Raw genomic sequence first — 901,690 nt, forward strand, 5'->3', positions numbered from 1 at the left:
GGCGGCGCGCTCCGGGGCGATGTCGTTGATGAACACACCCATCCCGGACTCGGAGCCCGCCAGGTACTTCAGCTTGTCCGTGGCGCGCCGGATGCTGAACAGCTGCAGGTGCAGGTGGGCCAGCTCCCGGTCGATCCGCACCGGCGCCTGGTGCCACGCCGAGATGTACGGCATCGGCATGTCGAACAGGCCGTCGAAGCGGCGCAGCAGGTCCAGGTAGAGCGGCCCGAAGGCGTCCCGCTCGCCGTCGCGGAGCGCCGGGATGTCCGGCACCACGCGACGCGGTGCGACGTGCACCTCGAACGGCCAGCGGGCAGCGGCCGGGACGAACGCCGTCCAGTGTTCGTTCTCGGCGACCACCCGCTCACCGGCGGCGCGTTCGGCGGCCAGCACGTCCGCGTACAGGTTGCCCCCGCCGGTTCGCTCGGCGTGCCGGCGGGCCGCGGCCAGCAGCGCGCGGGTGCGCGGCGTCACGAAGGGGTACGCGTAGATCTGTCCGTGCGGGTGGTGCAGGGTGACGCCGATCTCGACGCCCCGGTTCTCGAAGCAGAAGACCTGTTCCACGCCGGGCAGTTCACCGAGCACCTCGGTGCGGTCGGCGAGCGCGTCCAGCACGGTGCGCACCCGACGCGGCGGCAGGCTGGCGAAGGAGGCGTTGTGGTCCGAGGTGAAACACACGACCTCGCACCGCCCGAGGCCCGGCCGGACGGACGTGAACGGGGTGATCGCCCCGGGTTCGTCGGCGACCCGGCCGCTGAGCGACGGGAACCGGTTCTCGAAGACCACCACGTCGTAGTCGGGGGCGGGAATCTCGGTCAGCCGGTCGCCCACCGACGGGTCGAGCGGGCACTCGTTCGCCGGCGGCAGGAAGATGCGGGTCTGCCGGTGTACGGCGACGGCCACCCACTCGTCGGTCAGCGGGTCGTAGCGCAGCTGCGACGCGGGGGGCGGTGGTGGCAGATCGCGGCGGTCCGGCTGGTCACGGACGGCGTCGTCGCGCTCGTCGAAGTAGATCAGCTCCCGGCCGTCGGCCAGGTCGATGGAGGTGCGCTTCACGACGCCGTCCCCTCACTCGTCGGCGTGCGCGTCGCGCGGCCCGCCCCTGTCGCCTTCACCATGATCAATTCGCCCACCTGTTCGCCGAGTACCCGTCGAGCGGGTGGTGGCAACCGGTCGTCGCTGACCAGTACGTGTGCTGCGGCCAGCTCGACGATCGAGGAGATGCCCACGGTGCCCCACTTGGTGTGGTCGGCGAGCACCACCAGTCGGTCCGCCGCGGCCACGAGTGCCCGGTCGGTCTCCGCCTCCATGAGGTTCGGGGTGGTGAAGCCGGCCCGCTCGGTGATGCCGTGGACGCCCAGGAAGAGCAGGTCGAGGTGCAGCGACCGGACCGCCCCGACCGCGAGGGGGCCGACCAACGCGTCCGACGGGGTACGGACGCCCCCGGTGAGCACCACAGTCTGGTCCGGTCGACCTCCGGCGTGCAGGATCTCGGCCACCGGCAACGAGTTGGTCACCACGGTCAGGCCGGGCACGTCCACCAGCCTGCGGGCCAACTCGGCGGTGGTGGTGCCGGCGGAGAGGGCGACCGCCGCGCCCGGACGGACCAGTTGGGCGGCGTGGTCCGCGATGGCGGCCTTCTCCGGCAACTGACGGACCGACTTGGCGTGGAAGCCCGGCTCGTCGGTGGAGCTCGGTTCGGCCGTCGTGGCGCCGCCGTGCACCTTGGCGAGCAGGCCGCGTTCGTGCAGCGCCTCCAGGTCGCGGCGGATGGTCATGTCGGAGACGCCGAACTCGCCGGCCAGATCGCTGACCCGGACGCCGCCGGTCGCCCGGACCCGCTCCAGGATGGCCGCCTGCCGCTGCTGAGCGAGCATTGCCGTGCCTCCCGGGGGTCACCGTACTCTCACGCGGTCAAACGTGTTCCAACAAGAATGAACACTAGCGCGTAGCGGGCAACGGTGGAAGGAACGGGGTACGACGGACGCCTCAGGCAGACGCGATCTTCAACTCCACCCAGCCGGTCTCGGTCAGGTGATGAAGGACCGCCTGCACCGCGTCCGCCACGGTCAGGTCGGTGGTGTCGAGCACCAGGTCGGCGTCGGTCGGCTCCTCGTACGGGTCGTCGATGCCGGTCATCCCGGTGAGCAGGCCCGCGCGTGCCCTCGCGTACAGGCCCTTGCGGTCCCGGCGCTCGCACACCTCGAGCGGGGTGGCCACGTGCACCAGCACGAAACCCGCCCCGGCGGCCAGAGCCATCTCCCGGGCCGTGGCGCGGGCGGCAGCGTACGGGGCGATCGGGCAACAGATGCCCACCCCCCGGTGCCGGGCGATCTCGGCGGCCACCCAACCGATCCGTCGGACGTTGAGATCCCGGTCGGCCTTGCTGAAGCCCAACCCGGCGGAGAGTTCCCGGCGCACCACGTCCCCGTCGAGCAGGGTCACCGTGCGGTCGCCGCTCTCCCGCAGAGCGTCCGCCAGCCCTCGGGCGACGGTCGACTTGCCCGAACCGGAGAGACCGGTCAGGAAGACCACCAGCCCCCGGTGCCGGCGCGGCGGTCGGGCCCGGGCCAGCTCCCGCGCCACGGCCGGAGGCGTGTGCCACTCCGGCAGCGGGAAGCCCCGGTCGAGCAGGTCGTCGATCTCCTGCTGGGTCAGGGCGAGCCGACGGTTACGCGGTGGGATGTCCTCGCGCCAGCGCCACTGCCCGTCCCGGTTGTCGTACGCGAGTTCGCGGGGCACCAGCACCCGCAGCCCGGCGCCGGAGAGCATCTCCCCGGTGGAGAGCAGGTGGGTCACCCCGTACGAGGCGGAGACCCGGGCGCGCAGCAGCGCGTCGCTGATCTCCTCCCGCCGGTGCGACAGGGGCACCGCGACCACCGTTGCCGGTGGCATCCGGTCCCGGGCGGCGAAGATGGTGCGGACCAGCGCCTCCGGCGGGAGCCCACCGACGCCGCCCTCACCGACGGGGATCATCACCAGCAGGTGCGCGGCCAGGGTGCGGGCGGCATGAGCGATCTGGGCGAGCTGCGGCCGGTGCAGCGGCCGATCGGCGATGACCCCGAGCACCCGGCCCGGAGGCAGCAGCGCCCGGACCTCCTCCGGGTTGCGGCGCAGCCGCTGGAACGGGCCATGGCCACCGTCGCCCAACCGCCGGACCGGGCCACCGACCCCGGCGATGCCGTCGCGCACCTGCCAGACGTCCGCCACGTCCAGGGCAGCCGCCGGGGCGCCCTCGCCGTCGGTGAGCACCAGCGCCCGACGGGCCGGGTCACGCGGATCGAAGCTCTGCGCCAGGGAGGTCGGCACCTGCAACGTCACCGCGACCTGCCACGGCGCGCCGTCGGCGAGTCGGCCGCGTCGACTGACCGAGACCAGGTCGGCGCGGGTCATGAAACCGGTCAGAGGGGCGTACGCGCCGGTCAGCAGCAGCTCAAGATCCGCGAGCTCACCCGGACGCGGCGTGTACGCCGGTGCGTCGCGCAGCACCTCGTCGGGCAGCACCCAACCGTTGCTCATCCACACCCCCCACTCGCTGACCGGCACACAGTTTCGCAGCCGACCGCCGATCGGTCGAGAGCGCCACTCCACGAGCCCGACGGACAGGAACGACGCCGGATCCGCCCGCACCCGTGCGTGCCCTCGGTCGTCCGCCCGTTCGTCGGCTCGCGCCGTCGTCGGCACCGACGGATTGCTGCCCACTGAACGGAAGATGAATCGTCCCACCCTCCGACGGGCTTTTCCGCAACGGGGTCGTGGACCGGCGGAAGCGTCCGGCCGGCCGGACAGCGGGACCTTAAGGGTCAGCCACCCAAGGATCAGGGAAGCGCCGGGGGCGTGCCGGTGTCTGCGCCGGGCGTCCACTCCCTACCCTGGGCACCGTGACACTGATCGCGACCCAGTCGCTCACCAAGACGTACGGAGGTCGGGTCACCGCGCTCGCCGACCTCACCGTCGCCGTCGAGCCCGGGATCATCGGCCTGGTGGGCGCGAACGGCGCCGGCAAATCCACGCTGATCAAGATTCTGCTCGGCCTGATCCCACCGACCAGTGGTCAGGTGTCGGTGCTCGGCATCGACCCGACCGCGGACCCGGCGCAGGTCCGCGCCCGGGTGGGCTACATGCCCGAGCACGACTGCCTCCCACCGGACCTCTCCGCCGCCGAGTTGGTCACCCACCTCGGCCGGATGAGCGGCCTGCCCCGCACCGCCGCCCGCGAGCGGGCGTCGGAGGCGCTGCGGCACGTCGGCCTCTACGAGGAGCGCTACCGCCCGGTCGGTGGCTACTCGACCGGCATGAAGCAACGCGTCAAGCTCGCCCAGGCGCTGGTGCACGACCCCGACCTGCTGCTGCTCGACGAGCCGACCAACGGCCTGGACCCGGCCGGTCGGGACGCCATGCTGGCCCTGGTGCACCGGATCGGCACCGAGTTCGGCATCTCCGTGCTGGTCTGCTCGCACCTGCTCGGCGAGGTGGAGCGGATCTGCGACACCCTGATCGCCATCGACGGCGGGCGGCTGCTGCGCGCCGACAACATCTCCGCGATGACCTCGGCCACGGACGTGCTCGCCGTGGAGGTGAGCGAGGGCACCGAGGAACTCGCCGCCCGGCTGGCCGAGTTGAAGCTGCCGGTCGCGCGGGACGGGCGACTGCTGCTCGTACCACTCGCCGACGACGGCACCTACGACCTGATCCTCGGCGCGGTCGCCGAGCTGGACCTGCCACTGCACCGACTGGACCAGCGCCGGCACCGGGTGGCCGAACTCTTCGCCACGAGGGAGCTCACCCATGCCTGAGTCGTCTTCCGCCGCGCTGCGGTCCACGCCGACCGGCGTCATCCACGACATCGGCTACCAACGGTACGCAGGCCCGAGGCTGGGTCGGCGGCAGGTCTTCGGGGCGCTCTACGTGCACGGCCTGCGCACCACCTTCGGCTTCGGGCGCAGCGCCAAAGCCAAGATCTTCCCGTGGTTGGTGATCGGCATCGTCACCCTGGTCGCGGCGGCGCTGACCGCGATCCGTAGCCAGATCGGCGAGCCGGTCGCCACGTACGCCCAGTTCGCCGACTCGATGAGCTGGCTGGTCCTCTTCTTCGTCGCGGTGGCCGCGCCGGAACTGGTCTCGCGGGACCTGCGCAGCGGCGTCCTGCCGCTCTACTTCTCCCGGCCGCTGCCGCGTGGTGACTACGCGTTGGCCAAGCTGCTGGCCCTGGTCACGGGGCTCTGGCTGCTGCTCGGCGGCCCGCAGGTGCTGATGTTCCTGGGTGCCGCGTTCACCACCAAGCAGGGCCTGCGCGGGGTCTGGAACGAGCTGCTCGACCTGCTGCCCGGCCTGCTCTACGCGGGGCTGTGGGCGGTGGTCTTCGCCTCGGTCGGTCTGCTGATCGCGTCGCTGACCGGCAAGCGCGCCTTCGCCGCCGGTGGGGTGGTCGCCGTCTTCCTGATGACCACGCCGATCGTGGGGGTGCTGAGCATCCTGCCGTCGCGTAGCGCCAACGAGCTGGCCGGTCTCGCCTCGCCCTCCACCCTGGTGCAGGGAGTGGGCATCTGGTCGCTCGGCGACCTGCTGGTGGAGGACGGTCAGGAGGGCATCGGGGTCGGCGGCTTCGGTCCGGTCTACGCCCTGGCCGCGGTGCTGCTGGTCGCCGGTGCCACCGCCCTCCTGCTGGCCCGCTACCGGAAGGTTGCCTCCTGATGAGCACGCTGAGCCTGACCGGGGTGTCCCGGTGGTACGGCAACGTGGTCGCGGTCAACGACATCAGCATGGCCCTGGGGCCGGGCGTGACCGGGCTGCTCGGCCCGAACGGCGCCGGCAAGACCACGCTGCTGCACATGATGGCCGGGTTCCTCGCCCCGTCGCGCGGCACCGTCACGCTCGACGACGAGCCGACCTGGCGCAACCCCGACGTCTACCGGCGGTTGGGGCTGGTCAGCGAACGGGAGGCGGTGCAGAGCTACCTCACCGCGCACGAGTTCGTGCTGGCCAGCGCGAAGCTGCACCGGCTGGCCGATCCCGCGGCGGCTGCCCGGCGGGCGATCGAGCTGGTCGAGCTGGAGTCGGCGCAGGACCGGCGGATCGGCACGTACTCCAAGGGCATGCGGCAGCGGGCCCGGGTGGCCGCCGCGCTGGTGCACGAACCGCAGGTGCTGCTGCTCGACGAGCCGTTCAACGGGATGGACCCGCGGCAGCGGCTGCACATGATGGACCTGCTGCACAAACTGGGCGACTCCGGTCGGACGATCCTGTTCAGTTCGCACATCCTGGAGGAGGTCGAGCAGGTCTCCGGGACGGTGCAGGTGATGGTGGCCGGCCGGTTGGCCGCCTCCGGCGACTTCCGGACCATCCGACGGCTGATGACCAACCGTCCACACGTCTTCGCGGTGCGCTCCACCGACGACCGGGCGCTGGCCGTCGCGCTGATCGCCGAGTCGTCGGTCACCGGGGTCGAGCTGGAACCCACCGGTCTGACCGTGCGCGCCGGTGACTACGGCGCCTTCACCCGGGCGCTACCCCGGATCGCGCTCGACCACGGCATCCGGGTGCGCCAACTGGTGCCGTCCGACGAGTCCCTGGAAAGCGTCTTCTCCTACCTCGTGGAGGCCTGACCGGTGAGTGCGAGGAGTGAACGAGCGCAGCGAGTGAGCCCCGCAGTCACGAACGAAGGAAGATGACATGTCCACGATTACCTGGATCACCGCCCGTGGGCTGTTCGGCCGCCGCCGGTTCCTGCTGCTGCTCCCGCTGCCGTTGGTCCTGCTCGGGCTGGCCGTGCTGTGCCGGTCCCTGGGCGTCGACCCCCGCCAGTGGGGGCCTCCGGTGCTGGTCGGCCTCGGGTTGGCAGTGGTGCTGCCGGTGGTCGCGCTGATCATCGGCACCGGCGTGCTGGGTGCCGAGATCGACGACGGCACCGTGGTGCACATCCTGACCAAACCGCTTCCGCGGTGGCAGATCGTGCTGCCGAAGCTCGCGGTGGCCGCCGGGATCACCGCCGTCACCGTCGCGGTGCCGCTCTACGTCGCGGGCGTGCTGGCCGCCTCGGTACGCCTCGGACTGGCGTTGGCGGTCGCGGCGGCGCTCGGCGCGCTGGCGTACTCGGCGTTCTTCCTCGCGCTCAGCCTGGTGACCCGGCGGCCGGTGCTGCTCGGCCTGGTCTACGTGTTGATCTGGGAGGGCCTGCTGGGCAACTTCGTCAGCGGCACCAAGGTGCTCTCCATCCAGCAGTACGTGATCGCGCTCGCCGACCGGATCGCCCCCAGCGGGCTGCTGGAGACCAGCGTGTCGGTGCCGGTGGCGTCGGTGATGACCGCGCTGGTGAGCGTCGGCTTCACGGTGCTGGCCATCGACCGTCTGCGCTCGTTCAGCGTGGCCGGCGAGACGAGCTGACACCGGTGCGAAACGCCGTTCCGGTCAGCCCCCGCCCGGCGGTAGGGCTGGCCGGATGGACCGGGCGGGCCACTCCGGGCCAGGCTGTCGGGTGTGAGCGTCGAAGCGGAGCAGACGTCGTTGACTGAGCCGTACTCCCGGAGCAGCCGTGCGTGGCTGACCAGCCTGGCCGTCGCCGGGTTGGCCTGTGCCACGGTCGCCACGGCGGCCCAGGGCAGCGGCCAGTTCCACTGGTGGGCCGTGTTCATCCTGATCCCGGCCGCGTTGATCGCGGCCGGCGGCGGGCCGTTGCTCGCCCGGGGCGGCGGCCGGGCCTTCGCCGGGTATTTGCTCGCCTGCGTCGGCGCGATCGTCTTCGCGGTCGGCGCGCTGCTCATGTTCGGCGTGATGGGCCGGGGTTGGCCGTTGCTGATCGTGCTGCCCTGCCTGGCGGTCGCCGGCACGTACGGGTGGCGGGCGGCACACCCCCTGGTCCGTGGTCTGCACCGGGCGGTGGCCCTGCTCGCGCTGACCGGCGCGCTGCTCGGCCTGACCCTGCAACTGATCCGGGTGGACCTGATCCACCTCAGGACCGGCTGGTGGGGTGCGTTCCTGATGCTGGCCGGTGCCATCGTCCTCGGCAACGCGGGCGAGCTGACCCGGCACCGGATGCCGTACCGCCTCCAGGCGATCACCCTGCTGGTCGGGCCCTCGGTGGTCGCGTTCCTGCTCGGGCTGCGCTTCCTGCGCGGCTGGTGACCACACGTCCGCCGCCGCGCGAGGGGGGCGGCGGCGGACGTGTGGTCAGAAGGCGCAGGCGATGACCAGCTCCGGAGTGCGGTCGGGAAGCAGGTCGAGCTTGGCGATCCGACCGGCCGACCGCAGGTCGACGGCGACCAGTGTGAGTTGCTCCAGGAGCGCCGCCGGGCCCAGCGCCTCGGCCAGCGGCACCTCCGCCTTCATCGACAGCTTCCGCTCCGACTTGGCCCGCCGGACCTGGCTCAACGCGTCGCCGGCGAGCCGCAGCAGCGCCGGCTCACCCGACCCCTCGATCGTCCGTTCCACCTCGTACGTGGTCGGCCACGGCGCGCGGTGCACCGAGCCGTACCGCCACCACGACCAGATCTCCTCGGTCACGTACGGCAGCACCGGGGCGAACAGTCGGAGCTGCACCGAGAGCGCCGACGCGAGCGCCGCCCGTGCTGAGTCGGCTGCCGCGTCGGTGCCGTACGCGCGTTCCTTGACCAGCTCGATGTAGTCGTCGCAGAACCGCCAGAAGAACGCCTCGGTCGCCTGCAACGCGGCCGTGTGGTCGTACGAGTCGAAGGCGGTGCTCGCGACGCTGACCACGCTGGCCAGTTCGGCGAGCATGGCCCGGTCCAGTGGAGTCGTCGCCGGAGCGCGCAGCGCTTCCGCCGCGCCCAGCCCGAGCGCGAACTTGGAGGCGTTGAGCAGCTTGGTGGCCAACCGCCGACCGATCTTGATCTGCGCGGGGTCGAAGGCCAGGTCGGTGCCGGGTTTGCCGCTGGCCGCCCAGTAGCGCACCGCGTCCGAGCCGTGCTGCTCCAACAGGGCTAGGGGGGTGACCACGTTGCCCTTGGACTTGGCCATTTTCTTCCGGTCCGGGTCGAGGATCCATCCCGAGAGCACGGTGTCCCGCCAGGGGAGCACCCCGTGCTCGAAGTGCGAGCGGACCACTGTGTCGAACAGCCAGGTCCGGATGATCTCCTGCCCCTGGGGCCGCAGGTCCATCGGGAAGATCTGGGCGAACAGGTCCGGGTCGGTCTCCCAACCACCGACGATCTGCGGGGTCAACGACGACGTGGCCCAGGTGTCCAGCACGTCCGGATCACCGATGAAGCCGCCCGGATAACCGCGCTGGGATTCGTCGTAGCCGGGCGCCGGGTCGCTGGACGGGTCGACCGGCAGCGCGGACTCGTCCGGCGTGAGAGGGTGGGACCAGTCCGGCTCGCCAGCGTCGTCGAGCCGGTACCAGACCGGCACCGGCACGCCGAAGAATCGCTGCCTGCTGACCAGCCAGTCACCGGTCAGGCCGCCCACCCAGTTGTCGTAGCGGTGCCTCATGTGCGCCGGCACCCAGTGCAGCTCACCGCCCCGGGCCAGCAGCGTCGCCCGCAGCTCGGCGTCCCGGCCACCGTTGCGCAGATACCACTGGCGGGTCGAGACGATCTCCAGTGGCCGGTCGCCCCGCTCGTAGAACTTCACCGGGTGCGTGATCTGGCGCGGCTCACCGATCAGGGCACCCGCGTCGGCCAGCAGGCCGACGATCTCCCGTCGGGCGCCGTTGACGGTCTGCCCGGCCAGCGCCGCGTACGGCTGCGCCGGCACCCCGTCCGGCGGCTCGGGGAGCAGTCGCCCGTCCCGCCCGATCACCACCCGCGTGGCCAACCCCAGCTCACGCCACCAGGTCACGTCGGTCAGATCGCCGAACGTGCAGACCATCGCCACGCCGGTGCCCTTGGCGGGGTCGGCGAGCGGGTGGGCGTGCACCGGCACCTCGACGTCGAACAACGGGCTGCGGGCGGTGCCGCCCACCAGGTCGGCATACCGCTCGTCGTCGGGGTGGCAGACCAGCGCCACGCAGGCCGGCAGCAGCTCGGGACGGGTGGTGTCGATGAGCACCTCACGCCCGCCGGGGGCGATGAACCGCAGCCGGTGGTAGGCGCCGGGGCGCTCCCGGTCCTCCAACTCGGCCTGGGCGACAGCGGTGGCGAAGCCGACGTCCCACAGCGTCGGCGCGTCCGCCTGGTACGCCTCACCACGGCGCACGTTGCGCACGAATGCCCGCTGGCTGGTGGCCCGGGCGATCCGGCCGATCGTCGTGTACGTCAACGACCAGTCCACGGAGAGCCCCAGCCGCCGCCACAGCGCCTCGAAGGCCTGCTCGTCGGTGACCGTCAGCCGCTCGCACAGCTCGATGAAGTTGCGCCGGGAGATCGGGGTGGGGTTTCGGCGGGCCGCGTCGCCCACCGGGGCCGCCGGTGGCCGCCACACGGGGTCGTACGCCAACGCCGGGTCGCACCGCACCCCGTACACGTTCTGCACGCGACGCTCGGTGGGCAGACCGTTGTCGTCCCAGCCCATCGGGTAGAAGACGGCCTTGCCGCGCATCCGCTGGTAGCGCGCCACGGTGTCGGTGTGCGTGTACGAGAAGACGTGCCCCATGTGCAACTCGCCCGATACGGTCGGCGGAGGGGTGTCGATGGAGTACACGTCGCCCCGCTGCTTGGAGCGGTCGAACGCGTACGTGCCCTCCTCCTGCCAGCGGCGTGCCCAGCTCTCCTCGAGCCCGTCCAGGGTCGGACGCTCGGGAACGCCGGCGCGGGCTGTCCTCGCCGTATCGGTCATCCTGAGATGGTAGGCACCACCAGGGGTTCGGACCACGCAGTTACGCATCGCCGGGTCAGATCAGCGAGTCGCGCCACTGCCGGTGCAGGGCCGCGTACCGGCCGTCGGCCTCGGCCAGCTCGGCGGGTGGGCCGTCCTCGACGACGGTGCCGCCGTCGAGGACGAGCACCCGGTCGGCGGTCTCCACGGTGGAGAGTCGGTGCGCGATCACCAGGGCGGTACGGTCGCGCAGGATGGTGCCGAGCGCCCGCTGCACCAGCCGCTCGGTCGGCACGTCCAGCGACGACGTCGCCTCGTCCAGGATCAGCACCGTCGGGTCGGCCAGGAACGCCCGCGCGAACGCGACGAGCTGCCGCTGCCCGGCGGAGAGCCGACCGCCGCGCCGGTGCACCTGGGTGGCGTACCCCTCGGGTAGCGCGGCGATGAAGTCGTGCGCGCCGATCGCCCGCGCGGCGGCCTGGACCTCGGTGTCGTCGGCGCCCGGGCGGCCGAACCGGATGTTGTCCGCGACGGTCCCGCTGAACAGGTGGTTCTCCTGCGTCACCAGCACCACGGCCCGGCGCAGGTCGGTGTCGGTCACCTCGCGCAGGTCCACCCCGTCGAGTCGGACCGTGCCGGTGTCCGGGTCGTGGAAGCGGGCCACCAGCTTGGCGATCGTCGACTTTCCCGCGCCGGTCGGGCCGATCAGCGCCACGGTCTGCCCGGCCGACACGGTCAGCTCCAACCCGCCGAGGATCGGGGTGTCCGCCCGGTAGCCGAAGGAGACCGCCCGGAAGGTCACCTCGCCGCGTCCGGGTCCGGTCGGCAACGGGGTGGGCCGGGTCGGTTCGGCGACGGCCGGCCGCTCGTCGAGCACCCCGGCCAGTTTCTCCAGCGCGGCGGTGGCCGACTGGAGCGAGTTGTAGAACTGGCTGAGCTCCTGCATCGGCTCGAAGAAGCGGCGCAGGTAGAGCAGGAACGCGGCGAGCACACCGATCTCGGTCTGCCCGCCGAGCACCCGCCAGCCGCCGTAGCAGAGCACCACGGCGACGGTGACGTTGCCGATCAGTTTGATCGCGGGCGAGTACGTGGCGATCAGTCGGAACGCGTGCAGGCTGGTGCGCCGGTAGTCGTCGCCCAGCGCCACGAAGATCCGTTGGTTGCGCGGTTCCCGGCGGAACGCCTGCACCGCCCGGATGCCCCGCATCGACTCCACGAAGTGCACGATGACCAGCGCGACAGCGTCCCGGGTCCGTCGGTACGCGCTGGCCGACGACCGGGCGAACCAGCGGGAGAGCCAGAACAGGAACGGGAAGGCGAACAGCGTCACGGCGGCCAGTGGCAGGTCCAGCCAGAGCAGGATGGCGGCCACCGACAGGATCGACAGCCCGGCCAGCACGAGGCTGTCGATGCCACCGTCGACCAGCTCGGCGATGGAGTCCAGGTCGCTGGTGAGCCGGGAGACCATCCGGCCCGAGGTGTACCGCTCGTGGAAGCCCACCGACAGCCGGAGGAAGTGCCCGAACACCCGCTGTCGGAGGTCCAGCAGGACGGCCTGGCCGATCCGCGAGGAGAGGGTGAGGAAGCCCCGGCGGGCCGCGTACTCCGTCACCGAGGCCACCGCGAACGCCCCGGCGACGGCGATCAGTGGGCCGGGGTCGCCGCCGCGCAGCGGCGTGATGGCCCGGTCGATGCCGATCATGACCAGGTACGGGCCGGCCATCGAAGCGGCGTTCTGGATCAGCAACAGGCCGACGGCGGCGGTGAGTCGCCTGCGGTGTGGGCGGATCAGGTCGGCCAGCAGGGCCCGGCTCAGCCCGCGCAGTCGGGCCACCGCCTCGGGTGCCGTGTCCTCGGCGCGACTCCGGTCGGCCTCCGGGTCGGTGGCGGTGCCGCGCCAGCGGGTCAGCTCCGGCTCCTCCTCCGGTGGGGGGTCGGCCTGCGTCGGCACTGTCACGAGTGCACCAACCCCCAACCGTCGGAAGCGGACGGGCTGGACCCGGCGGCGCCGGAGGGCGGTGGCTGCCCGGCGGGCGGCTCGGCGGCGAGCAGCGCCCGGTACGCGGGCACGCTGGCGAGCAGGTCGGAGTGCCGCCCGGTCGCCGTGATCCGCCCGTCCTCGAGCAGGGCGACCCGGTCGGCCAGCGCGATGGTCGACGGCCGGTGCACCACCAGCAGCGCGGTGGTGTCCCGCAGGACCCGGCGTAGCGCCGCCTCGACCAGCGCTTCGGTGTGCACGTCGAGCGCGGACAACGGATCGTCCAACACCAGCAGCGCCGGCCGGCCGAGCACCGCCCGCGCCAACGCGAGCCGTTGCCGTTGCCCGCCGGAGAGGGACAGCCCCTGCTCGCCCACGCGGGTCGCCAACCCCCACGGCAGGTCGTACGCGAAGTCGGCCTGGGCCAGCGCCAGGGCTGCCCGGACGTCGTGGTCGCCGGCGTCCGGGTGACCCAGGGTGAGGTTCTCCCGGACCGACATGGAGAACAGCGTGGGCTCCTCGAACGCGACCCCGACGAGCCGGCGGAGCGACGCCAGCCGAAGCTCGCGCAGGTCGTGCCCGTCCACTGTGATCCGGCCGGCGGTGACGTCGTGCAGCCGGGGGACCAGCGACAGCAGCGTGCTCTTGCCGGAGCCGGTGGCACCGACCAGGGCCAGCGTCTCGCCCGGCTCGATGGTCAGGTCGATCTCGCGCAGCACCGGCGCGGTGGCGCCCGGATAGCTGAACGCGACCCGTTCGAAGCGGAGCTGACCGTGGACCGCGTCGCGGGGCAGCGCGAGCGCGCCGGGGCGGTCCACGATCCGGGGTGGGGTGTCCAGCACCTCCTGGATCCGGTCGGCGGCGGTGGCGGCCTCCTGGCCGTTGGCGATGATCCATCCCAGCGACTGCACCGGCCAGATGAGCATCAGTTGGAGGCTGACGAACGCGACCAGTTCGCCGATGGTGAGCACGCCCTCCGCGGCGGCGGCCGCCCCGGCCACCAGCACCACGCCCAGCGTCACGTTGGGCACCAGGTCGAGCAGCGCCGAGGTGTTGGCCAGCAGCCGTCCCTTGCCGACGCCGGTGTCGTGCAACCGCCGGGCGGCGCCGGCGAAGCGGGCGGCCAGTTCGGGCCCCCGGCCGTACGCCTTCATGGTGCGCAGACCCTGCGCGGTCTCCTCGACCAGGGTCGCCACGTCGCCCTGCTGGTCCTGCATCCGTCGGGACGCGGCGTGGTAGTGCCGCCCGAACCGGCGGCTGATCAGCAGCAGCGGCACCGCGCTGGCCGCCACCAGCGCCCCCAGCGCCGGGTGCAGCCTGATCAGCAGCACCACCACGACCACGTAGGTGGTCAGGTTGAGCACCAGGAAGAACACGCCGAAGGAGAGGAACCGGCGGATCACCGAGAGGTCGCTGGTGATCCGGGAGAGTAGCTGACCGGACTGCCAGCGGTCGTGGAAACTCGTCGGCAACCGTTGCAGGTGGGCGTAGACGTCGGCGCGCAGCGCCGCCTCCATGCCGACGGCCGAGGAGGACTGCACCCACCGGCGGATGAAGATGAGCACCGCCTCGACCACGCCGAGCAGCAGTGCCAGAGCACCGAGTTGGAGCAACCCGCCGGGTTCGTGCCGGGCCACCGGGCCGTCCACCACCCGCTGCACGACCAGCGGTACGGCGATCCCGGCCGCCGTGCCGGCGAGCCCGGCGAGGAGCAACCAGGCGAACTCGGCCGCGTACGGGCGCAGGTAGGGGCGCAGCCGCCAGAGGTTGTGCACGGGGTTGGCGCCGGCAGCGACCCGCGCGGCCGGGTCGCCGTCGCTCTCCACAGGCACTACCAGACGGTAGCGTCTAACAGGTGTCGATGCCTCTGTCAGCTTGCTGTCAAGCGCCGCTCATGACCGAGAAGCCACGTCTTGACGTCCAGCCCCCAGCGGTAGCCACCGAGCGACCCGTCGGTGCGGAGCACCCGGTGGCAGGGCACGAACAGCGCGACGGCGTTGCGGGCGCAGGCCGCCGCGGCGGCTCGCACCGCCGGTGGCCGGCCGGCCAGCGCCGCGTACCCGGTGTAGGTGACCGGGGTGCCGGGCGGCACCGCACGCAGCACCTGCCAGGCGTGCGCCATGAACTCCCCGCCGGTGACCTGACGGACCGGCACCGCGTCGATCGCGGCGAGGTCGCCGTCCAGGTAGGACGTCACGGCGGCGCTCACCGGGCCGAGGTCGCCCCGCTGGCGCAGCGGCGCTCGCAGGGTCGGGTGGACCAGGGGCAGCAGCGCCGCGGGGTCACTGGTGAAGCCGGCGGCCCGTACGTCGCCGTCCGGGCCGACGAGGATGCTCAACGGGCCGGTCGGTGTGGTCAGGACGGTGCTGTCGATGCTCATGCGGCTCTCCAGAGTCTGATCGTGGCGTAGGACCGCCAGGGACGCCACCGCTCGGCGTACCCGTCGAGGGTCTTCGGGGTGTCGGGCAGGCCGAGCGCGGCGGCGCCGCGTCGGACCGCGAGGTCGGTGCTGAGTAGGATGTCCGGGTCGCCGAGGGCGCGCATGGCCAGGTAGTTGGCGGTCCACGGGCCGATGCCGGGCAGCGCGAGCAGCCGCCGCACGGCCTCCTCGCGATCCACCCCAGGAGCAAGGTCCAGATCCCCACCCACGACGGCCCGAGCCACTCCCCGCAGGGTCTCCCGCCGCGCCGAAGGCATCCCGAACCGCGAGTCCGGCAGACCCAGAAGTTCCTCCGCGCTCAAAAACCCCCGCAGCACCCCCACCCCCACCCCCACCCCCGCCGAACCCGGTTGATCATGAGGTTGGCCTGGACTTCGATCTCCGTCGACCCCGGCAACCTCATGATCAACCGGGTGGGTCAGAAGGAGGCGGGTGAGGGTTTTCCTTGCCGCACTCACCGAGACCTGTTGGCCGACGACGGCGCGCACTGCCATCTCGAAGCCGTCCACCGCACGGGGGAGTCGGACCCCGGGTTCGGTGGCGACCGCCCGCGCCAGCGCCGGGTCCGCCGCCAGGGTGGCGTCGATCGCCGCCGGGTCCGCGTCCAGGTCGAGCAGCCGACGGCACCGGGCCACCGCGGGCGCCAGGTCGCGCAGGTCGGTCAGCCGCAGCGTCGCCGCCACGTGCCCGTTTGCCGGGGTCAGCGCCACCTCGCCGGTGCCGTGCGGCAACCGCAGACCCCTGCGGTACGTCCCGTCGCGGACCTCGTCCACCCCGGGCAACGCCCGCACCGCGAGGAAGTCCAGCAGCGCCCGGGCGTGCAACGGCGGGCGGTACGCCAACCGCAGGGTGATGGTCCCCGCCCCGGTCGCCGCCGGCTGGCGACCACGGGCCGTCCGCAGGTCCGACGGCGCGCTCGCGTACACCTCGCGGAGCGTGTCGTTGAACTGCCGCACGCTGCCGAAGCCCGCGGCGAACGCGATCTCGGCCATCCCGAGGTCGGTCGTCTCGATCAGGATCCGGGCGGTCTGCGCCCGTTGCGCCCGGGCCAGAGCGAGCGGGCCGGCGCCCATCTCGGCGCTCAGCATCCGGTGCAGGTGCCGCTCGGTGTAGCCGAGGCGCGAGGCCAGCCCCGGTACGCCGGCGCGGTCGACCACCCCGTCGGCGATCAGCCGCATCGCTCGGCCGACCACGTCCGCGCGGATGTCCCACTGGGGTGAGCCGGGAGCGGCGTCCGGCCGGCAGCGGCGGCAGGCGCGCAACCCGGCGCCCTGCGCGGCCGCGGCCGACGGGAAGAACCGGACGTTCTGCCGCTTGGGCGTGATCGCGGGGCAGGACGGTCGGCAGTAGATGCCGGTGGACGTCACGCCGGTGTAGAACCAGCCGTCGAACCGCTGGTCACGGCTGTCCACGGCCCGGTAACACCGCTCGAAGTCCATCTCCATGTCCCCGATGATGCCCCGCCCGGCGGACCAGCGGCTGGCGGGAATCGGACCTGGGCGTGCCGGTGGCCAGGGCCGCCGTCAACGGGGGCGACGACGGCGCCGATGCGGCTGGCCGGATCCGGCGGGCTGGGCGGAGCGGGTCGGCCGGGCGGCGCGTTGCGGTTGGCCGGTCAGCAGGGCCGGGCGGAACACGCCGTCCGGGTCGTACCGCTTCCACAGCCGCCGCACCCGGGCTCCGGTCTCGCCCGGGTAGATCCGGGCGAACGCGTCCGGGCCGGGCCGACTCTCGAAGTTGACGTACGCCCCGTCGGCGCGCGCGCCGACCGCCCGCCAGGCGGCGTCCAACGCCCCCGCGCCCTGCGGAGGGAACACCGAGGCGACCACCATCGTGTGCTGGTGGCGATGGGGGTACGCGGTCGCGTCGGGAGCGACGTCGTTGATCGCCCCGCCCAACGAGCGGAGCTGGACCACCGCCCGACCCGGCTCGGTCACCGCGCGCATCACGGCACGAGCACCGGCGTCGTCCAGGTCGCGGAACAGACCGTTGGTGGTCGTACCGCGCTGCTGCCCGACGTTCGGGTGCAGGTGCGCGGTCGGGACCAGGGCCGGGTAGGGCAGCAGGTCGGTCCGGTGTTCGAGCACCCTGCCGATGGCGAGCAGCGGCTCCACCGCGGGTCGGGCCCGGCGCAGGCTCTCGGCGGCCACCACGGCGGTGATGGACATGAGTGCCGAGCGGCCCTCGGCGTACACCACGGCCGCTGCGGACAGCTCCCGTGGAGCCTGCGTGAGGTAACTGGTCCACTCGCTGACCGTGCGCCCGTCCGGCCGCGCCTCGACGACCACCTGCGCCACGCCGACGTTGCGCTGCTCCGCGGCCTCGATCTCGAAGGCCACCACGATCCCCGCGCCCGCTCCCGCGCCCCGGACCAGCCAGAACAGCTCCGGCTCGTGGTCGGCGTCCGCGCGTACCAGCGTCCCGTCGGCGAGGACCACCTCGACCGCCCGGACGCGGTCGACGGTGAGGCCGTGCGCGCGGACCAACCAGCCCACACCTCCGCCGGTGGCCAGGCCGCCGACGCCGACACCGCCGTGGTCGCCCGAGCTGACCACCAGGCCGTACGGGGCCAGTGTCTTCGCCACGTTCGCCCAGCGGGCGCCCGCCTCGATCCGGACCAGCCCGGCCCGCTCGTCGAGCACCTGCACCCGGTTGAGCATGGACAGGTCGATGACCACCCCGCCGTTGTTGGAGGAGGCGCCGGAGAAGCCGTGCCCGCCGCTGCGGACGGCGATGGGCAGCCGCTGCTCCCGCGCGTAACGGAGGGCGTCGACGACCTGAGCGGTGGTCTTCGGCAGCAGGACGGCGGCCGGCGACGCCGAGGTGGTGTACGTCGAGCGCAGCTGCGCGTACCGGCGGTCGCCGGGCGTGACGATCTGTCCCCGCAGGGAGTCGGGCACCCGGGCCATCGCGGCGGTCATCGGTGCCTCCGCAGCTCGCACCTCGGCTGTCCGGGATCGGTCATGGCCCCAAGGATGAGCGGGCGCACCGGCACCGACAAATTCGGCGGACCGGTTCGTCCTGTTCGTGGCTCCCCGTGCGGGAGTGCCCGCGGGAAGGTGACAGGGGTCTCCCGCCCGGAAGTGTCGGTAGTGGCGGGTACCGTCCGGCCACCAACTCAAGAAGGGGTGCGGCGGATGGCGAGCGTGGCGGGTTGGGCGGCGGCGTCGACATCGGGTGCGTTCCCGTCGTTGCCCCGCGCTGTGGTGCAGGCCTTCTACCGGCGGATGCGGGCGGTCGCGCCGGCCGCCGTGGGCGCCATCGAACGGGACCGGGCGGCCGACCCCGACCAGGCCTTCTCCGACACCGCCTGTGGCCGGTTGGCCGGTTCCCTCGACGACGCGGGTCTGCGGGCGCTCGGGATGTGGACACACCACTGGTGCATGCGCTTCTACGACGACGACACCCGGGTCGGCCGGCGGCTGGTTCGCGAGATCGCCGGCCGGTCGGGGCTGGGCTGGACGGCCGACGAGGTGCGGTGGATGCTGCGCGAGTCGTTCTCGGCAGGTCCGGCCGCCGCCGACCGGTTCACCCTGCCCCGAGCCGCCGCAGGGCAGCTGCCCCCGGCCGACCGGCCGTCCCTCGGCTGCTGGCCCGAGGTCGAGGTGCCCCGCCAGCGGCGACCGGAGGGGTCCCGGTGACCGTCGAGCCTGCTCGGTGCGTCGGCTGAGGCAGGATGGGCACGGCAACGCCCCGACGGAAGGACGCCCCGATGCCCGCCAGCGAGCCGACCATCATCGCCACCAGCATGGGCTTCTCCCGGGGTGACCGAGGGCCCTACGACATGCGGCCCAGCCCGGTCTTCGACCTGGCTGCCGAGCTGGCCGAGGCTGGTCCGCACCCACGGGTCTGCTACCTCGGGCAGGCCGTCGGCGACCAGCCCACCTCGCTGACCGCCGTCTACAGCGCGTTCGCCGCCACCCGGTTCCGGCTGTCGCACCTCGCCCTGTTCCCCATGCCGAACGTCGAGGACGTCCGCGCCCACCTGCTCGCCCAGGACGTGATCTGGGTCGGCGGCGGCAGCGTGGCCAACCTGGTCGCCATCTGGCGGGTGCACGGGCTCGACGAGATCCTGCACGAGTGCTGGCAGGCCGGCGTGGTGCTGGCCGGTGTCTCCGCCGGCTCGATCTGCTGGCACGTCGGCGGTGCCACCGACAGCTTCGGCCCCCGGCTGCGGGGCTTCACCGAGGGCCTCGGCTGGCTGCCGTACGGCAACGGGGTGCACTACGACAGCGAGGGCCAACGCCGCCCGCTCATGCACGAGCTGGTCGGTGACGAGACGCTCCCGACCAGCCACTGCACCGACGACGGGGTCGGGCTGGTCTACCGGGGCACCCGGCTGGTCGAGGCAGTCGCGGACCGTGCGGGTGTCTCGGCGTACGAGGTCAGCCGCGGTGTGGACGGCAGCGTCCGGGAGGCGGTCATCGCCCCACGCCTGCTCGGCTGAGCGGCGGTGGTCGGGCCGAGTCGGAGCCGCGTGGGTCGGCCCGGTCGGCACCCGCGTAAGCTGGCTGGTCGTGAGTCTCTCCATCGGCATCGTCGGCCTGCCCAACGTCGGCAAGAGCACGCTTTTCAACGCGTTGACCAAGAACGACGTGCTGGCGGCGAACTACCCGTTCGCCACCATCGAGCCCAACGTCGGCGTGGTCGGGCTTCCCGACGAACGGCTGGGCAAGCTGGCCGAGATCTTCTCCTCGCAGAAGGTGCTGCCGGCCCCGGTGTCGTTCGTCGACATCGCCGGCCTGGTCCGCGGCGCGTCGAAGGGGCAGGGCCGGGGCAACGCCTTCCTGGCGAACATCCGGGACGCCTCGGCGATCTGCCAGGTCGTCCGGGCCTTCTCCGACCCGAACGTGGTGCACGTCGACGGCAAGATCTCCCCGGCCGACGACATCGAGACGATCAACACCGAGCTGATCCTCGCCGACCTGCAGACCCTGGACAAGGCGCTGCCCCGGTTGGAGAAGGAGGCCAAGCTCCGCAAGGACCGGGCCGTCGCCGTGGCCGCCGCGAAGGCCGCCATCGAGGTGCTCGACGGCGGCACCACGCTCTACTCCGGGGCCGCTGCCGCCAAGATCGAGCTGGAGCACCTGCGCGAGCTGCACCTGCTCACCACCAAGCCCTTCCTGTACGTCTTCAACGTCGACGAGGCCGAGCTGGCCAACGAGGCGTTCCTCGACGAACTGCGTGCCCTGGTCGCCCCCGCCGAGGCCGTCTTCATGGACGCCAAGATCGAATCTGAGCTGGTGGACCTGCCCGAGGAGGAGGCCCGCGAGCTGCTGGAGTCGATCGGCCAGAACGAGCCGGGCCTCAACCAGCTCGTCCGGGTCGGCTTCCGCACCCTCGGCCTCCAGACGTACCTCACGGCCGGTCCCAAGGAGGCACGCGCCTGGACCGTCCCGGTCGGCGCCACCGCGCCGGAGGCCGCGGGCGTCATCCACAGCGACTTCCAGCGCGGCTTCATCAAGGCCGAGGTGGTCTCGTACCACGACCTGGTCGAGCACGGCTCGATGGCGTCGGCCAAGGCGGCGGGCAAGGTCCGCATCGAGGGCAAGGAGTACGTCATGCAGGACGGCGACGTCGTGGAGTTCCGCTTCAACGTCTGACCCCCGGCCGGTTCCGCCGGTCAGACGTTTGACTCCTTCGCTTCGGGGCACAACCTGACGCCTCGTACCCCAGCCGTTCGGCGACCACGATGACCGACTCACTCCCACCGCCGAAGACCCGGGTGGGTCGGGCATTCACCCCGGGTCTTCGGCTGTTGACGGGGTCGCCAGATCCTGGCGGCGGCGTTGATCAGTTGGGCGAGGGCCGTCAGAGTGGGTCGAGGCGGCTCTTGAGCAGGCAGAACTCGTTGCCTTCCGGATCAGCGAGGACATGCCAGGACGCGTCCGCGGGCTGACCGATGTCGACGAGTTCGGCCCCGGCGGCCAGGAGGCGCTCCAGCTCGGCGTCCTGATCGCGGTCGGTGGGGTTGACGTCGATGTGCAGCCTCGCAGGCCCGTTCCTCGGCTCGTCGTCGCGGATGATGAAGATCGTCGGCTGCGGGCCGCCGAACCCTCCACGCGGGCCTACCTCGATGTAGATCCCCTCTTCGCGATCGAGCTCTACGAAGTCCAGAACCTCGCACCAGAACCGCGCCAACACCTCGGGGTCGCGGCACTTGAGCACGAGCTCACCGATACGGCATGCCATTGACGTGACCTACTCTCAGCATGGGAACTGCCGGGGCGGCCGGACGTGGATCTCATGGGCTCCCCGGAGTGACAACAGGCTCGCGACCATACCGGGTGAGGCGAGCGGGGCGGTGACTGGCTAGCGCAGCCCACGTTGTGGCGGCTGCTCTACTGGCGGGTAGAGGGCTGGCGGGCTGGCATCCTGTGTGGATGCGACAGGTCACCGTGCTCGGCAGTTGCGGTGCCTTTCCCGAACCGGTCCGCGCCGGTAGCGGTTTCGCCGTGGACTGGGACGGCTACCGCCTGGTGCTCGACCTCGGCTACGCCACGCTTCCGCGGCTGCTCGCGCTCTGGCCGGATGGTGCACTGGACGCTGTCGTCATCACCCACGAGAGGAGGCCGCCGTTCGGTGGGCGCTCGACGTCGCGCCCGGCCGGCGCGTGCTCGACCTTGGTGCCGGCACCGGCAAGCTGTCCGCCACACTGCTCGGGTGGGCGTCGACGTCGTCGCGGTCGAGCCCGACCCGGCGATGCTCGCCGAGCTGCGCCGCGCGTTGCCGGCCGTTCGTGCCCTGCCGGGCAGCGCCGAGGTCATCCCGCCGGCCACCGTGCGACGGCGGCCTACCGCTCGGCCCAGACGCCCAGCTCGTTGCCGCTCGGGTCGGTGAAGTGGAACCGCCGGCCACCGGGGAAGTCGTACGGCCCGTCGACCACCTGACCGCCGGCGTCCTTGACCGCCTGCACCGACGTGTCGAGGTCGGTCGAGAAGAGCAGCACCAGCGGACCGCCGGCCCGCACTGTCTCGTCCAGGCGCAGACCACCGACCTCGGAGTCACCCTGCGGGTTGCGGATGCCCGCGTAGCCCGGACCGTAGTCGTTGAACTGCCAGCCGAACGCCTCGGTGTAGAAGCGCCTGGCCTCGGCGAGGTCGGTCACCGTGAACTCGACGTAGTCGATGGCGTGGTGCTGGTGCGGAGTCGTCTCAGACATGCCCGGCATTGTCCGACCCGGGTACGACGATCCCGAGACGTGCGACCGGCGGCGGGGCCGCCGCAGGGTTCGCGCGCTCCGTCGTGAGATCGCGAACCCCGCGGCGACCAGCCCGAGGGCCACGATCGCGACCGCGCAGAGCAGCAGCGTCGGGCGTGCGCCGATGGCGCCCACCAGCGGCCCGCCCAGCATGGTGCCCAGGGGTACGGCCAGCACGAGGATGGCACCGTTCGCGGCGAGCACCGCCGGCAGTTGCGCGGTCGACGTGCTGCGCTGGAACAGCGCCATCGACGTGGAGCGGTACGGCGGGCCGGCGGATCAAGGGAGGCTGCCGTCAGCAGAATCCGCCGAGCGCGGAAGGCCGACCCCGGCTCCGTCGGGAACCGGAGTCGACCAACCGCCGCTACTCCGCCCGGTAGACGGAGATGTGCGAACTACTGTCGGCCTGGAACGGTCGCCGTTGCCAGTCGGCGTACCGCTCGGTCAACCGGAGACCCGCCTGCTGCGCCATCGCGTCGATCTGGTGCGGCCAGGCGTACCGCATGGCGAACGGCTTCAGGTGTACGCCGTCACTGTCGAAGGTGATGGTCTGCCTGATGAACCGCTGCGCCGGCCGGTCGTACCTGTGCAGTCGGATCGTCGCGGAGTCCTCGGTCACGTCCCACACCCGCACCTGCTCGTCGGAGTCGAAGCTGCGCGGGTCGGGCACGAACGTCTCGATGACGAACGCGCCACCGGGCGACAGCACCCGGGCGACGTTGCGGAAGCAGTCCGCCTGCCGCTCCGCGTCGACCAGGTTGAACAGCGTGTTGAAGACCAGGTACGCGAGCCGGAACTCACCGTGCACCGGCACGTCGGCCATGTCGGCGATGACCACCGGGATCCGGTCGCCGCCGGGCTTGGCCCGCAGGTGCGCCACCATCTCCTCGGACGCCTCGACGCCGTGCACGGTCAGACCCCGCTCGGCCAGGGGAAGAGCGACCCGGCCGGTGCCGATCGCCAGTTCGAGAACCGGACCACCGTCGGCCAGATCGGCCAGGAAGTCCACCGCCGGCATCGGGTCGGGGTTGCCCGGGCCGTCGTACTCGGCGGCCCACAGCCGGCCGAAGAGGCCGGGATCGTCGAAGACCGACATCAGCGGCCTCCGCGGTTGGTGTCAGTGGCGCGTAGCGGCGCCATGGTCGGGGGAACAGATCTGCTCACGAAGTCTCGATTCCTCGGTGCGATTGACGTCGGGTCGGAGGCACTTCGTCGTAGCGGTCATGGCGCTGCTCCCTTCGCGTGACTGTCGGCCGAGGACACCAGAGACGGCGCGGGCCCGGCAAGGCAATTACGCCGGCCGGGCCCGCAGCGGGACGTCAGGTCAGGAGATGTTGTGCAGGATCACGTTGTGCACGTGGTGGCTCTTCTGCGCACCACGGAACTCCACCTCGTAGGTGTGCGTGCCGACGTGGATCGCGATGGCGCCGGTGGAGAAGAACGACCCACCCCAGGATTTGTTGCTGACCACGCTCACGCTGGTGATCTTCGAGTACGGGATGCTGGTGATCGCGTACCGCTTCCCGACGAAGGAACGGTCCTGGATGATCACGCGGCGGTCGGTCAGCCCGATGAACCCGGTGCCCGTGCCGACGGCGTCGTAGACGGCGATGATCTGCTCACCGTCGAGGAGGCCGCTCTCGATCTGCTGGACCTGCTCTTTGCGGTCGTACGCGATGTTCGCCATGCGTCCCAGGTTAGAAACCCGGTGCCACAGTGCCCGCCCGGGCGAGGACCACGAACTCGCCGTCGCCGTGGCCGACGGGCTCCTGGCGCCAGCCGCCGTAGACACGATCGACCGCGAAGTCCGCCCTGGTCAGGGAGGCGCGCAGCTCGGCCTCGGTGCGGAAGCGCAGGGTCGCCGAGCTGACCGACCGCTCGCCGTCGGCGAAGTGGTAGTGGTGGTGAAGTCGACCACTCCGTCGCGTACCCCGGTGACGGCTGTCCACGCGCGGACCTCGCCGTCGCCCGGCAGGATGATCCGGCGCTACCGGCGCTCCGCGTCGTGGACCTCTACCGGGCGGGGATGCTGGAACTCGCCGTGCCTCACGGCGCGTTCGCGTCGGTCGCGGCGCGCACGAACTCGCGTACCCGGGTGGTGGTGTTGCTGGGCAGCCAGATTGGCCCGCGTTCGATCGGTGGCGCGTCGTGGATGGGCACGTACGCCACGTCGGGGCGGGGGTAGTAGCGGCGCGTGTGCTCACCCACCGGCAGGACGCCCCGCCCGAGCGCGACCAGCGACAGCATCTCGGAGAAGGTGTTCCCGGCGGGCCCCTTCGGAATGGGCCGGCCGGTCGGGGTGCACTCCGGGGTGCGGACGTCAGGACTCCGTGACCGCCCGGTAGGCGTCCTCGATCCGGGCGGCCAGCAGAACCTCACCCTCGGTCAAGGGCTCGCCGTTGCCGTGCCCGACCCGGATCTGGGTGCTGTCGGACCGTCGGCTGATCTCCGGGCGCAGGTGCAGCGCATCGGCGACGACCTTGACTCGTTCAGTTAGCGCCGCGTGTTGGGTATCGTCGATCACGAGCGTCCGTCGGATCTGCTCTCCCTCGCGTGTCCAACCAGATAGCAAGGTCAACGCGTCGGCAAGGTAGTCGTGCTTTGACCTGCTGCTGAACAGCACCCGCATCACCGCACCCCCCAAGCGCCGTTGCCGGCTTGTGGCCAAATCGTCGCCATCCCGTGTCTTGTCGGTGTCCCCTAGTCTCTCCCCACGCGGGAGGGGTGTCCACGACCACACTTCCGTTTCTACTGGCCTAGCGGACGGTTCCGGTACCCAAACCGCCGATTGATCTGGCACCCTGGACGCCCGTGCGGACCGAACGGGCGAATGATGGCGGGCAGGCCGAACGACGGGACCTGAAGGTGATCGTCGGCGCGGCGATAATCCGGGACGGGCGGGTGCTCGCCTGCGCGCGCTCCGCCCCGCCCGAGGTGGCCGGGATGTGGGAGTTCCCCGGCGGGAAGGTCGAGCCGGGCGAGGCCGAGGTCGACGCGCTGATCCGGGAGTGCGTCGAGGAGTTGGCCGTACGCGTCGAGATCGGTGATCGGGTCGGCCGCGACGTCCGGATGGCACACGGCCGTTCGGTGCTCAAGGTGTACGCCGCCCGTCTGCTCGACGGGGACGAGCCGCAGGCGCTGGAACACGAGGCGCTGCGGTGGCTGACCGCCGACGAACTGGACTCCGTCACCTGGCTTCCCGCCGACGCCCCCATCGTCGCCGCACTCCGCCCCATCCTGAAGAACCCCTGACCCCACCCCCACCCCCACCCCCCGGGCCCGGCCCCCGACCTGCTCCCCGGTGATCAAGAGGTTTCGGTCAGGATCCGGCCTCCTGGTGACCGAAACGTCTTGATCACCGGGGTGGGGTGGGGTGGGAGGGGGAACGGGACGGGGGCCGCGGCGGTAGCCGCGGCCCCCGTCTGGTTCGGGTCGTCAGTGCTTGTCCTGGTCCGGGTGCGCGAAGTTGAGGTGCTCCGGAGGCAGCGGGAAGGTCACGTCGTCACCGAACGGCGATGGTGCGGCCGGCCGGTCGAAGGTGAGCTCGGTCAGCGGCAGCTTGCCCCGGTCGTCCACCGCCGGAGCGGTCGGGTGGGGCACCTCCCGGTCCCAGTTGACGCCGCTCTGCGCCTGCGCCTCGGCCCGGGAGTCGTGGGAACCACCCGCGTGCGAGTGCAGCCCACCGTGGGCTGAACCCGACGTCGCCGAGCCCTGACGGGCGGTGGTCACGCTGGTCTGGGGCGTCTCGCCCCGGCGGAAGATCTTGCTACCAAGCCACACAAGGGGATCGTACCTGCGGTCGACGACCCGTTCCTTCATGGGGATGATCCCGTTATCAGTGATCTTGATGTGCTCGGGGCAGACCTCGGTGCAGCACTTGGTGATGTTGCAGAAACCGAGGCCCTGTTCGGCCTGCGCGTACTCCTTGCGGTCGGTCCGGGTGTCCAGCGGGTGCATGTCCAGCTCGGCCGCCCGGATGAAGTACCGGGGCCCGGAGAACGCCTGCTTGTTCTCGTCGTGGTCGCGGATGACGTGGCAGACCGTCTGGCACAGGAAGCACTCGATGCACTTGCGGAACTCCTGCGAGCGCTCCACGTCGACCTGCTGCATCCGGTAGTCACCCGGCGCGACGTCGGCCGGCGGGGCGAACGCCGGTGTCTCCCGTGCCTTCTCGTAGTTGAACGAGACGTCGGTGACCAGGTCCCGGATGACCGGGAAGGTCCGCAGCGGGGTGACAGTGACCGTCTCGTCGTCGCCGAAGGTCGACATCCGGGTCATGCAGCCCAGCCGCGGCTTGCCGTTGATCTCCATGGAGCAGGAGCCACACTTGCCGGCCTTGCAGTTCCAGCGGCAGGCCAGGTCGGGCGCGTCGGTGGCCTGGAGGCGGTGGATGACGTCGAGGACGACCTCGCCCTCGTTCACCTCCACCATGTAGTCCTGCAGGTCCCCGCCGGTCTCGTCGCCCCGCCAGATCCGGAACTGACGCTTCGCGCTCATCGGTTGTCCGCCTCTCCAGCGTCGGCGACGAGGGCGTCGAAGTCGGCCAGCTCCTCGTCGGTGAGGTACTTGGCCAGCTCCGCACGATCGAACAGGCCGATCAGCTCCGGTCGCATCTTCGGCAGCGGCTTACGGGTCAGCCGCACGGTGTCGCCGTCCAGCGAGCAGACCAGGTTCACCTGCCGCCACTTCGGCTCCATCGCCGGGTAGTCCTCCCGGGTGTGCCCGCCGCGCGACTCCTGCCGCTCCAGCGCCGCCTTCGCGGTGCACTCCGAGACCACCAGCATGTTGCGCAGGTCCAGGGCCAGGTGCCAGCCCGGGTTGTAGCGCCGTCCACCGGCCGCGCTCACCTTGGCCACCCGCTCGCGCAGTTCGGCGAGGCGCACCAGCGCGTCGGCCAGCTCACCCTCCCGGCGGATGATGCCGACCAGATCCCCCATGACCGCCTGAAGGTCCTGCTGGAGGGTGTACGGGCTCTCGCCGGTGTCACGCTGCAGCGGAGCGAGCGCGGTCTCCACGGCGGCCTCGACGGCGTCCACCGCCACCTTCGGCCGGGCGGTCAGCCCGTCGGCGTAACTGGCCGCGTGGCCGCCCGCCCGCTTGCCGAAGACCAGCAGGTCGGACAGCGAGTTGCCGCCCAGCCGGTTGGAGCCGTGCATGCCGCCCGACACCTCACCGGCGGCGAACAGGCCGCGTACGTGGCCGAAGGCCGCACCCGAGTCCGGGTCGACCTCGACGCCGCCCATCACGTAGTGGCAGGTCGGCCCGACCTCCATCGCCTCGGAGGTGATGTCGACGTCCGCCAGCTCCTTGAACTGGTGGTACATCGACGGCAGCCGCCGCCGGATCTCGTCGGCCGAACGCCGGCTCGCGATGTCCAGGAAGACGCCACCGGCGGGGGAGCCCCGACCGGCCTTGACCTCGCTGTTGATCGCACGGGCCACCTCGTCACGGGGCAGCAGCTCCGGCGGACGCCGGTTGTTGTCCGGGTCGGTGTACCAGCGGTCCGCCTCCTCCTCGGTCTCCGCGTACTGCTTGCGGAAGACGTCGGGGACGTAGTCGAACATGAACCGCTTGCCCTCGGAGTTCTTCAGGACACCACCGTCGCCACGCACCGACTCGGTGACCAGGATGCCCTTCACCGAGGGCGGCCAGACCATGCCGGTCGGGTGGAACTGGAGGAACTCCATGTTGATCAGCGTCGCCCCGGCGCGCAGCGCCAACGCGTGCCCGTCCCCGGTGTACTCCCACGAGTTCGAGGTGACCTTGTAGGAGCGCCCGACACCGCCGGTCGCCAGCACCACGGCCGGCGCCTCGAAGAGGATGAACTCGCCCGACTCGCGGTAGTAGCCGAACGCGCCGGCGACCCGGTCACCGTCGAGCAGCAGCTCGGTGATGGTGGTCTCGGAGAAGACCTTGATCCGGGCGTCGTACGAGCCGAACTCCCGGTGGTCGTCCTGCTGGAGCGAGACGATCTTCTGCTGGAGGGTGCGGATCAGCTCCAGGCCGGTCCGGTCGCCCACGTGCGCCAGGCGCGGGTACTCGTGGCCACCGAAGTTGCGCTGCGAGATCTTGCCGTCCTTGGTGCGGTCGAAGAGCGCACCGTACGTCTCCAGCTCCCAGATCCGCTGCGGCGACTCCTTCGCGTGCAGCTCGGCCATCCGGAAGTTGTTCAGGAACTTGCCGCCGCGCATGGTGTCGCGGAAGTGCACCTGCCAGTTGTCCCGGCTGTTCACGTTGCCCATCGCGGCCGCCGCGCCGCCCTCGGCCATCACCGTGTGCGCCTTGCCGAACAGCGACTTGGAGATGATCGCGGTCTTCTTGCCGGCGAGCCGGGCCTCGATGGCGGCACGCAGACCGGCGCCGCCGGCCCCGATGACGACGACGTCGTAGTGGTGTCGTTCGATGCGAGTGGTAGTGGTCATGTCAGGGGCCCTTTAGTTGATGAACCGCAGGTCGGAGAACCAGCCGGCAGCGAGCGCCATGATGTAGAAGTCCGCCAGCGCCAGGGTGCCGAGGGTGATCCAGGCGAGCTGCATGTGCCGGACGTTCAACGCCGAGACGAACGTCCAGGCCTTGTACCGCACCGGGTGCTTGGAGAAGTGCTTCAACCGGCCGCCGATGATGTGCCGGCAGGAGTGGCAGGAGATGGTGTACGCCCAGAGCATCACCACGTTGAGCACCAGGATGACGTTGCCGAGCCCGAAGCCGAAGCCCTTGGGGGAGTGGAAGGCGAGGATCGCGTCCCAGGTGTTGATCAGCGAGATGATCGCGGCGGCGTAGAAGAAGTAACGGTGCAGGTTCTGACCGAGCAGCGGGAAACGGGTCTCACCGCCGTACTCCTTGTGGCCGTCCGGCACGGCGCAGGCCGGCGGCGACAGCCAGAACGACCGGTAGTACGCCTTGCGGTAGTAGTAGCAGGTGAGCCGGAACAACAACAGGAACGGCAGGGTCAGCGCGGCGTCCGGGATGATCCACCAGCCGGGCAGGAACCGCCCGAAGTGCGAGGCCGCCTCGACACACCTGTCGGTCACACACGGGGAGTAGAACGGGGTCAGGTAGTGGTAGTCGTCGACCCAGTAGTTGTCGTGCTGGAAGACCCGGACCGTCGCGTACACGACCCAGGCGCTGAGCCCGATCACGGTGATCAGCGGGGCGAACCACCATCGGTCGGTACGCAACGTCTTCGCCGCGATGGCGGCGCGCGCCCGCGCTCCCCGCGGCCTCGTTGCCGTTGAAGTCATTCGAGTCGTCTCCTCGACGGGCCCGTACAGGCGGGCTGGGCTTTCACCGGTCGGCACGCGGACCGGAGAACCGCACCCGCTGCCACGTCCTGCGCACACAACGACCACGCCGGATCGACCGACGCAGCTAAGTGACACACGTTACGCCGATCTCTGCGGGCCGTCCGCGCAAGGGACCGTCCCGTGTGTCTGGCCTGCGGAAAAGCCGCCTTCTGGATGGCTCAGCCGGAGGCGCCTCCGGTGAAGTGCCAGGACGCCAGCCGCAGCGAGGGCGCCGTCCACCACGCACCGTCCACCCGATCCGGTTGGCGCACCGGCCGCGCACCCAACCCGAGCACCGCCCCCGGCCCGAGCGCCCGGGGGTACGACTCGGTGAACCGCAGGTCGCGTACCGCCCGCACCACAGTGCCGTCCTCGATCAACCAGACACCGTTGCGGGTCAACCCGGTGACGACGAGGCTCTTCGGGTCGAGCACCCGCGTATACCACAGATCGCTGACCAGCAGCCCTCGTTCCACACCGCTGACCAGCGCGGCCGTGTCCGCGTCGACGACCGCCCCGGCCGCCGCGCCGGTGGTGCTCCGGCCGCTGGCGCTGGCCGGCCCCGCGGTCGCGCCGGACAGCCGCATGGTGCGGGCCATCGGACCCCACGTGGCACCACCCGCGACCGCGTGCCCGGTGGACTGCGTACCCGCCTCGGCGGCCGTCCGCCGGTCATGCGCCACCGCCCGGGTGGTGCCCGCCTCGACCAGTGTCACCGCCCGACGCGCGGTGCCCTCCGCGTCGAACGGCAGGCCCGACGCGCCCAGCGGGTCGTCCACCAGGGTCACCGCCCTGTCGAACTGGGCGACCCCCGGCTCGGCGAACGACTGCCGTTCGGCGTACCGCTTGCCGTTGAAGCCGTACCAGGACAGGTTCTGCAACAGGTCCGCCACCGCGGCCGGCTCGAACACCACCTCGTAGTGCCCCGGCGGCAACTCGACCGGGTCCGCCGCGGCCCGCGCCTTCGCCGCGGCGTGCGCACCCAGCTCCGCGCCGTCGAGGTCGGAGAGCCGGTCCGCGCAGCGCCGGGCCACCCCGTCCGCGCCGTCGCGGCGGGCGATGCCGTCCATCGCCGCCTCCGCCGAACGGCCCGACGCGGTGTGCCCGGCCGAGTTCGCGAACGCCGACGAGCGATGCGCGGTGCGGCAGTAACCCGCCGTGCTCAAGCCCCCGGCGGCGGCCACGAACGCGCCCACCCGGTCGGCCCGCTGGTCCGGCTCGGCGTACGCGGTGGCCTCGTCCACGGGCGGCGCGTCCGGCGTGGGCGTCGGCGCGGTCAGCCCCGGCCAGCCCGGGTCGGGTGGGCAGAGACGCGCCGCGGCCACGGTCCGCTCCACCAGCGCGCGCAGCCCGTCGGTGGTGACCACGCTGCCACTGCCGGCGGCGGTCCGACCGTCCAGGTGCAGCCGCAGCCGGACCCCGACCGTCGACTCCGCGACGTTCTGGTGGATGGCCGAATTGGCGAAGCGGGTCAGCGCCAGATCCGCCCGCGTCACCACCGCGTCGGCCTGCGCGGCCGGACCGCCGAGCTGACGGACCAGCTCGACAACCTGCCCCGCCAGCTCCAGCTCGGTAGGCCCACTCACGCCGACACCCCCACGCGGACGTTGCGGAACCGGGCCGGCGCGGCCGGGTGGCCGGTGTGGCCGATCTGGCCGGGCTGACCCTTGCCGCAGTTGGGCGTGCCCCAGGAGATCGTCTCGTTGGAGAGCATGTCCATCGAGCGCCAGAAGAGTGGGCCGATCCCCGTGTACGTGGGGTTGCGCAGCATCCGCCCCCGCCGCCCCTTCTTGATCTCCCAGCCGACCTCACAGCCGAACTGGAAGTTGAGCCGCTTGTCGTCGATCGACCAGGACCGGTTGAGGTCCATCAGAACGCCGTCGTCGGTGGCCGCGATGATCTCCTCCAGGGTGTGCGGGCCGGGCTCCAGGCCGACGTTCGTCATCCGCACCATCGGCAGCCGGGCCCACCCGTCGGCCCGTACGCTGCCGCCGTAGTCGAGGCTGGCCATGGCGGCCGAGTCCCGACCGGCGAGCACACCGACCCAGCGCCCGTCCCGAACGGCGTCCCGCTTGACCGCCGGCGAGCCCTCGTCGTCGAACCCGAAGCTGCCCAGCGCACCGGGGATCGTCGGGTCGATGGTGATGTTCATCAGCTCCGAGCCGTAGCGCAGCGAGCCGAGCTGGGCCAGGTCCAGCCAGGACGTGCCGGCGAACGCCGCCTCCCAGCCGAGGATCCGGTCCAGTTCGATGGCGTGCCCGACCGACTCGTGGATCTGGAGGGCCAACTGTTCGCCGCCGAGGATCAGATCCGTCTCACCGGCCGGGCACTGCGGCGCGGTGAGCAGCGCCCGGGACTCGTCGGCGATCTCCGCGGCGTGCGCGACCAGGTCGAGCGACTCGACCAGCTCCCACCCGGTGGTGCCGTACTGCCCCCGGTAGCTCGGCCAGGACCGGCGCTGCGTCTCGCCGTCACCGATCGAGGTGGCCGAGATGCCGCCGCCGCACTCGCGGATCCGCTGGTCGATGCGGTGGCCCTCGCTGGAGACGAACCATTTCGCGGTGTCCCAGATCTGGTACAGGCCCTCGGCCAGATCCGCGCCGTGCTCGACCATCGCGCGGGTCGCGTCGACCAGCAGGTCGCCCTTGCTCGACAGGGGCACCCCGAGCGGGTCGATCTGGCAACCGGAGGCCCAGCTCGCGGTGACCGCCTCAGCGGGCACCAGGTCGACCGGCGGGCCCGGCACCCGCGCGCTCGCCATGGCGGTACGCGTAGCGCGCCGGCCGGCGTCGCGGGCGGCGGCGTCGGAGAGATCGGGTACGGCGTAGAAGCCCCAACTCGCACCGACGAGCGCCCGGACACCGAGCCCGATGCTCTCGTCCTGGGCCAGCTCCTCCACGTCGCCGTTGCGCGCGGTCATCGACTCGTAGCGGCGATGCATCACCCGTGCGTCGGCGTACCGCGCTCCCGCGTCGAGGGCGGCCTGGACGGCGGCGGTGGCCGCGTCGAACTCGGTCATGCGACGACCCTAGGGCAGTCGACCGACACCCGTCAGGGAAGAAGTTCCTCCGGTCGGATGGTGGCCTTCACCGGCTCGGTCAGCTCCAACACCTCGCCGGGTCTGGTCACGGACTGCTCGGTGTAGTGACCGCCCCGCCGCCGGTACAGATGCACAGTGCCGCTGTCCTGCTCGACCAGGAGATACCACTCGATCCCGGCGGCGGCGTAGTAGTGCATCTTGAGGACTTTGTCGGTGGACGCGTTGCTCGGCGAGATGATTTCGCATACCAGCCGCACGTCACTCGCCTCGACGTTCAGCTCGTCGAAGTCGATCGGGCTGGTGATGACGAGATCGGGGATCGGAATCCGTCCCGGCCTGAGCCGGACGTTCACCGCTTCCAGAACGTGCAGGCCGGCTTCGAGGACCGGGCCTCGTAGAACCGCGCGTAGTTCGCCCGAGATGTTTTGGTGCCGGGGGGTGGGGGCTGGGGTCACGTGAAGGCTCCCGTCGAAGAGTTCGACGCGTTGCTGCGTCTCGCCGAGGGCGAGGAACTCCTCTTCGGTCCACGGACCTTCGTGATCGAACACCGCCGCGGTCATGGGTCACCTCCACCTCGTGCCACGGGCATCCTCTGCTGGCTGCTCTTGTCATGGTCGCACCTGAGGTGCGGTTTCTGCAGGAACAGGCGTCGATGGCGAGGTGACGGGGGTGCGGGGCCGATGCTGACTCGTTACGCTCGGGCCCGCTGACACGTGCCGACTTTGTAGCTTATTTTCACCCTCGGGACTTTGTTGTAAGTTCTCTTCGTCACTGAGGGAGGTTGCCGTGGACAGCTCCGATCCGGCGCCGTCCGGAAAGCCGGACGACCATCCCGCCGTGCCGACGCAGCGCGGCAACGAGGACGCCTACCTGCGGGTGCGTGACCTGCGGGTCCGGTTCGACACCGAGGACGGCGTGGTGCGCGCTGTCGACGGGGTGTCGTTCGCCGTCGAGCGGGGCCGCACCCTGGGCATCGTCGGTGAGTCCGGCTCCGGCAAGAGCGTCACCTCGCTGGCCATTCTCGGCCTGCACGATCCCAAGCGGGCGACCATCACCGGCGAGATCTCCGTGGGCGGCCGGCAGGTGGTCGGCCTGCCCGACGAGGAGGTACGCCGGCTGCGCGGCCGGGACATGGCGATGATCTTTCAGGATCCGCTGTCGGCGTTGCATCCGTACTACACGGTGGGCCGACAGATCGCCGAGGCGTACCGGGTGCACCACCCGAGGGCCAACCGCCGCGAGGCCCGGCAGCGGGCCGTCGACATGCTGGACCGGGTGGGCATCCCACAGCCGGCCCGCCGCTTCGACCAGTACCCGCACGAGTTCTCCGGCGGCATGCGGCAACGGGCGATGATCGCGATGTCGCTGGTCAACGACCCGGCGCTGCTGATCGCCGACGAGCCGACCACCGCCCTGGACGTCACGGTGCAGGCGCAGATCCTGGACCTGTTGGCCGACCTCCAGGCCGAGTTCCACTCCGCGATCATCCTGATCACCCACGACCTCGGCGTGGTCGGCCAGGTCGCCGACGACGTGCTGGTCATGTACGGCGGTCGCGCCGTCGAGCGGGGCAGCGTCGAGCAGGTGCTCCGCTCGCCGCAGCATCCGTACACCTGGGGGTTGCTCTCCAGCGTGCCGTCGCTGCACGGCGACGCGGACGCGGACCTGGTGCCGATCCCCGGCAACCCGCCGAGTCTGATCAACCTGCCGTCCGGCTGCGCGTTCCACCCGCGCTGCCGGTACGCGGACCGCGCCGGCGGCCGCTCCCGCACCGACGTGCCCGAACTACTGGCGGCCGGGGACGGTCACCTCGTCGCCTGTCACCTGAGCGCCGAGGAGCGCGCCGCTTTCTACACCGAGGACGTCGCATCCGTGGGGGTCGCCCGATGACCGACGAACCGCTGTTGCGGGTACGCGGCCTGACCAAGCATTTCCCGGTACGCCAGGGGCTGCGCGCCACCGGACTGGTGCGGGCGGTGGACGGGCTCGACTTCGACGTACGCCCCGGCGAGACGCTCGGGCTGGTGGGGGAGTCGGGCTGCGGCAAGACCACCACCGGTCGGATGCTGGTGCGGCTGCTGGAGCCGACGAGCGGCAGCATCGAGTTCGACGGGCGGGACATCACCCACGCCGGCCGCCGGGAGCTGCGCCCGCTGCGTCAGGAACTCCAGATCATCTTCCAGGACCCGTACGCGTCGCTGAACCCCCGGCACACCGTCGGGCGGATCGTGGCGATGCCGTTGCAGGTCAACGGGATCAGGCCGCCGGGCGGGATCAAGGCGCGGGTGCAGGAGTTACTGGAGCTTGTCGGGTTGAACCCGGAGCACTACAACAGGTACCCGCACGAGTTCTCCGGCGGTCAGCGCCAGCGCATCGGCATCGCCCGGGCGCTGGCCCTGCGGCCCAAGCTGATCGTCGCGGACGAGCCGGTGAGCGCGCTGGACGTCTCGATCCAGGCGCAGGTCGTCAACCTGCTGCGTGACCTGCAACGGGAGCTCAATCTGGCGTTCGTGTTCATCGCACACGACCTGGCCGTGGTCCGGCACTTCTGCCAGCGGGTCGCCGTCATGTACCTGGGTCGGATCGTGGAGATCGGTGATCGGGAGGACATCTACGAGCGCCCGCAGCACCCGTACACCCGGGCTCTGCTCTCGGCGATCCCGGACGTCACCCAGCTCGGCCCGGCGGGCCGCATCCGGCTGACCGGTGACGTGCCCACGCCGCTCGACCCGCCGTCGGGCTGCCGGTTCCGGACCCGGTGCTGGAAGGCGCAGGACGTCTGCGCGACCGAGGAGCCGGCGCTGGTGCCGCGGGACGGCGGCAACCAGGCCACCGCGTGTCACTTCCCCGAAGGGGAACCAGCCGGCACGAGCCCCGAAGGGGAGTCGGGCGGCACGAGCCCCGAAGGGGAACCAGCCGGCACGAGCCCCGAAGGGGAGTCGGGCGGCACGAGCCCGGAGTCGGCCGAGGTGGCTGCCCAGGTCGACGAGGAGGTGTCGTCGTGAGCCTCTCCCCGGTGGAGGGTGTGGCGCTGGCCGAGATCGAGTCCGGCACCCACGAGGGCGGGCCCGCCGGAAAGGGCGTCGTCGGTCGCTCGCCCGGTCAGCTCGCCTGGATGCGGCTGCGCCGTGACCGTACGGCGGTGGTCAGCGGCGTACTCCTGGTGTTCTTCATGGTGTTGGGTCTGTCCGCCCCGCTGATCGAGATGGTCTACGGCATCGGGCCGCGGGAGCAGTTCCAGAACCTGCTGGACGGCTTCGGGATGCCGCTCGGCTACGCGGGTGGGGTCACCGGGGAGCACTGGTTCGGTCTGGAGCCCGGGCTGGGGCGGGACATCTTCATCCGGCTGATCTACGGGCTGCGGACGTCGCTGTTCATCGCGTTCGCGGCAGCCCTGATCACGGCGACGATCGGGGTCGTGCTGGGCGCGCTCGCTGGCTACCTCGGCGGCTGGCTCGACGCGGTGATCAACTGGATCACCGACCTGACCCTGGCCATGCCGTTCCTGATCATCGCGTTGGCGCTCACTCCCACCGTCACGCTGCGGTTCTACGGTGAGCGGGGGCAGGTGTCGTCCGCGTTCGGGGTGGGGGTGCTGATCGCCGTCTTCGCCATCTTCGGCTGGACCAGCACCGCCCGACTGGTACGGGGGCAGGTGATCGCGCTGCGCGAGCGGGAGTTCGTGGAGGCGGCCAAGGCCAGCGGCGCCGGTTTGGGGCACATGCTCTTCCGGCAACTGCTGCCGAACATCTGGGCGCCGATCCTGGTGTCGTTCTCCCTGGCAGTGCCACAGTTCATCACCAGCGAGGCGGCGCTCTCGTTCATCGGCGTCGGCCTCAGCGACGAGACGCCGAGCTTCGGGCGGATGATCTACCGCAGTCTGGACTTCCTCCAGACCGACCCGGCGTACGTGTTCTTCCCGGGCATCACGATCTTCGCGCTGGTGTTCGCCTTCAACCTCTTCGGCGACGCGTTGCGGGACGCGCTCGACCCGAAGTCGTCCCGGTAGGGGGGTACCCCATGGCGCGATTTCTGATCAAGCGACTCTTCTCCGCCGCGCTGACCCTGTTCGCGGTGAGTGTGCTGACCTTCCTGATGTTCTTCGCCCTGCCGCGCGACCCGGTCAGCAGCATCTGCTCGAAGAACTGCAACCCGGAGCGGTTGGAGCGGGTCCGCGACGACCTGGGCCTGAACGACCCGTTGATCAGCCAGTACGCCGGTTACATGAAGGGCATCGTGACCGGTCGGGACCTGGGCAGCGCCCAGGGTGGCCGCTGCGACGCGCCCTGCCTGGGCTGGTCGTACGTCACCAACGAGGCCGTCTCGGACACCATCGCCCGGGTGCTGCCGGTGACGCTGAGCATCGTGATCCCGGCGGCGATCCTGTGGTTGCTGCTCGGCGTCGGTCTCGGCATGGTGTCCGCGTTGCGGCGGGGCACCTGGCTGGACCGGGCCGCCATCGGCTTCTCGCTGACCGGCGCCTCGTTGCAGCTCTACTTCGTGGGTGCGGTGCTGCTGCTGGTGTTCGTCTACAACCTGCGGTGGCTGCCGGTGCCCAGCTACACGTCCCTCTTCGACAACCCGGCGAAGTGGGCCAGTGGGCTGGTGCTCGCCTGGGTGGCGCTGGCCTTCCTCTTCTCGGCCATCTACGCCCGGTTGTCGCGGGCGCAGATGTTGGAGACGCTCTCCGAGGACTTCGTCCGGACCGCGCGGGCCAAGGGCCTGGCCAAACCGAAGGTGTACGGGCGACACGCGCTGCGCGCGGCGATCACCCCGGTGGTGACCATCGCGGGGCTGGACGTGGGCGGAGCGCTGGGCGGCACGGTGATCACCGAGACGACGTTCGGCATTCAGGGGCTGGGGCGTACGGCGGTGGACGCGGTGCGCTCCGGTGACCTGCCCACCATCATGGCCACTGTGCTGATCGCCGCGGTCTTCGTGGTGTTGGCGAACGTGCTGGTGGACCTGCTCTACGCGACCATCGACCCCCGGGTGCGGCTGCGCTGAGCCGTCGGACCAGGCCGCCGCCGGTGGCGGAATTTATCGACAACTGCTACACAACTCGTAGGTTTTCTTCCTTACGATCCTCGGGACGTCGGCGGTTCTCGCCCCGACGAAACCGCACGACACATGGCTGAAGGGGGTACTTCATGCGACCACGCGTGGCGGTTGCCGCAGGCGGCGCGATCGCTCTGGTTGTGGCACTGGGTGCGTGCTCGAAGAACACGGGCGAGGGCACGACGGTGGACACCGACCGGAAGCAGACCGGGGTCATCGCGACCGACCCCAAGGATTCGCAGGGGCCCGCCGCCGAGGTGAGCGGCGCCGCGAAGGGCGGCGTCTTCTCCGTCATCCGGGAGTCGCCGATCTCCCACCTCGACCCGCAGCGGACGTACTCGTTCGCCGGTCTGATGGCCAACCCGCTCTGGTCCCGCTACCTGACCACCTGGAAGGACGACGGCAAGGGCGGCCTGGTCCTGGTCGGTGACCTGGCCGAGACTCCGGGCAGGAACGTCAACAACGACTGCAAGGTCTGGGAGTTCACCGTCAAGGACGGGGTGAAGTTCGAGGACGGCCGGCCGATCACCTCCAAGGAGATCGCGTACGGCATCGCGCGCTCCTTCGACCCCGACCTGTCCGGCGGCCCGACCTACATCCAGGAGTGGCTGGCCGACACCGCGCAGTTCGACACCAAGTGGGACTTCAAGAAGAACAAGACGTCGCTGCCGCCGGGCCTGAGCACGCCGGACGCCAAGACGCTGCGCTTCGAATTCGCCAAGCCCCGCTGCGACCTGCCGTTCGCCGCCTCGCTGCCGACCACCGCGCCGCTGCCCGCCGACAAGGACACCGGCATCGACGTGGACAAGCAGCCGTTCTCGTCCGGCCCGTACAAGGTCGCCAAGAACCAGGTCGGCGTCCAGCTCACCCTGGACCGCAACCCCAACTGGGATCCCAACACCGACCCGGTGCGGCACCAGTACCCGGACCAGTTCGTCTGGACCTTCGGCCCCACCGCGGACGCCGCCAACAACCGGGTGATCGCCGACAACGGCGCCGACCAGAGCGCGCTCGCCTTCAACACCGTGCCCGCCTCGCTGGTCGCCAAGGTGGCCGGTGACGCCACGCTGAAGTCCCGGACGCTTCTCTCGCCGACGCCGAGCGCCAACCAGCTCGTCATCAACAACCAGCGGGTCACCGACCTGAAGGTCCGGCAGGCGCTCAACTACGCCATCGACCGCGAAGGCATGATCAAGGCGCTCGGCGGACAGACCGTCGCCGCGCCGCTGACCACGCTGATGCCGTCGGCCACGATCGGCTACCAGGCGTACGAGGCGTACCCGGCGGGTGCCAACGGCAACGTCGACAAGGCCAAGGAACTGCTCGGCGGGAAGACGCCGGAGCTGGTCCTCGGCGTGGCCGACAACTCCACCGAGCAGCAGCAGGGCGCTCAGCTGAAGGCCAACCTGGAACGGGCCGGCTTCAAGATCACGCTGCGGAACATCTCCGACGACGCCAAGCTCGACGAGATCAAGAAGAAGGACAACCCCTGGGACCTGTACATCGGTAACTGGGCGGCGGACTGGCCCAGCGGGGCGTCGATCCTGCCGGTGCTCTACGACGGCCGCACCATCAAGGCCGAGGGCAACAGCAACCAGTCCTACTTCAACGACCCGGCCATCAACGCCGAGATGGACCGCATCCTGGCGCTCGCCCCGGCCGACCAGGGTCCGGAGTGGGCGAAGCTCGACGAGCGGATCATGAAGGAGCACGCTCCGGTGGTGCCGCTCTACGTCGACGTGGCCTACAACGTGCACGGGTCCAAGGCCGGCGGCGTCTTCATCTCCAGCGTCTTCGGCTACCCGTCGTTCGTGAACGCGCACGTCAAGCCGTAGTCACACCGCAGGCAGACCGGGCCCCCTTCCGACAGCGTCGTCGGGAGGAGGCCCTTGCCGTCTGCCCTTCGAGCGGGAGCGCTGGTCGGCCAGCCGGGGATGGGTGGTCCTGCGTGCTTCCTTTGGAGCTGATGTCGTAGACGATTCAGCCGTTGGCGCATCCTCGACCCGGCCTGCCGACAGCCCTGGCCTCAGGCCTGCACCTCGCAGTGCGGCCCGGACCCTACGCGCGCCGGTCGACCGGAACATTCGTCCAAGCCAGCGGCACCGCAGGGCAGCGACAGTGACGTCATGACGGCATCGCCAGCCCCCGGCAAAGAACAGTTCGACGAGGCCGACCCGCGCGCCTCCGACCAGCAGCCGCGTCGACGTCGTGCCCGCCGCCGGCGGCGCGTCATCGCCTCGACGGCGCTGCTCACGGTCGTCGGACTGCTCCTGGCCAACGCGGCATCGGTGAACTGGCAGTCCGCCCCTGCCACCGGAAACTCGATAGTGCATCTCGACGGCGGCGACATCAACGTCCGCCAGGACGGACCCCGCGACGCCCCGGCACTCGTGCTGGTCCACGGGCTCGGTGCCTCGACCGAGTGGTGGACGTCGATTATCCCGACGCTGGCAACGTCCCATCGTGTCATCCGAATCGACCTGCTCGGACATGGCCGATCCGCGAAACCGACCGGCGGCGGCTATGACATCCCGCAGCAAGGCCGCCGAGTCGGGCAGGCACTGGACCAGCTCGGCATCGAACAGGCGATGGTGATCGGCCACTCCACCGGCGGCTACGTCGCCACCGCGCTCGCCGAACACCGTGGCGACCTGGTGATCGCGCTGGCGCTCATCAACACCGGACCGCGCCTGGATGCCTTCATCTCGGACGGGCCGGTGGGCAAGCTCGTCTTCGTTCCCGTGCTGGGTCAACTTCTGTGGCGGCTTCGGACCGACGGGATTCTGCGCCGGGGCCTGAGCACCGCGTTCGCGCCAGGCTTCCACGTTCCGCAGCAGCTCGTGGACGACACGCGCGGCATGACCTACCACTCGCTCACGGCGACATCGCGGGCGTCCGACGACTACCTGACCCAGCGACAACTTCCGGACCGGCTCACGATTGTCGGCAAGCCACTGCTGGTCATCTTCGGTGAGCGCGACCAGAGGTGGCGATCCTCATCGGCGACCGCGTACCGCCGCGTTGCTGGTGTGACAGTCGAATTGATCCCCGGTGTCGGTCATTCACCCATGCTCGAAGATCCCGCGCAGACGGCCGGGCTTCTCCTCAGCTTCTTCGGCTCCGTGGCGGGCGGTCGGTGAGTCGAGACCACCTCTGGCTGTGTGGGGTGCCCTGGTGCTCGTGGACCCATGCGATCGGCCGCGCGCGTCTTCAGGGGTCGGGCGACCGGATCGGTCCACGTCGTTCGTATCCGTCGGGGACCTGGCGCGGAAGGCTGGTGCGCATAGGGTCGTCCCGACACGGTGACGTTCGCGAGACCAGGACGGGGCAGGACATGCGTCACGGCACCCGGAACGAGATGCTCGCCCGGCTGGCTGAGGCGGTCGGGTCCGTCACTCGTGCCCACCCGGTACGGGTTGCCGTCGACGGCCCGCCCGCCGCCGGCAAGACGACCCTCGCCGACGAGTTGGCCGTCGTCCTGCGTGAACACGGTCGCGACGTCGTCCGCGCGACCATCGACGACTTCCTCTTTCCACGGGCGCGGCGGTATCCGCGCGGCGAGTACTCGGCCGAAGGCTGCTACGACGACGCCCACGACTACGGCGCGTTGAACCGGGTTCTGCTGGATCCGCTCGGCCCTGGTGGAGACCGGCGCTTCCAACCCACGGTCTACGACAGCACCACGGACACTGTGCTGTCCCCGCCGATCCTGACCGCTCCCGCCGACGCCGTGCTGGTGTTCGACGGCGTCTTCCTCATGCGCCCGGAACTTCTCGACCGCTGGGACCTGCGCGTCTTCGTGTCCACCGCGCCCGAGACGACAGTGGATCGTGCCGTGGCCCGAGAGCGGCAGGTGTCATCCCGCGCCGACGTCGAACGGCGCTGGCGTGAGCGTTACCTCCCCTCCCAGCAGCTCTACCTCGCCAGGGCGCGCCCGACCGACCACGCCGACGTCGTCGTGCACAATGACGTGCCCGAGCAGCCGGTCTGGGAGAGCCGTACACGTTGAGGTCGGTGACGATGTCTTGTTCGTTCGGAGGCGGGGGATGACGACGCTGTTCCTGACGGTGGGGCTTCCGTGCACCGGTAAGACCACTGCTGCTCGGCGTATCGAGGTCGAGCGCAGGGCTCTTCGTCTGACGAAGGACGAGTGGGTGAAGGCCCTCTACGGGCGGGAGAATCCACCGTCGGCTCAAAGCGTGATCGAGGGACGGCTCATCGAGATCGGGCTGCGGGCCCTGGAACTCGGCACCAACGTCGTGATCGACTACGGCCTCTGGAGTCGGGACGAGCGCACTGCCCTGCGGCAGGCGGCAGCGGACCTCGGCGCGACGGTGGAGTTGCACTACTTCGCGCTCACCCCCGCCGAGCAGCGTCGACGGCGCGATCAGCGCCAAGCCGAAGCGCCGCACACGACGTGGCCGATGTCCGACGACGAACTCGCCGAGTGGGCGGCGACCTTCGAGGTCCCGACGCCGGGCGAACTCGACGGCACCGAACCCCTCGACGAACCACCGGCTGGATTCGCGAGCTGGGACGAGTGGCGTACGCACCGCTGGCCGCCCGCGGTCTCCTGACACCGGCGACCCTCGTCGCGCTGCCGCCATGGTGGCATCGGCGGAACTACAGGAGTTGACTCCCCGTCCACTCGTCGGCGCTCCGCCTGTCACGCCGACCGCAACCGTGGAGTCGTGCCGGTTGGTCACCCGCGCCATGCTGGACGAGCATGTGGTTCATGACTGAGCGGGTGGACCACAACGGGCTGACCGAGCACAGCGACAGGTGGCTGCTGCCGGTCGGCGACGGTGTCGTGACGCAGTTGCGGATCGACTTCGCGTTCACGCTCGTGATCGAGGCGTGGCTCGAGATCCGCGTCGAGACCGAGTTCTCCTACGGCGTACCCGGTGCCGAGTGCCGGATCGACCCCTGCGTGTCGGCTGGTCTGGGACCTCTGCTCGACCGGCACCAAGCGGAGGTCACGGCCGTCGAGGTCGGTAAGGACGGTCGGCTGAGGGTGACGTTCGCCGACGATGCGGTCCTGCTCGTCGAGCCGCACGATCAGTACGAGGCGTTCACCGTCGCGGGCACGCCGCCGTCGACGTCACGGCGGTTCCTCTTCGTCGCCGTACCCGGTGGCGGCCTCGCTGTCTGGTAGCGCCTGCTGCCCTGGTCGGTGACCGTGATCCGTCAGCGACCAGGCAGGGCACACCGCGAGGGCCTGCCAGGTCGTGCCGGACTGTCACTGGTGCAGGTTAGGGTCCGCGTCGTGGACGACACCTCGATGGCCCGGCAGACCGCCCACGCCTACGTCGATCTTCTGGAGCGTCGCGACTGGTCCGGGTTGGCTGCCCTGCTCACCGACGATGTGGTCTACGAGATGCCGCAGACTCGGGAGCGCATCCGCGGCAGGGACGCGTTCCTGCGGTTCAACACCGACTATCCCGGCGAGTGGCACCTCCGACCGCGACGGGTGATCGCCGACGGTCGCCTCGCTGCCCTGTTGCTCGACGTCCGCGTCGGCGCCGAGCAGGCGGAGGCGTGCGTGTGGCTGGAGATGTCCGAGCGCGGGCTGATCAGCAAGGTCATCGACTACTGGCCCGAGCCGTACGATCCGCCGCCGGGCCGGGAGCACCTCGTGGAGCGGTGGTGATCGTCAGCCTGTCGCCGCAGCAGCCCAGGCGCGGCAGGCAACGTCTCTACGTGACGCTTTCCAGGGGTGCCTCGGCGCTGACCGGGTGCGGCAACACCACCGCCTGAGCGGCGATGACGCGTTCGCCGTCGAAGGTCAGCGCCGGCGACCCGTGCAGCCGATAGCCCTGATCGAGAAGGGCGCTGACGCGGGCGCAGAAATCAGCGTCGTCGGGCCCGGTGATGAGGCGGTAGCCGAGCGGTTTCGTGAAGTCCGACACCGCTGCATTGTCTCTGCCCGGATGCTGGCGCGGGCTCGCGATCCCACGCTGCTCACAACAGGTGGGTACGGAGGAACTCCAGCTCCAGGGGGAGCAGGCGCTCGGCGGTGCCGTTCGCGGCCATGTGCGTCGCGCCGGTCAGCGGCAGCACGGCGTGCGGGCGGCCGGTGCTCAGCAGCGCCGCCGACAGCCGGAGCGTGTGCGCGGCCACCACGTTGTCGTCGGCCAGGCCGTGCACCAGCAGCAACGGGCGGGCCTGGTCGGGGGCGGTGACCGGCTCGGCGGCCAACTCGACGAGCGAATGGTGCGCGTAGACGTCCTGGCCGTCCTCCGGCGACCCCAGATAACGCTCGGTGTACGCGGTGTCGTACAGCGCCCAGTCGGTCACCGGCGCACCGGCGATGCCGCACTTGAACAACTCCGGGTGACGCAGCACCGCCAACCCGGCCAGCCACCCGCCGAACGACCAGCCGCGCACCCCCACCCGGCTCAGATCCAGGTCGGGATGCTTGCCGGCCAGTGCCGTCAACGCGTCGATCTGGTCGGTGAGGATCACGTCGGCCACCCGGCGGTGGATCGCCTTCTCGAACGAGGGCGCCACTCCCGGCGTACCCCGGTTGTCGATGGTGACCACCGCGAACCCCGCGTCGGCCCACCACTGCCGCTCCAACCACGCGGCCCGCGCCGCCACGACCTCCTGGTGCCCCGGCCCGCCGTAGATGTCCAGCAGCACCGGCAACCGTCGACCCGTCACGTGGTTGTCCGGGTAGAGCACCGCCGCCGGCAACCGCCGGTCGGTCACCCGTTCCAGCAGCGGCAGCGGAGAATACGGCGGGTTGGCGGCGAACGACCGCAGCTCGGCCAGCTCCTGGTCGCCGCGGCGCACGGTCCACCGCACCCCGGCGTGGTCCAGCGACGCGACACCCACCGCCAGCACGTCCCCGCCCACCGCGGCGGTGTACCAGCCGGAGTCGGTGGTGAGCCGCCGCGCGTCCACCCCACCGCCGATGGTGGTGCGGATCCGGAAGAGGTGCCGCTCGCTCGGCTCGCCGTCGCTCGCCTCGACCAGCAGGTCGGCCGGACCGGACGCGGCCGGCAGTCGACCCACCACCCGGCGTACGTACAGCGACGGAGGGGTGAGCAGGGTGCCGTCGGCGAACAGGCACCTCGCGTCGTACCCGTCGTGGGCCAACTCCCCGCCGACCAGCACGCGGCCGTCCGGGAGGTGCGCCGGGGTGCCGGCGATCGGCTCGACCCAACGCGGGTCGGCCAGTTCGGCGTGCACCTGAGTCTCGCCGGTGCGGGGGTCCACCGCCAGCACCAGCCCGTGCTGCTGCGAGCGGCGCAGCACGGTGATCAACGGGCTGCCCTCGACCCAGCTGACCCCGGTCAGGTACGGGTAGGTCTCCCGGTCCCAGTGCACGTCCACCCAGCCGTCGTCCAGGTCGAGCAGGTGCAGGCTGACCTCGGCGTTCGGCCCACCGGCCCGGGGGTACGCGACGGCGGTCGGCGGGCTCGCCGGCTGGGCCGGGTCGTGCAGGTGCCAGCGTTCCAAGCGGGACTCGTCGACCCGGGCGGCGAGCACCATCCGGCCGTCCGGAGCCCACCAGTAACCCCGGTACCGACCGAACTCCTCAGCCGCGATGTGTTCGGCCAGTCCCCAGCTCACACCGGCGTCCTCGCCGGCCAGCAGGGTGTCGGTGCCGTCCGCCTCGATCACCCGCAGCTCGCCCCGGCGCACCCCCTCGGCCGCGTCCGTCACGTACGCCAGCCGCTGCCCGGTCGGGTCCGGACGCGGGTCCAGCACCGGACCGACGGCCGCCACCTCCACCACGTCGCCGTGCACCAGATCGGCCCGGAACAACCGCCCGGCCAGTGCGAACACCGCGACCCGACCGGCGGCGTCCAACGCGTACGAGCCGATGCCGGCGGCGCTGAGCCGCAGCCGCTCCCGCAGCGCGCGCTCACCGGGGGAGAGGGACCTGACGTCCCCGTCCTCGCCGAGCAGGGTTTCCGGATCGGCGACCAGGCGCTCCTCGGCGGTCGCCACGTCCAGCAGCCAGAGCGCGTCCGCCGGGTCCTCCGGACCGGCGGAGCGCAGGAAGATCACCCGGGAGCCGTCCTCGGCCACGGAGACAGCGCGTGGCGCGCCGTGGCTGAACCGGTGGGTGCGGGCGGCCAGCTCCGGAAAGTCCACACGCCAAATCGTAGAGCCGGACCGGAGGTGATGTGGCCGACCTGGGCGGACGCGTCGACGTCGGCAGGGAGGAACCGCCGGTTAGAGTGACCGTCGTGACGATGTTGCCCGACCGCCGCCTGCTGCTGGTCCACGCGCACCCCGACGACGAGTCGATCGGCACCGGCTCGACGATGGCCCACTACGCCGCGCAGGGCGCGCACGTCACGCTGGTGACCTGCACCCTCGGCGAGGAGGGCGAGGTGCACGTCCCCGCGCTGTCCCAGCTCGTCGCCGCCGAGGCCGACCAGCTCGGCGGGTACCGGATCGCCGAACTGGCCGCCGCGTGCGCCGCGCTCGGCGTCGGCGACCACCGCTTCCTCGGCGGCGCCGGCCGCTACCGCGACTCGGGGATGATGGGGCTCGCCACCAACGAGCACCCCCGGGCCTTCTGGCAGGCCGACCTCGACGAGGCCGCCGGGCACCTGGTCGAGATCATGCGGGAGGTACGCCCGCAGGTGCTCGTCACGTACGACCCGAACGGCTTCTACGGGCACCCCGACCACATCCAGGCGCACCGGGTGGCGATGCGCGCCGTCGAGGTGGCCGCCGCCGAGGGGTGCGCCCCGCTCAAGGTCTACTGGACGGCGATGCCGCTCAGCGTGCTGGAGGCCGGGATGACCCAGTTCGCGGAATCCTCCGACAACCCGTTCGGCGGCATCGAGGACATCGCCGACCTGCCCTTCGGCACCCCGGACGCGGACATCGCCGCCCAGATCGACGGCACCGACCAGCACCTGGCCAAGGAAGCCGCGATGCGGGCGCACGCCACCCAGATTCCGGCCAACTCCTGGCTCTACGCGATCGCCGGGAACTTCGGCGGCGAGTTCATGGGCGTGGAGTACTTCACCCTCGCCGTGGGCGAGAAGGGCCCGGGCGCCGGGCCGTACGGCTGGGAGGACGACCTCTTCGCCGGGCTGCCCGAGGAGACCGGCCCGGACCGGTCTCCGGTCGCGGCGGCCGGTCTCCGGTGACCTCGCCCACCGCGTCGATGACGGTCGTGGACGACCAGACCGCCCCGCCTCCGGCGGGGTCGCCGCCGCGCCTGCTGGACCTCGGCGTGCGGGTGGCCGGCGCGATCATCGTGGTGGTCGCCGGGGTGCTGACCGGGGTGCTGGAGCTGTTGCTCGCCACGGTCCGTGTCGGCGGCTACCTGATCGGGGTCTCGGCACTCATCGCCGTCGGCGCCAACATCGCGCTGAGCTGGTTCGCGTACGAGGCGGTCGGCCGCAGGTGGGCGGTGGCGTTGCCGGCGGTGCCCTGGTTCGCGCTGATGGCGGTGGCCGCTGTCCGGACCAGCGAGGGTGACCTGCTGCTGGCCGGGGACAACTGGGTCGGCCTGGCGCTGATCGTGGCCGGCGCGATGACCTTCGCGGTGATGGGTTTCCGGCAGATCCTCGCCCCGGCACAGACGCTCGGCCGCTGATGACGTCACCCAGGTAGGGGTGGTAGATATTCCTGCCAGAGATGGGGCCCCGCGACGGGGCGTACGGCGGGAGGTCCGGCGATGGACAAGCGGTGGCGTGACATCGGGGTGCTCGTGGCGGCCCTGTTCGCGGTGAACGTGATCGCCCGGCTGATCATCCGGTTCGGCTTCGAGGGTGACGACACCGCTGCCGACCGGGTGTCGTTGGCGATGTTCGCGGTGATCGGGCTGATCCTGGCGGTGGTCGCCTTCCGTTGGGGTCGTCGTCGGCCGGTGGCGGGCTGGGCGGCCGACATGGCCCTCGTGGTGCCGGTGGCGATGGTGCTGACCGTGCTGGTCGGGCCCCTGCTGATCGGTCACAACCCCTTCGCCGGCGGCGCGCCGACGTTCTTCGCCCAGATCTGGCTCTACCTGCTCGCCACCGGCGCCGGGTTGCTGGTCGGCTACCTGGTGCTCACCGCGCTCGGGCGCGACTACCGCTCGCAGCAGCTCAAGCGGTACGCCGAGGTGTCGGCCGCCAAGCCCCGCCGGGTCGTCCGCCGCTGACCCGCCCGCCCTGCGCGCTGGCGTTCACGCGCGCCTCGGCCTGCGCGCTGGCGCGCACGCCCCGCCCTGCGTGCGCGCTGACCGCCCTGCGTGCGCGCTGACCGCCCTGCGTGCCCGCTGACCGCCCTGCGTGCGCGCTGACCCGCCCCGCGTGCGCGCTGACCCGCCCCGCGTGCGTGCTGACCCGCCCCGCGTGCGCGCTGACCCGCCCTGCGTGCGCGCTGACCCGCCCCGCGTGCGCCAGCCCGCACCGACCGCGTGCTGCGGCGGTGATCGACTCGGATTTCAGGAAGTCGCGGGGTCAGGCTGCATCGGATGGTCCGGTTTCCGTGAACGCGAGTGGATCACCGCCCGGGACCGGGCGCCGGGCGGGGGTGGATCGGCTCAGCGTGGGGCGACCCGGGTCAGGTAGGTGTGGTGGGTGGTGAAGCCGAGCCGCCGGTAGAGCGTGACCGCCGCCGTGTTGTGCTGCTCCACCTGGAGGAACGCGTGTGTCGCTCCGGACGACACGCCCCAGGCGGTCAGTTCGTGGATGACCTGACGGGCCAGCCCTCGCCGGCGGGCCTCGGGCAGCACCTCGATCAGGCTGAGGCCCAACCAGCGCCCCTGGCCGGTCACCGTGCCCCGGCCGACGGCCACCAGCGCGCCGTCGACGTACACGTGGGCGAAGCGGACCTGGTCCACGGCGGTGAGCACGTGCCGCGCGGCCCCGGGTAGGCCGCCCTTGCGTCCGGCGGCGACGGCCAGCCACTGCTCGCTCGGCGCGGCGGCCAGCTCGACGACCGCGCCGCGCCACGCGCCGGGGGCACCGGGGGACACCTCGCCGGCGGCGCCGGTGCCCACCTCGGCGACCGCGTCGGTGCCCGGCTCGGCGACCGCGTCGGTGGCCGGCTCGGTGACCGCGCCACGCCACGTGCCGGCGACGTCGGAGGTGGCGCTGACCGCGTCGCCCTGGCGCGGGGCCGGCCGGCCCTCGGCCGGCAGGGGGAGTGGGGCGGTCTGCACCAGTGTCGGCGGTCGGGCGGTCCAGCCGCGGGCGTCCAGTTCCGTGCCGACCGGCGCGGCGAGCGGCAGCGGCGTGTTGATCATCGCGGGCTGGCCCTGCTCGGCGTACCAGCGCTCGACAGCGTCCACGGCGGCGGGCAGCGGCCGGTCCGGGTCGCCGATCGGCAACGCCGAGTTGGCCCGCCCGGTCCAGCCGTCCGCGGACCGGAGCAGCCAGTCGCCGAGCCGGCCGCGCGTCGGCGCCGGCCAGGCCTCGTCGGCGGCCCGCTCCAGCGCCACCACGGCCGCCGCGGTCGGTCGACGGGTCGCCGGCACGCGCTTGGCGCGGTGCACCTGTGCCACCGGCACCCGTAGCGGTCCTTTCGCGGTGGCCAGCGTGAGATGAGTCTCGCTCAGCTCCACCAGCTCACCGAGGGCATCGGAGAACAGTGGGCGGCCTTCGCGAATCCCCACAATCCAGCGGACCACGATCCGGTGTCCCACATCCTGCTGTCGGAGCACGATCGACCCCCTCCCCGGCGAGATACTAGGCTCTTACCGTCGCGGGAGATCGCGACGTGTCTGCGGAGGAGAAGACCGGTGACCTACATCATCGCCGAGCCGTGCGTGGATGTGCTCGACAAGGCATGCATCGAGGAGTGCCCGGTCGACTGCATTTACGAGGGCAACCGGATGCTCTACATCCACCCCGACGAGTGCGTCGACTGTGGTGCCTGTGAGCCCGTCTGCCCGGTGGAGGCGATCTTCTACGAGGACGACGTCCCGGAGCAGTGGAAGGACTACACCGGCGCCAACTACGAGTTCTTCGAGGATCTGGGCTCGCCCGGTGGTGCCTCGAAGGTCGGCAAGGTGGAGAAGGACGCCACCTTCGTCGCCGCGCAGCCGCCGCGCGGCGAGGGCCACTGAACCGGTCCGCGCCGGTCTCGTCACGGCTGCCCGAGTTCACCTGGGACACCCTGGACGCCGCGGCCACCCTGGCCGCGGCGCACCCGGAGGGCCTGATCAACCTCTCCATGGGTACGCCGGTCGACCCGGTGCCCGAGGTGATCCGTCGGGCCCTGGCTGACGCGTCCGACGCTCCCGGTTACCCGCTGACCGCCGGCACGCCGGCGTTGCGCGCCGCGATCGCGGCATGGGTGTCGAGGGCCTGCGGCGCGGGTGTCGACGGTCTCGGAGTGTTGCCGACGATCGGCTCGAAGGAGCTGGTCGCGTGGCTGCCCACCCTGCTCGGCATCGGTCCGGGTGACGTGGTGGTGGTGCCGTCGATCGCATACCCCACGTACGAGGACGGTGCCCGGCTGGCCGGTGCCACTGTCGTGCGTACCGACTCGCTCACCTCGGTCGGGCCGACCTCGCGGGTCCGGCTGGTCTGGGTCAACTCGCCCGGCAACCCGACCGGGCGGGTGCTGCCCGCAGCGCACCTCCGCAAGGTGGTCGACTGGGCCCGGGAGCGCGGCGCGGTGGTCGCCAGCGATGAGTGCTACCTGCCTCTGGGCTGGTCGGCGGAGCCGGTCTCCGTGCTGTCCCCGCAGGTCAGCGGTGGCAGCTACGACGGGGTGCTGGCTCTGCACTCGCTGTCCAAGCGGTCCAACCTGGCGGGCTACCGGGCCGGGTTCGTCGCCGGTGACCCGGCGCTCGTCGCCGAGCTGCTCAAGGTACGCAAGCACGCGGGCATGATCGTGCCCGCGCCCGTGCAGGCGGCGATGGTGGCCGCGCTGGACGACGAGCGACACGCCGAGGAGCAGCGGGAGCGCTACCGTGCCCGGCGTGAGGTGCTCCGGGCCGCGTTCACCGAGGCCGGGTTCACCGTCGAGCACTCCGAGGCGGGTCTCTACCTGTGGCTCACCCGCGGTGAGGACTGCTGGGAGACAGTCGACTGGCTGGCCCGTCGAGGCATCCTGGTGGCTGCCGGAGTGTTCTACGGCCCCACCGCCGGGCAGTACGTCCGGGTCGCGCTGACCGAGTCCGACGAGCACGTCGCGGCGGTCGCCGGCCGGCTGCGGGCCTGACCCCGGGCGCCCGGCGATGACCGACGGCACGACCGGGCGGTACGCCGGGGTACGCGCGGCCGTGATCGGCACCGGCCTGATCGGCGGCTCCGTGCTGCTGCGCCTGGCCGAGGTCGGCCTGGACGTCGCCGGATGGGATCCGGACCCGGCCACCCGTGAACGGGCGCAACTCCGGGGCGTGCTCGCCCCGGCCACTGTCGAGCAGGCCGTGGCCGGTCGGGACGTGGTCTTCCTCTGCGGTCCGCTGCCCACACTCGCGCACACCCTAGCCCGGGTGGCCGAGCTGACCGCACCCGGCTGCGTGCTCACCGACGTGGGCAGCACCAAGGTCGAGGTGACCGAGGCGGCCGATCGACTCGGGCTGGCCGACCGGTTCGTTCCCGGGCACCCGATGGCCGGTGCGGAGTCCGCCGGCCTGACCGCCGCCTCGCCGACGCTGCTGACCGGTGCCGCCTGGGTGCTCTGCCCGGCCCCGGGCACCGCGACGGCGGCCTTCCGCTGGCTGACCGGGCTGCTGGTGGAGGTGTTCGCCGCCCGCGTCGTACCGATGTCGGCGTCGGCGCACGACTCGGCGGCGGCGCTCGCCTCGCACGTGCCGCACCTGCTGGCCGGGGCGCTGGCCGGTGCGACGCAGCGGGCGCCGCTGCGCGACGCCGTGCTGACGCTGGCCGCCGGCAGTTTCTCCGACGGCACACGGGTGGCCGGCACGCCGGCCGAGCGGACCGCGAACATGCTGCTCGGCAACCGCGACCGGGTCCTGCACGAGCTGGACGAGGTCCGCGCCTTCCTGGACGGGCTGGCCGCCGCCCTGCGGGCCGACGACGCACCGGCGCTCATCGCCCGGTACGCGGAGGCCAGGGCTGCCCGCTGCGCGTTGGCGGACCGGCGATTCACCGGTGCGATCCGGGAGTTCCCGGTCGACGGCGACGGTGCCGCCGAGGTGGCCTGGTTGCGCGGGCTGGGCGAGGTCGGCGGGCACCTGACCGGGTGTCAGGTCGACTCCGAGGCGGTTTCCTACACCGCACGGCTCCCGGTGGCTGACTAGGCTGAGGGGCATGGCGACGGACGGGCCGGTGGTGCAGGTGCGCGGCGAGGCGTACCGGGAAGTGCCGCCCGAGCTGGCCCGGTTCGCGGTCACCGCGACAGCGCGTGACCGGGACCGGGAGGCGACGCTGACCCGGTTGGCCGAGCGGGCTGCCGCCGTCCGGGTGCTGCTCGACGGCTCTGGTCCCACTGTGGCTCGGCGGGAGACCGGCGACCTGCGGGTGCGGCCGGAGACCCGGCGTTCGGGCGAGCGGGTGGTCGCGTGGCACGGCAGCGTGACGACCACCGTCACCGTCACCGACTTCACCGCTCTGGGTGAGCTGATGCTCCGGTTGGCCGACCAGGACCAGGTCGAGGTGGCCGGGCCCTGGTGGGAGCTTCGCCCGGACAGCCCCGCGCACCGGGAGGCCCGACACGCCGCAATCGGCGACGCGTTGCTGCGCGCCCGGGAGTACGCGGAGGCGCTCGGTGCCCGGGTCACCGCCCTGATCGAGTTGGCCGACGCCGGCCCTGCCGACCGGCCGATGTTCGCCCGCGCGGCGTTCGCCGGGGGTGGCGCGGGTGGTCGTGCGCCGGAGCTTGAGCTGGACCCGCAGCCGCAGACGGTGCAGGCGGCGGTGCAGGCGCGGTTCACCATCAGCGACCCGGTCCTCGACTGATGCCACCGGCCCAGGTGCTGTCCGTCGACGAGCTGGTCGAACGGGCGCTGGTGTTGGCCGAGGCCGGGCCCCGACAGCTGCTCGGCATCGCCGGCGCGCCGGGTGCTGGGAAGTCCACGCTGGCCGAGTTGATCGTCGCCGAGGTCGGGCCGACCGCCCGGCTGGTGCCGATGGACGGCTTCCACCTGGCCCAGTCGCAACTGGTCCGACTGGGCCGCGCGGACCGCAAGGGCGCGGCGGACACCTTCGACGCCAACGGGTACGTCTCGATGCTGCGCCGGTTGCGTCGCCTGGAGCCGACCTCGGTCTACGCCCCGGAGTTCCGGCGGGAGCTGGAGGAGCCGGTCGCCGGGGCGATCGAGGTGCAGCCGTCGGTACGACTGGTGGTGACCGAGGGCAACTATCTGCTGCTGCACGACGACCCGTGGTGGGAGATCCCGCCGCTGCTGCACGAGACGTGGTTCCTGGACCTGGACGCGGAGATCCGCCACCGGCGGCTGACCGCCCGGCACGAGGCGTTCGGGCGGTCGCCGGAGCAGGCCCGCGAGTGGGCGCTGGGCAGTGACGAGGCCAACGCGGCGCTGATCACCCCCACCGCCGAGCGGGCCGACCTGGTGGTCCGCCTTCCCGAGCCACCGGCGGCCTGACCGGTTCGTCGAGTCCGGCGGGCGTCAGTGCCACCGGCGGCCTGACCGGTTCGTCGAGTCCGGCGGGCGTCAGTGCCACCGGCGGCCTGACCGGCCCGTCGAGGGCGGCGGGCGTCAGCCCAGTTCGCGGACCGCTCGGGCGGGGTTGCCGACGGCGACCACGTTGGGCGGCAGGTCCCGGGTGACCACAGCGCCCGCGCCGACGACGGTGTTCGCACCGATCGTCACGCCGGCGAGCACGATGGCACCGCCGCCGAGCCACACGTTGTCCTCGATGGTGATCGGCTTGGCGGCCTCCCACTTGTCGCGGCGCGGACCGGGCTCCACCGGATGTGTCGGGGTCAGGAGCTGCACGTTCGGTCCGATCTGGACGTCGGCACCGATGACGATCGGCGCGACGTCGAGGAATACGCACTGGTAGTTGACGAAGCTGCGTGGCCCGATCCGGATCTGCCAGCCGTAGTCACAGTGGAACGGCGGGCGGATCCATGTGCCCTCGCCCAGTTCGCCGAGCAGGTCGCGGAGCGCCTCGAGGCGGGCTCGCGGATCGGTTGCGGCGCTGGTGTTGAAGCGTTCCATCAGCAGGGCGGCGCGGTCCAGGTCAGCGATGATCTCGGGATCGTCGGCGAGGTAGGGCTCGCCGGCGAGCATGCGGTCCTTCATGGAGGTCACCTGGTCGATGATCCCTGCCAGCCCGCTCGGGGGTTGGCAGGTCCGTCATATTTTCGACCCCTTTTCTGCATACCGGGTATGCAATACTGACTCCGGTCTATGGAACCCCGTCATCGGTATCGACGCTCCACCGAGGAGGATCCGTTGCATCGACGCAGAAGAACGACAACAGCCGTCACCGCGGTCGCAGCCCTCGTCCTGGGCACTCCAGCGCTCGCCGTGGCCAGCCCACCCACCAGCACCGCACCCGACGCCACCCCACGTGCCGCGGCCGGCGTCTCCACCACGAAGACCGTCACCCTGCTCACGGGTGACCAGGTCACCGTCACCCCGTCCGGGTCGGCCGCCGTCCGGCCCGGGCCGGGCCGGGCTCACCTGCGCTTCGTCACCACCCGTGACCGCGGTCAGGTCACCGTGCTGCCGCAGGACGCCGTGCCGCTCGTCCGGTCCGGTCGGGTCGACCGGCGACTGTTCAATGTGACCGGGCTGATCGCCGCCGGTTACGACGACTCCCGTCGGGACAACCTTCCGGTGCTCGTCGCCGGCGGGGCGGGTGCTCGGCAGCGGGCCACCGCGCCCACCGGGCTGACCGTCACCGCGCAGTTGCCCGCGATCGGCGGGGTCGCCGCCACGGCGGACAAGAAGCAGGTCGCGACGGTCTGGGCAGCGCTCACCGGCGCGAACGCCCGGGTCGGCACGGCGGGGGGTGCCGACCGAATCTGGCTCGACGGCCGCCGACACGTCACGCTGGACCACAGCGTGCCGCAGATCGGCGCGCCGGCCGCGCACCAGGCAGGCTTCACCGGTCAGGGGGTACGCGTCGCGGTGCTGGACACCGGCATCGACGCCGACCACCCCGACCTGGCGGGTCGGGTCGCCGAGTCGCACAACTTCACCGAGGCCACCGACGCCGGTGACACAGTGGGCCACGGCACCCACGTCGCCTCGATCATCGCCGGCAGTGGCGCTGCCTCGGGCGGTAAGTACCGGGGCGTCGCGCCGGACGCCACGCTGCTCAACGGCAAGGTCTGCGAGGACTTCGGCTGCCCGGACTCGGCGATCCTGGCCGGCATGCAGTGGGCCGCCGTCGACCAGGACGCCGACGTGATCAACATGAGTCTGGGCGGTACGGACACGCCCGACGTCGACCCGCTGGAGGCGGCCGTCGAGTCGTTGACCGCGCAGACCGGCGCGCTCTTCGTGATCTCCTCCGGCAACGACGGCACCGACGGCTCGGTCAGCTCGCCGAGCACGGCTGACGCCGCGCTGTCGGTGGGCGCGGTGGACCGGGACGACGCCCTGGCCGACTTCTCCAGCCGAGGCCCCCGGGTGGGCGACGGCGGGTTGAAGCCGGACCTGACGGCTCCCGGCGTCGACATCGTCGCCGCCCGGGGCGAGGGAACGCTGCTCGGCGACCCGGTGGGCGACTCCTACGTCACCATCTCCGGCACCTCGATGGCCGCCCCGCACGTGACCGGCGCGGTGGCGCTGATCGCCCAACAGCACAGTGGCTGGGCGGCGGCCCAGCTCAAGGCGACACTGATGGCGTCGGCGAAGCCGCACCCGGAGCAGACCTCCTTCCAGCAGGGTGCCGGCCGGGTCGACGTGGCCCGGGCGATCACCCAGCGGGTGGTCAGCGACCCGGTCAGCGTCGGCTTCGGGCAACCGGCCTGGCCGCACGACGACGACACCCCGGTCACCCGGACCGTCGACTGGCGCAACGACGGGCCGGACCCGATCACTCTGGACCTCACCCTCGAGGTGACCGGCCCGGAGGGCCAGCCGGCACCGGCGGGCCTGTTCAGCCTGGCGGCGGCCCAGGTCACCGTGCCCGCGGGCGGCACCGCCGGCACCACTGTCACCGCGGACACCCGGGTCGGCACCGACGGCTACTGGACCGGGCGGATCGTGGCCCGCTCCGGGGAGACCGTCGCGGTCACCCCGATCGCCGTGCACCGGGAGGTGGAGAGCTACCAGCTCACGGTGCGCCACCTGGATTCCACCGGAGCGCCCGCGACCGACCACATCACCACATTGGTCGACCTGGACACCTTCCGGACCTACGACCTGTACGACCCGGACGGCACCGTCGACGTCCGGTTGCCCAAGGGCCGTTACGGGCTCGCCAGCATCCTCTTCTTCGAGGACGGGGCCACCCAGTTCGCCCAACCGGAGCTGGTCGTGGACGCCGACACCGCGGTGACCGTCGACAACCGGAAGGCCCGGCCGGTGCGGACGGCGGTCCCGGAGCCCACGGCCGTGCCGGCGCTCGTGGACATCACGGCGCTGTTCCTGGAGGGCGACAACGGATTCGGGTTCGGCCTGCTTGCGTTCGACTTCACCGGATTGGCCACCGGGCACCTCGGCCGGGCGGCGTCCGCCGAACGGTTCGTCTCGACGATCAGCAGTCAGTGGGCGACAGCGGAGCTGGAGAACAGCCCCTACCTGTACGCGCTCGCCGAGACGATTCCCGGCCGGATGCCGACGGGCTTCGACAAGACCTACCGGAGCCGGGACCTGGCGAGCGTCACCCACCAGTTCCGGGGCGGCTATCCGGGCCTGGTCGCCGAGCGGGTGGTGTTCCCACACCTCGAACCCGACGCGGGTGGCTGGGCGATCGGCCTGCCCACCACGGTGCCGGGGCAGCGGGTCGAGCACTACAGCACCAACGCGGTGCGGTGGTCCCCGGAGCTGATGTTCGGGGTCGTCACCGAGGAGGGTTGGATCGACCTGAAGGTGAATCTGGCCTCCGACCCGAGGGCGTACCAGCCCGGGCGGCACGCCCGGGAGAGCTGGAACAGCGCGCCGTACGGGCCGTCCTTCCCGGCGCCGCGCTGGCCCGGTCAGAGCATCAGTCGACTCGGTGACGAGATCCAGGTGGGAGTTCCGGTGCACGGCGACGCCGACGGGCACGCCGGATTCTCGGTCACCGACGAAGGCCGGACCGCCCTCTACCGCGACGGCAAACTGGTCGGTGAGTCGGCGGAGCCGGGATTCGGGCAGTTCACCGTGCCGCCCGGTAACGCCCGTTACCGGTTGGAGGTGTCGGCCAAGCGGAGCTTCACCGACCTCAGCACCGAGGTCAGCACGGCGTGGACGTTCCGCTCCCGGCACGTCGGCGGGGACGACTACCGTCAACTACCGGTGTCGGCCGTCCGGTTCACGCCACCGCTGAGCGTGGACAACGCGGCTCCCGCCGGGCGGAGTCTGGTCATCCCGGTGCAGGTGCAGCGTCAACCCGGTGCTGCCGCGTCACGGGTGACCAAGCTGACCGTGGACGTCTCCTACGACGGGGGCAAGACCTGGCAGTCCGCCCGGGTGCGGCACGGCGGGCAGGGCTGGACGGCTACTGTCCGGCATCCCGCCGGGCCCGGCCACGCGTCCCTGCGGGCCACCGCCACTGACGCCGCCGGCAACACGGTGACCGTGAAGATCATCCAGGCGTACCGGTTGCGCTGAGGCGTACCCCCGACGGGTCCGCGGCCGAGCGCCGCGGACCCGGCGGGGACGTCAGTCGTTGGCGTGCAGGGCGGCGTTCAGCTCGATGCCCCGGCCGGTGCGCGGCTTCGCCTCCAGCGCGCCGGTCACCGAGTTGCGCCAGAACAGCAGCCCGTCGACGCCGGACAGCTCGCGGGCCTTGACCACCCGACCGTCCGGCAGGGTGACCTTCGACGCGGCGGTGACGTAGCAGCCGGCCTCGACCACGCAGTCGTCGCCGAGGGTGATGCCGACGCCGGCGTTCGCGCCGACCAGGCTCCGCTCGCCGATGCTGATCTTCTCGGTGCCGCCGCCGGAGAGGGTGCCCATGATCGAGGCGCCACCGCCGATGTCGGAGCCGTCGCCGACGAGCACACCCTGCACGATCCGGCCCTCGACCATCGAGGTGCCGACGGTGCCGGCGTTGAAGTTGACGAAGCCCTCGTGCATCACCGTGGTGCCGGCGGCCAGGTGGGCGCCGAGGCGGACCCGGTCGGCGTCGGCGATTCGCACACCGGAGGGCACCACGTAGTCGGTCATCCGGGGGAACTTGTCCACCCCGTACACCGACAGGTGCCGGCCCGCCGCCCGCTCGATGACCCGCAGCTCGTCGACCCGCTCCGGCGGGCACGGCCCGGCGGACGTCCAGGCCACGTTGGCCAGCTTGCCGAAGATGCCGTCCAGGTTGAGCTGATTGGGTCGCACCAGGCGGTGCGAGAGCAGGTGCAAACGGAGGTACGCGTCGGACGCGTCCTTGATCGGGTCGGCCAGCGAGCCGATCACGGTGACCACCTGGACGGTACGCAGACCGGGCAGCGACCGGTCGCCGAGCGCGGCCGGCGGCAGGTCGAGCACGTCCGCCTTGTCCTCGCCGGAGACCAGCGGCAGCTCACCCAGGCCCAGCTTGCCGGTCGGGTACCAGGTGTCGAGCACCTGCTCGTCTGCGGTGACCGTGGCCAGGCCGATGCCCCAGGCCGAATCTGCGGACGTCACTGTTACACCTCTCGGTAGCGGCCGGCTGGCCTCAGCTCACTGCTCACGCTGACAGCCCTGAAGGTACCGTGCGATTCATGGAGAACCCGCTGACCCCCGAGGTCCTCGCCGATCCGGTGCAGCTGACCCGCGCTCTGGTCGACATAGAGTCCGTGTCCCTCAACGAGAAGGCGATCGCCGACTGCGTCGAAGAGGTCCTGCGAGGTGTGCCGCACCTGAGCACCCACCGGCACGGCAACACCGTGATGGCGCGCACCGACCTCGGTCGGTCGCAGCGCGTCGTGCTGGCCGGGCACCTGGACACGGTGCCGCTGAACAACAACTTCCCGTCGACCATGCGTGGCGACCTGATGTACGGCTGCGGCACCTCCGACATGAAGTCCGGCACCGCGTACGCGCTGCACCTCGCGGTGACCCTGCCCGACCCGCGCTACGACGTGACGTACTTCTTCTACGAGGCCGAGGAGATCGAGTCCCGGTACAACGGGCTGAACCTGGTCGCCCAGGCGTACCCGGAGTGGCTGGAGGCGGACTTCGCGGTGCTGCTGGAGCCGACGTACGGCATCGTCGAGGCGGGCTGCCAGGGCACCATGCGCTCGGTGGTCACCACCACCGGGGTACGCGCGCACTCGGCGCGCTCCTGGCACGGGGTGAACGCCATCCACGCCGCCGGTGAGGTGCTGCGCCGCCTCCAGACGTACGAGGCGCGTCGGGTCACCATCGACGGCTGCGACTACCGCGAGGGCATGAACGCGGTGCGGATCGGCGGTGGGGTGGCCGGCAACGTGGTCCCCGACCACTGTGAGATCGAGGTCAACTACCGGTTCGCCCCGGATCGCAGCCCCGCCGAGGCGGAGGCGCACCTGCGGGAGGTGTTCGCTGGTTTCGAGGTGAAGGTGACCGACATCGCGCCGGGCGCGGCCCCCGGGCTGGAGGCGGCTCCGGCGAAGGAGTTCCTGGCCGCGGTGGGCGCCGCGCCGATCGGGAAGCTGGGCTGGACGGACGTCGCGCGCTTCGCGGCCATGGGCATCCCCGCGCTGAACTTCGGCCCCGGTGACCCCAACCTCGCCCACCACCCCGACGAGCACGTCGAGATCAGCAAGATCCGGGACGGCGCGGCGACCCTGCACCGCTGGCTGGCCCCGGCCTGACCGGCCGGGCCCCCGGGGCGGGGCGCTCGCCCCGGTGATCAAGAGGTTTGCGTCAGCCTGGCCCGTTGTCGGCGACGCAAACCTCTTGATCGGATCCGGTTGGCGCGGAGGAGGCGGGGGAGAGGTTCAGGTCCCGGGTGCGGCGACGTTCCGCCACGACGTCTCGGATCCGTCGCTGCATCTGGCGACGGATGCGGACCATCTCGCTGTTACTGATCACGCTGTCTCCTCCCCCGAAGGCGCGCGCCGGGGCATACCCGGTATGCGAATAGTAAGACGTATGGGAGAGCCGAATAGTTGCCCTTGATCGCGAACTATTTCTCGGCGTCCCCGCCCCGCGCACCCGGCGGGTGCTGCTCCACTACGGTTGCCCCATGAGCCAGAGCAACGGGCGGGAGGCCGGTCGCGGTCCCGGACAGGAGCGACACCGCGGCGCGGTCACGCTGCGCAGAGGCGCGATCCCGAGCAGCACCGCCGACCAGCGGTTGCTGGATTCACGGGGTCGGGGCGACTGGAAGACCAAGGACGCCTGGCGTGCGCTGCGCATCCTCTCCGAGTTCGTCGAGGGTTTCGACACCCTCGCCGACCTGCCGCCGGCCGTCAGCGTCTTCGGCTCCGCGCGCAGCGGACCGGACAGCGCCGAGTGTCAGCTGGCCGAGCAGTTGGGCGGCGCGCTCGCCCGGGCCGGCTACGCGGTGATCACCGGTGGCGGGCCCGGTGTGATGGAGGCCGCCAACCGTGGTGCCAGCGAGGCCGGCGGGCTTTCCGTCGGGCTCGGCATCGAGCTCCCGTTCGAGCAGGGCATCAACGAGTGGGTCGACCTGGCCATCGACTTCCGCTACTTCTTCGCCCGCAAGACCATGTTCGTCAAGTACGCCCAGGCGTTCGTCGTGCTGCCCGGCGGTTTCGGCACCATGGACGAGCTGTTCGAGGCGCTCACCCTGGTGCAGACCGGCAAGGTCACCCGGTTCCCGGTGGTGCTGATGGGCGTCGCGTACTGGCAGGGGCTGCTGGACTGGCTGCGCGACACGATGGCGGCCGACGGCAAGATCGGCCCGGTCGACCTGGAGCTGATCTGTCTCACCGACGACGTCAACGCGGCGGTCCGGCACATCGTCGAGGCCGAGGCCGCACTGTCCGCCGAGCAGGAGGCGGTCCGCGACGAGGTCGTCGCCCGTACCGGGGCGGATCAGCAGGCCGCAGCCGTTCAGGCCGCCGAGCAGCCGCGGGACATCTGATGGCGGCGATCTGCGTCTTCTGCGCCTCGTCCCGCACCCTGGACCGACGCTGGTTGGACCTGGCCACCGAGACCGGCGCCGAGCTGGCCCGGCGCGGGCACACAGTGGTCAGCGGTGGCGGCTGCGTCGGCATGATGGGAGCGCTCGCGGACGGCGCGCGGTCCGCCGGCGGGCGCACCCTCGGGGTGATCCCCCAGTCGCTCGTCGACCTGGAGGTCGCCGACCTGGCCTCGGACGAACTGCTGGTCACCGACTCGATGGCCGACCGCAAGACCCTGATGATCGAGAAGTCGGACGCCTTCCTCACCCTGCCCGGTGGGCTGGGCACCCTGGATGAGCTGTTCGAGGTCTGGACCACCGCGACCCTCGCCCTGCACGCCAAGCCCATGGTGCTGATCGACACCGACGGGTTCTTCCGCCCCCTGCTGGACTGGCTCGACAGCCTCGCCGAGCAGAACTTCCTGAAGACCGCCGGCCGCGACCTCCTCACGGTGACCACCACCGTCCCGGAAGCCCTGGACGAACTGGAATCCCGCCTAACCTGACCCACCCCACCCCCCACCCCCCACCCCCCGCCCCCCGCCCCCCGCCGCCCCGCCGCCTCGCCCGTTGATCATGACGTTGGCGGTGCCGCTGTCGGCGTGTCGCGCCGCCAACGTCATGATCGACGGGGCTGGATGGGGTGGGGTGGGGTGTGGGCCGGGTGGGGTGGGCTGGGTGGGGTGTGGGGGTGGGGTGGGGTCTGGGTGGGTGTCGTACGGGTTTGATGGGATGAGCTGATGCAGGCGTACCGGTTGGTGCGGCGGTCTGGTGGGCCGGCGCGGGAGGGCGACGGCGGGCCTGGTGGCAGCACCGTGGCCGCCGGCGGCACCGTGCTTCCCGACCATGACACCCCGGTTGCCGGTGGCAGCGGGTTGAGCGACCGCCCTGGTGAGCCGGTCGCCGCACCCGGCCGACGGGTCGACCCCGTGCAGGCCGAGGTGGTCGGGCACACCGACGGGCCGATGCTCGTGCTCGGCGGCCCGGGCACCGGCAAGACCAGCACCCTGGTCGAGGCCGTCGCCGCCCGGGTGGCCGACGGCGTCGACCCGGAACGCATCCTGGTGCTGACCTTCGGCCGTCGTGGCGCCACCGCGCTGCGGCAGCGCATCGAGGCCCGCATCGCGCAGGACGGCCACCGCGTGTTGCGCGAGCCGCTGGTGCGCACCTTCCCGGCGTACGCCTTCGGGTTGCTCCGCCGGGCCGCCGCCGAGCGGGGTGAGCCGTCTCCGCGGCTGCTCACCGGCCCGGAGCAGGATCTGATCATCCGCGAGCTGCTGGACGTGGTGGGCGAGGAGCCCGAGGACGACCCCGTCGGCTGGCCGAGCGACCTGCGCCCCGCGTTGCGTACCCGGGCGTTCGCCGGTCAGCTGCGCGACCTGCTGATGCGCGCCGCCGAACGGGGCGTGGGCCCGGTCGACCTGGCCCGGCTGGGCGAGAAGCTCGGCCGCGACGACTGGCCGGCCGCCGCCCGCTTCCTCCGGGAGTACGTGTCGGTGCTCGCGCTGCGCGACGTCAGCAACCGGGGCTCCATCGCGTACGACCCGGCCGAGCTGGTCCGGGCGGCCACCGGGCTGCTCCGCGACGACGAGGAGTTGCTGGCCGCCGAGCGCCGCCGCCTCGCCCACGTCTACCTCGACGAGTTGGCCGACACCGACCCCGCCCAACTGGAGCTGCTCTCGGTGATTGCCGGTGGAGGCACGTCACTCGTCGCGTTCGCCGATCCGGACTCCTCCACGTACGCCTTCCGGGGCGCCGACCCGACCGGGGTCGCCACGTTCCCGCACCGCTTCCGCACCGCCTCCGGGGCGCCGGCCGCGCAGGTGCTGCTGACCACGTCGTACCGGGCCGGGCCGGATCTGCTCGCGGCCGTCGCTCGGCTGGGCCGCCGGCTGCGCGGCCCGGCGGCGCACCGCCGGCTGCACCCGTTGCCGGACGCGCCGCCCGGGACGGTCGAGGTCCACACGTTCCGCTCCGCGACCAGTGAGGCCGCGTGGCTGGCCCACTCGCTGCGCTCGGCGCACCTGCTCGACGGTGTGCCCTGGTCGCGGATGGCGGTGCTGGTGCGGTCCACCGCGTTGCAGCTGCCCACGTTGCGACGGGCGCTGCACGCGGCCGGCGTACCCACTGTGGTGCACGGCGAGGATCTGCCCCTGCACCTGCAACCGGCGGTCGCGCCGCTGCTCCTGCTGTTGCGGTGCGCGCTCGAACCGGACCGGCTGGACGAGGAGGCGGCGGTCGCGCTGCTGCACTCACCGCTGGGCGGCGCCGACCCGCTGGCCGAGCGGCGGCTGCGGCAGGGCCTGCGCGCGCTCGCGCTGGCCGGCGGTGACCGACGCCCCTCCGGGGAGCTGATCGTCGAGGCGCTGCGCGATCCCGCCGAGCTGGCCGACATCGACCGGCACTGGGCCGAGCCGGCGCAGGCGGTGGCCGGGCTGCTGGCCTGCGCGCGGGACGCCGCCGCCCGACCCGGGTCGACCGCCGAAGACGTGCTCTGGGCGGTCTGGCACGCCAGTAACCTCGCCGAGCGCTGGGCGGGCGCGATCATCCAGGGTCGACCGGCGGCCGGTGAGGGCGACCTGGCCCGGCGACGGCGGGCCGAGGCGGCCGACCGTGACCTGGACGCCGTGCTGGTGCTCTTCGACGCGGCGGCCCGGTTCACCGACCGACTACCCGGTGCCCGCACCGAGGTCTTCCTCGACCACGTGCTCGCCCAGGACCTGCCGGCCGACACCATCGCGCCGACCGCCGACCGGGGCGCGGCGGTACGCCTGCTCACCGCGCACGCCGCGAAGGGCCTGGAGTGGGACCTGGTCGCGGTGGCCGGCGTACAGGAGGGCATCTGGCCCGACCTTCGACTGCGCGGCAGCCTGCTCGGTTCCGAGCGGCTGGTCGACGTGCTGGCCGGTCGGTCCGTCGACGGGGCGACCGCGGCGAACGTGGTGGGTCAGACCTCCGCTCTGCTGGACGAGGAGCGCCGCCTCTTCCACGTCGCCATCAGCCGGGCCCGGCACCGGTTGCTGGTCAGCGCCGTCGCGTCGGCCGCCGTCGGCGGCGACGACCACGAGGAACAGCCGAGCCGGTTCCTGCACGAGTTGGTCCCCCACACGCCGCCCCGACCGCCGGACGGCACCGGACCGGCCGACCCGACCGCACCGCCCGGCCCGCGCAACGGTCCGCAGCGCGGAGGTGCAACCGGCGGTGTGCCCGGTGGTACGTCCTCAGCCGCCGGAACCCACGCCGACGGCGGCAGGACCGACGGCAGGACCGACGACGGCACGCCCTCCGCCGACGGCGGGACCGGCGTCGGGGCCGGCGGCGACGTGAATGACGGCGACGGCGAGGCGGATCGGCCCGGGGCGCTGCCGGTGACCCGTCCACCCCGGGCGCTCACCCTGCCGGCACTCGTCGCGGAGCTGCGTACCGCCATCACCGACCCGGCCGCTCCGGCGGGCCGGCGGCGCGCGGCGGCGGCCGAGCTGGCGCGCCTCGCCGTCGCCGGGGTGCCCGGCGCGCACCCCGACGACTGGTGGGGGTTGCGCGCGCTCTCCGACGACCGGCCGCTGGTGGACGAGGGTGAGCCGGTGCGGGTCACCCCGTCGGCGATGGAGAGCGCACTGCGGTGCAGCCTGCGGTGGTTGCTGGAACGGCACGGCGGTAGCGGCCCGACCAGTACGGCGCAGGGTGTGGGCAACCTGGTCCACGCCGCCGCGATGCTCGCCGAGGACGCCAGCGCCGACCGGGGCGCTCTGCTCGACTACGTGGCCGCCCGGTTCGACGCGATCGAGTTGGCCGCCCGGTGGATGGCCGGGCCGGAGCGCGAGCGCGCCGAGGCGATGGTCGACAAGCTGCTGCGCTGGTTGGCCACCAACCCGCGGCGGCTGCTCGCCATCGAGCACGAGTTCGCCGTCCGCCTGGACGACCCGAACCGGCCGGTGGACCTGGCCGGGCGGGTCGACCGGTTGGAGATCGACGAGGCCGGTCGGCTCGTGGTGATCGACCTGAAGACCGGCAAGTCCACCGCCGTCACCGGTGCCGAGTTGGCCGAACATCCGCAGCTCGGCGCGTACCAGGCGGCGGTGGAGGCGGGGGCGTTCGCCGAGTTCGGGGACGAGTCGGGGGGCGCCGCGCTGGTGCAGCTCGGCACCTCGGCGAAGGACGCCCGGGAGCAGAACCAGCCGGCGGCGGGCGAAGGGCCGGCGGCCGGCTGGGCGACGGCACTGGTCCGGCGCACCGCCGATACGATGGCAGCCGCCACGTTCGCCGCGGTGGCCAACTCGAAGTGCCGGGTCTGCCCGGTGCGGACCAGCTGCCCGGTCTCCGGGCAGGGACGCCAGGTGGTCGAGCCGCCGACCGCCCGTCCTTCGGATAATCCGTGAGCCCGGAGTCCCGAACTGAGATGACACAGTGACCCAGCCCACCCTGTTCGGCGCCGGCCCCGCGCCGACGCCCCGGCGGGCCGACTCCGGCCCCCGGTACACGCCGACGGAGCTGGCCAAGCTGCTGCGGTTGCCGGCACCCACCCGGGAGCAGGCCGCGATCATCGCCGCACCGGTGCAGCCGCTGCTGGTGGTCGCGGGCGCCGGGTCGGGCAAGACCGAGACGATGGCCGCGCGGGTGGTCTGGTTGGTGGCCAACTCGTACGTGCGCCCGGAGCAGATCCTCGGGCTGACCTTCACCCGCAAGGCGGCCGGCGAACTGGCCCACCGGGTCCGTACCCGGCTCGATCAACTGATCCGCAGGGTCGGCCGGCAGGGCCGGGACCCGCTGGACGACCCGCTCGCCGGTGAGCCTACGGTCTCCACGTACCACTCGTACGCCGGACGGATCGTCACCGAGCACGGGCTGCGGGCCGGTTACGAGCCGTCCACCCGGCTGCTCACCGAGGCCTCCCGGTGGCAGTTGGTCGACCTGCTGGTGCGCAACTACGACGGCGACATGTCCGAGGTGGACCGGATGCCGAGCACCATCACCGACGCGGTGCTGGCGCTCGCCGGCGAGTTGGACGAGCACCTGGTGGCACCGGACCAGCTGGCGGCCTGGACGGGACGATTCTTCGCCGAGGTGCAGTCCCGGCCGGGTCGCGTGTACGCCGACGTGCGCAAGGCGCTCGCCCTGCAACAGACCCGGCTGCGCCTGCTGCCGCTGGTGCGGGCGTACGCCCGGCGCAAGGAGGACTTCGAGGCGATGGACTTCGCCGACCAGCTCGCCCGGGCGGCCCGGGTGGCCCGGGACCACCCGGCGGTCGGCCAGATCGAGCGGGATCGTTTCCGGGTGGTGTTGCTCGACGAGTACCAGGACACCAGCCACGCCCAGGTGGTGCTGCTCAACGCGCTGTTCGGCGGCGGCCACCCGGTGACCGCGGTGGGCGACCCGTGTCAGTCCATCTACGGCTGGCGGGGGGCCAGCGCCGGCACCCTGGATCGGTTCCCCACCGAGTTCGCCCGTGTCGACGGTCGACCCGCCGAGGCGCTCGGCCTCACCACGAGTTGGCGGAACCGCCCGGAGATCCTCCGGGTGGCGAACGCGCTGTCCACTCCACTGCGTGCGGCGGGCGCCCGGGTGCCGGAGCTGCGCTCGGCGTTGACCGTCCGGGAGCCGATCCCGCACCGCAGCCCCGGTGGGGCGGCCGGGGGCACCGTGCACTGCGCGTTGCTGTCGACGTACGCCGACGAGGCCGACTGGATCGCGGACAGCGTGCTCGCCGCCTGGCGCGGTGCGGCCCGGATGCCGGGCGCGGCTCCTGAGCACATCCCGGTGGCGCAGCGTCCGACGACGGCCGTGCTGGTCCGGGTACGCAGTCAGATCCCGGCGATCGAGTCGGCGTTGCGCGAGCGCGGCCTTCCGGTGGAGGTGGTCGGGCTGGGCGGTCTGCTGGACACTCCCGAGGTCCGTGACGTGGTCTGCACGTTGCGGGTGCTGGCCGATCCGACCGACGGTGCCGCGCTGTTGCGGTTGCTCACCGGGGCCCGGTGGCGGATCGGGCCACGGGACCTGGTGGCGCTGCACCGGCGGGCGCGGGGCATCGCGAAGGCCCGCCAACAGGTGGCCGTCGACGAGGACTCGGACATCAGTCCGGACCTGCTGGACGAGGCGACCCTGGTGGAGGCGTTGGCCGATCTCGGCCCGGCGCAGGCGTACTCGGCGGAGGGGTTCGCGCGGTTGCGCGCGTACGGGCTGGAGTTGGCGCTGCTGCGCTACCGCCTGGACCAGGCCCTGCCGGATCTGATCGCGGACATCGAGCGGACCATCGGCCTGGACGTGGAGGTCGCGGTGCGGGCCGGCCGGGACGGCGCCGGCGACGCGGGTCTGGCCCGGGGGCACCTGGACGCGTTGGGGGACGTGGCGGCCCGCTTCAGTGGGGAGACCCCGGGCGCGACGCTCTCCGGCTTCCTGTCGTACCTGGCCGCCGCCGAGGACGAGGAGCGCGGCCTGGCGCCGGGCGAGGTCGAGGTGGTGGAGGGCGCGGTGCAGGTGGTCACCGCGCACGCCGCCAAGGGCCTGGAGTGGGACGTGGTGGCGGTGGCCGGGCTGAGCCGTGGGTTGTGGCCGGGCCCGGCCCGCAACTCCGATCACTGGCTGGGCGGGTTGGGTGTGCTGCCGTTCCCGCTGCGCGGTGACGCGGACGGGTTGCCCGAGCTGGCGCTCGACGAGGCGGCCGACCAGCGCGCTGTCGCTCGGGCGGTGACTGATTTCACCGACGCGTGGCGGGCCCACGACGAGCGGGAGGAGCGCCGGCTGACGTACGTGGCGGTCACCCGGCCGCGCCGGCTGCTGCTCTGCTCCGGCTACTGGTGGGGGGAGGGCGCCAAGCGACCGCGAGGTCCGTCGGTCTTCCTCCGCGAGGTGTACGACGCGTGCCTCGACGGTGGGCCGGGGCACCTGATCGACGTGTGGGCGCCGGAGCCGACTCCGGATGCGACGAACCCCACGGCCGAGGTGGTGCTCCGCGCGGAGTGGCCGGCCGATCCGCTGGGTGACCGTCGGCCGGCGCTGGCGGAGGCGGCTGCGCTGGTGCGCCGACTGATGACCGACGGTCCGAGCGCGGTGGTCCCCGGGCCGGTGGGGCCGGTGCTGCCCGGATCAGCCGGGCCGGTGCTCTCCGGATCAGTGCGGCCCGTGCTCTCCGGGGCGCCGGAGTCGATCGAGCCGGAGCCGGAGCAGGGCCCGGGCCCGGAGCCGGACCCGGAGGTGGCGCGCTGGCAGCGCGAGGCGGATCTGCTGCTCGCCGAGCGGGCCGAGCTGACCAGGCTCTCCGGTGCGGTCGAGGTGGCCCTGCCCGGGCAGTTGAGCGTCACCCAGCTGGTGGCGTTGCGGCGTGACCCGGCGGGGTTGGCCCGTACGCTGCGGCGTCCCGTTCCGACCGCACCCAACCCGTACGCCCGTCGAGGCACCGCCTTCCACGCCTGGTTGGAGCAGCGCTTCGGTGCTGACCGCCTGCTGGACCTGGACGAGTTGCCGGGTGCGGCCGACGCGGATGCCGCACCCGACGAGGCGCTGGTCGAGCTCCAGGAGCGGTTCCTGGCCAGCGAGTGGGCCGACCGGTCGCCGGTGGAGGTGGAGGTGCCGTTCGCCACGGTGATCGCCGGGGTCGTGGTGCGGGGGCGGATGGACGCGGTCTTCGCCCGGCCGGGTGGGCGGTTCGACGTGGTCGACTGGAAGACCGGCGCGCAGCCGACCGGGCCGGCGGCGGACGTGGCCGCCGTGCAGTTGGCCGTGTACCGGTTGGCCTGGGCGGAGTTGGCCGGTGTGCCGGTCGACCGGGTGGGTGCCGCGTTCCACTACGTCCGGCACGGCGTGACGGTCCGGCCTGCCGATCTGCTGGACGTGGCGGGGCTCACGGCCATGATCGCCCAGTTGCCCGAAGATTCCGCCCACCATTGACCATGGCGGCGAAATCCGTGGTAGGTTGACCGAGTTGCAGTTTTGGTTACCAGAGACTCTGTGTGCGCCTGGCGGGATTGTGGCCCCAGGCGCTCTTTGTTGTGTCCGGAGTTCTCCGGGCGGGGCGACCAGAAGCGACAGGCGATTCGCGCATCCCCGCGCGGAGCGCTCCTCTTCGGGCACGCAACAAGTGCGGGTCCGACGTTCCGTCAAGGAGACGAAACACATGGCTATTGGCACCGTGAAGTGGTTCAACGCTGACAAGGGCTTCGGCTTCATCACCCCGGACGGCGGCGGCGCTGACGTCTTCGCCCACTTCTCGGCGATCCAGTCCTCCGGCTACCGGAGCCTGGACGAGAACCAGCGGGTCGAGTTCGAGGTGACCCAGGGCCAGAAGGGCCCGCAGGCGGAGAACATCCGCCCGCTCTGATCTTCGGATCGGTCAGCATTACCTGTCGCGCCCTCCGGGTGTGACGGTGACGGGACCGGCCCGCCTCGCCGCCGCCTGCCGACGCAGGCGGCGGCCCGGTGGCGGGCCGGCCCGTACTCCAATCGGTTCGTGCTTGTGAGTCCTGGCTGCCTTCCTGCCGCCGGTGACAGCGCCGACGTCGGCGCCCTCCCTCGACACGTGCCGCGTCGAGGAAGGCTTCCGCATGACCACAGCTGTTTCTTCTTTCGCACATACCGGCCTGGCTCCGGCGTTGCTCACCGCGTTGACCGCGCAGGGCATCACCGAGCCGTTCCCGATCCAGTCGGCGACGCTGCCCGACTCGCTCGCCGGCCGGGACGTGCTGGGCCGGGGTCGTACCGGCTCCGGCAAGACCCTCGCCTTCGGGCTTCCGCTGCTGTCGCGCACCGCCGGTCGTAAGGCCCGTCCGGGCCGCCCGCTCGCCCTGGTGCTGGTGCCGACCCGCGAACTGGCCCAGCAGGTCACCACGGCGCTCGCCCCGTACGCGCGTGCCGTCGGGCTGCGGTGCGCCACCGTCGTCGGCGGGCTGTCGTTGCAGCGGCAGGCGGACGCCCTGCGTGCCGGCGCCGAGGTTGTCGTCGCCACCCCTGGCCGGCTGCACGACCTGATCAACCGCGGCGACGCCCGGCTCGACCAGGTCGAGATCACCGTGCTGGACGAGGCCGACCAGATGGCCGACATGGGCTTCCTGCCGCAGGTCACCAAGCTGTTGGAGCAGGTCGCGCCGCAGGGGCAGCGGATGCTCTTCTCGGCCACCCTGGACGGTGGCGTCGACCGGCTGGTCCGTCGCTTCCTGAGCAACCCGGTCACCCACTCGGTCGACCCGGGCACCGCCACCGTCACCGCGATGACCCACCACGTGTTGCACGTCGACGCGCTGGACAAGCCCGACGCGCTGACCCGGATCGCCGCCCGCGAGGGCCGCACCATCCTGTTCATGGGCACCAAGCACCGCGCCGACCGCCTGGCCCGCCAGTTGCTGTCCAAGGGGGTACGCGCGGCCGCGCTGCACGGTGGCAAGTCGCAGCCGCAGCGCACCCGGATCCTGGAGCAGTTCCGCAACGGCCAGGTGACCGCGCTGGTCGCCACCGACGTGGCGGCCCGGGGCATCCACGTGGACGGCCTGGACATGGTGGTCAACGTGGACCCGCCGACCGAGGCGAAGGACTACCTGCACCGCGGTGGTCGTACCGCCCGGGCCGGTGAGTCCGGCACTGTGGTCACGCTGGTCCTGCCCGAGCAGCGCCGGGACGTGTCCCGGTTGATGGCCACCGCCGGCATCCGGCCCGAGTCGGTCCAGGTGCGCGCCGACGGTGAGGCGTTGGCCCGGGTGACCGGTGCCCGCGAGCCGTCCGGTGTGCCGGTGACCATCGCCGCCCCGCCGGCGCAGACCGCCCGGGCCCGCACCTCAGGTGGCTCGGCCGCCGACGGTGGTGCCCGCCCGGCGCACCGGACGTCGGGTCGGTCCCGCCGCCCGCGCCGTCCCCGTACCGCCTGATCTTCCGCGCCTCGACCGACCCGCCCCGCTTCGGCTGGGCGGGTCGGTCGCGTTGGTGGGTCCGGCCGATGCTGCGGGACGCCGGTCCCGCCGTGGTGGTGAGGTGGCCGATCGGCCGCGCTGTCCGACCGCTCGTCTGAGTCGGTAATCAGCCTCGCCTTGGTCGGCTGGCCGACTGTGTGCCGGCTGTGAGTGGTCGAGGCTGACCACCGGGGGATGTCGGGCGGGGGGCCCGGCAGGGAGGGGTGGCCATGGCGGGCGAAGCCGGCTCGGGCGCACTGCGGGAACTGATCCTGGTGGTCGCGGTCGCGCTCGCCGGGCTGCTGCTCGCCATGGTCGCGGCCTTCGCGCCCTGGCACGCCACCTCGGCGGGTAACGCTCCCGCGGGTCTGGTGGAGCTGCGCGGCCCCGGTGACCAGGGCCCCGGCTCGGCTGTCGCACACGTGGGTTGAGCAGCGACCGGCCGACCGGCGCCGGCGGAGGGGCAGGCCCGGTCAGGATCGGTACGAGGTGTGGTCGGGTCGGCGGGGCACCGACCCGACCACACCGCCTTCCTGGCTCACGTGGTCGTGGGAGCGTGGGTGAGCAGGTCGGCCAGGCTGGTGCTGTCGACCACTGTGGCGATCGCCCCGTGCACCGCCAACCAGACGTCGGTCAGGCCGGCGGCCACCCCGTGGTAGCCGGCGCGCTCGGCTGGCAGACCGCGCACCGTGGTGAGCGACCCGCCGACCGCCCGTAACACGTCCCCGACCGTGATCTCGTCCGGTGGACGGGTCAACGCGTAACCGCCGTCGGCGCCGCGATGACTGTGCAGCAGTCCGGCCCGACGCAGGTCGAGCAGGATGCCCTGAAGGAAGCTGAGCGGGATGTCCTGCGCCTCGGCCAGGCCGGCGGCCTTCACCAGCTCGCCGTCCTCGCCGTCGCCGACACGAGCGGCGGCGACGGCGAGCATCGCCCGGAGCGCGTAGTCGCTGCGCGCGGAGACGTACACGGGTTCAGTTGCCCGCCTGGTCGAGCACGCCCCAGCGCCGCCGGATCGCCGTGTCGGCCGCGCCGAAGGCGGCGTCCACCCCGAGACCGAGCACCAGGATGACGATCATCGTGGAGAGCAGCCAGGGCGCGTCGGACAACTCTCTGGAGTAGGTCAGCTGTGCGCCGAGCGAGGTCTGCGAGATGCCGACCACGATCAGCTCACCGGCCATCAGGCTGCGCCAGGAGAACGCCCACCCCTGCTTGAGCCCGGCGACGATCGCCGGCAGGGCGGCCGGCGCGATGACGTACCGGTACAGGTTGAGCCCTCGGGCGCCCAGGTTGCGACCGGCACGCAGCAGCAGCGGCGGCACGTAGTCCACACCGGAGATCACCCCGTTGGCGATGGACGGCGCGGCGCCGAGCACCACCACGAAGAAGATCGCCTTCTCGCTCAGCTCGAACAGCAGGATGGCCAGTGGGAACCAGGCGATCGACGGCATGGTCTGCAACGCGGTGATCATCGAGCCGATGGCGGCGCGGAGCACCTTCGAGCGGGCCACCGCCAACCCCAGCAGCAGGCCGACGGCGACCGAGAAGACGTAGCCGACGGCAGCCCGCCGCAGGGTGGTGAGCAGACCCTCCCAGAGCTGCGGGCCCTGGGCCTGGGCGACCAGCTCACGGCCGACCTCCAGCGGCCCGGGCAGGGAGTACGGCGGCTTCCAGCCCGACCAGACCACCACCTGCCAGGCGGCGACGGCGATGGCCAGCGCCGCCAACTTCGGCCAGGTGGCCGCCCAGATCCGGGCACCTCGGGTGACCTCCGTGTCCCGCCCGGCGATCTCCAGCGCGTCCAGGCCGGAGATCTGCGCGTCGGTACGCGCGGCACTGGTCAGCGTGTCATTGGCCATGGCGGCCCACCTCCGTACGGAGCCGCTCGGTGACCTCGGCGGCGATGGCGGCGACCTCGGGGGAGTCGATCCGTCGGGGGCGCGGGATGTCCACCTCGGTGGAGTAGATGATCCGGCCGGGGCGGCTGGAGAGCAGGATGATGCGGTCGGCCAGCCGGGCGGCCTCGCGGACGTTGTGCGTCACGAAGAGCACCGAGAGCTTGCGTTCGGACCAGATGCGTTCCAGCTCGTCGTGCAGGATGTCCCGGGTCATCGCGTCCAACGCGCCGAACGGCTCGTCCATCAACAGCACCGGGGTGTCCAGGGCCAACGTGCGGGCCAGCGCGACGCGTTGGCGCATTCCGCCGGAGAGCTCGTGGGGGCGCTTGCGGCCGAAGTCGGCCAGGTGCACCGTACGCAGCAGTTCGGCGACCCGCTCGCGCCGCGCGGCCCGGGGCAGTCGGCGCAGCTTCAGCGGCACCTCCACGTTGCCGTCGACGGTCAGCCAGGGGAAGAGCGCCGGCTCCTGGAACATCAGCCCCGGGTTGGTGTCACCGTCGAGCGTGATCTGCCCGCCGCTGGGCCGGTCCAGCCCGGCGACCAGGTTCAGCAGGGTGCTCTTGCCGCAGCCGGAGGCACCGACCAGGCAGACGAACTCGCCGGGCGCGACGTCCAGCGACACACCGTCGAGGGCCAGTACGGCGTTCGCGCCGCGCCCGTACACCTTGGTCACGCCGGAGAGCGCGACCGCTGTGGTCGCGCTCTGCGGCGTCGTCGTGGTCGACGTCATGGCTGGACGACCTCGGGCTTGCCGGCGGCCTTGAGCGCGTTGTTGAGGTATTTCAGGTCGTACAGACCGTCGAGGTCGACCGGTTCGGTCAGCTTGACGTCGACGGCGTGGTCGAGGCCGGCCTTGAGCGAGGTCGCGATCGGGTCGTTGGTGAACTCCAACGTCGGCCATGCCTGCTTGATGAGCTTCAGGTCCAGCGGCTTCCCGGTGATCTTCCCGATCGCGTCGGAGATGGCCTGCTGGGCCTCCTCGGGCTTGCTGTTGACGAACTCGTTCGCGGCGACCTGGCCGTCGACCAGCTTCTGCACGACGTCCGGGTGCGCCTTGAGGAACTTCGTGCTGACCAGCAGGTTGGTGATGACGAACTTCCTGTCCGGCCACAGGTCGCGCTCGTCGACGAGCACCTTGCCACCGGCGTTGACCAGGCGGGAGACGAACGGTTCGGGCACCCAGGCGCCGTCGATCGCGCCGCTGTTGAACGTCTCGATCGTCTGGGCGTTCTCCTGCGGCACGATCTTGACATCGCCGCCACCCTCCTTCGTGGTGGTCAGCCCCTGCTGCTTGAGCCAGTAGCGGATCGCGACGTCCTGGGTGTTGCCCAGCTGCGGGGTGGCGATCTTCTTGCCCTTCAGGTCCGGTACGCCGTTGATGGCGGGCTTGACCACCAGGGCGACACCGCCGGAGGCCGCGCCGGAGACGACCCGGACGGCCTCACCCTTGGACTTGGAGAAGGCGTTCACCGTCGGGTTCGGACCGATGTAGGTGGCGTCCAGCGCGCCGGAGAAGACGGCCTCGATGGCGGCCGGCCCGGCGTTGAAGGTCTTCGGGTCCAGCTTGACGTTCGCGCCGAGCTTCTCGGCGAAGATGCCCTTCTCCACGCCGACGACCGCCGGCGCGTGGGTGATGTTGGGGAAGTAGCCGAGGCGCAGCGTCACCGGGCCGGAGCTTCCGCTCGCGCCGTTGCCGTCGTCGTCGCCGCACGCGGCAGTGCTGCCCAGGGTCGCCGCGCCGACCACGGTGAGGGTGGCCAGAGTGACCATCCGGCGCAGGGGGGACCGTCTCATCGTCCATCCAATCCGCAGTATTCCTACTTAGTTGGTAGGAAGACTGGGCCAGGCTTCGGTCAGCGTCAAGGCCCATCCACATGACGGGATTCGCGTCTCGGTCATGTCGGTATTTCCTACCAGTTTGCTAGGGTGTCCAGCGCGCGGTGATCGACCGGAGAGGCACCTCCGCGACGACCTCCACTGGTTCCTGGCGAGGGCATCGAGGTGCTCCACCGCGCCGGGGCCGGTCGGCCCTTCGACGTCGCCGGAGCCGCCACCGCGTCGACGGCGGTGGCCTGGCCACCCCGGTCGCGGCGGCTCCGGGGAGGTCGCAGGTGGTGAGGGTGCCGACGCGCTAGGGTCGATCCCGTGGCGCGGAGATCCAGAATTCCAGCGACGAAGTATCCGGTCGAGCGGTTCACCCTCGACAACGGCCTGCGGGTGGTGCTCACCCCTGATCGCAGTGCCCCGGTGATCGGGGTGGCGGTGGTCTACGACGTCGGCATCCGCTCCGAGCCGGAGGGCCGCACCGGCTTCGCCCACCTCTTCGAACACCTGATGTTCCAGGGCTCGGAGAACCTGGAGAAGCTGGCCCACTTCCGGCACGTGCAGGGAGCCGGCGGCACCTTCAACGGGTCCACCCACCTGGACTACACCGACTACTTCGAGACGCTGCCGAGCAACGCGCTGGAACGCGCGCTGTTCCTGGAGGCGGACCGGATGCGCGGCCCCCGGCTGACCGAGGAGAACCTGCGCAACCAGGTCGACGTGGTCAAGGAGGAGATCCGGGTCAACGTCCTCAACCGGCCGTACGGCGGCTTCCCCTGGCTGACCCTCCCACCGGTCATGTTCGACACGTTCCCGAACGCGCACGACGGCTACGGCTCCTTCGACGACCTGGAGTCGGCGACCGTCGCCGACGCCGCGGACTTCTTCCGCCGCTACTACGCCAGCGGCAACGCGGTCCTGGCCGTCAGCGGCGACATCGACGTGGCCGAGGCGACCGAGCTCGTCACCAGGCACTTCGGGGACGTGCCGGCCCGGCTGGCGCCGAAACGACCCGACTTCACCGAGCCCGACCTGACCGCGGAGCGGCGCACCTCATACACCGATGCCCTGGCTCCGCTGCCGGCGGTGGCCGGCGCCTGGCGGGTGCCCGACCCGATCAGCGACTTCGCCGGCTACCTGCCGTACGTGGTGCTGGCCGAGGTGCTCACCGACGGCGACGCCTCGCGGCTGGTCGAACGACTCGTGCAGCGCGACCGCATGGTGACCAGCCTCGGTGGATACCTCGGCTTCATGGGCGACCCGTTCGACGTCCGTGACCCCACCGCCCTGCTGTTGCAGGCGCACCTGCCGCCCGGAGGCGACGTGGACAAGGTGCTGCGCACCATCGACGAGGAGCTGGACCGCCTCGCCACCGACGGGCTGACCGACGGTGAGCTGGCCCGCACTCAGGCCCGCATGGCGACGCACCTGCTGCGCGACACCGACGCGGTGCTCGGCCGCGCGCTGCGGATGGCCGTGCTGGAACAGCAGCGCGGCGAACCGGGCCTGCTCAACGAGCTGCCACGGTTGGTCGGTGAGGTCACCGAGGAGCAGGTCCGGGCCGCCGCCGCCACCCTGCGGCCGGAGCGTCGGGCCGCGATCGAGGTCATCGCCGGAGGTGCCCGATGACCGGGACTGTCGCCGCCGCGCCGCGCACGTTGCCCCCGCTGGGGCCGACCCGCAAGCTCAAGGTGCCCAAGCAGGCCGAGCGCACGCTGCGCAACGGCCTCACCGTGATCGCCGTACGCCGGCCCGCCGTGCCCCTGGTCGAGATGCGGCTCTGGGTGCCGTTCGGGCGGGTCCACCTGGCCCGGGGCGCGATGCTCTCGCAGACGATGCTCTCCGGCACCGAGTCGATGACGAGCGTGCAGCTCGCCGCCGAGTTGCAGAAGGTGGGCGGTGGGCTCTCCGCGGGCGTCGACCCGGACCGGCTGATGCTCTCCGGCGCCGGGCTGGTCACCGGCCTGGACCGGATGCTGGAGCTGCTGGCCGACGTGCTGACCAGCGCCAACTACCCGAGCGACGAGGTCGCCACCGAACGGGACCGCCTGGTCGACCGGATCCAGGTGGCACAGAGTCAGCCGGCGCACCTGGCCCGGGAGGCGCTGCTGAAGCGGATCTACGGCCGTCACCCGTACGCGACGCAGACCCCGGAGCCGGGCCAGATCCGCGCCGTCCGACCGGCGGCGCTGCGCACCCTGCACGCCGAACGGGTCCACCCGGCCGGCGCGCAGTTGGTGCTGGTCGGCGACGTGCAGCCGGAGAAGGCACTGGACGCCGCCGAGCGGGCGCTCGGCGGTTGGGTCGGCGCCGGACGGGTCGCCGACCTGCCGGCCACCCCACCGCTGGAGCCGGGGCCGCTGCTGCTCGTCGACCGGCCCGGCTCGGTGCAGTCGTCGCTGCGGATCGCGCTCCCGGCGGTGTCCCGCACCGACCCGGACCACGCGCCGCTGCAACTGGCCAACCTGATCTTCGGCGGCTACTTCTCCTCCCGCTGGGTGGAGAACATCCGCGAGGACAAGGGCTACACGTACGGCCCGCACTCCGGCATCGAGCACTCCGTCGCCGGGTCGGTGCTGGTCGCCTCCGCCGAGGTGGCCACCGAGGTCACCGGCCCGGCCCTGCTGGAGACCACGTACGAGTTGGGTCGGTTGGCGTCACTGCCGCCCAAGCCCGAGGAGTTGGAGCAGGCCCGGCAGTACGCCCTGGGCACCCTCCAGCTCGGCATGTCCACGCAGGCCGGGTTGGCGGCGCTGACCAGCGCGTACGCGGGCAACGGGCTGCGCCTGGACTTCCTCGCCGAGTACGCGGCGAGGTTGGCGAAGGCGAGCATCGACGACGTCGCGCGGGTGGCCGCCCGGTACCTGGCCCCGACCCGGGCGGCGGTGGTGGTGCTCGGTGACGCGGAGCGGGTGACCCCGGGGCTGGCCGCGCTGACCACTGTCCACACCGAGCCAGCAGCGTGAGCGAGCGACCGATCGGGCCCGGCAGCGGAGCGCCGGCGTGAGTGGGGAGGCGGCCCCGCCGTTGGCGCGGTCCACGCTGGATCGGGCGGCACACCGGCGGGGTGACGCGCAGTGGCTGACCGAGGCGTGGCTGCGTGCCCGGGTGTTGCTGCTCGACTCGACCGACGGCGGTCGGACGTTGGCCCGCACCGACACGTCGCCTCCGACGTTGGTGCTGTTCGGTGCGTCCGACGCGCCGGCCGGTTCCGAGTCGACGGCGATGTTCCTCGGTGTCGAGCCGGACGGGGTTCCGGTCTTCGCCCTCGACGCGCCACTGCCGGCGGTACCGGGGACCCGGAAGGTCAACCTGCGCGAGGTGGGTCACCTGCTGGCCGACCGCGAGGCGGGCATCTTCACCACCGCGTTGGCGCTGCTCAACTGGCACACCCGGCACGGCTACTCGGCGAGCACCGGTGCGCCGACCGCGATGGACGAGGCCGGTTGGTCGCGGGTGGACCGCAACGGCGGGCGGATCTGGCCGCGTACCGACCCGGCGATGATCGTCCTGGTGCACGACGACGTGACCGGCCCGGACGGGCGTTGTCTGCTCGGCAACAACGCCAGTTGGCCGGGCACTCCCGGCGGCCGGCGTTACTCCTGCCTGGCCGGTTACGTGGAGCCGGGCGAGTCGGCCGAGGCCGCCGTCCTGCGCGAGGTCCGCGAGGAGGTGGGCGTCGGGGTCGGGCGCATCGGGTACGTGGGCAGCCAGGCATGGCCGTTCCCGGGCTCACTGATGCTGGGTTTCCTGGCCACCGCCAACCCGGACGACCCGGTGCGGGTCGATCCGTCCGAGATCGCGTACGCCAGGTGGTTCTCGCGTCGCGAGGTCGGGGCGGCCCTGGCCGGGAAGACGGTCGACGTGGGCGACGGAGCGCAGTTGATCCTGCCGCCGCCGTCGTCCATCGCGTTGTTCCTCATCCACCGCTGGCTGGACGGTTGGGTGGACGCCGACAGGTGAGGCGCGGTCCCGACCCGTGGCCGCCGTTGCCGCGACGGTCACGGGCCGGGAACACGTGCCGTCGTGGTCGGTGGGTGCGAGAAACGCGGCGGGGGAGCCGGTCCGACCACGACGGACGTCTTGTCGAGTCAGGTGCCGGTGGGCCCGGGTCTGTGTCGGAAGGCGGCTCGGGGTTCGGCCAGCGGCAGAACCTTGACCCGTTGCTTACCGGCGCGGACCGCGCCGACCGTGGCGAGGGCGCGGGCCAGCAGGAGCGCGGCGTCCCGGTCCTCGGCGTGCACGATCTGCCGTCGCGGCTCGGGCGCGGTCGTCTCGTCGCGAAGGCGGTGGCCATCTGCCCAGGCAGCGGCGATGTCCCCGTCGGCGACGGCGCGGATGTCGGTGCGAACGATCAGGAACCGCATGAGGGTCTCCGGATGAACCGCGACGAGTGAGATTCGGTGGAAGTTCCACGTACCCGAGGGCCATGTTACGCCCCGTGTTCGTCCCAGCAACTGAAACGCGCCTATCAGTTCCGAGCGTCGTCCGATCGGCGGATGCTGCTCAGCGGGGTCGGTGGGCCGGTACGACGACGGGGCCGCCGGCAGCACGCCGACGGCCCCGCACCAGTCACCGGATCAGTTCAGGTCGAACTGTCCCTTCTTGGCACCGCTGATGAAACCGAGCCATCCCGCGCGGTTGAACAGCAGCACCGGACCGCCGCGGTCCTTGCTGTCCCGCAGCGCGACGGCCGACGGGCCGGTGCCGAGCGGGGCGACCTCCACGCAGTTTGAGGTCTGGCTGCGCGTGCTGGTACGCCACGGGGCATCCGCCAACGAGTGGGCGGAGACGGACGGCGTGTTGTGGATGTCGTTCATGGTTCTGCTCCTGATGTGAAGCGATCCGATGGGACGAGTGGTGCCGCACGTCCCGACGGAGGGTCCCCCGTGGATCACCGGTCCGTCAGCCGCCCCGAATCCCGGCGGCGTTGGGTCGGCGCCGTTGCCGGCCCGAACGCCACTGTGGATGGGGGCACCGCCTCGGTCAGCCGTCCCGTCGCCTCGATCAGCCAGGAGAGGGTGTCCGAGGCGTTTAGTGCCGCCGTGCATAGCCACTCGAACACCACTTTATAGCGATTTAGCGTGATTGCCTCGGTCGACATGACATCGGTGAAGCCACCTTCGATCGCGAGCGTCTCCGGATCGAGGGGATCGGCGAACCGGTAGACCGAGAACGCGGTCGGCGGGAGGTACCAGTTGCCGATCTGGGTGTCCCGCAGCAGCACGTGCAGCGTGACGTTGGGCAGCAGGGCCAACTCGCAGAGCTGGAGCAACTGCTCGTGCAGCACCTCGGGTGGCCCGGCGCGACGGCCGAGCGCCGCCTCCTCCAGCACGGCCGTGTAGCGGGGCGCGTACGGCTCACGGGTCAGCAGCGACTGGCGGGCCAGCCGCGCCTGCACCTCGGTGTCCGGCTCGTCGTCGGGCTCCGGTTCGCCCGCGCCCTCGCCCACCTGCCGGGCCGAGACGATCCGGACCTGCGCATAGCCCGGGGTCTGCAGCAGGCCGGGCACCAACGTGGGGTTGTACTCGGAGATCTCCGCGCAGCCCGCCTCCAACTCGGCCCAGCTGCGCTGCTGCTGCGTCATCACCGGGAAGTTCTTCAGCCAGCCGCGCATGTCGCCGGCCTCGCTGGTGATGCCGAGCAACTCGTCGTGCACCGCCTGGTCGGCGCCGTAGAGATCAAGCAGGTCGCCGACGTCCTGCGGGTCCGGTCGGCTGCGGCCATTCTCCAGTCGCGACAATTTGGACGCGGAGGCCCAACCGATACGCTCGATTACCTGGTCACCGGTCAGGCCCGCAGCTTCCCGCAGGCGACGCAACTCGACGCCCAACCGGCGACGACGCAGGATCGGGCTGGGTGCGGCAGGAGGCACAGTGTCCTCTTTCCCGTCGACCGCCGCAGACGCGACGGTAACTGTATGAAATTCGCCCCCCACGGTCAGTATGGACGGCGCGGCCGACGTCGGAGGTTCCCGGCGGGGGCGTGTCTTACGAAAATCGGACCACGGGAATGCCAGATGACGACGGACCCGCGGTCGCGGCCCGTCGACCTCGCCCACAGTGGGCACGCCATCCCGCCGGAGGGACCCCATGCGCACCGTCCTGCGCCGCCCCGACTTCCGTCTGCTCTTCGGCGGCCTGCTGGCCAGCATGACCGCCGAGTCGATCCTGCTGCTCGCGCTCGCCATCTGGGTCAAGGATCTGACCGGTTCGAACGGGCTGGCCGGCGCGACCATCTTCGCCGTCATCGCGCCGATGATGCTGGCGCCGCTGATCGGCTGGTTCGTCGACAGGTACCCGCGCCGGCCGTTCTTCGTGGCCGCGAACGTGGTCACCGCCGCCCTGCTCACCCCCCTGTTCACCGTCCGGGACGCGGGGGACGTCTGGGTCGTCTACCTGGTGGCTGCCCTGTACGGACTGTCGTCCATCACGCTCGGTGCGGCGCTCAGCGGACTCATCCGGGAGTTGGTGCCGGTCGAGCTGCTGGCCGAGGCGAACGGCCTGTTGCAGACCGTACGCCAGGGGATGCGGTTGATCGGCCCACTGGCCGGCGCGGCGCTCTACGCGGCGCTCGGCGGGTGGGCGTTGGCCGGGATCGGGGTCGTCGGATTTCTGACCGCCGCGGTGGTGGTCACCGCCCTGCCCGCTCCCCGGCAGGTGCCGCCGACCGTGCGGCTGCGCTGGCCGGCCGAGATGGGCGCCGGTCTGCGGCACCTGGCCGGCGAGCCGGCCCTGCGTCGGGCCCTGCTCGGGTATGGGCTGGGCTCACTGGTGATGGGCTTCAGCGAGTCGCTCATCTTCGCCTACGTCGACCAGGGGCTGAACCGGGACGCCGCGTTCGTCGGCGTGCTGGTCACCGTGCAGGGCGTGGGCGGGCTGCTCGGCGGGCTCTGCTCACCGGCGCTGATCCGTAGGCTCGGCGAGGTCGGCACACTGGCCGCCGGGGTCGCCTTCTTCTCCCCGGCCGCGCTGGCGCTCGCGTACCCCGACATCCGGCTCGGCTTCGCGGCCGTGCTGCTGGCCGGCGTCTCGATCCCGCTGACGATGGTCGGCCTGCACACGCTGATCCAGCGTCGGACCCCGCCCACGCTCGTCGGTCGGGTCGCCGCGGCCACCCAGGCGGTGGTCAGCGGGCCACAGGCGTTCTCCATCGGGGCGGGCGCCCTGCTGGTCGGGTTCCTTGACTACCGGGTGCTGTTCGCGCTGGTCGGGCTGGCCACCCTGGTCGCCGGCACCTACCTCTGGCGGGGCCGGCACCTGAGCACCCCGGCCGGCGCCCGCCGGCCGAAGCCGACCCGTCCGGTGCTCCCGACGCCCCGCCGACCGGCCGAGGACGCCGCCGGTCGGTCCGGCGCCCACCGGCCCTCGCCACGCTGAACCGTCCGGACACCCGACGAGCGGCCGCCCCGGGTTGGGGGCGACCGCTCGTCGACGTGGCGTGACCGGTCAGGCGGAGAGGGACTCGAGGTGCTGCTTGACCTGGTTGATCGAGGGATTCGTCAGGGCGCTGCCGTCGTCGAAGCGCAGGGTCGGCACCGTCTGGTTGCCGCCGTTGACGCTCATCACGAACTCCGCGGCCTTCGGGTCCTGCTCGATGTCGACCACCTCGTAACCGATGCCCTCCCGGTCGAGCTGCGACTTCAGCCGGTGGCAGTAGCCGCACCAGGGGGTGGAATACATCGTCAACATCGTCGGATCCTCCAACTCCTCCAGCCGCGGCTTGCCGATCAAGCCGAGGCTGTTCGCTGCAACGCTGCGGGTAGCTGAGATGATTCCTGGTTGTGGTGGTTCACTCAGCGTCGGAACAGGTGCTCGCCGGGCTGGACCCGGAGCAACGCTCCGCCGTGACCGCTCCCGCCGGCCCGGTCTGCATCCTGGCCGGCGCGGGCACCGGCAAGACCCGGGCGATCACCTCCCGGATCGCCCACCGGGCGCTCAGCGGGCAGATATCCCCCCGGCATGTCCTCGCGGTCACCTTCACCGCCCGCGCCGCCGCCGAGATGCGACACCGACTCACTCTGCTCGGGGCGCAGGGTGTCCAGGCGCGGACGTTCCACGCGGCCGCGTTGCGGCAGGTGCGGTACTTCGCGCCCCGACTACTGGCCGGTCGCGCCATGCCCGAGCTGCTGGACAGCAAGGTGCGGCTCGTCACCCTCGCCGCGGCCCGGGTCGGCCTGCGGGCCGACCGTGCCGCCGCCCGCGACCTGGCCGGCGAGATCGAGTGGGCGAAGTCGTCGCTGGTCGAGCCGGCGGACTACGTGGTGTCCGCCGCCCGGGCGTTGCGCGACACCCCGCACGAGCCGGCGAAGGTGGCCGACGTGTTCACCGCGTACGAGCAGCTCAAGCGGTCGAACGGGGTGATCGACTTCGAGGACATGCTGCGGGCCGCGGTGTGGGGCATCGAGGAGCACCCGGACGTCGGCGAGCAGGTCCGTGGCCAGTACCGGCACTTCGTCGTCGACGAGTACCAGGACGTCAACCCACTCCAGCAGCGGCTGCTCGACGCCTGGCTCGGCGGCCGCGACGACCTGACGGTGGTCGGCGACGCCAGCCAGACGATCTACTCGTTCACCGGGGCGACCTCGGCGTACCTGGTCGACTTCCCGCGCCGGCACCGCAACGCCACAGTGGTCCGGCTGGTCCGCGACTACCGCTCCACCCCGCAGGTGGTCGGGCTGGCCAACGCGGTGATCTCCCAGGCGCGGGGCACCGAGGCGCGGCTGCGCCTGGAGTTGAGCGGGCAGCGCCCACCCGGCCCCGAACCGGACCTGCGGATCTTCACCGACGAGCCGGCCGAGGCCAACGCCGTGGCCGCCCGCTGCCGGGCGCTGATCGACGCGGGCACCCCGGCGAAGGAGATCGCCGTGCTGTTCCGGGTCAACGCGCAGTCCGAGGCGTACGAGAAGGCGCTCACCGAGGCCTCGGTGCCGTATGTCGTACAGGGCGCGGAGCGGTTCTTCGAGCGGGCCGAGGTGCGCCAGGCGATGGTCGCGTTGCGCGCCGCCACCCGTTCCATCCCCGGCGAGACGCCGCTGCCGGCCGCCGTCGTCGAGGCGCTCACCGCGGTCGGCTGGTCCCCGGACGCGCCCCCGGCCGGCGGCGCCGCCCGCGAACGCTGGGAGGCGCTGTCCGCGCTGGTCCAGCTCTCCGAGGAGTACGCGGCCACCCCCGAGGTGGTGCCGATCGGCGAGGCCGCGTCGGTGGAACGCCCCGTCACCCTCTTCGACTTCACCGAGGAGCTGGCCCGCCGCGCGGCCCAGCAGCACGTGCCGACCGTGGACGGGGTGACCCTCGCGTCGCTGCACTCGGCCAAGGGGCTGGAATGGGACGCCGTGTTCCTGATCGGTCTCGCCGAGGGCACCCTGCCCACCACGTACGCCAAGACCGTCGAGCAGGTCGAGGAGGAGCGCCGGCTGCTCTACGTCGGGATCACCCGCGCGCGGGAGTGGCTCTGGCTGTCGTACGCCGCGGCACGCTCGCCGGGCGGACGGGCCCGGCGGCCGTCGCGGTTCCTGCCCCAGTTGGACCGCTCCGGCGGCACCGAGCGGGCGGCGGGCGGCACCGGTCCGGCCCGCCGCGCCGAACGGCGGCGGACCCAGATCGTCTCCTGCCGGATCTGTGGCGCCACCCTGCTCGCCGGCCCGGACCGCAAGCTGGGTCGGTGCCCCACCTGCCCGTCCGACATCGACGACGAGCTGCACGAACGGCTGCGCGAGTGGCGGCAGCGGGTGGCCGCGGCGCAGAAGGTACCCGCGTACGTGGTCTTCACCGACGCGACGCTGATCGCGCTGGCCGAGCGGCGGCCCGGGCGGTCCGAGGAGCTGATCGCCATCGCCGGCATCGGCCCCCGCAAGCTGGGCCTTTACGGAGATTCGGTGCTGGCGCTGGTGGGAGGCGCGGGGGTGGACGACGTCTGCCCGGAGAAAACTTTCGAAATCTCGTCGTAAATTCGTTTGCCCTCGCCCCGGCGCGAGGAATAGCCTCAGGACACACCACGCGAGCGGCGCCATTCCGGCTGCTCACGGGGGTTGGTTCAGTCGAGTCGAGGAACGTGAGGGAGGTGGCACCCGTGAAGATCTTCACCTATGAGCGTCTGTCGGCGATGCCGTCTGTCCACGCTCCGCTGTCGGCTGTCCGGGTGGCCCTCACGGCCACCGCACGACCGTCGGTTCCGCAGGTGCACCAGGTTCAGGCCGAGCTGACCCTGACCGTCGCGCCCGTCGGAATCGAGGGGACCAGTGGCTTCACGGGCAATGGCATCCAGGTCGCCAAGAAGCGCATGGATGTCCGCGGCGTTCCACCTCGAGGTAAACCGGTCTGACCATCAGACACCGGCTCACCTCGAGGCCGCGGAACCCGTAACCGGGATCCGCGGCCTCAATTTTTTGCCCGCCGTAGCACGTCGGAATGCGATCCACGAGATCGAAGTGAGAGAGAGGTGACCGGGAGATGAGTCTGGCGTTGGCCCCCCTCGACATGAGCGTCGAGCTGGAGGCGAACCTGCCCTGCCGGAAGTTCGACCCCGACCTGTGGTTCTCCGACTCGCCCACCGAACTCGAGCTGGCCAAGTCGCTCTGCGGGGACTGCCCGCTGCGCGTCGAGTGCCTGGCTGGAGCCGTTGAGCGAGCGGAGCCCTGGGGCGTCTGGGGCGGCGAGATCTTCGAGCGTGGCGCGGTCGTCCCGCGCAAGCGGCCCCGTGGCCGTCCGCGTAAGGAGGACGTCGCCCGTGACGCCGAGCTTCGGGTCGAGGCCGAGGCGCGACTGGCGGCCAGTGGGCTGTCCGACGTGCGTAGCGCGGTCCGGTTGGCAGCCTGACATGTTCCCGATCCGTACCAACGACGCCGGTGTCACACCGGCAGTGAGAGAGAAGACGATGTTCAACGTCCCGAGTGGAGCCTTCGAGATGCAACTACTCAACGAAGCGTTGTCCCGGGCTCGAATGCGCCGGCCTCAGGCCGGTCGTACCACCACGAGCACTGAGGCAACCCGATCCGCCCGTACCGTCGCCATGAACAGCCGCAACCAGACGGCACGCGACCTGGGCGTTCTCTAGTACCACTCCACGCAGAAGGGCGGGTGCCGACCGGCACCCGCCCTTCGTCACGTCGTCAGGCGACCGGCGCGAAGCCGGGCAGCCAGCGTTCCAGGATGCTGCGGTACGGGGCCTTCGCCTCCAACTGGCACAGCACACCGATCGACCCGAGCGTCACCCGGTGGATCAGCAGGTACGACGGGGGCAGGTTGAGCTGCCTGCTGAGCTGGTACGTGGGGGAGCGAGGGCTGGCCAGCCGGCCCGCTTCGGCCCGCAGCCAGGCCCGGGTGAAGCGGAACCCGTCCGCCGCGATGGGCTCCAGCATCGGACGGATGAAGTCGAGGACGCCCTCGGCGTCGATCTCCTCGGCGGAGCCGATGAAGCCCTCCGAACGAAGCCCCGCCACCACCTCGTCGGCGTCCCCGCGCAGGGCCGTCGCGGCGATGCGGCCGATCGGCTCCGGTGTGCCCTCCGGCATCCGGGCCACCGCACCGAAGTCGATCACCCCGAGTCGGCCGTCGGGCAGCAGCCGGAAGTTGCCCGGGTGCGGGTCGGCGTGCAGCAGCCCGGCCCGCTGCGGCGCGGAGAGGTGCAGGGTGGCCATCAACCGGCCCGCCTCGTCCCGCTCCTCCTCGGTGCCCTCCCGGATGATGTCGGCCAGCGGGGTGCCCGTCACCCATTCGGTGACCAGCACCCGGGGGGCGGAGTTGACCACCTCCGGGATGTAGATCTCCGGGTCGTCGGCGTACGCGGCGGCGAAGGCGCGCTGCGACTCGGCCTCCAACTCGTAGTCCAACTCCTCGGTGATCCGCTCGCGCAGCTCGGTGAGGAGCGGCTTGACGTCCAGGCCGGGCTGGATGGCCCGGAACATCCCGCCGAGTCGGGAGAGCTGCTTGAGGTCGGCGAGCAGGGCGTCGCCGGCACCCGGATATTGGATCTTGACGGCGACGTCGCGGCTGTTCGGCGCACCGGTCTCGTCGAAGCCCGGCTCTCGCCACCGCGCCCGGTGCACCTGGCCGATGCTGGCGGCGGCGGCGGGAGTGTCGTTGAACTCGACGAACAGGTCCCGCCAGTCGGGGCCGAGCTGCTCGGCGAGCACCTTGTGCACGCTGGCCGCCGGCAGCGGTGGCGCCGCCTCCTGGAGCTTCGTGAGCGCCTGGCGGTAGGGCGCGGCGATCTCCTCCGGCAGCGCCGCCTCGAAGACCGACAGCGCCTGACCGAACTTCATCGCCCCGCCCTTGAGCTGGCCCAACACGCTGAACAGCTGCTCGGCGGTGCGTTGCTGGATCTCTGCGGAGATCACGTCGGAGGCGAGCCCGGTGACGCGCTTTCCCATGCCGAGGACCGTCCGGCCGGCGAAGCCGAGCGGTAGGGCGGCGAGCTTGGCGGTGCGGGACACGGCGCGGCGCGGGATGTCGGTCACACGGTCATTGTTACCGACCGGAGGGCTCCGCTGCTGGTCTGCGGCCGGGCTGGTGCGGACACCCGGCCCCGCGAGCACTCACAGGCCGGATGTGGCGGCCACCCTCGGCGACGGAAACCGCCCGCGCCGGTGATCTCCAGGGCGCCACCCAGCGTCTCGGGCTCACCGCCGTCGAGCTGCGTCAGCGCCTCGGCCAGCGCGTACCCGACGGCGGTGAACACCGTGCTGGTCGCGCCGGCGGCGACCGGATCGGTGGCGGCGAGCTGGGCGGCGAGCCGCGGCCAGTCCGGGTCGCGGTCGGCCCGGTGCAGCTCGACGCAGTGCAGGCAGGGCCCGGCGGGTGGGCGGACCAGCGGCCCGATGACCGGTACGCCCTCGCGGAGGGTGACCAGCAGGTGTGGCTGCCGCCGCTGGGCGTGGCCGGCGGCGAGCAGCCCGGGTGGCCGGTCCGTGCCGAGGTGGACAACCAGGTCCACCCGACCGCCCCGGACCGGACGGGTGCCGGTGCCCGGCGCGACGCGGCCGACAGCGTCGCGTACGGCAGGTGTCAGCGGGTGGCCCAGCTCGCCGGCGGGGATGCCGGTGCCGACCAGGTCGACGGGGCGTACCGGGCCGGTGAGCTGGGGGATGACCTGTCCGACGCCGGCCTGGGCCAGCGCCACCGCCAACGGCGCACCGAGCGCCCCGGCACCGGTGAGCGTGACCCGGGCGGCCCGCCGCCGCCGCAGGACCTGTGCGGGGGTGCCCGGCAGTCGGGCAGCGGTCAGGGCCAGGGCTCCGGCCTCCGCCGTCAGCCGGGCACGAACCGGGCCGGCGAGGTCACGGGGGAGCAGGCTGTGCGCGGGCACCAGCAGGCCGGCCGTCCGCAGGGCGTCGAGCAGCGTACGCGCCTCGTGGGCGGTGACCTGGACGGTGGCTGCCTGCGCCAGCACGGTGCGCTCGCTGCGGGTGCCGTCGATCAGGTCGAGCAGGTGGGCGGCTCGGGGGTTGGCCAGCTCCAGCAGCACGGCAAGCCCCGGCCCGACGCCGAGTTGGAGGGTGTGCCGGTCCCGCCAGAGCCGGTTGAGGCCGGGCAGCAGTGTGGGGCGGGGCAGTGGGATGCGACTCATGGTCGCTGATCGTGACCGTACCTTCGCGTTCGGTCGATCGTTGTCCACAGGTGCCCGGCCCTCTGTCCAGGGTTATCCACAGGCTTCGGCGGGTTTTCCACAGCCCGCCGGGACGCCTGTCAGTCACCCGACATCCCAACGCACCCCCGGACGGCGACGGGGCGGGGTGGCCGTCGGCCACCCCGCCCCCGTCAGCGGTACGGGTCAGACCTTGGCCTTGCCCAGGATGCGGTTCACTGTTGTCCCGCACACCGGACACTTGCCCTTGGCCATGTTCATTCCGGTCTTCGAGACCTCGACGTGTCCCTCGAAGTCCCGCTTCTCCTTGCACTTCACGCAGTAACCGTTGTAGGTCGTCTGGGCCTGGTCGGCCACGGTGCCCTCCTCGTCTCGTCCGCCGGTCGATGCCGTCCCGGCGGGGGTGCCCGGCGGCGGGCCACACGGGGCGCCGGCGCTGGGTTTCACTCCGCGGCCACCTTCGTGACCGCTGGTCCGCGGACCCTACCCAGGTCTGGGCAGTTCCATGTCAGCTGTGCATCGACACTGTGAGCAAGTCGACGTCGAGAGTGTGCACGGCGAAATAGGTCGGATAAGTCAGTTTGGCGGGGACACGCCGACCAAACCCTCACAGCCACCCGTGCGGGTGCCCCCCGAGGCCGCATCCAGGACGGTGATCACCTACGGTGAGAAGGCGTCGCGTAAGGCCGCCATCGGCGTTCACGAAGGGTGACGAGATGGCTCGACGACGTCGCTGTCAAGAAATTTTCCGGACTCCTGGCGACCAATCACCACTTTCTGGGCGCGTGTCGCACGGTTGACTCTTGCGGACCCCTGGTCAGTACGCATTAGCTTTCCTTCGTGACACGTAGCCGAGGCTGCGCGGGCCAGTGATGGCGGGGACGCGCAAGCCGGTCGTCGAAGTGCGGCGCAGCCAGCGCCGACGACGTACGGTGTCCGCGTACCGTGACGGTGAGCGGGTGGTCGTCCTCATCCCGGACCAGTTCTCCCGCGCCGAGGAGAGCGAGTGGGTCGACCGGATGCTCGCCCGGCTCGCCGCCCGGGAGGGACGCCTCGCCCGCTCCGACACCGAGCTGCTGGCCCGGGCCACCCGGCTGATCGACCTCCACCTCGCCGAGTACGCCTCGAAGGCCGTGCCGGCCAGCGTCCGCTGGGTGACCAACCAGAACGGCCGATGGGGGTCCTGCACTCCCGCCGACCGCAGCATCCGGATCTCGCACCGGGTCCAGGAGATGCCCGACTGGGTGATCGACTACGTGCTGCTGCACGAGTTGGCGCACCTCATCGTGCCCAGCCACAATGCCCGCTTCTGGGCCCTGGTCGGCCGCTACCCCAGGGCGGAGCGCGCGCGGGGCTACCTCGAAGGTGTGGCGGCCGCCTCCTGTGCTCCGGTCTCCACCTGATCTGGCCCTCGCCGAACCCTCGGGGCTCCCCGTCGACCTGAGCGCCTCGATCCACTCGTGTTCCTGAATACCGCGCTGTCGACGGCTCTCGGACACCGCGACGTCAATGACGTCGAGTCGATCATGCGGGCCTGTGGTGTCAGGGCGCTCCTGGCCGGGTCGATGGTCTGGGCCGATGGTCTGTGCCGATGGTCTGTGCCGATGGTGTGGGCCGATGGTCTCGGCCGATGGTCTGGGCCGATGGTCAGGCGGGTTGGGGCGGGTTCTGCCAGGTGGGCCGGACCGGATGGGGTGACACTGCGGGGCGGGGCGCTAGGGTCGGTGGGTGGCACGACGGGTGGTAGTGGCGTTGCTCGGGCCGGTCCAGTGGTCGCCGCCGGGCGTCGACCCGGCGGAGTGGCGGGCAGCGCTCGCGGAAGACGTCATCGACCTGCTCGCCACGCTCAACGAGGTGGAGATCGCGGTCGCGGTCACCCCGGCCGACCGGGCCCTGGCCGACGCGGTGGTCTGGCCCGGCACCGCTGTGTACGAGGTGGCCGAGCCGACGCCGAACGCGGTGTTCGCCGCACTGGAGGGCTACGACCAGGCGGCGGTGCTGGTCGGCGACGTGCCGGACCTGCCCGCGCTGACCGTCGGCAAGCTGCTGCGCCCGCTCACCACCCGACCCGTTGCGGTGGCCCCGGTCGACGGCGGTGGCGCGGGTCTGCTCGGTGTGGCGGTACGGCTGCCCGTGCCGGGCTGGGTGCCCCCACTGGACCTGGACACGGCGACGCCGGCGGAGGTGCGGTCCGGTGCCCCCCGACCCGGGGACGTCGCCGTCACCACCGGTTGGCGACGGCTGCGCGGCCCGGCCGACCTGGCCACGCTGGACCCGGCCTTCGAAGGGTGGGAGGCGACCCGCGCCCTGCTCTCCGGCACGGGCCGCCCCGCCTGACACCAACCAACCAGCCGGCCCTGGCCAGCCAGTCCTCGGCCAGCAGGCTCTCGGCCAGCTTGGACGAGTGGGTCCGCACCCAGGACGAGGCTGGCCCGCCGGCTCGACGTGCGGTGAGCGGTATACCGGTCATTCCCCGTCCGTCCCGACGGAGGTCGATGACAACCCCGCCGGCCCTGGTTGTGTTGTTCAGACGTCGAAGGCGACGTGTGCACCGGGCGCCCGCGACACACGCGGACGCCCGGGTTCGACGCTCAGGCGTCAGGGCCCAGGCTCACGCCTTGGTGTCGCCGTCGCCGTCGGTCTCGTCGGGCTTGCCGGGGGCCTTCTCCTCGACCCCACCGGGTGCGGTGAAGTCGAAGCTGTCCAGCTCGCTCAGATCCATGTCGTTCATGGCGAAGGCGACCGGATCGGCGAAGTCGTCGTCCGAGGGGAGCAGGTCCGGGTGCCCCCAGACGGCGTCGCGACCCTCGATGCCGCGGTGCTGGGTGAGCGCGGCCCAGAGCGCGGCGGCCTCGCGGAGCCGGCGCGGGCGCAACTCCAGGCCGACGAGCGCCGCGAAGGTCTGCTCGGCGGGCCCGCCGGCGGCCCGGCGACGGCGGAAGGCCTCGCCCAGCCGGACGACGTTGGGCAGCCGGTCGCTGGCGGCGCTGTCGACGACGTGGCACACCCAGCCCTCGACCAGGGCGAGCGCGGTCTCCAGTCGGGCCAGCGAGGCCTTCTGGGCGGGGCTGTCCTCCGGAGTGAAGATGCCCTCCAGGGCGATCGCCTGCATCGACTCCGGGTCGGTCGGGTCGACCCGGCCCATCGCCTCCTCGATCGCCTCCCGGTTGACCCGGATGCCCGAGGCGTACATCTCGACAGCGCTGAGCACGTGCCCGCGCAGCCACGGGACGTGCTGGAAGAGCCGCTGGTGGGCGGCCTCACGCAACGCCACGTAGAGGCGGACCTCGTCCTCGGGAAGCTCCAGGCCCTCGCCGTACGCCCGGATGTTGGCCGGGATCAGCGCGGCCGTGCCGGCCGGGCCGAGCGGCAGCCCGATGTCGCCGGCGGAGAGAACCTCCGCGGCGAGCGAACCGAGGGCCTGGCCGAGCTGGCCGCCGAAGAGCGCGCCACCGAGGGTGGCCACCATCGACTGCATCGGGCCGAGCTGGGCACGGGCCTCGGGCGGCACCAGGTCGCCCATCGCGCCGACCATCCGGCTGGCGACCGGGTCGCAGAGCTTGCGCCACACGTCCAGCGTCTTGAAGATCCACTCGTTGCGGTTCCAGGCGACCGGCGACTGGATGCCCGACGGCCACGCCGAGGCCGGCTCCAACCACAGGTCGGCCAGGCGCAACGCCTCCTCGACCGCGTTGCGCTCATACGGTGACACCGCCGGGTCGCCGGCGGCCGCGAGCTGGCTGGCCGCTACCTGCCGGGCCAGGTCCCAGTTGACCGGCCCGCTGCCCGGCGAGGAGAGCAGGTGCTGCATCTGCGACATGAACTGCTGCATCTGCGCGGGATCGTTGGGGTCTGGTGGTTGCCCACCCGGGAGCGCGAAACCGAACGGAATATCAGGCACGACGTCTACGGTACGCGGGCCGCGCCCCTGGTAGCCGCCGCTGGCGTTGCGCTGAGGGCGAAGTCGCGTGGCGCATCCGGCGGGCGGCGTCCGGCCGGTCGGTACGCTCTGCGGCATGAGACGTCGCGGCCTGACGGTCCTGCTCGGTGCCCTGTTCACCGCCCTGCTGAGCATCGGGGTGCTCCGGGTTCCGATCCCGTACGTGGTGCTCGGGCCCGGTCCGACGGTCAACACCCTGGGCACGGCCGACGGCAAGGAGGTCATCCAGATCTCCGGGCGGGAGACCTCGACCTCGGCCGGGCAGCTGCGGCTGACCACGGTGGGTGTGCAGCCCACGGTGCGGCTGCGGGGAGCGATCGCGGGGTGGTTCTCCGACGACGAGGCGGTGGTGCCGCGGGAGCTGGTCTACCCGCCCGGGGAGTCGACGGAGCAGGTCGAGCAGCGTAACGCCGAGGACTTCAAGGCGTCGCAGACCAGCGCGGAGACCGCCGCGCTACGGGAGCTGGGCTTCCCGGTGCAGGTGGTCATCAAGACGGTGTCCGGGGACGGCCCGGCCGCCGGGGCGCTGAAGGCCGGCGACGTGATCACCTCGGTCGACGGTCAGCCGGTGCCGGTGGCCGCGAAGGTCACCGAGCTGGTCCGGGCCAAGCCCGTCGGCACGGCGTTGACCATCGGCTACACCCGCGACGGCGTACCGGCCACCGTCTCGGTGACGAGTCGCGAGCAGGACGGCCGACCGCGCATCGGTGTCGAGATCGACCAGCAGCAGCCGCACCCGTTCACGCTCGGCATCGACCTGGAGGACATCGGCGGCCCGAGCGCCGGTCTCATGTTCGCTCTGGGGATCGTGGACAAGCTGACCCCGGCGGATCTCACCGGTGGGCAGATCATCGCCGGCACCGGCACCATCGACGACGAGGGCGCTGTCGGCCCCATCGGTGGGATCGCCCAGAAGCTGGTCGGCGCGAAGCGCGCCGGGGCGAAGGTGTTCCTGGTTCCGGCGGACAACTGTGCCGAGGCGGTCCGCAATCCCCAGCCGGATCTGCCGCTGTTGCGGGTGGGCTCGTTGGACGAGGCATTGACCGCTCTGGAGACGTTGCGCGGGGGCGGTCAGCCGACCCGTTGCTGACCGACGTGACCGTGCCCCGACACGTTCAGGATCACCCCGTACTCTGGGTGCCTGGTCGGAGCCGATCACATCGAGCGTGCGGAGCCAACAGTGGTCATGCGTAGCAGCAGCCCCCTTCCGAGGATGAGCCGGCGCGGGCGCGTCACCATCGCCGTCCTGGTCGGGGTGTTCGTGCTCTTCACCCTGCTCGGGTGGGGTGTCCAGGCGTGGACCGACTGGCTGTGGTTCGACGAGGTCCGCTACACCGAGGTCTTCACCGGAGTCCTGCTCACCCGGCTGGTGCTGTTCCTCGCCGTCGGGCTCGGCATGGCGGTGATCGTCGGCGGCAACCTGTGGCTGGCCCACCGGTTGCGTCCGCGGCTGCGCCCGCACTCGGTGGAGCAGGCCACCCTGGAGCGCTACCGGATGGTGCTCAGCCCGCGACTCGGCACCTGGATCGCGTTGACCGCCGCGGTGGTCGGTCTCTTCGCCGGTCTCTCCGCGCAGAACCGGTGGAACCAGTGGATGCTCTTCCGCAACGGCGGTGACTTCGGGATCAAGGACCCGGAGTTCGGGGTGGACATCGGCTTCTACGTCTTCCAGTTGCCGTTCTGGCGTTACCTGCTCGGCGTCGCCTTCACCGCTGTGGTGCTGGCGGTCATCGGCGCGCTGGCGGTGCACTACCTGTTCGGCGGGGTTCGCCTCCAGGGTGTCGGGGACCGGATGAGCAACGCCGCCCGCGCGCACCTGAGCAGCCTGGTCGCTGTCTTCGTGTTGCTGAAGGCCATCGCGTACGTGTTGGACCGGCGGGCGATGCTGCTGGAGTACAACGAGGGCGTCAAGCTGTACGGCGCCGGCTACGCCGACGTCAACGCGCTGCTGCCGGCGAAGGAGATCCTGGCCTACATCTCGATCGTGGTGGCGATCGCGATCATCGTCTTCTCCAACGCCTGGATGCGGAACCTGGTCTGGCCGGGCATCTCGCTGGCGCTGCTCGGCGTCTCCGCGGTGGCCATCGGCGGCATCTACCCCTGGGCGGTGCAGACCTTCGAGGTCAAGCCGAGCGCGAAGGACAAGGAAGCGCCGTACATCCAGCGCAGCATCGACGCGACGCGGGCGGCGTTCGGGCTGGGAGCCACGCAGACCACCCCGTACGCGGCGAACAACCTCACCCCACCGGCGAGCCTGGTCACCGACACGTCGGTGGTGCCCAACGTGCGGCTGCTCGACCCGCAGTTGGTCAGCGAGACGTACACCCAGCTCCAGCAGGTGCGTGGCTTCTACGACTTCGGCCCCAAGCTGGACATCGACAGGTACGGGGTGAACGGCAAGGTCTCCGACTACGTGGTCGGCGTCCGGGAGATCAACTACGGCGAGTTGACCGACCAGCAGAACACCTGGATCAACCGGCACACCGTCTACACCCACGGGTATGGGCTGGTGGCCGCCCCCGCCAACCAGGTGGTCTGCGGCGGGCAGCCGTTCTTCGTCTCCGGCTTCCTCGGCGAGAAGACCCAGGAGGCGTGCTCCTCGCAGACCGAGCAGATTCCGGCCAAGCAGCCGCGGATCTACTACGGCGAGCGGATGGCGGCGGACGACTACGCGATCGTCGGGCAGTCCGACCCGAACAAGAAGGCCGAGTTCGACAGGCCGGTCGGTGAGGGTGGCGGCGAGTCCTACACCTACACCGGCGAGGGTGGCGTCGAGATCGGCTCGTTCACCCGGCGCCTGCTGTACGCCATCAAGGAGCAGGAGTCGAACTTCCTGCTCTCCGAGGCGGTCAACAAGGACTCCAAGCTGCTCTACGTGCGCAATCCCCGGGACCGGGTGGAGAAGGTCGCGCCGTTCCTCACCCTGGACGGCGACCCGTACCCGGCGGTGGTGGACGGTCGGGTGCAGTGGATCGTCGACGGCTACACGACGGCGGCCAGCTACCCGTACGCCGAGCGGGTCAACCTGCAGACCGAGACGACCGACGAGTTGACCAACCGGGGCACGTTCCAGCTGGCCCGGGAGAACGTCAACTACATGCGCAACTCGGTGAAGGCGACTGTCGACGCGTACGACGGCACCGTGACGCTCTACGAGTACGACGACACCGACCCGGTGCTCAAGGCCTGGAACAAGGCGTTCGGCGGTGACCTGATCCAGCCGAAGGCGGACATCCCGGTGGAGCTGAACGAGCACTTCCGCTACCCGGCGGACATGTTCAAGGTGCAGCGCAACCTGCTCACCAAGTTCCACGTGACCAACCCGGGCGACTTCTACTCCGCACAGGACTTCTGGCAGGTGCCCAACGTGCCGGACGCTCCGGACAGCGGCCAGAAGCAGCCTCCGTACTACCTCTTCACCCAGTTCCCGGGCCAGGACAGCCCTCGGTTCCAGCTCACCTCGGCGGTCACCCCGAACGGCCGGCAGAACCTCGCCGCGCTGATCTCCGGGTCGTACGTCGACGGGAAGCCTCGGCTGGAGGTGCTGGAGTTGCCGGACCAGACCCGGATCTCCGGCCCCGTCCAGGTGCACCAGCAGATGACCAACAACGCGAACATCCGTCAGCAACTCAACCTGCTGTCCAGCAACCAGGCACAGGTGCAGTACGGCAACCTGCTCTCGTTGCCCTTCGCCGACGGCATGCTCTACGTCGAGCCGGTCTACGTGAAGAGCAACCAGCAGGACGCGTACCCGCTGTTGCAGAAGGTGCTGCTCTCGTACGGTGACGGTGGCTCCTTCGTGGCGCTCGCCGACAACATCAACGACGGCATCAAGCAGTTGGTCGAGCAGGGTAAGAAGGCCGGGCAGGGCGCGCCGCCGACTCCGCCGCCCGGGGGCAACCCGACGAGCCCGACGCCGACGCCCACGCCGAGCGGGTCCGCCACGCCGACGCCCACGCCGAGCGCCGGCGCCAGCACGCCGCCGCCGACCGGTGACCTGGCTGCCGCCGCGGACCGGGTGCAGACCGCGATCACCGAGGTGCGGGCCGCGCAGGCGTCCGGCGACTTCGAGCGGTACGGGCGCGCGCTCAAGACGTTGGACGAGGCGCTGACCGCGTTCCAGCAGGCGCAGCAGGCCGCCAACCCGAGTGGCAGCCCGAGCGCCGGCGGCTGATCCACCACCGGGAGTCGTCTCGGAGCCCCCGTCGTCGGACCGCAACGGTCCGCACGGCGGGGGCTCCGCCGTATCCGCGGACGCGCCCCGCCTGTCACCTCGCCGACACCTGCCGCAGGCCCGCAACCTGGGACAACGTTCCACCGTCCTCATGTGCAACGGGGTGGGGACGGAGGGGGAGCAGCCGTGAGGGACGCGCAGAGCTTCGACGACTTCTACCGCAGCACCGCGCGGCGGATGATGCGGTACGGCTACGCGGTCGCCGGTGACCACAACGAGGCGCAGGATCTGGTGCAGGAGGCGTACACCCGGGCCTGGCGACAGTGGGGGCGGTTGTCCGAGCATCCCGCGCCGGAGGCCTGGCTGCGGCTGGTGGTGGCCCGGTTGGCGACCGATCGGTGGCGGCGGCTGCGCAGCCTGCGCTGCGCGCTGCGGACCGCCGGGCCCCCACAGCCGGTCGCGCCGCCCAACGAGGACAGCGTCTTGCTGGTCCAGGCGCTGCGTCAGGTGCCGGCGACCCACCGGCAGGCGTTGGCTCTGCACTACCTGTTCGACATGCCGGTCGACGAGATCGCTCGTGAGGTGGGCGTACCCGTCGGCACTGTGAAGTCCTGGCTCTCCCGCGGCCGGTCCCGACTCGCCGCCCTGCTGCCCGATCTCGCCGACGTGGAACTGGAGGCCAGCGATGTCGCGTGAACTGTCAGAGATGTACCGGTCCCTCGCCGCCGACGCGGACACCCGTGCGCTGGCCGTCCCGGACGTGCTCCGGCACCAGGCCGACCGTCGGGCCCGTCTGCGTGCGACAGGCGGCGCCCTGGCCGTGGCGTTGGTCGCGGGCGGCGTGGCGGTCGGTAGCCAGGTGGTTGCCGTCCCGGCGACGACGACCGTACCCCCGCCGGCCGGCACGCCCACGTTCCCGTCACCGCCGGTGTCACCGACGCCGGACACGACAGCCGCGCCACCGTCGCCGCCGGTCCCGCCCACGACGCCGGGCCGCTCCCCGGGTACGGCGTCGGCGTTGCCGAGGGCCACCAGCGCGCCACCCCGTACGCCGACCAGCATTCCGGATCGGGCGTTCTTCGCGCTCGCGCCGGCCAACCAGACCGGCATCGCGCCGGAGTTCCGGGACCTGGAGACGCTTCCGGGCCTGTGCGGTGCACGTCTTGCGAGCGAGGCGGTGGTGCAGCGCCGAACCCGGCTCCTGATCTACAAGCTGCCGCAGAACCCCGGTGAGGGGTACGTCCCGGACGGCACCTACGCGCACTCCATCACCATCTATCGGGCCGGGCGCGCCGACGACGTGCTGGACGAGCTGCGGGAGGCGGTGCGCGACTGTCCGGTGCAGAAGCGGCCGGGCAGCGACACGCCGTTGCGGAGCACGCAGCGGCTGCTCGCCGACAGCGGGTACGGCGACGAGTCGGTGCTGTTCGAGGTGCGCAGCCCAGGTCAGGACGTCAACGGCGATCCGACCGGCGTGGAGGACGTACGGCTGGTCCGGGCGATCCGGATCGGCGACGTGGTGACGATTCTCTGGGAGCAGGGTTGGGAGAACACCTCCAGCCAGCGGGCCCAGGTCGACGCGGACAGTCGCCGCGCGGTCGCCGCCATCCGGGCCTGGCTCGACTGACGTCGGCGTGGCCGGTAGCTCCCCCGGGCGGATTCCGATGTCGTTTTGCGGGGCCCGGGGGTGGTGCGCTACGGTTATCGAGCCGACGCGGGGTGGAGCAGCTCGGTAGCTCGCTGGGCTCATAACCCAGAGGTCGCAGGTTCAAATCCTGTCCCCGCTACGAACGAAAGCCCGTCTCCGGTTCGCCGGAGGCGGGCTTTCACCGTTGCGGGCATCGCCCGGAGGCGCTCGGTGACCCCCGCTGATCATCGTCGGCGCGGATGGGCTAGTCTTAACGGGCCGACGCGGGGTGGAGCAGCTCGGTAGCTCGCTGGGCTCATAACCCAGAGGTCGCAGGTTCAAATCCTGTCCCCGCTACAACTGAGAAAAGCCCGACCCCATCTGTGGGGTCGGGCTTTTTGGTGCCGCCGTGCCGGCACTACCGCGCGGGGGCCGGTGCCGCGTGTCCGGTCGCCCGTGATCAGCGTGACCGTGACAGGTGCGCGGTGCCGGTGGCGGTGGCGGCGGGTGTCGCCGGTGGCGGTGGGGCGCCGTGCGCCGCCGTCGGGGTGAGGAGAGCGGCGACGAGAGTGACGTTGCGGAGACGTTGCCCACGATCTCGGTCCCGTGATTCGGCGTGGACCGACGTGCCGAGGTTGCGCCCTTCGGCGAGGATGGGCACATGTCTTCCTTCGGTAAGTGGTGGGGCCGGCTCAGCGCGGTCCTCGGTGGGGCCGTGCTGGCGGTCTTCGTGCCCGTCGCGGCCTGGGCGTCCACGGGCACCGGCGAGCTGGTGGTGGAGGCGGCCCGGCGACGCGGCCGCAGCGGCTTCGGGATCCTCCCGCTGCTCTGCTGCCTGGTGGTGATCGCGATCATCGTGTTCCTGGTGCTGCGTCTCATGCGCAACCGCCGGGGCGGTCCGCCCCGCTGACCCACCCGCCTCGGGCGACGCCAGGCTGGGCGGCCGGCCCCGCGAGCCGGCCGCCGGTGCTCACACCGCGAGCCGGCCGCCGGTGCTCACACCGCGAGGGCCGCGATGGCCCCGGACAGGAATCGCGCGGTGGCCTCCCGGGTGCCGTCCCGCTTGACGCGGATGCGCTCGGCGGCGGTGACCAGCAGGGTCCGCACCTTGGCGTGCCCCTGAGGCGGTGGCGCCGGCGCCGGCCCGAGCAGGTCGGCGATGCTGGCGCCGAACGCGGCGGCGCGTCGCTGGGCCGGGTCCGTGATGCTGCCCTCGGCGTAGCTGCGGACGGCGAGGCTGGCGTTCAGCCCACGCTCGTGGCCCAGCACGGTGCCGGCCTCGCCGTTCGTGGTCAAGAAATTGATCACGTCGATGACGGCGTCCGGGTGGCGGGTGCCGCGGAACGCGGCCCAGTACATCGACGCCCGCGCCCACTGTGCGCCCGGTGCCCCCGGTAGGCCGGTCAGGCCCAGCTCGGCGTCGGTGAGTCGCTGAAGCTCCGGCAGCTGATGGGACCAGGCGAAGGACGCGGCGGTCAGCCCGGTGACCACCGGTTGCCGACCCGGCTCCGCGCTGTCCGCCTGCTCGACCAACGCCCCGCCCGGTGTGGCCCGTCCGGCGCGGGCCCGCTGCCACAACTCGAACCACGCGATCAGTTCGTCCGCGCCGAAACCGATCTGGTTGCCCCGGTAGAACTCACCGCCCTGCGACCGCAGCCAGAGCCAGAGCGCCCGGTAGTCGCCCGACGCGTCCATCGTGCCGGCCACCCGGCCGTCGCTGGCGTCGGTGACCTGCTCCGCCCAGGAGAAGTACTCGGCCCAGGTCATCCCGCCGCGTGGCTCCGGCACCTTCAGATCCCGCAGCAGGTCCCGGTTGAAGACCACGCCCACGTGGGTCTGCCCGCTGGCCACCGCCATCGTGCGCCCGTCGACAGTGCCGTAGCGGATCAGCCCCTCCGGCAGGCTCCGCAGGTCGAGGTGGTTGTCGGCGACCCGGTCGCTGAGATCGAGGATGATCCGGCGCTGGGCGTACTCGGTCAGCATCGCGTCGTCGATCTGGATCAGGTCGGGTACGTTCCCACCCGCCGCCTGGGTGGCCAGGCGGTCGTAGTAGCCCTCGGCGCCCTGCCAGGTGACCCGGAAGGTGACCCGGGGGTTGCGTTCCGAGTAGAGCCGCAGCACCTTCTCGGTGATCTCGGCCCGCTTGGCGGTGCCCCACCAGAAGACCGACAGCTCGACCGGCCCCGTCTCGGTCGAGGTGGTGGCGCCGTCGCTGCATCCGGCGAGCCCACCTGACATGAGCAGGGGTGCACCGAGCAGCGCGCCGAGCAGTCGGCGTCGGCCCGGGTCGGCGCCGAGGCGGTCGATCGGGGGTCGTACAACGGGCACGGGGGTCTCCTGGACCTGCGAGGGCAGCGGTCGGACCATTCACGCAGGCAGCGCACGAGGGTGTCAACGTCCGTCCGGTCACCCCGTCGCGCTGGTGGTCGAATCGGGCTGACCGACGTCGCATGGTGTACTAGGGCGCGTGGAACTTCTGCACTCGGGCAAGGTCCGGGACGTCTACGCCGACGGCGACGACCTGATCCTGGTGGCCTCGGACCGCATCTCGATCTACGACGTGGCGCTGCCGACGCCGATCCCGGACAAGGGTCGCCTGCTCACCGCCCTTTCGCTCTGGTGGTTCGAGCAGCTCGCCGACCTGGTGCCGAACCACGTCATCTCGGCCACCGACGTGCCCGCCGAGTTCGCCGGGCGGGCGATCCGCTGCCAGCGGCTGGACATGGTCCCGGTCGAGTGCGTCGCCCGCGGCTACCTCACCGGCGGCGGGCTACGGGAGTACGAGCAGACCGGCGCGGTCTCCGGCGTACGCCTCCCGCGCGGGCTCGCCGAGGCGTCGATCCTGCCCGAGCCGATCTTCACGCCGTCGAGCAAGGCGCCGGCGGGGGAGCACGACGAGCCGATCACGTACGACGACGTGGTGGCGAAGGTGGGCGAGGCCACCGCCGAGCGACTGCGGCAGATCACCCTCGACATCTACCGGCGCGGCGCCGAGCTGGCCGCCGACCGGGGCATCCTGATCGCCGACACCAAGATCGAGCTGGGCTGGGCGCCGGACGGCACCCTGGTCCTCGCCGACGAGCTGCTCACCTCCGACTCGTCGCGGTTCTGGCCGGCCGAGTCGTACCAGCCGGGCCGGGTGCAGTTCTCCTACGACAAGCAGTACGTGCGGGACTGGGCCACCGGCAGCGGCTGGGACAAGCAGCCCCCGGCCCCGGACGTGCCGGCCGAGGTGGTCGAGGCGACCCGGGCCCGCTACGTCGACGTCTACGAGAAGCTCACCGGCAACCGCTGGGAGTGACCGGGACACCGCGCTTTCGCCGTACCTGCTGGACCTGACCGACGTCACCGTCGAGGATGGACCCATCACTCTTCGTGGGGTCTGGGGCGGTCGGATGAACGGCGACATGTGGATCAGGGCGCTCAAGGCGGCCCGGGCCGGTGCGTGCGTCTCGCAGGAGGCTCTGGCGGAGCTGATCAGGTGGAATCCGTCCACCATCGCGGCGATCGAGACCGGGCGGCGGCGGCCGACCCCGCAGTTCGCCGAGGCGGCGGACACGGCGCTGGAGACCGGCGGGCTGCTGGCCGAGTTGCTGGCGGTGGCGGCCCGGCAGGAGTCGCCGGCCTGGTTCGCGCCGTGGCCGGCGATCGAGGCAGAGGCTGTCGCTCTCCGCACCGTTCAACCATCGCTGGTGCCGGGCCTGCTCCAGACCGAGGCATACGCGCACGCGGTGCTCAGCGCCCAGGGCACCCACACCCCGGAGCGAGTCGCCCAACTGGTCGCCGGCCGGCTGGCCCGGCAGGAGCTGCTGACCGGCCCGGCCCCGAAGCGGTTCACCGCGATCGTCGACGAGGCCGCGCTGCGCCGCGTGGTCGGCGATCGGGACGTCCAGCTCGCCCAGTTGGAACGGCTGGCCGAGCTGGCCGCCCTGCCCCATATCCGGCTCTACGTGATCCCCGCCGGGGTGGGCGCGCACGCCGGGCTGGCCGGCGGCTTCGTGCTGGCCGCGCTGCCCGACGGCGACGAGGTGACCTACGTCGACGGGGTCTTCGGTCAGATCGTCGACCGGCCCGACACCGTTGATACCATCAGGACGATGTGGGACGCGCTGCTGGGCGAGGCCCTGCCGGCGGGCGTGTCCGTCGAGCTGATCGGAAAGCTGGTGAACGAGCTGTGAACTCCGCCCCCACCCCTCGGTGGCGCGTGTCGACCCGATCCGGCAATGGCGGCGACACCTGCGTCGAGGTGGCCGACAATCTGCCCGGCCAGGTGCTGGTCCGTGACTCCACCGACCGCGCCGGTGCCGTCCTGACCTTCGCGCCGACGGCCTGGCGCGCGTTCGTGGCGGGAGTCCGCACCGGCCGCTGAGGTCAGTCCACCCAGTTCAGGGTGCGCTGTACGGCCTTGTGCCACTGGCGCAGCTCCTGCTCGCGCAGCTCCGGGGCCATCGCCGGCTCCCACTGCGCGTCGGAGCGCCACTGTGCCCGCAGGGTGGCCAGGTCCGGCCAGAAACCGACCGCCAGCCCGGCCGCGTAAGCCGCACCCAGGCAGGTGGTCTCGGTGATCCGGGAACGGACCACCGGCACGTCGAGCACGTCCGCCAGGAACTGCATGAGCAGCCCGTTGGCGGTCATGCCACCGTCCACCCGCAGCCGGCGCAGCGCCACATCCGAGTCAGCGTTCATGGCGTCGACCACCTCGCGGGTCTGCCACGCCGACGCCTCCAGCACCGCCCGCGCCAGGTGCCCCTTGGTGATGTAGCCGGTCAGGCCGGCGATCACCCCGCGGGCGTCGCTGCGCCAGTGCGGGGCGAACAGCCCGGAGAACGCCGGCACCACGTAGCAACCGCCGTTGTCGTCCACGGTGCGCGCCAGCTCCTCCACCTCGGCGGCGGTGGAGATCAGCCCGAGGTTGTCCCGCAGCCACTGCACCAGCGAGCCGGTGACGGCGATAGCGCCCTCCAGGGCGTACGCCGGGGGTTGGTCCTTGATCCGGTAGGCGACCGTGGTGAGCAGGCCGTGCGACGACGGGACCGGGCTGGCACCGGTGTTGAGCAGCAGGAAGCTGCCGGTGCCGTAGGTGCACTTCGCCTCGCCCGGCTGGAAGCAGGTCTGCCCGAACAGGGCGGCCTGCTGGTCGCCGAGCGCGCTGGCCACCGGCACCCCGGCGAGTACGCCGGTGGCGTGGCCGTACACCTCGGCGGAGCAGCGGATCTCGGGCAGCATCGCCGCCGGGACCCCCATCGCGTCCAGGAGGTCCGGGGCCCAGTCGAGGGTGGTGAGGTCCATCAGCATCGTCCGGCTGGCGTTCGTCACGTCGGTGACGTGCTCGCCGGTCAGCTTCCAGATCAGCCAGCTGTCCATGGTGCCGAAGAGGACCTCGCCGCGCTCGGCGCGCTCGCGCAGACCGTCGACCTCGTCCAGCAGCCACCGCAGCTTCGGCCCGGCGAAGTAGGTCGCCAGCGGCAGGCCGGTGCGGGCCCGGAATCGCTCCTCGCCGTACGCCGAGGCCAGCTCGCGCAGCAGCGGCCCGGTGCGGGTGTCCTGCCAGACGATGGCGTTGGCCACCGGGCGGCCGGTGGACCGGTCCCAGACGACGGTGGTCTCCCGCTGGTTGGTGATGCCGACGGCAGCCAGGCCGGCCGCGTCGGTGCCGGCGGCCCGCAGCGCCTCGGAGACGACCTGCTGGACGTTGTCCCAGATCTCCTCGGCGTCGTGCTCCACCCAGCCGGGCCGGGGAAAGATCTGCCGGTGTTCGCGCTGCGCGACGGCGACGATCTCCCCGGCGTGGTCGAAGACGATGCACCGTGAGGAGGTGGTGCCCTGGTCGATGGCGGCGACGTACTGGGGGGTCACCGCAGCACCGTACCCGGACCGACGGTGCGGTGCGAGCTGCGTCACGTCCGGTTGCGGCCCGCTGTCGTCCGCCGAGCTCCTCGTCCCCTACGATGTGCGAACGTGCGCGACATCGCCGTTTTCAGTGGAACTGCCCATCCCGACCTGGCTGCCGAGATCTGCGCCCACCTGGGGGTGCCGCTGCATCCGGTGCGGGTCTCCCGGTTCGCGAACGACTGCCTGGAAGTGCAGCTGCAGGCCAACTGCCGCGAGCGGGACGTCTTCCTGATCCAGCCGCTGGTGCCGCCGGTGCAGGAGAACCTGGTCGAGTTGCTGCTGATGATCGACGCGGCGCGGGGCGCCTCCGCCGGCCGGATCACCGTGGTGCTGCCGCACTACGCGTACGCGCGCTCGGACAAGAAGGACGCGCCGCGGATCTCGATCGGCGCCCGGTTGGTCGCCGACCTGCTCACGTCGGCCGGGGCGGACCGGGTGCTCGCGATGACGCTGCACTCGCCGCAGGTGCACGGCTTCTTCAGTGTCCCCGTGGACCACCTGCACGCGCTGCGTGAGCTGGCCACCCACTTCCAGCGCTACGACCTGAGCAACACCGTGGTGGTCTCACCCGACCTGGGCAACGCCAAGGAGGCCGCGGCCTTCGCCCGGCTGCTCGGCACGCCGGTCGCGGCCGGGGCGAAGCAGCGGTTCAGCGACGACCTGGTCAAGATCAGCGCGGTGATCGGCGAGGTGACCGACCGGGACGTCATCGTGCTGGACGACGAGATCGCCAAGGGCAGCACCGTGGTCGAGCTGATGGAGCACCTGCGTGGCCTGAAGGTCAGGTCGATCCGGCTCGCCTGCACGCACGGACTCTTCTCCGACGACGCCCTGCGGCGGCTCAGCGAACAGGACGGCGTCCTGGAGATCGTATGCACCAACACGGTGCCCATCCCGGCCGCCAAGCGGGTGCCGGAGTTGCAGGTCCTGTCGGTGGCGCCCGCCCTGGCCGAGGCCATGCGTCGGATCCACAACGGGGAGTCCGTCTCCGCGCTCTTCGGCTGAGCCGTGCCACGCGGCACCGTTGCGCGGATCAGTATGTGGTGCGGTCGGGGCTGACGAGACCGGTGCTGACGCGGACAGTGGTGCCGGCGGTGCTGGTGACCACCTCCATGGCGTCGGTCAGCTCGCGGGCCAGCCAGAGACCCCAGCCGCCGGCGGTGTCCGGGGCCGGCCGACTGCGGTCGCCCAGCCGCTGCGGGCTGATCCCGTGCCCGTGGTCGGCCACCTCGCAGATCAGCGCGTCGGCCTCGTGCCAGAGCCGCAACCATCCGCGCCCGCCACCGTGCCGGACCGCGTTGGTGATCAACTCGTTGATCGCGAGCACGAAGTCGTCCAGCCGTTGGCCGGTGAGCCCGGAGGCATGCGCGCAGGAGGTGACCGAGTGGCGAATCTCGGTCACCTGGGCCTGGTCGAAGGCGTCGGCGATCAGGAGGGCAGGTTCGATGGGCACAACCGTACGCGGTGCGTGTGGATCTGCGTTGGTCATGGGCCCGTCCCGGCGGCGGATCTCGGAGTACTTCGCGGCATTTCCACCGTACGTCAGGGTTTCCCGAACCGCACTCGCCGCCCGCCGTGGGGGCGGACGAGGTGTGGCATCCTGACCGCCATGCCGTCGCCGCCGGGTGGATTCGAGGTGCCGCTGTGGCGTGCGCTCACCGTGTTCCGGATGGCGTCCCTGGCGTACGTCTGCGTGCTCGCGGTGCGCGACGTCGACCAGTACGCCCACCCGTACGCCGTCGGTGCCCTGATCCTGCTGATGGCGGCCTGGACCGGGGTGACCGCGATCGGGTACGCCCGACCGGCCTGGCGGCGCTGGCCACTGTTACTGGCCGACCTCGCAGTGGTGCTGGTCGTCGTGCTGTCCACCCCGTGGGTGGTCGGTCGGGCGGCGCTCGCCGGCGGCGTACCCACCATGGGGGTTGCCTGGATGGCCGGCCCGGTGCTGGCCTGGGCGGTCTCCGGCGGGCGGCGGCGGGGCACGATCGCCGCGCTGCTGGTGGCCGGCGCGGACCTGGCCACCCGGGAGCGCATCGGCCAGTCCTCGTTCACCGGGGTGATCCTGATGCTGCTCGCCGGAGTGGTGGTGGGGCACGTGGCCCGGCTCGCGGTGGGCGCCGAGGAGCGGCTGCAACGCGCTGTGGAGTTGGAGGCTGCCACCCGGGAGCGGGAGAGGCTGGCGCGGGACATCCACGACTCGGTGCTCCAGGTGCTGGCGCTGGTGCAGCGGCGGGGCGCCGACCTGCCCGGCGAGGCCGGCGAGCTGGCCCGGCTGGCGGGTGAGCAGGAGGCCGCGTTGCGGGCGTTGATCGCCGGCACCGACCCGACCGCCGCCGCGCTGCCGGACGGCGCCGAGGCGGCGGCGGTGGACCTGCGGACCCTGCTCGGTCGGTACGCCTCGACGGCGGTGGCGCTCTCCGCGCCGGCCACCCCGGTGCCGCTGCCCCGGCGGGTGGCCGGTGAGCTGGCCGCCGCGACCGGCGCGGCCCTGGACAACGTGGGGCGGCACGCCGGCGGGAGAGCCTGGGTGTTGATCGAGGACGAGGGGGCGACGGTGACCGTGTCGATCCGCGACGAAGGGCCGGGCATTCCGGCCGGCCGGCTGGCCGAGGCCGCCGCGCAGGGCCGCCTCGGCGTGACCCAGTCGATCCAGGGTCGGGTGGCCGACGTGGGCGGGACGGTACGGATCATGTCCGTTCCCGATGCCGGCACCGAGATCGAGTTGACGGTGCCGAGGGCGCAGCGGTGACCCCGACGAGGGTGATGGTGGTCGACGACCATCCGATGTGGCGGGAAGGCGTCGCCCGTGACCTCACCGAGGCGGGCTTCCTGGTGGTGGCGACGAGCGGCGAGGGGCGACAGGCCGTCCGGGTGGCCGCCGCCGCCCGACCCGACGTGGTCGTCCTCGACCTGCAACTACCGGACATCTCGGGCGTCGAGGTGATCCTGGGGCTACGCGCGGCAGTACCCGACGTGCGGGTGTTGATGCTCAGCGCCAGCGGCGAACAGCAGAGCGTGCTGGACGCCGTCAAGGCGGGGGCCACCGGCTACCTGGTGAAGTCGACAGCGCCCGCCGAGTTCCTCGAAGCGGTCCGCCGCACCGCGGCCGGCGACACCGTCTTCACCCCCGGCCTGGCCGGGCTCGTCCTCGGCGAATACCGCCGGCTGGCCGCCAGCCCGGGGCAGACGGCCGACCCGAGCGGCGACGCGGAGCCCGCCACGCCCCGGCTCACCGACCGGGAGACGGAGGTGCTGCGGTTGGTGGCGAAGGGGTTGTCGTACAAGCAGATCGCACAGCGGCTCGGGTTGTCGCACCGCACCGTGCAGAACCACGTGCAGAACACCCTGGGCAAGCTGCAACTGCACAACCGGGTCGAGTTGACCCGTTACGCCATCGAACGCGGCCTGGACGACTGACGGCGGGCTCTCGACGAATGACGTCAGACCGAGCGCGGTGGCTCGGTCTCGTGGATGGCCAACTCCTCGGCGGTCGCCCCGCCACCGGCCGAGCCCGCGTCGTACGCCACCGAGTCGGTCTCCTGGTCGGTGTGCGACCCCTCGTCCGGCTCCACCAGCCGGCCCACGGTGGCGTCAGCGACCGTGCCCAGCTGACCGTGGTCGTAGAGGGAGACCGGTGAGTTCGGGTCCGAGGTCGGCCCGGGATCCATCACGTCGGCGTCCAACTGGGCCTCCGCTGCGGCCTCCAGGTTGTCCGCCTCGAAGGCGATCTTCGGGTCGATCGTCCCGGCCAACGGGTCGTCCGCCGGACGCTCGTAGACCTCTCGTCCGAGCTTGTAGTCCAGCGACTCCCCGTCGAGCTGCTCCTCGGCGGTCGTCCCGAACCGGTCCACCGCCACCGGTGTCCGGTCGCCGGGCAACTGGGCCGGGTCCGGGCCGTCCGCCTCGCGCCCGGTGAGCACGTCGTCGTTGGCGGTCGAGTCGTCATCGGCGGTGTCGGGCAGGCCTTGCGCCTCGGTGTCGGACACGGGGGTCGGGTACTCGTTGTCGCGCATGTCTGATCACTACCCGCTGCCCTCCCGCCGTAACCGGAGCACGGCAGACCGTGCGGTGGCGAAACCGGCACCCGGGACGGAACACCCCGTCAGTCGCGGTGGGCGATCTCGTCGTCCGGGTGCAGAACGCACCAGACGACCTTGCCGTCCCCTGCGGGGCTGCTGCCCCAGCGGCGGGCGACCGTGTCGATCAGCAGCAGGCCCCGGCCACCGGCCCGGTCCGGCGGGGACAGGCCCGCGAACGTGGGCAGGTGCGACGAGTGGTCCCGGACGGCCAGGTGCAGGCTGCTGTCCCGGGGCGCGAGCCGGACCGTCATCTGGGTCCGGGCGTGCGCCACCACGTTGTTGACCATTTCGGTGATCGCGATGCACGCCGGGTCGATCAACATCGGCACGCCCCAGCGGCGGCAACCGGCGACGACCAGCTCGCGGGCCTGCCGGGCAGCTCCCACCGCAGGGGCCAGGTCGGCGGTGAGCACCGCCGCCAGTGGCGTCGCCGCGACCGCTGCCAGCGCGTCGTCCACCGTCGGCCAGGCCGGCACCCCGGCCACCGTCGCGGCCCCGGCTACTGTCGCGGCCCCGGCTACTGTCGCGGCCCCGGCCACCGTGCCGGACCCGGCCACCGGTGTCGGCGCGGCCGGTTCCCCGGCCGGCGCGGCCGGCGGCGTCGTGTCCGTGCGATCGGACGGCACGACCGCCGGATCACACAGCAGCAGATCCGCTGCCGGCCAGTCGGCGACCTCCCGGCGAACCTCGGCGAAGACGCCCCGCACGGTCGGATCGACCACCCGCAGCCCGGTCACGTCGGCCACCACCGGACCGGGCCGGTCGGCGAGCCGGGAGAGCAACGCGAGACGTACCGCCTCGGCGCCGTCGGCGTCGAGCACACCCGTCAACCGGACCACCGCCGACGACTCGTCGGCCTCCACGCGGCAGTTCGCCGTGATCGCCGCACCGGGCGCGCCGGTCACCGCTCGCGCGTTCGGACGCTCAGTCGCGGTCATCAGCGCCCCAACCGCGACCGGCGGTTGATCGCCGCCATCGTGCCGACCGCCGTCCCGGCCGCGGCCAGGCCGAACGCCGCGGTCATCCGCACCAACTGACGCCGTCGGCCCTGCCAGCCGCCGTCCCGGCGGGCGCCGGCGTCAGCGTGGAACACGTTGCCGGTGCTGTCCACCCGAGCCCCCGGACCGAACTGGGTGCGGTGGGCGTACCAGCCGAGGGTGCGCTCCACCAGCGCCGGCGCCAGCCGCCACTGGAGGCCGAGCAGCCGGGCCGCGCCACCGGCGTACGCCTCCCGGCGCGGTCGACGGAGCAGCCGGACGATGGTCTCGGCCACCACCTCCGGCGGGTAGATCGGAGGAGGTGGCACCAGTTCGCGGCCGGTGTGGTTGGCCGCGTGCCGGAAGAACGGGGTGTCGATGGTGGCCGGCAGCACGGTGCAGACCGAGATCTGACCGCGACCGGTGACGCGCAGCTCCTGCCGGACCGTGTCGGCCAACCCCCGGATGCCGTGCTTGGTGGCGTTGTACGCCGACTGGTACGGCATCGCCACCTCGGCCAACACCGAGGCGTTGTTGACCAGCACGCCTCCGCCGGCCGCCTCCAGGTAGGGCAGGGCGGCCTTGATGCCGTGCACCGTGCCGAGCAGGTTGACCTCCAGCACCCGGCGGAACTCCGCGACCGGGATCTCGTCGAACAGTCCGACCGCGCTCACCGCGGCGTTGTTCACCCAGGCGTCGATCCGGCCGAACTCGGCCGCCGCCCGATCGGCCAACCGTCGCACCGACTCCAGATCGGTGACATCGGTCGGTACGACCAGCGCCCGGCCGCCCAACTCCCAGCACTGGTGTGCGACCTGTCGCAGGGCCGACTCGCTGCGGGCGGCCAGGACGACGGCGGCGCCCCGGCGGGCCAACGCGTACGCGGTCGCCGTGCCGATCCCGCTGGACGCGCCGGTGATCACCACGGTCGAATCGTCGAGGGTGCGGGTCAGCGGCATTCCTGGGCGGTACCCCCGCCCGGGCCTGGTCATACCACCGAACAGTTGTCGATCATCGTCGAACTGTCACCGGGGTGCCACCTGTGCTTGCTGTGGCGCAAGTGTCGGCGGCACTCGTCGTGACTCTTCCTGATCTGCCAGGTTTCGGCTCGGGGTACGGGGGTTAATGGGACGCTCTGACCGGGAGGACCACCGCCGAGGAAAAGATCGCAGGGAGGTGACCCATGCGCGTCGGCCTCGTCTGCGCGCACGCCAGCTCGTACCGCCACGCCGACGGCCCACCGGTCGGCACCCGCCAGCACATCGCGCGGGTCGCCGCCGAGTTGGCCGAACGGGGCCACGACGTCCGGCTCTACGACCGCACTGACGATCCAGGACTGCCGGCGACGACCGACGTCGACGGCTACCAGGTACACCGGGTGCCCGCGGGCCCACCCACCCCCCTCTCCACCGCCGAGCTGATCCCCCACGTGACGGAGTTCGGCCGCTGGTTGACCGACGAGTGGTCCGGCGCCTGGCGACCCGAGGTGGTGCACGGGCACTACTGGGTCGGCGGCCTCGCCGCCGCGCACGCCGTCCGGGAGACCGACATCCCGGTGGTGCAGACGTTCCACTCGCTCGGCGTCGAACAACTACGGCACCTGGGCGGCCACTACGACGGGCCGGGGGAGCGGATCACCCTGGAACGGGCGCTGACCCGGGCTGTCGACATCGCGGTCGCCCAGTCGAACGACGAGGTCGACGAGCTGACCCGGATGGGTCTGCAACGCAGCTCCGTCGCGTTGGTGCCGGCCGGTGTCGACATCGAACAGTTCCACCCCGACGGCGAGGCAGCTCCCCGCGAACAACGGGCCCGCATCCTCTCGGTGGGCTCACTCTCCGCCGGGCACGGCCAGGAGGACCTGATCCGGGCGATGCGGCTGGTCGGCGACGCCGAACTGGTGATCGCCGGTGGGCCGCCCACCGACCAACTCGCCAACCACGCCGAGGCGCGACGGCTGCGGGAGCTCGCCGAGCAGGTGGGCGTCGCCGACCAGGTGCGGCTCGTCGGTGCGGTCCCGCACGACCAGATGGCCACCTGGTACAGGTCGGCGGACGTGGTCGCCTGCACGCCGCACTACTCCTCAGCCGGGCGGGTCTCGTTGGAGGCGATGGCCTGCGGCGTACCGGTGATCGGCTACGCCATGGGCGGCCTGGCGGACGCGGTCGTCGACGAGGTCACCGGCCGGCTGGTACCCCCCGGCGACGTGCGGGCGCTCGGTATCTCGCTGCGTCGGCTGCTCGCCGACAACGCCGGCCGGTTCGCGTACGGGCACGCGGCGGTGGACCGGGTCCGCAGCAGCTACACGTGGGAGCGGACCGCCGGCGCGTTGGAGCGGCTCTACGAGCGGGTGGTGAGCCGCCGCAAGCCGGTCGAAGCCTAGAACGTCGGAGCCGCCCGCGTCGGGCCGCGCCGCGTCGGGCCCTGCGTGCGCGGGGCGCGGGGCGCGGGTCAGCCGGAGCGGGTGGCGATGGCCATGGCCCGGTCCCGGCGGGGTGGCACCGAGCGCTGCTGCTGCGGCTCCGCGTACCGGGTCAGGCCGATCACCGCGGCCAGGGTGACCAGGAATCCGACGGCCGCCAGCCACTCCCGGCCCGGCCAGATCTTGTCGTTGAGCAGCAGCAGGCCGACGATCGCGGCCGGCACCGCGCCGGCGGCGTCCATCGCGGCGACCGCCGCCGTCGTCGAGCCGCGCTGCATGGCCAGGCCGAGCAGCAGTTGACCGACGACCGAGTGAACGATCAGCAGGTAGAACAGCGGGTCGGTGAGGAACGCCTCGGCCGACGGCGCGGATGCCAGCGGCCGGGCGGCGACCGCGGCCGAGCTGAACGCCAACCCGGCCAGCGAGCCGAGGGCCACCGACCCCGGCGCCCCGTGCAGCCGGACGGCGAAGACGCCGAGCACCGCGATGACGCCGAGGGCCACCAGCAGGGCGATCGAGCCGGCCGTGCCGAGCTGCCGCGACGGCGCCGGGCGGGCGGACAGCACCAACGCGGTGATCCCGGCGAAGAGCAGCGCGAGCAGCACCACCTCCGCCGCCGGCAGTCGCCACTTCAGCACCAGCACGCCGAGGATCGCGGTCACCCCGAGCCCGGCCGCCACGCTGGCCTGCACGAGGAACAGCGGGAGATCCCGCCGGGCCAGGAAGGCGAACACGAAGCCCGCGATCTGGCAGCCCAGGCCGACCAGGTAGGTCCGGTGTCCGGCGAGGCGCAGCAGCAGGCCCGGATCGAAGGTGTGGTGGACCGTGGTGCGGGCTGCGGCCACCGACTGGAGGAGGTTGGCGAAGCCGTACGCGACGATCATCGTCGCGAGGAAGCACCAACCGGAGGAGACCACCTGGCGAGGATAGAGGTTGCCGGGTGTCAGCGCTCGGCTGGCCGATCGAGCCGGGCGAGGATGTCGGCGTGCAGCACACCGTTGGTGGCCACCACACTGCTGTCGGTGCCGGGGTCGCCGGACGGGGACGGCCGACCGTCCAGATCCGTGACCGTGCCACCCGCCTCGGTGATGATCGGCACCAGCGCCGCCACGTCCCACAGCGACAACTCCGGCTCGACCATCACGTCCAGTGCTCCCTCGGCCAGCAGCATGTAGCCGTAGAAGTCGCCGTACGCCCGGCTGCGCCAACCGTCGCGCATCAGGTCGAGCATCGCGTCGAGCAGCCCGGCGCGTTCCCAGCCGGTCAGGGAGGAGTAGCAGACGCTGGCGTCGGCCACCGCACGTACCGCCGACACGCCGATCCGCTCGCCGTCGGTCGCGCCCGATCCGGCGTACGCGCCCGCGCCGGCACTCGCCCACCAGCGTCGCCCCAGCGCCGGCGCGGACACCACACCGACCGCCGGCCGGTCACCGTCGTAGAGGGCGATCAGGGTGGCCCAGACCGGCACACCGCGGACGAAGTTCTTGGTGCCGTCGATCGGGTCGATGATCCATCGGCGGCCGGCCGGGTCGGTCGACGGCCCGGCGCCGTACTCCTCACCCAGCAACCCGTCCGTCGGCCGGTGCTCGGTCAGCAGGGCGCGGATCTCCCGCTCCACTGCGGTGTCCGCGTCGGAGACCGGTGTCAGGTCGGGTTTCGCCTCGACGCGCAGGTCGAGTGCCCGGAACCGGGCCGTGGAGATGGCGTCGGCCCGGTCGGCGAGCTGGTGGGCGAGGGCGAGGTCGTCGGCGTACCCGGTCATCCCGGCAACCTAGCCGACGCCCGCCGGCTCACTCGTCGGGCCCGCGCCGGTCACCCTCGCCCGGCCCGCGCTGGTCGCTCTCACCGCGCGCGTCGCCCTCGCCGGCGCGCGAGGCCAGCAGCCGGCGGTACGACGCCAGCCGGCGTGGGTCGGCCTTGCCGGAGGCCACCCAGGCGTCGAGCGCGCAGTCGGTCTCGTCGGCCGTGTGCTGGCAGTTGGGCGGGCAGTCGACGGTGCCCTCGACCAGGTCGGGGAAGCCGTGCAGCAGGCTGTCGGCGGACACGTGGGCCAACCCGAAGCTGCGGATGCCGGGGGTGTCGATGATCCAGCCCGGGTCGGTGTCGACCCCGGGCACCGGTGGCAGTCGCAGCGCCACCGCGCTGGTGGAGGTGTGCCGTCCGCGGCCGATGGCGCTCACCACGCCGACCGCGCGGGCGGCGTCCGGGACGAGGCGGTTGACGAGCGTCGACTTGCCCACGCCGGAGTGCCCGACCAGCACCGACACCTTGCCGCTGAGCAGCGCGCGGAGCGCGTCGAGGTCGGAGTCCGGGCGGTTCAGCACGTACGGCAGCTCCAGCTCGGTGTAGTAGCCGAGCACCTCCTCCGGCCCGGCCAGGTCGGCCTTGGTGAGGCAGAGCAGCGGCTCGACGTCCGCGTCGTACGCGGCCACCAGGCAGCGGTCGATGAACCCGGTACGCGGCGGTGGGTCGGCCAACGCGCTGACGATCACCAACTGGTCGGCGTTGGCCACCACCACCCGTTCCAACCGGCCCTCTGCGGTGGTCTCGTCGTCATCGGCGGTGCGGCGCAGGACCGAGCGGCGGTCGGCGATCCGGACGATGCGGGCCAGCGCGCCCTCCGTGCCGGACGTGTCCCCGACCAGGCTGACCCGGTCGCCCACCACCACCGACTTGCGGCCCAGCTCACGGGCGCGCATCGCGGTCACCGTGGGCAGTTCGGCCCCGACGACGCCGCGTTCGGCACCGGACAGCACGCAGGTGTAGCGCCCCCGGTCGACGGCGATGACGAAGCCGTCCACGGCGTCGGAGTGCCGAGGTCGGGTGCGCGTACGTGGACGTGACGACTTTCCGGGCCTGACCCGTACGTCGTCCTCGTCGTACTCCCGCCGTTTGGTCGCCAGGACCTGTCCTCTTCTCGCGTCAGCTCACTTGCCGGTCACCATCGCTGACCATAGTGCCGGGAACTCGGGCATCGTCTTGGAGGTACACCCCACGTCGTCCAGCTCGATGCCGGGAACGGCGAGCCCGGTGACCGCGGCGGCGTGCGCCATGCGGTGATCCTGGTAGGTGCGGAAGGTCCCACCGCGCAGGGGGCGGGGCCGGATCTCCAACCCGTCCGGGGTCTCGGTGATGTCCGCCCCGAGCCCGCTGAACTCCCGCGCCAGCGCGGCGAGCCGGTCGGTTTCGTGGCCGCGGATGTGCCCGACGCCGGTGAAGACCGACGGCGAGTCGGCCAGCATGGCCAGCGCGGTCAGCACCAGGGTCAGCTCGCCGACGTCGGACAGGTCGGCGGTCAGGCCGTGCACCACGCCGGTGCCCCGCACGGTCAGGCCGTCGGTGGACAGGGTGACCTCCCCGCCCATCCGTTGCAGCAGCGAGCGGAGCTGCTCGACCGGTTGCGCGCTGCTGTGCGGCCAGCCCTGGAGGGTCACCTCACCTCCGGTGACCAGGGCAGCGGCGAAGAACGGCACCGCGCCGGAGAGGTCCGGCTCGATCTCCCAGGCGCGCCCGGTGAGCGGGCCGGGCTCGACGGCCCAGACGTCGGGGGTGCTGTCGTCGACCGCCGCGCCCGCGGCCCGCAGCATCTGCACGGTCATCCGCAGGTGCGGCGCGGACGGCACCGGCGGGCCGACGTGGCGCACCACGACCCCCCGGTCGAAGCGCGGGGCGGCCAGCAGCAACCCGGAGACCAGTTGGCTGGAGGCGGACGCGTCGATCACCACCTCACCGCCGGTGATCCGGCCGGTGCCGAGCACGGTCAACGGCAGGCTGCCGCTGCCGGTGACGTCGATCCGGACGCCCAGCGAGCGCAGCGCGGCGATCAGCGGGCCGAGGGGGCGGGTGCGGACGTAGGGGTCGCCGTCGAAGGTGACCTGCCCGTCGGCCAGGCCCGCCACGGGCGGCACGAACCGCATCACGGTGCCGGCCAGCCCCACGTCGACGTGGGCGGGGCCGACCAGCGGGTGCGGCCGGACCAGCCAGCGCTCGTCGTCGCTGATCGACACGTGCGCGCCCATTCCGCGCAGGCCGGCGGCCATCAACTCGGTGTCGCGGGCGCGCAGCGGCCGGGCCAGCGTCGACGGGCCGGCAGCCAGCGCGCTGAGCACCAGGGCGCGCGCGGTCATCGACTTGGAACCGGGCAGGCGCAGCGTCGCCGTCACCGGGTCGGACGCGGTCGGTGCGGTCCACGGCTGCGACGGCCGGGTCGCGGTTAGATTCCCCACGGTTACATTCTGCCGTGTCGGCTGCTGGGCGGCGGGGGCCGGCGGTCGTACTCCCGGTTGGCGGGACAGCCGAAAGGGCCTCCGACGCGTTAGCGTGTGCCCCATGTGCGGCAGGTACGCGACGACCCGGAGCTCCGGCGAGCTCAGCGCGCTGTTCGAGGCGTCCGACGACACCGACGGCCTGCTCCGACCGGATCACAACGTCGCGCCGACCGATCGGGTGCCGCTGGTCCGGGTCAGCCCGGAGGGGCATCGCAGTCTCTGCGTGGGCCGCTGGGGCCTGCTGCCGCACTGGTCCCGGTCCGCCGCCGGGGCCGCCCGCATGATCAACGCGCGGGCGGAGACGGTGGCCACCAGCCGGGCGTACGCCGGGTCGTTCTCCCGCCGCCGTTGCCTGGTTCCGGCCGACGGCTGGTACGAGTGGGTCCGTCGGCCGGACGGCGGGCGGCAGCCCTACTACATGACGCCCACGGACGGCTCGGTGCTCGCCCTGGCCGGCATCTGGTCGGTCTGGGAGTCCGGCGCCGACTCCCGACTCACCTTCAGCGTGCTGACCACCGCCGCGCTCGGCGACCTGGCCGAGGTCCATGACCGGATGCCGGTGCTGCTGCCGCCCGGGTCGTGGTCGTCGTGGCTCGCGCCGACGGACGAGCCGGAGCGGTTGCTCGTCCCGGCGTCGGCCGAGCAGTCGGCGGGTTTGGAGATCCGCCCGGTGGGGCCCGCGGTGGGCGACGTCCGTAACGACGGCCCGCACCTGATCGACCGGGTGACGGTCGCGCCGGTGGTAACGCCACAGGAGTTGACGCTGTTCTGAGGTGCCGGCATATCGTCGGGCACCGATTTGACAGCATTGTGCGCGATTCGTCTCCCGACTATTCAGTCATGTTCCCGGCAGACCCTTGTCCCGGTGTTGCGAAGTGCGATAGAACACAGCGCCGGTAGTGGCTGTCGATTCGCACGGGGCGGACGACGTCCACCGATCTTGCCGGTCCCACGGGGGAGGTGGGTGGATGACACGGGCGCGTATGCCCCGGCCGCACGAGGTGGCAGCGGCGCGGCGAGATCCGCGACTGCTGCGGGCATTGCGGGAACGACGACAAGACGACGCGTGGCGCACCAGAGGCACCTGTCAGAGCGTCGATCCGGAGACATTCTTTCCGGCGCCGAACGAGCCAGCGGACGCTGCCGTCGCGCTGTGCCGCAGTTGTGATGTGCAAGGGTCCTGCCTGGCCTGGGCCCTGGACGTCGGTGACTGCCACGGCGTCTGGGGGGCGACCACGCCGCGCGAGCGGCGGGCGATGCTGGTGGCCTGGCGGGGCGAGGTCGAACCTGACCCGGACGCCGTCGACGACGCCGGTCCGCCGGTGCGGGACCGGCTACTCACCCTGGTGCCGCTCAGCTGACAGCGGCCCGGTCCACCACCGGGCGTCCCGGACGCGGCGCAGAATGGGCCGGTGCCGACCAGCGACCAGATAGACACCCCGCGCGGTCCGGCGGGGATCACCACCGACCTGCCGACCCGCCCGGCGACCGCGCTGCTCGTGCTCGGTCACGGGGCGGGCGGCAGCGTCGACGCACCCGACCTGCTCGCGGTCTCCGACGCGTCGGTCGCGGCCGGCCTGGCGGTGGTCCGGGTGACCCAGCCCTACCGGGTCGCCGGTCGACGTGCGCCCGCGCCCGCGGGTCACCTCGACGAGGCCTGGACGGCGGTGCTCGCCGTGTTGCGCGATCGGCACGCCGACGCGCCGACGGTGCTGGTCGGAGGTCGTTCCAGCGGTGCCCGGGTGGCCTGTCGGACGGCGCGTGCGGTGGGCGCGGCCGGCGTGGTCGCGTTGGCCTTCCCGCTGCACCCGCCCGGACGGCCGGAGCGTTCGCGCGCCGCCGAACTGGCCACCGGCCTGCCGACGCTCGTCGTCAACGGTGACCGGGATCCGTTCGGTACGCCGGAGCCGACGCAGGGCGTGCAGGTGGTGAGCCGTCCGGGGGAGACGCACGACCTGCGGCGCGATCCGGCGGGCACGGCGACCGTCGTGCGGGACTGGCTGCGGGCCCAGGGCTGGGCGGCCGACTGAGCGGCTCGGCCCGGCGACCGTTTCCGCTGCCGGGCTGTGCGGCTGTGCCCGGCGACCGAGGTGCCGGGCTGTGCCACTGTGCCGGCGACCGTTTCGCTGCAGGGCTGTGCGGCTGTGCCGGCGACCGTTTCCGGTGCCGGGCAAGGGTCGTTGCATCGGATGGTGCCACCGGGCCGGTTCGAGCCGGAGGCGCCAGTCCTCCCAGGCCCTTCCTGGTCCCAGCGCCGGCCGCCGTCGGGGCCGGGACCAGGAACGGGAAGGCCCGGACGGAATGCCCCAGTGGTCATCTCGCGTTACAGACCCCGGACGACTTTTCTGCGAGGGGGGTGACCGGTGCCGACCGAGACACGGAGCCTGAAACGGGACGAGCGGGACGCCCGGCAGCTGAAGCGGCTGCTGGATGGACCGGAATGGCCTGCGACGGCGGGACCGGGCGGGGCTGGCGTGGTGAGCACGGGCACACCAGCCGGAAGTGAATCTGCGGGCAGGTCCGTACGCGTATCCTCGGCGGGAAAGCATCCGACGCGAGGGGATGTGCGGTTGACCACCGAGAAGACGGACGAGCGCAGGGCCCGATTCGAGCGGGACGCGATGCCATTCGTCGATCAGCTCTACGCTGCTGGGCTGCGGATGACACGCAACCCGGCGGATGCCGAGGACCTGGTCCAGGAGACGTACCTGAAGGCGTACGCGGCCTTCCACCAGTTCGAGCAGGGCACGAACCTGAAGGCCTGGCTCTACCGGATCCTGACCAACACCTACATCAACTCCTACCGCAAGCGGCAGCGCCAACCGATCCAGGCGCCGACCGAGGAGATCACCGACTGGCAGCTCGCCGAGGCCGAGTCGCACACCTCCAGCGGGTTGCGTTCGGCGGAGACCGAGGCACTGGACCGGCTCCCGGACAGCGACGTGAAGGAGGCCCTCCAGCAGTTGCCGGAGGAGTTCCGCCTGGCCGTCTACCTGACCGATGTCGAGGGCTTCTCGTACAAGGAGGTCGCGGACATCATGGGCACGCCGATCGGCACCGTGATGTCGCGTCTGCACCGGGGCCGTCGTAATCTGCGCAAGCTGCTTGAGCGCTACGCCGGGGAGCGGGGCTTCAGTGCCGCCCGCTCGTCCAAGGGCTCCAGCACCGCCGCTGCCGGCCAGGAGGTGTGACGTGAGCTGTGGGGAGCCGCACGAGACAGACTGCCGCGAGGTGCTCGCGGAGGTCTACCTCTACCTGGATCTGGAGTGCGCCGACGAGCGGCGCTCCCTGATCCGGCACCACCTCGACGAGTGCGGGCCCTGCCTGCGTGAGTACGGGCTGGAGCAGGAGGTGCGGGCGCTGGTGGCGCGTTGCTGCGGCAACGAGACCGCGCCGGACGAGCTGCGCGAACGGCTTCGGGTCAAGCTCACCGAGTTGGTGGTCTTCGAGACCAGTGACTCCCGCGAGCTGGCCGACTGAGCGTCAGCACATCTGACGGACCAACACCGGTGGCCCGGGTCGACGTGGACCCGGGCCACCGGTGTGCCCGGCGTCCGCCGGGTGGGGCTGATCGGTGACGGGCCGCCGGCCCGTCGACCCGGTCAGGAGTTGGGACGCTTGCCGTGGTTCGCGGCGCTCTTCTTACGGGCCTTCTTCTTGCGGGACTTCTTCGCCATGCTGACCTCCTCGTGATGGGTCGGATCCGTCCTGCGCACGACCTCGGCGCGGGTGCACCCACCGGCCGTCCGGCGTCGGGTCCGACCCGCTGATGGTAGTGCTGTCGACACCCGTCGCCTTCCCCAGGGCGGATGTGGCATCCGGCTGTGCCGCTGTCCGCTCACCGCCGTCCGGCGCATGATTGGATACGACGGCAGACACATCGCGAAGAGGGAGGGCCCGGACATGGCCGAGGAGATCCGCGCCGAGATGGTGGCGAACGTCTGGAAGGTCGTCGCCACGGCTGGTGACACGGTGGCCGAGGGCGACACCCTGGTGATCCTCGAGTCGATGAAGATGGAGATCCCGGTCGTCGCCGAGTCCGAGGGTGTGATCCAGCAGCTCGCCGTGCACGAGGGCGACGTCGTGCAGGACGGCGACCTGATCGCGGTGATTGCTTGACCGGGCTGCGGGTCCGTCCTGCCGAGCCGGCCGACTTCCCGGCGGTGGCCCGGCTGACGGTGGCCGCGTACGAGGCGGACGGTCAGCTCAAGGGCGAGCACGGGTACGGCGCGGTGCTGGCCGACGTGTCGACCCGGGCCGACAGTGGCGAGGTGCTGGTCGCCGTTGACGAGGCGACCGACGCGGTGCTCGGCTCGGTGACCTTCGTGCTGCCGGGCACCCGCTTCGCGGAGCTGTCCGGGCCGGGTGAGGCGGAGTTCCGGATGCTCGCGGTCGACCCGGGCGCCCAGGGGCGGGGCGTGGGCGCCGCGCTGGCGCGGGCGTGCGTCGCGCGCGCGAGCGAGTTGGGCTGCGTGGCGGTGGTGATCTGTGTCCGCGCCGGGATGGCTCTCCCGGCCCACCGGCTCTATTCGCGGCTCGGGTTCGCCCGCGCGCCGGGGAAGGACTGGTCGCCGGCGCCGGGGGTGGATCTGCTCGGTCTGCGGTTGGACCTCACGCGCGGCTGACCGCCCGGCGGATCAGCCCGGGCCGGGCGCGTCCTGGTGCGGAGTCGCGCTCGGATCGGCCGGCGGGGCGTGCTCTGTGCCGATGGCGGCCAGCAGCTCGTCGGCGACCTCCAGGGCGAGCTTGCGGCGTTCGTCGTCGCTGATGTGCGGGGCGCGGAGCGCGAACCAGCTGCCGTGCACCGCGAACAGGGACAGGGTGGCGCGCAGTTGGGCGGCGGGGGAGTCGTCGCCCCGGCACAGCGCGTCGGCGAGCGTCATCATCCGGCCGCGCATCTGCTGGCCGGCGGCGAGACTCTTCAGCACGGTCTGGTTCTGCTCGAAGAACCGCATCACCGACGGCATCTCGCCGCTGAACATCGTGTCGGCGTAGCGGGAGACGAGCTCGCGCCGGGTGTCCAGGGTCGCGGGCTGCGACGCGGCCCAGGCGGTCAGCGCGTCGATCTGCACCAGCCGGTCCTCGACGAAGCTGGCGACGATGTCGTCCTTGCTCTTGAAGTGGTAGTAGAGCGCGGCCTTGGTGACGTTGAGGCGCTCGGCGATCTCCCGCAGCGAGGTCTTCTCGTACCCCTGCTCGGTGAAGAGCTCGAGCGCGACGGCCTTGATCCGCTCCCGCGTGCCGCCTGTGCTCTCCCTCACCCACGCCCCCCAATTGGCTTGACCGCTCGTTGGTGCCAACTTACCGTGCGGCTAGTAAGGTGACTAGCCGGGCGGCAAGTAAGTGTGGCAATCCTCGGGGGGAGCTTACCCATGACACAGGCAACCCAGGCCGGCGCACGACCCAACAACATCCGGGTCGTGCTGTTCGGGCTGATGATCGCGATGATGCTCGCGATGCTCGACAACATGATCGTCAGCACCGCGTTACCGCGGATCGTCGGCGAGTTCGGCGGCCTCAACCACTTCACCTGGGTGGTCACCGCGTACGTCCTGGGCACCACCGTCTCCACCCCCATCTGGGGCAAGCTCGGTGACCTCTACGGCCGCAAGTCGGTCTTCCTGACCTCGGTCGTCATCTTCCTCGTCGGCTCCGCCCTCTGCGGTATGGCCGGTTCCGGGATGCTCGGCGGCCCGCAGGACGGCATGATGCAGCTGATCGCCTTCCGGGCCGTGCAGGGTCTCGGTGCCGGCGGCCTCATGGTCGGCGTGATGGCGATCATCGGGGACCTGGTCCCGCCCCGCGAGCGCGGGCGTTACCAGGGCATGATCGCCGGCATCATGGCGATCGCCATGGTCGCCGGCCCACTGGTCGGCGGCTTCATCACCGACCACCTCTCCTGGCGCTGGGCGTTCTACGTGAACCTGCCGCTGGGCGGCGTCGCGCTGCTCGTGCTGATCACCACCATGCACCTGCCGAAGTACCGCACCGAGCACCGGATCGACTGGCTCGGCGCGGGTCTGCTCTCGGTCGGCATCACCGCGATCGTGCTCATCACCACCTGGGGTGGCAACGAGTACGACTGGACGTCCCCGCAGATCTTCGGCCTGGCCGTTCTGGCCGTGCTCGCGTTGGTGGCGTTCGGCCTGGTGGAGCGTCGGGTCCAGGAGCCGATCCTGCCGTTGGGGCTCTTCGCCAACCGCAACTTCGCGTTGATCTCGGTGATTGGGTTCCTGCTCGGCTTCGCGATGTTCGGCGCGATGAACTTCCTGCCGCTCTACCAGCAGACGGTGCAGGGCGCGTCGGCGACCAACAGCGGTCTGCTGCTGCTGCCCCTGATGTTCGGCATGCTCGTCGTCTCGCTGGTCATCGGTCGGGCGATCACCAAGAACGGCAGGTACCGGGCGTACCCGATCATCGGTGGTGTGGTGATGGCCGCCGGCATGGCCCTGCTGTCCATGCTCGACACCGACACCAGCAAGCTGACCTCCTCGCTCTACATGATCGTGCTCGGTGTCGGCATGGGCTTCCTCATGCAGACGTCGATGCTGATCGCGCAGAACAGCGTGGAGCAGAAGGACCTCGGCGCGGCCAGCGGCGCGGCGACGTTCTTCCGGTCGATCGGCGGCTCGTTCGGCATCTCGCTGTTCGGCGCGATCTTCGCCAACCGGCTGGCCAGCTCGGAGGGTGGCCGGGCCTTCGGTGGCGGCGAGGCCGGGGCCGGCATGGACCTGGCGAAGCTCAAGGAACTGCCCGCCCAGGCACGCGAGTTGGTGCTCGGCGGTCTCTCCGACGCGATCTCGCACGTGTTCCTGTGGGCGGTGCTGTTCACCGTCGTGATCCCGGTGCTCGCCTGGTTCATCAAGGAGATCCCGCTGCGGACCGCCAACGAGGCGCCGCCGCAGGCCACCCCGGAGGAGGAGGCCGAGGTCGCTCTCGGCAAGGCCCCCGTCGCCTGATCCGATATCCGCATCGCGCGCCGCGTCGTCCCGTCCGGGGCGGCGCGGCGTGTGTTCTCCGCCGAAGCGCGGTTACCGGTGGCGCAGGCGTTGCCAGAGGCGGCGTAGCGGATTGCGAGGTCGGGGAACCCGGTCGGAACGCCTGCCGAGCAGGTCGGTGGCGAGCGCCGCGGTGGCCGGATCCACCTCCGGGGCGGCAAGCGCCAGATGGGCCAGTGAACCGGCGATCGGGACCGGCCGGGTCCGCGCCACGTCGGCCACGTCGGCGAGCCGCTCCGCCACCACCCGCGCCACGTCCGCGCGCACCGCGGGGTCCACCCAGGCGGCGGTCACCAGGGCGAACAGCGCCGCCTCGGTGACCCAGTCCTCGACCCCCCAGATCAGGTCGAGCAGCACCCGGCGGCGGGTCGAACCCTCCCACGGCTCGTCGGTGCGGTGGTGCAGCAGACCCAGGCAGGCCCACACCTGCACACCCCGGACCCAGACCGACGGGTCGTGGGCGGCCAGTAGCCGACCCACCGCGTTGGCCGGTGCCGCGGGCGGGTGCACCAGCAGGCCGAGCAGGTCGGCCACGTCGAGACCGGCCAGGCTCACCGCCGCGTCGTAGGCCGCGGGCGGGTGTGGCCACGCCGGGTGCGCGATCTGTCCGATCCGTTCGACAGCCGTCGCCGAGGGGGTCGGCAGGGCCGGCGTGGGTACGTCGTCGGCGTACCGCCACAGCTGGTGGGCGGACGCCCGTCGCGGCTCGCGCGGGTCCGGTTCCAGCGGGCTCCCGACGACGTCGATCCGCAGCCCGGGGGCTGTCGACGCCGCCGTCCGGACAGCGCTCGGCGGGGCCGGGGCGGTCAGGTGTACGACGCTGCCGAGGCCGTTGTCGTCGTCGGCCACCGCCTGGCGCACCGCGTCGGGCAGCGGGCCGTCGGCCGGGGTCAGCTGACCGAGCCAGGGCCGGGCCCGGCAGCACTGGGCCAGATCGCCGTGCTCGTGGGTGTCGTCGGGGTGATCCCGGACGAAGTCGGCGAGCGCGACCAGGTGGGCCAGGTCGCCGTCGCGCAGGTGCCGCAGACGGTGTGCGGTGTGCACCGCGCAGTCGAACGACGGGTCGCGCGCCAGCGCCCGCTCGGTCCACTCCAGCGCCTCGTCGAGCCGGCCGATGTCGGCCAGGGTGCCGGCGATGTCCGCGTAGATCGCCAGGTCGTCGGGGTCCAGCTCGACGGCCCGACCGAGAGCCGCGAGGCCGTCGCGGGTCCGACCCGCGCTGCGGTACGCGTACCCGAGCCAGACCTCGCCCATCTTCGACTGCTGTGCGCGTACCCCCCGGGCGGCCCAGCGGACCGCCTGGGCGGCTTCGCCGACGCGCCGGGCCAGCGCGGACGCCGCTCCCAGCAGCAGGCTGTGCTCGGGGTGCACGGTGACCGCGTTGCGGGCCAGTGTCAGGTACGGCGTGAGGGCGGCGCGGCCGACCCGTGGCACCGGGTCGGGCAGGGCGGCGCACACCTGCATGAGGACGCGGGCGATGTGTTCGGGGTCCAGTCGTTCGGCCAGCTCGGGTGCGGTGACCCAGGGCACCTCGGCCCACGGGGCGCCGGGCGCGTACGTGGTGGCCGCGGCCAGCAGTTCCAGCCCTTCGGCCGGGCGACCGGCGGTGGCGAGCAGGTGGGCGCGGGCGACGACGGCGCCCACGAACGTGTGGTGGTTGATCGGGAAGAGGTCGAGGCCACCGTCGCTCACCGCGGCGAGTCGGGCCAGCGTCTCGTGCACCTCGGGCAGGGTGGGCGCCCGCGCCATCGCGCCGGCGAGGTGACCGGCGGCGTGGTGCAGGTCGCCCTCGTCCAGTGCCAGCCGGGCCAGCGCCAGCTCCTCCGTGGCGGAGAGCGCGGCATCGTCCGTTCCCTCGGGCACGTCGTCCTCTCGTCGCAGACTCAACCGTGTGTGCAGCGGGCCAAGCGTAGTTGATATTGGGATCATTCGGTGATCATCTGCGCACTCCTGCTCGTTAAATTGCTCGAATATGGGGAATGGTGCAAGACTGAGCAGGAAACGCGCGGGAACCGCGCAGGGGAGGAGTGTCCGTGACACGCGCAGGGGCTGGCATGGCCGCCGACATCGACGAGCAGCCGGCCGGCTACGCACGGCTGCTCTCCGCCGCCAACGCCGCCGAGATCGCCCGGGTGGCGGCGGTCATCGCCGAACGCCGTCCGCGGCACGTGGTCTTCACCGCCCGGGGCACCTCCGACCACGCGGCCCTCTACGGCGCGTACCTGACCGAGATCCGGCTCGGCCTGCCCGCCGGGCTCGCCTCACCCAGCGTGGTCACCCTGTTCGGGGCCCGACCCGACCTGTCCGGCGCGCTCGTCGTCGGGGTCAGTCAGAGCGGCGGTTCCCCCGACCTGGCCGAGGTGCTGCGTGCCGCCCGCGCCTCCGGTGCGCTGACCCTCGCGGTGACCAACGCCCCCGACTCTCCGCTGGTCGACGTGGCCGAGCTGAGCGTCGACATCGCCGCCGGGCACGAGCGGGCGGTGGCCGCCACCAAGACGTACACCGCCGAGCTGCTCGCCCTGCTGATGCTGGTGGAGGGGGTCCGAGCCGGCGACGGCGTGCTCCCGGCCGCCGAGCGGCAGGCGCTCGACGCGCTGCCCGAACTGGCCGCCCGCACCCTCGCCGACGACACTCCGGCCCGACTCGCGCCGCGCTACCGGTTCGCCCGGCAACTGGTCACCACCGGTCGGGGGTACGCGTACCCGACCGCCCGGGAGGCCGCGCTGAAGCTGATGGAGACCTCCTACCTGCCGGCGCTCGCGTTCTCCGGCGCCGACCTGCTGCACGGTCCGCTCGCGATGACCGACCCGGAGGTCCCGGTGCTCGCCGTGGTCGGCTCCGGCCCGGGTGGACGGTCGATGGGTGAGGTGCTGCCCCGCCTCGGTGAACGCCGCGCCGACGTGGTGGTGGTCGGCTCCGCCGAGGTGCCGGGGGCCACCCGGCTGGCCGTTCCCGAGGTCGACGAGCGGTACGCCCCACTGCTGGACATCCTGCCGTTGCAGCGGTTGGCCCTGGCCCTGGCCCTCACCCGGGGTGAGGACCCGGACGCGCCACGCGGGTTGAAGAAGGTCACCGCGACGATGTGAGGCGCGGCGTGGCACCCTGGTCACCGTGTCCACGCTGCGCGACCTCGCCGAGGAGCACACCCATCTCCGTCCGGCCGACATCGACCACCTGCACCGCATCGCCGGCGACTGGCAACTGCTCTCCGATCTGTCCTTCGCCGACCTGCTGCTCTGGGTGCCGGTCGACGCCGACGGCACGTTCCTCTGCGTCGCCCAGGTCCGCCCGACGACCGCCCCCACCGCGTACCAGGACGACCAGGTGGGGCGCATCGTCGGCGGGCCGGAGGTGGCCCACCTGGGCGTCGCGTACTCCCAGGGCCGGATCTGGCGCGAGGGTGACCCGGTCTGGTACGGCGACGTGCCGGCCCGGCACGAGGCGATCCCGGTCCGGCTGCGCACCGCCGAGGGGGAGGCCGGTGAGGTGATCGCCGTGGTGGGGCGGGACACCAACCTCTCCACCGCGCGTACGCCGAGTCAGCTGGAACTCAACTACCTGACCACAGCGGACGACCTGGCGCAGATGATCGCGGACGGCACCTTCCCGCCGCCCCGGCATCCCGGCGAGACCACCTCCGCGCCCCGGGTCGGCGACGGCCTCGTCCGGCTCGACGCCGGGGGGAAGGTCACCTACGCCAGCCCGAACGCCCAGTCCGCGTACCGCCGACTGGGCTACGCCTCCCATCTGGTGGGTGAGGACCTGGCCGCGCTGCACCGCCGGCTGGCCGGCGATCCGTTGGAGGGCACCGAGGCGGCGAACGGCATCCTGGCCGCGCTGCGCGGCGAGGGGCCGCCGCGACGGGAGATCGACGCCCGCGGGGCCACGATGCTCACCCGGGCGTTGCCGCTGATGCCCGCCGGGGTGCCGATCGGCGCGCTGGTGCTGGTCCGGGACATCACCGAGGTCCGGCGTCGCGACCGGGCGCTGATCACCAAGGACGCCACCATCCGGGAGATCCACCACCGGGTGAAGAACAACCTCCAGACCGTGGCCGCGCTGCTGCGGTTGCAGGCCCGCCGGGTGGCCATGCCGGAAGCGCGGGTCGCGCTGGAGGAGTCGGTACGCCGGGTCGCGTCGATCGCCCTGGTGCACGAGACGCTCTCCATGTCCAGCGACGAGGCGGTCGAGTTCGACGGCATCGTCGACCGGGTCTCCAGCGCGGCGACCGAGGTCGCGGCGACCGAGGTGAGCGTCGGCATGCGACGGCGGGGCAGTTTCGGCGTGCTGCCGGCGGAGATCGCCACCTCGTTGGTGATGGTCCTCAACGAGTTGCTGCTCAACGCCGTCGAGCACGGCTTTCCGCCGAGCGACGAGGAGGCCGAGCCCCGGACCGCCGCCGCCTCCGGAATGGTGCCGGTCGCGGTGCCCGAGGTCGACCCGGAGCTGCGACCCGAGGTGGTGGTCTCGGCGCACCGGTTCCGCAAGATGCTGCACGTCTCGGTGGCCGACAACGGGCGCGGCCTGCCGCCGGACTTCGACGCCGAACGTGCCAGTCGGCTCGGCCTCCAGATCGTCCGGGCCCTGGTCACCGGGGAGTTGCGCGGCACCATCGAGCTGCGCGCCGGAGCCAACGGCGGCACCGAGGCGGTGCTGGTCGTCCCGCTGGCGCGTAACGCCCCGGACGGTCGCTCACAGGCCTGAAGCGCACGCCTGGCGTTCCGGTCGTGTCATAAATATGACTCAGAGGTATATCGCCTTCTCGGAGGTACATCGCCTTGAGGAAGACGCCGCCGCCGGCGCCGGCTCAGTTGGCGGGGCGGGTCAGCAGGGCGACGGCCAGGCCGGGGCGCTGCCAAACCTGGGTGACGGTGAACTGCGCGCGGAGCGCGTCCCCCTTGGCGCCGGGCACGGCGGCCGCCGGATCGGTGTGCCGGCCGCTGACGACCAGCCACACCCGGTGCGTGCCGGCCAGGCACTGCGCCGGTTGGGGGCACTCGGCGGCCCACAGGTCCCCCCGGCGGGCCTCGTCCTCGGTGACCAGCACATCGCGGGGCGGGTCGTGGAGGTGGTATTCGATGCCGAGGTCGAGGAAGAGCCAGCTGTGGCGGGGTGAGTAGACCACCGCGTCGCCCGGCCGCTGACCGTCACCGATCACCCGTGCCGCGCCCGCGTAGTCCACCGGCGCGTTGCGCGGCCACTCGTGGGTCCGCCGCAGCGCGGCCTGGTCGGGGAGGCCGAGCAGCCCGGCCAGGAGCACCACGGCGAGCGCGGCCGGTGCGGCCACCGCGGCCAGGGCCGCGCCCGCCAACAGGCACGCGAAGGGCACCACGAAGACCAGGTACCGGGGCACCCACAGGGGTACGACAGCGCCGGCAGCGAAGAGCAGCAGCACCGGCAGCAGCACCGCGCTCACCGGCAGCAGCGCCCGACGTCCGAGCCGTGCCGCGCCCAACGCGGCCACCCCGAGCAGCAGACCGCCCACCACACTGCTCTGGGCCACGCCGCCGGGCAGCGCGGTCAGGTCGTCCAGCCGGGACAGACCGACCCAGTTCAGCTGCCGAGACTGCTGGGTCCGGGCCTTGACCAGCAACGGACCGGCGAGCAGCACCACCGGCACCACGGCGACGACCCACCGCCACACCCGCCGGTCCCGCGCCTCCTTGCGATCGCCCGGCACGGTGGTGCCCGAGGCGGCGAGTCCGCGCCACCAGGCGAGCACGACGACCAGCGCGTGCGCGGCGAGCAGCGTCAGCGCGATCAGGTGGACGAGTCCGAGAGCGGTGACCGCGACGGCGTACCCGGCCCAACGGGCCCAGCTCGGCCGTCGCAGCGCGGTCACCAGGAGCACCGTGGCGAGCACCGCGAGCATGGTGGCCAGCGCGTACGGGCGGGCCTCCTGGCCGTAGCGCGACGTGCCGGGGAGCACCGCGAACAGCAGGCCGGCGAAGAGGCCGGTGCGCCGGTCGACGAGCCGCGCGCCGAGCACGGCGAGCAGCCCGGCGGCCACTGTCATCGCCAGCACGGCCGGCACGCGCAGGGCGATGGTGGAGTCGCCGGCGATCCTGGTCCAGACGTGCATCAGCAGGTAGTACGGCCCGGTGGCGGCGTCGATGGTGTCGGCCAGGCGGGCCAGGTCGGTGGGTGACCGGGTGGCCGCGCTCCAGGTGGCCAGCTCGTCGCGCCAGAGTTGGGCGGAGCCCAGCCCGGTCACCGTCACCGCCAGGGTCACCAGCGCCGGGGGGAGCCATACCGGTGGGCGGCGCAGGTGGTCCCACGCCGCCCCGCTCGACTTCTCGGACAATCCGCCCACGGTTCGAGCCTGCCACGGCACTGCCGCCCGTGGGTGTCAGCCGGCGGCAGGCGGTGGCCGCCAGGCCGGCATCACGTCGTTCGGGCGGGCGGTCTTCGCCGGGTCACGCTCGACGAGGTCACCGAGCAGCGCGTCGATCCGTGCGGTCAGCTCGTCGTCCAGCCGTACCGCGGTGGCCGCCGCCGTCTCGGCGAGCTGCTCGGGTCGGGACGCGCCGACGATCGCCCCGGCCACTGTCGGCCGGTGCAGCACCCACGCCACCGCCAACTGGGCCATCGTGCAGCCGGCGGCCTCCGCGATCGACCGGAGTTCGCGTACCCGGGAGAGCAGCAGGTCCGACGAGTACCGGGCGATGAACGACCCGCCGAAGCCGTCGGTCGCCCGGGAGCCGGCGGGCGGACGTCGGCCGGGCCGGTAACGACCGGTCAGTACGCCCATCGCGAGCGGCGCCCAGGCCAGCTGACCGAGGCCGAACTCGGCGCAGGTGGGCACCACCTCGGCCTCCACCACCCGCCACAGCATCGAGTACTGCGGCTGGTTGGCGATGAACGGCACCCGCAGTTCGGCGGCGAGCCGCAGGCCCTCCCGCAACTGCGGGGCGGTCCACTCGGAGACGCCGACGTAGAGCACCTTGCCCTGGCGGACCAGGTCCGCGAAGGCGAGCATCGTCTCCTCCAGCGGCACCGTGTCGTCGTACCGGTGCGCCTGGTAGAGGTCGACGTAGTCGGTGCCCAGCCGGTTCAGCGAGGCGTGGCAGCCCTCGATGATGTGCTTGCGGGACAGCCCGGCGTCGTTGGCCCCCGGCCCGACCGGCAGGCACACCTTCGTGCACAGCTCGACCGAGCTGCGCCGGACGCCGCTCAGGGCCCTGCCCAGCGCCTCCTCGGCCCGACCCTGGGCGTACCGGTCGGCGGTGTCGAAGGTGGTGATGCCCGCGTCCAGGGCGGCGGCCACGCACGCGGCCGCCGCATCGTCGTCGAGTTGGTTTCCGTGGGTGACCCAGTTGCCGTACGCGACCGCGCTGACGCGCAGGCCGGAACGGCCCAGTTGCCGGTACTCCATATGAGGATCCTCGGGTCGCTGGGAACTGTCGCCGAAGCGTTCGAACGTGGTCGAATCCGTCGGTGATCGAGGTTCGGTTCTCACCCGAGGACCTGAGTCGGGTCCGGTTCGTGCACTCGCCCCTGGCCGAGCTGGTGGCCAGTTCCTGGGCGCTGCGCAAGCCGGCGAAGTACTGGATGCACCGTCCGTGGCGGGAGCGTGCCGAGCGACTGCTACCGGATGCCGGCCTGGAGCCGTTGTTGGCGGTGCTCAGGTCGTCCAACGGCTATGTGCCGGACTTCCTCACTCCGATCGGAGGGGCACCGAATCTGGCGGCCGAGTTGCGGGCGGTCGCCGGCACCGACCCGAGAGTGGTGCGACGGCAGCTGGAACGCGCCGGAGCGCCGGTGTTGTCGGCGGACGAGCTGGTCGCGCAGCTCCACAGGTACTTCACAGTGCTGATCGCGCCGGACTGGCCCCGGCTGCGGGCACTGGCGCTGGCCGACGTCCGGCGGCGGACGCTGCTCGCCGCCGAGCAGGGCGGGCGCACCCTGCTGCACGAGGTGCACCCGTTGATCCGGTGGGACGGTGCGGCGCTGCGGGTTGCCGTCGGCACGGCCCTGCCGGCCGACCGGGACGGACGCCCGTGGACGCTGTTGCCCACCGCGTTCTCCGGGCCGACGGTGCACGCGATCCTGGAAGGTGACGCCGGGCCCGCCCTCTGCTATCCGCCGGTCGGGTTGGGTGGGCTGTGGGACTCGCCGCCGCCGAGCGCCGCGCTGGGCGCTCTGCTCGGTGGTACGCGGGCGGCGGTGCTGTCCCTGCTCGACACACCGCTGAGCACCGGCGAGCTGGCCGCGATGTTGCGGCTCGCGCCGGCGACCGCGTCGCACCACCTCACCACGCTGCGGGACAACGGCCTGATCGCTGGCGTACGACAGGGGCGGGTGGTGCGTTATGCCCGAACTGTCCTCGGTGACCAGCTGGTCGGCTGACCGCCGGCCCGTGATGTGGGATCCCGCACGCGGACATTGGCCGGCCCCCTTGGGGTGTGGCAGCATGGGCGCATGACCGCCGCAGTCGTTCGCCGCTTCGTGGCCCGTCGCCACGTCGATTACGGCCGCGTGCGCAGCGCGATCTGTCCGGCCGACTGACGACGCCCGACCAATCCGTCTCGGGCGCGCTCCGCGCCGGCTGTCACTGACACCGTTGTCCCGCCCGCTCACGCGGGCCGGCCGCCGCGCCCCGCGTACCCCGAGGCACAGCAGACAACGGAGGACGCCGCGATGGCGGTCAGCAGCATCCCGGCCCGTTCCGAGGACCCGACGGCTCGTCCGACCCGCGCGCCGCGCCGGCCACGGGGTGAGGGTCAGTGGGCGCTCGGCCACCGCGAACCGCTCAACCCCAACGAGCGGATCAAGAAGGACGACGACCCGCTCAACGTCCGGGCCCGCATCGAGACGATCTACGCGCACCGCGGCTTCGCCTCCATCGACCCGCAGGACCTGCGCGGCCGGTTCCGCTGGTGGGGCCTCTACACCCAGCGCAAGGCGGGCATCGACGGCGGGCGCACCGCCGTGCTGGAGCCGCACGAGCTGGAGGACGAGTTCTTCATGCTCCGGGTCCGCATCGACGGTGGTCAGCTCAGCCTGGCCCAGTTGCGGGTGATCGCGGACATCTCCCGGGAGTTCGCACGGGACACCGCCGACATCACCGACCGACAGAACATCCAATACCACTGGATCCGCGTCGAGGACATGCCGGAGATCTGGCGTCGGCTGGAGTCGGTCGGCCTGCAGACCACCGAGGCCTGCGGCGACTGCCCTCGGATCGTGCTGGGCAGCCCGGTCGCCGGGGTGGCCCGCGACGAGCTGCTCGACCCGACCCCGGCGATCGACGAGATCGTCGCACGGTACGTCGGCGACAAGCAGTTCTCCAACCTGCCCCGCAAGTTCAAGACGTCGATCTCCTGGCTGGTCGACACCCCGTACGAGTCGAACGACATCGCGTTCCTCGGTGTCGACCACCCCGAGCACGGCCCCGGCTTCGACGTCTGGGTCGGCGGTGGCCTCTCCACCAACCCGATGCTCGCCCAACGGCTCGGCGTCTGGGTGCCGCTGGCCGAGGTGCCGGACGTGTGGGCCGGTGTCGTCGGCATCTTCCGCGACTACGGCTACCGCCGGCTGCGCAACCGGGCCCGGCTGAAGTTCCTGGTGGCCGACTGGGGTGTGGAGCGCTTCCGGGAGGTCCTGGAGAAGGACTACCTCGGCCGCACGTTGCTGGACGGTCCGGCGCCGACCCTGCCGTCGAAGCCGATCGACCACGTGGGCGTGCACGAGCAGGCCGACGGGCGGCACTACGTGGGCGCCGCCCCGGTGGTCGGGCGGGTCTCCGGCGCGCAGCTCAGCCGGCTGGCCGACGTGGTCGAGGCGCACGGCAGCGACCGGGTGCGCCTCACCGCGTACCAGAAGCTGCTGGTGCTCGACGTGCCGTCGGAGCGGACGGAGTCGCTCGTCGACGCGCTGCGCGGGATCGGTCTGGAGGCCCGTCCCTCGGCGTGGCGGCGCGGCACGATGGCGTGCACCGGCATCGAGTACTGCAAGCTCGCGATCGTCGAGACGAAGGCCCGCGGCGAGGAGTTGGTGGCCCGGCTGGAGCAGCGGTTGCGCGACTTCGACGCGGACATCTCGATCCACATCAACGGCTGCCCGAACGCCTGCGCGCGCACCCAGGTCGCCGACATCGGGCTCAAGGGTCAGCTGGTGGTCGGCCCGGACGGTCGGCAGGTGGAGGGCTTCCAGGTGCACCTGGGCGGCGGGCTGGGCATGGCCCAGGGGCAGACCGCCGGGTTCGGGCGCAAGCTGCGCGGCCTGAAGACCACCGCGGAGGAGCTTCCGGAGTACGTGGAACGGCTGGCCCGTCGTTACCTGGCCGGTCGGAGCGAGGGCGAGACGTTCGCCAACTGGGTGATCAGAGTCGACGAGGAGGACCTGCGGTGAGCAGCGAGAACCGAGCGGCACCCCTGTACTGCCCGTACTGCGGCGAGGAGGACCTGCGGCCGCACGAGGCGGGGCACGGCGCGTGGGAGTGCCACGCCTGCACCCGCGTGTTCTCGGTGAAGTTCACCGGCCTGCTCTCCCGGGCGGTGACCCGATGAGTCTCGTCTCCGCCGCGAGTCTGCGCCTGGTCGGTCCGGGTGGCCCGACGCCGACCGACCCGACCCGGCGCGACCCGGACGAGCTGCGCGCCCTGGCCGAGCAGGCCGCCCGGGACCTGGAGGGCGCACCGGCCCTGGAGATCGCCCGCTGGGCGGCGCAGACCTTCGGCGACCGGTTCTGCGTCACCAGTTCGATGGCCGACGCCGTGCTGGCCCACCTGGTGTCCCGGGTGGCACCGGGCGTGGACGTGGTCTTCCTCGACACCGGTCTGCACTTCCCCGAGACGTTGCGGGTGCGCGACGAGGTCGCCCGGACGCTCCCGGTGAACGTGCGGTCGATCCGGCCGCGGCTCACCGTCGGTCAGCAGGACGGCCAGTACGGCCCCCGGCTGTTCAACAAGTCGCCGGACGACTGCTGCCAGCTGCGCAAGGTGGAGCCGCTGGAGCGGGCGTTGACCGGGTACGACGCCTGGGCCGCGGGCCTGCGCAGGGACGAGTCACCGACCCGGGCCAACACGCCGGTGGTGACGTTCGACGCGCGGCGCGGCAAGGTCAAGGTCAACCCGATCGCGGCGTGGTCGCAGCGGGACGTGGACGCCTACATCGCCCGCTTCAACGTCCCGGTCAACGAACTGTTCAAGCAGGGCTACGGGTCGATCGGCTGCTGGCCGTGCACCCGCCGCACCAAGGCCGGCGAGGACGCGCGGGCCGGCCGGTGGGCCATGTTCGAGAAGACCGAGTGCGGCCTGCACGTCTGACCTCACCGGCGTCGACCCCGACCGGCCCCGGTGCGGCCGGCGGGGCCGACCCGGTGGTGCTGGTCGCGCACGGCAGCCGCGATCCGCGAGCGGCCGAAGCCACCGAGGCGCTGGCCCGGGCGGTGTCGGCGGCCCGTCCGGGCACGCCGGTGTGGGCGAGCTGGCTGGACCACACCGAGCCGGGGCCGACAGCGGTGTTGCGTGGCCTGGCCGCAGCCGGTCACCGGCGGGCGGTGCTGGTGCCGCTGCTGCTGACTGCCGCGTACCACCATCGGGTGGACATCCCGGCGGCGGTCGCCGCGGCGGCGCAGCCCGGACCACCGCTGGCGGTGCGGGTGACCGACGTGCTCGGTCCGGCGGACGGGACGGTCGACGCGGGGCTGCTGGGCGGGTTGCGTCGCCGGCTCGACGAGGCGGGTCCGGGCCGCTTCGACGCGCTGGTGCTGGCGGCGGCGGGCACCCGTGACGCGCGGGCGCGCTGTTCGGTGGGTCGGGTCGCGGACGCGCTCGCCGCCGAGTTCCGGGTGCCCTGCCGGGTGGCGTACGCCTCGGCGGCCCCGCCGTCGGCCGGCGTGGCGGTGTCCCGGCTCCGGGCTGCCGGCGCGCGGCGGGTCGCGGTGTGCGCGTACTTCCTGGCGCCGGGCCTGTTCCACGACGCGGTGGCTGAGGCGGCCCGCGCGGCCGGCGCGGTCTCGGTCGCCGCGCCGCTGACCGACGCGCCGGAGTTGGTCGAGTTGGTGTTGCGGCGGGTCGACGACCGGCCGGTGCCGACGGGCTGATCCGTGCCGGGCCGCTGGTCGGGGCCGGACAGCAGAACGCCCCGGTGGGCGAACCCACCGGGGCGTACCGCTGTGTCGTTGGGGGATCAGGCGGAGTGAGCGCGCAGCACCCGGAGGCCGCCACGCCGCTTCACGGCGCGCCGCTCCTCCTCGCTCATCCCGCCCCAGACGCCGGCGTCCTGACCGGACTCGAGCGCCCACTGCAGGCACTGATCGGTCACGGAGCAGCGCCGGCAGACGGCCTTGGCCTGCTCGACCTGCAGGAGAGCCGGCCCGGACGTCCCGATCGGGAAGAACAGCTCCGGGTCCTCGTCGCGGCAGACAGCATGGTGACGCCAGTCCATGGCGGCAACACTCCTCATTCTGGATGGGTGGCAAACAATTGCTTGTCGTGCTTTTCCTATATGCATCCGCAGTGCCGGTGGTGACAGTTAGCGTCCGACCATTCGGCAGTGCGTGAGCAGGCGGTCAGCGCCGGGGACCTGCTGGAACAGCTCAACCTGACGAGCATATCCAGGCAATGTCCCGGTAACTCAAGTTCGCTTGTGAATACTTTCACGAACGCTCGTGATGTCAAGGGTGACGCTCGGAAAAACTCCGGGCGGTGAGCAAGCCCACAACCCGTTTGTCCGGATTCCAGTGCTTTCCTGGTTACCCGCCGTGCCACAGTCGAGGATCAATATAGTACAGTCCGCGTGACATTGCTGACATTTCCGGCACCTGCCCCTCGGTGTGGCGGCGACCGGCCGATGCGGTTGTGGCCGCCGCGCCGACCAAGGGCAGTACCCGAGACCTAGCAGATTACTCTCAGTGCGGCGGGAACGGAGGTGAATCTGACTTTCTCCCGCTCGCCGAGATAGTCGCCGTCCAGCTGGAACGCCTGCGGACGGCTGGAGACCAGCGTGAACTCCGGCGTGTCATGGAGTCGTAACACCTGACGACCTCGTGGATCCGGCCGCCGGGACAGGAACTGCGTCACTGTACGTGTTGTGCTAGCCACCCGGAGCTGACGCAGTGCCAGCACATCCAGCCCGAGATCGAACGACGCCGCCGGGTTCGGGTTGACCTCCCGGTCGCCCAGGTACGTCCAGGGAGCGGTGTTCTGGATGATGACGGTGGCCAACTCGGCCTCCGCCTGCTCGCCCGGACGCTCCAGGCTGATCGCGGGGTGCCGCCGGTCCGAGGCGAGGAAGTACTGGTTCATGATCGAGCGCAGGTACAGCGTCGGCGTGGACACCCGTCCCTTGCGCCGCGCCTGCTCCACCCGGTGGATCACCGCGGCATCCAGGCCGAACCCGGCGCAGAACGTGAAGTAGCGGTCGTCGGCGCGGCCCAGCCCCACCGTCCGGCTCCGGCCCAGCCGCAGCCCTTCGAGGATCATGCTGGTCGCCTCCGGCCACTCCCGGGGCAGGCCCACCGCGCGGGCGAACACGTTCGTGCTGCCACCCGGAACGGCCGCCAGCGCGGGCAGCCGCTCGGCCATCGAGGCGTCGTCGCCGAGTTTCGGCGGATCGGCCGTCATCAGACCGTTCACCACCTCGTTCACCGTGCCGTCGCCACCCAGGGTGACGACGAGGTCGACTCCCTCCGCGGCGGCCTCCCGGGCCAGCGCCACGGCGTGCCCGCGCCGACGGGTGTAGCGCACGCTGAGGTCGACTTCGCTGCGCAGCGCCCGGACAAGCACGTCCCGGCTGCGTTCGCTGGTGGTGGTGGCCTTTGGATTGACCACCAGGACGGCCCGCATGGGCGGCACTGTACCTCCCGGCCGCCCGGGTATCGTGGCGCGCGTGACCATCGACTCGGCCCCGATTCCCGTCACGCTCCGCTGGGCGGTGCGGCTGCTGTGGGCGGAGGCGGCCGTCGTCGGGCTGATCGCGCTGTGGCTCATCTGGGCCGACCTCACGGCCACCACCACCGACCTCCTGTCGGCGTTGCTGGTGACCGTGTTCGCCATCGGGGCGGCGGTGGCGCTCTGGGCGCTGGGCCGGGCGCTGCTACGCCGTCAGGCGGGCGCACGGGCCCCCGCGATAGTGCTCCAGCTGATGCTGCTGCCGATCGGGTGGTTCATGATCCAGGGTGGCCTGGGTTGGCTGGGCGTGCCGTTGATGGCGCTCGGCCTGGGCGTGGGCTGGCTGCTGGTCAGTCCTCCGACGACCAAGGCCCTCGGCTTCGAGTGACGGTGCAGGTTCCAGTGACCGCGCCGGCTCCGGCGGGCACCGGGCCGCCCAGCGGCAGTGCCGGGCCGCTCAGCGGCAGTGCCGCCGGGCCGCTCAGCGGCAGTGCCGCCGGGCCGGGCAGCGGCAGTGCCGCCGGTCAGTAACCGCCGGAGCGGCGGGTGAGCAGCGCGATCGTCGCCCGGCCGTCGGCGGCCGTGGCGGACGCCGAGGTGGTCAGCGCGGTCAGCACCTTCCAGGCGAACGACGACTCGGCGGGCAGCGTGGCACCCCGCACGGTCGGCACCGTCACCTCGACGGTCAGTGCGTCCTCGGTGACGGCGAAGCGGCACTCCAACTCGGCGTCGCGGGTGGCGATGGCGAGCAGCATGGCGCACGCCTCGTCGACGGCGATCCGCAGATCCTCGATCTCGTCGAGGGCGAACTGCAACCGGGCCGCCAGCCCGGCGGTGGCGGTGCGGAGCACGCCGAGGTAACCGCCGTCGGCGGGCACCGTGAGGTGCACCACGTCGTCGTCGGTCGCTGGTTGGCCAGTCAGTTGAGTCACGCCTCATCCCCCCGGTCGGGGACTCTACCCGGTCAGTCGCCCCTACGCGTGCCGACGGTGGCGGCCTGGGTGGCCAACTCGCGCAGGGCGTCGCCACTGAGCCGGTAGGGCACCCACTCGCTCATCTGCTCCGCGCCGATCGAGGCGTAGAAGCCGGCGGCCGGGTTCCAGTCGATCATCCACCACTCCAGCCGCCGGTAGCCGCGTCGTACGCAGATGTCGGCCAGGGTGGCGAGCAGCATCCGGCCAGCGCCGGTGCCCCGCGCGGACGGGCGGACGTACAGGTCTTCCAGGTAGATGCCGTGCACGCCGGCCCAGGTGGAGAAGTTGAGGAACCACAGCGCGAAGCCGACCGGTTCGTCGCGCTCGTCGACCGCGACGTGACCGAAGAGCGCCGGGGCGCTCGGCTCGTCCGACGCCGCGCCAGCACCGAACAGGGCCGAGGTCAGCTGCTCGGTGGTGAGGTGGCACTGCTCGGGGGCGCGTTCGTACTCCGCCAGCTCGTGCACCATGGCGACGACGGCCGGCACGTCCTCGGGACGTGCCGGCCGGATCGTCGGTATGACCGACGAGGTCATGCCTTCTTGGTCTCCCAGAAGATCTTCGAGATCTCGTCGATCTTCGCGAGCAGCTTGTCGGCGGTGGCCGGGTCCAGGCTGCCCTTGACGCCGCCCGCGCCGGCGAGCTTGGTGGCCTCGTTGAACAGGCTGTGCAGGTTCGGGTACTTCTCGAAGTGCGGCGGCTTGAAGTAGTCGGTCCACAGCACCCACAGGTGGTGCTTGACCAGCTCGGCGCGCTGCTCCTTGATGATGACGGCCCGGGTGCGGAACTCCGGGTCGGTGTTCGCCTGGTACTTCTCGCAGATCATTTTGACCGACTCGGCCTCGATCCGGGCCTGAGCCGGGTCGTAGACACCGCACGGCAGGTCGCAGTGAGCGCTCGCGGTGACGCGGGGCGCAAGGATGCGCGGAAGTCGCATCGGGATCCTCCATGGGAAGTTTGCGATGATCAAAGGCGACATTACTCCTGGGAATGCTCCCCGAACCGGGTGGAGGTGAAACCAGTGCAGGCCGATCACCCGGCTGAGGCGGCCCGGTTGCGCGGGCCGCTGACCGCCGTCCTGGTGACCGGTCCGTCCATGGCGCCGACGCTGCGGCACGGCGACGCGGTGCTGGTGCGCCCCGGCGGTCGTCCGATCCGACCCGGGGACGTGGTGGTCGCGGTCTTCCGGACCCGTCCCGACCTGCTGGTGGTGAAGCGGGCGGTCCGGCCGCAGGACGGCGGCTGGTGGCTGCGCGGGGACAACGACCTGATCACCGACGACTCCCGGGCGTACGGGGTGGCCGACGTGCGGGGGAGGGTCGTGGCCCGCTACTGGCCACGTCCCGGGCGGGTGCCTCCCCGGCCGATATGACCCTGCTCACACCCGAGGGGTAGTGCCGACACTATGCTCGGAAAGTGCCGGGTGACCCCCCGCGCCGCGTGCCACCGCTCGCCGCCCACCTCGCGGCCGGGCCCGCCGCCTCACATCTGCTCGACAGATCCTGGAGTCACCGCCATGTCTTCGTCCACCGTGGACCCCGTTGATCCCGTCTTCCTGCTGCACCGCGGCGGCAAGATGGCCGTCGCCTCGACCGTGCCGCTCACCAGCCGGGAGGACCTCTCCCTGGCGTACACCCCGGGGGTGGCTCGGGTGTGTGAGGCGATCGCCGCCGACCCCGACCTGGCCGACGACTACACCTGGGCGGCGCACACCGTCGCGGTGGTCACCGACGGCACGGCGGTGCTCGGGCTCGGCAACATCGGCCCGCGCGCCGCGCTGCCGGTGATGGAGGGCAAGGCGGTGCTGTTCAAGCAGTTCGCCGGGGTGGACGCGGTGCCGATCTGCCTGGACACGCAGGACGTCGACGAGATCGTCGCGGCGGTGCGGGCGCTGGCGCCGTCGTTCGGCGGCATCAACCTGGAGGACATCAGCGCGCCGCGCTGCTTCGAGGTGGAACGTCGCCTCGACGAGGCGCTGGACATCCCGGTCTTCCACGACGACCAGCACGGCACCGCGATCGTGGTGCTGGCCGCCCTGCGCAACGCCGCCGACCTGCTCGACCGCAAGCTCGGCGACCTGCGGGTGGCGGTGAGTGGCGCGGGCGCGGCCGGGGTGGCCGTGACGAAGATGCTGATCGCCGGGGGAGTGGACCCCGACCAGGTGGTGGTCTGCGACTCCAAGGGGATCATCGGTCGGCACCGCACCGACCTGACCGGCAGCAAGGCCGAGCTGGCGGCGAGCACCAACGCCGACGGTCGCCAGGGCGACATCACCGAGGCCCTGCGCGACGCGGACGTCCTGATCGGGGTCTCCGGAGGCCAGATCCCGGAGACCGCGGTGGCCGGGATGGCCCCCGACGGGATCGTGTTCGCACTGGCCAACCCGACGCCGGAGGTGCACCCGGAGGTCGCTGCTCGACACGTGGCGGTGGTGGCCACCGGTCGCAGCGACTACCCGAACCAGATCAACAACGTGCTGGCCTTCCCCGGGGTGTTCCGCGGCGCACTGGATGTCGGCGCCACCCGGATCACCGAGGCGATGAAGGTCGCCGCCGCCGACGCCATCGCCGGTGTGGTGGCCGAGTCGCTGACCGCCGACGCGATCGTCCCGTCCCCGCTCGACCCGCGCGTCGCGCCGGCCGTGGCCGAGGCGGTCGCCGAGGCGGCCCGCCGCGACGGCGTCGCCCGCCGCTAGCCCAGGTGGGCCGGCGGCGGCCGGCACAGCCGAACCCGCCGGCCCACACCCGGGAGCCTTCTTAACGAGCGCTCAGCTTGTTACCGTGCCGATCATGCGTGCTGCCTTCGCCTCCCGCTTCGACGACGCCGACCCGCTCGCCGCCCTCACCGTCGGCGAGCGGCCCGAGCCGACGCCACCGGCCGACGACTGGGTGACCGTGCAGGTGCGGGCCACCTCGCTCAACCACCACGACCTCTGGTCGCTGCGCGGGGTCGGGCTCACCGCCGCCCAACTGCCGATGATCCTCGGCTGCGACGCGGTCGGGGTGGACCCGGACGGCCGCCCGGTGGTCGTGTACCCGGTGGTCGTCACACCGGGTGACCCGCGTGGGGTCTCCATCCTCTCCGAGCACTTCCCCGGGACGTTCGCCGAGCGGGTGGCCGTACCCCGGTCGAACCTGATCCCGCTGCCCGACGGCATGGCGGCGACCGACGCGGCGTGCCTGCCCACGGCCTGGCTGACCGCGTGGCGGATGCTGACCACCAAGGGCCGCGTCGCGGACGCCGACAGCGTGCTGGTCCAGGGCGCGGGCGGTGGCGTGGCCACCGCGGCCGTCGCGCTGGCCGTCGCAATGGGCAAGCGGGTGTACGCGACCAGCCGCGACGCCGCCAAACGCGACCGGATCTCGGCCCTCGGCGCCACCGCCGTGGAGCCCGGCGCCCGGCTGCCGGAACGGGTCGACGTGGTGATCGAGACGGTCGGCGCGGCCACCTTCGACCACTCGCTGAAGTCGGCAGCGCCGATGGCCCGGATCGTGGTCTCCGGGGCGACCGCCGGGCACGAGCCGTCGGTCAACCTGCGCCGGGTCTTCGCGATGCAGTTGGAGATCCTGGGCACCTCGATGGGCACGCCCGGCGAGCTGTACGAGCTGCTGGAGTTCTGCTCCGAGAACGAGGTGCGTCCGGTGGTGGACAGCGTCATCCCGTTCAGCCGGGTCGAGGACGCCTTCGCCCGACTGCACTCCGGCGACGCCTTCGGCAAGGTCGTCATCGACCACGAGGCCTGACACCTCGGCTCTCGCCTGCGCGTGACGCGGCTCGGCGCCCGGTGCGCCTACCCGCCTCCAAGATCGCGCAACATCATGGAAGTAGGGGTCTCGCGCGACGTCGAGGCCCCTACTTCCCGGATACAGCGCGATCTTGGGCGCGGCCAGGTCGTTGCGCTGACCTTGCGCGCGGGGCGCCGGGCGTCGAGGTCAGAGGTGGTCGTCGAAGGTGGCCAGGTCGCCGCGCGTGGCGTCGGTGGAGATGCGCTTCTTGGCCTCCGGGTCTCCGTAGAGCGACCAGCGGAGGAACTCGACGGACGTGTCCGAGACCAGCCGCAGTGTCGCGCTGTCGCCGAGCAGGGCCCGCCCGTGGTCGCCCTTGGGCAGGCTGAGCATGGCCTTCGGCCAGGGCACCTTGTCGTAGGCGGCCTTGCCCGCCGCGTACTCGACCACCTCGTCCAACTCGCCGTGCACGAACAGTTGCGGCGCTGCCGCACCGGCGAACGCCGTACCCACCCCCAGCGCCGTGCCGGCGAACACCACACCCGCGTCCAGCCGATCGTCCCGACCGGTGGTGAAGAGACCGATGGTGGTCACCCCTCCCGCCGAGTGCCCGGCCGCGGCCACCCGCTCGCCGTCCAACCGGCCGCGCAGCGCGTCGCCGGCAGCGCTGTCCAGCGCCAACACCTGGTCGAGTGCGTACGACACGTCGGCCGGCTGGTTGAGCACGTCCAGGACGTTGTTGTCGGCACCCTTGGAGGTGTGCGGGAACGTCGGCGCGGCCACCACGAAACCGGCCGCCGCCCACCGGGTCAGCAGCTTCGCGTAGTCGTCGGGCCGCCCACCCAGCCCGTGACTGAACATCACCACCGGGAACCGGCCCTCCGCCACGGTCGCGGACCGCTTGGCCGCGCCGCCGGACTGCCCGGCCGCCGGGTACCACAGCGTCGTCGGCAGCGCCCGGCCGTCCCGGTTGAGCTTCAGTTGGCGTACGCCGACCGCGAAGGTGTTCTTCGGGGCGGACCCGGCGGCCACCTGCGGCGTCGGCGTGGCGACGGTTGTCGGCTCGGGCGGCGGGGTCTGCCCGCCGGTGGTCGGGCGGGTGTCCGCCGAGCAGCCGATCAGGCCGGCGATGAGCACGGTGCTGGCCATCAGTGCGGGAGTCACGCGACGGGGCATGACCTCAATTGTGCCCTGTCCGGCGGTGCCGCCCGGACGGCTCGGGCGGGAGTGTGCCCTCCGCAGCGCCACCGACGCGTCACCAGCCTGAGCGCCGGTTACACGATCTGAGCTGCCACCGAGATCGTCGGCACGCTGAGCGCGCCGATCCGACCGGGTGCGGGGGCGGTCCGCCCACCGAGCTCCGGCGGCCTCATGGGGCCGGCCGGGACTCGTAGCGGGTCAGGGGGGAGCGGGCGCCGGCGGGCAGCCGCGCACCGGCGGCCCGGTCGCCGTAGAGGGTCCACCGGAGGAAGTCGGTGGTGGTGGCGACGACAGTGGCGAACCCTGGGTGGCCCGGCGTCAGGTACGCCCCGTGGTCCTGCCCCAGCAGGCTGAGGAACGCGGCCGGCCCTCGGGTGCGCCGGTACGCGGCCCGGCCGACAGCCAGTGGCACCACCGCGTCGGCGGTGCCGTGCACGAAGAGCACCGGCGCGGCCAGCCCCGCGAAGCTGCCGGGCAGCCCACCGCCGGCGATGACGATCCCGGCGCGCAACCGGGCCGGGTGCCCCTCGCTGAACATCCCGGAGGTGGTGAAGCCACCCGCCGAGTGCCCGGCGGCGGCGACCGCCGTCAGGTCCAGGTGCCCGGCGAGCGGGTCGTCGCGACGCCGGTCGAGACGGCCCAGGTGCCGGACCAACCGCCAGGCGTCGGCGGGCTGGTTGCGGACGTCGGCCCTGCTGAACTGGGCGGAACCCTGCCGGGTGTGCGGGTACGCGGGCGCGGCGACCACGAACCCGGCCGCCGCCCAGCGGGTGGTCAGCGCGGCGTGCAGATCGGGTCGGCTGTGCAGCCCGTGGCTGTAGATCACCACCGGGAACCGTCCGGCCGCCACCCCGTCGGTCGACGCCGGGTACCAGATCGTCACCGGCAGTGGGCGCGCCGAGCGCGGATCGAGGGTGAGCGTACGCACGCCGACGGCGTACGACCCCTCGGGCGCTCGACGTGCTGACGCTGGCGCGTCGCCCTGGTCGGCCTCGGGTGTCGCCGACGCGCAACCCGCCACCAACGCCGTCATCAGCACGGCGATCAGCCGCCCCGCCCCCATCGCTTCACGGTAGGTGCCCGGGTGGGCGTAGCCACCCCACCGTCCGGCCCGGCTGTACCCGCCACCCGGTCGGGTCACGTCGACCGGCCGGGTCCGGCTTGGGACGACGCGCACCGGGGACGGTGCGGCGTGACCAGCTTCGCTAGGGTCACCGGCATGGCTGAGAACTACACCGACCCCAGCGGCAACACCGAGGCGTTCCGTGCCTTCTCCCAGACGCCGGAGGCCGCAGCGCCGACGGACGCCCCGTCCCGGCTTCCCCTGATCGTCGGTGCGGTGGTCGTCGTGCTGGTGGTGGCCGTCGTCGCCTGGTTCGCGCTGAGCTGACCGAAACACAACTGACCTGGTCAGTTGCCCTCCACCACGCCCCGGGTCTGCCGGGCGATCTCCCGCTCCTCGTCGGTGCGGATGACGCAGACGCTCACCTCGGCCCCGGCCGGTGAGATCACCCGGTCGCCCTCGCCGTCGTTGCGGGTGTCGTCGACGCTGATGCCGAGCCGTTCCAGACCGGCCAGCGCGGCGGCCCGCACCGGCGCGGCGTGCTCGCCCACTCCGGCGGTGAAGGCGATCGCGTCGACGCGACCGAGCAGGGCGTAGTACGCGCCGACGTAGCCGGTGATGCGCCGGCAGTACACGTCGAAGGCCAACGTCGCCGCCGGGTCACCGGCCGCCCGGCGTTGGAGCACTTCGCGCATGTCGTTGACGCCGGTCAGCCCGAGCAGGCCGCTGCGGTGGTTGAGCAGGTCGTCGATGTCGTCGACCGACAACCCACCCTCCCGGCGCAGGTGGAAGATCACGGTCGGGTCCAGGTCGCCGCTGCGGGTGCCCATCACCAGCCCTTCGAGGGGTGACATGCCCATCGAGGTGGCGACGCTGCGACCGTTCGCCACCGCGCAGGCGCTGGCCCCGTTGCCCAGGTGCAGGGTGATGGTGTTCAGCTGCTCGTACGGGCGGCCGAGCAGTTCGGCGGTGCGGCGGGACACGTACGCATGCGAGGTGCCGTGGAAGCCGTAGCGGCGGATGTCGTACCGCTCGGCGACGTCCCGGTCGATCGCGTACGTCGCGACGGCCTCCGGCAGGGTGTGGTGGAACGCGGTGTCGAAGACGGCGACCTGCGGGACGTCCGGCAGCGCCGCCCGGGCCACCTCGATGCCCGCCAGGTTCGCCGGGTTGTGCAGCGGGGCGAGCGGCACCAGGTCCCTGATCGCGGCCAGGACCGCGTCGTCGACCAGCACCGGGGCGCTGAACATCCGGCCGCCGTGCACCACCCGGTGCCCCACCGCGGCCAGCCCGCCGAGGTCGAGGCCGTCGAGGATCTGCCGGACGGCGGTGGCGTGGTCCGCCGGGCCGCCACCGGGTTCACCGACCCGCTCGACGGTGCCGTGGTCGAGGGTCCGGTCACCGTCGTAGCGTCGCCACTTGACCGACGACGACCCGCAGTTGAGCACCAGCACCTGACTCACGACGCCTCCTCGGTGGCCGCCTGGATGGCCGTGATCGCCACCGTGTTGACGATGTCCGGCACTCCCGCGCCCCGGGACAGGTCGTTGACGGGCCGCCGCAGGCCCTGCATCACCGGGCCCACGGCGACCGCCCCGGCGGAGCGCTGCACGGCCTTGTAGGTGTTGTTGCCGGTGTTCAGGTCCGGGAAGATGAAGACCGTCGCGTGACCGGCGACCGGGCTGCCCGGCAGCTTCGTGGCCGCCACCGCCGGGTCGATCGCCGCGTCGTACTGGATCGGTCCCTCGACCAGCAGGTCGGGTCGACGTTCCCGGACCAGGGCGGTCGCGGCGGCGACCTTCTCCACGTCCTCGCCGGCGCCGGAGCTGCCGGTGGAGTACGACAGCATGGCCACCCGGGGTTCGATGCCGAACCGGGCGGCGGTGTCGGCCGACGAGATCGCGATGTCGGCGAGCTGCGCGGCGTCCGGGTCGCGGTTGACGGCACAGTCGCCGTAGACCAGCACCCGGTCCGCGAGCAGCATGAAGAAGACGCTGGAGGCCACCGAGACCTCCGGCACGGTGCGGATGATCTCGAACGCCGGTCGGATGGTGGCGGCGGTGGTGTGGGTGGCGCCGGAGACCATTCCGTCGGCGCGTCCGGTCGCCACCATCAGCGTGCCGAAGTAGTTGGGTTGCGCCACGATGTCGTGCGCCAACTCGGCGGTCACGCCCCGGTGGGCGCGCAGCCGCGCGTACTCGACGGCGAAGTCGTCCCGCCAGCCGCTGGTGACGGGGTCGACCACGTTCGCGTCGCCGAGGTCGACGCCCAGCTCACGGGTCCGGCGGGCGATGTCGTCCGGCCGGCCCAGCAGGGTCAGCTCGGCCACTCCACGCCGCAGCAGGATCTCCGCGGCCCGCAGGATCCGGTCCTCGGCGCCCTCCGGCAGCACCAGGTGCCGACGGTGCGAACGGGCCCGGTCGATCAGCTCGTTCTCGAACATCAGCGGGGTGACCCGCGCCGAGCGGCTGACCCGCAGGCGGCGGGCCAGGTCGTCGGTGTCCACGCAGCGCTCGAACGCGCCCAGCGCCGCCTCCACCTTGCGGGGGTTGGCCGCGCTGGGCCGACCCTCGATCCGGCTGGACGCGGCCACCGTGTCGTAGCTGTCGCTGCCCACGGAGAGCACCGCCAGCCCGGTGTTCAGGCCCTCCACCAGCCGCATGACCCGGGGGTCGGGCTGCTCGCCGAGGGTGAGCACCAGCCCGGCAACCGACACCTGCCCGGCCACGTGCGCGGCGCTCGCGGCGACGAGCAGGTCGGCCCGGTCCCCGGGGGTGATCACCAGGGCGCCGTCGGTGAGGTGGTCCAGCAGGGTCGGCACGTGCGCGGCGCCGACCACGAAGTCCAGCACGTCCCGGCTGAGCGCGGCGTCGTCCCCGGCGAGCAGCTTGGCGCCGAGCGCTGCCGCCACCTCGGCCACCGTCGGCGCCGACACGCTCGGCACCTCCGGGATGGCGTACGCGGGCACCGGCAGGTCCGGCAGCGTCATCGGCTCGGTCACCCGGTTGGCGATGACCGCGAGCACCGTCGCGCCGAGGTCGGCCAGATCGTGGTACGCCCCGCGTACCGCCGCCGCGACCGCGGCCGGCTCCTGGCCGAAGCCGTCCACCACCGGCACCACGACACTGCCGAACTCGATGGCCAGCCGGGCGTTGAAGGCCAGCTCCCGAGGGTGGGCCGGGTCGCCCGGGTCGTCGAAGTCGCTGCCCACCACGACGACCGCCGGGCACTGCCGCTCGACCGCCCGGTACCGCTCGACGACCGCGGAGATCAGTTCCTCCCGTCGGCCGTCGGCGACCAGCGTCGCCGCCTCGGCGTACGTGGCCCCGGCCAGGTCGGCGAGGGGCACCTCGACCCGGTACCGCTCGCTGAGCAGGGCGAGAATCGGGTCCGCGCCGCTGGAGGCCACCAGCGGCCGAAAGACGCCGATCCGCCCCACCTGCCGCGACAACAGTTCGGCCAACCCGAGCGCGACAGTCGACTTGCCCCCACCAGAACCCACGCTGGTCAGATAAACGCTCCGAGCCACAGCCCCCACCCCGCCCTCGGTGATCAAGACGTTCGCGTCAGTTCCGGCCCCCATGGTGACCGAAAGCTCTTGATCACCGGGGGTGGAACGGAATCATGCGTCGTCGTCGTCGGGGTCGTCCAGGCGGGCCAGGTACGTGGCCAGCCGCTCGATGGGGGTTTCGAAGTCGGGGTTGAGGTCGACGAAGTCGCGCAGGCGTTCGCCCAGCCACTCCAGGGTCACCTGCTCGTCGCCCCGACGCTCGACCAGTTCCTCGATGCCACGGTCGGTGAAGTACATCGCGTGCGTCCTCGTGTTCGGCCCGGCGGGTTTCCGGGCGGGTGGACCGACGCGAGCCGGGGCAGGACCGTGGAAACGGCCCTGCCCCGGCTCGCGTGGTGCGGTCAGGTCACGGGCGGGGGAGAGCCGCCTCGATCAGCGCGGTCTGCTCGACCTCGTGGGTCTTGGCCGAGCCGACCGCCGGGGCGGCCGCGGCCGGGCGGGAGATCCGCCGCAGGCGCACGTCGGTCAGGTGCTCCAGCAGGTTGAGCGCGACGAACGACCAGGCGCCCTGGTTGGCCGGCTCCTCCTGCACCCAGGCGAAGTCCTCCGCGTTCGGGTACTGCGCCAGGGCGGCCCGGATCTCCTCCACCGGCAGCGGGTACAGCTGCTCGAGCCGGAGGATCGCCGTGTCGGTGACGCCGCGCTCCTGCCGGGCCTGGAACAGGTCGTAGTAGACCTTGCCCGAGCAGAGCAGCACCCGCTTCACCGCCTCCGGCGCCGGAGCGGCGGTGTCGCGCAGCACCGGCTGGAAGGTGCCGGTGGTGAAGTCCTCCACCGAGGAGACGCAGAGCTTGTGCCGCAGCAGCGACTTCGGGGTGAACACCACCAGCGGCTTGCGCTTGGGCGACAGGGCCTGGCGGCGCAGCAGGTGGAAGTAGTTCGCCGGGGTCGTCGGGATGGCCACCCGCATGTTGTCCTCGGCGCACATCTGCAGGAACCGCTCCGGCCGCCCGGAGGTGTGGTCCGGGCCCTGGCCCTCGTGGCCGTGCGGCAGCAGCAGGGTGACAGCGGAGCGCTGGCCCCACTTCACCTCACCCGAGGAGATGAACTCGTCGATCACCGACTGGGCGCCGTTGACGAAGTCGCCGAACTGGGCCTCCCAGGCGACCAGGGCGTTGATGTTCTCCACCGAGTAGCCGTACTCGAAGCCCATCGCCGCGTACTCGCTGAGCAGCGAGTCGTGCACGAAGAACCGGGAGCGCTCGCCGTCGGCGGTGAGCGACTTCAGTGGCAGGTAGTCGTCCCCGGTGCGGGAGTCGACCACCGAGGCGTGCCGCTGGACGAACGTGCCGCGACGCGAGTCCTGACCGGCGAGCCGGACGGTGACCCCGTCGTGCAGCAGCGACCCGAACGCGATGATCTCGCCGTAGCCCCAGTCGATGTTGCCCTCGACGGACATCTTGGCCCGCCGGTCGAGCAGCTGCTGGATCCGCTTGTGCGGGGTGAAGCCCTCGGGCAGGTTGACGTGCGCCTCGCCGATCGCCTTGATCACGGAGGCGTCGGTGGCGGTGTCGACCTGCGGCTCCGGCTCCTCCTCGCGGCGCGGCCGGTTGAGCTGGCGCGGTGCCGAGGCGGCGTCCCGGGTGGCCTTGAAGACCTTCTCCAGCTGCGCCTGGTAGTCGCGGAGCAGCTCTTCCGCGTCTTCCACGGTGATGTCGCCGCGACCGATCAGCTCCTCGGTGTAGAGCTTGCGGACCGACCGCTTCGAGTCAATGATCTTGTACATCTGTGGGTTGGACATCGACGGGTCGTCGCCCTCGTTGTGCCCGCGCCGGCGGTAGCAGACCATGTCGATCACGACGTCCTTGTTGAACGTCTGCCGGTATTCGAACGCCAGCCGGGCGACCCGGACCACGGCCTCGGGGTCGTCGCCGTTGACGTGGAAGATCGGCGCCTGGATCATCCGGGCCACGTCGGTGCTGTAGAGGCTGGACCGGCTGTACTCCGGGGCGGTGGTGAAGCCGACCTGGTTGTTGACCACCACGTGCACCGTGCCACCGGTGCGGTAACCGCGCAGCTGCGACAGGTTGAGGGTCTCGGCGACCACACCCTGCCCGGCGAACGCGGCGTCACCGTGCACCGCCAGCGGCAGCACCGTGTAGCCCTCCAGCTTGAGGTCGATCCGGTCCTGCTTGGCCCGGACGATGCCCTCCAGCACCGGGTCGACGGCCTCCAGGTGCGACGGGTTGGCCACCACCGACACCTTGACCGCGTGCTCGCCGTCCGGGGTGGTGAACTTGCCGTTCTGGCCCAGGTGGTATTTCACGTCGCCGGAGCCCTGCGTCGAGCGCGGGTCCAGGTGACCCTCGAACTCCGAGAAGATCTTCTCGTACGGCTTGCCGACGATGTTGGCCAGCACGTTGAGTCGACCCCGGTGGGCCATGCCGATGACGACCTCGTCCAGGCCGCTCTCGGCGGAGGACTCCAGCACCTCCCCGAGCAGCGGGATCAGCGACTCGCCGCCCTCCAGCGAGAAGCGCTTCTGGCCCACGTACTTGGTCTGCAGGAAGGTCTCGAACGCCTCGGCGGCGTTGAGCCGGTTGAGCACGTGCTTCTGCTCGTCTGCCGACGGCTTCTCGTACTTGCGCTCGATACGCTCCTGGACCCAGCGCCGCTCCTCCGGGTCCTGGATGTGCATGTACTCGATGCCGACCCGGCGGCAGTACGAGTCGCGCAGCACCCCGAGGATCTCGCGCAGCTTCATCCGCTGGCGGCCGGCGAAGCCGTTGACCGGGAACTCCCGGTCCAGGTCCCACAGGGTCAGCCCGTGCTGGAGGACGTCCAGGTCGGGGTGCTTGCGGATCTTGAACTCGAGTGGGTCGGTGTCGGCCATCAGGTGACCGCGCACCCGGTACGCGTGGATCAGCTCGTGCACCCGGGCGGTCTTGTTGATCTGGCCCTCGGAGCTGACCGCCACGTCGCGCATCCAGCGCACCGGCTCGTACGGGATGCGCAGCGCGGTGAAGATCTGGTCGTAGAAGCCGTGCTCACCCAGGATCAGCTCGTGCATGACCTTGAGGAACTCGCCGGACTGCGCGCCCTGGATGATCCGGTGGTCGTACGTGCTGGTCAGCGTGATGATCTTGCTGACCGCCAGCTCGGCCAGGGTGGCCTCGGACATGCCCTGGTAGGGGGCCGGGTACTCCATCGCGCCCACGCCGATGATCGCGCTCTGCCCCTGCATGAGCCGCGGCATCGAGTGCACGGTGCCGATGCCGCCCGGGTTGGTCAGCGAGATCGTGGTGCCGGAGTAGTCCTCCATGGTCAGCTCGTTGCGCCGCGCCCGTCGGACCACGTCCTCGTACGCCTGCCAGAACTGCCGGAAGTCCATCTGCTCGCAGCCCTTGATGGAGGGGACCACCAGGTTGCGGCTGCCGTCGGGCTTGGCCAGGTCGATCGCGATGCCGAGGTTGACGTGCGCCGGGCGGACCACCGCCGGCTTGCCGTTGGCCTCGGCGAAGGAGTTGTTCATCTCCGGGTGCGCCACCAGCGCCCGGACCATCGCGTAGCCCACCAGGTGGGTGAAGCTGACCTTGCCACCGCGCCCTCGGGCGAGGTGGTTGTTGATCACGATGCGGTTGTCGACCAGCAGCTTCGCCGGGACCGCGCGGACACTGGTCGCGGTGGGCACGCTCAGCGAGGCGTCCATGTTCTGGACGATCTTCGCGGCGACGCCACGCAGCGGCGTGGTCTGCGGACCGTCAGCGGTCGGCGCGGCGGCCTTGGCGGCCGGCTTGGCCTTCTCCGTCGCGGCCTTGGGCGCGGCCGGAGCAGCGGCGGCGGGCTTGGCCGGTGCCGACTGGGCGGCGGCCGGCTTCGCGTCGGCCGGCGCGATCGCCGGCTTCGCCGGGGCGCTCGGCTGGCCGACCTTGGCGACCGCCTCGGGCTGACCGTCCGGCTCGGGGGCGGCGGCCGGCTTGTCCGACGACTCGGCCCCACGCGGGGTGGCCGCTCCGGGCGCCGGGCGGTAGTCGGCGAAGAAGTCGTGCCAGGCCGAATCGACGCTCGTTGGGTCGGCGAGGTAACGCTGGTACATCTCCTCGACGATCCACTCATTCGGGCCGAAACCCGCTAGTGGGTTCTCCTGCGAAGTCTGCTGGGTCGACACGGCCGGTAATCGCCTCTTTCACGCGGGTTCGAGTGGCACGCGGTGCGTCCCTCGCGCCCGGTAGGGGAGCGCGAACTGGACGGTTCCCAGGCTACGCCGTGCCGATCCCGCAGGCATTTCCGCCTCGGTCCCGTGGCCGGTTTCACAGAAGATGCCAGAAGTTCACCAACCGCTGCGTGGTCGGCCGCCAACTGCTAGGCGGGCCGTCGGGAGCGTAACGGCAGGCAACTGAGTACGGATGCCGATGTCTCCGTGCCGCGAGTCCGGTGAGGATCCTTCGCATGGATCACAACGGGGTACGGGGGCGCTACGGCCGGAGTGTGGCGGTGGCGTCCGGTTGGTACGTGACTGTCGGCGCGGCCGTGGCGGTGGGCCTGGCGAGTGTGCCGAGCCCACCCCGGACGGACTGCTCGGCCTGGTTCAGTTGCCTGTCGCCGGGGGAGTCCCTGGCGCTGGTCATGCTGGTGTGGGGTGGGCCGGTGCTGGCCGGGTTGCTCGTCGTGACGGCGCTGGTGACCGCGCTGGTCGTCCGGCTGGTGCCCTCGGCGGTGCTCGCCGGCACCCTGTCCGCCCTGGTCACCGTCACGATCTGCGCGGCCGTGTACGCGGGGCGCTCGTGAGGCGGCTCGGCCTCGGAGGTCTCTTCTTCGTCTGGTTGTACGGGGTGCCGTTCCTGCTCGTGGTGGGCCTGATCCGGCGCACCTCGCAGCCGTACGCGCCGACCCACGAGGCGGCGCAGGCGTTCGGCGCCGGCACGGACGCCGTGCTGATCGCCGCTCTCCTGCTCAACGCGCTGCCGATCGTCGGGCTGTGGCTGGCCGGCGAGGCGGACTGGCACCGGCACTTCCGCTGGGCGGTCGGCGGGATGGTGGTGGTGTATCTGCTGGTCGTCCTGGTCGGCCGGATGGCCACCGGCGTCCTGATCGGCCACACGCCCGCCGACGACGAGCCCGCCCCGGCGGTCACCCAGTGCATACCGCGCAGCGGCGGCCGGGGCTGCCCCGGCGGGTGAGCCGGGCCGGCGTTCCGGGGTGACGGCGGCGCTGCCGTCACCCCGGCACCGGTCAGGAGATGTCGCGTCGACGCATCAGCAGGGTGCCGACCACGCCGGTCACCACCGCGTACCCGATCAGGACGGCGGCCCCGGCCCAGCGCGGCGGGTTGCCCGGGATGTCGGCCCCGGTGACCATCAGCGACGAGGCCAGTGACGGCACCAGCAACTGAAGGTTGTTGATCCAGTCACCCCACCGGTCGGCCAGGATGGCGATCACGAAGATGGCGCCGATCGAGCCGCCCAGGTAGAGCAGGATGCCGGTCACCGTGGCACCGATCTGGCTGCGCAGCAGCACGCCGATGCCGACTCCGAACACCGCCCAGAGCAGGTAGGCGAGCAGGTTCAACCCGATCGCCCGCCACGCGGCCTCGTTGCCCAGTTGTGAGTCGAGCCCGATGGCGTTCAGCACCGCCGAACCGGCAACCAGGTTGAACGCGGTGGTCACCAGCCAGAACAGCAGCGCCAGCACGCCCGCCGCGACCAGCTTGGCGCTCATCACGGCGGTGCGGTGCGGGTTGGTGAGGAACGTGGTGGTGACCGTCTGGTGGAAGAACTCGCTGGTCACCACGATGATGCCGAGCAGCATCACGATCAGCAGGCCGAAGAACTGCCCGGTGGTGAACAGGTTCGAGGAGAGCGCGTCCGCGCTGGACGCCGCCGCCAGGGTGTCGGCCTGGTCGGCCGGCACCTCGCCGAGGTTGCCGTTGGTCAGGGTGTCGGCCTGCAACCAGTTGATCAGCAGGGTGAGCGCCCAGAGCGGCAGCGAGATGAGCGCGAAGATCCACCAGGTGTTGGTGGTGCGGATCTTGAGCAGCTCGGATCGGACCAGGTTCATCGGATGCCCGCCTTTCCGGCCGTCAGCTCCAGGAAGACCCGTTCCAGGTCGGGCCGTTCGGTGGTCAGTTCGTGCAGTTCCACGCCGGCCGCGAGGGCGGCGCGGCCGATGGTCGGCGCGTCCACCCCGCTGACCAGGAGCACGCCCTGCTCGTCGACGTTCACTGTCGCCGACTGCGCCTTGAGCGCTGTGGTCAGCGCCTCCGCCTGCGGCGTACGCACGCGGACCTGCGCGCCCTGCGCCATCGACCCGAGCACCTGGTCGACCGGGCCCTGCCGGATCAACTGGCCGGCAGCGATGATCACCACGTCGTCGGCGAGCAGCTGCATCTCGGACAGCAGGTGGCTGGAGACCAGCACCGTACGACCCTCGTGGGCGAGGTTCTTGAGGAACCCACGCATCCACCGGATGCCCTCCGGGTCCAGCCCGTTGGCCGGCTCGTCCAGGATCAGTACCCGGGGGTCACCGAGCATCGCCGCGGCGATGCCGAGCCGCTGCTTCATGCCCAGCGAGTAACCCTTGAACTTGCGCTTCGCCGCCGGGGTCAACCCGACCAGTTCCAGCACCTCGTCGGCCCGCCGCTTGGGCAGCCCGGCCGCCGCGCAGATGACCCGAAGGTGGTTGATGCCGGTGCGACCCTTGTGCGCGCTGGACGCCTCCAGCACCGCGCCGACGTGCCGCAGCGGGTCGGCGAGGTCCGCGTACCGACTGCCGCTGATGGTGGCCGTGCCGGCGGTCGGCGTGACCAGGTTCAGCAACATGCGCAGCGTGGTGGTCTTTCCAGCGCCGTTCGGGCCGAGGAAGCCGGTCACCCGCCCCGGCGCCACGGTGAAGGACAGGTTGTTCACCGCCCGGACGTTCTTGTACTGCTTCGTCAGACCGGACACCGCGATCTGACCGTCGCTGGTGGGGCTTCTCTGCCCGTCAGTCATCGTTCTCCTCCCGTGCGTGGCGTCGAGGTACGCCGTGGCACAGCGTGACGGCCCAATGCAACAAGGTCAATCAGGCGCGGTCCGTATGTCCCGCTCCGTCTCAGGGTGGAGGTGGGTCCTCCCTGGGGTTGACGACCGGGATCAGCGGGCGATCCAGGTCGCCCGTGCCGCGCCCAGCAGCGCGCCGTCCGGGCGGTACAGGCTGGTGTGCACCGTTGCCTTGCGCCCGTCGACGCCGAGCAGCGCCCCGGTCACCACGCACTCGTCGCCCGGCGCCGGCAGCGCCGCGACCACGGCGGCGATCCGGCCCAGCAGGTACGGGCGTCCCGGCGCGAGCACCGTCCACCCGCCGGGACAGTCCAACGCCGCCCAGACCGTGGCCTCGCTGACCTGCTCGGGTGCCCGGAACGGCGCGGCGGTCCGCCCGTCCGGCAGCCGACCGGGGAAGATCCGCAGCCCGTCGGCCCGCTGCGGCCCACAGACGTAACAGCCGGGGAACGGATGCTCGACCAGCCCCGGGTAGCGGGTCGCGGCGGCCACCGCGGTCTCCAGGTCGACCGGGGGTACGACCGCGTCGACCGCGTCGACCCGGCGTACCTCGGCCACGAGTTCCCCCGCCGGGTCCCGGACCTCGCCGTCGACCAGCCGCAGCTCGGTCTCCAGTGGCGGTGGCCGGCGCAGTGTCACCTCGACCGGTCCGGTGCCGCCCGCCGCTGCGGCGAACACCCCCGCGCTCCATCCGCCGTTGCCGGAGCCGGTAGGCCCGTTGTAGCGGGACTCGATGCGCATCGTCGACCTCCAGGTGCGTACCGGCGTCCTCGCCGGCCGTCCCGGCAGCCTCGCACGGGCGGAACCCTGTGGTGCTCGCGGTCTCGCCTGCCGGCGTTCATCCGATCGACACCGGTGGTCCCCGTGAATGGCAACCCGGGCACCTACACAGATCCCATGGCCGTTCTGCATGCCGCTGGCGCACCCCTGAAGACCAGCGGATACACCCTGCTGATCGCCGACGACCCCACCCAGGTCGCGGCCGCGCAACGCCTGCGCCACGAGGTGTTCGCCACCGAGCTCGGCGCCACCCTCCGTCCCGGCCAGGCCGGGCTGGACGTGGACCCCTTCGACGCGTACTGCGACCACCTGATCGTCCGTGAGGACAGCACCGGCGCGGTGGTCGGCACCTACCGGCTGCTGCCGCCCGGCCGGACCCCCCGCCGGTACGCCGAGGGCGAGTTCGACCTCACCGCGCTCGACTCCCTGCGCGACGACCTGGTGGAGACAGGCCGGTCCTGTGTGCATCCGGACCACCGCTCCGGCGCGGTGATCAACCTGATGTGGGCGGGCCTCACCCGCTACCTGCACCTGCGCGGCTCCCGCTGGCTCGGCGGCTGCGCCTCGGTGCCGGTGGACGACGGCGGACGGACGGTCACCGAGGTCTGGGCCCAGGCCCAGGCCCGGCACCTGTCGCCGCCGCCGCTGCGGGTCCGTCCCCTCCGACCCTGGTTCGCCGAGCCGGCCGCCGCCACTCCGGTGACCGCCGCCGAGCCGGCCGGGCGCGTCGTGGTGCCGCCGCTGCTGCGGGGCTACCTCCGGCTCGGCGCGTGGATCTGCGGTGCACCCGCGTACGACAGTGACTTCGGGTGCGCGGACTTCTACGTGCTCTTCTCACTGGACCGGATGAACCCGCGGTACCTGCGGCACTTCCTGGGCGGGGAGCAGCGGTGACCGCCGTGGCGCACGACCTGTGGCGGCCCTCCTCGGGCTGCGGCGACGACTGCCTGCCGGCGGCCGGCGAGGTGCCCACCGTGCCGGTGGCCCGTCGGGTGCTGCGACTGGCGGCGGCGGCCGGCATGCTGGTCGCCGGGGTCGGCCTGGTGCTGCTGCTGCCGGTGCTTCCGACCCGGGAACGGCAGGCCGCGGTACGCGGCTGGGCCCGGGCCACCACTCGCGCCTTCGGCGTCCGGCTGGTGATCCGGGGCCGGCTGCCCCGACGGCGGGCGCTGCTGGTCGCCAACCATGTCTCGTGGCTGGACATCCTCGCGGTGCTGGCCGTCGCGCCCACCCGGATGGTCGCCAAACGGGAGATCCGTTCCTGGCCGGTGGTCGGCCTGCTGGCAGCGGCGGTGGGCACGGTCTTCGTGGACCGGTCCCGCCCGACGGCGCTGCCGAACACCGTCGGCCGGGTCGCCGACGCGTTGCGTGCCGGGCGGTCGGTGGCGGTCTTCCCGGAGGGTACGACCTGGTGTGCCGGTGACGGTGCCGCCGACTGCCGCCCCGGTGGGGGTTTCCGGCCCGCCACGTTCCAGGCGGCCATCGACGCGGGCAGCCCGGTGGTGCCGCTCCGGCTCGCCTACCGCTGTGCGGCGACCGGCTCCGGGACCACGGCGACCGCCTTCCTCGGCGCGGACACCCTGCTGCGGTCGGTGGCCCGGGTGGTCGCGGCGCGGGAGATCGTGGTCTCGGTGACGATCGCCGCCGCGCTGCACCCCGCCCGTGACGCCGACCGACGGTTGCTGGCCCGGGCCGCCGAGTCGGCCGTACACCTGCTGCCCGCATCGGACGCGGCGACGCGGACGCGGTTGCGTGCGGTTCCCACAGTGACCCCGGCGGTCCCCGTTCCGACGCCGGTCACAGGTCACGAACTGGACCTGGCGGCCTGAGCCCGCCCCGCCCCCGCGCGCCCCGCCCCTGCCCGCCGCAGGGTCACCGCCCAAGATCCGCGCGGATCTTGGCGCGGGGTGCGGTGGGCAGGCGCGCTCGCGACCTATCTTGTGGTGTCGCGATGTATCGCGTTACTGTCTCCTGGTGTGGCGCGCGTGGGCGCGTCCCATCGTCGAGAGGGGGGACGCCATGGCCGGATGGACTGTCGAGAGCCCGCAGCGGCTCACCGTGGACGGTCCGGTCACCCGGCTGGACGTCCGGCTGGTGAGCGGACGGCTCAACGTGGTCGCCACCGACGGCCCGACCCGGATCGACGTCACCCACGTCGGCCGCCGGCCGGTCCTGATCGACCACTCCGACGGCCGGCTCAGCATCCGCCAGGAACGCGGCCGGGGCTGGTCGGACGTCCTGCGGTGGTTTCGGATGATCCACCGCTACCCGCGGGTGGACGTCTCCGTCGCCGTGCCCGCCGACGCCCTCGCCGATCTGGGTCTGGTCGCGGGCTCGCTGGTCGCCTCCGGCCTGCGCCGACAGACCACTGTGCACGTCGTCTCCGGCCAGATCACCCTGATGGGCCTGCGGGGCAACACCTCCGCGACGATCACGTCCGGCCCGGTGGAGGCGCTCGGCATCCGTGGCGACCTCTCCATGGAGACGGTCTCCGGCGAGGTGATCCTCGCCGACAGCGCCGCCGACCGGGTGCGGGCGCAGACCGTCTCCGGCGCGATCACCTGCGACCTGGTCGAGAACCCTCGACGCAGCGAGATCCGGCTGACCACCATCTCGGGCGGCATCACCGTGCGGGTCCGCGAGGACAGCGACCTCGCCGTGCAACTGCAGACCGCCTCGGGCCGGATCACCAGTGCCTTTCCGCAGATCCGCACCTCGACGTTCCCACTGCGCAGCAGCGAGGGAGTGCTCGGCGCGGGCGACGGTAAGCTCTGGGCTTCCGCGACCTCGGGGAGCATCGCCCTGCTCGCCCGAGCCGTCGACGACGATTCCGAGGAGCTGCCGTGACCGCCGTGTTCAGCCACGGACGGCTCCGGCTCTACCTGCTCAAGCTCCTCGACGACGGCCCGAAGCACGGGTACGAGCTGATCCGCCTTCTGGAGGACCGGTTCCTCGGCCTCTACGCGCCCAGCGCCGGCACCATCTACCCTCGCCTCCAACGGTTGGAAGCCGAGGGCCTGGTCGCCCACACCGCAGCCGGCGGCCGCAAGACGTACGACATCACCGATGCCGGTCGTGCCGAGCTGCGCCAGCGGGCCGGTGAGTTGACCGAGCTGGAAGCGGACATCGCCGCTTCGGTGGCCGACCTCTCCAGCCTGGCCGGGGAGATCCGCAGCGAGGTACGCGGGTCGGTGCGCGACCTCAAACGGGAGCTGAGCGAGGCCACCCGGCAGACCCGGCGTACGCGCTGGGAGGTGCCCGCACCGCCGCCACCCCGGCCGGCGTCGGCCTCCGGGCCGCACGCCGCGCTGCTCGACGAGTTCGACAAGCGGCTGGCCGCGTTCACGTCCGAGGTGGGTCAACTCGTGCGCGCCCGGCGGTTCAGCGAGACGCAGCTCCGCACCGCGATCAGGTTGCTCGACGGCGCTATGGAGGGGCTGCGCCGCCTGTTGCGCTGAGTCGGAGAATCAGTCGGCCGCGACTCACAGGGTTTTTGCAGGAACCGTCCAGCGCTGACGCAGTGACGTCCCCGATGATGGGCCCATGCCCGCTACCCAGACCGAGGCGCGACTCCTCGTGGTCGAGGACGACCCCAACATCCTCGAACTGCTCTCCGCGAGCCTGCGGTTCGCGGGCTTCGACGTGGCCACCGCGACAAGTGGGAGCGCGGCGCTCAACGCCGCCAAGGACCACCGGCCCGACCTGGTGGTGCTCGACGTGATGTTGCCGGACCTGGACGGGTTCGAGGTCATCCGCATGCTCCGCGAGGGCGGCACGCGTACCCCGGTGGTCTTCCTGACCGCCCGGGACGCCACCGACGACAAGATCCGTGGCCTGACCCTGGGCGGCGACGACTACGTCACGAAGCCGTTCAGCCTGGAGGAGTTGACCGCCCGCATCCGCGCTGTGCTGCGCCGCACCACGACCGGCGAGCAGGCGCCCTCCCGGCTCACCTTCGCCGATCTGGAGTTGGACGAGGAGACCCACGAGGTGCACCGGGCCGGGCAACGCGTGCAGCTCTCGCCGACCGAGTTCAAGCTGCTGCGGTACCTGATGCTCAACGCCAACCGGGTGCTGTCCAAGGCGCAGATCCTCGACCACGTCTGGAACTACGACTTCCGTGGTGACGACAACATCGTCGAGTCCTACATCTCGTACCTGCGGCGCAAGGTCGACACCACCCAGCCTCGGCTGATCCACACCCTCCGTGGCGTCGGGTACGTCCTGCGCAAGCCGGCGGCGTGAACCCGGTCGAGCAGGCGAAGGGGCGAGTGCGCGGCGTTCCACTGCGGATCAAGCTGGTCACCTCGGTGCTGGCGCTGGTCGCCGTCGCGCTGCTGGTGATCAGCGTTTCGACCGCGTACTTCCTGCACAACTACCTGGTCGACCAGATCGACCTGGAGCTACGTGGATCCGCCAAGGGGATCCAGTCCCTCCCGCCGCAGACAAACAGCGTCTCGCTGCCCAGCGACTACGTCGTCGTGCTGACCAACCCGCTCACCGGCAAGGCACAGAACCCTCTGTACGACTCGTCCCGCTTCCGGGTGGAGGATCTGCCTCCGGTGCCGACCGACTCGAGCGGTTTCGAGGCGGAGGAGCAGGCCCGCGACGGTGTTCCGTTCACCGTTCGGGCCCGGGACAGCTCCGTGCGTTGGCGGATGCTCTACACCGAGCTGCCCAACGGCCAGGTCGCCGCGATCGGCCAGCACCTGACCGACGTGGACCTGGCCGTCAAACGACTCGCCTGGATCGATCTGCTGGTCGGCGGAGCAGTGCTGATCATGCTGGCCTCGGTCGGCGCGGCGATCGTCCGCGCCAGCCTCAAACCGCTGGTGGAGATCGAACGCACCGCCGCCGCCATCGCCGGGGGTGACCTGACCCGTCGGGTCCCCGATCCGGAGCAGGGGCAGGAGCATCCCACCTCCGAGCTGGGGCGGCTCTCCCGCGCGCTCAACGCGATGCTCACCCAGATCGAGGTGGCCTTCACCGCCCGGGCCGCCTCGGAGAGCGCGGCGAGGTGGGCGGAGAGCGCCGCCCGGGACGCGGCGGCCTCCGCCCAGGCGTCCGAGGCGCGGGCCCGGCGCTCGGAGGAACGCATGCGGCAGTTCGTCGCGGACGCCTCGCACGAGCTGCGGACCCCGCTGACCACCATTCGCGGTTTCGCCGAGCTGTACCGGCAGGGTGCGGCCCGTGCGCCGGAGCAGACCGCCGGCCTGCTGCGCCGCATCGAGGACGAGGCGGCCCGGATGGGGCTGCTGGTGGAGGACCTGCTGCTGCTCGCCCGGCTGGACCGGGAACGGCCGCTCTCGCTGACTCCGGTGGAGCTGCCGGTGCTCGCCTCCGACGCGGTGCACGCGGCCCGGGCGATCGCCCCGGATCGGCGCATCGAGCTGGAGATCGCACTCGATGCGGGCCCGCTCGTGGTCTCCGCCGACGACGCGCGGCTGCGCCAGGTGATCGGCAACCTGGTCACCAACGCGTTGACCCACACCCCGACCGACGCCGAGATCCGTGTGCGGTTGCACAGCGAACCGGGCGGCTTCGCCGTGGTGGAGGTGGCCGACACCGGCCCGGGCCTCTCCCCGGAGCAGGCCGAACGGGTCTTCGAGCGGTTCTACCGGGCGGACGCGGCACGAACCCGGCGGGCTGACGGCAACACCGGCACCGGCCTCGGCCTGGCCATCGTGGCGGCGTTGGTCGCGGCTCACCACGGTTCGGTCGAGGTGGCCGAGACGCCCGGTGGCGGGGCGACCTTCCGGGTCCGGCTTCCGCTGCTGCCCGAGGTGGACGACGACCCCGGTGAGTGACTTTCAGCCAACTTCCAGGACGGTTCCAGCTTGATCGCAGAGCTGGGGGGGAAGGTAGTGCCATGACCGAGTTCGAGTCCGACCCGCAGCGCCGGCCGGCCCCCACCGACGCCGAGCCGTCGCACCCCACCGCCGAGCTGCCGCGCGACGAGCGCGCGCAGTCCGACTCCCCGACCACTCCCATCGAGGTCGTCTCCACCGGTGGTGACGACCCGACGAGCGCCGTGACCCCGGCCGCGTCGCCCGCGCCGGCCGGCTCCTCCGCGCCCGCCCACCAGCCGACCGGGTACGAGCCGCCGACCGCCTACCAGCCCTCGGCCGCCACCCCGTCCGCGCCGCCATACCCGGTCTCCGGCTACCCGGCGCACGGCCAGTCCGGCTACCCGCAGCAGAGCGCCGGTCAGTACCCCGGTGCCCCCTGGTACCAGGGTCAGCAGTCCGGCTGGGCCGGCGGGGGCCAGCCGGGCATGGCGTACCCGGGTCAGCACCAGCAGCACCCCGGGCAGCACCCCCAGCACCCGGGCCAGCCGGTTCCGCCGTGGGGTCCGCAGGTCGCGCCGCCTGGTAGCGGCCCTCGGCCGGGGCGGATCGCCAAGTTCGCCGGGGCCGGCGTCGCGGTGTTCGCCCTGATGCTCGGGTCGGGCGTCGCCGGCGGCGCGCTCGCCCTGGCCCTCGACGGTGACGGCGGCGGTGTCACCCGCACCTACTCGGCGGCACCGGTGATCAACGGCGCGGACCTGCCGAAGATCGCCGCGTCCGTGCAGGACAGCGTCGTCTCGATCACGACCGACAGCGGTGAGGGTTCCGGGGTGGTGCTCAGCGCCGACGGGTACATCCTGACCAACAACCACGTGGTCGCCTCCGCCGCCGGCGGTAACGTGCTGGTGATCTTCGCCGACGGCAAGAAGGCCGAGGCGAAGGTCATCGGCACCGACCCGAAGACCGACCTGGCCGTGGTCAAGGCCAACGGCGTGAGCGACCTCAAGGCCGCCACGTTCGGTGACAGCGACGCCATGCAGGTCGGTGACCAGGTGCTGGCGCTGGGCAGCCCGCTCGGCCTGCAAGGTTCGGTGACCTCGGGCATCCTCAGCGCCCGGGACCGCACCATCCGGGCCGGTGAGGGTCAGCCACAGGACCCGACCCAGCAGCCGAGCCGGACCGTCAGCTCGATCTCCGGCCTGCTCCAGACCGACGCGCCGATCAACCCCGGCAACTCCGGCGGCGCGCTGGTCAACACCCGGGGCGAGGTGATCGGCGTGAACACCGCCATCGCGACCTCCGGCCAAAGCACCGGCAACATCGGCGTGGGCTTCGCCATCCCCAGCAACAAGGCCAAGGACGTCGCCGGCAAGCTCCAGCGCGGCGAGAAGGTCAGCCACCCGTCGCTCGGGGTCGGCGTCAACCAGGCCGAGGGCGGCGGCGCGCTCGTCGCGTCGGTCACGCCGGGCAGCCCGGCCGAGCAGGCCGGCCTGCAGCGCGGTGACGTCGTCACCCGGTTCGGCGACAAGCCGGTCAACGACTCGGACGACCTGGTCGGCGCGGTGCAGGCCGGCAAGGTCGGCGACCGGGTCGAGGTGACGTTCAAGCGCAACGGCGTGGAGAAGACGGTGACCGTGACGCTCGCCGAGACGCCGTGACACACATCTGAACCTGCCTCCCTCCGGCGGCGGGTGGCGGAGCCGAGGGGGTCGGCTCCGCCACCCGCCGCTTTTTCCGTCCGGACGGCGGTTCACCCGATCCAGGTGAACCGCCGTCACCCGGCTCTCCGGCAGGTTCGGGGGCGACGAGTCTCGGCGACCGGAACCGGGGGTGGGTGTCGTGACCGACGTGGTGGATGTCCGCGACGACCAGCGGATCCAACGCGACGTCCTGGCGCAGCTCGCCTGGGACGCCCAGCTGCAACCGAACGAGATCGGGGTGAGCGTCGACGAGGGTGTGGTCACGCTGACCGGCTTCGTGGACGGTGCGGCCCGCAGTTGGGCGGCGATCCGGTGCGCGCAGCGGGTTCGCGGTGTCCGGGCGGTGGCCGACGAGATCGAGGTGCGGCTGCCGGGCACACCGGGGCGTACCGACGGTGAGGTCGCCATCGCCGCCGCCCGCGCGCTGGAGTGGGACAGTTTCGTGCCGGCCGAGCGGCTGGACGTGACGGTGGCCAACGGGTGGCTGATGCTCCGCGGTGAGGTCGAGTTCGGGTGGCAGCGGCGTGCCGCCGAGGGGGCGGTGCGCCGGCTCGACGGCGTACGGGGGATCACCAACCTGATCGAGGTGCGACCGCCGGCGGCCCCGGCCGAGCTGCTGCGTCGGGACGTGCAGCGGGCGCTGGCGCGCACCATCGGGGCCGAGCGGGTGACCGTCGAGGTCGACGGCGACACGCTCGTCCTGGCCGGGGTGGTCCGGTCGTGGTGGGAACGCGACCAGGTCGAGCGGGTGGCCTGGTCCGCGCCCGGCGTACGGGTGGTGCACGACCAACTCCTGGTCGGCGGGTGATCGTCCGGCTTGTCCGGTTTACCCGGGGGATCCCTGGGAACTCGCCGCCGACCGTTCCGACCGCCGGTGGCGCCGCACCGGGGACCAACGGGGAGGACTCGTGGCCCTGATCCACCCGCCCGCGGACCGGCCGACAGGGCGGTCGTTGCGCATCGCGATGGTGGTCCCGCCATGGTTGTCAGTGCCGCCTCCCGGCTACGGCGGCCTCGAACAGGTCGTCGCCGCCCTGGTGGACGCCCTCAGCGTGCAGGGGCACGCGGTCACGCTGTTCGGCGCCGGTAGCGACCACGGCACGGCGGCCGACGGCTTCGTCTCCACGGTTCCCGAGGTCCAGTACGAGCGGCTCGGCGAGTCACTGCCGGAACTGGCCCACCTGGCCCGGGTGAACCGGCTGATCACGGCCGCCGACTTCGACGTGATCCACGACCACACCACGATCGGCCCGCTGGTCGCCGGCCGCCGGGCGGTGCCGACGGTCGCGACCGTGCACGGCAACCCCGTGGGGGAGTACGGCGACGTGCTGAGCGACGTCGACCAGGGCGTCGCCCTGGTGGCGATCTCGCACACCCAACGTCGGTTGAACACCGACCTGCCCTGGGCCGGCACCGTGCACAACGCACTGGACATCCGTGGTTTCCCGCGTAAGGACGAGCCCGGCCGGGGGCCGGTGCTGTGGTTGGCCCGGTTCAGCCCGGACAAGGGCCCGGAGGTCGCCATCCGGGCCTGCCGGGAGGCCGGGCTGCCCCTGCTGCTGGCCGGCAAGTGCAACGAGCCGGCCGAGCGCCGCTACTACGAGCAGGTCGTCGCGCCGCTGGTCGACGAGAACGTGACTGTCGTGCTCAACGCCGACCGCGCGGAGACGCTGCGGATGCTCGTCGACGCCCGCTGTCTGATCATGCCGATCCAGTGGGACGAGCCGTTCGGCATGGTGATGCTGGAAGCGATGGCGACCGGCACACCTGTGGTGGCGCTCAACCGGGGCGCAGTGCCGGAGCTGGTGCGCCCCGGACTGACCGGGCTGGTGTGTGAACGGCCGGAGGAGCTGCCCGCCGCGGTGCTCGCCGTCGAGCAGCTCGACCCGGAGGACTGCGTGGCGCACGTCGCAGAGAACTTCTCGGTCGAGCGGATGGCGAACGACTACGTCGAGGTCTATCGACGGTTCGCCGCCGACCGGTACGACATCCGCGAATCGGCCCGGGTCTCGGCCCGCTGACCTGCCCCGATCAGACCCGGGCTGCCCCCAGGTCGGCGATGGCGGCGTCGAGCTGGGACGCGTACCCCGGACTGATGCCACCCTCGCCGAGGCGCACCGCGACCTTTTTCCGCAGCCTGGCCACCGGTGGTGCCAGCTCGTCGCGGCCGGAACTGACCGCGGCGGTCAGGTTGCGCAGCTCGTTGCGCAGGTCGAGACCCACGTCGTCACGGATCTCGCCGGCGCTCAGGCCGGCGGTGATCAGCCCGTCGACCCGGCTGGCGGCCTCGACCAGGCTTTCCGGACGCGACGTGGGCGTGCTGCCGGTGCTCGGCGTCGTCGGCGAGGGCGTGGTCGGCTCGGACGACGGCGGGACCGGCGGGTCGCTCGGCGAGGTCGTCGTCGGGCCCACCGAGGGCTGCGTGCGGGGCGTCGGCCGCTGCTCGGGCAGCAGGGCCACACCGGCCAGTGCCACACCGACGGCCAGGACGAGCAGCAGCGCCAGCCGTCGTCGGGACCAACCGGGGTCGGCCGTAGCCCCTTCGAGCCCTGCCCCTTCGGACGTCTTTCCTTCGGCGGTCGGCGGGAGGTCGACCGGCTGCGGAGGCAGAACCTGGGTGGGCACCCGGATGGTCGCGGCCGGGGGATCGGGCGGCAGCAGATGGCCGCGCAGCACGGTGGCGACCTGTCGGGCAGTCGGCCGCTCGGCCGGATCCCGGGCGAGGCTGCGCAGGCAGATCCGGGCCACCGGCGGGGGCAGCTCCGGCAGCTCGGCGAGCGTCGGTGGCGGGCCGTCGGCCAGTGCGGCGCTGAGCTGCTCCCAGGTGTCGGCCGGGTACGGAACCCGACCGGTCAACGCCTCGTACAGCAGCACGCCGAGTGAGTACACGTCGGTGGACGGCTGGGCCGGCGCGCCGTCGAGGCGTTCCGGTGCGACGTACGCGGGCGTGCCGAAGGTCTCGCCGTCCTCGTCCTCGTCCGGTGCGCCGATCCGGGTGGCGATGCCGAAGTCGAGCACCTTGACGCCCGTCCCGGTCATCATCACGTTGGCCGGGGTGATGTCCCGGTGCACGATGCCGAGCCGGTGCGCCGCGGCCAGTGCGTCCGCGACCTGCGCACCCACCTGGACCGCCTCGGCCCACGGCAGCGGCCCCTCGGTGAGGCGCAGCTCCAACTCCTCGCCGTCGAGCAGCTCCATCACCACGAACGAGGTGATCGAGCCGTCCGGATCGACAGTCTCGCCGTAGTCGTGCACCGAGGTCAGGTGTGGGTGCACCAACTGGGCGGCGGCCCGGGCCTCCTCGCGCACCATTCCCCGAAAACGCGCGTCGGCGGCCAGCGAGGGAGCGAGGACCTTGAGGGCGACCAGTCGGTCCAACACCTCGTCCCGGGCACGCCAGATGACCGACATGCCGCCGGCGCCGATCTGGTCGAGAAGTCGATATCTGCGGGCCAGCAACCGGCCCGGATGCAGTGCTGCCTTCACAGATCGCACCTGCCTCAGGGGTGGGAGCGGTATCAGGTTGCGCGAATGCATCATGCCTGTCAACGGCGTCGCCGCCCCGGTCGGCGGGCGGTGCCTGGTGTGCGCCGACCGCGCGACCACGGTGGCCGGCCGGTCGGCTGCGCGCCCGTGCCAGGATGAGGGGCATGGCGCGGGGACCTGTGGCATTCGTGCTCGGCGGTGGGGGCGTGCTCGGCGCGGTCGAGGTGGGCATGTTGCGCGCGTTGTTCCGCGCCGGCATCAAACCCGACATGGTGCTCGGCACCTCGATCGGCGCGGTGAACGGCGCGCTGGTCGCCGCCGACCCGTCGGAGGCGGTGACCGACCGGTTGGTCCGGCTCTGGGCCTCGCCGGAGGCGAGCGAGGTGTACGGGGACTCCGTCGCCCGGCAGTTGCGCCGCTTCGCCGCCCGTACCCACCTGCACTCACCTCGACCGCTGCGCCGGTTGCTGGAGACCGAACTGGGGGTCGACACCACCTTCGCCGACCTGAAGGTGCCGTTCCGCTGCTGCGCCGCGCACATCGAGCGGGCGGCCGAGCACTGGTTCGACAGCGGTCCGGTGGTGCCGGCGGTGCTGGCGTCGGCCTCGGTGCCCGGTCTGCTCCCGCCCATGCAGATCGACGGCGCGCACTACGTGGACGGGGGCATCGTCAACTCCATCCCGATCGGCGAGGCGGTGGCCGTCGGCGCGCGCCGGATCTACGTCCTCCAGGTGGGCCGCATCGAGCGGGAGTTGACCCCGCCCCGACGGCCGTGGGAGATCGCCCAGGTCGCGTTCGAGATCTCCCGCCGGCACCGGTTCTTCCGCGAGTTGGCGGCGCTGCCCGAGGGGGTGGAGGTGCACGTCCTGCCGACCGGAGGGCTCAACCCCCGCGACGACACACCGTGGGCGTACCGGGACATGGCGGCCGTGGGGCGGCGGATCAGCCGGGCGTACACCGCCTCCCGCCGCTACCTCGCCACCCACCAGGAGCGATGATGCCGCTGCCCCCCAGGTGGCTGCGCCGGTTGCTGTTCGCCCCCGCCGTGGTGGCGCTGGCGTTCGTGCTGGTCACCACCCTGCCGATCTGGGCTCTGCTCGCCGCCGCCGCGTCTCCGCTGGTCCCGGGTCGGTTGCGACCGTTGCGGCTGCTCTGGATCGGGTGCGTCTACCTGGTCTGGGACGCCGCCGCGCTGATCGCGCTGTTCCTGCTCTGGGTCGCCTCCGGCTTCGGCTGGCGGACCCGGTCCCCGACCTTCCAACGCGCGCACTACGTGCTGGCCGGCTGGTTCCTGCGGGTGCTGTTCTGGCAGGCACGGTGGACGCTGCGGCTGCGCATCGACGTGGTGGGCACCGACCCGGACACCGCGCTGCCCGGCCGGCCCGAGGTGGTGCTGTGCCGGCACGCCGGGCCCGGTGACTCGTTCATCCTGATCCACGGGCTGGTCAACTGGTTCAAACGGGAGCCACGCATCGTCCTCAAGGACAGCCTCCAGTGGGACCCGGCGATCGACGTGCTGCTCAACCGGCTGCCCAACCGGTTCATCGCGCCGACGCCGGAGCGCGGCGAGGAGACGGTACGCCAGGTCGGACACCTGGCTGCGGGCCTGGACGACAACGACGCGTTCGTGATCTTCCCGGAGGGCGGCAACTTCACCCCCAAACGACGGCTGCGTGCCATCGCCCGGCTGCGCTCTCTCGGGCTGGAACGGATGGCACTGCGCGCCGAGCGGATGCGTCACGTCCTCGCCCCGCAGCCCGGCGGAATGCTGGCCGCGCTGGACGCCGCCCCGGACGCCGGGGTCATCTTCGTCGCCCACACAGGGTTGGACCGGATGCTCACAGTGGCCGACGTCTGGCGGGAACTGCCGATGGACAAGCGGATCGTGATGCGGTTCTGGTCCGTGCCGCCGGAGGACATCCCGGTCGGGCGGCAGCAACGCATCGACTGGCTGTTCGACTGGTGGGCGCAGATCGACACCTGGATCGCCGCCAATCGGTAGGCCCGCGGCGGAACGACAGGCGCTCTCGGTGAGTGCGGTGACACGGAGCGTGGCGGTCGGGGGCGAAAGGCGGGCTCGGTGGCGTCGTGCCGCGTAGGGTGCGGGCGTGGAGCAGATCTGCGTCGTGACGACTGTGGTGGATGCGCGTTCGGTCGCGGACGTGCTGGCGGCCGCGGCCGTCGCCGGCAGGCTCGCCGCCTGCGCCCAGGTGGGTGGTCAGGTGGACAGCACCTACTGGTGGAGGTCCGGAGTGGAGACCAGCACCGAGTGGTCGGTGCAGTTCAAGACCGCACCGGACCGGCTGACCGCGTTGGTGGACCAGATCCGGGTCAGCCACCCGTACGAGGTGCCGGAGATCCTGGTGTCCACCGTGGAGAGCGGTGACCCGGCGTACGCCGCCTGGGTGCACGAGCACACCCGGCCCTGAGTACGCGCACTCTGGGCCGCGCCCCTGTCGCCTCTGAATGATGGCCGGGTGGACGACACCCGCTATCCCTGCCCCGCGTGCGGCGCACCGGCCGACCTGAGCGCCGGCTGCCCCGGCTGTCGGCGTGCCCCCGATCCCGTCGCCGCCGAGGTGGTCAGCCTGGGTCGGCAGATCGCCCGGTTGGAGCCGGAGGTGGAGCGGGCCCGCCACACGTACACCGAGCTGGCCGGTCGCCTGTCGGCCCTGTCGCGGCGGCGGGCCGAGTTGGCGGCGGTCGTCCGGGCGGGGTTGGCGGTGCCCACCGTGGCAGGGCCGTTGCCTGCTCACAGCCCGGCCCCGGTCGCCACCGTGAGTGCGGCGCCGGGTGCGGCCGAGGCGTCGACCCGGACGGTCCAGGGGGTGCTCTTCGTCCTCGGTGGACTTCTGCTGGGCACCGCGGCGATCGTGTTCACGGCGGTGGCCTGGGCGGCGGTGGGGGTCGCCGGGCGGGCGTTGATCCTGGCCGCGTTCACCGCGCTCGCGCTGGCCGTTCCGCTGCTGGCGGTTCGCCGGGGGTTGCGTGGCACGGCGGAGACCTTCGCCGCGGTGGGGTTGCTGCTGGTGGTGCTGGACGGTTACGCGGCCTGGTCGGTCGACCTGGCCGGGGTGGCCGGCTGGCCGGGTAGCCGGTACGCCGCGCTGGTCGGGGGGGCCAGCGCGGCGGTCGCCGCGGCGTACGGCCGGTGGAGCGGGTTGACCGGGCCGTGGTTCGCCGCGCTGGTGGCCGCGCAGCCGGTGCTGCCGTTGCTCGCCGCCGGGTTCGAACCGGGCCCGGCCGGTTGGACGCTGGTCCTGCTCGGGGTGGCGCTGGGGAATCTGGTGGTGCTGGTCGGGCTGCGCGGCCGGGACGGGTCGGCACCTGTCGTCGGCCGGGTGTTGGTGGGGACCGGACACGTCGGCGCGCTCGTCGCCGCCGCCGCATCCGCGCTGGTGCCGCTGGCCGTCGGGCGGGCGGGCGGTTCGCCACTGCTGGCCGGAGGGCCGCTGCTGCTGGTCGCGTTGACGGGTCTCGGCGCGGCCTGGCTGGTCGGCGGGCGGGTGCTGCGGGGGGTGGCCGGCGGGCTGCTGGTGCCGGTACTCGCTCTCGCCCTGCTGCGCCCGGTGGCCGAGCTGCGGCCGTCGATGCTGCTGCTCGCGGCGGCTGCGGTGGCGCTCGCGCTGGCGGTCGCGGTGTGGAGGCTGCCGGTCCCGACCGACGGGCAGGCGGCCGGTGTCGGCGGTTGGCGGACCGGCCCGCGCGTGGGGGCGTTGCTGGTCGCGGGCGGAATGGCGCAGGTGGGCGTACTGGCCACCGCAGTGTTGGCGGTCGCCGCCGTGGGCCGCTCGCTGCCACCGTGGGGCGGCGCGGGGCGGGGACCAGACCTGGACTGGGGCTGGCAGTTGGCGCCGGCCGTGGCGTTGACGGTCGCCGGGACGGCGGTGCTGCTGCCCGGGAAGGCACGAACCGTCCTCGCCACGGCCGGCGCGACGGCGGTGCTGCTCGCCCTGCCCGCCGGTTGGGCGGTCGCCTGGCCGGCGGTGGTGGCCGTCGACCTGGTCGGCGGGGTTGCACTGCTGGCCGTCGTACTGGTCCGTCCGGCGACCCGTCCGGCCGTCCTGCTCACCTGCGCGCTGGGCGGTGCCGTCCTGCTCGGGCACGGGCTGCTGGTCGCTCTGGCCGCCCCGGTCGGTGTCCTGGTGGCACTCGGCGTGATCGTCGCGGTCGGGCTGGCGCTCGTCGTCCGGCGGGGCACCGGGGCGTACCGCCGGGTGGCCGGGACGGGCCTGCTGGTCGCGCAGCTCGCACTGCCCGGTGCCGCCGTGGTGGCGCTGTTCGCCGGGGGCGCGCCGACGTGGTGGCAGGCGCGGCTCGCGCTGGTGGCCGCCGGGCTCGCGCTGGTCGCGGTGCTCGCGGCGCGTCGCCACCGGGTGGAGCTGACCGGGTACGCGGTGACCGGCGCCGTGGTCGCCGTCATCGTGCCCGGGCTGGCGCCACTGTTCGTGGCAGGCGACGAGCCGACCGCGCTGTACGCGGCCCTGGCGGCGCTGGGCGTGGCGCTGGTCGCCCGGTGGGATCGGCCGGAGTCGGTCGCCGGCGCGCCGGCTGAGACGGACGAGCCGGCGGCCGGAGAGCCGGCGGCCGGAGAGTCGCTGGTCGACAAGCCGGCGGCCGACAACCCGGCGGCCGACAAGCCGTCGGTCGGGGGGCTGCCGGTCGGGGGGCCGGCGGTTGTGGGGCTGCCGGTCGGGGGGCCGGCGGTCGGGGGGTCGTCGGCGGTCGGGGGGCCGCCGGCGATCCCCCGGTCGGGCCCGGTGCTGGTGGTGGGTGGCGCGCTCGGCCTGGTCGCCGCCCTGGCGGCCCTGCCGAGGGTGGTGACCGCGCTCGTGCTGCCGTACGACGGTCCGGCACGGGTCTGGTCGGGGGTACCCACCGTCGTCGCCGATCCGGCGTCGTTGCCCGTCGGGTTGGCGCTGGTCGTGCTGGCGGTGGCCGCGGTGCTCGCCAGTCATCGGGGGGTCCGACCGTCGGCGCTGCTGCGTGGGGCTGCGGCGCTGCCCGCGGTGCCGTTCGCCGCTGCGGCGCTGCCGGTGTTGCTCGGCGCGGTCGGCACGCCGTGGCCGGTGCTGCCGGCCGCTGTCCTGCTCGCCGGGTTGGCCGCGGTGCTCCTCGCCGCTCTGGCCGGGCCTCGCCCGACGCTCGCACCGGTCGTCGTACCCCCGGGCGTGGTGCTGGTCGCCTCCGGGGTCGCGGGGCTGCTGGCCACCCGGGCCGGGTCGCTCGCCGCCCAGGGAACGCTGCTGGTCGCGGCCGTGGTCGTCGCCGCCGGGGGACGCGCTGTCGGGGTACGCGTCGCCGGTTGCCTCGCGGCGGTGGGTGCGGCGTCCACGCTGGCGGTGACCGCCTCACTGGTCGCCGGGCTGCCGTTGCGGGAGGCCGCGTACCCACTGTTGGCGGTGGCCGTGCTGGTGCTGGCCGTCGCCGCCGTGGCGACGCCCACGCGCGCGCTGGTCGGTCGGGTGCTGGACGCTGCCGCGCAGGCGGTGGCGCTGGTGGCGGCGATACTCGCCGTCGAGGTGGCACGACACCTCGCCACGATCTGCGTGCTCTGGGGTGTCGCTGTCGCGGTGCGGCTGCTGCGTCGGGGCGAGTCGACCGGCCGGCGGTGGGCGTTCGCCGGCGTCGCCGCCGGCAGCGAGTTGATCGGCGCGTGGGTGCTGTTGGCCGCCGGCGGGGTGACGGTGCTGGAGGCGTACACGGTGCCGGCGGCGGCGCTCGCCTTCGGCGCAGGCCTGCTGGCGCTGCGGGCCCGACCCGGGCTGACCAGCTGGCCGGCCCTCGGCCCGGGGCTGGTCGCGGCGCTCGCGCCGAGCCTCGTGTCGGTGTTGATCGGGCCGGACCCGCAGCCGTGGCGGCGACTGCTCCTCGGCGCGGCGGCGCTCGGCGCGGTGCTGGCCGGAGCGACCCGCCGCTGGCAGGCGCCGGTGCTGCTCGGCGGCGGGGTGCTGGCGCTGGTGGCGCTGCACGAGTTGGCCCGAGGTTGGGATCTGCTGCCCCGGTGGATCTACCTGGGTGTCGGTGGGCTCGCCCTGGTCGCGTTGGCCGCCACCTACGAGCGGCGGCGGCGTGACCTGGCGCGACTGCGGGCCGCGGTGGGCCGGCTGAGCTGACCCGAACCCCTACGGGTAGGGCCTGCCCTACCCCGCATTCGGGGGCTGTCGGGGTTACTCAGCGCTACCTCGATCGGAAGACTTGCCGGTGAGCCCGAGCCACCGTGGAGCGGGCGACGGCTGATCGGGGGCAGGGATGGCACTCGGAGCGGTGGCGGAACCGCCGGTACGGCGGCGAGGCAGTGACTACGCACAGTTGTCGCGACGGATCAGTCAGGCGGGGCTGCTGGAGCGTCGCCCCGGCTGGTACGCGGCCCGCATCGTGCTGACCCTCGGCGCTTTCGTGGCCGGCTGGGTGGCCGTGTTCCTGCTCGGTGACTCCTGGTGGCAACTGCCGCTCGCGGCGGTGATGGCGGTGGCCACCACCCAGGTCGCGTTCCTCGGTCACGACGCCGGGCACCGGCAGATGTTCCGTCGGCGCGGGCCCAGCGAGATGGTCGGGCTGTTCGCGGGCAACCTGGCGGTGGGGCTCAGCTACGGCTGGTGGGTCGACAAGCACAACCGTCACCACGCCAACCCGAACCACGAGGACGAGGACCCGGACGTCGGCGCGGGCGCCCTGGTGTGGACTCCCGAGCAGGCGCTGGGGACCCGTGGGTTCGGCCGGTGGTTGGCGAAGCGGCAGGCGTACCTCTTCTTCCCGATGCTCCTGCTGGAGGGTCTCAACCTGCACGTGTCGAGCATCCGGGCGATCGTCGGGCGGGAGCCGGACGGTCGGTTCAGCACCCCGATGCGACACCGGGCGGTCGAGGGGCTGCTGCTCGTCGCGCACACCGTCGGCTACGCGGCGCTGCTGTTGGCGGTCATGTCGCCGGTCAAGGCGTTGCTGTTCGCCGTCGTGCACCAGGCGTTGTGGGGCCTCTACATGGGCTGCTCGTTCGCACCGAACCACAAGGGCATGCCGATGCCGACCGCCGAGGACGAGCTGGACTTCCTGCGTAAGCAGGTGCTGACCTCCCGCAACGTGCGGGGCGGCCGGTTCGTCGACACCGCGCTGGGCGGGCTCAACTACCAGATCGAGCACCACCTCTTCCCGAACATGCCCCGGGCCAACCTGCGCCGGGCCCAGCCGATCGTCCGCGCCTACTGCGTGGAGCAGGGCATCCCGTACGCGGAGACCGGGCTGGTCGAGTCGTACCGGCAGGCGCTCGGTCACCTGCACGAGGTGGGCCGGCCGCTGCGCGGCTGAACGGGGGCGGCCACTGCGCGGCTGATGCGAGGACTGAGCGGTGGGGCGGGCATCTGATGATGCCCGCCCCACCGCCGTGTACCGGGACCACGGTTCGCGGCGGCCGACAGCCGCCGCCGAACTAACCAATCTTAATGTCCATATTGGGTCGTTGTTTCTGGCCTTAGGGCCAAAATTGCCCTGGGTAAATAGTTGCTGCGATCAATTACCGGTTGCTAGTTTCACTGGTGACGCCGGAGAGTCGACCGCGAAGATCGTGGCGACCGACGGACACCCGTTCTGGGTGGCCGACGAGGAACGGTGGATCGAGGCCGGGCAACTTCTCGTCGGCGACCAGGTGGCAACGCCGGACGGCCAGGCCCTGACGGTCGTTGAGACTCGGCACTGGACGCAGAGCGTCGCGGTCTACAACCTCACCGTCGAGGACATCCACACGTACTATGTGCTGGCCGGCACAACTGCGGCATCGGTCGGCAGTTGATCGGTGACGAGAGGTCAGACCACATCCTTGATGGTCACACATTTCCGGGGGCGCCTGGCAAGGATCCTTTCCCAAGGGATTGGTCTGACGATGATATCCTCGACTCTGTCGCGGACGTGGTGACAAGCCCCAATAGTCAAAGGACCTGGTACAAAGGTTCGGCTGTGCATGCCGAGAGGACCTTGAAGACCAGGAAGGGAGAACCTGCGGTCCAGAATGTGGTTGGATCCGTCCGAGGGGTGGACATCCTGGTGCGTTACGAACCACTCACCGGCAAGGTTCTCACGGCGTTCCCCCAATGAAAAGTCGATCGGTTTGCTTGGATGCGCGACCCTCGGTGATTGGGGGACCATGGAGGCGGAAGCTGATCTGATGGCAATGCTGCGTCGGCTCGATGATCCCGAGTGGTTGGAGTCTCCGGCTGGCTACAGTTCAGCCGATGCTGCGGCCTCCTTTGACAATTTGCTTTCACAGATTAGTTCTCGCTTCTTGGAGCTTGGCGAGATTGATCGAGACATTCAGGACTCCGCGCAGTACGGGCGAATCGAGGTGTCGGGGAAAGCCACCGTCTGCGGGACGCGAGTTGTTGTTCTAGTAAGCAGGTTCAAACCGCTCGCCATGGTGGCGGCAGATAACCCCGGTGCGTTCTTGGGTACTGACGAAGCACGCGCCGAGGGTGAACTGGACGTTGGTGACCTTGAGAAAGTTGAGCATGCTCTCGCTGTGTCGGGGTACCTCGCGATTCCTGAAGAGATTCTTACGAACCGCTATGACGGAGTTGCCCGCCTACGTTTTCATGGTTCCGGAGAACCGAGTTGGTGGGATCGGTTCTTTGGTTCCTTTTAAGTGAACTAGTTGGAGGGCGCCGCAACCTTGGCTCTACGTTGCCGTATCGGCCTCCCTGGCCGGTCGGTGAAGTACGAGTAGTGGGCATTGGCCCCGCCGGGCGCAGCTTGGCGGGGCCAATCTTTTGTCTACTGGCAGCGGCCACCCCAAGACACGCTGGTGGGATGCGGCTCTGGGGGCCTAGTACCAACGCCGTTCGGTTAGGGCGGTAGCTGGTTCGTCAAGCAAGGAAACGATCCGATCAGGGGTGCTCGCGACTGGGGGCCAGGAGACTGTGGATGCTACCCTGCGTCTCGCATTTACATCACCGGCGGCCACCACCGGACGGCCGAGATTGCGAGAAGGGTGAGGGCGGGAGACATGTCACCGGATACCTTGATCGAGTTCGTTATTTCGCCGCCGTGATGACGTCCTACAAATTTCTGATCAGTGGTGAGCAGCGGTTCTTCGCCGTAGTTATAGCTGGTGAGACCGCTGCCCCCACTCGATTGTGGGTATGCGTGGCGCCGGATGGCTTAGCCTCTGGAGGTGGTTGGGTCGGCTGCTGGAGTAGTGGCGTCGAGGAAGTGGTAACGGCGTCCGCTCTCCGGCGTCTACTCGACGAGCTCAAGGCGGAAGTGGCGCGTGTGGGACGGGTGAGGCTGTTTGGCCCGTACCTGGACGACCATCTTTTCTTTGACGGATGGGATGCTTGGGGGAGCGGAATCCCAGCACCGATAGCCAACCATGCTGCTGTAGATGTGCTGGCGGGCGCGGAAAGTTGCCGGTCGAGCGATGATCTGGTGAGTAAAATGCTCGGCCCGGAGCGGCGACCTGCCGATTCTGACTTGTAGTTGGTTAGATTTGCGTGAGCTGGGCGGTGTCTCGCTGAGACGCCGCCCAGCCTCTGTGTGACCTCAGGCCGGCGACCACGCTCTGTCAATGCGACTGCTGGCTTGCGCAGGTGTACGAGATGCGGTCGGTCGATTCGTGGGGAGTGTCCGTGAGCAGCTCCGCGACGTCGTTCGACCTCGCGTCACCGGTCGGCCCCTGGGTGGTGGTCGCGCGGGCTGGCGACCTCGTGCCCCACGAGAAAGTGGCGGCGCTTGCACCCGGCGGAGTCGTCCGGCGGCTGGACTCTCGGAGGATGGTCGATGCCGCTGGCCTCTTCGCTGAGTTTGCGGAGAAGCTGGAGTTCCCCTCGTACTTCGGCACAACTGGTATGCGCTCGTGGATTGTCTCGATGACCTCCACGGCAGCTGGCACGGTAAGCGCGCGGTGGTCATTGTTGTGGAGGAGGCTGACGTACTTGTGGGAAAGGATTTCTTTCCGCTGTTCATCTCCCTGCTCTGCGAGGCTGCCGAACGAGCCAACCTTTCTCTCGATGCGGATGGCCTGCCCCGGAGCCGCCCACCGTTCCCTCTCCACTTCGTGTTCTTTCTGGCGCGTTGTGAGGTTCGAGAGGTAGCCAGGGAACTGAGTTCGCGAGACGACATGTTGGTTCGCGAAGCTGACGGCCGTCTTCTGGTGTGGTCCCAACCCGAGTGATCAAGGCGGCATAGCTCCGCCCATACGAGCAAGGCACTGGACGGTTGACGGGAGGTGGCGCGTCCGGCTCGCCGGACGCGCCACCGGTAGGGTCTGCTCATGGCAGACCTGCTCACCGCGGACGCGGTGCGAGAAGAGCTGGGCCGGTTGCCCGACTGGTCGGGTGACCCGACCGGCATCGGTCGTACGGCCCAGCTCGGCAGTTTCCCGGCCGCTATCGCTGTGGTGGACCGGGTGGCGGTGGTGGCCGAGGAGTTCGACCACCATCCCGACATCGACATCCGATGGCGGACCCTGACCTTCCGCTGCGTCACGCACTCGGCCGGTGGGGTCACCCACCGGGACTTCGAGCTGGCCCGGCGCATTGACGACATCGTCCGGAGTGCGGCATGAGATTCGAGATCAGCAAGGTCCTGGACGCCATCGAGGGACGGGTCTGCACCGACCCGTCGCTGGCCCGAGCGGTGCTCGACCTGGCCGAGGTGATCCGCTACCAGGACATCGACGGCGGCCGGCCGGCCAGCCTGTTGCGCCTCGGCATGGTCATCGACGCCCTGTCCCGCGAGCTGGAAGAGGACAGCGTCCAGGTCTACGCGGTGGTGCACCGGGCGCTGCTCTCCGACGCCGACCTCACCTCCAACGAGCGGATGGTGGTCCGCCGCTGGGCCGACGACGGGCTTGTCGAGGTGCTCGACAACCCGGGCGACCGGATGTTGGAGGTCGCCGACCTGCTCGGGTTGCCGGTGCTCAGCCGGGTCCGCTTCGACGGGCTGCGCGGGCGGTTCCCGTGGCTGGTCGAGCAGCCCGGTCGGGTGGTGGCCCCGGTGCCGGGCGCTGGTGGGCCGGCGTTCATCGCGCACGTCGGCGGCGGCCACGCGCCGGTCGCCGGCAAGCGTTCGCCGACCGGCGCGAAGCTGTTGGCCCGCCAGTGGCGGTGCCCGGAGTCAGGCTGCGCGCTGTTCGGCGGTGGCGGCGGTGGCGGCGCGTTCGCCGATCTGGCCGGGGGTGCCGACCGCAGCCCCGCCGCGCAGCCGCCGCCCGCGCTGCGCAACGGCGTGCCGACCTGCCCCCGACACGGGGCGCGCCTCGGTGACGGCGGCCCGCGTCCGCGTAGCGAGGTGCTCGCGGTGCGCGTCGGTGGCCTGGTCCGGCGGCGGTTCGTGCTGACCGAGGAGCAGCCGATCGTGGCCGGTCGGGCTCCCGAACAGGACGGCGGGATCATGCTCGGGCAGTGGCTCAACGACGAGGCCCGGCGGTGGATCAGCCGTGGTCACGTTCAGTTCGAGCTGCGGGTCGGTGAGGTGATCGTAACCGACATCAGCACCAACGGGTCCGGCATCCGTCCGGCCGGTTCGATGACCGAGTCGGACCGCATTCCGCTGGCCCCGCAGCAGTCCCGGGTGCTCGGCGAGAACGACATGATCGAGCTGTACCCAGGGGTCCAGATCGGCCGGGCGGAGGAACTGCCCACCGGCGCCCCGTTCACCCCCACCTCGGTGATGGCCGAGGCCCCGACGATGGCGATGCGCCTACCCCGCCCCTGACGCGCCCGCTGCGCACCGCCGCGGGCGCTGCGCACCGCCGCGGGCGCGGGCGCGGCGCGGGCGCGGCAAGATCCGCACAAGAACAGGGAAAGTGCTGCCTCAGATGGTGTCGAGGCAGCACTTTCCCTGTCGTTGCGCAGATCTTGGCCGGTGCGGTCGGTCAGGCGGTGAGCACCTCTGCCAGCGCGGCCACCGCCAGGTCGATCTCCTCCTCGGTGATCACCAGCGGCGGGGCGAGCCGGATCGTGGAGCCGTGGGTGTCCTTGGCGAGGATGCCGCGCTCCATCAGGCGCTCGCACGCCTCGCGACCGCTCATCAGCGCCGGGTCGATGTCCACGCCGGCCCACAGGCCACGGACGCGCACCTCGACCAGACCCTTGCCGACCAGCCCTTCCAGGCCGGCCCGCAACCGCTCGCCCAGTTCCGCGGAGCGGCGCTGGAACTCGCCGGTCGCCAGCAGCCGCACCACCTCGACGGCCACCGCGCAGGCGAGCGGGTTGCCGCCGAAGGTCGAGCCGTGCTGGCCGGGCTTGAGCACGCCGAGCACGTCGGCGTTCGCGGCCACCGCGGAGACCGGCACGATGCCGCCGCCGAGGGCCTTGCCGAGCAGGTACATGTCCGGCACGACGCCCTCGTGGTCACAGGCGAACGTCTTGCCGGTACGCCCCAGACCCGACTGGATCTCGTCGGCGATGAAGAGCACGTCGCGCTCGGTGCAGACCTGTCGTACCCCCGGCAGGTAGCCCTCCGGCGGCACCACCACGCCCTGCTCGCCCTGGATCGGCTCCAACAGCACGGCCACGGTGTTCTCGTCGATCGCGGCGGTCAGCGCGTCCAGGTCGCCGTACGGCACGATCGTGAAGCCCGGGGTGTACGGCCCGAAGTCGGCGCGGGCGTCCTCGTCGGTGGAGAAGCTCACGATGGTGGTGGTACGGCCGTGGAAGTTGCCGTCGGCGACCACGATGGTGGCCTGACCGGCGGGCACGCCCTTGACCTGGTAGCCCCACTTGCGGGCCACCTTGATGCCGGTCTCGACGGCCTCGGCGCCGGTGTTCATCGGCAGCACCAGGTCCTTGCCGCACAGCTCGGCCAGCTCCCGGCAGAAGTCGGCGAACTGGTCGTGGATGAACGCGCGGCTGGTCAGCGTGAGCCGGTCCAGTTGCGCGTGCGCGGCGGCGATCAGCTGCGGGTGCCGGTGGCCGAAGTTCAGCGCGGAGTAGCCGGCCAGGCAGTCCAGGTAGCGCTTACCGTCCACGTCGGTGAGCCAGGCGCCCTCGGCGGACGAGATCACCACCGGCAGCGGGTGGTAGTTGTGCGCCGTCCAGCGCTCGGCGTCCCGGACCGCTCCCGGCGTACGCAGCATGTCATCGATCACTTGCTTGCCTTTCCCTGACGGAGTCGCAGCGTGCAGCACTTCGGTCCGCCGCCGGCCTTACGGAGTTCGGACAGGTCGACACCGATGGTCTCGTAGCCCCGGTCACGCAGCTTGGCGGCCAGGTCGGTGGCCTGGGCCGGCAGCACCACGTGCCGGCCGTCGCTCACCGCGTTGAGGCCCAGCACCTCGGCGTCGGCCATGGTGGCGTGCACGGCGTCGGGGAAGAGCCGGCGCAGCACGGCCTGGCTGCCGGGGGAGAACGCCTCCGGCAGGTACGCCACGGTCTGCTCGTCGAGCACTGTCAGCGCGGTGTCCAGGTGGTAGAAGCGCGGGTCGACGAGCTGCATGGTGATCACCGGGTAGCCGAAGACCTCCTGCAACTGGGCGTGCGACGCGTGCGCCGTGCGGAAGCCGGTGCCGGCCAGCAGGTGGTCACCCGCCAGCAGGACGTCGCCCTCACCCTCGTTGACGTGCTTCGGGTCGTACATCTCGAAGCCGGCGTCCTCGAACCAGGCCCGGTAGGCGGGTGCCTCGTCGGCGCGCTGCGGGTCGCGGAACTGCACGGCCATCGCCTTGCCGTCGATCACCGTGCCGCCGTTGGCGGCGAAGACCATGTCGGGCAGGCCGGGCACCGGAGTGATCTCCTCGACGGTGTGTCCCAGGTCGCGGTACGTCTGTCGCAGCTGCTCCCACTGCCGGATGGCCAGCGCGGGATCGACCGGCGCCGTCGGGTCCATCCAGGGGTTGATCGCGTAGTCGACGGCGAAGTACGTCGGCCGGCACATCAAGAGGCGCTGGCTGGTGGCGTCCATCGTCATTGTCCTGCTCCCAGGGGTCGGGCGCGCCCGGCCACCGTGGCCCACGGGCTGGCGCCGTTGCTCAACGTTATGCGGCGGCAGTGGCAGGATCCACCGCTGAGAGTTGCGCAGACCGAAGATTCATTGCGTCTAGGCGGCAGTAGGGAGTGATTCGTTGCGTGCATGCGGTCGCCCTCGGCGAACGAGCCGTGACTGGGGTTCACCGGCCGTGGTCGGGGTGGACGGCCGTGGTCGGGGTGGACGGCCGTGGTCGGGGTGGACGGCCGTGGTCGGGGTGCGCGGCCGTGGTCGGGGTGGACGGCCGTGGTCGGGGTGCGGGACCTCGTGATCGACTCGGGTTTCCGGGAAAGTGCGGTATCGAAGCGACCGGGACACCCCGACTTCGCCGAAGTCGAGTCGATCACGTCCATAGAACGCCGAAGTCGAGTCGATCACGTCCATAGAACGCCGAAGTCGAGTCGATCACGCCCGGAGAACGCCGAAGTCGAGTCGATCACGCCCGGAGAACACTGAAGCCGGGTCGATCACGCCCAGGAAACACTTCAGGGGCGGCGAACCGCCGCCCCTGAAAGGGTGTCTGCCCGGCCGGTGAACCACCGGGTCGTTCGGGCTGCCGGCGAACCGCCGGCGTGTGCCGGTGCATCACCGGCGAGCGGAACAGTGCCCGCTAGAAACGATCGACAAACTGTGAGTCAAGCCACTCGCGGAAGCGCTGCACCCAGTCGCCGTCGGTGGTCGGCCAGTCGAACTGGCCGGTCATCGCGAGCACCCCGATCACCACCGCGGCCAGTCCGATGAGGACGCCGAACAGCGCGTCGGTAGTGCCGGCGACGTGCCGACGGCGGGTGGCCATCAGGCCGAACACCGCGAGCACCGCGCCGAACGCGCCGAGCCCGATGCCGTACCCGGCAAGGGTCCCGGTCAGCACGAACAGCGCACCGGCGACGGAGACGATCAGGCCGAGGGTGGCCAGCAGGCTGGCCCGCGGCTTCGGGCCACGCGTCACCGGCGCCTCGGGCGCGGTCGGGCTGGCGGTCGGGTCGGCCGGGCGGTCGGTGGTGACCCGGTCCGTGGTGTCGGTTCGCCGGGTCGTGCTGTCGAGGTCCGCGTCCCGCTCGGCGGTGCGCGCCGTGGTCGGCGCGACGGTGGGCCGGGATTCGGTCTCCACCGTGTGGGCGGTGCCGGTGCGCGGCTCGGGCGTGACCGGGCGGGCCGCGCCGTTCAGGGGTTCGGGCGCGACGGGGCGGGCCGCGCCGTTCACGGGTTCAGGCGTGACCGGGCGGGCGGTGCCCCGCGGCTCGGTCTCCGCCGGTCGCGCGGTGGCGGCTCGGGCCACCGCCGCCCGCTCGTTGGCCCGCCGCTCGGCCTCGCTGGTCTGGCCACCGGTCGCGCCGGCGCTGCGGTACGTCGTCTGGTCGGCGTCCCGGTCGGTGACCACCGGGCGACCGGCGCTGTCGTCGGACCGACCGGTCTCGGTGACTCGGGTGTCGCGGCCGTCCACGCGGCCGTCGAGGTTCTCGTCCCGCGTCGGTGCCGGCTCGGACCGGCGGGACAGCGAAGGAATCCTGACCACTACACACCTCCTGATACATGCGTGGTGGCCGTCGGAAGAGGGTGGCACCCACGCGGTACAGCCCCTGAAGTACCCCGCTGCACGTTTCCTGACACCAATTCCGGGTACGCGCCGAAATCGGCCTTGATCGACTCGGTTTCTTGGAAGTCGGGGTGTCCCGCCTACGTAGACACCCCGGTTTCCTTGAACGCGAGTCGATCAGCGGCGGACCGGGTCGACTTGCCCGGCGTGGCCGCGCTGACCGACGCCGACCTGTCCGGTGTGGGCGACTTGCCGGGTGCGGGTGCGCTGCGGGGGGCCCGGGTGCGGGGTGCGGGCGTGAGCGCCGGCGCGGCGCGCAGCACCCGCAGCCCGGCCTGTTGCACGAACACCTCGCGCTTGTCGACGGCCAGGCCCTTGTCGTTCAGGACGTAGCCGGTCAGCCATACCCATCCCTGGTACGTCGGGCGCGGGTCGACACTCACCAGGCGGAGGCGCAGCTCCCGGTCGTCGGCGAACTGCACCGAGCACGCCGCGCCGATCAGCAGCAGGTCGCCGGGCTTCAGCTCGGTCATGTGGGCCAGTGCCCACGGCTGATCGGGAGGCGGTGACGGGCCCGGCAGGGCAGGTCGTCGCCGCACCGGCACACCGTGCGCCAGCGCGCCCAGCTCCACACCGGCCGGTGTCGACGGGCGAGGGTCAGCGCGGTGACCAAGAGGTATTCGTTGTACGACACGCGCATGCTGGCGTTCCTTCCGAGGAAAAGCGCGAGCCGTGCTGCGGGCGCGCTATTGCCGGCGCCATTTCCGACGTCACATTCGGGCTCCCCTGACACGTGACAGCGTGTTCCATGCTGGCCACCTTGTGCAATCTCCCGACCCGCCCTAATCTCAGCCCGGAATGACGCACGAGGAATGCAATGGAAATGCGCGCGTGGTGAAACATTCCGTGTTGCACGAGGAGAGCGGTGATGTTGCATGACGGATGAAACAAGCGGGTCCACAGTGCCCCGACGGCAGCTCGGGAGGCTGCTCACGCAGCTCCGTGAGGAAGCCTCGGTGACGCTGGACGCCGCAGCGGAGGCACTGGACTGCTCGCGGCAGAAGGTGTGGCGCATCGAGAAAGGGCTGGTTCCGGTGCGGGTGGTGGACGCCCGCGCGATGTGTGCCCTCTACCGTGTGCCGGCCGCGATGGGGGAGATTGTCGCCGGCCTCGCGAAGGAGACCCGCGCCAAAGGTTGGTGGCACTCGTACGGCGATGTGGTGCCGTCGTGGTTCTCGCTCTACGTCGGCCTGGAATCGTCCGCGTCCGGCCTGCGTCAATACGACGCGGAGCTGATTCCCGGCCTTCTGCAAACCCGCGAGTACGCCGCCGAACTGTTCCGCCGGAAGAATCCGACGATGACCGCCGACGAGCGGGAGAAGTTGGTGGAGGTGCGGTTGCAGCGGCAGGGCATCCTCGTCCGCCGGCTGCCCACCGCGCCCACCCTGCGGGTCGTCCTGAGCGAGGCCGTGCTGCGGCGCACCATCCCCGACCGTCGGGCGATGACCCAGCAGTTGCGACACCTGCTGGACGTGGCCGCGCTGCCGACGGTGAGTCTGCGGGTGCTGCCGCTGGCCGCCGGCCCGCCGCTGGCCAGCGAGACCGGCACCTTCGTCCTGCTGGATTTCCCGCAGGCGTTCGGCCGGGCGTCGACCGAGCCGACCACCGTCTACCTGGAGAACATCACCGGCGCGCTGTACCTGGACAAGCCGACCGAGGTCGCCGCCTTCGAACATGTCTGGTCGGACCTGGAGACGCTCGCGTCAGGTGAGGCAGAATCAGAGAAAATGATCACTTCGATCATCGAGGAGCATCATGACTGACCTTGCCGGTGCCACCTGGCGCAAGAGCACCCGCAGCGGCGGGAGTGGCGGCAACTGCGTCGAGGTGGCCGACAACCTGCCCGGCGTCGTGGGCGTACGGGACAGCAAGGACCCGACCGGGGCCGCGCTGGTCTTCGCCACCGCCACCTGGGCCGCGTTCGTCGACGGCGTGAAGGAGCAGCGCCAGCGCTGACCGCGTCGCCCTCTGCCCCTCGGGGTGGCTGGCTATCCTTGGTACCCGTGCCAGAGGGACACACGATCCACCGCCTTGCGGCCCGGCACGCCGAGCTGTTCGCCGGGGACAAGCTGCACGCCGCCAGCCCACAGGGCCGCTTCGCCGAGGGTGCGGCCCGGCTCTCCGGGACCGTTCTGGAGGGCACCGAGGCGTACGGCAAGCACCTGCTGCACCACTACGCCGGCGAGCTGACGCTGCACGTACACCTCGGGTTGTACGGCAAGTTCAGCGACGGGCCGGGAGAGCCGCCCGAGCCGGTCGGTCAGGTGCGGCTGCGGCTGGCCAGCGACCGGCATTGGCTGGACCTGCGCGGGCCCACCGCCTGCGACCTGCTCACCCCACCCGAGGTGGCCGCCCTGCGGGACCGCCTCGGGCCGGACCCGCTGCGCGGCGACGCCGACCCCGAGCGGGCGTACACCCGGATCTCCCGCAGCCCGACGCCGCTGGCCGCCCTGCTGTTGGACCAGTCGGTGGTGGCCGGCACCGGGCTCATCTTCGTGACCGAGGCGCTGTTCCGGGCCGGGCTGCCACCGAGGATGCCCGGCCGAGCGCTGAGCCGCGCCGACTGGGACGCGCTCTGGGCGGACCTGGTCGGGCTGATGCGGCTCGCGGTTGCGCACGGCCGGATCGACACCGTGCGCGACGTGCACCTGCCGGAGGCGATGGGTCGGCCGGCGCGCGTGGATCGGCACGGCGGCGAGGTGTACGTCTACCGCCGCCCCGGCGCGCCCTGCCACGTCTGCGGCACCGAGGTCAGCCGCGGCGAACTGGCCGGCCGCAACCTCTACTGGTGTCGTACCTGCCAGCCGGGCTGATCCTGCGCGCGTGATCGACGCCAGGTCGGCGATAGGGCGGTGTCGTCGACGCAGGATGACACCACCTCACCGATATGGCGTCGATCATGGTCAGCTCCGCCACCCGTCGAGCAGCCAGCGGACCACCTCGATCTGGTGCGGGAAGACGCTGTCGTCGGTGAGGCTCCAGGCCAGCGTGTGCCCGATGGTCCAGCCCCGGACCCGCTCCCGGTCCAGGTTCAGCTCGGCGGTCAGCTGGTCCAACCGGCGCCGGACGGCCCCCGGTGAGTGGCCGAGTTCCGGACCACGCACCAGCGGTACTACCGAAAACTCGCGCTCGCCGGTCAGCGGCTTCGGGTCGATCACCAGCCAGGGTTCGCGGTCGGCGGCGAGGACGTTGCCGGCGTGCAGGTCCTGGTTGACCAGCACCTGCTCGCCCTGGCTCGACACCAGGTCGGTGAGCAGGGCGAGGGCGGCGTCCAACAGCCGTCGCTCGTACGGGCGGCCGTGCGCCGCCCACCTGCGGGGCATCCGGTCGATCCAGCCGGCGGCCTCCTCGGCGAGCGGGGTGAACGGCCCGCCGGCCGGTCGCCAGAGCCGGGGCAGCAGCCCGGTCATCGCGTCCAGTGCCCGGTCGCCCGGCAGTTCGTACAACGGAGTGCCGGGTCGGCAGCGCTCCACCAGCAGGGCGCGTCGCTCCGGGTCGTGGGCGAGCAGACGGATCGCCCCGTCACCGTCCCAGTGGGTCAGCGCGTCGGCCTCGTGGCGGCTGTCCTCGTCGGGGTACTGGAGCTTGAGCACGGCCGCCGTGCCGTCGGGCAGATCGGCGGGGAGCGCCAGTGAGGCGTACGCCTGCCGGAACGGTGGGCCGAGGCGCAGCGACCACTGCTCGGCGCACTCCGCCAGCCACGTCGGGAGGGTGGCCAGCCAACTCCGGCCGGTCGCCGTTCCGCGTACCCAGTCGAGTCCTTCGGGCAGCATCATGCCGCCATCCTGCCTGGCGGTCGGATCTTGAACATGCCCCCGGACATGAAGGATCCTGTGCTGATGCGATCAGCGCCGTTCCTGCTGGACCGACTGGCGCAAGCCGGGATGCGCGATGTCGTCACGGTCGAGCCCGCCACGGGTGGGCTCGCGGCGCTCGCGGGCATAGCTACCCGCCGAGAGGCGCCGTCGGTGTTCGTGAAGGCCTTCGCCGAAGCTCCGGACGACGACGTGTTCGTGGCGGAGGTCGAAGGGCTGGCCGCGCTGCGTGAGCTGGGCGGCGTGGTGACACCCGAGGTGATCCTGGTCGACCGGGAGCTGCTCGTGTTGTCCGTGCTGCGACCGAGACCGCGCAGCGAGGCCTTCTGGGAGCGGTTCGCGCACATGCTCGCTCGTCTGCACCTGAGCACGACGCATCCGCGCTTCGGTTGGCACCGGGACAACTGGCTGGGTCGCCGCCGACAGACCAACGGGTGGCACGACGACGGCTTCACGTTCTTCGCCCAGCACCGGCTGCTCCGGTGGCTCGGGGAGCCCCGGGTCGAGGCGGCGCTCGACCGGAGCGATCGGGCGGCGCTGGAGCGGCTCTGCGACCGGCTGCCCGACCTGCTGCCGGACCGGCCGGCCTGCCTCACGCACGGTGACCTGTGGGCGCAGAACGTTCTCGCCACCGCGGACGGGCAGCCCGCGTTGATCGACCCTGCGGTGTCCTACCTGTGGGCCGAGGTGGACCTCGCCCACGTGTGGTCGACAGCGCCCCCGCCCGAGGCGCAACGGTTCTTCGCGGTCTACGCGGAGCTGACCTCCCTCGACGGCGACTGGCAGGCCCGGATGCCGATCGTCCAACTGCGACAACACCTCGCTGTGCTGGCCCAGTTCGACGACGACTGGGGTGCGGCCGACCAGATCCGTGCCACGCTCGCCCCGTTCCGGACGCGATCCTGACCGGAGGCCAGGCGGTCGGGATGGTTCGCCGTCCCGCCGTCGAGGACGCCAGGAACCCGCCCGGCACGGACACCGCCATCAGGCGCGGCGCGAACACGGCTGGCCGGCGCGGCGCGAACCTGGCTGGCCGGCGCGGCACGGGCACGGCTGCCCAGCCCGGCGCGGACACGGCTGCCCGGCCCGGTGTGACGCAAGCGGAATTGACAGTTGACCTGCCGCCGGAGCAGGGTTGCAGAGTGACAACGATGTCAACGGACAGAGAGGGAGGAATCCTCCTTCCGCCTGCGCAACCGGCACGGCCAGCTGGTTCGTGGTGTCCTGTTGACGGTTTTCCGGCGCGGACCCGGTCCGCCCGCCGATCCTGGCCGTATGTCCCTTCCCTACCCGACGGTGACCAGCTGAGATGACCGACCTGCCCCGCCCCGACGCCGCCCCGACCCCCGCTCCCGCCGGGTCACCCGAACTGCCCGACCTGGACGAGTTCCTCGCCGACCAGACCCGCACACTGCTCGACACCGCCGGCCGGTCGGTCCGGCCCGAGGGCGGCTTCTGGTGGCTCACCGACGACCGCACCCCGGACCGGGGCGAACCCGTGTTCACCTGGATCACCTGCCGGATGACCCACGTGGCCGCCCTCGCCCACCGCGCCGGCGACCCGGACGCCGCCGCCCTCGTCGACCACGGGGTCGCCGCGCTCAGCACACTGCTGCGCGACGACCGGTACGGCGGCTGGTTCAGCGCTGTCGACCAGCAGGGCGCACCCGTCGACGACCGGAAGGCCGGCTACGACCACGCGTTCGTGCTGCTCGCCGCGTCCAGCGCCGCGCGTGCCGGCCGGCCGGGCGCGGACCAGTTGCTCGCCGACGCGTTGGCAGTGGTGCGGGACCGGTTCTGGGACGACGAGGTCGGCGCGGTCCGCGAGTCGTGGAACCGGGACTGGACGGTCACCGAGGACTACCGGGGCGCCAACAGCAGCATGCACATGGTCGAGGCGTTCCTCGCGGCCACCGCCGCGACCGGCGACGCGAGCTGGGCCGACCGGGCCCTGCGGATCGCCACCCACCTGGTGCACGGCGAGGCCGCACGGCACGACTGGCGGCTCCCCGAGCACTTCACCGCCGACTGGACGCCGCTGCCCGACTACAACTCCGACCAGCCCGCCGACCCGTTCCGCCCGTACGGCTCCACCATCGGCCACTGGCTCGAATGGGCCCGTCTGCTGCTGGAGCTGGAGGCTGTGCTCCCGCAGCCACCACGCTGGCTGCTCAGCGACGCCCGCGCCCTGTTCGCCGCGTCCGTACGGCGCGGATGGGCGGTCGACGGGGCCGACGGCTTCGTCTACACGATCGACTGGGACGACCGGCCGGTGGTCCGCTCCCGGATGCACTGGGTGCTCGCCGAGGCGGTCGGTGCGGCCATCACCCTGCACCGGCGCACCGGCGACGAGGTCTACGCCGACTGGTACCGGGTCTTCTGGGCGTATGCCCGTCGCAACCTCATCGACGGCACCGGGTGGCGGCACGAGCTGGACGCGCAGAACCTGCCCTCCGACACGGTATGGCACGGCCGACCGGACGTCTACCACGCGTACCAGGCGGTGCTGCTGTCCCGTTCTGCGGAAGGGCTCGGCGGCGCCGGCCCGCTCGCACCGGGGGAGGTGACCGCGTGATCGTGGTCGCGGGCGAGGCGTTGATCGACCTGGTGGTCACTCCCGACGGTGAACGGGCCGTGCCGGGTGGCTCCCCGGCGAACGTGGCGGTCACCCTGGCCCGGCTCGACCAGCCGGTACGTCTGCTGGCCCGGCTCGGCACCGACGACTACGGCCGGCAGGTCGCCGAGCACCTGAGGACCAACCAGGTGGACCTGGAGTGGGCGGTCCGCGCCGAGGAACCCACCTCGGTGGCGGTGGCCACGGTGAACGCCACCGGGCAGGCCAGCTACGAGTTCCGGCTGACCGGCGCGGCGGACTGGCAGTGGACGCCGCAGGAGCTGCCCGAGCTGGCCGGGTCGTCGGCTGTCGCGTTCCACACCGGGTCGCTCGCGCTCGCGCTGGCCCCCGGCGCGCAGGTGTTGGAGGACCTGCTCGCCCGCGAACGCCGCCGGGACGGGCTCACCCTCTCGATCGACCTCAACCTGCGGCCGAGCATCGTCACCGACCGGGAGGCGGAGCAGGCCCGGGTACGCCGACAGGTGCCCCTCGCGCACCTGGTCAAGGCGAGCGACGAGGACCTGGCCTGGCTGTATCCGGACCGGTCGGTGGCCGACGTGATGGCCGAGTGGCGTGAGGTCGGGGTGTCCTGCGCGGTGGTGACCCGGGGTGGTGAGGGTGCCTGGCTGCTGGCCCCGGACGGCACCCTGCACGAGGCGGCGGCGGTACGCACCACGGTTGTCGACACCGTCGGTGCCGGCGACTCGTTCACCGGTGGCCTGCTCGCCGCGCTGGCCGACCTCGACGCGCTCGGGGACCGACCGGCCGACCGCCTCGCCGCGGTGACCGAGCAGCAGTGGGACGCGGTGCTCCGGCAGGCCGCCACGGTGGCCGCGCTGACCTGTGGTCGCCGAGGTGCCGACCCGCCCCACCGCAACGAGCTCAACGCCCTCCTGACCCCGCAGGCCTGACGAACCCGGTCGACCTGACGAACCCGGTCGACCTGACGAACCCCGTCGACCTGACGAACCCGGTCGATCATGGAGTTGTGGTGCCCCACATATGCCGCGGATCACCGTCAAACGGCCACCACAACTCCATGATCGACCGAAGAGAGGGGCGGGGACGCGGGGTTGGGGAGCGCGGGAGGGCGGGGTTGGTCAGGCCAGGCCTCGGGGGCGCAGGTGGGTGGGGAGGACTGTGGTGGCGGGCGGTGAATCGTCGCCGGCTATCCGGCTGAACAGCCGCTCGGTGGCGACCCGGGCCAGCTCCCGGGTGTCGTACGCGACGACGGTCAGCGGCCGGGGCATCAGGTGGGCCAGCTCGAAGTCGTCGAAGCCGACCAGCGCCGCGTCACTGCCCCGCCGGTGCAACTCCTGAAGCGCACCGACGGTCAGCCGGTTGTTGGCGCAGAAGAACGCGGTGGGCGGATCCGCCAGGTCGAGCAGTTCACCGACCGCCCGCCCGGCCTCCTCCGGCGCGATCAGCCTCTCGCGGACCAGCGACTCGTCCGCCTCGACCCCGGCGGCGTCCAACGCCGCCCGCGCCCCGGTCAACCGCTCGCGCATCGTGGGCACGCTCGGCGCACCCAGCAGGAGGCCCACCCGGCGGTGCCCCTCGTCGAGCAGCGCGCCCACCCCGGCGTGGCTGCCGCCCCGGTTGTCCAGCAGCACCGCGTCGGCCTGTAGGCCCTGCGGCGGCCGGTCCAGGAACACCACGGGCATCCCCAGTTCGACCTCGCGGCGCAGGAACGAATGGTCCAGGCCCGCCGGCACCACCAGGAGCCCGTCCACCCGGCGCTGGGTGAAGTCCTGGAGAAGGGCGCGTTCCCGCTCCGGGTCCTCCTCGGACGAGGCGGTGATCAGCATGGTGCCGTGGGCGGCGGCGATCTCGGCGGCGACGCTGGCGATCGTCGCGTAGAACGGGTTGGCGATCTCCTCGATGAGCAACCCGACGGTGGCGTTGAGCTGCCGGGAGCGCAGGTTGCGCGCGATGTCGTTGCGCCGGAAGCCCAGCTCGGCGATGGCGGCCAGCACCCGGCTGACCAGTTCCTGCCCCACCGGCTCGTCGTTGACCACACGGGAGACCGTCTTCAGGCTGACGTCGGCACGTCGTGCCACGTCGACCATCGTCGGGCGTCGGCGCGCCGACGCTCGGGTCGGGGTCTGGGTCACGGGATGGTCCTCCACGGCGAACGCGGGTCAGCGGTCGAGCGCGGAGAGCGCATCGACCGCTTTTCGGGCGGCGATGAGCACCGGATCCCACACCGGCGCGTACGGCGGAGCGTAGCCCAGGTCCAGTGCCGTCATATCGTCCACCGTCATGCCGTTCCACAGTGCCACGGCAAGAGCGTCGATCCGTTTCGCCGCCTCCGACCAGCCGACGATCTGCGCGCCGAGCAGCCGACCGTTGGGACGCTCGGCGATCAGCTTCACCGTCATGGGGCGGGCACCCGGGTAGTAGCCGGCCCGGTTGGTCGACTCGGCGATCACCGAGACGAAGTCGAACCCGGCCGCCTCGGCCTCGCCCTCGCGCAGGCCCGTCCGGCCGACCTCCAGGTCACAGACCTTGGTCACCGCCGTGCCGATCACGCCGGCGAACGTGGCGTACCCGCCGCCGATGTTGATCCCGGCCACCCGGCCCTGCTTGTTGGCGTGCGTGCCCAGCGGCACGTGCACGGGCATCCCGCTGACCCGGTGCAGCGTCTCCACGCAGTCGCCGGCCGCCCAGATGCCGGGCATCCCCGGCACCCGCATCCGGCGGTCCACCCGGACCCCACCGGTCGTGCCGATCGGCAGCCCGGCAGCCGCGGCGAGCGCGGAGTTGGGGCGTACACCCAGGCCCAGGACCACGACGTCGGTCGGCATCGGCCCCTCGGCCGTGACCACCGCGGACACCCGGCCGTCCCGCTCCTCCAGGCCGGTCACCGGCAGGCCGGCGCGGATCGTGATGCCCAGGCCGCGCATGGCCTCGGCCACCAGCTCGCCCATGTCGGGATCCACCGTCGACATGGGCTGCGTGCCCGCCTCGACCAGGGTCACCGAGAGGCCGCGCTGGATCAGGGCCTCGGCGATCTCGACGCCGATGTAGCCGCCACCGACCACCACGGCCCGGCGCGGTCGCGGCTCGGCGTCCAGCCACTCGCGCAGCGCGGCCCCGTCGTCCAGGGTCTGCATGCCGAACACGCCACCCGCGTCGGTGGCCGCCCAACCTGGCTTCACCGGCACCGCGCCGGTGGCGTACATCAGCTCGTCGAAGCGCTCGCGGACCTCGCCGCCGCCGTCCAGGTCCCGGGCCACCACCTCCCGGCGCTCCAGGTCGATGGTCGTGACCTCGTGCCGCATCCGCACGTCCATCGCGTACTCGGTGCGGAACGTCTCCGGATCCCGGGCGATCAGCGCCTCCGGGCCGGACACCAGGCCGCTGATCCAGTACGGGATGCCGCACGCCGAGTAGGACGTGAAATGGCCGCGTTCGAAGACCGTGATCTCCAGGTCGTCACGACCACGGCGGCGACGGGCCTGGGACGCCGCCGACATGCCGGCGGCGTCCCCGCCGATGACGATCAACCGTTGCGCCACGGGATCATCCTGTCACGAGGTGTTCAGCCGCGGGTCTGCCGCGCGACGTCCTGCACCACGTCGGTGAGTCGGCCGGTGCGCGCGTACACCGCGCGTTGCCGCGCCGCCCCGCTGCCGTGCCGGCGCAACCCGCCCAGCAGGTGGGTCACCTCGTCCCAGTCGCCGTGCTGTTCCAGCGCCGGCCGCAGCCGCTCCACGAACCGGTCCAACAGCTCCCAGGTGGAGCTCAGCTCACCGGTGGTGACGTCGACGGCCTCGCCCTCCAGGCCGTCGTGGGCGGCCCGCCAGTGCGCCCCGACCAGCAGATGATGGTCGGTCCGCAGCGCCGGTCGGCCGGCCTCGACGTCCGACATCGCGGTGGACACCAGGGCCCGGACCAGCGCGGCGACCAGCACCGCGTCGTCCACCGACGGGCAGACGTCACCGATGCGCAGCTCCACCGTCGGGTACTTCGCCGACAGGCGGGCGTACCAGTAGAGCATCCCCTCGTCGAGCATCACCCCGCTGGCGATCAACTGACGGATCAGCCGCTGGTAGTGCTCGTGCGACTCCAGGAACGGCGTCGGGGCCACCGACGGCCAGCGCTCCCACTCCACCGACCGCCAACTGGCGTAGCCGGTGTCCGCGCCACGGGCGAACGGCGAGTTGGTGGTCATCGCGTGCAGCAGCGGCAGCCACGGCCGGACGTGGTTGAGCACCTGCACGCCGGTCTCCGGGTCGGGCACACCGACGTGTACGTGCATGCCGTTGTTGCCCGGCCCGGGAACGAGCAGTTGGAACCGCTCGATCATCCGGTCGAACCGGGGCTTGTCCACCACCGGCGGCACCGGGCCGTCCACCGGGCCGGTGCCGATGGCGAGCAGGCGTACGCCGGCCCGCTCGGCGGCGTCGGCGAGCGCCCGACGCAGGACGCCGAGGGAGTGCCGGATCGACGAGAGTTCCAGACCGGGTGGGCTGCCGATCTCGATCTGGCTGGTCTGGAACTCCCGCTCGACCTGCCCGCGCAACTCCGCCGGCACCTGCTCCATGACCAGGTCGACGGCCGGGACCGCAGCCCCGGTGTGCGGGTCGACGAGCAGGAACTCCTCCTCGACGCCCACGGTGAGCAATCCGGTCGCCGCAGCCGTTCCGCTGGGCGCCTCCGCCACCTGGCCGGTCATCGACACCACCGTCCGTTCCTACCGTTCGCGGTCCGTCCGCGTCGGTCCGTCGTTTGGTTACCCAACGTGGCGACGCCGGGAAACGTGGTGGCGGTACCTCTTACCCGCGTGCCGGCGATCCGGCCGGACGACGTGACACGGCGTCCTATGCTGAGCCCGTGCCGGTGCCGCTGGGATTCCTCGGGTTCGCGTGGGCGTACGCGTTCGCCCAGCTCACCCTTCTCGCGGACCGGCCGGTCGACCTGCTCGCGGGCGCCGCGCTGACCGCGTTGGTGCTGCTCGCCGTGATGCTGGCGGCACGGGTACGCGACCGCTCGGGCGCACCTGGCGTCGGACCTCGTTGGGCCGGCCTGCGGGCCCGTTCCCGTGGTCGTCGGATGCCCCGGCAGATCGACCCGGACGCCGCCGGTCGACCCCGTCCCCGCGCTCCCGGGCACCCCTCGGCCGCGTAGCGCAACGCCGCCGCGCGGCCGATCCCGCCGTCACCGGTCCCCCTGCTGAGCGGACGCCGCCGGAGGGGAGGACCTCACCGGAATCGGACCGAGGGGTTTCCCATGCTTGCCTTCGCACCACTGCACGACGCTGTCGGCGCTGCTGGCACCGCACTGTCCTGGCTCACCGATCTGCTCGAACCGCTGGCCGGCGGCATGGCGACCGCCGCCGCCATCGTGCTCTTCACCATCGCCATCCGCCTGCTGATCTCGCCCCTCACCGTGGTGCAGGTCCGCGGGGAGCGACGCCGCGCGGCCCTCGCACCGCAGGTGCGTGAGCTCCAGCAGCGGTACGCCGACGACCCGGCCACGCTTCAGCGCGAGGTGTTCGCGTTGTATCGGGAGGCGGGGGCGAACCCGATCGCCGGCTGCCTGCCGTTGCTGCTCCAGGCGCCGTTCCTGCTGGTCCTGTACCGGCTGTTCACCACCAGCGAGGGTGGCACCGGGCTGCTGGAGGAGCGCCTTGCGGGGGTGCCCCTGGGTCACCATCTCACCGACGGGCTGACCGGGGCGGCGGGTCCGCTCTTCGCCGTGTTGCTGGCGGTGTTGTTGGCGGTGGCCTGGTGGTCGTCGCGGCGGGCCCGTCGGGCGTCGGCGGCGGTCGGCACGGTGGCCGGTACGCCCACCGAGGGACCGGGGGCGGCCGTGCTCGGTCGGCTGCTGCCCCTGCTGCCGTTCACGACTGTGCTGGTGGCGCTGGTGCTGCCGCTCGCCGCGGTGATCTACCTGGTGACCACGAGTGTGTGGTCGGCGGCCGAGCAGGCGGTGCTCCGTCGGCCGCAGGCGGTGCCGGCGAACGCCGAGTAGATCGGTGCCCTCCGCGTCGACAGCTGGACAGAAACAATTAACTGTCTTAATAATAAGCGGAACGTCGACGTCCATGGATGCCCGAGCCGGGCGCGGAGGGCCGCATGAAACGCTCCAGATCACTTGTCCTGTCCCTGGTCACCGCGCTCGCCGCCACGCTCGGCGCGGCCTGGGTGGCGCTGCCCGCGTACGCCGCCGGGCCCACCGCCAGCTTCGTCAAGACCGCCGACTGGGGCTCCGGTTGGGAGGGGAAGTACACCATCACCAACGGTGGCACCTCGACCATCAACGGCTGGAGCCTCGCCTTCGACCTGCCGTCGGGCACCACCCTCGGCAGCTACTGGGACGCGCTGCTCACCTCCGCCGGCCAGCGGCACACCTTCACCAACCGGTCCTGGAACGGCGCCATCGCCCCGGGCGCCTCGGTCTCCTTCGGCTTCCTGGCCAGCGGCTCCGGCTCGCCCAGCGGCTGCCAGCTCAACGGCGCGTCGTGCGGCGGCGGCACCCCGCCCACCACGCCGCCGCCCACGACACCGCCGCCGACGACCCCACCGCCGACCACGCCGCCGCCGACGGACCCGCCCACCGGTGACCTGCCCAGGCACCTGCTCACCGGTTACTGGCACAACTTCGACAACCCGGCCGTCGAGCTACGGCTGCGCGACGTCCCCACCGAGTACGACCTGGTGGCCGTCGCCTTCGCCGAGGCCACCTCGACACCCGGCGCGCTCACCTTCGGCATCGACCCCGGGCTCGCCGCGTCGCTCGGCGGTTACACCGACGCGGACTTCACCAACGACGTACGCACCCTGCACAGCCGGGGCAAGAAGGTGATCCTCTCGGTCGGCGGCGAGACCGGCCGGGTCACCGTCAACGACGCCGCGTCGGCCACCGTGTTCGCCGACACGGCCGCCGCGCTGATCGCCCGCTACGGATTCGACGGCATCGACATCGACCTGGAGAACGGCCTCAACCCGACCTACATGGCGCAGGCGCTCCGCGCGCTGCGGGCCAAGATCGGGTCGAGCCTGATCATCGCGATGGCGCCGCAGACGATCGACATGCAGAACCCGGCCGGCGGCTACTTCAAGCTGGCGCTCGACATCAAGGACATCCTCACCGTCGTCAACACCCAGTTCTACAACTCCGGTGCGATGCTCGGCTGCGACCAGAACGCCGCGTACGGCCAGGGCACCGTGAACTTCATCGTCGCGCTGGCCTGCATCCAACTGGAAGCCGGGCTCCGCCCCGACCAGGTCGGCCTCGGTCTGCCCGCCGGACCGGGGGCGGCCGGCGGTGGCATCGTCGCGCCCAGCGTGGTCAACGCCGCACTGGACTGCCTGGCCCGGGGCACCAACTGCGGCAGCTTCCGCCCGCCGCGCACCTACCCCGGCATCCGCGGCGCGATGACCTGGTCGGTGAACTGGGACGTCAGCAACGGCAACACCTTCGCCCGCACGGTGGCCCCGCACCTGGACACCCTGCCCTGACGGTCCTGGCCGGCGTCCGTGCAGGGTGCCGGCGGTAACCGATAGCGCGGATCAGCGACCGGCGGTCACCGACCGCCGGTCGTCGCGCTCCCGGCGTCGCCGGACCTTGCGGACCACCCAGACGGCCACCATCACCACGAAGACCGCGACGATCGCGTAGTTGAACCAGTCGCTGTAGCGCTCGACGTCCTGCCACCGGCTACCCAGCGCGTAACCGGCCCCCACGACGAGGCCGTTCCACACCCCACTGCCGATCGTGGTGAACAGGATGAACTCGCCCAGCGGCATCCGGTTCGCGCCGGCCGGCACGGAGACCAGACTGCGGACCACCGGCACCACCCGGCCGATCAGCACGGCCCACCGGCCGTGCCGCTCGAACCAGCGGTCGGCCCTCTCCAGGTCGTCGCTGTCCACCAGCGGAATGCGGTCCAGCCAGCGCTTGAGTCGCTCCTCGCCGAGCGCCGCGCCGAGCCAGTAGAGCACCAGCGCCCCGACGAGCGAACCGACAGTCGCGGCCACCACCACGACCACCAGGTTGAACTGGCCCTCGTGAGCCAGGAAACCGGCCATCGCCAACACGATCTCGCTGGGGATGGGCGGGACGATGCTCTCCAACGCCACCAGCAGCGCCACGCCGACCGGGCCCATCGCCTCGATCACGGTGGCCACCCACCCGGTCAGCCCGGTGAACTCGGACGGGTCGCCGCTCTGGGCGTACGCCATGGTCGTCCTTCCGCGTCGGTGCTCGGGGGATCAGACGGCGATACCCCGAGCGGGCGGTCGCTACACCTCCGGGTGCAGCGCGGTGTCCGCCGGCCCCCGTCGCCAACCGGTGAACACCACGGTCAAACCGGCGCGGGTCGGCGCGCAGCAGAACGGACCGGCGACCGCCTCCACCGTCGGGTCCAGCGGGGTGAGCCGGACCAGTCGCCACGGCTCGTCGCCGGCGCGGGCCCGGACGGTCAGCGCGTCGCCGGCGCGGCTGACCCGCACCGTCACCTCCCGGCCCGACCACTGTGGCACCGGTGCCACCGACCAGTCGGAGAACTCCCGGGTCACCACCGCGCCGAGTTGCGACTCGCCGTCACTCATCTCGACACCGGCCTTGGTCCAGGTCCGCTCGTCGACCCGGACGAGCACGCCGGCCTGGTCGAACTGGGCGGAGAAGTCGAGCCGGAAGCTCACCTCCATCGCCTCGCCCACCGCAAGAGGCGCCAGCAGCGCCGGAGCGTCGTCGTGGACGAATCCGTAACTGGTCCGCCGCCACAGGTCGCTCCCGGCGGCCGGTTCGACGACCAGCTCACCGGCCGGACCCTCCTCGACGCGTACCGGTGGGTGCAGCCACCTGCCCTCGGACCAGTCCATCGGTGCGGTCGGCGGCACGAGGTCGTTTCCCATGACCGGCACGATAACCAAGGGTTTGCCGCGCTGATCGTTCGGAGATGTTCCTCCGGCATGGGTGACCGTTGGTATTCCGAAGCCGTCGTCTACTGCCTCGACATCGACACGTACGCCGACTCCGACGGCGACGGTGTCGGTGACATCCGCGGGCTGATCGGGAGACTGGACTATCTGGCCCGTCTCGGGGTGACCTGCCTGTGGCTGCACCCCATCCACCCGTCGCCCAACCGTGACGACGGCTACGACGTCACCGACTTCTACAACGTGGACCCGCGCTTCGGCACCCTGGGCGACTTCGCCGAGCTGCTGCACCAGGCGCAGAACCGGGGCATCCGCGTGATCATCGACCTGGTGGTCAACCACACCTCCGACGAGCACCCGTGGTTCCAGTCCGCCCGCTCCTCGCCGGACTCGCCGTACCGGGACTGGTACGTCTGGTCCGACACCGAGCCGGACGACCGGCACCAGGGCATGGTGTTCCCCGGCGAGCAGGACGAGACCTGGAGTTACGACCGGACCGCCAAGGCCTGGTTCTACCACCGGTTCTACCGGTTCCAGCCGGACCTCAACTTCGCCAACCCGGAGGTCCGGGCCGAGGTCAAGAAGATCATGTCGTTCTGGCTCCAGCTCGGCGTCTCCGGCTTCCGGATGGACGCGGTGCCGTTCATCATCGAGCTGACCGAGCCGGGCAACCCGAACTCGCCGAAGGACTTCGAGTTCCTCACCGAGATGCGCCAACACGTGCAGTGGCGTCGCGGCGACGCCGTCCTGCTGGCCGAGGCGAACGTCGAGCCGGACCAGCTACCGACGTTCTTCGGCGACGCCAGTGGCTCCGGCAACCGGATCCACATGCTGTTCGACTTCATGCTCAACGGTCGGCTCATGCTCGCGCTGGCCCGCGAGGACCCGGAGTCCCTGATCGAGGCGCTGCGGGACACCCCGAAGCTGCCGGTCGGCGGGCAGTGGGCCACCTTCCTGCGCAACCACGACGAGATCGACCTGTCCCGGCTCACCACCGAACAACGCAACCAGGTGTACGCGCAGTTCGGCCCGGACGAGACCATGCGCATCTACGACCGGGGAATCCGTCGCCGGTTCGCCCCGATGCTCGGCAACGACCGCCGGCACCTGGAGTTGGCGTACGCCCTGCAGTTCTCGATGCGCGGTACGCCGGTGCTGCGCTACGGCGAGGAGATCGGGATGGGCGAGGACCTGTCGCTGCCCGGTCGGGAGGCGATCCGTACCCCGATGCAGTGGTCGTACCAGCCGAACGCCGGCTTCTCCACCGCGGACCCGGAGAAGCTGGTCCGTCCGGTGATCGACAAGGGTGAGTTCGGTTACCAGAACGTCAACGTCACCGCCCAGCGCAGCGACTCCAAGTCGCTGCTCGCCTGGTTCGAGCGCATGATCCGTACGCTGCGCGAGGCCCCCGAGATCGGCTCCGGCTCGACCACCCACATCGACGTGGCGATGCCGGCCGGCGTGCTCGCGCACCGGGCGGACGGGCCGACCGGGACCATGGTGTTCCTGCACAACCTGGGCACCGACGACGTCGAGGTGGACCTGAGCAGCCTCGAACCGGAGGCCGACCTGCCGATCGACGTGCTCAGCGACCGTGGCTACGGCGAGTTGGGCAAGCTCGGCGCGGTGAAGGTGTCCGGCCACGGATACCGGTGGATTCGCCTATGCCGGGGTCGGGGGTTCTGACGCTAAGCTCCTCCGATCACCCCAAGTTACTCGGAGGTAGTCATGTCGGAGGAGCCCCGCGTCGCCATCGTCACCGGAGCCGCGCGCGGTATCGGCGCGGCCACCGCCCGGCGGTTGGCCGCTGACGGGATGGCCGTCGCCGTGGTCGACATCGAGGAGTCGGCCACCAAGGAGACGGTGGACGCCATCGCGGCCGACGGCGGGCGGGCGCTCGGCGTGGGCGCCGACGTGTCCGACCGGGACCAGGTGGAGGCAGCCGTGGAACGGATCGCCGCCGAGTTGGGCGCACCCACCGTCCTGGTCAACAACGCCGGCGTCCTGCGCGACAACCTGCTCTTCAAGATGACCAGCGCCGACTGGGACACCGTGATGGGCGTGCACCTGCGGGGCGCGTTCCTGTTCAGCCAGGCCGCGCAGAAGCACATGGTGGAGCGCAGGTGGGGGCGGATCGTCAACCTCTCCAGCACCTCCGCCCTGGGCAACCGGGGCCAGGCGAACTACGCCGCCGCCAAGGCCGGCCTCCAGGGCTTCACCAAGACGCTCGCCATCGAGCTGGGACCGTTCGGGGTGACTGTCAACGCTGTCGCGCCCGGCTTCATCGTCACCGACATGACGGCGGCCACCGCCGCGCGCATGAAGGTCGACTTCGAGGACTTCAAGAAGCACGCGTCGGCCGAGATCCCGGTGCGCCGCCCAGGGTTCCCGGAGGACGTCGCGCACACCATCTCGTTCCTGACCAGCGAGGGCGCCGGTTTCGTCTCCGGTCAGGTCATCTACGTGGCCGGCGGCCCACGGGACTGACCCGTACCCCGGGTGGGGCGTTCCCTCGCGCGGGGGGCGCCCCGCTGTCGGGTCAGGCGGGGTCGCGGCGGGTGCGCCAGAGCCAGATCAGGCCGAGCACCGGCAGCACCAGCGGGATGTAGCCGTACCCGCTGCCGAACTGCGACCAGACCGTCTCGTCCGGGAACAGCTCCTTGTCGACCAGGCTCAGGATGCCGACCGCGACCACACCGACCAGCTCCACGGAGCAGCAGGCCAACGCCACCCGTCGGCCGGTGTGCCCGGCCCGGGCCAGCCCCACCGCCGCCACGATGTAGATGAGCGCGGCCAGCGCGGACAGCAGGTACGCCACCGGGGCCTCGTCGAACCTGGTGGCGATCTGCAAGCCGGCCCGGCTCGTCGCGGCGATGGCGAAGAGCAGGTAGACCGCGATCAGCAGCCGCCCTGGGCCGGAGTTCGTGCGACGCCGGACCGGTCCGGTCTCAACCACCGAGCACCTCCCAGGTCTGCTGCAGCCGAACCACCACCACCGGGGTCACCAGGCAGACCGCACACACGATGGCCGAACCCCACCGGGTCGGCTCCATCCGGGCCAGCACCCAGGCCAGCGGCGGCAGGCAGACCAGCGTGACCAGGTAACCGAAGAAGGCGCCGGGCTCGCCGGGCCGATCCCCGCCGCCCACCGCGACGAGCGCCAGCACGCCCAGCACGAGCAACGACACCTCAAGCACGGCCAGGCCGACGAACTGGGCCCGATCCGGCGGTCGCTGGCGTACCGCCACGACCAGCGCCCACGCCGCGACGAGCAGCGACAGCACGATCGACACCGTCGCGACGATCCCGTCCACCGGCGAGTCGGTGCTCACGCTGGTCACCGGCCCCACCCGGTCGTTGCCTCGGTCACCGGCACAGCCTACTAACCGTCGTAGTAAACGGGGGAACCCGCCTCGGCTCGCGTCCGCCGAGCGGTGCCTCGGACAGCAGTCAGTCGCTGCCCTGCAACCAGTAGACGGAGACGGCGAGGAGCGGGTCCGGTCCGTCGTTCCGGATCTGGTGCGGCACCCTGCTGTCGAACGCCGCCACGTCCCCGGCCCGCAGCACGCTCGTCTGGTCGCCGAAGGTCAGGGTTCCGATGCCGGACACGATGATCCACACTTCGCGGGAGCGGTGGACATCGAGGTCGTTGGAGGTGTTCGGCGCCACCGACCAGCGAGCAACCTCGAACGGCGCGGGCGCGCTCGCCGGGAACGGCAGCAGGCCTCGGTGCACGGGCCCGCCCTCGGCGAAGTCGTACCAGTGGGCGAAGGCGACCGGACCGCTGGTCGATGGTGAGTTCGTGTTGGGCATGCCGTCGAGGCTGTCGCGCCGACCCCGGTGTGTCTGGCGGCGAACGGACCTGGCGTTGGGGCCCTGGAAAAAGGGGAGTGGGCCGCTTCGATTGGTCGAACCCGCCGCCGTTGTGGCTGGTGGGACGACTAGCGTGGATCACGTCCGTGGCGTCGCCACGGCGGGGGGAAAAGCGGAGGCACACGTGTTGCGGTTCGGTTTGTTCGGCACCGGTCACTGGGCGATCGAGACGCACGGGAAGGCGTTGCACGCCCACCCGGACGCGGAGTTGGTCGGGGTGTGGGGTCGCAACCCGGAGCGGGCCTCCGCGCTGGCCGAGCGGTACGGGGTGCCCGCCTTTGCCGACGTCGACGCGCTCATCGAGCAGTGCGAGGCGGTCGCCGTCGCCCTGCCGCCGGACGTCCAGGCCGACATCGCGGTCCGGGCCGCCTCCGCGGGGCGGCACCTGCTGCTGGACAAGCCATTGGCGCTCAGCGTGGCCGACGCCGACCGGGTGGTGGCCGCCGCCGAGGAGTCCGGGGTCGCCTCGGTCGTCTTCTTCACCCAGCGCTTCCAGCCGAACGTGACGGCGTTCCTCGCCGCCACCGCCGCCGCCGGGGGTTGGCAGCACGGCCGGACCACCGCGTTCGCCTCGATCTTCCAGGACGGCAGCCCGTACGGCGGGTCGTTGTGGCGTCGGGAGCACGGCGCGCTCTGGGACATCGCCCCGCACGCGCTCTCGATCCTCCTGCCCGTGCTGGGTCGGGTGACCCGGGTGGCGGCGATGGACGGGCCGACCGGCATGGTGCACCTGCTGCTCACCCACGAGGGCGGTGCCACGAGCAGCGCCTCGCTCTCCCTGGACGCCCCGACCGAGTCGATGACCCGGGAGTTCGTGTTCTACGGCGAGAACGGCATCGAGAACGTGCCGTTCGGCGAGAACGACGCGGCCACGGCGTTCGGTGTCGCCATCGACCAACTGGTCGAGCAGGTGCGGGCCGGTACGCGGGACCACCGCTGCGACGTCCGCTTCGGCCGCGAGGTCGTCGAGATCATCGCCGCCGCCGAAACCGCCCGCACCGAATCCCGCACCGTCCCCCTCCCCGCCTAACAGTCCCCCTCCCACCCCAACGCCCTGGTGGTCACCCCAGGCCCGCGCCACGATCATGCTCGATCATTGAGGTAGTGGTGTCGGCGCCGCCCGTGCCGGGGTGGGCGGCACGATTCAGTGATCAAGAGGTTTGCGTCATGCGACCGGCGTGTCGTGACGCAAACCTCTTGATCACCGAGGGAGAGGGTGTGCGCCTCCCCGCCCCCCGGGGGGCGGTTTGTCGGTGTGGCGGTCGGGTAGCCGCTGGCATGCTGGTTCAGCGGCTCGGCGCGCCGAGCGATTTCGACCCGTTGCTGGAGCGCGTCCGGGACGCCCGGGTGGTGATGATCGGCGAGTCCACCCACGGCAGTTACGACTACTACCGGTTGCGCGAGCAGCTCACCCGTCGGTTGATCGCCGAGTGCGGCTTCTCCTTCGTCGCGGTCGAGGGTGACTGGCCGGACTGCGACCGGGTGCACCGCTCGGTGACCGCCGCGCCCGGTGGCGCACTCGAACCGCAGCGCGCTCTCGACCAGTTCGAGCGCTGGCCGACCTGGATGTGGGCCAACGCCGAGGTTGCCCGGTTCACCCGTTGGTTGCGGGCCTGGAACGTGGAGCGGCCGGAGGACGAACGGGCCGGGTTCCACGGGCTCGACGTGTACAGCCTCTGGGAGTCGATGCAGGCGATCTTCGACTACCTGGGGGAGGAGGACCCGACGTCGTTGGAGGCGGCGCAGGACGCCTACCGCTGCTTCGAGCCGTACGGCAAAAGGGTCGAGGAGTACGGCGCGGCCTCCAGGTTCGTCTCCGCCCGGTGTGAGGAGGAGGTGGTCCGGCTCCTCGCCCGGATCCGCGAGCACGCCCTCTCCGACGGTCCGGACCGGTTCTCGGCCTGGCAGAACGCGGAGGTCGTGGCCGGCGCGGAGCGGTACTACCGGGCGATGGTGGCCGGTGGGCCGGACTCGTGGAACATCCGCGACACGCACATGCAGGACACCCTGGACCGGCTGCTGGACCGGTACGGGCCGGACGCCCGGGGGATCGTCTGGGCGCACAACACGCACGTCGGGGATGCCCGGGCCACCGACATGGCCGCCGACGGGATGGTCAACATCGGCCAGTTGGCCCGGGAACGGCACGGCGATGATGACGTGGCGTTGATCGGCTTCGGTAGCTACCGGGGCACGGTGATCGCCGCTCCGCGTTGGGGTTCACCGCCCGAGGCGCTGGTGGTGCCACCGGCCCGGGAGGGATCGATCGAGCGGCGGTTGCACGAGTTGATGCCGGAGCGGGCGGTGCTGATCTTCGGTGGTGACGACCAGCCGGGCTGGGTCACCGACACGACCGACCATCGGGCGATCGGGGTCGTCTACGACCCGTCGTTCGAGTCCTGGGGCAACTACGTTCCGACCCGCCTGGGTGACCGTTACGACGCCTTCATCTGGTGCGACGAGACGACGGCCCTGCACCCGCTACCGGTGCCGGCAACCCCCGGCGAGATGGAGACGTACCCGGCAGGCGTCTGAGTCGCGTCGATCATGGAGTTGTGGTGCTGGACGAAGGCCACCAACCGGGGCGCGACGGTCACCACAACTCCATGATCGACAGCGTGGGGACGGGGTTAGACGGGGGTGGGGGTTCGGTCCTGGAGTTCGGTGCGCAGGCCTTCGCCTTCGATGTCGACGTTCGGCAGGGCGCGGTTGAGCCAGCGCGGCAGCCACCAGGCGCGGTCGCCGAGCAGCGACATCACCGCCGGGACGATGGTCATCCGGACCACGAACGCGTCGATGGCGACGCCGATGGCGAGCGCGAAGCCCATCGACTTGATCACCGGGTCCTCCAGGAAGACGAAGCCCCCGAAGACCGAGATCATGATCAGCGCGGCGGCGGTGACGACCCGTGCCCCGTGCCCCATGCCGCTGATGGTGGCCTGGCGGGCCGACTCACCGTGGACGAAGTCCTCCCGCATCCGGGACACCAGGAAGACCTCGTAGTCCATCGCGAGCCCGAACAGGATGCCGATGAGCAGGATCGGCAGGAAGCTGATCAGCGGGCCGGGCGTGTCCAGGCCGACCAGGTCGGCGAGGTGCCCCTGCTGGAACACGGCCACCGTGATGCCGAACGTGGCGGCGACGGTGAGCAGGAAGCCCAGCGCCGCCTTGACCGGCACCAGCAGCGAGCGGAACACCAGCATCAGCAGCAGCACCGAGAGCCCGACCACCAGCAACAGGTAGACCGGCAGGGCGTCGGAGAGCTTCTCGGACACGTCGATGCCGATGGCGGTGACGCCGGTGAGCAGCACGTCGACGTCGCGGATCCCGCTCACCGAGTCGCGGATGTCGTGCACCAGGGTCTCGGTGGCCTCGTCGGTCGGGCCGGTCTTGGGTACCACGCCGAGCAGCGCCGTCCGACCGTCCGGGCTGAGCTGAGGTGGGGCCACCGCGAGGACGTTCTCGGTGCGCTGCAGCAGCGCGGTCACCTGCGGCACGGCGCCCGAGGTGGCCTCGGGCGTGTCACCGGCGACGACCACCGCGAGTCGGCCGGTGAAACCCGGTCCGAAGCCCTCGACGGTCAGGTCGTTCGCCACCCGGGCGGGTGAGCCGACGGCGGCCGTCGCGGCGCCCGGCAGGGCCAGCCGCATGTCCGGCGTGGGCAGCGCGAGCAGGCCCAGGCCGAGCAGGCCGACCAGGATGACGGGTACGCGGAACCGGGTGACCATCCGTGCCCAGCGGAAGCCGAACGCGGACCGGTCCTCGACGGCGGCCGGTCGGTCGGTGACGTCCGAGTCGGTTTCCACCGTGTCGTCGGTGGCCGTGGCACCGTCGGTGGCGACCGTCCGCAGCCGGCGGGGGAGTACCCGACGACCGGCGAAGCCGAGCAGTGCCGGCTGGAGGGTGATCGCGACGAGGACCGCGACGGTGACCGTGCCGGCGGCGGCGAGACCCATCACGGTGAGGAACGGGATGTTCACCACGGCGAGCCCGGCCAGCGCGATGACGACAGTGGCACCGGCGAAGACCACCGCGGAGCCGGCGGTGCCCACGGCGCGGCCGACCGCCTCCTCCGGAGAGAGGCCTTCGAGCAGGTTCTGTCGGTGCCGGGAGGTGATGAACAGCGAGTAGTCGATGCCGACCGCGAGGCCGAGCATCAGCGCCAGGATCGGGGCGGTGCTGGTCAACTCGATGACGCCGCTGAGTGCGAACAGGCCGGCCATCCCGACGCCCACACCGATCAACGCGTTGAGCATGGTCATGCCGGCCGCGACCAGGGAGCCGAACGTGATGATCAGGACGATCGCGGCGACCAGGACGCCGAGCGCCTCGGTGGAGCCGATCTCAGGCTCACCGCCGAGCACCTCGCCGCCCGGGGCCACCTGCCAACCCTTGGCCTTCGCCGCCGCGCCCACCTGCTCGTACGCGGTGCGCTGCTCGTCGGTCACCTCGTCCCCGCCGGTCGCGAACTGGACCTGGACCAGCGCGTACCGGCCGTTGGGGGTGACCGCGCCGACCTGGAACGGGTCGACGGCGCCGACCACGCCGGGCAGTGTGGACGCCTGCTGGACCAGCTCCCGGACCACGGTCTGTCCCTCCGGCGTGGCCAGTTGGCCGTCGGCCGGTGCCTTGACCGTGATGGTGCCGGTGGCGCCGCTGGCGGCGGGGAACTGCTCGGCGAGCAGGTCGAGCGCGCGTTGGCTCTCGGTGCCGGGCATGGTGAAGTTGCTCGCCGTCGGGCCGCGCAGGGTCGCCGCGGCCAGGCCGGCGACGACGAGTACGACGAGCCAGAGCGCGACGACGAGCCGTCGCCGGCGCAACGCGCCCCGGCCGAGCCGGTAGAGCAGGGTGGCCATCAGGAGTCCTTGTCCTCGGTCGTGGGTGGTTGGGGCAGGGGAACGGCGACGGGCTCGACGGCCCGTCGGACGAGGGTGAGCAGGGCGGACCGCAGTTCGTCGTCGGGGATGTCCGCGAACTCGGCGCACGCCTCGGAGATTCCGGCGAGCAGCACCAACGCGGCGATCCGGGCACTCGGCCGGTCGGAGTGACCGGCCAGCGCGTCGCGCAGCCGGTCGGAGATCTCCTGGATGTGCGCGAAGGCCGGCTGGCACAGCAGTTCGGGGAACTCGCCGCGGAGCACCGCGATCTCCCGCCGGAACCGGACCGCGAGGTCGACGAAGCCCTGCGCGGCGACCTCCTGGGCCGCCGCTCCGGTCAGGCCGGTGAGCCGGTCGTCGAGGTCCCGCAGCACGCCGATCGCCGGGGCCATCAGCTCGGCGAGCAGGGCTTCCTTGTTGGCGAAGTGGTAGAGGACAGTGGCCTTGGAGCAGCCCACCTCACGGGCGATGTCCTGCAACGAGGTGCCCCGGTAACCGGTCACCGCGAACCGCCGCGCCGCCGCGGCGAGGATCTCGCCGTGCGTCTCGGACACCGCTCTGGCCATCACCGGTCCACCTCCGCAGACCAGCATGCCTGACCGATCGGTCAGACCCTGACCGATCGGTCAGAATGAAGCGGTGGCGTTCGCCACACCCCGGGCGCGTTTGTCAGGCGTGTTCGGCGTCGTACCTGGTCCGCGCCTCGGCGATGGCCCGGCGGTGCCGCTCGGCCCAGCTGGTGAGCGCCACCAGTGCCTCCCTCTGCTCCGGCTGACGGTCACAGGCGATGACCTCGGCAACAAATGGTGCGCCGAGGAGGACCGTCGCGAAACGTGTCGTCCCACCCCGCTGGCCGGCACTGTCCGATCCGGGTGACCCTTGCGGTGTCCGGACCCACATTGCGGGTGATCCTGGAGATTCCGAGCTACCTCGCGGGCCGCTGGTCACCGCGGTCGTCCGCCATCTTGGCGGGCGGCGGGTGTGGTGCGGCGGAGTCCAGTGCGGCCAAGCGACGGGTCAGCAACCGGTGTAGCTCTTCGGGGCTCTGGACACCGGAAACCGGGGGCTGGCCGCCGATCACCAGCGACGGAACGCCTGTCACGCCGTACTTCGCGGCCCGGCGTTCATCGGCTCGCACCTGCTCGGCGTAGCCGATCGGCAGGTCCGGTTGACCGGCGGCACCGGGGCCGGGAGGGTGGTCGGGTGACCACAGCTGACGAGACCCGGGACGGCGTGGCCCTGACCAACCTGGACCAGCCGCTGTCCGACCGCGACGACGCGACGAAGCGTGACCTGGTCGACTACCTCGACGCCGTCCACGACCGCATCCTTGCGCACCTGCGGGGCCGGCCGCTGTCGGTGATCCGGGTCCGCCCCGGTCAGCCACCGTTCATGCAGAAGAACCTGCCCCGCTACACCCCCGACTGGGTGCGTCGGGCACCGGTGTGGGCGGAGGCGTCCCACCGGGAGATCTCGTACGCCCTCTGCGACGACCGGCGCACCCTGCTCTGGTTCGCCAACCAGCGGGCGGTGGAGTACCACCCGACGCTGGCGACCTCGGCCGACCTGCACCGCCCGACCCACCTGGTGCTCGACCTGGACCCGCCGGAGGGCGACGGGTTCCGCGCGGCCGTCGGCGCGGCCCTGCTGGTCCGCCAGGCGCTCGCCGACGCCGGCCTGGCCGGCGCGGTCAAGACCAGCGGAGCCAAGGGCGTGCACGTCTTCGTCCCGGTGACCGACGAACCCACGGCGGAGGAGCTGGCCGCCGCCACCCGGGCGCTCGCCGTCCGCGCCGAGCGGCTCGACCCGGCGCTGGCCACCACGGCGTACATCAAGGAGGACCGGGGCGGTCGGGTCTTCGTCGACGCCACCCGCGCGGGCGGTGCGACGGTGGCCGCCGCGTACAGCCCCCGGCTGCGGCCCGGGATGCCGGTCTCGTTCCCGGTCGACTGGGCCGACCTGACCGCTGTGACCCCCGCCGACTTCACCATCCGGACCGCGCCGGCGCTGCTCGCCGACGGCGACCCGTGGGCCGCGCTGATGCCGGCCCCGCAGTCGCTCCCCGCCGACCTGATCGCCGAGGGCCGGACCATCCCGGTGGCCCGGGTGCAGGCCATGCACGAGGGAAAGCGCCGCGCCCGCGCCCGGCGCGAGGCCGGCTGACCGGGATCGTCGGCCCCCGCTCGGGCCGTCGGGGCGGCTGATTGTCGGTGGGTTGTGGCACGATTTCGCAGGTGAGCAGCAAACCCGACGCGACGCAGCGTCTCGCCGACCTGGCACGGCTGCGGCGGGTCCGCGACCGGATCGACAGGGAGTACGCGTCTCCCCTGGACGTCGAGGCGCTCGCCCGGGGCGCGCACATGTCGGCGGGGCACCTCAGCCGCGAGTTCCGGCTCGCCTACGGCGAATCCCCCTACAGCTACCTCATGACCCGCCGCATCGAGCGGGCGATGGCCCTGCTGCGCCGTGGCGACCTGAGCGTCACCGAGGTCTGTTTCACCGTCGGGTGTTCGTCGCTGGGCACTTTCAGCACCCGCTTCGCGGAGCTGGTGGGCGTGCCGCCGAGCGTCTACCGGCGGCAGGCGGCGCAGGCGGCGGCGGGGATGCCGTCGTGCGTGGAGAAGCAGGTGACCAGACCGGTCAGGAATCGAGAAGCGCCGGTCACGGCCCCGCAACTAGCGTGATCGCCATGGACATCACCATTCACTCGAGCTTCCTCCCGCACACCGATCCGGAGGCCTCGCTGGCCTTCTACCGCGACACCCTCGGCTTCGAGGTGCGCCTCGACGTCGGATACGAGGGCATGCGCTGGATCACGGTCGGGCCGGTCGGCCAGCCCAGCACCGCCATCGTCCTGCACCCGCCGGCCGCCAACCCGGGCATCACCGACGACGAGCGGCAGACCATCCTCGAACTGATGGCCAAGGGCAGCTACTTCGGCGTCAACCTCGCCACCACCGACCTCGACGCCACCTTCGCCAAGCTGGAGGGCAGCGACGCCGAGGTCGTCCAGGAGCCGACCGAGCAGCCGTACGGCGTCCGCGACTGCGCCTTCCGGGACCCGGCGGGCAACATGATCCGCATCCAGGAAGTGCGCTGAGCAGTCCCGATCCGACAGATGGAGACACGATGAGCACGGCCCCCCAGCCGTCCCCGCCACACGTTGCCGACAGCCACGACCTGATCCGTGTGCAGGGCGCCCGGGTGAACAACCTCAGGGACGTCAGCGTCGAGATCCCGAAGCGGCGGCTGACGGTGTTCACCGGTGTCTCCGGCTCCGGCAAGAGCTCGCTGGTGTTCGGCACCATCGCCGCCGAGTCGCAGCGGATGATCAACGAGACCTACAGCGCGTTCGTGCAGGGCTTCATGCCGACGCTGGCACGCCCCGAGGTCGACCTGCTGGCCGGTCTGACGACGGCGATCATCGTGGACCAGGAGCGGATGGGGGCCAACTCCCGGTCCACGGTGGGCACCGCCACCGACGCCAACGCGATGCTGCGCATCCTGTTCAGTCGACTTGGGCAGCCGCACATCGGCTCGCCCAACGCGTACTCCTTCAATGTCCCCTCGGTGAAGGCCACCGGTGCGATCACCGTCGAGCGCGGCGCCGGCAAGACGAAGACCGAGAAGGCGACCTTCACCCGGCTCGGCGGCATGTGCCCGCGGTGCGAGGGCATGGGCGCGGTCACCGACATCGACCTGTCCGCGCTGTACGACGACAGCCTCTCGCTCAACGAGGGCGCGATCACGATCCCGGGCTACAGCATGGAGGGCTGGTACGGCCGCATCTTCCGTGGCTGCGGCTACTTCGACCCGGACAAGCCGATCGGCAAGTTCACCAAGCGGGAGCTGCACGACCTGCTCCACCGCGAGCCCACCAAAATCAAGATCGACGGCATCAACCTGACGTACGCCGGTCTCATCCCGTCGATCCAGAAGTCCTTCCTCTCCAAGGACATCGACGCGTTGCAGCCGCACATCCGCGCCTTCGTGGAGCGGGCGGTGACGTTCACGACCTGCCCCGAGTGCGCCGGCACCCGGCTCAGCCAGGAGGCCAGGTCGTCGAAGATCCAGGGAAAGAACATCGCCGACGCGTGTGCGATGCAGATCAGCGACCTCGCCGCCTGGGTGCGCGGCATCGACGAGCCGTCGGTGGCCCCGCTGCTGGCCGGGCTGCAACACCTCCTCGACTCGTTCGAGGAGATCGGGCTGGGCTACCTCTCGCTGGACCGGCCCTCGGGCACCCTCTCCGGCGGCGAGGCGCAGCGCACCAAGATGATCCGCCACCTCGGCTCGTCGCTCACCGACGTCACCTACGTCTTCGACGAGCCGACGATCGGGCTGCACCCGCACGACATCCAGCGCACGAACGAGCTGCTGCTCCAACTGCGCGACAAGGGCAACACCGTGCTCGTCGTGGAGCACAAGCCGGAGGCCATCGCCATCGCCGACCACGTCGTCGACCTCGGGCCCGGTGCCGGCACCGACGGCGGCACCGTCTGCTACGAGGGCAGCCTGGAGGGCCTACGCGCCAGCGGCACCATCACCGGCCGCCACCTCGACGACCGGGCAGCCCTCAAGGAGAAGGTCCGCACGCCCACCGGCAAGCTGGAGATCCGTGGCGCGACTGCCAACAACCTCCGGAACGTCGACGTCGACGTACCCCTCGGAGTGCTCGTCGTCGTGACCGGTGTCGCCGGCTCCGGCAAGAGCTCGCTGGTGCACGGGTCCATCCCTCCCGGCGCGGGTGTGGTGTCGATCGACCAGGGCGCGATCCGTGGCTCGCGGCGCAGCAACCCGGCCACGTACACCGGGCTGCTGGACCCGATCCGCAAGGCGTTCGCGAAGGCCAACGGCGTGAAGCCGGCGCTGTTCAGCGCCAACTCCGAGGGAGCCTGCCCGAGCTGCAACGGCGCCGGTGTCATCTACACCGACCTGGGGATGATGGCCGGCGTCGCCGCCCCCTGCGAGGACTGTGAGGGCAAGCGGTTCCAGGCGTCGGTGCTGGAATACCGCCTCGGCGGTCGCGACATCAGCGAGGTGCTCGCGATGTCCGTGACGGAGGCGGAGAAGTTCTTCGGCGCCGGTGACGCCCGTACGCCGGCCGCGCACGCCATCCTCGACCGGCTCGCCGACGTCGGGCTCGGCTACCTCAGCCTGGGTCAACCGCTCACCACCCTGTCCGGCGGCGAGCGGCAACGACTCAAGCTGGCCACCCACATGGCCGAGAAGGGCGGCGTCTACGTCCTCGACGAGCCGACCACCGGCCTGCACCTGGCCGACGTCGAGCAACTGCTCGGTCTGCTGGACCGCCTCGTCGACTCGGGCAAGTCGGTGATCGTCATCGAGCACCACCAGGCGGTCATGGCGCACGCCGACTGGATCATCGACCTCGGCCCCGGTGCCGGCCACGACGGTGGTCAGATCGTCTTCGAGGGCACCCCCGCCGACCTCGTCGCCGACCGCTCCACCCTCACCGGCGAGCACCTGGCGGCGTACGTCGGCGGCTGACGATCTGGTCCGGGCCCGTCGTCCGTTCCGGCACTGCGCCTGACGGTCGCCGGGCCCGGCCCGGGGCGACGGTCTCCGGGTCAGGTGACCGGCGGTCGGGTCTGTTTGGCCGTCGTGGCCGCGAAGGCTGCGCAGATCACGGTGATCAGCCCGAGGGCGACAGTGGCCGGGGTGACGTACCCGGGCACCGATGAGGTGACGTACGACCCGCCGCCGGTGAGGTGGAACTCGAAGTGCACCGGAAAGAGGCTGACGCCGTACCCGTCGACCATGCTCGCCACCTGCGGCCCGACCTCCCGGCAGGGCTCGATCGGGGAGGCGCCGGTGCCGCCGTTCTCCGCCTGCATCACCGCGTAGCCGAGGTGGAGCAGACCCCACGCGTACACGGCGACGGCCCCCGCGCCGACGAGGAGCGCTGCGGCCCGCAGCCGCCCCGGCTGCCTCCGGACCATCGCTCTGAACCCACCGACGGCGAGGATCGTCGCGGCGACGGCACCGCCAAGTGCGGCGAGGATCAGCCCGAGAAACAGCACGACGACAGCTTGATCTTGCCGGGTCGCAGACGCAAGACCCCGGGACCGGCGCCCCTTCACGAGGGCAGCCGCCACGGCCGGACACACGAGTAAGGCCCCTGACCGGGTTTCCCCTGGTCAAGGGCCTTCTGGTGCTGGTTGCTGGTTTCTTAGCAAGTGTGCCCCCGGCAGGATTCGAACCTGCGCCCCCGCCTCCGGAGGGCGGTGCTCTATCCCCTGAGCTACGGGGGCTCAGCGACTGGAGAAGACTAGCAAACCTCCCCTCCGTACGCCGAATCGGTATCGGGTGAGCCGATCGTGTCGACGACCGGCCCACCTGGCGGACAGGCCGCTACCGCTCGGCGTTCAGGCCGCTACCGCCCGGCCGGCCCACCTGGCGGTCAGGCCGCTACCGCTCGGCGTTCAGGCCGCTACCGCTCGGCCGCAACTGGGCAGCGGGTGCAGGACGATCCGGCGCGGGAGCCGGCGCGGCCACTCGTTGCGCGGCCAGGAGCCGTCCACGATCAGATGCACGGTGCGCTGCTCCTCGCCGCTGAGCCGCAGCACGAAGTCGCGGGGGAGCGGCGGGTCCACCGTCGGCGTGGTGATCATGAAGCGCACCCGACCGCGGGACGAGACCGCCGAGATCACATCGGCGGCCGGCATCGTGCCGCGCAGCCGGACCCGACCGATCCAGTAGACCTCCGCGAGGTGCTCCTGGGCGGCCCGGGTGATCGCCGGGTACTCGCTGCGAACCCAGCGCTCCACCGCACTGACGCAGAGCCCGCAGGCGCGCTCGCGTGGCTCGCGCGGACCCAACCCCCAGGCCCGCAGGTACGCCCCGACGGCGCCGGCCTCCAGTGGCAGGTCGAAGCGCCGCTGGATGAGCGTGGTGAGGCTCTGCCTCGTCCACAGCTCCTCGTCCAGGCCGAACTCGTCCGGGTGGACGCCCCGTAGCGTGTCGATCAGTTCGAGTTCCTGTTCGCGGCTGAGCATTCCCGGCTCGCCCTGCCGCTGTCCGCGACGGACGGCTGCCACCGCCCCGTCACCACCGATGGTGTGGCGTCGGCACCAACTGGTGACCGAACGCCGTGCGTCTCTGAGTGCAACCCCCACGTCTTGGGCAACGAGCCCGAATCGCAACTGGTCACGATATGTGTGGAGAAAACTCTCTAAGCAACGTAATCGCCTGGACCGCTCGAAAGCACCAGAAGGTACATATGCGTACATGAGGGGATGAGTGGTGCGTGGCGTGCGCCTTGATCGACTCGTCTTCCTGGCAAACGGGGGTGTTCCGTCGCGGTGACAGGCCGGTTTACTGAAACGCGAGTCGATCACCGGCCCGGTGTCCGATGCCCATGCCCCGTGCTCGGTGCTTGGCCTAAGAGTGGATGCGGATCATTGGACCGGACCTTGGTCGACTCGGGTTCCTGAAAGTCGGGGCGTCCCGTCGCGTTGATGCCCCGCTTTCCTGAAAGTCGAGTCGATCACCAGGCCAGGCGGGAACGGCCGGGTCAGGCGGGAACGGCCGGGTCAGGCGGGAACGGCCGGGTCAGGCGGGAACGGCCGGGTCAGGCGGGAACGGCCGGGTCAGGCGGGAACGGCCGGGCCAATTCGGGGTCAGGCGGGAATGGGCGGCCCACGCAGGCCGTGCCTCGGTCGGTCGGATCAGCCCTTGGCTGCCTGTGCCTGGAGCTGCCGGAGGTTGTTCAACTCGGACTGCTGGGTGGCCTTCATGGTCTTGGCCACCCGCAGCACCTCGTCGTTGTCGGTCTCGCCGAGTGCCGCGTCGATCATGTGGATGCCGCCGAGGTGGTGGGCGTACATCAGGGTGAGGAACTGCCTGTCGACCTCGATGCCCTGGGCGTCGCGCAGGGCGGTCATCTGCGCCGGTGTGGCCATGCCCGGCATCAGGCCGTCCTTGACGGTGGCGCCGTCGGACATCCACGACATCGGCGGCTGCGAGCCGGTGGGGCTCAAGTCCCACTCGCGGAGCCAGGTCTGCATGGCGCCGATCTCACCCTGCTGGCCGGTGGCGATGTCGACGGCGATCTGCCGCACCTCGGGGAGGGTGGCCGACCGGTACGCGATCAGGCTCATCTCCACCGCCTGCGCGTGGTGGGACGTCATGTCCCGGGCGAAGCCCGCTTCGACCGAGGCGTCACCGGGCCGGGTGAGTCGGGGGGTGAGCAGGCCGCCCGCGTACCCGAGGAGGAGCCCCACCACCACCATGACGGCGAGCGCCAGCACGCCGTAACGCGCCGGCTGGGCCCGGCCGCCCTCGTCCGGGACGGCCGGGGTGTCGTCGTATTCGCTGTCGGTGGTGGTGGGGGCGGTCATCGGGGTCCTTACTGGGTGGGCTGCTGCTGCTGTTGGAGCTCACGCGGGGTGGTGCCGGTGGCGGTGATGCCGGTGTTGCAGAGCGCCGTCGGGCCCTCGACCGAGGCGTTGACCCGCAGGTCCTTGATGAACTCGTCGATCCGCGAGTCGTCGGCGTTGTCGAGCTTGAGCTGGTAGCCCCACGCCTGAAGCGAGATCGGCTTGTCCAGACCCTCGTACGGGCTCATGAAGGTCTTCTCGACGCCGCGCACCTTGCCGGCGAGCTTCTCGACCTGGTCCTGCGGCAGGTCGGGGCGGTAGGTGATCCATACCGCGCCGTGCTCCAGGCTGTGCACCGCGTGCTCGTTGGCGATCGGGGCGTCGTAGACGTCGCCCATGCAGTTCTGCCAGGCAGCGTTGTGCACGCCGCCCACCGGCGGCGAGTAGTTCCAGGTCAGCGGACCCGACTTGTGTGACTCGTACTTGAGGCTGTCGGGGTCGGACTTGCGGATGTTGGCGATGCCCTCGATGGCGTTGGCCCGCTTGTCCCACGGCTTCGAGCCCTGGAACGACGCCCAGGCGCCGTACCCGATGATGCCGGCTGCCAGCACGCCGACCGCGACGAACAGCGCGATCGGGCCCCAGGCGCGGCCCTGGGTCACCTTGACCGGGGTGACCGGCTTGCGGGGGCCCTTGCCGCCGGCCCGGGGGGAGCCCGCCGGCTTGCCCGTCGGCTTGCCGGAACCGGCCTTGGCGCCGGACGCAGGCCGGCCCGCTGCCGGCTTCTTGCCGGTGCTGACCACGGTCGGGCGGCGCTCCGGGCCACCCGGGGTGCTGATGCTCATCGTGCCTCGTCAAGTCGGTCGGTCAGGGGAATGGCGGGCCGGATGACGCGCAGGGGAGCCGCCGAGTGCCCGAGTCTACCCCCGATAACATGGTTGGGTGACTCCTGCAGAACTAGCCTCGGTCGTCCTTGCCGCCGCCCACGCCGTCTTCGAGCAGCGCGGGCTCGACCGCGCCGCGTTGCCGGCGAGCACCGTGGTGGAGCGACCGCGCAACCCCGAGCACGGCGACTACGCCTCGACGCTCGCGCTGCAGTTGAGCAAGAAGGTGGGCGTTCCGCCCCGGGAGCTGGCGACGGCCCTGGCCGACGAGCTGGGCCGGGCAGCGGGTGTCAAATCGGTGGAGATCGCCGGGCCGGGCTTCCTGAACATCCGGCTCGACGCGGCCGCCGCCGGGCAGCTCGCCCGACTGATCGTCGAGGCCGGCGCGGAGTACGGCCGCAGCGACCGCCTGGCCGGCGAGAAGATCAACCTTGAGTTCGTCTCGGCCAACCCGACCGGGCCGGTGCACATCGGCGGGGTGCGGTGGGCGGCCGTCGGTGACGCGCTGAGCCGGCTGCTGCGGGCCACCGGTGCCGACGTCGGCACGGAGTACTACTTCAACGACGCCGGTTCGCAGATCGACAGGTTCGCCCGGTCGCTGCTGGCCGCCGCCAAGGGTGAGCCGGCGCCGGAGGACGGCTACGGCGGGGCGTACATCGCGGAGATCGCCACCGCGGTGCAGGCCCGTCGGCCGGAGGTGCGCTCGCTCGACGACGACGCCGCCCAGGAGGTCTTCCGGGTCGAGGGCGTCGCGCTGATGTTCGACGAGATCCGGTCCTCGCTGCGCGACTTCGGGGTGGAGTTCGACACCTACTTCAACGAGAAGGACCTGCACGACCGGGGTGAGCTGGACCTGGCGCTGAACCGGCTGCGCGCGCAGGGGCACCTCTACGAGTCCGAGGGCGCGACCTGGTTGCGCACCACCGACTTCGGTGACGACAAGGACCGGGTGCTGCGCAAGTCCAACGGCGAGTGGACGTACTTCGCCGCGGACTGCGCCTACTACCTGGACAAGCGCGAGCGCGGCTTCGAGCGGGTCGTGATCATGCTGGGCGCCGACCACCACGGCTACATCGGCCGGATGAAGGCCATGGCCGCGTGTTTCGGCGACGACCCGGAGCGCAACCTGGAGATCCTCATCGGGCAGCTGGTCAACCTGCTGCGCGACGGCGCCCCGATGCGGATGAGCAAGCGGGCCGGCACGGTGATCACCCTGGAGGACCTGGTCGAGGCGATCGGCGTGGACGCCGCCCGGTACGCCCTGGCCCGCTACTCCAGCGACTCCCCGATCGACATCGACATCGAGCTGTGGACGCGGGCGACCCGCGACAACCCGGTCTACTACGTGCAGTACGTGGCCGCCCGGACGGCGGGCGTGGCCCGTAACGCCGCCGAGGTGGGGCTGGTCCCGGGTGACGCCGACGCGTTCCGCCCCGAGCTGCTCGACCACGAGAAGGAGAACGAGCTGCTCAAGGCGCTCGCCGAGTTCCCGGCGGTGGTGGCGACCGCCGCCGAGCTGCGCGAGCCGCACCGGGTGGCCCGTTACCTGGAGGAGAGCGTCGCCGCCTCCTACCACCGGTTCTACGACAACTGCCGGGTGCTGCCGTTGGGCGACGAGGAGGTCACCGACCTGCACCGGGCCCGGCTCTGGCTGAACAACGCCACCCGCACGGTGATCGCCAACGGGCTGCACCTGCTCGGCGTGTCCGCCCCGGAGAGGATGTAGCCCGATGCGCGCTCACGAGGCCGGTGCGCTGCACGCGGACATCAGCAACCGGGGGCCGGCGTGGCTGCGTACCCCGGAGGACGTCAACGCCCTGCTGCCGACGCTGTGGCCGCGCAGCGTGACGCGCGGCGCGGACGGCGCGGTCGCCGTCGCGGGCCTGAGCGTCCGCGACATCGCGGCCGAGTTCGGCACCCCGGTGTACGTCCTCGACGAGGACGACCTGCGGTCGCGCTGCCGCGACTTCCGGGCGGCCTTCCCGACCGAGGACGTCTTCTACGCGGGCAAGGCGTTCCTCTGCCGGGCGGTGGTCCGGATGATCGCCGAGGAGGGCCTGCACCTGGACGTCTGCAGCGGTGGTGAGCTGGCCACCGCGCTCTCGGCCGGGATGCCGCCGGAGCGGATCGGCTTCCACGGCAACAACAAGTCGGTCGCCGAGCTGGGCCGGGCGTTGGACGCCGGAGTGGGCCGGATCATCGTCGACTCGTTCACCGAGATCGACAGGCTCACCGCGCTGGCCCGCGAGCGCGGGGTGCGGCCCCGGGTGCTGGTTCGGGTGACGGTGGGGGTCGAGGCGCACACCCACGAGTTCATCGCCACCGCCCACGAGGACCAGAAGTTCGGCTTCTCCCTCGCTGGCGGCGCCGCCGCGAACGCCGCCTTCAAGATCCTCGACGAGGGTGTGCTGGAGCTGCGCGGCCTGCACTCGCACATCGGCTCGCAGATCTTCGACGCCAGCGGCTTCGAGGTCTCCGCCCGCCGGGTGCTCGCCCTCCAGGCGCAGATCCGCGACGCGCGCGGGGTGGAGCTGCCCGAGCTGGACCTCGGCGGCGGCTTCGGCATCGCGTACACCACGCAGGACGACCCGGCCACCCCGCAGGACCTGGCCAAGCGGCTGCGCAAGATCGTCGACTCGGAGTGCGCGGCGGAGAACCTGGCCGTGCCCCACCTGTCGATCGAGCCGGGTCGGGCCATCGTCGGGCCGGCCGTGTTCACCCTCTACGAGGTCGGCACGGTCAAGACCCTCGACGGCATCCGGACGTACGTCAGCGTCGACGGCGGGATGAGCGACAACATCCGTACCGCGCTCTACGACGCGTCGTACTCCGCGACGCTGGCCTCGCGGGCCTCGACCGCGCAGCCGTTGCTCGCCCGCGTGGTGGGAAAGCACTGTGAGTCCGGGGACATCGTGGTGAAGGATGAATTCCTGCCCGCCGACGTGCAGCCCGGAGATCTTGTCGCCGTGCCCGGCACCGGTGCGTACTGCCGCAGCATGGCCAGCAACTACAACCATGTGCCGCGTCCACCGGTGATCGCCGTACGCGACGGCCAGGCACGCCTGATCGTCCGGCGGGAAACCGAAGAGGACCTGCTCGCATTGGATGTTGGATGACGTCACCTGTGCGCTTGGCGCTGCTCGGCTGCGGCACTGTCGGCCAGGAGGTGGTCCGCCTGCTGCACGAGCAGTCGGCCGACCTGGCCGCCCGGGTCGGCGCTCCGCTGGAGATCGCCGGCATCGCCGTGCGGCGGCTCGGCCGCGACCGGGGTGACCTGCCGGTCGACGAGAGCCTGTTCACCACCGACGCGCTCGGGCTGATCAAGCGCGACGACGTGGACGTGGTGGTCGAGGTGGTCGGCGGCATCGAGCCGGCCCGAGGCTGGCTGGTCGAGGCGCTGCGCGCCGGCAAGAGCGTGGTCACCGCCAACAAGGCGCTGCTCGCCGAGGACGGCGTGGCCCTGCACGAGGCGGCGGCCGAGGGCGGCGGCGACCTCTACTACGAGGCGTCCGTGGCCGGTGCCATCCCGCTGCTGCGCCCACTGCGCGAGTCGCTGCACGGCGACCGGATCAACCGGGTCACCGGCATCGTCAACGGCACCACCAACTTCATCCTCTCCGCGATGGACGCGACCGGCGCCGGCTTCGCCGAGGCACTGGAAGAGGCAACCGCACTGGGGTACGCGGAGGCCGACCCGACCGCCGACGTCGAGGGCTTCGACGCGGCGGCGAAGGCGGCGATCCTCGCGTCGCTGGCGTTCCACACCCGGGTCGGCGCGGCGGACGTGCACCGCGAGGGCATCACCGAGGTGACCGCCGCGGACATGGCCAGCGCGCAGGCGATGGGCTGCACGATCAAGCTGCTCTGCATCGCGGCCCGGGGTGTCGACGCAGGCGGCCGGGAGACCGTCAGCGTCCGGGTGCACCCGGCGATGATCCCGCGCAGCCACCCGCTGGCCAGCGTCGGTGACGCGTTCAACGCGGTCTTCGTCGAGGCGGACGCCGCCGGGCAGTTGATGTTCTACGGCCGGGGGGCCGGGGGCGCGCCGACCGCGAGCGCGGTGCTCGGCGACGTGGTCGCGGTGTCCCGCAACCGGCTCGCCGGGGTGCGCGCGGCCAGCGAGAGCGCGTACGCGGACCTGTCGGTGCGGCCGATGGGCGAGGCGTTGACCCGTTACCACGTCAGCCTCGACGTGGCCGACCGTCCGGGTGTGCTGGCCGCGGTGGCGGGCGTGTTCGCCCGGCACGACGTGTCGATCGCGACGGTGCGGCAGGGCTCCGCGGGTGGGGCTCCCGGCCGGGACGGCGACGCGGAGCTGGTCATCGTCACCCACGTGGCACCGGACGCCGCGCTCGCCGCGACGGTGGGTGAGCTGCGCGGTCTGGACATCGTCCGGTCGGTGACGAGTGTGCTGCGGGTCGAGGGCGGCGCCTGAGTCGTTGGGCCATCGACGGGGCTGCTCGCGCGTCCCGCCAGGTGGGTTAGCCCGGGTCTGCCCTCGACAGCTCGGGCAACGTGGTCCAAGGTGGCCCCGACGAGGTCGGCGCACGGTGCCAGAGGCGAGGAGAGCGACATGTGGCGGGGTCTGATCGAGGCGTACCGGGATCGGCTGCCGGTCACCGAGGCCACGCCGGTCGTCACGCTGCACGAGGGGAACACCCCGCTGTTGCCCGCCCCGGTGCTGTCCGCCCGCATCGGCTGCGACGTGCACCTGAAGGTGGAGGGCGCCAACCCGACCGGTTCGTTCAAGGACCGGGGCATGACCGTGGCGGTGTCCAAGGCGGTCGAGGCCGGCAACAAGGCGATCATCTGCGCCTCCACCGGCAACACCAGCGCCTCCGCCGCGGCGTACGCGGCGCGGGCCGGGCTGACCTGCGCGGTGCTGGTGCCGCAGGGCAAGATCGCCCTGGGCAAGCTCGCCCAGGCGCTGGTGCACGGCGCGAAGCTCCTCCAGGTGAGTGGCAACTTCGACGACTGCCTCTCGCTCGCCGCGAAGCTGGCCCAGGACCACCCGGTCGCCCTGGTCAACTCGGTCAACATCGACCGGCTCCACGGCCAGAAGACCGCCGCCTTCGAGATCGTCGAGGCGCTCGGCGACGCGCCCGACATCCACTGCCTGCCGGTCGGCAACGCCGGCAACATCTCCGCCTACTGGATGGGATATTCCGAGGAGCGGGCCGCCGGCACCACCACCCGCACGCCGAAGATGTACGGCTTCCAGGCCGCCGGGGCGGCCCCGATCGTGACCGGCGAGGTGGTGCCGGAGCCGTCGACCATCGCCACGGCGATCCGGATCGGCAACCCGGCGAGCTGGACCAAGGCGCTGGACGCCCGGGACACCTCCGGTGGGTTGATCGCGTCGGTGACCGACCGGGAGATCCTGTCGGCGTACCGGCTGCTCGCCAGGGAGGTCGGGGTCTTCGTCGAGCTGGGCAGCGCGGCGAGCGTCGCCGGCCTGCTCCAGCAGGCCGCGGCGGGCGCGGTGCCGCCCGGTTCGACTGTCGTCTGCACCGTCACCGGCCACGGTCTGAAGGACCCGGAGTGGGCGATCTCCACGGCGCCGGCCCCGTTGACCATCGCGAACGACCCGATGGCGGCGGCCCGGGCTCTCGACCTGGCCTGAGCACGCCAGCGGCGACGGTGGGCCGCCCCCGGGGGCGGCGGGGGTTCCGGTGATCGAGTCCGGCACACTTTCACGTATCCCCGCCCGCATTCTCGTTCAGGAGTGAACCAGGCCGATGTCGCTGCTCGCCAGATTCAGCCTCGCCAACCGAGGGCTGATCGCCCTCATCGCGGTGGTGACCACGGTGTTCGGAGCGTTCGCCGTGCCGTCGCTGAAGCAGCAACTGCTGCCGTCGCTCGAGTTCCCGGCCGCGTTCATCGTGGCCGCCTACCCCGGTGCCGGTCCCGAGATCGTCGAGTCGCAGGTGACCGAGCCGATCGAGAACGCCCTCCAGGGCATCCCGGGGCTCGACAAGATCACCTCCACGTCCCGTGAGGGGTCGGCCACCGTCCAGGTGACGTACGAGTTCGGCACCGACCTGGACGACGTGGTCAACAAGATGCAGACCGCGTTGAGCCGGATCGACGCCCAGCTGCCGGAGAGCGTCGACCCGCAGGTCATCGCGGGTAGCACCGACGACCTCCCGGCCGTGGTGCTGGCCGCCGCCGGCACTGCCGACGGGCGCGCGCTCGCCGAGAAGCTGCGCGCGACGGTCGTGCCCGAGCTGGAAAGCATCGAGGGGGTACGCACCGTCGAGGTGACTGGCACCCGCGACGACGTCGTGGTGGTCACCCCGGACCCGGCGAAGCTGGCCGCCGCGAAGATCCAGCCGACGGCGATCGGCGCGGCGTTGAAGACCAACGGCGTGGCGGTTCCGGCCGGCGCGGTGACCAGTGGGGCGTTGGCGCTCCCGGTCCAGGTCGGCGCACCGATCGGCACCATCGAGGACCTGCGTGGCATCGTGGTCGCCCCGGGCGCGGCACCTGTCCGTCTCGGCGACGTGGCGACTGTCGAGCAGCAGCTCGCCCCGGCCACCGCGATCACCCGTACCAACGGCAAGGACAGCCTCGGCATCGCCGTCACCGCCTCGCCGGACGGCAACGCCGTGCAGATCTCGCACGAGATCCGCGACCGGCTGGCCGACCTGAAGGACGCCTCCGGCGCGGAGCTGACAGTCGTCTTCGACCAGGCGCCGTTCGTCGAGAAGTCGATCGAGTCGCTGACCACCGAGGGCCTGCTGGGCCTGGTGATGGCGGTCATCGTCATCCTGGTCTTCCTGCTGTCGGTGCGCTCGACGGTGGTCACCGCCGTCTCCATCCCGCTCTCCGTGCTGGTGGCGCTGATCGTCCTGTGGATCGGTGACTACTCGCTCAACCTGCTCACCCTCGGCGCGTTGACCATCGCGGTGGGCCGGGTGGTGGACGACTCGATCGTGGTGTTGGAGAACATCAAACGCCATCTGGAGTACGGCGAGGAGAAGCGGCACGCCATCATCACCGGCGTCCGCGAGGTGGCCGGCGCGGTGACCGCGTCCACCCTCACCACGGTGGCGGTGTTCGCGCCGATCGCGCTGGTCGGCGGGTTCGTGGGTCAGCTCTTCGCGCCGTTCGCGATCACCGTGACGGTGGCCCTGCTCGCGTCGCTGCTGGTGTCGCTGACCGTGATCCCGGTGCTCGCGTACTGGTTCCTCAAGCCGCGCGGCGGCACCGCGGACGACGAGGCGGTGCGGCGCGACGCGGAGGAGAAGGAGTTGCGCAGCCCGTTGCAGCGGGCGTACCTGCCGGTGATCGGCTTCGCCACCCGCAAGCGGTCGACCCGCTGGATCACCGTCGGGCTCGGTCTGCTGGTGCTCTTCGGCACGTTCGGGCTGGCGCAGAAGCTGGAGACCAACTTCCTGGACGACTCCGGCCAGGACACCCTGAACATCAGCCAGGAGTTGCCGGCCGGCAGTGGGCTGGCGGCCACCGACGCGGCGGCCAAGCAGGTCGAGTCGGTGCTGTCCCGCACGGACGGCGTCGAGACGTACCAGGTGACCGCCGGCGCCGGGGACAACCCCTGGGCGGGCGGCGGCGGCAACAACGTCGCGAACTGGTCCCTCGCTCTCGACGGTGACACCGACGCCAAGCAGATGCGTGAGGTGCTGCGTAAGGAGTTCGACAAGCTCGGCACGAGCGTGGGTGAGATCAGCTTCGGTGGTGGGCAGGAGGCGTCGACCAGTCGGCTCGAGGTCATCGTTCAGGCCTCCGACCCGGAGGTGCTGACCCGGGCGGCCGAGGAGGCGCGGGCGGCGATGGCCGGTGTGCCGGACGTCGAGGACGTCTCCACCAGCCTGGCCGAGCGGGTGCCGAGGGTCGACGTGACTGTCGACCGGGTCGCCGCCGGTCGGGTCGGGCTCACCGAGGCCGCTGTCGGGCAGTTGGTGTCGCAGGCGTTCCGGGGTGCGCCGCTCGGGCAGGTCGCGCTCGACGGCCAGCAGCAGAACGTGGTGCTGCGGCTGGGCACGCAGCCGCCGGTGACAGTGGAGGAACTGCGGGCGTTGCCGGTGGGTCCGGTCAAGCTGGACGACATCGCGGACGTCACGCAGGGCGAGGGGCCGCAGCAGGTCACCCGGATCGACGGCGAGCGCAGCGTGTCGGTGAGCGGCACGGCGACCGGGTCGAACCTGGGCGCGACGAGCAAGGAGTTGCAGAAGCGCCTGGACGGCATCGACGTCCCCGGTGCCAGCTTCACCATCGGTGGCGTCAGCGCGGATCAGGCCGACGCGTTCGGTGACCTGGGCCTGGCGGTGCTGGCCGCCATCGCGATCGTCTTCCTGATCATGGTGGCCACGTTCCGTAGCCTCACCCAGTCACTGATCCTGCTGATCTCCATCCCGTTCGCGTCGACCGGCGCGATCGGTTTGCTGCTGATCACCGGGACGCCGCTCGGCGTACCGGCGTTGATCGGTGTGCTGATGCTGGTCGGCATCGTGGTGACGAACGCGATCGTCCTGCTCGACCTGATCAACCAGTACCGTGCGCAGGGCATGGGGGTCCGGGAGGCGGTGGTCGAGGGCGGCCGACGCCGGCTGCGTCCCATCCTGATGACCGCGGTGGCGACCATCTTCGCGCTGCTGCCGATGGCGCTCGGGTTGACCGGCGAGGGCGGCTTCATCTCGCAGCCGCTGGCGGTCGTGGTGATCGGTGGTCTGCTCAGCTCGACGTTGCTCACGCTGATCCTGGTGCCGACGCTGTACACGATGGTGGAGCACACCAAGGAGTCGCTGCGGAACCGGCGTGATCGGCGGCGCTCCGGCGAGCCGGTGGTGGACGGAGCGGAGGCCGACGAGGCAGCAGCCCCGAACCAGGTCGCGGTGCCCAGCGGCGCGCCCGCCCCGGCGGCGACCGAGGGTACGCCGCAGGCGGCCCCGCGTCCCGCCCCGTCGGGCGCGTTGGTGGAGGGCACGGACCAGTTCGAGGTGCTGCGGCTGCCCCGTAGTCGTACCTCGCCGCTGCCTCCGTCGGAGCCGACCGAGTAGGTCCGACCCCAGCACGGAACGCCCCCGGCAGGGAGCTGCCGGGGGCGTTTCCGGCTTCGCCGGCCACGACACTCCGATCCGACCGCGCCTGCACGGCCTGTCACTTCTTGCATACTCCAGGTAAACACGTGGAGGGTGCGAGTGACGCAGGACGGGCGGACGGCCGAGGGTGCGCGCGGGTGGGGGCGGCGCGACCTGCTGCGCCGCAGCGTCCTGGTCGTCGGTGGCGGGGCGGTCGGCGCGGGGGCCTCCGAACTGTGGTGGACCACCCACCGACGGGCGTCACTCGCCAGCGGCCCCGCCGGCGCGACCTCCGGCAACCGGCACCAGGACGTCGGCGCCGGCAGGGTGGAGGTGTTCTGGTCGGGGCCGACCCGGGAGCGACTGGTGGCCCTCACCTTCGACGACGGCCCCGCACCACAATGGACGCCGATGGTGCTCGACACCCTCGCCCGACACCGGGTTCCGGCCACCTTCTTCCTGGTCGGAGCGCAGGTCCGGCGGCATGCCGGCGTCATCCGTGACCGGCTCGGCGGGCACGAGGTGGGCAACCACAGCTGGGACCACCGGGACCTGGCCACGCTGGACACCACCGAGGCGTACGACGATCTGCGCCGCAGCCACGACGCCATCGCCGACGTGACAGGCACGCCACCCCGTCTGCTCCGCCCTCCGTACGGCCACCTGGGCGGGGCGGTGCTGCACGCGGCTGCCCGGCTGGACTACCGGCTGGTGCTCTGGACGCTGCAGATGGTGGAGCGTGAGTTCCCCCACGATCCCGCCGGCCACGCCCGACGCATCGTGGACGACGTCCGACCGGGAACGATCGTGCTCGGTCACGATGTCGGCGCGTCCCGGCGGCTGGTCGCACTGCGTGGCCTGGCCGACATGATCAACGGGCTGCGGGCGCGCGGCTACACCTTCGTCACCGTCTCTGCCCTGCTGGGAGCAGGCGTGCCGCCCACCCCGACCGGGTAGGGTGCCGCTCCGTGGCGTCCACCCTCTCGGTTCTGACCGGCAATCGGAGCTTCCGCAATCTCTTCCTCGCCGAGTTGGTGGTCTTCGGCGCCGACTGGTTCGTCATGGTGCCGCTGCTGGTCCTGCTGCCGCACCTGACCGGCAGCGGAGTCTGGGGCGCACTGGTGTTGGCGGTGGACACCGGCATCGTGGCGCTGCTGCTGCCGTACACCGGCACGATCGCCGACCGCTTCGACCGGCGGAAGATCATGATCGCGGCGAATGTGGCCGCGCTCGCGGGCGTACTGCTGCTGCTCGGCGTCCGGGGCGCGGGCACCGCGTGGCTGGCGCTCGTCGCGATCGGTGTGGTGGCGGTCGCCAAGGCGTTCTACTCGCCGGCCGCGCAGGCCGCGCTGCCCAACGTGCTGGAGCCGGACGAGTTGGCCGCCGGTAACGCCGTGGCCGGTTCCGCCTGGGGCACCATGACAGTTGTCGGCGCGTCACTCGGTGGGGTGCTCAGCACTGTCGCCGGCCCGTACGCCTGCTTCTGGGTGGCGGCGGTGGGCCTGGTGATGGCCGCGGGCCTCGCCACCCGGATCCGCCGGCCCCTCCAGGCGCCCCGGGACGCCGACCGGCCGGCCCAGCGGACCTGGGCGGCGGTCCGCGAGGCGCTCGGCTACATCGGGCATCGGCCTCGGGTGCTTGCGCTGGTCACCGTGAAGTCGGCCGTCGGACTGGGCAACGGCGTGCTGACCGTGTTCCCGCTGCTGGCCGGCGTGTACGGCGTGGGCCCGCTCGGCGCCGGCCTGCTCTTCGCCGTACGCGGAGCAGGGGCGTTGGTGGGCCCGATCCTGATGCGTCGGGTGCTGACCAGGCGCGCCTGGCTGCTGCCCGGGCTCGCGCTGTCCATGTCGTTCTACGGCCTGTCCTACCTGGGCGCATCCGTGGCCCGATGGTTCCCGCTGGTGCTGCTGCTGGTCTTCGTGGCGCACTTCGCGGGCGGCAGCAACTGGGTGATCTCCAACTTCGCCCTCCAGGGTGAGGTCCCGGACCACCTGCGTGGGCGCGTCTTCGCCACCGACATGATGCTCGCGACGCTGGCGATCTCGGTGAGCCAACTGGCGGTGGCCATGGTGGTCGACGTGGTGGACGAGCGGGTCGTGCTCGCCGGCTGCGGGCTGATCACCGTCGTCTACGCCGTCGGCTGGCGGATCGCCACCCGTCGGCTCTCGCTCACCGACCCGGCCACCGACCCGGTCGCGGGCGCCGCCGGCTGAACCCGGCAGGCCCCGCGGGTTCCCAGGCTGCGGACGGGCGCCCGGACCGTCGGTGCCGGGCCCTAGCATGAGCGCGTGCCGACGAACTTCACCGCCGGGCCGGTCCGTGTCCGGGTCCCCGCGACCAGCGCCAACCTGGGCCCGGGCTTCGACGCGTTGGGTCTCGCCCTCGGGCTCTACGACGACCTGGCCGCCGAGGTCACGTCGGGTGGGGTCCGGGTGACGGTGACCGGGCAGGGTGCCGGCGAGCTGCCCGACGACGACCAGCACCTGGTGGTGCGGGCCATGCGTGCCGGCTTCGACGCGCTCGGCGTCCAGCCCGACGGGTTGAGCGTGGAGTGCGTCAACCGGATCCCCCAGGCGCGCGGGCTCGGCTCCTCGTCCGCCGCGATCGTCGCCGGGGTGTTGCTGGCCCGCGCGCTCGTCACCGACGGGGATCACCGGCTGGACCAGGCCGGTGTGCTCCGGCTGGCAGCCGAGATCGAGGGTCACCCCGACAACGTCGCGCCCTGCCTGCTCGGGGGCTTCACCGTGGCCTGGTCCGAGTCGACAGGTGCCCGGGCGGTGTCAGTGCCGGTCGCCGAGGGGGTGCGGCCGGTCGTCTTCGTGCCGGCGGAACGCGGGTTGACCGCCACCGCACGGGCCGCGTTGCCGGCATCCGTCCCGCACGGCGACGCCGCGTTGACCGCCGGACGGGCCGCGTTGCTGGTGCACGCGCTCACCACCGACCCGGCCCTGCTGCTGCCCGCCACCGTCGACCGGCTCCACCAGGATTACCGTGCAGCCGCAATGCCGGCCACGTCTTCACTGGTCAGCGCGTTGCGAGCGGCAGGCGTGGCGGCTGTGGTCAGTGGGGCCGGCCCGACTGTGCTGGCGCTCAGCGAGCCTCCGGCGAGCGTTCAGACGGGAACAGACTGGGAGATCTGGCAGTTACCGATAGACGTCAGCGGCGCTCGGGTTGCTCGGGGTAGACTGGGACACGCCGAGCGGGACCCTGTTGCCGCAGGTCGGAAGAGTTGATTACGCTCTAGACCTAGCACAGCCGCGAAGCACGCGATCTCCTGCGGGGCGGCGCACCCCCGAAGCTCTCGGCGGTCAGTCCGTCAACCCCTGCCAAGGCCCACGCCGCGCCGCAGTTTCCACAGGTCGCCGCAGACGGCGAGACCTGCTCACCGACGTTGGTGAGTCGGGATACCACCGGCTGCTGTGTCACAGACTCCCGCGACGCGTCCTTGCGAGGCGGGTGCACCGAGGCCGCCCGGCCACCTAAGTTCCGACTCCGGGCAGTCCCGGCCTTATCGAGGGAAGGAATCCATTGAGCGACACCACCGACGTGACGTCGGATGTTTCCAACGTCGCTGGCGATGCCACCGCAGCCGCTCCCGCCCGTCGTCGGCGTAGCGGCACCGGTCTGTCGGCGATGCTGCTGCCAGAGCTGCAGAGCCTGGCTGCGTCGCTCGGCATCTCCGGCACGGCTCGCATGCGCAAGGGCGAGCTGATCGCCGCGATCTCCGAGCGGCAGGGCGGCAACGCCGCCGGGACCCCTCGACCGCGGGCCGAGGTCGCGGCCGCAGCCGCTCCCACCCGTGAGGGTGTCCGCGCCGAGGTGCGGGAGACCGCCGACCGGCCGGCAGCCGAAGGGCGTGGCGCCGAGCAGGCGTCGGCCGAGCCGGCAGCCGAGACCGAGGGCCGTGGTCGCACCCGGCGGACCCGGGCCGCAGCGGCCGAGTCGCGCGCGGCTGAGTCGCGTCCGACCGAGTCGCGTGCGGCCGAGTCCCGTGCGGCGGAGTCGCGTCCGACCGAGTCGCGTACCGACGAGGCGGAGGCCACCGAGCGGACCGACCGTGGCGAGACCCGCCGCGAGCGTGCCGAGCGTCCGGAGCGTGGCGAGCGTGCCGATCGTGGCGAGCGTGCCGATCGTGGCGAGCGTGCCGACCGTGGTGACCGTGCGGACCGTGGTGAGCGGGGCGAGCGGGGCGAGCGGGGCGAGCGGGCCGACCGTGGTGAGCGGGGCGAGCGCAACGATCGTGGTGAGCGTGCGGACCGTGGTGAGCGGGCCGACCGCAACGACCGCAACGACCGTTCGGACCGGGGCGACCGCAACGACCGTAACGACCGCGGCCAGCGTGCCGAGCGGGACAGTGACGACGACGACGGCGAGGGCGGTGGCCGGCGTGGCCGGCGCAGCCGTTTCCGGGACCGTCGCCGGGGACGCGGCGACCGCGCCGAGGCCGGTGCTGACACCGGTGGGCGTGAGCCGCAGGTCGGCGAGGACGACGTGCTCGTCCCGGTGGCCGGCATCATCGACGTGCTCGACAACTACGCCTTCGTACGGACGACCGGTTACCTCGCCGGCCCGAACGACGTGTACGTCTCGATGTCCCAGATCAAGAAGTACGGCCTGCGCCGCGGTGACGCGATCACCGGTGCGGTGCGGGCGGCCCGCGAGGGCGGCAACAGCGGCGACCAGCGGCGGGACAAGTACAACCCGCTGATGCGGCTGGACACGATCAACGGGATGGAGCCGGATGAGGCCCGGCGCCGGCCGGAGTTCTACAAGCTCACCCCGCTCTACCCGCAGGAGCGCCTGCGTCTGGAGACCGAGCCGCACATCCTGACCACCCGGGTCATCGACCTGGTCATGCCGATCGGCAAGGGCCAGCGGGCACTCATCCAGTCGCCGCCGAAGGCGGGTAAGACGATGGTGCTGCAGGCGATCGCCAACGCGATCACCCGCAACAACCCGGAGTGCCACCTGATGGTGGTGCTGGTCGACGAGCGGCCCGAAGAGGTCACCGACATGCAGCGGTCGATCAAGGGCGAGGTCATCGCGGCCACGTTCGACCGTCCGCCGCAGGACCACACCACGGTGGCCGAGCTGGCCATCGAGCGGGCCAAGCGCCTGGTCGAGCTCGGGCACGACGTGGTCGTGCTGCTCGACTCGGTGACCCGGCTCGGTCGGTCGTACAACCTGGCGGCTCCGGCCAGTGGCCGGATCATGTCGGGTGGTATCGACTCCACCGCGCTCTACCCGCCGAAGCGCTTCCTCGGCGCGGCCCGCAACATCGAGAACGGCGGGTCGTTGACCATCATCGCCACGGCGCTGGTGGAGACCGGGTCCATGGCGGACACGGTCATCTTCGAGGAGTTCAAGGGCACCGGTAACGCGGAGCTGAAGCTGGACCGGAAGATCGCCGACAAGCGGACCTTCCCGGCCATCGACATCAACCCGTCCGGTACGCGTAAGGAAGAGGTCCTGCTCGCACCCGAAGAGCTGGCCATCATCCACAAGCTCCGGAAGGTGTTGCACTCGCTGGACTCGCAGGCCGCCATGGACCTGCTGCTGGACCGGCTCAAGCAGTCCCGCACCAACATCGAGTTCCTGATGCAGATCGCGAAGTCGACGCCGGGGGAGTAGCCATCCCCGCGTGACCGACGACGAAAGGGCACGGCCGTCATGGCCGTGCCCTTTCGTCATGTGCCTGCCGCATGTCGATCGGCCGTCGAGCGGCCTGACCCCACCAGGCCTCCCACGCATCCTTTGCTCTGCCTATGCGGAGGCGCCAGTGTGGACCGTGGGGTGGTGCGCCCGCATCAGCAGAGCAAAGGCGGGCCGCAGGATGGTCGGCCCCCCGGCGGCCTCGGCCGGGGGCAGCGCGAGGCATGCCCGGACGGCGGGTCGCGGGAGCCGCACCGCGGAGCACGGGCAGGGGCAGGGTGACCAGGTCGTCAGGCTGTGGCGAGGCAGCCGCGTGCAGAGGCCCGCACGGCAACCTCAGAAGTCGCCGTCGGCCACCTGGAAGACGGTGAGGCCGAGGGCCCGCCACATCTGGACCACCTGGACGCGGTCGTCGAAGACGCCGGCCACCCGGTAGGTGTCCCGGATCTCCCGGTCGTAGATCTCCCGCTTGACGATCGAGTCCTTCCGCGTGTCGCCGACTGCCCGCATGTACAGGCCGAGGTGGGGGACCCGGACGTGCCGGGCCAGCCACGCCTCGGTGGCCGCGCGTACGGAGTCGTCCCTCCCCGAGCAGAAGACCACCCCGTACCCGGCGGCGTGCATCGCCCGGACCGCCGCGATCACCGCCGTGTTCGGCTCGTCCTCGCCGACCCGGGTCATGTCGTACGGGCTGCGGGACACCGCCAGCGCGACGGTGCCGTCGATGTCCACCAGGACGATCTCCGCTGGCTCGGTCGACGGCGGATGGACCACGGCGGGGCGTCCGGTGCGGGCCTGCGGCACCGGCAACGGCAGCGCCCGCCCCTCCAGGTAGCGCTCGTGCAGCCGGCGAATCGCCTCCTCGCCGACCTGGTCGGCTGCCGGGCGTGCGGCGTCCCGGCGCAGGCACTCGGCCAACGGCACGTCGGTGAAGTCGTGCACCTCGAAGTCCGCGCCGTGGCGGGCGGCCAGATCGGCCCAGCCCCGCAGGGCCCGCGCGCGCAGGTTGGTGTCGTCCACGCAGACGTCCGCGCGGGCCCGCAGCAGCGCCTCGACCTGAGCCCGTTGGACGACTGTCACCTGGGCCTCGGCCCACTGGGTGAGGAGCCGCTCGCCGTGCAGCATCCGGCGCAGGTCGTCCCGGTTGACCCGGACGACGGACGGCTGGAGGGTGCGGGCGAACGTCGTCTTACCCGAGGCGGGCAGCCCTCGGGTGGCGATCAGGCGCGTCATCGGCGAACCTCCGGCTCGGCGGGCGTACCCCGTTCGGGGTACCCGGCGGCGCTCCGCCGGGTGGGCGAATGCCGCGCCGGGCGGCGGGAATGCGGATGGGGAGGCACGTGTTGACGATGCCGGACGAGGTGTGCGGCCCGATTACCGGGTCGGCGCAGGCCCATGGCACACTGGTCAATCGGCCACCGGTTCCGGTTCACGCCCGAGCCCGTCGCGTACGGCGCGACGAGCGATGACGGCGACCCGGCGACCACCAACGAGAGGACCGAGGCGAGATGAAGGCAAACATCCACCCGGAGTACACGACCACCGAGGTCAGCTGCTCCTGTGGCAACACGTTCACGACCCGCAGCACCGCCAAGGGCGGGGCGATCCACGTCGAGACCTGCAGCGCCTGCCACCCGTTCTACACCGGTAAGCAGCGCGTTCTCGACACCGCCGGCCGGGTCGCGAAGTTCCAGCAGAAGTACGCCAAGGTTCAGGCCAAGAAGGCCAAGTAACTCTTCGTTCGGCGCCCGTGTCCGGTTTCCCGCCGGACACGGGCGCCGTCCGTGTTTCACCCAGTTTCCGCCCGGCCGCCGGCCAGTCCGGCCCGCCGCGCGCCCTCGAAGGAGCATCCGCAGCATGAGCAGCGAGCGTCTGGCCGGCCTCCTCGACGAGTACGCGGAGCTGGAGAAGCGGCTGGCCGATCCGGCGATCCACGCCGACCAGGCCACCGCCCGCAGGGTCGGCCGCCGGTACGCCGAGTTGGTGCCGCTGCACAAGGCCGCCGGTGAGCTGGAACAGGCTCGCGCCGACCTGGTGGCGGCTCGCGAGCTGGCCGCCGAGGACGCCTCCTTCGCGGCTGAGGCGGAGTCCATCGCCGCGTCCCTGCCGGTGCTGGAGGAACGCCTCGCCGAGCTGCTCATTCCCCGCGACCCGCATGACGCCAAGGACGTGATCGTCGAGATCAAGGCCGGCGAGGGCGGTGAGGAGTCGGCGCTGTTCGCCGGTGACCTGCTCCGGATGTACACCCGCTACGCCGAGCGGCACGGCTGGGTCACCGAGGTCATCGACGCACAGGACTCCGACCTCGGCGGGGTTAAGGACGTCTCCCTGGCGATCAAGACCAAGGGGGTGCCGGACGGCGGCAACGGGGTGTGGTCGCGGCTCAAGTGGGAGGGCGGCGTGCACCGGGTGCAGCGCGTCCCGGTGACCGAGTCGCAGGGCCGCATCCACACCAGCGCGGCCGGCGTGCTGGTGCTGCCCGAGGCCGAGGACGTCGACGTCACGATCGACCAGAACGACCTGCGCATCGACGTGTTCCGTTCGTCCGGCCCGGGCGGCCAGTCGGTGAACACCACCGACTCGGCGGTGCGGATCACCCACCTGCCGACCGGCATCGTCGTCTCCTGCCAGAACGAGAAGTCCCAGTTGCAGAACCGGGAGCAGGCGATGCGGATCCTGCGGGCCCGACTGCTCGCCAACGCCCAGGAGCAGGCCGACGCCGCCGCCTCGGACGCCCGCAAGGCGCAGGTGCGCACGGTGGACCGCTCGGAGCGGATCCGCACCTACAACTTCCCGCAGAACCGGATCACCGACCACCGGATCGGCTACACGGCGTACAACCTGGATCTGGCACTCGCCGGTGAACTGGACGGGGTGCTGGACGCTCTCACCGAGGCCGACCGCGCCGCCCGGCTCGCCGGCGACACCGAGCTGATCCGTCGCTGACCGCGACCGAGCTGACTCGTCGCTGACCGCGACCGAGCTGACTCGTCGCTGACCGCGACACCGCGCGGACCGCGCGGGTGATCAGCTCGCCCGTGGGCGGGACTTGGCGCGGAGCATCTCCCGGTCGGCCAGCTCGAAGGCGACGCTGAGCGCGTCGCGTAACCCGCTGCCGCCGGAGACCTCCGCGAAGCCGATGCTCACCCCGACCGGCGTCCCCGGCACCAGCGACTCCCAGTCCTCCAGTCGGACCGCGGCCTCGATGCGGCGGGCCACCTCGGCGGCCTCGGCCATGTTGGTGTCCGGCAGCACCACCACGAACTCGTCACCGCCGTAGCGGGCGACGAAGTCGCCCCGGCGCATGACCCTGTTGATGACGCCGGCGATGCGTTGCAGCACCAGATCGCCGGAGTGGTGCCCGTGCCGGGTGTTGACCGCCTTGAAGCCGTCCAGGTCGCAGACCCCGATGACCACCCGCTCGCCCCGGGTGACCACGGCGGTGATGTACCGCTCCAGCCGACGTCGGTTGGGCAGCCCGGTCAGCGGGTCGGTCAAGGCCTCACCCTCGAAGCGGGCCGCCTCGCGGCGCATCTCCTCGTGGTCGATCCGCGCGGCGATGCCGTCGATGTAGACGTCCCGCAGCCGGTCGTTGCGCTGGGCGGCGAGCCGGAACGACAGACGGTCGGCCCGGTGCGCCGCCACGTGGTCGCCGGCCCGGGTCAGCGCGATGCTGCGCAGCCGTGCCGGCTCGGCTGCCCCGAGCGTCTCGTTGGACACCCGGACGGTGTCCAACCGGGTGACGGCCTCGATCGGCCGTCCGTCGGCCACCGCGAGGCACACCTGGCCGAGTTGTCGCATGTCGCGTGCGCGGGCGCTGTCCCCACCGTGGCTGAGCAACCGGGCCGGCTGGGCGTCGCCGCTGGTCTCCACGTGGTCGCCGAGCGCCGCCTGCCGAGCCGCCGCGTAGCCGTACGCGGCGAGGCTGCTGGGGCGGAGCTGGCCGGCCCGCCCGGTGCGGACGAATCGGGCCAGGTCGGAGGCCACGTCCCGGAGCACCCGGAGGCAGCCGTCGCTGTCGCCGTTGTGGTCCAGTGCCACCGCGTTGCGCAACCGGATGCCCGGCGCGGCGAACGTCTCCTCCGGGATCCCGGCGGTCACCCCGAGCTGCCGGGCCCGCTCGATGGCCCCCAGGGCGTACCCGTGGAAACTGAGGTAGCTGTAGGCCATGGCCAGGTCGTGCCAGCCCCACGCGGTGTCCCGGTCCGGGTCCTCCACCGCGCCGAGGGCGCGGGCGGCGCGGACGAGGTGCATGACGCAGCGGTCCAGTGCGCCCTGGTGGTGGGCGGCGAGAGCGGCCAGCGCGTTGAGGTGCCCGTGCAGGTACGGCTCGGCGAGGTCGCGGACCGCCGAGGACGCCTCCTCGATGGCACGGGTGAACTCCGCGGTTCGACCGAGATTGATCAGCGCGGAGAGGCGCTGCACCATGGCGTCCGCTCGTGCCGCCGGGTCGGAGGTGGTGCGGATCACACGCTCCAGGAGGACGTACGCCTCCGCCGAACGGCTGGCCTCCTGCAACGCCCGGGCGCGCGTGAGCGCGTCAACCTGGTCCTCGACCCGGTCGAGCCAACCCACCCGCCAACCTCCTGCCGTGCGCCAGTGGCGCACCCGTTCGTCACGTCGCCCGCGACGCTTCATGATTATGTCGTGAGTACTTTGCCGCAACACCCCCCCGAAGGGACAGGTCCCGTCCGGCCGTCCGCCGCGGTGGCCCGGGCGGCCCGGGTGCTCGCCGCCGCCGGGATCGGCTCGGCGCGGGCGGAGGCGGAGTTGCTGGCCGCGTACGTGCTCGGGGTGCCCCGGGGGCGGCTGGCGCTCGCCGACGATCTCGACGTCGACCAGGTGGCGCGGCTCGACGAGTTGACGCGTCGGCGGGCCGGGCGGGAGCCGTTGCAGCATCTGACCGGCCGGGCCGGGTTCCGGCATCTCGAACTGTCGGTCGGTCCGGGTGTCTTCGTGCCCCGGCCGGAGACCGAGTTGCTGGCCGGGTGGGGCGTCGAGCAGGCGCGAGGGATGCCCGACCCGGTGGTGGTCGACCTGTGCAGCGGCTCGGGCGCGATCGCCCTGGCGGTGGCCCAGGAGCTGCCGGAGGCGCGGGTGGTCGCGGTGGAGCGGTCCCCGGCGGCGTTGGTCTGGTTGCGGCGCAACGCGGCGGAGCGGGCGAGGGCGGGGGACCGGCCGATCGAGGTGGTCGAGGCCGACGTGACCGCTCCGGATCTGTTGGCGGACCTGGTGGGCCGGGTGGACGTGCTGCTCTGCAATCCGCCGTACGTGCCGGACGCCGTGGTGGTTCCGCCGGAGGTGGCCGGACACGATCCGGCGGAGGCGGTCTTCGGGGGCGCGGACGGTCTGTCGGTGATCCGGCCGGTCGTCACCCGGGCGGCGGCGTTGCTGCGCCCCGGTGGCGCGTTTGGTGTCGAACACGACGACACGCACGGTTCGGCGGTGCCCGGGCTGCTCGCCGAGGACGGCGGGTTCAGTGCTGTGACCGAGCACCGGGACCTCGTCGGGCGGCCCCGTTTCGCCACCGCGTCCCGACGGGCGGACGGCCAGGACGCCCCGATCGGGGCGGCGTGGCAGACTGACTCCTCGTGATGCTCTACGACTGCCGGTCGCCCGCCGACCGGGACCGCGGCATCGCTGCGGCGATCGAGGCGGTCAAGAACGGCGAGCTGGTCGTCCTCCCGACCGACACCGTCTACGGGATCGGCGCGGACGCGTTCACCCCGTACGCGGTCAAGGCGCTGCTCGATGCCAAGGGCCGGGGCCGGCAGATGCCGCCGCCGGTGCTGATCGGCTCGCGGCACACCCTGGACGGGTTGGTCTTCTCGCTGCCCACGGCCGCCCGTGATCTCGTCGAGGCCTTCTGGCCGGGTGCGCTGACGATCGTGATCGAGCACTCGCCGAGCCTGCAGTGGGACCTGGGCGACAAGACGGGCACGGTGGCGGTGCGGATGCCGCTGCACCCGGTGGCGCTGGAGGTGCTGCGCGAGACCGGTCCGATGGCGGTGTCGTCGGCCAACAAGACCGGGCAGCCCGCCGCGGTGACCGCCGAGGAGGCGCGTGACCAGCTCAGCTACTCGGTGCGGGCCTACCTGGAGGCGGGGCCCTGCCCGGACCCGGTGCCCAGCACGATCGTGGACCTGACCGGTGAGGTGCCCCAGTTGCTGCGGGCGGGGGCGATTCCGTTGGAGAAGCTGCGGGACGTGGTGCCGGATCTCGTCGATGGTCGGGGGGTCTGAGTGCCCCCGTTCACGGTTCTGCACGTCTGCATGGGCAACATCTGCCGCTCGCCGATGGCGGAGCGGCTGCTCGCTCTGGCGGTGCGGGAGCGTCTGACGCGGCGTGCGGAGGATCCGGCCCAGGCCGAGGAGATGGTGCACAGCCACAGCGCGGGGACGGGTGGTTGGCACGCGGGTGAGGAGATGAACCCGCCGGCGGCACGACAGGTGACCGGCCGTGGTGGTGACGTCGAGGGGTTCGCGGCCCGCAAGTTGCGCTCGGACCACATCGACGCCGCCGACCTGGTCCTGACCGCGACCGCCGACCAGCAGGAGTACGTGGTGGCGCTGCGTCCGGACGCGGCGGCCCGCACGTTCGTGCTGGGTGAGTTCGGCCGGCTGTTGGCCGCTGTGGACACCACCGCGTTGCCGTCGGCCGAGGCGACCCCGGAGGCGGTGTACGCCCGGGGTGTGGCGTTGGTGGCTGCGGCCCACGATGCCCGGTTGGGGGCGTCGGCGCTGCCCACTGACGATCTGGACGATCCGTGGGGTCGGGGCGACCAGTGCTTCAGCCGGGTCGCCGACGAGATCGAGGAGACGGTCCACCCGCTGGCCGGCGCGCTGCTGCCCTGAGCGGGGTGCGAGTTTCCTCCGGGTTTGGGGAAAACCAGGGGCTAAAGGGGCATTCCGGGTCATTCTGAACGGGTCCTAGCGTGACCGGCTCCTGCGGGGAGAGCTGATGATCCGGGCCCATCTCGACAAACTGCTGACCGTGGTGATCGCCGGAGTGCTGGCCGGGTTGGTACTGGCCGCAGCCGCCCTCCCGGCGGCCCTGGTCTTCGGGATCGGCTTCAGCAACCTGTCCACGCCGTACTCGGAGCTGCCGAACACGCTCCGCACGCCGCCGACGGCGCAGCGCTCCAACCTCTACGCCAACGACGGCACCACCCTGATCACCTCCTTCTACCAGGAGGACCGGGTGGACGTGCCGCTGCACGAGGTGGCCCCGGTGATGCGCCAGGCGATCATCGCCGCCGAGGACGTCCGGTTCTACCAGCACAGCGGCGTCGACCTGCGGGGCGTGGTACGCGCCTTCACCGCCAACAGGAGCGGCGGCCGGACCGTGCAGGGCGCGAGCACGCTCACCATGCAGTACGTCCGCAACGTGCTCAGCAGTGATCCACGGCTGACCGAGGCGCAGCGGGTGGCCGCCACCGAGGTCACCACGGTGCGGAAGCTCCAGGAGATGCGGTACGCGCTCGCGCTGGAACGGGAACTCGACAAGGAGGAGATCCTCACCCGCTACCTCAACATCGCGTACTTCGGTGCCGGGGCGTACGGCATCGCGGCGGCCAGCAAGCGCTACTTCTCCCGGTCTCCGGCGGACCTGACCCTGGCCCAGGCGGCGCTGCTGGCCGGCCTGGTGCGGTCGCCGGACAGCGACGACCCGATCAACGGCGACGCCGACAGCGCGTTGGAGCGGCGGGCGTACGTGTTGGAGCGGCTGGTGGAGTCGGGTCAGGTGCCGGTGGACGTGGCGGCGGCGGCACGGGACGAGCCGTTGCAGCTGCAACCCAGCGAGACCCCGAACGACTGCACGGGGGTGCCCGAGACGCACAACGACTGGGGTTTCTTCTGCGACTGGTTCACCCGATGGTGGAGCAGCCAGGCCGCGTTCGGGGCGAGCGCCGACGAGCGCCAGCGCACGCTGCGCCGGGGCGGGTTCTCCATCGTGTCGTCGCTGGACCCGGTGGTGCAGCAGGCCACCACCGAGCAGGTGCTGAAGATCTACCGACCGGCGGACGCGGAGGCCGTGCCGACCGCCGTGGTGCAACCGGGCACGGGACGGGTGCTGGCCATGTCGGTGAACCGCGCCTACAGCGTGCAGGACAACCCGGTCGGGCAGAAGAACCGTCCGAACACCGTCAACCAGTTGGTGGCCGGTGGTGGGGCGATCGAGGGGTACCAGGGCGGCTCGACGTTCAAGCTCTTCACCATGCTGGCCGCGTTGGAGTCCGGTCTGCCGTTGTCGACCGAGTTCGTGGCGCCCACCCAACTGCTCACCCGGTTCCCGGTGACCGGGCAGGGGAGCTGCGACGGTCGCTGGTGTCCGTCGAACGCGAGTCCGTCGTCGATGGACGGCCCCCGCACCATGTGGAGCGCGTTCGGCCGTTCGGTGAACACGTACTTCGCGTGGCTGACCGAGAAGGTCGGCGCCGACCGGGTGGTGGAGATGGCCGAGCGGCTCGGCATCGTGCTGCGGGCCGACTCCGACGCCAACCTGGCCCGGTACGGCGCGAAGAACTGGGGTCCGTTCACCCTGGGCGTGGCCGCCACCACCCCGCTGGACCTGGCCACCGCGTACGCCACGGTGGCGGCCGAGGGGACCTGGTGCGCCCCGCTGCCGGTGGTCTCGATCACCGACTCGGGCGGTCGCCCGGTCGACGCCGCCAAGCCGGACTGCCGGCAGGTGCTCGACGCCGACGTGGCCAGGGCGGCCACCGACGCGGCGCGCTGCCCGGTCGGCGACCAGTCGATGTACGGGCGATGCGACGGCGCGACAGCGCCCCGACTGCGCGCGCAGGTCGGCCGTCCGGTGGCGGGCAAGACCGGAAGCTCGGAGCGGTACGAGGCGGAGACGGTGGTGGCGTTCACGCCGCAGTTGGCGGTCGCCTCGATGGCCGCGAACCCGGACGACCCCCGGGACGCGGTCGGTCAGGCGGTGCAGGCCCGGATGGTGGACGCGGTCGGCAAGGTGCTCGTCGTCGGCCTGCGCGACCAGCCGGTACGCGACTTCGTCCCGCCCAGCGAACGAACCGCCCTCCAACTCACCGGCCCCCGCACCGGCAACTGACCCGGGTCGGGTCAGGGGGATTGTTCGGCGTTGCGGGCTATGTTGCGGGCCATTCCGCCGAAGACCACCGCGTGGAACGGGGCCACCGACCCCCAGTAGGCGTGTCCGGCCAGGCCCCGGGGCAGGAAGACGGCACGTTGCTGGTACCGGCTGTGGCCGTCGTCGGCCGGCAGCACCCGCATCTCCAGCCAGGCCCGGCCGGGCAGCCGCATCTCGGCGCGCAGTCGCAGCAGCTCGCCCGGGACGATCTCCTCGACCCGCCAGAAGTCCAACGCCTCGCCGACCTGTAGGCGGTGCGGGTCGCGTCGGCCCCGACGCAGCCCGACCCCGCCGACCAGGCGGTCCAGCCAGCCCCGGACGGACCAGGCGAGCGGGAACGAGTACCAGCCGTGTTCGCCGCCCACACCTTCGACGACGCGCCAGAGCGCCGCCGGCGACGCGTCCACCGCCCGCTCCCGCACGTCGGTGTACGCGGTGCCACCGGACCATTCCGGGTCGCTGGGCAGCGGCTCCGCGGGGGCGTCCGGGCCGCTCGCCGTCGACCAGCGGGTCTCCACCTGGGCGTCGCGCACCTTGGCCAGGGCCAGCGCCACCGCCTCGTCGAAACCGGTCAGCCCGTCGGGTGGGTCGGGAACGTACCTGGCGATGTCGTGTTCGTGGGCGACCGCCTCGTGGATCAGGCTCTCCACCAGGGGACGGGCGATCGCGTTCGGCACCGGGGTGATCAGGCCGACCCAGTGCGAGGAGAGCGACGGGGTGAGCGGGCGGACCGGCAGGATGATCCGTCGGCGCAACCCGGCCACCCGGGCGTAGCGCTGCATCATGTCGAGGAAGGTCAGCACGTCCGGCCCACCGACGTCGAAGGCCCGGTTGACCTCCGACGGCAGCTCGACGCAGCCGGCCAGGTAGTGCAGCACGTCACCCACCGCGATCGGTTGGATCCGGTTGCGGACCCAGCGCGGGGTGATCATCGCGGGCAGCCGCTCGGTCAGGTACCGCAGCATCTCGAACGACGCCGAGCCGGACCCGATGATCACCGCGGCGCGCAGCACCGCTGTGGGCACCCCGCTGGACAGCAGGATCCGGCCCACCTCGGCCCGGGAGCGCAGGTGCGGGGAGGGGACCTCCGCGTCGGCGGCGGGCTCCGGCCCACCCAGGTACACGATCCGGCGTACGCCGGCAGCGCGGGCCGCCGTCGCGAAGTTGGTCGCCGCGGTCCGGTCGACCTCCTCGAAGTCGGGCCTACCCAGCGAGTGGACCAGGAAGTAGGCGACGTCCACGTCGGCGAACGCGGCCGGAAGGGTCTCCGGTCTGCTGAGGTCGCCCTCGACGATCTCGGCCGCGCCGGCCCAGGGCACGTCCCGCAGCCGCACGGCCTTACGGGCGAGGCAGCGTACGGTGTGCCCGTTCGCGAGCAGCAGGGGCGTCAGCCGCCCGCCGATGTATCCGGTGGCTCCGGTGACGAGGCATCTCACGGGTCCCAGTCTGCGGCCCCCCAGGGCCCGCTGCACAAGAACTGGCCGGCCTGCGGCGGGTCCGGACGACGCCCGGCGGCGTTGCGGTCACGTCCGGATACAACGCCGGTATCCGGACGTGACCGCGCCTTGCCGAATCGCCGCCCGGACTCCGCCTCGGCTCGGCCGCCCTTGTGCAACAGGCCCTAGACTCCTTCGCTGTGGAGACCGAGACGAGCACCTTCTGGGGGCCGGATTTCGCGCAGCTCAGGGCCACCGATCCGGAGATCGCCGGGGTGGTCCTCGGTGAGCTGGAGCGGTTGCGGGGCGGCCTGCAGCTGATCGCCAGCGAGAACCTGACCTCGCCGGCGGTGCTGGCCGCGCTCGGGTCGACCCTGACGAACAAGTACGCCGAGGGCTACCCGGGCCGGCGCTACTACGGCGGCTGCGCCGAGGTGGACCGGGCGGAGGAGATCGGCATCGCCCGCGCCAAGGAGCTCTTCGGGGCGGAGCACGCCAACCTCCAGCCGCACTCCGGGGCGAGCGCCAACCTGGCCGCGTACGCCGCGCTGGTGCAGCCGGGCGACACGGTGCTGGCGATGGACCTGCCGCACGGCGGGCACCTGACCCACGGCAGCCGGGTGAACTTCTCCGGCAAGTGGTTCCACCCGGTCGGTTACCCGGTCCGGCCGGACACCGAGCTGATCGACTACGACGAGGTCCGGGACCTGGCTCGGGCACATCGGCCCAAGCTGATCATCTGTGGTGCCACCGCGTACCCCCGCCTGATCGACTTCGCCCGGTTCCGGGAGATCGCCGACGAGGTCGGCGCGTACCTGATGGTGGACGCCGCGCACTTCATCGGCCTGGTCGCCGGCCGGGCGATCCCGTCCCCGGTGCCGTACGCCGACGTCGTCTGCGCCACCACCCACAAGGTGCTGCGCGGCCCGCGCGGCGGCATGATCCTGTGCCGCGAGGCGCTGGCCCAGCGGATCGACAAGGCGGTCTTCCCGTTCACCCAGGGTGGCCCGCTGATGCACGCCGTCGCGGCGAAGGCGGTCGCGCTGCGCGAGGCCGCCCAGCCGGAGTTCCAGGCGTACGCCGGCCAGGTCGTCCGCAACGCCCAGGCGCTCGCCGCCGGGCTGGCCGACGAGGGGATGCGCCCGGTGTCCGGTGGCACCGACACCCATCTCGCGCTGATCGACCTGCGCGAGCTGGGGGTGACCGGCGCGGACGCCGAGCGACGCTGCGACGCCGCGTCGATCACCCTGAACAAGAACGCCATCCCGTACGACCCGCAGCCGCCGATGGTGGCCTCCGGCATCCGGGTGGGCACGCCGAGCGTCACCACCCAGGGGATGCGCGAGGGGGAGCTGCGGCAGGTGGCCACGTTGATCGCGCGGGCGGTACGCACCGATCCCGGGGCACCGGGCGGCACCGACGAGCTGACCCGGCTGGGTGCCGAGGTTGCCGAGCTGGTCGCGGCGTTTCCGGCGTACCCCCGTGGCTGAGCCCGGGGTGGTCGAGCCGGACAGCGACCGGCGGTGGCGGCTGCGGCACCTGCCGGTGTTGTTGGGCGCGTCGGTGGCGCTCGCCGTGGTCGCCGCGGTCGTCGGCGCGGTGGCCGGCGGTGCGACGGCGGCGGTCGGCGCGGCGGTCGGGGTGGGCGTCACGGTGCTCAGCTACACGCTGACCACGGTGGTGCTGGCCCGGGCCGACCAGGTCAACCCGCAGTTGCTGCTCCCGCTCGGCGTGGGCCTGTACGTGCTGAAGTTCAGCCTGCTGGGTGGGGTGCTGGTGGCGGTGGCGTCCACCGGTTGGGCGGGGTTGATCCCGCTCTGCCTCGGCATCGTCGCCGGGGTGGCAGTGTGGACGGCGGTGCACATCTGGTGGCTGACGACCGTGCACGCTCGCCGGGCGCACCGCTGACCCGGCGGGTCGTCCCATTTATTGGACGCGCCGCAATGTGTCGGCCTCCGGTCATTTTCCGACGGGCGGAAGGGGAGTAGCGTGCCCACAGACGACGGCGCCCACGAGAAGCCCACACAACGACGGTTGTGCGGGGGGTGAGGCACAGCCTCGTCTTCCCGGCTGATATCGTTCGCCCCGTCATGGCTGGTGACCAAACCCCCCGTCCCGCCGGTGAACCGGACGATTATCCGTCCGGCGCCGGTCAGGGTTGGACCGCGCTCAGCTACCTCATCGGAGGGATGCTCGTGTGGGGCTTCATCGGCTGGCTGGTTGACCAATGGCTCGACACCGGTGGCGTCGCCACCGGCATCGGAGTCGTGCTCGGTATGGCCGGGGGGATCATCCTGGTCGTTCGCCGGCTCGGCACGCCTACTTAGGAAGGGACGCGGTGTTCGGACAGGCGAACGTTCTGGCAGCGGGCCAGGCGGCATTCCCACCCAGCGTGGAGGACTTCTACCTGCCCAGCATCCTGCCCTGGGGTGCACACGACTCCTACTGGTTCACCAAGATCACGGCAATGGTCTGGATCGCGGTCGGCGTCCTGATCATCTTCTTCCTGGCGACCTATCGGAACCCGCAACTGGTGCCGACCAAGAAGCAGTGGCTCGCCGAGTCGATCTACGGCTTCGTGCGCAACAACATCTCGGTCGACATGATCGGGCACCAGGGTGTGCGGTTCGCGCCCTACTTCACGACGCTGTTCTGCTTCGTGCTGCTGACGAACTTCTTCGCGATCGTGCCGTTCTTCCAGATCTCGCCGAACTCGCACATCGCCTTCCCGGCGTTCCTGGCGATCATCAGCTACGTGCTGTTCAACTACGTCGGCATCAAGAAGCACGGCTTCGTCAAGTACTTCAAGAACTCTCTGGTTCCGCCGGCGCCCTGGTTCATCCTGCCGCTGCTGATCCCGATCGAGTTGTTCTCGACCTTCATCGTCCGGCCGTTCTCGCTGGCCGTCCGTCTCTTCGCGAACATGTTCGCGGGGCACATGCTCCTGCTGGTCTTCACGCTCGGCGGCTTCGCGATGCTGAGCGCCAACGCCTGGCTGGCGCCGGTCTCGGTGCTCTCCTGGGTGATGACCATCGCGCTCACCTTCCTCGAGTTCCTGGTGATCTGCCTGCAGGCCTACGTCTTCACCGTCCTGACCGCGAGCTACGTGCAGGGCGCGCTCGCCGACGAGCACTGATCCACCGCACCAACCGTTGTCGTCCCGCGTGAGAGACACGCGTGATAACCAGGAGGAACCACTAATGGATTACGTCGCCGCCGCAGAAGGTGTCGTTGGCAGCACCGCCGCCATCGGCTACGGCCTCGCGGCCATCGGTCCGGGTATCGGCGTCGGCCTGGTCTTCGCCGCCTACATCCAGTCGACCGCCCGCCAGCCGGAGTCGTCGCGGATGACCCTGCCGTACGTCTGGATCGGCTTCGCCGTCATCGAGGCGCTGGCGCTGCTGGGCATCGCCTTCGGCTTCATCTGGCAGGGCCAGCTCTAATCCCGCTCGTCGACCGGGAGGTCACTCATGTACTTCCTTGCCGCTGAGGGTGGTGAGGCCCACAACCCGATCATCCCGCTCTGGCAGGAGATCGTGGTCGGGTCGGTCGCCTTCATCGTCCTCTGCTTCGTGCTGATGAAGTTCGTCTTCCCGCGCATGGAGCAGACGTTCCAGGCTCGGGTCGACGCGATCGAGGGCGGCATCAAGCGCGCCGAGGCCGCCCAGGCCGAGGCGAACCAGCTGCTCGAGCAGTACCGTGCCCAGCTCGCCGAGGCCCGGACCGACGCCGCCAAGATCCGTGACGACGCTCGGGCCGACGCCGAGGGCATCCGGCAGGACATCCTCGCCAAGGCGCGGGAGGAGTCCGACCGGGTCATCCAGGCGGGCAAGGACGCGCTCGCCGCCGAGCGCGCCACCATCGTGCGCGAGCTGCGCGCGGAGGTCGGCACCATCGCGGTGGACCTGGCCAGCAAGATCGTCGGCGAGTCGCTGGCCGACGAGGCACGGCGCAAGGGCACCGTTGACCGGTTCCTGAGCGGTCTCGAGAGCACGGGGGCCCGCTGATGCAGGCCGCCAGCCGGGAGTCGTACAAGATCGCGGCCGAGCGCCTCGACGCGTACGTCCGCGGCGCGGAGCCGTCGGCGGTGGCCTCCACCGCCGACGCCATCCTCTCCGTGGCTGCCCTGCTGCGGCGCGAGCCGCGGCTGCGTCGGGCGCTGTCCGAGCCGGCCCGTTCCGGCGAGGACCGCGGCGCGCTGCTCGGCGACATGCTGGGTGGGCGGATCGGCGCCGACGCGCTCGACCTGCTCGTCACGCTGGTCTCCGGCCGTTGGTCGGCACCGTCGGAGTTGCTCGACGGCGCCGAGCGGCTGGGCGTGGAGGCGCTGCTCGCCAGCGCCGACAAGGCCGGCGAGCTGGGCGAGGTCGAGGACGAGCTGTTCCGCTTCGGTCAGGTCGTGGCCGGTCAGCCGGCGCTGAGCAACGCGCTCGCCGACCCGGTCGCCCCGGTCGAGCAGCGGGCCACCCTGGCCCGCGAGCTGCTCGCCGACAAGGCCCGTCCGGTCACCGTCCGCCTCGTCGAGGCGGCGCTCGGCGGGTTCGGGGGACGCTCCTTCAGCGGGGCGCTCACCCGGCTGGTCGAGCTGGCCGCCGACCGCCGTGACCGGCAGGTGGCGTACGTGACCGTCGCGGCCCCGTTGAGTGACGAGGACGAGCGTCGGCTGGGTGCGAGCCTCACCGCGATATACGGTCGAGAGGTGTCCGTCAAGCAGACGGTCGACCCCGCCGTTCTCGGTGGCGTGAGCGTCCGGGTCGGTTCCGACCTGTACGACGGCACCATCCTGCGCCGCCTCAACGAGACCCGCAACGCGCTCGCGAAGCGCTGAGCGCTCCGCCGCCCAGTCGCTGGGTGGCTTCGCCGCCCAGCGTCGGTGCGGTTGTGTCGCCCAGCATCCGGGCGGCTCCGCCGCCCAGCGCCCGGATTGACAGACGCCATTCGGACCGGTTGGTACTAGGTATCCCGGGCCCCTGAATTTTAAGGAAGCAGAGGATGGCCGAGCTGACCATCTCGACGGAGGAGATTCGCGGCGCCCTGGAGCGCTACGTCTCCTCCTACTCGTCCGACGTCTCCCGCGAGGAGGTCGGCACCGTCTCCGACACCGGTGACGGTATCGCCCACGTCGAGGGCCTGCCCTCGACCAAGACCAACGAGCTCCTGGAGTTCGAGGACGGCACGCTCGGCGTGGCGTTGAACCTCGACGTGCGGGAGATCGGCGTCGTCGTCCTCGGTGACTCCGCCAAGCTGGAGGAGGGGCAGCGGGTCAAGCGCACCGACCGCGTGCTCTCGGTTCCGGTTGGTGACGCCTTCCTCGGCCGCGTGGTCAACGCGCTCGGCCAGCCGATCGACGGCCTCGGCGACATCGCCGAAGAGGGCTACCGCGAGCTGGAGCTGCAGGCTCCGAACGTGATGGCCCGGCAGTCGGTCTTCGAGCCGCTGCAGACCGGCATCAAGGCCATCGACGCCATGACCCCGATCGGTCGGGGCCAGCGGCAGCTGATCATCGGTGACCGGAAGACCGGCAAGACCACCGTCGCGCTGGACGCCATCCTCAACCAGCGGGACAACTGGCGCACCGGCGACCCGAAGAAGCAGGTCCGCTGCATCTACGTCGCCATCGGCCAGAAGGCCTCCACCATCGCCTCGATCAAGGGGCAGCTGGAGGAGGCGGGCGCGCTGGAGTACACGACCATCGTCGCCTCGCCGGCGTCCGACCCGGCCGGCTTCAAGTACCTGGCCCCGTACACCGGCTCGTCCATCGGGCAGCACTGGATGTACGGCGGCAAGCACGTCCTGATCGTCTTCGACGACCTGAGCAAGCAGGCCGAGGCGTACCGCGCCGTGTCGCTGCTGCTGCGTCGCCCGCCGGGCCGTGAGGCGTACCCGGGTGACGTCTTCTACCTGCACTCGCGTCTGCTGGAGCGCTGCGCGAAGCTCTCCGACGAGCTGGGTGGCGGCTCGATGACCGGTCTGCCGATCATCGAGACGAAGGCCAACGACATCTCGGCCTTCATCCCGACCAACGTCATCTCGATCACCGACGGCCAGATCTTCCTGGAGACCGACCTGTTCAACCAGGGCGTTCGTCCGGCGATCAACGTCGGCACCTCGGTCTCCCGGGTCGGCGGCGCCGCGCAGGTGAAGCCGATGCGCAAGGTCGCCGGTTCGCTGCGGCTCAACCTGGCCCAGTACCGCGAGCTGGAGGCGTTCGCCGCCTTCGCCTCCGACCTGGACAAGGCGTCGCGGGCCCAGCTGGAGCGTGGTGTCCGGCTGGTCGAGCTGCTCAAGCAGCCGAACTACTCGCCGTACCCGGTGCAGGAAGAGGTCGTCTCGGTCTGGGCCGGCACCGAGGGCAAGCTGGACGACATCCCGGTGGGTGACATCCGGCGCTTCGAGGCCGAGTTCCTCCAGTACCTGCGGCACAAGCACGAGGGTGTGCTGGCCGGGATCGCCGACAACCAGTGGGGCGACGACATCGTCAACTCGCTGGACACGGCGATCACCGAGTTCAAGCAGGTCTTCCTCAACAAGGACGACGAGCGCAAGGTCAACGACGCGCCGGCCGCTCCGCTCGAGGGTGACGAGAACCGCGAGACGGTGACCCGCTTCCGCGACGGCGCGACCGACCGCCCGGCCGAGAGCTGATCTGATGGCGGCCCAGGTACGCGTTCTTCGTCAACGAATCCGCTCGGCGAAGTCGATGAAGAAGATCACCAAGGCGATGGAGCTCGTGGCGACGAGCCGGATCGCCAAGGCTCAGGCCCGGGTGCAGGCGTCCCTGCCGTACGCCCAGGCCATCACCGGTGTGCTCACGGCGCTGGCGTCCAACGCGCGGATCGACCACCCGTTGCTCACCCCGCGTGAGCGGGTGCGGCGGGCGGGCGTCCTGTTGGTCACCAGCGACCGTGGCCTGGCCGGCGGCTACAGCTCCAACGCGATCAGGATGGCCGAGTCGCTGATCGCGCGCCTCAAGGCGGACGGCAAGGAGCCGGTGCTCTACGTCATCGGACGTAAGGGTGTCGGGTTCTACCGCTTCCGCGACCGGCCGATCGAGGCGAACTGGACCGGGTTCAGCGAGCAGCCGTCGTTCGAGGACGCCCGTGCCGTGGGTGAGACGCTGATCAAGGCGTTCACGGCCGGTGCGGACGACATCGACGGCGGTCCCGGCGCGGACGGGGTGCTCGGCGTCGACGAGTTGCACATCGTCTACACCGAGTTCCACTCGCTGATGACGCAGAACCCGGTCACCAAGGTCATCGGTCCGATGCAGGTGGAGGACCGGCCGCGCTCCGAGGGGCTGCTGCCGGCGTACGAGTTCGAGCCGGAGGCGGAGGCGCTGCTCGACGCGCTCCTGCCGAGGTACATCAACACGCGGATCTACGCGGCGTTGCTCGAGTCGGCGGCGAGTGAGTCGGCGGCACGGCGGCGGGCGATGAAGAGCGCCACCGACAACGCCGAAGAGATGATCGAGAAGTACACGCGTGAGATGAACTCGGCCCGTCAGGCCGGGATCACCCAGGAGATCAGCGAGATCGTCGGCGGCGCCAACGCGCTGGCCGCGTCGGGAAGTGAAGTGTGATGACTGCACCAGTAGAGACCAAGACGGCCACGGGTCGCGTGGTCCGGGTCATCGGCCCGGTCGTCGACGCCGAGTTCCCGCGCGACGCCATGCCGGCCCTGTTCAACGCCCTGAACGTCACCGTGAGCCTGTCCGGCGGTGAGAAGACGCTGACCCTGGAGGTCGCCCAGCACCTGGGTGACAACCTGGTCCGCGCGATCTCGATGCAGCCGACGGACGGTCTGGTTCGCGGCGCGGAGGTTCGTGACTCCGGTTCGCCGATCACCGTTCCGGTGGGCGACGCGGTCAAGGGCCACGTGTTCAACGCGATCGGCGAGGTGCTCAACCTCAAGGAGGGCGAGACCCTCAACCCGGACGACCACTGGGGTATCCACCGCAAGGCCCCGGCCTTCGCGGACCTGGAGCCGAAGACCGAGATGCTGGAGACCGGCATCAAGGTCATCGACCTGCTCGCCCCGTACGTCAAGGGCGGCAAGATCGGCCTGTTCGGTGGCGCGGGCGTGGGCAAGACGGTGCTCATCCAGGAGATGATCACCCGTGTCGCCCGTAACTTCGGTGGTACCTCGGTCTTCGCCGGCGTGGGTGAGCGCACCCGTGAGGGCAACGACCTCATCGCCGAGATGACCGAGTCCGGCGTCATCGACAAGACCGCGCTGGTCTACGGCCAGATGGACGAGCCGCCGGGCACCCGTCTGCGGGTGGCGCTCTCCGCGCTGACCATGGCGGAGTACTTCCGGGACGTGAAGAAGCAGGAGGTGCTGCTCTTCATCGACAACATCTTCCGCTTCACCCAGGCCGGTTCGGAGGTCTCCACCCTGCTCGGCCGTATGCCGAGCGCCGTGGGTTACCAGCCGACCCTGGCCGACGAGATGGGCGAGCTCCAGGAGCGGATCACCTCCGTCCGGGGCCAGGCCATCACCTCGATGCAGGCGATCTACGTGCCGGCGGACGACTACACCGACCCCGCTCCGGCCACCACGTTCGCCCACCTGGACGCGACCACCAACCTGGAGCGGTCGATCTCCGACAAGGGCATCTACCCGGCCGTGGACCCGCTGGCGTCCTCGTCCCGGATCCTCGCCCCGGAGTTCGTCGGCCAGGATCACTTCCAGGTCGCCACCGAGGTGAAGCGGATCCTGCAGCGCTACAAGGACCTGCAGGACATCATCGCCATCCTCGGTATCGAGGAGCTCTCCGAGGAAGACAAGATCACCGTGGCCCGGGCCCGGCGGATCGAGCGCTTCCTGTCGCAGAACACGTACGCCGCGGAGCAGTTCACCGGTGTGCCGGGCTCGACGGTTCCGATCAAGGAGACCATCGAGGCGTTCCGTAAGATCAGCGAGGGTGAGTACGATCACTTCCCCGAGCAGGCGTTCTTCATGTGCGGCGGTCTCGACGACCTGGAGAAGAAGGCTGAGGAGCTGATGAAGGGCTGACCAGCCCGATCAGATCCGTAACAAAAAGACTGCCCCGGCAACGCCGGGGCAGTCTTTTGTTCATGTTCGCGTTCTATCGTCGTCGCGGTCCGTTAGCGGTGGTCGTTGGTTCCCCGGCACCCGAGATACGGTCGTTCCGCGCTCACCCGAACGAGCGTTGATCCTTGCAACCTTTCGGCGACGTGCGCCCGTCTTTAACCCGTGGGCGTAACGAACGGAGATGCTCGTGGGTAAGGCCGGCAAGAGTGGCCGCAGGTCGTCCGTATGGCGGGGTGTGCCGCGTTGGGCCAAGATCTGCACGGTGTTCGGCACCGTGCTGACGGTGCTCAGTGGGGCCGTCCTGGTCGGCACCGAGGTGCTCATGGCGCGCTACGAGGGTGCCGTCGGCAAGGCGGACCTGTTCGGCGACCAGGCGGCGGGTGCCCAGGCGAAGAAGAGCGAGATCAAGGGACCGCTCAACATCCTGCTGGTCGGCATCGACCCGCGTTCGCCGACGGCGGCGCCACTGGCAGACTCGATCATGGTGCTGCACGTGCCGGCGTCGATGGACCGCGCCTACCTGTTCTCGGTGCCTCGGGACCTCTACGTGCGCATCCCGCCGTTCAAGAAGGCCGAGTTCCTGGGCGAGACCACGAAGATCAACGCTGCCATGTCGCACGGCAGCAAGGTCCCGGGGGCGAACCCCGACGCGGCCCGGGGCTTCGAGTTGCTGGCGACCACCGTGCAGAACGTGACGGGCATCAAGCGCTTCGACGCCGGCGCGATCATCAACTTCAGCGGTTTTCAGAAGATCGTCGACGCCATGGGCGGCGTCACCATGTACATCGAGCGGGACGTGCGGTCGGAGCACAAGCAGCCGGACGGCACGGCGCGCCCCGGCAACCCCCGCGGTGAGGGCTACATCGGCCCGCAGGCGCTCTACAAGAAGGGCAACCAGCACCTGAGTGGCTGGCAGGCGCTGGACTACGTGCGGCAGCGTTACCCGAAGAACGGCGTTCCCGACTCGGACTACGGCCGGCAGCGTCACCAGCAGCAGTTCGTCAAGGCGATGGTCGGCCAGGCGTTCAGCGCCGACGTGGTGTCCAACCCGGTCAAGCTGGACAAGGTGCTCCGCGCCGCCGGTCAGTCGTTGATCTTCAACGGTCGGGGCAACAGCGTGGTCGACTTCGGGCTCGCCCTGAAGGACATCCGCCCGAACACCATCGAGATGATCAAGCTTCCGGGTGGTGGGGTGTACGACGGCAAGAGGTACCTGGGGGAGCAGTTCCAGGAGGGGGTCCCGGACTTCTTCACCGCGCTGCACAACGAGCAGCTCGATCCGTTCCTGCTGGAGCACCCCGAATTCGTGAACAAGGCGAAGTAGTCGTGACGCCGATGTCCCCCACCCGCGTGGGGCGCGCCCCAGCGTCAGGCTAGACTTTTGGCAATCCGTAGCCGCAGCAAGGAGACAGCGTGGCACAGCAGCTTCACGTCGAGCTCGTCGCCGTCGAGGAGAAGGTCTGGTCGGGTGAGGCCGAGATGGTCGTCGCCCGGACGACCGAGGGCGAGCTCGGTGTCCTGCCGGGCCACGCACCGCTGCTCGGCCAGCTCGCCGAGCCCGGCCAGGTGCGCATCAAGCTCGCTGGTGGCGAGCAGGTCTCCTACGAGGTTGCCGGCGGTTTCCTCTCGGTGAGCGCCGACGGTGTCACCGTGCTGGCCGAGAGCGCAACCCCGGTTTCCGCGCAGAGCCGCTGAGTCAGACCGGGGATGGAGATCGTCGAGGGATTCGGGATCGGCGTTGTCGTCATCCTCGTCGCGCTTCTGATCCTCTTCGTCCGGCGAGCTCTGGTCACCCGTAGCGGTGGCATCATCCGGCTCAGCGTCCGGGTCACCACCGTACTCGACGGTCGCGGCTGGTCGCCCGGTTTCGGCCGCTTCGTCGGTGACGAGCTGCGGTGGTACCGGATGTTCAGCTTCGCGATCCGCCCCAAGCGGGTGCTGTCGCGCAAAGGGTTGGCGGTGGAGCGTCGACGGTTGCCCGAAGGTCAGGAACGGCTCTCCATGCCGGCCGACTGGGTGATCCTCCGCTGTACCAGTCACCACGCACCGGTGGAGATCGCCATGGCGCGATCGACGGTTACCGGCTTTCTCTCCTGGCTCGAGGCCGCCCCTCCGGGGGCGGTCTCGCCGCGTATGGCCTCCCAGGACTGGCCGGCCGCCTGAGGCCGTCCAAGTCGCTCTCCAGGCCCACCCGTGGTCTGTGATCGCGCTACGGGTCTCCCGGGGGAACCCACCCGGCTCCGGCCGGTCAGGCGTGATCCCTCCGCCGAACGACGAACAGCGCCCCCGGAAACCCTCCGGGGGCGCGGTTCGTCGTTCCGGCGCGTTTCCCGCCGACCACGTGGGCTGACCTCGTAGATCTTGGACAGTTTCCGTCTCGCCGAGACGGAAACTGTCCAAGATCTGCATCGGTGCGGTGCGTGAAGGCGGGGTCTCAGCGAAAGGACGCGTGGCGGCCCCGAGATTGGGAACCCACACCTCGACGTGGTGCGCAGCGCCGACGTTCAGCGCTTGCCGCCCGGCACCCATAGCACGTCTCCAGCCGGATTTGCCGTTCTTGACAGGATAAAGAGCAGATCGGAGAGCCGGTTGAGATACTTTGCCGGGAGCGTGCTGGTCCGATCCGGATCGTGGCTGACCAGCGCCCAGGCCGCCCGTTCGGCTCGCCGGGCGATGGTCCGTGCCACGTGCAGCAGTGCCGCGCCGGCGGTGCCGCCCGGGAGGATGAAGGAGTCGAGCTTGCTCAGGCGTGCGTTGTACTCGTCGCACCAGCCCTCCAGGCGCTCGACGTACTCCTCGGTCACCCGCAGCGGTGGGTACTTCGGCTCCGGCTCGACGGGGGTGGACAGGTCGGCGCCGACGTCGAACAGGTCGTTCTGCACCGACGCCAGTACGCCCCGCAGTTCCTCGTCGAGGTGGCCCAGCGCGATCGCGACGCCGATCGCCGCGTTGCACTCGTCGACATCCGCGTACGCGGCGATGCGCGGATCGGTCTTCGGCACCTGCTCGTTGTTGCTCAGCCTGGTCATGCCGGCGTCGCCGGCCTTGGTGTAGATGCGCGTGAGGTGGACGGCCATGACGCACAGCCTACGGATTCCCGACCTGACAATCCCGGCGCGGCCGGACAACAGTCCCAGTTGGCCGGTGGTGGTGGGCCCCGGCGACGCGGGCGACCCGGCGGTCAACGACGTCGACGTCATCCGGGTGCACGGTAACGCCCGGTTGGCCGGCACCGTGCACGTCGTCGGCGCCAAGAACTCGGCGTTGAAGCTGATGGCCGCCGCGCTGCTCGCGCCCGGCCGCAGCGTGATCACGAACGTGCCGCGGATCACCGACATCGCGATCATGGGGGAGGTGCTGCGTCGGCTGGGCTGTGGCGTCCAGTTCGACGCGGACGACCCGGTCGATCCGATGGTCGCGCAGGGTGGGATCGCCCGGTCCCGTTCGGTGACCATCGACGTGCCCGAGCAGCCGGGCGCCGACGCCGACTACGACCTGGTCCGGCGGTTGCGTGCGTCGATCTGCGTGCTCGGGCCGCTGCTGGCCCGTCGGGGGTACGTGCGGGTGGCGCACCCCGGCGGGGACGCCATCGGGTCCCGTGGGCTGGACATGCACATCTCCGGTCTGACCCGGATGGGCGCGGAGATCTCCGGTGAGCACGGGTTCGTCATCGCGTCCGCTCCGCACGGGTTGCGCGGTGCGGACATCGTGTTGGACTTCCCCAGCGTCGGCGCGACCGAGAACCTGGTGATGGCGGCCGTGCTGGCCCAGGGCACCACGATGATCGACAACGCGGCCCGGGAGCCGGAGATCGTCGACATCTGCACGATGCTCAACCAGATGGGCGCGCGGATCGCCGGTGCGGGCACGTCCACGTTGCGGATCACCGGTGTTCCCGGTCTACGTCCGGTCCGACACGCCACGGTGGGGGATCGGATCGTCGCGGGCACCTGGGCGTTCGGGGCGGCGATGACCCGGGGGGACGTGACGGTGACCGGGCTGGACCCGGCGTACCTGGAGGTCGCGCTGGACAAGGTGGTGGCGGCCGGCGGCCTGGTGGAGACCCGGGGGGACGGCTTCCGGGTACGGATGGACGACCGGCCCCGCGCTGTGGACGTGGTGACCCTGCCGTACCCCGGCTTCGCCACCGACCTGCTGCCGATGGCGATCGGGCTGGCGGCGGTCAGCGACGGCGCCTCCCTGATCACCGAGAACATCTTCGACGGCCGGTTCATGTTCGCCAACGAGATGATGCGGCTCGGTGCGGACATCAAGACCGACGGGCACCACGCTGTGGTCCGTGGGCGGGACCGTCTCTCCGGCGCCCCGGTACGGGCCACCGACATCCGCGCCGGCGCCGGGCTGATCATCGCCGGTCTCTGCGCTGAGGGGGTCACCGAGGTCTCGCACGTGCACCACGTCGACAGGGGCTACCCGGACTTCGTGGCCGACCTGCGCGCGCTCGGGGTGGCGGTCGAACGGGGCACCACGCCGGAAGAGCCGTCGCTGGAGATCTGACGCCGCCCCACCACGCCACTTAGCCATCGTTCAGGCTCGCGGACTAGGGTGCAGTGAGGCACTCAATCGCAGCGAGGGAGAAGTAGATGGCGGGTCGACTCGCGGTCGTCGGGGCTGGGCTGATGGGTTCCGGCATCGCCCAGGTGGCGGCGCAGGCGGGCTGGCAGGTGACGCTGCGCGACCTGGACGACGCGGCCACCACCCGAGGGCTCGGCGGCATCCGGAAGTCGTTGGAGAAGTTCGCCGAGAAGGGCAGGATCGAGGCGTCCGAGGTCGAGGCGACCCTGGCCCGGATCACCCCGACCACCGACCTGGAGGCGGCGGCCGACGCGGACATCGTGGTCGAGGCGGTCTTCGAGCGGCTGGAGATCAAGCACGAGGTGTTCCGCGCCCTGGACAAGATCTGCAAGTCGGACGCGGTGCTCGCCACCAACACGTCGGCCATCCCGGTGACCCAGATCGCCGCGGTGACCGAGCGTCCCGAGGCGGTCGTCGGCACCCACTTCTTCTCCCCGGTGCCGATGATGCAGCTCTGCGAGCTGGTCCGCGGTTACAAGACCAGCGACGCCACGCTGGACACCGCACGGGCCTTCGCCGAGGAGATCGGCAAGACGGTCGTGGTGGTCAACCGGGACATCGCCGGCTTCGTCACCACCCGGTTGATCTCCGCGCTGGTGATGGAGGCCGTCAAGCTGGTGGAGTCCGGCGTGGTGTCGGCGGAGGACCTGGACACGGCCTGCCGCCTGGGCTTCGGGCACGCGATGGGCCCGCTCGCCACCACCGACCTGACCGGCGTGGACGTGCTGCTGCACGCCTCGAAGAACATCTACACCGACACGGCCGACGAGAAGTTCTTCCCGCCGGAGCTGCTCCAGCGGATGGTCACGGCCGGCGACCTGGGCCGCAAGACCGGCAAGGGTTTCTACACGTACTGAGAGGTGGCGCGACCGGGGCGGGCGTCCGCCCCGGTCGGCCGCTCAGCCATCGCGTTTGGTGGTCCAGCGGAAGGTGGTCAGGCAGAGCACCACGCCGATCACGCACCACAGGGCCAGCACCAGCGCGACCCGTCCCAGCTCGAACGAGCCGCCCGGCTCCTGCGCGCCGAAGCTCTCCGGCAGGAAGACCGCGCGCAGCCCCTGGCACATCCACTTGAGCGGGAACAGCGCCGCGACCTGCTGCATCCAGGTGGGCAGGTCGGTGAAGACGAAGAACACCCCGGAGATGAACTGGAGCACCAGGGCGACCGGGGTGACCACGGCGGAACCGCTGCGCGCGGTGCGGGCCAGCGACGAGATGGCGATGCCGCACAGGGTGCACGCCGTCACGCCGAGCACGGCGACCCAACCGAAGGTGAACCACCTGCCGGCGGTGCCCGGCAGGTCGAGGTCGAACAGCGCCACCGCGACGGCCAGCAGCAGCACGGTCTCGGCGATGCCGATCGCCACCACCATGATCACCTTGCCGGCGAACCAGACCCACTTCGGCATCGGCGTGCCCCGGTACCGCTTGAGCACCCCCCGGTCCCGCTCGATCGGGATCCAGATGCCGAGGTTCTGGAAGCTCACCGTCATCAGGCCGGTCGCGATCATGCCGGTGATGAAGTACTGGGTGAACTTGACCCCGCCGCCGATCGTCCCGTCGAAGATCGACGCGAAGATCAGGATCATGATGATGGGGAAGCCCATCGTGAAGACCACGGACTCCCGGCTGCGCAGGAACTGGGTGATCTCCAGCCGGCCCTGGCGCACTGCGAGCGCGCCGGCGCTGGGCCGTCGGCCGGGGGTCGCGGCGACCGGCGCCGCCGGCTTCGTCGTGGTCGTCATCGTCCGTGTCCGATCATGGTGAGGTAGACGTCCTCCAGGGTCGGCCGGGTCACGGTGAGCCCGGGGACCTCGCCGCCGTGACGCGCGGCCAGGTCGGCGACCACTGCCGTCGGCGTCGCGCTCTGCACGCTCTCCAGCGCCCCGTCGGGGGTACGCCAGGAGACCGTCGCGAGGGCCTCCTGCCGGTTGCCGAGCTGGTTCGGGGCGGCCACCTCGACCACCCGCCCGCCGGCGATCACACCGACCCGGTCGGCGAGTGCCTCCGCCTCGTCCAGGTAGTGCGTGGTGAGCACGATGGTGGTGCCGGCGGCGGCGAGGTCGCGGATCAGGTCCCAGAACTCGCGCCGGGCCTCCGGGTCGAAGCCCGTGGTCGGCTCGTCGAGGAAGAGCAGTTCGGGGCGGCCGATGATGCCGAGCGCCACGTCCAGGCGGCGCTTCTGCCCGCCGGAGAGGGTGTGCGTACGGGCGGTGGCCTTGCCGGCCAGCCCGACCCGCTCGATCACCTTGTCCGGGTCGTCGGCGCCCGGGTAGAAGCCCGAGAAGTGCCGGACGACCTCGGCCACGGTCAGCTCGTCGAACTCGCCGGTGCCCTGGAGCACGATGCCGACGCGGGAGCGCCAACTCGCGTCGGGGTTCGCCGGGTCCGCGCCGAGCACGGAGACCTCGCCGGCGTCCCGCCGCCGGTAACCCTCCAGGATCTCCACCGTGGTGGTCTTGCCGGCGCCGTTCGGGCCGAGCAACGCGAACACCTCGCCGCGGTGCACGTCGAGGTCCACGCCCGCCACCGCCACGTTGTCGCCGTAGGCCTTGCGTAACCCTCGGACGGAGATGGCCAGCTCGTCATCCATGCCGTCCAGTGTGCGTCCTGACCCGGCCGAGGTCGTGCCCGGGGTGTGGCGATCCGCGCCACTGCGGGTACTTCGCGCCCGGACGTCCCCGACATGGACCTGTGTGGTTTTCCACAGCCCTTTTTACTGGTCGGTAACTTAAACTCCGGCCATGGACGAGACGGCATTTCCGGGGCGACTGCCCGAGCGGGACCGCCCGTGGGTGATGCGCACCTACGCCGGCCACTCGTCGGCGACCGCGACCAACGCCCTCTTCCGCCGCAACCTGGCGAAGGGGCAGACCGGCCTCTCGGTCGCCTTCGACCTGCCCACCCAGACCGGGTACGACCCGGACCACGAACTCGCCTCCGGCGAGGTCGGGCGGGTCGGCGTGCCGGTGGCCCACCTCGACGACATGCGGGCGCTGTTCGACGGCATCCCGCTCGCCGAGATGAACACCTCGATGACCATCAACGCCCCGGCGATGTGGTTGCTCGCCCTCTACGCCGGTGTGGCGTCGGAGCAGGACGCCGAGTTGACCCGCTGCGCGGGCACCACACAGAACGACATCATCAAGGAGTACCTGTCCCGGGGGACGTACATCTTCCCGCCGGCCGCGTCGCTGCGGCTCACCGCCGACGTGGTGGCGTACACGCTGCGGGAGATGCCGCGCTGGAACCCGGTCAACATCTGCTCGTACCACCTCCAGGAGGCCGGCGCCACGCCCGTGCAGGAGGTCGGCTTCGCGCTGGCCACCGCGGTCGCCGTGCTCGACGCGGTCCGCGACGCAGGTCAGGTGCCCGCCGAACGGATGGGCGACGTCGTGCAGCGGGTGTCGTTCTTCGTCAACGCCGGGGTGCGTTTCGTCGAGGAGATCGCCAAGATGCGCGCGTTCGGCGTGCTCTGGGACGAGATCACCCGGGACCGGTACGGGGTCAGCGAGGCCCGCCAACGGCGGTTCCGCTACGGGGTGCAGGTCAACTCGCTCGGCCTCACCGAGGCGCAGCCGGAGAACAACATCCAGCGCATCGTGCTGGAGATGCTCGGCGTCACGATGTCCCGCGACGCGCGGGCCCGCGCCGTGCAACTGCCCGCCTGGAACGAGGCGCTCGGCCTGCCCCGCCCGTGGGACCAGCAGTGGTCGCTACGGATGCAGCAGGTCCTGGCGTACGAGTCGGACCTGCTCGAATACCCCGACCTCTTCGCCGGCTCGCACGTGATGACCGCCCTGGTCGACGAGATCGTCACCGGGGCGCGGGTCGAGCTGGACAAGGTCCTCGAACTGGGTGGCGTGGTCGCCGCCGTGGAGACCGGCTACCTCAAGAGCGCCCTGGTCGCCTCGCTGGCCTCGCGCCGCCGCCGGATGGAGTCCGGCGCCGACGTGGTGGTCGGGGTCAACCGCTACGCCGAGACCGAACCGTCCCCGCTCACCGCCGCCGGCGCGGACGCCGTCGAGCAGGTCGACCCGGCCGTCGAGGCAGCCGCCGTCGACCGCGTACGCCGATGGCGTGCCGATCGGGACGGCGCGGCCGTGGACGCGGCGCTCGCCCGGCTCCGCGCGGACGCCGCGAGCACCGCCAACCTGATGCCGGCGACCCTGGACTGTGTGCGGGCCGGGGTGACCACCGGCGAGTGGGCCGGCGCGCTGCGTCAGGTCTTCGGCGAGTACCGCGCACCGACCGGCCTGGCCGGCGCCGCCGGCAGCGGCGGCGACCCGGGGCTCGCGGCAGTCCGGGAGCGGGTCACCGCCACCGCCCGCGAGCTGGGCAGCGGCCGGTTGCGGCTGCTGGTCGGCAAACCCGGCCTGGACGGGCACTCCAACGGCGCGGAGCAGATCGCGGTACGCGCCCGCGACGCCGGTTTCGAGGTCGTCTACCAGGGCATCCGGCTGACCGCCGCGCAGATCGTCGCCGCCGCCGTCGAGGAGGACGTCGACCTGGTCGGGCTGTCGGTGCTCTCCGGGTCGCACCTGGCCGCCGTGCCCGCGGTGCTCGACGGGCTGCGCGCCGCCGGCCGGGCGGACCTGCCGGTGGTGGTGGGCGGCATCATCCCGGCCGGCGACGCGGACACCCTCCGGGCCGCCGGGGTGGCCCGGGTGTTCACCCCGAAGGACTTCGCCCTCACCGACATCATCGACGACCTGGTGACGGTCATCCGTCGCGCCAACGACCTGCCCTGACCGGCCGCGCCCGGGACGTCAGACGCGGAACCCGGCGGCGCGGGCCGCGTCCCGTTCCCGTCGGCGACCGGAGCGCCGGCGGAAGAACCAGTAGACGAAGAACGCCAGGCCGACCAGGAAGACGAGCACCAACACCGGCAGGAGGACCGCCGCCAGGGAGACCACCACGCTCGTCGCGTCCTCGGCGGTGCTCGCCACCGGGGCGCCGAAGCCGGCGGTGGTGGCGTTGACGACGGGTCGCGCCGCGGACTTGAGCAGGTGCACGCCCAGCGCCAGCAGGACGCCGGTGACGACCGGCACCCACTGGTGGGTCGAGAAGAAGCTTCCCGGGTCGCTGACCGTCACCGTCTCGGACGAGGAGCCGGCGCCGAAGGCCAGGCCGCCGGCTGTCGGGCGGACCACCGTCTGCACCACGTCGTTGACGTGGTCGACGACGGGCACCTTGTCCGCCACCATCTCCACTGCCAGCAGCACGGCCATGATGAGGATGACCCAGCCGTTGCCGAGCCAGGTCCAGCCGCTGGGCAGGTCGATCAGGTCGGTGTAGCGGCCGAGGAGACCGAGGATGAGCAGGGGTATGTAGGCGTTCAGCCCTGCCGAGGCGGCGAGACCGGTGCCGGTGAGAACTTCGAACACGGTCTCAGCATCGCATCGACGCGCCAGTGCCGCTCGCTGGCGACCGGCGGGTGCTCGGCTACCCTCGTCGGGTGCGGTTGGTCATTGCGAAGTGCTCGGTGGACTACGTCGGACGGCTCTCGGCTCACCTGCCGCCGGCCACCCGGTTGCTGATGGTGAAGGCGGACGGGTCGGTGTCGATCCATGCCGACGACCGGGCGTACAAGCCGTTGAACTGGATGAGCCCGCCGTGCCGGTTGGAGGAGGCCCCCGGTGTGTGGCGGGTCGTCAACAAGGCCGGCGAGGAGTTGCGGATCACCCTGGAGGAGATCTTCCAGGACACCTCGTACGAGCTGGGTGTGGACCCGGGCCTGCGCAAGGACGGGGTGGAGGCGCACCTGCAGGAGCTGTTGGCCGCCAACCCCGAAACGCTGGGGGAGGGGTTCACGCTGGTCCGCCGCGAGTACATGACGGCGATCGGCCCGGTCGACCTGCTGTGCCGGGATGCCAACTCCGGTGCCGTCGCCGTCGAGGTCAAGCGGCGCGGCGACATCGACGGCGTGGAGCAGTTGACCCGCTATCTCGAGTTGATGAACCGTGACCCGCTGCTCAGCCCGGTCGCCGGGGTCTTCGCCGCGCAGGAGATCAAGCCGCAGGCCCGGGTGCTCGCCACCGACCGGGGCATCCGGTGCGTGGTCGTGGACTACGACAAGCTGCGGGGCATCGAGAAGGACGAGCTGACGCTGTTCTGATCGGCTGCTCAGCTGCCGGTGCGCACCGCGATCAGCGACTTGGGCAGGCCGAAGACCCGCTCGACGAGCATCGTCGAGTCGGGGAAGTAGTGGCGCATCTGCGAGCGGTCCAGCAACTCGGTCCAGAGCACCTGGTGGATGGCGGCGTCGTGGCTGGGCGTCGGCTTGTGCCCCAGCGGCCAGCGTCGGGCGAGCGCGGTGCGCAGTCGTACCGGTAGGAACTGCATTCCCGGCGCGATCCAGTGTGGCTCGATGGGGAAGTAGCGGTACGGCGTCTGCACCCAGTGCCGGTCGGCCAGCGAGCGGACGGAGGCGGCGAACCGCAACCGGCGTTCGTGCCCGCCCACGTGCTCCAGCACCGAGTTCGAGAAGACCATGTCGTAGCTGCCCCTGGTGACGTGCTCCGGCAGGTCGCAGGCGTCGGCCTGTTCGACGTGGGCCCAGTCCGGAACCACGGACGGGGGCTGCTCCAGGTTGACGACCGTCACCCGGGCCGGCCGGACGGTGGCGCGTTGCCAGGTGCCGAGCCGGCCGCCGAGATCGACGACGTGCATGTCCCCGAGGTCGGGGAAGGTGCGGGCCAGCCAGTCGGAGCGGTGCCGACGGCGACGGGCGCTCCACGACTGGTCACTGTCGACAAGGCGGTAGCGCAATCGATTGGGGCCCATTTAACGCAATGTACCGCCGTAGCCACGCCTCATAAACATGTGGATACGCCGATCTTCGCTGAAGATCGGTTATCCGACAATCACCTGCCGTACATCACCTTGATCGCCTTGACGAGTCGGGCCATGTCCGTCGGCGTCCGTTCGAAGGTCATCGACGGCAGCAGCGACCGGGCGCGACGTCGGGTGATCGCCTTGGCCCGGCCGAACTCGCGCAGCCCGTCCTCGCCGTGGATCCGCCCGAAGCCGGAGTCACCCACCCCGCCGAACGGCAGGGTGGACATGCCCGCGAAGGTCAGGGTGGAGTTGACCGAGGCCATTCCGGAGCGCAGCCGCCGCGCGATGGCCACCGCGCGCCGTCGGCCGAAGACCGAACCACCCAGGCCGTACGGCAGGGCGTTGGCGCGTGTGACGGCCTCGTCGGCGTCGCGGACCCGGTTGATGGTCAACGTGGGGCCGAAGGTCTCCTCCTGGACGGCGGCGGAATCCTCCGGGACGTCCACGAGCACTGTCGGGTGGACGTACGGCGGCTGCACCGCGGTCGGACCGCCGAGTGCGGCACGCCCGCCGGAGGCGATGGCGGAGTCGATGTGCCGGCGGATCACGTCGATCTGCTTCGGCATCGTGATCGGGCCGATGTCGGCGCCCTCTCCTCCGACGGTCAGCCGACCGGCGCGGGTCACCACCTTGTCGACGAAGGTGTCGAAGACGGAGTCGACCGCGTACACCCGCTCGATGCCGATGCAGGTCTGCCCCGCGTTGGTCATGCCGCCCCAGACGCACGCCTCGGCGGCGGCGTCCAGGTCGGCGTCGCCGTCGACGATCATGGCGTCCTTGCCGCCGCCCTCGATCAGCACCGGGGTCAGCGTCTCGGCGCAGGCGGCCATGACCTTCCGGGCGGTCGCGGTGGACCCGGTGAAGGCCAGCTTGTCGACCCGGGAGCGGCACAGCGCGGCACCGACGTCGCCGAGACCGTGCACGGCGGTGAACACCGGCTGCTCGGGCACCACCTCGGCGAAGCTGTCCACCAGCCACTGGCCGACGACGGGCGTGTACTCGCTCGGCTTGAGCACCACCGCGTTGCCGGCCGCGAGGGCGTACGCGGCGGAGCCGATCGGCGTGAAGACGGGATAGTTCCACGGCCCGATCACGCCGATGACGCCGTGCGGCTGGTATTCCAGGTGCCCGGAGAACTCGGCGAGGATGAGCCGGGAGCGCACCCGGCGCGGGCCGAGCACACGGGCGGCGTTGCGGGCGGCCCAGTCGATGTGCTCGATCGCGGTGACGATCTCGACGATCGCGTCGGCGACCGGCTTGCCGCCCTCGACATGTACGATCTCGGCCAACTGCTCGATCCGCTTGGCGAGCAGGGCACGCCACCGCAGCAGCCGGTCGCGGCGGCCGGTGAAGCCGAGCCCGGCCCACCACTCGCCGGCGACGCGGGCGCGGTCGACGGCCTGGCGCACGTCGGCGTCGGTGGCGACGGGGAGGCGACCGGCCTCGACGCCGGTGGCCGGGCTGGTCGACACCAGTTGACCCGCCTCGATGATCGGGATGCCCGGGACATGCACAGCCGTCATGTGCGGCAGTCTAGACCCGAAAATTACTCGCTGGTAGCTGGCGATTCGAGGAGTCCCGACGGGAGTCGCGCAGCCCGGACCGATCGTTGATCAGTGCAGGTCAGGGCAGTGGTGTCGAAAACCTTTCGCCCGAATCGTCGAACGGCAGGTGGCCGGGAGGTGACGAGAGGCTGACCGGCCGGTCGGTATTGACGATTACCGTCTGGTGGCAGGCTGACGCGCGGAGTAACGGTGTGGGGTGGAGGGCTGACTGTCCATGGAGGAACATCCGGAACTGATGCCGCTGTTGACGGTCGCGGGTGGGCCGATGCGCGGGGCGAGCTTCCGAGTGCGAACCGAACCGCAGGTGATCGGTCGCGCGCCGACCGGTCACGTGGTCATCAACGACCCGCACCTGAGTCGCCGCCACGCCGAGGTGTGGCTGGCCCCGGAGGGCCTGTCCCTGCGGGACCTGGGTTCGACCAACGGCACCTGGCTCAACGACCGTCGGATCACCCAGGTGGAGTTGCTCTCCGACGGCGACGTGATCCGGTTGGGCCGTACCGAGCTGCGCCTGTTCGATCCCGGAGTGGCGCTCACCGATCCGGTGGGTCTCAGCTTCGGCCCGTCCCGGCGCGACGTCCGACCGACGCTGCCGCTGCCGTTGGCGACGCCGCCGGGCACGCGACGGTAAGCGCCGCCCACACCCGGGGCGCTCCCCGGATGGTTGTCGGACACCTGGATCGTCGGGGTCGAGCGTGGCAGCATGCCGCGGATGGAGACCGAGCAGCGGATCGTGACGGCGAACGGCATCACCCAGGCGGTACGCGTGGCCGGCCCGACCGACGGCACTCCGGTGCTGCTGATCCACGGCAACTGCTCGTCCGCGCTGTTCTGGGAACCGCTGGTCCGCCGCCTGCCACCGACGCAGCGGGTGGTCGCCCCCGACCTGCGCGGGTACGGCGACTCCGCGACCGCCCCGGTGGACGCCACCCGGGGCCTGCGGGACTTCACCGACGACGTGGCCGCTCTGCTGGACGACAGAACGCTCTTCGCGGCCGACGCCCGCCCGGTGGTGGTCGGGCACTCCCTCGGTGGCGGAGTGGCGATGCGCCTGCTGGTCGACCATCCGCACCGGGTGGGCGCGCTGCTGCTCGCAGCGCCCGTCTCCCCGTACGGGTTCGGCGGCACCCGTGACCTGATCGGCACGCCGACCACCCCCGACTTCGCCGGCACCGGCGCCGGCACCGCCAATCAGGACTTCGTCGCCCGGCTCGCGGCCGGCGACCGGGGCGTGGACGCGCCGGCCAGCCCCCGCGGCGTGCTGCGAGCCACCTATGTGGCCGATCCCGCCTCGCTCGGCGCTGACGAGGACCTGCTGCTGGACACCGTGCTCTCCACCGCCACCGGGGACGACAACTACCCGGGCACGGCGGTGCCCTCGGACAACTGGCCCGGCACCGCGCCGGGGGAGCGTGGCGTGCTCAACGCGCTCGCGCCGACCTGGTTCCGGGTCGCCGACGACCTGGTGGCCGTCGCCGAGAAACCCCCGATCGCCTGGGTACGCGGAGACGCCGACGTCATCGTCTCGGACACCTCACTGTTCGACCTGGCGTACCTGGGTTCGCTGGGTGTGGTGCCCGGCTGGCCGGGCGAGGAGGTCTGTCCTCCGCAGCCGATGGTCGGACAGACCCGCGCGGTGCTGGAGCGGTACGCGGCGGAAGGTGGGGCGTACCACGAGGTGGTGTTGCCCGGCTGTGGGCACAGCCCGCACCTGGAACGTCCGACGGAGTTCGTCGCGGAGCTGCTCGCCCTGACCAGCACGGCGACCACCTAGGCGGGCGGCTGCGCCGTGGGTGAAATATGCCACGGCGTCTCGACAACCCATCGTCACGTGGCAGACTCGCGCGCATAACCTTAGCGGCCGTTCAGTGGCCGTGCGGAGTCTCTGGGGAGGCCGGTCGTGGCGCGCGATTTCAGCACCGTGGGCGTGGTGGGGCTGGGCACCATGGGTGCCGGCATCGTCGAGGTCTTCGCCCGCAACGGCATCGACGTCGTGGCCGTGGAGATCTCCGAGCCGGCGCTGGAGCGCGGCCGGGCCACCCTCACCGGCTCCACCGACCGGGCGGTGGCCAAGGGCAAGCTCGCCGCGGCGGACCGCGACGCCCTGCACGAGCGGGTGCACTTCGCGGTCGGGCTGAACGCCCTGCACTCCGTCGACCTGGTCATCGAGGCGGTGCCCGAGCACCTGGACCTCAAGCAGCGGATCTTCGCGGAGCTGGACCGGGTCTGTCGGCCGGAGACCATCCTCGCCACCAACACCTCCTCGCTGAGCGTCACCGAGATCTCGGTGGCCACCAGCCGGCCCAACCAGGTGATCGGCATCCACTTCTTCAACCCGGCGCCGGTGATGAAGCTGGTCGAGGTGGTCCGCACCGTCGTCACCTCGCCCGAGGTGGTCGCCGACGTCGAGGCGCTCTGCGCCCGGCTCGGCAAGGTCGACGTCACCATCAACGACCGGGCCGGCTTCATCGCGAACGCGCTGCTCTTCGGTTACCTCAACCACGCGGTCGGCATGGTCGAGTCGCACTACGCGACGCGGGAGGACATCGACGCCGCCATGAAGCTCGGCTGCGGCCTGCCGATGGGCCCGCTGGCGCTGATGGACCTGATCGGTCTGGACACCGCGTACGAGATCCTGGACACCATGTACCGGCGCGGTGGCCGGGACCGCCGACACGCCCCGGTGCCACTGCTCAAGCAGATGGTGACGGCAGGGCTGCTCGGCCGGAAGTCGGGTCGGGGTTTCTACACCTACGAGCGGCCCGGCTCGCCGAAGGTCGTACCCGATGAGACGACGCCGCTGGCCACGGACACCGCGGTCGCCGGCGGCACGCGCGCCATCACCAAGATCGGCATTGTGGGTTCCGGGACGATGGCCACCGGGATCATCGAGGTCTTCGCGAAGGCCGGCTACGAGGTCGTCTCGGTGACCCGTGGCGTGGAGAAGTCCGCGACGGTCTGCGAGGCCGTGAAGACCTCGCTGAACAAGGGCGTGGTGCGGGGCAGGCTCACCGAGGACGACCGGGACGCCGCGCTCGGCCGGATCACCTGGTCGGCCACGCTGGACCACCTCGCCGACGTCGACCTGGTGGTCGAGGCGGTGGTCGAGGAGTTGAGCGTCAAGAAGGCCCTCTTCGCGAGCCTCGACGAGATCTGCAAGCCGGGCGTCGTGCTGGCGACCACCACCTCCTCGCTGCCGGTGATCGACGTGGCGATGGCCACCCAGCGGCCGGCCGACGTGGTGGGGCTGCACTTCTTCAACCCGGCGCCGGTCATGCCGCTGGTCGAGGTGGTCCGCACCATCCGCACCTCACCGGAGACCACCGCCACCGCCCGCGCGGTCTGCGCCGCGCTCGGCAAGACCGGCGTGGTCTGCGGCGACCGGTCCGGGTTCATCGTCAACGCGCTGCTCTTCCCGTACCTGAACGACGCGGTGAAGATGTTGGAGGCCAGCTACTCGACGGCCGACGACATCGACCACGCCATGAAGCTGGGCTGCGGCTACCCGATGGGCCCGTTCGAGCTGCTCGACGTGGTCGGGTTGGACGTTTCGCTGGCCATCCAGCGCGAGCTTTACCTGGAGCTGCGCGAGCCCGGCTTCGCGCCCGCGCCGCTGTTGGAACACCTGGTCACCGCCGGCTACCTGGGCCGCAAGACCCGCCGAGGCTTCCGCGACCACTCGCACCGCTGACCGGTCAACGCCGGAGGGTGCCGACGGCGTCTGCAGGGTGTGACCTTCGAGGAGTACGTCAGCAGCCGGGGCCCGGCGCTGGTCCGGCTCGCCCGGTTGCTGACCGGTGACGCCCACCGGGCCGAGGACCTCACCCAGGAGGTGCTGTCCCAGGCGTACGTGCAGTGGCGCCGGATCGCCCGCGCCGACCGGCCCGACGTGTACGTGCGCCGCATGCTGGTCAACGCCAACAACTCCTGGTGGCGTCGCCGGTCGAGCCGTGAGCTGGTCGTCGACACCTTCGCCGACCGGCCGCACCGTGGCGACCTCGGCGGCGAGGCGGCGGACCGGGACGAGATGTGGCGGCTGATCCTCGACCTGCCCGACCGCCAGCGCGCGGTGCTGGTGCTGCGCTACTACGAGGACCTCGACGACACGACGATCGCCCAGATCCTGGACTGCTCGCCGGTCACCGTCCGCACCCACGCGATGCGGGCGCTCGCCAACCTGCGGGAGCGCTGCGGTGCCCCGACCACGAACGGGAGCCGACCATGACAGACCTCGACGAGCGGATCGTCCTGACGCTGCGGGAACACGCCGAGGGGCCGGTGGACGGGGACCGACTGCTGGTCGGCTCGGTGCGCCGGGGGCGTACCCGGGTCCGTCGGCGACGGGTCGCCGCCGGTTGCACACTGGGTGTGGTCGCGCTGCTCGGTGCCGGTGTGGCCGTCGGGCCGACCGGTCGCCTGCCCGGCCTCGGTCACACTGTCACTCCCGGCCTGGCCGAGACCACTGTCGCCTTCCTGCCGCCGTCGGTCGACGGCGCTCCGGGTGCGGCGGCACGGCCCGACCGGATCGGCAGGGACCCCGCCCTGCTGCACATCGGCCTCACCTCGGGCGGCCCCCGGTTCCTGGAGTGGAACGTCGGCGGCGGCAAGGAGACCGCCAAGATCGACATTGGTGGCCGGACGGTCACCGTCGAACTGACCTCGGCCGACGTGCTGCGATCCACCGGTGCCTGGAACATGCCGTCGTTGGACGGCCCCGCCGCCAACCTCTACGACGGCACAGTGGTCCGCGCCGTCGGGCCGGACAACGTGCCGATCTGGCGACGTTATTGGCAACCGGCCCCCGGGGTGTACGCCGGCGCCAGCGTGCCCGGCACGGACGAGGGCCCGCTGCACGAGGCCGCCGCCGCGTTGCGGCTCGATCAGGCGTACCGGTGCGCCGGTCCGGTCCGGTTGACCGACCTGCCGACCGGTGCCGAGACCTTCGCCTGTTCGAGTTTCGTGGGCACCTTCCCGGCGGCGTACGCGGTGGTGCTGCGCGTCACCGACAACCAGCTCAGAGGGATGTCTGTCGAGTTCCAGTACGCCGGCACCGCGCTGACGGCCAAGCCACCGGCGAACCGGAGCATCGGCGGCAGACCGGCCTACTACGATCCCTCCTTCGATCCGTCCGGCGCACGGCTGGAACTTCTGGACATCCCGCAGGCCCAACTGTTCGCGGCGTTCAACCACGAACGGAGCTTCAGCGAGGCGGAGGCGACGACGGTGCTCCTCGGGGCGCAGGTCGCCGAACACCTCGACCAGCCCGACACCTGGTGACCGCCCCGGGCCGTCGCGCCGAACGGACCGTACGCTTGGTGACTGTGAGCCCCCGTCGCAATCGCCCTCGCCGGGACGAGAACGCCAACCTGGACGCCGATCGGGTCCGGCAGGGCGTCGCCTCGGTGCAGCAGTGGACCGACGGCGCCTGGCAGGTACGCGGGATCGGCGCGGGCGCGTCGGTCAAGACGTACCGTTGCCCCGGCTGTGACCAGGAGATCCGACCCGGGGTGGCGCACCTGGTGGCCTGGCCGGCGGACGGCCTGGGTGACCTGACCGACCGGCGGCACTGGCACAGCGGTTGCTGGCGCGCCCGGGAGCGGCGCGGCCCGGCGGTGCAGCGCGGCCGGGGCACGCCGCGCTACTGACCGATCCACTGAGCGACCTGGATCACCCTGTTCGTGCCTGGGTGGGCGGCGGCGGCGGTTTCGCGACAGACTTGGGCGGTGAGCACAGCGATCCGCGCCTCGTCGATCCTGCCCGGCCGCCGGGAGAACATCGAGCTGCACACCGCCGACGGTCTGCGGCTGGTCGGCGAGTTGGCGCTGCCGGCCGACCGGCCGCCGGTGGCCACCCTGGTCTGCCTGCACCCGCTGCCCACCCACGGCGGGATGATGGACAGCCACGTCTTCCGCAAGGCGGCCTGGCGGTTGCCCGCGCTGGCCGACCTGGCGGTGCTGCGGTTCAACACCCGGGGCACCAGCAGCCTGCGCGGCACCAGCGAGGGCGAGTTCGACCGTGCGGTGGGCGAGCGGTACGACGTGGCCGCCGCCATCGAGTACGCCGAGTTCGCCGAGCTGCCCGACATCTGGCTCGTCGGCTGGTCGTTCGGCACCGACCTGGCCCTCAAGTACGGTTGCGACCCGGCGATCGCCGGGGCGATCCTGCTCTCCCCGCCGCTGCGCTTCTCGACCCCGGAGGACCTGGCCACCTGGGCCGCCTCGGAGCGGCCGTTGACGGCGCTCGTGCCGGAGTTCGACGACTACCTGCGGCCGACCGAGGCGCGGGAGCGGTTCGGTGCGGTGCCGCACGCCGAGGTGGTCGGGGTGCCCGGCGCCAAGCACCTCTGGGTCGGTGACGCGGAGACGGTGCTCGACGAGATCGTCCGGCGGGTCAACCCCGCCGTCGAGGTGCCACTGCCGAGGACCTGGGACGGCCCGATGGAGGCCGGCGACGTCAGCGCGTACGCCGACCGGACGGTCGCGTCGTTCGCGGACACGCCGGTGCCGCAGCCGGGCGACTGACGGTCACCCTCTCTCCTGGCGGGGCAGCACCACCTCGCGCAGGATCAGTTGCAGCGCGGCCACCGTGGGGATGGCGATCAGCGCGCCCACCACACCCAGCAGCGCCACTCCGAGCAGCGCGGCGAGCAGGGCCGCCACCTCGTTGACCTCGACCGAGCGCCGCATCACCTTCGGGTAGATCAGGTAGTTCTCGGCCTGCTGGTAGACGAGGAAGAACACCGCGCAGGCGATGCCGGTGGGCAGGTCGGCGGCGAAGCCGACCAGGCTCACGATCACCGCGCCCAGGGTCGCGCCGATCTGCGGGATCAGGTCGGTCACCGCGACCACCACCGCCAACGCGAACGGGTACGGCAGCCCGACGATCAGCGCGAACACGAAGGTGATCGCCCCGGCCAGGACCGCGATGCTCAACGCGCCGACCATGTAGGCGCCCACCTTGGCCAGGATCTCGTCGCCGATCAGCTGCACCCGCTCCCGTCGCGAGCGGGGCACCAGCGCGTAGCCCAGGGCGCGCAGCTTGTTGAAGTAGGCCAGGAAGTAGATTGTCAGCACCAGCACGGTGAGCGTCCGGAACACCGTGCCGAAGATCAGTTGGGCCCCACCGAGCACCCCGCCCAGCGCCCGGCCGACAGTCTCCGCGTTGGCCGCGCCCTGCACGCGCTCCACCACGTCGTACCGCTCCACCAGATCGTTGACCGTCGGATTGCGGCGCAGCTCGTCGAGCAGGCTGGGAATCTGGTCGATGAACTGCCCCGACTGGGTGACGATCGGCGGGACCAGCGCGACGACGCCGCCGCAGAGCAGCAGCACCACCGTCAACGCCACGAACGCCACCGCCAGGCCGTGCGGCACACCCCAGCGGCGCAGTCGGACCACCGCCGGGTTGAGACCGACCGCCAGGAAGAGCGCGATCACCACCAGCACCAGGATGCCGCCGGCATTGCGAATCCCCAGATACAGGGTGTACGCCAGCAGCACGCCCAGCGCACCCGTGAAGCCGATCAGGAAGCTGCTGCGACGTAACGGGCGCCCCGGGGTGCCGAACTTCCCGGACGGGACAGCCGGTGGCTCGTCCGGGTCGATCCCCGGCGCGGGGACCGGCACCGGAGGCGGCACCTCGGCCGGCGCGGTCGGCGGGGGATCGGCCGGTGTGTCCGGGGGGCCGGTCGGCTTGTCTGTCGGCCCTTCCGGCTTGTCCGGGTCACCGGCTGACGGGCCTCGCTGCGGCACCAGGACCTCCCGGGTCAGGCGGTGGGTCGACCGGCGACGGCGACGAACGCCCGCCAGGCGGCTGGCGCGAAGACCAGGACCGGGCCGTCCGGGTCCTTGCTGTCCCGCACGCCCACCACCCCGGGCAGATTGTCCGCCACCTCGACGCACTCCCCGTTGCCGCTTCGGCTCGACGTACGCCAGTCTGCGCCGGTCAGGTCCATTCCGTCACAACTTCCTTCATCAGGTCGATCGACTGGCGGCGGGAGAGAGCGCGATTTCTGATCATCTCCCAGCGCGCCAGCAGCGTAGCCACCTCATGGTCACCATCGACCACGAGACCGTCAATCTGGTGCTCCATGTGCCCCACCCAACCACCGTCGGCGCCTCTGGCCAGATTGAACGGTCCCGACAGGCCGACGTGCAGCCCCGTCTCTGCCGGAATGACGTGCAGGCTGATGTGTGGGCGTTCCACGCTGGCGATGAGGTGGGTGATCTGCTCGGCCATCAGCGCTTGGACGTCCTCACCGTCGCGTCGGAGCACCAGCTCGTCGACGACCGCGACGAACTGCGGAGGTTCCGGCTGGACCAGCAGCGACTGGCGGTCGAGGCGGGCGTGGACCCTTCGTTCCACCTCGTCGTCGCTGAGAAGGTCATCGCAGCGGATCACCGCGCGGGCGTAGTTCTCCGTCTGAAGCAGACCGGGGATGAGCGTGGGCTGGAAGCAGCGCAGTTGGCGGGCGCTGCGCTCGGCGTCCAGCCAGGGTCGGAACCAGCTCGGCTGGCCGTCGCGCTCGGCGAGCTTGAGCAGGTAGACGAGCAGACCACCGGTGGTCAGCACCTCGTCGGCGCGGGCCAGGAAGAGGCGGTCCAGTGGACGCTGCCCCAGCTCCAGGGCGGACACCATCGAGCCGGAGTAGTGCACCAGCCGACCGAAGTCCTCCTGGCTCATCCCGGCGGCGGTCCGTAGCCGGCGCAACTGGGCACGGATCATGTCGGCTGTCGGCGCGGCGTCGCCTTCCACAGTGCCTCCGCAGTTCGGGGGTCGCCTCCACCGGTCGGCCCGGCGGGTCACGTCGTCACCGCAGTCGCCCCACCGGAGCCGTCGATGCCTTCCGACCGTAGCGGTGTCATCAGCAGACTGTCACGTACCGGCTCGTCCCGGACCGCTCCGGTTTCCACCGCGCAGGCCCGCCGCCCTCACCTCGGCGCGACCGCGCCCCAGTCGAGGAGGCAACCCCATGCTCACGCCCACGTCTCGCTCTGTCGGCCGGTCGCTGCCCGCCACCGTCATGTCGCCCACGTGGAGGTCCACCGGCTGCGCGCCGCCCGGTCCGCACGTGGGTGGCAGAGCGCGTACCCCGGTGTGGCGGTTGTCCACCGGCTGCACGCCGCCGGGTCCGCATTCGGGTGGCAGGGCGCGTACCCCGGTGTCGGGGCTGCCCCAGCCGCGGCTCGGGCCGTACCCCCAGTTTCCCCGACCCTGCGGCGCGCGGACGCCGCACACCCCGCTGCGACCCATGTGGTGCTGCCGGGCCGACGGCCTGCCGTGGCCCTGCGCGGACGCCCGGCTGCTGCTCAAGGCGGAGTTCGACAGCGATCCGGCGGCGTTGACCATCTATCTCGCCGGGCTCTACCACGAGGCGGCGCACGACCTGTACCAGCTCAATCCCTACGACGGGCCGGCACCCCGGGAGCTGTTCGAACGCTTCGTGGCGTGGGGCCCGTTCCGCCGCCCGGTCATCGACCCGGACGGACCCTAGGCGCCGCACCACGCGCAGATCTTGGACAGTATCCGTTGCGCGTGGACGGCAACTGTCCAAGATCTGGTGGAGTGGCGGCCTTCCGGCGTGAAGGCTGTTCGGATGTTGCCTGCCGACGACGCCGACGCACTCGACTGGCTTGCCTTCGAGCAGGCGGGCGTGCTCACGACCGCACAGGTCTCCAGTTTGCTCAGCGAGGGGACGGTACGTGGGCGGATCCGCTCCGGTCGGTGGCGGTCGATCTGCCGCGGCGTCGTTTCGACCGGGAACGGTCGACTGAGCCGCGACCAGCAACTCTGGGTGGCGGTGCTGGCAGCCGGACCAGGGGCGATGTTGGCCGGGGCAACTGCCGCCACCGAAGCGGGGGTACGCGGGCTGCGCCGCGAACCGCTGCACGTGCTGGTGCCGGCCGTCCGCCGTGCCGCGCGGACCTCCCTGCGCCGGCTCCCGATCGACATGCCCGCAGTGCTCGTGCATCGCACGTCGGTGCTGCCGGACTCGCACCGTCAACTCGCCCGTCCGCCGCGCACCACGACGGCCAGGGCGCTCATCGACGCGGCGGGATGGGCGGTCAGCGTGGACGAGGCGCAGGGGGTGCTGGCGGCCGGTTGTCAGCAGCGTCGCGTCCTCCCCGAGGAGTTGCAGGCGGCGCTCGACGTCCTGCCCCGAGCGCCCCGCCGACGCCTGATCCAACAGACGGTCCGTGATATCGCCGGTGGTGCGGAGGCGCTCTCCGAGATCGACTTCCTGCGCCTCTGCCGGCGGCATCGCCTGCCCCTACCCGACCTACAGGAGCGGCGGGTCGACGCGGCGGGCCGCAACCGCTGGCTGGACGCCTACTGGCGACAGTGGCGTGTGCAGGTCGAGATCGACGGCGCTCACCACATGGACGCCCGGCAGTGGGCGGACGACATGCGTCGGCAGAACGACGTGTGGACCAGCGGCGACCGGATTCTGCGCTTTCCGGCCTGGCTGGTCCGAGCCCGCCCCGACGAGGTCGCCGACACCGTGCGGCGCGCGCTCGTCGTAGCCGGCTGGACCCCCACCCCAGACCTGCGCAAGCCGACCCACATATGAATCTTGGACAGTTTCCGTCATCGCGTAACGGAAACTGTCCAAGATCTCGAAGCTCGCGCCCTGGGTCAGTCCTTCTCGATGGTGACCTTGCTGGGCTTGGCGCTGCGCTCGTCGGTGGTCGGCTTGGTGGGACGCTTGCCGTTCTCACCGGTGCTGGTGATCTTGGTGGGCTTGGCGTCCCGGCCACCCACCCCCGGGACGGCGGCGACTGTCGGTTCGCCGTCCACCCCGGCGCTGGCCGTGCCCCCGTCGACAGTGGTCACCGGTTCGGCCACCGGACGAGCCGCCGGTTGGCCGGCGTCCTCCGCGTTGGCGTTCACCGGCTGCCTGGTGTCGGCGGGCTCGGCCTTGAGGCCGGTGGCCGCACCCGACCCGGCCGGCGTGCCGGAGACGGTGACGCCGTCGTCGTCGCCGGTTGCGCTGCCGCTCGCGGAGTCCCCGGCCGTCGGCGCGGTCGGACCGTCGATCGGGCCGGCGACGTTCTGCAACCGCACCTCGGCCATCTGCCGCTGGAGGTCGTCGGACTCCTGCCGGGCCTTCCAGGTCTCCTGCCGCAGGTCCGCGAGTTGCTGCTGGGCCTGGGCGATGTCCAGCATCACCTGGGCGAGCTGCTGCCGACCTGCCGCCGCCTCCTGCTGGGTGGCTGCCAGGTGCTGCTGCGTGGTGGCCAGGTGCTGCTGGGTGGTGGCCGCGTACTCCTCGAACTGCCGACGTGAGGACGCGACATGCTCGTCGGCCTCGCGGCGCTTGTCGTCGGCCTCGGTCCGGGCCCGGCTCAGCAACTCGGTGGCCTCCGCCTCGGCCCGCTGGCGCAGAGCCGCCGCGTCCTGCTCGGCCGCCTGGAGGACCCCGGCCGCGCCCTGCTCGATCTCGTTCTTGCGGGCCGTGTACTCGGTCTCCAGCTCGTCCCGACGAGCGGTGTACGCGGTCTCCAGCTCGTTCTTACGGCCGGTGTACTCGGTCTCCAACTCGTCGCGGCGGCCGGTGAAGCCCGCCTCCAGCTCCTGCTGGCGGGACGTGAAGCCCGCCTCCAGCTCCTGCTGGCGGGACGTGTGCTGCTTGTCCAGCTCGTCGCGGTGCCTGGCGTACTCCTGCTCGGCGGCGGTCCGCCGCTGCTCCAGCTCCCGGTCGGCAGCCTCCCGCCGGGAGTTGACCTCCTGCTCCACCCCGGCCCGCCACGCGCCCAGTTCCTGCTGGGTCTGCTCCCGGGTGTGCTTGACGTACGCCTCGGTCTCGGCGCGCATCCGCTGCACGTACGCCTCGGTCTCGGCGCGGTTGCGCTTGGCCGACTCGGACGCCTGCGTGGTCAGCCGCTCCGCCTCCTGCTGCGCCTTGGCGCGGGTGGCCCGGCCCGCCATCGACGCGTCGTCGATGATCTGCTTGGCCTCCTGCTGCGCCTTGGCGTGCGTGGCCCGGCCCGCCTCGGTGGCGGTGTCGGTGAGGCGCTTGGCCTCCTGGAGTGCCTTGGCGTGCACCTCCTTGGCCGCGTCGCGTAGGTCGCTGGCCTCCTGCCGGGCGTTGGCCAGCGTCTCGCGAGCCGTCTCGCGCAGCTTGGTCGACTCCTGCTGGGCCCGGGTGTGGATCTCCTTGGCGGTGTCCCGGAGTTGGGTGGCCTCCTGCTGGGCCTTGGCCAGCGCGTCCTGTGCCGTCTTGCGCAGCTGCGCCGACTCGTCCCGGGCCGACCGCAGGGTCTGTTCCGCCTCGGCCCGCTGTGCGGCGCTGTGCCGCTCCTCCTCCGCGCGCCGCGCGGCGAGGGCGATCTCGAAGTCCTTCAGTGCCCGGTCGGCCTGCTCGCGGGCCTCGTCGATGATGTGCTCGGCAGCGGCGCGACGGGCCTCGATCTCCACGTTGGCGTCGGCGACGATCTGCTCGGCCAACTCCTCGGCCTGGCTGAGGATCGAGTCGACGAGCGGCCCGAGGTGCTTGAACGAGGCCTTGTCCACCACGTTCATCTGCTTGCGCACCTGGGTCAGGTCACGTTGGAGCACCTCGACCTGGCCGGCGAGCTTGTGGATCTGTGTGTACGCCTGTTCTCGCTCGGCGGTGAGGGTCTCGATCTCGTGCTCGGCACGTGCGACATAGCGCGCGACCTGTTTCCGGTCATATCCCCGCAGGGCGGACTCGAAGCTGGGCTCCGTCGTCACGTCCCCGCCGAGAGCGAACAGTTCCTCGCCGTGCGACATGCCCCCATCCTCACACGCATCGGACCCTGCTGGGGCGATACGGACGGGCCTTGTGCGAGCTACTTCACTCCGTTTCGAGCGACGCGGTCCACGAACTGGGAAACGCATACGGCGCGAGGTGCAACCGGTCACCCGGTGTCACCTCGCGCCGTCGATGCCCCACCTACGCCACGCGTCAGCCAGCGGTCTCCGCGGGAACCCGGTCCTGACCGCCGTCGGTCTTCTTGGCCTCCGGCTTGGCCGCCGGAGCCGCCGCAGCCGGCACTCCCGGAACGATGCCGGCGAGCCCGGAGAGCATCTGACCCAGCTGCGAGGTGACCGCGTCCTTCTGCCGGGTGAGGTCCTCGACCTCGCGGCGGGCGGCCTGCGTGGTCAGCTCTGCCTCCGTGCGGGCCTCGGTGAGCAGGCGCTGCGACTCGGCCTTGGCCTCGTTGAGCGTCTTCTCCGAGTGCGCCTTGGCCTTGTCCACCGTCTCGGCGGCGTTGCGCTCCGACTCGACCCGGCGAGCCTCGGCGCGCTGCTCGATCTCCTTGGCGCGCTCCTGCGCGGCCCGGGCCCGCTGCTCGGCCTCGCTGACCAGCTTCTGGGTCTGCGCGACCTGGGCGGCGTGGCGCTCGGACTCCTCGCGCTCGGCCTTTTCGCGCCGCTCGGCGAGCTGGAGCTCCAGAGCCTGGAGGTCCTTGTCGCGCTTGTCCCGTGCGTCGGTCAGCAGCTTGGTCGCCTCGGCGCGCTTCTCCTCAGCCTCGCGGGCGGCCTTCGCCCGCTGCTGGGTGATCTCGCGCTCGGCGGTGGCCCGGAGGGTGGCCACCTCCCGCTCGACAGTCGACTTCAGCTCGGCCACCTCGTGCGCGGTGACGGTACGCAGCTGCTTGGTCTCGCGGTCGGCGTCCGCGCGCAGCGTGTCGGCCTCACGACGGGCCTGCACCCGAACCTCGGCGGCCTCGCGCTCGGCGGCCGTCCGCAGGTTGCCCGCCTCACGCTCGGCGCTCGCCTTCATGGCGGCGGCCTCGGCGCGTGCCTTGTCGGTGATCTCGCGAGCCTCGAGGCGGGCGGCGGAGAGGATGCCCTCGGACTCGCGCTTGGCCTCGTTGCGGTGGTCGTTGGCCTGCTCCTCGGCGAGCCGGAGGATCTGCTCGACGCGGGTGCCGAGCCCGGAGAGGGTGGGCCGGTTGTTCTCTTCGAGCTGCTTGTTCGTGTCGGTGAGCTTCTGCTCCAGCGCGCTCATGCGCTGCTCTGCCTGGCGGAGCCGACGCTGGGCGTCGTTCATCCGCTGCTCGGCCTCGGCACGGGCCTGCTCGGACTGGGTGAGCGCGGCGGTCATCCGGCCGAGGAAGTCATCGACCTGGTGAGTGTTGTATCCGCGCAGGCCCACGGTGAAATCTGGCTGCGAGTTCGCGTTATCGAAGAACGCGAGAGGGGAGGACTGCTGCTGGGGCATTGGGACATACTGGCAGACGCCCCAGGGTGGTTCGCAAGAGCGGTGCGGAGCTTTCATGCCCTCTTTGCATGGTCAACTTCCGCGTTGGGCAGGGCCGGGCCAACCGGCGATCTTGGCAGGTCCCGGGCGGCGCGGACGCCACGCGGTGTGATCCGGAAAAGGGCCCCGAGGTAACCCCGCGGCCCTTTCTTCGGTCCCAGGCCGGCCCTGCGCTAATGGGATGGAAGAACAATGCCGAGCACCACAATGGCCACCCGGTGCTCATCCGTCCGGCCGGTGACCAGGTCACCGCCGTCCAGTCGGCGGCGTCGGCTCAGTGCCCCCGGAATCGGTTGATCGCGTCCTCGTGCTGCGCGCGCAGTTCCCCGTCGCGTACGCCCAGCCCGTCGGTGGGCGCGAGGCACCGCACCCCGACCTTGCCCTGGTGGGCGTTGCGGTGCACCTCGTACGCGGCCTGGCCGGTGCGCTCCAGCGGATAGGTGCGGGAGACCGTCGGGTGCACCTTGCCGAGCGCGATGAGACGGTTGGCCTGCCACGCCTCGTGGTAGTTGGCGAAGTGGCTGCCGACGATCCGCTTGAGGTGCATCCACAGGTATCGGTTGTCGTACTGGTGCTGGAAGCCGCTGGTGGACGCGCAGGTGACGATGGTCCCGCCGCGCCGGGCCACGAAGACGCTGGCGCCGAACGTCTCCCGACCCGGGTGCTCGAAGACGATGTCCGGGTCCTCGCCGCCGGTCAGCTCGCGGATCCGCTCGCCGAAGCGCCGCCACTCGTCCGGGTCCTGGGTCTCCTCGTCCTTCCAGAAGCAGAAACCCTCGGCGGCCCGGTCGATGACCAGCTCCGCGCCCATCCGGCGGCACAGCTCGGCCTTCTCCGGCGAGGAGACGACGCAGACCGGGATCGCGCCGCCGTTGAGCGCCATCTGGGTGGCGTAGCCGCCGAGGCCACCGGAGGCGCCCCAGATCAGCACCACGTCACCCTGCTTCATGTTGGCCCCGTGGTGCGAGACGAGCTGCCGGTACGCGGTGGAGTTGACCAGCCCGGGGCTGGCCGCCTCCTCCCAGCTCAGGTGCCGGGGCTTCGGCATCAGCTGGTTGGCCTTGACCACGGCCATCTCGGCCAGCCCACCGAAGTTGGTCTCGAACCCCCAGATCCGCTGCTGCGGGTCGAGCATGGTGTCGTCGTGCCCGGCCGCGTCCTCCAGCTCGACGGAGAGGCAGTGCGCGACCACCTCGTCGCCGGGTGCCCAGCGGGTCACCCCGGGCCCGACGCGCAGCACCACGCCGGCAGCGTCCGAGCCGACCACGTGGTACGGCAGGTCGTGCCGACGGGTCAGCTCGGAGACCCGGCCGTAGCGCTGGAGGAACCTGAACGTGGGCAGCGGCTCGAAGATACTGGTCCACACGGTGTTGTAGTTGATCGCGCTGGCCATCACCGCGACCAGCGCCTCGCCCGGCCCCAGCTCCGGCGTCGGCACCTCCTGCACGTGCAGCGCCTTGCGGGGGTCCTTGTCGCGGGTGGCCATGCCGTCGAACATCCGGGACTCCTCGGCGCGGACCACCACGCCCCGGTAGCTCTCCGGTACGGGCAGCCCGGCGACGCCGGCGAGCTCGCGGTCCGGATCGTTCGATTCCTCCGCCGCCATGATCGCTTCGAGGATGTCCTGCACGGTGACCTCCGGTTCATCCGCACCCGCACGGGCCCGGGTGCTGCCATCGTCGGCGCCGGTGGACACGACCGCCATGTCGGCATTCGACACATCCCGCACCAGTCGCGCTCCGGTGGGGCCGGACGTTACTGAACGGTAGCTAGGCCCGGAAGTCCTCTGTGAAAAACTGCATCCGCCGATGCGTGAAGGTGTCCGACCAGCGCGCCAACCGCGCACTGACGTGCGCGCGAACCCCGATCCGCGCCACCCGCACCCACGGCTCCCGCCCTCGCAGAGGCAGCACGTTCGGGGGTGTTGCTGCCTCCGACGCGCTTGAGGCAGCAACATCCCCGACGTTGTGCGGGGTGCGGGGTGCGGGGTGGGGCGTGGGGGGTGCGGGCGGGGCGATGGGTGTGGAGGATCGTGGGGGCGTGGGGGGTCAGTGGGGGGTCGGGGCGGGCTCCACCAGTTCGACGAGGACGCCGCCGGCGTCCTTCGGGTGGACGAAGTTGATCCGGCTGTCCGCGGTGCCGCGGCGCGGGGTCTCGAAGAGGAGTCGCATCCCCCGCTCGCGCAGCGCCGCGCAGGCCGCGTCGACGTCTACCACGGTGTACGCGACCTGCTGGACGCCCGGCCCGCTCCGGTCCAGGAACTTGGCGATCGTCGACTCCGGGGTCAGCGGTGCGAGCAGCTGCACGCAGCCGCCGTCGGTGGTCGGGCCGACGGACAGCATCGCCTCGCGGACGCCCTGCTCCTCGTTCGTCTCGACGTGTACGCAGCGCATCCCGAACGTCCGCTGGTAGAAGTCGATCGCGGCGTCCAGGTCGGCCACGGCGATCCCGACGTGGTCAATCTTGCGAAGCCCGATGTCTGTGACGTAGTCCGCACCGGGCTCGGCGGGGGAGTTCTCAGCCATGGCGTTAGTCTGACCGAATAATCGTTAAGGCGTACAGCTCGGCACCCCCCTTGAACAGTTCGGCACCCCCTTCGGAGGCAGGCATGGCTTCGGTGATCGTCAGCGGCGCGCGGACCCCGATGGGGCGCCTGCTGGGCAACCTCAAGGACCTCCCGGCCACCAAGCTCGGCGGTGTCGCCATCAAGGCGGCGTTGGAGCGGGCCGGCGTCAGCCCGGACCAGGTCCAGTACGTGATCATGGGGCAGGTGTTGCAGGCCGGGGCCGGTCAGATCCCGGCGCGGCAGGCCGCGGTGGAGGCCGGCGTGCCGATGTCGGTGCCGGCGCTGACCATCAACAAGGTCTGCCTCTCCGGCCTGGACGCCATCGCCCTGGCCGACCAGCTGATCCGCGCCGGCGAGTTCGACATCGTGGTGGCCGGCGGCATGGAGTCGATGACCAACGCCCCGCACCTGCTGATGGGCCAGCGCACCGGCTACAAGTACGGCGACGTGGTGGTCAAGGACCACATGGCGCACGACGGGCTCAGCGACGCCTGGGACTGCTGCTCGATGGGCGAGTCCACCGAGCGGCTCGGCGGCAAGCACGGCATCACTCGCGAGGAGCAGGACGCCTTCGCGGCAGCCAGCCACCAGCGGGCCGCCGCCGCACAGAAGAACGGCCACTTCGCCGACGAGATCACCCCGGTGGTGATCCCGCAGCGCAAGGGTGACCCGCTGGTGATCAGCGAGGACGAGGGCATCCGCCCGGACACCACAGTCGAGACGCTGGCCAAGCTGCGTCCGGCCTTCGCCAAGGACGGCACGATCACCGCCGGCAGCTCGTCGCCGATCTCCGACGGCGCGGCCGCCGTCCTCGTGATGAGCAAGGCCAAGGCCACCGAGCTGGGGCTGACCTGGTTGGCCGAGATCGGCGCGCACGGCAACGTGGCGGGCCCGGACAACTCCCTGCACTCGCAGCCGTCGAACGCGATCAACCACGCCCTGAAGAAGGGTGGCCTGAGCGTCGCGGACCTGGACCTCGTCGAGATCAACGAGGCGTTCGCCCAGGTCGGCATCCAGTCCACCCGTGACCTGGGCATCAGCCCGGACAAGGTCAACGTCAACGGCGGCGCGATCGCGCTCGGGCACCCGATCGGCATGTCCGGCGCTCGTCTCGTCCTCACGCTGGCCCTGGAGCTCAGGCGGCGCGGTGGTGGCACCGGTGCGGCGGCCCTCTGCGGGGGCGGTGGCCAGGGCGACGCGCTGATCATCCACGTGCCGGGCCAGTGAGCGGAGCGGCCGAGCCCGTCCCGGCGGCGGGCACCACGTCGGTGCGCCGCAGTCGGGACGTACCGCTGCTGGTGGAACGGGCCCGCGCGGGTGACCCCCGCGCGGTGGCCCGTCTGATCACGTTGGTGGAGAACGGCGACACGCTGCTGCCGGAGATCGCCGCGGCGCTCGCACCGTACGCCGGGCAGGCCCAGGTGGTCGGGTTGACCGGCTCGCCCGGGGTGGGTAAGTCGACCACCACGAACGAGCTGGTCCGGGCGCTGCGGGCGCGCGGGCACCGGGTCGGCGTGCTGGCGGTCGACCCGTCCAGCCCGTTCACCGGCGGCGCGATCCTCGGTGACCGGGTGCGCATGCAGGACCACGCCACCGATCCGGGCGTCTACATCCGGTCCATGTCCAGCCGGGGTCACCTCGGTGGGCTGGCCGCGGCGACGCCACAGGCGGTCCGGGTGCTGGAGGGCGCCGGCTGCGACGTGGTGCTGGTGGAGACCGTCGGTGTCGGGCAGGCCGAGGTGGAGGTCGCCTCGCTGGCCGACACCACGCTGGTGCTGCTCGCGCCGGGGATGGGTGACGCGATCCAGGCGGTCAAGGCCGGCATCCTGGAGATCGCCGACGTCTTCGTGGTCAACAAGGCCGACCGGGACGGCGTCGACGCCACCGTCCGCGACATCCAGGGCATGATCGCCCTCGGGGAGCGCGGTCCCGGGCAGTGGCGACCGCAGGTGGTCCGCTCGATCGCCGCGCGCGGCGAGGGCATCGACGACATCGCCGCCGCCATCGACAAGCACCGCGGCTGGCTGGTCGAGCACGGCGAGCTGCGCCGCCGCCAGGAGGCGCGGGCCGCCGCCGAGATCGAGGCCATCGCGCTCGGCATCCTGCGTGCCCGGATCGGCTCACTGCGCGACGGTACGGAGTTGGCCACGCTCGCGACCAAGGTCGCCGAGGGTGCGACGGACCCGTACACGGCGGCGGACGACCTGCTCGCCCAGCTCGCCCGCTGAACCGGTAGCGCGACGGGGCCGACGCCGATCACCAGCGACGGCCCCGTGTCAGCTGGGTCTAGCCGCAGTGGCCCCAGGGGCTGGTCCACACGGTGCCCCGGCTGAGTCCGCCGAACTGGACGCACTTTCCGGCGGCTGCCGCCCGCACCGGGCCCGCGTAGTACTTGTAGGGGTCCTCGTCGAAGGCGCCAAGATCGTTCGACAGGATCAGGTACGCGCCGACCATGGTGGCCTTGCCCCGGTCCGCGGTCTTGATGGTGACCACGCAGTTGTAGCCGGTGGACTTGTAGAGCAGGTACACCGTCGCGCCGGGCAGCCCGTGACTGTCGATGACGTAGTACCCGGAGCCGCAGAGGGCGCTGGGCGACTCGGCCGCCTGGGCCGGGCCGGCCGCGCCGAGCAGCGCGCCGACCGACAGGGTGACTGCCGTGGCGAAACTCAACAACTTCCTGCGCATTTAACAGACCTCAATCATGGCGCCTAGGGGTGTCCAACGTGGACATGCTGATCGGCAGCCTAGTCCCCAAGATCAGTCTGTGTGGTCCCTCGGCGGTGTGCCGCGCGCCCGGAGGCGAAGGTCGCTCCGATTTTAGTAGGCTCGCGGCGCGTGGCCGGCAGCGAGGCTGGCCCGCGGCGGGCTGACAAGACGGTCGGTCCACAATGGGTCGCCCCAGGGGAGATGTGATCATGACGGACGCGGTGGAGAACGCCGGTACGGTGCCGCCCGCGACGGGTGCGGCGCGGGGCGTCACGACGGTTTCCGACGAGGTCGTGGAGAAGATCGCCGGAACCGCCGCTCGTGCGGTGCCCGGTGTCGCCGATCTCGGTGGTGACGTGGCCCGGTTCTTCAACAGTGTGCTGGACAAGGTCGGCCTGGACGAGGTGGGTGACGCCAGCCGGGGTGTCTCGGCCGAGGTGAAGGGTGGATCGGCCGTCATCAACGTGGTCCTGGTGATCGACGCCGGGCACGTCGTCGCGGACGTGACCGAGGCCGTGCGGGCCGCCGTGATCGAGGCGGTGGAGAAGTACGGCCTGACGGTCACCCAGGTCAACGTCACTGTCGACGACATCGAGCTGAACCAGCCCGGGGCCGCCGGAGCCTGAGGTGTAGCGGCTGGGCGGTGTCTCGGCGCGGTGACGCGAGGAAGGGGAGCGGTGGTGGACCACGAGGTGACGCAGGAACTGACCACGGCGTCGACGACGGTCGGCGGAACGACGAAGGTCGCGGACGAGGTGGTCGAGAAGATCGCCGTCGCGGCGGCCAGGGCGGTGCCCGGCGTGGTCGAGTTGGGCGGGGACGTCGCCCGGTTCTTCAACGCGGTGTTCGACCGGGTCGGGCTGGACCAGTTGGGCGACGCCCGGCGGGGCTGCTCCGCCTATGTGACCGGGGACGCCGCCGTGATCAACCTGGTGCTGGTGATCGAGGGCGGTCGCCCGGTGCCGGAGATCACCGGCGAGGTGCGCGCCCAGGTGACGGCGGCGGTCGAGGCGTACGGGTTGCGGGTCGACGAGGTCAACATCCGGGTCGACGACGTGGCGATGGGCGGCTCCACCACGTAGGCGGCAGCCGATTACCCGCCGGTAGGCGGTGACTTAGCGATCGTTCAGGTGAGGGCTCTACACTCGACGTGCAGTCGAGGACCCGAGGAGGAGCCCTGCTCATGGACGCCGACGAGATCGACGCCGGACGGGCGCGCTGGCAGGCCCGTTACGACGCCGCGCGCAAGCGGGACGCCGACTTCACCACGCTCTCCGGGATGCCGGTGGACCCGGTCTACGGGCCGCCGGAAGGCGCCACCTACCCGGGCTTCGAGCGGATCGGCTGGCCGGGCGAGTACCCGTACACCCGGGGTCTTCATCCGACCGGCTATCGCGGACGGACCTGGACGATCCGGCAGTTCGCCGGCTTCGGCAACGCCCAGCAGACCAACGAGCGCTACAAGATGATCCTCGGCGCGGGCGGCGGCGGCCTCTCGGTCGCGTTCGACATGCCCACGCTGATGGGCCGCGACTCGGACGACCCGCAGGCGCTCGGCGAGGTCGGGCACTGCGGCGTCGCCATCGACACCGCCACCGACATGGAGGCGCTCTTCGACGGCATCGACCTGGCCGGCGTCACCACCTCGATGACGATCTCCGGCCCGGCCGTGCCGGTGTTCTGCATGTACCTGGTCGCCGCCGAACGGCAGGGCGCCGACCTGTCCGCGCTGGACGGCACGCTGCAGACCGACATCTTCAAGGAGTACATCGCGCAGAAGGAGTGGCTCTTCGACCCCGAGCCGCACCTGCGCCTGATCGGCGACCTGATGGAATACTGCGCCGCCGAAATCCCGCGCTACAAGCCGCTGTCGGTCTCCGGCTACCACATCCGCGAGGCCGGCTCGACCGCCGCGCAGGAGTTGGCGTACACCCTGGCCGACGGTTTCGGCTACGTGGAGCTGGGTCTCTCGCGCGGGCTGGACGTCAACGTGTTCGCGCCGGGGCTGAGCTTCTTCTTCGACTCGCACGTCGACTTCTTCGAGGAGATCGCCAAGTTCCGCGCCGCCCGCCGGATCTGGGCCCGGTGGCTGCGCGACGTCTACGGCGCGACCAGCGAGAAGGCGCTCTGGCTGCGGTTCCACACGCAGACCGCCGGCGTGTCGCTGACCGCGCAGCAGCCGGTCAACAACGTCGTACGGACCGCGGTCGAGGCTCTCGCGGCGGTGCTCGGCGGCACCAACTCGCTGCACACCAACGCGCTGGACGAGACGCTGGCGCTGCCCACCGACGAGTCCGCCGAGATCGCCCTGCGTACGCAGCAGGTGCTGATGGAGGAGACCGGTGTGGTCAACGTGGCCGACCCGCTGGGCGGCTCCTGGTACGTCGAGGCGCTGACCGACAAGATCGAGGCCGAGGCGGAGGAGATCTTCGCCCGGATCCGGCAGCTCGGCGGGGACGGGCCGCACCAGATCGGCCCGATGACCTCGGGCATCCTGCGCGGCATCGAGGACGGCTGGTTCACCGGGCACATCGCCGAGTCGGCCTTCGCCTACCAGCAGGCCCTGGAGAAGGGCGACAAGAGGATCGTCGGCGTCAACTGCCACACCGGCACCGTCGCCAAGGAGCTGGAGATCCTGCGCATCTCGCACGAGGTGGAGCTGGAGCAGCGCCGGGTGCTCGCCGAACGCAAGAGCGCCCGGGACGAGTCGGCGGTCCGCGCGGCGGTGGCCCGGATGGTCGAGGTCAGCCGCACCGACGGGAACATGATCCCCGCGATGCTCGACGCGGTTCGCGCCGAGGCGACCCTGGGCGAGATCTGCGACGCGCTCCGCGCCGAGTGGGGCACCTACCGCGAGCCGGCCCGCTTCTGACCGACACCCTTCGTCGATCGTGCGTCTCGGGTGGGATGAATACGGCGAACGGCGCGTATTCCCCTCGCGAGATGCACGATCGCGGGGATGTGCGGCGGGGCGTGAGAGTTGCAACGTCGGGGTTGCGGGTGAGCTGAGAATTCGGGCTCACGTGCGAGACTAGGTAACCATGAGCGACCCACGGATCACCTCGTCGATCTTCACCCGCGGCGCGGTCGACCTCAGCACACTGCGCGGCCCCGCACCAGCCAGCTCCCGCCCCGGCACGCCCCCGCAGGGCGGCCCGTCCAACGGCGCACCCGCCGCCGGCGGCCACACCGCCATCGTGGACGTCACCGAGGCGACCATCCAGTCCGACGTGCTCGAACGGTCGATGGCCATGCCCGTCGTCGTGTTCTTCGGCGCCGCCGGCTTCCCGGAGAGCGACGAGTTCGCCCCGGTGTTGGAGCGACTGAACGCCGAGGGTGGCGGCAGTTGGGTGCTGGCACGGGTCGACGTGCAGGAAAATCCGCGCATCGCCCAGATGTTCCGGGTCCAGGGCATCCCCATGGTCTACGCGGTCGTCGGCGGCCAGCCGGTCGACGCCTTCTCCGGGGTCGTGCCCGAGGCGCAACTGCGGCAGTGGCTCCAGGCCGTCCTCAAGGCCGGCGGTGTGACGGTTGCCGAACCGGAGGACCCCCGCCTCGACGAGGCCGACGACGCGCTGATGAGCGGTGACCTCGACGCCGCCGAGCAGGCGTACCGCAAGATCCTGGCCGACGCCCCGGCGGACGCGGCGGCGACGGCGGGGCTGGCCCAGGTCGGGGTGGCCCGCCGGGTGGCCGGGGCGGATCCGGCCACCGCGTTGGCCGCCGCCGAGAGTGCCCCCGACGACGTGGCCGCGCAACTGCTCGCCGCCGACATCGAGGTGCTCAGCGGGCTGGCCGAGCAGGCATACTCCCGGCTCGTCGGTCTGGTCCGGCGCACCGCCGGTGAGGACCGCGAGACGGTACGCCAGCACCTGGTCTCGCTCTTCTCCATCGCCGGCCCGGACGATCCGGCGGTCGCCACGGCGCGTCGGGCCCTGGCCAGCGCCCTGTTCTGAGTTCTAGCACGCCAGCGCGGGCCGGCGTTCCGGCCGGCCCGCCCGACCACCGAGGACGGGAGCTCATGATGCGCCGGATCGCCGTCCTCGACGCGCCGACAAACCTCGGCCTGCGGCCGCCGACGTCCACGTCCGTCCCCGGCTGCGCCAAGGCGCCCGGGGCGCTGCGCGACCACGACCTGCTGCCCCGGCTACGGGCCCGCGACGCCGGCTGCGTCACCCCACCCCGATACGACCCGGGCGACTGGCGGCCCGGCGACGGGGTCTGCCACGCCCGGGAGATCGCCGACTACTCGCTGGCGCTCGCCGAGCGGATCGGCGCGATCATCGACCGGGGAGAGTTCCCGGTGGTGCTGGGTGGCGACTGCTCGGTGCTGCTCGGCTCGGCGTTGGCCATGCACCGCCTCGGTGAGGCCGTCGGCGGGCGGATCGGGCTGGTCTTCGTCGACGGGCACTCCGACTTCCGGCATCCCGGCAACGCCTCCTACGTCGGTGCCGCCGCCGGCGAGGACCTCGCCCTCGTCACCGGGCGGGGGCAGGCCGACCTGGCCGCACTGGAGGGGCGCCGGCCCTACTTCCGCGACATCGACGTGGTGGTGCTCGGCATCCGCGCCCAGGACGAGTACCGGCTCGACCTCCAGGCCGCCGGGATCACCACCCGCCCGGTGCCCGCGCTACGGGCCGAAGGCGCCGCCCGCACGGCCCAGTGGGCGCACGAGCAGCTCGCCGACTGCGCGGGCTACTGGGTGCACATCGACGTGGACGTGCTCGACCCCGCGGTGATGCCCGCGGTGGACGCCCCCGACCCGGGCGGTATCGCCTTCGCCGAGCTGGAGATCCTCCTCGCCGGCCTGGTCGACACCCCGCACTGCCTCGGCGTCGAGCTGACCGTCTTCGACCCCGACTACGACCCGGACGGCTCGTACGCCGCCGAGATCGTCAACACGGTGGTCGCCGGCCTGGCCCCGGTCACCGCCCCGGAGGCGGTGCCACCCCGGCTGCTGTCGGCCCGACCGACGCCGGCTGCTCGGCGTGGCGGTTCCGCCGACCGCGTGGAGCGGTCCGCCGGGGTCGATCGGCTCGACGCGGGACGGTCGGGTGGGGTGAACGGGCTCGACGCTCTGGGTCTTGCCGGCGTGGACGGCTCCGGTGGCGGGATCGCTGCTGCCGACCGGGACGGCGCGGTCGAGGCGGGGCAGTCGGGCATTGCCGGCCCTGCCTACGCCGAGCCGTCCGGGGTGGCCGCCGCGCTCGAGCGCGAACCGGTCGGCCCGCCCGCTTCGGCGGGCCCGGGACTGCTCCGGCGGACCTCGCCGCCCGCTCAGGACTCGTCAGACCCGAAACCCGCCGACGAAAACGGCGCAGATCTACACAAGGTCGACACCGCCTGACCCGCTTGCGGTCCGCAGGTCGCTGATCGACTCGCGTTCATTGGCGTCGGGGTGTCCGATCGCCTCGGTCAGCGCGGTTTCACCGAACGCGAGTCGATCAACGCGCCCGGTGCCGCGGCGGGTCGCGGTCGAGGTCAGCCAGCCGGCAGGGCGCGGAGGAAGCGCTCGGCGATCGGGACGGCCGAGGCAGTGCTGGCGCCGCCCTTCTCCACGAACACGGCGAAGGCCACATCGCCCCGCCATCCGACGAACCACGCGTGGGTGTGGGCCGGGTTGTTGTCGTACTCGGCGGTGCCGGTCTTGCCGTAGACCTCGCCCGGCACGTCCTTGAGGGCGCTGCCCGTGCCGGACGTGACGACCTCGCGCATCATCGACTTCAGCGCGGTGACCGATTCCGGCTTGAGCGGCTCGCCGGCCGGGGCGGGCGTGGCCGGCGCCGGGTCGAGCACCAGCTTCGGCTGCTCGAATCGGCCTCGGGCGACGGCCGCGGTGGCACCGGCCATGGCCAGCGGGCTGACCAGCGTGGTGCCCTGCCCGAACGAGGCAGCGGCCTGCTCGGCGAGGCTGCCGCCGGTCGACACCTTGCCGGTGAAGGCGTCCGCGCCGAGGTCCCACCGACCCTCCAGGCCCAGCGAGCGGCCGGCGGCGGCCAGCCCGTCGCCGCCGAGCTTCGGGGCGAGCGAGGCGAACGCGGTGTTACAGGACTTGGCGAAGTCGGTGCGGAACGGCACCGAGCCGAGCTCGAAGTTGTCGGAGTTCTTGAAGGACCGACCGTCGACGGTGAAGGTCTTCGGGCACGCCACCGGCCCGTCCAGGGTGACCGCGCCCCGATCCAGCAGGCCCAGTGTGCTGACCATCTTGAACGTGGAGCCCGGCGGAACCTGGGCGTTGAAGGCGAGGTTCTCGCCGGCCGGCCCGGGGCCGTTCGCCGCGGCGAGCACCGCGCCGTCGCTGATCCGGACGGCCACCAGAGCGGAACGGCGGGACTCGGCACGCAGGGAACCGTCGGCCGCGTTCTGGACGGCGGTGTCCAGCGTGGTCTTCAGCGGCTGGCCGGGCTGCGGCTCCCGACGGAACAGCTCCGCGCCGGTCGGCTCCAGCTTGCCGCCCTCGATGGGACGCTCGACGATGACGGTCAGCCCGGGGCCGCCGCGCAGCCGCTCGTCGTATCGACCCTGCAACCCGCCGTGCCCGACCAGGTCACCGGCGACGTACCGGTCCGGGTGCGCGGCGAGGTCGTCCGCCTGCGCCGGGTCGACGGTGCCGAGCACCGCCCGGGCGAACTCCCGGGTCGGCGCCAGGTCGACCTTGCCGGAGATGAACTTGGTGCCGGGCAGGTCGTAGATCCGGGGCTTGATCTGCCGGTACGCCTCCTCGCGCAGCGACACCACCTCGACGAAGGCCCCCGGCTCGGCCTCGGCCACCCGCTTGGGCACGTCTGTCAGGTCGACGGCGGGGACCAACGCCGGACGGATCGCCTTGAACGCGGCGTCGAGCTCCTTGACGAGGACCTTGATGTCGGCGACCTCGTTGGGTTGCACACCGACCCGCACCACCGGGCGGGGAGTCACGATCGGGTTGCCGGCGCTGTCCAGCACACCGGCCCGGGCACTGGCGTCGCGGCGCAACGCCATCCGGTCACCCTTGGTGAGCTGCTCGTGCAGCACCCGTGGCTCCCAGATCACCTGCCACTGGTCGCCGTCGCCCTGGGCGAGGCGTACCTCCCGGTCGTACGTCCAGCGGGTGTCACCCGGCAGGGTCCACTCCACCTGGACGGTAGTGGTCGCGATGTCCGCCGTGACCTTCGGCTCGCCGCGACGCGTCAGTTTCGGCGGGGTGGCCGCCAACTCGCCGGAGAGCTCCTTGATCTCGCGTGTCACGTCGGCCGACGGCAGCTTGCTGCCGGTCGGGTCGATCAGGCCGACCGCCTGGAGGTCACCGCTGCGCCAGCCCGAGAGGAACGCGTCGACGGTGCGCTCCGGCCCGTCGTCACCCGAGCAGCCGGCCAGAACGCCGGCCGTGAGCGCCGCCGCGGTGAGGGCGGCGGTCAGGCGGCGGGCGTGGTTCGGCCGGTGGGGCCGGGGGTACGACAATGGCATGGAGCTGGTCCTTCCGATCTCAGAGTGCCCCCGCACGGTAATACGCGAGCGGCGTCCCCAACGTCCCGCAGGAGCGCGGGCGCGGCCAAAGACGGGCCGCACCCGTGTGATGAACATCGCGTGGCGGGGTATCCCGCAGCCGGCCAACCTCGGACCCGCAACGGGTGAAAGGACAAAGTCCCGATCCGGACGTCTGGCTAGTGGTCCGCCGACGAAGGCGCAGAACGGCAGGGCCTAGGCTGGGCGGCAGAGTGACCCACAACGCGGTGGGTCGAGGGGAGTGGCACCGATGGACCGGCGTCCGGCGATCAAACCGGAACCCGACCTCCGGCAGGATGACTCCGGCCGGGACGACGACAGCTTCGATTCGGCGACCGACGGGGACGGCTACGGCCGCCTCGACGTGGGAGTGACCGGGCTGACCGGGTCGAGCATCGACACCATCTACGATCTGGGCCTGCCGACTGAGGTGTTGGCCGACGACGTGGAGGACGCCGAGCTCGACGAGCCCGTTCCCAACGCGGAGCGCCTGGTGGCGCAGGCTGTCGCGCTCGCGGGGGACGATCACGACGCGGCGACACTTGTCGGCCGTTTCTGGCGGTTCGCGCCAGATGAGGAGTTGGTCGGTTTCACGGCCGAGGAGATGCTCGACGCGGCCCGGGCGCACCGGGACCTCGCCCAGCAGCGGGTTCCGGGCGAGTTGAAACTGCGGATCCACGAACCGCACGCCGACCAGCACCACACCGTCGTCGAGATCGTCACCGACGACATGCCGTTCCTGGTCGACTCGGTGACCGCGCTACTCAACTCGTACCACCTCGACGTGCACCTGCTGGTGCACCCGCTCGTGGTGGTCCGGCGTGAGCCGCTGGGCCGACTCACCGAGGTCTCCGCGGACGTGGAGCCGGACGACGCGATCGACGGCGACATCATCGAGAGCTGGATGCGGATCGAGATCGACCCGGTCCGGGACGCGGCCGAGCGGGACCGGCTGCGCCGCGAGCTGCAGCGGGTGCTCACCGACGTGCGGGAGGCGGTGGAGGACTGGCCGAAGATGCGTCAGCGGGCCCTCGCGCTCGCCGACGAGCTGGCGTCGACCCGCACCTCCGACAACCGTCCGCCGGTGCCGGAGAAAGACATCACCGACTCGGTGGAGCTGCTGCGGTGGCTCGCCCACGACCACTTCACCTTCCTCGGCTACCGCGAGTACCGGCTGGTGGACGCCCCCGGTGGGGACACGACCGACCCGGTCGACGGCAAGGCGCTGGAGGCGGTGCTCGGCACCGGCCTGGGCATCCTGCGCTCCGATTCGCCGGACGCGCGGTCGCTGTCGTCGATGACGCCCGAGGCGCACGAGAAGGTGCTGGAGAAGCGCCTGCTCATCATCACCAAGGCCAACTCGCGGGCGACCGTGCACCGGTCGGCCTACCTCGACTACATCGGCTTCAAGATCTTCAACGCGGCCGGCGAGGTGATCGGCGAGCGACGTTTCCTGGGCCTGTTCTCCACGGCCGCGTACCGGACCAGCGTCCGGGAACTGCCGGTGGTCCGCCGCAAGGTGGCCGAGGTGCTGGACCGCTCCGGCCTCAGCCAGCGCAGCCACTCCGGCAAGGATCTGATCCAGATCCTGGAGACGTACCCGCGCGACGAGCTGTTCCAGATCAAGACCGACGACCTGTACCACGCGGTGATCGGCGTGCTGCGCATGGCCGGGCGCCGGCAGTTGCGGGTCTTCCTGCGTCGGGACGCGTACGGGCGGTTCATCTCCTGCCTGATCTACCTGCCCCGGGACCGGTTCACCACCCAGAACCGGCTGCGCATGCAGGACATCCTCCTGCGCGAGCTGAACGGCGTCGGGGTGGACTACACCACCCGGGTCACCGAGTCGATGCTCGCTCGGGTGCACTTCATCGTCCGCACCGACCCGACCCGGCCGCCCGGCGACATCGACGCCGACCTGCTGGCCGAGGAGTTGGCCGACGCGACCCGTCTCTGGGACGACGACTACCGGTTGGTGCTGGAGCGCAAGCTCGGCGACGAGCAGGCCAAGCACCTGTTCACCCGGTACGCCGACGCGTTCCCGGAGGGTTACAAGGACGGGCACACGCCGTACGAGGCGATGAAGGACCTGGCGAAGCTGGAGCTGCTGGAGGAGCCCGGCCAGCTGGAGATGCACCTGTTCCGCAAGCAGCTCGCGCCCCGACCGGGCACGCGGGTGCCCGGTGCGGACCTCGTCGAGGCGATGGACGTCCGGTTCAAGGTCTACCGGTACGGCGAGCCGATGATGCTCTCCGCCGTGCTGCCGGTGCTGCACTCGCTCGGCGTACGGGTCGTCGACGAGCACCCGTACGAGGTGGACCGGATCGACGGTCGGGTCTACCTGTACGACTTCGGCCTCATGCTGCCCGAGGGGCACCACGAGCTGGCCGAGGTGCGCCCGCACGTGGAGAACGCGTTCGCGGCGGCCTGGCGGGGCGAGGCCGAGGTGGACCGGTTCAACGAGCTGGTGCTGCGCGGCGGTCTGACCTGGCGGCAGGTGGTGGTGCTGCGGGCGTACGCGAAGTACCTGCGGCAGGCCGGCACGGTCTTCTCGCAGGACTACATGGAGCAGACCTTCATCGCGTACCCGAAGCTCGCCGCATTGCTGGTGGAGCTGTTCGAGACCCGGTTCGCGCCGGGCGAGCAGACCCACGAGCAGCGGCAGCAGCGCAGCGGTGAGCTGGTGGAGACGATCCGGGGCGCGCTGGACGACGTGGCCAGCCTCGACCAGGACCGGATCCTGCGCTCGTACCTGACGTTGATCGAGGCGACCCTGCGGACCAGCTTCTACCAGAAGCGCGCCGACGGGCGGCCCAAGGCGTACGTGGCGTTCAAGCTGGACCCGCAGGCCATTCCGGACCTGCCGGCGCCGCGACCGAAGTTCGAGATCTTCGTCTACTCGCCGCGGTTCGAGGGCGTGCACCTGCGGTTCGGGCCGGTGGCCCGGGGCGGGTTGCGCTGGTCGGACCGTCGGGAGGACTTCCGGACCGAGGTGCTCGGCCTGGTCAAGGCGCAGATGGTGAAGAACACCGTGATCGTGCCGGTGGGCGCCAAGGGCGGCTTCGTGTTGAAGCAGAAGCCGGGTGACCGGGACGAGGCGGTCGCCTGCTACCAGGAGTTCGTCGGCGCGATGCTGGACGTCACCGACAACATCGTCAGCGGGCAGATCGTGCCTCCCGAGGACGTGGTGCGGCACGACGGCGACGACCCGTACCTGGTGGTGGCGGCCGACAAGGGCACCGCGACGTTCTCCGACATCGCCAACGAGATCTCCAAGACCCACAACTTCTGGATGGGCGACGCGTTCGCCTCCGGCGGTTCGGCCGGCTACGACCACAAGAAGATGGGCATCACCGCCCGGGGCGCCTGGGAGTCGGTCAAGCGGCACTTCCGGGAGCTGGGCCTGGACACCCAGACCCAGGACTTCACTGTGGTCGGTGTCGGCGACATGTCCGGCGACGTGTTCGGCAACGGGATGCTGCTCTCCGAGCACATCCGGCTGGTGGCCGCCTTCGACCACCGGCACATCTTCCTCGACCCGGAGCCGGACGCGGCCACCTCGTACGCGGAGCGGCGGCGACTGTTCGACCTGCCCCGGTCCTCGTGGGAGGACTACAACCCGGAGCTGATTTCGGCCGGTGGCGGCATCTTCCCGCGTACCGCGAAGTCCATCCCGATCACGCCGCAGGTCCGGGCGGCGATCGGCCTGGACGACGACGTGACGCAGATGTCGCCGCAGGACCTGATGAAGGCGATCGTCACCGCCCCGGTGGATCTCTTCTGGAACGGCGGCATCGGCACCTACGTCAAGGCGTCCAGCCAGACCAACGCCGAGGTGGGCGACAAGTCCAACGACGCGATCCGGGTGGACGGGCGCGACCTGCGCTGCCGGGTGGCGGGCGAGGGCGGAAACCTGGGCTGGACCCAGCTCGGCCGGATCGAGTACGCGTTGACCGGTGGCCGGATCTACACGGACTTCATCGACAACGCGGCCGGGGTGGACACCTCCGACCACGAGGTGAACATCAAGATCCTGCTGAACACCGCCGTGGCCGACGGCGAGTTGACCATGGCCGACCGGGACGAGCTGCTCGCCGGGATGACCGACGAGGTCGCGGAGCTGGTGCTGCGGGACAACTACGACCAGGCTCGGGCGATCAACAACGCCCAGGCCCAGGCCGCCTCGCTGCTCCCGGTGCACCGCCGGATGATCAACGAGTTGGAGCGTTCGGGTGGGTTGGACCGGGCGCTGGAGGCACTGCCGCCGGACGAGGAGCTGGCGGTACGCAGCGAGTCCGGGCTGACCGCGCCGGAGTTCGCGGTGCTGCTCGCGTACGTGAAGATCGTCCTGGAACGGGAGATCCTCACCGAAGGGCTGGCGGACGAGGAGTGGACGACCGATGTCCTGGTCAACTACTTCCCGACGCCGATGCGCGAGCGGTTCGCCGAGCGGATGGGCCAACACCGGCTGCGCCGGGACATCGTGACCACGGTGCTCGTCAACGAGGCGATCAACCGGGGTGGCATCTCGTTCATCTTCCGGGTGGTCGAGGAGACCGCGGCCAGCGCCGCCGACGTGATCCGGGCCTACGTGGTGGTCAGCGAGGTGTTCGGCCTGCGCGACCTGTGGGACGCGGTCGAGGCGTTGGACAACAAGGTCGCGCCCGAGTTGCAGACGAGCGTCTACCTGGACACCCGTCGACTGCTCGACCGTGCGGTGCGGTGGCTGGTCTCCAACCGGCGCTCGCCGATCGACGTGCCGGCCGAGATCGCCCGGCTGCGCGACGGCGTCACGCGGCTGTTGCCGGGGCTCGAGGAGCTGTTCTACGGCAACGAGCGGCAGGGCATCGCCGCGCACATGGACTCGATGACCGAGCGTGGGCTGCCCCGCGAGCTGGCTGAGCGGGCGACCCGGTTGATGTACAGCTTCGGTCTGATGGACGTGGTGGAGACCGCCAACTCCAGCGGACGGGACGTCAGCGAGGTGGCCTCGGTCTACTTCGTGCTGTCCGACCTCTTCCGGGTGGACTCCCTGCTGTCGAAGATCTCCCTGCTGCCTCGGGAGGACCGCTGGCAGACGCTCGCCCGGATGGCGCTGCGCTACGACCTGTACGCCGCGCTGGCCGCGCTCACCGCGGAGGTGCTCGACTCCACCCCGGACGACCTGCCGCCGCACGAGCGGGTGCAGCAGTGGGAGCAGTCGAACGCGACCTCGATCCACCGCGCCCGCCGCGCGATGGGGGAGTTCGACGAGTCGCGGGCGGATCTCGCCGCCCTCTCGGTGCTGCTGCGTCAGATCCGCACCCTGGTGCGGACCTCCGCAGCCGCCTGAGTCAGGGAACGCCGGACGCGGTCCGGCCGATCGGGTCGCCCCGATCGGCCGGACCGCTCTCGTCTGTCGCGGGTCACGCCGCCAGGGTGGCGAAGACGACGATGTTGTCCGGGTAGCTCTTGGCGACCTCGTCGAACTGACCACCGCAGGTGACCACCCGCAGGCTGGGCCGGTCGCTCGGTCCGTACACCAACTCGGTGGGGAAGGCCGTCTTCGGGTACGACGACACCGAGTCCACGGTGAAGGTGGCGGGCACGCCGTCGGTCCGTCGCACCGTGATGGTGTCGCCCGGGACGAGAGCGCCCAGGTCGAAGAAGACGGCCGGGCCGAGCACCGCCGAGTCCACGTGTCCGACGATCACCGCGTTACCCGTCTCGCCCGGGCTGGCGCCCGGCTCGTACCAACCGGCCTTGTCGGCCTGGTCCAGCGGGGGGACCTGGACGGTGCCGTCCGGGTTGGTGCCCAACGGCATGATCGTCGCGGCGACGCCGATCCGGGGAATCTCGATGGTGGTCGGCGCGGAACGCGCCAGCCCGGCCGGGGCGTTGTCGACCGGCTGCCCGTCGGGCACGGCGTCGACCGGGGTGCTCGCCGGTCGGGAGGCCTCGGGGCCGGCCTGGGCGAGCGGCTGCGGCGGTCGGGGAGCGGGCGTGGTCTTCAGGGAAGCGCCGATCATGCCGGCACCGATCATGGCCATGGTGACGACGACGGCCGCGCCGGCGGCACGCCACGGTCTCCCGTGACGGCCGCCGGCCCGTGTCGTCGTCACGTCAGACGAGCGAACCATCGGTCCGCCGACGACGCATCAGCACGATCCCGCCCAGCGCGGCGGCGCCGAGCAGGCCCGCCCCGCCGGTGGCCAGGCCACGGTCGGTGCCGGTGCTGGCGCCACCGTCACCACCGTCGACACCGCCGTGCGGCAGCACGACGAGCTCGCCCTCGCCGCACGAGCCCTTGAGCTCGTAGCGACCCGGCTTGGCGTCCTTGTCGACCTTGGCCTCGCCGTAGTAGACGAACTCGCGCTCCCTGTCCCAGCTGCGCTCGTCCGAGCCGCGGCCCTCGGAGTCCCAGCCCTTGTCCGAGCCGCGCTCGTCGGAGCCGTAGCTGCCGCGCTCGTCGGAGCCGTACTCGTCGGAGCCGTGGCCCTTGTTCTCCCAGCCCTTGTCCGAGCCGTACTCGTCGGAGCCGTACTCGTCGGAGCCGTAGCTGCCGCGCTCGTCGGAGCCGTACTCGTCGGAGCCGTGGCCCTTGTTCTCCCAGCCCTTGTCCGAGCCGCGCTCGTCGGAGCCGTAGCTGCCGCGCTCGTCGGAGCCGTACTCGTCCGAGCCGTGGCCGTTGGACTCCCAGTCCTTCTTGCCTTCGTCCTTGGACTCCCAGTCCTTCTTGTCGCGGCTGTCGTCCGCGTCCTGGCCGTGCTCCTCGCCCTTCCAGTCCTTGCCACCCTCGTCGCCGAGAGCGTCGGCGGCAGCGCCGCCACCCTGGCCGCCGGACTGCGACTTGTCCTTGCCGTTCTCGTCCTTGCCCTCGTGGTCCTTGCCCTTGTCGTCCTTGCCCTTGTCGTCCTTGCCGTGCTCGTCCTTGCCGTTGTCGTCCTTGCCCTCGTGGTCCTTGCCCTTGTCGTCCTTGCCGTGTTCGTCCTTGCCGTTGTCGTGGTCGCGGGAGTCTTCCTCCTCGCTCCACTCGCGGTCCTCGCCCCGGTCGTCACGCACCGGCTTGAGATTGACCTTGCCGGTGACCTTGGACCACACGTACGCGTGCTCCTGCCGATCCGGGCAGATCTCGAGGAGCTTGACCTCTTCGCCGGCCTTGACCACGTGCGGCTTGGCGTAGACCTTGCCGTCGCGGTCGTGGCCGCCGTCGTGGTGACCGTCGGCGAACGCGATCCCCGGCGCGAACACCAGGAGCGACGCGCCGCCGAGCGCGGCGCCCGCTACGACCTTCCCGAGCATCTTCTTAGCCATGACCTGCGTCACTCCATCCCTGTTGTCCTGAGCCCGGCGACAACCGAGCTAAGACCGACGTTAGACCGTTTCATGACTTATGAAGTGAAAGATTCGCGTTTTGCCTTTTGCTCCAAGTAGGTGCTGAACAAGAGGTAAGCGGCCTTCGCCGTTCTGAGTGCCGCCTCAGGCCCTGCACGTCGGTCCCGGGCCCGGCGCGGCGTCTGCGGTTCGGAGTGACCCACCGACGCCTGGCGTCCGGTACGGCCGGAGACCGTCCCGTCAGGTGTCGACCGGGAAGGTCCGGGGGTATCGTCCGAAACAGTGACAGCGGGTGATCTCCGCCGCAACGCATCGAGCCATTGCCATGGAAGCGCTCCCATGCAAGAATCGGCGAACGCGGTTCGGAGAGCCACACCGCGCAGGCAGGGAGTCGAGGGCACCGGTTCGCCGGGCGACGTCCCGCCGAAGGATCGGCCGCTGCACCGGTCGGTCACGCACCACCACCACCCTCGCCCGTCCGGGCCGGGCACCCCCCGAAATCCCGTTGGCGCCGGCGGCCGTCCGTCACAGGACGCTCACCGGGCCGTCTCGCCGGGCCGTACCAGAGCCCGGTCTCGCCCAAGGAGATCAGTGGCATGAATGTGTGGAGAAGGCTGACCGGCCCACGCCGGGCCCTTGCGCTCGCGGGCGCGGGCGCCCTGGTCGCCGGTGGGCTGGTGACGATTCCGGTTACCGCGGCGCAGGCCGCGACGCAGTGCGACATCGCGTACACGACCAACGACTGGCAGGGCGGCTTCACCGCGAACATCACCATCAAGAACCTCGGCGACCCGGTCAACGGCTGGACCCTGGGCTGGACCTTCCCCAACTCCAGCCAGCGGGTACAGCAGGGCTGGTCGGCCACCTACACCCAGTCCGGCAGCCAGGTCACCGCCCGGAGCATGTCCTACAACGGCAACCTCGGCACCGGCGCGTCGACGACCCTGGGCTTCAACGGCGCGTGGAGCGGCAGCAACCCGAAGCCGACCTCGTTCACCCTGAACGGTGTGGTCTGCAACGGTGGCACCACCACTCCGCCGACCACGACGCCCCCGCCGACCGACCCGCCGCCCACCGACCCGCCGCCGACCGACCCGCCGCCCACGACCAACCCGCCGCCCGGCACCAAGGTCGACAACCCCTACGCCGGGGTGCGCGGCTACGTGAACCCGGAGTGGAAGGCCAAGGCGGACGCCGAGGCCGGCGGCAGCCGGATCTCCAACAACCCGACGGCCGTTTGGCTGGACCGGATCGCCGCGATCAACGGCACGCCGAACAGCAGCTCCAACGGCGCCTTCGGGGTGAAGGACCACCTGGACGAGGCGCTGCGTCAGGGCGCCGGCTACATCCAGTTCGTGATCTACAACCTGCCCGGCCGGGACTGCTCGGCGCTCGCCTCCAACGGTGAGCTGGGCCCGGACGAGCTGCCGAAGTACAAGGCCCAGTACATCGACCCGATCGCCGCGATCCAGGGCGACCCGAAGTACAGCAGCATCCGGATCATCAACATCATCGAGATCGACTCGCTGCCGAACCTGGTGACCAACACCTCCGGCCAGCCCGGTGGCACGGTCATGTGCGACACCGTCAAGGCCAACGGCGCCTACGTCAACGGCGTCGGCTACGCCCTGGCCAAGCTGGGCTCGATCGGCAACGTCTACAACTACATCGACGCCGGGCACCACGGCTGGCTCGGGTGGGACAGCAACTTCAACCCGTCCGCCGAGATCCTGAAGACCGCGGCGGTGGCCTCCGGCAGCACCGTCAACAACGTGCACGGCTTCATCACCAACACCGCCAACTACTCGGCGCTGCAGGAGCCGTACTTCAAGGTCACCGACAACGTGAACGGCCAGACGGTGCGGCAGTCGAAGTGGGTCGACTGGAACTACTACGTCGACGAGCTGTCGTTCGCCCAGGCGTTCCGGAGCAAGCTGGTCTCGTTGGGCTTCAACTCCAACATCGGCATGCTCATCGACACCTCCCGCAACGGTTGGGGCGGCTCCGCCCGGCCCACCGGCCCGGGTGCGACGACGAGCGTCGACACGTACGTCAACGGTGGCCGCGTCGACCGTCGGCTGCACCTCGGCAACTGGTGCAACCAGGCCGGCGCCGGTCTCGGCGAGCGGCCCCGGGTGGCCCCGGCCACGGGTATCGACGCCTACGTCTGGGTGAAGCCTCCGGGTGAGTCGGACGGCTCCAGCAAGGAGATCCCGAACAACGAGGGCAAGGGCTTCGACCGGATGTGCGACCCGACGTACGGCGGTAACGCCCGCAACGGCAACAACCCGTCCGGTGCCCTGGGAGACGCGCCGATCTCCGGTGCGTGGTTCTCGGCCCAGTTCCAGGAGCTCATGCGCAACGCGTACCCGGCTCTCTGACCGGAACGCTTCCACACCAACCCGCCACCGGCAGTAGGTGAGGCACTGCCGGCGGCTGGTTCCCCCCGGGTCCCCGGCCCGACCGCTCTGGTCGGGTCGGGGACCCGCCCTTCGTGCCCAGGTCAGGGCACGGTGCGCTCGATCGCCGCCTGGCCCTGCTCGGCCAGGTCGCGGCGCGCCCTGTCCAGGTTCTCCGGGGTGAGGTCCTGTCCTCGGGCCAGCACCAGGTCCTCCGGCTCCCACTGTTGCTCCGCCCCGGTGCGGATGTTGTCCCCGCCGGCGCCGGTGCCCGTCCCGGTCGCCCCGGTGCCGGCAGCGTACGGGTCGCCGATCAGGTCGTCGGTGTCCGGCGCGAGGTCGTCCGGCCGGCCGTGGGGTTCGGCGAAGGCCGGGTTGTCCCGGTCCGGGCCGCCGCCGGTCCGCAGCTGCGTGACGGTGCTGTCGTCGTCCACCGCCGAGGCCACCTCCGGGCTCTCCTCCAACGGCGGTTGGCGATCGCGATCGGTCATGGTGCTGCCTCCTGTGTCCGACACGGTGCCTGATTCCCTCGCGTACCCCCTCGTGCCGCCCTCATGCCGCCCCGGCCCGGCGGTCAGCTGCCGGGCTGCTGCCCGTTGGGGGCCGGCGGCTCCGCCGGGCGCAGCCACTGCCAGAGCAGCATGAGCAGGCCGAACGCGAGCATCGCGAGCCCGGCCCACAGGTTGATCCGCACGCCTTCGGCCTTGTCGATCTCGGCCCGGCTGTCGAAGATGCCGATCAGTGTCACGATCACCCCGTACGCGACGAACAGGCCACCGATCACCCGGCGGATGTCGAACAGTCGGGCGGCTGCGGAGCGCCGCTGTTCCGCCTGCGTCTCGTCGATCAGCGGGTCCTTCGCCGGCTGGCCGTCGTTGCTCATCAGCCCAACCCCTTTCCTAGAAGACCGGGATGTAGAAGAGGGCGGCCAGCGCGACCGCGATCACGCCGAGGAGCACCGGGGAGCGGTACCAGGCGGCGTCCCCGGCGAGCACGTCACCCTTCAGGTCGACGCCGCCCAAGCCGTACACCAGCCCGCGCAGTTCCTCGTCGCGCTTCGGGGCGGTGAGCGGGGTGATGATCGCCGCGACCACCACCGCCGTGACGAACGCGAGACCGGCGCCCCAGAAGCTCTCCTCCAGGTCCGAGTTGAAGTGGATCACTCCACCCTTGTAGAGCAGGTAGAGGCTGAGCGACACCAGAGTGCCCAGCAGCAGCGACCAGAAGCCGGCCAACGCGGTCATCCGCTTCCAGAACATGCCGATGATGAACGTGGCGAACAGCGGCGCGTTGAAGACGGAGAAGAGCGCCTGGATGTAGTTCATGATGTTGCTGAACCCGGCCGCGATGAACGCGGTGCCGATGCCGATCACCACGGCGGCGACCGTCGCCCACCGGCCGACCCGCAGGTAGTACTCGTCCGAACGGTCCCGACGGATGTACGCCTGCCAGATGTCGTAGGTGAAGACGGTGTTGAATCCGCTCACGTTGGCCGCCATGCCGGCCATGAACGAGGCGAGCAGGCCGGTGACCGCGACCCCGAGCACGCCGTTGGGGAGCAGGTCGCGCATCAGCAGCGGGATGGCGTTGTTGTACTGCAGGTCGCCGCTCTCCGCGCCGAGCCCCTTCACCGTGACCAGAGCCACCAGGCCGGGGATCACCGTGACCAGGGGGATGAACAGCTTCGGGTACGCGGCGATGATCGGCGTACGCCGGGCGGCGCTCATGTTCTTCGCCGAGAGGGCCCGTTGCACCTCGGCGAAGTTCGTCGTCCAGTAGCCGAACGACAGCACGAAGCCGAGGCCGAAGACGATGCCGATCCAGTGCGCGCCCAGCGGGTTGGCCGTGCTGCCGGTGTCCTGCCACGCGTGCAGCCCCGCCTCACCGAGCTTGGAGTCACCGACCGCGTCCATCAGGCCGTTCCACCCGCCGACCTTGACCAGGCCGATCACGGTGACCGGGATGAGGCCGGCGAGGATGACGAAGAACTGGAGCACCTCGTTGTAGATCGCCCCGGACAGACCGCCGATGGTGATGTACGCCAGCACGATCGCCGCGCCGACCACGATCGCCGTCCAGAGCGGCCAGCCGAGCAGCGCCTGCATGACCAGGGCCAGCGCGTAGAGGTTCACCCCGGCGATCAGCACCTGGGCGACGGCGAAGCTGAGCGCGTTCAGCAGGTGGGTGGGGCGGTTGAACCGCAACCGCAGGTACTCCGGGACGCTGCGGACCTTCGAGCCGTAGTAGAAGGGCATCATCACGATGCCCAGGAAGACCATCGCCGGCACCGCGCCGATCCAGTAGTAGTGGACCGTCATCACGCCGTACTGGGCGCCGTTCGCCGCCATGCCGATGATCTCCAGCGCGCCCAGGTTCGCCGAGACGAAGGCGAGACCGGTCACCCAGGCCGGGAGGGACCGACCGGAGAGGAAGAAGTCGACGCTGGTCCGGATCGCCCGGCGGGCGGCGAAGCCGACGCCGAGGACGGTCACGAAGTACAGGGCGAGGATCAAGTAGTCCAGCCCGTTCATGTTCAGCCGAAGGCCGTCGCCGTCCATGCCGTCACCCCTCGTCCCGACCTCCGCGCCGATTGACCGCGCGGCCTATTACCCCGGGCGCGCGGATTCACACCCGGTGGACGGATCTGGCGAGTTACGGCGTGAACGGGCGCTCTGGGAACACGGGGGCGCCCCGGCCCGGATCCGGCCGAGGCGCCCCCGTTGGTCGTCTGGATCAGCGGCCCAGTACGCGGTCCAGGAAGTCCCGGTAGTTGCGCACCGCCACCCGCAGTTGTTCGGTGTCGGCCGAGCCGGCGTCCTGCCACCCGCCCAGCGTGGTCTTCTGCGCGGCCAGCGCCGAGGAGAGAGCCTGGATGGCCTCCTCCACCAGCGCCTGCGCCTCGCCGGCCGCCGCGTGCGGGTCGTCGACGAAACGCAACTGCACGTCGCGCCAGCGGTCCCGGAAGCCCTGGGCGGTGTCCGTGTCCAACAGCGTGGCCGCCGCGGTCGCGACTGTCGACCCGGCGGGGCGCGACGTCCCGGCGGATTCCAGTGAGGTGCCGTTGTCCTCGGTGTGGACCGTTTCGCCGTCCGCGTCGGGGTCGACCATCTCCGGTGTCGCACTGCCGTAGCCGGCCGCGTCCGCGTCGGCCCGCGCGTCGTCGACGTCGGTGTGGCGGCGGTGCAACTCGGCGGTCGGGTCGGCGCGCAGACCCTCCCGCTCGCCGTCCTCGGCGCCGTCGCCGGGCTGGGCCGTCCGCTCCGCGCGGGGATCCGGCTGGTCCTGGGGGCGCGGGCTGGCCAGCGCGGACGCGGCCACCGCGTCGGCCACCGTGGTCGCGCCGAACGTCGTCGGCAGCGGCCCCGGCTCGTGGAACTCTTCCGCGTCGCCGGGCTGGCCGTCGCGCCGGTGGCGTGGATCCCGTCCGTCGCCGGCCAGATCGTCAGCGGCGTCCCGTTCGGCACCGTTCGTCCGCTGCGCGTCGGTGGTCCGGTCGCCGTCGGTGGTCGGGTCGTGGTCGGTGGTCCGGTCGTCGAAGGTGCCCCGCTCGTCGAGGGCGTCCTCCGGGACGTCGGAGCGGCCGTCCCGAGCACCGGCCGGGGGTACCGGCACGGGCGCGGAGCGAACCGCCTCCGGGTGGTCGTTGCTCACCTGCTGCTCTTCCTGGCGCATCGGTGGCCTCCTCAGCGGCTTGTGGCGTCGTGGTCCGGGTGGTGGCGCTGTTCGGGCGTACGGTGGCCGAGCGGCTCCTCGCCGAGCAGATCGGCGAAGAGTGCCCGGTAGTGCACGACCGCCTGCCGAAGCTCCTCGGTGCTCGCCTCGCCCCGGGTGTTGCGCAGGTGGATGTCGTGCGCGTCCCGGTAGTTGGTCAGTGTGCGCGCGTGCTCGACGGAGAGGTGCGCGATCTGGTCGGAGAAGTCCCCGGTCGGGTAGCCCCGCTCCTCGATGAGCCGGGTGACCAGTTCGTCGGCGTCGCCGACCGTCTCGCCGGGCGAGTCGATGAAGCGGACCTGGAGTTCCTCCCAGGCGGCGCTGTAGCGGGCCCGGGACTCCGGGCTGAGCGGGGTGAGTGAGAGCTCGGCGTGTCGGCGTTCCCGATCGCGCAGTTCGCGCTCCGCGGCGGACCGGCTGTCCTGCTCGGCCACCACCCGGTCGTACTCCGGTCCGAAACGGTCGCGCAACGCGCGGCGGCGGCCCAGCGACCGGACGGCCACGGCCAGCGCCGCGACGACCACCAGCACGACGAGCACGATGACGATTACCTGAGTGGGCGACATGGGCTCCTCCTTCGTCATCTGGTATTCCCTCCGCACACTGATCGCCAATCCCGATCCGGGACACTTTCCTGACGAGGGACGCAGCTCGCCCCCTCCCGAGGAGGGACGCCCCGCCGCGCCGCTGAAACTTGACTGGTTCCAGAAAAGGCGCTTTGGTGGGGTGATGCACCCACCGGCCAGCAAGCCGACCCTGACCACCCGGCAGGGCCACCCCGTGCACAACAACCAGCAGCAGCGGACGGTCGGCTCGCGAGGGCCCGCGACGCTGGAGAACTACCACTTCCTGGAGAAGATCAGCCACTTCGACCGGGAGCGGATCCCCGAGCGGGTCGTGCACGCGCGTGGTTTCGTCGCGCACGGCGAGTTCGAGGCGTACGGGACCATCGGTGACGAGCCGGCAGCGACCTACACCCGGGCCAAGCTGTTCCAGACCAGAGGCAAGAAGACCCCGGTCACCGTCCGCTTCTCCACGGTCATCGGCGGACGGGACTCCTCCGAGGCCGCCCGCGACCCGCGCGGTTTCGCCGTCAAGTTCCGCACCGAGGACGGCAACTGGGACCTGGTCGGCAACAACCTGCCGGTCTTCTTCATCCGGGACGCGGTCAAGTTCCCCGACGTCATCCACGCGCTGAAGCCGGACCCGGTGACCTTCCGCCAGGAACCGAACCGCATCTTCGACCTCATGTCCAACACCCCCGAGTCGATGCACATGCTGACCTGGCTGTTCAGCCCGCGTGGCATCCCCGCCAACTACCGCACCCAGGACGGCTTCGGCGTCAACACGTACCGGATGGTCAACGCCGCCGGCGAGGGCGTGCTGGTCAAGTACCACTGGACGTCGCAGCAGGGCATCGAGTCGCTGACCGAGGAGCAGGCCGCCGCCATCCAGGCGTACGAGATGGGGCACGCCTCCAAGGACCTCTACGAGGCGATCGAGCGGGGCGAGCACCCGCGGTGGGAGCTGAACGTCCAGATCATGAGCGACGAGGAGCACCCGGAGCTGAACTTCGACCCCCTGGACGACACCAAGACCTGGCCGGAGGGCGCCTTTCCCCTGCGCCCGGTCGGCATGATGACGTTGCGCCGCAACATCGGCAACTTCCACAACGAGAACGAGCAGATCGCGTTCGGCACCGGCGTCCTGGTCGACGGGCTGGACTTCTCCGACGACAAGATGCTGGTCGGGCGCACGTTCTCCTACTCGGACACGCAGCGCTACCGGGTCGGCCCGAACTACCTCCAGTTGCCGATCAACGCGCCCCGGGAGGACGTCCAGGTCAACACCAACCAGGACGGCGGCCCGATGGCGTACGCAGTGGACGGTCGGGGCGGCAACCCGCACATCAACTTCGAGCCGTCCTCGGTGGCCGGTCTCCAACAGGCCGACGAGTCGTACCGGGAGTACCGCCCGTTCGTCTCGGGTCGGGTCATGCGGGCGCCGATCGAGCGGCAGAACAACTACGGCCAGGCCGGTGAGCGCTTCCGGACCATGCCGCAGTGGGAACGCGACGACCTGGTGAAGAACCTGACCAACCTGTTGGCTCAGTGCGACAAACAGGTCCAGGAGAAGATGGTCTGGCACCTCAGCCAGTGCGACGACGCCTACGGCCGGAGGGTCGCCGAAGGGCTGGGCATCGCCGACAACGCCTGATCCGGTCCGCAGCACGACGACGCCCCGCCGGCCCGCAGCGGGGCGTTCGCCGCTGCCCGGTCGGCCGTATCTCGGAGCGTCGATGTCGGTGCGACGGGCGGTAGTGCAAAGGCCCTCGATTACGTATCCTGCCCAAGGCGCCCGCGCCGGTGCCCGGCTTCGACGCCGGGCAACGCAGCCGGCCGGCGCGTTGCCCGGCGGTGCCGGCGCCCCTCCTGCCACCCCTGCACGGGCGAGGTCTGATGAGAACCCGCGACTGGCCGATCCGCTCCAAGCTGACCGCACTGGTCGTCGCGCCGGTGACCGCGCTGCTGGCCCTGTGGATCTTCGCTACGACGTTGACCTTCGGTCCCGCGCTGAACCTGCTCTCCGCCCGCACGCTGCTGTACGACCTGGGTCGTCCCGGCGAAGCGGTGGTCACCGAGCTGCAACGCGAACGCCGGCTGTCGGTGGTGCAGCTCGCCGGGACCACCGAACTGCCGGCGCTGACCGAGCAGCGTCAGCGCACCGATCGGGCGATCGCCGAGCTGCGCCGCCGGGTCGACGGGGAGGCGCTGCGTGACGCCGCCGACGACCTGTTGGAGGACCGGGTCGATCGGCTGGTCACCGCCCTGTCGGCGCTGCCGACCGGGCGCGGCTTCATCGACGGCCGCTTGATGGACCGCACCGGCGTGGTCGGGCTCTACAGCGGGATGGTCTCCGCGGCCTTCCAGGCGTTCTCCGCGCTCGCGAACCTGAGCGATCCCGCCATCAACAGGCAGGCTCTGGCGCTCACCGCGTTGGGCCGGTCCCGAGAGCTGCTCGGACAGACCGACGCCCTGCTGGCCGGGGTGCTGACCACCGGCCGGTTCGCCGCGGGTGAGCACGCCCAGCTCGTACAGATGATCGGCAACCAGCGGTGGCTCACCGACAGCGCGGTGGCCGACCTGCCCGAGACGGGGCGCGCGGCATACCAGCGGCTGAGCGAGAGTCCGGACTTCACCAGCGTGCGCGCCATGCAGGACGCGTTGATCGGGGCCAACAGGTCTGGTCGACCGCCGGTGGACGCGGCGAGTTGGCAGGCCGGTCACGACGCGGTCCAACAGCAGCTCCGCGACTTCGAGCTGGACGAGGCCGACAACCTCGCCGACCGCTCGGTGCCGATGGCGGTCGGGATCCTGGCCCGGCTGGCCGCGGCCGGGGTGCTCGGGCTCGTCGCCGTGGTGGTCTCGGTGCTGGTGGCGTTGCGGGTCGGTCGCACGCTGGTCCGGCGGCTCAGCAGCGTCCGCACCGCCGCGCTCGACCTGGCCGAGCACCGTCTGCCGGACGTGGTGGCCCGGCTGCGCCGTGGTGAGCAGGTGGACGTCGCCCGGGAGGCGCCACCCCTGGAGTACGGCCACGACGAGATCGGCGAGGTCGGGCGCGCCTTCACCGAGGTGCAGCGCACCGCCGTCCAGGCCGCGGTGGACGAGGTCACCCTGCGTCGCGGGCTCAACGAGGTCTTCCTCAACATCGCCCGGCGCAGTCAGGGCCTGGTCCATCGCCAGCTGCACCTGCTGGACCGGATGGAGCGCCGCGCGGAGGACCCGGACGAGTTGGCCCAGCTGTTCCAGGTCGACCACCTGGCGACCCGACTCCGTCGGCACGCCGAGGACCTGGTCATCCTCGCCGGCTCCGCGCCCGGCCGCGGTTGGCGGAACCCGGTGGCGATGGTCGACCTGATCCGCGGCGCGATCTCCGAGGTCGAGGCGTACGACCGGGTGGACATCGCCGCCGTGCAACCGGCCGGAGTGCTGGGCCGGGCGGTCGGCGACATCATCCACCTGCTCGCCGAGCTGGTCGAGAACGCCACCGCCTTCTCCCCGCCGGACACCCGCGTCACTGTCGTCGGGGAACAGGTGGCCAACGGGTACGCCCTGGAGATCACCGATCAGGGGCTGGGCATGTCCGTCGCGGCGCTGGAGACCGCCAACACCCGGCTGGCCAGCTCACCGGAGTTCGACCCGGCGCAGAGCGCACGCCTCGGTCTGTTCGTGGTGGCCCGGCTCGCGGCCCGGCACAACGTCCGGGTGCGGCTGCGCCCCTCCGGCGACGGCGGGGTGACCGCCGTGGTGCTGATCCCCAACGACCTCATCACCACTGAACCGCCCGCCGGCCCCGACCGTGCCACGCTGGACGCCGCCTCGGCCGACGCCGGCCGACGGGTGGCTCGCCCGGCACGACGGGACACCGTGCCCCGCGCCCGCACCCGCCCACCAGCTGCCCTGTCCGCTGTCGCGGCTCCGTCGGCTGTCGGGGCTCCGCCGGCTTCGGCCGCTGTCGCCGCGCGTCCGGCGTCCGGGGCCGGAGTGTCGACCTCGGACACGTCGCCTGCGAACGGGCGCGGTGGAGCCGGGTCGACGACGCCCGGCGAGACGGTCGACGACGACCTGGACGGCCTTCCGCGCCGGGTACGACGCCGCACTCCCACCGCGCAACCCCGGTCGACAGTCACGGACACGCCGTCACCCCGGTCCCCGGAGGAGGTCCGCCGAGTGATGGCCGCCCTCCAGGCCGGCACCGCGCGCGGACGGGCCACCGTGATCACTCCGACGGCGCCGGTCACTCCGGCGGCGCCGGTCACCCCTACGGCGCCGGCGGCACCGGCAGGTCCCGCGAGCCCGGCTGCGCCAGCTGATCCCCAGCCCGCCCCCGAACACCCGACCGCGACTGAGAGGGACGCCTAGTGCAGCATTCGACGAAGCAGAGCGCCGGCCTCGACTGGCTGCTCGACGAACTGGTGCAGCGGGTTCCGGCCGCCCGGGAGGCGGTGGTGCTCTCCGCCGACGGCCTGCTCCTCGGCTGCTCGGCCGAGTTGGAGCGTTCCGACGCCGAGCACCTGTGTGCACTCGCCGCTGGTTTCTCCAGCCTGGCCCGGGGCGCCAGCCGGCACGTGGACGGCGGTCCGGTCCGACAGACCGTGGTGGAGATGGAGTCCGCGTACCTCTTCGTCACCGCCGCCGGCCAGGGTGCCTGCCTGGCGGTGGTCAGCGACGCCGACGCGGACATCGGGCTGGTCGCGTACGAGATGGCGATGCTCGTCATCCGGGTGGGGGAGAGCCTCTCCGCGCCGGCCCGATCGTCGGCGGGAGCCGGTGATGCGGACTGAGCCGCCCGGGCCGCAGCACGAGTGGCTGGACGGCGATGCCGGACCGGTAGTGCGCCCGTACACCCTCACCAGGGGGCGGGTACGCTCCGCCGTCGACGGTTTCAACCTGGTCGCGTTCGTGCTGGCCGGATCGGACGTCGACGCGGCGAGTCACCCGCACCTGCTTCCGGAGCATCGACGGCTGGTCGCGTTGTCCCGCCGGCCGGTGTCGGTGGCCGAGTTGGCAGCCGAGCTGGACCTCGCTGTCGGTGTGGTCCGCGTCCTGCTCGGTGATCTCCTGGCCGAGGGCCTGGTAGCGGTGCACGAGCCGCCGGCCGCCGGCATCCTTCCCAACGACGACATTCTCAAGGCGGTGGTCAGTGGACTCCGTGCGCTATGACCATATGGGCACCAGCACCACCATCCCGCTGGCCCTGAAGATCCTCATCGCGGGAGGCTTCGGAGCTGGCAAGACGACGTTGGTGAGCGCCCTGAGCGAGGTCCGTCCGTTGCAGACCGAGGAGGTGTTGACCGACGCCGGGATCGGCACCGACGACATCTCCGGAGTGGAGGGCAAGTCGACCACCACGGTGGCGATGGACTTCGGCCGGATCACCATCAACGACGACCTTCAGGTGTATCTGTTCGGCACCCCGGGTCAGGACCGGTTCTGGTTCCTCTGGGACGAGTTGGCCTTCGGGGCCCTCGGCGCGGTGGTGCTCGCCGACACCCGGCGGCTGGCCGACTGCTTCCCCTCCATCGACTACTTCGAGCAGCGGGGCATCCCGTTCGTGGTGGGCGTGAACTGCTTCGACGACTCGCGACGCTTCAACCTGGAGACCGTACGCCGAGCCCTCGACCTGGACCCGGACGTGCCGATGGTGCTCTGCGACGCCCGGGACCGGCAGTCCGGGAAGATGGTGTTGATCTCACTGGTGGAGCACGTGGCCCGGCAACGCGGGGAGCCGGTGCCGACGGCCTGAGAACCGGGCCGGAAAGCCGGTTAACGGCACGGCTTCGCGGGCAGCCTCTGGTTGGATCAGTGGAGGACGCCAGCGGAGGAGTCGGACGTGAGTGGTCAGGATGAGGTTGTCCACATCGGGGGCTACACCGCGCAGAGCGGTGGCCGGGGCAGCGGCATCGTCGCGGCACGCCGCGACCCGACGACCGGGGCGCTGACCCCGCTCGGCACGGTCGCGGTCACCGCGTCGCCGTCCTTCCTGGCACGGCACCCCACCCAACCGGTGCTCTACGCGGTCAACGAGGTGACGGACGGCGAGATCAGCGCCTGGCGGATCGGGTCGGAGGGGGCGCTGGCCCCGCTCGGCAGTCGGTCCACCGGTGGCGCCGAGCCGTGCCACCTGGCGGTGCTTCCCGACGGCGGCCACCTGCTGGCGGCCAACTACGGCAGCGGCAGCGTCGCGGTCTTCCCGCTGGACGCGCAGGGCGTGCCGGGCGAGCGCACCGACCTGGTGGTGCACGAGGGGCGCGGCCCCGACCCGGATCGTCAGGAGCACGCCCACGCCCACATGGTCTCCCCGGGTGCGGGTCGTGGGCCGATCTTCGCGGTCGACCTCGGCACCGACTCGGTCTACCGCTACGACCTGGACGACGCGACGGGACGGCTGGTGCCCCGCGCGCCGCGGATCCGCACGGCGGCTGGCACCGGGCCCCGGCACCTCGCCCGCCACGCGGACGGACGGCGCTGCTTCCTCGTCGGTGAGCTGGACGCCTCGGTCACCGCGTACGAGCTGACCGACGACGGCGCGTTGCACCAGCACGGTCGGGTCGAGGCGAGCGGGCGGTCCGGTCATGTCCAGCCGTCGGAGGTCGCGGTCTCCCCGGACGGGCGCTTCCTCTATGTCGGCAATCGCGGGGTGGGGACGGTTGCGGTCTTCGCCCTGGCCGGGGCCCTGCCCGAGTTGGTGGCCGAGGTGGACACCGGTGGTGAGTGGCCCCGGCACTTCGCGCTGATCGGGGAGCACCTCTATGTCGCTGACGAGCGGGCGGACATGGTGCGGGTCTTCCGGCGTGACGCCGACACCGGTGTTCCGGAGGCGGTCGGCGAGCCGGTGCCGGTGCCGAGCCCGACCTGTGTGCTGCCGTGAGCGACAGCGCCGCGATGTGAGGGCGGCACAGCTTCGGCAACGCCACGGGGCTGCTGCGTCACTCTGTGTTGCTAAAAAGTGGTGAACTGTTTCTCCTCCGTAACTTTAGTCCGAACGGATGTGGCAGAGAGGGCACCTTGTACGCAAGATGGTCACCGTGTCAGCAGGCCGCCATCGCATGCGTTCGAAACTCCACCTAGCAGCCGCCGCCGCGACGGCGGGTGTGCTCGTCGTGACGACGGGCGCGTGGTTCGGCTACCAGGAGTTGATCAAACCGAGCTGCTCAGGGGAGATCCGCCTCGCCGTGGCGGTCGCCTCCGAGCTCGCGCCAGCGGTGGACGCCGCCGCCTCCCAGTGGGTCAAGGACGGCGCGGCGGTCGGCCCGACCTGCATTCGGGTCGACGTCTCGGCATCCGACCCGGTCGACGTGGCTGCCGTGGTGGCGGCGAAGCACGGAGCGGTCCTGGCCGGCGTGGGGCAGGCCAGCGGCACCGCCGTCAGCCCCGACGTGTGGGTGCCCGACTCCTCGACCTGGCTGCTGCGGTTGAAGAAGGACGCCACGGCGTTCGCCCCGACCAACGGCGCGTCCATCGCGCGCAGCCCGATCGTCGTCGCGATGCCCGAGCCGATCGCCATGCGACTGGGCTGGCCGGACAAGAAGTTCAACTGGACCGACCTGCTCAAGCAGGTCAACAACTCCAGCGCGCCGCTGCGGACCGGGATCGTCGAGCCGACCCGCGACGCGGCGGGGCTGTCCGGGCTGCTCTCGCTGACCGCGGCGGCCAACGGCGCCGGCGGGGATGCCCAGCGCAACACCGTCGGCGCGCTTCGGGCGCTGGCCACCGGCCGCTCGTCGCTGCGCAACGACCTGCTGGCCCGTTTCCCGACCGCCAACGACGCGACGACCATCGCCAGCGGTCTCGGTGCGGCGGCCCTGTCCGAAGAAGACGTGATCGCGTACAACAGCAAGAAGCCGCCGGTGTCGCTCGCCGCGCTCTACATGGAGCCGGCGCCGATGCCGCTGGACTACCCGTACGCGGTGCTGCCCGGTATCGAGCCGAGCAAGGCGTCGGCCGCCCGGGTGCTGTTCGAGCTGCTCACCAGCCCTTCGTTCCGCGACCGGCTCGCGGCGCAGTCACTGCGCGGGCCGGACGGCAACTGGGGGGACGGCTTCAAGGCGCCACAGGGTGCCCCGAGCCCGTCCGGCGGTGCGCCCACCGCACCGGCGAACGGCGGTAGCGCGGCTGGCGGCCTGGACCCGGCCGCCATCCAGCGGGTCGTCTCCAGCTGGTCGATCGCCACCCAGTCCGGTCGGATGCTGGCCGTCATCGACGTGTCCGGCTCGATGAAGGACCCGGTGCCGAGCGCCAACAACCGGAGCCGGGAGGAGGTGACCGTGGACGCGGCACGCCGTGGCCTCGGCCTCTTCGACGACTCCTGGTCGATCGGCCTGTGGACCTTCTCCACGAAGCTGGTCGGCAGTCGGGACTACCGACAGTTGGTGCCCATCGGGCCGCTGTCCTCTCAACGGGCCCAGTTGGAGGGCGCGCTCGCCACCGTCAAGCCGTCCAGCGGTGACACCGGCCTCTACGACACCATGCTCGCCGCGTACCAGGCCGTGCAGGAGGACTGGCAGCCCGGCCGGGTCAACTCGATCGTGCTGTTCACCGACGGCAAGAACGAGGACGACGAGGGCGTCAACCAGCAGCAGTTGCTCGCCAAGCTCAAGCAGCTCGCCGACCCGGACCGGCCGGTCCAGGTCATCATGATCGGTATCGGCGAGGGCGTCAGCAAGGCCGAGCTGGAGTCGATCACGAAGGTGACCGGTGGCGACGTCTTCGTCACCAAGGACCCGAGCGAGATCGGCAGCATCTTCCTCAGCGCCATCGCCCGGCGCCCACCGGCACCGCGCTGATCCGACGCTCAGACGCCAAGGGGCCTGCCGTACCGGCAATCGGTGTGGCAGGCCCTTTTTGGCCGCCGGGTTGAAGAAAAGTGACGGCAATACGTCGGAAGCAATCGGCAGTCATAGTTGTCAAGGCAGGATGTCGACTGTTCCGGCACGGTCGGTCCGCCCCCGGTCCGACCCGTCAGCCGGGGCCATCCTGAACAGAGTGGGAGGGCCGGTGAGCGCGGCGACACTGTTGACCCCCGCCACGTCGGCGGAGTCGGACGGCCGTCCTGCCGGGCTGGTGGCCCGGGCCGACGAACGGTCCTACATCCGGGTTCTGGTTGTCCTGGACACCACCATCATCATCCTTGCGCTGCTCATCGGGTACGTCACCCGATTCGGTGACGACGAGCCGACCGGCTCGGAGGTCCCGTACGTGTTGGTCGCCCCCGGGCTGGTGCTGGCCTGGCTGATCTCGCTCAAGGCACTCGGTTGCTACGACGACCGGGTGATCGGCTACGGGGCGGACGAGTACCGGCGGGTCAGCTCGGCCAGTCTGCGGCTGGCCGGTGCGATCGCCATCGTCGGCTACATCGCCGACGTCGGCGTCTCCCGGGGCTTCCTCGGCATCACCTTCGCAGTGGGCACCGTCGGGCTGGAGGTGGCCCGGTTCGCCGCCCGTAAGCGCCTGCACCGCGCTCGTTCGCTGGGCGCCGGCTGGTCGCGGAAGGTGCTGGTCGTCGGCGACACCGCGCACGTGCTGGAGTTGGTGCACACGCTGCGCCGCGAGCCGTACGCCGGATACCAGGTGGTGGGCGCGTGCATTCCGGACGCCCTGCTCGCGCCGGTGGCGCAGCGGCTGGGTGACGTGCCGGTGGTGGGGTCCTTCCGGGGTATTCCGGAGGCTGCCACCGCCATCGGCGCGGACACCGTCGCGGTGACCGCCTCCGGTGAGCTGACCGCGACCCGGCTGCGTCGTCTCGGCTGGCAACTGGAGGGCACCGGTGTCGACCTGGTCGTGGCGCCCGCGCTGACCGACGTCGCCGGCCCGCGGATCCACACCCGCCCGGTCGCCGGGCTGCCGCTGATCCACGTCGAGGCCCCCGAGTTCCGCGGCGCGCGCAAGTTGGTGAAGGGTCTCGTCGACCGATCCGCCTCGTCGTTGGCGTTGGCGCTGCTGCTGCCGTTGATCGCGTTCGTCGCCCTGGCCATCAAACTGGACAGTCGGGGGCCGGTGCTGTTCCGACAGGTCCGCGTCGGTCGGGGCGGGCAGGAGTTCGACGTGTTCAAGTTCCGCACCATGGTGGTGAACGCCGACGCCATGCTCGCCGAGCTGACCACCCGCAACGAGACCGACGGGCTGATGTTCAAGATGCGCCGGGACCCCCGGGTCACCCGGGTCGGGCGGGTGCTGCGCAAGTGGTCGCTGGACGAGCTGCCGCAACTGGTCAACGTTCTGCTGGGGCAGATGAGCCTGGTCGGGCCCCGCCCACCGCTGCCCTCGGAGGTGGCCCGCTACGACGGCGACGTGGCCCGACGGCTGTTGGTCAAGCCCGGGATGACCGGCCTCTGGCAGGTCAGCGGCCGGTCCGACCTGAGCTGGGAGGACGGCATCCGCCTCGATCTCTACTACGTGGAGAACTGGTCGCTCGCCGCCGACCTCACCATTCTCTGGAAGACCGTCGGGGCGGTCCTGAACGGCCGCGGCGCGTACTGAGCCCGCCGGTCACGGTTGCGGGCCGGTCCAGTCCAGGCAGACGACCACAGCGTCGTCGACCAGGTCACCGGCCACGAACGCACGAAGGTCACCGATCAGCGACCGGACGGCGTCCAGTGGCTCCATCGACCCCGTCCGGCGCAGGAACCGGTCCAGTGCCGTCTCGCCGTAGCGCGTGTGCTGCCCGGTGGCCTCCAGCACCCCGTCGCCGACGACGAAGATCCGGTCGCCGACCTCCAGGGGGAACGTCTGCTCGTGGTAGTCGGTCGCCTCGAACATGCCGAGCGGGAACTGCGCCTCCAGGGGCTGCTCGATGACCTTCCCGTCGCGCAGGATGACCAGCCGGGGCGAGCCCGCGTCGACCACCGTCATCATCCCGGAACGCAGATCCAGTTGCATCAGCAGTGCGGAGAGGTGCTGCTCGCCCCGGTACAGGTCGTAGAGGGCCTGGTCGGCGAGGGCGGCCTGGTCGGCAAGGCTCAGCCCGGCGCGGCGCGCGTTGCGCAGCGCGTGGGTGGCCAACGAGGTGAGCAGGGACGCGGCGACGCCCTCGCCGCTGCCGTTGACGGTGGACAGCCAGAGCCGCTGCCCGTCGTCGGACCAGTCGAAGCTGTCCCCGCGCACCGCGTACGCCGGTTCCAACTGCCCGGCCAGGCTGAACGACGGTCGGATCCGGCTGCGCCCGGGGAGGAGGTCCCACTGCATCTCGGCGGCCAGGGTGAGACGCTGGGCCCGCCGCGCCGCCCGGTAGACGTCGGTGCCGGCGGAGACCGCCGCCAACTCGTGCGCGAGGGCTGTGGCGATGTCGGCCAGCGCGGCGACGACGTCCGGGTCGTCCGGAACGGGCGACAGACGCAGGACGCCCCGGCGCTCCCCCCGCATCGAGACCGGGATCCAGGCGCTGCCGTCGGAGAGCGTCGGTGACTGGTGGTCGAAGGCGCGCCAGGCCGGGTGCCCCGGGCTGGTGATCGGGTCTCCGTCGGTGAGCGGAAGCAGCTCGGCGAGGCGGTAGTCGACCTGGTACAGCTCGACGTCGGTGATCCCGTACGACCGGGCCAGCACGTCCCCGACACCACCCACGATCCGGTCGGCCGGCGTCGTGATCAGTGCGTGTCGTGCCTGATTGACCGGTTCGCTCATGCTGGCTCCCTCGCTAAAGCTCGACCACCTGTGGGTTCGGAGTAGTCTCGGGCCACCATGGCCGAACTGAACGGTCCGACGGACCCCGAGACGAGTATGGCTGCCGCGCTGGACGCGGCGGCCGCTTCCCTGCTGGGCATCTGGGAATCCGCCCGGGAGGGGACCTCCCACCGTGTCTCCGGTGCGCAGCTACGGGCGGTGATGGTGGTGGAGCAGGTCGACGGCATCAACCTGCGCCGGCTCGCCACCCGGCTCGACATGCTGCTCAGCTCCGCCAGCCGGCTCTGCGACCGGCTGGTCGCCGCCGGCATGCTGGAACGTGAGCCGGGCCGCTTCGACCGGCGGGAGATCTCGCTGCACCTCACCCCGGAGGCCCGTCGGCTCCTCGCCGAGCTGCGGGCCGACCGTCAGGCACAGCTCGCCGCCGTGCTGGCCGGGATGAGCCCGGAGGGTCGCGACGCGCTGCTGCACGGGATGCGGGAGTTCGACGCTGTCGCTCGCCGGCAGCAGGTGGACACCACACTGGCGGGCGAGTCGGTGGAGGAAAAGGACTGGCCGGGCGACCCGGACGGGCCGGGTGGGCCGGGCGGGCCGCCGGACCGGAGCGGGCAGACCCGCACGCGGTGGACCGATGCGTCGGGCGCCCCGGAGCGGTCGGTCGGCACCACCCGGGAGTGGCCGACCGGGGGGCCGGTGGCGCGGACCGCCTGATCGAGCGGTGCCGGCTCGTCGTCACCGTCCGCGGTGCCGCCGCTACCCCGTAGCCGCCGATCACGTCGGCGCCGAGGCGCGGATGGCCAGCATCGCGACGTCGTCGTGGGCCTGCCCGTCCCGCCAGTCGTCGACCGCCCGGAGCACCCGGTCGATCAGCGCCGCGGGCGGCTGCCCGGCCGCCGACGCCAGCGCGGCGCGTAGTCGGGCCTCGCCGAACGACTCCGCGTCGCGCGGTCCGTGCGCCTCGGTGACCCCATCGGTGTACGCGAGAAGCACGTCGCCGGGGTCGAGGTGAACCCGGGTCTCGGCGAACCGTGCGGTGGTCAGCGCCCCGACCGCCGTGCCGCCCACCGGGACGGCGGTGACCGTGCCGTCGGCGGTGACCAGGAGGGGCGACGGGTGGCCTCCTCCGGCGATCCGGATGTCCACCCCGGCGGGGCCGTGGTCCAGGGAGCCCAGCAGCAGCGTGGTGAACTGGCTGCGCCGGGCCGCGTCCGGGGCGTCGAACAACGCCCGGTTGAGCAGGTGGATCAGCTCCAGTGGGCGTTGCTCGACGAGCCGCAGCGTCTGCAGGCACTGGCGGACCCGGCCGGTCAGCACCGCCGCGCTCACGCCCCGGCCGCACACGTCGCCGAGCGCGAACAGGGCCCCGCGTGGGTGCGGGAACACCTCGTAGAAGTCGCCGCCGATGCGCAGGGTGTCCCCGGCGGCCCGGTAGCCGCCGGCCACTGTCACGCCGGGCACCGTGGGCAGCTCGGGCGGGAGCAGGCTGGCCTGGAGCACCCGGGCCAGGTGGGCCTGCCCGTCGTGGAGATCCGCGGTCGCCAGCGCGGCGCCCGCCCGGGCGGCGAACTCCCGGGCGAGCTCGATCTCGCGCTCGTCGAAGCCGGGCCGCCCGGTGCGCCGGACGAGCAGCAGTGCACCGGCCGGGCCGTCGGCGCCGGGCATCGGGCAGACCAGCACGGTGCCCGGCGAGCCGAACCCGGGCGGCAGCATGGCGGCCAGGTCGGTGAGCTCGGTGCCCGGGCAGGGGATCGGGTCGGCGAGGTCGCCGGCCAGCGCTTCGGCCAGCACGGGTGCGGTGCTGGTCAGCGTCAGCGGGGCCAGCCCGTCGGTCGGGGCCGGCTCGCCGTCGGCGTACCGGAGCCACCGGGCGTGCGGCTCGGCCGGCGCGACCGGTCGGGGCAGCGCCACGGCGGCATCGGCCAGGTACGGTACGGCGAGTGTGGTGGTGGACCGGAGCACCTGTTCCCGGTGCAGGGACACCCCGAGTTGGCTGCCCGCCTCGGCGAGGAACGCGGTGCGGGATCGTTCGGCGCGGAGCGCGTCGGCGCGGTCGTGCTCCTCGGTGACGTCGCGGACGTACCACGCGAAACGGGGACCGGCGAGTTGCCGCCGGGCACCGCGCAGCCGTCGGCCGTGATGGTCGGCGTCGAAGCGGTCGGCGTCCGTGGTGACCGCGTGGGCGACTGCCGCCACCGGGCATCGGGACAGCTCGGTGCCGACGGTGATCTCCGGGAGCAGCCGCGCCGCCATGGCGTTGAGCAGGGTGACCCGGCCGGTCTCGTCGGTGGTCAGGACCGCTTCGGCGAGCCCGTCGAGCAGCTCGCGGGCCAACGACGCGTCGGCGGGCAGCGGGGTGTCGCTGGGTTGCCGGGTCGCGGTCACCGCCGGACGCCGGTTCGCGACTGGCGACTCCTGCGCATGCTGCTTCTCGACTCCTCACCCGGCATCGTTGCTGTGGGGCAAGAATAGCGACCCCCGGCGACAGGCACCCACAGCGTGGCCGGGTCAGCTGGAGCGGGCCAGCCAACCGGCGGGTTGGGCGACGATCCGGCGGACGACCGAGCCGGCGGCGCCTACCGCCGCGGCCTCCGCGCCGAGCGTGGACGGCCGGACCGTGACCGGTGACCAGGCGGCGGTCAGCACCCGGTCGGCGATCTCGGCGAGCACCGGAGGACACAGCCAGGGCGCCAGGGCCGCGTAACCGCCGCCGAGCACCACGGTGTCCAGGTCGAGCAGGTTGACGACGCCGGCCACCGCCACGCCGAGCGCCGTCCCGGCGTCGCGCAGCGCCCGCAGCGCGTCGGGGTCGCCGGCCTCGGCCAGCTCGGCGAGCCGTGCCGTCGCGATGTCCGCCGGAAGCTCCGCCCGCGCCAGCCCGGCGGCGGTCACGATCGCCTCCTGGCCGGCGTACTGCTCCAGGCAGCCCTGCCCGCCGCAGCGGCACGGACGCCCCTCGGGGTGCACCGGGAGGTGCCCGATCTCGCCGCTCCACCCGCGGACGCCGCGGAACAGCGCGCCGTCCAGCACGATGCCCGCGCCGATGCCCACCTCTCCGGAGATGTGCAGGAAGCTGGCCGGGGCGGGTGGTCGGGAGTGCAGCTCGCCGAGCGCGGCGAGGTTGGCCTCGTTGTCGACCACCAGGCCGGGCACGCCGGGCACCTGCTCGACCAGCGGAGGGTGCTCGGCGAGCAGGGCGGGCACCGGCACGTCGTGCCAGCCGAGGTTCGGCGCGAGCCGGACCAGACCGGCGTCGTCCACCAGGCCGGGCACCGCGAGCGCGGCCCCGATCAGTGTGAGGCCCTGGTCGGCGGCGTCGTCGCGGGCGGCCCCGGCCATCTCGACCAGCTGTGCCAGCGCGTCGGCGGGGGCCACCGGACGCAGGTCGGCCCGGTGTACGGTGCGGTGCCGGACCTCACCCGCGAGGTCCACCACGCAGACCGCCAGGTAGTCGACGTTGACCTCCAGACCGAGCCCGGCCGGCCCCTGGTCGGCCAGGACCAGCCCGCGGGCCGGACGGCCGGCGCCGGAGCGGGGAGCCGGGTCGGATTCGCTGACCAGATGGCCGGCGAGCAGGTCCTCGACCACCGCGGACACTGTTGCTCTGGTGAGGCCGGTCGCGGTGGCCAGGTCGGCTCGGGACGGGGGGCGTTCGGCTGCGGCGATGCGGCCGAGCACCAGGGCGAGGTTGAGCTCGCGCAGACTGCCCTGACGGACTGCGCCGGCCGGGGCGTGGGTGAGGCTCACCCCTTGACAGTGCCATAGGGCGGGCAAATAATTCAATGGCTGAACAAATAGCCGACAAACCACCCCGGAGGTTGCTCATGGCACCCCGTCCCACTCCCGCCGACAAGTTCTCCTTCGGGCTCTGGACCGTGGGTTGGCAGGCCCGCGACCCGTTCGGTGACGCCACGCGCCCCGAGCTCGACGCGGTCGAGGCAGTGCACCGGCTCGCCGAGCTGGGCGCGTACGGCATCACCTTCCACGACGACGACCTGATCCCGTTCGGCGTCGACGCCGCGACCCGCGACCAGCACATCGCGCGGTTCCGCAAGGCCCTCGACGAGACCGGCCTGGTGGTGCCGATGGTGACCACCAACCTGTTCACCCACCCGATCTTCAAGGACGGCGGCTTCACCAGCAACGACCGCGACGTCCGCCGCTACGCGCTGCGCAAGGTGCTGCGGCAGGTCGACCTGGCCGCCGAGCTCGGCGCCAGCACCTTCGTCATGTGGGGTGGCCGCGAGGGCTCCGAGTACGACCTCGCCAAGGACGTCCGCGCCGCCCTGGACCGCTACCGCGAGGCGGTCAACCTGCTCACCCAGTACTCCATCGACAAGGGCTACCACCTGCGGTTCGCCCTGGAGCCCAAGCCCAACGAGCCGCGCGGTGACATCCTGCTGCCCACCATCGGGCACGCGCTCGGGTTCATCTCGCAGTTGGAGCACCCGGAGCTGGTCGGCCTCAACCCGGAGGTCGGGCACGAGCAGATGGCCGGGCTCAACTACGCGCACGGCATCGCCCAGGCGCTCTGGCAGGGCAAGCTGTTCCACCTCGACCTCAACGGTCAGCGCGGCATCAAGTACGACCAGGACCTGGTCTTCGGCCACGGCGACCTGATGAACGCGTTCGCCCTGGTGGACCTCCTGGAGAACGGCGGCCCGAACGGCGGGCCGGCCTACGACGGGCCCCGGCACTTCGACTACAAGCCCTCCCGCACCGAGGACATGGACGGCGTCTGGGCCTCCGCGGCGGCCAACATGAGCACCTACCTGCTGCTCAAGGAGCGCGCCGCGGCGTTCCGGGCCGACCCCGAGGTGGTCGAGGCGCTCGCCGCCAGCAAGGTCGGCGACCTGAACACGCCGACGCTCAACGACGGTGAGGGTTACCAGGAGTTCCTGGCCGACCGGTCCGCGTTCGAGGACGTCGACGTGGACGCGGTGGCCGCCCGGGGCTTCGCCTTCGTCCGGCTCAACCAGCTCGCCGTCGAGCACCTGCTCGGCGCCCGCTGAGGCCCCGCCATGCCGTTGGTCGCGGGCGTCGACTCGTCCACCCAGTCCTGCAAGGTGGTCATCCGGGACGCGGAGACCGGTGCCCTGCTCCGGCAGGGTCGCGCCGCGCACCCGGATGGCACCGAGGTCGACCCGGAAGCCTGGTGGCAGGCGCTGCGTAACGCCGCCGACCAGGCCGGCGGGTTGGCCGACGTGGCCGCGATCTCCGTCGCCGGCCAGCAACACGGCATGGTGTGCCTCGACGAGGACGGCCAGGTGGTCCGCCCGGCCCTGCTGTGGAACGACACCCGGTCCGCCGACGCCGCCGCCGACCTCGTCGAAGAGGCCGGCGGCGGTGCGGCCGGGCGTCGGTTCTGGGCGGAGGCCACCGGCAGCGTGCCGGTGGCCAGCTTCACCCTCACGAAGCTGCGCTGGCTGGCCCGGCACGAGCCGGAGCAGGCCGCCCGGGTGGCCGCCGTGTGCCTGCCCCACGACTGGCTGACCTGGCGGTTGGCCGGCGCGCCGGGGTTGGGTGCGCTGCGTACCGACCGGGGGGATGCGAGCGGCACCAGCTACTGGTCGCCGTCCACCGGCGAATACCGGCTGGACCTGTTGGAGCAGGGCTTCGGGCGGCGACTGATCGTCCCGGAGGTGCTCGGCCCGGCGGACTCGGCGGGGAAGCTCGCCGACGAGCTGGGTGGGGGTGCGTTGCTCGGTGCGGGCACCGGCGACAACGCCGCCGCCGCGCTCGGCGTCGGCGCCGGTCCGGGTGACGTGATCGTCTCCATCGGCACCTCCGGCACGGTGTTCAGCGTCGCCGACGTGCCGGCCGGCGACGAGAGCGGCGCGGTGGCGGGCTTCGCCGACGCGTCCGGTCGTTTCCTTCCGCTGGTCGCCACGCTCAACGCGGCCCGGGTGCTGGACGCGGCCGCCGCGATGCTCGGCGTCAGCCTGGACGAACTGGCCGACCTGGCGCTCTCCGCGCCGGCCGGTGCGGACGGGCTGGTCATGGTGCCCTACCTGGAGGGTGAGCGGACCCCCAACCGTCCGCTCGCCACCGGGGCGGTGCACGGTCTGACCCTGCGCACGTCGACCCCGGCGCACCTGGCCCGGGCCGCCGTGGAGGGCATGCTCTGCGCGCTCGCCGACGGTCTGGACGCGCTGACCGCGCAGGGCGCCACCGCCCGCCGGGTCATCCTGGTCGGCGGCGGGGCCCGGTCGGCCGCGGTGCGTCGGATCGCTCCGCAGGTCTTCGGCTGCCCGGTCGTCGTCCCGCCGGCGGGAGAGTACGTCGCCGACGGGGCCGCCCGGCAGGCCGCCTGGGTCGCCCTGGGTGGTGCCACGCCGCCGGTCTGGGCGGTCGAGGGCACCGAGGAGTACGCGGCCGAGCCCGTCCCCGCCGTCCGTGAGCAGTACGCGGCGGCCCGTGGACTGGTTCTCGACCGCCGCTGACCGTCGGGATCGACGCGGGTGGGTGCCCGGGAACGCCGGCCGGCACCCACCCGCGTGACGACCTCGTCAGCCGCGTCTGGTTGGCTGCCGGTCATGACGGTGACCAGTGGCGGGCCGGGTCGGGGCGGGCGGCAGCCCGGCCGACGCCCGCACGCCCGGGGCGGCGGCCCGGCGCACCGGCTGTACAGCGTCGTGGTGTTCGTGCTGCTCGCCTCACTGGACAACGTGGCGATCGGGCTGGTCCCGCCGCTGTACGGCCCGATCTCCGACGCCTTCGACGTGTCGGGGCGGCTGCTCGGTCTGGTCACCGCCGTCAGCTTCCTGGTCAGCGCGGTGGCAGCGGTCGGCTGGGCGTACGTCGGCGACCGGACCAACCGTAAGCCGCTGCTCATGGTGGGCACCCTGTTGTGGGCGGCGGGCACCGGCGGTAGCGCGCTCGCCGGCGGTTACCTGACGTTCTTCGCGGGGCAGCTGGTCGCCGCGGTCGGCCTCGGTGCGGTCGGCTCGGTCGGTTTCTCGGTGGTCACCGACCTGATCTCACCGACCCGGCGCGGGCTGGTGATGAGCTTCTGGGGGCTCTCCCAGGGGGTCGGCACCCTGGCGGGCACCCTCGTCGGAGGGCTGCTCGGCGCTACGGACTGGCGGCGACCGTTCCTGATCCTGACCGGCGTCGGCCTGGTCGCCACGGTGGCCTACCTGTTCACGTACGACATCCGGCGTGGCCAGAGCGAACCGGAGTTGGCCGACCGGCTGGACGCCGGCGCCGAGTACGACTACCGGATCAGCCGCGCCGACCTGCCGCGCATCCTGGCCCGACGCACCAACCGGTGGCTGATCCTGCAGGGCCTCACCGCGCAGGCCGCCTTCGGGTCCCTGGTGTGGTTGCCGGTGCTCTTCGCCGAACGGGCCGAGGCCCAGGGCTACTCGTCGTCCACGGCGGTGGTGGTGGGCAGCGTCTTCGCCACGCTGTTCCAGCTCGGCGGGGTGCTCTCCATCGTCGGTGGGCTGGTCGGCGACGCGTTGCAACGGCGTACGCCGAGAGGCCGCGCCCTGGTCGCCGCGGTCGGCATCCTCGCCGCGTTGCCGTTCTACCTGGTGTTGTTCTTCGTCCCGGTGACCATCGACGTGCCGGACGGCGCGAGCGGCGGCGCGGTGGTCGGCGCGGTGCTGTCCAGCGTCTTCACCGAGCCGTCGGTGGGGCTGAGCCTGCTCACCGCGATCGTGGCGCTCGCACTGACCTCGGCCAACTCGCCGAACTGGTTCGCGCTGATCGCCGACGTCAATCCGCCGGAGCACCGGGGCACTGTCTACAGCCTGGGCAACCTGGTCAACGGGGTCGGTCGGGCGGCCGGCAACGGGCTGGTCGGGGTGGCGTTCCAGGGGCTGCGCGCGGCATTCCCGCCGCCGTTGAACTTCGCCGTCGGGCTGGCCGCCTTCCAGCTCTTCTTCATTCCCACGGGTGTCATGTACTGGCTGGCGTCGCGAACCTCACCGGCGGACATCGAGAACGTGCACGACCTGCTGCACGCCCGAGCCGACCGCCTCTGACCCCACGTGCCCGTCCCGCGGACGCCGGCACGCCGCACGCCGCGCCCGGCCGCCGCGCCCGCCCCGCCCGGCCCGCCCGGCCCGCCCCGCCCCGCCCGCCCCGCCGCGCCCGGCCCGCCCCGCCCCGCCCAAGATCGCACTACTTCCAGGTCGTAGTGGCCTCCTGTCGCGTCGACACCACTACATCCTGGAAATAGCACGATCTTGGCGGGGCGCAGGCGTCGGGGCATTGGGCGCTTGGGGTGTTGGTGTGGGATGTGGGGTGCATGGGGTGTGGGGCGCGTATGGCGCGCGCGGGGTGTGGGGCGCCTGGGGCGCCGTGGCACGGGTGGCTGCTGATTCGTTTGCGGCATCAGCTCCACAGCGCGCCCGACCGACCCGCCCTGGGAGCGTCGCTCGCCGGGGCGGGTCGGTCGGTGGTGGGTCAGGCGGTGCGCAGCCAGACGGTCACGTCGGTGGGGACCGCGCCGTCGTCGTCGAGCGGGGCGCTGCTCGCCAGCACCTCGGCACCGGTCGGGACCGGCACCGGAGTCTTGCCGAAGTTGGTCAGCACGGTCAGCTCACCGTTGCGGAAGGTCAGCACCTCGTCGCCGGAGGACAGCCATTCGAGGGTGCCGCGACCCAGCCCGTGGGCGCGGCGCAGCCGCAGCGCCGTGCGGTACAGCTCGTACGTCGAACCGGGCACGTCGCGCTGGCGGTCCAGCGCGTACTCCGCCCAGAGCGACGGCTGCGGCAGCCAGCTCGCGTCGGTGGGCCCGAAGCCGTACGACGGCGCGTCGGCCTCCCACGGGATCGGCACCCGGCAGCCGTCCCGGCCGCGCTGGGTGTGCCCGGTGCGTGCCCAGGTCGGGTCCTGCCGGGCCTCGTCCGGCAGCGTGGTGTGCTCGGGGAGACCCAGCTCCTCGCCCTGGTAGAGGTACGCGGAGCCGGGCAGGGCGAGCATCAGCAGCGTGGCCGCCCGGGCCCGGCGCAGGCCGAGCGCGGCGTCCGGCTGCGGGTCGCCGATGCCGATGCCGTTGGGGCGGCCACCGCCGACCGTCAGGCCGAGGCGGGACGCGTGCCGCACCACGTCGTGGTTGGACAGCACCCAGGTGGTCGGCGCGCCGACCGAGTTGGTCGCCTCCAACGAGCGGGTGATCACCGCGTACTGGGCCGGTGCGGTCCACGCGGCGAGCAGGTACTCGAAGTTGAACGCCTGGTGCATCTCGTCCGACCGCACGTAGCGGGCCAGCCGCTCGGCCGGCTCCACCCACGCCTCGGCGACCAGCACCCGCTCGCCCGGGTAGCTGTCCAGGACCTGCCGCCACTGCCGGTAGATCTCGTGCACACCCTCCTGGTCCCACATCGGCGGGCGCGGCTTGTCGATCTCGTTGCCGGAGAGGATCTCCTGCGGTTCCTGCCAGTCGGCCAGGTCGGCCTGCTTGACCAGGCCGTGCGCCACGTCGACCCGGAAGCCGTCCACCCCACGGTCCAACCAGAACCGCAGCACGTCCAGGAACTCCGCGTGCACCTCCGGGTTGTCCCAGTTGAGGTCCGGCTGGCCGGTGTCGAACAGGTGCAGGTACCACTGGCCGGGCTGCCCGTCCGGGTCCACAGTGCGGGTCCAGGCGGGGCCGCCGAAGACGCTCTGCCAGTCGTTCGGCGGCTGCTCGCCATCGGGGCCGAGACCGTCGCGGAAGATGTACCGGGACCGTTCCGGGCTGCCGGGCGGGGTGGGCAGGGCCTCCTGGAACCAGCGGTGCGCCGAGGAGGTGTGGTTCGGCACCAGGTCCACGATCACCCGCAGGCCGCGGGACCGGGCCTCGGCGATCAGCTTGTCCGCGTCGGCGAGGCTCCCGAACAGCGGGTCGACGTCGCGGTAGTCGGCCACGTCGTAGCCGGCGTCGGCCTGCGGCGACGGATAGAACGGGGAGAGCCACACCGCGTCCACGCCCAGCTCGACCAGGTGGTCGAGGCGGGCGGTGATGCCGGGAAGGTCACCGATGCCGTCGCCGTCGGAGTCGGCGAACGAGCGGGGATAGATCTGGTAGATGGTCGCCTCGGTCCACCAGCCGGTGACCGGGTGACCGGAGGGGGTCTGCTGCGTCGGATCGGTATTCAGAGTCTTCTCCCGTGTCGCGCTGTGGTCAGGTTTTCAGTGTGCCCCGGGTGGTGCTGTCGACTCCCGCACCACCAGTCGAGTGGGCAGGATCACCGATGTCTCGCAGTCGGCGTTCTGCTGGCCCGGGATGGGCCCCGGGGGCTTGGCTTCGAGCGGGTCGAGCAGCATCCGGGCCGCCAGTCGGCCCTGCTCGGCGGCGGGCTGGGCGATGGTGCTGAGCCCGAGCATGCCGGCCAGGTCATGGTCGTCGATGCCGATGACGCTGACGTCCTGTGGCACCCGCAGTCCGGCGTCGCGCAGCGCCGTCATCGCGCCCATCGCCATCTCGTCGCACGCGGCGACGATGGCGGTCGGCGGGTCACCGCGGGCCAGCAACTCGGCGGTGGCCCGGGTGCCGCCGTCGATGGTGAAGGTGGACTCGACGTCGAGGCTCGGATCGGGCCGCAGGCCGGCGGCCCGCAACTCCGCCTGGTAGCCGCGGCGGCGGTCGAGGTGGGTGGTGAACGCCAACTCGTCGTCCGGGTCACCGGAGATGTGCGCGATCCGGTGGTGGCCGAGGTCGATGAGGTGTCGGGTGGCGGCCCGCGCGGCGGCCACGTCGTCGATGCGTACGCACGGCCAGTTGGGCACCCTGCTTCCCGAGCTGATGGTCACCCCGGGTAGTTCCAGGGCGGCCAGCGCGGTCAGGTCGGCCGGCCGCAGCGGGGTGGCCACCAGCATGATGGCGTCCACCCGCTTGTGCAGGTTGGCGGTCCGCAGGACCCGCTGGCGGACCTGCTCCCGACCACCCAGGTTGTAGAGCAGCAGGTCGTAGCCGGACTGGTGGAGGTACTCCTCGACCGCCTCCACGATGGTGCTGAAGAACCAGCGGGTGATCCGGGGTACCACCACGGCGACGGTGCCGGTCCGGCCACCGGCGAGCCTGGACGCGCTCGGCGACACCTCGTAGTCGAGCTGCTCGGCGGCGGCGAGCACCCGGCGTCGGGTGGCGGCCGAGACCGTCGGCAACCCACGCAGGGCCCGCGAGACGGTGGCCGTGGACACGCCGGCCAGCCGGGCCACATCATCAATCTTCGTCACGGTTTCCCCCGCTCGGTGCCCGGCGCGCCCGCCGCCGCCCGAGGGGCCAGGCGGCGGCGGGCAAGCGGGTCAGCCCTTGACGCTGCCGGCGAGCAGACCTCGCACGAAGAAGCGCTGCAGGGACAGGAAGACGATGAGCGGTACGACGATGGAGACGAACGCGCCGGCGGTGAGTCGCTGCCACTCGTTGCCCCGGGTGCCGGCCATCTCGGCCAGCCGGACGGTGAGCGGGGCGGTCTCGTTGCCGCCACCGGCGAAGATCAGCGCCACCAGCAGGTCGTTCCAGACCCAGAGGAACTGGAAGATGCCGAACGCCGCCAGCGCCGGGGTGATCAGCGGCAGCACGATGGTCCGGAAGATCTTCGGGTGGGTGGCGCCGTCGACGCGGGCCGCCTCCATCAGGTCCCCGGGCAGTTGCGAGACGAAGTTGTGCAGCAGGAAGACGGCGAACGGGAGCGCGAAGCAGGTGTGCGCGAACCACACCTGGGCGAACTTCTGTTCGTCGACCAGGTCCCAGGCCGGCATCAGTGTGATGCCGCCGACGCTGACACCGGTGGAGAAGAACTTCAGCAACGGCACCAGGGCCATCTGCAACGGGACGATCTGCAGGGCGAAGATCGCGATGTAGAGCCAGTCCCGGCCGCGGAAGTTGATCCATGCCAGCGCGTACGCGGCGAGGGCCGCGAACGCGAGCGGGAAGAGCACCGACGGGATGGTGATGGCCAGCGAGTTGATGAAGTAGCTGGCGAGCTGCCCGGAGGACGACGAGCGTCCGAAGAGGACCTGCTCGTAGTTCTCCAGCGTGAACTGCGGGTTGGTGAACGCTGTCCACCAGCCGGTCGTCTTGATCTCGTCCTCGGGCCGGAGGGAGGAGATGAACAGCCCGAAGGTCGGGACGGTCCAGACCACCGCGATGACGATGGAGACGAGCGTCGCGGTGCGGCTGTTGAGCCGCTTGCGGACCCGGCCGGCCGTGGTGGACGGGGTGCCGGCGGTCTTCTGTGTGCCGGCGGCGACGGTGGGCGTTGCGGTGGTCATCTCAGCCCTCCCGCTGCTGACGGAGGTTGCGGATCTGGTAGATCACGACCGGGATGACCAGGATGAACAGGAAGACCGCCAGTGCGGAACCCTGCCCGTTCTGGCCGTACCGGAACGCCTGGTTGTACATCTCGCTGGCGATCACGCTGGTGTCGTAGTTGCCGTTGGTCGAGGTCCGGACGATATCGAAGACCTTGAGCGTGGCGATCGTCAGGGTCACCACCACGACGATCAGGGCCGGCCGGATGCTCGGCATGGTGATCTGCCAGAACATCTGCCACGGGCTGACCCCGTCGAGGCGGGCGGCCTCCACGATGTCGCCGGGGATCGCCTTGATCGCGGCGGACAGCACCACCATGGCGAAACCGGCCTGGATCCAGACCATGATGACGATGAGCAGGAGCGTGTTCAGCGGTGATTCGAGCAGCCACTGCTTCGGCTCACCACCGACGCTGACCACGATCTGGTTGAGCAGACCGATCTGGTCGCCCTCACCGCGGTAGGCGTAGACGAACTTCCAGATGATGCTGGCGCCGACGAAGGAGATGGCCATCGGCAGGAAGATCAGTGACTTGGCCACGGCCTCGAACCGGGCCTTGTCCACCATCACGGCGTAGAGCAGGCCGAAGCCGGTCGCGACCAGGGGGACGAGGAGCACCCAGACCAGGGTGTTGATCAGGACTCGGACGATCGAGTCGTCGGAGAACATCCAGCCGTAGTTGCGCAGCCCCACCCAGTTGGTGCTGCTCCCGTCCATCAGGGAGAGCAGCATGGTGCGGATGGCCGGCACGACCAGGCCGATGAGGAGCAGTAACAGCGTCGGCAGCAGGAAGAAGAGGGCGAAGAGGCCCTCCCGCGGCTTGGTCCGGCGGGGGAGCGGAGCCCCACTCGCCGAGGCGGCGACGAGCTGCGCCTCCCGTCTCCGGGCGAACCAGGCCGGCACGACGTCGAGCAGCAGGAGCAGACCGCCCACCACCACCACGAAGGCGACCAGCCCGTACATCAGCATGAGGAGCTTCGGCTGCTCATCGGCGAAGTCGAACCCCATCAACCCTCCCTCTCGGGTCCACCTCGGCCGGTGGCCCGGCCCGCGTTCGCGGGCCGGGCCACCGCCGGGATCACTTAGGCCAGCTGGTTTCGATGCCCTGGAGCACCGGAGCGGTCTGCTTGCCGTTCAGCCAGTCGACCATGCCCTTCCAGAACGTTCCCGCGCCGACGGCGGCCGGCATCAGGTCGGATCCGTCGAAGCGGAAGGTGCCGGTCTTGTCCTGCAGGATCTGGACGGAGAGCTTGTCGATCGGGCTGGCCACGTTGGCGATGTCCAGCTTGTTGTTCGCCGTGACCCAGTTGCCGAGCTTCGCGCGGCTGTTGACGTACTCGGCGGAGGCGAGGTAGGTCTGCACCGCCTGGACCTCGGGACGGTCGGCGTACGCGACGACGAACTCGCCCGCGCCGAGCACCGGCTTGCCCTTGGCCGGGTCGATGGCCGGGAAGTAGAAGGCGAACGCGTCGCCGTCCTCGGCGACCTTGGTGCCCTCGGGGAACTGGTTGGCGTAGAACGACGCCTGCCGGTGCATCGCGCACTTGCCGGTGGTCACCGGCACGCCCGCCTCCTGGAAGGAGGTGGTGGTGATGCTCTTGACGCCGCCGAAGCCGCCGTTGACGTACTTCTCGTTCTTGAGGATGCTGCCGGCGCGGTCGACCGCGTCGATGATCTTCGGGTCGTTGAACGGGATGGCGTGGGTGGTCCACTGGTCGTAGACCTCGGGGCCCTGCGTCCGCAGGATCACGTCCTCGATCCAGTCGGTGGCCGGCCAGCCGGTGGCGTCACCGGACTCGACGCCCACGCACCACGGCTTCATGCCGCTGGCGGCGATCTTGTCGCTCAGGGCGATGAGCTGGTCCCAGGTGGTCGGAGGCTCCCAGCCCTTCTCCTTGAAGGTCTTCGGCGAGTACCAGACGAAGGACTTCACGTTGGCGCCGAGCGGCACGCCGTAGAGCGTTCCGTTGACGGTGCCGTACTTCAGCCAGTCGGCCGGCAGGTTCTGCTCGGCGAGGGCCTTGGTGTCGGCGCTCAGGGACTTCAGCTTGCCGGCGTCCGCGAACCGCTTCACGAGGCCGGGCTGCGGCACGAAGGCGATGTCGGGCGCGTTGCCACCGTCGACCCGGACGGGGAGCTGCGCTTCGAACTCGCCGCTGCCCTCGTACGCGATCTCGATGCCGGTGCAGTCGGTGAACTGCGACCAGGAGCGCTCCAGCAGGTCGGCCTCGGCGTCGCGGATGGACGCGTAGATCGAGACCTTCTTGCCGTCGTGACCCTCGTACTTCTCGTATGCCGCGCACTCCGCGGAGCCCGCGTTGCTGCTCTTCTTGTCGTCGCCGGTGCCGCAGGCGGTGGCGCTGAACGCCAGCCCGAGTACGCCGGCGATCACGAAGGCCTGGCGTGGTCTGGTAAAGACCGCCATGCCGTCCTCCTTCCTAGCCGGCGCGGTCGTGCTGGTGACCCGTCGCCGGTCCGATTGGGCGTGCACACATGTAAGCGCTTGCATCCGGCGCGGTCCACCCCCTGTCAGACACGAGCGAGTAACAATCCGGAAACCTGCGGGTTGCCTGGTGGGCGCGCTCCCGGCAGGCGTCCGGGGCTCTTTCGAAGATTGACGATATCTGTCAGGCTGAGCGCACCTCATCGAAGGTTTTCGACATAGGAGGAGCTGTATGCGAAAGCGGTGGATCAGCCTGCTGGTGACGGGTCTGCTCGTCGGAGGCGTGTTGACGCCGGCGAGCCCGGCGCTGGCCGCACCGACCTTCAAGGTGCCGTTCCCGTGCGGCCAGTCCTGGTCCGGGCAGACCAGGACGGGCCACAGCCCGGCGTACGCCGTCGACTTCAACCGCACCGACGACCAGGGCGACCCGGTGGTCGCCAGCGCCCCCGGCACCGTCGACCGGGTGACCGACCTCGGCGGCACCAGTTACGGCAAATATGTCCGAATCAACCACGGGGGCGGTTACAGCACGTACTACGCGCACCTCAGCGGCTTCAACGTCTCGGTCGGCCAGAGCGTCGGCTACGGCAAGGTGATCGGCTGGGTCGGTAGCACCGGTGGCTCGACCGGCCCGCACCTGCACTACGAGCAGCGCCTCAACGGTGCCGACATCCAGGTGCGGTTCAACGGCACCCTGGCCCTGTACTGGGGCACCAAGACCTACACCAGTGGCAACGGGTGCTCCTCGGGCAGCGGCAACGCCACCGTCGACACCAGCGGAACCCCGCTGACCGTCCGCTCCGGCCCCGGCACCGGGTACGCCTCGGTGGGCACCGTTGCCGACGGCACCCGGGTGACCATCGCCTGCCAGACCAGTGGCACCACGGTCACCGGCACGTACGGCACCAGCTCGATCTGGGACCGGATCGGCTCCGGCAGGTTCATCGCCGACGCGTACGTGTACACCGGTCACGACGGCTACATCCCGGGCGTTCCCCGCTGCTGAGCGCGACGCGACGACGGTCTCCGGCGGGCGCACCGCCCGTCGGAGACCCGCGGATCAGGAGTTCAGCTGCCAGATCGACAGGTTCAACGCGGCGGCGAAGGTGACCCAGGCCCAGTAGGGCAGCAGCAGGGCCGCCGCGACCCGGGACACCCGGGCGAACAGCACCACGGTGAGGCCGATCGCCAACCACATCAGCACGATCTCGGCGAACGCCAGCCCGTACTGTCCCGCGCCGAAGAACAGCGGGGTCCAGATGGCGTTGAGCACCAGTTGGGCGGTCCACGCCCAGAGGGCGGGGGAGAAGCCCACCCGCCGCCACACCAGCCAGCCAGCCACCGCGATCAGGGCGTACAGCAGTGACCAGACCGGGCCGAACAGCCACGAGGGCGGTGCCCAGTCGGGCTGCCGCAGGCTCGCGTACTCGTCGGTGGTGCCCTGAACGCCCAGCCCGCCGATCGCCGCCGCGACGAAGACGGCCGCCGCGAAGCCCGCCAGGACCCACCACTGTCGCCGGCCCGAGGCCGTTGGAGCCTCCCGAGATATCTCCATAGTCAAGATGTTTCCAGCATCGCGGCAGATCAAACCGCCCAGACGAGAAAGCGCCGGGATCGCCGCAGCCGGTGCTCCTGTCGGGAGGACGGAGCTCCGGTCGCGGCGACCCCGGCGGGTCCCGGTGTGCGGAAGTGGTGCGGAAAAGGCGCGTCAATTGAAGATGCTGACACCACCCGGGCCGACCAACAGCCCGACAATGATGAGGACGATGCCCCACAGGATCTGCCGGCGGAACAGCGCGAGGATGCCGGCGACCACGAGTACGACTGCGAGAATCCAGAGAATCAGCTCCATGACCTCTGAATACCCGACTGGCCGATCGGGGAAACCTGGTCGGTGTCAAGTTGATCGCCGACGTGGAAGACGCTGTACGCCTGCTTGATCACCGGGTGCGCGACGTTGCGGACGCGTACCCCACCGGGGGTCGTGCCGCGCTCGGTGCCGGCGTGCGCGTGCCCGTGCAGGGCCAACGCCGTCGGGGCCGAGTCGATCGCCTGCCCCAACTGGTACGACCCCAGGAACGGGTAGATCTCCAGCGGTTCGCCGACCAGCGTGTCCGGTACCGGTGAGTAGTGGGTGAGCGCGACGAGCATGTCGCAGTCCAGCGAACGGAGCGCCGCGCCGAGGCTCTCGGCGCTCTCGTTGGTGGTCCGGACGAACGCCTTCATCTCCGGCTCGCCGAAGTCGCTCGCGCACCGCCCGGCGAACCCGCCGCCGAAGCCCTTCACACCGGCGATGCCGAGCCGGCCGCCGGCGCAGTCCAGCACGACGCCGTTGCCCTCCAGCACGGTGATGCCCGCATCCTCCAGCACCTTGACCACCTGCGGCACCTGGTCGCACTGGTGGTCGTGGTTGCCGAGCACGGTCACCACCGGCACCGCCAGGCCGCCGAACTCCTCCGCCACGCAGCGCGCCTCGGCCTCGGTGCCGTGCCGGGTCAGGTCACCGGCCAGCAGCAGCACGTCGGCGCAGTCCGGCAGCTCCTCCAGCGCGGGGCGGAACCGTCCGACCACGTCCTCGTCCAGATGTACGTCGCCCACGGCGGCGATCCGGATCACCATGGAACCTCCCTCAGGGCAGTTGCTCGATCTCCGTGGGCGCGTGCGTGCGGATCACACCGATGTCGCTGGTGATCGGCACGTCCGGGAAACGCTCGGACACCCGGCGCAGGATCTCCTCCCGCCGGTGCGGGCTCTCCACCTCGCCGTTCAGCACGATGGCGCCTTCCCGGCGGACCACGGTGATCCCTTGTTCGGCGACGGCGGGGTCCTCGGCGAGGAGCCGTTGGATCTCCGCTTCGACGTACTCGTCCGGTGGCCCGGCGTCGATGTCGCGATGGTGGGTCACGATGTCCCCTCTCCGGTCGTGGTGCCGGTGCCCGGCACCACCTCCAGCCGGTCCAGCAGCACGAGGAACGCCTCGGCGTACGGCGAGTGCTGCGTCTCCTTGCGTACCCGTTCCCAGTCGATCTGTTCCCGCAGCGACCGGGCCAGCGGCAGGCCACGGGCGAAGTCGCAGTAGTGCTGGGAGAAGCTGAGCAGCTTGTGCACCATCAGTTGGGTGGCGGACAGGACCGGCATGTGGATCGCGTCCACCGGCCGGATGACCGTGTCGGCGAACGTCTCCTCGGTCACCGGCGTCTCGATCGGCCGGTGGATCAGGTCCACCATGCGGCCGTCGTCGAAGACCTTGACCAACCAGTCCTCCGGCGGGCGCTCGGCCACGAAGCCGGCGGCCACCAGGGCATCCAACGCCTGTTCCACGTCGGTCTCCCGGATCAGGAAGTCGACGTCGTGATCGCTGGAGTGACCTCCGTGGGCGTAGACGGCGAAGCTGCCGCCGAGGGCGAACGGAATCTCGGACTGCTTGAGCACGGCGGCGACCTTTTTCAGGGTGTGCACCAGACTCTCGTCCCCGCGCTCAGCCATCTGGTTCTCCCGTCGTCGTATAGGTGGACCGGCGGTTGGATTTCGAACTCCGGTACCCGGCATTCCGGTCGGCCACACCTGCTGGTGTCGCGGTCAGGCGTCAACAGGGATGAACCACCACAAACCTCGCGGCCTCGGTGCGTGGGTCGGATAACCTGTGGAAGGTGGCCAGATCATCGGGGACGCGTCGACGCAGGGCCCGGCTGCGCACCGTCGCCCTGATCGGGATCGACGGCTCCGGCAAGACCACCCAGGCGCACCGACTGGCCGACGCGCTGACCGCGGCCGGCCGCCCGGCGACCTACCGGCGCAACGCCAGCGGGCGGCGATGGCTCGGCCGGCTCGCCCAGCGGCTCGGACGTCCCGACGCCCAGCGGCTCGTCGGACGCGACGGCGTACTGGCGGTGGAGTCCGTGCTGCGCTGGCTCGCGATCGCCGTCGCTCTGATCAGTTGCCTGCTCACCGGCCGGACAGCGGTGATGGACCGCTACTCGGCCTGCCAGTACGCGAGCATCCGCGCACACGGCGGGCAACGCTGGGAGCGGCTGGCGCGGGCCGGTTACCGGCTCTTCCCCACGCCACAGGTGACCTTCCTGCTGGCGGTGGACCCGGCGGAGGCGTACCGGCGGATCGAGGAACGCGGCACCGACCACGAGACGATGGGCTGGCTGACCGCCGCCGACACCGCCTACCGGGCCCTCCCCGAGTACCCGAGTTTCGTGCTCGTGGACGCGGGCCGCCCCGCCGAGGAGGTGAGCGAGCAGATCCAGGCGCACCTGGAGACCTGGCTGCCGCCCTCCTCCGACCAGCCGCGCGACGTGGGCCCGCTGGCGACTCAGGCCCGCCCGTAGACCGGCACCGTGGCTCCGCTGGTCGGGGCGGACTCCGCCGACGCGAGGAAACGGATCACCGGGGCGATCTCCGCCGGCGTCACCCAGCGCGAGTGGTCGGCGTCGGGCTGGGCGGCCCGGTTGGCCGGGGTGTCGATGACGCTGGGCAGCACGGTGTTGCAGCGCACCCCACGGTGCCGGTACTCCACCGCCACCGCGTTGGCGAAGGCCAGCACCGCCGCCTTGGCCGTCACGTAGCCGGCTGCTCCCGGGAACGGGGCGACCGCCGCGCGGGCCGAGACGCAGACCACCGCGCCCGCGCCGCTGGACATCAGGTGCGGCAGCGCGGCCTGGGTGACCAGGTAGGTCGGCCGCAGGTTGACGGTGAGCATCCGCTCGAAGACCTCGACCGGCGTCTCGTGCACCAGGCCACCGCTGGCGTACCCGCCGACCAGGTTGACCACGGCGCGCAGCGGCGCCGTCGGTTCACCGGCGGCGACCTCGATCGCCCGCGTCACGTCCGCCGGCTCACTCAGGTCCGCGACCAGCCGGACCACACCGGCCGCCGGCGCCGACCCGGGTCGGGCTTCCCGCTCCGGTACGACCACCCGCCAGCCCGCCTCGACGAACGCGGCGACGACCGCCCCGCCCAGCCCGCCGCTCCCCCCGGTCACCAACACACTGCCCCGCACCATTCCCCCACGCTAACCCTCCTGCCCCCTCCCCGATGCCCCCTCCCCGCGCGGCCCCCGGCCCCTCCGTCGATCATGGGGTTGACGAGCCGACGCGCCGATCCGAGCCACGGCAACGTCATGATCACCGCCGAGGGCCGGCTCACGGTCTGCTGTGGGCAGACTGGTTGGGTCGTTCGGCGGTCGGGGGCGCAGGATCGGCGGATGCGGATTCTGATTCTCGGTGGCACCCGGTTCCTCGGTCGGGCTCTGGCCCGACTCGCCGTCGAGCAGGGGCACGAGGTGACCTGCGCCGCTCGTGGTGTGTCCGGCGCCGTTCCGGCCGGGGCCAGGTTGGTGCCGGTCGACCGGGACGACCCGGACGCGCTGGTGCCGCTCGCCGGCGACGGCTTCGACGCCGTGGTCGACGTGGCCCGTCAGGTCAGCCACGCGCGGCACGCGCTCGCCGCGCTCGCCGACCACGTCGGTCACTGGTCGTTCGTCTCGACGATCTCGGTGTACGCCGACAACACCACCCCGGACCAGACCGCTGTCGACGCGCCGGTGCTGGCAGCGGCCCCACCGGACGTGGACGGACCGGTCGGCCCGGACCACCGCTGGTACGGCGAGTGCAAGGTGAGTATCGAGCAGGCGGTTCGGCAGCGGGTGGGCGTCGACCGGTCGTTCATCTGCCGGGCGGGGCTGATCGTCGGCGTCGAGGACCCGAGCGACCGCTTCCCGTACTGGGTGCGGCGGCTGGCGGCCGGTGGGGAGATCCTCGCGCCCGGACGCCCGACCGACAGCGTGCAGTTCGTGGACGTCGCCGATCTGGCGAGCTGGCTGCTGCACGCCGCCGGCACCCGCCTCGGCGGCACGTACGACGGCGTCGGGCCGGCGATGACCCGGGCCGACTTCCTGGCCGGGGTGGCCGCCGGGCTGGACGTGGCCGACCCCGCCCTGACCTGGGTCGATCAGGACTTCCTGGCCTCCCACGACGTACGCGAGTGGTCGGGGGAGCGGGCCCTGCCGCTCTGGGTGCGACTGCCGGAGTCCGGTGGCCTGATGACCCGCGACGCTCGGCCGGCTCTGGCGGCGGGGTTGGCGGTCCGTCCGTTGTCCGACACCGTTCGGGCGACCGCGTCCTGGATGGCAGCACAGCCGGACGCCGTACGGCAGGGTGGTCTCGACCCGGCGGATGAGGCGGCGGTGCTGCGGGAGTGGCAGGCTGTGCGGGACCGGTGATCCCGGCTGCCGACACTTTCCCCCACCCGGACAGTCATAGTTGACGCTCACGCCTGGTGAAAGTAAGTTTCATCCGTGGCGAAGAGTCCGAAGATTTCTGCGAGTCAGGAGCCCGGTGGGCTCATCGTCCACATCAGCGGGCTGTTGCCGTCGCTGTCGCCCGCCGAGCAGCGGGTTGCCCGGCTGGTCGTGTCCGACCCGGCTGCCGCCGCGCGGCGGACCATCACCGACCTCGCCACCGCAGCGGAGACATCCGAGGCGACAGTCATCCGATTCTGCCGTTCGGTCGGCATGGACGGTTACCCCCAGCTGCGCATCCGCCTCGCCGCCGAGGCCGCCCGCCGGATCGAGCCGCCGGACGCCCGGGTGGTCGGCGGTGACATCCCGCCCGGTGCCGACCTCGCCCAGATCATCGCCACCATCGCGTTCAACGACGCCCGAGCGGTCGAGGAGACCGCCGAGCAGCTCGACCCCGCCGTCTGCGAGCAGGTCGTCGAGGCGATCAGCGGCGCCGGTCGGATCGACATCTACGGCGCCGGCGCCAGCGGGTTCGTCGCCTCGGACTTCCAGCAGAAACTGCACCGCATCGGCCGGATCGCCTTCTACTTCCCGGACGTGCACACCGCGCTGACCTCCGCGGCCCTCCTCGGCCGGGGAGACGTGGCGATCGGCATCTCGCACACCGGCACCACCTCCGACGTGATCGAGGTGCTGGAGCAGGCCCGCACCCGGGGTGCCGCGACAGTGGCCCTGACCAACTTCCCGCGCTCGCCGATCGCCGACGTGGCGGACTTCGTGCTGACCACGGCGGCCCGGGAGACCACCTACCGCTCCGGCGCGACGGCCAGCCGGCTGGCCCAGCTCACCGTTGTCGACTGCCTCTTCGTCGGGGTGGCCGCCCGCAACCGTGCCCGGGCCCGCAAGGCCCTGGAGGCGACCGCCGAGGCGGTCCAGTCGCACCGGGTCGGTGCCAACCGGAGGCGGGCATGACGGCCGGCGCGGTGGAGCCGGACAAGGACATGCCAGCGCCACCCGCCCGCCCCGCCGTCCGGGTGGGCGCCCCCACCGAGCGGCGCAACCCCCTCAGCGTCGACCTCGACCTGATGTCGACCCGCGACGTCCTCACCGTGATCAACGAGGCGGACCGGCGGGTGCCGGCGGCGGTCACCGCGGTGCTCGACGAGATCGCCGCCACCGTCGACCTGGCCGTCGCGGCCCTGCGCGGCGGTCACCGGGTGCACTACTTCGGGGCCGGCACCTCCGGCCGCCTCGGGGTGCTCGACGCCGCCGAACTCGCCCCCACCTTCAACTCGCCCCGGCACTGGTTCTGCGCCCACCTCGCCGGTGGCCCGGACGCCATGTGGCGGGCCGTCGAGGACGCCGAGGACGACGACCGGGGCGGAGCGGTCGAGGCCGCCAGTTGCGTACGCGCCGGTGACCTCGCCGTCGGCCTGGCGGCCAGCGGACGCACCCCGTACGTCCTCGGGGCGCTCGCCGCAGCCCGCGCCAAGGGTGCTTCGACGGTGCTGCTCTGCGCCAATCCGGAGGCCGAGGCCGCCCGGTCGGTCGACGTGTTCATCGGGGTGGACACCGGACCCGAGGTGGTCACCGGGTCGACCCGGATGAAGGCGGGCACGGCGCAGAAGTTGGCGCTCAACGCGTTCTCGACAGCCGTCATGGTGCGACTGGGGCGGGTCTACTCGAACCTCATGATCGATATGGTCGCTACCAACGCGAAGCTCCGCGGACGATTGATCTCGATTCTGGTCGAGGCCACCGGCTGCTCCGAGGAGGTCTCCCAGAAGGCCCTCGCGGAGGCCGGCGGTGACCTGAAGACGGCGCTCGTCTCCCTGGTCTCCGGAGCCGAGGTCGACGCCGCCCGGGCCGCGCTGGCCCGATCCGCCCACCAGGTCCGCGGCGCCCTCGCCCTGCTCGCCCGCTGACGCCCGCTCCCGGGAACGGGAAGCGAACGGCCCCCCGGATTGTTCATCTGGCCGGGGGGTAATAACACTCCCGATGGATGAACCGACCGGTCCGCCGCTGCGTATCTGCCAGTGACCAGGATCGCAGCGTGGTGGTGACCCGGGTCGCTGTGTCCCCACGGCTGGCGGTGTTGCCATGGTGCGGTGACCCGTGCGTGGTGCCCAACGGAGAGCCGCCCGACGGGGTGCTGACAGCAAATATGGACCGCGCTCTCAGCTAGTACTCAGGCATTCGTGACACTTTCGACTCACGAGACGGAATCCCCGACACGTCTCATCTGTTGTGTAGGTGTCAGCACCGCTGGGCACAGCAGAAGTTACCAGGGGTTGACGGACGTGGGGAATGGCAAGGAACCGGGCAACCGGCGCGAGCGAGGGGACCGTGGGCAACGTGGACAAGAACATCGGCATGCGAACCGACGAGGTTGCCGAGGAGCGCGACCTGGTCGGCGTCTACCTGCACGAGATCTCCCGGACGCCACTGCTGGACGCCGCCAAGGAGGTCGATCTCTCCAAGGCGATCGAGGCCGGCCTCTACGCCGAGCACCTGCTCGGTGAGGATGCCGTTCCCGCCGGTGTCGACCGGGCCGACCTGGAGTGGCTGGTCGTCGAGGGGGAGCGCGCGAAGGATCTCTTCATCCGCGCCAACCTGCGACTGGTCGTGTCGATCGCCCGCCGTTACGTGCGTTCGGGCATGCCCATGCTGGATCTGATCCAGGAGGGCAACACCGGCCTGGTCCGGGCGGTCGAGAAGTTCGACTACGAGCGCGGCTACAAGTTCTCCACCTACGCGACGTGGTGGATCCGCCAGGCGATCAGCCGGGCGATCGCCCAGCAGGAGCGCACCGTCCGTCTGCCGGTTCACCTGGTGGAGGACGTCAACCGGATGCGCAACGTGGCCCGGCAGTTGACCCGTGAGCTGGGCAGCGACCCGGAGCCGGAGCAGATCGCGGCAGCGCTCGGCGTCACCGTCGAGCGGGTCAACGAGTTGCGCCGCTGGTCGCAGGACACCGTCTCGCTGGACACCCCGGTGGGCGACGACGGCGACACGAACCTCGGTGACCTGGTCGCCGACAGTGACGCCCCGTCGCCGGAGGACATCGTCCTCAGCGGTCTGGAGCGGCAGCGCATCGAGGGGCTGCTCAACCACCTCGACGACCGGTCCGCCGGCATCATGCGGGCCCGCTACGGGCTGGAGGACGGCCGGGAGCACTCGCTCACCGAGGTCGCCTCCCGGTTCTCGCTCTCCCGCGAGCGCATTCGACAGCTGGAGATCCAGGCGCTCGGCCGGCTGCGTGAGCTGGCCCGGGCAGAGGGGCTACAGGCAGCCTGACCTGGTAGTAATGACGGCGAACGGCCGGCGTCCGATAGGGGGACGCCGGCCGTTCACCGTCTCCGGACGTCTAGCGGACCCGACCGTAGCCCTGAATGGGCATCATGTTCATGCCCCGCTTGAGCACGTTGCGGCCGGCGCTCGGCGCGTCGATCACCTGACCGTCGCCCACGTACAGGGCGACGTGCCCCAGCCCGCTGTAGAACACCAGGTCACCCGGCCGTAGGTCACCTCGACCGATGTGGGCGACCGCGCTCCACTGCATCCGCGTGTTGTGCGGCAGCGACCGTCCGGCCGCCCGCCAGGCCGCTGAGGTGAGCCCGGAACAGTCGTAGCCGTTCGGCCCGTCGCCGGCCCACACGTACGGCTTGCCGAGCGCGCCGAACGCGTAGCGCACCGCGGCGCCGGCGTCACCGGCCACCGCGGGCACGTTCTTGGCCTCGGCCGCCGGGGCCCGGGGTTCGGGTCGCTCGGTGGCTGCCCCGTACGCCTGGCGACGCATCTCGTACAGCTTGGCCAGATCCTGCTCGATCTGCTTCCTGGCCGTCGCGAGCTGGCGGGCCTGCGCGGCCTGCTTGGTCAGTGTGGCGTCCAGCCGGGCCTTCTCGTCCAGCAGCCGTCGCTGGTCGGCCGTGTAGCCGGAGATGCGCTCCTGCCGCTGGCGGGTCAGCTGGTCGAGGGTGCCGAGGCGGTCCAGCAGAGCCGTGGCGCCCTCGGAACCCAGCAGGGCGTCGGCGGTCCGCAGACCGCCGCTCTTGTACGCGGTGCTGGCCAACTCGGCCACGTCAGCCTGGCTCTGCCTGGCCTGCTGTTCCAGCGGGCCGATGCGGGCCTGTAATCGGGCCACCGCGGCTTCGTTTGTCTTGATCTCCTCACGCAGTTTGTTGTACGACTCGACGACCCGCTCCAGCTCGGTCGAGGACGCCTCGATCCGGCGGGTCAGGTCGGCGGGGGACGGCTCGGCGTAGGCCACCACCGTCGGGGCGATCAGCGCGGCCGACATGCCGGCCAGCGCCATGGTGCGCAGCAGGTTTTTCAGGGATGACAAGAGCGGAAGGCCCCTCTCCCACGGCCGCCGGAGCTGCTGACGCCCTCGGCGACACCGGCCGGGGCCACCCGGGCGGACGGCACTGGGCCGGACCGGCTCGCCCAACCTAACCCGGGACGGCTGTCGCTCGCAGTTGAAGCAGGGGCGAATGTTGGCGAAGTGGCGGGGTGTATCCCTGCGTCGGATGGCGTCATCGTGACTGATGACGCGTGAAAAGAAGGGTGAATGGTCCGTTCGGCGAGGTATTGACAGATACACGACTTTCGTCGTTCCGGGCGTATGCCGCCGGATATCTGGTCGCCATAACCGATAAAACCTGAAATGGATGCTGTTTCTCGGCGATGTCGCCGGTTGGGGGAACGATCGAGAGTCGACAAATACACAGGTCAGCTAGCGGCGCCGCAACACAATGAACGGAGCCGGGAATCCCGTCGACAGGTAGCGGTGCCTGCCCGGGTCCACCTCGGTCAACCGTCCCCCGCGGGAGGAACCGTGGAACGTGAAGGCGCGGGAACACGGCCGTCGCGAACGGCGCCGGGCGCCCGGTCGACCCTGCTGTACGCGCGGCCCGGCATCATCGTGACCGTCGACCGGTTCACGGCCGGCCGAACCAGCTACCAGGTGGCCGACCTGACCCACCTGCGTACCACCCGAGGCCCGCACGACCGGATCGCCGTCCGGGCCGTCGTCGTCACCACCTGCATGCTCGGCGGTGTCGGCCTGCTCCTCGGCTTCACCGGTGGTCTGTACCGCCTGACCGCCGGGGCGTACCTCATTCTCGGCGCGGTCTTCCTGCTCCCCGCCGTGCTGGCGATGGTCGGTGATCGCTGGCGTCCACCGCCCCACGAACTGTGGGGGTGGTACCGGGGCGCCGAGGTGCTGCTGTTCAGCGCCGACGACGAGCGGCAGTTCGGCCAGGTCACGCGAGCCCTGCTGCGGGCCCGGGAGGTCAACCGGTACGGCGGGTGGGTCGACCCCCTCGCCTCGGCCGAACCGTGGCGGCCGAACCGTTGACCCGACGGCGGTGGGCCGTCGCCGAACCGGCGTCGGCCCACCGGCCGCTCAGCTCGCGACCGGCTCCGGCGACCGCTGCTCCTGCGGCGCGGCCACCCAGGCGCTGACCCGGCGCTCGGCGTAGAAGGAGACGAACGGCACGGTGCCGGCCAGCATCACCAGCAGCATCCGCTTCAGCGGCCAGTCGGCACGACGGCTCAGGTCGAACGCGGCCACCAGGTAGACCATGTAGAGGAAGCCGTGCGCCGGCCCGATCGTCTCGACCACGACCGGGTTGTCGAACGCGTACTTGAGCGGCATGCCGATCACGACCAGCAGGATCAGGACCACGCCCACGATCCAGGCGATCACGCGGTACCGGGTAAGGGCAGCGCCCACCTTCGTCCGTCCTTCCGAGCCCGGCTCAGCCGGGATAGTCACCGGGCCGGGCGCCCGGATTGGCGTTCAACCATGACAGGTAGTGGTTGTAGGCGGCCAGGTCGGTGTCCTCGACGGCGTCGCCGTCGGCCCGTGCCCGGGACACCCGCACCGGTCGACGGACCGCCGGTCGAGCGCCGGCGTCGGCCGTCGGTGTCGGCTCGACGGTCGGGTCCGGCGACGGCGCTTCGGCCTCCGCCCCCCGGCGGCGGGCGAGCTTCACCTCGCGCCACCAGACGTAGACCACGAAGCCGGCGAAGATCGGCCACTCGACCGCGTACCCCCAGCTCAGGGTGTTGCCGGCCGCGGCCCGGCTGACCTGCCACCAGCCCAGCCCCAGGAAGCCCACGGTCAGCACGACCATGGCCACGTGGCGCGCGATCCACGCCGGGGTCCAGAGCCGCCTCATGGCATCGAGGGTACCGGGGGCGGCTCCGGTCTCCGACACCGTGTCGTAGTTGTCGCGTCGCAGCCGTGGTTTGGTCGCCCGACGCCTGGGCAATCGTCTAGACGCCAGCCCAAACGAGATCAAGGGGGGCGATCATGACCGGATCGGTACGTGAGGACGGCTACGCGTCCAGCGGCAACACCGAGATGAGCCCGGAGCAGCGGATGCCCGAGTGGGGCGGCGACGACCTGGCCGACCCGGCCGGCACCGCGGGCCTCGACGGCGATCTGCCCGGCGTCGACCCGACGGAGCTGACCGACGAGGATCTGATCCGCGAGATGCACAGCCTGCACCGCACCCGCCTCGACACCCTGCGGCACGCGGCGGATTCCGCGCTCGCCAACCACCTGCGGCGTACCGCGGAACTGGAGACCGAATACCTGGCCCGCCACCCGGGCCGGGAGGTCGACCCCAGCCGCCTGCGGGACGCCTGATGCCGGCGCGCGCCGTGCGCGGCATGTCCGCGCCACCCGAGGTGGTCTTCAACACGGCCACCGACCCGGACCGCGCCTCGTCCTGGCTGCCGGAGCCGCTGCGCGGCGACGGGAGCCCCGCCGCCGAGATCGACGGCGAGGAACTGCGCGCGCGCTGGGGCGACGGCGACGACTGGTCCGCCGAGATCCGGGTGGAGCCGGCCGATGCCGGCGGCGCCCGGATCCAGCTCGACCTGGCCGACGGGTCGGGCGACCCCGGCCCGGACCAGCTGGCCGACGAGGCACTCACCAACCTGGCACGCGAGGTTGCCGACAACCTCCAGGCCGGCTGAGCGGGCCAGGCGGGACGCCCGGTCCCGCACCACCACGACATGGGAGGAGAACGGGTGAGCGACACCGGCCTGCGAGACAAGGCGGCGCGGTTGCGGCGGGCGTACGCGCCGCACGAACACCGGCCGCTCGGCGGCTACCTGGTGGCGATGGGCGCCTACGCCGGGGTGACCGGCGCGCTCGCCGGCCTGGTCAAGGTGACCGGCCGGCCGGTGCCGGAGCGTCCCGCGCCGTCCGACGTGGTGCTGCTCTCCATCGCCACCCACAAGCTGAGTCGGCTGCTGTCCAAGGACGCGGTGACGAGCCCTCTACGGGCGCCGTTCACCCGTTACGACCGCCCGATCGGCAGCGGCGAGGTGATGGAGCAGGTCCGTGACTCGGGCAGTCCCACCCGGCACGCCATCGGCGAGTTGCTGAGCTGTCCGTTCTGCCTGGCGGTCTGGGTGGCCACGGGGCTGACCGGCGGTCTGGTGCTCGCGCCCCGGCTGACCCGGCTGGTGGCCACCGCCCTGACCGCTGTCGCCGCGTCCGACTTCCTCCAGATGGCGTACGCGACGGCGCAGCAGGCGGCCGAGGGCGGGCACGACGACGACTGACGTCCAGAGACGGAAGGGGCCGGCGCTGCCGCCGGCCCCTTCCGTCGTCCCTGGGTCTCAGCGCTGCATGCCGGACCAGCCGTGCGGCGACTCCGGCTCGCGTTCGTCCTCGTCCGCGCCGGTGATGATGTCCCGGTCCACCGCCGTCTTGTCGTGCTCGTTGGCGAAGTCCGGCTCGGGGGTGGTGTCCATGCCCTTCGGCGGTTGACCGAGCGCCGGAACCTTCTCGTCGTGGTCCTCGTGGTGGGTCATGTCGCTGTCCCTTCTACGGTCGCTCACGCGACGGAGCCGCCGAGCAGGTCGCTGGCCTCGTCCACCGAGTACTCGCCCTCCGGCAGTGCGTCGACTCGGGCGAGCAGGTCCGCTGGAAGCTCGGCAGCCACCGCCCGGCGGTAGATCTCGCCCTGGTCGACCCGCTCCTGCGCCCGGAAGACGTCGTCGAGCAGGTCGTCGAGGGCCCGGGTGTCCGGCTCGCCGGACACTGATGCGTCGTCGGTCACCTCGATCAGCTACCCGGGCCGGAATCGGTCAAACGTCACGCCAGTGGGCCGCCTGCGCCGCCGGTCGATGACCTCCTGCGCCGCCTTTGCTCTGCACCCACCGGTGCGACGCACACGGTCCGTAACCGGTGCGCGGGTGGGTGCAGAGCAAAGGCGGTGGCGGATGCTGCGGGGCTTGGTCGCGCTCCGTCGCGCTCGTCGCCGCGTCCGCCGGGCCCGCCGCGCGTCCGCCGGGCCCGCCGCGCGTCCGCCGGGCCCGCCGCGCGTCCGCCGGGCCCGCCGCGCGTCCGCCGGGCCCGCCGCGCGTCCGCCGGGCCCGCCGCGCGTCCGTCGGGCCTGCCGCGTCCGCCGGGCCCGCGGGTGCGTCGCGTCCGGGTGGGCCGTCGCGGTGGTCGCGGCTCCGGTCTGGTTGCGGCTCGGCCGATACAGACAGCGCCGCCCCCGGCCCACAAGGCCGGGGGCGGCGCTGGTGTCGGTGTGCAGGTCGCCTCTCGGCGAGTGGCGCGACGCGGCTCCAGCCGGACGGTATTCCGCGAAGGCTATTTAGGTGAGGCCCGGGGACACTGGGCACACCGACACCCCAGTCAACGAGCCGACCCCCACTCGTGTTCCGTGCCGTCCGGTGTCAGCCGTCACACCGTCGTCGGGAGGGTGGCCCGTCGCGCCCGCACGGCAGAGGCCAGGTGATCGAGCACCTCGGCGGTGTCGTCCCAGCCGAGGCAGGCGTCGGTGACCGAACGGCCGTACTCCAGCTCCCGGGTCGGGTCGAGATCCTGCCGGCCGGGCAGGAGGAACGACTCCAGCATCACGCCGGTGATCCCACGCTGCCCGGCAGCCATCTGGGCGGCCACGTCCGCGGCGACCAGCGGCTGGTTACGGTGGTCCTTGCCGCTGTTGGCGTGGCTGGCGTCGATCACCAGGCGCTCCGGCAGCCCGGCCGCGCGGAGCAGGTCGATCGCGCCGGCGACCGACTCCGCGTCGTAGTTGGGCCGCCCGCCCCCGCCGCGCAGCACCAGGTGCCCGTCCGTGTTGCCGCGGGTGTGCATGATCGCCGGAGTGCCGGAGAAGTCGATGCCGGGGAAGACATGCGGCACTCCGGCGGCGCGGATCGCGTCCACGGCGGTGCCGATGCTGCCATCGGGGCGGTTCTTCATGCCGATCGGCATGGACAGGCCGGAGGCGAGCTGCCGGTGCACCTGGCTCTCCACGGTGCGGGCGCCGATCGCACCCCAGGCCACCGTGTCCGCGATGTACTGCGGGGTGATCGGGTCGAGGAACTCACAACCCACCGGCAGACCGAGGCGCAGCACGTCGAGAAGCAGCGCCCGGGCCAGCCGCAGGCCGGTGTTGACGTCCCCGCTGCCGTCCAGGCCCGGGTCGTTGATCAGGCCCTTCCAGCCGACCGTGGAACGGGGCTTCTCGAAGTAGACCCGCATGACGATCAGAAGGTCGTCGGCCAGCCGGTCGGCGGTGCCGCGCAGACGCTCGGCGTATTCGAGGGCGGCGGCCGGGTCGTGCACCGAGCAGGGGCCGACCACCACCAGCAGGCGGTCGTCCTCGCGGTCGAGCACGCGACCGACGGCGCGGCGGCCGTTCAGCACGGCCGAGGCGAGGGATGCGTCCAGGGGTAACTCGTGATGCAGCAGGGCGGGCGTGGTCAGCGGCACGACGCGGTCGATCCGCTGATCGCTGACCCGATCGGTCTCCGGGGTCGTCACGGTGGGGAATCCTTCCGCCGACCGCGCCCGGGGCCGGTGCCCGGGTCGAGCCGGCTGCTCGTACACAAAAGGGCAGGAACGAAAGCTCCTGCCCAGCCGGCTCGGTCTGCGGTGACGTCAGATCACGGTGAAGTCACCGGCGTGCGAGCCGGCTGCCTAAACCATCGATACGAACGCGTCACGTCGCCCAGCGTACCCGACCCGATGCGCAAGCCCACCGCGTCGTCCCAAGATGCGGAGTGACCATCGCGTGTCACGGTCCACGGCGGGGTAACAGGGGTGCCATGACTGACGAACAGAGCGATCACGACCGGGTGGAGTCCCGAGCCCACCACCTCCTGCCCGAGGAGGAGGCCGTGGGCAGCGACGACCCGGAGGCGCAGGCGGAGGCCATCCTCGCCGAGTCGGACCTCCGCGAGGAGGACCAGAACGCGGCACCGGACACGGTGCTGGAACGGCGCACCTCGGATCAGACGGTGGTCGCTGTCGAACCCCCGGACTGAGCGTCCGCGCCGCGAGCCCGGCGTGACCCCCGGTAGGTCTGCTCCCGCAGCCAGCCCAGAGGGCCGGCCACCCGCAGGTCGGGTGGCAGGTTGCGCACCGGGTCGAACGCGAGCGCGGCATCCTCCTCGGCGTCGAGCTGGGCGCCGATGCTGATCTCCCCAACCGGCCGCCACGGCCCCACGGCGGACGCGACAGCGAGCACCAGTCGCGGCGTGTCCGTCCGGGTCGCGGCGGCCACCGCGCTCAGGCCGCGGCCGAGGCCGACCGAGTCAGGGTCGGCCAGCGCGGCCAGCCAGATCCGGCGTGGGCCCACGCGGTAACCCATGATCGAGGTGTACGTCCCGGTGAAGTCGCGCCGGGGCAGCGGCAGGTTACGCAGCAGCGGGGCCGCGCCACTGGAACTGACCAGCAGGTCGAACGGATGGCCGCCGTCGCGGTGCAGGCGTACCGCGAGGCCGAGCACGTCCGGCCAACTGCCGGGCGTCGGGGTGCCCTTGGAGAGCCGGACGGTCGCCCGGTACCGGCCGGGGTCGTCCAGCAGACCGGCCCCGGTGGGTGGTCCGGGCGTACCCCAGATCATCATCTCGCCGGTGAAGGAGCGACCGGCCGGATGCAGCAACCGGCCGCGGCGTCGGCTGAGCGCGGCGGCGGCGCGTTCGACGGCGGTGGCGAGCCGGGACGGGGGCGGGGTGACGGTCATTGCCCTCCGATACCCCGGGCGGCCTCTCTGATGCGACGGGTCGGCTCGCCGACCGGCCGCACGTCACCTTTCCGCCCGGGAGATCGGATAGCGTCGGGGCATGCCCGACAGTGGTTACCCCTGGCCCATCGAGACGTCCCGACTGGACAACGGCCTGCGCGTGGTGGTGAGTGAGGACCGCACCGCGCCGGCGGTGGCGGTCAACCTCTGGTATGACGTCGGCTCCCGGCACGAGCCGGCCGGGCAGACCGGCTTCGCCCACCTCTTCGAGCACCTGATGTTCGAGGGCTCGGTCAACGTCGCCAAGACCGAGCACATGAAGTTGATCCAGGGCTCCGGCGGCTCGCTGAACGCCACCACCAACCCGGACCGGACCAACTACTTCGAGACGGTCCCGGCCGAGCACCTGGAGTTGGCGCTCTGGTTGGAGGCCGACCGGATGGGCGGCCTGGTCCCGGCGCTCACCCAGGAGACGCTGGACAACCAGCGCGAGGTGGTGAAGAACGAGCGCCGGCAACGCTACGAGAACGTTCCGTACGGGGACGCCTGGCTGCGGTTGCTGCCGCTGCTCTACCCGCCGGGGCACCCCTACCATCACGCGACGATCGGCTCGATGGCTGACTTGAACGCCGCCGACCTTGCCACTTTCCAGGCGTTCCACCAGACCTACTACGCGCCCAACAACTCGGTCCTCACAGTGGTCGGCGACGCCACCGCCTCGGACGTGTTCGCGTTGGCCGACAAGTACTTCGGGGCGCTGCCCCCGCGCGACGACATCCCGCCGGCCCCGGACGGGCGCAGTGTCCCGGCCACCGGGCAGACGGCGGTCGAGTCGGTGAGCGCGGACGTGCCGGCGCCCCGGGTGTACATCGCCCACCGCAGCTACCCGTTCGGCAGCGCGGAATACAACGTGATCACCGTGCTCGCCACAGTCCTCGGCAGTGGCCGGGGCAGCCGGCTCTACCAGCGGCTCGCCGACGGTGAGCGGATCGCCCAGCCGGACCTGGTCGGGGCGTACGGGGTGGACCTCGCGCACGCCCCGGCACCGCTGATCGCCACCGCCACCGCCCGCCCCGGGGTGAGCGGCGAGCGGCTGGCCGAAGGGCTGGCCGAGGTCGTCGACGAGTTGGCCACCGTGCCGGTCACCGCCGCCGAACTTGACCGGGCCAAGGCGCTGCTGAGCACCGGGTGGTGGCGGCAGCTGTCCACGGTGGACGGCCGGGCGGACCTGCTCGGCCGGTACGCCACCCAGTTCGGTGACCCGGCCCGCGTCGCCGACCAGTTGCCGGGCCTGCTCGCGGTGACCGCCGAGCAGATCGCCGAGGCCGCCGCCGAGGTGCTCACCACCGACCGGGTCATCCTGACCTACCTGCCCGAGGAGACCTCATGACGTTGATCGCCGACCGTCCCGGCCCGGGCGCCGCCCGCCCGTACCGGTTCCCGGCGGTGGTCCGCCGCTCCGTGGCCGGTGGTCAGGTCGTGGCCGCGCACCTGCCGGGGCAGAACCTCGCCGTGGCCCTGCTGCTGCTCGACGTGGGAGCGGGCCGGGAGCCGGTCGGCAAGGAGGGTCTGTCCGGTGTGCTGGCCAAGGCTCTCGAAGAGGGGACCGCGCAGCGGGACGCCGCCGCGTACGCGCTCGCTGTCGAAGGGCTCGGTACCGCGTTGACGACCGGGCTGGACTGGGACTCGTTCCAGGCCAGCGTGGTGATCCCGGTGGACCGGCTCAGCGCGGCCGTGGAACTGCTCGCCGAGGCCGTCCGGACGCCCCGACTGGACCCCGCCGACGTGCGCCGGGTCCGCGACGACGAGGCGACCGCGTTGCGGATGGACTGGGCCAACCCGGGACCGCGCGCCGACGCGGCGTTGCGCGCCGACCTGTTCGGCGCGGAGAACCGCTGGGGACGTCCCCTGCACGGCGACCCGGAATCGGTCGCCGGGTTGGACGTGGAGGACGTCACGGTCTTCCACTCCGAGTGGTTCCTGCGCCCCGGCACCCTTGTCGTCGCCGGGGACCTGGACCGGATCGACCTGGACGCGCTCGCCGCCGCGGCGTTCGCCGGCACGGGAGGCGGGCCGGCCGACCGGGGCGGCCCGATCGAGGTGCCGCTGCACACCGGCCGGCGGATCATCCTGGTGGACAGGCCCGGTTCGGTGCAGTCCACGCTGCGACTCGGCCACCCGTCGCCGTACCGGGCGCACCCCGACCACGTGCCGATGACGCTCGCCGGCACGGTGCTCGGCGGGGCGTTCACGTCCCGGCTCAACCACCTGCTCCGCGAGGTGCACGGCTACACGTACGGCATCCGGGGTGAATTCGCGTCGTCCCGGCGGTTCGGGCGGTTCGCCGTCAGCTCCGGCGTGCAGACGGCCGTCACCGCGCCGGCCCTGGTGGAGGCGGTGGGTGAGATCACCCGTACCCAGGCCACCGGGGTCACCGAGGACGAGTTGGAGGTGGCCCGGTCCTGGCGGGCGGGGCAGCTCTCGGTCGAGTTGCAGAGCCCTCGGGCGATCGCCTCCGCGTTGACCACGCTCGTCGTACACGATCTGCCGGACGACTATCACGCCCGGCTGCGGGAGTCGCTGCTGGCGGCGGACGTCGACCAGGTCTCCGCAGCGGCGGCCACCCACCTGCACCCGGAGGCGTTGACCCTGGTCGTCGAAGGTGACGCCGCCGTCATCCGCGACGACCTGACGGCAGCGAACCTGGGCGACCTGATCGCCTGACCCCGATCTGCTCTCCTTTGTTGATCATGAGGTTGTCGTCACCCGCCATGGCGTGTCGCGGCGACAACCTCATGATCAACGGGGGAGGGCGGCTCTGGCGGGTGTGATGCGGGACCCGGGGGGTGGGAAAGGGCTCCCGGTTTCCGGGGCGGGATGGGTAGCCTCCGGGCATGAGGATCGGCATTGTGGGGTCCACCGGCCAGGTCGGTGGCGTGATGCGGCAGGTGCTGGCGGAGCGGGAGTTCCCGGCGGAGCAGGTGCGGTTGTTCGCCTCGGCGCGGTCCGCCGGGCGTACGCTGCCGTGGCGCGACGGCGAGGTGACCGTGGAGGACGCCGCGACAGCGGACTACTCCGGGCTGGACATCGTGCTCTTCTCGGCCGGTAAGGGCACGGCACGGGAGTTGGCCCCCCGGGTCGCCGAGGCCGGCGCCGTGGTGATCGACAACTCGTCGGCGTTCCGCATGGACCCGCAGGTGCCGCTCGTGGTCGCCGAGGTCAACCCGCACGCGGCCCTCGACCGCCCGAAGGGCATCATCGCCAACCCGAACTGCACCACGATGGCCGCGATGCCGGTGTTGCGTCCGCTACACGCCGAGGCGGGCCTGGTCAGCCTCGTCGTCTCCACCTACCAGGCGGTCTCCGGCGCCGGGCTGGCCGGCGTTGCCGAGCTGGACGAGCAGGTCCGCAAGGTCGCCGAGCACGCCGCCGGGTTGGCGTTCGACGGGTCGGCGGTGGAGTTCCCCGCCCCGCGGTCGTTCGCCGAGCCGATCGCCTTCAACGTCCTCCCGCTCGCCGGCTCGATCGTCGACGACGGTTCGTTCGAGACCGACGAGGAGCAGAAGCTCCGCAACGAGAGCCGCAAGATCCTGGAGATCCCCGACCTGAAGGTGTCCGGGACCTGCGTCCGGGTGCCGGTCTTCACCGGCCACTCACTGCAGATCAACGCCCGGTTCGCCCGGCCGCTCACCCCGCACCGCGCGCACGAGCTGCTGGCCGACGCGCCCGGCGTGGCACTGACCGACGTCCCGACGCCGTTGCAGGCCGCCGGTCAGGACCCGACCTACGTCGGGCGGATCCGCGTCGACGAGACCGTGGAGTACGGGCTCGCCCTGTTCTGCTCCAACGACAACCTGCGCAAGGGTGCCGCACTCAACGCGGTGCAGCTCGCCGAGCTGGTCGCCGCCGAGCGCTGCTGACCGTCGCGTCACCCCGAGCCCTCGCCGGTCACCGGCGGGGGCTCGGTCGCGTTTCGGGCGGTGACCGGCCGGGCATGCTTGGATGGACGGAGCCGACGTCCACCTGGAGGAAACCGTGCCGGACGACCGCACCCAGCAGGCGTTGACCGACCTGATCGCCGGCCGCTCGATGGGCGTGCTGGCGACGATCAAGCGGGACGGGCGGCCACAGATGTCCACAGTGGTCTACTCGTTCGACCGGGACGCCGGGCTGATCCGGGTCTCCGTCACCGAGGGGCGGGCCAAGACCGCCAACCTGCGCCGGGACCCGCGGGCCAGCTTCCACGTCAGCAGCGAGGACGGCTGGGCGTACGCGGTGGTCGAGGGACGCGCCGAGCTGACCCCGCCCGGCACCGAGCCCGACGATGCCACCGTCGAGGAACTGGTGGGTCTCTACCGGGCACTGCGCGGCGAACACCCCGACTGGGCCGAATACCGGCAGGCCATGGTCGACGAGGGGCGGCTGGTGCTGCGTCTGCACGTGGAGCGCGTCTACGGGATGCCGCCCCGGGGCTGACGCGCCCGCCATCCGGTTGGTACACCCCACCCGGCCGAAGCCGACCCGCGTCCGCGTCGGCCGGGTGTCGCGGTGGCCGACGGGTATACCGCCCTCTACGAGCTGCGGCGACTGCGACACCCGCACGGATAGCCCGGCGAGCAGTGCGCGTTACCCCCTCCCGGGCGGCGGGTAGACGGGCCGTGCCGACACCGAGAGGGGAGCACCATGACAACGGTCGGAGAGTTCATGACGACCCGGTTGGTGACGATGGACGGCAACGACACGCTCACCGCAGCCGCGCAGGAGATGCGCGACAGCGCGATCGGTGACGTGGTGGTGACCGACGGAGACAGCGTGGTCGGCATCGTCACGGACCGGGACATCACGGTCCGGGGTGTCGCGGAGAACATGGACGCGGGCTCGACCCGGCTGAACCAGATCACCACCCGTGACGTGATCACGGTGAGTCAGTACGACGACGCGGTGGCCGCCGCGGACCTGATGCGTACGTACGCCGTACGCCGGCTGCCGGTCATCGACGACGGGCGTCTGGTCGGCCTGGTCTCGATGGGTGACCTCGCTGTCGAACGCGAACCGCAGTCGGTGCTCGCGGACATCAGCGCCGACGACCCGAACAACTAAGCGTCCGCCGCGGGCACGCCGGCCCTTCCCCCTGGGGGAAGGGCCGGCGCTGCGCTGCCCCCGGGGCGCTGCCCCCACCCTGCGCTGGTGATCAAGAGGTTTGCGTCGGCCCTTCCGGCGTGTCGTGACGCAAACCTCTTGATCACCGGGAGAGAGGGGGGAGGGGGCCGGGGTGGGGGAGGGGCCGGGGTGGGGGTGGGGGTGGGGTCACCCTTTTTGGGCGAGGTTGGGTGGGGGGCGTGCGGGGACCCGTGCGGGGACGTTCGACGCCGGCCGTCCGCGCGAGGTGAGCGCGGTGGGTGGGATCCCGGGCCCGGCAACTGGGAGGAGTGGACCCGATGGTGGACGCGACCACGAGGTTCTTCGAGGACCTGGACCGGCGGGGGTACGAACCTCTGCTGGCGAAGACCTCCGGGACAGTGCGTATCGACCTGCACGAGGGGGCGCAGACCCGGCACTGGCTGCTGAGGATCGACCACGGCCGGTTGAACGTGAGCCAGGAGGATCAGGAGGCCGACACCGTCATCGGTGCCGATCCAATCCTGTTCGACGACATCGCCGCCGGGCGTGAGCACGGCCTGGCCGCGTTGTTGCGCGGGGACATGACGGTGTCGGGTGACGCTCGCCTGGTCGTGCAGGTCGAGCGGATCTTCCCGGGGTCGCCGGACGCCCGTGGGCCCCGTCGCCGCTTCGTCGGGGAGGTGCGCTGATGGGGCAGAGCAACACGATCCGGATCCTGGACGGCAACACGTTCGTCGTCTGCGAGGACACCGGTGACATCGAGGCGACGCCGAGCGAGCCGACCGGACTCTTCTCCATCGACACCCGGTTCCTGTCGACGTGGGTGCTGACCGTCAACGGCGAGCGGCTCAACTCGCTCTCCTTCGACGACCTGCAGTACTTCGAGTCGCGGTTCTTCCTGGTGCCGGGCATGGCCACGCACTACGTGGACGCGAAGCTGTCGATCATCCGGGAACGCGCGGTGGGAAGCAGCTTCCGGGAGCAGATCACCATCCTCAACCACGACGAGAAGCCGGTCGACCTGGAAGTACGGCTGGACGCGGCGTCGGACTTCGCCGACCTGTTCCAGGTGAAGGACGAGATCCTGAACAAGAAGGGCGAGATTTACACCGAGGTCGAGTCGGACCGGCTGCGGCTGGGGTACCGGCGGGGCAACTTCCGGCGGGAGACCATCATCTCCTCGTCGATGTCGCCCCGGTACGACAGCAAGGGGCTCGCGTACACCGTGCACCTGGAGCCCAACGAGCAGTGGGAGGCCTCGATCCACGTCGAGACGCACGCGGTCGGGCCCGGTGGTCGGGATCTGCGTCTGGGTCTGCGCATGCGCGACACCGAGCGGCTCGCCCTCCAGCACGACCTGGAGCAGTGGATCGCCGACGCCCCGAAGGTCAACAGTGAGCACGGTCGGGTGGCCAGCACGTACCGGCGCAGCCTGATCGACCTGGCCGCGCTGCGCTTCTCGCCGCTGTCGCTGGGTGGGGCCACCCTGCCGGCCGCCGGTCTGCCCTGGTTCATGACCATGTTCGGCCGGGACAGCATCCTGACCTGCCTCCAGACGCTGCCGTTCACCCCGCAGCTGTCGAAGACGACCCTGCGCATCCTGGCCTCGTTGCAGGGCAGCCGGTTCGACGACTTCCGGGACGAGGACCCGGGTCGCATCCTGCACGAGATGCGTTACGGCGAGACGGCGGCGTTCGAGGAGCAGCCGCACTCGCCGTACTACGGCTCGGTGGACGCGACGCCGCTGTTCGTCATCCTGCTCGACGAGTACGAGCGGTGGAGTGGGGACGTCGCGCTGGTCAAGGAGTTGGAGCAGGAGTCCCGGGCGGCGCTGAAGTGGATCGACAACTACGCCGACCTGGTGGGCAACGGCTACATCTGGTACGAGCGGCGCAACACCGAGACCGGTCTGGAGAACCAGTGCTGGAAGGACTCCTGGGACTCGATCTCCTATTCCGACGGCACCCTTCCGCCGTTTCCGCGCGCCACCTGCGAGGTGCAGGGGTACGCGTACGACGCGAAGATCCGCGGGGCACGGTTGGCCCGCGAGTTCTGGGGTGACCCGGAGTTCGCCGACCAGTTGGAGCGGGAGGCGGCAGAGCTGAAGGAGCGGTTCAACCGGGACTGGTGGGTGGAGGACGGCGGGTACTTCGCCCTGGCCCTGGACCCGGACGGCCGCCAGTGCGACATCCTCAGCTCCAACATCGGTCACCTGCTGTGGAGCGGGATCGTGGACGCCGAGCGGGCGGAGAAACTCGCCGAGCACCTGGTGGGGGCGCGGCTGTTCTCCGGTTGGGGCGTACGGACCCTGGCCGAGGGGGAGACCAGGTACAACCCGATCGGCTACCACAACGGCACAATCTGGCCGTTCGACAACTCCTTCATCGCCTGGGGTCTGCGCCGGTACGGCTTCGCCGAGGAGGCCGCCACCATCGCCAACGGCATCCTGGACGCGGCCACGTACTTCGACGGCCGGCTGCCGGAGGCGTTCGGCGGCTACCCGAGGGAGCTGACGAAGTTCCCGGTGGAGTATCCGACGGCGTGCAGCCCGCAGGCCTGGTCCACCGGCACGCCGCTGCTGCTGCTGCGCACCATGCTCGGTCTGGAGCCGCACGAGGGGCACCTGGCGGTCGAGCCACGGCTGCCGGTGGGCATGGGACGGATCGAGGTGCTGGACATTCCGGGTCGGTGGGGTCGGGTGGACGCGTTCGCCCGGGGCCGACTGGACCTGGACAACCTCGACGGCTGAGGAACCGACCGACGAACCGGCGGTGGCACGCGGGTCGGGTCGCCGCCGGTTCGCCACCGAGCCGGACCGCAGCCGGTCAGGGTAGATTCTGCGAATGCCGGAGCTCGTGTACCCGCCCGTTATCGCCACCGCCAAGACGATGTTCCGTCTCCTCGACCTGAAGATCACCATCGAGGGCGCCCACCACGTACCCCGCACGGGCGGGGCGGTGTTGGCCAGCAACCACGTCAGCTACCTCGACTTCATCTTCGCCGGTCTGGGCGCGAACGCGTCGGGTCGGCTGGTCCGGTTCATGGCCAAGGAGTCGGTCTTCGCGCACCGGATCTCCGGCCCGCTGATGCGCGGCATGCGGCACATCCCGGTGGACCGGCAGGCCGGCGCGGCCTCGTTCCGCGCCGCCGTGACCGCGCTCAAGCAGGGGGAGGTCGTCGGCGTCTTCCCGGAGGCGACGATCAGCCGGTCGTTCACCGTCAAGGAACTCAAGAGCGGAACGGTCCGGATGGCCCGCTCGGCGAAGGTGCCGGTGTTGCCGGTCGCGCTCTGGGGCACCCAGCGGCTGTGGACGAAGGGTCGGCCCCGCACGCTGACCCGCCGGCACACGCCGATCACCATCCTGATCGGTGAGCCGATCAACCCGGCGGACTTCCCGGACCCGAATGTGCTGGCCGCCGAGCTGACCACCCGGCTCAGCGCTCTCGTCGACCGGGCCCAGCGGGACTACCCGGAGAAGCCGGCCGGCCCGGAGGACTCCTGGTGGCAGCCGGCGCACCTGGGCGGCACCGCGCCCACGCCGGAGGAGGCCGCCGCCCTGGACGACGCCGCCGAGCACAGCGCTCCCAGCGCCTGACGCCGACGTGGCCGGATCGTTCCGCACCTGGACGCGATGGTGTCTCCCGGTGTGCTCGTCATCCGGTCAGGATCGTCAGTCATGAGCAGAACAGCACTCGTCGTGATCGACGTCCAGGAGTCCTTCCGTCAGCGCCCGATCTGGGCGTACGGCTCGAACCCCGACCTGGTCCGGCAGGTCGAACGGCTGGTCGCCGCCGCCCGGGAGCGCGGCGACCTGGTGATCTGGGTCCTGCACTCCGAGCCCGGCACGGGTGGCCTGTTCGACCCCGACCTCGGGCACGTGCGGCTGATCGACGGGCTCTCCCCGGCAGACGGTGAGCCGACACTGGTCAAGACCGCGCACAACGCGTTCACCACCACCAACCTTCAGCAGGTGCTCACCCAGGCCGGCATCCACGACCTCACCGTCTGCGGCATCCGCACCGAGCAGTGCGTGGAGACCACCACCCGGGTCGGCGCGGACCTCGGCTACCGGATGACCTTCGTCACCGACGCCACGATGACCTTCCCCATCCCACACCGGGACGTCCCGGAGACCGCCACGGTCGCGGAGATCCTCGCCGACCCGCGCACCCTGACCAACGAGGAGATCGTCACCCGCACCGAGTACGCGCTGGCTGGCCGCTTCGCGACCATCCGCACCGTGGACGAGGTGACCGGCGCGACCCTCGCCGGCACCCGGGGCTGACGCGATGACCCGGGTCGTCTTCCTGCTGGTCCCGCAGCTGCACCTCCTGGACCTCGCCGGGCCGGCCCAGGTCTTCTCCAGCGCCGCCGACCTCGGGTTCGACTACCGACTGCACTACGTGGCTGAGCGGGAGCAGGTGCCCACCGTGCAGGGCGTACCCCTGGTCGCCGAGACCCGGTGGCCCGAGCTGACCCCGGACGACCTGGTGATCGTGCCGGGTTGGCGGCCGGCGGCGCACGGGCCGGAGGGGCCGGTGTCGCCCGCGGACCTGCGGCGGCTGGCCGACCACCACGCGGCCGGTGGCACTGTTGCCAGTGTCTGCGCCGGGGCGTATGCCCTCGGGCGCGCCGGGCTGCTCGACGGCCGACGGTGCACCACCCACCACGAGGTGCAGGACGACCTGGCCCGCCGTCACCCGGCGGCCCAGGTGGTCCGCGACGTGCTGTACGTGGTCGACGACCGGGTGGTCACCTCGGCCGGTATCGCCAGTGGCATCGACGTGGCGCTGCACCTGGTCGCCACCCGGCACGGGCCCGGGGCCGCCGCGAAGATCGCCCGCACGCTCGTCGTGTACGCCCGTCGCCACGGGCACGAGCAGCAGGCCAGCGCGATGATGCGGCACCGCTCCCACCTGTCCGATTCGGTGCACCGCGTGCAGGACCTGATCGACAGCCGCTACGCCGAGACCCTGCCACTGGCCGACCTGGCCGCCGCCGGAGGTCTCGCGGAGCGGACACTGACCCGGCTGTTCCGGGCGGCCACCGGGCTCACTCCGCTCGGCTACCAGCAACTGCTGCGGGTGGAACGCGCCGAGCACCTCATCGGGCACGGCGCGACGGTGGAGGCCGCAGCGCGGACCGTCGGCTTCAGCGATGCCCGGATGCTGCGCCGCCTGCGAGCCCGTCCCACGAGGTCGGCTCCGGCCCCGAACGGTAGTAGTCGTCGCGGGAGTGGAACTCCACCGGCAGCGAGCCGGGCAGCGTGACCCGGTTTTCCCCGGCGAGGAGGGCGGGGCCGGCCCGGAGCAGCAGCACGTCGCGCTCCTGCGCCGAGAGGTCGACCAGTTGGGGATGGGTGAGCCGGAACATGGCCACCGCCCGCCGGATCTGCTGAGCCAGCGCCGTGACCTCGGCCGGTGGCCCACCGAGAGCCAATGCCGGCTGTTGGATGGTGCGCAACGCGTCGCAGACGATCAGCAACTGCGCGGGTGTGCCCTGCTCGGCCGCCGGCAGCTCCAACCGGGACGGCCACTGCCAGCGGATCTGGCCGCTCATCAGGCCGTTGGGTCGGGCGGGCGGCCGTGCCCGGGTCGTGTCGGCCACCACCAGCGACAGGTGCGATCCGCTGCCCACCCAGCAGATCCGCTGGTCGGTGATGGTCACCGCGACCGGCTCGGGTAGCTGCCACCGGCGCCGCGCCTCGCTCGGCCCGAGCAGGTAACCCGCCACCAACAGGCGGTGGTGGCCGAGGACCCGCTCACCGGGGACCGGGCGCAGGCGGTAACGGCGATCCAGGATCGGCCCCACATCGTCGTCGGGCGCGTCGAACCGGTGGGGACCGATGAAAAAGGGGGACGCGTCGGCGTGCATCGTCACGACCTCCCGTTCGGCTGACTGTGAAGAGAAGCCTGTCGGATCGGAGGCCCGCTGTCATGACGCCTGTTAGGGGGTCGGCCGGTCGTGCGTCGCGTGTGACCGGTAGATGCCGATCTCCTCCGGGCGGACGAGGCCGTCCTCGATCGCGCGGGCGAGTAGTGCCGCCTTTGTGGCGGCTGGCCGCCCCGCCCGGGTGTACTTGATCCGCGCACGGTCCACGTACTGCTTCACCGTGTGCTCGCTGATCTGCATCCGGCGGGCCACCGACGCCTTGGACATCGACTGGAACCAGAGCAGCAGCGCCTCCCGTTCCTTGTCGGACAGCATCGGCCGATCCGGCCGTGGGTCACCGACCATCGCCCCGGCCAACGCCGGTGGCACGTACGGCCGGTCGCTCGCGGCGGCCAGCACGGTCGCCACGCAGTGCTCCCGTCCCTCGTGCTTGGCCAGGAACGCCGCCGCCCCGGCGTCCAGCGCGGCGAGCATGGTCTGCGGGTCGGTGTGCTCCGAGTAGACCACCACCCGCCGCCCGGCGGCGCTCAGCTCGGCCAACTTGTCCAACGCCATCCGCCCGTGCAGCCGCAGGTCGAGCAGGACGACGTCGGCGTCCGGCGCGGCCCGCAGCACCTCGTCCGGGTCGTCGCCGGTGGCCAGCACGGTCAGCCGTGGTTCGGTGGCGAGCCAGGCCCGGACGCCCTCGACCACGACCGGGTGGTCGTCGACGATCGCCACCCCGATCGGCCGTTCGCCGGTCATCGCCGCCACCGGGTCTGCGCCCATCTGATGTCCCCGTCCCGTTCGTAGAGGTGCTCCACCGGCCCACCGTCGTGTTCCGCGAGCGGTGGCCCGGTCGCCTCCGGCCCCTCCCGGTCCGGGGTGACCAGGCTGACCACCACCTCGTCCGGGCCGGAGACCACTGTCAGCCGGGCCCAGCCGTGGGCGTCGGCGAGGGTGGCGGTGAGCGGGTCGGCCAGCCGACGTCGGATCTCCACCGGCAGCGGCGGCGGGTTTCCGATGGTGACCAGGTCGATCGGTAGGCCGTTGCGTTCGGCCAGGTCGGCGGCGGCCCGCAACTCGTGCAGCAGCGGGTCGGGCACGTCGTCGGACTCGGCGATCAGACGGCGTAGCCGGGCGGCAGCCAGCACGCTGCGGCGTTGCACCTCCGGGTCGTTCGGATCGGCCGTACCGGAGGCCAACTCCCCGAGCACCCGCCCGGCTGCCGAGCTGACCAGCGCGAGCCGGTCCCGGCGGTCCTGGCGGCCACGTTCCGCGGCGTCGCGCTCCGCCGCCAGCGCGTGGCCGGCAGCCGAGACGGCGGCCCGTTCCCGGGCCAGGGCGACGATCGCGGTGCTGCCCACGAACACCGCCACCGGCAGGGAGAACGTGCCGTAGACGTACATCACGTAGCGGGCGATGTCGGTCGGGTCGGCCCCGTGCCCGAGGACGGCCACCAACGCGATCACGGCGTGCGTGCTCAGCAACGCGATCAGCCCGACGACCCGCCGTCCCCACACGGCCAGCACGAAGAACCAGCCGAGCGTGCCCCACACCCAGTTGGCGGCGGTGAACAACTGTCCCTCGCCGGCGGCGGCGAAGACAGCCGCGTCGACGACGAGGAAGAAGCCGGCCAACGGCCACGACGGCAGCGGCGTGCCGCGCAGCAGGCGCACCCCGGCCACCGCGCCGACGACCGCGACCAGCACCCACGCGCCCACCACCACGGCCGGCGCGGCGAACTCCGAACGGGCGGCCGACACCGCCGGCAGCCCGATCGCGACGTGCCACACCAGCGCGATGGCGACGGCGGCGATCCGGGCACCCCGGTCGGACGCGCGCGCGACGGCCGCGGGCGCGGCGAGCCCTTCGGCGGCGACCGGCTCCCGGGGCACCGGCACACTGGTCCGGTCCCGTGCCTCCGGTGCGCCGGCGGTCTGCGGCGGCGCGCCGAGGTCAGCCGACACCGGGCCACTCCAGTCGGATCCGGGTGCCCGCGCCGGGTGTCGAGTGCACGTCGGCCCGCCCGCCGATCGCCGCCATCCGACCGCGGATCGACTCGCGTAACCCGTACCGGTGAGGTGGGACGGTGGCCGGGTCGAAGCCGGGACCGTCGTCGACGACCTCGACCACGACGCCCACCGCGTCCCGGCTCATCGCCACCGTGACCTGCGCGCCTGGCGCGTGACGGACCACGTTGGACAGCGCGGCGTAGGCGCTCTCGCTGATCGCGTCGGCAACCCCCGCCGGGACCGCGTGCGACTCCAGGGCCAGGCGCACCGGAAGCTCGGGCAGGCGGTCGAGGACCGCCCGCAGCCGGCCGTCGAGCGGCACCGGGCCGTCGCCGGCCACCGGACTGGCGTCGGTGTGCGCGACGAGGGTACGCAGGTCGGCGGCACACCGTTCACGGAAGGCGGCCGAGGGACCGGAGACCGCGCCGAGCCCCACCATGGTCAACGTGCCGAGCACCGTGTCGTGCAGGTCGCGGTTCTGCCGGCGTTCGGTGTCCCGGGCGGCCCGCGCGACCACCGCCTCCCGGGTCAACAGCTGGTGCTCGACGAAGGCGCGGTCCGCACGGTCGATCCGTCGGCGCATCACCCCCGCCATCATGGCGGTGCAGAGGGTCTGCATCAGCAGGGTGGCGGCGTGCGCCCGGGCCTCGGTCGGATTGCCGGCCGCCTGCGCGCCCGTGACGTACGTGGCGACGACGAGCAGCCCGGCCGGGATGGACCAGCGCGCCGGGGCGGTGGCCTGTGTGTTGATCACCGTGGTGCTGGCCAGCACGGCGACCCAACTGCCCTCGCCGGGCAGAACGCCGGGTGCCACCAGGACGGGGATGAAGAGGCAGGTCAGCGCGGTGACGGCGACGTCACCGGCGATCAGGTTCGGCCCGATGCCGTGGCGTAGCGCGCGGTGCGCGTACCAGATCGACCAGCCGGTCAGCGCGGCCACGGCGGGCAGCAGCACGGCCGGCTCGACCGGCGGGGTCCGCACCGAGAGGGCCACCGCCGCGCCGACCAGCCCGCAGCTCAGCCGCAGGATCGCCGGCAACGTGGTGAAGATGAGGCCGAGCGCCCCGCCGGCCGGGTTGTCCAGCGTGGTCGGCGGCACGGAAGAGGTGGCAGTGCCCGGCATCGGGAAGTGTCCTTCCGACAACGACCCGGTCCGGGTCCGCGCGGGCGGAGATCGACATCGGACAATAGCATGCTTTACTGCGAGCGCCGACCACTTGAGTGCATAGTGTCGCTAATGTGTCACTCTGTGCTGCGGGGTTCGAGCAGGTCCCACCGGTTGCCGTAGAGATCGACGAAAACCGCTACGGATCCGTACGCCTCATGGCGCGGCTCCTCCAGGAAGCGCACCCCGGCGGCCACCATCCGGGCGTGGTCCCGGGCGAAGTCCTCGGTGTGGAGGAACAGCCCGACCCGGCCGCCGGTCTGATCGCCGACCCGGGCCTGCTGTTCGGCGGTGCTCGCCCGGGCCAGCAGCAACGCCGTCTCCCGGGCACCTGCCGGGCGGACCACCACCCACCGCGAGCCGTCCGGTCGGGCGGTGTCCTCCACTAACTCGAAACCGAGGCCGCCGACGTAGAAGTCGATCGCCTCGTCGTAATCAGTGACCAGCAGCGCGACAAGTCCCAGATGTGCCATTCGGCCATCATGATGGCGGGCGTCGCGAGCCCGACCGGCGGCATGCCCGTCGGTCGCCCGCGTCACGCTGCCGGTCGGCCGCGCTCGCCCGCGTCACGCTGCCGGTCGGCCGCGCTCGCCCGTGTCACGCTGCCGGTCGTGCGCGCTCGCCCGTGTCACGCTGCCGGTCGGCCGCGCTCGCCCGTGTCACGCTGCCGGTCGGCCGCGCTCGCCCGTGTCACGCTGCCGGTCGGCCGCGCTCGCCCGTGTCACGCTGCCGGTCGGCCGCGCTCGCCCGTGTCACGCTGCCGGTCGCTCAGGCGAACCCGATCGGGGTGGACCGGATGAACCAGTTGACGTGCCGCTGACGCTCGTCCATGGCGTTGCCGTAGTCGATGGCCGCGTACTGACGCCCGGTCTCGGGCATCGTGAAGCTCGCCTGCTTCTCGATCCCTGTGCCCGCGACGATGCGCACCACATGCTCACCCGGAGCGACCCGCACCGGGAACAGGACCCAGTTGTGCTGATGCTCGACCGCGAAGAGCCGATCGACGATCGTCGTGCCGTCGATGCTGACCGTGAGGGCGACCAGGTCATCGGTGAACGACTGGTTGCTCACCCAGAGGTGCAGGTCCGCCTGGTCCGTCTCCACGAGGCGCACGGCCGGGACGTCCGGGCTCAGCGACACGGCGGGGCTCGGCGGCGGCGGGGGAGCGTCGCCCTCGGTGCACCCCGCCGTGGCGAGGAGCGCCGTCACGGTGAGGGTCGCGGCACGCAGTCGGTCCATTCCGCTGTGACGCCCGACAGCTGCTGTCGGTTCCGTTGATTGTCGGCGGAACCGGGCGTGCCCGTCGGCCGTCCCATTCCCGGGTGGAGAGGTGGTGAGCCGGATGCGCTCGTCCCGGACGGCACTGGCGGTCGCGCTGCTCGGCGTGGCCCTGGCTGGCTGCGTCGACACGACAGGGGGGCCGAGGGTGGAGATGGAGCTCGGCCCGGCCGAGATCGTCGACGCGTGGACCTCCTGCGCCGAGGCGGCACCGCGCGCCGGCGAGGTGATCACCGTGCCAGATCCGCAGACGTCGGCACCGGCCGTGCCCGAGCCGAGAATCGGGCGCATCGACCCGGCGTTCACACCGGTCGCCGTGGTGCTCTGCGGGCGGGAGATCCGGCCGCGCCCCAACGGGGGGCAGGAACAGACCGCCACCGAGCGGCGCGCCGAGGACATCGGCGCGCTGCTCGCCGCGCTACGGCTGCCCGACCAGCAGGCCGACGGGCAGGTCGCCTGCACCCTCGACATGGTCATTCCGCCCTGGTTGGCCCTCGTCGACGAGCAGGGCCGCTGGCTGCGCCCGTACCTGCCGACGGACTCCTGCCGCAAACCGCGTACCGAGGTGACCTCCGCGCTGGCCGGGCTGCAGTGGAAGACGGTGGCCACCCGTACCGTCGGGCAGGTCGAATCCCCGGCGGCCGAAGCCGCCGGATGCGCGCAGCGGTGGTCGGACATGGTGTGGGTCGAGACCCGCCACGGCGGCCCCAGGCCGCCCGCGTCGGCCGTGTCACCGGCCGCCGGGCCGCTGCGCCTCTGCGTCTACGAGGTGCCCGCGTCGGAACAGGGCGGCGACAAACCGGCGGGAGATTTCGTGTACGGCGGGCCGCTGCCTGCCGAGCGTCAGGCGGGCGTGCTCCGGGGCCTGTCCAACCGTCGGGCGGTGGCCGACTGTGCCACCCCGGCGTCCCGGTTCGCGGTGCTGCGCCCGCTCGACGAAACCACCGCCGGACCCGAGCGGTACGTGGAACTCGACGGCTGCCACCGTTTCCTGGTCACGTCGCCGGGCGGTGGGGCGCAACTCGGTCAGGGCGACGATGCGCTGGCCAAGCTGCTGGGGCCGGTCTGAGGGTCGGGGGGTCGGGCTAGCGTCCCGTTCATGGCAGCGCGAATCTCCCTGACCCTCGACGCGACCGACGCCCGGGTGCTCGCCGCGTTCTGGAAGACCGCCCTGGGCTACATCGACGAGCCACCACCACCGCCCTCCGCCACGCGCGAGGAGGGGCCGGCGCAGTACGAGCTACCCGAGGACGACGTACCCGAGGACGGCGCGTGGCTGTGCGACCCGGACGGTGTCGGCCCGTACCTCTCCATCCTCACCGTCCCGGAGCCCAAGACCGCGAAGAACCGCCTGCACATCGACATCCGGGTGCCGGGGCGCGGCAGCCCCGACGAGCGGTGGGCGCGGATCAGAGCCGAGGCCGCTCGTCTGGTGCGGGCCGGCGGGACCGTCCTGGTCGAGGTCGACCACCAGCACGTGGTGATGGCCGACCCGGAGGGCAACGAGTTCTGCGTGGCGGCAGCCTCAGCCTGAGGCTCTTACGCGCGTGCCAGGCCCTCTCACGCGCCACCGCTGGCAATCTTGGACAGTTTCCGTTCCGTCAGAACGGAAACTGTCCAAGATCTACCCCGCCAGCTCTCTTTCGCGCCCGGACGAGCGTCGCTGGCACGATCGGACCCGGCAGGCGTGCCAACATCTGCTGGGTCTCCGAGGGGGCGTCACCAGGTGTCTGGGCGGTCGACGTCTCCGGTCGGTTGGTAACCGCCGAGGATCGTCAGGCCCTCCGCCTCGGTGTAGCCGCTGCCCCGCCCCTTGCGGAACGCCTCGACGACGCAGTGTTCGACGGCCATCTCCAGCACGTCGCTGCCCTGCCGACGGGCCCGGTAGGGGCCCGCGACGAGGTCACCGGATCGGGCTTTGTAGCCGTCCGGCGCGCGCTGCGCCCGTACTGTCAACCAGCGACCGGTGTCGTCACCGACCACGAGTGAACCGTCCACGAAGCGACTGTCCCGCGAGCGGCCGAGCGTGACCGAGCATCCGAGCAACCGTCCACCGGGCGGCACCGATCCCAGGCGGAACGGCACGACGCAGCGGTGGGCACTGTCGAACCGGACCCTGGCCGCGGTGCCGGTCGCCTCATCCGGGGTGGTCGCGTAGATGTCCAGCTGGGCCCAGAGCCCGTCGGCGGGTTGCCACCGCACGAACCACAGTTTCCGGTCACCGGACGGGTCGAACCAGGCGACCCCCGAGCGGTCGCCGACCCGCGCCTCGGTGCGTGGCTGCGGTCGCCCGGCCGAGGACAACGTCTGCTGCAACCCGTCCAACGCCGCTGCGCTGCGCGCCAACGCGAAACGGGCCTGGCCCTTCGGGCCCCGGAACTCGACGCTCTCGGTGCCACGACCGGCGCTCCACGTCGCCCACTCGGCGCCGTCGACCAGGGCCTCGGTCGAGAAGTGCACGGTCGCCGGATCGGCGCCGACGTCCTCGGGGCGTGCGATGGCACCGCTCTGCCCCGACGCCTCCGGCAGCAGGAGCGCCGCCGCCGGCATGATCGGATCGTCGCTGCCCCGGCCGGTCGGGAACGCCAGGACGACCGAGGTGACGGCGACACACGCCGCCGCCACGCCCCCGGCGATCAGCCCACGACGACGCAGCCTGAGCCGGCGACCGCGATGACGGGCCCGCTCCACGATCGGCGTCGGGTCGACATCGCCGCCCGCGCGGTGCTGGAGAGTGGCGGTGAGCTGCTGATCGAGATCGCTGAACATCAGAACTCTCCTGTCCGTGCGGGGGTCAGTGCTTCCTGCCGCCTTCGCAGCGTCGCCAGGGCACGCTTCGCGTGTGTGCGAACGGTGCCCGCCGAACAGGCGAGGATCTCCGCGATCGAGGTGTCGTCGAGATCCTCGTAGTAGCGCAGAACGATCACCGTGCGCTGGCTCCTCGGCAGCTCACGGACGAGCCGCCACAACGCGTCGCGCTCGGCCACCACCGTCGCCTCGTCCGCCGCGCCGGCCCGGTCGGTCACCGCCGCGACCGAGACCTCGCGACTGCTCCGCCGCCGCCACCACGAGTGGTGGGCGTTGACGAGCATCCGACGGACGTACGCGTCGGGCCGGTCCGTCCGGGAGATCCGCCCCCAGCGGGCGTACGCCTTGGCGAGGACCTCCTGGACCAGGTCCTCGGCTCGATGCTCGTCATCGGTCAGCAGTCGGGCGAGCCGCACCAGCGCCGAAGTGCGAGCGAACGCGTACTCCTCGAATGTCACGCCCTATTAACGCCGTAGGCCGGCCAACCCGTAGACACCGGTTGGGCGGTTCCTGCCTCAGCCGCCGCCGTCGGGCTGGACGGACGTCGAGCAGTTGGCCTGTCTACTTGTCGCTGACGTAGCTGCCCCGCTGCGGCACGGTCATCACCAGGCCGCGCTCACGCAGGAGGCGCACTGCCGCGCGCACCGTGCCGCGAGCGACGCCGTACTCCTGCTGAAGGGTCGATTCACTCGGAATGGGTCGGCGAGGTTGCAGCTCCCCGGCCTCGATCCGCTTGGCGATCACGTCTGCGAGCTGAACGTACATCGGCGTCGGAGACAGTGGATCGATCATGGACGCAACCTAGGGCACGTACATGTACGTTCAGATCGTCGGTATGTCTATAGACGTACAGGGACGTACAGAGCTACGGTCAACGCGGAAAGGGTCACGGACTGTAGGAGGCTGGATGCGAAGGGTCCGCTACGACGAATACCTGCTGTCAGTGGCGCTGACCCTTGCGCGGCGACACCGTCCATGTTGGAGCTGGTCGCAATGGCGCTACGTGTGCCGCTGTGGCGCGCAGCTTCCCTGTCGATCCCGTCATCGCATCCCGATCAATCGGGGGCACTGGCCCGGTGAAGACCAATGACGCGGCACGGGCCGGTTCTGCCGATCTGGCTGTGTGAGGCGTGCGACCGGCCGTGGCCCTGCCGTTCGCGGCGCGATGAATTGCTGGGCGAGTATACCGATGCTTCATCCTTGCTGACCATCTACATGGGTACGTGCCTGGTGTCCGCTCGGCAGGACATGAGCTGGGCTCCGCACGACACCCTCCGGCTCCGCTTCCTCGGGTGGATCCCGTGACCACACTCAAGTCCGGCGACGTCGTGCTGATCGGGTCGGCGTGTTCGGCGCAGTTCAGCGGTGAGCGGGCGCTACGCATCCGGCTCGTGTCGATCGGCGACGTCGACCCGTACCACGGATGGGTGTGGCTGACGGGCTACGTGCTCGACGCGAAGGAGGCGGCTACGGATCGGAGGGAGGTCTACGTCAAGCGAGCAGGAATCGTGGTCGAGCAGAGACGGCCGCGTTTGCCGCAAGTAAGTCGGAGCGGAGTACCAAGCTTGACCCAGGCTCGTTTGATTCGAGAACGGGATGGGCTTGCCCGCAGAGTGGGTTAGCTTGCGGTGCGCGGCTACTGCCGAGCGATGCGTGCAGACGATGCCGTCAGAGCTGCTGGACGATCTGAATCGGATTGCCGTCCGGGTCAGCCACCCAGGCGATCAGCAGGCGATCGAGCCACCGGTGGGGTGCGGCCAGGGCAGGGACGCCGTTCGCCGTGAGTTCGGCGTACGCGGCGGCGGTGTCGTCGGTCCAGAGGATCACCGCAGCCCGTTGACCCTGGGGTACGGGGTCGAGCCCGTGGTCGTCCCGGGTGGAGGCAACCGAGGCTATGCCGATCTTGTAGCTGTCGAGTACGAGATCGACGTGAATGGGCTCGCCTTCGGTTGGCACCCGGAAGGTCTCGGCGAAGCCGAGGCCCGTGTAGAACTCGGAGGTGCGCGAGACGTCCTTGCTGAAGAGGATCACCTGAGGATCACGAAACATCGACACCGCCTGACGTTATCAACGAGGCGACTTTCCGAGCGGGGGACCACTGCCGAGCAGCAGGCAGCTACGCGCCCGGGGAGGGGAACGAAGGACGCTTGAACTGATGAAGCGAATTATGTTCATCATTGCATGATGCTGGCACGCTGCGTAGGTTGTCGTGACGCGTTCGCGGGGCGTTACTTGTTGACATGAAGTCCACTCGTTTTCGAAGGACTGGTGAAAGGCGCTATGGGTCGTTTTGTGGTATGGGCGAAGGATCCAGTCGTTGTGTCGGTGGTTAGCGTAATTGCTGGCCTGTGCACCTTTGTTGGTGTGCTTGTTGCGGTGGCCTCACTCACTCGAGACGAGATGCGCGACTCTGGCCCCGCAGCGGCTTTCTCTCAGAAGCCAACTCCCTCCCTCCCTCCCGAACCCGTTTTGAAGCCTTCCGCGTCAGAGTCCTTGAGCGAAGAGGCAAGCAGGCAGTCGCCGTCGACCGAAGGCCTCTCAGGCGAACCAGTTGTCCCGGAAAGCGGGCCCGTGGAGACTATCCCAGGGCCTTCTCTCGCTGCCAAAGACCTGAGCGAGCATTTAGAAGAAACTGACTGTTGCCCTGACCGTAACGGAGGTTTTGAGAAGTTTGCTTCGGTGGTGATGGGTGGGAAGCCCTACCAGCAGTCTGTTCAGTTCACCTGTCGCGGCAAGAATACATACTTCGTAATACCGGTAGGCGGTTTCAAGGCGCTCAGATTTTGGCTCGGACTCGACGACAAGACGCCCTACGCATCCGGGCGTGCGGCAGATGTGACATTCTACTCGAATTCGGGCCAGCAGATCGGTGTCAAAAAGACCGCGGCGCTTGGGAAGCCTTCGGCGGTGGAAGTTAATCTACAAGGTGTTGTCCAACTTAAGGTTCGTTGCGCTGGCCGAGACCAGCAGACTAGCGAGCAGCGTGACGTTGAGCATGTAGCGTTCGGGCAAGCTGTGCTGATCAATGAATAGGGCGGTCGATACTACGAGTCTGCAGCGGGCAGTGTTGTGTCGTGGCTGAGGGGACGCAACGGGGACTAGCCAACTTGCCGCTGTCGTCCAGCCCGGTCTGCCGTGGGGTTAACTCAGATTGAGCAGGTACCTGTGTGCCCGGCAAGATTCGCACCTGCGGCCTTGGGATTAGAATTTCCCGTGGATTTTTAGGGCCTGTCTGACGGGCCGCAAGCTCCGCCGCTTGGGAGCGGCCGCCATCGCGCTGCCGCCGTCACGCTTGAGGCACGGCGGCTGGTGCGGGAGGCCCAGAAGGTAGCCACGAAACGACGGGCCGTTGGTAATAGGCTTTCCGCAGCAGCAACGCTCCATCGAGAATCGGTGGTAGGAGTTAGTCGAGCGCGGCCTGTGTGCGTGGGTCGCGCCGCTCGTCCACTTGGGCCAGCAGGCGGGTGCGTGCCTTCTCGGCTTCCTTCGCGGCAGCGCGGCCGGAGTGATGACCTCGCTGAGGTAGTGCCGCTTGCCGCTGATCGGGTCGACGCCGGCATAGACCTTGACCCGCAGTGACCCGCTGGGCAGGGGTTCGATCTCGCCGCGCTGGTGCTTGGTGCGCCGTTCGAGCTGTCACGAGGCCGCCGCAGCGGGCTTGCACCACGAATAGCCCCAAGCAGGCCGGTCAGATTGAGGAAGTACCTGTGCGCCCGGCAGGATTCGAACCTGCGGCCTTGGGATTAGAAGTCCCCTGCTCTATCCGCTGAGCTACGGGCGCGTGTGGCGTGGGTGTCGCGCCCAGAGGGTACCGCCGTCCGGCTTCCCGGCGGCGTAAAGGGTGCCCGCGTCCACGTTGCCGAGCAGGGTCTCACGTCGGCCGTGCGGCGGGCATCCGGGTTACCCGGAACCGACGTGACCTTGACCCGTACCGTTGCCTGGTGTTGCTGGATTCCGACGCCGAGAGCGACGTCGCCTACGAGCTGTGCCAGGTCGTCGGCCGCGCCATCCTGCCGTACCGCTCGGGCGACGCCTTCGGCACCGCCTTCTTCTTCCGGGACGGCGACGACCCGGTGGGGGAGTCGCTGCTGACGGCGGCCGACCTGGTGGGCGCCTCGGGTGGTGAGCTGGGGTTGCGGGCGAGCGTCACCGAGCCGGCGGGGGTCGCCCCGGCGGTCGTGTCCGAGGCCGAGATCGTGCCTGGTTGGGCCCGTTTTCCGGGTGACGGGGTCGCGGTGTTGCCGACCGGCGGCCTGCACCGCTACGCCGGCGACGGCGGCTGGCGCTGGCGCGTCCAGCCGGTGCCGGCGGGGATCGCCGCCGGGCCCGAGGTCGTCGCCCGCCTCGGCGCCGACGCCGGTTCCGCTTTCGTGCTGGCCCTTGGGGTACGCGAAGACGGCTCCCGGCCGCTTGAGGTCGCGATCGAGCGCGTCGTCCGCGACGCCGACGCCGTGCGGATCACTACCGAACTGCCACCGGGGTACGTCGGCGCGCCGGTCTTCGTCGTCCAGCCCGACGCGACGGGCGAGGTCTCGCCGTACTGCCTCGGGCTGGTGCTACACGGCGTCGGCGGTCACCCGGTGGCGACGTTCGACCGGATCCGCGCGGTTCTTCCGGTGACGCCCGGCGACGTCTGAGCCGCGTCGCCTCCCGGCAGGTCAGCCGCCGGGCGTCGCCGCATCCGCCGCGTCGGCGGCGGCCCGTCGGCTCTCGGGCGGTCCGGCTGTGCCGACGGTCGAGTCGACGTCGGTCGGGCTTTGGGCGGTCAGTCCCGGGCTGGCCGGCGCAGGACCAGCCGGGGTGATGTGTGCAGCGGTGTCCGGGTCAGCGGTGGCCGGGGCGGTGGGGCCGGCGGCGAGGAACGCCTCGGCCCAGCGGCCCACCTCGTCGAAGACCTTCTTCCGTACGGCGGGGCCGGAGAGGGTGAGGTCGTGCAGCCCGCCGTCGAAGCGGGCGAGGGTGACGTGGCGGCCGAGGCGCGGCGCGTACCGGACCATGTGTTCGACGTCGAGCACGGCGTCGGCCAGGGTCGCGTTGTCGTGCCAGCGGGTGCCCCGGAAGGAGCGGGTCGAGCAGGCCAGCAGCACCGGCACCTGGATGTCCAGTCCGGCGCGCAGGCGGCGTTGACCGGTGCGGATCGCGTTCAGCCAGCCGGCCCGGACCGGGAACCCCGCGAGGGGCTTCCACGCCAGGTCATAGGTCCACTCGCCGCGGTGGTCGGCGTGGAGGCTCTCGCCGTACACCGTGCCGAGCCCGAACGGAAGGATGCGGTGCGGCGCCCTGCGGCCCAGCCGGGCGACGGCGGCCGCGAGGGGTCGGCGGACCGCCCAGGGTGCGTTCAGGTCGAAGAAGGGGCTGTTGAGCACCAGGCCGTCGACGGTGCCGGAGTCGCGGCGGGCGTCCGCCCAGAGCGAGAGGATCAGGCCGCCGGTGGAGTGGCCCATCGCCAACAGGGTGTCGTGGCCGTCGTCCTTGCGGATGATCTCGGCGGCGGCGTCCAGCTCGGGGAAGTAGTCGCTGATGTCGCGGCAGAAGTTCGGAGTCTGTCCCGGGAGCAGACTGCGGCCGTACTTGCGCAGGTCGAGCGCGTAGAAATCCCAGCCGCGTTCGGCGAAGAAGTCAGCCAGGTGGGTCTGGAAGAAGTAGTCGACGAACCCGTGCACGTAGAGCACGGCCCGTCCGGTGGGGCGTTCGGCCCGCCGCCGGACCACTGTCGCGACGACCGGGCCCTCGTCGTCGGTGCCCAGGTCGATCGTCTGCCGCTCGTACGGCGGCCCCAACACGTCCGGTTCCACGAACGCGACGCTACGCCGCCAACCTACCCAGCGGTAGCCCTCGCACCAGCCGCCCCCTGCCCGGTCGCCAGCCGTCCCCTGCCCGGTCGCCCGCCGCCCCCTGCCCGGTCGCCAGCCGTCCCCTGCCCGGTCGCCCGCCGCCCCCTGCCCGGTCGCCCGCCGTCCCCTGCCCGGTCGCCCGCCGCCCCCTGCCCGGTCGATCATGGAGTTGTGGTGGCCCCAAAAAAGGGTGATTGCGGATGTAGTGCCCACCACAAGTCCATGATCGACCCGGAGGGGTGAAGGTCAGACTGTTTCCGCGTCGGCGCGGCTCGGGTCGGCGGCGGGGATCTGCTCCTCGTCGTCGGCCGGGTTCAGCTCACTCTGCGGCTGCGGGATGTCGCGCAGGTGCTTGTTGTGCCGGGGTTCCTGCCGGGTCTTCGCGTCGTTGAGCCGGCGGCGCAGGTCGTCGCGGACGTCGTTGAGCGCGGCGTGCAGGTCCTCCTCGGCGGAGGTGGTGACGATCTTCTGTCGGCCGGCGATCCAGCACTCCAGGGTGACCTTCTGGCCACGGACCTCCCGGTCCTTGACCGACACCTCCAGCTCGGTGGCGTCAGCGTGGAAACTGGCCAGCCGGGCGTCGAGGGTGACGAACTGCTCGGCGATCCAGTTGCGGTCGCCCTGCGAGAACCCGGCACCCACCCGCAGGCACTCGGCCACGGTGGCGGGGTTGGCCACGGCGCTCATCGCCGCGCCTCGGAAGCGTTCGCGGAGCCGATGGTAGTGATCATCATGGCGCTGACCTCTCGTCGACGTGGAGCTGTCGGTGGTGCGTTGATCAAATCCATACCCAGATCGGGCAGTCCCGGAAACCGCCGACGCTCAGTCGAGCGAAGTCGGCCGTACCACATCCGGCCATGATCAGGGCTTTGTCCACAGGTGGGTTCGTTGTCCACAGGTCGCGGATGTGCGCTGGCGGTGGCCGTCCCGAGCGCACAGGCTCGGTGTCGAGTCGACTCGCGCTGGCAGGCCCCGATCCCCCTGGAGGGACGATGTTCGACACCTATGTAACTATCGTCGGTAATGTGCTGACCGTGCCCGAATGGCGGCGCACGACCCAGAGCAACACCCTGGTGGCCAACTTCAAGGTCGCCTCGACCGCCCGACGGCTCGACCGCGACACCGGCCGGTGGGTCGACGGCAATTCGCTGCGCGTCCGCGTCAACTGCTGGCGCAGACTCGCCGAAGGGGTGGCCGCCTCGGTCATGGTCGGCGATCCGGTGGTGGTCTGCGGCCGGCTCTACACCCGCGACTGGACCGACGACGCCGGCAATCACCGCACGCTCTACGAATTGGAGGCGGTCGCCGTCGGCCACGACCTGTCCCGGGGCCGCGCCCGGTTCCTGCGCAACCGGGCCAGCGTCACGACCAGCACCGTGGACGACGCGGAGGCCGAGAGCCGGGTGCACGGCGAACCGACCGAGCCGGTTCCGGCCGAGCAGGCACCCGTGCTGCCCGACGACCGTGCGCTGGACGACGAGTTCGAGCTTCCCGACTACGTCGCGGTGCGCACCAGCCCGTTCCTCGACGCCGATGTCGCCGTGACCAGCGGCCAGATCGGGCAGGCCAGCATCCCGCCGGACCTCGACGACGAGTTCGCCCCTGCGCCAGGAGAGGACGACGACCACACCGACGACGACTCGGACGACGAGCTGGGCTCGGCGCCCGACGAGGGCCAGCTGGAGCAGACGCCGACCGGTCGGGGGCGGCGTGGCCGAGGTCGGGTGCCGCAGCCGGCCTGACCGGCTGGCGGCGGGCGGCACGACGGGGGCGGGGTGGCGGCGCGATCGGCGTCGTCACCCCGCGTGGCGGCAGCCGCGAGGCTGATCCGGCGTCGTCACCCCGCGTGGCGGCAGCCGGGGAGCTGAGCCGGCTTTCGGCGCGGCACGGGCCGCTCAGGGTGGTGAAGCACCGCGGGCCGGGCTGGTTCACGGAGTGCTCGTCTAGGCTGGCCGGCCGGAGGTGGTGCGGGTGCGACGGACAGCGCCGGTGGCGAACGCGGTGGGGCTGGTGGCCGGCTACGCGCTGGACCGGCTGCTCGGTGACCCGCGCCGGTGGCACCCGGTGGCCGGCTTCGGTCAGGCTGCCAGCGCCCTGGAGCGTCGCCTCTACCGACCGGACCGGACGGCGGGTACGGCGTTCACCGCGCTGGCCGTCGGTGCTCCGGTTCTGCTCGGTGCCGCTGCTGTGGTGGCCACCCGGCATCGGCCGGTGGCCCGCGCGGTGCTCGTGGCCGCCGGCACCTGGAGCGTGTTGGGTGGGCGCACGCTGCGCCACGAAGCCACCGTCATGGGTCGGACGCTGCGCGCCGGTGACCTGCCCGCCGCACGCCGACGTCTCGGCCACCTCTGCGGACGCGACCCGTCGACGCTGGACGAGTCCGAGCTGGCCCGCGCCACCGTCGAGTCGGTCGCCGAGAACACCTCCGACGCCGTCGTCGCCCCGCTGCTCTGGGGTGCGGTCGCCGGCCTACCTGGGCTGCTGGGCTACCGCGCGGCGAACACCCTCGACGCGATGGTCGGGCACCGGTCGGCGCGCTACGCGCGGTTCGGCACCCCGGCCGCGCGCCTGGACGACGCGCTCAACATGGTGCCGTCCCGGCTGACCGGGCTGCTCACCATCGCCGTCGCGCCCGTCGCACACGGGGATCGGCAGCGGGCCTGGCGGGTGTGGCGGCGTGACCGCAACGACCACCCGAGTCCCAACGCCGGCCAGTGCGAGGCGGCGATGGCCGGAGCGCTCGGCGTCCGCCTCGGTGGCCGCAACGTCTACTTCGGGCGCTCCGAGGTGCGGCCGTTCCTCGGTGACGGCCCCCGCCCGGAGGCGCGACATCTGAAGCGCGCCGCCCGGATCTCCGGCGCGGTCGGGCTGGCGGCGGTCGGGCTGGCCGCCGCGTACCCGGTGACCGTCGGCCGTCTGACCGCAGCGCTGGGCCGGCACGGGCTTCGAGCCGTGCGCCGGCACGGTTTCGCTGTCGCGGGTCGACGCGGGCCGGGTGCCGTGGCCGATCACGGGAGCGGGCGGTGAACGGCGGCCTGCTGGTCGCCGGCACGACCTCCGACGCCGGCAAGAGCGTGCTCACCGCCGGGATCTGCCGCTGGCTGCACCGGCAAGGTGTCAAGGTCGCCCCGTACAAGGCGCAGAACATGTCGAACAACTCGGCAGTGGTCGTCGGACCGGACGGACGCGGCGGCGAGATCGGGCGCGCCCAGGCCATGCAGGCCGCAGCCTGCGGGCTCGCACCCGACCTGCGGTTCAACCCGGTGCTGCTCAAGCCGGGCAGTGACCTGGCCAGTCAGGTGGTGCTCCTCGGCGAAGCCGTCGACACCATCACCGCCGGCACGTTCCGGCACCTGCGTCCCCGCCTCGCCGAGACCGCGTACGCGGCGCTGGCCGAGCTACGGGACACGTACGACGTGGTGATCTGCGAGGGCGCCGGCAGCCCCGCCGAGATCAACCTGCGGGCCGGTGACTACGTCAACATGGGGCTGGCCCGGCACGCCAACCTGCCCACCATCGTGGTCGGCGACATCGATCGCGGCGGTGTCTTCGCCTCGATGTTCGGCACCGTGGCACTGCTCGACCCCGCCGACCAGGCGCTCGTCGCCGGGTTCGTGATCAACAAGTTCCGGGGTGACCTCGGGCTGCTCCAGCCCGGGCTGGACATGCTGCGGAACGTCACCGGCCGACCCACGTACGGGGTGGTGCCCTGGGCACTGGACCTGTGGCTCGACGCGGAGGACTCCCTCGCCTACGGCCGGGTGCTCGGCCGTCCCGCCGCGCCCCACGGCACCGACTGGCTGGACGTGGCCGTCGTCCGACTGCCCCGGATCAGCAACGCCACCGACGTGGAGGCGCTGGCCACCGAGCCGGGCGTCCGCGTACGCCTCACCATCGAACCAGCCGAACTCGCCGCCGCCGACCTGGTCGTCCTGCCCGGCTCCAAGTCCACCGTCGCCGACCTCGCCTGGCTGCGGGAGACCGGCCTCGCCGACGCGGTGACCGCGCACGTGGCGGCCGGCAAACCGGTGCTCGGCCTGTGCGGCGGCTTCCAGATGCTCGGCCGGGCCATCCACGACCAGGTGGAGAGCCGGCGGGGCAGTGTGCCGGGGCTCGGTCTGCTGCCCATCGAGATCACCTTCGATCCGCGCAAGACCGTCCGGCAGTCCGTGGGCACCGCGCACGGCGGCCTCCCGGTGCGCGGCTACGAGATCCACCACGGGTACGTCTCGCAGACCGACCCCGCCCTCACCCCGCTACTGACCGGCGACGACGGTGTCGGCGAAGGTGCCGTGCTCGGCACGGTGCACGGCACACACTGGCACGGGGCGTTCGAGTCCGACGGGTTCCGCCGGTGGTTCCTCACCGAGGCGGCCCGCCTGGCTGGCCGCACCGGGTTCCGGGTCGCACCGACAACCAGCTTCGCCGCCGCCCGGGAACGCTCACTCGACCTGCTCGGTGACCTGGTCGAGGAACACCTGGACACCGAGGCGCTCTGGCGCCTCATCGAGACCGGCCCACCCGCAGGTCTCCCGTTCATCCCACCCGGCCCGCCACCGACCTGACGGCCCGCTGTCCTGCCCGGCCACGGTCTTGTGGGCACCCGCCCCGCCCGGTCGTGCGCTGTCTCGCCCGGTCGTGCGCTGCCCCGCTCGGTCGTGCACCGTCCTCACGGCCTGCTGTCCTGTCCGGTTTACCGCCGTCCTGGTGGCGCTCCGTCCGATGGGGAGTGTGTGGCGGGGCAGCGAGTCATGATCGTGCTCGATCCTTGATGTAGTGGCCTCGTCGGCAGCGCGAGGGGACTCTTTCCTGGATCGAGCACGATCCTGACCCGGTCGCCCGCTGGATGAGCCTGAGTAGGTCGGCGACAGGACTTCGAATCGGCCGCCACCGGACCGAGCGGACGCGACCCTGCCCGACCTGTCCAGTTCGTCCCAGCGCAACGCCACCCCCGTGGCGCGTTCGGCCGGTGCGGCCGACAAGAGGGGCAAGATCTGCACACTTTCCCCCGAAGTTGCTGCCTCCATCGGTCGTGAGGCGGCAACTTCGGGGCGAGTGTGCGGCGCGACGTGCGGCGGCAGGGCCGGCTCCGGTCGTGAGGCGGCAACTTCGGGGCGAGTGTGCAGCGCGACGTGCGGCGGCAGGGCCGGACGTTGACTCGCTGGGGCCGGGCACTCACCGGGGCAGGGTGGTGGGGCTTCGCCCGCCGACCGCGCCGCCCTGCCGCCGCCGCCGTGGGTCCGACCGGCTGGGCGCGGAGTGGAATCAGGGGCGGACGTCGGCGGGGCGGTCGGTCGTCGGCAGGCCGGCGGCGAGCCAGGCGTCCACGCCGCCGATCATGTCGGTGGCGCGGCGTAGCCCGAGGGTCTGCAGGCTGGCGGCGGCCAGGCTGGAGCTGTAGCCCTGCCGGCACACCAGCACGATCTCCCGGTCGTAGCCGGTGGCCTCGGGGATCCGCCAGGCGCTGGCGGGATCGAGTCGCCATTCCAACACGGTCCGGTCGATGACGACCGCGCCCGGCAGGTCGCCCTGTTCACGGCGCTGCACTTCGGTGCGGGTGTCGACCAGCAGCGCGCCGCCGCGGACCGCCTCGACGGTCTGCTGCGGAGTCAGTCGGTGCAGCCCGGCTCGGGCCTGTTCGAGCAGGGCGTCGATACCGGGGCTCATCACGTCTCGGAGCACCACCCGATGATGCCGATTCGGTAGCGGCCACGACGGCGAACGGGCCGCCCGTCACCCGTCGCCGCCCCAATTCCCCCGGACGTGAGGGTGGCCGGTCAGGGGCGGTCAGCCGGACGTGTCGGTCCGGCGCGCGGGCCCCCGGACACCGCATGATCCACTCGGATTCACGGACATCGCGGTGTTCTGGCGAAAGGGATGCCGCGACATCAATGATCCGGAGTCGATCAGCCTGCCCAACGGCCGTGGCGGCATACTGCGCTCATGCACCAGGCGACGCTGCACGACCCAGGGCTGCGTCAGGCGACGCTGCGTCAGGCGACGCTGCACGACCCAGGGCTGCGCCACGCGAGGCTGCGCTGAACCCGGAAACCGGTCGGTCGACCGTGGCGGTTGTCGAGGCGTACGCCGAACTGGCTCGTCGGGTTGTCGCGGGCCCGGCGCGGTTGGGGCGGACCCGGCTGGTCGCTGTCGACGGGCCGAGTGGCGCGGGCAAGAGCCGGTTCGCCGCGCGCCTCGCGGATGCCCTGGCGGTGCTGCCCGGCGGCCGGCCGCCGGTGGTGCACACGGACGACCTGCTCGACGGGTGGGACGACCAGGTCACCTTCTGGCCCCGGCTCGACGAGTGGGTGCTGTCCCCGCTGCGGGCGGGTAGGTCGGGGGCCTACCAGCGGTACAGCTGGGTGCGGCAATGTTTCCTGCCCCGGCCGGTTCCGGTTCCGGTGGCACCGGTGCTGGTGCTGGAAGGGGTCAGCGCCGCGCGGGCGGTGATCGGGCCGGAGCTGACCCTGGCCGTCTTCGTCACCGCGCCCGCGCCGTTGCGGCTGGGTCGCGCGGTCGCCCGGGACGGGCCGGAGATCCTGCCCGAGCTACGTCGGTGGCACGCTGGGGAGCGGGCGCACTTCGCCGCCGACGACACGGCTTCCCGGGCGGACCTGCTGGTGGACGGCGCGCCGGCGTTGCCGCACGACGCGGACCGGTACTACGTACGTGTTCGGTGAGCGGGCATGGACGTCCGCCGTCGGCTACGGCACGATGCGAGATGGCCGCCATCGGCTCGGCACGGCCCGGTGGGCGCGGCGCGGGAACACCCAGGGCACGGCGATCGGGGGACTCATCATGTCGGCAACGGACACGCCCGCGCGGCGCCGGATCACACTCACCGGCATCAGCTCGCGGGCCTGGGAGCATCCCGCCGACCGGGGCGCGCTGGTCGCGTTGCGGGAGTTGCGCGGCTTCGACGACGTGCTGCGGTCGTTCTTCGGCATGTGGAACGAGCGGGGCTTCCGGCTGTCCGTGCTGGCAGCGGGGATCCGGGTCGACCACCGGCAGTACCCGGCGGTGTGGCAGCGCTACACCGAGGCCGCGGCGGCGTTGGACGTGGCCGAGCTGCCCGAGCTGTACGTGACCCAGTCGCCCTGGTTGGGTGCCGAGGCGGTCGGCCTGGAACGGCCGTTCATCGTGCTGAACTCCGCGTGCGTGCAGCAGCTCGACGAGGACGAGCTGCGCTGCCTGCTCGGCCACGAGCTGGGGCACGTGGGCAGCGGGCACGCGGTCTACAAGACGATGCTCATGATCCTCACCCGGTGGGCGGCCAACCTGAGCTGGTTGCCGGTGGGCGCGATCGCGTTGCGGGCGATCATCGCGGCGATGTTGGAGTGGTGGCGCAAGGCGGAGCTGTCCGCCGACCGGGCCGGCCTGCTCGCCGGGCAGGACCCGGCCGCCGCGCTGCGGCTGCTGATGAAGCTCGCCGGCGGCGGTGACCTGTCCCAGGTCGACACGACAGCGTTCCTGGAGCAGGCCGCCGAGTACGCCGGCGGCGGCGACCTGCGCGACAGCCTGCACAAGATTCGGATGACGGCGTGGAGCACCCACCCGGTGCCGGTGGCCCGGGCGGCGCAGCTGCGGCAGTGGATCGACTCCGGGGCGTACGGGCGGGTGCTGGCCGGGGACTATCCGCGCCGTGACGACGACGACTCGACACGGCTCACCGAGGAGATCAAGGCGGCTGCCGAGTCGTACCGGGAGGAGTTCAGCCGATCCACCGACCCGCTGGTCGGCTTGCTGCGCCGGCTCGGCGACGGCGCCAGCGACGTCGGGGAGTGGGTGGGCGGCACCGCCGGGCGGGCCCGCTCGTGGATGGACGCCGCCACCGAGGCCGCCGGCCGCGCACACCGCGCCGGCCGGGCCGCCCCCGGCGCGCGGGCCGGCACCGGAACGACAGGCGGCGGTGACGGTACGGGCTCCGGCGGCACACCTCGGTAAGGTCGGCATACGATGCCGGTCATGACCTCACCGATCATGTCCGAGTCCGAGGTGCGGGCCGCCGTCGAGCGGGAGATGCCCGGGGTACGCGCCGACCTGGAACGCCTCGTCCGCATTCCCAGCATCGCCTTCGAGGGTTTCGACCACTCGCACGTGGAACGTTCCGCCGAGGCGGTCGCCGAGTTGCTGCGCGGCTGCGGCCTGGACGTCGAGATCGTGCGTTCCGGCGGCCAGCCCGCCGTGATCGGCCGTCGCGCGGCCCCGCCCGGTGCGCCCACCGTCCTGCTCTACGCCCACCACGACGTGCAGCCGGTCGGCGACCGGTCGCTGTGGGAGTCCGACCCGTTCGAGCCGGTGGAGCGCGACGGCCGGCTCTACGGCCGGGGCGCGGCCGACGACAAGGCCGGCATCATGGCGCACGTCGCCGCGCTGCGGGCGTACGGGGACGCGCTGCCGGTCGGCGTGGTGCTCTTCATCGAGGGTGAGGAGGAGTACGGCTCCGACTCGCTGGAGCAACTGTTGGTCGATCACCGCGACGAGATCGCGTCGGACGTCATCGTGATCGCCGACTCCGGCAACTGGGACATCGGCGTACCGGCGTTGACCACCTCGCTGCGCGGCATCGTCAACTGCTTCGTCGAGGTACGCACGCTGGACCACGCCGTGCACAGCGGCATGTTCGGCGGTGCCGTGCCGGACGCGCTCACCGCGTTGGTCCGGCTCCTGGCGACCCTGCACGACGACGCCGGTGACGTGGCCGTGGAAGGGCTGGTCGCCAAGGTGGGCGCCACCGTCGACTACCCCGAGGACCGGGTGCGCGCCGAGGCCGGGCTGGCCGACGGCGTGCAGTTCATCGGCACCGGCCGGATCACCGACCGGATCTGGACCAAGCCCGCGCTGGCGGTGCTCGGCATCGACGCGCCGTCCACCGGTGAGGCGCCGAACGCCCTGGTGCCGGCCGCGAAGGCGAAGCTCAGCATCCGCCTGGCCCCGGGTGACGACCCCAAGCGGGCGTACGCGGCGGTGCGCGCGCACCTGGAGAAGCACGCGCCGTGGGGCGCCCAGGTGACGGTCAGCTTCGAACACGACGGCAACCCGTGTGTGATCGACGCGTCCGGGCCGATGTTCGACGCCGCCCGTTCGGCCTTCCGGACCGCCTGGGACGGCACCGACCCGGTGGACATCGGCATCGGCGGTTCGATCCCGTTCATCGCCACCTTCCAGGAGATGTTCCCGAACGCGGCGATCCTGGTGACCGGTGTGGAGGACCCGCACGCCCGCGCACACGGTCCGAACGAGAGCCTGCACCTGGGGGAGTTCGCCCGGGTCTGCCTCGCCGAGGCCCTGCTGCTGGGCAACGTCGCCGCTGCGGGAGTCGCGGGCCGTTAGGCCGGCACTCCCCACCCGGCCCCATCCCACGCCGTCCACCGACCCGCCACCCGGCGCCATCCCGCGCCGGTCACCCGGTTCCGCCCCGCGCCGGTCACCCCGGCGCCGCCCCGCGCCGTTCACCCGGCGCCGCCCACCCACCCGGCCCCGATGCCAAGATCCGCGCAACATCCTGGATGGTGCTGCCTCCGACAAGCGGGAGGCACCAACAACAGTGATACTGCGCGGATCTTGGCGGCGGGGCGGGGCGCGGCAGGGCGGGGCGGGGCGGGGCGGGGCAGGGTGAGGTCGCGGCGGGGCAGGGCGCGGTGGGGCAGGGCGCGGCGGGGCAGGGCGCGGTGGGGTAGGGCAGGGCGCTTCGCCCGGGTGGGTCGGTCGGCTCGTCGCTTGGGCAGTTGGGTGCCGACACGGCAATTTTGCGCCTGATCTGGCGCTTTACGGCGTGTCGGACGGCCATCTGGTATAGGTTTTCGAACATGAGTACGAACGAGGTGATGGCCCGGTTGGGGGCCGCTGTCAGCGCGCTGGGGGACGTCGACGTCTCCGCATGGTCCGAGGACACGCTCAACGAGCAGCTCGGTGAGCTCTCCGCCGCACTGGTCGCCCTCGACTCGGTGCTCTCCCGCGTCGCCGGCGAGGTCCGCGCCCGGGGGTTGCGCATCGAGGAGCCCGTCTCCGCATAGCACCTGTTTCACGAGGGCGGGCCGGCCTGCGGCGGGCCCGGACGACGAGCCGGCCGGCCTGCGGCGGGCCCGGACGACGACCGGGCTGGCCTGCGGCGGGCCCGGACGACGAGCGGCGGCGCGGGACCGCGCCGTGTCGGTTCGCCGACCGGACTCCGCCTCGGCTCGATCGTCCTCATGACAACAGGCCCTGATCGTCGTCCGCGTGGGCGGGCGGCACCCTCCCGACACCGCCCGGGCACGGCAATGCCCGGGCGGTGTCGGAGGTGACTGGCAGGATGAGCTGCGTGCGGTTCCTCGACCTGGCAGCCACCTCCGCCGCCGTCGCCGCCACCGGTGGCCGGCGCGCCAAGGTGGAGCTGCTCGCTGATGCGCTGCGCCGGCTCGACCCGGGTGAGGTCGAGCCCGGTGCCGGCTATCTCGCCGGTGAGCTGCGCCAACGGCAGACCGGGGTGGGCTACGCGAGCCTGCGTGACCTGCCGACGCCGGCCGCCGAGCCGACGTTGACGGTGGCGGGCGTGGACGCGGCGATCGAGCAGATCTCCGCCGCGCGGGGCGCGGGTTCGCAGTCCCGGCGGCGGGCGCTGCTCGGTGCTCTCTACGCGGCGGCGACCGCCGACGAGCAGCGACTGCTCACCGGTCTGTTCAGCGGTGAGCTGCGCCAGGGCGCCCAGGCAGGGCTGCTCGCCGACGCGGTGGCCCGGGCCGCCGAGGTGCCGGTGGCGACCGTCCGGCGGGCCCTGCTGCTCGCCGGTGACCTGCGCGTCGTCGCGGTGGCCGCACTCACCGGAGGAGCCGCCGAGTTGGCCGCTTTCGGCCTCCAGGTCGGCCGTCCGCTGGCACCGATGCTCGCGCAGAGCGCCTCCACGGTCGACGAGGCGGTCGCCGCGACCGGCACGCCGGCGGTGGTCGACGTGAAGCTCGACGGCATCCGCATCCAGGTGCACCGCTCCGGCGCCGACATCGCTGTCTTCACCCGTAGCCTCGACGAGATCACCGCCCGGGTGCCCGAGGTGGTCGCCGCGGTCCGTGCCCTGCCGGGCCGCGAGTTGGTGCTCGACGGCGAGGCGATCGGCCTGGACGAGACGGGCCGGCCACTGCCGTTCCAGCAGACGTCGAGCCGGGCCGCCCGACGCACCACCCCCAGCACCACCGGGCGCACACCGGTCGCCCCGGCGGTGCTCGCGGCAGCCGCCACCACCGGCGCGACGGTGCTCACTCCGTACTTCTTCGACCTGCTGCACCTCGACGGCGAGGATCTGATCGACCTGCCCGGTCGGGAGCGGTGGGCTGCCCTCGCCGGGGCGGTGGACTCGTCGCTGCTGGTCGGCCGGATGGAGGTCGACGGCCCTGAGCAGGCTGCCGCCGCGTTCGCCGCGGCCCTCGACGCCGGGCAGGAGGGCATTGTGGTCAAGGCCCCGGACGCCCCCTACGACGCGGGTCGGCGTGGTGCCGCCTGGGTCAAGGTCAAGCCCCGGCACACCCTCGACCTGGTGGTGCTCGCCGTCGAGTGGGGCAGCGGCCGGCGCAAGGGGTGGTTGTCCAACCTGCACCTGGGCGCACGCGACCCGCAGAGCGGCGGCTTCGTCATGCTCGGCAAGACGTTCAAGGGGCTCACCGACGAGGTGTTGCGCTGGCAGACCGAGCGCTTCCTCGACCTGGCCGTGGAGCGCGGCGACTGGGTGGTGCGGGTCCGACCCGAGCAGGTTGTGGAGATCGCCTTCGACGGGGTGCAGACCAGCTCCCGCTATCCGGGTGGAGTGGCGCTGCGTTTCGCCCGGGTGGTGCGCTACCGCGACGACAAGTCCGCCGCCGAGGCGGACACCATCGACGCCGTCCGGGCCATCCACGCCGGCCGTCCCAGCGACTGACCAGCGGTCCCGACCCGGTTCACCTCACGGAGAGCGACCTCGCGTAGTTCACCTGGTTGTTCAGGTGCTGCACCTGCGTCTGGTCGCTGACCGGGATCCGCGCGACGTACTGCTGCGCGCCGTTGGTGACCGTCACCTGCACCGTGCCGTGGTGCCGGGTCTCCTTGACCAGCAGGAACAGGAGACTGAAGAAGGCCAGGCAGAAGAAGCCGACGATGGCGCAGACCAGCGCCCAGGTCGCCACCTTCTCCTCGCGCTGCCAGTAGTCGGCCACGTGCCAGGTGGCACCGGCCAGCGGCAGCACCCCAGTCGGCGTACGGATGATCGGTGGGCACACGGCGATCTCGGCGATCTGCACCGCCACCACCTCCGGCCCGCCCGGGTAGCCGGCGAGGGCCGGGTTCGGGGCCATCGGGGTCGGTGGGTACGGCCCGGCCGCCGGCCACGCCCCAGCCGGCTGCGCGGGCAGCCCGGAGAACGGCGCAGGAGGGCTGGAGAACGGCGCGGGCGGCCCGGAGAACGGCGCGGGCGGCCCGGAGAACGGCGCGGGCGGCCCGGACAGTGGTGCGGCGGGGAACGGCGTGGTGGGCGGTGGCGTGGCGAACGGCGCGGTCGGCTGCTCGGCGGCCCACGGGTCGGTCGGCGGCTGCGTCTGGTGACCCGGAACCGGCTCGGGTAGCGGTGCCGTGGGATCCACGCTCATCGGCACCCCCAACGTGACGCGATCACCCGGCGGAGACTACCGGCTGCCGTGGTGTCCCGGGTGCCCCGGAGTGCGCGGGGCCGGTCAGACGGACGCGCTCGGGGCGGGCTCGGCCGCCCGGTCCAGCGGTGCCTCGGGAGCGCCGACACCGGCGGCTCGCCGTGCCTCGCGGCGGGCCACCCAGCCGTAGCCGAACAGGGCCATCACCGCGAAGAGCCACCACTGCACGACGTAGCCGAAGTTCTGCCAGTTGTTGGCGTGCCCGACCGGCACCGCCTTGAACACCGGGTCGGCCGCCGGGGTCTGCTCGTCCAGCAGCAGGTACGCGCCGTAGACCGGGTAGGGCAGCTCGTCGGCCAGCCGGGACACCCCGATCCGCCGGATCTCCAGCCGCCCGTCACGCCGTTCGGCGGCGCGGGCCCCGCTCTCCGTCTCGTGCACCCGGCCGACCACCGTCACGTCGCCGGTCGGCACCGCCGGCACCGTCGGCTGGGTGGTGGCCGCCCCACCCGGCGCCGGGGGGATCCAGCCCTGGTTCACCAGCAGCGCCGTGCCGTCGGCGAGCACCAGCGGGGTGAGCACCTCGAAGCCGACCCGGCTGTCCACCGTCCGGCCACGGACCAGCACGGTGTTCGCGGGGTCGTACCTGCCGGTGACGGTGACCCGGGTCCAGACCTTCTCCTCGGCGGGGGCCGGGCCGACCGTCCCCGCGCCGCCGCTGGGGGCGGTCAGCGCGTCGGCCAGCGGCACCGGTGCCATCCGCTGGCCCGCGTCGATCCGCTCGTTGACCTCGGTACGCCCCCGGTAGCGGTCCAGCTGCCAGTTGCCGAGGAACACCATGACGGCGGCCGCGACCAGGGTCAGCGCGAGAGCGCCCAGCCAGCGTGGGCTCAGCAGGAACCGGTACACGGCACCGAGGCTACCCGTATGACGGGCGCCACCTGACCTGGACCGGGCCGGCTCGACGGCACGGTCGGATCGCCGGCCCCCGGTTGGCGGTGCTCGCGTCCGCAGCCGGGCGGGTATCGTCACGCCGACGGATCGGCCCCGGTCGTCCCGTCGCGTACCCGCCGCCGCTCGCGAGGAGTCGATGATGACTGTCGTGCCGCGCCTGGTGCTCAGCGCGCCGTCCTCCGGGCACGGTAAGAACGCGCTGGCGATCGGGCTGCTCGCCGCACTGGCCGAGCGGGGGGTCGACGTCGCCGGGTTCAAGCTCGGGCCGGACCCCGTCGACGCCGCGTACCTCGGTCTCGCCGCCGGACGCCCGGGTCGGGTGATCGACCCCCGGCTGGTCGGCGTGGACCGACTCGCCCCGCTGGTGGCGCACGGCGCCGCCGGTGCCGGGCTCGCCGTGGTCCAGGGCAGCATGGGGTTGTACGACGCGGTCGGCGGTCGCCCCGAGCAGGAGTCCACCGCCGCTGCCGCCGCCGCGCTGCGCAGCCCGGTCGTGCTCGTCGTCGACGTGGCCGCCATGGGTCAGTCGGTGGCGGCCCTGGTGCACGGTTTCCGCTCGTACGACGAGCAGCTGTGGCTCGGCGGGGTGATCCTCAACCGGGTGGCGTCGTCACGGCACGAAGCGTTGTTGCGTGAGGCGTTGGACGACGTGGGAGTGCCCGTCTACGGGGCGTTGCGCCGTCAGGACCTGCCGGCGGTGTTGCCGTCGCGTCGGCACGGTGTGGCGCCGGTGGTGGACGGGTCCGCCGATGCCGCTCGTGCGGTCCGTCGGCTGGGCGAGGCGGTCGCCGCCACCGTCGACCTGGAACGTCTGCTCGGGCTGGCCCGGTCCGCTCCGCCGCTGCCCGCCCCGGCCTGGTCGCCCGAGGTGGCACTCGGTGCGTTCACCGCCCCGGTGGATCGCCCGCTGGTGGCGGTGGCCGGTGGACCGGGGGGAAGCTTCAGCCACCCGGAGACCGCCGAGTTGCTGCGGGCTGCCGGCGCCGAGGTCGTCGTCGTCGATCCGCTGCGCGACGAGGCGCTGCCGGTCGGCACCCGCGCGCTGGTCGTCGGTGGCGCGCTTCCCGAGGCGTACGCCGAGCAGTTGTCGGCCAACCGGCGGCTCTGCATCGCGGTGGCCGAGTTGGCGCGGACCGGGCGGCCGGTGGTCGCCGAGGGCGCCGGGCTGCTGTGGCTGGCCCGGGAGCTGGACGGGTTGCCGATGTGCGGCGTCCTGGACGCGGTGGGCGTGAGCCGGGACGGCCTGGTGGCCGGCTACCGGGAGGCCACCGCCCAGACCGACAGCGTGGTCGCCGCCCAGGGCACGGTGCTGGTGGGTCACAAGGCGCACCGGGCGGTCCTCACCCCGCGCGCCGGTCAGCGCCCGGCGTGGAGTTGGGACGGCGGCACGCCCGAGGGGTTCGTCTGGCGCAACGTGCACGCCTCACAGCTCACCCTGCACTGGGCGGGTCACCCGGCGACGGCGGCCCGGTTGGTCGCCGCCGCGGCGGCCGATCCGACGGCCGAGGCGGTGCCCGCGCAACCCGGGGTGCCGGTGTGATCGGTCAGGTGGCGGTACGCCGCTTTCCGGCGTTGACCGTCTCCACGCCCCGTACGGAGGTGCGTGGGCTGACCGCGGCGGACGCCGAGGCGGCGGGGGAGATCTTCGCCGACAAGCTGACCCGGCGGTGGCTGCCGCTGCCGGACGACTCCGGCCCCATCGACGGGCACGCCTGGTGCACCGAGCTGGCCCGGCAACGGCGGGACAGCGGCGAGGGGGACCACTACGCGGTGGTCCGCCGTGAGGACGACCAGATGGTGGGCTCGCTGTGGACGCGGCGTACCGACTGGGGTGCCCGTCTCACCGAGATCTCCTACGCGATGGCGCCGCACGCGCGAGGCTTCGGCTTCGCCGTCGAGGCCGTCGACGCGGTGGCCATCGCCCTGATCCTGGAGCACGGGTTCCAGCGGGTCGAGCTGCGGGTGGCGCCCGGCAACCTGGCCTCGCGTCGGGTCGCCGAGAAGGCCGGGTTCAGCTACGAGGGTCTGCTGCGGAACGCGGGGCTGGTCGGCGGCAGCCGCGTGGACCTCGAACTCTGGTCGTTCGTCGCCGCCGACCTGCGCTGACTCGGTCTGACCCGCGTACGGGACCTGCGCCGGGTTGAGCCGACCTGCGCCGGGTTGAGCCGACCTGCGCCGGGTTGAGCCGACCTGCGCCGGGCTGAGCCGACCTGCGCCGGCCCGCGCGGGGTCAGCCGACGATCGCGTCCGATGGTGGGGTGAACTGACGGGTCGGTGTGCCCTTCAGGCCGTCGCGCAGGGTCTCGGCGACCGCCGCGATGGGGATCTGGGACTGACCGTCACCGACCGCGTTGAACGGGTTGTCCGGGTCGGAGATGAAGCTCGCCGCCGCCAACTCCGGGGTGTAGCCGACGAACCAGGCGGACCGGGTGCTGTCCGTGGTACCGGTCTTGCCGGCCACCGGGCGTCCGACGGTGCCCCGGACGCTGTCGGCGGTGGACCAGCCGCCGCAGCTTCCGCGCGCCGGGGTGTCCCCGGTGGGGCAGCGGGCCGCGTCGGTGGCCGCCCGGGCGGCGTCCGCGCTGACCACCTGCCGGCAGCGTGGCTTGGCCACCTCCCGGTGGATGCCGCCGGGTGTGGCGTACGTGGCCGGTGTGCCGTCCCGGTTCATGATCGCCGAGACGGGGATGGCCTCGCAGTATCTGCCGTCGGCCGCGATGGCGGCGTACGCGTTCGCCATCTCCAGCGGTGTGGCGTCGGAGACGCCCAGGGTGAACGCGCCCCACTTCTTCGCCTTGTCCGGGGACGCGTGGTCCCGGTCCACGTCGGTACGCCAGCGCAGCCCGAGCTGCTCGGCCAACCGGACCGCCCGGTCCGCGCCGACCTTCTCCTCCAGCCACACGAAGTACGTGTTGACCGACTTGCCGAAGCCGGACCACATGGTCTGCTGGCCGCTCATCGCGCCACTGGCGTTCGACGGCGACCACCCGTCGTAGACCTCGGACCGGTAGCGGTGCGGGGCGTTGAACGTGGTCGACAGCGGCATTCCGGCGTCGAGCGCGGCGAGCATCGGGAACATCTTGAACGTCGAGCCTGCCTGGTAGCCCGCCAGGTCACCGCCGCCGAGCAGCGGGGCCACCGTGTTCGGGTAGTTGGCCTTCACCTTGGGCCCGGCCTCGGGGTTGGAGCTGGGTGGGTTCTCGGCCAGGTCCAGTGAGTACGTCCGGTTCACCGCCATCGCCTTGACCCGCCCGGTGCCCGGCTCGGAGACCACGATCCCGTTGGCGAACGGGCTGCCGGTGGCCTCCTTGGCGCCGACGTTCTTCTCCGCCGCCGCCTGGATCTTCGGGTCGAGGCTGAGCACGATCCGGTAGCCACCCCGACGTAGCTTGTCCATCCGTTCCAGCCGGTTCGCCCCGAACGCGGGCTGCGCGCTCCACCAGTTCTTCAGGTAGTCGCAGGCGAAGCCCCAGCTGTTGTACTTCTCCGACACGGCCGCGCAGTCGTGCGGCGGGGTCGTCAGCTTCAGCCGGATGGGTTCGGACTTGGCGGCGGCGGCCGAGTCGGGGGAGAGGTACCCGAGTTGGCTCATCTTGTCCAGCACGTAGTTGCGTCGCCCGGTGGCCTCCTTCTGGTCGGAGTCGGCCGGGTCGTACTCGGACGGGGACTTGACCAGGCCGGCGAGGGTGGCGGCCTCGACCGGGGTGAGGTTCTTCGGGGTCTTGGAGAAGAAGATCTCGCTGGCGGCGTAGATGCCGTACGCCCGGTGCCCGAAGTACGCCGAGTTCAGGTAGCGCTCCAGGATCTGGTCCTTGCTCATCTCCTTCTCCAGGTCCAGCGCCATCCGCATCTCCTTGACCTTGCGCAGGCTGGTCTGCTGGGTGGCCTCCTGGACCTCCTTGGGGGTGGTCGCGCTGTCGCGCAGGGCCATCCGGACGTACTGCATGGTCAGGGTCGACGCGCCCTGGGAGACGCCGCTGGACCGGGCGTTCGCCACGAAGGCGCGGGCGACGCCCTTGGGGTCGACGCCGTGGTGCTGGTAGAAGCGGTTGTCCTCGGCGGCGACGATCGCCTGGAGGATGTTCGGCGACATGTCCGACAGCTTGGTGTACTGCCGGTACTCCTCGTAGAACATGGTCAGCACGGTCTTGCCGTCCGGCGCGTAGACGTAGGAGGTCTCGGCGGGCAGGGCGGTGGTCAGGATCTTGGTCTTCTGCTCCACGGCGTGCGCGGTGGCCTTCGCGCCGAGCCCGGTGAGGGCGACCAGTGGGTACGCGGCGGCGGCGATCACGATTCCGGCGATCAGTCCGGCGCGCAGGAGAGGGACGAGTCGACCAGCGGCAGTAAGGGGTCGGTTACTCACATGGCCAAGTTATGACATTTCCGATTCGTACCTGAGAAGAACTCATAAACCGACGAGTGGTGACGTGGCTTACGCCGAGATCGTCTGTCCCACCGGCCGCCTTCCCGGAAGGATCGCGGTCATGCCCGAGCCGATCGCCGCCTCCGAGCCCGACCTGGCGCACCACGGTGACGTCGAGGTCGGCGACGGCCTGATCGACCTCGCCGTCAACGTCCGCCAGGCACGTCCGCCCGCCTGGCTGTCCGACCCGATCGCCGCCACCCTGTCCGACCTGGCCCACTACCCGGACCCGGCGCCGGCCCGGGCCGCGGTCGCCGCCCGACACCGCCGTCACCCGAACGAGGTGCTGCTCACCGCCGGTGCCGCCGAGGGCTTCGTGTTGATCGCGCAGGCACTTCGCGGCGTGCGCCGGCCGGTGGTGGTGCACCCCCAGTTCACCGAACCGGAGGCGGCACTACGGGCCGCCGGGCACCCGGTCGAGCGCGTCCTGCTGGACCCCGCCGACGACTTCCGGCTCGACCCGTCCCGGGTGCCCGCCGACGCGGACCTGGTGATGATCGGCAACCCGACGAACCCGACCTCGGTGCTGCATCCCGCGCGGACCCTGGCCGCGCTGACCCGGCCCGGCCGGGTGCTGGTGGTCGACGAGGCGTTCGCCGACACCACGATCGCACCCGGGCACCCGGGCGAACCGGAGTCGTTGGCCGAGCGGCGCGACCTGCCGGGGCTGCTCGTGCTGCGCAGCCTCACCAAGACGTGGGGCCTGGCCGGTCTCCGGATCGGCTACCTGCTCGGCGCTCCGGAGCTGCTGACCCGACTGGCCGCCGTCCAACCGCTCTGGGCCGTCTCCACACCGGCGTTGGCCGCCGCGTCGGCCTGCGCCACCACCGTCGCGGTCCAGGCCGAACGCGCGATCGCCGCCGACCTCGCCGCCGACCGCGACCACCTGGTCGCCCGCCTGCAAGACCTGCCTGGTGTACGCGTCGTCGGCCGTCCCGCCAGCGCGTTCGTCCTGCTGCACCTGCCGGGCGCGAGCGCGATCCGAGTCGCCCTGCGCGAGCGCGGCTGGGCGGTCCGCCGGGGTGACACGTTCCCCGGTCTCGGGCCGGACTGGCTGCGGGTGGCGGTACGCGACCGTAACACCACCGACGCTTTCCTCACGGTGCTGCGCGAGATCATGGAGGCATGATGTTGGAGACCACGATCGCGGCGATCCGCCCGGCTGACGAGACGGCCATGGCCGCCGCCCGTGAGCTGCACGGCCGGCTCACCAAACCGGCGGGCTCGCTGGGGGCGTTGGAGGACCTCTCGGTACGCCTCGCCGGCCTGGCCGGAGCCTGCCCACCGCCGCTGCCCGAGCCGGCCGCGGTGGCGATCTTCGCCGGTGACCACGGGGTGCACGCCCAGGGGGTCAGCCCGTGGCCGCAGGAGGTCACCGCGCAGATGATCGGCAACTTCCTGGCCGGCGGCGCGGTGGTCAACGCGTTCGCCCGGCAGGCCGGCGCGTCGGTCACAGTGGTCGACGTCGGGGTGGCCACCCCGCTGTCCGCCGGACCGGTGCCGGCTTCGGCCGTGCCGGATGCCGCTGCGCCCGCTCAGGCTGTGCTGGACCCGGCCGTGCCCCGATTGGTCGTCGCGTCGGTCCGCCGGGGCACCCGCGACCTCGCGGTGACCGCGGCGCTGACCCGGGACGAGGCGCTGGCGGCGGTACAGACCGGCATCCGGGTCGCGGACGAGCTGATCGACGCGGGTGCCCGGATCCTGCTCACCGGTGACATGGGGATCGGCAACACCACCCCGGCCGCCGCCCTGATCGCCGCGTTCACCGGTGTCGACGCGCTGGACGCCACCGGCCGGGGCACCGGGGTCGACGACCCGACGTACGCCCACAAGGTGGGAGTGGTGCGCGCGGCATTGGCCCGACACGCACCCGACCCGACGGACCCGCTCGGTGTGCTGGCCGCCGTCGGGGGCCTGGAGCACGCCGCCCTGGCCGGGCTGATCCTGGGTGCGGCGGCCCGCCGTACCCCGGTGCTGTTGGACGGCGTGATCGCCGTGTCCGCCGCGCTGGCCGCCGCCGCGTTCGCCCCGGACGCGGTCGGCGCCATGGTCGCCGGCCACCGGTCGGCCGAGCCGGGTGCGACAGTCGCACTGCGGCACCTGGGCCTCGAACCGCTCGTCGACCTGGGGCTGCGCCTCGGCGAGGGCACCGGAGCGCTACTGGCGCTGCCGGTGGTCACCGGTGCCGTCCGGGTGCTGCACGAGGTCGCCACCTTCGACTCCGCCGGTGTGGCCGAGAAGTGACGACGCGCAGCGACCGAGCCGTCCGCCTCGGCGGTGCGGCGTGACGTCCAACCCGTACCCCCTCGGTCTGCGGCTCGACGGGCGGCGGGTGGTCGTGGTGGGTGGTGGCGCGGTCGCCACCCGGCGCGTACCCGCGCTGCTGGACGCCGGTGCCGACGTCCTGCTGGTGGCCCCGGAGCTGACCCCGGCGCTGCGCGCCCGGGTCGACGCGGGTCGGCTGCACTGGGTGCCGCGCCGGTTCGCGCCCGAGGACCTGGACGGTGCCTGGCTGGTCCAGGTCGCCATCGACGATCCGATCGCGGCGGCCTCGGTGAGCGCCCTCGCCGCCGAGCGGCGGATCTTCTGCGTCCGGGCCGACGACCGGTCGGCCGCCACCGCCTGGACCCCGGCGGTGACCCGGCACGGCCCGGTCACGGTGGCGGTGCTCGGCGGGGGAGACCCCCGACGGGCGATGACCGTCCGGGACGCTATCCGCGACCTGCTCGCCTCCCGCCTGACACCCGCCGCCGCCACCCCGACGCCCGACAGGGCCGCTGCCTCGACGCCCGACGGACCGGGCACCATCCTGACGCCGGACGGGCCTGGTGCCGGCCGGACGTCTGTCGGGCCTGGTGCCGGCCGGACGTCTGTCGGGCCTGGTGCCGTCCTGACGTCTGTCGGGCCTGGTGCCGTCCGGACGCCGGACGAGCCCGGCACTGGCCGGACGCCCGACGGGTCCGGCACGGAGGCGACGACCGGCGACACGGACGCCTCGGCGACGACCGTTACCTCTGGTGGGCGGATCGGGCGGGTGGCGCTGGTCGGGTCGGGGCCGGGTGATCCAGAGTTGATCACCGTTCGGGGCTGGCGGCTGCTCACCGAGGCCGACGTGGTGGTCGCCGACCGGCTGGTGCCCGGCCTGCTGCTGGACGAGTTGCGCCCCGACGTCGAGCTGGTGGATGCCTCGAAGATTCCCTATGGGCCGTCCCGGGCGCAGGAGGAGATCAACCAGATCCTGGTCGACCGGGCCCTGGCGGGCGCCTCCGTGGTGCGGCTCAAGGGCGGCGACCCGTACGTCTTCGGTCGCGGCGGTGAGGAGCTGTTGGCCTGCGCGGCGGCCGGTGTGCCGGTGACAGTGGTCCCCGGTGTGACCAGCTCGATCGCCGCCCCCGCAGCGGCCGGGATCCCGGTCACCCATCGCGGGGTGGCGCACGAGTTCACAGTGGTCTCCGGGCACCTGGCACCCGACGCGCCGGCCTCGCTGGTGCGCTGGGACGCCCTGGCCGGTCTACGCGGCACGCTGGTGATCCTGATGGGGCTGAAGAACCTCGCCGCGATCACGGCCACCCTGATCGCCCACGGCCGGTCGCCGGAGACGCCAGCGGCCGTGGTGCAGGAGGCCACGACGGGCACCCAGCGGGTGCTGCGGTCCACGTTGGCTGCGGTCGCCGCCGACGTGCTCGCGGCTGGTCTCCGACCGCCCGCTGTCGTCGTGGTGGGCGACGTGGTGCACGCCCTCGACGGCTGACAGCGGCGGCGTTGGTACGGCCGCCGGCCTGACCCGCGCCGACAACGCCGTGGGCGAGCCAGCAGTGGAGATCTTGGACAGTTTCCGTTCCGCGCGAACGGAAACTGTCCAAGATTGCCGGCCATGGCGGAGAAGCCGGCCTGGGTTGCGGCACCCACTACGCATTTCGCCACCTCGGACATGGCCGTGTTCGCGTGCGAGGATCTGCGGTCATGGGCCTCGCGGATGCTCTCACCGAGTGGACGGACGTGGACGGCGCCCAGTACGAGTCGGGCAGGTCGATGGGCCTGTTCACGGATCGCACGTTTTTGCAGGCCAAGTGGGTTTTTTGGTCCAGTGATCCGCTCGGTCAGGCTCTGTTCGACATGCTGCACACCCTCGACGAGGGCCCGCGTCCCCCATGATCAAGTGATGAAAAGTAGTTACCTGGGCAGATCCTGAGCTACTTCTCATCACTTGATCATCGGGTGTGCGACGGGACATGACAGAGGGGCTGGAGCGCTCGCGCTCCAGCCCCTCTGTCATGGCGAACTACTGCTTGAGCATGTTGTCCAGCAGCAGGGCACAGCGGATCAGACCGAGGTGGCTGTACGCCTGCGGGTGGTTGCCCAGGCCGCGCTCGGCGAGCGGGTCGTACTGCTCGGGGAGCAGCCCGGTCGGGCCGGCGGTGAGCACCATCTGCGCGAACAGCTCCTCGGCGTCGGTGCGGCGGCCGGTGCGCAGGTACGCCTCGATCAGCCACGCCGTGCAGATGTGGAAGCCGCCCTCGCGGCCGGGCAGGCCGTCGTCCCAGTGGTAGCGGTAGACGACCGGGCCGCTGCGCAGGTCCGCCTCGATCCGTAGGACCGTGGACAGGAAGCGCGGGTCGTCACCCGGGAGCAGGCCGGAGAGCCCGATCCAGAGCGACGAGGCGTCCATGTCCTCGTCCCCGTACGCGACGCTGTACGCCTCGACGTCGGAGTGCCAGCCGTGCTCCAGCACGTTGGCGCCGATCCGGTCGCGCAGGTCCTTCCACTCGGGACGGTCCTCGCCGCCGTGCTGGCGCATCACGTGCAGCGCGCGGTCGACCGTCATCCAGCACATCACCTTGGAGAAGACGTGGTGCCGGGGAGGCAGTCGGGCCTCCCAGATGCCGTGGTCGGGTTCGTGCCAACGCCGACGGACCGCCTCGACCATGTTCTCCAGGACGCGCCACTCGTCGTCGCGTACCGAGCCGCGAGCGTCGGCGACGGCCGCGATCAGGTCGGCGATCGGGCCGAAGACGTCCAGTTGGAGTTGGTGGTTGGCGAGGTTGCCGACCCGGACGGGCCGGGAGCCGGCGTACCCGGGCAGCGTGTCGATGACCGCTTCGGCACCCAGCTCGTACCCGTCGATGGTGTAGAGCGGGTGCAGCCGTTCGGGGTGACCGCCGGTGCGCTCGATGCAGCCGTCCACCCAGCGCAGGAACGCCTCGGCCTCCTCGATGGAGCCCAGGTCGACGAGCGACCGGGCGGTCAGCGCGGCGTCGCGCAGCCAGCAGTAGCGGTAGTCCCAGTTGCGGACGCCACCCAGCTCCTCGGGGAGCGAGGTGGTCGCCGCGGCCAGGATGGAGCCGGTGGCTTCGTGGCACAGCCCGCGCAGGGTGAGGGCGCTGCGCGCGACCAGGTCGCGGGAGGTGGACGGCAGCCGCAGCGAGGCCACCCAGTCCTTCCAGGGCTGTTCGGCGGCGGCCTGCCGCTCGTGGATCGGCACCCGGTGGTGCTCCAGGCTGTGCGTGCCGAAGCGCAGCTCCAGCACGACCTGCCCGCCGGCGGCGGAGAGGTCGACGACCGCCTTGGCGGTCTCGTACCCACCGTCGTTGCGGACCTCCCACTGCAGGCCGGGAGCGTAGAGCGCGACCGGTTCGTTGGAGCCGAGCACCAGCAGGCCGTCGCCGAGCGGCTGCAACTGCACGGCGACCTGGCCGAACTCGGGCCGGGGCGCGAACTCGACCAGGGCCTTGCCGCTGCCGGTGAGCACCCGGACCAGTGTCGAGTCGCCGGTGACCACGTTCGGGCCGTCCGGGGTGGTCTCCCGGGCCGGCTTGTCCAGCCAGTCGGTGACGGTGAGCCCGGACCACCGGGTCTCCACCGTCATCGTGCCGGAGCGGTAGCGCTGGCCCAGCGGGATGCCGCCGCGTTCCGGGGCGATGCTGAAGTGACCGGCCGGGCTGCCGCCGACCAGGTCGGCGAAGATCGCCGCCGAGTCCGGCTTGGGGTGGCAGAGCCAGCTCACCTTGGCCTCGGGGGTGAGCAGAGCGACGGTACGACCGTTGGACAGCATGGAGTGCCGTTCGATCGGCACCGCCCGCTCCCCGAACAGCCAGTGCCGTCGGGTCTCCAACAGCAACGCCAACGCGCGCGCGGCCTCCAGCGGGTCGGCGACCCGGTAGCCGGCCTGGGTGTCCCCGGGGCCGATCTTGATGCCGAGGTCGGGGCCGTGCAGGTGGCCGAACGCGTTCTCGTCGGTGATGTCGTCACCGATGAAGAGCACCGCGCTGGCGGCGAGCTGGGTGCGCAGCTGGTCGACGGCGGTGCCCTTGTGGGTGGCCACGACGGAGAGCTCGATGACCTCCTTGCCCTGGGTCACCGTGACACCGTCGAAGGTGGCCGGGCCGTTGCGGACGGCCTCGATGGCGGCGGCGGCCACCTCCGGGTCGATCCCGCGGGTGTGCATCGCGACGCTCGCCGGCTTGCGTTCCAGCCGGATGCCCGGGTGGTCGGCGGCGATGTCGCGCAGCGCGTTGCGCACGCGGGTGCGGACCGCGACGAGCTCGGGGGAGAGCCGCTCGACGAAGCCGATGTCGAACTCGGAGCCGTGGCTGCCGACGAGGTGCACCTCGCTGGGCAGCCGGGAGAGCGCGGCCAGGTCGCGCAGCGCCCGGCCGGAGACCACCGCCACGGTGGTCTGCGGCAGCGCCGCCAGCGCGCGGACGGCGGCGACCGCCTCGGGCAGGGGGACGGCGGTGCTCGGGTCCTCCACGATCGGCGCGAGTGTGCCGTCGTAGTCGCAGGCGACCAGGAGTTGGGGGACCCGGGCGATCCGGCCGATGGCGGCGCGCAGCTCGGGGTCCATCACCCCGGTGGCGGTGGCCGCCCCATCGTTGACGGTCGTGTTCACTCGGCCTCCGCCTCCGGAACTCCAAGCTCGGAGAGGAAGGACTTGGCCCAGTGGCCCACGTCGTGGGTACGCAGGTGACGTTGCATTGTCCGCATCCGGCGGCGTGCCTCGGTTTTCTCCACGTGCACTGCCCGGAGCAGGGCGTCTTTGACCGCGTCCGGGTCGTGCGGGTTGCACAAAAATGCCTGGCGAAGCTCGGTGGCGGCACCGGCGAACTCACTGAGCACGAGCGCGCCACCTTGGTCGGCACGTGATGCTACGTATTCCTTCGCCACCAGGTTCATCCCGTCTCGCAGCGGGGTCACCATCATGACGTCGGCGGCAACATACATCGCGGCCAGTTCACTGCGACTGTACGACTGATGCAGATAATGCACCGCCGGCACGCCGACCCTGCCGAATTCGCCATTAATCCGACCAACCTCGCGCTCCACCTTGACGCGAAGTGCCTGGTAGTGCTCCACGCGCTCACGGCTGGGGGTGGCCACCTGCACCATGACCGCGTCGGGGACTGTCAGCTTTCCGTCAGCCAGCAACTCGCGGAAGGCCTTGAGTCGCAACTCGATGCCCTTGGTGTAATCCAGTCGGTCCACCCCGAGGATGATCGTCTTCGGGTCGCCCAGCTCGGCGCGGATCTGCTTGGCCCGCGCCTGGATGGCCGGGTCGGCGGCCATCCGCTCCATCTCCTGGGTGTCGATCGAGATGGGGAAGGCACCGGCCTTCACCTGCCGACCGTCGACCTGGATCATCTGCCCCTCGTAGCGCAGCCCGAGCAGATGCCGGGCCAGCCGGACGAAGTTCTGCGCGGCCAACCGCTGCTGAAAGCCGACCAGGTCGGCGCCGAGCAGACCGCGCAGGATCTCGGTGCGGAACGGCATCTGCATGAACAGCTCGATCGGCGGGAACGGGATGTGCAGGAAGAACCCGATCCGCAGGTCCGGACGCAGCTCACGCAGCATCGCCGGGACCAGTTGCAGCTGGTAGTCCTGCACCCAGACCGTCGCGCCCTCGGCCGCGACGTCCGCCGCGGCCTCCGCGAAGCGGGCGTTGACCAGGCGGTACGCCTCCCGCCAACGGCGCTTGTAGGCCGGTGTCTCCACCGCGTCGTGGTAGAGCGGCCAGATCGTCGCGTTGGACTGGCCCTCGTAGTAGCGCTCCAGCTCCTCCGCGCTGAGCGGAACCGGGTGCAGCCGGATCCCCTCCAGGTCGAACGGGTCGGGAGCCGGGCCGGTGCCGCCGGCCCAGCCGACCCAGGTGCCCTGGTGCTCGGCGAGTACGGGATGCAGGGCGGTGACCAGCCCACCAGGGCTACGCCGCCACTGCCGTCCCTCGGGTGTGCTCACCTCGTCGACCGGCAGACGGTTCGCCACTACGACAAAGGAGCTACGGACGGTCACGATCGGCCACCTCCAGGTACTGACGGGTCCACCGCGATGAGCGTACTGAGCGTAGCTGCGGCGTCTTGTGCCTAGTGCCGGAGTCTCCTACCCGCCTCGGCCGGACCGAACCCCGAAGGTGATCTTCTCGACAGCCGTGCTGGTCAGAGGTCGATGATCGGCCATTCCTTGGGCAGCACCTCGCCCAGCAGCTCCCGCCGATCCGTCATGATCGGTACGAGAGGGTGGGCTGCGGCGTCGACGGCGAGCTGGGCCAGGTCCATCCGACCCTCCATGCGGCGTGACCAGCCCCCAAGGTAGCCGCAGATGTTCGCCTCGACGGAGGTGACCCGCACGTGCGGCAGTGCGACGAGCAGTTCGAGCATCTCCCACTGAGCGGGTGCGACGCGCTCGTGTGCGTGCGCGAGACACAAGGCGGGCACGAGCACCTCTTGGCCGTAGTCGGCGGCCTCGGCGATTCTTTTGCCGACATTCTTGGTGCCGGAGGCGTAGGACAGCAGTGCAGCAGTGTCCAGCGCCAGGCCGAAGGGGATCACCCGAGCACCGTGGCGCGTGTGACGCGTGCACCGGCGCGTGCCGCCAGCACCTCGGCCTGCAACCGGGCGGCCTGCTCACGCAGCTCCGGAGTGATCCGGGCCCTGAGTTGCTCCATCTCCGCGTGGGCCTCAGCGATGTCCTCATCGGTGATCACGAAGCCCGCGCTGGCGAGCATCTCCCGTGTCTTCTCGCCCGCCATCTGGCGCCGCACCGCCCGCGCCACGAATGCGGAGACGTTCGGCTCCAGCGACAGGCGGTCGGCGACGTCGTCCGGCAGGCTGACAGCGATCTTCTTGGTCATACGAAAACGCTAGCGAGTCATACCGGCCTCGGCAACGCGGCTTGCCGGCGTACTCCTGTGGCGGGGTGATGTGGGCGAAGCGCGCCGTACCTGTCAGGATTGACGATGGCGTGCGCGCGGCCGGCTCCCGGCCGGCGGCGGCGGGCGGTCCTCGCAGCCCGCGCCGCGCCGCCGATCAGCGACAGCAACCGACGGAGGTAGCCCGCACCGTGGCCCAGTACATCTACGTCCTGGAAAAGGCGCGCAAGGCGCACGGCGACAAGGTCGTGCTCGACAACGTGACGTTGAGCTTCCTGCCGGGGGCCAAGATCGGTGTGCTCGGTCCGAACGGCGCCGGTAAGTCCAGCCTTCTCAAGATCATGGCAGGGTTGGACAAGCCGAGCAACGGAGAGGCCCGGCTCATGCCCGGCTACACCGTCGGCATGCTCGCCCAGGAGCCCCCGCTCAACGAGGCCAAGACCGTTCTCGGCAACGTCGAGGAGGCGGTCGCCGAGACCAAGGCCAAGCTGGAGCGGTTCAACAAGATCGCCGAGCAGATGGCGACCGACTACTCCGACGAGCTGATGGAGGAGATGGGCAAGCTCCAGGAGGAGCTCGACCACCTCGACGCCTGGGACATCGACTCCAAGCTCGAACTGGCCATGGACGCCCTGCGCTGCCCGCCGCCGGACGCCGACGTGACCCAGCTCTCCGGTGGTGAGCGGCGCCGGGTCGCGCTCTGCAAGCTGCTGCTGGAGGCGCCCGACCTGCTGCTGCTCGACGAGCCCACCAACCACCTGGACGCGGAGAGCGTCTCCTGGTTGGAGCAGCACCTGGCCAAGTACGCCGGCACCGTCATGGCGATCACCCACGACCGGTACTTCCTCGACAACGTGGCCAACTGGATCCTCGAGCTGGACCGTGGCCGGACCTACCCGTACGAGGGCAACTACTCCACCTACCTGGAGAAGAAGGCCGCCCGACTGGCCGTCGAGGGCCGCCGCGACGCCAAGATGAAGAAGCGCCTCACCGAGGAGCTGGAGTGGGTCCGCTCCAACGCCAAGGCCCGGCAGACCAAGTCGAAGGCCCGCCTGGACCGGTACGACGAGATGGCCACCGAGGCGGAGAAGACCCGCAAGCTCGACTTCGAGGAGATCCAGATCCCGCCGGGCCCGCGCCTGGGCAACACGGTGATCGAGGCGAACAAGCTCAGCAAGGGCTTCGGTGACCGGCTGCTGATCGACAATCTGTCGTTCTCGCTGCCGCGCAACGGCATCGTCGGCATCATCGGCCCGAACGGCGTCGGCAAGACCACCCTGTTCAAGACCATCGTCGGGCTGGAGGAGCCGACCGCCGGGTCGGTCCGGGTCGGCGAGACGGTCTCCCTGTCGTACGTCGACCAGAACCGGGAGGGCCTCAACGGCGACAAGACCGTCTGGGAGGTCGTCTCCGACGGGCTGGACTACCTGATGGTGGGCAAGGTCGAGATGCCGTCGCGGGCGTACATCGCCGCGTTCGGCTTCAAGGGCCCGGACCAGCAGAAGCCGACCAAGGTGCTCTCCGGCGGTGAGCGCAACCGGCTCAACCTGGCGCTGACCCTGAAGATCGGCGGCAACGTGATCCTGCTCGACGAGCCGACCAACGACCTGGACGTGGAGACGCTGTCCAGCCTGGAGAACGCCCTGCTGGAGTTCCCCGGCTGCGCCGTGGTCATCTCCCACGACCGGATGTTCCTGGACCGGGTCGCCACGCACATCCTGGCCTGGGAGGGCGACGACCAGAACCCGTCCAAGTGGTTCTGGTTCGAGGGCAACTTCGAGGCGTACGAGAAGAACAAGATCGACCGCCTCGGCGCGGAGGCCGCCCGGCCGCACCGGGTGACCTACCGCAAGCTGACCCGCGACTGACCGGCGCAGACGGTGTCTGACCGGTTCGTCTACCACTGCACCCTGCGCTGGTCCGACCTGGACGCGTACGGCCACGTCAACAACTCGCGCTTCCTCACCCTCTACGAGGAGGCGCGGGTGGCGTTGATGTTCGCCGGCGGCCGGGCCTGGGGGGTCGGCTCGTTCGCCGACGGGGTGGTGATCCGCCGGCACGAGGTCGACTACCTGCGCCCGGTCGACTACGCGTTGGGTCGGGCCACCGCCGAGGCCGCGCCGACCGTCCGAATCGAGTTGTGGGTGGAGGAGATCCGGGCCTCCCGGTTCACCGTCGCCTACGAGTTGTACGACGGCGACGTGCTGGCCAGCCGTGCCCGCTCGGTGCTGGTGCCGTTCGACCTGACCCGACAGGTGCCCCGGCGGATCACTGCGGAGGAGCGGGACTTCCTGCTCACGTACGCCCCGCAGGGCGGAGGTGTGGTGTGACCCGGCCGGGCACGGCGGAGCCGGGGCGGGCGGCGGTGACTCCGACACACGGCCTCGCCGGGGTGGCGGACGCCGGCGCCTTCCTGGCCCGTCTGGTCCGGCTGGATCCGCTCGCACCGGTCCGGCTGCGGCCGGCCGGTGGCCCGGACCGGGTCGCCCTCTGGGCCCGGCTGCCCTGGCAGGTCCTGGTGGTCCGCACGGTGGCCGGCGGGCCGGCCGAGGACGTCACGGTGACCGCCGCCGAGTTGCTGGCCGAATTGGAACGTGGTGGCGCGGCCCTGCCGACGCGTCGGGACGCGCAGTGGCGGTGGCCGCTGCCCCCGGCGCGGAGCAGGCAGGTGGAGGTGCTGCCCGTCGGCGAGCTGCGCCGGATCGCGCAGGCGGCGGCGGGCACCCTGCGGACGGCCAGTGAGCAGGGGGTCGCGGGCCGCGCGGTGGGCCAGCGTGCTCTGCGCGACGCGCTGCTCGACCACGTGGCGGTGCTGGTCACTCCGGAAGATGCGCCCGCCGTCCCGGTGGAGGTGTCGCAGCGGTTGGTGCAGGCGGTGGTCCGGATGGGCTTCCTCGGTGCCGCTGACGGTCCGTCCGCCGGCCCCGGTGAGCCCAGCGTTCAGGTGCGGGTGGCGGGTCGCTGGGTCGGCCTGGTGGGACCATACGGAGCCGCATGGTCGCAGAAGGCCACGGATCTTGCCGTAACACCCCTGAGTACTCGTCCGAACGGATGACCCCCGGTCATTCTTCTGGACTGGGGCGGTCGTTGGGGGGGTGTCTCAACTCGGCTGTCCGGGTACCGTCCATCCTCGGATCCAACGCACCGTAGGCGGCTGGATCCGCTGGGGAGTGAGGTGCGCGAGCGATGCCGTGGTGGTCATGGCGCCCCGGTCCCGCCGACGGCGGCGATCCGGAAACCCGAAGCGGGATCACGATGGAGAGCGCGGTCCGAATCGGGCCGCCCAGCCCTCGCCAACCGGGCGACGACTGCCCGGCCAACGAGCGGCCCAAACTGACCGAGATGCCCGCCACCGTCGAGCCGGTGAGTCTCCGCCGGGTCTGCGACGCACTCGACCTGCTCGACGTGCGCTATCTGGCCGACGGCGACGGCAACCTGCTGGCCATGTGGGAGCGGCACGCCGTGCTGGTCACCCTCGAAGGGCCGGAGGACGAGATCCTGGTCATGCGGGCACGTCCGCATGCCACGGTGCCGCCGGACTGGGCCGACCGGGCGTACCGGGTGGTGAACGAGTGGAACCACACCCGCCGGTTCTGCAAGGCGTACATCGGCGACCCGACCGAGCGGGGGCAGCTGCCGATCTACGCCGAGCTCCAGGTTCCGCTCGGTGCCGGCACCCACGACGCGCTGTTGGTCGAGATGCTCGACTGCGGCGCGGCGGTGGCCACCAGCTTCGTGGACTGGCTGCACGACGAGGGCGCGCTGCTCTGACGGAGCAGGCGCGCCGGCCAGGTCAGTGGCCGTCGGCCGGGTCGTCCTCGACGTTGACCATGAAGTACGCGGCCCGCTCCAGGTAGTCCCAGAGCGTGACGGCGATCTCCGGCTCCAGGTCGAGCCGGTCCACCGCGCGGCGCATGTTCCGCAACCAGGCGTCCCGCTCGGCCGCGCCGATCCGGAAGGGCGCGTGCCGCATCCGCAACCGCGGGTGGCCGCGCTGTGCGGAGTACGTGTTGGGGCCGCCCCAGTACTGCATCAGGAACAGGGTCATTCGATCCGCGGCCGGCCCCAGGTCTTCCTCCGGGTACATGGGCCGCAGCAGGGGATCGGTGGCGATACCGGCGTAGAACTCGTCGACCAGCCTGCGGAAGGTGGGTTCGCCGCCGACCGCTTCGAAGAGGGTCATCGACGCACCGGGACGGTCGGATTCACCTGCGGGGTTCACCGTTCCATCCTGCCAGGTGCGCTCCGAGCCGACCCGACCCGCACGGCGTGCGTCCGATCACGCCGGGTCGACGGACCCGGATGCCCGGGACTGCCGATCCGGCCGGCTGACGTCGGCCCGGCGAATCAGGTGACCGCGTGGCGGCGGTGTCCGTCGTCGGAACGCGGCTCGGGAGCGCCGGCCGTGCCACCCTTGCCGGGGCGCCCCGTACTGTGCGGTGCTTCGGTGTTGGCCGCCGACGCCTCGGCGATCGCGTCGTCCACGGTCTGCCGGTCCGGCCACCTCAGCGTGGCCACCGCCATGAGCACGACGCCGGCCGCACTCCAGAGCCCGACCACCACCGGGATGGGGAACCGATCGGCGAGCAGCCCGGTGACCAGCACCGCGAAACCTTGGATGACCTGCACGCCGGTGGCCATCACACCGAAGGCACGGGCGCGGAAGCCATTGGGCAGTGCCTGGACGAACAGCCCGTTGGCCATCGGCAGCATGCCGGCGACCGCGAAGCCGCAGAGGGCGGCCAGCAACGCCACCACCAGCGGTGGCGGGTTCAACAACGCCGGCACCAGCGCCAGCGGGGCGAAGACCGCGAGCGGCCGCATCAGCTTCATCCGGCGTGTCGGCCCGAAGAGCCGGCTCACCAGCAACCCGCCGAGGATGAAACCGACCGGGTTGGCCACCATGATCACCGCTTGGGCCGCACCCGTGCTCAGGCCACCCTTGGCGCCCTCGTTGGCCCAGGCCGCGGCGAGGCCCTCGGGAACGATCGAGAAGAGCATGGCGCTGAACACCAGCACCGCGATCGACCGCAGCACCGGAGTGCCGAACACGATGGTGAAACCCTGGCGGGTCTCCCGCAGCAGATGGGTGCGGTGTGCGGGGGCCATGGACGCCGGCCGGTCCCGTACGCCCAGGCGCACCAGCAGCGCCGACAGGGCGAACGTCGCCGCGTTGAACAGCAACGCGACCTCCGGGTCGATCGAGGCGACGGCGGCGCCGAACACGTACCCGACGACCTGGGCGGCCTGCCCGATGCTGCTGTTGAGGGACAACCCGAGCACCAGCCGGTCACCGCTGAGCATCTGCGGCATCAGGGCGGACTTCGCCGCCTGGCTCGGCGGATTGGCCAACGTCGCCGCGAAGATCAGCGCCAGCACCACCTGGTAGGGCAGGGCGGGGATGGCGATGAGCAGCATCAACGCCATCCGGATGAGGTCACACGTCACCATCACCCGTCGGTATGGGTACCGCTCCGCGAGCGCGGCGAGCACGGGACCACCGAGCAACCAGGGCAGGAAACTGACGGCGAAGGCGGTCGCGGAGAGCGCGACGGACCGGGTCTGCTGGTAGACCAGCAGGGTGACCGCCGCCTTCGCGACGTAGTCACCGACCCAGGAGAGCGCGCCAGCAACGAAGACGGCCCGGAACTCGTGCTGGGCGAACACCTCGCGAAATGTGGCGGGGCCTTCCGCGGAAGGTCGCTCGTCGGGCACCGTCGCCTCCATCGGCCCCGGTTGGCCGCTCGTGGCAGCCCGGCCGGAAGCACTCGTCAGATCTGCGGATCAGCGAGGATGTGATCACACTCGGGCGGGAACGCGTGCCCCGGATTCTGCCCGATCGTCTGACAACTAGCTAGGGCGAATGGATCGATCGTCGCTTCCCCGACTGAACGAACGGACGATACCTGAGGGGCCAGGCGGCTCGCGACCCCTGCATCGGCGGCCAGTGCCGCCTGGGTCAGGTAGCGCCGCCCTGACCGGTCTCGTTGTCCGACAGCGGCCGGGGTGGCAGGCCGGGAAAGATGCGGGCGGCGGCGATCTGCGCGGTGATCCCCGAGTTCTCCAGCGCCTCCGCGAGCCGCCGACGCAGCTCCCGGCCCACCGCGAACTGCCCGTCCGCCGTCGTCTTCACCACCGTCCGGATCACCGCCCCGTCGACAGTCACCTGCTCGACACCCAGCACCTCCGGCGCCTCGACGATCTCCGGCGAGAGCTCCGGGTCCACCGCGACGGAGGCGGCGGCGGTCCGCAGGACGGCGGTGGCCTCCTCGGTGCTGTTGAACCCGATCGGCAGGTCCACCACCACCAGGGCCCAGCCCTGGCTCTTGTTGCCCACCCGGATGATCTCCCCGTTGCGGATGTACCAGAGCACCCCGCGACTGTCGCGGACGGTGGTGACGCGCAGACCGACCGCCTCGACCACGCCCATCGCCTCACCCAGGTCGACGTTGTCGCCCACGCCGTACTGGTCCTCGATCAGCATGAAGAGGCCGGCGATCAGATCCTTGACCAGGCTCTGCGCGCCGAAGCCCAGTGCCACGCCGGCGATCCCCGCGCTGGCCAGCAACGGAGCCAGGTCGAAGCTGAACTCGCGCAGGATCATCAACAGGGCGATGCCGAAGACGAACGCGGTGGTCAGACTGCGCAGCACGGATCCGATCGCCTCGGCCCGCTGCCGTCGCCGTTCGGGCACGAACTCGGCGGGGTCGACCGCCGCGCTGGGCACCCGTTCGCGCAGGGGGCGCAGCATCGTCGGCACCGCGCCGTCGGTGGTCGTCCGGACCAGCCGGTTGATCGTCCGGTGCACCGCCCAGCGGGCCACCATCGCCAGCGCCAGGATCAGCAGCACCCGTAGCGGCTTGAGCAGGATCCAGTAACTGCCCTCGGCGAACCAGGCCGACCTGGTGATGCTGTAGATCCACTCACAGGAGGTGCTGCCCTGGCAGCTCACCGATTCGGCGGTGGACAGGGCAAGGGGCGTCACGCTGGCGGCACTCACCCTGTCTTCGTACCGCAAGGGGCCGGAGGGTCCGCCGCCGACCCACCGGCCGGGTGACCTGTCGGCGCGGCACGGCGGCAGCTGTCGCGAACGCCGGGTTTCCGCCAGGTGGTGAGTGGTCGGTGACGGCCGCGCGTGGGTGCGGTGCCACGGAGGTTCGCCACGGTCGCGACCAGTGCCCGGCAACGCCGGACTTCTCCCAGGTCGGCACGGCGATCGGGTTCAACGCGGATGATCCTCATACCTCATGCGGGATTAGTACGTGCAATCCGGGGTCCGATCAGGGACTATTGGCGCAACGGACGTCGGTGATCGGCCCGACGTCGACCGGTTGGGCCGTCGTGTCCTGTCCCGGTCGGCGGCGGTTTCCAGCAGCCGCTGAACCGGGAGGGTGATCGCGATGCCTGACATACGACCCACGGTGGGCTCCGGCGCGTTGGTCCTCAACGCCACCTACGAGCCGCTGTGTGTCGTGTCGGTGCGCCGCGCCGCGATCCTCGTCCTCTCCGCCAAGGCGGTCTGCGTCGCCGACGGCGACGGCATCCTGCACAGCGCCCGCGACGCGCTGCCGGTGCCGTCGGTGGTCCGGTTGACGCGCTTCGTCCGAGTGCCCTACCGAACACACGTCGGGCTGTCGCGACGTGCGATCTTCGCCCGGGACGGGTGGCGGTGCGCCTACTGCCGAGGTCCGGCCGAGACCATCGACCACGTCTTCCCGCGCAGCCGGGGTGGCCGGCACGCCTGGGAGAACGTGGTCGCCGCGTGCGCCCGTTGCAACCACACCAAGGGCGACAAGACCCCGGCCGAGATGGGGTGGCGGTTACCCGCGTCGCCGGCCGCGCCGAAGGGCACCGCCTGGCGGGTCCTCGGGCACCGCGCCCCCGACCCCCGCTGGGCCGACTGGCTCGACCTGCGCGAGCCCGAAGCCGCCGCCTGATCCCTCGTCGCGGCCCGGATCGAAGCGAATACCCACCGGTTCACTCCGGCTGGTCGGCTGTCCGGCGTGCCGCGCGCTCGTGCCGCTCTGTCGCGCGGGCGTGCGCGATGGCGAGCAGCCGGTCGATCTCGGGCAGCATCTGCGGGCCGGGCATGACGACGCTGCCGAAGGCGTACAGGGCATAGCACGGGTGCGGCAGGAGGGTGTCCAGCCGGGCGAAGTCGAATGCGTCCCGATGGTCCTCGAACGCCTTGGGCGGAAAGCCGAACAGCCGCTCGAACTCGGCTCGGCCCAGGTCCAGGTTGAGGCGGAAGACCCCGGGTCGGTCCAGCTGGGAGGCCTCGTCGAAGCCGGGCACGTCGTGCTCGACGATGGTGGCGAACGGCTGACGTCGATCATGGCCGACGTGGAAGAACCGGTCGCCCCAGGCGCCCTCCGGCGAGCCGTTCTCCTCGCTCGCCACCACCTGCTCGACGCCGGGGAGCGCGAGGATGCGAGCGGCGAGCACAGTCGGGTCGACGCCGGTCGGGATGTGCAGAACGGCGTCGGCGTTCTCGACGGTGGCCTGATCCAGTGGGAAGTACCGGTAGTCGTGCTCCCGCCGTTCCGCTGGGCCGATGTCGGAGGCTCGGACATAGCCGGGGCGGCTGACCGTCTGTTGGAGTCTGCCCTCGTAGGTCGACGCGGCGGGTGCCGCGATGTCGAGCGCGGGGCTCACGCCGAGGCTGCCGACGATCACCGTGTACCGGTCACCCAGCAGCGACGCGACGATCGCCCCGGCACCCGCCCACGACATCTCCGTTCCGCCCATCGTCATCGTGCTCCCGTGACGCTGGAGGTGCGTGTTGTGCGCGAAGGCCAGCGTCGGCCCACGGTCTGCCTCGGCCGCCCGGATCGCGAGCAGGTTCTCGGCCATCAGCGCGTCCCGCACCCCGGCCAGGCGGGCGAAGCGCTCCTCCGGCGGCAGTAGCGCGGCAGCGGCGGCGTGGTAGCGCAGCAGGGCGACAGCGGACGTGGCGTGGACGAACGCCGCCTGCCAGCCCTCGGCTCGCCGGGGCGCCTGGAGGTACAGCTCGGTCAGCAGGTCGTCGGCGATCACCCGCAGGCGCTGGGCGCCTGTCGAGCGCCCGACCGACCTGCCCGGCTCCCAGATGGCGGCGGTGTCGCTCCACCGCGCCTCGTCCCCGACCAGGGCATCGATCTCCGTTTCCCGGTCGATGCCGAGGAAGTGGCACACCCGGGTTAGGTGGCGCCGCGGACTCGGGGCGCCCTCGATCTCCAGCGGGGCGTCGAAGCCGTGGAACCTCAGGCGCTCGCGGTCCGGCCGCCCGGCGTTCCACTCGCGCATGCGCAGCAGCAGGTCACGGTTGGCCGGGGCGCTGCCGAACCCGTGGCTGAAACCCTCGGTGAGCGCGCGGTCGAGCGGCACGGCCGCGCCCTGGACGAACTCGTCCGCGACCAGTCCCGCCGCCCGGTCGCTCTCCAGCGCGATCGACCGGTAGCCATGCTCCGCCAGCGTCAGGAAGGCCTCGTTGCGGAGTTGAAGGAAGGCGGACTCGCCGTGCGTCGGTTCGCCGAGCGCCAGCAGGGACGGTGACCCGACGAGCAGGTCGAGAAGGGTGGTCATTGCATCAACCGTATCGTTGAACCACCCGTGTAAGCTTTTCAGCGAAGGAGCGCGGTGGAGGCTGCCAAACCCTCAAACGGCAGGATGTACCGGCCGGTCGACTTGGCGCGTCGGCACGGACTCTCCGCGCAGGCGGTCCGCAACTACGAGCGGGAGGGTGTCCTGCCGCCCGCCGAACGCACCCCGAGCGGCTACCGTCGGTTCACCGAGGTGCACGCCAGGGCGTTGAGCGCCTACCTGGCGCTGATCGTGGGCCACGGCCATGCGGCGAGCGGCGACATCATGCGCGCCGTCAACCGGGGCGAGATCGACACGGCTCTGCGCGCGATCGACCAGAGTCATGGCCTGCTGCACCGCGACCGGGAGACCCTGGACGCGGTCGAGACGGCGGTCGTGACGCTCGTCGGGGCAGAGCCCCCTCCGCAGGGTCGAGCTGCCGTACCGATCAGCGTGGTGGCACACCGGCTCGGTCTGCGACCCGCGACCCTGCGCAAGTGGGAGCTGGCCGGCGTTCTGCGCCCGCAGCGCGACCCCGGAACCCGGCACCGCGTCTACGCGCCCGACGACGTCCGGGACGCGGAACTCGCCCACCTGCTCCGCAGGGGCGGCTACCGGCTCGACCACATCGCCACCGTGCTGCGTCGGGTACGCGACGCCGGCGGCGCCGAGGCACTCGCCGGATCGCTGAGCCAGTGGCGGACACGGCTCACCGAGCGCGGTCAGGCCATGCTCACCGGGGCCGGACGGCTCGCCGAGTACCTCGACGGCAGGCCTCAGCCATTGCGTGCCTTGACCAGCGACGCGAAGACCACCACGTTGTCCGAGTAGCCGGTCTCACCGCCCACCCACTGACCGCCGCAGGTGATCAGCCGCAGGCTCGGGCGGCTGAAGTCGCCGTACACCTCGTCCACCGGCAGCTGCCCCTTGTCGAACCGTTCCACCGAGTCCACCTCGAAGACCGCCACGCTCCGGTCGGTGCGGGTGACCTCGATCTGGTCACCGGAGCGCAGCTCGCGGAGTTGGTGGAAGACCGCCGGCCCGCTGGTGGTGTCGACGTGTCCGACGATCACCGCCGGGCCGTACTGCCCAGGGGTGGGCCCCTGGTCGTACCAGCCGGCCTCCTGGGCGCGGGTCGCGTCCGGCACGGCGATGGTGCCGTCCGGGGCGATGCCCACGTCGTGCACCGGCGCCCGCAGGTCGATCTTCTCGATGGCGAGGCTGGTCGGACGGCTCGACGACAGCACCGGGAACTTCTTCGGCGGCTGGCGCAGGCCGGCGCTGATCCGGTCCGGCAACAGATGCATGCCGGTCACCCGCTCGACCCCGAGCATCGCCACGATCAGCACCATCAGCGTGGCGACGGCCAGCACCGGCAGTCCCGGGCTCGTACCGAAGCGGCGTCGGGTCGACGGCGACGGTGTCCCGGCCGGACGCCTCGGTAGCGGCTGGGCGGCCGGATCGGTGGTGGTGACGCTGGCCAACCCGGCCTGCCCGGCGACCTGGCGCAACCGGCGGGAGGCACGGGCCACCAGCCGGCCGGACGCGCGCAGCGCCGGCCCGGCCCGGAGGCGGGCGCGGCGGTCCGGCCGCGCACGCGCGGATCTGCGGGTCATGGGTCGTCCGGCTCAGGAGCCGGCTCCGGTCCGACGCCGACCGCCGGCCATGCCGAGCGCGACGGCGGTGCCCACCAGTGCCACGCCGCCGAGCACCAGCAGCGAGCCGGTGCCGCGACCGCCGGCTGTCCCGCCGCCACCGGTCGCCGGCCCCTTGCTGGGCGAGGCCATGTTCAGCACGGTCAGCGTGGTCGAGGCCGTCTGCCCGTTCTCGCAGCGCAGCTCGACTGGGTAGTCACCGGCCTGCTTGTCCCGCGGGATGGAGGCCTGCGCGGTCAGGAAGCCCTTGTCCGGCCTGAGCGTGACCGACCCGAACGCGTCGGAGTGGACGCTGGACTGCCGGCTGTTGTTGTCGTTGTCGCAGTTCGCCCGGACGGAGACCCGATTGCCGGCCTGGGCGCTGTTCGGTGTCACCTCGACGAAGGTGTTCTCGCCGGCACGTGCGGGGGCAGCCGACATCAGGACGAACGCCCCGATCAGCCCCACCAGTGTCAGTACTGACGAGAGCGCGCGGTGGACAGTGCGGATTCCCTGCATGATTACCCCCCAACCGGCGACGACCGCCGGAACCCTCCCCTGGGCACGCGCGCTGCTTTCCCGCTGGCGCGGGGGCAAACCCGCAGGCGGGCAGGGGGTGGGGTGGGGTCAGCGCTGGCGCGGGGTGGCCGGGGCCGAGGGGAGCGGGGTGATCGGCTGCCAGCCCAGCGGGGAGGAGAGGACCATCGTGCTCGACGGCTGGCCGTACGGGGCGAGCCGGTCGATCACCTTCTCGAACGCGCCGATCGACCCGGCGGCCACCTTCAGCACGCTGCACGCGTCCCCGGTGATCCGGTGGATCTCCAGGATCTCCGGCCAGCCCGCGACCGACGAGTCGTGCAGGATGCACCGCGCGCCGTAGCAGGACATCCGGATCAGGGCGACCACAGTGCGACCGGCCCGGCTCAGGTCGACGTGGGCGTGGTAGCCGGTGATGACGCCGGACTCCTCCAGCCGGCGGACCCGCTCCGCGACCGACGGTGGCGACAGGTGCACCCGCCGGGACAGCTCGCTGAAGGAGAGCCGCGCGTCGGCCTGCAACTCGCGCAGCAGCGCCCAGTCCATGTCGTCCACGCTCAGACCTTACTTTCGTGAACCGACTTCGCCTAGTTGCCTTTGGTTCGCCAGGAGATGACGGCGAGAGCCGTTGATTCGGCATTCCACAGGCCGTTCCGACCGCGGGATCATGACGTCGGCCAGTCCGGGGGAGGGAGACGAGATGGTGGATCAGACGGAGCGGCGGGCGCCGAACCGCCGCGCCACGGTGCGACCGGTGACCCCGGGGCAGCGGGCCGCCCAGGCGGAGCGCACCGGTGGTGAGCCGACGCTGGAGTTCGCTGACATGGTGCCGTACGACGCGTACGTGCAGGCCAGCGCCCTGCACCAGATGCAGCACCCGCTCAGCAACGACCCGGGCGAGATGTCCTTCCTCATGGTCAGTCAGATCATGGAGCTGTACTTCGGGTTGACCTGCCACGAGCTGCGGGAGACCCAACGGTTGATCCGTGCCGACCAGATCTGGGAGTCGTTGGCCCCGTTGCGGCGGGCCAAGCTGCACCTGGAGGGGCTCAACGCCGCCTGGCAGGGCCTGCGCTGGATGAGCCCGGCCGACTTCAACAGGTTCCGCAACCTGCTCGGCGAGGCCTCCGGCTTCCAGTCGGCCATGTACCGGCAGTTGGAGTTCCTCCTCGGGCTGCGCGACCCGACGCTGATCCGACCGTTCCGCCGGCAGACCGAGGTGTACGCCGCGTTGACCACCGCGCTGGCCGCCCCGAGCCTGTGGGACGACGTGGTCGCGCTGCTCGCCCGCCGTGGCTTCGACCTCCCCGCCGACCTGCTGGAGCGGGACGTGACCGTCGAACACGATCCCCAGCCGTCGGTCGAGGCGGCCTGGGTGCGGATCTACGACGACGCCGCCCCGGACAACCACCTGCGGATGCTCGGCGAGGCGCTGAGCGCGGTGGCCGAGGAGTTCGGCGACTGGCGCTGGAACCACGTCAAGGCGGTGCAGCGGACGATGGGTGCGAAGGTCGGCAGCGGAGGCTCCGCCGGCCTGGCATGGCTGCAACGCAGCATGGCCCGGGTGGTCTTCCCGGAGCTGTGGTCGGCCCGTACCGCGATGTGACCGGAGAGCGAGACATGCACACCCCTGCACAAGAAGCACACCGCCTGGACGAGGCCGACCCGGGCCACCGGCACCTGTTCCACGTGCCGCCCGCCGACGGCGGCGACCACAGCGAGGCGGCCTACCTCGCCGGCAACTCGCTCGGCCTGCAACCCCGGGCCACCCGCGACGAACTCCTCGCCGACCTGGACGCCTGGGGGCGGCTCGGTGTCGAGGGGCACGTGGAGGCGGAGCGCGCCTGGTTGCCGTACCACGAGCTGTTGACAGCGCCGGCCGCGCGACTGGTCGGCGGCCGGCCCGCGGAGACGGTGGTGATGAACTCGCTCACCGTCAACCTGCACCTGCTGATGGTCAGCTTCTACCGCCCGGCCGGCGCGCGCACCCGCATCGTCATCGAGGACAGCGCCTTCCCCTCGGACAGTTACGCCGTGCGCAGCCAGGCGCGGTTCCACGGCCTGGACCCGGACGACACAGTGGTCCGGCTGCGCCCGCGCGACGGCGAGACGTCGCTGCGCACCGAGGACGTGACCGACTACCTGGCCGCCGAGGGCGACCGGGTGGCACTGGTGCTGCTCGGCGGGGTCAACTACCTCACCGGTGAGCTGCTGGACATCCCGGCGATCACGGCGGCCGGGCGGGCCGCCGGCGCGGTGGTCGGGTGGGACCTGGCCCACGCGGTCGGGAACGTGCCGTTGGCCCTGCACGACTGGGACGTCGACTTCGCCGCCTGGTGCTCCTACAAGTACCTGAACTCCGGCCCGGGCGCCCTGGCCGGTGTCTTCGTGCACGAGCGGCACCTCGGCGATCCGGACCTGCCCCGCTTCGAGGGTTGGTGGAGCACCGCTGCGGCCACCCGGTTCGAGATGACGCCGGTCTCCCGGCCACCGGCCACTGTGGAGGCCTGGCAGATCTCCAACCCGCCGATCTTCGCGATGGGCCCGGTGCGTACCTCGCTGGAGCTGTTCGACACCGTCGGCATGCCGGCGCTGCGGGCCCGCAGCCTGCGGCTCACCGGCTGGTTGGAGTCGCTGCTCGACGAGGTCGTCGTCGACCGGCCGCTGCGCGTGGTCACCCCGCGCGACCCGGCCCGGCGTGGCTGCCAACTCTCGGTGCGCATCGGCGCCGGCAGCGCCGCCGAGCTGACCAAACGCCTGCGGTACGAGCACGGCGTCATCGCCGACGCCCGCGAACCGGACATCGTCCGGTTCGCCCCGGTACCGCTCTACTCCACGTACCTCGACTGCTGGCGGGCGGCTGCCGCGTTGGCGGCGACGGTCGGGCAGGAGTTCTCATGACCGCGCGACGCGACGAGGTCGCGATCATCGGTGCTGGGTTGGCCGGCTCTCTGGCCGCCTGCTTCCTGGCCCGACGGGGCTATCCGGTGGCCCTCTACGAGCGCCGCTCCGACCCACGCGGCGGCGCTGCCGAGCGCGGGCGCTCGATCAACCTGGCGCTCTCCGAGCGCGGCCTGGACGCGTTGCGCCGGATCGGGCTCGCCGAGCAGGTCATGACCGACGCGCTGCCGATGCGCGGCCGGATGATCCACCCGGTCGAGGGGGAGCAGCAGTTCCAGTCGTACAGCGCGGCCGGCGACCGGGCGATCAACTCGATCAGCCGGGGCGCGTTGAACAACGCCCTGCTGGACGAGGCCGCCGCGCTGCCCGGCGTGCGGGTCGTCTTCGACCATCGGCTCGTCGGGCTCGACCCGACCGACGGCTCGCTGAGCTTCGACACCCCGCAGGGCACCGTCGCGGCCAAGGCGTCGGTGGTGCTGGGCGCCGACGGGGCCGGCTCCGCGGTGCGGGGGCAGTTGCTCGCGTACGGGTTGCTGGACGAGCGCGTGGACTTCCTCGACTACGGCTACAAGGAGTTGACGATCCCGCCGCTGGGCGGCGACTTCGCGCTGGATCCCGACGCCCTGCACATCTGGCCGCGGGGCACCTCGATGATGATCGCGCTGCCCAACCCGGACCGCTCCTTCACCTGCACGCTGTTCTGGCCCAACGACGGCGTCGGCAGCTTCGCCTCGCTGACCGGCCCGGCGGAGATCGAACGGCACTTCGCCGAGCACTACCCGGACGTCGTCCCGCTGGCCCCGAACCTGGTCGACGACTACCAGCAGAACCCGGTGGGCGTCCTCGGCACGGTCCGCTGCACGCCCTGGCAGGTCAACGGGACCGTTGGTCTGCTCGGAGACGCGGCGCACGCGATCGTGCCCTTCTACGGTCAGGGCGCCAACTGCGCGTTCGAGGACGTGGTCGAGCTGGACCGCTGCCTGGACGAGTGCGCCGACGACTGGGCGGCGGCGCTGCCGCTGTTCCAGCGACGCCGGCAGGAGAACGCCGAGGCCATCGCGACGATGGCGCTGACCAACTTCGTGGAGATGCGGGACAAGGTCGCCTCGCCGGTCTTCCAGGCCCGGCGGCGGGTGGAGCACGCGTTGGAACGGGCCCTGCCCGGCCGGTACGTTTCGCAGTACGAACTGGTGTCGTTCTCCACCACCCCGTACGCCCAGGTGCGCCGCCGGGTGCGCCGACAGCACCGGGTGCTGGGCGCTGTCGTCGGCGGAGCCGCGGTGCTGTTGGTCGGCGCGATCGGCGCGGCACTGAGTCGAGGGAGGCGAGCATGACCGGCAACTGGGATCCGCGACTGATGACCGGCCACGGGCACGGTGACCCGCAGCGGCTGCGCAACTTCGTCGCCGGTGAGTTCGTCGACGGGGGGCCGACGTTCGCGAAGGCCAGCCCGGTGACCGGCGAGCAGGTCTTCGAGGTGGTCGAGGCGTCGAGGTCCACCGTCGACGACGCGGTGGCCGCCGCCCGGGCGGCGCTGCGCGGGCCGTGGGGCCGGATGGGCGAACGGGAACGCGCCGAGGTGCTGCGCCGGGTCGCCGACGAGCTGGAGCGCCGCTTCGACGACCTGGTCATCGCCGAGGTCGCCGACACCGGCAAGTCCATCTCGCAGGCCCGCACGCTGGACATCCCCCGTGGTGCGGCGAACTTCCGGGCGTTCGCGGAGATCGTGGCGACCGCGCCCACCGAGTCGTTCACGACTGTCACCCCGACCGGCGGCCGGGCGCTCAACTACGCGCTGCGCAAGCCGGTCGGCGTGGTCGCCGTCATCGTGCCGTGGAACCTGCCGCTGCTGCTGCTCACCTGGAAGGTCGCGCCCGCGTTGGCGTGCGGCAACGCCGTGGTGGTCAAGCCCAGCGAGGAGACGCCCGCCTCGGCGACGGTGCTCGCCGAGGTGATGGCCGCCGCCGGTGTGCCCGAGGGCGTGTTCAACCTGGTGCACGGCTTCGGACCGGACTCGGCCGGGGAGTTCCTCACCCGCCACCCGGGCGTGGACGCGATCACCTTCACCGGCGAGTCGGCCACCGGCGGCGCGATCATGCGGGCCGCCTCCGACGGGGTGAAGGCGGTCAGCTTCGAGTTGGGCGGCAAGAACGCCGGCCTGGTGTTCGCCGACGCCGACCTGGACGCCGCGGTGGCCGGCTCGGTGCGGTCCAGCTTCACCAATGGCGGGCAGGTGTGCCTCTGCACCGAGCGCATCTACGTGCAGCGCCCGGTCTTCGAGGAGTTCACCGCCCGACTGGCGAAGCGGGCCGGCGAGCTGGCGTACGGCTGGCCGACCGACGAGGCGACCGCCACCATGCCGCTGATCTCCCACCAGCACCGGGCGAAGGTGCTCGGCGCGTACGACCTGGCCCGGGCCGAGGGCGCCGAGGTGCTGGCCGGCGGCGGCTCGCCCACCTTCGGCGACGCGCGGGACGGCGGGTCGTACGTGCAGCCGACGGTGCTCACCGGGCTCGGCCCGGACGCCCGCACCAACCGCGAGGAGATCTTCGGCCCGGTGGTGCACGTCGCGCCGTTCGACACCGAGGACGAGGCGTACGCCCTCGCGAACGGCACCGAGTACGGCCTCGCGGCGACCGTGTGGACCCGGGACGTGGGTGTCGCGCACCGGGCCGGTGCCCGGCTGGACGCCGGCATCGTCTGGGTCAACACCTGGTTCCTGCGTGACCTGCGGACCCCGTTCGGCGGGGTGAAGGCGTCCGGCATCGGTCGGGAGGGCGGCGTGCACTCGCTGAACTTCTACTCCGAACTCACGAACGTCTGCGTGGACCTGTCGTGAGCCGTAGCGAGGGAGCAGGCATGGAAGCTGACATCGAGGCCGCCAACCGGGAGTTGGCCGACGCCCGCAGCACCGGCAAGCCCTGCCCGCCACTGCGCGGGCGGCTGCTGCCAGAGGGCGACATCGAGGCCGCGTACCGCGTGCAGCAACTCCAGGCGCGGGCCTGGCAGGGCCGGGGCGAACGCCGGGTCGGCGCGAAGATCGGGCTGACGTCCCGGGCGGTGCAGGAGACCTTCGGGGTGTTCCAACCGGACTTCGGCATGCTGACCGACGCCATGGCGGTCGGCGACGGGGTCGAGGTGCCCATCGACCGGCTGCTCCAGCCCCGGGTCGAGGCGGAGATCGCGTTCGTGCTCGACCGGGACCTCCCGGACCCGCAGATGACCACTGTCGACCTGATCCGCGCTGTCGACCACGTGCTGCCGGCGATCGAGATCGTCGACTCGCGGATCGCCGGCTGGGACATCTCCATCGTGGACACCGTCGCCGACAACGCCTCCAGCGGGCTCTTCGTGCTCGGCACCACCCCGCGCCGGCTCGCCGACCTCGACCTGCGGTTGTGCGGCATGGTGCTGGAGCACGCCGGTGAGCCGGTCTCGGTCGGCGCGGGCGCGGCCTGCCTCGGCAATCCGCTGCACGCGCTGCTCTGGCTGGCCGACACCCTCGCCCGCGCCGGTGACCCGCTGCGGGCCGGGGACGTGGTGCTCTCCGGGGCGCTCGGCCCGATGGTGCCGGTCACCCCCGGTGCCGCGTACGAGGCCCGGATCTCCGGGCTCGGCTCGGTGCGCACCTGCTTCAGCAAGGAGGTCTCCGCGTGACCACCGGAGTGGCGGTGCTCGGGTCCGGCAACATCGGCACCGACCTGATGATCAAGGTGTTGCGGCTGAGCGACAGCCTGCGGATGGTGGCGATGGCCGGCATCGACCCGGCCTCCGACGGCCTGGCGCGGGCCCGCCGCCTCGGCGTCGCCACCACCGCCGACGGCGTGGACGGGCTCGTCGCGATGCCCGAGTTCGCCGACGTCGAGCTGGTCTTCGACGCCACCTCGGCCGGCGCACACCGACGTCACGACGAGGTGCTGCGGGCACACGGCCGCACCGTTGTCGACCTGACCCCGGCCGCGCTGGGCCCGTACGTGGTGCCGCCGGTCAACCTCGACGAGCACCTGCACGAACCGAACGTCAACATGGTGACCTGCGGCGGACAGGCCACCGTGCCGATCGTCGCCGCCGTCCGCCGGGTCACCCCGGTGGCGTACGGGGAGATCGTCGCCTCGATCTCGTCCCGCTCGGCCGGGCCGGGCACCCGGGCCAACATCGACGAGTTCACCGAGACCACGGCCCGGGCCATCGAGGTGGTCGGCGGTGCCGAGCGGGGCAAGGCGATCATCGTGCTGAACCCGGCGGACCCGCCGCTGCTCATGCGGGACACCGTCTACTGCCTCTGCCCGGACGCCGACGCCGACACCGACGCCATCGCCGCCTCGGTGGCGGACATGGTGGCGACGGTGCAGGAGTACGTCCCCGGTTACCGGCTCAAGCAGGACGTGCAGTTCGACCGGGTCGAGGCGTACCTGCCGACGCTGGGGCGTCAGCTCACCGCCCTTCAGGTGTCGGTCTTCCTGGAGGTCTCCGGCGCCGGGCACTACCTGCCCGCGTACGCCGGCAACCTGGACATCATGACCTCCGCCGCGCTGCGTACCGCGGAGCGGCTGGTCGCCCTGCGGTCGACGGGAGCGGTGGCATGACCGACCTGTACATCCAGGACGTGACGTTGCGCGACGGCATGCACGCCATCGCCCACCGGTACACGGTCGACCAGGTGCGCACGATCGCCGCCGCGCTGGACGCCGCCGGGGTGGCCGCCATCGAGGTGGCGCACGGCGACGGGCTCGCCGGTTCCAGCGTCAACTACGGCCACGGCGCGGCCAGCGACGCCGAGTGGATCTCCGCCGCCGCCGAGGTGCTGACCACGGCGAAGCTGACCACCCTGCTGCTGCCCGGCATCGGCACGATCGCCGACCTGAAGGCGGCGAAGGCGCTCGGGGTGACCAGTGTGCGCATCGCCACGCACTGCACCGAGGCGGACATCAGCGCCCAGCACATCTCCTGGGCCCGGGAGAACGGCATGGACGTCGCCGGGTTCCTGATGATGTCGCATATGAACGACCCGGCCGGGTTGGCCGGGCAGGCCAAGCTGATGGAGTCGTACGGGGCGCACTGCGTCTACGTCACCGACTCCGGTGGTCGGCTGCTGATGTCCGACGTGGCGCAGCGGGTCGACGCGTACCGGCAGGTCCTCGCCCCGGAGACGCAGATCGGCATCCACGCGCACCACAACCTGTCCCTCGGGGTGGCCAACAGCGTGCTCGCCGTCGAACACGGCCGGGTCACCGGCTCCGCGCCGGTCGGTCCCGACGCACCGAACGGCCGGACCGTCCGCGTCGACGCGTCCCTCGCCGGCATGGGCGCGGGCGCCGGCAACGCGCCACTGGAGGTCTTCGTCGCGGTCGCCGAGCTGCACGGCTGGAAGCACGGCTGCGACGTGTTCGCGCTGATGGACGCGGCCGACGACATCGTCCGCCCGTTGCAGGACCGGCCGGTCCAGGTGGACCGGGAGACGCTCTCCCTGGGGTACGCGGGTGTCTACTCCAGCTTCCTGCGGCACGCCGAGCGGGCCTCCGCGAAGTACGGCGTGGACGTCCGGTCGATCCTGGTCGAGCTGGGCCGGCGTCGGATGGTCGGCGGCCAGGAGGACATGATCGTGGACGTGGCACTCGACCTGGCCGGTACGGAGCGTTCGCGTGACCCGCGGTCGCGGACGGAGGATGACGCAGCATGATCGGACCGGACATCGTGGGGATCGCCGAGACGTTGGGGGCGGCGGCCGACACGGCCACCGCGATCCCGCAGCTCGCCGCCGAGACCGGCCTGGACGTGGACGCCGCGTACGCCGTGCAGGCCGCGCTGCTCCAGCGCCGTGTCGACGCCGGTGAGCGGCTGGTCGGTCTCAAGATGGGGCTGACCAGCCGGGCGAAGATGGCCCAGGTCGGCGTGGACGAGGTGATCTGGGGGCGGCTCACCGACGCGATGCGGGTGCCCGACGGTGGCGTGGTGGACCCGGCCGCGTACATCCATCCCCGGGTCGAGCCGGAGGTGGCGTTCCTGCTGGACCGGCTGCCCGAGCCGGGCGAACCGGTCGGCGACTTCGCCGACGCCGTCCGCGCGGTCGCCCCGGCCATCGAGCTGATCGACTCCCGGTACGCGGACTTCCGCTTCTCGCTGCCGGACGTGATCGCCGACAACACCTCCGCCGCCGCGTACGTGATCGGGCCGTGGTCCCCGGTGCCGGCGGGCCTGGACAACCTGGGCGTGCTGCTGGAGGTCGACGGCCGGGTGGCGCAGGTCGGCTCGACGGCCGCGATCCTCGGTGACCCGCGCCGGGCGCTCGACGAGGGCATCCGGCTGGCCGGGCGGCACGGGGTGCGGTTGGAGTCCGGCTGGGTCTTCCTGGCCGGCGCCGCGACCGCAGCCGTTCCGCTGCGCCCCGGCGCACACGTCCGCGCCGTCGTCGAGAAGCTCGGCACCGCGTCGCTGCGGGCGTCGTCGTGACCGCGCGGGTCGTCGCGGGGAAGGCCGTCCCCCGCGGGGCCTTCCCGCACGTCAAGGTGGCGGGCGGGTTCGTCTTCGTCTCGGGTACGTCGTCGCGGCGGCCGGACAACAGTTTCGCCGGTGTCGAGGTGGACGATCTCGGCACCACCAACCTGGACATCCGGGCCCAGACGCGGGCGGTCATCGAGAACATCCGGGACCTGCTGCGCTCGGTCGGCGCGGACCTCACCGACCTTGTCCAGGTGACGTCGTACCTGGTCAACATGAACGACTTCGGTGGTTACAACGAGGTCTGGGCGGAGTTCTTCGACGCGTCCGGCCCGACCCGTACGACAGTCGCGGTGCACCAGTTGCCGCACCCGCACCTGCTCATCGAGATCCAGGCCGTGGCCCTTCTTCCCTCCGGAGGTCAGTCGTGAGTGAGATCGCCGAACCGTTCAGCTTTCCGGGCTGGATCGCCGACAACCAGCACCTGTTGAAGCCGCCGGTGGGTAACAAGGAGATGTTCCCCGGCGGGGACGACTTCATCGTGATGGTGGTGGGCGGGCCCAACCAGCGCACCGACTTCCACGTGGACCCGTACGAGGAGTTCTTCTACCAGGTCAAGGGCAACATGCACATCAACCTGATGACCCCGCAGGGGCCGCGTACGGTGCACGTGCGCGAGGGTCAGATGTGGATGCTGCCGCGCAACACCCCGCACTCCCCGCAGCGGCCGGAGGCCGGCTCGATCGGTGTCGTGGTCGAGCGGGTCCGTGAGGAGGGCACGCTGGAGACCTTCCAGTGGTACTGCCCGGAGTGCGGCAACAAGGTGCACGAGGTGGAGTTGCAGGTCCGCGACATCGCCGCCGACCTCCCGCCGGTGTTCCAGGCGTTCTACGCCGACGAGGCGGCGCGTACCTGCGCCGACTGCGGCACCCTGCACCCGGGCAAGGGCTGATGCCCGCAGGTGTCGTCGACGTGCACACGCACGTCGTACCGAAGGGGTGGCCGGACCTCGGCGCGGCGTGCGGTGGGTCCGACTGGCCGTGGTTGCGGGTGGACTCCGAACGCGCCGCCATGATCATGGTGGGGGAGACGGAGTTCCGCCCGGTCGGCGCCGAGTGCTGGGACGCGTCGCGGCGACTGGCCGACATGGACGCCGACGGCGTGGCCGTGCAGGTGGTCTCGCCGACCCCGGTCTTCTTCAGCTACGACCGCCCGGCCGACCAGGCGGTGAAGGTCGCCCGGATCTTCAACGACCTGACCCTGGAGGTCACCGCCGCCGGTGGCGACCGGCTGGTGCCGTTCTGTCAGGTGCCGCTCCAGGACCCGGACGCCGCCTGCGCCGAGTTGGATCGCAGCCTCGCCGCCGGCCACGTGGGTGTGGAGATCGGCAACCACGTCGGCGACCGGGATCTGGACGACGCTGGTGTGGTCACCTTCCTCCAGCACTGCGCCGAGGTGGGGGCGCCCGTCTTCGTCCACCCGTGGGACATGCCCGACGGCCCCCGGCTGAACCGCTGGATGGCCCGCTGGCTCACCGGGATGCCCGCCGAGACGCACCTGTCGGTGCTGGCGATGATCCTGGGCGGCGTCTTCGACCGGGTGCCCGAAACGTTGCGGATCTGCTTCGCGCACGGCGGCGGCAGCTTCCCGTTCTGGCTGGGCCGCGCCGACAACGCCTGGCACCGCCGGGGCGACCTGGTGCGGGGCGCGTCCGTCGCCCCGCCCAGCAGCTACGTCGACCGGTTCAGCGTCGACTCGGTGGTCTTCGCGGCGCCCGCGCTGCGGCTGCTGGTCGACACGATGGGGGAGGACCGGGTGCTGGTGGGCAGCGACTACCCGTACCCGCTGGGCGAACGGCCGGTCGGCGCTGTGGTCCGCGACGCGGACTTCCTCACCGACGCCCAACGCGACAAGCTCCGATCCGCAAACGCCCTGCGTTTCCTGCACGGCTGAAGGGCTACCGCGCCCCTGGCGTGAGCAGATCTTGGACAGTTTCCGTTCTCGCGTAACGGAAACTGTCCAAGATCTGCGAGGAGAGCTGTCCCGAGGTCCGGTTGGTCCGATTTCGGCAGGCAGCGCGTGTCGGCTGCGCCGAGGGCCGGCGACCGGCAGGATGGCCTGATGGCCGAGCCGCACGACCTGACCGCGTTGGAGCAGGCCGCCGCGATCGCGAGCGGTGAGCTGTCCAGCGTCGAGCTGGTCGAGCATTGCCTGGGCCGGGTGGCCGCGCTCGGCGACATCGTCGGGGCGTTCGTCACCGTCACCGAAGACCTCGCCCGGCAGGCCGCCCGCGCCGCCGACGCAGTGCCGGTCGAGGCGCGTGGCCCGCTGCACGGTGTGCCGACCGCCATCAAGGACCTGACCCTCACCGCCGGGGTCCGCACCACCTTCGGTTCGGCGGCCTTCGTCGACTTCGTCCCGCCGGTCGACGCCGACGTGGTCCGGTTCATCAAGGCCGCCGGCCTGGTCAGTCTGGGCAAGACGACGACCTCCGAGCTGGGTTGTTCGCTCTACTCGGAGGGTCGGGTCGCTCCGCCCGCCCGCAACCCGTGGCAGCTGGCGTACACCGCCGGTGGGTCCAGCGGTGGCGCCGCGGCGGCGGTGGCGGCCGGGCTGGTCCCGGTCGCCCAGGGCTCCGACGGCGGCGGCTCGCTGCGCATCCCGGCGGCGCTCTGCGGCCTGGTCGGCTACAAGCCCAGTCGTGGCCTGGTCTCCGGCGGGCCGGTCGGCTCCGGCGCGTTCGGCCTGCCCACCGGTGGCCCGCTCGGACGGACCGTCACCGACGTCGCCGCGCTGCTCGACGTCATGGCCGTGCCGGTGCCCGGCGAGCCCTACCTGCCGCCGCCCGCGCCGCCGGAGGGCTATCTGGGCGTGGCACGCCGGGCCGAGCCCGGCCCGCTGCGGATCGGCCGGTTCACCGCGCCGATGCTCGCCGACGAGCCGGTGCACCCCGACTGCGTGGCCGCCGTGGACTCCGCCGCCGCGCTGCTCGCCGCGGCCGGGCACGAGGTGGTCGAGGTGCCGCCGCCGCTCACGCCGACGGTGTGGCCGCTCTTCGAGATCCTCTGGTACGTGTTGGCGCTCGCCCCGGTGCCGCCGCAACGGGAGGCGGAGCTGCTGCCGTTGACGCGGCTGATGCGCGCCCGGGGCGCCGAGATCAGCGCCGGCACGCTCGCCGCCACCCTGGGGGAGTTGCAGGCGCAGGTCCGCCTCGGCACCCGCCGCACGGCCGGGGTCGATCTGCTGCTCTGTCCCACCCTGGCGGCCCCGCAGGCACCGGTGGGCTGGTTCACCGCCGATGGTGACCCGGCGGCCGACTTCGACAGGCAACGCCGATTCTCGCCCTACTGCGCCGTCTTCAACGTCACCGGCGACCCCTCCGTCTCCCTGCCGGTGGGTAGCACGACCGACGGACTGCCCGTCGGGGTGCTGCTCACGGGCCGGTACGGTGACGACGCGCGGCTGATCGCGACCGCTGCGCAACTGGAGAACTCCAGTGACGGATGGGATCGGCACCCCGCAATCTGGCGGGCCGCCGACTCCGCTAACGTGAATGGTGACGGCGTCGAGTGGCCGGCATCATGATCGTCCATTCGACCCGACTGTTCGAGGTCGTCCTACTTCCGCCTGGGGGCGTTGGGATTGTCTGTCACCGAGACGTTGCTGGTCTTCGTCGGCATCCCGCTGGCCGCGGTGCTGGTCATCACCGGTCTCACCTACGCCGGCAGCCGTGGTGGTGCCACCACCGGCGGGGGTGGCACCAAGCGCTACCGCCCGGGCCGGCCCTTCGACTTCACTCCGGTCTGGTTCCTGGGCCGCCCGGAGCAGCTGGCCGACTCGGCCGGCACCGCGCTGACGGCGGGGGCGCAGGCGCCCGCGCTGACCAGCCGCAAGCTTGAGCAGGCCAGCGTCGAGGCGCCGGCCGGTGGAACCGGAGGCGCAAGTGACCGTTGGTGAGAAGCAGACCGGGTCGGAGAATCCGCCCGAGGTGCTGGACGGGCCCTTCTCGACCCGCCAGTTGCTGCGCATCGACGAGGCGTTGCGCCTCGCCGACCAGGGCACCGGCCTGGTCTTCTCGGTCTTCGTCGGTGGTCTCGACGAGCCCGTCCGGGAGCACGCCCAGCGGCTGCACCGTCAGCTCGCCGACCCCGACAAGTCGGTGCTGATCGCGGTGTCTCCCAACCAGCGTCAGCTGGAGATCATCACCGGGCGGTACGCCCGCAAGCGCATCCCGGACACGTACGCGAAGCTGGCCGCGCTCTCCATGGCCGGCGCGTTCAGCGGGGGCGACCTGGCCGGCGGCATCATCAACGGCCTCGACCAGCTCGCCAGCCACGCCGGCAAGGGCTGATCCCTCCCACATACGACGAAGCCCGGCCCGCTGGAAAGCGGGCCGGGCTTCTCGCGTTCAGCGAGGCCAGGCGGAGGGGTCGAGCTTCATCGGCCACGGCTCATCCACGTTCACCGGGTCGTCCGGGCCCAGGGTGCCCAACAGCTCGTAGTGTTCACCCTCGCCAAGCCGATAGCGGTAGACCACCGGGCCGAAGTTACCCCGTTCCACCCGCCAGTAGTGCGGGATGCGTGCCTCGGCGTAGAGGGCGGGCTTGGTGAAGCGATCGTGCCGACGGCTTGCCGCCGACTCGACCTCCACGACGAGCCCGATGTCCACCGGTTCGGCCCACATTCGCCCGCGCGGCGCGCCTGGACGCAGCGCCGTCAGGTCGGGGATGAGATTGCCGCCAGAGACGTGTACCCCGATCTCCCGGATCACCCGCCATCCTGCGGGGGCCGCCTGGCGAAGGGCCATCCGGATCTCGTCGGCCAGTTCATGGTGTTCGGGACTGGCCGGTGGCGTCACGTGCAGGCTCCCGTCGATGATCTCATAGCGGTTCCCGTTCTCAGGCAGGTCGGACAGGTCCTGCTCGCGCCAGCCCCGCTCCGGGGGCTGCCACTGGTGAGTCGGTTGTGCCATCACGTCCACCTCCTTCCGCAACCATAATGGCCCGTGGCCGGCACGGGCTCCCGCCCACGCCGGCCACGGGCCGCGTACTCGCTGGTCAGACGCTCTGGGCATCCTTCGCGCGGGCCTTCAACGCCCGCACCACACCGTCGCGACCCTCCGCGACCAACCGGCGCAGCGGGCCCGGGTGCCCGTCGCCGGCCAGCCACGCGTCGGTGGCCGCCACCGTGTCGTCCTCCACCAGGTAGGTCGGGTACGCCAACTGCGCGAACTCCTGCGCCGGCTCGCTGTCCCGAGTGGCCCACACCTGTGCGACGGTCGCGAAGTACCGCTCCCGGTACGGGGCGACCAGCTCCACCTGCGTCGGGTGCGCGAAGCCCTGCAACAGCGCCCGGTGCCGCCAGTTCGGCAACGCGTCCGGGCCGGTCAGCAGAGCCCACAGGGCGGCCTTGTTCTCCGCCGTCGGCACCAGAGCCTGGGCGTACGCGGCCTCCCGCTCGCCGCTGGCGGTGCGGTCGCCGGCCAGCTCCGCCTCGATCTCGGCGGCACCCGCCGCGCCGTTCGCCACCAGAGCGGCGAGGACCGACCACCGCAACTCGGTGTCCACGGTCAGCCCGGCCGGGATGCCGGTGCCGTCCAACCAACCCCGCAAGGTGGCCAGATCCTCCTCGGAGCGCGCCGCCGAGGTGAACGCGCGAGCCCAGGCGATCTGGAAACCGCTGCCCGGCTCGGCGTTGGCGAGCGCGTCCCGGGCGGTCCGGGCCAGGTCGGCCCAGCCGGTCGGCGCCCACGTCGGGTCGGCGTACACGGTGAGCGTGGTGGTCGCCTGCCGCAGGGTGGCGGTGACCAGGTTGATGTCGGTCTCGGCGGGCAGCCCGCTCAGCGTCAGCGCCACGTAGTCGCGGGCGGACAGCTCCGCGTCGCGGGTCATGTCCCACGCGGCGGTCCAGCACAGCGCCCGGGCCAGCGACGACTCGAAGCCACCGATGTGCTGCACGACCGTCGCCATCGAGCGCTCGTCGAGGCGCAGCTTGGTGTAGCTCAGGTCGTCGTCGTTGAGCAGCAGCACGTCGGCGGCGCGCAGACCGCGCAGCTCGGCGAGGTCGGTCCGCTCGCCGGTCACGTCCACCTCGTACCGCTCACGACGGACCAGCCGCCCGTCGGCCAGGTCGTAGAGGCCCACGCCGATCCGGTGCGTCCGCAGCGTCGGGTACGCCGTCGGCGCCTCCTGCAGGACCGCCACCTGCTCGTACGTGCCGTCCGCGCCGATGGTCACCTCGGGGCGCAACGTGTTGACCTGCGCGGTCTCCAGCCACTGCGCCGCGAACTTGCGCAGCTCCCGACCGGAGGCCGCCTCCAACTCGGTGAGCAGGTCGTCGAAGGTGGCGTTGCCCCAGGCGTGCTTGCCGAAGTAGGCCCGCAGCCCGGCGACGAACGGCTCCTCACCCACGTACGCGACGAGCTGCTTGAGCACGCTCGCGCCCTTGGCGTACGTGATGCCGTCGAAGTTGACCTCGACGGCCTCCATGTCCGGCATCTCGGTGTAGACCGGGTGCGTGGAGGAGAGCTGGTCCTGCCGGTAGCCCCAGTTCTTCCGGATGGACAGGAACGTCGTCCACGCCTCGGTGAACCGGGTGGCGTTGGTGTTGCACCAGTGGCTGGCCCACTCGGCGAACGACTCGTTGAGCCACAGGTCGTTCCACCACCGCATGGTGACCAGGTCACCGAACCACATGTGGGCCAGCTCGTGCAGGATCGTGTTGGCCCGCTGCTCGTACTCGAAGTCGGTGACCTGGGAGCGGAACAGGTAGTGCGACTCGGCGTGCGTGACGCAGCCGAAGTTCTCCATGGCGCCGGCGTTGAAGTCGGGCACCCAGAGCTGGTCGTACTTCGGCAGCGGGTAGCGCACGCCGAACTTCTCGTGGAAGAAGTCGAAGCCCTGCTTGGTGATCAGGAACAGGTCGTCGGAGTCGAGGTAGCGCGCCATCGACGCGCGGCAGAACACCCCCAGGTCGATGCCGTCGTGGCTGTCCCGCACCTCGTGGTACGGCCCGGCGCACATGGCCGTGATGTAGGTGCTCATCCGCGGCGACTCGGCGAAGTGCAGCGTCTTGAGCGCCTCACCCGCGGGCTCCTCCCGCTGCACCGGCATGTTGGACACCGCCCGCCAGTGCGCCGGCACGGTGGCGTGCCAGGTGTAGACGCTCTTCAGGTCGGGCTGGTCGAAGCAGGCGAACACCCGCTGCGCGTCGGCGGTCTCGAACTGGCTGTAGAGGTACGTCTCGCCGTCCACCGGGTCGACGGTGCGGTGCAACCCCTGGCCACTGTTCGAGTACGCGAAGTCGGCGTCGACCACCAGCGTGTTGTCGCTGTCCAATCCGGACAGCACCAGGCCCTTCTCGGCCGACCACTCGGAGAGGTCGACCGGGGTGCCGTTCAGCGTCGCGGACCGCACCGAGTCGGCGGCCAACTCGATGAACGTGCTCGCCCCCGGTTCTGAACAGCGGAAGCGAACCTCGGTGACGGACCGAAACGTACGGCCGTCCGCCGCCAGCACGGCGCTCGACAGGTCCAGCCTGATGTCGTACCCCGTCACGTCGAGCAGGCGGGCCCGCTCGGTCGCCTCGACCTGCGTCAGGTTGCGCACTCCCGGCACTGTTCGTCTCCATCCCACATCACGCCGACGCCCGGCGGCGTCCGTCTCCCAGCCACTCGTGGCGGCTGACCCGATTCGAGTCTTCCACGTACGGGCAGCCCGCGGTGGCCGAGGTCACGCTCTCATTCGGGTGCCGCTCGACGCGCCGTGGGGTGAAGATTCCGGTGAGACGCCGGAGCGCCGGCGCCCCTGTTGAGAAGGGACCTCACCGTGACCGATCGCGTCACCGCCGACATGTGGTTCGACCCGGCCTGCCCGTGGGCGTGGATCACGTCCCGCTGGCTTCTCGAGGTCGAGCAGGTCCGGGACGTGGACATCCGTTTCCACGTGATGAGCCTCGCTGTGCTCAACGACGGTCGGGACGAGCTGCCCGAGGAGTACAAGTCGTTCCTCCGCACCGCCTGGGGCCCGGTCCGGGTCTGCATCGCCGCCGAGCAGCGGTACGGCAACGACGTCCTGCGCCCGCTCTACACCGCGCTCGGCACCCGGATCCACCTCGGCAAGGAGGAGCGGCAGCGGGAGCTCTACGTCGCCGCGCTGACCGACGCCGGCCTGGACCCGGCCCTGGCCGACGCCGCCGACAGCACCGACTTCGACGAGGCGTTGCGGGCCAGCCACGAGGCGGGCATGCGCCCGGTCGGCCAGGACGTCGGCACCCCGGTCGTGCACGCGCCCGGCCCCGACGGCAGCCCTGTCGCGTTCTTCGGTCCGGTGATCACCCCGGCCCCGAAGGGGGAGGCCGCCGGTCGGCTCTGGGACGGCGTCCTGCTGGTCGCCGGCACGCCCGGCTTCTATGAGCTGAAGCGCACCCGCGAGCAGGGTCCGATCTTCGACTGAGCGGTGCGGAAGGGCCCCGGCGCGGACCGGGGCCCTTCCGCGTACGCGGCGGCGTGTCCGGTCGCGGCCCTGCCCGTGCCGTCACCGGGAGACCGCTGCGCTCGTTGGCCTGCATGTCCGCCGCAGCGACCCGCAGGGTCGCAAGCCGCAGTCCGTGGAGGCAAGCCCGATGGCCAAGCACCGTGCGTCCGGTGACGATCAGCTGACCCGGCCGGGGGTGATCGACAATTCCGGACCGGCCTACTGGTCGGTCGACGACTCCCGCTGGCCGGCGGTCCGTCCGGACCTGCCCGCCCACCTGGTCGATCTGCTCGCGCCGCCCATCGTGGTGGGCGTGGCCCGGGTGCCGGTGACCTCCCGGCTCACACCGCCCGCCCCGGCCGACCGGCTGCCGACGGCCGCCGACCCGGTGCCGGATCTGCTGGATCTGCCGGCACTGGCGGCGCCGGCGGAACCCGCGCCTCCACCCCCGGCGCCGGCCGCGCCGCGCCCGGTGCCGACGCCGCCGCTGAACCCGCGGCCCGTCCCGTCGCCGCCCCCGGAGCGTCCCGTGCCGGGGCCGCCCGCCGCACCCCGCCGCAGCGTGAACAGCGGCCCCGTCGGAACCGTCCGACGGGGCAACAACGGGCCGGTGAGCGCGGGTCGACACCGTCGGGGCGTGTCCGACCGCGCCGGCTGACCGCCGCGCCGGGCCTGGTGCTTTCATCTGGTGGACGCCCTGCGGGTCCCCGTCGGCGGCGACATCGTCGCCGGTAGCGTCACGGGTATGACGGTCGTGCATCCGATCACCCGGGCGTGGGTCACCACTGGTGGCACCGGCGCGCAGAACTACGACGAGTTCGCCGACGACGCGGAGATCACCGCGATCATCGAGTCGAACCCGCACAGTGCCCTCGGCATCGAGATGCCGCACCGCGCTCCGCAGAGCCTGGGTAAGCCGTTCCTCGACGCGCTGCCGGACGCGGTCGCCCGCCTCGCCGAGGCCAAGGCGGACGGCAGCTACACCCCCGCCGAGCAGGTGGTGGTGCTCTACCGCATCACCGCAGCGGGCGAGGTGCCGGCCTACGGGCTCTTCGCCATGGTGGACACCGACCAGATCTCCACCCGGGCCGACGAGCCGGGCCTGGTCATCCGCAACGAGGACGTCTTCATCGCCAAGGTGCGCGAGCGGGTGGCGCTGGCCGAGGCGTTGGGTCACCTGCTCTCACCCGTACTCCTGCTGCAGACCGGGCGTGGCGACGAGCTGCACGCCGCGCTCGCGACGGCGACCGAGACGGCCGGCGCGCCCGCCGCGACGGACACCGACCAGGCCGGGCGCACGCACGCCATCTGGTTGCTCGGGCCCGGCCCCGAGCAGACCGCGCTGACCGACCTCGCCGGTGGCGGGGAGCTGGTCGTCGCCGACGGCAACCACCGCAGCCTGGCCGCCCAGACCGGCGGGTTGTCCCGCTTCCTGGCGGTGGTCACCACCCCCGCGTCGGTGGCCATTCAGCCATACAACCGGCTGGTCAGCGAGCTGACCACGACCCCGGCCGAGCTGCTCGACCGGCTGCGGGCCGCGGGTGCCGCCGTCGAGCCGATCGACGGCCCGGTCGAGGTCCCGACGGGCGGCGGCACCGTGCACCTCCGCCTCGACGGCCAGGGGTACGCGGTGCGCCTGCCGGCCACGGCCTCCGCCCGTCTGGAGAACCTGGACCACGCCCTGGTCGAGCGGCTGCTGCTGCGCGACGCGCTCGGTCTGGACCCGGGCGACAAGCGGATCACCTACGTCGGCGGTGACTACCCGGCGAGCTGGCTCACCGGTGAGGTCGACGCCGGCCGGGCCGAGCTGGCCATCCTGATCGCGCCCGTCACCGTGGAGGACTTCGTCGCGGTGAACCTGGCCCGGGAGAAGATGCCCCGCAAGAGCACCTGGTTCACCCCGAAGGCGCGCGGCGGTCTGGTCGTCGCCGAGCTGCCCCACTGAGTGGTCCACCGCACGACCGTGTGACGAACCCGGCTCTCCGACGCCGCCGCTGCGACGTCGGAGAGCGCGGCCTGACAGACTGCCCGGTATGCGCGTCTACCTGGGATCCGATCACGCCGGTTTCGAGCTGAAGGTGCACCTGGCCAATCACCTGGCCAAGCAGGGGTACGAGGTGGTCGACGTCGGCCCGCACGCCTACGACCCGGACGACGACTACCCGACGTTCTGCCTGCACACGGGCACCCAGGTGGTGGCCGACGAGACGGGCCTCGGAGTGGTCATCGGCGGGTCCGGCAACGGTGAGCAGATCGCCGCGAACAAGGTCGCCGGGGTCCGGGCCGCGCTGGCCTGGAGCGTGGAGACCGCTCAGCTGGCCCGCCAGCACAACGACGCCAACGTGGTGGCGGTCGGCGCCCGGCAGCACACGCTGGACGAGGCCACCGGCATCGTCGAGGCGTTCCTGAACATGCCGTTCTCCGGCAACGAGCGGCACGCCCGTCGGATCGCCCAGATGGCCGAGTACGAGCAGACCCGGAAGCTGCCCGACCTGCCCTGAGTCGGGCGGTCAGCGCGGCGAGCGGGGCAACTCCTCGCGGGGCACCCAGTTACGTCGGACGACCACCACCCGGGCCTCCGCCTCGGCCAGGTCGTCCTCGGTCGGTCGGGCCGCGTCCCGGGCTCGCAGGGCGGCGCTCAGCCCCACCTGGGACGAGCCGGAACCGACCAGCCCGCGGAGCCCCCGCTCGCCGTCACGGTCGTCGCCGCCCGGGCTCCTGCGGCGCGGCGGCGGGTCGTCCCCGTCGTGCACCCCGGCGGTGCTTGCCGTCGGGGTGTCGGCGCCGCGTCCGGCGGTGTCGGAGTCGGGGTGGTGGCGTAGCCGTCGCCGCCGTCGGTCCGGTTCACCCATCAGCCGACCGTACCCTGCCCGCTGCGGGATCCGGCACCGTCGGACCGTCCCGTGTCTCGGGCGGGGTCGGCGACCGATTTGCCGGGTGGCTACCCTCGGAATCAGGCGGTGGCGATGCCGTCGGTCAGGGGGAGGACAAGATGGCAGACCAGACGCAGCCATGGGCGGAGCGGACCGTGGAGGTGCCGCCGCAGGCCGGCGTCGGGGTGCCGCCGCAGCGGGACGGGTTCCGCCGCGGCGTGGCGCCGGTCGGTCAGCCGCGCACCCCGCGCACCGAGCCGTTCCCGGTGGTCGAGCAGGAACCGACCGGCACCGGCTGGCCCGGCGGGCCGGTTCCCCGCCAGTCGCTGAGCTCCCGGATGGCGCAGCTGCGTCGCGGCGGTGAGTGGAGTGCGGCGGGCGGGCTCTTCGCGTTCGTCTGCTGGGGGATCTGGGCGCTCTCCGGTCAGGGCGACCTCAGCGGCCCGCTGCTGGTGCTGGTGCTCAGCGGGCTGGTGGCGGTCGGTCTGTTCTCCCTGTCCCGGTTGGTCGGCCGGGTGGTGCTGGAACGGCAGATGGGTCGGGTCCGGCGTAGCGCCCGAGGCGCGCACCTGGCGACTGCGGTGTTCCTCGCCGGCCTCGGTGTGGCCTGGCTCCAGCAGACCGCGTGGGTCGTGTCCGCCTGGAACTGGATCTCCTCGAACTGATCCGGAGCGCGTACGGGCGGATCGACCCCGGGGCCGACCCGCCCGTACGCCCGGTCGCGGCACTCCGCGACACCGGTCGTCTCCCCACCAGGCACTGTCGCTGCTTACCCGGCCGGCCACGGTTCATCCGTGGCCGGCCGGTCCGTCTGGTGCCCCGTTCGGGCCGCCCGCCGGTGTTGTGCGGTCAGTGGGTGCCGCCGTGCCCCTCGGCGGCGGCGTAGTCGCGGGCCACCCGCACCAACTCGACCAGCCCGCCCGCGTACTCCTGCGACTCGCCGTGCGCCTCGTCGAACGGCGGCTGGAAGCCGACGCCCTCCCACTGGCCGGTGGTCGGGTTCCACCGGTCGTTGCCGACCTCGAAGTCCCAGGCGAAGATGCCCAGCTCGTAGTAGAGCTGGTCGGCTGGGTTGCCGGCGGCCCGGTACGCCCCCGGCGGCCACATGAAGTACCCGCCGTAGGGGTGCACGTTCATCGCGAACGTGATGTTCGGGTGGTCCTGCGCGAGCGCGATCACGTTGCGGCTCTCCGCCTCGGACAGCTCGGCAGTGCCCGCGTAGTTGCCGGACAGACAGGTGGCGCTGAGCCGGCGAAGAACGGACCGACCGCGTAGTTACGGTTGATGTCGACGCCCCACGACGTGCGGTTCCTCGGGTCGCGGGTCGGTCCGGGCGTTGGCCAGCATCCGCTCGGCGAACTCCAACGTCACCAGCGGGGTGGCCCACTCCAGGGCATGCTCCTGGGGTCGACGGTACGCACCTGCACACCGTTCATACCCTGGTCGCCGAAGCGCACCGAGTCCACGGCCACGGCGGCGACCGCCGGGTCACCGAGATACGCGGCGGCGGTGCGTCGGTACCCCTGGGTCTTGTTCGGCAGGTCGATCACGTCGACCAGGTCCCGGTACTGGCGGGCCAGCCGGTTCCTGGATCGACACCTGTCAAGGTGGTACGCGCCGTCCCCCAGGCGCGACCCCGCTCCGAGCCGCTGAACGCGGCAGTCGGTCGTTGACCCCCCTGAAACGAGTGCGAGTTCTGGAGCAACCCGCTGCGCCCGACCCCGCGTGACTACCTCGAAACGGGGATCGGAGGCCTGAATGAGTGAGCGCGACACGGCGTTCGCCGAGTACTTCGCGGCACGGTCCGGTGCCATGCGCGGCACCGCGTACCTGCTGTGCGGCGACTGGCACCGTGCCGAGGACCTGGTCCAGACCGCGTTCGTCAAGCTCTACCGGGTCTGGAACCGGGTCGCCCGGCACGAGGTGCTCGACAGCTACGTGCGCCAGATCCTGATCCGCACATTCCTCGACGAGCGACGGCGTGGCTGGTGGCGGCGCGAACGGGTGGGAGGCGAGGACACCGAGCAGGTGGCCCCACCGGACTCACCGGAGAGCCGGTTGCTGCTGCTCCAGGCGTTGGCGCGGGTGGCACCACGCCAACGCGCCGTGCTGGTCCTCCGCTACTGGGAGGACCTGTCGGTCGAGGATGTCGCGGCGTTGCTGGAGTGCTCTCCAGGAACGGTGAAGAGTCAGGCCGCACGCGGGCTCGACACGTTGCGTGGCCTCCTGGCACCCACCTACAACGAGATCGGTATGGGGGAGCGATGAACGAAGACGAGTTGCGTGCGGGGTTGCGGGACGAGATGGCGAGTCTCACCCCGCCACCACCGTCGAGTGCGGCGGCCACGCTCGGCCTGGCCCGGCGGGCGAACGTCCGCCACCGCGCGGCGTGGGCGTCGGCCGGGACCGCGGCCGTCGTGTTGGCGGTCACCGGGTTCACCGCCGTCGCCACTCCGGACGGCCGTGTCCACCAACCTGCGGGTCCTGGTCCGCAGGTCGCACCGGGTGCGTCGGGCGACACCGCGAAGCCGTGGCCGACCGGCCCCGACGGGCGACCGCAGGAGGACCGGACGGCGCGGGCCGGCACCAGGTACGACCAGGGGGCCAGCCTGCTCCGCGATGTCCTCGCGATCGTGCCCACCGGCTACAGCACCCCGGACGACCCGCCGAACACGCCCTACGACCAGCGGACCGTGCGGACCCACCAGGCGCAGTTCGAGGACACTGTGGACGGCGTCGACAGGTGGAGTTACCTGACCTCGGTGGCTGTGGCGCAGGGCAAGGGCACCGGGCGTGTCATTGTCGAGGTGCACGAGGCGGGCACCCGCGAACTGCCCACCGAACCGTGCGCCCTGGCCCAGACGTTCTGGGGCATGGAGGGCGAATGTCAGGTCGAGACAGTGGGAGCGGCGCAGGTCGGCGTGGTGGTTCGACCCGGCAGGGACGAGCGGCTGGACCAGTGGTCGGCGTACCGGCACCCGGACGGGGTGGTGGTCTACGTGGCGCAGGGCAAGAAGCTCGACGAGCTTCGGCCGGAGCTGACGAAGCTGCCGTTCTCCGTGCCGCAACTGGCGGCCCTCGCGATCGACGAGCGGTTCCACCTGAAGTGACAGGGTGACCCGGCCGCCCCGGGCGGGCCCAGGTGCCGCGATCATGCGGTCCACCTGGGCCCTCTTGACGGGCACCCGTTCGTGGCCCACCGGCACTAGGCTCAGCCGCACCGAGCCGAAGGAGGGCCAGTGCGGCATCGACTGCGAGGCGTCGCGACGGTGCTGCTCGGCGCGGTGCTGCTGGGCACGGCGGGCCTCGCCCTCGGCTCCTGGTACGGCGGCCGGGGCGCCGTGCCGCTCAGCTTCGACAGTGCGACAGATATCGCGGCGGAGCTTCTCCCGCAGGCCGAGTTGGCCGGTTACAGGTTCGAACGCGGCTTCGGGTACGGCGTCTTCCTCGCCCCGGACGACTTCGGCTCGTCCCGCGCGACATTCCAGTACGGCACCCCCCGCGCCGACTGCGCGCTCTCCGATCAGCTGCGCCGCAACGCCGTGTCGAAGGGGTGGCCGACCCCGCACCCCGTCCCGGGCGGTCCGTGCGACGGCTGGCGCACCGAGGAAGACGGACTGGACATCACGCTTAGCCATCGCGACACCGTCTCGACGCTGACCATCGCCCCGGCCGCGCCGGACGGTTTCCTCGCCACCACCGTCATCGGTGCCCTGCTCGGCGCAACCGCCGGCGCGGTGGTGTTCCGGTGGGTGGCGCGACGACGTCCCCCCGTACCCCGGGTGACGCGCGCACTGCTGACCGTCGCCCTGCTGCCGGGCACTCTGCTCACCTGGCAGGGCCTCGCCTCGGACGGGCTCGCCGACCCGGTATGGCCTCTCTGGCGGGCACTTGCGCCCCTGCTGTGGCCGCTGTCGCTCGGGACTGTGCTGGCCGTGTCGATCATCTGGGTGCGACGCCGCGGACAGCCGGACACGAAGGCCCCGTCGGCAGCTGCCCCGGGCGGGGTCGGCACACCCGTGAGCACCGGGTGACAGGGGAGTGGTCAGCCGGGCCCCAGGGGCCGGGGATGAAGCCTCCGACCTGGGCCGGAGGCCGTTGGAGCGGGCGACGAGAATCGAACTCGCGTAGTCAGTTTGGAAGACTGAAGCTCTACCATTGAGCTACGCCCGCGTGCGCCCCGTCGGAACGAGGTGCGCCCACAGCTTACCCAATGTCGACGCCCGACGCGTAACCGCGCCACCGCCTCGCGGTGCCCGGGCACGTCGTGAGGCCCGCCCATCGGCGACGGCGCCGTCTTGATCCACTCGGGTTCGCCGATATCGCGGTATCCGAGCGCCCGGGATACCCCGACTTCGCCGAAACGGAGTGGATCAACCCGCAGCGCGGCAGCGTGCGGTTCACAAGTGGGCGGTCTGCGCCCTTTCGGGAGATGTGTCCGGGTGGCGGATGCCCCGGCACCGCCTGGGGCGCGACGACGGCATAGACTGCTCGTCGCCACGGGGTGTGGCGCAGCTTGGTAGCGCACTCGCTTTGGGAGCGAGGGGCCGTGGGTTCAAATCCCGCCACCCCGACTGTCGTCCGCGGCCGGGCCGACCCGGGTGCCGCCCAGTGCGGTCCCCGGGCGATGCCGGAGCGTCAGGCCGGCTCGCCTACACTCGATGGGCTGAATCACGCCCAGACTCAACTGAGATCCGTCAAGGAGTACGCCTGTGAAGAGCACCGTCGAGACTCTGAGCCCGACGCGCGTGCGGCTCGCCATCGAGGTGCCGTTCGTCGAGCTCGAGCCGAGCCTCAAGAAGGCGTACCGGGAGATCGGTTCGCAGGTCCAGGTTCCGGGCTTCCGCCGGGGCAAGGTGCCGACCGCCGTGATCGACCAGCGGGTCGGCCGGGGCACCGTTCTCAACGAGGCGGTCCAGGAGGCCATCCCGGAGAACATCCTCGCCGCGGTGCGCGAGCACGACCTCAAGACGCTGGGGCGCCCGGAGGTCGAGATCACCGAGTTCAACGACGGTGACTCGCTGAACTTCACCGCCGAGGTCGACGTCCGCCCGGAGATCACCATCCCGGACGCGTCGACCATCGAGGTGGTCGTCGACGAGCTGCAGATCGACGAGAGCGAGATCGACGAGCAGGTGAAGAACCTGCGCGAGCGTTTCGCCACCCTCAAGACCGTCGAGCGCGCCGCCGCCGAGGGTGACTACGTCCAGATCGACCTCAACGCCACCGTCGACGGCGAGGACGTGCCGGGCGGCCAGGCCAGCAACATCTCCCACGAGGTGGGCAGCAAGCAGCTCCTCCCGGGCCTGGACGAGGCCGTCGTCGGTCTCGCCGCCGGCGAGGACACCACCTTCACCACCCAGCTGGTCGGCGGCGACTTCGCCGGTCGGGACGCCGAGGTGGCGGTGACCGTGCGCACGGTCAAGGAGAAGGAGCTGCCCGAGCTGAACGACGAGTTCGCCCAGATGGCGAGCGAGTTCGACACGATCGAGGAGCTGCGCGGCGACCTGCGTTCGCGGGTCACCCAGGGCAAGCAGGTCGAGCAGATCTACGCCGCTCGGGACAAGGCCCTCGCGCAGCTGGTCGAGGCCGCCGAGATCCCGGCTCCGGAGGGTGTCGTCCGCGAGGAGGTCGAGAGCCGCAAGCAGGCGATGGTCGACCAGCTGGAGCGGATCGGCGCCTCCATGGAGGAGTACCTCGCGGCCGAGGACAAGACCGAGGAGCAGATCGACGCCGAGCTGACCGAGGCGGCGACCGAGGGCGTCAAGGTCCAGCTCCTGCTGGACACCCTGGCCGACGCCGAGGACGTGCAGGTCTCCGACGACGAGTTCGGGCACGAGATCGTGCACCGGGCGCAGCGCGCCGGCATGGCCCCGCAGCAGTACTACGACCAGCTGGTGCGCTCCGGCGCGGCCGCCGCCGTCTTCGGCGACGTGCGGCGGGGCAAGGCGCTCGCCGCGGTCATGGAGCGGATCACGATCAAGGACGCGGCCGGCAACGGCATCACCCTTGACGCGCTGCGCGCCGCCAACGAGGCCGAGCACAACCACCAGCACTGATCGTCGGGTGCGGCCGCCGTCCGTCGCTGTGCGGTGGACGGCGGCCGAATCCTTTCCCCGGGTACGCCGGGAGCCCGCGCCGCGGGTGTGCCCGACACAGCTGCGCTGAGAGCGAACAGTGCCCCGACCGGGACTCTGCCGCCCCGCACACCGGTTAGTGTCGGGAAAGACGGTACGGAGAGCGAAGGGCTGCCATGACCGACATGCACATCCCCAAGAAGTCGCTCCGGGCGATTGACGCGCGCGGGGGCGACTCCATTGGCAACCTCGACGACTCGGTCTACAACCGGTTGCTCAAGGAACGCATCATCTTCCTGGGCAGTGAGGTGACCGACCAGGTCGCCAACCGCATCTGCGCGCAGCTGCTGCTGCTCGCCGCGGAGGACCCGGACCGCGACATCAACCTGTGGATCAACTCGCCGGGTGGCTCGGTCTACTCCGGCATGGCGATCTACGACACCATGCAGTTCATCGACAACGACGTGTCGACCGTGGCGATGGGCATGGCGGCCTCGATGGGTCAGCTGCTGCTCTGCGCGGGCACCAAGGGCAAGCGTTACGCCCTGCCGCACGCCCGGATCATGATGCACCAGCCGTCCGGCGGCCTGGGCGGCACGGCGTCCGACATCGCCATCCAGGCGGAGCAGATGCTCTACACGAAGCGGATGTTCCAGGAGCGGGTCGCGCACCACACCGGCCAAGACCAGTCGCAGATCGAGGCGGACTCGGACCGGGACCGTTGGTTCACCGCCCAGGAGGCCATGGACTACGGCTTCATCGACAAGGTGATCATCGGGGCCGCTCAGGTTCCGGATGGCGCCGGGACCCTGAGCTGAGGAGCTGACGATGACTGATCTGAGCCTGCCGCCCCAGTTCGCGGCCGTGCACAACCGTTACGTGTTGCCGTCGTTCGTGGAGCGCACGTCGTACGGGGTCAAGGAGTCCAACCCGTACAACAAGCTCTTCGAGGACCGGATCATCTTCCTCGGCGTCCAGGTGGACGACGCGTCGGCCAACGACGTGATGGCCCAGCTGCTGACGCTTGAGGGCACCGACCCGGACCGCGACATCATCATGTACATCAACTCGCCGGGTGGCTCGTTCACCGCGATGACGGCGATCTACGACACCATGCAGTACGTCCGTCCGGACATCCAGACGGTCTGCCTCGGGCAGGCCGCCAGCGCGGCGGCGGTGCTGCTGTCGGCGGGCACTCCGGGTAAGCGGATGGCGCTTCCGAACTCGCGGATCATCATCCACCAGCCGGCCACCGAGGGCGGCTACGGGCAGGGCTCGGACATCGAGATCCAGGCTCGGGAGATCCTGCGGATGCGGACGCAGCTGGAGGACATGCTGTCCCGCCACTGCAACCGGCCGATCGAGCAGGTTCGCAAGGACATCGACCGTGACAAGATCATGACGGCCGAGGAGTCCAAGGAGTACGGGCTGGTCGACACGATCCTGACCAGCCGCAAGAAGGGCTTGCTGGCCGCTCAGGCCGCCAGCTGAGCAGTGCCGGGTCAGAGGTTGGCCGGGGCGTGAAGTTCCCGGCCGACCTCTGACACACCCGTTTTGGGGGTCGGAGATTGCCCCGGCAGCGGGTAACGTCGGGTCCGTACCGCTTCGCCGGTCGGGCCGGTGGGGTGTGAACCAGCCGGGCGGCGCGCAGCGTCAGCAGGTCAGGGCCGGGGTTCCGGCCGATGAGTGCAGGGAGAACGTAGGTGGCACGGATCGGTGACGGCGGCGACCTACTGAAATGCTCCTTCTGCGGCAAGTCGCAGAAGCAGGTCAAGAAGCTCATCGCGGGCCCAGGGGTCTACATCTGCGACGAGTGCATCGATCTCTGCAACGAGATCATCGAAGAGGAGCTGGCCGAGTCCGGCGAGGTGAAGTGGGAAGAGCTTCCCAAGCCGATGGAGATCTGCCAGTTCCTCGACAACTACGTCGTGGGGCAGGATCAGGCCAAGAAGGCCCTCGCGGTGGCGGTCTACAACCACTACAAGCGGATCCAGGCCGAGGCGGCCAACGCTCCCGGCTCCGGCAGTGATGCCGTCGAGCTGGCCAAGTCCAACATCCTGCTGCTCGGCCCGACCGGGTGCGGCAAGACCCACCTGGCGCAGACACTGGCCCGGATGTTGAACGTCCCGTTCGCCATCGCTGACGCCACGGCGCTGACCGAGGCGGGCTACGTGGGCGAGGACGTCGAGAACATCCTCCTCAAGCTGATCCAGGCCGCGGACTACGACATCAAGCGCGCCGAGACCGGCATCATCTACATCGACGAGGTCGACAAGATCGCCCGCAAGTCGGAGAACCCGTCGATCACGCGCGACGTCTCCGGTGAGGGCGTGCAGCAGGCGCTGCTCAAGATGCTCGAGGGCACTGTGGCGAACGTGCCACCGCAGGGTGGGCGTAAGCACCCGCACCAGGAGTTCATCCAGATCGACACGACGAACGTGCTGTTCATCTGCGGTGGTGCGTTCGCCGGTCTGGATCAGATCATCGAGTCCCGCACCGGGCAGGGCGGCACCGGCTTCGGTGCCCGGCTCCGGTCGGTGTCCGAGCGGTCGACCGATGACATCTTCAGCCAGGTCATGCCGGAAGACATGCTCAAGTTCGGGTTGATCCCGGAGTTCGTCGGCCGGCTCCCGGTGATCACCAACGTGCGCAGCCTGGACCGCAGCGCCCTGGTGCGCATCCTCACCGAGCCGCGCAACGCGCTCGTCCGGCAATACCAGCGGCTGTTCGAGCTGGACGGGGTCGAGCTGGAGTTCGACGAGCCGGCGTTGGAGGCGATCGCCGACCAGGCCATGCTGCGGGGCACCGGTGCCCGTGGTCTGCGGGCCATCATCGAAGAGGTCCTGCTCTCCGCGATGTACGAGGTGCCGAGCAACCCGGACGCCGCCCGGGTGCTGATCACCCGCGAGGTGGTCCTGGAAAACGTCAACCCGACGATCGTGCCGCGCGAGTTCACCGGGCGACGGGCCCGGCGCGAGCGCGAGGAGAAGTCGGCCTGATCCTCCCCGCCACACGCCGGCCGCTCAGTCCTGACGCGGCCGGCGTGATCGCGTTCGGCGGTCCCACTCGCCCGACGGGGTGACGGTCACCATCATCAGCCGAGCCGGTTCGGTGGTGTCGTTGCGGTAGCCGTGTTCCCGGTCGGCGTGGAACTCGATGGTCTCCCCGGCCCGTACGCCGTGGTCCTGCCCGTCGACGCGGACGACCACAGTGCCGGTGAGGACGTGCAGCACCTCCCGCGTGCCGCGCGGGTGGTCGGCGGACCGGTGATCCTCGCCCGGCGCGAGCTGCCAGTCCCACAGTTCGACGAGGTCCGGTTCGCCCAGGCCGCTCAGCAGGCGGGCCGTGCCGCCATGCTCACCCTGCCAGAGCACCGGCGCCTGCGCCGCTGGGGTGATCTTCACGGCCTGTTCCTCGGCCGGTTCCAGGAGTTGGGCGATGTTGACGCCGAACGCGTCCGCGACCCGGCACAGCGTGCCGACGCTCGGGTTGGTGCGTGCGCCCTCGATCTGCACGAGCATTCCCTTGCTCACGCCGGACCGGCCGGCCAACTCCTCGAAGGACCAGCCTCGGGCGGCCCGTAGGTCACGCACCTGTCGGGCCACCGCGGCGGTCACCGCGCCCACCCGATCCGCTCCCGCCTCGGTCATTAAACTATCCCTCACGGTCACTATTATGGTACGACAGTGGCATGCTCCCCATTGTCCTGGCAACGGTGGCCGCCGTCGCGTTCGGCATCGCCGACTTCTCCGGCGGCAAGGCGTCCCGTCGTGCCAATCCGATCGCCGTGACCGTCGTCTCCCAACTCCTGAGCGTTCCACTGCTGGTCGTACTCGTGATGGCGGTGCCCGGCACCCCGACCGTCGGTGACATCGCCTGGGGCCTGCTCGCCGGGGTGGCTGGCGCCGGCGGCGTCATGCTGCTCTACCGGGCCCTCGCCGGCGGAATGATGGCCGTCGTGGCGCCGGTCACCGCCATCACCGCCGCAGTGGTGCCGATCATCGCCGGCCTGTTCACCGCGTCCTTCCCCGGTGCCCTGGCGCTCACCGGCGCGGGCCTCGCGGTGCTGGCGATCGCCCTGGTCAGCCTGGGGGAGAGTGGCGAGCGAACGGGCGTACCGTCCCGGCTCGTCGGGCTCGCCCTCGCCGCTGGCGCGCTCTTCGGCGTCTTCTTCACCCTCCTCGGCCAGGCCGACGAGAGCGCCGGCATGTGGCCGGTGGCGGCGGTACGCGCCAGCTCGATCGCTGTCGGCCTCGCGCTGGCCGCCGGCACCGGCGTGCGCCTGCGACTGGAACGGCGGGTGCTGGGCTGGGCGGCGGTTGCCGGTCTGCTGGACAGTGCCGCCAACGGGCTCTTCCTGGCCGCGGCTGCCCGTGGCCACCTGAGCGTCATCGCGGCGATCGCTGCGCTCTACCCGGCCAGCACCGTCCTGCTGGCGTTGGCCGTCGACCGGGAGCGGCTGCGCCCGGTCCAGGTCGCCGGGCTCGGGTTCGCGGCCGGGGCCCTGGTGTTGGCCAGCCTCTGACGCTGTCCACGCCGGCCCCTCCGGTCGTACCCTGTGGTCATGCGTGTCGCCGTCTGCCAGCTGAACGCCCGGGACGACCGCAAGGCCAACCTGGCCGCCGCGGAGGTCCTGCTGGAACGCGCGGCGGCGGGTGGCGCGGACCTGGCCGTCCTCCCCGAGTACGTCGACTACCTCGGCCCGGCCGCCGGGCTGCCCGACCCGGAACCGGTGGACGGGGAGGTCGGCAGCTTCTTCGCCGAGGTCGCCCGCCGGCTCGGGATCTGGTTGGTCGCCGGCTCGTTCCACGAGGCCGGTCCGGACCCGGAGCACACCTGGAACACGTCGCTGGTCTTCGACCGCAGCGGCAGCCTGGCCGCGAGCTACCGAAAGATCCATCTGTACGACGTGGAGATCCCCGGTCGGGTCTCCTATCTGGAGTCCGCATCCGTCGCGCCCGGGGTCCAACCGGTGGTGGTGGACGTCGAGGGCCTTCGGGTCGGCCTGTCGATCTGCTACGACCTGCGCTTCCCGGAGCTGTACCGGCTGCTCGCCACCGACGGGGGCGCACACCTGCTGGTGGTGCCGGCGGCCTTCATGATGCACACCGGGCGGGACCACTGGGAGGTCCTGCTTCGGGCCCGGGCCATCGAGAACCAGTGCTTCGTGGCGGCGGCGGGCCAAACCGGCGACCACGAGCCGGGCCGTACCTGCTTCGGTCGCAGCATGGTGGTCGACCCGTGGGGGACGGTCCTCACCCAGCTACCGGACGGCCCTGGCGTGTCGGTCGTCGACCTGGACCTCGACCGCCTCGCCACGATCCGGGCCGAGCTGCCCAGCCTGGCGAACCGTCGGCTGTAGAGCCTCAGCCCTCCAGCAGGACGCCGATCACCGCGAAGCCGGCGATCGCCGCGGCGGTGACCAACAGCGCCGTGGTCATCCGGGACCTGCCCCGCCTGGCGAGCCGTCCGACCGACAACACCAGGACGACTAGCACGATCGCGCCGATCACCAGCTGCCAGAACGGCAGGAGGAGACCGAGCAGCGCCTCCTCGGCGAACACCCTGGCCCCGCGTCCGGACTCATCCATGCCTGACACTCTGGCACGTCGGCGCAGCCCGCGTCCCCCAGCTGGGCGACGGACCGTTCCCTGCCTGTTCCCCGAGCTACGTCGGAAGCCGCGCGAGCCCTCGGCCAAACCAGTGATGAACCCTGATTTGCCTTCTCCGGGCCGTCCGCGTAACTTTCTCTCTGCACGGGGGAGGCCGGACAAACCGGCTGAGAACGGGCGCCGGGCTCGTGGCGGCAACGCCGAGCGAGACCGAGGATCGGGCGGTGCGGAACACTCCGGAAACGGAGTTGCGAACGCGAAGCCGACCGGGTAGAGTTCTGAAGCCGGCAGGAGCCGGGCGGAGAGCCGCGAAGCGGTGATCGGCCGGTCTGCGGCTTCCCACGACAGTAACGACCGCCGGATACGGCGTGCGTCATCGTGGAATCGGCCGAGCCACATTGATCGCCTCGAACATGAGGTTGACAATGAAAACTCGACCAAGTAAGTTTGAGCGGTTGCCCCGGTTGGGGTTCCACTGAGTGTGGGGCTTCTGGTCGGTGTGTGGTTGTTCTTTGAGAACTCAACAGGGTGCTTGTAAAGCCAGTGCCAATTATGATTTATACCCCGGACTGGTCAGACTGTTTGGTTTGGCTGGTTGGGATTCCTTTGGCAACAATTTGTTTGTTGCTGGGATAGCTGTTCAACTAATTTTTTGTTGGAGAGTTTGATCCTGGCTCAGGACGAACGCTGGCGGCGTGCTTAACACATGCAAGTCGAGCGGAAAGGCCCTTCGGGGTACTCGAGCGGCGAACGGGTGAGTAACACGTGAGCAACCTGCCCCAAGCTTTGGGATAACCCTCGGAAACGGGGGCTAATACCGAATATTACTGCTGGTCGCATGGCTGGTGGTGGAAAGTTTTTCGGCTTGGGATGGGCTCGCGGCCTATCAGCTTGTTGGTGGGGTGATGGCCTACCAAGGCGACGACGGGTAGCCGGCCTGAGAGGGCGACCGGCCACACTGGGACTGAGACACGGCCCAGACTCCTACGGGAGGCAGCAGTGGGGAATATTGCACAATGGGCGGAAGCCTGATGCAGCGACGCCGCGTGAGGGATGACGGCCTTCGGGTTGTAAACCTCTTTCAGCAGGGACGAAGCGAGAGTGACGGTACCTGCAGAAGAAGCACCGGCCAACTACGTGCCAGCAGCCGCGGTAAGACGTAGGGTGCGAGCGTTGTCCGGATTTATTGGGCGTAAAGAGCTCGTAGGCGGCTTGTCGCGTCGACCGTGAAAACTTGGGGCTCAACCCCAAGCCTGCGGTCGATACGGGCAGGCTAGAGTTCGGTAGGGGAGACTGGAATTCCTGGTGTAGCGGTGAAATGCGCAGATATCAGGAGGAACACCGGTGGCGAAGGCGGGTCTCTGGGCCGATACTGACGCTGAGGAGCGAAAGCGTGGGGAGCGAACAGGATTAGATACCCTGGTAGTCCACGCTGTAAACGTTGGGCGCTAGGTGTGGGGGGCCTCTCCGGTTCCCTGTGCCGCAGCTAACGCATTAAGCGCCCCGCCTGGGGAGTACGGCCGCAAGGCTAAAACTCAAAGGAATTGACGGGGGCCCGCACAAGCGGCGGAGCATGCGGATTAATTCGATGCAACGCGAAGAACCTTACCTGGGTTTGACATGGCCGCAAAACCTCCAGAGATGGGGGGTCCTTCGGGGGCGGTCACAGGTGGTGCATGGCTGTCGTCAGCTCGTGTCGTGAGATGTTGGGTTAAGTCCCGCAACGAGCGCAACCCTCGTTCGATGTTGCCAGCGCGTTATGGCGGGGACTCATCGAAGACTGCCGGGGTCAACTCGGAGGAAGGTGGGGATGACGTCAAGTCATCATGCCCCTTATGTCCAGGGCTTCACGCATGCTACAATGGCCGGTACAATGGGCTGCGATACCGTGAGGTGGAGCGAATCCCAAAAAGCCGGTCTCAGTTCGGATCGGGGTCTGCAACTCGACCCCGTGAAGTCGGAGTCGCTAGTAATCGCAGATCAGCAACGCTGCGGTGAATACGTTCCCGGGCCTTGTACACACCGCCCGTCACGTCACGAAAGTCGGCAACACCCGAAGCCGGTGGCCCAACCCTTGTGGAGGGAGCCGTCGAAGGTGGGGCTGGCGATTGGGACGAAGTCGTAACAAGGTAGCCGTACCGGAAGGTGCGGCTGGATCACCTCCTTTCTAAGGAGCACCTTCCACCGAAAGGTGGTAAGGAGCCCGCGGTCCACGAGTGTTGGGCCGGGGTGCTCGAATGGCGGAGACACTGGCAAGTTCTGCCCTGGCAACGGCCGGCGGCGCCTAGTACAGCCACTCTTTGGGGTGGTGGGAACGGTGGCTTCTGGTGCGGCTGGGGGGGATGTGAGCACCCTGTTGGGTCCTGAAAGAACAACCATGGTGTTGTTGTTTCAGAGCCTTGTGCGTGGTCTGGGATCACGCGGGGTTGCCAGGCATGGCCTGGCCCCACATACCGCTGGTCCTGGAGGACTGGGTTTGGTGTGGGGCGGATCGGGTTGTGGGTTGGTCGTTTGTTGAGAATTGCACAGTGGACGCGAGCATCTTTGTGGTCAAGTTGTCAAGGGCGAACGGTGGATGCCTTGGCACCAGGAGCCGATGAAGGACGTGGGAGGCCGCGATAGGCCTGGGGGAGCTGTCAACCGAGCTGTGATCCCAGGGTGTCCGAATGGGGAAACCTGGCACCAGTCATGTGGTGTCACCCACACCTGAACACATAGGGTGTGTGGAGGGAACGCGGGGAAGTGAAACATCTCAGTACCCGTAGGAAGAGAAAACAAATAGTGATTCCGTGAGTAGTGGCGAGCGAAAGCGGATTGAGGCTAAACCGGCTGCGTGTGATACCTGTCAGGGGTTGCGTGGTCGGGGTTGTGGGACCCTGCTGAACAAGCTGACACTTGTTCGAGGAGTTACAAAGTCAGTGGCTAGTCGAACAGTCTGGAATGGCTGACCGTAGACGGTGAGAGTCCGGTAGGTGAAAGTTGCTGACCTTCTGTGGGTGTTCCCGAGTAGCGGCGGACCCCTGAAATCTGCCGTGAATCTGCCAGGACCACCTGGTAAGCCTAAATACTTCCTGGTGACCGATAGCGGACGAGTACCGTGAGGGAATGGTGAAAAGTACCCCGGGAGGGGAGTGAAATAGTACCTGAAACCGTTCGCCTACAATCCGTCGGAGCCTTGCGGGGTGACGGCGTGCCTTTTGAAGAATGAGCCTGCGAGTTAGTGGCATGTGGCGAGGTTAACCCGTGTGGGGGAGCCGTAGCGAAAGCGAGTCTGAATAGGGCGATTCAGTCGCGTGTCCTAGACCCGAAGCGGAGTGATCTAGCCATGGGCAGGCTGAAGCGCGGGTAAGACCGCGTGGAGGGCCGAACCCACCAATGTTGAAAAATTGGGGGATGACCTGTGGTTAGGGGTGAAAGGCCAATCAAACTCCGTGATAGCTGGTTCTCCCCGAAATGCATTTAGGTGCAGCGTCGCGTGTTTCTTGCCGGAGGTAGAGCACTGGATGGTCTAGGGGGCCCACAAGCTTACCGAAATCAGCCAAACTCCGAATGCCGGTAAGTGAGAGCGCGGCAGTGAGACTGCGGGGGATAAGCTTCGTAGTCGAGAGGGAAACAGCCCAGATCACCAGCTAAGGCCCCTAAGCGTGTGCTAAGTGGAAAAGGATGTGGGGTCGCATAGACAACCAGGAGGTTGGCTTAGAAGCAGCCACCCTTTAAAGAGTGCGTAATAGCTCACTGGTCAAGTGGTTCCGCGCCGACAATGTAGCGGGGCTCAAGCACACCGCCGAAGCTGTGGCATTCACATTTTATCCTCGCGTGCCCTTGATGGTGCGTGCAGGTGTGTGGATGGGTAGGGGAGCGTCGTGCCGCGAGTGAAGCAGCGGGGTGACCCAGTTGTGGACGCGGCACGAGTGAGAATGCAGGCATGAGTAGCGAAAGAAGGGTGAGAAACCCTTCCGCCGGATGACCAAGGGTTCCAGGGCCAGGCTAATCCGCCCTGGGTGAGTCGGGACCTAAGGCGAGGCCGAGAGGCGTAGTCGATGGACAACGGGTTGATATTCCCGTACCCGCGAAAGAGCGTCCCTGATGAACCTCGTTGTGCTAACCACCCGAACTTGGTGAGGTCTTCGGACTGATCTGGGGGAGCGTGGGAACCTGGCGGGTAGTAGTCAAGCGATGGGGTGACGCAGGAAGGTAGCTGAGCCCGGCCGGTGGTTGTGCCGGGGTAAGCGTGTAGGCCGTGGTGTAGGCAAATCCGCACCACATGTGGGCTGAGACGTGATGCCGAGCCGATTCAGGTGAAGTCAGTGATCCTATGCTGCCGAGAAAAGCCTCTAGCGAGTTCTTAGCGGCCCGTACCCCAAACCGACACAGGTGGTCAGGTAGAGAATACCGAGGCGATCGGGCGAACTGTGGTTAAGGAACTCGGCAAATTGCCCCCGTAACTTAGGGAGAAGGGGGGCCGGAGACGTGAAGCCCCGCGCGGGTGGAGCGTTGTATGGCCGCAGAGAGCAGGGGGAAGCGACTGTTTACTAAAAACACAGGTCCATGCGAAGAAGTAATTCGATGTATATGGACTGACGCCTGCCCGGTGCTGGAACGTTAAGGGGACCTGTTAGCTCTTCGGGGCGAAGCGGAGAACTTAAGCGCCAGTAAACGGCGGTGGTAACTATAACCATCCTAAGGTAGCGAAATTCCTTGTCGGGTAAGTTCCGACCTGCACGAATGGCGTAACGACTTCCCCACTGTCTCAACCACAGGCCCGGCGAAATTGCAGTACGAGTAAAGATGCTCGTTACGCGCGGCAGGACGGAAAGACCCCGGGACCTTTACTATAGCTTGACATTGGTACTCGAATTAGCTTGTGTAGGATAGGTGGGAGCCGGTGAAGTCCATACGCCAGTATGGGTGGAGGCAATCTTGAAATACCACTCTGGTTGATTTGGGTATCTAACTTCGGACCGTTATCCGGTTCAGGGACAGTGTCTGGTGGGTAGTTTAACTGGGGCGGTTGCCTCCTAAAAGGTAACGGAGGCGCCCAAAGGTTCCCTCAGCCTGGTTGGCAATCAGGTGTTGAGTGCAAGTACACAAGGGAGCTTGACTGTGAGACTGACAGGTCGAGCAGGGACGAAAGTCGGGACTAGTGATCCGGCACTTGCGAGTGGAAGCGGTGTCGCTCAACGGATAAAAGGTACCCCGGGGATAACAGGCTGATCTTCCCCAAGAGTCCATATCGACGGGATGGTTTGGCACCTCGATGTCGGCTCGTCGCATCCTGGGGCTGTAGCAGGTCCCAAGGGTTGGGCTGTTCGCCCATTAAAGCGGTACGCGAGCTGGGTTTAGAACGTCGTGAGACAGTTCGGTCCCTATCCGCCGTGCGCGTAGGATACTTGAGAAGGGCTGTCCCTAGTACGAGAGGACCGGGACGGACGAACCTCTGGTGTGCCAGTTGTCCTGCCAAGGGCACGGCTGGTTAGCTACGTTCGGAAGGGATAACCGCTGAAAGCATCTAAGCGGGAAGCCTGCTTCAAGATGAGGTATCCCACCCACCTTGGTGGGGTAAGGCCCCCAGCTAGACGACTGGGTTGATAGGCCGGAAATGTAAGCCCGGTAACGGGTTCAGTTGACCGGTACTAATAGGCCGAGGACTTGACTACTAAGCTGCTACGCGTCCACTGTGCAACTCTGAACGAGCGAACACCCGTGACATGTGTGTTGCTGGGGTTGTTTGATATGTTCATAGAGTTACGGCGGTCATGGCGGAGGGGAAACGCCCGGTTACATTCCGAACCCGGAAGCTAAGCCCTCCAGCGCCGATGGTACTGCACTCGTGAGGGTGTGGGAGAGTAGGACGCCGCCGGACAAACTTCCAGGAAAGGCCACCCCGATCGGGGTGGCCTTTCCTGCGTTCCCGGGCACCCGGTCGAGAGTTCCCGCCCGTTTCCCGCCCGTTTCCCGCCCGTTTCCCGCCCCGGCCGGTGTTTCCCCCGCCCAGCGTTTCCCCGCCTAGGTCCTCGACTGGTTGGTCGGCGCGTGTTGCCTGATCGACTCGGGTTCCTGGAAACCGCGGTATCCGTGGCCGGGTGTCACCCCGGATATCAGGAAACCGAGTGGATCACTCCTGTGCCGTCAGGATCGGGGGCCGCTCAGGGTTTCGGCCGCCGAGGGCGCCGGGCGCCGGGGGTCCCCGGGCGCCGGGGGTTCCCGGCCGCCGCGCGGAGGGCGCCGTGCGCGGAAGGGTTAGCCGGGCGCCGGGGGTTCCCGGCCGCCGCGCGGAGGGCGCCGTGCGCGAAAGGGTGCCCGGGCGCCGAGGGTCCCCGGGCGCAGAGGCTGCCAGGCGGGGATGGGGCCGGTCGCAGAGGGGCTTCGCGTGCAGAGGGGCCTTCGGGTGCGGATCAGCCTCGGGTCTGCATCTCGCTGCGGAGGTTGCGCATCAGGCCGCCGGCGTCGGTGACCGACCGGCCCGGGAACATGGCCATCACGACGCTGCCGTGGTCCGCCCAACCGCATACCGCGAAGTCGCCACCCTCGCCACTGGTGCTGCCGCACTTCATCACGCCGCCCAGGTCGCCGGCCTGTGACTCGCGCAGGCCGTTCACCGAGCCGGTCTCGTCCGACATGAGGCGGAAGAGGCTGTCCAGGTCCCGTTCCGGCTGCCACAGCAGGGTGGTGCCCCCGAAGATGAGCACCGAGCGCTTGTCGTCGGCCGGGTCGCGGTAGACAGTGCCGAAGCTGCGGTCCAGCTCGATGTTCGCGGCCAGGCCGCTGCGTAGGTAGTCGGCGGTGCTCTTCGCTCGCTCGCTGTCGTCGCGGGTCAGGCCCGCCACCCGATCGGGTGAGGTCAGTTGGGTGTCCTTCTGCTGCGCCACCCGCCACCCGCCGACGCCCAGCACACCGGCGCCCGCGAGGCCGACCACCAGCGCGACCGCCCAACCGATCTTGCGACGCCGGGACCAGCCGGCGGACCGCTCGTCGGGGTCGCCCCCGGTGTCCCGGGTGCTGAGTTGGATCGGCTCCTCGCTCAGCTCGACCGGCTCGTGACTGCCGTCGACCGAACGGTCGGTGAGATGTGCGTCGGACATAGCCGACACCGTACGCGAACGAGAGGTGGCGCACGTCAGGTCCGGAGAAGCCCTCCGTAGACTTGTCAGGTGACCGAGAGACTGGATGCCCAACGCCCCGACGCCCCGACCCTTGCCGGCCAGTACCAGCCCGGTGAGGTAGAGCAGCGACGGTACGAGCAGTGGGTAGCCGGCGGGCACTTCCGGGCCTCCGCCGACAGCGACAAGCCTCCCTTCACCATCGTCATCCCGCCGCCGAACGTCACCGGTTCGCTGCACATGGGCCACGCCCTGGACCACACGGTGCAGGACGCCCTGGTGCGACGGAAGCGGATGCAGGGCTTCGAGGCGCTGTGGCTGCCGGGCATGGACCACGCCGGCATCGCCACGCAGAACGTCGTCGAGCGGCAGCTCGCCGCCCAGGGGCTGTCCCGACACGACCTGGGTCGGGAGAAGTTCGTCGAGCGGGTCTGGCAGTGGAAGGCCGAGTCCGGTGGCGCCATCCTGGGCCAGATGCGTCGCCTCGGCGACTCCGTCGACTGGGACCGTGAGCGCTTCACCATGGACGAGGGCCTGTCCCGGGCCGTCCAGACGATCTTCAAGAAGCTGTACGACGACGGTCTGATCTACCGGGCCAACCGGATCATCAACTGGTGCCCGCGCTGCCTGACCGCGCTCTCCGACATCGAGGTCGAGCACACCGACGACGACGGCGAGCTCGTCTCGATCCGCTACAGCGACGAGGTCGTGGTGGCCACCACCCGGGCCGAGACGATGCTCGGCGACACCGCGGTGGCGGTGCACCCGGACGACGAGCGCTACCAGCACCTGATCGGCACCGAGGTCGAGCTGCCGTTGACCGGCCGACGGATCCCGATCGTCGCCGACGCGCACGTCGACCCGTCCTTCGGCACCGGCATGGTGAAGGTGACGCCCGCGCACGACCCGAACGACTTCGAGATCGGCCAGCGGCACGACCTGCCCGCGCTGACCGTGATGGACGAGCGCGGTGTGATCACCGTGCCCGGCCCGTTCGAGGGGCTGGACCGGTTCGAGGCGCGGCCCGCGATCGTCGCGGCGTTGCGGGAGCAGGGTCTGATCGTCGCCGAGAAGCGCCCGTACGTGCACGCGGTCGGGCACTGCTCGCGCTGCAAGACGACTGTGGAGCCGCGGCTGTCGCTGCAGTGGTTCGTCAACACCGCCCCGCTCGCGCAGGCCGCCGGTGACGCGGTGCGCGACGGCCGGGTCCGCATCGAGCCGGCCGAGTTGGCCAAGCGCTACTTCGCCTGGGTCGACAACATGCACGACTGGTGCATCTCCCGCCAGCTGTGGTGGGGGCACCGCATCCCGGTCTGGTACGGCCCGGCGGGCGAGATCGTCTGCGTCGGCCCGGACGAGACGCCGCCGACCGGTGAGGGCTGGCACCAGGACGAGGACGTCCTGGACACCTGGTTCTCCAGCGGCCTGTGGCCGTTCTCCACCCTCGGCTGGCCTGAGCAGACCCCGGAACTGGCGAAGTTCTACCCGACCAGTGTGCTGGTCACCGGGTACGACATCCTGTTCTTCTGGGTCGCCCGGATGATGATGTTCGGCCTGTACGCGATGGACGGCCGACCGCCGTTCGACGTGGTCGCGTTGCACGGCATGGTGCGCGACCAGTTCGGCAAGAAGATGTCGAAGTCGTTCGGCAACGTGGTCGACCCGCTGGACTGGATCGACAGGTACGGCGCCGACGCCACCCGGTTCACCCTCGCTCGGGGCGGCAACCCCGGCCAGGACGTGCCGGTCAGCGAGGAGTGGTGCCAGGGCTCGCGGAACTTCTGCAACAAGCTCTGGAACGCCACCCGGTTCGCCCTGATGAACGGCGCGCACACGACCGGCGACCTGCCGCCCGTCGAGCAGCTCTCCACCGTCGACCGGTGGGTCCTGTCCCGGCTGGCGCACGTCACCGCCGAGGTCGACGAGCAGTTCGAGGCGTACGAGTTCGCGAAGGTGTGCGACCTGCTCTACCACTTCGCCTGGGACGACGTCTGTGACTGGTACGTCGAGCTGAGCAAGCCGGTGCTCGCCGAGGGCGGTGAGCGGGCGGAGGTCAGCCGCCGGGTGCTCGGGCACGTGCTCGACCAGCTGCTGCGGCTGCTGCACCCGGTCATCCCGTTCGTCACCGAGGAGCTGTGGCTCGCGTTGACGGGCGGCGAGACGGTGCAGGCCGCTGCCTGGCCGGTGGCCGACCGCGCGCTGGTCGACGACGCCGCCGAGGCCGAGCTGGCGAGCGTGCAGCGGGTGGTCACCGAGATCCGTCGATTCCGTTCGGACCAGGGGCTGCGTCCGACGCAGCGGGTGGCGGCCCGCCTCGACGGGCTGGCCGGTGCGGGCATCGCTGCCCACGAGCCGCTGATCCGTTCACTGGTCCGGCTGGACCCGGCGGGTGACGACTTCCAGGCCAGCGCCACGCTGGCCATGCCCGGCGAGGTGGGTGTCGCGTTGGACACCCGGGGGTCGATCGACGTGGCCGCCGAGCGGGCCCGGCTGACCAAGGACCGTGCGGCTGCCGAGAAGGAGGTCGCGCAGGCGCGGGCGAAGCTCGACAACCCCGCCTTCGTCGGCAAGGCCCCCGAGCCGGTGGTCGCCAAGATCCGTGACCGGCTCGCCACCGCCGAGGCCGACCTGGTCCGGATCGACGCTGCTCTGGAGACACTGTCCTCGTGACCGACCGTACCGATTTCGCCGCCGCCGAGGCGGAGCTGAACGCCCGTGGTTTCACCCGCATGGTCTTCGAGCTGGACCGGATCGAGTCGCTGCTCGACCTGCTCGGCAGCCCGCAGCGGGCGTACCCCTCGATCCACCTGACCGGCACCAACGGCAAGACCTCCACCGCGCGGATGATCGACTCGCTGCTGCGGGCGTTCGGGCTGCACACCGGCCGCTACACCAGCCCGCACCTGGAGACCGTGCGGGAGCGGATCAGCCTGGACGGGGAGCCGGTCAGCGAGGAGCGGTTCGCGTCGGTCTACCAGGAGATCAAGCCGCTGGCCGAGTTGGTCGACGCGCGGTCGGACGAGCCGCTGACGTACTTCGACATGACCACGGCGCTGGCGTTCGCCACGTTCGCCGACGCGCCTGTCGACATCGCCGTCGTCGAGGTGGGACTCGGCGGCGCCGAGGACGCCACCAACGTGATCCAGGCCGGCGTCTGCGTGATCACCCCGATCGGGCTGGACCACACCGAGTGGCTCGGCGACACCCTCCAGGACATCGCGCTGGCCAAGGCCGGCATCATCCATCCGGGCGCCACGGTGATCGCGGCCGCTCAGGAGGAGGAGGCGGCGCGGCCACTTTTGGAACGCTGCGCCGAGGTCGGGGCCACCATCGCGCGGGAGGGCGGCGAGTTCGGCGTCCTGCGCCGGGCGGTCGCGGTCGGCGGCCAGGTGCTCAGCATCCAGGGCCTCGGCGGCGTGTACGACGACGTGTTCGTACCGCTGCACGGTGCCCACCAGGCGCAGAACGCCGCGGTGGCGCTCGCCGCCGTGGAGGCGTTCCTGGGTGCGGGGGCCCGCCGGCAGCTCGACATCGAGGCGGTTCGGGAGGGCTTCGCCTCGGCCAGTTCCCCCGGGCGGCTGGAGCGGGTCCGTAGCGCCCCGACCGTGCTGCTGGACGGCGCGCACAACCCGCACGGCATGGCCGCGACCGTCACCGCCCTGCAGGAGGAGTTCGCCTTCAGCAAGCTGGTGGCGGTGGTCGGCGTCCTCGCCGACAAGGACGCGGAGGCCCTGCTCGAGCTGCTGGAGCCGGTGGCCGACCTGGTGGTGGTCACCCGCAACAGCTCGCCACGGGCGATGCCGGTGGCGGAACTCGCCGCGCTGGCCGCCGAGGTGTTCGGCGAGGAGCGGGTGGAGTCGGCCGAGGAGATACCGGACGCGATCGAGCTCGCGGTGGCGCTGGCCGAGGAGGACGTCCCCGGGGAGCTCAGCGGTGTCGGGGTCCTCGTCACCGGGTCGGTGGTCACGGTCGCGGACGCCCGCCGGCTGCTGAAGCGATGAGCGGTCCGGAGCGGGACCCGCACGCCACCGACGAACCGACCGGGCAGGCCGGGGCGGGCGCACCGGCCGACCAGCCGGTGGAGGAGCCCGTCGCGGGACAGCCGCGCCGCTCCGGGTTGCGCAACCCGGAGGCGGCGGTACGCGGCCTGGGCGCGGGGACCCTCGCCCTGGAGGCCCTGGTGCTGTTGCTGGCGATCCAGCCGGTACGAGTGGTCGGCGGTGACCTGAGCGGCGCCGCGATCGGTGCGGTGGTGGCACTGGCGGTGGCCGCCGTCGTGCTCGCCGGCATGATGCGGCGACCGTGGGCCTGGAACGCCGGCACCGTGCTCCAGGGCCTGCTGATCCTCGGTGGTCTGCTGCACTGGTCGCTGTTCGGGCTGGGCATCATCTTCGCCCTGGTCTGGGCGTACGCGCTGCACGTTCGTCGGGTCATCCTCGGCTGACGCGGGCCGCGTCAGCCGAGGCGAGCGCGGGCGGGTCAGGCGTCGGCGCGTTCGCGCCACTGGGTGAGGGCGATGCCGTGGCCGTCGGGGTCACGGAACGCCGCCGCCCACACCTCCAGCTTGGTGCCCCGGTTGACGACCCGGGGCGCGTACGTGAAGCGGACGCCCGTTTCACGGAGTCGCTCGTACGCCGCTTCGATGTCGTTCACCTCGAGGTTGACGTGCACCAGCCGGCGGCTGATCGGCGCCGCCCCGGTCACCTCGCGGAGGACGAGTCGGGTCGTGCCGGAGGCGAGTACGGCGTTGTGAGCGCCCTGGTCGACCTCAGTGAAGCCGAGCATGTCGCGGTAGAAGCCGAGCGACCGGGACAGGTCTGTCACCAGCAGGGTGAGCCCGACCCCGCTGATCGGCGCGGTCGGGTCCGTGGCCGACGCCGTGTCGAACCCGAAGATCGCCCGGTCCAGGTCCTCGGCGCTCACGGTCTCGCGGCCCGCCCGGGCGGTGGAGGGGTCGTCCAGCGGCAGGTCGAGTGGATCCAGTGGGTCGGTCGTGCCCGTTCCGGACCGCTGCGCGGGCGGTGGGTCGGACCGTTGGGCGCTGAGCGGGTCGGTGCGCTGCGCGGGCGGCGGGTCCACGGGATCCGAAGTCGACAGGTGGTCCCGCGAGGGCTCGTAACGGTCGGCGTCGGGCTCGTCGAAGCGCTCCTCGGGGGCGGTGCGTGGTGCCGGGGTGGCCCGCCGGGGCAGGCCGCCGGCCTGGGGTTCGACGAGGACGCCCTCCAACACCGGGCCGCCCGGGGTCTGGTGCACGACCACCGGCTCGCGCTCCTCGGAGGCGACGGCCGGGTCGTCCCGCAGGGGATCGGAGCGCAGGGGATCGGGGCGCACCGGGTCGCCGTGCGGGTCGCGGAAGGGGTCGCCGTGCGGGTCGCGGAAGTCGTCCCGGAAGTCGTCGTCCGGCGCGCGGTCGGCCCACGGCGGGGCATCCTGCTGGATCAACACCTCGTCCATCGCGTCCGCGTCGGCGAACTCCGGCGGGAGGTCGGCGACGGCGGCGGCGGTCTCGGCGTGGGTCGGCACCTCGTCCCAGAGGACCTTGACGTGCCGCTGGTCGTCCAGCGCGACCCGGATCGGCAGGGTCTGGCCCAGCGACGGCCACTTGGAGACCGGCACCCGAGGTTCGATGATCTTCTTGGATCGTGGTGGCAGGCCGGGCGCGTCGATGACCAGTTGGAGTTCACAGCGGCCGAACGCGTACTGGGTGGGTGGTTCGGAGGCGCTGTGCACGTGCCCGACGCCGACCACCCAGGTGCGCCCGCCGCCGCGGACGGTCGCCAGGGCGATGGCCAGCACCAGCAGGGCGACCCCGAGAGCCACGATGGCCCAGCTGGTCATGCCCAGCCCGAAGAGGACGACGAAGGTGGCCACGGTGCCCAGCACCGTGCCGATCAGTTTGCGTACCGGCGCGATGGGCCGGTTCCCGCCATTCGCCACAGTGGACCTCCCGGGGGTCAGGGCCAGGCTAGGCCGGATCGGCCACCGGGGGAAAGACCGGCCGCCGCGCCGGCGCCGGGACCGGGTCGCTAGGCTGACCGTACCGATCTCAAGCGTGTAACGCGTACAGGAGGAACCCAGCGTGTCCACCAACAGCCCGGATGAGCGCAGCCTCGTTCTGATCAAGCCCGACGCGGTACGCCGCGGCCTGGTCGGCGAGGTCCTCTCCCGCTTCGAGCGCAAGGGGCTGCGGATCGACGCGATGGCGCACCGGACGATGGACGCGGCGCTCGCCGACGAGCACTACGCCGAGCACGTCGACAAGGCGTTCTACCCGCCGTTGAAGGACTTCATGACCGGCGGCCCGCTGGTCGCCCTGGTGCTCTCCGGTGACCAGGTCATCGACGTGGTCCGCGGGCTGGTCGGCGCGACCGACGGCCGGAAGGCCGCCGCCGGCACCATCCGCGGTGACCTGTCCCTGTCCAACCGGGAGAACCTGGTGCACGCCTCCGACTCTCCGGACAGCGCCAAGCGCGAGATCGCCCTCTGGTTCCCCGAGCTGGGCTGACCAGGCCTGCCGGGACGACCGTCGGGTTCAGCTGGTCGGCGGCAGCTTCGCCGGGTTGCCCACCACGTAGATGCCGGTGATCCGGCCGTCGGCCGCGGCGACGGTCAGCGCGTAACGGCTGCCGTCGGCGCGGGTGAGCAGGGCGGCGGGTTCGCCGTTCAGCTCCAGCCGGCGAAACGACCATTCCCGGGCGGGGCCGTAGATCCCGGCGAAGAAGCGGGCGACCCGGTCCGCCCCGTTGACCGGGTTGCGGGCGGCCCGTGCCCGGCCACCGCCGTCGTTCCACGCGGTGGCGTCCGCGGCGACCAGGTTGGTCAACGTCGCCAGGTCACCGTCGCGGGCGGCGGCGAGGAACGCGTCCAGCAGGCGCTCTCGCTCCGAGCGGCTGGCGGTGAACCGTCGCTGCTCCTGGCGTACCCGGGAAACCGCCCGGTGGTGCAACTGCCGGCAGTCCTCCGGGGTCCGGTCCAGGACCTCCGCGATCTCGGCGTACGGCAGGTCGAAGGCGGTGTGCAGGACGTACACGGCACGCTCCGGCGGGGTGAGCCGTTCCAGGACGTGCAGCAGCGCGGTGGAGAGCGAGTCGCGCAGCTCGGCGCGGTCCAGCGGTCCGAACGGCGAAGGCTCGGTCGGCACCGGCTCGGGCAGCCACGGCCCGACGTACGTCTCGCGGCTCGCCTGCCGCGCCCGCAGCCGGTCCAGGGCCAGCCGGGTGACGACCCGGGACAGGTAGCGGCGTGGCTCGGCCACCGTCGAGCGGTCCACGCCCAACCAGCGCAGGTACGCCTCCTGGAGCACGTCCTCGGCGTCGTGACGGCTGCCGAGCAGGCGGTACGCGAGCCCGAGCAGCATCGGCCGGTGCGCCTGGAGCGCACCGGCCGCCTGCCCCGCTTCGGTCGTCACACCTGCGCCGGAGGCTCCGAGCGCGTCGTCACGGCGATTCGGTTCCACACGTTGATTGTGGCAATGGCCAGGATCAGGTCGGCAAGTTCCTTCTCCGACCAGACCTTCGCGGCGGTGTCCCACACGTCGTCCGGCACGCCGTGCTCACCGAGCTTGGTGACCGCGTCGGTGAGCGCCAACGCGGCCCGCTCCCGCTCGTCGAAGAACGGCGCCTCCCGCCAGGCGGCCACCGCGAAGAGCCGCCGGCTCGACTCGCCGGCGCCGAGCGCCTCCCGGCTGTGCATGTCGACGCAGAACGCACACCCGTTGATCATCGACGCCCGCAGCTTGACCAGTTCCAGCACTGTGTGGTCGACGTTCGTCCGGACGTACTTCTCCAGCCCCAGCACGGCCTGGTACCCCTGTGGCGCGACCTCGGCCGCGTTCATCCGCTGCATGGCTACCTCCCTGATCGGTTCCGACACCGAGACGACGGATCGACCGGGGCCGGCTGTGACAGCCGCAGGTGTGAGCCCGCTCATGCCCGCACCGATTACTCGGCGGCGGGCCGGCGGGTGGGTCTTGTATCGTTGAGCACCGTAAGGCGATGACCCGGCCATCACCGGTGAGCCTCCGGAAGAACGGCCGGGCGACCGGCTCAGTAGAACCGGACGGGTGCGGCCCGTCACAGCCGGCAATGAGCGGGCGGTCGATCCTGACCGCCAAGCGGGGTGGTACCGCGGGCCACCCGGGGAGCGTCGTTCGAGGCGTACCCCGGAAGGTTCGTCCTCGCAGACCCACGAACAGTGAGCTGCGAGGAGAGCGACCCCCGATGGCCTATCCGTTGCACGACCCGACCGCCGCCGGTGTCCCGGCGAGCCCGGACCTGCCCGCGGTCGAGCGCCGGGTGCTGGAGCACTGGACGGCCGACAAGACCTTCGAGGCCAGCGTCGAGGCCCGTCCCGCCGGGACCGACGGCAAGAACGAGTACGTCTTCTACGACGGCCCGCCGTTCGCCAACGGCCTGCCGCACTACGGGCACCTGTTCACCGGGTACGTCAAGGACGTGGTGCCGCGCTACCAGACCATGCGGGGGCGGCACGTCGAGCGCCGCTTCGGGTGGGACTGTCACGGCCTGCCCGCCGAGGTGGTGGCGGAGAAGCAGCTCGGCATCACCAGCAAGGCGGAGATCATCGACCTGGGCGTGGCCCGGTTCAACGAGGCCTGCCGCACCTCGGTGCTGGAGTTCACCCAGGACTGGGAGCGGTACATCAACCGGCAGGCCCGCTGGGTCGACTTCACCAACGACTACAAGACCCTCGACCTGGACTACATGGAAAGCGTCATGTGGGCCTTCAAGACCCTGCACGACAAGGGTCTGATCTACGAGGGTTTCCGGGTGCTGGCGTACTGCTGGCGGTGCGAGACGCCGCTGTCGAACACCGAGACCCGGATGGACGACGTCTACCGGGACCGGCACGACCCGACGCTGTCGGTGTGGTTCGGGCTGACCGCCGACGAGTCCGCCCCGGAGCTGGTGCGTGGACCGGTCAAGCTGGGTGTCTGGACCACCACGCCGTGGACCCTGCCGTCGAACCTGGCGCTCGCCGTCGGCCCCGACATCGAGTACGCGGTGCTGGAGCGCGACGGGGACCGCTTCGTGGTCGGGGCCGCGCGGCTCGGCGCGTACGCCAAGGAGCTGGACGGGTACGAGCTCCTCGGCACGGTGTACGGCCGGGACCTGGTCGGACGTCGCTACACGCCGCTGTTCGACTTCCTCGTCGAGCAGGCTGGCGACAACGCCTACCAGGTGCTCGGCGCGGAGTTCGTCACCACCGAGGACGGCACCGGGATCGTGCACCTGGCCCCGGCGTTCGGCGAGGACGACCAGAACGTCTGCAACGCCGCCGGCATCCCCACCATCGTCACCGTCGACGACCACACCCGGTTCACCGCGCTTGTCCCGCCGTACCAGGGTGAGCAGGTCTTCGACGTCAACAAGCCGGTGATCCGGGAGCTGAAGGAGCGGGGGGTGGTGCTCAAGCAGGACACCTACACCCACTCGTACCCGCACTGCTGGCGCTGCGACACCCCACTGGTCTACAAGGCGGTGTCGTCGTGGTTCGTCGCGGTGACCCAGTTCCGGGACCGGATGGTCGAGCTGAACCAGGAGATCAACTGGACGCCGGGGCACATCAAGGACGGCTCGTTCGGCAAGTGGCTGGCCAACGCCCGGGACTGGTCGATCAGCCGCAACCGGTTCTGGGGCTCGCCCATCCCGGTGTGGAAGTCCGACGACCCGAACTACCCGCGACTGGACGTCTACGGATCGCTGGCGGACATCGAGCGGGACTTCGGGGTACGCCTGAGCGACCTGCACCGGCCGGCGGTGGACGACCTGGTCCGCCCCAACCCGGATGACCCGAGCGGTCAGTCGATGATGCGTCGGGTGCCGGAGGTGCTGGACTGCTGGTTCGAGTCCGGGTCGATGCCGTTCGCCCAGGTGCACTACCCGTTCGAGAACGCGGACTGGTTCGAGCACCACTACCCGGGTGACTTCATCGTCGAGTACATCGGGCAGACCCGTGGCTGGTTCTACACGATGCACGTGCTGGCCACCGCGCTGTTCGACAGGCCGGCGTTCCGCAACTGCCTGAGCCACGGCATCCTGCTCGGTTCGGACGGGCGCAAGATGTCCAAGAGCCTGCGCAACTACCCGGACGTCTACCACGTCTTCGACTCGTACGGGTCGGACGCGATGCGGTGGATGCTGATGTCCTCACCGGTGCTGCGGGGTGGGGACATGGCGGTGACGGAGACGCTCATCCGGGACGCGGTCCGGCAGGTGCTGCTGCCGCTGTGGAACGTCTGGTACTTCTTCACGCTCTACGCCAACGCCGACGGATACCGGGCCAAGCGGAAGACCGACGCTGAGCCGACCGGCGGCGCGGACGCCGCGGGCACCCTGCTGGACCGGTACATCCTGGCGAAGACGAACGAGCTGGTGTCGACTGTCAGCGCGCAGATGGACGCGTACGACATCTCCGGCGCCTGCGCGACCGTCCGGTCCTACCTGGACGCGCTCACCAACTGGTACGTGCGCCGGTCCCGGGACCGGTTTTGGTCCGGTGACGTCGACGCGTTCGACACGCTCTGGACCGTGCTGGAGACGCTCAGCCGGGTGGTGGCGCCGCTCGCGCCGCTGACCGCGGAGGAGATCTGGCGTGGCCTGACCGGTGAGCGGTCGGTGCACCTGACCGACTGGCCGTCGGCGGAGGAGTTCCCCGCCGACCACGATCTCGTGGCAGCGATGGACAACGTACGGGCGGTCGCGTCGGCGGCGCTGTCGTTGCGCAAGGCCAAGGGTCTGCGGGTGCGGCTGCCGCTGGCGAGCCTCACCGTGGCCTCGCCGGCGGCGGAGCAGCTGCGCCCGTTCGCCGACCTGGTCGCCGACGAGGTCAACGTGAAGGCGGTGGAGTTCAGCGCGGAGCTGTCCGCGTACTGCGAGCAGGTGTTGACGGTGGTGCCCCGGGCGCTCGGCCCGCGGGTCGGCAAGCAGGTGCAGCAGGTGATCAAGGCGGTGAAGGCGGGCGACTGGGAGCTGGTCGACGGCGCCCCGGTGGCCGCCGGTGTCACCCTCGCCGAAGGCGAGTACGAGCTGCGGCTGGTCGCCGCCGACGCCGAGCACTCCGCGCCCCTGCCGGGCGGTGAGGGTGTGGTGGTGCTGGACACCGAGGTGACCCCGGAGTTGGCCGCCGAGGGGTTGGCCCGCGACGTGGTGCGGGTGGTGCAGCAGGCCCGCCGGGACGCCGACCTGGACGTGTCGGACCGGATCGTGGTGTCGGTGTCGGCGTCCGAGGAGGTGCGCGCCGCCGTGTCGGCGTACGTCGACTTCGTCTCCGGCGAGGTGCTGGCCGACTCGGTGGACTTCGCCGAGGGGCTCGACGGTTTCGCCGGTGAGGTCGGCGAGGGCGAGCAGATCACGGTCACCGTCCGCCGGTCGTAACGCGCGGACGCGGACGCCTCCACACCTCCGTCTGCGGGGTGTGGAGGCGTCCGCTACGGTGACACCGCCTGCTCGCATTTCATCTGCCGGAGGACCAGTGCCGCTGCTCTACACCATCGGCAAGCTGACCGTGGGCCCCACGCTGCGGGTGGCGTTCCGCCCGACCGTGGAGGGTCTGGAACACGTGCCGGAGACCGGCGGCGCGATCTTCGCCGGCAACCACCTCTCGGTGGCCGACGAACTGTTCCTCGGCACGGTCGTGCCCCGACACCTGGCGTTCTGGGCCAAGTCGGAGTATTTCAACGGCACCGGGGTGAAGGGCGCGATCTCGAAGTTCGTCCTCACCGGCCTCGGCGCCATTCCCGTCGAGCGGGCCGGCGGCCGTGCCGCGCTGTCCGCGTTCGACGCGGCGATCCCGGCGCTCAAGGGCGGTGACCTGGTGGTGGTCTACCCGGAGGGCACCCGTTCGCCGGACGGCAAGCTCTATCGGGGCCGCACCGGCGCGGCCCGGCTGGCGATCGCCGCCGGTGTGCCGATCATCCCGGTCGGCATGATCGGCACGGACAAGGCGCAGCCGATCGGCGCCCGGGTGCCCCGCCCCGGCACTGCCAAGATCACCGTTCGCTTCGGCAAGCCGTTGGACTTCACCGGCCGACCGGACGACCGGACCTCGCTGCGGCAGATGACCGACGAGATGATGAGCGAGATCCAGAAGCTCACCGGCCAGGAGTACGTACCCCGCTACGCCCCGCCCCGCGCCCACCCGGACCCGACCCGCGACGCGTGACCCGTCGGCGGGCCTCACTTTCTGTGGTCGGCCTCTCGCGTTCGGTGGCCGGCGTTCGGCCATCGCCCGATGGAGTGTGTCGTCTGGGCGCGACCTGACGCGGCGTCACCGCCGACACGCCAGCGGTGCTGGTCGGCGGCCCGTGGTGTGGCTCAGCCTCGCTCAGGCTGGACAATCTGGATACGCAGAGTGTTCAGCAGGGTGGCGCTGTCGGTGACGGAGAGCCGGGTGAACACGCCGGTGGCGATGCTGCCGTGGTCGACCGAGGTGCAGACCACCACGTCGCTGCCGTCGGCCCGGCCGACGGCGCAACGCTCGTGCCGTCCCCGGACACCGGTGTCGACGGTCTCGGCCGCCGCCAGCGCGTACCGGTCGGCGAGTCGGCTGATCTCGGCCTCCGCGTCCGCCTCCGGGGTCAACCGGAACCCGGTGCCGCCGAAGAGGGTCACCCGCTTGCCGTTCGTCGTGGAGTAGACGCCGGCGAACGTGTCCTCGGCCAGCAGGTGCTCGTCGCGTACCTCGTTCTCCAGTTGCTTCGCGGTCTCCGCGCTCCGGTTGTCCTGACGCAGTGTGAGGTCCTCGATCTGCTCCGGCAGCGCCGCGCGGGCCGGGTACTGGGCCGAGATCGGGAAGCCGTAGTAGGCGGGGCAGCCGCAGCAGCACGCCAGCGTGAGCAGCAGCAGCCACGGCCAGCGGCGACGCCGACGGGCCGGCGCGTACCCCTTGGTGGTCGGCTGGCCCGGAGCGGGCGCCGCCGGTGGTGTGCTGGACCGGCCGCCGCGGCGCTGCTTCGGAGGCCTGGCCGGTGCGGGCGGCGGTGGAGGCGGCGACATCGGTCGGCTCGGCATCGTGGGCCTGGCGGCCGGCGGCGGCACCGGGGCGGCCGGCGGCGGCACCGGAGCGACCGGCGGCACCGGGTGCGACCCGACCGGGGGAGCGGGCGGACCGGACCACTGCCGAGTCGCCGGCGGCACCGGGTAGGGCGTCGTCGGGGGCAGCGGAGGCAACTCGGCGGAGGGCAGGTCCCAGCCGCCGGTGTCCACCCCGGCCCACGGGTCGACCGGGGTCTGGTGCTCCGGCGGCCCGACGGGCACGGCCTGCGGCGGCGTCGGCTCGGCCGACTCACCCCAGGCGGGTCGGCGCGGCAACGGGGGCGGCACCGAGGCCGAGCCGCTCCACCGGGGCGCGGGAACGTCCTCGGTGGCGGTGGCCTCCGGCTGGTCCGCCGGCTCCGGTCGGTCGGCAGCCGTGGGCTGCGTCGAGGGTTCCGGCTGGTCCGACGGTACGGGTGGGGAGGTCGGCTTGTCGGCGGCCGCCGGATCGCGGTCCGGCGGTGTGCCCGGGGTGCTCCCGTCGGCCGGCCGTGCTCCCGGCTGAGGCTCGGGCATCGCGGCAATCTCCTCTCGCGCCGGTCCGAGGTTAGTACCGCGTCGCCACCGCCGGACGGGCGCGTACCCTTGGGCATCATGAGTGCCCCGTCCTTGACGCCGCGCGCGGCCGCCACCCATTCGGTCTGGTCCCAGCTCGAGCCGCTGCTGCCCCAGGTCTCCAAGCCCATCCAGTACGTCGGGGGCGAGTTGGGCGCGGTCACCAAGGACTGGGATGCGGCAGCCGTGCGCTGGGCGTTGATGTATCCCGACGCGTACGAGGTGGGCCTGCCCAACCAGGGCGTGCAGATCCTCTACGAGGTGCTCAACGAGCTGCCCGACACCCTCGCCGAGCGGACGTACGCGGTCTGGCCGGACCTGGAGAACCTGATGCGTACGCACGGGGTGCCCCAGTTCACCGTCGACGCGCACCGGTCGGTCCGCAACTTCGACGTGTTCGGTCTCTCCTTCTCGACCGAGCTGGGCTACACCAACATGCTCACCGCGATCGACCTGGCCGGCATTCCGCTGCTGGCCGCCGACCGCACCGACGCCGACCCGGTGATCGTGGCCGGTGGGCACGCCGCGTTCAACCCGGAGCCGATCGCCGACTTCATCGACGCCGCGGTGCTCGGTGACGGCGAGGAAGCGGTTCTGGAGATCACCGCGATCGTCCGGGAGTGGAAGGCCGAGGGCTCCCCGGGTGGGCGTGACGAGCTGTTGTTGCGGCTCGCCCGCACCGAGAGCGTCTACGTGCCGCGCTTCTACGACGTCGACTACCTGCCGGACGGGCGCATCCAGCGGGTCGTGCCGAACCGGGCGGACGTGCCGTTCCGGGTGCACAAGCGCACGACGATGGACCTGGACGCCTGGCCGTACCCGAAGAAGCCCCTCGTGCCGCTGGCCGAGACGGTGCACGAGCGGTACGCGGTGGAGATCTTCCGGGGCTGCACCCGGGGCTGCCGGTTCTGCCAGGCGGGCATGATCACCCGTCCGGTGCGGGAGCGGTCGATCACCACGGTCGGGCAGATGGTCCGCGAGGGCCTGGAGTTCTCCGGCTTCTCCGAGGTGGGCCTGCTGTCGCTCTCCTCGGCGGACCACTCGGAGATCGGCGACATGTGCTCGGGCCTCGCCCAGCAGTACGAGGGCACCAACGTCTCGCTGTCGCTGCCCTCGACCCGGGTGGACGCCTTCAACATCGACCTCGCGCAGGAGCTGTCCCGCAACGGGCGGCGTACCGGTCTGACCTTCGCCCCGGAGGGCGGGTCCGAGCGGATCCGCAAGGTCATCAACAAGATGGTGTCGAAGGAAGACCTGATCCGCACCGTCGTCACCGCCTACAGCAACGGCTGGCGGCAGGTGAAGCTCTACTTCATGTGCGGCCTGCCCACCGAGACCGACGAGGACGTCCTCGAGATCGCGGAGATGGCGCACGAGGTGATCAGGGCCGGTCGGGCCGCCACCGGTTCCAAGGACATCCGCTGCACCGTCTCGATCGGCGGGTTCGTGCCGAAGCCGCACACCCCGTTCCAGTGGGCCGCCATGGAGCGTCCGGAGGTCATCGACCACCGACTCAAGATCCTCAAGCAGGCGATCAACTCGGACCGCTCGTTGGGCCGCGCCATCGGCTACCGCTACCACGACGGCGAGCCGTCGCTCATCGAAGGTCTGCTGTCCCGGGGCGACCGGCGGGTCGGCTCGGTCATCCGCAGGGTGTGGGAGAACGGCGGCCGGTTCGACGGGTGGAGCGAGCACTTCTCCTACCAGCGCTGGGTGGACGCGGCGGCCGAGACGCTGCCCGCGTTCGGGGTGGACCTCGACTGGTACACCACCCGGCAGCGCGAGGAGCTGGAGGTCCTGCCCTGGGACCATCTCGACTCGGGCCTCGACAAGGACTGGCTCTGGCAGGACTGGCAGGACTCGGTCAGCGGTTTCGAGCAGGACGACTGCCGGTGGACGCCCTGCTTCGACTGTGGAGTCTGCCCGTCGATGGACACCGAGATCCAGATCGGCCCCACCGGCAAGAAGTTGCTGCCGCTCACCCCGGTGGGTGGCAACGGCATGAAGGTGCCGACCGGCGGGGCCTGACCTCGCCGGCGGGGCGGCGCCCGGAGGCGCTGCCCGCTACTCTCCACTTCCGATGTCGTCCAACGGGTCCGCGTCTCGCGGGCCCGTTGGTGTCGGTCGGGCTCCGCGCCGCGTCACCGCCACCTGTGGGTGTGTGTCGACGGCGAACGGGGGCTGCCCCGACTTGGTCAGACTTCGATACGCTGCGTCTGACATGGACCGACCCGGCGGGTCGGGAACGGGGGAGGAATCGCATGGGGAGCATCCCGCCGCCGAGCACCGGCGATCTGCACGTCAGCGTCGAGGACCTGGACGCCGCGGCGGCGTACGTCGAACGCCTGAAGCAGTACGTCGAGGACACCCTCAGCTACGAGATGGAGCGCATCAAGGAACGGATGAAGGGCGACAGCAACAACGCCCAGACCGTTCCGAACGGCACCCCCTTCGGGGCGTACGAGGACGCCCGCATGCAGTGGGCGGCGCTGACCACCTCCACGGGCAACATGGAGGCGCACCTCACGACGCTCACCCAGAAGCTCGCCGCGCTGAAGCAGGGCACCGAGGAGATCGCCAAGGCGTTCCGCGACACCGAGGCGCGTAACGCGGCCAACGGCAAGGAGATCGAGCGACTGCTGGAGTCCGCCGCACCGCCGCCCACCGCCGGCGGCGCGCCCACCTACCCGTACACGGCCTGAGGGGGACGGTCATGGCTGGAGGAACCTGGGAGCGGTGTGTCCGCGAGGTGACGCTCTCCGCGGACCCGGAGACCGTCGGTTCGGTCGGAGCGGGCTGGAACAACCTCTCCACCGGTCTGCAACACCTGCGCGACGCGCTGGTCGGCCGATCGTTCGTCGGGCCGGTCGCGACGGGTCAGGAACGCCCGCACGTCGGCGGCCTGCCCGGGATGCTCGCCGGTTGGAAGGGCAGCGGTGGTGACGCGTACCGCGAGCACCTGAGCACGATCGGCAAGCAGATCGAGGATCTGATCACCGACGCGACGAACGTCAGTGGCGCCCTGATCCGGATCGAGGGCGACATCCGCAAGTCGGTCTCCACGATCCCGATTCCGCTGATGGACGACTTCGGCATCAACGAGTGGAGCCTGCCCAACGGCACCGAGCTCGACGACGCCCGCGACGGCGAGAGCTCGTCCGGCTTCCTCGCCGCCCTGCGGCAGGACTACCAGAACAACCCGGCGTCGTACGCCGACGGCGCGTTCCGCGACAAGGCCGACGACCTGGAAGCGACGATGAAGGTCGACGGGCAGGCCGGCGACCAGAAGCGGGGAGGCTGGTGGGACACCAAGTCCCATCTGGACAACTGGTACCGGGACAACCAGCAGGCGGCCCACGCGGCCATGTCGCCGCTGCCCGCAGCTGTGTACGCGGAGCGTCCGAAGCTCACCGTTGTCGCGCCCAACACGGACATGAGGGACGACTTCCGTCGCGACACCCGGGTTCCGCCGACCGGGCGGCCCGACATCGGTGGAGGCGAGTTCGGCGGTAAGCCCGACATCGGTGGCGGCGGCCCCACCATCGGCAGCCGGCCACCGGGCATCGGCGAGGTGGGCGGTCCGACGTCCGGCGTCGGCCCGTTCTCGCCGACCGGGCCCGGCGGGATCGGCGACGGTTCGGCCCCCGGCACCGGCCAGTTCACGCCCCCGTCGACCGGCTCCGGCTATCCGGATGGCGACGACGGCTACAGCAGCGGGCTGGCCGGGGCGAGCCCGAGCAGCATCGGCGGCATCGGCGGCGGCCTCGGTGGCACCGGGGTCGGCAGCGCCGGTCTCGGTGGCGCCGGCGGTGGTTTCGGGGGTGGGCCCGGCGTGGGCTCGGCCGGTGGGATCGGCGCCGGTGGCGGGCTGGGTGCGGGAGGGATCGGCGTCGGCGGCATCCCCGGCATGGTGGGTGGCGGCAACGGCAAGCTGCCACCGATGACCAGTGCGGCGAACGCACTCCGCACCGCTGCCGGCGCGAGCGGCGCCGGGATGCCGGGCGGCGCGCGTGGCGCTGGTGGCATCGGCGGTGCCGGGATGATGGGCGGCGGCATGATGGGCGGCGCGGGCGGGGCCGGGCACGGCGGCGGCAGCGGCTCGGAGCACTCGTCGTGGTTGACTGAGGACGACGATCCGTGGGGCCCTGGTGACGGGGCGTCTCCGGGTGTCCTTCGCTGAGGACGGAATGATGACTGTGAACGTCGGCAGCCTCCGACCGGTGATCGCCAGCCTGCTGGCCGGGTTCCTGGTGGTGGGAGCCGCCCAACCGGCGGCCGCCGCACCCCGGCGGGCCGAGCAGTGGTATCTGGACGAACTCCGCATCGACCAGGCGCACGAGATCTCGACCGGGCGGGGCGTGGTCGTGGCCGTGCTCGACACCGGTGTCGAGGCCACCCACCCGGACCTGCGCGGTCAGGTGCTGGCCGGCGGTCGCAGCTACGGCGGCTCCGGCGACGGCCGGACCGACGAGGAGGGGCACGGCACGCACATGGCCGGCATCATCGCGGCGAAGAGCGGTGGCCGGGACGGGGTGGACGGCATCGCCCCCGGTGCGAAGATCCTGCCCATCAAACTCCGGAAGGCCGGCGAGACCAACACCGCCGCGGCGGTGACCCTCGGCATCCGGATGGCCGTCGACGGCGGCGCCAAAGTGATCAACATGTCCTTCGGTGGCCCGGGCTCCGCCAGCCCCGAGGAAGTGAGCGCGATCAAGTACGCGCTGGACCACGACGTCGTCGTGATCGCCTCCGCCGGCAACACGTCCAAGGGCGACACCACCGTCATCAGCCCGGCCAACACCCCCGGTGTGGTCGCGGTGACCGGCACGACCCGGGGCGGCTCGTTCTGGTCCGGCTCCGTCAAGGGGCCGGAGGCGGTGGTCGCCGCTCCCGGCGACGGCATCTACAACGCCGCCAACGAGGGCGGTTACGGCTGGGGCGACGGCACCTCCGACTCGGCTGCCATCGTCTCCGGTCTCGCCGCGCTGATCCGGGCGAAGTACCCGGACCTGAACGCTCCGAGCGTGATCAACCGGATCATCCGGACGGCGCGGGACGCCGGCCCGGCCGGGCGGGACCCGCAGTACGGCTTCGGGGTAATCGACCCCGTGAAGGCGCTGACCGCGAACGTGCCGCCGGTCACCGCCAACCCACTGCTCGACCCGGCCGCCGCTACCGACCCGGGTCCGGCCCGCACCGGGGGCGCGGACGAGGAGTTCGACGTCACCCAGCACGGCGACCGCGGTGGCCCCACCGACCAGCAGGTGATGGTGGTGGGCATCGGGATCGCCGTGGTGCTGGTGCTACTGCTGGGGCTGGCGGTCTTCCTGATCTGGAACCGCCGTCGCTACCGCCGGGAGGCCGCACAGGCGGCCGACATCCCGGATCACCTGCTCGACCAGGCGGATCCGGGCGCGTACCCGTCGCCGCCGCCCGGTTACGCGCCGCCGCCTTCCGGGTACGCGCCCCCACCGGGGTACGCCCCGCCCTCGAACTACGGCCCGCCGGGCGGTCCGCCGCCCCCGCCGCCGACACGGCGGTAACACGTGACGGCCGGCCGGTGACCTCCGCGTCACCGGCCGGCCGTCGGCCTTCGCGGCGGCGGTAACGTCCCTGGCGACCGCTTTGCCCCCGTCCGTCGACGCCGAACGACCGCCCCGGTCGCGTACCGTCACGACGCCTGCGCCAGGATGGGTGGACACGCAGGTACCCCCGAGGAGCACACGATCGCCAGAAAGCCTCAACCCGAGGGCGGCCAGGCGCCGGTCGTCCAGCGCGTCCGCATCCGCTACGCCAAGCGCGGGCCGCTGCGGTTCACGTCGCACCGGGACTTCGCCCGGGCGTTCGAGCGCGCGCTCCGCCGGGCCGCCGTACCGGTCGCCTTCTCCCAGGGTTTTCATCCGCACCCGAAGATCTCCTACGCCAGCGCCGCGCCGACGGGCGTGGCCAGCGAGGCGGAGTACCTGGAGATCGCCCTTCAGGCGCCGGTCGACCCGGAGGCGCTGCGGGCCGCGTTGGACGCCGCGCTCTCTCCCGGGCTGGACGTCCTGGACGCCGTGATCGCCGACGGGGGCAACCTTCCGGACCGGATCGAGGCGTCGCACTGGCACATCGAGATGCCCGAGGTGGACCCGGCGGTGCTGCGGGCCGCTGTGGATGCCTTCGTCGCCGCCGACGAGGTGTTGGTGGAGCGGATGACCAAGCAGGGCCGACGGACGTTCGACGCCCGCGCGGCCGTGATGTCGATCGATGCCTCAGCACCGACGCCGACGCCTTCCGGGGCACCGGACGTCCCGTGTGCGATACTCGAACTGGTCGTGCGGCAGGTCACCCCGTCCGTGCGGCCCGATGACGTCCTTTCCGGCCTCCGCGTGGTGGCCGACCTGGAGCCGCCGGTTTCGCCGAGGGTGACCCGGCTGGCTCAGGGCACGTTGACCGCGCAGGGTGCGATCGTGGATCCGTTGGATGCGGACCGCGACGGGGCAGCCATCGTTGAGCACTGACCGACGGTCGGTGCTCTGGCAGGCAGACTTCGGCGGTCGCGCACCTCGCGCGCCCGGCGGAAACACTTTTGCGGCGACCCTGCGTGGCAGCGCTCACCCGCGCCCGGGGTAGCCAGAACTGGAGAACGTCCATGCTCGAGAACGAGCCCGAGGGCGGCGAACGGACCGGTTCACAGCCGGCCGGCGAGACCGCCGACGACAGCACCACGGCGGTCGGTTCGGCTCCGGTGGGACCGCCGCAGGACGCCACCGGGGCGGAGAGCGTCGAGCCCGCCGCCCCGGTGCGGCGCACCCGGGCGACCCGCCGCCGGGCCGCCCCGCTCAACCAGCCGGAGCAGACCGACGCGCCGGTCGAGGCGACCACCGGTGGGGCCGGCAGTGTCGAGTCACCGCAGGCGGAGGTCTTCGCTCCGGTCTCCGGTGACCTGGACGTCGCCCCGAAGACCCCCCGGCGCCGCCGCAAGGCCACTCCCGTCGAGACCACCGCCGACGAGCCGCTGGTCGCCGCCTCGGCGGAGGCGGCGTCGGCCGAGGTGGTTCCGCCGGTCAAGGTGACCCGGACCCGGCGTAAGAAGGCCACACCGGCCGCCGTCGAGGAGCCGCCCGCGACCGAGGAGCCACCGGCGACCGAGCAGCCGGTCGCCGCCGAGGAGCCACCGGCGACCGAGGAGCCGATCGTCGCCGAGGAGCCCGCGGAGTCCGACCTGCGCGAGGCCGAGGCCGAGCTGGACGACACGGAGACCCTTCCGAGCGCGACCGCCGCCGAGCTGGCCTGGACCAGCGGGGCTCAGGACCGCTCGGGCGAGGTGCCGCCGGGTGTGGCAGTTCCCGGTGTCGGCGACGAGCCGAACGCGCCCGCCGAGGTCGAGCCGGAGCAGCCGCGTACCCGTCGTCGGAGGGCTGCCCTCTCCGCGCCCACCGTGCTGTTCATGGCGCCCCAGCCCGACGCCGTGCCGGTGACCCGGCCGGTGGAGTCCGCCCCGGTCGCCGAGGAGCCGGCCGTCGAGGAGGCCGCCGAGCCGTCCCGCCGCCGCCGGCGCGGTCGCCGCGACGCCGAGCCGGTTGAGCCGATCGAGGCGGTCGAGGCCGAGGAGGCACCGGTCGAGGAGGCCGAGGAGGCCACCGAGGCGGATGAGGACGACGAGGACAGCGCCGCCGCGCGCCGTCGCCGCCGGCGTGGTCGCCGTGGCCGTGGCCGGGGCAAGGGCGGGGCCGACGACGCCGAGGACGAGGAGTCCGAGGAGGCGGCCCAGGCCGACGAGGAAGAGACGTCCGAGGCCGAGACCGAGGGCGACGTGGACGAGGAGGCCGAGGGCGGCGACGGACTGACCCGTCGTCGCCGGCGGCGTCGTCGTCGCGGCGCGGGCGACACGGAGGGCACCGCCGACGACGGCGTCCCGACCGTGGTGAAGATCCGCGAGCCGCGCCGTACGGTCGACGAGGTGCAGGGCGTCTCCGGCTCGACCCGCCTGGAGGCCAAGCGTCAGCGCCGCCGCGACGGCCGGGAGCAGCGGCGTACCCGGCCGCCGATCCTGAGCGAGTCGGAGTTCCTGGCACGCCGGGAGGCCGTGGACCGGGTGATGGCGGTCCGCCAGCGCGGTGACCGTACCCAGATCGCGGTCCTGGAGGACGGCGTCCTGGTCGAGCACTACGTCACCCGTAACTCCTCCGGCACGATGGCCGGCAACGTGTACCTGGGCAAGGTGCAGAACGTGCTGCCGAGCATGGAGGCGGCGTTCGTCGACGTCGGCCGGGGCCGCAACGCGGTGCTGTACGCCGGCGAGGTCAACTGGGACACGTCCGGCCTGGAAGGGCGGGCCCGCTCGATCGAGCAGGCGCTGCGCTCCGGCGACTCGGTGCTGGTCCAGGTCACCAAGGACCCGATCGGGCACAAGGGTGCCCGGTTGACGAGCCACATCGCGCTCTCCGGCCGGCACCTGGTCTACGTGCCCAACGGCAACGCGTCGGGGATCAGCCGCAAGCTGCCGGACAACGAGCGCAAGCGGCTGCGGGACGTGCTCAAGAAGCTGGTCCCGGACGGCGCGGGCGTGATCGTCCGTACGGCCGCCGAGGGCGCCACCGAGGACGAGCTGGCCCGTGACGTCAAGCGTCTGCAGGCGCAGTGGGAGGACATCCAGGCCAAGGCCGCCGAGGGTGGCGCTCCGGTGCTGCTCTACGGAGAGCCCGACCTGGTCATCCGGGTGGTCCGCGACCTGTTCAACGAGGACTTCCGCGAGCTGGTCATCGAGGGCGAGCAGTCGTACGAGATGGTCGAGTCGTACCTGTCGCACGTCTCCCCGGACCTGGTGGACCGGGTGCGTCGGCACGTCGGCACGAGCGACGTCTTCGCCGAGTACCGGATCGACGAGCAGATCATCAAGGGTCTGGACCGTAAGGTCTTCCTGCCCTCCGGTGGCTCGTTGGTGATCGACCGCACCGAGGCGATGACTGTCGTCGACGTCAACACCGGTAAGTACACCGGCTCCGGGGGCAACCTGGAGGAGACCGTCACCCGTAACAACCTGGAGGCGGCGGAGGAGATCGTCCGTCAGCTCCGGCTCCGCGACATCGGCGGCATCGTGGTGATCGACTTCATCGACATGGTGTTGGAGTCGAACCGGGAGCTCGTGTTGCGCCGACTCACCGAGTGCCTCGGCCGGGACCGGACCAAGCACCAGGTCACCGAGATCACCTCGCTCGGCCTGGTGCAGATGACCCGTAAGCGGATCGGCGCGGGCCTGCTGGAGGCGTTCAGCGAGACCTGCGAGTGCTGCAAGGGCCGGGGCGTGATCATCCACACCGAGCCGGTGCCGGAGAAGCCGCGTGCCGCCGGCGCGGGGGAGAAGGTCAAGGCCGTCGCCTCGTCGGCGCCCGCCGCCCCGGCCGTCGAGCAGGGCACGACCTCGTCCCGCCGTCGGGCGCGCAAGAACGCGCCGGCCGAACGGACCGTCGTCGAGGTCGTCGACACCGACACCAGTGCCGAAGCGGACGCCGACTACCAGGACACCATGGGCTACGACCTGTCCCGGTACGAGTCGGACACCGCTGCCGCTCCGGCGGTCTCCGACAGCCAGCAGGGCGAGTCGGCCCGGCTGGCCGCGGCGGACGACCCGGACGCGCTCGCCGACGGTGACGGCGACGAGGAGGCCACCGAGGGTGGCGGCGGTCGACGTCGTTCACGCCGGGGTGGCACCCGTCGCCGGACGCGCCCCTGACCGCCTGACCGGCCACGTGTTTGACGAGGTCCCTTCCCCGGCAAAGTGACGGGGAAGGGACCTCGCCGTTCCGGCCACCCCGGCCCGGGACCGGTCGACCCGCGTCAGGAGAAGAAGATGCGTCGTCTGCTCGCCGTCACCGTGGTGGCCACCGTGCTCGCCGGCGCGGTCGGATGCTCCGACCGGTCCGGGACCGTTGGGCCGGATGTGACCAGGGTGGCCACCCAGGGCCCGGTGTCCGGGCCGGCCAGCAGCGCGGCGGCGGGCGACGCCGAACAGGTCTGCGCCGCCGCCCAGCGGGCCAGCACCACCGCCGTCCGGACGTACGTGGCGGAGCTGGGTCGGATGGTCGCGGCGGTGGGCGCCGGTGACGGCACCGCGGCCGAGGCGGCCCGGGGGCGGGCCGAGGCGGCTCTGGACGGCTGGCGGACCGAGCTGCGGGCGCAGTCGGAGCGGGCCACCGATCCGCAGCTCAAGACCATGCTCACCGACCTCGGCACCGAGGTGGCCGCGCTCCGCGTCGACGTGGAGTCAATCGACGAGACCGAGCTGGACCGGCTCCAGCAGCGTCTCGACCAGCTCTGCGCACGCTGACCAGGGCGGGCCGGTTTGGGGTCCGGGCGGGCGATGGCGTACTCTTGCCTGCGGCGCACTTTTGGTGTGCCGAGTTCCCGTGTGCCCGCGCCGCCGTGCACTGCTACCCGGCGAGCCGCCGCGGGGACGACCGCCAGCAGCCTCAACGACAGGGAGTCCGCCTCCGATGTACGCGATCGTCAAGACCGGCGGCAAGCAGTACAAGGTCGCCGAGGGCGACGTGATCGAGGTCGAGAAGCTCACCGGTGCTCCCGGTGACGCGGTGAAGCTCACCGCGGTGCTCCTCGTCGACGGTGACGACCTGGTGACCGACGCGGCAAAGCTTGCCGAGGTCGCGGTGTCCGGCGAAATTGCCGCGCACACCAAGGGCCCGAAGATTCGGATCCACAAGTTCAAGAACAAGACTGGCTACCACAAGCGCCAGGGTCACCGTCAGCCGTTGACCCAGGTCAAGGTGACCGGCATCTCCAGCGGGAAGTAGGTCGTCCTCCAATGGCTCACAAAAAGGGTGCGTCCAGCTCGCGTAACGGTCGTGACTCCGCGGCCCAGCGACTCGGCGTGAAGCGCTTCGGTGGTCAGGTCGTCAGCGCCGGTGAGATCATCATCCGGCAGCGTGGCACCAAGTTCCACCCCGGTGACCTGGTCGGCCGTGGCGGCGACGACACGCTGTTCGCGCTGTCCGCCGGTGCGGTCCTGTTCGGCACGAAGCGCGGTCGCAAGACCGTCAGCATCGTTCCGCAGCAGTAGTTCTCTTCGCTCAAGCGGGCCGCGGACCTACGGGTCCCGGCCCGCTTAGCCTTTTCCGAAGTGCGGGGTAGGACCTCGCTGGAAGGATTGACACCGTGGCAACGTTCGTTGACCGGGTCGTTCTGCATCTGCAGGCCGGCGATGGTGGGCACGGTTGTGTCTCGATCCACCGCGAGAAGTTCAAGCCCTTCGGTGGGCCGGACGGCGGCAACGGCGGGCACGGCGGCAGCGTCTCGCTGGTGGTCGACCCGCAGGTGACCACGCTGCTCGACTTCCACTTCCACCCGCACGTCAAGGCCGACAACGGCAAGGGTGGCGCCGGCTCGAACCGGGACGGGGCCAACGGCCGCAACCTGGTGCTCAAGGTGCCCAACGGCACCGTGGTGCAGACCACCGACGGCACCGTGCTGGCCGACATGGTGGGCGTCGGCACCACCTTCGAGATCGCCCGCGGTGGGCGCGGTGGGCGCGGCAACGCCTCGCTGGCCAACGCCAAGCGCAAGGCCCCCGGCTTCGCCGAGCTGGGCGAGCCCGGCGACCAGCTGGACATCGTGCTGGAGCTGAAGAGCGTCGCCGACGTCGGTCTGGTGGGCTTCCCGTCGGCCGGCAAGTCGTCGCTGATCTCGGTGATCTCCGCGGCCAAGCCGAAGATCGCCGACTACCCGTTCACCACCCTCGTGCCGAACCTCGGCGTGGTCCGGCTGGACAACCACACCTTCACCGTCGCCGACGTGCCGGGTCTGATTCCCGGCGCGGCCACCGGCAAGGGGCTGGGTCTGGAGTTCCTCCGGCACATCGAGCGCTGCGCGGTGCTGGTGCACGTCATCGACTCGGCGACCCTGGAGCCCGGACGCGACCCGGTCGCCGACATCGACGCCATCGAGGCCGAGTTGAGCCAGTACGGCGGGCTGACCGAGCGCCCCCGACTGGTGGCCGTGAACAAGGTCGACGTGCCGGACGGCCGGGACCTCGCCGAGATCGTGCGCCCGGACCTGGAGGAGCGCGGTTACCGGGTGTTCGAGGTCTCCGCAGCCACCCGGGAAGGGCTCAAGGAGCTGACCTACGCGATGGCCGAGCTGGTGGAGGCGGAGCGCAAGGCCGCGCCGCCCGCCGAGCCGACCCGGGTCGTGATCCGCCCGATGGCGGTGGACGACGCCGGGTTCACCATCACCGCCGAGGCGGACGGCTCGTTCACCGTTCACGGCGTCCGGCCGGAGCGCTGGGTCAAACAGACCAACTTCGACAACGACGAGGCGGTCGGCTACCTGGCCGACCGGCTGGCCCGGCTCGGGGTGGAGGACAAGCTGGCCAAGGCCGGCGCGCAGCCCGGTGACCTGGTCCGGATCGGTCAGCGCGAGTTCGACTGGCAGCCGACGCTCTTCGCGGGTGTGGAGTTCGTACCCGGTAACCGGGGCACCGACGTCCGCCTGGAGGAGAAGTCGAACCGGGCCTCCGCGGCGGAGCGGCTCGCCGCTCGGAAGGCCCGCCGGGTGCGGTCCGAGGACGAGGTGGGCGCGGACGCGTCCGACGACATCGACGAGGACGACGCCGAGTAGTCCGTTGCGCTCCGTGACCGGGTTGATTTCCGGAAACCTCCGCGAAATCCACCGGTCCTAGCGTGGGGTGATGCTGATCGAGTCCCGGCCCGCCACCGATCCGGAGATCGCCGCCCTCGTCGTCGCACAGCAGCGTGAGCTGCGCGAGGCCGACGGCGGGTTGGACGGGCAGGTCTTCGTGCCGCACGACGACGTCCGCTACCTGGCGGTGGTGGTCAACGGCCGGGCGGTCGCCTGCGGAGGGCTCCAGGCGCTCGACGCCGAGACCGGCGAGGTCAAGCGGATGTACGTCCGGCCCGCGTACCGGGGGCGGGGCATCGCCCGCCAGTTGCTGGCCGCGCTGGAGGAGTGCGCGTTCCGGCAGGGGCATGCGGTGGTCTGCCTGGAGACGGGCACCTACCTGCCGGCTGCCATCGGGTTGTACACCTCGTGCGGCTACGACCCGATACCGGTGTACGGCGAGTACGTGGACAACCCGTACAGCGTCTGTTTCGCCAAGCGGCTGCCGGTCGCGGCCTGACCGTCGGGTCTGCGCTCAGGCGCCGGTGCTGGCGTGCGCGACGGTCACCGGCTTCGACTCCGGCGAGCCGTGTTGGCGCAGCACGATGCTCAGCAGGATGAGCGCGCCGACGGCGAGGAACTCGCTCTGCCAGTTCTGCATGGACTGGAACCAGAAGTCGCTGGTGCCCAGGAACTCCCACACCCCGATCGGCGGTGCGCCGCTCTGTAGTGCCTGCTCCTGGTTGTACGCGGCGGTGCCGCCGAGCAGGTGGCCGACGAACGAGCCGGCGAAGATCAGCAGTAGGGCGAGGGAGAGGCTGTTGCGGTAGACCACCAGCGGCAGGCCACCGACGCGTACCGGCCACGGTGACTGCGGGGTGGCCCGGCGCTCGTCGTCCTCCGGTCGGTCGGTCTGGTCCACCGGCTTCGACTCGGCCGAGCCCCGCTGCACCAGGTACGCGGTGAGCAGCACGTACCCGCCCATCTGGAGGAACTCGGACTCCCAGTTCTCGAAGACGGCTTCGACGAAGTGCCCGCTGGTCAGGTACGCCGGCCAGCTCAGTGGCGCGGCCCCGAACTCGGTCAACTCCTCGTTGTGGGTCTGCCACCCGAAGACGCTCTGCAGCACGAGGAAGACCAGGAACGCGCCGATCATGGCGACGGCCAGCGCGTTGTCGCGGAGCCAGCGAGGCATGTCGTACCTCCTTCGCTGGCCGATTACCCCTGCGGGCGGGACCGCGAAACCCGTAACGCCAGGTCAGTGGCGTTCGGCAGGGCTGTCGAGGCGACCGCCGGTGCCGGCCTGGTTCGACAGCAGCAGCCCGAGCGCGAGCATCCCGAAGCCGAGCGCCAGGTGCAGCCAGTTGTCGGCGTCGTTGACCGGCAGGATGTTCGCCCCGCCCTCCGGGTTGATGGCCTCGATCACCAGCCCGTAGAGCCAGAGTGCCAGGTAGATCGCACCGCCGGCGGCCAGGAAGACACGGGCGCCGGCGACGCTGCGGGCCAGCGACAGGCCGGCCAGCCCGAAGATCAGGTGCACCGCGTTGTGCAGGATCGACACTTGGAACAGCCCGAGCAGCTTGGCGTCCGAGTGGTGTCCGCCGAACCTCAGGTCGCCGTAGTCGGTGGTGATGCCGGGGATGAAGCCGAGGACGCCGATCAGCAGGAAGATGCCGGCGACGGCCAACGCGGCCACCTGGACCCGGGGCCGGGCGGCGGCCGGCCGGCCACCTCGCGCGTCTCGTGCCATCGCTGCCCCCTCCGTGGATCTGCCAGCCCTCGCGAACCTCGCTGTCCGCGGCGGCGTGGTGACGCAGCCCGACGATCCTCCATTTTGAAGTCGATCCGGCCGGCCGCGCAGAGGAATGCACGAAGAGGTATGGAAGCCGAAACGCCGGGTAGGTCAATGGTCAGCGGTCGTGGCGACGCGATCGCATCCCCCCAGCACAACCGCGACGACTTTCCGAGCGGAAGGGACATCATGACTTACGAAGTTTCACCTACGTCTTCCACGTACGGGCAGGAGTCGGCCAACGGCAGTGGCGTCCGCGAACAGGCGCGCCAGGTCGGCTCCGAGGCCGCGCACGCCGGCGGCGCGGTCGCACAGACCGCCAGGGAGCAGGGCGCCGAGGTCGGCCGTGAGGCGGCCCGGCAGGCCCGCAACCTGTACGGCGACGCCCGCACCCAGCTCGCCAGCCAGGCCGGTGAGCAGCAGCGCAAGGCCGCCGGCGGGCTGCGTTCGCTGGCCGACGAGATGCGCTCGATGGCCGAGCAGGGTGGCCAGGCCGGCCCGGTGACCGAGCTGGCCCGCCAGGCCGCGGACCGGGTGCACGGTGCGGCCGGCTGGTTGGAGGAGCGCGAGCCCGGTGACCTGATCACCGAGGTCCGCGACTACGCACGGCGCAACCCCGGCACCTTCCTGGTCGGCGCGGCGGTCCTCGGTGTGCTCGCCGGCCGACTGACCCGCAGCATCTCCGCCGCCGGCGACGACTCCGGCAACGGATCCTCGACCTACCGGGGTGCCGGGGCGTACGACCCGGAGCAGACCGCCGTGATCCCGACGCCGCCCCCGGCGCCGCGCACCACGCCGGACGCCGTCCCGCAGAGCGGCTACGCCGAGCCGACGCAGAGCGGCTACGCCGCCCCCACGTCCGGCGGCTACACCGACCCGACTCCGGGCAGCTACGCCGAGCCCACCCGGGGCGACTACCCGCAGCACTCCGGCACCGGCCAGCCGCTGCCGCCGGTGACCCAGACCGACCCGCTGCCGGGCGTGCCGTCCACCGGCAGCCCTCGTCCGTGAGCCACCGAGTCGTCCGAAGGGAGGCGACGGCATGACCATGCCGACGCAGGGGCCCGGACCGGGCTCCGGCCACCACCCCGACGCGGGTGCCCCGCACACCGCCGACGAGGTGCGCAACAGCTCGTTGGGTGACCTGATGCGTCAGGTCACCACCGACCTGTCGACGCTGATGCGTCAGGAGGTCGAACTGGCCAAGGCGGAGATCCGCCAGGAGGGCAGGAAGGCCGGCAAGGCCGCCGGGCTCTTCGGCGGCGCCGGCTTCGGCGGCTACATGGTGGCGCTCTTCGTGTCCATCGCCGTGTGGCAGTTCCTGGACAACGTCATGGACTCCGGCCTGGCCGCGCTGATCGTGGCCGTGATCTGGGCCGCGGTCGCCGCCGTCCTCTACTCCATGGCCAAGAAGAACGCCCAGCACGTACGCGGGCTCAAGAAGACCAACGACAGCGTGCAGCGGATCCCCGACGCGCTCAAGCCGCACCCGGAGGGAGTCACCCGATGAGCACCGATCCCGATCAGATCCGCCGGGAGATCGAAGCCACCCGTAACAGCCTCAGCTCCGATGTGGACGCGTTGGCGTACAAGGTCAGCCCGAGCCGCATCGTCGACGACCGCAAGCAGCGGGCCCGTTCCGCTCTGCAGAATGTGAGGGACAAGGTCATGGGAACCGCGTCTGACCTCGGCCACGGCACCGGTCACGCCGCCCACTCGGTGGGTGACCGCGCCTCGTCGGCGGCCTCCAGCGTCAGCGACGCCGCGCAGTCGGCGGCGGCCACGGTCAGCGACGCCGCCCACAGCGCGCCGCGGGTGATCCGGCAGAAGTCCCAGGGCAACCCCCTCGCCGCCGGTCTGATCGCGTTCGGCGTCGGCTGGCTGGCCTCGTCGCTGATCCCGGCCTCCCGCCGTGAGCAGCAGGCCGCGACCCAGCTCAAGGAGCGGGTGAGCGAGCACAGCGGCGCGGTGACGGAGAAGCTGGGCGCGGTGGCGAACGAGCTCAAGGACGAGCTGCGCGAGCCGGCCCAGCAGGCGGCCGAGTCGGTGAAGTCCACCGCCCAGGACGCGGTGCACGCGGTCAAGGACGACACGAAGTCCGCCGCGCACGACGTCAAGGACCAGGCCCAGCAGGCCCGGCACCAGGTCAGCCCCTGAACCGGGCCGATCATCGTTGCGACAGCTCGCGGCCACCCCGGTGACCGCGAGCTGTCGTGCTGTCAGGGGCTCTGCCGCCGCCCCTGGTGGGCGCGCAGGGCACGGGTCCGGTGGGCGGCCCGGCGGATCCGGCGGTCGCCGTACCGGACACCGCCGAGCAGGAACCGCTGGGCGACAGCGAGCCAGCCGCACACCCCGCGCTCCAGCAGCCATACCGGTGCCGCCAGCGCCGTCGTCGGAGGGAAGACGGCGGTGCCGCCCGCTCGGCGGCGACCCGCCTCGGCGAGGGCGACGGTGCCGGCCGCCGCGCCGAGCACCAGCGCGGGTCGCCGGGCCGCGACCGCAGCGCCCAGTGCCGGCAGGACCGCGAGCGCGGTCAGCAGACGCGCCGGCTGGGCCAGGTCGTCGTACGCCTGACGGACCCGTTGGCTTCGGAAGTGCGCGGCGTCCGGAGGTAGCCGGCGTACGTACAGCCAGGCCGGCTTCGCCTCGGAGCGGTCGTGCGCACGCATCGTGCGGATCAGTTCCAGGTTCTCGAAGAGCACGTCCGGGTCGTACCCGCCGATGGCGAGGAACGTGCTGCGCCGCACGGCGAGGGTCCCCGGGTAGTCCGCGCCGAGGGCCCGGTTGAGCAGCGTCCGACCGGTGTCCCACCAGGCGTGCCAGGGCAGCGGGTCGAAGTAGTTCTGCGGTCGGACCAGGTCGACCTCGTCGAGCAGGAGGTGTACGGCGGTCAGCCCGGCCTCGTCGTACCGGACGTCGTCGTCGGCGATCACCACGTGTTCGTGCTCCGCCGCGCGTACGCCGGTGCGGACGCCGAGCACCTTCCCGTTGAGCCCCGGACCTCTGCTGTCGGGTGGGAGGTGTCGGACCAGCCCCGCCCAGGCGTCGGCGTGCCGGGCGAAGAGGTCCGGCGCGGAGCCGTCGACCACGAGCACGTCGACGCGGTCGGCCAGCCAGCGCAGGTAGTCGGTCAACTCGGCCAGGCCGCTGTCGGAGTGCCAGCGCAGCGGCAGCACGTAGGTCACCGGCAGGCGGACCGGCGGAGCGGGCCCCCGTCGTACCTCTGCACGCCGTGGTTGATCGCGCACGGGCGTCGTCCGATCAGTCGGTGCGGCGGATGGTGGTGATGGTCAGGCCGAGGGGCGGCAGCGCCGGCATCCGGCGCAGGTCCAGGGTCAGGTCCTGGACCGGTACGTCGTAGCGCATGGTGGTGGTCAGGTTGGCGACCGCCCGTTTCATCAGGTCGATGGTGATCCACTCACCGGCGCACCGGTGCCCGGCCCAGTGGTCACCGCCGCCCTGCGGGATCAGCTCGTACGGGTCGACGTGTCGCCCGGCGAACCGTTCCGGACGGAACAGCTCCGGTTCCGGCCAGAGCGTCGGGTGGTGGTTGGTGCCGTACAGGTCGAGCAGCACCCGTCGGCCGCGGGGGAAGTGGTGACCCTCCCAGTCGAAGGAGCGTCGGACCCGGGCGGCAGCCATCGGGAAGAACGGGTAGTAGCGGCGTACCTCCTGGACGAAGTTCTCGGTGGCCTCGTCGTCGTCGCGGACCCGGTCCCGCCAGCCCGGGTGGTCGTGCAGGGCGAGCGCGGCGAAGGCGATGTACTGGTCGACGGCGACCACGGGGCGCAGCAGGTTCAACAGCTCCACCGCCGCGATCCGGCGGGGGAGCAGGTCGCCCCGCCCGTCCCGGTGTTCGGCGATCACCGCCAGGGCGCTGCCGGCCGGCGCCGGAGCGAGACCGGTCCGGGTCCGTTCGACCAGGGCGGCGAGCCGGCGTTCGGCGCGGCGACGGGCGAGCCGTCCCCGCCAGTGCCGGGGGCCGACCAGCGCCGGCGCCTCGATCATGGCGTGCAGCTCGACGGCGCGGTCCGCGACCTGCGAGGCGGGCAGCGGCGCCCCGACCCAGGCGTACACCACCCGGGTCAGTAGTCGGCCCAGCTCGTCGTAGAGCGACACCGGCCCGGCGGCCTCCCAGGCGGGGATCCGGGCCCGCCACTCGTCGTCGAAGAGCTGGCCGAGCCGCCGGATGGCGGCCGGCGTCATGATCGACATGAACATCGCCTTGCGGTCGGTGTGTTCCGTCCCGTCGAGCCCCTGCACACCACCCCGGCCGGTGAGGGTCCGCTGCACCCGCAGCGGCATGGCGGTGGCCCGTTGGAAGCGTTCGGTGTCGTAGAACAACTCGGTCGCCGGCCGGCCGCGGAGGCAGATGGTCGGAGCGAGCAGGATCCGGGTGCGGAACACGTCGCTGTCGTAGCGCTCACAGCGTTCGCCGATGAAGCGGTAGCCGGAGCGGAGCAGCGCGAGCGTGCTGTCCGGGCTGCGGTCGGCCGGCATGCTCGCCATCGGGTCTCCTCACGCGCGGGGTCCGGCCGGCTGTCTACCCCGGTCGCCGCAGCTGAATCCCCGCGCGGGCGGCACACCGCTGGCCCCTCCCAGGGGCGGCGGAACCTGGTTTGCTGCTGGTGGGGCAACCACGGGGAGGGCGAATGCGCGACAACACATCACCGCACTGGCGGCAGCGGCGGGCGCTCGGGGCGCTGGGCGGCAGCCGTGACGGGCGGCCACTGATCGGGCCGCCTCGGCGGCCCACCCGGCCGCGCCGGTTCTTCACCGTGCACCTGGGCTTCACCGCGCCCGACGCGGCCGAGGCCCGCGAGCTGGCGGTGGCGTACGCGGAGGCGCTCAGCCTGCTCCGCGCGGAGGTCGCCCTCGGTGCGGCGGCCCTGTCACCGGCGGATGCCTGGCAGCGGGCCGAGCGGCTGTTCTGCGGTGCGCTCGGCCCGGACGGCGAGCGTTGCGTCGACGTCGCCGACCATCCCGGTTTCCACCACGCCCCCGGTCCGGGCGGCCTCGGCTGGGGCGACGGCGACGGCCGGGCCGATGGTTGACCACCGGCCCGGGCCGGTCGTTCCGGTGGGGGAGGGCTCCGCGCCGGCACCCCGACGGCGGGCACCGGCACGGCAACCGCACACCGGTCGGCGCGTTCAGTCCAGGTCGAACTCGCCGTCCTGCGCGCCGGCCACGAACGCGTCCCACTCGGCCTGGGTGAAGACCAGCACCGGTCCCTCCGGCTCCGCCGAGTTGCGCATCCCGATCAGATCGTCGACGAAGGCGACCTCCACGGCGCTGTCGGAGGTGTCCCCCTCGGCCCGCTGCCAGACCGCCCGCGAGAGGTCGAAGTCGCCCTTGGGGTGCTGCGCCATGGTTCTTTCCTCCAGTGCCGAGGGTCGTGTGGTGACCGGGTGCCGATCCCCATCGGGCAGGATAAGCGGATGCCGAGCCTGACCCGTGTAGAGGCGACCGCGCGTGGCGCGGCGATTACTGTCGAGTCCTATCAGGTGGACCTCGATCTGACCGGCGGCGCGGAGCGGTTCCGCTCCCGCGTGGAGATCCGGTTCCGGGCGACCCCCGGCACCGCGACCTTCGCCGAGGTCAAGCCCACCACCCTGCTGGGCGTACGCCTCAACGACCGTGACCTGGACCCCGGCCTGCTCGCCGACAACCGGCTGCCGCTCGACGACCTCGACGCGGAGAACACGCTCGTCGTCGAGGCAGAGATGGCGTATTCCAACGCGGGCGAGGGCATGCACCGCTTCGTCGACCCGGCCGACGGCGAGACCTACCTCTACGCGATGTCGTTCCTCGACAACGCGCAGCGCATCTTCGCCGCCTTCGACCAACCCGACCTCAAGGCCCCGTTCACCCTCTCGGTGACAGCGCCACCGGAGTGGACGGTCGCCGGCAACGCCGAGGTCGTCGCCAACCCGGCCCCCGGCCGGTGGGAGTTCGCCCCGAGCGCGCCCCTGGCGACGTACTTCTTCTCGCTCGTCGCCGGGCCGTGGCACGTCCAGCGGGCCGAGCACGACGGTGTGCCGCTGGGCATCTACTGCCGCCGGTCGCAGGCCGCGCACCTGGACGCCGACGCCGACGAGATCTTCACCGTCACCCGGCAGTGCCTGGACCGGTTCCACGAGCTCTTCACCGAGCGCTACCCGTTCGGCAAGTACGACCAGGCGTTCGTGCCCGAGTTCAACGCCGGCGCGATGGAGAATCCGGGCATCGTCACCCTCCGCGACGACTACATCTTCCGCTCCGCGGTCACCGACACGCAGCGCGAGCAGCGGGCCACCACCATCGCCCACGAGATGGCCCACATGTGGTTCGGCGACCTGGTCACCATGCGCTGGTGGGACGACCTGTGGTTGAACGAGTCCTTCGCGGAGTACCTGGGCACCCGGGTCACCGCCGAGGCGACCCGTTTCGACCAGGCGTGGACCACCTTCGCGATGCGCCGCAAGGCCTGGGGTTACGCCGCCGACCAGCGCCCCTCCACCCACCCGATCGCCCCGGAGGAGGTCGCCGACGCCGACGAGGGCCTGCTCAACTTCGACGGCATCTCGTACGCCAAGGGAGCCAGCGTGCTGCGGCAGCTGGTCGCGTGGCTCGGCGACGAGGCGTTCCTGACCGGCCTCAACGCGCACTTCGCCGCGCACCGCTTCGGCAACGCCACCCTCGACGACCTGCTGGCCAGCCTCACCAGCGCCAGCGGGCGGGACCTCTCCGGCTGGGCCGAGCTGTGGTTGCGTCGGCCGCAGGTCAACACGTTGCGCGCCGAGGTCGCCGTGGACGCCGACGGGCGCTACACCGAGGTGGCGGTGGTGCAGACCGCGCCCGAGTCGCACCCGGTGCGGCGTCCGCACCGGATCGGCGTGGGCCGTTACTCGGCGGACGGCAGCGTCCTCCGCGACGAGGTGGACGTCGACCCGGCCGTCGACGGCGATCGGACCGTGCTGGGTCAGCTGGAGGGCCTGCCGGCGGCCCGGCTGCTGCTGCTCAACGACGGTGACCTCACCTTCGCCAAGGTGCGTCTCGACCCGGCGTCGGCGGAGGCCGTTGCGCTGGTGCTGCCCGGTCTGACCGACCCGCTGGCCAGGGCTCTGCTGTGGGGCGAGGCACTGGACGCGGCCACCGACGGGGAGCGGCCGGTCGCCGGCCTGGTCGACCTGATGGTCGCCGCGCTGCCCACCGAGACCGAGGTGATCATCGCGGAGGACGTGCTGGCCCTCAGCCGGTCGCTCGTCGACCGCTACCTCGACCCGCTGACCCGGTCGGCGGCGCTGGCCCGGGTCGCCCAGGCGTGCCGGCGGCTGCTCGACGGCGCACCGGCCGGAGGGTCGTTGCAGCTCGCCGCCGCGCGAGGCTGGATCGGCGCGACCACCGACGACGACCTGCTCGTCGGCTGGCTCGCCGGGCGGGACGTGCCAACCGGCCTGAAGGTCGACGCGGAGCTGCGCTGGGCGGTGCTGCGCCGGCTGGTGGTGCTGGGCGCCGCCGGCGAGGCGGAGATCGCCGTCGAGGCGGCGGCCGACGTCAGCGCCACGGGCGCGGAACGGGCCGCCCACTGCCGGGCCGCCCTGCCCGACCCGGCGGCGAAGCAGGCCGCGTGGGAGATCATCGTGCGGGACACCGACCTGTCCAACCGGCTGTTGGAGGCGACAGCCGAGGCGTTCTGGCAACCCGAACAGGCCGAGCTGACCGCCGCGTACGTCGACAGGTACTTCGCGGAGATGCCGGGCGCCGTGAGTCGGCGTACCCCCTGGACGGCCGACCGGGTGGCGGCCCTGGCGTTCCCCCGCTACGCCGTGGCGCAGCCGACCCGGGCGGCGGCCGCGGCGTTGCTGGCCCGCGACGACCTGACCCCCGGCCTGCGCCGGGTGGTGACCGACGCCGACGACGACCTGCGGCGCGCGCTCGTCGCCCGCACGGCGGTGGCGGCCGCGTCGGCATGAGAGCCGTCGGGCGTGGGGTGGCCGACGAGCCACCCCACGCCCACCCCGGGCCGCGACAGCCCTCTGACGAGGTCGGCCTACGATCACGGGGTGGAGGAAGATATCCGGCGGATCGGGATCATGGGTGGCACCTTCGACCCGATCCACCACGGGCACCTCGTCGCGGCCAGCGAGGTGGCCGACCGGTTCGGCCTGGACGAGGTGGTCTTCGTTCCGACCGGCCAGCCGTGGCAGAAGGCCGACGAGCCGGTGAGCCCCGCCGAGGACCGGTACCTGATGACCGTCATCGCGACCGCCTCAAACCCCCGCTTCCAGGTCAGCCGGGTCGACATCGACCGCAGCGGGCCGACGTACACGGTCGACACCCTGCGCGACCTCCAGGCCGAGTACGGCCCCAAGGTGCAGCTGTTCTTCATCACCGGAGCGGACGCCCTGCAACGCATCCTGTCCTGGAAGGACCTGGACGAGATCTTCGAGCTGGCCCACTTCGTCGGCGTGACCCGGCCCGGGTTCGCGCTGACCGACAAGCACCTTCCGGCGGACACCGTCAGTCTGATCCAGGTGCCGGCGATGTCCATCTCGTCGACCGACTGCCGCGCCCGGGTCGCCCGGGGCGAACCGGTCTGGTACCTGGTCCCCGACGGTGTGGTGCAGTACATCGCCAAGCGGCGCCTCTATCAGCGCTGAACCCGCCCGGTATGCCCCTGTTGCTGCCTGAAACCGACCAGAACTGCCCGGTCGGTGTGACGACGGGTGTGAGACGCTTGGAGGATCGCACGCCTGATCGAAGGAGAACGGTGACAGTTTCCGAACGCGCTCACGAGCTGGCTATCGCGGCCGCCCAGGCCGCCGCCGACAAGAAGGCGCAGGACATCACGATCATCGACGTCGGCGACCAGCTCGCCATCACCGACGCGTTCGTGCTCGCCGCCGCCCCCAACGAGCGTCAGGTGCTGGCCATCGTCGACGCCATCGAGGAGAGCCTGCTGGAGCTTCCGGACAAGGCGAAGCCGGTACGGCGCGAGGGCGAGCGCGGTGGCCGCTGGGTGCTGCTCGACTACGTCGACATCGTGGTGCACGTCCAGCACACCGAGGAGCGCGAGTTCTACGCCCTCGACCGGCTCTGGAAGGACTGCCCCACCATCCCGTTCGTCGACCGTGACCTGGTCGAGGCCGACGCCGGCGGGTCCGCCGCAGCCGAATGACCAAGCTGATCGTCTGGCGGCACGGCAACACCGACTGGAACGCCGCCAACCGGGTCCAGGGGCAGACCGACGTACCCCTGAACGAGCTGGGTCGCGACCAGGCCCGCGCCGCCGCTCCGCTGCTCGCGGCGCTGCGGCCCGACGCCATCGTGTCCAGTGACCTGGGTCGCGCCGCGGAGACCGCCGCCGCGCTGGTCGCGCTGACCGGCCTGCCGGTCCGCACCGACGCACGGCTGCGCGAGCGGCACTTCGGCCAGTGGCAGGGCCTGCACCTCACCGAGGTCGCCGAGCGCTTCCCGGAGGAGTACGCCCGCTGGCAGGCCGGCGACCCCGCTCCCGGTGTCGACGTGGAACCCTTGCCCGACCTCGGTGAACGGGTCGCCGCCGCGCTGCTGGAGGCCGCCCACGCGGCACCGGGCGGCACCGTGGTGATCGCCACCCACGGCGGGGCCTCCCGGCAGGGCGTCGGTCACCTGCTCGGCTGGGACCCGACGGTGCTGCGCGCCGTCGGGTCGCTCGCCAACTGTCACTGGACCGAACTGCGCCACGACGACGTCCGGGGTTGGCAGTTGCGGGCGCACAACGTCGGCCTGATCACCGCCCCGGTCACCGTCGACGCGGTCTGAGCACGATCCTCGCCCCGGCCGGGCGTCATCGCGCTTCGTCGTTCGGCGTCCCGATCGGCTAGCGTGCCGGGCATGCCCGTCGCGGTCGTCATCGACTCCACCGCCTACCTCCCGCCCGAGCTGGTGCACGCGCACCGGCTGACCGTCGTGCCGTTGACAGTCGTCCTCAACGGTGCGGAGGGGCTGGAGGGGGTGGAGACCCAGCCGGCCGACGCCACACTGGCGTTGAGCGCCCGCCGGGTCACCGCGACCACCTCCCGCCCGGCGCCGGAACAGTTCGCCCGGACGTACCGCCGACTGTTGGACGAGGGCGCCGACGGGATCGTCTCGGTGCACATCTCCGCCACCCTGTCCGGCACCGTCGAGGCCGCCCGCCTGGCCGCCGCCGACTTCGACGGCCGGGTCGAGGTCGTGGACAGTCGCTCGACCGGCATGGGCCTCGGCTTCCCGGCCATCGCGGCCGCCACCGCCGCCGAGGCCGGCGTCGACCTCGCCGGTGTACGCGACGCCGCGCTCACCGCCGTCGCCCGTACCACCGTCTGGTTCTACGTCGACACGCTCGAGTTCCTCCGCCGGGGCGGCCGGATCAACGCCGCCGAGGCGCTGCTCGGGACCGCCCTCTCCGTCAAGCCGATCATGCACATGCCGGACGGGACGATCGTGCTGCGGGAGAAGGTCCGCACCGCCAGCCGCGGAGTGGCCCGGCTCGTCGACCTGGCCGTCGAGGCGGCCGGGGACGACGACGTCGACCTCGGGGTGCACCACCTGGCCGCGCCGCAGCGGGCCGAGGCGTTGCTCGTCGCGCTGACCGGGCGGCTCGGTGACCGGCTGCACGACACGTACGTCTCCGAGGCCGGCGCGGTCGTGGCCGCCCACGCCGGCCCGGGCCTGGCCTGCGTGGTCGTCCACCGTCGTCCGGAGGGCTGAGTGGTGCCCACGTCGTGCGTGGTGACCGGCGGCGGTCGCGGTATCGGCCGGGCCGTGGTCGAACAGCTGGTCGCGACCGGCATGACGGTGTGCGTGCTGGAACGCGACGCGGACACGGTCGAATGGCTGCCCGGCCACCCGGCCGCCGACCGGCTCGTCGCGGTGGTCGGCGACGCCGCCGACGAGCAGGTGGCCGAGCGCGCCGCCGAGCTGGCAGAGCACGCCGCGCCGCTGAGCGGGTGGGTGAACAACGCGGCGGTGTTCCGCGACGCCGCGCTGCACACCGCGTCGGCTGACACGGTGCTGGACCTGATCGGGCTGAACCTGCGCCCAGCCGTGGTCGGCGCCGCGGTCGCCGTCCGCCACTTCCTCGCCCGCTCCGCTGGCGGTGCGATCGTCAACGTCTCGTCGCACCAGGCCCGTCGGCCGGTGTCAGGTGCTTTGCCGTACGCGACGGCGAAGGCCGCCGTGGAAGGACTGACCCGGGCGCTGGCCGTCGAGTACGGCAGGCACGGCATCCGCGCCAACGCGGTCGCGCTCGGCTCGATCGCCACCGACCGGCACACCGAATTCCTGGCCGCACAGGAGCCCACCCGGGCCCAGTGGATCGACGCCGAACTGAATCGGCTCCACCCGGTCGGCCGCATCGGGAAGGTCGAGGAGGTAGCCGAAGCCGTCGCGTACCTGCTGTCGCCCGCGGCGAGCTTCATCAACGGGGTGACGCTGCCGGTGGACGGCGGACGGGCCGTGCTCGGCCTCGACCCAGAAGCCCGCTGACCGCCGCAGATCGCTCGGGCTCCCAGCTGCCGCGACGACGACAACGGTCTGCCTCGCGCGGCTGTGTTAGCCTCCGTGCGCGCCCCAGATGGGCCTACCCCCCGGAGGTTCTGGCTACTTCAGCCACCACGCCGAGATCGACGCGAACCACGCGTCTCTCGTGCGGGATCCGGGGCGTCGGCGCCCTCGGGGCTTCGTCATCTGCGTGGCTGGGTGAACGCTGTGGGCTTCCGGTCGGGTTTTCGGATCGACCGGGAAGAAGACGGTACGCGTGACAGTCACGTTCAACCACACCATCATCGCCAGCAAGGACAAGAGCGCATCGGCCGCGTTCTACCGGGAGCTGTTCGAGCTGCCGGCGGCGCCTTCGTGGGGGCCGTTCGCCAACGTGCAACTGGACGAGGGCGTGCTGCTCCAGTTCGCCGAGCCGCCGGTGGACATCCAGATGCAGCACTACGCGTTCCTCGTCGACGACGAGCTGTTCGTGCGGTGCCTGGCGTTCATCGAGGGGCGAGGAATCACGTACTGGGCCGATCCGCAACTGAAGCGGGAAGGGGAGATCAACACCGAACACGGCGGACGCGGCTTCTACTTCTTCGACCCGGCCGGCCACGCCATCGAGATCATCACCCGGCCGTACCTCTAGACGAGTAGTTCCCCACGCACGGTTGGTGGGCTCGGCTGGCTGGCCATGCTGGGGAGCGCCATACCTCAGAGGCATATTCATGCTTCTGAGGTATGGCGCTTGACGTCTCGTCCGCCTCGGCGAAGGTGATCGGCCTGGCCCTACTCCGAAAACACCTGTGCCACGGCTGCTTCGCCGTGCGCGCAGTCCCAGTCACGCCGTTGCCCGGCGGATCTACTCTGCTGCCCATGAGGTCTCGCGGTCGTCGTCGTCTCCTCAACCCGCTCGGCGCGGTGTATCTGGCGGTGTTCACGGTTGCCGGCGCGATCGGTGCCCTGGCGGCGACGACCTGGGTCCGGGCCGACAGGGTGGCGCTGCCGGGCACGGTGTTGTGGTGTGTCGCGCTGATGGTGGCCGTGCTGGTGGTGTCGCCGCCACCCCGGATGATCATGCTGTCGGTGGCCTGGCTGGTCAGTCCGCTGCTCATGTTCGTGGCCGCCGGAGGGCTGTGGTCGACGGTGCTGACGCAGCGCGGCGAGCGGGTCGTGGCCACCGTCATCGACGTACGAGATGGCAAGGAGAAGGGCCGCCACCTCTACTACACCCTCGCCGACCAGCGCGATCGGCGTATTCCGGGGGAACTGGGGATGTGGCCGGGGAGCAGCATCGGCGCCTCGAACAACCCGGAAGGCGGCATCGGGCAACGCGTCGTCGTGGTACGGGATCCCGAGGGCCTGGTCGATCCGCGCCTGCCCGAGGAGATCGACACCGGCCGGGGCTCCCTCATCCTCCTGCCGGGCGTCTTCGTCATCCTCGCCGTGCTCTGTCTACTGGCCGGGCGGCCACTGCCCGACGAGGACGCGCCGCAATGGTGGAAACCGCCGGGACGATCCGACGCCCTTCGTTGAGTCAGCGCCAGCGGTGCTGATGAGGTGTCCGTCGGTCCTTGCCTGCCCGGACCTACCCTGCGTCCTCGAGGGACCTCGGTGTTCGTCGCTGGATCAACCCTCTGGGCGGGGTGTACCTGCTGGTGTTCTTAGCAGATCGAGGCTTGATCAGGTAGTTGTCCACAGCGCGGCGCGCTGTCCACAGGGCGGTGCCGGCACACCCCACCGTCCCGGCCGCCGCCATAGCGTCGCGCTGTGTCGCACGACGAGGAGACAGAGGTACGCCAGCGCCTGCGCCGGCTGACGGAGACTGCTGTCGCACCACCACCCCGACCCGAGGCGCAGCTCGGGGGCGTACCCCGGTTTGGTGTGCCGTCCACTTCGGTCGGCGCGGACGTGTTGTCCGCTCGACCCGCCGCGCCGGCGTCGGAGCCGACGCCGGGCGAATCTGTGGTTGCGCCCGGGTCGCGGCTGCCCGGGCCGGGGGCGTTCGACCCTGGGCGACGGGGTGTGCGGGCGTTGGCGGTCGTCGCCGTGGTGGTGGCGTTGGTAGCGGCCGGTTGGGCCTGGCGTTCCCGGCCGCAGTCGGAGCCGGTCGCCCCGCTGGTCAGCGAGAGCACAGCGGCGGCGTCGGTGAATGCCCCCAGCGCGTCCGGCTTCGGCGAGCTGGTGGTGGCGGTCGCGGGCAAGGTCCGAAAACCCGGCTTGGTGCGCCTGCCGGCCGGTTCCCGTCTCGCCGACGCGGTGCAGGCGGCCGGCGGCGCGCTGCCCGGGGTCGACGTGGCGTTGCTCAATCCCGCCCGCAAGGTCACCGACGGCGAGTTGATCGTGGTCGGGGTGACGCCGCCGCCGGGCGGCCCGGCCGCGCCGCGCGGCGGCGGGGCTGCCCCGGCCACCGGGCCGCTGAACCTCAACACCGCCACCCTGGCGCAGCTCGACGCGCTGCCCGGGGTGGGGCCGGTGCTCGCCCAGCGGATCCTCGCCCACCGGGATCAGCACGGCGGGTTCAAGTCTGTTGGTGACCTGCGCCAGGTCGACGGGATCGGCGATGCTCGCTACGAGCAGCTCAAGGACCTGGTGACGGTGTGAGCGAGCTTGCCGACGCACCGACGGCCAGCCGGACGCGGTCCGAGCCGCCGGATCTGCGACTGGCCGGGCTCGCCGTGGCGGCCTGGCTCACCGCGCTCGCTGCCCTGCACCTCGGCAGCCGAGCCGCGCTGCTGGTGACCGGCACGGCGGTGGTTCTGACGGTGCTTGGCGGTGTGCACCTGCTTGGCCGCCTCGGTCGTCCCCGAGCAGTGGTGCGACGCTACGGGTGGGTCGCCGTGGCGGTCGGCCTCGGTGTGGTCTGCGGTGGTGCCGCCACCGCTGCCCGGCTTGCCGTTCGCGACGCACCGGCGATCCGTGCCCTGGCCGAGCAGCGTGCTCTGGTCACCGTCGACCTGGTGGTGAGGGACGATCCGCGTCCGATCCGCAGCGCCGGCCGGCCGGGCATGCTGCTGGTGTCGACGGAGTCGGTTCGACTCACCGGCCCGGACGGCCGGCGGATCCACGCGTCGGTGCGGCTGCTCGTCCTGGCGACCGACCCGGCCTGGCGGGGGCTGCTGCCGGGGCAGCGCCTCAGCGCCGACGGCCGGCTCGGCGTTCCGCGTGGTGGTGACCTCACCGCAGCCGTGCTCAGCGCCGACGGCCCGCCGCAGCGGCACGGTGTGTCGTCCTGGGCGCAGCGCGCCGCCGGGTCGCTGCGCGCCGGCCTGCAACGAGCCTGCGCCCCGCTGCCCGACGATCCCGGTGGGCTGCTCCCCGGGCTGGTGGTGGGGGACACCAGCCGGCTGCCGCCCGACGTCGAGGCGGACTTCCAAGCAACCGGAATGACGCATCTCAATGCGGTGTCGGGGAGCAACGTCGCGATTGTCGTAGGCGCCGTGTTGCTGCTGGCCCGGTGGGCGCGGGCCGGGCCGTGGCTCGCCGTCGGGCTCTGCGGGGTCGCACTGGTGGGCTTCGTCATCCTGGTCCGTCCCTCGCCGAGCGTCGTACGGGCGGCGACGATGGGAGCGATCGGCCTGGCCGCGCTGGCCGCCGGTCGACCCCGAGCCGCGCTGCCCGCGCTTGCCGCCGCCGTCACCGTGCTGGTGTTGGTCGACCCCGAGCTGGCCGGGGACCCCGGGTTCGCGCTCTCCGTGCTGGCCACCGGCGGCCTGTTGCTGCTCGCGCCACGCTGGCGCGACGGGTTGCGTCGCCGGGGCGTACCGGTGGGGCTGGCGGAGGCACTGGCCGTGCCGGCGGCGGCGCAACTGGCCTGCGGCCCGGTCGTCGCCGGTATCTCCGGCACGGTCAGCCTGGTGGCGGTGCCGGCCAACCTCCTGGCGGTGCCGGCCATCGCGCCGGCGACGGTGCTGGGCGTGTTGGCGGCCATGGTGTCGCCGGTCTGTCCGGGTGGGGCCGAGTTCCTCGCCTGGTTGGCGAGCTGGCCGGCCTGGTGGTTGGTGGTGATCGCCCGGCAGGGCGCCCGGCTGCCGGGCGGCACCGTGCCGTGGCTGGGCGGGCTGCCCGGCGCGCTGCTGTTGGCCGCGCTGACCGTCGCGCTGCTGGTCGCGGTGCGCCGACCACTCGTACGGCGGCTGGTGGCGGTCGTCGGCGTGGCCACGGTGCTGGGTGCGCTTCCGGTACGGCTGGTCTTCGCCGGCTGGCCGCCGCCGGGTTGGGTGGTGGTGGTCTGCGCCGTGGGTCAGGGCGACGCCGTGGTGCTGCCGGTCGCACCCGGCCGGGCCGTGGTGGTGGACGCCGGGCCGGAGCCGGGTGCGGTGGACGGCTGCCTGCGCCGGCTCGGCGTACGGGAGGTGCCACTGCTGGTGATCAGTCACTTCCACGCCGACCACGTGGGTGGAGTGGCCGGGGTGTTCCGGGGCCGGCGGGTCGGTGCTGTGCTGACACCGTCGTCGACCGACCCGGAGAGCGGCCGGGACCTCGTCCGGGCGGCGGCGACCGGCGGGCGGGCCGCGCTGCTGACCACCGTGGCCGGTGCTCGACACCCCGTGGGCGGGGTCGACCTGCTGGTGCTCGGCCCGCCGTACCCGCTGGCCGGCACCAGGTCCGACCCGAACAACAACTCGTTGGTGCTGCGCGCCACGGTGGCCGGGGTGCGGATCCTGCTCCCCGGTGACGCGGAGGCCGAGGAGCAGCACGCGATGGTGGCGCGGGCGACGCCCGGCCAGTTGCGGGCGGACGTGCTGAAGGTCGCCCACCACGGTTCGGCGTACCAGGACCCCGGATTCCTTGACGCGGTGCGGCCCGCCGTCGCGCTCGTGCCGGTCGGCACCGGCAACACCTACGGGCATCCGAGCCCCGGCTTGCTCAGTCGGTTGGGCAGGGGCGGTGCCCGGGTGCTGCGTACCGACACCGACGGTGACCTGGCAGCGGTACGGACGAGCAACGGCCTGGCAGTGACCCACCGAGGGGTGCCACCGGGCCGACAGTCCTGAGAAGGCGTGCCAACCTTGCCCGAATTGCGTGTCAAATGGCAATTGAGATGGAAGTCGGGATTTGCGTTGTGTGCGGGCTGCGCCGACCGAGCAGCTGATGAGCAGGCACGATCCCACGCCGGGGCGTGCGAATATGGGCGGCGTGACCCCGGCCAGCCTCGCCCCCATTCTGCTCGTCCTCGGTGACGAGGAGCTGCTCGCCACGCGCGCGGTCACCGAAGCTGTCGCGAAGGTTCGCAGCGTCGACCCCGAGGTGGACGTCCGCGAGTACCAGGCCGGAGCGCTCACCGTCGGCGAGATCGCCGAGATGCTCAGCCCGTCGCTGTTCGGTGGGCGGCGGCTGCTGATCCTGCGTTCCGGTCAGGACGCGCGCAAGGACCTGGTCGCCGCGCTGCTGGCGTACGCGAAGAATCCCGACCCGGACGTCCAACTGCTGGTGCTGCACCTGGGCGCCGCCAAGGGCAAGGCGTTCGCCGACGGGCTGCGGGCAGCCGGCGCGACTGTCGTACCGGCCGCCAAGCTCAAGGGACACCGCGACCGGGTGGCCTTCGTCCGGGACGAGATCCGCCGAGCCGGAGGCAAGTGCACCGACGACGCCGCCGAGGCGCTCATCGCAGCCGTCGGCAACGACCTCCGCGAACTGGCCGCCGCCTGCTCCCAGCTGATCGCCGACACCGACGGGCGGATCAGCGCCGAAACCGTCGCCCGCTACTACCGGGGTCGGGTCGAGGTGACCGGCTTCACGGTGGCGGACGCCACCATGGTCGGTGACGTGCCGGCGGCGCTGGAGGCGCTGCGCTGGGCCCTGCACGTCGGGGTCGACCCGGTGCCCATCGCCGATGCCCTGGCCGACGGGGTGCGCACTGTCGCACGGGTGGCGTCTGCCGGGCGGGGCAACCCGTACCAGCTGGCCAGCAGCCTCGGCATGCCCGCGTGGAAGATCGAACGGGCGCAGCGGCAGGGGCGTGGTTGGACCCCGGAGGGCCTGGTCCGGGCCATGCAGGTCGCCGCCGAGTGCAACGCCGCCGTCAAGGGCGGCTCCGACGACCGGGCGTACGCCCTGGAACGGGCGGTCTTCTCCGTCGCGGCGGCCCGGCAGGGCAGCACCAGGTGACGGGGGTGAGCCGCCCGGCGTGGGCCACCGTCGGAGTGGACGAGGAACGGTACCGGCCGCTCTACGCCCGGATCCTCGGCCTGCGGTTCGTCAACCCCGGCGGCGTGCTGTGCTTCCTCTTCTTCGAGGGCACCATCGCCCTGGCGGTGCTGCTCGCCCTCGCCGAACTGGTCACCTGGTGGGCGGTGCTGGTGCTGCCCGTCGTGGTGGCGGCGATGGTCAAGCTCAACGACATGGTGGCCGCGATCGTGGTCCGGTCCGCAGCGCTCGTGCCCGAGCAGGAACGGGACCGGTTCCGCCGCCAGATGCAACCGGCGGTCGGGCGAGCCCAGGTGGAGTGGATCTCGCACAGTGTCCCCGGCGTGGTGATCACCGCGGATGCGGTGCCACCCCCACGCCGCGCCCACCCGTCAGACTGAGCCCACCGTCAGACTGAGCCAATCCGTCAGACTGAGCCAATCCGTCAGGCTGAGCCCGGCCGCCGGGAAACGACCCGTCAGGCCCGGACCGGCCGGCCCTGACTGCTGTTCGGTGGCGGCCACCAGCCCGGTCTGGCTGCGGACACACGGAAGCCCCGGGCCTGGGGCCCGGGGCTTTCCGAATCAGTCTGACGTGAAGTCGTCAGGCGGAGAGCGCCACCACGCGCTTCGCGATCGCGGACTTGCGGTTCGCGGCCTGGTTGGAGTGGATCACGCCCTTGCTGACGGCCTTGTCCAGCTTGCGCGAGGCGTCCAGCATGAGCGCGGTCGCCTTCTCGACGTCACCGGCCTCGGCAGCCTCGTGGAACTTCCGGACGGCGGTCTTCAGCGACGACTTGACCGACTTGTTGCGCAGCCGGGCCTTTTCGTTCTGCCGGTTGCGCTTGATCTGGGACTTGATGTTCGCCACGCGACAGCCTCGTCTTGATAGCTCGGGTTGGTCAGCTTGTGCGCTGGGTGACGAACATGCGTCACCGCCGCGCGAAGAGCCAGGTTACCAGGTCGCCCGGGACGAGCCAAAACCGCTCCGCCCAACGCTGCGCCCCGGGCCGCCGCCCACACCGACGCTGATCCACTCGGCTTTGAGGAAACCGGGGTGTCCGCAGCGAGGTGACACCGCAGTATTCAGGAACCCGAGTCGATCACCCGACCTCAGGCGGGGTCAGGCCCAGCCCTGGCGGCGGGCCAGCCAGGCGAGGCACTGTTCGCCGCTCCACCGCTGGTGGGTGGGTAGGTGTGGCGAAGCCGTCGCCGGTGCCGCCGCCGCGCCGGTGAGGTAGTAGCCGGCCAGCGCGGCCAGGGTCGCGTCCAACGCGTCGGGCGGTGCGCCGGCGGTCGCCGGATGGGTGGCGAAGAGCCGGTCGGCGTCGAGCCCACCGGCGTACGCGGTGAGGAGCAGACCGGCCAGGTCGAACCAGGCCGGCCCCGAACACACCCAGGTCCAGTCACAGAACCAGGCCCGCCCGTCCGCGCCGATCAGCACGTTGTCGACCCGCAGGTCCCCGTGGATCAGGCCGGACGCCCCGGCGGCGTACCGGGGGAGGAGGGACTCCAACGCGACCAGGTCGGGCAACCGGTCCGCTGTCGACGAGGGCAGCGGGGGCGGGGGTTCCCGACCGGCGGCGACCTCCTCCCACCAGAGGATGTCCGAGCGGGCCAGGTCGGCCAGGTGTGGCAGGCCGAGGGCGGTCAGCTCGGCCGACGGCTCGGCCAGGGCGGCGGCGACCTCCGCGTACCCGGCGAGGGTGGCGTCCAGCTCGGCGGGCACCCAGGGCAGGCGTGGGGTGTGACCGTCCACGGCGTCGGTGCAGAGCACGAACCAGCCGGCCTCGTACAGCGTCCACCGGGGGCGGGGCGCCGGAAGGTCGGCCGGCAGCCGGTCCAGGATCGCCGCTTCCCGGGCGTACCACTCGACCAGGTGCGGTTGCTCGGCGGCGGGTGCCGCCTTCACGAAGGCCCGGCCACCGGCGGCGGTGTGGAGCACCGCGGCGAAGCCGCGGGTGAAGCCCGCGCCCGCGACCCGGGCGGTGACCACCGGCGAGCCGAGCCGGTCGGAGACCGCGGCCCGCAGCTCCGCCGGCAACCCCGACCACGACGGACGCTGGGCACTCGCGTGGTACGGCACCGGCGGCAACGAGGGAGAGGACACCGCACCATGCTGCCCCGGGGTGCGTGCGCGACGCACGGCGACACTGCCAGACTGCCAAGCCATGAGGACCGAGGACTTCTGGCAGCTGATCGACGAGGCTCGGGCCGGCGGCGGGGGAGAGCCCGGGCCGGTCGCCGCGCGGGCCGTCGCCCTGCTCGCCGAGCGGGATCCTGAGGACATCGTCGGGTACGCCCGACACCAGTCGCGGGTGCTGGCCGCCTCGCACAAGGCGGACCTGTGGGGCGCGGCGTACCTGATCAACGGTGGCGCCTCGGCCGACGGTTTCGAGCACTTCCGGGGCTGGCTGATGACCCAGGGGCGGGCGGTCTTCGCCCGCGCGGTCACCGAACCGGACTCGCTGGCCGAACTGCCCCAGGTGCGGGCGGCCTCGCTCAGCGGCGAGGAGTTCTCCGCCGAGCGGATGCTGTCGGTGCCCTGGGAGGCGTACCGCAAGGCCACCGCCACCGAACTGCCCGCGGACCGGGACCCGGTGCGGACGCCGGACCTGAACGACTTCTGGGACTTCGACGACGAGGAAGAGGCACGTCGGCGACTGCCCCGGCTGGCGGCGCTCTTCGTCGAGCCGCCCCTGGAGTGAGGCGTCCGCGGACCGATGCATCGCCCGCGCAGTGGGCGCACCCCGGCGGCGTGGGAACATAGAGGGGGTCGGCGGCGCGCCGGCCTGTTCACGTCAGCCGACCAGAACGGACCGCTGTGCCACCGAAGCTCGATCCCGGCGCGAACGCCCCTGGTTCCACCGACCCCGGTCGCATCCGGAACTTCGGCATCATCGCCCACATCGACCACGGGAAGTCGACCCTGGCCGACCGGATGCTGCAGCTCACCGGTGTGGTCGACCCCCGGCAGATGCGCGCTCAGTACCTGGACCGGATGGACATCGAGCGCGAGCGCGGCATCACCATCAAGAGCCAGGCCGTCCGCATGCCGTGGACCATCCGTGAGGGTGAGCGGGCCGGCGACCACGCGGTGCTCAACATGATCGACACCCCGGGGCACGTCGACTTCACCTACGAGGTGTCCCGGTCGCTGGCCGCCTGCGAGGGCGCCGTGCTGCTGGTCGACGCCGCGCAGGGCATCGAGGCGCAGACCCTGGCGAACCTCTACCTGGCGCTCGAGAACGACCTGCGCATCATCCCGGTGCTCAACAAGATCGACCTGCCGGCCGCCCAGCCGGAGAAGTACGCCGAGGAGTTGGCCCACCTCATCGGCGGTGATCCCGCCGACTGCATCCGGGTCTCCGGCAAGACCGGCGAGGGCGTCCCGCACCTGCTCGACGAGATCGTCCGGCAGTTCGGGCCGCCGGTCGGTGAGGCCGAGTCGCCCGCCCGGGCGATGATCTTCGATTCGGTGTACGACGTGTACCGCGGTGTCGTCACGTACGTCCGGGTCATCGACGGCCGGATCAGCGCCCGCGACCGGATCAAGATGATGTCCACCGGCGCCGTGCACGAACTGCTGGAGATCGGCGTCATCTCGCCCGAGATGGTCAAGGCCGAGGCGCTCGGCGTCGGCGAGGTCGGCTACCTGATCACCGGTGTGAAGGACGTCCGGCAGTCCCGGGTCGGTGACACGGTCACCATCAACAGCCGGCCGGCGGCCGAGCCGCTCGGTGGCTACAAGGACCCGAAGCCGATGGTCTACTCCGGCCTCTACCCGATCGACGGGTCCGACTACCCGAACCTGCGCGAGGCCCTGGACAAGCTCAAGCTCAACGACGCCGCTCTGGACTACGAGCCGGAGACGTCCGGTGCGCTCGGCTTCGGCTTCCGCTGCGGCTTCCTCGGCCTGCTCCACCTGGAGATCATTCGGGAGCGGTTGGAGCGCGAGTACAACCTCGACCTGATCTCCACCGCCCCGAACGTCGTCTACCGGGCGATCACCGACGACGGCGCGGAGATCGTCGTGACCAACCCGAGCGAGTACCCCACCGGCAAGATCGCCGAGGTGTACGAGCCGGTGGTCCGGGCCACCGTGCTGACGCCGAACGACTACGTGGGCGCGGTGATGGAGCTCTGCCAGGGCCGGCGCGGCACCCTGCTGGGCATGGACTACCTCTCCGCCGACCGGGTGGAGCTGCGCTACACGCTGCCCCTCGCGGAGATCATCTACGACTTCTTCGACCAGTTGAAGAGCCGCACCAAGGGCTACGCGTCCCTCGACTACGAGCCCTCCGGCGAGCAGGCGTCCGACCTGGTGAAGGTCGACATCCTGCTGCACGGCGAGCCCGTGGACGCGTTCAGCGCGATCGTGCACAAGGACAAGGCGTACAACTACGGCGTCACCATCGCCGCCAAGCTCCGTACCCTGATCCCGCGCCAGCAGTTCGAGGTGCCGATCCAGGCGGCCATCGGCAGCCGGGTCATCGCCCGGGAGACCATCCGGGCGATCCGCAAGGACGTGCTCGCCAAGTGCTACGGCGGTGACATCAGCCGTAAGCGCAAGCTGCTGGAGAAGCAGAAGGAAGGCAAAAAGCGGATGAAGATGGTCGGCCGGGTCGAGGTCCCACAGGAGGCCTTCATCGCCGCCCTCTCCTCCGACTCTGGCGACAACAAGGCCCCCAAGAAGTAGCCCCACCGTCCGCTGTCGGCTCGGGCCGCCGGCGGCTGCCCGCCGCTGCCTGCCGCCGGCCCGCCGTTGCCTTCGGCGGCCTGCCGCTGCCTGCCGCCGGCCTGCCGCTGCCTGCCGCCGGCCTGCCGCTGCCTGCCGCCTGCCCGCCGTTGCCTTCGGCGATCAAGAGGTTTGCGTCATCCGAAGCCCCGGGTTTGACGCAAACCTCTTGATCGTTGGCGGGGCGGGCGGGCGGGTGTGGGTGGGGCGGGCAGGTGTGGGGTGGGGCGGGCAGGTGTGGGGTGGGGCGGCGGGCGTGGGTGGGTGGTGGGTTTTTTGGGGACTTCTGTGTTCGGTAGTTGCCCTGGGCAATATGGTGCCTGGCCTGTGTGGACGCCGAGCCCGACCCAATCGACGCAGCTCTTCGCCATTGATGCTGACAACGGTGTTTGTGACTGAGTCGGTTTGGATTTTCGTTGGCTCGGGCATCTAACCGTCACGACAGGAAGCACACAGATCGTGTGTCAGACGTTTGTTGAGGGAGGGTGGCCGTGGAGCTCACCGTGTGGGGCATCATCACTGCGATCGTTGTTGGTCTCATCGTCGGCGCGCTTGGCCGCCTGGTGGTTCCGGGTCGGCAGAACATGCCGATCTGGCTGCATCTGTTGATCGGTGTGGGTGCGGCGTTGCTGGGTACGGTGCTGGCGCGGGCGATCGGTATCGCGACGGAGACCGCTGGTGTGGACTGGGGCGAGCTGCTGGTTCAGGTGGTTGTCGCGGCGATCGCGGTCGCGTTGGTGGCCGGTGTCGGTGGGCGTCGCCGCGTCACCCGATAACACCGGCACCGCTGTAACACCGCTTCCGAGGGGCGCCCAGCCGACAGGCCGGGCGCCCCTCGGCGTTTCTCCTCCTGGGCGTGGTGGCACTCGGGCCTGGTTCGTTGCCCCGATCCGTCGACAGCCGCCGTGATCGACTCGGGTTCGGTGAAGTCGGGCTGTCCCAGTGCCGTGGATACCCCCGTTTCAGCGACCTCGTGTCGATCATGCGTGCCGGCCCCAGCGCGGCTGCCGGCCCCAGTGCGGCTGCCGGCCCCAGTGCGGCTGCCGGCCCCAGCGCGGCTGCCGGCCCCAGCGCGGCTGCCGGCCCCAGTGCGGCTGCCGGCCCCAGCGCGGCTGCCGGCCCCAGCGCGGCTGCCGGCCCCAGTGCGGCTGCCGGCCCCAGTGCGGCTGCCGGCCCCAGCGCGGCAGCCGGCCCAGTGCGGCAGCCGGCCCAGTTCGGCCGAGTGCGGCTGAGCGGCCCAGTGCGGCCCAGGCGACCAGGTTGACGGTGCCGGCGGTGCGGTCCTGACCGTCCAGTCGGCTCGGTGGAATGTGTCCTGGTCGGCCGCCCCGTGATCGTTTGGTGGTCGAAGTCGGTTTGGATTTTTGGCGGGTGGGGCACTTAGGGGTCACGACAGGAAGCACACAGATCGTGTGTCAGAGGTTCTTTGAGGGAGGGTGGCCGTGGAGCTCACCGTGTGGGGCATCATCACTGCGATCGTTGTTGGTCTCATCGTCGGCGCGCTCGGCCGCCTGGTGGTTCCGGGTCGGCAGAACATGCCGATCTGGCTGCATCTGTTGATCGGTGTGGGTGCGGCGTTGCTGGGTACGGTGCTGGCGCGGGCGATCGGTATCGCGACGGAGACCGCTGGTGTGGACTGGGGCGAGCTGCTGGTTCAGGTGGTTGTCGCGGCGATCGCGGTCGCGCTGGTGGCCGGTGTCGGTGGGCGTCGCCGCGTCACCCGATAACGACAGTGCATCACCTGGCAGGACAGCACTGACAAGACAGCACCAATCGAAAGAGCGCCCGGCCTCGGCTGGGCGCTCTTTCGTGCGGATGTGCCCGACTTCGACCCGGTGCCGCAGGGGCGTTGGTCGGGCCGCTGCGGTACGGTCGCCACGCTTCGGCCAGCCCCGCCCACTGTCGTAAAGGAATTCTCCGTACTAGGGTGCGGCGGAGAAGGTTAGTTCCAGGCGGCGCGAGGGGAGAAGTGGCGTGAACAGGTGGAAGCGGCTGGCCCCGGTCACCGCCATGGTGGCCTCGGCCGCGATGGTGCTGACCGGCTGTGGGGGCTCCGGCGAGGACGCCGCCGACGACAGCAAGCTCACGGTCTGGATGATGGGTGAGGGCGGCGAGGCGCAGAACACCTTCCTCGACTCCGTCGAGACGGAGTTCCGCCAGAAGCACCCCGACACCGACGTGGTGGTGCAGTACATCCCCTGGCTGGAGGCGCCCAAGAAGTTCCAGGCGGCGCTCGCCGGGGGTGCGGGTCCGGACATCACCGAGCTGGGCAACACCGAGACCCAGGGCTGGGCGGCCCAGGAGGCGCTCGCCGACGTGAGTGGTCGGATGGGCGGTTGGGCCGACGGCAAGGACCTGCTGCCCGACCTGGTCCGCAACGCGCAGCTCGACGGCAAGCAGTACGGCGTTCCCTGGTACGCCGGTGTGCGCGCGATCTACTACCGCACCGACTGGTTCGCCGAGGCCGGGGTGCAGCCCCCGAAGACCTGGGACGACCTGGTCACCGTGGCCAAGGCCGTGCAGGCGAAGAAGAAGGGCACCTACGGCATCGCCCTGCCGGGCAATTCCGAGCTGCCCTTCTACTCCTTCCTCTGGGGCGCCGGCGGCGAGATCGCCAACAACCAGGGCGGCACCTGGAAGTCCGGCTACACCACGCCGGAGGCGCAGAAGGCCGTCAAGTACTGGACCGACCTCGTCACCGTGCACAAGGTGGCCCCGCCCGCGGCGGCCGGCTGGAACGAGATCGACGCGCGGACCCAGTTCGCCACCGGCAAGGCGGCGATGGCCTTTGCCGGAAGCTGGCAGCAGGGCGCCATCAAGAAGGACAACCCCGAGATCGAGAAGGTCTGGGGTACGTTCCCGATCCCCGGCCCGGACGGCAAGGCGGCACCCGGCTTCGCCGGTGGCTCGGACGTGGCGATCTGGAAGGACAGCGAGCGGCAGGACCTGGCCTGGGACTACCTGACCGTGCTGCTGAACAAGAAGAATGCGCAGAGCTTCGCGAGCAGCCTCGGGTTCTTCCCGGTCTACCAGGACCTGGTCGCTGGTGACACCTACGCCAACGACAAGGTCATGGCGGCGTTCGCCACCACCATGCAGAACACCAAGCTCACGCCGCTCACCCCGAAGTGGGTGGAGGTCAGCCGGACCAAGACGGTGACCCAGGCGATGAACAGCTCGGTCATGAAGGGTCAGAAGACGGTCGAGAAGGCCACCGCCGATGCGGCCGCCGAAATGGAAGGCATCTTGAACAGCAAGTGAGCTCACAGACAAGAAACCCGGAGACGGCCGCCGTGCGGGAAGCCCCTGCGCGGCGGCGTCGCCGGGTGGACCGCCTGCCGTACCTGCTGCTCCTGCCCGCGCTGGTGATCATCGGGGTGTTGCTGCTCTGGCCGCTCGGCCAGGTGGTGGTGATGTCCTTCTACCGGCTGAACACCGTCCGGCAGCTGCGCGGCGACCGCGAGTGGCCCTGGGTGGGGCTGGGCAACTACGCCGAGATCCTCTCCGACCCGTTCTTCCTGACCGTGTTGCGCAACACGGTCCTGTTCGCCGCGGCCAACGTGCTGCTCACCATGGTCCTCGGCACCCTGGTCGGCCTCCTGCTCAACCGGCTCGGCCGCAGGATGGCGACCTTCGTGGCCAGTTGCGTGATGCTCGCCTGGGCCACCCCGGCGTTGACCGGCACCATCGTCTGGAAGTGGATCTTCGACGACACGAGCGGCCTCGCCACCTGGCTGTTCAACGCCCTGCCGGACGGGCTCTCGAATGCCCTGTTCGGTCGGAGCGACTGGACCGGCTACGGCTGGTTCAACTCGCCGCTGCTCTTCTTCGCCATCCTCACTCTGGTGGTGGTGTGGCACTCGTTCCCGTTCATTGCGGTGAGCGTGCTGGCCGGTCTCAAGAGCGTGCCGAGCGAGCTGCACGAGGCAGCCCGGGTGGACGGCGCGAGCCCGTGGCGGGTCTTCTGGAAGATCACGTTCCCGTTGCTGCGCCCGGTCTTCGGGATCCTGATCATTCTCTCCACGATCTGGGACTTCAAGGTCTTCACCCAGCAGTTCGTGCTGGCCGGCGGCACCCAGGACCGGCCTACGTTCATGCTCGCCATCTACTCGTACGCCGAAGCCTTCTCTCCACCGCCGAAGTACGGACTCGGCGCGGCCATCGCGGTGATCCTCACGCTGATCCTGCTCGTGGTCACCGGCTTCTACGTTCGGATGGTGCTCAGGCAGGAGGACGAGTCGTGAAGAAGGTCGCCCTCAACGCAGCAGGCCTGTTGGTCGCGCTCTTCGCGGCGTTCCCGGTCTACTGGATGATCTCCACGTCGCTGAAGCCCAGCAACGAGATCTTCTCGGCCACTCCGCAGCCGGTGCCGACGCACCCGACGCTGGCGCACTACCGGGAGATCCTGACCGGCAACCTGATCCCCGGCGTGAGCTTCCTCGACTTCTTCCTCAACAGCGCGCTGGTCGCCGTCTCCACTGTGGTGCTCAGCGGCCTGGTCGCCCTGCTGGCCGCGACAGCGGTGGCCCGGTTCCGCTTCAAGCTGCGGACCAGCTTCCTGATCATGCTGTTGGTGGTGCAGATGATCCCGTTGGAGGCGCTGGTCATCCCGCTGTTCCTGATGATCCAGCGGCTGGGGCTCTACAACACCTTGCCCAGCCTGATCCTCACGTACCTCGGCTTCTCGCTGCCGTTCGCGGTCTGGATGCTGCGCGGCTTCGTCGCCGCGGTGCCCAAGGAATTGGAGGAGGCGGCGGCCATCGACGGGGCGAGTCGGGCCCAGACCTTCCGGCGGGTCCTCTTCCCACTGGTCGCGCCCGGTCTGGTGGCCACCAGCATCTTCTCCTTCATTACGGCGTGGAACGAGCTGATCTTCGCGTTGACGTTCATCAACGACCAGGGGAGCTACACGCTGCCGGTGGCGATGACCTTCTTCTTCGGTCGCGACGACACCAACTGGGGGCCGGTGATGGCCGCGTCCACCCTGTTCACCCTGCCGGCGATCATCTTCTTCCTGCTGGTGCAGCGACGGATGGTCTCCGGCCTGGTGGCGGGCGCCGTCAAGGGCTGACCCGCACGCCCGCCTGCGCCGTCCAGGGCTGACCCGCACGCCGCCGACGTCGTCAAGGGGCTCACGAGGGCGGGCCTATGCTGGCCGTCATGACGGGCAGGGTGACAGCGGTGAACCTCGGCACGGTGACCGAGGCGGAGTGGGCCGGCGACGCGAGCGGTCGCAGCGGCATCGACAAGCGGCCGGTGGGCGGCCCGGTGCTGGTCCGCGTCGACGGGCTGGTCGGCGACTTCATCGGCGAGCGCGCCCATCACGGCGGCCCCGACCAGGCGGTCTACGCCTACGCGGAGGAGGACGCCGCCTGGTGGGCGGCCGAGCTGGGCCGCGACGTCCGACCGGGCGGCTTCGGGGAGAACCTGTCCACCTACGCGGTCGACGTGACCGGCGCGGTGATCGGCGAGCAGTGGCTGGTCGGTTCCGCCCTGCTCCAGGTCACCAAGCCGCGTACGCCGTGCACCACCTTCGCCGGGTTCTGGGGCGTACCGGATCTGATCAAGCGGTTCACCGCCCGGGCGCTGCCCGGCGCCTACCTGCGGGTGTTGCGCGAGGGGGAGGTCGGCCCGGGCGACCCGGTCGAGGTGGTGGAACGGCCGGCGCACGGTGTGACCATCGGCGAGGTGTTCCGGGCAACCAGCCTGGAGCCGGAGTTGCTGCCTCGGCTGCTAGACGCGGAGGACCTGCCGGAGCCGATCCGGGAGAAGGTTCGCCGCCGCCTCGCCGCCCGCGGCTAGCCGCCGCCGACCGACGACGGCCCGCCGCCGCCCAACGAGGGCCGGCGCCGACCGACGACGGCCCTCGGCTGGCACGCGAAAGCCCCTGCCGTCACCGGACGGCAGGGGCTTTTCGCGCGATCGGGTCAGCGGAGCCAGGGGATGTTGCGGTCGAGCAGACCGCGCTCCTTGAGCTCCTTGCGCAGCGGGATCTCGTCGTCGACGTACCCGTCCCAGTTGATGCCCCAGTAGTTGGCGGTGTGGGTGCCCTCACCGATCAGCTGGCGCTGGACCGGGGTGCGGTTGCGGTACCACTCGCCGTTCACGTCGGGGTGCAGCTCGTCCAGCGGACGGATCCACCGGTAGGTGTAGCCGACGAAGAGCATCTTGCGGGTGATGGTCGACAGGTTCGTCGACCGCGAGTGCCACTGCCGACGGTCGAAGATGAAGGCGTCACCCGGGTTGGCGGTGATCTCTACAGTGCCCTCCGGGTCCGGGTTGTGCACGCTGAGGTCCTTGGGCCGGTCCAGGGAGTTCCACAGGTGGCTGCCCGGGATGACCTTGGTGGCGCCGCGGCCGGTCTCGGAGAGGTCCGACAGCACGTACGCGACCTTCAGCGAGAACATCGGCCGGGGCAGGTTCGGGTCCATCGTCTCCGGGTCGGAGTTCTGCCGGTACCCGTCCTGGTGCCAACCCCAGTACGGCTTCTCCGGCTCGGCGGCCGGCGGGGTGACGTCGAGGTGGTTGTGGTGGGTGTAGATGTTCCAGCCGGCCAGCCCCCACATGTACGGGAAGGCGATCGGATGGGTCAGCAGCTCACCGAAGAGCTCGTCGCGCTCCAGGAAGCCCAGCAGGTGCAGGGTGCCGTCCTTCTTGGTGGTGCCCTTGGCCTGCTCCTCCGCGTAGACGCGGTCGACAGCCGCCTCCAGCGCCGCCCGGTGGTCCTCCGTCAGGACGTTGCGCAGCAGGAGGAAGCCCTGCTCGTGGAACTCCTTGCGGTCAGTGTCGCTGATCGGTTCGTAACCGGTCCGGTCGCCGTAATCGAACACCGCGTCGTACCCCTCCCCATGAGGTGAATCATTTTCTGGCACAGGCCGCCGATCGTAACGCGACGGACAGGGCCTCGGGGAGGAGGTCTTCGATGCGTGGGCCGCGGCGGGACCCCGTGCAGCGGGAGAGCTGCGGAGAGTGAGATCTTCGTGATCGATACAGCCTTTGATGGGCACTTGTCCGATTGTGCGGTGACTGCCGGTTAAGAGATCCGGGTCGGTCAGCCCTCGTTGAACACCTCGGCGACCACTTGGCCGGCGGGACTCTGCCCGCCGTTCGCCCGACCCCAGGTGCCCGCTCGGGCGGTCCACTCCAGGTCGCCGAAGCGGACGCGCTTCACCCCGTGGTCCTGTGCGTGCGACACCAGCCAGTGCGCGTACCGCCAGCCGTCGCGCTGGTCGTCCGGCGTGACCGCCAACCCGGTCGGGTCGGTCGGATCCGTGCCCTTCAGGCCCCAGTCCAGCACCAGGTTGCGGGTCAACTGCGCGGCCGCCGCCGCGCCGTGCATCACCGGGGTACGCCCCACCGTGCAGGCGACCGCTCCGGTGGCGTCTCCCAGCAGGGCTCGGCTGAGCACCTCGGCGTCGTCGGCCCACTTCTGGTAGGCCTCCGGGAAGGCCGAGCGCTGGACCCGCTGGGCGGCGTCGGTGACGCGCATCTTCTCCCAGCCGCGCACCTTCTTGAGCGCCGCGTAGAACCGGTTGGCCGCGTAGCGCGGGTCGCGGATCTGCGTCGGGGTGCCCCAGCCCTGGCTCGGCCGCTGCTGGAACAGGCCGACCGAGTCGCGGTCGCCGTCGGCGAGGTTGCGCAGCCCCGACTCCTGGTACGCGGTGGCCAACGCGACCACCACGGCCCGCTCGGGCATCTTGCGCTGGGCGCCGATCGCCGCGATGGTCGCCGCGTTGGCCATCTGGTCGGCGTCGAGCGCGACCCGCCCGTCGGCCTGCACCGTGCACTTCCGGGTCGCCAGCGGCAACTGGAGGCGGTCACCGACCTGCCGGACGACGAGCCAGATCGCGATCACGGCGACGAGGATGAGCACCACTCCACCCGCCACGGCTGCCCGAGTTCGCACCCACACCCCCAGATCGACAGTCCGACAAGCGTACGTCCCCCGCGGCCCTCTCCGGGTCGTCTGAGCGGTTCGGGACCGGCTCTGCCGAGGCGTGCCGATCGGGACATTCCCGCTTTGGCCCCGGTCTCACCTGCCGAAACGGCCGATAATCGGTTCATCTGGCGCTGCCCGTTCCCGCCCGTCACCAGCACCGTGCGTGGCCGCCTGGTCAAGCCCTGTCGCGCCGGTCACGGCCCTGGCTCACCGGGAAGTGGTCGACCGGCCCCGGGGTTACCCCAGTTGACATGTCAATAGCCGGCCCGGCCGGCCGTCGATCCCGGCGGCCGGACCGGTCACGGGGCAAGGAGGAGTTCCATGGGAACGCTCGACGGCAAGGTCGTACTCGTCACCGGCACCGGGGGCGGTCTGGGACGCGTCGCCGCGCAGATCTTCGCGCGGGAAGGCGCGAAGGTCGTCGGGGCCGACATCCAGGTCGACGGCAACAACGAGACCGTCGAACTCGTTCGCGCCGCCGGGGGTGAGATGACGGGCATCGCGCCGGTCGACCTCACCGACCCGGAGCAGGTGCGCACGCTCGTCGAGGACGCCGTCGCGGCCTACGGCGGGCTCGACGTGGTCTACAACAACGCGGCGGCGCTGCGCTTCGGCCCGATGCCCGACTTCTCGGTCGAGGACTGGCGGTACACCATCACCGGCGAACTCGACATTCCGTACTTCGTGTCGAAGTTCGCCTGGCCGCACCTGGTGCGACGCGGTGGTGGCGTGATCATCAACGCCGCGTCCATGGCGGGGTCGATCGCCGGTCACGTCCCCCCGATGGTCGGCCACACCGCGGCGAACGCCGGCGTCATCGGTCTGACCCGACAACTCGCTCTCGAAGGCGCGCCGCACGGCATCCGGGCGGTAGCGGTCAGCCCCGGGCCCATCATCAGCCCGGCGAGTGAGCGCGACCTGGGAGACAACCAGGCGGCCCGGGACGCCATCACCGGCAAGACGCTGCTGAAGCGGTTCGCCCAACCCGAGGAGGTCGCCGAACTGGTGGTGTTCCTGGCCTCCGACCGGGCGTCCTACATCACCGGCGCGAACTACCCGGTCGACGGCGGCGCGACCGCGTGGTGACCGAGGTGTGGGCGCCGCCGACCGAAGGCGGCGCCCACGACGGTCACCGGTGACGGGCCGGGTCAGCCGGTCGGCTCTGCGGAACCTCCGTCCAGGGCGGGCACCCAGGTCGCCGGCCTTTTTTCCCGGAACGCGGTGACTCCCTCGCGCCCCTCGTCGGAGAGGAAGTAGCCGGTCGACAGGGCGGACAGCCGGGCCAGGTCGGCGCGCAGCTCGGCGGTGCCCGGTCGGCGCAGCAACTCCTTCGCGCCCGCCAACGCGCCCGGAGCGCCGCGCACCAGCGAGTCGCAGTAACCCCGCACCGCGGCGTCCAGCTCGGCGGCGGGCACGGAGGCCGTGACCAGGCCGACCTGGGCGGCCCGTCGCCCGTCGAAGGTGTCTCCGGTCAGGTACAGCTCGGCGGCGGCGCGCGGGTGCAGCCGGGGCAGCACGGTCGCCGAGATCACCGCCGGGATCACCCCGATCCGCACCTCGGTGAACGCGAACGTCGCCTCGTCGGCGCAGACCGCGAGATCGGCGGCGGCGATCAGGCCGAGACCGCCGGCCCGCGCCGGCCCGCCCACCCGGGCCAGCACCGGCTTCGGGCACTCCCAGATCGCCGCGAGCACGTCACCCAGCATCGCGGCGGGCACCGTGCCACTGGCGTACGCGGCGGCGGTCTCCTTCAGGTCCGCGCCGGAGCAGAACACCGTGCCGGTGTGGTCCAGCACGATCGCCCGGACCGCCTCGTCGGCCACCGCGTCGGCCAGCCCCGACAGCAGTTGCGTCATCAGTGCGGTGGAGAGCGCGTTGCGGTTGTGTGGGCTGTCCAGGGTGAGGGTGGTCACCCCACGGGCCGTGGCGACCCGCACGAGGACGTCGGGAGAGGTCATGCCGGGCACACTAGTGGCCATGCCCGGCGTCCTTCCAGATGGTGAGACCGTCCCCGTCGACGGATCGCTGCCCGCCACCGCCACCACGGCGGTCGGCGCGCGCGGCTTCGGTGTGTACGTCCACGTGCCGTTCTGCGCCAGTCGCTGCGGCTACTGCGACTTCAACACCTACACGGCGGCCGAACTGGGCGGCGGCGCGAGCCGCGACGGGTACGCCGACACCGTCCTGGCCGAGCTGGCGCTCGCTGCCCGGGTGTTGGGCGACAGCCCACCGCCCCGGGTCGACACCGTCTTCGTCGGCGGCGGTACGCCCACCCTGCTCGCCGCCGACGACCTGGCCCGCATCCTCGACGGCGTCGACCGCACCTGGGGGTTGGCCGCCGACGCCGAGGTGACCACCGAAGCGAACCCGGAATCGGTTACCCCGGAATCGTTGAAGCTGCTGCGGGCCGCCGGCTACACCCGGATCTCGCTGGGCATGCAGTCCGCGTCGCCGGGGGTGCTGGCGATCCTGGACCGCAAACACAGCGCCGGCCGGGCCACCGCCGCCGCTCTGGAAGCCCGCGACGCCGGGTTCGAGCACGTGAACCTGGACCTGATCTACGGGACGCCGGGAGAGCGGGCCGAGGACTTCGCCGCCTCGCTGGAGCAGGTGGTCGCCGCCGGGGCGGACCACGTCAGCGCGTACGCCCTGATCGTCGAGGACGGCACCCGACTCGCCGCCCGGATGCGGCGCGGCGAACTGGCGTACCCCAGTGACGACGTGGCCGCGGACCGCTACCTGGCCGCGGAGGCCGCGCTCGACGCGGCCGGGCTCTCCTGGTACGAGGTCTCCAACTGGGCGGCCACCGATCAGGCCCGGTGCCGGCACAACCTGCTCTACTGGACCGGCGCGGACTGGTGGGGGCTCGGGCCGGGGGCGCACAGCCACGTCGGCGGAGTGCGGTGGTGGAACGTCAAGCACCCCTCCGCGTACGCCCAGCGGCTCGCGGCGGGCGCGTCTCCGGGCCTGGCCCGGGAGGTGCTCACCGCCGACGAGGCGCACATGGAGGACGTGATGCTGCGCCTGCGTCTCGCCAGCGGCCTGCCGTTGACGGTGCTCGACGCCGCCGGCCGGGCGGGCGCCGAGCGGGCGCTGGCCGACGGCCTGCTGGCCGCCGACGAGTACGCGGCCGGGCGGGCCGTGCTCACGCTGCGCGGGCGGCTGCTCGCCGACGCCGTCGTGCGGGACCTGCTGCCCTAGGGCCGGGCCGGCCGGGGGAGCGGCCGGCCCGAGGCCTCACTTGACGAAGCTCGCGGAGAGCGGGTAGCGGTAGAGCTGCCCCTCGTTGGCCTTGATCCCGGCGATGATGCCGAACACGGCGCCGAGGACGACTGCCGCGAAGACCCCGAGGAAGCCGATCACGATGCAGGACAGCACCCAGCCGATCAGGCCGACGATCGACCAGATGAGCTGGAAGTTGAGGGCCGCCACGGCGTGCGACCGGACGGTCTGGGACTGGTTGCCGCGGACCAGCATCGCCACCAGTGGGGCGATCCAGCCGAGCACACCACCGCTGATGATCATGCCGGCGGCACCGCCGAAGTGCGCGACGAGCGCCCAGGTCTTGTCCTCGTTGTTGGCGTAGCCGCCGCCGGGGCCGCCGTACGCGCCGCCGGTCGGGTAGCCACCGCCGGTCGGGTAGCCACCACCGGGCGGGGGATAGCCGCCCGGCGGAGGGTAACCACCCGCCGGAGGGTAGCCACCTGACGGCGGTTGGTCACCGGTGGGCGGCGGATAGCCACCGGGCGGGGGATAGCCGCCCGGGCCGGGTGCCCCGGACAGTGGTGCGGTGGGTGGCTCGGCCGACGGGTACGCACCCGGGGAGGTCGGCTCCGGCGGGTAGTTGCCGGGGTCACCCGCGCCGGGAGGGCGAGGAGGTTCAGTCATGGATGTCACGGTAGGGGCAGTTGGCAACGCCGCACCAGAGCAACACCTGCCGGCAGTGTGGGCCGTGCGGGCCCGCCAGGGTGGCGCGGGCCGCACCGATGGGCCGCCGTTGATCATCGCGTCGACGGGTACCTCGACGTAGACTGGCACTCGCTACAGTCGAGTGCCAGGACGGCCCGGCCGGCCCCAGGAAGCCGGCGGCCGACGTGCGACAGGAGGTGCGGAGGATGGGTCTCGACGACCGAAAGCTCGCCGTGCTCCGCGCCATCGTCGAGGACTACGTCTCCACCCAGGAGCCGGTCGGCAGCAAGGCGCTGGTCGAGCGGCACCAGCTCGGGGTCTCCCCGGCCACGGTCCGCAACGACATGGCCGTGCTGGAGGAGGAGGGCTACATCCGGCAGCCGCACACGAGTGCCGGCCGGGTGCCCACCGACCGCGGTTACCGACTCTTCGTCGACCGGTTGTCCCGGGTCAAGCCGCTCAGCCCGGCCGAGCGTCGGGCCATCGAGCGCTTCCTGGTCGGGGCGGTGGACCTCGACGACGTGGTGCACCGCACGGTGCGGCTGCTCGCCCAGTTGACGCGGCAGGTGGCCGTCGTGCAGTACCCGTCGCTGGCCCGCTCCTCGGTGCGTCACCTGGAGCTGGTGCCGATCTCCACCACCCGGCTGATGCTCGTCATGATCGCCGACACCGGGCGGGTGGAGCAGCGGCTGGTGGAGCTGCCCGGGCCGGTGCCCGCCGACGACGTCACCGACCTGCGTCGGCTGGTCAACGAAAAGTTGGCCGGAGCCCGGCTGTCCGACACCCCGCCGCTGGTGCAGGCGCTGGTCGAGGAGGCGCCGACCCAGCTGCGGCCGATGATGACCATGCTCTCCACGGTGCTGCTGGAGACGCTCGTCGAGCGGCACGAGGAACGCATCGCGCTGGCCGGCACCGCGAACCTCACCCGGGGTGGCCTGCTCGACTTCCAGGGTTCCCTGCGACCGATCCTCGAAGCCCTGGAGGAGGAGGTCGTGCTCCTCAAGCTCATCGGTGAGACCGAGCCGAGCACGACCCGGGTGCTGATCGGCGACGAGAACGAGTTCGACAACCTGCGGGCCGCGTCGGTGGTCAGCACCGGCTACGGTCCGGGCGCGACGATCGTCGGCGGTCTGGGGGTGCTGGGGCCCACCCGGATGGACTACCCCGGCAACATCGCCACGGTGCGCGCCGTGGCACGCTACGTGGGCGAGTTGCTGGCCCAGAACTGACCAGTCAGGGCCGACGGCCGGCGGCTGCCGGATCGGCGCAACGCGAGACGAACATGAGGACACGGAACGCAGTGGCCAGGGACTACTACGGCATTCTCGGCGTGAGCCGGGAAGCCTCCGATGACGAGATCAAGCGCGCCTACCGCAAGCTGGCGCGCCAGTTCCACCCGGACGTCAATCCGGACCCGGAGGCTCAGGAGAAGTTCAAGGACATCAACGCCGCGTACGAGGTCCTCTCGGACGACCGGAAGCGGCAGATCGTCGACCTCGGTGGCGACCCGCTCGCCCCCGGTGGCGGTGGCGCGGGAGGCCCCGGTGGGCCCGGTGGCGCGGGCCCGTTCGTCGGTTTCCAGGACATCATGGACGCCTTCTTCGGCGGCGCCGGGGGCAACGCCCGTGGCCCGCGTCCGCGGACCCGTCCGGGCGCCGACGCGATCCTGCGACTCGAACTCGACCTGCACGAGACGGCGTTCGGCGTCGAGGCGCCGATCACCGTCGACACCGCTGTGCTCTGCACCACCTGCTCCGGCGCGGGCACGGCCGCCGGCACCCACCTGGCGACCTGCGAGGCGTGCGCCGGTCGGGGCGAGGTGCAGTCGGTGCAGCGCACCTTCCTCGGCCAGGTGGTCTCCGCCCGGCCGTGCACGGTGTGCCAGGGCTACGGCACCACCATCCCGCACCCCTGCCCCACCTGTGCCGGCGACGGCCGGGTGCGCACCCGCCGCTCGCTGACCGTCAAGATCCCGGCCGGCGTCGAGGACGGCATGCGGATCCGGCTGGCCCAGCAGGGCGAGGTCGGCCCGGGCGGCGGCACCGCCGGCGACCTCTACGTGGAGATCCACGAGCGGCCGCACGACGTCTACTCCCGCAAGGGCGACGACCTGCACTGCCGGGTCACCGTGCCGATGACCGCGGCGGCGCTGGGCACCCGGCTGACCATCAAGACCCTGGACAGCGAGGAGACCGTCGACGTCAAGGCCGGCACCCAGCCGGCCAGCACGCTGCGTCTGCGCGCCCGGGGCGTACCGCACCTGCGCGGCACCGGCCGGGGCGACCTCTACGTGCACCTGGACGTGCGGACCCCGACCAAGCTCGACCCGGACCAGGAGAAGATGCTGCGCGACTTCGCCAAGACCCGCGGTGAGGAGGTCGCCGAGCTGTCCAAGCAGGGCGGCTTCTTCTCCCGGATGCGCGACGCGTTCAACGGGCACGCCTGAGGTGTCCGCGCCGCTGTTCCTGGTCGAGGCGCTGCCCACCGACGACGCGCTGACCCTCGCGGGTCCGGAGGGGCACCACGCGGCCACCGTGCAGCGGCTGCGCGTCGGCGAGGAGCTGCTGCTCGCCGACGGGCGCGGCGGCACCGCCACCGCCGTGGTCACCGCCGTCGGCCGGGGCAGCCTGGAGGTCACCATCACCTCCCGGGGGTACGCGGACGCGCCCGTACCCCGGATCGTCACCGTGCAGGGCATCGCGAAGGGCGACCGGGGCGAGTTGGCGGTGCAGGCGATGACCGAGGTCGGCGTCGACGAGATCGTGCCGTGGGCGGCGTCGCGCTCGGTGACCCAGTGGCGCGGCGACCGGGGCGTACGCGCGCGGGAGAAGTGGGTGGCGACGGCCCGGGAGGCTGCCAAGCAGTCCCGCCGGCCGTGGTTGCCGGTGGTGGCCGGCGCGCCCGACGAGTCGACCGCCACGGTGGCCCGTCGGATCGCCGGTGCCGCCGCCGCGTTCGTGCTGCACGAGGAGGCCGACGAGCGGCTGACCACCGCCGACCTGCCGACCGCCGGTGAGATCGTCCTGGTGGTCGGCCCGGAGGGTGGCATCGCCCCGGCCGAGCTGACCGCGTTCCGCGAGGCCGGCGGCCGGCCGGTGCGACTCGGGCCGGCCGTGCTGCGCACCTCGACCGCCGGCGTGGCGGCGCTCAGCGTGCTCGCCACCCGCCTCGGCCGCTGGTGACCGTTCAGGGCCTGGGGAACACCGGCACGACCTCCTCCTCCGGCCCCAGGTCCAGCCCGGCGTTTCCGATGATCTGCGGGTCCGGTGTGCCGACCACCTCCGGATCCTTGCCGGCGTAGTCGAAGCGGTTCAGCACGTGCCGCATGGCCTCCAGTCGGGCCCGCTTCTTGTCGTTGCTCTTCACCACCGTCCACGGCGCGTCGGCCGTGTCGGTCCAGAAGAACATCGCCTCCTTGGCCTCCGTGTAGTCGTCCCAGCGGTCCAGCGAGGCGATGTCCATCGGGGACAGCTTCCACTGCCGGACCGGGTCGACCTGGCGGATCGCGAACCGGGTGCGCTGCTCGTTCTGGGAGACGGAGAACCAGAACTTGACCAGTCGGATGCCCGAGCGCACCAGCATCCGCTCCAGCTCCGGGGCCTGACGCAGGAACTCCAGGTACTCCTTGCGGCCACAGAAGCCCATCACCCGCTCGACGCCGGCCCTGTTGTACCAGGACCTGTCGAACAGCACGATCTCACCGGCCGCCGGCAGGTGCGCCAGCCACCGCTGGAAGTACCACTGGCCGGCTTCCCGTTCGTCCGGCTTGGCGAGTGCCACGACCGACGCGCCGCGCGGGTTGAGGTGCTCCATGAAGCGCTTGATGGTGCCGCCCTTGCCGGCCGCGTCCCGGCCCTCGAAGATGACCAGCAGCCGCTCTCCGGACTCCTTGATCCAGTCCTGGAGCTTCAACAGCTCGATCTGGAGCAGCCGCTTGTCCCGGTCGTACTCGTCACGGTCCATCCGGTCGTCGTACGGGTAGTCCTCCCGCCACGTGTCGACGGGAGTCCCGTCGGATCGGAGCAGGACGGGGTCGTCGTCGTGGCCGTCGGCCACCCGGTAGTCGGCAGTGAGGTCCAGCAGCGCGGAGTCGGCCATGTCGGAGGCCTTTACCCGCCCGTGTGCCGCGAGCCACCTGTTCGACCGGGTGACTTGCCGCCGCGTGTGGGATCAGCTGCGCAGGTAGGAGGCACCGTTGAGATCGACGATCGTGCCGGACGTCCACTCGGCCTGCGGCGAGGCCAGCCAGTGCACGGCGGCCGCGATCTCCTCCGGTCGGCCCACCCGGTCGAACGGGCTCTGCGCCCGGATCGCCGCGCCCTGCTCGCCGTCCAGGTACTCGGTGACCATGTCCGTCGCCACGAAGCCCGGCGCGACGGTGGCGACAGCGATGCCGTACGGCGCGAGCGCCACGGCGAGGGACTGACCCAACGCGTTCAGCCCCGCCTTGCTGGCACCGTACGCCGGCTGGTGCGGCTCGCCGCGGAACGCGCCCCGGGACGAGACGTTGACGATCCGCCCGCCACTGTCGCGCATGTGCTGGGCGGCGCACCAGATGACGTTGCCGGCACCGGTCAGGTTGGTCTCCACCACCTGCCGCCAGCGCTTCTGCCACTCCTCGTACGAGGCGCCGAAGATCGGGTGCGGGTCGTCCCGGTCGCCGTACGTCCCGGCGTTGTTCACCAGGACGTCCAACCCGCCGAGCGCCTCGGCCGCCCGGTCCACCATGGCCCGTACCGCGTCCGGGTCGGTGAGGTCCGCGCGGACCACCACGTGCCCGGCGCCGGGGAGCCGCCCGCGCACCTCCTCGGCCGCGTCGGCGGAGTCCCGGTGGTGGATCGCCACCCGGTCGCCGCTCTCGGCGAACGCCCGCGCGACGGCGGCACCGATCCCGCGCGAGGCTCCGGTCACGAGTACCGCCCGATCCGTCATGCCGGCCATCCTGCCCGAGCCGCGAGCGGGTCCTTACACTGCCCCGATGGGATCCGACTGCCTGTTCTGCCGCATCGTCGCCGGGGAGATCCCGGCCACCGTGGTCCGGGAGACCGACACCACGCTCGCCTTCCGCGACATCGACCCGAAGGCGCCCGTGCACGTCCTGGTCATTCCGAAGGAGCACTACGCCGACGTCGCCACCCTCGCGCAGGGTGACCCGGCGCTGGCCGCCGACGTGTTGGCGACGTCCGCCGCCGTGGCCGAGGACGAGGGTCTGCTCGGCGACGGTTTCCGGTTGATGTTCAACACCGGCGCGTACGGCGGTCAGGAGGTGTTCCACGTGCACGCGCACCTGCTCGGTGGTGCGCCGCTCGGCCCGATGCTCGCCCGGGACCTGGCATGAGCGAGCGCAGCGAGCGAATCATCGGGCTCGGTGCGGAGGTGTCTCGTGGCGGCACGCAGCGAAGCGGAGTGACGGCGTGAGCGAACCCGACCGTCGCGTGCACGAGCACCTGGGTCGACTCGTCCGGCAGGTGCAGGCCGACGCCCGGGTGCCGGCGGTGTCGGTGGCGCTGCACCGGGCCGACCGGCCGCTCTGGACGTGCACCGTCGGCGAGACCGGCACCGACAGCCCGTTGACGCCGGACACCCAGTTCCGGATCGGCTCGGTCACGAAGACCTTCACCGCGGTGCTCACCCTCCAGTGCCGCGACGACGGGCTGCTGGACCTGGACGACCCGGTGGGTCGGCACCTGGACCTGCCCGCACACGGCGAGCTGACCGTGCGCCGGTTGCTGTCGCACACCGCCGGCCTGCAACGCGAGCCGTTCGGCGACGTGTGGGACAGCCTGCGCGCACCGGACGACGACCGGTTGGTGGCGGAGCTGGAACGGGCCGAGCGGGTGCTGCCGACCGGCCGCCGGTTCCACTACTCCAACCTGGGCATGGCCGTGCTCGGTCGACTGGTCGCCCGGCTGCGCGGCGAGAGCTGGGCGCAGGCGCTCACCGAGCGGATCCTGACGCCGCTCGGGCTGACCGACACCACGGTGACCCCCCGACCGACGGCGGCCACCGGATTCCTGGTCGACGCGTACTCCGACGAGGCGCACCCGGAGCCACCGACCGACTTCGGCGCTGTCGGTCCGGCCGCGCAGCTCTGGAGCACCGCCACCGACATGGCGCGGTGGGCGGCGTTCCTGGCCGACCCGGTGGCACTGGACCCGGCCGGCGCGGTGCTCGCCCCCGCGACGCTGGACGAGATGCGCTGGCCGGTGACCACCACCGACGAGACGCTCTGGGGCGCGGGCTTCGGGCTCGGGCTGCTCCTGATCCCGCAGGGCGAACGGGTGATGCACGTGGGGCACGACGGGGCGATGCCCGGTTTCCTCGCCGGCGTGTACGGCCGCAGGGGAGGCGACGGCACGGCCGGTGCGATGGGCGCTGCGGTGCTCGGCTCGTCCGGTACGGCGGCCGAACTGTTCGACCTGACGCACCGGCTGCTCGCCGCGGCGGTCGAGCGGGATCCGGCCGACATCACGCCGTGGCGGCCGGGGGCACCCGCGCCGGCGGCAGTGCGGGGGATGCTCGGCCGCTGGTGGGGGGAGGGTTCCGAGTACGTCTTCTCCTGGCACGACGGATCCCTGCGGGCGCGTGGGGTGGGGGACCCGGCCGGACGTCCTCCGGCGGTCTTCGTGCCCCTGCCGGACCAGCCTGACGTGTTCCGTACGGCGTCCGGTCGGGAGGTCGGTGAGCTGCTGCGACTGACCCGGGACGAGGCCGGCGTGGTGGTCCGGATGCACTGGGCGACGTACCGGTTCACCCGCCACCAGGAGACCTTCGACAGGTACGACTTCCGGGCCGGGCGTTGATCGCGGCCAGCGGAAATGGGCGCGATGCGGCCCGCGTCGAACGGATACGATGGGTGCAACGTCCGCACGTCGGCCAGCAGGCCGGCGCCGAGATCGAGAGCAGGTGGCGCAGGGCCCTTCGGCCCGACCTATGACCGGCACCCCACCTCCCGGCCCGCCCCGGGTGCAGACCAGGATCACCGTGCCCGACTCAAAGATCATGGTCAATCTGCTCGGCGCAGGCGACGAGATCCTCCGACTCGTCGAACGCTCGGTCACCAGTGACGTGCACGTCCGCGGCAACGAGATCACCATCACCGGCGACCCCGCGGACAACGCCCTCGCCGAGCGGGTCTTCAGCGAGCTGCTCGAACTCATCGAGAAAGGCGAGACCCTGACCACTGACGCCGTCCGGCGTACCGTCGGCATGCTCGAGCAGGGCAGCGCCGAGCGGCCCGCCGAGGTCCTGACGCTCAACATCCTCTCCCGTCGCGGGCGCACCATCCGACCCAAGACCCTCGGTCAGAAGCGTTACGTCGACGCCATCGACTCGAACACCATCGTCTTCGGCATCGGCCCGGCCGGCACCGGCAAGACCTACCTGGCGATGGCGAAGGCCGTCCAGGCGTTGCAGGCCAAGCAGGTCAACCGGATCATCCTGACCCGGCCGGCGGTCGAGGCGGGGGAGCGGCTGGGCTTCCTGCCTGGCACGCTCAACGAGAAGATCGACCCGTACCTGCGGCCGCTCTACGACGCGCTGCACGAGATGCTCGACCCGGAGACGATCCCGAAGCTGATGGCCCAGGGGACGATCGAGGTCGCGCCGTTGGCCTACATGCGGGGTCGGACGCTGAGCGACGCCTTCATCATCCTGGACGAGGCGCAGAACACCACGCCCGAGCAGATGAAGATGTTCCTCACCCGACTCGGCTTCAACTCCAAGATCGTCGTCACCGGTGACGTCACCCAGGTGGACCTTCCCGGCGGGACGACCAGCGGTCTGCGGGTGGTCCGCGAGATCCTGGAAAACGTCGAGGACGTGCACTTCGCCCAGTTGTCCAGCTCCGACGTGGTCCGCCACCGGCTGGTCGGGGAGATCGTCGACGCGTACGCCCGCTGGGACGCCGAGCGGGAGAACCAGCAGGCACAGGGCGTCCACGCCGTGCCCGGGCGACCCGCCCAGGGCGGCCGGGCCGGCCGCCGCCGCTAAAGCAGAGGAAAGCAGTTGTCCATCGAGATCGCCAACGAGTCCGGTGTCGACGTCGACACCGACGCCGTGCTCGCCGTCGCCCGGCACGCCCTCGACGAGATGGGGGTCAACCCCCTCGCCGAGCTGTCCGTGCTGCTGGTCGACGTCGAGTACATGACCGAGCTGAACCACCACTGGATGGGCGGCGACGGGCCGACCGACGTGCTCGCCTTCCCCATGGACGAGGGCAGCGTCGACCACGGCCCGGGTGAGTCCGCGCCGGCCGGCGGCGAGCCCGCCCTGCTCGGCGACATCGTGCTGTGCCCCGAGGTCGCGGCCAAGCAGGCGGCGACGGCCGGGCACACGCCCGCCGACGAGCTGCACCTGCTCACCGTGCACGGGGTGCTGCACCTGCTCGGTTACGACCACGCCGAGCCGGAGGAGGAGCGGGAGATGTTCGGGCTCCAGGCTCGGCTGCTGGCCAGCTGGCGGTCGACCCGCACCCAGTGATGTCCACTCCTCCGTTACTCGCGGCCGGTGCCACCGCCGGCCTTCCTGACCTTCAGCTGATCGTCTTCGCGGCCGGCCTGGTGGTGCTGGCCGGTCTGATCGCGATGACCGAGGCGGCACTCGCCGCGGTCTCGCCGGCGCGAGCCGCCGAGCTGGCCCGCGACGGTGTGCGTGGCGCCAGGACCCTCCAGGTCGTCGCCGGCGACGTCGTCCGGCACCTCAACCTGCTCCTGCTCCTGCGACTGCTCGCCGAGTTGACCGCCACCACGCTCGTCGCGTTGGTCGCGGTGGACAGCTTCGGCGCGGGCTGGCGGGCCGCGCTGGTGACCGCCGGCGCGATGACGGTGGTCAGCTTCGTGGTGGTCGGCGTCGCGCCGCGCACCATCGGCCGACAGCACGCGTACGCGGTGGGTCGGGCGGTCGCACCGATGGTCCGCTGGCTGGGCCGGGCGCTCAACCCGCTCGCGTCGTTGCTGATCCTGATCGGCAACGCGGTCACCCCGGGGCGCGGCTTCCGGGAGGGGCCGTTCGCCACCCAGGTGGAGTTGCGCGAGCTCGTCGACCTGGCCGAGCAGCGCGGCGTGGTCGAGCACGGCGAACGTCAAATGATCCACTCGGTGTTCGCGCTCGGCGACACCATCGCCCGCGAAGTGATGGTGCCGCGTACGGAGATGGTGTGGATCGAGGAGGGCAAGACGCTGGCGCAGGCGCTGGTGCTCTTCCTGCGCTCCGGTTTCTCCCGCATCCCGGTGATCGGCGAGAGCGTCGACGACGTGTTGGGTGTGCTCTACCTCAAGGACCTGATCCGTCGCTCCCGGGGCGGCGACCCGCAGGCCGAGCAGTTGCCGGTGGCCGAGTTGATGCGCCCGGCGACCTTCGTGCCGGAGTCCAAGCCGGTCGACGACCTGCTGTCGGAGATGCAGGCGGCCCGCAACCACCTGGTCATCGTCGTCGACGAGTACGGCGGCACCGGCGGTCTGGTCACCATCGAGGACATCCTGGAGGAAATCGTCGGTGAGATCACCGACGAGTACGATGTCGAACGCCCGCCCGTCGAACGTCTGACGGACTCCTCGGTGCGGGTGACCGCCCGCCTGCCGGTGGAGACCCTGGGCGAGATGTTCGACACCGACCTGCCCACCGACGAGGTGGAGACGGTCGGTGGCCTGCTCGCCCAGTCGCTGGGGCGGGTGCCGATCCCCGGTGCGGAGGTCGAGGTCGCCGGCCTCCGGTTGGTCGCCGAGGGCACCACCGGCCGGCGAAACCGGATCGACACCGTCCTGGTCAGCAGGGCCGAGCCGGGCGACGACCACGACACCGCGGGGCGGCACGAGAAGGACACCGCGGGGCGCGGCGAGCACGCCGGCCCCGGGGACGACACGGACAACTACCGAGACGACGAGAGGCAATCCGCCGATGCCTGACACACCCGCCGCGCCCACCGCACAACCCACCCCCACCGCGGCGGTCGCGTTGAGCGCCGAGGACGGCAAGCTCGTCGTCCTGGCCCGGGGCGCCCGCGCGCGGGTCGGTGCCGTGGAGGGCGCCGCGGTCCGGGATCAGGACGGGCGGACGTACGCGGCGGCCAGTGTCGCGCTGCCCTCGCTGACCCTCACCGCGTTGCAGTTGGCGGTCGCGTCGGCGGTGGCGGCCGGGGCGAGCCGGCTGGAGGCCGCGGTGGTGGTGACCGAGGCGTCGACGCTGGACGGCGCCGGTCACGCGGCGGTGCGCGACCTCGCTGGCGACGCCCCGATCCACGTTGCCGCACCCGACGGCACGGTCCTCGGCACGGTGACCCAGTGAGTCCCGTGCAGGACCCGGAGGCCCGGCCGTACCGTGCCGGTTTCGGCTGTTTCGTCGGTCGGCCCAACGCGGGCAAGTCGACGTTGACCAACGCCATCGTCGGCACCAAGATCGCGATCACCTCGAACAAGCCGCAGACCACCCGGCACGTCATCCGTGCCGTGCTGCACCGCCCGGAGTCGCAGCTGGTCCTGGTCGACACCCCGGGCCTGCACCGCCCCCGGACGCTGCTCGGCGAGCGCCTCAACGACCTGGTCCGGTCCACCTGGACGGAGGTCGACGTGATCGGCCTCTGCATCCCGGCGAACGAGCCGGTCGGGCGCGGTGACAAGTTCATCACCGGCGAGCTGGCCGGGTTGAAGGCGACAGTGCTGGCGGTGGTCACCAAGACCGACCTGGTGGACAAGCGCCAACTGGCCGAGCAGTTGCTCGCGGTCAGCAAGATGGGAGACTTCGCCGAGATCGTGCCGGTGAGCGCGGTGGCCGGGCACCAGGTGGACACTCTGGTCGACGTGATGACGAAATATCTGCCGCCGTCGCCGCAGCTCTACCCGGACGACATGCTGACCGACGATCCCGAGCAGGTTCTCGTCGCGGAGCTGATCCGGGAGGCCGCGCTGGAGGGGGTTCGTGACGAGCTCCCGCACTCCATCGCCGTGGTGGTCGAGGAGATGATCCCCGAGGGCCAGGTCATGAAGATCTACGCCGACCTGTACGTGGAGCGGCCCAGCCAGAAGGCCATCGTTCTCGGTCACAAGGCGAGCCGGCTCAAGGAGGTCGGCACCAACGCCCGCCGGCAGATCGAGGAGCTGCTGGGCGGCCGGGTCTATCTCGACCTGCACGTACGGGTCGCGAAGGACTGGCAGCGCGACCCGAGGCAGCTGCGCAAGCTGGGCTTCTGACCCCACCGCACCGACCGGTCGGCCGATCGGGCCGGCCGGCGCGGGTACGGCTGTCGTCGTACCCCATGATCGTCTTCGGTCATGTCGGTGGAGAGATTCACGTTCGGTCGGGGGTGCTGTCCGTTTCGCGCGGGCACCGCGCAGGGTAGGGGAACGACGCCAAGCGTCCCCGACCGAGATGCAGGCTGATGCGCAACAGGTACCTCGACGTGCTCCGTTTCCTGGCCATCGTCCGAGTGGTCGTCTACCACGTCACCGGGTGGGCGACCCTCACGCTCGTCTTCCCCGCCATGTCGGTGATGTTCGCGCTGGCCGGTTCGTTGATGGCCGCGTCGCTCACCCGCTCCGGGCCGGCGGCGGTCGGGCGTCGGCTGCGTCGGCTGCTGCCGTCACTGTGGGTGCTCGCGGCGGTCTTCGTGCCGGCCATGCTGCTCAGTGGGTTGCCGGTGAGCCCTCGGGTGCTGCTGTGGCTGTTCCCGATCGCCGACCCACCGGCCAACGACTGGGGCGCCCTGGCCCTGAGCGTCATCTGGTACCTCCGCGACTACCTGTGGTTCGTGCTCGCCTCACCTGTCGCGTTCTGGCTCTTTCGGCGTGCCCCGCTGCCAACCCTGCTCGCCCCGTACCTCCTCCTGGTCGCGATCGAGGCGGGGATCTACCCGGCGCCGACGGTGCTGCGCGAGTTCGGGCTGTACTTCGGAGCGTGGATGCTGGGCTTCGCCCACCACGCCGGGATGCTGCGCCGGCTCTCCGGCCGGGTGTTGTACCCGGTGGCGATCGCCCTCGCGGTGGGCGGCGGTGCCTGGATCGTCGGGCATCCGGGCCCCCGGGGGTACGACCTGAACGACAACCACCTGGGCAACGCCCTCTGGTCGGCCGCGTTCATCCTGGTCGTCCTCGGTCGGGCTCCCACCGGGGTGGAGTGGCTGGGTCGGAGCCGGCTGGCCGACCGGGCGGTGACAGTGGTCAACCGGAGGGCGCTCACCATCTACCTCTGGCACATGCCGTTCGTGGTGGCGCTCACTCCGCTGGTCGACGTGGTGGGTTGGTCCCACCAGGATCCGGTGGGGCTGGCCATCCGGGTGTTGCTGGTCTTCGCGCTGGTCGGCCTGGTCACCCTCGCCGTCGGTTGGGTCGAGGACGTCGCCGCCCGCCGCCGCCCGGAGGTGATCCCCGGTGGCCCGAGCCGACCGGCGGTGGTGCCCGCCCAGCGGACGGTCGGGGAGCAGGCCACCGTCGACGTCAACGCTGGCTGATCGTCACGTTGCCGCTGCCGGCCGAACCGTCGAGCACCAGCGACGCGGCCGGGTCGTCGGCGACGGTGACCCGCGCGTCACCGGAGCCCGCGCCGGAGCGCACCCGGTAACTGCCCGGCGGCACCAGCAACATCACGTCGCCGCTGGACGCGTGCGCCCGCGCCGCAGCCGGTTTGTCCAACTCGACGGTGACATTGCCGGAGCCGGCCTCGGCATCCGTCGTGCCACCGAGCCGCCGCGCGGTGATGTCACCGGACCCGGCGCGCAGGTGGACGGCCCCGCTGACCTCGCTCACGTCGATGTTGCCGGAACCGGTCTCCACCTCGACCGTGCCGCTCGCGTCGACGACCCGCACGTCACCCGACCCCAACCGAAGCTCCACCGCGCCGACCTTGCTCAGCTCGACGTCACCGGAACCGGACTCGCCCTGGAGAGCCACACCCTCCGGCACCGTCACCTCGTAGGAGACGCTGCACCGGTCGCCGCAGTCGGTGTCCAGCACCAGCTCGCTGCCCTTGATCTCGTACCGGGCCCGGGGCTCGCCACCCTGGTAGCGCACCACCCGCTTGATCCGCGCCTCCGCCGCCGTGCCGGTGCCCCGGACGACCACGTCACCGGAGCCCGGCAACACCCGGATGCTGGTGATCTGCACCGGCTCGGTGTCGTCGTAGTCGAGCCGACGCATGGCCAGGTTGTCACACCCGGCGAGCACGATGAGAGTGGTTGCCAGCCCCAGGGCGACGGGGGCGGTGACGCGACGACGGAGACCGCCGGTGGTCGGTTGCATTGCCATGGCCAGCACGCTACGGCCGGTCAAGAGCCGCGCGCATCGGGGTTAGTCCGCGCGTCCACCCCGAACCAACCCTGATTTCACACCCCGAGGGAGAATGGCCCGATGGCCGGGTACCGCCGACAGCTCTACCGCGACGACGCGGTGGTGCTGCGTGTGCAGAAACTCGGCGAGTCCGACCGGATCATCACACTGCTCACCCGCCGACACGGGCGGCTGCGGGCGGTGGCCCGCGGGGTCCGCCGCACCATGAGCAAGTTCGGTGCCCGGCTGGAACCGTTCGGCCACGTCGACCTCCAGCTCGCCGGTGACCCGAAGGGCAACCACGGCAGCGCGCTGCACACCGTCAGCCAGGTCGAGGGCATCGACCTGTACGGCAAACGGTTCCTGGGGGACTACCCGCGATACACGGCGGCCAGCGCGATCGCCGAGACCGCCGAGCGGCTGACCCCGGTCGAACGGGAGCCGTCGCTACGGCTGTTCCAGCTCACCCTGGGCGCACTGAAGGCGCTGTCCCGGGGCGAGCACGCCACCACCCTGGTGCTCGACGCGTACCTTTTGCGGGGGATGGCCCTCGCCGGTTGGGCGCCGGCGCTGATCGCCTGCGCGGTCTGCGGCACCCCGGGTCGGCACCGGGCGTTCTCGGTGCCGGCCGGCGGCGCGGTCTGCCCGGACTGTCGACCACCCGGCGCGGCCCACCCCGCGCCGGCCACCATCGACCTGATGTCCGCGCTGACCACCGGCGACTGGGTGCTCGCCGACGCCACCGACACCGGGGTACGCCGGGAGTGCAGCGGGCTGGTCGCGGCTCACCTCCAGTGGCACCTGGAGCGCGCGCTACGCTCGCTGCCGCTGGTCGACCGGGGTCCCTCGGCGGCCGGCGCGGCCTCGCCACCGGAAGGCGGCGGAGCCGTGGTGCTCCGGCCACGTGGCGACGTCGAGGCCGGGGCGGACGGCGCGAACAGGGAGTGACCGAGTGATCCGATCGAAGAAGGCCAGCCGGCGCGAGCCGACGCCGCCGACCCCACACCCGTCCGGCGCCCGGCCGCCGGCGCTGCCCGCCGAGGCGGTGCCGAAGCACGTGGCGGTGGTGATGGACGGCAACGGTCGGTGGGCCAAGGACCGCGGGCTGCCCCGCACCAAGGGGCACGAGGCGGGGGAGCACAGCCTCTTCGACACCATCGAGGGCGCCATCGAGATGGGCATCCCCTACCTGTCGGCGTACGCGTTCTCCACCGAGAACTGGCGGCGCTCGCCGGACGAGGTCCGATTCCTGATGGGGTTCAACCGGGACGTCATCCGTCGCCGCCGCGACCAGTTGGTCGACCTCGGCGTCCGGGTGGTCTGGTCGGGTCGCCCCGGGCGGTTGTGGAAGAGCGTCATCTCCGAGTTGCAGACCGCCGAGGAGATGTCCCAGGGCAACTCGACGCTGACCCTGCAGTTCTGCGTCAACTACGGTGGGCAGGCCGAGATCGGCGACGCCGCCGCCGCGATCGCCCGGGACGTGGCCGCCGGCAAGCTCGACCCGGCGAAGGTCACCGAGAAGACCGTCGCGAAGTACCTCTACCACCCGGAGATTCCGGAGGTGGACCTGTTCCTGCGCCCCTCCGGGGAGGAACGGATCTCCAACTTCCTGCTCTGGCAGACCGCGTACGCCGAGCTGGTCTTCCTGGACACGCTCTGGCCCGACTTCGACCGCCGCCACCTCTGGTACGCGTGCGAGCTGTTCGCGCAGCGGGACCGTCGCTTCGGCGGGGCACTGCCCAACCCGGTCGCCCCGGTTCTGAGCTGACGCGCTTACCCGCACGTCACACTGGGTACCAGTGACGTCAGAAGCCACTGACGGAGGTGAACCCACATGATCCAGAAGCGCATTGCCCAGTGGGCGGTGATGGCGGTCGCAGTGCCACTCGCGGCTGCCGGCGCCCGCCGACTCAGCCACACCCTGGAGGCCCGCCGTGGTCCCTCCGGAGCGACCCGGCTCCTGACCAGGGGCGCCGACCTGATCCGCCCCCAGAAGGCCAAGCGCCGCCGTTTCTTCTGACCCCGACAACCCTGGCGCCGCCCGCGATCCTGCGGGCGGCGCTTGCGTTGGTGCGCGGAGCCGCCCCGCCCCGCCCCCGCCCCCACCCTCGCCCCGCCCCCGCCCCCGCCCCGCCCCCGCCCCCGCCCCGGTCGATCATGGAGTTGTGGTGGCCGAATCAGCCGCTTTCGCGACTTATATGCACCACCACAACTCCATGATCGACGCGGCTGGGGTGGGCTGGGGTGGGCTGGGGTGGGGTGGGGTGGGGTGGGTGGGTGGGTGGGTGGGTGGGGTCGTTTCGGAGTTCTGCGGAAGGGGGGCCTGTAGGGTCCGGAAGTGGCGGGCCGACGGCGGTTGGAGTGCGCATGCGGGATCTCCGGTTCAAGATGATCATGGCGTTGAACGCTGCCGATCTGGGTGACCCGATCTGCGAGCAGGTGGCTGACATCTGTGCCGAGATCGCCGAGCAGCACTGCGCCGAGTTCGGCCACACACCACAACTCCGGACCGGCGAGATCGCCGAACTTGCCACCGGAGAACCGGCCCTGACCTGGGCGCCGTCGACCCCCGACGCCGGGCAGCGTGCCTGGTGACCGCGCCCGCCCCCGCAGTGGACGTCCGTCGCGCCGACGACCGCTTCGCCACCCGGATCTCCTGGCTGGACTCGAAGCACTCGTTCTCGTTCTCCCGGCACTACGACCCGGCCAACACCCACCACGGTCTGCTGCTGGTCAACAACGACGACGTGGTCCGGCCGGGCGCCGGCTTCGAGACCCACCCGCACGAGGACATGGAGATCGTCACCTGGGTGCTTCGTGGCTCCCTGGTGCACCAGGACTCCACCGGGCACTCCGGGGTGATCTACCCGGGGCTGGCGCAGCGGATGAGCGCCGGCACCGGCATCCTGCACTCGGAGAAGAACGACGCCTGGCGGCTCAACAACCAGGAGCCGCACAGCGACCCGGTCCACTTCGTGCAGATGTGGGTGCTCCCGGACGAACAGGGCGTCGACCCCGGCTACGAGCAGCTGGAGATCGAGGACGAACTGCTCCGCGGCGGCCTGGTGCCGATCGCCTCCGGGATGGACCGCTACGACGGCGCGTCCGCGATCCGGATCCGCAACCGCTACGCGACGCTGCACGCCGCCCGACTCGCCCCCGGCGACGAGGTCACCATCCCCGACGCGCCCTTCGTGCACCTGTACGTGCCCGACGGCACCGTCACCCTGGAGGGCAGCGGGCCACTGGGCACCGGCGACGCGGCCCGGCTGACCATGACCGGCGGCCGGCGCGTCACCGCCGACGAACCGGCCGAGATCCTCGTCTGGGAAATGCACGCCACGATCAACTGACCGGGGCCCGCGAACCTGTGCTGCGCCGGGCCGCGCGGTCTGCCGCGCCGCGCCGCGTCGTCTGCCGCGCCGCGTCGTCTCTCATGATCGTGCTCGAACATGGAAGTAGTGGCCTCCCATCGTCGGGAGGCCACTACTTCAAGGATCGAGCACGATCTTGCCGCGGGACGAGGCCCGGCAAGAACTGGGCCGACCCGAGCGTGTCGGGGCCGCGGGCCGCGGGCCTCCGGCCGTGGGCTGTGGGCCGCCGGTCGTGGGCTGTGGGCTGTGGGCCGTGGGCTTGTCTACGCCGGCGACTCGGTGCGGTCGGCGGCCCAGGTGGTGTGGAACGAGCCGTCCCGGTCCACCCGCTGGTAGGTGTGCGCGCCGAAGTTGTCCCGCAGACCCTGGATCAGCGCGGCGGGCAGCCGCTCGGCGCGCAGCGCGTCGAAGTACGCCAGCGACGACGAGAAGGCGGGCGTCGGCACACCGGCCCGGGTCGCGTCACCCACCACCCGCCGCCAGCTCGGCACACCGGCCGCGACGGCGTCGGCGAAGTACGGTGCGACCAGCAGCGTCGGAAGGTCGGGCTGCTGGTCGTACGCCTCGCGGATGCGGTCCAGGAAGCGGGCCCGGATGATGCAGCCGCCCCGCCAGATCGTCGCCGTGCCGCCGAGGTCGATGTCCCAGTCGTACTCCTGGCTGCCGGCCCGGATGTGGTCGAAGCCCTGCGCGTACGCGACGATCTTGGAAGCGAGCAGCGCCCGACGGACGTCCTCGACGAACGCCTCCCGGTCGGTGACCTGCCACTTGTCACCCGCGTCGGGGAATGCCCGGCGGGCCGCCTCCCGCTGGTCGACGTGCCCGGACAGCGAGCGGGCGAAGGTGGCCTCGGCGATTCCGGTGATCGGGATACCCAGGTCCAGGGCGCTCTGCACGGTCCATCGACCGGTGCCCTTCTGCTCGGCCCGGTCCTGCACGACGTCCACGAACGGTCGGCCGGTGTCCGCGTCGGTGTGCGCGAGCACGTCGGCGGTGATCTCGATGAGGAACGACCCCAGCTCGCCGTCGTTCCAGTCGCGGAAGATCTCCGCGATCTCCGCCGGCTTGGCGTCCAGACCGGAGCGGAGCAGGTCGTACGCCTCGGCGATGAGCTGCATGTCGGCGTACTCGATGCCGTTGTGCACCATCTTGACGAAGTGCCCGGCGCCGTCCGGCCCGACGTGCATGCAGCACGGCACACCGTCCACCTGCGCGGCGATCTTTTCGAACATCGGCCCGAGCTTGGCGTACGACTCGGCGGAGCCACCCGGCATGATGCTCGGGCCGAGCAAGGCGCCCTCCTCACCACCGGAGACGCCGGTGCCGCTGAAGTGCAGCCCCTGCGCGCGCAGCGCCTCCTCCCGACGGCGGGTGTCGGCGAAGTGGGCGTTGCCGCAGTCGACGATGATGTCGCCCTCCTCCAGCAGCGGCACCAACTCGTCGATCACCGCGTCGGTCGGCGCACCGGCCTTGACCATGACGATGACCGCGCGGGGTCGTTCCAGTGACGCCACGAAGTCGGCCATCGTCTCGCCCGGCACGAAGGTGCCCTCGTCGCCGTGCTCCGCGACCAGGCTGCGGGTGCGCTCCGGCGACCGGTTGTGCACTGCCACCGTGAAGCCGTTGCGGGCCAGGTTGCGGGCCACGTTGCGACCCATCACCGCCAGCCCGGTCACACCGATCTGTGCCTTCGCCTGCTCAGCCATCCGTGCCGCCACCTCTCGTCACCACTATTGGCGTTCCGAACCTATCGTGATGTGGGCCGATCCGGGACCAGTGATCCACCCTCTGATACGCCAGGTGGTCGCGAAGCTGCCGATGGTGGCGACGCGACCGGTCAACCCTCGGCGAGTCGGGCTTCGATCCGGGCGACCTTGCCGGTGAGCGCGTCGGTGACCCCGGGCCGGACGTCGGCCTTGAGCACCACGCTCACCCGGGGCGCCCGCGCGGCGACAACGTCGACCGCGCGCTTCACCACCGCCATCACCTCGTCCCACTCGCCCTCGACAGTGGTGAACATGGCATCGGTCCGGTTGGGCAGGCCGGACTCCCGGACCACCCGGACCGCCTCGGCGACCAGGTCACCCACGGAGTCGTCGCCGCCGAGGGGGGTGATCGAGAACGCGATCAGCATGTACCGATCGTGCCAGTAATTCGGGTGCGCGTCCCGTCGGGCGGCCGTTAGGGTACGGACATGCGTTACTGACGCCCCACCTTCCGAGCCGGCCCGCCGCCCCGCGCCGCGGTCCGTGCGCTCGCGGGCGTCCGCATGTCCCCTCCGCCGTTCGGCGGCGCTGGCTGTGTCCGATCCCGGCGAGCAGTCCCTCCACCGTTCGGCCGTCGCGTTGCGACGGTCACCAGCCGATCCGACCGGCCGCCGGCGCGCGGGACCGGCCGTTCCGGTCGGCATTGAAGGAGGCCCGCATGCCTGCCAGGCGCAATCCGAAGAAGTCCCGTAAGACACCGCTCGGCACCAACCCGACGACCGAGCACGGCCGTCCCCGAGCAACCCGCCCCGACCTCGACCTCGCGGTCGAGCCGGCGATCCAGGCCGAGCGGGCAGCGCTGGCCGACGCGGCGTCGCGGGAGGTGCTGGCAGAGCCGGCGCTGCCGGCGGTGCGGGTCGAGCCGGCGCTGCCGGCGGTGCGGGTCGAGCCGGCGGCGGTGCTCGATGAGCTGACGACGTCGATCGACGTGCCCGCGGCAGTCGACGCCCCGACGGTGGGAGCCCTGCCGAAGTCTGCCGGGCGACCGGCGGCACCGACGGCCGGACCGCCCCAGGGTGGCGGCGGTCGCGCGGGCGGCGGCCGCAGCCGACCGGCCGGTCAGACCCGCCGCTACGCCTTCCGCCGCAGCTGATCGGTCGTCCTGGCGTCCCCGTTACGCGGGGGCGCTGGGACATGGCAGCAATAACAGGGATGTAGTGGCCTCCTTCGCCAACGAGGCCACTACATCCCTGTTGTTGTGCGGATCTTGGCGGCGGCGGGGCGGTCGGGCGGGCAGCAGGCGGCAGCAGGCCAGCGGGCGGCGGCGGCGGGGGGTCGGGCGGCCAGCGGGCGGTCGGGCGGGCAGCAGGCGGTCGGGCGGGCAGCGGGGCGGCGGGCTCAGCCGATCAGGGGGCGGAAGGTGCCGAGGAGGACGCTCGTGGTCAGGGCAGCTCCGGCCAGGGCTGCCGCGCCGGCGACGAGGAGCCCGTCGGCGCGGGTGAAGTACTGGCGGCGGGCGACGGTTCGGGGCGTACCGGCGTCGAAGCCACGAGCGTCCATCGCCACCGCTAGCCGGGTGCCCCGGCGGATCGCCCCGACCAGCAGCGCGAACGCGGTGGAGGCGAACAGTCGCAGCTTGGCCAGCGGGTTGCCTCCGGCGTCGACGCCCCGTGCCCGCCGCGCCATGCTGATCATCTGCCACTCCTGGCCGAGCAGTGGCACCAGCCGGAACGCGGCCAGTGCCCCGATGGCGAACCGGGCGGGTGCTTTCGCGTTCTGGATCAACGCGTCGGCCAGGTCGGTGGGGTCGGTGGTCGCGAAGACGATCACTCCGGGCAGGGCCACCGCGAAGACTCGCAGCACCAGGCCGAGCGCGGTGAGCAGCACGCCGGTACTCACGAACACCGGTCCCGCGTCCAGCAGGACCCGGCCGGAGCGGTCGGCGGCGAAGAGCACCAGGGTCACCAGGATGCCGGCGGCGCTGAGGAGCAGGGGCCAGGCCCGCCGTGCCAGCACCCGGTAGCGGATGCCGAACAGCGGCAGGACGGCGAGTTCGAGCGCGATGGCGATCGCCGGGGCCACCGGGTCCAGAGTGGCCAGCAGGGTGAACGAGAAGACCAGGGCGGCGGCGACCTTCGCCACCGGGTTGCGGCGGGCCAGTGGCGCATCGGGCGCGGCGACCGGCTCGATACTGATCATCGGTCGTCGCCCGGGGTCGCTCGTAGGGTGACAGTGCGGTCGGCGAGCGCGGCGACGAAATCCGCGTCGTGGGTGACCGCGACCACGCCGTGTCCGGCGTCGCGCAGGTCGGCGAAGAGGTCGACCAGCTCCCGCCAGGTCCGCCGGTCCTGGCCGAAGGTGGGTTCGTCGCAGATCAACAGGCGGGGCGCGGTGGCCAGGGCGGTCGCCACGCTCAGCCGCCGCGCCTCACCACCCGAGAGGGTGTACGGGTTGGCAGCGGCGAGTCGGGCCAGCCGCAGCCGTTCCAGCAGCTCGGCCACTGTCTGCTTGACGGCTGAGTCGGGTTGACCGGTCCGGCGCGGGCCGAGCGCCAGCTCGTCGAAGACGGTGCCGGTGACGAACTGGTGCTCCGGGTCCTGGAAGACCGACCCGATCCGGCGGGCCAGGGCGGGGGCGCGCCAGCGGTGCGGGGGAGTGCGGTGGTCCGCGCCGGCCAATTCGGCGGACGCGGTGACCCGCCCCGTGCCCGGCCGGAGCAGCCCGCCCAGCAGCAACGCCAGGGTGGACTTGCCGACGCCGTTGGGTCCGCGGACGGCGAGCGCCTCGCCGGCGCGTACCCGAAGATCGGTGGAGGCCAGCCGGGGTGGCAGGCCGAGCCGGTCGGCGGTGAGCAACAGCTCCCCGGCCGCGGCGGTGGCCGGGCGGGGCGCGATGGGGTGACCCGGCACCCACACCCCCTCGGCGGCCAGGGCGGCGCCGTGGGCGGCGAAGACGGCTTCGGGTGTGCCGTCCGCACGGACCCCGCCGCCGGGTTCCAGGACCACCACCCGGTCGACCAGTGGCAGCGCCTCGGCGACCCGGTGCTCGACCAGGATCAGTGTGGTGTCGGCGTCCAGCGCACCGGCCACCGCCTGCCGGATCAGCTCGGCCCCGGCCGGGTCGAGGTTGGCGGTCGGCTCGTCGAGCAGCAGCAGGCCGGGGCGGAGGGCGAGCGCGCCGGCCAGGGCGAGGCGCTGCTGCTCGCCGCCGGAGAGCGCGGCCGTGTTGCGGTCGCGGGGGTACGGGAAGCCGACGCGGTGCAGCGCCTCGTCCACCCGGGGCCAGATCTCGTCGGTCGGCACTCCCCGGTTCTCCAGCCCGAAGGCGACGTCGTCGCCGCAGCGCGCCATCACCAGTTGGGTTTCCGGGTCCTGGAAGACGATGCCGACGCGCTCCCGCCCCTTGCGGGGGTCGAGCCCGTCGATCTCGACGATGCCCTCCTGCTCACCGGAGTCCTCGGGGAGCAGCCCGGCCAGCGCGCTGAGCAGGGTGCTCTTGCCGGCCCCCGACGGGCCGAGCAGCAGCACCCGTTCGCCGACCTCGACCCGCAGGTCGACCCCCCGCAGCGCCCAGGCCCGCCGCCCAGCGTGCCGCCAGCCGAACCCCCGCAGAACGACAGCGCCCACCGGCCCCCCTCTCGCACGCTTACTCGTTGTCGATCAAGAGGTTTGCGTCAGATTCCGCCTCCGGTTGACGCAAACCTCTTGATCAACGCAGCCGGACCGGGGTCAGACCAGGGCGCGGTCCCGGCCTGCCGGGAACCGGTCCAGGACGCCGGTGTTGGCCAGGGCCTTGGTCAGCAGCCAGCCACCGGCGCCGGCGATCACCGTGGCGCTGACGATGGTGATCAGCGCGTACGGGATGCGGTAGTCGGTCAGCTCGTAGTCGACGTTCCAGATGAAGAAGTCGAACAGCGCGGCGCTGAGACCGGTCAGCGCGCCGGCCAGGACCGCGGTCGGCAGCCGGAACGACCGGTACCGGAAGGCGGCGAACGCCAGCTCCGCGCCGATGCCCTGCACGATGCCCTGCGGGATCACCGTGCCGGCCCACTGGCTGCCCAGCAGCGCGGAGAGGACTGCGGCGACCGTCTCGCAGTAGAGCGCGGCACCGGGCTTGCGGATGACCAGGCCGCCGATCACGGCCGGCATCAGCCAGACGCCGTACAGCAGCGCCTGCGCCGGCGGGAAGAAGGTGAACGCACCCTCGGTGGCGCTCCAGACCAGGCCCCACGCCCAGAAGATGACGCCGAAGGCGACAGCGATCACCGAGGCGACCACGATGTCGATCGTGCGCCAACGGTGGGTGTCGGTGGTGGATGTCATGTGTTGCTCCCAGTTCGTGAGTGCGAACCAGGAGAAGACGCACGCCGCGTCCGGTGGCACCGGACGGCGGCGCGGCTGGAGGTCGACCGAACTCCCTGCGCTGGCATTACCCAGATCAGGTTCGAGGGTCTGCGGGCGTGCCCGCACTCTCAGCGCTGTGCGCTCCCCTGTCGGATGTGAAGTTGTCTCGCTGACGCTAACACCGACCGGGGGTGCGGGCCCAGCAGGGCACCCGCCTGACCTGCGGGAGCGGTCGGCCCGACCCCGGATGGGTACGCTTCCGATCATGCGGGTCGACGCGCGAGGCTTCACGTTCGAGGTGACCGACGCTGGTCCGCCGGACGGCGTGCCGGTTCTGCTGCTGCACGGTTTCCCGCAGCACAGCGGTGAGTGGGACGACGTCCTACCGGCACTGCACGCCGCCGGCCTGCGCACGTACGCGCTGGACCAGCGCGGTTACTCGCCGGGCGCGCGGCCCACGGCGGTGGCCGACTACCGGATTCCCGAGCTGGTCGCCGACGTGGTGGCGGTGCTCGACGCCCTCGGCCTGGACGCCGTCCACCTGGTCGGGCACGACTGGGGCGCGGTGGTGGCCTGGGCGGTGGCCGCCGGGCACGCCGAGCGGGTCCGCACCCTGACCGCGGTGTCCGTCCCACACCCGGCGGCCATGGCGTACGCCCTGAGCAACGACAGCCGACAGAAGGCCCGGTCGTCGTACATCGCGCTGTTCCGTGAGCCCGACAAGGCGGAGAAGGTGCTGTTGGCGTGGCACGCCACCGCGTTGCGCAAACTGCTCGGCGGGGTCGGCGACCGTGCCCGGGTGGACCGCTACGCCGACCCGATGCGCGAGCCGGGGGCGCTCACCGCAGCGCTGAACTGGTACCGGGCGATGTCCCGAGCCGACCTGGCCGCGGTCGGCCCGGTCGCGGTGCCCACCACGTACGTGTGGAGTGACCGGGACGTCGCCATCGGCCGGCCCGCCGCCGAGGCGTGTGCGGCGAACGTCACCGGCGACTACCGCTTCGTGCAGTTGGCCGGCGTCAGTCACTGGATCCCGGACGCGGCGCCGGGCCCACTCGCCGAGGCGATCCTGGCCCGGGCCGGCGGGACGGCCTGAGCTGGTAGAACGCGGGGCGCCCTGCCTGGTCGACGTGCTCGACTCGGGCGCGGTTGACTTGTTGGCCTGCAATCGGACGACGGAGGACGCATGACGGTGAGTGCCGAGGACTACCTGGCCGTGGTGACCGAGACGATCGGCCGGGTGGCCGCCAGCCAGCGGGAGGCGGTGGGCCGGGCCGCCGACCTGATCGCCGAGGCCGTACGCGCCGACGGTGTGGTGCACGCGTTCGGCACGGGGCACTCGGAGGCCCTCGCCATGGAGATCGCGGGTCGGGCGGGTGGTCTGGTGCCGACCAACCGGATCGCGCTGCGTGACCTGGTGCTGCTCGGCGGTGAACCCGCCGACCGGCTCGGTCCGATGCTGGAACGGGACCCGAGCGTGGCGCACCGCCTCTACGAGTTGGCCCCGGTGCGGCCCACCGACGTGTTCGTGCTCGCCTCGAACTCCGGTGTCAACGGGGCGATGGTGGAGTTCGCCGGCTTGGTCAAGGAACGCGGCCACGGGCTGGTGGCGATCACCTCGGCGCAGCACTCCGGCCGGATGACCTCCCGGCACCCGTCCGGGCGCAAGCTGAGCGACCTCGCCGACGTGGTGCTCGACAACGGAGCCCCGTACGGCGACGCGACCCTGCCCCTTCCCGGCGGTGGCGCCGTCGGCGCGGTCTCCTCGATCACCGCGGCCCTGCTCGCCCAGCAGGTCACCGTGGAGGTGGTGGCGCGGTTGCTGGCGGCGGGGGAGCGGCCCCCGGTCTACCTGTCAGCGAACATCCCGGACGGCGACGCGCACAACACCGAGCTGGAGACCCGGTACGCGGGCCGCATCCGGCGCGGGTCCTGAGACCGTCGCCGGTGCCCCGCCCCGACGGCGGACTGCGTCTGCGAAGTGAACGGGAGATGTCGTGAACCTGTTTCGCGCTCGGCCGGGTGGGGCATTGGCGTTGCTGCCGGCGGCCGGGACCGCCGGCAGTAGCGTCTCACCGGAGGTAGCGCGTGTCCAAGGAGACCGAGAAGCAGCGCTGGCAGCGCAACTTCGCCGACCTGCTCCAGGAGTTGCGGGTCGCACAGACCGGCGTGCAGATCCTCTTCGCCTTCCTGCTCACCCTGCCGTTCAGTAACGGGTTCACCCGGACCAGCGAGTTCCAGCGGGACGTCTATATCGTCGCGCTGCTCGCGGCGGCAGCCGCCACCGCAATGATCATCTCGCCGGTGGCGTTCCACCGGGCGCTGTTCCGGCAGGGCCGCAAGCCGGAGCTGGTGCGCTTCGCCCACCGGATGGCCAGCGGGGGCCTCGCCTTCATGCTGATCGCGATGGTCAGCGCCGTACTGCTGATCACCGACTTCGTGCTGGACCGGCCGATCGCCTTCCTGCTCACTGCCCTGACCGGCGTCTGGTTCCTCACGTTCTGGATGATCCTGCCGTTCGCCCGGCGCAACTGGGGTGAGGACGACATCGACGACGATGACGACGACCCGGACACCAGCATCGGCCGCTGACCACCTCGATCCGCACGCACCGCTACCCCTGGGTAACAACCGGGGGTAGCGTGGCGGTAGCCGCATCGAGCTTCGAGGGGGCAGCCGTGACCACGACGCATAACGGCCGACCGGCACCGGACGATCCCGACTCCCCAGCCACCACCGGCGCCGCCGCGCCGCTGCCGGCAGAGGCCGGGCAGGTCTCCGAGAAGGAGGCCCGACAGGTCGCCGAGGCCGCCCGGGAGTCCACCTGGGACCGACCCAGCTTCGGCAAGGAGCTGTTCCTCGGTCGGTTCCGGCTCGACCTGATCGACCCGTGGCCCCGGTCCGACCCGGGCGACGCCGCCCGCGCCGAGGCCTTCCTCGGCCGGTTCCGCACCTTCCTGACCACCGAGGTGGACGGCGCGGCCATCGAACGCGACGGCTCCATCCCGGACTCGGTGTTCCATGGCCTGGCCGACCTCGGCGCGTTCGGCATGAAGATCGACCGGAAGTACGGCGGGCTCGGCCTCAGCAACCTGCACTACTGCCGGGCGCTGATGCTCGCCGGTTCGGTCAGCCCGGCCATCGGCGCGTTGCTCTCCGCCCACCAGTCGATCGGTGTGCCGCAGCCGCTGAAGATGTTCGGCACCGGCGAGCAGAAGCAGACCTTCCTGCCCCGCCTCGCCGCCGGCGAGGTGTCCGCCTTCCTGCTCACCGAGCCCGACGTCGGCTCCGACCCGGCCCGGCTGGCCACCACCGCCGAGCCGACCGAGGACGGCACCGGCTACCGGCTCAACGGGGTGAAGCTGTGGGCCACCAACGGCATCGTGGCCACTCTGCTGGTCGTGATGGCCCGGGTGCCGGCCGGCGAGGGGCGTCGAGGTGGGATCACCGCCTTCGTGGTGGAGGGTGACAGCGAGGGCATCACCGTCGAGCGCCGCAACGAGTTCATCGGCCTGCGCGGCCTGGAAAACAGCCTCACCCGGTTCCACGACGTGTTCGTGCCCGCCGAGAACGTCATCGGCGGCGAGGGCAAGGGGCTGAAGATCGCCCTGACCACGCTGAACACCGGCCGGCTCTCCCTGCCGGCGATGTGCGTGGGCGCCGGCAAGTGGGCGCTGAACGTGGCCCGGGGCTGGGCCGCCGACCGGGTCCAGTGGGGTCGGCCGGTGGGCGAGCACGAGGCGGTCGCGCAGAAGCTCTCCTTCATCGCCGCCACCACGTACGGCATGGAGACCATGCTCGACCTCTGCTGCCTGCTCGCCGACGACGACCGTAACGACATCCGGATCGAGGCGGCGCTGGTCAAGCTGTACGCCAGCGAGATGGCCTGGACGATCGCCGACGAGCTGATCCAGATCCGGGGCGGGCGCGGCTACGAGACGGCCGACTCGCTGGCCGCCCGGGGCGAACGCCCGGCCGCCGTCGAACAGATGCTGCGCGACCTGCGGATCAACCGGATCTTCGAGGGCTCCACCGAGATCATGCACCTGCTGATCGCCCGGGAGGCGGTCGACGCGCACCTGTCGGTGGCCGGCGACATCATCGACCCGGACGCCGGGTTGGGCCGCAAGGCCAGAGCCGGCGCCCGCGCCGGTGCGTTCTACGCGAAGTGGCTGCCCACGCTCGCCGTGGGCCGGGGGCAGAGCCCTTCGGCGTACGCCGAGTTCGGGCCGCTCGCCGCACACCTGCGCCAGGTGGAGCGGTCGTCGCGCAAGCTGGCTCGCTCGACGTTCTACGCGATGTCGCGCTGGCAGGGAAAGATGGAGCGCAAGCAGGCGTTCCTCGGCCGTGTGGTGGACATCGGCGCCGAGCTGTTCGCGATGTCAGCGGTCTGTGTCCGGGCCTCCGCCGAACGGGACACCCGACCGGAGAACGTCGAGCTGGCCGACCTGTTCTGCAGGCAGGCGCGGGTGCGGGTCGACGCCCTGTTCGCCGCGCTGTGGGACAACACCGACTCGGTCGACACCGTCGCCGCGAAGCGGATCCTCGCCGGCCGGTACGCGGGCCTGGAGGAGGGTGTGATCACCCCGTCCGACGAGCTGCCCTGGGTCGCCCGCTGGGCTCCCGGCCCGTCCGCCGCCGAAGACGTTCGCCGCCGAATCCCACCGAAGCCGTAACCCCGCCGCCTCGTGCGCTGTCTGGCTTGATCGACTGCGTATTGGCGAGGTGGTGGTGTCCCGCCTCGATACCGCCGACCTGGAGTCGATCAGCCGGCCGCCAGTGCGGAGGGCTGCGCGGAGGGCTGCCCGGCCGCCAGTGCGGAGGGCTGCGCGGAGGGCTGCCCGGCAGCCAGTGCGGAGGGCAGTGCGGCAGCGGCGGTCAGCGGGAGACCGCCCAGGCCAGCACGCCCGCCAGGATCAGACCGTTGAGCCCGGCCAGCGCCAGGTACGCCGCCGGCGGGATCTTCTTGCCCCGCCGGAGGAAGGCAACCAGGACAGCGGCGTAGCCGAGCAGCAGGACGGCGATGACGACGAGGAAGTAGAACACCCGGAGACCTTAGCGGCCCGGGCCGCTCTGGCCCGAGTCGGCGCAGCGCACACGCCCAGCGGGCCCACCACGCTTCCCTTGATCAAGTGATGGAAAGTAGCTCAGAGACAGCACGGAGACCTACTCTTCATCATTTGATCAAGGCGGGCCGCGGTGGCGACCCGTGGCGCGGGTGGGGTCTTAGCGGTCCCGGGTGCGGAGACCGAGTTGGCGCAGCTCCAACGCGGCCAGCGCGTCGACTGTGGCGTCGTCGCCGCGCCGCCACGCCTCGGCGACGTCCGGCGCGATCCGGGTCAGCCGGCCCAGTGGCTGGGTGGCCAACGCGCGCAGGGCGAGCAGGTCCCGGCCGGCGGGCCCGGCGGCCAGTTTCGCGGCCGACCCGGCCCGGCGCATCCAGCGCACCCGCAACGGCAGCCAGCCGAAGAGCACCAGGCCGAGCGGGAAGATCAGCACTGCGACGGCGAGGGCGAGCGCGAGCTGGTCGACCAGGTGTTGCTGGTCCCGACCGGCGTCGGCGAGCCCCCGGGCGGCGTCGGCGGCCTGCCGGAAGGGCGCGGTCAGCTCGTCACCCACCAGCGGGACCCGACGGACCTTGCCGCCCGCGTCGGCGAGATTGTCGGCGAGGCCACTGCCGGCGCCCTCCAGCTTCTGCCCCGGTACGGCGAGCTTCTGCACCAGGTCGTGCAGCCACAGCGCGCCCCGGACCGCCGCGTACACCCAGGCGACGACGAGCAGGTCGGTGAGCAACTGACGGGCGGCGGTCGGAAACCGATCGGCATAGATTTTCACGCCGGACAGCGTGCCACGAACGACGACGCCCCGGCACCCGTCGATCGGCGGCGGCTGGGAGCAGGCGAGCTGCAGGTCCACGAACGCGATGGTGTCGCCCGGCAGGACGTACCGGTCGATCTCGACGAACCCCTGGTGGCGGGCGATCTGTCACGCGGACAGGCTGGTCAGCGGACGCAGGTCGGGCAGGTGCCGAAGATCTCCAGGGTGTGACTGACGTCGGCGTAGCCGTGCTGCGCGGCGACCCGGTCGGCCCAGCTCTCCACGGCCGGGCCGGCCACCTCGACGGTGCGCCCGCAGGCCCGGCAGACGAGGTGGTGGTGGTGCCCCTCGCTGCACCGGCGGTAGAGGTGCTCGCCGCCCGGCGGGCGCATCACGTCGATCTCGCCGGCGTCGGCGAGCCCCTGCAGGGTGCGGTAGACGGTGGTCAGGCCCACCCGTTCACCGCGTTGCCGCAGCATGGCGTGCAGGTCCTGGGCGCTGTGGAAGCCCTCCATCTCGCCCAGCAGCGCGCTCACCGCCGAGCGTTGCCGCGTGTTACGCACCGCGGCGCTGCTCTCGCTCATGATCCCTCCCCGGCGTGGCTGACGGCGTCCGCCACGATGTGCGCGACGTGCTCGTCCACGAGGCTGTAGGCGATCTCCCGACCACGGCGGGAACCGCGGACCACTCCCGCGCCGCGCAGCACCCGCAGGTGCTGGGAGACCAGCGGCTGCGCGGCGCCGAGTTTCTCCACCAGCTCGTGCACGCATCGTTCACCGTCGGCCAGCTCGCTGACGATGGCCAGGCGGATCGGCGCGGACAGGGCGCGGAGCAGTTCGCTGGCCCCGTCGAACCCGTCGTAACCCGTCGCGCTGGTCATCTTGCAACGGTAACCAATACCACCGACGTCCCGCTGATCAGGATCAGCTCAGCACGACCTCGTGCGGTTCGGGTGCTGGGGCGGGCGCCGGTGTCGCCCGGCGGCGCAGTGTCCGCCAGATGCCGCCCGCCACGGCCACGACCAGGAAGGACGCGATCGCCACCAGCACCACCGAGGCGCCGGGAGCGGTGTCCGCCGTCGCCGCCACCCAGACACCGGAGCCGGCGGCGAAGAGCCCGAGCGCCATCGCGGCGGCCATCGTGCTGCGGAACCCCCGGGTGACCTGCTGGGCGGTGGCGACCGGCACCACCATCAGCGCGCTGATCAGGAGCACCCCGACGGCCCGCATCGCGATGGTCACGGTGACCGCGGTGGCGACCGCGATCAGCAGGTTCAGCGTGCGTACCGGGAGGCCGGAGACCCGGGCGTACTCCTCGTCGTGGCTGACCGCGAAGAGCGCCGGCCGCAACGCGATCATCGTGACCAGGATCGCCGCGCCGAGCACCGCGATGGTGACCAGGTCGGCGGGCGAGATGGTGGTCAGCGACCCGAACAGGTAGGCGTTGAGGTTCGCGCTGGTCGCGTCCGAGAGGCCGACGAGCAGGACGCCGCCCGCGATGCCGCCGTAGAAGAGCAGGGCCAGGGCCAGGTCACCGGAGGTACGCCCCCGGGCGCGCACCAGTTCGATGGCGACCGCGCCGATGGTGGCGGCGATCACCGCGACCAGGACCGGTGAGCGGTTGAGCAGGAGGCCGGCCCCGACGCCGGTCAACGCCACGTGCCCGACACCGTCACCGATCAACGCCAGTCGGCGCTGCACCAGGTAGATGCCGAGCGCCGGGGCGGCCAGGCCGATCACCAGAGCGCCGATCAGGGCGCGCTGCATGTAGGGGTACTGGAAGAGTTCCATCGGTCAGTTGCTCCACAGCCCGGCGGGCTCGTCGTAGCAGTGCGGGTGCACGTGGTCGTGGTCGGGCGCCGCGTGGTGCCCGGCCGGGTCCGGTACCGCGCCGTCGTGGGCGATACGACCCTCGTGAACGACGACAGCCCGGCTGATCACCGGCCGCAGGGGGCCCAGCTCGTGCGCGACCAGCAGCACCGTCCCGCCGTCGCCGACGAAGTCGCGTAGCGCGCCGGCGAACGCCTCCTGGCTGGCCGCGTCCACCCCCGCGGTGGGCTCGTCGAGGACCAGCAGCTCCGGTTTGCCGGCCAGGGCACGGGCGATCAGGGTGCGCTGCTGCTGGCCGCCGGAGAGCGTGGCGACCGGGTCACCGGCCCGGTCGGCGAGCCCGACGGCGAGCAGCGCGGCGTCGACGGCGGCGCGGTCGGCGCGGCCCGGTGGGCGGAGCACCCCCCGGCGGGCCAGCCGGCCGGAGGCCACCACCTCACGGACGGTGGCCGGCACACCGCCGCCGGCGCCCAGGCGCTGCGGGACGTACCCGATGCGGGCCCACTGCCGGAAGCGCCGCAGCGGCCGGTCGAAGAGGGTGACCGAGCCGGCGCTGAGCGGCACCAGCCCGAGTACGGCGCGGATCAGTGTCGACTTGCCGGACCCGTTGGCGCCGAGCACCGCGACGACCTCGCCGGCGGTCACGGTGAGCGAGATGTCCCGGAGCACGGGGCGGCCGTCGTAGCCGACCACCCCGTGCTCGACGGTGATGACAGGTGCGGTCACGAGCAGCTCAAGGCCGTCTGCAGGGTCTGCAGGTTGGTACGCATCACCGAAAGGTAGTCCCCGTTGCTGCCGGCGGCGAGCCCTTCGATCGGGTCCAGCACGGCGGTCCTCGCGCCGACCTGGCCGGCGATGGTCTCGGCGACCTTCGGGCTGACCAGCGTCTCGAAGAAGATCGTGGTGGCCTGGTGCTCCTTCGCCTCCTCGATCACGTGCGCGAGCCGCTGCGGCGAGGGCTCGACGTCCGGGCTCAGCCCGGTGATGCCGACCTGGTCGAGCTGGTACCTGTCGGCGAGGTAACCGAACGCCGCGTGACTGGTCACGATCTCCCGCCGCTGGCAGGTCGCCAGGCCGGTCTTGAACTCGCTGTCCAGGGCCGTCAGGTCGGCGCGGAGCGTCGCGGCGCGGGCGGTGTAGTCGGCCGCGTGGTCCGGGTCGGCGGCGCCGAGCCGCTGGGCGAGCTGGTCGCCGATGCCGGCCAGCCGGGTGGGGTCGAGCCAGACGTGCGGGTCCTTGCCGCCGCTGTCCTCGGTGTGACCCTCCTCGCCCTCGTGGTCGTGCCCGCCGGCGGAGGCGTCCAGCAGCGGCTGCACGCTCGTCACGTCGAAGGCCCGGTCGCCGCCGTTCTGCGCGACGGCGTCGTCCACGGCCGGCTGGAAACCCTTGAGGTAGACGATCAGCTCCGCGTCACTGACCTGGCCGACCTGGCTCGGGTTGAGCTCCAGGTCGTGCGGCTCGGCACCGGGCTTGGCCAGGTTGGTCACCCGGACGGCGTCGCCGCCGATCCGCTCGGAGAGGAACTGGAGGGGGTAGAACGCGGCCACCACGTCGACTCTCTTCGGGTCGGCGCCGGCCGAGTCACCGGTGGAGCAGCCGGCCCCGGCGCCCAGGGCGAGCAGGGCGGCCGCGGCGGCCAGGACGCGGTACGTGGAGCGGTTAATCATGTGAACAACTGTCCGTGGCAACGATAATGATTGTCAAAAACGCATGAACGCATGATTGCATGTCAGAGCAGCTTCGCGAGGCCGACAGTCACGAGCAGGGTCAGCATCAGCAGCCGGATCAGGCGGGTCCGCGGCGCCTGAACCGCCCAGGTCGTCGCCAACAGGGCGATCAGACCCGCGGCGAGCGCCAATGTCAGCAGCCCGCCGACCACCCCCGGCGTGAAGAACGCCACCAGCACCACCACCAGGGTGAGCAGGAACACCGACGTCGGGTTCGCCCCGGCCAACCGGGCGAGCAGAGGGCGCTGCGTACGCTGCATCCCACAGACTCTACGAGGAGGGGACCCCGTTGCTGGTGACCAACCGGTTCGTGGTCGACGTCGATGTCGCCGACGACTTCACCGAACGGGCGCACGCCGCCCTCACCGCCCTGGCCGCCCGCCCCGGCTACCTGCGCGGTCAACTGGTCCGGGCACTCGACGACCCCCGGTACTGGTCGCTGGTCACCGAATGGGAGTCCGTCGGCACCTACCGACGGGCGCTCGGCGCCTTCGACGTCAAGGTCAGCGCCGTGCCGCTGCTCGCCGAGTCGGTCGACGAGCCCTCCGCGTACGAGGCGCTGGCCGTCGCAGCACCCGGGGGAGCGGTGGTCGTCGCCGAGAGTGATCGGGCTGCGGGTCCTTACCGCTGAGCCGCCGGACACTACGCTGCTCCTATGACCGCACCCGCCCCGCCACCCGGACCCGGGGTGGCTCCGCCGTTCGCCGCGCCGCCCACCGAGGGCCGCCGCACCCGGCTCTGGCTCGGCCTCGGCGTCGGCGCGCTCGCCGTGCTGCTCTGCTGTGGTGGGGGCGGCACCGCCGTCGTCGGCCTGGCCGTCAGCGGCGTGCAGGCGATCCGGGAGCAGGCCCGCACCGTGACCGGCGACTACTACCAGGCGCTCGTCGAACGCAACTACGGGCGGGCGTACGACCAGCTGTGCGACGACGCGCAGCGGCGTGAGTCCCGGCCCGAGTTCGAACGGCGTGCCGCCGCCGAGCCGCAGGTCGCGGCGTTCCGGATCGGTGAGGTGGACACCACCACCCTGACCGTTCCCGTCGACGTGACGCTCGCCGGCGGCGATCGGGAGCAGCAGCAGGTCAGCCTCGGCCAGGACGGGCAGACCGGGGGCGTGGAGGTCTGCGGGGTCAGCTGACCCGCCCCCGGTATTCTGCTGGGCTCAGGGCCCCGGTGGTCGTACCGTGGTCCCGAACTGACCGTTCCATCCACATCTCGCCCCCGCCGACCGCCAGCCGGCGTAGGAGGAAACATGCCAGCCGACCGTATCGACGCCGTCGTCAGCCTCGCCAAGCGCCGAGGCTTCGTCTTCCCCTCCAGCGAGATCTACGGGGGCACCCGATCGGCGTGGGACTACGGTCCGCTCGGCGTGGAGCTCAAGGAGAACGTTCGCCGGCAGTGGTGGAAGACCATGGTCCAGCAGCGCGACGACGTGGTCGGTCTCGACTCCGCCGTCATCCTGGCCCGCAAGGTGTGGGAGGCGTCCGGCCACATCGCCGAGTTCGTCGACCCGCTGACCGAGTGCCAGTTCTGCCACAAGCGCTTCCGGGCCGACCACCTGGAGGAGGCGTACGCCGAGAAGCACGGCAAGCCGCTGACCTCGCTGTCCGAGCTGAACTGCCCCAACTGCGGCAACAAGGGCACCTTCACCGAGCCGAAGATGTTCAACGGCCTGATGAAGACCTACCTGGGCCCGGTGGAGAGCGACGAGGGTCTGCACTACCTGCGCCCGGAGACCGCGCAGGGCATCTTCGTGAACTACAAGAACGTCGAGACGGTCGCCCGCAAGAAGCCCCCGTTCGGCATCGCGCAGACCGGCAAGTCGTTCCGCAACGAGATAACGCCGGGCAACTTCATCTTCCGGACCCGCGAGTTCGAGCAGATGGAGATGGAGTTCTTCGTCGAGCCGGGCACCGACGAGCAGTGGCACGAGTACTGGCTCCAGGAGCGCTGGAACTGGTACCTCGACCTCGGCCTGTCGGCGGACAATCTGCGCCTCTTCGAGCACCCCAAGGAGAAGCTCTCGCACTACTCGAAGCGGACGGTGGACATCGAGTACCGCTTCCAGTTCGGTGGCAGCGAGTTCGCCGAGCTGGAGGGCATCGCCAACCGCACCGACTTCGACCTCTCCACGCACAGCAAGCACTCGGGCGTCGACCTGTCGTACTTCGACCAGACCAAGAGTGAGCGCTGGATGCCGTACGTCATCGAGCCGGCCGCGGGTCTGACCCGCGCCGTGCTGGCCTTCCTGCTGGAGGCGTACGACGAGGACGAGGCGCCGAACACCAAGGGCGGCGTGGACAAGCGCACCGTGATGCGGTTCGACCCGCGGCTCGCCCCGGTCAAGGTGGCGGTGCTGCCGCTGTCCCGCAACGAGGCGCTGTCGCCGAAGGCCAAGGACCTCGCGACCCTGCTGCGCAAGCGCTGGGTGGTGGAGTTCGACGACTCGCAGGCGATCGGCCGCCGCTACCGCCGGCAGGACGAGATCGGCACCCCGTTCTGCGTGACAGTCGACTTCGACACGCTGGACGACAACGCCGTGACGGTGCGCAACCGGGACACCATGGCCCAGGAGCGGGTCTCCCTGGACCAGGTCGAGCGCTACCTGATCGAGCGACTTCCGGGCTGCTGAGACGCTGCGCACGGGGCCTCGGCCGACGCGATGAGCGCCGGTCGGGGCCCCGTACACTTGTGCGGTGACTGCCTCGACCATGCCCGTGCTGCGGCCGTTGACTCTCGGGCCGTACCAGGTGTGGCCGCCGGTGGTGCTCGCCCCGATGGCCGGGATCACCAACGTCGGGTTCCGCCGGCTCTGCCGGGAGCAGGGCGGCGGCATCTACGTCTGCGAAATGATCACCACGCGTGCGTTGGTCGAGCGCAACCCGAAGACGCTGCGCATGATCGCTTTCGGCGACGACGAGAAGCCGCGCAGCCTCCAGCTCTACGGCACCGACCCGGAGATCACCGCAGCCGCCGTCCGGATCGTGGTCGAGCGCAACCTGGCCGATCACATCGACCTCAACTTCGGCTGCCCGGTCCCCAAAGTCACCCGACGCGGCGGCGGTGCGGCGTTGCCGTGGCGGCGTCGGCTCTTCGCCCGACTGGTGAAGGCCGCCGTGGACGCCGCGGCACCGTCCGGGGTGCCGGTCACGGTCAAGATGCGCAAGGGTATCGACGACGACCATCTGACGTACGTCGAAGCGGGCCTGGCCGCCCAGGACGCCGGCGTGGCCGCGGTTGCCCTGCACGGGCGGACCGCGTCGCAGCGGTACTCGGGCACCGCCGACTGGGACGCGATCGCCACCCTGAAGCAGGCCCTCGACGTGCCGGTGCTCGGCAACGGTGACATCTGGGAGGCCGACGACGCGCTGCGGATGGTCGCGCACACCGGCGTGGACGGCGTGGTCGTCGGTCGCGGCTGCCTGGGCCGGCCGTGGCTCTTCGCCGACCTGGAGGCCGCCTTCAACGGCCGGCCGGAACGGCGACTGCCCACCCTCGGCGAGGTGGCGGCGACCATGCGCCGGCACGCCGAGCTGCTGGTGGACCAGTTCGTGGCGGGCGCCCGCAACCCGGCCCGAGGCGAACGCGACGGCTGCACCGACTTCCGCAAGCACGTCGCCTGGTACCTCAAGGGTTTCCCGGTCGGCGGCGAACTGCGCCGCTCACTGGCGATGATCGAGAGCCTGGCCCAGCTCGACGACCTGCTCGGCAAGCTCGACCCGACCGAGCCGTTCCCGGTGGCCACGCTGGGCCAGCCGCGCGGGCGCACCAACTCGCCGGGCAAGGTCGCCCTGCCGGACGGTTGGCTGGCCAGCCGGGACGACGACACCGTCCCCGAGGGCGCCGAGATGGACGACTCCGGCGGCTGAGCCTCTGGTCCGCGCCGGGACACCGTCAGCGGCGTGTCTCTGCTCTGCCGGCGTGTCTCTGCTCTGCTGGCGTGTCCCTGCTCTGCCGGCGTGGTCTCTTTGCAGGGGTCTTTGTCGGGTGCCGCCCTGCTTCGCTTCCGGCGGGCGCGGAGGTCGGACTCGGGGGTGCGGCAGGCTGTCGAGCTGATGTCGTAAACGAGTCAAGACCTGAGCTCGGAGTGCGCTACGCGGCACGGCGTGGCGCTGGCACGGCGCTGGCACGGCGTTTGCGCGGCGCTGGCCTTGCGTGGCGCTGGCCTCGCGTGGCGCTGGCCTTGCGTGGCGTTTGCGCGGTGCTGGCCTTGCGTGGCGTTTGCGCGGCGCTGGCCTTGCGTGGCGCTGGCACGGCGCTGGCGCAGGGTGGCGCTGCCATCGCGGCGCTCCGGATGCCGTTGCGACGCTGATTCGTCTACGACATCAGCTCCAAAGGATCCGCGATACACCTGACAGCCCCGTGCCGGGCGCGCGTTGTGAAGATCCGCGCAACACTGGGGATGTTGGTGTGTCCCGCGTGTCGGAGGTAGCACTATCGCCGATGTTGTGAGGATCTTGGGCGCGGGGCGCGGGGCGCGGGGCGCGGGGCGCGGGGCGCGGGGCGCGGGGCGCGGGGCGCGGGGCGCGGGGCGCGGGGCGCGGGGCGCGGGGCGCGGACACCTGATTCGAGCATGGTGAAGGACCGGGCCCCTTGGTGGGGTCCGGCCCTTCGGTGTTCGTTGGTGTGTTGTGGTGGTTTAGCTGGTGGCGTAGCCGCGGGTGGCGATCCAGTCGGCGAGGTGCTCGACGGTGACCTCGTAGGAGGCGGTGTTCGGGTCGGCAGAGTCGGCGATCTTGACGATGTCGCCGTTGTCGCGGTAGCCGACGACGCTGATGTAGTGCCCACCCTCGAAGGAGTGGATACCACCGTCGGTGTCAGTGGTGGTGCCGGCGATGTTGGCGACCACGGCCCGGCCGTCGTCGACGGTCTTGACGACGTCGGCGCGCAGCTTGTCGGTCTGCTTGTCGTCGGCCTTGGGGGTGCTGATCTCGACGGAGTGGTAGGCGTCGTTCTTGCCGGTCTCCTTGTTCAGCACCGGGGTGATGTCGTTGATGGAGTTGGTGCCGGCCTCGGTGGTGCCCATCTCCTTGGCCATGGCGTCCACGCTGATGTCCTTGCCCTGCACGGACAGGGCGTTACGGGCGGCGGCGGGGCCGCAGTAGTAGAAGTTCGGCTGGGCTTCGTAGCGCACACCCAGCTGACGCTCGCCGTGGCCGTTGCGGTCGGTCTGCGTCTGCGACGCGGGCTTGCTGGTGTTCGGGGCGGCGAAGGCGGTGGTGACGGGTCCGGCGATGGCGCCGCCGGTGAAGGCGAGGCCGGCGGCGGTCAGGGCGGTCTTACGAATCAGATCGGTACGCATGATGGCGTGCTCCTCTGCTTCATCGGGGGAACCCGCACGACTCAAGGGGGACGGCCATGCGGGGAAAGTTCACTGCCCGGCGACCCGGTGGGGCCGGCGTCGGGACAGACCACAACGGTCCGGGGCGGCGGATCATTCCGCCGGGCTCCTCGGCCCGTGCTGCTCGGTGGTGCGGGGGATGTAACCGGGGCGGCCCGGCCGGTGTTCCCGGCGGCTGCCCTGCACCGGCGACCGACGGTCGCGGTGGCGTGCCAGGTATAACGACCCCGCCCGGCCGGCGATTCCGCCATCCGGGTGGCCCCGGCCACGGGACGTTACGCCTGATAACGGACATCGGGGCGGGGTGACCCACGCCGGGGCGGCGATGTGGGGGTGTTCGGGTCAAGGATGCCACCACCTCGGCGATCTGGAGTCGATCACCGAGGCGGTCGCTATGTCAGGTCAACGCCCTATCGGGTGGTGTCGGGCTGGGTGGGCACGGCTGGGTCGCGCTGTGCGGGAATGGCCGGTCCGGTCGGCCAGGGGATCTCTGGCGCGCGGTGGAAGGTGATCCCGGCGGCGTCCCACCGGTGGCCGTGGTCGGCCAGGCGGTCGCGGAAACCGGCCCAGTCGTGGGTGTCCCGGGGCGACCAGCCCAGCTCGGCGATCGCCGGGAGCCGGGGCAGGAGCAGGAACTCGATGTCGGCCAGTGAGGTGACCGACTCGGTCCAGAGCGGGGCCTCCACCCCGATGACCGCCGTGGAGGGCACGCCGGCGACGTGGGTGCCCGGATCCCAGTCGTACGCCTTCCGCACGTCGATCAGGCCGGCCCAGTCGTGCCCGATGGGGGTGTCCGCGGCGTACTTCATGTCCAGGTAGGCGTGGTTACCGGGGGAGACGATCAGTCGGGCCCCCTGGCGTACGGCCTCGGCCGTGGTGGGGTCTTCGCCGTCCGTGCCCCACCACTGGAGGACCCGCCCGTCGACGGGGGCGGCCGGCGCGAGCTGGTGCCAGCCGACGACGGTCTTGCCGAGGCCGGCGACGATGCGTTGGACCCGCTCGACGAAACCGGTGTAGACCTCGCCCTTCACCTTGAACGCCTCGTCGCCGCCGATGTGCAGCCAGGGCCCGGGTGTGATCGCGGCCAGTTCGCCCAGGACGTCCGCGATGAAGTCGTACGTCCGGTCGTCGGCCGGGTCGACGTAGCTGAAACCCACCTCCGTGCCGGTGTACGGCTGCGGCGCGATCTTGTCCGGTGCCAGCTCCGGGTAGGCGACCAGCGCCGAGTTGGTGTGCCCGGGGAGGTCGATCTCCGGGACGACGGTGATGTGCCGGGCGGCCGCGTAGGAGACGATCCGCGTGTAGTCGGCCTTCGTGTAGAACCCGCCGGGGCTGCCACCGACAGCGGTCGCCCCGCCGACGGTGGTCAGCTTCGGCCAGGAGTCGACGGCGATCCGCCAGCCCTGGTCGTCGGTGAGGTGCAGGTGCAGGTGGTTGAGCTTGTACCGGGCCAGGTGGTCGACCACCCGCAGGACGTCCTCGACGGCGAAGAAGTGCCGGGCGACGTCGAGCATCGCGCCCCGGTACGGGAACCGGGGTGCGTCGGTGATGGTGCCGCCGGGCAGCGCCCACCGTTCGGTGACCGGGGTCGGGCTCTCGACGGCCGCCGGGAACAGTTGGCGCAGCGTCTGCACGCCGTGGAAGAGGCCGGCGGCGGTGCCGGCGGTGACGCGTACCCCATTGGTGGTGACCTCCAGCCGGTAGCCCTCCGCGCCCAGGTCGGCGGCGGTGTCGTCCAGCACCAGCGCGATGCCGTCGACCGCTGCCGGTGCGGCGGCGTCGGTGACCGGCAGCGGGTAGCCGGTGGCCGGGCGCAGCAGTGCGGCGAGCTGCTCGGCGACGGCCAGGACGGCGGGGTCGGAGCTGGCCACGATGACCGCTTCGGCCGGCAGTGTCCAGTCTCCGGCCGGGTCCGGCTGGACCTGCCGGGGGGCCGGGACGACGTCGGCCAACCGGTGCGGGGCCGCCGGGGCGAGCAGGGTGCGGGCGGCCTGCTCGGCCGTGCGGGCCAGCGTGGCCACGCCCGGTTCCTCCGCGGACAGCGACGCAGGGGTGGTGGCAGGGCCGGGGGAGTGGGCGGTCGACACGGCGGCGACTCCGGGGGTGTATTCGCGTCGGTTATGGCAAAAGTGAGGTTCACCGGTTGGCGTGCCATCCAGCGTACGACGCTCGGCGGGGGTGCGTGTTGGTGCGCGTGGAAGCGTTCCCAGAAAACGGTACGAACACGGATAGTCGTGATGGCTGTGCCAATTGTCACCGAACGGTCCCAGGTCGCTCGATGTTCGCTTAACCTTCGCCCACCGATCGGCGTCGACCCGGGATTACCGGTGGTCCGCCTCGGGGTACAGAAAACTGAACCTTCGTTAAGTGTCAATCCGGCGCGTGTGTTGTGGAGGCTCTGGTGGCAGCGCAAGAGACCGTCGATCACAAGTACGTCTACGACTTCTCCGAGGGCAACAAGGACCTCAAGGACCTGCTCGGGGGCAAGGGCGCCAACCTCGCCGAGATGACCAACCTCGGCCTGCCCGTGCCCCCGGGCTTCACCATCACCACCGAGGCGTGTCAGGCGTACCTCGCCACGGGACGGGAGCCGGACGGACTCGCCGGGCAGATCGAGGCGCACCTGGAGTCGCTGGAGCGCGCGATGGGCAAGCGCCTCGGCGACCCGCAGGACCCACTGCTGGTGTCGGTCCGCTCCGGTGCCAAGTTCTCCATGCCCGGCATGATGGAGACCGTTCTCAACGTCGGCCTCAACGACCAGAGCGTGGTCGGCCTCTCCGCGCAGGCCGGACAGAACGACAGGTTCGCCTGGGATTCCTACCGCCGCCTCATCCAGATGTTCGGCAAGACCGTCTGCGAGGTGCCGGGCGAGGAGTTCGAGCACGCGCTGGACGAGATCAAGAACGCCAAGGGCACCCACAACGACCTGGATCTGGACGCCGACGACCTGCGTGGGCTGGTCGACGCGTACAAGAAGATCTTTGTGAAGCACACCGGTCGGGAGTTCCCGCAGCAGCCACGTGAACAGCTCGACCTCGCCATCCGGGCGGTCTTCGAGTCGTGGAACGCCGAGCGCGCCGTGCTCTACCGTCGCCAGGAGCGGATCCCGGCCGACCTCGGCACCGCGGTCAACGTGGTGACCATGGTCTTCGGCAACCTCGGGCCCGACTCCGGCACCGGGGTCGCGTTCACCCGTGACCCGGCCAGTGGGGCGCAGGGCATCTACGGCGACTACCTGGCCAACGCCCAGGGCGAGGACGTCGTCGCCGGCATCCGCAACACCGTGCCGCTGAACGAGCTGGAGCGGCTGGACAAGCAGTCCTACGACGAGCTGCTCGGGTACATGGCCCGGCTGGAGGAGCACTACAGGGACCTCTGCGACATCGAGTTCACCATCGAGCGCGGCAAGCTGTGGATGCTGCAGACGCGGGTCGGCAAGCGGACGGCCGCCGCCGCGTTCGTCATCGCCGGGCAGCTCGTCGACGAGGGCCTCATCGACCTGGACGAGGCGCTGCACCGGGTCAACGGCGCGCAGCTCGCGCAGCTGATGTTCCCCCGCTTCCAGCTCGACCACGAGTTCGAGGCGGTCGCCAAGGGCATCGGGGCCTCGCCCGGCGCGGCGTCCGGGAAGGTGGTCTTCACCTCCGCGCGGGCCGTCGAGCTGGCCGCCGAGGGGGAGTCGGTGATCCTGGTCCGCCGGGAGACCAACCCGGACGACCTGAACGGCATGATCGCCGCCAAGGGCATCCTCACCTCGCGCGGCGGCAAGACCAGTCACGCTGCCGTGGTCGCCCGGGGGATGGGCAAGACCTGCGTCTCGGGTGCCGACGAGATCGACGTCAACGTGCCGGCGAAGCGGTTCACCGTGGCCGGGCAGACCGTCGACGAGGGCGACGTCGTGTCCATCGACGGCACCACGGGCAAGGTCTACCTGGGCGAGGTGCCGGTCATGCCGTCGGAGGTGGTGCAGTACTTCGAGGGCAGCCTGGACGCCGAGCACGTCGACAACGCCCTGGTCCGGGCCGTACACCGGATCATGACGCACGCCGACGGCCGGCGGCGGCTGGCGGTCCGCACGAACGCCGACACCGGCGCGGACGCCGCCCGGGCCCGGCGCTTCGGCGCCGAGGGCATCGGCCTGTGCCGCACCGAGCACATGTTCCTCGGCGACCGGCGGGAGCTGGTCGAACGCCTGATCCTGGCCCGCGACGCGGACGGGCGGGAGGCGGCGTTGGAGGCGCTGCTGCCGTTGCAGCGGGCCGACTTCGTGGAGATCTTCCGCGAGATGGACGGCCTGCCGGTCACCGTCCGGCTGATCGACCCGCCGCTGCACGAGTTCCTACCGCCGCTGGAGCAGCTCGCGGTGAACGTGGCGGTCGCGCAGGAGCGTGGCGAGGACGTGGCCAAGGAGGAGGCGCTGCTCGCCGCCGTCCGGCGGATGCACGAGGAGAACCCGATGCTCGGGCTGCGGGGCGTCCGCCTCGGCCTGGTCATCCCGGGTCTCTTCGCGATGCAGGTCCGGGCCATCGCCGAGGCGGCCGTCGCGGTCAGCCGCGCGGGTGGCACCGCCTGCCCGGAGATCATGGTGCCGCTGGTCGGGGCCGTGCAGGAGCTGGAGACCGTACGCGCCGAGGCCGAAAAGATCATCGCGGATGTGGTCGGGGACAGCGGCGTCGAGGTGCTGATCGGCACCATGATCGAGGTGCCCCGGGCGGCGCTGACCGCCGGGCAGATCGCCGAGGCCGCCGAGTTCTTCTCCTTCGGCACCAACGACCTGACCCAGATGGGCTGGGGCTTCTCCCGCGACGACGTCGAGGGGGCGTTCTTCTGGCGTTACCTGGAGCTGGGCATCTTCGGCATCTCGCCGTTCGAGTCCATCGACCGCGACGGCGTCGGTCGGCTGGTGCGCATCGCCTCCGAGGAGGGTCGAGCGGCCCGGCCCGGCCTGAAGCTCGGCGTCTGCGGTGAGCACGGCGGCGACCCGGACTCGGTGCACTTCTTCCACGAGGTCGGCCTGGACTACGTGTCCTGCTCGCCGTTCCGGGTGCCGGTGGCCCGGTTGGAGGCCGGCCGCGCGGTGGTGGAGACCGGCGGGTCGGACAGCCGCTGACGTGGGTCGGTGGCGGACCGGACGGCCGGTCCGCCGCCGACCCTCAGATCGGCGGCCGACGCCAGGTGGGTCGGGACGGGCGGCGCAACTGCGCCGGCAGGGTCGCCATCGGTGTACGCACGGCCAGCGGCCCGTGTGCCTCCGCAACGGCGGTGGCGCCGACACCCCCACCGCGCCGGTCCACCACCGTGCCGGCCCGACGGGCCACGGCGCGGGCCTCCTCGTGCAGCGCTTCGAGATCCTCGCCGGGCGACACGGTGACCAGGGTCAGCAGGGCGGAACGCCCGGCCGGGTAGGTCACCACGCACCCGGTGGTCGTGCGGACGACCGACTCCCGGAACTCGCCACATCGGACGGTGTCGGCCACCCGGTGACCGAGCCCGAAGCTGGCCGCGGCGAGGGCGGCGAGGTGGGTGGCGTCGGAGGCGGCCCGAGGAGCTGCGGCGGGCGTAATCTTGGCTCGCTCGCACACGGCCGATTGTGGAGGCCGTCGAACGGGAAAGGTGACTGAATGACCAGCGTCTGGGAGAACCTCACCGTCGATGCCCGCGATCCGGCGCGACTGGCCCGCTGGTGGGCCGAGGCGCTCGGTTACCAGGTCGTCACCGAGAGTCCGGACGAGGTGGAGATCCGCCAGTCCGCGGACCGCCTGCCCGGCCTGGTCTTCGTGCCGGTGGCCGACGCCAAGCAGCGCAAGAACCGACTGCACATCGACCTGCGCCCCGCCGACCAGGAGGCCGAGGTCGAGCGGCTGGTCGACATGGGCGCCCGGCACGTCGACATCGGCCAGGGCGACGTCGAGTGGACGGTGCTGGCCGATCCGGAGGGCAACGAGTTCTGCGTCCTCCGTGGCAAGTGAGCTTGCGGCGGCGGACGCCCGGCTGGTCGAGGAGTCACCCAAGGACACCGGGCACCGCCGCTCACCGTACGAGCGCGACCGCGCCCGGGTGCTGCACTCCGCGGCGTTCCGGCGATTGGCCGCCAAGACCCAGGTGCACACCGCTGGCACCGACGACTTCCTGCGTACGCGGCTGACCCACTCGCTGGAGGTGGCCCAGATCGCCCGGGAGATGGGTGCCCGGTTGGGGTGTGACCCGGACGTGGTGGACGTGGCCGGGCTCGCCCACGACCTCGGGCACCCTCCGTTCGGGCACAACGGCGAGGCCGCCCTGGACCTGCTGGCCACGCCGTGCGGCGGGTTCGAGGGCAACGCGCAGACCCTGCGGGTGTTGACCCGTCTGGAGGCGAAGGTGCTCGCCCCGGACGGCTCGTCCGCCGGGCTCAACCTCACCAGGGCGTCGCTCGACGCGATCGGCAAGTATCCCTGGCCGCGCCGTCCCGGCGAGCGCAAGTTCGGGGTGTACGCCGACGACGCGGAGGTCTTCGCCTGGATCCGGGCCGGCGCGCCCGGGGACCGGCGCTGCCTGGAGGCGCAGGTGATGGACTGGGCCGACGACGTCGCGTACTCGGTGCACGACGTGGAGGACGGCATCCACGGCGGGTACGTGACGCTGCGTCCACTGCTGACCGACGCCGACGAGCGGGCCGCGCTCTGCGCCGACGTGGCGGGCGCGTACTCGGGGGAGTCCGCCGACGACCTGGCCGAGGTGCTGGTCGAGGTGCTGGCCGACCCGCTGCTCGCCCCGCTGGCGGGTTACGACGGCAGCCACCGGGCGCAGGTCGCGTTGAAGGCGACGACCAGCGGGGTGACCGGGAGGTTCGTGTCCGCCGCGGTGGCTGCCACGGAGGAGCGCTTCGGGCCCGGGCCGCACCGCCGGTACGCCGCCGACCTGGTGGTGCCCCGACTGGTCCGCGCGCAGTGCGCCCTGCTCAAGGGCATCGCGTTGCGGTACGTCATGCGCCGGTCCGGCTTCCGGGGTCGCTACGAGCGGCAGCGCACGATGCTGGCCGAGTTGGTCGCCGCGCTGGTCCGGCGTGCGCCGGACGGGCTCGACCCGATCTTCGCGGCGCTGTGGCGGGCGGCGCCGGACGACGCGGCCCGACTGCGGGTGGTGGTCGACCAGGTCGCCTCGCTCACCGACCCGGCGGCCGTGACCTGGCACACCCGCCTCGTGGGCGGAGACGCACCGCCGGCTCGCGACGGGGCAGCTTAGGCTAGCCTAACTGGCATGACGGAACGCCCCAGGAACGTCACCACGGCCCGGGTGCTGCGCACCGAGCGGCCCACCCCGCACCTGATCCGGCTCGTCCTCGGTGGGGACGAGCTGACCGGTCTGCCGGTGGGCGAGTTCACCGACCACTACATCAAGGTGGTGTTCCCGCAGCCGGGTGTCGCGTACCCGCAGCCGTTGGACCTCGCCGCGATCCGTCGGGACCTACCCCGGGAGCAGTGGCCCCGGCAGCGCGCGTACACGGTGCGGCGCTGGGATCCGCTGGCGCAGGAGTTGACCGTGGACGTGGTGTACCACGGCGACGAAGGGCTGGCCGGTCCGTGGGCTGCCGGGCTACGCCCGGGTGATCCCGTGCACTTCGTCGGCCCCGGTGGGGCGTACGCGCCGAGCCCGGACGCGGACTGGCACCTGCTGGTCGGCGACGAGAGCGCCCTGCCGGCGATCGCCGCCGCGCTGGAGCGGCTGCCCCTGGGCGCCCCGGCCCACGTCTTCGTGGAGATCGCCGACCCGGATGAGGAGCAGAAGCTGCTCAGTCCGGGGGCGGTCGAGCTGACCTGGTTGCACCGGGGCGAGCGCCCGGTGGGCGAGGCGCTGGTCGAGGCGGTGCGGGCGTTGGAGTTCCCGGCCGGGCAGGTGCACGCCTTCGTGCACGGTGAGGCGGCCTTCGTCCGGCACCTGCGCAGGCTGCTGCGCGGCGAGCGGGGTGTGCCGCTTGACCGGCTCTCCATCTCCGGTTACTGGCGCAGTGGCATGGACGACGAGGGTTGGCGATCCACCAAGGCCGACTGGAACCGGCAGGTGGCGGCCGAGGAGGAGACCCCCGTCGAGGGGGTCGGGGCGGCCTGACCGTCGCTCATCCCTCGGGCGTGCGGTTGGCCGCACCGGCCCTGGCGAGTCGACGGCTGAGCAGCACCGCGTACCCGACGACCGCGGCCGCGACCAGCGCCAGCATCAGCCTCGGCTGGCGCACCGTCGTGGTGATCACGCTGACCGACACCACCCCGTAGGCGGCGATCGCCAACCGGGCGGCGCTCGGCCGGGTCCACAGCCAGTACAGGGCCAGGCCGCATGCCGTCCACACCACTATCGACGCGCCCAGCAGCAGCCGTAACTCCAGCGGCAGGTGGGCCACGTTGTCGTCCACCAGCCGAACCACCTGCCCCAGCGCCCAACCGAGCAGCAGCAGCGCGCCGCCGAGCGGGATGTGCAGGTAGCTGTACGCCTGCCCCCCGCGGAGCCGAGTCTGGAGCAGGCGGGTGGTGACGAACGTGGTGTAGACCCACCACACGGCTGCCGGGATCAGGAACGCGATCGCGGCGGTGACGATCATGGGCGGCGGGGGGTGGTCCGGCACGGCGAAGAGCAGGTTGGCCAGCGCGCTACCCAGCACGATGATGGTGAACTGCCCGATCCGTTCCGGCAGGTGCCTGTTGTCCACCGGCCAGTTGTTGAGCCACCGCACACCGAGCCAGGGTGTGGCCAGTTCGATGACCATCGCGACGACCCACAGGACCGGGCGCAGCTCGGTGGGGGCTGCCAGCGACGCCAACCAGATCAGCCAGCCCGCCCCGAAGCCGATCAGGTAGACGGTCGTCACCGTGCGGGCCGCCGGACTGGTCGGGCGGGCGCGCAGGTACAGCAGGAGCAGCACCCCCCGCACGATCAGGTACCCGATCGGCAGGAGCACGCTCTCCGGCACCTCGTCGACGCCGAGCGTCATCGCGCCCGCCCCGACCAGGGCGACGAGCACCAGCAGCCGGTGCAGCGCGTCGTCCGGATCGAACCGGGTGTCGTAGTAGACCTGCCCCATCCAGGCCCACTGGACCACCACGAAGAGCCCGAGCACGGCCAGCACCGCCGTCGGTGACGGTGTCGGGTCGTCTCCCAGCCGGCGCACGACGGCCGCCAACGCGTACACGAAGATGAGGTCGAGGAAGAGTTCCAACCAGGTGGCGTGCCGGTGACCGGCCTCGTCCGCCTGCGGGGTCTGTCCGCCCAACCCCATCCACGCGGCCACCCATCCCGGCAGGTGGGGGGCTGCGGTGCGTACCCTGCGCATCTGGTCATGGTCCCCGGGCGGACCCGGCGTGCGGGCCGGAACCGCCCAGCCGGCAGCGGTGGTCGCCACACCGGCGTCCCCCGGCCGCCGTGTCGTCGGTCCGGCAGGGCAGGATGTACGGGGAGGGGGTGGCGTATGGCTGGGCGGATCCGGGACGAGGACATCGCACTGGTCCGGGAACGCACCTCGATCGGGGATGTGATCTCCGAGACCGTCACCCTGAAGTCCGCCGGCGGCGGCAACCTCAAGGGCCTGTGTCCGTTCCACGACGAGAAGAGCCCGTCGTTCAACGTCTCGCCGGCCCGCAACGTCTGGTACTGCTTCGGCTGCGGGGCCGGCGGCGACGCGATCAAGTTCCTGATGGACGCCGACCACCTCAGTTTCGTCGAGTCCGTCGAGCGGCTGGCCGGCCGCGCCGGCATCCAACTGCGCTACATCGAGGACGACAAGGGCGCCCCGCGCCCTCGACCGCAGCAGGGCCAGCGTCAGCGCCTGGTCGCCGCGCACGCCGCCGCTGTCGAGTTCTACCGGGCGCAGCTCGGCACGGCGGGCGCCCGACCGGCCCGGGAGTTCCTGGCCAGGCGCGGGTTCGACCGGGCCGCCGCCGAGCGTTACGGCTGCGGCTTCGCGCCCGACGGCTGGGACCTGCTCACCAAGCACCTGCGCCAGCAGGGCTTCACCCACCAGGAGCTGGTCACCGCCGGGCTGTCCCGGGAGGCCCGTTCCGGCAGTCTGATCGACAGGTTCCGCCGTCGGCTGCTCTGGCCGATCCGCGACCTCGCCGGTGACGTGATCGGCTTCGGCGCGCGCAAGCTCTTCGACGACGACGACGGCCCGAAGTACCTGAACACCCCCGAGACGCCGATCTACAAGAAGTCGCAGGTGCTCTACGGCGTCGACCAGGCCAAACGGGAGATCGCCAAGCAGGGTCGGGCGGTGATCGTCGAGGGGTACACCGACGTGATGGCCTGCCACCTGGCCGGGGTGACCACCGCTGTGGCGACCTGCGGCACGGCCTTCGCCGCGGACCACATCGCCGTTCTGCGCCGCCTCCTGTTCGACAGCGACGAAGTGGCGGGCGAGATCATCTTCACCTTCGACGGGGACGCCGCCGGCCAGAAGGCGGCACTGCGCGCCTTCGAGGACGACCAGCGTTTCGTCGGCCGCACGTTCATCGCCGTCAGCCCGGACAACATGGACCCGTGCGACCTGCGGCTGGCCAAGGGTGACCTGGCGGTGCGTGACCTGGTCGCCAGGCGCGAGCCGCTCGTCGACTTCGCGCTGCGGCACGTGATCGGCCGCTTCGACCTGGACACCGTCGACGGCCGGGTCGAGGCCATGCGCCACGCCGCGCCGCTGGTCGCGCGCCTCAAGGACCGGGAGAAGCGCCCGGAGTACGTCCGCAAGCTCGCCATGGACCTCGGCATGGAGATCGAGCCGGTGCAGCGGGCGGTGCTCGCCGCCGCCAACACCCCGCCGCCCGGCACCCGCGACGCCGCACCCGCCGCCCGCCCCGCGCCCGCGCGCCCCGAGCCGGAGGTGGACAGCCCCCAGTCGATGGTCGAGCGGGAGGCGCTGAAGCTCGCCCTCCAACAGCCGGTCCTGGCCGGGCCGATGTTCGACGCGGTCGAGGCGTCGGAATACCGCCACCCCGTGCACATCGCGGTGCGTACCGCCGTCGCGGCTGCCGGTGGCGCCGCGTCGGCGACCGGCGGCGCGGTCTGGATCGAGTCGGTCCGCGACGCCTGCGACGACCTGGCGGCGGCGGCGCTGGTCGGCGAGCTGGCGGTGGAGCCGCTGCGCATCGACGGGGAGCCGGACCCACGCTACGTGTCGATCACCATGGCCCGGGTGCAGTTCGGGTCGGTGACCTCCCGCATCCGGGACCTCAAGTCACGCATCCAGCGGATCAACCCGGTCAACAACAAGGACGAGTACTTCGCGGCCTTCGGTGAGCTGCTGTCCCTGGAGCAGCACGCCCGGGCGCTTCGCGAACAGGCTGCGGGAGGCCTCTAGGTGGGACTGTTCAGCCGCAAGCCGAAACTGCCACCGGCCGACCGGCCCCCACTGACCGCCGACGAGCGGGTGCTGGCCTGGGCGGCGGTCGGCAACGGCGAGGGCGACGGCGTGGTGGTCGCCACCAACCTCGGGCTGTGGCTGCCCGGGCGGGGGCACCGGCTCGGTTGGCACGACATCCTCAAGGCCGTCTGGTCCGGCCGGGAGTTGACCGTCACGCCCGCCGAGACCGTCAGCGACCGCGACGGCTACACGCTGGTCGCCGACGGCCCGGCCGAGACGTACTTCCTCCTCGACCCGCGTGAGCTGCCGCACCAGGTGCGGGCGCGGGTGACCCGCTCGGTCGCGTACACCGAGCACCAGCCGGTGCCCGGTGGCGCGGCGCGGGTCGCGGCCCGTCGGACGGCCGGGGCCGACGGTCTGACCTGGACGGTCCGACTCGACCCCGGCACACCGGCGGCCGACGAGACGGTGCTCGCCGAGACAGACCGCCTGGTCGGCGTGGCCCGCGCCGCGACCGCGCCCGCCGACCTCTGACCGGTCGGGTCAGTTCGCCCCGAGGTCCTTCAGCGCCTTGTCGGCGCCCCGGTGCAGGGGCACCGGCAGGGTCCGGCGCGCCTTGTCCAGCGAGATCCCCTTGGCCGCCGGGTTGGCCTGGGCCAGGGCGTCGCGCTTGTCGAACACGGTCCGGGTGATCGCGCAGGCGACGTTGGCGTCCAGGTCCTTGCGGACCAGCAACACATTGGGTACGACGATCGTCGGGGTGTCGGCCGCCGTCTTGTACACGTCCCGCCCGATCGTGCCTTCCTGGTAGCCGGGGCTCAGCGCGGCCATCTTCGGCAGCAGCGGCGCGAGGTCGATGAACGTCACCTTGTCGCCGGCCGTGGTGAACAGGTCGGTCAGGCCCCCGGTGGGCAGACCGCCCGACCAGAAGAACCCGTCGACACTGCCGTCCTTGATCCCCTCGACCGTCTTGGTCAGGTCGAGGCGCTGCGCCCGGACGTCCTTGGCCGGGTCGAGACCGGCGGCCTCCAGCAGCCGGTTGGCGATCACCTCCGTGCCCGACTTCGGTGAACCGGTGGAGATCCGCTTGCCGCGCATGCCGGCCACCGAGGTGATCCCGGAGTCCTTACGGACCACCACCTGCGTGTAGTTGTCGTAGATGCGGGCCAGTGCCTGCACCGGCTGCGGCGCGGTGAAGCTGCCCTTGCCCTCGACCGCGTTCACTGCCGTGTCGAACAGTGAGAACGCCACGTCGTACTGGCCACCGACGAGCTGTTCGACGTTCTGCACCGAAGCGCCGGTCTCGGCGGCGGTGCCGGTGAGCTTGCCGCCGGTCGTCCCGGACAGCTGCCCGGCCAGGGCGTTGCCGACCGCGTAGTAGACGCCTGTCGCGTTGCCGGTGGCGATGCCGACGCGGGTCTCCCTGGTCACCTCGCAGGTGACCTCGCTGGCCGTGTCGTCGGTGGTCGCGCCGCCCTGCTGACCTCCGCAACCCGCGACGAGGGCGAGCACGCTCAGGCCCACCGCGAGCCGTACGTCGATTCGTCTCACAGTTTCTCCTCCACAGGATCGGACGATGGTCGGCCGGCGGATCCGCGTCGGACGAGGACGCCCACCGCCGCCACGGCGGCCAGCGCCGTGCCGACGGCGACCGGCACGGGTTCGAGCCAGAGCAATGTGACGCCGGCGAACGCGCCCAGCACCCGCTCCGGTACGCCGGCCGGGCCCACTCCGGGCAGCCAGCCACCGGCGGCGACGGCGAGCACCGCGACGCTGAGCGCGGTGACCACGGCGGCGAACGCGACCCGCCCGACGCCGCCGATGCCGAGCAGACCCAGCCCGGCCGGCGTGATGACGAACGCGATCGGGGTCAGGTACGCCGGCAGCGCGTACCGCAGGGTCTGCCACATGGTCGGCACCAGCCGACCGCCGGTGACGGCTGCGGCGGCCACCGCGGCGAGCGCGGTCGGCGGCGACACCTCGGACAGGACCGCGAAGTAGAACACGAACATCGCCGCGGCGGGCGCGGTCACGCCCAGGTCGAGCAGGGCCGGGCCGACGATCACCCAGCCGATCACGAACGAGGCGGTGACCGGCACGGCCAGGCCCAGCAGGCTGAGCGCGACGGCGGCGAGCAGCGCGGTGAGCACCAGGACCAGGGTCGGGTCCGAGGTGGCGGCCTGCGCCCAGCCGATCAGCAACGCGGCGGCCTGCGGCCCGAGGCCGGTCTTCGTGGTGGTCGCCGTGATGATGCCGGCGGCGGCGCAGACCGCCGTCACCGCGAGCACGCCGCGTACGCCGGTGACGAGCGCGGTCACCAGCCGCGCCGGGGTGAGCCGGTTCTTCGGGGCCAGAAACGACAGCGCGACGGCCAGGATGGTGGCGAAGACGACGGCTCTCGTCGCGGACATGCCGACCGCGAGGAGGACGATGATGGCGATCAGCGAGGCAAAGTGGTAGCCGAAGCGGGCCAGCAACCGCCACGGCGAGCCGACGTCGACCACGACCGGCCGCACCCCGGAACGGCGCGCGTCGATCTCCACCGAGAGCAGGATGCCCAGGTAGTAGAGCACCGTGGGCACCGTCGCCCAGCCCAGTACCTGGAGGTACGAGACGCCCAGGTACTCGGCGATGATGAACGCCGCGGCGCCCAGGGTCGGCGGGGAGAGGATCGCGCCCACCCCGGCCGCCGCCAACATGCCACCGGCCCGTTCCGGTGGGTAGCCGGCGCGGCGCAGCAGCGGCCAGGTGACCGCGCCGATGCTCACCGTCGTCGCCGCCCCGGAGCCGGAGACGGTGCCGAGCAGGAAACCGGAGGCCACCGCCGTGCGACCGGCGGCGGTGCGTGAGCGGCGGAACGCGGCGGCCGACAACTCGACGAAGAACCGGCCGGCCCCGGACAGCTCCAGCACCGCGCCGTAGATGGTGAACAGCACGATGTACGAGGCGGCCACGTCCAGGGGAGTGCCGTAGAAACCGCTGTCGGAGTTGTAGAACGCGTCCACCAGTTGACCGAAGTCGAGCCCGGAGTGTGCGACCGGCCAGGACTGCGGCAGCAACCCGCCGTAGTAGCCGTAACCGAGGAACAGCAGGCAGACCGCCGGCAGGATCCAACCGGTCGTACGCCGGCACGCCTCCAGCAGCAGGAGCAGCAGGACGGTGCCCAGCACCAGATCCACTGGCGCCAGTAGGCCCTGCCGGTCGAGGAAGGCGTTGTAGCCGCCGCCACCCGTACCGATCGGGACCGGCAGGACAGGGTAGAGGCAGGCGGCCGCCGCCAGCGCGACCAGCACCCAGTCGGTGGCGGTCGGCCGCGCCCGGGTGCTGTCGCTGTCGCGGTTGGTGCTGTCGCTGTCGCTGGCGACGCGCCGTCGCCGGGCGCGGAGGCGGGCCGGCAGCCGCAGGTCGGCCGGGTAGGCGAGAAAGACAAGAGGGAGTACGCCGGCGAGAAAGATGATCAAGTAAAACTTGCTGCCCTGCGACAGCGGACGGAACACCTGCCAGAGAGCCAGCGCGCCGACCGCCAGCGACACCCCGGTGAGGATCAGGCCCACCGGCCCGGTCAACACCCGACCCGGCTTCTCGTCCTCGAACTGGGCAGCGAGGTCCCGGGTGGCCCGTTCGGCGGCCGAGCCGACGTCGGCGGAACCAGGCCGGTCGGGTGCGCTCAGGTGGAGCGAGCCGGGGTGTGACGTTGTCGCGTCGGTGCCGTTCTGGTCGGGCGTGGCGGTGTTGTTGCCGTTCTGGTCGGGCCCGGCGGTGTTGTGCCCGTTCTGGTCGGGCGTGGTCGCGTCGTTGCCGGCCGGGTCGGGCTTGGACGTGTCGTTCCCGTTCCGGTCCGGCTCGGTCTCTCGGGTGGCCGGTTGGGTCGGGTGGTCGCCGTCGGGCTCGGGCGTCGGGCGCGGTCGGGGTGCCGCACGCTCGGTGCTGGCCGTGGGCTCGCCGGCCGGAGAGTTGGCTGGTCGGGCAGGGGGCGACGAACCATCGGGCGTACTGATGGGCGACACAGAGGGACGATACACGTCGATCGGTCGGCGAGCGGGGCATTGATCGGCGTTTCGGCGGAGAGAGCCGGCCGTGGCGCGGTGGTGGTTCTGCGGGCTGGCGGTGCGGACGGCCGGTCGCGGCGGATATTTGCGTGGAGGGCTGTCGGACCTGGCGGTTAGGGTCGGGCGGTGACTTTCGGGCGACCACTGATTCAGGCTCGCGGGCTGGTGAAGCGGTTCGGTGACTTCACCGCAGTGGACGGCATCGACGTCGAGGTTCGCTCGGGTGAGGCATTCGGGTTCCTCGGGCCCAACGGCGCCGGCAAGTCCTCCACCATGCGGATGGTCGGCTGCATCTCCCCGCCCAGCGCCGGCGAGCTGCGCATTCTCGACCTCGACCCGGTGGCCGACGGGCCGGCGATCCGAGCGCGGCTGGGTGTGTGCCCGCAGTTGGACAATCTCGATCCGGAGTTGACCGTCCGGGAAAACCTGACCGTCTACGCCCGCTACTTCGGCATCCCCCGCCGGGTCGCCCGGGAGCGCGCGGCCGAGCTGCTCGACTTCGTCCAGCTCACCGAGCGGGCCGACAGCAGGGTCGAGCCGCTGTCCGGCGGCATGAAGCGTCGGCTGACCATCGCCCGCGCCCTGGTCAACGAGCCGGAGATCGTGCTGCTGGACGAGCCGACCACCGGGCTCGACCCGCAGGCGAGGCACCTGGTGTGGGAGCGGCTGTTCCGACTCAAGCAGCAGGGCGTCACGCTGGTGCTCACCACCCACTACATGGACGAGGCCGAGCAGCTCTGCGACCGCCTCGTGGTGATGGACGGCGGGCGGATCGTCGCGGAGGGTTCGCCCCGCGCCCTGATCGAGCAGCACTCCACCCGTGAGGTGGTCGAGCTGCGATTCGCCGCCGAGTCCCAGGAACCGTTCGCGGGCAAGCTCGCCGGGCTGGGGGAGCGGGTCGAGGTGCTGCCCGACCGGATCCTGCTCTACGTGCCGGACGGCGACGCGGCGGTCGCCGAGGTCACCGCGCTGGGGCTCAACCCGGCCAACGTGCTGGTCCGGCGCAGCGGCCTGGAGGACGTCTTCCTGCACCTGACCGGTCGCACCCTCGTCGACTGACCGTCCACGATCACGGTCGACTGCTTTTGATCTTGCGCGTACCATCGGCCGGCCGAGGAAGGCTTCCGATCACGGGGGTGTCATGTCCGATCTGCTGACCGCCAACCGACGTCAGGCCGGGCTCACCGCCCTCTACCTGGGCATCTTCGCGATGGTCTGGTTCAGTGTGCCGGCGGCAGAGCAACCGCTGCGGGCCCTGCTCGTGGTGGGCAGCATCGCCGCACTGCTCACCGCCGTGTTGGGCGGTGTGCTGTCCGCCCGCCTCCGAGGGGCCGGCAGCCCCCGGGACCGGGCAGCCGACCGCCCGTACCTGCTCATCGTCGTCGCCGAGTTCGCCGCCGCCGGGCTGGGTGCCGCCGTGCTGATCGCCGCCGGCCGGTCCGAGTACGTGCCGGTGCTGGTCTGCCTGGTGGTCGGCCTGCACTTCTTCCCGCTCGCCCCGCTCCTGCGGGATCCGCTGCTTCGTCCCCTCGGTGGCGCACTGTGCCTGGTCGCGGCGGCAGGGCTCGTCACCGGTCTCGCCTCGGCGGTCTCCGCCGGCCTGGTGGTCGGCGTCGGCGCGGGACTGCTGCTGCTCGGTTACGCCGTGCAGGCACTGGTCCGCGCGTACCGACCGACCTGACCAACTGCCCACGCACCGCTTCAACGGGCACGGGCCCAGGTGATGAATCGGTCGCTCAGCCGGTCGTGACCGGCCTGGCCGGCGAGGTCCCCCGCCGCCTCGTAGAGCAATGCCGCGAGGTAGACGAGCAGACCGACCCGGTCCTCCCGGTACTCGCCGAGCAGCGACAGGCGAGCCGGCGAGCAGGGCCACGCCGCGCCGCAGACCCGGCAGCGCCAGGACGGGCGCGCCGCCACGTGTGGACGGTACCGGGGCATCAGTGGCCGCCACCGTCATCAGCCGACCAGGTGCGTCTGTCATGAGTCGACCAGGTGTGTCGCACGAAGGAACCTCCAACGCGTGGGTGGGAGCGCCCCGGATCGGGGGTCGCGGGACGCTCCCGGCCTGGTTCCGCCCGTCGTCCGATCCCGTGAGCGGTTCCGCTGCGTGACAGTCTGGTGTGGACCCGACTACGGTGGGAGGTTCCGCACGCCGACGACCAGGGCGTACGGCGACTGGCCCAGCACGGTACGAAGATGTACGGGGGTTGTCCGTGGAAAGCTCGTCCATGCTGGAGCACTTCGCCGAGGAACTGCGGCTGGCTCGCGCCAGCACTGGGATGTCGCAGGCGGCGCTGGCCGAGGCGTTGAGCTATTCCGGGGCCCTGGTCGCCAAGGTGGAGACATCCGAGCGCCGGCCGAGCCTGGACTTCGCGCGCCGGTGTGACGCCGTGTTCCAGGCCGACGGACGATTCGAGCGCATCCAACGGCGGATCAGCCGGGAAGCCGTGGTGCCGTGGTTCCGCGACTGGGCCGGCATCGAACAGGAAACCACAGCGCTGCGGTGGTTCGAGCCGCTCTATGTGCCGGGTCTGGTGCAGACCGAGAGTTACGCTCGCGCCATCCTGGCCGGTGCTGGGCTCTTCGCGGCCGACGAGGTCGAGCAGCAGGTGACCGCCCGGCTGGACCGACAGGCCGTGCTCACGCGGGACCGGCCGCCGCTGCTCAGCGTGGTCGTCGATGAGTACACGCTGCGCCGCCACATCGGCGGACCGGAGGTGATGCGCGAGCAGTTGCGTCACCTGGTGAAGCTCGGCTCCGCCCTGTCCCGGGTCCGAATCCAGGTCGTTCCGCTGTCTGCCGGTGCGTACGCTGGGCTCGACGGGCCCTTCGTGATCGCCACCGCAGCCACCGGTGAGGACGTCGTCTACCTGGATGGGCAGCGCCACGGGCAGGTGATCGACCGGTCCGAGTATGTGCGGCAGATGGTCGAGGTGTGGGAGTCGATCCGGGGTGAGGCACTATCGCAGCAGCAGTCCCTCGACCTGATCGCGGAGGTGGCGGAGACATGGATCTGACCGGCGCCCGGTGGCGCAAGAGCACCCGTAGCAACGGCAGTGGCGGTGCCTGTGTGGAGGTTGCCGACAACCTGTCTGGGCTGGTGGCCGTCCGCGACTCCAAGGACCCGGCCGGGCCGGTGCTCGTCTTCACGCCCGACGCGTGGCGCACGTTCGTCCGGTCCGATCCGGTTCGCTCGGTGTGATCGAGTCCAGGTCGGCGATATAGGGGTGTCCCGGCGCGGCAAGGCCGCCGCGTTGCGTCAGTCCGTTGATCGACTCGGATTTCCGGGAAAACGGGGCATCCCCCGTGACTGATACCCCGACGTCCTGCAACCCGAGTCGATCAAGGCGGCGGGCGCGTCGACCGAGGCGGCCAGCGCCCAGACCGAGGCGGCCAGCGTGTCGACCGAGGCGGCCAGCGTGTCGACCGAGGCCGGTGCGTCGGTCGAGGCCGGCGAAACCCGGGCGACGCGTCGACTGCGTCGCCGTAGGGTGACCGACGTTGTCGTACCCCGGGGGTAGACAGGTCGTGGTGCCGACGCGGTGGGCGGGGTGGTCGTGTGAGTGTGGCGGGATCGGCGCGGTTCCCGTGGGTGCCGGCGTATTCGGTGTTCGAGCACTACCTGGTCGGTCTGCGGCGCACCTGGCGGGCGGGCGTGTTCTCCTCGTTCCTGTTGCCGGTGCTGACGGTGCTCGGCTTCGGGTTCGGCGTGGGGGCCTACATCGACCAGGGTGTCGGCGGGGTGCCTTACCTCGACTGGCTGGTCCCCGGGCTGATCGCCTCGACCGCGCTCCAGGTGACAGTCGGTGACTCCACCTGGCCGGTGTTCAGCAACTTCCAGTGGGTCAAGATCTACTTCTCGCAGGCCGCCTCACCGTTGCGGGTGGGCGACATCCTGGCCGGTCACCTGGCCTTCGTGTTGTTCCGGGTGCTCACCACGATCGCGGCGTTCCTGCTGGTCACCGGGTTGTTCGGGGCGTTGCGCTCACCGTGGGCCCTGGTCACCCTGCCGGTGGTCGCGTTGCTCGGGCTGGCCGTTGCCGCGCCGACCTTCGCGTACGCGGCGTCGGTGTCCAGTGACAACTGGCTGGCGATGCTGTTCCGGTTCGCGGTCATTCCCATGGCACTCTTCGCCGGGGTGTTCTTCCCGGTCGAGTCACTGCCCGACGCGCTGCGGTGGCTGGCGTACGTGACGCCGCTGTGGCATGCCGTCGACCTGTGCCGCGCGGCCACGCTGGGCGTCGCCCCACAGTGGTCGATCGTCGGGCACGTGCTCTACCTGGGTGCCTGGGCCGCCGCCGGTTGGCTGATGGCGGCACGCGCGTTCCGTCGCAAGCTCGTCGTCTAGGGAGGCTTGTCGTGGTCACGCTGATCCTGCCCCGGCTGGTCGACGTTTCCGCCGCGTCCCGGCGGTCGGCGTCGGTTGTCGAGCGCAACGTCGCGGCGCTGAAGCCGGCCTACTGGCTGCTGTTGCTCTCCGGCTTCGTGGAGCCGCTGCTCTACCTGCTCTCCATCGGGCTGGGCGTCGGCGCGCTGATCGGCGATCTGCCGCTGCCCGATGGGCGGCTGGTCCCGTACGCCGCATTCGTGGCCCCGGCGATGCTCGCCTCCTCGGCGATGACCGGGGCGATCTCGGAGACCACATTCAACTTCTTCGGCAAGATGAAGTACATGAAGCTGTACGACGGGATGATCGCTACCCCGGTACGGCCGTTCGAGATCGCCGTGGGCGAGTTGGGTTGGGCGATGCTGCGGGGCAGCGCCTACTCGGCGGCGTTCCTCGGCGTGATGGTCGCTCTGGACCTGACCAGCGTGACCCGGGCGCTGACCGCCCTCCCGGCGGCGGTGCTCGTCGGATTCGCGTTCGGGGCGCTCGGCATGGCGGTCTCCACCGTGATGCGCAGCTGGCAGGATTTCGACCTGGTGAACTCCGCCCTGTTCACCCTCTTCCTGTTCTCCGGCACCTTCGTGCCGGCGCAGGCCTACCCGACGGTGCTGCACTGGCTGGTCGAGGTCACTCCGCTCTACCGCTCGGTTCACCTGATTCGCGGGGTCACACTGGGCAGTGGCGGGTGGCTCTGGCTGCTCGACGTGCTCTACCTGCTGGTGGTGATGGCGGTCGGCCTGCTGGTGGCCTCGCACCGGATGGGCAGGTTGCTCTACAGGTAGGGGTTATGGGCGACCGTCGACGGGGCATGTCCGGAGGTGACACCGCCGACGATGAGGAGGGGCGATGGCCTCGAACGAGTCTCCCGCCCAGCGGGAGCAGGAGCGTGCTTCCGCCAGCGCGCCGGTTGGTCCCGACGCGGGCCCGGACAGCCCCACCGACCTGCCGGGCAGTGGGTGGAAGGCGGCCCTGCGTCGGACGATCAGCGAGTTCCAGGACGACAGCCTGACCGACTGGGCGGCGGCGCTCACCTACTACGGGGTGCTGTCCATCTTCCCCGGTGTGCTGGTGCTGATCTCGCTGCTCGGTCTGCTCGGTGAGAGCGCCACCGAGGGCGTCAAGGACACCGTCAACCAGGCGGTGCCGAACGACAGCATCCAGAAGATCATCGAGGGCGCGATCGACACCGCGGACAAGAACGGTGGCCTCGCCAGCATCGCCGCGATCATCGGTCTGGTGGCGGCGTTCTGGTCCGCCTCCGGCTACGTCGGGGCGTTCATGCGCGCCTCGAACACGATCTACGACGTGCCGGAGGGGCGGCCGATCTGGAAGACGCTGCCGATCCGGCTCGGCGTGACGGCGGTGATCGGGGTGCTGCTGCTGGCCAGCGCGGTGATCGTGGTGTTCACCGGTCGCCTGGCCGAGTCGGTCGGCGACGTGATCGGCGTCGGCTCGACGGCGGTCGCGGTGTGGGACATCGCGAAGTGGCCGGTGCTGCTGGTTCTGGTCAGTCTGATGTTCGCGATCCTCTACTGGGCCTCGCCGAACGCCCGCCACGGTGGTTTCCGCTGGGTCAGCCCCGGCGGCGTGCTGGCGGTGGTGATCTGGCTGGTGATCTCCGGGTTGTTCGCCTTCTACGTGAGCAACTTCAGTTCGTACGACAAGACGTACGGGACGCTGGCCGGCGTGATCATCTTTTTGGTCTGGCTCTGGCTCAGCAACATCGCGATCCTGCTGGGCGCCGAGTTCGACGCGGAGTTGGAGCGCGGCCGTGCCATCGCGGCGGGTCACGCTGCGGACGACGAGCCGTACGTCGAGCTGCGCGACGACCGCAAACTCCGCAAGAAGCGCAACCAGCGGGGTTCGGTCGACTGAGCCGACGCGTCAGTGGCTACCAGGCCCGTTCTGGACCCGGTAGCCACTGGACGCGCGCAATTGTGGAACCGATTGTCAGCTGCAGGCTGAGGTGAGGCACCAGCCGTTGAGCGTGACTACCTGCAGGTCGTTCACCTTGTGCCAGCCCGGGTAATATTTGTTACCCACGCTGTCGTAGTAAATGTATCCGCTGGGCACCTGGAAACCGTCAGTGTCCCGGAAGTCGTAGTAATACCTCGAATCGGAGGCGCTGCCCTGACCGGCCGGCAACCACATGGTCTTGCTGTTGGTCGGCCAGTTGCCCGAAAGCTTCACGGATCGGCCCAGCCGGTTCTTCACCTCACCGCAGAAGATGCCGGCCGTGCAGTTGCCGAGCGGGACGAAGTCCGAGCCAGCGGGGTTGGAGGCGGCCTGCTGGACAGGTGCGGCGACCGTTGCCGCGACGGCAGAGCCCGTCGAAGCTGGTGCCGCCTGAGCCGCCGATGGCACCAGGAAAGCGAAGAAGGTTGCTGCGGACACGGCCGCGACAAATCGCGTCGGTCGATTCATTGGGGTCCTTCCCGTCGGGGTTTTCGGGCACGACAGAACGGCGTTTCATCGAGATTGGAGAATTGCGGTGCGCGATTCGACCCCGTGGCTGTCGATGTCTGAGGACGCTATCGGTGACGTAGACGACTGTCAACGTCCTTTGCAATTGTTGTGGTGCTGGACACGGGCTGTTCAGCAGGCCCTCCGCGGGCGTATTCGCTGCTTGGGCAGGGTTTGGCGCCGACGCCGCGAGACCGCCCGGCACCGAGGGGATTCCGCCCGAGCTGACCTCGTCGGATTCGCCCAACCCACGCTGGGTGCGGCGCTCACCCTGCCCGTACCCGTGCTCGCGCCTGCGCCGTCCGCGCGCTCGCGTCGTGCCCTGCCCGCGCCCGCGCCCGTCCGCGTGCCCGCGCCCGCGCTGGCCCTGCCCACGCCGACCGCTCGTCCTCAAGATCCGGGCAGTATCGGGGATGTTGCTGCCTACCTGCGCGTGGAGGCAGCACTTTTCCGATACTGCGCGGATCTTCCCGCGGATTTCGCGCTCTCCGGTGGGTCCGGCGCTCAAGATCGTGCAAGATCCCGGATGTAGTGGTCTCCCGGCGCGTCGACACCCCTGCTTCCAGGATGTTGCGCGGGGCACGGGGCACGGGGCGCGAGGGTGATGCGCAGCTCCGCCGGGCGGGCAGCGGGCGGGCGGGAAGCACCTCCGCAAGGCGCAACCAAAACTTCTGTCCGTTTGAGCAAAAGTTAGCGTCGGAACAGCCGAAGCTCTGGACAGCTGATGCGAGCGCTCCTACTGTGTCGGACACAACACATCGGCATTGCGTCGATGTGAACGATGCCAATGCAGAGGCGGCTCTCGGTGCGAACGGTCGATCCCCTTCACGTGCGACTGTTGCGGTTGCTCCGCGACGAGGGCGCCGTGTCGCGGGCCGAACTGGGCGACCAGCTCCAGATGCCGCGACCTCGCATGCTGGCCGAGCTCGATCGTCTGGTAGCCCTGGGTTACGTCGCCGAGGCGGGGCTCGCCGCCTCCCGGGGTGGGCGTCGCTCGACGCTGGTCGAGCTGAACCCGAAGCTGCGCTTCGCCGCCGTCGACCTCGGTGCCAGCTCGATGGACATCGAGGTGGTCAACGGCCGGCTCGAACCGGTGGCCCACTACGGCGAGGCCGCCGACATCCGTAACGGTCCGAAGGTGACCCTGCAACGGGTCAACGAGCTGTTGCACAAGGCCCGGGTCGACGGGGCGTACGAGCGGCTGGACGCGGTAGGTATCGGGGTGCCCGGCCCGGTCAGCTTCCGGGACGGCGTCCCGGTCTCGCCGCCGATCATGCCGGGCTGGGACCGGTACCCGGTGCGTGAGCTGCTCAGCCGGGAGCACGGCTGCCCGGCGGTGGTCGACAACGACGTCAACATCATGGCGATCGGTGAGCGGCACGGTGGGGTCGCCCACTCGGTGGACGACTTCCTCTTCGTGAAGATCGGCACCGGCATCGGGTGCGGCATCTACCTCACCGGCGAGGTCTACCGGGGCACCGACGGCTGCGCCGGCGACATCGGCCACATCCAGGTCGACTCGCACGGTCCGATGTGTTCGTGCGGCAACATCGGCTGCCTGGAAGCGCTGTTCAGCGGTGCCGCGTTGGCCAAGGACGCCACCGCCGCGGCCCGCAGTGGGGCGTCGCCGGCGCTGGCCGAGCGGATGTCCCTGCGCGGTGTGGTGACCGCCCTCGACGTCGCCGAGGGTGCCGTCGAGGGGGACGTGACCTGTATCCAGCTGATCCGTGACGGCGGACGGCGGGTCGGCGGCGTGCTCGCCGGCCTGGTCAGCTTCACCAACCCGTCGATGATCGTGATCGGCGGCGGGCTCGCCCAGCTCGGGCACATCCTGCTCGCCGAGATCCGCAGCGTGGTCTACCGCCGTTCGTTGCCGTTGGCAACCGGCAACCTGCCCGTCGTGCTGTCCGAGCTCGGTGGCCGAGCCGGCGTCGCCGGAGCGGCAGTGCTGGCCAGCGACGTCGCCTTCGCGGAAGCCGCATGAAGTTGACCGAGATCCTGTCGTGAGCGAGGAGGAGACTGTGGCTCTGCCCGAGGATGACCCCGCCACCGCGTCGGCCGAGGCCGTCGCAGCCGCCACCGCGTCGGCCGAGGCACCGCTGGTCGAGGCTCCCGCCGACACCGTCGCGGGCGAGGTGGTCCTGCGCCTCACCGATCTGGTCAAGACCTTCCCCGGCGTACGCGCACTGGACGGCGTGCAGCTGGAGGTACGTGCCGGCGAGGTGCACTGCCTGCTCGGGCAGAACGGCGCGGGCAAGTCCACCCTGATCAAGGTGCTCGCCGGTGTGCACCAACCGGATTCGGGGCAGGTGGAGTGGCGCGGGGAACCGGCGACGTTCGCCAACCCGCAGGCCGCCATGAAGGCCGGCATCGCCACCATCTACCAGGAGCTCGACCTCGTCGAGGACCTGTCGGTGGCGGAGAACGCCTTCCTCGGCCACGAGTACCGCAACTTCGGGTTCGTCCAGCGCGGCCGGATGGCCCGACACACCCGGCAGATCCTCGGCCGGCTCGGTCACGCCGAGATCCCGCCGGGACGGATGGTCCGGTCGCTGCCGGCGGCGGGCAAGCAGATCGTCAGCATGGCCCGGGCGCTGTCGCACGAGGCCCGACTGATCATCATGGACGAGCCGAGCGCGGTGCTGGCCCACGACGAGGTCGGCAACCTGTTCCGGATCATCCGGGAGCTGACCGCGCAGGGCATCGCCGTCATCTACATCTCGCACCGGCTCGAGGAGATCCGCGAGATCGGCGACCGGGTCACCGTACTCAAGGACGGTCGGACCACGGCGGCGAACCTGCCGGCGCGCGACACCCCGACCCGCGACCTGGTCAGCCGGATGACCGGCCGGACCATCGAGTACGTCTTCCCGGACCGGCCGACCGACGACACCGCGGGCGACGACCTGCTCCAGGTGGAGGGGTTGACCCGCACCGGTGAGTTCGCCGACGTCTCGCTGAACGTGCGGGCCGGGGAGATCGTCGGCATCGCGGGGCTGGTCGGCTCCGGTCGCTCCGAGTTGCTGGAGACGATCTACGGTGCCCGCCTCCCGGATGCCGGTCAGGTCCGGATGAACGGGAAGGCGCTGCGTCCCGGCGTCGGCTCGGCGGTCCGGGCCGGCATGGGGATGGCCCCGGAGGAACGCAAGAGCCAGGCGTTGCTGCTCGGTGAACCGATCTACCGCAACGTCACGCTGGCGACCTTCGGCCGGTACGCGCGGCTCGGCTTCACCGATGCCGCCAAGGAACGCGCCGAGGCGGACCGGATCGCGGAGACCCTGGAGCTGCGGCCCCGGGACGTCGACCGGCCGGTACGCACGCTGTCCGGCGGCAACCAGCAGAAGGTGGTGGTCGGGCGGTGGTTGCTCGGCGGCACCAAGCTGTTGCTGCTCGACGAGCCCACCCGGGGCGTGGACGTGGGCGCCCGGGCTGAGCTCTACCAGGTCATCCGGTCGTTGGCCGCGCAGGGCGTCGGGGTGTTGCTGGTCTCCAGCGAGGTGCCCGAGGTGCTGGGCCTGGCCGACCGGGTGCTGGTGATGCGGGAAGGGCGTGTCGTCCGCGAAGCCGCGGCCGGCGAACTCGACGAGAACACTGTGCTTGACCTCGTGATGGCGGGGTCCTTGATGGAAGGCGCACCGGCATGAGCGACGCGACTCCCACTCCCACCGCGACACCGGAGCGCCCGCAGCTTCCGGCACAGTCGCCGCCGGTGGACCCGGCGGAGACGGCGGTGGCCAGCGATAAGGCAACTTCGGGCCGGCTCTCCTGGTGGCGGGGGGACGGCGGCGACGGCGCCAAGCGCAACCTCGGTCTGATCGGGGTGCTGGTGGCGCTCATCGTGGTCGGCGCGATCACGAAGCCGGACCTGTACGGCGATCCGAACTGGGTGTGGAACAACGTTCTGGCCATCCTCCAGCTCGCCTCGGTCGTCGGCGTGGTCACCGTCGGGATGACCTTCGTGATCATCGGTGGCGGCATCGACCTGTCGGTAGGTGCGATCGTCGCGCTGGCCGGCGTCTGGTGCACCACTGTCGCCACCCAGAACTTCGGCGCCGGCGGCATGATCTTCACCGCCCTGGTGGTCGGTATCTGCGTCGGCCTGGTCAACGGCGTGCTCATCTCGTACGGCCGGTTGGTCCCCTTCATCGCGACGCTCGCGATGCTGGTGGCCGCGCGAGGGCTCGCGGCGTCGATCTCCAACAAGCAGACCCAGGTGTCGAGCAGCACCTTCATCAACGACATCGCGGCGCGCAAGGTGATCGGGATCCCGATCCTCGTCTACATCCTCGGCGCGGTGGTCCTGGCCGGGTGGGTCCTGCTCAACCGGACGACCTTCGGTCGGCGGACCATCGCCGTCGGCGGCAACCCGGAGGCGGCACGGCTGGCCGGCATCAACGTCCGGCGGCACACCATGTTCCTCTACGCCCTCTCCGGCCTCTGCTGCGGCATCGCCGCCATCATGCTCACCTCGCAGGCCACCTCGGCGCAGGCGGCGATGGCCAACCTGTACGAGCTGGACGCGATCGCCGCGGCGATCATCGGCGGGACGCTGCTCAGTGGGGGCCGCGGCACGATCGTCGGCTCACTGCTCGGCGTCATCATCTTCGCCACGATCACGAACCTCTTCGCCATCAACGGCCTCTCCATCGAGGCGCAGAACATGGTCAAGGGCGGCATCATCGTCGCCGCCGTCCTGATCCAGCAGTTCCAGTACAAGTCAGTCACTCGGCTCCTCGCGCGGAACAGGGTCACCACCGCCTGACGCACCGCACCGTTGTCCCTGGCCACGTCGAAACTTTCGACGTGGGCAGGGCCCCGCACACCCTCATTCAGTCAGATACCGCTTCCAGGAGGTCGTTCATGACCCAGCACAGTCGCGACCTGTCGCGCCGCCGGTTGCTCTTCGGCGGAGCCGCAGTTGGCGCTGCCACCCTGCTGACCGCCTGCACCAGCAACGAGACCCCGGCCGCCAGCACCCAGACCAAGGCCGCGGGCGGCAGCGAGGGCAACAACGCCCCCGGCAAGAAGGTCGTCATCGGCTTCTCCGCGCCGGCCGCCGACCACGGCTGGATGGGCGCCATCCACGCCAACGCCAAGGCCCAGGCGGCGGCGTACTCGGACGTGGAGTTCAAGGAGGTCGACGGTGGGTCGAACTCCGAGGCCCAGCGCTCCACGCTCGGCACCCTGATCGCCCAGAAGCCGGACATCATCGTCGTGCTGCCGCACGACGGCAAGGAGGTCAACGCGGTTGCCCTCCAGGCCATGCAGGCCGGCATCCCGATCGTCAACCTGGACCGTGCCTTCCCGGACGCGCTGGCGTCGCGGCTGGTCATCAAGGGTGACAACTACGGCATGGGCGTTTCGGCCGGGCACTTCATCGGCAAGATGCTCAAGGACAAGGGCATCGCCAACCCGGTCATCGGTGAGATCGCCGGTCTGGAGATCCCGCTGACCGTCGAGCGCAGCGAAGGCTTCAAGGCCGCCCTGGCGACCTACGGCTTCTCGGTGCGGAACCGTCGTTCGGCCGAGTTCACCTCGGACAGCGGTCAGCGCGAGGCGTCCCAGCTGCTCCAGGCGCTGCCGAAGATCGACGCGGTCTGGAACCACGACGACGACCAGGGCATCGGCGTGCTGGCCGCCATCAAGCAGGCCAACCGTTCCGAGTTCTTCATGGTCGGCGGCGCCGGCTCCAAGCTCGCGATCGACGCGATCAAGGCCGACAACACCGTGCTCAAGGCCACGGTCACCTACAACCCGTCGATGGCCTCCTCGGCGATCTCGCTTGCGCGGCTCATCGCGCAGGGCCGGGGCATGGGAGACCTGACGGAGCTCCAGGTGCCCAAGGAAGTGACCCTGGCCTCCGAGACGATCACCAAGGAGAACGCGAGCAGCTACGACAAGCTCGGGTTCTGACATACCGGGGGGAGACCCACCTTGTCCACGACAGACAAAGAACTGCGGATCGGCATGGTCGGCTACGCGTTCATGGGCGCCGCGCACTCGCAGGCGTGGCGCACCGTGAACCGCGTGTTCGACCTGCCGACGCGGGCCCGGATGGCGCTGATCTGCGGTCGAGACACAGGGAAGGTGGCGGACGCCGCCGACCGGCTCGGCTGGGAGGCGTACACCACGGACTGGCGTGATCTGATCAACCGGGACGACATCGATGTGATCGATGTGTGCACCCCGGGCGACAGTCACGCCGAGATCGCCCTCGCCGCGTTGGCCGCCGGCAAGCACGTCCTGTGCGAGAAGCCGCTGGCCAACACGGTGGAGGAGGCGCGGGCGATGACCGCTGCGGCGGAGGTCGCCCGGGCCGCCGGAGTGCGGTCGATGTGCGGGTTCAACTACCGCCGGGTCCCCGCGGTCACGATGATGCGGCAGTTGGTGGCCGACGGACGGCTCGGGGTGATTCGACACGTCCGTGCGACGTACCTGCAGGACTGGATCGTGGACCCGCAGTTCCCGCTGGTCTGGCGGTTGCAGAAAGACAGGGCGGGCTCCGGCGCGCTCGGTGACATCGGTGCCCACATCATCGACCTGACCCAGTTCGTCACGGGTCAGCGGATCAGTGGGGTCAGCGCGGTCACCGAGACCTTCGTCAGGGAGCGTCCGTTGCCGGCCGAGTCGAGCGGCCTCGCGGCCACCGTGGACGGCGGCACGGCGCCCACCGGGCCGGTCACCGTCGACGACGCCGCGGTGTTCGTGGCCCGGCTCGACGGTGGCGCGCTGGCCACGTACGAGGCGAGCCGGTTCGCCACCGGTCGCAAGAACGCGCTGCGCGTCGAGATCAACGGTTCGTTGGGCAGCGTGGTCTTCGACCTGGAGCGGCTCAACGAGCTGGAGTTCTACGACGCCACCAGGCCCACCGCGGAGCAGGGTTTCAGCCGCATCCTGGTGACCGAGGGCGAGCACCCGTACATGTCGGCGTGGTGGCCCCCGGGCCACATCATCGGCTACGAGCACTCGTTCACGCACGAGATGCGCGACTTCATCGAGGCGGTCGCCACCGGTGTGGACCCGGCTCCCTCGTTCGCCGACGCGTTGCAGGTCCAGCTGGTGCTGGACGCGGTGGCCCGTTCGGCGGAACTCGGCTCCTCCTGGACCGAGGTCGAACCGGCGCTGACCGCGGCGACCGTCTGACCATCGACCATTCGCGATAGCGGTGTTCGCACCGCCATCGCCCGACCGGCTTCCCGAAGCCGACCGGCGAGGACCGGCCGCGGATTGCGCCCCGCGGCCGGGACGAGGTCGGCGTCGGAGAGCGTGCGGCCGGGCCTGACGGCCCGGTGGCGCACGAGCAGGACGGTCGTCCGGTGCGACCGGACCGGGATTCCCCGGCCGCACCGGAGGACCGCCACCATCGGTGGACACCGTAGGACCTGACCAGACCGCCCGCCGTTGCCCCCACCCGTACCGCACGCACTCGCCGACGTCCGGCGGGTCGTGCTCCGTTCGGTGACCCGGTGGGCGCGGCGGCCTGAGACGCCCGGCCGGGGCATGCCAACGCCCCGATCGGTCGGATGCGGGGGAGACAGGGTCGAGACGCCGACCCGACCCTGTCTACCAAGCCCCGTCTGCCTGTACCCGGGCCGGGCTCCGGTCCGGCGTCGTCGCCGCCGACGCCGACGTCGGAAACCGGTGCCGATCCGGTGCGGGGAGGGCGGACGGGGCCCCTCGACCAAGGCCATATCTTTCCGAAACATATTTTGATATTCCTATATTTAGCGGTACCGACGGTTCCTCGTGGACGGGGAAGGAGCACCATGCGTACAGGTGTCTGGCTGGTAGGAGCGCGCGGATCCGTCGCGACCACCAGCATCGTCGGGGGGCTCGCGCTGCGGGCCGGCCTGGCCGGGTCGACGGGCTGTGTCACCGAGCTGCCCGACCTGCGCGGCCCGGCCCTACCGGCCTTCGCCGACCTGGTCTTCGGCGGACACGACGTGGCCACCACTCCGCTGTGCAAGCGCGCCGAGGCGCTCGCCGACGCCGGTGTCATCCCCTGGCGGCTGGTCGCCGCGCTCCGCGACGAGCTGGGCGCGGTCGAGCAGGAGCTGCGCCCCGCACCGGTCGGTGCGACCCAGGCCGATCGTGCCGCCGCCGTGGTCCGCGACCTCACCGCCTTCCGGGAGCGGCACGAGCTGGACCGGGTGGTGGTGGTCAACGTCTCCGCCACCGAGCCGGCCCCGCAACCGCACCCCGGGCACGCCGACCCGGCCGCCCTGAGCGCCGCCCTGGCCGGGCCCGACGAGGTGCTGCCGGTCAGCTCCCTCTACGCGTACGCGGCAGTGCTCGCCGGCTGCCCGTACGTCGACTTCACCCCGTCCACCGGACTGCGGCTGCCGGCCCTGGCGGCGCTGGCCGAGGAGGCCCGCCTGCCGTACGCCGGGCACGACGGCAAGACCGGCGAGACGCTGGTCAAGTCGGTGCTCGCGCCGATGTTCGCGATGCGCAACCTGGACGTGCGCTCCTGGTCCGGGTTCAACCTGCTCGGTGGTGGCGACGGCGCCACCCTGGCCGACCCGGCCGCGAACGCGGCGAAGGTGCAGAGCAAGCAGCGGGTGCTCGGCGAGACGCTGGGCTACGTCCCGCAGGGCGGCACGCGCATCGAGTACGTCGAGGAGCTGGGCGACTTCAAGACCGCCTGGGATCTGATCACCTTCGCCGGGTTCCTCGGCACCGGCATGCGGATGGAGTTCACCTGGCACGGCTGCGACTCCGCGTTGGCCGCGCCACTGGTGCTCGACCTGGCCCGGCTCACCGCCGCCGCGCACGCCGCCGGGCTGGTGGGTCCACTGACCGAGCTGGGCTTCTTCTTCAAGGACCCGATCGGCTCGCCCACCCACTCGCTGGGCGAGCAGTGGGCCCGGTTGACCGACTTCACCCGACACCTGCACACCGGCGGGAACGGTGATCATGGCAACGTTGGCTGACATCGCCGAGCTGGTCCGGGCGCCGGCCGCGCTCTCCGTGCCCGGTGACGTGGTCGCCGGAGCGGCTGCGGCCGGTGCGCTCGGTCCGCGTACCCCTGCCCTGGCCGGCGCCTCGGTGCTGCTCTACTGGGCCGGCATGGCCGCCAACGACTGGGCCGACCGGGGCCTGGACGCCGAGGAGCGGCCCGAGCGACCCATCCCCAGCGGGCGGATCACGCCGACCGCCGCTGTCGGTCTCGCGGCGGGCCTCACGGCCGCCGGCGTGGGCCTGGCCGCCGCCGTGGGCGGTCGCCGCGCCGCCGCGCTCGCCGTGCCGCTGGCCGCCACCATCTGGGGGTACGACCTGCTGGCCAAGAACACCGCCGCCGGCCCGGCCGTGATGGCCGCCTGTCGGGGGCTGGACGTGCTGCTCGGCGCGTCCGGCGGCCGGCTGACCCGGGCGTTGCCGGCGGCGGCGACCGTCGCCGCGCACACCTGGACGGTGACCGCGCTGTCCCGCCGGGAGGTCACCGGCGCGGAGGCCGCCCTGCCGATGCGCACCCTCGCCGGCACGGCGGTGGTCGCCGCGAGCGCCGCCGTCCCCGGCGTCCGACGCGCGACCACCCGACCGGAGGGCCCGACCGGTGCCCGCCCCGACCGGCCCCGGGTGGCCGCCGTCGCGGCCGTCCTGCCCGCCGCGCTGGCCGGGTGGTACGCGGCCCGCTACGGGGCGGCCCAGGTCGAGGTCGTCCGCGATCCGTCGGCCGGGCGGGTCCGCGCCGCCGTCGGCGCCGGGATCACCGGCCTGCCCGCCCTCCAGGGCGCACTGACCGCCCGCGCGGGAGCCGGCCTGCTCGGGTTGGCCGTCGCGGCCGCCGCGCCGCTGGGTCGACGGTTGGCCCGGAAGGTCTCGCCGACATGACAGTGCCCCGGCCCCGACCCGCGTCACCAGCCGGTGACGCCACGACGCTGCGGCTCGGGTACGGCACGAACGGCTTCAACAACCACCGCCTCGACGACGCGCTCGCCGTCATCGCCGACCTCGGCTACGACGGGGTGGCGCTCACCCTCGACCACGACTACCTGGACCCGTTCGCGCCCGGCCTCACCCGTCGGGTCGCCGCCGTCAGTCGACGACTGAACGAGCTGGGGCTCGCTGTGGTGATCGAGACCGGGGCCCGGTACCTGCTCGACCCGTGGCACAAACACGCGCCGACGTTGCTGCACGACGACCCGACCCGACGGATCGAGTTCCTGCGCCGGGCCGTCCGGATCGGCGCCGACCTGGGCGCCGAGGCGGTCTCGTTCTGGGCCGGCGTCCGGCCCGAGACGGTGTCGCCGCAGTGTGCCTGGGACCGGCTGGTGGCCGGCTGCGCCACAGTGGTCGACGCGGCCGACACCGCCGGCGTCACCCTCGGCTTCGAACCGGAACCGGGCATGCTGGTGCAGGACATCGCCGACTGGCGTCGGCTGCGCGCCGCGCTCGGTGACCCGGCCCGGTTCGGCATCACCCTCGACATCGGCCACTGTCGCTGCCTGGAGCCCTGGCCGGTGCCGCAGTGCGTCGCCGAGGTGGCCGATCACCTGGTCAACGTGCAGATCGACGACATGCGCCGGGGCGTGCACGAACACCTGGAGTTCGGCGTCGGCGAGATCGACTTCCCGCCGGTGCTGGCGGCCCTGGCGGCGGCCGGCTATCGCGGGCTGGTCGCTGTGGAGCTGCCCCGCGACTCGCACGCCGCACCCGCCGTGGCCGCCCGGTCGATCGAGTTCCTGCGGGCCGCCGCCGCGACCGCGGCGGCCGCGCGCACCGAGGACGAGGTGCCCACAGGCACACCTGGGGTGCCGGCGTAGCTACAAGGGGAGGAGACGGGATGACACCGGATTCACTACGGGCCGCGCTGCGGGGCGTACCCGATCCCGACTGGTTGGACACGGCGCTGCGCCGGGTCGCGGCCGAGCCCACCGAGATCACCCGGCTCTTCCCCGCCGCCGGCCGGCGCTGCGGACGAGGCGCGCTACCCGACGCGCCCGACTGGACCGCAGACGACGCGGCCCGGGTGCTGCTGCTCACCGCGCTGCCGGGCGACCACGCCGCGTACGCCGAGAGCCTCTACCGGCACGGCGACGCGGCCGAACGGCGAGCGGTGCTGCGGGCGCTGCCGCTGCTGCCGATCGACGACGCCGGCGTGCCGCTGCTGCACGACGCGATCCGCACCAACGACACCCGCCTGGTCGCCGCCGCGCTCGGCCCGTACGCCCGGCACCTCGACCCGGCCGCCTGGCGACAGGCGGTGCTCAAGTGCGTGTTCAGTGGTGTGCCCCTCGCCGCGGTCGCCGACCTGGACGCGCGGGCCGACGGGGAGCTCGCCGCCATGCTGGCCGCGCTCGCCGCCGAACGGCACGCCGCCGGCCGGGACCTGCCCGCCGACGCCACCGACCTGCTCGACCGGCTCACCGCCGCACTGCCCCGGGAGGCGTGAATGCGCATCTTCGACCCACACATCCACATGACCTCGCGCACCACCGACGACTACGAACGGATGGCCGCCGCCGGGGTCCGCGCGCTGGTCGAGCCGGCGTTCTGGTTGGGCCAGCCGCGGACCAGCCCCGCGTCGTTCACCGACTACTTCGACTCGCTGATCGGGTGGGAGCCCTTCCGGGCCGGTCAGTTCGGGGTGCGCCACTTCGCCACGATCGCGCTCAACCCCAAGGAAGCCAACGACCCGCGGTGCCGCCCGGTGCTGGACCTGCTGCCCCGCTACCTGGACAAGGACGCGGTGGTGGCGGTCGGCGAGATCGGGTACGACTCGATGACGCCGGAGGAGGACGAGGTGTTCGCGGCGCAGCTCGCCCTCGCCGTGGCGTACGAGCTGCCGGCGCTGGTGCACACCCCGCACCGGGACAAGGCCCGCGGCTGCGAACGCACCCTGGCGGTGGTCGCCGAATCCGGCATCGACGCCGGTCGCGTGGTGGTCGACCACCTCAACGAGGTGACCGTCAAGCTGGTCCGGGACAGCGGCTGCTGGCTGGGCTTCTCCATCTACCCGGACACGAAGATGACGCCGTCGCGGATGGTCGAGCTGCTGCGCGAGTACGGCACGGAACGGATGCTGGTCAACTCGGCAGCCGACTGGGGGCGTTCCGACCCGCTGCTGACCCGGGCCACCGGCGAGGCGATGCTGGAGGCCGGGTTCAGCGACGACGACGTCGACAGGGTGCTGTGGCGCAACCCGGTGGAGTTCTACGGGCAGTCGGGGCGGCTCGACCTCAGCGACCTGGAGGACCCCGCTGCCGTGGACCCGGAGACCGGCAACTCGATCCTGCGCGGCGGCAGCTGATGCGGCTGCGACATGCCGGCGGCGAGACCGTCCACCTGGGCTACTGCACCAACGTGCACCCCGCCGAGGATCTCGCCGGCATCCTCGGCCAACTGGACACGTACGCCCTGCCGGTGCGCGAGGCTCTCGGCAGTGACCTGCTCGGGCTGGGCCTGTGGCTGGCCGCCCCGGCCGCCGCCGAGCTGGCCGCCGACGCGGCGCTCCGCCGTCGGCTGCGCGCCGAACTGGACGCGCGTGGTCTGGAGGTCGTCACCCTCAACGGCTTCCCGTACGCGGCCTTCCAGGCCCCGGTGGTCAAGCAGGACGTGTACCACCCCGACTGGACCACCGAGCAGCGTCTGACGTACACGGTGAACCTGGCCCGGGTGCTTGCCGACCTGCTGCCCGACGACGCCGCCCGGGGGTCGATCTCCACCCTGCCGCTGGCGTGGCGGGAGCCGTGGGACACCGGGCGGGCCGACGCGGCCCGCCGCCGGCTGGACCAGCTCGCCGCCGGCCTGGCCGAGGTGCAGCGCGACACCGGCCGCGAGGTGCGGGTCGCCTTCGAGCCGGAGCCGGGCTGCGTGGTGGAGAGCAGCAGCCAGGCCGCCGCGCTGCTGTCCGGGATGGACACCGACCGAATGGGCGTCTGCCTCGACCTGGCCCACCTGGCGTGCGCCTGGGAGGACCCGGCCGAGGCGCTCGGACGACTGCGGGCGGCCGGGCTGCCCGTGGTGAAGGTGCAGGTCTCCGCCGCCGTCGAGGCGGCCGACCCGGCCGGCGGGGCCGACGCGTTGCGCCGCTGGGTGGAGCCGCGCTTCCTGCACCAGACCCGGGGCGCCGGCTGTGCCGGCCTGCCCGACCCGGCCGACCCGTCGTACGCGGCGGACGACCTCGACGAGGCGTTGGACCGGGCGTTGCCCGGACCGTGGCGGGTGCACTACCACGTGCCCCTGCACGCCCCACCCGAGGAACCGCTCGGCTCGACCCTGCCGGTTCTGCGCGCAGCCCTGAGAGCGCTCTTCGACGGCCCGACCGCCGGCTGCGACCACCTGGACGTCGAGACGTACACCTGGGGGGTGCTGCCGGCGGCACGGCGGCCCCGCACCGACGCGGAGCTGGCCGCCGGCATCGCCGCGGAGCTGGCCTTCGCCCGGGACGAACTGGTCGGCCTCGGCCTGACCGCGCAGCGATCCGTGACGATGGGAGGAACGCGATGAGCCGCCGACTGGTGGTGCTCGACGTCGTGGGGCTGACCCCCCGACTGCTGGCGCACATGCCCCGACTGCGAGGGGTCGCCGACGGCGGCTTCCGGGCCGAGCTGGGCACCGTGCTGCCCGCGGTGACCTGCTCGGTGCAGTCCACCTTCCTCACCGGCGAACCACCCAGCGGGCACGGGATCGTCGGCAACGGGTGGTATTTCCGGGAGCTGGGTGAGGTGCTGCTGTGGCGGCAGCACAACGCGCTGGTCGGCGGGGAGAAGCTCTGGCAGGCGGCCCGCCGGGCCGAGCCCGGTTACACCGTCGCCAACGTCTGCTGGTGGTACGCCATGGGCGCCGACGTCGACTGGACGGTCACCCCGCGTCCCGTGTACTACGCCGACGGGCGCAAGGAACCCGACTGCTACACCGACCCGCCGGAGCTGCACGACGCGCTCACCGGCCGGCTGGGCACCTTCCCGCTGTTCACCTACTGGGGGCCGACGGCGGGCCTGCCGTCGTCGAAGTGGATCTGCCAGGCGGCCGAGCAGATCCTGGCCGACGTGTCACCCGATCTGACCCTGGTCTACGTGCCGCACCTGGACTACGACCTGCAACGGTTCGGCCCGTCGTCCGCCCAGGCCGCCGCCGCGGCGGCCGAGCTGGACGCGGTGCTCGGCCCGCTGCTGGACGCCGCCCGGGCCCGGGACGCCACGGTTGTCGTGCTGTCGGAGTACGGCATCACCGACGTGTCCCGGCCGGTGGACGTCAACCGGCTGCTGCGCAGCGAGGGGCTGCTGCGGGTGCACACCCAGGCGGGCATGGAGTACCTCGACCCGTGGACGTCGAAGGCGTTCGCGGTCGCCGACCACCAGGTTGCCCACGTCTACGTCAAGGACCCGGCCGACGTGCCGGCGGTCGCGAAGCTCTGCGCCAACCTGCCCGGGGTGGCCGAGGTGCTCGACGCCGAGGGCAAGGCCGCGCATGGGCTGGATCATCCGCGCGCGGGTGAGCTGGTGCTGGTGGCCGAGCCGGACGCCTGGTTCACGTACTACTACTGGCTGGACGACGACCGGGCGCCGGACTTCGCCCGGCTCGTGGAAATCCACCGCAAGCCGGGGTACGACCCGGCGGAGCTGTTCTTCGACCCGGCCAACCCCGGTGCCGCGAAGGCCCGCGCCGGCGTGGCGCTGGCCCGCAAGAAGCTCGGCATGCGGTACCTGATGAGCGCTGTCGGCCTGGACGCCGGTGCGCGGGCGGTGCGCGGCTCGCACGGGCGGCTGCCGGACGACCCGGCGGACGCCCCGGTGCTGCTCTGCTCCGACCCGACGGCGGCCCGGGACCGGATCGCGGCCACCGAGGTCAAAGCCCTGTTACTCGAGTTGGCCGGGTTGGGTGTCGACGGGTCGGGGGAGGGCACGTGACCGTCACCGTCGCGCCCACCGACACGAGCGGACTGCGGTCCCGGTTCGACGCGGAGCTGGCCGGGTTCCTGGAACGGCAGGGCCCGGACTGGCCCGACGGCGCGCCGCGGGGCGTGTTCACCGCGCTGCAACGGTTCGTGCTCGCCGGTGGGAAGCGGCTACGCCCCCTCTTCTGTTACTGGGGTTGGCGTGGCGCGGGCGCTGCCGACGGCACCCCGATCGTGGTGGCCGCGGCCGCCCTGGAGCTGTTCCACGCGTTCGCGCTGATCCACGACGACATCCTGGACGGCAGTGACCGCCGCCGGGGTGAGCCGTCGGTGCACCGCCTCTTCGCCGACCTGCACGCCCGGTCGTCGTGGCGCGGCGACCCGGAGGCGTACGGGCGCAACACCGCGCTGCTCTGCGGTGACCTCTGCGCGGCCTGGTCGGACCAGATGTTCCACGAGTGCGGGCTGAGCACCGAGCAGGTGCACCGGGGGTACGGCGTGTTCGCGCTGATGCGTACCGAGGTGATCGCGGGGGAGTATCTGGACCTGGTCTCGGGCGTGGGCGACGGCTCGGTGGCGAGCGCGCTCACCGTGATCCGGATGAAGGCTGCCCGGTACACGGTCACCCGGCCGTTGCAGATCGGCGCGGCCCTGGCCGGTGCGGGCCCGGAGTTGCTCGCCGCGCTGGAGGAGTTCGGTGACCCGCTGGGCGACGCGTTCCAGCTCCGCGACGACGTGCTGGGCGTCTTCGGCGACCCGGCGGTGACCGGCAAGTCCATCCTGGACGACCTGCGTGAGGGCAAGCCCACGGTGATGATGGCGCTGGCCCGCAGCGAGGCGGACCGGTCGCAGACCGCCCGGCTGCGGGAGTTGTTCGGCAATCCGGCGTTGGACGCCGACGGCGCCGCGGAGCTTCGCGCGATCATCGAGTCGACGGGTGCCCGGGAGCGGATCGAGCAGATGATCCGGGTGCGGACCGAGGCCGCGCTCGTGGCCCTGCAGGCCGCCGCGGTGGTCGACGAGGCGCGCTCGGCGCTCGTCGCGCTGGCCGGCCAGGCGATCGACCGCCGCGCCTGAATCGCGACTTTCGACGAGATCGACAAAAGTTGATGCTGAACCGCCGGAAGGTATGGACACATCGACACCTTCAACTTAGTGTCGTGACCAACACGACAATGTTTCGTCGAGGTGAACCGGCGGCGCGGTAACCCATCGACCCCCCACCACCGCTACGGCATCCGGCGCGACGGCGCGCGCCCGCCCTGGCAGTCACTCGTCAGGAAGGGGCAGCACAGATGTCCATGAAGGACGCTCCACGACAACGGTCCCGACGATGGTTCTCCGCCGGCTCGGCGCTGCTGCTGGCGGCCACCACCGGCGCCGTCTCCCTCGCCGCCGGCACGGCCCCCGCGCAGGCGCACACGATCGTCGCCACCGACTTCCAGCAGGTCGAACTCGCCCGAGGGGCCAGCGACATGGGCGAGCCGATGTCGCTGGCGGTGCTGCCGGACCGTTCCGTCCTGCACACCGCCCGCAACGGCACCCTGCGCCGCACCGACGCGAACGGCACCACCTCGGTGATCGGCACCCTGTCGGTCTACACCCACGACGAGGAGGGGTTGCAGGGCGTCGGCGTCGACCCGGGCTTCGCCAGCAACCGGCAGATCTACCTCTACTACGCCCCGCCGCTCTCCACCCCCGGCGGCGACGCGCCGGCCACCGGCACCGACTTCTCCGCCTGGAACGGTGTGAACCGCCTCTCCCGGTTCACGCTCAACTCCGACTTCACGCTCAACCAGTCCAGCAAGGTCGACGTGCTCGACGTGCCGGCCAACCGGGGCATGTGCTGCCACGTCGGCGGGGACATCGACTTCGACGCCGCCGGCAACCTCTACCTGTCGACCGGTGACGACACCAACCCGTTCGAGTCCGCCGGCTACTCGCCGCTGGACGAGCGGACCAACCGCAACCCGGCGTACGACGCCCAGCGCAGCGCCGGCAACACCAACGACCTGCGGGGCAAGATCCTGCGGATCAAGGTGAACGCGAACGGGACGTACTCCATCCCGTCGGGCAACCTGTTCGCGCCCGGCACGGCCCAGACGCGCCCGGAGATCTACGCGATGGGCTTCCGCAACCCGTTCCGGATCAGCGTGGACAAGGCCACCGGTGTCGTCTACGTCGGTGACTACGGGCCGGACGCCGGCTCCACCAGCTCCACCCGTGGGCCGTCCGGCCAGGTGGAGTTCAACCGGGTCGCCGCGCCGGGCAACTACGGCTGGCCGTACTGCACCGGCACCAACACCACCACCGAGACGTACAACGAGTGGGACTTCGCCACCAACGCCAGCGGGGCGAAGTACAACTGCACCGGTGGGCCGACCAACAACTCGTTCCGCAACACCGGCCGGACCACCCTGCCGCCGGCCCAGCCGGCCTGGATCCGGTACGCCGGCGACGCCGGCACCCCGACCGAGTTCGGCGGTGGCTCCGAGTCGCCGATGGGCGGCCCGGTCTACCGGTACAACGCGTCGTCGACCTCCACCACGAAGTTCCCGCAGTCCTTCGACGGGCAGTTCTTCGCGACCGAGTTCGGCCGCGGCTGGATCAAGCCGATCCACGTCAACGCCGACGGCTCCCGGGGCGCCATCGACACGTTCCCCTGGGTCGGCAAGCAGGTGATGGACTCGGCGTTCGGCCCGGACGGCGCGTACTACGTGCTCGACTACGGCACCGGCTACTTCAACGGTGACGCCAACTCGGCGCTCTACCGCTTCGACTACGTCGGCGGCGGCAACCGGGCACCCACCGCGAAGGCGACCGCCAACCGCACCTCCGGCGCCGCCCCGCTCGCGGTGACCTTCTCCTCGGCCGGCTCGGCCGACCCCGAGGGTGGTGCGCTGACCTACGCGTGGGCCTTCGGTGACGGGACCACCTCGACGGCGGCCAACCCGACGAAGACCTACAGCACCAACGGCAACTACACCGCGACGCTGACGGTACGGGACCCGCAGGGCGCCACCGGCAGCAGCAGCGTGCAGATCAACGTCGGCAACACCGCGCCCACGGTGACGATCAACAGCCCGGGCAACGGCCAGTTGTTCGGCTTCGGCGACACCGTGCCGTTCAGCATCACCGTGACCGACCCGGAGGACGGCACGATCGACTGCTCGAAGGTCAAGATGACCTACGTGCTCGGCCACGACCAACACGGCCACCAGATCACCTCGCAGAACGGCTGCTCCGGCACGATCACCATTCCGGTCGACGGTGAGCACGACGACGCGGCGAACATCTTCGCGATCTTCGACGCCGAGTACACCGACGCCGGTGGCCTGACCACGCACACCCAGCACACGCTGCCGCCTCGGCACCGGCAGGCCGAGTTCTACGCCACCTCGTCCGGGATCAACGTGTTCAGCAAGACCCCGGCCGAGGGTGGCAAGACCGTCGGCGACATCCACAACGGCGACTGGATCGCGTTCCAGCCGTACCGACTGGGCAACGTGACCTCGTTCAACGCCCGGGTCTCCTCGGCGGGCGCCGGCGGCACCCTCCAGGTCCGGGCCGGCTCGGCCACCGGCACGGTGCTCGGCTCGGCCACGGTCCCGGTGACCGGCGGCTGGGACACCTTCACCACGGTGAACGGGACGATCACCAACCCGCCGACCGGCACGACCACGCTCTACCTGACCTTCGCCGGGTCGGGCACCGCGGCGCTCTACGACCTGGACGCCTTCACCTTCGTCACCGGCACCCCGCCAGCCGGCGGGACCGGGGCGATCAAGGGGCTGGCCGGCAAGTGTCTGGACGTGCGCAACGCCGCCACCGCCGACGGCACGCAGATCCAGATCTACACCTGCAACGGCAGCGCGGCACAGACCTGGGCGGTCACCCCGAACTCGACGATCAAGTCGTTGGGTAAGTGCCTGGACGTCTCGGGTGCCGGCACCGCGGACGGCACCAAGATCCAGCTCTACACCTGCAACGGGACCGCCGCGCAGAACTGGTCGGCCCAGGCCGACGGCACGCTGCGCAGCGCGGCGTCCGGCAAGTGCCTCGACGTCTCCGGCAACAACTCCGCCGACAGCACCGCGGTCCACCTGTGGACCTGCGTCAGCGGTGCCGCCAACCAAAAGTGGACCCTGCCCTGAGCTGGCAGGAGGGGCCCCGGACACCGCCTAGTCTTGGGGTTCGGGGCCCCTCCTAACCGCGATTAGGAGAGCGATATGCGCAGACGCCTACGACCCGTCCTCGGTGCGGCCATGGCCGCACTCGCCGTCATCGCCTGCACGACACCGGCCACCCCGGCCAGCGCCGCCGACGCCCCCTACGACGTCCTGGTGTTCTCCAAGACCGCCGGTTTCCGGCACGACGCGATCCCGGTCGGCATCCAGACCATCCGCGACCTCGGCGCCGCGAACAACTTCACAGTCACCGCCACCGAGGACGCCGCCGCGTTCACCACCAGCAACCTGAACCAGTACGAGGCGGTCGTCTTCCTCAACACCACCGGCGACGTGCTCAACGCCAGCCAGCAGACCGCCTTCGAGTCGTACATCGCCTCCGGGCGCGGCTATGTCGGCGTGCACGCCGCCGCCGACACCGAGTACGACTGGCCGTTCTACGGCAACCTGGTGGGCGCGTGGTTCAACTCGCACCCGGCCATCCAGCAGGCCACCGTCAAGGTGGAGGACCGGGGCCACGCGGCGACCGGACACCTGCCGCAGAGCTGGACCCGCACCGACGAGTGGTACAACTACCGCACCAACCCCCGGTCCACCGCGCACGTGCTCGCCACCCTCGACGAGTCGTCGTACTCCGGTGGCGGAATGGGCGCGGACCACCCGCTGAGCTGGTGCAAGAGCTACAACGGCGGCCGATCCTTCTACACCGGCGCCGGGCACACGCAGGCGTCGTACGCCGAGTCGGGGTTCCGGAACCACCTGCTCGGCGGCATCCGGTACGCCTCCGGCCGGAGCAAGGCCGACTGCCGGCCCGAGACGGGCTACACCCCGCTGTACAACGGCTCGACGACCGGATGGTCGCAGGCCGGTCCGGGTAACTTCACCAACTCCGACGCCACCCTGACCTCGGTCGGCGGCATGGGATTGTTCTGGTACAGCGCCAAGCAGTTCACCAACTACTCGCTGAAGCTGGACTGGAAGCTGGCCGGGGACGACAACTCCGGTGTCTTCATCGGCTTCCCACCGTCGAGTGACCCCTGGTCCGCGATCGACAACGGCTACGAGGTCCAGATCGACGCCACCGACGCGGTCGACCGCACCACCGGCGCGATCTACACGTACAAGGCCGCCGACATCGCCGCTCGGGACGCGGCGCTGAACGCGCCGGGGGAGTGGAACACCTACGAGCTGCTGGTCGAAGGGGAACGGCTGCAGGTCTTCCTCAACGGGGTGAAGATCAACGACTTCACCAACACCGACCCGGTCCGCTCCCTGGCCGGCCACATCGGCATCCAGAACCACGGCACCGGTGACGACACCTACTTCCGCAACATCCGGATCAAGGAACTGGGCACCACGCCGCCGCCGACCGGGAACACCACGATCCAGGCCGAGGCGTTCAGCTCGGCCAACGGTGTCTCCGCGTTCACCAAGGCGGGCGCCAACGGTGGGCAGACCCTCGGCTACATCGAGCCGGGCGACTGGGCCGCGTACAACGGGGTCAACCTGACCGGTGTCACCTCGTTCACCGCCCGGGTCGTCTCCGGCGGTGCGGGCGGCACCATCCAGGTGCGCACCGGCTCGGCCACCGGCCCGGTGCTCGGCTCGGTGGCGGTGCCCAACACCGGTAGCTGGGACACCTACGCCAACGTCACCACCGCGCTGTCCAACGTCCCGGCCAGCACCCAGAACCTCTACCTCACCTTCACCGGTAGCGGCACGGGGCTGTTCGACCTGGACGACTTCACACTGGTCAAGGGCAGCGGAGGCACCAACGGGGTGGGCCCGGTCAAGGGTCTCGCCGGCAAGTGCCTGGACGTGCGCAACGGTGGCACCGCCGACGGCACCCAGATCCAGCTCTACACCTGCAACGGCAGCGCGGCGCAGACCTGGACCGTGACGCCGAACTCGACGATCAGGGCACTCGGCAAGTGCCTGGACGTCAACGGCAACGGCACCGCCAACGGCACCAAGATCCAGCTCTGGACCTGCAACGGCAGCGGTGCGCAGAACTGGGCGGCGGCGTCCGACGGCACCCTGCGCAACCCGTCGTCGGGCAAGTGCCTGGACGTCTCCGGCAACAACTCGGCCGACGGCACCGTCGTGCACCTCTGGACCTGCCTGAACGCGGCCAACCAGAAGTGGACCCTGCCCTGACCGACTGAGCCGGGAGGAGCCGCCGTCACCGGCCGGTGCGCCACGGCCGACCTGGCGGCGGCCCCTCCCGAGGCAGTGCCCCGGTGAGCGTCACACCTGCTCGTCACCTCCACGACACGCAGGTGTGACGCTCACGCCGGTCACACCCTCCCGGCGGGCACCGCCCGGGGCCCGGCTCACAGCCCACTGCCGTACCTTGACCAGCATGGGGCGTATGGCGCAGTGGCGCCGGATGGTGCAGGAGCACGGGCACCGGCTGCTGCACGGGGCGGAGGCACCCGATCCGTCGAGCGGGCCGGCGCCCAGCCTGAACCGCCTCGACGCGCTGGTGGAGGGCTTCGCCGCCGGCCAACCGGTGCGCTGGAGCCTGGCCGGGTATCCTCGGCCGCTGCCCGGCCCGGTCGACGTCGTGGCGTACCGGATCATCGAGGAGGCGCTGACGAACGCCTGCCGGCACGCTCCGGGCGCGCCGGTCGCGGTCCGCCTGCGCTACGACGCCACGGGCATCACCATCGAGGTACGCGACGAGGGCGCCGCGCCCGCGCCGTCCGGAGCGCGCGCCCACCCCACCGGGCAGGGGCTGCTCGGGGTACGCAGACGCGCCGAGCGGCTCGGCGGCACGTTCTCCGCCGGCCCGCGCGCCGGTGGCGGCTTCACCGTACGGGTCGCGCTGCCCGCGCCCGAGGAGGTGGCCGAGTGATGATCGGGCCGCGGGGCTTTCGCGATGGGGTGCCACGGAAATAGGGTGGGGTCGGCGACCGTGTTGGTGGCCGGTGACCCGGTGGGAGGCGCAACCCGCCGGGCTCAGGTGTGTTCCGCACCCACCGGTGACCGCCCGGCGTCGCGTACGTCCGGTCACCTCGCCCCGGTCCGCACCTGGAATCCCCCATGACAACAGGGGAGAAGAACAATGGCGCGACCCATCACGCTCTTCACCGGCCAGTGGGCCGACCTTCCTTTCGAGGAGGTTTGCCGACTCGCCTCCGAGTGGGGCTACGACGGTCTGGAGATCGCCTGCTGGGGCGACCACTTCGAGGTCGACAAGGCACTCGCCGACGACTCCTACGTCGAGCGCAAGAAGGAGACCCTGGCGAAGCACAACCTCCAGGTCTTCACGATCTCCAACCACCTGGTCGGTCAGGCGGTCTGTGACCACCCGATCGACGAGCGGCACCAGGACATCCTGCCCGCCCGGATCTGGGGCGACGGCGAGCCCGAGGGGGTCCGTCAGCGGGCCGCCGAGGAAATCAAGGACACCGCGCGGGCGGCCGCGAAGCTCGGGGTGAACACGGTCGTCGGCTTCACCGGCTCGTCGATCTGGCACACCCTGGCGATGTTCCCGCCGGTGCCGCCGTCGATGATCGAGCGCGGCTACCAGGACTTCGCCGACCGGTGGAACCCGATCCTCGACGTGTTCGACGAGGTCGGGGTGCGGTTCGCGCACGAGGTGCACCCGAGCGAGATCGCGTACGACTACTGGACGACGAAGCGGACGCTGGAGGCCATCGGCAACCGGCCCGCGTTCGGGCTGAACTGGGACCCGTCGCACTTCGTGTGGCAGGAGCTCGACCCGGTGAACTTCATCTTCGACTTCGCCGACCGGATCTACCACGTGGACTGCAAGGACGCCAAGGTGCGCACCGGGGACGGCCGGCGTGGCCGGCTCGCCTCGCACCTGCCCTGGGCTGACCTGCGCCGCGGGTGGGACTTCGTCTCCACCGGGCACGGCGACGTGCCCTGGGAGGACTGCTTCCGGGCGTTGAACGCGATCGGCTACGACGGCCCGATCTCGGTCGAGTGGGAGGACGCCGGCATGGACCGGCTCGTCGGTGCCCCGGAGGCGTTGCAGTTCGTCCGCCGGCTCGCCTTCGACGCTCCGAGCGCCGCCTTCGACGCGGCGTTCAGCAGCAAGGACTGAGCACACCTCGAACAGACCACGGGCCGGTCGCCCTGCGGCGACCGGCCCGTCGAGGTGCGGTGGGTCAGAGCGTGCTGCCGTTCGTGCCCGAGCCGGACGGCTTGGTGCGGGGGTTCGTGGACGACGGCGACCCGGAGGTCGTGCCGACCGTGCTGGTGCCCGCCTTGGCGCCCACCGTGGCGGGCGTGCCGGCGAACGCGTCGTCGGCGGCGGTCAGCTCCTGCTTGCCGGTGCTGCCGTTGCCGTTACCCAGCTTCTCGCCCAGCTTGGTGTGGCCGAGCTTGTCCTTGCCCTCGCTGTAGAGCTTGTTCGCCTGGGCCTGCGCGACCCCGGCCGCCTCCTGGACGGTCGGGTGGTCGAGCACCTTGCGGCCCCGAACCACCAGCTCTTCGTACTTCTCCCGGCCGGCACGGGCGCCCAGGACGAATCCCGCAGCCAGCCCGCCAAGAAACATGATCTTTCCGCGCATGGCGGCTCCTTCCGTACCTGACGCGCCGTCGACCCCGGCGAGTTGCCCCGTCGGAAGGCGACCTGTTCGCGCCTGCGTCCTCTGTCCGCAGCTAACTACCCATCCTGCTCCCCGCTCAAGCATGTCTGGGCCGGGATGGCGATTTACCCTGTTTGTCGATGCGTCAGGGATGCTGACCTGCGCATCTTGATCACCAGGTGCCGGGGAGGAACCCACTGGACCGCGACCGGGGAAAGTCCTGTACTCTTGTCCCGTCGCACGGCGTCGGCGAGATCCGATTCCGAGCGGTGCACGATCCCCTGTAGCTCAATTGGCAGAGCAGCCGGCTGTTAACCGGCAGGTTATTGGTTCGAGTCCAATCGGGGGAGCTTCTCCACCCAGCGCCCGTCGGCCCGATGCCGGCGGGCGTTTTCGCGCGCCCACATCGCCACTCCCCGCCCGGTCGATCATGGGGTTGTGGTGCCGGTTCTGTGTAGTTATGCGCCCTTCATCCACCACCACAACTCCATGATCGACCGGGGTGGGATGGCGGATTCGGGGCTGTCACGAGAGGTTTCGGCGGCAGGATGGTCGATGTCGACTCGCGTTTACAGCGCGTCGATCGCTGCGCCGATCCTTGGGGTGAGTACGCATGTCCGGACGAGGTGGCAGGGCCACGCTGGTCGCGGTGGCGGTCGTGCTGGCCTGGCTGGTGATCGGTGGTGTGGCCGGCCCGTACGCCGGACGTCTCAGCGAGGTCGCCACCAACGACAACGCCGCCTTCCTGCCCGCCGACGCCGAGGCGACCCGGGCCCAGGACCTCGCCGGCCAGTTCGTCGACAGGCAGACCATCCCGGCCCTGGTCGTCTACGAGCGCCCTTCCGGGATCACCGACGCGGACCGGCAGCGGGTGATCGCCGACGCGGCCCGGTTCGCCCAGGTGCCCGGCGTGGTCACGCCGCTGCCGCTGCCGATCCCGAGCGAGGACGGTCAGGCTCTCCAGGTCGTCGTACCCGTGGACGACGCCGAGGGGGAGGAGATCGGCACTGTCGTCGAGCAGCTGCGCGACATCACCGGTGGGGACCGGGACGGCCTCAGCGCCGACGTCTCCGGCCCGGCCGGCCTGCTCGCCGACCTGATCGAGGTGTTCTCCGCCATCGACGGACCACTGCTGCTGGTCACCCTGGTCGTGGTGCTGGTCATCCTGTTGGTCGTGTACCGAAGCCCGGTGCTCTGGATCTTCCCGCTGTTGGCCGCCGGGATGTCGTACGCCCTGGCCTCGGTCTTCGTCTACCTGCTGGCCGACGCGGACGTGCTCAAGCTCAACGGGCAGGCCCAGGGCATCCTCACCGTGCTCGTCTTCGGTGCCGGCACCGACTACGCGTTGTTGCTCATCGCCCGCTATCGGGAGGAGTTGCACCGCCACGATCGGCCGTGGGCCGCCATGCGCACCGCCTGGAAGGGTGCCGCTCCGGCCATCATCGCGTCCGGCGGCACGGTCATCGTCAGCCTGCTCTGCCTGCTGCTGTCCAGCCTCAACTCGAACCGGGCACTCGGTCCGGTCGCTGCCATCGGCATCGCCGCCACCCTGCTGGTGATGCTCACCTTCCTGCCCGCGCTGCTGGTGCTCGGCGGTCGGTGGGCGTTCTGGCCCCGGCGGCCCCGCGAGGACCAGGCCGACCCGCGCCTGGAGCACGGCATCTGGAGTCGCATCGCCGGTTTCGTGGCCCGGCACGCCCGACCGATCTGGCTGAGCACCGCAGTGGTGCTGGCCCTCCTCACGTTCGGGCTCACCCAGCTCGGCGCGACCACACTCGGCCAGTCCGACCTGTTCACCCAACGCGTCGACTCGGTCGACGGCCAGGAGGTGATCTCCCGGCACTACCCGGCGGGCACGGGCAGCCCGGCCACCATATTCACCACCGAACAGACCGCCCGGCAGGTCGCCCAGGTGGCACAGGATGTACGGGGTGTAGCCGACGTCCGCCCCCTCTCCGCCGGCCCGCAGACCGGCCCGCCGGACCCGAACGCCGCACCGACTGTCATCGACGGGCGGGTACAGCTGGACGCCACCCTCACCGACCCACCCGACAGCGACGGCGCCGAGCGGACCATCCGCGAGCTGCGCGTCGCCGTACACCAGGTGCCCGGCGCGGACGCCGTGGTCGGTGGCTTCACCGCGATCAACGTGGACACCTCGGACGCCGCCAAGCGCGACCAGAACGTCATCATCCCGGTGGTGCTGGTGGTCATCGCGGTGATCCTGGCCCTGCTGCTGCGGGCGCTGCTCGCACCGGTGCTGCTGATCGCCACCGTGCTGCTCAGCTTCGCCGCCACCCTCGGCCTCTGCGCACTGCTGTTCCGCCACGTCTTCGACTTCCCCGGCGTGGACTCGTCGTTCCCGCTGTTCGCGTTCGTGTTCCTGGTCGCCCTGGGGATCGACTACAACATCTTCCTGATGAGCCGGGTCCGCGAGGAGTCGGTCCGGCGGGGTGCCCGCGCCGGTGTGCTCGTCGGCCTCGCCGTCACCGGCGGGGTGATCACCTCCGCCGGCATCGTGCTCGCCGCGACGTTCTCCGCCCTCGCCGTCCTGCCGCTCGTGGTGTTGGTCGAGTTGGGTACGGCGGTCGCGATCGGGGTACTGATCGACACCATCGTCGTCCGGTCGTTGCTGGTGCCCGCACTGGTGTACGACATCGGGCCGACGATCTGGTGGCCGGGCCGGTTGTCCCGGGCGAACGGTGAGCGGGAGGCACGCGATGCTGGCTGAGACCGACGTGGTCGTCGTTGGCGGAGGCCTGGCCGGGCTCGCCGCCGCCCGCCGGCTGCACCGCGCCGGGGTGCCCTGGCGGTTGCTGGAGGCCAGCGGTCGGCTCGGCGGTCGGGTGGCCACCGACGTGGTCGACGGCTACCTCGTCGACCGGGGCTTCCAGGTGCTCAACACCGCGTACCCCCGGCTCGGCACGCTGCTCGACACCGACCGCCTCGACCTCGGGTACTTCACCTCCGGCGTGCTGGTCCGCAAGGGCGACGACCTGGTGCGGCTGGTCAACCCGCTGCGCGAACCGACCGGCGCCCCGGGCACCGCGCTCGCGGGCGTCGGCTCGTTGCGCGACCGGCTGCGTTTCGCCGCGCTCGCCGCCGGCTGCGCCACACTGCCCGCGGCCCGGCTCCTCGCCGCACCGGAGACCAGCGCCGAGACCGCACTGCGGCGGGCGGGTCTATCCGACGCGATCATCGAGGAACTGCTGCGACCCTTCCTGTCCGGCGTGTTCATCGACCGGGAGCTGGCCACCTCCAGTCACGTACTCGCGATGGTGGTGCGCTCCTTCGCCCGCGGCCGCATCGGCCTGCCCGCCGAGGGGATGGCCGCGCTGCCCCGGGCCATCGCCGACCCGCTCCCCGCCGACCTGCTCGACCTGGACACCCCGGTCGCCGAGGTCGCCCCCGGCCGGGTCCGCACCCAGGCCGGCGACATCCGCTGCCGGGCCGTCGTGGTCGCCGTCGACCCACCCGCCGCGTCCGCGCTGCTTCCGGCCCTGGCGACGGTACGCATGCACAGCTACACCACCTACTACCACAGCGCCTCAGAGCCGCCGCTCACCGAACCGATCCTGCTCGTCGACGGCGACCGGCGCGAGATCGTGGCGAACACCGTGGTGCTCAGCAACGCCGCACCGACGTACGCGCCCACCGGACGGCACCTGATCGCCACCTCCGTGGTCGGCCCGACCGCCCCACCCGAGCCGACCATCCGGGCCGAGTTGACCCGGCTGTACGGTCAGTCCACCGCCGACTGGACACACCTCACCACGGTCGCCGTACCGCAGGCGCTACCCGCCGCGCCGCCACCACAGGGGCGGCTGCGCAAACCCGTGTCGATGGGAGAGGGGCTGTTCGTGGCCGGTGACCACCGGGACAGCCCGTCCATCCAGGGTGCCCTCGCCGGCGGCTGGCGTGCCGCCGGAGCGGTGCTGGAGGAGTTGCGCGCGGGTTGAGCCCGGCTCGAAACGGGGGCCACACGGCCCTTGTTGATCACCTATGATCCCCGCCATGCCCGCCCCTCTGCCAGCCCCCACCTTCGATGCTGGTGCCGCGTACCCCGAGGTCAACGACCTCCGCAAGGCGCTCGACGCCGCCGACTGGCCCGCCGTCCGCGCGTTGTTCGCCGACCGCGAGCCCGCCCACCGGACGCTGCTGGTCTCCGCCGCCGGGGACCAGGAAGGGACCGAGCCGTTCCTACGGCGGGTGTACGACAACGACCCCACCGACGCCCTCGCCGGTACGCTGCTCGGCAACTGCCTCATCCGCACCGGTTGGCGGATCCGCAGTGCCGCCCGGGCCCAGCACGTCAGCCGCAGCCAGTTCGACCAGTTCCACGACCACCTGCGGCGCGCTGAGCAGGTGTTGATCGATGTCACGGCCCGGCACGAGGACGACGCGGCGGCCTGGACACAGCGGATCACCCTCGCCCGGGGCCTGCAACTGGGCCAGAACGAGACGCGTCGCCGCTACGACAGACTCGCGCGACACCACCCGCACCACCTGCCCGCGCAGGCCAGCCTGCTCCAACAGCTCTGCCCGAAGTGGAGCGGTGACTGGGACCGGGCCTTCGGTTTCGCCCGCGAATGCGCCCAGACCGCGCCCGACGGGGCACCCAACGCCGCGATCGTCGCCGAGGCGCACCTGGAACGCTGGTTGGACTTCGACACCGAACGGGAACGCACGGAGTACCTGCGCAGCACCCCCGTGGTGGACGAGATCATGCGGTGCGGCCAACGGTCGGTGCTGCACCCCGACTACGTCGACAAGGCGGACTGGGTCTGGGTCCGTTCGACCTTCGCGCTGATGTTCAGCCTGACCGAGCAGTGGCCCGCCGCCGCCGACCAGTTCACCGCCCTCGGCAACCTCGGCAGCGAATACCCCTGGGCCTATGTGGACGAGGCAGCGGGCTTCATCAAGTACCGCGCCAAGGCGTACGCGAAGGGTGGTCGTTCGTGATCCAGCACCTGGATGTGGACGGGGTGCCCACGCTGCTCGCCCCCACCGGCGGGCCGATGCACGCCGGGCTGACCTTCCGGGTCGGCACCGCCGACGAGACGCTCGCCCGCGCCGGCATCACCCACCTCATCGAACACCTCGCGCTCGCCCCGCTCGGCCTGGCCGACTACCACGTCAACGGCGCGACGGCCCCCGCGTACACCACGTTCCACACCCAGGGCTCCGAGGCGGACATCGCGGCGTTCCTCACCGCCGTCTGCGGGCACCTCTCCGACCTGCCGGTCGCGCGGCTCGACGTCGAGAAGGAGATCCTGCGCACCGAGTGGAGCAGCCGGGGCTCCGCCGCCGTTGACGACATCCCGCTGTGGCGCTACGGCGCCCGTGACTTCGGCCTGAGCAGCTACCCGGAATGGGGCTTGAGCGCGCTCACCGCCGACGACCTGCGGCAATGGGTGGCCCGCTGGTTTACCAGGGAGAACGCCGTACTCTGGATCGCCGGTGACCGGGTGCCCGCCGGGCTACGGCTCACCCTGCCCAGCGGGGTCCGCCAGCCGGTGCCGGTGGCGTCGTCGGCGCTGCCGACCACCCCCGCGTACTTCGTCAGCGGCGCCCGCGCCGTGGTGCTCGACTCGGTGGTCCGCCGCACCACCGCCGCCAGCACCTTCGCCGGCGTACTGGAGCGGGAGCTGTACCGGTCGTTGCGCCAGGACGCCGGCCTGTCCTACACCACCACCACGGCGTACGAGCCACGCGGCGACGGGTACGCGACACTGCGGGCACTCGCCGACGCGCTGGCGGAGAAGCAGGACGCCGTGCTCGGCGGCTTCATCGACGTCCTCGCCAAGATGCGCGTCGGCCGGATCGAACAGGCGGACCTCGACGCCACCGTCGCCAAGCGGGAAGACCTCCTGGCCACCACCGAGGTGGACGCCGCGCGCCTACCCGGGTACGCCCTCAACCTGCTGACCGGGCAGCCGAACCTCACGCTCGACGAGTACCGGGCCGAGCTGAAGGCCGTCAGCATCGCCGACCTGCACGACGTGGCCGGCGAGGTGATGGCCTCGGCGCTGCTCATGGTGCCCCGCGGTCACAGCGCCGACTGGGCCGGCTTCACCGCCGCACCCACCCACTCCGCCGACACGGTCGACGGCCCCACGTACCGCGCCCGGGAAGGCGCAGGTGGCATCCGCCTCGGCGTCGACGGGGTGACCTACCTGGGGTCGGACGGGCCCCTGACCGTCCGCTACACCGACTGCGCCGCCATGCTCGCCTGGCCCGACGGCGCACGTCAACTCATCGGCACGGACGCCATCGTGCTGCACATCGAGCCGACCATGCTCGGCCTGCCCCCGGGGACGATCCAGGCCATCGACGCCGGGGTGCCGGCCGACGTGCACGTCACCATGCCGGCCCGCAGCGCGGACCAGATTCCGCAGCCCCGGCCCATCGAGCGCCAGCCCGAACCCGCCAAGCGCTCCTGGTGGGAGGTCCCGGTGATGGTGCTCAGCGGGCTCGCCACCCTGCTCGTGGGCGGGATCTTCCTGCTGCTCACCATCGGCATGTTCGCCGCCGAGGAGAGTGCGGAGGACGACGCGTGGTTCTGGGGCGTCATCGTGGTCGGGTGGGTGCTCACTGTTATCCTCGCGTTGCCCATCGTGCTGCTGAAGCGACGACGGCGGTGATGAGGCGGGGCCGGATCGCTGCTGGCCCGTGATCCACCGGTCGGGATAAGATCCGGCGCGGTGTGAGGGGCGGTAGCTCAGCCGGTTAGAGCAGGGGACTCATAATCCCTCGGTCGCGGGTTCGAGTCCCGCCCGCCCCACCAACAGTTTGCCCTGGTCAGCCATGCTGCCGACGATCCGGGCGCACCGCGTCGAGGTCTGGGCCGACGCCCTCAGTCCGCACTGAGTCCGCAGCAGCACGACCCGCCGCCCGGTCGAGGCGATCCGCCACCTGGTCCAGGTCGTCCTCGAACAGGTCCGCGTACACGTCCAGCGTCATGGCCGCCGAGGCGTGCCCGAGCATCCGCTGCACCGCTTTGACGTTGGCGCCCTCGGCCACGGCGAGACTGGCCGCCGTGTGCCGCAGCTCGTGCGGAGTCAGGCCGGCGAGACCGATCGACTCCGCAGCCCGGTCGAAGACGCGGCGACGGAAGTTGTTGTTGCGCAGCACGTCGCCGGCCGGGGAGGTGAATACCAGCTCGTCACCCGCACGGCCGGCGATCTGCGCGGCGATCGGCTCGACCAGGAAGCGGGGGAGCGGCACCGACCGGCGTTGGTGCGTCTTGGGCGTGCCGAACACCGCCCGACCGTTGACCTCGGTCACTGACTGCGCGACCAACAGCCGGCGCTTCACCAGGTCCACCCGGCGGATCCGAAGCGCGGCCAGTTCGCCCCAGCGCAGCCCGGTGTAGGCCAGTACCCGGATGATCAGCCCGCGCGGTTCTGCCGCCGCCGCCAGCTCGCCCACTTGGCCGTGCGTCAGGAACACCTTCTCCGACCGTCCGGCCCGGGGCAGCCGCACACCGGCCGCGACGTTGCGAGTCAACCGGCCGTCCCGAACCGCCAGGGCCAGCAGGAGCGAGAACACCCGGTGGGCTTGCCGAACGGTGGACGGCGCAAGACCGGCCTGCGTCATGCGGCGTACCCACTCGCCAACGTCAGCATGCGTGACTGCCGAAAGCGGGACGCGTTCCCACACCGGAAGCACCTGCCTCCGCAGCAGACTGCCGTACCGCTGGCGAGTCGACGGCTTGAGCTGCACCTGATTGGCGAACCACCGAGCGGCCCAGTCCCCAACCGTGACCCGCGCGAGAGCCGGATCGACCTCACCAAACAAGCCGCCGACTGCCACGACGTAACCACCGGCCGGCAACGCGATGGCTCAGGAGGGAGCAGCATGAAGACCCGGACCGCGCCGGCCGCGCTCGGCCTGCTGGCGGCGCAAGCGCCGGCATCGGCCGGCGCGCCGGCCGATTGCAGACTGCGCCAGGGCCGGAACCGATGCCTCCGGCGGGGATCTTCGACAGAGATGGGGCCGCCCACCTCCACCGCAAGTCCGGGCGAAGCCGAACAGACCTGCTCCCCGGTGTCAACACAACGATCCACCGTGTTGACACCGGGGAGCAGGCCCGTCCCACGATGTGCGGACTCACGGCGGAGATGGGCTTGAGGGAGAGGAGCGGTGGCGTGGCAGACGAGGTGTTCCCGAGCGATCTTTCCGGCCACTTCTGGGCAACGGTCGAACACCGGCCTGAACTCGATCGATGGCGCTTCGAGATCATCGACTATCAGAACAACGTCCTGCTCAGTGGCTTGGCCTGTAACGAGCGGCAGGCCGCAGCCATTGTCAACGCCTGGGACCAGGTGATCGCATCGTCGCCCGACGAAGAGGACCCCAGCATGGATTGGGCCGATGAGTCGGAATGATCTTTCCTGTGGTCGCTCAATCGAGCAGTCCCGGGATCCGCGCTTGAAGCTTGGCTACCACCTGCGACAGCCCGGCGTTCAAGTCGTCACCGTCCCACCGCACGAATTCCCCGCCCAGCGGGCTGCCTGACACCAGTACCGTCCAGCGACTCCGTTGGCGTTCGCCGTCCATCTTGACCATGGCGACCAGGCCGTGGTCCCCGAGTTGGACCAGCAACTCCGCCAGGCACTCATCCCACCCCATGGCCGGTTATTCGATCACAGAAGGCTGCGGGCGAGCGGTCCGCATCTGGTCCGCAAGAGGCCGGTGGGCGGCGGGGGAGTGGTGAGAGATGACGAGAGGCGATTGCCCTGCTAGGAGCCCACTCGGGCAGGTCGCCGGGTCGCCCAACTTGATCTCATAATCCCTCGGTCGCGGGTTCGAGTCCCGCCCGCCCCACCGACCGCACCATTGTGCGAACCGGTGGTTCTTTCGAGGTGCCCTCGTCCGTTTCGGGCGGGGGCATTGTCGTGTCATTGGGGATCTTGAACACGGGTACGACTCCCTGGTCGGTGAGTTGGACTTCGGCGATGAGAGCCTCGATGGCGGCTTTGCGTTCGGTGGCGGTGCCGCTGGTCATGATGGTGCTGAGGTGGTCGCGGATGCGGGCGACGGTGCCGGGCGGCGGGGGCGCGGGCTGGACCGCCAGGCCGGCGTCGAGTTCGGTGTGCCGGGCTTGGAGTTGAGCGAGGCGTTGGCGGAGTTCGCGGATGCGAGGGCCGGCCGTGGCGTCGTCCATGGTGCCGTTCTCGAACGCGGTGTGGTAGCGGTCGATCGCGTTCGCGGTGGTGGTGATCTGGTGGGCGATGGCGGTGAGTTCGGCGCGCCGGTCGTCGGCGGTGGTGTCGTGCTGGGCGTGGGCGCGGTCGATCATGGCGGCGAGGACGGGTTCGGCGGTGGTGTAGAAGTCGTGCAGGGCCCGCAGGATCATGTGGTCGAGGTCGTCGGCGGGGAGTCGGGGTGCGGTGCAGGTGGCGTGTTTGCCGTAGCGGGTGCGGGTGAAGCAGGTGTAGTAGCGGTAGCGGCGGGTCCGGCCTTTGGCGGATGTGCCGACGTAGCGCTGTCCGCACTGCGGACATGTCAACAGGCCGGTGAGGTAGTAGTCCGAGTCGGACATGGCCCGCTGGGTTTGGACGTCACCGCGCGCCGCGGCGATGTCCTGGGCGCGGCGGAACGTGTCCCGGTCGATGAGCGGCTCGTGGGCGTCGGGCACGTGGATGTCGCGGTAGGCGATGTCCCCGAGGTAGGCGGGGTTGTCCAGGATCCGGTTGATGGTGTGTCCGGACCATTGTTTGCCGGTGCGGTTGGGGACGCCGCGGGAGTTCAACTCGGTGGCGATGGCGCGGGTGCCGAGACGGTCGCGGGTGTAGAGGTGGAAGATGTCGCGCAGGATGGGTGCCTCGTCGGGGTGGGGCACCAGGCGTTGGGTGTCGCGGTCGACGAGGTAGCCGTAGGGGCGGTTGCCGCCGGCCCATTGGCCTTTGCTGGCTTTCGCGGTCATGCCACTCTTTACCCGGTCGATGATCATGTTGCGTTCGAATTCGGCGAACACGGCGAGGAATTGCAGCATCATGCGACCGATCGCACCACCGGTGTCGACGGGTTCGGTGGCGGAGGCGAATCGTACGTTGGCGGCGTCGAGGGTGGCGGCGAGGTCGATGAAGTGAGCGAGGCTTCGACTGAATCGGTCTACTCGGTAAACGAGTAGGACGTCGAACATGCCGGCTTTCGCGGCATCGAGTGCCTTTTTCAAGCCGGGGCGGTCGGTGGTGGCGCCGGAGGCGTCATCTTCGAATTCGCAGACGAAGACCCAGCCGGGGTGGCTCTCGACGTACTTCTTGAGGGCGGTGCGTTGGGCGAGCAGGCTGAAGGGCTGGTGCTCGTCGTCGGTGGAGCGCCGGATGTAGATACACACCCGGCACGCGCCGGTCGACGTGTCGGGCTGGGTGCTCGTGAGGGCGCGTCGGCCGCGTCGCTTCGGTGCGCTGGTGGGGGTGGGCTTGTCTGACATGAGGGTGGTTCCTCCGTGCGGGGTTGGGATGGCTCGGCCGACGGGCGGCCCACGCGCGGGTGGGCCGCCCCGGTGTCGGGCGAGGGTTCAGGCGGCGAGGTTGGGGTGTTCGCGCCAGAACTGGTTGAGGAGGACGGCGAGGGCTTCGGCGGCGTTGTCGAGGTCTTCGGCGGTCATGGGAATGGTGCCGACGCGTGCGATTCGCATCGGAATCGTCGTTTTCTTTTCGTTGGTGGGGACGTGTTTCGCGCCGCCGTTATTGGTGGCGGTGCCGTGTTGCGGTTGGTCAGGATAGCTCCGGACGGCGTTGTCGTCGTCATTCGGCGCGGTGGCCACGGTCCTCCGAGAAGCGTGTGAAGCTGCGGGGGTCGGAGTCCTTCGTTCATGAGGTTTCCTTTCCTGCGCGGGTTGGCGCGATCGATCCGATTGATGCGGAAGAGCCGACTCAAGGCGGTTGCTCTGCCTTGGGTGAAGGGGCGGGGACGATACCTCCGAGCGCTGTCACCGGGAAGCGATGCGGACTGTCAGCGGCTCACGGAAACTCACGCGGGGCGTCGGAGAGCGGCTGACGGTTGCGAAGCGTTGCCTCACGGCGGGAGCGGAGGTATGGTCCGCGCCCCGCCGGCCGGGAGAGGGAGTGGCGGTGGCTTGCCGCGCTGTGCCGGCCGTGGCCGGCATCGTGGTTCGGGAGGCAGCCCTCGCGTCCGCTGACCCAGGGGGTCGGCGGCGTGATGGCCCTTGCCGCCGCCTGTGTGGGCGCGTGTCCGGTCACCAGGGGGTAGGTCGCCGCTGTGGGTCAGGTGGCCTGTTCGGTGCGGCTGTCGGCGGAGGGGAGGTCGGCCAGGCGCATCGGCGCCCCGTGGTGGCGGTGCAGCCACCACCCCGCCTCAGCCGGGTTGATGCCCGTGACCTCGGCATGCACGGCGGTGGCCACCGGGTAGATCGTCCCGGCTGCGGCGAGTTCCTGGTGCAGGTGACGCTCGCGGGCTGGGGAGTGCAGCCAGAACAGCACCGGCCAGATCCGGCCGGTGACGTGCGCGAGTTCCCGATATCCGTCGATCTTGTCGACCAGGCGGGACAAGGGCCGTTCGGTGCCGAGGTCGTACTCCAGGAAGAACGGCACCCGGCGGTGGCCGTCGGCCCAGATGCCGTGTCCGTCCGGCCGTGATCTCGGCTGGTAGATGCGGACGGTGACGTCGTCGTCGGGTTCGGCGAAGGCGCCCATCTGCTGGCAGCGTCCCGCCGGCCACCAGCGCACCAACTCGCTGCCGGGGTGGGTGCGGGCGTGCCCGGCCAGGGCGGTGAAGAAGCCGTTGACCCCGAGCAGGTGCGGCAGGTTCGCCCGCCTCGTCAGGTGCCACCGCCTTTTGCGGGCCTGGTCCTTGCGCGGCAGGTCGTCGCCGCGTTGCGCGGCGACGACCTCGACGCCGAGCTGCGCCAGCACGTAGTGGTAGGGGTAGGAGCCGCCGTCGGGCTTCTGCGGCCGGAACCGGTCCACCACCCCCAACTTTTGTGCCAGCGCCCGCAGGCGTTCCTGGGCGTAGTCGACCGACGGGTAGAGGGCTTCGGCGATCTGGAAGGAGGTGAGCACGCCGTGGTCGGCCAGCCAGCCGAGCAGGACGAGGTCGCGGTCGGTGAGCTGGGCCTGGACCCGAAGCAGCTGATCAGGCATGCGTCACCACCAACCCAGGGGGAGAGACCCAGTCGGAGGGTCTGTCGCAGCACGACAGACGGTACTGACAGCGGCCCTGACCTGGGCTGTGAGTCGAACCAGAGGGTCCTGTTGAAGCGGGACGCCAAGTGGGAGACCAAGCGGGACCCGCAACGGGAGGTCAAGCCCGCCGCTGTCAGCGGGAGACGTCGGAGATGCGGTAGCCGCCAGCGGCGGTAAGGATCGTTGCGTGAACAGGATGTACTCCAAGGTGAGAAGGGATTTCTTGTTGGGTTGTGCCGGGGCGGATGTCGCCGGACGGCGGGCAGAGCGGATCTGCGTCGGGTGACGCCGGCCGGGACCTTGAAATGCGGAGGTCAGGGGTCACTGTGGACATGTCAACGAACGAGTCAGCCCCGCGAGGGGGCCGACCGGATTCGGGCAGTAGTGGTCGCGACGACCTGACAGGGCAGGCCACCGTCGATACGAACAGGGATAAGCGGCGGAGTCGAGCACGCGACGTGCCGACGATCTTCAACAGCGCCCAAGCGGCGCCCCGGTGCTCGTCGGCACGGACTTACCACGACAGAAGCGCAAGCGCCCCGTCGTGGGCGGCGGCTTAACTCGCCGGCGTCAGGTCCTTCATCAGCGGTCCTCCTATCACCCAGCGCCCCCGTCCCGACGACGTCTGCCGTGAACGACGACAGGCGCACCCGAAAGGGTGCCGCCTGCGTCGGGACGCGACCGGGACAGGCCAGCCGCGCGGGGAACGCTCATCCAGTACGCCCCGGCAACCCCCACCCGGTCAAGCCTATTTTCGGTAACGATCGAATAACAGGTCTTGACGGTTGCGTCTCTCTGTGCTGCTGCGTCCGACTCCGTTATCCCCAGTGCTCCTCAGTCCACCTGCGTCCACTCGACGGCGGGGTGTCGCTCCTTGCGGATGAGGCCGCAGCAGTCGAAGGTTCGGAGGGTGCAGAGATGGGATCCGCTGAAGGAACACCAACTGCTGTTGCTGCGGCGGATCGGCGACGGGGACGACCTGAGCGGTCCCGACGGTCTCGATCACCGTCATTCGGCCCGTGCCCTACAGACCCGCCGTCTCGTCGACATCAGTCGCCGAGGCGGTGTATGGCGGGCGCAGATCACCGACGCCGGCCGCTTCTACCTCGACAATGGCATCCATCCTGACCATCCTGACCGGCTCCTGGGCGGCGCGGCGGCTCCCCGCCAGCGAGCCCGCCTCGTCAACACCACCAAGCGGAGTGAGTCGGCGTCGGCCAAGTCGGAAGCGGGCGGCGCCGTCACCGCGGCCGGCTCGGCGGGTACCCCCGCCGCCGCGACGGTGGAGCAGGCCCGGCAACTCGTGGAGCGCCTCCAAGCCGAGGGCGGAACGGTGCGAGTCGAGAGCCCCGGCTCTGAGGAACGGGCCCGGTGGCGGCGGGTCATTCACGCGGCCAAGCAGCACGGTCTCGTGCCCGCCGGGTTCCACCTCAAGCACACCGGCCGCGCCGCCGGAGACCTCATCATTCGCCTGTCCAACGACGATGACCCGGACGAGACGGACTGGAACCGGATCCGGCTCAACACCCGCCGCGTCACCACCGACCCCGACCTCGTGTTCACCGCCCTGGCGAGGAACCCGGCCGGGCTGGAGGTGACGGAGGCATCTGTTCCTCGGGCGCTGGACCTGATCCGTGGCCTCGCCGCCGAGGCCCGACGGCGGGGCCACCGGGTCGGTGTGAACACCAAGACGAAGAACCCGTCGGTTTACCTCCAGGTCGACAAGACCCGTCGCAGAGTCCGGTTGATCGAGGAGTACGACGAGATCCCACACGTCCCCACCGAGCAGGAGGCCCGGCAGCTACGGCGCAACCGGTGGATGGTGCTGCCCAAGACCGACCGGGTCGCCTCCGGCCGGCTACGGATGGAAATTGCCCGCGCTGGATGGGACAAGAAGGACACCTGGGCCGATGACAAGCGGACCACCCTGGAGAAGCGCCTTCCCCGCATCATCCGCGACGTCGAAGCCGGCATCGCCGCCGACGAGGAAGCTAAGCAGGCTGCTCAGCGGGCCCACGACGAATACGTCGCCGAGCTGAATCGGCGGGAGGCCGAGGAGCGTCGCCGCTGGCAGGCGGCCATCGACGAGGCCCGCCCCCAGGCCGTGGAACTCCTGCGCAAGAAGGCGTTCCGGCGGGCCTACGACTCCTGGATCTCCGCCAACGAGATCCGCGCCTTCTGCGACGCTCTCGAACACGCCGCACCCGACGAACTGGCCGACTCGGGCAACCGCACCCGATGGATCGACTGGGCCCGAGCCGCCGCCGACCGCCTCGACCCCACACAAGGGGAACGAACCCTCGCCGGCATCGAATTCGACATCGAGCCGAAGCCCGGCGACCTGCGGCCCTTCATCGGCGACTGGAGCCCCACCGAGCCCCGCCGCGAATACCGCTCCGAACGCGACCAACAGGCCATCGACAACGCCCGACTCCAAGCCGACACCTGGCACCACGGCATGCGCGGACGCGCAACCTGGTGGCGCAAGTAACGGACACGCGCAGAAGCGCGCTCATGGTCGCCGACGTACGCATACGCCTACCGGTGGGTGAACTGTCCTTGCTTGGCGCTGGTTAGGAAGCTGGTCCAACCTTCTCGGCGGAACAGGAGAGCCGGGCCCGTTGGGTCCTTGCTGTCCCGGAGAGCTACCGCGTCGGCGAGGTCGGCGACCTCGACACATTGTCCGTTCCCGCTGGACCGGGTGCTCTTTTTCCACTGGGCGCGGGACAGGTCGGCTGAGGTCATCCCGTCCCTCCTTTCTGACTGATCGCTGCGGCGTATTCCTGGATCAGCTTGATCGAGCTGGTTGGGTCGAGTGCGGTAGCGCGGAGGTGTTCGTAGGTGCTGGTGTAGCGGCGGACGTCTGCTTCCCGTTCGAGGAACAGGTCGCCGGCCATGCTGTCGACGTACACCAGGGCGGGGTCGGCTGGGTCGGGGAAGTCCATGACGACGAACGAGCCGGGCATGCCGGCGTGCGCGCCCGAGGTGAACGGGATGACTTGGAGCGTGACGTGCGGCTGGCCCGCCGCGCTCACCAGGGCGTCGAGCTGTTCGGCCATGACGGCTGGTCCGCCAGTCAGCCGGTGCAGGACGGCTTCGTCGAGGATCGCCCAGAGGCGCAGCGGCTCCGTCTTGCGGAGCGACTCCTGCCGCTGCACGCGCGCCTCCACCCGGGCCTGCACATCCGCGTCGGTCGCCAGCGGCAACACGCCCCGGATGACGGCGCGGGCGTAGTTCTCGGTCTGCAGGAGGCCTGGCACGAAGAGCGACTCGTAGTTGCGGACCGAGCGGGCTTCGGCTTCGAAGCTGATGTACGTGCTGTAGAGCTCCGGGAGTTCCGACTCGTACGCCTGGAGCCAGCCCAGCTGCGCGGCCTGACGGGACAGGGCGATGAGTTCGCTGCGCTTGTCCTCGTCAGTGACGCCGTACTTGTCCAGCATCGCCATCAGGGTGCGCCGCTGTGGGCGGACCTTGGCCGTTTCGATGCGATAGAGGGTGGTGGGATTGATGCCGGTCTGCTCGCTGACCTCGTCGCGGGTGAGGCCGGCGGCGGTGCGCAGGCTGCGCAGCTCCGCCGCGAGCCGCCGGAGGCGCACGGTGGGCGGTTGCCGTCGAGCTGACAACTCCATGTCCCTTCGCTCCTGTCGTAGTCAGAGTGTGCCCGCCGTGCGGATGCAACCTTCAGGCAGGCCGGGCAAGTGGCGTACATGCGAATGCAATCCTTGCATTCGCACTAGTGCATAGGCACTATGGGCATGAGCATTTCAGGCCGGTGCGGCCCACGAAGCCGCGCGGTACGGCGGTGGGCTCGCGCTCCCAGGGGCCCACCGCCCGTCCGGCCTCGGACGCCTCTCGACGGGACGCAGCCCGTCACCCGAAGCGGGCTGCGTCCCCCCACGAGAGGCCGAGTCAGGGAGGCAACGCAGTGGTTCCATCCCTCGTCCTAGCGGTGGTCGCGATGCTCGGCTTCGCCGCCGGACTATTCCTGTTCAAGGTCAAGTCCCGATGGTGCCGACGGTGCGGGTCGGCACTGAACTGCCCCGACTGCGGCGGCCGCAGATCCCGCCCGCATCCCGGCCGAAAGAGTTGGACGAGCGGACTGTGACCCCCACGCCGATCACACCTGAGGTCGCCGTCGCACCCGGCGACGTCGTGCACCTACGCGAACAGGACTACCAGCACGACAGCGACCCGCTTCGACTGCGGATCGTCTGCGTCCGCCTCGACCTCAGCCTTTGGTACGACGGCCAGTGGGTGTGGCTCGAAGGCATCGAAATGATCTCGCCCGGCCAAACCGGACGCTTCCGGAACGTCCTCGCCCGCGTCGCCGCCCTCCCACATCCACAGGACTGACATGGCCACCACCGTCTACCTGTCCGCAGCGGCCATCGACCAGCTCACGACCGCGCAGCGAGCGCTCGACGAGCACGTCACCTCCAGCGCCACCGGCTACTGCTTGCGCTGCCAGCTCATCGGCCCCTGCCCCACCAACGATCAAGCCGCCGCCACCTTCACCCGCTACGGCCGCCTACCTCGACGAACACCCGGCGCGACCCGACCGCAGCTCATCAACGCCCGCCGCATCACCGCCGGCCCCGATCCCGCAGCCCACCTCACCCGGAGGTACAAACCGTGACCCTGCCCGACATCACCGCCGCGCTCCGAGACCTGCACGTCTCCATCGGCCAACAGCAGGACCTGACCAAGGTCGTCATCCAGGACGCCGAGAACGCCCGAGCCGAGTTCCGCGCCCTGACCACCGGAGCCACCAACCCCCTGGTCAACCGCGCACTGGGCAACTACGCCCAAGGAATCGTCAAGCTCCGCGACGGCTCATGGCTGCTCGCCGAAGCCGGCGACATCCTCGCCGAGTACGCCCGAGCAATCGGCATCGACATGCCGCTACGGCAGCCGACCGAGGGCAAGCGGAAGGCCGAGCTGAATCCCGACGAGCAGAGCGACACCGGTCCCCGCCAACCCGGCCCTCAACGGGTCCCGCAAGCCGACGAACCGGCACAGCGCGACCTGTCGGCTGGCTGACCCTCCATGACGTGGTGGAGTGCGGTGATGGCCGGCGCTCAGCCACCGGCCGTCGCCACCGCCACCAAGTGCTTTCCGACGAGATCCTGAGCCTGCTTCACCTCGTCCACGCCCTCTTCGAGGCGGACAGGCGCCTGCCGGCAAGCACGCACCGCGCTGTTCAGCAGGTTATTGCCCCCGCCCCGGCTGACCTTCTGGAAGTGGGCTTGAGCCTTATTCACCGAGTCGACGACCTCGGCGATGCCGCGTCCTACCTGATCGAGCGTCTGCAGCACCATGCTCAACTCCGCCATCACCGACCCGATCGGACCGCCACCCCGCCCGGCGGTGATCCGATCCAGTCCGGCGTTCATGGCCCGCCCGGCCAGGCCGCCGACTTTCATACCGGCGTAGGCGGCACCAACCGCGATCAGCGGGGAAGGGTGATAACCGGCAGCGTCGGCGGCTGCAGTGGCCGCGACAGCTATACCGGCCCCTGCAGCCTTGCCGATCTTCTCGCTGACCTTGGTGATGCCTTCCCGAGCAGACTCGACGGCGGTGTCACGTACAGCTCCTGCTGCCGCCGTGAGCGCTCCGGCCGCCTTCCCACGCGTGCCCGGGACTCGTGCGTCTCTCGTTCGACCTCGGCCTTGTCTGCCCAGCCCGAACATCGTCTACTGCGCCGGTTCCAAGAACGCGCACCCGGCGGCAACCAGCATGGGAATTACCTTCGCCGCATCGAGCGCCAGCTCACCCGCTGTCATCTCGTCGATGTCTTCACCGCTAGCGCGTTGCTCGTCTGCAAGCTGAGTAGCGATTGCGCAGGCGTCCCACAAGGAGCCAACGGTCGAGGAGAATGCCCACAGGTTGTAGACGGTGAAGTTCACCTTGACGAGGGCCTGCCCGTTATGGCCGATGAGGCGTCGGTCCGGCTCCTCGGGGGTGTTGCCCATGCCTTCCGCGAGCGGGTGGAGCTTGATCCGCCGGAACGGCTTCTCCAGCTCACTATCCGGGTCGAACTCGATCAATAGCCCCCGGTCAAGGAGTCGCTCGATGACCGGCACCGGGTTGCCAGGGCCGTTGCCGGCTGCGATCACGTCCCGCTGAAGTGACTCGCGGTTGACCTCCAAGCGAGCGTGCCGCTCTGGGTCGAGGAAGGCTCGCCCCCATACCTGGAACTCTTCGTCGGTCAGTTCCTCGGAATCGCTGCCGAGCCGCACCTCCCAGTACTCCGGGGTCGGATCGGGCGGGGTGACGTACCGGTAGGAGGGGCCGAGGTTGAGGCCGACGGGAACGATGACGGTGGGCATCGGGTGACCTTCCGAGGATCGGTGTCAGAGGACGGCGTTGTACTTCTCGGTCTGGGCGACGGCGGCCTGAATGAGGCCGGCGCCCTCGCCAAACTTCTGCTTTGCGGCGCTGAGTTTGCCGATGGCACCCATGACAGCGGGCTGCTGGGTGCCGGCGGCGAGGGCTTGGAGCACGGCGATGGCCCGGTCGACTTGGGCATTGACGCCGGCGAGTTGGGCGAGCGCCCTGTCGGCTTCGGACTTGCCGTGGGCCAGGCCCGCCTTGATGTCTCCGATGGTGGCCACTAGATCTTCCTCCCCTGGGTCGTGGTGTCCAACGCCCCGCCACCGGCGGCAGGTGCGTCTGCGGGTTCAGCCTCGGGTCGCGGCGATGAAGATGAACCACAAGATCGGCATGCCGACAAAACAGATCACTCCGCCTGCGCGGGCGGACCGAGTACCTCCTCCGCCGATCCGCGGCTGACCGACGAGGCTGATCGTGAGGTAGCCGGCGAAGAACGCCAGCGCGGGCAGCCCACACAGCGACCACGGCACGAGCTGCCACGGGATGCGGCCGAGGTCAGCATCGGGGCTGACGGCGAACATCAGCAGCGAGGCGAGGGTGCCGAGGGTCGCCGCGGCGGTGTAGACGAGAGCGTTGCGGGCCAGCGGCGTGAGCCCGGGCAGCAACGGTGGTTGCGCGGCCTGCCGATGGGCGTGCTCGGCGGCGGTATCGGCCGCGTCAGCAGCTGCGACGGCCCGGCGAAGCGCCTCGGCCGGGTCCGGAACCGGGCTGGGTGCGATGCCGCCGATGTGCGGCTCGGGCAGGCGCAGCGTGGCGGCGAGCTGGTGAAGGTGTTGCCGCTGAGTTGCGAGCCGGTGGGTGATCTGGTCGAGGGCGGCCTGCCCGCTGCGGCTTGCTGTGGCCTGCTGCTCGGCTCGTGAGCGTTCGTTCTGTAGGAGGGCCGCAAGGCGGCGGGCGTGGTCGGTGTAGGCGGCCCACCCGCCGTCGCGGGGCATCGGGGTGACGGGGTCGCTCATGTGAGGTCGTCGATCTGGTCGAGGGTGCCGGGGCGTACGTAGGGGACGATGAGGGTGCGGCGGTTGTCGTTGCGGTCGATCAGCAGGGCACGGTTGGGGCGGGACTGCCACTCGGAGGCGTAGTCGCCGAGCAGGGAGCCGATGTCGCTGCTGGGCAGGTTGAGCGCGACGAGGCAGGCGACCTCACCGCCGCCGGTGGGGCCGACGTCGTCGTTGAACCGGCTCAGGGTGCGCCACCAGCCGAGCAGGTGCACGCCGTGGCCGGGACCGTTGGCCAACACGGCGCGCAGGTCCTCGTGTCCGGAGCGGTAGGTGATCGGGTCGCTGGCCGCGAGGAGGTTGCTCGCGGCGTCGGCGCCGAACACCACCAGGTACGTCGCCTGCCCGCCGCCAGGCTCGGACTGCTGGGCGAGGTCGACCAGATGCGTCCGGTACTGGGTCGAGGTGATGGTTTCGCAGTGGTGGCCGGCTGCGGTGATCGCCTCGACGGCGGCGTCGGCCGCCTCGTCGGCAGCGGCGACAAGCGGCGCGATGAGAAAGCGGGCAGTGCCGGGGGCGTGCTGGCGGGCCAGACTGACCGCGGCTGCGTATAGGACGTCGGCTCCGACTGGGGAGGTGCCGAGTACGGCCAGATGGCTACCTGGAGTGGCGTCGAGGGTGAACCCTGCGGTCGGTAGGCCGACGTCGACGGCGCGGCCGACCAGGGCCCGCCGTCGCCGTACGTTCGGAGACAGGCGGGCGAACGTGGGATCGGCGTCGGGGTGCTGCTCGGCGTAGCCGGCGAACACCGCGGGTGGCGCGTCGCCCGGCGGGCGGGCGTTCCACAGCAGGTGTCGCTGCGCGGTCACCGACGCGGCATCGGCGTTCGGGAAGCGGATCACCCGGTTCGCTCCCGGTATCCCGGCCGCCGCGTTGATGACGGCTGCGCCGATCGGAAGGTTGTCGGCACCGTCGTTGAGCTGGTCGAGGATCCCACCACCACCGGCGAGCGCGACCCGCAGCGGGAACTGCCCGAAGATCGACTCTGTCTTGGCGAACAGCGCCTCCACCCCGGAGATCGTCTGCGACGCCAGGACCAGGTGGATGCCATAGGAGCGGCCCTTACGCGCCAACTCCTCCAGCAGCGCCACCGCCTGGCGGGCCACTGGGTCGTTACCCTCGAACAGCACGTGGAACTCGTCGATCACCGCCACCAGCCGCGGCATCGCCACGTCCGGCCGCCCGGCCCGCAGGTCGGCAAGCTTCGTCACCCCGGCCCGCTTCAGCTCGCTCGCCCGCCGGGTCATCTCCCGCGACAACGTGCGCAGCACCGCCAGCCCGTACTCCCGGTCGGACTCGATGCCCACGGTGCGGGCGTGCGGGATCCACGACGGGTCTACCGCCGTCGGGGTGAACTCCGCGAACGACACCCCCTCCTTGAAGTCCAGCAGATACAGGCCCAACTCGTCCGGGGAGTAGCGCGACGCCAGACCGTAGAGCATGTCCAGCAGGAAGACGGTCTTGCCCGACCCGGTACGACCACCCACCAACCAGTGCGGCGTCGCATCATCCAGCGCCAGCACACACTCGGCGCGGCCCTCCCGGCCCACCACGGTGCGCAGCCCGCCGACCGACGACTCCTGCCAAATCTCGACCGGCATCAACGCCGTGAAGTCCGTCGACGCCTGCACCCGCGCTGCTTTCGCCAATCTGCGACAGACCGTCTCGATCAGATCGTCCGACGGGCCTCCGTCCAACCGCATCGGCACCGCCAAGCCCGCACCGTCGTCACTGAACCGGTACGGACCCGGCGGGTCCGAAACCCTGAACAATCCGCCGCCGGCTGCTGTCAGATGCGTCGTCCGTTCCAATCGAGGCGCCGCCTCCAGCCCCGGATGCTGAGGCGGCGGATAGCCGGCCAACAGCAGGAACACACCTGCGGCCGGACCGGCGTGCGCGATCGCCGCCAACCGCGACCACTCCGCACGCGCCGCGCCCTGCGGCAGCGCCGCAACGCACACCAGCAGCACCGACGGATCCGCCTCGCCGTCCTGAACCCGCTCGATCCGCTCCTCCGCCTCAGCCAGCACCTGCTGGAGACCCGGAAGGTCGATCGCGGGCCTTCGCCACGCCTCCGCCTCCACCATTGCGCGGAACGGGCCGAACACCGCCCCGAGCGTCGCTCCGTCCACGGCCGCGACCCGAAGTGCGCCGTCCGGCAACGCCGCAAGTACTCGCAGCAGCAAGCCGCGCAGCCACCGCGCTACCGAGGGATCGCGGGCGTCGCTGTCGACCGCCAGATGGCCGGCCCCTACGAACGGTACGACGACACCAAAGACGCCGTCGGCGACCGGGGACGCCTCACCCAGCCGAACAGCAAGCGGGCGCCCAACAGCCGCATCGACACCCGACGGAAGGGCTGCGGCGGCAGCTTCCAGCCGGCACCCCAACCAGCCCGGCGTCAATCCCTCGGCCATTCGCTGCATACCGGCAGCGAAACGTCGGGCATCTTCGCTGGCCTGCACAGATGGGCCGTTCTGTCCGGCCCCAACGCGCAATCGGGCACGAGCGGCCTCCGCATGCGACACCGCTTCTCGGTGCGCCGCCACCGCCCGACCGAAGGCCGACGCCACCGACTCCATGCCAACGTCTCCCCAGGACCGATGGACCGCGATCTCTGGCGCCGACCCTATCCAAAGACACCACCCGCAGTCAGCCCCGTATCGCTCAACGTGCTGAAGGAGGGGATGGGCATCTGCTCCAGGGCCCTCCGGACATCGTCGTTCCCTTGCGCCGCAGGATTGTGAACTCCAGAGGAGGAGTTCGGCCGCCCTGGCGTCAGCGAGCTTTCGCCGCAGCAATCGCACCGCCTACCACGAAGCGGCTGCCTACGCGCCCCGGCGGCCTCACTGAGTCAACAACCCGACACGTGGCGCAAGACTGCGTGAGTGCCGGTTCCTTCGACCGGCGTCAGCGTCATAGCCTTACGGGCTCAGGCGAGATGGATCAAGACGGTGGGGACGACGCTACGTGATCACTGGTGAGCTGAAGAGCAAGGTCGACCGGATTTGGGACACCTTCTGGTCGGGCGGCATCTCCAACCCGCTGGAGGTGATCGAGCAGATCACCTACCTGCTCTTTATCCGGCGACTGGATGAGGTGCATGACCTAGCGCTGAAGAAGGCCCGGCGCACCGGCAAGCCCATCGACCGCCCGATCTACCCCGAAGGCGACGACCCCAAGGGCAAGCCGTATGCGGAGTTGCGCTGGTCGTACTTCAAGAGCGTCGAGCCTCGTGAGATGTTCGAGATCGTCGGGGAGCACGTCTTCCCGTTTTTGCGCACGCTCGGTGGCGACGGCTCGACCTACTCGTCTCACATGAGGGACGCCAGGTTCACCATCCCCAACCCGGCGCTGCTGTCGCGGGTAGTCGACATGCTTGACGGCGTGTCGATGGAGGACCGCGACACCAAGGGCGACCTGTACGAATATCTGCTCAGCAAGATCGCTACTGCCGGCCACAACGGGCAGTTCCGTACGCCCCGACACATCATCCGGCTGATGGTGGAGATGATCGGCCCCGGCCCGGACGACACCATCTGCGACCCGGCCTGCGGCACCGCCGGCTTCCTGATGGAGGCCAGTGAGTACGTCCGCCGGAAGCATCCCGACCTCTTCCACGACCCGAAGCGCAACCGGCACTATCACCACGAGATGTTCCACGGCTTCGACTTCGACAGCACGATGCTCCGAGTCGGCAGCATGAACATGCTCCTGCACGGTGTCGAAAACCCGATCATCGAACGCCGTGACTCACTAGCGCAGAGCGTTAGCGAAGACGTGGAAAAGTACTCGGTCATCTTGGCCAATCCGCCGTTTGCCGGCAGCATCGACTACGAGAGCACCGCCCGCGAGCTGCTCCAGGTCGTCAGGACGAAGAAGACCGAACTGCTCTTCTTGGTACTCTTTCTCAGATTGCTGAAGCCCGGAGGTCAAGCGGCGGTCATCGTGCCGGACGGCGTACTTTTTGGATCGAGCAGTAAAGCGTATAAGGAGCTACGTCGCATGCTTGTGGACGACCACAGGCTCGACGCGGTAATTAAGCTCCCCGGCGGGACGTTCAGGCCTTACACCGGAGTCTCCGCAGCCATCCTGATCTTTACGAAGACAAATAGCGGTGGAACCGAAAACGTCTGGTTCTATGACGTGAGCGCCGACGGGTGGAGTCTAGATGATAAGCGGACGCCACTACTGCCCGAGGAGAAGCTCGGCCCAGTGCCGCAGGTCGCTTTTAACGAGACGGACCACGCTGTGAACAATCTGCCGGACGTACTCGCCCGCTGGGCTCAGCGCAACGGCGACGAACGGAAGCGGGCGCGAACCGAGCAAAGTTTTTGCGTTCCGAAGGAGGATATCGTCGCTCAAGGTTACGATCTCAGCCTCAGTCGCTACAGGAAGGTTGTGCGCGAGACCGTCGAGCACCGGCCCCCGCTCGATATTCTGAATGACCTCGCACGAATCGAAGCCGAGATCCAGCAAGGCATGTCCGACCTGAAGGCGATGCTCGGATGAGTGAGACGCGGACTGCTCGAGTCGGCGAACTGGTCAGAATCGTTGGCGGTGGGACCCCTAGTCGCAACAATCCGGATTACTACGGAGGCGATATTCCGTGGGTTACTCCGAAGGATATGAAATCCTGGTCCATCGATAGGGCGCAGGTTGGCATTACTCAGGCTGGGCTGGACGGGAGTTCGACCCGATTGGTTGAGTCGAACTCAATTCTCGTTGTCGTGCGGTCTGGTGTCCTTAAGCACACCTTGCCTGTTGGCTTGAATCGTAGACCAGTTGCGATAAACCAGGACATCAAGGCGCTCATTCCGTTGGGTTCGATAAGTCCCGACTATCTCGCACGCTTTATCAAGGCGAGCTCCTCTTTAATTTTGAGCTGGGTTAGGGCTACAACGGCCGACAACTTTCCCATCGACAAGCTCAGAGAGCTAGAGGTGCCCCTACTCGACCCTGCTGCACAAAAGCGTATCGTGGATGTGCTGGACAGTGTCGACGTGCTACGCGCTGAACGCCGAGAGGCGCTCCGGCGCCTCGATGAGTTGGCTACATCCATCTTCTTGGAAATGTTCGGAGATTTACAAGCCAACCCGAAGGGCTGGAGCGTCGAATGCCTGCGCGACTTGGTGTCGGAGTTTCGATACGGCACATCCAATAAGTCTGGTCCGGAGGGTAAGCCGGCATTGCGTATCCCGAACGTGGTAGGTGGCGCACTTGACCTGACCGAACTGAAGCTGGTCCCGGTTTCTCCGAGCGACTTCAATCGCCTTCGTTTGAAGGATGGCGACCTGCTCTTTGTGCGAACGAATGGGAACCCCGAATATGTAGGGCGTTGCGCAGTTTTTGAAGAGAGCTCTGTCGCTTCGACCCGGTTCCCAGCCGACGAGTACGTCTATGCATCATATTTGATCCGTGCCAGACTCCGGTCGGGGAAAGTGCTTCCAGTCTTTGTTCAAGAATACCTGCGCACTTCAGCGGGTCGATCTGCCTTGCGTGAGCGCTGCAAGACGTCTGCCGGGCAGTACAACCTGAATGTAGAGGGGCTTGGTTCGATTCCGATTCCGACTCCGCCGATTGAAATGCAGCGGGCGTTCGTTGAACGGATCGCCGCGGTCGGTGGCCTGAAGGTGACCCATCATGCAGGCTTGGCCGAGTTGGACGCACTGTTCGCATCTCTTCAGGACAAGGCGTTCCGCGGATCGCTGTGATGTGCGATGATCGAGGGCTGTCCACGCGTCGGGGGGGGGGGTTCTTCGTCGATGAGCAACTTCGCGTTCCTGCGGGCTGAGTGGCCTGAGCTGTTCGCCGAGGCCGAGCAGGCCGAGCTGAATGCGGCGGTCAATCCGCGCACCGCCTGCTTCTATGCTCGTCGGTGCCTGGAGCACGCGCTCAAGTGGCTCTATCGTGCCGATCGGGTGTTGCGAGAGCCGAGCGACAAGCGGCTCGTAGGACTGATCACTGAGCCGACGATGAAGAACCTTGTCGGGCCGACGCTTACGGCCAAGATGCAGATCATCCGGGTCAAGACCAACAAGGCCGTACACGAGAATGGCCCGGTGACCGCGCAGGTCGCCGACCAGGTGGTCCGTGAGCTGTTCCACCTGACGTACTGGATTGCCCGCACCTATACGCGCGATGCTTCCGCCATACCCCCCGATGCCCTGGCCTTTGACCCCGCATTGGTGCCACATCCGGCCGATCTGCGGACCCAGAGCCGGGCGGAGATCCGTGCCCTGGATGAGCAGCTCGCGGCGCGGGATGCGGCGCTCGCAGAGGCGGAGGCGGCCAACGTCGATCTCGACGCGCAGATCGCCGCCCTGCGGGCGCAGATCACGGCCGCGAAGGCTGCCAACGCCGCTCGTCCCGACCACCACGACTACAACGAGCAGGAGACCCGCGACCGCTACACCGATGTGCTGCTCGGCGAGGCAGGCTGGCCGCTCGACCAGAAGCGTGACCGCGAGTTCCCCGTCAGCGGCCTGCCGCGCGGCTCGGGCAACGGCCAGGTCGACTATGTGCTTTGGGGCACCGACGATCGGCCCCTCGCCGTCGTCGAGGCCAAGCGCACCCGGCGCGACGCGCTGGTCGGCCAGCAGCAGGCCAAGGAGTACGCCGACGCGCTGGAAGCGACGTACGGCCAGCGCCCAGTCATCTTCTACACCAACGGCTACGAGACGTGGCTGTGGGAGGACGACCGGTACCCGCCGCGGCCGGTCCAGGGCTTCTACACGCGCGACGAGCTTCAGCTTCTCGTGCAGCGGCGGACGAGTCGGCGCCGGCTCGCCGAGTTGACCATCGACGGGAACATTGTCGAGCGGCACTATCAGCAGCGGGCCATTCGCCGGATCGCCGAGACCTTCGAGGGCGACGCGCAGCGCAAAGCCCTGGTGGTGATGGCCACGGGAGCGGGTAAGACCCGCACCGTCATCGCTTTGGTCGAGCTGCTGATGCGGGCCAACTGGGTCAAGCGGGTGCTCTTCTTGGCCGACCGGGTGGCCCTGGTCGACCAAGCCGCTCGGGCGTTCAAAGAGCACTTGCCGCACGCCACCACTGTCAAGCTGACCGACGACAAGGTGAGCGAGGGGCGCGTCTACGTCTCGACGTACCCGACCATGCTGGGCCTGATCAACCAGACCGACGGCGGGCGGCGGCGGTTCGGCCCGGGTCACTTCGACTTGGTCGTCATCGACGAGGCGCACCGCTCGGTCTACCAGAAGTACCGGGCGATCTTTTCCTACTTCGACTCTCTGCTGGTTGGGCTGACCGCCACGCCTAAGGACGAGGTCGACCGGAACACCTACGGCCTGTTCGACCTCGCGGACGGCGTTCCCACCGACGCCTACACCCTCGAGGAGGCCGTTGAGGAGAAGTATCTCGTTCCGCCCCGGGCTGTCGCTGTTGACCTGCGGATTCAGCGCACCGGCCTGCGTTACGACGAGCTGAGCGAGGCCGAGAAGGACGAGTGGGACGCCCTCGAGTGGGGCGACGGCGACGTGCCCGACGAGGTGACTGCCGACGAGGTCAACAGCAAATTCTTCAACGCCGACACCGTGGACAAGGTGCTGGAGTACCTGATGACCCGGGGACACCGGGTAGCGGGCGGTGATCGGATCGGCAAGACGATCATCTTCGCCAAGAACAACCGGCATGCAAAGTTCATCGCCGAGCGCTTCGATGCCAACTATCCGCACTACCGAGGACAGTTTGCCCGGATCATCACCCATCAGATCGTCGGCGCCCAGGGGCTGATCGATTCGTTTTCGAACCCGGATCGACAGCCGCACATTGCCATCTCGGTCGACATGCTGGACACGGGAATCGACGTCCCCGATGTCATCAACTTGGTGTTCTTCAAGAACGTCCGGTCGAAGACGAAGTTCGCGCAGATGCTTGGTCGGGGCACCCGGCTGCGCCCCGACCTCTACGCCCCCGGTGTCGACAAGAAGGACTTCTTCGTCTTCGACTTCTGTGGCAACTTTGAATACTTTGGTCAGAACCCGCCTACCACTCAAGGCTCGCTCAGCCCATCGCTTACCGAGCGGCTCTTCAAGGCCAAGGTCGAGCTGGTCAACCAGCTCGACCAGCGCTGTCCCGCCGACGCCCCCGCCAGCGACGCCGCCGACGGTACCCACACCGAGGCCGGGCTGCGCTGGGACCTCGCCCGCGAGCTACACCGTCGGGTCCGGGCCATGCGCCTGGACAACATTGTGGTCCGCCCGCACCGCAGGCTTGTCGAGTACTTCGTTGACTTCGAGAACTGGCACAGGCTGTCCCCGGAGGTGTCCGCGCAGCTCGCCACCGAGCTTGCCGGCCTTCCCAGCGAGGTGCGGGATGACGGTGAGGAGGCCAAGCGGTTCGACCTGCTCATCCTCCGATTGCAGCTTGGCCTGCTCGTGCCGGATGGCCGGTTCAACCGGCACCGCACCGAAGTGCAGGAAATCGCCGCAGCCCTGCTGGAGCAGACCACCATCCCCGCGATCCGGGAACGGGTCACTCTGCTCGATGAGGTTGCAGGCGACGAGTGGTGGCAGGACGTCACTCTGCCCATGTTGGAGTTGGCCCGCCGCCGCATCCGCGACCTCGTCCGGCTGGTCCCCAAGGCGCGCCGGGCCGTGGTCTACACCAATTTTGCCGACGAGATCGATCAGGTAGTCGAAATGCCGTTCGCCGGGGTGAGTACCGGTACCGATCTTGACCGGTTCCGCGAGAAGGTTCGCGTCTATCTTCGCACCCACGAGGACCACCTTGCGGTGCAGAAACTGCGCCGCAACCGACCGCTCTCCGGTACTGACCTCGCAGAGTTGGAACGGATGCTCGGCGAGAGCGGCGTGGGGGACAAGCAGGACATCGACCAGGCTCGGCGGGCATCCGAAGGGCTCGGTTTGTTCATCCGCTCGATGGTGGGACTGGACCGTGAGGCAGCTCGGGAAGCGTTCAGCGAGTTCCTGACCGGTCGGGCGCTCAACGCTGCGCAGCTTGACTTCATCAACCTAATCATCAACGACCTGACCGCCAACGGTGTGATGGACCCGGGCCGCCTCTACGAGTCTCCGTTCAACGCCATCGCGCCCCACGGGCCCGAAGTGCTGTTCCCATCGGCGGACGTGGACCGCCTCTGCGCGATCCTCGCCGTCGTCAAGCGCAACGCTATGCCAGCAACCGAGGCGGCCTGACGGCTTGCCGTCGCCCGACCAGGCGCAAGCCGATCGCAGAGCGCAATTGCAGCCAGGCCTGCCGCAGCCTCACATCCACATGGAAAGACGTAACGACACGGGTTGGTCTCCACCCGGGCAAACCCCACCCCGGCACCGCCGAATCCGGACTGATCGATAGCCGACACGGCCTGGCGGCACCTCGACCGGGCGGTAGATGTTGCTGAGTGGAGTTGTTCCGATGACGTTCTTGTCGGAAATCCGACGCATCGACCGACATGTCATCCGTCCTATCCTGGAGGGCTTTGCCTCGGGCCGATTGGCTCGGCGGATCAGCACTGGCGTACGTCGACTGACTTGGAGACGAGATGCTGTTGACCCAACCCGATGTGCTTCACCTCGTCCAGCAGGCCGCCGGTCGGTGGGCAGACCAACTGATCGACTTCGGCCCACGTAACACGCTGCTCTACTTCAAGGAACGACAGACCACCACCCTCGATCTCGCCGAGGCGGCTGCCGGCGCGGTCGCCGATCTGCTCCGGGGACAGAAGGTTCGCCTACGGACGCTGTTCCCGGACCAGGACCGTCACAACACCGCCTGCAACACTGCGCGCAGCCTCCGCCGGAAGCTGGTCGAGCTGGAGGAGGAGCAGGGCATCCAGGCCGGTTGGGTGACCCGCGGTCTGCTCTGCATGGTCGGTTCGTACACCCGCGGGTCCGTGCCGATGCAACCGCTGCGGGCGCCGCTGATCCTGCAGCAGCTTGCGCTGGACAGCAGGACGGCGACCGAGAATGACTTCACGCTGGAGCTGTCAGAGTCACCTGAGATCAATCCCGTCCTCCTGTACGCGCTTGAGCGGCAGTACGGCGTGGAGGCGGACATCAGCGCCTTGGGCGAGAAGCTGAGCGCGATGCTGTCCGAGATCGCTGACCCAGACCAGCAGCTGAGCGCCGCCTACCAGCTGATCGCCGACGCAGTAGCTCCCAGCGGCCTGTCTCTTCGGCTCGAGCCCGCGGTGGTTGCCGGCGTCTTCAGCTTCGACAAGCTGGCCATGGTCAAGGACCTGCGCAATTCAGCCGAGCTGCTGGCTTCACATCCGGTGATCGGCGCAATGGCGGGCGACCGCGACGCTCGGCAACAGTTGCGCACGGAGCAAGCTCAGGAGCCCAGCTCCAGTGCCGATCGGATTGATCCGGCCAAGGAGTTCCTGGTCCACGACGCGGATTCCTCTCAGCAGTCGGCGATCGACGCGGTGCTGTCCGGCCGACATGTGGTCATTGAGGGTCCACCCGGCACGGGTAAGAGCCAGACGATCGCGAACATCATCGCGTACATGGCCGCGATGGGTCGTAGCGTGCTGTTCGTCTCCGAGAAGCGGGCTGCCATCGAAGCGGTGATGAACCGCCTTGGCGACGCCGGGCTCGATAATCTGGTGTTCGACCTGCACGACCGCAAGATCAGTAAACGGCAGGTCGCCCAGCGCATCGCCAACGTCCTCACTCAAGCCGGCACCGAACCACCCGTCGACACCGACGAACTGCACCGCCGCCTGCACAGCCGCCGGGCCGCGGCGAAACGGCACCCGGCCGAGCTGCACGAGGTACGGCAGCCCTGGGGGGTGAGCGCGTTTCAGGTCATCGAGCAGCTCCTCGCGCTTCCGACTTGCGACGTCAGCGGCTACAACCTGCGCGCGTCCGAGCTGCGGAACCTTGACCGGTCGAAGCTTGAGTCCGCGCGGGAGGACCTTCGGACGTTCGTGGATCGTGGCGGGCTGAGGATCTGGCGCGGGGAGTCGCCGTGGGCGAAGGCCGCTATCCGCACCCCAGACGATGTCGGCAAGGTGCTGGTGCATCTCGACGAGCTCGCGGCTGGTGCCCTGCAGGGCGCACAGCGCCAGATCCGGGACCTGGTCGACCGCGCAGGGCTGGACGTGCCAGACGACCTCGCTGCGTGGAGGGACCTGTTCGAACTGCTCAGCGAGGTCGACCTCACCATCGCTAGCTACGGCGAGCAGGTCTTCGGCCCGGATCTGGACGACTTCGTCTATGCGACAGCACCTGGGCGATCCCGGCCGCGCCGTTCGGAGCCGCTCGGGATCTTCCGCCGGTTCCAACTGCGCCGCGAGCTGCGGCGGACTTGTCCGGCCGCTCCCCGGAAGCGATCCGAGATGTATCAGGGCCTGGTCGCCGCAGTGGACCAGCGTGAGCGGTGGCGGAAGCTCAGCCGTCAGGACAGCGCACCCACTGCTCTGGCGGGCGCCGACCTGTGCATGTCGTCCTTCACGCAGGTGCGGAACCACCTCGCCGCGGTGGCGGCATGTGCCCGGATCGACGGCCTTGAGCGTGGAACCACCACCACCGCGGCCAACACGCTCGCCGAGTTGAACGCCGACCGCGAGACGCTGTTCCTGATGCCCGATCTAAACAAGCAGCAGCAGCTGTTCCGCTCGCTAGGGCTGAGCCACATGCTCGACGACCTGGCCACCCGGCAGGTCTCGAGCGACGAGGCAGCCGACACCCTGTTGCGCTCCTGGTTGCAGGTGGTCCTCGACGAGATGCGCATGCGGGTCCCGTACCTCGGTCAGTTCGTCGGGCAGCAGCATGCCACGGTGGTCCAGGACTTCCGTGTCGCGGACAGCCGGCACATCGAGATGGCCGCCCGGCACGTGCGTCGCAACGTGGCAGTGAACCTGCGGAAGGCCCGAGACGCCTATCCCGACCAGAACGGCCTCGTCCGGCGGGAGGCGGCCAAGAAGAGCCGGCACCTCTCTCTTCGGAAGCTGCTGAGCAGCGCACCGGAGGTGCTCCTCGCCGCGTTCCCGTGCTGGGCCATGTCGCCACTGGTGGTCAGCCGCATCCTGCCGCCCGAGCGGTCCTTCGACGTGGTGATCTTTGACGAGGCGAGCCAGATCGAGCCGCACGACGCGGTCGCCTCGATCATGCGGGGCACCCAGCTCGTCGTGGCCGGCGACCCGAAGCAGCTCCCACCCACGCCGTTCTTCCGGCGCCTCGTTCAGCAGAGCCCGGCTGGCGAAGACGATGATCTCGGCGACGAGAGCCTCGAGGACTACGAGTCCGTTCTTGACGTCCTCGGTGGCCTCATCTCGGACCGGTACCGCTTGACCTGGCACTACCGCAGCCGAGACGAGCGCCTGATTGCGTTCTCGAACGTCGAGATCTACAACCGGTCCCTCGTCACGTTCCCTGGCGTGCAGGTCGACAGCCCGCTGCGCTTGGAGACGGTAGACGGCCGTGTGGCCCCCGGTCAGAGCGGCTCATCAACCGAGGAGGTCAACCGGGCGGTCGAGCTGATCCTCGAGCACGCCGAGCAGCGACCGAACGAGAGCCTCGGGGTCATCACGATGGGGCAGAAGCACGCCCTGCGGATTGAAGCCACTCTGCGCAGCCGACGCCGCGAGCACGAGCATCTCGACGACTTCTTCTCCCAGGACCAGGCCGCGAGCCAGCGGTTCTTCATCAAGAGCCTGGAGAACGTCCAGGGCGACGAGCGGGACGCCATCATCCTGAGCATCGGCTACGCCAAGACCAGAGACGGTCGACTTCCGCTGCGCTTCGGACCGCTCAACCAAGAAGGCGGTGAGCGGCGCCTCAACGTCGCGGTAACCCGAGCGCGGAGTCGGATGACCGTGGTGAGCGCCTTTTCCCACCACGACATGGACCCGAACCAGACCGCGGCGACACGGAACCGCGGACCCGAACTGCTCCGCCGCTACCTGGAGTTCGTTGACCTCGGCGGCGACCTCGGCGCGCGACAGCACACCGGGGTCGAGCTCAACGGCCTCGAACGCAGCGTCCTGAAGGCTCTCCAGCAGCAGGGCATCAACGCCGTGCCGCAGTGGGGCGTCTCCGGCTACCGCATCGACCTGGCCCTCGCCCATCCGGACCAGCCCGGCCGCATGGTCCTCGCCGTGGAGACCGACGGTCACTCGTACCACCAGGCACACAGCGCCCGGGACCGGGACCGGCTGCGCCAGCAACACCTCGAGCGCCTCGGGTGGGAGTTCCACCGCATCTGGTCGACCGACTGGTACGTGGATCCGACAGGCCAGACAGCCCGACTCATCGCCCGCTGGAAGCAGGCGGTCGACCGCGGCAACCACGCCGCGAGGAGTCACCCCGTACCGCCGGCACGCCGGCCCGCCCAGCCATCGACGCCGCCGGCGACCCGCCGTGGCCCACGTCCCGACGTGCCGATCGGTCTGCGGATCACCGACTACACGCGGGAACAGCTGGTACAGATCTGCACCTGGCTGGTGAGCGACCAGCTTCAGCGTGATCGGGATGAGCGCCTTCAGGAGGCCATGAGCGAACTTGGCTTCCGCAAGCGCGGCTCAATCATCCTCCAGCGCCTGACCGAAGCACTCGACATCGCGCAGCAGCGCGCCGACCGGGAGGTGTCCCGATGATTGCCCTCGACCCGCTCACTCTGGAACGCATCGCCCGCCTGATCTGCGACGTCGATGGCCCTTACGAGCGAACCGGCACGCAGATCGAGCGGTTCCTGCACAGGGTCCGGTGGCCCGGCGAACCGCAGTACGACGGCTCTCCGCGGATCCCCTGGTTGACAGAAGTACTCCGTTCCCGTGCCGATGATGCCGCCGCACTCGATCGGCTGCTCTGTCGCATCGGTGATCCGCTGGAGTACGACGGCGGCGTCGAGGCCGCCGAACCGATCGCACAGGAGCTGAACCGCATCCTGGCTCCCGAGCAGCTCACCATCACCTACGTCGGCGGGCGCCCCGTGCTCGGTCAGATCAGCCAGAGCAGCGACGTTCCCCTGTACGGGCCGCCGCCGGACCTCCACGAGCGGGTGCGACGACTATCTCCCAACAGCAAGGCGACCGACATCCTCATGGCCCGCGCCGACGAAGCGTCGATCTGCCAGAACAACGGAGCCTACGCACTGGCGATCATCGGCATCGGCAGCTTCGTCGAAGGCCTGCTGCACGTCGTGGTGACTGACCGCGACGAGACCGTACGCAGGAGCGGCCTGGTCGACCGGAACGGCCGACGGGTTCGGGCCGAACGAGCGGGCCTTCACCTGCTCCTCGAGTACGCGCACCGACAGAAGTGGGTTCAGACCGACGCCAAGGACTTCATGGAGAAGGTCCGGGACTACCGCAACTTCGTGCACCCTCGTCACCAGATCGACTACGGGCTCGTGCCCGACCTGGACACGGTGCGGATGTGCTGGGCACCTGTACACGCGCTCCTCAATGACCTGGAATCCGCACCATGATCAACAGCTCATCTCGGTGACCAGCAAGCAAGCGGATTGATTCTTCCTAGTCCAGATGCCGGCCCCGACACCGCCGCTGCTACTCCAGCTTCCGAACCGAGACCAGGTGCTGGAGTAGCAAGCGGAGGCCAGCGAGGGCCGCATCGAGCGAGTGCGGCGACGCGTTCGGCGCAGCCCTCTCGCCTGTAACCCCTCGGGACGGCGCGAATGCTCGGTTTCAGGTCTGTGTTCACGACCCACCGCGAACGGAACCACCTGCAGCCACTGGTACGGGAACAACTCGACCGCTGGATCGCGGGCCCCAAGGGCTGGGATCCGTCCGCGCTTCAAGAGAATCGGTGGGCGACCATCGGCGACAACGTCAGGGCCCTCCTACTGCAGCACGAGGGGCAGGATGGGTCGACATCAACGCGCGTACGGATCGTCGAAACGAAGCCGGACGGGCAGTGGATCATTCAACTGACCGTACATGCGCCCAACGCGAGAGAGCGGGCGGCGTGGGCCTGGATCGACATCGAATCACCTGACCCCGACAGCGAGGACCCACGCAGCCGCCCCCGCCTCGCAGGCACCCCCCGCTTTTTCGCCCCCATCCTGGAAATCATCGATGCCTGGGACGGTGCCGCACGCCTGACGACGCGACCAATCGTCATCCGCGGCGACGAAGTCGACGAGGTCCATCGAGCGCTCATCGACACCGAGCGACGAGGTGTCGTCTTCGTCGCAGGCAACGACGACTCGCTGCCGTCAGTCCCGTGGACGAACCGGATCGCCAACCTGACCCGGTTCACCATCGGTATGTCCTCGTGCTACGTGCTGGACGGGGAGGCCACGCAGTTGCTCAACGCCCGGCTCGGTCAGGCACACGCCGTACTGCCCGGCCGTCTTCGGACCTATCGCTATCAGGTTCAACCGGACTCGGTCGTCGACGGGCTGCGGCACCGGGTCCTGAGCGCCGAACGGATTGCCGACGACAACGAACAGCCCCGGCTCGCGCGGGTCCTCGCCTCCAACGCCCAACTGCAGGCTCTCGAACAGCCGCTACCCGCATCGGTAGCGCGGGTACACCGGATGCTGGAACGCATCGCCGACGACATGTTGGTGCACCGGCTCGGCGACGTCAGTCCGAAGCGGCCGTCGCTCGTTCCGTCGCAACCCCAGGCGGCGGCCGTCGAGACGCGAGAGAGTGAGCGCCGGCAAGCTGACGCCAGCGCGCAGCAAGGCATGTTGCTGGACTACCTGAAGATCAAGGTAGGAATCGATGACCTGACCGTCGACCGGATCGACGAGCTCGTGCGTCTGATTGAGGTCGGTCGGTCATCGCAGGAGGCACAGAACGACATTGCATCCCGACTTGCGCAGCTCCAGGCCGAACTCGATGAGACACAGAAGGCGTATCACGACGTCAAGTGGCAGCTGGATGATGAGCAGATCGAGAACCGGGACGCGGTTGAACGCCTGACCCGGTCCGCGGAGACTGAACGGACGCTGCGCCACCGGCTGGCTTCCATGGGGCAAGCAGAAGTGGCCTGGACGGCGCAGCCATCGGAATCGGACGTCGCCCGGCCGGACAGCTTCGGTGAGTTGCTCCGTTGGCTGCCAAGACTCCAGCACGTCGTGTTCACGGGCGATCCTGACTGCGCTGTGGAACTCGACAGCAAAGACCCCCTTGGCGCCTGGGCTTCGAAGACCTGGGACGCGTTGTTGGTGCTCCAAGACTATGCAGCGGCGAAGGCAGACGGGCGCTGGGATCGCGACGTGCATGGCTTCCTGGAGAACACTCCAGATGGCTGCCACGACTGGCCGACGCGACGACACGCCCGTGACGAAAGCGAGGAGGTCCGAACCAACCCGGCGTTCCGGAGGAAACGGCTTCTTCCCGTGCCCGCCTCCGTTGTTCAAGTGGGCAGGATCTTCATGGGTGCACACTTCAAGATCGTTAAGTCCGCAATGATCAGCCCCCGCATGCACTACTACGACGACACGGCGCGGAGCGGACGGATCTATGTCGGTTACATCGGCCGGCACCTACCGACCGGACAGACCAACTGACGGGTCATGAAGGATGGCCACTGCGACGCGACACACTCGGCTGTGAGCATCCACGGCTGGCTCGCGTCGTGCACGGTCGGCTGGTGGCGCGGTAGATCCGCACCCTGCCGCTGGCATCCGGTGGGCTGGCGACGGCGGCGTGTTCGTTGACGCGCCACGGCGTGAGGCTGGGAGCGCTTTTCCCGGCCCTTGCCGGTGCGGGCGTCGAGGACGACGAAGCGTTGCCCCGTTCGGTCTGCCCAAGATTATCCTGCAGAACTCTTCGGCGGTCGCCCTCGCTTCGCGGGCTTTGGGCGCCACCTTCGAATACTCTCATGCGTGGCGCCGATCCGATTGAGCCAGTCGTCCAAAGGCATGCGGTTGGAACCTTCGACAGGAGCCGCCTTGGTATCGGTAAGATCATGGATTTCTAACAGTTCTTGTGCGGCGGCTACTAGCGCGATCAGTGCATCAGGATCCTCCTTCCCGCCTGCGAGCGCCTTTTCGATCATGGCCGTCAGCGCGTGGGCTCGTTCCTTATGGTCCCACCCCGACCAGCCCAGAACTGGACCCCCTTCCCTGTCAGTAACCGCTGGATACGAGAAGAAACGCTCAGACGGCATGTCGCTCTTTCCGCGTAGTCGCCAATAGCTGGGCTTCCGGAAGTCTCCCGCCGCAAATTTCGGTGGCACCGCTGTCCTTCTGCGGATATCACGCGCAGCGTGATCGTCTCCGGACGCCCGGGCCTTATCCTCGATCTGCTGTTGTTGCCAAACCCTAACCCAGTTGGCGCGCTTGGATATTCCGCTGTCCTTGTAGCGCGTCGCGGCAAGGCAGGGTACGGTCTCGTCTGCAAGTAGCTCGCGAAGAACTTCCACGAGATTTTTGCCTGGCGCGTATAGTGATGCGGCTTCGACTATTGAACGGTTGAGCCGAAGCTTTTCCCAAAGCGACGAGACGGTCTGGACCTGAGAAGCTCGGCGGCTGTCTTCTGTGTTGTACCAGAGTGCGGGGCGTTCACATTGGTCGAGTAGCCAGTCGCGTAGGGCTTGTTGTTGCATCGCTTCCCAGCCGGGCGTCGCCCACCTCCGTTTGTTTTCGGGGCTTTCGAGTACGTTGAGGTGACCGTAAGTTGCGATCGCCTGGATCCGAGCTTCTACGAGTTCACGATACTGGCTGGGCCAATGATCTGGAATATCGACAACAGGTGCAATGCCGTGCCGCACGAACCACTGCGTCGTTCCCCTTCCCTCTTCAACTTCACGAGCAAGCGCGATCTCGAATGCTCGCTCGCCTGGCATTAGGAGGGGAATGTCTGCGAGTCCGGGAGCCAAAGTCTGCTCGGGCAGCAGTCCATAGCGAGCGTAAATTTCCCAGTCCTGCTCTTCGGCAAGGGCGACCATGCGGGCTCGGAGTCTATTCCAGCGCCTGCGCGCCTCGGCTAGACGATGCGCCGAAGGGGTGTCGGCGGCAATAGTCTTGGCTGGCGTACACCCTTCTACCTCCCTGGCCAGCCAGGCTAACTCCTCACCAAAGCTTGTGGCTGAATCCAGCGGCAGGGTCAGCTCTTTCAATCTGCCGGGGGTGAATTCGTAGACGGCCTCCCATGGCTCGCCACCGCCGCCCGTGCTCTTGTGGCTACTCGACACACCCTTACTATTGCTGACCTGCTTAAGCCAGAAGCAAGCCGTTGAGCTGTTCAGCAGCGCTATCAAATCGGCCCGTTCGGTTGACGAGCTTTGTGGGCCGAGTTCAATGACCGGCGCGGAGGGCAGAGCGATGGCGTCATCCAAAGCGGCAAAGTGGGGGTGAGTTGAGACCCACGCAAAAACAATCCTTAAAGGATGGCCTGTGGGGCTCCCGGCTACAGAATGCCAGTCATACCAAGCCCGGTTGCTTTCGAAGTACGATCGTCCCGAGTAATCCGGACGATTCCCTAACAGGGTGCGAAATGGCCAGAGCCTTTGGTGATGGCCCGGCAACTTGCTGAGGTCGACTGTTCGCATCTCACGCGTGCGTGGAAAAAACGCCGAGCGGCCGGGAGTTGCTGTCCAGTCACGTACATCGGATCCAGACACGACATCAACTATATATTCCTGCTCGGTGTGCTGCCTCGTCCAGTCGCGGCGAGGTGCGGTAAAGATTTCGTCGGCGCCAGTGCTGGCCAAGTATGAGATCCGTGTAACGGCTTCACTCAACGCTTGGTTGCTGGGTAGGCGCTGCATCACGGCAGATGGTTGACTTCCGCTTAGCTGCCAAGGAAATGACTGCAGTGCGGCGTGGCCGACGATACGCGATTCGGTCCACCGGTCAGCTCCGCCGCCTTGATGCGCGTGGCGTAGAATTGACTGCCAGACTAAACCATTCTCCGGATCGACAGGTCTGCTTGGCTCGCCGCGGAGGCCTGCGACGATGAGCACGGAGTCTGATTCCAGGTTGGGAACGCTACGGCCAAACAAGATTAGTGTGGGGGTGCCGTGTCCAGGTATGAAGGCGCCGGAGCTGTCCACCACCATACTTAGAGTAACGCGTTCTGAGAGATACTTCTCCACCAGCCTGCGGCCGAACTCGCGCTTCGCGAATGAGTTGGCTGCCAATGCGCCTACATACCCTGCTTCCTCTTTGCCTTCGTTGCGAGCCAGTTCGAAGAAGCGCTGAATAAATGGCACCGTGAGGGCGTACTTTCCGGCGCAGGTGTTGTAACGCTCTCGATACCGTGCGTTGAGGGCTTGGTCCCTGACCGTGTGGTACGGCGGATTTCCGACCACCACGTGATACTGGCCGGGGGTCAGCAGGCCGGGATGCGTATCGAAGTCGTCGCCTTTCGCTAGGAGCGAGTCGCCGGTGGCGACATTTATTGGCCAGTCGGCGGTCGAACTATTCAATCTTGATGAACTCCCGCAAGCCCGCCTGGCCGCAACGAGGAGTCTGAACCGGGTGATCTGCGCCGCGAACGGGTTCAGGTCGACGCCGTGCACCGCTCCAAGTGCACGACGGACTCGTTCAACCTTTGTCATGTTCGGTGCGGCGGTAGCCCAATGCCGCAGGAGGCGCGCGAAGGCACCCAACAGGAAACTCCCTGAGCCGCAGACGGGATCGATGACCTTGAGGTCGTCTAGGCCGAAGCGCTCGACAGCGGGCTCGAGCGTCTGGTCTAGGATGAACTCTTCTACGAAGACCGGTGTCTGGAGAAGCGCGTACTGACGTCGAGCGTGTTCTGAGAGATCTTGGTAGAGGTCGCCAAGGAACCCTGTGTCCAGATCCGTGACACGGAGATCGATTGCGGGGCGGCCCCCGCCTTCTCCGTGCTGCTGCCAGAAGTCGATCAGCAGCTGGGCTCCATCCTCGGGCATCATGTGGGAGTGTGCGGGCCAGAGCTGGGCCGGCGCCGTCGCCAGCGCGTTCGCCAGCGAGGAGAAGCGCGACAGCCACCAGCTTCTGGCATCGACAGTTGGAGCTGCCCTTGCGAGTAGTCCGTTGTCCTCCGCGTAGCGGGCAAAGACCGTGCCGAGCAGCCATCCGATAGCAGTTTGTTCCACCTGCTCGTCGCGCCACTCCTCCCAGCGCGCCGCCGTCAGTCCTGCCGAGAATGCTCGGTCGTAGCTCGCGCGCAGCTCCGCCTGCAGCGACCCCGCGCCGTTGAGATGGTCCGAGACGGACTCGGTCAAAAGTCGGACAAGTCGGTGCGATGTTGACAGCAGGAGGGGTGGATCAATCATGCCGGCTCCGAAAATTAGGTCTGACGGTGTTAGCGGCGCGGTGTTACTCTACCTCCATGACGACGGAGGGCCCGCTATGACCCAGATCGACTCCTGGCAACTCCTCGCCGTACCGTCTGGCATGGGCGCCGTCGCGCTGGCCGGCGCGCCCTGGCAGGTGGTCATCGTCCTCCTCTTGGTCCTCCCTGTCGTCCATCGGTATCTGAGGTACTGCGAGCGCCTGCGCGAGTTGGATGTTGCCGAGAAGGCGATCGACCGCAGCGACACCGACCGCATCCCCGAGTTGATGAGTACCGTCTATCACCACGGGCCCATCGACCGCCGCGATGCCCAGTCGACGGAGCAGCCCACCCCTTCTACTGCTGCTCCTTGATCGGATGGGATGCGCCGTTGGTCCGGGTGCTTTCGAGTTCGTCGGCGATGAGGCGCCGTACGTGACGTGGTGATACGCCGGCAGCGGAGGCAACCTCGATCAGGCTTGCGTCAGGACGTTCGGCGCGTAGCCGGGCGACAGTGTCTGCTGTCCGCTTACCGGATTCCCGACGCCGATCCCGCGTGGTCCCGGCGGAACGCCGCAGCGGCTCTGCTGGTTCACCACCTGCCGTCGAACGTTCGACGACAGGAACCGGCTGGACTCCCTCTGGCGGCTTGCCAATCTCCGACGCGGACGGTGTTGCTTGCTCGACATCAGTAAGCGCTTGTCGCCGACGTGCGGGACCGTCCTCGGCGGCCAGATCATCCCGCTGAGATCCTAACTCTAGGACTGGGGTGGATCTGGTCAGCATCTCCACGACCAGCAGTAACGCTACCGCCGGCCACGCCGCCACGATCCGCGCTCCGAGGCTTGGCTCGGCGGCGGCGATATTCGCCGCCACGCTGGCGGCCACCCCGACCACAAACGCCGTCCGGGCTGACCAGCGGACCCTCCGGCCGGCGCGTTTGTCCTCGACCATGGCCGCCGACGCGACGACCAGCATCCCGTCGACCGACAGCGGCAGCACGTAGGCGACCTCGGGACGCTCACCGAACCTCAACGCCACGGCGACCATGTGACTCCACGACGACCAGGCAGCAATCCCGGCCACCGCCACCGTGCTCACGTCTCGGGCAAGCCGGGTCGGCATCATCGAACCATTCCCGACCCGAGCCGTCGCTCGATGGCCTGAACCTCGACGGGGTCCACGGACGGACGTCCGCTGATGTCCAGCCGCGTCTGGACATCAGCCCATCGCCGCCACCGGTCGACGACGTCGCCGGCGTCGAGACCGGTCGCTTCCGCGATGTCCGTCAGGTCCGCGCCCGCCCGTAGAGCGGAGTGGATCGTCGAGGGTTGCCAGCGAGTCCACCAGGACACCACCGCAGCGGACAACGCCAGCTCCGCCAGGACGTCATCGAGTCCGGATTCCGGCGTCCCAGCAACGGCATGGTCATGAAGATCGAGAAGGAGTTGGAACGGGTTGATCTCTTCCGCATCAGCGAACCGCACCGGCGGGTCGGTCGGTCGGCCCGGGTTCATCGGGCACCGCCTGACGCCCGTGAGCTGGGCAAAGTCAGCGGTAGCGGGTCACCGGCGATCGTGGCGGTGTGGTTCGCATGGTGGTACCTCCGGCCCACCAACAGTTTCCCCTGTTCAGCCATGCTGTCGACGTACCAGGCGAACAGCATCGACATCCGGGCAGAGGTCCGCACTGAGACCGCAGCAGCACCGCCCGCCGCCCGGTCAGGGCTTGGCGTAGGTGTCGATCGGGCGTCGGTTGCCCCGTGGGCCGACGAGGTCCGTTCCACGATCTGCGGACTCGCGGTGGATATGGCTTCACGCCGAGGCGCGGTAGGTGGCAGGGCGGCGCGGGTCCGTGATGGGTGCGAAGATCGCCTATATGAAGCCAGCCAAAAACCCGTGGTGGCAGACAGCAAAGACGCCGAAGCAGGGTTTCGTCATGGGAGGCATCTGGCTCTTCCTGGCCGCCGGGTGGGTGGTCGTGGCCATCGGAGACCCCTCGCCGTGGCGTTGGGCATTTGCCGCAGCGTGGGCGGTCGTCGGTGTGGGCAGTCTGGTGTCAGCAGTGTTGCTGCGGCGACGTCAGCGCGACTCGGGATAGCGCAGGTCAGCAGCCGCGGTCCGGGGCGATCCAGCCCGGTCCGCCAGCAACGACCACGAGGAGCGGTCGTACGAAAGTGCAACGTGCCAGGCGGTCCGAAAGGGACCAGGGCCGCGGCACCTATGGGTGATCGACGTACGTGCCGAACGGCTCGACGGATCCGTCCCAACCGTTCCAGCCCTGTTGAGTCATCTGCCCAGCCGCATAGGTGTAGGACCAGCGAGCGCCGTCCTCGCCTTCGATGGTGACGACTCCGGAACGGACGAACGGCGCGATGGCGACGTAGAAGGCAGTGGCCTGGTTCGACCACTTGGGGTCACCCTCGTCGTCATGATCGAACTCGATCCAGTCGCCGTCGCGGGTGATGGACGCTCGTGCCTCGCACGCCAGGTCGACGAGTGTTTCGTCCGACCGAGACGCATCGGGTTCGTACCAACCACCGTGTTCGGCCATGGCGAGCTTGGCGGCGGCGGCCGCCGCGAGGTCATCCGACTCCGGTAGGTGCAGACGGCCGGAGGGCCACACCGAATATCCCACGCCGGGCATCCTACGACTGTCGATGTCCGGGAGCGCCGAAGGCGTCGGTCGCCGGGCGGGGCCGAGTGGTCGGGTCGTGCGATGATCAGCGCGAAGGGCCCGTGGCGGGAGGATGAGTGTGAGCGATCCGCGGCAGCGCTCCGGACTGCGGGCACCGTTCTGGGAATCGATGGTCGGCATGCTCACCGCCATCGCGGGCCTGGTCACCGCGATCGTTGGCGTCGCAGCCTTCGTCTATCAGGTCGGCGGCTTCGGCGCAGCCAACGGTCCGCAAGGTGCTGCTGCGCCCAGCGCCGCGCCCAGTTCGGCGGGCCCGGCTGTTGCCCCGACAACACCGACGCATGTCGATTCGGTGCAGAGCACCGCCGTGGGCCCCTACGAGCTGCTGTTCAACAACAACGGTGTCGACCTCGACGCGGACCCAGCGACGGTCGCCACGGGCCCGGATCCGAGCATCGACATCTACGACGGCGGCAACTCGATACGCAGCTACCCAGCCTGGTCGGGCCTGGCGAGGTGGGATCGGTCCGGCGCACCGCAACGGCAGGACTGCCTTTCGTTGCTCGGCAGCTTCGCGACGACCGACTCCAGATACATCAAGGGGAGCCGGTACTGCGTCCGCACGCGAGGTGACCTGCATGTCGCCTTCGTCGAATTCGTCGAACCCATCAGTGGCGGGTGGAAGATCCGCGTAACGGTATGGCCCGGCACGGCGAGCTGACGTCCTGAGCACCTATTGCCGGGCCAGTCCGATGGTGCCGGCCAGGCGGACCACGTCGGCCGCCGTTGGTCCGGCACGGAGCACGGAGGTCAGCGCTTCCCGGGCGGCGGGGCGGATCCGTGTCTCCGCAGGTGCGATGCGATCGGCGGTGACCAGGGCCCGGCCGGCAGCGCCTGCGTCTCCACTGTCGAGGTGAGCGTGGGCGATGTCGATCAGGTGGGCTGCCCGATGTTCGGCGGGGAGCAGGTGCCAGGCGTTACCGCTGGTGGCGCTTCCGTGCCTGGTGACGACCGTGGCGGTACGCCGTCCACGCGTACCCCACCTGGTTGTCGAGCTGGGCCATCGACGGCGTTGGTCGGTCGTCGTTGCCGGAGCCGGGCATGTCGTAGCGAGCGAGGGCCGCGCGGACCCGTTCCACGTCGCCGCCGGTGTCGGCGGCCTGCTCGCGTGGCGCGCTGTCGGCAAGCAGGACGTCGGGGGCGACACCGAGGGCCCCGGCGACCGTCTCGATCACCGAGAGTCGATCGAGGGTGCGGACGCCGCGCTCGACCTTGTCCACCCAGCTCTTCGACTTGCGGATCCGGTCGGCGAAGACCTGCTGGCTCATGCCCCTGTACCGCCTGGCACGGGAGACCGGCTGACTGGCCGTCAGCCAGCCCCGGCCGGGCGACCACCTTCGTCGTCACCGAGGGTCTGATCGACTCGGGTTCCGTGAAGCTGCGGTATCGATGCGCGGATGGTGGCCCGACTTCCAGGAACCCGAGTGGATCACGCAGCGCGGATCCCGCGTTCAGGGCCCCGCCGTGACGCAGGCGATGTCGCGCAGTTCTGCCCCGTCGTAGCCGACGACGAGAAACACCCGTTCCCGCATCCGTACCGCCTAGGCTACCCCTGGGGGGTATTGGTGGTGTCGACGGTGCCCCACAGCTCGCCTCGCGACCGCGCCGGTACGCCGATCGAGGACATCGCCTCCACGTAGCGTCGGTACGCCTGGGCGGCCTCGCCGTGCCGGCCCGCAGCCGTCAACGTCCGGACGAACTCGCCGTGCACACCCTCGTCGTAGGGCTCCAGTTCGAGGGCGCGGCCGAGGTGGCGGACGGTCTCGTCGACGCCGGGGGCCAGCGCGGCCAGCTTGCGGACGACGCGCAGGTAGACCCGACGTGCCTCCTCGCGGGTCGGACGGGACCAGTCGTCGTACGGCTCGTCCTCCAGGAAGTCGCCCCGGTAGCGCTGCTCGGCGAGCAGGAGCGTGGCGCGTGCGTCGTCGGTCTCACCGTGCTCCGCCAGCCGGAAGCCGTGTGCGGCTTCGGTGAGGAACTCCTCGACATCCAGCTCGACGTGATCGACGTCGAGCGCCAGGCTGGGATGCGCGGCGATGACGAAGTGGTCGGTCGACGTACGGCGCTCCGGGTCGAGGACACCGCGGAGGGTGGACAGGGCCACGGACAGCCGGTGACCGACCCGCTCCGGGTCCTGGGCGGGCCAGAGCATCTCGCCGAGCTGCTCCCGGGGCACCGCGCGACCCCGCCGGGAGGCGAGGATCCGCAGCAGGTCCCGTGCCTTGCGGGACTGCCAGGCGGTGGCCAGCACCTGCGCGCCGTCCACGTACACCTCGAAGCGTCCGAGGGTGCGGACGGTGACCTGTGCGACGCGGCACGGGCCGTGCCGGCGGAGCGTCGGCGGCGGTACGCCGGCAGCGGTCAGCCGCTCGGTGGCGAGGAGAGCGTCGACGCGTTCCTGGGGATCGGCGCCGGGCAGCCGGCTGAGCAGCACCGCGAGTCGGTCCGCGGCCACGGCGGACCTGATGTCGCGCAGCGTCGCCGCGGCCTCCCGCCAGGCTTGGCGGGTGTCGTCGACGTCGACGGCGGCGGCCCCGCGAAGCTCCAACGCCTCGGCGAGCGCCGCGCGGTCCCGGTGCAGCCGGGCGGCGGTGGACGCCATCAGCGCCACCGTGGCGGCCCGCTCGTGGTCGCCGATCTCCAGCGCCACCCAGCCGAGCGCGAGTCGGGCGGTCGCCGAGTCGGGGCCGCGTTCCAGCTCGACGGCGCGTTGGGCCAGGGTGAACGCCGCAGCGCCGTCCTCGCTGGCCAGCACCCGGGCCAGTCCGGCGAGCGCCGGCACCTGGATCTGGTGGTCGTCGACGGGCTCGCTGGCGCGCAGCGCCTCCTCGTACGCCGCGCGGGCCAGGGTGGCGCGGCCCCGCAGGGCGTGCACGTCGCCGATGCCCACCAGGGGGTACGCCACCTTGCGCGAGCCCATGCGCTGCAGCAACGGCACGGCGCGTTCGTAGCACTCGATGGCCTCGGCGAGCTGACCGAGGCGGAAGTAGGCCGCGCCCTCGTTGCAGAGCGCCAACGCGAGCATCGCGGCGTGCCCGTTGCGGTGCGCCAACTCCACAGCGGGTCGCACCTCGGCCAGCGCTTCGAGGTACTGGCCCTCGCCGACCAGGGCGGACGCGCGGTTGGCGCGGATCCGGGTCACCTGGATGGTGTCCCGCGCCGACTCGGCGGCCCGCAGCGCCTTCTCGTGGTGCTCGTCGGCGGCCGGCCGGTCGCCGCGCAGTTTGGCGTCGAGGGCGAGCGCGGTGTGCGCGGCGGCGAGTGCGGCGTCGCCGCCGACGGCTGTCGCTGCCGCGAGGGCGCGTTCGGCGTTGTCCCGGCACGCCTCGGCGTTCCCGGTCGTCCACTGCGCCGAGGCGGTCCAGGCGAGCAGCCGCACGTTGTCGGTGGACGGGTGCGGGTCGAGCTGACCGCGCTGGAAGACCTCGAGCGCGGTCTGCGGTTCGCCACGCAGGTAGTGCACGAGGCCGTACTGCCAGGCGAGTCCGGCCGGGAGGGCCTCCCGTCGAGCGTCCAACGCGGCGTACACGGCGAGTGCGGCGTCGAAGTCGCCCCGCATCTGCAGCGCTTCGCCGTAGAGCAGCCGCAGCGCGTCGGACCGGGCGTGCTCGGGTAGGGCCTGGTAGGCGTCGACGACGGCCTCGGCGCCGCCCGAGGCGATCAGCTCCGCGCCGTGGCCGTCGAGGACCGGCGCCGCCGCCTCGGCGACACCGGATCTGCCGTACGACCGGAGGGCCGGGACGAGGTGCCCGTGCTCCGCGTACCAGGCTGCTGCTCTCGCGTGCAGGTGTTGCGTCGCCGCCGCGCCCAGGGGCAGACGGCGGCGGGCGACGCCGGCCACGACCGGCACCATCCGGTACGTGTGCCCGCCCGCCGTCACCGGGACGAGAATGCCGGCGCGGGCCAGGTGGTCGACTTGACGACCACCGTGCCGGTGCCCGAGGACGCCGGCCAGGTCGGGGTGGATCGGGTCGAGGTGCGCCGCGTCCCGCAGCAGTCGGTGGACTTCCGGCGGCAGCTCCGCGAACACCTCCCGCACCAGGTAGGACTCCAGGAGCGTTCCGGGCTCGGTCGGGTCGTGCCGGTTCGGGCCGGCGGCAGCGGCCGTGCGGGCGGCCAGGGTGACCAGTGCCGGCCAGCCACCGGTCGCGGCGTGGATCCGGGCCGCGAGCGCCGGGTCGGTGGGGCTGTGGTCGGCGGCGAGGACGGAGGTTACCTGGTCGAGCGAGAGCCGGAGATCCGTCGGACCGTGCTCGGCGAGCAGCCCCGACTGCCGCTGGGGCAGTGTCGGCGGGTGACGGGTCACCAGGACGACCCTGAGGTGCGGGGGCAGCTGTTCGAGGGTGTCCAGCAGGGACTGTAGCCGTCGGCGGGAGAGTCGCGGCACGTCGTCGAGGATGAGCCAGCCCGGTTCGTCGGCGGGCAGGTCGGTCGCGGATCGGTCGCCGATGGAGGTGAGCCACTCCGGGCCCGTCGTCGCCAGGGCGGCCACATCCGGGCCGTCGCACCACCGCACCGGGCGGTCGCCCAGCCAGCCTCGCACGGCGACGGTCTTGCCGTAGCCGGCCGCGGCGACCACGACCGTGCACCGCCGGCTCCATTCGCGATCCGTCGGGGCGTTCATCGTTCCATTGGGCGCCGCTCCGGCGGCCACGCATACGGGAGCGTCGCCGTTACGACACCGAAAGCCCGGCGCTTTTGACGCCACCTTGACGACGCTCTGAACCTCGCCTCGAAGGATGTCCCGGACACGCCGAGGCGCGAACCGTCCGGGTCCGCGTCTCACCATCGATCGGGTGAGGAGTTGTGATGGCACGAGTGCTGTCGGGACGCGCGCTGCTCGCGCTGCTGGTCGTCCTGCCGACGCTGGCCGTGGGGAACGCCACGCCGGCGAGCGCCGCCGGCGGGGCGGCCCCAGCGGTGTACGACGAGGAGCCGGTGGACCGTGACGTCGAGCTGGCGAAGCTGGGCTACCGCAACGGTGTGCGGGTGGTGTTCTCCCGCGACGAGCTGTCCGGCGACTGGGGCCTTCGTCAGGACGGTGAGATGGGCCGCAACGCGCCCCTGGCGTACGACGACAAGCAGAGCATGTTGCAGACGTACCTGAGCATCACGCCCAGGTCGGTGCCGGTGCCCAGGGTGCTGCTGTCGGAACCGCCGGCCGGCACGCCGACCCCACCGGAGCTGGCCTACCGGACCATCGTGGCGTCCCCGGTCGTCGTCGACGACCTCGTCGCGCCGACGTCGAGTGGAATGTCCACAGCGGCGACGATGACCTGCTGGGACCTGTACTGGAACTCGTACAACTGGGCCGAATTCCCCGGGTACCCGAATCCGTCGTCGGTGTGGCACCCGGCCAGGACGTACTACGCCTCCGACTTCGGCGGCATGAAGATGTACGCCTACAGCTACCTCGCCAACTGCGGCGGGTACGCCCGGCACCGGATCTACTACAAGTCGTTCGGTGACTACTACAAGCACCACGACTACGAGGTGGCGTACGCCCACTGGCAGGCGGTCAAGAAGGGGTCGGTGCACCGTTACCGCAAGGTGCACTACGACGGGACGTGGGGCGACACCCGCAACGGCAAGTACACCGGTTGACGAGCCAGGTCAGCCGTCGATCGTGTCCATTGCGCGACGAACGGATCGAGCGGGCCGGGCTCCGGAACTAGCCTGATCCGGTGACCTCGACGGCTGGCACGGGCGTACGGGTCCGGCTGCTCGGGCCGGTGGAGGTGGTCGTCGCCGACGGTCCGCAGGCGGTCAACGGCCTGCGCCGCAGGGCGGTGCTGGCGACGTTGGCGCTGCACGCGGGCCGGGTGGTGAGCGTCGACCGGCTGATCGACGTGGTCTGGGGCGACGACCTGCCGGCCACCGCCGCGAACACGTTGCAACGCCACGTCTCCTACCTGCGTGGAGTGCTCGGCGAGCCTGGCTCGATCGTGGCGCGCCAGCCCGGTTACCTGCTGGACACCGGGCCGGAGTCCACCGATGTGCAGGCCGCCGAGCGTCTCCTCGACCGGGCCCGCCGGACGAGCGACCGTCACGAGCGGGTGGCGCAGCTGACCGCGGCGGTGGCGCTGTGGCGCGGACCGCCGCTGGCCGACGTGGCCGGGTCGCCCTGGCTCGAGGAGCAGGCGGAACACCTGGCCCGTCTGCGGTTGGAGGCCGAACGGGCGCTCGTCGAGGCCCGGCTGTCCGTCGGCGAGCACGCCCGGCTCGTCCCCGGGTTGGAACGGCTCGTCCGGGAGCACCCGTTCGACGAGCAGCTGCACGCGCAGTTGATGCTCGCCCTGTACCGCGACGGCCGCCAGGGGGAGGCGGTCGCCACGTACCGGCGGCTGCGCGACACGCTCCGGGACAACCTCGGGATCGACCCAAGTCCGCGGCTGCGCGACCTGGAGTGCGCCATCCTGCGCCAGGACACCGCGATCGCCGCGCCCGCCCCGACCGCGCCGCCCCAGGTGCCGGTGGCGGCGCAGCTGCCTCCTCCCGTGCCGACGTTCACCGGACGCGACGCGGAACTGGCCGCCCTCGACGCGCTCGTCGACCGGGGTGGCGCCGTCGTGATCTCCGGTACCGCGGGGGTGGGCAAGACCGCCCTCGCCGTGCACTGGGCGCACCGTGCGGCCGAGCATTTCCCGGACGGCCAGCTCTACGTGAACCTGCGTGGCTTCGACCCGGGGGCCGCACCGACCGCGCCGGCGCGGGCGCTGCACGGGTTCCTGGAGGCGCTCGGCGTGCCGGCCGCCCGGATGCCGAGCGACCCAGACGCGATGGTGAGCCTGTACCGCACGACGGTCGCGGGCCGGCGTCTGCTCGTCGTGCTGGACAACGCGCGCGACGCGGAACAGGTCCGGCCGCTGCTGCCCGGTTCACCGGACTGCCTCGCGATCGTGACCAGCCGCAACCAGCTCGTCCCGCTGGTCGTCACCGAGAGCGCCCAGCCGGTGCCCCTCGACCTGCTGAGCCCCGGCGAAGCCCGCGACCTGCTGGTCCGTCGACTCGGGGAGCGCCAGGTCGCCGCCGAACCCGCCGCGGCGGACGACATCGCCGACCGGTGCGCGCGGCTGCCCATCGCCCTGGCCGTCGTCGCGGCCAGAGCCGCCACCAACCGGCACTTCTCGTTGGCCGCTGTCGCCGGCGAGCTGAGCAACCTGGCCGGCGTCGCCGGCGAGGTGAGCAACCTGGACGCCTTCGACGGGGGAGACGAGACCACCAATGTCCGGGCCGTGTTCTCCTGGTCGTGCCGGACGCTCAGCCCACCCGCCGCCCGGCTGTTCCGGCTGCTGAGCCTGCACCCCGGGCCGGACGTCTCCGCCCCGGCCGTGGCCAGCCTGGCCGGCGTCGCCCCGCCGGCGAGTGGTCCGGTGCTCACCGAACTGACCCGGGCGAACCTCTTCACCGAGCACACCTACGGGCGGTACGCGTTCCACGACCTGCTGCGCGCGTACGCCGCCGGCCTCGCCGACGAGGCCGAACCACCGGCCGAACGTGCTGCCGCCGTCCACCGGCTGCTCGACCACTGCCTGCACACCGCCCACGCCGCCGACCTCGTGCTGCACCCGCACTTCAGCGAGATCAGCCTCGCGCCGCCGAGGGAGGGCGTGACGCCGGAACGACCCCGGAGCAAGGCGGCCGCCACGGCGTGGTTCACCGCCGAACTCCCGGTCCTGCTCGCCGCCGTGCCGCTCGCGGCGCGGTCCGGTTTCGAGGGTCACACCTGGCGGCTTGCCTGGACCATGGCCGGCTTCCTGCACCGGCAGGGGCACTGGCAGGACTGGCTCGGCACGCAGCGGATCGCTCTCGCCGCCGCGTCCCGCATCGGGGACCAGGCCGGGCAGGGCCACGCGCACCGCAGTCTCGGGCTCGCCTGTTCCCGGCTCCGCCGCTACGACGAGGCCGACGACCATCTGCGGCGGGCGTTCGACCTGTTCACCGCCGTCGGCGACGACGCCGGGCGGGCACACACGTGCTTGAACCTCGGTCAGCTCGCGGAGCGCCAGGGGCGGTACCAGCAGGCGCTCACCCACTCCCGGCGGGCGCTGACCCTGTTCCGGGGGACCGACAACCGGGCCGGGCAGGGGTACACCCTCAACGCGGTCGGTTGGCAGGAGGCGTTGCTCGGCAACTACCACCGCGCCCTGGAGTCGTGCGGTGCGGCGCTGGGGATGCTGCGGGAGGTGGACGACGTCCAGGGGCAGGCCGACACCTGGGACAGCCTCGGCCACGCCCATCACCAGCTCGGGGACGACCGGCGGGCGGTTGCCTGCTACGAGCAGGCCCTCGACCTCTTCACGCAGGTCCAGGACCGGTACGCCGAAGCCGGGACGTACGCCAATCTCGGTCGCAGCCACCGGGCCCTCGCCGACGTCGACGCCGCCCGTGCCGCGTGGCGTCGGGCCCTGGCCATCCTCGACGACCTCGGCGATGCCGACGCCGAGGCGATCCGCGTCGACCTCGACCAGCTCGACGCCGCCCGACTCCACTGACGTACCCGCTTTCAGCGGGCTTTCCGGGCCGTTTCAGCGGGCGCCGGCACCCTTCGGGCACCAGTTTCCTACGCCAGGAATGGAGTGTTCGATGAGTCGCTTGGCACGCTGCCTCGCGGTGGTCGGGGTGGTCGGCGCGATGGTGCTGACCGTGTCCTCCGCTGCCGTGGCCCAGGCCGACAGGCCGCCGCGCAAGGGCACCGACTGTGTGGTCCGGTACGTCGACGAACGCGGTGGGATCGACCGCACCGAGACCGAGCCCGAGGGCCGGGCGCACGGCGTGTTCCGCTGCCTCGGCGGGCGGTGGACGTTCGCCTGGGATCCGTTCGGGCCGGACGACCTGATCACCGCCGTCGAGATCCAGATCAACCCGTCCGGTGCCGTCTCGGTTCGGCGGTTCACCGGCCCCGCGCTCGGGAACGACCTCACGCTGGGCGAGATCGCCGGCATCGCCCGAGCCGTCAGCGGCAGCCGGGAGGTGCTGATCGACCGCGCGGTCGTGGCTGTCGACGACGGCAAGGAGCGGACCCCGGAGCAGGTCGCGGCGTTGCTGGCCGGCAAGGACGACACCGGTGTACGCGTGCTCGGCACCCTCGACAAGCCGGATCCCGCCATGTCGACGAAGGACGTCGTCGACGAGGTCGGCGGCACACCGGAGACGACCGTCGTCTACTTCAGCCTCTGGGGCGCGATCAAGTCGGTGTTCGCCTGGATCGTCGACACGATCAGCGATGTCGGTGAGTGGATCGACGACCACTGCGAGTGGGGTTCCCCGAACACAGTGGGCGACCTGGTCACGTGTCGCTGGTAGCCCGGCCGACAGCGATCACCGAGACAGCGGAATGAGGACACGATGACAGCTCTGCGGACCATCACCAGGCGCGCCACCATCGTCACGACCGCCCTGATCGTCGGGCTGACCGCCTCGTACGCCCCGTCGTACGCGGCCAAGGACGAGGCCCGCACGACGGTCACCGACCACCCCGGTGCTCCGGGAACGATGCTCCACCAGATCGAGGACCTGACCGGTCGGCCCGTCGGCGACCTGGACACGGTGCTGGCCGTCGACACCGGCGGGCGGAACCTCACCGACGACCAGCTCGAAGCGCTCGTCGCCGGCAGGGAGGTCGACGGCGTCACGGTCGTCGGCACGATGCCGGGCGGCCGGGACATCCTCGGCACGACCATGGCCGACCTCGCCGACGGCACGTACGACGGCAGAGGTGACAGCGGGACGGCGACGGCACTGATCTTCGCCTCGTCGGTGCCCGGTGGCCGGAACTGGTGCCTGACCATGTGCGTCGCCAGCGGCAAGTCCGTCTGGGAATGCCTCCTGGCGAGCCGGGGAGGCGAACAGACCTTCACCCTCGACCTGGCCGGCGAGACCACTGTGGGTGGCACGAAGGCGGCCTTCGAGAAGGTCAACGGTGTGGCGGTCGACGGACCGTCCACGGTGCAGACCCTGACCGGTGACGGTGAGCCGTCGGCGGACGAGATCCAGACCCTTCTGGACGGCGGGGACGTCCCGTCGCTGCGCCGGGTGGCGACGCTGGACCGGCCGGACCCGGAATGGGCGTTGGCCGACATCGCCGGGAAGTCCGGCGTGCCGTACGCGAAGACCAAGGCCCACATCTTCACCTTCACCCTTCCCATCCTCGGGAAGTTCCTCGCGGTCTGCGTCTCGCAGGATGACGGGAAGACGTGGAAGTGCTCCGCCCGCCCGTGGGGCGGGTTCTAGCGGTAGGGCGCCCACCTCCGTCCGGGCCCTGCCGTGCGGGGTCCGGACGGTGTCGGCTCGGCACCGACCCGGGAGACGACGGTCCGGGTAAGAATTCTTCCGGCGCTCCGTCGAATCTGCGACGAGCCGTTCGTAGACCAGGCGAGGGGCGGCCGAAGGGCGCCGCCGGAACAAGGGAGTCATGCGATGCCGCGGTACCTGATCTCGTTCGACGACGGCGCGATGGACCACATCCCCGCCGAGGACCTCCCCGACGTGGGCAAGGCCGCGCACGCGGTGAGCCAGGAGGCTGTGGCCGCCGGCGTGTGGGTGTACGGCGGCGGCCTGGAACGGCAGCAGGCGAGCGTCGTGGCCCCCGACGGTACGGTCACCGACGGCCTCTTCCCGGAGACCAAGGAGGTCATCGGCGGTCTCACGATCGTCGACGTGGCCACCCGCGAGGAGGCACTGAGGTGGGCCGCCAAGATGGCCGCCGCGTGCCGGTGCGCACAGGAGGTCCGCGAGATCCTGCCGGACCCCGAGGTCGACGCGATGCTCCGCGAGACGGCCGCCCGGGGCTGACACCAGCGGCTCCATCCGGCCGGAGGGGTCGCCAGGCCTCCGGCCGGGTGGCTCGGCGGCCCGCCCGTTCAGTGGCCGGCGAGTTGTGGCACCAGGGCGATCGTGACGAAGCGGATCGTCCGGCCCAGCAGGCACGCGGCCGCGAAGGCGGCCGGGGGCATGGGTGTACGACCGAGGTAGACGCTGGTGGCCAGCAGCGGCGGAAACCCGGTGACGGCGCTGACCAGCAGCATCCCGGCCGTGTGGCGGGGGCGTTCCCACACCTCGACGAGCCGGGCCCCCGCCGCCTTCGGCCGCGCGAACATCGTGGCGAGCCGGCCCGGTGGCTGCGTCGCGGTGGCCGGAGGTCTGCTGAGCCGGCGTCGCAGCCACTGTGAGCGGATCGCGCCGCGCGCGCCGAGGAAGATCAGGAACTTACCGGCGGTCTGACCGGCCGCGGCGGCCACGCCGAGCGCCACCGGCGGCGTGCCGGTCGTCGTCACGGCCGCGATCAGGTACGGCTCGGCCGGGGTGAACGGCAGGAACGCCGACAGGAGTCCGACGGCCGCGGCCACCAGGACGGTGATCATGACGGGGTGTGCGGCAGGCCCACCGGCAGCCTGGCGGCGCGGATCAGCGAGACGACCTTCACCACGGCGACGGCGAGGGCGAAGGTGACGGCCACGGCTGTCGGCGTGCAGATCGCCAGGATCACCACCGCGGCGGTGTTCAGGGCCTTCGCCGGCGGCGACCAGTTCCACAGGTAGATGCGGCGGTCGACGCGGGCGAAGTAGTTCGGGCTGAGCAGGGGCCAGCGCAGGAACATCAGACTCAGCAACTGGTCGACGACCATGAACTGGACGAGGAAGACCCCGATCGGCAGGGCGGTGTCGGGTCGCAGCACGACCAGCGCGGCGGCGCAGGCCGACGTGCAGGCGCGGTCGGCGACGATGTCGAAGACCGCGCCGTTGCGGGTCTCCTGCCCGAGGGCCCGGGCCGTGAGACCGTCGAGGATGTCGCCGATCCAGTAGATCAGGTACGCGGCGACGAGCAGGTGGACGCTGCGGTGGGTCAGGGCCGCCACGGCGAGCCCGACGGAGGCGGCCGTCCGGACCGCGGTGATGGCGTTGGGGGCGTTGAGCAGCGTGGCCGGCGGACTGAGACCGATCGCTGTCATTCCGCGTCCTTGAGGATGCGGTGCATGTCCGCCGTGCGCCGGTTCAGCTCGGCCAACTGCGCGCTCATGTCGGTGAGCAGGCGCTGCGTCTCGGCGGCCTGCTCGGCGTACTGCCGCTGGGTGTCGCTGGACACGGTGACCCGCGCGCGAACAGCGGCGTACCAGACGCCCGCGATGAGCAGGGCGGCGATGGCAACGAGGAAGACCGAGGCGGTGTAGTCCATCTAACTGTTTCCTTTCGGGTCGGCTTCGCCGTCACCGGCGTTGCTCAGGGTCGTGACGGCGACTGCCACCACGTCGGGCGTGAGGTGCAACGAGAACGGGCTGATCTCGTAGTACTTGAGTGCCTTGCCGTCCTCGGACAACTCCAGATGCGCGGTGACGAGCCCGGCCTTCTCCAGCTTCTTGAGGTGCACCTGCAGCAGTGCGCGGCTGATGCCCAGGTCGCGGGCGAGCTGTGACACGTAGGCGCGGCCGCCGGTCAGTGCCGCGAGCACGCGTAGTCGGTGCGGGCTGGCCAGGGTGGCGAGGACCTCGATCAGCCGGTCGCCACTCACGTCTCCCATAGCTCACCTTGGCTCATGCCAACTATTATTGGCATGCGCAAGTCGCATCGTCAAACGAAGGGTGGACGGATTGGGCCACTCCACTCAACCCTGGTCCCCGTCGCCGTCGTCTGACAGTGCGTCCGCACGCGAACGCGAGGGCGGACGCGACCTGGAGGTGGCGTGAGTCGGCACGAGGACGACGAACAGTTCCGGCTGTTCGTCCAGCGGCAGTGGGGATCGTTGCTCCGAACGGCCTACCTGCTCACCGGCGACCGGGGGACAGCCGAGGACCTGACGCAGTCGGCGTTGGAGAAGACCCACCGGCGCTGGGGGCGGGTGCTGCGCAAAGACGCCCCCGAGGTCTACGTACGCCGGGTGATGGTCAACACGGCGATCTCCTGGCGACGTCGGCGGCGGCCGTTGGAGGTGCCCCTGCTGACCTCCGACAGCACACCGGCACACGACGCGTACGCGCAGGTGGAGCAGCGCCACCTGCTCCTGGCCGCGCTGCGACGGTTGCCGCCCAGGACCCAGGCGGTGCTCGTGCTGCGCTACTTCGAGGACCTCAGCGAGGCCGACACCGCCGCGGTCCTCGGTTGCTCCGTCGGCTCGGTCAAGAGTCAGGCGTCGCGCGGGTTGGCCCGACTGCGGGTCGATTTCGTCCCGTCGGCGCAGCCCCCGGTACGGCTTGAGGAGGAACTGGCATGACCGAGGACTTCGCGGGTTCGACGCTCGGTCCCACGCTCCGGCAGGCGGCGCACGGAGTCGACGTACCCGATGATCCGTGGCCGATGTTCGCGCGCCGTGAGCGACGGCACCAGCGGACGCGGCTGATCCGGACGGCGGTGGCCGCCGCGGTCGGGGTCGCGCTCGTCGGGATCCAGGCCAACGTGGTGCCGCTGCCCGGATGGGCGCCGGGCATCGCAGTCGCCGCCGCCCCGACCGCGCTCCTCGACGCACCGCCACGGGGCGCGCTGGCCGGCGACCACGCCTGGCTGGACGCGTTGCGGAAGCGGATCAGCGCCGAGTCGCCGGTGCGGACCGACACCCCGGTGGGCAGGTGGAGGATCGACAGCGACCGGATCCGCCTGGTCTACGGCAGCGACCAGCCGGGCCACCGGGTCGCGCTGGTCGCGGTGCCGCTGCGGCTGGGCCTGCTGAGCAAGGAGACCCTGGTCTGGTACGCGGGTCCGGCCGGCGGTAGCGCCGATGAGATGCGCTACGGCGGCCACAGCGAGAGCGCCGACGACCCGGTGATGACACTGATGCAGGCCGGTCCCGGCGGATTCGCCGTCGTCGTCGGCCCGGCCGACTCCTCCGTCTTGATCACCGGCGAACCTCGGTACACGGCGAGGGGCACCCTGGAGTACGAGAACCTCGCCACGGCCGACGACACCGGCGTCGGGATCGCCGCCCTGCCCGCCACGCCACTTCCGAGCGAGCCGGTGGTCCGGGTCAGCCGAGGCGGTCGGGTGCTCTACCAGGGCGGCCTGGGCGGTGGCCCGTACGCCGCGATCGACCCCACCGGGCCGGAGATGGACGCCCTGCTGGCCACCGCCCGGCGAGGTGCTTCGCTCGATGACGCCAGCCTGCGCACCTTGGTGGAGACGGCGCTACAGGACAGTCGCCTCCCAGCCGCCGGCACGACCGTACGGGTGCGGTGGTCGGGCAGCGCACACGGCCAGGCCGCCGCCCTGCTCACCGTGCAGCCGGAAGGCGGGGGAGTGATCGCGTACGCGATGCACGGCGACGAACGGACCGGCTGGTGGACCGATCTGCGGCTGCTGCTGCCGGCCGAGGGCGTCGACAGTCGGCCGGTCGGCTGGCGGGTGCGGGGCGACGACGGCACCCGCACGGCGACCGGTCAGGTACGGGTGATCGCCCCGCCGGGCGCGGCCCGCGTCACGGTCACGGTACGTGGCGCGCCCCCGGCCCCGGTGACCTTCGACGCGTCGAGCGCCGGCAGCGCCTCCGTGCCCCCGGACCAGCCGGCGACCCTCACCGCGTACGCCCCGGACGGCAGCGTCCTCGGCGTCACCCCGTTGCCGCCGGTCGAGGCCGACATGTCGGGCCTGCCCGGGGACAGCCCGGCCACCCGGGTGACCCCCTGACGCGTCGCGAGCGGGCCGAGCCGACCTCCGAACAAACCCGAACAGGCCCGTGAGCAGCCCGGACGGGTGTACGCCTGTTCGGAACAGGCATCGACTGTGGCGGTCGCCGAGCCGACGTCAATACGCTGGGATCCGGTCACCTCTGGCGCCGGCCACGCGAGACCGGGTGACGAGTTCCGCCTGCTACGGGGGCCCCGAGCACGTCCCGCTGTCCACCCGACAGCTCACCTGTTCGAGTGAGGAGAATCCATGCGAATTCGTCGTGTCGTGTACGCGATGGCGATCGGAGCCCTGCTGGCGATCGGTGCGATGGCCGCGCCGGCGCAGGCCGGGGGTGTCTCGGAAGAGCCCACCGTGACCACGATGGGTTGGGAATACGGCGACTGACACCACGGGGGAATGCGGGCGGGCCGGTGTCTCGGGGGGACTCCGGCCCGCCCCGCACGGCGTGTCACGGGGTGGTGGTGACGCTCTCCGGCCGGTTCGCGGTGATGCGGTGGCGGCGCACCGGGTACAGCATCGGGTGGGAGATGGCCCAGGCCGCGCCCTTGCAGACGACCTCCTTGTAGCGGGCCGCCAGCCTCCCCGTGAGCAGGGACGGCTTGGCCCGGTCGTCGGCGGTCACGTACTGGATGATGCCGTCGCGGCGGCCGAGGCTGATGCACTGGTTGAAGTAGCGCAGCGGCGCCTTCGGGAACTTCGACCGGCCGGTCAGTCGCGCGGCGATGGCATCGGCGGCCTGCCACGCCATCGGGGTTCCCGAGGCGCAGGACATCCGCAGCGGCTTGCCGCCCGGTCCGGCGGCGAGGCCGGCGTCGCCGACCGCGTACACGTCGGGGTGGGAGACCGACCGCATCGTGTCGTCGACCACGATCTGCCCGTTCGCCGCGACCGTCAGGGTCGTGGCGGCGGCGATCGGGTGAACGGCGAAGCCGGTCGTCCACACCGTCACCTCGGCCCGGATCTCCCGGCCGTCGCCGGTGACCACACCGGTCGCGTCGACCCGGGCGACGTCGGCGTGCTCGTGCACGGTGATGCCGAGCCGGCCACAGACGCCGTGCAGGTGCCGCTGCGCCCTGTCGTTGAGCCAGTCACCGAGGCCGCCCCGGGTCGCGAGCGCGACGTCGAGGTCCGGCCGGGCCTCGGCGATCTCGGTGACCGCTTCGAGGCCGGTGAGGCCTCCGCCGACGACGAGCACGGTCCCGCCGGCCGCGAGGTGGGCGAGGCGGTCACGCAACCGCAGCGCCGCCGGCCGGCCCGCGATGTCGTACGCGTGCTCGGCGACGCCGGGGACGCCGTGGTCGGCGGCGGTGCTGCCCAGGGCGTAGACGAGCGTGTCGTACGCGATCTCGTCGGTGCCGTGCTCGCCGGCCAGCGCGACGGTCCGGCTGTCGACGTCGACGGCGGTGACCCGCGCCTGTCGGACCGTGACGCCGGTGCCGGCGTAGACGTCGCGAAGCGGGCGGTGTGCGAGGTCCTGCCCGGTGGCGAGCTGGTGCATGCGGACCCGCTCGACGAAGTCGGCGTCGGCGTTGACGACGGTGATCTCGGTGTCGTCGGGGTGCAGTCGCCGGGCGAGGCGTCCCGCGGCGATGGCGCCGCTGTAGCCGGCTCCGAGGACGACGATGCGGTGTCTCATGGTGGCGCTCCTGTCTCGGCGGGTGGTCGCCTCCTGAACCGGGCAGCGACGCGTTTCCTGACAGGAGCCGCCTATGAGCTGGGTCACCAGACGCGGAAGAGGGCTTCCCCGTGCGGGGCCGCGGCCCATTGCCGAGTGGCACGGGCGAGCTTGTCGGGGTTGACCTGGTTGTGGATGGCCGCGACGCCGTCGGGCGTCACGTCCAGGAACATGACGCCGACGACCCGGTCGTCGATCACCACCACCACGGCCGGACCGCCGTTCGCGGCGGCGATGTGCACCGTGGGACGGCCGCCGACCAGGTCCCGCTTGACGTCGGCGGGCTTGAAAAGGCCACGCAGGAACTTCGCCACCGCCACCGCCCCGGTGATCGAGGCCCGGGCCGGGATCTTGCCCCCGCCGTCGGCGGTGCTCCGGACGTCGTCGGTCAGCAGCTCGACCAGCCGCTGGATCTCGCCGTTGTTGGCCGCCGTCAGGAACTCCGCGATGATCTTCTGGGCGGTGGCGCGGTCGACCTCCGTACGGGCCCGCTCCGCGGCGACATGCTGCTTGGCCCGCCGGTAGATCTGCTGGCAGTTCGACTCGGTGCGGCCGATGATCTCGGCGATCTCACCGTGCGGGTAGCCGAAGGCCTCGCGCAACACGTACACCGCGCGCTCGCTGGGGGAGAGCCGCTCCAGCAGGGTGAGCACCGCCATCGAGACCGACTCGCGCTGCTCGGCGGTGTCGAGTGGGCCGAGCATCCGGTCGCCGGCGAGGACCGGCTCGGGCAGCCAACTGCCCACGTAGGTCTCGCGCCTGGCCCGCGCCGAGGTGAGCTGGTTGAGGCAGACGTTGGTGAGCACCTTCGTCAGCCATGCTGCGGGCGTCTCGACGTGCCCCCGATCGGCGGCCTGCCAGCGCAGGAAGGTGTCCTGCACGGCGTCCTCGGCGTCGCTCGCCGAGCCCAGCAGGCGATAGGCGATCGCCTCCAGACGAGCCCGGGAACGCTCGAACAGCTCGACCTCGTCCGGACTCAGCGGCATGGCTAGACAGTATCCAGATGACCGCGAGGCCGGTCCCTTCGAACCGGCCCGCCGTGCGAGCAACCAGACCGCGCCGGCGACAGCCGCCATGTTCGTGATCAAGAGGTTTGCGTCACCGAGGACTCCGTTCGTGACGCAAACCTCTTGATCACCGCAGGCTTCGTCGTGGTTGCCGCCATCAGGCTGGTGTGCCAGTACGACTGGTTCACGGCCAAGCCACGCTCTGGGCACTCGACGCGGCCTGTCGTCGGGATACGTCATCACGACGCACGGCGTCGGGCGACACCCGCCGTGCGCCCATCGGGTGCGCTGATCAGCGCCGGAGGTCGCCTAGGATGGGGCCTATGGGCGCGGAGGCTGTCGGCATGCACATGCCCGCTGTTGTGACGCTCGACGACGTGGCGGCGATGAACGCTGCCGATTCGAATGGTCACCGCTACGAGACCAGCCCCGAGGGGGTTTTGTCGGTCATGCCCCCGCCCGATTCGGAACACGCCATGATCGCCAGTCGCCTCTTCGCCTGGTTGATCATGGCCGGGTGGCCCGCCGAGCAGGTGCTCCAGGCAGCCGGCGTCCGCATCTCCGGCCCGGACGGTGACGGCGGGCGCATTCCCGACCTGAGCGTCTGGCGTAAACCGCCGCTCCGCAGTGTCTGGGCTGCGGTCGCCGACGTCGTGCTCGTCGTGGAGATCGTCTCGCCGGGCTCGGAGGCGATGGACTCGGTGACCAAGGTCCGCGAGTACGCCTCGGCGGGGATTCCGCAGTACTGGGTCGTCGATCGGGACAGCGCGCAGACCGTCACCCTGCACCGCTTGAGCGGGAGTGGCGCGTACGAGGCGCAAGCGCGGATGCCACTGGCCTGGCTGCTCCAGACCGTCCCCGCCGATCACCTCGACTGAGCGCCCGCACCGGGGCACTCGACGCGTCACGTGCCGGGTACTGCCAGCGACCTTGTCACAAACCGGACAAGACGGTAAAGCCCCTGGTAGAGCACCCTTGGATCAGGTGGAGGTAGACGGGTGGCGGGCCACATCCTGATCCTCCGGCCCCGGCAGGGACACCATCGTCCGTACCGGCGCCGCCCTCACCCAGCCCGGCCTCGACGCCGAGGCGGTCACGGCACAGATGCCGTGCCGGTCACGTGCACGACGGACCCGGGCTGCCACTGACACCCTGCGGGCGCCCGCAGCGGTGCCTCCGCCCACCGGGACAGGGACGTCCGCACCGCCGGTAGTCAGGCGACGCCTCCCACCGGTCGTGCCTGCCGTCCCCGTGCCCCGCCGGCCTTTCGCACTGTGGACCCCGCCGGGTCCGGCGTCGCTCGACCGCGCGCCGACGCCTGGCGGCCGAGCCAGAAAGGGCCCGACATGGCCGCTCCCACCGCAACCGCAGCCCTGAACGCCACCGTCTTCGCGCCGGGCGACCAGATGCTGCTGACCGTCACCTACTCGGACGCCGACACCAAGCCGCTGACCGTCACCATCGTGGTCACCGACGCGCAGGGCAACAGCAGCGCGCCGGTCAAGGTCACCGCGGTCATCGACCCGCTCACCGTGACCGTCACCGACAACTCCGGGCGTACCTGGACCCGGGTCTCCGACAACGGCTCCGTGGCCGTGTACCGGTCGGTGGCGTGATGCCCCGGGTCACCGTCCAGGTCCGCGACGCCGGTGGGAACACCGCGACGGCCGGCGTCGACTACAGCCTGGTCCCACAACAACCCGTACTCGGGGGCTACTACCTGTCCGGGGGCGCGGACCCGACCGCCGACATGACCGGCGGCAACTTCCGGTCGCTCACCCAGTACCGCAGCTTCGCCGACGGCTTCATCTTCCCCGGCTACAACCGGCCCTGGCTGGTCAACCTGGGCAAGGCCGGTGTGCAGATGAACATGGTCCTGGAGTTGAAGCACTACGGCGCGCCCAACCAGGGGCCGCAGAGCTTCACCGTGGACGGCGTCAGCTACACGGTCCCGGCACCGTCGATGACCATCCAGCAGCGACCCGGCACGACCTTCCCGAAGGCGTACGGCTACGGACAGGTGATCAAGGGGCAGTGCGACGGGCTGTTCGCCCGTGCCCTGTCGCAGTACCGGGCGCTCGGCTTCGGGGTGAACATCCAGCTCGCCTCCGAGTTGGACACCGACCACGAGTTCGGCACCACCGAGGACGGCAAGGCGTACACCTGGGCCGAGTCGGACGCCCGGGCGGTACAGGCGATCAACTACATCATCACCTGGTTCAAGGCGCGGTCGCTGCCCACCAACACCACGTTCTCCGTGGGGCTGGGTGGCTTCGACCGGGCCTGCTTCCAGCGCACCCACCCGGAGTCGCTGATGGCCCGCCTCGACTTCCTCCAGTGGAACGCGTACGGCACCGACGCCAGCCACACCGCGCTGGCCCGGTTCCGCCGTACCAAGGACTGGGCGGTGGCCGACCTCGGCCCGGTGGCGCTGTCCCGGCCCGTGATCATCGCGGAGTGGGGGGTGCGGGCGGCCGAGATCCCCAACCAGGCCGCCTGGATCGCCACCGTGCCTGCGGCGATCGCCCAGCTCAACGCCGAGCGGGGGCCCCGGATCGTGCGCACCAACTACTTCAACTCGGGGTGGGGCACCCTGGTCCCGAAGGCCACCGGGTTGACGGCGCTGCGTGAGGCGTACGCCAAGCGGCCGTACGTCTGAGTGCCGCCGGCGGCCCGGTCGGCGCGACTGCCGGCCGGGCCGACCAGGCATGCGCCAGCGAGACTCTGACGCCCGGTCAGGCGCGGTGGGCGCCCGTCCCGAGCGCGTTCGGGTCGCCCAGCACGGTGTCCAGGCGCCCGTCCCGGTCACTGTCCACGTAGGTGATGTCCGGTATGCCGTCGCCGTCCACGTCGATCTGGACGACGTCGGCGACCCCGTCGCCGTCGAGGTCGGTGACCACCTCCACCGAACCGTCCAGGTGGTGGGTCACGATCGACTGGGCGCCGGCCGCGCGTGGCGGGGGCCCGGGTGTCGGCACCGGCGTCGGCGCGGGCGCGGGTGCCGGTGTGGGCCGGGGACCGGGGGTGGGCGCCGGGTGGCTCGGCAACCCGCCGACCGGCGGCGCGCTGGCCTGCTCGATGACCGTGCCGGTCGGGTCCAGCTCCTCCTCGGAGGGGAAGACGTCACCTCGTGCGGCCGGATCGCGGTAGCTGCTCATGGGCGTAGGGTTCCCCGACGACGACGAGAACAACCGTGCCCGATCGACCGGTGTCCCTGGTGCCCGGTTCGGCGGAAGATGTCGGGACCGACGCCACGGTCATGAAACGGGGGTCCGAGCGTGGAACTGCGCCGGAATCGGGGGGCCCGTGCGCTCGCCCTGGTGTGCGTACTCGGTGGAGTGCTTCTGTTGGTCTATCCCAGCGACGGGCACCTGCTCCGGACGGTCATCGCGGTGGGGGCGATCGGGCTGGGCGCCGTCGCGCTGGTCAGCGCGGTGCGGCCGTTCCGGTTCGGGATCCACGCGGACGGGCTCAGCATCCGGCGGCCGGGTCTGCGCCAGGAGATCCGGTGGGACGAGGTCGACACGCTGGTCCTCGACGAGCCGCCCCGACGCGACGGCTACGCGGGGCCTCCGCGACTGCTGCTGGTTCCTGTGCAGGGTGTGCCGCGTGAGCTGGTCACCGCCCGGCACCCGGTCGACGGCCGCCCGGCCATCGAGCTGCTCGTCCTCGACCAGGTCCGCGAGCAGCCCGAGCAGGTGTCCGCCGCTCTCGCCCGCCACGCCGGGGACCGCTTCGTCGACCTGCTCGCGCTGCGTCGCGACGCCTTCGCCACCCCGGATCTGACGGTCGGGCTGCGCGGCTACCAGATGGGCCGGGTCGACCGGTTGATCCGACGCGGGCAGGACGCCCTGATGTCCGGGGACGCGTCGGCCCGGCAGGCGGCCCGGGGGGAGATCGAACGCGCCACCGCCGCCGGTCTGCCGGTCGCCCAACGTGGTTACAGCACGTACCAGACGGATACGGTTCTGGACGCCCTCGTCACCGCGTTGGCCGACCACCAGCCCACCGATCGGGAGACCGCCACATGACCCAGCAGGGACCGCAGGCCGCAGTTCCCGAGGTGCCGCGCCGCAACTGGGCCGGCAACGTGCGGTACGCCGCCCAGGCGTTCCACCGACCGACCTCCACCGACGACCTGCGCCGACTGGTCGCCGGCAGCACCCGGCTCCGGGCGGTGGGCAGCGGGCACTCGTTCAACCGCTTCGGCGACACCGACGGCGACCTGGTCAGCCTCGCCGGGCTGCCCCAGACCGTCGAGGTGGACCACGAGCGCGGGCAGGTCACCGTGAGCGGCGCGATGCGCTACGGCGACCTCGCGCGACAGCTGCACACCCAGGGGTACGCGTTGGCGAACCTCGCCTCACTGCCGCACATCTCGGTCGCCGGCGCGGTGGCCACCGCCACCCACGGCTCCGGTCCGACCCACGGCAACCTGGCCAGCGCGGTCGCCGCCCTGGAGCTGGTCACCGCCGACGGCGACCTGCTGCGGGTCGACCGCGACACCGACAGGTTCGCCGGCATGGTGGTCGGGCTCGGCGCGCTCGGCCTGGTCACCCGGGTCACCCTGGACGTGGTGCCGGCCTTCGAGCTGCGCCAGTACGTACGGCTCGACCTCGACCGGGAGGCGCTGGACGAGGCGCTCGCCTCGGCGTACAGCGTGAGTGTCTTCACCGACTGGCGTACGCCCCGACTGCGCGAGGTGTGGCGCAAGCAGGCCGCCGACCAACCGCCACCCCCGGCGGACTGGCTGGGCACCACCGCCGCCGACCGGCCGCGACACCCGGTGCTCGGCATGCCGCCGGAGAACTGCACCCCGCAACTCGGCGAGCCGGGCCCGTGGCACGAGCGGCTGCCGCACTTCAAGCTCGGGTTCACCCCGAGCAGCGGTGACGAGTTGCAGTCCGAGTACCACCTGCCGCGTGCCGCCGCGGCCGACGCGCTCGCCGCCCTGGACGACGTGGCGCACCTGATCGCCCCGGTGCTGCTGGTGTGCGAGCTGCGTACGGTGGCGGCCGACGAGCTGTGGCTCAGCCCGAACCACCGGCGGGACAGCTTCGTCGTGCACTTCACCTGGATCGACGACACCGCCGCCGTCCTGCCGGTGGTGGCCGCCGTGGAGGAGCGCCTGGCGCCGTTCGCGCCCCGCCCGCACTGGGGCAAGGTCTTCGTCACCGACCCGGCGGAGCTGGCCGCCCGCTACCCCCACCACGCCGACTTCACCACCCTGCTGTCCGACCTGGACCCCAAGAACAAGTTCCAGACCGCCCCCCTGAACCACTACTTCCCCCGCTAACCCACCCCCGCCCCCCGCCCTGCCCCCGCCCCCCGCCCCGCCCCCGCCCCCCGCCCCCCGCCCCCGCCCCGTCACCCCGTCGATCATGGAGTTGTGGTGACCGGTTCGGGGCCTGACAGGCGTTTTGTCCCCACCACAACTCCATGATCGACGGGAAGTGTGTGGGCGGACCCGTCAGCGGGAGGGGGTGGGGGCGGTGAGGGTTCTGCGTTGGACTGCGCGGGCGATGTCGCTGGGGGAGACGATGCCGGTCAGGCGACCGTCGTCACCGACCACCAGGGCTCTGCCGTCGGCGCACTCACTGAGCCGGGGGAGCAGGTCGTTGAGCTGTTCACCCGGTCGGGCGAGCACCAGGTCGTCGGCCCGGCAGGCCACCTCCGCGAGGGTGGTCGACGCCCGCCGGTCGGACGGCACGCCCCGTACCCGGTCGACGGTGACCAGACCGGTCGGTCGGCCGTCCTCGGTCAGCGGCAACGCCGAGTGCCGGTACGCGAAGAGGTAGTGGTCGACGAAGTCGGCGACCGTCACCTCCGCCGAGACGGTCTGCGGCTGCGGGGTCATCACGTCGCCCACCCGGATGCCGCGTAGTGCGCTTCCGGTGCGGGCCTGCCGCTCCTCCGCACCGGCCGCGCCGATCAGGAACCAACCGATCAGGGCCAGCCAGAGCCCACCGAAACCGACCCCGGACAGGAACTGCCACAACCCGAGGCCGATCAGGAGCACACCCAGCACCCAGCCCGCGCGGGCGGCGACCACCGACGCCCTGGTCCGGTCGCCGGTGGCCTTCCACACCGCGGCACGGAGCAGCCGACCGCCGTCCAGGGGCGCGGCGGGCAGCACGTTGAAGACGGCCAGCAGGACGTTGATGCCGGCCAGCCACGCCACCGCCCCGAGCAGCAACCCACCCTGCCCGGCCAGGGCGAGCAGCGCGGCCACGGCACCGAAGACCGCTCCGATCAGGAGGCTGACCAGCGGGCCGACCCCGGCGATCCGCAGCTCCGCCCCTGGGTCGCGCGGCTCGCCGCGCAACTCGGCCACCCCACCGAACAGCCACAGCGTGATGCCGTCGACGGTGAGCCCGTTGCGCTTGGCCACCACCGCGTGCGACACCTCGTGGGCGAGCAGACCGACGAAGAAGACCACCGCCGCGGCCAGGCCGGCGAGGGTGTACGCCACCGGCGAGCGGTCCGGGTACGACCGCGGGAACTGGTTGGCGGCCAACCCCCACGCGATCAGCGCGAAGATGACCAGAACGCTCCAGTTGACGCCGACCGGCACTCCCGCGACCCGGCCGATCCGGAAACTCGCCCTCATCCCCGGTGCGTACCCCGTTGGGGCGCGGGCATGCCGAAGGGGCAGGCGTGTGGTCAGTCGGCGGTGCCGGGCGGGACTACCCAGGCGCTCGGTTGCCCGGTGATAGCGCTGATCAGATCGAAGTCGCCGTCGTAGTGCAGGACGGTGACCCCGTGCCGCTCGGCGGTGGCGGCGATCAGCAGATCCGCCATGGACAGGGCGCGGTGGTTCCCCTTGTGCAGGGCCTGCACCTGCACGTCGATTGCGCGGTCCCAGACGTCGTCGGGCATCGACAACCACCGGAAGCCGCCCATCAACCACCGGGCACGCTGCGCGTCCTGCGCCGTGCGGGCGCTGTGAATGACCTCGATCTCCACCGCCCCACAAACGGCCAGCACCCCTCGGTCGGAGAGTTCGTCGAGCACCGGAGCGACCAGGCGCTTGGGCCAGCGGGCGAGGGCTGACTTGTCCAGCAGGTAGTGCTCGTGCCTCACGCCGCGTCCGGCTTGGCGGTGTCGGTCAGGTCGGGCAGCCCGCCGCTCTTGAGCCAGTCGGCGAACTGCCGCCGCTTGTCCCGGTCGACAACCGCCTTGAGGGCGGCGTTGACAGTGGCCTTCTTCGTCGTGGTGCCGAGGATCTCGCCCGCTTCGGTGAGTAGTTCGTCATCGACGTCAAGAATCGTCCGGCTCACGGTGCCTCCTCGATAGCCGACCAGCGTCGATGATATCAAGTTGGCAGGCTTTTGATATCAATCCCCGCCGCGTCGTGACACCGCCGACGGATCGTGGACGCGTGAGGGGTGTATCGAGATGGTTGTGGGGTGGCCGACGCCGACGGATGACGATGACGACTCGTGCCGCCCCCCGCTGCGCGTGATCCGGCCGGCGAGAGCGCCGCGGCAGTGGTCGGCGAAGCGAACTGACAGAGAGGCTCGGCGTTCAGCGGCGCGGGGTCTCGCTGGCGATCGTCGCCTCGCGGGGTAGGGCTGCCGCGCGCAGCGCCCAGTCCAGCGCGTAGTCGGCGATCTTCTCCCAGCCGTCCTGCCCCACCGTGAAGTGTGTTCGGCCGGGAAACTCCTGGTACGCGGTCAGGGCCCGGGACTTCTGGTAGAGCCCCGCGTTGGCGCGGACCACCGACGCCGGCACCACGTGGTCGTTGTCGCCGGCCATCAGCAGTAGCGGTGGGCGGTTGTCGCGGCCGACGTCGACCCGGGCGGGTGAGCGGGGGTCGACGTTGGCGAAGGCGCCTTCGAAGAACACCCGGCCGGCACCGGGGACGGCGTAGCGCTGCCAGGCCCGGTCGGAGTCCTCGCGGCTCATGGCGTTGCCGAAGGTGTAGGCGAAGTCGTCCGTGGTGAACGGGACGGCCTTGCCCCGGTTGGCGGGGCTGCGCAGGATCGGGAAGCCGGAGCGCAGTTGGCTCAGCGGCACCTTGAGCACACCCTTCACCGCCGCCGGGTGTACCCCCACCACCGCCGCGCCGAGACCCCGGTCGGCGAGGACCTGGGCGAACAGACCGCCGAACGAGTGGCCCATGATGATCGGCGGCCGGGGCAGCGCTCTGATGATCTTGTCGTAGTGCGCGACGATGGTGGCCATGCTCTGCTCGGCGATCGGGCCGGGGTCGTCGCGCAGCTGCTCCACGGACCGGTCCATTCCGGGCCAGGCGGGGGCGATGACGTGCATGCCGCGCGCGGTGTACCGCTCGGCCCATTTCTCCCAGCTGCGTGAGGTCATCCAGAGACCGTGGATCAGCACGACCGTGTCGACCCGGCCCTGCGGCGTGGCACCCATCGCGTCCTCCCGGTGTGGCGGTCCGGCCCGGCGGTTACCCGCTCCCGCGCCGGCAATGCCCGCGCCGGCCGCTCCGCCAGGACCGCGGCGAACGGCCCCTGACAAATGTCACGGCCGGGACGTGACGGCCGCTCCAGGCATCGGAGTACGCGCCGCCGGAGCATGACTGACATGACCAGTACGCATCCGGCTGTCGAGTTGGACGGCCTCACCAAGTCCTTCGGCGCGGTCACCGCTGTCGACCGGTTGAGCCTGCGGGTTCAGCCCGGCGAGGTGGTGGCCTTCCTCGGCCCGAACGGCGCGGGCAAGACCACCACCATCGACATGCTGCTCGGGTTGGCCCGTCCGGACGCGGGCAGCGTCCGCATCCTCGGGGGCACCCCGGACACCGCGGTGGCCCAGGGTCGGGTCGCCGCCGTCCTGCAGACCGGAGGGTTGCTCAAGGACCTCACCGTGGGCGAGACGGTGCAGATGACCGCCCACTTCTACCGGCACACCCGTCCGGTGGCCGAGGTGCTGGAGCGGGCCGGCATCGCCGACATCGCGGGGCGGGTGGTGGGGCGCTGCTCCGGCGGCCAGCAGCAGCGGCTGCGCTTCGCGTTGGCCCTGCTGCCCGACCCGGACCTGATGGTGCTCGACGAGCCGACGACCGGCATGGACGTCGAGGGCCGCCGGGACTTCTGGCAGGCGCTGCGCCGCGACGCCCGGGCCGGACGGACCGTCATCTTCGCCACCCACTACCTGGACGAGGCGGACGCGTACGCCGACCGGATCGTGCTGGTCCGGCAGGGACGTGTCGTCGCCGACGGCACCACCGCGGAGATCAAGAACCTGGCCGCCGGTCGCACCGTGCGGGCCACCCTGCCCGGCGCCGACCAGGCCGCGCTCGCCGCGTTGCCCGGCGTGGACGCCGTCGAGGTACGCGGCGACAGTGTGCTGGTGCGTACCCGTGACTCGGACGCCATCGCCCGGCACCTGCTCACCCGGACCGCCGCCCGGGACGTGGAGATCACCTCCCGCAACCTTGAGGACGCCTTCCTCGCCCTGACCACCGCGCAGACCGGAGCCTGAGATGACCACAGTGTCGGCCACCCCGAACCGCACCGTCGAGCCGGACCGTCGGCTGCCCGCCCTGGGCGGGTTCTCCCCGGACGTCCTGCGCATCGAGTTGCGCCGGGTGCTGCGTAACCGCCGTACCCTCGCGTTCACGCTGATCATGCCGGGGGTCTTCTTCCTCATCTTCGGTCTGCCGCAGGGCGGGCAGAACCTGGACAACGGTCGCCCGGTGACGGCGTACATCATGATCAGCCTCGCCGTGTACGCGGCCATGGTGGCGACCACCAGCGCGGGTGGCGCGGTGGCCACCGAGCGGGCGCTGGGCTGGAGCCGACAGTTGCGGCTCACCCCGCTGCGCCCGAGCGCGTACGTGGCCACCAAGCTGACCACCGCGATGGCTCTCGGCCTGCTCGCTGTCGTCGTCGAGTTCCTGGTGGGCGCGGCGGCGGGCGTCCGGGTCCCGGCGTACGTGTGGCTGCTGTCCGGGCTCGCCGCCTGGATCGGCTCGCTGGTCTTCGCCGCGTTCGGCCTGTTCGTCGGCTACCTGGCGCCGGCCGAGAACGTCATGCAGTTCATCGGCCCGATCCTGGCCGTGCTGGCCATGTTCGGCGGACTGTTCGTGCCGGTCGAGGTGCTGCCGCAGGTGCTCCAGCACGTCGCCACGTTCACCCCCGTGTACGGCGTGGGGGTGCTGGCCCGCGCCCCGCTGACCGGAGACGGGGTGAGCATGGCGGCGGTGGCCAACCTGGTGGTCTGGGCGCTGGTCTTCGGCGTCGGTGCGACCCGGCTGTTCCGCCGGGACACCGCCCGGGTCTGACCACGGCGACGGATAGCGTGAACCCGATGGACCTGACGACCGGGCAGCCTCGGCCGGTGAGCCGCCACTGGCGGTTCACCGGCTGGCTGTTGGCCGCCGTGTGGTTGTTCTTCCTCAACGTGCCGCTCGCCACGGCGCTGCACCAGCCGGAGCTGTGGCGGCGGGTGGTCGGTGTGACGGCGCTCGTCGCCTTCAGCGTCGGCTATGTGCTGCTCTTCCAGTGGGCCCGCGGGCTGCGGCAGGCCCTGCGGCCGATCCCGGCCTGTCGGGCGCGGGTCGGGTTGGCACTGCTGGTCGCGGTGGGCCTGGCCAGCATGCCGGGCACCGCCGGGGACTGGCTGGCCACCCTGGTCTACGTGGCGGCGGCGGCGGTGTTCCTGCTGCCGCCGGGGGAGGCGTTGGCGGTGGTGGTGGTCTGCGCCGTGACGCCCGTGCTGGCCTCGTGGCTGGTGCCCGGATGGGAGGCGGAGAGCGGCATCGTCTTCGCGGTGCTGCTCGCCTCGTTCGCGATGTTCGGGGTGGCCCAGTTGGCCCAGCGCAACAGCCAGCTCCAGGCCGCCCAGCAGGAGATCGCCCGGCTCGCCATCGCCGAGGAACGGGCTCGCGCCGCCCGGGACCTGCACGACATCCTCGGGCACTCGCTGACCGTGGTGGCGATCAAAGCCGAGCTGGCCGGCCGGCTGATCGAGATGGACACCGGCCGGGCCGCCGTGGAGATCGCCGAGGTGGAGGCGCTGGCCCGGGCGGCACTCGCGGATGTGCGGCAGACCGCCGGGGCGTACCGCGACGTCACTCTCGCCACGGAGCTGGCCGGCGCCCGCTCCGCGCTGGCCGCGGCGGGCATCGCGGCGGATCTGCCGGCCGAGGTGCCGGAACTGCCGAAGGAGTGGGACCGGTTGTTCGGCTGGGCGGTACGGGAAGGGGTGACGAACGTGGTCCGGCACAGCGGGGCGCGGTGCTGCACGGTCCGGGTGTACGCGGACCGGGTCGAGGTGAGTGACGACGGGCGTGGCCCGTCCACTCCCGACGCCACCGGCTCCGGTCTCGTCGGTCTGCGGGAACGGGCGGGGCGGCTGGGCGCGGCGGTGACCGTCGGCCGCCGACCGGGCGGCGACGGCTTCCTGCTGCGGGTGCACGCGCCGGGGGAGACCCGGTGAGCGGCGGGCCCGCGCCGATCCGGTTGCTGCTCGCCGACGACCAGGCGCTGGTCCGGGGCGCGTTGGCCGCGTTGCTCTCGTTGGAACCGGACCTGACGGTGGTGGCCGAGGTGGGCCGGGGCGACGAGGTGGTGCCCGAGGCCCTGCGCAGCGACCCCGACGTGGCCCTGCTGGACGTGGAGATGCCCGGCCTGGACGGGATCGCGGCCACCACCGCCTTGCGGGCCGCGGTGCCGACCTGTCGGGTGCTGGTGGTGACCACCTTCGGGCGGCCCGGCTACCTGCGCCGGGCGATGGAGGCCGGCGCGAGCGGCTTCGTGGTCAAGGACACCCCGGCCCGACAACTCGCCGACGCGGTCCGCCGGGTGCACGCCGGCCTGCGGGTCGTCGACCCGACGCTGGCGGCGGAGACCCTCGCCACCGGGGTCAGCCCGTTGACCGAACGGGAGACCGAGGTGCTGCGGACGGCCCGGGGCGGTGGCACTGTCGCCGACCTGGCGGGTGCGCTGCACCTGTCGGAGGGGACGGTACGCAACCACCTCTCGGCGGCGATCGGTAAGACCGGCGCGCGTAACCGTGCCGACGCGATCCGGGTCGCCGAGCAGAACGGTTGGCTGCTCGGCGACTGAACGGCAGGTCTGCGCGTGCCGGCGCTCAGGCGGTCGGCGGTGGGGCGGGCAACTGGTCGACCACCACCACGCTGCTGCCGGGGCGGACCTCGGCGAGCAGCTCCCGTTGACCGGATCGGGTCAGCCGGATGCAGCCGTTGGTGACGTTCTCGCCCAACTCGTCGTCGTTGTGCCAGGTGTGCACCCCGATGTGCGCGCCGCGCAGCCCGGCCGGCACCGACTCCGGGTCGTCGGGCACCGACCCGAGCGCGTAGATGTCCACCCCGCCGTAGACCGACTCCGGCGGTGGGGTGCGACCCAGGATGAAGGTCCGCCCGAGCGGCGTGTCCTGCCCGGCCTGGCCGAGGCTGACCTCCCAGGAGCGCACCGCCTTGCCGGCCCGGTACCAGGTGAGTCGGTGCGCCTTGCGTTCCACCACGATCTGGTCGCGCAGCGGCACGGTGTCGAAGCCGCCGGGGGGCAGCCAGGCGAGTCGCCGATTGGCCGAGGGCAGCAGGACGGCCGTCCAGCCGGCACGCCGGTCGGCGATCGGCATGGTCAGCTCCACGCCCCGGATCGTCGGTTCGAGGAAGGCTCGCGGACGGCCGCCGGGGGCGTCGTAGGCGGCGATCCGTTTCGTCGGGTGCGCGCCCTCGGTCAACGGCGTGGTGTCCATGGTGGCCGGGTCGGCGGGGAACCCACCGGGGGCGGGGTCGTAGTCGACCACCGGCAACCCCGCCGGGGCGGGCGCGGCCGGTGGGATCGACTCCTCCGCGTTCTGCTCCACACTGCTCGGCGTCGGGTCGGCTTTCGCGACGACCCGCTCGGGGGCCGTCGGGTCCGGAGTGAGGGCCTGCCCGACCAGCAACGCCGTCACCAGCAGCACGGGGACGGCGATGGCGGCGGTCACCCAGACGCCACGACGGCGGTACGGAGTCTTTCCGTCAAACGACACGAAACGACTGTATCGGACATGTCTCTGTCGAGAAGGGGTCCTTCCCGCACAAAAATCGATAAAAGGGGGTGCTCTGCGGCGCGAGCGGGGGGCGCAACGCACGGCGGCACCACTCGGTTCGATCCCCACCCAGAAATTTTCCGCGGCGGGTGATCCGCGCGCCCCGTCAGTCCGTACTGGATGGGGGAGCAGGGGTCGGCCGGTGGTACGCCGCCGCGAGACGATCGAGGAGCAGATGGCCCGGGCACAGCAGGACAAGAAGGCGGCGACCGTCCGGACCAGCGCCAGCAGTCGGGGGGTGCGAACCCCGTCGCGGCCTGCGGTCGGCATGCTGATCGCGTCGGCGCTCACCGCGCTCTGGGCGGCGATCATGCTGACCGGCGCCGGACAGAAGGCGTACGCGTACGGCTTCTTCTTCACCGAGTTCTTCGCCGGGGTGATCTCCCTGGTGGCATTGAGCCTGACCGTGATGCTCGGTCTGCTCGCCACCGACCGGCTGGTGCTGCGCATCCCGCACCGGGTGCTGATGCAGTCGGCGCACCGCGCCACCGGCGTGCTCGGCGTAGCCGGGCTCGGATTCCACGTCCTCACCAAGATCGCCACCGGCCGGGCGGCGGCGACCGACGCGGTGGTGCCGTTCGTCGGCGGCCGCGGGCTCTACATCGGCCTCGGCACGGTGGCCGCCCTGCTCATGGTCAGCGTGATCTGGACCGGGATCATCCGGGCCCGCTTCGCCGACGTCGGTCCGAAGTGGCTGTGGCGCGCCCTGCACTCCGTCGCGTACCTGGCCTGGCCCTTCGCCGTGCTGCACGGCCTCAACGCCGGTCGGGCCGCGGCGCCCTGGGTGATGTTCAGCTACCTGGGCTGCATCCTGCTCGTGGTGCTGGCCCTGCTGGTGCGGCTCTCGGTCAGCATCGGTCGGCGCAGCCGCGAACAGCACCAGTCGGCGGTGCGCAACGCGGTGATGGCCGGGCGGGCCGAGGAGGCGAAGACCGCCCGGACGCTGCTTGCCGGGCTGGGGCGCCGCAGCAAGACCGCCGACAAGCGTCCCGCCTGGGCGGACACCACCACCGCCACCTGGGCCGCGCCGGCCGCACGGCGTGACCCGGAACGGTTCACCGTTCCGGTGGTGCCCGAGCCCGGCTCCCTCGTGGAGCCCACCCGGCCCAGCCGACGTCGACGCGACGAGGAACCGGCCGCCCGCCGCGACACCGAACGGACGTCCCGCAGCCGGCGCGACGAGGCGGAGCCCACCACCCGCCGGTCGACCCGCCGCAGTGTCGAGGAGACCGGCGTCCGCCGGCGCGACGAGGAGGAGTTGGCGCCGGTGGCCCGGCGGCGCGGCTCGCGTACCCGGGACGAGGAGGCTCCGACCCGCCGGCGACGCGCCGAGGAGTCGGACGTCGAGCGGCCCACCCGACGGTCCCGCCGCGAGGACGAGGACAGCAGGTACTCGGCCCCACCGCTGCCGACGGCCGAGCCCGAGGAGCCGTGGGACAGCCCGCGCCGGTGGCAGGCCGCCGAGCCGATCTCCGCCGGCCCGGTCTCCGCCGAACCGATCTCCAGCAGCCCGATCTCGGCGACGCCGCGCAGCGGCAGCGGCCGGCACAGCGCGGAGGACGACCTGCCGGAGGAGCCGGACTACTGGCGTCCGCCGGCCCGGTACGTGCCGGACGAGGAACCGCCGGTCGACGACACGCCGACCCTTGTCGACCTGGCCTCGCGCCGCGCCAAGCGGGCCGCCGGGGAGGGCCGCTCCGCCAAGCGCCGCAAGGCCAGCGCCGACGCGGTGGACGGGGCGTACTGGGCCGGGCTGCGGGGTGAGGCCAAGTGATGCGGACGGCTGTGCCACCGGTGGCCTGTGTGGGTGAGCCGCGGCTCACCGCGGGCTTCGCCGAGTACGGACGACTCGACCTGGCGGCGCACGAGGAGGTGCACGGGCCGATCGGGCCGATGGAGCCGGCGCAGCTGCTCCGGCTCGCCGAGGGCATGCAGCTCAAGGGCAAGGGCGGTGCGGGCTTCCCGTTCGCCCGCAAGATGCGCGCGGTGCTGGAGTCCTGCGAACGGCAGGACCTCGCCGCCGTCGTGGTGGTCAACGCCACCGAGGGTGAGCCGGCCAGTTGGAAGGACAAGGTGCTGCTGACCCGCGCACCGCACCTGATCCTGGACGGCGCGGCGCTGGCCGCGTACGCGCTGGACGCCGACGAGATCGTCATCGGCGTGGCCGACGACGGGGTCGGCAAGGACTCGCTGATGGAGGCCCTCGAAGAGCGCCGGATGCCGGTGATGACGACGATCGTGACGGTGCCGCACCGGTTCATCTCCGGTGAGGGCGGTGCGCTCGTCAACGGCATCAACGGGCTGCCGCACATCCCGCCCGGCACCAAGAAGCGCTCCAGCGACTCCGGGGTCAGCGGCCTGCCCACCCTGCTGTCCAACGCCGAGACGTACGCCCAACTCGCTGTCGGCGCCCGACTCGGCCCGTACGAGTACGCGGCCCTCGGCACCGACGACGAGCCGGGCACCGTGCTGCTCACCGTGACCGGCGCGGCCGGTCGACCGGCCGTGGTGGAGTGCACCGCCGGCATGCCGCTGCGTGACGTCCTCGACCTGTGCGAGGTCCCGGACGTGCAGGGCATCCTGATGGGCGGCTACCACGGCAAGTGGATCACTCCGGAGGCGGCGGAGAAGGCCGAGGTGTCCCGCAAGGGACTGGCCGCGGTCGGCGGCACCCTCGGCGCGGGCATCATCGTCCCGGTCGGGGTCGACACCTGCCCGCTCGGTGAGGCCGCGCAGGTGGTGCGGTACCTGGCCGGGGAGTCCGCCGGCCAGTGCGGACCCTGCAAGATGGGCCTGCCCGACCTCGCCCGCGCGGTGGACCTGGCCGTGGCCGGTAGCCAACCGGCGGACGTGGTGCGGGCCGCCGCCGGCGAGGTGAGGGGCCGGGGCGCGTGCAGCCACCCGGACGGCACCGCCCGGTTCGCGCTCTCCGCGATCGAGGTCTTCGCCGAGGATCTGCGGCTGCACAGCACCGGCGACGGCTGCGGCCGACGGGTCAAGGGCGTGATGGGGCTGCCGGGCGCGCCGGACGCGAACCCGCAGAAGCTCACCCTGGACTGGTCGCGCTGTGACGGGCACGGCCTGTGTGCGCACGTCGTACCGGACTTCATCCGGCTGGACGCGAACGGATACCCGGCCTTCCCGGCCACCCCCGTGCCGACCTGGCTGCGCGAGGGCGCGTTGAAGGCGGTCAAGGTGTGCCCGGAGCTGGCTCTGCGCCTCGCCAAGGCCGAGTAGGGAAGCCCCGAGGTCCAGCAGAGGTCCCTTCCGGACCGGAACGGAGAAGCGGATGCGGATCGGCATGGCGGAGGGATCGGTCGGGCGGGTGCGTCGCCGGGCCGGGGTCGGGCGGCTGCGCCGCGTCGTCACCGCCGGTGCGCTCGTCACGGCCCTGTTCGGTGTCGCCGCCTGCACCGGCACCGCGCCGGGTGGGCCCGCCGCCGCCGGATCGCCCTCGGCCTCGACCGGCTCGCCGGCCACGCCGACCGGGGCACCGGCCACGCCGAGCGGCGGACCACCCGCCGCTCCGGCGCAGGTCCCGGACGTTCTGCGCTTCACCGGGACCACCCTCACCGGCGCCGCGTTCGACGCGGCGCAGTTCGCCGGCAGGCCGGTGGTGCTGTGGTTCTGGGCGCCGTGGTGCGCCACCTGCGCCAGTCAGGCGTGGACGGTGGCCGAGATCGCGCCGAAGTACCGGGACACGGTGCCGATCGTCGGCGTCGCCGGGCTGGGTGAGCAGCGGGCCATGAAGGACTTCGTCACCGAGTTCGAGCTGACCGGGACGACCCAGGTCGACGACCGCAAGGGCGCGCTCTGGAAGCGGTTCAAGGTCACCGAACAGAGCATCTTCGTGATCATCGACCGGACCGGAGCGGTGGTGCACCGGGGATTCCTGGACGGCGAGGCGCTCAGCGCCCGCGTCGCCGCCCTGGCCGGGGCGTGACCGCCGCGCTGCTGCTCGCGCTGACCGCCGGCATGCTCGGCGCGGTCAACCCGTGCGGCTTCGCGTTGCTGCCCGCGTACCTCTCGCTGTTGGTCGCCGGAGCGTCGGACACCCGCGGCGCGGTCGGCCGCGCGCTCACCGCGGCGGCCGGGCTGACAGTGGGGTACGTGCTGGTCTTCGGCGCGTTCGGCCTGGCGCTCGCGCCGCTGGCCGGCTGGCTGCGGCCCCGCCTGCCGTGGCTGACGGTGACGCTCGGTGTGCTGCTGGTGCTGGTCGGTTGTTGGTTGCTCGCCGGACGGCGACTGCCCAGCCCCGGCTGGTCGGCGCGTGCGCCCCGGCTGACCCGTTCCTGGCCGTCGATGGTCCTGTTCGGCGCGGCGTACGCGTTGGCGTCGCTGGGCTGCGCCATCGCCCCGTTCCTGGCGATCGTGGTGACGAGCCTCCAGGCCGGCTCGACCGGTCGTGGGCTGGCGCTGTTCGGGGCGTACGCGCTCGGGATGGGTCTGGTGGTCGCGGTCGCCGCGCTCGGTGTGGCGCTGCTGCGCGACGGGCTGGTGGCCCGGCTGCGTGTCGCCGGCGCGCTGGTGCCCCGGCTCAGCGGTCTGATGCTGCTGGTGACCGGTGGTTACGTCGCCTGGTACGGCTGGTACGAGCTACGCCTGGCCGCCGGCCGACGCGACGCCCTGCACGATCCGGTCATCCGGACGGCCGCCCACATCCAGCGAACCCTGGCCGACGCCCTGGACCGGATCGGCCCGGCGCTGCTGCTGGCCGCTCTGGCCCTGCTGCTTCTGACCGCCCTCCTGCGGAGGCGCGCCCACCGCCCCACCCCAGCCTCCGTTGATCATGACGTTGTCGTCCCGACGCGCCCGGGACAGGGTCGTTAACCCCATGATCAACTGCCCGGGGCGCGGCGACCCGGGGTAGCGATGATGGTCTTGACATCGGGAAAAGATCGTCGGAGTCTGTCGGACAACGTTGTCACACCGAAGGACCACCATGCGCATATCCGAATTCGAGCTGAGCAGGCGGCGGCTCCTCATCCTGGGCAGCGCCGTCGGCGCTGGACTCGCCGTCACCCGACCCGCCGCCGCCCAGGCCGCGCCGGCCGCCACCACGCCACCGGCTGCGGCCACCGGCCCGGTCGCCGACACCTACCACGCGCTGCTGCTCGCCCACACCCGATGGGCCGAGGAGCAGTGGGATCCGGCGATCAACGCGTACCGCCTCGCGGACTTCAGGTTCGCGGTCGTCCTCGGTAACGCGGTCCTGCTCATCTCGCCCGGGTACGACCCGGCGGTGACCGGCGTCGACCGGGACACGCTGCACGCCCGCACCATCGCCACCATCCGCCGGTTCGCGGCCACCAACCGACTCACCGGTGGCACCGAGTGGGGTCGGCAGCTGTTCTGGGACAGCACCTTCGAGCTGTACTTCGTCCTGGCCGCCCGCCTGCTCTGGTCCGACCTGGACGAGGTGACCCGCACCAACGTCGACCGCATCGCCCGCGGGCAGGCCGCGTACGCCCACTCCCTCGGCACCGGTAACGACCCGCTCAGCGGCAGTTGGACGCCGAACGGTCGCACCGGGGGCTGGGTCGGTGACACCAAGCTCGAGGAGATGGGGGTCTACGCCCAGGCGATCGCGCCCGGCCTGGCCTGGGCGTCGGACGACCCCGCCGCCGCGGCGTGGCACGAGCGGTTCTCGATGTGGACGCTCAACGCGAGTGGACTACCGGCAGCCGACCGCGCCAACCCCGCCCTCGTCGACGGGCGGGCGGTCGCCGACTGGAACACCGCCCACAACATCCACGACACGTTCCTCGTCGAGAACCACGGCTCCTTCGGCCCGCACTACCAGGAAGAACTGTGGCGGACCGCGGGTCGTACCGCGGCGCACTTCCTGACCGCCGGCCAACCGCTCCCCGAGGCGCTGTCCCGGCAGCCCAACGGCGACCAGCTGTGGCGGACCATGCGGCTGATGGCCAGCGACGCCGGCGAACCCTTCATGCCGATGGTCGCGGACCGCTACCACCTGTACGGCCGTGACGTCCTGCCGCTCAGCTTCCTCGCGCAGGTCCAGGGTGACCGGCACGCCGCCCGGGCCGAGGCGGACCTCGCCGAGCGGCTCATGCCCTACCTGAACTACCCGCCCGAGAACCGGCTCACCAAGTTCAGCGGCGAGCCGAAGTACGAGCCCGAAGCCCGGGCCGAGGTCGCCATCAGCTACCTCTTCCACGCCTGGCGGGCGGCCAACGGCGGCGTGGTCCAGCCGGTCGCCAGCAGCACGTTCTTCGCGGCGGCGGCGGGCACCCGGGACTTCGGGTCGCAGGCCGGGCTGACCGCCCACCAGACCCCGGCCGCCTTCGCCGCGGCGGTCAGCAAGACCGGATTCGTCTCGTTCCAGTGGGCCCCCGCCCACGACAACTGGCTGTTCGACACCCGGGCCGCCGCGCTGCTGCCGAGGCAGTCCGCGCCGGTCCTCGGCCGCACCTCCGCCGCGTACACAGTGGCCCGGGACGGTGTCGACGCCACGGCGACCGTCCTGCGCGTCGCCGGCGGCACCGCCGGATACGTCACGCTGCCCACCGGTACGGTCGTGTACGCCACCACCGGCACCGGTGCCGACGAGGGCGTGTTCACACTGTTCAACCTGAACATGCCCGGCGTCCCCGGGCTCACCGGCACCCGTACCTTCACCGGCGAACAGGGGTCCGTCACCCTGGCCGGACAATCGGGCGTCGGCGACGGCGGCACCGACCAGATCAGCTTCGCCCCCCGTGCCGCCCGGCACGTACGGATGCTCGGACGATCCGCCGCCACCCAGTACGGCTACTCGCTGTTCGCCTTCGCCGTGCTCAACGCCGACGGGGTCGACCTCGCCACCGGCCGGCCCACCACGGCCTCGTCCGCCGACCCCGCCTACCCCGCGGCGCGGGCGACCGACGGCAACCCCGGCACCCGCTGGGCGGTCGCCCGGGAGGAACGCGCCCGCGCGGACAGCTGGCTCGCCGTCGACCTCGGCGACTCCGTCGACATCAGCGGCGTACGCCTGGACTGGGAAGCCGCGTACGGCACCCGCTACGTCATCCAGACCTCGCTCGACGGCACCACCTGGACCGACGCGGCGGTCGTGCCGGACAGCCCGACCATCGCCGGCTCCTGGCTGGACGTCGACGGACGAGCGGGTCTGGTGGTCCACAACGCCCAGAACCCGATCACCGTGACCGCCACCACCGTCACCCTGTCCAGCGGACCGGCCACCGGCAGCACCCGGCTGCTCGTCGAGGGGTACGCGGGCGCGAACCGGTCGGCCCTGGCCGCCGCGGCGTCTCGGACCCTGCCCAGCGGTGGTCCGGAGGCGTTGCGGGTGAGTGACGCGGACGGCTACCTGAGCCTGTTCAACCTGTCCGGCGACGCCATCACCACGGCGGCCGTCACGCTTCCGCAGCGCGCCACGCTGCGGCTCTACCACGGAAGCCAGGTCACCGGATCGGGAACCACCACCTACCAGGTCGACCTCGCCGCCGCGACCGCACGCGTCGAGCCGCCCCGGTTCACCGTGACCGCGGCACAGCCGGAGAAGGCGATCCCCGCCGGTACCCGCTTCGACGTCACCGACTCGCACCACGTCCGCATCACCGCACCCGCCGGGCACATCGTCAAGGTGCAGGTGGAGTCCGCGTCCGGCGGCGTCCGACAGCGCGTGACGGTTCCCGCCGGACACCGCAAGGACGTCGCGTTCGCGGGTGCGACGGTGACACCGACCAGCGACCTGGCCCGGTCCCGGACGACCTACCCGACGTCACCGCTGCCGGCGGGCATGACCGACCCGTCGGCCGTCGTCGACGGCGACCCGGGGACCGCCTGGCAACCCGGCCCGAACGGCCGCCTGGTGATCGACCTCGGATCGCTCCGGGAACTGGCCTCGGTCCGCCTGACCTGGACTCCCGGTCGGCGGCGACCGATCACCGTGTCCACCTCGGCCGACGGGCTCAGCTACGCGACGGTCGCCTCGGTCCCGAAGCCGAAACCCGAGACCACCGTCACCACCACGTCCTCCGGGCGGTACCTCGCGGTCGCCGTCGCCGACTGGCAGCCCGGTGACGCCCGGCTGACCTCCGTGGAGGCGTTCGGTGCCTGAACCGTCGGGACCGACCACGGTCTGACACCCGGGGCCCGAAACGACGGCGGCGGGGCTGGTGCGATCCGCACCAGCCCCGCCGCCGGCTGATTCAGCGCAGCGGGGTCAGCCGGTCGGTGCCCAGGCGCTCCTGCAGGACCTTCGGGACCAGGACACTGCCGTCGGCCTGCTGGTACTGCTCCAGGATGGCCGGGAAGAGCCGGCTGGTAGCCAGCGCCGAGCCGTTGAGCGTGTGCACGAAACGGGTCTGCTTGCCGCCCGGCTCGCGGTAACGGATGGCGGCGCGACGCGCCTGGTAGTCACCGGCCCAGGAGACCGACGACACCTCCTTGTACTTGCCGGTGCTCGGCATCCACACCTCGATGTCGAGGGTCTTCTTCATCGAGGCGCTGGCGTCACCCGCCGAGAGCAACGTGCGCTGGTAGTGCAGGCCCAGCCCCTCGACCAGGCTCTCCGCGTGGGCGAGCATCTCCTCCAGAGCGGCGTCGGCCTGCTCCGGGAGGGTGAACTGGAAGATCTCCACCTTGTTGAACTGGTGCCCGCGCACGGTGCCGCGCTCGTCGGAGTGCGAGCCGGCCGACTCCCGCCGGTAGCACGGGGTGTACGCGAACGCCTTCAACGGCAGCTTCGGGGTCTCCAGGATCTCGTCCTGGTAGGCGCCGAGGATCGCCGTCTCCGACGTCGGCAGCAGGAACTGGCCACGCGGGGCGGACGCCGAATCGAGGTGGTAGACGTCGTCGTAGAACTTGGGGAACTGCCCGGCGGCGAAGCCGGCCGAGTCCAGCAACAGGTGCGGCGGGAGCAGGAACTCGTAACCGGCCCGGATGTGCTGGTCGACGAAGTAGTTGAGCAGCGCCCACTCCAGCCGGGCGCCGATGCCGGTGTAGATCCAGAAACCGGACCCACCGAGCTTGACCCCGCGCTCGTAGTCGACCAGGCCCAGCGCCCGGCTCAGCTCCACGTGGTCGCGGACCTTCTCGATCACCGGCGGCTCGCCGAAGGTCTTCACGACCCGGTTGGCTTCCTTGCCGCCGGCCACGACGTCGTCGCTGGGCAGGTTGGGCAGCTCGCTCATCGCGTCGCGCAGCCGGGCCTGCACCTCGTCCAGCTGGGACTCCAGGTCGGCGAGCTGTCGACGCTCGGCGTCGGGTGCGACGACCTGCGGCTCCTCACCGGCACGCAACGCCAGCGCGTACGCCCGGGCCTCCGCCTTGCGGCGCTGCCGCTCGGCGTCGATCTCCGTGATCAGCGCGCGTCGTTCCTGGTCGAGCCGCTGGATCTCGTCCAGGGATCGGGTGACCTCGGCGGGATCCAGTCGCTTCGCCAACGCGGTCGCCACCGCCTCGCGATCCTTCCGGATCAACTCCATGTCGAGCATGCTGCTCCGTACGCCTCCGTCCGGGGTTCACTGGTGAACCATCAGATGCTACCGTCGCGCACGTTTTCACCCGGGGACGGGGAGCGCGAGGGATTTCTACAGCCGGATCGGCATCAGCACCGAATAGGTGTCCGCGTCGTCCGGACGGCGTACGGCCAGCGGGCCGATCGGCCCGTCCAACTCCAGCACCAGTTGCGGCCCGCCGGCCGCGTTCAACGCGTCCAGCAGGTAGCCGCCGTCCACCCCGACCAGCAGCGCCTCCGAGGTCAGCTCGGTGTCCGGGAGCAGCCGCAGGTCGCCGGTGTCGTCGACGCCGAGCACGGTGACCGCGCGCGCCGTGCCGTCGTGGTCGCGGGCGACAGTGGGCGCCGCCGGGTCGGCCAGCGCGGCGCGCAGCGCCGCCACGTCCACCGGGATGCGGCGGGCGGTGGGTCGCTCGCCGACGGCCTGGCGCACCAGTCGGCGGTAGTCCGGGAAGTCGTACGGCAGGGCGCTGCCGGCCAGGGTCCGCCCGGCCACCAGCACCCGCAGGTCCGCGCCCGCCACGGTCAGCCGCACCGGCCGGGCGTCGGCGGCGGTGAGCAGCGCCCGGATCCGGTCGACGAGATCGACGGGTGCGAACACCCGCACCGGCGGACCGTCGACGTCGGCCCGGGCCCGCGCCAGCGCGAGCCGGTACCGGTCGGTCGCGACCAGCCGCACCCCGTCGGACTCCACGTCGAGCAGCACGCCGGAGAGCATCGGCAGCTCCGGGTCGGCGCCGACGGCGAAGCGCACCGCGTCGAGCGCGGCGGCCAGGTCGGCGGGGGAGAAAAGCACGGTGGTGCTGGTCTGCGGTGCCGGGTCGACGAGCGTCCGGAGTCGGGTCACCTCACGGCGGGCGTCGGCGAGCCCGTCGACCAGCCGACGCAGGTGCGCGTCGAGCAACAGGTGCACCGCGGCCGGCTCGGCGCGTACCGCGGCGGCGATCTCCGGCACCGGCATGCCGATCCGGCGCAGCCCGGCCACCAGGCGGGCCGGCGCGATCTGCTCGTCGGTGTACCAGCGGTAGCCGGTCACCGGGTCGACCAGGGCCGGTTCCAGCACTCCCGCCGAGTCGTAGAAGCGCAGGGCGCTGACGGTCAGGCCACTGGCCCGGGCCAGCTCACCGATGCTGTGCAGGTCGCTCACGCTGGGCATCCTGCCCCCTCGACCCGGTCGAGGGTCAAGCCGACGGGTCCAGCACCCGGAAGGTGAGCCCGGCGCGGACGAGCCGGTCGAGCAGCGCGTCGCCCATCGCGGTGACCGGGGTGACCTGACCGGCGGTCGGCGGCAGGTCGTCGAGCGCCAGGCAGAGCGCCGACTCACCGAGCATCTTCGCCGTCTCGTCGTAGCCCGGGTCGCCGCCGGCCACCTCGGTGACCACCCGCCGCCCACCCCCGGTGCCGACGAACCGCACCCGGAACCAGGACGCGGCCCGCTGCTCGGGGGTCGGGCCCTGCCCGGAGGCCAGTCGACCAAGCAGCCACCGTCGACTGGGTGGCACCTTCACCAGCCCGATCAGCGCGCCGAGCCCGGCCGCGCCGGCCAGCACGGTGGGCAGCCGCCTCACCGCCGCGAAGTGCCGGTAACGGAAGTCCGGGCCGTACTCCGGGCGGGCCGCCGCCGATCGGCGGACGACCTGCGGGTCGATGGTCGGCAGCGGGACGGTCCAGATGCCCAGCTCGGCGGAGCGGGCCAGCCGGCCGGGTACCGCCCGGACCCGGCGGTCGGTGGGGCGCGGCTCGACCGCACGGCGGTCCCGGGCGGCCCGGCTGGCCTGTGCCGTGCGGGAGAACGCGGTGAGCGCGGAATGGTACGTGCCGGCGGAGAACCGACCACCGGCGCGCACGTAACCGTCCACGGTGATCGGCACGTCGGCGGGCAGGTGCCTGACGGTGAACCAGGCCCCCAGGTCGTGCGGGATCGAGTCGAACCCGCAGGCGTGCACCAGCCGCGCCCCGGTGCGGGTCGCCTCGTCGTGGTGGCGCACGTACATCAGGTCGACGAACTCCGGCTCGCCGGTGATGTCCAGGTAGTCGGTGCCGGCCCGGGCGCAGGCCCCGACCAGCGGCTCCCCGTGGTGGATGTACGGGCCGACCGTGCTGGCCACCACCCGGGCGCTCTCCGCGACCGCGCGCAGCGAGCCCGCGTCGGTCACGTCGGCGGTCAGCAGCGGCAACTCGGCCAGCGCCGGGTCGATCGCCGCGAGCCGGTCCCGGACGGCGGCGAGACGCTGCTGGTTGCGCCCGGCCAGCGCCCAGCGCAGCCCGGCCGGCGCGTGCCGGGCCAGGTATTCAGCGGTCAGACCGCCGGTGAACCCGGTCGCCCCGAACAGCACCACGTCGTACGTCCGCTCCCCAGTCATCCCCGGAGTCTGCCATTCGCGGCCCCCGACGGCAGATCACGAAGAGGCCGTCAGGGCGTGAACACGGCCCGTACACAACCGTCGGCCCGGTCCCGGAACAACGCGTACCCGTGGGCGGCCTGCTCCAGCGGCAGCCGGTGGGTGGCCAGATGCTCGGTACGCAGCTCGTCGCGGGCCATCCGGTCCAGCAGCATCGGCACGTCGCGAAGGTCCGGCCGGCGTACCCCGTGCAGCGTGAGCCGCCGGTCGGTGACCGTGCCCAGCGGGAACGCGTCGACGAAGCCGCCGGTCGCGCCGAGCACCACCACCACACCGCCCTTGCGGCAGGCGTGCACTGCCTCCCGCAGGGCGTCCGGTCGGTCGGCGGTGTGGCCACCGAACCGGTCGATCAGCGATCGGGCCGGCGGCGTGCCGACCGCCACCACGCACACGTCCGGACCACGTCCACCGCTGCGGTCGCGCAGCTCCACCGCGACGTCGGTGCGACCGTAGTCCAACGGCTCCGCGCCGCAGTGCCGCTCGGCCATCCGCAACCGCTGCTCGTGACGGTCGACCACCAGCACCCGGGCGGCGCCGCGCAGCACCGCCGCCCGGGCGGTCAGCTGGCCCACCGCCCCGGCGCCCCAGATCGCCACCACGTCGCCAGGACGCACCGCCCCCACCTCCGCCGCTAGCCACCCGGTCGGCGCCGCGTCGGCGGCGAACACCGCCCGGTCGTCGTCGACCCCGTCCGGCACCCCGAACGCGCCCACGTCGGCGTACGGCACCCGCACGTACTCGGCGTGACCGCCGACGAACCCGCCCGCCGCCCGGGGCCGGCCGAAGCAGCCGGCGTCGGAGCGCCCCCCGTCGGGGTCCGCGCTCGCCGGCTCGGCGCTGCCGTTGTCGCAGCAGGAGTGCAGGCCCTGACGGCAGTACCAGCAGCCCCCGCAGGCGACGCTCGCGGCCACGACCACCCGGTCGCCGGCCCGGTGCCGGCGCACCGCGGGCCCGACCTCGACCACCTCGCCCAGGAACTCGGCCCCGAGCACGTCACCGGCCCGCAGCAGCGGGTCCCGGCCGGCCAGCAGCGGCAGGTCACCGCCGCAGGTGGTGCTGCGCCGAACGCGGACGATGACGTCCCGCTCGTTGCGCAGCTCCGGGTCGGGCACCTCGCGTACCGCCACCTCGTCGGCCGCCACCCAGCACAGGGCCCTCACCCGCGCGCCTCGGGGCGGTCCAGCGCGGACCGGTCCGCGCGCAGCACCTCGCCGGCCTCCACGCGCTGCTTGACCTGGCGCAACGTCCGGCGTACCAGCAGAGCCGGGTCGTCGCCCACCAGGTGCGCGGCCAACCCGGCGGGCGGGGGTCCGCCGGTCAGGGGCCGGGCGGCCAGCTCCGTGCCCCGGTCGCCGGGCGCCGGGCGTACCCGGACCTCGATCGCGCCGTCCAGTCGGTGCAGTGGCTCGGGCCAGCGCCCGTCCGGAAGCACCTGCTCGGGCGGCCGGTCGACGGTCACCACCTCCCACCGGGCCGACACGCCAGGATCGCCGTCCGCGCCGGTCCGGCCCCGCGCGGTCGCAGCGCCGTCCGCGCCCGACCAACCCACCCACCGGGGTACGCGCAGCACGCGCACCGCCCGCGCCAGCCGTCCCATCGGTCCCACAGGTCCTCCCCGTCCACGTCCCCCGATCCTCGGTCCCGGTCGGGTGAAGCGTGCTCGCCCGGAAGGGGTGAACCGCCCTCCGCCGGGTAACCGCTCGCCGACCGGGGGCGGAACGTGCGGTGGGGGTGGGGCTGGGTGTCGGAACAGGATCGCGTGCGGGTCGAGCCGGCAGTGGGGCCGCCGCTGCTGGCGTCCCGGCTGACTCCGGCAGTGCCGCCGGAACCGGTGGTGGCCCGACCCCGACTGCTGCGCCGGTTGGACGAGGGCAGCGCGGCGCCGGTCACCCGGATCGCTGCTCCGGCCGGCTGGGGTAAGACCACGTTGCTCGCGTCCTGGGTACGGCTGGGTGGCGCTCCGGCCCAGGTCGAGCCGGGTGCTGTCGTGCCCGACTCCGGCGAACTGACGGCACCGCCCGAGTCCGGCCCGGTTCCGGCGTGGGTGTCCGTGGAGGTCGGCGACGACGGTGACCGGCTCTGGTCGTACCTCGCTGCGGCGCTGCGGGCGGCGACCGGCTCGACGGAGAGCGGACCGGTGCCGGACCGGTCGCCGCGCCCCGAGCACCTGGAGGCGCTGGCTGCCTCGCTCGCCGCCGCGGACCGGCCGGTGCTGCTGATCCTGGACGACCTGCACCGGGTCGCCGACCCGGCCGCGTTGACCGGGTTGGAGTTCCTGCTGCGTCACGCCGGGCAGCGGCTGCGTCTGGTGATCGGCGCGCGGGCCGGGCTGCACCTGCCGCTGCACCGGCTCCGCCTCGCCGGTGAGCTGACCGAGATCGGCCCGGACGAGTTGGCGTTCACCGACGACGAGGTTGCCGACCTGCTCACCGCGCACGGCGCCGCGCTGCCGGCGGCTGCCGTGCACCGCCTGCGGGAGCGGACCGGAGGGTGGCCGGCCGCGCTGCGCATCGCGGCCCTGGCGGTACGCGGTCAGGGCGACCCGGAGCGCTGGGCGGGACAGTTCGGCGGCGACCAACCGGAGATCGCCGGCTACCTGCACGAGGAGGTGCTCGCGACGCTCGAACCGGCCGAGGAGGACCTGCTGCGCCGTACCGCGGTCGTCGACACCGTCTGCGCCGACCTGGCCGAGGCGCTGACCGGCCGCGCCGATGCCGGGCAGGCGCTCGCCGACCTGGCCGGGGCCGGTGGCCTGCTGCACCGGGAGGACACCCGCCCGGCCTGGTACCGGTGCGAGCCCCTGCTCGCCGACCTGCTCCGCGCCGACCTGGCCCGGTTGCCCGCCGACGACCTGCGCGAGCTGCACGCCCGGGCCGCCGACTGGTACGCGGGCGACGGCCGGCCGGCCGACGGCCTGCGGCACGCGTTGGTCGCCGGCCGGTGGGACCTGGCCGGCGACCTGTTCGTCGCCCACTGGCCGGAGCTGACCCGCTACGACCGCGAACCGGCGCACGCCCCGGCCCCCGTGGCTCCACCGGGGGAGGTGGTCCGCGCCGACCCGGAGGTGGCGTTGGCCTGTGCCGCCGAGCGTGTGTGCGCCGCCGACCTGCCGGCCGCGAGGGCCCACCTGGGCGTGGCGGCCGACCACGCCGCGGGCCTTCCCACGCCCCGACGCGACCGGTTCCTGCGGTTGGTCACCGCGCTGGAGGTGAGCGTGGCCCGGCTCGCCGACGACCAGGCGGAGGTCCGCGCCGCCGCCGCCCGACTGCTGCGAACCCGCCCGGGGGGCGCCACACCGACCCGGCTGCCGGACTCCGCGCCGACCGGGCCGTCGAGCTCCGCTCCCACCACCGGTGGCGGCGCGGCGGCCGACGACGCGGACCTGAGGGCGTTCACCGGCACCGCGCTGGGGCTGGTCGAGTTGGCCGACGGCGCGTTGCCGGCCGCCCGCTTCGTCCGGGCCCGGTCGGCGGCCCGGGAGGCCGGTCGGCCGCGTACCGAGCTGGTCGCCGCCAGCCGTGCCGCACTGCTGCTCGCGGTCCGCGGTGACCTGCGGGCGGCCGAGCAGGCGGCCCGGGACGCGCTGGGCATGCCGCCCTGCCGGGGTTGGTCGGGTCGGCTGGACTGCGGCTACGCGTACCTGGCGCTGGCCCTGGTGGCGCTGCTGCGCGACCAGCCCGAGGAGGCCGTGGCCAACCTCGCCCTCGCCGGCCCGGCGTTCGGTGTCGCGGACGGGTGGGGCGGTGACGCCGAGGCCGGTACCGGTGAGGCGTGGCTCGCCGCCGCGCCCGACGAGCCGGTGGCGGCGGCGGTGGCGGCCCTGTGCCGGGCGCAGTTGCACCGCGACGCCGGCGACCCGGCGGTCGGCCAGCGGCTGCTCGTCCGGGCCGGCGCGGCACTGGCCGACAGTCCCTCTGCCACCGAACTGACCAGCCTCCTGCGGGCCGCCGAGGCCGAGCTACGCGCCGAGCGGGGGGACCTGGACGCCGCCCGTGACCTGCTGGCCGGAACCGCCGACGACGGGACCGATCCGGTGCTGGCGGTGACGGCGGCGAAGGTGGAACTGCTGGCCGGCGACACCGCCGCTGCCGGGCGGGCCCTGCCGGGCTGGCAGGCGCCGACGGCCACGGCCTGGCCCCTGCCGGTACGCCTGGACGCGGGCCTGCTGGACGCGGTGCTGGCCGAGCGGGCCGGGGACGGTCGTCGGGCCGGCCGGATCCTGGAAGAGGTGCTGGACCTCGCCGGCCCGCCGGGCTGCCGGCGGGTCTTCACCCGCGCCGCACCACCCGTACGGGACCTGCTGGCCGCCCACCTGGACGCCGGCACCGCGCACTTCACGCTGGTCAGCGACCTGGTCCGGGGGGCCAGCACGAGCACTGCCCGGCCGACCGCGACGCCCCGGGGCGTTCTCGACGAGCCACTCACCGAGCGTGAGCTGACCATCCTGCGCTACCTGCAGAGCATCCTGTCCAACGTGGAGATCGCCAGCGAACTGTCGCTCTCCGTCAACACGGTGAAGACACACGTCCGCAACATCTACCGCAAACTCGACGCGACCCGCCGGCGTGAAGCGGTCCGGCGGGCGCGCGAGCTGCGGCTGATCTGAGAGGGTCGCCGGTCAGGCGTCGCCGGCCGCGTCCACGGCGGTCAACAGGTCGGCCAGGTCGTAGCCGCCGTCGTGTCGGACGCCGTTGACGAACAGGGTCGGGGTGCCGTTCACCCCGCTTCGGATGCCGCCCACGAAGTCCCGGCGTACCCGGTCGGCGTGCGTACGGCTCTCCACCTCGGCGTTCAACTCGTCCGGTGGCAACCCGACCTGCTCGACACCGAGCGAGAGGTGCACCGGGTCGAGTTGGTCCTGGTGCTCGTAGAGCCAGTCGTGCATCTCCCAGAACCGGCCCCGCACCCCGGCGGCCTCGGCCGTCTCGGCGGCGCGTTCGGCGTACGGGTGCACGTTGGCGATCGGGAAGTACCGGTAGACCAGCCGGACGGTGTCGGCCCGCTGCCGCAGCAACTCGTGCAGGTTCGGGTACGCGGCACCGCAGAACTGGCACTGGAAGTCGCCGTACTCGACGACGGTGACCGCCGCGTCGGCCGGCCCGCGGATGTGGTCCTCGGTGGTCACCGGGTCCCGGAGTCGGGCGGTGACCTGCAGTGGCGTGGTCATCCGGTCGTCACCTTCCGTTCGGCGGCGAGCTTGTCCAGCGCGTCGAAGATGCCGTCCGCGCCCGGGTTCACGTCCGGCGGCGAGAGATGACTCCAGGTCACCACGCCGGCCGGGTCGAGCACCACGAGCGCGCGGGCGGCCTCACCCTGCGGTTGGTATGCGCCGTAGGCACGGGCCACCTCGCCCTTGGGCTCGAAGTCGGCCAGCAGGGGGAACTCGATGCCCCGGCTCTCCGCGAACGCCCGGTGCGACCAGATGCCGTCCACCGAGACGCCGAGCACTACCGCGTCGTACTGCGCGAAGACGGGTGCCGCCGACTGGTAGAGCGACATCTGGTCACCGCAGACCGGGCTCCAGTCGGCGGGGTAGAAGGCGAGCACCACCGGTCGCCCGCGGAACTGCCCGGGCCCCACCGGATCCCCGGCCGGGGTGGCCGGCAGGGTGAAGTCGGGCGGGGCGTGCCCCGGTTGGATCAGCCCGTTCGGATCACTCATGCCCCCAGCCTGCTCCCGGGGTGGGTGAGACGGACTCACCCGCCCCGGGTGGTTCCGCGCCCGCTCAGCGCGTCGCCGAGGCAGGGCGCTCAGCGCCGTGGCGCGCTCGCATCGTGCTGAGCACCGCGCGTGCCGTCGGCCTATCGCAGCACCGGGGCGACGGCGATGTGGTTCTGCACCTCACGGATGCCTGGTGCGGACCACGCCACCTGCTCGACCTCGGCCCGCTCGGGCATCGAGTGCACCAGACCGGCGAGCACCGCCGTGTCACCGTGCACCCGGACGGTGATCCGTTCGGCTTCGGTCGCCCCGGCTCGGGCGAGGGCGTCGACGATCCGCTCGGCCAGGTTCCGACCGTCCGGCGCGGCGGTCGGCTGGACGGCGATGCCGTTGCTCACCCCGCGTACGCCGGTCAGTCGGCCGACCGCCCGTTCGGCAGCGCGGCGCTGGTACTCCCACTCCACGTCGCCGTGCAACGTCACCCAGCCGGTCGAGACGGTGACCTGGAGCTTCTCGATGGGTACGAACGCGTCCCACTCCAGTGCGTGGCTGGCGGCGGCGGCCAGGTCGGGGTCGGTGCGCTCCGCGCCGGTGGCCAGTTGCACGGCCAGGTCGTCGGCGACCGCCCGGACCTGGGCGACCCGGTGCGCGGCGCGTTCGGCGGCCCACTTCTTCGCGTAGCTGTCCACCCGCCCGGTCAGCGTGACGACACCGTCGGCGACGGTCACGCCGATCTCGTGCGGCTGCACCCGTGGTTCCCAGGTCAGCTCGTCGAGTACGGCGGACTGGATGTCCTGGTCGGTGCGGCTGATCTCCGCGATGGCCATCTGTCCTCCTCCCGTGCTCCGGTGGCGAACCGGGCGGCGACGTGCAGCGCTTCGGTGACTAACCGGGCGGCGACGTGCAGCCGGAGGCCCGCCGACGTCGAATCTGCCGCCGCTCCGGGTGAACCGTCTTCGCCCGGACGGGGTGACATGGAGACTGTTTCCTCCATGGGAGCGCTTCCATCACGAGTGCATTTCGGTTACGGTAATCGCGTTCCTCGATCGCGGAAGCCGTCGCGTCGGGTGGTGGAGCCAGGGCAACTCCGTCCCCGTCGTCGTGCTCGTCCCCCGGGCCACGACGCTTCCGCCCGGTCGGCCCCGTCCCCCGGGGTGAGCCCCACCATCACCACCACCACCCGAGCACCGGTCCGCCGGGCCGCCTGAGGGGTCCGGCACCCGGCGGACCGGCCCCACCCCGTCCCCGACCCAGCGGTACGGGCCCCGATCGACGTCTGTCGAACGGGGCCCGGAGGTTCGGGAACGTGCTCAGACCGCAGGCGAGTTGGGACGGTCGACGTCGACGAACTCCACGTCGTCGACGGAGGGGTTGTCCCGGCTGCCGGCGGCCCGCGCGGCGGAACCGACGGCCCAGCCGACCGCCGCGCCGACGAGTGCTGCGCCGATCAGCAGTGTCCAGGGCAGAGCCGGCTGGCGACCGGCCAGTGCGTCGAAGGCCAGCGAGGCGCGGCGTCGCGCCTCTTCGGCGGCGGAGCCCACCAGGTCACCGGCGCCGTCGGCCAGGTCGCTGCTGTTGCGACGGGCCGACCGTGCGGTGTCCCGCATGCTGTCTCCGGCGGAGCTGACGGCCGAGAGCAGGTGCTCCCAGGCCTGGTCCGCGATCCGCTCCGGCTTGCTGCGGCGGTCCAGCAGGCTGGTTCCGAACATCATGGTTACCTCCTCGGGTGCCGAAGCCGCCGGCCACTTCGGACCTCGGCGTCTGTTCAGCGCGTCACGGTTCGCCTACCCCGCCAGTGCCCAGGTGCGCCCGAGCGCAAACCCGGCACGCCGGAACCTCAGCGCACCGCCACTGCGGCAACGCCCCGCGCGAAGTCGTCGTCGTCGTCGCCGTCATCGCCGTCGCCTCCGCCGAAACCGCAGGCCAGTACGAGGGCGAGCAGTACGCCGACGCCAGCCAGCCCCGCAAGTCGCTTGATCATCGAAGGTCCTCTCCGTCGCGGTGGGTGTCCCGGCCCGATGCTAGGACGAAACGGCAACCACGGGCGCCGATCGGGGTGCGCGGGCGCGGGCGACACGCCGGTGGCACACGGGACGGGCGTACGTCATGGGGCGGTTGTCCGGCGTGCCGGGCCCGGACGGCTACCCTGATCCGGCGACGCGTCGGTCACGACTGATCGACAAGGTGCAGATAACGAAAAGTGTTGAGTAATCAGATACTGAAAAGTACGGATATGGGTCGCTTTGTTGGCTCGGATCCGCGAATTACTCATCCCGAGGGGTGGCGACCGAGGCCGTTGGAGGAATACTCTCGGTCGCGGCCCGCGTACTGATGAGGCGCCCGGGGGACGGGCGGGTGGAGGTGCTCGCGTGAGCCTGTCGATCGTGAAGTCGGTTCTGTCCGGTGGTGTCGTGGAGATCGCCCCGCGGGGCGAGATCGACGTCGACACAGCGTACGAGGTGCGCGAAGCGATCGCGGAGGTGCTGGCGAAAGGCCGGCCCCTACGCATCGAGCTCAACATGAGGCTGGTCACCTTCATCGACTCCGTCGGCATCAGCGCCATGGTCGCCGGCTTCCAGACGGCCGAGGTCAGCGACGTCAAGCTGGTGGTCACCGAACCGAGCCGGTTCGTGCACCGGCAGCTGTGGGTGACCGGCCTGCTCGGCCTGTTCGGTGCCCCCGAGCCCTACTTCGCCGGTGCCGCCACCCCCGAGGTGCTGCCCGGCGCCTGAGCGCGCCCGACATCACGTCAGGTCTGCTCGTCCAGCCCGGTCAGGTCGACGTCGGTCGCTTCGGTGACCGCCCGGATGGCCGTCACCGACGCGTACCCGGCGGCCAGCAACGCCACGTCCGTGCCGGGCTGCGCGGCCTGCCCCGGCTCCTCCAACGAGGTACGCACGAAGCCGTGACCGGATTCGGCCACCGTCATCTGCACCTGGCCGAAGCTGGCCAGCGCACCGCGACGCACCCCGCGCAACTGTCCGTGCGGCAGGTCCGGCGCGTTCACGTTCAGCACGCTCTCCAGCGGCGCTGATCGCAACCGGGGGAGGAGATCGAGGGCGACCCGCGCGGCGGTGCTCCAGTGCCGCTCCGCGTCCCGTACCCGGGCTGCGGCGTCCACTGCGGCGCCGCCGCTCGCCGCCGTCGCCTCACCCGCGGAGAGCACGTCGAGGGAGACCGCCATCGCGCGGCACCCGTTCGTGGCGGCGGTGAACGCGGCCCCCACCGTCCCGGAGTGCAACACGGCCCGACCGGCGTTGGCGCCCCGGTTGATGCCGGAGAGCACCACCGACGGCGGTGGGCCGAACGCGCCGTGCAGGGCGATCAACGTGATGAAGCCGGGGGAGCCGCCCACTCCGTACGCCGGCACTCCCGCCAGGTCCGGTAGCGGGTGGTCGTTCACGACGACCCTCCCGTCCCGTTCCATGGCGCTCATCGCGGCGCTGGTGCCGCTCGCCTCCTCCAACGGCGCGGCGACCACCACGTCCAGGCCCCGCTGCACGGCCGCCCAGGCCAGGGCCTGGATGCCGGGCGCGGCTATCCCGTCGTCGTTGGTGATCAACACCCGCACCGTCATCGGTCGACCACCCGGTCGGCCAGTTCATCGGGGGTGGTCCGCTCCTGTGGCCGGCTGTCCGCCGGCACCAGACGGACCCGGTCCACCAGGCCGGTGATCGAGTCCAGCCGTCCGGTGCCCAGGCCGTGCCGGGTCACGTTGAGCGCGCCGGCCGCGGCGCCGGTCCGGATGGCGGTCCGGATGTCTCCGCCGCCGGCCACGATGGCGGCCACCCCGGCGGTCATCGAGTCACCCGCGCCACGCGGGTCGGCGGCCTCCAGTCGGGGCATCTCGACCTCGAACAACTCCCCGTCGATGAGCGCGAGCGCCGGCTGGTCGGCTCGGCTCACCACCACCGTCTCGGCACCGGTCGCGTGCAACTCGTACATGGCCCGGGTCAGTTCGGCGGTGTCGTCGGTGCGGGCGCGGCCGTCACGGATCAACTCCTCGTGGCTCACCTTGAGGAAGAACACGCCGCTCTCCAGCACCGCTCCGAGATGATCGCCGGAGAGGTCGACCACGACCCGGCCGCCGTTGGCGCCGAGGTCCGCCGCGAAACGCCGGTACAGGTCGGCGGGGACGAGCCACGGCGCGTTCGGCCCGCTGAGAATGCTCACGGCGGCCCGCAGGCCCTCGCCGAGGGCCAGGTTGTACAACTCGTCGAGCTCGTGTCGGCTCAACGGCTGTCCGGGTACGTCGGCGATCTCCTGCCGGGACCCGCGCCGGCGGTCGTGCACGTACCCGCCGCTGCCGGAGTCGCGGACCACCACCTTGAGGTCGACGCCCTCGCTGACCAGCAATGGCTCCAACACCTGGCCGATCTCGCCGCCGAGGGCGGCGCAGAGCACCACGTCGACACCGAGCGACATCACCATCCGGGCCTGCCATACGCCCTGCCCACCGGGGTGCAGGTGCAGTTCGGGGTGGTCGTTGGGCTGGTCCAGGGTCACCGTCAGCTGTGGCGTGGGCGCGAAGACCATCACGTGCCCGCTCACCGGATCGTCGCCGTTCATGGTGTCCGCCCCCAGCACGTTCGGGTAATCCATCACTAATGGGACAAATGGTAGCTCCCTGTCCGGTCGTCCTGGGTTCGTCCGCCGGGGCGTTGCCAGCCGGACATCGGTAGGGGACGATCGTGCGACCATCGACGGCGGGAGACGGTGTGCTCAAGAGCGATACCTTCAGCTACACCGTCCAGGCCCGGTGCTCGCCGGCCCACGCGGCGGCGATGCTCAGCGACCTGACCCGCCAGGGCGAGCTGCACCCCCTGATCGTCCAGGTCCGTCGACTGCCACCCCGACCCGGCGCGCAGGCCAGTTACACGATCAACGACCGTCTGTCGGTGGGCCCGGCGCGCTTCACGACCACGTACCACGCGGACGTGCTGATCAACGAGGACGACGAGATCGTCATGGTGGCCCGCCAGTGGCCGGCCACCACAGTGCGAAACCACACCCGGCTGCGCCCCGAGCCGGACGGCCTGGTCCGGATCGACGTCGAGATCACCCTGACCGCGCCCGCCCCACTGTTCCGGTACGCGTTCCGCCAGGCCCGTGCCGCCCACCTCGCCCTGGCCACCCGACTGGGCCCGGCCCTGGAACGCGCCGACGACCCCCCACCCGCCGCCTGACCCCGCGCGCCCACGCCCCGCGCCCACGCCTCACGCCCGGGCCTTGCGCCTCGCGCCTCGCGCCTGGGCCTTGCGCCTTGCGCCTCGCGCCTGGGCCTTGCGCCTCGCGCCTGGGCCTTGCGCCTTGCGCCTCGCGCCTGGGCCTTGCGCCTCGCGCCCGGGCCTCGCGCCTGGGCCTTGCGCCTCGCGCCCGGGCCTCGCGCCTGGGCCTTGCGCCTCGCGCCCGGGCCTCGCGGCCGGGCCTTGCGCCCCGGCGTCCCGCGTCCCCGCCCCGCGCCCTGCGTCAAGATCCGCGCAATATCCCGGATGTTGCTGCCTCCGACGGGCGGGAGGCAGCACTATTCCTGATGTTGCGCGGATCTTGAGGGCGAACACCCGGCGCCGCCCAGGAGCGGATCGGCGCGCCCGCAGCCGTCAAGGTCACGCTCGATCATGGACGTAGTGGCCTGACGGCGCTCAGGAGACCACTACATCGTGGTTACAGCGCGATCATGGTGCTGTGGTCACGGTCGGCGTGTCGGCGCGGTCGGGGTGTGGTCACGGCCGGGGTGCGGTCACGGTCGGCGTGTCGGCGCGGTCGGGGTGTGGTCACGGCCGGGGTGCGGTCACGGTCGGCGTGTCGGCGCGGTCGGTGTGGTCGTTCGGGCGGCCTGTCGGCGGCCCCACGGCTTGTAGGTGGACAGCACCGTCGCGATGATCATGAGGGTGGTCGACACCGCGGGCGCGATCACCAGGTCGGCGCGATCCCGTGCGGGGAGGGCGGAGCCCAACGCTCCGGCGTGCCGCAGATTCGGGGTGAGCAGGAACAGCACCAGCCCGACCATCACCGTGGTGATCACGAGCTTGACCAACACCCACCGATAGCGCAGGAGGCCCCACGGGGTGAGCAGCGCGCTGACGACACCGATCAGCCAGGCCAGGACGCTGAGCGGTGCGAACAGGACGGTGCCGACCACCGCGCCGACCGGGTAGAAGACGGCCGGGTCGGCGCCCCGCTGTACGGCGATGCCGAGGGTGAGCAGCACCAGGTCGGCGCCGAGCCAGCCCAGCGAGGTGACCAGGTGCAGGGTGAGCAGCGCCTTGCGGGCGGTGGGTGGGATCCGAGGCATGCCGCGATGCTGCCCGCCGACCGTCGCCGGGTCGTCCGACGACCGGCGACATCGGGTGTACGTCCCGCGACGTAGCCGTGGCCGGTGCCCCTCGACGGGGGCACCGGCCACGAGTGGTCAGTAGACCGACAGGTGTACGTGGTTGGTGTGGTCGCTGGACGGGTCGCCGCCCGCCCCGCTGTACGCCTTCCACCCGCTGCTGGGCAGCCAGATCTGCCGGTACCAGATCACGTACAGCACGGCGAGCCGGTCGGCGTTGCGGATGAAGTACGCCGCCAGGTTGTTGCCGTACGTCTTGTCACCGCCGGTGGCGTCCCCGCCGAAGCCGCCCTTCTGCGCGGCGAAGTCGCAGGCTCGGCCCTTCGGGTGTTCGCCCGAGCCTCCGTTGCGGTGGCAGGAGACGTACCGGGTGAAGCCTGCGGCCTTGGCCTGGTTGAGGGCATGCAGGGTGCGCGGGGTGATGCAGCCGCTGGCCGGGGTGGGGTCGTCGACGCTGCACGACTCCTTCGGCCAGGAGCCGTCGGAGTTGCGCGGCGCGGCCTTGGCGTTGCTGGTGGAGGTGCCCCGGTTGGAGTCGGTGTCGGCGGTGGTCCGTGGCTTCGGGGTGGTGGCGACGGTCAGGGCTCGCTCGGCCTGCTCCTTGCGCTTGGCCATCACCGCGACCTGCTTGCGTTGCTCGTTGATCTCACCGTCCAGGGCGGCGCGGGTCCGGTTGGCCTGGTCCTTGGTGGTGAGGAGGTCGCGCAGCACCCGGTCCTCGTTGGCGGCCACCGCGTCCAGGGAGGCGGCCCGGTCCATGAAGCCTTCCGGGGTGTTGCTGTTGAGCAGCGCCGATATGGTGCTGAGTCGGCCGGTGCGGTACGCGACGCCGGCGATCTCGCCGACCTTGCCGTTGCGCTGGTCGAGCTCGACCTCGATGGTCTTCAGTTGGGTGGTGAGCTGCTGCTGCCGCTGCACGGAGGTGTCCAGGGCGCGTTTCGCGTCCAGGTAGCCCTTGCTGGCGGCTTCCAGTTGGGCGCGGAGCGCCGGGGTGCCGCCCTCTTCGTCGGAGTCGGGTGCGGCGGCCCGCTGGCCGGTCGGGGGAGCGGCCGAGGCGGTGCCGGCCGGGAGTGCGACGCCGAGAGCGAGCATCGCGACGATCAGGGCCGCCAGTCGGGCGGCGGGATGTCGTGCTGGTGCCACTGTCAGTCCTTCCGTCAGCCGCCGACCGGGTTAGCTGACGGGTTCGGGACGGAAGATCCCTACCGCTGACGCGGATGCACCCCAGGAACGTGGTTCCCCGGTTCGCCCGTGTGGGCGATTAGGCGACGACCACCACCGGCGCCGGGAGGCGCCGCCTGGTGGCGGCCGGGACAGAGCCTACCGGTACTCGTGGGGCGGCTGCAGCGAATGTGACGGACGGTGAGTGCGTCAGTACGGGGAACTCACCGTCACCACTCGATCGAGCCACAGGCCCCGGAGTTGGCGCCCGGCTCGATCTGCAGCGTCGCGTGTTCGATCCGGAAGTCGTCGTGCAGGGCCGTACGCGCGGCGGTGAGCACCGCGCCGACCTCTGCGCCGGGCTCCATGGTGAGGTGTGCGGAGGCGACGTCCATGCCCGAGGTGAGCGTCCAGACGTGCAGGTCGTGCACCTCGACCACACCGGGGACCGCCGCCAGCCGGTCGTGCACGGCGGTCACCTGGAGGTGTTCCGGTGCGGCCTGCACCAGGATGCGGATGGCCGCCCGGGCCAGCCGCCAGGTGCGCGGCAGGATGAACACGCCGATGGCGACGGCGACCAGCGGGTCGGCCCACCACCAGTCGGTGACGGTGATGAGCAGCGCCGCGCCGATCACGCCGACCGAGCCGAGCAGGTCGCCGAGGACCTCCAGGTAGGCGCCCTGGATGTTGATGCTCTCCCGCGCACCGGCGCGGAGGAGGCCGAAGGCGACGATGTTGGCGAGCAGGCCGAGGACGGCCACCACGAGCATCGGACCGGTGATGACCTCGTGCGGGTCGCCGAAGCGGCGGATCGCCTCGATGACCACGTAGACCGCGACGCCGGAGAGCAGGACGGCGTTGGCCAGTGCGGCGAGCACCTCGAGTCGGTAGAGCCCGAAGGTGCGTTGCGGGTCGCCGGTGGCCCGCCGGGTCGCGGTGATCGCGGCGAGCGCCATGCCGATGCCGAGCACGTCGGTGAACATGTGCCCGGCGTCGGAGAGCAGGGCGAGCGAGCCGGTGTGCAGGGCGGTGACCGCCTCGACCACCATCAGGGTGGCGAGCAGCCCGAAGGCCGCCCAGAGTCGACCCCGGTGCTGGTGCGCGGCATTGGCGACGGATCCGTGGTGGTGGTCATGACCTGCTCCCACGTGAACTACCTTCCGCCGCCGTCCGAGGTCCGGTCCAATGTATGTTCACATCGCAATGTGTGCAAGTGTACGGGTCGCACCTCCCGCCGGCCGGCGCTCGCGCAGGTCAGTCGGTGGGGTCGATGGTGGTGAGTCGCTGGGTGGCCCGGGACAGCGCCACGTACAGGGTGCGTACCCCGGCACCCGGATCCGCCCGGATCTCGCTCGGGGCGACCAGCACGACTCCGTCGTACTCCATGCCCTTGGCCTCCAGGCTGGTGACCACCTGCAACCTCGGCGCGTCCAGCGCGTCGAGCCAGCCGGCGACCTCGTCGCGACGCGGCACCGGCGTGATCACGCCGACCGTGCCCTCCACCTCGGCCAGCAGGTCGGCGGCGGCCTTCACGGTCGCGATCTCCAACCCCGCCGCGGGCACCACCAGCTCGACCGGATCGACGCCGGTGGAGCGGACGGCGGTCGGCAGCGGCAGGTCCGGGTAGAGCCGGCGGATCTCCGCCGCCGCCACCGCGAAGATCTCCGACGAGTTGCGGTAGTTGGTGGTGAGCGTGAAGTCGTGCCGCTTGCGCCGGCCCAACGCCTGGTCCCGGGCCCGGTCCAACTCGTCGGGGTCGCCGGTCCATGCGGTCTGCGCCGGGTCACCCACCACGGTCCAGGAGGCCAGCCGGCCACGACGGCCGATCATCCGCCACTGCATCGGCGAGACGTCCTGCGCCTCGTCGACCACCACGTGCGCGTAGTCCCGGTAGTCCTCCGGGCGCTCCCGGGCCGCCGCGCGAGCGGCCCGCTGCCGGTCGGCGGCGGTGCTCAGCTCGCGTACGCCGCCCGCCAGCTGGAACGGGTCGCGACGGGCCCGGGCCGGCTGCACCGGCTTGCCGAGCAGCGCGTCCAACTCGTCCAGCAGCGCGATGTCGGCGATGGTCAGCCCGGTCGAGTCCAGATCCCGGTACGCGGTGGTGAGCAGCCGGGTCTCCGCGTTGGAGAGGATCCCCCCAGCGTACCGGCGCAGCCGGTCCGGCTGGGTCAGCCAGCCGAGCACGTGCCGAGGGTGCAGACGGGGCCACCACGCCTTGAGGAACTCCCGGAACTCCGCCCGCTCGGCGATCTCCGCCTCGAAGGCCCGCTGTTCCGGCAGTCGGGTGACACCCACCTCCCGCGCCTGCGCCCAGAGCGCGGCGAACACCCCGTCGAAGCCGGCCCGGCGCACCTCGTTGCGGCGGGCGCCCCGGTGCAGCGCGCGGTCCCGGATCCGGTCCAGCGTCGTCCGGTCCAGCCGCAGCAGCGTGCCCCGGTACAGCAGCCGCAGCTCACCCGGGCCGCCCGGCACCGCGTCGCGGGCCGCCCGCTCCAGCACCCGACGCATCCGCAGCGAACCCTTCACCGCCGCCACCCGGGGTGGGTCGGTGCGGGTGGCGCTCATCCCCGGGAAGAGGGTGCCCAACGAGTGCAGGGTGGCGGTGTCCTCACCGAGCGACGGCAGCACCGAGCCGATGTACTCCACGAACACCGACGACGGGCCCACCACCAGGATGCCGCCGCCCGCGTACCGGCTGCGGTCGGAGTAGAGCAGGAACGCGGCCCGGTGCAGGGCGACGGCGGTCTTGCCGGTGCCGGGGCCACCGGCGACGATCGTCACCCCGGAACCGGGCGAACGGATCGCCTCGTCCTGCTCGCGCTGGATGGTCGCCACGATGTCCCGCATGCCCCGGCCGGTGGCCTTGGACAGGGTGGCCAGCAGCGCGCCGTCGCCGACGACCGTCATCCCCTCCGGCGCGGCGGTCGGGTCCAGCAGGTCGTCCTCAATTCGGGTGACCCGTTCGGCCCGGGACTGGATCGTGCGGCGACGCACCACGTTCAGCGGCTGCGCCGGGGTGGCCTGGTAGAAGGCGGCGGCCGCCGGGGCCCGCCAGTCCACGACCAGCGTGGTGGCGTCCTCGTCCCGGATGCCGAGCCGTCCGACGTGCAGCACCTGACGGTCGCGCAGGTCCAGCCGGCCGAAGACCAGCCCCTCGTGCTCGGCGTCCAGCGTGTGCCGCCGCTGCGCCGCGTGGAAGACCATCGCGTCGCGCTCCACCAGCGCACCGAACGTGCCCACCCGAGCCATCCGGTAGCCGTCGCGCTCGGCGCGGACCGCCGACTGCCGCAGTTCGGCCAACCGGGCGTACACCCGGTCGAGGTGGCGTTGCTCGACGGCGATCTCCTGCTCCAGGCCGGTCTGGTCGGTCAACGCACGCTCCTTCGACTGTCGCCGGCAGGCGGCGGGAACCGCGCAGGCCAACCGCAGAAGGGTACGGCCCCGCGCCCGGCCCGCCGCGCCCGAGGTGCGGGAACGTGGTCAGACGCCGGTCCCGGCGGGGGTCGCGTCGAGGCTGCGGGGCGGCGGTTCGGCGAGCACCCGACGCAGGACTCCGGTGAGCGCGGCGGTGACCTCGTCCGGCCGTTCCATCATCAGCATGTGCCCGGCACCAGGGCAGATGGTCAGCTCGGTGGCCGGCAGGGCCGCCGCGATCGACTCGGCGCACGGCGGTGGGGTCAACCGGTCCCGGTCGCCGACCAGAGCGGCGGCCGGCAGGTGGGCCAGCGCGGCGAGGGTGTCCAGGCGGTGCTGGGCACCGATGGAGGCGCGGAACCCGCCAATCGAACGCAGCGAGGCACGAGCCACCGCCGAGGTCACCAGGCGCAGGTCGGACGGGTCGCAGCGGTCGCCGAAGAGCATCCAGCGGATGCTCGGTCGCAGCGCGTTCAGCAGAGCCCGGGGCGCACGCCACGAACCGCATCGGGCCAACACCCCGGCGCCGGTCGTCTCGGCCAGCCGGATCAGGCGGGCGATCCGCGGTGAGAGGCCGTAGACGGTGTGCGTGTGCCCCTCGGCGGTGGTCGAGACGAAGACCAGCCCGGAGGTACGGGCGGCGAAGTGCGCGGGGTGGCGGTGGGCGTACTCCATGATCGTCATGCCGCCCATCGAGTGCCCGACCAGGACGACGGGCCCGGTCGGCGCCACCGAGTCGATCACCGTGGCCAGGTCGTCGCCGAGCTGGGCCAGGGTGGCGGTGGGCAGCGCCATGCAGCTGGAGTGGCCGTGCCCCCGCGCGTCGTAGGTGACGACCCGCACCGCCCCGCCGACCGGCGTCGTGCCGAGCGCGTCCACCTGCCGGTGCCAGGCGCGCCCATCCAGCGTCCAGCCGTGCAGCAGGATGGCTGTCACCGGGGCGTCCGCCGGCCCGGTCACCTCGACGTTGAGCCGTACGCCGTCCGGCATGCCCACCTCGAACCGCTCCGGCATCGCCACCTCCCCAGGGCCGCCCAGCACCACCAGCACCGGGATACCCGGCGGTAACACCGGCTACCCGCCATCAGACCACGTCAATCGCGCCGGGGCGAACATTCCCGACCTCGCCCGGGGTCGTCGGCGGGAGACCAAGCTGAACGGCATGGGGTCGTCGGGAGTGCCCATGGGCGGGATGCCGGGGCGGGAACGGCAGCCCGGCGGTACGCCCCGCGCCGCGCTCGCCGACCTGCTCGCCGGGAACCGGCGGTTCGTCAGCGGTCAGCCGATCCACGGGCACGACGTCACGGCCGCCGCAGCCGCCGCCTCCGGCGACCAGCAGCCGTACGCGGTGGTGCTCGGCTGCATCGACTCACGGGTGCCGCTGGAGGCGATCTTCGACCAGACGTTCGGGGCGATCTGTGTGATCCGTACCGGCGGGCACGTGCTCGACCGGGCGGTGTGCGGCTCCATCGAGTACGTGGTGGGCCGGCTCGGCGTACCGCTGGTGATGGTTCTCGGCCACGAGCGGTGCGGCGCGGTGGGTGCCGCGGTGGACGCGCTGCGCACCGGGGAGCGTCCCGGGGGGTCGCTGGCGTACCTGGTGGACGAGATCGCCCCGGCGGTGACCGAGATCGGGTTCGACGACCCGGCGGTGCACCCGCTGGCGATTCGCCGGCACGTCCGGCGGACGGTGCGCACGCTGCGCGACGACGACCTGCTGGCCGGGCCGGTGGCCGCCGGACGGGTGGCGATCACCGGCGGCCTCTACGACCTGGCCACCGGCGAGGTAGCCCTGCTCGACCCCGGCTAACCGCCCCCCCGCCCCGCCCCGCCGCCTCCCCCGCCCCGCCCCGCCTCCCCCGCCCCGCCCCGCCGCCCCGCCCCGCCCCGCCCCGCCCCCGCCTCCCCCGTCGATCATGGAGTTGTGGTGGGTGACAAAACGGCGTGGATGACTCCAAGCCGGGCACCACAACTCCATGATCGACGAAGCCGATCCTCGCGCACGCGAAACCGCCCGCCGGGAACTCCCGACGGGCGGTTTTCAGATGATGCGGTGGGGGAGGGGCTCAGCCCTCGAAGACACCGGCCGCGACGAGGCGCTTCTCGGTGGCCTCCCAGCCGTCACCCGGGTGGGCGGCGGCCAGGTTGTTGATCTCCGCCCGGATCTTGGCGGCGTGGCCGGCGGCGGCCAGGACCCGGATCTCCTCGACGAAGGCGTCCGAGTCGGTGCGCAGGTGCGCGGTCTTGCCGTTGGTCAGGTTCCGCACGTAGGCGTGCTTGCCGCCGTTGAGCGGGATGAGGTACTTGAACTCGCCCAGCACGCTGAGGGCGCCACCCTGGCCAGCCTGGCCGGCCCGGACTGACGCGCGCGCGGTCTTAGAGGTGTTGCTCGCCACGGAGGTACTCCTTGCAAGACGTACGGGAGGACTGAACGTCCGGGGGCTGTGTGCGGGCCGATCGTGTCCGGCTCGCGTAGGTGTAACGCGGCATAAGCCGCCGGTGGAACTGTACACGACCACGACATCATGCTGGTCGTCGCGGTGTCCTGAGAGGCAACGGCAGCCACCCGTCCGGCTATTCCACCCGGCGTTTTTTCCGATTCCCTGGCGCACCACGCGTCACAGGAGTCATCATGTGTTGCACGAGCCACCTGGGTGGTCGAGGTCGTAGGGGAAGACGCACCTCGCTCTCCGGGAGGTCACCGTGCCAACGCGTGGCGTCGTATACGTCCACTCGACCCCGCTCGCCGTGTGCTCGCACGTCGAGTGGGCGATCGCGCGCGTCCTTGCCGCGCCGGTCAACCTGCAGTGGACGGCTCAGCCCGTCGACCCCGGCGCACGCCGGGCAGAGTGCGGGTGGACCGGTCGTCCGGGGACGGGCGCCGAGCTGGCTGCTGCCCTACGGCAGTGGCCCATGATCCGTTTCGAGGTCACCGAGGAGCCGAGTCCCGGCGCCGACGGTGAACGCTTCATGTACGTGCCGGCCCGTGGTCTGTTCCGAGCCACCGTCGGCGTGGCCGGTGACATCCAGCTCGGCGAGGACCGGCTCCGGACGCTGATGGCCGCATCCCGGGCTCCGGAGGCGCTGGCGCACGCGCTGGACAAGGCGCTGGGCACCGCGTGGGACGCCGACCTGGAGCCCTACCGTTACGCCGGAGACGGCGCGCCGGTGACCTTGCTCACCCGGGTCGGCTGACTCGCCCGTGTGCGGGCCGGGCAACCTGCACGCACGTCGTCGGTGAGCCCTGCGGGCGGGCGGAAAGGTCAAGTTGCCCCGATAAGGGGGAACTGATGGGATAGGCCGCGTGTCGAATCGCCCGTGGCGCGCCGCCGTCGCAGCCACCGCCCTGACCGCCCTGCTCGTCTCCGGCTGCTCGGGTGCCGCCGAACGCCCGTCCCCGACGCCCAGCCCCGCCGGCTCCGCCGCGGCGCCGAGCAGCTCCGCCGCGCCGCCGGCCGGCGACCCCGCCGCCCGCGCCGCCGCGCTGGTCGCGACGCTGTCCGACGAGGACCTGGTCGGCCAGGTGCTGATGCCGTACGCCTACGGCGACTCGGCGACGAAGGTCTCGGCCGGCTCGGCCGCCGGCAACCAGGCCCTCGCCGGAGTCGACACCCCGGCCGACATGATCAGCAAGTACCGGCTGGGTGGCCTGATCCTGGTCGGCTTCAGCGCCGACGACCCGACCAAGGGCAACCAGGAGACGACGAACGTCGACAACCCGAAGCAGGTGCACGACCTCACCACCGGCCTGCGCGCCGCCGCCGGTCGGCTCGCCGCCGGCCCCGCGCCCCTGCTGATCGGCACCGACCAGGAGTACGGCGTGGTCACCCGCGTGACCGACGGGGTCACACTGCTGCCCAGCGCGCTGGCGGCGGGCGCGGCCGGCGACCCGAAGCTGACCGAGGCCGCCTGGCGGGCCGCCGGTGCCGAGTTGGCGGCGATGGGAATCAACGTCGACTTCGCCCCGGTGGCCGACGTGCTGGCCACCCGCAGCACCGTGATCGGATCCCGGTCGTACGGCTCCGACCCCCAGCAGGCCGCAGCGCAGGTGGGCGGTGCCGTCCGTGGCCTGCAGGCGGTCGGGGTGGCGGCCACCCTGAAGCACTTTCCCGGGCACGGCCACAGCGCCGACGATTCGCACCAGGACCTGCCGGTGCTCACCCAGTCCGCCGAGGCGTTGCGGAACGGCGCCTGGCCGCCGTTCAGCGCGGGCATGGACGCCGGGGCGATGGCGGTGATGTCCGGTCACCTGGACGCGCAGGCGATCGACCCGGGGACCCCGGCGACGTTCTCGCACAAGCTGCTCACCGACGTCCTGCGCGGCCAGCTCGGTTTCCAGGGCGTGGTGATCACCGACGGCATGAACATGCCACCCGCGAAGCGCTGGGCGCCCGGCGAGGCGGCGGTCCGCGCGTTGAACGCCGGTAACGACCTCATCCTGATGACCCCGAACGTGGGTCAGGCGTACGACGGGCTGCTCGCCGCGCTGCGCGGCGGCGCACTGCCCCGGACCCGACTGGTCGAGGCGGTCACCCGTGTGCTGACCATGAAGTTCCGTCTCGCGGAGACCCCGGCCGCGCAGATGTCCACGCTCAACTCCCCGGAGCACCGCGCGGCGGCCGACGCGCTGGCCGCCGCCGCCGTCACCGTGCTGCGGGGCACCTGCGGCAAGGCGGTGACCGGGCCGATCACCGTCACCTCCTCCGGCGGTCGGGACGGCACCCGGGCCGCGCTCACCGCCGCGCTGACGGCCGCCGGAGCGCAGGTGAAGCCCAGCGGCGGGACGATCGTGCACCTGGTCGGCTACGGCGACGGCGCCAAGGACCTGCGGCCCGACGCGGCGATCACCGTCGCCATGGACACCCCGTACGTGCTGGCCGACGCGAAGTCGCCGACCCTGCTGGCCACCTACTCGTCCAGCCGGGCCTCGATGACCGGGTTGGCCGCCGTGCTGACCGGCAAGGCCAAGCCGAGCGGCCGGTCCCCGGTGGCCGTGCCGGGCCTACCCGCCACCACCTGCGGCACCTGAACCGGCGCGGACAGCTCGGCGGCGAAAACGGGTCGCCCGAGGCCCGGAGGGCCTGACAGGCTCGCAGGCATGGGAGTGGCAGCGGGATTCCGGCACGTGCAACGGGCCGACGGCACCGTGGTGATCACCCACCACGGGCAGGTGGCCGGCACGCTGCGCGGTGCCCGGGCGGCGGAGTTCCTCGCCGAGGTCGACGACGACCCGCAGGTGGTGATGGCCCGCTGGACCGGCAACTACCGCCGCGGCAACGAGCGCACCGCGAAGCAGCACCCCCGCAACCGGGGTTGAACGAGCAGAACGGGCCACCTCCGACCGGAGGTGGCCCGTTCCACGGCAGGCTCAGGGCCGGGCGAAGACCAACGCCACGTTGTGACCGCCGAAACCGAACGCGTTGTTCAGCGCGGCCGGAATCTCCATGTGGCGGGCCTTGTGCGCGGCGACGTCCAGGGTGAGGCCGGGCTCCGGGTCGTCGAGGTTGATCGTCGGAGGGACGACACCGTCGCGGATGGCCAGGATGGTGGCGATCGACTCCAGCGCCCCGGCCGCACCGAGCAGGTGACCGGTCATCGACTTCGTCGCGGACAGCACCGGGTGGTCACCGAGCGCCTTGTGCAGCCCGCTGATCTCCAGCATGTCCCCGACCGGGGTCGAGGTGGCGTGCGCGTTGACGTGCACGATGTCCTGCTTCGCCACGTCCGCGTCCGCGATCGCCTTGGCGATGGCCCGGATGGCGCCCTCGCCCTCGGCGTGCGGCTGCACGATGTCGTACGCGTCGGAGGTGATCCCGGCGCCGGCGAGGCGCGCGTACACCCGGGCGCCCCGGGCGGCCGCGTGCTCGGCCCGCTCCAACACCACGATGCCGGCGCCCTCGCCGAGGACGAAGCCGTCGCGGCCCCGGTCCCACGGGCGGGAGGCGCGCTCCGGCTCGTCGTTGCGGGTCGACATGGCCCGCATCGAGCTGAAGCCGGCGATCGGCAGCGGGTGGATGACCGCCTCGGTGCCACCGGCCACCACCACGTCGGCCCGGCCGGAGCGGATGATGTCCAGGCCGAGGGCGATCGCCTCGGCGCCGGTGGCGCAGGCGCTGGCCACCGAGTGCACGCCGGCCTTCGCGCCCAGCTCCAGACCGACCCAGGCGGCCGGACCGTTCGGCATCAGCATCGGGATCGTGTGCGGGGAGACCCGCCGTGGCCCGGAAGCCTCCAGGATGTCGTCCTGGGCGAGCAGGGTGGTGGCGCCACCGATACCGGAGCCGACGCTGACGGCCAACCGTTCCCCGTCGAGGTCGGAGCCGGCGAGGCCGGCGTCCGCCCAGGCCTGCTGCGCCGCGATGATCGCGATCGCCTCGGAGCGGTCCAGTCGGCGCAGTCGGACCCGGTCCAGCACCTCGGACGGCTCCACGGCCAGCTGGGCGGCGATCCGGACCGGCAGTTGCGCGGCCCACTCCTGGGTGAGGGCACTCACCCCGGAGCGGCCGGCGAGCATGGCGTCCCAGGTCGACGCGACGTCCCCGCCAAGCGGGGTCGTCGCGCCGAGCCCGGTGACGACGACGTCAGGACGACTCATGATCAGGACTGCGCCGCGATGTAGCTGACGGCGTCACCGACGGTCTTGAGGTTCTGCACCTCGTTGTCCGGGATCTTGACGCCGAACTTCTCCTCGGCGGCGACCACGACCTCCACCATGGAGAGCGAGTCGACGTCGAGGTCGTCGGTGAAGGACTTCCCCTCGGCCACGTCGTCCGGGTTCACCCCGGCAACCTCTTCGAGGATCTCGGCGAGGCCGGTGGTGATCTCGTCACGGGTCATTGCTGTTGGTTCCTTTCATCGGGGTTTCCGGCGGACGGCGTCGCCGACCGCCACTCCTGGACGCGTACGCGCCCGAGGGGGTATCAGGGGCAGCGGACGACCTGACCGGCGTAGGTCAGGCCACCGCCGAAACCGAACAGCAGCACCGGCGCGCCCGAGGGCACCTCGCGGCGCTCGACCAGCTTGGACAGGGCCAGCGGCACGCTCGCCGCGGAGGTGTTGCCGGACTCGACGATGTCCTTCGCGATGATCGCGTTGGGGATGTTGAGTCGCTTGGCGATGCCGTCGATGATCCGGGCGTTGGCCTGGTGCGGCACGAACGCGGCCAGCTCCGACGGGTCGACCCCGGCCCGCTCGCAGGCCTGCAGGGCGAGTGGCGCGATCGCGGTGGTGGCCCAGCGGAACACCGCCTGCCCCTCCTGCTGGACGTACGGGCGCCAGCCCTCGATGCGTACCGCGTCGCTCTTCTCCGGCACCGAACCCCAGACCACCGGCCCGATCCCGGCCGGCTCGTCGTCGGCGGTGGCGGAGACCACCGCGGCGCCGGCGCCGTCGGCGAAGATGATGCAGGTGGAGCGGTCGGTCCAGTCGGTGAAGTCGGACAACTTCTCCGCGCCGATGACGAGCGCGTTGCGGGACGCGCCGGCCCGGATGGCGTGGTCGACGGTGCCCAGCGCGTACGCGAAGCCGGAGCAGGCGGTGTTGACGTCGAACGCGCCCGGGGCGGTGATGCCCAGCTTGGCGGCGACCCGGCAGGCCACGTTGGGGCTGCGGTCGATGGAGGTGCAGGTGGCCACCACGACCAGGTCGATGTCGGCGGCGGTCAGGCCCGAGTTGGCCAGCGCCTTACCGGCGGCGGCGGCGGCCATGTCGGCCACCGTCTCACTGTCGGCGATCCGCCGGCTGACGATGCCGACCCGGTCCCGGATCCACTCGTCGTTGGTGTCGACGAGCTGCGCGATGTCGTCGTTGGTCACCACCCGGGAGGGTTGGTAGTGCCCCATCGAGACGATGCGACTGCCAGTCATGAGCGACCTCCGATGCGGGCGATCAGGTCCCGTGCGGCCGGCAGGTCGTCCGGGGTGTTCAGGGTGACGATCTCCGGGGCGCCGTCGCCCTTGAGGTCCCGCTTCACCAACCCGGCGAGAGTGCCGGCCGGTGGCAACTCGATCACGCCGGTGACCCCGAGGTCGGCCAGCGTACGCATGCACAGATCCCACCGCACCGGCGCGGTGACCTGACGCACGAGGCGCCGCACCATCTCGGCGCCGTTGTCGACCGCCGTGCCGTCGAGGTTCGACAGCAGGAGGCGGACCGGGTCGGCGGGGGTGATCTCGGCGGCGACCGCGGCGAGCGCGGTCTCGGCCGGGGCCATGTACGGGGTGTGGAACGCGCCGGCCACCTTGAGCCGGATGATCCGCGCCCGCGCGGGCGGCTCGGCGGCGAGCTTGTCGAGCCCGTCCAGCGAACCGGCGGCGACGATCTGCCCGGCGCCGTTGCGGTTGCCCGGGTACAACCCGTTGGTCTCGATCGCGGCGAGCACCTCGTCGGGGTCACCGCCGAGCACCGCGGCCATGCCGGTCGGCTCCAGCGCGCACGCGGCCGCCATCTCCCGGCCACGGACCCCGGCGAGGCTGATCGCGGCCTCGGCCGACAGCACGCCGGCGAGGACGGCGGCACCCAGCTCGCCGACGCTGTGACCGGCGGTGAGCGCGACGTCGTCCATCGGCAGGTGTTCGCCGGCGAGCAGCGCCGCGGCGACCAGCAGCGGCTGGGTGCGGGCGGTGTCCTTGATCTCGTCGGCGTCGGCGTCGGTGCCCAGATGCAGCAGGTCGACCCCGGCGAGCGCCGACCACTCGCGCAGACGCGCCTCCGTGCCGGTCAGGTCGAGCCAGGGGGTCAGGAAGCCGGGTTTCTGAGAACCCTGGCCGGGACTAAGTACGGCGAGCACGCCTATGACTCTCCCGGATACGCGCGGGTAACGCTGTGCCGCCTTCGACCAAACCGCACTAGGACCTTTGGAGGTTTCCTACAGAGATCGGCGGGGATCATCCTCGTTTTGGGCGGTTTTCCGGGTGGCCGGGGTCATTGTCTGAGTCGGGACGGATGAGGTGATCGGGGCAACCGGATCCAACCGGCCCACGGTCAGCGCGACCTGGAGAGCGAACGCGTCCCGGGGAGACAACGGCGAGAAGCCGGTCACCTCGGCGATCCGCCGCAACCGGTACCGCACCGTGTTCGGGTGGACGAACAACGCCCGTGCCGCGCTCTCCAGCGTGCCGCCGGCGGCCAGGAACGCGTCCAGGGTCGCCAACAGTTCGCCGCCGGCGCGCACCAGCGTCGCGTACACGTCGTGCCGCAACCGCCGGCGGGCCTCGGCGTCGCCCGCGAGAGCCCGCTCCGGCAACAGGTCGGCGGCCGGCACCGGCCGGGGGGCGCTCGGCCACGCCGGCGCCGCCCGGAAACCGGACAACGCCGCCCGAGCCGACTCGGTCGCCTCGTCCAGGCTCGGCACCGCCGGCCCGACCACCACCGGGCCGTCCCCGAACGCGCTCAGCAACTTGGCCGTGGCGGCCATCGGATCGGCCGCGCCACCCAGCACGATCACCAGTCGGTCGCCGTGGACACCGCCGATCACCTCCACGCCGATCCGGCGGGCCTGCCGATAGACCACGTGCAGCACCGCGGAGACCTCCCCGCCGGGCGACCGGCCGACAGCGACCGCCACCGGCGGCGCGTCCGCCCAGCCGAGCGCGGCGGCCCGACTGGCCAGCACGTCCGGCGAGTCACCGCGCAGCAGCGCGTCGACCAGCAGGGCCTGCAACCGGGCGTCCCAGGCGCCACGGGACTCGGCGGCCCGCGCGTACACCCGGGCGGCGGCGAACGCGATCTCCCGCGAGAAGCGCAGCACCGCCTCGCGCAGCTGCTGCTCCTCGCCCTCGGCGGCCAGGTGCGACACCTGCTCCTCGACCACGTCGATGGTCACCTTGATCAACGCCACGGTCTGCTGGAGGGTGATCGACCGGGCCAGCGCCTGCGGGGCGGCGGCGAAGACCTCGTCCGAGACCTCCTGGGTGCTGTCCGCCGTGCCGCCGCCGTCCTGCAACCACTGCACCAGGGAGCGCGCGCCGGCCTGGGCCACCAGCATCACCCAGGAGCGCTGGTCGGCCGGCAGCGCCCGGAACCAGGGCAGGGTCTCGTCCATCCGGGCCACGCTGGAGGTGGCCAGCGCCCCCGCCGAACGTTCGATCCGGCGCAGCGTGGCCGACAGCTCTCCACCGCCCGGCGTGCTCACCGCACTAGCCTGACACGTCCTGAGCAGGCCATCCACGTCGGCACCGGTTAGGCGGTAGCGGCGAGGGCTTTCCGGCCGGCGCCCTTGACCGACGCCGTCAGCGCCCCTTCGGGGCTGTGCAGCAGACACCCCACGCTGAGCGCGCCCGCCTGCCACTCGGGCTCGCCCTCCGGCGTGAACCAGAACAACTGGAACCGGCCCTCCACGTCGGTCTCCGACACCCCGACGTACCGGGAGACGACGGCCCGGCACCCCGCGTGCCTGATGTCGTCGGTCAACGTCTCGACCTCCGGCCCGGCCCGCCAGATGCCCGCGAACTCGGTGTCGTGCGGCCCCGTGCAGGAGGCGGGCGGCAGGTCGCCCGACTCGGTCGGATCGTTGAAGCACGTGTACCGGAACGGCGAGTCACCGGCCAGGGCACCGCGCAGGCTGTTCGCCCTGGGGTTGGGGAACCACCGGTCCACCGCGTGCATCTCCAGCAGGTCGCAGCGGTACCACCGCTCACCCGCCTCCCAGCGCGCAGCCGACGGGACCAGCGTCCGCATCGCCAGCCGTGACTCGCGCCACTCGCCGCCCAGGAAGACGGCGGCATCGGCGTCGCAGGCCTCGTACAGTCGGGAGATCGCCTCGGTGCCGGGGGCCGGCGGCGCCGACGCGGCGCCCTCCGCGCCGGTGATCCGGCCGACCAGGAACGTCTCCACCTCGTGTTTCGAGGAGCAGGGAATCGGGAGGTACGCCTCAGGGCTGCGTTCGTCGGCGGCGGTGGCGTGGCACACCCCCGCCGAGGGGACGAAGGTCGAGGTCGCCTTCGCGGAGGGGCCGCCGTCACAACCGCCTGCCCCGAGGGTCAACGCCACCAGGATTGCCGAGCCCCACGAACGTCGCACGTCGTCCCCATCCTGAGCGGCCGCATCGGCGTGAATGCCGGACAGCGTACGACGGGTCGATGACCGTCATCGTCCAGGGTGGACTCCCACACTCACGGGTGCGGGGGAGGGGGCAGGCCCAGCTCCTGGGCCAGGATCGCGGCCTGCACCCGGCTGCGCAGGTCCAGCTTCGCCAGGATCCGGCTCACGTGCGTCTTGGTGGTGCTCTCCGCCAGCACCAGCCGTTCGGCGATCTGCTGGTTGGACAGGCCCAGGCCGAGGCAGGCCAGCACGTCGCGCTCACGGGGGGTGAGGGTGGCCAGCGCGGCCCGGGTGGCGGCCGACGCGGTCGGCGCGGTGGCCGCGAAAGCGGTGATCAACCGGCGGGTCACGGCGGGTGCGATGAACCCGTCACCACGCGCCACCGTCCGCACCGCGTCCACCAGACCGTCGGCGTCGGTGTCCTTCAGCAGGAACCCGGCCGCGCCGGCCCGCAACGCGCCGAAGACGTACTCGTCGAGGTCGAAGGTGGTGAGCACCAGCACGTCGGCGAGCGCGTCGGTGACGATCTCCCGGGTCGCGGAGATCCCGTCCCGGCGCGGCATGCGGACGTCCAGCACCGCCACGTCCGGGCGCAGCTCCCGACACAACCGCACCGCTTCCGCACCGTCGGCCGCCTCGCCGACCACCTTCACGCCCGGGGAACCGCCCAGGATCAGGACCAGACCGGCCCGTACCGCCGGCTGGTCGTCCGCGAGCACCACCCGCACCGTCGTCGCCCCCGCCGCGCTGCTCACCGGCCCTCCCCGATGGGCAGCGCGGCTCGGACCTGCCAGCGACCGTCGTGCGGTCCGGCGCTGAACCGGCCGGCCAGCAGGGTGGCGCGCTCCCGCATCCCGATCAGCCCGGCGCCGGCGCCGGCGAGCCCGGCCCCGCCCCGGCGCACCGGGTTCTCCACCGTCAGCACCACCTCCGCCGGTCGGTACACGATCGTCAGGTCCGCCTCGCCGGTGCCGTGCTTGAGCGCGTTGGTCAGGGACTCCTGCACGATCCGGTACGCGGCGAGGTCCACCCCCACCGGCAGCGGCCCCGGCGCACCGTCGGTGCGTACCCGCACCGCGAGGCCGGCGGCCCGGACCCGTTCGACCAGCTCGTCCGTCCCGGCGAGCCGCGCGCTGACCAACTCCGGCGCCGCCGTGCCGTCGCCCCCCGGCTCGCGGAGCACCTCGATCAACTGACGCATCTCCGACAGACCCTGCACGCTGCTCTCCCGGATCACCCGCAACGCCGACTCGACCTGCCCGCGGTCCAGCCCAGGCACGGACAGCACGGCGGTGGCGTGGATGGCCACCGCGCTGAGGTGGTTGGCGACCACGTCGTGCAGTTCCCGGGCCATCCGGGCCCGCTCCGCGCTGACCGCCTGCCGCCGATCCAACTCGACCAGACGGGCGGTCTGCTCGGCCCGGGCCCGTTCGGCGGCAGCCTGGTCGCGGTACTGCCGCACGCTGATCCCGGTCAGGACCGGCAGCAGGCCGACGAGCACCACCAGCACGCCGATGGCCACCCCACTCCACTGGTCGCTGAGAATCACGCCGACGATCGCACCGACGACGCTCAGCCCGATGGTCGCCCGCAGCAACCACCGCCACAGCCGGGGCGGGCCGTAGACGCACGCGTCGTAGAGCACCTGGGTGTAGATCAGGATCGCCCCCAGTGAGCCACCGAGGGAGATGTCCACCACCACCGCCGCGGTGCCGACGGCGAGGCTGGCGCGCGGGGCGACGAGGCGCAGGCCCACGGCGACGCACATCGCCAGCAGCGGCGGCAGGAACAGGACCGCGGGCACGTCCGGGTGCGGACGGATCTGCGGTTGCCAACCGAGGGTCCACAGCACCAGGCCGCCGGCCAGCGAGACGCCGGCCAGCGCCAGATCCCGGCCGCGGGTGCCGGAGCCGAGCCACGGAGGCAGACGCATGCCCCGATCCCACCACAGACGCACCCGGTCGGACTCCGACCGGGGGAGGACGCCGTCGCCCCCGGCATGCGCCGAAAGGGGTACGCGGACAGCGCCCCGATGAGCGAACAATGATCATCATGACTGATGGGGAAGCGCGGGCCGCGCTCGCTCGTGAGATCGACGCCACCTGCCGACTGACGGGAACGTTCGTGCTCCGCTCCGGGCGGACCGCCGACGAGTACTTCGACAAGTACCGCTTCGAGGCCGATCCTCGCCTGCTGGACCGGGTCGCCGCCCAGCTGACACCCCTCGTTCCGACGGACACCGAGGTGGCCGGCCGGCGGGTGCTCGTGGTCGAGGACGTGGTCACCTCCGGCGGTCAGGTGATCGTCTCGACGGGCCAGCTACGCGAACTGGGTGCCCGGGTGGAGCATGCCCTCTGTGTCATCGACCGGGCCGAGGGCGGAGCGCAAACGCTCGCCGATCACGGGGTGGCCCTGCGGGCGCTCTTCACCCGGGCGGACCTGGAGGCTCACCGCACCCGCTGACCGTCGAACCGGCCGGTCGCGACGCCCGGGTGAACAGCGCGAGAAGACGCTGTGAACTGGGCAACCGGCCCCCGCGCGCACCGTCCTGCCCAGGCAACGCCCGGGTACGCCGTGCACGACCCGTCGGGCCCGGCCAGTACGGTGACAGGGCACATCGGGGGCACCCGGGGTGAGACGAACGTGAGGAGACCGGGGATGGCGCACGGGGAGGCCGAGCACGGCTGCGCCCAGGGCGAGCCCTGCCGGCCGGGGCACCACGACCCCCAGCCAGCCGGCAAGCACCGCCGGTCGGTCGGCGGTGCGCTGTTCGCCGGTGGTGAGGTCGACGCCCTGGACCGACGGCTGAACCCGGGGGAGCCGCCCGCCGGTCGGGCCGACGACGAGACCGCTCTTCCGCGTCAGCGCTCCAGCGAGCCCGGCACCCTCGGTGCGTCCGACGTCGACGTCCCGGCTGGTTGCCTCAGTGAACTTCCCGGCTGGGCCGGGGCGCATCGGCACGGCCCGGTCCGGCCGCGCCCGCGCGCCACCCGCCGCGAACGCCCACCCCGCCGCTGGTGCTGACCTGATCACCGCCGGTCGCCGACCGGCGGGTGCGGCTGTCGCTGTCCAGCGCGTGCGCTTCTGACCGGAGTGCGTTTTTCGCCGGCGTGCGTGGCGGACTGGCGTGCGCGGTCGGCCGGCGTGCGTTTTGGCCGGCGTGCGCGGTTGACCGGCGTACGTTTTTTGCGCCGGCGTGCGTGGTGGGCCGGCTGGCGTGGTTGGTCAGCGCGTGCGACGGCGGATCAGCAGGGCGATCCCGGCGAGGCCCACGGTGATGGTGAGCATCACGCCGACATTGAGCAGCAGCAGCCGTTGCAGGTCGCCGAGCGCCTCGTCGAGATCCTTGGCGGGGTCGAGAGTGTCCTCCGGGAGCACCCGCTCGCCGCCACCGACGCCGCCGCTGACCGTGTCGAACTGCCGCTCCAGCGGCACGCCTGCGGTGCGCAGGGTCTCGGACATGCTGAGTCGACCCAGGAACCAGCCGGCGCTGGTCTTGCGGCCGTCCGGCTGCTTCGCCGGTCGGAAGACCCGAGGGCCACCGACCGCCTTCGGATAGAGGTCGTACGTCTGCTTCGGCGCGTCCCCGGCGAGCACCACGACCGTGTACTTCGGACCGAGGTCGGCCGGCTTCGGACCGCTGGCCATGCCGGTGCGGCCGAGGAAGTTGACCTGGTCGATGACCGCCCCCACGTGGGCGGGCTGCGTCTCCGCGCGCAACCGCAGCGGCTCCGCCAGCCCCACGCCGGTGATGTCCACTCCGGGGGGTGGGGGCTTCGGCGCGGCCGAGGCCGGGCCCGTGGTGCCGAGTGACAGCAGCGCCGTCGCCAGCGTGCCCGCCAGCACGGCGGCCAACCGCCTCATCTGTCGGACCATCCCGCCTCCTCGCCCCGTTCGATGGAGTGCATCGCTGTGACGTCCGGACCGGTCTGCCGGTGCCGACACCGACCGGATGGTCGGCGTCATCCTTACAGACTCCAGGGAACGTCGATGAGTTGCAGCTTGTGGAACAGTAATTGGAACTATTTGCGATCTCGGCTCGACTAATGAGGAGCCGTTTGATCAGCGGGCGGATCGTACCCTTACGGAGGGGTTCATGGGGGGCAGGGTTACACGTACGGCGCGGGTAGTGCCAGTGGTGCTCGGCGTGGCGTTCGGTGTGTCGTTTTTGGCGCCACCGACGCCCGCGGTCGCGCACAACTCGTTGACCGGCAGCGATCCACGTGACGGTGCCCGAGTCGCGACGGCGCCCGCCCGGATCGAGCTGCGCTTCCTCGCCAAGCCGGCACCGGCAACGACGAAGATCACAATAACCGGGCCGGACAATGTGGTCGCCGGCGGCCCACCCGTCTTCGACGGCAGCCGGGTGCGGGTGCCGTTCAAACCGGCGGCGGCGGGTCTCTACATCGTGGGCTACCAGCTCGCGTCCGCCGACGGGCACCCGGTCAAGGGCGAGGTGCGGTTCACCCTCACCACCGGCACCGCCGCCAACCCGTCCGCGTCGCCGTCGGCCGGAGCGCCCTCGGCGGACCCGTCGGCTGTCGCCACGGCCTCAGCGTCGGCCGTGCCGGCGTCGGCCACACCCGGCAGCCCGACGGCGTCCACGGTGCCGGCGGCGTCGGAGACGTCCGACTCCGGGGGCCGCTGGTGGCTCTGGGCGCTCGGCGGTCTGGTGCTGATCGGTGCGCTCGCCGCCGGCCTGGTCTTCCGCCGCCGCCGAGGCAGCGCCTAGCCAACGCCGAGCCCCTAGCCCGACGCCGAGCCCCGAGCCCCCCGCCCGGCGTCGATCATGGAGTTGTGGTGGTGGACAAACCTCCTGGAAGGGGGTCTATCCGGGCACCACAACTCCATGATCGACGGGGCTGACGGCGGGGGCTGACGGCGGGGGCTGACGGCGGGGGCTGGGGCTGGGGGGTGGGGTCAGGTCAGGCGTAGGCGGGCGGCGCGGATTCGGGTCAGGGTGCGCTCGCGGCCGAGCACCTCCAGCGACTCGAACAGCGGCAGGCCCACGGTGCGGCCGGTGACCGCGACCCGTACGGGTGCCTGCGTCTTGCCGAGCTTCAGGCCACGCTCGGCCCCGACGGCCTCCAGCGTCGACTTCAGCGACTCGGCGTCCCAGGACTCCAGGGCTTCGAAGGCCGCGACGGCGTCGTCCAGCAGTTCGGCGGAGCCGTCCTTCATCGTCTTGGTCCACGCGGCCTCGTCGATCAACGGCGAGGCGAGGAAGAGGAAGTCGACGTTCGGCACGATCTCGCTGAGGACCGCGATCCGCGTCTGGGCCAGCGGTGCGACGGCCGCGAACGCGTCGGCGTCGAACTCCTCGGGCTGCCACGGCGGTGGCGCGATCGTCCCGGTGCCGGTCAGCCACGGCTGGCAGGCGTCCACGAACTCGGCAACCGGCAGGGCGCGGATGTACTCGCCGTTGAAGGCGCGCAGCTTCTTCTCGTCAAAGAACGCGGGGGAGGGGTTGACCTCGTCCAGCCGGAACTCGTCCTCGATGACCGACCAGGGGACGATCTCCCGGTCGCCGGAGGGGGCCCAGCCGAGCAGCATCAGGTAGTTGCGCATCGCACCGGCGAGGTAGCCCTCCTCGCGGTACGCCTCCAGGGCGACCTTGTCGCGCCGCTTGGAGAGCTTCTGCCGCTTCTCGTTGACGACCACCGGCACGTGCGCCCAGACCGGCGGCTTGACGCCGAGGGCGTCCCAGAGCAGCTGCTGCTTGGGGGTGTTGGGCAGGTGCTCCTCGGCCCGGATCACGTGGGTGATCCCCATGGTCATGTCGTCGACGACGTTGGCGAGCAGGAAGACCGGCGACCCGTCCCCCCGGGCGATCACGAAGTCCTCGATCAGCTTGTTCTCGAAGGTGGGCTCGCCGCGGATGAGGTCGACCACCACCGTCGCACCCTCGTCGGGCGTACGGAAGCGCAGGGCGTGCCCGGGGCCCGGGCCGAGGCCACGGTCGCGGTGGTAGCCGTCGTAGCCCTGGTGCTGCGAGCCGGTGCGCGCCTGCACGTCCTCACGGGTGCAGTCGCAGTAGTAGGCGCGACCCGACTCGTAGAGGCGGGCCGCGGCGGCCCGGTGCTCGCCGGCGTTCTCCGACTGGAAGTACGGGCCTTCGTAGCTGCCCCGGGAGATGCCGATCCAGTCCAGCGCGGAGAGGATGCCCTCGGTCCATTCGGGCTTGTTGCGCGCCGCATCGGTGTCCTCGATGCGCAGCACGAACACCCCGCCCTGCTGCTTGGCGTAGATCCAGTTCTGCAGCGCCGAGCGGGCGCCGCCGACGTGGAACATACCGGTCGGGGAAGGGGCGAAGCGCACACGTACCGTCACGCCTCCAGCCTACGGCGACCGTCGACCGGATTCCGCCACGGCCCCCTGACTCAGGGCACCGAGCGGATCTTGACCACCAGCGCGCTGCCGATCAGGGTGACCACGGCGGTGACCGCGTAGAGCGTGGGGTAACCACCCAGGTACACCACGAGCGGGGCGGAGAGCGCCGGGCCGAGCACCTGCGGCGCCGAGTTCGCGATGTTGATGACGCCCAGGTCCTTGGCCCGGTCGGTGGCCCGGGGCAGCACCTGCGTGATCAGCGCGGCGTCCACCGAGAGGTAGACGCCGTAGCCCGCGCCGAGCAGCAACGCGGCGACGATCGCCATCGGCCAGATCGGCGCGACGGCGAGCAGCAGCGCTGCCACCGCCATGATCAGTCCGGACGCGATCACGTAGATCTTGCGGCGCCCGGAGCGGTCCGACATCCGGCCGGCGACCACCGCCGTCAGCATCATGCCGAGCGTGTAGAGCAGGATCAGCACCAGCAGCGAGCCCTCGGGGTCGGGGTGGCGTACCCCGTCGGTGAGGAAGTACAGCAGGTAGAGGGTGCCCAGGGCGTTGCCGAGCTGGACCAGGAACCGGGTGATCCAGGCCCAGGCGAAGTCCGGGTGCCGACGCGGGTCGATCCACATCGAGGCCAGCAGCGCCCGCGCGCGCAGCGCCGGCCGATGGGTACGCGGCAACGGCTCGTCGGGGGTGAGCAGTGCGAACGGCAGCGACAGCAGCAGGATGGCCACGGCGATGGCCAGGTAGCCGGCCGCGTTGCCGGTGACCAGGGCGGTGACCAGCACCGCGCCGAGCACCAACCCCAGCGCCTGCGGGATGCCCACCCAACCCGAGACGCCGCCCCGCTGCGCCACCGGCACCCGGTCTGGGATGGCGGCGGTGAGGCTGGCCAGCATCGCGTTAAAACAGACCTGGGCGGCGACCCAGCCGAGGGCGACCCCGAGGATGGTCCGCTGCTGGGCCAGCAGCACCAGGGCCGCCGCGCCGAGCACCGCTCCGCCCGCGGTCCAGACGTGTCGGCGGCCGAACTCGCGGCCGGCGATCCGCAGACAGGTCCGGTCGGAGAACGCGCCGGCGAGGGGGTTGGCGAGCACCGCCGCCAGAGCGCCGAGGCCGGTGACGACGGCCAGCATGTTCTCCTTGTCGCCGGGCGCGATCTGCTCGATCTGCTGGGGCAGCAGCACCTGGATCGGCGTGAAGAACGCCATCCAGACGCCGAGGTTGGCGGCGAAGATCAGCCCGATCCAGCCGCGCCGCACCGGCACTGTCGGTTCGGCGAGGGCGGCCGGCAGCGACGCCGGCGTCGGGTTGACCGTGGTCACCGTCCCGACCCCGGCCGGCTGGCCGCGATGACGTCCCGCAGCCAGGTGTACGACGACTTCGGCGTACGGGTCTGGGTGGCGTAGTCGACGTGCACGAGACCGAAGCGCTTGGTGAACCCCTCGGCCCACTCCCAGTTGTCCAGCAGCGACCAGACGAAGTAGCCGCGCACGTCGACTCCGTCGTCGATGGCGGCCCGTACCGCCCGTAGGTGTCCGTCCAGGTACGCGATCCGCTCCGGGTCGGCCACCTGACCGTCCGGGTCCGGCACGTCGTCGTACGCGCACCCGTTCTCGGTGATCTCGATGGGCGGCAGGGCGTCGCCGTAGGTGTCACGGAGCCAGCCGAGCAGTTCGTGCAGCCCGTCGGGGGCGACCGGCCAGTCGAAGGCGGTACGCGGGTAGTCGTCCAGCGGGACGAGGTCGAACGGGAGTGGTGAGCCCTCCTCGGCAGCGCGTACACCGGTGGGGTTGTAGTAGTTCACCCCGAGGACGTCGATCGGTGTGGCGATGGTGTCGAGGTCGCCGGGGCGGACGACGCCCAGGTCGAGGCCGGGCAGTTCCGGGTAGTCGAGCCCGAGCAGCGGATCGGTGAAGAGTCGGTTGTGCAGCGCCTCGTAAGCGGCGCCGGCGGCCCGGTCGGCGTCGCTGTCACCGCGCACCCGCACCGGGGAGTAGTTGTTGGCGATCGCCACCGGGCTGGTGCTGTGGGCCCGTAGCGCGGCGACCGCGAGCCCGTGCCCGAGAAGTTGGTGGTGGGCGACCGGAAAGGCGTCGAAGAGCAGCATCCGGCCGGGGGCGTGTACGCCCATCCCGTACCCCATGCTCATGTGGATGAACGGCTCGTTCAGGGTGATCCAGAGCCGGACCCGGTCGCCGAGTCGGGCGGCGGTCAGGTCGGCGTAGTCGGCGAATCGGGCGGCCGTGTCGCGGTGTAGCCAGCCGCCGACGTCTTCGAGTGGTTGGGGCAGGTCCCAGTGGTAGAGCGTCGCCACCGGGTCGATGTCGGCGGCCAGGAGGTCGTCCACCAGGCGGTCGTAGAAGTCCAGGCCGGGCGCGTTGGCCGGGCCGGTGCCGGTGGGCTGCACCCGGGGCCAGGCGATGGAGAACCGGTACGCGGAGACGCCCAGCCCGGCCAGCAACGCGACGTCCTCGGTGTGCCGGTGGTAGTGGTCGCAGGCCACCGCACCCGTGCTGCCGTCGCCGATCCGACCCGGCGCGCGCGCGAACGTGTCCCAGATGGACGGACCGCGCCCGTCGGCGGTGGCGGCACCCTCGATCTGGTGGGCCGATGTGGAGACGCCCCAGCGGAAGCCGGTGGGGAACTGGGGCATAGGTGCGGTCGACATGCGCCCTCCCGCTCAACGTGAAACGTGTTCGGGACTTTAGAGCGCTCTCGATGAATGCGCCATAGGTCGGCCTGGCGCAATCCGCAATGGTTGATCGGCGTGTCTTTTTCCGAACCCGTCCAGGTAAGTCCGATTTAGCGCATAGAGTGCCGATATCGTGGGATGTCCTCACCGGAGGAAGACGGAAATGATCCTCGTTGAACGCAGTGCGCACGTGGCGGCGCCAATTGAAGTTGTCTGGGATGTCGTCCAGCGGGCCGAGCAGTTGCCGGCCTGGCTGGCGGGGGTCCGCGCGGCCGAAGTGCTCTCGGGGGAGGGCTTCGGACGGCGGCAACTGGTCCAGGCGGGGCGCGGCTCGGCGCATGAGGCCGAGGTGATCGCCTACCAGGAGCCGACGCTGATCGGCTGGCGGGAACGGGCCAAGGGGGCCGGGTCTCGGGCGGAGGCGCGCACCGAGATCTACGTCCAGCTCACCACCGACGAGGAGGAGGGCGGGACCATCGTGCGGCTCATCGTGGTCCGCTGGCCGGCCGGGCCGGTCAAGGCGGCCCTGCTGCGCCTCGGACTGCGCCGGGTCGGCGCCGACCTGGAGGACTCGCTGGCCCGGCTCACCGACCTGGCCGCCGTCGGCTGACGAGAGCCCATCCTCCCGGCGCCACCCGCGACGGCGGTGGTCCGGATCCCCGCCAGGGACCCCGGACCCCCGCCGCTGCCGTCCCACCCTCACCCGCACCGACGCCGCCACCCCCACCAGCGTCAATCATGGACTTGTGGTGCCTGGTTCGAGGCGTAATAACCGTTTCGTCCCCACCACAACTCCATGATCGACGGTGGGGTGGGGTGGGGTGGGGTGGGGGTTGGGTTGGGTGGGGTTGGGGGTGGTGAGGGGCCCGGGTGCGGATGCGCCCGGGCCCCTCGTTGGTCGTGCTGGTTTAGCTGTCGCCGCCGGTCTCGCCGACTGGGGCGGCGTTGACGTCGTCGATCGCGTACTTCTTCGCGGCCTCGGCCGGCACGGTGGCCGCCACCGCGCCGCTGCGGGCGAGCTGCCGCAGCGTGGCCACCACGATCGACTCGGCGTCGACGTGGAAGTGCCGGCGCAGCGCGTGCCGCGTGTCCGACATGCCGAAGCCGTCGGTGCCGAGCGACGTGTAGTCACCGGGCACCCACCGGGCGATCAGGTCCGGCACGGCCCGCATCCAGTCGCTGACCGCAACCTTCGGGCCGTCCGCGTCGGCCAGCTTCTGCTGGATGTACGGGATCTTCGCCTCGGCGCCCGGGTTGAGGAGGTTGTACTCCTCGGTCTCCACCGCGTCGCGACGCAGCTCGGTCCAGGAGGTCACCGACCACACGTCGGCGGCCACCCCCCAGTCCTGGGCGAGCAGCTGCTGGGCCTTGAGCGCCCACTGCATGCCGGTGCCGGAGGCGAGCACGTTGGCCTTCGGGCCGTCGACCTCAGGTGCCGGGGAGTAGCGGTAGATGCCCTTGAGCAGGCCCTCCACGTCCACCCCGGCCGGCTCGGCCGGCTGAAGAATCGGCTCGTTGTAGACCGTCAGGTAGTAGAAGACGTTCTCCTGCGCGTCCCCGTACATCCGGTGCAGACCCTGCTCCATGATGTGCGCGATCTCGAACGAGAACGCCGGGTCGTACGCGACCACCGCCGGGTTGGTGGCGGCGAGCAGCAGCGAGTGACCGTCCTCGTGCTGGAGGCCCTCACCGTTGAGCGTGGTGCGCCCCGCGGTCGCGCCGAGCAGGAAGCCCCGCGCCATCTGGTCGGCCGCCGCCCACAGCCCGTCGGCGGTCCGCTGGAACCCGAACATCGAGTAGAAGATGTACATCGGGATCATCGGCTCGTCGTGGGTGGCGTACGCCGAGCCGGCCGCCGTGAACGAGGCCACCGAACCGGCCTCGTTGATCCCCTCGTGCAGGATCTGACCGGTCGTCGACTCCTTGTACGACAGGAACAGCTCCCGGTCGACGGAGGTGTAGCGCTGGCCGTGCGGCGAGTAGATCTTCGCGGTGGGGAAGATCGAGTCGAGGCCGAAGGTACGGGCCTCGTCCGGGATGATCGGCACCCAGCGCTTGCCGAACTCCTTGTCCTTCATGATGTCCTTGAGCAGGCGGACGAAGGCCATCGTGGTGGCCACCTTCTGCTTGCCCGAGCCGCGCTTGACGTCGGCGAACCGCTCCGGACCGGGGATGGTCAGCCGCTTGGTGCTGGTCCGCCGGGACGGCAGGTAACCGCCGAGCTGCTCGCGCCGCTCCTTCAGGTACTGGATCTCGTCGGACTTCTCACCCGGGTTGTAGTACGGCGGCAGGTAGGGGTTGTCCTCCAGCGCCTTGTCCGGGATGTCCAGGTAGAGCCGGTCGCGGAAGGTCTTCAGGTCCTCCAGCGTCAGCTTCTTCATCTGGTGGGTCGCGTTGCGGCCCTCGAAGTGCGAGCCGAGCGTCCAGCCCTTGATCGTCTTCGCCAGGATGACAGTGGGCTGACCCGTGTGCTCGGTGGCCGCCTTGTAGGCCGCGTAGAGCTTGCGGTAGTCGTGCCCACCCCGCTTGAGGTTCCAGATCTCGTCGTCGCTGAGCGGGTCGACCATCTTGCGGGTACGCGCGTCGCGCCCGAAGAAGTGCTCCCGCACGTACGCGCCCGACTCCGCCTTGTAGGTCTGGTAGTCGCCGTCGGTGGTGGTGTTCATGAGGTTGACCAGCGCGCCGTCGGTGTCCGCGGCGAGCAGCGGGTCCCACTCGCGGCCCCAGACGACCTTGATGACGTTCCAGCCGGCGCCCCGGAAGAACGCCTCCAGCTCCTGCATGACCTTGCCGTTGCCCCGGACCGGGCCGTCCAGCCGCTGGAGGTTGCAGTTGATCACGAAGGTGAGGTTGTCCAGCTCCTCGCGGGCGGCCACGCCGATCGCGCCGAGCGTCTCCGGCTCGTCCATCTCACCGTCGCCCAGGAACGCCCAGACGTGCTGCTGCGAGGTGTCCTTGATGCCGCGGTGCTGCAGGTACCGGTTGAACCGGGCCTGGTAGATCGCGTTCAGACCGCCGAGACCCATCGAGACGGTGGGGAACTCCCAGAAGTCCGGCATCAGCCGCGGGTGCGGGTACGACGGCAGGCCACCGCCGGGGTGCGACAACTCCTGGCGGAACCCGTCGAGCTGGTGCTCGCTGAGCCGCCCCTCCAGGAACGCCCGCGCGTACATGCCGGGGGAGGCGTGACCCTGGTAGAAGATGTGGTCGCCGCCGCCCGGGTGGTTCTTGCCCCGGAAGAAGTGGTTGAAGCCCACCTCGTAGAGCGACGCCGAGCTGGCGAAGGTCGAGATGTGCCCGCCGACGCCGATCTCCGGGCGCTGTGCCCGGTGCACCAGCATGGCGGCGTTCCACCGGACGTACGCCCGGATCCGCCGCTCGACGTGCTCGTCGCCCGGGAACCACGGTTCGCGTTCGGACGGGATCGTGTTGATGTAGTCGGTGGTGGTCAGGGGCGGAACCCCGACCTGGCGCTCACGGGCCCGCTCCAGCAGGCGCAGCATCACGTAGCGGGCGCGTTTGGCGCCGCGCTCGTCGATGACACCGTCAAGCGACTCGACCCATTCGCTTGTCTCTTCAGGGTCGATGTCCGGAAGCTGGCTCGGTAGGCCGTCGCTGATCACCGGGCGCTTGCGTTCCGTAGCCACAGGCGTTCCCTCGGTTGTGTGTGGGATAGGTCTCTAGCGCCATCCTGCCCTCTGGTGGCACCTGTCGTCACGCCTAGGTGCCCCCGACGCGATGCTGAACACAGGTACTCATCGGTAACTTAGCGCTACGACCGCCCAAACCGCCCGCTTGCCCGGGCTCGCTACCGTGCCGGACATGAACGGGTGGCGGGTGGCAACCGGCGGCATGATCCTTTCAGGTGGCGCGCTCGGAGCGCTTCTCTCCGCGCCCGTGCTCCTGGCCGGCGACGGCGCCGCGTTGCCGATCACGATCCTCGGCGTCGGAGCGATGGCGTTCGGCGCGGTCCAGGTCCGCGGCGGGCTGCGCGCACCCGCGCCGCGCCCCGCGCCTCGTCGGGTGCCCGGTCCGCGCCGGCGGTACGCCGACACCAGCACCCCCGCGACGTACTACGGCGACTCGGGCGGCTCGGACTGGTCCCGCGGCGGCGACGGCGACTCCGGCGGCGGCGGTTACTCCGGCGGTGACTTCGGGGGTGGTGGTTCCTCCGGCGGCGGTGGGGACTCCGGGGGCGGTGGCGGCGGTTCCTGACCTCCCGTTGCGGCAGAATGCGACGTATGCGCACTGACGTGATCACTGTCCAGACCGGGTCCCGCCCGGCCGTCCGCGACATCACCGCGGAGGCCCAGCAGTTCGTCTCCGGTGCGGGCGACGGACTCCTGCACGTCTTCGTGCCGCACGCCACCGCCGGCCTGGCGATCATCGAGACCGGTTCGGGATCCGACGACGACCTGCTCAGCGCGTTGGACGACCTGCTACCGACCCAGGACCGGTGGCGGCACCGGCACGGCTCGCCCGGCCACGGCCGCGACCACGTACTACCGGCGTTCGTCCCGCCGTACGCCACGCTGCCGGTGCTGGCCGGCCGTCTGTCGCTCGGCACCTGGCAGTCGATCTGCCTCGTCGACACCAACGGCGACAACCCGACCCGACAGGTCCGCTTCTCCTTCCTCCCGGGCTGACCGCCCCCCGCGCCCGCCTCACCCCACCCCCCGGCCTCAAGATCCGCGCAACATCCCCGACAGTGCTGCCTCGACGCGAGCTGAGGCAGCACTGTCCCCGATGATGCGCGGGTCTTGACGGGCGTGGATCGTGACCAGCGCGGGTTTCGAACGGGGCGAGCGAACGTTGAGCCGACCGGGCGGACCCGGTGCGTACGATGTGGCGGTGCCGCAGGAGGTGGGTTCCGTAGCAGGTGGACCGGTGGATCGGGCTGGTCTCGCCGCCGATGTGCTGCGCCGGATGGCCCACGTCAGCGATGCCGTGCGACACCGGCAGGGTGCCGCATTCGCCGAGTTGGGGCTCACCCCGGCGGCGGCGCGGGCGTTGCACCAACTGGACCCGGACCGCCCGCTGCCGGCTCGTGATCTCGCCGGCCAACTGGGCTGCGACCGGTCGAACGTGACGGTGCTCGTCGACAAGCTGGAACAGGCCGGGTTGGTGGAACGACGCACCGACCCGGCGGACCGCCGGCAGAAGACGTTGGTGGTGACCGAGAAGGGCCGCGTCGAGCGCGACCGGGTGACCATGGTGATGTCCGACTCCCGACTCCTGTCCGGGCTGACCGACGAAGAGCTGCGCACCCTTCGTGACCTGGTCTGGAAGGCGTCAGACGACGGTTGTTCGGAGCCCTGCGGTCCGGAGTGAGTCGGCCCGGGACGGCCGTGTCCCACTGGGCGAGGCGGCCTTCCGTCGGTAATGCTGTGCGACGTGACCACCCCGCAAGACCTCGACGACCGGTTCCGGGAGACGCTGGCGGCGCTGCCCGCCGCGGAGCGTCGGCGCGACCCCGCTGACCCGATCACCGACGATGCCCCGTTGACCGGCGCGCAGGTGCTCGATCTGTTCGACGCGCAGGTGACCAGCCGGCAGCTCGACCTGGCCGGGCGCTGGCTGCGCAGCTTCGGGGAGGGTTTCTACACCATCGGCTCCGCCGGGCACGAGGGCAACGCCGCGGTCGCCGCCGCGCTGCGCCCCACGGATCCGGCGTTGCTGCACTACCGCTCCGGTGCCTTCTACTGCCTCCGCGCCGCCCAGGCCGCCGCCGCGCTGCCGCCGTCGGGCGAGCCGAACTCCGCCGCCGTGCTGCCGCCGTCGGGCGAGCCGAACTCCGCCGCCGCGCTGCCGCCGTCGGGCGAGCCGAACTCCGCCGCCGCGCTGCCGCCGTCGGGCGAGCCGAACTCCGCCGCCGCGCTGCCGCCGTCGGGCGAGCCGGACTCCGGCGCCGATCCAGAGCCGACCGGCGACCCGGGGTCGGATGCCGATCCAACGGCGGGCAGCGACCGGCGGGCCGGCGGCGATCCCGCGTCGACCGACGCCGACTCGACCGCCGATCCTGATCCGTTGCGGCCCGAACCCGCACCGGCAGGCGGGTTCGGCGCGTACGCGGATGCGGCCCGGGACGTGCTGCGCGGGATGGTCGCCTCCAGCGAGGAGCCGATCGCCGGTGGCCGGCACAAGGTGTTCGGCCGGGCCGACCTGGCTGTTGTGCCGACGACCTCCACCATCGCCTCGCATCTGCCGCGCGCGGTCGGGATGGGGCTGGCCGTGGAACGGCTGCGCCGGCTGGACAGCGCCGGGCGGCGTACCGGAGCCGGGGTGCGGGTCGGCAGCGACACGGGCGCGACACACCTCCCGTGGCCGCCGGACGCGATAGTCGTCTGCTCGTTCGGCGACGCCTCCATCAACCACGCCAGCGCCACCGCCGCCTTCAACACCGCCGGGTGGTACGACCACGCCGGCCTGCGTATCCCGGTGCTCTTCGTCTGCGAGGACAACGGGCTGGGCATCAGCGTCCGGTCACCGGAGGGCTGGGTCGAGGCCACCCTGCGGGCCAAGCCGGGCATCCGCTACGTCAGCGCGGACGGGGCCGACCCCGTGCGGGCGTACGCGGTGGCGGCGGAGGCCGCCGCCTGGGTGCGCCGCACCCGGCGTCCGGCGGTGCTGCACCTGCGCACCGTCCGGCTGATGGGGCACGCCGGGGCGGACGCGGAGTCGGCGTACCGCAGCCCGGCCGAGCTGGCCGAGGACCTGGACCGCGATCCGGTGGCCGCCACCGCGCGCCTGCTCGTCGACGCGGGGGTGGCGACCGGCGAGGAGCTGCTGGCCCGGTACGACGAGACCGGCTGGCAGGTACGCCGGCTGGCCGAGGAGGTGCTGGGCGAGCCGAAGCTGGCGTCGGCGGCCGACGTGGTGTCGGCGCTGGCGCCCCGCCGCCCGGTGCGGGTGGCGCGCGCGGTGGCCGACGCCGCGGCGCGGGCCAGCGGCCCGGGCGCGGGCGCCCGGGCGGAGGCGTTCGGCGGCAAGCCGCCGGAGCTGACCGGCCCGCTGACCCTGGCGCAGAGCATCAACGCGGCGCTCGCCGACGGGATGCTCGACCATCCGCAGATGGCGGTGTTCGGTGAGGACGTGGCCGCCAAGGGTGGCGTGTACGGGGTGACGAAGGGACTGCGGGACCGTTTCGGGCCGGCCCGGGTGTTCGACACCCTGCTCGACGAGACGTCGGTGCTGGGGTTGGGGCTGGGCGCGGGGCTGGCCGGGATGCTGCCGGTGCCGGAGATCCAATACCTGGCGTACCTGCACAACGCCGAGGACCAGCTGCGCGGTGAGGCGGCCACCATGCGGTTCTTCTCGCAGGGGGCGTTCCGTAACCCGATGGTCGTCCGGGTGGCCGGGTTGGCGTACCAGGAGGGGTTCGGCGGGCACTTCCACAACGACAACTCGGTGGCCGTACTCCGGGATGTGCCGGGTCTGGTGGTCGCGGTGCCGGCGCGGCCGGACGACGCCGCGCCCATGCTGCGGACCTGCCTGGCCAGCGCGGCGGTGGACGGCAGCGTGTGCGTGTTCCTGGAGCCGATCGCGCTCTACCACACCCGTGACCTGTACGCCGACGGCGACGGGGAGTGGCTGGCCGGCTATCCGGAGCCGGGGGCGTGGGTCGCCGGGCACGTGCCGATCGGCCGGGCCCGGGCCTACCGGGTCGGCTCGGCGGACGACCTGACCATCATCACCTTCGGTAACGGCGTGCGGATGTCGCTGCAGGCCGCTGCCGTCCTCGCCGAGGAGGGGGTCGGCACCCGGGTCGTGGACCTGCGCTGGCTGGCCCCGCTGCCGGTGGCCGACATCATCCGCGAGTCCTCGGCGACGGGCCGGGTGCTGGTGGTGGACGAGACCCGCCGGTCCGGCGGGGTCGGCGAGGGAGTGATCGCCGCGCTGGTCGACGCCGGATATGTCGGCGCAGCGCGTCGAGTAGCCGGAGTTGACTCGTTTGTACCATTGGGTCCGGCAGCGCGTCACGTTCTGGTCTCCACGGACGCCATTACCGACGGTGCCCGTACGCTGCTGGCACGGTAAATTCCGTTCCACCCGGTGCGCCACTTGCGCGGGGAGGCACAACTGTGTGGACTTTGCCTGACGGCGTCGCACCGACGCCGCGAGCAGGGACGAGATGAGGAGGCACGCGACAGTGAGCGCGACCGCTGGTCAGGCCGCCGACGGGGTACGCAGCCTGGCGGACCGGTTCGGGATCGAACCGGGGATGGTCGTCATGGAGATGGGGTACGACGACGACGTCGACCAGGATCTCCGGGACGCCCTGACCGACCGCTGTGGAGATCTGGTCGACGAGGACACCGACGAGGTGGTCGACGCGGTGCTGGTCTGGTACCGGGACGGCGACGGTGACCTCTTCGAGCTTCTCGTCGACGCCCTCGGCCCGCTGGCCGACAACGGCGTCGTGTGGCTGCTCACCCCGAAGGCGGGGCGTGACGGGCACGTCGAGCCGAGCGAGGTCGCGGAGTCCGCGCCCACCGCAGGCCTCCAGCAGACCTCGACCGTCAACGCCGGTCGGGACTGGAGCGGAGCCCGCCTGGTGCTGCGCCGAGGGGCCAAGGCCAAGAAGTAGCCCACGCCGCTTCGCGCGCCCGGCGGTCCGCACCGCCGGGCGGCAGGCTGGTGCCGTCTCCCTGACCGAGCTGAGGAGGGTTCGCATGCCCGTCGAGGTTGGCGCCGAGGCGCCCGACTTCGTGCTGAAGGACCAGAACAACCAGGAGGTCCGGCTCTCCGACTTCCGGGGCAGGCGGGCGGTCCTGCTGGTCTTCTACCCGCTCGCGTTCACCGGCACCTGCCAGGGCGAGCTGCGGGAGGTGCAGGACAACCTCGACGAGTACGCGAACGACGACGTCCAGGTGCTGACCGTCAGCGTCGACTCGGTCTACAGCCACAAGGTCTGGGCCGACCGCGAGGGCTACCGGTTCCCCATGCTGGCCGACTTCTGGCCGCACGGCGGCGTCGCCCAGGCGTACGGGGTCTTCAACGACACCGCCGGCTTCGCCAACCGGGGCACCTTCGTCATCGACCAGGCCGGCGTGGTCCGCTTCGCCGAGATGAACGGCCCGGGCGAGGCCCGCGACCAACTGGCCTGGCGCAAGGCCATCGCCGAAGCGACAGCCTGACCCGGGGTACGCCGTGCGCCCGGGTCGGCAGCGGGCAGGGTAAGCTTGCCAGCCACCGGCCCGCCGCACGGGCGATCCGGGCGCGTAGCTCAGTGGGAGAGCACTCGCCTTACAAGCGAGGGGTCGCAGGTTCGAAACCTGCCGCGCCCACCCTTCATCACCAGCGCGAATCCGCCCCGAGGAAGATCATTTCCGGGGTCGGATGACGTGGCCGCGAAAGCGCAGGTACCGGGGCGCGCCGAGGAGCGCCCGGGTCAGGAACATCACGACCCCGGCGGCGCCGAAGGCCAGTGCCAGCCAACCCAGACAGACGATGAGTCCCAAGCCGACATGGAGAAGCCACCCGATCGGTTTGCCGTACGAGCAGTCGGTGACATCTCCGTTGGTGCGGCACGTTTCACGCAGTTCGACCGAGGACCCCTGATCTTCCGGCACGATGCCCGACGAATGCACCCGGACCTTGCGGGCGGTGCCGTCGGATGCAATCACCGCTGCATCGCATTCCCACCAGTAACCGAAGCCCCGCCGGCTGATCGGGCCAATCTGCTGGCAGGCGCCCGCCACCACCCGTGCCGGTTGCCCGTAGTGCACACCCCCGAATTGGTTGACGACCGTCATGGCACCCAGGAAGACCAGCACGCTGGCCAGGGCCAACAAGGCGGCAAGACAGGCGGATCGCAGACGGTACGTGGTCGGCCCCAGCGACTGCCAGAGCCGCATCTCCCGGCCGTAGAGGTCGGGGCCTGCGAGGTCGGAACCGACCATCGTGCGGATCACCACGGGGTGTCGCCGAGACGTCGGCCGGGCAGGAAGCCTGGGGCACACATGGGGTGGTCTTCGCTCTCTCGGTCGGGGTGCGTTTCGTCAGTGGCGTGGCGGGGCCACCAGGGTACGACTCCGCCGAAAGGGACGGGCGCATTGATCACACCGACCGGTGCCGCAGACAGCAGCATCAGGGTGCGGCGCGCCATGATGGGCGGGTGCAGGACACCGTCGCCGTCGCGCTGATCACCGCACTGTCCACGGTGGCCGCCGCCGCCCTGACCGGGCTGGTCGGCGCGCTCAGCACCCGTCGGCAACTGGCCCACCAGCTCACCGTCGCCCGGCAGGAGAGCGCCGAGCGCCGGGCGACACGCCGGGACGAGCTTCGCCGGGACGCGTACGTCGGGTTCCTGAGCGCCTGCGACCAGGCGTACCGGCAGTTGGACCGGCGGTGGCTCGACGCCGGCGGGGGTGAGCCGGTGACCGGCTACGACGAGGCGTACGCGGCGATGCGCGCCGTGGACGAGGCGTACAACCTGGTGTTGTTGGAGGGCCCGGCGGCTGTGGATTCGGTGGCCCGGTCGGTGCTGACCAGCCTCACCACTGAGTACGCCGACCAGCGCCGGCTCGGCGGCGAGCCGGGGGAGGCGACCGTTCCGCTGCGCGACCGGCACCGGGAGCGCTGGCTGACGGCCATCGAGGTACGTACCAAACGCCGCCTCTCGTTCGTCGACGCGGTACGCCCGGTGTTGCACGGGGGCGAGTGACGCCCTCTCACCCGCCGGTTCGACGCGCCCGCCTGACCCGCCGATCGTCGCGCCACAGCGCGATCCTCTGGCGGCTCACGTACAGCAGGCCGACGGTGACCAGCACCGTGAGGAGACCCGTCCAGAACCAGAACCGCCCGCCCACACCGCCTGGTGGCTGCGCGTCGCGGACGCGTCCGTTGCGGATCACCTGGTCGGCGACGTCGACGGCGATCACCTGGTCCGGTGCGGTCAGCACGGTGCGCGGCGCGGTGGCACCGGGCGTCAGCGCCAGCACCCGCACGGTGCGCAGGCGCTGGTCGCTCATGGGTGGGTTCGACTGCTCCTCCAACGGCAGGTCGGGGGCGGCGGGGTCCGGCAGGTAGGCCGCGACCAGCGCCGACCCGTCCGGTGCCCAGCCGAGCAGCCGGACGGCAACGGCCCCGGACACGGCGGGCAGCCGGAGCGGACCGACGTCCCGGCCGCTGGTCGGGTCGACCTGGCGCAGGGTCCACCCGGTGTCCGCCCCACGGGTGGCCAGCGTCAGGTTGGTGCCGTCCGGTCGCCACGCGCCCTTTCCGGCCAGCCACGTCTCGTCGGGCAGGGCGAACGAGGAGAGTTCCCGGCCGGTCAGATCGGTCACGGCGACGGTGCGGCCGTACTGGTAGGCGATCCGACCCGGGGCGGCGGCGACGGTCGAGCCGACGTTGGCCTCCTGTGCGCCGGCGGCCAACCTGGTCCACCGTTCACCGGCGACCGTCACCGCACTCAGCACCGTGGTGTAGGTGGCCCCGTCGAACGCGACCGGCACCTCGTCGCTGACCACCAACGACCCGCCGTCGGCGGACCAGCCGACAGGTGTGCTCCAGACACTGCGGTCCACCGGCGACGCGAGCCGCTGGGTCCGCCCGGTGACCAGGTCGACGACCTCGACACCCGGGGGATCGTCCTGGGCTCCGTCCGGCCGGGCCAGGTACCTGCCGTCGGGGGAGAGGTGCACCGTCCTGCCCGCAAGGGCCTCCCCGCCGATCCGCATGATCCGGTAGCGGTCCGAGTCCGCGCCGACCACCCCGACGATGTTCACGTCGTTCCACCCGTGCAGACGCGGTGCGGGCCCGTCGAAGACGACCGACGCGGGACCGAGCCGGGGGCGGTCGGTGACGTGCAGCGTGCCGAGCGGCGGCAGGGCGATGTGGTCGGGCAGCGCGGCGTTCGCGGTGGCGGCCGGATCGACGCCGGGGGTACGGGTCAGCGGCACCACCACCCCGGCCACCGCCAGCAGCACCGACGCCGCGACACCGGCGCCCACGCGGCGTAGACGGTCGCGGCGGGCGGTGGCGAGAGCGCGCTCGTACACCCGGTAGGAGGGCACGTCCTCGGCGGCGCTGCGGAGCGCGTCGCGGAGCCGGTCGGTCATGGTGTGCTCCTCTCCGGGGCGGCGTCGAGCAGGTCGGGAGCGACGGCTCGGAGTCGGCGCAGCGCGTGAGGCGTCGGCGTCGCCACCAGGAGACCTGCTGGTGGTACATGACGCGGCGGACGTACGCCTCCGGGTCGCCGTCGCGGATGCGTCGCCAGTGACGGTAGGTGCGCGCCAGGGCGGTCTGCACGAGGTCTTCGGCGAGCTGGTGGTCGCCGGTGAGGAGATAGGCGGTCCGGGACAGGGCCGGCGAACGCTGCACCACGAACTCGTGGAACGTCTCGGTCATGCCCACCCCCTCGGTGAGAAGAACGCCGGCCGTACGGCGGATGGTTGAGGACCTATCCTCGCGGTGCGAGCAACAGGGGGAGCGTGGGCGTGGAACTGGCGGGCATCGGCGCGGTGCTGTTCGACATGGACGGCACCCTGGTCGACTCGGACGCGGGTCACCGTCGAGGATGTGCGCGTCGGCAAGCCGGATCCGGAGGGCTACCTGCGGGCCGCGGCGCTGCTGGGCGTACCCGTGGCGCGGTGTCTGGTTGTCGAGGACGCCGAGGTCGGCCTGCGCGCCGGGCGGGCGGCCGGGGCGCTGACCGCCGCGTTGAAGGGCCTCGACGGCAACCTGCGCCTGCACGACCTGGCGCAACTGGCGGGCCAGCTGGCGTCGGCGTTCGCGGCACCCTGACCGGCCGTCGCCTCATCGCGCGTGACGTCGGGTCAGGTGTACGGCGGTCAGGGCGATCACGAGCAGGCTGACGGCGAAGAGCACGGCGTTGAGGACGACAGTGGGATAGCCGAGTCGAGGCACGTCGAGGAACGGGTACAGGTAGCGGTCCTCGGCCCCGCCGAGGGCACCCCGGACCAGGATGACCGTCAGCCACACCAGCGGATAGCCGAGCAGGCTGACCGCGTACGCCGGGCGCAGCGCGACCCGGGGTCGACGGACGAGCCAGTGGGCGGCGGCCAGCGGCGGTGCCACGACGTGCAGCAGCAGGTTGCCGGCGTCGGAGATCGTCCCTCGGGCGTCGGCGTTCGCCACCATGGCGTAGCGGCTCCACGGGTTGGCCAGCACCAGGACGAAGACCACCGCGGTGCCGACGAGGTAGACGGTGAGCGCGGTACGTAGCCGGTCACCGCCCCCGGCCAGCAGCACCACCAGGTAGGCCAGGTCGACCTGCACGGTGAAGTAGAAGAGCAGTTCGACCGGCTCGTCACGGGCGGCGACCAGGGCGAGGACCAGCCCGACGGCCACCACCGCCGCGGTGCCCACCCGCAGCACCCGGTCAGGTTGGTCCGTCACGGCGTCGCCTCCACCGGGCCGGGCAGTGCCGCGTACAGCCTGACCAGCTCGGCCAGGTAGCGCTCCCCGGACCAGGCCGCTACCGCCGCCCGGCCGTCCCGGATCACCTCCGCGCGCAGCTCGCCGTCGGTCAACAGCCGGGTCAGCAACGCGCCGTACGCGGCGGCGGTGGGCTCGGCGACCGGACGGGTGGTGCCGGTGCCCGGCCGCCGGACCAGCGCGGTGTCCACCATGGCCACCGGCAGTCCGTACGCCTCGGCTTCGGCGAGCACCAGGCCCTGCGTGTCGGTGGTGGAGGTGAACGCGAGCACGTCCGCCGCCCGGTAGTGGGCGCCGACCCGGTCGTGCGGCACCGGGCGCAGCAGGCGCAACGCGCCGGCGACCCCGTACCGGTGGGCCGCCCGCCGGATCGCGAGCCGGTGCCGTCGGGCACCCAGCAGCACCAGGTGGGCCGCCGGCAACGTCTCGCGGACCTGGGCGAAGGCGGCGAGCAGCAGCTCCGGGTTCTTCTCCGGCGTGGCCCGGCCCACCGCCAGCAGGACCAGCGCGTCCGTCGGGATGCCCAGCCGGGCCCGCAACCGCCGCCGGTCGTCGGCGTCGGCGCGCGGCGCGGCGGCCGGGGTCGGCAGGACCACGATCGGGGTACGCCCCGCCATGGCCGCCATCATCGACGCGGTCTTCGCCGAGGGCGCGACCAGGACACTGGTGTGCGCCAGCAGGCACCGCCCGAGTTCCGCCAGTCGGGTCTGCCGGTCAGGGCCGGGCCGCCCGAGCGCCCACAGGTCCCGCGCGTGCCAGCGCAGGCCCAGCCGCAGGCCCGCGTACGCCGCCCCGATCGGGATCTCCGGGTAGTGCGCCGCGTACGCGATCAGGTCGGTGTGCCAGGTCAGCACCGTCGGTACGCCCCGAGCGGCGGCCCACCGCAGACCGGCGACGCCGAGCGGGCCGGTGGTGTGCACGTGCACCACGTCCGCCGGTGCGTCCGGTGACCGGGGCACTGCCAGCCGGTAGGGGCGGGTCGGCACCGTCAGCGACGGCACCTCACCCGGTCGTCGGTGCCGCCGCAGCAGGGGGCCCGGGCAGTGCAGGACGACCCGGTGCCCGGCGGCGCGCAGCAGCGCCACAGTGGTGCCGACCGAGGTCGCCACCCCCTCCGGGTTGTCGAGGTGGCTGTCGCTGACGTGGGCGATGCGCACGTCGCCATCATGGCCGGGCCGCGCACCCCCGGGCCGCACCGCGCGGGGCCCGGGTGGCAGGCCCGGGCGGGTTCTGCTGCACTGTCCGCTGGCGAGGACGAAGGAGAGCCGCGGTGGAGTTGACGTTGACGCCGATGACGGCACCGGAGCTGGCCCGGTTGCTGGGGCCGCTGGAGCAGGGGTACGCCGACGACCTGGTGGCACACCGGGGGTTGAGCCCGGAGGCGGCCCGCAAACGGTCGGTCGACCAGATCCGGGAGGCGCTGCCGGCCGGCGCGGCGACCGAGGCGGCGCTGCTGCGGGTGGGGCGGGTCGACGACACCGAGGTCGGCTGGATCTGGGTGACCCTGCCTCCGGCAGGCGGCTCCCGCCAGGCCTGGATCCACAACATCGAGGTGCACCCGGAGCACCGGGGACGCGGCTACGCGCGGCGGATGATCCAGCTCATCGAGGTCGAACTCGCCCACCTCGGCGTACCCGAGCTGGGATTGAACGTGTTCGGGACGAACACCGTGGCGATCGGTCTCTACCGCAGCCTGGGGTTCGAGGTGACGTCGCAGCAGATGGCGAAGCGGATCGCCCCGACGAGCTGAGCCGGCGGCGACCACGGGTCCCCCCGGCAGGACTGTTCACCTGCCCAGCGGGAAACCGGCGCGGACCGCACCTGGGGAGGAGCGACGGATGACGCACGGCGGCGGACTGACCATCGGTGTGCTGGGCTCGTACGGTGGACGAAACCTCGGCGACGAGGCGATCCTCACCGGCCTGCTCACCGACCTTCGCACGCAGGAACCCAACGCCCGGATCATCGTCTTCTCCCGTAACCCGGAGCACACCCGGGCGGCCCACCCGGACGTCGAGGCGGTGCCCTGGGAGGGCGTCAGCCGCACCGACTCCGCGCTGGTCCTGGCCCAGCTCGACCTGCTCATCCTGGGCGGGGGAGGCATCCTCTACGACCGGGAGGCCCGCCGCTACCTGCGGGTGGTCCGGGTCGCCCAGGAGCGGGGCCTGCCGTTGATCACGTACGCGGTGGGGGTCGGGCCGCTCGGCGAGGCGGTGGACACCGGCATGGTCCGGGAGACGCTGTCCAGCGCGATCCAGGTGACGGTGCGGGACCAGGAGTCCCGGATGGTGCTGGAGGAGGCCGGGCTGCTGAACCCGATCACGGTCACCGCCGACCCGGCGTTCCTCCTGCAACCGGAGGACTTTCCGGCCCACCTGCTCGCCGAGGAGGGTGTGCCGGTGGGGCAGCGGCTGGTGGGGATCAGCGTGCGGGAGCCGGGGCGGGCCGCCGAACGGCTGGACGTGGACGGTTACCACCGGCTGCTGGCCCAGATCGGTGACTTCCTGGTGCACCGGATCGACGCGTGCGTGCTGTTCGTGCCCATGGAACGCGACGACATCCGGCACGCCCACGGGGTGCTGTCCCACATGGTCGCGGCCGACCGGGGTCGGATCCTGCACGGCACCTACTCGCCGCAGCAGATCCTCGGGCTGATGCGCCACTTCGACCTGGCCGTCGGCATGCGCCTGCACTTCCTGATCTTCGCGGCGATGGTCGGCACACCGTTTTTGCCCCTGCCGTACGCCGGCAAGGTCTTCGACCTGGCCCAACGGCTCGGCGTGCCGGCCCTGCGCGGTGTGGAACGCGAGGTCGAGGGGCCGCTGCTGGCCGAGGTCGACCGGTTGTGGGACGAGCGCGAGCAACGCGCCGAGGGCACCGCGCGACGGGTGGCCGAGGTGTGCGATCAGGCGCGGGGCACCTCGGAGGTCACCCGGGGCGTGTTGGAGAGCCTGCGCAGACAGACCCTCACCCGGGTCTGAGCCGGGGCGGTCACACCGCCGGGCCGGTCCACCGGTAGCGCCACTCGCGGGCCTCCTCGCGGGCGGTCTCCAACTCGTAGATCTGCGCCTCGGCCAGCCCACCCGGGCCGACGTGGTGATGGGTCAGCGGTGGCCGGCCGTTGCTGTCCAGCTCGACGGTGATGGTCTGCCCGTCCGCCGTGCCGCCGACGAGAAGGATCTGCACGGATGAAGCCATGCGCCCATCCTGCCTGTCGTACCGCCGGTCCGCAGCGGATAGCGGGGCAGCGGCGGCCCCGCCTCGTGGCTAGGGTCGGCGGATGGAGCAGACGATCGATCCCTCGCTCGGTCCGGTGCTCGCCCGCACCGGCGACGAGCGTGCCGTGCTGAGTTCGTTTCTCGACTTCCACCGTGGGGTGCTGCTGCGCAAGCTGCGCGGTCTCTCCGACGCCGACGCCGCCCGCCGACTGGTGCCCTCGGCCACCACGCTCGCCGGGCTGGTCAAGCACCTGACACTGGTCGAGCGGAACTGGTTCCCGACCCTGCTGGCCCCCGAGCCCGGCGACGTCTACCTGACCTCGGAAGAGGACGCGGTGGCGAGCTTCACCCTCGGCGAGCAGGAGACCGTCGCCGAGCTCGTCGCCGCGTACGAGCGGGCCTGCGCCCGGTCCCGGGCGGTCGCCGCGAGCCTCGACCTCGACCACGTGGTGCCGCACCCGCAGCTCGGCGAGGTGTCGCTGCGCTGGATCCTGGTGCACATGATCGAGGAGACGGCCCGCCACGCGGGTCACGCCGACATCCTGCGCGAGCTGACCGACGGCGAGTGCGGCGCGATCTGACCCGGGTCGCCCCCGTGCGCGTCCTCGCGGCCCTTCGCGCGTCCTCGTGGCCCTTCGCGCGTCCTCGTGGCCCTTCGCGCGTCCTCGTGGCCCTTCGCGCGTCCTCGTGGCCCTTCGCGCGTCCTCGTGGGCGTGATCAACACGGGTTCGCCGAAGTCGGGGTGTCCGACCGCCTTGGATACCGCGATATCAGCGATGCCGTGTCGATCACGCCCGCGAGTCCGCGACGATGCCGGTGCGCGTCGTGCGGTGCGTCCGTTCGGCGGTGGCTGCGGACACCGGGCCCCGGCGGGCCGCCTATCCTGGGGCGCGGGCGGCGACGAGGGGGAGCAGGTGCTGGTCATCCACGGGCTGTGGTCGCCCGGCGACGGCCCGACCGGCGGCCTCGCCGTCTGGGCCGAGGACAGTGCCGCGCCACCCGCGCCAACCCGCCCCGGCCGGCCGCCCCGGGAACGCCCACACCCCTTCGCCGCCGGGCACGCCGACCTGGTCGCCGTCCTCGCCGATGCCGCCGAGCCGGCCCACCCCGGCACCGCGCTGCTCACCCTGCCCACCCGGGCGGGCGCGCCGACCGACTCACCCGAGCTGATCCGGACCGACGTCGCACCCCCGGCCCGCAGCCGACTCACGCTGGCCAGGTGGCGCGTTCCCGCCCTGGTGTACGCCCCGGACGACGCGCTGTCGCTGCTCCGCGCCCTGGACGACCTCCCGGCGGTGCCCGGGGCCACAATGCGTCACCTCGCCGAACTGGCCGACTTCGCCGCCGACCTGGTGACCCGTGGCCGCGTCCTGCCCGGCGTCAGCCCGGCGGCGGGGAGTGCCACAGCGGGCAGCACCACGGCGGGGAGTGCCACAGCGGGCAGCACCACGGCGGGTAGCGCTACGGCGGGCAGCACCACGGCGGGTAGCGCTGCGGCGGGCAGCACCACGGCGGGTAGCGCCACGGGGGCAAGGGCTTCGTCGCGCGCTGCTGCGCGGGTATCGGCGCGGGCGGTCTGGCGGCCGCTTCTGACCGGCACCGACGCGGCTTGGGCGCGATCGTTGGCGCTGGCCCTACCGCCGGCCGCCCGGGCCGCCGTCGTGCGGCCCGATGTCGCTGCCGCCCCGCCGCCGCCTTCCGTACCCACTCTGCCCACCACCCCGACCACCGCGAGCCCGACTGCCACGGGCCCCGCCACCACGAACCCCGCCACCGCGACCACCGCGAGCCCCGCTGCCGCGAGCCCCGCCACCTTGAACCCGGCTGCCGCGAGCCCGGCCACCGTGAGCCCGGCTGCCGCGAGCCCGGCCACCGTGAGCCCCGCCACCTCGAGCCCGGCTGCCGCGAGCCCGGCCACCGTGAGCCCCGCCACCTTGAACCCGGCTGCCGCGAGCCCGGCCACCGTCGACCTGCCCGGCGCTGCCGTGGTGGTCGGTGGTGCGGGCGAGGGCGAGCTGACCGCCGCCGAGGTGGTGGCGGATGCGCTCGACGCGCTGACCGACGCCGCCGCGCGGGCCGCTCTGGCGACCACCACCCTGGCCCGAGGGCTGCGACCGGGTGGCCCGGCACCGGCCTGGTTGGCGGCGCTCGCCGGCCCGCAGCGGGACTTCACCGTCGATCCCACGGCGTTGGCCACCCTGCGCGACGAGCTGGACGTCTGGCAGCGGGATGCTGCCGGCGGGCCGGTCCGGGCCAGCTTCCGGCTGGTGGAGCCAGCTTCGGACGAGGTCACCGAGCCGATCCTGGCCACCCGCCCGGCACCGGACGACGTCGTGCCGGCGTCGGTCGAGTCGTCCGTCGGTGGGCGTTGGCGGTTGGAGTTCGGCCTGCAGGCGGCCGACGAGCCCGGCCTGTACGTCGACGCCGGGCAGGTGTGGCGGGCGCCGCAGACGCTCGGCGGCCTGACCGGGCGTACGGGCAGCCCGCAGGAGACACTGCTCGCCGAGTTGGGGCGGGCCAGTCGGCTCTGGCCGGACCTGGATGCCGCGCTGCGTACCGCCGCTCCGGAGGTGATGGAGCTCGACGTCGAGGGGGCGCACCGTTTCCTCAGCGAGGGCGCTCCGGTGCTGCACGCGGCCGGGTTCGGGGTGCTGCTGCCCTCCTGGTGGCAGCGCCCGTCGGCCCGGCTCGGCGCCCGGCTACGCGCCCGCAGCCGTACCGCGCCCGGCACGGTCAGTGGCACCGAGGCGGGTGTCGGTCTGGACGCCCTGGTGGACTACCGCTGGGAGGTCGCACTGGGCGACCAGCCGCTGTCCGCCGAGGAGTTGGCGGCGCTGGCCGAGATGAAGACCCCGCTGGTGCGGCTGCGCGGCCGGTGGGTGGAGCTGGACCCGGGACGGCTCGCCGCCGGTCTGCGTCTGCTCCGCTCGACCGGTGAGTTGAGCGTCGCCGACCTGCTCCGCCTCGGCCTGGAGGACGGTGCGGCCACCGGTGCGCTACCGGTGTTGGAGGTGACCGCCGACGGGGCGCTGGGCGACCTGCTCGCCGGCGCGGTGGAGCGTCGGCTCACCCCGCTGGAGCCGCCGCCGAGTTTCCAGGGGACGCTGCGGCCGTACCAGCAGCGGGGGTTGGCGTGGTTGGCGTTCCTGCGCTCGCTCGGGCTGGGTGGTGTGCTCGCCGACGACATGGGTCTGGGCAAGACGGTGCAACTGCTGGCGTTGCTCGCCGGGGACCCGCCGGACGCCGGCCCCACCCTGCTGGTCTGTCCGATGTCGCTGGTCGGCAACTGGCAGCGGGAGGCGGCCCGGTTCACGCCGACGTTGCGGGTGCACGTACACCATGGGGCGGAGCGGGCGCGGGGGGCGGAGTTCACCGCGGCCGCGCACGGCGCGGACCTGGTCCTCACCACCTACTCGGTGGCGGCGCGTGACGCCGTCGATCTGGCCGGAATCGACTGGCACCGGGTGGTGGTGGACGAGGCGCAGGCGATCAAGAACGCGTCGACCCGGCAGGCCGAGGCGGTCCGTGCGTTGCCGGCCCGGCAGCGGGTGGCGGTGACCGGCACGCCGGTGGAGAACCGGCTCGCGGACCTCTGGTCGATCATGCAGTTCGCCAACCCGGGCCTGCTCGGGCCGGCGGCGACGTTCCGCAAGAGGTTCGCCGAGCCGATCGAGCGCAACGGTGACGCCGAGGCCGCCGAGCGGCTGCGCCGGATCACCGGCCCGTTCGTGTTGCGCCGGCTCAAGACCGACTCGTCGATCATCTCGGACCTGCCGGAGAAGTTGGAGATGGAGGTGCTCTGCAACCTCACCGCCGAGCAGGCGGCGCTCTACCGGGTGGTGGTCGACGACATGCTCGCCCGGATCGAGACCAGCGACGGCATCGAGCGGCGCGGGCTGGTGCTGGCCACCATGACCCGGCTCAAGCAGGTCTGCAACCACCCCGCCCAGTTGCTGCGCGACGGGTCGGCGTTGGAGGGTCGTTCCGGCAAGCTGGCCCGGCTGACCGAGATCCTGGAGGAGGTGCTGGCGGCGGGGGAGCGGGCACTGCTGTTCACGCAGTACGCCGAGTTCGGCGCGATGCTGCGCGGTCACCTGTCGGCGCGGTTCGGTCGGGAGGTGCTGTTCCTGCACGGCGGGCTCGGGAAGGCCGAGCGGGACGCCATGGTGCAGCGTTTCCAGTCGGCGGACGGCCCGTCGCTGTTCGTCCTCTCGCTGAAGGCCGGTGGCACCGGCCTCACCCTGACCGCGGCGAACCACGTGGTGCACGTCGACCGGTGGTGGAACCCGGCGGTGGAGGACCAGGCCACCGACCGGGCGTTCCGGATCGGGCAGCGCCGTCGGGTGCAGGTCCGCAAGTTCGTCTGCGCCGGCACCGTGGAGGAGAAGGTCGCCGCGATGATCAACGACAAGCGTGCCCTCGCCGAGCGGGTCGTGGGCACGGGTGAGCAGTGGATCACCGAGCTGTCCACCGGCCAGTTGCGCGAGCTGTTCGCCCTGGAGGCCGGGGCGGTGGTGGAGTGAGCGAGCCCCGCGTCACCGATCGGTTCGCCGACTACGGGCGCCCCCGCCGGGTCGACGGGGGTCTGCGGGCGCGTAGCGCCCGGGGCGCCATCGGGCGTTCCTGGTGGTCCCGGCGGTTCCTGGAGGTGCTGGAGTCGTTCGCGCTGGGCACCCGGTTGACCCGGGGCCGGTCGTACGCGCGCGCCGGCCAGGTGCTGACGCTCGACGTCGCACCCGGGCGGGTCAGCGCCGTGGTGCAGGGCTCCCGCCCGCAGCCGTACCAGGTGTCCATCGCGCTGCGACCGTTCCCGGACGCGCTCTGGTCCCGGATCGAGAAGGAGTTGGCCGGGCAGGCGTTCTTCAGCGCCCGGCTGCTCGCCGGGGACCTCCCCGACGAGCTGGAGGAGCTGTTCGCCGCCGCCGGTGCGCCGCTGTTCCCGGCCGGTGTGGACGAGCTGACCCAACGGTGCAACTGCCCCGACTTCGCGGTCCCGTGCAAGCACCTCGCGGCGACGTTCTACCTGCTGGCCGAGGCGTTCGACGCGGATCCGTTCGAGTTGCTGCACTGGCGTGGCCGGTCCCGGGCGGAGCTGCTGGACGAGCTGCGCGCCCGACGGGTGACGGCCACCGGCGCGGTGGCGTCGCCCGAGCCGGTCGATCCACCGTCCATGCCGGACGGTGATCGGTCGACGGTGGCGCCGGTCGGCGCGGCCCGCGCGCTCGTCGGGCTGTCGACGACCCCGCTGCCGGAGGCGGCAGACCGGTTCTGGCTGCCGCCGGTGCCGTTGCCGGACCGGCCTCCTCGACTGGCGACCGGTCCCGACCTGCTGCTCCGCCAGCTCGGCGCGCCGGCCCCCGCCATCGGTGGCCCCGGAATGCTCGAACGGCTGCGCCGCGCGTACCGGGCGTTCGGCCCGGACGACCGGTGAGCCGTCACGTCCAGCGGCGGCGGAACCGCCACATGATGGCGGCGTTGGCCACCAGCACCACCGCGCAGATCGCACCGGTCAGCCGACCGGCGAACACGGCTATCGCCGGCAGCGACGCCCACAGCACGATGGTCAACAACATCAGGTAGCGGCCCCTGCGGGCACGGACCCGGTGGTCCAGCCGCTTGAAGAATGCCGGGTCGCTCTCCCGGAGCTGACGGGTGATCTGGTCGAACCTGCGCTGATCCTCTTTGCTGAGCATGGCGCTGCCTTCCCCTCACGCGTTCAGCGGTTCGGCGGCATACCCGCTGCGGTGGTGGCTCACGCTCGCCTGCTCCCGCTACTTTTCCTCCTCGCGCGGGGCCGGTGGCATCGGGCGCGGCGACCATCGTGAGGCCACTTCATGTCCGGCTTACCTGAACCTTAAGTTTGCCTGTGGTGGTGAACGGCGCGGAACGTGTCGCGTACGGCGGGGAGGTCCGGTCCGTACCCGGCTGCCGCGCGTCCGCCCTGCTGGGAAGGTCTGTGCGCGTCCCCCACCCGGCGACTGCCCCGGACGCCGCTCTGAGCGCTGTCTTAAGTGCCCTCACGAGGGTGTTCAGCCCACCTTGAAGGGCCCGGAGGGCTTGGTTACTTTGCCGTAGCACCCCCCTCAGGCAACTGTCGCCGCACCTGCCGCACCTGCCCGGTCGCAGCTTCCGGCGCTCATCAGAAATCGGGATTGGTACATGGCCGACCAGAATGTGCCACCACGTCGACCGCGGGACGACCGCGGTTGGGACGGACGCCAGCACCACAACGCGGACGGCTACGGCGACCCCAACGCGTCCGCGCCCTACGGGTACGACTCGCCCCACCCCTACCAGGGCGGCTACCCGGCGCAGGCCGACCCTCGCGAGCAGTACGGCGAGGGTTACGCGTACGCCGGACAGCCGGCCCCCGGCCCGCGCGGGCCGCAGTGGGTCGGCCCGGAAGGGCTCGGTAGCCCGATGCCGGCGCGGCCCGGCACCGGACTACCCACTCTGGACGACGACGAGTCGGGTCCCAAGGTCGGACGCCGCAAGGCGATGGTGGCCCTCGGTGGCACCGCCGCCGTCGTCGCCGGTGGCGCGGCGCTCGCCATGACCCCGCAGCTGCGCGGCATCTTCGGTGACGAGGTGGCCGGTGACGCCACCGGCAGCACGGTCACCGACGGCACCGCCGCGCGGCCCAGTGGCCAGCAGCCGAGCACGGTGCGCACCTACACCGAGCAGAACGAGAGCTACATGGGCTCCCGGGCCGGCGAGGCGCTGAAGAAGAACGCGCCGGCCGGCGGACGGACCCTCTCCGGCCCGGCCGCCGCCGCCGCGGCGACCGAGGTGACCGTGAAGACGGTGCTCGCCAAGGACCCGATCCTGCACCTGGCCCGGCGGGCGACCTTCGGCCCCACCCCCGAGCTGGTCGCCGACATCAAGAAGCAGGGCATCGACGCCTGGATCCGCGCCCAGTTGGACCCGGACAAGATCGCGCCGAGCAAGGCCGAGCTGAAGCTCGCCGAGCTGCCCACGCAGAAGCTCAGCGTGCAGCAGTTGCGCACCCAGCGGGACCAGCTCAACGAGCAGGGCGCCCAGCCGGAGCGGGAGATGATCGATGCCACCATCGCCCGGCAGATCTGGTCGAAGCGCCAGCTCTTCGAGGTGATGGTCGACTTCTGGAACGACTTCCTGCACGTCGCCGCGGAGTTCGACGGTGGCGAGGTCTACCGCAACTCGTTCGACCAGGACGTCGTGCGCAAGCACGCGCTGGGCAGCTACCCGGAGATGCTGATCGCCGCGAACAAGCACCCCGCGCTGCTGATCTACCTGAACCAGAAGGACTCCCGCAAGGACGCGATCAACGAGAACCTCGCCCGGGAGAACCTCGAGCTCTACTCGGTCGGCGTCGACGGCGGCTACAAGGAGCCGGACGTCCGTCAGGCCGCCATGTTGCAGACCGGCCGTGGCATCGACAAGGACGGCAAGTACGTCTTCAAGCCGGAGCAGCACTACGTCGGCAAGGTGAAGATCCTCGGCTTCAGCCACCCGAACAACTCGTCGGACCCGAAGAAGGCCGACGCGGCGATCGACGCGTACATCACCCACATCGCGCTGCACCCGTCGACCGCGAAGTACGTGGCGCAGAGCCTGGCGACCCGATTCGTCTCGGACACCCCGCCGAAGTCCCTGGTGGACCGGCTGGCCAAGATCTACACCACCAACAACGGCCTGATCAAGCCGGTGCTGATGGCGATGTTCTGCTCCACCGAGTTCTGGGCCGCCGTGGGCCAGAAGGTACGCCGCCCAATGGAGTACCTGGCTGCCACGTACCGCACGCTGGGCGTCTCACCGGAGGCGTCGCCGAAGCACAACAACGGCGACAACAAGCGCACCCCGTACGCGCGGGGCCTGCGGCAGATCCAGGACAAGCTGCGCGAGCTGGGCCACTACCCGATGGGTCAGCCCACCCCGGACGGCTACCCGGACGTCTACGTCGCCTGGACGTCGGCCGGCACCATGGTCAACGGCTGGAACGAGGCGGGCGAGATCCTCGCCGGCTACCGCACCGCCTTCACGTACACGGCACCGGAGAAGCTGGTCGCCAAGCCGCCGGCGACCGCCGGGGCGTACGTGGACGCGCTCTCCCAGCGGCTGGTGGGTCAGAAGCTGAGCACCCGGGAGAAGAACCTGATCCTCGGTGTGGCCGGCGTCGCCGCCACCGCCAAGGTCGACGCCACGTTCAACGGGGCCATCACCGCCGTCGCGCGGGCGATCCTCGCTTCCCCCCAGCACCACCTCCGGTGAGGCACCCGATGGAGAAGACTGTGTACAACTCTTTCCCCCTGCACCCCGAATGCCCCGACGTGCGGCGGCTGGCCGACAACCCGGCCGAGGCCCTGCTGCGCGCCGAGGCGGACATCGTGGCCGCCGAGAACGCCGCCGAGCTGGACCGCTACCGCACTCTGGAGAACCTGGAGGAGGCCCAGCAGGACGGTCGCGGCGTCACCCGCCGTACGTTCGTCGCCGGGGCCGCGGCCACCGCCACCGCCCTGGCCACCGCGCAGTTCGTCACCACGTCGGCGTCGTTCGCGGCGACCAAGACCGGCACCCTGATCCACGTCTTCCTCTACGGCGGGCTGGACGGGCTGAGCCTGGTCGCGCCGAACAACGACCCGGTGCTCAGCAAGGCCCGCCCCGACCTGCTGCTCGGCAACGACTCGCTGGCCCTGGACCGCGGCTTCAAGCTGACCAGTGCGTTCAAGCCGCTGGAGAAGTGGCTCACCGCCGGTCAGCTCGGCTTCATCCCGGGTGTCTCCGACGAGCGGCTGTCGCGCAGCCACTTCCAGGCCGCGGACGCCTGCAACCTGGGCGGTCTGCCGAACGAGACCGGCGGCCGGGGCTGGCTGGACGGTCTGGTCGACCACCTGGGCAAGGGCACCGCGTTCCGCAGCGTCGGCATCGGCAGCACGCTGCCCCGCTCGCTGGTCGGCAACAACGGCGCGTTGTCGCTGAACAACGTCGGATCGTTGCGGCTCAACGGCGACGAGAAGTACCGGGCGGCCACCGAGAAGGCCATCAAGGGGCTCTTCACCGGGATCAACCACCCGGTCGAGGAGGCCGTGCAGGAGGGCATGGGCGCGCTGGCCACCGCCCAGCAGCTCGCCGCCAAGCCGTACCAGGCCGTCGAGGGCGTCACGTACGAGGGCGTCGGCAACGCGTTCAAGCAGCTCGCCCAGCTGATCAAGGGCGGCGCCAACGTCCGGGTCGCCACCGTCGGCATGGGTGGCTACGACACCCACGAGAACCAGGGCACCGCCGCGGGCGGTCAACTGCACCGCCGGTTGAACGAGCTGGCCAAGGCCATGGCGGCCTTCTTCACCGACCTCGGTCCGCAGGCCGCCGACGTGACGATCATGGTGTCCAGCGAGTTCGGCCGCCGGGTCGGCTCCAACACCGGCGGCACCGACCACGGGCACGGTGGCGTGGTCACGGTGCTCTCCGGCAAGAAGCTGGCCGGCTCCCTGCTGGGCACCTGGAACGGGCTGGACAAGCTGGACTCCGGTGACGTGCCGGAGTACAACAACATGTTCAACGTGTACGGCGCGGTGGCGCAGGGCCGGTTCGGGCTCACCAACGCCGAGGTCCAGAAGGTCTTCCCCCGCCAGAAGTACGCCCCGATGAAGCTGTACGCGTGACGTACCCGCACACCCACGCCGCCGGCCGTCGTACCGGGACCTCGTCCCGGCACGGCGGCCGGCCGGCTGCGCCCGTACCCCCGCAGATCCCGGACCGGCGCGGTCCCGGCGGCCGGCGGCTGCTGGGCGTGCTGCTCCTGGTCGGCCTGGTCGCCAGCGTGCTGCCGTGGTGGCTGGGCACCCCCGCCGGCTCGTTGCGGAGCACCGCCGCCACCGTCACCGCGGCCGGTCGGATCACCGGTCTGATCGCCGGCTACCTGCTGCTGGTGCAGGTGCTGATGATGAGCCGGCTGCCGGTGCTGGAACGGTGGATCGGCGGCGAGCAGATGGCCCGCTGGCACCGCGACGTCGGGGCAACCCTGCTGGTCGCCGTGCTGGCGCACATGTCGCTGATCCTCGTCGGCTACGCGGACCTGCGGAACCAGTCGATCCTGGCCGAGGTCGGCACGCTGCTGGGCGACTACGAGGACATGGTCTCGGCGTTCGTCGCCACCGGCATCATGATGCTGGTCGGCTTCAGCAGTGTCCGGGCGATCCGCCACGCGTTGCCCTACGAGCTGTGGCACGCGCTGCACCTGTCCAGCTACCTGGTCCTGCTGCTCGGCTTCGGTCACCAGTTCACCCACGGCGCGCAGTTGTACAAGCCCGGGCCGGTGCGCACCGGCTGGATCGCGCTCTACCTGCTGGTGGTCGCCGCCCTGCTCTGGGGCCGGGTGATCGCGCCGCTGGCGTTCAACCTGCGGTACAAGCTGCGGGTCGCCGACGTCGTCGCGGAGAGCCCGGACACCATCTCCATCTACCTCACCGGTGAGCGCCTCGGCCGGCTGACGATGCTCGGCGGCCAGTACTTCCGCTGGCGCTTCCTCACCCGGGGATGCTGGTGGCAGTCGCACCCGTTCTCCGTCTCGGCCGCCGCGAACGGTCGCTGGCTGCGCCTCACCGTCAAGGTCGTCGGGACGCACACGGCGGACCTGCGCGACCTTGAGCAGGGCACCCGGGTCTGGGCGCAGGGCCCGTCGGGCACCTTCACCGCCGCGCACCGGGTCCGGGAGCGGGCGCTGCTCATCGCCGGCGGCAGTGGCATCACGCCGCTCCGGGCCATGTTGGAGGAGCTGCCCCCGGGCGCCGCCCTGATCTACCGGGCCCGTACCCCGGCCGACGTGCTGCTCAGCCGTGAGCTGGACTGGTTGGCCCAGGAGCGGGACACCTCCGTCTGGTACGTCATCGGTTCCCGCGACGACCCCGGCCCCCGTCAGCTGATCAGCCCGGACGGGTTGCGTCAGCTGGTGCCCGACGTGGCCCGACGCGACGTCTACCTGTGCGGGCCGCCCGGGTTGGTGGAACAGTCGGTGCGCGCGCTGCGCCGCGCCGGCGTGCCGAAACGGCAGATCCACCTGGCCACGTTCGAGCTGTAGGAAGGGCACCCCATGCGTCGCGCGTTCCTCGCGATCACCGGCCTCGCCGCCAGCACCACCGCGCTGGTGGTCTTCAAGGGTTCCCCGGCCACCAACCAGGTCGCCCAGAACCTGCCGACCGCCCAGCCGGTCGACCCCACCGGGCAGGCGGCCGACCCGAGCGCCGACCCGGTCGCGCCGGGCCCCGACCCGGCCGAGGGCGGGCCGACCCCGTCGACGAGCGCCGACGCGCCGGTGTCACCCAAGCCCGGCAAGACCACCGCCCGCCCGTCGACCACCAGGACCACCAAGGCGCCCAGCGCGCCGCGCACCACCAAGCCACCCCAGTCGACCAACCGCCGGGTCACCGGCGCCGGCTTCGACAACGAGTACGGGTACGTGCAGGTGCAGATCGTGGTGTCCGGCAACCGGATCGTCGACGCCGTCGCGCTGTCGCTGCCCAGCGGGGGTGAATCCGACATCCACAGCGGCGACGTCAGCAGCGCGTACGACGGCAGCGGCGGTGAGGTGGTGCGCAAGCAGAACGCGAACCTCAACACCGTCTCCGGTGCCACCGAGACCAGCAACTCCTACAAGCAGTCGCTGCGGTCCGCCATCGAGCAGGCGTTCTGACGTGCCGGCCGCGCTGACCCGACCAGGGCTGTGCCGGGTCGAGCAGATCATGGGTACGGCGATCACCCTGGACCTCGCCGACGACCTGCCGCCCGCGCGGGCCCGTGAGCTGGCGGACGACGTCTTCGCCTGGATGCGTGAGGTGGACACCCGGTTCAGCACGTACCAGCCGGGCAGCGAGGTGTGCCGCTTCGACCGGGGTGAGGTGTTGCTCTCCGAGGCGTCGGCGGACCTGCGGTTCGTGCTGGAGGCGTGCGCCGACCTGTGGGGCGCCACCGACGGGTTCTTCGACGCGTACGCCACCGGGCGGCTCGACCCGTCCGGTTTCGTGAAGGGCTGGGCGGCGCAGGTCGCCTCGGATCGGCTGCTCGCCGCCGGTGCCCCGAACCACTGCGTGAACGCCGGTGGCGACGTGCGGGTACGCGGTGTGTCGCCGTCGGGGGAGCCGTGGCGGATCGGCATCCGGCACCCGTGGGACGCGATGGCGACGTGCCTGGTGCTCAGCGGGACCGACCTGGCCGTGGCCACCTCGGGGGTCTACGAGCGGGGTCGGCACGTGCTGGACCCGCGCCGCGGCGCGCCGGCCGGCGGACTGCGGTCGGTGACAGTGGTCGGCACCGACCTCGGGGTCGCCGACGCGTACGCCACCGCCGCCCTGGCCATGGGAGCAGCGGGTCGCGGCTGGCTGGACCGCCTGGACGACCACACCCACGCCGTCGTCACCGACGACGGCCGCCAGTATCACTCCGCGAGCATCCCGCTGACGGACTAGCGGATCGGGCGGTGGGTGCCGGCGGGGCGGGACCCGGTGGGGCGGGGACGGCCGGGGCGCGAGCCGGACGGTCGGGTGCCGGCCCAGCGGTGTCGTCGGTGGCTGCGCCGGGGTGGTTCGGTGCCACCGGGATGGGACGCTCTGTCGTGCGTGGACATCTTTCCCCCGATCGTGGCGCGCGTTCGCGCCGTCCTCCTGTCAACGAGGACCGGTGCCCCGGCGACGCTGTCGGGCACCGGATGTCTCACATTCCTCGTCGGGGCAGCGGCAGGTGACCGGGTATCAGGTCGGGGGTGAGCGTCACCCCGGTGGCGCGCAGCGCCCCGATCACCGTGTTCTGCACGAGGTACGAGTCCGGAAGCTGCCAGCGGGCCTGCTCGGGGGCGACCGCCCAGCGGACCGTCCCCTCGGGCAGCCGGGTGGGCGGCGCGGGGATCCACGAGCCCGGTCCGTGCCGGACCACGTGGAAGCAGTGCTCCAACTCCGGGCGCAGCGGGTCACCGGGGCGGACCAGGAACATCCAGCGTCCGGTGGGCGTGGCCAGCACCGGCCCGCGTACGCCGGTGCCGGCCGGGTGGATCTGCACCGCGTCGAGGACGAGCCGACCGAGGTGGGCGGGCACCTCCAGCACGTCGAAGGCCCGGCCGGTGGGCAGCAGCACCCCGTGCGGGCGGCTCCGCCACCAGGTCGCCACCCGGGCCGGGTCGGCGCTGGCGGCCAGTTCCCAGTTCTCCAGGGCGGGGTGGCAGCCGACCGTGGGACAGCCGGCCCGGCCGCAGACGAAACGACTGCGGGCCAGGCACGCCCCCGGAGTGACTTGCCAGCCGTGTGCGGCGTACCGCATGGCGACCCGGCGCAGCCGGACGCGTTCCAGCGGCGACAGTTCGACGACGCGCGGTCCGACATTCCCCCACATGTGTGCCATCTCCCCTCGTCGGGCCCGGCGTTCGCCAGGTCCCATGTCGAGCACCGTCACTGCCGTAACCCACGATCGTTGAGGTTGACGAACGGCTCGTGCAACTTGCACGAAAAGTACGAGGACTGGCTTTCCGGCTGACGTACATCGTGTGCGACCAGCGGAAATGTGAAAGTGAACGCAGGACGCCGCGCCCGGAGACATCGCTTCGACTCGATCGGTCGTCGCGCAGGGGAGGATGGGGAGATGGACGAGCTACCCATTGGACGGCGGGTCGCCTACTGGCGCGGACGGCGGAAGATGTCGCAGCAGGTCTTCGCGGACCGGCTGGGCAAGTCGAAGAGCTGGGTGGACAAGGTCGAACGCGGCGTCCGCCGGTTGGACAAGTTCTCCGTCCTGTACGAGATCGCCGACATCCTCCAGGTGGACGTCCAACTCCTCATGGGCAAGGACCCGGAGCGCCGCACCGACGCGCTGAACTGCATCGACCAGATCGAGGTGCAGGAGATCCGGGCGGCGTTGGAGCGCTACGACTCGATGAGCGCGTACTTCGACGCGGCGCCCTCCCCGCCGCCGCTCGACGACATGCGCAAGGCCGTCAACCACGCCTGGCTCACCTATCAGTACGGCCGCTACGGGATGCTCACCCGGGCGCTGCCCAAGCTGCTGCGCGACGCCCAGGCGGCGGACGCCGCGTACGGCGGTGACCGGGGGATCGAGGCGGCCCACCTGCTCGGGCAGGTCTACCAGATCGCCTCGTCGGTGCTGCGCAAACTCGGTGAGTGCGAGCTCGCCTGGCTGGCCGCCGACCGGTCGATGGCGGTGGCCCAGCGGGCCGACGACCCGCTGCTGGCCGGGATCGCCACCACAAGGGTCTGCAACGCGCTGGTCGCGATGGGCCGGGCCCGTCCGGCGCTGGAGCTGAACGTGCAGATCGCCAACCGGTTGGCCCCGGGCGGCGGCAACGAGGTGTCCCCGGCCCGGCTCTCCGTCTACGGCATGCTGCTGCTCCAGGGGGCGATGGCCGCGTCGCGGATCGGCGACACGGCGAGCGTCGACGACCTGATCAACTGCGCTCAGGAGGCCGCCACCCTGCTCGGTGGCGACTACAACCACTACTGGACGTCGTTCGGCCCGACGAACGTCGAGTTGCACCGTGCCGCCGCCGCCGTCGAGTTGGGCGACGGTGGTCGGGCCGTGGAGGTGCACCAGTTGCGCATCGCGGAGCCCTCCTTCAACGCGTTGCTGCCCGAACGCCGCGCCCACCACCTGCTCGACATCGCCCGCGGGTACGCCCAGATCGGCGACGTGGCGAACGCCGGCGAGATGCTGCTGCTCGGCGATCGGCTCGCCCCGTCGGAGATCCGCTGCCGGCCGATCGCGCACGAGGTGATGTCAGACGTCCTCCGTCGCACACGTGGTGCGCCGCCTTCTCCGGTAGCGGAGTTGGCTGAGCACATGGGAGTAGGGGTATGAGCGCGGAGCCGGTTTGATGGCCGGTTCACCGCGTACCAGCGGGCACCGCGAGGTGCTCTACGTCATCGCCTGCGGCTCGCCGCTGGCACGGCACGTCGGCCTTCTGGTCGACCTCGCCCAACAGGATGGTTGGGACGTCTGCGTGGTCACCACACCGGACGGCGCGAAGTTCGTCGACCAGTCGGCACTGGTTCGGCAGACCGGGCATCCGGTGCGGACGCACTACAAGAACCCCGGTGACCCGGACGTGCTGCCGCCCGCCGATGCCATGATCGTCTGCCCGGCCACCGTCAACACGGTCAACAAGTGGGCGGCCGGGATCGCCGACACCCTCGCTCTCGGCCTGCTGGTCGAGGCGCAGGGCAAGGGCATCCCGATCGTGGCCGTGCCGTACACCAATGTGGCGATGGCCGCCCACCCGGCGTTCCGCGCCGGGGTGGCCCGGCTGGCCGAGTGGGGTGTCACGGTGCTCTTCGGTGATCACGTGGTCGCGTTGCACCCGCCGGGAACGGGGGAGCAGCACCTGTCCGCGTTCCCGTGGGCGAAGCCTCTGGCCGCGCTGCACACCGTCGCCGCGAACGCCGCCTAGCATCCGACGGCGGGGCTTCGCCGCGCCGCCCAGCATCCGACGGCGGGGCTTCCGGTCGACGCGGCCGGGCGGGCGTCACCGCCCGGCGGCCCTCGCGCCGGTAAGCTGGCCCGCCGTGAGCACAAGCGGATCCGCGCCGACGGTGACCGACGTGGTGGCCGAGCTGGAACGGCGTTTCCCGCTGGCCTGGGCCGAGGAGTGGGACCGGGTGGGTCTGGTGCTCGGTGAGCCGTCCGCGCCGGTGCGCCGGGTGCTCTGTGTGGTCGACGTGGCGCCCGAGACGGTCGCCGAGGCGCTGGCCGCCGACGTCGACATGATCGTCGCGCATCACCCTCTGCTGCTGCGCGGCGTCTCGTCGGTCGCCCCGACGACCTTCAAGGGGCGGATCATCCACGACCTGATCCGGGCCGGGGTGGCGCTCTACGCGGCGCACACCAACGCCGACGTGGCCGCCCCCGGCGTCTCCGACGCCCTCGCCGCCCGGTTCGGGCTGACCGGGCTGCGGCCACTGCTACGACCCGCGCCCGGCTCGCCCGCCCACGGCGACGACCGGGGCTTCGGTCGGATCGGCGAGCTGCCCCGGCCGATGACCCTCGCCGAGCTGACCCGGCACGCCGCCGCCGTGCTTCCCGTCACGTCCTGGGGAGTTCGCGCTGCGGGCGATCCCCGGCGTATGGTTCGTACCCTCGCCGTCAGCGGCGGGTCGGGGGACAGTTTCCTCGGCGCCGCGACCGCCGCCGGGGTGGACGCATTCCTCACCTCCGACCTGCGGCACCACCCGGCCGGCGAGCACCTCGCCGCCGATGGTCCCGCCCTGATCGACGCCGCCCACTGGGCGACCGAACGACCGTGGCTGGACGACCTGGCCGACCTCCTCCGGGAGGCGTTGGGCGTCGAGACGCTGGTGTCCGACCTGGATACCGACCCGTGGACAGTGCACGCCGCCGCACCCGTTGTGGACGACAAGGAGCCCCGACCGTGAAGGCTGACCCTCAGGTGCAGCGCCGCCTGCTCGACCTCCAGGCGATCGACACCAACCTCGCCCAGCTCGCCCACCGTCGGCGGTCGCTGCCCGAGCGGGCCGAGCTGGAGGCGCTGGCCCGGGAGTTGTCGGCGTTGGAGGATGAGCGGGTCCGCGCCCAGGTGGCGGTCGACGACCTGGACCGGGACATCGCCCGGATGGAGAAGGACGTCGAGCAGGTCCGGGCCCGCAAGGAGAAGGACGAGAACCGGCTCGCCGCCGGCACCGGCCCCGCCCGCGAGTTGGAGGCGCTCCAGCACGAGCTGGTCTCGCTCAACCGCCGCCAGGGTGACCTGGAGGACGCCGAGCTGGAGCTGATGGAGCAGCGGGAGACCGCGCAGGGCGTCCTCGACGGGGTGGAGCAGCGGCTGGCCGACGCCCGCGACCGGCGGGCCGCGACCGAGCAGCGCCGCGACGAGGCGATGGCCGAGATCGCCAAGGAGGAGGAGTTCAAGCGGGGGGCCCGTCAGCCGCTCGCCGCCGACCTCCCGGCCGACCTGGTCAAGCTCTACGACAAGATCCGCGAGGACACCGGGCTGGGTGCCGCGCTGCTCACCGCGGGCCGCTGCGGCGGGTGCCGGTTGGAGCTGTCCGGTGCCGACCTGGCCCGGATCCGCGGGGCCGCCCCGGACGACGTGGTCCGTTGCGAGGACTGCCGACGGATCATGGTCCGGACCAACGAGTCGGGTCTGTAGGTCGTGGCGCCGCGCGTGGTCACCGTCGAGGCCGACGGCGGGTCCCGGGGCAATCCCGGCCCCGCCGGCTACGGCGCCGTGGTCCGTGACCCGGAGACCGGTGAGGTGCTGGCCGAGCGCTCCGAGTCGCTGGGGACGGCGACCAACAACGTCGCCGAGTACCAGGGGCTGATCGCCGGGCTGACCGCCGCCGCCGAGCTGGGTGCCGCCGAGGTGGACGTCCGGATGGACTCCAAGCTGGTCGTCGAGCAGATGTGCGGCCGGTGGCAGATCAAGCACCCCGGTCTGCGCCCCCTCGCCGCCCAGGCGGCCGGGCTGGTGGGCCGCTTCGCCGCGGTCCGGTTCGCCTGGATCCCCCGCGAGCAGAACCGGCACGCCGACGCCCTCGCCAACGCCGCCATGGACGCCGCCGCCGGTCGTCCCCCGGCGACCGCGGCACCCGACCGTCCCGCGCCGGCCGCTGCCGCCGGGCAGCCCGCCACCGGCAGCGACCCGGCGACCGCGCCGGCCTCCTGGGAGCCCCGGCCGACCTTCACCGCCACCCGGCTGATCCTGGTCCGGCACGGCGAGACCCCGTACACCGAGCAGCGCCGCTACTCCGGTCGCGGCGACGTGCCGCTCTCCGACAGGGGCCGCGCCCAGGTGCAGGCCACCGCCACCCGGGTGGCTGAGCTGGCCCCGTCCGTCGCGGCCGTGCTCAGCTCACCGTTGTCCCGGTGTACGGCCACCGCGGCGGCCATCGCCGGCGCGCTCGGTGACGTGCCGGTGCGCACCGAGGACGACCTGATCGAGTGCGACTTCGGCCAGTGGGAGGGGCGCACCTTCGCCGAGGTGCGCGAGGGCTGGCCGGGAGAGATGGACGCCTGGCTCGCCTCACCCCGGGTCGCCCCGCCGGGCGGGGAGTCGTTCACCCACGTGGCCGAGCGTGCCAACCGGGTCGTCAGTGGGCTGCTCACCGCGTACCCCGGTGAGACGGTGGTGCTCGTCTCGCACGTCTCGCCGATCAAGCTGGTGCTGCGCGACGCCCTGGCGGCCGGCGACGGGTTCCTGCACCGGCTCTTCCTGGACGCGGCCGGGATCTCCGTGCTCGACATGTGGCCCGACGGCGGCGTCGCCGTGCGTACGGTCAACGACACCGCCCACCTCACCGCGCTCTGAGTCGTTCACCAGTCGGCCGGTCGGTCGCGCCGTTCGGCGCAGCCGACCGGCCGTTCGGCGCAGCACCCTCCGAACGGGTCGCGTGACGGCCGTCACAGGGTCGTAGCCTCCGGCCGTTGCATCGAGAGCCTCGACTACCGGAGGTCTGTCACATGGCTGCACCCGAACCGGAGGCGTCCACGACGGCGCCGACCAGGGCGAAGGACCACAGCCCCTGGAACTGGTTGCTCTTCATTCCCATCGTGGTGCCGCTGGTCCCGGCCTTCTTCAACGGGGACTCGCCCCGGGTCTTCGGGTTCCCGCGCTTCTACTGGCTGCAACTGGCGTTCATCCTGCTCGGCGTCGGCACCACGACGCTGGTGTACCAGATGACCAAGAAGCGGGGTGGCCGCTGATGTGGCGCGACCATCTCACCGAGATCATCGTTTTCACGCTGCTGTTCCTCCTGGTCAGCGCGATGGGTTTCGTCGCCGCCCGCTGGCGGGCCCCGAAGGACATGGCGCACCTGGACGAGTGGGGCCTGGGCGGGCGCAGCTTCGGCGGCTGGATCACCTGGTTCCTGGTCGGCGGCGACCTCTACACGGCGTACACCTTCGTGGCGGTGCCGGCCCTGATGTTCGGGGCGGGCGCGGCCGGGTTCTTCGCCGTGCCGTACACCATCGTGATCTATCCGTTGGTGTTCCTGGTGCTGGTCCGGCTCTGGTCGGTGTCGCACCGGCACGGGTTCGTCACGCCTGCCGACTTCGTCCGTAAGCGTTTCGACTCGCCGGTGCTGGCCCTGCTGATCGCGATCACCGGCATCGTGGCCACCATGCCGTACATCGCGTTGCAGCTGGTCGGCATCGAGGCGGTGCTCAAGACGATGGGTGTCACCGGCGACAACGCGCTGGCCCGGCACCTGCCGATCATCATCGCGTTCGCGATCCTGGCCGCGTACACGTACCAGTCCGGGCTGCGCGCGCCGGCGCTGATCGCGTTCGTCAAGGACAGCCTGATCTACATCGTCATCCTGGTGGCGGTCATCTACCTGCCGTACAAGCTGGGCGGTTGGGGTGACATCTTCGCCGCGGCGGACGCGAAGTTCGACGCCTCGCCCAACCCGAACGACGGCATCCTGCTCAACGGCAACAACCAGCTTCAGTACATCACGCTGGCGTTCGGTTCGGCGTTGGCGCTCTTCCTCTACCCGCACAGCATCACCGGTGTGCTGGCCAGCCGGAACCGCGACGTGATCAAGCGGAATATGTCGGCGCTGCCCGCGTACAGCCTGCTGCTCGGGTTGATCGCCCTGCTCGGTTACATGGCCATCGCGGCCGGGGTGAAGCCGCTGCCGGGGGCTTCCGCCGGGTCGGTGGACAACAACACCGTCGTGCCGCTGCTGTTCGACCAGCAGTTCCCGGACTGGTTCGCCGGGGTCGCGTACGCGGCGATCGGCATCGGCGCGCTGGTGCCGGCGGCGATCATGTCGATCGCGGCGGCGAACCTGTTCACCCGCAACATCTACAAGGAGTACCTGAAGCGGGACGCCTCACCGGCCCAGGAAGCCAACGTCTCGAAGATCACCTCACTGGTGGTGAAGGTCGGCGCGGTGGCCTGCATCGTCTTCCTCGACCCGCAGTTCTCCATCGACCTCCAGCTCATCGGTGGCGTGATCATCCTGCAGACGCTGCCGGCGGTGGCGCTGGGCCTCTACACCCGCTGGTTCCACCGCACCGGCCTGATCGTCGGCTGGGTGGCCGGCATGGGGCTGGGCATGTGGATGCTCTACCAGGTGGCCAGCCCGACCCGGAAGCACTTCGGTGGCTCGGCGTTCCCGCTGTCCGAGTTCGGCTTCGACACCACCAAGACGATCTATGTCGGCATCGTGGCGGTGGCGGTCAACCTGGCCGTCGCTGCGCTGGTGACGCTGGCGCTGCGGGCCGCGAAGGCGGACGACGGAGTCGACGGCACCGAGCCGGACGACTACTTCGCCGACGAGGGCGACCCCCGCATCACCCCCGGCCCCGACCGCGACGCCGACTCGGCCCGCGAACCGGTCGCCTGACCGCTGATACGCCCGGGTGCCGACGTCGGTCGGTGCCCGGGCGTATCGGTGTCCAGGGCCGTCGTCGGCGGGCCGGCGTCGTCGTGGCGTGGTCGTCAGCGGGGTGGGCGTCGTCGTGGCGTGGTCGTCGTGGGGGTCGTTGTCGCGGAGCGGCGAGGTAGTTTCAGGCGCTGTCGAGCTGATGTCGCAAACGAATCATGCGCCCTCCGACATCGGCAGCGGGGGTTGCGGCTTCAGCGGGGGCGGTTGCGGTTGACCAGGGCCTGGTTGAGGCGACCCAGCAGGGCCGCGAGCGTGTCCCGGTCCTCGCTGCTCCAGTCGGCGAGCATGTCGCCGTAGAGCCGGGTGCGGGCGGCCTGCACGGCGGCCATCCGCTGGAGACCGGCCGAGGTGGGGGAGATGACCGTGCCGCGGCCGTCGGACGGGTCGGGGGTACGGGTGATCAGGCCGTCGCGCTGAAGCGCGGACACCTGCCGGGTGACCGTGGAGCCGTCCAGGTTGAGGCAGGCGGCGAGCGCGGAGACGTTCTGCGGGCCGGCGTCGGCCAGGTGCCGCAGGATCACGTACGCCGCCCGGTCGAGCACCCGGTGCTCGGCGGTGCCGGTGGCCCGCCGGGTCGCCTCGCCGAAGCGCATCAGCAGGGCCACCTCGGTCTCGATGCGGCCCAGGGTGATCTCGTCGTCCTCGCTCATAGCTGTATGATACAGGATAAGTACCTGTACGATACAGCTAATTGAGGAGTCGGAGTGGATCGGCGTTCCGAACCGAACCGCAGTGCCATCTACGCCACCACACTGGTGGCCTTCCTCGCCATCGCCGGCATCGCCGTCGTCGACCCGATCCTGCCCGCTATCGGCGACGCGATCGGCGTCACCGCGTGGCAGGTCGAGTTGCTGTTCACCGCGTACATCGCGGTCATGGCCGTCGGCATGATCCCGGCGACGCTGGCCAGTGGCCGGTTCGGCTTCAAGCCGGTGCTCATCACCGGTGTCTCGGTGGTCGGCGTCGCCGCGATCCTCGCCTCGTTCAGCGACACCATCGTGCAGCTCTCCGTGCTGCGCGGCATCTGGGGGCTGGGCAACGCGATGTTCTTCGCCACCGCCATGGTGGTGCTGGTCAACCTGGCCGTCGACCGGGAGTGGGTGGTCGGCCTCTTCGAGACCGCCCTCGGTCTCGGCTTCGCCGTCGGCCCGCTCATCGGTGGCCTGCTCGGCGAGGTCAGCTGGCGGCTGCCGTTCTTCGTCTGCGGCGTCTTCATGGTCCTCGCCCTCGGCGTGGCCTCCCGCAAGCTCCGCGAACCCGCCAACCGCCAACCTCCGGTACGCGTCGGCCAGATCTTCGCCACGTTCCGCCGGCCGGCGTTCATCGCCCTCTGCGCGGTGACCGCCGCGTACAACTTCGTGTTCTTCGTGGTCCTCGGCTACACGCCGCTCTTCCTCAAGCTGGACATCATCCCGCTGGGGCTGGCGTTCACCGGCTGGGGCCTCGGCCTGGCCGCCGGCATCCTGGTGATCGGCCACCGGCTGGCCCACCGCATCGGCGCCGTGCAGACCGTCGGCGTGGCCATCGCCGGGCTGCTGGTCTGCATGGTCCTCTTCGCCACCTCCACCGGCACCGCCGAGTCGCTCGTCGTGCTGGTGCTCGCCGGACTCTGCATGGGCATGGCCAACGCCAACCTCACCGACCTGGCCCTCGGCCTCGGCTCCAACGACCGGCGGGTCGCCACCGGCGCGTTCAACCTGGTCCGCTGGGGCGCCGCCGCACCAGCGCCGATCATCTCCGGCAAGCTCGCCGAACACTCACTGGCCCTGCCGTTCTGGGTGGGCTTCGGAGTGCTCGCCGTCGGTGTCCTCGTCTACCTGGCCTTCGCGCACGTGATGGCCGCCGGCTACGGCGAGCGGGTCCTCTGGTCCCGCTGGAACCGCGCCGCCGCCGACACCGAGAAGACCGCCGAGGAGCCGGTGGGAGAGGCCTACTGACCCCGGTTCGTTTTCAAGATCCACACGCTTTACCGGGAAACCGCTGCTTCAACGCGCGCTGATGCAACGGTTTCGCGGTAAGCCGCGAGGATCTTGGCGTCGGGCGGGGTCAGTTCAGGGCGCGGTAGAGCAGGTAGAGGCCGATCGTCGTACCGAACACCACGATCATCGTCTTGAGCACCACCGGCGGCAGCCGACGGACGAGCCGCGCGCCCGCGTACCCCCCGATGAGGGTGGCCGGCGCGACCACCGCGACGGCCGCCCAGTTCACCGGGCCGAACAGGGCGAACACCACGAGCGTCGTCAACCCCACCACGGCGGACAGCAGATTCTTGATCGCGCTCACCCGCGCCAGGGTCGCGTCCAGCACCAGGGCCAGTCCGGCGACCAGCATCACCCCGAGGGCCGCGCCGAAATACCCGCCGTACACCGCGCCGAGCGCGACCATCGTCTGCACCGCGACCGTCCGCTGGCGTGGCGACAGGTCCCGGGGGTGACCGACCAGCCGGCGCAGCGGGTCCTGGAAGGCCAGGACCGCTGTCGCGCCGAGAACCAGAAAGGGTACGACCAGCTCGAACGCGCGGGCCGGCGTGGCCAGCAGCAGCAACGCCCCGATAATCGTGCCGACGATCGTGGTCGGCACCAGTGTGGCCAGGGCACGGGGGCGCGGCAGGTCCTGCCGGCTGCCCGCCACGCTGGCCACGTACCCGGGGAAGACCGCCACCGAGTTGCTGACGTTCGCCGGCACTGGGGGCAGACCGACCGCGATCATCGCCGGAAAGGTGATCAACGAGCCACCACCGGCCACCGCATTGACAGTGCCAGCGGCGAGACCGGCGGCGAGCAGCAGCGCGGCGTGGGAGAGATCCATAGCCCCACGAGGCTAGCTGCCGCCTTCCGGGGCGGCTCCGCCGGACCGCCCGTGAGCTGCGCGATCTTGGTCCGGCGGGGTGGCAATACCGGCCGCACGCTCGTCGTTAGGATGGGAGCGCGACGGACGAGTCGACCGGGCGGTCGCGTCGGCGGGCTCCGGCCCGCCGCCGAGGAACGTCCGGACTCCACAGGGCAGGGTGGTTGTTAACGGCAACCCGGGGCGACCCGCGGGACAGTGCCACAGAAAACAGACCGCCGACCCCCAACGGGGACGGTAAGGGTGAAACGGTGGGGTAAGAGCCCACCAGCACCCCGGGTGACCGGGGTGGCTCGGTAAACCCCGCCCGGAGCAAGGCCAAGCAAGGGCCGTCACCGCAAGATGGCGACCCGGCGCAGACGCTTGAGGGCTGCCCGCCCGATGTCTGCGGGTAGGCCGCTGGAGCCTGCCGGCAACGGCAGGCCGAGATGGATGGCCGCCGCCGGCGCGGATCCTTCGGGGTACGCGTCGCGCACAGAATCCGGCGTACAGGTCGACTCGTCCGTCGCCCACCAGCTCAGAGCCGCGATCCAGGCTCTGAGCTGGTTCTATGTCCGGGCGTCGATGGTCGTTCATGGTCAACATTGGGCGGCGTTTGACGCCCTGACGACGCCCTGACGCCCTGGAGACGCCCTGAGCGTCGGCTCAGTTGGCCTCGTCTCGGGTCGGTCAGGCTGTGCCGCTGTGGGGCCTTTCCGGGCCGGCGCTCATTGATCCCGGAGTCGGGCCGGTGGCTGTGGGGGAGGGTCGGGCACCTCCTGGCGGTGGAGCGGGTGCCGCTACCCGGTGACCCGGTGGCAAGCCAGTCCCGGGGTTGGACTGGCGCGGCAGCCGGAAGCCCTGACGCACGACCAGGCCGACCCGCTGGCTTCCGTCGCGTGCTTCGGTGATCCCATTCGTGGATGAGGTGGGACGAGTGCGTGCCGGAGCTGCTGGAGCACCTGGGGGAGATGGGCCTGGTCGCGCTCGTCAAGATTGACGGGGAGCGGGAGCGCAAGCCCTGGACCGTGGTGATCTCGGGTCAGCGGCTCGACGGCGCGTCGATCAGGGTCGACGGCCACAGCCTCGACTACTGCCTGAAGCATGCGGTTGCCGCGCTTCACGACCGCTTCCCGGATGAACTCGGGCTGAGCTGAGATCCGACCCGTGGGGCGGTGTCCCGGCGGCTGTCGGTGGCTCACCGCCCCGGCGCCGTAGGCGGCCGGGGCGGCTTGCCGCCGGCCGGGCTTGCCGCCCTGCACCGCGCGGAGCGCGGTGCCTTGATTCAAAACAGAGAAATTCGGCAGCAGAGACCGATCCGCGACCGATCCGCGACCGATCCCTGAGGCGGAAGGCCGTGACCGGCGACTCGTTCGCCTGAGCGATTCATCCGCGAGGTTCGCTCGCGCCTGAGACCTCGGGCAGCTGTCCGTGGTCTACCTGTTGGCAGCCGCCCTCGTCCCCGTCCGTTGCTGTCTCCGCTGCCGTCAATGCTGCTGCCGCAGACGGTTTAGGAAGGGTCTAGCGCCTACTGACGCACACCCTGCTCTACCAGGGCGTATACGCGAACGACTCTCTGTCGTGCGCATGATCATTCCGCACATGTTCCGGATCTTGGCCGTCCGGTGGCACGCCCTCGCCGGATCTCTAGGCGGTATGGTGCCTAGCCTTCTCGTGCCTCTCGTCGGACAACTTCAGGGACCGCGAGCCCCCCTCATCCTTACCGTCCTCGCTGCCCTGAGCCGCGTATCTAGGGACAGCCTAAATCGCCGGGTGGTTGCTATCGTCGCGGCATGGTTGCGGGGAGTAACAAGGGTCGACGCAAGTCGCGCAGGTCGATGTCTGCGGAAGATCGTGTGCAGTCGGAGCGGGACGTCCGAGGTGCGGTGTCCGACTTCCAGGAAACGGCCTACGGCAACCTGCGCGCCGCCATCGCCAACGTCGCGATCTTCTTCGGCTTTGTCGGCGTATTCGGGATCGTCGTCGGGGCGGCAGACGGGCTACGCCTGATTCCGATGAGTGTCCTCGTCCTCGCCGGGCTGGTCGGCGCTGCTTATTACCCCACCCGGGGGCAGTGGAAGACGACTGTCAGGCTCCTGGTGGCATCAAGCGCGCTCGTGGTGATCGGACTGGTCGGCCTCGTCCTAGTAGCCACGGTCGTGGAGCCGTGAGCTTCACCGTCGAACCATTTGCGCTGGCCAACTACGCCCGACAACTGGACCGCGCAAGCGGCGACTCGTGCGCCATCACGGGCTACATCGGCACTCACAACAAGGACGCTACCGGCGGTGAATTGATCGCCATCGCCGCCGACGGGCACCGGCACGCCGTCACCGTCATCTCTGACACGATGCGACGGCTGACCACCCTGCTGGACGCCTCCGGTCCCGAACTGGTCGCGGCCTCGATGTACTACCGGCTGAACGACCTCGCCACCGCAGCGAGCCTTGATCGCACGCTCCCCGGCGCTGCTCCATGCCAACCGCCCACCCCGCTGGAACAAGAACTCACCACGCTCGTCTGCCTCCCACCGCCCTTCATCGACATCCGGGATGTCACCGCGAGCCTGATCCCGCCCCCAGAACCGGCAAACCCGCCCAACGCCCTCGGCTGGATGGACAACATCAGCCCTACGTCCTGGGCCATGCAGGGCTTCGACGTCGTCTTCGGCTTCGACCCCATCTCCTGGCTACAGGAGCGCCTGTTCGGCAACTGGGAAGCACTCGCCACCATGCAACCCGTCCTCACCAACGTCGGCTCCGCGCTACACGACCTGGCCCTCAACACCCAGACCGGCGCTGCCACCCTTCGGCAGACGTGGCAGGGACAGGCAGGAGACGCCGCCTACAGCTACTTCACACAACTCTCCAGCGCCACTGCCTCACTGCGCGGACCGCTCAACGACATCGGCAACGAGTACAAGGCCATGGCCGACTCCATCTGGTCCATCAGCGAAGCCATCGGCGGCATCATCAAGGGCCTCATCGACGCCGCAATCATCGCCGGCATCGCCGCCGCTGCCGGGACAGCGACCTCCGCAACAGGCGTCGGCGCTATCGTCGGCTACGGCGTCGCCGCCGCCGAAGTCGCCTACATGCTCAAGCTGTGGAGCCAGGCCACCCAGCTCTACCAACACGCAAGCGCCGCCGTCCTCGCATTCCGGTCCGCACTAACACACAGACTCAGCGACCTCGAAAACGTCAAGCTGCCCACGCTGCCTGGCAGCAGCGGATACGACCATCCTCTAGCATCGCCCGGGATCATCCAGTGAGCGACCTCTCCGACATCACCAACGGGGACCCGCGTCGTCTCCGTGGGTTACGCGACAACCTCGACCGGCTCGCCAACTCCCCGCAGCCCGAACTGCGCGAGATGGCACGCGCCGTGCTTGACGGTGAGCTGACGCTACGGACAGCGGCCCTGAGCAGTGCCTACGCTCCGGCCCTCGGCGACGCCTTCAACGAGTTCTGGACGTACTACAGCCAGCTCAGCCCACACGGACGCAGCGAACTTGAAGCCAGCGCCTACACCTATCAGACGTCCACCGAGCAGGATCCGGATACCTAGCGGCCGTACCGCTCAACACCAGACGCTGACAACTCGCTTACAAGCTCGGTGCAGGTCGTCCGGCGTCGTCTGTCCGCCTTCGCGACCTCGGGCGATTGTCCGCACTCGTGCGCCGGCGGGCGTCCTCGTCCGGGCAGGTTGCTGTCACCGTTGCTGTCGAAGCTACCCCTGGCCGCGTGCATCGGGCACGGAGCGGGCAGGAGCAAAGTCCTTCCGAGGGTCACGTCCCGTCTCGAGCTGCGGCACAGGTCAGTCGCCTTTTTGGGCCTCGCCTGTGTCCTCTGCCGGGAAGTCTGAGATGGTCGTCAAGAACTCGCTGGACACGAAGTACGGGTTGTTGGGATCGCTCAGGACTTCGATGAGGATCGCATCGCCGTCGCACTCAAGAACTCGGTACTCGTCACCAGCACTGAGCTTCAAGCCGCTGCCGTCCTCACCGTCGGTGACGACCCTGAAGAGCTGGCCCTTCGTCGCGCATGGCGTGTTCCTCTTCTTGAGCGCGGCTAGGGACGCCTTGAATGCCTTCTTGCCACCCGCTTCAGCGGTCCGACCGATGAGGTACCCACTGCCGAGAGTCGCGAACAGAAGCCCCACTGGCCCACCGACCTTCTTGGCGATGGTCGTCATCAGTTGGTACTTCCCTAGATTGCCAGATGCCACATTGCGCCCAGTCGACGGCAGGGTCGTCGAGGATGGACTTCGCGACGTTGATCAGCTCAGCCTCGGAGTTGGCGCCGAGCCAACGGACGAACGTCCGCCGGTCGGGCAGATAGCAGGTTCTGGCGGGTTCGTCCGCCAAGACAAGTCCTTACCGGCCGCTGCTACCGATAGCGATCACACCTGCCAGGCCATCAACCTCGCAGGCGCGGGCGTAGTCATCCAGGGCGTCTCCGGTATCCGCGATCGTCCCGGCGGACGTGCAGCCACCCCACTCGCTCAACACCGAAACCGGTACCACGAGCAAAGGACCGCCCAACGACTCGACCCAAGCGGGGGAGGACTCCACCGAAGGCGTCGAGGTGGACCAGATGGCTTCCATACCGCTCAGTCTCCCGGCCGACCAGCGACGATGTGAGCTTGCGGGGAAGAGAGAGCTTGCTGGACGAGCGCGAGGACGAGCGGAAGAACCTGATCGTTTCCACCGACCGTCGCAGTGGAGTCTGCACTGTGTGGCGTCCCGTCGACGTCGACCAACTGGACGCCGGACTCCTTTGCGATCACGACGCCCGCAGCCGTGTCCCACGGCTTGTTGTTCAGCATGATGAAAGCATCGATCTTGCCATGGGCCAGCCATGCCAGGTCGATTGCGGCCGATCCGTGCATGCGGATCCGTTGAACATTCCGCACTAGTTGATGCGTGATAGCGAGCCGCTGAACATTCTTGGCTGCCGCATCAGGTCCTACAGCGTAGTCTCCAATAGCGACGACGGAATCTTGCAAATCCTCTGTCTGACTGCAATAGATGCGCTCTCCGTTGGCGAAAGAACCGCACCCTTCGGCGGCTTGATAACGAGTGCCCAGGAATGGTAGATCAATGATGCCTAGGACTGACCTTTTCTTGTGGATGAGGCCGAGAGAGATGGCGCACAGGGGTGAGCCGTGCACGAAATTGACGGTGCCGTCCACTGGATCCAGTGCCCACATGAGTTCCGTGGCATCGCCGCTCAGGCCGTGTTCCTCGCCGAGGAAGCCGATGTCGGGTGCCCTGGCAGCCAGGAGTTCGCGGACCTGTTGCTCGATGGCGAAGTCCACCTCGGATGCCATGTCGCGGTCACCCTTGCTGGTGAGGGTGCCAGGCTGAAGGGTCCGCATGATGTGATGCGCCAAGTCGACAGCCTCGTTGGCCAGAGGCAGAAGGTCTGCGAAGTTGCTCATAGCTCGCGGCTGCGTTCCCACAGCGAGGTGAACATCCCGTCGAACACCGTGTAGAGGCCGGGAGTGATAGCGGTGCGCTCGACGACCATCGTCGGGGAGTCAACTCCGCGTATCTGCGGTAGGTAGTGCTGGACAACGCAGAGCCGGTCGTCAATTAGGAGCACGTTGGCACGGACGGTTTCGTCGTACACGCGGATGGCCAGGCGCTCGTGGGCATCGGCTGGAAGCCGATTGCGGATGCGCCCGGCGAGGTTCTGGATGTTGAGTTCGGTGAGCGCGCTGAGGTGACCGTCTGGATAGTCGTCCTCACGCTCTTGCCTCTTAATTGCGTCGCCAGCAGGGTCAAGAAACAGGCAGCGGAGGTGGGTGCCGGCGGCCAGGAGTTTGAGGAGTTGGTTGTCGGCATACTGCTGGCAGAGGATGTTGAGCGACAGGCCGGCGGCCCGGATGTCCGTAGCGCCGTCGAAGAGGACGTGTGGTGGCATCTTCGCGGTGAACTCAGACCGGCTCAAGTAGATCGCGGTGACGTCGGAACACCACTCCCGGGCATCTTCGTCAACCGACCGGCCGCGGTCGGCGCATCCTGCCTGGGCGGACACTACCCGTGTGCGATTGCCGCCGTCGCCGTCAGGACGGGGCGTGGCCTGGGATGGGTGCTCACCAAGCAGCAGTGTCATTCGCGCATGACCGGGCATGGCAAGGCCGGTGCAGATGCGGGTTAGTACGTCGATGCTGCTGACCCGACGGGTACCGCTGATGATCTCGCTGATCTGAGCCTGACTGAGACCCGTGGCAACGCCGAGGTGGGTTTGGCTGGCGCGGGTTGCGCGCTGGACCAAGCGGAAGACGCGCGCAATGTCGCGGGCGGCCAAAGCGTCGATCATGTCGGTGGTGTCCCAGAGTGAAGGAGGCACGGTGAACGCTGTGGCTGCCCTGACGCTCATGCGTGTGGCTCCTTCCCAAACCTGGGTGGTGGCCAGCTTATCCGGTGGTCATATAGCCGGAACTGATCGACATCCAACGTGGATGAAAGTTATCCGCCCGGTTACTACCCGCTGTGATGGATGGGCGGTTGCTGCGCCTGACAGGTTCGGGGCATGTCAGGAGAGGGATCAGCTAAGCGGACCATCTGGCGGGGGTCGCGGTGATCGGGACGATGGCGGCCGGTGACGTGGTCTGCCTGACCACCGCGGCGAGCGTGCAGTTTCTGCGCCCGATCGTCGTGCGCGTCATCCGTGAGTTGCCTGAGCGGCACACGTACCACGGGTGGGTCTGGATTGAGGGTTACCAGCTGAACGCGGCGGGCGACGCTGTCGCGCGGCGCGAGTTGTTCGTGATGCGTGCGGGCGTGCGGATGCAGGCCCTGCCGGTCAGACGCCGCCGACGTCCGGTGCCTGTCGGATGACAGCGCACCTGCCGATGCGCCCGGCGTGGTTGTGCCGCAACTGCGCCGCGCCCTGGCCGTGCGGTAGGGCTCGGCTCGATCTCGCGACGGAGTTCTACGGTCATTCGATCGCGCTGGCGTTCTACCTGGCCGCGTCGATGCAGGAGGCGATCGACGACGTGTATGGCCTGGGGCTGCGCCCGGACCTGTCCGCGCTGCACGGCCGGTTCCTCGGCTGGCTGTCGCTGGCCCGCCGGCCACATCGATAGCCAGGAACGGAACCGGCCGGGTGGGTCGCCCCCACCCGGCCGGCAACCGGATCCCTGAAACCTCAGTGCTTCTTGAACACCGGCATGGTGTCGAGCGTGGTGGTGATGTTCTGCGTGGTGCCGCCCCGGTACGTCTTCCCGGTGAAGATGTCGGTCCAGCTGTTGCCTGGCGGGAACCACACCGACGTGGTGGCGGTGTCGCCCGGCGTCGTCACCGGTGCCACCAGGTAGTCCGGGCCGTAGAGGTACTGGGAACCGGCGGTGGCGTACGCGGCCTGCTCGTTCGGGTACGCGAGGTACATCGAGCGGACGATGGGCATACCCGTGCGGGTGGCCTCCTTGGCGGCCGCGTAGGTGTACGGCTGTAGTTCCTTGCGCAGGTTGAGGAACTTCTTGGCCGACGCGTTGGCCGCCGGGCCGTACTGCCAGGGCAGCCGGTCGCTGTGGTTGGAGTGCAGCCGGTCGATCGGCTGGAACGTGCCGAACTGGACCCACCTGGCGTAGAGGTCGTCGGGGAGCTTGGTGCTGCCCGGTTCGGTGCCCGGCTCCTGGAGGCCGCCGGTGTGCCCGCCGATGTCGTGGCTGACCGCGGCCAGGCCGGTCGCGGCGGACTCACCCGGCGTGTAGCCGACCTCCATCTGGAGGGTCGACCAGTCACTGGTGGTGTCGCCGGTGAAGTGCAGCGTGGTGCGCTTGTCGGCCCACGGGCCGGTGGACACCGGGGTCGGGCTGCTGTAGCCGCCGGCCTGCAATGAGCCGTACGCCCGGGAGAAGGCGAAGCCGGTCTTGTCGGCGTACTGCTGGTTGATCCACGCGTCGCCGGTCACCCCGGCGAGCGAGGACTTGGTGTTGTCGCAGCACCAGTCCAGCCACCACAGGTCCGGGCCCTTGCTGCCCTTCGGGAGCATCCCGTCGTGGAGCTGCATGTACGCCTTGAGCTGGTCAGGGTCGCCGAAGTCGAAGGTGTAGCAGTCGGGGCCGCCGTTGCAGCCGACGCGTTGCAGCTTGCCCTTGGCGGTGGCCTGCGCCTGCGCGAACGTCGGGTCCGAACCGAGGATGCTCGGGTGGATGTTGATGCCGGTGTGCAGGCCCTGCTTCTTCGCCCAGGCGAAGAACGCCTTCGGGTCGGGGATCCGGGTGGGGTCGATGCTCCACCCGTTCCACTTGTCCGGCGCCTTGACGTCGGTGTCGAGGACAAGAACATCAAGGGGTACGCCTTCGGCCTTCGCCCGGGCCACCAGGTCCTGGAACTCGGTGGCGGTGCGGTCGTAGTACTCGGAGTACCACACCCCGTACGCCCACTGGGGCAGCAGCTTGGTGGGCCCGGTCAGCGTCGACAGGTCCTTGAGCCCACGGGTGAAGTCCTGCCCGTACGCGAAGACGTAGCCGTCCTGCTCCGGGTGGGGCCGGGGCTTGGTGGTGCGCAGGGCCGAGGCCGAGTCGTCGAGGAGGTACCAGCCGTCCTGGTAGAGCAGGCCCGGCGCGGTGAGCGCGGAACCCGTCACGCCGTCCAGGCCGCGGCGGTAGCCGCCGAGCGGCGCGTGCGGGGCGAGCAGCGGGGAATCCTTGCCGGTGACGGCGACCGTGTCCACGTTGACGTTGCAGCTGGCGTCCGTGGGGCAGCCCAACGTCACGGTGTTGGTGCCGCGGTCGAGGCGGACCGGGACGGAGACGGTGTTCCAGTAGTCCCACCCGCTGGTCGGCGGAAGGGCCGCCGTGACCGGTGCCGCCGTTCCGGCCGTGACTGACATGGTGCGCGCCTGGCTCGGCTGGGAGCCGGCCTGGCCGTTGGCGTACCGGATCTGCACCCGGTAGTCACCCGCCGACGGGACGTCGGTCACGGTGAGCGCCACGGCGGCGGACGTGTTTTCCAGACCGGCCAGGAATCCCGTACCGGAAGCGCCGTTGTGGTCGTTCGCGGGCCGTGCGCCGCCGGTCAGGGCGCCGGTCTCGGCCTCGCCGAGGGTGCCGAACCGTATGGGCTGCGGCTGGGGTGGGGTCGGTGCCGGGAACGGGTCACCCGGGTTGACCACGGCGAGGCTGTCGATGTTCACGTTGCCGGAGTCGTCGGGGCCCCGTACGACGCTGATCTCGTGCCGGCCCGCGGTGAGGTCGACCGGCACGCTGGCCAGGCCCCAGGTGTCCCAGTTCGTGGTGGGCGGCAGCGTCAGCGTGCGGCCGGCGTCGCCGTCGACCCGTACCGTCAGGGTGCGGGCCACGTTCTGGCCGTCGCCGCCGGTGCTGTTGGCGTAGCGGACGGTGAGCTGCTTCGTGCCGGCTGCCGGGGCGTCGAGCGCGAAGGTGACCGAGTCGCCGGCCGAGGCGAAGCCCGCCGCGAAGCCGCGTCCGGTGTGCCCCTGGTGGTCGGTGGCCACGCCGGGGCCGTTGAGCTGTAGCGACTCGGCCTCGCACAGTGCGCCGAACACGCAGGCCGGCGCGGTGTGCCCGGCCCAGGGTCGGCCCTGCACGGTCTGCTTGCCGGCCTTGAGCTGCACGGTCAGGTTGTCGGCGGTGAACGCGCCCGAGCCGACCTGGTAGCGCACCGTCATCGCGCCGGTGTCGATGGTGAGCCAGCCGTGGTCGACGTGCGTGGTGAAACGCGTACGGGGGAAGTCGTCGCGCCCGATGGCGTTGAAGGTGGCGGCGTCGGTGAATTTGCCGTCCTTCTGGTACTCGGTGCGGATCAGGGTCGGGGACAGCACCTCGAAACGTGCGTCGCCCGAGCGAACAGCCCCGTCTTGCGCCTTGTGACGGCTGGCCTGCGCCGGCGCGGACGGAGCGAGTGCCAGCCCGGTGATGAGGATGCCGGCTGCGGCGGCTGCCGTCGCCCGACGGTGCGGTGAGTTCCGATAGAGCAAGATGCGCTCCTCGTCTCATATGGAGGAAATGAGTCGATGACAACGCTGTCACTCGCGCGAAACGCATGTCAACTGCCGTCGGGGGGTGTCCCTTCTCTCTCTTCCGCCGCCTGCCGTACACCACCGGCGGGCGCTGCTGCAACGGGTCACGACGACGGATCGATGCGTTAGCGGCCGGTGCGCGGACTACCGCACACTGGGCTTGCAACCGATACCGGGGTACGGGCTTACCGTCGGGCTATGAGTGACCACCACATCGCGACGGATGACGCCTGGGTGCCGGAGACCTGCACCCTGCCGACGGCTGAACGGCCGCTGCGGCTCGCCGAGTTCGACCGGTTCTTCACCGAGGCGGTGCGGGGCCTCGAACGGCTGTCGGCCCAGCATCTGCGGTTACATCTCGACGGCGGTACGCAGGTCGAAGAGGCGGCGCGTGACCTGACGGCCCGGGAGTCGTCCTGCTGCTCGTTCTTTACCTTCGGTCTCTCCCGGGCTGACGCGGGTTTGCTGTCGCTGGACGTTCGGGTCTCGGCGGCCCACGTCGACGTGCTCGACGCCCTCGTCGAGCGGGCCGTGTCTGTTCGGGACCATCGGTGACCGGACCGGGAATGCGCAGCGGGCAACTGGCCGACGCGGCCGGAGTCAACCAGCAGACGTTGCGCTACTACGAGCGGCGCGGCCTGCTCGACCCGCCCCAGCGGTCACCGGGTGGGCACCGGCTCTACCCAACCGAGGCGGTCACCCTGCTGCGAGTCATCAAGACCGCGCAGCGTCTGGGCTTCACCCTCAACGAGGTCGCCGATCTGCTCGATGCCTTCAGGCGTCGGCGGTCCGGCGCTGGTTTACAGGCGCGTGCCAGCGACAAGCTGACAGAGGTCGAGCAGAAGCTGGCGGACCTAACCGTCATCCGCGACACCCTGCGGGCCGCCATCTCGGCCGGCTGCGACGATCTGATCGCCTGCGCCGGGACCTCCTGCTGCCCGCTGCCCTTTGCCGAGTGAACGGATCGGAGGTTCACCGCCGCGCGTTGACCCGGCAGACGCGGCCCGCCCGCCGGACGGCCGTGGCCGTGGCCGTGTGGGTTCGAACTCAAGCGAAGGGCAAGGGGATCAGCAACAGGTCACTAACCGTCATCAGTCTGTGACGTGGTTGGGGTCGGAGATTGACGCGGTGCTGCGACCGTCAGGGTGTGGCGACTCAGATGCTGATGAAGGCGCGGCGGATCAGCGCTTCGCTGATCGTTGCGATGCTCGTGCTGGCCGGCTCGAGCGCTTGCACCCCTGTGATCAAAGCCGTCACCGGCCTGACCGTGGACGCCGACGGTCGGCCCTTCGCGGTTCTGTCCTGGTGCGCGGACCGGCCACCAGGCAAGGTCATCCTCCTTGCCGAGAAACGCTCGGTCTCGCCCTCGCCGTCCGGCACGGCGGCCTCCAGGAGTTGGCCCTCCTGGCCGGGACGACGGTATGGCGTGCCGCGTGCCGCGACCTCGCCGACCGCGGTACGCCTGGAGGGGTTTCCACCTGATCCGGTCCCTGACCCGGACGATGTTTTCCGGATGTACGGAGTCGCCGATGACAACAGCTTCACCTCGCACGCGGTGACCTTCCGGTTCGCCGAGGTGGCAGACCTGCGGCCCGGATCTGTCCTGATCACCGAGGTCGTGGACAGCCTCGACGAGCAGCGGACCGTGTCCATGGAGGAGTTCGCGAGCCTCGCAAAGGACGAATGCTGACCAGTGGGCCGTGGCGCTCGACCGTCTCTGCACGGTGGTTGTCAGCTCGTCGTACCGACTTCGGCGTCGGCAGCGCATCGATCTGTCAGGAATGCTCCTTGTCTCGGACGCGACATTCATGTGACGGCTGGCTTCACCTATATAAGGATGTCGATTAGAGGAGCAACCTCGTGAGCGCACCTGGAGAGGAAGTCCTATGCAATTCCAAACGGGGATCAGGCAGTCGGCGGTCGTCGCCCTGGCCATCGCGACACTCCTGTTGGCGTCAGGCGCACCAGGTCACGCCGCCGAGCCGAACCGGTCCGTCGCTGCGGCTGCGGCGTCCTGTGCGGTGACACCGAAGTCTGGAATGGGCAACATCAACATCCGCACCGGTCCAGGCACGAACCACTCGACTGACGGGATTCTCCGCTCCGGTACGTGGGCCTCTTCGGCCTGCTCCAATGTCTCCGGTGGTTCCTACTCGGCCTGCGGTGGCGGTAACAAATGGATCGTCGTGCACCCCGATTGCCTGGGATGTTACGGGTACGTCGCCTACAGCTGCGTACGCCTGGTGCGCGACGTCTAGGTCCGCTCGAACCGGAACAGGCCGAGGGCGGCGGGCTTCGGCCCGCCGCCGACTCGCGGGCGCACGACGTGCGAGCCGTTACGAGCCGGAGTCCTCGGCGTGCCGGGTCAGCAGCGCGGGCCGCCGAGCGGGGCGGACCCGGCGAGCGCTTCGACGGTCGCCGTCGGCGCGGGCGAGGGCAGGGCAGGGTTCGGTGAGGACGGGGCCGAGGGCGAGGCCGGGGGAGACGGCGAGGGTGAACTGCTCGGCGTGGCGGGGCTGACGAGGGACACCGTGCTGCGCTGCACCTGCTTGGTGACCATCCGGATGCCGGTGGCGGTCGCCCGGTGCCCGTACACGTCGGTGACGGTGATGGTGTACGGCCCGGGGCCGAGCCCGCCCTCGATGGTCCAGTAGTTGTCGGTCTGACGGGCCGCCTTGCGGAAGCCGCCGCCGGTCCCCTTCGCCTCGACCGAGCGCAGCGGGTTGCCGTGGTTGCCGACCTGTACGGCGAACCACCACTGCGAGGCGCCGCCCTTGATCCGAAAGGTGAGGCCTCCGTCGAGCGGCGGGTCGAGTGCCGCCCGGTACGTCACGGACGCGATGCCCTGCGAACGGTCGGCGATGCGGGTGAACGCCTCGGTGGAGAGGTCGATCTTCGTCGGTCCGCAGCCGCCGCACTGGTCCATGACCATGACCCGGACCGTGCCCTTCGGGCCCGTCACGTCCAGGTAGCTGCCGCAGGCCGCTCCCTTGGAATACTGCGCCGAGCCAAGCGCCACGTAGAGCCGATCCGCCGGAGGGCCGGGGAACGAACAGTTGCCGCCGGAGCGGCCCGCGTCGTAGAAGCTGGCAGTTCCCTTGTGGACGGTGTTTCCCGACGGGGGCGCGGCGCAGGCCGGGGTGGCGCCGCCGCGTACGGCGAGGGTGATGCCGAGGGTGGCGGCCAGGGCGGTGAGGCCGGCGCCGACCAACCAGTGCCGGACCCGTCGACTGATCCGGGGTGTGCTGGCCGGGGTGTCGTTTACGGGTTCCGTGCCTGGTGCCGTCACGGCGCCTGATGTTGCCGCACCGGGCTACGGCAACGCAAAGGCGGTCACTCGCCGGGTCTACGGGGTCGCAGCCCGTCGAGGGCGGTGGTGACGACGCGGTCGGCGTACGCGGTGGTGAGCGGACCGCTGCGGTAGAGCCACCGGTTGAGCACCGGCCCCCAGATCAGGTCCACTGCCACGTCGAGGTCGACGTCGTCGGCGAGTTGCCCGGCCTGCTGGGCGCTGCGCAGACGTCGCCGTTTGGCCTCCCGCAGCGGCCCGTCCAACCGTTGGGCGTACGCGGCTGCCAGCTCGGGGTCGAGCGTGATCTCGGTGGCGAGCGCGCGCATCGGTTGCTCGTACCGTGGATCGTTCATCTCCTCGACGGTGGCGCGGAGCACCAGGCGCAGGTCCGCGGCCAGGTCGCCGGTGTCCGGCAGCGTCGGCGGCTCGCCCTCGGCGCCCTCGCTGAGCAGGAGGAAGGCGTCGAAGATGACAGCGCCCTTGGACGGCCACCAGCGGTAGATGGTCTGTTTGCCGACGCCGGCACGGGTGGCGATGCCCTCGATGCTGACCTTGGCGTACCCGACCTCTTGGAGCAGGTCGAAGGCCGCGGTGAGGATGGCGCGCCGCGACGTCTCGTTGCGGCGGGCCGTGTTGGGCGTCATGGGACGACACGATATCAGTAACGAGACGGACCGTCTCGTCTTGACGGCGGTGTCAGTGAACGCCTAACCTTCTGGCCATAGCGAGACGGACCGTCTCGTCTCGCAACAACCAAGGGGAGACCTTCATGCGTACCTGGTTCATCACCGGCGCCAGTCGGGGTCTGGGCCGTGCCTTCGCGACCGCCGCGCTCGACCGGGGCGACCAGGTGGTCGCCGCGTCCCGCAGCATCGCCCAGAGCGACTTCGACGAGCGGCACGCCGACCGACTGTTGGCCCTGCCGCTCGACGTGACCGACCGGGCGGCGGTCGTCGCCGCCGTGGACACCGCCGTCGCGCACTTCGGGCGGCTCGACATCGTCGTCAACAACGCCGGCACCATGTCCATGGGCATGGTGGAGGAGTTCACCGAGGCCGAGGCGCGCGACCAGTTCGAGGTGAACTTCTTCGGCGCGCTCTGGGTCGGTCAGGCCGTGCTGCCGCACCTGCGGGCCCAGCGGTCCGGCCACATCGTGCAGGTGTCCAGCATCGCCGCGCTGGGCGGTTTCCCGAGCACCGGCCTGTACAGCGCGAGCAAGTTCGCCCTGGAGGGCATGAGCGAGGCCCTGGCCATGGAGGCGGCGGCCTTCGACATCACGGTCAGCATCGTGCAGCCGGGCGGATACTGGACCGACCTCTACACCAGCATCGCCGCCACCACCCCGTTGGAGGCGTACGCGCCGCTGCGCGCCGAACTGGAACGACAGTGGGCGGAAGGGTCGATCGACAGCGAACCCCGGCTGGCCGCCGAGGCGTTGCTCCGACTCGTCGACAGCGACGACCCGCCGCTGCGACTCCTGCTCGGGAGCATGGTGTACGACCTGGCATTCGACATCTCCCGCCGACGGATGGACACCTGGGCGGGCTGGGAGCAGGTCAGTCGAGCCGCCGAGCAGGCGGTCGCAGCCCCCTGACCGCGATATCGCCACGGGCCTCGGGTGCGGCGTTCTAGGCTCCGAGATATGGCGGCGGCGTGCCCATTGTCGGAAATGGCGCACAGGCCCATGAATTCTCCTCGCAGGGCGCAAACCTAGACGGAGAGGAACCCGCATGGCTGTCAAAACCAAGACCCGTCCCGGCACGACCGAAATTCGGCCGTTCTCGGTCGACATTCCCCAGGCCGACCTCGACGACCTGAAAAGGCGTATCAAGGCGACCCGCTGGCCGGACAAGGAAACGGTGGACGACCAGTCGCAGGGCGTGCCACTCGGGACCATTCAGGCCGTCGCCCGTTATTGGGAAAAGGAGTACGACTGGCGCAAGGTCGAGGCGCGACTGAACGCCCTTCCGCAGTTCATGACGACCATCGACGGAGTGGACATCCATTTCATCCACGTGCGCTCCAAGCACGAGGACGCGCTGCCGCTCATCGTCACCCACGGCTGGCCCGGTTCGGTGATCGAGCAGATGAAAATCATCGAACCGCTCACCGATCCCACCGCCCACGGCGCGAGCGCGTCCGACGCCTTCCACCTGGTGATCCCGTCGCTGCCCGGGCACGGCTTCTCCGGCAAGCCGACCGAGTCGGGCTGGAGCCCGCAGAAGATCGCCACCGCCTGGACCGAGCTGATGAAGCGCCTCGGCTACTCGCGGTTCGTCGCACAGGGCGGCGACTGGGGCGCGGTCATCGTGGACCAGATGGGCCTCCAGGCGCCCCCGGAACTGCTCGGTATCCACACCAACATGCCCGGCGCGATCCCACCCGAGATCGACCTGCTGTTCCAGGGCGACACCACCGGCGCGAACAACGCCATGGGCTCACTGCCGTCCGGTCTCTCCGCCGACGAGATGCGGGCCGCCGAGGAAGCCAACTACGTGTGGAAGCACGTCGCGTACGCCCTGATGATGGCGACGCGTCCGCAGACGCTGACCGGGCTGGCGGACTCCCCGGTCGGCCTGGCGTCCTTCCTGCTCGACCACGACGCCAAGAGTCTCGCGCTGATCGCGCAGGTCTTCGACGGCGCCAAGGCGGGCCTGACCCGGGACGACATCCTGGACAACATCTCGCTCTACTGGTTGACCAACACCGCGGTCTCCGCGTCCCGTCTGTACGCGGAGAACAAGCTCTCGTTCTTCGCCGCCAAGGGCGTCAAGATCCCGGTCGCCGTGAGCGTCTTCCCCGACGAGCTGTACGAGGCGCCGCAGAGCTGGGCCGAGCAGGCGTACTCCAATCTCATCTACTACAACAAGCTCGACGTGGGCGGGCACTTCGCGGCCTGGGAACAGCCGAAGATCTTCTCCGAGGAGCTTCGGACCGCCTTCCGGTCGCTGCGGTAGATGGCCGTGCACCTGCCCCCGTTCACCGGGGCGGCCGGGTGGCTCAACACCGAGCCACTCGGCCCGGACGACCTGCGCGGACGCGTCGTCCTGGTGAACTTCTGGACGCTGACCTGCATCAACTGGCTACGCCAGGAGCCGTACGTGCGGGCCTGGTCGCAGGCGTACCGCGACGACGGGTTGGTCGTCGTCGGGGTGCACACCCCGGAGTTCTCGTTCGAGCACGACGTCGACCAGGTGCGCCGGGCGGTCACGGCGCGGTCGATCGACTACCCGGTCGCCGTCGACAACGACTACGCGATCTGGCAGGCCTTCGACAACCACTACTGGCCGGCGCTCTACTTCGTCGACCGCGACGGCGTCTTCCGTGACGAGCACTTCGGCGAGGGGCGCTACGCGCAGTCCGAGCGGAGCATCCAAGACCTGCTCGGCATCGAGCGGGATCCCGTACCCGTCGAAGGGGTCGGACCGGAGGCGGAGGCCGACTGGGACAACCTGCGCACGCCCGAGACGTACCTCGGTTTCCGCCGCGGCGAGCACTTCGCGTCGCCGGACGGCCCGACGCTCGACGAACGCCGCGCCTACCGGCTGCCGGAGCGTCTGGGCCTCAACCAGTGGGCGCTGGCGGGGGAGTGGACGATCGGGGCGGAGAGCGTCGTGGTCGGCCAGGCCGGCGGGAGCATCGCCTTCCGGTTCCACGCCCGGGACGCGCACCTCGTGCTGGGGCCGGCGGGACGCGCGATCCCGTTCCGGGTGCTCCTCGACGGGGAGGCTCCCGGCCCGTCGCACGGCGTCGACGTGGACGCCGACGGCAACGGGGTGCTCCAGGACGGTCGCCTCTACCAGCTCGTACGCCAGGACGACGCGGTCCGCGAGCGGACTCTGGAGATCACGTTCGGTGAGCCCGACGCGGCCGCGTACGCCTTCACCTTCGGATAGCGCGGGTGTCGCTCAGCGGCGCAGGTCGACCACGCTGACGCTGCCGACCGGCGAGATGCTCTCCACCGTGGTGCCGGGGCGGAGCCGGGCGTCGCCGGCGTACCGGTCGGCGAGGGCCTTCTCCGCTGCCTCGTCGCCGTCGTCGGCGGCCAGCAGCAACGCGGCGATCTCGTCCACGAGCGTGAGGTCGGCGGTGGCGAGGTCCTCGGTCATCGCGCCGAAGCCGTCCCAGAGCAGCAACTCGTCCTTCTGCCGATGGGCCAGTTCGATCAGGACGTAGTCGTGGATGAACCAGTCGCCTCGGACCGGCAGCTCCGGGCTCACCCCGTACCGGTCGGGATCGATCGTCCCGGCCCGGTACGCCGACCACACCCGCGCCGCCGAGTCGAAGAGCCCGGCCTTCGGGTCGATGTCGTAGCCGTCGAACCCCCAGTCGCCGGCCGGGTCGAGCTCCGGGTCGGCCCAGACCCACCGGCGGCCGTCCCAGTACTCCACCAGCACGTGGTCGTGGTGCCAGTCGGGTGCGAAGTACGAGGCGAAACCGACCCGGCTGCGGCTGGGGATGCCGTGCTGACGCAGCACCGCGACCGAGAGCAGTGTGTGGTCCCGGCAGCAGCCGGCCACCCGGTCCACGGCCGGACGCTCCGCAGCGAGCGGCAGCGGAAATCGGGACTGGTCGGTGTCGAGGATGCGGTCCACCCAGCGACAGTTGACCTCTTCGAGCCGGTCGGGGGGCAACTCGACCCCACCAGCGCGGTAGTGGACGATCACATTGCGGGCGGTCGCCGCCACCGAGGCGATGTCGGCCGGGACGGCGTCGAGCAGCGCGGCATGCCGACCGGGATCGCTGTACGGGGAGTGCTGCCGGTAGTCATCGATGTTCATGCGACGAGTCTGCCGTCCCGCGCCGGGGTCGGTGGGGCCGGTCGGCCTGCAATATCGTCAATCTCATGACGGCGCCCGAGATTGCCATCGCCACCCCGGCGGACCGCGAGACGGTGGTCGGTTGCCTGGTCGCCGCGTTCGTGAAGGATCCCGTCCTGCGGCACCTGTTCCCCGACGAGGCCACCTACCCGCGGTACGCCGCCGCCTTCTTCGGGCACCTCTTCGACAAGCGGGTGCACCGGTCGTCCGTCTGGACGCTCGGCGGCGGCGCGTCGGTCGCCCTCTGGGACCCGCCGGCCGGGCAACCGGCTGCCGGCGCGGCTCCCGTGCCGGCTCCCGGCGCGGCTCCCGTGCCGGCTCCCGTGCCGGCTGCCGGCGCGGCTCCCGTGCCGGCCGCCGCGCACGGGTCGCCGGAGGCGTCTCCCTACCCGGCCGACGTGCGGGCCCGGGTCGAGAGCTACGACGAGACGATGCACGCGGCCCTGCCGACGTACCCGTTCTGGTATCTCGGGGTGCTGGGCACCCACCCGGACAGCGCCGGACGCGGTTGGGGCCGGGCCGTCATGCGGGCCGGGCTGGATCGCGCCGCCGCCGACGGACTTCCGGCGATCCTGGAGACCAGCAACCCGGGCAACGTCGAGCTGTACCGCCGGGCCGGCTGGGAGGTGCTGGGCTCGCTGTCGGAGCCCGTACCCACCTGGATCATGCAGCAGCCACCCCGCTAGCGGGGCCGACGCCCGCCCCTTGCCGAGATCTTGGACAGTTTCCGTTAGCTCCTAACGGAAAGTGTCCAAGATCTACGTGTGCGCGCGGTCAGGCGGCGAAGATGCGCGCGTAGATCTCGTCGATGACGTCGTTCTTCGCCAGGCTGTAGTCGCGGGGGCGATGCGCGGTGTCCCGTGCGAGGCGTCGCTTCGTCGTGGCGTACCACTCCCGGTCTTCCGGATGCGAGCGCAGCCAGTCGCGGAACAGTCGGTGCCGGACGGGTTCCGGCGCACCCGGGGGACAGACGTTCAGGTTGACGTCCTCGGCCGGGCTGAGCAGCATCCGGTGCCCATGTCACCAGGGCTCCCGCAGGACGAGTCGGTAGCCGAGCCGTTCCAGGGCCGGAAGGTAACCCGACTCCTCGGCGGTGTCCTCGATGACCACGGACCCCCAGCTCCGGGGCAGCTCGCCGACCAGTCCGGCGTCCACCTGCTCCGGGGTGCCGTGGAAGCGCTGCACGACGTCCTGCGGATACTCGGCCACGTCAACCTCCTCGAAGAAGCAAAGTCCGCCAGGCTACGACAGGACGGTCGACCCGACCATTGCGGGCACCGGATGTCGGGTGCGGCAAGGGCCTCGCTGCCTAGCGTTACTGCTCGAAAGGGAAGGAGATCCTGGTGCTGGAGCGGCTCAACGAAGCCATGACGTACATCGAGCGGCACCTCGACCAGAAGATCGAGGTGGCGGAGCTGGCGCGGATCGCGCTGACGTCGGAGTACCACTTCCGTCGGTTGTTCTCCGCGCTGGCCGGGATGCCGTTGTCGGAGTACATCCGTCGCCGTCGGCTCACCGTCGCCGGGGCGGACGTGCTGGCGGGGGAGCGGACGTTGCTCGACGTCGCGGTGCACTACGGCTACGGGTCGACCGAGGCGTTCGCGCGGGCGTTCCAGGCCGTCCACGGCGTGGGGCCCGGAGAGGCTCGGCGTACGGGGGCGACGCTGCGCGCCCAGCCCCGGATGTCCTTCCGACTCACCGTCGAAGGGAGCGGCAGTATGGATTACCGAATCGTCGACAAGGACGCGTTCGCGCTGGTGGGGCGCAAGGCCCGGGTTCCGCTGGTGCACGAGGGGATGAACCCGGCGATCGTCGCGTTCATCAAGGGCATCGACAAGGAGACGACGGGGCGGATCGAGGCCCTCTCCGATCAGGAGCCGAAGGGCATCGTCAACGTCAGCGACAACCTCGCCGACAGTCGGGCCGAGGGCACCGAGCTGGACTACTGGCACGGCGTGGTGACCAGCGCCGTCCCGCCGCAGGACATGGACGCGTTGCCGGTGCAGGCGGGCACGTGGGCGGTGTTCACCACGTCGGGCGCGTTCCCGCAGGCGGTGCAGTACCTGTGGCGGGACGTGTTCACCCAGTGGTTTCCGTCCAACCCGTACCGCAGCCGACCGGGACCGGAGATCTCCCGGGTCCGGGTCTCCGCGGACGGCACCGAGGCGGACGCCGAGTTGTGGATTCCCGTCGAACGGGTACCGACCCCTATGTAGAGTTCCGATACAGTTGCCGGATGCGGATGACCATTCCGGTAGCCAAGGTGCTCGCGGCGCTGCTCGCCGAACCCGACGCGCAGCGCTACGGGCTGGACCTGATGCGGATGACCGACCTGCCCAGCGGCACCCTCTACCCGGTGCTGCACCGGCTCACCGAGGCCGGCTGGCTGGCCGCCGACTGGGAGGACATCGATCCCGTCGCGGCCGGTCGGCCGGCCCGCCGCTACTACCGGCTCACCGCCGTCGGGGTGACGCGGGCCCGGCAGGCGCTCGCCGACCTGCGCGCCGCGATCCCCGACAGCCGTCCATCGTGGGGCGGCACCGAGCCGACCGGAGCGCCGGCATGGTGAGCCGACGGGTCGCCGCGCTGCTGTTGGAGATGGCCGCCCGCCGCTGGCCCGTCGACGTCCGCGACGACCTGCGCCGCGAATGGGCCGCCGAGGTGCACGTGCTCGCCGAGAACGGCCGTCGGACGAAGATGCTCGGCTTCGCCGCGAGCCTCGCGGTGAGCCGGGCCGGCACCCCGGTGGTCGACCGCAGCGCCCTGCACCGGCGGGCCCGCCGCACGGCAGCCGCGCTACTGCTGTCCCCGATCGCCTGCGTCGGCATCGTGCTCGGCAGCGCCTACCTCCCGTTCCAGATCCCGATCTCGAACGGGGCGATCCGGGTGGAGAAGCCGATCTGGACGGCGCTCACCGTCGGGATGGCGACCCTGCTGGCGGTGTTCGTCAGCCGCTGGGCCCGGCACAACGCCCTCGACGGCCCGTTGCGGATCGCGCTCGGCGTGGTGCTCCCCATCGGTGCGGCGGCGGTCCCGCTCCTGTACGTCATCTACCCGGACGACCTGCCCCGTGCCGTACCCGGTCTGTTGCTGTGGCTGGCCGGCCTGACCCTCGCGCTCTGGGCCGCGGCGAGCCTCGCCGCCCGGCACCGCCCCCGCGCCGCCTGGGGGGTGGGCGTGCTCGGCGCGCTCGCGGCGACCGACCTCGCGGTGATCCGCGCCGTCGTCGACACCCTCCCGATGGGCAGCGGCGCCGGCCCGCTCAGCGGTGCCCTGCGACCGGACGACGTCGGTTGGCTCGCCGCGCCGCTGTGGCTCGTCGCCGCCTGGACAGGCTGGAGCGTCGGCGTGCCGCAGCACATCCCCTGGGAGGTCTTCCAGCTGATCGGCTACCAACTGCGGGTGGAGCCCCTGCTCTACCTGGCCTGCATGCCGTACGCCCTCGCGTACACCATCCGGGCGGCCCGGGCGGCCCCCGCCGAGCAGGTAGCCCTCGCGGCGACCCCGGTGTGAACCTCAGTCGGGTACGTCGTCCCAGGTGATGCCCGGCTCCAGGTAGCCGGCGACCGGGTTGTCGCGCAACGCGTACGCGAGGACCAGCAGGGCGTGCTTGTCCAACTCGGGCAACCGGTCCACCGGGAACCACCCGACGGCCAACGACTCGTCGTCGTTGACCCGGGCGGTGCCGGACACCAGCCGGCACAGGAAACCCAGGTTGAGGTATTCGCAGCGGTCCGCGTTGGGGTAGGTGTGCGGGTGCGAGACGGCGCTGGACAACCGCACCGGCGCGACCTCCAGACCCGTCTCCTCCCGCACCTCGCGGACCAGCGCCGCGGCCGGCTGTTCGCCCGGCTCGACGAAACCACTGATGACCGACCAGCGGCCGTCGTCGGCACGCTGACCGAGCAGCAGCTCCCCGGCGTCGTTGCGGACCACCGCGCTGACGCTGGGCAGCCAGAGCAGGTCGTGCCCGACATGCTTGCGCATGCCCACGATGTAGTCCGGTGTTCCCACCCGGCGATCATAGGCAGGAGCCCGCCGGTCGGCGCCGTCCCGTCACGCCACGTCGGGCTCCGCCACCGCCGAACGCCCATGCCGTACGCCGGAACTGGCCGTTCAGCCGACGACAGCCGGTGGGGAAAGTGTCCCCGCCTGCGCTTCTTTTGCTGTTCCGGCCCGACGAACGCCATGCATATCTACTGTGGAGAGGGTCGGCGACTTGTGCGATCCGGTGGCGGCCGACCGGATCGCGGTGCACAGTGATTCCCATGAGCGACAGCGGACGTGGTGGGCAGTTCTACTGGTGCACCCGGCATCACCGGGTCGAGACGGACGCCGACGTGTGTCCGGCGAAGCACGTACTCGGCCCGTACGACTCGGCGGCCGACGCGGAGAACGCCCTGCAACGAGTGCAGGAGCGGAACGAGGCGTGGGATGCCGAGGACGCTCGTTGGGCCGGGGAGGACAAATAGGCGGCGCGGGACGGCTCGCGCCGAGGCATTTCGTGCTCCGCGAGGACGCGAGAGCACGTCCCCAAGGAGGGAACCACGATGGCCGAAGCACAGCAGGCCACCACCCGCCCGGCTGCCCGACGGACCACCGCGAAGAAGACCGCCGCGGCGGAACGGAACACGGCGGCGAGCCGGACCACCCCCGTACGCAAGTCCACCGCCGGTGCGACGGCGGCGAAGGCCCCGGCGCGTAAGGCGGCCGGCGGCGCGGGGCGTGCCCCGGCCAAGAAGACCACCGCGGCGGCCAGGAAAGCCCCCGCGAAGAAGGCCACCACGACGGGCAGGACCACCACGACCAGCCGGGCCACGACGGCCAAGAAGGCCCCGGCGAAGAAGACCACCACCGCCGCGCGGAAGACCACGGGTACCGCGAAGAAGACCACCGCGGCGGCGAAGAAGACAGTGAGCGCCGCGAAGAAGACCACCACCTCGGCCGCGCGGAAGACCACCGCCGCGGCGAAGGCGCCGGCCCGCAAGGCCGCCACCGCGACGAGGGCAACGGCGCGCAAGACCGCCACCGCGGCGAAGGCGCCGGCGCGCAAGACCGCGACCGCGGCGAAGGCGCCGGCCCGGAAGACCGCGACGACGGTGTCCGCCGCCAAGAAGACGGTGGCGAAGAAGACGGCCGCGACGAAGGCAGCCGCCAAGAAGGCCCCGGCCAAGAAGGCCGCGTCCACCCGCCCCAGCGGTGGCGCCCGCAAGGCCCCGGCCAGGACGGCACCCGCCGCGAAGGTGACCGGCACCTCGTCGACCACCGCGCGCAAGGCCGCGGCGAAGAAGGCGCCGGCGAAGAGGACCACGACCACGGCGAAGGCCCCGGCCCGCAAGGTCACCGCCCGCAAGACGCCGGCCCGTCCGGTCGCCGCGCGCGCCACCGCCCCCAGGGGTACGCGCAGCACCGCCCGGAAGGCCACCGGCTGAGCGGGCCGCCCCGGCTCGCCGGGCGGACATCTCGGCCGGTCACCGGAAGCGGATCACCGGCGGCGCTGTCAGGATTGACCCGTGGTCATCCGACGCGTACTCGCGCCCCGCATCGACTTCGGCGCGCTGCGCCGCGAACTCGGCCTGCCCGAGGAGTTCCCGCCCGACGCCCAGCGTGAGGCGGACGAGGCGGCGAGCGTGCCGCCCCGTCCGCCCGTCGACCGCACCGACGTGCCGTTCGTCACCGTCGACCCGGCGACCTCGCGCGACCTGGACCAGGCGATGCACCTCGCCCGCCGCCCCGGCGGGGGCTACCGGGTCCGGTACGCGATCGCCGACGTCGCCGCCCACGTCCGGCCGGGCGGCGCGTTGGAGGCGGAGACCTGGCGGCGCGGGCAGACCATCTACCTGCCCGACGGCAACGTGCCGCTGCACCCCCACACGCTCAGCGAGGGCGCGGCCAGTCTCCTGCCCGACGACGACCGGGCGGCGGTGATCTGGACGATCGACCTGGACGCCGAGGGCGGCACGGTGGCGGTCGAGCTGGAACGCGCACTGGTCCGCAGCCGGGCCAAACTCGACTACACCGGGGTGCAGGCGGCAGCCGAGGCCGGTCGGCTACCCGACCCGATCGCGCTCCTGCCCGAGATCGGGGACCTGCTGACCGCGCGCGGGTTGCGGCGCGGCGCGATCAACCTGCCGCTGCCCGAGCAGGACCTGGAGCCCGACGGCGAGGGCTGGCAACTGGTGCTGCGCGCACCGGTGCCGATGGAGGAGCACAACGCCCAGATCTCCCTGCTGACCGGGATGGCCGCCGCCGACATCATGCTGGCCGGCCGGGTCGGGTTGCTGCGGACCATGCCGGCACCGAAGCCGGAGGCCGTGCAGCGGCTACGGGCCGCCGCCGCGCCGTTGGGCGTGCACTGGCCGGACGAGATGGGCCCCGGTCAGGTGATCGCCGGTCTGGACGCCTCCCAGCCGCGCGCCGCCGCGTTCATCGACCAGGCGGCCGAGCTGATGCGCGGGGCCGCGTACACCGCCTTCGACGGGACCGTGCCGGAGCAGCCGGAGCACGGCGGTGTGGCGGCGGCGTACGCCCACGTCACGGCGCCCTTGCGACGCCTCGCCGACCGGTACGCCACCGAGGTGTGCCTGGCGCTGCACGCCGGTCAGCCGGTGCCCGACTGGGCCCGCGCCGCGTTGCCCCGGCTGCCCGAGGTGATGGCGAGCACCGACCGGACCGCCTCGGCGGCTGCCCGGGGCGCCGTCGACCTGGCCGAGGCCGCCGTGCTGGAGCACCGGGTGGGCGAGACCTTCGACGCCGCCGTCCTCGACGTCGACGCCCCGCCCAACGGCCGGTCCCGGCCTCGACCGCCGGGCGGCACCGTGGCCCTGGACGCCCCTCCGGTACGTGCCCGCTGCCTCGGGCAACTGCCGCTCGGTGAACGGGTCCGGGTCCGCCTGGTCACCGCCGACCCGGCGGCCCGCACCGTCGTGTTCGAGCTGGCCTGACGCGGTGCCGGGCCGGCTTTACCGCGCTGGCCCGAGCGACCCGGGCGACGGCGGTCCGACGCGGTGCCGCACGGGGTTCTCCGCGTCGGCCGGACCGACCCGGGCGACGGCGGCCTGACGCGGTGCCGGGCCGGACGGTTTGCGAGGATGACCGCATGGCATACGACGCGAGCACGCTCCCCGACGTGTCCGGGCTGACAGTCGGCATCATCGGTGGCACCGGTGACCAGGGGCGGGGCCTCGCCTACCGGTTCGCACGGGCCGGGCAGACGGTGCTGATCGGTTCCCGCAACGCCGAGCGGGCCGCCGAGTCCGCCGCCGAGATCGCCGCGCTGCCCGGCGTACCGGCCGACGGCAGTGTCACCGGCGCGGCCAACGACGAGGTGGCCCGACGCAGCGACGTGGTGATCATCGCGGTGCCGTGGGACGGGCACGCCGCCACCGTCGCCGCCCTCGCCGAGCCGCTCGCGGGCAAGATCGTCGTCGACTGCGTGAACCCGCTGGGCTTCGACAAGCAGGGCCCGTACGCGCTGACCGTCGCCGAGGGCAGCGCCGTGCAGCAGGCCGCCGCGCTCCTGCCCGACTCCCGCGTCTGCGCGGCGTTCAACCACGTCAGCGCCCCGCTGCTGGCCGACCCCGAGGTCGACCGGATCGACCTGGACGTGCTGATCTGCACCGAGGACCGCGAACTGGTCGGCATCGTCGGTGCACTCGCGGCGCGGATTCCGGGGATGCGCGGCATCTACGCCGGCCGGCTGCGCAACGCCCATCAGGTCGAGGCGTTCACCGCCAACCTGATCGCCATCAACAAGCGCTACAAGGCGCACGCCGGCATCCGCGTCACCGACGTCTGACCGGGTTCCCGGTCCGACAATCGGCGTGATCCACTCGGGTTCGGTGACATCGCGGTGTCCCGGTGCCGGGGACACCCCGACATCGGCGAACCCGAGTGGATCACGCCGCTGTCGGCTCTAGAAGGTGTGCTCGGCGGCGGGGAACTCCCCACCCCGGACCTCGTCGGCGAACCGGCGGGTGGCGTCGGTGAGGGCGCCGGCCAGGTCCGCGTACCGCTTGACGAAGCGTGGCGTCTTCCCGGTGCGCAGGCCCGCCATGTCCTGCCATACCAGCACCTGCCCGTCGGTGTCCGGGCCCGCGCCGATGCCCACGGTCGGGATCGGCAGCTCGGTGGTGATCCGCTTGGCCACCTCGCCGGGCACCATCTCCAGCACCACGGCGAACGCGCCCGCCTCGGCCACCGCCCGGGCGTCGGCCAGCACCTCGTCGGCGGCGTCGCCCCGGCCCTGCACGCGGTAGCCACCCAGGGTGTGTTCGCTCTGCGGGGTGAAACCGATGTGCGCCATCACCGGGATGCCCGCGCCGACGATCGCGGCGATCTGCGCGGCGCAGCGACGGCCACCCTCCAGCTTCACCGCGTGGCAGCCGCCCTCCTTCATGAACCGCACGGCGGTGCGTAGCGCCTGGGCCGGCCCCTCCTCGTACGAGCCGAACGGCAGGTCACCCACGATCAGTGACTGCCGGGTCGCCCGCACCACGGCCCGTACCAGCGGAAGCAGCTCGTCGGCGGTGATCGGCAGGGTCGTCTCGTAGCCGAACACGTTGTTCGCGGCCGAGTCGCCGACCAGCAGCACCGGCACACCGGCCTGGTCGAAGATCGACGCCGTGTACTGGTCGTAGGAGGTGAGCATCGGCCACCGCTCACCGCGTTCCTTCGCGGCGATCAGGTCCCGGGTGCGGACCCGCCGGGTGGCCGGGCCGCCGTACAGCGCGGTCACCTCGTTCGGAGTGGACTCCACCATCTCTGTCTCCCTTCCTCGAGGCCGCGTGCGCGGTCCCCGGGTTCCGTCGCGATCGTCGCACCGCGAGACGGGGCGATGGCAGGGCCCAGTGCAAGATGTCACTCCACCGCGACGCGAGGCCACCGGCGACAGAGCCGCAAGGCCGTCGCGCGCGGCGCCGCGAGGCGGTGCCGGGCCGTGCCACCGACCCGACACCCCAGGGTGTACGCCTCAGCCGTGCTCGCGCCACCGGTTGGTGATCGGCAGGCGGCGGTCCCGACCGAACGCCTTCATCGAGATCTTCGTGCCCGGCGCGGACTGCCGTCGCTTGTACTCGGCGGTATCCACCAGCCGCAGCACCTTGTCCACCACCGCCGGGTCGTGACCCGACTCGACCAGCCCGTCACGGCCGAGGTCGCCGTCGACGTAGCCGATCAGGATCGGGTCCAGCACGTCGTACTCGGGCAGGCTGTCGCTGTCGAGCTGCCCCGGGCTCAGCTCGGCGCTCGGCGGCTTGCCGATCGAGTTCTCCGGGATCGGAGGGGTCTCGCCGCGCCGCGCCGCGTCCGTGTTGCGCCACTTCGCGAGTCGCCAGATGAGCGTCTTCCAGACGTCCTTCACCGGGTTGAAACCGCCCACCGAGTCGCCGTACAGGGTGGAGTAGCCGACCGCCAGCTCACTCTTGTTGCCGGTGGTCAGCACCAGGTGGCCCTCCTGGTTCGACAGCGCCATCAGGATCACGCCACGGACGCGGGCCTGCAGGTTCTCCACCGCCACACCGGCCAGCGACAGGTTGGCCAGGAAGCCGTCCACCATCGGCTGGATCGGCTCGATGCGGTAGTCCAGGCCGGTGCGCTTGGCCAGGTCCGCGGCGTCCTCCCGGGAGTGTTCGGAGGAGTGCTGGCTGGGCAGCGACACCCCGACCACCCGGTCCGGTCCGAGGGCGTCGACGGCCAACGCGGCCACCACCGCCGAGTCGATGCCGCCGGAGAGGCCGAGCACCACCGACGGGAACCGGTTCTTGTTGACGTAGTCGCGCAGACCGAGGACCAGCGCCTGCCACACCTCAGCCTCGTCGGCCACCGGCTCGATCAGACCTCCGGTGGCGGCCGGGCCGGTCGGTGCGGCCGGGATGCCGTCGATCGCGCTGCGCACGATGCGCATGCCGTCCGCGACGGACTCCCCGGTCGGCAGGTCGGTGGCGGTCGGCAGTTCGACGTCGTGCAGGAGCAGGTGCTCGACGAACTGGGGGGCCCGGGTGAGCAGGTCACCGTCCGCGGTGACGATCATCGAGTCGCCCTCGAACACCAGCTCGTCCTGGCCGCCGACCATGTTCACGTACGCGATGGCGGCGCCCGCCTCGGCGGCCCGGCGGCGCACCAGCGGCAACCGGACGTCGTCCTTGTTCAGCTCGTACGGCGAACCGTTGATGTTGACCACCAGGCCGACGCCCGCGCGCCGGGCGGCGGCGAACGGACCCCCGGCCTGCCACAGGTCCTCGCAGATGGTCAGCGCGACGTCCACGCCGCCGATCCGCACCACGGTCAGCGCGTCGCCGGAGACGAAGTAGCGGTCCTCGTCGAAGACGCCGTAGTTGGGCAGGTGGTGCTTGAAGTAGCGGGCGGCGACGGTGCCCCGGTGCAGCAGCGCGGCGGCGTTTCGGGCGCCCCGGCCCGGCTCGGCGTCGCCGCTGACCTGCGGTGGCCCGTCGGCGTCCAGGTAGCCGACCACGACCGGCACCTCACCGAGGCCGTCCGCGGCGAGGTCGGCCGCGAGCCGCTCCACGGCGGCCCGGGAAGCGGCCACGAAGGAACGCCGGAAGACCAGGTCCTCGACCGGGTAGCCGGTGAGCATCATCTCCGGGAAGAGCACCAACTGGGCACCGGCATCGGCGGCCTGGCGAGTCCAGCTGCGGACCAGGTCGGCGTTTCCGGCGAGGTCGCCGACGCTCGGATTGACCTGGGACAGGGCGAGACGCAGGGTGGGCATGTCCTCATCTTGCCCCAGCCTCCGCAGGTGTTTCCCACCCCTCGGACGAGATGGCCGCCACGCCACGGCGGGTGTGTCCGCCGCGCGGTGCGGCCCGGGCTGGGTGTTGCGGCGGGGGCGTACGTCCGTCGGGCGGGAGGTGAGGGGACGACCGGCGGCAGTTCGCGTAACGTCTGCGTAACCAGGCCCGGGAAGACTGGGCGATCAGGTCGGGTGCAGCCCGGCCAATGCGGACAAATGAGCGTCGCGAGGGGTTGGGGAAGTGGACCGTCAGCAGGAGTTCGTCCTCCGTACGCTGGAAGAGCGGGACATCCGGTTCGTCCGGCTGTGGTTCACCGACGTGCTGGGCACGCTGAAGAGCGTCTCGGTCGCGCCAGCGGAGTTGGAGGCGGCCTTCGAGGAGGGCATCGGCTTCGACGGTTCGGCGATCGAGGGCTTCGCCCGGGTCTTCGAATCGGACATGGTCGCCATGCCCGACCCGACCACCTTCCAGGTCTTCCCGTTCGAGGGCGGGGTCAGCGGCGAGAGCGCCCGGATGTTCTGCGACATCCTGCTCCCCGACGGTGGGCCGTCCTGGGCCGACCCCCGGCACGTGCTGCGCCGGGCGCTGTCCAAGGCCGCCGAGAAGGGCTTCACCTTCTACACCCACCCGGAGATCGAGTTCTTCCTGCTGGAGAACGGTCCGCAGGACGGCTCGGTGCCCACCCCCGTCGACACCGGCGGCTACTTCGAGCACACCACCCACGCCGTGGCCCGCGACTTCCGCCGCCAGGGCGTGCTGGCGTTGGAGCGCATCGGCATCTCGGTGGAGTTCAGCCACCACGAGGTCGCGCCCGGCCAGCAGGAGATCGACCTGCGCTACGCCGACGCGCTGACCACCGCCGACAACATCATGACCTTCCGGCACGTGGTGAAGGAGGTGGCACTCTCCACCGGAGTGCAGGCCAGCTTCATGCCGAAGCCCTTCACCGACCAGCCGGGCAGCGGGATGCACACCCACCTGTCGCTGTTCGAGGGGGAGCGCAACGCCTTCCACGACAGCGGCGACCCGATGAAGCTCTCCAAGGTGGCGAAGTCGTTCATCGCCGGCCTGCTGGTGCACGCCCGGGAGTACACGGCGGTCACCAACCAGTGGGTCAACTCGTACAAGCGGCTCTTCCCGCAGCACCTGCCGGACCGCATCACCGAGAGCCCGGCGTACGTCTGCTGGGGCCACCTGAACCGGTCCGCACTGGTCCGCGTGCCCGCGTACGGCAAGCCCAACTCGGCCCGGGTCGAGGTCCGCTCGCTGGACTCGGCGACCAACCCGTACCTCGCCTTCGCGGTGCTGCTCGGCGCCGGCCTGAAGGGCATCGAGGAGGGGTACGAGCTGCCGCCCGGTGCCGAGGACGACGTCTGGTCGCTGACCAGCGCGGAGCGGCGTGCGATGGGCTACGAGGCGTTGCCGGAGAACCTGGCCGAGGCGATCGACGTGATGGCCGAGTCCGAGCTGGTCGCCGAGGTGCTCGGCGAGCACGTCTTCGACTTCTTCCTGCGCAACAAGCGGGCCGAGTGGGAGCAGTACCGTCGCGAGGTCACCCCGTACGAGCGGCAGCGCTACCTGGCGCTGTAGCGGCGGGGCTGACGCGGTTGCGCCCTGCCGCTATCGTCTCGATCACCGCGCCGGTACCCCTCCGGGCGGAGAGTCGGGAGGCAGTCGGTGCTGGAGGATCTGCTCAGCGGTGCCTGGCAGAGCGTCGTGTTCGGGATCGTAGGCGTCGGGCTGATGGCGGCCGGGTTCGGGCTGGTCGACCTGCTGACCCCGGGCCGGCTGCGGGACCTGATCTGGGTCGACCGCAACGCCAACGCCGGGCTGTTGCTCGCCGCGAACCAGCTCGGCATCGCCGGGATCGTGTTCACCGCGATCCTGACCAGCTACAGCGACTTCGGCAAGGGGCTCGCCTCCACCGTGGTGTTCGGGCTGGTCGGGCTGGCCATCATGGCGCTGGCCTTCTTCGTGCTGGACCTGCTCACCCCGGGCAAGCTCGGCGAGGTCATCTGCTCGCCCGAGCCGCACCCGGCGGCCCGGGTCAGCGCCGCCACCCACTTCGGGGCCGCGCTGATCGTCTGCGCCTGCATCGCCTGACGACGCCGGCAGGGCGTCACGATCGTGGACGGTCTCCGGCAGCCGCTTTCCGTCAGCCGCTGACGGAAACCGTCCACGATCTCCGGCCGGTCGAGGCCCGCGCGGGCGTCGTACCCCGGCCGTAGGGTGCCGGGAATGAACCGCACGGACCGTCTCTACGCCCTGGTCGAGGAGCTGCGGGCGGTGTCACCGAGGCCGCGCAGCGCCCGCTGGTTGGCCGCGCGTTTCGAGGTGAGCAGCCGCACCATCGAACGGGACATCGGCGCTCTTCAGGAGGCCGGGGTGCCGATCTGGGCCGAGCCCGGGCGCACCGGCGGTTACGTGGTGGACCGCGCCCGTACCCTGCCGCCGGTCAACCTGACCGCCGCCGAGGCGGTCGCGATGGCCGTCGCGCTGCACCGGCTCGCCGGCACGCCGTTCGCCGGGCCGGGCGCCACCGCGCTGCGCAAACTGGTGGCGGTGTTGCCGCCGGCTGACGCCGTCGAGGCGCACCGTCTCGCCGGCCGCGTGCACCTGGTCGGCGACGGGCCGGCGACACCCGTCCCGGCCGTCGTCGCCGACGCGGTCGCCGCACGGCGGGTGCTCCGCATCAGGTACGCCGACCGCGACGGCACGGGCTCGCTGCGCGACGTCGAGCCGCTGGGCTACCTCGGCAACACCCGCCACTGGTATCTGGTGGCCTGGTGCCGGCTGCGCGACGAGCTGCGGTGCTTCCGTACCGACCGGATCCGCAGCGTCCAGGCGCTGCCCGACGTGGTGTCCCGCGAGTTCCGCCCGGACGATCTGGACATTCCCCGCGTACGGGTCCGCGCACTGAGCCTGGTCTGAGACGAGTCGGGGCGGCCCGTTGCGGGCGTGTCGGGTCCGGTGCCGGCGGAAACCCCGTCGGGTGATCGGGAAACACCGACAGGACGGTGTCGCGGACGGTCCGGAGACTGCTCCGAGACGACGGCCGCAGAGCCGGCACGGAAAGCCTTGGAGGCAGCAGATGTCCACGACCACGCCCATCACCTGGTTCGAGATCGGCACGGACCGACCGGAGGAGGCGGAGCGCTTCTACGGGGAGCTGTTCGGTTGGACCTTCGAGGAACAGGGAACGGCCGACGGCGGCTCCTACCGGGTGACCGGTGCCGGTGGCGGCACCGGAATCGGCGGAGCGATCCGGGCGACCGACGGGACGTCACCGAACTACGCGGTGTTCTACGCCGAGGTCACCGACGTGGCGGAGACCTGCCGGCAGGCCGAGGCGGCCGGCGGCAAGGTGCTGGTCGCCCCGCGTACGACGCCGGCCGGTCTCACCCTCGCCCACCTGCTCGATCCCGCCGGCAACCACCTCGGCGTGTTCGCGCCGCCGCCCGGCCGGAACTGACGCCACGCGCCCGGGCGGCCCGTCCTGAGGGCCTGCCCTGGAGGCGCACGGCGGTGATCGACTCGGTTTCGCCAAGACCGGGGTGTCCGAGTGTTGTCGACACCGCCGATTCCGTGAAACCGAGTCGATCAAGTCCCGGCCGACCCGGTGTGGCCGCGTCCGCCCGCCCGCCCGCGCCCGCCGGCGTGGCGTGATCGACACCAGAACGCCGATGTGGCGGTGTCCCGATGGGGGAACACCGCCACGTCGGCGGAATGGAGTGGATCACGGGTGCCGACGGGTCACTTGCCGGGCGTACCCGCCGGACCGCCGTGGTGGCCCCACCCGCGGTGGCCGCCGGCCCCGGGGAAGACACCGGCCTCGACGGCCTTGGTGATGGCGTCGGCCTGCTCCTGGGTGAGCTTGCCGTCCTTGACGGCCTGGTCCAGCCGTTCCTTGAGCGCGGCCTTGCGGTCCTCGCCGGAGGGGCGCTGCGGCCGATCGGCCGGCCGGTGCTGCTCGCGGACCTTCTCCAGGGCGGCGGTCACCTTGTCGGTGGGCACGCCCAGCTCCTTGGCGAGCGCCTCGGCGAACTCGCCCTGCCGGTCGGCCTTCGCGCCGGGGGCCGGGGCGCTGCTGGTGCTCGGTGCCGGGGTGGGGGTGTCCGCGGCGAACGCGATGGTCGGGGCCGCGATCCCCACGCCGAGGACGCCGGCGGTGGCCAGGCCGGCCAACAGGTGCTTCCTGCGGATGGTGCGGGACATGCTGTCCTCCAGAGGTTCGGTCATCCTGCGGTGTCGTCACCGAGAGTGACCGGGCAGCCTGGGTGGAAGCCGTGGTGATCCTGTCAGCGGGCTGATAATCGCGGCGGGTGGCGGACCAAACCGGTTGTGCTGGCGCTGACAGATCGGTCATGGTGGGCGATCCGTCCACGGAAGGACACCGCACATGACGATATCCACGATTCGGGAGATACCGCTCGTCGAGCCGGGCGCCGGCCCGTACGGCATCACGGCCGGCCTCGACGGCGCGCTGTGGCTGACGCTGGTCCACGCCGGCGCGATCGCCCGCCTCGGGGTGGACGGCTCGGTCCGTACCTATCCGCTGGAGCCGGCCGGCGGTCGTCCCTTGATCATCGCGGCCGGGCCGGACGACGCGCTCTGGTTCACCCGCTCCGGCGACGACCGGATCGGTCGCCTCAGCGTCGACGGTGAGCAGCGCACCATCACCCTGCCCGCCGGCACCGGGCCCGGTGGCATCGCCGCCGGAGCCGATGGCGCGCTCTGGTACGCCGGGATGACCTCCGACACGATCGGCCGGGTGCACACCGACGGCACCCTCACGGTGTTTCCCTTGCCGGTGACCGGCGGGTTCGCCTCGATGATCACCGCGGGCGCGGACCAGGCGCTCTGGTTCACCCTCAACCAGGCGAACGCGATCGGCCGCATCGACCTCGACGGTCGTACCACGCTGCACCCGCTGCCCACCGCGAACGCCGGCCCGGTCGGCATCACCCTCGGCGCCGACGGTGCCGTCTGGTTCGTGGAGATCGCCGCCGGTCAGCTCGGCCGGATCGCGCCGGACGGTGAGATCGTCGAGTTCCCGCTACCGGACCGTGCGGCCCGTCCGCACGCCATCGTGGCCGACCCGGCGGGCGGCGCGTGGTTCACGGAGTGGGGCGCCAACCGGATCGGTCACCTCGACGGCACCGGCCGGATCGAGGGCTACGACCTGCTGACCCCCGATGCCGAACCACACGGCATCGCCCGCACCGCCGACGGCGTCTGGGCCGCCCTGGAAACCGGCGCGGTAGCCCACCTGCCCTGCCCCGCCCCGCCCACCCCGCCTAGGTGATCAAGAGGTTTGCGTCAGATTCCGGGCCGGACATGACGCAAACCTCTTGATCACCGGCGGGGGCGGTGGTGGCGGGGGCGGTGGGGGTGGCGATCACCGGTGGGGGCGGTGGGGGGCTGGGGGGAGACGGCGGGGGCGGCGGTCAGGGTGTTGGTGTCCGTGTCCACTGTCGCTCTGGTGCCCACCGGGACCGTCAGTTGGCCGGGGCCGTGGCCGATGGGGAGGCCGCCGAGGACCGGTACGCCCAGGTCGCCGAGGCGTTCGGTGAGCACGTCGACGATCGTGGTGTCCCAGCCGTCGCCGCAGTCGGTGAACTGCCCGACCGCCACCCCGGCCAGCCCGTCCAGCGCGCCGGCCCGGCGCAGGTGGGTCAGCATCCGGTCGACCTTGTACGGGGGTTCCTGCACGTCCTCGATCAACAGCACCGCGCCGGTGAGGTCGGGCAGGTCCGGTGTGCCGATCGACGCGGCGATCATGCACAGGTTGCCGCCGAGCAGGGTGCCGGTGGCCTGACCCGGGACGCGGACGTCGAAGGTCTCCTCGGTGGGCACCGCGCTGATCGTCACCGGCTCGGTCGTCATCAGCGCCGCGTGCAGGGACTCGGCGGAGCGCAGCGGGGTCCGCTCGTCGCGCCAGGCCGCCCCCGGGCCGTGCACCCCGGCCAGCCGGGCGCCCCGCCACAACGCGAACTGCAACGCGGTGATGTCCGAGAAGCCGGCCACCACCTTCGGGTCGCGGCGGACGGCGGCCATGTCGATGGCGTCCACGATGCGCTGGACGCCGTACCCGCCCCGGGTGCAGATGACCCCTCGGATCTCCGGATCGGCGAAGGCGGCGTTCAGGTCGGCGGCGCGCAGATCGTCGGTGCCGGCGAGGAAGCCGTGGCGGGCGTACGCGTTCGGGGCCGGCACCGGGCGCAGACCCCATCCGACGAGCAGTTCCATGCCCCGGGCCACCCGCTCCGGCGAAGTCGGCCCGGACGGCGACACCAACAGCACCGCGTCCCCCGGCACCAGCACGGGTGGGTGGACGGCGGCGGTGTCCTCGCTGATCACAACCGCAGAGCCTAACCACCCCCACCAGCACGGGCACGCGCCTCTGTGGCGGGGCGTGGCACGACGCGGCGTACCCGCTAGCCTCGACGGGTGGCAACCGCGCTGGTGATCGAGAACGACCCGACGGACGACGCCCGCCTGCTGGGCGAGTGGCTGACCGAGGCTGGGCTGGAGCTGTGGGTGGTCCGCCCGCACGCCGGCGACGAGCTCCCCGCCGACCTGGAGGGGTACGCGGCGCTGGTGGTGCTCGGCGGTGAACAACAGGCGTACCCGCTGCCCGACGGCTCGCCCGGCGCGCCCTGGTTCCCCGCGGTGGAGGGCCTGCTGCGCAAGGCGGTCCGGCACCGGGTGCCGACCCTGGCCGTCTGCCTGGGCGCGCAACTGCTCGCCACCGCGCACGCCGGGCTGGTCGAACGCAGCCCCTCCGGGCCCGAGATCGGCCCCGGCGTGGTCGGCCGGCGCGACGCCGCCGAGGGCGACCCGCTGTTCCGGTACGTGCCGCTGATCCCGGACGTGCTCCAGTGGCACGTCGACGAGATCACCGAGCTGCCCCGGGGCGCGACCCTGCTGGCCGCGTCGACCCGCTACCCGAACCAGGCGTTCCGGCTCGGTGACCGGGCCTGGGGTCTGCAGTTCCACATCGAGTGCGACACCGCGATGATCGCCGACTGGTCGACCGACTCGGCCCTCCTCGCCGAGCTGGGTTACGACCCGGAGCTGGTGGTGGCGGCCTGCGCCTCGGTGCTGCCCGACGTCGAGGAGGTCTGGCAGCCGTTCGCCGCCCGGTTCGCCGCGCTGGCCCTCGGCGAGCTGGACGACAGCGTGACGCGGCGCGGCCTGCCGCTGCTCGGGCACTGATGAGCCGGCCGACCAGGGCCCCGGGGCGGCTCGCCCGGTACGGGTTCGGCACCGCGGAGGGCGACGGCGGCGCGCGCGCCGCGGACCTCCTCGGCCCGGACGGGCTGCGGCTGTGGCGGCCGGAGGAGCAGGAGCCGACCGACGAGCCGGCCGGGGAGTTGCTCGCCGCGCTGTCCCGGGCCGCCGACCCGGACCTGGCGCTGCGTCAACTGCACCGCATCGTCGAGGCCGAACGCCGTGCGACCGAGGGCAGCGCCGAATCGCCGCTGATCGCGGAGCTGCACGCCGATCCCGGGCTGCGACGGCGGCTCATCGCCGTGCTGGGCGCGTCGTCGGCGCTCGGCGACCACCTGGTGGCGAACCCCGAGCACTGTCTGACGTTGCGTACCGCACCGGACGGTCTCGCCCCGATCGCCGAGGGCCGGCTGGAACCGACCGACGGTGGCAACCCGACGGCGGCGCTGCGCTCCGCGTACCGGCTGGCGTTGCTGCGGATCGCGGCGGCGGACCTCACCGGTGGGCGCGGCCTGGAGCAGACCATGGCCGCGCTCTCCGCGCTCGCCGACGCGACGCTGGCCGCCGCGTACGAGATCGCGGTCACCGAGCTGGCGGACGGCACCGAGCGGCCCCGGCTCGCGGTGGTGGCGATGGGCAAGTGCGGTGGTGGCGAGCTGAACTACGTCTCCGACGTGGACGTCATCTTCGTCGCCGCCGAGGACGCCGACCTGCCCGCCGCGACACTGGTGGCGACCCGGCTGATCTCCATCTGCGGGATGGTCGCGTGGCCGGTGGACGCCGCGCTGCGTCCCGAGGGCAACCGGGGCCCGCTGGTGCGAACCCTCGCCAGCCACCTCGCGTACTACCGGCGGTGGGCGCGCACCTGGGAGTTCCAGGCGCTGCTCAAGGCCCGCCCGGCCGCCGGTGACCTGCCGCTGGCCCAGGAGTGGATCGACCAGCTCGCGCCGCTGGTGTGGCGGGCCGCCGAACGCCCCGAGGCGGTCGAGGACGTGCGCTCCATGCGTCGCCGGATCATCGACAACATCCCGCCGAAGGAGCTGGAGCGGGAGATCAAGCGCGGCCCCGGCGGGCTGCGCGACATCGAGTTCGCCGTCCAACTGCTGCAACTCGTGCACGGTCGCGGTGACGAGACGCTGCGGGAACCGGGCACCATCCCGGCCCTGCGCGCGCTCGTCGCCGGCGGCTACGTCGGTCGCGCCGACGGCGAGGCGCTGCTGCGCGGCTACCGCTTCCTGCGCAGCGTCGAGCACCGGCTGCAACTCCAGGGCCTACGCCGGACGCACACGGTGCCCACCGAGCCGGGCGCGCTGCGCTGGCTCGCCGCCGCGCTGGGTTTCACGGCCGCGCCGGGGCGCAGCGCCGTGGAGAGCTTCCGGGCCGAGTGGGTCACCCACGCCACCGAGGTACGCCGACTGCACGCCAAACTGCTCTACCGGCCGCTGTTGGAGTCGGTGGCCCGGGTGCCGGCGGACGGACTGCGACTCACCCCGGAGGCGGCCCGGCACCGACTGGAGATCCTCGGCTTCGCCGACCCGGCCGGGGCGCTGCGGCACCTCCAGGCGCTCACCGGCGGGGTGAGTCGCACGGCGGCCATCCAGCGGACCCTGCTGCCGGTGCTGCTGAGCGAGTTCGCCGACGCGCCGGAGCCGGACCGGGGGCTGCTCAACTACCGCAAGGTCTCCGACAAGCTCGGCAGCACACCCTGGTACCTGCGGCTGCTGCGCGACGGTGGCCCGGTCGCCCGTCGGCTGGCCCGGGTCCTCTCGCTGTCCCGGTACGTGGCCGACCTGCTCGCCCGCGACCCGGAGGCGCTGCGGCTGCTGGCCGAGGAGAACGAGCTGGCCCCGCGCTCCCGGGAGGTGCTGCGGGAGGGGTTCCTCGCGGCGGCGGCCCGGCACACCGACCCGGTCGAGGCGACCAGCGCGGTGCGCGCGCTGCGGCGTCGGGAACTGGTCCGGGTGGCCTGCGCCGACGTGCTCTGCCGCGCGGGTTCGCTCGCACCCAGCCCCACCCGTCCGGACGGCACGAGCCGGCCGGCTCCCGGCCTGTCCGACATCACCCAGGTCGGCACGGCGCTCGCCGACGTCACCGACGCCACGCTGGCCGCCGCGCTGCGCGCCGCCCAGGCCAGCCAACCCGCGCCGGAAGGGTTGCGGTTCGCCGTGATCGGCATGGGACGGCTCGGCGGGTACGAGTCGAACTACCTCTCCGACGCCGACGTGCTCTTCGTCTACGACCCGCCCGCCGGGGTCGGCGACAGCGCGGCCAGCGCCGCCGCTCACGCGATCGCCGAGGAGCTGCGTCGGCTGCTCGGCGTGCCCGCGCCCGACCCGCCGCTGGGTGTCGACGCCGACCTGCGCCCGGAGGGCCGGCAGGGCCCGCTGGTGCGCAGCCTCGCCGCGTACGCGGCGTACTACGCCCGCTGGTCGCGGGTGTGGGAGTCGCAGGCGCTGCTGCGCGCCCGGTTCGTCTGCGGCGACGCGGGTCTGGGCGCCGAGTTCGAGGCGATGATCGACCCGGTGCGGTACCCGGCCGAGGGGTTGACCCGTGAACAGGTCGTCGAGATCCGGCGGATCAAGGCCCGGGTGGAGAACGAGCGGCTGCCCCGGGGTGCCGACCCGGCCACCAACACCAAACTGGGTCGCGGCGCGCTGGCCGACGTGGAGTGGGCGGTGCAACTCGTCCAGCTCCGGCACGCCGGTGCGAACCCGGCGCTGCGCGGCACGCGTACCCTCGACGCTCTCGCGGCCGCCGAGCGGGCCGGCCTGATCGACCCGGCGGACGCCGCCGAGATGGCCGCCGGGTGGTCCCTGGCCGCGCAGGTCCGCAACGCGTTGATGCTGGTCCGGGGTCGGGCCGGCGACCAGTTGCCCCGGCACGGGGTGGAGTTGGCCGGCGTGGTCCGGCTGCTCGGCCGCGACGACCCGGGGGAGTTCCTCGACGAGTACCTGCGCGTCGGTCGCCGCTCCCGGGCCGCTACCGAACGGGTCCTCAATGCCTGACGCGTCGCCACGCCCGTTCGGGCGGCGCACCGGCTGGATGACCGCGACCGGGGTCGCGGTGGTGCTCGCCGTCGCGTTCCTGCTCGCGCCCCGGATGGGCACCGACCTCGCGGCGCAGGTGGCCCGGGCCGAGTTCGCCGACCGGTACGGCGCGACGCCGATCGACCTCGGCTGGTACGGCGGTGTCAACCAGTACGGCTACAGCCTGTTCACGGCCCGGTTGGGCGCGCTGATCGGAATGCGTCCACTGGGGGCGGTCGCCGCCGTGCTCGGCGCGTTCGCGTTGGCGTGGCTGTTCGCCCGGAACCGGGCCCGACGCCCGCTGCTGGCCGGCGTCCTCGGTGCCGTGGTCCTGGTCGGCAACCTGGCGAGCGGACGGATCACCTTCGCCGTCGGCCTGACGTTCGGGCTGCTCGCGCTCTGCGCCGTCAGCACGGAAGGCCCAGCACGTACCGCCCGGTTGGCGCTCGCCGCGATCGGCGCCGCCCTGGCGACGGCGGCGAGCCCGGTCGCCGGCCTGTTCACCGGGCTGGCCGGGGCGGCGTTGCTGCTGGCCGCCCTCCACCGTGGGGACGGGCCGGGTCGTGCGCTACCGGGTGAGTGGCGGGCGGAGGGTCCGCTGGCGGAGGGTTTCGTCCTGGCCCTGGCCCCGATTGTCACCCTCGCGCCGATCGCGCTCCTCTTCGGCAACGGGGGCACCCAGCCGTACTCGGCCGAGTCGATGCGGATCAACGTCGCCCTCGCCGTGCTGGTGGCGGTGCTGGTGCCGCGCCGCCGCCGGGTGCTGCGGGTCGGCGCGGCGCTCACCGTCCTGCTCCTGGTCGCCGCCTACTACGTGCCCAGCCCGATCGGCTCCAACGCGCTGCGCCTGCCGCTGCTGTTCGCGCTGCCCGTGCTGGCCGGGTACGCCCCGCTGCCCGGCCCGTGGCTGGCCGGGCTGCTCGCCGCGACGGTGTGGTGGCAGTCGCCGGTCATGACGAGCGACGTCACCCGCGCCGGCGCCCCGGAGAGCGCCCCGGCGTTCCACCGCCCGCTCGTCGAGGAACTGCAACGGCGGCAACCCGTCGGACGGGTCGAGGTGGTGCCGCTGCGCGACCACTGGGAATCCGCGTACCTGCCACCGACAGTGCCCCTGGCCCGGGGCTGGGAACGCCAGGTCGACAGCGATCGCAACGCGCTGTTCTACGACGGCACCCTGGACACGCAGACCTACGGGAAGTGGCTCCGCGACGAGGCGGTGACCTACGTGGCCGTCGCCCCGGACGCACCCGCCGACCGGTGGGGCCGGGACGAGGCCGCGATGATCCGGGCCGGCCTGCCGTACCTGCGGGAGGTCTGGAGCGACAGGACCTGGCGGCTGTACGCGGTGACCGACCCGACGCCGCTGGTCGGCGCACCGGGCCGGCTCGTCGGCTCCGACCGGGGCTCGGTGCGGCTGACCGCCGCGCCCGGCGACGTGCCGGTTCGGGTGCGCTGGTCCCGGTGGCTGTCGCTCGACGGCCCGGATGGCTGTCTGCGCCCGGGCGCGGACGGGTGGACCGAGGTGCGGGTCCGCGCGGCCGGCGACTACACGATCACCAGCGACCTCGCCCCGGCCAGGCACTGCTGACGGTGCCTGCCGTCACCCACCGACCGGGGTGCTGGCAGCATGTCGGGCGTGCCTTCCCACCTCGCGCGCTGGACCGGCCTGGTCGGCTCGACGCTGCTCGCGCTGTCCGCGTTCCTCGGGGGAGCGTTCCCCGGCGGCCCGCTGCGCAGCACCCCGGTCAGCATCTGGCAGGGCCCCCACGGGCCACTGGTTCTGGCGGCCTGGGTGGTCGGCACCGGCCTGCTCGCGTACGCCTGGTGGGCGCTGCGCGACGGGGTGCCGTCGACCCGGTGGGCGCTGGTCACCGTAGGGCTGTGGCTGCTGCCGCTGCTCGTCGCGCCACCGTTCGGCAGCCGCGACGTGTACGCGTACGCGTGCCAGGGCGCCAGCTTCGCCGGCGGCATCAGCCCGTACGAGCACGGTGTCTCCGCGCTGCCCTGCCCCTGGCTGGACACGGTCTCCGTCATCTGGCGGGACACCCCGGCACCGTACGGGCCGCTGTTCGTCCTCATCGCGGGCGCGGTGGTCGAGGTCACCGGGTCGCTGAACGCCAGCATCGTGCTGTTCCGGGCGCTGTCCCTGGTCGGCGTGGCGTTGACCGCGTGGGCGCTGCCGGTGCTGGCCCGCCGGGCCGGGGTGCCGGCCCGACGGGCGGTGTGGCTGGCGCTGGGCTGCCCACTGGTCGCCGCGCACCTGATCGGCGGTCCCCACAACGACGTGCTGATGCTCGCCGCGCTGGTCGGAGGGCTGGCCGTGGTGGCGTCCCACCCCGGCCGGCGCGGCATGCTGCTCGTCAGCGGGCTGCTTCTCGGCGTCGCCGTGGCGATCAAGGTCACCGCCGTGGTGGTGGTCCCGTTCGCCGCCCTGGCGGCCACCGCCGGGCCGTACCGCATCCGGACGCTGATCCGCGACGGCGGTTGGGTGGTCGGCGGGGCCGTCGCCAGCGTCGTCGGAGTGACGGTCGTCGGCGGGCTCGACTTCGGTTGGATCGGCGGGCTGTCCCAGGGCGGCGCCGCCATCGCCTGGACCTCCCCGCCCACCGCCGTCGCGCAGACCATCGGCTACCTCGCCGTGCCGTTCGGCGGTCACGTCGACGCGTTGCCGGTGACGCGCGGGATCGCCGTGGTGGTGCTGGCCGTCCTCCTCGTCGGGCTCTGGTGGCGGGCCCGTACCCGTGACCCGCTGTTCTACGCCGGGCTCGCGCTCGCCGTCACCGTCGCGCTCGCACCGGTGGTGCACCCCTGGTACTGGACGTGGCCGTTGTTCGTGCTGGCCGCCACCGCCCGGCGTACCCGATGGTTCGTCGTGGTCGCCCTGGTCGCGTCGTTCCTGATCCTGCCGGACGGCACCGGGCTTCCCCGGTACACCAAGACGGTCGGGGCGCCGCTGATGACGCTGTTGGTGATCGTGGTGGTCGTCCGGTTGGTACGGTCGGCTCGGGCGGCCCGTCACCCGGTCGCCGCCGACTGAGGGAAGGTGCGCCGGTGACCGCTCCCGGCCCGCCCGGTTCGTCCGGCCCGGCTGGTGCGGGGGCGGCGTCGGGTGCGCGGTACGTCGGCCTGGCCGGCGCTGCCCTGCTCGCCGTGGCCGGACACCTCGGCGGGGCGCTGCGCGACGCCCCGCTCGGCGTGACACCGGCGTCGATCTGGCGAGCCCCGGACGGCCCGGCGACGCTGACCTGCTGGCTGGTCGGCACCGCGCTGCTGGTCGGCGCGTGGTGGTCGTTGCGCCACGGCGCCCCGTCGACCCGGTGGGTGTACGTCACCGCCGGGCTGTGGGCGCTGCCCCTGCTGGTCACGCCCCCGATGGGCAGCCGGGACGTCTACTCGTACGCGTGCCAGGGCTGGACGTACGCGCACGGCGTCGACCCGTACTCCGTGGGGGTGGCGGCGGCGGGCTGTCCGTGGCTGGACACCGTCGCGCCGATCTGGCGGGACACCCCGGCACCGTACGGGCCGGTGTTCGTCCTGCTCGCCGCGCTCGCGGTCAGCCTCGGTGGCGGGTTGACCGGCACGATCGTGGCGCTGCGGGTCATCGCCGTGGCGGGCCTGCTGCTGGCCGCGCTCTGCCTGCCCGGCCTGGCCCGCGCCGCCGGGGTGCCGACCCGGCGGGCCGCCTGGCTGGCGCTGGCCGGCCCGCTGGTCGGCGTACACCTGGTGGCCGGGGCGCACAACGACGCCGTGATGCTGGGCCTGCTGCTCTGCGGGCTGCTGGTGGCGATCCGGCGACCGGGTTGGCCGCCCGCGCTGCTGCTGGCCGGAGCGCTGCTCGGGCTGGCGGTCACGGTGAAGGCCACTGCCGTGGTGGTGGTGCCGTTCGCGGTGCTGGCCGGGGTGCGGCGTCCGTACACGGTGCGGGCACTGGTGCGCGACGGCGGCTGGCTGGCCGGCGGGCTCGTCGGCGCGGTGCTGGTCACCTCCCTGGTGTCCGGTCTCGGGTTCGGCTGGGTGGGCGGGCTGACGCACAGCGGCGACTCCGAGCAGTGGACGTCGCCACCCACCGCCGTCGGGTTCGTGGTGGGCTACGCCGGCGCGTTGGTCGGCCGGGACCCGCAGGCGGTGCCGGTGGTCCGGGCGGTGGCCCTGCTGCTGCTCGCGGGGGTGCTGGTGGTGCTCTGGTGGCGGACCTGGCGGGCCCTGCGCGGCGTCAACGACGCCCGACGGGTGGCGCGGCTCGGGGTGGCGCGGCTCGGGGTGGCGCGGCTCGGGGTGGCGCGGCTCGGGGTGGCGCGGCTCGGGGTGGCGCGGCTCGGGATGGCGCGGCTCGGGGTGGCGCGTTCCCGGGTGGTGCTGCACGGTGCCGCGCTGGCGCTGGTCGCCACCGTCGTCCTGTCACCGGTCTTCCACCCCTGGTATGCGACCTGGCCGTTGGCATTGCTCGCACTCACCGCCGCGCGGACGACCTGGTTCGTGCTGCCGGTGGCGGTGGCGACCTTCCTGGCGCTGCCCGACGGCACGAACCTGGCCCGTTTCACCAAGGCCCCCGGCGCCGTGGCGATGACCGTCCTGCTCCTGACCCTGGTTCTGATCCTGCTGCGATCGCCCACCGGTCGTGTCCAGCCGGTCGATCATGAGGTTGCCGGTGACAATCCGGACAGGTTGTCCAGCTAGCCCCATGATCGTCGCCTTTGGACGGTCAGGATCGCGCTCGACCGTTGGTGTGGTGGCGTGCCCCTCGTCCTGGTTGATCAAGAGGTTTGCGTCAGATTTCGGCGCTCTGGTGACGCAAACCTCTTGATCAACGCGCGGGGGCGGATGGGGCGGGGACTGGGTTGGGTGGGGTGGGGTGGTTAGGCTCGCGCGCCGCAGGTGGGGCACTGTCGTCCGGAGGGTTGGGGGGTGGAGGTCTGTCGGGAGCGGAACAGCACGGTCAGGAGCAGCGCGGCCGGACCGGCTACCGCGACGACGACGGCGGTCACCGCCAGTTCCGCGAAGGTGATGGGGCCGTACGCCGGGCCGAAGCTGTCGGCCAGGCCGGGCACCGCGAGGAAGCCGGCGGGGGTGAGCAGTGTGACGAGCGCCCAGCCGCCGCGGGTGTCCCCGCCCAGGCCCAGACCCAGAGCCAGCAGCGCCCCGACGACCACCAACACTCCGGCGACGGTGGGCAGGAAGACGTCCATGGGGGTGCCGTAGTAGAAGAAACCCGGGTCCAGGCCCACCAGGAACTCCGTCGCCACCACCGCCGACAGTGCGGACAGCGCCGGCGCGAGACGGATCGCCCGGGTGGACCTATCGGGCAGGGCGAGCCCCAGCACACCCAGGACCACCTGCGGCAGCAGCACCATCAGCGGCGGTCGGGGTGCGTCGAACGCCGCGGCCACCGGTGGCAGCGCAATGGTGAGCAGGAGCGCGAGGGTGACGCCCCACCGGGCGACCCGGCTCGGCGCGACAGCGATCACCACCGCCGCCAGCAGCCATGCCGCCCACGTGACGACACCGAGCGAGACGAACGGGCCGACGTGGGGGACGCGCCACTCCGCGGGCGGGGGATGCAGCTCTGCCGTACCCCAGACGCCGGCGAGAGCGCTCGCGGTGACCAGGGCCAGCAGCGCCGCGAGGCGTACCCCCGGAATCAGGCCGGTGACGCCCGCGGCCCGCAGCCGCTGGCGGAGGCCGCCGCGCACCAGGTCCGCGGCGTCCGCCGGCGTCGGCCACCGTTGGTCAGGGGTGGCCAGGTCGAGGTAGGTGCCGACGATCTCGGCGCCGCGGGCCCGCCGGTAGTCGGTGGGGTACGCGCGCAGCAGCCGGAGGTAGCGGCGTTCCAGGTCGTTCATGCCAAGCCTCCGGCCGTGCGCGGGATGGTCGGGAGGGTGGCCCGAGAGCGCTTGGACAACCGGCGGGTGGCGGCTTCGACGTTGCGGCGCAGCCGCTCGGTCTCGCTGCTCAGCGTGGTCTCGCCGCTGGAGGAGAGGCGGTAGTAGCGGCGCAGTCGGCCGTCCACCACCTCTTCCCGGTCGACCTCGACGAGGCCGGCGTCGACGAGTCGGTCGAGCGCCCCGTAGAGCGTCCCGGGGCGGAGCGACACGCGGTTGTCGGAGAGGGTGGCGACCTCACCGATCAGCCCGTAGCCGTGCATCGGCTGGGCGGCCAGCGCGGTGAGGATCAGGAAGGTCGGTTCGCGTAGCGGCGTGTCCACAGGGAGCAATGTATCGGACGCGAAGGTATGCCGGGGGGTGGCGCACAGCGAGCCGGGCCGGCTCCGTGATCGCGGAGCCGGCCCGGCCGGTGGTGCGGTGACTGCTCAGCAGTCGTAGTACATGGCGAATTCGTGCGGGGTCGGGCGCAGGCGCACCGGGTCGACCTCGTTGGCGCGCTTCCAGTCGACCCAGGTGGAGATCAGGTCGGGGGTGAAGACGCCGCCGTCGAGCAGGTAGTCGTGGTCGGCCTCCAGCGAGTCGAGCACTGCCGACAGCGAGCCCGGCACCTGCTTGACGTCGCCCCACTCCTCCGGCGGGAGGTCGTAGAGGTCCTTGTCGATCGGCGTCGGCGGCTCGATCTTGCTCTTGATGCCGTCCAGGCCGGCCATCATCATGGCGGAGAAGGCCAGGTAGACGTTGGCCGACGGGTCCGGCACGCGGAACTCGACGCGCTTGGCCTTCGGGTTGCTGCCGGTCACCGGGATGCGGGTGCAGGCGGACCGGTTGCGCTGCGAGTAGACCAGGTTGACCGGCGCCTCGAAGCCCGGCACCAGGCGGCGGTACGAGTTGACCGTCGGGTTGGTGAACGCCAGCAGCGACGGCGCGTGGTGCAGCAAACCGCCGATGTACCAGCGGGCCATGTCGGACAGGCCGGCGTAGCCGGTCTCGTCGTAGAACAGCGGCTCACCGTTGAGCCAGAGGCTCTGGTGGGTGTGCATGCCGGAACCGTTGTCACCGAAGAGCGGCTTGGGCATGAACGTCGCGGTCTTGCCGTTGGCCCACGCCTCGTTCTTCACGATGTACTTGAAGAGCTGAAGCTGGTCGGCGGCGTGCAGCAGCGTGGAGAACTTGTAGTTGATCTCGGACTGGCCGGCGGTGCCCACCTCGTGGTGCGAACGCTCCACGGTGAACCCGGAGTCGACCAGCCGGCGCACGATCGAGTCGCGCAGGTCGGCGTAGTGGTCGACCGGCGGCACCGGGAAGTAACCACCCTTGTACGCGGTCTTGTAACCGCGGTTGCCGCCCGCCTCTTCACGGCCGGTGTTCCAGGCGCCCTCGATCGAGTCGATGTAGTAGAACGACTGGTGCGCCGAGGTCTCGTGGCGGATCGAGTCGAAGATGTAGAACTCCGCCTCGGCGCCGAAGTACGCGGTGTCGGCGATGCCGCTGGCCGCGAGGTAAGCCTCGGCCTTCTTCGCCACGTTACGCGGGTCGCGGGTGTACGCCTCGCGGGTGAACGGGTCGTGGATGAAGAAGTTGAGCGCGAGAGTCTTCTGCGCGCGGAACGGGTCGATGAACGCGGTGGCGACGTCCGGGAGCAGGAGCATGTCCGACTCGTGGATCGCCTGGAAACCGCGGATCGACGAACCGTCGAACGCGAGGCCGTCAGTGAAGAGGTCGTCGTTGACGGACTCGACCGGCAGGTTGAAGTGCTGCATCACGCCGGGCAGGTCACAGAAACGAACGTCGACGAACTTCACGTCCTCGTTCTTGAGGTATCGCAGCAGTTCCTCGGGGTTGGCGAACACACATCCTCCTGGCACGTCCACGGGGTGGCTAGGCTTCCGGCGACGCTATGGCCGGGGGGTTGCCCGGCCGTGTCTCCGTTGTTTCTGCCGTGTTACGTCCCTCGCGGAGCGTCAGCGACGCTCCCGTCGACGCCTCGGCCCGCTGCGAGCGCCGTACCGACTGTGCCAGTCTAATGACATCTGATGGGTTTGGCCTGAATCGGCACACAGTGGCGGCGGCACCCGGCAAGGCCTCGTCCCGGCGCGGATACCCTTGACCGCTGTGACCAATCCGCACACCCCGGCAGCGCCCGCCACCGACCCCACCTTCACCCCGCCGACCCTCGGGCGACGGTTCGGGGCGCTGATCATCGACTGGGTGCTCTGTCTGCTGGTGTCCAACTTCTTCGCCGACCCGGTCCGCGACGGCTGGGCGCCGGTGCTGGTCCTGGTCCTGGTGTACGGCTTCTTCCTCGGCCTGTTCGCCCAGACCCCCGGCATGTACATCACGAAGGTCCGCTGCGTGAACTGGCACGACGGCGGACGCATCGGGATCATCCGAGGGCTGATCCGGGGCCTGCTGCTGGCCCTCGTCGTCCCCGCACTGATCATGGACGAGCACCGCCGAGGGCTGCACGACAAGCTCGCCGACTCGGTCATCGTGGACGCACCCCGAGGCTGATCAGACGCTCTGCGCCTCCGAAGGCGGCCCGCCTTAGCGATCCCAAGATCGTGCTCGATCATTGATGTAGTGGCATCCACAAGCCCTGACACCACTACATCCAGGTTCGAGCACGATCTTCGCGCCGCGCCGCGCCGCGCCGCGCCGCGCCGCGCCGCGCCGCGCCGCGCCGCGCCGCGCCGCGCCGCGCCGCGCCGCGCTAGGGCGCGGGGGCGCGAGGGCGCGTTCGACCGCCGCGACGCGAAAGAGCCGGACCCGTGCGGGTCCGGCTCCTGTCGGCGTACGTCGAAAGGGTCAGCGGCCCCGCGACTGGCGGAAGGCGCCCGGCGGCCGCATGTTCTTCGGGATCGCGCCCTTGGGCATCTGCGGCCGCGCGGTGAGCGCCTTGAGGCGCTTGTCCAGCGAGTTGACGTCCTTGCCGGAGAGGGCGCGGGGCAGGCGCAGCAGTGTCGTCCGGAGCTTGCGGATGGGCAGTTCGCCCTCCTGCTGCCCGATCACGTAGTCGTGCAGGGGAGCGGAGCCGATCACCTTGGCCAGCCGCCGCTTCTCCTGCCCGAGCAGGCCGCGCACCCGCTGCGGGTTGCCCTCGGCCAGCAGGATCACGCCCGGGCGGCCGATCACCAGGTGGACCATGTCCATCTGGGTGGTCGAGCTGACCGCCGGGGTCACCCGCCAGTCGCCGCGCATGTTCTCCATGATCTGCGCCGCCGCGCCGGGCTGCCCCTCGGCGGCGTTCATCATCGCCTTGTTGGACCGCAGGTTGAGCACGATCAGCACCGCGAGCAGGATGAACAGGATGCCCAGTGGCAGCCAGATCCAGCCCCAGAAGATGACCGCGACCACGGTGAGGGCGAGCGGGAGCAGCACCGCGGCGGCGACCAGCGGCGCGAACCACCGGTCCTGCTTGGCGGTGAACTGGAACACCATCCCGATCTGCTTCAGCCGCTGGCCGAACGAGACCTTCTCCTGGGGCTTTGCCATGCCGCAGAGTCTAGTGGTCGCCGCCTGCCCCGTTGATCCGCGTCCGGGTGCTGGGGCAACTGAGTACCTTACGTCGCCTCACGCGCCCGGACCGGACGGGTAAGGAGGGTGCCGACCGGGAAGATGAGGCGTCGTGCCCATGCCCGGATGGGGCCTTCGCGCGAAGAGTCGTCAGCAGAGGACGACGACACGACGAAGGAGCCCGACATGTTCGGCAACGACGCAGACTTCATGCTCACCCTGCACCGCTCCCACTCCGCCGAGTTGCGCGCCGACGCGGCGGCGGACCGGCTCGCCCGGTCGCTGTCCCGGCCGGTCAGCAGAGGTTGGCTGGGTCGGCGCAGGCAGGCCGGTCGCACCGGCGACGCCCGCCGGTGACCGCCCCCACCAGGTCAGCCGCCGGGGCCGATCCCGACCCTCGGCCGAGCCCGCCCGTCCGGTCAGCTGTGAGGGCCGAGCCCGACCAGCGGCCGAGCCCGCCCGCCGGGTCGGCTGGCCCGCCCGGGCCGGGTGGCCTGCCCGGGTCGGCTGGCCTGCCCGGGCCGGGTGGCCTGCCCGGGTCGGCTGGCCTGCCCGGGCCGGGTGGTCGACTCGAACCCGCCCCGCTGCTCGGACAGCGGCCGATCGGCGGGGCGGGCCGCGCGGATCGTCATGGCATGCTCGAACCTGTGACCGTACGCGCAGCCAGCTCCGTCCTCGTCGGCCGCCATCGCGAGCTCGCGGCGCTGCGGGACGCGCTGGGTCGCGCCCGGGCGGGCGAGCCGACCACGGTGCTGGTCGGTGGCGAGGCGGGCGTGGGGAAGACGCGGCTGTTGGAGGAGTTCGCCGGCCAGGCCGTCGGTGGCACGGCCCGGGTGCTCGTCGGTCAGTGCCTGGAGTTGGGCGAGGCCGGCCTGCCGTTCGCTCCGTTCGCCGCCGCGCTGCGTGCGGTGCTGCGCGCCGACGGCCCCGAGGTCTTCGCCGGCTACGAGGCCGAGTTCGCGCCGCTGCTGCCGGAGCTGGGCCGGGCGTCCGCGGCGCTGGCCGGTCCGCGTGCCCTGCCGTTGGGCGACGCCCCGCGCGGCTACCTGTTCGACCTGGTCGCCGAGTTGTTCCTGCGGCTCGCCGACGCCTGCCCACTGGTCCTGATCATCGAGGACCTGCACTGGGCCGACCGGTCCACACGGGACCTGATCGGCTTCCTGGTCCGGGCCGCCCGGCCGGGCCGGCTGCTGTTGGTCTGCACCTACCGCACCGACGAGCTGCAGCGTGGGCATCCGCTGCGTCCGTTCCTCGCCGAACTGGACCGGGCGCGGGGTGTGGAGCGGGTCGACCTGGGGCGACTGGACCGTGACGGCACCGCGGCGATCCTCGCCGACCTGCTCGGCTCCGAGCCGTCCGCCCGGGCCGTCGACGACGTCCACAACCGCACCCAGGGAAACCCGTTCTTCATCGAGGAGTTGGCCGTCGCCGGTGACCCGGTGGGCTGCGCCGCGCTCCCCGAGACGCTGCGTGACCTGCTGTTGGCCCGGGTGGAGCGCCTTCCCGAGTCGGCTCAACGGGTGCTGCGCATCGCCGCCGCCGGAGGCACGCGGTTCGCCCACGACCTGATCGCCGAGGTCGCCGGGTTGCCCGACGTCGAGCTGGAGGAGGCGCTGCGCGCCACCGTCGCCGCCCAGTTGGTGGTGGCCGACCGCGACGGCGACTACGAGTTCCGGCACGCGCTGGTCCGCGAGGCCGTACACGACGAGCTGCTCCCCGGCGAGCACGCCCGGTTACACGCCCGCTTCGCCGCCGCGATCGAGGCGCAGCCGCACCTGGTCGCCGCCGGGCGGGCCCCGGCCGAGATCGCCCACCACTGGCACGCCGCGCACGACCACCCGCGTGCCCTCGTCGCCGCGAAGGCCGCGGCCTGCGCCGCCGCCGACCGGTACGCGTACGCCGAGCAGCGCCGGCTGCTGGAGCGGGCGTTGGAGCTGTGGGAGTTGGTGCCCGACGCCGCCGACCTGCTCGGCATGGACCACCTGGCGTTGCTGGAGCAGACCCTGGAGGCGGCGGTCACCGCCGGCGACTTCAGCCGCGCCAAGACCCTGACCCGCGCCGGACTGGCCGAGGTGGACGCCGACGCCGCGCCGCTGCGCGCCGCCCGCCTGCTGGACCAGAGCGGCCGACTGATGGCCCTGCTCGGCAAGAGTGACGGTGGCCGGGAGTTGGACGAGGCGTACCGGCTGGCAGCCGCCAGCCCTCGGAGCGCGGAGCGGGCCCGGCTGCTGGCCGAGATCGCCGCGCACCTGGTCAAGACCGACCCGCAGAAGGCGGCCCGGGTCGCCGCCGAGGCCGCCGACGACGCCGAGGCGCTCGGCGAACACGCCGCCCTGCTGTCGACGCGGATCGCACTGTTGTGCCACGGCGAGCGGGACCTGACCGGAGGGCTGGCCGAGTTGGGCCGCGCGGCTGCCGCTGCCCGTGCGGCGGGCGACGCCCCGGCCCTGGTGCTCGCCCTGGTGTTCGAGTCGGACATGCTCTGCGAGCTGGGCCGCTACGCCGAGTCAGCGCAGGCTGCCGAGGCCGGCGTGACCGAAGCGCGGCGGGTGGGGATCAGCCGCTCCACCGGGGCGTACCTGCTGTCCAAGCGGGCCGAGGCGTTGATCGCGCTGGGCCGGTGGGACGAGGCCGAGGCGGTGTGCGCGGAGGCCGCCCGCATCGACCTGTCCGGTGTCACCGGGCTGCACTGGCTCCAGCTGAGCGCCGGACTGCGGCTGGCCCGGGCGCACCCGGGCGCCGACGAACTGGTCGACCGGGCGCTCACCTTCCTCGGCCGGCCCTACCTGTGGCCGAACCACCGCCTGCCCCTGCACGAACTGGCGATCGAGGCCGCGCTGGCCGGCGACGACAAGGTCGAGGCGGTCCGGGCCGCCCGCGTCGCCGTGGTCGACGACAGCCTGCCGCAGCTCCCCCGGGAGGGGTGGCCGGTGCTCAGCGCGGTCGCGCGTACCGCAGCCCGGGTCGGTGACCGCGACCTCGCGGTGGCCGTGGCGGCGCTCGCCACCGACCTGCCCGCCCGGCACCCGGCGGCGCGGGCCCACGCCGCCCAGGTCACCGCGCTGCTGGCGGTCGGCGACCAGGCACTGCCGGCCTGGCGTACGGCGGTCGAGGCGTGGCGGGCCGACGGGCAGCCCTACCCGCTGGGCCGTGCGCTGGTGGCGCTGGCCGAGGCGGCTGCCGCCGCCGGGGAGCGCGACGAGACGGCGGCGGCGGTCACCGAGGCCGCCGAGATCGGTCAGCGACTGGGGGCGGTACCGCTCATGGAGGCGGCCGGCACCCTGGCGCGGCGGGTCGGCCTGCGTGCCCTCGGGCAGGGTGGGGCGGGCACCGATCTGCTGACCGCGCGGGAGCGGGAGGTGCTGCTGCTGGTCGCCGAGGGGCACAGCAACAGCCGGATCGCCGAGCAGTTGTTCATCTCCCCGAAGACGGCGAGCGTGCACGTCTCCCGGATCATCGCGAAGCTGGACGTGACCAACCGCGTGGAGGCCGCCGCCCTGGCCCACCGCCTCGGCCTGCTCACCGAAGCCACCCCGCCGCGCTGACGCACCGAACGCGTGGGATCAGCGGGGCAGGTAGATCCGCCAGCCGTCGATCGTGACCAGGTCCAGGTCGCCCGCGCGCCGGCGCTCGTCCAGCACGTCCGCCAGTGGCGATCCGGCCGGCGCGACCCAGGCCGGCGCTGCCGAGGCGTCCACCTCCCGGCGATAAGCGGGGTAGCGGTCGAAGCCGGGGCGCGCACTGTCGTCGACGACCGCGCAGAGCACCCGCTCGGCGCTGGCGAAGATGAGCCGGTTGCAGGTCCAGTAGCCGGCGCGGACGTGTCGCACGCCGAGCTGACGCAGTGTGCTGACCAACTCGCTGTGGTGGGCCGCGGCGGCCCGGGTCGCCGGTGCGGTCTGCGCTGCCCGCCAGGTGGCGTGCGCGGCGGTGCCCACCGTGGCGACGAGCACCACCACCGCGACCGCGGTGGCCACCGCGACCGGGCGGGCCACCGTCGAGGAGACCTCGCCCCGGCCGGTCGCCGCCCGACGAAGCCCGTCCCGGGCCACCGTCCACACCGGCCAGAGCAGCGCCGGCAGGGAGATGAGCAGGCAGGACAGGTAGCGGGAACTCTCCACCGGGGTCAGGCCGGCGGAACTGCTCACTGTGTACGCGCCCACGGTGGCCACCGCCGCCAACACGAGCGCCAGCCGGACCGCCGCCGCCACCCGGGCCGACACCCCAGGCTCAGCAGCACCGGCGGAGCCCGAAGCGCCGGCAGGCTCCGCGGCGCCGACGGCATCCGTCGGGGTGGGCGAGCGCAGGGCCCACCAGGCGGTGCCGCCAGCGAGGGCCAGCAGCAGCGGCAGGGCGAGCGCCCACCAGAGTTGCCAGGTGGCGCATCGCCCGGGATCGCAGAAGCCCATTCCCAGCGACGGGCCGAGCAGCAGGCCGCCGTGCAACCGGTCGGCCCAGCCGGCGGTGGCGTTGGCGCCGCTGGCGGCGAGCACCGCGTGCAGCGGGTTGCGTCCGTTCAGCAGGCTGTGCAGCAGCAGCGGGGCCGCACCCAGCACGGCCGCCGCCCCGAGCGCCGCCCCGGCTGCACCCCACAGCTCCCGCCGACGGAACCCGACGAGCACCGCCCCGGTCGCCAGCACGTACGGGAGCACGAGGGGGTCGACCCAGAGCATCAGGCCGGCCAGGAACCCCCAGGCCGCCCAGCGGGCCAGTCGCCGACCCGGCCGGCCGGTGGCCAGGTCCACGGCCAGGACGGCCAGCGCCACCCCGGCCGCGTTCATCTCGGGGTACCCGCCGCCGGCGATGAGCTGGTTCTTGACGATCCGGTCGGAGCCGAACGCCAGCAACGCCACCACCAGCAGCCCGAACCACCGGTCCCCGGTCAGTCGCAGCGTCAACCGCCAGGCCAGCAGCAGGAACACGGCGTACAGCGCCAGCGTGGGCAGTCGCAGACCGACCAGCGACGGCCCACCGGCCAGTGCGAACACCGGCGCGGCCAGGTACGCCTCCAGCGTGCCCATGTACGCCTGGCCGTAGAACCAGACCGGGAAGCCCTCGCCCCGGACGATGTGCAGCGCGGCCAACCCCATGGTGGCCTCGTCGCTGTTCGTCGGCGGCGTCGTGTGGGCCAGCAGCCAGAGCCGGTAACCCACCCCGGCGAGCAGCACCACCGCGGTGAGCCAGCCGACCAGTCCGAGGCGTGCGACGGGCAGCGGACGACCTGCGTCGCGCGGCTGCTCGCGTACCCCGGCGGTCATCGCACGATCATGACACCCGGGCGCCGCACGGTCCGTGCGGCGCTGCCGGTGGGTCAGGAGGCGGTGACGACCGACGCGGCGGCGCGTGCGTCGATGGCCTGCTGGTAGAGCCGGCCGGCCCGGTACGACGAACGCACCAGCGGCCCGCTCATCACCCCGGCGAAGCCGATCTCCTCGGCCTCCTCGCGCAGCTCGACGAACTCCTCCGGCTTGACCCACCGGGTCACCGGGTGGTGCCGGGGGGAGGGGCGAAGGTACTGCGTGATGGTGATCAGCTCACAGCCGGCGTCGTGCAGGTCGCGCAGCGCCTGCGAGACCTCGGCCCGCTCCTCGCCCATGCCCAGGATGAGGTTGCTCTTGGTGACCAGGCCGTCGGCGCGGGCCTGCCGGATCACGTCCAGCGAACGGTCGTAGCGGAAGGCCGGGCGGATGCGCTTGAAGATGCGCGGCACGGTCTCCACGTTGTGAGCCAGCACCTCCGGGCGGGAACCGAAGACCTCGGCCAGCTGCTCGGGGACGGCGTTGAAGTCCGGGATCAGCAGCTCGACGCCGCAGCCGGGCTGGAGGGCGTGGATCTGCCGGACGGTCTCGGCGTACAGCCACGCGCCGCCGTCGGGCAGGTCGTCGCGGGCGACGCCGGTGATGGTCGCGTACCGCAGGCCCATCGAGACCACCGACTCGGCGACGCGACGCGGCTCGTCGGCGTCGAACTCGGCCGGCTTGCCGGTGTCGATCTGGCAGAAGTCGCAGCGCCGGGTGCACTGGTCACCACCGATGAGGAAGGTGGCTTCCCGGTCTTCCCAGCACTCGTAGATGTTGGGGCAGCCGGCCTCCTGGCAGACGGTGTGCAGCCCTTCGCGCGAGACGAGCCCGCGCAGCTGGGTGTACTCCGGCCCCATCTTGGCCTTGACCTTGATCCATGGCGGTTTGCGCTCGATCGGCGTCTCGGCGTTGCGCGCCTCGATGCGCAGCAGGCGCCGCCCCTCGGGGGCCGCCGTTGCGGTACGCGCTGCCTGGCCGGTCGTCGGCGCGGAGTGCTCGATCGTCACGAAAACGAGCCTACGCCGGACGGCGGGTGTCTATGTGCGTCGGGCGACCGGCGTCACGCCGCAGATGTTGTGACGCCGGACACCGGCATGTCGAAAATGGGCGTCACACGAGAGGGTTTCGGGTGCTACGGTCAGCGCCAACAGCGACGACGGAGCCGAGTAGCGCCCCGACCCGCCAGTGCAGAGAGCCGCCGGTTGCTGAGAGGCGGTCTGGTGCCGGTGCGTGAAGACCCTCCCGAGCTGCGGGCAGAACGGCCGCGAGGCCCAGTAGAGCCCGCCCGGCTGGCCCCGGTCATCAGGCGACGAACGAGGCCCCCGCTCCGGCGGGGGTGAAGGTGTGGTGGCACCGCGAGGATCCCGCTCGCCCACACCTCCCTGGGGCTGACGCGACGCATCGCCTCCCCAGGGCGGCGACGGCGTGGCGATCGACCGAGGAGCAGCACGCCATGCAGAGAACCCTGTCCCACCACCTGCCCGTCCGGATCGGCGAGACCGTGCGTATCGCCGGCTGGGTGCACCGCCGCCGACTGCTCAAGTCGGTGGCCTTCCTGATCGTGCGGGACGCCGCCGGCCTGGCCCAGGTGGTCGTCACCGACCCGGCCGTCCGCGCCGAGCTGGAGAAACTCACCGAGGAGACGGTCGTCGAGGTCACCGCGACGGTCACCGCGAACGACACCGCGCCCGCCGGGGTCGAGCTGACCGACCCGGCGGTACGACCACTCGGGCCGCCCGCCGTGCCGCCACCGTTCGACCTGTACCGGCCGGCGCTCACCGCGAGCCTGCCCACCCAGCTGGACAACGCCCCGACCGCGTTGCGGCACCCCACCCGGTCGTCCGCGCTGCGGATCTCGGCGGCGGCGGTGGCCGGGTTCCGGGCCGCCCTCGACGCCCAGCGGTTCGTGGAGGTCCACACCCCGAAGGTCGTCAGCTCCTCCACCGAGAGCGGGGCGAACGTCTTCGCGCTGGACTGGTTCGGCGGGCCCGCGTACCTGGCCCAGTCACCGCAGTTCTACAAGCAACTGATGGTCGGTGTCTTCGAACGCGTCTACGAGGTGGGGCCGGTCTTCCGGGCCGAGCCGCACGACACCGTCCGGCACCTCGCGCAGTACACGTCGCTCGACGCGGAGCTGGGTTTCGTCGCCGACCACTGCGACGTGATGCGGGTGCTGCGCGACACGCTGGCGGGGATGCTGGGCACCGTGGGCGAGCGGGCCGGGGGCGCGCTGACCACGCTCGGCGTCGACGTGCCGGTCGTGCCGGCGGAGATCCCGGCGGTGCACTTCACCGAGGCGCTGGCGATCGCCGGTGCGCCCGCCGACGAGCCGGACCTCGCGCCCGCCCACGAACGCGCGCTGGGCGAGTGGGCCCGCCGCGAACACGGCTCGGACTTCCTCTTCGTCACCGGCTACCCGATGGCGAAGCGACCGTTCTACACCCACCCCGACCCGGCGCGGCCCGCGTACTCGAACGGGTTCGACCTGCTGTTCCGTGGTCTGGAGCTGGTCACCGGCGGGCAGCGGTTGCACCGGCACGCCGACTACCTGGCGGCGTTGGCGGCCCGGGGCGAGCCGACCGAGCCGTACGCCGGTTATCTGGACGCGTTCCGGCACGGCATGCCGCCGCACGGTGGCTTCGCCATCGGCCTGGAACGCTTCGTCGCCCGCCTGGTCGGCGCGGCGAACATCCGGGAGGTCACCGCGTTCCCGCGGGACCTGCACCGCCTGACCCCGTAGGGTCGTGCGCCGGCTGTGCGCTCAGATTTCGATCAGGGTGGACAGCCGGCGCTCGACGACCGGCAGCACGTCGGCCACGGTGATCGGGCGGCCCAGTTCGGCGGTGAGCGAGGTGACGCCCGCGTCACGGATGCCACAGGGCACGATCCGGTCGAAGTACGTCAGGTCGCAGTCACAGTTGATCGAGAAGCCGTGCAGGGTGACGCCCCGGGCCACCCGGATGCCGATGGCGGCCACCTTGCGGGCCGGCCCCCGGTCGTCAGCGGGCACCCAGACCCCGCTGCGCCCCTCGACCCGGCCGGCGGTCAACCCGAACTCGGCGCACACGTCGATGAGCAGCTCTTCGGTCCGGCGTACGTAGGCGACCACGTCCACCGGGTCGGGCAGGCGCAGGATCGGGTAACCGACGAGCTGCCCCGGCCCATGCCAGGTGATCTTGCCGCCGCGGTCCACGTCGACGACCGGGGTGCCGTCCATGGGCCGGTCCCACGGTTCGGTGCGCTTGCCCGCCGTGTAGACGCTCGGGTGCTCCAGCAGCAGCACCGTGTCGCCGCGCTCGCCGGCCACCACCGACTCGTGCAGGCTCCGCTGCTCGTCCCAGGCGGCCTGGTAGTCGAGCAGACCGGCACGGACGGCCGTCAGGCCGGGGGTCGTCGTTGTCACGGCAACCAGCCTAGTCCCGTCCGGGTCGATCATCCCTGGTGAGCCGCCTCACCAGGGCCTGGTCACACCCGAAGTCGGCTTATCACCGGTCGGCGGGCGGGATGCGCCAGAGCCACACGTCGTCGACCCGTTGCGGTTCGCCGAACAGGGCGGTCCCGGTGCGCCGCAGCGCCTCCTCGTCGACCTCGAACTTCGCGCCGTGCACCTCGTCGGCGAGCACCACCGTCTCAATCCGCCAGTGCCGCAGGTCCGACTGGACCTCCCGGATGGTCCCGTCGGTGATGATCGGCACCAGGCCGGTCCGACCGGCCTGGTCCATCAGGGCGCTCAGGGTGCGCGGGATCGGGCCGATCCGGCCACGCCCGTCCGGCCCCCCGGGGCCGAGGAAGAAGCCGCCCGGAATGGCGAACTCGCCCTGCCGGTGCGACAACGCGTACGCCTGCCAGCGCTGGCCGTCCGGGTAGATGTCGACGGTCAGCGGCACCGGGGTGAGCACCCCGTCCGGTGAGACGTACTCACGCCACGTACCGGAGGTGATGAACCGTGGGATCGGTTCCCGCTCGTCGGTCAGCAGCGGGGTGGGCAGCAACGGCACCAGGGCCACCGCGAACCCGATCAGCCAGGCCAGCTCCGTGGAGCGGTGCCGGGGCGGCGCGGCGCGCAACCGGTCGACGGCGTACGCCAGCACCAGCCCGATCACCGGCGCGACGATCAGCGCCAGCCGGGCGGGCAGCGCGGCGTTCACCACCGGCAGTTGGCCGAGCACGTCGAACGGCATGGGCAGGTCGGTGCGGTGCCCGTCGACCTTGGCGACCGGGCCGAAGGAGAGCACGGAGAAGATCACCGCGAGGGCGCCCAGCGCCCAGAGGGTGGCCCGGCGGCTCGGGTCGGCCCGTCGCCAGAGCGCGACGAAGCAGACCACGGTGAGGATCAGCAGCGGGATGCCGAAGAAGGAGTTCTCCTCCGTCGGGTTCGGTGCGAGCGAGGTGCCGAGCCCCGCCTCGCCGGCCAGCGAGCGGCGGGGGAAGGCGGCGAACGCCGCGATGTCCTCGGAGTGGATCACCGGGTCGAAACCTGTGCCGTGGAACCGTTGCGGTCCGGCGAAGTGCAACCACAGCGGGTACGACAGCAGCACGCCGGCGACCACGGCGGTCACCCCGAGCCCGCGCAGGAAATTGGGCAGCACGGCGCGTGCCTCGGCGCGGTGGGCCGGGTGCAGCGCCCAGACGGCGACGAACACGCCGAGTGCCAACGCGGTGAAGAAGAGCCCTTCGGCGGCGATCGAGAAGGCCACCGCGACCAGCACGCCGAGGATCACCCCGTCGCGCAGCCAGTGCCCCGCCCGGCGTAGCGCGAACAGCCGCCAGATCAGCAGCGGCACCAGCCAGCCCGCGGTCCAGTTCAGGTGGGCGTTGGCGTGCGACACCATGCCGGGGGAGTAGGCGATGAACAGGGCGCCGACCCCGGCGGCCAGCCGGCTGCGGACCAGGTGCCGGGAGAGGAACCAATACCAGACCAGCGCGGTGGCGAACAGGTTCAGGGTGAGGATCACCAGGAACGTCGCCGGCGGCCCGATGAGGTACGTGAGCGGGGCGAACACCACCGCGTACACCGTGATCGAGGTGTTGACGGCGAGGTTCACGCCGTCCGGGACGTTGATCAGGTAGGTGAAGAGCGGGTTGTCCCCGTGGGTGACCGCGTGCCCGCCGAAGGCCAGCAGCCACTCGAAGAGTGCCTGGTCGCTGGAGTTGACGGTGATGGTGCGGGTGTTCGGGTCCCGCCACAGGCCACTCGTCACCCAGACGGCGAGCGCGAGCGCCACCACCACGACGATGAGGTCGGCCCGGCGGTCCCGGACGACGCGCGGCGGTGACGCTGGTGCGGGCCCGGTGGCCAGCGACGGGGAGGACGGCACGCAGCGGACGTTACCAACCGGACCTGGACACGCCGGTCAGACCGGCGGTTCCGCCGCCCGCTGGTTCGGCGCACACAGCGGTCGCCGTGAATGTGTGAGTGTGCCCCATGTCATAGCGGCGACACATCGTCGTAACGTCTCGGCAATTCGACCGTGACCCAGTTCACAGTCCGCCCCTTCCAGGAGGCCGCCGTGCGCCGCTCCTCGTCCACCCTCACCCGGCTGATCGGCGCGGTCGCCGGGCTCTCCCTGGCCCTGGCCGGTGTGGTCGCCGTCGCCGCACCCGCCCAGGCCGCCACCCTCACCCAGGTCACCGGGTTCGGCTCCAACCCGGGCAACCTCACCATGTACGCCTACCGGCCGGACAACCTGCCGGCCAACTCCCCGGCCGTCGTCCTCCTGCACGGGTGCGTCCAGAACGCCTCCGGCTACTTCTCCAACTCGGGCTGGCAGAAGTACGCCGACCAGTGGAAGTTCACGCTGATCGTCGCCCAGCAGCCCTCCGGCAACAACGCCAACTCCTGCTTCAACTTCTTCGAGGCCGGGGACACCACCCGAGGTCAGGGTGAGGCGCTGTCCGTCAAGCAGATGGTCGACCACGCCAAGGCCACCTTCGGCGTGAACGGCTCCCGGGTCTACGTCAGCGGTCTCTCCGCGGGCGGGGCGATGAGCGCCGTCATGCTCGCCACCTACCCGGACGTCTTCGCCGCCGGGTCGATCATCGCGGGGATCCCGTACCGCTGCGCCACCAGCATGGTCAACGCGTTCAGCTGCATGAACCCGGGCGCGGACAGGACCCCGGCCGCCTGGGGCGACCTGGTGCGCGGCGCGTACTCCGGCTACACCGGCCCGCGCCCCCGGGTGGCCATCTGGCACGGCACCTCGGACACCACAGTCACCCCGCTCAACGGCACCGAGTCCCGCGACCAGTGGACCAACGTGCGCGGGGTCTCGCAGACCCCGAGCAGCACGTCGTCGCTGCCCGGCAACACGACCCTTGAGGTGTACGGCAACGACGACGTACGCCTGTACCGGGTCTCCGGGATGGGCCACGGCACCCCCGTGGACCCGGGCTCCGGCGCGGACCAGTGCGGCACCGCCGCCGCGTACTTCCTGGACACCATCTGCTCGACGTACCGGGACGCGCTCTTCTTCGGCCTGAACGGCGGCGGCACCGGCCCGACCCCCACGCCCACGGTGACCCCGACCCCGACCCCGACGGTCACGCCGACCCCGACGCCCACCCCGACCGTGCCGGCGACCTGCGTGACGGCCAGCAACTACGCGCACGTGGCGGCCGGCCGGGCGTACCAGTCCGGTGGATACGCCTACGCCAACGGCTCCAACCAGCGGATGGGCCTCTACAACACCTTCTACACCAGCGCCCTCAAGCAGACCGCCGCCAACTACTGGGTGATCGGCTGCTGACCCCTCCCCAGACCCTGTTGATCAAGAGGTTTGCGTCAGATTCCGGCCCCCGGATGACGCAAACCTCTTGATCAACGCGAGCGGTGGCGGCGCTGGTCAGTCCTTCAGGGCCGCGGCCAGGGCAGCCGGGAGGGCGGGGTGGTGGTAGGGGTAGGCGGCTTGGGTGAGGACGTTTGGGAGGACTCTGGTGCTGGTCAGGGCCTCGTGGGCGAAGCCGCCGAGGACCACCTTGAGCGCCGGCGCGGGGATCGGGATGATCGCCGGCCGGTGCAGCTGTCGGGCCAGCTCGCGGGTGAACTCGGCGTTCGTCACCGGGTTCGGCCCGACCACGTTGACCGGGCCGGAGATCTCGTCGCGGTCCAGCAGGAAGCGCGTCGCGTCCAGCCAGTCCTCCATCGAGATCCACGGCAGCCACTGCCGGCCGCTGCCCAACCGGCCCGCGATGCCCAGCTTGAACGGCAGCAACTGCGGCTTGAGCAGACCACCGTCGCGGTGCAGCGGCAGGCCGGTACGCAGGCGCACGACACGTACCCCGGCGTCCTCGGCCGGCCGGGTCGCGGCCTCCCACACCCGGCAGACGTCGGCCAGGAAACCCTCACCGGCCGGCGCGTCCTCCTCGACCGCCCGGTCGCCGGTGTTGCCGTACCACCCCACGGCCGAGGAGTTGAGCAACACCCGGGGGCGCTCGCCGGCGGGAAGCCCGGCGATGGTGGTCGCCAGCGTGGTGGTGCTGTCCACCCGGCTGGTACGGATCAACCGCCGGTAGTCGTCGTTCCAGCGCTTGTCGCCCACGCCCGCGCCGGCCAGGTTGACCACCGCGTCCGCCTCCGCGACCGCAGCCGGGTCGAGCTGCCCGGCGGCCGGGTCCCACTGCCGTTCGTCGGGGGTACGCGGCGGACGCCGGACCAGCCGGGTGATCTGGTGTCCGTCAGCGGTCAGGCGATCGGCCAACCGGGTGCCGAGGAAGCCGGACGCGCCGGCCAGAAGGATCCGCATGCTCATATCTTCGGGTACGGACGGCAGGTTGGATGCGTCGAGCCCGCGGACCACACGTTCCGCCGCCCGCTCACCCGGTGCCGCGACGTGCCCACCTCGCCCGGCGACACCCGGCGGACCGGCACGGTGCTCAGCCTGCCGAGGCCGGACGCAGGTCGGCCAGGAGACGCTCCACGTCGGCGTACGCCGCGGCGTCGAGTGGTCCGAGCGCCAGGGTGGCGAGGTTCTCCTCGGCCTGCGCCACAGTGCGCAGGCCAGGGATCGGCACCGTACGCGGGCTGCGCGCCAACAGCCAACCCAGCGCGCCCTGCGCGAGCGTCCGACCGTCGGCGGTGAGCGCCGCGCGCACCTGCTCGACCCGTGCCGCCCAGCGGGGCGTCGGCCGACCGTCGGTGAACCACTCCAGCCACTCCGGTGCCCGACCGCGGACGTCGTCCGCCCCGACCGCCCGGGTCGACCCGGTGAGCAACCCCATCGCCAGCGGGCCACGGTTGAGGCTGGCCAGGTCGTGGGTGTCGCAGACCGCCAGCACCGCCGCGTTGTCCCGCAACACCGACTCGTCGTGCTGGATGGCGGCACAGTGCGGGCCGGCGACCGCGAACGCCTCCGCCGAGGCCGGGTCGTCGGTGCTCCAGCCGTACGCCCGGATCTTGCCCTGGCCGACCAGGGTCTCCAGGGTGTCGACCAGATCGAGCGCGGCGGGCACCGGCAGCGCGTTGATGTGCAGTTGGTAGAGGTCGACGTGGTCGGTGCCGAGCCGGCGCAGCGAGTCTTCCAGGCTGCGCACCGCGAAGGCCGGGCTGGCGTCGGTGCCGAGCGCCCGCCGGGTGGCCTCCTCGCTGACGTTGCCGAACTTCGTGGCGATCACCACGTCGTCCCGTCGGCCGGCCAGGGCCCGCCCGAGGATCCGCTCGCTGTGCCCCGCGCCGTAGTTGCTGGCCGTGTCGAACAGGGTCACCCCGAGGTCGAGTGCGCGGTGGATGGTGCGGACGGACTCGTCGTCGTCGACGTCGCCCCAGCCGAAGGGCTGCCGGTCCGCACCCCAGAGAGGGCCACCGATGGCCCAGCACCCCATTCCGATCGCGCTCACCGTGATGCCGCTGCGCCCCAACGTTCGTGTCGTCGTCATGCGGACCAGCCTCCAACCTGGAGCGCGCTCCAGGTCAAGCACTACGATCTCGCGACATGAGCGGTTACGCCCCCTCGGAGGCCGCCCGCCGCAGCGGCTTCAGCCTGGACACCCTGCGGTACTACGAGAAGATCGGCCTGCTCGCCGACGTGGACCGGACGGCCGGCGGGCAGCGGATCTTCACCGACGACGACCTCGGCTGGCTGGAGCTGTTCCGTTGCCTGCGCGACACCGGGATGCCGATCGCGCAGATGCGCCGCTACGCGCAACTGGCCCGCGAGGGTGAGCACACCGCCGACGAGCGTCGTGAGCTGCTGCAACACCACGCGGTACGGGTCGAGGAGCAGATGGACCTGCTCCAGCGCCAGTACGAGCACCTCCGGGAGAAGATCCGCTTCTACGAGCGCCCGACCCGTGCCAGCTAGCGAAGCTGCTTGTATTGGCCTGCACGGAGTGCTAGCCGACACAAAGCCCCAAACCGTCAGTTGGTCTCGGCCGAGCCCCACCGCTTGACCACCTCATCGACATCAGCAACTAAGCGGGCCCAGCTTTCCAGTCGTACAATGGCGCCGGTCGGCTCTAGTCGCTCAAGCAATTGGCGGCGATGTTGGTTGAACCGCTTCGCCACGGCGTCGCGGCGCCGGCCAGTCTCGCCGGCAGCTTTGAGTAGGCAGGTGCTGAGAATTTGCTTGGGGTTAGCGACCGACTCGACCTCATGATGTTTGGGAAGGCCAAGATCCATCCGTCCTCGCGGATTGCCAGCGACCTGTCGGATCGCCGTCTCGTCGAGCAGTAGCCACGCCTCTGTCATTCGTACCGGGATCACGGGCATGAAATCGACCGCTCCACTGATGGATCTCATTGCTGTCACTATTTCCTGCTGTCGGGCATGGCGTCCGGCGTTATCTGCATCGCGGTGAACCACGACTAGATCGACCGGACTGCCGACAAGTGCGAGACCGGCTTCCGCCCGAGACCGTACATCCTTCGCAACTCTCCCGAGAAGGGAAAAGTCGGGCTTGCTGAAGTGTACGGTCACACCCTGGTTGAAGAAGAGGGACTCGATGAGGTCGGCTAAGGGGAGATCAGAGCTGCCTTCTGATATGAACAGCCCAGTGCGTGAACGACGGCTCATTCGATCAGATCCAAGGGGAGTTTAAGCTGCGCGTTAGGTGGTGCAGCTAGGTAGGCAACAACGTCCGCCATTGAGAAAGTGGATTGACCACCGGCAGCGCGCCAGGTGCCAGTGAATGGCAACAATGACAACGACCGGGTATGTCTACCGTTTGCTCCCACGTGGGGCCGCACCTCGGCCAGCAGCAGGTCGGCAGGATTGCAAAGCTGGACTACCCACGGCGAATGCGTATTGACGATGACTTGCCGGAATGGATTAGTAGGTCCCGGTGCGTCGCTTGGGTCGACGGCCAGGTCGCGCACGAGCTCCAGCATCGCCGGAAGGTTGGCCGGATGGATGCCATTCTCTGGTTCTTCCATGCAGATCAAGCCGGTGAAATTGGGATCCTCGAGCAATACACACAGGGCCAGAAATCGAAGTGTGCCTTCGGATAATGCACGTGCGGGCAATCGAAGACTGCCGCGCTCTTCTAAGAAAAGCGTGAAGACTTCGCGGACCTGGTCGAGTTCTACAACAATTCCCTCGACTCCTACACCGACGAGATCGGACAACCTTCCCGCTACTCGAGCATAAACGGCGTCCGGGTCAGACTTGTGATCGTCACTCCCGGATTCGTTTGCAATCCGGTAGAGGCTTGCGGCCAGATGGCGACCATCGGCACCGAGTGACCGAGCATCTGAGAAACCGTCGGGGGCGCGCAATGCCGAAGGTTCAAGGGCAAGCCGACGCCAGCCCTGCATCTCTCGCCGCGCTGCGAGGATCGTCGGATAGTCGTTGGTTGTTACGGAACTGAGGACGGTTCGGCCCGCACGGGCAGCTGCCCGCGGCTGCGGTTTGCCGCGGCTCCCACCGTCTCCATGTACATTTATGACTGTGCCCGTCTCCCGATGCTCGGTCGAGAGGAAGGGGCCGCCGCGTCGCTCACCCCTGACGACTGCGTTTCGGAAACGGGCCGCGCTATGCGGGAAGCGAAGGTGACGGACTGCCTCGCCGCGAGTGATATGCCGAAGTTCCTCGCCTAGCAAACTAAGTCGACCGATGCTGCCCTCTTTCGCGGGCGGTTCGAAGCCGAGGGTCACCTCGTAGCGGAGGAAGGTGGTGCTTGCCTCCGCTGGCGTACCCAAGTCATCTTCGACTTCTGCGGGCACGATCATTTCGGCGGCGAGCTTGATGCGGTGTTGGTGGTCCCTGTACCCGTCCCAGAACAAGTCGCGCGGGTCGCCGCCTCTGAGGCCCGACGATCCACGCACGCGCTGAGATGCCTCGACCAGCGAGTCGGTAGCCAGATATGAGAGGAATTCGATGGCGTCGAAGATGTTCGACTTGCCCATGCCGTTTGCGCCGGCGATGCAGGTGAAGGGACCGAACTCGACTCCCACATCAAGGAGGTTCTTGAACCCCTGTACCTCGAGCCGAGTCAGCATGGGAAGAGCTTAGCCAGGTGTGAGCCGGTCAGCTCACACCACCTTCAACTAGACGTGGAGTGGCGGGCCCTAACATCGACTATAAAGACAAATTAGCCCATAGCGCTGTTGCAGGTAGGCGGAATCGGCTCGCTGTCGCCCAGAGAAACCGAGAGGTGGGCCGTAGAGCGGCTATGCGGATGCCGGAGCGGGGCGGAGCCGGCCGTAGTCAGCCGGGGACGTGCGGCGGCAGGGTCAGGCCGAGCAGTTCCTCGGCTGTCCCGGGTCGACCGGTGAGCGCGTTCAGGGCGGAGACCAGCCGCTTCTCCTCGTAGCGGAAGTGCGACTGGAGCAGGGCGGCCAACCCGTCCAGCTCACCGCGTACCTGGTCGACCGGCACGGCGGCGTCGCCGGCCAGTAACGCCTCGACCCGCTCCAGGATCCCCGCCACCACCTCGTGGTCGGTGATCAGGTTCGCGATCACCGGACGCAGTTCGGGGACCTGCTCGGCCAGCAACCGGAACGCGCCGGCGTCCTCGCCGGTGTGGTGCCGACCCAGGGCGGTGCAGAAGGTCAGACAGTGTGCTCGCAGGTCCCGCGACGGGGTGTCGAGGCTTGCCCGGAGACGGGCCAGTTCCGCGCTGAGCCAGAGGTGGATCTCGATCATCTGATTGCCGACGGCGGCGAGCCGGTCGGCCGGTGAACCGGTTGGGTGCACGTTCGTCCCATGCTGTCCCCGCGCCTCCGTGCCCACGGCGGCCTTCGTGCCGGGTGCACCGCGACGCTGCGCCCGAGAGTCTAGCCCGACCGGGGTCGGTTTCACCCTGCGTCCGGGTCACGGAGTGGTCGGCTCGTCGGGTTCCGGCACGTCGTGCCACCGCGCACGCCAGGCGGCCTCGTGCGCCTCGTGGGTGGTCCGCTCCTGGAAGACAGCGGACCGCAGCGCGTGCCGAGACTGCGACATCACCAGCACCTCCATCGCCACCAGGCCCACACAGATCACCGTCGCGAGGGTGAGCGCGCCCAGTGCCGGCAGGTGCTGACCGATCGGGAGGGCGGCCACGAGCACCACGATGACGCCGACCCGGGTCCAGCTGACGGTGTGCAGGGTACGCAGCTGGAACAGCAGGTTGACCACGAAGTAGCAGATCAGCCCACCGAAGAGCATCGGCACCGCCGGCCCCTCGACCCGCTCGCCGATCCCACCGGCCGGATCGGTGATCTTGTGCAGGATCTCCTCGTTGCCGATGGAGAAGAGGATCACGCCGGCGATCATCGGCAGGTACGCGTACGCGTACGCGTCGCGGGCCATGGCCACCCGGGGGGCGCCCTCCGCCGCGTGCAGGGCGATCCGGGCGGCCGGTCCGATGAAGTCGAAGTGCGCCCACCAGAGGGCGGCGGTGATCACGATGCCGAGTGCGGCGGCGGCCACCGCCGGCCAGGTCACCGGCTTGCCGAGCAGGTTGCCGCCCACCCCTGTGGAGATGATGGACTCACCCAGCGCGATGATCAGGATGAGGTCGTAACGCTCCGTCCAGTGTTCGGCGCTGGTCACCCCCCAGCCCCAGGTGCCGACGATGAAGCCGGTGGCGTACTGCACCACCACCACGGTGATCCACAGTCCGTCGCGGACCAGGGCGGCATCGTCGGGGTCGGCGATCTGCGGCGGGATCAACGCGGCGGCCAGCAGCAGCACGATACTCACCGCCAACTCCGGGGCGAAGCGCCGCAGCTGCCGGCGTTCCTGCGGGCTGTCCCGCACCACGTGCTGGTAGAGGATCATGTGGACGGCCCGGACCGCGACGTAGCTGATGGCGACCAGCATCGGCCCGCCGGCGACGCCCGTCGGGTCGCTGAACGCCTGCGGCAGCCCCAACGCGAACGCGAACAGGGCGACCATCGCGATCACCATGAGCACCGGGACGTAGCCCTCGCCGAGCCGGACCCGGGTGGCGACCAGGCTGTGCACCACCCAGATCCACCAGAGCACGGCGAGCACCAGCGCGGCGTGCAGCAGTTGCCGGCCGGTGATGTTCGCGGCGGTCGCCCTGGTGATGATGAAGAACGAGAAGACGAACACCAGGTCGAAGAAGACCTCGAACTTGTCGACCCGGGCACCGGGAGCAATCGGGACGGCCGGTCCCAACTGCCCACGCCGCCGGTGACCGCCCACGCACCCACTCTGGCAGCGTCCGGGCAGGTCGGAGGGGCGAACAGCGATGGCGGGGGCATCCCGCGTTACCTCCGGCCCCGGCCGGGAAACCACCCGGACCGGGCCTCCGCCAGCGGGCCGGTCGCTCCCACCCACCCCGGACAAGGACGGATCATGACCACGAGCAAGCCGATCAGCACCTCGTTCACCCATCACTCCACCGCCATGGACGTGATCAAGGGCGTCGACCTCGTCCGGCGCCGGGCGATCGTGACCGGTGGGTCGTCCGGCATCGGCGTCGAGACCGCCCGTGCTCTGGCCAGCGCCGGAGCGGAGGTCACCCTGGCCGTCCGCAACCCCGACGCCGGGCAGAGGGCCGCCGACGACATCACCGGCACCACCGGCAACGACCGGGTCCTGGTCGCCCCGCTCGACCTCGCCGACCAGGGTTCGATCGCCGACTTCGTCGCCAACTGGGACGGCCCGCTGCACATCCTGGTCAACAACGCCGGCATCATGGCCGCGCCCCTGTCCCGTACACCGCAGGGCTGGGAGATGCAGTTCGCCACCAACCACCTGGGGCACTTCGCGCTCGCCAACGGGCTCCGCCCGGCACTCGCCGCCGGTGACGGGGCCCGGATCGTCTCGGTCAGCTCCGCCGCCCACCTGCGCTCACCGGTGGTCTTCGAGGACATCCAGTACGACAAGCGGGAGTACGAGCCGTGGCAGGCGTACGGGCAGTCCAAGACGGCCAACGTGCTGTTCGCCGTGGAGGCCACCCGGCGTTGGTCCGACGACGGCATCTACACCAACTCGCTGATGCCGGGCGCGATCCAGACCAACCTCCAGCGCTACGTCAGCAAGGAGGAACTGGACCGGATGCGGGCGGGCAACGCGGCGGCCTGGAAGACCGTCGAACAGGGCGCCGCCACCTCCGTGCTGGTCGCCGCGTCGCCACTGCTCGACGAGGTGGGCGGGCGCTACTTCGAGGACTGCCAGGAGGCCGCCCCTGCCCAGCCGGGCCAGCGGACCGGGGTCGCCGACTACGCGCTGGACCCGGAGGCGGCCGAGCGGCTCTGGCAGGTCTCGACCGCCCTGCTCAAGAGCTGAGGCCGGAATCGAAGCGGGCGCCCCGGTCGACGACCGGGGCGCCCGCTTTCGGCATACGGACGGATCAGGCCAGGCCCAGCTCCGACTCGAAGTTGCCGGCCTCCAGCCGCTCCTTGACCGCGGTCAGGAAGCGGGCCGCGTCGGCACCGTCGATCAGCCGGTGGTCGTACGACATGGCCAGGTAGACCATCGACCGGACCGCGATGACCTCGCCCAGCTCCGGGTCGTTGACCACGACCGGACGCTTGACGACGGCACCCGTGCCGAGCATCGCCGACTGCGGCGACGGCACGATCGGGGTGTCGAAGAGCGCGCCCCGGCTGCCCGTGTTGGTGAGCGTGAAGGTCGCCCCGGCCATCTCGTCCGGGGTGATCTTGTTGGTGCGCGTGCGCTCGGCCAGGTCGGCGACCCGCTTGGCGATGCCGCCCATGTTGAGGTCACCGGCGTTGTGGATGACCGGCACGAGCAGCCCGCGCTCGGTGTCCACGGCGATGCCGAGGTGCTCGGCGGCCGGGTAGGTGATCGTGCCACCCTCCAGGTCCATGCTGGCCTGGATGATCGGGTGGGTCTGCAGCGCCTCGATGGCGGCGAGGGCGAAGAACGGCAGGAAGGACAGCTTCACGCCGTGCTTGGCCTGGAACGAGTCCTTGGCCTTCGCCCGCAGCTTGGCGACCTTGGTGACGTCGACCTCGACGACGGTGGTCAGCTGCGCCGTCTCGTGCAGCGACTGCTGCATCCGCTTGGCGATGGTCGCCCGGATCCGCGGCAGCTTCTCCGTGGTGCCCCGCTTCGCGCTGGGCTCCGGCTTGACGGCCGGCTTGGCCGCAGCCGCCGCGGGAGCGGCGGCCGGTGCGGCGGCGGGAGCGGGAGCCGCCTTCGCCTTCTCGGCAGCCTCCAGCACGTCCTGCTTGCGGATCCGGCCACCGACGCCGGTGCCGTTGAGCGCGGACAGGTCGACACCGTGCTCGGCGGCGAGCTTGCGCACCAGCGGGGTGACGTACCCGGCGGCCTCCTCGCCGCCACCCTGCGCGGGGGCGGACGGGCGCGGCGGCGTCGAGGCCGGCGCGGAAGGCTGCGAGGCCTGCTCGGTCTTCGCCGGCTGCGCCGAGCTCTCGGTCTCCGCGGCCGGCTCGTTGTACGACATGCCCGGCGTCGGCTCCTGGACCTTCGACTCGGCCTTCGGCGCCGGCTTGGCCTCCGCCTGGGGCTCGGGCTTCGGCGCGGGCTTCGCCTGCGCGGGAGCCCCGCCGGCCGCGCCGATGACCGCCAGGTCGGCGCCGACAGCGGCGGTCTCGTCCTCGGCGACCTTGATCTCCAGCACCGTGCCGGCGACCGGCGACGGGATCTCGGTGTCCACCTTGTCGGTGGAGACCTCCAGCAGCGGCTCGTCGACCTCGATGGTGTCGCCGACCTGCTTGAGCCAGCGGGTGACGGTGCCCTCGGTGACGCTCTCGCCCAGGGCCGGCATCTTCACCGCGGTGCCCTCACCCGACCCGGCGGCGGCCGGAGCCGGCGCGTCGGCCGGGGCCTCGTCCTGGGCCACCTGGTCGGCGGTGCCCTCGGCGGCGGCCGTCGGCTCGGTGGCCGGCTCGACCGCCTCGGCCGGGGCCTGCTCCTGCGGGGCGGCCTCGCCGCCACCGGCGGACTCACCCTCACCGGCGATGACGGCGAGTTCGCTGCCGACCTCGGCGGTCTCGTCCTCACCGACGACGATCCGGCTCAGCACGCCCGCAGCGGGCGACGGGATCTCGGTGTCGACCTTGTCGGTGGAGACTTCGAGCAGGGGCTCGTCGACCTCGACCGTGTCGCCCTCCTGCTTGAGCCAGCGAGTGACGGTGCCCTCGGTGACGCTCTCGCCGAGCCGAGGCATGGTGACCGATACCGGCATTTTCTCCAGACTCCTTCATTCCCCTGGTGGGATCTTCGCCCGTCGCCGGACGCCGCGGTTGATTGTCAGGCGTGCGAGTGCAGCGGCTTGCCGGCGAGGGCCAGGTGCGCCTCGCCCAGGGCCTCGTTCTGGGTCGGGTGGGCGTGCACGAGCTGGGCGACCTCGGCCGGGTAGGCCTCCCAGTTGTAGATGAGCTGAGCCTCACCGATCAGCTCACCGACCCGGGCGCCGACCATGTGTACGCCGACCACCGGGCCGTCCTCCACCCGGACCAGCTTCACGAAGCCGGTGGTCTTGAGGATCTGGCTCTTGCCGTTGCCGCCCAGGTTGTAGTTGTACGACTTGACCTTGTCGGCGCCGTACTGCTCCTTGGCCTTCGCCTCGGTCAGGCCCACCGACGCCAGCTCCGGGTCGCAGTAGGTGACGCGCGGGATGCCCACCTCGTCGATCACGGCGGGGGACTGCCCGGCGATCTCCTCGGCCACGAAGATGCCCTGCTGGAAGCCCCGGTGCGCGAGCTGGAGGCCGGGCACGATGTCGCCGACCGCGTAGACGTTCGGCACGCTGGTGCGCAGCCGCTCGTCGGTCAGCACGTAGCCGCGGTCCATCGTGACGCCCTGCTCCTCGTACCCGAGGTCGGCGGTGTTCGGGCCGCGACCGACGGCGACCAGCAGCAGCTCGGCCTCGACGGTCTCGCCGCCCTGGATGGTCAGCTTGACGCCGTTGTCGGTCTTCTCGACCTTCTCGAACGGCTTGCCGACCTTGAAGTTGATCTTCCGCTTGCGGAACGCCCGCTCCAGCGCCTTCGACGACTCCTCGTCCTCGGCGGCGACCAGCCGGGGCAGCGCCTCGACGATCGTCACGTCCACGCCGAAGGACTTCCACACGCTGGCGAACTCGACGCCGATCACGCCACCACCGAGCACGATCACCGACGACGGCACCCGGTCCATGACGAGCGCGTGGTCGCTGGTGATGATCCGCTCGCCGTCGACCTCCAGGCCGGGCAGGCTCTTCGCGTACGAGCCGGAGGCCAGCACGATGTTGCGGCCGGTGTAGCGCTTGCCGTCCACCTCGACGACGTTCTTGCCGACGAGCTTGCCGTGGCCCTCGACGATCGTGATGGACTTGTTGCCCTTCAACATGCCCTGCAGGCCCTTGTACAGGCGGGCGATCACGCCGTCCTTGTACGAGTTGACACCGGCCATGTCGATGCCGATCAGCTCGGCCTTCACGCCGAACTGCTCCGACTCGCGGGCCTGGTCGGCGATCTCCGCCGCGTGCAGCAGGGCCTTCGTCGGGATACAGCCGTTGTGCAGGCAGGTGCCGCCGAGCTTGCCCTTCTCGACCAGCGCGACCTTCAGGCCCAGCTGGACGGCGCGCAGCGCGGTCGCGTAGCCGCCGCTGCCACCTCCGAGAATGACGATGTCGAAGGTCGCTTCGTTCGGCTCGCTCACGTCCAACTCCCAGGTCGCGTCGCTGCATCGGGGGTCACGGGGTTGTAACACGGACACACCCCACCTCGGTCATCTTGTCACCACCGGGCGCAGGGTGCGTACCGAGGTGCCCAACGACACGTCATCGACACGTACCCTTGGCACCGTTGTCGATGACATACAGCTGGGGGAGAGAACCGGTGGGGTTGTTCCGGCGCCGCAAGCAGACGGCTGTGCCGAGCCATGACCGTGCCGCCGAGCGCGGCGATCTGGACCATCTGGAGAACTTCATCCGGAGTCGGCGCGGCGTCGAGGCGTTCATCGAGCCCCGCACGACGGTGACCGAGACCACCGTCATCCTGATCGCCGACGACGGTGAGTGGACCCGCCGGCGCATCGACGGCCCGGACGGCGCCCGGCGCTTCGCGTACCGGATGGGCATCCCGGTGTACGACGTGCGACTGATGGGCTACCCGCAGCGAATGCGCGACTTCAACGAGCGCCGCAAACGTCGCCCCGAGCTCTACTGACAGCGAGGGCCCCCGGTGGCAAACCGGGGGCCCTCGCTGTCGGATCCGTCAGCCGTTGGTGGCGATGTCCTCGACGAGCTGCACCAGGGTGCGGACCGGGACGCCGGTGCCGCCCTTGGTCCAGTAGCCGGTCGGCTCGCCGGAGTGGTAGCCCGGCCCGGCGATGTCGATGTGCGCCCAGGCCACGTCGTCGGTGACGAACTCGCGCAGGAACACGCCGCCCTGCAGCATGTGACCGGCCCGGTCCATCCCGGCGTTGACCTGCGAGATGTCCGCCACGTCGGACTCCATGCCCTTGCGTACGTCATCCGGTAGCGGCATCGGCCAGGCGGGCTCGCCGACCGCGTCCCCGACCGTCTGGACCCGCTCGCACAGCTCCGGGGTGCCCATCACGCCGGCCATCCGCTTACCCAGCGCGATGACCTGCCCACCGGTCAGGGTGGAGGTCTCGAACAGGTAGTCGGTGCCGTCCGCGCAGGCGCGGGCCATGGCGTCGCCCAGCACCATGCGGCCCTCGGCGTCGGTGTTGAGCACCTCGACCCGCTTGCCGTTGAACATCGTGATCACGTCGCCCGGGCGGTAGCTGGTGCCCGACGGCATGTTCTCGGCCATCGGAAGGTAGGCGCTGACCGCCACCGACGGCTTCAGCGCGGCGATCGCCAGCATGGCCGCGCCGACCGCGGCGGCGCCCGCCATGTCGGACTTCATCTCCCACATGCCCTGCGCCGGCTTGATCGAGATGCCGCCGGTGTCGAAGGTGATGCCCTTGCCGACCAGCGCGACCCGCTTGCCGTTGCCACCGCTCCGCGGCGTGTAGGTGAGCTTCACCAGCCGCGGCGGGGCCTCCGAGCCCTGCCCGACCGCGACGATGCCGCCGTACCCGCCGGCGACGAGCGCCGTCTCGTCCAGCACCTCGACGTCGAGACCCGCCGCACGGGCGGCGTCGGCGACCGCGTCGGCGAAGGACGGCGGACGCAGCTCGTTCGGCGCGGTGTTCACCCAGTCCCGGCTGGTGCGGACCGCGCCCGCCACCGCCTCGGCCCGGGTGACCTCCGCCTGGGCGCCCGCGTCGCCGGCGTCCGGCACCGCGATGAGCACCTCGGCCACCGGCTCCCGCCGGGTCGGCTGGGGGCGGGTCTTGTAACCGGCGAACCGGTACCCGCCGAGCAGCGCGCCCTCGGCGACCGCGCGCAGCTCCGCCGTCGCGTCCGCGTCGTCCGGCAGCGGCAGGGCCAGGGCGACCTTCGGCGCGCCGGCCAGGGCCCGCACCGCCGCGCCGGCGGCGCGACGCAGCGTCTCCGGGGCCGGGGCGGCACCCGACGGCTCCGGACCGAGGCCGACCGCGACGACCAGCGGGGCGGTCACGGTGCCCAACGTGGCCAGCTTGACGACCTCACCCGGCCCACCCGTCGCGCCGAGCAGCGCGAGGGTCTCGGTCAGCTTGCCGTCGAACGCGGCGGCGATGCTCTCCGCGCCACTGGCGAGCAGCAGGGTGCCGGCGAGGCCGCTGGTGGCGTCCTGCTCTCCGGTCTGACTGTGCAGGCCGATGACGATCGCGTCGACGGCGAGCTCGGCCGGGTCGGTGTCGACCAGGCTCAGGTTGGTGGTGCGGGGTGATGTCACTGAAGCTACTCCGGGCGGGCCGGGCCGGTCGCGGCGTCGCGTACCGGCGGTGAAGGTCTCCGGCGGAACCTACCCGCCGGACGTGATGGTTGTCCCGCCGACAGCGTCAGTGGGCTCCCGCCGATGCTAACCAGCCACGTTGTCCCCGGTAAGTTGCCACCCATGACCGACGTGACCTCCGCCGCCGCCGCGACCCGGCTGCGACGTTCCCCGCTGCACGAGCGGCACACCGCCGCCGGCGCCAAGTTCGCACCCTTCGGCGGTTGGGAGATGCCGCTGGAGTACGCCGGCGGTGGCGTGCTCAAGGAGCACACCGCCGTCCGGACGGCGGTCGGGGTCTTCGACGTGTCGCACCTGGGCAAGGCCCGGGTGACCGGTCCCGGAGCGGCCGACTTCGTCAACGCCTGCCTCAGCAACGACCTGGGCCGGATCGGCCCCGGCCGGGCGCAGTACACGCTCTGCTGCGACGACGCCACCGGCGGCGTGGTGGACGACATCATCGCCTACCTGTACGCCGACGACCACGTCTTCCTCATCCCGAACGCCGCGAACACCGCCGAGGTGGTGCGCCGGTTGCGCGCCGCCGCGCCCGCGCAGGTCACCGTCACCGACGAGCACGAGGCGTACGCCGTGCTGGCCGTACAGGGCCCCCGCTCGGCGGAGCTGCTGGCCGCCCTCGGCCTGCCCACCGAGCACGACTACATGAGCTTCTCCGCCGCGAGCCTGGCCGGGTTGGAGTTGACCGTCTGCCGCACCGGTTACACGGGCGAGCTGGGCTACGAGCTGGTGGTGCCGGCCGAGCACGCGGTGGCCGTCTGGGACGCGCTCTTCGCCGCCGGTGCCGCGTTCGAGCTGCGCGCCTGCGGCCTGGCCGCCCGGGACACGCTGCGTACCGAGATGGGCTACCCGCTGCACGGGCAGGATCTCTCCCTGGACATCAGCCCGGTGCAGGCCCGCTCCGGTTGGGCGGTCGGTTGGGGCAAGCCGGCCTTCTGGGGCCGTGACGCGCTGCTCGCCGAGAAGGCCGCCGGCCCCCGGCGTACGCTGCGCGGCCTGGTGGCCGTCGACCGGGCGATTCCGCGTCCGGGGATGACCCTGCACGTCGGTGACCGGCAGGTCGGCGAGGTGACCAGTGGCACCTTCAGCCCGACGAGGAAGCAGGGCATCGCGCTGGCCCTCGTGGACACCGACGCCAACCTGACCGACGGCGACGAGGTCGAGATCGACATCCGGGGCCGCCGAGCGCCCCTGACCCTGACCAAACCCCCCTTCGTAAACCCCTCAGTGCGCTAACCCCCGCACCCACCCCACCCACCCGGCGTTGATCATGAGGTTGACGGGGGCGTTGATCTCTCAACGGCCCGTCAACCTCATGATCAACGGGGTGGGAGCGGGGGTGGGTGGGAGCGGGGTCAGGGGGTGGGAGCGGGGTCAGGGGGTGGGGGGTTCGCCGGAGTCCAGGACCGCCTGGGTCCAGCCGCCCTGGATGACCCCGGTGCCGTCCAGCACGGCCCAGTCGACGACGTCGCTCGCCTCCACCACGACCGGGGCGCCGATCCGCACGCTCTCGTCGGTGTTGGCGTCGCTGGCGCTCACGCCGACGATCCGTTCCGGCGCCTCCCAGGAGGTCACGCCCGCCCAGACGTACTCCGGGCCGTCGTCGCCGGGCAGGCCGTACTTGACCACCAGCTGCGACTCCGCGGGCAGTTGCCCGGCGACGAACCGGGCGCGCGCGTCACCCAGCGCGGCGCGGGCGGTGGCGACCGCCTGACTCATCGCGTCACCCGACCGGGCGTAGCGCACGTCCGGCTGGATCCCGGAGAACAGGGTCGCGCAGGCGGCCGCGTAGTAGCGCCCGTCCGGGCCCGGGTGACCGGCCGGCGGACGCAGGCTGAGGAACGAGTCGGCCTCCGGGTCGGTCGCCGGGTCCAGTTCCAGACGCAGCAGCACCGGTGCGGTCGCGCCGTGCTGTTCCGGATTGCCGTACGCCACGGCGATGTCGTGTCCGGTGACGGTGGCGAGCACCGGCAACTGCACGAACGCCGGAACCTCCTCGCCGGTGAGCCCGTCGGTCCAGTCCCGCAGCAGTCGGCGGGCCGCCCCGGTCATCACCGCACCCCAGGCGCGGGTCAGGTGGTCCGGAACCCCCTGGGTCTGCAACTCCAGCAACCCGAAGCGCCGCAGGCCCTTGGTGGTGAACCACAGCCCCTCGGTGTCGGACGAGTACGGCACCAGCACCCAGTCGACCAGCCGGATCCGGCCCTGCTCGTCGGGCAGCGAGCGCAACGCGGTCGCCGGGTCGAGGAACTGCAGACCGAAGACGTCCACCACGTCGCCGTCGTGGGATTCCGCCACGGCTGCCGCGACCGCGCGGGCCGCCCACTCGTGCGCGGGCGGCCAGCCCGGCCGGTACTCGGCCTGGACGACCACCAGGTGGGTCGCCGCGGCCAGGCGGGCCAACTGTTCCTCGGTGGCGCCGAACGCGGTGAGCAGGTCCGGCGGCAGCTCCGGGAACTCGCTGATCGGCCGGGTGTCGACGCTCATCAGCGGGCTGTCGAGCATCTGCCGGGCCAACCCGTGCACCGGCTCGGCCAGTCGGCCGGTCAGCGCCGCCACCGCGGTCTTCGCGCTGACTTTCGGCAGCCCCGTCATCGGCACCAGGTAGGTCGCGCTGAGCGACTCCGGCACCGGTACGGGCAGGAAGTCGTCAGTGATGAGCATGGGGTTCCCCCGGGTGGCCGTGCCGGTGCTGTCGAGCCGAACGCTACCCGGCCGGTCGTGCCCGGTTCAGCCGGACAGCACCAGACCCAGGTAGACCAGCGTGGTGACCACCTCGACCGTCGCGCCGAGGACGTCGCCGGTGATCCCACCGAGCCGGCGTACCACGTGTGTCAGCAGCGGTGCCGCGACGGCGAGCGCGGCGACGACGGCCAGCGGCCCCTGCCACGGGCGGCCCGGCACGGCGGGCACCGCCAGCAGCGCGACGGCGAGCGCGCCGACGGCCAGCGCGACCGGACCGACGGTGCCGGCCACGAGCGCGCCCAGCCCGTCCGGCCGGGCTGCGGGCACGCCCCGCCGGCAGGCCACGGTGACGCCGAACCGTCCGGCGGCGGTCGCCGTGACCACCGCCGCGACGCACGCCGGCCAGGACCGTCCGGCCAGGTCGGCGAGCGCCGCCGCCTGCACCAGGAGTACGACCACCAGGGCGACCACCCCGAACGGCCCGACGTCCGGCTTCTTCATGATCTCCAGGGCGGCGGCGCCCCGCCGGTACGAGCCGAGCGCGTCCACGGTGTCGGCGAGCCCGTCCAGGTGCAGCCCTCGGGTGAGCAGCGCGGCGGCACCGACCGTCACACCGGCGGCCACCAGCGGTGGAGCGAACGCGCCGCTCAGCAGCAGCACTCCGGCCAGCAGCGCGCCGAGCAGCGCGCCGACCGCCGGCGCGAGAGCCATCGCGGTGCCGGCGACCGGACGGTCGATCCGTCCGGGCCGTACCGGCGCCGTGGTGAACGTGGTGACCGCCAGCCGGGCCCCGGCGAGGAGCCGCGACTCAGCCGGCACGCCGGCCCGACGCCGGCTGGTCGTCCGCCCCGGTGCTGGCCGGTCCCGGGCCGGCCGGTTCCGGCTCGGCGAAGTCGGGCTCGGTGCCGTCCGGGTCGCTGTTGTTCGTGTCGGGGTAGCTCGGCTCGGTGGACGCCGGCTCGTCGCCGGTCGGGGCTTCGTCGCCGCCGCCGAGTGACGGGTGCACCGGCAGCGCGGCGGACAACGCCAGCACCGAACGCAGCAGCGGCAGCGCGACCAGCGCGTTCGCGCCCTCACCGAGATCCAGCCGCAGGTCGAGCAGCGGGGTGAGACCCAACACGTCGGCGGCGAGCCGTACCGCCGGGTGCCCCCCGTGGTCGGCGAGCAGGCACCAGTGCCGGGCCTGCCCGGCCAGGTCGCGGCTGACCATGCCGGCGGCCACGCCGACCGGGCCGTCGAGCAGCACCGGCACCCGGCGGGCGGTGGCGCCGAGCAGCACACCGGTGGCCACCGCCACGTCGCCGCCGCCCAGCTCGGCGAGGATGTCCTTCGCGCCGCGTGACGAGCGGCGGGTGCGGTGCAGGGCGTCGCGCACGGCCGCGCAGCGGACCATCCACGCCGCGTCGTCGATCTCGCCGGTGTCGGTGATCACCCGGCCCAGCACGGTGGGCGGCTCCGCGCCGGCGGTCGCCGCGAGCACCGCCGCGGCCGCCGCCTCGGTGCCGGCTCCGCACGCACCCAGGACCAGCAGTTGTACGCCGGCGTCGGCCGCCTGTTCGGCCAACCGCCAGCCGTAGCGCAGCGCGGACTCGACCTGGTCGGGCGTCAACGCCGGCTCGTCCTCCATCGCGGCGGACGCGGGGACGTCGACCACCTGGAGACTCGCGCCGTTCTCGGCGGCCAACCGCGCCAACGCGCCCCGGCCGGCGCGGGCCTGCGCGGCCCGGCGCGCCGACTCACCGGCGACGGCACCGGCCGACCCTCCGCCGGCGTGGTCGCCGTGCAGCAGCAACACCCGCACCGAGCCCCATGCCTGTGGGGTGGGGGTGCCCTGGGTGGCGGCGGCGAACCCGACCACCCGGTCCAGCACGCCCAGCCCGGCGCCCGGTACGTCCAGCGTGGCCAGCCGGTCCACCGCCTGCGGGCCCGCGTACTCGTCGGGCATCGGCAGCTCCATGCCCGGCTGGATGACCAGCCCGGTGGCCACCATCGGCAGCGCCATGGTGGGCGCGGCCCAGGGGTTGCCGGGCTCCTGGTCGGGTGCGGGCGGCGGCGTGTGGGTCAACACGTCGGGCAGCTGCACCTCGGGGATGCCCTCGGCGTCGGCCAGGGTCGGCACGACCGGTGCGGTGGCGGGAGCCGCCGCGGCGGTTCCGGTGGCGAGCGTCGGGGCGTTCGGGGTGCCGAGGGCCGCCGGGGCGCTCGGGGTGGCGGGCGTCGCCGGGGCGGCAGCGCTGGCGGGGGCAGCTGGGGCGGCAGCGCTGGCGGGGGCCGCCGGGGCGGCGACGGGCTTCAGCCAGACCGGCTGGCCGGCGACGACCAGCACCACCGCGTCGCAGGCGTCGGCGACCGCGCGGTTGGCAGCGCCCAACGCGTCGGTGAACGCCCGGCCCAGCGGGGTGGTGGGCACCAGCGACAGCCCCACCTCGGGGCTGACCAGCACCACCCGCGCCGCGCAGGCGCGCAGCGCGTCGGCCAGTTCGGCGATCGTCGCCACGTCGTCGGCGGGCTGGTGCTCCGGGTCGAGCAGCACCGTCACCCAGCCGCCCAGGTCGTCGACGAGCAGCGTCTCGTTGGGCTCCGCGGACGCGAGCACGTCGGCCAACCGGCGGGGGTCCTCGGTGGTCTCCTCGGTGGTCCAACTGCCCGGCCGCCGGGCGCGGTGCGCCGCCAGCCGGGTCGCCCACTCGGTGTCCTCCGGGTCGCCCTCGGGCGCGGTGGCGACGTAGCGGACCACCGGCGCGTCGGTGACCAGGGATTCGGCGAACTCGGACTTACCAGACCGGATACCGCCGAGCACCAGGACCGTGTTCCACCCGTCTACGGACATGCCCGTACCTTAGTTCTCATCCCTCGGGGCTGGGCACGTCGCCCCAGCCCTGCCGAACATCACAGCCCGTTCCGCAACCATTGCGGGAAAGCGTCCATTTTCCCGCCCCGGACGCGGTTGCGACCCCGGGCCGCTTCACCCGCCGTCGCTGGCAATCTTGGACACTTACCGTTCTCGCGTAACGGAAACCGTCCAAGATCTACCCTGCGAACTCCCGCTTCGGCCGGAACCACCGGCGCGGGCGGCGACGATCAGTCGCAGTGTTCGAAGCCGCTGCCGTAGCTGGCCCCACCGGTGGCACCGCCCCACTTCACGCACGTCCCGGCGGCGCTGGCCTTCACCGGCCCGGCGTAGTAGTCGAACGACCCGCTGTCGGTGCTCCGGGCCCGCCCCTGCACCTCCAGGTACGCGGAGACCGCCGACTTCGTCCCGACCGCCGTGTCCTTGAGGGTGACCACGCAGTTGGTGCCGGTGCCCGAGTGGTACGTCAGGAAGACCCGGCCCTTGCGCTGCCCGTCGGTGCCGGTCAGCGTCGCCGAGTCGATGACCTGGTAGCCGCTGCCGCACGCCTGCGCCGCCGTGTACGGGTTGGGTCGGCTGGACGGGGTGCGGCCGGGCGTCGGTCGGCTGCTGGTCGTACCGGTCGGCGTGGTGCCCGGTGCGCCGGCGGTCCGGCCCGGCCCGCCGCTGGCCGTCGCGTCGGCCGGGGATCCGGTCGGGTCGGCCGTCGCGGTGCGGGTGGCGCCCGGCGTACCGCTGGGTCGGGGCCCGGTGGTGGTCGCGTCCCCGCGCGGCAGCGGTGCGTCGGTCACCGCCGCCGACCCGCCGGCCAGCGCGGGTGGCTGGTCCGCGGAATCCGGCGTCGCCTCGTGCCGGAGCGCCACCACGGCCACCGCGACGACGAGCGCGACGAGGACGACAGCGCCGGCCCCGACCAGCAGTGGACGGCGTCGGCCCACCGGCCCGATCCCGATCGCGTCCTCCCGGGTCGGCTTCGGCTCGGTCGTCGCTTCGACCGCGGCGTTCGCCGGTGGGCGTAGCGCGGCAGGCCCCGCCGACATCGACCCGGCGGGTCCCGCCGACACCGACCCGGCAGGCCCCGCCGGCACCGACCCGGCGGGTCCCGCCGACACCGACCCGGCGGGCGGCGTCGCCGCGACCGACGGTGCGGAGGCCAGGCCGGCCGGCGAGGCGGAAGCCAGGCTGCCCGGCGACGCGGATGCCAGGTCGGCCGGCGTGGCGGGGGCCGGGCCGGCCGGCGAGGCGGCGGCTGCGACACCCGGGGTGGGAGCGGCCAACGCCCACGGTGGGCGGGCCGAGACCGGGATGCTCGCCAGTGTCGAGTCGCGGGCGTCGGCGGCGGCCGCCGCCAGCTCGGCGGCGCTGCCGAACCGGTCCTCGGGGCGCTTGTCCAGCGCGCGGGCCACCACGGCGGCGACCGCCGGTGGGGTGCCCGGCGGCAGTGGGGGAGGCTCCTCCTGGGCGTGCCGCAGCGCCACCGCCAGCGGGTTGTCGCCGTGGAAGGGCGGCTGTCCGGCAAGACAGAAGTACGCCACCGCGCCGAGCGCGTAGACGTCGGTGGCGGCCGAGACCGGCTGCCCGGTTGCCTGCTCCGGGGACATGTACGAGGCGGTGCCGAGCACCATGTTCGCGGCGGTCAACCCGGCCATGTCCCGGGACCGGGCGATGCCGAAGTCGACCAGCACCACCGTGCCGTCGGCCTTCACCAGCAGGTTGCCCGGCTTCACGTCCCGGTGCACGATGCCGGCGAGGTGGGCGGTGTGCAGCGCGTCCGCGGCCTGGGCCAGCACCGACATGGTGGTGGCGGCGTTCAGCTGCCCCGACGCGCGTACCCGGGCGGACAACGGTTCGCCCTCGACGTACTCCATCACCAGGTAGTCGACCCGGCTGCCGTCGGCGAGCACGGCCTGCCCCACGTCGTGCACCGGAACGACGCCGGGGTGCCGCAGCGCGGCCAGCATCCGTGCCTCGGCCCGGAACCGGGCGGTGAACTCCTGATCGGCGACCAGCGACGGAAGCAGCACCTTCACCGCCACCTCGCGTTCCAGCAGCACGTCCGTGCCGCGCCAGACCGCGCCCATCCCGCCCGTCGCCACCCGTTCGCCCAGCCGGTACCGGTCGCCGAGCAGCACTCCCCGAGTCAACACCGGGCCACCGTACCGGTCGGCCTCGATCGAATTGATCCGCCCGCCGGGTCCTGCCGGGGGCAGCGAGGGGCCGTTGCGCGTCGGGCCGACTACGCTGGCGGGGGTTCGTCCCACGGGGACTTCAGCGGCGAGGGGAGACGCGGCATGGCGTGGAGCTGGCGGTACGAGGGCACGGACGGTCAGACGGTCGAGGGGCCGGCGGAGTCGTTCGGCAGCCAGGCCGACGCCGAATCCTGGATCGGTCAAACCTGGCGGGAGCTCGCGACGTCCGGCGTCACCTCGGTCGCGCTCGTCGAGGACGACCGGGTGGAATACCGGATGAGCCTGCTGCCCACGGCCGAGTGATGGCCTACGACCGGCCGGGCGCGGACGGGCTGGTCCTCGGTGTGCCCAGGGCGGCGTTCCGGCCCAGCCCGATCTTCCTCGGCCTGGTCGCCCTGTTCGCGGTCAGCGGGGTGCTGGCCTGGAACGGTTACGGCAACGCCCGGTTCACCGTGTTCCTCTTCGTGGTGTCCGGCTGGCTGGTGTCGCTGTGCCTGCACGAGTACGCCCACGCGGTGGTGGCCTACCGGGCCGGCGACCGGGACATCGCCCACCGGGGCTACCTGACGCTCAACCCGTTGAAGTACACCCACCCGCTGCTGTCGATCGTGCTGCCGGTGGTGGTGCTGCTGCTCGGCGGCATCGGCCTGCCCGGCGGGGCGGTCTGGGTGGACCGGCACTCCATCCCGGGTCGACTACGGCACAGCCTGGTCAGCCTCGCCGGCCCGGCGACCAACGTGCTGTTCATGCTGGTGCTGGTGGCGGCGGTGCGACTCGGCGCCCAGTCGGGTGGCCCGGTGGAGTTCTGGGCCGGGGTGGCGTTGCTCGCCTTCCTCCAGCTCACCGCCAGCGTGCTCAACCTGCTGCCGGTGCCCGGTCTGGACGGCGGCAACATGATCCAGCCGTGGCTCAACCCGCAGTGGCGCAAGATGTACGACCTGTTCGCCCCGTACGGCTTCATCCTGCTCTTCGCGCTGTTGTGGAACCCGCGTATCGGCGGCTGGTTCTTCGACGCGGTCTTCGCGGTCGGTGACCTGGTCGGTCTGCCGTCGTGGCTCTACGCCACCGGCCTCGACCTGATCCGCTTCTGGCAGAGCTGAATCGACCCGGGCCGGTCCGGTCGGCGCGAGTGGGTCGCGCCGACCGGACCGGATCGGCGTCAGGGACGCTGCGCGGGGGACTCGGTCTTCGCCGGGTCCCGCTCGGTGACCGGCTCGACGATCTCGTCGATCGCCTTGAGCAGCTCGGCGTCGAGCTTCACCCCGGCCGCCTTCACGTTGTCGTGGACCTGCTCGGGGCGGGACGCGCCGATGATCGCCGACGAGACGTTCGGGTTCTGCAGGACCCACGCCACCGCGAGCTGGGCCATGCTGAGCCCGGCCTGCTCCGCGAGGGGCTTGAGCCGCTGCACCCGGGTGAGCACGTCGTCGTTCATGAACCGGGAGATGAAGCCCGCGCCGGACTTCTCGTCGGTGGCGCGGGAACCGGCCGGCGGCGGCTGACCCGGCAGGTACTTACCGGAGAGCACGCCCTGAGCCATCGGTGACCAGACGATCTGCCCGATGCCCAGCTCCTCGCTGGCCGGCACGACCTCGGCCTCGATGACCCGCCACAGCATGGAGTACTGAGGTTGGTTGGAGACCAGCGGGATGTGCAGCTCGCGGGCGAGCGGGTGGGCGGCGCGCAGCTGCTCGGCGGTCCACTCGGAGACGCCGATGTAGTGCGCCTTACCGGAGTGCACGACGTCGGCGAACGCCTCCATCGTCTCTTCCAGCGGGGTGCTGTAGTCGTACCGGTGGGCCTGGTAGAGGTCCACGTAGTCGGTGCGCAGCCGGCGCAGCGAGCCGTTGATCGACTCCATGATGTGCTTGCGGGAGAGGCCCCGGTCGTTGCGGCCCGGCCCGGTCGGCCAGTAGACCTTCGTGAAGATCTCCAGCCCCTCGCGGCGCTCGTTCTGCAACGCCCGGCCGAGTACGTCCTCGGCCCGGGTGCCGGCGTACACGTCGGCGGTGTCGAAGGTGGTGATTCCCGCGTCGAGGGCGGCGCGGACGCAGGCGAACGCGGCGTCCTCCTCGACCTGAGAACCGTGGGTGATCCAGTTGCCGTACGAGATTTCGCTGACCAGCAGGCCGGAACGGCCCAGGTGTCGGAATTCCATGTACCGACCCTAACTCCGCTAGATCACCAGCGTCGACCGCACACTCACAGCACCGGATTGGCGTCGGTGAGTAGTCGGTCGATCTCCGCCAGCACCTCCGCGCGGTCGCGGTGCACCGGGTCGATCAGTGCCGCGCCGCGCCGGTCCAACGCGCCCCACCGCCCGGTCTCGTCGGCGACCAGGAACGCCACCGGGTGGATGACCAGCATCGGATGCGCCGGGGGAACGAGCACCGTGCCGGTGCGGTCCACCACGCCCCGCCGTCCGGCCACGTCGACCACCGCGAGGCCCTCCTCGGTGAAGCCGTCGACCTGCTGGCCGTCGGCCAGCTCGGTGACGAACCCGTGGTAGCGCGTGGGCACGACGATCCGGCCGGTCCGGTCGACCGCCCCCCACCCCTCGCGTCGGACCGCGGCCAAGCCACGGCGGAACGGGCGCACCTCGGCGAAGTTCGGCGCCACCTGCACCGTGCCGGTCGCGTCGATCGCCGTCCAGCCGCCGTCGCCGACCACCCAGGCCAGCCCGTCGCTGAACGGGTGCGCCGCCCGGAACGACGGCGGGATCACCGTCGTACCCAGCAGGTTGATCAGCGACCACCGGTCGGTGTCCGGACGGCGGACCCAGGCCAGCCCGTCGTGGAACGGTTGCACCTCGGCGTACCGGGCGGGGACGACAAGGTCGCCGTCCGGGCCGGCGTAACCCCACAGCTGCCCGTCGCGCTCCGGCAGCGGGGGTCGGTCGCGGTCGAGCACCTCGTCACGACTCCGGGGGTACGGCCCGAAGCCGCCCGTCGAGGCCCGGGCGCTGACCGCGTCGAGCGCCACCCGGATCCGCCCCAGCAGTTCGGCGTCGCCGGCGCCGCGCAGGTCGAGCGCGTCCTCGAAGTGCTCGCAGGCCTCCATGAGCCGTCCCTGGTCGTAACACGACCGCCCGGCGTGCTCGTGCAGCGCGGCCCGCAGCCGGTCGGGTAGCTCGACCGAGTTGGCCTGGGCGAAGAGTTGGTCGGCCTCGGCGAAGTCGCCGCGCCAGCGCAGGACGTGGGCCAACCGGGCCTGGGCCAGCGCGGTCCGGCGCAACTCGCCGGTCGCCTCGGCATACGTGAGGGCCAGCCGACCGTCGGCCAGCGCGTCGTCCAGGTCCCCCAGGATCCGCGAGGTCACCGCCCGGAGGCTGAGCAACCGGGCGCGGGCACGGTTGTCGACCGCCGAACCCAACTTCTCGGTCAGTCGTCGCCGGATGGCCCGCAGGTCGTCCGGTTCCGTCAACTCCTCGCGCAGCGTGACCGGGTCCAACCGCCAGCGGTACGCCGCGAGGACCTGCTCCGGGTCACCCGGGTCGGCCAGCGACGGGCGGGCAGCCACCGGAGCGGCCTCGACGGGCGGTGCGGACACCGGCACGTCGTCCCCGGCGCTCCTGGGGCCGGGAACGGCCGAGGCAGGCGGCCCGGAGGTCGGCAGGGGTGGTGCGGAGGTCGGCATGACCGACGCCGGTGGTGCCGAGACGGGCGGTGCGGAGGCGGGTGGTGCGGAGACGGGCGGTGCCGAGACGGGTGGCGCGGAGGTCGGCAGGGGTGGCGCGGAGGCCGGTGTGACCGACGCGGGCGGTGCGGAGACGGGCGCGGTGGAGATGGGCGGTGCGGAGGCCGGTGCGGGTGGCGCGGAAGTCGGCAGCACCGACGCGGGCGGTGCCGAGACGGGCGGTGCCGAGACGGGTGGTGCCGAGACGGGTGGTGCCGAGGCGGGTGGTGCGGAGACCGGGACTGTGGGGGGCGGCAGGGGCGGCGCGGACGTCGGCGTGACCGAGACAGGCGGTGCGGAGACCGGTGCCGCCGATGTGGGCGCGGGGAAGGCCGGTGGTGCCGACCCGGGTGCCAGGAAGGCTGGCTCCGTCGGCCCGGGTGGTGCCGACACGGGTGCCGCGGGAGCCGGCGGCGCGGACACGGGTGCCGTGGAGACCGGAGACGCGGGAGGGGCCGACACGGGTTCGAACCCCTTGTCGTCCGTCGACTCGGGACGCGCCGACGGCGCGGCGGCGGTCGACCAGTCGTCGGCCGGGGACACGTGCGCCGGTCCGGTGGTGCGCGGACCGTCCACATCGTCCTGGCGGTGGTCGCGCGGGGCGGCCTCGTCCACCGGCTCCTGCTCGGCCTGGGTGACGTGCGCGACGGGGTGAGCGGTGACCGGATCGGGCTGGTGGTACGGCGTCGCCGTGGCGGGTACCCCGGAGACGGGCCGGTTGCCGTCCGCCGTGGCCGGCTCGGCGGGCGGTGGTGGGTCGTCCGCCACGTCGTCCGCCCAGGTGGGCGTGCTGTCGGCGGGCGGCGCGGAGACCGGCTGGGGGACGTCGGTCGAGGCTGACCCGCCGGTGGGCTCGTCGGCTGACCGGTCGTGGTCGTGGGTTGCCGGTGTCGACGAAACGTGCTCGGTCGTGCCGGCGGCGACGTCGACATCGTCGGTGGTCGACGTGTCGTCGGATGCCGGCTCGGACGGTTCGGGTTCGACCTGCTGCGCGGGGCTGAACCAGGCACCCGGCCCGGGGGTGCCGGGACCGTCGTCCGGCTCCCGAAGGGGTGTCGCCGGCTCGTCCGAGGGCGGCGGGGGTACGTAGCGGCGCGGCGTGCCGGGGGCCGGTGGGAGCGCCAGTTCGACGTCCTCCACGCGGGAGTCCTGGGCCGCCGGGTTCGGGATGTCCCGGTTCGGCGCCGCGTGGTCGGCCGGTGGGCTCTGGACCTGCCAGGCGGGTGGCGGTGCGACCGGCGGGCGGCTGCCCGCCGCCGGGGTCGGCCGTTCCGTCGAGGCTGCCGCCCGCGGGGCAGCGGGACGCTCCGGCGATACCGGCCACTGCCGTGCGTCGGCCCGTTCCGGCGTGTGCGGGCGCTCCGGGGAGTGCGGGCGCTGGTCCACCGGGCGGTCGCCGACGCCCGGACCGGGGTAACGCGGCGGGGGCGTGGGCTGCGCGTAGGAGGTCGGTGCCGGTTCGGGTGCCGTGCGGCGCTCGGGTGCCGGCGCGACGTCCGACCGGTCGGCGACGTGTGGCGGGTCCACCGGCGCCGGCAGGTACTCCAGTCGTAGTCGTGCGGCGGGTGGGCCCGAGACGGGCGCACCGGTGGCCGGGGAGACCGGGGCGGCCGACACCGGGCGGTCCCGGCCGGGCGCGGCGGGGGAGACGGGCGCTGCCGGGGAGACGGGTACCGCAGGGGTCGCCGGGGACACGGGCGCGGCCTGGGACACCGGCGCGGGCGACACCGGCCGCTCCGGGGTGACCGGCGCACCGGGTGCGGCGCGGCCCGGTGACGGTGGAGCCGTCGGCGCGGGACGTACGGGCCGCTCGTCGTACCGGGAGGGACCGGTCGCCGGTCGCTCGTCGGGGCGGGCCGGCGACGGCGAGGGCGTGCCCGGCTCCGCGCGGTACGGGTCCGGGCTGCGCTGGGGCTCAGTGGGTCGGTACGGGTCGGCGGGTGGGTACGGCTCGGTGCGGTGGCTCTGCTCCCGGGTGCGGTCCGGGTGCAGCGGGCCCGGTGGTGGCCAGGGCAGGGTGCCGTCGGGCCGCTGGGCGGGCCGAGGCTCCCGGTATCCGTTCTCGCGGTGCCCGTCCTCGCGGCGGCCGTTGTCCCGGTAGGCGTCCGGGCGGGCCTCGTCGCGGGAACGCCGCTCCGGGTACGCCTCGGCGCGGGCGGCCGCCTCGCGGGGCTGCTGCCGGTGCGGCTCGGTGTCGGGGCGTCGCCGCTCGTCGTCGCGGTGCGGTGGTTCGGGCATGTCCGGCTCGGGCCGACGCCGTCGTCCACCGTTGGCTGCCGCCTCGTACCCCTCGTCCGCGCGGTAGCGGCGCTCCGGGCGACGGACGTCGTCGGCCGTCCGGTCCGGGTACGCGTCGGCGCGGTACCGTGCGCGGCCGTCCCCGGACGCCCACGGGTCGACGCCGTCGGGGTGCCGGTCGTCGGCGGTGCGGCTGTGACCCTCCCGGGCGGGTCGGTCGCCGTACCCGTCTGCGGGGTGCCGCTCGTAACCGGCGGCCGTGCGGTCCGGTGCGCCTCGGCGACGCGGTGAGTCGTCCGGCTCGGGCATCCAGCCGACGTCGGAGCGGGGTGCCGGGGACACCGGTGGTGTGCCGCGGTACCCCCGGTCCCGCTCGGTGGGCTCCTGCCGCGGGCGTCGGCTGTCGTACCGCTCGGAGGCGGGCTGCTCCCGGTGCCAGGCGGCCTCCCGCGCCGGTCCCCGCTCGTCCGCGGGACGCCGATCGGACCAGGCGGTACGACGGTCCGTCTCGGGCGAGCGGCGTTCGTCGCGTAGGGGCGGTTCCGGTAGCGGCCGGCGGTAGGGCTCGTGGTCGTAGGTGCGGGACTCGCGACTGTCGGACCGACCGTAGGCGGACCCGTCGACGCCACCCCGGGGGCGACCGTAGGTGGGTGTCTCGCCCGGGCCGTCGTCCGCCCAGGACCGGGCGTGTGGTGTCGGGTCCGCCGGCGGCTCGTCGGCCCAGGACCGGCCGAGGTAGGTGCCGTCCGGGCGGGTCGGGGCCAGCGGCGGAACCTCGGCCCGGCCGGTCACCGTCGCACGGCCGCGCGGCGGCGGCTGATGGAGCGCGCCGACGTCGCCGGGGTAGCGCTGGCCGGGGAACTGGGGATGCCACTCGGTTGTCGGTTCGACCACCCAGGACGGTTCGTTGGGGTCCGGCCACCGGTCGTCGTAACGGCCGTTCATCCGTCGAGCCCGTCGCCGCACCCGGCCACGCGGCCGACCCTCGACCGGGGTGAGCTGTGCCCAGCCGCGAACGGGTGACCTCCGGGCGTCCGGTCGCCGCCTGCCACGCCCCGGTGGCCGGCTCGCGTCCGCTCGCTCACGGCGTTGTCACCTCGTTGCAAATTGTCGCGCTGGAGCTTCGCGTGCCGGTCAGGTCGGCCGTTTCGGCTGCCTGTGGCTGCGGATGGAGGGTAACGGCGTGGGCTCGCTCACCGCCACTGTGGTGCCGCCCATGGACGCAAACGTTATCCCATTGGTTTCGGACATTTAGCCCTATAACCGAATCTGCTCCTCGACCATACCGCACCTGGAGGCCGTCCGGCTCCGGCGGTGCTCCGCACGGCACAGCGAACGGCACCGCGCGCCGCCGGGAGCGATCGGAGCGCCGGGGCCCACGCCCACAGCGGAACTGCCGCCCCGGAGACGACCGGGGCGGCAGTTTCGTAGCTCGTGGCAGTCGGTGGGGGAGCCGGTGTCAGACCTTCTCGCCGAGCTTGACCCGGGGGGCCGGGGCACGCATCCGCCGGAACGTGATCGACCGCATGACCGCGTAGAGGTAGAGCGACCCCATCCGCTGGTCGGTCTTGGGGAAGCGCTCCCGGACCAGCTTGCCGATCTTGCGGCAGATCAGCACCGAGTCGACGACCACACCCAGCGCCAACGCGCCCCAGAGCAGGTTGGAGATCAGACGGACCGGCGCCGGCATGGCCGCGTTCGACCCGATCAGCACGATCAGCGCGCCGCCGAAGAACCAGGTGCCGACGGTCCGCCGGGAGTCGACCACGTTGCGGGCCAGCAGCCGCTCCGGGCCACGGTCGCGGGGGCCGCCCTCGCGGCGGAACTCCGATGCGGCCTCGGCGCGCAGTTGGCGGCGACGCTCCCGCTCCTCCTCCTTGGTGAGGGGGCGGCTGGGGCCGGCCGGGCGGCGACCGACGGTCGGCCGCTTCGGAGTCTCCCGACCCTTGGCAGGGGTGTAACCCCGGGGACGCTCGGTGGTCTCCTCGGGGGTGGACACCGAGGAGACGGCCTCGTCGACGAGGTCGGTGGACTTGCGGCGAAAGAGCGACGGCACGCGGCAAGGGTAGCCAACGGTTCGCGGCCGGTGCACATCGCGGGTGCACCGACAACGGCTCCAGCTCGGACGCGCCGAGTTGGAGCCGTCGTGGCGAACGGAAGGTGGTGGACGTTACGGACGCTCGGTGTGCGCGCCCAGGTCGGCGAGCTTCGCCTCGAAGTCCTCGTAGCCCCGGTTGATCAGGTCGACGCCGTACACCCGGGAGGTGCCCTCGGCCGCGAGCGCCGCGATCAGGTGGCTGAAACCGGCGCGCAGGTCCGGGATGACCAGGTCGGCGGCGTGCAGCTTGCTCGGCCCGGCGATCACCGCGGAGTGCTTGAAGTTGCGTCGGCCGAAGCGGCACGGGGTGCCGCCGAGGCAGTCCCGGTAGACCTGGATGTTGGCGCCCATCGAGTTGAGCGCCTCGGTGTAGCCCAACCGCTGCTCGTAGACCGTCTCGTGGACGATCGACAGGCCACGGGCCTGGGTGAGCGCCACGACCAGGGGCTGCTGCCAGTCGGTCATGAAGCCGGGGTGCACGTCGGTCTCCAGCGCCACGGCGTTCAGCTCGCCGCCGGGGTGCCAGAAGCGGATGCCGCCCTCCTGGCCCGGGTCGCCCAGCTTCGGGGCGCGCGCGTCGGTGACCTCGTACTCGCCACCGACCGACCGGAAGATGTTCAGGAAGGTCATCATGTCGGCCTGCTGCGCGCCGAGCACCTCGACGTGACCACGGGTGGCCAGGGCGGCAGCCGCCCAGCTCGCCGCCTCGATCCGGTCCGGGATGGGCCGGTGGGTGTAGCCGTGCAACTTCGGCACGCCCTGGATCTCGATCACCCGGTCGGTGTGCACCTTGATGATCGCGCCCATCTTCTGCAGGATGCAGATCAGGTCGATGATCTCCGGCTCCACCGCGGCGTTACGCAGCTCGGTGACACCCTCGGCCATCACCGCGGTCAGCAGCACCTGCTCGGTGGCGCCGACGCTCGGGTACGGCAGGGCGAACTTGGTGCCGTGCAGCCCGTTCGGCGCGGACAGGTGCAGACCCTCCGGCCGCTTGTCGACGGTGGCGCCGAACTCGCGCAGCGCCTGGAGGTGGAAGTCGATCGGGCGCGGGCCGATGTGGCAACCGCCCAGGTCCGGGATGAACGCGTGCCCGAGCCGGTGCAGCAGGGGGCCGCAGAACAGGATCGGAATCCGGCTGGAACCGGCGTGCACGTTGATCTGGTCGGTGCTGGCGCTCTCCACGTTCGCCGGGTCGAAGACGAGCTCGCCGTCCTCGGTGCCGTCGGTGACCTTGACGCCGTGCAGACCGAGCAGACCCCGGACCACCTCGACGTCACGGATCTTCGGCACGTCGAACAGCCGGCTCGGGCTGTCGCCGAGGAGCGCGGCGACCATCGCCTTCGAAACCAGATTCTTCGCGCCGCGCACGCGGATCCGCCCTTCGAGCGGAGTGCCTCCGTGTACAACCAGGACGTCGTCGCTCAACGCAACCTCCAGCGCGTCGGTGCTGCCGTGTTGATGGTGGGGCGCCTGAACGTTGTCGCTACCCCGGATGCGGCCATGTCGAAACGGCCCGCTTGTGTCGTCGCTCCGGCAGCATAGCCCTCGGTGACGAAAAAGGACTCGGTCACATCGGCGTGTGTGGCATTAATCGGTGATCCGGCACTTTTGCGTACCATCGACGTCACAGATCGTGATCACGCACCGGGCAGGGCGAGCATCTTGTCCAGCGCGACCCGGGCGTGGTGGGCGGTGTCCGCGTCCACCGTGATCTGGTTGACGACCCGGCCCGCGACCAGCTCCTCGAGCGCCCAGACCAGGTGCGGCAGGTCGATCCGGTTCATCGTCGAGCAGTAGCAGACGGCCTTGTCCAGGAACATGATCTGCTTGTCCGGGTGCGCCAGCGCGAGCCGGCGGACCAGGTTCAGCTCGGTGCCGAGCGCCCACGCCGAACCGGCCGGAGCCGCCTCGATGGTCTTGATGATGTATTCGGTCGAGCCCACGTGGTCGGCGGCGGTGACGACCTCGTGCCGGCACTCCGGGTGGACCAGGACGTTGACCCCGGGCACCCGCTCCCGTACGTCGTTGACGCTGTCCAGGGTGAACCGGCCGTGCACCGAGCAGTGCCCCCGCCAGAGGATCATCTTGGCGTCCCGCAGCTGCTCCGGGGTGAGCCCGCCGTTCGGCTTGTGCGGGTCGTAGAGCACGCAGTCGTCCAGCGACAGGCCCATCTCCAGCACCGCCGTGTTGCGGCCCAGGTGCTGGTCGGGCAGGAAGAGCACCTTCGACCCCTGCTCGAACGCCCAGTCCAGGGCGCGCTCGGCGTTGGAGGAGGTGCAGACCACGCCGCCGTTGCGGCCGACGAAGCCCTTGATGTCGGCCGACGAGTTCATGTACGTCACCGGCACTGTCTCGGCGGCGATGCCCAGCTCGGTCAGGGTGTCCCAGGCGGCCTCGACCTGGCCGAGGACGGCCATGTCCGCCATCGAACAGCCGGCGGCCAGATCGGGCAGGATCACCCGCTGCGCGTCGGTGGTGAGGATGTCGGCGCTCTCGGCCATGAAGTGCACGCCGCAGAAGACGATGAACTCCGCGTCCGGACGGGCGGCGGCCTCCCGGGCCAACTTGAACGAGTCGCCGGTCACGTCGGCGAACTGGATCACCTCGTCGCGCTGGTAGTGGTGCCCCAGCACGAAGACCCTGCTGCCGAGCTTCGCCTTCGCGGCCGTGGCGCGAGCCACCAGATCCGGGTCGCTGGGCGCCGGCAGGTCGCCCGGACACTCCACGCCGCGCTCGGTGTCGGGGTCGCTGCCCCGGCCGAGCAGCAGCAGAGCCGTCGCCGTGTTGGAGGGTTCCACCCAGGTCGAAGTCACGTAGCCATGGTCCCACAGCGCGAGCGCGCCGCAGCTTCCCTCGGTGTGGGCTGCCACACTGCTCGGCATGCGCGTGCTGCTCTGCCCGGACAAGTTCGCCGGCACCCTGTCCGCACCGGAGGTGGCCGCCGCGGTGGCCGACGGTTGGCAGTCCGTAGCCCAGGGCGACGACCTGCTGATCCGGCCGCTCGCCGACGGCGGTCCGGGCTTCGTGGAGGTGCTCGCCGAAGCCCTCGGCGGCCGGCGGGTGCCGGTCCCGACGGTCGACCCACTGGGGCGGCCGGTGGCCGGTGAGATCCTGCTCACCGCCGACGGGACGACCGCCTACCTGGAGAGCGCTCAGGCGTGCGGCCTGCACCTGCTCTCCGCGAGCGAGCGCGACCCGAAGACCACCACCTCGTACGGGCTGGGGCTGCTGGTGGCCGCGGCGGTGGAGAGCGGCGCCCGGACGGTGGTGATCGGGCTGGGCGGCTCGGGCACCAACGACGCCGGGGCCGGGATGCTCACCGCGCTGGGTGTCACACCGCTCGACGGGGGTGGCGCCGCGCTCGCGTACGGCGGGGCGGCGCTCGCCGCTGTCGACGCGGTGGACGGCGCGCCCCGGCTGCGTGGCGTCCGACTCGTCGCCGCCACCGACGTGGACAACCCCCTGCTCGGCCTGCACGGCGCGAGCAACGTGTTCGGCCCGCAGAAGGGCGCCGACCGCGCCGACGTGCTGCTGCTCGACGCCGCGTTGGAGCGCTTCGCGGCGGTGCTGGAGCGGGATCTGCCCGGCTGCCCGGCAGGGCTCGGCACGCTGCCCGGGGGCGGCGCCGCCGGCGGCATCGGTGCGGCGCTGCTCGCGCTGGGCGGCGGTTGCGAGTCGGGCATCGGCCTGGTCACCCGGGCCACCCGGCTGGACGACGCGCTGGACACCGCGGACCTGGTGATCACCGGTGAGGGGTCGTTCGACCACCAGTCGCTGCGCGGCAAGGTGGTCGCCGGGGTCGCCGGGGCGGCCCGTGACCGGGGTGTCCCGTGCGTGGTGGTGGCCGGGCAGGTGAGCACCGGCCGGCGGGAGGCCGCCTCGGCGGGGGTCACCGACACGTACAGCCTGGTGGAGCACTTCGGCGGTGAGTCCGGCGGCGGGCTCGACGCGGCGCTGGGCCGACCCGCCGAGGGTTTACGCGAGCTGGGCGCCCGGCTGGCCCGGCAGTGGAGCCGCTGAGCGCTCCGGCCACCGGGCCCACCTGCGGCGGGCGTCACGCCACCCGGGTGCGCCCGCCCGGGGCGGCGTACGATCGGCTGAGGACCACAACCGGGAATCACTGGACGGCGTGCGGCGTTGGCCAGTGCGTCCGGACCCAAACCGCGCAGGGAGACTTCCACGTGACCACGCCAGCGCAGACCGAGTCGACCGAGGCCCAGGCCCCTACTTCCGTCGTCCTCACCGACGTCGCGGCGCAGAAGGTCAAGGCCCTGATCGAGCAGGAGGGCCGCGACGACCTGCGGCTCCGCGTCGCCGTGCAGCCGGGCGGCTGCTCCGGCCTGCGGTACCAGCTCTTCTTCGACGAGCGTTCCCTCGACGGTGACGTCGTCACCGATTTCGGTGGTGTCGAGGTCGTCGTCGACCGGATGAGCGCCCCGTACCTTTCCGGCGCGACGATCGACTTCGCCGACCGGATCGACGCCCAGGGCTTCACCATCGACAACCCCAACGCGGGCAACTCCTGCGCCTGCGGTGACTCGTTCAACTGAGTCACACACCACGCATCAGCGATGACGGGGCCGTCCTTCGGGGCGGCCCCTTCGTCGTGGCGACCCCGACGTGCTCGTGACGGGTGGGTTGCCGTTGTCCGACCGACCGGTCACCGACGGGTTGCCGGGCCGGTAGGCTGACCGCGCCCTGCTCCCGACCCCGAGGGTTGACATGAAGATCGCCGTCACCGGCTCGATCGCCACCGATCACCTGATGAGCTTCCCCGGTCGCTTCGCCGACCAGCTCATCGCCGATCAGCTGCACAAGGTGTCCCTCTCCTTCCTGGTGGACGACCTGGTGCTCCGCCGCGGTGGCGTGGCGGCGAACATCTCCTTCGGCATGGGGCAGCTCGGGTTGCGCCCGGTGCTGCTCGGTGCGGTGGGCGCCGACTTCGCCGACTACCGCTCCTGGCTGGAGCGCCACGGCGTGGACTGCGACTCGGTGCACGTCAGCGAGGTGGCGCACACGGCCCGCTTCGTCTGCACCACCGACACGGACATGTGCCAGATCGCGTCGTTCTACGCCGGCGCGATGAGCGAGGCCCGCAACATCGAGCTGGCCCCGGTCGCCGACCGGCTCGGCGGCCTGGACCTGGTGCTGGTCGGCGCCAACGACCCCGAGGCGATGCTGCGGCACTCGGCCGAGTGCCGCACCCGGGGGTACGCGTTCGCCGCCGACCCGTCGCAGCAGCTCGCCCGGATGGGCGGCGAGGACGTGCTGGCGCTGATCGAGGGCGCCGAGTACCTGATGACGAACGACTACGAGAAGTCGCTGTTGCAGAGCAAGGCGCAGCTGAGCGACGACCAACTGCTGGACCTGGTGAAGGTGCGGGTCACCACGCTGGGCAAGCACGGCGTGGAGATCGCCGGGCGCGGCATCGACCCGATCCACGTCCCGATCGCGCGGGAGATCCGGGCCGTCGACCCCACGGGTGTCGGCGACGGCTTCCGGGCCGGCTTCTTCACGGCGCTCTCCTGGGGCCTCGGCCTGGAACGGGCCGCCCAGGTCGGCAGCCTGCTGGCCACCCTGGTCCTGGAGACGGTGGGCACCCAGGAGTACGACGTCCGCCCCGACCTGTTCGTCAAGCGCCTGGCCGAGTCCTACGGCGACACCGCAGCCGACGAGGTCCGCGCCCACCTCCTGCCCTAGCTCCCGACCACCGCGCCGTGCCGGTCCGCACCGTTCGGCGTCGAGCAGCGTCGATCATGGAGTGGTGGTGGGCGGATGGTGCCTTATGCGCCCTTTTGTCCCCACCACGACTCCATGATCGACGCGTCTGGTCGGACGCTGGGCTTCAGTGGGAGCGGCGGACGTCGTAGGCGGGGCCGTCGGGGCCACTGACCGCGCCCAGGAACTCCTGGCCGCGCATCCGGCACCAGGCGGGGATGTCCACCGCCGCCGCCGGGTCGTCGGCCAGCACCCGGACCACAGTTCCCACCGGCACCTGCGGCAACCGCCGGGCGGCCGCGATCACGGGCAGCGGGCAGCGCTGCCCCCGGCAGTCGATGACCTGGTCCGGCAAGGTCACAACCCCACCACCCCGGCGTCGGCCCGCAACTCGGCCACGATCGTCGGCAGCTCATCGAGGAACCGCTCGACGTCCGCCTCGGTCGTCTCCCGGTGCAGGCTGACCCGCACGTTCCCGTGCGAGAGCACCCCCATCGCCTCCAGCACGTGCGACGGACGCAGCGTGGACGACGTACAGGACGAACCGGACGACACGGCGAACCCCCGTCGGTCCAGCGCGTGCAGCAACGTCTCACCGTCGACGTACAGGCACGAGAAGGTCACCAGATGCGGCAGCCGGAGCACCGGATTGCCGACCACCTCCACGTCGGGCACCTCCGCCGCCACCCGCGCCCGGATCCGGTCCACCAGCGGAGCCAGCCGGGCCGCCTCGGCCGCCGCGTCGGCCGCCGCCGCCCGCAGGCTCGCCGCCGCAGCCACCACCGCGGGCAGATTCACCACCCCGGGGGTACGCCCACCCTCCCGCTCGTCGGCCGGCCAGGGTGACTCCCAACGGGTGCCCTTACGGACCGCCAGCACCCCCACCCCGGGTGGGCCGCCCCACTTGTGGGCGCTCGCGCTCAACACCGACCAGCCGGCCGGCAGAGGCACCCGGGCGACCGACTGGGCGGCGTCCACGTACAGCGGCACCCCCACCTCCGCGCAGGCGGCCGCCGCCTCGGCGACCGGTTGCACGGTCCCCACCTCGTGACTCGCAGTGATCAGGGAGGCCACCGCGACCCCCGGTTCATGCACCGCCGCCGACCAGGCGCCCAGATCCAACCGGCCCGACCGGTCGACCGGCACACCCACTGCCGTACCACCCGCTGCGACGTGCCGCTCCGCCGCATGCAGCACCGCCGAGTGCTCGATCGCCGAGTGCACCAGCGTCGGCCCGACCCGACGCCGCCCCGCCAGGGCGCCGAGCACCGCGCCGTGCGCCGCGGTCGTACCACTGGGGGTGAAGGACACCTCGTCGGCGCGAACACCGAGCGTCAGCGCGGTGGCCTCGCGCGCGGCGTCGAGCAGTTGCCGGGCCCGGCGGGCCTGCGTGTAGAGCTTGCCCGGGTCGGCCCACCCGTCGTCGAACGCCGCCAGTAACGCCTGCCGCGCCACCGGATGCATCGGCGCGGCGGACGCCGCGTCCAGGTAGACCGGGGTCGGCAACCCCGGCTCACTCCTCGCGCTCACGGGACCGCCTTCGTTCGCGGCTGCGGGGCTCGCAACCCCGGCTCACTCCTCGCGCTCACGGGACCGCCTTCGTTCGCGGCTGCGGGGCTCGCAACCCCGGCTCACTCCTCGCGCTCACAGGACCGCCTTCGTTCGCGGCTGCGGGGCTCGCAACCCCGGCTCACTCCTCGCGCTCACAGGTAGCAACGCTATCGCGGAGGTATGGCCGGGATCCCCCCGATGGGGGCGGACAGTGACCCCACCACGGTCGAGTCCGTCATGGTCGAGTAATCTGCGACCGTCGGTGACGCCTTTGCCGTCGGTGCTGAGGAAAGACGCACCGCGGCGCGCTAGGGAGGCAGGACCAGGTGGTCGCAAGGAGTTCGGAGGTACGGCCGTCGGCCGTACGGCACAGCGCTTCCCCGGGGGTTGGTGGACGCCGGGGGCGTGGTGCCGGTCGGTTGGCCGGGCTCGGTCTCGGTGGCGTGGCGCTGCTGGTTCTGCTCACGGGCTGTGACGTGGGGCAGACCTTCCACGGCTTCGGCTGGCCGCAGGGCGGCATCTCGCCGGAGTCGAAGCGGATGTACGACCTGTGGATCGCCTCCTGCGTCGCCGCCCTCGCGGTCGGTGTCTTCGTGTGGGGTCTGATCTTCTGGTGTGTCGTGCGCTACCGCAAGCGTGGCAACGCGCTGCCGGTGCAGACCCGCTACAACCTGCCGATGGAGTTCCTCTACACCATCGCGCCGATCCTGATCGTCTCCGTGCTCTTCTACTACACGGCGATCGTGCAGACGGACGTCGACAAGCTGTCGAAGAACCCCGATGTCACCGTCGAGGTCGTCGCGTTCAAGTGGAACTGGCAGTTCAACTACCGTGACGGCCAGGGCCCGGACGCCAAGACCACCGCGTCGACGCTCGGCACCAGCGAAGTCATCCCGGTGCTGGTTCTCCCGACCAACCGGTCCATCCGGTTCGAGGAGACCAGCCGCGACGTCATCCACTCGTTCTGGGTGCCGGAGCTGCTGTTCAAGCGCGACGTCATGCCGGGCAAGATCCGTAACGTGTTCGAGGTCTCCAGCCTGGACGCCGAGGGCGCCTACGTCGGGCGGTGCGCCGAACTGTGCGGCAGCTACCACGCCTTCATGAACTTCGAGCTGCGGGTCGTCTCGCCGGAGAAGTACGACCAGTTCCTGGCGGCCAAGCAGGCCGGCAAGTCCACCCAGGAGGCGCTCACCGAGATCGGTGAGGAGCCGTACGCGGAGACCACGCGGCCGTTCGACACCCGGCGGACGCAGGACAACTTCAACCCGGACGACGTTCCGGCCCGTACGGGAAGCTGAGGCAGCCGCATGAAGACCGAGTGGCGTATCTTCCTGATCATCGCCGTGTTCCTCTTCGGTGCCACCATCCTCTACGGCGCCTGGACGCACGGGGAGTCGGGCGGCGTCGAGTGGGTCGGGACCGTCGCCCTGCTGCTGTCGTTCCTGCTCTGCTCGATGTGCGGTGGCTTCTTCTGGTTCGTCTCGCGCCGCATCGACCTGCGCCCGGAGGACCGCCCGGACGCGGAGATCGCCGACGGTGCCGGCGAGGTCGGCTTCTTCAGCCCCGGTAGCTACTGGCCGTTCGGCCTGGCGCTGGCCGCCGCAATCGCCGCGCTCGGCCTGGTGTTCTGGCAGTACTGGCTCATCGGTGCCGGCCTGGTGGCGGTCGTCTTCGCCGCCTGCGGGTTGCTGTTCGAGTACTACAGCGGCACCCGGCGCACCGCCGAGCACTGACCGGACCCCGTTCACCGCGAAGGCCCGTTCCCCTGGTGGGGAGCGGGCCTTCGTCGTGCAGTGCGCGGCCGCCTGGGGGTGCTGGTGTGCCGTCTCGCAGGGTGATCGACTGCCGGGGCGCGTTGGCGTGCCGTCTCTCAGGATGGTCGCCTCCACATCGGCGGGGTGGCTGTTACAGCGCGACAGGATGCCGCCAGATCGGCGATGTGGTGTTGATCGAGCCGGGGCCACGGCGGGAGCCGGCCGGTGACGGGTCAGGTGGCGCGGTCGGACGGTGCGGCGGACAGCCGGTGGTGGGGTCGGGTGGCGCGCGGGGCGGGCCGGTGACAGGGGTCGGGTGGCGCAGTCGGGTGGCGCGCCGGTGACAGAGGTGGCGGGGGCAGGTGGCGCGGCGGGCGGACCGGTGAACGGGTCAGGCGGCGCAGCGGGCGGGCCGGTGACGTCGGCCTTCGGTCGACCGGGGGACCGGGGTCAGGAGGGTGGCGATCACCACGGCGGCGCCGCAGCCGGTGCAGATCAGCTCAGGACAGTCGATGCCGTGCCCGTCGACGCAGGGCGGCACCTCGAACAGTGCCACGCCCTCGCAGACGTCGCAGTAGAGCTCGCGGTGCGACACCGTCGTCTCCTCTCACGTCAGGCGGACCGCCCCCGGATGCGACAATCACGCACGGACGAGAGCGGAGAACTACTCGCCTGTAGTTTTCCACGCGGGTCCGACAAATCTCCGTCCGGAGGTCCCGCCGCCGGCTCGTCGGTGCTCGCACCGCAGCTCACTGCGGTTGATCCACTCGGGTTCCGTGATGTCGCGGTGTCCCAGCGCCGGGACACCGCGGTTTCATGAACTCCGAGTCGATCACCCGCCACGACGCCCGAGGGGCACCGGCCGGCGCGACCTCCGGCGGACGTGCCTCTCGCGATGCCCGGCGGATGGCTTTCGCGATGTCCGGCGGGTGTTCCGCGCGATGTCCGGCGGGTGTTCCGCGCGATGTCCGGCGGGTGTTCCGCGCGATGTCCGGCGGGTGTTCCGCGCGATGTCCGGCGGGTGTTCCGCGCGATGTCCGGCGGGTGTCCCGCGCGATGTCCGGCGGGTGTCCCGCGCGACGCTCGACGGACGCGCCCCGGGACCGCCTGCCGTGGGCCGCCGTGGCAGCCGGGGCACGTTCGCCGGAGGCCCTGGCGGAAGCGCGTTGCTGGTCGTCGGAGCTGTCGTTCGGCTGGGTGCTCGTGTCGGGGCTGGTCAGGCGGCGGTGGCGGCCTTGATCCAACGGTCGAGGGTCGCGGCGGCGGCGCCGGAGTCGATCGATTCGGCGGCGCGGTCCAGGCCGGCGCGCAGCGCCTCGGTCAGGTCACCGTCCAGCGGGCCCTGGGTCGCCAGCGCCGCCGCCGCGTTGACCAGCACCGCGTCGCGGACCGGGCCGGCTTCGCCGGCGAGCAGCCGACGGGCCACGCCGGCGTTGTAGGCGGCGTCACCGCCCCGCAGGTCGCCGAGGGTGGCCCGGGGCACCCCCAGGTCCGTCGCGTCCAGCACAGCCTCGCGTACGGTGCCTCCCTGAGCTGCCCAGACCCGGGTCGGCGCGGCGGTGGTGAACTCGTCCAGGCCGTCCTCGCCGCGCATCACGATCGCCGAGTCGCCCCGAGCGGCGAACACGCTCGCCATCACCGGGGCCATCCGGGAGTCGAAGCAGCCGACCGCGCCGGCCCGGGGGCGGGCCGGGTTGGTCAGCGGGCCGAGGAAGTTGAAGAAGGTGGGGACGCCCACCTCGCGGCGGACCGGACCGGCGTGTCGCATCCCGGGGTGGAACCGGGCCGCGAAGCAGAACCCGATGCCGGCCTCCTCGACGCACCGGGCGACCTGCTCCGGGCCGAGGTCCAGGGGGATGCCGAGGTATTCCAGCAGGTCGGCGGTGCCGCACAGGGACGAGGCAGCCCGGTTGCCGTGCTTGACGACGCGTACGCCCGCGCCGGCGACCACCAGCGCGGTCATCGTGGAGATGTTCACGGTGTGGGCGAGGTCACCGCCGGTGCCGACCACGTCGAGCGCGGTGTCGCGCAGGTCGTCGGAGAGCACCACCGGGACCGAGCGACCCAGCATCGCCTGCACGAGGCCGCCCAGCTCGGCCGGGGTCTCACCCTTGGCCCGCAACGCCACGGCGAAGCCGGCGATCTGGGCGCTGGTCGCCGAGCCGGTCATGATCTCGTCCATCGCCCAGGCGGTGTCGGCGGTGGACAGCTCCTCGCCGCGCAGCAGCGAGTTGAGCAGGTGGGGCCAGGTCCGATCGCCCATGGCGGGCCTCCCGAGCGTACGAAGTGCGGGTGGGCTGGAACCGGCGCCGGCTGGTCCGGCGCCGTGACGGTGCCGGTGAGCGTGGGGACGTCAGGCGGGTGCGTGCGTCCGCAGCAGCTCGGCCACCGTGCCGCCGGTGGTAACCGGGTCGAGCGGGTGCACCAGCGTGGCGTCGACCTCGGCGTACGCGGCGAGCCATCGGTCGGCGGCGCGGGCGATCACCAGGCAGGTCGGGGGAGCGTCGTCCCGGTCGTCCTTGATCTGCCGGGCGATGCCGATGCCACCACCGGGGCTGGCCTCGCCGTCGAGCAGTAGCAGGTCGATCTCGTAGTCGTCGACCAGCCGGATGGTCTCCGCGTAGGTCGACGCGTCGACGAACTCGATCTGCAGCCCGGGGGCGGGACGGGTGCCGACGGCCAACCGCATCCGGTCACGGACCTGCGGGTCGTCGCTGTAGAGCAGGACGGTGCAAAGACGATCACTCATGCCGGCACTCCGCTTTCACCTGGTGGCTGCCCGCCGATCGTACCGGTCGACGTGACGTAGCCGACATCCCGCCCGCCGCCGCCCGTCGGGGCGTACCGTCCGCGCAGCTCAGGCGGCCGTGGCGTCGGCGGCGCGTTCGCGGGCCTCCTGGCGGTCCAGCTCGCGGTCGACCCGGCGGGCCTCCCGCTCGGACTGCTTGACCCACTGGACGACCAGCACCGCGAGCATGGTCACACTGACGAACTCGCCACCGGCCCAGAGGATGCCGCCGGCGACCACCTGGTCCTGCCAGGGGTCGACCCAGCCGAGGTTGAGCGACGGGTACCAGTCGCCGCCGAAGAGCGTGCTGCTCTGCATGATGGTGAGGCCGAGCACGGTGTGGAACGGCACCGAGAGCAGCATCAACAGCGCGCGGGCCGGGTACGGCCAGCGGCCGGGCAGCGGGTCGAGCCCGAGCAGCGGCCAGAAGAACACGCAGCCGGTCATGATGAAGTGGGCGTGCACCAGCTCGTGTGCCCAGGCGTGTTCGAGGGTGTAGCGGTACAGGTCGCTGAAGTAGAGCACGAACGGGTTGACCACGAAGATCGCGAACGCCACCAGCGGGAAGCTGTAGACCCGGGCGACCCGGCTGTGCACGATCGCCAGCAGGCGCTTGCGGGGGCCGACCGGCAGCGTGCGCAGGGCCAGGGTCATCGGTGCCCCGAGCGCCAGGAAGATCGGCGCGACCATGGACAGCACCATGTGCTGGATCATGTGCACGGACAGCAGCGCGGTGTCGTACGCGTGCAGTCCGCTGACCGTGACCAGCGCGATGCCGCCCAGGCCGGGGCCGATGAAGAACACGGTACGGGCGATCGGCCAGCGGTCGCCGCGCACCCGCAACCGGTGCACCCCGTAGAGGTAGAGGCCGGCGGCGAGCACCAGGCCGAGGGCCAGCCAGCTGTCCAGCCGGGTCTCGCTCAGCACCGCTCCGACGGTGAACGGCGGCGGGGCCGAGGTGGCGGCGAAGATCGGATCGACGTGCAGCACGCTTTTCAGGCTAGGCCAGGCGAACCGGACCCTGACGCTCGGGCCACGGAAGGCGCACGTTTGCCACCCCGCTGATCGCCGGCCGTGGTCAGGGGCAATAATGACGGCGTGACTGCGGCCCCAGCCATTGACAAGAGCCGGATCCACTCTCTGACCCGACCGAACATGGTCAGCGTCGGGACGATCGTGTGGCTCTCCAGCGAACTCATGTTCTTCGCGGCGCTGTTCGCGATGTACTTCTCGATCCGCGCGGCTGCGCCGGAGCAGTGGGAGAAGCACACCGAGGCGCTGAACATCCCGTACGCGACCACCTTCACGGTGATCCTGGTGTTGTCCTCGGTGACGTGCCAGCTCGGCGTCTTCGCGGCGGAGAAGGGTGACGTGCACGCGCTCCGGCGCTGGTTCACCGTCACCTTCGTGATGGGCCTGATCTTCGTCCTCGGTCAGCTGAACGAGTACCGGCACCTGGTCGCCGACGGCGTCAAGATCAACGAAGACGGTTACGGGTCGGTGTTCTACCTGACCACCGGCTTCCACGGCCTGCACGTGACCGGCGGTCTGATCGCCTTCGTCATCTTCATGGTCCGCACGACCATGGGCCGGTTCACTCCGGCGCAGGCGACCTCGGCGATCGTCGTGTCGTACTACTGGCACTTCGTCGACGTCGTGTGGATCGGGCTGTACGCCATGATCTACTGGCTTCAGTGATCTTGCGCGTCACGTTCCGCACTGCTGCTCCGTCCCCTGAGACAGGTCCAACCGGTTAAGGACACCGCTCATGACTTCTGACAACGACCGCCGACGCGGTCTGCTCGCGCGGTTGCGCGAGCGGCCCGCCGCGCGCAGCAGGGGCCGCCGCCGGCTGGGCGCCGCGGTCCGGCTGATCGCCGCGCTGATGCTCGCCGGCGGCGCCTACACCGTCTTCGCCCCGGGTGCCCAGGCGCAGGACAACCCGCAGCTGACCGGCGCCGCCGCCGAGGGCAAGGCGCTGTTCGACGTGAGCTGTGTGACCTGTCACGGTCGCAACGCCCAGGGTGTCGAGGGTCGCGGCCCGAGCCTGATCGGCGTCGGCGCGGCCTCGGTCGAGTTCCAGGTCAGCTCCGGGCGGATGCCGCTGGCCCGCCAGGAGGCCCAGGCCCACCGCAAGCCCCCCGTCTTCACCGACGAGCAGACCCGTCAGCTGGCCCAGTACATCCAGGAGCTGGGTGGCGGTCCGGTCGTGCCGGACGGTGACGACCTCCGCGAGGACGGCAACGTCGCGGCCGGCGGTGAGCTGTTCCGGATCAACTGCTCGCAGTGCCACGCGTTCGGTGGTGGCGGCGGCGCGCTGTCCTCGGGCAAGTTCGCCCCGAGCCTGCACCCCGCGACCGACCGTCAGATCTACGCGGCGATGCTGAGCGGCCCGCAGAACATGCCGGTGTTCGGCGACAACCAGCTCCGGCCGGAGCAGAAGGCCGACATCATCGCCTACATCCAGGAGACGCTGAAGCACGACCAGGACCCGGGTGGGTTCAACCTCGGGCGGTACGGCCCCTCCACCGAGGGCCTGGCGATCTTCCTGGTCGGCATCGTGGCGCTCGTCTTCGCCAGCCTGTGGATTGCGGGCAAGTCGTGACCGAGCGCACACTCAGTTTCAGCGCCGTGGTGCCGCTGGGCACCACCCGTAGCGAGGTGACGGCATGAGCACCCACACCGAGCACCAGGCCCCGCAGGGCCGGGAGCCGCTCGACGTGAACGACCCCAAGCTGACCCGGTTCGACATCGTCCGTGAGGGCGCGCGTCGGGACGACATCGAGATCGTCCACTACGAGCCGCAGGTGCTGCCCGGCACGAAGGCGGAGCGTCGGCTGACCCGGGTGGTCGCCGGGTTCTTCCTGATCACCGGTCTGGCCGCGACCGCCTTCCTGGCCATCTACATCTGGTGGCCGTGGAAGTACGAGGCCGGCCGTGGTGGCGACAAGTTCTACACCCCGCTGCTCGGGTTCACCCTCGGCGTGGCGTTGCTCGCCGTCGGCTTCGGCATCCTGACCTGGGGCAAGAAGTTGCTGCCCAAGGAGGTCTCGATCCAGGACCGGCACGAGGGCCAGGTGGACTCCGAAGGCCGTACGATCACCGGTCAGACCATGCTCTACATGGCGGACGAGCTGGGCGTGAAGCGTCGCCCGCTGCTCGGCATCTCGCTGCTGGCCGGTCTCGCGCCGGTCGCCGCGGTCGCCGCGGCGCCGCTGGTCGGCGGTCTGATCTCGCAGCCGCACAAGAACAACCAGATGTTCACCACCGGGTTCGCCCCGGCCGAGGGTGGCGAGCTGATCCGTCTGGTCCGCGAGGATGGTCGTCCGGTCCGTCCGGCGGACATCAGCGCCGGTGGCCAGCTGACCGTCTTCCCCGGCATCGACCACGGCGTGAGCAACAAGCACGCCGACTCGCCGACGCTGCTGATCCACCTCCGCGACTCCGACGCGCAGGAGTCGCGTCGGGCCAACGAGAGCATCGGCCACGGCGACTACATGTGGGGCAACTACGCGGCCTTCTCGAAGATCTGCACGCACGCCGGCTGCCCCGCCAGCCTGTACGAGCAGCAGACCAACCGGCTGCTCTGCCCGTGCCACCAGTCCCAGTTCCTGATCACCAACAACGCCAAGCCTGTCTTCGGCCCTGCCAGCCGGCGGTTGCCGCAGTTGCCGATCGAGGTGGACTCCGAGGGCTTCTTCGTGGCGAAGTCCGACTACACCGAGACTGTCGGGCCTGACTTCTGGGAGCGGCCGTGAAGCGTCGTAAGTTGGACCTGGCGGCGACGCCGGGCAAGGCCGCGGTGGGAGTGGACGACCGCTTCGCGGTGGCCACCCCGCTGCGCAAGCTGCTGAACAAGGTCTTCCCGGACCACTGGTCGTTCCTGCTCGGCGAGATCGCGCTGTTCTCGTTCGTCGTGCTGCTGCTGACCGGTGTGTTCCTCACCTTCTTCTTCGAGCCGGCGATGACCGAGGTGGTCTACGACGGCAGCTACGCGCCGTTGCAGGGCACCCCGATGTCCGCCGCGTACGCCTCCAGCCTGGACATCTCGTTCGACGTCCGTGGCGGTCTGGTGATGCGGCAGATGCACCACTGGGCGGCGCTGCTGTTCATGGCCGCGATCGTCGTGCACATGCTGCGGGTCTTCTTCACCGGCGCGTTCCGCAAGCCGCGTGAGACCAACTGGATCATCGGTTCGCTGCTGTTCTGGGTCGGCTTCCTGGCCGGCTTCACCGGCTACTCGCTGCCGGACGACGGTCTCTCCGGCACCGGCCTGCGGATCGCCTCGGCGATCATGCTGTCCATCCCGGTGATCGGCTCCTGGGTCACCTCGTCGGTCTTCGGTGGCGAGTTCCCGGGCACGATCATCATCAGCCGGTTCTTCATCGCCCACGTGCTGCTCATCCCGGGTCTGCTGGTCGCGCTGATCAGCGTCCACCTGGGGCTTGTCTTCAAGCAGAAGCACACCCAGTGGCCCGGCCCCGGCCGGACCAACAACAACGTGGTCGGCGAGCGGATGTTCCCGCGGTACGCGCTGAAGCAGGGCGGCTTCTTCATGGTCGTCTTCGGCGTCATCGCGCTGATGGGCGGTCTGTTCCAGATCAACCCGATCTGGCTGTTCGGTCCGTACGAGGCGTGGGTGGTCTCGGCCGCCAGCCAGCCTGACTGGTACGTCATGTTCCTCGACGGTTCGACCCGACTCATGCCGGCCTGGGAGATCAACATCCCGCTCGGTGACGGGTACGTGATTCCGCCGCTGTTCTGGCCGACGGTCGTGCTGCCCGGCATCCTGGTCGGCCTGTCGACGATGTACCCGTTCCTGGAAGCCCGGCAGCGCAAGGACTACAAGAGCCACAACCTGCTCGAGCGCCCCCGGGACGCTCCGGCCCGGACCGCCGTCGGCGCGATGGCCGTCGCGTTCTACATCGTGTTGACGCTCTCCGGCGCCAACGACGTGATCGCCGACAAGTTCCAGATCAGCCTGAACGCGATGACCTGGGCTGGTCGGATCGGTCTGCTGGTGCTCCCGCCGATCGCGTACTACGTCACGTACCGGCTCTGCCTGGGTCTCCAGCAGCACGACCGGGAGGTGCTCGCGCACGGCGTGGAGACGGGCATCATCCGACGCCTGCCGGACGGCCGGTTCGTCGAGGTGCACCAGCCGCTCAGCGCGTCGAACGGGCACGCGGACGGCCACGGTCAGCTGGACTACGTCGGCTGGGTCGTCCCGAAGAAGATGAACCGGCTGGGCGCCCTCGGGCCGGCCATCCGGGGCTTCTTCTACCCGATCGAGAAGCCGGTCGAGGCACCGGTCTCGCCGGGGCACCCGCCGGTCGAGGCTCGACCCGAGCGCGAGGAGATCGGCAGCGGCGAGAGCCGTCGCTGATCACCCGATCGCACCGTCACGTGGCGCCCGCCGGAATTCCGGCGGGCGCCACGTCGTATGCGTACCCGGTGCTCATCCGAGGCGGAGTCGGACGCTCGCGGCAGGACCGGTCGACCCCGCGCGACGGGCGATCGCAGGAATAACCCCGGTGAGCCGGGTATCCGTGCGGTCCAACGTCTCAAGGGGGGGAAGCATGTTGGGTATCAAACGCCTCGGCCTGTTGGCCGCGCTGGTACTGGTCGGTGTCGCGCCGGCAGCGGCCGCGCAGGCCGCGGCACAGCCGTCGACGCAGGACACCCAGTACCTGCAGGCGGTTCACCAGGTCAACCTGTTCGAGATCACCGCCGGTGACCTGGCCCAGCAGAAGGGCCAGAACCAGGGGGTCAAGGACCTGGGTGCGATGTTCAAGACCGACCACACCCAGCTGGACCAGACGGTGCAGCAGACCGCGTCCCAGCTCAACGTGGAACTGCCGAACGAGCCCACCGCCGACCAGCAGGCGGTCCTCGACAGGCTGAACAACGCCAGCGGCGAGCAGTTCGACAGTGAGTGGGTGACCGCGCAGTTGGCCGGCCACGTCCAGGCCATCCAGGCCACCCAGACGGAGATCTCGCAGGGCTCCGAGCAGTCGGTGGTCCAGTTGGCCCAGACCGCCCTGCCGACGCTGCAGGCGCACTACGACGAGCTGGTGCAGCTCGCCAACCAGTTGGGCATCCCGGTTCCGCAGACCAGCGCCAGCGGTACGCCCAGCCCGGGCGTCACCGGGGGCACCGAGTCGCCGGCTCCGGGCGGCACCGGCACCGAGTCGCCGGCCCCGGGTGGCAACACCGAGGCCCCGGGCGGCGGCACCACCGAGACGCCGGCTCCCAGCGAGAGCTGACGTAGCGACAGCAGACGGCCGGTCCACCCGAGCGGTGGACCGGCCGCCGTGCGTGCGGTGAGTCTCGAACGGCGGGCGGGTCAGTCGGCGCTGGCCAGGCCGATCGCGAACGCCTCCTCCAGGTCGTGCTGGGAGTACGCGCGGAACGCGATGTGCGACTCGGTGTTGAGCACTCCCGGCACCTTGGAGATGCTGCCCGCGATGACCTGGGCGATCTGGTCGAACTCGCGGACCCGGACGATGGCGATGAGGTCGACGTGCCCGGCCACCGAGTAGACCTCGCTCACGCCGGGGAGGTTGGCCAGGGTCTCGGCCACCTCGGGGATCGCGTCGGTGGCGCAGTCGATCAGCACGATCGCGGTGATCACGGGACATTTCTCCGTTCGTCGGCGTCGTCGCTCATGCTAGATGTTTTCCGGCCGGGCCGAGCGGGTGCCGCCGGTCCGGCCCGGGGAGCGTGGGCACGGTGCCGTTCCCGAACCGGATGACGTCGACCAACCGTTCCCCGGTGTGAACCGTCGCGCCCGGCCACACCACGCTGCGCAACACGTCGCCGTCGACCCGGGCGCCCGCGCCGATGACCGATTCCGCGCAGCGGCCGGTGACCCGTGCCGACGGGTCGACGAGGGTGCCGCCGGCCGCGGCGTGCAGGTTGGCCGCCAGGTAGTCGGCCGGCGTTCCGGTGTCGAAGAAGGTGCCCGGGTAGGGCACCACCTCCAGGGCGTCCGCCGCCTCCGCCGGACGCCACAGGACATGGACCAGGTCGGAGACGACCACCGGTAGGTCATGGACCAGTCGCCAGGGCAGCAGGGAGAAGCCGGTGAAGCAGTGCCCGTCGAAGGTGCCCGGCGCCGTGGGGTTCGCGGCGGGCTGGCCCAGCAGGCGGACGCTGTGCCCGTCCCAGTCGGCGAGCAGGGCCGCCACGTCCGGGCCGGGCGCGGCCGTCGGGTCGGCCAGGTACGCGTCGGCGTTGCCGACCAGCACCGGCCGCCCGTCGATCCAGTCCCGCAGGTTCGCCACCCCGCCGGCGGTGCCCAACGGGTCGCCCACCTCCACGGACAGGTGCGCGCGGTCGCCGACGTGGGCGACCACCTGGTCGCCGAGGTAGCAGGCGTTGACCGCGACCCGGTCGGGGCCGGTCAGGCCGAGCCCGGCCAGCCGCGCCAACGCGCGGTCGAGCAGCGGCACGTTGCCCACCGGGCAGAGCGCCTTGGGGACCCGTTCGGTGAGCGGGCGCAGCCGGGTGCCCTCGCCGGCGGCGAGCACCACCGCGCACAGCTCCGCCGCGACGCCCGCGCCGGTCATGGCAGATCGTCCGGGATCGGCGGCGGGAACTGCCCGGCCAGCGGCCCGATGTCGTAGTAGGCGAGCAGCCGGGCGGTCGGCCAGGTCAACGTGGGCAGGTCGTCCAGCGGGTGCCAGGCGGCCTCGAAGACCTCGGCGCCGTCGACCGCCAGGTCGGTGGTGGACGCCGGCACCTCCGTCTCGAAGACCATGTCCACCCAGCCCTTGGCGTGCACGATCGCATTCGGCGCCGCCGGGCGCAGCCGCGACGGGGGCAGCCGGATGCCGGATTCCTCGAACAGCTCGCGGGCCGCTCCCACGACCGGGGCCTCGCCGCGGTTGAGCAGACCGGCGGGGAGGGACCAGCCCCTGCCGGGCGGTTGGCGCAGCATCAGCAGGCGGCCCGCGCCCGTCGCCTCGGCGTCGCGGACCAGGGTGACCGCGCCGACGATGTACTTGGGCACGGCCAGCCGGACCAGACGCCGACGCACCGGCAGCGGCATTCGGTAGAAGGCCTGGTAGAAGATGGCCCGACCGGTGGCGCGGGAGCGGGGGATCATGACCCCAGGCTAGTGGTCACGAATGTCCTTCGGACGCGCCGGGGCCGGCTCGGTCACTGCCGGTGGTCGACGAGGTCGATGAGCTGGCGTACCACGGTGTCCGGTTCGATCACCCGGTCGAAGACCGCGACCAGCAGGGTCTCCAGGTCGGGGTAGCCCAGCTCCTCGGAGAGGCGCAACAGTGGCAGGTCACTGGCGAGGCCACGGTTGTGCTTCCGCAGGGCCAGCCCGATGGTGGCCCGACCGAGGCGGACCTTGTCGCTGATCGTGATGCCCGGCTCGGTGTGCTCCGCGAACCACCTGTTGATCTGCATCTGGGCGTTCGGGGACTTGACGAAACTCAGCCACTCCCGACGAGGGCCGCGCGGCGCCACCCCGGCCTCGAACCCGTTGTCGCCGTCGCTCTCGGTGAAGATCTCCACCACGTCGCCCTCGTCCAGCTCCGAGCTGAGCGGGGCCAGCCGACCGTTGATCCGGGCGGCGAGGCAATGGTCGCCCCGCTCGCTGCCCAACTCGTAGGCCAGGTCGACGGGGGTCGCGCCGGCCGGCAGCACGACCTGCCGCCCGTCCGCGAAGACCTGGATCTGGCCCTCGGCGAGGTCGCAGCGCAGCGACTCGTAGAACTGTGCCGGGTCGGCGGCGTCCGGCTCCCAGTCGAGCACCCGGCGCAGCCAGTCCAACTGGTCGGCGCGGGCCGCCGCGCTGCCGCTGTTGCCCGAGCGCGGGAAGCGGAAGTCGGCGGCGATGCCGTACTCGGCGGAACGGTGCATCTCCTCGGTGCGGATCAGCACCTCGACGGTACGGTCCTGCGGGCCGCAGACGCTCGTGTGCAGCGACCGGTAGAGGTTGTTCTTCGGTGAGGCGATGAAGTCCTTGAAACGGCCGGGGACCGGTCGCCACGTGCCGTGGATGGCACCCAACGCGGCGTAACAGTCGGTCGCCGGGCCGTCGACCACCACCACGATGCGGGGCAGGTCGTACGGAGCGGTGTGACTGCCGGCGATGGTGTCCTTCCAGATCGAGTAGAGGTGCCGGGGACGAGGGCTCACCTCGGCGTCGACCCGGCTGCGTTTGAGCGCCACCCGGGCGCGGGCGACCACCGAGTCGAGGTACGCGTCCCATCCCGGCCGGTCGTGCACGTGCCGGGCCAGCCGGGCGTGCTCGTCGGGCTCCAGGTGCAGCAACACCACGTCGTCCAGCTCGCGCTTGAGGGTCTGGATGCCCAGCCGGTCACAGAGCGGGACCAGCACCTCCTGGGTCTTGCGGGCGATCCGCTCTCGCGAGGCCGCCGACCGCACACCGAGGGTACGCATGTTGTGCAGGCGGTCGGCCAGCTTGATGATCAGCACCCGCACGTCCTTCGCGGCCGCCACGATCATCTTGCGGATGGTCTCCGCCTCGGCGGCCTTGCCGTAGAACGCCTTGTCGAACTTGGTCACCCCGTCGACCAGATGGGCCACCTCGCCGCCGAAGTCCTCGGAGAGCGCCTGGAGGGTGTAGCGGGTGTCCTCCACGGTGTCGTGCAGCAGCGCCGCGACCAGGGTGGTGGAGTCCATCCCCAGCTCGGCGCAGATCTGTGCGACCGCGAGGGGGTGGGTGATGTACGGTTCCCCGCTCTTGCGGAACTGCCCGCGGTGCATGTTCTCCGCGATCGTGTACGCCCGGCGCAGCACCGCGGGGTCGGTGCCGGCGTGGATGCCCCGGTGGGTGCGCACCAGGTGGGTCACCGGGTCGGAGTCGGTGGTCGGCCAGCTGAGCAACGACCGCAGCCGGCGGGCGAGCGGCAGCTCACCCGGCTGTGTCGGAAGGGCGCCCCCCAGGGCGGCGCCGTGTCCGGCGTCGACGTCCACGAGGGACACCTCCTCACCCCGGCTCCACGACGCCGGCGGCCGGCGGCGGGAGCAGGCCCACGAATCGGGCAGGACTGCACTTCTCTAACAGCCTAAGCGAGTCGACGTAGTCCGATCGGTCAGTTGGTCATGAGCGTTCGGTCGAGAGTTGCGGGGACGAGCCGCTCTCGGCCTTCGCCAGCAGGTCACGGAACCGCCCCGCGCCACCGGCCGGGGAGGACCATCCGGAGGACACCTCCACCAGCCGGGTCTCCGGTCGCTCCAACCAGGACAGGATCCGCTCGGACTCCTCGGCGGTGGCGGCCGGCACCGGGCCGTGCCCGCCCGACACCGTCTCAGCGGTGGCCCGGATGGCGGTCAGCGTGGGCCGCGGGTGCACACCCGGCGGGGACACCCCAGCGCCGGCCAGCCGACCGTGCCGCACCAGCGCCAACTCCCAGCCCCCGCGCGCGGCCGGCCGCGCGGCGGCCAGCTCGACGATGCCGGTCAACGCGGCCAACCGTTGCATCCGGACGGTGGCCCGCAGCACCGCCGCCAGCCGGGACCGCACCACTGCCGCGTCCTCGTAGCGCTGGTCGGCAGAGAGCACCTCGATCCGGGCGAGCAGCGCGTCCACCACCGGCTGGGGGTCGTCGGTCGTGGCGGCGCGGAAGGGCGCGACGGCGCTGTCGTCGTACTCCTGCGGGGTGATCTTGTGTTCGCAGGGTGCCGGGCAGCGACCCAGCTCGGCCAGCGCGCACGCCGGCGTGACGGTGCGTAGCGAGAGCCGGTGCGTGCACTGGCGCAGCGGCACCGCGTCGTGGAAGCCGGCGGCGGCCAGCTCCGCCGCGCGCCGGGAGGTGAACGGCCCGAGGTACGCGGTGTCGGTGGGGGAGAGGTCGCGGACGATCGACAGCCGAGGGTACGGACCGTCGGTCAGCTTGAGCCAAACCATCCGTTCCGGGTATTTCGACCGTCGGTTGTACGGCGGGGCGTGCGCGGCGATCAGCCGCAGCTCGCGGACCTCCGCCTCCAACGAGTGCGCGCACTCCACCGCCTCGACCCGTTCGGCCGCCGCCAGCATCTCGGAGATGCGGGCCCGCTTCTCGCCGGCGGTGAAGTAGCTGCGCACCCGGGTGGCGATGTCCACGGAGGTGCCGACGTAGAGCGGACGGTCGTCGGCGGCCCGGAAGATGTAGACCCCGGGGACCTTGGGCAGGCCGTCGGCGAGGTGCCGCTTGCGGCGCTGCGTCGGGGTGACCGCCCGGGCGAACTCGATGGCGTCGCCGACCGTGTCCACCCGGTGGCCACCGAGCCGACCGATCAGGCCGTGCAACACGTCGACGGTGGCCTTCGCGTCGTCCAGCGCGCGGTGGGTGGGCTGGGTGTGGGTGCGGAAGTAGGCGGCCAGGGTGCCGAGCTTGCGGTTGGGCACCTCGTCGCGGGTCAGCACCCGGCGGGCCAGCGCCGCCGTGTCCAGCACCCGGGGGTTGGGCCACCGGTAGCCGTGCCTGGCGCAGGCGGCCTTGAGGAAGCCCACGTCGTACGGGGCGTTGTGGGCCACCAGCACGGCGTCGTCGATGAACTCCAGGAAGCTCGGCAGCACCTGCTCGATCGGCGGCGCCGGCAGCAGCATCGCCTGGGTGATCCCGGTCAGCACGGTGATGAAGGGCGGGATCGGCTGCCCCGGGTTGACCAGCGTGGCGAGCACACCCAGTTGCTCACCACCGCGCACCTTCACCGCGCCGATCTCGGTGATGCCGCCACCGTCCGGCGCGCCGCCGGTGGTCTCCAGGTCGACCACCACGAAGGTGGCCGCGTAGAGCGGCAGCGCCGGGTCGACCCCACCGACCGCCGGGTCGAGACCAGCGAGGGACTCCTGGACGTACTCCGCCTGTGCCATCGGCGGCACGCTAGCGCGCGGGTCCGACACTCCCGTCGCATGCGTCCCACGAGTCACCATGGGGCTAGGATGAGAGATCGGCTCACTCACCGGGCGGTGGGCCCGGTCGCGGTGGGAGACTTGCCACATGCCCCTCGCCGAGCCGCACGACGACCACCTCCCAGAGGAGGATCTGGTCGCGCTCGACGGGGCCCTCGGCAACCCGGACGACAACGTAGTCAGCGAGACATCCGACGCATCCGACCCCACGGAGCCCGGCGACGGCCCGGCCGTCGAGCCGGAGCCGACGCTGCCCGAACCGGTCCGGCAGCGCATCGTGACGCTGACCGCCGCGGTGCTGCCCACCCTGCCCGCCGACGAGGTGCCGGTGCCGCTGCGCCGGGTCGCCAAGTTCGCCCCCAACCGGCGGGCCCGGCTCGGCGCGCCGGTCATCGCCGCCCAGCTCACCGCCGACCCGCTGTTCCGGCAGCGGGTCACCGCGCGGGTCCTGGTCGACGCCGGTGACCTCGGCGCGGCAGTGGTCGAGGGCACCGCCCCCGCCGCCGCCGACCCGGTCGAGGTCGCCGCCCTCGCCTACCTGGCCCGTCCGCGTGGTTGGCGGGAGCTGATCGACGCCAGCGGCGCCGCCGTTCGCGCCGAGGCGGACAGCGCGGTGGTCGCCGAACTGGTCCGCGAGGCCGAACAGCGGGCCACCCGGGCCGAGCACGACCGCGCGGTGGCGCGGGTCGAGGCGGAGAAGCTGCGCGACGAGCTGGCCCGCGTCCGCGAGGAGCTGGGTCAGCTCCGCGAGGAGTCCCGGCAGGTGGCTCGTACCCTGCGGGAGACCCAGGCCCGCGAGCGCAAGGCCACCGAGTTGCTGGCCACCGAGCGTGGCCGGGCCGCGCGGGCCAGCGCGGACGTGGACGCCGAACTACGTCGGGCCCGGGCCCGGTTGGCCGAGGCGGAGGCCGCCGCCGGGGTGGCCCGGGCGAGCGCCAAGGAGGCGCGGTCGGTCGACGACGCCCGGCTCTGGCTGTTGCTGGAGACCATCGGCCAGGCCGCCGTCGGCCTACGCCGGGAGTTGGCGCTCGACCCGGTGGACAAACTCCCCGCCGACTTCGTGGCCGACGCGTTCGCCGAGCAGCCGGGCACCGCCCCGGCCGGTCCGGCCGCCCGCGCCCGCGACACCGACGACCCGGCCCGGCTCGACCAGTTGCTCGCCCTGCCCCGGGCGCACCTGGTGGTCGACGGCTACAACGTCACCAAGCGCGGCTTCGGCGAGATGTCCCTGGAGCAGCAGCGCAAACGCCTGATCACCGGGCTCGGCGGCATCGCCGCGCAGACCGGCGACGAGGTCACCGTCGTCTTCGACGGCGCCGAGCGGATGCACGGGCTGCCACCCGCGCCGCGCGGCGTACGGGTGCTCTTCTCCCGCAAGGGCGAGACCGCCGACGAGTTGATCCGACGGCTGGTCCGTGCCGAGCCGCCGGGGCGTCCGGTGGTCGTGGTCTCCTCCGACCGTGAGGTCGCCGACGGGGTACGCCGGCACGGCGCCTACCCGTTGGGCGCGGACTCGCTGCTGCGGCGGCTCGCCCGCTCCTGACCGCGCGGTGCCGGTGCGTGTCGGATCTGGGCGCCAGCACCGCTGATCCCCATCAGATCGCCGAAGTCGCGGTGTCCGGGTGGTCGGGTTACCCCGAATTCGCTGATCTGGAGGGGATCTCGCCCGCAACGGACCGGTTCTGTCGTACCCGGTGGTTAGCGTCGATGTGACCGACGGTGCTCAGGTGGCGACGACAAGGCGTCGACTGCCCGCCGCGAGCGATCCAGGAGGCGTTCATGCTCATCGACTGCGACGGGTGCGCGAGGCGGGGTGACGACTGTTCCGGCTGCCTGCTGGCCGCCCTGTTCGACGACACGTCCCCGGCGGCCGGGCTGGTCGCCGCCGAGGTGGAGGCGATCGAGGTGCTCGCCCGGGCCGGTTTCGACGTGGAGATGCTGGAGGTTCCCGCGCATCGCGCCGCCACCGGCCGCCGGGCCACCCGGCGAGTGGCCTGACACGGCATCGAGCGCCCTGGCTTGTCGCGCCGGCCGCCGGACGGCCGAGGCGGCACCGCGCGTCATGGTTTGTCGCGCCGGTCGCCGGTTGGCGCAGCGCGCCACCGCGCCCGGTGCGCGCCTTTCGCGGGCCATAGGATGGGCGGTCACGGCGGGAGGAGCGGCGGGATGAGCGGGGTACGACGGGCGGTGTCGCGGTGACCCCGCGCGGGTGGGCGCTGCTGGCCCTCGCCGGGTTGACCGTCGTGTTGCTCGTGGTCGCCGCGCTGCTGATCCCCTGGCACCGGCCACCCGCGCCCCGGGCCGACCAGCTCGCGGCGCTGCGGGACCTGCCGGCCGAGCAGGTCGCCAAGGGGCGGGAGTTCCGGGCCGCGTTGCGCCCCGGCAGCTACACCGCCCTCGCCGTCGGCCTGCTGGTCGCCCTCGCGCTCGGGCTCACCCCGCTGGGCAGCCGCCTGATCGAGCTGGTGGGTCGGCCCTTCGGGGGGCACTGGGCGGCGCAGGCCGTGCTCGGCGGGCTGGCGGTCATGCTCGTCGCCGACCTGGTGACACTTCCGTTCGCCGCCTGGCGGCAGAGCGTGCTCACCCGCTACGGGCTGAGCACCAACGGCTGGAACGGCTGGGCCGTCGACCTGCTCAAGTCGTACGCGGTCAGCGCGGTGATCGGCGCGGTGGCCCTGTTCGGCTTCTACGCGGTCATCCGGCTCGCGCCGCGCTGGTGGTGGGCGTTCGGCGCGGGCGGCGCGGCGGTGCTGGTGATCCTGCTGTCGTTCGTGTTGCCGGTGCTCGTGGAGCCGGTGTTCAACAGGTTCACGCCGATGGAGCAGGGGCCGCTGCGCACCGAGCTGATGAGCATGGCAGCCCGGGACGGGGTGCCGGTGCGTGACGTGCTGGTCGCCGACGCCTCCCGTCGCACCAAGGCGGTCAACGCGTACGTCTCCGGTCTCGGCCCGACCCGGCGGGTGGTCGTCTACGACACCTTGCTGACCGAGGCGACGCCGGCCGAGGTGACGGCCGTGGTGGCGCACGAGTTGGGGCACGCCAAGGATTCCGACGTGGCGGTCGGCACGCTGACCGGGGCACTGGGTGCCGCCGCCGCGGTGGTGGCGCTCTACCTGCTCGGTTCGTGGGGGCCGTTGCTGCGGCTGGCCGGTGTCGACTCGGTCGCCCAGCCGCGGGCGTTCCCGTTGCTGCTGGCCCTCGTCACGGTGGTCGGGTTGGTGGCGGCGCCGGTGCAGGCGTTGATGTCGCGGCGGGTGGAGGCACGGGCCGACGCGCACGCCCTCGCGCTCACCGACGACCCGGCGGCCTTCGAGTCGATGCAGCGGCGGCTCGGCTCGGTCAACCTCGGCGATCCCGACCCGCCGCGCTGGGAATACCTCTACTCGGCCTCGCATCCGTCCACCGTGGAGCGGATTGCCGCCGCCCGCGCGTACGCCCGGGAGGCCGGCCGATGAGTCGCACGCTGCTGATCACCAACGACTTTCCGCCCCGCCCGGGCGGCATCCAGTCCTTCGTGCACAACCTGGCCGTGCGGCAACCGACCGGTTCGGTGGTGGTGTACGCGTCCAACTGGCGAGGGTCCGCGAAGTTCGACGCCGACCAGCCGTTCGAGGTGATCCGGGAACGCACCCGGGTGCTGCTGCCGACCCCGTTGATCGCCCGCCGGGCGGCGCGGCTGGCGCGCGCGTACGACTGCGACACGGTGTGGTTCGGGGCGGCGGCCCCGTTGGGGCTGCTCGCGGCCGGTCTGCGCCGACGGGCCGGCGTACGCCGGGTGGTGGCGCAGACCCACGGCCACGAGGTCGGTTGGGCGGCGTTGCCCGCCGCCCGGCCGGCGCTGCGGCGCATCGGTCGGGGGGTGGACGTCACCACCTACCTCGGTGAGTACACCCGCAGCCGGCTGGCCCGGGTGCTGGACGGGGTGACCGAGCTGCGCCAGTTGGCGCCCGGCGTCGACGTGGACACCTACCACCCGACCGTGGACGGCGAGCCGGTCCGGGCACGGCTCGGGTTGACCGACCGCCCGGTGGTGGTCTGCGTGTCCCGGCTGGTGCCGCGCAAGGGCCAGGACATGCTGATCCGGGCGCTGCCGGAGATCCGCCGTCGAGTGCCGGACGCGGCGCTGCTGATCGTCGGCGGTGGGCCGTACCGGGCCACGCTGGAGAAGCTGGCCCGGCAGACCGGCGTGGAACGGGACGTGGTGTTCACCGGCTCGGTGCCGTCGGCCGAGTTGCCCGCGCACTACGCGGCCGGTGACGTCTACGCGATGCCGTGCCGCACCCGCAACCGCGGTCTCGACGTCGAAGGGCTGGGCATCGTCTACCTGGAGGCCTCCGCCACCGGCCTGCCGGTGGTGGCCGGTGACTCTGGGGGCGCACCGGACGCGGTCCGCGAGGGCGAGACCGGTTACGTCGTCCGCGGCCGGGACGTCGCCCAGCTCGCTGACCGGGTCGCCCGGCTGCTCGCCGACCGGGATCTGGCCCGGCAGTTGGGTGCCGCCGGCCGGGCGTGGGTGGAGCGCGAGTGGCGCTGGGAGGCGCAGGCGGAACGGATGGCGGCGTTGCTCGCCGGGTGAACGGCGCCCGTCAGCTCTCCCGGGGCGGGGCGTAGCGCGGCACGTACTCCTGGCCGGTGAGCTTCTGGATCTCCGCCATCACCTCGTCGGTGATCGTTCGGATGTCGCGGGGGCCGGTGATCCGGTCGGCGACCGGGATGGGTGGGCCGAACCGCAACGTGACCGGGTGACGGCGGGGCAGCCGCGCGTCGACCGGCAGCACCTCGGCGGTGCCGAGCACGCCGACCGGGATGATGGGCACCTCGGCGTCGCGGGCCAGGCGGGTCATCCCGACCCGACCCCGGTAGAGCCGACCGTCGGGGGAACGGGTGCCCTCGGGGTACACGGCGACCAGACCACCCGCGCGCAGCACCGGTACGGCGGCGTCGAGGGCGCGCAGGGCGGCCCGGCCGTCGGCGCGGTCGACCCGGATGGCGCCCATGCCGGCGACGATCTGCCGGTTGAGCCAGCCGCCCGGACCTCGGCCGGTGAAGTACTCGGCCTTGGCCCAGAACGTCACGTGTCGGGGCGTCGTGGTGGCGAGGAACAGCTCGTCGGCGACGGACAGGTGATTGCCGGCGAGGATCGCGCCTCCGTGCCGGGGCAGATGCTCCAGTCCTTCCACGCGGGGTCGCCAGGCGAGACGCAGCGCGGTGCCGACGGTCAGCTTGGTGAGGTCGTACAGCAGGGGCACGTGTCCTCCGGGGTCGAGGTCAGGTGGGGGTCGGGCCGAGGTGGGCGTCGAGCGTGGCGCGCAGCAGGGCGTCGTCGTCGGTGGCGCCGGTGGCCAACGGCAGGCTGCCCCAGGCCCAGAGCTGGGCGATGCCGTGCAGGTTGGCCCAGAGCGCGCCGGCGAGCACCGGTGCGGGGGCGTCGGTCGGTCGGCGTACCTGGGCCACCAGGTCGGCCAGCACGGCGAACAGCGGGAGGCTCGTCTCCCGCAGCCGAAGCCGGCCGCTGTCCAGCAGGTCGTGGCGGAACATCAGCTCGAACATGCCGCGATGGGCCGCCGCGAAGTCCAGGTACGTCCGGGCCAGCGCGGTCAGTCGGGTACGCGGGTCGGGCTCGACGTCGCGCATCGTCTGCTCGACCCGGGCGGTGAGGTCCGCGAAGCCCTCGCGGGCGATGGCGGAGAGCAGGTCGACGTGGGTGGGGAAGTAGCGGCGTGGTGCGCCGTGCGACACGCCGGCCCGGCGGGCGATCTCTCGCAGCGACACCGCCGACTGGCCCTCGCGCAGCACCAGGTCCACTCCGGCGGCCACCAGTCGCGCCCGCAACCCGGTCTCGTCCACGTCCATAGACACTGTCTACCAGGTGAGCGTAGACGCTGTCTACGCGAGGTCGACGCGAGTGCAGCGTGGGGTCGCCGGCCGGTGCTGCGATGAGGCGTTGTACCTCTGGGTCATAAATGTGCCTCAGAGGTGTAACGCTCCTGAGTGAACGGCACGCCGACGGGCGCGGTGAGCCGCGCGGCAGGGTGCCCGAGCCACGGTGCGTGGACGAGCCGCCCGCCTGGACGGCTCAGCGGATGCGGGCGAGGATGCGGTCGGCAGGGGCCGGGCGGCCGAAGTGCCAGCCCTGGGCGGCGTCACAGCCGATCGCGCGAAGCCGTTCGGCCTGCCCGGCGGTCTCCACTCCCTCGGCGGTCACCGTCAGGTCCAGTGCGTGCGCCAGCGAGACCAGCGACGCCAGGATCCGTTCGTCGGTACGGCCGACCGACGGCGACCGCAGGCCGGCCACGAACTCCCCGGCCACCTTCAGTTCGGTCACCGGAAGGTCCCGCAGGTACGCCAGATTGCTGTAACCGGTGCCGAAGTCGTCGATGGCGATGCGTACCCCGAGGTCGGCCAGGACCCGCAGGGCGCGGACCGGCTCCTCGGCGGTGCTCATCATCGTGCTCTCGGTGATCTCCAGTTGCAGCCGCTCCGGCGGCAGACCGGTCTGCCGCAGCAGGGCGCGGACCTCCTGCACCAGCCCGGGTCGGTGCACCTGGCGTACCGCCAGGTTGACGCTGACGAACGGTGCCGCCGCGCCGCCGGCGGACCAGGCCTCCGCCTCGCGGCACGCCTCGGCCAGCACCCACCCGCCGAGCTGCACGATCAGGCCGGTCTCCTCGGCCAACCCGATGAAACTGTCCGGTCGCAGCACCCCGAGCTCCGGGTGCCGCCAGCGGACCAGCGCCTCGACGCCGACCAGGCTGCCGTCGCGCAGTGAGGTCAGTGGCTGGTAGTCGAGGTAGAACTCGCCCCGTTCCAGGGCCGCCGGGATGGCGGCGGACAGCGCGTAGCGGGCCAGTTCGCGTTGGTTGCGCTCGGCGTCGTAGAGCGTCCAGCGGGCCCCGCCGGCGGCCTTCGCCCAGTGCAGCGTGCTGTCGGCGGCCCGCATCAGGTCACTGGGGTTGGCCCCGGCGATCTGTCGCTCGACGATGCCGATGCTCGCCGAGATCTGCAGCTCGTGCCCGTCCACCAGGGCCGGTGTGCCGACCGCGGCCAGCGCGGTCTCGGCCACCGTCACCATGGCGTCGGTGCCGCCGCTGTGCTCCACCAGGATGACGAACTCGTCGCCGCCGAGCCGGGCCACCAGGTGCTCACCCATGGCCTTGGACAGCCGTTCGGCCACCGTGACCAGCAGTTGGTCGCCGACCTGGTGCCCCAGGGTGTCGTTCACGACCTTGAAGCGGTCCAGGTCCAGGAAGCACACCCCGACGCGCTGCGCACCCCGGCCCGGCTCGTTCAGCGCGGCGGTGAGCCGTTCGGTGAACAGCGTCCGGTTGGGCAGGGCGGTGAGCGGGTCGTGGGTGGCCTGGTGACGGAACCGGGCCTCGCTGGCCCGCAGGGCCCGTTCGGCCTGCGTACGGGCCCTCATCGCGGCCCGGCGGATCGACTCCTGCTCGTCGAGCGTCCGGTCGCGCAGCGCACGGGCGTAGCCGGTCGCCACGGCCGCGAGCAGCCGGGCCATCCGGTCCTCGACGTCCTCGGCGACCAGGCCCAGGTCGCGCACCAGGCGGAGCTGGATGACCTCGACGGTACGGCCGAGCCCCTCCGCGGAGGCGATGTGCGCGGCGACCAGTTCGGCGCCGACCCGGTGCCCGGCACGCAGGTCGAACGGCTCGGTCAGCAACGCGCCGGCCAGTTGGCCGGTGAGTCGGTCCAGAAGGGCTTCCAGTTGGGCCTGGGTCATCGGCAGGTAGCTGGTCCCGGAGACCGCCTTCGCCCAGGCGCGGGCGAACGTGCCCGGGTGGGAGGCCACGCCGGGCGGCTCAGCCACCGAGCCGCCCGACACCGCCCATGAAGACCGCCCGCTCGGCGTCCTCCGCGCTCTCCGGAGTGTCCGGTCGCCACTCGGGCACCCAGACCACGCCGGGATCGAGCAGCTCGAACCCGTCGAAGAGCGCGGTCAGCTCGGCGCGGCTGCGGACCCACAGCGGGTTGTCGGTGCGCTGGTAGACCCGTTCCGCCTCGGCGCGCTCGTCCTTGCTGCGCCCGTCGTCGCTGGCCTGCGACAGCACGAGGTGGCTGCCGGGGGCCAGCGCGTCACGCAGCGTCCCCAGCAGCTCCGCAGGGCGGTCGTCGTCGGAGACGAAGTGCAGGACGGCCACCACCATCACGGCGACCGGCTCGCTCAGGTCGAGCAGCTTGCGGACGTCCGGGTGGGTCAGGATCGCCTCCGGGCGTCGCAGGTCCTCCTGCACCACCACCGCCCGTTCGTTGCCGGCGAGGATCTCACGGCTGTGCGCCACCGCCACCGGGTCGACGTCCACGTAGACCACCCGCGACTGCGGGTCGAGCCGCTGGGCGATCTCGTGGACGTTGCCGACGGTCGGGATGCCCGAGCCGATGTCCAGGAACTGCCGGATCCCGGCCTCGGCGAGGTGGTGCACGGCCCGGCGCAGGAACGCCCGGTTGGCCTGCGCCATCAGTGGCGCCTCCGGCACCGCCGCGACCATCGCCTGCGCCGCGGCGCGGTCGGCGGCGAAGTTGTGCGAACCACCGAGGTAGTAGTCGTACATCCGCGCGACGCTCGGGCGCTCGATGTCGATGGTGTCGGGTGCCCAGTCCGGCCGCTGCATGCGTCAACCCCTCGAGTCCGCGACGCGGGCGTCGTCACCCGCGCGGGTATTGTGCACCCGCCACGCACGCCAGACCATAGCGCGCCGGAGGTTGCCCGCCGACGTCGGTCGATGCGCGACGGCCCGCGCCGGGGGTGAAGCCGGCGCGGACCGTCGGCCGCGACGTCCCGCTCGACGAGCGGGAACAGATCAGAACTTGGGCGCGTCCGGTGCCTCGAGCAGGCCGAGTCGGAGCGCGGTCATCAGGGCCTGCGCCCGGTTGGCCGCCCCGAGCTTCTCGTAGAGCTTCGAGATGTGCGTCTTGGCCGTGGACTCGCTGACGAACAGCTGCTTGGCGATCCCCGCCACGCTCATGCCGTCGGCGAGCAGCCGCAGCACCTGCCCCTCCCGCGGCGACAGCTGCGGGCCGGACGGGGCGAGCCGACGCTTCATCGCCTCGGCCAGGTCGGCGGCGGTGAACGCGCTGGGGGACGAGGCGGCGTGCCGCGCGGCGGCCACCACCTCGTCGGCCGGGGCGGTCTTCGGCACGAAGGCGCTCGCGCCGGCCTCCAGTGCGCCGAAGAGCTGGTCGTCGCCGGCGTACATGGTCAGCACCACGATGCCCATCGACGCGCTGGACTTGCGCAGCGCGCGGGTGGCCTCCAGGCCGCTGCCGTCGGGCAGCCGCAGATCCATGATCACCACGTCCGGCTGCAGGGCGCCGGCCTGGCGTACACCCTCCGCCGCCGTGGCCGCCTCACCGACGACCTCGAACTGACGGTCGCGCTCGAAGGCGTGCCGCAGGCCCTTGCGAATCAGGTCATGATCGTCGACAAGGAGGACCTTGGTGCGGGTGGCCGGTGTCGGACTTGTGGTCATCCTCGGGTTACTCCCCTTCTGGTGCTGCGCTGTCGCGCACGTTGTCGCGCCGGGACGAGGAACCGAGAACCACCGCCACGGTCGTGCCGCTGGGTTGCCGCGGCCTGATCTCCAACCGGCCCCGGATACGTTCCGCCCTCTCGGCCATGATCGCAAGACCGTACCGTCCGTCGGGGCGCTGGTCAGCCATCCCCTGACCGTCATCCGACACTTCTATTTGCGCGTACGGGGGGTCGACCTCACACGTGACCCACAAATTCGAGGCTCCGGCGTGCTTGCGGGCGTTGGTCACCGCCTCCTGCGCGATGCGCAGCAACTCGGCCTCGGTGGCCGCCGGCAGCCGTGCGGTCGACTCGTCCAGCGAGAGGTGCACCCGCAGCCCGCCGGACGCGCCCACGGTGCGCGCGTACTCGGCGATCGCCGCGGCCAGCCCGCCCTGCCGGTCCACCTCGCTGCGCAGCTCGAAGAGGCTCAGCCGCAGCTCCTGGATCACCCGGGTCACCTCGGCGCGCAGCGTACGCAGGGACTCGGCGGTCTCCTCCGCGTCGTCGAAGACGGTGGCCATGGCGTTGTCGATGCCGTAGCCGACCATCACCAACTCCTGTGCCACCCCGTCGTGGATCTCCCGGGCGAGCCGCTGCCGCTCCTCGTTGGTGGCCAGCGAGCGGACCTCGTCGAACAGCAGCGCCGCCTCCAGCCGCAGCGCGGCCGGGCGGGTCAGCGCGGTCACCCGGGACACCACCGGCGGCGGGTACGCCTGCGCGACGTCCGCCTCCAGCACCACCAACCCCACCGTGCGCACACCGGCGACCAGCGGGACGATCAGCGCGGACACGTCACCGCCGCGGTGCGAGCGTGACTGGGACCGTGCGGCCGTCGTGGCCTGCTGGCTGGCCCAGGCGTCGGCGATGGCCGAATCCGCGTCCAGCGTCGTCTCCCAGTCGACCCGGTCGACGCCGGCCTGGGCGAGCACCACGAGCCGGCCGCCGCCGCTGGCCGACAGCACCGCGCCCCGGCGCGTCTGGGCCACCGTGCGCAACTCCTCCAGCAGATGCTCGGAGATGCCGCCCGGGTCGAGGGTGGCCCCGGGGAGCTGCCGGGCCACCGTCCTTAGTTGGGTCAGCAGCCGGGTGGCCTCGGCGTACGGCTGGGGTTTGCCCTCGCCGCGTACCGCCATCACCCGGTGCAGGGTGCCGGCGGCGTAGAGCCCGAGGGCCGCCAGGATCAGCCACTGCGCGCAGACCGCGAGGTAACCCGGCTGGCCGAGCTGAATCCCGCCGTCGACGGTGGTCAGGGCCCCGCTGATCAGCAGGGTGGCGGCGGTGACCGCGAGCAGGGCGCTGCCCTCACGGAAGCGGCGGCGCAGCGCGGTGACGGTCACCGGGACCGCCAGGTAGGGGAGTATCGCCGAGGCGCCGAGGCCGTCGACGGTGCCGCCGATCGACGCGACCGCTGCCACGTGGCTCGCGGCCAGGCCCAGCACCACGACCTCCGCCACCCTGCTCAGCGGCGCGATCAGCCGGTGCTGGGGAGCCAGCAGGGACGGCAGACCGGCCACCGCCAGCAACGCGACCCACCACAGCTGGGTGACGTCACGGGTGGCGAACAGGGTCAGGACGGCGATCAACGCCAGCATCACCAGGCGGGCGGCCGCGGCGAGGGGATGCGGGTGCGGTGCGGTGGCTGTGGATGCGGGCACGTGACGGATGGTAGTCAGCCTCGGTAGATATCGGCGATCTCCGCCGCGTACGTCTTGTGGACGACCTGGCGCTTGACCTTGAGCGACGGGGTCAACTCGCCGGTCGCCTCGGTGAAGTCGCGGGGCAGGACCCGGAACATCTTGATCGCCTCGGCCTTGGAGACGGCCTGGTTCGCGGTGTCGATCGCGGTCTGGATCTCCTGGCGCAGGCCCTCGTGCTCGCGCAGCTGCTCGACCGTGGTGTCGGCGGGCAGGCCGGCGTTCTCCAACCAGGTCGGCAGCGCCTCCTCGTCCACCGTCACGAGTGCCGCGATGAACGGCTTGGCGTCACCGACCACGACACACTGGCTGATCAACGGGTGCGCCCGGACCAGGTCCTCCAGCACCGCCGGGGCGACGTTCTTGCCACCGGCGGTGACGATCAGCTCCTTCTTGCGGCCGGTGATGCTCAGGTAGCCGTCCGCGTCGAGGTTGCCCAGGTCGCCGGTGCGGAACCAGCCGTCGGAGCTGATCGTCTCGGCGGTCGCCGCCTCGTTGCGCCAGTAGCCCTGGAAGACCAACTCGCCGGAGATCAGGATCTCGCCGTCGTCCTCGATGCGGACGGTCACACCGGGCAGCGGGCGACCGACAGTGCCGATCCGGGTGCCGGTGGGCAGGTTCGCCGCGGCGGCGGGCGAGGTCTCGGTGAGGCCGTAGCCCTCCAGGACGGTCACGCCGATGCCGCGGAAGAAGTGCCCGAGTCGGGCGCCGAGCGGCGCGCCGCCGGAGATCGCGTCCCGGCACCGCCCGCCGAGCGCGGCGCGCAGCTTCCGGTAGACCAGCCGGTCGAAGACCGCGCGCTGGGCGCGCAGGGCCAGGCCGGGTCCGCCCCGGGTCTCCAGGGCCTCGCTGTACGCGATGGCGACCTGCTCCGCGCGGGCGAAGATGCCGCCCTTGCCGTCCGCCTCGGCCTTCTGCTTGGCGGCGTTGTAGACCTTCTCGAACACCCGGGGTACGGAGAGCACGAAGGTCGGCCGGAACGCCTGCAACTCGGCGACCAGGTTCTTGGTGTCGGCGCAGTGCGCCATGGTGGCCCGCGCCTGCACGACGCCGATCTGGATCAGGCGCGCGAAGGCGTGCGCCAGGGGGAGGAACAGCAGGGTGGTCGCGCCGGCGTTGAACAGGTTCGGCAGCACCGGCACCGCGTTGGCGATGTCGGCGTACATGTTGCGGTGGGTGAGCACGCAGCCCTTGGGTCGGCCGGTGGTGCCGCTGGTGTAGATGATCGTGGCCAGGTCGTCGGCGTGGACGGCTTTGCGTCGCCGTTCGACCTCGGCGGGCTCGACCTGCGCGCCGGTCGTGACCAGCTCGTCGACCGCGCCGCTGTCGATCTGCCAGACGGTGTTCAGCTCGGGCAGTCGGTGCCGGACACCGGCGATCAGGCTGGCGTGCGCCTCGGTCTCCACCACCACGCCGACCGCGTTGGAGTCCTCAAGGATCCAGGCGGCCTGCTCGGCGCTGGACGTCTCGTAGATCGGCACGGTGACCGCGCCGACGGCCCAGATGGCGTAGTCCAGCAGCGTCCACTCGTAGCGGGTGCGGCTCATCAGACCGACCCGGACGCCCGGCTCGACGCCGGCGGCGATCAGGCCCCGGGCCACGGCGGCCACCTCGTCGCGGAACTGGAGGCAGGTCACGTCGGTCCAGGTGGTGACGGTGCCGTCGGCGCCGGGGACGGGGCGGGCGAACTGAACGGCGTCGGGCGCGACCTCGGCGTTGTCCCAGACCGGATCGGTGAGGTTGGCCGCGTCGCCAACGGTGACGATCGGCGGGACGGAGAACTCGCGCACCTGCACTCCTTCGTGCTCGCACTGGCCGGGCCGGCCGCCACGGTGGGCGTCGGTTGTGTCGAAACCTACCCGGTGAGCTAGGGCACCCCGCTAACGCCCGCCGTCGGACGGTGCCTGTTGTCGCCGGGGGCGGCGCGGCGTGCGGGCGCTACCCGCCGGGTAGCCTCCCCCCATGGCGGACTCCTCCACCCAGTCGATCATCATCGGCGCCGCACCGGAACGGGTGACGGCGGTCATCTGCGACTTCGCGCGCTACCCCGAGTGGACCGACGCGGTGCGCCGCGCCGAGGTCGTCGAGGAGTACGAGGACGGCTACGCCAGTCAGGTGCGCTTCACCATCGACGCCGGGGTGATGGCCGACGAGTACGTGCTCGCCTACGAGTACGCCGAGGACCTGTCCCGGATCGAGTGGCACCTGGTCGCCCCCTCGAAGATGCAGAAGAGCCAGCGCGGCTCGTACGACCTGGTGGGTAACCCGGACGGCAGCACCACGGTGACCTACACCCTGGAGGTCGACCTGTCGGTGGGAATGCTCGGGATGTTTCGGCGCAAAGCCGAGAAGATGATCATGGACACCGCGTTGAAGCAGCTCAAGCGCCGGGTAGAAGCAACCGGTGCGGCGCAGTGACGTGTCCGGTGGCACGGTAGAGGAGCCGAGGGTGGGCGGAACGGATCCGGGTTCGGCCCGGGAAGAGGCGGAGCGGCTGGTCGCCACGGTGCTCGCGGGGGCGCGACTGGCCTCCGCCGGCTCGGCGGGCGGCGCTCTCGGCTCGCTGGGCGGGGTGCTGGCCGGTGTCCTCGGTCACAGTGGCGGTGCCGACGGGCGTCCCGGCGCCGGTGGTGCTTTCGCCACCGGTTCGCCCGAATGCTGTGTCTGCCCGGTCTGTCGGGGCATCGCCGCGTTGCGTGACCCGAGTCCGGAATTCGCCGAGCGTCTCGCGACCGGCGCGGGGGACCTCGCGGCGGGTGTCGCCAGCCTGCTCCGCGCGTTCTCCCCGGTGGAGCCGCCCACGGCGAGCCCCGGCGGGCCGCCGACCGGAACGCCGTACCGGACCTCGCCGGAATCGGCCGGGAGCACCGAGGAGGTGCCGCCGGAGCCGGCCGCCCAGGAGCCGCCCACCGCGGCGGCCGACGATCACGTGTGGCGCGATGCCACCCGCACCGGGCATGATTCTCAGCCGGCGCCGGAACGGGATGTCTGGTCGGTCGCCACCCGGACGGCGGATCCACTCGCCCCGGCCGCCGCACCACCCGTCGACGAGGCCGGGTCGGCGACCGTGCCGGCACCGACCACCCGTCCCGTGGTGCCCGCCTCGCGGGTGCCCGATCACTCCGACGCGGAAGCATCGGGCGACGGCGCCTGAGCGCGGGACATCCCGACCCGGACCGGCAGGTCGCCGGCGCGCGGGCCGGACAGCAGCAGAGGGGGGCGGCAGCGGTGACGCTGACCATCGGAGTCGACGTCGGTGGCACGAAGGTGGCCGGCGGTGTCGTGGACGAGACCGGCACGGTCCTCGTGCAGGCCCGACGGGACACTCCCGCCGACGACGTCGGCAAGACCCGCGACGTCATCATCGAGCTGGTCGGGGAGCTGGCCGCCGGTCGGACGATCGAGGCCGTCGGCATCGGCGCGGCCGGCTGGATCGACGCCAGTCGGTCGACGGTCCTCTTCGCCCCCAACCTGGCCTGGCGTGACGAACCGCTGCGCGAGTACGTCGCCAAGGCCATCGGGCTTCCGGTGATCGTGGAGAACGACGGGAACGTGGCCGCCTGGGCCGAGTTCCGGTACGGCGCGGCCCGCGCCGCCGACGACTCCATGATCATGTTCACCATCGGCACCGGCGTGGGCGGCGGCGTCGTCCTCGGCGGCGAGTTGATCCGCGGCGCGCACGGCATCGCCGCCGAACTGGGCCACATGCTGGCCGTTCCGGACGGACACCAGTGCGGCTGCGGCCGGCTGGGCTGCATCGAGCAGTACGCCAGCGGCAGCGCCCTCGTGCGCTTCGCCCGAGCCGGCGCCCGGCAGGAACCCAACCGGGCCGCCGCGCTGCTGGAGCTGGCCGGCGGTGAGGCCGAGGCGATCACCGGCCCGATGGTGACCGCCGCCGCGCAGGACGGCGACCCGATCTCCGCCGAGGCGTTCGCGCAGATCGGCCGGTGGCTGGGCACCAGCCTCGCCGACATGGCGCAGATCCTCGACCCGCAGACCCTGGTGGTCGGCGGCGGTGTGATCGACGCCGGTGACCTGCTGCTCGGCCCGACGCGCCGCTCGTACGTCGACGCGCTCGCCCAGCGTGGTCGCCTGCCGGTGGCCGACGTGGTCCCGGCGGAGCTGGGCAACAGCGCGGGCGTGATCGGCGCCGCCGACCTGGCCCGCCGGATCTGAGGCGGTCCTCCGATGGGCGTACCGCTGCGCGTGGTGTCGTACAACATCCACAGCCAGCGCGACGACACCGCCGCGCTGGCGGCGGTGGTCCGGTCGGCGAAGCCGGACGTGGTGATCGTGCAGGAGGGGCCACGCCGGTTCCGGTGGCGGCAGAAGTCCGCCACGTTGGCCGAGTCGTTCGGCCTGGTGGTGGCCGCCGGCGGCCTGCCGGCGCTGGGCAACCTGCTGTTGACCAACCTGCGGGTCCAGGTGAACGACACCCGGTGCCAGCGCTTCCCGCTGACCCCCGGCCGGCACCTGCGCGGCGCCGCGTACGCCGACTGCCGGGTGGCCGGCGCCCGGTTCACCGTCGCCGGCTCGCACCTGTCCACCGACCCGGCCGAGCGGCCGGCGCAGGCCGCCGAGTTCAAGCGGGGTCTCGACGCGGCGACCAGCCCGGTGCTGGCCGGCGCGGACCTCAACGAGGGACCGGACGGGTCGGCCTGGGCGACAGTGTCACAGGGGCTGACCGACGCCGCGGTGGCGGCCGACCGGGCGGACCGGCTCACCTACTCCTGCCACGAGCCGCGCCGACGCATCGACGCGCTCTTCGTCGACCCGCGGATCACCGTCGTCGACTACGACGTGGTGGACACCCCGCAGACCCGGCGCGCCTCCGACCACTTCCCGGTCCTGGTCGACCTGCTGCTGCCCGGCACCGACTGACCCTGGCGTCGGCTCGCCCGCCGACGTCCGCACGGTAGGACTGGACATCCGGCGTCGTTGTGGAGAGGATTTCGCGGCGACCGGCACGCCTGCCGTACCAAAAGGAGATGTTTCGGTGTCCACCTCCACCGACCACGGCCGGCCCGATCCGGAGGCGACCCCGCCCGCGCCGGGCGACGACGGTCGCCCGGTCTCCGACCGGGGCGACACGGTCTGCGTCATCGGGGCCGGGGCCAGCGGTCTGACGGCCGTCAAGAACCTGCGCGAGCACGGCTTCGGCGTCGACTGTTACGAGCGGGAGACCGGCGTCGGCGGCGCCTGGAACTGGCGACACGACCGCAGCCCGGTGTACGCCAGCACCCACCTGATCTCGTCGAAGCCGTTCACCCAGTTCCCGGACTTCCCGATGCCGGACTCCTGGCCGGACTACCCGCACCACAGCCAACTGCTGTCCTACTTCGAGCGGTACGCCGACCACTTCGACCTGCGTTCGCACATCTGGTTCGGCACCGAGGTGGTGCGGGTCGAGCCCGCGCCGGGGGAGCGGTGGGACGTGACCACCCGCTCCACCGGCGGGTACGGCCCGGAGCGCACCTCCCGGTACGCCGCCGTGGTGATCGCCAACGGGCACAACTGGTCGCCGAAGCTGCCCCGCTACGAGGGGTTGGAGGAGTTCCGCGGCGAGATCATGCACTCCTCGTCCTACAAGGACCCGGCGCAGTTGCGCGGCAAGCGGGTGCTGGTGGTCGGTGCCGGCAACACCGGTTGTGACATCGCCGTCGAGGCCGCCCAGCAGGCGTCGCGCTGCTGGCACTCCACCCGGCGCGGCTACTGGTACGCGCCGAAGTACGTGCTGGGCCGCCCTGCCGACCAGGTGAACGACAGCCTGCTGGCGCTGCGGGTGCCGCTGCGGGTCCGGCAGTGGCTCTATCACTGGACGCTGCGACTGACCGTCGGCGACCTCACCCGCTTCGGCCTGCCCAAGCCCGACCACCGGGTGTACGAGACGCATCCCATCGCCAACAGCCAGCTCGTGTACTACGTGGGCCACGGCGGGATCGGCCCGGTGCCGGACATCGCCCGATTCCACCCGTACGCCGTGGAGTTGGCCGACGGTCGCGAGATCGACCCCGAGGTGGTCGTCTTCGCCACCGGCTACCTGCCCCGCTTCGAGTTCCTCGACGCGTCGGTGTTCGGCGACAGCGCGGGGGCGGGTCGGCCGACCCTGTGGCTCAACGCGTTCACCCCGGGGCACCCGACGCTGGCGGTCGCCGGCCTGGTGCAGCCGGACTCCGGGTTGTTCACCCTGTCGCACTGGCAGACGGTGCTCTTCGCCCGCCTGCTCCAGGCCCGACGGGACCGACCGGAGCGGGCGGCGGCGTTCGCCCAGCGGGTGCGGGAGCGGGCCGGGGAGCGCTACTCCGGGCAGGTCAAGGAGAGCAGCCGGCACTGGTTCGAGGTCGGTCACGCCGACTACCTGCGCGCCGTCCAGCGCGCCCTAGTCGACCTGGAGGGCAAGTGAGCGCGAGGAGTGAGCTTGCGAGCCCCGCAGTCGCGAACGGAAGGCAGGAACAGTGACCGAGCTGCGGATCATGCGGGGCCGGGAGTGGTCACGTCCGGTCCGGCCGGTGCGCCGGGAGGTGCTCAGCGCCCTTCCCGAGCACGAGCAGGGGCGTCCGCCGCTGCTCTTCGTACCCGGATTCGGGCACGGCGCGTGGGCGTTCGCCGAGCACTGGCTGGGTCATGCGGCGTCGCGGGGCTTCCCGGCGTACGCGGTGAGCCTGCGCGGGCACGGGGCCAGCGAGCCGGCGCCGGAGGCGACGCTGCGGGCGTACACCCATGACGTGGTCCAGGTGGCCGCGAGCCTGCCGCGGCAGACGGTGCTGGTGGGGCACGGCGCCGGGGCGCTGGTGGTGGCGCACGCGTTGGCCCGCTACCCGGCGCGGGGCGCGGTGCTGGTGGCGCCGGTCTTCGGCGGGTGGGGAGTGCTGGGTGCGGCCCTGCGTCGGAACCCGGCCGGCACGGTGCCGGCGGCGTTCGGCGGGCCGTTGCGGCTCAACCGTGGGCAGTTGTTCAGCCGCGAGTTGCCGGACGAGGAGGCCCGACGGCACGTCGGACGGCTCGGCCGGGCCAGCCGCCGGGCGCAGTGGGCGCTGCTGGGGCAGCCGGAGCCCGAGCCGGCGGTGGGTGCGCCGCCGGTGCTGGTGTTGGGCAGCCCGGACGACCGGGTGGTGCCGGCGTCGACGTTGACGCGGGTGGCCCGCCGGTACGGTTCGGCCCCGCTGCTCTTCCCCGGCATGGGCCACGATCTGATGCTGGACGCGCGCTGGGCCGAGCCGATCGACGCGATCCTGGACTGGTTGGAGAAGGAGCCGGCGGCGCACTGACGCCGGGGGTCAGCCGCCGGTCTGCTGGGTGGCCGGACTGCCGGCGGGGCCGGCGGGTCGGGGCACCCGTGCGCCGTCCTCGGGGCCGCCGTCGGTGCTGGACAGGCGGCTGACCAGGGCGCCGCTCTCGTCCAGGGCGCGCAGGTAGGAGCGGGCCCAGGCCCGGATGTCGTGTTGTTGCAGGTGGGCGCGCATGGCTCGCATCCGCTGGGTGACGTCGTCCGGGCTGGCCCGCAGCGCCGCCCGCAGCGCCTGCTTGAGCCCTTCCAGGTCGTGCGGGTTGACCAGGTACGCCTGGGACAGCTCGGCGGCGGTGCCGGCGAACTCGCTGAGCAGCAGCGCGCCGTCGTCGTCCACCCGGGCGGCCACGTACTCCTTGGCGACCAGGTTCATCCCGTCCCGCAGCGGGGTCACCGCCATCACGTCGGCGACCCGGTAGAGGGCGGCCAGCTCGGCCCGGTCGAAGGGCTGGGTGAGGTAGTGGATCGCCGGTTCGCCGACCCGGCCGAACTCGCCGTTGATCCGGCCCACCTCGCGCTCGATGCGTTCCCGCAGGATCTGGTACTGGCCGACGCGTTCCCGGCTCGGCATGGCGACCTGCACCAGCACGGTGTCGCGGACCTTGACGTCGCCGGTGGCGAGCAGTTCGCTGTACGCCTTGAGGCGCTGCTCGATGCCCTTGGTGTAGTCCATCCGGTCGACGCTGAGGATGACCTGCCGGGGGTCGCCGAGGTCCTGCCGGAGCCGGTGGGCACGGGCGGCCACGTCCGGTCGGGCGGCGAGCGCGGCCATCTCGGCGGTGTCGATGGAGACCGGGAACGCGCCGATGCGGACGACCCGGTCGTCGATGCCGATGCGCCGGTCGGTCGCCGGCAGCTCCAGCACCTTGGTCACCAGTTGGGCGAAGTTGTGTGCCGCCTGGGCCCGTTGGAAGCCGACCAGGTCGGCGCCGAGCATGCCGCGCAGCAGCTCGGCCCGACGGGGTAGCTGCATGAACAGCTCCGGCGGCGGGAAGGGCACGTGCAGGAAGAACCCGATGCGCAGGTCGGGGCGGAGCGCGCGCAGCAGGCCGGGGACCAGTTGCAGGTGGTAGTCCTGCACCCAGACCACCGCGCCCTGCTCGGCCACCTGGGCGGTGGCCTCCGCGAACCGTTGGTTGACCCGCTGGTACGCCTCCCACCAGCGCCGGTGGTGCTGTGGCTGCTCCACGGCGTCGTGGTAGAGGGGCCAGAGGGTGGCGTTGGCGAACCCCTCGTAGTGGTCGCGGAAATCTTCCGCGCTGAGCGCGACGGTGTGCATGCGGACGCCGTCCACGTCCGGCAGGGTGGGGGCGGGCCCGGTGCCGCCGGCCCAGCCGACCCAGGTCGCCGGGGTGTGTCGCAGGAGCGGGTGTAGCGCGCTGACCAGCCCACCCGGGCTGCGCCGCCACTCGCAGGCCCCGTCGGGGGCCTGGCTGTCGTCGATGGGAAGGCGGTTGGCCACCAGCACGAGGGAACTCTGTCGCATCTCGGGCATTCCGATCAGCAGAGGACTGACCGCCACGAGCAAGGGAAAACCGGTCAGTCAGCGGGGGAAGTGACGTACAGCGGTATTCCTACTGACAGTAAGTTACACCACTGTTACGGCATCGGCGGGACGGTGCCGTCCCGCAATGCGGGCCCCGATCAGACGACGGCGCCGTTGTCCGGGTCGTCCTCGTCCTCGTCGCCGGGGCGCAACCGCCAGATCAGCGTGACGAAACCGGCCAGGATGCCGGTGAACCCGAACAGGGTGACCGCCGACTTGTCCACCGGAATCAGCCACGGGAACAGGAAGAGCGCGAACCCGATGACCACGCCGAGCACGCCGACCACCGCGTACTTGCTGACCCGCGGCAGCGGCGGCGGTGGTGGCGGGTGGTAACCCTCGTCGTCCTCGTCGTCGGGCAGGTCGGCGCCGAAGGTGTCCAGCCCGTCCAGCAGCGACGGCTCGTCCGGCCGGGCGCCCCGACCGACCGAGATCCCCGAGATGTCGGTCGCGGACGGCAGCCGGCGGACATCGGTGGCGGTCGGACCCGGCTCGTCGGCGCCGGAGCGGGCCAGCGGACCGGCCGCCGGCTCGTCCCGTTCCTCGACGTTCTCCGAAGCCGGCCACGGGTGGTCGTCCGTCGACGAGGTGGTGTGGAAGCCCGCCACGATCCGAGCCCACTCGGCGTCGATGTCCGGTTCGTCCCGGGCGGGTGGCTGCTCCGGAGCGCCCTCGTCGGAGAGCTGGGTCAGGTAGTCGCGCGCGGTGGTCAGATGCGACCGGTCGACGTAGAGCCGGTCGACCGGTCGGGCCGGAACGGTGGTGGTGCGGGTGACCGGGTTGAGGTCGGCGGAGGGCTGCAGGTAGGCGGCGATCCCGCCGGCGGCCAGCACGTCCAGCAGGTGCTCACCGACGCGCGGATCGACGTCGCCGACGACGGCGTACTCGCTCGCGTCGAGCCCGTTGTCCCGCCGTCCCCGGCGGGCCCCACCCGCTGACACCCGGACATCCCCCTTAACGCGCCTTCCGGCGCGGCCACCCTGCACCTCGACGCCCGACGGCACGCCGTGCTCTGAATCGTGACACGTCAGGGCATGGTTCCGGGAGTGCGTTGTGTCGCGTCTTCCAAAGTCACGGCTGCCGTCGCAGGTCGCGGCGGGGGTCGTTTGTCCGTTCTTGCGCAACGAGTGCTATCTCGATGAGGCTGGAAGCCGGAGCGACCGACGGGCGGGCGGAACCCAGTTGGGCTGCCCGCGTGTGCGCGGAGGGGCGCGTGTGACTGCTGACGAGCACGAGGAACTGGACCTACCACCGCGGTTCCAGAGCTTCGCCGATCGTCACCATCTCGAATACCGACAGAGGCCGCCCGGGATCACGCTCTATCTGGGCCTGGGTTCGACCTTCCTGGGGTTCCTGTTCGGCGTCGGGCCCGTGGAGCCCGGTGACCGTACCCTCGGCTACCTGATGCTGGGCGGCGGTGCGGTGCTCCTCGTCGCCTCGTGGGCACTGCACCGACGTATGCGCAGGCGGGAGGAGGAGCTGTACCGCGAGTACCTACAGTGGAAGGAACGGCAGGGTGAGTAGCCGGCCGCATCGAGGTTTGATCCACTCCGGTTCGGCGAACTCGTGGTATCCCAGCGCCAGGGATACCCCCACATCGGTGAAACCGAGTCGATCAACCCCGCACTCGACGAGTGGGAAGTGGCTCGTCTCTGCGAGGATCACCTGGATGAATGTCGACCCGTTCACTCGAACGGGGCCGGAAGGCATGTTCGCTTCGGCGGCCTGGTGGCGGCGTCCCCGGGCCTGACGCTGTCGCGGGCACACCACGGGAAAGGACGCCGGTGCTCTACTGGCTGTTGAAGTACGTGCTCCTCGGTCCGCTGCTCAAGCTGATCTTCCGCCCACGGGTGGAGGGGCTGCACCACGTGCCGGCGACCGGCCCGGTGATCCTGGCGAGCAACCACCTCTCCTTCTTCGACTCGATCTTCATTCCGTTGATCGTCTCGCGGAGGGTCACCTTCGTGGCCAAGGCGGAGTACTTCACCGGCAAGGGGATCAAGGGCCGGTTGATGAAGATGTTCTTCGTCGGCACCGGCACGATCCCGGTGGACCGCTCCGGCGGTCAGGCCGCCCGCGCCGCCCTGGACACCCAGCTGCGGGTGCTGCGCGCGCAGGGAGTGGCCGGCATCTACCCCGAGGGCACCCGCTCCCCGGACGGGCGGCTCTACCGGGGCAAGACCGGTGTGGCCCGGCTGGCCCTGGAGAGCGGCGCGGTGGTGGTGCCGGTGGCGATGCTCAACGCCGACGAACTCCAGCCCCCCGGCCGGCTCCTCCCGCGGGTCGGCCAGGTGCGGGTCCGCTTCGGCGCGCCGCTGGACTTCGCCCGCTACGCGGGGCTGGCCGGCGACCGGTTCGTCGAGCGCGCGGTCACCGACGAGGTCATGTACGAGTTGATGGAGCTCTCCGGTCGCGAGTACGTCGACATCTACGCGCAGAAACTCAAGACGCCGGTCGCCGCCTGACGCGGCTCAACACGCGACCGCCGGCCCGGTCGGGGTGATCGGGCGACCGGCCAGCGCGAGCAGGCCGGGGGCGTCGTTGCGCAACGCGAAGACGCGTACCTCGGCGAGGGTCTCCCGTGCGCCCGCCGGGTCGCCGGCCCGGGTCAGCTCCGCCGCCGCGAACGCCAACGCCAGCACCCGGTCGCTCACGTCCGGGATCCGCCCGTAGGTCTCGGCGGCGGCCAGGTGCAGCTCGGCGGAGCGTTGGTGGTCGCCGTCCTCCGCCGCCAGGGCCGCCGTCACCGTCCGCAACGCCGCCTCCGACCAGGGCGTGCGGTGCCCGACCTGGCCGAGCATCGTGCGGACCCGCACCGCCGCGTCCCGACCGCTCAGAGCTGCGGCGTACGCGGCGGCGGCGATCCACTCCCCGCTGGCCAGCGCCGGCACCGCCGACCAGCACCGGTCCAGCTCCTCGATCAGCTCCGCCGCCTCGGCCTCGCGCCCCTGCAACGCCCGGCACAACGCGGCCATGCTCAGCATCGTCCAGTGCAGCCGGTGGAACCCGCTGCGTCGCGCGGTGTCCAACGCGTCGGCCAGGTCGTCCGGATCGTCGTCGTCGCGCAGCACCAGCAGACAGCAGCGCAGCCCACGCACCTGCATGTCCCAACTGCCGGTGGGCGTGTCCACGAACGCCTCCGCCGCCGTGAGCAACCGCCCGAAGTCACCGTCGAACCAGGCACGCATCGCCTCGGCCGAATAGCTGGTGGTCAGGGTCTGACCGCTGGCGGTCCGCGCCGGCGCGGCCGAGAGCAGGGCGTTGGAGCGCAGCCAGTCGCCCTCCTCGCGGATCGCGTACGCGAGGTTCTGGGTGGCCCGGGGCAACGCCAGCAGTTGACCGGCCCGGGCGAACTCGACGATCGCGTGCAGCTCGTCCAGGCCCACCCGGTCGCCGGACTGGTAACGGGCCGTGGCCGCGGTGATCCGCGCGTTGGTGCGGGTCTCGGTCAGGCCCAACCGCTCGGCGATCTCCGCCGCCGTGTCCGCCGCCGCCACGGCCGGGTCCCGCTCGTAGTTGAGCATGTGCAGCCGGCCCATCTCCGCGTACGCGTCCGCCTTCTGCGGGCTGTCCGGCAACGGCTCGAACAGCTGCACCGCGCGGTCCAGGCAGGCCAACGCGTCACCACGGTCGGCCCGTAGCCAGGCGGCCTGGCCGAGCAGCGTCCACGCCCGCGCGGCGCAGGCGTCGTCGCCGTGCGACAGCAACCGGTCGGCGAGCGTGTGCACCTGCTCCGCCCCACCCCCGGACAGGAACGCGTTGCCGTCGCGGTAGAACGAGATCTCGGTGCTCAACAACTCCAACTGGAGTCGACCCACCGGGTCGTCGTCGTCGGCCAGGCCGAGAGCCCGGCCCGCATGGCTGGCCGCGGCGTCCAGCCCGTGCAGCGCGTACGCCCGGCGGGCCGCCCGGTGCAGCGCCTGCCGCGCCGGCCCGGCGTAGCGCCGCACCTCCATGCCCAGCGAACGGGCGATCTCGTGGGCCGCCCAGCGGTGGTGGGCGAGCACCTCGGCCAGGTCGGTGTCGCGGGAGTGCGACAGCGCGTCCAGCCAGTCGGCGGCCCGCTCGTGCCGGGCCACCCGCTCGGTACGCGGCAACCGCTGGTAACAGACGTCCCGGACCAGGACGTGACGGAACCGGAACTCCGCCTGCCCGGCCATCGTCGACGCCGACTGCTCGTGCACGAAGTCGCGCTGCTCCAGTCGGCGCAGCGAGCGCTCGACCGACTCGACCGGCTGACCGAGCGCGGCGGCGACCGCACCGGGCCAGAACTGCACCCCGACCACCGACGCGGCCAGCAGCACCGCGCGGTCCTTGGCGTCCAGCAGGTCCACCCGGTTCGCGATCACCGCGTGCACGCTCTCCGGCATGGTCAGCTCAAGGTGCTTGTCCAGCGACCATCCCCGCCCGGACTGCCGCAGCGCCCCCTGCTCGATCAACATCCGGACGTACTCGTGCGCGTAGAGCGGGTTGCCTCCGGCCACCTCGATCAGCGGGCTCAGCATGTCGGCGGAGAACGCGGCCTGGCCGAACAGGTGCGCGTACAGGGCCGCGATGCCGGTGTCGCGCAGGGGCGGCAGGGTGATGGTCACCGAGCCGGTGATCGTCCCGGCCCAGCTCGGGTCCCGGTCGACCAGCTCCGGACGCGCGGTGCAGAGCAGCAGCAGCGGCACGTCGCGGGCCGCCGCCCCGAGCAGCTCCACGAAGCGCAGCATCGCGTCGTCGGCCCAGTGCAGGTCCTCGAAGACCAGCACCGTGGGTCGTCGGGTGGCCAGCGCCAGCAGGAAGCGCCGCCATGCCGACTCCGCCTCCTCGGCCGGCAGCGGCGTGCCGGGCAGCCCGACCAGCGGGCGCAACGCGTCCACCACCCGGTCCCGTTCACCCGGGCCGATCAGCTCGCTCACGGCGGCGGCCAACCGCTGGGCGGCGCTGCCCGCCGGGTCGGTGTCGAGGATGCCCGCCTCGGACTTGACGATGTCGGCGAGCGCCGCGAAGGTGACGTTCTCACCGAACGGCGGGCAGCGGCCCGTCCGCCAGGTCAGCGGCTCGTCGACCAGCCGGCCGGTGTGCCGGTACAGCTCCCGCAGCAGCCGGCTCTTGCCGATGCCGGCCCGACCGAAGATCGTCACCACCTGCGGTCGACGGTCGCGCAGCGACCTGTGCAACGCGTTGACGAGCATGCCCAGCTCGTGTTCGCGGTCGACCAACGGGGTGGTGTCCGGCTCCCGGTCGGTGGGCTGGCGGCGCAGGGGGGAGAGCGCCAACCACACCTCGGTCGGCGACGACCGGCCGCGCAGGGTGACCGGGGGCTGTTCCTCGTAGCGGATCGCGTCCTTGGTGAGCGTGTGGGTGGTGCCACAGACCAGCACGCCGCCCGGTGGCGCGACGGACTGCATCCGGGACGCGGTGTTCACCACGTCGCCGGCGACGATCGCCTGCCCACCGTCGCGGGCGGCGGCGACGTCCACCAGGGCCTCGCCGGTGGCCACGCCGACCCGGAACCGCAGCTCGGTGCTGCCGGTCGGCGCGAACCGGGTGAGCACCCGTTGCAGTTCGAGACCCGCCCGTACGCAGCGCAACGCGTCGGTCTCGGTGGCGATCGGGGCACCGAAGAGCGCCATCACCGCGTCCCCGATGTACTTCTCCACCACCCCGCCGTACTGACCGACCACCCGGCGGGCGGCGGAGAAGAAACCGGTCTGCATGCCCCGGACCTGCTCGGGGTCGGCACGCTCGACGTACGGCGTGAAGTCGATCAGGTCCACGAAGAGCACGCTCACCCGGCGGCGGTCCTCCTGCGGATGGACCGGGGCCGGTCGCTCGGCGCCGGGCCGCGGCGACCCGCACGACGTGCAGAACGTGACGTCCGAGGCGAGTGGACGCAGGCAGTGTGGGCACACAGCCCCCAGTTCGGCGCCGCAGCCACCGCAGAAACGGTCTCCGTCGGCGGCCGTGCGTCCACAGCGTCCACACTGCGCGGCGATGACACCTCCCCCAGAGGCGAACAGGTCGACGCCGATGGCGTCCCCGCCGGGAATTATCGCCCTCGTCCGCCGCTGTCAGGTACCGGCCTGTTGGCTTGTGGACAGTCCACCAAGGGACCAGAGCGACTAGATTCAGGCGGCCAGATATCGAGCAGCGACCAGAGGGGGACAGGTCAATGGTGTACGTCAAGCTGGAGAGCGACTGGACCGACGGCAACGGGGTCAGCCACTCCGCGGGCGACTCGGTGGACGTCGACGCGGCCACGCTCGCCACGCTCCAGGCCGAGGGCATCGTCAGCGAGCAGTCGCACGGCCCGGGCGGCGACGGCAAGGGCCCGGACAAGTGGGCCGGGCCGGGCAGCTCCGGGGTGTGACCCCACGCCGGTGACGGATACGAAACGGCCGGGTCGCCCGTAGGCGACCCGGGCGTTTCGCGTGTGCGCCTGGTGTCAGCGGTCGCTCATGCCGGCGCGGCGGCGCAGCGCGGCCACGTCGGTCACCACGATCCGACGCCCTTCGGTACGCAGCCAGCCACGGCTAGCGAACGAGCCGATCGCCTGGTTGACGCTCTGCCGGGAGCCCCCGGCCATCTCGGCCAACTGACTCTGGTTGAGCTCGATGGTGATCATCGGTGCCTGGCTCTCGCCGGCCAACCGGACCAGCGTCTTGGCCACCCGGCCGGGCAGGTCGAGGAAGACATGGTCGGCGTTCTGCTCGGTGAGCCGGCGGATCAGCCCACCCAACGAGCGCATCACCGCGTCCAGGATGCGAGGGTTGGAGTGCACCAGCTCCATGAACGCGCCCCGGGACAGTGCGAGCGCCGCGCAGTCCTCGATGGCCTCGGCCGACGCGGACCGGGTCGACGCGTCGAGCAGGGAGACCTCGCCGAGCACATCGGGTGGTCGGATCACCGACAACACGGCCCGCTCACCGGTCGGTGCGGTGCGGAAGACCGCCACCGCTCCGCGGCGCAGCACGATCAGTGACTCGCCCGGGTCGTTCTCCACGAAGAGCAACTGGCCCTTGCGGTAGGTGCGGGGAACGGCGGCGGCGATGACACGCTGCCGTACCTCGGGCTCCAACCCGGCGAACATCTCGACACCCGTGAGCGCGTCACCCGGCTCCGGAAGGCGCATCTCCACGGCCCAACCCCTCCCCGGTCATGGACCACAAACTCGCTCACCGGGTGAACCTGATGGCCCTGACAAGGTGAACTGACACCGATTCGGCGTCCGGTAGCGGTACACATCAGATCATGACGGTCCGGTCGCTTGCTGTACACCCCTCGAAGCACTTCCGTGACCGTCGCGGGCTCGACCCCCGCCGGGAACGGCCGCGCGGCGGTGGGCGAAGATGCCCGGAATGGTCTACCGCTACTTCTACGACTGCGAGTTCATCGAGGACGGCACCACCGTCGACCTCGTCTCGATCGGTGTCGTCGACGAGTACGGCCGCGAGTTCTACGCGGTCTCCACCGAGTTCGACGACTCCCGCGCCGTGCCCTGGGTCCGCCGCAACGTGCTGGACAAGCTGCCGTCCCCGGCGGACCGGGCCTGGCGCTCGCGGGAGCGCATCCGCGACGACCTGTACGACTTCCTCATCGAGCCGATCCGGGACCGGCCGGGGGAGCAGTTGGAGCTGTGGGCCTGGTACGCCGCGTACGACCACGTGGTGCTCGCCCAGCTCTGGGGTGCGATGCCGGCGCTGCCCCGGGAGATCCCCCGCTACACCAAGGAGCTGCGGCAACTCTGGGACGACAGGGGCCGGCCGACCCTGCCGGACGCGGACGCGGCCCGGCACGACGCCCTGGTCGACGCCCGGCACAACCTGGCCCGCTGGCGGGCGATGACGACCCGCTGACCGCCAGTCGTAGCTCCGTAGGTTTGACCGGTTCTGTCCCGGGCATCGGTTCGGCGAACCGAAGCGGAGGAGAGTGCCATGAGCAACGAGCCGACCAGCGCCGCAGAGTCCCGCGTCCGGATCACCGAGCTGGCTCGGGCCGCCCGGATCTGCATGCTCACCACGATCGCGCTCGACGGTCGGCAGGTGAGCCGGCCGATGGGGCTCCAGGAGGTCGAGTTCGACGGCGACCTCTGGTTCTTCGCCTACGCCGACTCGGCCAAGGTCCGCCAACTCCGGGTGAACCCGGAGGTCAACGTCGCCTTCTCCGACCAGAAGCACCACGCCTGGGTGTCGATCTCGGGGACCGCCACCGAGGGGTTCGACCGGGCTCGGGCCGAGCGGTTGTGGAGCCCGCTGCTCAAGGCCTGGTTCCCCGACGGGCTGGACACCCCCGGTCTCACGCTGATCAAGGTGCACGCCACCTCGGCCGAGTACTGGGACTCCCCGGGCAGCACTGTGGTCAACCTCCTCGGCTACGCGAAGGCAGCGGTCACCGGCCGACCACCGAAGGCCGGTGAGAACCACGAGGTGACCTTCTGAGTCGGGTCGCCACCGGGGCGCGCTGTCGCCGTACCTGCGGGCCGACTACAGTTCGCAGGGACGGCCCGCCCCGGGCCGGCAACGGCGCCGATGGTCTGACCTGACACATACCCTGGGGCAATTCGGGCTTTACCTGATGCTCCAGGAGGATGACGGATCATGCGTATCGGCGTGCTCACCGGCGGCGGCGACTGCCCCGGCCTCAATGCGGTCATCCGGGCGGTGGTCCGCAAGGGTGTCGCCACCTACGGTCACGAGTTCGTGGGCTTCCGGGACGGCTGGAAGGGCCCGCTGGAGGGTCTGACCCGTCCGCTGGGCATCGCCGACGTCCGCGGCATCCTGCCCCGCGGCGGCACCATCCTCGGCTCGTCCCGGACCAACCCGTTCAAGATCGAGAACGGCGTCGAGCGGATCAAGGACAACCTCGCCGAGCAGGGCGTGGACGCGCTCATCGCGATCGGCGGCGAGGACACCCTCGGCGTCGCCACCAAGCTGCACGAGCTGGGCGTCAACGTCGTCGGCGTGCCGAAGACGATCGACAACGACCTCGGCGCCACCGACTACACCTTCGGCTTCGACACCGCTGTCAACATCGCGATGGAGGCCATCGACCGCCTGCACACCACCGCGGAGAGCCACCACCGCACCCTGGTCGTCGAGGTCATGGGCCGGCACGCCGGCTGGATCGCCCTGCACGCCGGCCTGGCCGGCGGCGCCAACGTGATCCTGCTGCCCGAGCGGCAGTTCGACGTCGAGCAGGTGGCCGGCTACGTCGAGAAGCGCTTCCAGCACCAGTACGCCCCGATCGTCGTGGTCGCCGAGGGCGCCCAGCCGCTCGACGGCCAGATGGTGCTGCACAACCAGGAGCTCGACGCGTTCGGCCACGTCCGCCTCGGCGGCATCGGTCAGTGGCTCGCCGAGCAGCTGGAGGCCAAGACCGGCAAGGAGGCCCGCACTGTCGTGCTCGGCCACATCCAGCGCGGTGGCACTCCGACCGCCTTCGACCGGGTGCTCGCCACCCGTCTGGGCCTGCAGGCCATCGACGCGGTCAACGACGCCGACTGGGGCAAGATGGTCGCGATGCAGAGCACCGACATCGTCCGGGTGCCCCTCGCCGAGGCCACCCGCGAGCTGAAGACCGTGCCGCTGGAGCGGTACGCCGAGGCCGAGGTCTTCTTCGGCAGCTGATCGACGGTCGGCGGCGCGGCGGGCCTGCGGGTCCGCCGCGCCGCGACCCGACGCGAGGGGGTACGACCGAGATGTCAGCCGGGGTGCACACGGTCGCGGTCATCGGCGCGGGCAAGATCGGCGAGCTGATGCTCTCCGGGCTGCTGCGTTCGGGATGGCCCGTGGACAAGCTGCTGGCCACCGCCCGCCGGCCGGCCCGCGCCGAGGAGTTGACCGCCCGCTACGGCGTACGGGTGGTCGACAACCTGACGGCGGTGGACGAGGCGGCCGTGCTCGCGGTCTCGGTCAAGCCGCAGGACGCCGCCGCGCTGCTCGACGAGATCGGCCCCAAGGTGCCGGCCGACAAGCTCGTCATCTCGCTCTGCGCCGGCCTACCCACCAGCTTCTTCAGCCGTCGGCTGCCCGACGGCACCCCCGTGGTCCGGGTGATGACCAACACCCCGGCGCTCGTCGACGAGGCGATGACCGCGATCTCGGCGGGCGCGTACGCCACCGGCGCCCACCTGGCGCTCGCCGAGGAGATGTTCAAGCCGCTCGGTCAGACGATCCGGGTGCCCGAGTCGCAGCAGGACGCGGTCACCGCGCTCTCCGGCTCCGGCCCGGCCTACTTCTACCTGCTGGTCGAGGCCATGATCGACGCGGGGATCCTGCTCGGGTTGCCCCGGCAGGTGGCCCACGAGCTGATCGTGCAGACCGCGATCGGCTCCGCGGTGATGCTGCGCGACTCCAGCGAACACCCGGTGAAGCTCCGCGAGGCGGTCACCTCGCCCGCCGGCACCACCATCTCCGCCATTCGCGAGTTGGAGAAGCACGGGGTGCGCGCCGCCCTGCTCGCCGCACTGGAGGCCGCCCGCGACCGGGCCCGCGAGTTGGCCGCCCAGGCCGACTGAGCGTTCTTCGCGCCCGGCGACGAGCTGATCTGGCGTTCCGGGCCCTCGGTGGTGCCGGGTTCCGGGCGCTCGGTGGTGCCGGCGTTCTTCGCGCGGTGAGGAGCTGTTCTGGGGTTCCGGGCGTTCGGTGGTTCCGGGTTCCGGGCGCTCGGTGGTGCCGGCGTTCTTCGCGCGGCGACTACCTGATCTGGCGTTCCGGGCCCTCGGTGGTTCCGGCCGGTTGGGCTCTTCGGGTGCGGGTCGGGCGGTCGGGCGTTCCGGGCTCGTGGCGGGGCCGGGCGTGCCGCATACTGGCGCGGTGTTCACACTTGCCCAGGCCCGGCACCTGGTGGCCACGCTGCAACCGCGCGTCGACGAGTTGATCCGGGTCCGGGCCGACCTGGCCGAGCTGCGTGCCGACCTCGCCGACCACGGCGTCAGCGCCCTCGGCGGGCTGGCCGAGGTGAAGGGCCTGGAGGCCCGGCTGCACGCCGTCGTCGACGAGCTGCACCAGCACGACATCCAGGTCAAGGGCATCGCTCCGGTGCTGCTCGACTTCCCCGGCGAGCGCGAAGGCCGCGCGGTGCTCTGGTGCTGGCTCGAGGGCGATTCCGACGTGCGCTGGTACCACCGCGCCGAGTGCGGCTTCGCCGGCCGCCGTCCACTCTGACGCGCCCGGCCTGCCGTCGTGCCCGGCCTGCCGTCGTGCCCGGCCTGCCGTCGTGCCCGGCCTGCCGTCGTGCCCGGCCTGCCGTCGTGCCCGGCCGTGCCGCCGGCCTTGGTCCACTCGCGTTCACGGAAATCGCGGTATCCGAGCGCGGCGGACACCCCGGGCTCCTTGAACCCGTGTTGATCTAGCGGGGCGCGGCTCAGCCCGCCGCGCCCTGCCGCCGACCTGCCCGCTGTCGCGCCTTGATCCACTCGAGGTCGCCGAAAACGCGGTATCCGAGCGCGGGGATACCGCCAGTTCGGCGACCTCAAGTGGATCAGGGCTGGTGGGGCTCGGACTGCCGCGATCCTGACGCGGATCAGGGCTGGATGAGGCCGGGTGTGGCTCAGCCCGCTGCTGGCTTCGGCGGGACCGGGTCGGAGGTCTCGGCCACCGCGAACACCACGACGTTGTCCCGGTAGTGCCCACTCCGCCGGTCGAACGCACCCCCGCAGGTGACCAGGCGCAGCTCCGGGTTGGGCGTCGGGCCGTACACCACGGAGGTCGGGAACTGGTCCTTGCGGGTCCGCAGCGAGCCGGTCACCCGGAACACCAGCCGCTGCCCACCGCGCCACACCTCCACCGGGTCGCCGGGCCGCAGTTCGCCGAGTCGGGCGAAGACCGCCGGGCCGCGTCGCGAGTCCAGGTGGCCAGCGAGCACGGCCGGGCCGGTGTCGCCGGGTGCCGGACCGCCGCCGTACCAGCCGGCGATGTCGAAGTCGGCGGGCGGGATCAGTGCCCCGGCCTGGTCCAAGCCCAGCACCGTGAGCGTGGAGTCGACTCTGATGCGCGGTACGCGTACCCGCGTGGGTGGTCCCTGTGGGGTGGGCGCGGCGCCCACCGGCGGGCAGTCGTCGGCGCAGCCGGGGTGCCAGGTCGCGACCGGCGGCGCCGGGCCGGTGGTGGCCAGCCCGACCCCGATGCTGGCGGCGAGGCACACCGCCGCGCTGGCCGCGACCAGCGCGGCCAGCGGCACCCGGCGGTCGCGGTGCCGCCGGATCGACGGGCCCGGCCCGGCGCTCACCAGGTGGTGCGCCGCCGCCGACGCCAGAGCAGCAACGCCACCGCCCCGGCCGCCGCGGCCAGGGCGCCGGCCACCACTGGGTACGCGTCGAGCCCGGTCCGGACGGTGCCGCCGGCGCCGGTGTCCACCCCGCCGGCGGGGACGACGGTGCCGCCCTCGGCGTCGCGGCGCAGCTCGGCGGTGAGCCCACCCTGCTTCGCGTCGAGCACCAGCAGTGAGTAGACAGCGCCGCCGGTGAGGCGCACCTCGGCATCGGTGCTCGGGCCACCGGCGCCGGTCAGCTTCAGCCGCCACCTGCCCGGCTCGACCTGCTGGTAGTCGGTCGTCGTCGCGAACTGCACGCCGTCGGCGATCATCGGGCCGTCGGCGGCGGCCACGTCGAGCATCGGGGTACGCACGGACGCCTGCACGACCCGCACCTTGGCGCGGCCGTCGGTGGGGGCGCTGAGGTCGTCGTTGAGCACCCGCAGGCCGAGGTCGGCGTGCCGGCCGACACCGGCCACCGTGAAGGCGTCGCCGCTGGTCACCGCGACTTCGGTGGTGAGCACCGGGGGATCGCTGGCGGGGGCGCCGGCCTCGCGCATCGCCACCGCGTACCGCCCGGGTGCCAGCTCCAGATAGTCGGACACCACGCCGTAGCCGACGCCGGGGAAGACCCTCGGTTTCGTGGCGCCGGGCGCGGCCAGGTAGACGTCGACGGCCGGGGTGTCGGGGGAGAGGTGGGCGAGCCGGACGTATCCGACGGTGTCCGCGCCCTTGGCGGCACCGGCCGGAACCGGGGCGCCGGTGGCAGCGAGGGCGGTGCCGAGCAGGAGCGCGCCGGTTCCGGCCAGCAGCCGGCGGGGCACGGTGCGGAGCGTGTGCATGTCGCCTCCGGAAGCACTTTCGGTGAGCGGACCACAACCCAGAGACAGGGTCCCGTTTACGGGACTGGGGCGCAAGTTGCCACGTCGATGTTTTTGCGCGC

The 901,690-nt window shown here is 71.5% G+C and carries 835 protein-coding genes, 9 tRNA genes, 3 rRNA genes, 1 other RNA gene, 13 pseudogenes and 2 riboswitches (1 of these 863 running past the window's edge); of the genes and pseudogenes, 507 read left to right on the plus strand and 354 right to left on the minus strand.

The features are described 5' to 3' along the window. From galT to cysC, 3 genes are all read right to left on the minus strand, one after another. Positions 1-1,056: the 5' portion of a galactose-1-phosphate uridylyltransferase gene (gene galT, locus GA0070612_RS10215; protein ID WP_088987691.1), read on the minus strand. 21 nt of this gene lie to the left of the window's left edge; 1,056 of the gene's 1,077 nt are visible here — the first part of the coding sequence; its start codon is at positions 1,054-1,056; the stop codon falls past the left edge of the window. Then, positions 1,053-1,877, minus strand: a complete 825-nt coding sequence (locus GA0070612_RS10220; RefSeq protein WP_088987692.1) for a DeoR/GlpR family DNA-binding transcription regulator — start codon at positions 1,875-1,877, stop codon at positions 1,053-1,055. Before GA0070612_RS10220 ends, galT begins: the two co-directional genes overlap by 4 nt. 112 nt (positions 1,878-1,989) lie before the next feature. Then, entirely contained in the window at positions 1,990-3,519 is a 1,530-nt protein-coding gene (cysC, locus tag GA0070612_RS10225; RefSeq protein ID WP_088991388.1) for an adenylyl-sulfate kinase, read from the minus strand. A gap of 362 nt (positions 3,520-3,881) precedes the next feature. On the opposite strand from cysC, the gene GA0070612_RS10230 reads away from it, so the two are divergent. The 5 genes from GA0070612_RS10230 (at position 3,882) to GA0070612_RS10250 (ending at position 8,121) form a co-directional block, all read left to right on the plus strand. After that, positions 3,882-4,796, plus strand: coding sequence for an ABC transporter ATP-binding protein (locus GA0070612_RS10230; protein ID WP_088987693.1), 915 nt, complete (start codon positions 3,882-3,884; stop codon positions 4,794-4,796). Further along, positions 4,789-5,694: an ABC transporter permease gene (locus GA0070612_RS10235; protein WP_088987694.1), complete on the plus strand. Its 906-nt coding sequence runs from the start codon at positions 4,789-4,791 to the stop codon at positions 5,692-5,694. Before GA0070612_RS10230 ends, GA0070612_RS10235 begins: the two co-directional genes overlap by 8 nt. Continuing rightward, a complete protein-coding gene (locus tag GA0070612_RS10240) occupies positions 5,694-6,605 on the plus strand; it encodes an ABC transporter ATP-binding protein (RefSeq protein WP_088987695.1) in 912 nt (303 codons plus the stop codon). The genes GA0070612_RS10235 and GA0070612_RS10240 overlap by 1 nt, the downstream gene beginning before the upstream one ends. Positions 6,606-6,672: 67 nt before the next feature. After that, positions 6,673-7,383 (plus strand): ABC transporter permease subunit, encoded by a 711-nt coding sequence (locus GA0070612_RS10245; RefSeq protein ID WP_088987696.1) that lies wholly within the window; start codon positions 6,673-6,675, stop codon positions 7,381-7,383. A gap of 93 nt (positions 7,384-7,476) precedes the next feature. Further along, the gene (locus GA0070612_RS10250) at positions 7,477-8,121 is read left to right on the plus strand and encodes a hypothetical protein (protein ID WP_088987697.1); all 645 of its coding nucleotides are present in this window, start codon (positions 7,477-7,479) and stop codon (positions 8,119-8,121) included. Positions 8,122-8,166: 45 nt separating this feature from the next. Here the strand turns inward: GA0070612_RS10250 and valS are convergent, their stop codons facing one another. From valS to GA0070612_RS10280, 6 genes are all read right to left on the minus strand, one after another. Next, positions 8,167-10,731: a valine--tRNA ligase gene (gene valS, locus GA0070612_RS10255; RefSeq protein ID WP_088987698.1), complete on the minus strand. Its 2,565-nt coding sequence runs from the start codon at positions 10,729-10,731 to the stop codon at positions 8,167-8,169. A 55-nt stretch (positions 10,732-10,786) separates the two neighbouring features. Further along, positions 10,787-12,667, minus strand: a complete 1,881-nt coding sequence (locus GA0070612_RS10260; protein ID WP_088987699.1) for an ABC transporter ATP-binding protein — start codon at positions 12,665-12,667, stop codon at positions 10,787-10,789. Further along, positions 12,664-14,520 (minus strand): ABC transporter ATP-binding protein, encoded by a 1,857-nt coding sequence (locus tag GA0070612_RS10265; protein WP_088987700.1) that lies wholly within the window; start codon positions 14,518-14,520, stop codon positions 12,664-12,666. Before GA0070612_RS10265 ends, GA0070612_RS10260 begins: the two co-directional genes overlap by 4 nt. Positions 14,521-14,558: 38 nt before the next feature. Continuing rightward, positions 14,559-15,068, minus strand: coding sequence for a methylated-DNA--[protein]-cysteine S-methyltransferase (locus GA0070612_RS10270; protein WP_088987701.1), 510 nt, complete (start codon positions 15,066-15,068; stop codon positions 14,559-14,561). After that, on the minus strand, positions 15,065-16,573 hold the full coding sequence (locus GA0070612_RS10275; protein ID WP_088987702.1) for a DNA-3-methyladenine glycosylase 2 family protein: 1,509 nt from the start codon (positions 16,571-16,573) through the stop codon (positions 15,065-15,067). The genes GA0070612_RS10270 and GA0070612_RS10275 overlap by 4 nt, the downstream gene beginning before the upstream one ends. 78 nt (positions 16,574-16,651) lie before the next feature. Beyond that, the gene (locus GA0070612_RS10280; RefSeq protein ID WP_088987703.1) at positions 16,652-18,049 is read right to left on the minus strand and encodes an FAD-binding oxidoreductase; all 1,398 of its coding nucleotides are present in this window, start codon (positions 18,047-18,049) and stop codon (positions 16,652-16,654) included. 216 nt (positions 18,050-18,265) lie between these two features. Between GA0070612_RS10280 and GA0070612_RS10285 the strand changes: the two genes are divergently transcribed. From GA0070612_RS10285 to ychF, 3 genes are all read left to right on the plus strand, one after another. After that, positions 18,266-18,769 carry a hypothetical protein gene (locus tag GA0070612_RS10285; RefSeq protein WP_231924521.1) on the plus strand — a complete coding sequence of 168 codons (504 nt, stop codon included), beginning with the start codon at positions 18,266-18,268 and terminating at the stop codon, positions 18,767-18,769. Between the two features lie 71 nt (positions 18,770-18,840). Then, positions 18,841-19,575: a Type 1 glutamine amidotransferase-like domain-containing protein gene (locus GA0070612_RS10290; protein WP_088987704.1), complete on the plus strand. Its 735-nt coding sequence runs from the start codon at positions 18,841-18,843 to the stop codon at positions 19,573-19,575. Positions 19,576-19,645: 70 nt separating this feature from the next. After that, on the plus strand, positions 19,646-20,731 hold the full coding sequence (gene ychF, locus GA0070612_RS10295; RefSeq protein WP_088987705.1) for a redox-regulated ATPase YchF: 1,086 nt from the start codon (positions 19,646-19,648) through the stop codon (positions 20,729-20,731). A 208-nt stretch (positions 20,732-20,939) separates the two neighbouring features. On the opposite strand, the gene GA0070612_RS10300 is transcribed toward ychF, so the two are convergent. Continuing rightward, on the minus strand, positions 20,940-21,320 hold the full coding sequence (locus GA0070612_RS10300) for a VOC family protein (RefSeq protein WP_088987706.1): 381 nt from the start codon (positions 21,318-21,320) through the stop codon (positions 20,940-20,942). Positions 21,321-21,651: 331 nt separating this feature from the next. Here GA0070612_RS10300 and GA0070612_RS32465 point away from each other — a divergent pair. Continuing rightward, a pseudogene (locus tag GA0070612_RS32465) lies at positions 21,652-21,899 on the plus strand (class I SAM-dependent methyltransferase); the annotation flags it as partial. Between the two features lie 22 nt (positions 21,900-21,921). Here the strand turns inward: GA0070612_RS32465 and GA0070612_RS10315 are convergent. The 6 genes from GA0070612_RS10315 to GA0070612_RS10345 all read right to left on the minus strand — a co-directional run bounded on the left by GA0070612_RS10315 (position 21,922) and on the right by GA0070612_RS10345 (position 24,958). Next, complete coding sequence (locus GA0070612_RS10315; RefSeq protein ID WP_088991389.1) at positions 21,922-22,290, minus strand: VOC family protein; 369 nt, start codon at positions 22,288-22,290, stop codon at positions 21,922-21,924. Positions 22,291-22,693: 403 nt separating this feature from the next. Continuing rightward, positions 22,694-23,425 (minus strand): class I SAM-dependent methyltransferase, encoded by a 732-nt coding sequence (locus GA0070612_RS10325; RefSeq protein WP_088987707.1) that lies wholly within the window; start codon positions 23,423-23,425, stop codon positions 22,694-22,696. A gap of 228 nt (positions 23,426-23,653) precedes the next feature. Next, a complete protein-coding gene (locus GA0070612_RS10330) occupies positions 23,654-24,016 on the minus strand; it encodes a PH domain-containing protein (RefSeq protein ID WP_088987708.1) in 363 nt (120 codons plus the stop codon). A gap of 10 nt (positions 24,017-24,026) precedes the next feature. Beyond that, the gene (locus tag GA0070612_RS10335; RefSeq protein ID WP_088987709.1) at positions 24,027-24,278 is read right to left on the minus strand and encodes a hypothetical protein; all 252 of its coding nucleotides are present in this window, start codon (positions 24,276-24,278) and stop codon (positions 24,027-24,029) included. Positions 24,279-24,375: 97 nt separating this feature from the next. Then, positions 24,376-24,576 (minus strand): type 2 periplasmic-binding domain-containing protein, encoded by a 201-nt coding sequence (locus GA0070612_RS10340; RefSeq protein ID WP_231924522.1) that lies wholly within the window; start codon positions 24,574-24,576, stop codon positions 24,376-24,378. Positions 24,577-24,649: 73 nt separating this feature from the next. Beyond that, positions 24,650-24,958, minus strand: a complete 309-nt coding sequence (locus tag GA0070612_RS10345; protein WP_088991390.1) for a 4a-hydroxytetrahydrobiopterin dehydratase — start codon at positions 24,956-24,958, stop codon at positions 24,650-24,652. 182 nt (positions 24,959-25,140) lie between these two features. Between GA0070612_RS10345 and GA0070612_RS10350 the strand changes: the two genes are divergently transcribed. Next, the gene (locus GA0070612_RS10350) at positions 25,141-25,581 is read left to right on the plus strand and encodes a (deoxy)nucleoside triphosphate pyrophosphohydrolase (protein ID WP_088987710.1); all 441 of its coding nucleotides are present in this window, start codon (positions 25,141-25,143) and stop codon (positions 25,579-25,581) included. A gap of 183 nt (positions 25,582-25,764) precedes the next feature. Here GA0070612_RS10350 and GA0070612_RS10355 read toward each other — a convergent pair whose 3' ends face one another. The 6 genes from GA0070612_RS10355 to GA0070612_RS10380 all read right to left on the minus strand — a co-directional run bounded on the left by GA0070612_RS10355 (position 25,765) and on the right by GA0070612_RS10380 (position 33,212). Beyond that, positions 25,765-26,826: a succinate dehydrogenase/fumarate reductase iron-sulfur subunit gene (locus GA0070612_RS10355; protein WP_088987711.1), complete on the minus strand. Its 1,062-nt coding sequence runs from the start codon at positions 26,824-26,826 to the stop codon at positions 25,765-25,767. Then, positions 26,823-28,751, minus strand: a complete 1,929-nt coding sequence (locus GA0070612_RS10360) for a fumarate reductase/succinate dehydrogenase flavoprotein subunit (RefSeq protein ID WP_088987712.1) — start codon at positions 28,749-28,751, stop codon at positions 26,823-26,825. The genes GA0070612_RS10355 and GA0070612_RS10360 overlap by 4 nt, the downstream gene beginning before the upstream one ends. A 12-nt stretch (positions 28,752-28,763) precedes the next feature. Next, a complete protein-coding gene (locus tag GA0070612_RS10365; protein WP_088987713.1) occupies positions 28,764-29,570 on the minus strand; it encodes a hypothetical protein in 807 nt (268 codons plus the stop codon). Positions 29,571-29,791: 221 nt separating this feature from the next. Further along, positions 29,792-31,198, minus strand: a complete 1,407-nt coding sequence (locus tag GA0070612_RS10370; RefSeq protein ID WP_088987714.1) for a TldD/PmbA family protein — start codon at positions 31,196-31,198, stop codon at positions 29,792-29,794. After that, on the minus strand, positions 31,195-32,631 hold the full coding sequence (locus GA0070612_RS10375) for a TldD/PmbA family protein (protein WP_088987715.1): 1,437 nt from the start codon (positions 32,629-32,631) through the stop codon (positions 31,195-31,197). Before GA0070612_RS10375 ends, GA0070612_RS10370 begins: the two co-directional genes overlap by 4 nt. A 32-nt stretch (positions 32,632-32,663) precedes the next feature. After that, complete coding sequence (locus tag GA0070612_RS10380) at positions 32,664-33,212, minus strand: Uma2 family endonuclease (protein ID WP_088987716.1); 549 nt, start codon at positions 33,210-33,212, stop codon at positions 32,664-32,666. Positions 33,213-33,489: 277 nt separating this feature from the next. On the opposite strand from GA0070612_RS10380, the gene GA0070612_RS10385 reads away from it, so the two are divergent. The 10 genes from GA0070612_RS10385 to GA0070612_RS10430 all read left to right on the plus strand — a co-directional run bounded on the left by GA0070612_RS10385 (position 33,490) and on the right by GA0070612_RS10430 (position 43,360). Then, positions 33,490-34,542 carry an ABC transporter ATP-binding protein gene (locus GA0070612_RS10385; RefSeq protein ID WP_167393701.1) on the plus strand — a complete coding sequence of 351 codons (1,053 nt, stop codon included), beginning with the start codon at positions 33,490-33,492 and terminating at the stop codon, positions 34,540-34,542. Next, on the plus strand, positions 34,539-35,657 hold the full coding sequence (locus GA0070612_RS10390; RefSeq protein WP_167393613.1) for an ABC transporter ATP-binding protein: 1,119 nt from the start codon (positions 34,539-34,541) through the stop codon (positions 35,655-35,657). The genes GA0070612_RS10385 and GA0070612_RS10390 overlap by 4 nt, the downstream gene beginning before the upstream one ends. Continuing rightward, positions 35,654-36,661: an ABC transporter permease gene (locus GA0070612_RS10395; RefSeq protein WP_088987718.1), complete on the plus strand. Its 1,008-nt coding sequence runs from the start codon at positions 35,654-35,656 to the stop codon at positions 36,659-36,661. Before GA0070612_RS10390 ends, GA0070612_RS10395 begins: the two co-directional genes overlap by 4 nt. Positions 36,662-36,672: 11 nt before the next feature. Beyond that, positions 36,673-37,659: an ABC transporter permease gene (locus GA0070612_RS10400; protein WP_088987719.1), complete on the plus strand. Its 987-nt coding sequence runs from the start codon at positions 36,673-36,675 to the stop codon at positions 37,657-37,659. A gap of 143 nt (positions 37,660-37,802) precedes the next feature. Further along, positions 37,803-39,545, plus strand: coding sequence for an ABC transporter substrate-binding protein (locus GA0070612_RS10405; protein ID WP_088987720.1), 1,743 nt, complete (start codon positions 37,803-37,805; stop codon positions 39,543-39,545). Between the two features lie 453 nt (positions 39,546-39,998). Further along, positions 39,999-40,850 carry an alpha/beta fold hydrolase gene (locus tag GA0070612_RS10410; protein WP_197699343.1) on the plus strand — a complete coding sequence of 284 codons (852 nt, stop codon included), beginning with the start codon at positions 39,999-40,001 and terminating at the stop codon, positions 40,848-40,850. Positions 40,851-41,044: 194 nt separating this feature from the next. After that, complete coding sequence (locus GA0070612_RS10415) at positions 41,045-41,719, plus strand: nucleoside/nucleotide kinase family protein (protein ID WP_088987722.1); 675 nt, start codon at positions 41,045-41,047, stop codon at positions 41,717-41,719. Positions 41,720-41,756: 37 nt separating this feature from the next. Further along, positions 41,757-42,287, plus strand: a complete 531-nt coding sequence (locus GA0070612_RS10420) for an AAA family ATPase (protein ID WP_088987723.1) — start codon at positions 41,757-41,759, stop codon at positions 42,285-42,287. 158 nt (positions 42,288-42,445) lie between these two features. Beyond that, positions 42,446-42,865 (plus strand): DUF6188 family protein, encoded by a 420-nt coding sequence (locus GA0070612_RS10425; RefSeq protein WP_157742452.1) that lies wholly within the window; start codon positions 42,446-42,448, stop codon positions 42,863-42,865. Positions 42,866-42,991: 126 nt separating this feature from the next. Continuing rightward, entirely contained in the window at positions 42,992-43,360 is a 369-nt protein-coding gene (locus GA0070612_RS10430) for a nuclear transport factor 2 family protein (RefSeq protein WP_088991391.1), read from the plus strand. A gap of 46 nt (positions 43,361-43,406) precedes the next feature. Here the strand turns inward: GA0070612_RS10430 and GA0070612_RS10435 are convergent, their stop codons facing one another. Together GA0070612_RS10435 and GA0070612_RS10440 are read right to left on the minus strand one after the other, a co-directional pair. Next, positions 43,407-43,619 carry a DUF1737 domain-containing protein gene (locus GA0070612_RS10435; RefSeq protein ID WP_088987725.1) on the minus strand — a complete coding sequence of 71 codons (213 nt, stop codon included), beginning with the start codon at positions 43,617-43,619 and terminating at the stop codon, positions 43,407-43,409. A 52-nt stretch (positions 43,620-43,671) separates the two neighbouring features. Next, positions 43,672-45,816 (minus strand): S9 family peptidase, encoded by a 2,145-nt coding sequence (locus tag GA0070612_RS10440; protein ID WP_088987726.1) that lies wholly within the window; start codon positions 45,814-45,816, stop codon positions 43,672-43,674. Between the two features lie 86 nt (positions 45,817-45,902). On the opposite strand from GA0070612_RS10440, the gene mshB reads away from it, so the two are divergent. The 3 genes from mshB to GA0070612_RS10455 all read left to right on the plus strand — a co-directional run bounded on the left by mshB (position 45,903) and on the right by GA0070612_RS10455 (position 47,827). Then, entirely contained in the window at positions 45,903-46,829 is a 927-nt protein-coding gene (gene mshB / locus GA0070612_RS10445) for an N-acetyl-1-D-myo-inositol-2-amino-2-deoxy-alpha-D-glucopyranoside deacetylase (protein ID WP_197699344.1), read from the plus strand. A gap of 17 nt (positions 46,830-46,846) precedes the next feature. Continuing rightward, positions 46,847-47,281, plus strand: a complete 435-nt coding sequence (locus GA0070612_RS10450) for a hypothetical protein (RefSeq protein WP_088991392.1) — start codon at positions 46,847-46,849, stop codon at positions 47,279-47,281. Positions 47,282-47,362: 81 nt separating this feature from the next. Further along, positions 47,363-47,827, plus strand: coding sequence for a hypothetical protein (locus GA0070612_RS10455; protein WP_088987728.1), 465 nt, complete (start codon positions 47,363-47,365; stop codon positions 47,825-47,827). Positions 47,828-48,211: 384 nt separating this feature from the next. Here the strand turns inward: GA0070612_RS10455 and GA0070612_RS10460 are convergent, their stop codons facing one another. Then, entirely contained in the window at positions 48,212-49,333 is a 1,122-nt protein-coding gene (locus tag GA0070612_RS10460) for a GNAT family N-acetyltransferase (RefSeq protein WP_088987729.1), read from the minus strand. 78 nt (positions 49,334-49,411) lie between these two features. On the opposite strand from GA0070612_RS10460, the gene fdxA reads away from it, so the two are divergent. From fdxA to GA0070612_RS10485, 5 genes are read left to right on the plus strand one after another with little or no spacing between them, the layout of a single operon-like run. Further along, positions 49,412-49,738, plus strand: a complete 327-nt coding sequence (fdxA, locus tag GA0070612_RS10465; protein ID WP_030490464.1) for a ferredoxin — start codon at positions 49,412-49,414, stop codon at positions 49,736-49,738. After that, positions 49,735-50,841, plus strand: a complete 1,107-nt coding sequence (gene dapC / locus GA0070612_RS10470) for a succinyldiaminopimelate transaminase (protein WP_269458289.1) — start codon at positions 49,735-49,737, stop codon at positions 50,839-50,841. Before fdxA ends, dapC begins: the two co-directional genes overlap by 4 nt. 16 nt (positions 50,842-50,857) lie before the next feature. Further along, positions 50,858-51,886 carry a prephenate dehydrogenase gene (locus GA0070612_RS10475; protein ID WP_088987731.1) on the plus strand — a complete coding sequence of 343 codons (1,029 nt, stop codon included), beginning with the start codon at positions 50,858-50,860 and terminating at the stop codon, positions 51,884-51,886. Positions 51,887-51,896: 10 nt separating this feature from the next. Then, on the plus strand, positions 51,897-52,544 hold the full coding sequence (locus GA0070612_RS10480; RefSeq protein WP_088987732.1) for an SIMPL domain-containing protein: 648 nt from the start codon (positions 51,897-51,899) through the stop codon (positions 52,542-52,544). Then, positions 52,544-53,191, plus strand: a complete 648-nt coding sequence (locus tag GA0070612_RS10485) for a nucleoside/nucleotide kinase family protein (protein WP_088987733.1) — start codon at positions 52,544-52,546, stop codon at positions 53,189-53,191. Before GA0070612_RS10480 ends, GA0070612_RS10485 begins: the two co-directional genes overlap by 1 nt. 114 nt (positions 53,192-53,305) lie before the next feature. On the opposite strand, the gene GA0070612_RS10490 is transcribed toward GA0070612_RS10485, so the two are convergent. Then, complete coding sequence (locus tag GA0070612_RS10490; protein WP_231924524.1) at positions 53,306-53,854, minus strand: sugar O-acetyltransferase; 549 nt, start codon at positions 53,852-53,854, stop codon at positions 53,306-53,308. 153 nt (positions 53,855-54,007) lie between these two features. Between GA0070612_RS10490 and GA0070612_RS10495 the strand changes: the two genes are divergently transcribed. Further along, the gene (locus tag GA0070612_RS10495; protein WP_408630540.1) at positions 54,008-57,322 is read left to right on the plus strand and encodes a S8 family serine peptidase; all 3,315 of its coding nucleotides are present in this window, start codon (positions 54,008-54,010) and stop codon (positions 57,320-57,322) included. Positions 57,323-57,373: 51 nt separating this feature from the next. Here the strand turns inward: GA0070612_RS10495 and dapD are convergent, their stop codons facing one another. Next, on the minus strand, positions 57,374-58,333 hold the full coding sequence (gene dapD / locus GA0070612_RS10500) for a 2,3,4,5-tetrahydropyridine-2,6-dicarboxylate N-succinyltransferase (RefSeq protein ID WP_088987736.1): 960 nt from the start codon (positions 58,331-58,333) through the stop codon (positions 57,374-57,376). 77 nt (positions 58,334-58,410) lie between these two features. Here dapD and dapE point away from each other — a divergent pair, with 77 nt between their 5' ends. The 8 genes from dapE (at position 58,411) to GA0070612_RS10540 (ending at position 71,064) form a co-directional block, all read left to right on the plus strand. After that, positions 58,411-59,484 (plus strand): succinyl-diaminopimelate desuccinylase, encoded by a 1,074-nt coding sequence (gene dapE, locus GA0070612_RS10505; RefSeq protein ID WP_088987737.1) that lies wholly within the window; start codon positions 58,411-58,413, stop codon positions 59,482-59,484. 374 nt (positions 59,485-59,858) lie between these two features. Beyond that, a complete protein-coding gene (locus GA0070612_RS10510) occupies positions 59,859-60,722 on the plus strand; it encodes an LOG family protein (protein WP_088987738.1) in 864 nt (287 codons plus the stop codon). Continuing rightward, positions 60,722-61,267 carry an LOG family protein gene (locus GA0070612_RS10515; protein WP_088987739.1) on the plus strand — a complete coding sequence of 182 codons (546 nt, stop codon included), beginning with the start codon at positions 60,722-60,724 and terminating at the stop codon, positions 61,265-61,267. The genes GA0070612_RS10510 and GA0070612_RS10515 overlap by 1 nt, the downstream gene beginning before the upstream one ends. A 234-nt stretch (positions 61,268-61,501) precedes the next feature. After that, the gene (locus GA0070612_RS10520) at positions 61,502-65,140 is read left to right on the plus strand and encodes an ATP-dependent helicase (protein ID WP_088987740.1); all 3,639 of its coding nucleotides are present in this window, start codon (positions 61,502-61,504) and stop codon (positions 65,138-65,140) included. 28 nt (positions 65,141-65,168) lie between these two features. Then, entirely contained in the window at positions 65,169-68,645 is a 3,477-nt protein-coding gene (locus GA0070612_RS10525) for an ATP-dependent helicase (RefSeq protein ID WP_088987741.1), read from the plus strand. Between the two features lie 226 nt (positions 68,646-68,871). After that, positions 68,872-69,075, plus strand: a complete 204-nt coding sequence (gene cspE / locus GA0070612_RS10530) for a transcription antiterminator/RNA stability regulator CspE (RefSeq protein ID WP_007464836.1) — start codon at positions 68,872-68,874, stop codon at positions 69,073-69,075. Between the two features lie 223 nt (positions 69,076-69,298). Continuing rightward, positions 69,299-70,612 carry a DEAD/DEAH box helicase gene (locus GA0070612_RS10535; protein ID WP_088987742.1) on the plus strand — a complete coding sequence of 438 codons (1,314 nt, stop codon included), beginning with the start codon at positions 69,299-69,301 and terminating at the stop codon, positions 70,610-70,612. Positions 70,613-70,863: 251 nt separating this feature from the next. After that, the gene (locus tag GA0070612_RS10540; RefSeq protein ID WP_088987743.1) at positions 70,864-71,064 is read left to right on the plus strand and encodes a hypothetical protein; all 201 of its coding nucleotides are present in this window, start codon (positions 70,864-70,866) and stop codon (positions 71,062-71,064) included. A 107-nt stretch (positions 71,065-71,171) separates the two neighbouring features. Here GA0070612_RS10540 and GA0070612_RS10545 read toward each other — a convergent pair whose 3' ends face one another. The 4 genes from GA0070612_RS10545 to GA0070612_RS10560 are packed head-to-tail and all read right to left on the minus strand — an operon-like array spanning position 71,172 to position 74,325. Further along, the gene (locus GA0070612_RS10545) at positions 71,172-71,603 is read right to left on the minus strand and encodes an RrF2 family transcriptional regulator (protein ID WP_088987744.1); all 432 of its coding nucleotides are present in this window, start codon (positions 71,601-71,603) and stop codon (positions 71,172-71,174) included. A gap of 4 nt (positions 71,604-71,607) precedes the next feature. After that, positions 71,608-72,492: an ABC transporter permease gene (locus tag GA0070612_RS10550; protein ID WP_088987745.1), complete on the minus strand. Its 885-nt coding sequence runs from the start codon at positions 72,490-72,492 to the stop codon at positions 71,608-71,610. After that, complete coding sequence (locus GA0070612_RS10555) at positions 72,482-73,261, minus strand: ABC transporter ATP-binding protein (RefSeq protein ID WP_088987746.1); 780 nt, start codon at positions 73,259-73,261, stop codon at positions 72,482-72,484. Before GA0070612_RS10555 ends, GA0070612_RS10550 begins: the two co-directional genes overlap by 11 nt. Next, complete coding sequence (locus tag GA0070612_RS10560) at positions 73,258-74,325, minus strand: ABC transporter substrate-binding protein (RefSeq protein ID WP_088987747.1); 1,068 nt, start codon at positions 74,323-74,325, stop codon at positions 73,258-73,260. Before GA0070612_RS10560 ends, GA0070612_RS10555 begins: the two co-directional genes overlap by 4 nt. 351 nt (positions 74,326-74,676) lie before the next feature. Between GA0070612_RS10560 and GA0070612_RS10565 the strand changes: the two genes are divergently transcribed. Genes GA0070612_RS10565 through nudC form a run of 3 tightly spaced genes read left to right on the plus strand, consistent with a single transcriptional unit; the run spans position 74,677 to position 78,318 of the window. After that, positions 74,677-75,984, plus strand: a complete 1,308-nt coding sequence (locus GA0070612_RS10565; protein ID WP_088987748.1) for a M16 family metallopeptidase — start codon at positions 74,677-74,679, stop codon at positions 75,982-75,984. Beyond that, positions 75,981-77,321, plus strand: coding sequence for a M16 family metallopeptidase (locus GA0070612_RS10570; RefSeq protein WP_088987749.1), 1,341 nt, complete (start codon positions 75,981-75,983; stop codon positions 77,319-77,321). The genes GA0070612_RS10565 and GA0070612_RS10570 overlap by 4 nt, the downstream gene beginning before the upstream one ends. Positions 77,322-77,358: 37 nt before the next feature. Then, positions 77,359-78,318, plus strand: a complete 960-nt coding sequence (nudC, locus tag GA0070612_RS10575) for an NAD(+) diphosphatase (RefSeq protein ID WP_088987750.1) — start codon at positions 77,359-77,361, stop codon at positions 78,316-78,318. A 128-nt stretch (positions 78,319-78,446) separates the two neighbouring features. Here nudC and GA0070612_RS10580 read toward each other — a convergent pair whose 3' ends face one another. The 3 genes from GA0070612_RS10580 to GA0070612_RS10590 form a co-directional block, all read right to left on the minus strand. Then, a complete protein-coding gene (locus tag GA0070612_RS10580) occupies positions 78,447-78,722 on the minus strand; it encodes a hypothetical protein (protein WP_088987751.1) in 276 nt (91 codons plus the stop codon). A gap of 213 nt (positions 78,723-78,935) precedes the next feature. Continuing rightward, complete coding sequence (locus tag GA0070612_RS10585; protein WP_088987752.1) at positions 78,936-79,175, minus strand: DUF397 domain-containing protein; 240 nt, start codon at positions 79,173-79,175, stop codon at positions 78,936-78,938. Positions 79,176-79,249: 74 nt separating this feature from the next. Continuing rightward, a complete protein-coding gene (locus tag GA0070612_RS10590; protein ID WP_088987753.1) occupies positions 79,250-80,230 on the minus strand; it encodes a helix-turn-helix domain-containing protein in 981 nt (326 codons plus the stop codon). A 217-nt stretch (positions 80,231-80,447) separates the two neighbouring features. Here GA0070612_RS10590 and GA0070612_RS10595 point away from each other — a divergent pair, with 217 nt between their 5' ends. Further along, entirely contained in the window at positions 80,448-81,734 is a 1,287-nt protein-coding gene (locus GA0070612_RS10595) for an MFS transporter (protein WP_088987754.1), read from the plus strand. A 69-nt stretch (positions 81,735-81,803) separates the two neighbouring features. On the opposite strand, the gene GA0070612_RS10600 is transcribed toward GA0070612_RS10595, so the two are convergent. Continuing rightward, positions 81,804-82,046, minus strand: coding sequence for a mycoredoxin (locus GA0070612_RS10600; RefSeq protein WP_088991393.1), 243 nt, complete (start codon positions 82,044-82,046; stop codon positions 81,804-81,806). 92 nt (positions 82,047-82,138) lie between these two features. Here GA0070612_RS10600 and GA0070612_RS10605 point away from each other — a divergent pair, with 92 nt between their 5' ends. The 3 genes from GA0070612_RS10605 (at position 82,139) to GA0070612_RS10615 (ending at position 85,172) form a co-directional block, all read left to right on the plus strand. Next, positions 82,139-84,304 (plus strand): ATP-dependent DNA helicase UvrD2, encoded by a 2,166-nt coding sequence (locus tag GA0070612_RS10605; RefSeq protein WP_088987755.1) that lies wholly within the window; start codon positions 82,139-82,141, stop codon positions 84,302-84,304. A 155-nt stretch (positions 84,305-84,459) separates the two neighbouring features. After that, complete coding sequence (locus tag GA0070612_RS10610) at positions 84,460-84,678, plus strand: hypothetical protein (RefSeq protein WP_408630563.1); 219 nt, start codon at positions 84,460-84,462, stop codon at positions 84,676-84,678. A 128-nt stretch (positions 84,679-84,806) separates the two neighbouring features. After that, positions 84,807-85,172 (plus strand): WhiB family transcriptional regulator, encoded by a 366-nt coding sequence (locus GA0070612_RS10615; protein ID WP_088987757.1) that lies wholly within the window; start codon positions 84,807-84,809, stop codon positions 85,170-85,172. Positions 85,173-85,465: 293 nt separating this feature from the next. On the opposite strand, the gene GA0070612_RS10625 is transcribed toward GA0070612_RS10615, so the two are convergent. The 3 genes from GA0070612_RS10625 to GA0070612_RS31385 form a co-directional block, all read right to left on the minus strand. Then, positions 85,466-86,812 (minus strand): ABC1 kinase family protein, encoded by a 1,347-nt coding sequence (locus GA0070612_RS10625; RefSeq protein WP_088987759.1) that lies wholly within the window; start codon positions 86,810-86,812, stop codon positions 85,466-85,468. Then, complete coding sequence (locus tag GA0070612_RS10630; protein WP_088987760.1) at positions 86,809-87,921, minus strand: TOMM precursor leader peptide-binding protein; 1,113 nt, start codon at positions 87,919-87,921, stop codon at positions 86,809-86,811. The genes GA0070612_RS10625 and GA0070612_RS10630 overlap by 4 nt, the downstream gene beginning before the upstream one ends. Positions 87,922-88,125: 204 nt before the next feature. After that, positions 88,126-88,296: a DUF5679 domain-containing protein gene (locus GA0070612_RS31385; protein ID WP_167457767.1), complete on the minus strand. Its 171-nt coding sequence runs from the start codon at positions 88,294-88,296 to the stop codon at positions 88,126-88,128. 515 nt (positions 88,297-88,811) lie between these two features. Between GA0070612_RS31385 and GA0070612_RS10635 the strand changes: the two genes are divergently transcribed. Both GA0070612_RS10635 and GA0070612_RS10640 read left to right on the plus strand, forming a co-directional pair. Then, a complete protein-coding gene (locus GA0070612_RS10635; RefSeq protein WP_088987761.1) occupies positions 88,812-89,342 on the plus strand; it encodes a M48 metallopeptidase family protein in 531 nt (176 codons plus the stop codon). 325 nt (positions 89,343-89,667) lie between these two features. After that, positions 89,668-90,276, plus strand: a complete 609-nt coding sequence (locus tag GA0070612_RS10640) for a hypothetical protein (protein ID WP_088987762.1) — start codon at positions 89,668-89,670, stop codon at positions 90,274-90,276. A 274-nt stretch (positions 90,277-90,550) separates the two neighbouring features. Here the strand turns inward: GA0070612_RS10640 and GA0070612_RS10645 are convergent, their stop codons facing one another. Beyond that, on the minus strand, positions 90,551-91,771 hold the full coding sequence (locus GA0070612_RS10645; protein ID WP_088987763.1) for a zinc-dependent metalloprotease: 1,221 nt from the start codon (positions 91,769-91,771) through the stop codon (positions 90,551-90,553). A gap of 184 nt (positions 91,772-91,955) precedes the next feature. On the opposite strand from GA0070612_RS10645, the gene GA0070612_RS10650 reads away from it, so the two are divergent. From GA0070612_RS10650 to GA0070612_RS10675, 6 genes are all read left to right on the plus strand, one after another. Then, entirely contained in the window at positions 91,956-92,969 is a 1,014-nt protein-coding gene (locus GA0070612_RS10650; protein ID WP_197699345.1) for a YlbL family protein, read from the plus strand. 96 nt (positions 92,970-93,065) lie between these two features. After that, a complete protein-coding gene (locus GA0070612_RS10655) occupies positions 93,066-96,053 on the plus strand; it encodes a UPF0182 family membrane protein (RefSeq protein WP_088987764.1) in 2,988 nt (995 codons plus the stop codon). A 186-nt stretch (positions 96,054-96,239) separates the two neighbouring features. Further along, on the plus strand, positions 96,240-96,749 hold the full coding sequence (locus tag GA0070612_RS10660; RefSeq protein WP_088987765.1) for a SigE family RNA polymerase sigma factor: 510 nt from the start codon (positions 96,240-96,242) through the stop codon (positions 96,747-96,749). Next, positions 96,739-97,680, plus strand: coding sequence for a hypothetical protein (locus GA0070612_RS10665; RefSeq protein WP_088987766.1), 942 nt, complete (start codon positions 96,739-96,741; stop codon positions 97,678-97,680). The genes GA0070612_RS10660 and GA0070612_RS10665 overlap by 11 nt, the downstream gene beginning before the upstream one ends. An 86-nt stretch (positions 97,681-97,766) precedes the next feature. Further along, positions 97,767-97,840 (plus strand) — tRNA-Met (locus tag GA0070612_RS10670). Positions 97,841-97,963: 123 nt separating this feature from the next. Further along, positions 97,964-98,037, plus strand: a tRNA-Met gene (locus tag GA0070612_RS10675). A 103-nt stretch (positions 98,038-98,140) separates the two neighbouring features. Here the strand turns inward: GA0070612_RS10675 and GA0070612_RS10680 are convergent. Further along, positions 98,141-98,341: a hypothetical protein gene (locus tag GA0070612_RS10680; protein WP_088987767.1), complete on the minus strand. Its 201-nt coding sequence runs from the start codon at positions 98,339-98,341 to the stop codon at positions 98,141-98,143. Between GA0070612_RS10680 and GA0070612_RS10685 the strand changes: the two genes are divergently transcribed. Then, the gene (locus GA0070612_RS10685; protein ID WP_088987768.1) at positions 98,342-98,590 is read left to right on the plus strand and encodes a hypothetical protein; all 249 of its coding nucleotides are present in this window, start codon (positions 98,342-98,344) and stop codon (positions 98,588-98,590) included. It abuts the gene before it with no gap. An 86-nt stretch (positions 98,591-98,676) separates the two neighbouring features. On the opposite strand, the gene GA0070612_RS10690 is transcribed toward GA0070612_RS10685, so the two are convergent. After that, positions 98,677-100,008, minus strand: coding sequence for an ABC transporter substrate-binding protein (locus GA0070612_RS10690; protein ID WP_231924525.1), 1,332 nt, complete (start codon positions 100,006-100,008; stop codon positions 98,677-98,679). Between the two features lie 139 nt (positions 100,009-100,147). Between GA0070612_RS10690 and GA0070612_RS10695 the strand changes: the two genes are divergently transcribed. The 3 genes from GA0070612_RS10695 (at position 100,148) to GA0070612_RS10705 (ending at position 102,049) form a co-directional block, all read left to right on the plus strand. Further along, positions 100,148-100,981, plus strand: coding sequence for a phosphoribosylaminoimidazolesuccinocarboxamide synthase (locus GA0070612_RS10695; protein ID WP_088987770.1), 834 nt, complete (start codon positions 100,148-100,150; stop codon positions 100,979-100,981). A 94-nt stretch (positions 100,982-101,075) separates the two neighbouring features. Further along, on the plus strand, positions 101,076-101,858 hold the full coding sequence (locus tag GA0070612_RS10700; RefSeq protein ID WP_088987771.1) for a helix-turn-helix domain-containing protein: 783 nt from the start codon (positions 101,076-101,078) through the stop codon (positions 101,856-101,858). A 26-nt stretch (positions 101,859-101,884) separates the two neighbouring features. Then, positions 101,885-102,049 (plus strand): DUF397 domain-containing protein, encoded by a 165-nt coding sequence (locus tag GA0070612_RS10705; protein WP_231924526.1) that lies wholly within the window; start codon positions 101,885-101,887, stop codon positions 102,047-102,049. Between the two features lie 2 nt (positions 102,050-102,051). On the opposite strand, the gene glpK is transcribed toward GA0070612_RS10705, so the two are convergent. Then, positions 102,052-103,536, minus strand: a complete 1,485-nt coding sequence (gene glpK, locus GA0070612_RS10710) for a glycerol kinase GlpK (RefSeq protein WP_088991395.1) — start codon at positions 103,534-103,536, stop codon at positions 102,052-102,054. Between the two features lie 102 nt (positions 103,537-103,638). Here glpK and GA0070612_RS10715 point away from each other — a divergent pair, with 102 nt between their 5' ends. Next, positions 103,639-104,577 carry a ribose-phosphate diphosphokinase gene (locus GA0070612_RS10715; RefSeq protein ID WP_088987773.1) on the plus strand — a complete coding sequence of 313 codons (939 nt, stop codon included), beginning with the start codon at positions 103,639-103,641 and terminating at the stop codon, positions 104,575-104,577. A 28-nt stretch (positions 104,578-104,605) separates the two neighbouring features. On the opposite strand, the gene GA0070612_RS10720 is transcribed toward GA0070612_RS10715, so the two are convergent. Next, the gene (locus tag GA0070612_RS10720; RefSeq protein WP_088987774.1) at positions 104,606-105,061 is read right to left on the minus strand and encodes an ATP-binding protein; all 456 of its coding nucleotides are present in this window, start codon (positions 105,059-105,061) and stop codon (positions 104,606-104,608) included. A 120-nt stretch (positions 105,062-105,181) separates the two neighbouring features. Here GA0070612_RS10720 and macS point away from each other — a divergent pair, with 120 nt between their 5' ends. Together macS and GA0070612_RS10730 are read left to right on the plus strand one after the other, a co-directional pair. Then, entirely contained in the window at positions 105,182-106,321 is a 1,140-nt protein-coding gene (macS, locus tag GA0070612_RS10725; protein WP_088987775.1) for a MacS family sensor histidine kinase, read from the plus strand. Between the two features lie 14 nt (positions 106,322-106,335). Beyond that, positions 106,336-106,989, plus strand: a complete 654-nt coding sequence (locus tag GA0070612_RS10730) for a response regulator (RefSeq protein ID WP_088987776.1) — start codon at positions 106,336-106,338, stop codon at positions 106,987-106,989. Positions 106,990-107,012: 23 nt separating this feature from the next. Here the strand turns inward: GA0070612_RS10730 and GA0070612_RS10735 are convergent, their stop codons facing one another. From GA0070612_RS10735 to GA0070612_RS10745, 3 genes are all read right to left on the minus strand, one after another. Then, on the minus strand, positions 107,013-107,585 hold the full coding sequence (locus tag GA0070612_RS10735) for a DUF5709 domain-containing protein (RefSeq protein WP_088987777.1): 573 nt from the start codon (positions 107,583-107,585) through the stop codon (positions 107,013-107,015). A gap of 89 nt (positions 107,586-107,674) precedes the next feature. Continuing rightward, on the minus strand, positions 107,675-108,589 hold the full coding sequence (locus GA0070612_RS10740; RefSeq protein ID WP_088987778.1) for an ATP-binding protein: 915 nt from the start codon (positions 108,587-108,589) through the stop codon (positions 107,675-107,677). Continuing rightward, positions 108,589-109,587: an SDR family oxidoreductase gene (locus tag GA0070612_RS10745; protein WP_088987779.1), complete on the minus strand. Its 999-nt coding sequence runs from the start codon at positions 109,585-109,587 to the stop codon at positions 108,589-108,591. The genes GA0070612_RS10740 and GA0070612_RS10745 overlap by 1 nt, the downstream gene beginning before the upstream one ends. A 224-nt stretch (positions 109,588-109,811) precedes the next feature. Here GA0070612_RS10745 and GA0070612_RS10750 point away from each other — a divergent pair, with 224 nt between their 5' ends. Next, positions 109,812-111,011, plus strand: a complete 1,200-nt coding sequence (locus GA0070612_RS10750; RefSeq protein WP_088987780.1) for a glycosyltransferase — start codon at positions 109,812-109,814, stop codon at positions 111,009-111,011. A gap of 68 nt (positions 111,012-111,079) precedes the next feature. On the opposite strand, the gene GA0070612_RS10755 is transcribed toward GA0070612_RS10750, so the two are convergent. The 4 genes from GA0070612_RS10755 to aroA form a co-directional block, all read right to left on the minus strand. Then, positions 111,080-111,934 (minus strand): hypothetical protein, encoded by an 855-nt coding sequence (locus tag GA0070612_RS10755; protein WP_231924617.1) that lies wholly within the window; start codon positions 111,932-111,934, stop codon positions 111,080-111,082. 59 nt (positions 111,935-111,993) lie between these two features. Continuing rightward, the gene (hisN, locus tag GA0070612_RS10760) at positions 111,994-112,812 is read right to left on the minus strand and encodes a histidinol-phosphatase (protein ID WP_088987782.1); all 819 of its coding nucleotides are present in this window, start codon (positions 112,810-112,812) and stop codon (positions 111,994-111,996) included. 28 nt (positions 112,813-112,840) lie between these two features. Then, entirely contained in the window at positions 112,841-113,851 is a 1,011-nt protein-coding gene (gene rsgA, locus GA0070612_RS10765) for a ribosome small subunit-dependent GTPase A (RefSeq protein WP_088987783.1), read from the minus strand. Positions 113,852-113,977: 126 nt separating this feature from the next. Beyond that, positions 113,978-115,276 (minus strand): 3-phosphoshikimate 1-carboxyvinyltransferase, encoded by a 1,299-nt coding sequence (gene aroA / locus GA0070612_RS10770; RefSeq protein WP_088987784.1) that lies wholly within the window; start codon positions 115,274-115,276, stop codon positions 113,978-113,980. Between the two features lie 103 nt (positions 115,277-115,379). On the opposite strand from aroA, the gene GA0070612_RS10775 reads away from it, so the two are divergent. The 5 genes from GA0070612_RS10775 to rsrA all read left to right on the plus strand — a co-directional run bounded on the left by GA0070612_RS10775 (position 115,380) and on the right by rsrA (position 118,798). Next, positions 115,380-116,090, plus strand: a complete 711-nt coding sequence (locus tag GA0070612_RS10775; protein ID WP_088987785.1) for an SOS response-associated peptidase — start codon at positions 115,380-115,382, stop codon at positions 116,088-116,090. Positions 116,091-116,286: 196 nt separating this feature from the next. Continuing rightward, complete coding sequence (locus GA0070612_RS10780; protein ID WP_088987786.1) at positions 116,287-116,679, plus strand: WhiB family transcriptional regulator; 393 nt, start codon at positions 116,287-116,289, stop codon at positions 116,677-116,679. Between the two features lie 51 nt (positions 116,680-116,730). Next, positions 116,731-117,348: an alpha/beta hydrolase family protein gene (locus tag GA0070612_RS10785; RefSeq protein WP_088987787.1), complete on the plus strand. Its 618-nt coding sequence runs from the start codon at positions 116,731-116,733 to the stop codon at positions 117,346-117,348. A 333-nt stretch (positions 117,349-117,681) separates the two neighbouring features. Beyond that, positions 117,682-118,509 (plus strand): sigma-70 family RNA polymerase sigma factor, encoded by an 828-nt coding sequence (locus GA0070612_RS10790; protein WP_088987788.1) that lies wholly within the window; start codon positions 117,682-117,684, stop codon positions 118,507-118,509. Between the two features lies 1 nt (position 118,510). Further along, positions 118,511-118,798: a mycothiol system anti-sigma-R factor gene (gene rsrA / locus GA0070612_RS10795; RefSeq protein ID WP_030336658.1), complete on the plus strand. Its 288-nt coding sequence runs from the start codon at positions 118,511-118,513 to the stop codon at positions 118,796-118,798. A gap of 122 nt (positions 118,799-118,920) precedes the next feature. Here the strand turns inward: rsrA and GA0070612_RS33010 are convergent, their stop codons facing one another. Next, entirely contained in the window at positions 118,921-118,995 is a 75-nt protein-coding gene (locus GA0070612_RS33010) for a 50S ribosomal protein bL37 (protein WP_369814844.1), read from the minus strand. Between the two features lie 226 nt (positions 118,996-119,221). On the opposite strand from GA0070612_RS33010, the gene GA0070612_RS10800 reads away from it, so the two are divergent. Both GA0070612_RS10800 and GA0070612_RS10805 read left to right on the plus strand, forming a co-directional pair. Continuing rightward, on the plus strand, positions 119,222-119,437 hold the full coding sequence (locus GA0070612_RS10800; RefSeq protein WP_088987789.1) for a biotin/lipoyl-binding carrier protein: 216 nt from the start codon (positions 119,222-119,224) through the stop codon (positions 119,435-119,437). Further along, on the plus strand, positions 119,434-119,943 hold the full coding sequence (locus GA0070612_RS10805) for a GNAT family N-acetyltransferase (protein WP_088987790.1): 510 nt from the start codon (positions 119,434-119,436) through the stop codon (positions 119,941-119,943). Before GA0070612_RS10800 ends, GA0070612_RS10805 begins: the two co-directional genes overlap by 4 nt. Positions 119,944-119,955: 12 nt before the next feature. Here the strand turns inward: GA0070612_RS10805 and GA0070612_RS10810 are convergent, their stop codons facing one another. Continuing rightward, the gene (locus GA0070612_RS10810; RefSeq protein ID WP_088987791.1) at positions 119,956-120,579 is read right to left on the minus strand and encodes a TetR/AcrR family transcriptional regulator; all 624 of its coding nucleotides are present in this window, start codon (positions 120,577-120,579) and stop codon (positions 119,956-119,958) included. 111 nt (positions 120,580-120,690) lie between these two features. On the opposite strand from GA0070612_RS10810, the gene GA0070612_RS10815 reads away from it, so the two are divergent. Further along, complete coding sequence (locus GA0070612_RS10815) at positions 120,691-122,277, plus strand: MDR family MFS transporter (protein ID WP_088987792.1); 1,587 nt, start codon at positions 120,691-120,693, stop codon at positions 122,275-122,277. Positions 122,278-122,349: 72 nt separating this feature from the next. Here the strand turns inward: GA0070612_RS10815 and GA0070612_RS10820 are convergent, their stop codons facing one another. Next, positions 122,350-124,179 carry a tetratricopeptide repeat protein gene (locus GA0070612_RS10820; RefSeq protein WP_088987793.1) on the minus strand — a complete coding sequence of 610 codons (1,830 nt, stop codon included), beginning with the start codon at positions 124,177-124,179 and terminating at the stop codon, positions 122,350-122,352. A 191-nt stretch (positions 124,180-124,370) separates the two neighbouring features. On the opposite strand from GA0070612_RS10820, the gene GA0070612_RS10825 reads away from it, so the two are divergent. After that, positions 124,371-125,402: an SIS domain-containing protein gene (locus tag GA0070612_RS10825; protein WP_088987794.1), complete on the plus strand. Its 1,032-nt coding sequence runs from the start codon at positions 124,371-124,373 to the stop codon at positions 125,400-125,402. A gap of 25 nt (positions 125,403-125,427) precedes the next feature. Further along, positions 125,428-127,020, plus strand: coding sequence for a PAS domain-containing sensor histidine kinase (locus tag GA0070612_RS10830; RefSeq protein ID WP_088987795.1), 1,593 nt, complete (start codon positions 125,428-125,430; stop codon positions 127,018-127,020). 103 nt (positions 127,021-127,123) lie between these two features. Here the strand turns inward: GA0070612_RS10830 and GA0070612_RS10835 are convergent, their stop codons facing one another. Further along, on the minus strand, positions 127,124-128,629 hold the full coding sequence (locus GA0070612_RS10835) for a glycosyltransferase family 39 protein (RefSeq protein ID WP_088987796.1): 1,506 nt from the start codon (positions 128,627-128,629) through the stop codon (positions 127,124-127,126). Between the two features lie 36 nt (positions 128,630-128,665). Continuing rightward, complete coding sequence (locus GA0070612_RS10840; RefSeq protein ID WP_088987797.1) at positions 128,666-129,691, minus strand: aldo/keto reductase family protein; 1,026 nt, start codon at positions 129,689-129,691, stop codon at positions 128,666-128,668. 62 nt (positions 129,692-129,753) lie between these two features. Here GA0070612_RS10840 and GA0070612_RS10845 point away from each other — a divergent pair, with 62 nt between their 5' ends. The 5 genes from GA0070612_RS10845 (at position 129,754) to GA0070612_RS10860 (ending at position 134,364) form a co-directional block, all read left to right on the plus strand. Then, complete coding sequence (locus GA0070612_RS10845; RefSeq protein ID WP_088987798.1) at positions 129,754-130,665, plus strand: ArsR/SmtB family transcription factor; 912 nt, start codon at positions 129,754-129,756, stop codon at positions 130,663-130,665. 291 nt (positions 130,666-130,956) lie between these two features. After that, entirely contained in the window at positions 130,957-132,669 is a 1,713-nt protein-coding gene (locus GA0070612_RS10850; protein ID WP_088987799.1) for a nitrite/sulfite reductase, read from the plus strand. After that, positions 132,666-132,827, plus strand: a complete 162-nt coding sequence (locus GA0070612_RS31805; RefSeq protein ID WP_167393614.1) for a hypothetical protein — start codon at positions 132,666-132,668, stop codon at positions 132,825-132,827. Before GA0070612_RS10850 ends, GA0070612_RS31805 begins: the two co-directional genes overlap by 4 nt. Continuing rightward, a complete protein-coding gene (locus GA0070612_RS10855; protein WP_088987800.1) occupies positions 132,824-133,585 on the plus strand; it encodes a phosphoadenylyl-sulfate reductase in 762 nt (253 codons plus the stop codon). Before GA0070612_RS31805 ends, GA0070612_RS10855 begins: the two co-directional genes overlap by 4 nt. Then, positions 133,567-134,364: a sirohydrochlorin chelatase gene (locus GA0070612_RS10860; protein WP_408630541.1), complete on the plus strand. Its 798-nt coding sequence runs from the start codon at positions 133,567-133,569 to the stop codon at positions 134,362-134,364. The genes GA0070612_RS10855 and GA0070612_RS10860 overlap by 19 nt, the downstream gene beginning before the upstream one ends. Positions 134,365-134,450: 86 nt before the next feature. Here GA0070612_RS10860 and GA0070612_RS10865 read toward each other — a convergent pair whose 3' ends face one another. Together GA0070612_RS10865 and GA0070612_RS10870 are read right to left on the minus strand one after the other, a co-directional pair. Beyond that, entirely contained in the window at positions 134,451-134,708 is a 258-nt protein-coding gene (locus tag GA0070612_RS10865) for a WhiB family transcriptional regulator (protein WP_007072794.1), read from the minus strand. Positions 134,709-135,157: 449 nt separating this feature from the next. After that, complete coding sequence (locus GA0070612_RS10870) at positions 135,158-136,108, minus strand: diacylglycerol/lipid kinase family protein (protein WP_088987801.1); 951 nt, start codon at positions 136,106-136,108, stop codon at positions 135,158-135,160. A gap of 43 nt (positions 136,109-136,151) precedes the next feature. Here GA0070612_RS10870 and GA0070612_RS10875 point away from each other — a divergent pair, with 43 nt between their 5' ends. Continuing rightward, entirely contained in the window at positions 136,152-136,541 is a 390-nt protein-coding gene (locus tag GA0070612_RS10875; protein ID WP_088987802.1) for a hypothetical protein, read from the plus strand. A 136-nt stretch (positions 136,542-136,677) separates the two neighbouring features. Here GA0070612_RS10875 and GA0070612_RS10880 read toward each other — a convergent pair whose 3' ends face one another. Genes GA0070612_RS10880 through sodN form a run of 3 tightly spaced genes read right to left on the minus strand, consistent with a single transcriptional unit; the run spans position 136,678 to position 138,064 of the window. Next, complete coding sequence (locus GA0070612_RS10880) at positions 136,678-137,085, minus strand: ATP-binding protein (protein ID WP_088987803.1); 408 nt, start codon at positions 137,083-137,085, stop codon at positions 136,678-136,680. Positions 137,086-137,117: 32 nt separating this feature from the next. Next, complete coding sequence (locus tag GA0070612_RS10885) at positions 137,118-137,663, minus strand: GNAT family N-acetyltransferase (protein WP_088987804.1); 546 nt, start codon at positions 137,661-137,663, stop codon at positions 137,118-137,120. Next, complete coding sequence (sodN, locus tag GA0070612_RS10890; RefSeq protein ID WP_088987805.1) at positions 137,660-138,064, minus strand: superoxide dismutase, Ni; 405 nt, start codon at positions 138,062-138,064, stop codon at positions 137,660-137,662. The genes GA0070612_RS10885 and sodN overlap by 4 nt, the downstream gene beginning before the upstream one ends. 84 nt (positions 138,065-138,148) lie before the next feature. On the opposite strand from sodN, the gene GA0070612_RS10895 reads away from it, so the two are divergent. The 3 genes from GA0070612_RS10895 (at position 138,149) to GA0070612_RS10905 (ending at position 140,870) form a co-directional block, all read left to right on the plus strand. Next, positions 138,149-138,499: a S24/S26 family peptidase gene (locus tag GA0070612_RS10895; protein WP_231924528.1), complete on the plus strand. Its 351-nt coding sequence runs from the start codon at positions 138,149-138,151 to the stop codon at positions 138,497-138,499. Positions 138,500-138,643: 144 nt separating this feature from the next. After that, a complete protein-coding gene (locus GA0070612_RS10900) occupies positions 138,644-139,822 on the plus strand; it encodes an NAD(P)-dependent malic enzyme (protein WP_088987806.1) in 1,179 nt (392 codons plus the stop codon). An 85-nt stretch (positions 139,823-139,907) separates the two neighbouring features. After that, on the plus strand, positions 139,908-140,870 hold the full coding sequence (locus GA0070612_RS10905) for a zinc-binding dehydrogenase (protein ID WP_088987807.1): 963 nt from the start codon (positions 139,908-139,910) through the stop codon (positions 140,868-140,870). 189 nt (positions 140,871-141,059) lie between these two features. Here the strand turns inward: GA0070612_RS10905 and GA0070612_RS10910 are convergent, their stop codons facing one another. Beyond that, positions 141,060-142,028: an alpha/beta hydrolase family protein gene (locus GA0070612_RS10910; RefSeq protein WP_088987808.1), complete on the minus strand. Its 969-nt coding sequence runs from the start codon at positions 142,026-142,028 to the stop codon at positions 141,060-141,062. Between the two features lie 193 nt (positions 142,029-142,221). Next, positions 142,222-143,115 carry an alpha/beta hydrolase family protein gene (locus GA0070612_RS10915; protein ID WP_088991398.1) on the minus strand — a complete coding sequence of 298 codons (894 nt, stop codon included), beginning with the start codon at positions 143,113-143,115 and terminating at the stop codon, positions 142,222-142,224. 156 nt (positions 143,116-143,271) lie between these two features. Here GA0070612_RS10915 and GA0070612_RS31810 point away from each other — a divergent pair, with 156 nt between their 5' ends. Continuing rightward, positions 143,272-143,442 (plus strand): hypothetical protein, encoded by a 171-nt coding sequence (locus GA0070612_RS31810; protein WP_167393615.1) that lies wholly within the window; start codon positions 143,272-143,274, stop codon positions 143,440-143,442. 20 nt (positions 143,443-143,462) lie between these two features. Here GA0070612_RS31810 and GA0070612_RS10925 read toward each other — a convergent pair whose 3' ends face one another. From GA0070612_RS10925 to GA0070612_RS10940, 4 genes are all read right to left on the minus strand, one after another. Then, positions 143,463-144,578, minus strand: coding sequence for an acetate/propionate family kinase (locus tag GA0070612_RS10925; protein ID WP_088987810.1), 1,116 nt, complete (start codon positions 144,576-144,578; stop codon positions 143,463-143,465). Beyond that, the gene (gene pta, locus GA0070612_RS10930) at positions 144,575-146,653 is read right to left on the minus strand and encodes a phosphate acetyltransferase (RefSeq protein ID WP_088991399.1); all 2,079 of its coding nucleotides are present in this window, start codon (positions 146,651-146,653) and stop codon (positions 144,575-144,577) included. The genes GA0070612_RS10925 and pta overlap by 4 nt, the downstream gene beginning before the upstream one ends. 84 nt (positions 146,654-146,737) lie before the next feature. Continuing rightward, a complete protein-coding gene (locus GA0070612_RS10935) occupies positions 146,738-146,923 on the minus strand; it encodes a DUF6104 family protein (protein WP_088987811.1) in 186 nt (61 codons plus the stop codon). Positions 146,924-147,032: 109 nt separating this feature from the next. Then, complete coding sequence (locus GA0070612_RS10940; RefSeq protein WP_088987812.1) at positions 147,033-150,794, minus strand: multifunctional oxoglutarate decarboxylase/oxoglutarate dehydrogenase thiamine pyrophosphate-binding subunit/dihydrolipoyllysine-residue succinyltransferase subunit; 3,762 nt, start codon at positions 150,792-150,794, stop codon at positions 147,033-147,035. A gap of 281 nt (positions 150,795-151,075) precedes the next feature. Here GA0070612_RS10940 and GA0070612_RS10945 point away from each other — a divergent pair, with 281 nt between their 5' ends. Both GA0070612_RS10945 and GA0070612_RS10950 read left to right on the plus strand, forming a co-directional pair. Further along, positions 151,076-151,414, plus strand: coding sequence for a hypothetical protein (locus GA0070612_RS10945; RefSeq protein WP_088987813.1), 339 nt, complete (start codon positions 151,076-151,078; stop codon positions 151,412-151,414). Then, positions 151,411-151,806 carry a hypothetical protein gene (locus GA0070612_RS10950; protein ID WP_088987814.1) on the plus strand — a complete coding sequence of 132 codons (396 nt, stop codon included), beginning with the start codon at positions 151,411-151,413 and terminating at the stop codon, positions 151,804-151,806. The genes GA0070612_RS10945 and GA0070612_RS10950 overlap by 4 nt, the downstream gene beginning before the upstream one ends. A gap of 52 nt (positions 151,807-151,858) precedes the next feature. Here GA0070612_RS10950 and GA0070612_RS10955 read toward each other — a convergent pair whose 3' ends face one another. The 3 genes from GA0070612_RS10955 to GA0070612_RS10965 all read right to left on the minus strand — a co-directional run bounded on the left by GA0070612_RS10955 (position 151,859) and on the right by GA0070612_RS10965 (position 154,404). After that, positions 151,859-152,683 (minus strand): ABC transporter permease subunit, encoded by an 825-nt coding sequence (locus GA0070612_RS10955; RefSeq protein WP_088987815.1) that lies wholly within the window; start codon positions 152,681-152,683, stop codon positions 151,859-151,861. Then, complete coding sequence (locus tag GA0070612_RS10960) at positions 152,680-153,615, minus strand: ABC transporter ATP-binding protein (RefSeq protein WP_088987816.1); 936 nt, start codon at positions 153,613-153,615, stop codon at positions 152,680-152,682. Before GA0070612_RS10960 ends, GA0070612_RS10955 begins: the two co-directional genes overlap by 4 nt. A 141-nt stretch (positions 153,616-153,756) precedes the next feature. Then, on the minus strand, positions 153,757-154,404 hold the full coding sequence (locus tag GA0070612_RS10965) for a hypothetical protein (RefSeq protein ID WP_088987817.1): 648 nt from the start codon (positions 154,402-154,404) through the stop codon (positions 153,757-153,759). A 156-nt stretch (positions 154,405-154,560) separates the two neighbouring features. Between GA0070612_RS10965 and GA0070612_RS10970 the strand changes: the two genes are divergently transcribed. From GA0070612_RS10970 to GA0070612_RS11010, 9 genes are all read left to right on the plus strand, one after another. Next, positions 154,561-155,337: a GNAT family N-acetyltransferase gene (locus tag GA0070612_RS10970; protein WP_088991400.1), complete on the plus strand. Its 777-nt coding sequence runs from the start codon at positions 154,561-154,563 to the stop codon at positions 155,335-155,337. Then, the gene (locus GA0070612_RS10975) at positions 155,334-156,272 is read left to right on the plus strand and encodes a lysophospholipid acyltransferase family protein (protein WP_088987818.1); all 939 of its coding nucleotides are present in this window, start codon (positions 155,334-155,336) and stop codon (positions 156,270-156,272) included. The genes GA0070612_RS10970 and GA0070612_RS10975 overlap by 4 nt, the downstream gene beginning before the upstream one ends. A 190-nt stretch (positions 156,273-156,462) precedes the next feature. After that, positions 156,463-157,290: a DUF4097 family beta strand repeat-containing protein gene (locus tag GA0070612_RS10980; protein WP_088987819.1), complete on the plus strand. Its 828-nt coding sequence runs from the start codon at positions 156,463-156,465 to the stop codon at positions 157,288-157,290. Beyond that, on the plus strand, positions 157,287-157,901 hold the full coding sequence (locus tag GA0070612_RS10985; RefSeq protein ID WP_088987820.1) for a PadR family transcriptional regulator: 615 nt from the start codon (positions 157,287-157,289) through the stop codon (positions 157,899-157,901). Before GA0070612_RS10980 ends, GA0070612_RS10985 begins: the two co-directional genes overlap by 4 nt. Positions 157,902-157,986: 85 nt before the next feature. Next, a complete protein-coding gene (locus GA0070612_RS10990; RefSeq protein WP_030336721.1) occupies positions 157,987-158,688 on the plus strand; it encodes a response regulator transcription factor in 702 nt (233 codons plus the stop codon). After that, complete coding sequence (locus tag GA0070612_RS10995; protein ID WP_088987821.1) at positions 158,685-160,250, plus strand: sensor histidine kinase; 1,566 nt, start codon at positions 158,685-158,687, stop codon at positions 160,248-160,250. Before GA0070612_RS10990 ends, GA0070612_RS10995 begins: the two co-directional genes overlap by 4 nt. Before the next feature lie 62 nt (positions 160,251-160,312). Continuing rightward, positions 160,313-161,887, plus strand: coding sequence for a trypsin-like peptidase domain-containing protein (locus GA0070612_RS11000; protein ID WP_088987822.1), 1,575 nt, complete (start codon positions 160,313-160,315; stop codon positions 161,885-161,887). A 181-nt stretch (positions 161,888-162,068) separates the two neighbouring features. Then, on the plus strand, positions 162,069-162,737 hold the full coding sequence (locus GA0070612_RS11005) for a BON domain-containing protein (RefSeq protein WP_231924529.1): 669 nt from the start codon (positions 162,069-162,071) through the stop codon (positions 162,735-162,737). 157 nt (positions 162,738-162,894) lie between these two features. Then, on the plus strand, positions 162,895-163,950 hold the full coding sequence (locus GA0070612_RS11010; RefSeq protein WP_088991402.1) for a glycosyltransferase family 4 protein: 1,056 nt from the start codon (positions 162,895-162,897) through the stop codon (positions 163,948-163,950). A 10-nt stretch (positions 163,951-163,960) separates the two neighbouring features. Here the strand turns inward: GA0070612_RS11010 and GA0070612_RS11015 are convergent, their stop codons facing one another. Continuing rightward, on the minus strand, positions 163,961-165,466 hold the full coding sequence (locus tag GA0070612_RS11015) for a serine/threonine-protein kinase (RefSeq protein ID WP_088991403.1): 1,506 nt from the start codon (positions 165,464-165,466) through the stop codon (positions 163,961-163,963). 113 nt (positions 165,467-165,579) lie between these two features. On the opposite strand from GA0070612_RS11015, the gene GA0070612_RS11020 reads away from it, so the two are divergent. The 8 genes from GA0070612_RS11020 to GA0070612_RS11055 all read left to right on the plus strand — a co-directional run bounded on the left by GA0070612_RS11020 (position 165,580) and on the right by GA0070612_RS11055 (position 174,047). Next, a complete protein-coding gene (locus GA0070612_RS11020) occupies positions 165,580-166,413 on the plus strand; it encodes a patatin-like phospholipase family protein (RefSeq protein WP_088987823.1) in 834 nt (277 codons plus the stop codon). Further along, complete coding sequence (locus GA0070612_RS11025) at positions 166,413-167,417, plus strand: 1-acyl-sn-glycerol-3-phosphate acyltransferase (protein ID WP_088987824.1); 1,005 nt, start codon at positions 166,413-166,415, stop codon at positions 167,415-167,417. The genes GA0070612_RS11020 and GA0070612_RS11025 overlap by 1 nt, the downstream gene beginning before the upstream one ends. A 106-nt stretch (positions 167,418-167,523) precedes the next feature. Next, positions 167,524-167,844, plus strand: a complete 321-nt coding sequence (gene cutA, locus GA0070612_RS11030; protein WP_088987825.1) for a divalent-cation tolerance protein CutA — start codon at positions 167,524-167,526, stop codon at positions 167,842-167,844. A 48-nt stretch (positions 167,845-167,892) separates the two neighbouring features. Continuing rightward, a complete protein-coding gene (locus GA0070612_RS11035; protein ID WP_088987826.1) occupies positions 167,893-171,531 on the plus strand; it encodes an SCO7613 C-terminal domain-containing membrane protein in 3,639 nt (1,212 codons plus the stop codon). A gap of 136 nt (positions 171,532-171,667) precedes the next feature. Beyond that, complete coding sequence (locus GA0070612_RS11040; protein WP_088987827.1) at positions 171,668-172,720, plus strand: fatty acid desaturase family protein; 1,053 nt, start codon at positions 171,668-171,670, stop codon at positions 172,718-172,720. A 256-nt stretch (positions 172,721-172,976) separates the two neighbouring features. Continuing rightward, positions 172,977-173,201: a polymorphic toxin-type HINT domain-containing protein gene (locus GA0070612_RS31390; protein ID WP_157742454.1), complete on the plus strand. Its 225-nt coding sequence runs from the start codon at positions 172,977-172,979 to the stop codon at positions 173,199-173,201. Next, positions 173,198-173,503, plus strand: coding sequence for an EndoU domain-containing protein (locus tag GA0070612_RS11050; RefSeq protein WP_157742455.1), 306 nt, complete (start codon positions 173,198-173,200; stop codon positions 173,501-173,503). The genes GA0070612_RS31390 and GA0070612_RS11050 overlap by 4 nt, the downstream gene beginning before the upstream one ends. A gap of 49 nt (positions 173,504-173,552) precedes the next feature. Next, a complete protein-coding gene (locus tag GA0070612_RS11055) occupies positions 173,553-174,047 on the plus strand; it encodes a hypothetical protein (protein ID WP_088987830.1) in 495 nt (164 codons plus the stop codon). 918 nt (positions 174,048-174,965) lie between these two features. Here the strand turns inward: GA0070612_RS11055 and GA0070612_RS31395 are convergent. Then, entirely contained in the window at positions 174,966-175,454 is a 489-nt protein-coding gene (locus GA0070612_RS31395; protein WP_157742456.1) for a hypothetical protein, read from the minus strand. A 219-nt stretch (positions 175,455-175,673) separates the two neighbouring features. Here GA0070612_RS31395 and GA0070612_RS11070 point away from each other — a divergent pair, with 219 nt between their 5' ends. Next, a complete protein-coding gene (locus GA0070612_RS11070; RefSeq protein ID WP_088987832.1) occupies positions 175,674-175,967 on the plus strand; it encodes a 4a-hydroxytetrahydrobiopterin dehydratase in 294 nt (97 codons plus the stop codon). Further along, a complete protein-coding gene (locus tag GA0070612_RS11075; RefSeq protein ID WP_088987833.1) occupies positions 175,964-177,118 on the plus strand; it encodes an FHA domain-containing protein in 1,155 nt (384 codons plus the stop codon). The genes GA0070612_RS11070 and GA0070612_RS11075 overlap by 4 nt, the downstream gene beginning before the upstream one ends. A gap of 160 nt (positions 177,119-177,278) precedes the next feature. On the opposite strand, the gene rocD is transcribed toward GA0070612_RS11075, so the two are convergent. From rocD to GA0070612_RS31815, 5 genes are all read right to left on the minus strand, one after another. Continuing rightward, on the minus strand, positions 177,279-178,493 hold the full coding sequence (rocD, locus tag GA0070612_RS11080; protein WP_197699346.1) for an ornithine--oxo-acid transaminase: 1,215 nt from the start codon (positions 178,491-178,493) through the stop codon (positions 177,279-177,281). Further along, positions 178,490-179,305: a dimethylargininase gene (gene ddaH, locus GA0070612_RS11085; RefSeq protein WP_197699423.1), complete on the minus strand. Its 816-nt coding sequence runs from the start codon at positions 179,303-179,305 to the stop codon at positions 178,490-178,492. Before ddaH ends, rocD begins: the two co-directional genes overlap by 4 nt. Positions 179,306-179,978: 673 nt before the next feature. Further along, the gene (locus tag GA0070612_RS11090; RefSeq protein ID WP_231924531.1) at positions 179,979-180,884 is read right to left on the minus strand and encodes a thrombospondin; all 906 of its coding nucleotides are present in this window, start codon (positions 180,882-180,884) and stop codon (positions 179,979-179,981) included. Positions 180,885-181,045: 161 nt separating this feature from the next. Continuing rightward, the gene (locus GA0070612_RS32085) at positions 181,046-181,438 is read right to left on the minus strand and encodes a hypothetical protein (RefSeq protein WP_197699347.1); all 393 of its coding nucleotides are present in this window, start codon (positions 181,436-181,438) and stop codon (positions 181,046-181,048) included. After that, positions 181,435-181,605, minus strand: a complete 171-nt coding sequence (locus GA0070612_RS31815) for a hypothetical protein (protein ID WP_167393616.1) — start codon at positions 181,603-181,605, stop codon at positions 181,435-181,437. Before GA0070612_RS31815 ends, GA0070612_RS32085 begins: the two co-directional genes overlap by 4 nt. A gap of 235 nt (positions 181,606-181,840) precedes the next feature. Here GA0070612_RS31815 and GA0070612_RS11100 point away from each other — a divergent pair, with 235 nt between their 5' ends. From GA0070612_RS11100 to GA0070612_RS11110, 3 genes are read left to right on the plus strand one after another with little or no spacing between them, the layout of a single operon-like run. Next, on the plus strand, positions 181,841-182,728 hold the full coding sequence (locus GA0070612_RS11100) for a helix-turn-helix domain-containing protein (RefSeq protein WP_088987836.1): 888 nt from the start codon (positions 181,841-181,843) through the stop codon (positions 182,726-182,728). Then, positions 182,721-182,921: a DUF397 domain-containing protein gene (locus GA0070612_RS11105; RefSeq protein ID WP_088987837.1), complete on the plus strand. Its 201-nt coding sequence runs from the start codon at positions 182,721-182,723 to the stop codon at positions 182,919-182,921. Before GA0070612_RS11100 ends, GA0070612_RS11105 begins: the two co-directional genes overlap by 8 nt. A gap of 47 nt (positions 182,922-182,968) precedes the next feature. Then, complete coding sequence (locus GA0070612_RS11110; protein ID WP_088987838.1) at positions 182,969-183,778, plus strand: Fpg/Nei family DNA glycosylase; 810 nt, start codon at positions 182,969-182,971, stop codon at positions 183,776-183,778. Between the two features lie 90 nt (positions 183,779-183,868). Here GA0070612_RS11110 and GA0070612_RS11115 read toward each other — a convergent pair whose 3' ends face one another. Next, on the minus strand, positions 183,869-184,741 hold the full coding sequence (locus GA0070612_RS11115) for an aminoglycoside phosphotransferase family protein (protein WP_088987839.1): 873 nt from the start codon (positions 184,739-184,741) through the stop codon (positions 183,869-183,871). Positions 184,742-184,804: 63 nt separating this feature from the next. Here GA0070612_RS11115 and GA0070612_RS11120 point away from each other — a divergent pair, with 63 nt between their 5' ends. The 3 genes from GA0070612_RS11120 to GA0070612_RS11130 all read left to right on the plus strand — a co-directional run bounded on the left by GA0070612_RS11120 (position 184,805) and on the right by GA0070612_RS11130 (position 188,305). After that, positions 184,805-185,686, plus strand: coding sequence for a fructosamine kinase family protein (locus tag GA0070612_RS11120; protein ID WP_088991405.1), 882 nt, complete (start codon positions 184,805-184,807; stop codon positions 185,684-185,686). A 403-nt stretch (positions 185,687-186,089) separates the two neighbouring features. Then, complete coding sequence (locus GA0070612_RS11125) at positions 186,090-187,355, plus strand: AGE family epimerase/isomerase (protein WP_088987840.1); 1,266 nt, start codon at positions 186,090-186,092, stop codon at positions 187,353-187,355. After that, positions 187,352-188,305 carry a carbohydrate kinase family protein gene (locus GA0070612_RS11130; RefSeq protein WP_088987841.1) on the plus strand — a complete coding sequence of 318 codons (954 nt, stop codon included), beginning with the start codon at positions 187,352-187,354 and terminating at the stop codon, positions 188,303-188,305. The genes GA0070612_RS11125 and GA0070612_RS11130 overlap by 4 nt, the downstream gene beginning before the upstream one ends. A 189-nt stretch (positions 188,306-188,494) precedes the next feature. Here the strand turns inward: GA0070612_RS11130 and GA0070612_RS11135 are convergent, their stop codons facing one another. The 3 genes from GA0070612_RS11135 to GA0070612_RS11145 all read right to left on the minus strand — a co-directional run bounded on the left by GA0070612_RS11135 (position 188,495) and on the right by GA0070612_RS11145 (position 192,075). After that, complete coding sequence (locus GA0070612_RS11135) at positions 188,495-189,463, minus strand: LacI family DNA-binding transcriptional regulator (RefSeq protein ID WP_088991406.1); 969 nt, start codon at positions 189,461-189,463, stop codon at positions 188,495-188,497. Positions 189,464-189,535: 72 nt separating this feature from the next. Beyond that, positions 189,536-190,915, minus strand: coding sequence for an FAD-dependent oxidoreductase (locus GA0070612_RS11140; protein WP_088987842.1), 1,380 nt, complete (start codon positions 190,913-190,915; stop codon positions 189,536-189,538). A 23-nt stretch (positions 190,916-190,938) separates the two neighbouring features. Next, on the minus strand, positions 190,939-192,075 hold the full coding sequence (locus GA0070612_RS11145; RefSeq protein WP_197699348.1) for a carboxylate-amine ligase: 1,137 nt from the start codon (positions 192,073-192,075) through the stop codon (positions 190,939-190,941). Between the two features lie 158 nt (positions 192,076-192,233). Here GA0070612_RS11145 and GA0070612_RS11150 point away from each other — a divergent pair, with 158 nt between their 5' ends. The 3 genes from GA0070612_RS11150 (at position 192,234) to GA0070612_RS11160 (ending at position 194,863) form a co-directional block, all read left to right on the plus strand. Next, complete coding sequence (locus GA0070612_RS11150) at positions 192,234-192,527, plus strand: DUF6412 domain-containing protein (protein WP_231924532.1); 294 nt, start codon at positions 192,234-192,236, stop codon at positions 192,525-192,527. A 102-nt stretch (positions 192,528-192,629) separates the two neighbouring features. After that, positions 192,630-193,373 (plus strand): YidC/Oxa1 family membrane protein insertase, encoded by a 744-nt coding sequence (locus tag GA0070612_RS11155; RefSeq protein WP_088987844.1) that lies wholly within the window; start codon positions 192,630-192,632, stop codon positions 193,371-193,373. Positions 193,374-193,477: 104 nt separating this feature from the next. Continuing rightward, on the plus strand, positions 193,478-194,863 hold the full coding sequence (locus tag GA0070612_RS11160) for a chitinase (RefSeq protein WP_088987845.1): 1,386 nt from the start codon (positions 193,478-193,480) through the stop codon (positions 194,861-194,863). A 51-nt stretch (positions 194,864-194,914) separates the two neighbouring features. Here GA0070612_RS11160 and GA0070612_RS11165 read toward each other — a convergent pair whose 3' ends face one another. Together GA0070612_RS11165 and GA0070612_RS11170 are read right to left on the minus strand one after the other, a co-directional pair. After that, positions 194,915-195,586 carry a DedA family protein gene (locus GA0070612_RS11165; protein ID WP_088987846.1) on the minus strand — a complete coding sequence of 224 codons (672 nt, stop codon included), beginning with the start codon at positions 195,584-195,586 and terminating at the stop codon, positions 194,915-194,917. A 60-nt stretch (positions 195,587-195,646) separates the two neighbouring features. Continuing rightward, positions 195,647-196,261: a DUF1349 domain-containing protein gene (locus tag GA0070612_RS11170; protein WP_088987847.1), complete on the minus strand. Its 615-nt coding sequence runs from the start codon at positions 196,259-196,261 to the stop codon at positions 195,647-195,649. 57 nt (positions 196,262-196,318) lie between these two features. Here GA0070612_RS11170 and GA0070612_RS11175 point away from each other — a divergent pair, with 57 nt between their 5' ends. Continuing rightward, on the plus strand, positions 196,319-197,971 hold the full coding sequence (locus tag GA0070612_RS11175) for an alpha-amylase family protein (protein ID WP_088987848.1): 1,653 nt from the start codon (positions 196,319-196,321) through the stop codon (positions 197,969-197,971). Between the two features lie 42 nt (positions 197,972-198,013). Beyond that, positions 198,014-198,772, plus strand: a complete 759-nt coding sequence (fabG, locus tag GA0070612_RS11180; protein ID WP_088987849.1) for a 3-oxoacyl-ACP reductase FabG — start codon at positions 198,014-198,016, stop codon at positions 198,770-198,772. Between the two features lie 52 nt (positions 198,773-198,824). Here fabG and GA0070612_RS11185 read toward each other — a convergent pair whose 3' ends face one another. The 3 genes from GA0070612_RS11185 to GA0070612_RS11195 form a co-directional block, all read right to left on the minus strand. Next, a complete protein-coding gene (locus tag GA0070612_RS11185; RefSeq protein WP_088987850.1) occupies positions 198,825-199,241 on the minus strand; it encodes a hypothetical protein in 417 nt (138 codons plus the stop codon). Next, entirely contained in the window at positions 199,234-199,626 is a 393-nt protein-coding gene (locus GA0070612_RS11190) for a hypothetical protein (protein WP_088991408.1), read from the minus strand. Before GA0070612_RS11190 ends, GA0070612_RS11185 begins: the two co-directional genes overlap by 8 nt. Before the next feature lie 109 nt (positions 199,627-199,735). Beyond that, positions 199,736-200,098, minus strand: coding sequence for a cupin domain-containing protein (locus GA0070612_RS11195; RefSeq protein WP_088987851.1), 363 nt, complete (start codon positions 200,096-200,098; stop codon positions 199,736-199,738). Positions 200,099-200,282: 184 nt separating this feature from the next. Between GA0070612_RS11195 and GA0070612_RS11200 the strand changes: the two genes are divergently transcribed. Both GA0070612_RS11200 and GA0070612_RS11205 read left to right on the plus strand, forming a co-directional pair. Next, positions 200,283-201,188: a Gfo/Idh/MocA family protein gene (locus tag GA0070612_RS11200; protein ID WP_167393618.1), complete on the plus strand. Its 906-nt coding sequence runs from the start codon at positions 200,283-200,285 to the stop codon at positions 201,186-201,188. Positions 201,189-201,436: 248 nt separating this feature from the next. Continuing rightward, on the plus strand, positions 201,437-202,693 hold the full coding sequence (locus tag GA0070612_RS11205; protein ID WP_088987852.1) for an erythromycin esterase family protein: 1,257 nt from the start codon (positions 201,437-201,439) through the stop codon (positions 202,691-202,693). A gap of 95 nt (positions 202,694-202,788) precedes the next feature. On the opposite strand, the gene GA0070612_RS11210 is transcribed toward GA0070612_RS11205, so the two are convergent. The 4 genes from GA0070612_RS11210 to GA0070612_RS33015 form a co-directional block, all read right to left on the minus strand. Continuing rightward, entirely contained in the window at positions 202,789-205,014 is a 2,226-nt protein-coding gene (locus GA0070612_RS11210) for an MMPL family transporter (protein WP_088987853.1), read from the minus strand. Next, positions 205,014-205,601 carry a TetR/AcrR family transcriptional regulator gene (locus GA0070612_RS11215; protein WP_088991410.1) on the minus strand — a complete coding sequence of 196 codons (588 nt, stop codon included), beginning with the start codon at positions 205,599-205,601 and terminating at the stop codon, positions 205,014-205,016. Before GA0070612_RS11215 ends, GA0070612_RS11210 begins: the two co-directional genes overlap by 1 nt. A gap of 103 nt (positions 205,602-205,704) precedes the next feature. Next, positions 205,705-205,935 (minus strand): hypothetical protein, encoded by a 231-nt coding sequence (locus GA0070612_RS32475; RefSeq protein WP_231924533.1) that lies wholly within the window; start codon positions 205,933-205,935, stop codon positions 205,705-205,707. 25 nt (positions 205,936-205,960) lie between these two features. Continuing rightward, positions 205,961-206,173 (minus strand): DsbA family protein, encoded by a 213-nt coding sequence (locus tag GA0070612_RS33015; protein WP_197699349.1) that lies wholly within the window; start codon positions 206,171-206,173, stop codon positions 205,961-205,963. Positions 206,174-206,238: 65 nt separating this feature from the next. On the opposite strand from GA0070612_RS33015, the gene GA0070612_RS11230 reads away from it, so the two are divergent. The 4 genes from GA0070612_RS11230 (at position 206,239) to GA0070612_RS11245 (ending at position 210,546) form a co-directional block, all read left to right on the plus strand. Next, positions 206,239-207,198 (plus strand): DNA polymerase domain-containing protein, encoded by a 960-nt coding sequence (locus tag GA0070612_RS11230; RefSeq protein WP_088987854.1) that lies wholly within the window; start codon positions 206,239-206,241, stop codon positions 207,196-207,198. Between the two features lie 71 nt (positions 207,199-207,269). Continuing rightward, a complete protein-coding gene (locus GA0070612_RS11235; RefSeq protein WP_088987855.1) occupies positions 207,270-207,719 on the plus strand; it encodes a helix-turn-helix transcriptional regulator in 450 nt (149 codons plus the stop codon). 5 nt (positions 207,720-207,724) lie between these two features. Further along, positions 207,725-208,135 carry a VOC family protein gene (locus GA0070612_RS11240; RefSeq protein ID WP_088991412.1) on the plus strand — a complete coding sequence of 137 codons (411 nt, stop codon included), beginning with the start codon at positions 207,725-207,727 and terminating at the stop codon, positions 208,133-208,135. Positions 208,136-208,164: 29 nt separating this feature from the next. Next, positions 208,165-210,546, plus strand: coding sequence for an ATP-binding cassette domain-containing protein (locus GA0070612_RS11245; RefSeq protein ID WP_088987856.1), 2,382 nt, complete (start codon positions 208,165-208,167; stop codon positions 210,544-210,546). 80 nt (positions 210,547-210,626) lie between these two features. On the opposite strand, the gene GA0070612_RS11250 is transcribed toward GA0070612_RS11245, so the two are convergent. The 5 genes from GA0070612_RS11250 to GA0070612_RS11270 all read right to left on the minus strand — a co-directional run bounded on the left by GA0070612_RS11250 (position 210,627) and on the right by GA0070612_RS11270 (position 214,222). Next, positions 210,627-211,079: a hypothetical protein gene (locus GA0070612_RS11250; protein ID WP_197699350.1), complete on the minus strand. Its 453-nt coding sequence runs from the start codon at positions 211,077-211,079 to the stop codon at positions 210,627-210,629. A gap of 159 nt (positions 211,080-211,238) precedes the next feature. After that, positions 211,239-211,310 (minus strand) — tRNA-Arg (locus GA0070612_RS11255). A gap of 171 nt (positions 211,311-211,481) precedes the next feature. After that, positions 211,482-212,174: a winged helix-turn-helix domain-containing protein gene (locus tag GA0070612_RS11260; RefSeq protein WP_088987857.1), complete on the minus strand. Its 693-nt coding sequence runs from the start codon at positions 212,172-212,174 to the stop codon at positions 211,482-211,484. Positions 212,175-212,726: 552 nt separating this feature from the next. Further along, positions 212,727-213,398 carry a DUF305 domain-containing protein gene (locus GA0070612_RS11265; protein ID WP_088987858.1) on the minus strand — a complete coding sequence of 224 codons (672 nt, stop codon included), beginning with the start codon at positions 213,396-213,398 and terminating at the stop codon, positions 212,727-212,729. Positions 213,399-213,406: 8 nt separating this feature from the next. After that, positions 213,407-214,222 (minus strand): DUF3105 domain-containing protein, encoded by an 816-nt coding sequence (locus GA0070612_RS11270; protein ID WP_088987859.1) that lies wholly within the window; start codon positions 214,220-214,222, stop codon positions 213,407-213,409. A 97-nt stretch (positions 214,223-214,319) separates the two neighbouring features. Here GA0070612_RS11270 and argS point away from each other — a divergent pair, with 97 nt between their 5' ends. The 9 genes from argS (at position 214,320) to rho (ending at position 228,933) form a co-directional block, all read left to right on the plus strand. After that, positions 214,320-215,987, plus strand: coding sequence for an arginine--tRNA ligase (gene argS, locus GA0070612_RS11275; protein ID WP_088987860.1), 1,668 nt, complete (start codon positions 214,320-214,322; stop codon positions 215,985-215,987). 4 nt (positions 215,988-215,991) lie between these two features. Next, on the plus strand, positions 215,992-217,377 hold the full coding sequence (gene lysA / locus GA0070612_RS11280) for a diaminopimelate decarboxylase (RefSeq protein ID WP_088987861.1): 1,386 nt from the start codon (positions 215,992-215,994) through the stop codon (positions 217,375-217,377). An 8-nt stretch (positions 217,378-217,385) separates the two neighbouring features. Next, positions 217,386-218,696 carry a homoserine dehydrogenase gene (locus GA0070612_RS11285; RefSeq protein ID WP_197699424.1) on the plus strand — a complete coding sequence of 437 codons (1,311 nt, stop codon included), beginning with the start codon at positions 217,386-217,388 and terminating at the stop codon, positions 218,694-218,696. Between the two features lie 138 nt (positions 218,697-218,834). Further along, positions 218,835-219,884: a threonine synthase gene (thrC, locus tag GA0070612_RS11290; protein ID WP_088987863.1), complete on the plus strand. Its 1,050-nt coding sequence runs from the start codon at positions 218,835-218,837 to the stop codon at positions 219,882-219,884. 115 nt (positions 219,885-219,999) lie between these two features. Further along, entirely contained in the window at positions 220,000-223,281 is a 3,282-nt protein-coding gene (locus tag GA0070612_RS11295) for an efflux RND transporter permease subunit (protein ID WP_088987864.1), read from the plus strand. 141 nt (positions 223,282-223,422) lie between these two features. Continuing rightward, positions 223,423-224,259 carry a polysaccharide deacetylase family protein gene (locus GA0070612_RS11300; protein ID WP_088987865.1) on the plus strand — a complete coding sequence of 279 codons (837 nt, stop codon included), beginning with the start codon at positions 223,423-223,425 and terminating at the stop codon, positions 224,257-224,259. Between the two features lie 11 nt (positions 224,260-224,270). Beyond that, on the plus strand, positions 224,271-225,515 hold the full coding sequence (locus tag GA0070612_RS11305; RefSeq protein WP_088987866.1) for an MFS transporter: 1,245 nt from the start codon (positions 224,271-224,273) through the stop codon (positions 225,513-225,515). A 75-nt stretch (positions 225,516-225,590) separates the two neighbouring features. Next, the gene (thrB, locus tag GA0070612_RS11310) at positions 225,591-226,535 is read left to right on the plus strand and encodes a homoserine kinase (RefSeq protein ID WP_088987867.1); all 945 of its coding nucleotides are present in this window, start codon (positions 225,591-225,593) and stop codon (positions 226,533-226,535) included. 295 nt (positions 226,536-226,830) lie between these two features. Further along, positions 226,831-228,933 carry a transcription termination factor Rho gene (gene rho / locus GA0070612_RS11315; protein ID WP_088987868.1) on the plus strand — a complete coding sequence of 701 codons (2,103 nt, stop codon included), beginning with the start codon at positions 226,831-226,833 and terminating at the stop codon, positions 228,931-228,933. A gap of 357 nt (positions 228,934-229,290) precedes the next feature. On the opposite strand, the gene GA0070612_RS11320 is transcribed toward rho, so the two are convergent. After that, positions 229,291-230,187, minus strand: a complete 897-nt coding sequence (locus GA0070612_RS11320) for a phosphatase domain-containing protein (RefSeq protein WP_088987869.1) — start codon at positions 230,185-230,187, stop codon at positions 229,291-229,293. Positions 230,188-230,462: 275 nt separating this feature from the next. On the opposite strand from GA0070612_RS11320, the gene rpmE reads away from it, so the two are divergent. Beyond that, positions 230,463-230,687, plus strand: coding sequence for a 50S ribosomal protein L31 (gene rpmE / locus GA0070612_RS11325; RefSeq protein WP_088987870.1), 225 nt, complete (start codon positions 230,463-230,465; stop codon positions 230,685-230,687). A gap of 124 nt (positions 230,688-230,811) precedes the next feature. Beyond that, positions 230,812-231,900, plus strand: a complete 1,089-nt coding sequence (prfA, locus tag GA0070612_RS11330) for a peptide chain release factor 1 (protein WP_088987871.1) — start codon at positions 230,812-230,814, stop codon at positions 231,898-231,900. A gap of 81 nt (positions 231,901-231,981) precedes the next feature. Here the strand turns inward: prfA and GA0070612_RS11335 are convergent, their stop codons facing one another. Further along, on the minus strand, positions 231,982-233,529 hold the full coding sequence (locus GA0070612_RS11335) for a GGDEF domain-containing protein (protein WP_088987872.1): 1,548 nt from the start codon (positions 233,527-233,529) through the stop codon (positions 231,982-231,984). Between the two features lie 72 nt (positions 233,530-233,601). Here GA0070612_RS11335 and prmC point away from each other — a divergent pair, with 72 nt between their 5' ends. The 4 genes from prmC to GA0070612_RS11355 all read left to right on the plus strand — a co-directional run bounded on the left by prmC (position 233,602) and on the right by GA0070612_RS11355 (position 238,029). Then, positions 233,602-234,549, plus strand: coding sequence for a peptide chain release factor N(5)-glutamine methyltransferase (gene prmC, locus GA0070612_RS11340; RefSeq protein WP_088987873.1), 948 nt, complete (start codon positions 233,602-233,604; stop codon positions 234,547-234,549). After that, positions 234,549-235,196: an L-threonylcarbamoyladenylate synthase gene (locus GA0070612_RS11345; RefSeq protein ID WP_088987874.1), complete on the plus strand. Its 648-nt coding sequence runs from the start codon at positions 234,549-234,551 to the stop codon at positions 235,194-235,196. Before prmC ends, GA0070612_RS11345 begins: the two co-directional genes overlap by 1 nt. Further along, complete coding sequence (locus GA0070612_RS11350) at positions 235,197-235,808, plus strand: arsenate reductase/protein-tyrosine-phosphatase family protein (protein WP_088987875.1); 612 nt, start codon at positions 235,197-235,199, stop codon at positions 235,806-235,808. A 106-nt stretch (positions 235,809-235,914) separates the two neighbouring features. Continuing rightward, positions 235,915-238,029 carry a transglycosylase domain-containing protein gene (locus GA0070612_RS11355; RefSeq protein WP_088987876.1) on the plus strand — a complete coding sequence of 705 codons (2,115 nt, stop codon included), beginning with the start codon at positions 235,915-235,917 and terminating at the stop codon, positions 238,027-238,029. Between the two features lie 11 nt (positions 238,030-238,040). On the opposite strand, the gene GA0070612_RS11360 is transcribed toward GA0070612_RS11355, so the two are convergent. Then, the gene (locus GA0070612_RS11360) at positions 238,041-239,504 is read right to left on the minus strand and encodes an SDR family oxidoreductase (protein ID WP_088987877.1); all 1,464 of its coding nucleotides are present in this window, start codon (positions 239,502-239,504) and stop codon (positions 238,041-238,043) included. Between the two features lie 200 nt (positions 239,505-239,704). On the opposite strand from GA0070612_RS11360, the gene GA0070612_RS11365 reads away from it, so the two are divergent. The 13 genes from GA0070612_RS11365 to GA0070612_RS11425 all read left to right on the plus strand — a co-directional run bounded on the left by GA0070612_RS11365 (position 239,705) and on the right by GA0070612_RS11425 (position 250,721). After that, positions 239,705-240,994: a serine hydroxymethyltransferase gene (locus GA0070612_RS11365; RefSeq protein WP_197699351.1), complete on the plus strand. Its 1,290-nt coding sequence runs from the start codon at positions 239,705-239,707 to the stop codon at positions 240,992-240,994. Further along, positions 240,987-241,412 (plus strand): hypothetical protein, encoded by a 426-nt coding sequence (locus GA0070612_RS11370; RefSeq protein ID WP_088987879.1) that lies wholly within the window; start codon positions 240,987-240,989, stop codon positions 241,410-241,412. Before GA0070612_RS11365 ends, GA0070612_RS11370 begins: the two co-directional genes overlap by 8 nt. 182 nt (positions 241,413-241,594) lie before the next feature. Next, complete coding sequence (locus tag GA0070612_RS11375) at positions 241,595-241,831, plus strand: AtpZ/AtpI family protein (RefSeq protein WP_088991414.1); 237 nt, start codon at positions 241,595-241,597, stop codon at positions 241,829-241,831. Between the two features lie 11 nt (positions 241,832-241,842). After that, a complete protein-coding gene (gene atpB, locus GA0070612_RS11380; protein WP_088987880.1) occupies positions 241,843-242,640 on the plus strand; it encodes a F0F1 ATP synthase subunit A in 798 nt (265 codons plus the stop codon). A gap of 64 nt (positions 242,641-242,704) precedes the next feature. After that, positions 242,705-242,947: an ATP synthase subunit c family protein gene (locus GA0070612_RS11385; RefSeq protein ID WP_088949916.1), complete on the plus strand. Its 243-nt coding sequence runs from the start codon at positions 242,705-242,707 to the stop codon at positions 242,945-242,947. A 27-nt stretch (positions 242,948-242,974) separates the two neighbouring features. Further along, positions 242,975-243,511: a F0F1 ATP synthase subunit B gene (locus GA0070612_RS11390; protein WP_088987881.1), complete on the plus strand. Its 537-nt coding sequence runs from the start codon at positions 242,975-242,977 to the stop codon at positions 243,509-243,511. After that, positions 243,511-244,332 carry a F0F1 ATP synthase subunit delta gene (locus GA0070612_RS11395; RefSeq protein ID WP_088987882.1) on the plus strand — a complete coding sequence of 274 codons (822 nt, stop codon included), beginning with the start codon at positions 243,511-243,513 and terminating at the stop codon, positions 244,330-244,332. Before GA0070612_RS11390 ends, GA0070612_RS11395 begins: the two co-directional genes overlap by 1 nt. A gap of 164 nt (positions 244,333-244,496) precedes the next feature. Continuing rightward, positions 244,497-246,149, plus strand: a complete 1,653-nt coding sequence (atpA, locus tag GA0070612_RS11400; protein ID WP_088987883.1) for a F0F1 ATP synthase subunit alpha — start codon at positions 244,497-244,499, stop codon at positions 246,147-246,149. A 4-nt stretch (positions 246,150-246,153) separates the two neighbouring features. Further along, on the plus strand, positions 246,154-247,083 hold the full coding sequence (locus tag GA0070612_RS11405) for a F0F1 ATP synthase subunit gamma (protein WP_088987884.1): 930 nt from the start codon (positions 246,154-246,156) through the stop codon (positions 247,081-247,083). Beyond that, the gene (gene atpD, locus GA0070612_RS11410) at positions 247,083-248,519 is read left to right on the plus strand and encodes a F0F1 ATP synthase subunit beta (protein WP_088987885.1); all 1,437 of its coding nucleotides are present in this window, start codon (positions 247,083-247,085) and stop codon (positions 248,517-248,519) included. The genes GA0070612_RS11405 and atpD overlap by 1 nt, the downstream gene beginning before the upstream one ends. 220 nt (positions 248,520-248,739) lie before the next feature. Continuing rightward, positions 248,740-249,882, plus strand: a complete 1,143-nt coding sequence (locus GA0070612_RS11415) for an LCP family protein (RefSeq protein WP_088987886.1) — start codon at positions 248,740-248,742, stop codon at positions 249,880-249,882. An 89-nt stretch (positions 249,883-249,971) separates the two neighbouring features. Further along, complete coding sequence (locus GA0070612_RS11420) at positions 249,972-250,253, plus strand: F0F1 ATP synthase subunit epsilon (protein ID WP_088987887.1); 282 nt, start codon at positions 249,972-249,974, stop codon at positions 250,251-250,253. A 12-nt stretch (positions 250,254-250,265) separates the two neighbouring features. Next, complete coding sequence (locus GA0070612_RS11425; protein WP_088987888.1) at positions 250,266-250,721, plus strand: DUF2550 domain-containing protein; 456 nt, start codon at positions 250,266-250,268, stop codon at positions 250,719-250,721. A 341-nt stretch (positions 250,722-251,062) separates the two neighbouring features. Here GA0070612_RS11425 and GA0070612_RS11430 read toward each other — a convergent pair whose 3' ends face one another. Then, complete coding sequence (locus GA0070612_RS11430) at positions 251,063-251,635, minus strand: cob(I)yrinic acid a,c-diamide adenosyltransferase (protein WP_088987889.1); 573 nt, start codon at positions 251,633-251,635, stop codon at positions 251,063-251,065. On the opposite strand from GA0070612_RS11430, the gene murA (GA0070612_RS11435) reads away from it, so the two are divergent. Then, positions 251,634-253,076, plus strand: a complete 1,443-nt coding sequence (murA, locus tag GA0070612_RS11435; protein WP_088987890.1) for a UDP-N-acetylglucosamine 1-carboxyvinyltransferase — start codon at positions 251,634-251,636, stop codon at positions 253,074-253,076. The two genes, GA0070612_RS11430 and murA (GA0070612_RS11435), sit on opposite strands and share 2 nt — an antisense overlap. Positions 253,077-253,162: 86 nt before the next feature. After that, positions 253,163-254,011: a 3-hydroxyacyl-CoA dehydrogenase family protein gene (locus GA0070612_RS11440; protein ID WP_088987891.1), complete on the plus strand. Its 849-nt coding sequence runs from the start codon at positions 253,163-253,165 to the stop codon at positions 254,009-254,011. Between the two features lie 42 nt (positions 254,012-254,053). On the opposite strand, the gene GA0070612_RS11445 is transcribed toward GA0070612_RS11440, so the two are convergent. Further along, positions 254,054-254,899 carry an ABC transporter permease gene (locus GA0070612_RS11445; RefSeq protein WP_088987892.1) on the minus strand — a complete coding sequence of 282 codons (846 nt, stop codon included), beginning with the start codon at positions 254,897-254,899 and terminating at the stop codon, positions 254,054-254,056. After that, positions 254,896-255,747 (minus strand): ABC transporter ATP-binding protein, encoded by an 852-nt coding sequence (locus GA0070612_RS11450; RefSeq protein WP_088987893.1) that lies wholly within the window; start codon positions 255,745-255,747, stop codon positions 254,896-254,898. Before GA0070612_RS11450 ends, GA0070612_RS11445 begins: the two co-directional genes overlap by 4 nt. A 151-nt stretch (positions 255,748-255,898) precedes the next feature. Here GA0070612_RS11450 and GA0070612_RS11455 point away from each other — a divergent pair, with 151 nt between their 5' ends. After that, positions 255,899-257,905, plus strand: coding sequence for a protein meaA (locus tag GA0070612_RS11455; RefSeq protein ID WP_088987894.1), 2,007 nt, complete (start codon positions 255,899-255,901; stop codon positions 257,903-257,905). Positions 257,906-257,923: 18 nt separating this feature from the next. On the opposite strand, the gene GA0070612_RS11460 is transcribed toward GA0070612_RS11455, so the two are convergent. Continuing rightward, a complete protein-coding gene (locus GA0070612_RS11460; RefSeq protein WP_088987895.1) occupies positions 257,924-258,541 on the minus strand; it encodes a DUF4126 domain-containing protein in 618 nt (205 codons plus the stop codon). 71 nt (positions 258,542-258,612) lie between these two features. Here GA0070612_RS11460 and nucS point away from each other — a divergent pair, with 71 nt between their 5' ends. Continuing rightward, positions 258,613-259,272: an endonuclease NucS gene (nucS, locus tag GA0070612_RS11465; protein WP_088991415.1), complete on the plus strand. Its 660-nt coding sequence runs from the start codon at positions 258,613-258,615 to the stop codon at positions 259,270-259,272. A gap of 8 nt (positions 259,273-259,280) precedes the next feature. Here the strand turns inward: nucS and GA0070612_RS11470 are convergent, their stop codons facing one another. Continuing rightward, positions 259,281-259,940, minus strand: a complete 660-nt coding sequence (locus tag GA0070612_RS11470) for a class I SAM-dependent methyltransferase (protein ID WP_088987896.1) — start codon at positions 259,938-259,940, stop codon at positions 259,281-259,283. Between the two features lie 80 nt (positions 259,941-260,020). After that, positions 260,021-261,517 carry an aldehyde dehydrogenase family protein gene (locus GA0070612_RS11475; RefSeq protein ID WP_088987897.1) on the minus strand — a complete coding sequence of 499 codons (1,497 nt, stop codon included), beginning with the start codon at positions 261,515-261,517 and terminating at the stop codon, positions 260,021-260,023. A 256-nt stretch (positions 261,518-261,773) separates the two neighbouring features. Here GA0070612_RS11475 and GA0070612_RS11480 point away from each other — a divergent pair, with 256 nt between their 5' ends. The 7 genes from GA0070612_RS11480 (at position 261,774) to GA0070612_RS11510 (ending at position 268,080) form a co-directional block, all read left to right on the plus strand. Beyond that, positions 261,774-262,190: an FHA domain-containing protein gene (locus tag GA0070612_RS11480; RefSeq protein ID WP_088987898.1), complete on the plus strand. Its 417-nt coding sequence runs from the start codon at positions 261,774-261,776 to the stop codon at positions 262,188-262,190. Between the two features lie 72 nt (positions 262,191-262,262). Beyond that, the gene (locus GA0070612_RS11485) at positions 262,263-263,333 is read left to right on the plus strand and encodes an alpha/beta fold hydrolase (RefSeq protein WP_197699352.1); all 1,071 of its coding nucleotides are present in this window, start codon (positions 262,263-262,265) and stop codon (positions 263,331-263,333) included. Positions 263,334-263,504: 171 nt separating this feature from the next. Next, positions 263,505-265,250 carry a 3-hydroxyacyl-CoA dehydrogenase family protein gene (locus GA0070612_RS11490; RefSeq protein WP_408630564.1) on the plus strand — a complete coding sequence of 582 codons (1,746 nt, stop codon included), beginning with the start codon at positions 263,505-263,507 and terminating at the stop codon, positions 265,248-265,250. A 39-nt stretch (positions 265,251-265,289) separates the two neighbouring features. After that, positions 265,290-265,784, plus strand: coding sequence for a SigE family RNA polymerase sigma factor (locus tag GA0070612_RS11495; RefSeq protein WP_088987900.1), 495 nt, complete (start codon positions 265,290-265,292; stop codon positions 265,782-265,784). Beyond that, on the plus strand, positions 265,781-266,836 hold the full coding sequence (locus GA0070612_RS11500; protein ID WP_088987901.1) for a hypothetical protein: 1,056 nt from the start codon (positions 265,781-265,783) through the stop codon (positions 266,834-266,836). Before GA0070612_RS11495 ends, GA0070612_RS11500 begins: the two co-directional genes overlap by 4 nt. Before the next feature lie 44 nt (positions 266,837-266,880). Beyond that, positions 266,881-267,204: a hypothetical protein gene (locus GA0070612_RS11505; RefSeq protein ID WP_231640156.1), complete on the plus strand. Its 324-nt coding sequence runs from the start codon at positions 266,881-266,883 to the stop codon at positions 267,202-267,204. A gap of 78 nt (positions 267,205-267,282) precedes the next feature. Next, positions 267,283-268,080: an alpha/beta hydrolase gene (locus GA0070612_RS11510; protein ID WP_088987902.1), complete on the plus strand. Its 798-nt coding sequence runs from the start codon at positions 267,283-267,285 to the stop codon at positions 268,078-268,080. A 3-nt stretch (positions 268,081-268,083) separates the two neighbouring features. Here GA0070612_RS11510 and GA0070612_RS11515 read toward each other — a convergent pair whose 3' ends face one another. The 3 genes from GA0070612_RS11515 to GA0070612_RS11525 are packed head-to-tail and all read right to left on the minus strand — an operon-like array spanning position 268,084 to position 270,283. Beyond that, positions 268,084-269,310 (minus strand): AI-2E family transporter, encoded by a 1,227-nt coding sequence (locus GA0070612_RS11515; protein ID WP_408630542.1) that lies wholly within the window; start codon positions 269,308-269,310, stop codon positions 268,084-268,086. 14 nt (positions 269,311-269,324) lie between these two features. After that, a complete protein-coding gene (locus GA0070612_RS11520) occupies positions 269,325-269,513 on the minus strand; it encodes a DUF397 domain-containing protein (RefSeq protein ID WP_088987903.1) in 189 nt (62 codons plus the stop codon). Next, positions 269,504-270,283 carry a helix-turn-helix domain-containing protein gene (locus tag GA0070612_RS11525; RefSeq protein ID WP_088991418.1) on the minus strand — a complete coding sequence of 260 codons (780 nt, stop codon included), beginning with the start codon at positions 270,281-270,283 and terminating at the stop codon, positions 269,504-269,506. The genes GA0070612_RS11520 and GA0070612_RS11525 overlap by 10 nt, the downstream gene beginning before the upstream one ends. Positions 270,284-270,719: 436 nt before the next feature. On the opposite strand from GA0070612_RS11525, the gene GA0070612_RS11530 reads away from it, so the two are divergent. Both GA0070612_RS11530 and GA0070612_RS11535 read left to right on the plus strand, forming a co-directional pair. Continuing rightward, entirely contained in the window at positions 270,720-271,052 is a 333-nt protein-coding gene (locus GA0070612_RS11530; protein WP_088987904.1) for a hypothetical protein, read from the plus strand. A 102-nt stretch (positions 271,053-271,154) separates the two neighbouring features. Then, positions 271,155-272,129, plus strand: coding sequence for a DUF559 domain-containing protein (locus GA0070612_RS11535; RefSeq protein ID WP_088987905.1), 975 nt, complete (start codon positions 271,155-271,157; stop codon positions 272,127-272,129). A gap of 65 nt (positions 272,130-272,194) precedes the next feature. Here GA0070612_RS11535 and GA0070612_RS11540 read toward each other — a convergent pair whose 3' ends face one another. The 4 genes from GA0070612_RS11540 to mce form a co-directional block, all read right to left on the minus strand. Further along, positions 272,195-274,312: a coiled-coil domain-containing protein gene (locus tag GA0070612_RS11540; RefSeq protein WP_088987906.1), complete on the minus strand. Its 2,118-nt coding sequence runs from the start codon at positions 274,310-274,312 to the stop codon at positions 272,195-272,197. A 175-nt stretch (positions 274,313-274,487) separates the two neighbouring features. Then, positions 274,488-275,750, minus strand: coding sequence for a DivIVA domain-containing protein (locus tag GA0070612_RS11545; protein WP_088987907.1), 1,263 nt, complete (start codon positions 275,748-275,750; stop codon positions 274,488-274,490). 313 nt (positions 275,751-276,063) lie between these two features. Further along, positions 276,064-277,419 (minus strand): crotonyl-CoA carboxylase/reductase, encoded by a 1,356-nt coding sequence (gene ccrA, locus GA0070612_RS11550; RefSeq protein WP_088991419.1) that lies wholly within the window; start codon positions 277,417-277,419, stop codon positions 276,064-276,066. A gap of 418 nt (positions 277,420-277,837) precedes the next feature. Then, complete coding sequence (gene mce / locus GA0070612_RS11555) at positions 277,838-278,314, minus strand: methylmalonyl-CoA epimerase (protein ID WP_088987908.1); 477 nt, start codon at positions 278,312-278,314, stop codon at positions 277,838-277,840. An 83-nt stretch (positions 278,315-278,397) separates the two neighbouring features. On the opposite strand from mce, the gene GA0070612_RS11560 reads away from it, so the two are divergent. Both GA0070612_RS11560 and meaB read left to right on the plus strand, forming a co-directional pair. Beyond that, complete coding sequence (locus GA0070612_RS11560) at positions 278,398-279,582, plus strand: acetyl-CoA C-acetyltransferase (protein WP_088987909.1); 1,185 nt, start codon at positions 278,398-278,400, stop codon at positions 279,580-279,582. After that, complete coding sequence (gene meaB, locus GA0070612_RS11565; protein WP_088987910.1) at positions 279,579-280,583, plus strand: methylmalonyl Co-A mutase-associated GTPase MeaB; 1,005 nt, start codon at positions 279,579-279,581, stop codon at positions 280,581-280,583. The genes GA0070612_RS11560 and meaB overlap by 4 nt, the downstream gene beginning before the upstream one ends. A 58-nt stretch (positions 280,584-280,641) precedes the next feature. Here the strand turns inward: meaB and GA0070612_RS11570 are convergent, their stop codons facing one another. Then, the gene (locus GA0070612_RS11570) at positions 280,642-281,040 is read right to left on the minus strand and encodes an acetyltransferase (protein ID WP_088987911.1); all 399 of its coding nucleotides are present in this window, start codon (positions 281,038-281,040) and stop codon (positions 280,642-280,644) included. Positions 281,041-281,270: 230 nt separating this feature from the next. Between GA0070612_RS11570 and GA0070612_RS11575 the strand changes: the two genes are divergently transcribed. The 5 genes from GA0070612_RS11575 to GA0070612_RS11595 all read left to right on the plus strand — a co-directional run bounded on the left by GA0070612_RS11575 (position 281,271) and on the right by GA0070612_RS11595 (position 286,408). Beyond that, positions 281,271-281,687 carry an Asp23/Gls24 family envelope stress response protein gene (locus GA0070612_RS11575; protein ID WP_088991420.1) on the plus strand — a complete coding sequence of 139 codons (417 nt, stop codon included), beginning with the start codon at positions 281,271-281,273 and terminating at the stop codon, positions 281,685-281,687. 54 nt (positions 281,688-281,741) lie between these two features. Continuing rightward, complete coding sequence (locus GA0070612_RS11580; protein WP_088991421.1) at positions 281,742-282,143, plus strand: Asp23/Gls24 family envelope stress response protein; 402 nt, start codon at positions 281,742-281,744, stop codon at positions 282,141-282,143. A 101-nt stretch (positions 282,144-282,244) separates the two neighbouring features. After that, positions 282,245-283,933 (plus strand): acyl-CoA mutase large subunit family protein, encoded by a 1,689-nt coding sequence (locus GA0070612_RS11585; protein WP_088987912.1) that lies wholly within the window; start codon positions 282,245-282,247, stop codon positions 283,931-283,933. Positions 283,934-284,102: 169 nt separating this feature from the next. Continuing rightward, positions 284,103-285,017: a tetratricopeptide repeat protein gene (locus GA0070612_RS11590; protein WP_088987913.1), complete on the plus strand. Its 915-nt coding sequence runs from the start codon at positions 284,103-284,105 to the stop codon at positions 285,015-285,017. 65 nt (positions 285,018-285,082) lie between these two features. Continuing rightward, the gene (locus GA0070612_RS11595; RefSeq protein WP_331716398.1) at positions 285,083-286,408 is read left to right on the plus strand and encodes an arginase family protein; all 1,326 of its coding nucleotides are present in this window, start codon (positions 285,083-285,085) and stop codon (positions 286,406-286,408) included. Between the two features lie 134 nt (positions 286,409-286,542). Here the strand turns inward: GA0070612_RS11595 and GA0070612_RS11600 are convergent, their stop codons facing one another. Then, the gene (locus GA0070612_RS11600) at positions 286,543-288,507 is read right to left on the minus strand and encodes a penicillin-binding transpeptidase domain-containing protein (RefSeq protein WP_088987914.1); all 1,965 of its coding nucleotides are present in this window, start codon (positions 288,505-288,507) and stop codon (positions 286,543-286,545) included. Positions 288,508-288,796: 289 nt separating this feature from the next. Here GA0070612_RS11600 and GA0070612_RS11605 point away from each other — a divergent pair, with 289 nt between their 5' ends. After that, positions 288,797-293,878, plus strand: coding sequence for an NAD-glutamate dehydrogenase (locus tag GA0070612_RS11605; RefSeq protein ID WP_088987915.1), 5,082 nt, complete (start codon positions 288,797-288,799; stop codon positions 293,876-293,878). A 73-nt stretch (positions 293,879-293,951) separates the two neighbouring features. Here GA0070612_RS11605 and GA0070612_RS11610 read toward each other — a convergent pair whose 3' ends face one another. Beyond that, complete coding sequence (locus GA0070612_RS11610) at positions 293,952-294,647, minus strand: class F sortase (RefSeq protein ID WP_088987916.1); 696 nt, start codon at positions 294,645-294,647, stop codon at positions 293,952-293,954. 1 nt (position 294,648) lies between these two features. Then, a complete protein-coding gene (locus GA0070612_RS11615) occupies positions 294,649-295,839 on the minus strand; it encodes a putative sodium/potassium/calcium exchanger (RefSeq protein ID WP_088991422.1) in 1,191 nt (396 codons plus the stop codon). Between the two features lie 617 nt (positions 295,840-296,456). Here GA0070612_RS11615 and GA0070612_RS11620 point away from each other — a divergent pair. Next, positions 296,457-298,241 carry a glycoside hydrolase family 6 protein gene (locus GA0070612_RS11620; protein WP_088987917.1) on the plus strand — a complete coding sequence of 595 codons (1,785 nt, stop codon included), beginning with the start codon at positions 296,457-296,459 and terminating at the stop codon, positions 298,239-298,241. A 122-nt stretch (positions 298,242-298,363) separates the two neighbouring features. On the opposite strand, the gene GA0070612_RS11625 is transcribed toward GA0070612_RS11620, so the two are convergent. The 5 genes from GA0070612_RS11625 to GA0070612_RS11645 all read right to left on the minus strand — a co-directional run bounded on the left by GA0070612_RS11625 (position 298,364) and on the right by GA0070612_RS11645 (position 302,536). Further along, positions 298,364-298,750, minus strand: a complete 387-nt coding sequence (locus GA0070612_RS11625; protein ID WP_088987918.1) for a hypothetical protein — start codon at positions 298,748-298,750, stop codon at positions 298,364-298,366. Between the two features lie 83 nt (positions 298,751-298,833). Beyond that, a complete protein-coding gene (locus tag GA0070612_RS11630) occupies positions 298,834-299,142 on the minus strand; it encodes a hypothetical protein (RefSeq protein ID WP_088987919.1) in 309 nt (102 codons plus the stop codon). 16 nt (positions 299,143-299,158) lie between these two features. Continuing rightward, positions 299,159-300,817, minus strand: coding sequence for a sodium:solute symporter family protein (locus GA0070612_RS11635; protein WP_088987920.1), 1,659 nt, complete (start codon positions 300,815-300,817; stop codon positions 299,159-299,161). 175 nt (positions 300,818-300,992) lie between these two features. After that, entirely contained in the window at positions 300,993-301,931 is a 939-nt protein-coding gene (locus tag GA0070612_RS11640) for a hypothetical protein (RefSeq protein WP_088987921.1), read from the minus strand. An 11-nt stretch (positions 301,932-301,942) separates the two neighbouring features. After that, complete coding sequence (locus GA0070612_RS11645; protein ID WP_088987922.1) at positions 301,943-302,536, minus strand: hypothetical protein; 594 nt, start codon at positions 302,534-302,536, stop codon at positions 301,943-301,945. Positions 302,537-302,699: 163 nt separating this feature from the next. Between GA0070612_RS11645 and GA0070612_RS11650 the strand changes: the two genes are divergently transcribed. From GA0070612_RS11650 to GA0070612_RS11685, 8 genes are all read left to right on the plus strand, one after another. Continuing rightward, the gene (locus tag GA0070612_RS11650) at positions 302,700-304,187 is read left to right on the plus strand and encodes a catalase (RefSeq protein WP_088987923.1); all 1,488 of its coding nucleotides are present in this window, start codon (positions 302,700-302,702) and stop codon (positions 304,185-304,187) included. 242 nt (positions 304,188-304,429) lie between these two features. Continuing rightward, entirely contained in the window at positions 304,430-306,892 is a 2,463-nt protein-coding gene (locus GA0070612_RS11655; protein ID WP_088991423.1) for a sensor histidine kinase, read from the plus strand. Then, complete coding sequence (locus GA0070612_RS11660) at positions 306,892-307,314, plus strand: roadblock/LC7 domain-containing protein (RefSeq protein WP_088987924.1); 423 nt, start codon at positions 306,892-306,894, stop codon at positions 307,312-307,314. Before GA0070612_RS11655 ends, GA0070612_RS11660 begins: the two co-directional genes overlap by 1 nt. Continuing rightward, positions 307,304-307,693, plus strand: coding sequence for a DUF742 domain-containing protein (locus GA0070612_RS11665; RefSeq protein ID WP_088987925.1), 390 nt, complete (start codon positions 307,304-307,306; stop codon positions 307,691-307,693). Before GA0070612_RS11660 ends, GA0070612_RS11665 begins: the two co-directional genes overlap by 11 nt. Further along, the gene (locus GA0070612_RS11670) at positions 307,674-308,276 is read left to right on the plus strand and encodes a GTP-binding protein (protein WP_408630543.1); all 603 of its coding nucleotides are present in this window, start codon (positions 307,674-307,676) and stop codon (positions 308,274-308,276) included. The genes GA0070612_RS11665 and GA0070612_RS11670 overlap by 20 nt, the downstream gene beginning before the upstream one ends. Before the next feature lie 87 nt (positions 308,277-308,363). After that, positions 308,364-309,401, plus strand: coding sequence for a lactonase family protein (locus GA0070612_RS11675; RefSeq protein ID WP_088987927.1), 1,038 nt, complete (start codon positions 308,364-308,366; stop codon positions 309,399-309,401). A 157-nt stretch (positions 309,402-309,558) separates the two neighbouring features. Continuing rightward, on the plus strand, positions 309,559-311,316 hold the full coding sequence (locus GA0070612_RS11680) for a substrate-binding domain-containing protein (protein WP_088991424.1): 1,758 nt from the start codon (positions 309,559-309,561) through the stop codon (positions 311,314-311,316). A 211-nt stretch (positions 311,317-311,527) separates the two neighbouring features. Further along, positions 311,528-313,009: a sugar transferase gene (locus GA0070612_RS11685; RefSeq protein ID WP_088987928.1), complete on the plus strand. Its 1,482-nt coding sequence runs from the start codon at positions 311,528-311,530 to the stop codon at positions 313,007-313,009. Positions 313,010-313,018: 9 nt separating this feature from the next. Here GA0070612_RS11685 and GA0070612_RS11690 read toward each other — a convergent pair whose 3' ends face one another. Then, a complete protein-coding gene (locus GA0070612_RS11690) occupies positions 313,019-314,149 on the minus strand; it encodes a PP2C family protein-serine/threonine phosphatase (protein WP_088987929.1) in 1,131 nt (376 codons plus the stop codon). 57 nt (positions 314,150-314,206) lie between these two features. Here GA0070612_RS11690 and GA0070612_RS11695 point away from each other — a divergent pair, with 57 nt between their 5' ends. Beyond that, positions 314,207-314,860 carry a MarR family winged helix-turn-helix transcriptional regulator gene (locus GA0070612_RS11695; protein WP_231924535.1) on the plus strand — a complete coding sequence of 218 codons (654 nt, stop codon included), beginning with the start codon at positions 314,207-314,209 and terminating at the stop codon, positions 314,858-314,860. Between the two features lie 60 nt (positions 314,861-314,920). Here the strand turns inward: GA0070612_RS11695 and GA0070612_RS11700 are convergent, their stop codons facing one another. Continuing rightward, positions 314,921-316,531 carry a PP2C family protein-serine/threonine phosphatase gene (locus tag GA0070612_RS11700; RefSeq protein ID WP_231924536.1) on the minus strand — a complete coding sequence of 537 codons (1,611 nt, stop codon included), beginning with the start codon at positions 316,529-316,531 and terminating at the stop codon, positions 314,921-314,923. 123 nt (positions 316,532-316,654) lie between these two features. Then, the gene (locus GA0070612_RS11705) at positions 316,655-317,893 is read right to left on the minus strand and encodes an ROK family transcriptional regulator (RefSeq protein ID WP_197699353.1); all 1,239 of its coding nucleotides are present in this window, start codon (positions 317,891-317,893) and stop codon (positions 316,655-316,657) included. A 77-nt stretch (positions 317,894-317,970) separates the two neighbouring features. Between GA0070612_RS11705 and xylA the strand changes: the two genes are divergently transcribed. The 3 genes from xylA to GA0070612_RS11720 all read left to right on the plus strand — a co-directional run bounded on the left by xylA (position 317,971) and on the right by GA0070612_RS11720 (position 322,137). After that, the gene (gene xylA / locus GA0070612_RS11710) at positions 317,971-319,158 is read left to right on the plus strand and encodes a xylose isomerase (protein ID WP_088987931.1); all 1,188 of its coding nucleotides are present in this window, start codon (positions 317,971-317,973) and stop codon (positions 319,156-319,158) included. A gap of 9 nt (positions 319,159-319,167) precedes the next feature. Next, complete coding sequence (gene xylB, locus GA0070612_RS11715) at positions 319,168-320,589, plus strand: xylulokinase (protein ID WP_088987932.1); 1,422 nt, start codon at positions 319,168-319,170, stop codon at positions 320,587-320,589. A gap of 93 nt (positions 320,590-320,682) precedes the next feature. Beyond that, the gene (locus GA0070612_RS11720; RefSeq protein WP_408630544.1) at positions 320,683-322,137 is read left to right on the plus strand and encodes an MFS transporter; all 1,455 of its coding nucleotides are present in this window, start codon (positions 320,683-320,685) and stop codon (positions 322,135-322,137) included. Positions 322,138-322,561: 424 nt separating this feature from the next. On the opposite strand, the gene GA0070612_RS11730 is transcribed toward GA0070612_RS11720, so the two are convergent. The 5 genes from GA0070612_RS11730 to GA0070612_RS11750 all read right to left on the minus strand — a co-directional run bounded on the left by GA0070612_RS11730 (position 322,562) and on the right by GA0070612_RS11750 (position 328,821). Then, positions 322,562-324,238, minus strand: coding sequence for a glycoside hydrolase family 13 protein (locus GA0070612_RS11730; protein WP_088987933.1), 1,677 nt, complete (start codon positions 324,236-324,238; stop codon positions 322,562-322,564). A gap of 33 nt (positions 324,239-324,271) precedes the next feature. Next, a complete protein-coding gene (locus tag GA0070612_RS11735; RefSeq protein WP_088987934.1) occupies positions 324,272-325,318 on the minus strand; it encodes a LacI family DNA-binding transcriptional regulator in 1,047 nt (348 codons plus the stop codon). 69 nt (positions 325,319-325,387) lie between these two features. Beyond that, positions 325,388-326,356 carry a carbohydrate ABC transporter permease gene (locus tag GA0070612_RS11740; protein WP_088987935.1) on the minus strand — a complete coding sequence of 323 codons (969 nt, stop codon included), beginning with the start codon at positions 326,354-326,356 and terminating at the stop codon, positions 325,388-325,390. A gap of 1 nt (position 326,357) precedes the next feature. Next, on the minus strand, positions 326,358-327,404 hold the full coding sequence (locus tag GA0070612_RS11745) for a carbohydrate ABC transporter permease (RefSeq protein ID WP_088987936.1): 1,047 nt from the start codon (positions 327,402-327,404) through the stop codon (positions 326,358-326,360). Positions 327,405-327,474: 70 nt separating this feature from the next. Further along, a complete protein-coding gene (locus GA0070612_RS11750) occupies positions 327,475-328,821 on the minus strand; it encodes an ABC transporter substrate-binding protein (protein WP_088987937.1) in 1,347 nt (448 codons plus the stop codon). 250 nt (positions 328,822-329,071) lie between these two features. On the opposite strand from GA0070612_RS11750, the gene GA0070612_RS11755 reads away from it, so the two are divergent. Then, a complete protein-coding gene (locus GA0070612_RS11755) occupies positions 329,072-329,845 on the plus strand; it encodes a M23 family metallopeptidase (protein WP_088987938.1) in 774 nt (257 codons plus the stop codon). A gap of 54 nt (positions 329,846-329,899) precedes the next feature. On the opposite strand, the gene GA0070612_RS11760 is transcribed toward GA0070612_RS11755, so the two are convergent. The 5 genes from GA0070612_RS11760 to GA0070612_RS11775 form a co-directional block, all read right to left on the minus strand. Further along, positions 329,900-330,394, minus strand: coding sequence for a TspO/MBR family protein (locus tag GA0070612_RS11760; RefSeq protein WP_088987939.1), 495 nt, complete (start codon positions 330,392-330,394; stop codon positions 329,900-329,902). A gap of 153 nt (positions 330,395-330,547) precedes the next feature. Next, the gene (locus GA0070612_RS31825; RefSeq protein WP_165435832.1) at positions 330,548-330,691 is read right to left on the minus strand and encodes a GPGG-motif small membrane protein; all 144 of its coding nucleotides are present in this window, start codon (positions 330,689-330,691) and stop codon (positions 330,548-330,550) included. Further along, a complete protein-coding gene (locus tag GA0070612_RS11765; RefSeq protein ID WP_088987940.1) occupies positions 330,682-331,458 on the minus strand; it encodes a metallophosphoesterase family protein in 777 nt (258 codons plus the stop codon). The genes GA0070612_RS31825 and GA0070612_RS11765 overlap by 10 nt, the downstream gene beginning before the upstream one ends. A gap of 10 nt (positions 331,459-331,468) precedes the next feature. Next, positions 331,469-331,744 (minus strand): BON domain-containing protein, encoded by a 276-nt coding sequence (locus tag GA0070612_RS11770; RefSeq protein WP_088987941.1) that lies wholly within the window; start codon positions 331,742-331,744, stop codon positions 331,469-331,471. After that, positions 331,741-332,325 carry a nucleotidyltransferase gene (locus tag GA0070612_RS11775; RefSeq protein WP_088987942.1) on the minus strand — a complete coding sequence of 195 codons (585 nt, stop codon included), beginning with the start codon at positions 332,323-332,325 and terminating at the stop codon, positions 331,741-331,743. The genes GA0070612_RS11770 and GA0070612_RS11775 overlap by 4 nt, the downstream gene beginning before the upstream one ends. A gap of 164 nt (positions 332,326-332,489) precedes the next feature. Between GA0070612_RS11775 and GA0070612_RS11780 the strand changes: the two genes are divergently transcribed. Beyond that, the gene (locus GA0070612_RS11780; protein ID WP_088987943.1) at positions 332,490-333,176 is read left to right on the plus strand and encodes a dTMP kinase; all 687 of its coding nucleotides are present in this window, start codon (positions 332,490-332,492) and stop codon (positions 333,174-333,176) included. On the opposite strand, the gene GA0070612_RS11785 is transcribed toward GA0070612_RS11780, so the two are convergent. Beyond that, positions 333,161-333,850 (minus strand): SDR family NAD(P)-dependent oxidoreductase, encoded by a 690-nt coding sequence (locus GA0070612_RS11785; RefSeq protein ID WP_088987944.1) that lies wholly within the window; start codon positions 333,848-333,850, stop codon positions 333,161-333,163. The two genes, GA0070612_RS11780 and GA0070612_RS11785, sit on opposite strands and share 16 nt — an antisense overlap. A 201-nt stretch (positions 333,851-334,051) precedes the next feature. On the opposite strand from GA0070612_RS11785, the gene GA0070612_RS11790 reads away from it, so the two are divergent. The 4 genes from GA0070612_RS11790 (at position 334,052) to GA0070612_RS11805 (ending at position 338,383) form a co-directional block, all read left to right on the plus strand. After that, positions 334,052-335,068, plus strand: coding sequence for an NAD-dependent epimerase/dehydratase family protein (locus GA0070612_RS11790; RefSeq protein ID WP_088991428.1), 1,017 nt, complete (start codon positions 334,052-334,054; stop codon positions 335,066-335,068). A gap of 75 nt (positions 335,069-335,143) precedes the next feature. After that, the gene (locus GA0070612_RS11795; RefSeq protein WP_088987945.1) at positions 335,144-336,058 is read left to right on the plus strand and encodes a MurR/RpiR family transcriptional regulator; all 915 of its coding nucleotides are present in this window, start codon (positions 335,144-335,146) and stop codon (positions 336,056-336,058) included. Beyond that, a complete protein-coding gene (locus GA0070612_RS11800) occupies positions 336,055-337,011 on the plus strand; it encodes an N-acetylmuramic acid 6-phosphate etherase (protein ID WP_197699354.1) in 957 nt (318 codons plus the stop codon). The genes GA0070612_RS11795 and GA0070612_RS11800 overlap by 4 nt, the downstream gene beginning before the upstream one ends. 382 nt (positions 337,012-337,393) lie before the next feature. Beyond that, positions 337,394-338,383, plus strand: coding sequence for a sigma-70 family RNA polymerase sigma factor (locus GA0070612_RS11805; RefSeq protein WP_088987946.1), 990 nt, complete (start codon positions 337,394-337,396; stop codon positions 338,381-338,383). A gap of 70 nt (positions 338,384-338,453) precedes the next feature. Here GA0070612_RS11805 and GA0070612_RS11810 read toward each other — a convergent pair whose 3' ends face one another. Next, positions 338,454-339,431: a C40 family peptidase gene (locus GA0070612_RS11810; RefSeq protein ID WP_088987947.1), complete on the minus strand. Its 978-nt coding sequence runs from the start codon at positions 339,429-339,431 to the stop codon at positions 338,454-338,456. Between the two features lie 492 nt (positions 339,432-339,923). Between GA0070612_RS11810 and GA0070612_RS11815 the strand changes: the two genes are divergently transcribed. Continuing rightward, positions 339,924-340,445 carry a DUF6232 family protein gene (locus GA0070612_RS11815; RefSeq protein ID WP_088987948.1) on the plus strand — a complete coding sequence of 174 codons (522 nt, stop codon included), beginning with the start codon at positions 339,924-339,926 and terminating at the stop codon, positions 340,443-340,445. Positions 340,446-340,493: 48 nt separating this feature from the next. Here GA0070612_RS11815 and GA0070612_RS11820 read toward each other — a convergent pair whose 3' ends face one another. Continuing rightward, entirely contained in the window at positions 340,494-340,823 is a 330-nt protein-coding gene (locus GA0070612_RS11820) for a DUF3817 domain-containing protein (protein ID WP_088987949.1), read from the minus strand. 25 nt (positions 340,824-340,848) lie between these two features. Next, on the minus strand, positions 340,849-341,271 hold the full coding sequence (locus GA0070612_RS11825; RefSeq protein ID WP_197699355.1) for a hypothetical protein: 423 nt from the start codon (positions 341,269-341,271) through the stop codon (positions 340,849-340,851). 131 nt (positions 341,272-341,402) lie between these two features. Between GA0070612_RS11825 and GA0070612_RS11830 the strand changes: the two genes are divergently transcribed. The 3 genes from GA0070612_RS11830 to GA0070612_RS11840 are packed head-to-tail and all read left to right on the plus strand — an operon-like array spanning position 341,403 to position 342,670. After that, the gene (locus GA0070612_RS11830; protein ID WP_408630565.1) at positions 341,403-341,744 is read left to right on the plus strand and encodes a DUF6158 family protein; all 342 of its coding nucleotides are present in this window, start codon (positions 341,403-341,405) and stop codon (positions 341,742-341,744) included. After that, complete coding sequence (locus GA0070612_RS11835) at positions 341,744-342,076, plus strand: SRPBCC family protein (RefSeq protein WP_088987951.1); 333 nt, start codon at positions 341,744-341,746, stop codon at positions 342,074-342,076. The genes GA0070612_RS11830 and GA0070612_RS11835 overlap by 1 nt, the downstream gene beginning before the upstream one ends. Before the next feature lie 39 nt (positions 342,077-342,115). Continuing rightward, positions 342,116-342,670 (plus strand): DUF1360 domain-containing protein, encoded by a 555-nt coding sequence (locus tag GA0070612_RS11840; RefSeq protein ID WP_088987952.1) that lies wholly within the window; start codon positions 342,116-342,118, stop codon positions 342,668-342,670. Between the two features lie 57 nt (positions 342,671-342,727). Here GA0070612_RS11840 and GA0070612_RS11845 read toward each other — a convergent pair whose 3' ends face one another. The 3 genes from GA0070612_RS11845 to GA0070612_RS11855 form a co-directional block, all read right to left on the minus strand. Further along, on the minus strand, positions 342,728-342,922 hold the full coding sequence (locus GA0070612_RS11845) for a hypothetical protein (RefSeq protein ID WP_088987953.1): 195 nt from the start codon (positions 342,920-342,922) through the stop codon (positions 342,728-342,730). A gap of 23 nt (positions 342,923-342,945) precedes the next feature. Beyond that, on the minus strand, positions 342,946-343,179 hold the full coding sequence (locus GA0070612_RS11850; protein ID WP_408630566.1) for a hypothetical protein: 234 nt from the start codon (positions 343,177-343,179) through the stop codon (positions 342,946-342,948). Positions 343,180-343,802: 623 nt separating this feature from the next. Next, positions 343,803-344,888 carry a 3-deoxy-7-phosphoheptulonate synthase gene (locus GA0070612_RS11855; RefSeq protein ID WP_088987955.1) on the minus strand — a complete coding sequence of 362 codons (1,086 nt, stop codon included), beginning with the start codon at positions 344,886-344,888 and terminating at the stop codon, positions 343,803-343,805. 284 nt (positions 344,889-345,172) lie between these two features. Here GA0070612_RS11855 and GA0070612_RS11860 point away from each other — a divergent pair, with 284 nt between their 5' ends. Further along, positions 345,173-345,391, plus strand: a complete 219-nt coding sequence (locus GA0070612_RS11860; RefSeq protein WP_088987956.1) for a hypothetical protein — start codon at positions 345,173-345,175, stop codon at positions 345,389-345,391. On the opposite strand, the gene GA0070612_RS11865 is transcribed toward GA0070612_RS11860, so the two are convergent. Then, positions 345,358-346,092 (minus strand): phosphodiesterase, encoded by a 735-nt coding sequence (locus GA0070612_RS11865; RefSeq protein ID WP_088987957.1) that lies wholly within the window; start codon positions 346,090-346,092, stop codon positions 345,358-345,360. The two genes, GA0070612_RS11860 and GA0070612_RS11865, sit on opposite strands and share 34 nt — an antisense overlap. Positions 346,093-346,192: 100 nt before the next feature. Here GA0070612_RS11865 and GA0070612_RS11870 point away from each other — a divergent pair, with 100 nt between their 5' ends. The 10 genes from GA0070612_RS11870 to GA0070612_RS11915 all read left to right on the plus strand — a co-directional run bounded on the left by GA0070612_RS11870 (position 346,193) and on the right by GA0070612_RS11915 (position 356,484). After that, positions 346,193-347,482 (plus strand): M16 family metallopeptidase, encoded by a 1,290-nt coding sequence (locus GA0070612_RS11870; RefSeq protein ID WP_088987958.1) that lies wholly within the window; start codon positions 346,193-346,195, stop codon positions 347,480-347,482. Further along, positions 347,479-348,816: a M16 family metallopeptidase gene (locus GA0070612_RS11875; protein WP_088987959.1), complete on the plus strand. Its 1,338-nt coding sequence runs from the start codon at positions 347,479-347,481 to the stop codon at positions 348,814-348,816. Before GA0070612_RS11870 ends, GA0070612_RS11875 begins: the two co-directional genes overlap by 4 nt. A 170-nt stretch (positions 348,817-348,986) precedes the next feature. Then, positions 348,987-350,012 carry an aspartate-semialdehyde dehydrogenase gene (locus tag GA0070612_RS11880; protein ID WP_088987960.1) on the plus strand — a complete coding sequence of 342 codons (1,026 nt, stop codon included), beginning with the start codon at positions 348,987-348,989 and terminating at the stop codon, positions 350,010-350,012. An 82-nt stretch (positions 350,013-350,094) separates the two neighbouring features. After that, complete coding sequence (locus GA0070612_RS11885; RefSeq protein WP_088987961.1) at positions 350,095-350,568, plus strand: PPOX class F420-dependent oxidoreductase; 474 nt, start codon at positions 350,095-350,097, stop codon at positions 350,566-350,568. A 207-nt stretch (positions 350,569-350,775) separates the two neighbouring features. Next, the gene (locus GA0070612_RS11890; protein WP_088987962.1) at positions 350,776-351,192 is read left to right on the plus strand and encodes a CBS domain-containing protein; all 417 of its coding nucleotides are present in this window, start codon (positions 350,776-350,778) and stop codon (positions 351,190-351,192) included. 338 nt (positions 351,193-351,530) lie between these two features. After that, positions 351,531-351,902: an SCP2 sterol-binding domain-containing protein gene (locus tag GA0070612_RS11895; RefSeq protein ID WP_088987963.1), complete on the plus strand. Its 372-nt coding sequence runs from the start codon at positions 351,531-351,533 to the stop codon at positions 351,900-351,902. Then, positions 351,902-353,962, plus strand: coding sequence for an amylo-alpha-1,6-glucosidase (locus GA0070612_RS11900; RefSeq protein ID WP_088987964.1), 2,061 nt, complete (start codon positions 351,902-351,904; stop codon positions 353,960-353,962). Before GA0070612_RS11895 ends, GA0070612_RS11900 begins: the two co-directional genes overlap by 1 nt. Positions 353,963-354,056: 94 nt before the next feature. Next, positions 354,057-354,809, plus strand: coding sequence for a lysophospholipid acyltransferase family protein (locus GA0070612_RS11905; protein ID WP_088987965.1), 753 nt, complete (start codon positions 354,057-354,059; stop codon positions 354,807-354,809). Positions 354,810-354,890: 81 nt separating this feature from the next. Then, positions 354,891-355,499 carry a cysteine hydrolase family protein gene (locus GA0070612_RS11910; RefSeq protein WP_197699356.1) on the plus strand — a complete coding sequence of 203 codons (609 nt, stop codon included), beginning with the start codon at positions 354,891-354,893 and terminating at the stop codon, positions 355,497-355,499. Between the two features lie 4 nt (positions 355,500-355,503). Next, positions 355,504-356,484, plus strand: coding sequence for a GlxA family transcriptional regulator (locus GA0070612_RS11915; protein ID WP_088987967.1), 981 nt, complete (start codon positions 355,504-355,506; stop codon positions 356,482-356,484). Here GA0070612_RS11915 and GA0070612_RS11920 read toward each other — a convergent pair. The 6 genes from GA0070612_RS11920 to GA0070612_RS11945 form a co-directional block, all read right to left on the minus strand. Continuing rightward, positions 356,366-357,088: a hypothetical protein gene (locus GA0070612_RS11920; protein ID WP_157742659.1), complete on the minus strand. Its 723-nt coding sequence runs from the start codon at positions 357,086-357,088 to the stop codon at positions 356,366-356,368. The two genes, GA0070612_RS11915 and GA0070612_RS11920, sit on opposite strands and share 119 nt — an antisense overlap. A 72-nt stretch (positions 357,089-357,160) precedes the next feature. After that, a complete protein-coding gene (locus GA0070612_RS11925) occupies positions 357,161-357,874 on the minus strand; it encodes a response regulator transcription factor (RefSeq protein WP_088987968.1) in 714 nt (237 codons plus the stop codon). Further along, the gene (locus tag GA0070612_RS11930) at positions 357,847-358,989 is read right to left on the minus strand and encodes a hypothetical protein (protein WP_231924621.1); all 1,143 of its coding nucleotides are present in this window, start codon (positions 358,987-358,989) and stop codon (positions 357,847-357,849) included. Before GA0070612_RS11930 ends, GA0070612_RS11925 begins: the two co-directional genes overlap by 28 nt. Positions 358,990-359,044: 55 nt before the next feature. Beyond that, complete coding sequence (locus GA0070612_RS11935) at positions 359,045-360,223, minus strand: sensor histidine kinase (protein WP_088987970.1); 1,179 nt, start codon at positions 360,221-360,223, stop codon at positions 359,045-359,047. 119 nt (positions 360,224-360,342) lie between these two features. Further along, the gene (locus GA0070612_RS11940) at positions 360,343-360,738 is read right to left on the minus strand and encodes a VOC family protein (RefSeq protein ID WP_088987971.1); all 396 of its coding nucleotides are present in this window, start codon (positions 360,736-360,738) and stop codon (positions 360,343-360,345) included. Between the two features lie 295 nt (positions 360,739-361,033). Further along, entirely contained in the window at positions 361,034-361,504 is a 471-nt protein-coding gene (locus tag GA0070612_RS11945) for a hypothetical protein (protein WP_088987972.1), read from the minus strand. A 94-nt stretch (positions 361,505-361,598) separates the two neighbouring features. Here GA0070612_RS11945 and GA0070612_RS11950 point away from each other — a divergent pair, with 94 nt between their 5' ends. Then, entirely contained in the window at positions 361,599-362,612 is a 1,014-nt protein-coding gene (locus tag GA0070612_RS11950; RefSeq protein WP_157742457.1) for a hypothetical protein, read from the plus strand. A 30-nt stretch (positions 362,613-362,642) separates the two neighbouring features. After that, positions 362,643-363,077, plus strand: coding sequence for a VOC family protein (locus GA0070612_RS11955; RefSeq protein ID WP_088987974.1), 435 nt, complete (start codon positions 362,643-362,645; stop codon positions 363,075-363,077). Between the two features lie 185 nt (positions 363,078-363,262). Here GA0070612_RS11955 and GA0070612_RS11960 read toward each other — a convergent pair whose 3' ends face one another. The 4 genes from GA0070612_RS11960 to GA0070612_RS11990 form a co-directional block, all read right to left on the minus strand. Next, complete coding sequence (locus tag GA0070612_RS11960; RefSeq protein ID WP_088987975.1) at positions 363,263-364,312, minus strand: hypothetical protein; 1,050 nt, start codon at positions 364,310-364,312, stop codon at positions 363,263-363,265. After that, entirely contained in the window at positions 364,312-364,809 is a 498-nt protein-coding gene (locus GA0070612_RS11965; RefSeq protein WP_088987976.1) for a SigE family RNA polymerase sigma factor, read from the minus strand. The genes GA0070612_RS11960 and GA0070612_RS11965 overlap by 1 nt, the downstream gene beginning before the upstream one ends. A 103-nt stretch (positions 364,810-364,912) precedes the next feature. Then, positions 364,913-365,143 (minus strand): GntR family transcriptional regulator, encoded by a 231-nt coding sequence (locus GA0070612_RS11970; protein WP_088987977.1) that lies wholly within the window; start codon positions 365,141-365,143, stop codon positions 364,913-364,915. Between the two features lie 876 nt (positions 365,144-366,019). After that, a complete protein-coding gene (locus tag GA0070612_RS11990) occupies positions 366,020-366,382 on the minus strand; it encodes a VOC family protein (protein WP_157742458.1) in 363 nt (120 codons plus the stop codon). Between the two features lie 540 nt (positions 366,383-366,922). On the opposite strand from GA0070612_RS11990, the gene GA0070612_RS31400 reads away from it, so the two are divergent. Further along, complete coding sequence (locus tag GA0070612_RS31400; RefSeq protein WP_157742459.1) at positions 366,923-367,384, plus strand: hypothetical protein; 462 nt, start codon at positions 366,923-366,925, stop codon at positions 367,382-367,384. 373 nt (positions 367,385-367,757) lie between these two features. On the opposite strand, the pseudogene GA0070612_RS33020 reads toward GA0070612_RS31400, so the two are convergent. Beyond that, positions 367,758-368,030, minus strand: a pseudogene (locus GA0070612_RS33020) (site-specific integrase); the annotation flags it as partial. A gap of 29 nt (positions 368,031-368,059) precedes the next feature. Beyond that, positions 368,060-368,132 (minus strand) — tRNA-Arg (locus GA0070612_RS12000). Between the two features lie 160 nt (positions 368,133-368,292). Between GA0070612_RS12000 and GA0070612_RS12005 the strand changes: the two genes are divergently transcribed. Next, positions 368,293-368,988, plus strand: coding sequence for a hypothetical protein (locus GA0070612_RS12005; RefSeq protein WP_088987982.1), 696 nt, complete (start codon positions 368,293-368,295; stop codon positions 368,986-368,988). A 21-nt stretch (positions 368,989-369,009) separates the two neighbouring features. Here the strand turns inward: GA0070612_RS12005 and GA0070612_RS12010 are convergent, their stop codons facing one another. Beyond that, positions 369,010-370,146 carry an alpha/beta hydrolase gene (locus GA0070612_RS12010; protein WP_197699357.1) on the minus strand — a complete coding sequence of 379 codons (1,137 nt, stop codon included), beginning with the start codon at positions 370,144-370,146 and terminating at the stop codon, positions 369,010-369,012. 285 nt (positions 370,147-370,431) lie between these two features. Then, positions 370,432-370,872, minus strand: coding sequence for an HPF/RaiA family ribosome-associated protein (locus GA0070612_RS12015; protein WP_088987983.1), 441 nt, complete (start codon positions 370,870-370,872; stop codon positions 370,432-370,434). A 305-nt stretch (positions 370,873-371,177) separates the two neighbouring features. On the opposite strand from GA0070612_RS12015, the gene GA0070612_RS12020 reads away from it, so the two are divergent. From GA0070612_RS12020 to GA0070612_RS12030, 3 genes are all read left to right on the plus strand, one after another. Continuing rightward, entirely contained in the window at positions 371,178-371,927 is a 750-nt protein-coding gene (locus GA0070612_RS12020) for a single-stranded DNA-binding protein (RefSeq protein ID WP_088987984.1), read from the plus strand. Between the two features lie 229 nt (positions 371,928-372,156). Next, positions 372,157-373,212 carry a cobalamin biosynthesis protein gene (locus GA0070612_RS12025; protein ID WP_088991431.1) on the plus strand — a complete coding sequence of 352 codons (1,056 nt, stop codon included), beginning with the start codon at positions 372,157-372,159 and terminating at the stop codon, positions 373,210-373,212. After that, positions 373,209-374,750, plus strand: a complete 1,542-nt coding sequence (locus GA0070612_RS12030) for a cobyric acid synthase (protein WP_088987985.1) — start codon at positions 373,209-373,211, stop codon at positions 374,748-374,750. Before GA0070612_RS12025 ends, GA0070612_RS12030 begins: the two co-directional genes overlap by 4 nt. 700 nt (positions 374,751-375,450) lie before the next feature. Here the strand turns inward: GA0070612_RS12030 and GA0070612_RS12035 are convergent. After that, complete coding sequence (locus GA0070612_RS12035; protein ID WP_088991432.1) at positions 375,451-375,852, minus strand: rhodanese-like domain-containing protein; 402 nt, start codon at positions 375,850-375,852, stop codon at positions 375,451-375,453. 371 nt (positions 375,853-376,223) lie between these two features. Here GA0070612_RS12035 and GA0070612_RS12040 point away from each other — a divergent pair, with 371 nt between their 5' ends. From GA0070612_RS12040 to GA0070612_RS12060, 5 genes are all read left to right on the plus strand, one after another. Continuing rightward, positions 376,224-376,865, plus strand: coding sequence for a uridine kinase family protein (locus GA0070612_RS12040; RefSeq protein ID WP_231924622.1), 642 nt, complete (start codon positions 376,224-376,226; stop codon positions 376,863-376,865). A 118-nt stretch (positions 376,866-376,983) separates the two neighbouring features. Further along, a complete protein-coding gene (locus GA0070612_RS12045) occupies positions 376,984-378,129 on the plus strand; it encodes a M48 family metallopeptidase (RefSeq protein ID WP_088991433.1) in 1,146 nt (381 codons plus the stop codon). Positions 378,130-378,165: 36 nt separating this feature from the next. Beyond that, entirely contained in the window at positions 378,166-379,518 is a 1,353-nt protein-coding gene (locus GA0070612_RS12050) for a dipeptidase (RefSeq protein WP_197699425.1), read from the plus strand. A gap of 476 nt (positions 379,519-379,994) precedes the next feature. Beyond that, positions 379,995-380,201 (plus strand): hypothetical protein, encoded by a 207-nt coding sequence (locus GA0070612_RS12055; protein ID WP_030333429.1) that lies wholly within the window; start codon positions 379,995-379,997, stop codon positions 380,199-380,201. 278 nt (positions 380,202-380,479) lie between these two features. Further along, complete coding sequence (locus tag GA0070612_RS12060; protein ID WP_231924537.1) at positions 380,480-382,072, plus strand: ATP-dependent DNA ligase; 1,593 nt, start codon at positions 380,480-380,482, stop codon at positions 382,070-382,072. A 19-nt stretch (positions 382,073-382,091) separates the two neighbouring features. Here GA0070612_RS12060 and GA0070612_RS12065 read toward each other — a convergent pair whose 3' ends face one another. Both GA0070612_RS12065 and GA0070612_RS12070 read right to left on the minus strand, forming a co-directional pair. Continuing rightward, on the minus strand, positions 382,092-382,775 hold the full coding sequence (locus GA0070612_RS12065) for a hypothetical protein (RefSeq protein ID WP_088987988.1): 684 nt from the start codon (positions 382,773-382,775) through the stop codon (positions 382,092-382,094). Positions 382,776-382,859: 84 nt separating this feature from the next. Continuing rightward, positions 382,860-383,684 carry an SURF1 family cytochrome oxidase biogenesis protein gene (locus GA0070612_RS12070; RefSeq protein ID WP_088987989.1) on the minus strand — a complete coding sequence of 275 codons (825 nt, stop codon included), beginning with the start codon at positions 383,682-383,684 and terminating at the stop codon, positions 382,860-382,862. A 184-nt stretch (positions 383,685-383,868) separates the two neighbouring features. Here GA0070612_RS12070 and GA0070612_RS12075 point away from each other — a divergent pair, with 184 nt between their 5' ends. Then, positions 383,869-385,269, plus strand: a complete 1,401-nt coding sequence (locus tag GA0070612_RS12075) for a cobyrinate a,c-diamide synthase (RefSeq protein WP_088987990.1) — start codon at positions 383,869-383,871, stop codon at positions 385,267-385,269. Further along, positions 385,266-385,835 (plus strand): GNAT family N-acetyltransferase, encoded by a 570-nt coding sequence (locus tag GA0070612_RS12080; RefSeq protein ID WP_088987991.1) that lies wholly within the window; start codon positions 385,266-385,268, stop codon positions 385,833-385,835. The genes GA0070612_RS12075 and GA0070612_RS12080 overlap by 4 nt, the downstream gene beginning before the upstream one ends. A gap of 124 nt (positions 385,836-385,959) precedes the next feature. Here GA0070612_RS12080 and GA0070612_RS12085 read toward each other — a convergent pair whose 3' ends face one another. After that, a complete protein-coding gene (locus tag GA0070612_RS12085; protein ID WP_088987992.1) occupies positions 385,960-388,092 on the minus strand; it encodes a transglycosylase domain-containing protein in 2,133 nt (710 codons plus the stop codon). Positions 388,093-388,213: 121 nt separating this feature from the next. Between GA0070612_RS12085 and cobC the strand changes: the two genes are divergently transcribed. From cobC to GA0070612_RS12105, 4 genes are all read left to right on the plus strand, one after another. Beyond that, positions 388,214-389,281 carry an Rv2231c family pyridoxal phosphate-dependent protein CobC gene (cobC, locus tag GA0070612_RS12090; RefSeq protein WP_088987993.1) on the plus strand — a complete coding sequence of 356 codons (1,068 nt, stop codon included), beginning with the start codon at positions 388,214-388,216 and terminating at the stop codon, positions 389,279-389,281. Next, positions 389,281-390,396, plus strand: coding sequence for a nicotinate-nucleotide--dimethylbenzimidazole phosphoribosyltransferase (gene cobT / locus GA0070612_RS12095; RefSeq protein ID WP_088987994.1), 1,116 nt, complete (start codon positions 389,281-389,283; stop codon positions 390,394-390,396). The genes cobC and cobT overlap by 1 nt, the downstream gene beginning before the upstream one ends. 40 nt (positions 390,397-390,436) lie before the next feature. Continuing rightward, complete coding sequence (cobA, locus tag GA0070612_RS12100) at positions 390,437-391,903, plus strand: uroporphyrinogen-III C-methyltransferase (protein ID WP_088987995.1); 1,467 nt, start codon at positions 390,437-390,439, stop codon at positions 391,901-391,903. A 212-nt stretch (positions 391,904-392,115) separates the two neighbouring features. Beyond that, the gene (locus GA0070612_RS12105) at positions 392,116-392,307 is read left to right on the plus strand and encodes a hypothetical protein (protein WP_088987996.1); all 192 of its coding nucleotides are present in this window, start codon (positions 392,116-392,118) and stop codon (positions 392,305-392,307) included. A 127-nt stretch (positions 392,308-392,434) separates the two neighbouring features. Here the strand turns inward: GA0070612_RS12105 and otsB are convergent, their stop codons facing one another. From otsB to GA0070612_RS12125, 4 genes are all read right to left on the minus strand, one after another. Continuing rightward, a complete protein-coding gene (gene otsB, locus GA0070612_RS12110) occupies positions 392,435-394,996 on the minus strand; it encodes a trehalose-phosphatase (protein WP_088991435.1) in 2,562 nt (853 codons plus the stop codon). A gap of 41 nt (positions 394,997-395,037) precedes the next feature. Further along, positions 395,038-396,438: an alpha,alpha-trehalose-phosphate synthase (UDP-forming) gene (locus GA0070612_RS12115; RefSeq protein ID WP_088987997.1), complete on the minus strand. Its 1,401-nt coding sequence runs from the start codon at positions 396,436-396,438 to the stop codon at positions 395,038-395,040. A 143-nt stretch (positions 396,439-396,581) separates the two neighbouring features. Further along, complete coding sequence (locus GA0070612_RS12120; RefSeq protein ID WP_088987998.1) at positions 396,582-396,974, minus strand: hypothetical protein; 393 nt, start codon at positions 396,972-396,974, stop codon at positions 396,582-396,584. Continuing rightward, complete coding sequence (locus tag GA0070612_RS12125) at positions 396,971-397,276, minus strand: hypothetical protein (protein ID WP_088987999.1); 306 nt, start codon at positions 397,274-397,276, stop codon at positions 396,971-396,973. The genes GA0070612_RS12120 and GA0070612_RS12125 overlap by 4 nt, the downstream gene beginning before the upstream one ends. 209 nt (positions 397,277-397,485) lie before the next feature. Here GA0070612_RS12125 and ettA point away from each other — a divergent pair, with 209 nt between their 5' ends. The 4 genes from ettA (at position 397,486) to GA0070612_RS12145 (ending at position 401,065) form a co-directional block, all read left to right on the plus strand. Next, the gene (ettA, locus tag GA0070612_RS12130; RefSeq protein WP_088991436.1) at positions 397,486-399,162 is read left to right on the plus strand and encodes an energy-dependent translational throttle protein EttA; all 1,677 of its coding nucleotides are present in this window, start codon (positions 397,486-397,488) and stop codon (positions 399,160-399,162) included. A 12-nt stretch (positions 399,163-399,174) separates the two neighbouring features. Then, the gene (locus tag GA0070612_RS12135) at positions 399,175-399,624 is read left to right on the plus strand and encodes an acyl-CoA thioesterase (RefSeq protein ID WP_088988000.1); all 450 of its coding nucleotides are present in this window, start codon (positions 399,175-399,177) and stop codon (positions 399,622-399,624) included. After that, the gene (locus GA0070612_RS12140; protein WP_197699358.1) at positions 399,621-400,349 is read left to right on the plus strand and encodes a hypothetical protein; all 729 of its coding nucleotides are present in this window, start codon (positions 399,621-399,623) and stop codon (positions 400,347-400,349) included. The genes GA0070612_RS12135 and GA0070612_RS12140 overlap by 4 nt, the downstream gene beginning before the upstream one ends. A gap of 131 nt (positions 400,350-400,480) precedes the next feature. After that, entirely contained in the window at positions 400,481-401,065 is a 585-nt protein-coding gene (locus GA0070612_RS12145; RefSeq protein ID WP_088988001.1) for a type III secretion system chaperone family protein, read from the plus strand. A 22-nt stretch (positions 401,066-401,087) separates the two neighbouring features. On the opposite strand, the gene GA0070612_RS12150 is transcribed toward GA0070612_RS12145, so the two are convergent. From GA0070612_RS12150 to GA0070612_RS12160, 3 genes are all read right to left on the minus strand, one after another. After that, positions 401,088-401,477 (minus strand): globin, encoded by a 390-nt coding sequence (locus GA0070612_RS12150; RefSeq protein ID WP_088991438.1) that lies wholly within the window; start codon positions 401,475-401,477, stop codon positions 401,088-401,090. A gap of 164 nt (positions 401,478-401,641) precedes the next feature. Continuing rightward, positions 401,642-403,021 (minus strand): MFS transporter, encoded by a 1,380-nt coding sequence (locus GA0070612_RS12155; RefSeq protein WP_088988002.1) that lies wholly within the window; start codon positions 403,019-403,021, stop codon positions 401,642-401,644. A gap of 232 nt (positions 403,022-403,253) precedes the next feature. Next, positions 403,254-404,312, minus strand: a complete 1,059-nt coding sequence (locus tag GA0070612_RS12160) for a mechanosensitive ion channel family protein (RefSeq protein WP_088988003.1) — start codon at positions 404,310-404,312, stop codon at positions 403,254-403,256. Positions 404,313-404,694: 382 nt separating this feature from the next. On the opposite strand from GA0070612_RS12160, the gene GA0070612_RS12165 reads away from it, so the two are divergent. Next, on the plus strand, positions 404,695-405,231 hold the full coding sequence (locus tag GA0070612_RS12165; protein ID WP_088991439.1) for an HNH endonuclease: 537 nt from the start codon (positions 404,695-404,697) through the stop codon (positions 405,229-405,231). A 40-nt stretch (positions 405,232-405,271) separates the two neighbouring features. Here GA0070612_RS12165 and GA0070612_RS12170 read toward each other — a convergent pair whose 3' ends face one another. Beyond that, positions 405,272-406,858 (minus strand): DUF6194 family protein, encoded by a 1,587-nt coding sequence (locus GA0070612_RS12170; protein WP_088988004.1) that lies wholly within the window; start codon positions 406,856-406,858, stop codon positions 405,272-405,274. An 84-nt stretch (positions 406,859-406,942) separates the two neighbouring features. Between GA0070612_RS12170 and GA0070612_RS12175 the strand changes: the two genes are divergently transcribed. Then, complete coding sequence (locus tag GA0070612_RS12175) at positions 406,943-407,686, plus strand: MerR family transcriptional regulator (protein WP_088988005.1); 744 nt, start codon at positions 406,943-406,945, stop codon at positions 407,684-407,686. Here the strand turns inward: GA0070612_RS12175 and GA0070612_RS12180 are convergent. The 3 genes from GA0070612_RS12180 to GA0070612_RS12190 all read right to left on the minus strand — a co-directional run bounded on the left by GA0070612_RS12180 (position 407,632) and on the right by GA0070612_RS12190 (position 409,581). After that, entirely contained in the window at positions 407,632-408,408 is a 777-nt protein-coding gene (locus GA0070612_RS12180) for a class F sortase (RefSeq protein ID WP_231924624.1), read from the minus strand. The genes GA0070612_RS12175 and GA0070612_RS12180 overlap by 55 nt on opposite strands. Positions 408,409-408,483: 75 nt before the next feature. Further along, positions 408,484-409,008, minus strand: coding sequence for a hypothetical protein (locus GA0070612_RS12185; protein WP_197699359.1), 525 nt, complete (start codon positions 409,006-409,008; stop codon positions 408,484-408,486). Between the two features lie 108 nt (positions 409,009-409,116). Continuing rightward, on the minus strand, positions 409,117-409,581 hold the full coding sequence (locus tag GA0070612_RS12190) for an Lrp/AsnC family transcriptional regulator (protein ID WP_088988007.1): 465 nt from the start codon (positions 409,579-409,581) through the stop codon (positions 409,117-409,119). Between the two features lie 148 nt (positions 409,582-409,729). On the opposite strand from GA0070612_RS12190, the gene GA0070612_RS12195 reads away from it, so the two are divergent. From GA0070612_RS12195 to GA0070612_RS12260, 14 genes are all read left to right on the plus strand, one after another. Next, a complete protein-coding gene (locus tag GA0070612_RS12195; RefSeq protein WP_088991441.1) occupies positions 409,730-410,632 on the plus strand; it encodes a tryptophan 2,3-dioxygenase in 903 nt (300 codons plus the stop codon). Between the two features lie 14 nt (positions 410,633-410,646). Beyond that, positions 410,647-411,927: a kynureninase gene (gene kynU, locus GA0070612_RS12200; RefSeq protein ID WP_088991442.1), complete on the plus strand. Its 1,281-nt coding sequence runs from the start codon at positions 410,647-410,649 to the stop codon at positions 411,925-411,927. Continuing rightward, a complete protein-coding gene (locus GA0070612_RS12205; protein ID WP_088988008.1) occupies positions 411,924-413,261 on the plus strand; it encodes an FAD-dependent oxidoreductase in 1,338 nt (445 codons plus the stop codon). The genes kynU and GA0070612_RS12205 overlap by 4 nt, the downstream gene beginning before the upstream one ends. Beyond that, a complete protein-coding gene (locus tag GA0070612_RS12210; RefSeq protein ID WP_088988009.1) occupies positions 413,258-414,766 on the plus strand; it encodes a 2-hydroxymuconic semialdehyde dehydrogenase in 1,509 nt (502 codons plus the stop codon). Before GA0070612_RS12205 ends, GA0070612_RS12210 begins: the two co-directional genes overlap by 4 nt. Positions 414,767-414,786: 20 nt before the next feature. Then, on the plus strand, positions 414,787-415,584 hold the full coding sequence (locus GA0070612_RS12215) for a 2-keto-4-pentenoate hydratase (protein ID WP_088988010.1): 798 nt from the start codon (positions 414,787-414,789) through the stop codon (positions 415,582-415,584). Beyond that, positions 415,581-416,513, plus strand: a complete 933-nt coding sequence (locus tag GA0070612_RS12220) for an acetaldehyde dehydrogenase (acetylating) (RefSeq protein ID WP_088988011.1) — start codon at positions 415,581-415,583, stop codon at positions 416,511-416,513. The genes GA0070612_RS12215 and GA0070612_RS12220 overlap by 4 nt, the downstream gene beginning before the upstream one ends. Beyond that, positions 416,510-417,607 (plus strand): 4-hydroxy-2-oxovalerate aldolase, encoded by a 1,098-nt coding sequence (gene dmpG, locus GA0070612_RS12225; RefSeq protein ID WP_088988012.1) that lies wholly within the window; start codon positions 416,510-416,512, stop codon positions 417,605-417,607. Before GA0070612_RS12220 ends, dmpG begins: the two co-directional genes overlap by 4 nt. Then, entirely contained in the window at positions 417,604-418,377 is a 774-nt protein-coding gene (locus GA0070612_RS12230) for a 2-keto-4-pentenoate hydratase (protein WP_088988013.1), read from the plus strand. The genes dmpG and GA0070612_RS12230 overlap by 4 nt, the downstream gene beginning before the upstream one ends. Beyond that, a complete protein-coding gene (locus tag GA0070612_RS12235; protein WP_088988014.1) occupies positions 418,374-418,796 on the plus strand; it encodes a RidA family protein in 423 nt (140 codons plus the stop codon). Before GA0070612_RS12230 ends, GA0070612_RS12235 begins: the two co-directional genes overlap by 4 nt. After that, positions 418,793-419,317 (plus strand): 3-hydroxyanthranilate 3,4-dioxygenase, encoded by a 525-nt coding sequence (locus GA0070612_RS12240; RefSeq protein ID WP_088988015.1) that lies wholly within the window; start codon positions 418,793-418,795, stop codon positions 419,315-419,317. Before GA0070612_RS12235 ends, GA0070612_RS12240 begins: the two co-directional genes overlap by 4 nt. Next, positions 419,317-420,318, plus strand: coding sequence for an amidohydrolase family protein (locus GA0070612_RS12245; RefSeq protein WP_088988016.1), 1,002 nt, complete (start codon positions 419,317-419,319; stop codon positions 420,316-420,318). The genes GA0070612_RS12240 and GA0070612_RS12245 overlap by 1 nt, the downstream gene beginning before the upstream one ends. 168 nt (positions 420,319-420,486) lie before the next feature. Next, positions 420,487-421,950, plus strand: a complete 1,464-nt coding sequence (locus tag GA0070612_RS12250) for an amidase (protein ID WP_088988017.1) — start codon at positions 420,487-420,489, stop codon at positions 421,948-421,950. Between the two features lie 57 nt (positions 421,951-422,007). Continuing rightward, positions 422,008-422,322, plus strand: coding sequence for an aa3-type cytochrome oxidase subunit CtaJ (ctaJ, locus tag GA0070612_RS12255; protein WP_435795932.1), 315 nt, complete (start codon positions 422,008-422,010; stop codon positions 422,320-422,322). Continuing rightward, positions 422,309-422,716, plus strand: a complete 408-nt coding sequence (locus GA0070612_RS12260) for a DUF5130 family protein (RefSeq protein ID WP_088988018.1) — start codon at positions 422,309-422,311, stop codon at positions 422,714-422,716. Before ctaJ ends, GA0070612_RS12260 begins: the two co-directional genes overlap by 14 nt. Before the next feature lie 57 nt (positions 422,717-422,773). Here the strand turns inward: GA0070612_RS12260 and GA0070612_RS12265 are convergent, their stop codons facing one another. Both GA0070612_RS12265 and pepN (GA0070612_RS12270) read right to left on the minus strand, forming a co-directional pair. Next, complete coding sequence (locus GA0070612_RS12265; protein WP_088991444.1) at positions 422,774-423,337, minus strand: Uma2 family endonuclease; 564 nt, start codon at positions 423,335-423,337, stop codon at positions 422,774-422,776. Positions 423,338-423,422: 85 nt separating this feature from the next. Beyond that, positions 423,423-425,972 (minus strand): aminopeptidase N, encoded by a 2,550-nt coding sequence (pepN, locus tag GA0070612_RS12270; protein ID WP_088988019.1) that lies wholly within the window; start codon positions 425,970-425,972, stop codon positions 423,423-423,425. Between the two features lie 219 nt (positions 425,973-426,191). Here pepN (GA0070612_RS12270) and GA0070612_RS12275 point away from each other — a divergent pair, with 219 nt between their 5' ends. From GA0070612_RS12275 to GA0070612_RS12290, 4 genes are all read left to right on the plus strand, one after another. Further along, complete coding sequence (locus tag GA0070612_RS12275) at positions 426,192-426,818, plus strand: mycothiol-dependent nitroreductase Rv2466c family protein (RefSeq protein WP_088988020.1); 627 nt, start codon at positions 426,192-426,194, stop codon at positions 426,816-426,818. Positions 426,819-426,987: 169 nt separating this feature from the next. Further along, complete coding sequence (locus GA0070612_RS12280; RefSeq protein ID WP_197699360.1) at positions 426,988-427,497, plus strand: hypothetical protein; 510 nt, start codon at positions 426,988-426,990, stop codon at positions 427,495-427,497. 87 nt (positions 427,498-427,584) lie between these two features. Further along, entirely contained in the window at positions 427,585-428,784 is a 1,200-nt protein-coding gene (locus GA0070612_RS12285) for a DUF1015 family protein (protein ID WP_088991445.1), read from the plus strand. Between the two features lie 88 nt (positions 428,785-428,872). Continuing rightward, a complete protein-coding gene (locus tag GA0070612_RS12290) occupies positions 428,873-429,340 on the plus strand; it encodes a ribose-5-phosphate isomerase (RefSeq protein ID WP_088988021.1) in 468 nt (155 codons plus the stop codon). A gap of 9 nt (positions 429,341-429,349) precedes the next feature. Here the strand turns inward: GA0070612_RS12290 and GA0070612_RS12295 are convergent, their stop codons facing one another. Beyond that, the gene (locus GA0070612_RS12295) at positions 429,350-429,691 is read right to left on the minus strand and encodes a hypothetical protein (RefSeq protein WP_088988022.1); all 342 of its coding nucleotides are present in this window, start codon (positions 429,689-429,691) and stop codon (positions 429,350-429,352) included. 140 nt (positions 429,692-429,831) lie between these two features. On the opposite strand from GA0070612_RS12295, the gene GA0070612_RS12300 reads away from it, so the two are divergent. Further along, positions 429,832-430,377: a hypothetical protein gene (locus GA0070612_RS12300; RefSeq protein WP_088988023.1), complete on the plus strand. Its 546-nt coding sequence runs from the start codon at positions 429,832-429,834 to the stop codon at positions 430,375-430,377. A gap of 184 nt (positions 430,378-430,561) precedes the next feature. Here the strand turns inward: GA0070612_RS12300 and GA0070612_RS12305 are convergent. After that, positions 430,562-431,280: pseudogene (locus GA0070612_RS12305) on the minus strand (M14 family zinc carboxypeptidase); the annotation flags it as partial. A 190-nt stretch (positions 431,281-431,470) separates the two neighbouring features. Here GA0070612_RS12305 and GA0070612_RS12310 point away from each other — a divergent pair. The 3 genes from GA0070612_RS12310 to GA0070612_RS12320 all read left to right on the plus strand — a co-directional run bounded on the left by GA0070612_RS12310 (position 431,471) and on the right by GA0070612_RS12320 (position 433,746). Beyond that, complete coding sequence (locus GA0070612_RS12310) at positions 431,471-431,980, plus strand: SigE family RNA polymerase sigma factor (protein ID WP_088988024.1); 510 nt, start codon at positions 431,471-431,473, stop codon at positions 431,978-431,980. Continuing rightward, a complete protein-coding gene (locus GA0070612_RS12315; RefSeq protein ID WP_088988025.1) occupies positions 431,977-432,822 on the plus strand; it encodes a hypothetical protein in 846 nt (281 codons plus the stop codon). The genes GA0070612_RS12310 and GA0070612_RS12315 overlap by 4 nt, the downstream gene beginning before the upstream one ends. 129 nt (positions 432,823-432,951) lie before the next feature. Beyond that, a complete protein-coding gene (locus GA0070612_RS12320) occupies positions 432,952-433,746 on the plus strand; it encodes a hypothetical protein (protein ID WP_197699361.1) in 795 nt (264 codons plus the stop codon). Between the two features lie 65 nt (positions 433,747-433,811). On the opposite strand, the gene GA0070612_RS12325 is transcribed toward GA0070612_RS12320, so the two are convergent. Next, positions 433,812-433,885: transfer RNA gene (locus GA0070612_RS12325), tRNA-Gly, on the minus strand. A gap of 327 nt (positions 433,886-434,212) precedes the next feature. On the opposite strand from GA0070612_RS12325, the gene GA0070612_RS12330 reads away from it, so the two are divergent. The 5 genes from GA0070612_RS12330 to clpX all read left to right on the plus strand — a co-directional run bounded on the left by GA0070612_RS12330 (position 434,213) and on the right by clpX (position 438,788). Then, positions 434,213-434,286: transfer RNA gene (locus tag GA0070612_RS12330), tRNA-Pro, on the plus strand. 138 nt (positions 434,287-434,424) lie between these two features. After that, complete coding sequence (gene tig, locus GA0070612_RS12335; RefSeq protein ID WP_088988026.1) at positions 434,425-435,771, plus strand: trigger factor; 1,347 nt, start codon at positions 434,425-434,427, stop codon at positions 435,769-435,771. Positions 435,772-435,965: 194 nt separating this feature from the next. Further along, the gene (locus tag GA0070612_RS12340; RefSeq protein ID WP_088988027.1) at positions 435,966-436,607 is read left to right on the plus strand and encodes an ATP-dependent Clp protease proteolytic subunit; all 642 of its coding nucleotides are present in this window, start codon (positions 435,966-435,968) and stop codon (positions 436,605-436,607) included. Positions 436,608-436,617: 10 nt separating this feature from the next. Then, a complete protein-coding gene (locus GA0070612_RS12345; protein ID WP_088988028.1) occupies positions 436,618-437,280 on the plus strand; it encodes an ATP-dependent Clp protease proteolytic subunit in 663 nt (220 codons plus the stop codon). 212 nt (positions 437,281-437,492) lie between these two features. Next, entirely contained in the window at positions 437,493-438,788 is a 1,296-nt protein-coding gene (clpX, locus tag GA0070612_RS12350) for an ATP-dependent Clp protease ATP-binding subunit ClpX (protein WP_088988029.1), read from the plus strand. A 24-nt stretch (positions 438,789-438,812) separates the two neighbouring features. Here clpX and GA0070612_RS12355 read toward each other — a convergent pair whose 3' ends face one another. Then, on the minus strand, positions 438,813-439,439 hold the full coding sequence (locus GA0070612_RS12355; protein ID WP_088988030.1) for a helix-turn-helix domain-containing protein: 627 nt from the start codon (positions 439,437-439,439) through the stop codon (positions 438,813-438,815). Positions 439,440-439,480: 41 nt separating this feature from the next. Between GA0070612_RS12355 and GA0070612_RS12360 the strand changes: the two genes are divergently transcribed. Beyond that, positions 439,481-440,314, plus strand: a complete 834-nt coding sequence (locus tag GA0070612_RS12360; protein ID WP_088988031.1) for a DMT family transporter — start codon at positions 439,481-439,483, stop codon at positions 440,312-440,314. Between the two features lie 39 nt (positions 440,315-440,353). Beyond that, complete coding sequence (locus GA0070612_RS12365; RefSeq protein WP_088991446.1) at positions 440,354-441,151, plus strand: carbon-nitrogen hydrolase family protein; 798 nt, start codon at positions 440,354-440,356, stop codon at positions 441,149-441,151. 4 nt (positions 441,152-441,155) lie between these two features. Here the strand turns inward: GA0070612_RS12365 and GA0070612_RS12370 are convergent, their stop codons facing one another. Beyond that, the gene (locus tag GA0070612_RS12370; RefSeq protein WP_088988032.1) at positions 441,156-441,380 is read right to left on the minus strand and encodes a hypothetical protein; all 225 of its coding nucleotides are present in this window, start codon (positions 441,378-441,380) and stop codon (positions 441,156-441,158) included. A 673-nt stretch (positions 441,381-442,053) separates the two neighbouring features. On the opposite strand from GA0070612_RS12370, the gene GA0070612_RS12375 reads away from it, so the two are divergent. The 3 genes from GA0070612_RS12375 (at position 442,054) to rrf (ending at position 447,264) form a co-directional block, all read left to right on the plus strand. Next, positions 442,054-443,568: ribosomal RNA gene (locus GA0070612_RS12375) — 16S ribosomal RNA — on the plus strand. A gap of 381 nt (positions 443,569-443,949) precedes the next feature. After that, a 23S ribosomal RNA gene (locus GA0070612_RS12380) occupies positions 443,950-447,058 on the plus strand. An 89-nt stretch (positions 447,059-447,147) separates the two neighbouring features. After that, positions 447,148-447,264: ribosomal RNA gene (gene rrf / locus GA0070612_RS12385) — 5S ribosomal RNA — on the plus strand. The 16S, 23S and 5S rRNA genes sit together here, the layout of an rRNA operon. Positions 447,265-447,796: 532 nt before the next feature. Here the strand turns inward: rrf and GA0070612_RS12390 are convergent. Further along, entirely contained in the window at positions 447,797-448,483 is a 687-nt protein-coding gene (locus GA0070612_RS12390) for a hypothetical protein (RefSeq protein WP_088988033.1), read from the minus strand. A gap of 69 nt (positions 448,484-448,552) precedes the next feature. On the opposite strand from GA0070612_RS12390, the gene GA0070612_RS12395 reads away from it, so the two are divergent. The 3 genes from GA0070612_RS12395 to GA0070612_RS12405 are packed head-to-tail and all read left to right on the plus strand — an operon-like array spanning position 448,553 to position 452,945. Further along, a complete protein-coding gene (locus tag GA0070612_RS12395) occupies positions 448,553-451,171 on the plus strand; it encodes a valine--tRNA ligase (RefSeq protein WP_088988034.1) in 2,619 nt (872 codons plus the stop codon). Next, the gene (locus GA0070612_RS12400; protein ID WP_088988035.1) at positions 451,168-452,502 is read left to right on the plus strand and encodes a bifunctional folylpolyglutamate synthase/dihydrofolate synthase; all 1,335 of its coding nucleotides are present in this window, start codon (positions 451,168-451,170) and stop codon (positions 452,500-452,502) included. Before GA0070612_RS12395 ends, GA0070612_RS12400 begins: the two co-directional genes overlap by 4 nt. Next, complete coding sequence (locus tag GA0070612_RS12405) at positions 452,499-452,945, plus strand: DUF4233 domain-containing protein (RefSeq protein ID WP_088988036.1); 447 nt, start codon at positions 452,499-452,501, stop codon at positions 452,943-452,945. Before GA0070612_RS12400 ends, GA0070612_RS12405 begins: the two co-directional genes overlap by 4 nt. Positions 452,946-452,980: 35 nt before the next feature. Here GA0070612_RS12405 and GA0070612_RS12410 read toward each other — a convergent pair whose 3' ends face one another. Continuing rightward, the gene (locus GA0070612_RS12410) at positions 452,981-454,438 is read right to left on the minus strand and encodes a VOC family protein (protein ID WP_088988037.1); all 1,458 of its coding nucleotides are present in this window, start codon (positions 454,436-454,438) and stop codon (positions 452,981-452,983) included. 142 nt (positions 454,439-454,580) lie between these two features. Between GA0070612_RS12410 and ndk the strand changes: the two genes are divergently transcribed. Continuing rightward, a complete protein-coding gene (gene ndk / locus GA0070612_RS12415) occupies positions 454,581-455,006 on the plus strand; it encodes a nucleoside-diphosphate kinase (protein ID WP_088988038.1) in 426 nt (141 codons plus the stop codon). 27 nt (positions 455,007-455,033) lie between these two features. Here ndk and sigJ read toward each other — a convergent pair whose 3' ends face one another. Further along, positions 455,034-455,957, minus strand: a complete 924-nt coding sequence (gene sigJ, locus GA0070612_RS12420) for an RNA polymerase sigma factor SigJ (protein WP_231924538.1) — start codon at positions 455,955-455,957, stop codon at positions 455,034-455,036. Beyond that, positions 455,906-456,346, minus strand: a complete 441-nt coding sequence (locus GA0070612_RS12425) for a carboxymuconolactone decarboxylase family protein (RefSeq protein WP_088988040.1) — start codon at positions 456,344-456,346, stop codon at positions 455,906-455,908. Before GA0070612_RS12425 ends, sigJ begins: the two co-directional genes overlap by 52 nt. A 374-nt stretch (positions 456,347-456,720) precedes the next feature. Between GA0070612_RS12425 and ileS the strand changes: the two genes are divergently transcribed. Together ileS and GA0070612_RS12435 are read left to right on the plus strand one after the other, a co-directional pair. Then, positions 456,721-459,894 carry an isoleucine--tRNA ligase gene (gene ileS / locus GA0070612_RS12430; protein WP_088988041.1) on the plus strand — a complete coding sequence of 1,058 codons (3,174 nt, stop codon included), beginning with the start codon at positions 456,721-456,723 and terminating at the stop codon, positions 459,892-459,894. Positions 459,895-459,991: 97 nt separating this feature from the next. After that, positions 459,992-460,681 (plus strand): lysophospholipid acyltransferase family protein, encoded by a 690-nt coding sequence (locus GA0070612_RS12435; protein WP_088988042.1) that lies wholly within the window; start codon positions 459,992-459,994, stop codon positions 460,679-460,681. A 152-nt stretch (positions 460,682-460,833) separates the two neighbouring features. Here GA0070612_RS12435 and GA0070612_RS32805 read toward each other — a convergent pair whose 3' ends face one another. After that, a complete protein-coding gene (locus GA0070612_RS32805; protein WP_269458284.1) occupies positions 460,834-462,069 on the minus strand; it encodes a hypothetical protein in 1,236 nt (411 codons plus the stop codon). 78 nt (positions 462,070-462,147) lie between these two features. Here GA0070612_RS32805 and GA0070612_RS12455 point away from each other — a divergent pair, with 78 nt between their 5' ends. From GA0070612_RS12455 to GA0070612_RS12505, 11 genes are all read left to right on the plus strand, one after another. After that, positions 462,148-464,136: a TIGR03960 family B12-binding radical SAM protein gene (locus tag GA0070612_RS12455; RefSeq protein ID WP_088988045.1), complete on the plus strand. Its 1,989-nt coding sequence runs from the start codon at positions 462,148-462,150 to the stop codon at positions 464,134-464,136. Between the two features lie 233 nt (positions 464,137-464,369). Beyond that, positions 464,370-464,810: a WXG100 family type VII secretion target gene (locus GA0070612_RS12460; protein WP_088988046.1), complete on the plus strand. Its 441-nt coding sequence runs from the start codon at positions 464,370-464,372 to the stop codon at positions 464,808-464,810. A gap of 11 nt (positions 464,811-464,821) precedes the next feature. Then, entirely contained in the window at positions 464,822-466,288 is a 1,467-nt protein-coding gene (locus GA0070612_RS12465; RefSeq protein ID WP_088988047.1) for a hypothetical protein, read from the plus strand. Between the two features lie 10 nt (positions 466,289-466,298). Then, the gene (mycP, locus tag GA0070612_RS12470; RefSeq protein WP_088991448.1) at positions 466,299-467,651 is read left to right on the plus strand and encodes a type VII secretion-associated serine protease mycosin; all 1,353 of its coding nucleotides are present in this window, start codon (positions 466,299-466,301) and stop codon (positions 467,649-467,651) included. A 264-nt stretch (positions 467,652-467,915) separates the two neighbouring features. Beyond that, positions 467,916-468,611 (plus strand): TIGR03936 family radical SAM-associated protein, encoded by a 696-nt coding sequence (locus GA0070612_RS12475; RefSeq protein ID WP_231924625.1) that lies wholly within the window; start codon positions 467,916-467,918, stop codon positions 468,609-468,611. 131 nt (positions 468,612-468,742) lie between these two features. After that, complete coding sequence (locus GA0070612_RS12480; RefSeq protein WP_088988048.1) at positions 468,743-471,826, plus strand: Rne/Rng family ribonuclease; 3,084 nt, start codon at positions 468,743-468,745, stop codon at positions 471,824-471,826. A gap of 117 nt (positions 471,827-471,943) precedes the next feature. Beyond that, positions 471,944-472,420, plus strand: coding sequence for a hypothetical protein (locus GA0070612_RS12485; RefSeq protein ID WP_088988049.1), 477 nt, complete (start codon positions 471,944-471,946; stop codon positions 472,418-472,420). 166 nt (positions 472,421-472,586) lie between these two features. After that, positions 472,587-472,901 carry a 50S ribosomal protein L21 gene (gene rplU, locus GA0070612_RS12490; protein WP_007464063.1) on the plus strand — a complete coding sequence of 105 codons (315 nt, stop codon included), beginning with the start codon at positions 472,587-472,589 and terminating at the stop codon, positions 472,899-472,901. A gap of 11 nt (positions 472,902-472,912) precedes the next feature. Then, positions 472,913-473,167 (plus strand): 50S ribosomal protein L27, encoded by a 255-nt coding sequence (rpmA, locus tag GA0070612_RS12495; protein WP_007464062.1) that lies wholly within the window; start codon positions 472,913-472,915, stop codon positions 473,165-473,167. 95 nt (positions 473,168-473,262) lie between these two features. Then, positions 473,263-474,723, plus strand: a complete 1,461-nt coding sequence (gene obgE, locus GA0070612_RS12500; protein ID WP_088988050.1) for a GTPase ObgE — start codon at positions 473,263-473,265, stop codon at positions 474,721-474,723. 70 nt (positions 474,724-474,793) lie between these two features. Continuing rightward, entirely contained in the window at positions 474,794-475,243 is a 450-nt protein-coding gene (locus tag GA0070612_RS12505; RefSeq protein WP_088991450.1) for a GNAT family N-acetyltransferase, read from the plus strand. Positions 475,244-475,258: 15 nt separating this feature from the next. On the opposite strand, the gene GA0070612_RS12510 is transcribed toward GA0070612_RS12505, so the two are convergent. Continuing rightward, positions 475,259-475,918 (minus strand): DUF6766 family protein, encoded by a 660-nt coding sequence (locus GA0070612_RS12510; protein ID WP_088988051.1) that lies wholly within the window; start codon positions 475,916-475,918, stop codon positions 475,259-475,261. 63 nt (positions 475,919-475,981) lie between these two features. Beyond that, positions 475,982-476,473 carry a DUF4383 domain-containing protein gene (locus tag GA0070612_RS12515; RefSeq protein ID WP_088988052.1) on the minus strand — a complete coding sequence of 164 codons (492 nt, stop codon included), beginning with the start codon at positions 476,471-476,473 and terminating at the stop codon, positions 475,982-475,984. Positions 476,474-476,704: 231 nt separating this feature from the next. On the opposite strand from GA0070612_RS12515, the gene GA0070612_RS12520 reads away from it, so the two are divergent. The 3 genes from GA0070612_RS12520 to GA0070612_RS12530 are packed head-to-tail and all read left to right on the plus strand — an operon-like array spanning position 476,705 to position 478,672. Beyond that, the gene (locus tag GA0070612_RS12520; protein WP_088991451.1) at positions 476,705-477,526 is read left to right on the plus strand and encodes a hypothetical protein; all 822 of its coding nucleotides are present in this window, start codon (positions 476,705-476,707) and stop codon (positions 477,524-477,526) included. Positions 477,527-477,557: 31 nt separating this feature from the next. After that, positions 477,558-478,025 (plus strand): phage holin family protein, encoded by a 468-nt coding sequence (locus GA0070612_RS12525; protein WP_088988053.1) that lies wholly within the window; start codon positions 477,558-477,560, stop codon positions 478,023-478,025. Next, complete coding sequence (locus GA0070612_RS12530) at positions 478,022-478,672, plus strand: DUF3618 domain-containing protein (RefSeq protein WP_088988054.1); 651 nt, start codon at positions 478,022-478,024, stop codon at positions 478,670-478,672. Before GA0070612_RS12525 ends, GA0070612_RS12530 begins: the two co-directional genes overlap by 4 nt. A 62-nt stretch (positions 478,673-478,734) precedes the next feature. Here the strand turns inward: GA0070612_RS12530 and GA0070612_RS12535 are convergent, their stop codons facing one another. Both GA0070612_RS12535 and GA0070612_RS12540 read right to left on the minus strand, forming a co-directional pair. Further along, positions 478,735-479,700, minus strand: coding sequence for a glycosyltransferase (locus GA0070612_RS12535; RefSeq protein ID WP_231924539.1), 966 nt, complete (start codon positions 479,698-479,700; stop codon positions 478,735-478,737). 76 nt (positions 479,701-479,776) lie between these two features. Next, on the minus strand, positions 479,777-481,024 hold the full coding sequence (locus GA0070612_RS12540; RefSeq protein ID WP_088988055.1) for a cytochrome P450: 1,248 nt from the start codon (positions 481,022-481,024) through the stop codon (positions 479,777-479,779). A 143-nt stretch (positions 481,025-481,167) separates the two neighbouring features. On the opposite strand from GA0070612_RS12540, the gene GA0070612_RS12545 reads away from it, so the two are divergent. Further along, complete coding sequence (locus GA0070612_RS12545) at positions 481,168-481,569, plus strand: hypothetical protein (protein WP_088988056.1); 402 nt, start codon at positions 481,168-481,170, stop codon at positions 481,567-481,569. 96 nt (positions 481,570-481,665) lie between these two features. On the opposite strand, the gene GA0070612_RS12550 is transcribed toward GA0070612_RS12545, so the two are convergent. Next, positions 481,666-481,884 carry a DUF397 domain-containing protein gene (locus GA0070612_RS12550; protein WP_030491749.1) on the minus strand — a complete coding sequence of 73 codons (219 nt, stop codon included), beginning with the start codon at positions 481,882-481,884 and terminating at the stop codon, positions 481,666-481,668. 69 nt (positions 481,885-481,953) lie between these two features. Between GA0070612_RS12550 and pepN (GA0070612_RS12555) the strand changes: the two genes are divergently transcribed. The 12 genes from pepN (GA0070612_RS12555) (at position 481,954) to GA0070612_RS12610 (ending at position 494,532) form a co-directional block, all read left to right on the plus strand. Further along, positions 481,954-484,470 (plus strand): aminopeptidase N, encoded by a 2,517-nt coding sequence (gene pepN, locus GA0070612_RS12555; protein WP_088988057.1) that lies wholly within the window; start codon positions 481,954-481,956, stop codon positions 484,468-484,470. A gap of 90 nt (positions 484,471-484,560) precedes the next feature. After that, entirely contained in the window at positions 484,561-485,157 is a 597-nt protein-coding gene (nadD, locus tag GA0070612_RS12560; RefSeq protein WP_088988058.1) for a nicotinate-nucleotide adenylyltransferase, read from the plus strand. A 110-nt stretch (positions 485,158-485,267) separates the two neighbouring features. Beyond that, positions 485,268-485,675, plus strand: a complete 408-nt coding sequence (rsfS, locus tag GA0070612_RS12565) for a ribosome silencing factor (RefSeq protein ID WP_088988059.1) — start codon at positions 485,268-485,270, stop codon at positions 485,673-485,675. Then, positions 485,672-486,301: a histidine phosphatase family protein gene (locus tag GA0070612_RS12570; RefSeq protein ID WP_088988060.1), complete on the plus strand. Its 630-nt coding sequence runs from the start codon at positions 485,672-485,674 to the stop codon at positions 486,299-486,301. Before rsfS ends, GA0070612_RS12570 begins: the two co-directional genes overlap by 4 nt. 72 nt (positions 486,302-486,373) lie before the next feature. Then, complete coding sequence (locus tag GA0070612_RS12575) at positions 486,374-487,228, plus strand: DegV family protein (protein WP_088988061.1); 855 nt, start codon at positions 486,374-486,376, stop codon at positions 487,226-487,228. Continuing rightward, positions 487,229-488,005: an SDR family NAD(P)-dependent oxidoreductase gene (locus tag GA0070612_RS12580; protein ID WP_167393620.1), complete on the plus strand. Its 777-nt coding sequence runs from the start codon at positions 487,229-487,231 to the stop codon at positions 488,003-488,005. A 271-nt stretch (positions 488,006-488,276) separates the two neighbouring features. Beyond that, positions 488,277-488,651 carry a VOC family protein gene (locus GA0070612_RS12585; RefSeq protein WP_088988062.1) on the plus strand — a complete coding sequence of 125 codons (375 nt, stop codon included), beginning with the start codon at positions 488,277-488,279 and terminating at the stop codon, positions 488,649-488,651. A gap of 227 nt (positions 488,652-488,878) precedes the next feature. Then, positions 488,879-489,538: a hypothetical protein gene (locus tag GA0070612_RS12590; protein ID WP_157742460.1), complete on the plus strand. Its 660-nt coding sequence runs from the start codon at positions 488,879-488,881 to the stop codon at positions 489,536-489,538. Positions 489,539-489,772: 234 nt separating this feature from the next. Next, a complete protein-coding gene (locus GA0070612_RS12595) occupies positions 489,773-490,606 on the plus strand; it encodes a ComEA family DNA-binding protein (RefSeq protein WP_088988064.1) in 834 nt (277 codons plus the stop codon). Then, positions 490,603-492,999 (plus strand): ComEC/Rec2 family competence protein, encoded by a 2,397-nt coding sequence (locus GA0070612_RS12600; protein WP_088988065.1) that lies wholly within the window; start codon positions 490,603-490,605, stop codon positions 492,997-492,999. The genes GA0070612_RS12595 and GA0070612_RS12600 overlap by 4 nt, the downstream gene beginning before the upstream one ends. Positions 493,000-493,132: 133 nt before the next feature. Beyond that, entirely contained in the window at positions 493,133-494,113 is a 981-nt protein-coding gene (gene holA / locus GA0070612_RS12605) for a DNA polymerase III subunit delta (protein ID WP_088988066.1), read from the plus strand. Positions 494,114-494,118: 5 nt separating this feature from the next. Continuing rightward, positions 494,119-494,532 (plus strand): hypothetical protein, encoded by a 414-nt coding sequence (locus tag GA0070612_RS12610; protein ID WP_088988067.1) that lies wholly within the window; start codon positions 494,119-494,121, stop codon positions 494,530-494,532. Between the two features lie 202 nt (positions 494,533-494,734). Here the strand turns inward: GA0070612_RS12610 and rpsT are convergent, their stop codons facing one another. Together rpsT and GA0070612_RS12620 are read right to left on the minus strand one after the other, a co-directional pair. Next, positions 494,735-495,001, minus strand: a complete 267-nt coding sequence (rpsT, locus tag GA0070612_RS12615; RefSeq protein ID WP_030336508.1) for a 30S ribosomal protein S20 — start codon at positions 494,999-495,001, stop codon at positions 494,735-494,737. A gap of 252 nt (positions 495,002-495,253) precedes the next feature. Next, positions 495,254-496,240, minus strand: coding sequence for a phosphotransferase family protein (locus GA0070612_RS12620; protein WP_088988068.1), 987 nt, complete (start codon positions 496,238-496,240; stop codon positions 495,254-495,256). A gap of 61 nt (positions 496,241-496,301) precedes the next feature. On the opposite strand from GA0070612_RS12620, the gene GA0070612_RS12625 reads away from it, so the two are divergent. The 8 genes from GA0070612_RS12625 (at position 496,302) to GA0070612_RS12665 (ending at position 504,670) form a co-directional block, all read left to right on the plus strand. Beyond that, entirely contained in the window at positions 496,302-496,838 is a 537-nt protein-coding gene (locus tag GA0070612_RS12625) for a DUF4240 domain-containing protein (RefSeq protein WP_088988069.1), read from the plus strand. A 116-nt stretch (positions 496,839-496,954) separates the two neighbouring features. Next, entirely contained in the window at positions 496,955-498,829 is a 1,875-nt protein-coding gene (lepA, locus tag GA0070612_RS12630; protein WP_088988070.1) for a translation elongation factor 4, read from the plus strand. Between the two features lie 530 nt (positions 498,830-499,359). Continuing rightward, on the plus strand, positions 499,360-499,644 hold the full coding sequence (locus GA0070612_RS12640; protein ID WP_088991454.1) for a GlsB/YeaQ/YmgE family stress response membrane protein: 285 nt from the start codon (positions 499,360-499,362) through the stop codon (positions 499,642-499,644). 666 nt (positions 499,645-500,310) lie between these two features. Beyond that, on the plus strand, positions 500,311-500,595 hold the full coding sequence (locus tag GA0070612_RS12645) for a GlsB/YeaQ/YmgE family stress response membrane protein (RefSeq protein WP_088991454.1): 285 nt from the start codon (positions 500,311-500,313) through the stop codon (positions 500,593-500,595). A 247-nt stretch (positions 500,596-500,842) separates the two neighbouring features. Further along, complete coding sequence (locus GA0070612_RS12650; RefSeq protein ID WP_088988071.1) at positions 500,843-502,129, plus strand: sugar ABC transporter substrate-binding protein; 1,287 nt, start codon at positions 500,843-500,845, stop codon at positions 502,127-502,129. A gap of 65 nt (positions 502,130-502,194) precedes the next feature. Continuing rightward, positions 502,195-503,112 (plus strand): carbohydrate ABC transporter permease, encoded by a 918-nt coding sequence (locus tag GA0070612_RS12655; protein ID WP_231924540.1) that lies wholly within the window; start codon positions 502,195-502,197, stop codon positions 503,110-503,112. Then, a complete protein-coding gene (locus tag GA0070612_RS12660) occupies positions 503,109-503,939 on the plus strand; it encodes a carbohydrate ABC transporter permease (RefSeq protein ID WP_088988073.1) in 831 nt (276 codons plus the stop codon). The genes GA0070612_RS12655 and GA0070612_RS12660 overlap by 4 nt, the downstream gene beginning before the upstream one ends. Positions 503,940-504,028: 89 nt before the next feature. Next, a complete protein-coding gene (locus GA0070612_RS12665) occupies positions 504,029-504,670 on the plus strand; it encodes an MOSC domain-containing protein (protein WP_088991455.1) in 642 nt (213 codons plus the stop codon). 125 nt (positions 504,671-504,795) lie between these two features. Here the strand turns inward: GA0070612_RS12665 and GA0070612_RS12670 are convergent, their stop codons facing one another. Next, a complete protein-coding gene (locus GA0070612_RS12670; protein ID WP_088988074.1) occupies positions 504,796-505,698 on the minus strand; it encodes a phytanoyl-CoA dioxygenase family protein in 903 nt (300 codons plus the stop codon). 221 nt (positions 505,699-505,919) lie between these two features. Further along, positions 505,920-506,780 (minus strand): hypothetical protein, encoded by an 861-nt coding sequence (locus GA0070612_RS12675; RefSeq protein ID WP_088988075.1) that lies wholly within the window; start codon positions 506,778-506,780, stop codon positions 505,920-505,922. A gap of 348 nt (positions 506,781-507,128) precedes the next feature. Between GA0070612_RS12675 and GA0070612_RS12680 the strand changes: the two genes are divergently transcribed. Next, positions 507,129-507,893, plus strand: a complete 765-nt coding sequence (locus GA0070612_RS12680; RefSeq protein WP_088988076.1) for an SDR family NAD(P)-dependent oxidoreductase — start codon at positions 507,129-507,131, stop codon at positions 507,891-507,893. Between the two features lie 62 nt (positions 507,894-507,955). Here GA0070612_RS12680 and GA0070612_RS12685 read toward each other — a convergent pair whose 3' ends face one another. Continuing rightward, entirely contained in the window at positions 507,956-508,765 is an 810-nt protein-coding gene (locus GA0070612_RS12685; RefSeq protein WP_088988077.1) for an enoyl-CoA hydratase-related protein, read from the minus strand. Between the two features lie 19 nt (positions 508,766-508,784). Here GA0070612_RS12685 and hemW point away from each other — a divergent pair, with 19 nt between their 5' ends. Continuing rightward, complete coding sequence (gene hemW / locus GA0070612_RS12690; protein ID WP_197699426.1) at positions 508,785-510,008, plus strand: radical SAM family heme chaperone HemW; 1,224 nt, start codon at positions 508,785-508,787, stop codon at positions 510,006-510,008. Between the two features lie 36 nt (positions 510,009-510,044). On the opposite strand, the gene GA0070612_RS12695 is transcribed toward hemW, so the two are convergent. After that, the gene (locus tag GA0070612_RS12695) at positions 510,045-510,695 is read right to left on the minus strand and encodes a DUF4870 domain-containing protein (protein WP_088988079.1); all 651 of its coding nucleotides are present in this window, start codon (positions 510,693-510,695) and stop codon (positions 510,045-510,047) included. Between the two features lie 227 nt (positions 510,696-510,922). Between GA0070612_RS12695 and hrcA the strand changes: the two genes are divergently transcribed. From hrcA to GA0070612_RS12710, 3 genes are all read left to right on the plus strand, one after another. Next, positions 510,923-511,945 (plus strand): heat-inducible transcriptional repressor HrcA, encoded by a 1,023-nt coding sequence (gene hrcA / locus GA0070612_RS12700; protein ID WP_088988080.1) that lies wholly within the window; start codon positions 510,923-510,925, stop codon positions 511,943-511,945. Between the two features lie 71 nt (positions 511,946-512,016). Further along, positions 512,017-513,162 carry a molecular chaperone DnaJ gene (gene dnaJ / locus GA0070612_RS12705; RefSeq protein ID WP_030491782.1) on the plus strand — a complete coding sequence of 382 codons (1,146 nt, stop codon included), beginning with the start codon at positions 512,017-512,019 and terminating at the stop codon, positions 513,160-513,162. A 1-nt stretch (position 513,163) separates the two neighbouring features. Continuing rightward, positions 513,164-513,898 carry a 16S rRNA (uracil(1498)-N(3))-methyltransferase gene (locus GA0070612_RS12710; RefSeq protein ID WP_088988081.1) on the plus strand — a complete coding sequence of 245 codons (735 nt, stop codon included), beginning with the start codon at positions 513,164-513,166 and terminating at the stop codon, positions 513,896-513,898. A 4-nt stretch (positions 513,899-513,902) separates the two neighbouring features. Here the strand turns inward: GA0070612_RS12710 and ppk2 are convergent, their stop codons facing one another. Together ppk2 and GA0070612_RS12720 are read right to left on the minus strand one after the other, a co-directional pair. Beyond that, a complete protein-coding gene (gene ppk2 / locus GA0070612_RS12715; RefSeq protein WP_088988082.1) occupies positions 513,903-514,814 on the minus strand; it encodes a polyphosphate kinase 2 in 912 nt (303 codons plus the stop codon). 72 nt (positions 514,815-514,886) lie between these two features. Then, on the minus strand, positions 514,887-515,648 hold the full coding sequence (locus tag GA0070612_RS12720) for an SDR family NAD(P)-dependent oxidoreductase (protein ID WP_088991456.1): 762 nt from the start codon (positions 515,646-515,648) through the stop codon (positions 514,887-514,889). Positions 515,649-515,694: 46 nt separating this feature from the next. On the opposite strand from GA0070612_RS12720, the gene GA0070612_RS12725 reads away from it, so the two are divergent. The 8 genes from GA0070612_RS12725 (at position 515,695) to GA0070612_RS12760 (ending at position 523,158) form a co-directional block, all read left to right on the plus strand. After that, positions 515,695-516,054 carry a histidine triad nucleotide-binding protein gene (locus GA0070612_RS12725; protein ID WP_088988083.1) on the plus strand — a complete coding sequence of 120 codons (360 nt, stop codon included), beginning with the start codon at positions 515,695-515,697 and terminating at the stop codon, positions 516,052-516,054. Positions 516,055-516,130: 76 nt separating this feature from the next. Continuing rightward, a complete protein-coding gene (locus GA0070612_RS12730; RefSeq protein WP_231924541.1) occupies positions 516,131-517,519 on the plus strand; it encodes a serine hydrolase domain-containing protein in 1,389 nt (462 codons plus the stop codon). Positions 517,520-517,649: 130 nt separating this feature from the next. Beyond that, positions 517,650-518,708, plus strand: a complete 1,059-nt coding sequence (locus tag GA0070612_RS12735; RefSeq protein ID WP_088988084.1) for a PhoH family protein — start codon at positions 517,650-517,652, stop codon at positions 518,706-518,708. 15 nt (positions 518,709-518,723) lie between these two features. After that, on the plus strand, positions 518,724-519,197 hold the full coding sequence (gene ybeY / locus GA0070612_RS12740) for an rRNA maturation RNase YbeY (RefSeq protein WP_088988085.1): 474 nt from the start codon (positions 518,724-518,726) through the stop codon (positions 519,195-519,197). Continuing rightward, the gene (locus GA0070612_RS12745) at positions 519,173-520,621 is read left to right on the plus strand and encodes a hemolysin family protein (RefSeq protein ID WP_088991459.1); all 1,449 of its coding nucleotides are present in this window, start codon (positions 519,173-519,175) and stop codon (positions 520,619-520,621) included. The genes ybeY and GA0070612_RS12745 overlap by 25 nt, the downstream gene beginning before the upstream one ends. Next, positions 520,614-521,000, plus strand: coding sequence for a cytidine deaminase (locus GA0070612_RS12750; RefSeq protein WP_088988086.1), 387 nt, complete (start codon positions 520,614-520,616; stop codon positions 520,998-521,000). The genes GA0070612_RS12745 and GA0070612_RS12750 overlap by 8 nt, the downstream gene beginning before the upstream one ends. A gap of 5 nt (positions 521,001-521,005) precedes the next feature. Then, positions 521,006-521,902 carry a GTPase Era gene (gene era / locus GA0070612_RS12755; protein ID WP_088991458.1) on the plus strand — a complete coding sequence of 299 codons (897 nt, stop codon included), beginning with the start codon at positions 521,006-521,008 and terminating at the stop codon, positions 521,900-521,902. 188 nt (positions 521,903-522,090) lie between these two features. Further along, positions 522,091-523,158, plus strand: coding sequence for an acyltransferase family protein (locus tag GA0070612_RS12760; RefSeq protein WP_088988087.1), 1,068 nt, complete (start codon positions 522,091-522,093; stop codon positions 523,156-523,158). On the opposite strand, the gene GA0070612_RS12765 is transcribed toward GA0070612_RS12760, so the two are convergent. Beyond that, on the minus strand, positions 523,145-523,951 hold the full coding sequence (locus tag GA0070612_RS12765) for a DUF4097 family beta strand repeat-containing protein (RefSeq protein WP_088991460.1): 807 nt from the start codon (positions 523,949-523,951) through the stop codon (positions 523,145-523,147). The genes GA0070612_RS12760 and GA0070612_RS12765 overlap by 14 nt on opposite strands. A 102-nt stretch (positions 523,952-524,053) precedes the next feature. Here GA0070612_RS12765 and recO point away from each other — a divergent pair, with 102 nt between their 5' ends. The 5 genes from recO (at position 524,054) to GA0070612_RS12790 (ending at position 527,325) form a co-directional block, all read left to right on the plus strand. Next, positions 524,054-524,920 carry a DNA repair protein RecO gene (recO, locus tag GA0070612_RS12770; protein ID WP_088988088.1) on the plus strand — a complete coding sequence of 289 codons (867 nt, stop codon included), beginning with the start codon at positions 524,054-524,056 and terminating at the stop codon, positions 524,918-524,920. Between the two features lie 4 nt (positions 524,921-524,924). Further along, the gene (locus GA0070612_RS12775) at positions 524,925-525,740 is read left to right on the plus strand and encodes an isoprenyl transferase (RefSeq protein ID WP_088988089.1); all 816 of its coding nucleotides are present in this window, start codon (positions 524,925-524,927) and stop codon (positions 525,738-525,740) included. Positions 525,741-525,806: 66 nt separating this feature from the next. Continuing rightward, the gene (locus tag GA0070612_RS12780; RefSeq protein WP_088988090.1) at positions 525,807-525,992 is read left to right on the plus strand and encodes a hypothetical protein; all 186 of its coding nucleotides are present in this window, start codon (positions 525,807-525,809) and stop codon (positions 525,990-525,992) included. A gap of 347 nt (positions 525,993-526,339) precedes the next feature. Beyond that, entirely contained in the window at positions 526,340-526,567 is a 228-nt protein-coding gene (locus tag GA0070612_RS12785) for a thioredoxin reductase (RefSeq protein ID WP_088988091.1), read from the plus strand. Next, positions 526,564-527,325 (plus strand): pirin family protein, encoded by a 762-nt coding sequence (locus GA0070612_RS12790; protein ID WP_088988092.1) that lies wholly within the window; start codon positions 526,564-526,566, stop codon positions 527,323-527,325. The genes GA0070612_RS12785 and GA0070612_RS12790 overlap by 4 nt, the downstream gene beginning before the upstream one ends. Positions 527,326-527,609: 284 nt before the next feature. On the opposite strand, the gene gndA is transcribed toward GA0070612_RS12790, so the two are convergent. Together gndA and GA0070612_RS12800 are read right to left on the minus strand one after the other, a co-directional pair. Then, positions 527,610-529,052, minus strand: a complete 1,443-nt coding sequence (gene gndA / locus GA0070612_RS12795; protein ID WP_088991461.1) for an NADP-dependent phosphogluconate dehydrogenase — start codon at positions 529,050-529,052, stop codon at positions 527,610-527,612. A gap of 131 nt (positions 529,053-529,183) precedes the next feature. After that, complete coding sequence (locus GA0070612_RS12800) at positions 529,184-529,480, minus strand: thiamine-binding protein (RefSeq protein ID WP_088988093.1); 297 nt, start codon at positions 529,478-529,480, stop codon at positions 529,184-529,186. Between the two features lie 290 nt (positions 529,481-529,770). Between GA0070612_RS12800 and GA0070612_RS31405 the strand changes: the two genes are divergently transcribed. Next, positions 529,771-530,205 (plus strand): hypothetical protein, encoded by a 435-nt coding sequence (locus tag GA0070612_RS31405; protein WP_157742461.1) that lies wholly within the window; start codon positions 529,771-529,773, stop codon positions 530,203-530,205. Between the two features lie 245 nt (positions 530,206-530,450). On the opposite strand, the gene GA0070612_RS12810 is transcribed toward GA0070612_RS31405, so the two are convergent. The 3 genes from GA0070612_RS12810 to GA0070612_RS12820 form a co-directional block, all read right to left on the minus strand. Then, positions 530,451-531,251 (minus strand): energy-coupling factor transporter transmembrane component T family protein, encoded by an 801-nt coding sequence (locus GA0070612_RS12810; RefSeq protein WP_088988094.1) that lies wholly within the window; start codon positions 531,249-531,251, stop codon positions 530,451-530,453. After that, entirely contained in the window at positions 531,248-532,678 is a 1,431-nt protein-coding gene (locus GA0070612_RS12815) for an ABC transporter ATP-binding protein (protein WP_088988095.1), read from the minus strand. The genes GA0070612_RS12810 and GA0070612_RS12815 overlap by 4 nt, the downstream gene beginning before the upstream one ends. A gap of 102 nt (positions 532,679-532,780) precedes the next feature. After that, positions 532,781-533,374, minus strand: coding sequence for an ECF transporter S component (locus GA0070612_RS12820; RefSeq protein WP_088991462.1), 594 nt, complete (start codon positions 533,372-533,374; stop codon positions 532,781-532,783). 74 nt (positions 533,375-533,448) lie between these two features. Further along, positions 533,449-533,553: riboswitch (TPP riboswitch) on the minus strand. Between the two features lie 107 nt (positions 533,554-533,660). On the opposite strand from GA0070612_RS12820, the gene GA0070612_RS12825 reads away from it, so the two are divergent. The 4 genes from GA0070612_RS12825 to GA0070612_RS12840 all read left to right on the plus strand — a co-directional run bounded on the left by GA0070612_RS12825 (position 533,661) and on the right by GA0070612_RS12840 (position 538,071). Beyond that, a complete protein-coding gene (locus tag GA0070612_RS12825) occupies positions 533,661-534,491 on the plus strand; it encodes an alpha/beta fold hydrolase (RefSeq protein WP_088991463.1) in 831 nt (276 codons plus the stop codon). A gap of 90 nt (positions 534,492-534,581) precedes the next feature. Then, positions 534,582-535,331 carry a sugar isomerase domain-containing protein gene (locus tag GA0070612_RS12830; RefSeq protein WP_088988096.1) on the plus strand — a complete coding sequence of 250 codons (750 nt, stop codon included), beginning with the start codon at positions 534,582-534,584 and terminating at the stop codon, positions 535,329-535,331. Between the two features lie 152 nt (positions 535,332-535,483). After that, the gene (locus tag GA0070612_RS12835) at positions 535,484-535,987 is read left to right on the plus strand and encodes a DUF6328 family protein (RefSeq protein WP_088988097.1); all 504 of its coding nucleotides are present in this window, start codon (positions 535,484-535,486) and stop codon (positions 535,985-535,987) included. A gap of 86 nt (positions 535,988-536,073) precedes the next feature. Continuing rightward, a complete protein-coding gene (locus GA0070612_RS12840) occupies positions 536,074-538,071 on the plus strand; it encodes an acyl-CoA dehydrogenase family protein (protein ID WP_088988098.1) in 1,998 nt (665 codons plus the stop codon). A 202-nt stretch (positions 538,072-538,273) separates the two neighbouring features. Here the strand turns inward: GA0070612_RS12840 and GA0070612_RS31830 are convergent, their stop codons facing one another. The 8 genes from GA0070612_RS31830 to GA0070612_RS12875 form a co-directional block, all read right to left on the minus strand. Then, on the minus strand, positions 538,274-538,441 hold the full coding sequence (locus GA0070612_RS31830) for a hypothetical protein (protein ID WP_167393621.1): 168 nt from the start codon (positions 538,439-538,441) through the stop codon (positions 538,274-538,276). Positions 538,442-538,621: 180 nt separating this feature from the next. Continuing rightward, positions 538,622-539,311: a hypothetical protein gene (locus GA0070612_RS12845; protein ID WP_231924542.1), complete on the minus strand. Its 690-nt coding sequence runs from the start codon at positions 539,309-539,311 to the stop codon at positions 538,622-538,624. An 86-nt stretch (positions 539,312-539,397) separates the two neighbouring features. After that, positions 539,398-539,796, minus strand: coding sequence for a Fur family transcriptional regulator (locus GA0070612_RS12850; RefSeq protein WP_088988099.1), 399 nt, complete (start codon positions 539,794-539,796; stop codon positions 539,398-539,400). After that, a complete protein-coding gene (locus GA0070612_RS12855) occupies positions 539,793-540,092 on the minus strand; it encodes an ArsR/SmtB family transcription factor (protein WP_088988100.1) in 300 nt (99 codons plus the stop codon). The genes GA0070612_RS12850 and GA0070612_RS12855 overlap by 4 nt, the downstream gene beginning before the upstream one ends. A gap of 43 nt (positions 540,093-540,135) precedes the next feature. Beyond that, a complete protein-coding gene (locus GA0070612_RS12860) occupies positions 540,136-541,002 on the minus strand; it encodes a metal ABC transporter permease (protein ID WP_088988101.1) in 867 nt (288 codons plus the stop codon). Positions 541,003-541,005: 3 nt separating this feature from the next. After that, positions 541,006-541,767 (minus strand): metal ABC transporter ATP-binding protein, encoded by a 762-nt coding sequence (locus GA0070612_RS12865; protein WP_088988102.1) that lies wholly within the window; start codon positions 541,765-541,767, stop codon positions 541,006-541,008. Further along, the gene (locus GA0070612_RS12870) at positions 541,764-542,708 is read right to left on the minus strand and encodes a metal ABC transporter substrate-binding protein (RefSeq protein ID WP_088988103.1); all 945 of its coding nucleotides are present in this window, start codon (positions 542,706-542,708) and stop codon (positions 541,764-541,766) included. The genes GA0070612_RS12865 and GA0070612_RS12870 overlap by 4 nt, the downstream gene beginning before the upstream one ends. Before the next feature lie 62 nt (positions 542,709-542,770). Beyond that, positions 542,771-543,028: a hypothetical protein gene (locus GA0070612_RS12875; RefSeq protein ID WP_088988104.1), complete on the minus strand. Its 258-nt coding sequence runs from the start codon at positions 543,026-543,028 to the stop codon at positions 542,771-542,773. A 29-nt stretch (positions 543,029-543,057) separates the two neighbouring features. Here GA0070612_RS12875 and GA0070612_RS12880 point away from each other — a divergent pair, with 29 nt between their 5' ends. The 4 genes from GA0070612_RS12880 to dusB all read left to right on the plus strand — a co-directional run bounded on the left by GA0070612_RS12880 (position 543,058) and on the right by dusB (position 546,634). Next, the gene (locus tag GA0070612_RS12880) at positions 543,058-543,399 is read left to right on the plus strand and encodes an antibiotic biosynthesis monooxygenase (protein ID WP_088988105.1); all 342 of its coding nucleotides are present in this window, start codon (positions 543,058-543,060) and stop codon (positions 543,397-543,399) included. 24 nt (positions 543,400-543,423) lie between these two features. Continuing rightward, complete coding sequence (locus tag GA0070612_RS12885; protein ID WP_088988106.1) at positions 543,424-543,903, plus strand: Rv0361 family membrane protein; 480 nt, start codon at positions 543,424-543,426, stop codon at positions 543,901-543,903. Between the two features lie 114 nt (positions 543,904-544,017). Further along, positions 544,018-545,397, plus strand: coding sequence for a glycine--tRNA ligase (locus tag GA0070612_RS12890; protein ID WP_088988107.1), 1,380 nt, complete (start codon positions 544,018-544,020; stop codon positions 545,395-545,397). A 79-nt stretch (positions 545,398-545,476) separates the two neighbouring features. Continuing rightward, a complete protein-coding gene (gene dusB, locus GA0070612_RS12895) occupies positions 545,477-546,634 on the plus strand; it encodes a tRNA dihydrouridine synthase DusB (RefSeq protein ID WP_088991465.1) in 1,158 nt (385 codons plus the stop codon). A gap of 770 nt (positions 546,635-547,404) precedes the next feature. On the opposite strand, the gene GA0070612_RS12900 is transcribed toward dusB, so the two are convergent. Then, the gene (locus GA0070612_RS12900) at positions 547,405-548,067 is read right to left on the minus strand and encodes a C39 family peptidase (protein WP_088988108.1); all 663 of its coding nucleotides are present in this window, start codon (positions 548,065-548,067) and stop codon (positions 547,405-547,407) included. Between the two features lie 449 nt (positions 548,068-548,516). Next, positions 548,517-550,265, minus strand: coding sequence for a beta-N-acetylhexosaminidase (locus GA0070612_RS12905; RefSeq protein ID WP_088988109.1), 1,749 nt, complete (start codon positions 550,263-550,265; stop codon positions 548,517-548,519). Positions 550,266-550,507: 242 nt separating this feature from the next. Between GA0070612_RS12905 and ppdK the strand changes: the two genes are divergently transcribed. Next, positions 550,508-553,216: a pyruvate, phosphate dikinase gene (gene ppdK, locus GA0070612_RS12910; RefSeq protein WP_088991466.1), complete on the plus strand. Its 2,709-nt coding sequence runs from the start codon at positions 550,508-550,510 to the stop codon at positions 553,214-553,216. A gap of 43 nt (positions 553,217-553,259) precedes the next feature. On the opposite strand, the gene GA0070612_RS12915 is transcribed toward ppdK, so the two are convergent. Continuing rightward, the gene (locus tag GA0070612_RS12915; RefSeq protein ID WP_231924543.1) at positions 553,260-553,688 is read right to left on the minus strand and encodes a roadblock/LC7 domain-containing protein; all 429 of its coding nucleotides are present in this window, start codon (positions 553,686-553,688) and stop codon (positions 553,260-553,262) included. A 39-nt stretch (positions 553,689-553,727) separates the two neighbouring features. Here GA0070612_RS12915 and GA0070612_RS12920 point away from each other — a divergent pair, with 39 nt between their 5' ends. From GA0070612_RS12920 to GA0070612_RS12930, 3 genes are read left to right on the plus strand one after another with little or no spacing between them, the layout of a single operon-like run. Beyond that, positions 553,728-554,075: a VOC family protein gene (locus GA0070612_RS12920; protein WP_088988110.1), complete on the plus strand. Its 348-nt coding sequence runs from the start codon at positions 553,728-553,730 to the stop codon at positions 554,073-554,075. Next, positions 554,065-555,330: a deoxyguanosinetriphosphate triphosphohydrolase gene (locus tag GA0070612_RS12925; RefSeq protein ID WP_088988111.1), complete on the plus strand. Its 1,266-nt coding sequence runs from the start codon at positions 554,065-554,067 to the stop codon at positions 555,328-555,330. Before GA0070612_RS12920 ends, GA0070612_RS12925 begins: the two co-directional genes overlap by 11 nt. Before the next feature lie 15 nt (positions 555,331-555,345). Beyond that, the gene (locus GA0070612_RS12930) at positions 555,346-556,194 is read left to right on the plus strand and encodes a siderophore-interacting protein (protein WP_088988112.1); all 849 of its coding nucleotides are present in this window, start codon (positions 555,346-555,348) and stop codon (positions 556,192-556,194) included. 7 nt (positions 556,195-556,201) lie between these two features. Here GA0070612_RS12930 and GA0070612_RS12935 read toward each other — a convergent pair whose 3' ends face one another. Continuing rightward, positions 556,202-557,407: a low temperature requirement protein A gene (locus tag GA0070612_RS12935; RefSeq protein ID WP_157742462.1), complete on the minus strand. Its 1,206-nt coding sequence runs from the start codon at positions 557,405-557,407 to the stop codon at positions 556,202-556,204. A gap of 113 nt (positions 557,408-557,520) precedes the next feature. On the opposite strand from GA0070612_RS12935, the pseudogene dnaG reads away from it, so the two are divergent. Continuing rightward, positions 557,521-559,423: pseudogene (gene dnaG / locus GA0070612_RS12940) on the plus strand (DNA primase). Beyond that, complete coding sequence (locus GA0070612_RS12945; RefSeq protein WP_088988115.1) at positions 559,424-559,960, plus strand: hypothetical protein; 537 nt, start codon at positions 559,424-559,426, stop codon at positions 559,958-559,960. It begins immediately after the preceding pseudogene. Positions 559,961-559,969: 9 nt separating this feature from the next. On the opposite strand, the gene GA0070612_RS12950 is transcribed toward GA0070612_RS12945, so the two are convergent. Together GA0070612_RS12950 and GA0070612_RS12955 are read right to left on the minus strand one after the other, a co-directional pair. Continuing rightward, the gene (locus tag GA0070612_RS12950; protein WP_088988116.1) at positions 559,970-560,977 is read right to left on the minus strand and encodes a TAXI family TRAP transporter solute-binding subunit; all 1,008 of its coding nucleotides are present in this window, start codon (positions 560,975-560,977) and stop codon (positions 559,970-559,972) included. Further along, entirely contained in the window at positions 560,974-563,433 is a 2,460-nt protein-coding gene (locus GA0070612_RS12955; protein WP_088988117.1) for a TRAP transporter permease, read from the minus strand. The genes GA0070612_RS12950 and GA0070612_RS12955 overlap by 4 nt, the downstream gene beginning before the upstream one ends. A gap of 168 nt (positions 563,434-563,601) precedes the next feature. Between GA0070612_RS12955 and GA0070612_RS12960 the strand changes: the two genes are divergently transcribed. Together GA0070612_RS12960 and GA0070612_RS12965 are read left to right on the plus strand one after the other, a co-directional pair. Further along, positions 563,602-564,534, plus strand: a complete 933-nt coding sequence (locus tag GA0070612_RS12960) for an ABC transporter ATP-binding protein (protein ID WP_088988118.1) — start codon at positions 563,602-563,604, stop codon at positions 564,532-564,534. Between the two features lie 82 nt (positions 564,535-564,616). After that, the gene (locus GA0070612_RS12965) at positions 564,617-565,156 is read left to right on the plus strand and encodes a hypothetical protein (protein ID WP_088988119.1); all 540 of its coding nucleotides are present in this window, start codon (positions 564,617-564,619) and stop codon (positions 565,154-565,156) included. Between the two features lie 20 nt (positions 565,157-565,176). Here the strand turns inward: GA0070612_RS12965 and GA0070612_RS12970 are convergent, their stop codons facing one another. Beyond that, positions 565,177-565,392: a flavin reductase gene (locus GA0070612_RS12970; RefSeq protein ID WP_231924544.1), complete on the minus strand. Its 216-nt coding sequence runs from the start codon at positions 565,390-565,392 to the stop codon at positions 565,177-565,179. A gap of 296 nt (positions 565,393-565,688) precedes the next feature. Here GA0070612_RS12970 and GA0070612_RS12975 point away from each other — a divergent pair, with 296 nt between their 5' ends. The 5 genes from GA0070612_RS12975 to GA0070612_RS12995 all read left to right on the plus strand — a co-directional run bounded on the left by GA0070612_RS12975 (position 565,689) and on the right by GA0070612_RS12995 (position 569,737). Further along, complete coding sequence (locus GA0070612_RS12975; protein WP_231924545.1) at positions 565,689-566,492, plus strand: helix-turn-helix domain-containing protein; 804 nt, start codon at positions 565,689-565,691, stop codon at positions 566,490-566,492. Continuing rightward, positions 566,483-566,677, plus strand: a complete 195-nt coding sequence (locus tag GA0070612_RS12980; protein ID WP_088988122.1) for a DUF397 domain-containing protein — start codon at positions 566,483-566,485, stop codon at positions 566,675-566,677. The genes GA0070612_RS12975 and GA0070612_RS12980 overlap by 10 nt, the downstream gene beginning before the upstream one ends. A 357-nt stretch (positions 566,678-567,034) precedes the next feature. Beyond that, positions 567,035-567,823 (plus strand): ABC transporter permease, encoded by a 789-nt coding sequence (locus GA0070612_RS12985; protein ID WP_088988123.1) that lies wholly within the window; start codon positions 567,035-567,037, stop codon positions 567,821-567,823. A gap of 11 nt (positions 567,824-567,834) precedes the next feature. Beyond that, positions 567,835-568,644, plus strand: coding sequence for an ABC transporter permease (locus GA0070612_RS12990; protein ID WP_088988124.1), 810 nt, complete (start codon positions 567,835-567,837; stop codon positions 568,642-568,644). A gap of 64 nt (positions 568,645-568,708) precedes the next feature. Next, complete coding sequence (locus GA0070612_RS12995; RefSeq protein WP_088988125.1) at positions 568,709-569,737, plus strand: YihY/virulence factor BrkB family protein; 1,029 nt, start codon at positions 568,709-568,711, stop codon at positions 569,735-569,737. 75 nt (positions 569,738-569,812) lie between these two features. Here the strand turns inward: GA0070612_RS12995 and GA0070612_RS31410 are convergent, their stop codons facing one another. Next, positions 569,813-570,286 carry a hypothetical protein gene (locus GA0070612_RS31410; RefSeq protein ID WP_157742463.1) on the minus strand — a complete coding sequence of 158 codons (474 nt, stop codon included), beginning with the start codon at positions 570,284-570,286 and terminating at the stop codon, positions 569,813-569,815. A gap of 844 nt (positions 570,287-571,130) precedes the next feature. Here GA0070612_RS31410 and GA0070612_RS13010 point away from each other — a divergent pair. The 17 genes from GA0070612_RS13010 to GA0070612_RS13090 all read left to right on the plus strand — a co-directional run bounded on the left by GA0070612_RS13010 (position 571,131) and on the right by GA0070612_RS13090 (position 593,429). Next, positions 571,131-572,309, plus strand: a complete 1,179-nt coding sequence (locus GA0070612_RS13010; RefSeq protein ID WP_088991468.1) for an ROK family protein — start codon at positions 571,131-571,133, stop codon at positions 572,307-572,309. A 151-nt stretch (positions 572,310-572,460) separates the two neighbouring features. Continuing rightward, positions 572,461-573,969, plus strand: a complete 1,509-nt coding sequence (locus tag GA0070612_RS13015; RefSeq protein ID WP_197699429.1) for a sugar ABC transporter ATP-binding protein — start codon at positions 572,461-572,463, stop codon at positions 573,967-573,969. After that, positions 573,966-575,087 (plus strand): ABC transporter permease, encoded by a 1,122-nt coding sequence (locus GA0070612_RS13020; protein WP_088988128.1) that lies wholly within the window; start codon positions 573,966-573,968, stop codon positions 575,085-575,087. Before GA0070612_RS13015 ends, GA0070612_RS13020 begins: the two co-directional genes overlap by 4 nt. Before the next feature lie 98 nt (positions 575,088-575,185). Beyond that, a complete protein-coding gene (locus GA0070612_RS13025; RefSeq protein WP_088988129.1) occupies positions 575,186-576,238 on the plus strand; it encodes a substrate-binding domain-containing protein in 1,053 nt (350 codons plus the stop codon). 54 nt (positions 576,239-576,292) lie between these two features. Then, complete coding sequence (locus GA0070612_RS13030; RefSeq protein ID WP_408630567.1) at positions 576,293-577,468, plus strand: Gfo/Idh/MocA family protein; 1,176 nt, start codon at positions 576,293-576,295, stop codon at positions 577,466-577,468. Positions 577,469-578,091: 623 nt separating this feature from the next. Next, positions 578,092-579,258, plus strand: a complete 1,167-nt coding sequence (locus GA0070612_RS13035) for an inositol-3-phosphate synthase (protein WP_088988131.1) — start codon at positions 578,092-578,094, stop codon at positions 579,256-579,258. Continuing rightward, a complete protein-coding gene (locus GA0070612_RS13040; RefSeq protein ID WP_088991470.1) occupies positions 579,242-580,159 on the plus strand; it encodes an SCO3242 family prenyltransferase in 918 nt (305 codons plus the stop codon). The genes GA0070612_RS13035 and GA0070612_RS13040 overlap by 17 nt, the downstream gene beginning before the upstream one ends. After that, a complete protein-coding gene (locus tag GA0070612_RS13045; RefSeq protein WP_088988132.1) occupies positions 580,156-581,091 on the plus strand; it encodes a sugar phosphate isomerase/epimerase family protein in 936 nt (311 codons plus the stop codon). The genes GA0070612_RS13040 and GA0070612_RS13045 overlap by 4 nt, the downstream gene beginning before the upstream one ends. 20 nt (positions 581,092-581,111) lie before the next feature. Then, complete coding sequence (locus GA0070612_RS13050; protein WP_088988133.1) at positions 581,112-581,720, plus strand: EboA domain-containing protein; 609 nt, start codon at positions 581,112-581,114, stop codon at positions 581,718-581,720. Further along, positions 581,721-582,578 (plus strand): TatD family hydrolase, encoded by an 858-nt coding sequence (locus GA0070612_RS13055; RefSeq protein ID WP_088988134.1) that lies wholly within the window; start codon positions 581,721-581,723, stop codon positions 582,576-582,578. Then, the gene (eboE, locus tag GA0070612_RS13060; protein WP_088988135.1) at positions 582,578-583,777 is read left to right on the plus strand and encodes a metabolite traffic protein EboE; all 1,200 of its coding nucleotides are present in this window, start codon (positions 582,578-582,580) and stop codon (positions 583,775-583,777) included. The genes GA0070612_RS13055 and eboE overlap by 1 nt, the downstream gene beginning before the upstream one ends. Beyond that, positions 583,774-585,180 (plus strand): alkaline phosphatase family protein, encoded by a 1,407-nt coding sequence (locus tag GA0070612_RS13065; RefSeq protein WP_088988136.1) that lies wholly within the window; start codon positions 583,774-583,776, stop codon positions 585,178-585,180. Before eboE ends, GA0070612_RS13065 begins: the two co-directional genes overlap by 4 nt. Next, the gene (locus tag GA0070612_RS13070) at positions 585,177-586,244 is read left to right on the plus strand and encodes a polyprenyl synthetase family protein (RefSeq protein ID WP_088988137.1); all 1,068 of its coding nucleotides are present in this window, start codon (positions 585,177-585,179) and stop codon (positions 586,242-586,244) included. Before GA0070612_RS13065 ends, GA0070612_RS13070 begins: the two co-directional genes overlap by 4 nt. A 218-nt stretch (positions 586,245-586,462) precedes the next feature. Continuing rightward, on the plus strand, positions 586,463-589,321 hold the full coding sequence (locus GA0070612_RS13075) for a PQQ-dependent sugar dehydrogenase (RefSeq protein WP_197699366.1): 2,859 nt from the start codon (positions 586,463-586,465) through the stop codon (positions 589,319-589,321). Positions 589,322-589,396: 75 nt separating this feature from the next. Next, positions 589,397-591,511, plus strand: coding sequence for a ThuA domain-containing protein (locus GA0070612_RS13080; protein ID WP_088988138.1), 2,115 nt, complete (start codon positions 589,397-589,399; stop codon positions 591,509-591,511). Between the two features lie 214 nt (positions 591,512-591,725). Then, positions 591,726-592,211 carry a sensor histidine kinase gene (locus tag GA0070612_RS13085; RefSeq protein WP_088988139.1) on the plus strand — a complete coding sequence of 162 codons (486 nt, stop codon included), beginning with the start codon at positions 591,726-591,728 and terminating at the stop codon, positions 592,209-592,211. A 210-nt stretch (positions 592,212-592,421) separates the two neighbouring features. Beyond that, on the plus strand, positions 592,422-593,429 hold the full coding sequence (locus tag GA0070612_RS13090; protein WP_088988140.1) for a sugar phosphate isomerase/epimerase family protein: 1,008 nt from the start codon (positions 592,422-592,424) through the stop codon (positions 593,427-593,429). 64 nt (positions 593,430-593,493) lie between these two features. Here the strand turns inward: GA0070612_RS13090 and GA0070612_RS13095 are convergent, their stop codons facing one another. Continuing rightward, on the minus strand, positions 593,494-593,898 hold the full coding sequence (locus GA0070612_RS13095) for a hypothetical protein (protein WP_088988141.1): 405 nt from the start codon (positions 593,896-593,898) through the stop codon (positions 593,494-593,496). Between the two features lie 295 nt (positions 593,899-594,193). On the opposite strand from GA0070612_RS13095, the gene GA0070612_RS13100 reads away from it, so the two are divergent. The 6 genes from GA0070612_RS13100 to GA0070612_RS13125 all read left to right on the plus strand — a co-directional run bounded on the left by GA0070612_RS13100 (position 594,194) and on the right by GA0070612_RS13125 (position 600,703). Beyond that, a tRNA-Asn gene (locus tag GA0070612_RS13100) sits at positions 594,194-594,266 on the plus strand. 263 nt (positions 594,267-594,529) lie between these two features. After that, the gene (locus tag GA0070612_RS13105) at positions 594,530-596,647 is read left to right on the plus strand and encodes an MMPL family transporter (protein WP_088988142.1); all 2,118 of its coding nucleotides are present in this window, start codon (positions 594,530-594,532) and stop codon (positions 596,645-596,647) included. Further along, a complete protein-coding gene (locus tag GA0070612_RS13110) occupies positions 596,637-597,875 on the plus strand; it encodes an NAD(P)/FAD-dependent oxidoreductase (protein WP_088991472.1) in 1,239 nt (412 codons plus the stop codon). The genes GA0070612_RS13105 and GA0070612_RS13110 overlap by 11 nt, the downstream gene beginning before the upstream one ends. 55 nt (positions 597,876-597,930) lie before the next feature. After that, positions 597,931-598,878, plus strand: a complete 948-nt coding sequence (locus GA0070612_RS13115) for a hypothetical protein (protein WP_157742464.1) — start codon at positions 597,931-597,933, stop codon at positions 598,876-598,878. Further along, entirely contained in the window at positions 598,875-600,560 is a 1,686-nt protein-coding gene (locus tag GA0070612_RS13120; protein ID WP_088988144.1) for a M16 family metallopeptidase, read from the plus strand. Before GA0070612_RS13115 ends, GA0070612_RS13120 begins: the two co-directional genes overlap by 4 nt. A 66-nt stretch (positions 600,561-600,626) precedes the next feature. Next, positions 600,627-600,703: transfer RNA gene (locus tag GA0070612_RS13125), tRNA-Ile, on the plus strand. A gap of 14 nt (positions 600,704-600,717) precedes the next feature. Here GA0070612_RS13125 and GA0070612_RS13130 read toward each other — a convergent pair. Continuing rightward, a complete protein-coding gene (locus GA0070612_RS13130; RefSeq protein ID WP_197699367.1) occupies positions 600,718-601,731 on the minus strand; it encodes a tyrosine-type recombinase/integrase in 1,014 nt (337 codons plus the stop codon). A gap of 335 nt (positions 601,732-602,066) precedes the next feature. On the opposite strand from GA0070612_RS13130, the gene GA0070612_RS31415 reads away from it, so the two are divergent. Further along, entirely contained in the window at positions 602,067-602,306 is a 240-nt protein-coding gene (locus GA0070612_RS31415) for a hypothetical protein (protein WP_157742465.1), read from the plus strand. 16 nt (positions 602,307-602,322) lie between these two features. Here GA0070612_RS31415 and GA0070612_RS13140 read toward each other — a convergent pair whose 3' ends face one another. The 4 genes from GA0070612_RS13140 to GA0070612_RS13155 form a co-directional block, all read right to left on the minus strand. Then, positions 602,323-602,550, minus strand: a complete 228-nt coding sequence (locus GA0070612_RS13140) for a hypothetical protein (RefSeq protein ID WP_088988147.1) — start codon at positions 602,548-602,550, stop codon at positions 602,323-602,325. Between the two features lie 154 nt (positions 602,551-602,704). Further along, a complete protein-coding gene (locus tag GA0070612_RS13145; RefSeq protein ID WP_088988148.1) occupies positions 602,705-604,357 on the minus strand; it encodes a recombinase family protein in 1,653 nt (550 codons plus the stop codon). 87 nt (positions 604,358-604,444) lie between these two features. After that, positions 604,445-604,693, minus strand: a complete 249-nt coding sequence (locus tag GA0070612_RS13150; protein ID WP_088988149.1) for a hypothetical protein — start codon at positions 604,691-604,693, stop codon at positions 604,445-604,447. Between the two features lie 460 nt (positions 604,694-605,153). After that, complete coding sequence (locus tag GA0070612_RS13155; RefSeq protein ID WP_088988150.1) at positions 605,154-606,029, minus strand: replication-relaxation family protein; 876 nt, start codon at positions 606,027-606,029, stop codon at positions 605,154-605,156. 952 nt (positions 606,030-606,981) lie between these two features. Here GA0070612_RS13155 and GA0070612_RS13160 point away from each other — a divergent pair. Further along, positions 606,982-608,562 (plus strand): hypothetical protein, encoded by a 1,581-nt coding sequence (locus tag GA0070612_RS13160; RefSeq protein ID WP_088988151.1) that lies wholly within the window; start codon positions 606,982-606,984, stop codon positions 608,560-608,562. Between the two features lie 47 nt (positions 608,563-608,609). On the opposite strand, the gene GA0070612_RS13165 is transcribed toward GA0070612_RS13160, so the two are convergent. Beyond that, positions 608,610-608,816, minus strand: coding sequence for a DUF397 domain-containing protein (locus GA0070612_RS13165; protein ID WP_088988152.1), 207 nt, complete (start codon positions 608,814-608,816; stop codon positions 608,610-608,612). Then, the gene (locus tag GA0070612_RS13170) at positions 608,813-609,700 is read right to left on the minus strand and encodes a helix-turn-helix domain-containing protein (protein WP_088988153.1); all 888 of its coding nucleotides are present in this window, start codon (positions 609,698-609,700) and stop codon (positions 608,813-608,815) included. The genes GA0070612_RS13165 and GA0070612_RS13170 overlap by 4 nt, the downstream gene beginning before the upstream one ends. A 376-nt stretch (positions 609,701-610,076) precedes the next feature. Between GA0070612_RS13170 and GA0070612_RS13175 the strand changes: the two genes are divergently transcribed. From GA0070612_RS13175 to GA0070612_RS13185, 3 genes are read left to right on the plus strand one after another with little or no spacing between them, the layout of a single operon-like run. Then, positions 610,077-610,424, plus strand: coding sequence for a hypothetical protein (locus GA0070612_RS13175; protein WP_088988154.1), 348 nt, complete (start codon positions 610,077-610,079; stop codon positions 610,422-610,424). A 1-nt stretch (position 610,425) separates the two neighbouring features. Then, positions 610,426-610,707 carry a hypothetical protein gene (locus tag GA0070612_RS13180; RefSeq protein WP_088988155.1) on the plus strand — a complete coding sequence of 94 codons (282 nt, stop codon included), beginning with the start codon at positions 610,426-610,428 and terminating at the stop codon, positions 610,705-610,707. Further along, entirely contained in the window at positions 610,704-611,111 is a 408-nt protein-coding gene (locus tag GA0070612_RS13185) for a hypothetical protein (protein ID WP_088988156.1), read from the plus strand. The genes GA0070612_RS13180 and GA0070612_RS13185 overlap by 4 nt, the downstream gene beginning before the upstream one ends. 38 nt (positions 611,112-611,149) lie before the next feature. Here GA0070612_RS13185 and GA0070612_RS13190 read toward each other — a convergent pair whose 3' ends face one another. From GA0070612_RS13190 to GA0070612_RS13210, 5 genes are all read right to left on the minus strand, one after another. Further along, positions 611,150-611,578: a hypothetical protein gene (locus tag GA0070612_RS13190; protein WP_088991473.1), complete on the minus strand. Its 429-nt coding sequence runs from the start codon at positions 611,576-611,578 to the stop codon at positions 611,150-611,152. 186 nt (positions 611,579-611,764) lie between these two features. Beyond that, a complete protein-coding gene (locus GA0070612_RS13195) occupies positions 611,765-612,400 on the minus strand; it encodes a hypothetical protein (RefSeq protein ID WP_088988157.1) in 636 nt (211 codons plus the stop codon). A 24-nt stretch (positions 612,401-612,424) separates the two neighbouring features. After that, positions 612,425-612,685, minus strand: coding sequence for a hypothetical protein (locus tag GA0070612_RS13200; RefSeq protein WP_088988158.1), 261 nt, complete (start codon positions 612,683-612,685; stop codon positions 612,425-612,427). A gap of 66 nt (positions 612,686-612,751) precedes the next feature. After that, on the minus strand, positions 612,752-613,420 hold the full coding sequence (locus GA0070612_RS13205; RefSeq protein WP_088988159.1) for a hypothetical protein: 669 nt from the start codon (positions 613,418-613,420) through the stop codon (positions 612,752-612,754). Next, entirely contained in the window at positions 613,417-616,041 is a 2,625-nt protein-coding gene (locus GA0070612_RS13210) for an FtsK/SpoIIIE domain-containing protein (RefSeq protein ID WP_088988160.1), read from the minus strand. The genes GA0070612_RS13205 and GA0070612_RS13210 overlap by 4 nt, the downstream gene beginning before the upstream one ends. 388 nt (positions 616,042-616,429) lie before the next feature. Here GA0070612_RS13210 and GA0070612_RS13215 point away from each other — a divergent pair, with 388 nt between their 5' ends. From GA0070612_RS13215 to GA0070612_RS13240, 6 genes are all read left to right on the plus strand, one after another. Next, on the plus strand, positions 616,430-617,971 hold the full coding sequence (locus GA0070612_RS13215; protein ID WP_088988161.1) for a type I restriction-modification system subunit M: 1,542 nt from the start codon (positions 616,430-616,432) through the stop codon (positions 617,969-617,971). After that, positions 617,968-619,173 carry a restriction endonuclease subunit S gene (locus GA0070612_RS13220; protein WP_088988162.1) on the plus strand — a complete coding sequence of 402 codons (1,206 nt, stop codon included), beginning with the start codon at positions 617,968-617,970 and terminating at the stop codon, positions 619,171-619,173. The genes GA0070612_RS13215 and GA0070612_RS13220 overlap by 4 nt, the downstream gene beginning before the upstream one ends. 51 nt (positions 619,174-619,224) lie before the next feature. Continuing rightward, positions 619,225-622,638, plus strand: coding sequence for a DEAD/DEAH box helicase family protein (locus GA0070612_RS13225; RefSeq protein ID WP_088988163.1), 3,414 nt, complete (start codon positions 619,225-619,227; stop codon positions 622,636-622,638). 347 nt (positions 622,639-622,985) lie between these two features. Beyond that, positions 622,986-627,044, plus strand: coding sequence for an AAA domain-containing protein (locus GA0070612_RS13230; RefSeq protein ID WP_088988164.1), 4,059 nt, complete (start codon positions 622,986-622,988; stop codon positions 627,042-627,044). Then, positions 627,041-627,877: a hypothetical protein gene (locus tag GA0070612_RS13235; RefSeq protein WP_088988165.1), complete on the plus strand. Its 837-nt coding sequence runs from the start codon at positions 627,041-627,043 to the stop codon at positions 627,875-627,877. Before GA0070612_RS13230 ends, GA0070612_RS13235 begins: the two co-directional genes overlap by 4 nt. Positions 627,878-628,102: 225 nt before the next feature. After that, a complete protein-coding gene (locus GA0070612_RS13240; RefSeq protein WP_231924548.1) occupies positions 628,103-629,929 on the plus strand; it encodes a hypothetical protein in 1,827 nt (608 codons plus the stop codon). Between the two features lie 245 nt (positions 629,930-630,174). Here the strand turns inward: GA0070612_RS13240 and pglX are convergent, their stop codons facing one another. Then, positions 630,175-633,627, minus strand: a complete 3,453-nt coding sequence (gene pglX / locus GA0070612_RS31420; protein ID WP_157742466.1) for a BREX-2 system adenine-specific DNA-methyltransferase PglX — start codon at positions 633,625-633,627, stop codon at positions 630,175-630,177. A 76-nt stretch (positions 633,628-633,703) separates the two neighbouring features. Between pglX and GA0070612_RS13245 the strand changes: the two genes are divergently transcribed. Beyond that, positions 633,704-634,000, plus strand: coding sequence for a hypothetical protein (locus GA0070612_RS13245; protein ID WP_088988167.1), 297 nt, complete (start codon positions 633,704-633,706; stop codon positions 633,998-634,000). Here GA0070612_RS13245 and GA0070612_RS13250 read toward each other — a convergent pair. From GA0070612_RS13250 to GA0070612_RS13265, 3 genes are all read right to left on the minus strand, one after another. After that, the gene (locus GA0070612_RS13250) at positions 633,984-634,754 is read right to left on the minus strand and encodes a DUF2637 domain-containing protein (RefSeq protein WP_088988168.1); all 771 of its coding nucleotides are present in this window, start codon (positions 634,752-634,754) and stop codon (positions 633,984-633,986) included. The genes GA0070612_RS13245 and GA0070612_RS13250 overlap by 17 nt on opposite strands. Next, positions 634,751-635,143 carry a hypothetical protein gene (locus GA0070612_RS13255; protein ID WP_088988169.1) on the minus strand — a complete coding sequence of 131 codons (393 nt, stop codon included), beginning with the start codon at positions 635,141-635,143 and terminating at the stop codon, positions 634,751-634,753. The genes GA0070612_RS13250 and GA0070612_RS13255 overlap by 4 nt, the downstream gene beginning before the upstream one ends. A gap of 703 nt (positions 635,144-635,846) precedes the next feature. Next, positions 635,847-636,263 (minus strand): hypothetical protein, encoded by a 417-nt coding sequence (locus tag GA0070612_RS13265; RefSeq protein WP_157742468.1) that lies wholly within the window; start codon positions 636,261-636,263, stop codon positions 635,847-635,849. A 118-nt stretch (positions 636,264-636,381) separates the two neighbouring features. On the opposite strand from GA0070612_RS13265, the gene GA0070612_RS13270 reads away from it, so the two are divergent. Continuing rightward, complete coding sequence (locus tag GA0070612_RS13270; RefSeq protein ID WP_088988171.1) at positions 636,382-636,984, plus strand: hypothetical protein; 603 nt, start codon at positions 636,382-636,384, stop codon at positions 636,982-636,984. A 256-nt stretch (positions 636,985-637,240) separates the two neighbouring features. Here the strand turns inward: GA0070612_RS13270 and GA0070612_RS33025 are convergent, their stop codons facing one another. Both GA0070612_RS33025 and GA0070612_RS13280 read right to left on the minus strand, forming a co-directional pair. Continuing rightward, entirely contained in the window at positions 637,241-637,591 is a 351-nt protein-coding gene (locus GA0070612_RS33025; protein ID WP_088988172.1) for a helix-turn-helix domain-containing protein, read from the minus strand. A 278-nt stretch (positions 637,592-637,869) separates the two neighbouring features. Further along, positions 637,870-640,947, minus strand: a complete 3,078-nt coding sequence (locus GA0070612_RS13280; RefSeq protein WP_167393622.1) for a tetratricopeptide repeat protein — start codon at positions 640,945-640,947, stop codon at positions 637,870-637,872. A gap of 185 nt (positions 640,948-641,132) precedes the next feature. On the opposite strand from GA0070612_RS13280, the gene GA0070612_RS13285 reads away from it, so the two are divergent. From GA0070612_RS13285 to GA0070612_RS13305, 5 genes are all read left to right on the plus strand, one after another. Beyond that, the gene (locus tag GA0070612_RS13285; protein WP_157742469.1) at positions 641,133-641,927 is read left to right on the plus strand and encodes a hypothetical protein; all 795 of its coding nucleotides are present in this window, start codon (positions 641,133-641,135) and stop codon (positions 641,925-641,927) included. A gap of 80 nt (positions 641,928-642,007) precedes the next feature. Beyond that, positions 642,008-644,818, plus strand: a complete 2,811-nt coding sequence (locus tag GA0070612_RS13290; protein WP_088988175.1) for an AfsR/SARP family transcriptional regulator — start codon at positions 642,008-642,010, stop codon at positions 644,816-644,818. 91 nt (positions 644,819-644,909) lie between these two features. After that, the gene (locus GA0070612_RS13295) at positions 644,910-645,629 is read left to right on the plus strand and encodes a hypothetical protein (RefSeq protein WP_157742470.1); all 720 of its coding nucleotides are present in this window, start codon (positions 644,910-644,912) and stop codon (positions 645,627-645,629) included. A gap of 42 nt (positions 645,630-645,671) precedes the next feature. Next, positions 645,672-646,556 (plus strand): hypothetical protein, encoded by an 885-nt coding sequence (locus tag GA0070612_RS13300; RefSeq protein WP_088988177.1) that lies wholly within the window; start codon positions 645,672-645,674, stop codon positions 646,554-646,556. 186 nt (positions 646,557-646,742) lie between these two features. Beyond that, positions 646,743-647,117, plus strand: a complete 375-nt coding sequence (locus GA0070612_RS13305) for a YciI family protein (RefSeq protein ID WP_088988178.1) — start codon at positions 646,743-646,745, stop codon at positions 647,115-647,117. A 68-nt stretch (positions 647,118-647,185) separates the two neighbouring features. On the opposite strand, the gene GA0070612_RS13310 is transcribed toward GA0070612_RS13305, so the two are convergent. From GA0070612_RS13310 to GA0070612_RS13325, 4 genes are read right to left on the minus strand one after another with little or no spacing between them, the layout of a single operon-like run. Continuing rightward, positions 647,186-647,686: a hypothetical protein gene (locus tag GA0070612_RS13310; protein ID WP_088988179.1), complete on the minus strand. Its 501-nt coding sequence runs from the start codon at positions 647,684-647,686 to the stop codon at positions 647,186-647,188. After that, on the minus strand, positions 647,683-648,273 hold the full coding sequence (locus tag GA0070612_RS13315) for a CDP-alcohol phosphatidyltransferase family protein (protein ID WP_088988180.1): 591 nt from the start codon (positions 648,271-648,273) through the stop codon (positions 647,683-647,685). Before GA0070612_RS13315 ends, GA0070612_RS13310 begins: the two co-directional genes overlap by 4 nt. Further along, positions 648,270-648,497 (minus strand): hypothetical protein, encoded by a 228-nt coding sequence (locus tag GA0070612_RS13320; RefSeq protein ID WP_088988181.1) that lies wholly within the window; start codon positions 648,495-648,497, stop codon positions 648,270-648,272. Before GA0070612_RS13320 ends, GA0070612_RS13315 begins: the two co-directional genes overlap by 4 nt. Beyond that, positions 648,498-648,839, minus strand: coding sequence for an ArsR/SmtB family transcription factor (locus GA0070612_RS13325; protein ID WP_088988182.1), 342 nt, complete (start codon positions 648,837-648,839; stop codon positions 648,498-648,500). Between the two features lie 162 nt (positions 648,840-649,001). Here GA0070612_RS13325 and GA0070612_RS13330 point away from each other — a divergent pair, with 162 nt between their 5' ends. The 3 genes from GA0070612_RS13330 (at position 649,002) to GA0070612_RS31430 (ending at position 651,319) form a co-directional block, all read left to right on the plus strand. After that, on the plus strand, positions 649,002-649,529 hold the full coding sequence (locus tag GA0070612_RS13330) for a SigE family RNA polymerase sigma factor (RefSeq protein WP_088988183.1): 528 nt from the start codon (positions 649,002-649,004) through the stop codon (positions 649,527-649,529). Then, complete coding sequence (locus GA0070612_RS13335; protein ID WP_088988184.1) at positions 649,526-650,932, plus strand: hypothetical protein; 1,407 nt, start codon at positions 649,526-649,528, stop codon at positions 650,930-650,932. The genes GA0070612_RS13330 and GA0070612_RS13335 overlap by 4 nt, the downstream gene beginning before the upstream one ends. A gap of 249 nt (positions 650,933-651,181) precedes the next feature. Next, a complete protein-coding gene (locus tag GA0070612_RS31430; protein ID WP_157742471.1) occupies positions 651,182-651,319 on the plus strand; it encodes a hypothetical protein in 138 nt (45 codons plus the stop codon). A 64-nt stretch (positions 651,320-651,383) separates the two neighbouring features. On the opposite strand, the gene GA0070612_RS13340 is transcribed toward GA0070612_RS31430, so the two are convergent. Continuing rightward, positions 651,384-652,571 (minus strand): NAD(P)/FAD-dependent oxidoreductase, encoded by a 1,188-nt coding sequence (locus GA0070612_RS13340; protein ID WP_088988185.1) that lies wholly within the window; start codon positions 652,569-652,571, stop codon positions 651,384-651,386. A gap of 83 nt (positions 652,572-652,654) precedes the next feature. After that, positions 652,655-653,596: an RNA polymerase sigma-70 factor gene (locus GA0070612_RS13345; protein WP_088988186.1), complete on the minus strand. Its 942-nt coding sequence runs from the start codon at positions 653,594-653,596 to the stop codon at positions 652,655-652,657. Between the two features lie 344 nt (positions 653,597-653,940). Here GA0070612_RS13345 and GA0070612_RS13350 point away from each other — a divergent pair, with 344 nt between their 5' ends. From GA0070612_RS13350 to GA0070612_RS13360, 3 genes are all read left to right on the plus strand, one after another. Further along, the gene (locus tag GA0070612_RS13350) at positions 653,941-654,495 is read left to right on the plus strand and encodes a Uma2 family endonuclease (RefSeq protein WP_088988187.1); all 555 of its coding nucleotides are present in this window, start codon (positions 653,941-653,943) and stop codon (positions 654,493-654,495) included. A gap of 468 nt (positions 654,496-654,963) precedes the next feature. Then, on the plus strand, positions 654,964-655,233 hold the full coding sequence (locus tag GA0070612_RS13355) for a hypothetical protein (protein ID WP_088988188.1): 270 nt from the start codon (positions 654,964-654,966) through the stop codon (positions 655,231-655,233). Then, positions 655,233-656,276, plus strand: coding sequence for a hypothetical protein (locus GA0070612_RS13360; RefSeq protein WP_088991474.1), 1,044 nt, complete (start codon positions 655,233-655,235; stop codon positions 656,274-656,276). The genes GA0070612_RS13355 and GA0070612_RS13360 overlap by 1 nt, the downstream gene beginning before the upstream one ends. Positions 656,277-656,352: 76 nt before the next feature. Here GA0070612_RS13360 and GA0070612_RS13365 read toward each other — a convergent pair whose 3' ends face one another. Continuing rightward, the gene (locus GA0070612_RS13365; RefSeq protein ID WP_088988189.1) at positions 656,353-656,775 is read right to left on the minus strand and encodes a hypothetical protein; all 423 of its coding nucleotides are present in this window, start codon (positions 656,773-656,775) and stop codon (positions 656,353-656,355) included. Positions 656,776-656,964: 189 nt separating this feature from the next. Between GA0070612_RS13365 and GA0070612_RS13370 the strand changes: the two genes are divergently transcribed. Next, positions 656,965-657,648: a hypothetical protein gene (locus tag GA0070612_RS13370; RefSeq protein WP_157742472.1), complete on the plus strand. Its 684-nt coding sequence runs from the start codon at positions 656,965-656,967 to the stop codon at positions 657,646-657,648. Then, positions 657,645-658,913 (plus strand): FAD-binding protein, encoded by a 1,269-nt coding sequence (locus tag GA0070612_RS13375; RefSeq protein WP_197699368.1) that lies wholly within the window; start codon positions 657,645-657,647, stop codon positions 658,911-658,913. Before GA0070612_RS13370 ends, GA0070612_RS13375 begins: the two co-directional genes overlap by 4 nt. Before the next feature lie 174 nt (positions 658,914-659,087). Here the strand turns inward: GA0070612_RS13375 and GA0070612_RS13385 are convergent, their stop codons facing one another. The 4 genes from GA0070612_RS13385 to GA0070612_RS13400 all read right to left on the minus strand — a co-directional run bounded on the left by GA0070612_RS13385 (position 659,088) and on the right by GA0070612_RS13400 (position 661,999). Continuing rightward, positions 659,088-660,227, minus strand: coding sequence for a site-2 protease family protein (locus GA0070612_RS13385; RefSeq protein WP_088988192.1), 1,140 nt, complete (start codon positions 660,225-660,227; stop codon positions 659,088-659,090). Between the two features lie 53 nt (positions 660,228-660,280). Continuing rightward, the gene (locus GA0070612_RS13390; RefSeq protein ID WP_088988193.1) at positions 660,281-660,700 is read right to left on the minus strand and encodes a PIN domain nuclease; all 420 of its coding nucleotides are present in this window, start codon (positions 660,698-660,700) and stop codon (positions 660,281-660,283) included. Further along, positions 660,697-660,897: a type II toxin-antitoxin system VapB family antitoxin gene (locus GA0070612_RS13395; RefSeq protein ID WP_088988194.1), complete on the minus strand. Its 201-nt coding sequence runs from the start codon at positions 660,895-660,897 to the stop codon at positions 660,697-660,699. Before GA0070612_RS13395 ends, GA0070612_RS13390 begins: the two co-directional genes overlap by 4 nt. A 247-nt stretch (positions 660,898-661,144) precedes the next feature. Next, on the minus strand, positions 661,145-661,999 hold the full coding sequence (locus GA0070612_RS13400) for an alpha/beta hydrolase (protein ID WP_088988195.1): 855 nt from the start codon (positions 661,997-661,999) through the stop codon (positions 661,145-661,147). A 171-nt stretch (positions 662,000-662,170) separates the two neighbouring features. Between GA0070612_RS13400 and GA0070612_RS13405 the strand changes: the two genes are divergently transcribed. Genes GA0070612_RS13405 through GA0070612_RS13420 form a run of 4 tightly spaced genes read left to right on the plus strand, consistent with a single transcriptional unit; the run spans position 662,171 to position 665,658 of the window. Further along, on the plus strand, positions 662,171-663,070 hold the full coding sequence (locus GA0070612_RS13405) for an ABC transporter ATP-binding protein (protein WP_088988196.1): 900 nt from the start codon (positions 662,171-662,173) through the stop codon (positions 663,068-663,070). Position 663,071: 1 nt separating this feature from the next. Further along, a complete protein-coding gene (locus GA0070612_RS13410) occupies positions 663,072-663,872 on the plus strand; it encodes an ABC transporter permease (RefSeq protein WP_088988197.1) in 801 nt (266 codons plus the stop codon). A gap of 26 nt (positions 663,873-663,898) precedes the next feature. After that, positions 663,899-665,029: a sensor histidine kinase gene (locus GA0070612_RS13415; protein ID WP_088988198.1), complete on the plus strand. Its 1,131-nt coding sequence runs from the start codon at positions 663,899-663,901 to the stop codon at positions 665,027-665,029. Beyond that, positions 665,026-665,658 carry a response regulator transcription factor gene (locus GA0070612_RS13420; RefSeq protein WP_231924549.1) on the plus strand — a complete coding sequence of 211 codons (633 nt, stop codon included), beginning with the start codon at positions 665,026-665,028 and terminating at the stop codon, positions 665,656-665,658. The genes GA0070612_RS13415 and GA0070612_RS13420 overlap by 4 nt, the downstream gene beginning before the upstream one ends. Positions 665,659-665,683: 25 nt before the next feature. Here GA0070612_RS13420 and GA0070612_RS13425 read toward each other — a convergent pair whose 3' ends face one another. Beyond that, positions 665,684-666,592 (minus strand): L,D-transpeptidase, encoded by a 909-nt coding sequence (locus GA0070612_RS13425; protein WP_088988199.1) that lies wholly within the window; start codon positions 666,590-666,592, stop codon positions 665,684-665,686. Positions 666,593-666,794: 202 nt separating this feature from the next. On the opposite strand from GA0070612_RS13425, the gene GA0070612_RS13430 reads away from it, so the two are divergent. The 5 genes from GA0070612_RS13430 (at position 666,795) to GA0070612_RS13450 (ending at position 674,738) form a co-directional block, all read left to right on the plus strand. Further along, positions 666,795-668,426 carry a ferric reductase-like transmembrane domain-containing protein gene (locus tag GA0070612_RS13430; RefSeq protein ID WP_231924550.1) on the plus strand — a complete coding sequence of 544 codons (1,632 nt, stop codon included), beginning with the start codon at positions 666,795-666,797 and terminating at the stop codon, positions 668,424-668,426. Next, positions 668,426-669,889, plus strand: coding sequence for an NADH-quinone oxidoreductase subunit NuoF family protein (locus tag GA0070612_RS13435; protein WP_197699369.1), 1,464 nt, complete (start codon positions 668,426-668,428; stop codon positions 669,887-669,889). The genes GA0070612_RS13430 and GA0070612_RS13435 overlap by 1 nt, the downstream gene beginning before the upstream one ends. A 52-nt stretch (positions 669,890-669,941) precedes the next feature. Beyond that, complete coding sequence (locus tag GA0070612_RS13440; RefSeq protein WP_231924551.1) at positions 669,942-670,595, plus strand: TlpA family protein disulfide reductase; 654 nt, start codon at positions 669,942-669,944, stop codon at positions 670,593-670,595. Next, a complete protein-coding gene (locus tag GA0070612_RS13445) occupies positions 670,592-671,482 on the plus strand; it encodes a cytochrome c biogenesis CcdA family protein (RefSeq protein ID WP_088988201.1) in 891 nt (296 codons plus the stop codon). Before GA0070612_RS13440 ends, GA0070612_RS13445 begins: the two co-directional genes overlap by 4 nt. Positions 671,483-671,594: 112 nt before the next feature. Next, the gene (locus GA0070612_RS13450; protein ID WP_088988202.1) at positions 671,595-674,738 is read left to right on the plus strand and encodes a discoidin domain-containing protein; all 3,144 of its coding nucleotides are present in this window, start codon (positions 671,595-671,597) and stop codon (positions 674,736-674,738) included. Between the two features lie 91 nt (positions 674,739-674,829). Here the strand turns inward: GA0070612_RS13450 and serS are convergent, their stop codons facing one another. From serS to GA0070612_RS13475, 5 genes are all read right to left on the minus strand, one after another. Then, on the minus strand, positions 674,830-676,116 hold the full coding sequence (serS, locus tag GA0070612_RS13455; protein WP_088988203.1) for a serine--tRNA ligase: 1,287 nt from the start codon (positions 676,114-676,116) through the stop codon (positions 674,830-674,832). A gap of 96 nt (positions 676,117-676,212) precedes the next feature. Next, positions 676,213-677,295, minus strand: coding sequence for a DNA polymerase III subunit beta family protein (locus GA0070612_RS13460; protein WP_088988204.1), 1,083 nt, complete (start codon positions 677,293-677,295; stop codon positions 676,213-676,215). 25 nt (positions 677,296-677,320) lie between these two features. Further along, on the minus strand, positions 677,321-678,502 hold the full coding sequence (locus tag GA0070612_RS13465; protein WP_088988205.1) for a saccharopine dehydrogenase family protein: 1,182 nt from the start codon (positions 678,500-678,502) through the stop codon (positions 677,321-677,323). A 50-nt stretch (positions 678,503-678,552) separates the two neighbouring features. Further along, the gene (locus GA0070612_RS13470) at positions 678,553-679,701 is read right to left on the minus strand and encodes an alcohol dehydrogenase catalytic domain-containing protein (protein ID WP_088988206.1); all 1,149 of its coding nucleotides are present in this window, start codon (positions 679,699-679,701) and stop codon (positions 678,553-678,555) included. Beyond that, positions 679,698-680,138, minus strand: a complete 441-nt coding sequence (locus tag GA0070612_RS13475) for a hypothetical protein (protein WP_231924552.1) — start codon at positions 680,136-680,138, stop codon at positions 679,698-679,700. The genes GA0070612_RS13470 and GA0070612_RS13475 overlap by 4 nt, the downstream gene beginning before the upstream one ends. Positions 680,139-680,282: 144 nt before the next feature. Between GA0070612_RS13475 and GA0070612_RS13480 the strand changes: the two genes are divergently transcribed. Then, entirely contained in the window at positions 680,283-683,147 is a 2,865-nt protein-coding gene (locus GA0070612_RS13480) for a helix-turn-helix transcriptional regulator (RefSeq protein ID WP_088988207.1), read from the plus strand. Between the two features lie 12 nt (positions 683,148-683,159). Here GA0070612_RS13480 and GA0070612_RS13485 read toward each other — a convergent pair whose 3' ends face one another. The 5 genes from GA0070612_RS13485 to GA0070612_RS31435 form a co-directional block, all read right to left on the minus strand. Next, positions 683,160-683,708, minus strand: a complete 549-nt coding sequence (locus GA0070612_RS13485; RefSeq protein WP_088988208.1) for a DsbA family protein — start codon at positions 683,706-683,708, stop codon at positions 683,160-683,162. Beyond that, on the minus strand, positions 683,705-684,202 hold the full coding sequence (locus GA0070612_RS13490) for a redoxin domain-containing protein (RefSeq protein WP_088988209.1): 498 nt from the start codon (positions 684,200-684,202) through the stop codon (positions 683,705-683,707). Before GA0070612_RS13490 ends, GA0070612_RS13485 begins: the two co-directional genes overlap by 4 nt. Before the next feature lie 140 nt (positions 684,203-684,342). Beyond that, complete coding sequence (locus tag GA0070612_RS13495) at positions 684,343-685,029, minus strand: BON domain-containing protein (protein ID WP_088988210.1); 687 nt, start codon at positions 685,027-685,029, stop codon at positions 684,343-684,345. Between the two features lie 483 nt (positions 685,030-685,512). Next, entirely contained in the window at positions 685,513-685,914 is a 402-nt protein-coding gene (locus tag GA0070612_RS13500; RefSeq protein ID WP_231924553.1) for a hypothetical protein, read from the minus strand. A gap of 125 nt (positions 685,915-686,039) precedes the next feature. Beyond that, complete coding sequence (locus GA0070612_RS31435) at positions 686,040-686,183, minus strand: hypothetical protein (RefSeq protein ID WP_157742473.1); 144 nt, start codon at positions 686,181-686,183, stop codon at positions 686,040-686,042. A gap of 388 nt (positions 686,184-686,571) precedes the next feature. On the opposite strand from GA0070612_RS31435, the gene GA0070612_RS13505 reads away from it, so the two are divergent. Next, complete coding sequence (locus tag GA0070612_RS13505; RefSeq protein ID WP_030330302.1) at positions 686,572-686,934, plus strand: STAS domain-containing protein; 363 nt, start codon at positions 686,572-686,574, stop codon at positions 686,932-686,934. A gap of 17 nt (positions 686,935-686,951) precedes the next feature. On the opposite strand, the gene surE is transcribed toward GA0070612_RS13505, so the two are convergent. Beyond that, positions 686,952-687,779 (minus strand): 5'/3'-nucleotidase SurE, encoded by an 828-nt coding sequence (gene surE, locus GA0070612_RS13510; protein ID WP_088988211.1) that lies wholly within the window; start codon positions 687,777-687,779, stop codon positions 686,952-686,954. Continuing rightward, positions 687,776-688,738 carry a PfkB family carbohydrate kinase gene (locus GA0070612_RS13515; protein ID WP_088991480.1) on the minus strand — a complete coding sequence of 321 codons (963 nt, stop codon included), beginning with the start codon at positions 688,736-688,738 and terminating at the stop codon, positions 687,776-687,778. Before GA0070612_RS13515 ends, surE begins: the two co-directional genes overlap by 4 nt. Positions 688,739-688,920: 182 nt before the next feature. On the opposite strand from GA0070612_RS13515, the gene GA0070612_RS13520 reads away from it, so the two are divergent. Then, positions 688,921-689,388: an SRPBCC family protein gene (locus GA0070612_RS13520; RefSeq protein ID WP_088988212.1), complete on the plus strand. Its 468-nt coding sequence runs from the start codon at positions 688,921-688,923 to the stop codon at positions 689,386-689,388. A gap of 605 nt (positions 689,389-689,993) precedes the next feature. Here the strand turns inward: GA0070612_RS13520 and GA0070612_RS13525 are convergent. The 5 genes from GA0070612_RS13525 to GA0070612_RS13545 all read right to left on the minus strand — a co-directional run bounded on the left by GA0070612_RS13525 (position 689,994) and on the right by GA0070612_RS13545 (position 696,125). Next, the gene (locus GA0070612_RS13525; RefSeq protein ID WP_088988213.1) at positions 689,994-690,497 is read right to left on the minus strand and encodes a hypothetical protein; all 504 of its coding nucleotides are present in this window, start codon (positions 690,495-690,497) and stop codon (positions 689,994-689,996) included. Between the two features lie 117 nt (positions 690,498-690,614). Continuing rightward, positions 690,615-691,679, minus strand: coding sequence for a coiled-coil domain-containing protein (locus GA0070612_RS13530; RefSeq protein ID WP_408630545.1), 1,065 nt, complete (start codon positions 691,677-691,679; stop codon positions 690,615-690,617). Positions 691,680-691,682: 3 nt separating this feature from the next. After that, positions 691,683-691,814: riboswitch (cyclic di-AMP (ydaO/yuaA leader) on the minus strand. A gap of 113 nt (positions 691,815-691,927) precedes the next feature. After that, positions 691,928-692,845 carry a cation diffusion facilitator family transporter gene (locus tag GA0070612_RS13535; RefSeq protein WP_088988214.1) on the minus strand — a complete coding sequence of 306 codons (918 nt, stop codon included), beginning with the start codon at positions 692,843-692,845 and terminating at the stop codon, positions 691,928-691,930. A gap of 106 nt (positions 692,846-692,951) precedes the next feature. After that, entirely contained in the window at positions 692,952-695,069 is a 2,118-nt protein-coding gene (locus tag GA0070612_RS13540) for a HelD family protein (protein WP_088988215.1), read from the minus strand. A 108-nt stretch (positions 695,070-695,177) separates the two neighbouring features. After that, positions 695,178-696,125, minus strand: a complete 948-nt coding sequence (locus tag GA0070612_RS13545; protein WP_088991482.1) for an alpha/beta fold hydrolase — start codon at positions 696,123-696,125, stop codon at positions 695,178-695,180. Positions 696,126-696,303: 178 nt separating this feature from the next. Here GA0070612_RS13545 and GA0070612_RS13550 point away from each other — a divergent pair, with 178 nt between their 5' ends. After that, on the plus strand, positions 696,304-696,921 hold the full coding sequence (locus GA0070612_RS13550; protein ID WP_088991483.1) for a carbonic anhydrase: 618 nt from the start codon (positions 696,304-696,306) through the stop codon (positions 696,919-696,921). Between the two features lie 256 nt (positions 696,922-697,177). Here the strand turns inward: GA0070612_RS13550 and GA0070612_RS13560 are convergent, their stop codons facing one another. Further along, positions 697,178-697,507, minus strand: coding sequence for a hypothetical protein (locus GA0070612_RS13560; RefSeq protein WP_088988216.1), 330 nt, complete (start codon positions 697,505-697,507; stop codon positions 697,178-697,180). Between the two features lie 307 nt (positions 697,508-697,814). Between GA0070612_RS13560 and GA0070612_RS13565 the strand changes: the two genes are divergently transcribed. The 3 genes from GA0070612_RS13565 (at position 697,815) to GA0070612_RS13575 (ending at position 700,428) form a co-directional block, all read left to right on the plus strand. Beyond that, on the plus strand, positions 697,815-698,306 hold the full coding sequence (locus GA0070612_RS13565) for a DUF3145 domain-containing protein (RefSeq protein ID WP_030330284.1): 492 nt from the start codon (positions 697,815-697,817) through the stop codon (positions 698,304-698,306). 100 nt (positions 698,307-698,406) lie between these two features. Beyond that, positions 698,407-700,140: a glycoside hydrolase family 3 protein gene (locus tag GA0070612_RS13570; RefSeq protein WP_088988217.1), complete on the plus strand. Its 1,734-nt coding sequence runs from the start codon at positions 698,407-698,409 to the stop codon at positions 700,138-700,140. 69 nt (positions 700,141-700,209) lie between these two features. Then, positions 700,210-700,428: a hypothetical protein gene (locus GA0070612_RS13575; protein ID WP_088988218.1), complete on the plus strand. Its 219-nt coding sequence runs from the start codon at positions 700,210-700,212 to the stop codon at positions 700,426-700,428. 51 nt (positions 700,429-700,479) lie between these two features. Here GA0070612_RS13575 and fabF read toward each other — a convergent pair whose 3' ends face one another. From fabF to GA0070612_RS13615, 8 genes and pseudogenes are all read right to left on the minus strand, one after another. Beyond that, a complete protein-coding gene (gene fabF / locus GA0070612_RS13580) occupies positions 700,480-701,706 on the minus strand; it encodes a beta-ketoacyl-ACP synthase II (RefSeq protein WP_088988219.1) in 1,227 nt (408 codons plus the stop codon). 2 nt (positions 701,707-701,708) lie between these two features. Then, a complete protein-coding gene (locus GA0070612_RS13585; RefSeq protein WP_030330276.1) occupies positions 701,709-701,948 on the minus strand; it encodes an acyl carrier protein in 240 nt (79 codons plus the stop codon). 83 nt (positions 701,949-702,031) lie between these two features. Further along, positions 702,032-702,976 (minus strand): beta-ketoacyl-ACP synthase III, encoded by a 945-nt coding sequence (locus GA0070612_RS13590; RefSeq protein ID WP_088988220.1) that lies wholly within the window; start codon positions 702,974-702,976, stop codon positions 702,032-702,034. A 5-nt stretch (positions 702,977-702,981) separates the two neighbouring features. Further along, positions 702,982-703,899, minus strand: a pseudogene (locus GA0070612_RS13595) (ACP S-malonyltransferase); the annotation flags it as partial. Between the two features lie 78 nt (positions 703,900-703,977). After that, complete coding sequence (locus GA0070612_RS13600; protein WP_269458285.1) at positions 703,978-705,279, minus strand: PucR family transcriptional regulator; 1,302 nt, start codon at positions 705,277-705,279, stop codon at positions 703,978-703,980. Between the two features lie 11 nt (positions 705,280-705,290). Beyond that, complete coding sequence (locus tag GA0070612_RS13605; protein ID WP_157742474.1) at positions 705,291-706,130, minus strand: septum formation family protein; 840 nt, start codon at positions 706,128-706,130, stop codon at positions 705,291-705,293. 92 nt (positions 706,131-706,222) lie between these two features. Beyond that, positions 706,223-706,906: a response regulator transcription factor gene (locus GA0070612_RS13610; RefSeq protein ID WP_088988224.1), complete on the minus strand. Its 684-nt coding sequence runs from the start codon at positions 706,904-706,906 to the stop codon at positions 706,223-706,225. Beyond that, entirely contained in the window at positions 706,903-708,084 is a 1,182-nt protein-coding gene (locus GA0070612_RS13615; RefSeq protein ID WP_088988225.1) for a sensor histidine kinase, read from the minus strand. Before GA0070612_RS13615 ends, GA0070612_RS13610 begins: the two co-directional genes overlap by 4 nt. A 119-nt stretch (positions 708,085-708,203) precedes the next feature. Here GA0070612_RS13615 and GA0070612_RS13620 point away from each other — a divergent pair, with 119 nt between their 5' ends. Together GA0070612_RS13620 and GA0070612_RS13625 are read left to right on the plus strand one after the other, a co-directional pair. Further along, a complete protein-coding gene (locus tag GA0070612_RS13620) occupies positions 708,204-708,614 on the plus strand; it encodes an orotate phosphoribosyltransferase (protein WP_088991484.1) in 411 nt (136 codons plus the stop codon). 195 nt (positions 708,615-708,809) lie between these two features. After that, positions 708,810-709,175: a hypothetical protein gene (locus GA0070612_RS13625; protein ID WP_088988226.1), complete on the plus strand. Its 366-nt coding sequence runs from the start codon at positions 708,810-708,812 to the stop codon at positions 709,173-709,175. A gap of 201 nt (positions 709,176-709,376) precedes the next feature. On the opposite strand, the gene GA0070612_RS13630 is transcribed toward GA0070612_RS13625, so the two are convergent. Further along, positions 709,377-710,027, minus strand: a complete 651-nt coding sequence (locus GA0070612_RS13630; protein ID WP_088988227.1) for a hypothetical protein — start codon at positions 710,025-710,027, stop codon at positions 709,377-709,379. Positions 710,028-710,298: 271 nt separating this feature from the next. On the opposite strand from GA0070612_RS13630, the gene GA0070612_RS13635 reads away from it, so the two are divergent. Then, positions 710,299-710,883: a copper resistance CopC family protein gene (locus tag GA0070612_RS13635; protein ID WP_231924554.1), complete on the plus strand. Its 585-nt coding sequence runs from the start codon at positions 710,299-710,301 to the stop codon at positions 710,881-710,883. 188 nt (positions 710,884-711,071) lie between these two features. On the opposite strand, the gene gltX is transcribed toward GA0070612_RS13635, so the two are convergent. The 3 genes from gltX to GA0070612_RS13650 form a co-directional block, all read right to left on the minus strand. After that, positions 711,072-712,442, minus strand: coding sequence for a glutamate--tRNA ligase (gltX, locus tag GA0070612_RS13640; RefSeq protein WP_231924628.1), 1,371 nt, complete (start codon positions 712,440-712,442; stop codon positions 711,072-711,074). 89 nt (positions 712,443-712,531) lie between these two features. Further along, positions 712,532-713,809 (minus strand): MFS transporter, encoded by a 1,278-nt coding sequence (locus GA0070612_RS13645; RefSeq protein ID WP_088988230.1) that lies wholly within the window; start codon positions 713,807-713,809, stop codon positions 712,532-712,534. Further along, positions 713,806-715,155, minus strand: coding sequence for a GH1 family beta-glucosidase (locus GA0070612_RS13650; RefSeq protein ID WP_088988231.1), 1,350 nt, complete (start codon positions 715,153-715,155; stop codon positions 713,806-713,808). Before GA0070612_RS13650 ends, GA0070612_RS13645 begins: the two co-directional genes overlap by 4 nt. 187 nt (positions 715,156-715,342) lie before the next feature. Here GA0070612_RS13650 and GA0070612_RS13655 point away from each other — a divergent pair, with 187 nt between their 5' ends. Beyond that, positions 715,343-715,789, plus strand: coding sequence for an SRPBCC family protein (locus tag GA0070612_RS13655; RefSeq protein ID WP_088988232.1), 447 nt, complete (start codon positions 715,343-715,345; stop codon positions 715,787-715,789). 298 nt (positions 715,790-716,087) lie between these two features. On the opposite strand, the gene aceE is transcribed toward GA0070612_RS13655, so the two are convergent. Beyond that, entirely contained in the window at positions 716,088-718,826 is a 2,739-nt protein-coding gene (aceE, locus tag GA0070612_RS13660; RefSeq protein ID WP_088988233.1) for a pyruvate dehydrogenase (acetyl-transferring), homodimeric type, read from the minus strand. 175 nt (positions 718,827-719,001) lie between these two features. On the opposite strand from aceE, the gene GA0070612_RS32090 reads away from it, so the two are divergent. The 8 genes and pseudogenes from GA0070612_RS32090 to GA0070612_RS13695 all read left to right on the plus strand — a co-directional run bounded on the left by GA0070612_RS32090 (position 719,002) and on the right by GA0070612_RS13695 (position 724,466). Continuing rightward, on the plus strand, positions 719,002-719,394 hold the full coding sequence (locus GA0070612_RS32090) for a hypothetical protein (protein ID WP_197699370.1): 393 nt from the start codon (positions 719,002-719,004) through the stop codon (positions 719,392-719,394). A 26-nt stretch (positions 719,395-719,420) separates the two neighbouring features. Continuing rightward, on the plus strand, positions 719,421-719,825 hold the full coding sequence (locus GA0070612_RS13670; protein ID WP_197699371.1) for a YjbQ family protein: 405 nt from the start codon (positions 719,421-719,423) through the stop codon (positions 719,823-719,825). 280 nt (positions 719,826-720,105) lie between these two features. Further along, positions 720,106-720,510, plus strand: coding sequence for a MarR family winged helix-turn-helix transcriptional regulator (locus tag GA0070612_RS13675; RefSeq protein ID WP_088991485.1), 405 nt, complete (start codon positions 720,106-720,108; stop codon positions 720,508-720,510). A 51-nt stretch (positions 720,511-720,561) separates the two neighbouring features. Continuing rightward, a pseudogene (locus GA0070612_RS33030) lies at positions 720,562-721,137 on the plus strand (transketolase); the annotation flags it as partial. Then, positions 721,135-723,216 (plus strand): annotated as a pseudogene (locus tag GA0070612_RS13680) (thiamine pyrophosphate-dependent enzyme); the annotation flags it as partial. The pseudogenes GA0070612_RS33030 and GA0070612_RS13680, both read left to right, overlap by 3 nt. A 112-nt stretch (positions 723,217-723,328) precedes the next feature. Continuing rightward, positions 723,329-723,766, plus strand: coding sequence for a DUF3052 domain-containing protein (locus GA0070612_RS13685; protein WP_007463483.1), 438 nt, complete (start codon positions 723,329-723,331; stop codon positions 723,764-723,766). Between the two features lie 85 nt (positions 723,767-723,851). Then, entirely contained in the window at positions 723,852-724,316 is a 465-nt protein-coding gene (locus GA0070612_RS13690) for a peroxiredoxin (protein ID WP_088988237.1), read from the plus strand. 78 nt (positions 724,317-724,394) lie between these two features. Further along, a tRNA-Val gene (locus GA0070612_RS13695) sits at positions 724,395-724,466 on the plus strand. 36 nt (positions 724,467-724,502) lie between these two features. Here the strand turns inward: GA0070612_RS13695 and GA0070612_RS13700 are convergent. Next, positions 724,503-725,096 (minus strand): DUF6346 domain-containing protein, encoded by a 594-nt coding sequence (locus GA0070612_RS13700; protein WP_088988238.1) that lies wholly within the window; start codon positions 725,094-725,096, stop codon positions 724,503-724,505. Between the two features lie 200 nt (positions 725,097-725,296). Between GA0070612_RS13700 and GA0070612_RS13705 the strand changes: the two genes are divergently transcribed. After that, entirely contained in the window at positions 725,297-725,845 is a 549-nt protein-coding gene (locus GA0070612_RS13705) for a hypothetical protein (protein WP_088988239.1), read from the plus strand. Positions 725,846-725,852: 7 nt separating this feature from the next. Here GA0070612_RS13705 and GA0070612_RS13710 read toward each other — a convergent pair whose 3' ends face one another. After that, positions 725,853-727,241, minus strand: a complete 1,389-nt coding sequence (locus GA0070612_RS13710) for a WD40 repeat domain-containing protein (RefSeq protein ID WP_088988240.1) — start codon at positions 727,239-727,241, stop codon at positions 725,853-725,855. Between the two features lie 7 nt (positions 727,242-727,248). After that, positions 727,249-727,485: pseudogene (locus GA0070612_RS13715) on the minus strand (sigma factor); the annotation flags it as partial. Here GA0070612_RS13715 and GA0070612_RS33035 point away from each other — a divergent pair. Then, a complete protein-coding gene (locus GA0070612_RS33035; RefSeq protein WP_408630546.1) occupies positions 727,399-727,578 on the plus strand; it encodes a hypothetical protein in 180 nt (59 codons plus the stop codon). The pseudogene GA0070612_RS13715 and the gene GA0070612_RS33035 sit on opposite strands and share 87 nt — an antisense overlap. A 108-nt stretch (positions 727,579-727,686) precedes the next feature. Next, positions 727,687-727,926: pseudogene (locus GA0070612_RS13720) on the plus strand (HAD-IA family hydrolase); the annotation flags it as partial. Between the two features lie 12 nt (positions 727,927-727,938). Here the strand turns inward: GA0070612_RS13720 and GA0070612_RS13725 are convergent. Next, positions 727,939-728,541 carry a Pr6Pr family membrane protein gene (locus GA0070612_RS13725; RefSeq protein ID WP_088988241.1) on the minus strand — a complete coding sequence of 201 codons (603 nt, stop codon included), beginning with the start codon at positions 728,539-728,541 and terminating at the stop codon, positions 727,939-727,941. Beyond that, positions 728,538-729,737 (minus strand): glycosyltransferase, encoded by a 1,200-nt coding sequence (locus GA0070612_RS13730; RefSeq protein ID WP_167393623.1) that lies wholly within the window; start codon positions 729,735-729,737, stop codon positions 728,538-728,540. Before GA0070612_RS13730 ends, GA0070612_RS13725 begins: the two co-directional genes overlap by 4 nt. A gap of 113 nt (positions 729,738-729,850) precedes the next feature. Here GA0070612_RS13730 and GA0070612_RS13735 point away from each other — a divergent pair, with 113 nt between their 5' ends. Continuing rightward, the gene (locus GA0070612_RS13735; protein ID WP_167393624.1) at positions 729,851-730,330 is read left to right on the plus strand and encodes a GNAT family N-acetyltransferase; all 480 of its coding nucleotides are present in this window, start codon (positions 729,851-729,853) and stop codon (positions 730,328-730,330) included. A gap of 88 nt (positions 730,331-730,418) precedes the next feature. Then, a complete protein-coding gene (locus GA0070612_RS13740; RefSeq protein WP_088988244.1) occupies positions 730,419-731,561 on the plus strand; it encodes a polysaccharide pyruvyl transferase family protein in 1,143 nt (380 codons plus the stop codon). A gap of 10 nt (positions 731,562-731,571) precedes the next feature. Here the strand turns inward: GA0070612_RS13740 and GA0070612_RS13745 are convergent, their stop codons facing one another. Then, the gene (locus tag GA0070612_RS13745; RefSeq protein ID WP_088988245.1) at positions 731,572-731,778 is read right to left on the minus strand and encodes a hypothetical protein; all 207 of its coding nucleotides are present in this window, start codon (positions 731,776-731,778) and stop codon (positions 731,572-731,574) included. Positions 731,779-731,860: 82 nt separating this feature from the next. On the opposite strand from GA0070612_RS13745, the gene GA0070612_RS13750 reads away from it, so the two are divergent. From GA0070612_RS13750 to GA0070612_RS13760, 4 genes and pseudogenes are all read left to right on the plus strand, one after another. Beyond that, positions 731,861-732,379, plus strand: a complete 519-nt coding sequence (locus GA0070612_RS13750) for a DinB family protein (RefSeq protein WP_088988246.1) — start codon at positions 731,861-731,863, stop codon at positions 732,377-732,379. Positions 732,380-732,712: 333 nt separating this feature from the next. Then, a pseudogene (locus GA0070612_RS33040) lies at positions 732,713-733,549 on the plus strand (ATP-dependent helicase); the annotation flags it as partial. A gap of 276 nt (positions 733,550-733,825) precedes the next feature. Beyond that, positions 733,826-736,321 (plus strand): annotated as a pseudogene (locus GA0070612_RS13755) (DEAD/DEAH box helicase); the annotation flags it as partial. Continuing rightward, a complete protein-coding gene (locus tag GA0070612_RS13760) occupies positions 736,318-737,229 on the plus strand; it encodes an SWIM zinc finger family protein (protein WP_088988247.1) in 912 nt (303 codons plus the stop codon). The pseudogene GA0070612_RS13755 and the gene GA0070612_RS13760, both read left to right, overlap by 4 nt. A gap of 4 nt (positions 737,230-737,233) precedes the next feature. Here GA0070612_RS13760 and GA0070612_RS13765 read toward each other — a convergent pair whose 3' ends face one another. Continuing rightward, positions 737,234-737,491 carry a DUF3040 domain-containing protein gene (locus GA0070612_RS13765; protein WP_088988248.1) on the minus strand — a complete coding sequence of 86 codons (258 nt, stop codon included), beginning with the start codon at positions 737,489-737,491 and terminating at the stop codon, positions 737,234-737,236. A gap of 466 nt (positions 737,492-737,957) precedes the next feature. On the opposite strand from GA0070612_RS13765, the gene GA0070612_RS13770 reads away from it, so the two are divergent. The 5 genes from GA0070612_RS13770 to GA0070612_RS13790 are packed head-to-tail and all read left to right on the plus strand — an operon-like array spanning position 737,958 to position 744,238. After that, positions 737,958-740,048, plus strand: coding sequence for a DUF1800 domain-containing protein (locus GA0070612_RS13770; RefSeq protein ID WP_088988249.1), 2,091 nt, complete (start codon positions 737,958-737,960; stop codon positions 740,046-740,048). 8 nt (positions 740,049-740,056) lie between these two features. After that, the gene (locus GA0070612_RS13775; RefSeq protein ID WP_088988250.1) at positions 740,057-741,439 is read left to right on the plus strand and encodes a DUF1501 domain-containing protein; all 1,383 of its coding nucleotides are present in this window, start codon (positions 740,057-740,059) and stop codon (positions 741,437-741,439) included. Then, the gene (locus tag GA0070612_RS13780) at positions 741,436-742,854 is read left to right on the plus strand and encodes a ferredoxin reductase family protein (protein ID WP_088988251.1); all 1,419 of its coding nucleotides are present in this window, start codon (positions 741,436-741,438) and stop codon (positions 742,852-742,854) included. Before GA0070612_RS13775 ends, GA0070612_RS13780 begins: the two co-directional genes overlap by 4 nt. A gap of 12 nt (positions 742,855-742,866) precedes the next feature. Continuing rightward, positions 742,867-743,466 carry an FMN-binding protein gene (locus GA0070612_RS13785; RefSeq protein WP_088988252.1) on the plus strand — a complete coding sequence of 200 codons (600 nt, stop codon included), beginning with the start codon at positions 742,867-742,869 and terminating at the stop codon, positions 743,464-743,466. Between the two features lie 49 nt (positions 743,467-743,515). Beyond that, a complete protein-coding gene (locus GA0070612_RS13790; RefSeq protein ID WP_088991487.1) occupies positions 743,516-744,238 on the plus strand; it encodes an FAD:protein FMN transferase in 723 nt (240 codons plus the stop codon). A 244-nt stretch (positions 744,239-744,482) separates the two neighbouring features. Here GA0070612_RS13790 and GA0070612_RS13795 read toward each other — a convergent pair whose 3' ends face one another. After that, complete coding sequence (locus tag GA0070612_RS13795; protein ID WP_088988253.1) at positions 744,483-745,154, minus strand: bifunctional DNA primase/polymerase; 672 nt, start codon at positions 745,152-745,154, stop codon at positions 744,483-744,485. Positions 745,155-745,400: 246 nt separating this feature from the next. Between GA0070612_RS13795 and GA0070612_RS13800 the strand changes: the two genes are divergently transcribed. The 7 genes from GA0070612_RS13800 to mctP all read left to right on the plus strand — a co-directional run bounded on the left by GA0070612_RS13800 (position 745,401) and on the right by mctP (position 752,137). After that, the gene (locus GA0070612_RS13800) at positions 745,401-746,630 is read left to right on the plus strand and encodes a helix-turn-helix domain-containing protein (RefSeq protein WP_088988254.1); all 1,230 of its coding nucleotides are present in this window, start codon (positions 745,401-745,403) and stop codon (positions 746,628-746,630) included. Positions 746,631-746,646: 16 nt separating this feature from the next. Next, positions 746,647-747,219 (plus strand): flavoprotein, encoded by a 573-nt coding sequence (locus GA0070612_RS13805; RefSeq protein ID WP_088988255.1) that lies wholly within the window; start codon positions 746,647-746,649, stop codon positions 747,217-747,219. 151 nt (positions 747,220-747,370) lie between these two features. Beyond that, positions 747,371-748,201: a Nif3-like dinuclear metal center hexameric protein gene (locus tag GA0070612_RS13810; protein WP_197699431.1), complete on the plus strand. Its 831-nt coding sequence runs from the start codon at positions 747,371-747,373 to the stop codon at positions 748,199-748,201. Further along, a complete protein-coding gene (locus GA0070612_RS13815) occupies positions 748,198-748,935 on the plus strand; it encodes a zinc ribbon domain-containing protein (protein WP_088988257.1) in 738 nt (245 codons plus the stop codon). The genes GA0070612_RS13810 and GA0070612_RS13815 overlap by 4 nt, the downstream gene beginning before the upstream one ends. Before the next feature lie 3 nt (positions 748,936-748,938). Further along, positions 748,939-750,093, plus strand: coding sequence for a bifunctional RNase H/acid phosphatase (locus tag GA0070612_RS13820; RefSeq protein WP_088988258.1), 1,155 nt, complete (start codon positions 748,939-748,941; stop codon positions 750,091-750,093). Between the two features lie 152 nt (positions 750,094-750,245). Continuing rightward, positions 750,246-750,488 carry a DUF3311 domain-containing protein gene (locus tag GA0070612_RS13825; protein ID WP_088988259.1) on the plus strand — a complete coding sequence of 81 codons (243 nt, stop codon included), beginning with the start codon at positions 750,246-750,248 and terminating at the stop codon, positions 750,486-750,488. Then, complete coding sequence (gene mctP / locus GA0070612_RS13830; RefSeq protein WP_088988260.1) at positions 750,488-752,137, plus strand: monocarboxylate uptake permease MctP; 1,650 nt, start codon at positions 750,488-750,490, stop codon at positions 752,135-752,137. Before GA0070612_RS13825 ends, mctP begins: the two co-directional genes overlap by 1 nt. Before the next feature lie 233 nt (positions 752,138-752,370). On the opposite strand, the gene GA0070612_RS13835 is transcribed toward mctP, so the two are convergent. Beyond that, complete coding sequence (locus tag GA0070612_RS13835; RefSeq protein ID WP_088988261.1) at positions 752,371-752,829, minus strand: MarR family winged helix-turn-helix transcriptional regulator; 459 nt, start codon at positions 752,827-752,829, stop codon at positions 752,371-752,373. Positions 752,830-752,883: 54 nt separating this feature from the next. Between GA0070612_RS13835 and GA0070612_RS13840 the strand changes: the two genes are divergently transcribed. After that, positions 752,884-754,116 carry an MFS transporter gene (locus GA0070612_RS13840; protein ID WP_088988262.1) on the plus strand — a complete coding sequence of 411 codons (1,233 nt, stop codon included), beginning with the start codon at positions 752,884-752,886 and terminating at the stop codon, positions 754,114-754,116. Positions 754,117-754,225: 109 nt separating this feature from the next. Here the strand turns inward: GA0070612_RS13840 and GA0070612_RS13845 are convergent, their stop codons facing one another. Continuing rightward, the gene (locus GA0070612_RS13845) at positions 754,226-754,987 is read right to left on the minus strand and encodes a sulfite exporter TauE/SafE family protein (RefSeq protein WP_088988263.1); all 762 of its coding nucleotides are present in this window, start codon (positions 754,985-754,987) and stop codon (positions 754,226-754,228) included. Positions 754,988-755,114: 127 nt separating this feature from the next. Between GA0070612_RS13845 and rnpB the strand changes: the two genes are divergently transcribed. The 5 genes from rnpB (at position 755,115) to GA0070612_RS13870 (ending at position 758,572) form a co-directional block, all read left to right on the plus strand. After that, positions 755,115-755,531: RNase P RNA component class A (gene rnpB, locus GA0070612_RS13850), an RNA gene on the plus strand. Positions 755,532-755,946: 415 nt separating this feature from the next. Then, positions 755,947-756,162 (plus strand): hypothetical protein, encoded by a 216-nt coding sequence (locus tag GA0070612_RS13855; protein ID WP_231924555.1) that lies wholly within the window; start codon positions 755,947-755,949, stop codon positions 756,160-756,162. 729 nt (positions 756,163-756,891) lie between these two features. Next, a complete protein-coding gene (locus GA0070612_RS13860) occupies positions 756,892-757,176 on the plus strand; it encodes a hypothetical protein (protein ID WP_157742475.1) in 285 nt (94 codons plus the stop codon). Beyond that, complete coding sequence (locus tag GA0070612_RS13865) at positions 757,173-758,276, plus strand: WXG100 family type VII secretion target (protein WP_088988266.1); 1,104 nt, start codon at positions 757,173-757,175, stop codon at positions 758,274-758,276. Before GA0070612_RS13860 ends, GA0070612_RS13865 begins: the two co-directional genes overlap by 4 nt. After that, on the plus strand, positions 758,273-758,572 hold the full coding sequence (locus GA0070612_RS13870; RefSeq protein WP_088988267.1) for a hypothetical protein: 300 nt from the start codon (positions 758,273-758,275) through the stop codon (positions 758,570-758,572). Before GA0070612_RS13865 ends, GA0070612_RS13870 begins: the two co-directional genes overlap by 4 nt. Positions 758,573-758,821: 249 nt before the next feature. On the opposite strand, the gene GA0070612_RS13875 is transcribed toward GA0070612_RS13870, so the two are convergent. The 4 genes and pseudogenes from GA0070612_RS13875 to GA0070612_RS13890 all read right to left on the minus strand — a co-directional run bounded on the left by GA0070612_RS13875 (position 758,822) and on the right by GA0070612_RS13890 (position 761,391). Then, positions 758,822-759,199, minus strand: coding sequence for a hypothetical protein (locus GA0070612_RS13875; protein WP_088988268.1), 378 nt, complete (start codon positions 759,197-759,199; stop codon positions 758,822-758,824). Next, positions 759,111-759,611: pseudogene (locus tag GA0070612_RS33045) on the minus strand (Imm21 family immunity protein). The gene GA0070612_RS13875 and the pseudogene GA0070612_RS33045 overlap by 89 nt, the downstream one beginning before the upstream one ends. 5 nt (positions 759,612-759,616) lie before the next feature. Further along, entirely contained in the window at positions 759,617-760,447 is an 831-nt protein-coding gene (locus tag GA0070612_RS13885) for an inositol monophosphatase family protein (protein WP_088988269.1), read from the minus strand. Continuing rightward, positions 760,444-761,391 (minus strand): DUF5919 domain-containing protein, encoded by a 948-nt coding sequence (locus GA0070612_RS13890; RefSeq protein WP_088988270.1) that lies wholly within the window; start codon positions 761,389-761,391, stop codon positions 760,444-760,446. Before GA0070612_RS13890 ends, GA0070612_RS13885 begins: the two co-directional genes overlap by 4 nt. Positions 761,392-761,603: 212 nt before the next feature. Here GA0070612_RS13890 and GA0070612_RS13895 point away from each other — a divergent pair, with 212 nt between their 5' ends. Beyond that, positions 761,604-761,852, plus strand: a complete 249-nt coding sequence (locus GA0070612_RS13895; RefSeq protein WP_231924556.1) for a hypothetical protein — start codon at positions 761,604-761,606, stop codon at positions 761,850-761,852. After that, positions 761,849-762,100, plus strand: a complete 252-nt coding sequence (locus GA0070612_RS13900; protein WP_088988271.1) for a hypothetical protein — start codon at positions 761,849-761,851, stop codon at positions 762,098-762,100. The genes GA0070612_RS13895 and GA0070612_RS13900 overlap by 4 nt, the downstream gene beginning before the upstream one ends. Positions 762,101-762,162: 62 nt before the next feature. Here the strand turns inward: GA0070612_RS13900 and GA0070612_RS13905 are convergent, their stop codons facing one another. After that, complete coding sequence (locus GA0070612_RS13905) at positions 762,163-764,958, minus strand: TIM-barrel domain-containing protein (protein ID WP_088988272.1); 2,796 nt, start codon at positions 764,956-764,958, stop codon at positions 762,163-762,165. A 240-nt stretch (positions 764,959-765,198) separates the two neighbouring features. Between GA0070612_RS13905 and GA0070612_RS13910 the strand changes: the two genes are divergently transcribed. From GA0070612_RS13910 to GA0070612_RS13920, 3 genes are all read left to right on the plus strand, one after another. Then, on the plus strand, positions 765,199-765,555 hold the full coding sequence (locus GA0070612_RS13910; protein WP_088988273.1) for a hypothetical protein: 357 nt from the start codon (positions 765,199-765,201) through the stop codon (positions 765,553-765,555). Next, positions 765,552-765,959 carry a MerR family transcriptional regulator gene (locus GA0070612_RS13915; protein WP_088988274.1) on the plus strand — a complete coding sequence of 136 codons (408 nt, stop codon included), beginning with the start codon at positions 765,552-765,554 and terminating at the stop codon, positions 765,957-765,959. The genes GA0070612_RS13910 and GA0070612_RS13915 overlap by 4 nt, the downstream gene beginning before the upstream one ends. A gap of 200 nt (positions 765,960-766,159) precedes the next feature. Further along, the gene (locus GA0070612_RS13920; RefSeq protein WP_088991489.1) at positions 766,160-766,690 is read left to right on the plus strand and encodes a hypothetical protein; all 531 of its coding nucleotides are present in this window, start codon (positions 766,160-766,162) and stop codon (positions 766,688-766,690) included. A gap of 675 nt (positions 766,691-767,365) precedes the next feature. Here GA0070612_RS13920 and GA0070612_RS13925 read toward each other — a convergent pair. Beyond that, positions 767,366-768,289 (minus strand): expansin EXLX1 family cellulose-binding protein, encoded by a 924-nt coding sequence (locus GA0070612_RS13925; protein ID WP_088988275.1) that lies wholly within the window; start codon positions 768,287-768,289, stop codon positions 767,366-767,368. 44 nt (positions 768,290-768,333) lie between these two features. Further along, positions 768,334-768,936 (minus strand): TetR/AcrR family transcriptional regulator, encoded by a 603-nt coding sequence (locus tag GA0070612_RS13930; RefSeq protein WP_088988276.1) that lies wholly within the window; start codon positions 768,934-768,936, stop codon positions 768,334-768,336. A gap of 125 nt (positions 768,937-769,061) precedes the next feature. On the opposite strand from GA0070612_RS13930, the gene GA0070612_RS13935 reads away from it, so the two are divergent. From GA0070612_RS13935 to GA0070612_RS13945, 3 genes are all read left to right on the plus strand, one after another. Beyond that, positions 769,062-769,886: an SDR family NAD(P)-dependent oxidoreductase gene (locus GA0070612_RS13935; protein ID WP_088988277.1), complete on the plus strand. Its 825-nt coding sequence runs from the start codon at positions 769,062-769,064 to the stop codon at positions 769,884-769,886. Between the two features lie 136 nt (positions 769,887-770,022). Next, a complete protein-coding gene (locus tag GA0070612_RS13940) occupies positions 770,023-771,249 on the plus strand; it encodes an epoxide hydrolase family protein (protein ID WP_088988278.1) in 1,227 nt (408 codons plus the stop codon). Beyond that, positions 771,250-772,188: a redoxin domain-containing protein gene (locus tag GA0070612_RS13945; RefSeq protein WP_088988279.1), complete on the plus strand. Its 939-nt coding sequence runs from the start codon at positions 771,250-771,252 to the stop codon at positions 772,186-772,188. A gap of 12 nt (positions 772,189-772,200) precedes the next feature. On the opposite strand, the gene GA0070612_RS13950 is transcribed toward GA0070612_RS13945, so the two are convergent. Further along, a complete protein-coding gene (locus GA0070612_RS13950) occupies positions 772,201-773,073 on the minus strand; it encodes a transglutaminase domain-containing protein (protein ID WP_088988280.1) in 873 nt (290 codons plus the stop codon). A gap of 65 nt (positions 773,074-773,138) precedes the next feature. Between GA0070612_RS13950 and GA0070612_RS13955 the strand changes: the two genes are divergently transcribed. Beyond that, positions 773,139-773,798: a GNAT family N-acetyltransferase gene (locus tag GA0070612_RS13955; protein WP_088988281.1), complete on the plus strand. Its 660-nt coding sequence runs from the start codon at positions 773,139-773,141 to the stop codon at positions 773,796-773,798. Between the two features lie 88 nt (positions 773,799-773,886). Here the strand turns inward: GA0070612_RS13955 and GA0070612_RS13960 are convergent, their stop codons facing one another. Both GA0070612_RS13960 and GA0070612_RS13965 read right to left on the minus strand, forming a co-directional pair. Then, positions 773,887-774,120, minus strand: coding sequence for a GrpB family protein (locus tag GA0070612_RS13960; protein WP_088988282.1), 234 nt, complete (start codon positions 774,118-774,120; stop codon positions 773,887-773,889). Positions 774,121-774,132: 12 nt separating this feature from the next. Continuing rightward, positions 774,133-774,321, minus strand: a complete 189-nt coding sequence (locus tag GA0070612_RS13965; protein ID WP_088988283.1) for a hypothetical protein — start codon at positions 774,319-774,321, stop codon at positions 774,133-774,135. 134 nt (positions 774,322-774,455) lie between these two features. On the opposite strand from GA0070612_RS13965, the gene GA0070612_RS13970 reads away from it, so the two are divergent. The 3 genes from GA0070612_RS13970 to GA0070612_RS13980 are packed head-to-tail and all read left to right on the plus strand — an operon-like array spanning position 774,456 to position 776,625. Beyond that, positions 774,456-775,328, plus strand: a complete 873-nt coding sequence (locus tag GA0070612_RS13970) for an AraC family transcriptional regulator (RefSeq protein WP_088988284.1) — start codon at positions 774,456-774,458, stop codon at positions 775,326-775,328. Positions 775,329-775,348: 20 nt separating this feature from the next. Beyond that, positions 775,349-775,681, plus strand: coding sequence for a PadR family transcriptional regulator (locus tag GA0070612_RS13975; RefSeq protein WP_088988285.1), 333 nt, complete (start codon positions 775,349-775,351; stop codon positions 775,679-775,681). Continuing rightward, entirely contained in the window at positions 775,675-776,625 is a 951-nt protein-coding gene (locus tag GA0070612_RS13980) for a hypothetical protein (protein ID WP_231924557.1), read from the plus strand. Before GA0070612_RS13975 ends, GA0070612_RS13980 begins: the two co-directional genes overlap by 7 nt. Positions 776,626-776,628: 3 nt before the next feature. Here the strand turns inward: GA0070612_RS13980 and GA0070612_RS13985 are convergent, their stop codons facing one another. Continuing rightward, positions 776,629-777,126: an NUDIX hydrolase gene (locus GA0070612_RS13985; RefSeq protein ID WP_088988286.1), complete on the minus strand. Its 498-nt coding sequence runs from the start codon at positions 777,124-777,126 to the stop codon at positions 776,629-776,631. A gap of 254 nt (positions 777,127-777,380) precedes the next feature. Between GA0070612_RS13985 and GA0070612_RS13990 the strand changes: the two genes are divergently transcribed. From GA0070612_RS13990 to npdG, 4 genes are all read left to right on the plus strand, one after another. Then, on the plus strand, positions 777,381-777,584 hold the full coding sequence (locus tag GA0070612_RS13990; protein ID WP_088988287.1) for a hypothetical protein: 204 nt from the start codon (positions 777,381-777,383) through the stop codon (positions 777,582-777,584). 78 nt (positions 777,585-777,662) lie between these two features. Beyond that, complete coding sequence (locus GA0070612_RS13995) at positions 777,663-778,544, plus strand: histone (RefSeq protein WP_088988288.1); 882 nt, start codon at positions 777,663-777,665, stop codon at positions 778,542-778,544. Positions 778,545-778,625: 81 nt separating this feature from the next. Beyond that, positions 778,626-780,056, plus strand: coding sequence for an RNB domain-containing ribonuclease (locus GA0070612_RS14000; protein ID WP_088988289.1), 1,431 nt, complete (start codon positions 778,626-778,628; stop codon positions 780,054-780,056). A 155-nt stretch (positions 780,057-780,211) separates the two neighbouring features. Further along, on the plus strand, positions 780,212-780,910 hold the full coding sequence (npdG, locus tag GA0070612_RS14005) for an NADPH-dependent F420 reductase (RefSeq protein ID WP_088988290.1): 699 nt from the start codon (positions 780,212-780,214) through the stop codon (positions 780,908-780,910). Positions 780,911-781,027: 117 nt separating this feature from the next. Here npdG and panB read toward each other — a convergent pair whose 3' ends face one another. Together panB and GA0070612_RS14015 are read right to left on the minus strand one after the other, a co-directional pair. Then, positions 781,028-781,873 carry a 3-methyl-2-oxobutanoate hydroxymethyltransferase gene (gene panB / locus GA0070612_RS14010; RefSeq protein ID WP_088988291.1) on the minus strand — a complete coding sequence of 282 codons (846 nt, stop codon included), beginning with the start codon at positions 781,871-781,873 and terminating at the stop codon, positions 781,028-781,030. Positions 781,874-782,083: 210 nt separating this feature from the next. Further along, complete coding sequence (locus tag GA0070612_RS14015; RefSeq protein ID WP_088988292.1) at positions 782,084-783,841, minus strand: NAD+ synthase; 1,758 nt, start codon at positions 783,839-783,841, stop codon at positions 782,084-782,086. A gap of 262 nt (positions 783,842-784,103) precedes the next feature. Here GA0070612_RS14015 and glnA (GA0070612_RS14020) point away from each other — a divergent pair, with 262 nt between their 5' ends. The 4 genes from glnA (GA0070612_RS14020) to GA0070612_RS14035 all read left to right on the plus strand — a co-directional run bounded on the left by glnA (GA0070612_RS14020) (position 784,104) and on the right by GA0070612_RS14035 (position 787,335). Continuing rightward, positions 784,104-785,453, plus strand: coding sequence for a type I glutamate--ammonia ligase (glnA, locus tag GA0070612_RS14020; protein ID WP_088988293.1), 1,350 nt, complete (start codon positions 784,104-784,106; stop codon positions 785,451-785,453). 87 nt (positions 785,454-785,540) lie between these two features. Then, complete coding sequence (locus GA0070612_RS14025) at positions 785,541-785,966, plus strand: DUF350 domain-containing protein (protein WP_088988294.1); 426 nt, start codon at positions 785,541-785,543, stop codon at positions 785,964-785,966. Between the two features lie 135 nt (positions 785,967-786,101). After that, complete coding sequence (locus GA0070612_RS14030) at positions 786,102-786,794, plus strand: helix-turn-helix transcriptional regulator (protein ID WP_088988295.1); 693 nt, start codon at positions 786,102-786,104, stop codon at positions 786,792-786,794. A 160-nt stretch (positions 786,795-786,954) separates the two neighbouring features. Then, positions 786,955-787,335, plus strand: coding sequence for a VOC family protein (locus GA0070612_RS14035; protein WP_088988296.1), 381 nt, complete (start codon positions 786,955-786,957; stop codon positions 787,333-787,335). Between the two features lie 281 nt (positions 787,336-787,616). Here GA0070612_RS14035 and GA0070612_RS14040 read toward each other — a convergent pair whose 3' ends face one another. Beyond that, entirely contained in the window at positions 787,617-788,078 is a 462-nt protein-coding gene (locus GA0070612_RS14040; protein WP_088991491.1) for a hypothetical protein, read from the minus strand. A gap of 184 nt (positions 788,079-788,262) precedes the next feature. Here GA0070612_RS14040 and GA0070612_RS14045 point away from each other — a divergent pair, with 184 nt between their 5' ends. Further along, on the plus strand, positions 788,263-789,168 hold the full coding sequence (locus tag GA0070612_RS14045; RefSeq protein WP_088988297.1) for a Vgb family protein: 906 nt from the start codon (positions 788,263-788,265) through the stop codon (positions 789,166-789,168). A gap of 125 nt (positions 789,169-789,293) precedes the next feature. On the opposite strand, the pseudogene GA0070612_RS14050 reads toward GA0070612_RS14045, so the two are convergent. After that, positions 789,294-790,223: pseudogene (locus GA0070612_RS14050) on the minus strand (S66 peptidase family protein); the annotation flags it as partial. Positions 790,224-790,313: 90 nt separating this feature from the next. Here GA0070612_RS14050 and GA0070612_RS14055 point away from each other — a divergent pair. From GA0070612_RS14055 to mptB (GA0070612_RS14075), 5 genes are read left to right on the plus strand one after another with little or no spacing between them, the layout of a single operon-like run. After that, positions 790,314-791,081 (plus strand): type 1 glutamine amidotransferase, encoded by a 768-nt coding sequence (locus GA0070612_RS14055; protein ID WP_088988298.1) that lies wholly within the window; start codon positions 790,314-790,316, stop codon positions 791,079-791,081. Further along, on the plus strand, positions 791,081-794,101 hold the full coding sequence (locus GA0070612_RS14060) for a bifunctional [glutamine synthetase] adenylyltransferase/[glutamine synthetase]-adenylyl-L-tyrosine phosphorylase (RefSeq protein WP_088988299.1): 3,021 nt from the start codon (positions 791,081-791,083) through the stop codon (positions 794,099-794,101). The genes GA0070612_RS14055 and GA0070612_RS14060 overlap by 1 nt, the downstream gene beginning before the upstream one ends. After that, positions 794,094-795,710 (plus strand): hypothetical protein, encoded by a 1,617-nt coding sequence (locus GA0070612_RS14065; RefSeq protein ID WP_231924558.1) that lies wholly within the window; start codon positions 794,094-794,096, stop codon positions 795,708-795,710. The genes GA0070612_RS14060 and GA0070612_RS14065 overlap by 8 nt, the downstream gene beginning before the upstream one ends. Positions 795,711-795,758: 48 nt before the next feature. Beyond that, entirely contained in the window at positions 795,759-797,159 is a 1,401-nt protein-coding gene (mptB, locus tag GA0070612_RS14070) for a polyprenol phosphomannose-dependent alpha 1,6 mannosyltransferase MptB (protein WP_197699374.1), read from the plus strand. 14 nt (positions 797,160-797,173) lie between these two features. Then, a complete protein-coding gene (mptB, locus tag GA0070612_RS14075) occupies positions 797,174-798,799 on the plus strand; it encodes a polyprenol phosphomannose-dependent alpha 1,6 mannosyltransferase MptB (protein ID WP_167393625.1) in 1,626 nt (541 codons plus the stop codon). Between the two features lie 179 nt (positions 798,800-798,978). On the opposite strand, the gene GA0070612_RS14080 is transcribed toward mptB (GA0070612_RS14075), so the two are convergent. The 3 genes from GA0070612_RS14080 to glnA (GA0070612_RS14090) all read right to left on the minus strand — a co-directional run bounded on the left by GA0070612_RS14080 (position 798,979) and on the right by glnA (GA0070612_RS14090) (position 801,854). Then, positions 798,979-799,962: a hypothetical protein gene (locus GA0070612_RS14080; protein ID WP_088988301.1), complete on the minus strand. Its 984-nt coding sequence runs from the start codon at positions 799,960-799,962 to the stop codon at positions 798,979-798,981. Continuing rightward, positions 799,959-800,324, minus strand: a complete 366-nt coding sequence (locus GA0070612_RS14085; RefSeq protein WP_088988302.1) for a PadR family transcriptional regulator — start codon at positions 800,322-800,324, stop codon at positions 799,959-799,961. The genes GA0070612_RS14080 and GA0070612_RS14085 overlap by 4 nt, the downstream gene beginning before the upstream one ends. Positions 800,325-800,429: 105 nt before the next feature. Continuing rightward, positions 800,430-801,854 (minus strand): type I glutamate--ammonia ligase, encoded by a 1,425-nt coding sequence (glnA, locus tag GA0070612_RS14090; protein WP_088988303.1) that lies wholly within the window; start codon positions 801,852-801,854, stop codon positions 800,430-800,432. A 262-nt stretch (positions 801,855-802,116) separates the two neighbouring features. On the opposite strand from glnA (GA0070612_RS14090), the gene GA0070612_RS14095 reads away from it, so the two are divergent. Beyond that, positions 802,117-802,515 (plus strand): RDD family protein, encoded by a 399-nt coding sequence (locus GA0070612_RS14095; RefSeq protein ID WP_088988304.1) that lies wholly within the window; start codon positions 802,117-802,119, stop codon positions 802,513-802,515. A gap of 294 nt (positions 802,516-802,809) precedes the next feature. On the opposite strand, the gene GA0070612_RS14100 is transcribed toward GA0070612_RS14095, so the two are convergent. Continuing rightward, complete coding sequence (locus tag GA0070612_RS14100) at positions 802,810-803,496, minus strand: DUF4191 domain-containing protein (protein WP_088988305.1); 687 nt, start codon at positions 803,494-803,496, stop codon at positions 802,810-802,812. Positions 803,497-803,703: 207 nt separating this feature from the next. On the opposite strand from GA0070612_RS14100, the gene GA0070612_RS31840 reads away from it, so the two are divergent. After that, positions 803,704-803,874: a hypothetical protein gene (locus GA0070612_RS31840; RefSeq protein ID WP_167393626.1), complete on the plus strand. Its 171-nt coding sequence runs from the start codon at positions 803,704-803,706 to the stop codon at positions 803,872-803,874. Between the two features lie 62 nt (positions 803,875-803,936). Here the strand turns inward: GA0070612_RS31840 and GA0070612_RS14105 are convergent, their stop codons facing one another. Next, the gene (locus GA0070612_RS14105; protein WP_088988306.1) at positions 803,937-804,149 is read right to left on the minus strand and encodes a hypothetical protein; all 213 of its coding nucleotides are present in this window, start codon (positions 804,147-804,149) and stop codon (positions 803,937-803,939) included. A 3-nt stretch (positions 804,150-804,152) separates the two neighbouring features. On the opposite strand from GA0070612_RS14105, the gene GA0070612_RS14110 reads away from it, so the two are divergent. Next, positions 804,153-807,062 carry a helix-turn-helix transcriptional regulator gene (locus tag GA0070612_RS14110; protein ID WP_088988307.1) on the plus strand — a complete coding sequence of 970 codons (2,910 nt, stop codon included), beginning with the start codon at positions 804,153-804,155 and terminating at the stop codon, positions 807,060-807,062. 18 nt (positions 807,063-807,080) lie between these two features. On the opposite strand, the gene GA0070612_RS14115 is transcribed toward GA0070612_RS14110, so the two are convergent. Both GA0070612_RS14115 and lipA read right to left on the minus strand, forming a co-directional pair. Then, complete coding sequence (locus tag GA0070612_RS14115) at positions 807,081-808,775, minus strand: hypothetical protein (RefSeq protein WP_088988308.1); 1,695 nt, start codon at positions 808,773-808,775, stop codon at positions 807,081-807,083. A gap of 53 nt (positions 808,776-808,828) precedes the next feature. Further along, entirely contained in the window at positions 808,829-809,824 is a 996-nt protein-coding gene (lipA, locus tag GA0070612_RS14120; protein WP_088988309.1) for a lipoyl synthase, read from the minus strand. 446 nt (positions 809,825-810,270) lie between these two features. Between lipA and aspS the strand changes: the two genes are divergently transcribed. Next, positions 810,271-811,557: an aspartate--tRNA(Asn) ligase gene (gene aspS / locus GA0070612_RS14125; RefSeq protein WP_088988310.1), complete on the plus strand. Its 1,287-nt coding sequence runs from the start codon at positions 810,271-810,273 to the stop codon at positions 811,555-811,557. 21 nt (positions 811,558-811,578) lie between these two features. Here aspS and lipB read toward each other — a convergent pair whose 3' ends face one another. Together lipB and GA0070612_RS14135 are read right to left on the minus strand one after the other, a co-directional pair. Beyond that, entirely contained in the window at positions 811,579-812,220 is a 642-nt protein-coding gene (gene lipB, locus GA0070612_RS14130) for a lipoyl(octanoyl) transferase LipB (protein ID WP_088988311.1), read from the minus strand. 82 nt (positions 812,221-812,302) lie between these two features. Next, the gene (locus tag GA0070612_RS14135) at positions 812,303-814,135 is read right to left on the minus strand and encodes a DUF2079 domain-containing protein (protein WP_088988312.1); all 1,833 of its coding nucleotides are present in this window, start codon (positions 814,133-814,135) and stop codon (positions 812,303-812,305) included. Positions 814,136-814,327: 192 nt separating this feature from the next. Between GA0070612_RS14135 and GA0070612_RS14140 the strand changes: the two genes are divergently transcribed. Next, positions 814,328-815,563 (plus strand): extracellular catalytic domain type 1 short-chain-length polyhydroxyalkanoate depolymerase, encoded by a 1,236-nt coding sequence (locus GA0070612_RS14140; RefSeq protein WP_088991493.1) that lies wholly within the window; start codon positions 814,328-814,330, stop codon positions 815,561-815,563. A gap of 96 nt (positions 815,564-815,659) precedes the next feature. Here the strand turns inward: GA0070612_RS14140 and GA0070612_RS14145 are convergent, their stop codons facing one another. Together GA0070612_RS14145 and GA0070612_RS14150 are read right to left on the minus strand one after the other, a co-directional pair. Continuing rightward, positions 815,660-816,559: a TIGR01777 family oxidoreductase gene (locus GA0070612_RS14145; protein WP_088991494.1), complete on the minus strand. Its 900-nt coding sequence runs from the start codon at positions 816,557-816,559 to the stop codon at positions 815,660-815,662. Between the two features lie 130 nt (positions 816,560-816,689). Next, the gene (locus GA0070612_RS14150; RefSeq protein WP_088988313.1) at positions 816,690-817,688 is read right to left on the minus strand and encodes an aldo/keto reductase; all 999 of its coding nucleotides are present in this window, start codon (positions 817,686-817,688) and stop codon (positions 816,690-816,692) included. A gap of 56 nt (positions 817,689-817,744) precedes the next feature. Here GA0070612_RS14150 and GA0070612_RS14155 point away from each other — a divergent pair, with 56 nt between their 5' ends. Then, a complete protein-coding gene (locus tag GA0070612_RS14155; RefSeq protein WP_088988314.1) occupies positions 817,745-818,113 on the plus strand; it encodes a MerR family transcriptional regulator in 369 nt (122 codons plus the stop codon). A gap of 56 nt (positions 818,114-818,169) precedes the next feature. Here GA0070612_RS14155 and GA0070612_RS32915 read toward each other — a convergent pair whose 3' ends face one another. The 4 genes from GA0070612_RS32915 to GA0070612_RS14175 all read right to left on the minus strand — a co-directional run bounded on the left by GA0070612_RS32915 (position 818,170) and on the right by GA0070612_RS14175 (position 822,399). Then, positions 818,170-818,550 (minus strand): hypothetical protein, encoded by a 381-nt coding sequence (locus GA0070612_RS32915; protein WP_331716400.1) that lies wholly within the window; start codon positions 818,548-818,550, stop codon positions 818,170-818,172. A gap of 269 nt (positions 818,551-818,819) precedes the next feature. Further along, positions 818,820-820,247, minus strand: coding sequence for an AAA family ATPase (locus GA0070612_RS14165; RefSeq protein ID WP_088988316.1), 1,428 nt, complete (start codon positions 820,245-820,247; stop codon positions 818,820-818,822). A 208-nt stretch (positions 820,248-820,455) separates the two neighbouring features. After that, positions 820,456-820,944, minus strand: a complete 489-nt coding sequence (locus tag GA0070612_RS14170) for a hemerythrin domain-containing protein (RefSeq protein ID WP_231924559.1) — start codon at positions 820,942-820,944, stop codon at positions 820,456-820,458. Between the two features lie 117 nt (positions 820,945-821,061). Continuing rightward, positions 821,062-822,399 (minus strand): low temperature requirement protein A, encoded by a 1,338-nt coding sequence (locus GA0070612_RS14175; RefSeq protein WP_088988317.1) that lies wholly within the window; start codon positions 822,397-822,399, stop codon positions 821,062-821,064. 153 nt (positions 822,400-822,552) lie between these two features. Between GA0070612_RS14175 and GA0070612_RS14180 the strand changes: the two genes are divergently transcribed. Continuing rightward, the gene (locus tag GA0070612_RS14180; RefSeq protein WP_088988318.1) at positions 822,553-823,488 is read left to right on the plus strand and encodes an SDR family NAD(P)-dependent oxidoreductase; all 936 of its coding nucleotides are present in this window, start codon (positions 822,553-822,555) and stop codon (positions 823,486-823,488) included. Positions 823,489-823,552: 64 nt separating this feature from the next. Here GA0070612_RS14180 and sucB read toward each other — a convergent pair whose 3' ends face one another. Together sucB and lpdA are read right to left on the minus strand one after the other, a co-directional pair. After that, a complete protein-coding gene (gene sucB / locus GA0070612_RS14185; RefSeq protein WP_088988319.1) occupies positions 823,553-825,376 on the minus strand; it encodes a 2-oxoglutarate dehydrogenase, E2 component, dihydrolipoamide succinyltransferase in 1,824 nt (607 codons plus the stop codon). A 65-nt stretch (positions 825,377-825,441) separates the two neighbouring features. Further along, positions 825,442-826,833: a dihydrolipoyl dehydrogenase gene (gene lpdA / locus GA0070612_RS14190; protein ID WP_088988320.1), complete on the minus strand. Its 1,392-nt coding sequence runs from the start codon at positions 826,831-826,833 to the stop codon at positions 825,442-825,444. Between the two features lie 179 nt (positions 826,834-827,012). Between lpdA and GA0070612_RS14195 the strand changes: the two genes are divergently transcribed. Beyond that, positions 827,013-827,342 (plus strand): hypothetical protein, encoded by a 330-nt coding sequence (locus GA0070612_RS14195; RefSeq protein WP_088988321.1) that lies wholly within the window; start codon positions 827,013-827,015, stop codon positions 827,340-827,342. A 48-nt stretch (positions 827,343-827,390) separates the two neighbouring features. Here the strand turns inward: GA0070612_RS14195 and GA0070612_RS14200 are convergent, their stop codons facing one another. Continuing rightward, positions 827,391-828,965, minus strand: a complete 1,575-nt coding sequence (locus GA0070612_RS14200) for a leucyl aminopeptidase (protein ID WP_088988322.1) — start codon at positions 828,963-828,965, stop codon at positions 827,391-827,393. Between the two features lie 162 nt (positions 828,966-829,127). Here GA0070612_RS14200 and gcvT point away from each other — a divergent pair, with 162 nt between their 5' ends. Continuing rightward, positions 829,128-830,258 carry a glycine cleavage system aminomethyltransferase GcvT gene (gene gcvT / locus GA0070612_RS14205; RefSeq protein WP_088988323.1) on the plus strand — a complete coding sequence of 377 codons (1,131 nt, stop codon included), beginning with the start codon at positions 829,128-829,130 and terminating at the stop codon, positions 830,256-830,258. A 138-nt stretch (positions 830,259-830,396) separates the two neighbouring features. Here the strand turns inward: gcvT and GA0070612_RS14210 are convergent, their stop codons facing one another. The 4 genes from GA0070612_RS14210 to GA0070612_RS32105 all read right to left on the minus strand — a co-directional run bounded on the left by GA0070612_RS14210 (position 830,397) and on the right by GA0070612_RS32105 (position 836,705). Further along, positions 830,397-831,686, minus strand: a complete 1,290-nt coding sequence (locus tag GA0070612_RS14210; protein ID WP_088988324.1) for a DUF2314 domain-containing protein — start codon at positions 831,684-831,686, stop codon at positions 830,397-830,399. Between the two features lie 66 nt (positions 831,687-831,752). Beyond that, positions 831,753-832,526, minus strand: coding sequence for an adenosylcobinamide-GDP ribazoletransferase (locus GA0070612_RS14215; RefSeq protein ID WP_088988325.1), 774 nt, complete (start codon positions 832,524-832,526; stop codon positions 831,753-831,755). Next, positions 832,516-834,537 carry a bifunctional adenosylcobinamide kinase/adenosylcobinamide-phosphate guanylyltransferase gene (locus tag GA0070612_RS14220; protein ID WP_088988326.1) on the minus strand — a complete coding sequence of 674 codons (2,022 nt, stop codon included), beginning with the start codon at positions 834,535-834,537 and terminating at the stop codon, positions 832,516-832,518. The genes GA0070612_RS14215 and GA0070612_RS14220 overlap by 11 nt, the downstream gene beginning before the upstream one ends. Before the next feature lie 251 nt (positions 834,538-834,788). Next, positions 834,789-836,705 carry a serine/threonine-protein kinase gene (locus tag GA0070612_RS32105; protein ID WP_197699375.1) on the minus strand — a complete coding sequence of 639 codons (1,917 nt, stop codon included), beginning with the start codon at positions 836,703-836,705 and terminating at the stop codon, positions 834,789-834,791. Positions 836,706-836,849: 144 nt separating this feature from the next. Between GA0070612_RS32105 and GA0070612_RS14230 the strand changes: the two genes are divergently transcribed. Together GA0070612_RS14230 and GA0070612_RS14235 are read left to right on the plus strand one after the other, a co-directional pair. Further along, positions 836,850-837,050 (plus strand): hypothetical protein, encoded by a 201-nt coding sequence (locus GA0070612_RS14230; RefSeq protein ID WP_088988327.1) that lies wholly within the window; start codon positions 836,850-836,852, stop codon positions 837,048-837,050. Continuing rightward, the gene (locus GA0070612_RS14235; RefSeq protein WP_088988328.1) at positions 837,050-837,847 is read left to right on the plus strand and encodes a site-2 protease family protein; all 798 of its coding nucleotides are present in this window, start codon (positions 837,050-837,052) and stop codon (positions 837,845-837,847) included. The genes GA0070612_RS14230 and GA0070612_RS14235 overlap by 1 nt, the downstream gene beginning before the upstream one ends. Before the next feature lie 59 nt (positions 837,848-837,906). Here the strand turns inward: GA0070612_RS14235 and GA0070612_RS14240 are convergent, their stop codons facing one another. The 5 genes from GA0070612_RS14240 to nadA all read right to left on the minus strand — a co-directional run bounded on the left by GA0070612_RS14240 (position 837,907) and on the right by nadA (position 847,574). Next, the gene (locus GA0070612_RS14240) at positions 837,907-838,905 is read right to left on the minus strand and encodes an aldo/keto reductase family protein (RefSeq protein ID WP_088988329.1); all 999 of its coding nucleotides are present in this window, start codon (positions 838,903-838,905) and stop codon (positions 837,907-837,909) included. Between the two features lie 44 nt (positions 838,906-838,949). After that, positions 838,950-843,605, minus strand: coding sequence for a WG repeat-containing protein (locus GA0070612_RS32810; protein ID WP_269458286.1), 4,656 nt, complete (start codon positions 843,603-843,605; stop codon positions 838,950-838,952). 514 nt (positions 843,606-844,119) lie between these two features. Continuing rightward, a complete protein-coding gene (locus GA0070612_RS14250; protein ID WP_088988330.1) occupies positions 844,120-844,716 on the minus strand; it encodes a DUF3043 domain-containing protein in 597 nt (198 codons plus the stop codon). Between the two features lie 114 nt (positions 844,717-844,830). Beyond that, positions 844,831-846,186: a UDP-N-acetylglucosamine 1-carboxyvinyltransferase gene (gene murA / locus GA0070612_RS14255; protein ID WP_088988331.1), complete on the minus strand. Its 1,356-nt coding sequence runs from the start codon at positions 846,184-846,186 to the stop codon at positions 844,831-844,833. Between the two features lie 212 nt (positions 846,187-846,398). Then, complete coding sequence (gene nadA / locus GA0070612_RS14260) at positions 846,399-847,574, minus strand: quinolinate synthase NadA (RefSeq protein ID WP_088991497.1); 1,176 nt, start codon at positions 847,572-847,574, stop codon at positions 846,399-846,401. A 67-nt stretch (positions 847,575-847,641) separates the two neighbouring features. Here nadA and GA0070612_RS14265 point away from each other — a divergent pair, with 67 nt between their 5' ends. The 3 genes from GA0070612_RS14265 to GA0070612_RS14275 all read left to right on the plus strand — a co-directional run bounded on the left by GA0070612_RS14265 (position 847,642) and on the right by GA0070612_RS14275 (position 850,461). Further along, the gene (locus GA0070612_RS14265) at positions 847,642-848,781 is read left to right on the plus strand and encodes a glycerate kinase family protein (RefSeq protein ID WP_088991498.1); all 1,140 of its coding nucleotides are present in this window, start codon (positions 847,642-847,644) and stop codon (positions 848,779-848,781) included. 161 nt (positions 848,782-848,942) lie between these two features. Next, positions 848,943-849,311, plus strand: a complete 369-nt coding sequence (gene erpA / locus GA0070612_RS14270) for an iron-sulfur cluster insertion protein ErpA (RefSeq protein WP_007463211.1) — start codon at positions 848,943-848,945, stop codon at positions 849,309-849,311. Between the two features lie 172 nt (positions 849,312-849,483). Next, complete coding sequence (locus GA0070612_RS14275; RefSeq protein ID WP_088988332.1) at positions 849,484-850,461, plus strand: carbohydrate kinase family protein; 978 nt, start codon at positions 849,484-849,486, stop codon at positions 850,459-850,461. Positions 850,462-850,606: 145 nt separating this feature from the next. On the opposite strand, the gene GA0070612_RS14280 is transcribed toward GA0070612_RS14275, so the two are convergent. After that, positions 850,607-850,840, minus strand: a complete 234-nt coding sequence (locus tag GA0070612_RS14280; RefSeq protein ID WP_088988333.1) for a sulfurtransferase TusA family protein — start codon at positions 850,838-850,840, stop codon at positions 850,607-850,609. Further along, positions 850,837-851,943 (minus strand): cysteine desulfurase family protein, encoded by a 1,107-nt coding sequence (locus GA0070612_RS14285; protein WP_231924632.1) that lies wholly within the window; start codon positions 851,941-851,943, stop codon positions 850,837-850,839. Before GA0070612_RS14285 ends, GA0070612_RS14280 begins: the two co-directional genes overlap by 4 nt. A 413-nt stretch (positions 851,944-852,356) precedes the next feature. Between GA0070612_RS14285 and ctaC the strand changes: the two genes are divergently transcribed. Both ctaC and GA0070612_RS14295 read left to right on the plus strand, forming a co-directional pair. Further along, positions 852,357-853,328: an aa3-type cytochrome oxidase subunit II gene (gene ctaC, locus GA0070612_RS14290; protein ID WP_088988335.1), complete on the plus strand. Its 972-nt coding sequence runs from the start codon at positions 852,357-852,359 to the stop codon at positions 853,326-853,328. A gap of 9 nt (positions 853,329-853,337) precedes the next feature. Continuing rightward, entirely contained in the window at positions 853,338-853,763 is a 426-nt protein-coding gene (locus tag GA0070612_RS14295; protein WP_088988336.1) for a cytochrome c oxidase subunit 4, read from the plus strand. Between the two features lie 412 nt (positions 853,764-854,175). Here GA0070612_RS14295 and GA0070612_RS14300 read toward each other — a convergent pair whose 3' ends face one another. The 4 genes from GA0070612_RS14300 to GA0070612_RS14315 form a co-directional block, all read right to left on the minus strand. Beyond that, positions 854,176-854,379: a hypothetical protein gene (locus GA0070612_RS14300; RefSeq protein WP_088988337.1), complete on the minus strand. Its 204-nt coding sequence runs from the start codon at positions 854,377-854,379 to the stop codon at positions 854,176-854,178. 621 nt (positions 854,380-855,000) lie between these two features. Further along, positions 855,001-856,047, minus strand: a complete 1,047-nt coding sequence (gene trpD / locus GA0070612_RS14305) for an anthranilate phosphoribosyltransferase (protein WP_088988338.1) — start codon at positions 856,045-856,047, stop codon at positions 855,001-855,003. Between the two features lie 90 nt (positions 856,048-856,137). Next, on the minus strand, positions 856,138-856,533 hold the full coding sequence (locus GA0070612_RS14310) for a response regulator (protein ID WP_088988339.1): 396 nt from the start codon (positions 856,531-856,533) through the stop codon (positions 856,138-856,140). A gap of 108 nt (positions 856,534-856,641) precedes the next feature. After that, a complete protein-coding gene (locus GA0070612_RS14315) occupies positions 856,642-857,562 on the minus strand; it encodes a cytochrome c oxidase assembly protein (protein ID WP_408630547.1) in 921 nt (306 codons plus the stop codon). 108 nt (positions 857,563-857,670) lie between these two features. Here GA0070612_RS14315 and ctaE point away from each other — a divergent pair, with 108 nt between their 5' ends. From ctaE to GA0070612_RS14340, 5 genes are all read left to right on the plus strand, one after another. Then, positions 857,671-858,270: an aa3-type cytochrome oxidase subunit III gene (ctaE, locus tag GA0070612_RS14320; RefSeq protein ID WP_088991500.1), complete on the plus strand. Its 600-nt coding sequence runs from the start codon at positions 857,671-857,673 to the stop codon at positions 858,268-858,270. Positions 858,271-858,340: 70 nt separating this feature from the next. After that, on the plus strand, positions 858,341-859,177 hold the full coding sequence (gene qcrC / locus GA0070612_RS14325) for a cytochrome bc1 complex diheme cytochrome c subunit (protein WP_088988340.1): 837 nt from the start codon (positions 858,341-858,343) through the stop codon (positions 859,175-859,177). 64 nt (positions 859,178-859,241) lie between these two features. After that, a complete protein-coding gene (qcrA, locus tag GA0070612_RS14330) occupies positions 859,242-860,330 on the plus strand; it encodes a cytochrome bc1 complex Rieske iron-sulfur subunit (RefSeq protein WP_088988341.1) in 1,089 nt (362 codons plus the stop codon). Then, the gene (gene qcrB / locus GA0070612_RS14335) at positions 860,327-861,958 is read left to right on the plus strand and encodes a cytochrome bc1 complex cytochrome b subunit (RefSeq protein ID WP_088988342.1); all 1,632 of its coding nucleotides are present in this window, start codon (positions 860,327-860,329) and stop codon (positions 861,956-861,958) included. Before qcrA ends, qcrB begins: the two co-directional genes overlap by 4 nt. 193 nt (positions 861,959-862,151) lie before the next feature. Beyond that, entirely contained in the window at positions 862,152-862,838 is a 687-nt protein-coding gene (locus GA0070612_RS14340) for a DUF4142 domain-containing protein (protein WP_088988343.1), read from the plus strand. A gap of 80 nt (positions 862,839-862,918) precedes the next feature. On the opposite strand, the gene GA0070612_RS14345 is transcribed toward GA0070612_RS14340, so the two are convergent. The 5 genes from GA0070612_RS14345 to GA0070612_RS14365 all read right to left on the minus strand — a co-directional run bounded on the left by GA0070612_RS14345 (position 862,919) and on the right by GA0070612_RS14365 (position 868,414). After that, complete coding sequence (locus GA0070612_RS14345; protein WP_088988344.1) at positions 862,919-863,206, minus strand: Lrp/AsnC family transcriptional regulator; 288 nt, start codon at positions 863,204-863,206, stop codon at positions 862,919-862,921. A 31-nt stretch (positions 863,207-863,237) separates the two neighbouring features. After that, positions 863,238-864,143: a nucleotidyltransferase family protein gene (locus GA0070612_RS14350; protein ID WP_088988345.1), complete on the minus strand. Its 906-nt coding sequence runs from the start codon at positions 864,141-864,143 to the stop codon at positions 863,238-863,240. After that, on the minus strand, positions 864,140-864,682 hold the full coding sequence (locus GA0070612_RS14355) for an NUDIX hydrolase (protein WP_088988346.1): 543 nt from the start codon (positions 864,680-864,682) through the stop codon (positions 864,140-864,142). Before GA0070612_RS14355 ends, GA0070612_RS14350 begins: the two co-directional genes overlap by 4 nt. A 53-nt stretch (positions 864,683-864,735) precedes the next feature. Continuing rightward, the gene (locus GA0070612_RS14360) at positions 864,736-866,532 is read right to left on the minus strand and encodes a RelA/SpoT family protein (RefSeq protein ID WP_088991501.1); all 1,797 of its coding nucleotides are present in this window, start codon (positions 866,530-866,532) and stop codon (positions 864,736-864,738) included. Positions 866,533-866,659: 127 nt separating this feature from the next. Continuing rightward, a complete protein-coding gene (locus tag GA0070612_RS14365; protein WP_088988347.1) occupies positions 866,660-868,414 on the minus strand; it encodes a DEDD exonuclease domain-containing protein in 1,755 nt (584 codons plus the stop codon). A 127-nt stretch (positions 868,415-868,541) separates the two neighbouring features. Here GA0070612_RS14365 and GA0070612_RS14370 point away from each other — a divergent pair, with 127 nt between their 5' ends. The 4 genes from GA0070612_RS14370 to GA0070612_RS14385 all read left to right on the plus strand — a co-directional run bounded on the left by GA0070612_RS14370 (position 868,542) and on the right by GA0070612_RS14385 (position 873,029). Then, positions 868,542-869,996, plus strand: a complete 1,455-nt coding sequence (locus tag GA0070612_RS14370; protein ID WP_088988348.1) for an NYN domain-containing protein — start codon at positions 868,542-868,544, stop codon at positions 869,994-869,996. A 236-nt stretch (positions 869,997-870,232) separates the two neighbouring features. Further along, positions 870,233-870,451 (plus strand): hypothetical protein, encoded by a 219-nt coding sequence (locus tag GA0070612_RS14375; protein WP_088988349.1) that lies wholly within the window; start codon positions 870,233-870,235, stop codon positions 870,449-870,451. A gap of 197 nt (positions 870,452-870,648) precedes the next feature. Continuing rightward, the gene (locus tag GA0070612_RS14380) at positions 870,649-871,908 is read left to right on the plus strand and encodes a M48 family metallopeptidase (RefSeq protein WP_088988350.1); all 1,260 of its coding nucleotides are present in this window, start codon (positions 870,649-870,651) and stop codon (positions 871,906-871,908) included. Further along, entirely contained in the window at positions 871,905-873,029 is a 1,125-nt protein-coding gene (locus tag GA0070612_RS14385; protein ID WP_088988351.1) for a glycosyltransferase family 4 protein, read from the plus strand. The genes GA0070612_RS14380 and GA0070612_RS14385 overlap by 4 nt, the downstream gene beginning before the upstream one ends. 10 nt (positions 873,030-873,039) lie before the next feature. Here GA0070612_RS14385 and GA0070612_RS14390 read toward each other — a convergent pair whose 3' ends face one another. The 7 genes from GA0070612_RS14390 to GA0070612_RS14420 form a co-directional block, all read right to left on the minus strand. Then, complete coding sequence (locus GA0070612_RS14390; protein WP_088988352.1) at positions 873,040-873,702, minus strand: lysophospholipid acyltransferase family protein; 663 nt, start codon at positions 873,700-873,702, stop codon at positions 873,040-873,042. A gap of 19 nt (positions 873,703-873,721) precedes the next feature. Beyond that, on the minus strand, positions 873,722-874,306 hold the full coding sequence (locus GA0070612_RS14395; RefSeq protein ID WP_088988353.1) for a TetR/AcrR family transcriptional regulator: 585 nt from the start codon (positions 874,304-874,306) through the stop codon (positions 873,722-873,724). 223 nt (positions 874,307-874,529) lie between these two features. Next, positions 874,530-876,188, minus strand: a complete 1,659-nt coding sequence (locus GA0070612_RS14400; RefSeq protein ID WP_231924633.1) for a putative bifunctional diguanylate cyclase/phosphodiesterase — start codon at positions 876,186-876,188, stop codon at positions 874,530-874,532. Positions 876,189-876,267: 79 nt separating this feature from the next. Beyond that, the gene (locus tag GA0070612_RS14405) at positions 876,268-877,077 is read right to left on the minus strand and encodes an SAM-dependent methyltransferase (RefSeq protein WP_088988355.1); all 810 of its coding nucleotides are present in this window, start codon (positions 877,075-877,077) and stop codon (positions 876,268-876,270) included. Between the two features lie 189 nt (positions 877,078-877,266). Continuing rightward, complete coding sequence (locus tag GA0070612_RS14410) at positions 877,267-877,935, minus strand: response regulator transcription factor (RefSeq protein ID WP_007072219.1); 669 nt, start codon at positions 877,933-877,935, stop codon at positions 877,267-877,269. 7 nt (positions 877,936-877,942) lie between these two features. Then, positions 877,943-879,634: a sensor histidine kinase gene (locus GA0070612_RS14415; protein ID WP_088988356.1), complete on the minus strand. Its 1,692-nt coding sequence runs from the start codon at positions 879,632-879,634 to the stop codon at positions 877,943-877,945. Positions 879,635-879,648: 14 nt separating this feature from the next. Continuing rightward, positions 879,649-881,463, minus strand: coding sequence for an AMP-dependent synthetase/ligase (locus tag GA0070612_RS14420; RefSeq protein ID WP_088991502.1), 1,815 nt, complete (start codon positions 881,461-881,463; stop codon positions 879,649-879,651). Between the two features lie 172 nt (positions 881,464-881,635). Between GA0070612_RS14420 and GA0070612_RS14425 the strand changes: the two genes are divergently transcribed. The 6 genes from GA0070612_RS14425 (at position 881,636) to GA0070612_RS14450 (ending at position 886,941) form a co-directional block, all read left to right on the plus strand. Beyond that, positions 881,636-882,091 carry an SRPBCC family protein gene (locus GA0070612_RS14425; protein ID WP_088988357.1) on the plus strand — a complete coding sequence of 152 codons (456 nt, stop codon included), beginning with the start codon at positions 881,636-881,638 and terminating at the stop codon, positions 882,089-882,091. A 31-nt stretch (positions 882,092-882,122) separates the two neighbouring features. Further along, positions 882,123-882,827 (plus strand): hypothetical protein, encoded by a 705-nt coding sequence (locus tag GA0070612_RS14430; RefSeq protein ID WP_088988358.1) that lies wholly within the window; start codon positions 882,123-882,125, stop codon positions 882,825-882,827. 74 nt (positions 882,828-882,901) lie between these two features. Further along, positions 882,902-883,849, plus strand: coding sequence for an ROK family glucokinase (locus GA0070612_RS14435; RefSeq protein ID WP_088988359.1), 948 nt, complete (start codon positions 882,902-882,904; stop codon positions 883,847-883,849). A 12-nt stretch (positions 883,850-883,861) separates the two neighbouring features. Continuing rightward, the gene (locus GA0070612_RS14440; RefSeq protein WP_088988360.1) at positions 883,862-884,554 is read left to right on the plus strand and encodes an endonuclease/exonuclease/phosphatase family protein; all 693 of its coding nucleotides are present in this window, start codon (positions 883,862-883,864) and stop codon (positions 884,552-884,554) included. Between the two features lie 115 nt (positions 884,555-884,669). Continuing rightward, entirely contained in the window at positions 884,670-886,076 is a 1,407-nt protein-coding gene (locus tag GA0070612_RS14445; protein WP_088988361.1) for a flavin-containing monooxygenase, read from the plus strand. A gap of 70 nt (positions 886,077-886,146) precedes the next feature. Then, on the plus strand, positions 886,147-886,941 hold the full coding sequence (locus GA0070612_RS14450; RefSeq protein WP_088991503.1) for an alpha/beta hydrolase: 795 nt from the start codon (positions 886,147-886,149) through the stop codon (positions 886,939-886,941). 9 nt (positions 886,942-886,950) lie between these two features. Here GA0070612_RS14450 and GA0070612_RS14455 read toward each other — a convergent pair whose 3' ends face one another. Further along, positions 886,951-888,447 carry an alpha,alpha-trehalose-phosphate synthase (UDP-forming) gene (locus tag GA0070612_RS14455; RefSeq protein WP_231924561.1) on the minus strand — a complete coding sequence of 499 codons (1,497 nt, stop codon included), beginning with the start codon at positions 888,445-888,447 and terminating at the stop codon, positions 886,951-886,953. A gap of 158 nt (positions 888,448-888,605) precedes the next feature. Next, positions 888,606-889,448, minus strand: coding sequence for a hypothetical protein (locus tag GA0070612_RS14460; RefSeq protein ID WP_088988362.1), 843 nt, complete (start codon positions 889,446-889,448; stop codon positions 888,606-888,608). 274 nt (positions 889,449-889,722) lie between these two features. Between GA0070612_RS14460 and GA0070612_RS14465 the strand changes: the two genes are divergently transcribed. After that, on the plus strand, positions 889,723-890,031 hold the full coding sequence (locus GA0070612_RS14465; RefSeq protein WP_088988363.1) for a hypothetical protein: 309 nt from the start codon (positions 889,723-889,725) through the stop codon (positions 890,029-890,031). Between the two features lie 260 nt (positions 890,032-890,291). Then, the gene (locus GA0070612_RS14470) at positions 890,292-890,972 is read left to right on the plus strand and encodes a lysophospholipid acyltransferase family protein (RefSeq protein ID WP_088988364.1); all 681 of its coding nucleotides are present in this window, start codon (positions 890,292-890,294) and stop codon (positions 890,970-890,972) included. A gap of 6 nt (positions 890,973-890,978) precedes the next feature. Here GA0070612_RS14470 and GA0070612_RS14475 read toward each other — a convergent pair whose 3' ends face one another. Then, positions 890,979-894,515, minus strand: coding sequence for an adenylate/guanylate cyclase domain-containing protein (locus GA0070612_RS14475; protein ID WP_231924635.1), 3,537 nt, complete (start codon positions 894,513-894,515; stop codon positions 890,979-890,981). A 152-nt stretch (positions 894,516-894,667) separates the two neighbouring features. Here GA0070612_RS14475 and GA0070612_RS14480 point away from each other — a divergent pair, with 152 nt between their 5' ends. After that, positions 894,668-894,865, plus strand: a complete 198-nt coding sequence (locus GA0070612_RS14480) for a hypothetical protein (protein ID WP_088949427.1) — start codon at positions 894,668-894,670, stop codon at positions 894,863-894,865. A 75-nt stretch (positions 894,866-894,940) separates the two neighbouring features. On the opposite strand, the gene GA0070612_RS14485 is transcribed toward GA0070612_RS14480, so the two are convergent. Then, a complete protein-coding gene (locus GA0070612_RS14485) occupies positions 894,941-895,633 on the minus strand; it encodes a Crp/Fnr family transcriptional regulator (protein WP_088988366.1) in 693 nt (230 codons plus the stop codon). A 220-nt stretch (positions 895,634-895,853) separates the two neighbouring features. Here GA0070612_RS14485 and GA0070612_RS14490 point away from each other — a divergent pair, with 220 nt between their 5' ends. From GA0070612_RS14490 to GA0070612_RS14510, 5 genes are all read left to right on the plus strand, one after another. Next, on the plus strand, positions 895,854-896,351 hold the full coding sequence (locus GA0070612_RS14490; RefSeq protein ID WP_088988367.1) for a polyadenylate-specific 3'-exoribonuclease AS: 498 nt from the start codon (positions 895,854-895,856) through the stop codon (positions 896,349-896,351). 78 nt (positions 896,352-896,429) lie between these two features. Next, positions 896,430-896,933 carry a pyridoxamine 5'-phosphate oxidase family protein gene (locus GA0070612_RS14495; RefSeq protein WP_088988368.1) on the plus strand — a complete coding sequence of 168 codons (504 nt, stop codon included), beginning with the start codon at positions 896,430-896,432 and terminating at the stop codon, positions 896,931-896,933. Positions 896,934-897,092: 159 nt separating this feature from the next. Beyond that, entirely contained in the window at positions 897,093-898,121 is a 1,029-nt protein-coding gene (locus tag GA0070612_RS14500) for a 6-phosphofructokinase (protein WP_088988369.1), read from the plus strand. Between the two features lie 71 nt (positions 898,122-898,192). Further along, entirely contained in the window at positions 898,193-899,011 is an 819-nt protein-coding gene (gene proC / locus GA0070612_RS14505; protein WP_088988370.1) for a pyrroline-5-carboxylate reductase, read from the plus strand. A gap of 298 nt (positions 899,012-899,309) precedes the next feature. After that, a complete protein-coding gene (locus GA0070612_RS14510; RefSeq protein WP_088988371.1) occupies positions 899,310-899,660 on the plus strand; it encodes a DUF2203 domain-containing protein in 351 nt (116 codons plus the stop codon). Positions 899,661-900,045: 385 nt separating this feature from the next. On the opposite strand, the gene GA0070612_RS14515 is transcribed toward GA0070612_RS14510, so the two are convergent. After that, positions 900,046-900,723 (minus strand): class F sortase, encoded by a 678-nt coding sequence (locus tag GA0070612_RS14515; RefSeq protein WP_231924562.1) that lies wholly within the window; start codon positions 900,721-900,723, stop codon positions 900,046-900,048. Next, positions 900,720-901,589, minus strand: coding sequence for a DUF4397 domain-containing protein (locus GA0070612_RS14520; RefSeq protein WP_088988372.1), 870 nt, complete (start codon positions 901,587-901,589; stop codon positions 900,720-900,722). Before GA0070612_RS14520 ends, GA0070612_RS14515 begins: the two co-directional genes overlap by 4 nt. Positions 901,590-901,690 lie beyond the last annotated feature (101 nt).

The sequence above is a fragment of the Micromonospora chokoriensis genome (assembly GCF_900091505.1).
Classification (GTDB): domain Bacteria; phylum Actinomycetota; class Actinomycetes; order Mycobacteriales; family Micromonosporaceae; genus Micromonospora; species Micromonospora chokoriensis.

Excerpts from the sequence above, each read along its gene's own strand:
- GA0070612_RS11645 (WP_088987922.1), bottom strand. The coding sequence starts at position 302,536 with ATGTCGCCCACTCAGGTAATCGTCATCGTGCTCGTCGTGCTGGTGGTC.
- GA0070612_RS10870 (WP_088987801.1), bottom strand. The coding sequence starts at position 136,108 with ATGCGGGCCGTCCTGGTGGTCAATCCAAAGGCCACCACCACCAGCGAA.
- GA0070612_RS14450 (WP_088991503.1), top strand. The coding sequence starts at position 886,147 with ATGCGGGGCCGGGAGTGGTCACGTCCGGTCCGGCCGGTGCGCCGGGAG.
- GA0070612_RS11470 (WP_088987896.1), bottom strand. The coding sequence starts at position 259,940 with ATGGGCCCCAATCGATTGCGCTACCGCCTTGTCGACAGTGACCAGTCG.
- GA0070612_RS13145 (WP_088988148.1), bottom strand. The coding sequence starts at position 604,357 with ATGTCAGACAAGCCCACCCCCACCAGCGCACCGAAGCGACGCGGCCGA.
- GA0070612_RS10510 (WP_088987738.1), top strand. The coding sequence starts at position 59,859 with ATGAGCCAGAGCAACGGGCGGGAGGCCGGTCGCGGTCCCGGACAGGAG.
- GA0070612_RS12315 (WP_088988025.1), top strand. The coding sequence starts at position 431,977 with ATGAACGAAGACGAGTTGCGTGCGGGGTTGCGGGACGAGATGGCGAGT.
- GA0070612_RS10585 (WP_088987752.1), bottom strand. The coding sequence starts at position 79,175 with ATGAACGACATCCACAACACGCCGTCCGTCTCCGCCCACTCGTTGGCG.
- thrC (WP_088987863.1), top strand. The coding sequence starts at position 218,835 with ATGTGGCGGGGTCTGATCGAGGCGTACCGGGATCGGCTGCCGGTCACC.
- GA0070612_RS13525 (WP_088988213.1), bottom strand. The coding sequence starts at position 690,497 with ATGCCTCGGATCCCACCCACCGCCCGCAAGGCGCTGCTCACCCTGCAC.
- GA0070612_RS13785 (WP_088988252.1), top strand. The coding sequence starts at position 742,867 with ATGCGTCGCGCGTTCCTCGCGATCACCGGCCTCGCCGCCAGCACCACC.
- GA0070612_RS12505 (WP_088991450.1), top strand. The coding sequence starts at position 474,794 with ATGCTGATCGAGTCCCGGCCCGCCACCGATCCGGAGATCGCCGCCCTC.
- GA0070612_RS10235 (WP_088987694.1), top strand. The coding sequence starts at position 4,789 with ATGCCTGAGTCGTCTTCCGCCGCGCTGCGGTCCACGCCGACCGGCGTC.
- mctP (WP_088988260.1), top strand. The coding sequence starts at position 750,488 with ATGTGGCGCGACCATCTCACCGAGATCATCGTTTTCACGCTGCTGTTC.
- GA0070612_RS11000 (WP_088987822.1), top strand. The coding sequence starts at position 160,313 with ATGACCGAGTTCGAGTCCGACCCGCAGCGCCGGCCGGCCCCCACCGAC.
- GA0070612_RS11960 (WP_088987975.1), bottom strand. The coding sequence starts at position 364,312 with ATGTTCAGCGATCTCGATCAGCAGCTCACCGCCACTCTCCAGCACCGC.
- GA0070612_RS12750 (WP_088988086.1), top strand. The coding sequence starts at position 520,614 with ATGCCTGACACACCCGCCGCGCCCACCGCACAACCCACCCCCACCGCG.
- GA0070612_RS13775 (WP_088988250.1), top strand. The coding sequence starts at position 740,057 with ATGGAGAAGACTGTGTACAACTCTTTCCCCCTGCACCCCGAATGCCCC.
- ddaH (WP_197699423.1), bottom strand. The coding sequence starts at position 179,305 with ATGGACGCCACCAGCCAGCGCCTCTTGATGTGCCGGCCGACGTACTTC.
- GA0070612_RS13050 (WP_088988133.1), top strand. The coding sequence starts at position 581,112 with ATGACACCGGATTCACTACGGGCCGCGCTGCGGGGCGTACCCGATCCC.
- npdG (WP_088988290.1), top strand. The coding sequence starts at position 780,212 with ATGGCATACGACGCGAGCACGCTCCCCGACGTGTCCGGGCTGACAGTC.
- GA0070612_RS10340 (WP_231924522.1), bottom strand. The coding sequence starts at position 24,576 with ATGCTGTCGCTGGTCGCGCTCGGGCGGGGCGTCCTGCCGGTGGGTGAG.
- GA0070612_RS11625 (WP_088987918.1), bottom strand. The coding sequence starts at position 298,750 with ATGACCGATCGCGATCGCCAACCGCCGTTGGAGGAGAGCCCGGAGGTG.
- GA0070612_RS11485 (WP_197699352.1), top strand. The coding sequence starts at position 262,263 with ATGCCGCGGATGGAGACCGAGCAGCGGATCGTGACGGCGAACGGCATC.
- GA0070612_RS13875 (WP_088988268.1), bottom strand. The coding sequence starts at position 759,199 with ATGACGACCATCGCCAAGAAGGTCGGTGGGCCAGTGGGGCTTCTGTTC.
- GA0070612_RS14275 (WP_088988332.1), top strand. The coding sequence starts at position 849,484 with ATGAAGATCGCCGTCACCGGCTCGATCGCCACCGATCACCTGATGAGC.
- GA0070612_RS12545 (WP_088988056.1), top strand. The coding sequence starts at position 481,168 with ATGCGCGACAACACATCACCGCACTGGCGGCAGCGGCGGGCGCTCGGG.
- GA0070612_RS14400 (WP_231924633.1), bottom strand. The coding sequence starts at position 876,188 with ATGACCCAGGCCCAACTGGAAGCCCTTCTGGACCGACTCACCGGCCAA.
- GA0070612_RS12185 (WP_197699359.1), bottom strand. The coding sequence starts at position 409,008 with ATGCAGGGAATCCGCACTGTCCACCGCGCGCTCTCGTCAGTACTGACA.
- GA0070612_RS10580 (WP_088987751.1), bottom strand. The coding sequence starts at position 78,722 with ATGCGGTTCCTGATCGTTCGCACCGACATCCGCGCCGTCGCCGACGGG.
- GA0070612_RS12930 (WP_088988112.1), top strand. The coding sequence starts at position 555,346 with ATGACGGAACGCCCCAGGAACGTCACCACGGCCCGGGTGCTGCGCACC.
- GA0070612_RS10610 (WP_408630563.1), top strand. The coding sequence starts at position 84,460 with ATGCCGTCTGTCCACGCTCCGCTGTCGGCTGTCCGGGTGGCCCTCACG.
- GA0070612_RS11245 (WP_088987856.1), top strand. The coding sequence starts at position 208,165 with ATGAGCACGGCCCCCCAGCCGTCCCCGCCACACGTTGCCGACAGCCAC.
- GA0070612_RS13460 (WP_088988204.1), bottom strand. The coding sequence starts at position 677,295 with ATGCCCAGCGTGAGCGACCTGCACAGCATCGGTGAGCTGGCCCGGGCC.
- GA0070612_RS11535 (WP_088987905.1), top strand. The coding sequence starts at position 271,155 with ATGTTGCCTGCCGACGACGCCGACGCACTCGACTGGCTTGCCTTCGAG.
- GA0070612_RS13980 (WP_231924557.1), top strand. The coding sequence starts at position 775,675 with ATGGTGAGCCGACGGGTCGCCGCGCTGCTGTTGGAGATGGCCGCCCGC.
- fabF (WP_088988219.1), bottom strand. The coding sequence starts at position 701,706 with ATGAGTCGTCCTGACGTCGTCGTCACCGGGCTCGGCGCGACGACCCCG.
- GA0070612_RS10740 (WP_088987778.1), bottom strand. The coding sequence starts at position 108,589 with ATGACCGCGACTGAGCGTCCGAACGCGCGAGCGGTGACCGGCGCGCCC.
- GA0070612_RS32475 (WP_231924533.1), bottom strand. The coding sequence starts at position 205,935 with ATGTGGGTCCGGACACCGCAAGGGTCACCCGGATCGGACAGTGCCGGC.
- GA0070612_RS13630 (WP_088988227.1), bottom strand. The coding sequence starts at position 710,027 with ATGGTCCGACAGATGAGGCGGTTGGCCGCCGTGCTGGCGGGCACGCTG.
- GA0070612_RS14165 (WP_088988316.1), bottom strand. The coding sequence starts at position 820,247 with ATGCTGACTCGGCTCGAGGTACAGGGGTTCAAGAACCTCCTTGATGTG.
- GA0070612_RS13355 (WP_088988188.1), top strand. The coding sequence starts at position 654,964 with ATGGCCGCTCCCACCGCAACCGCAGCCCTGAACGCCACCGTCTTCGCG.
- GA0070612_RS14030 (WP_088988295.1), top strand. The coding sequence starts at position 786,102 with ATGAACCGCACGGACCGTCTCTACGCCCTGGTCGAGGAGCTGCGGGCG.
- GA0070612_RS13790 (WP_088991487.1), top strand. The coding sequence starts at position 743,516 with ATGGGTACGGCGATCACCCTGGACCTCGCCGACGACCTGCCGCCCGCG.
- GA0070612_RS10935 (WP_088987811.1), bottom strand. The coding sequence starts at position 146,923 with ATGTACTTCACCGACCGTGGCATCGAGGAACTGGTCGAGCGTCGGGGC.
- GA0070612_RS11540 (WP_088987906.1), bottom strand. The coding sequence starts at position 274,312 with ATGTCGCACGGCGAGGAACTGTTCGCTCTCGGCGGGGACGTGACGACG.
- GA0070612_RS11925 (WP_088987968.1), bottom strand. The coding sequence starts at position 357,874 with ATGGGCGCAGACCCGGTGGCGGCGATGACCGGCGAACGGCCGATCGGG.
- GA0070612_RS14150 (WP_088988313.1), bottom strand. The coding sequence starts at position 817,688 with ATGACGACGACACGAACGTTGGGGCGCAGCGGCATCACGGTGAGCGCG.
- GA0070612_RS12065 (WP_088987988.1), bottom strand. The coding sequence starts at position 382,775 with ATGAGCGTGGATCCCACGGCACCGCTACCCGAGCCGGTTCCGGGTCAC.
- GA0070612_RS11295 (WP_088987864.1), top strand. The coding sequence starts at position 220,000 with ATGTCGCTGCTCGCCAGATTCAGCCTCGCCAACCGAGGGCTGATCGCC.
- GA0070612_RS13415 (WP_088988198.1), top strand. The coding sequence starts at position 663,899 with ATGGACCTGACGACCGGGCAGCCTCGGCCGGTGAGCCGCCACTGGCGG.
- GA0070612_RS13740 (WP_088988244.1), top strand. The coding sequence starts at position 730,419 with ATGACGCACGGCGGCGGACTGACCATCGGTGTGCTGGGCTCGTACGGT.
- GA0070612_RS10915 (WP_088991398.1), bottom strand. The coding sequence starts at position 143,115 with ATGGGGGCGGGGCGGCTGATCGCCGTGCTGATGACGGCGTTGGTGGCG.
- GA0070612_RS12015 (WP_088987983.1), bottom strand. The coding sequence starts at position 370,872 with ATGAGCGCCGTGGCCAACCCCGCCACCGTGGCCGAGTGCCTGCGGGTG.
- GA0070612_RS10850 (WP_088987799.1), top strand. The coding sequence starts at position 130,957 with ATGGCGGTCAGCAGCATCCCGGCCCGTTCCGAGGACCCGACGGCTCGT.
- GA0070612_RS11100 (WP_088987836.1), top strand. The coding sequence starts at position 181,841 with ATGACGGATGAAACAAGCGGGTCCACAGTGCCCCGACGGCAGCTCGGG.
- GA0070612_RS12625 (WP_088988069.1), top strand. The coding sequence starts at position 496,302 with ATGAGGACCGAGGACTTCTGGCAGCTGATCGACGAGGCTCGGGCCGGC.
- eboE (WP_088988135.1), top strand. The coding sequence starts at position 582,578 with ATGCGGCTGCGACATGCCGGCGGCGAGACCGTCCACCTGGGCTACTGC.
- atpD (WP_088987885.1), top strand. The coding sequence starts at position 247,083 with ATGACTGCACCAGTAGAGACCAAGACGGCCACGGGTCGCGTGGTCCGG.
- GA0070612_RS10775 (WP_088987785.1), top strand. The coding sequence starts at position 115,380 with ATGTGCGGCAGGTACGCGACGACCCGGAGCTCCGGCGAGCTCAGCGCG.
- GA0070612_RS12480 (WP_088988048.1), top strand. The coding sequence starts at position 468,743 with ATGCTCGAGAACGAGCCCGAGGGCGGCGAACGGACCGGTTCACAGCCG.
- atpA (WP_088987883.1), top strand. The coding sequence starts at position 244,497 with ATGGCCGAGCTGACCATCTCGACGGAGGAGATTCGCGGCGCCCTGGAG.
- GA0070612_RS11750 (WP_088987937.1), bottom strand. The coding sequence starts at position 328,821 with ATGGCGGTCTTTACCAGACCACGCCAGGCCTTCGTGATCGCCGGCGTA.
- murA (WP_088987890.1), top strand. The coding sequence starts at position 251,634 with ATGACGCACAGCCTACGGATTCCCGACCTGACAATCCCGGCGCGGCCG.
- valS (WP_088987698.1), bottom strand. The coding sequence starts at position 10,731 with ATGACCGATACGGCGAGGACAGCCCGCGCCGGCGTTCCCGAGCGTCCG.
- GA0070612_RS12105 (WP_088987996.1), top strand. The coding sequence starts at position 392,116 with ATGGGCCTCGCGGATGCTCTCACCGAGTGGACGGACGTGGACGGCGCC.
- GA0070612_RS12355 (WP_088988030.1), bottom strand. The coding sequence starts at position 439,439 with ATGACCGAGGCGGGAGCGGATCGGGTGGGCGCGGTGACCGCCGCGGTG.
- GA0070612_RS12935 (WP_157742462.1), bottom strand. The coding sequence starts at position 557,407 with ATGCGCAGGGTACGCACCGCAGCCCCCCACCTGCCGGGATGGGTGGCC.
- GA0070612_RS12735 (WP_088988084.1), top strand. The coding sequence starts at position 517,650 with ATGACCGGCACCCCACCTCCCGGCCCGCCCCGGGTGCAGACCAGGATC.
- GA0070612_RS11720 (WP_408630544.1), top strand. The coding sequence starts at position 320,683 with ATGACGGTGACCAGTGGCGGGCCGGGTCGGGGCGGGCGGCAGCCCGGC.
- GA0070612_RS12825 (WP_088991463.1), top strand. The coding sequence starts at position 533,661 with ATGCGGGTCGACGCGCGAGGCTTCACGTTCGAGGTGACCGACGCTGGT.
- GA0070612_RS11590 (WP_088987913.1), top strand. The coding sequence starts at position 284,103 with ATGAGCGACCCACGGATCACCTCGTCGATCTTCACCCGCGGCGCGGTC.
- GA0070612_RS10485 (WP_088987733.1), top strand. The coding sequence starts at position 52,544 with ATGCCACCGGCCCAGGTGCTGTCCGTCGACGAGCTGGTCGAACGGGCG.
- GA0070612_RS12170 (WP_088988004.1), bottom strand. The coding sequence starts at position 406,858 with ATGACCACCCTTCTCGACCTGCTCGTCGGGTCACCGTCCCTGCTGGCG.
- GA0070612_RS14455 (WP_231924561.1), bottom strand. The coding sequence starts at position 888,447 with ATGCGACAGAGTTCCCTCGTGCTGGTGGCCAACCGCCTTCCCATCGAC.
- GA0070612_RS10855 (WP_088987800.1), top strand. The coding sequence starts at position 132,824 with ATGAGTCTCGTCTCCGCCGCGAGTCTGCGCCTGGTCGGTCCGGGTGGC.
- GA0070612_RS14295 (WP_088988336.1), top strand. The coding sequence starts at position 853,338 with ATGAAGACCGAGTGGCGTATCTTCCTGATCATCGCCGTGTTCCTCTTC.
- GA0070612_RS13465 (WP_088988205.1), bottom strand. The coding sequence starts at position 678,502 with ATGACTGGGGAGCGGACGTACGACGTGGTGCTGTTCGGGGCGACCGGG.
- GA0070612_RS14490 (WP_088988367.1), top strand. The coding sequence starts at position 895,854 with ATGGTCTACCGCTACTTCTACGACTGCGAGTTCATCGAGGACGGCACC.
- GA0070612_RS13250 (WP_088988168.1), bottom strand. The coding sequence starts at position 634,754 with ATGATGCCGACCCGGCTTGCCCGAGACGTGAGCACGGTGGCGGTGGCC.
- GA0070612_RS11520 (WP_088987903.1), bottom strand. The coding sequence starts at position 269,513 with ATGGACCTGACCGGCGCAGACTGGCGTACGTCGAGCCGAAGCGGCAAC.
- GA0070612_RS14230 (WP_088988327.1), top strand. The coding sequence starts at position 836,850 with ATGGCGTGGAGCTGGCGGTACGAGGGCACGGACGGTCAGACGGTCGAG.
- GA0070612_RS10325 (WP_088987707.1), bottom strand. The coding sequence starts at position 23,425 with ATGTCGGTCTTCGACGATCCCGGCCTCTTCGGCCGGCTGTGGGCCGCC.
- GA0070612_RS13335 (WP_088988184.1), top strand. The coding sequence starts at position 649,526 with ATGACCGAGGACTTCGCGGGTTCGACGCTCGGTCCCACGCTCCGGCAG.
- holA (WP_088988066.1), top strand. The coding sequence starts at position 493,133 with ATGGGCGGCGTGACCCCGGCCAGCCTCGCCCCCATTCTGCTCGTCCTC.
- GA0070612_RS11955 (WP_088987974.1), top strand. The coding sequence starts at position 362,643 with ATGGCAGCGCGAATCTCCCTGACCCTCGACGCGACCGACGCCCGGGTG.
- GA0070612_RS11905 (WP_088987965.1), top strand. The coding sequence starts at position 354,057 with ATGCCGGAGCTCGTGTACCCGCCCGTTATCGCCACCGCCAAGACGATG.
- GA0070612_RS10455 (WP_088987728.1), top strand. The coding sequence starts at position 47,363 with ATGGACAAGCGGTGGCGTGACATCGGGGTGCTCGTGGCGGCCCTGTTC.
- GA0070612_RS13545 (WP_088991482.1), bottom strand. The coding sequence starts at position 696,125 with ATGCCGGAGCGGTTCGAGGTGGGCATGCCGGACGGCGTACGGCTCAAC.
- GA0070612_RS12785 (WP_088988091.1), top strand. The coding sequence starts at position 526,340 with ATGCGGGATCTCCGGTTCAAGATGATCATGGCGTTGAACGCTGCCGAT.
- GA0070612_RS14410 (WP_007072219.1), bottom strand. The coding sequence starts at position 877,935 with ATGACCACAAGTCCGACACCGGCCACCCGCACCAAGGTCCTCCTTGTC.
- gcvT (WP_088988323.1), top strand. The coding sequence starts at position 829,128 with ATGACCGACGTGACCTCCGCCGCCGCCGCGACCCGGCTGCGACGTTCC.
- GA0070612_RS10560 (WP_088987747.1), bottom strand. The coding sequence starts at position 74,325 with ATGAGACGGTCCCCCCTGCGCCGGATGGTCACTCTGGCCACCCTCACC.
- GA0070612_RS14405 (WP_088988355.1), bottom strand. The coding sequence starts at position 877,077 with ATGCAGCGGCCGGACTGGGCACCCGACACCATCGACATCGAGCGCCCG.
- GA0070612_RS12125 (WP_088987999.1), bottom strand. The coding sequence starts at position 397,276 with ATGACCAAGAAGATCGCTGTCAGCCTGCCGGACGACGTCGCCGACCGC.
- GA0070612_RS13170 (WP_088988153.1), bottom strand. The coding sequence starts at position 609,700 with ATGGAGTTGTCAGCTCGACGGCAACCGCCCACCGTGCGCCTCCGGCGG.
- GA0070612_RS10800 (WP_088987789.1), top strand. The coding sequence starts at position 119,222 with ATGGCCGAGGAGATCCGCGCCGAGATGGTGGCGAACGTCTGGAAGGTC.
- GA0070612_RS11740 (WP_088987935.1), bottom strand. The coding sequence starts at position 326,356 with ATGACCACCGCAACGCCCACCGTCGCCGCCGGCACACAGAAGACCGCC.
- GA0070612_RS14080 (WP_088988301.1), bottom strand. The coding sequence starts at position 799,962 with ATGAACGACCTGGAACGCCGCTACCTCCGGCTGCTGCGCGCGTACCCC.
- GA0070612_RS31410 (WP_157742463.1), bottom strand. The coding sequence starts at position 570,286 with ATGAATCGACCGACGCGATTTGTCGCGGCCGTGTCCGCAGCAACCTTC.
- GA0070612_RS11445 (WP_088987892.1), bottom strand. The coding sequence starts at position 254,899 with ATGACGACCACGACGAAGCCGGCGGCGCCGGTCGCCGCGACCCCCGGC.
- GA0070612_RS12285 (WP_088991445.1), top strand. The coding sequence starts at position 427,585 with ATGACGGTCGTGCATCCGATCACCCGGGCGTGGGTCACCACTGGTGGC.
- GA0070612_RS10685 (WP_088987768.1), top strand. The coding sequence starts at position 98,342 with ATGTCTTCCTTCGGTAAGTGGTGGGGCCGGCTCAGCGCGGTCCTCGGT.
- recO (WP_088988088.1), top strand. The coding sequence starts at position 524,054 with ATGGCCGGGTACCGCCGACAGCTCTACCGCGACGACGCGGTGGTGCTG.
- GA0070612_RS14495 (WP_088988368.1), top strand. The coding sequence starts at position 896,430 with ATGAGCAACGAGCCGACCAGCGCCGCAGAGTCCCGCGTCCGGATCACC.
- GA0070612_RS10425 (WP_157742452.1), top strand. The coding sequence starts at position 42,446 with ATGACTGAGCGGGTGGACCACAACGGGCTGACCGAGCACAGCGACAGG.
- GA0070612_RS14395 (WP_088988353.1), bottom strand. The coding sequence starts at position 874,306 with ATGGACGTGGACGAGACCGGGTTGCGGGCGCGACTGGTGGCCGCCGGA.
- GA0070612_RS13935 (WP_088988277.1), top strand. The coding sequence starts at position 769,062 with ATGCGTACCTGGTTCATCACCGGCGCCAGTCGGGGTCTGGGCCGTGCC.
- GA0070612_RS10700 (WP_088987771.1), top strand. The coding sequence starts at position 101,076 with ATGAACGGCGACATGTGGATCAGGGCGCTCAAGGCGGCCCGGGCCGGT.
- GA0070612_RS11655 (WP_088991423.1), top strand. The coding sequence starts at position 304,430 with ATGAGAACCCGCGACTGGCCGATCCGCTCCAAGCTGACCGCACTGGTC.
- GA0070612_RS13805 (WP_088988255.1), top strand. The coding sequence starts at position 746,647 with ATGGCCGGTTCACCGCGTACCAGCGGGCACCGCGAGGTGCTCTACGTC.
- GA0070612_RS10285 (WP_231924521.1), top strand. The coding sequence starts at position 18,266 with ATGGCGAGCGTGGCGGGTTGGGCGGCGGCGTCGACATCGGGTGCGTTC.
- GA0070612_RS14355 (WP_088988346.1), bottom strand. The coding sequence starts at position 864,682 with ATGATCCCCCGCTCCCGCGCCACCGGTCGGGCCATCTTCTACCAGGCC.
- GA0070612_RS32810 (WP_269458286.1), bottom strand. The coding sequence starts at position 843,605 with ATGAACGGCCGTTACGACGACCGGTGGCCGGACCCCAACGAACCGTCC.
- GA0070612_RS11640 (WP_088987921.1), bottom strand. The coding sequence starts at position 301,931 with ATGCGCCAGGAAGAGCAGCAGGTGAGCAACGACCACCCGGAGGCGGTT.
- GA0070612_RS13210 (WP_088988160.1), bottom strand. The coding sequence starts at position 616,041 with ATGGAGTCGGTGGCGTCGGCCTTCGGTCGGGCGGTGGCGGCGCACCGA.
- GA0070612_RS10655 (WP_088987764.1), top strand. The coding sequence starts at position 93,066 with ATGCGTAGCAGCAGCCCCCTTCCGAGGATGAGCCGGCGCGGGCGCGTC.
- cobT (WP_088987994.1), top strand. The coding sequence starts at position 389,281 with ATGTTGGAGACCACGATCGCGGCGATCCGCCCGGCTGACGAGACGGCC.
- mycP (WP_088991448.1), top strand. The coding sequence starts at position 466,299 with ATGACTGTGAACGTCGGCAGCCTCCGACCGGTGATCGCCAGCCTGCTG.
- GA0070612_RS11195 (WP_088987851.1), bottom strand. The coding sequence starts at position 200,098 with ATGCCCAACACGAACTCACCATCGACCAGCGGTCCGGTCGCCTTCGCC.
- GA0070612_RS14500 (WP_088988369.1), top strand. The coding sequence starts at position 897,093 with ATGCGTATCGGCGTGCTCACCGGCGGCGGCGACTGCCCCGGCCTCAAT.
- GA0070612_RS10865 (WP_007072794.1), bottom strand. The coding sequence starts at position 134,708 with ATGGACTGGCGTCACCATGCTGTCTGCCGCGACGAGGACCCGGAGCTG.
- GA0070612_RS12455 (WP_088988045.1), top strand. The coding sequence starts at position 462,148 with ATGAGTGCCCCGTCCTTGACGCCGCGCGCGGCCGCCACCCATTCGGTC.
- GA0070612_RS12210 (WP_088988009.1), top strand. The coding sequence starts at position 413,258 with ATGACCGGCAACTGGGATCCGCGACTGATGACCGGCCACGGGCACGGT.
- GA0070612_RS11270 (WP_088987859.1), bottom strand. The coding sequence starts at position 214,222 with ATGAGCATCAGCACCCCGGGTGGCCCGGAGCGCCGCCCGACCGTGGTC.
- GA0070612_RS11890 (WP_088987962.1), top strand. The coding sequence starts at position 350,776 with ATGACAACGGTCGGAGAGTTCATGACGACCCGGTTGGTGACGATGGAC.
- GA0070612_RS13490 (WP_088988209.1), bottom strand. The coding sequence starts at position 684,202 with ATGAGTGATCCGAACGGGCTGATCCAACCGGGGCACGCCCCGCCCGAC.
- GA0070612_RS13305 (WP_088988178.1), top strand. The coding sequence starts at position 646,743 with ATGCCGCGGTACCTGATCTCGTTCGACGACGGCGCGATGGACCACATC.
- rpmA (WP_007464062.1), top strand. The coding sequence starts at position 472,913 with ATGGCTCACAAAAAGGGTGCGTCCAGCTCGCGTAACGGTCGTGACTCC.
- GA0070612_RS13040 (WP_088991470.1), top strand. The coding sequence starts at position 579,242 with ATGGCAACGTTGGCTGACATCGCCGAGCTGGTCCGGGCGCCGGCCGCG.
- GA0070612_RS11205 (WP_088987852.1), top strand. The coding sequence starts at position 201,437 with ATGCTGGTTCAGCGGCTCGGCGCGCCGAGCGATTTCGACCCGTTGCTG.
- GA0070612_RS11125 (WP_088987840.1), top strand. The coding sequence starts at position 186,090 with ATGACCGACCTGCCCCGCCCCGACGCCGCCCCGACCCCCGCTCCCGCC.
- gndA (WP_088991461.1), bottom strand. The coding sequence starts at position 529,052 with ATGGCTGAGCAGGCGAAGGCACAGATCGGTGTGACCGGGCTGGCGGTG.
- GA0070612_RS14040 (WP_088991491.1), bottom strand. The coding sequence starts at position 788,078 with ATGTCCCGCACCATCCGCAGGAAGCACCTGTTGGCCGGCCTGGCCACC.
- GA0070612_RS12680 (WP_088988076.1), top strand. The coding sequence starts at position 507,129 with ATGGGAACGCTCGACGGCAAGGTCGTACTCGTCACCGGCACCGGGGGC.
- GA0070612_RS14045 (WP_088988297.1), top strand. The coding sequence starts at position 788,263 with ATGACGATATCCACGATTCGGGAGATACCGCTCGTCGAGCCGGGCGCC.
- GA0070612_RS10415 (WP_088987722.1), top strand. The coding sequence starts at position 41,045 with ATGCGTCACGGCACCCGGAACGAGATGCTCGCCCGGCTGGCTGAGGCG.
- GA0070612_RS10360 (WP_088987712.1), bottom strand. The coding sequence starts at position 28,751 with ATGACCACTACCACTCGCATCGAACGACACCACTACGACGTCGTCGTC.
- GA0070612_RS10275 (WP_088987702.1), bottom strand. The coding sequence starts at position 16,573 with ATGGAGATGGACTTCGAGCGGTGTTACCGGGCCGTGGACAGCCGTGAC.
- GA0070612_RS12295 (WP_088988022.1), bottom strand. The coding sequence starts at position 429,691 with ATGGGTGAACCGGACCGACGGCGGCGACGGCTACGCCACCACCCCGAC.
- fabG (WP_088987849.1), top strand. The coding sequence starts at position 198,014 with ATGTCGGAGGAGCCCCGCGTCGCCATCGTCACCGGAGCCGCGCGCGGT.
- GA0070612_RS10750 (WP_088987780.1), top strand. The coding sequence starts at position 109,812 with ATGCGCGTCGGCCTCGTCTGCGCGCACGCCAGCTCGTACCGCCACGCC.
- sucB (WP_088988319.1), bottom strand. The coding sequence starts at position 825,376 with ATGCCGGTATCGGTCACCATGCCTCGGCTCGGCGAGAGCGTCACCGAG.
- GA0070612_RS13320 (WP_088988181.1), bottom strand. The coding sequence starts at position 648,497 with ATGGACTACACCGCCTCGGTCTTCCTCGTTGCCATCGCCGCCCTGCTC.
- lysA (WP_088987861.1), top strand. The coding sequence starts at position 215,992 with ATGCGCGCTCACGAGGCCGGTGCGCTGCACGCGGACATCAGCAACCGG.
- GA0070612_RS11755 (WP_088987938.1), top strand. The coding sequence starts at position 329,072 with ATGCGAAAGCGGTGGATCAGCCTGCTGGTGACGGGTCTGCTCGTCGGA.
- GA0070612_RS13095 (WP_088988141.1), bottom strand. The coding sequence starts at position 593,898 with ATGCGCGGAAAGATCATGTTTCTTGGCGGGCTGGCTGCGGGATTCGTC.
- GA0070612_RS13165 (WP_088988152.1), bottom strand. The coding sequence starts at position 608,816 with ATGACCTCAGCCGACCTGTCCCGCGCCCAGTGGAAAAAGAGCACCCGG.
- pepN (WP_088988057.1), top strand. The coding sequence starts at position 481,954 with ATGCCGAGCCTGACCCGTGTAGAGGCGACCGCGCGTGGCGCGGCGATT.
- GA0070612_RS13155 (WP_088988150.1), bottom strand. The coding sequence starts at position 606,029 with ATGCCTGATCAGCTGCTTCGGGTCCAGGCCCAGCTCACCGACCGCGAC.
- GA0070612_RS11405 (WP_088987884.1), top strand. The coding sequence starts at position 246,154 with ATGGCGGCCCAGGTACGCGTTCTTCGTCAACGAATCCGCTCGGCGAAG.
- GA0070612_RS31840 (WP_167393626.1), top strand. The coding sequence starts at position 803,704 with ATGTTCGGCAACGACGCAGACTTCATGCTCACCCTGCACCGCTCCCAC.
- GA0070612_RS11605 (WP_088987915.1), top strand. The coding sequence starts at position 288,797 with ATGGACCGGCGTCCGGCGATCAAACCGGAACCCGACCTCCGGCAGGAT.
- GA0070612_RS13075 (WP_197699366.1), top strand. The coding sequence starts at position 586,463 with ATGTCCATGAAGGACGCTCCACGACAACGGTCCCGACGATGGTTCTCC.
- GA0070612_RS13025 (WP_088988129.1), top strand. The coding sequence starts at position 575,186 with ATGACCCAGCACAGTCGCGACCTGTCGCGCCGCCGGTTGCTCTTCGGC.
- GA0070612_RS10420 (WP_088987723.1), top strand. The coding sequence starts at position 41,757 with ATGACGACGCTGTTCCTGACGGTGGGGCTTCCGTGCACCGGTAAGACC.
- GA0070612_RS12230 (WP_088988013.1), top strand. The coding sequence starts at position 417,604 with ATGATCGGACCGGACATCGTGGGGATCGCCGAGACGTTGGGGGCGGCG.
- GA0070612_RS11915 (WP_088987967.1), top strand. The coding sequence starts at position 355,504 with ATGACCCGGGTCGTCTTCCTGCTGGTCCCGCAGCTGCACCTCCTGGAC.
- GA0070612_RS14350 (WP_088988345.1), bottom strand. The coding sequence starts at position 864,143 with ATGACCGGCGCGGGCGTCGCGGCGGAGCTGTGCGCGGTGGTGCTCGCC.
- GA0070612_RS11940 (WP_088987971.1), bottom strand. The coding sequence starts at position 360,738 with ATGGCACATCTGGGACTTGTCGCGCTGCTGGTCACTGATTACGACGAG.
- dmpG (WP_088988012.1), top strand. The coding sequence starts at position 416,510 with ATGACCGACCTGTACATCCAGGACGTGACGTTGCGCGACGGCATGCAC.
- ppk2 (WP_088988082.1), bottom strand. The coding sequence starts at position 514,814 with ATGGCCGACTCCGCGCTGCTGGACCTCACTGCCGACTACCGGGTGGCC.
- GA0070612_RS12760 (WP_088988087.1), top strand. The coding sequence starts at position 522,091 with ATGCGCAACAGGTACCTCGACGTGCTCCGTTTCCTGGCCATCGTCCGA.
- GA0070612_RS11845 (WP_088987953.1), bottom strand. The coding sequence starts at position 342,922 with ATGACCCACCACGAGGACCACGACGAGAAGGTTCCGGCGCTCGGTCAA.
- GA0070612_RS11450 (WP_088987893.1), bottom strand. The coding sequence starts at position 255,747 with ATGGATGACGAGCTGGCCATCTCCGTCCGAGGGTTACGCAAGGCCTAC.
- GA0070612_RS13080 (WP_088988138.1), top strand. The coding sequence starts at position 589,397 with ATGCGCAGACGCCTACGACCCGTCCTCGGTGCGGCCATGGCCGCACTC.
- GA0070612_RS11430 (WP_088987889.1), bottom strand. The coding sequence starts at position 251,635 with ATGGCCGTCCACCTCACGCGCATCTACACCAAGGCCGGCGACGCCGGC.
- GA0070612_RS12765 (WP_088991460.1), bottom strand. The coding sequence starts at position 523,951 with ATGGCAATGCAACCGACCACCGGCGGTCTCCGTCGTCGCGTCACCGCC.
- GA0070612_RS14375 (WP_088988349.1), top strand. The coding sequence starts at position 870,233 with ATGCTCATCGACTGCGACGGGTGCGCGAGGCGGGGTGACGACTGTTCC.
- GA0070612_RS10910 (WP_088987808.1), bottom strand. The coding sequence starts at position 142,028 with ATGCCCCGTCGCGTGACTCCCGCACTGATGGCCAGCACCGTGCTCATC.
- GA0070612_RS11075 (WP_088987833.1), top strand. The coding sequence starts at position 175,964 with ATGAGATTCGAGATCAGCAAGGTCCTGGACGCCATCGAGGGACGGGTC.
- GA0070612_RS12155 (WP_088988002.1), bottom strand. The coding sequence starts at position 403,021 with ATGGAGGCGACGGTGCCCGACGAGCGACCTTCCGCGGAAGGCCCCGCC.
- GA0070612_RS13930 (WP_088988276.1), bottom strand. The coding sequence starts at position 768,936 with ATGACGCCCAACACGGCCCGCCGCAACGAGACGTCGCGGCGCGCCATC.
- GA0070612_RS10345 (WP_088991390.1), bottom strand. The coding sequence starts at position 24,958 with ATGCGGGTGCTGTTCAGCAGCAGGTCAAAGCACGACTACCTTGCCGAC.
- GA0070612_RS11900 (WP_088987964.1), top strand. The coding sequence starts at position 351,902 with ATGGGGCAGAGCAACACGATCCGGATCCTGGACGGCAACACGTTCGTC.
- GA0070612_RS12810 (WP_088988094.1), bottom strand. The coding sequence starts at position 531,251 with ATGATCAGTATCGAGCCGGTCGCCGCGCCCGATGCGCCACTGGCCCGC.
- prfA (WP_088987871.1), top strand. The coding sequence starts at position 230,812 with ATGAGCAGCGAGCGTCTGGCCGGCCTCCTCGACGAGTACGCGGAGCTG.
- GA0070612_RS13500 (WP_231924553.1), bottom strand. The coding sequence starts at position 685,914 with ATGATGTTCGGAACCAGCCTGCTGGACCGCCGCAGCAAGCCGGAGCGG.
- GA0070612_RS12550 (WP_030491749.1), bottom strand. The coding sequence starts at position 481,884 with ATGGCGCAGCACCCCAAGGGCGACTTCGACCTCTCGCGGGCGGTCTGG.
- GA0070612_RS10815 (WP_088987792.1), top strand. The coding sequence starts at position 120,691 with ATGACACAGGCAACCCAGGCCGGCGCACGACCCAACAACATCCGGGTC.
- GA0070612_RS10885 (WP_088987804.1), bottom strand. The coding sequence starts at position 137,663 with ATGACCTCGTCGGTCATACCGACGATCCGGCCGGCACGTCCCGAGGAC.
- GA0070612_RS11840 (WP_088987952.1), top strand. The coding sequence starts at position 342,116 with ATGGGAGGAGAACGGGTGAGCGACACCGGCCTGCGAGACAAGGCGGCG.
- GA0070612_RS12245 (WP_088988016.1), top strand. The coding sequence starts at position 419,317 with ATGCCCGCAGGTGTCGTCGACGTGCACACGCACGTCGTACCGAAGGGG.
- GA0070612_RS10450 (WP_088991392.1), top strand. The coding sequence starts at position 46,847 with ATGACGGTCGTGGACGACCAGACCGCCCCGCCTCCGGCGGGGTCGCCG.
- GA0070612_RS10945 (WP_088987813.1), top strand. The coding sequence starts at position 151,076 with ATGGATCACAACGGGGTACGGGGGCGCTACGGCCGGAGTGTGGCGGTG.
- GA0070612_RS11120 (WP_088991405.1), top strand. The coding sequence starts at position 184,805 with ATGCGATCAGCGCCGTTCCTGCTGGACCGACTGGCGCAAGCCGGGATG.
- GA0070612_RS11475 (WP_088987897.1), bottom strand. The coding sequence starts at position 261,517 with ATGACGGCTGTGCATGTCCCGGGCATCCCGATCATCGAGGCGGGTCAA.
- GA0070612_RS10955 (WP_088987815.1), bottom strand. The coding sequence starts at position 152,683 with ATGAACCTGGTCCGATCCGAGCTGCTCAAGATCCGCACCACCAACACC.
- GA0070612_RS11240 (WP_088991412.1), top strand. The coding sequence starts at position 207,725 with ATGGACATCACCATTCACTCGAGCTTCCTCCCGCACACCGATCCGGAG.
- GA0070612_RS10720 (WP_088987774.1), bottom strand. The coding sequence starts at position 105,061 with ATGACCAACGCAGATCCACACGCACCGCGTACGGTTGTGCCCATCGAA.
- GA0070612_RS10245 (WP_088987696.1), top strand. The coding sequence starts at position 6,673 with ATGTCCACGATTACCTGGATCACCGCCCGTGGGCTGTTCGGCCGCCGC.
- GA0070612_RS11500 (WP_088987901.1), top strand. The coding sequence starts at position 265,781 with ATGACAGACCTCGACGAGCGGATCGTCCTGACGCTGCGGGAACACGCC.
- GA0070612_RS13900 (WP_088988271.1), top strand. The coding sequence starts at position 761,849 with ATGACAGCGCACCTGCCGATGCGCCCGGCGTGGTTGTGCCGCAACTGC.
- GA0070612_RS10280 (WP_088987703.1), bottom strand. The coding sequence starts at position 18,049 with ATGACCGCCGCGATGGCCCGGGTGCCCGACTCCCTGCGGGGACAGATC.
- GA0070612_RS13575 (WP_088988218.1), top strand. The coding sequence starts at position 700,210 with ATGGGAGTGGCAGCGGGATTCCGGCACGTGCAACGGGCCGACGGCACC.
- GA0070612_RS10570 (WP_088987749.1), top strand. The coding sequence starts at position 75,981 with ATGACCGGGACTGTCGCCGCCGCGCCGCGCACGTTGCCCCCGCTGGGG.
- GA0070612_RS13230 (WP_088988164.1), top strand. The coding sequence starts at position 622,986 with ATGCTGTTGACCCAACCCGATGTGCTTCACCTCGTCCAGCAGGCCGCC.
- GA0070612_RS13450 (WP_088988202.1), top strand. The coding sequence starts at position 671,595 with ATGCGCATATCCGAATTCGAGCTGAGCAGGCGGCGGCTCCTCATCCTG.
- GA0070612_RS11545 (WP_088987907.1), bottom strand. The coding sequence starts at position 275,750 with ATGCCCCAGCAGCAGTCCTCCCCTCTCGCGTTCTTCGATAACGCGAAC.
- GA0070612_RS10400 (WP_088987719.1), top strand. The coding sequence starts at position 36,673 with ATGGCGCGATTTCTGATCAAGCGACTCTTCTCCGCCGCGCTGACCCTG.
- GA0070612_RS13205 (WP_088988159.1), bottom strand. The coding sequence starts at position 613,420 with ATGAGCGACCCCGTCACCCCGATGCCCCGCGACGGCGGGTGGGCCGCC.
- GA0070612_RS12920 (WP_088988110.1), top strand. The coding sequence starts at position 553,728 with ATGACCAGCGTCTGGGAGAACCTCACCGTCGATGCCCGCGATCCGGCG.
- GA0070612_RS13670 (WP_197699371.1), top strand. The coding sequence starts at position 719,421 with ATGCGCACTGACGTGATCACTGTCCAGACCGGGTCCCGCCCGGCCGTC.
- GA0070612_RS14180 (WP_088988318.1), top strand. The coding sequence starts at position 822,553 with ATGACCACGAGCAAGCCGATCAGCACCTCGTTCACCCATCACTCCACC.
- GA0070612_RS14100 (WP_088988305.1), bottom strand. The coding sequence starts at position 803,496 with ATGGCAAAGCCCCAGGAGAAGGTCTCGTTCGGCCAGCGGCTGAAGCAG.
- GA0070612_RS11695 (WP_231924535.1), top strand. The coding sequence starts at position 314,207 with ATGGCCGAACTGAACGGTCCGACGGACCCCGAGACGAGTATGGCTGCC.
- GA0070612_RS11135 (WP_088991406.1), bottom strand. The coding sequence starts at position 189,463 with ATGGTCGACGTGGCACGACGTGCCGACGTCAGCCTGAAGACGGTCTCC.
- GA0070612_RS13690 (WP_088988237.1), top strand. The coding sequence starts at position 723,852 with ATGCCCGTCGAGGTTGGCGCCGAGGCGCCCGACTTCGTGCTGAAGGAC.
- GA0070612_RS11650 (WP_088987923.1), top strand. The coding sequence starts at position 302,700 with ATGCACCCACCGGCCAGCAAGCCGACCCTGACCACCCGGCAGGGCCAC.
- GA0070612_RS12370 (WP_088988032.1), bottom strand. The coding sequence starts at position 441,380 with ATGGATGAGTCCGGACGCGGGGCCAGGGTGTTCGCCGAGGAGGCGCTG.
- GA0070612_RS12875 (WP_088988104.1), bottom strand. The coding sequence starts at position 543,028 with ATGCAGCGTACGCAGCGCCCTCTGCTCGCCCGGTTGGCCGGGGCGAAC.
- GA0070612_RS10735 (WP_088987777.1), bottom strand. The coding sequence starts at position 107,585 with ATGCGCGACAACGAGTACCCGACCCCCGTGTCCGACACCGAGGCGCAA.
- GA0070612_RS14210 (WP_088988324.1), bottom strand. The coding sequence starts at position 831,686 with ATGCTCATCACTGACGACTTCCTGCCCGTACCGGTGCCGGAGTCGCTC.
- hrcA (WP_088988080.1), top strand. The coding sequence starts at position 510,923 with ATGGGTCTCGACGACCGAAAGCTCGCCGTGCTCCGCGCCATCGTCGAG.
- GA0070612_RS12340 (WP_088988027.1), top strand. The coding sequence starts at position 435,966 with ATGACCGACATGCACATCCCCAAGAAGTCGCTCCGGGCGATTGACGCG.
- GA0070612_RS13085 (WP_088988139.1), top strand. The coding sequence starts at position 591,726 with ATGGCGCAGTGGCGCCGGATGGTGCAGGAGCACGGGCACCGGCTGCTG.
- rpmE (WP_088987870.1), top strand. The coding sequence starts at position 230,463 with ATGAAGGCAAACATCCACCCGGAGTACACGACCACCGAGGTCAGCTGC.
- GA0070612_RS11425 (WP_088987888.1), top strand. The coding sequence starts at position 250,266 with ATGGAGATCGTCGAGGGATTCGGGATCGGCGTTGTCGTCATCCTCGTC.
- cspE (WP_007464836.1), top strand. The coding sequence starts at position 68,872 with ATGGCTATTGGCACCGTGAAGTGGTTCAACGCTGACAAGGGCTTCGGC.
- GA0070612_RS11865 (WP_088987957.1), bottom strand. The coding sequence starts at position 346,092 with ATGACCGTCACCCCGCCCCCGTCCCGGCTCGCCACCGCCGTCGAACGC.
- GA0070612_RS10635 (WP_088987761.1), top strand. The coding sequence starts at position 88,812 with ATGGCGGGGACGCGCAAGCCGGTCGTCGAAGTGCGGCGCAGCCAGCGC.
- GA0070612_RS14340 (WP_088988343.1), top strand. The coding sequence starts at position 862,152 with ATGTTGGGTATCAAACGCCTCGGCCTGTTGGCCGCGCTGGTACTGGTC.
- GA0070612_RS10825 (WP_088987794.1), top strand. The coding sequence starts at position 124,371 with ATGGCCGCCGACATCGACGAGCAGCCGGCCGGCTACGCACGGCTGCTC.
- GA0070612_RS13650 (WP_088988231.1), bottom strand. The coding sequence starts at position 715,155 with ATGTCGACCGCACCTATGCCCCAGTTCCCCACCGGCTTCCGCTGGGGC.
- GA0070612_RS10965 (WP_088987817.1), bottom strand. The coding sequence starts at position 154,404 with ATGCGCATCGAGTCCCGCTACAACGGGCCTACCGGCTCCGGCAACGGC.
- GA0070612_RS14440 (WP_088988360.1), top strand. The coding sequence starts at position 883,862 with ATGGGCGTACCGCTGCGCGTGGTGTCGTACAACATCCACAGCCAGCGC.
- GA0070612_RS11765 (WP_088987940.1), bottom strand. The coding sequence starts at position 331,458 with ATGGTGATCCGGATCGCCGCCGTGGGCGACGTACATCTGGACGAGGAC.
- GA0070612_RS13895 (WP_231924556.1), top strand. The coding sequence starts at position 761,604 with ATGGCGGCCGGTGACGTGGTCTGCCTGACCACCGCGGCGAGCGTGCAG.
- GA0070612_RS13920 (WP_088991489.1), top strand. The coding sequence starts at position 766,160 with ATGCTGATGAAGGCGCGGCGGATCAGCGCTTCGCTGATCGTTGCGATG.
- GA0070612_RS13400 (WP_088988195.1), bottom strand. The coding sequence starts at position 661,999 with ATGGGTGCCACGCCGCAGGGCCGGGTCGACACGGTCGTGCTGATCCAC.
- GA0070612_RS32805 (WP_269458284.1), bottom strand. The coding sequence starts at position 462,069 with ATGCCCGAGCCTCAGCCGGGAGCACGGCCGGCCGACGGGAGCACCCCG.
- GA0070612_RS13590 (WP_088988220.1), bottom strand. The coding sequence starts at position 702,976 with ATGACTGGCAGTCGCATCGTCTCGATGGGGCACTACCAACCCTCCCGG.
- GA0070612_RS11970 (WP_088987977.1), bottom strand. The coding sequence starts at position 365,143 with ATGATCGATCCACTGTCTCCGACGCCGATGTACGTTCAGCTCGCAGAC.
- GA0070612_RS12820 (WP_088991462.1), bottom strand. The coding sequence starts at position 533,374 with ATGACATCCACCACCGACACCCACCGTTGGCGCACGATCGACATCGTG.
- GA0070612_RS13655 (WP_088988232.1), top strand. The coding sequence starts at position 715,343 with ATGATCCTCGTTGAACGCAGTGCGCACGTGGCGGCGCCAATTGAAGTT.
- GA0070612_RS12165 (WP_088991439.1), top strand. The coding sequence starts at position 404,695 with ATGCCTGACATACGACCCACGGTGGGCTCCGGCGCGTTGGTCCTCAAC.
- kynU (WP_088991442.1), top strand. The coding sequence starts at position 410,647 with ATGCACACCCCTGCACAAGAAGCACACCGCCTGGACGAGGCCGACCCG.
- GA0070612_RS12665 (WP_088991455.1), top strand. The coding sequence starts at position 504,029 with ATGACGGGCAGGGTGACAGCGGTGAACCTCGGCACGGTGACCGAGGCG.
- GA0070612_RS10970 (WP_088991400.1), top strand. The coding sequence starts at position 154,561 with ATGGCCGTTCTGCATGCCGCTGGCGCACCCCTGAAGACCAGCGGATAC.
- GA0070612_RS10550 (WP_088987745.1), bottom strand. The coding sequence starts at position 72,492 with ATGGCCAATGACACGCTGACCAGTGCCGCGCGTACCGACGCGCAGATC.
- GA0070612_RS13800 (WP_088988254.1), top strand. The coding sequence starts at position 745,401 with ATGGACGAGCTACCCATTGGACGGCGGGTCGCCTACTGGCGCGGACGG.
- otsB (WP_088991435.1), bottom strand. The coding sequence starts at position 394,996 with ATGGACCCCGAGCTGCGCGCCGCCATCGGCCGGATCGCCCGGGTCCCC.
- GA0070612_RS10960 (WP_088987816.1), bottom strand. The coding sequence starts at position 153,615 with ATGACTGACGGGCAGAGAAGCCCCACCAGCGACGGTCAGATCGCGGTG.
- GA0070612_RS11560 (WP_088987909.1), top strand. The coding sequence starts at position 278,398 with ATGGCTTCGGTGATCGTCAGCGGCGCGCGGACCCCGATGGGGCGCCTG.
- GA0070612_RS11745 (WP_088987936.1), bottom strand. The coding sequence starts at position 327,404 with ATGGGGTTCGACTTCGCCGATGAGCAGCCGAAGCTCCTCATGCTGATG.
- GA0070612_RS13975 (WP_088988285.1), top strand. The coding sequence starts at position 775,349 with ATGCGGATGACCATTCCGGTAGCCAAGGTGCTCGCGGCGCTGCTCGCC.
- xylB (WP_088987932.1), top strand. The coding sequence starts at position 319,168 with ATGCCGTTGGTCGCGGGCGTCGACTCGTCCACCCAGTCCTGCAAGGTG.
- GA0070612_RS12425 (WP_088988040.1), bottom strand. The coding sequence starts at position 456,346 with ATGCAGCGGATGAACGCGGCCGAGGTCGCGCCACAGGGGTACCAGGCC.
- GA0070612_RS11615 (WP_088991422.1), bottom strand. The coding sequence starts at position 295,839 with ATGGCTAAGAAGATGCTCGGGAAGGTCGTAGCGGGCGCCGCGCTCGGC.
- GA0070612_RS11785 (WP_088987944.1), bottom strand. The coding sequence starts at position 333,850 with ATGGTGCGGGGCAGTGTGTTGGTGACCGGGGGGAGCGGCGGGCTGGGC.
- trpD (WP_088988338.1), bottom strand. The coding sequence starts at position 856,047 with ATGGGCGATCGGACCTGGCCCCACCTGCTCAACTCGCTGCTGCGCGGC.
- GA0070612_RS13325 (WP_088988182.1), bottom strand. The coding sequence starts at position 648,839 with ATGGGAGACGTGAGTGGCGACCGGCTGATCGAGGTCCTCGCCACCCTG.
- GA0070612_RS12250 (WP_088988017.1), top strand. The coding sequence starts at position 420,487 with ATGGCCGAGCCGCACGACCTGACCGCGTTGGAGCAGGCCGCCGCGATC.
- GA0070612_RS12885 (WP_088988106.1), top strand. The coding sequence starts at position 543,424 with ATGACCGCACCCGCCCCGCCACCCGGACCCGGGGTGGCTCCGCCGTTC.
- GA0070612_RS14425 (WP_088988357.1), top strand. The coding sequence starts at position 881,636 with ATGGCGGACTCCTCCACCCAGTCGATCATCATCGGCGCCGCACCGGAA.
- GA0070612_RS12590 (WP_157742460.1), top strand. The coding sequence starts at position 488,879 with ATGAGGTCTCGCGGTCGTCGTCGTCTCCTCAACCCGCTCGGCGCGGTG.
- GA0070612_RS13410 (WP_088988197.1), top strand. The coding sequence starts at position 663,072 with ATGACCACAGTGTCGGCCACCCCGAACCGCACCGTCGAGCCGGACCGT.
- GA0070612_RS10355 (WP_088987711.1), bottom strand. The coding sequence starts at position 26,826 with ATGAGCGCGAAGCGTCAGTTCCGGATCTGGCGGGGCGACGAGACCGGC.
- pglX (WP_157742466.1), bottom strand. The coding sequence starts at position 633,627 with ATGATTGATCCACCCCTCCTGCTGTCAACATCGCACCGACTTGTCCGA.
- GA0070612_RS12365 (WP_088991446.1), top strand. The coding sequence starts at position 440,354 with ATGCGTGTCGCCGTCTGCCAGCTGAACGCCCGGGACGACCGCAAGGCC.
- GA0070612_RS11170 (WP_088987847.1), bottom strand. The coding sequence starts at position 196,261 with ATGGGAAACGACCTCGTGCCGCCGACCGCACCGATGGACTGGTCCGAG.
- GA0070612_RS13995 (WP_088988288.1), top strand. The coding sequence starts at position 777,663 with ATGGCCGAAGCACAGCAGGCCACCACCCGCCCGGCTGCCCGACGGACC.
- macS (WP_088987775.1), top strand. The coding sequence starts at position 105,182 with ATGCCGTCGCCGCCGGGTGGATTCGAGGTGCCGCTGTGGCGTGCGCTC.
- GA0070612_RS31430 (WP_157742471.1), top strand. The coding sequence starts at position 651,182 with ATGCGAATTCGTCGTGTCGTGTACGCGATGGCGATCGGAGCCCTGCTG.
- GA0070612_RS13885 (WP_088988269.1), bottom strand. The coding sequence starts at position 760,447 with ATGAGCAACTTCGCAGACCTTCTGCCTCTGGCCAACGAGGCTGTCGAC.
- GA0070612_RS11860 (WP_088987956.1), top strand. The coding sequence starts at position 345,173 with ATGACTGACGAACAGAGCGATCACGACCGGGTGGAGTCCCGAGCCCAC.
- GA0070612_RS13475 (WP_231924552.1), bottom strand. The coding sequence starts at position 680,138 with ATGGGACGGCTGGCGCGGGCGGTGCGCGTGCTGCGCGTACCCCGGTGG.
- GA0070612_RS13495 (WP_088988210.1), bottom strand. The coding sequence starts at position 685,029 with ATGGCCATCGCGGAGATCAGCCGCACCGACCAGGACATCCAGTCCGCC.
- GA0070612_RS12265 (WP_088991444.1), bottom strand. The coding sequence starts at position 423,337 with ATGGCACAACCGACTCACCAGTGGCAGCCCCCGGAGCGGGGCTGGCGC.
- GA0070612_RS11165 (WP_088987846.1), bottom strand. The coding sequence starts at position 195,586 with ATGGCGTACGCCCAGAGCGGCGACCCGTCCGAGTTCACCGGGCTGACC.
- GA0070612_RS12050 (WP_197699425.1), top strand. The coding sequence starts at position 378,166 with ATGTCCGAGTCCGAGGTGCGGGCCGCCGTCGAGCGGGAGATGCCCGGG.
- GA0070612_RS11790 (WP_088991428.1), top strand. The coding sequence starts at position 334,052 with ATGCGGATTCTGATTCTCGGTGGCACCCGGTTCCTCGGTCGGGCTCTG.
- GA0070612_RS12965 (WP_088988119.1), top strand. The coding sequence starts at position 564,617 with ATGTCCGATCTGCTGACCGCCAACCGACGTCAGGCCGGGCTCACCGCC.
- GA0070612_RS10330 (WP_088987708.1), bottom strand. The coding sequence starts at position 24,016 with ATGGCGAACATCGCGTACGACCGCAAAGAGCAGGTCCAGCAGATCGAG.
- GA0070612_RS13620 (WP_088991484.1), top strand. The coding sequence starts at position 708,204 with ATGACTGATGGGGAAGCGCGGGCCGCGCTCGCTCGTGAGATCGACGCC.
- GA0070612_RS13945 (WP_088988279.1), top strand. The coding sequence starts at position 771,250 with ATGGCCGTGCACCTGCCCCCGTTCACCGGGGCGGCCGGGTGGCTCAAC.
- serS (WP_088988203.1), bottom strand. The coding sequence starts at position 676,116 with ATGCTCGACATGGAGTTGATCCGGAAGGATCGCGAGGCGGTGGCGACC.
- GA0070612_RS11805 (WP_088987946.1), top strand. The coding sequence starts at position 337,394 with ATGGCAAGGAACCGGGCAACCGGCGCGAGCGAGGGGACCGTGGGCAAC.
- GA0070612_RS11825 (WP_197699355.1), bottom strand. The coding sequence starts at position 341,271 with ATGAGGCGGCTCTGGACCCCGGCGTGGATCGCGCGCCACGTGGCCATG.
- GA0070612_RS12855 (WP_088988100.1), bottom strand. The coding sequence starts at position 540,092 with ATGACCAGCGCGACGGGTTACGACGGGTTCGACGGGGCCAGCGAACTG.
- GA0070612_RS12870 (WP_088988103.1), bottom strand. The coding sequence starts at position 542,708 with ATGATTAACCGCTCCACGTACCGCGTCCTGGCCGCCGCGGCCGCCCTG.
- GA0070612_RS14060 (WP_088988299.1), top strand. The coding sequence starts at position 791,081 with ATGAGCCGGCCGACCAGGGCCCCGGGGCGGCTCGCCCGGTACGGGTTC.
- GA0070612_RS11910 (WP_197699356.1), top strand. The coding sequence starts at position 354,891 with ATGAGCAGAACAGCACTCGTCGTGATCGACGTCCAGGAGTCCTTCCGT.
- GA0070612_RS10520 (WP_088987740.1), top strand. The coding sequence starts at position 61,502 with ATGCAGGCGTACCGGTTGGTGCGGCGGTCTGGTGGGCCGGCGCGGGAG.
- GA0070612_RS10375 (WP_088987715.1), bottom strand. The coding sequence starts at position 32,631 with ATGACCGAGTTCGACGCGGCCACCGCCGCCGTCCAGGCCGCCCTCGAC.
- sodN (WP_088987805.1), bottom strand. The coding sequence starts at position 138,064 with ATGCGACTTCCGCGCATCCTTGCGCCCCGCGTCACCGCGAGCGCTCAC.
- GA0070612_RS12800 (WP_088988093.1), bottom strand. The coding sequence starts at position 529,480 with ATGCTGATCGCGTTCTCGATCACCCCCCTCGGCGGCGACGACTCCGTG.
- GA0070612_RS14370 (WP_088988348.1), top strand. The coding sequence starts at position 868,542 with ATGCCCCTCGCCGAGCCGCACGACGACCACCTCCCAGAGGAGGATCTG.
- GA0070612_RS33025 (WP_088988172.1), bottom strand. The coding sequence starts at position 637,591 with ATGAGCCAGCAGGTCTTCGCCGACCGGATCCGCAAGTCGAAGAGCTGG.
- GA0070612_RS13180 (WP_088988155.1), top strand. The coding sequence starts at position 610,426 with ATGGCCACCACCGTCTACCTGTCCGCAGCGGCCATCGACCAGCTCACG.
- GA0070612_RS10365 (WP_088987713.1), bottom strand. The coding sequence starts at position 29,570 with ATGACTTCAACGGCAACGAGGCCGCGGGGAGCGCGGGCGCGCGCCGCC.
- GA0070612_RS10490 (WP_231924524.1), bottom strand. The coding sequence starts at position 53,854 with ATGAAGGACCGCATGCTCGCCGGCGAGCCCTACCTCGCCGACGATCCC.
- GA0070612_RS13195 (WP_088988157.1), bottom strand. The coding sequence starts at position 612,400 with ATGCCCACCGTCATCGTTCCCGTCGGCCTCAACCTCGGCCCCTCCTAC.
- GA0070612_RS12055 (WP_030333429.1), top strand. The coding sequence starts at position 379,995 with ATGAGTACGAACGAGGTGATGGCCCGGTTGGGGGCCGCTGTCAGCGCG.
- dusB (WP_088991465.1), top strand. The coding sequence starts at position 545,477 with ATGCCCGTGCTGCGGCCGTTGACTCTCGGGCCGTACCAGGTGTGGCCG.
- GA0070612_RS12300 (WP_088988023.1), top strand. The coding sequence starts at position 429,832 with ATGGCAGACCAGACGCAGCCATGGGCGGAGCGGACCGTGGAGGTGCCG.
- GA0070612_RS10780 (WP_088987786.1), top strand. The coding sequence starts at position 116,287 with ATGACACGGGCGCGTATGCCCCGGCCGCACGAGGTGGCAGCGGCGCGG.
- GA0070612_RS14015 (WP_088988292.1), bottom strand. The coding sequence starts at position 783,841 with ATGCCCACCCTGCGTCTCGCCCTGTCCCAGGTCAATCCGAGCGTCGGC.
- GA0070612_RS13770 (WP_088988249.1), top strand. The coding sequence starts at position 737,958 with ATGGCCGACCAGAATGTGCCACCACGTCGACCGCGGGACGACCGCGGT.
- GA0070612_RS32085 (WP_197699347.1), bottom strand. The coding sequence starts at position 181,438 with ATGACCGAGCTGAAGCCCGGCGACCTGCTGCTGATCGGCGCGGCGTGC.
- GA0070612_RS12075 (WP_088987990.1), top strand. The coding sequence starts at position 383,869 with ATGACTGTCGTGCCGCGCCTGGTGCTCAGCGCGCCGTCCTCCGGGCAC.
- GA0070612_RS10730 (WP_088987776.1), top strand. The coding sequence starts at position 106,336 with ATGGTGGTCGACGACCATCCGATGTGGCGGGAAGGCGTCGCCCGTGAC.
- GA0070612_RS13090 (WP_088988140.1), top strand. The coding sequence starts at position 592,422 with ATGGCGCGACCCATCACGCTCTTCACCGGCCAGTGGGCCGACCTTCCT.
- GA0070612_RS12695 (WP_088988079.1), bottom strand. The coding sequence starts at position 510,695 with ATGACTGAACCTCCTCGCCCTCCCGGCGCGGGTGACCCCGGCAACTAC.
- GA0070612_RS13950 (WP_088988280.1), bottom strand. The coding sequence starts at position 773,073 with ATGAACATCGATGACTACCGGCAGCACTCCCCGTACAGCGATCCCGGT.
- GA0070612_RS11760 (WP_088987939.1), bottom strand. The coding sequence starts at position 330,394 with ATGGAGATATCTCGGGAGGCTCCAACGGCCTCGGGCCGGCGACAGTGG.
- GA0070612_RS12035 (WP_088991432.1), bottom strand. The coding sequence starts at position 375,852 with ATGAGCCCCGGTATCGACGCCCTGCTCGAACAGGCCCGAGCCGGGCTG.
- GA0070612_RS10430 (WP_088991391.1), top strand. The coding sequence starts at position 42,992 with ATGGCCCGGCAGACCGCCCACGCCTACGTCGATCTTCTGGAGCGTCGC.
- GA0070612_RS12530 (WP_088988054.1), top strand. The coding sequence starts at position 478,022 with ATGAGCACCGATCCCGATCAGATCCGCCGGGAGATCGAAGCCACCCGT.
- GA0070612_RS11880 (WP_088987960.1), top strand. The coding sequence starts at position 348,987 with ATGAGGATCGGCATTGTGGGGTCCACCGGCCAGGTCGGTGGCGTGATG.
- GA0070612_RS10300 (WP_088987706.1), bottom strand. The coding sequence starts at position 21,320 with ATGGCATGCCGTATCGGTGAGCTCGTGCTCAAGTGCCGCGACCCCGAG.
- GA0070612_RS10405 (WP_088987720.1), top strand. The coding sequence starts at position 37,803 with ATGCGACCACGCGTGGCGGTTGCCGCAGGCGGCGCGATCGCTCTGGTT.
- GA0070612_RS13030 (WP_408630567.1), top strand. The coding sequence starts at position 576,293 with ATGGTCGGCTACGCGTTCATGGGCGCCGCGCACTCGCAGGCGTGGCGC.
- GA0070612_RS14105 (WP_088988306.1), bottom strand. The coding sequence starts at position 804,149 with ATGACGATCCGCGCGGCCCGCCCCGCCGATCGGCCGCTGTCCGAGCAG.
- dapE (WP_088987737.1), top strand. The coding sequence starts at position 58,411 with ATGGAGAACCCGCTGACCCCCGAGGTCCTCGCCGATCCGGTGCAGCTG.
- GA0070612_RS13795 (WP_088988253.1), bottom strand. The coding sequence starts at position 745,154 with ATGTGGGGGAATGTCGGACCGCGCGTCGTCGAACTGTCGCCGCTGGAA.
- GA0070612_RS13710 (WP_088988240.1), bottom strand. The coding sequence starts at position 727,241 with ATGACCGACCGGCTCCGCGACGCGCTCCGCAGCGCCGCCGAGGACGTG.
- GA0070612_RS14115 (WP_088988308.1), bottom strand. The coding sequence starts at position 808,775 with ATGACCGCCGGGGTACGCGAGCAGCCGCGCGACGCAGGTCGTCCGCTG.
- GA0070612_RS11020 (WP_088987823.1), top strand. The coding sequence starts at position 165,580 with ATGGCGCGGGGACCTGTGGCATTCGTGCTCGGCGGTGGGGGCGTGCTC.
- GA0070612_RS13435 (WP_197699369.1), top strand. The coding sequence starts at position 668,426 with ATGCGGACGGCTGTGCCACCGGTGGCCTGTGTGGGTGAGCCGCGGCTC.
- GA0070612_RS13055 (WP_088988134.1), top strand. The coding sequence starts at position 581,721 with ATGCGCATCTTCGACCCACACATCCACATGACCTCGCGCACCACCGAC.
- GA0070612_RS13440 (WP_231924551.1), top strand. The coding sequence starts at position 669,942 with ATGCGGATCGGCATGGCGGAGGGATCGGTCGGGCGGGTGCGTCGCCGG.
- GA0070612_RS11415 (WP_088987886.1), top strand. The coding sequence starts at position 248,740 with ATGCTCGTGGGTAAGGCCGGCAAGAGTGGCCGCAGGTCGTCCGTATGG.
- GA0070612_RS11115 (WP_088987839.1), bottom strand. The coding sequence starts at position 184,741 with ATGATGCTGCCCGAAGGACTCGACTGGGTACGCGGAACGGCGACCGGC.
- GA0070612_RS14065 (WP_231924558.1), top strand. The coding sequence starts at position 794,094 with ATGCCTGACGCGTCGCCACGCCCGTTCGGGCGGCGCACCGGCTGGATG.
- GA0070612_RS11665 (WP_088987925.1), top strand. The coding sequence starts at position 307,304 with ATGCGGACTGAGCCGCCCGGGCCGCAGCACGAGTGGCTGGACGGCGAT.
- GA0070612_RS13345 (WP_088988186.1), bottom strand. The coding sequence starts at position 653,596 with ATGCCGCTGAGTCCGGACGAGGTCGAGCTGTTCGAGCGTTCCCGGGCT.
- GA0070612_RS13585 (WP_030330276.1), bottom strand. The coding sequence starts at position 701,948 with ATGACCCGTGACGAGATCACCACCGGCCTCGCCGAGATCCTCGAAGAG.
- GA0070612_RS12020 (WP_088987984.1), top strand. The coding sequence starts at position 371,178 with ATGTTCGACACCTATGTAACTATCGTCGGTAATGTGCTGACCGTGCCC.
- GA0070612_RS13910 (WP_088988273.1), top strand. The coding sequence starts at position 765,199 with ATGAGTGACCACCACATCGCGACGGATGACGCCTGGGTGCCGGAGACC.
- GA0070612_RS11175 (WP_088987848.1), top strand. The coding sequence starts at position 196,319 with ATGGGTGACCGTTGGTATTCCGAAGCCGTCGTCTACTGCCTCGACATC.
- hisN (WP_088987782.1), bottom strand. The coding sequence starts at position 112,812 with ATGACCGGGTACGCCGACGACCTCGCCCTCGCCCACCAGCTCGCCGAC.
- GA0070612_RS10665 (WP_088987766.1), top strand. The coding sequence starts at position 96,739 with ATGTCGCGTGAACTGTCAGAGATGTACCGGTCCCTCGCCGCCGACGCG.
- GA0070612_RS12390 (WP_088988033.1), bottom strand. The coding sequence starts at position 448,483 with ATGTCCGACGCACATCTCACCGACCGTTCGGTCGACGGCAGTCACGAG.
- GA0070612_RS11155 (WP_088987844.1), top strand. The coding sequence starts at position 192,630 with ATGCTTGCCTTCGCACCACTGCACGACGCTGTCGGCGCTGCTGGCACC.
- GA0070612_RS11210 (WP_088987853.1), bottom strand. The coding sequence starts at position 205,014 with ATGGCCACCCTGCTCTACCGGCTCGGCCGGGGCGCGTTGCGCCGGCGA.
- GA0070612_RS12575 (WP_088988061.1), top strand. The coding sequence starts at position 486,374 with ATGCCCGTCGCGGTCGTCATCGACTCCACCGCCTACCTCCCGCCCGAG.
- GA0070612_RS12685 (WP_088988077.1), bottom strand. The coding sequence starts at position 508,765 with ATGACCTCTCCCGACGTCCTCGTGCGGGTCGCCACGGCCCGTGGGGTG.
- GA0070612_RS13220 (WP_088988162.1), top strand. The coding sequence starts at position 617,968 with ATGAGTGAGACGCGGACTGCTCGAGTCGGCGAACTGGTCAGAATCGTT.
- GA0070612_RS11105 (WP_088987837.1), top strand. The coding sequence starts at position 182,721 with ATGACTGACCTTGCCGGTGCCACCTGGCGCAAGAGCACCCGCAGCGGC.
- GA0070612_RS13515 (WP_088991480.1), bottom strand. The coding sequence starts at position 688,738 with ATGGTCTTCGCGCCCACGCCACAGCTGACGGTGACCCTGGACCAGCCC.
- GA0070612_RS10900 (WP_088987806.1), top strand. The coding sequence starts at position 138,644 with ATGTCTTCGTCCACCGTGGACCCCGTTGATCCCGTCTTCCTGCTGCAC.
- GA0070612_RS31815 (WP_167393616.1), bottom strand. The coding sequence starts at position 181,605 with ATGCGCGTGTCGTACAACGAATACCTCTTGGTCACCGCGCTGACCCTC.
- GA0070612_RS12890 (WP_088988107.1), top strand. The coding sequence starts at position 544,018 with ATGCCAGCCGACCGTATCGACGCCGTCGTCAGCCTCGCCAAGCGCCGA.
- GA0070612_RS13245 (WP_088988167.1), top strand. The coding sequence starts at position 633,704 with ATGACCCAGATCGACTCCTGGCAACTCCTCGCCGTACCGTCTGGCATG.
- GA0070612_RS10645 (WP_088987763.1), bottom strand. The coding sequence starts at position 91,771 with ATGCAGCAGTTCATGTCGCAGATGCAGCACCTGCTCTCCTCGCCGGGC.
- GA0070612_RS13375 (WP_197699368.1), top strand. The coding sequence starts at position 657,645 with ATGACCCAGCAGGGACCGCAGGCCGCAGTTCCCGAGGTGCCGCGCCGC.
- GA0070612_RS12045 (WP_088991433.1), top strand. The coding sequence starts at position 376,984 with ATGTCGGCAACGGACACGCCCGCGCGGCGCCGGATCACACTCACCGGC.
- GA0070612_RS12900 (WP_088988108.1), bottom strand. The coding sequence starts at position 548,067 with ATGCGTACCGATCTGATTCGTAAGACCGCCCTGACCGCCGCCGGCCTC.
- GA0070612_RS11215 (WP_088991410.1), bottom strand. The coding sequence starts at position 205,601 with ATGGCCAGAGCGGTGTCCGAGACGCACGGCGAGATCCTCGCCGCGGCG.
- GA0070612_RS32915 (WP_331716400.1), bottom strand. The coding sequence starts at position 818,550 with ATGAGATCCATCAGTGGAGCGGTCGATTTCATGCCCGTGATCCCGGTA.
- GA0070612_RS11585 (WP_088987912.1), top strand. The coding sequence starts at position 282,245 with ATGGACGCCGACGAGATCGACGCCGGACGGGCGCGCTGGCAGGCCCGT.
- GA0070612_RS13175 (WP_088988154.1), top strand. The coding sequence starts at position 610,077 with ATGGTGCCGACGGTGCGGGTCGGCACTGAACTGCCCCGACTGCGGCGG.
- mce (WP_088987908.1), bottom strand. The coding sequence starts at position 278,314 with ATGGCTGAGAACTCCCCCGCCGAGCCCGGTGCGGACTACGTCACAGAC.
- GA0070612_RS11570 (WP_088987911.1), bottom strand. The coding sequence starts at position 281,040 with ATGCGCAGGAAGTTGTTGAGTTTCGCCACGGCAGTCACCCTGTCGGTC.
- GA0070612_RS11395 (WP_088987882.1), top strand. The coding sequence starts at position 243,511 with ATGCAGGCCGCCAGCCGGGAGTCGTACAAGATCGCGGCCGAGCGCCTC.
- rplU (WP_007464063.1), top strand. The coding sequence starts at position 472,587 with ATGTACGCGATCGTCAAGACCGGCGGCAAGCAGTACAAGGTCGCCGAG.
- GA0070612_RS12485 (WP_088988049.1), top strand. The coding sequence starts at position 471,944 with ATGCGTCGTCTGCTCGCCGTCACCGTGGTGGCCACCGTGCTCGCCGGC.
- GA0070612_RS32090 (WP_197699370.1), top strand. The coding sequence starts at position 719,002 with ATGAACGGGTGGCGGGTGGCAACCGGCGGCATGATCCTTTCAGGTGGC.
- GA0070612_RS13140 (WP_088988147.1), bottom strand. The coding sequence starts at position 602,550 with ATGGGGTGGGATGAGTGCCTGGCGGAGTTGCTGGTCCAACTCGGGGAC.
- panB (WP_088988291.1), bottom strand. The coding sequence starts at position 781,873 with ATGGTGGAGTCCACTCCGAACGAGGTGACCGCGCTGTACGGCGGCCCG.
- GA0070612_RS13045 (WP_088988132.1), top strand. The coding sequence starts at position 580,156 with ATGACAGTGCCCCGGCCCCGACCCGCGTCACCAGCCGGTGACGCCACG.
- GA0070612_RS10270 (WP_088987701.1), bottom strand. The coding sequence starts at position 15,068 with ATGAGCATCGACAGCACCGTCCTGACCACACCGACCGGCCCGTTGAGC.
- GA0070612_RS13340 (WP_088988185.1), bottom strand. The coding sequence starts at position 652,571 with ATGAGACACCGCATCGTCGTCCTCGGAGCCGGCTACAGCGGCGCCATC.
- GA0070612_RS13990 (WP_088988287.1), top strand. The coding sequence starts at position 777,381 with ATGAGCGACAGCGGACGTGGTGGGCAGTTCTACTGGTGCACCCGGCAT.
- GA0070612_RS11775 (WP_088987942.1), bottom strand. The coding sequence starts at position 332,325 with ATGGCTGAGCGCGGGGACGAGAGTCTGGTGCACACCCTGAAAAAGGTC.
- GA0070612_RS12980 (WP_088988122.1), top strand. The coding sequence starts at position 566,483 with ATGGATCTGACCGGCGCCCGGTGGCGCAAGAGCACCCGTAGCAACGGC.
- GA0070612_RS10515 (WP_088987739.1), top strand. The coding sequence starts at position 60,722 with ATGGCGGCGATCTGCGTCTTCTGCGCCTCGTCCCGCACCCTGGACCGA.
- GA0070612_RS13295 (WP_157742470.1), top strand. The coding sequence starts at position 644,910 with ATGAGTCGCTTGGCACGCTGCCTCGCGGTGGTCGGGGTGGTCGGCGCG.
- GA0070612_RS14145 (WP_088991494.1), bottom strand. The coding sequence starts at position 816,559 with ATGCGGATCCTTCTGGCCGGCGCGTCCGGCTTCCTCGGCACCCGGTTG.
- GA0070612_RS11145 (WP_197699348.1), bottom strand. The coding sequence starts at position 192,075 with ATGACCGGCCAGGTGGCGGAGGCGCCCAGCGGAACGGCTGCGGCGACC.
- GA0070612_RS12360 (WP_088988031.1), top strand. The coding sequence starts at position 439,481 with ATGCTCCCCATTGTCCTGGCAACGGTGGCCGCCGTCGCGTTCGGCATC.
- GA0070612_RS13065 (WP_088988136.1), top strand. The coding sequence starts at position 583,774 with ATGAGCCGCCGACTGGTGGTGCTCGACGTCGTGGGGCTGACCCCCCGA.
- GA0070612_RS13310 (WP_088988179.1), bottom strand. The coding sequence starts at position 647,686 with ATGATCACCGTCCTGGTGGCCGCGGCCGTCGGACTCCTGTCGGCGTTC.
- GA0070612_RS10630 (WP_088987760.1), bottom strand. The coding sequence starts at position 87,921 with ATGAGTCGCATCCCACTGCCCCGCCCCACACTGCTGCCCGGCCTCAAC.
- GA0070612_RS13940 (WP_088988278.1), top strand. The coding sequence starts at position 770,023 with ATGGCTGTCAAAACCAAGACCCGTCCCGGCACGACCGAAATTCGGCCG.
- GA0070612_RS13405 (WP_088988196.1), top strand. The coding sequence starts at position 662,171 with ATGACCAGTACGCATCCGGCTGTCGAGTTGGACGGCCTCACCAAGTCC.
- GA0070612_RS13365 (WP_088988189.1), bottom strand. The coding sequence starts at position 656,775 with ATGAGCAGCTACCGCGATCCGGCCGCACGAGGTGACGTCTTCCCCTCC.
- GA0070612_RS10755 (WP_231924617.1), bottom strand. The coding sequence starts at position 111,934 with ATGATCGTCGCGTACGGCTTCGCCAACCTCCTCCAGTCGGTGGCCGCA.
- GA0070612_RS14235 (WP_088988328.1), top strand. The coding sequence starts at position 837,050 with ATGGCCTACGACCGGCCGGGCGCGGACGGGCTGGTCCTCGGTGTGCCC.
- GA0070612_RS11800 (WP_197699354.1), top strand. The coding sequence starts at position 336,055 with ATGACGGCCGGCGCGGTGGAGCCGGACAAGGACATGCCAGCGCCACCC.
- GA0070612_RS14035 (WP_088988296.1), top strand. The coding sequence starts at position 786,955 with ATGTCCACGACCACGCCCATCACCTGGTTCGAGATCGGCACGGACCGA.
- GA0070612_RS11160 (WP_088987845.1), top strand. The coding sequence starts at position 193,478 with ATGAAACGCTCCAGATCACTTGTCCTGTCCCTGGTCACCGCGCTCGCC.
- GA0070612_RS12860 (WP_088988101.1), bottom strand. The coding sequence starts at position 541,002 with ATGGAACTCTTCCAGTACCCCTACATGCAGCGCGCCCTGATCGGCGCT.
- GA0070612_RS12510 (WP_088988051.1), bottom strand. The coding sequence starts at position 475,918 with ATGCCTCGCTGGCTCCGCGACAACGCGCTGGCCGTCGCCATGATCGGC.
- xylA (WP_088987931.1), top strand. The coding sequence starts at position 317,971 with ATGGCACCCCGTCCCACTCCCGCCGACAAGTTCTCCTTCGGGCTCTGG.
- GA0070612_RS11375 (WP_088991414.1), top strand. The coding sequence starts at position 241,595 with ATGGCTGGTGACCAAACCCCCCGTCCCGCCGGTGAACCGGACGATTAT.
- GA0070612_RS10480 (WP_088987732.1), top strand. The coding sequence starts at position 51,897 with ATGGCGACGGACGGGCCGGTGGTGCAGGTGCGCGGCGAGGCGTACCGG.
- GA0070612_RS13360 (WP_088991474.1), top strand. The coding sequence starts at position 655,233 with ATGCCCCGGGTCACCGTCCAGGTCCGCGACGCCGGTGGGAACACCGCG.
- GA0070612_RS11895 (WP_088987963.1), top strand. The coding sequence starts at position 351,531 with ATGGTGGACGCGACCACGAGGTTCTTCGAGGACCTGGACCGGCGGGGG.
- GA0070612_RS11885 (WP_088987961.1), top strand. The coding sequence starts at position 350,095 with ATGGACGGAGCCGACGTCCACCTGGAGGAAACCGTGCCGGACGACCGC.
- GA0070612_RS14520 (WP_088988372.1), bottom strand. The coding sequence starts at position 901,589 with ATGCACACGCTCCGCACCGTGCCCCGCCGGCTGCTGGCCGGAACCGGC.
- GA0070612_RS13625 (WP_088988226.1), top strand. The coding sequence starts at position 708,810 with ATGGCGCACGGGGAGGCCGAGCACGGCTGCGCCCAGGGCGAGCCCTGC.
- GA0070612_RS31405 (WP_157742461.1), top strand. The coding sequence starts at position 529,771 with ATGCCTGCCAGGCGCAATCCGAAGAAGTCCCGTAAGACACCGCTCGGC.
- GA0070612_RS11595 (WP_331716398.1), top strand. The coding sequence starts at position 285,083 with ATGATGCGCCGGATCGCCGTCCTCGACGCGCCGACAAACCTCGGCCTG.
- GA0070612_RS14480 (WP_088949427.1), top strand. The coding sequence starts at position 894,668 with ATGGTGTACGTCAAGCTGGAGAGCGACTGGACCGACGGCAACGGGGTC.
- GA0070612_RS11870 (WP_088987958.1), top strand. The coding sequence starts at position 346,193 with ATGCCCGACAGTGGTTACCCCTGGCCCATCGAGACGTCCCGACTGGAC.
- GA0070612_RS12720 (WP_088991456.1), bottom strand. The coding sequence starts at position 515,648 with ATGACGGATCGGGCGGTACTCGTGACCGGAGCCTCGCGCGGGATCGGT.
- GA0070612_RS13235 (WP_088988165.1), top strand. The coding sequence starts at position 627,041 with ATGATTGCCCTCGACCCGCTCACTCTGGAACGCATCGCCCGCCTGATC.
- GA0070612_RS13115 (WP_157742464.1), top strand. The coding sequence starts at position 597,931 with ATGCCCGCCCCTCTGCCAGCCCCCACCTTCGATGCTGGTGCCGCGTAC.
- GA0070612_RS13835 (WP_088988261.1), bottom strand. The coding sequence starts at position 752,829 with ATGAGCGAGGACGACGAGATCACCCTGGGCCGCATCGAGACCGAGGTG.
- GA0070612_RS11320 (WP_088987869.1), bottom strand. The coding sequence starts at position 230,187 with ATGACGCGCCTGATCGCCACCCGAGGGCTGCCCGCCTCGGGTAAGACG.
- GA0070612_RS11630 (WP_088987919.1), bottom strand. The coding sequence starts at position 299,142 with ATGAGCAACGACGGCCAGCCGGCGAAGGACCCGCTGATCGACGAGACG.
- GA0070612_RS12540 (WP_088988055.1), bottom strand. The coding sequence starts at position 481,024 with ATGGCGAGCATGCCGGCCGACCGCAGCCCGGACAGCACGCTCGCGCTG.
- GA0070612_RS12175 (WP_088988005.1), top strand. The coding sequence starts at position 406,943 with ATGTACCGGCCGGTCGACTTGGCGCGTCGGCACGGACTCTCCGCGCAG.
- GA0070612_RS12525 (WP_088988053.1), top strand. The coding sequence starts at position 477,558 with ATGACCATGCCGACGCAGGGGCCCGGACCGGGCTCCGGCCACCACCCC.
- GA0070612_RS11945 (WP_088987972.1), bottom strand. The coding sequence starts at position 361,504 with ATGGACCGACTGCGTGCCGCGACCCTCACCGTGACGGCGCTCCTCGCC.
- GA0070612_RS11690 (WP_088987929.1), bottom strand. The coding sequence starts at position 314,149 with ATGAGCGAACCGGTCAATCAGGCACGACACGCACTGATCACGACGCCG.
- GA0070612_RS10390 (WP_167393613.1), top strand. The coding sequence starts at position 34,539 with ATGACCGACGAACCGCTGTTGCGGGTACGCGGCCTGACCAAGCATTTC.
- GA0070612_RS10745 (WP_088987779.1), bottom strand. The coding sequence starts at position 109,587 with ATGCCGCTGACCCGCACCCTCGACGATTCGACCGTGGTGATCACCGGC.
- GA0070612_RS11355 (WP_088987876.1), top strand. The coding sequence starts at position 235,915 with ATGATCCGGGCCCATCTCGACAAACTGCTGACCGTGGTGATCGCCGGA.
- GA0070612_RS13280 (WP_167393622.1), bottom strand. The coding sequence starts at position 640,947 with ATGAACGCCCCGACGGATCGCGAATGGAGCCGGCGGTGCACGGTCGTG.
- GA0070612_RS13300 (WP_088988177.1), top strand. The coding sequence starts at position 645,672 with ATGACAGCTCTGCGGACCATCACCAGGCGCGCCACCATCGTCACGACC.
- GA0070612_RS11620 (WP_088987917.1), top strand. The coding sequence starts at position 296,457 with ATGAATGTGTGGAGAAGGCTGACCGGCCCACGCCGGGCCCTTGCGCTC.
- GA0070612_RS10535 (WP_088987742.1), top strand. The coding sequence starts at position 69,299 with ATGACCACAGCTGTTTCTTCTTTCGCACATACCGGCCTGGCTCCGGCG.
- GA0070612_RS14240 (WP_088988329.1), bottom strand. The coding sequence starts at position 838,905 with ATGGAATTCCGACACCTGGGCCGTTCCGGCCTGCTGGTCAGCGAAATC.
- GA0070612_RS11015 (WP_088991403.1), bottom strand. The coding sequence starts at position 165,466 with ATGCATTCGCGCAACCTGATACCGCTCCCACCCCTGAGGCAGGTGCGA.
- GA0070612_RS11055 (WP_088987830.1), top strand. The coding sequence starts at position 173,553 with ATGGAGGCGGAAGCTGATCTGATGGCAATGCTGCGTCGGCTCGATGAT.
- GA0070612_RS12830 (WP_088988096.1), top strand. The coding sequence starts at position 534,582 with ATGACGGTGAGTGCCGAGGACTACCTGGCCGTGGTGACCGAGACGATC.
- GA0070612_RS12520 (WP_088991451.1), top strand. The coding sequence starts at position 476,705 with ATGACTTACGAAGTTTCACCTACGTCTTCCACGTACGGGCAGGAGTCG.
- GA0070612_RS10650 (WP_197699345.1), top strand. The coding sequence starts at position 91,956 with ATGAGACGTCGCGGCCTGACGGTCCTGCTCGGTGCCCTGTTCACCGCC.
- GA0070612_RS11480 (WP_088987898.1), top strand. The coding sequence starts at position 261,774 with ATGGAGGAACATCCGGAACTGATGCCGCTGTTGACGGTCGCGGGTGGG.
- GA0070612_RS14310 (WP_088988339.1), bottom strand. The coding sequence starts at position 856,533 with ATGAGTGATCGTCTTTGCACCGTCCTGCTCTACAGCGACGACCCGCAG.
- GA0070612_RS10475 (WP_088987731.1), top strand. The coding sequence starts at position 50,858 with ATGACCGACGGCACGACCGGGCGGTACGCCGGGGTACGCGCGGCCGTG.
- GA0070612_RS13315 (WP_088988180.1), bottom strand. The coding sequence starts at position 648,273 with ATGACAGCGATCGGTCTCAGTCCGCCGGCCACGCTGCTCAACGCCCCC.
- ileS (WP_088988041.1), top strand. The coding sequence starts at position 456,721 with ATGGCCTATCCGTTGCACGACCCGACCGCCGCCGGTGTCCCGGCGAGC.
- GA0070612_RS12150 (WP_088991438.1), bottom strand. The coding sequence starts at position 401,477 with ATGACCCTCTTCGAAGCGGTCGGCGGCGAACCCACCTTCCGCAGGCTG.
- GA0070612_RS31810 (WP_167393615.1), top strand. The coding sequence starts at position 143,272 with ATGGCTGAGAACTACACCGACCCCAGCGGCAACACCGAGGCGTTCCGT.
- GA0070612_RS13110 (WP_088991472.1), top strand. The coding sequence starts at position 596,637 with ATGCTGGCTGAGACCGACGTGGTCGTCGTTGGCGGAGGCCTGGCCGGG.
- qcrA (WP_088988341.1), top strand. The coding sequence starts at position 859,242 with ATGAGCACCCACACCGAGCACCAGGCCCCGCAGGGCCGGGAGCCGCTC.
- GA0070612_RS10980 (WP_088987819.1), top strand. The coding sequence starts at position 156,463 with ATGGCCGGATGGACTGTCGAGAGCCCGCAGCGGCTCACCGTGGACGGT.
- GA0070612_RS11525 (WP_088991418.1), bottom strand. The coding sequence starts at position 270,283 with ATGATCCGTGCCCAGTTGCGCCGGCTACGGACCGCCGCCGGGATGAGC.
- GA0070612_RS10555 (WP_088987746.1), bottom strand. The coding sequence starts at position 73,261 with ATGACGTCGACCACGACGACGCCGCAGAGCGCGACCACAGCGGTCGCG.
- GA0070612_RS13020 (WP_088988128.1), top strand. The coding sequence starts at position 573,966 with ATGAGCGACGCGACTCCCACTCCCACCGCGACACCGGAGCGCCCGCAG.
- cysC (WP_088991388.1), bottom strand. The coding sequence starts at position 3,519 with ATGAGCAACGGTTGGGTGCTGCCCGACGAGGTGCTGCGCGACGCACCG.
- GA0070612_RS11575 (WP_088991420.1), top strand. The coding sequence starts at position 281,271 with ATGACGGACGCGGTGGAGAACGCCGGTACGGTGCCGCCCGCGACGGGT.
- GA0070612_RS14285 (WP_231924632.1), bottom strand. The coding sequence starts at position 851,943 with ATGCATCCGGTGGCGCGGCAGGCGTTACTGGCGGCGTTCGACGACGGG.
- GA0070612_RS13765 (WP_088988248.1), bottom strand. The coding sequence starts at position 737,491 with ATGCTCAGCAAAGAGGATCAGCGCAGGTTCGACCAGATCACCCGTCAG.
- qcrC (WP_088988340.1), top strand. The coding sequence starts at position 858,341 with ATGACTTCTGACAACGACCGCCGACGCGGTCTGCTCGCGCGGTTGCGC.
- GA0070612_RS11345 (WP_088987874.1), top strand. The coding sequence starts at position 234,549 with ATGCTCTACGACTGCCGGTCGCCCGCCGACCGGGACCGCGGCATCGCT.
- GA0070612_RS10615 (WP_088987757.1), top strand. The coding sequence starts at position 84,807 with ATGAGTCTGGCGTTGGCCCCCCTCGACATGAGCGTCGAGCTGGAGGCG.
- GA0070612_RS14365 (WP_088988347.1), bottom strand. The coding sequence starts at position 868,414 with ATGGCACAGGCGGAGTACGTCCAGGAGTCCCTCGCTGGTCTCGACCCG.
- GA0070612_RS11935 (WP_088987970.1), bottom strand. The coding sequence starts at position 360,223 with ATGCCGGGCACTGCCACCTCTTCCGTGCCGCCGACCACGCTGGACAAC.
- GA0070612_RS12345 (WP_088988028.1), top strand. The coding sequence starts at position 436,618 with ATGACTGATCTGAGCCTGCCGCCCCAGTTCGCGGCCGTGCACAACCGT.
- GA0070612_RS10600 (WP_088991393.1), bottom strand. The coding sequence starts at position 82,046 with ATGTTGACGATGTATTCCACCCCCTGGTGCGGCTACTGCCACCGGCTG.
- GA0070612_RS11390 (WP_088987881.1), top strand. The coding sequence starts at position 242,975 with ATGTACTTCCTTGCCGCTGAGGGTGGTGAGGCCCACAACCCGATCATC.
- GA0070612_RS13105 (WP_088988142.1), top strand. The coding sequence starts at position 594,530 with ATGTCCGGACGAGGTGGCAGGGCCACGCTGGTCGCGGTGGCGGTCGTG.
- GA0070612_RS12060 (WP_231924537.1), top strand. The coding sequence starts at position 380,480 with ATGAGCTGCGTGCGGTTCCTCGACCTGGCAGCCACCTCCGCCGCCGTC.
- GA0070612_RS12310 (WP_088988024.1), top strand. The coding sequence starts at position 431,471 with ATGAGTGAGCGCGACACGGCGTTCGCCGAGTACTTCGCGGCACGGTCC.
- GA0070612_RS11875 (WP_088987959.1), top strand. The coding sequence starts at position 347,479 with ATGACGTTGATCGCCGACCGTCCCGGCCCGGGCGCCGCCCGCCCGTAC.
- GA0070612_RS14385 (WP_088988351.1), top strand. The coding sequence starts at position 871,905 with ATGAGTCGCACGCTGCTGATCACCAACGACTTTCCGCCCCGCCCGGGC.
- GA0070612_RS31825 (WP_165435832.1), bottom strand. The coding sequence starts at position 330,691 with ATGGAGCTGATTCTCTGGATTCTCGCAGTCGTACTCGTGGTCGCCGGC.
- GA0070612_RS13255 (WP_088988169.1), bottom strand. The coding sequence starts at position 635,143 with ATGAACCCGGGCCGACCGACCGACCCGCCGGTGCGGTTCGCTGATGCG.
- GA0070612_RS13285 (WP_157742469.1), top strand. The coding sequence starts at position 641,133 with ATGGCACGAGTGCTGTCGGGACGCGCGCTGCTCGCGCTGCTGGTCGTC.
- GA0070612_RS13035 (WP_088988131.1), top strand. The coding sequence starts at position 578,092 with ATGCGTACAGGTGTCTGGCTGGTAGGAGCGCGCGGATCCGTCGCGACC.
- GA0070612_RS31435 (WP_157742473.1), bottom strand. The coding sequence starts at position 686,183 with ATGATCAAGCGACTTGCGGGGCTGGCTGGCGTCGGCGTACTGCTCGCC.
- GA0070612_RS13485 (WP_088988208.1), bottom strand. The coding sequence starts at position 683,708 with ATGACCACGCCACTGCAGGTCACCGCCCGACTCCGGGACCCGGTGACC.
- GA0070612_RS12780 (WP_088988090.1), top strand. The coding sequence starts at position 525,807 with ATGATCCAGAAGCGCATTGCCCAGTGGGCGGTGATGGCGGTCGCAGTG.
- GA0070612_RS13750 (WP_088988246.1), top strand. The coding sequence starts at position 731,861 with ATGGAGCAGACGATCGATCCCTCGCTCGGTCCGGTGCTCGCCCGCACC.
- GA0070612_RS13845 (WP_088988263.1), bottom strand. The coding sequence starts at position 754,987 with ATGGATCTCTCCCACGCCGCGCTGCTGCTCGCCGCCGGTCTCGCCGCT.
- GA0070612_RS12570 (WP_088988060.1), top strand. The coding sequence starts at position 485,672 with ATGACCAAGCTGATCGTCTGGCGGCACGGCAACACCGACTGGAACGCC.
- surE (WP_088988211.1), bottom strand. The coding sequence starts at position 687,779 with ATGACGGTGCGGGTGTTGATCACCAACGACGACGGGATAGCCGCGCCC.
- GA0070612_RS13745 (WP_088988245.1), bottom strand. The coding sequence starts at position 731,778 with ATGGCTTCATCCGTGCAGATCCTTCTCGTCGGCGGCACGGCGGACGGG.
- GA0070612_RS11920 (WP_157742659.1), bottom strand. The coding sequence starts at position 357,088 with ATGCACGCCGACGCGTCCCCCTTTTTCATCGGTCCCCACCGGTTCGAC.
- GA0070612_RS12465 (WP_088988047.1), top strand. The coding sequence starts at position 464,822 with ATGGCTGGAGGAACCTGGGAGCGGTGTGTCCGCGAGGTGACGCTCTCC.
- GA0070612_RS13550 (WP_088991483.1), top strand. The coding sequence starts at position 696,304 with ATGCCGGGGCGGGAACGGCAGCCCGGCGGTACGCCCCGCGCCGCGCTC.
- GA0070612_RS12280 (WP_197699360.1), top strand. The coding sequence starts at position 426,988 with ATGGCCAAGCACCGTGCGTCCGGTGACGATCAGCTGACCCGGCCGGGG.
- GA0070612_RS14155 (WP_088988314.1), top strand. The coding sequence starts at position 817,745 with ATGAGCGGTTACGCCCCCTCGGAGGCCGCCCGCCGCAGCGGCTTCAGC.
- GA0070612_RS13225 (WP_088988163.1), top strand. The coding sequence starts at position 619,225 with ATGAGCAACTTCGCGTTCCTGCGGGCTGAGTGGCCTGAGCTGTTCGCC.
- GA0070612_RS13675 (WP_088991485.1), top strand. The coding sequence starts at position 720,106 with ATGGCCCACGTCAGCGATGCCGTGCGACACCGGCAGGGTGCCGCATTC.
- GA0070612_RS11835 (WP_088987951.1), top strand. The coding sequence starts at position 341,744 with ATGCCGGCGCGCGCCGTGCGCGGCATGTCCGCGCCACCCGAGGTGGTC.
- GA0070612_RS11070 (WP_088987832.1), top strand. The coding sequence starts at position 175,674 with ATGGCAGACCTGCTCACCGCGGACGCGGTGCGAGAAGAGCTGGGCCGG.
- GA0070612_RS12995 (WP_088988125.1), top strand. The coding sequence starts at position 568,709 with ATGGCCTCGAACGAGTCTCCCGCCCAGCGGGAGCAGGAGCGTGCTTCC.
- GA0070612_RS11265 (WP_088987858.1), bottom strand. The coding sequence starts at position 213,398 with ATGACCGCCCCCACCACCACCGACAGCGAATACGACGACACCCCGGCC.
- GA0070612_RS12145 (WP_088988001.1), top strand. The coding sequence starts at position 400,481 with ATGCCGTGGTGGTCATGGCGCCCCGGTCCCGCCGACGGCGGCGATCCG.
- GA0070612_RS12290 (WP_088988021.1), top strand. The coding sequence starts at position 428,873 with ATGCGCGTCTACCTGGGATCCGATCACGCCGGTTTCGAGCTGAAGGTG.
- GA0070612_RS10240 (WP_088987695.1), top strand. The coding sequence starts at position 5,694 with ATGAGCACGCTGAGCCTGACCGGGGTGTCCCGGTGGTACGGCAACGTG.
- GA0070612_RS14110 (WP_088988307.1), top strand. The coding sequence starts at position 804,153 with ATGCTCGAACCTGTGACCGTACGCGCAGCCAGCTCCGTCCTCGTCGGC.
- GA0070612_RS12405 (WP_088988036.1), top strand. The coding sequence starts at position 452,499 with ATGAGCGGTCCGGAGCGGGACCCGCACGCCACCGACGAACCGACCGGG.
- GA0070612_RS10315 (WP_088991389.1), bottom strand. The coding sequence starts at position 22,290 with ATGTCTGAGACGACTCCGCACCAGCACCACGCCATCGACTACGTCGAG.
- GA0070612_RS13890 (WP_088988270.1), bottom strand. The coding sequence starts at position 761,391 with ATGAGCGTCAGGGCAGCCACAGCGTTCACCGTGCCTCCTTCACTCTGG.
- GA0070612_RS10840 (WP_088987797.1), bottom strand. The coding sequence starts at position 129,691 with ATGGAGTACCGGCAACTGGGCCGTTCCGGCCTGCGCGTCAGCGCGGTC.
- GA0070612_RS13825 (WP_088988259.1), top strand. The coding sequence starts at position 750,246 with ATGGCTGCACCCGAACCGGAGGCGTCCACGACGGCGCCGACCAGGGCG.
- cobC (WP_088987993.1), top strand. The coding sequence starts at position 388,214 with ATGCCCGAGCCGATCGCCGCCTCCGAGCCCGACCTGGCGCACCACGGT.
- GA0070612_RS11010 (WP_088991402.1), top strand. The coding sequence starts at position 162,895 with ATGGTGGTCCCGCCATGGTTGTCAGTGCCGCCTCCCGGCTACGGCGGC.
- GA0070612_RS13615 (WP_088988225.1), bottom strand. The coding sequence starts at position 708,084 with ATGCGTCTGCCTCCGTGGCTCGGCTCCGGCACCCGCGGCCGGGATCTG.
- GA0070612_RS10595 (WP_088987754.1), top strand. The coding sequence starts at position 80,448 with ATGCGCACCGTCCTGCGCCGCCCCGACTTCCGTCTGCTCTTCGGCGGC.
- GA0070612_RS14220 (WP_088988326.1), bottom strand. The coding sequence starts at position 834,537 with ATGTCCGTAGACGGGTGGAACACGGTCCTGGTGCTCGGCGGTATCCGG.
- GA0070612_RS11385 (WP_088949916.1), top strand. The coding sequence starts at position 242,705 with ATGGATTACGTCGCCGCCGCAGAAGGTGTCGTTGGCAGCACCGCCGCC.
- GA0070612_RS10220 (WP_088987692.1), bottom strand. The coding sequence starts at position 1,877 with ATGCTCGCTCAGCAGCGGCAGGCGGCCATCCTGGAGCGGGTCCGGGCG.
- GA0070612_RS12205 (WP_088988008.1), top strand. The coding sequence starts at position 411,924 with ATGACCGCGCGACGCGACGAGGTCGCGATCATCGGTGCTGGGTTGGCC.
- GA0070612_RS10990 (WP_030336721.1), top strand. The coding sequence starts at position 157,987 with ATGCCCGCTACCCAGACCGAGGCGCGACTCCTCGTGGTCGAGGACGAC.
- GA0070612_RS11040 (WP_088987827.1), top strand. The coding sequence starts at position 171,668 with ATGGCACTCGGAGCGGTGGCGGAACCGCCGGTACGGCGGCGAGGCAGT.
- GA0070612_RS12850 (WP_088988099.1), bottom strand. The coding sequence starts at position 539,796 with ATGAGCGAGAGCAGCGCCGCGGTGCGTAACACGCGGCAACGCTCGGCG.
- GA0070612_RS13955 (WP_088988281.1), top strand. The coding sequence starts at position 773,139 with ATGACGGCGCCCGAGATTGCCATCGCCACCCCGGCGGACCGCGAGACG.
- GA0070612_RS14265 (WP_088991498.1), top strand. The coding sequence starts at position 847,642 with ATGCGCGTGCTGCTCTGCCCGGACAAGTTCGCCGGCACCCTGTCCGCA.
- GA0070612_RS13960 (WP_088988282.1), bottom strand. The coding sequence starts at position 774,120 with ATGCTGCTCAGCCCGGCCGAGGACGTCAACCTGAACGTCTGTCCCCCG.
- GA0070612_RS11440 (WP_088987891.1), top strand. The coding sequence starts at position 253,163 with ATGGCGGGTCGACTCGCGGTCGTCGGGGCTGGGCTGATGGGTTCCGGC.
- GA0070612_RS12725 (WP_088988083.1), top strand. The coding sequence starts at position 515,695 with ATGGGATCCGACTGCCTGTTCTGCCGCATCGTCGCCGGGGAGATCCCG.
- GA0070612_RS12515 (WP_088988052.1), bottom strand. The coding sequence starts at position 476,473 with ATGGCACGAGACGCGCGAGGTGGCCGGCCGGCCGCCGCCCGGCCCCGG.
- gltX (WP_231924628.1), bottom strand. The coding sequence starts at position 712,442 with ATGTTCCACGTCGGCGGCGCCCGCTCGGCGCTGCAGAACTGGATCTAC.
- proC (WP_088988370.1), top strand. The coding sequence starts at position 898,193 with ATGTCAGCCGGGGTGCACACGGTCGCGGTCATCGGCGCGGGCAAGATC.
- GA0070612_RS11635 (WP_088987920.1), bottom strand. The coding sequence starts at position 300,817 with ATGGACGGCGACGGCCTTCGGCTGAACATGAACGGGCTGGACTACTTG.
- GA0070612_RS13385 (WP_088988192.1), bottom strand. The coding sequence starts at position 660,227 with ATGAGGGCGAGTTTCCGGATCGGCCGGGTCGCGGGAGTGCCGGTCGGC.
- GA0070612_RS11600 (WP_088987914.1), bottom strand. The coding sequence starts at position 288,507 with ATGCCATTGTCGTACCCCCGGCCCCACCGGCCGAACCACGCCCGCCGC.
- GA0070612_RS11025 (WP_088987824.1), top strand. The coding sequence starts at position 166,413 with ATGCCGCTGCCCCCCAGGTGGCTGCGCCGGTTGCTGTTCGCCCCCGCC.
- GA0070612_RS10540 (WP_088987743.1), top strand. The coding sequence starts at position 70,864 with ATGGCGGGCGAAGCCGGCTCGGGCGCACTGCGGGAACTGATCCTGGTG.
- hemW (WP_197699426.1), top strand. The coding sequence starts at position 508,785 with ATGCCCGGCGTCCTTCCAGATGGTGAGACCGTCCCCGTCGACGGATCG.
- GA0070612_RS11455 (WP_088987894.1), top strand. The coding sequence starts at position 255,899 with ATGGACGAGACGGCATTTCCGGGGCGACTGCCCGAGCGGGACCGCCCG.
- aspS (WP_088988310.1), top strand. The coding sequence starts at position 810,271 with ATGCAGAGAACCCTGTCCCACCACCTGCCCGTCCGGATCGGCGAGACC.
- GA0070612_RS10380 (WP_088987716.1), bottom strand. The coding sequence starts at position 33,212 with ATGACCGCGGCGGTGTTCGATCACGAAGGTCCGTGGACCGAAGAGGAG.
- GA0070612_RS12460 (WP_088988046.1), top strand. The coding sequence starts at position 464,370 with ATGGGGAGCATCCCGCCGCCGAGCACCGGCGATCTGCACGTCAGCGTC.
- GA0070612_RS11490 (WP_408630564.1), top strand. The coding sequence starts at position 263,505 with ATGGGTGCCGGCATCGTCGAGGTCTTCGCCCGCAACGGCATCGACGTC.
- GA0070612_RS13350 (WP_088988187.1), top strand. The coding sequence starts at position 653,941 with ATGGGCGCGGAGGCTGTCGGCATGCACATGCCCGCTGTTGTGACGCTC.
- GA0070612_RS10290 (WP_088987704.1), top strand. The coding sequence starts at position 18,841 with ATGCCCGCCAGCGAGCCGACCATCATCGCCACCAGCATGGGCTTCTCC.
- GA0070612_RS12215 (WP_088988010.1), top strand. The coding sequence starts at position 414,787 with ATGGAAGCTGACATCGAGGCCGCCAACCGGGAGTTGGCCGACGCCCGC.